The following is a 904,553-nucleotide window of genomic DNA, read 5'->3' on the forward strand; positions in this document are numbered from 1 at the left end:
CGTCACGATCTCGACCTTCAGGCGCACCACGGGTTTGCTGACGCTCTCGTCTCCGGCGTGCGGGCCCGCGCCGGTCACCAGCGTGCCGGCGATCAGGGTCGCGGTCAGGGCCAGCGCGCTGAGCGCGGTCAGCCAGCGCAGCGGTGCGGGCGCCCGCGGCGCGGGCACCGCGTCGTCCGGTTCGCCGACCTTCGCGAACAACAGCACCGCCAGCCACACCATCAGCATCGAGACCAGCAGATGGATCGCGACGGTCCACCACAGCAGTCCGGTCCGCACCGTGATGCCGCCGATGACCGCCTGCAGCACCGTGCCGCCGGGCATCAGCCAGGCGTAACCGACGACCTCGCGCCGCCGGCGGGCGCGCAGCACCGCCAGCACCACCAGCGCCGCGAACAGCGTCACCCCGAAGGTGAACATGCGATTGGTGAATTCGACCGTCTGATGCCATACCGGCACCGCGGCGTGCGGCAGCGGGGTGAAACTCCCCGGGAAGCACTGCGGCCAGGTCGGGCAGCCCAGCCCGGAGGAGGTGACGCGCACGACCGCGCCGGTCACCGAGATTCCGGCCTGGGACAGGATCACCAGGAACGCGATGATCCGTTGCACGCGCAGTGAGGGCAACGGCAGCAGGTCGACGAGTCGCATGAAGGCGCGTGACAGCACGCTCCGATGGTATCCCCGGCCCGGTCCCGCGACGCAGCCGGGCTACTACGGTCCGTCGTTTTGAATCGCCGCGAGCGGTTCGGCCGAACCGGGGTGCCGGTCGAACAGCGGCTAATCGAAACGGAAGTAGCGAGTGGCGAGCCAGCCGGTCACCACGCCCCACACGATCAGCACGACGAGCCCGTACCAGTCCACGCCGGTGCGCAACGCCTGGTCGAGCGCCTGTGCGAGGGCTCCGGACGGGAGCAGTCGCGCGACGATGCTCAGCGGCCGCGGGATGTCGCCGGCGGCGAAGACGACGCTGGCCACCGCGAGCATCACGAACCACAGGATATTGGCCAGGGCCAGCACGATTTCCGCCTTCAGGGTGCCGCCCAGCAGCAGGCCCATCGCGGCGAAGGTCGCCGTGCCCAGCGCGATCACCACCGCACCGAAGGCCAGCCCGCCCGCGCCCGGCCGCCAGCCCAGCGCGACGCCGATCAGGCCCAGCAGAATCGATTGCAGCACAACGACTATCAGCACCGCCGCGGATTTGCCGCCGACGATGCCCCAGCGCGGCAGCGCGGTGGCGCCGAGGCGTTTGAGCGCGCCGTAGCGGCGGTCGAAGCCGACCGCGATGGCCTGTCCGGTGAACGCGGTGGACATGATCGCCACCATCATCACCGCGGGCACGATCCGGTCCACCCGATGCTCGCCGAGACTGCTCAGCGGCAGCAGGGTCAGCCCGATGAGCATGGCGATCGGGATGAACATGGTCAGCAGGAGCTGTTCTCCGTTGCGCAGCAACAGGATCAGCTCCATCCGGGTCTGTGCCAGGAGCATCGGCGCGCGAGCGGCCGGGCGCGGGGCCGGGGTGAAGGTGCCGGGCGCGAATCGGGCGGAGGTTTCGGTCATCGCGAGTGCCTTCCGCTCGGAAACCGGGCTGGTGCGGACGAGAGGGCGGACCGGTCGCGACCGGGGTGCGGACAGGTGCTCAATTGCGCAGCTCCCTGCCGGTCAGCTCGAGGAAGACGTCCTCGAGGCGGCGCTGGTCGATCCGAATGTCGGTGGGCAGCACGTCGATTCGCGCACACCAGGCGGTGAGGGTGGCCAGCACCTGCGGGGTGATGTCGCCGCGCAGCAGATAGGAGCCGGGCGAGGTCTCCTGCGGTGCGAATCCCTCCGGCAGTGCCGTGGTCAGCAGCCGCAGGTCGAGTTTGGGCGGTGCGTTGAAATGCAGTTGCCCTTCGGCTCCGGCGGAGGTGACCTCGGTGGGCGTGCCCTGGGCGACGATGCTGCCGTGATCGATGATGACCAGGCGGTCCGCGAGCTGTTCGGCCTCGTCCATCATATGGGTGGTCAGCAGGACCCCGACCCCGTCGCGGCGCAGCGCGTCGATCAGTTCCCAGACCAGATGCCTTGCCTGCGCGTCCATTCCGGCCGTGGGCTCGTCCAGGAACACCATCTCCGGCCGGCCGACGAGCGCGCACGCCAGCGCGAGCCGCTGCTGCTGACCGCCGGACAGCCGCCGGTACGGCGTGCGCCGCGCCTCGCGCAGTCCGAGCGTGTCCAGCAGCCACTGCGGATCGAGCGGATCGGCCGAATAGGCGGCGACCAGATCGAGCATCTCCCCGGCCTTCGAACCGGGGTAGGCGCCCCCGCCCTGCAGCATCACGCCGATCCGGGGACGCAGGGCGTCGGTGTCGGCGATCGGGTCCAGGCCCAGCACGCGCACCGATCCGGCGTCGGGTGCGGAGAAGCCCTCGCACATCTCCACGGTCGTCGTCTTGCCCGCACCGTTGGGACCCAGCAGCGCGACGACCTCCGCGCGGGCCACCTCGAAACTCAGGCCGTCCACGGCAACGGTGTCGCCGAAGCGTTTGCGGACACCGTCGACGCTGACAGCGGTTTCCGATGCGTTCACGAGGTCACACCGTATGCCGCGGGCGGTTGTGACGAGGCAGACACCCCCGTGCGGTCGCGCCACGGCAGGCGGTTGCGGGTGAGCAGGATGAATCCGACGCCGACCACGACGGTGGCGCCGGCGGCCTCGATGATCTGGAACACGCCGAAATCCGCGCCGCGCGGCATCAGGATCAGGCCGACCACGGCGGACAGCACGATCGCGGGTGCGCGGAACGCCCGCGTCGTGGCCCAGGCGGCCAGCGGCACGATTGCCCACAGCAGGTACCACGGCTGCACCACCGGGAACAGCAGCACGATCGCCGCGAGTGAAACACCCAGGGCCCCAACGGGATGCAACCGACCGGTCCAGGTCGCCACGAGCATGCGCAGGCTCAGGAACGCGGCCACGGCACCGGCGATCGGGCGCGTGATGCTCAACACCGCGGTGGTGTGGTCGCCCAGGCCCAGCAGGACGCCGCCGAATCCGGTGATGACGCCGACCGCGGTCGGCAGCGACATCCAGCTGCGCACCGCCCCGGCGGTATTGAGCGTGTAGATCCAGCCGAAGCCCAGACCGCTGACATAGCTGACGAACAGCGTGGTGGCTACCGCGATGACGCCCAGCACGGCAGCGGCCTGCAACAGCGGGCGCAGCCCGCGGCCCCAGCGCCGGGCCAGGGCCATGCCGACGAAGCCGAGCACCAGGATCGAGGTGAATTTGATCGACGACGACAGGGTGATGACCACCGCGCCGAAGGTCAGCAGCGCCCATTCCCGTCGCCCGAACGGATGCGTCGGCTCGGTGGCGGGGGTGTCGAGTCCGTGGATGGCGCGCAGGCAGAACTCCAGGCCCGCCAGCATCAGCCCGAGCATCAGCGCGTCGTTGTGCACGCCGCCGACCAGGTGGAACAGCACCAGCGGATTGGCCGCGCCGAGCCACAGCGCGCTCACCGGCGCGACCCCGCAGCGCCGCGACAGCCGCGGCAGCGCCCAGACGATCAGCGCGACGCCGCCGAGTTCGAGCAGCCGGTGCACCCAGACGCCCGCGATGATGTTGTCGCCGGTCAGCTGGGCGATGCCGCGGCCCATCCACAGGAACAGCGGCCCGTACGGCGCGGGGGTGTCGCGCCAGATGTTGGGCACGTTGTTGGTCAGCACATTGGCCAGGCCCAGCCCCTCGGCCGGGCCGACCACGTACGGATCCATGCCGCGCTCGGCGATCTGGCTCTGCGCGAGATAGGAGTACACGTCGTTGGAGAACATCGGCGGCGCGATGGACAGCGGGACGATCCACAGCAGCAGCGTGCGGTCCAGCTGGGACCGGCTCAGGCGATGCCGCACCGTACCGCCGAACCCGCCGACCGCGTAGCGGCCCAGCAGCAGCCAGGCCAGCACGACCGCGACCGTGCCGATCATGCACATCGCCAGGGTCGGGGTGGCGGCGCGGGCGAACAGCCCCACCACCCGCATGCCCGAAACCGGATTCTGATGGACCGGTTGCGCGCCCACGCCCAGGGCGCTGATCGCCATCAGTACCGCGCCGGTGGCGCCGAGTAGCCGAATCCGCTTGAACTGCAACGTTTCCCGGGCATCGAGGCCGGGCGCATCGGCCTCGTTGGTGTGCAGGACGGCGATGGTGTGATCGGCGGGCGGCACATCCAGGCCCAACGCCCGGCGACTCAACTCGATGGACCTGCGCCGCATGTCTTCCACTACCGCCACGCTCACAGAGCTTAATTGCGTCATCAACCGGTGGCGGAGGGGGTGAGGTTTCGAAGTGGGGAGCGAGTTCCGGACCGGTGTGAGGAAGGCTGCAGCGCGCCATTCGGGTGGTTGACCAGGTGGTTTGCCTTGGCGCGAGGGTGAGGAAGGTGAACCTTACTAGAATGCGGGATGGAATTCCGTCACACTGATGTTGTGAAAACCGTGGGTTTGCGGAATGCGGAAACTGCCGCCGGGCGCCGGGAGGGCGCTCGGCGTGTTGTCGCGCCCGCTGCGCCGGCGGGCGAGGGTCACACCCGCGAAGCGGTCGTTCAGCTGCTGCTCGAGCAGGGGCCGGTGACCGCCACGGCCATCGGTGAACGGCTGGGGTTGAGCCCGGCGGGGGTGCGGCGGCATCTGGACGCGCTGATCGAATCCGGTGAGGCGCGGGCGACCCGGTCCGCGCCCTGGCAGCAGAAGGGACGCGGGCGGCCCGCCAAGCAGTATCAGCTGACCGCGGCCGGCCGCGGGCGGCTCGGGCACGCGTACGACGACCTGGCCGGCGCGGCCATGCGTCAGCTGCGCGAGATCGGCGGGCAGGCCGCGATCACCGAATTCGCGCGCAAGCGGGTGTCGACGATCGTGGCCGGTATCGATCGCCTCGCTCAGCACACCCCCGAGACGACCTCGGCCAAGGCGCGCGAGATCGCCGAGGCGTTCACCGATGCCGGCTTCGCCGCCTCGACGCGCAAAGTCGGTGCGGGAGTTCAGATCTGCCAGCATCACTGCCCGGTGTCGCATGTGGCCGAGGAATTCCCGGAACTGTGCGCGGCCGAGTTGGAAGCCTTCCGCGAACTGCTCGGCACCCATGTGCAGCGGCTGGCGACCATCGCCAACGGCGACTGTGCCTGCACCACCCACGTGCCACTGGTCGTTCCGGCGGCCGCCGAAACCACTACCCCCGATGAGAACGAATCCGACGCCGCCGCGCAGCCCGCGACGGCATCTCGCAACAACTCCGGAAGGAGTGCCGAATGACGACGACGACCGATCAGTCGCAGCCGCTGACCCAGGAGGAGGCCATTGCCTCTCTGGGCACCTACGGTTACGGCTGGGCAGACAAGGACGTCGCAGGTGCCAGCGCCCGGCGAGGCCTGTCCGAGGAGGTCGTGCGCGACATCTCGGCCAAGAAGGACGAGCCGGACTGGATGCTCGAGGCGCGCCTGAAGGCACTGCGCATCTTCGACCGCAAGCCGATGCCGGGCTGGGGTTCGAACCTCGAGGGCATCGACTTCGACAACATCAAGTACTTCGTGCGCTCGACCGAGAAGCAGGCTGAGAGCTGGGAAGATCTGCCCGAGGACATCAAGAACACCTACGACAAGCTGGGCATCCCGGAGGCGGAGAAGCAGCGCCTGGTCGCCGGTGTCGCCGCGCAGTACGAGTCCGAGGTCGTCTACCACCAGATCCGCGAGGACCTGGAAGCGCAGGGCGTCATCTTCCTGGACACCGACACCGGCCTGCGCGAGCACCCGGAGATCTTCCAGCAGTACTTCGGCTCGGTCATCCCGGCGGGCGACAACAAGTTCTCCGCGCTGAACACCGCCGTGTGGTCGGGCGGGTCGTTCATCTACGTGCCGCCGGGCGTGCACGTCGATATCCCGCTGCAGGCCTACTTCCGGATCAACACCGAGAACATGGGCCAGTTCGAGCGCACCCTGATCATCGTCGACGAGGACGCCTACGTGCACTACGTCGAGGGCTGCACCGCGCCGATCTACAAGTCCGACTCGCTGCATTCGGCGGTCGTGGAGATCATCGTGAAGAAGGGTGGCCGCTGCCGCTACACCACGATCCAGAACTGGTCGAACAACGTCTACAACCTGGTCACCAAGCGGGCCAAGGCCGAGGCGGGCGCGACCATGGAGTGGATCGACGGCAATATCGGCTCCAAGGTCACCATGAAGTACCCGGCGGTCTGGATGACCGGCGAGTACGCCCGCGGCGAGGTGCTCTCGGTGGCGTTCGCCGGTGAGGGCCAGCACCAGGACACCGGCGCGAAGATGCTGCACCTGGCGCCGCACACCTCCTCGAACATCGTGTCCAAGTCGGTGGCGCGCGGCGGCGGCCGCTCCTCCTACCGCGGCCTGGTCCAGGTCAACAAGGGCGCGCACGGTTCGCACTCCTCGGTGAAATGCGATGCGCTGCTGGTGGATACGGTCAGCCGTTCGGACACCTACCCGTACGTCGACATCCGCGAGGACGACGTCACGATGGGTCACGAGGCCACCGTCTCGAAGGTGTCCGACGATCAGCTGTTCTACCTGATGAGCCGCGGTATGACCGAGGACGAGGCGATGGCGATGGTGGTGCGCGGCTTCGTCGAGCCCATCGCCAAGGAACTGCCCATGGAATACGCGCTCGAGCTCAATCGGCTGATCGAGCTGCAGATGGAAGGAGCCGTCGGCTGATGCCGGTCGAGAACGTTGCTGTCGCCGGTGAGGGCCGGGTTCCGGCGGTGAACAAGGGCGAGGTCTTCACCTCGTTCGACGTCGAGGCCTTCGAGGTGCCCACCGCCCACGACGAGGCGTGGCGCTTCACTCCGATGCGCCGGTTGCGCGGCCTGCACGACGGCAGCGCGGTGCGCGACGGCGCGACCATCGTGGAGATCGAGCCGGTCGACGGCGTGCGCGTCGAGACCGTCGATCGGTCCGACGCCCGTCTCGGCGAGGCCGGTGTGCCGTCGGACCGCGTTGCTGCCCAAGCCTATTCGGGGTTCGAGCAGGCCACCATCCTCTCGGTGGGCGCCGAGGCCGAGATCGACGATCCGGTCCTGGTGACGATCACCGGCCCCGGGCTGGAGAAGACCGCCTACGGGCACGTGCAGATTCGTCTGGGCGCGTTCGCCAAGGTCACGCTCGTCATCGACTACCGCGGCAGCGGAACCTACGCGGAGAACGTGGAATTCGTCCTCGGCGACAGCGCCAAGCTCAGCGTCGTCGCGGTCCAGGACTGGGCCGATGACGCCGTGCACGCCACCGCGCAGCACGCGAAACTGGGCCGTGACGCGGTGCTGCGGCACGCGAACGTCACCCTGGGCGGCGATCTGGTGCGCCTGACCGAAACCGTCCGCTTCGACGGCCCCGGCGGCGACGCGGAACTGCTCGGGCTGTACTTCGCCGACGACGGACAGCACTTCGAACAGCGCCTGCTGGTGGATCACGCTGTGCCGCACTGCAAGTCGAACGTGCTGTACAAGGGCGCGCTGCAGGGCGACCCGGCCTCGCACAAGCCCGACGCGCACACCGTCTGGGTGGGCGACGTGCTGATCCGCGCCGCGGCAGAGGGCACCGACACCTACGAGGCCAACCGCAACCTGGTCCTGACCGACGGCGCGCGCGCCGATTCGGTGCCGAACCTGGAGATCGAGACCGGCGAGATCATCGGCGCCGGACACGCCTCGGCCACCGGGCGTTTCGATGACGAGCAGCTGTTCTACCTGCGTGCTCGGGGTATTCCGGAGGAGGCCGCCCGCCGTCTGGTGGTGCGCGGATTCTTCCACGAGATCATCCAGAAGATCACCGTCCCGCAGGTCCGGGAGCGGCTCGAGGCGGCCGTCGAGGCCGAACTCGCCGCTGTCGGGGTTTGAACACTGCCGGCTGATCCCATTTCTTCCACCCCCGCAAAGGAATTCGATTCGATGACCATCCTGGAAATCAAGGACCTGCACGTCGAGGTCGCCAATCCGGACGAGTCCGGCGACCCGATCCGGATCCTCAAAGGCGTGAACCTCACCATCAAATCCGGTGAGACGCACGCGATCATGGGTCCGAACGGCTCGGGCAAGTCGACGCTGTCGTACGCGATCGCCGGGCACCCCAAGTACACCGTCACTCAGGGCTCGATCACCCTGGACGGCGAGGACGTACTGGCGATGTCGGTGGACGAGCGCGCCCGCGCGGGCCTGTTCCTGGCCATGCAGTACCCGGTCGAGGTGCCGGGCGTCTCGATGTCGAACTTCCTGCGCACCGCCGCCACCGCGGTCCGCGGCGAGGCTCCCAAGCTGCGCACCTGGGTCAAGGAGGTGAAGGAGTCGATGAACGAACTCGAGATCGACGCCGCCTTCGCCGACCGCAGCGTCAACGAGGGCTTCTCCGGCGGTGAGAAGAAGCGGCACGAGATCCTGCAGCTGGGCCTGCTGAAGCCGAAGATCGCCATTCTGGACGAGACCGACTCGGGCCTGGACGTGGACGCGCTGCGGATCGTGTCCGAGGGCGTGAACCGCTACGCCGAGCGCGAGAACGGCGGGATCCTGCTGATCACCCACTACACCCGGATCCTGCGGTACATCCAGCCGCAGTTCGTGCACGTGTTCGTCGGCGGCCGCATCGTGGCCGAGGGTGGGCCCGAGCTGGCCGAGGAGCTGGACGCCAACGGATACGTGCGATTCACCTCCGCCGCCGTAGGAGCATGAGATGACAGTTGTCTCCGACGTGACCGTTCCGGCCCTGGACGTCGCCCGCATCCGGGCCGACTTCCCGATTCTGAGCCGCACGGTACGCGACGGGAAACCGTTGGTGTACCTGGATTCGGGCGCGACCGCGCAGCGGCCGCTGCAGGTGCTCGACGCCGAGCGCAAGTTCCTGCTCGAGCACAACGCGGCCGTGCACCGCAGCGCGCACGCCCTGGCCGAGGAGGCCAATGACGCCTACGAGGCCGCGCGCGCGGCCATCGCGGCGTTCGTGGGCGTCGGCGCGGACGAGATCGTCTACACCAAGAACGCCACCGAATCGCTGAATCTGGTGGCCTACGCGTTCTCCGACGATCGCTTCCGGTACCGCCTCGGCGCCGGCGACGAGATCGTGATCACCGAGGTGGAGCATCACGCGAACCTCGTCCCGTGGCAGGAATTGGCGCGCCGCACCGGGGCCACGCTGCGCTGGTACGACGCCACCGACGACGGCCGGATCGATCTGGACTCGCTGGATCTGTCACCGCGGACCAAGGTGCTGGCCTTCACGCACCAGTCCAATGTCACCGGCGCGGTCGCGCCGGTGGCCGAATTGGTCCGGCGCGCAAAGGAAGTCGGCGCGATCGTGGTGCTCGACGCCTGCCAGTCGGTGCCGCACATGCCGGTGGACCTCCGCGAGCTGGGTGTCGATTTCGCCGCCTTCTCCGGGCACAAGATGCTCGGCCCGTCCGGTATCGGCATCCTGTACGGGCGCCGCGCGCTGCTCGAGGACACCCCGCCGTTCATCACCGGCGGCTCGATGATCGAGACCGTCTACATGGACCACAGCACGTTCGCGCCGCCGCCGCAGCGGTTCGAGGCCGGATCCCAGATGATCTCGCAGGTCGTGGGATTGGGTGCGGCCATCGACTATCTGAGCGGCGTCGGCATGGCATCGGTTGCGGCGCACGAGCATTCGCTCGTCACCGCCGCGCTGGCGGGTCTGGGCGAACTGGACGGGGTACGGATCATCGGCCCGACCGAGAACGTGGATCGTGGCGGTGCGGTGTCCTTCGTCGTGGACGGCGTGCACGCGCACGACGTCGGCCAGATCCTGGACGACGAGGGTGTGGCGATCCGTGTCGGGCACCACTGCGCCTGGCCGCTGCACCGCCGGTTCGGCATCGCCGCGACCGCCCGCGCGTCGTTCGCGCTGTACAACACCCTCGACGAGGTGGACGCCCTGGTCGCCGCCGTGCGCAAGGCGCAGAGCTTCTTCGGCGTGCGCGCGGTCGACTAGACAGGAGGGGAATACCCCATGCGTATGGAGCAGATGTACCAGGAAGTGATCCTCGATCACTACAAGCATCCGCATCACCGCGGACTGCGCGAGCCTTTCGGGGCCGAGGTACACCACGTCAACCCGACCTGCGGGGACGAGGTCACCCTGCGGGTGCACATCGATGACAACGGTGACGTCGCGGACATCTCCTACGACGGCCAGGGCTGCTCGATCAGTCAGGCGGCCACCTCGGTGCTCACCGATCAGGTGATCGGCATGCCGGTGCAGCAGGCGATGAAGGTCGTGGACGCGTTCAGCGAGATGATCTCCAGCCGCGGCACCGTGGAGGGCGACGAGGATGTGCTCGGCGACGGCATCGCGTTCGCGGGCGTGGCGAAATATCCGGCCCGGGTGAAGTGCGCGCTGCTGGGCTGGATGGCGTTCAAGGACGCGGTTGTGCGGATAACCTCCGCGCAGGAGGCGAAGAATGTGATGGGAAACGGCATCTCCACGAAGGGGGAGCACGATGAGTGATACGTCGGCGAGCGAATCCGCGGCGGTCGCGCCCGAGCGCGAACTCTCGGCCGAGGAGATCGGCCGGCTGGAGGACCTCGAGGAGGCCATGCGCGACGTCGTCGACCCCGAACTCGGGATCAACGTGGTCGATCTGGGCCTGGTCTACGACATGCGCGTCGAGGGCGAGGTCGCGGTTCTGGACATGACGCTGACCTCGGCGGCCTGCCCGCTGACCGATGTCATCGAGGATCAGTCGCGCAATGCCCTGGTGCGCAGCGGCCTGGTCGAGGACCTGAAGATCAACTGGGTCTGGATGCCGCCGTGGGGCCCGGACAAGATCACCGAGGACGGACGCGAACAGTTGCGCGCCCTCGGTTTCACCGTCTGATCGAGCGTTCGCCGAGCCCGTCGCGGCAGTGCCGACGGGCGGGCGCGATCAGCCCGAAACGGTTGCGCCTACCCGGTTTTGGGGCGCTGTACCCGTCCCGATAACGCGCTGGACAAAACCTGGCAACTCGGCAATGATCCTCCCCGACATATTTCTCGAACGGGGAGGATTCATCGATGTCATTGCTGCGCAAGGCCGTTTTGGGCCTGGCAGTCGTCTCGACCACGGGCCTGAGCGTCCTGGGTACGGGTACCGCCAACGCCGATCCCAATGCGTACGGGGCTTTCTCGCTATCGGAGAGCACCGGCACGGTGGCCTACGCGCTGAACTACGCCAACTATCCCGATGCCATCCACGCCGCGGACCGCAAGTGCGGACATGCGGACTGCCACAACATCATTCAGATCGTGAACGCCTGCGGCGCGGTCGCCCAGGGCGCGGACGGGCGGTTCGCCTGGAACTGGGCGAAGTCCAAGACCGAGGCCGAGCAGTCCGCGGTGAAGGCGCTGGGCTTGAGCGCTCCGCCGTTCCCGGACCTGGGCAGTGCGATGCCGCGGGCGGCGCATGTGGTGCTGTCGGCGTGCACGGCCAACGTGTAGCTGAGCACACGAGGGCGGAGTCCGGCCGACCCGGGGTACGAGACGGCCGGACGTCATCACACATGGCGGCATTTCACGGCCGCGGGACGGCTGATCGGAACCGGACGGCGTCAGAGGTCCCGCTTCGCTCGCGGGGATCGCCTCGATCGGTCGGCTTCTCCCGTCGGCCGCGGCCGACGGGAGCGGGGCCGATGGTGTGTTCATGGCAGCATGACCTGGCCCAGCGCGGTGGTCAGTGCTCCCAGGTCGTCCGACCGCAGGGCGATATGTCCGTCGGGCCGGATCAGACATAGTGTGTCGTTGGCGATTTGGCCGTAGTCCTCGAAGATCCGGGTGTCCTGGGCGATGAGTGCGCCGACTGGCGCGTCGGCGCCGAGGTCGGGGGCTGCGATCACGGTGGTGCGCAGCAGGTCCCGGTAGGGTGCGGTGGCTCGGGCGGCCGCGGCGGCGACGGTGGAGCGTGGTCGTCGTTGGAGCACCAGCAGGGTGTGGTCGGGATGGGCCAGCAGGCCGTGCACATCGGTGGTCGCGGTGATGGGCGTATTGCGGGCACGATCCCCCGCGGCAAGACCGTGCCGCACCGCGGGACCGGGGGCATCGATGACGTCGCGGTAGTGGTAGGTGAGCGCGCCGATGCGTGCGGCGGCGTCGCGGTGGAATTCGGGCTGCGCGATGAGTTCGCGCCGCTCGCCGGGACGCACACCGTGGTTCATCATGATCCCGTGCAGCTCGTGGCTGGTCTGCATGACCTGTGTGGCGATCGGGCGCCGCTCGGTTTCGTAGGTGTCCAGCAGGGATTCGGGGGCACTGCCGGTGGCCACGGCGGCGAGTTTCCAGCCGAGGTTGAACGCGTCTTGAATACAGGTGTTCATGTTCATTCCCGCTGCGGGACTGTGGATATGCGCCGCATCGCCGGCGACCAGGAGGCGTCCACGCCGGTAGCCCGAGGCGAGCCTGCGCCAGATATCGAATTCGGTGGTCCATCTCGGTAGCCCCAGGCGCATGCCGGACAGCTCGGGCCAGGAATCCACGACGTGCTGGAAGGCGGTCCGCGCGGTGCGGGGGTCGGGCTGGGTCCGGGCTCGCGGGGCATCGCGCATGTCGCTGATCAGCACCCGGTGCCCGCGCCGCAACGCGGTGGTGAGCAGCATGCGGTCGGTGTCGACCCAGTAGTCGATCCAGGTGTCGCTGCCCGGGTACGGGTTTTCCATCTCGACGTCCATCATGCGGAATCGCATGCCGGTGTAGTCGTCGCCGGTGTAGTCGAGCCCGAGCTGGGTGCGCACGATGCTGCCCAGGCCGTCGCAGCCGATCAGCCAGTCGGGGTGGATCGTTTCGCGGCCGGTCCCGGCGCTGTCGGGGTGCTGCAGGTGCGCGGTGATCCGGCCGTCGGGATCGGTGGTGATCGAGGTCAGCTCGGTATTCCACTCGATGGTGCCGCCCAGTGCCCGGAAACGCTCGCGCAGCACCGCTTCGGTGTCGTCTGTTCGACGATCAGAATGTTCGGGTACGGGGTGTCCAACATGCTGAAGTCGATGTATTCGGTGTTCTCGACTCCCCGCAGGTGGATCGCCATCCCCTGATGGAATCGAGCCACGTCCAGGAAAGGATCCACGTATCCACCGCGGGCGAACCCTTCGGCGGTTCGGGGCTGAACAGTGAACGACCGCGACGTTTCCAACGGGTGCTGCCTTTTATCGAAAAGACGACACGGCACTCCGCGGATCGCCAATTCGATGCCGAGCGTCAGCCCGGTGGGGCCCGCACCGACAATGGCGATACGGTCACACGAAACGATGGAGCGAGGCATGGGAAACCCTCCTTCATGCGATGCCGGTCCCCGAGGCATGACAGACGATTCGAGGTGCTCGGTCCCGTACGCACAACAGTGCCTACCCGAGCACATATCCAGGCTCTGTGAATCTCACCAGCTGTGAGGGGTTCCGCAGCGTCCCTGATGGTGATGTCGCGAAGAAAACAAGTCGGTCCGGCGTCAGCTCGCGTTTGCCGAGGCATCGCCACGGTGTGCGCAATCGGAACGGGTACGTGTGTCGAGCCCGCGGGCGCCGCCCGGGCTACCGCGCGGGCGGATCGGGTTCGCGGAGCCGGGGCCGGGCGGGCCGGTAGGCGGTGTTCCGGTGACATTGTGCTCTTGCGGTGGGGGCCCAGGCGTGGGCGGATAGGTACTTTTATAGGTATTTCCGCCGCTGTGCGCATGTCCCTGCTCGGTCAGGATTGGCCATCGCCATAGGTCGTACTGACGAAGGATCGATGTTGCGCCGTGTCGAAGATAGTGGTCGTGCGCCCGGCCAAGGCTGTTCGGGGTGTTCACAGGGTTCGGGCGGTGTCGATGTCCGGGCTGCGGGCGAGTCGCCCGCGGCTGAGCCGGGCCCGCGGTCCACGCTGAGTGTGCAGTGGCCGAACCGGGCCGGTATCGGCACCAGAATCGCGGATCCGCTGCTGCGTGGCACGGTCGGGCTCGGATTGGAGACGTTGACGCGGGTCGCCGACCACAGCCGGTTCCGGCAACTGGTGCGTCTGGGCTGTCTGCTCGATCTTCCGGCCGCGGCTCTGGCCGCGCCGAGGGGCACCGGGCGCCGGATGGTGCGATTCGAGAAGTTCCGGGCCGAATGGTTGTGGCAGGGCAATCGCGATCCGCGGCAGCGGCAGGACGCGGTGTTGCTGTATTTCCACGGCGGCGGGTTCATCTGCGGCGGGTTGAACACTCACCGGCGCATGGTGGCCAAGATCGCCCACGCCAGCGCGATGCCCGCGCTGAGCGTCGATTACCGGCAGTTGCCGCAGGCGGATCCGGCCGAGACGCTCGACGACGCGGTCGAGTCCTATCGATATCTGCTGGAGCAGGGTTTCCCGCCCGAGCGGATTCTCGTGTCCGGTGACTCCGCCGGTGGCGGGCTCGCCTTCCGGCTCGCGCTGGCCACTCGTGCGCTGGGGTTGCCGATGCCCGGCGGTATTTCCGCGATCGCACCGTGGGCCGATCTGGACTCGACCATGCGCGACGCCCACCCGAACCGGCGACGCGACGCGTACATTCCGGCTCGGGCTCTGGAGCTGATCGCCCGCCGGGGGTTCGCCGAGGATGGGGCGCTCGATCCGGCGTGGTCGGCGGTCAACGGCGATTTCACCGGCCTGCCGCCGGTCCTGATCCAGGTCGGCTCCACCGAATGCCTGCTACCGGACTCGCAGATCCTGGCCCGGCGTTGCGCCGAAGCGCGGGTGCCGACGCTGCTGCAGATCTGGGACCGTGCGCCGCACGTCCACCACGCCGGTGCGGATCTGCTGGCCGACGCGCGCGCCGCGATCGATGCGCTCGGTCAGTTCCACCAGCGGGTGCTCACCGGCGAGCTTTCCGCGACCGACCTTCCCGACGCAAGTTGAACCCGGCGGATGACATGCTGCGATCCCCCTCGACCGAGCGAGCGACCGCGGTTGCGGGCCACGGTTGCGGGCCGACCTCGACGGCCGGACCCGACCGGGCGGCTTCGACATCGCGATGGCGGCACATATTCGGTCCTGTGGACCGGTTGTCCCGACGTGTAGCAGCGTTGCTCGCCGCTGAGATCCGGGACTACCGGGCGCAACGCCACTCGCCGCGCAATCCGTGGCCGCACGCGGGCCGTGCCACGCGGCAGCAGGCGTCGCGCGCAGGTGAGGAACGGTTCCGGATCGTGTTCGACAACGCCGCGATCGCGATCGCCATCGCGGACACCACGGGCACTCTGCTGGACGTCAACCCCGGCCTGGCCGCCATGATCGGGGTTCGGGCCGAGGAATTGCGCGGTACCTCGGTCTACCGGTTCGCTCACCCCGATGCCTACGGCGAGATCTGCGCACTGGTCTTCGACACGTTGGTTCCGGCGCGCGAGGGCACCGTGAAATTCGAGCAGCGATTCCACCGCACCGACGGCAGCACCGGGTGGGCCTCGTTCGCGGTCACCTATGTGCGAGGTTCGGCCGGTCGAGCCGACTATCTCCTGGCCGTCGGAGAGGATGTGACCGAGCGGCATCAGCTACACGCAGAACTGCACCGGCAGGTGCGACACGACGTGCTCACCGGTCTGCCCAACCGCCGCCACTTCCTCGAACGGCTCGAAACCATCGCCGCCTCGGTCACCGATCATGACCGGATCGGACTGTGTTTCGTCGACCTGGACGGATTCAAACAGATCAACGACCGGTACGGTCACGGCATCGGCGACCGAGTCCTCGCCGTTGCCGCTGCCCGCCTGCGCGACAGCCTGCCGGCCGGCCAGGACATGATCGCGCGCATCGGCGGCGACGAGTTCGTCGTCCTGCTCGCACCACCGGCCCAGGATTTCCGCATCACCGCGGTCGCCGACCGGTTGTTGGCCGCGCTGTCGGCCCCGATCGTCATCGGTGAATACGAACTCCAGGTGTCGGCCAGCATCGGGGCCGTGACAACTCCGGCCGACACCCCCGCCGCGGCCCTGCTGGACGCGGCCGACCGCGCGCTCTACCGCGCCAAGTCCAGAGGCAAAGACCAATGGGTACTGCGCGCACTGGACACCGCGGCCGGGGAGTGAGTACGGCCTATTCGCAATAATGAAGTGCCACAATCTCTTCGGGATCGGGGCCGCGATCAGGCCGGGGCAGGCGGGGACGAGGAGCGCGGCGAATGTCGCGTTGACGGCTGGAGAAGCCCTGAGCGAGAACGCTTCTCGACTCGGCTACGCCTGGATTCGGCCTCTCGCACCGGATCTTCCGGGCGGCACGTGGTGTTTCGTTGCCACCCGGTGAAATTCAGAGGAAGGTGGTGCCGAGCAGCGCGACGACGATCGTGGCCGCGTTGTCGACGAGATCTTCGCGTGCGATCGTCAGTCGGCCATCGGTCCAATCGAGGTATACGGCCGTCAGTGCGCCCGCCAGGGCGGTGCCGATGGTGGCGAGTGTGGTGTCGTTGGTGGTGAACAAGGACTCCGCGCCGGGGCCGAGTAACGGGGCGAGCGCCCGGATCACCGCGGGAGTGCGGCGGGTGATGTGACCGCGCAGGTGATCGTCGGCCGCGGGCTCGCGCAGCAGGACACGCGCGCGGCGGGGGTCCTCTTCGAAGAAGTCGGCGCATATCTCCAGGGCCGCCCGGATCGCCGGGTGCGGGTCCGTGCCCGGGGTGATGCTCGAAAGACGTTCGCGCAGAGCGGCTTCGGTGCGGTCGTAGACCGCGGCAATGAGCGTTTCGCGACTGTCGAAGCTTTCGTAGAAGTACCGGGGGCTCAGATTCGCCTGCCGGATGACCGCCCGCATGCCGACCGCGCCGGCGCCGCCCGTGCCGAGCAGGTCGAACGCGCAGTCCAGGAGTTGTTCGCGGCGCTCGCCGGATCGGTCCTCGAGGGTCTGGCCTCGCCAGAGTTTGGGAGTGGCGGTCACGGTCTCATTCTCGCATCCGGTGCCGTCGCCACATTGACATCACTTGATTCTACATGAATCATATGATTCATCTTAACGCGCGGGACAATCACATCGCCGGTGGCCGCGTTGGTCGTGGGAAAGGTGCGTCATGTTCGACGAGGAACAGTTCCAGCAGGCACTGCGGCAGCCGCGATTGTCCGGACCGGTGCCGGAGTTCCTGAATTCCAATCGCGCGGTGCCGATCCGGGTGATTCCGGAGGAGGAACTGCAGGCCGGCACGCTGGCCTGGTTCGACGATTTCGACCGCAAACTGGCGTTCTACGGCAAGCTCGGGGTGGACCTGAGCTGGGTGATGGAGTGGGCCAAGAAGTACTGGTGGAGCTTCCTGGTCCGCGATATGAGCCTCAGCGAGGAGCTGTATGCCGCGGATGTGCGGTACACCGATGTGACCACGTTCGGCCGCACGATCGTGGGGATCGACGAGTTCGTGAAGTACAACTTCGCGTTCTTCGACGCGATCCCGGACTGGCGCTACGACCCGCTGCCCGGCCAGGCATATCTGGATGTGACTCCGGATGGGTTGGTGCGCACCGTTATTCGCTATATCGGCAGTGGTCATTGGACCGGTCCGCTGCGGTTGTACCCGTATGACGAGTCCGCGCCGGTGATCTACGGCAACGGGCGTTTCATCCAGTGCCCGGCGGTTGATCGCTACCATTTCAACGCCGCCGGGCTGATGGAGGAGGGGGAGACCCTCTATGACTTCCTGGACGCGACTCAGCGCGGCGGCGTTCTGCCGCGTGATGACAGCTGGCAGTTCCGTGCGTTGATGGCCGCGTCGAAGCTGCCCGCCCTGTTGTCCCGGTTCGGGACAAAGCTGTAGTGGGCGGCGAAATCGCGACGTTGCACTCGGTGACCAGCGCCCAATCCTGAAACTGATCTGACAGGCTGTGAAATAGAAAACTTTGATACCGCCCGAGGGCGGGTGGTCACGCAGCCGAGGAGCACGGATGGATTTCAAGCAACTCACCGCCCTGGTGACGGTCGCGGAGGCGGGCAGCGTGACCCGGGCGGCGCAGCTGCTGCATCTGGTGCAGCCGGCGGTGACCCGTCAGATCAAGACGCTGGAGGACGAACTCGGGGTGCCGCTGTTCGAGCGGACGCGGCAGGGGATGCGACCGACCGACGCCGGCGCGGTGCTGGTCGACCGCGCCCGCCGCGCCCTTGCCGAGCTGGAACGGGCTCGCGCCGAGATCCGGCCGCACGGCGCGTCGGTGTCGGGAATCGCCACCGTCGGCCTGCTGGAGAGTTCGGTCGACATCGTCGCCGCGCCGCTCGTAGAGCGACTGCGGGAACACCATCCGGGCATCCGCCTCCGGTTGCTCAGCGCCTATTCCGGCGACCTCCAGCGATGGCTCGACGGAGGCGACGTCGAGGTGTCCCTGCTGTACAACCTCCGGAGCACACCGTCACTGCAGGTCCGGCCGCTGCTGCGGGAGCGGCTGCAAGCGATCGCGGCGCCGGGCTCCGGCCTGGAGGCCGGACGGCCGGTCGGGCTCACGCAGCTCGCCCGGCATCCGCTCGTGATGCCTGCCAGTGGACACGGCCTGCGGGTTCTGGTGGACCAGGCGTTCGAGCGCGCCGATACGGTCCCCGAGGTCGCCCTGGAAACGAATTCGATGGCGGTGCAGAAGGAGTCGGCTCGGGCGGGGATCGGGTGGACCATCCTTCCCGCCGCGGCGGTGGTGCAGGACGTCGCGGCGGGCGACCTCGTCGCCGCGCCTCTCGACGATCCCGCGGCCGTGCGCGACGTCGTGCTGGGGCTCGCGCGTACCCGCCGTATCGCCCCCGCCGTATCGGTCGTGGCGGACGAGTTGGCCGCCCTCATCGAGGAGCTGGTGGAAACGAATGTGTGGCCCGCGGTCTCGATGCGGGACGAGGACGGATGATCGGACGAGACCGATGTCGTCCGGCGAGTCGATCTCCGCGTCGCCCAGTCCCAGCCCGGATCCGGGGCCGCGCGGCCGAGGTACCGGACGCCCCGGACAGCCGCGCCGCCCTGGTGCCGCGCGTTCGAGGGGCAGTTCGGTTCTCCGGCCCGACCTCGCTGTTATCGCACCGCCGCATGTCGACATCACAAAATTCTATTTCAGATTGATTCATATCATCAGTCACGATGTCCGGTGAGAACTGAAGCGCGGCGGACCGGACGACTGGAGCGAAGAATGTACGAACTCGACGAGAACGAGCGCGAAATCGTGGCTCTGGTCGCGGATTTCGTGGACCGCGAGGTGCGCCCGGTGGCCCGGGAACTCGACCACACGAATACCTACCCCGAGAAGCTCATCGAGCAGATGAAGCGGATCGGGATCTTCGGCCTGGCGATCCCGGAGCCGTGGGGCGAGGCCGCGGTGTCGACCCCGTGCTACGCGGCGGTGACCGAGGAGCTGGCGCGCGGGTGGATGAGCCTGGCCGGTGCGATGGGCGGGCACACCGTCGTCTCCAAGCTGTTGCTCACCTTCGGCACACAGGAGCAGAAGGACCGTTACCTGCCGCGAATGGCGACCGGCGAGATCCGCGCGACGATGGCGCTGACCGAGCCGGGCGGCGGCTCGGATCTGCAGGCGATGCGCACGTGGGCGCGCCGGGACGGCGACGAGTACGTGGTGAACGGCGCGAAGACGTGGATCACCAACGCTCGCCGCTCGGACCTGATCGCGCTGCTGTGCAAGACGGACCGGGAGGCGGTGCCGGCGCACCGGGGCGTGAGCATTCTGCTGGTGGAGAAGGGGCCCGGGTTCGAGGTGTCCCGCGATCTGCCGAAGTTGGGTTACAAGGGCGTGGAGAGTTGCGAGTTGTCGTTCACCGATTTGCGGGTCCCGGCGACGGCGCTGCTCGGCACGCAGGAGGGGCGGGGCTTCGCGCAGATGATGCGCGGGCTGGAGATCGGGCGCATCCAAGTCGCGAGCCGGGCGTTGGGGGTCGGGCGAGCGGCGCTCGACGACGCGCTGCGGTACGCGCAGGAGCGGGAGAGTTTCGGCAAGCCGATCTGGCAGCACCAGGCGGTGGGCAACTACCTGGCGGACATGGCGACGTCGCTGACCGCGGCCCGGCAGCTGGTGCAGTTCGCCGCGCGGCGGTACGAGTCCGGCGAGCGCGCGGATATGGAGGCCGGGATGGCGAAGCTGTTCGCCTCGGAGACCGCGATGAAGATCGCGCTGGACGCGGTGCGGATCCACGGCGGGTACGGCTACTCCACGGAGTTCGACGTGGAGCGCTACTTCCGCGACGCCCCGCTGATGATCGTCGGTGAGGGCACCAACGAGATCCAGAAGGACGTCATCACCAAGCAGCTGATCAAGCGGAATCCGGTGCGCTGATGAGTGTTTCGACTGCCCTCACGTGGTTGTTCGTACCCGGCGACCGGCCCGAACGGTTCGGCAAGGCCGCCGCGGCAGGCGCCGACGAGGTCGTGCTCGACCTGGAGGACGCCGTCGCCGCTCCGGACAAGGACGCCGCCCGCTCGCACGTCGCGCGCTGGTTGCGCACCGGCGGCTGCGGATGGGTGCGCATCGACTCGGACGCGGACCTCGCGGCGATCGCCGACGCACCCGGGCTCGCGGGGGTGATGGTGCCCAAGGCCGAGGACCCCGCCCGGCTGGGCGCGATCGCGGCGCGACTGCCCGCCGACGCCGGTCTGGTGGCGCTGGTGGAGACCGCGCTGGGGCTGCATCGCGTGGACGAGCTGGTCCGGGTGGCGGATCGAATCGCGTTCGGCGCCATCGACTTCGCGCTCGACATCGATGCGCACGAGGCCGACGAGACGCTGCTGTACGCTCGCAGCCGTCTGGTGTTGGCGTCGCGAGTGGCGGGGTTGCCGGCGCCCGTGGACGGTGTGTCGGCCGAGACGCGCGACCCGGCAGCGGTTCTCGCGGCGGCGCGGCGGTCACGCGGGCTGGGGTTCGGCGGCAAGTTGTGCATCCACCCGTCCCAGCTCGCCCCGGTCGCCGAGGCGTTCGCCCCGACCGCCGAGGAGATCGACTGGGCCCGGCGGGTGTTGGCCGCCGCCGCGGGGGCGGGTGCGGTGTCGGTGGACGGGATGATGATCGACCGTCCGGTGCTCGCGCGCGCCGGGCGGATCGCCGCGACAGCGAGGAGCTGACCGATGAACAGCCTTCCACTGCAAGGGATTACCGTCGTCTCACTGGAGCAGGCGGTAGCCGCGCCGTTCGCCAGCCGACAGCTCGCGGACCTCGGGGCCCGGGTGATCAAGGTGGAGCGTCCCGGCGCGGGCGATTTCGCTCGCGGGTACGACCGCACGGTGCACGGCGAATCGAGCTACTTCGTGTGGCTGAACCGGGGCAAGGAGAGCGTGGAACTCGACATCAAGGCGCCGGCCGACCGGGCGGTGCTCGACGCGATGATCGCCGGCGCGGATGTGCTGGTGCAGAACCTGGTCCCGGGTTCGGTGGACCGTCTCGGCCTCGGCCCGGACGCGGTCCGGGAACGTCACCCCGGGCTGATCTACTGCTCGATCTCCGGCTACGGTCCGGACGGCCCCTACCGCGACAAGAAGGCCTACGACCTGCTGGTGCAGTGTGAGACCGGCGTCGTCGCCGCGACCGGCACCGCGGACGAGCCGGCGAAGGCGGGAATCTCGATCGCGGACATCGCGACCGGCATGTACGCGTACTCCGGGATCCTCACCGCGCTGTACGAGCGCGAGCGCACCGGCATCGGCGCCACCCTCGACGTCGCCATGCTGGACGCGCTGGGCGAATGGGCGATGCAGCCCGCGTACTACGGCATGTACGGCCCGCAGAAGCCGCGCCGCACCGGTGCGCGGCACGCGTCCATCGCACCGTACGGGCCGTACCGCACGGGCGAGGGCGTGGTGTTCCTCGGCATCCAGAACGACCGCGAGTGGAAGACCTTGTGCACCACCGTGATCGGACGCCCCGAACTGGCCGGCGATCCTCGGTTCGCGCACAACCCCGAACGGTTCGCCAACGACTCGCAGCTCACCGAGATGCTCGAGCAGGCATTCGCCGCCCACACCGCGGACGCGCTCGTCGAAACCCTCGACGCCGCGGGCATCGCGTGCGCCCGGATGCGCACCCCCGACGAATTCGTCGCCCACCCACAGCTCGCCGCCCGGGACCGCTGGCGCACCGTCGGCACCCCCGGCGGGCCCGTGCGCGCCCTGCTCCCGCCCGTCACCGTTCGCGGCCGCGAGGCGGCCATGCGGGACGTGCCCCGCCTCGGCGAGCACAACGAATCGATCCGCGCCGAATTCGGCGCCGCACGAGAGGCTTCGCGATGACGACCGTCGAACGCACCGAAACCCTCACCGCCGGCCCCGCCGAGGGCCTCGCCGGGCTGCTCGGCGTCACCGCACCGGATCTGGAGGCCGAGGGGCTGCCGCTGACCTGGCACTGGGTGTACCTGCTCGACCGGCCGGCGCAGGCCGACCTCGGTCGCGACGGCCACCCGATCCGCAATACCGTGCCGACTCCGCCGGAACCGGGTCGCCGGCGCATGTGGGCCGGTGGCCAGGTCCGCTCCCTCGCGCCGCTGCGGATCGGCGAGTCCGCTACCCGGCGCACCACCGTCGAGGCCATCACCGAAAAGCAGGGCAGGACAGGACGGTTGACGTTCGTCACGGTCCGCCACCACATCCTCCAACGCGGCGACCTCGTCGTCGACGAACGCCAGGACATCGTCTACCGCGACGCGCCCGCGATCACCCGGCCCCCGGCGGCCGAGGCAGGACCCGAGGTTCCCGCCGCGGACGGCGAGTGGCAGATCCCGGTCGGCCCCACCCTGCTGTTCCGGTACTCGGCGCTGACCTACAACGGGCACCGCATCCACTACGACCGCGAATACGCCCGCGAGACCGAAGGCTATCCGGGCCTGCTCACGCACGGTCCGCTGCAAGCCACCGCCATGGCCGAGGCGGCCCGTGCCCGCGGCGCCGCGGGCGCCGTGTTCGACTACCGTTTGCGCTCACCGCTTTTCGACTTCCAAGGCTTGGTCGTCGCCGCGCGCGCGGGCGACGATGACACCTGGCAGGTCGCCGCCCGCGACCTGGCCGGGCGGCAGACCGCGACCGGCACCGTTGGCTGAGATCGAGTGGCCCGGTCGCGAGGATGCCGACCTTCGGTGCGCGAACCGGCGGAGCCGGATCGTCGTGTCACCGCGCGACGACCTGTACGCGGGGGACCGGCTGCACCCGGCCGGTGCATCCGTTGCCGAATTGATGAGCGGGCAGCGTCTCGCGATCGATGCCCTCGGGCGAAGCCGGCATACAGGTATGCCGAATTTGTCGGCGCCGGTGGTAGTCGGTTCGAAATGACTGTCGCCCAGTGGATTTCATTCGAGTGTCAACGGAATCGCGGGGCATCGGGCCCTCAGCGGCCCGGCGTACACGGCCAGTGTGTGATATGGCCGCATCCACGGCGGCGGCTCCACAGCAACGGAACACCCAGTGGATGACCGCAGGCGGCGGGATTCTGCACATCGAGAAGCCGCCGATGATCTCCGGCGGCACGTCTTACGGCTGCCGGGGCGCGTTGAACCTGTTCGCCCGCGGCGGGTTCACCCACAGCTGGATGTACCGGAGGCGAGGTGGTAGTCCCTCGGCCCGGAAGGCGATCGGTCCAGCCACCGGATTTCCGATCGGTTGGCGATCTGGCGCGTTGCGCGACCACCCTTGCGCCCGTGGCGATTTGCCGTGGGCGCAAGGCTGCGGTGGGTCCGGTTCAGGTGTTGCCGGACGCGGCGCTGATATCGGCGAGCGCCGAGCCGGAGTCGCGCTCGATGGCAGCGTCGCCGAGGGAGAGCACTCCGACCGCGTGGTCGCCTTCCACGACGGGAATGCGGCGCACGGAGTTCTCCCGCATACGCCGCACGGCGGACTCGACCTGTTCGTCGGGGGTCGCGGTGATCAGCTGTGCGCTGCTGCAGACGTCGTCGAGGTGGCAGTCGGCGAGGTCGGTGCGATCGGCGAGCGCGCGCACGACCAGGTCGCGATCGGTGACGATGCCCTGCACGTGCTCACCGTCGGCAACGATCACGGTGCCGATGTCGTTGTCGCGCATGGCTTGTGCTGCTTGGCGCACGGTTGCGGTCGGGGCCAGTGTGATGGGGTTGCTGGTCATGAGGTCGCGGACGTACTGGACCATCGGTTCCTCCTGGGCTTGTGGGTGGGCTGCGTACGGCGGGCGGCTACCCGCCTCGCGTCCGGCTACTCCGGAAAGCCGGCACTGCCCCGGCGCGGGCGTACGTCGCCGGGGCGGGCCGATTCGCGGGGCGGAAGCTGTGGGATCAGGGTTTGCCGCGGGCCGGCGTCTGCTCGGCGACGCCGTGCCGCAGCGGTGTGTTGTCCATGGGTGAATGCGTTATCCGAGCGTCGCCGGGGCGGTTCGGCCCGGTCGCGATCCGGGCCGGACGAACGGTCATCTCCGTTCGAACATGTTGCGCGTGGAACGATTACGCGCGGAGGGTGACCTTGGCGTCAGGTGAATTCTTTCAGGAGCCGCTCGGCCAGGGACTCGGCCGACTGGGGGTTCTGCCCGGTGAACAGATTTCTGTCCTCGACGAGGTACGGCTTCCAGATTTCACCGCGGCTGAACTGGATGCCGACCTTTTCCTTCAGTTCGTCCTCCAGTAGCCACTGCGCTTTGTCGGCGAGTCCGACGGCCTGCTCCTCTTCGTTGGTGAAACACGTCGCGCGGTAGCCCTCGAAGGGCGATTTGCCGTGAATTCTGGTGGCGAGCATCGCCGCCGGGGCGTGGCAGACGATCGCGAGTGGTCGGCCCGAGGCGAGTTGTGCGCTCAGTATCCGGCCGGCGTCGGCGTCCACGCACAGATCCTGCATCGGGCCGTGGCCGCCGGGCAGGTACACCGCGTCGTAGTCCTCGACGCGGACATCGGAGAGCTGCAGTGGCCGGCGCATCGTCTCAGCGGATCGGATGATGGTCTCCAATTCGAGTGCGCCCTGCTCACCGCCCGCCATGGCCGGCCGCAGGCTCATCATGTCGACGTTCGGCGTGACCCCGTGCGGTGTCGCGACCACGACCTCGTGGCCCGCGTCGGTGAGCGTCCGGTACGGACGAGCGAACTCCTCGGCCCAGTAGCCGGTGGCATATCTGGTGCCATCTTCAATACGAGATATGTGGCGCCCGAGACCACGAAAAGTATTTTCGCCATCACAAATCGCCTCCTCGTCCTCGCGGGAACAGTATGGGAGGGTCGGCCCGGGTCTATTGTAGGCGCACGTCGGTATCGCGTCGGAATTCTGCGCCGCACATCTGGAACGGGCCGATCAGCTTCATGCTGGCGCCGAAATGACCAGATGCTCGCACAGCGATCGCGGCACCCGGAAGCCGCCGATCGGCGCGGGAAAAGGTTGCGATTCGCGACGGATGGCGGCCGATCCGCGGCGCGGCGATCGGGACGATGTTCGATATGAATCCCGAACTGCAAGCGCTCGTTCCGTTGTTTCCCGAGCTCGATCTGACCGACGTTCCCGCCACGCGCTCGAACCGCGCCGCGGTGGCTGCCGCCAAGCCGGTACCCGATACCTCGGGCATGGCGATCGATGATCACAGCGTGCCCGCCAATCCCGTTGTGCCGGTTCGGGTTTACCGGCCTCGGCAGTCCAGTGGCGGCATCGTCTGGATACACGGCGGCGGGTTCGTCCTGGGCGACCTGGACACCGAGCACGCGGCGGCAATCCGGCTGGCCGAAGGCTCGGGTGCGGTGGTGATCTCGGTGGGCCATCGGTTGGCTACCGAGCACCGGTTCCCGGCCGCTCTCGACGATGCCTACGCCGCCATGACCTGGGCCGCCGCGCACGCGGCCGAGCCGGGCATCGACTCCGATCGCATCGCCGTGGGAGGGCGCGGGGCTGGCGGCTGCGGTGGCGCTGCGGGCCCGCGACCAGCGGGCCCTTCGATCCGCTTCCAACTGCTCGTCGAACCCAAGTTGGACGACAGGCTGGACACCTGGTCGGCGCGGAATTTCACCCGGACGCCGGGGATGAACCGTGAAAATGCCATCGCGACGTGGCGGTATTACCTGGGTTCGATGCCCGCGACGCAGTACGCGGCGCCCGCGCGTGCGGTCGATCTGTCCGCCTTGCCACCGGCCTATATCGCCACCGCGGAATTCGACACTGCTCGCGACGAAGGCATCGTATGTGGACTGCGCCTGTCGCAGGCGGGAGTGTCGGTCGAACTGCACCAGTGGCCGGGCACATTTCACGGGTCGCAGCTGATCACGTCGGCGGAGGTGTCGCGGCGACAGCTCGCCGAACTGTACGCCGCCTTGCGCCGCGGCCTCGCCCGTTGAGGGGGCTCGAGCGTATTCGCCTGCGGGGGGCGCTTTTTGCGGTCGTTCGGCTCGGGAATCCGCATCGGTTCCGAATACGACAGTTCCGCGGAGATGTCCATTATCTGCGAAATCGAACGCACCGCTCTTCTCCGGCGGCGTCGAAAAATCCAACGTCGAATGAGCAGATGTGTATTGGCGTATTCGTTTCGCCGACGCTGGTATCACACGCGATTCACGTTATACGCAGAAGCTGATGCTCACGGACCCCAGCGGAACGTTGAGGCACACCCAGAACCACTGAATCCGCGTCGCTTGGGCGGCGGTGGCGCTGGTGACCGGCGGATAGCTGTCGCCGGCGCGGCCGACGCGATCGCGGGAGCGGCGGCCTCCAGAGTCGCTGTAGTGACAACCGTGGCGATGGCAACGGCGATTGTTCGGGCATTGCAGGACCTACGGCATCAGGGCTGGTTCTCGAGCGTAATCGCCAGCGGGGTCACAGCGTGTTCTCAGTTACCTCGGGGACACTCGATCCGATTCTCATTCGTCTCTCAGGAGTGACCTCGCAATGTCGACCATCAACGGTCTGCCGGCACATGTGCTGCTCGTCCATATAATCGTCGTACTCGTGCCGCTGACCTCGCTGCTGGCCATATTGTGCGCGGTGTGGCGCCCGGCGCGGCAGCGGCTGGTGTGGCTGGTGGCGGTGCTGGCGGCATTCGACGTCGTGATGACGCCGATCACGACCGACGCGGGGGAGTGGCTCGAACACAAGATCGGCCGTTCGCCGGCCATCCACACGCACGCGCATCTCGGCGACACCATGATCTATTTCGCGATCGGCCTGCTGGTGGCGGCACTGTTGCTGCTGTTCGTGCATCTGCGTGAGCGGGGCGAGCGGCGGGTCGGTCTCGTCCTCGTCGCGGCGGTCGCGGTGCTGACCATCGCCGCGGGCGCCGCGGCGACCGTGCAGGTCTATCGAATCGGCGAATCGGGCGCGCGGGCCAGCTGGGGCGATCAGGCCGCCGGTTAGACCTGCACGACGACTCGTGCGGGGAATGCGCTGATGATCCCGCTGGAACGACGAAGACCTCCGAGTGATCGCGCAATCCGCTCGGAGGTCTTCGTCGGGCCGGCTCGGCGAGCCGAGACTATCCGGCGCTACCGGTCGGCAGCCGGAACAGATCGAACTGCTGCTGGGGTGCGGGCTGCTGCCGGTTCTGATCCTGCCGGTTCTGGTCCTGGTTGTTGTTCTGGTTCTGATAGTCCTGCTGATGCGCGGACTGGTTGTTGCCCTGAGGCTGCTGGGGAGTATCGGCGAATGCCGGGGCCGAGGCCGTCACGATCGGGGCGGCGACGAGCGCGCCCATCATGGCGAACTTCGCGATGCGGTGTGCCATCGGGCAAACCTTTCTCTGCTGTGACTATGACAGCTTCGATCACACCGTGGCAGCCTAGCTACCGGATAGGTTGTCGCTGTGGGTGTGCTGTGTTCCCTCACGCGCCCTTGCGGGTCGTTTTCGCGGTGCTTTTCGCCGGACTCTTGCGAGTGGTTTTGCGCGCGGCTTTCTCGGCGGGCTTCTTCGTTGCTTTCTTCGCGGCAGGTGCGGGAGCGCGCCGCCCGGATGCCTCGAGGCTGCGTTGCAGGGCCGCGACCAGGTCGACGACCTCGGCGTCCGTCTCGGCCGGAGCGGCTTCCTCGCGCTTGACCACCGTGCCCTCCCCGGAGGCGATGGCCTCGTCGAGCACCTTCTGCAACTCGATCTGGTACTCGTCGGTGTACTGCGAAGGATCGAAGTCGTCGGACATGCTCTCGACCAGAGTCCGGGCCATCTTGATCTCCTGCGCCCGCGGTTCGGCCACACCGTCGAGGGCGGGAAAATTCACCGTGCGCACCTCGTCGGGCCACAGCAGCGTCTGCAGCATCAACACGTCGTCGTGCACCCGCAACGCCGCCAGGCGGGTCTTCTGCCGCAGCGTGAAGTGCACCACCGCGATCTGATCCACCTGTTCGAGCGTCTTCGCCAGCAGCACATAGGCTTTCGGCGTCGTGGAATCGGGTTCGAGGTAGTAGCTCCGGTCGAACAGGATCGGATCGATCTGCTCCGCCGGCACGAACTGCAACACCGGAATCTCGTGCTTCTCCGCCACCGGAAGCTTCGCGAAATCCTCGTCGGTGAGCACCACCCGTTCACCCTCGGGCGATTCGTAGGCCTTATCGATATCGGCGAACTGCACCGACTGCCCGCACACGGTGCACACCCGGTCGTATCTGATCCGTCCGCCGTCCTTGGCATGCACCTGGTGAAACCTGATGTCATGGTCCTCGGTGGCCGTATAGACCTTCACCGGGACATTCACCAAGCCGAACGCGATGGAACCCTTCCAGATCGATCGCATCCTTGGATGCTACTTGTGACCTGCCCGGTCTGTCCGGCGAACTGGCGTGACCTGCGGCTTCGTCGTTGTTGGTGGGGGTTGCCGGGTTGTTGATTGTTGCTGTTCGTGGACCTGTGACGTCCTGTGGACGTCCTGATACGGACCCGATTTGCCCACGTCCCGTGCTGTTCGGGGCGTGCTGGTGGCGCTGGAACTGCGCTGGACGCGCGGATCCGGCGACCGGATCGTCTGGTTTGTGTCAGAAAATCCGTGACGGGAGTTCGGCCAGGCTGTCGATGTCTGGGGAGCCGCTACGTCGCTCTGAGTAGGCCGACAGCGTGCGCCCGAGCGACAATACTCTGGTATCTAAATATTCGCATTTGATTATCTGGTCCGAGACGTCTGACCGGCATTGGGAACGTTGCAGGGAGGGGCACCCACGGCCGCAGGCAAGGCTGCACCCCACGCGACGGGTCCCGATGTCCCGCAACCCTTTCCCGCGCCCGCGCCGGGCGTCCCGATCACCGCGGCCTGCAACACCATCCACGTCGACATCTGCGTGCCCGCCGAGACCAAAGACCGCACTCCCCGCTCGGCGAGGCCGACTACGGCGGCTTCCACGACGTTACGAACCCGCAGGGTGCCCTTGTAATCATCGCCGGCCGGAAGGCCGGGTCTTCCTCGGTGGCAGGCCGGCCTAGGTGCTGCCCGGGTGAGCCAATGCTCCCCGCTGCAACCAGCGGCTTTCCGGATCCCGCGAGCGCCTCGCCGTACGCGAGCATGATCGGGAGCTCTGCGCGGCCACGGCATCGATTCCGCCGGTCGGAAGGAGGTCCTGCCGGTGTGCGACGTGGATGACGCCCGCCGCTGCCTCCGCGAGCCCGTCGAGATCCTGGAGGTCGCCGCGACGCGCCTTCGCGCCGAGCGCGGCCAGCGCCGCCGCGGCCGTGTCCGAGCGGGCCAGGCCGGTGACCTCGTGCCCGGCGGCGATGAGCTCGGGGATGATGTGCGAACCGGAATGGCCGGTCCCGTCAGTGACGAAAACGCACATGCTGCTGCGCTCCTTGTGAGTAATGTGGCGCGAGAAGTGGTGGTGCAGGTGCGCTCAGCTGAGAAGATCGACGTCGAGGGAGAAGTTGAAGTTGCCCACGCCGTGGCGGGCCAGGCTGATCATCAGGATTCGACAGCGAACGGCTCCAGACCCGATTCCGTTGTATCGCTTTATATCCGGCGTGCAGCGCCCTGCTGAAGGAGTGGGTTTCGTTTGTCCGATCGGGCAGCCGATTCTAGTACAGTTACCTATGAGTTGACCTGGGAAAACACCTGATCGTCTGGGGGAACGATTCTCGAAGTCTTCGAGCAGTTGCGTCGGACAGCGGAGGCACATCCCGGGCATCGCTGTGACGCAAACGGCTGCCTGGAGGGACTCACCCATGTACGTGGTGGACCATCCATCAGCGCAACGCCCGCCAGCATCATTCAGTCGATGACTCCACATCACCTAAATGTTGTTGGTTTTCCTGATTCGCCCATGGAAACGCTGCGAACCCCTGTTCGAGCACGGGGTGGCGAAGGTTCGGAGTCAACTCATTCAGCACGGCGTTAAGGTCATCTGGAACGTTTCCGCTGCTATGGGTGAGCAGGTCTGTGAGCAGCATTCCGTGGTCGGTGGCGGAGGTGAGCCGCTCCAGGTTCGAGACGTCGGCAACGACGGTCGGAGTGGACGACCCGGCCGTGTATGCGGCGCGCAACAGTGGCAGGTGGATCACGTCGAACGCTTCCATGGTTGCCACGATGCCGCAGATTGGACGGTCGGTCGGGATATGCGCGAAAGTCGGGTGCCCGCCAGTGATCAGTGCTGCAGTGGTATCTATCTGCTTGTGGGCCTTGCGCAGCAGGCGGACGAGGTCGTCGGCTGCCTCGGGGGTAGCCATTCTTATCGTCTCGGTTGGCCGGGCGGACTTTGCTTCGATGAGCACGACCGCGCGCTCCTCGACCACGATCCAGTCAACTGAGCGCTTCTTGTCTCGACCGTAGGTGATTTCCGGATAGACGGTACTCGAATCGCTCGCGGCGAGAAGCCGACCGACGTATTGCTCGAACAAGTCACCGAGATCTTGGGCGAACTTGTTGCCCCACATGGCGACTCCGTCGTACCACGTCAGTCGTGATCGCGCGTATTGCACTGTCCCCGTGGCCGTGCTCCTACGAGTTCTGGACGGTCTGTCGGACAGAGGCGATCAGGGGTGCGAACAACTGGCCTCGTGCCGAATATCCGGACCGGACAGAGGAAAACGTGGTCCTATCATGACATTCGTATCCGATCGCGAAAAATTGCTTTTGATGGCAGAGTTGGACTGTGTAGGCTCAGAACGTCTCTCGGGGGCATCCCCGGAGCAGCCGGGGTGGCGTTCACAGTAAAGGGAGGTACTGATATGTACAAAGAAAACGACGACCTGATTCTGGAAGTTATCGAGGGATCCAACGGATCCAACACTCAGCGGGGCCCCGGCCCGATCATCATCGGTTCGCCCCGCCAGGATACCGGTCACTGATAACCGAGTTCTGAAATTGTCGGTTGTCTGCTCGGCTCGGCAGCGGGCAACCAGTAGATCTCCGTTCAATCCTGTAATCAACTAGATCGCCACGTACCCCGAGGGACACCTGAAACGTGAACGAGAAATTTGAAACAAACTGGCGCGCTTTCGCTGATAACGCGCCGCGATTCAACAAGCTTATATATGAGCCTTCACTTCTTCCGAACGAAGAGGTTGCGAGGCTGACGGCTGTGCTCCGGACTGCGGTCGAGAACATCATCCGGAGCGGGGACCGGGCCCCTCGGGTGCGCGCGTTCCGCAGAGACGCGCTCGACTATCGATTGGTCAACGAGCTTGTTGACACGCCACTCCGTGACGAGGAATCGCCGACGGAATGGCTTGCCAGAGTCTCGGAAACGACGTCGTCCTGCCTCGCGATCAACGGATTCTCGGCGTGGTCGCTGGAGCTGTCCGAATTCTTCGCAAAGGTCATCCAGCGGATAACCACTGATGTCGGACATCCGCCCATTTGTGGCGCGGACGTATACACGTTCATAGCGAACTGTGAGTGGACTCCTTTCGGCATTCATTGCGACGCCGAACCGTCGATGGTCTTCCATCTCGGGCCCTCTGACAAGACCCTCTGGGTCTGGCCGGATGGAGCTCTTCCCGATAGTCTGTTCCTTCGAAGCCCTTCTTTCAACGGGATCTCATTCGATTTCTCGGACAACCTGGGCAGCGCTGAGATGATCACCCTGCGCCCGGGAGATTTCGTGTCGATTCCCCGTGGCCGATATCACCTGTTCAGGAATGATGGCCCCTCGGCCTTCGTCGGCCTGACGATATATCCGATCGACTCGCACAGGACATTGCGCTCCGCGATCACGAAGGTCGCGGAAGAATCCCTGCTGCCTCTGGTGAGCGCAGCCAGTGAGATGTCAGAAGTCGCAAGCATTCTTGGAAACGCCGACTCGAGGTTGATCGATCGCATCATCGCGGTAGCAAAGGACGAGTTCGCCATCGAGGCCACGTGCGGATTCACCGGTATTCCCAAGAAAGTGGCGATCGAAAGCCACGGCCAGATACCCGACAAGGTCAGGGGAGCATTCCGCGGAGTGGTCGCGGCACGGGAACCAGGCATCCTGCTTGCTCGCGGTCGTACGATAAAGACCGACCCCAGCATCGATTTCGGGGCGATTTCGGAAATCGTCAACAGCCTCGAGGCAGTTGATGTCCTGTCGCTGCCGAAAGCGATAGAGGGCACCGGACATACCGGCGGCATGAAGGTTGTCGAACTTCTCTACCGGATAGGTGGGGTAGTGGCCGCATGACTTCCTCCACCGCGCCTTCAGGCGCCCTGCGAAACATCTTCCAAAACCGTGTATTCCGGAGCGTGTATCTCGGTGCCGTCTGCTCAGCACTCACCGATGGCCTGATCCCCGTGGCTTTTTCTCTGGAGGTCGTGCGCGCCCTCAATTCTCCAGGTGCGCTGACCGCGGTACTCCTGTCATTGTGGGTCGCGCGATTCACGGCCGTCCCGATCGCCGGCAGAGTCGCGGCTCGCCGCGACAAATTCCTCGTGATGATCGGTTCCGATATCGCACGATTGGCCGCACAGTTCGGGCTTGCGATCGCCATGATGGTCACAAGTCACCATTGGCTGCTGTTCATGTGCGTATCGGCGGCCGTATACGGCGCCGGATCGGCCTTCTACGGTCCTGCGATGTGGTCGATCATTCCTCGAATAGTGGACGATACCGGGCTAGAAAAGGCCAACGCTGTCCTGGCTCTTAACCTGGACGTCAGTGTCCTCGTCGGACCGACACTCGCGGCCATCGCGATGGAGACTATCGGATTCGAGCCGATCCTGATTCTGGACGGACTCACCTTCATCGCGAACGTCGTGGCGTTGGCCTACGCCCGGAGAGTGGCCCACTCGCCGCGGTGCGATAGTCGAGAATCGGTCGAGCAGGACGATAGCGGGGACATCCGTGCAGAGTACTCCGCCTGGTCATCGATCCGGTGTCAGCCATGGTTGGGATGGTCGACCGCACTGTGGTTCCTCGTGTCGTTCACCATCGGCATGGTCTCGGTGGCGGGGCCCGTGCTCACCATCAAACATTCAGGTAGCGGATCATGGGCGATATTGGCCACGGCGATGGCCGCAGCAAGCCTGATCGGATCGGTGTCGATTCTCGCAGGACTTCGCCAGCTCTCATGGTCAATGGTTTCACTCCTGCTCGGCGCCGCCTTTTCGTGCGAGGCCGCCGGCCTCGCCGCCTATGCGGTCCTGCCTAATGCTGTGGGAATTTGGGTACTCTGCGCCGCATGCATCGTGGCCGGAGTAGCGAACTCGGTGTGCGCCATAGTCTGGCAAACCTCGCTTCAGCGGTCACTGGAATCCGCCAGCCTCGCTCGATTCGTCTCGGTCGAGGGGTTCATCAACTCGGTTGGCATCCCTGTCGGGATGGCGGTCGGCGGGCTCGCGCTTTCGACCTCCTCGCTCTGGATGTTCGTCGCGGCCGCGTGCGGACTTCTCATCGGTATCGCCGCTATCGCTGCTGCGTCGACGACACGCTCCGAGGATGCTGTACAGCCGGCTGCGGTAAGCATGGATTAAGGTTTGGGCAAAATGCATATACATTCTATTGGCAATCGGTACGCAGTGCTCGACGATGTGCTTGCCGATAATTCTCTGCGTGAGTCGGCGGTCGACTGCTATGAGGCTGGATTGCGGCCTGTGCTCAGCACAGTAAACCCCTATCACGACGGATTCGCGTTCCGCGCGCAAGGTCCCGCTATCAAACTTGCGAATCCAGAGTCGAATCGGTGGCAAGACGCACTCGGTCAAGCGGTCCTCGACGGGTTATCTCAACTGGATATTCAGCCAACCGGAGTCATCGAGATCGATAGTCTCTACTGGTCCTACCCCGCAGGTGTGAAGCTTTCTTGGCATGATGACGGCCATGATCGCGTAGCCGCGTTCATTTTTTATCTCTCGCCGAGATGGCGGGCATCATGGGGCGGTGAGCTGGATATCATCGATGCGGATGTCGACATGTTCGGAAGCCCGGTTCCGGGGCGTGGGGTCGACGATATCATCATTGATTCGAAGTTGAATGCCACCGCGGTTTTCCCTCGACCCAACCGGTTGGTAGTGGTAAAGGCACGCACATTCCACCGAATTCGTAGGGTAGATCAGCTTGCTGGCGACGCTTCGCGAATGTCGTTGTCAGGATTCTTGCCTGCCTGAGTGACATACAATTGCATGGATTGTGCCTATACGGGGAGTTCGGATAGTGAAAGATCTCGGATACATCATTGCATCGGAACTGGCAGGCGCCATTGAAAACGATGCGAAAGTGGTACGCGGACGGCTCCATCGACTGGTTTCTTTGGCGGAACTCGAGCGTGCTCTGTGGCGCGATGTCGTCTATGCCGGTTCGCTGTGGTCGAATATAAGGCTTGTTCACCAAGGGAAGGATCTGCACCCCAGCAAGTTCATGTCGGCGCGGATTGGTGACGGCCTGGTTGTGCACTCATACCTCGACATGGATCGAACTCAGCGATATCTGTCGGACGGCGCGACCTTGATCTACAACCACCTCCACGAGACGTCCAGGATTGTGCAGCGAATACAGGAGTCGCTCGAATACCTAATTGACGCGCGCGTCTGGATCCAGGCCTATCTGACCAGTACCAGCGAGTCCGCCTTCGGCACCCACGTCGATGATCACAACTTCTTCGTCATTCAAGTGAGCGGCAGCAAGGCTTGGACAGTGCAACACCCGGACACGGGAACACCAGCAGTCGGCGACGAGATTTCCGCCGGAGAATTCGTATACGTCGCATCCAACACTCCGCACAAGGTCGCCGGCCTCGGATGCTTGTCCCTCCACCTGACGATAGCCTTCGACTGGCTGGAAAGCGGTAGTCGCGTTGGCTCGCACCTCACAGATGGCGATCGAGATGCGCACAGATCCGCAAAGAGAACCGGCAGTCAGTTTCCGATTTCGCTCGACCCGACTGCCGACTGCAGATACCTGTCATTCAAGTTTTCCGGTCGCGAAAGGCCGGTAATTCAAGAATCCGGAGACCAGGTCACGCTCGCCAGCGGCGGCACTCGTGTGCGCCTGGACTATCGGCTCGCTCCCGCGCTCCACGCTCTGGCCTCCGGTAAGGAATGTGACTTCGAAGAATTGTGTCTGCTGTCAGACAGATTGCAATCCGACGATCTCCGAAAGTTTCTCGTGTTCGGAGTGAATCAAGGCCTTCTGTACTGCTGAGGATGCAAATACCAATTAGCGGTTGATCACGAAATCTCACATCTCGCCGCTGATCCGATTCTGGCTACAGCACTCGCACTTGCCGAGACTCGGCACTTGAGGCTCACGACGGTGATTTGCGCGATTCACTTGTCGGTTCGGGTCGTCAGCGCGCACGCATTTTGGGTACGAGATGTAGACCTCGACCAGTCGATAGTTTTACAGTGACCTATGGTTGACTGCGCTCACCGAATCTCCCCAACCGGGCTCGCCGAGATGCCCCACCCGTGAGCGGTGTCGATTATAGGGGTTCGCGGTTTCCGGTTGTGGCTCGGCGGAGGTTGTCGGCGGTGGCTTGGTGGTCGCGGAGCCGGTAGGAGTCGCCGTCGAGGTTGATGACCATCGACCGGTGCAGCAGGCGGTCCAGGAGGGCGGCGGCGACCGTGTTGTCGCCCCTCGCCGACCGAGCTCGAACACGATCCGGCGGGCGCCCCAGCGGCGGTGCGCACGCCGCATCTCGCAGATCTCGGCCTCCACCTCGGCGGCGATCCGCGACGGACTGTGGTGTGGCCGCCGGGACACCTCTCGCAGCCCGTCGAGTCCTTCGAGGTCGTACCGCTTGCGCCAGGCGGTGACCGTCTGGCGTGAGACCCCGTGACGAGCGGCGACCTCGCCGACCGGCTGCCCGTCGCGGACTTCCATCACCGCGCGATACCGCTGCTCCCACAACATCTTCGCGCGTTCGGCGCGCTCATCGGGAACCTCACCATGATCCACCGCTCATGCGTACCAACAGGTTGATGGGGAATCTCAGTAATGACCAAGATGTCCTGAGTGCGCCAGGGTGAGTATGTCCTGATGCCCCACAGGTCAAGGTCGATGTGCGAGAAGCCGCTACGTCGGTCTGGGTAGGCAATGCGCGCAGAGAATCACAATGGTACCTAAATATGCGCATCACATGTCCGGACTCGTCGCTCTTGGTGCTGGCCTGCTGAATCCTTGCGGCACGATCTGCGACGGTGTCGGCGTCGGGGTAGGGGTGTCCGAAATGGGTATCCGCGGGGGGTGCGTGTACGCGTGCTCACGCTGGTGTGGATCGCTTCGCTCTGGATTGCTGGCATGCGGAAAGGGATGCGGCGGGATGGGGAATCTGCGGCGGCTGCGGCTGCACGGAGCGCACGAGGAACTTCTGGCCAGCGGCCCCGAGAACGCCACGGTCACCTCGATCGCCGCGGGCTGGGGATTCGGTCATCCGGGCCGTTTCGCGGCACGCTACCGCCGCGAGTACGGCAAGCCCCCGGGCGACACCCTCGGTATGTGAGCAGATCCCGCATGCTGATGGCCGGTATCTCACCGCAAAGCGGCAGTCACGCAGCGGCCTGCAACTGGTCGGCTCAGACAGCATTTCGTGGAAATGGCGAGACCCTGGCGATGTGGCTGACACCGAAGTGGCTGGTAGGGATCGTTCCGGGGTTCTGGCGGCCAGCATACGCGACGTCGCAAGGTGTGCAGACGGGGGCGGATCGGGTCTCGCCGACAGGTCCCTGGTGACCGGTCGGCGGCGATCTGACGTGCGCCAATCCGTGGCGTTCGGCCCGGTCATCGGGAACCGGAGTCGGCCGGGCAGACGGGTGATCTACACCGCGATTTCGTGGACCGCGGCACCGGCTCGTACGTCCAGGACCGCCACCAGCACCATCCGGCACACGGCCATGTCCGACATGTGTCCACGCAGGGTGATCACCGTGTCCGCGGCAGCGCGCCGGCATTCTTGGACCAGATCGGCGAACGCGGGCGGCAACGTCGCGCTCTGCGGTGTGGGCTCGTGGAATACCGTTCCCAGTTCGTACCCGAGCGAGCGGGCGGTCTGGCGCAGCTTGTCTTCACTCGCGCCGCCGTCGCGGTCATCGAGGAGATCGTCGCGCACGTAGCCGTAGGCCAGAGGTAATAGAGCAGTTGTCATGGTGAATCGGTTCTTGATCGGTGTGCTTTTCCTGTACGACGATCACCCTGCCCCGGAGACAACATCCCCACATCGGTGGGACTACCTACACCGCTACCTGAAAGCGTTTCTCTGCACGCCACGGGATCCCGCGGACCGACTCCAAGAGGGTCGGCGAGATCGCACCATGCGCACAGATTCCGAGACCGAGCGGGCCTGCAGGACGTCGCTCGGGATAACCCCAGCCGCAGCTGTCTCGAATACAAGGTTTCAAGACAGAGCGACTCCGAAAGAACTACCCGCGTCTGGGCTTCTCGGGTGATTCTGGGGACTACTCGGTGGGTTCGGGTTGCGGGTGTGGTGCGGTGGGGGTGACGAGGTAGTGGCGGGCGGGGATCGGGTCGGGCCGGTACCGGACGGTCGGATCGGAGATGACGAGGCGGTCGCGGGGGCAGGCGACGAGGGTGATCGGGGTCGATGTGGGGGTTTGCATGTTCGGTCTCCGGGCGGGGTTATTCACCGAGGTGGGTGATGGGGCCGAATTGTCGTTCGTAGTTGTTCATGCTGTCGTTGAGGGTCTGCATGAGGCGGAAGATCAGTGCGGGTGGGAACTTCACTCGGGAGGTGACTTGCACCGGTTGTCGCATCGCCGCGTGTCCGGTCTCGTTCACGCCGCCGGGTTCGCTGGGGAGATAGACCAGGAAATCGAGGGTGAAGTCCGTGCGGTTGTACCAGCAGGTGAACCCGTTGGCGTACACTCCGGCGCCGAGGATCTCCGGCACGATGACCTCGACGTCGACATCGGGTTCGTCGGCGGGAGGTGGAACCGGGCCGTTCACCACGGATCTCCCGTGCGGCAGGCCCGGCGAACCGGCCATCCCAGCTCTCGGGTACGGCCGGTCGCCAACACTGCGATCACTGTGTGATCCTTGCTGGGGTCAGCGGCCCTGTTGGAGCCGGGCTTGCTGGCGGATCTGGTGAAGTTGCATCTCCCACTGACCGGCCCGGTCTTGGGCCCGGCTGGCCTGGTCCTCGGCTTGCTGCGCCAGTTGGGTGGCCTGGTCGGCTTGTTCCTGGGCGCTGCTGGCCCGCTGCTGGGATTGGTTGGCTTCGCCTTGGGCCTGCTGGGCCTGGCTTTGGGCCCGGTCGGCTTCGCTCTGGGCTTGCTGGGCCTGGTTGGTGGCCAGGATCGCCTGCTGGCGGGCCTGCTGGGCCTGCTGGTTGGCCTGGTTCGCGTCCTGCTGCGCATGCTGGGCCTGATGCTGCACCTGCCGTGCCTGCGCTTGGGCCTGGCGTGCGAGCCCCGATGCCTGCATCGCGTACTGGCGGGCGTTCTGCGACTCTTGCCGGGCCTCGTCCAGCCGCATTCGAAGCATCTCCACCTCCGCCTGCACATCGATCTCCCGGCTCTGGGTCGCGCTGCTGCTCTCCTGTACCGCCATGGTCGAACCCCTTCCATTGATGGATGTGTGGATCGAGACTGAAGGTTGTTCCTGGAAGAACTCGCGTGCCGAAGCAATTCTCACCGAACCTCAGCGACCCACGGCAACTGTGTCGCAACCATTGGGAAACATTGATGTAACAGGGGGACCCGGTCTCGGACAGGCGCTTCGCAGAGAGGAACATGTTCTCCAGTTACCTGCCGAAGCTCGCTTGGCTTGGTGTCCTTCGACGGGCCCCGCCTCCTGGCTGCGAGTGCGTCATCGAGACGCTGCAACTTCGCGATGGCATCACCGAAATGTGCACGCCGCGCGATGCCCACTCTCTACCGCTCATCCGCCGCTCGCCCAGGCCGGATCTCATCTCATCTGCGTGAACTACGCCCTGGTACCCCCAGCAACCCCTGCGGCAGCCCGCGGAAATCGGGCGGATGTGCAGTAACCGGTTGGCGGAGAGCAGGTTTAGCTCCGCGACGGTTGGTTGAGACTTAAAGTTGGGATGGTTCGTGATCGACCGTTTTCTTCGAGCGAGTGGAGAACAGCGTGTTGGACACCGTGGAAACCGCGACTGCGTACGTGATCGCCGAACTGGAGGCCAAAGGTACGGCCACCCGCGAGGATTTCGACGTCGCCGCGATCGTTGCCGCCTCACATGCCTTCAGTGAGGGCTGGGACTTCCGATCGATCGACCGGACCGTGTTCTGGCGCCTGGTCGCCGGCAACCTCAAGCTCTAGGTATACGGCCCCGGGGGTTGTTGATGCGGGTTACCGGATCAGCGTGATTGTTCGGGCCGTCGGATGTCTGATGGCTGGTCGGGGCCGGTGTCCAGGACGCGCAGACCCATCGGTCCTTGCTGCGGTTCTTGGCCTGGTACAGCTCGCGGTCCGCGGCCTCGAGCAGGGTCGTGGCGTCGGTGTTCGACGCGGTCGCCACGATCGTCCCGATACTGGCCGAGAGCCAGGTGTGTGTTCCGGTGTTCATGCGTGAACCGCCACGCCCGTGCGGTTGGGCGAAGTCCCAGCAGCCGACCCAGGTGCCCGCGAGGCCGACGGTGACCAGCGCCGTTACTTCCGGCCAGTGCGCCATTGTCAGGCCGCCGACGTCCGGTGGGCGCAGCCCGAGGCTCTCGACGAATGCCGCGACACCCACTTTGGCCTGCGCGTTGTGGCCTGTTGTGCCACACAATCCGAACGCGACGCGGGTTGAGTTGGACTGTCGGCCCTGTTGAGAGCTTGGGCGAACGAACTGTTTCGTTAGCATGGACGGATGGCATATGACTCGGCGGCGACGAAGAAGCGAATTCTGGCTTCCGCGACGATCGAATTCGCCGAGTACGGTATCGCCGGTGCGCGGGTGGATCGTATCGTTGCGGCGGCCAGGGTCAACAAGCGGGCGATCTACGACTACTTCGGCGACAAGAAGGCACTGTTCGCGGTCGTGCTGGAACAATCACTGACCGAACTGGCGCGTGCCGTTCCGCTGGACGAGTCCGACCTGGGCAACTACGCGGCCCGGTTGTTCGACTACCACGAGGCGCATCCGCAAGCGTTGCGGCTCGTGATGTGGGAAGCGCTGGAGATGGGCGATGATCTGGTTCCCGACGAGCCCGCACGCACCGAACACTACGCGGATAAGGTCCGGGCGGCCCGGAGCGCGATGGGGCACGGGGATGGGGATCCTCGTGCCCTGGTATTCCTGATCCTGGCGATGGTCGATTGGGGTCTGGCCCTGCCCCAATTGCGGCGCATGCTGTTCGGATCGGATCACTCCACCGGAGATCTGCGTCAAGTGATCGTGGAGGCCGCCCGTGTGCTCACGGCGCATTTCGGCCGCGGCGACGATCGAATCGAGTCCGAGGCCGACTCCGGTCGCGGATGATCCCGCCGATGCTGCGCAACTGCGCAGCGATAGCTTCGGACCATGTCCACTCGCAGGCGGGGAACCAAGGATTCGGCAACGCGGCGTGTGCTGCTTCCGAATCGGCCGGCGGCCCCAGCTGACCAGGACGATTACGCCGGTGCCGGTCAGGCGGCCAAATCCCCCTCGGTGAGACCCGCTGCGGCCAAACGTGATCGGCGTTCGCTGTCGGCGCGCGGCGGGAGCCCATGGCGCCGACGTATTCGATCGGCAGGCGCAGGGCCAGCTTCAGAGCGGGTATATCGACCTTCGGACCGTGCGTCAGGATGCACACTGGAGTGCGGGTGTCGGTCTCGGTTCGGCCGAGAAATCGATGCGGCCAGTCCACGACCACCTCGCCGGCGTCGTGGAACCTGGAGTGGTAGCGAATACCGATCGCGCATCGGTGCGCTGTTCACATCTACCTCCGCCGACGAGGTGGTCGTGTGGGGGTCATCAAATTCCACTCAACCGACGAGGTGGCCGGGATCGCAGTACTGGAAGGTGGCGGACGGGAAGCTCGCGGCAACGGCACGGCGCAGGCGATCATCACCTGCAGATTGGTGGAATCCGCCAGCGGTACAGACGTTCTCGTGGAGACCGATCTCGCTACCACCGGCAAACCCGCGCAGTTCGCCCGCAGTGCACTCGCCGATGTGGCGGGTACGCCCATCGGGCAGTTCGCCGTGAATCTTGCCGAGGAGATCGCCTCCGGCAGCACCTCTCCCGAGTTGGAAAGCATTGCACTGGAGGAAGTTTCGCAGATCGCCTCCGGTCCCGCGAAGGCCGCGGCGGTCGCACCGTCGCGGGTGGCCGCCGGGCCGATCGATCTGCTGGCGGCGGTGGGGGTGAGCCGCGTGACACGCCTCGGCCCACGTGCCGCCGTTACCTTGTCGATGCTGGTCGATCTCCTCCGGCGGCGACGGTTATCCCGCCGCCGGAACGAGATCGTCGAAACCGTCTCGTGCGGGCCGCAGCCTGCAACTGCGAAACAGTTCGGTGGGCCCGGCACGGCCGGCCGATGACGGGATCGCCGACAGCGCCTGCGTTTTGAATGCTTGTGCGGCCCCGCTGAGTTGGTGCTGGACCGAGGTGACACGTTCGCCGATTTCGTTCGGGTACTGCTCGCCCCACAGTGTCACATGGTCGATGAGTGCATATTCGAAGATATCGAGTATGCCCTGTCGCACGCGGTTGTCGGTGGCGTAGAGGTGGGTGTCGATGGCGATCGCCTGCGGTAGCGGGGTCCGTACGCGCGATGCCAGCGCTTCGTGGAGATCGACGACGTGGACACCGAGAATATCGAGCGGGCGGGAATTCTCGTGGTCGGCGACCATGGCTATGACGTTCCATCCGCCGAGGACGCGATCGAACAGCCAGCCACCGGCGTTCCGGACGATATCGTCGACCGCGGGGGCCACCACAATGAGTTGATAGCGTCGGCGATGTTTGCGTGCCATGGCCGCCGCGTGAGTGAGCGGATGCGGCCAGGTGGCCATGCGCGCGGTGATATCGGTGATTCGAGCGTCCATCGGTTCCATCCCGTCGAGCAGACGATGATCGTCACAGCCGGTGTACTGTGCCGATTCGGGTGTGGCGTCGCTTCTGACACCGTTTTTCCTCGACGGTCTTCACAAGCGGCAGCGCTGTGTAGCCGATCCAGCGAGGGGTGTCCGAATCATTTATGTCGTGCCGGTACTCGGGACGACGAATTCGCTGAATACCGGATTCGTTGTCGACCGCTCGTCTCACTGGTCACGGGGTGTTGATGAACCTGCGCCCTATATTCGATAGCTACGTAGGCCACATTAGAGATACCGGTCGAATGTGACAAGGGTCGCTAGAGATTTTTTGTCACCGCTGTTCGGCAGCGAGCACGACTGTATTTTCGGTGCATTCCACAACTGATCGCCGATTGCGGTTGGCAACCGGCGCATAGGTTTTCGGGTCCGGCGACGGATGACCGCGAGCCATCGGTCGCCGGACCGACCTTTTGTTGCGGCTATGTACCGTTGGCCGGCTGCGTATACGTGCGGCCGTCGATGGTGGTGGTCAATGTGCCGGTCACCTGAAAGTTGCTCTGCAGCAGCGCGGGGGACATGGTGAATCCATTGGGTTCACTGGTCTTCTTCGTTCCGTGGTGCCGGCCGGTCATCTGCAGATCCTCGTGCAAGGTCATTGCCGAGATCGCGGAATCAGAATTTCGTACCGCGCTCTCAGTGCCCTTCAGCACGACCCCCGGAGTGTCACTGAAGTCGGTGTAGGTGACCGCCAAGTTCATCACGAGAGCTTTGGACGAGTCTTCGGTGACAACGACCTTGGCCGTTCCCTGTATCGAGCCTTGTACCGTGTAGGTTCCGGCCGCCAAGTGCGGGCGGGCCGGGATTGCCTGACCGGGCTGATAGGGCAGCCCCCATGTCGCATCAGGTGCGGTTGGTACGGCCGGCGCCGGGGTCGGTTGGAATCCCGGGAAGCGCGCGATCATGACACGACTGTTTCGACCGCCCGGTTCTGGAGCCCCGGGGCAGGTGTGCGGGGACGGGTTGGCCCCGCAGGCGAGGTTTTCCGCCCATACCGCCGCGCTGCTGTCCGCGAGCCAGGCCGGATCCGCCGCTGTGTTCCAGTTGCCGTTGGGTTCGAGTTGTTCGCTGCGGCCGGTGTTCGGGTCCACCAGGTGAGGCAGGAAGAATCGTCGGTTCACGTTGTCGTGCAGGCCCGAGACGAGTCCGGTGGTACCCGCCTGATCAGTGAGGGGCGGGATGCCTTGCATGCCGCCGAGGAAGTCCATCCGGCCCGAGCCGAGCAGTTGTTCGGAGATCAGGTGCTTACCGTCCGGTGATTCGGCATTCGGGTCGGTGTACAGCGCGTGCCGGGTGAGCAGGCGCGACCGGCCGGTTGTGTTGTCGGTGGCCCATGCGTCGACGTTGTCCGATTCGTAGCTCTGGATACCGATCGCGGACCGGCCGTCGGCGGTCCAGCCGCGGAATTCGCCGATCATCCCCGCCGGATTGAATTGCAGACGGTTGCCGGAGTCGACCGCGTAGGGCAGGTACGCCGACGCGGGGCTGTACAGCATTCGCACGTTACCGATGTCGTAGCGGCTGTTCGACTGATCGAAGGTGAGCTTGCCCATGAATGCGAACTCGTCGTACTGCGTCGCGGAGGTGATGATGTAGTTGAAGCCGATGTGCTCATCGTCCGGATTCAAACGAGCCTCCCGGAGTTGCCCGGGTTTCCCGGAGCCGTCGTCCCAGTACAGCGGGTAGGCATGCATCTGCGCCGGAGTGCATTGCGGATCAGTGAACTGGTAGTTGCCGCAATCGATGATGGCGGACCCGGCGAGAGCGCGTTTTCCGTCCCGCCGAAATTCGCCGGGTAGGCCAGCCCGCAGGTCAGGCACTTCCATGGGTCGCCGTTGGGGAAGGCCTTGCCGTCGGTGTGTACCAGCAGCACCTGTGGGCCGGTGTAAGTGCTGGCCGCTCCGGACGAGGGTGCGCCCGCAAGTTGTGCTCCCACCAGAACGTAGTTACTCGATGGGTAGTAGGTGCCCACCGCGCCCAGCGCGCCCCAGGCGGGGCTGAGACAACCGGTGCCGTGCGGGTTGATCGTCGATGTGCACGACCCCGCGTCGGTGGACGGTGCCGTCGGCGGCGCGGGTAGCTCGCTGATGGTGAATCTCTCGTGCAATTCCTCGGACGGATCGGCTGTGATGGGTCCGGCGGATACCTGTTGGGTTGTCGTCGACGTCGTGGTCGCGGGGGCCGCGGTCTGTGCCGCCGATGTGCTGGTGGGAGTGGCCGGTGCGGTGGTTGCTGACGACGGACTTGTGGACGGTGGTGATGCAGATGCCGATTGCGGGGACAAGCCGGTCATCGCGAATGCGATCAGGGCGACGGCGATACGCGTCCGATGTCGGATCGATCGGGAGTGATGGATTTGGGCAGCATCGCCCATGGAACACCTACCTCTGACAATGCTTGTTACCAGTCCGGTAACGACGTTCTCGGGAGAGGATAGCTGTCCCCCTGATGCGCGTGAGCGCTTTTCCAAAATTCCATTGGTGCCAATGTATCTTCAAGATTCAAATTCCAGCGATGGGATCTTCGGAGCTATCCTTGCGGCATGGACGGCAGGCGACTCCACCGACTGGGCAGACATCTGATCGAGCTGGCACGCCAGGTCGGCATCGAGTCCAGCGACGAGCCGATCCCGGAAGGTGAGATCGCTGTACTGGCAGATGTCATCGACAGTCCGGGCAGCTCGGTGCGTGAGATCACCGAAAGGACCGGATTCTCACAGGGGCACATCTCCGAATGCGTGGCTCGGCTGACCGATCGTGCCCTGTTGGCAACCGAGGTCGATGCCGCCGATCGGCGGCGTACCCTCGTCTATCCGACAGATGTCCTGTTCAAGGCGATTGCCCGGCGTACCGCGCCGATGCTTGACGAGGCGTTGGTCGCCGCGCTCGGCAGTTCGGCCGATGCTCGGCGCGTCAAGGTGCTCCTGGAGGAACTCGCCGACCTCTTGCTTCCGGGCCATTGAGGGCGCTAGCATCATCGGTCACCGCTGCATCGAAAGTGGTTGTGGCACTGTGTGATCGGATGTAGCGAGGCTACCCGACGGCCGACGCGATCAACTCGTCGGTGCGTTGCCGCAATGCTGCCCGGACGGCCGGGTCGTAAGCCTGCTCGTCGGCGCGGGATTCGTTCGTGCCGTTGAAGTATGTGCCGGTGGGAACGTCATCCTCGATCAGGTGGAGTACGGCCTCGCCACCGTCAGCGACAGTGCTCAGCGGTGATCCGCCGAATTCCGCGACCATTGTCGTGTCCATGTACGTGGCTGGGTGAAGTGCTGTGACGTGCACCCCGGTCGTGCGCAGTTCCTCGGCGAGATCGAAGGTGAACATGATCTCGGCGAGCTTGGCTCGTCGATACGCCGCCATGCCGGAGTAGTCACGTTCGAAGTTCAGGTCGTCGAGGTGGATCGGTTCCTGTCCGATCGAGGCGACGTTGATCACCCGTGATGGCGCCGACTCGACGAGCAGGGGTAGCAGCTGCCGGGTGAGCCGATACACGGCCAGATAGTTGACTGCCAAGCGCATTTCGATGCCATCAACGCTGACCTGCCGCGCCGCGCCCGGTGCGCCGAAGCCCGACACCCGCGTTGTTGATCAGCACGTCCAGTCGGTCGGTGTGCTGCCGGACCTGCCCGGCGAGCTCATCTACTTCTCGCAGCGAGGACAGGTCGGCGAGCAGGATCTCCGGCTCGCGACCGCCGGAGGCAAGGATCTTCTCGCGTATCTGTTCAGCGCGCGGCTTGTCACGTCCGTGCACCAGCACGCGCGCGCCGGACTGTGCCGATCGGACAGCCAGGTATCGGCCCAGACCATCGGTGGAACCGGTGATCAGGACGGTCTTTTCGGTCATAACGACTCCTTGCTGCGTGCGGTCCGCAGATCTCGAACGCTTCCGGATGTGTGGCGAGGGCGAAAGGCACTCGGTTGTCCGCTAGGGGCCTCACACGGATAGAACGAACTAGATGGTTCGAACGGGAGTATACGCATAGATGCCCGGGAGGCAAACGCCCGTCAGTGACGGAATGAGCATCCCGACCCAGGGGACAGACAGGCCTGCCGGTTGTTGGCTCGACAGGCCCGCCTCGATGTCGGGTCGATGTCTCAGCTCATCGCGATACGGATGCTTTTGACCTGCAGGAATTCGTACAGTCCGTCCACGCCGCCGGTGCGGCCATACCCGCTGTGCTTGTAGCCCCCGTAGGGGCCCTGGGGTGACATGTCGCTGATCTGGTTGATCCAGACGGCTCCGGCCTCCATTCGCCGCGCGACCCGATGCGCACGTGTGAGGTCGTTGGTCTGGATGAATGCGTTCAATCCGTAGGGGGAATCATTGGCGATCCGAATCGCCTCGGACTCGTCCCTGAATTTGATCACCGATACGACGGGGCCGAACGTCTCGATCTGCGCCAAATCCGATGAGTTGTCGACGTTGCCGAAGACCGTGGGTTGGATGTAATACCCCTCGCTGAGGTCGCCACCGAGTCGCTTGCCTCCGGTGAGCAGCTCGCCGGACTGCTCCGCGGCTGCTTGATCTATCACGCCGATAATGCGATCGGCATCCCTCGCGCTGACCACCGGCCCGAAAACTACGGTCGGATCGAGCGGATCACCGATCTTGGCAGCCTCGACCACGGGGATGAACTTCTCTACGAACGCGTCGTAGATCGATTCGTGCACGAGTATCCGGCTCGCGCAGGCACAGCTCTGCCCCGATTGCACGATCGGCCCTTGGTAGGCGGCGATCTGGGCCGCCGCGTCGAGGTCGGCATCCTCGAAAACGAGGTTGGCGGACTTTCCACCCAGTTCGGCCACCACCGGCGTGAGATTCACCGTGGCACTGGTCAATATCTTGCGTGCGGTCTCTCCGCCGCCAGTGAAGTGGATCTTACGAATCCCGGGATGCCGAACCAGTGCGTCACCGCCCTCGGCATGTGCGGGAACGACATTGACCAGCCCGGCCGGCAAGCCTGCGGCCGTGCACAGTTCGCCGAAACGCAACGCCGCCATCGGTGCGAGTACCGACGGTTTGAACACGACGGCATTACCCGCGGCCAGGGCTGGGGCGACACACGACGCGGCCACAACCATCGCACCGTTCCACGGGGCGATCACGCCGACGACGCCATACGGCTCGCGTTCGATGAGATTGAGATCGGAGGACTCGGCGACCGGTGTGATCTGACCGTGCGGTTTGTCGACGTAACCAGCGAAGTGACGCAGGAATCGTTCGAGCAGGATCGTATTGATGGACAGCGACGTCGGCACCGCGTAGTCGTGCACGTTCAGCCCGGACAGGGCCGCCATGTTCTCATGCACCGCATCCGCGAGATCGATCAGCAGATCGCGGCGGCGATCGACGGTGAACGACATCCACTCCCGCTGTGCTTCCCGACCGGACTCCACCGCCAGGTCCATCTCGGCCGGGCCGGCCAGGTTGATCGTTGCGTTCGGCCGTCCGTTGGCGGGATAGATGTGCTCGTGAGTGCCTCCGGAGGTCCAGGTGAGCTTGTCGCCGCCGATGAGCAATCCGCTCGGCAACGGGGTTTCAGGTTGCGGTGTGGGTTCGATTGTCGTCGACATCGGTACTCCTACGAGGTCTTTGCATCCTCTGCGCGCCATTCCTCCTGCACGCGTGGTTTCTGTTCGGCGATCACCTGATTGAGGTGGGAGGCTTTGGGCCAGCCGGCGTACGCGGCGAAATGTAGTGCGAATTCATCCATTTCGGTGAAGGACAGATCGCGGCTCTTCAGCGCCGCGTAGACGTGCGACACGATCGGATAGGGCGCGTCCTGGAATGCCACGCACGCCACCGTGATCAACCGCCGCTCCTTCATTCCCAGACCAGGGCGCTGCCACATCTCGCCGAAGACGAAGTTGAGAATGCCGGCGCCCTGGTACGGGTTGTTGCGATCGGGGTAGTAAGGCAGGCAGTTCACATCCATGAAGCACTGTTCGCCGCTTGTCAGCCGGGCTTCCGGATCGCTCGGAGTGACCATCGGAAGCAGCGGTTCAGGTGGTGGGATCTCCTGTCCGCGTTCACGATTGATGCGTTCCCACTGCTGGTCGACGACCATGTTGAATCGCGATGCCTTCGGCCAGCCTGCGTATACCGCGAAATGCAGGACGGCTTCGCGCATTTCGGTGATGGAGATGTCGCCGCTGTTCAGTGCCGCGTACACATTGTCGATGATCGGCTGCTCGGCGTCGGCGTCCGCGACGCAGGACAGGGTGATGAAGCGTCGCTCCCGTCGGGTCAGGCCGGGGCGTGTCCATATCTCCGCGAAGACGAAGTCCACCAGGCCGTTGGCTATGGTCGGGCTGGAGTCCACGGGTGCCGGAAACGTCATCACATCGGTGAATTCACGTTTGCCGCGTTCGGACCGGGCCGTGCTCACCGTATCTGTTGTCATGGGTTGTGCCTTCTGTGTCGGTGTTCGGATCTGTGCGCGAAAGTCACAGGGACCGAAGCGAAGTGCTACTTGAGGGTGACGCCCGCGTCGACCTTGAACTCCAGGCCGGTCACGTAGCGGGATTCGTCGGAGACCAGGTAGAGCACCGCATTGCTGATATCGATTGTCTCGACCATCGGGACTGGCATGGCGTTGCCGAACAGTGGTGCCAGATCGGGGCGCTTCTCGCCGAGGAGTGCGAACAGCGACTCCGGTGCCATTCCGGTCGCCACCCCGGTCGGGTGCACGGTGTTGACTCGAACATTCTGTGCCGCAAGCTCATTGGCCAATGCCTTGCTCATACCCACTACGCCGAGTTTCGAGGCGGTGTAGGGGATGTGCAGTGGTGTGCCCTTGATGGCGGCCGCGGAACTGATGGTGACCAGACTGCCCCCGTGTTCGACGAGGTGGGGGAGCGCGGCCGCGCAGGTGTTCCATGTGCCGATGAGGTTGACGTCGACCACGATTCGCCAGTCGCCGGGCGTTGTGGTGTCCCAGGTACCCGCGGTCAGCACCCCGGCATTGGCCACCGCGGCATCGAGCCCGCCCAACTGCTGCACACCGTCGGCGACGGCCTCGGTCATGGCGGCGGAATCCCGGATGTCGACGATCTTGGTGATGGCACGACGGTTGTGCTTCTGCACCAGACGCGCCGTCTCGGCCAGGTCGTCGGGCGACGACAACTGGTATTCGATGCCGGGCAGTGATTCGCAGATGTCGATCAGGATCAGATCGGCGCCTTCCTCGGCCAGCCGGACCGCGTGACTGCGCCCCATGCCACGTGCCGCGCCCGTGATCAGGACTCGTTTGCCCGCCGCACGCCCGCAGGGGTGTGTGCCCTCGGTCATTTCCGCCTCGCTCACAGTTTGTTGCAGAAGCCGGCGTCGACCGGAAGTGCCACGCCGGTGATGTATTTGGCCTCGTCGGAGGCCAGGAAAGCGACCGCCCCGCTGATGTCCTCGGGCTCGAGCAGCGCCACCGGCATCGGGTTCATCAGATGCGGTCCACCGGATTCGGGGTGATTCTGGACCCACTCCATCATCGACGGGTTGACGGCCATCATGGTGTTCACCGCGGTCGGATGTACGGTATTAACCCGAATGCTTTGGGGTGCAAGAACATTCGCCAATACGCGCATCATTCCGACCAAGCCCGATTTCGCGGACGCGTAACCGAGCCCGCCGCCTTCCAGGCCGCCGAGCCCGACCAACCCGGCGGTGGAACTGGTCAGGATGATCGCACCGCCCCGTCCGCCGGCGATCAAGTGCGGGATGGCAGCTCGGGTGACGTGAAAGGTGCCACTGAGATTCACGTCGATGACGGCGTTCCACTGCTCGAGTTCGGTCTCGAGGGTGACCTCGTCGAACGACGTCGGCGCGATGCCCGCGTTGGCGCAGACGACGTCGAGGCGGCCGAATTCCTCGACTCCCGCATCGAGTGCGGTCTTGACCTGGTTGAAATCGCGCACGTCTGCGACCGAGCCGAGTATCCGGCGGCCCGTTGCCTCGACGAGCGCGATGGTCTCGTCGAGCTCCTCGCGGGATGCGAGAGGGTAAGGGTTGGCGGGGATATCGGCACAGATGTCTATGCCGATGATGTCGGCGCCCTCGTTCGCCAGACGTACGGCGTGACTGCGGCCCTGCCCCCGCGCTACGCCGGTGATGAAGGCGACTTTGCCATCCAACGAACCCATCGATCCTCGCTCCAATGCCGAGTGGATCCGTGTCGCCGGCCGATGCCGGACGAGAACACGGTTTTCATTCTTCGTAACATACTGCGCTGACATGTGGTAATCCAATTACCAATATCGGAGAATAGCACTCAGGTTGCGGTTCGGGAAGGAGTTGGAAGTGGGTTCTGGTGACGATGTGGCAGCCGGGTGGGGGACGGCTCCGGCGCGAGATCGAATCCGCCTGGCCGTGCTGGAGTCGATCGAGGCCGAGGGATACGACGCACTGCTGTTGCGTGAGGTCGCACGTCGCGCCCGGGTGTCATTGGCCAAGATCTACCGGCTCTACGGCACTCGTGAAGAATTGATTCTGGCGGCGCTGGACTGGTGGCTGGAGGAGAACCGATACGCGGGGCTCGAGGTGCAGATGCCCGAGTCGTCCGGCACTCCCTATACCGGTTTGATGCGGGTGCTGCGTCCGATCTTCGAACTGTGGGAAGGGCATCCGGCTCTGCTCGTTGCGTACTTCCGGGCGCGCTCGTCTCCGAGTGGTGAGGGGCTGGTGCGGCGTGGATTCGATGCCGTGGTGCCTGCTGCTATGGCGGTGCTGGGGGAGGCGGACGCAGAGTTCGTCCACGATCTCGAGGCTGTTCTGTCCAGCCTGGTGTATGGGTTGCTGGGTCGGTGCGCGGCTGGTGAGATCGAGATCTCGGCGCTCGTGCCGGTCATTGACCGTGCGGTGTACTGGATGACCGCGGGCTATGAGGCCGTGGAGGATCGGTAGGGCGCGGCGTCGGCGGCGCCGGAGCGTCATCCGCACAGGCGGCTGTCGTCTCCGCGGTACCCGATCGCTTTGGCCGTGGGCCATCGTCCGTCTCGAATCTCGGTCCGTACCAGGTGCGCGATGAGCCGGGCGACGTTCTCGATCGCGCGGGTCGAATGTTCCCGAGCGCTTCTGGTCAGTACGATGCGTCGCTGTAGATGTGGACTGTGTAGTGGTGCGGCGCTGATCGTCTGTGCCGCAAGGTCTTCGGTGAACGCGATCGGTGGCAGAATCGCCCAGCAGCGTTCGGTGGCGACGAGCCGCTTCTGCATGTGCACCGCGGCGGTGGTTGCTGCGACCCGGAAGTCTGCGCCGATGCTCCCGGCCACGTTGTCGAGCAAGTCGCGAAGGGCGCTTCCGGCGGGCGGTAGCACCATCGGGTTGTTCAGGACATCGCGCAGTGCAACCGGAACTCCGGGCCGGAGTCGGGCAGTCGCCGGGGCGATCGTCCACAGTTGCTCCGTCGCCAGCGGTGTCGTGTACGCCGCCGGGCCGCCGGGGGTCTCCGCAGTGAGGGACAGGTCCAGCTCGGCGGCGCCCATGCGGTCTCGCAAGTTTCCGGAATCGCTGATCAGCAGGCGCAGACCGAGTTCGGGAAACTCTCGATGCAACGCTGCGGTCAGAGGTACTCCGATCGCATCGGCGATGCTTTCCAGCAACCCCACCGTGACGATCTCGCCGCTGATGCTCGGAGTGGGCGCTATTTCGGCACGCGCTCGGCTGAGCTCGACCAGGGCGGATCGGCTGTGGTCGGCCATGATTCGTCCCTCGGCGGTCAATGTCATTCCGGCGCGGGTTCGTTCGAACAAGATGACACCGAGTTCGTGCTCCAGTCCTTGGATCTGGCGCGTGACCGCGGACTGGGTGAGGTGCAGGGAGGTGGCCGCTCTTGTCACACTGCCCAACTCGGCCACGGTCACGAAGGCCGTCAACTGCTTGATGTCCATGGCGGTGGGCGAGCCTCGCCTTCGATCCGAAGGATGCGGGCGTAGCCGAGCAATGTTGTGCGACTGCCCAAATATTGGTGTGGCTATGCGTAGCATAGCGAGCTTTATTCGTCAAGTGTGCATGTTACGAGGGTGCGAGTGCTACGTGTTGTATCTGCGGCGAATTCGTCGCATGTTGTTCGATCGATCAAATTATGCCGAACTGCCGGTGCTGCGAGATGTCGCCGCCGCATGGAGATATGTGATGCGCACATACGGTGGAAATGTGATTCTCCGATTCGGATAATGATGATCCGTAGCACTTGGCGGGGGAGAACAGAAGTCCGCGCTCGGTGCGGGCGAAGGGAGAAAGCAAGCCCATGGCAACACCTTCCGTCGATGTCTCTCCTCCGGACGAGGCCGACACCGGACGACTCGAGAGCGCCTCGCGGCTGCGGGTGGTCCTTATCATTCTGGCGATCGTCGCCGCTACCGAGGTGGGCACGTTCTACTTCACGTTCGTGTCGATGGCCACGCGTTACATCGGGGCGGATTTCCCGGGTGAGAGTGCTGGGCAGTTGACGTGGATGTCCACGCTCTACGCGATCGTCGGTGGCGTGGCGGTTCCGGTCGTTGGCAAACTGTCCGACCGCATCGGTAAGAAGAAGATCGTCTTGGCGTGCCTGGCCGTTTCGCTGATCGGAAGCCTGGTGGTCGCCCTCACCTCGACCTGGCCGTTGATGTTGCTCGGCCGCGGTCTCCAGGCGATTGCCTTTCCTGCGCTGTTCGTCTCCTACGGTTTGATTCGGGATCTGGTGCCGCGCCGGAACATCAGCATGGCGATTGCCCTGGCTGGAGGCGGCACGGGTGTGGGCGCAGTTCTGGGGCCGGTGGCTGGTGGTGTGCTGACCGACCACTACACCTGGCGGTCACTGTTCTGGTTCTGTGTGGTGTGGACGGTCGTGACGATCATTCCGCTCGCGATTATCGTGCCGGAGACCAAACTGCGGGTGAAGAGCCGTATCGATTGGGCGGGCGCGGTCCTGCTCGGCGCGGGAATCGGTGGTGTGCTCATCTACCTCAGCGAAGGAGGGGTCTGGGGATGGAGCCGTCTGTCCGCACTCTCGTGGTTGATCGGAGGCATCGTTCTACTGGTCGTCTTCTATTGCTGGGAACTGGTTTCTCGTGAACCGATCATGGATCCGAAGCTGCTGCGGACACCACGCTTCGTCAGCGTCATGGCGGCGGCATTCCTCTCGGTGGGAATCATGCAGGGCGTCGGCTACCTGATGAGCTATCTGGCCGAGACGCCAGGTGGTGCCGCCGGCGAGGCAATCAAGCAGCAAGTTGTTGCGGGGGCCGCTCAGCAGGCCGCCACGCAGGCTTCGCAGCAGACCCATATGAACATTCCGCCGTCGATGGTGGCGCACTACTTCTCGGTGGAGGGAACGCTGCCGGGGCTCAATCTGACACTGCTGCAGTTCACGCTGCGAGCCTTGCTGGCGATGACGATCGTGTATGTGATCGTATCGCCGTTGTGTGGCTGGTTGTCCACCCGCTACGGACTGCGGCGGCCCTACCTCATCTCACCAGCCATGTTCATCCTGTCATCGGTGCTGTTCGCGTTCTTCCACGAAAAGCCCTGGCAGTTGGCCTTGGTCGCAATGATCGCGGGTGTCGGCGCGGGAGCGTTCCTGGGCACATTGCCGAACATGGTGGTGGAGTCGGTACCACAGGAACAGCAGGGCATCAGCGCGGGAATGTACGGGGCATTCAACAGCTTCGGCACCGCTGCCGCGGCCGCGGCGACCGCGGCGCTCTTCTCGGCGCACCCGTTGATCCTGCACATCAACGCCCCGGGGCATGTCGAAGCTCGTAAGCTCGACACCGGCCCGTTGGCGCAGCTGCCGAGTGAAGCGGCGTACGTCGACAGCTTCTACATGTTCGCGATCGCGGGCGCTGTAGCGCTGATACTCGCCCTCGTGACCATGCGCCATTTCGACAAACCAACCACCGGTGGATTCGAAGCTCGACTGTAGGAACTGCGGCGTCCGGCCGGACGCCGCACCCACCCGTGCGCTCGCCCGATGCTGCTGTGTACGAGCTGCTTTCGTGTCTATGAAGCTATCGAATGCGAGGTCGACCATGAGCGGAACCTTCGCCCACGAACCAGTCGAACCGGTTGTGCACACGGCTGCGGGCCGGGTGCGGGGTCGAATCGAAAACGGCGTCACCGTGTTCCGCGGAATTCCGTTCGCACAACCTCCGATCGGAGAAGCACGGTTTGCGCGGCCACTTCCAGTGGCCCCGTGGTCGGGTGTCCGCGATGCGTTCGACTTCGGTCCACCGCCGCCCCAGGAGGCGGGGATCGCTGGGCTCACGGGTTTGTCCGAGATCCCCGACGGCGACGATTGGCTCACTGTGAATGTGTGGACGTCTCGGCCGGATTCGACTGCGCGGCGCCCGGTGATTTTCTGGATCTACGGTGGCGCGTACAAACTTGGTTTCTCTGGCAGCCCTGGTTACGACGCATATCGAATCGCGCGTGATGGCGATATCGTCGTCATCACTTTCAATTACCGAGTCGGTGTTGAGGGGTTCGCGCGGATTTCCGGCGCTCCGGCGAACCGGGGCCTGCTGGATCAGGTCGCGGCGCTGAGGTGGGTACGAGCAAATATCTCGGCCTTCGGCGGCGACCCCGATCGAGTAACCGTGTGCGGCGAGTCCGCAGGGGCGGGATCGGTGGCCGCGCTCCTGGCAATGCCGAGTGCCGCAGGGCTTTTCCGGCGAGCCATCATGCAGAGTCTGCCCGGTAGGTACTTCTCGGACGCATTGGCGACCGACGTCGCCGAGGTCATCGCGCAGGCTGCGGGGTGCAGACCTACGGTGGCGGATCTGTCGGAGGTCGACCCGCGGAGTCTGCCGGAAGTGGGCATGGCGGTGGGTGCCGAAATGCGTAGGTACGCCGAATTCTGGGGCGCAGCTGCGTATACGTTGGCGCCGTTTGCTCCTGTGGTCGATGGTGATGTGCTGCCGACAACGCCGTGGCAGGCGTTGGCAAATGGTGCTGCGCGAGATGTCGACCTCATCGTCGGGCATAATCAGGACGAGTGTCGGCTTTTCTTCGTGCTCGGTGGGCAAATGGATGCGATAGATGACACGCGCGCGGAATTCGATCTGCGGCTCTACGGGCCCGGACCGGGCAGTGAAGCAACTTACCGCGCGGCATTTCCGAATGCCACGCCTGCGCGACTGTGTGAACTGGTGCAGTCCGATAGCCAATATCGTATGCCCGCAGTGCATCTGGCGGATGCACAGGCGGCTGCGGGAGGCCGGGTGCATATGTATGAACTGACGTGGCCGGCGCCGAACAACAAGGGGGTTTTCGGTGCCTGCCACGGACTGGACGAGACATTGTTGTTCGGCACGTACGGGACACATCTGGGGCCGCTACTACTCGGATCGACCCCACCGGACGAGGCCGAGCAGTTGTCGGCGATGATTCGGCTCGCTTGGGCCCGCTTCGCTGCGACGGGCGAACCTGGTTGGCCCGCATACGATCCGAATCGTAGGCTGATTCAGATCTTCGATGTCGAGCCGAGCATCGCGCGGTACCCGGAGGAAGCTTCCCGGCGGATTTGGGAGGATCATGTTTTCGATGCCATGCCACTGCTCCGGCCGTCGCAGTAACCAGTTCACGAGCCAGTCCCCACGTGTTGGCCCGTGAAGCCGGGCGTGGCGAACCACAATTCGAGAGGTGTCGCCCATGGCTGTGCGGCGGGCGTCGAAAGGGATGAATAGCGGTTCGCGTAAGCGAATCGTGGCGGCTACCGCCAAGATCATGCGTGAGCATGGGTATGCTGCGGCGACGTCGCGCCGAGTCGCGGCCGAGGCTGGAGTCCGGCCTGCTCTGCTGTACTACTACTTCCCGACGATGGAGGATCTGTTCCTCGCGGTTCTTCGCTCTCTGGCAGATCAGGAGCTGGCCCGTCGGCGCAACGTGCTTGTCGCTGAGGATCCGCTTCGAGCGCTGTGGTCGATCAGCACCGACTCTCGGTCAGCCAGGCTGAATACGGAATTCATGGCATTGGCCAGGCACCGAAAGGCGATCGGTACCGAATTCGAGACGTATATCGGGCGGACGCGAGATATCGAGACCGCTGCGGTCACCCTTGTCCTGCGGACCTGCGGCGCCGATCCCGCCGAGTTTTCGCCGGGGGAACTGACAATGCTGATCTCCGCTGCCGCGCGCATGGTGTCAGACGAGAGCGCAGTCGGCGTCGAGAGGGGCCACGCGGAGTTGCGCGGATTCCTGCGTCGGCAACTGGAACGGTTTGCCGGACCGGCTTCGGCCGGGTCTGCTGGCGTCATCTGATTTCGAATCGACGCCGGGCGATGAACCGGACCGCAAGGGGGGAATCTCGCATCACCCGCAGCGGCCTGGTCGAGCCGTTCCGCATCGACCAGGGGAGCTCGAGTGCCGCCCGGGTTCCCCGGGCGGCCGCACCCTACTTCATGCGGAGAATGCCGCGCGGAAGGGTAAGCGCCAAGTCGTTGTAGGTGACAATGCCCGGCGGTGCGCTGATGACTGCCGGGATGGCATGAATGGGCGGCATCGCGGTCATGATGTGTCCGAGGACCATGTAGTCGGCGATGGTCGTGGTCTGGAAGTCCGGTGGCGGAGCGAACCCGACGGTCATATCGACCGTCGGGCGACCATCGATGGTGATCCTCCAGCCCTCGCGGTCGAGTTTCCAGTCTGGTTGCAGGGTCTGGCCCTTGCGCCACCGGAAGGTCAGCTCGACGACGGTCTCACCGCCCACGCGTCCCTGCCATCTGATGAATACACCGGCAACGCAACCCTTTTCGATGATCCAGGAGCCGAGGTCGAGATCCTCGGTGGTTTGCGCGTACTCGGAGACGCAGGTGATCTCGTCGAGTTCGGTGCCGAGTGCGTCGGCCACCAGTCGCACGGCCTCGGCGAAGACCGCAGTACCTCGCGCCCCGGCCTCGGGAAGGTCGGGGTCGTCCATCCGCATCCCGAAACCCACCGGCTTCTCGGTCTCCGGCGAATCGTAGAAGGTGGTGTCGGAGGATTCGGCGATGGTGATCCGATCCACCCGGTCGCAGGCGTTGGCCGCGACGATCGCGAGCAGTTCGGCGAAACCGGGGCTCACTCCCGAGCCGAACATCGTCGATCTGCCCTGCTCGCAAGCTTGCTGGATACGTTCGCGATCAGCTTCGGGCAGGTTGTGGCCGGTGATGAACGAAGCTGAGGCAACGACATTCGTGCCCGAGGAGAGGATTCGTACGAGTTCGTCGGCATCGGGCCACATCGGGTTGTAGACCACGCAGTCGGGCTTCAAAGACAAGAGAGCATCGACGTCGTCGGTTGCCGCGACGCCGATCGGGTCGATTCCGCACAGCTCGCCGATATCCTTGCCGACCTTGTCCGGCGACCAGGCGAAACAGCCGACGATGTCGAAAAGTGGGTTCGCGGCAAGGGCTTGCACAGAGCTCTTGCCGACATTACCCGTGGTCCATTGGACGACACGGTAGTTGGTGGATGTCATTGGAACCTCACTCGCAGAACATCTGGATCCAGCTTCAGATCGCACTGTATACCAGAAAAGAGTATGTAACTCTCGAAATTGAGAATTGTGTTCTCGCCTGGAGGGGTAGTAGCTGTTCGATCAGGTTTCGGTGGGTGTGCGTGTCGGCTCTCGAGAATCACATTACCGAAAAATAATAATAGACACCCCCGTGTGTCATTATCATCGGATTTGCCCGGTATGCAAGGGGTTTCGGATGCTACTCGTTGTGATCGCCGTGGTCGATACGAAGTCGGAGCGTCCGCGGTCGGATCCGGACCGGGTCTAGGGTGTCGACGAGGTGGTTGGCTCTGCTGTCGCTCCGCCAGGGGCGTGTCCGGCCCGGTCTGCGTGCGGGGCGGCGGGTGCCGATTCGCTGTCGCCGGGCACGATGACCGATCTCATGAAAACCTCCAGGAGTCTGAGGACTTCGCGAGAGGGGTCGAGCAGCGACTGGATGCGCAGGCCGTCGATCATCGCGAGTACGAGGGTGACCTTCTCCTCTGCAGACAGGTAGGCGCTGTCCTGCGCGGTGGGCAGTGAGTCGCTGGCCAGGTGTGCGCGCAGGCGTTCGCGGCGCTCGATGAAGAAATCGTGTGCGGGATGGGCCGAGTTGGTGGCGGCAATGGCGAGCGCCATCCAATTGCGCTGGTAATCGGGGTTGTCGAATTCGCCACGCAGTACCTCGCTCAGTACACTCGCCCCCGCCGTCCCGGAGGCGCGGATCTGTGTTGCGAGCTTCTCCTCGTCCTCGTCTCGTTGCGACAAGGCGGCAACGAGCAACTCGTCCTTCCCGGAGAAGTGTCGCAGTAGCGCTGCGTGGGTTATCTGTGCCCGGGATGCGATGTCCCGCAACGACGCACGCTCATAACCGTGCTGGGCGAAGCTCTCCAGCGCGGCGCGCACGATCTGCGCGCGCCGCGCTGGTGTGGAGGCGTTCGGTCCGCGCCGACGTTTTCCTGTGGCCCCGCGCTCACCAGGAGAGTCGGTCCGGCGGGGTGCGGTCATGGACGTCCTTCGGTCGGGAATGGGGCAAGCGGGCAGGTTTCGCGGTCGTCCCATCCTAGTATTGCCAAGAGTAACCATGGTGGTTACTTTTAAGTTGAGAGGCCGATTCTGGCGAGCAAGAGGAGATCGCGTGTCCATCCCTGATGTATCGAATAAACCCCTGGCAGAGCTGATTTCGCTCCGAGGCCGGCGGGCGGTTGTGACCGGGGCCGGTCGAGGGCTGGGCAAGGCGATCGCGATCCGGCTGGCCGAGGCCGGGGCCGACGTGCTCATCGCCGACATCGAAGCCGACCTGGCGAGCGCTGCCGCTGAACAGGTGGCCGAAGCGCACGGCGTGCGGGCGATCGGAATGGCCATGGATGTCACCGACGGGAAGCTCGTGGCGGCAGCGGCCGATCGTGCGGTCGCGGAGCTCGGCGGTCTCGATATCTGGGTCAACAACGCCGGTGTGTTCCCCAGCATCCCGCTACTGGAGATGAGCGATGCGGATTGGGAGAAGGTATTCGCGGTGAATGCCCGCGGTGTATTCCTCGGTGCGCGCGAGGCGGCGCGGCGCATGTCCGCTGCCGGGCGCGGTGGCGCCATTGTGAACATCGTCTCCACCGCTGGATTCCGTGCCAGCGCACCGGGTTTGGCTGCCTACGTGGGGTCGAAGCATGCGGTGCGCGGTCTCACCCGCGAGTTGGCGCTCGAACTCGCGCCGATGGGCATCCGAGTGCTCGGAGTCGCGCCGAGCTTCGTGCCCACCGAAGGCAACATGATGGCGCAGGCCGCGGCGGACATGCCCGCCGGAGGTGACGACAACCCGCCGACACCGTTGATGCTCAGCGGGCCGATCGGCCGAGTCGGTGTACCGGACGACATCGCCCGTGTCGCCTTGTTCTGCGCGTCCGATCTGTCGGCCTTCATGACCGGCAGCACGTTGCTCGCCGACGGCGGCAGCACCGTCTGACCGGGTCGGCGGCCATGACCGAATTCGGCCCCGAGACATCGGCTTGCTCGGGACGGGCGATTGTCACGGATGTCTGGGAGGTGATGTCCAGCGCCAGGACGATCCGCCGATTCACCGACGAACCGGTCGATGACACGACTCTGGCCCGCTGCCTGGAAGCTGCGACGTGGGCGCCTTCGGGTGCCAACGCGCAGGCTCGGCGGTTCGTCGTGCTGCGCTCGCCAGAGGTGCGTGCGGTGGTCGCTCGTGCTGCCGCCGAGGCATTGCGGGTGATCGAGCCGGTCTACGGGATGACCCGTCCGGCCGATGACGACCACAGCCGCCGAGCCCGTGCCGATCGTGCTGTCTACGAACTCCATGACCGTGCAGCTGAATTCACCACGGTACTGTTCGCTCAGCAGCACTTCGATACGGCATCCGAGCTGCTCCTGGGCGGCTCGATCTTTCCGGCGGTGCAGAACTTTCTGCTCGCCGCTCGAGCGTCGGGGCTGGGGGCTTGTCTGACGAGTTGGGCATCCTATGGCGGCGAAGCATTACTGCGCGCCGCGGTCGAAGTACCCGAGGATTGGATCCTCGCCGGACATGTGGTCGTTGGCTGGCCACGTGGCGCCTACGGCCCGGTTCGTCGTCGCCCACTGTCCGAAGTCGTATTCCACGACCAGTGGGAGCGGTGACCTGTCGCCATAACTCCCGATCACATCCGGAGCAGCGCTGCCCGGATCCTCGATGACGTCACCGGCCTTCCTCCTTGCTCACGCGGCGGCCGGATCGCGTGCTTGCCATTCAAAGCTGCTCTGAGCTGGGCGCTCATCGGTCGGTGAACCTGAGCGAGAGCTTTCCACGGAGCCGCGGAAGTGATATTCTCATGTTCCGGTAACGAGATTACCGCTGATCAGAAACGTGAAACAGTAAGCATGAGACTCATGAGCCCCCAAGGCCGTCATGGATGGCGAGGGCTTGTCTCACTCTGCCGTGAAAGGCTGGCGCACGAATGACCGATCTGGCATCAGTCGACTACTTCTCCGATGCGGACGTCGCTCAGAACCCGTACGAGTACCTCGATTACCTGCGTAACCAGAACCCCGTGTTCCGGGAGCCGCACTACGGTGTCGTGGCCGTGACCGGCTATCAGGAGGCGATCGAGGTATTTCGCGACGCCGGCACGTTCTCCGCGGCCATATCGATCGGCGGTCCGTTCCCGCCGTTGCCATTTCAGCCCGAGGGCGACGACATCACCGCGCAGATCGAAGCGAATCGCCACCACTTCCCGATCAACGAGCACATGGTGACGATGGATCCGCCCGATCACACGCGTACCCGGGCGCTGCTCGCCAAACTCTTGACGCCGAAGCGGTTGAAGGAGAACGAGGAGTACATGTGGCGCCAGGCGGATCGCCAGCTGGACGAGTTCATCGCCAACGGGAAGTGCGAATTTCTCGGTGAGTACGCGAAACCCTATGCCACGCTTGTGATTGCGGATCTGCTCGGCGTGCCCGATGCGGACCGTGACGAGTTCCGGGCCACTCTGGCCGGGCACGAGCGGCCCGGTAGCCGTGTCGGCGCGCTCGATCACGAGCCGGTCGGCCTCAATCCGCTGGAGTGGCTGGACAATACGTTCAGCGCCTACATCGCCGATCGGCAGCGCATACCACGTGAGGACATCCTGAGCGTCCTGGCCTCGACAACCTATCCCGACGGTTCGGAGCCCTCGATCATCGAACTCGTCCGGCCTGCCACCTTCTTGTTCGCCGCAGGCCAGGAAACGGTGACCAAACTCCTCAGTGTGGCTGTCAAGGTTCTTGCCGAGCGGCCGGAATATCAGCAGCTGCTGCGGGAAGACCGCAGTCTCGTCGGACAATTCATCGAGGAGTCGCTGCGGATCGAAAGCCCGACCAAGGTCGACTTCCGCTTGGCGAAGAAGAGCACGCAGGTGGGTGGGGTGGATATTCCCGCCGGAACTGTGCTCATGCTGTGTATCGGTGCCGCGAACCGCGACCCGCGTAAGTTCGAGAGCCCCGACGAATTCCGGCTCGACCGCCGAAACTCCCGGGAACACATCGCGTTCGGCCGCGGGATCCACACCTGCGCCGGTGCACCGCTGGCACGGGCGGAGGGACAGGTCACGCTCAATCGGCTGCTCGACCGAATCAGCGACCTCGCTATCGATGACAGCGTTCACGGCCCGTCGGATCAGCGCAGCTACCAATACGAGCCGACGTTCCTGTTGCGCGGATTGCGAGACCTGCACATCACTTTCGATTCCAAGGTGCGGGCTGCCTGAACGAAACCCGGTGGTCCTCGGACCGTGATCGCCATCTTGCAGTCTCGCGGCACTCTCGGGAAATATGCCCTGTAGTGGCTCACTCGTCGAGCGGGCCACTACAGGGATGTGCCGGAAGGAAGTTCGACTCGATGGCAAGCGAGCACGACGCGGGGCAGGAGATACCGGGCGAGGCGAGTGATCGGATCTGTCGAGCCGTGATCGAACTGCTCGAGGCCGAGGGCTACGAGACGATGTTGCTGCGCGATGTCGCACGACATGCGCGAGTGTCGTTGACCAAGATCTACAAGCTGTACGGCTCTCGTGAAGAGTTGATCCTGGCGGCGTTGGACTGGTGGCTCGAGGAGAACCGGTATTCCGGTCTGGAAGTGCGTGACCCCGAGCCGGGCGAAACCCACTACGTCGGGCTGATGCGGGTGCTGCGCTCCATCTTCGAGCCATGGGAACAACATCCCGCCCTGCTCACGGCCTATTTCCGAGCCCGCTCGGCACCTGGTGGCGAGCTGTTGTTGCGTCACGGGCTCGATGCTGTCGTCCCTGCGGCGATGGCGGCGCTCGATGGCGTCGACGCGGAATTCGTCCGAGATCTCGACACCATCCTGTCGAGCCTGGTCTACGGATTGCTCGGACGCTTCGCGTGCGGCGAGATCGAAGTGTCCGCGATCGTGCCCGCTGTCGACCGCACGGTGTACTGGTTGACCATGGGTTACCAGGCGGCATGCGACCGACGCGTCGTGTGAGGCGTGTCAACGCGGGTGCACTTCGGTGCTGCCCGGATCCTTGTGGAACACACCATCTTTCATGATCCCGACGATCCGGTCACTGTCCTGCAGGACGGTGACGTCGGTGAGTGGGTCGCCGTCGACGAGGATCATGTCGGCGAGGAATCCGGGTTTGATCTGGCCGAGTTCGTCGGGCCGACGCATGATCTGGCCGCCGAGCGCGGTCGCCGACAGTAGGGCTTCCTTCGGCGTGAAATCGAGCAGCTCCACGAAATGCTGCAAGTCGCGCGCGTAGGTGCCGTGCGGAGTCCAGGCGAAACCGTAGTCACCGCCGGGAAGGACGCGGATCCCGCGCGCCTTCATCTTCTTCAATCCGTCGATAGCGCATTCGAGCTCGTATTTGTATCCGGCGGCCTCGGCGGCTTCGGGCGGGTAGCCGAAATCGGCGGCGTCGTGCAGGGTCGCAACCAGCCAGTTGATTCCCGGTGCCACGAAGACCTCATCCTTCTTCGCTTCGAGCATGTCCAAGCCTTCCTCGTCGACGAAGGAGGCGTGATAGATGATGTCGACACCGTTGCGCAGCGACATCTTCACCGATTCGCCGGATCGGGCGTGTGAGCACACCCGCAATCCGCGGCGGTGCGCCTCGGTGGTTGCGGCGAGGGTCTCCTCGTCGGAGAAGTAGTTGTCCTCGGCGTGCTGATTGCCGGTGATCTCTTCTCCGGACATGCTGAGTTTGACCAGGTCCGCGCCGAGTTCGACGTTGCGGCGCACCGCCTTGCGCATCTCCTCGGGACCGTCGGCGAAGGCGGTGATGCCCTCGACGAGCGCGCCGCCGGTCACGGCGATTTCCTGGCAGTTGGCCAGGTAACGCGGGCCGGGGATCTGGCCGTCGTTGATGGCGTTGCGAATGACCACGTCGAGCCGGGGTTTGGCGGCGGCGGCGCCGACGCACATGGTGTAGCCGAAGTCGAGGTACGTCCGCGCCGAGCGGGCGCACAACAGTGTGTGTTCCTCGACTCCCATGGAACCCAGGCCGGGCAGATCGGCGGAGTTGACCCACGAGAAGTGCGTGTGCGCGTCGCACAGGCCACTCATCAGGAACTTTCCGCCGCCGTCGATGACGCGAACTCCTTCGCGGGCAAGCTCATCGGCACCGGGACGCACCGCGATGATGTAGTTGCCGCGAACGAGGACCTCACCGTCGAAAGGGTCGGAGCCGGTCGAGTCGAAGATCCGGACATTGGTGAACAGCGTGTCGGTGTCGTGGGTGCGGGCGGACGTCATTGTCGCCCTCCTTTCGAGCGAATGATCAAGGCTTGGTGAGGAATTCGACGAGCTGGGTGGTGACCGCGTCCGGGGCTTCGATGGGATGCCAGTGGCCGACACCGTCCAGGACGTGCAGCCGGGCGTTCGGGTAGATCGAGAGCAGGTCTTCATTGACCGAGACCGGGCTGACCGGGTCGGCGTCGCCGGTGACCAGGAGGACCGGAACGTCGATCGAAGCGATGTCGGGCTCGATGGCCGCGGCGAGGGCTTCGCAGGCCGCGGCATAGCCCTCGGGGTTCTGGCCGAGTAGGAGCTCACGGACCAGTGTCGAGGCCAGCGGCTGGGTCTCCAATGTCTTGCGAGACAAGGCGTTTGCGACGATCGTGTCCGCCACCGCGGACATGCCGCCCTCGCGCACGGCGCGGGCACGGGCATAAGTGCCCTTGCGGGCCTGATCGTTCTGAGTTCTGACAGGCCCCAGCAGAGCGATGCTGCTGACGCGATCCGGGTAGCGAGTCGCGAATGTCGTGGCGATCACAGTGCCCATCGAATGCGCGACCAGCGCCGTGGTGGTCATCCCCTCCGCATCCAGCAGCGCATGCAGTTCCTCTACCCACGCATCGATACCGGCTGCGCCGGCTGACGGTGATCGGCCGTGTCCGGACAAGTCGTATCGCAGTACGGTATGGGTCTCGGCGAGCGCGGCGACCTGCGTTTCGAAGACCGTCGTGGCACCACCCAAGCCGTGAATGAGGACCACCGCCGGGCCGGTTCCCGTTTTCTCGCGGAACAGTCGCCGTCCGGCTGCGGGCACCAGGTGATCGCGATCGACGACGGCTCCGACGGCATTGCGAAGCTCGCCGAGCCCGGTGGCCGACACGATCACCTCGTCCCCGGTCTGCAGGAATTTCGGTGGGTCGAACCCGATGCCGACGCCGACCGGTGTGCCGGTGGCGATGACATCGCCCGGTTCGAGAGTGATTCCGGCGGAGAGGGTTTCGATGATGGTCGGCACGTCGAAGATCAGTTGTGCGGTGTTGGCGTCCTGACGGAGCTCGCCGTTGACGCGTGTCTGGAGCTGTACGTTCGTGATGTCGACTTCGTCGGCGGACACTGCCCACGGGCCCAGCGGGCAGAACGTGTCGAGCGATTTGCCGATGAACCACTGCTTGTGGTCGCGCTGAAGGTCACGTGCGGTGACATCGTTGATCAGCGTGTAGCCCCACACATACTCGAGAGCATCGGCCTTCGCGACCTTGGAGGCACGCTTGCCGATAATGATCCCGATCTCGCCCTCGTAGTCCAGCGCCGAAGTCAGATCGGTGTGCGGGTCGATCATGTCATCGGAGGCGATCACCGTCGCGGCAGGCTTGGTGAATACCACCGGATAGTGCGGAACGTGCTGACCGTCGGCGGAATCGGTCGCGTCGAATCCGCTGCGGGCGAACTCCGCGGCATGCTCGGAGTAGTTGCGGCCCACACAGAAGATGTTGCGGTGCGGCACGATCGGCGCGAGCACCTTGCCGCCTTCGACGGTGTCCGCGATCGCCAGCCGTGCCGAGGCATCGGCGCCCGCCTCGATCAGTTGCTGCAGTGAACGGACCGATTCGCCGGTGTCGCTGAACCGAGCGGCTCGCGCTGCTCCGTTGCCGTCCACCACACAGATCCGTGCACCATCCGTACCTTGTACCCGCGCAAAGCGCACCAGCAGCCTCCTTATACCAATGTGAACCAATACGTTTGATAGGTCTGTATTGGTCACAGTAGGTTGGGGGCTGAGTGGAGTCAATAGGCTCTTGGAGACGCGAGGTCAGGGCTCATTGGCGCGCGTGGCGAACCAATGTCTATCATTGGTCCACTCGGAGGAGAGGAGCTGTGATGGCTGAGCCGGTCGGCCTGGGGGCGTCGGTGCTGCAGCATGTCGATGCGCTGATCGCCCAAGAAGGGCTTGGTCCGGGTGACAAGCTGCCGACCGAACGTGAGCTGGCCGCCGCGATCGGAGTCAGTCGCGCAGTGGTGCGCTCAGCGCTGAACGGCCTCGAGAGCAGAGGGGCAGTGATCAGGCATGTCGGCCGGGGCACCTTTCTGGCACCGAGCGCGTCTGTGGGAGTGCACACGGAATCGGAGAATCAACCGAGTCCCGCCGAGATCATGAGCTCGCGGCTCACCCTCGAACCCGAGCTCCTACCTCTTGCCGTGGCGGCCGCAACCCAGGGGGATATCGCCGAAATGCGTCGCTGCCTACGAGGCGGGGGAAAGGCCAACTCCTCTGAGGAATTCGAGCACTGGGACACCGCACTGCATCACAGCTTCGCTCTGGCCACCCACAACATGGTGCTGATCCGTGTCAGCGAACTCCTCATCGACAGCCGTCGGCAACCTGTCTGGGGAGGATTGAAGAAGCGCACGTTCCGCCCTGAGCTGCAACATGAGTACTGCACCGAGCACAGCGAGATCGTCGAAGCAATCGCCGACCGTGACCCGGACGCGGCACGAGCCGCGATGCGGGCCCATCTACGTCATGTCCGCAACACACTTCTCGGCGATCAAACCTGATTCGCTTCGAGCTGTAGTCAGCGCATGAGGTGATGCCCGGTGTTTCCGATATCTGTTCCGGCAGAGGGTTACCCGAGTTCGAGCGCTACCTTGATCGCGCCCGACTTGCGATCGGCGGCCACGCGGAACGCTTCGGCGGCATCGGCCAGTGGGAAGCGGTGTGTCACGAGTACATCCGCGATCTCTGGTCGGGCAGCCAGCATTTCGGCCGCTTGACGCATATCGCGGCCGTCCGGATGGGTGCAGTAGCCCATGGAAGCGACCAGTCGGGCTTCCTTGATCATGAGCACCGTCGAAGGGACCTCGAGGTGGTCGTAGAGGACCCCGAGCACGGATATGATGCCGCCAGGTGCCAGCCATTGTGCGGCATCGAGCAGGGCACTGCTGGAACCGGCGGCATCGATTACGATCTCGTAGCGGCCTTTCGGCGCAGTGGCGCCGAGACGTTCGCCTATCTCAATTTGGTGGGGGTAACGCGCTTGGAGACCTATCTCGGCAGCTCCCTGCGCCTGTGCGGCGACGACGGCAAGTAGTCCGACGGAACCGCCGCCGATCACGAGCACGCGCGTGTTCGGACCTGCGCTGGCGATCCTCACCCCGTGCCAGGAAACCGCGGCGGGTTCGGCGAGGAATCCGTTGCGAACGTCGAGATTCTCAGGCAGCTCGACCAGATGACGACTCGGCGCTCGGAATCGCTCGGTCATCCCGCCGTCCGCGCCGAAGCCGAGGCCGCGGCCGAGGGCGGTGTGGCACAGGTTGTACTGCCCGGTTCGGCAGGACTCGCACGTGCCGCAGCCGTACAGCGCTTCGATGACGACCGGTGTCCCGTCTGCACGGGCACCCGAAAGTTCGTGTCCGATGATCCAGGGCGTGCCGTTCGCGACAGCGATGAGGTCCGACGCGCAGATTCCGGCAGCACGCATCGAAATGACTTCGCCCGAGCCCGGCGGCTCGTCGACGGCGGCCAGGACTGCCGCGCCATCGACAGCCCGGACCACCTTGATGGAATTGGGGCCCACGGTGTTCACCGCTTGTTGAGCATGCCCGCGTCCACCGGTACGACGGTTCCGGTCACATAGCGCGACTCGTCCGAGGCCAGCCACAGAACTGCATTGGACACATCGAGCGGTTCGACGAGGTCGACCGGCATGGCGTTGGTCAGCGAGTTGGCCAATGCCGGGTTGCGCTCCATGATCGCGGCGAGATCGCCATCGGCGGCCATCGGGGTCCGCACAGCTGTGGGCGCGACACTGTTCACCCGGATCATGTGCGGGGCAAGGTAATTGGCCCAGGACCGCATCAGTCCGATGACGCCGTGCTTGGCCGCGGTGTAGCCGAGGAAACCGGCCGTCGGAATGCCGACGCCGATGAGTCCGCCGGTGGAGCTGGTGAGGATGATCGAACCGCCGTTGTCGTGCTTCAGCAGCGACGGAATCGCGACGCGACCGGTGTTCCATACACCGCTCATGTTGACCGCGACGACATCCTCCCATTCATGGTCGGGGTCCATGCCCTTGCCTCCGGCGCCGATGCCTGCGTTCGCGACGACGATGGCGGCCGGGCCCAGCGCGGAAGTGCCTTCGTCGAAGGCCTTCTGGAGCGCGGGGTAGTCACGGACATCTGTTTGGAACGCGACGATGCGCCGGCCGAGTTTCTCGACCTCGGAAACCGTATGGTCGAGGTCGGCCGGGGTGGACATCGGGTACTGCACGGATTCGATCTGGGCGCAGATATCCACCGCGATGATGTCGGCCCCCTCCTCGGCGAGGCGCAAGGCGTGGCTGCGTCCCTGTCCGCGTGCCGCGCCGGTGATGAACGCTACTTTGCCGTCGAGCTTGCCCATGGTGTTTTCTCCATTCGTGGTCGGCCGGCCGTCGAAATGTGGCGGGCTCGATATTTCTGGTCGGTGATTTCAGCCGATGCAGAGGGGAAGGGTTTCCCACCCGCGCATCGTCGAAGTGGAGGACAGTCGCGCGTGGTCCCAGTCGACGTCCCACGCCTGGAACCTGTTGAGAAATTCGTCGAGGGCGATCCGGCCCTCGAGTCTGGCGAGAGCCGCGCCGAGGCAGTAGTGGGTACCGATTCCGAAGGTGAGATGTTGGTTGATCTCGCGACGGATGTCGTAGCGCTCACCGTCGTCCCAGTGCCGCTCATCGCGATTGGCCGAAGCCTCGAGCAGCAGCATCGCGCTGCCTTCCGGGATTGTCTTGCCGTACAGTCGGACATCGCGCGCTACGTAGCGCGCGATGGCGTGTCCGGTGGGTTCGAAGCGCAGCGTTTCCTCGACGGTGTTCGGGATCAGCTCCCGGTGGGCCAGGAGATCGGTGCGCTGGTCCGGGTAGCGGGCGAGCACCGCGACGAGCCAGCCGATCAGGCGTGCGGTGGTCTCGTTGCCGGCCCCGGCAAGGACCGTGACGTAGGTCAGAATCTCCTCGCTGGTGAGCGTGCGTCTGGTCCCTGTCTCGTCCACGAATTCGGCGTTCAGGAGCTCGGTCATCAGATCGTCGGAGGGGTGTTCGGCGCGCCAGTCGATGTAGTTCGCGAACAGGTCCATATCCATGAGTGCGCGTGCGGACACCCGCATCTGTTCACCGGGCACGGTGCGCAATTTGGCGTCGGCGCGTTCCCGTATCGTGAGCTGGTCTTCTTCGGGGATGCCCAGCAGCATGCCGATGACGCGCATCGGGACCTCGTTGGCGAACTCGGTCATGAGGTCGAAGCGGTCGAGCCCGTCGAGCCGGTCGAGGCAGCGGACGCAGTACTCGCGAATCGCCGGTTCGAGCGCCAGCACCCGCCGCGGTGTGAACACCCGGGCGAGCAAGCGTCGGTGGAGGTCGTGGATAGGTGGATCCTCCATGAGCAGCGTGCCCGGCGGGATCTCGATGTTCGCCTTGATGACCTCTAGGATCGGGCCTCTGGAGGAGGAATAGGTTTTCCAGTCCAGCAGGGCGTTGTTGATGTCCTCCCAGCGGCTCAGGACCCAGAAGTCGTGGCGGTCGTTGTACCAGAGCGGCGCCTCCGCACGCATCCGCCGGTAGATCGGGTAGGGATCACGCGCGATCTCGCGGTCGAAAGGATCCCAGTACACCGGGCTCGTATTGCTCACTCCGACACCTCGTGGTGTGTGACTACGTCGCGCTTGCAACTTTGAACACTTATTCAAACTTTGGTGGTGGGAGTTGTCAATATGTTCCGCGGGTCGGGCAAGATGGAACGACGGAAAGGAGACGAAGGCGGATGGCCGAACCCCGTCGTCGACGCGCGGCGACCGAAGAGAAGGTGGGTCGCGCTCTGGACGCAGCGGAGGAGATCATGCTGCTCGAGGGCTACGCGGCGATAACCTCGCGCAACGTGGCTGAGCGGATCGGTATGCAGCCTTCGCTCCTGCACTACTACTTTCCGACCATCGACGATCTTTTCCTCGCCCTGCTGCGACGACGATCCGAGCAGAACGTGGAACGGATGAAGGCGGCGCTGGCGTCACCGCGTCCGCTACAGGCGTGGTGGGACTTGGCATCCGATCCCCGCGGAACGGCGCTGTTCATCGAATTCCTCGCCGCGGCCAACCACAGACCGATGCTGAAAGCTGCGATGGGCGAGGTCGCGCGAGAGGTCAGGCGCACCCAGATGGCGGTTCTGGATGAAATCCTTCCCGAGTACGGCCTCGACCCGGACGAACTGCCACCGGCGCTCATCGCCGCTGCGATGCAAGGCCTGGCTCTCAGCGTTGTCGCGGACGAGGTCGCAGGCTACGAGACCGAGCACAAGCAGGCACGCGCGGCTATGAGTCGCTTGGTCGCCCGTCTCGAGCGACAGCGGGCCCGCCGGACCCCGCCGGGCGCCGGAAATTAGAACCCTTGTTCAAAATTTGCGAGACAGAGTTGTTGCTGATGTGGTTCGAATTCACGCCATCACCGTCGCCTGGCCCGACGGCCACCCACCCACCCTCGACGAACTCGCCGCCAACACCCACACCATGTTCGACAACGCCGCCGACGTCCCACACGACTCCGGCCACGCCGACCCGCACCACCAATTCGACGACACCCATCACTCCGACACGCACTGGGACGACGACGCCGACCCGCACCACCTCACCGGCGACCAGCACCACACCGGTGACGTCCACCCCAGCGACGACAGCTCCTGGTGACTGCCGCAACTCGCAAGGCGCCGATCACACTGTGCAGCCACTTCGCTTTGCTTCAACCTGCCGATCGAAATCAGTTGGCGCGCTGGGTATCTCGGTCGGCACTCGTCGCCGCGAACGACTTGAGGCCACTGGGGCGTGTCTGGGTCGGGCAGGGACGCCATGATCACACACGGCCCTCGCCGAGGGTCGTCACACGCGGGGGCCGTCCAACGAACGCGCGCCAAGGCGGGCGCCAATAGTTCGCGCCTTGTCCGAGCGCGAAGTCGTCGACACTGGACTGTTCCCGGTTCGGTGGACACGGGGTTGAAAGTCGCTTGGTAGCACGGGAGTTCGCAGGTGGGTTCGGCGCGGCGTAGTTTCACCGAGGAGTACAAGGCGCAGGCGGTAGCATTCGTTCTGGACGAGGGTCGGCCGGTGGCCGAGGTGGCACGCAATATCGGTGTGCATGAGATGACGTTGAGGAAATGGGTGAAGAAGGCGAAGGAGTCCGGGTCTGGGGATGATTCTCCGGATCGGGGGTTGTCCGACTCGGAGCGGGCCGAGTTGGAGCGTTTGCGTGCGGAGAACGCGGAGTTGAAGATGCAGGTCGCGTTCGCAAAAAAAGTTGCGCCTGGTTCGCGAAAGACCAGCGGTGAAATTCGCCGCGATCGCGGACTGGGCGGAATCCGGGGAATTCGACATCGAGTTCATGTGCTGCGAGCTCGGTGTGTCGCGGTCGGGATACTATGCCTGGCGCGGACGCGAGGTGTCGGGCCGGGACCGCGAGGATGCGGCGCTGACGAGGTTGATCCGCGCCATCCACGACAAGCTGCGGGGCAACCCTGGCGTGCGGCGGGTGCATGCCGCGCTGGTCGTGGCCGGGCATCGGGTGGCGCGTAAGCGGGTGTGGCGGTTGATGCGGGCCGCCGGCCTGCGCGGGAGGCATCCGAAGGCGTTCCGGCGTACCATGATCCACGGCAGCAGCCCGGTCGGGGCGCCGGACCTGATCGGCCGCGACTTCACAGTCGGCGGCGGTGCCGGGCGCCGCTGGTGCGGCGACATCACCTACGTGAAAACGTGGGCCAGCTGGGCTTATCTGGCGACGGTGATCGATCTGCACGACCGTTCGGTAGTGGGCTGGGCGATCGCCGATCATATGCGGGCTGGCCTGGTCACCGACGCGCTCGATATGGCTCTGGCCCGCCGGAAACCGGAGCCGGGAGTGATTTTCCACAGCGACCGCGGAACGCAATACACGTCAAAGGAATTCGACGCTTACTGCCGTCGGATCGGTATCCGGCGGTCGCTTGGCCGCACCGGCTCGTGCTTCGATAATGCCGTCTCGGAATCGCTGTTCGCGACCTATGAGAAGGAACTGATCCATACCCGCCCGTGGCCGACGTTGGAGTCGGTGCGGCGGGTGACGTTCGACTGGATCGAGAACTACTACAACACTCATCGAAGGCATTCGACGCTCAATTATTTGACACCGCAAGAATTTTCGTCAGGTACAGGGAAATCAGTCAGATCGCGGCTTGATCCCGTGTCCACTCAAACGGGGACACTCCAGCCCGCCGAGGGCGCGGACGAGCAATGGCACCAGCGGATGAACATCTTGCATGCCCTCCAACGGGCGGACGCCCGCAATCTCCTGCGACAGCGCACTAACCAGGTGGCCGAGCAAGCCGAGGGCCTATCCTGCCGACTCGCGGCGATAGCCATCACCTTGCGCCAGCAACAACTCCCGGCCCCCGACCACGAGGCCACCACCGAATTCGCCGCCCGCGATCTCGACGAAGAACTCGCCGAACTGCGGGACCTGCGCGCTGACCTGACGTGCAGCGATTTGATACACGCCGACTAACCCTGGGCTAGTGGAGGCTAGTGGCTTCGGCGGACGATGAGGCCACCCGGACACGCTCAAAAAACAAGCTTAGATACCGGCTACAGCCGACAGCCGCCATTACGCTGATTGCCACTGGCTTATCTGCAGTGACGCAATCCAGTTGGAACGCATTCGCGACAAGGACCTCTCCATATGAAGGGATCAATCACTGCGGTGATCTGCCTAATGGCAGCCGCAACGCTGAGTATCAGTACCGACAGGACGGCGTCGGCCGACACGACGGCGGACAAGTCGCGGACCGTGACGACCGACGATGGTTGGCAGGTGCGGATCACCAAAACAAATGAAACTCTGGACCGGGTATCGAACCTCGCTGCGAGCCCGTTCACGCGGGAGGGATTCGTCAGTCTCAAGGCCATCTCGGACATCTCAGGGCACGGGCGTGTGCCGGTGAACTCGGGGAGCCTGACGGTGGGCTACCAGGTCGGCTGTCAGATCGACGTCTCGAACGGTCTCACCGCTGGACTGTCCGGGGTGTTCGGCCCGAACTTCAGCATCCTGGCGGCGCCGAACCGAGGGAACACCACCGGCGCGAACACACCGAGCGCCTCCAATCCCTCGGCCTCACCGAACGCAGGTGACAGCATCAGCCCGACAACGCCGAGCATGTCCAGTCCGCCGAACGTAGCGATCACTGTCGGTGGGAGCGCACTGGCAATCCCCGGCGTCTCGGTCTCGCCCAAACCGGGCACGATCACCACCATTCCGTTCATGACGAAGGCGTTGGCCGGCGGGCACGCCACGATCACCACCGAACAGGTACAGATCAAGGTCGATTCGTGCGCGGGCCCGGTCAGCCTGCGCTCGTATGCCATTGTCTCGACGTCCACGGCCACTGCCGACAACTCGGTCGCCGTCTACGGCGACCCGATCTCGCTGTGATCGCGATGTCAGGCGTGTGCGGGACCACCGGCGTGCTCGCCATCGCGATAGCGTCGGCGTTCAGCGTCACTCAAGTCGCACACGCCGACACCTCGGTCCGCACTACCGCCGTCACAGTGGTCAAAACCGCTCGAGGCGGCGGAGCAGAGGTCTTGCCCGGCGGCATAGGCCCCTTGGTCGGCGGCGTTGCGGTCCTGCCGCGCACGTTCCTCGGGGCCCCCAAGGCCGGCGAGGCACCCGGATCAGGCAACCCGGCCGCCTCGGCATTGACTCCACCACCTCCAGGCCCCGCCACCGGCACCCCCATCGTTCCGGTCGGATAGCGGGGACGGCGGGACCGAGACCAGGGCACAAGGTTGGTGTTCTCGGACGACACACTAGCTGTTCCATCTCATGAGGTTGGTTCCGCCGGACGTGTTGTCCGCACGGGGCACGACGCCTTCGAGCAACACATCGAGAAACTGATTGGCCTGGGCAGGACTGCCCGCGCGGGCGACGGCGGTCGTGAGGACTAGCAGGTCGTTCTCGCTGAGGTCGCCGCGGATCGCGCCGGCGGCCCGCGCCTCTGCTGCCAACGGCCCTGCGGCCGCGCGGATCTCGCGGTGCCAGGCGGCGACCTGCGGCGGCTCGACGTCGCCTGGGCCCGCGTAGCCGGCCATGACCGCCTCCCCCAGCACCCGGCTCTCGGTGATGTGCGCGACCAGTTCCCGCAACCACGCAACCAGCGCCGTGCCTGGCGGCCACGTGGCCGCCAACGCGCCCGCGGTCTCGCACAGCGTCCGGATCCGCTGGTCGTAGACGGCCTCGAGCAACTTCTCCCGCGACGAGAAGTGTCGATACAGCGTGGCGTTGCCGACTCCTGCCGCCTTGGCGATGTCGTCCAGCGAAGCATTCACGCCGCGTTCGTTGAGGGCGGCCTCGGCCGCGGCCAGCAGGCGTTCGCGGTTGCGCTGCGCATCAGCCCGACGCGGCTGCGGTTGAGTCATGCGGGCCATCGTACTTGCCAACCGGGGAACACTCCCCGTATCTTCGGCGGAAGTAGGCGGGGATAAGTCCCCGTTTCCGTGAGAGGAGCCATCATGACCGAGAACAAGTCCCCGGCCGCCGTGGTCGACGCCATCGTCAACGGCAAGGGTGACATCGACGCGCGCCTGCGGTTCATCGCGCCGGAATCACTGGACCAGGGCGTGCGGGTCACCCGCGACGACTGGCGACGCAAGTGGGAGCTGATGCGAGCGGGCTGCCCCGACATGCAGATAACCATCGAGCACCGCGTCGAGAACGGCGAGTGGGTGGCCAACCGCTACACCATCCGCGGCACCCACACCGGCGAGTTCTTCGGCACCGCGCCGACCGGCAAGCCGTTCGAGATCGGCGGCATCGACATGATTCGCGTCGTCGACGGGCTGCTGGTCGAGCATTGGGCCTACGCCGGGCACCTTCCCAGCGGCGGCTAGTCGGCTGGCTTTTTCTCTGTCGGGATCTTCTTGGCCCCAGTCTTCTTCGTCGCTGCGCGTTTCGCCACCGACTTCGTCTGTGCGGCCTTGGGTGGTGAGGATGGTTGCTCGGCTAGCGGCGTTGACGCTGTCCACTTTAGGCACCCGTGAGTCGTGTGACGATCGAGGCGAGGGCTTTCATGCTGGCCGCGTGGGGCGTGACGAAGTAGTTGAAGCCCAGTGTGTTTCGCACGCGAACGAGCTTTTCGCAGACTCCGAGAGCGTGCCGATGGCGACGACTGGTGAATCGAACAAGGTCTGCAGATTCAAGTCCAGGTGGCGATTCACCTTCCCGCCGTAGCGCGCGACGGCTCCGGTGAGCGTCTCCAGAAACCCTGTGGCAGTTGTCTCAAAATTGTCGGTGATAGCGACGAAGACGAGCATCAACGACAGTTCGAGCGCATCGAACCGAGTGCCCGCCGCCGACCTCATCCAGTCCAGCCTTTCCTCGAAGGCTCTGGTCCGGAAGCTGGTTAAGTCGTCGACCACAGCACCCTGAGTGCCGAAGGCGGCACCCAGCACCTGAACGATGTCAGCCCGTTCAGCCGCCATCGAGAGGAGACGGCGTCCCCCACCGCCGACCATGATCGGCGGGCCGCCGGGTTGCGCTGGCTTCGGGATGCCGCTGAGATCAGCCACCGCGTAATGATCGCCGCGAAAAGTGAGCGAATCGGGCCCGAACAATCCGCGGATGATGGTGATGTTCTCCTCGAGACGGCCAATACGAGTTCGCGCAGTATGGAAACCAATCCCGGACTCGTCGTAATCTGCTCGGACCCAGCCCGCACCGAGTCCCAGTTCGAGACGGCCGCCGGATAACACGTCCAACGTCATAGCCTCCTTGGCGAGAACGGCGGGGTGGCGCAGATCCTGATTCAGCACCGATGTCGCGATTCGAATCTGCGAGGTGGCGGCTGCCATTGCCTGCAGACCCAGCATCGGTGCCGCGGCCGAGTTGAAGTGATCGTTGAGCGCAATGCTCGAAAACCCCATGCCTTCCGCCTGCTTGGCGGTCGCGGCGAGGTCGTGCACCTCAACACCCGAGGCGACCACTCCGAATCGGATGGGTTTGATCACTGCGACGCCTACGGTTCTTGACTGACCAGCGCCGACGTCCGCTCCCATAACTCACGCGAGCGTTGCAAGTCATAAGTGATCCGGTGCGCGCGACCGACGCGGCGTTTCACGAAGTACTCGCCGGCGGGCCCGAAGTGTCGACTGTCGTCCGAGGCCAGCCACACCAGTTGATCACAGGCTGCCTCCGGGGTGATGCCGACGAGCCGTTCGGTGTGCGCTCGCTCCATGACCTTCAGAACGCGCGAACCCGACGCCGGGCCGAAGTTGCTGTTGACAAAACCGGGGTGAAACGACGCGGCGGATACACCGAGTCCGCCGTAGCGACGGTGCAATTCGCGGGCGAACATGACGAGCGCGATCTTGGAGCGCCCGTAGGCAACCGTCGGGCGCACCGGCTTCACGCAGAGTAGGTCGTCCACCGATACACCTGGACGCATCAACCGTTGCGACGAGCTCGACGTGCAGATGATCCGCGCCTTGGAGGCGACCAACACGTCCATCAGCAAGGTGGTGAGTAGGAACGCCGCAAGGTAGTTCACCTGAAGCACGCTGTCGAACCCGTCAACGGTGAGGCCATCCGACGCAAAGACACTTCCGGCATTGTTGGCCAGCACGTCGATTCGCCGATAACGCTGCCGCAGGATCCCGGCCAAGGCACGCACCTGGGCGAGGTCGGAGAAATCCGCACAGAGATAGTCGGTACCGAGTTCGTCGGCAATCGCCTTCGTCTTCGACACGGAGCGACCGATGACGACGACGTTGTCGCCAGCGGCTGCCAACCGCCGGGCCGCTGCTGCACCGACACCGTCGCTGGACCCGGTGATGACGATGGTCCGCTCCGACACGTGCGCCATACCCTTCGTCCGCACCGTTACTGCAACGGCGACTGGTAAGCCATACTGGTGTCACCTATAGTAAGTTGTGAGCAGTCGAATTGGCAACCGCTCTTAACGCCCTGAGAGGCAAGACCTGTGACTTCATCCCCTGATACCGCGAAGCGTCGCGTCGTTCACGTCGGCACCGGCATGACGGGCAGCGTTGCGTTGCGCGCAATCATCGATGACCCCGCACTCGAGCTGACCGGGCTCAAGGTCTCCTCGCCGGCGAAGGTAGGCACGGATGCCGGCGCGTTGTGCGGTCGTCCCGATATCGGCGTCGCAGCCACCGACGATCTGGGGGTAGTCCTCGACGCCAAGCCCGATTGCATCGCCTACTGCGCGACCGCCGTCCGACGTGAGGACGAGGTGATCGCCGACATCGTCGGCTACCTGGAAGCCGGCATCAACGTCGTCACCATCTCCGCCATCCCCATGGTGTATCCGAAGGCGGCACCGGCCAACTGGCGCGAACCGATCGAAAACGCCGCGCGTCAAGGTAGCTCAACGTTCTACGCCACCGGGTGTGAACCCGGCTTCGTCAGCCTCAATCTGCCCACCGCCCTGCTGGCCGGTGCCGGGGTGATCGACACCTACCGCATGGACGAGTACGCCCTCGACCTCGACTTGTCCTACCCGATCTGGGAGGTGCTGCATGAGTCGATGGGCTTCGGAAAGCCTGACGGCCACGTCCCGATTCGCATCGCTGTCGGCAAGGTGAACAACGACTGGGAACCCGTCGTGCGCTACATCGCCGACACACTCGGCGTGGACGTCCAACGAGTGGCACTGGACTGGGAGACGATCCTGGCCCCGCACGATCTGGACACCGCACTTGGGGTGGTCCCGAAGGACACCATCTGCGGCCACCGCTGGCAACTCGCCGCGATGCACGACGAGCGTCCCGTCGTCTCGGTTCAGTACTTCGCCGCGGTGACCTCGACGCCGTGGCCCGACTCTTGGCCGCGCCCAGCACAACCCGGCAAGGGAGGCATGGTGTTTCGCATCGAAGGAAACCCGAACATGACCCTCGACCTACATCTGGACCCCGCACCAGGCGACTCCACCAACCCCGGCGTCGCCGCGACGGCGATGGCGGCGATCAACGCCATCCCCGCGGTCATCGACGCCGCGCCCGGACTGCTGGGCGAGCCACTGGCCGGCCCGTCGATCGTGACCCGTCAGATCCGGGGCTGACACGATGAACCAGGAAATCGTTGACCTGTATTACGACCCGTTCGACTTCGACATCGACGACGATCCATATCCGGTGTGGCGGCGGATGCGCGAGGAAGCGCCGCTGTACTACAACGAGCGCCACGACTTCTACGCGCTGAGCCGATGGGATGACGTCGCTCGTGAGCTGCCGAACTGGCAGACCTACCGGTCGGGGCGCGGCACCATCATGGATGTCATCAAAAGTGGCATCGAGGTGCCTCCGGGGGTGATCCTGTTCGAGGACCCACCCCAACACGATCTGCATCGGCGATTGCTGTCGAAGGTGTTCACCCCGCGCCGGATGGCTGCCATCGAACCGTTGACGCGCGACTTCTGTGTGCGGGCTCTCGATTCGTTGATGGGGCGGAACGAATTCGACGTCATCGCCGACCTCGGTGCCCTGATCCCGATGCGCACCATCGGTTATCTGCTCGGCATCCCCGAACACGGCCAGCAGCTGATCCGCGATACCACGAACAATGCTATCGACCTGAAGGAGGGTCAGTTCGCGGTCGCCGACAACGCGTTCGAGGAGTCGTACCTGTTGTTCTCCGAATACATCGATTGGCGGGCGGACCATCCATCCGACGACCTGATGACACAACTGCTCAACGCTGAAGTGGAAGACGATGGTGAAGTACGCAAGCTGACGCGCACCGAGGTACTCACCTACACGAGCATGATCGCCGGTGCCGGCAACGAAACCACCACCCGGCTCATCGGATTCGCGTGCCAGCTACTGGCCGACTACCCGGATCAGCGCCGCGAGCTCGTGGCCGACCCCGCACTGATCCCGGGTGCCATCGAGGAGGTGCTGCGCTACGAAGCGCCCTCACCGGTGCAGGCGCGATACGTCGCCCACGATACGGAATGCCTCGGCCAGCTGATCGCGGAGGGGTCAATCATGTTGCTGATCAACGGATCCGCCAACCGCGACGAAGCGCACTTTCCGAACGGCGAACAGTTCGACATTCACCGCAGAGGCGGTCACCTCAGCTTCGGGCAAGGTCTGCACTTCTGCCTCGGTTCCTCGCTGGCACGCATGGAGGCCAGGGTCGTGCTGGAAGAGCTTCTCGAGCGGTGGCCGCAGTGGGACGTCGACTACGCGCGCGCGGCCAAGGCCCATACCGCCAGCGTGCGGGGGTGGTCGAAGCTGCCGATCATGACACGATGAATGTCAACGCCGGGTGAGGGGTGAGGGTGCAGGCTTCGAAGTCGCAGCGACAATCAGTCCGACGAGCGCGAGGCTCGCTCACTGAAGATGCCATCGTGGAGACGGCCTTCGCGATAGCAACGGAGTCCTCAATCGAGGAGCTCAGCATTCCGCTGGTCGCCAAATCGCTCGGCGTCGGCGTAACCAGCATCTACTGGCACGTACGCAACAAATCAGAGCTTCTCGACGCAATGACCGACCGCGCGTTGCGCCGCAGCGGATTACCGGCGTTCACCGAGTCGGACGATTGGCGCGAGTCGTTGAAGGCGCACGCACGCGGCGTGCGCCGGACCTTCCTCAGCGATCCGGTGTTGACGGACCTGGTTCTCATTCGAGGCGCACTGAGCCCGCTGGCACGACGGCTCGGCGAACAGGAGACGCAGAAAGCGATCGCCAACATGATCGATTCCGGTCTCGACGAGCAGACAGCCCACGACACGTACTCCGCGGTGTCGGAACTCGTTCGAGGGTCAATACTTCTCGCGAGATTGGCACAAAAGCACAACGCAGTACAGCAGACGGAGTCCGCCGGCGAGGGCGGATTCACCAGCGCCCCAGTATCGCCCGACGATCGAGCATTCGAACTTCTTCTGACGTCCGTGCTCGCCAGCGTTGCGCCCTAACTTCGGAGATTCAGTCACTACGTTCTGCTCAACAGCAACGTTGCTTTCTTTGGTCGCCGTGGTCGTGGCGTCTCCCAGCAGGAGCACAACCAGCGGCATGCACTCCCGGCTGGACTGTGTGGGTGAGGAGAAGCTGGCGAATTTCGCTGCCTCTGTGCCTTTCCCGAAGCGTCTCGGCGCGCCCGACGAGTATGCCTCGCTGGCTCAGCACCTGCTGGAGAACCAGTACATCAACGGTGGGGTGGTTCGTATCGACGGTGCGCAGCTTCCAGCCCAAGTAGACAGCGCGCGGCTACGACGGACAGCGCCCCGGGCAATCTGTGTCCGGGGCGCCGTCAGTCGATGATGCCGTAGACCACACGGAGCCAGATCGACACCAGCGTCTGGATTCGCTGCTCGTCGGCGAGCGGCTCATCGTCGCCGCAGTGCTCCAGCGAGCGTTCGTTGAGTTCGAGCAGCGCGATGGCCAGTGCGCTGTCCGGGCCCGCCGGGGCGAGTCCCGCGGTGCGTTCGTTGTCGATCATCGTCGCCAGCGGGGTGACGAACGACAGGCGAATCCCGTCCCACAGGTCGCGCACGGCCTGGCTGCGCTGCCGGGCGGCCAGCATCGTCCGGAACAGGTGGCGGTGCTGGTCGCGGGCGGTGAAGACGCTCACGATCGTGTCTGCCAGCCGCTTCTCGGTGTTCCGCGTCCGTCCACGAGAATGCTTGTGGCAGTGAGTATTTCCTGATACATCTCGATGCGATATCGCCGCGACGCAGGCCGCCATGTCCTCGAAATAGAAGTAGAACGCCGAGCGGCTGACCCCGGCCGCCGCGGCGATATCGACCTTTCGCCCGAGGTGCTCGACAACTACCTCTATGCCAACGCCCGGGAGTTCTTTTTCGGTGACCGGAATACGAACGACTGAATATGCTCAGGGCCGGCCGAGACCGCGGTGGAGGAGGTTGCCACTGTCGCGGACCGGAGCGGCTACTTGGATCCGGCCTTCGACGAACGCCGTGTCGCGGTGGTTTTGGCCGCGGAGGTCTTCTTGGTGGGAGACTTCGCCGCAGCGGCCTTCTTCGCCTGCGGTTTCGGTGCCGTCTTGGCCGCGCCGGTCTTCCGGGTCGACGTGCTCGACCGGTTCCCCGATTTCGACGCGATCATCCGGTCGGCGTGCTCGAGAATCAGCTCGAGGCCGTACTCGAAATTGTGGTCGTCGGGCGCCCCGCTGCGCAGCCCCTTGGCACTCGCTTCGGCCAGCAGCGGTGTGGTCTCGGGCGAGATGGTGAGGTTCTCGTAGTAGGCCGTCGAGCCGGAGTCGGATTCCTTGTTCTTGTCGTAGAGCCGTTGCAGCACGACGGTTCCATGGATGTGCAACTCGACCGCCGAATAGGTGTCGACGGCGTCCTCGGGGGACAGTCCCGCCTCGACCAGATTGGCGATCACCTGCTCGGTGTGCTGCGCGCCGAGTTGCGCTGCCTCCGGGCTCAACGCCGAGCGGATCAGGATCAGATCGCACAGAATAGGGTTGCCCAGGAAGGTCTTCCGCATATCGCGCGCGTAACGTCGCAGCGAATCGCGCCAGTTGTCGGCCTCGACGAACGGGGTGACGAACTCGGCGTACTGGGTCAACGCGCGGTCGGTCATCGCGTTGAGCAGATCGTCCTTCTTGCGGAAGTACCAGTAGATACTGGTCACGCCGACATCGAGGTGCTTACCGAGCATCGGCATGCTCAAGTTGTCGAGGGTGACCTGCTCAGCCAGTTCGAAGGCACCGTTGATGATGTCTTCGGGATTGAGGGAACCGCGCTCACGCCGTGGTCGCTTCTCCGCGGTTACTCGCTTCGCCATCGCCGTAGCCACCTCCTCGAAATATGTTGCATCGTCCGTCGATCGCCCCGCACCACGCGGCGTCGTGGAAACGATCGTACTTGTCACGGTAAACGCAACCGCAGTGCATTCGTACCGTGGGGCGCCGTGTCTGCGGCACCAGTTCCGCCGCCGTTTTCTTGCGAAAGTGACTGTCTACTTTACAGTAGGCGAATCGGTAGTTCTCGAAAAACTTGACGATGTCAGAGGTGACATGTGTCCCGAGGCCAGTTCCACAGCCTGCACGCCGTCGAGTAGGCCCGACAGCGCTGCTCCTTCCAGTGTCCGGTCACGATGTTCGCGAAGAACTATACGGTAATAGTTACAGTTTCATTGTCGACCTTTGGTTCGGCTACCTGCTCGCCATCTTTCGGAAGGCGGGCACGCCGACATGTTTGAGGTCACATACTGTAACACAGACTGTAAATCCGCCAGTGGGTCTCGCGAGTTTCCTGAACTGGGCGAAGCCGGGCCGTTACCGCAACTCTTGTCGCCCTCTTACTGTATGGGATATGCGCATTTAAATATCTATTCCGAAACCTTGATGGTCGGCGATGTCGGGACTCGAGAATGGGGCGGGGGAGTCGGCTGCAAGTCGGTGACGTGTTTGCCGCCGGGCTGGCTGGTTTTGTCAACGGCGCGCCGGGATCGGACAGCGCTCAGCAGCGGGGTTGTTCCCAGCGCGGCGTGGTGGTGGAACTGTTGCTGTCCGATCGTTCTAGCTGGCCTTGTTGTAGGCCTCGACGATGTCTTTGTGGATCCGGCCCCGGCTCGAGACCTGATAGCCGTTTGCCCGGGCCCAGTTGCGGATCGCGGCCGTCGGTTCGCGGTTCGCAGTCGCGCGGCTTGCGTGGGACTCGGTGATGCTCTTACGGTTTCGGCCGACCTTCCGTGCCGACCAGGGCCACCGCTGGAAAACCTCGCGGAGCTTGCCGGCGTGCTTCGCCGACAGGTCGATCTCGTACATCACAGCATCGATACCGAAATGCACTGTCTCACCGGTCGGGGACTTCCGTACAGCTGGCGGCAGGCTCGGCGGCGCCTGTGACAAGGATGATTTCGGAGGGCGTCACCATGCGCTCGGACTTATCGTCGACCATGGTTGCTGGCCTTTCGTCTGCCGATCCGCGAACGGCCTGTCGAGGTCGAGGCCGGGGCAGTGCTGGGACACTGGGAAGGTGACCTCATCACCGGAACAGCGAACGTTCGGCCATCGGCACGCTGGTCGAGCGCGTAACAGGGTTCGTCATACTGCTGCATTTGCCGCACACCCACAAGCGGAATCCGAGGTGAGTCTCCAGCCGGAAGCGACAACGCTGGATCATCCGATGGAAAGCGGCGCTGAACGCCTTCGACATCACCTTCGAAGGCCGCCTCACCGCCGGACGAAAATAACCGAATCAAACCGAGTTACACCGTCTAGCCAATGTGTCCTGGTAGGACGTCCCGTTCCGGGGTGAAAATGGTGGGGTGGTCGCCTTGCCGACGCCGTTGTTTCTATGGTTCGTTGAGGCCGTCGTCTAGCCGGGCGTTGGGGTCGCGTGTGGGCCCTTCATTGTTGCCGAATGTTGTTGTCGAGCACGAGGATTAGATTCGCGTTTCCCTTGTGGTCCCACGGGGCGGCCACCCGAGATCGGTTCGAGTGATGAGGACAGGACGGACAACACGATGCTGGCTGAATCCCATGATGAGGAACAGATCATCGCCCGGGTCGCTGCTCTGGATGTCGGCAAGGCCGAGGTGGTGTGCTGTGTCCGGGTGCCCGCCGAGAGCGGCTCGGGCAAGCGGTTGCAGGAGGTCTCGACGCATTCGACGATGACCCGATCGCTGACCGAATTGGCCAATCATCTGGTCGATTTGGGGATCGAGCGGGTGGTGATGGAGGCGACATCGGACTATTGGAAGCCGGTGTTCTACTTGCTCGAAGCGCATGGGCTCGACCCATGGCTGGTCAACGCCCGCGATGTCAAGCATCCCCCGGGGCCGCCCCAAAACCGATGTGCTGGACGCGATCTGGTTGTGCAAGGTCGCCGAGCGTCAGATGCTTCGCCCGAGTTTCGTTCCATCGGTCCCGATCCGGCGGCTGCGGGACCTGACCCGTTATCGAATCGATCTGATCGGGGGCCGCACGGCGGAGAAGAACCGGGTCGAAAAGCTGCTCGAGGCCGCCTGCATCAAACTCTCCGTCGTGGCCTGGAGACATTTTCGGGGTGTCCGGGCGAGCGATGATGGCCGCCCTGATCGCTGGTGAACGCGACCCGAAAGTGCTGGCGCAGATGGCGCGATCACGGATGCGCACCAAGCTCGGCCAGCTCGAGGAAGCGTTCAACGGGCACTTCGGCAACCATCATCGGTTCCTGCTGGCTCGGATGCTGGCCCGGATCGACGGTATCGACGCCGACATCGCTGCGGTCGACGAGCAGATCGAGGCGCAGCTGGCCCCTTTCGCCACGGCGGCGGCACGCCTGGATGAGATCCCCGGTATCGGCCCGGTCGCCGCCGCAATCATCATCGCCGAGGTCGGCACCGACATGTCCCGGTTCCCGACCGCCGCGCACCTGTGTTCCTGGGCGAAGTTCTCACCCGGTATCAAGTCCTCGGCCGGCAAGACCAAGGGCAACCGATCCACCGGGCACGGCAACCGCTACCTCGCACGAGTCCTGGGCGAGGCAGTGGTCGCTACAGGCCGAACCCGCACTTTCCTCGGTGAACGCTACCGCCGCCTGGCCAAACGGCGCGGCAAGAAGCGCGCCATCGTCGCGGTCGGCCGCTCCATCCTCGTCATCGTCTGGCACCTCCTGCACGACGACAACACAGTCTTCACCGACCTCGGTGGCGACCACTTCACCCGCCGCACCAATCCGGACACCACCAGACGCCGCCACATCCGGGAACTCGAAGCCCTCGGCTACACCGTCACCCTCACTCCAGCCGCCTAACCCACACACCCGCAACAACCGTGTCGGCTCCGCCGACAGCTGTCGCCTGCCCGGTCACTGTCATTTTCGGATTAGTGTCTACTGGACAGCCCCTGAACCGGCGCTCCGCCTTCGGCGGGAACCGCAGGGTGTTCAAGGGATTTGGGGCGAGTCTGCCCTTGCGTTCGTGCTCAACTCGGCGGCTCGTGCTCCTCGGCGGGGGTTTGGAGGAGTTGCCGCGCGGCTGCGCAGTATCGGATCGCTGTGCTCTCGTCGAGTCCGAATACGACGGCAAGGTGGAGCGGGTCGGGGCCGTGGGTGAGCGCTTCGTCGACTTGACGGTCGACGCGCAGGGCTTCCAGGGTGGCGGATTGTCGGCCGAACGGCGCGGTCAGCGTGTCGACGCTGATGGCTCGGATATTCGAAGCGGGCTATTGGTTGATGATCAGGTGCGGGTTGGCGGTGTTCGGCCAGCGTTTCCGCCGGTATTCGAGCCAGTCGAGCAGGAGCCGGTGAGTGAGTTCGTCGAGCGGGGGTCACCGAGTTGATGGTCAGCCGCCGGTTGCCGAGGTCGATATCGTCCAGGCGTAGGGTGCGGATGGCTTCGGGGGGCGCGGCGCGGACTGCGGCCAGGGCGAGCGCGATCCGGGCCGCGCGGTGGTGATCGCAGCCTTGGTCGCGTCGTCGATTTGCTTGCCGCGCAAGGGAATAATGATCGGGTCGCCACGGCTTTCGAGGCGGACTCGTGCTGCCGGGTCGGCGAAGATGGTGCCGTTTTCCTGCAGTGCCGCGTCAGCGAGCGCAGCACGCCGAGGGTTTGGCGGCGCCGGCAGCCCCGCAAGGCGCCGACGACCGCCCTGACGTAGCCGTGATGGTGCCGGGCCGAACCGGTCACCGCCAGCGCGGTCGCTGTGGTGAATCAGTCACGGGAGACATGAATGCCACTGACGGCTCCGATCATGGGGCACCGAATACCGGACGAGCGCGCCTGTGCGTTACACGTTCAACGTTGCGGATTCGGGGAAGACAACCGGCAAGGCTTCCAAGGCGCGGTGGAATGGTCCCGGCCGCCAGGAAAGATCTTCTCGTGATGTCGCCAGTCGCAGCTCGGGTAGCGCATCGAGAAGCTGGTCGATGGCATCCTGGGCAATCAGGAATGCCACAGATTTGGCCGGGCAGGAATGGGGGCCGGCACCCCAGGCCAGGTGCGAACGATTACCGGTGTGGTCGCCCTGGCGGATCGTCGGATCGTTGTTGCAACCGCTCAAGCTGATTAGGACCAGCTGATGCGCGGGCAACCAGGTGTCATCGACGAGGACCGGTTGCAGTGGATAGGTTGCGCACACGTTGGCCAACGGCGGATCGTTGAACAACACCTCGTCGAGTGCGTCGCGAGTCGACAGGCTGCCACCGAGCACACTGCCCCCGAACCGGTCGTCGGTCAGGATCAGCAGAAGGGTGTTGGCGATCAGGTTCTGCTGCGGTTCGATCCCCGCGCCGTAGAACCCGAACAATTGGGACAGCAACTCTGCGTCGTCGAGGCTGGCCGGGTGATGCGCGAGCCGCGAGGTGATGTCGTCGGCCGGGTGCGCACGTCGCAACTGAATCAGCTCCATCAGCGCTTCGTGGACCATCTGTGCGCCCAGGTCGGCATCGATGGTGTCATAGATCGCGGCCATACCGGTCGCGACCCGCGCGCCCAGCTCCGACGGGCAACCGACCATCTGATTGAGCACTTCGAAGACGAGTGGAAATATGTACTGGGACAACAGGTCTGCCGAACCATCCATGCAGAAGCTGTTGATCAGTGGAATCGCGATTTGCTCGACTGTCGCATGAAGAGAATGCAGATCGATCCCTTCGATACTGGTGGCGTACGCCTGCCGGTAGCGAGCATGCGCCGCACCGGAGTTCCGCTGCGCATTCGGATGCCACTCCAGCATCGGACGAATCGGAGAATTCTCGGGGATGCGTTGCTGCCAAGTCCGCGGATCGGCCGAAAAATGGGCAGGATCATGGAGGATACGCAACGCGATGCGATACCCGAGCACCAGCGTCGCGGGCACATTCGGAGCCAATTCCAACGGAACCATCGACCCGTATCGGCTGCGCAGCATGCGATACCCGCTGTGCGGATCAGCGTTGAACTTGTAGCTGCGTAGACAGATGTCCGCCACTTCGGGACGGATCGGTGATCCGTACTGGACCGGGCAGGCTCCCGACTCGGGAGTATCGACAGCGGTCATGTTCGCTCCATACATCGGTGAAGCAGCGCTGAAAAACCAACACCGCCAAAGATTCCTTGTCGCTCGATCGCAAGAGGCCCAATGACCGGCCAACAGCTTCAACAGTCACGATCGGCGGCAGGGTGGGCCGGCAAACAGTTGCCGCTGCGACCTTCGACGGCTCGGTGCGCTGTCAGGAAGACAGCCTATAGATGTTTTCGAGGGGTTCAGTAGGGTCGCAGCCGACAGGTTTCGCACTCCTTGCGACATAGGGACCTCATCGTGCAGCCGTCGGGCTCTCGGCGCGGGATGGGTTTCCGACTGGCGTATTCGACTCGAACCGATGCCCCATCCAGATACTTGGTACGGGCGGTCACGAAGGAGTACAGGCCCGGCATACGCCGCTCGGTGGCCCGCAGGCCCGCCCTGCGCAGCGGCGGAACCGAACGACAAGGCGATACCGCCACCCGATCAGCCGCTCGGCCAGCCGGTCCGGATTGCGCGCGTCAGGATCGGACTCCCGCGCGCCCGCGGCACGCAATGCGGTCGCTCCCTCCGCCGTCCGACTACGTCCCGAATCCGATTGCACGCGGCCATTATCGCGTCCCGGCGAGCAAGGCGCACAGGCCCCGGCGCCCTCACCATGCCGAGCAGAGAACCGCTCGCCATGCGGCAGATGCGGAGGTTCCACGGGTCGCGCCGCCCCCGACGATGCCCTGATCAGTTACTTGTCAATCACTCTGGGTCCGCAAGGAGTCCCCGAACGTGGTCACTGCCCGGATGAACTCCCATTCAGCAGGTAGCTCAACTTGTCTGAGCTGGGAACGATCGGAACTCGACAGGAAGTTGCTTGTCCCTGTTGCCTATTGCGCCGGATGGGGTTTGCTGCTGTTGCGTATCGTTGGCAATGCGCGCAGATGCGCTGCCGATCCCTGGTGCCGTTGCAGGCTGAGGGTGAGGAAGCGATGGATTGCCGCCAGTTCGGTGTCGCCGAATTGGGACAACTCCGTGTGCGCGTTGGTAATTCGCTCGGTGAACAGTTCGGTCACGATCGCGACACTGCGTTCGGTCGGTGTGACCAGCACCCGGCGTTTGTGGGTGGGGTCGGGGACTCGGCGGGCATAACCGGCGGAGACGAGCCGGTCGGTCAGGGTGGTTACCGAACCAGGAGTCAGCCCGAGCATGCGGGCCAGCTGTCGCACTGGTTGCGGGCCGTGCCGGAACACCAGGTCCAGGCAGCGCAGATCGGTTCGCCCGATGCCCAGATGATCGGCCAGGGCCTGATCGTCGGCGTCGATGGCCGCTTGCAGTTCGGCCATGGTGTTACCGATCGCGACGCGCAACTCGGCACTGTTGTCCTCGACAGGTAGCATCTGTTCACTGTAGTGTTTGACAATCAAACACTTTCTCGGAGCCATAACGAAGGAAGAAGTATGACCGCACGAGATGAACGCCCTTCCGCAGTCAACAGCGCTCTCGGTGGCCTGGTCTCGTGGGTGACCGGCAAGAAGTCACTCGAACAAGGCCGTTCCCCGCTCGACGGAACGATCGGTGAACTGCTGTCCTGGGTCACCGGCCGGGGCGGCCGCAAAGACAATGGCATCCGGTAACAGCGACCGCAGCCACCCGGCTACGCGACACAGCCGGCCCCGCCGCCACCGTCGCGCGCAGGCTCGCGACCCTTGCTCGAGCCGTTCCGGCCAAGGGTGGATTCGTTACAACCCGAAGCTGCCGAAACGGCAACCCCGCGAGATCCCCCATCAGCAGTGACCAGTGTTCGCGGTGTCGTTGTTGTTGCGGTTCAGCCGAATTGGAGGAGTGGGTTTCGTTTGTCCGAATGAGGCACTCCGGGTTCTGTGTGTGGAGGAAAATCCCGGCTTCGATCGGTTTGCCGTCATCGTCCAGATAGAGGGTGTTTGCGGACCCTTCGTCCTCGTCGTACCGCAGTGGTCGGAGTCCGAAGGCCCAGGCCGCTCTTGGGAGTGGGCCGAAGTCTGCTGGCGGATCGTAGTTCTCGATGCTTTCCAGGTGCACCGTCGTCTCCGGGATGGCGATGAGGCAGAGATCTCCAGATCACCAGCGGATGACTCAGCACTGCATAGGCGGTGTCGTGCGTGCCGCCCTCGCGCTGGTCATGGCTGTCAGCGTTCCGGTTGTGTAGCCGCTCACGGCGAGCCTCGCTGTGAGCGGCTATCGCCGTATGTACGCCTCGGTGCCGTCGAGGATCCTGGCGAGGCCGAATTCGAAGCCGTCGAGCGGTGGCTCGTCGGTGAGGTATGCCGGGTCTTCGAGCACCTCTGCAACCGCGTTCAGGTTGCGGGCGCGGAGCTGCTCGTTCAAGAACAGACGGATCGCGTGGATCGCCCGCCGTTGATCGGGATTCGCACGCCGCAGCGCTGCCGGGGCTGGAGTGTTGCGCTGCAGGTTGGCGCCGTACCGTGCGTGGCTGTCGAGGAGGTATGCACAGTTCAGCATCTGCTGTGCGTCCATGCCGGTCGGCTCGAGGACGGTGATGAGAGCATCCAGCCAGGCTGCGGTGTGCGGTGTCAGCGGGATGGTCGTCGGTGCGTCCAACAGCCATGGACGCGACAAGAAACGTCGAAAGAGTTGACGCGACCATAGCGCGGCCCCGTCTCGCCAGTCACCATCCTGCAGCGCCGGCGGGTCGCCCCAGGCGCGGTCGGCCACGAGCGTGATCAGCTCATCTCTCGAGTCGACATAGCGGTACAACGCGTTGGTGGTCACGCCGATACCCTTGGCCACCTTCGGAAGCGAAGCTGCGGCAAGGCCCTCCTCGTCGGCCAGTTGCATCGCGACCGTCACGATCTCCTCGACCGTGTGCGCCGGCTTGGGACCGCGCCGCCCTCTGGCGCCGAGGACACCCCAGGCCGCTGGCATGCCGTGGCCGAGGAGTACGGGGGAGTGCACCTCACCGTCGCCGGCTATCTGGCGGCTGCGGGCATCGCTATCGATGTCGACGGCGACACGGCGTCGGTGATCGCGGGATGGGCACCCGACGAAATGTTCTGGCTCACCGGTGACGTCCGCGCCGACGGTGACATCGTCGAATGGGTGCGCGACGACATCAACGAGACGTGGTCCGGCATCCGGAGCGGGGAGGGTGGCAGGGGTGTGAATTCCGGCCGCGGCTGATGTGCTGCAAGGTATTCGGTGATGGCAAGGCGCCTGTTCGATAGCCTCGTCGTGGCCGGGGCGCCGGTAGACCGATGCTGCCGAGTGCCCGGGGGAGCCTGGCAGAATTACCACAAGGCCGAACGGCGCCCGACCACACCGACACAGTTGCGGCGCCACGGGTCCCGCAGCGGTCCGCACGATGGCGAACAGGTGCGGCCGATCGCGGGATATCGCCGACCAGTGGCGAGTCCTCCAACTCCTGGAGGGCTTCCTCGGCGGCGGCCTCGGTTGGGGCGGTGTAGATGGCTTTCAGCAGCGGAATCATTGCGGGTAGTCCGTTTTCGACGCGAACCGCAGGCTGGCCCGCATGAGGTGCGCACAACAGGTTTGGACCGTGGTCTGCGGCCATGTCGCAGTGATCGCATCCGGCAACCCGGTCAGCCCATCGCGGCAGATCAGTACATCGGTGATACCGCGGTTGCGCAGCTCAGCCAGAACACTGGCCCAGAATCGTGCTCCCTCACCGGAATCGACGGGCCCGATCCACAACCCCAGCACATGCTTGCGACCGTCCAGATCGACTCCGACGGCCAGGTAGACAGGCCGGTTCGAGACGGCACCGTCACGGATCTTGGCTCTGTCGCACTCTTCGTGATGGTCAGTTCCCTTGTAGCAGTGTGCGTTTGCGGAGCAGGTCGAGGTTGGCTCGGCCGAACATCTGTCGTTTCAGCATCTTTATGCGGTTGACGTGGCCTTCGACGGGCCCGGAGCTGTATGACAGAGTCAGGCCGTTGCGGACGGCGTCGATGTCGCGGCGCAGGTTGCGGGCGAACGAGGCGATGGCCGTGAGCGAGTCCTTTTCGACGGTGCTGATCCAGGCGTCGAGGTGGTCGCCTTCGAGCCGGGTCATCATGACCGCGAACTCTTTGACGTGGCCGGTGAGCCGGTTCAGATCCTTGCTGATCTTTCGGATCTTCGCCAGAGCGGCGGCGTCCTTCTGTTCGAGGTTGTCGGGATCGGACATTATCCAGCGAGTGAGCTCGCGGACCGAGGGCGGTCGCGGTGGCGGCACGGCGATTTGGCTTGTGCCAGTGCGGTATCGGCGCAGGTAGCGTTGAACCTGCTGTTCGGTGCCGGTGTATCCCATCGGGGTGATCTCCCGAGTGAGCTCGGCGGCGTTGCGGATCCCGTCGTTCCAGCGCCGATGCAGGTGTTCGTAGTAGTTGTCCAGGATGCTCGAGCGCTGCTGGTTCTTTGCGATCACCGGATCCGCGGTTGGGGCGTTGGCGAACTTCCGCACCGTCGCTGGATGCAAACCCAACTCACGACCTATCGCAGATTTGCTGAGACCCTGCCGCAGCAGCCGGTGAACAGCGGCGTGATGCTGCCGTATGCGGGTGACGACTTTCAACTCGCGGTGGTGGACGGTCGGGGGCTTTCGGTCGGAATGTTGCGAGTCTGCCTGTGCTGCCAGGGCAGCGGCAAGGTCGCGGCGGGCCGCGGACACGTCCTTCTCGACGGCTTGGCCGAGGTTCTGCCAGAGATGGAACCTGTCGGCGACCTGCAGTGCATCCGGGGCTCCCTGCCGGATTCCCTCGGCATAACCCCCAGCTCGGTCTCGACAGACGATCTGCGGCCGTGGTCGCTGCCTGAGCCAAGCGGCCAGGGCATCACCGTCGCGGCCCGCGATCAGATCGACCGGGCGTCGTGTCTCGAGATCGATCATGACGGTGCCGTAGCGGTGTCCACGACGGGTGGCGAAGTCGTCGACGCCGAGCACCGTGATCGTGCCGATCGGCGGGTCCGGTAGTCGGCGGACCAACCGCAGCAATGTGTCGCGACCGGCAGATAACCCCAGACAAGCTGCCAGTCGCGCACCGGCGCGACCGGCCAGCGCCAACCCGATCGCGATCAGCATCGACCTGGACTGATCAGTTCGCCGCGACCACTTCCCGGTAAGTCCATCGACCTGCTCAGCGAAAGTCCTTGCCGTGCAATCGCTGTTCGGACAGAAGAACCGTCGCACGACCAAGTGCAGGATCACCACCCGCCCGGCGACTGCCGCATCAACCAGCCGACGTTGATAGCGGGAATGCACACGCGCAGAAACGGTTCCGCATCCAGGACACCGACCAGCGGCAGCGGCCACCACGGCCTCGACAACTACCCTCTCACCGTCACTGCGAACATCACCAATCACCAGATCACCCAAGTGTGGCAACAACTTCCGAACAAGATCACCCGAACACGCCCGCCAGGATTACCAGCCGCGGCCAGGATCCCACACCAACACGCCGAACCCGACCATCACGAAGAGTGCGACAGAGCCCGGATCTTCACCCACAGCGCATCGATATAGACGATCGGCCGTAGCGCCTTCCGCCTGATCCAGGCAAGCATCCCGGCTCTGGAGCGCGCGGGCGCCGAGCGCGGCAAAGCGCTCATAGTGAACGTCAGCTCTATCAACGCGCTCGAGAACCCCCCAACGTGGATGGGCACAACGAACCCATACCATCGTCGCCGCCGACGCGGTCGGCCGAGAGACGGGGCGTCGAACAGTCGCGGCAACCGATGTCGGGCACGATGAGGTGATCTGCATGGGCGCGCGAACGATGGCCGGGACCAGCCTCGCCTGCAACGCCAGTCAAGCGCGATAGGCATGAGCGGCGCCGCGGGCGGTCACGCCGCCGGCGCCGTCGAGGCACACGCGGCGATATACCGCGCGATCCCCGAGGGCGACGGCGCCGCCTGGATGGGACCGTCGAGGACGCCGGTGCCGGAGCGGCCACCGGGCCTAGAGTCTGACGAGTCCCCGGGTACGAAGATCCTCCCAGAGGCCGTCGGGGATCGGCTGGCGATAGAGTTCGACATTGCGCACGACCTGTTCTCTATGGCGCATGCCCAGCGTGACGTTGACGGTGTTCGGATGGGTATACGGGAAGGCGATCGCGGCGGCTGGCAGCGTTGTGCCATGTCGTTCGCAGATCTCGGCGATCGCCTGGGCGCGAACGACCAGATTTGGCGGCGCGGCCCGATAGTCGTACTTCAGCCCCTCGGTGGGGCGATCGCGCGAGAGCAGGCCCGAGTTGAACACGCCGACCGCGACCACGCTCTTGCCGAGTTCGCGCGCGACCGGCAGGACGTCGTCGAGTGCCGACTGGTCGAGCAGTGTGTAGCGCCCGGCCAGCATCACCACATCCGCCGTGGTCTCCCGCAGGAAGCGGGCCAGCATCGCCGACTGGTTCATTCCGGCGCCGATCGCGCCGACCACACCCTGGGCGCGCAGTTCCGCCAGTGCGGGCATCGCCTCGTCGGCGGCCTGCCGCCAGAACTCGTCAGGGTCGTGCAGGTAGACGATGTCCAGGCGGTCCAGGCCCGTGCGCGCCAGGGTGGCATCGATCGAGCGGAGCACCCCGTCCCGGCTGAAGTCCCACTGTCTGCGCAGGTCATCCGGCACGGCGAAGCCCTCGCCGTCGGTCCCACGCGGTCGCTCATTGGGTACCAGCAGCCGGCCGACCTTCGACGACACGACGAATTCGTCGCGCGGGCGGTCCCGCAGGGCCGCGCCCAGGCGGCGCTCCGAAAGGCCCAGACCGTAATGCGGTGCGGTGTCGAAGTATCGGATACCCGATTCCCAGGCCGCGTCGACCGCGCCCTCCGCGTCGCGGTCGGGGGTGGCCGTATACAGATTGCCGATGCCGGACGCCCCGAAGCCGAGCCCGGTGAGTTCGACCTGTGTGCCCGTGACCCGCCGGCGTCCGATGGTCGGATGAATCAACGTACGACTCCTCGATTATGTTGTCGATCACCGGCTTACGGTCGCGGAGCCGCCCGCCATGAGCGCCTCGACCTCGGCCTGTGAGGCCATCGCGGTGTCGCCGGGCGTGGTCATGGCGAGCGCTCCGTATGCCGTGCCGTACGCGAGGGCGCGCTCCAGTCGCGGCCGGTCGACCGAATCCGGATCCGCGCCGTCACCGGTCATCAGGCCGTAGATCAGGCCGGCCGCGAAGGCATCGCCCGAACCGATGCGGTCCAGGACGTGCAGCCCGGCCATCTCGGGACCGCGGAGGAACCCCGCCCCTGCGGACCACGCGGCGGACGACCAGTCGTTCACCCCGGCCGACGGCACCGCTCGCACGGTCGTCGCGAGCACGCGCGCCCGCGGCACCCGCTGGGCAACCTCGGCGAGCGCGTCCCGCACCCCGGCGGCGTCGACGGCCTCCGCGCCGGGATACGGTCCGGCCAGCCCCAGCGCACCGACGACCACATCGGCGTGCGGAGCCAAACGCAGGTCCACCTCGCGGGCCCGCTGGGGTCCGCCCCGACCGACCCACAGACTGGCTCGATAGTTCGGGTCGTACGACACCGTGACGCCCCGGCGCCGGGCGGCCGTCATCGCCTCCAGCGCGACCTCCGCCGTCGTATCCGAGAGGCCGGCGAAGATCCCGCCCGTGTGAAACCAGCGTAGGCCGGGGGAAACACCTTCTCCCAGTTGATATCTCCCGGGCGTAATTGCGAGACCGCCGTGTGGGATCGGTCGCTGACACCCAGCGCGCCGCGAATGCCGAAGCCGCGTTCGACGAAATTGAGGCCGTTGCGCACCCCGTGGCTGGGCACGTCGGGTACCCACCGGATCGCGGACGTGTCGACACCGCCCTGCAGGATCAGGTCCTCGACGAGCCGGCCCACGGCGTTGTCGGCGAGGGCGGTCACGACGGCTGCGCGCAGGCCGAAACAGCGGCGCAGACCGCGTACGACGTTGTATTCGCCGCCGCCCTCCCAGATCTGGAAGTGCCGGGCGGTGCGGATCCGCCCCTCGCCCGGATCGAAGCGGAGCATCACCTCGCCGAGGGCTAAGACCTCGGTCGTCATCTGCCCAGCCACCCGCCGTCCACGGGCAGCACGGCGCCGTGGATGTACGCGGCCGCGTCCGAGGCCAGGAAGACCGCGGCGCCGGCCATATCGTCGGCGCTGCCCCAGCGCCCGGCCGGGATACGGTCCAAGATCGCCCGGCTGCGCGGCGGATCGTCCCGCAGGGCCTGCGTGTTGTCGGTCGCGATGTAGCCCGGGGCGATCGCGTTGACATTGACTCCGTGCGGGGCCCACTCGTTGGCCAGGGCCTTGGTCAGGCCCGCGATACCGTGTTTGGCGGCGGTGTACCCGGGAACGGCGATACCGCCCTGGAAGCTGAGCAGCGATGCGGTGAAGATGATCTTCCCCCGGCCGCGCGCGATCATGGCGGCGCCGACGGCGCGTGACAGGGCGAACTGGGCGGTGAGATCGACCTGCAGGACCAGGTCCCAGTCCGCGTCCGAGTGCTCGGCCGCCGCGGCGCGGCGAATCGTGCCCGCGTTGTTGACCAGGATGTCCACTGGCCGTTCACGTCCGGCGAGATCGGCGGCCAGCGCCCGGACCGCGGCGGGGTCGGCGAAATCGGTCCGTATCGCCTCGAAGGAACGGCCCGTGCCGCGGACATCGGCCTCCACCTCGCTGCCCGACGTCTCCAGGTTCGCGCTGACGCCGATGACGTCCGCGCCCGCCTCTGCGAGCCCGCGGGCCACCGCCCGCCCGATGCCGCGGCGGGCACCGGTGACGACGGCCAGCCGGCCGGTTAGATCGAAGATGGTCATGCGGTGCCCTTCTGCGCATGCCCGCGGGGCCCGACGTGGTTACGCAGGCTGCCTCCTCCGGGCCCTGACTCGGTCATGCGGACGTCTCCTGCCCGCCGGCGCCGCAGTCCACGAGAATTTTCATCACGTCCCCGCCGGCCTCCAGCGCCGCGAAGGCCGCGGGCACCTCGCCGAGCGGCACCACCCGGCTGATCAGCAGCTCCGCGGGAATGGTCCCGTCCGTCAACAGCTCAACCGCGCGCTCGAAGTCGGAACGCTCGTACAACCGGGCGCCGACGAGGGTGAGCTCGCGCCAGAAGAACCGGTGCAGGTCGACCTCACGGCGCGCGGAATGGATCGCCACCAGGCACAGCCGGCCGCGCACCCCCAGTACCGCCACGGCGGTGTCGACGCCGGCCGCCGCACCGGACACCTCGAACGCGACCTCCGCGCCCGCCTCGCCGGTCCACTGCCGCACCAGGTCGGGCACATCAACGGCGGCGGGATCCCAAGCGGTCAGGCCCATTTTTTCGGCCAGCGCCCGCCGGTGCCCGGACAGCTCCACCACCCGGACCTCGGCACCTGCCGCCCGGGTGACCAGGGCGATCAGTATGCCGACCGGTCCGCCGCCGACCACGACCACCCGGTCGCCTCGCCGCACCCCGGCGCGTCCCACATCGTGCACCGCGACGGCGGTGGGCTCGACGAGCGCCGCCCGATCCAGGGCCAGGGAGCCGGGCAACCGGATCAGGGTCGCGGCCGGCACGATCCACCGCTGCTGCATCGCGCCCGGTGAGTCGATGCCGATGAAGTCGAGATGCTGGCAGATGTGCCGCTGCCCGGCACGGCAGGCCGGACAGGTATCGTCCCAGCGCAACGGCATGACGGTCACCGCATCGCCCGGTGCCCACTCGGATACGCCCGGCCCGACACGCACGACACGGCCCGACATCTCGTGCCCCAGCACGGCGGGTGCATCGACCCGCGCGTCCATATCGCCGTGGTAGATGTGCAAGTCGGTACCGCAGATGCCGACGTATGCGGGGGCCAACTCGACCTCACCGGGACCGGGTGAGGGCGCGTCGACCGGAACGGTGTCCAGCGTCCGCGCGGCTATGTATCGAACGGCGAGTGTCATCGTCTTCCTGATGTCTTTCAGTGCGAACGCCTATGAGCGGCAACAGATTCGCAAAAATACGGGTGCGGTGGGGCAAGCGTCTCCCCCCGGGGCGTCGTGTCAGGCCCGAGCGGTCCATACGGGTCCGTCCGGGTAGGCGTACTCCTTGAGGGATGCCGGGTGCATCTGCGCGCCGAGCCCGGCCAACAGCGGTGCGCGATAGTGTCCGTCCTCGATGCGCACCGGGTCGACGAAGTGTTCGTGCAGGTGGTCGACGTATTCGAGGACGCGGTCCTCGACCGTGCCCGAGACCGCGACATAGTCGAACATGGACAGGTGCTGCACCATCTCGCACAGCCCGACACCGCCGGCGTGCGGGCAGACCGGCACTCCGAATTTCGCCGCGAGCAGCAGGATGGCGATGTTCTCGTTGACCCCGCCGACCCGTGCCGCGTCGATCTGCACGATATCGACCGCGCCCGCCTCCAGCAGCTGTTTGAACACGACTCGGTTGGCGACGTGCTCACCGGTCGCGACTTTGATCGGACGCAGGGCCGCGCGCACGGCGGCGTGGCCGAGAATGTCGTCGGGCGAGGTGGGCTCCTCGATCCAGTACGGCCGGTAGAGCGCCAACTCGCCCATCCAGTCGATCGCCTCTCGCACCTCCCATCGCTGGTTGGCGTCCACGGCGATCCGGATGTCGTCGCCGACCGCCGCGCGGGCCGTGCGCATCCGCCGGATGTCGTCCTCGAGCGAGGCTCCGACCTTCAGCTTGATCTGGGTGAAGCCGTCGGCGACAGCCTCGCAGGCGAGCCGGGCCAGCTTGTCGTCCGAGTAGCCGAGCCAGCCCGGGGTGGTCGTATAGGCGGGGTATCCGCGCGCCAGCAGGCGGGCGATGCGCTCGTCCCGGCCCTGCCCGCCGCGCCGTAGGATGTCCAGCGCCTCCTCGGGGGTGAGGGCGTCGGAGAGCCAGCGGAAGTCGACCTGAGCGACGAGTTCCTCGGGCGACATCTCGCCGAGCAGCCGCCACACCGGCTTACCGGCGCGCTTGCCGGCCAGGTCCCAGGCGGCGTTGACGACCGCGCCGGTCGCCATGTGGATGACTCCCTTTTCGGGTCCCAGCCAGCGCAGCTGCGGATCGTGGACGAGGCTGCGCGAGAATGCGCCGAGATCCGCGCAGACCTCCGCGACGGACCGCCCCACCACGTGCGGCGCCAGTGCCGCGATGGCGGCAGCCTGCACGTCGTTGCCGCGACCGGTGGTGAAGGCCAGCGCATGGCCCTCCAACCCGTCGGTGGCGTCGGTGCGCAGGATGACGTAGGCGGCCGAGTAGTCCGGTTCGGGATTCATCGCGTCGGAGCCGTCCAGATGTTCGGACGTCGGGAAACGCACATCGAGAACGTCCAGCGCCGTGATTCTGGCGGATTGGGGTGAAACGGGGGACATGGACAACGACTCCTACTGGATCGGGCCGGAAAGCGTTCCGCCCGAAGCGGATACGGACGGGGACACGGGGGGATTCGCCGAACTCACTCCTGGACCTTGCCGCCCGTGATGCGCGAGATGGTGAGCGCGATGAGGATGATGAGTCCGTTCAGGGCGCCGATCCATTGGGCGGGTACACCGCCGAGGGTGAGCACGTTCTGGATCATGAACAGCAGCAGGATGCCGCTGAAGGCTCCGAACATGGTGCCCTTGCCGCCATTGAGGCTGATGCCGCCGATGACCGCGGCGGCGAAGACGGTGAAGATGTAGCCGTTGCCCTGCGCGGAGGCGACCGAGGCGAGACGCCCGGACAGCAGCAGGCCGGCGAGGGCGGCGAGCACGCTGCCGGTGATGATCACGATCCACAGCACCCGATCGGTGCGGATGCCGGCGGCCTTGGCCGCATCGACGCTGCCGCCGATCGCGTACAGCGAGCGCCCGAAGCTGGTCCAGCCGAGCACGACGATGGCAACGGCGAACAGCGCCAGACAGATCCAGATGGAGGCCGGAACCCCGAGCCAGACTGCGGTGCCCGGGTAGAGCATCGACGGCGGCAACTGAAAGAAGGTCTGTCCGCCGGAGATGCCGGTCAGCACGCCACGTAGGACGATCAGCATGCCGAGGGTGACGATGAACCCGTTCAGGCCGAAGCGGACGATCAGCAGGGCGTTGATCACGCCGACGAGCGCGCCCACGGCGAGGGTGACCGGGACGGCCCAGCCTCCGGGGAGCAACCCGAGTCCGTGGCCGGCGCCCGCCGGGACGACCAGCCAGGCCGCGACACCGGGCGCGAGGCCCATGGTCGACTCCATCGACAGGTCCATCTTCTTGACGATCAGGATCATCGTCTGCGCCAGGACCAGCAGTGCCATCTCGGACATGGTCTGCAGCACGTTGATGAGATTGTCCGGCTGCAGGAAGACCGGATTGATGATCTGCCCGACGATCGCAATCGCCACGATGGCGGGGACGAGCGCGAGGTCGCGCAGGCGCGCCACGGGAATCCGGCCGCCGAGCAAACCGGGCGTTTTGACCGCCGGGGGGTTGCTCGCGGGAGCGGGTGCGTTCTCTAAATCGCTGTCAGGCACGGTGCTCGGCATCAAGTGTCACTCCTTCCATCGCGGCGACGAGCTCGTGGTCGTGCCAGCCGCGGGGCATTTCTGTGGTCAAGCGGCCCTGGAACATCACCAGGACGCGGTCGCATATGCGCAGGTCGTCGAGTTCATCCGAGGCGATGAGCACGCCGGTGCCGCTCGTCGCCGTTTCCTCGACCTTGCTGAGAAGAAAATCCTTGGATCGGACGTCCACGCCGGCGGTCGGGTTGATCAGGACCAGCAGCCGGGGATCGTCGGCCAGGGCGCGGGCCATCACGACCTTTTGCTGGTTGCCGCCGGACAGCGCCGAGACGGGCAGCTCGGGGCCCGGCGTCTTGATCTGGAGTCTCCTGATGATGTCGCCGGCCAGCAGGTCCCGGCGTCGGCGGCTGATGAACCCGCCTCTACCGAGCCTGCCGGGCACGGACAGCGTGGCGTTGTCCGCAATCGACATGTCGGGCACGAAACCCTGGTGGTGCCGGTCCTGGGGGACGAAGCCGGCGCCCGCGGCAAGCGCGGTCGGCACGCTGCCCGGCTGTGGCCGCTTCCCCGCGATCTCCACTTCGCCGCCGTCGGCGGCGCGCAGCCCCACCACGGTCTCGGCGACCTCGGTGCGCGCGCTGCCCGCCGCGCCCGCGAGTCCGACGATCTCTCCGGCGCCCACCTCGAAGGAGATGTCGGCGTACGAACCGCCGTGCAGGTCCCTGACCCGCAGGGCAGCGGGCGCCCGGGCATCCAGGGTGCTCGTCCGCTCACTCGCCCGGTTCGCCGCCGCCTCCCCGGTCATGGCGGCGACGAGTTCGGTGCGGGACAGCTCCGCGACCGGGGCGGTCACGATGTGCCGGGCATCGCGGAACACCGTGACCATGTCGCAGATCTCGTAGATCTCCTCCAGGTGGTGGCTGATGAACAGGAAGGTCACGCCCTGGGACTGCAGATCGCGGATCCGTCCGAAGAGCCGGTTGATCGCGGCCGCGTCGAGCTGAGCCGTCGGTTCGTCGAGGATGATGAAGCGGGCGCCGAAGGACAGCGCGCGGGCGATCTCGACGAACTGGCGCTGTTCGACGCTCAGGTCGACCGACAGGGTCTGCGGATCGACGTCCACCGACCAGGCCGACAGCAGGTCCCGGGCGCGGCGGCGGGTGCCCCGCCAGTCGATCAGGCGGGCGCCGTTGTGGTCGTACCGGTTCAGGAAGAGGTTTTCGGCGACGGTCAGCGTGGGAATGATCGTCGACTTCTGGTAGACGCACGCGACGCGCCGCCGCCAGCCGTCACGGTCCGCCAATCGCGGCGCCGGGGCGCCGGCGAAGGTCACCGCACCCTCGTCCGGGGCCTGTAGTCCGGTGAGCACGCTCACCAGGGTCGATTTACCGGCCCCGTTGCGGCCCACGAGTGCGTGGGTCTCCCCGGGCCGGATGGTGATCCGGGCGCCGTCCAGGGCCACCGTCGGGCCGAATCGCTTGACGATGCCCGTCGCCTCGACGACGGGCGGGGCCGGTGGAATCTGCCCGTCGTCCATCGACGCGGGCACGGGGCGGTTCGGTTGTTCCCCGTCGCTCATCTCTCTCGCCTTGCTGTTGATCGATTGTCGCCGGTTACGGCCGGGCCGGACGGTCCCTATCCGGCGTTGCCCCACAGAGAGGTGTCGGTGCTCTTCACGCTCGGAACCCCGTCGTAGGCGCCGCCATCAGCGGTGACCAGCGGCGCGGCCAACTGGTCCTCCAGCAGGCCGGCCCGGACCTGGACGATCGTGCTGTCGTGGTCCGTTTTGCCGGGCTGGAAGGTCTTTCCGTCGATCGCGGCCTTCAGGTAGAACAGGGCATACTTGGCGAACAGGTCGGCGGGCTGGGAGACGGTCGCGTCGATGCTGCCGCCGGCGATGTCGTGGAGTTCCTCGGGAATGCCGTCGTTGGAGACCACGAACACGTGCTTGGGGTCGGTCGGCGGGACGGCCAGACCGCGTTGTTTCAACAGCTGCAGCGTGCCGGCGAGGGCGAAGCTGGACTGCATGTAGACGCCCTTGACGTCGGGATCGGCTGTCAGATCCGTCTGCAGCTTCTGCGCGGCGACGGCGCCGTCCCAGTTGGTGGCCTCGCCGATCACCTTGATGCCGGGGTAGTTCGCGCTCATGCACTGGTTGAACGCCTCGGTGCGGTCGCGGCCGTTGATCGAGTCGAGGCCGCCCTCGAGCATCACGACCTTGCCCTTACCGCCGAGTTTGGCGCCGAGGAACTTGCAAGCCTTCTCGCCGTAGGCGCGGTTGTCGGCCCGGACGACCATGAAGACGTTGCCGTTGTCGGGGCGGGTATCGACGGTGACGACCGGGATCTTCTTGGCCGACAGCTGCGTGAGGGTCGGCGCGATGGCGGCGGTGTCCTGTGGGGCCATCACGACGCCCTTGACGCCCTGGCTGATGAAGGTCTGCACGTTCGCGGTCAGCTTGGCGACGTCGTTCTGCGAATTGGTCGTCTTCAACGAGAGCCCGAGCTGCTTGGCGAACTGTGGCGTGTACTTGATGTAGGAGTTCCAGAAGTCGGTGTCCGAACGCGGGTAGTCGACCCCTGCCACCGGTTCGCCGTTCGAGGACGTTCCGGAGCTGCCGCATGCGCTGAGCAGTCCCACCACCGAGAGGACGGCGGCGGTGACGCAGAGAGCGGTTCTGAATCTCATGGGTATTTCTTCCTCGCACTGGTCTGGGAGCAGGAGATGTTCCGCCTCGGAAGACATCCGCTCCCCTCATCGTTGAGATGGGATGTATGTATACGCCATCCGCGGACCACGCGGCCGCACTTTGAGAGAAGAGATTGCAAATTGCCAGCTCCGACGAGTTAGGTTGGCTCGCATCGAACGCTATAGAGTTGACAACATCCCATCAATTTATAGAGATCCATCCTTCAACATGGGATGTCCTGCTAGGCTCCGGCCGTATGGAGGACCGATGTCACTGACCGACCAGGCCATCGCGCGTATCCGCGAGCTGATACTCACCGGCGAGCTCACACCCGGCGCGAAGCTGCCGCCCGAGCCGCAGTTGGCCGCCGATCTGGGCCTGTCCAGGAATCTGATGCGGGAGGCCGTCAGGGCATTGGTCGTCGCGAACGTACTCGAGATCCGGCGCGGCGACGGCACCTATGTGACGAGCCTCGATCCCGAGGTCCTGTTCGAAGGGCTGGGCGCGGCGGTCGAACTGCTGCACGGCGATACACTCCTGGAGTTGACCGAGGTCCGCAGGCTGTTCGAGCCGGTGGCCACTGGCCTGGCCGCCGCCCACATCACCGCCCGGGAGCTGGCGGTCGTGGAAGGTCATCTGATCGCCATGCGCGACGCCAGCGACGACGTCGAGCTCCTGAACCATCACGACGCGGCGTTTCACCGGGCGGTCGTCGCGGCGACCCACAACGCGACCCTGGCCACCTTGCTGGACGGCATCTCGGGACGCACGCTCCGCGCGAGGATCTGGCGGGGGTTGGTCGACGACGACGCTGCCGGGCGCACGCTGCACGAACACGAGGCCATCTACGCCGCGCTCGCCGCCGGTAACCCGGCACTTGCCCAGGCCGCGGCTCTCATCCATGTCAGTACCACCGAGCAGTGGCTCATCGAGCACCTGCGCGAGACGTCGGACAGTGAGGCGCCGAAATCGTGAGAATCGATGCCCACCAACACTTCTGGGACCTGTCCCGGCGGCCGCAGCAGTGGCTCGACGGACCGGAGGCGACCCCTATCCGGCGCAATTTCGCCCCCGCCGATCTCGCCCCCGAGGCGCTGCGCGCCCACGTCGATGCGACGATCCTGGTCCAGGTCCTGCCAGACGTCACCGAAACGCGGGAGTTCCTGGCCACGGCCGCGGCGACCGAGCTCGTCGCGGGCGTGGTCGGCTGGGCGGACCTGACCGACCCGGAATTGCCCGCGACGCTCGCCGATCTGCGCGGCGGGCGAGGCGGCGAGCTGCTGGTAGGAATCCGACACCTGGTTCAGGCCGAACCCGATAAGAACTGGCTGAATCGGCCGGATGTGCGGCGCGGGTTGAGCGCGGTGGCCGCGGCCGGTCTCGCATACGACCTGCTGACGCTGCCTCATCAGCTGCCCGCGGCGATAGCAACCGTGCGGGCACTGCCCGAGCTGACCTTCGTGCTGAATCATCTATCCAAGCCCCCGATCGCAACCGGCGAATCGGAACCCTGGGCTACCCTCGTCACCGAACTCGCCGCGGAGCCGAACGTCCATTGCAAGCTGTCCGGCATGGTAACGGAGGCGAAAAGGCCTTGGCGTCCGGAAGATCTACGTCCATACGCGGACAAGGCAATCGATGCGTTCGGACCGAGCCGTATCATGTTCGGCTCCGACTGGCCCGTCTGCCTCCTGGCCGCGTCCTACGCACAGATCGCCGCCACCGCACGGGAGCTGACCCGGCACCTCGCCCCTGCCGAACAAGCCGACATTTTCGGCGGAACCGCGTGCCGCGTCTACCGCCTCGACGCCGACGGTCCGATAACGGGCCGAGCGAGACCGAGCGGACCGGCTCGGCCCAACTGTTCACCACCATCCCCGTCGACGCCGGCCACCCATTCGGGTTCCGGATAATCGTGATGCCACGATGATCGGCCGGGCGAGGAAGGGCTGATGGCCAGTCCGGCTTGCCCGCGGCGGCCTGGCCGGATTTCGACGCCGCGTCGACCGTCTCGAGGGAAGCGTGAGCGACTCGGGTTGCAGGGCCAGCGAAGGTATCGACGACACGGTCGGGCTCGGCGCCCATCCCGGGCGGATCATTGCCGCGCCGAGGATTCGAATCCGTGGGCAGCAAGGGCGGACATCAGGGTGGCCCGATCGGCGAAGTGATGGTGGGGCACCGGGACTGAGGCCGGCCTCGCGGGCAACCTTACACAAGCTCACCGCGCCCAGACCCTCGGACTCGATCAACTCCAGGGAAGCGCTCGGGATCGGTCACAAAGGCAGCGCTGGCGGCTCCCCGATCGTGGGGCGGCCAGGTCGCGGACAGCGGCGAAGTTGTCCAGGTTTGCGCCCGGTCAGGTGGAGGCACGGACGGTGAGCGACACCGGCAGCACCATCCGCTCGCCCGGGACCTGCTGGCCGGTGGTCAGCCGCAGCAGGATCGCCACCATCGCGCGGATCTGTTCCCGGGGATCCTGATGCACCGACGTCAGCGGCGGTGTCGTTGCCGGGGCGAGGGTCGGGTGATCGTCGAAACCGATCACGGCCACGTCGGCGGGGACCCGACGGCCGGCCGCGGCCAGCGCCCGCAGCGCACCGGCGGCCATGGGGTCGCTGGCGGCGAACACCGCGTCGAGTTCGGGGGCGCGGTCGAGCAGCCGGCGCATCGCCTCCTCGCCCCCGGCGATCGTGAAGTCCCCGGACTCGACCAGATTCCGCCCCCGCACCCCGCGATCGCGCATTGCGGCGCGCCAGCCGGCCAGTCGGTCGGCGGCGGCGGGATGCTCGGCCGGGCCGGACACCGTCGCGATCCGGTGGCGACCCTGGTCGACGAGGTGATCGACCGCGAGCCGGGCGCCGGCAGCGTTGTCGAAGTCGACCACGTGCTGGGCCCGCCGGCCGCTGTGCGTGCGGCCACCGAACACCACCGGGATCCGCAGCGTGCCCAGCGCGCCGGGCAGGAGGTCACCGCGGTGCGGGGCGAACACCAATGCGCCGTCGACGTGGCCACCGTCGAGGAAGCTGACCACGCGCGGCACATCGGCGTGGTTGTCGACGAACATCACCAGCAATTGCCCACCGTGCGCGGACAATTCGGCGTAGGCGGCGCGGATCACCGCACCGAAGTACGGGTCGTCGAGCACCTTCGCCTCCGGCTCCGACAACACCAGCGCGATTGCCCCGGTGCGGCGAGTGACCAGCGACCGGGCCGCCAGATTGGTGGTGTAGCCCAGCCGGGCGGCCGCGGCGAGCACCGCGTCGCGCGCCGGGGCGCTGACGTAGGCGTCGTTGTTGAGGGCCCGCGATGCCGTGGACCGCGAGACCCCGGCGTAGGCGGCAACGTCCTCGAGCGTGGGCCGGTTGGGCCCAGGCCGAGCAGGCACTCGTTTCACCTCCCGCCGATCGGACCGTCAACGCTCTCGAGGTTACACATCTCTGAGAGCGCTTCCATAGCTAATTCTTCGCCACTTCGACCCGATTAATAGGCCCTTGACAGGGATTTGAGAGCAGAGTCACACTCTCATCCATCTCTGAGAGCGCTCCCAGCGCGGTCCCCAGCTTGATCAACGAGGAGTTCGAACGTGCGACACATACTCCGCAAAGTGCTCATCACATGCGCCGTGCTCGCAGTCGGGACCGGCGGTATCAGCGGCTGCGCCGGCGGTGCCGGCGGCATCACTCTGACCGTCGCCACGTTCGGCGAATTCGGTTACGAGAACCTGGTGAAGGAGTACCAGCAAGCCCATCCCGGCATCACCGTCACGCTGCGCAAGACCGGCCAGGGCGGCCCATACCACCAGGACCTGCTCACCAAACTCGCTGCCGGATCCGGACTTTCGGACGTGGTCGCGATCGAGGAGGGGCACCTTTCCGACATCGCCGATAAATCCGGCAAGTTCAACGACCTCACCGCGATCGGCCCGAAGGACGTCACCCCCGCCCGCTGGCTGCCGTGGAAGTACCAGGAAGGAAAGTCCAAGGACGGCAAATGGATCGGCTACGGCACCGACATCGGACCACTGGCCATGTGCTACCGCAAGGACATGTTCGCCGCGGCCGGACTGCCGACCGACCCCGACGCGGTGAAACCGCTGTTCGCGACCTGGGACAGCTACTTCGCGGCCGGGCGGCAGTACGTCGCCGCCACCCACAAACCCTGGTTCGACTCCGGCTCACAGGTTTTCAACTCCATGGTGAACCAGCTCGACACCGGCTACTTCACCACCGACGACACCCTCACCATCAACAGCAACCCGCCGCTGAAAGCGGCCTGGGACAAGGTGACCGCCGCCATCGCCGACGGTGAGTCCGCCAAGCTCACCTCGTTCAGCCCCGAGTGGCAAACCGGATTCAAGCAGAGCGCCTTCGCCACCACGGTCTGCCCGGGCTGGATGCTCGGCGTCATCAAGGAGAACGCGGGACCCGGCAACGCCGGGAAATGGGCTGTCACCGAAGCCTTCCCGGGCGGCGGCGGCAACTGGGGCGGCTCGTTTCTGACCGTGCCCACGCAGAGCAAGCACCCCAAGGAGGCCGCGGAACTCGCGGCATGGCTGACCGCGCCCGAGCAACAGACCAAGGCGTTCCAGGCCAAGGGCCCCTTCCCGAGCCAGGTACAGGCACTGCAGGATCCGGCGCTGTTGTCGGCCACCGACGACTACTTCGGCGGCGTGCACTCCGGCGCGCTGTTCGCCGCGCAGGCCATGAAGGTCGGACACGCGCAGTACAAGGGACCCAAGGACGGCCAGATCCAGGAAAGCGTCGTCAAACCCGCGCTCACGGCAGTCGAACAGGGCACCTCGCCGGCCGACGGCTGGAAGCAGGTCGTCGACGGCGCCGAGAAGCTCGTCGGCAAGTAGCGGCCCGGCATGTTCTTCGCACAACGGTCCGGCACCGCCCGATTCGCGAAGCTGGATCGCAAGCTGTCGCCCTACCTCTACATCGCGCCATTTTTTGTGATCTTCGGGGTAGTGGGTGTGTTCCCGCTGCTCTACACCGTCTACGTGTCGCTGTTCCACTGGGAACTGGGCACCGACCACCCCCGGTGCGCAGGCCTGGGCAACTATGGCACGCTGCTCGGCGACGACGAGTTCTGGACAGCGCTGCTCAACACCGTGAGCATCTTCCTGCTATCGAGCGGGCCGCAGATCGTGATCGCGGTACTGCTGGGTGCGCTGCTGGACCGAGTCACCCGCCTCCCTACGGTCTGGCGGACGGCCGTGCTGCTCCCGTACGCGGCCAGCCTGGTCGCTGTCGGCGTCATCTTCGCCAACCTGTTCGGGCCAACCTACGGCCTGATCAACGCCCTGCTGGAGGTCGTCGGTGTGCACCGAATCGATTGGCAGGCAAGTAGATTCGCCAGCCACATCGCCATCGCGACGATGGTGAACTGGCGCTGGACCGGGTACAACGCGCTGATCGTGCTGGCGGCGATGAAGGCGATTCCCCGGGAGCTGTACGAAGCGGCCACAGTGGACGGCGCCGGCGCGGTGCGGCGGTTCGTCAGCATTACGCTGCCGCTGCTGCGGCCGACGCTGATCTTCGTCATCGTCACCTCGACCATCGGGGGCCTGCAGATCTTCACCGAACCGAAACTGTTCGACGCCCAGCCAGGGTCCAACAACGGTGGCTCGAAACACCAGTTCCAGACCATTTCCCTGTACCTGTACCAGTCGGCGTTCGAGACCCAGCAGCTCGGCTACGCCGCCGCCATCGGCTGCGCACTGATGATCGTGATCATGCTGTTCGCGCTGTTCAATTTCCTGCTGACCAGGCGGCTGGCCGCGGGCGGTGAGAAATGAGGCGATCGGGATGGACCCGGCTGCGCGGCCTCTGGATCTACGGGCTACTGCTGGCGTTCGTACTCGGTTCGGCGTTCCCGTTCTACTGGTCGTTCCTTGTCGCCAGCCGGGACAACGGGATGCTGGGCGACAAGATCCCGCCGCTGCTGCCCGGTGGCAACTTTATCGCCAACGCGAGCCGGGCCGTGCACGCGGTGGCGTTCTGGAAGTCGTTGAGCAACAGCATGATCGTGTCCGGCACGGTGGCGGCGTCCACGGTGCTGTTCGCAACCCTGGCCGGATTCGCGTTCGCGAAACTTCGGTTCCGGGGGCGGCAGCCGCTGTTCCTGTTCGTCGTCGCGACCCCGGCGCTGCCCACTCAGCTGGGTGTCATCCCGCTGTACATCGCGATGTCGAAGCTGGGCTGGACCGGGCACCTGACGGCGGTGATCGTGCCCAGCCTGGTGTCTGCGCTGGGCGTGTTCTGGATGCGCCAGTACATCGTCGACGCAATCCCCGACGAGCTGGTTGAGGCCGCGCGTATGGACGGCTGCTCGACGATCCGTATCTACTGGCACGTCTGCCTGCCCGGGGTCCGCCCGGCGGCGGCGTTCCTGGCCATGTTCACGTTCATGACGGCCTGGAACGATTTCTTCTGGCCGCTGGTCGTGCTCGATGCCGACAACCCGACCGTGCAGGTCGCCATCGAGGAATTGCAGAGCGGCTACTACGTGGACTACTCGCTGGTCCTGGCCGGGACCACCCTGGCCACCATTCCGATTGTGATCGTCCTCGTCGCGCTCGGCCGCCAGATCGTGGCCGGCGTCATGCAGGGCGCCGTCAAGGGCTGATGCGAAAGGACGACCGTGACCCAGCTCCATTTCCCTCCCGGTTTCGTGTGGGGGGCGGCGACCGCCGCCTTTCAGATCGAGGGGTCGACGACGGCCGTCGGGCGGACCGACTCGATCTGGGATGCGTTCTGCCGCAAGCCCGGTGCCATCGCGGGGGGCGACACCGGTGAGCCCGGAGCCGACCACTTCCGGCGGATGCAGGACGATGTCGGGCTCATGGCCGAACTGGGCTTGAACGCCTACCGCTTCTCGGTCGCATGGCCGCGGGTGCGGCCCGACGGCGGGGAGGTGAACCCGGCCGGGCTGGCTTTCTACGACCGGCTCGTCGACGCGCTGCTGGCAGCCGGAATCGATCCGTGGATCACCCTGTATCACTGGGATCTGCCCCAGGCACTGGAGGATCGCGGGGGCTGGGCGAATCGAGACACCGCGCAGCGCTTCGCCGACTACACCGAGGCGGTTATCGGCGCGCTCGGCGACCGGGTGCGGCACTGGGGCACCCTCAACGAACCGTGGTGCTCGGCATTCATGGGCTACGCCCAGGGCACGCACGCCCCCGGGCGCACCGAACCGGCGGCTGCGGTGGCGGCCACCCATCATCTGTTACTGGCACATGGTTTGGGGCTGCGGGTGATTCGTGAGTTGGCGCCGGACGCGCAGGCCGGGTTGGCGCTGAACCTGTATCCGGTGCGAGTGGCCGATCCCGCCGATCCGGCGGACCTGGACGCGGCGCGCCGCATCGACGGGCTGCAGAACCGGATCTTCCTCGATCCGCTGCTGCGCGGGGCGTATCCGGAGGACATGCTGGCCGACCTGGCGCCGTTCGGCATGCCCGAGCTGATCGGCGCCGACGACGCGAAACTCATCGGCGCCCCGGTCGACTACCTGGGATTCAATTACTACCGTGACTATTTCGTCACCGCGAGACCCGACGGGACGAAGCCGGTACATACGCCGTGGGTGAGCGCCGAGCACGTCCGGTTCCCCGACCGCGGCCTGCCACGCACCGCATGCGGCTGGGACGTGGTGCCCGACGGGCTGAGCGAGCTGCTGTTGCGGCTGCATCGCGAGTATCCCGGGGTGCCGCTCTACATCACCGAATGCGGTGCGGCCTACGACGATCGGATCACCGCCGACGGCTCGATCGCCGACGATGCCCGGATTACCTTCCTGAACAGCCATCTTCGTGCCGCGCACACGGCGCTGGCGGCGGGAGTGGATTTGCGCGGGTTCTTCTACTGGTCACTGCTGGACAACTTCGAATGGGCCGAGGGGTACGCCAAGCGGTTCGGCATTGTTCACGTCGACTACGAAACCCAGGTTCGCACCCCGAAAGCCAGCGCCCACTGGTATTCGCGGGTGATCGCCGAGCACGCCGTGCCGTGAACGGTCCGCGCGGGCGGTGCCGGGGCGTGAGGGGCCCCGGCACTCCGGGCGTCCGGTCTCGGAGCAGAGACCGGTTCCGCCACGAGGATTCGGATGACCGCTGTCGTCCGACGGCGCGGCGTAATCACCTCCGGTCTACCGAGATTCGATGCGCGATGTCGCCCCTACCGTCGTCGTTCCGGCATGCTTGTGGCCGCAGCGACGACATTCGCTGGACCGCAACGGGTATGGATACCGACCGAGACCGTGCCGGGCCGACATCGCTCCGACGATTTCGGTAACCGGTGCGTCCCGGGCGTATCCACGGAGCACAGTCAGTCGATCCGGACCGGTGTGACCAGGATCCGGTCGTGGCCGATAATCCGCCGCGGGCCGGTGAGCTCGACGGATAGGGTGCAGGGCAGGTCGGTGGCCGAGCGACCGACAAAGATCTCGATGGTGCCCGGCTCGACGATGCGGTGCATATCTATACCGGTGAATCCGGTGCGGTCCGCGTGCAGGGTGAAGCTCACCCGCGCACTGTCCCCGGGCGCGAGCGCCACCCGGGTGAATCCGGCGAGCTCCCGTACGGGCCTGGTGACCTGAGCTCGGGTGTGGTGCAGGTAGAGTTGCACCGTCTCCGCTCCGGCGCGGTCACCCGTGTTGCGCACTGTTACCGAGACCTCGACCGTGCCGTCCGTCGGGATCGCGGAGTCGCTCAGCGCCGCCTCCGAATAGGCGAATGCCGTATAAGAGATGCCGTGGCCGAACGGGAACAGCGGGGCCGGATCGAGATTGCTGATGCCCGCGCTGTTCCCGCCGAGCGGCGGCTGCAGATAGGTGGTCACCGATCCGGGCGATCGCGGAATCTGCACCGGCAGACGTCCGGACGGGGTGATCCGCCCCGACACGACCCCGGCGATCGCGCCGCCGCCCTCCTCGCCGGGCATGAACGCCTGGATCATCGCGGCCGATCCGGTGTACCGGCCCAGTGCATACGGGCGACCCGAGATCACCACGAGCACAACGGGTGTGCCGGTGGCGAGCAGCGCCTGCACGAGTTCCCCCTGCGCGCCGGGCAGATTCAGGTCCTCGGCGTCACATCCCTCCCCGGAGGTGCCGTGGCCGAACATTCCGGCCCGGTCGCCGACGACCGCGATGCACACATCGGATTCCAGCGCGGCGGCGACAGCCGCGCCGAAATCGGAGCGGTCGACGTCGCTGATCGGGCAACCGGGGTGAACCGCGATCGTCGCGCCCGGCAGCTCGTTTCGCAGCGCCTCGCCGAAAGATGCTGCGGCGACACCGATTCCCAGGCCGGGATAGCGCGGCAGCACATGATTCGGAAAGGAATAGCAACCCATGAGCGCGAGCGGATCGTCCGCGCACGGTCCCACCACCGCTATGGTCGACGCCGATGCGGCCAACGGTAGCGCGCCATCGTTGGCCAGCAGCACCACCGACCGCTCGGCGATATCCCGGGCGATCGCCCGGTTGCCCGGCGAATCGAGATCGACCGGCTCGGCGCGCGGCGTCCACCCCGCATCCAGCAGACCCTGTTCGGCCTTCTGCCGCAGCAGCCGCAGCACCGAGCGATCCACCAGTTCTTCGGATACCTCCCCCTCCTGAACCATTGTCAGTAATTCCTTGCCGTAGCACAGGGTCTGCGGCAACTCGACATCGATACCCGCGCGCAGCGCGAGCGCGCCTGCCGCGCCGGTGCCGTCGGCCACCCGGTGCATCGTGTCGAGGAAGGCGATGGCCCAGTAGTCCGACACCACCACACCCTCGAAACCCCATTCCTGCCGCAAGATTCCGGTGAGCAGCGCCGTATTCGCCGCCGCCGGAACGCCATCCAGGTCGACGTAGGCGTTCATCACCGAACCCGCCCCGCCCTCACGGACCGCCATCTCGAAGGGCGGAAGGATGACATCGCGCAGCTCGCGCGGGCCGATCGATACGGGCGCATGGTTACGCGCGGCCCGGGACGCGGAGTATCCGGCGAAATGCTTCAGTGTCGCCACGACTCCCGAGTCCTGCAGCCCCCGCACATAGGCAGCGCCGAGAATGCCTGCCAGATAGGGATCTTCACCGAGGGTCTCTTCGACGCGCCCCCACCGGTAGTCCCGCACGACGTCCAGAACCGGCGCCAGTCCCTGATGTACGCCCGCCGCATGCATATCCGCCCCGATCGCCCGCGACATCCGCTCCACCAGCGCGGGATCGAAGGTGGCGGCCCAGGCCAGCGCGGTCGGATATACGGTGGCGCCGAGGGTGGTGAACCCGGTCAGGCACTCCTCGTGCACCAACGCCGGGATACCCAGCCGGGTCCGCTCGACGATCTCGCGTTGCAGCGCGATCAGGCGGTCCACCCCTTCGACGGCGCTGACCGGGCCGGTGCCGAAAACTCTTGTCAGATGGCCTATTCCGTGTTCGTAGGCGCCATCGGACCGAGACGATCCATCGGCGAAGACGTCCTGCATCGGCGCGACGTCGCCGCTGATCTCAGCGCTGCCCGGCCAGGAGCTGCCCAGCTGGGCCAGCTTCTCCGGCAGCGTCATCTCCGCAAGCAGCGCCCGCGCGCGCTCTCCGGGCGGCAGGGAGCTGTCGTGCCAGCGCCGTACCCGTTGTTCATTCGCAGGCTCATTCATCGGCGTCCTTGTACAGCCGCGGTCGAGTCGCGCACGACCAGCTGCGTCGCGAGTTCGACATGATGGGAATCCAGTGGTTCACGATCGATCAGCTTGAGCAGCGTGCGCACGGCGACCCGGCCCATATCCCGCAGTGGCTGGCGGATCGCGGTCAGTGCGGGGGTTGCCAGGCGCGCGAGCACCGTGTCGTCGAACCCGATGACACTCAGGTCGTCGGGCACTCGCAGCCCGCGGCGGCGAGCGGCTTCGATGACACCCAACGCGGTCTTGTCGCTGGCGCCGAAAACGGCCGTCGGCGGATCGGCCAGACCCAGCAGCCGCCCGCCCATCTCGACGCCCGCGGGATAGTCGAATGCGCCGCCGTGCAGCACGAGCGCCGGATCGTAGGCGACGCCGGCGCCCTCCAGCGCGGCGCGATAACCGTGCAGGCGCGCCTGCCCCGGCACGGATTGCGTTGGCCCGCCGACGAATCCGATCCGGCGGTGCCCCAGGCCCAGCAGATGCTCGGCCGCGGCGACCCCGCCGGTCCAGTTGGTCGCGCCCACGCTGGTGACCTCGGTGCGCGGGGAGTTCAGCGGGTCGATGACGACCAGCGACAACCCTGCCCGAGCGAAGGCCTCGACCTGCGCCGGCGTCAGCTCGGAGGTGACCACGATCAACCCGGCGCGACCGTTGCTCTTGAGCCGCTGGGCCCACTGGTCCTGGGGCGTCAAGGGGCCGCCCCGGTCCGCGTCGCGCGCCCGGCCCACGACGACATCCACCGCCATCTCGGCCGCGGCCTCGGTGACGCCGCGAATGACCTCGAGCTCGTACGGGCTGTCCAGACAGTCGAATACGGCGTCGATGGTGCGGGCGGGCACGGCCACGCGCCGCCCGCGCTGCGGTACATAGCCGGACTCCTGCAGCACCCCCTCGACCCGGGCCCGGGTGGTATTCGCGACGTCCGCGCGACCGTTGACGACCTTCGACACCGTCGCAAGCGATACCCCGGCGAGGTCGGCCACCGTCGCCAATGTCACCTGCCTGCTCGGCACGTCGCCCATCAAGTACCTCCAAATCGCAAATTTTCGACACACTTTACGCCGAGGTTTCTCGAATAAACAGCCCTTGACCGGTCCCAGCGCACGGCCTATCTTCCGTCCATCGAGCTATTTACTTTCGAAAGTTTTCGAATCTTCAATGGGGAAGTGACATCATGGCGCTGCTCACTCGACGCACCGTCTTGCGCGCGACTGCCGCGACCGCTCTGCTCACCCTCGTCGCGGCCTGCGGCACCGCGGGCCCATCCTCCGGACGACCCAGCGCCTGGGCCCTCACCGGCGGCGACGAGCAGGTGTTCCGCAGTTCGTTCAACAGCCAGGGAATCAACGGCCAGTTCTTCGGCAACGACGCATACAAACAGAAGATCCGCTCCGCTGTCGGGTCCGGTCAGGCGCCGACACTCATCTTCAGCTGGGGCGCGGCCGGAACGCTGAAATCCTGGGTGAATGCGGGCAAGATCATGGACCTCACCCCGCTGGTACAGCAGGATCCGGCCCTGACCGGCCGGTTCCTGCCCTCGGTAGCCAAGACCGGCACCATCGACGGCAAGACCTATGCCGTACCGAACAACAGCATGCAGCCGGTCATGCTGTTCTACGACAAGGAGCTGTTCGACCGGATCGGCGCACAACCGCCCACAACCTGGGACGAATTGATGGCCCTGGTGCCGCGGTTCAACCAGGCCGGGATCGCCCCGCTGTCACTGGGCGGGCAGAGCAAGTGGCCGCAGCTGATGTGGGAGGAGTACCTCGTCGACCGCATCGGCGGGCCCGGGGTGTTCGACGCGATCGCCGCGCAGAAGCCCGGCGCCTGGTCCGATCCGGCTGTGCTGCAGGCGAACCGGATGATCCAGCAACTCGTGAACGCGGGCGGATTCGTCAAGGGCTTCGATTCCATCGCCACCGACTCCAATGCCGACACCGCGCTGCTCTACACCGGCAAGGCCGCGATGTATCTGATGGGCTCCTGGGCCTTCCCGACGATCAAACAGGCCGATCCGGATTTCGCCGCGACCAAGCTGGGGTATACGACATTTCCGGCGGTTCCCGGTGGCAAGGGCGACCCCGCCGACGTGGTCGGCAACCCGGCGAACTTCTGGTCGGTGTCCGCCGCGGCGAGCAAGGCCCAGCAACAGGCGGCGGTCAAGTATCTGCGCGATGGTGACATGAACGAGGCGTACGTCGAGAACCTGCTCGCCGGCGGCTCGGTGCCCCCGGTCACGGGCATCGAGGCACAGGTGGCCAAAGCTAAGGACCCGCAGTATCTCTCGTTCGTGTACGGCCTGGCGCGCCATGCACCCAGCTTCCAATTGTCCTGGGACCAGGCGATTTCGCCGGGACAGGCAGATGCGCTGCTCACCGCGCTGGATCAGCTGTTCGGTCGGCAGATTACGCCGGAACAGTTCTCCACAACCATGAATGCCGCGATCGGCAAGTGACGGAGACGCTCATGGTCACCCCGCTTACTCGGGTACGCGGCCGGGGACCGGCACGGACCGGCCCCCACCCGCTCATGGCCGTGCCCGCGCTGGCGTTCTTCACCGTGTTCGCTCTGCTGCCGATGGCGGGCGTGGTCGCGCTGAGCCTGCTGCGATGGGACGGCGTCGCCGCACCCGGCTGGACAGGGCTGACGAATTGGACTACCGCACTGCATGATCCGGTCACCTACCACGCGATCTGGTTGTCGATGCAGGTGATGGCGCTCAGCTGGCTGTTCCAGACGCCGATCTCGCTGCTGCTCGGTGTGTTGATTGCGGGCCGCGGCAGGTACCGGTCGATGCTCGGTGTGATGTATTTCGTTCCACTGCTGCTGTCCTCGGCGGCGATCGCGATCGCCTTCAAGGCGCTGCTCGATCCGAATTTCGGCATGAGCCGCGCGTTCGGTCTGGGCATGCTGGCCCAGGACTGGCTCGGCGATCCGCATCTGGCGCTCTATGTGGTGATCTTCGTGATCGGCTGGCAGTTCGTACCGTTCCACACGCTGCTGTATCAGGCGGGCGTGCGGCAGATCCCGGCTCAGCTGTATGAAGCCGCGCGGCTCGACGGCGCCGGGCGGGTGCGGCAGTTCGCCCACATCACGCTGCCGCAGCTGCGCTATACGATCCTGACCTCGTCCACGCTGATGCTGGTGGGTTCGCTGACCTACTTCGACCTGGTGTTCGTGCTCACCGGCGGCGGACCGGGCAACGGGACCCGGATCCTGGCGCTGGATATGTACCTGCAGGGCTTCTCCAACAACGATATGGGACGCGCGAGCACCGTGGCGGTGCTGCTCGTGGTCGCGGGCCTGGCCCTGTCGCTGGGCCTGGCCCGGCTGGCCCGGTTCTCGCGCGGCAGCCAGCTGGACGGTGCGTGACATGGCTTCGAAGACACTGCGGGACAGCAACATTCCCGGCGGCCTGGCCGGCCTCGCCTGGCTGGTGATCGTGCTGGTTCCGGTGTATTACATCGTCGTGACCAGCCTGCGCGAGCAGCGCGGATTCTATGACGCCAATCCCCTGTCCGTACCCACCCATCCGACCCTGAACAACTATATGCTGGTGCTGCGCAACGACTTTCCGCGCTACCTCGGCAACAGCGCGCTGGTCACGATCGGCACGGTGGTCATCACAGTCGCGGTATCGCTGATGGCGGCGTATTTCGTGGTGCGCGGCCGGACCCGGTTCGCCGCGCTCACCTATCGGGCGTTCCTGCTGGGGCTGGCAATACCGTTGCAGGCCACGATCATTCCGGTCTATTACCTGATCACCCGGATTCACCTGTATGACACGCTACTCGCGGTGATCCTGCCGTCGGTGGCGTTCGCGATCCCGCTGACGGTGGTGATCCTGGCCAACTTCCTGCGCGACGTGCCGAACGAGTTGTTCGAATCGATGCGCGTCGACGGCGCCGGACACTGGCGAATCCTGTGGAGCCTGGTCCTGCCGCTGGTCCGCCCGGCCGTCCTGACCGTGGCGGTGTACGACGGGCTGACCGTCTGGAACGGCTTCCTGTTCCCGCTGATCCTCACGCAGAGCTCGAATCAACGGGTCCTGCCCATGGCGCTGTGGGCATTCCAGGGACAGTTCCGGGTGAACATCCCCGCGGTACTGGCCGCCGTCGTACTGTCCACGCTGCCCGTCCTGGCCCTGTACGTCCTCGGGCGCCGCTATCTGGTCGCCGGGCTCACCGCCGGATTCGGCAGGTGAGCGGACCCGGACCTACCCGCGGGTGCGCGGGTGGCGGCTCGAGCCGGGGGTGCGCGCCGTTGCTGACCAGCCGCAGCAGGCGCGTGGTCAACTCCGGGGGCCGCGGCTGGATGGCGATACCGTTGCCAAGGCGAGCAGGTCATCGACCGCGACTTCGAGCGGCGGTGGCCTGCTGGGCCGGCGTCGGCGCGCTGCCCTCGGCGCGCGTCCCGGCTCGCGCCACCGGGCAAGGCCCCGACCCGAGCGCCGGTGATCCGCTGGTCCGGTTGCGGGCCCGGCCCGCGCCGCCGGACACCCAGCCGGGCGCTGCCCAGGGACCGGGTCACCGAGATCCTGGGCTCGGATACGCCGCTGCGGGAACGGGTGTTGTGGCACATGCTCTACGAATCCTCGGCACGCGCTGAGGAGGTGCTGATGCTCGATGTCCCTGATCTCGATACGGCGAATCGGTGTGCGGTGGTGACCCGCAAGGGTGGTGTGCGGGAGGTGATCGCGTGTACCGCGCGGTTGCTGCCGCGGATGCTGGTCGGCCGCAAGTCCGGGCCGCTGTTTCTGACCGACCGAAAGGCCCGCCCGTCGGTGTCCACCACCGATATCGACCCGGTGACGGTGCCGGCGCGGTTGTCGTACCGGCGTGCGGCCGAGCTGTTCGAGGCCCACACCGCCTCCTACACAGGCGGCCCCTACGCGTTGCATCAACTGCGTCACTCCCGGCTGACACATGCTGCGGAAGAAGGCGCGTCGACACCGGTATCGACGAAACTGTCGGGCAGTACATCGGTGCGCAGCCTCGATGAGGGACTGCGACGTTTCCAAGCCGACAGTGACGCGGTGGCGCGACGGCGATCGAGTCGCTGATCGGACGAGGGCGGTGCAATGCCCCCGACGCCCTCATCTACGCCCGCGCCCAGCAACACTCCCATTTTCGAATTAATTCTTGCGGGTCAGGACGTTGTTGACGCCACGGTCTGCGGGGTGTCGATATCCGGTCCGGGGCCCACACCGCAGTAGGTGTCGAGCCTGGACGAGGCCACCCAGGCGGTGACCCGGTCCGCGTGGAGGTTGTACGCGCCGTCGAGACACTGACAGGGCGCACGATCCAAATCCCGGCATCTCATCGGGCCACACTGCGAAACTAGATCGTCTCGCAGTGGTTACTGCACGACAAATCGGCGAAACCCGCTGGTAACGGACTCGCGAGAAGCTTGGGATCCCAAATCGTTCGGCAGAACCAGGTAAGCCCATGCTCAATCTCAGACGTTCGCTGCGCATCCGGCCGACCGGCGGCGAGCACCCAGTCGACGAACTGCTCCCCGTCGGCAAGTTGCTGGCCCTGGGCGCCCAGCACATGCTCGCCGCCTACGCTGGGATCATCGCGCCGCCGTTCATCATCGGCACGGCCCTGCACCTGCCGACCGCGGACCTGATCTTCCTCATCAGCGCGAGCCTGCTGGCGTCGGGGGTGACGACCCTGCTGCAGACCGTCGGCATATGGAAGATCGGCGTCAAACTTCCCCTGGTGCAGGGTGTTTCGTTCTCCGGTATCGCTTCGATGATCGCGATCGGCAAGGGGCAGGCCACCGGCGCGGACGCGATGCGTGTCATTGTCGGCGCGGTTATTGTGGCGGCGGCACTGATGTTCTGCGCGGCGCCGCTCTACAGCAAGCTGCTGCGGTTCTTCCCGCCGCTGGTAATGGGCGCGGTGGTTACGGTGATCGGGATCAGCCTGATCCCCATCTCGATCGGCTGGCTGCAGGGAAGCCAGGGCAGCCCGCAATTCGGCTCCGCCACAAACGTATTCATCGGGCTCATCACGCTGTTCCTGACGTTGTTCATCACCAAATACGTCCCGGGCTTCACCAGGCGGGTCGGCATGCTGGTGGCAATGATCCTGGGGACCCTGATATCGCTTCCGTTCGGCATGGTCGATTTCGGGAAGCTCGACGCGGCCCGGATATTCGCCGTGCCGGGACTGTTCCACTTCGGCGCGCCGCGCTTCGATCTCGCCGCCATCATCTCCATGACCATCGTCATGCTGGTGATCATGACCGAGACGACCGCCGACATGCTCGCGATCGGGCAGATCGTCGAGCGTCCGCTTACCTCTGCCGACATCGCCAACGGCCTGCGCGCCGACTGCCTGGGATCCGTACTCAGCGGCGGGCTCAACGGATTCCAGGCCAGCGCCTACGGTCAGAACATCGGCCTGCTGGTCATGAGCCGGGTCAAGAGCCGCTTCGCGGTCGCCGCGTGCGGGCTGATCCTGATCGCCCTCGCGCTGTTCCCGATCGTCGCTGCCCTGGTGGCCGTGGTGCCGCTGCCGGTCCTGGGCGGTGCGGGCGTGGCGATCTTCGGCTTGGTCGCGGTCAATGGCCTGCAGACGCTGAGCCGGGTGGACTTCCACGACGAGGAGCGGGGCGCGGTGAACGCGCTGATCGTCGCCGCAACGCTGACGATGGGGATCCTGCCGATCGCGGCTCCGAACTTCTACGCGCACTTCCCGTCCTGGATCCAGACCGTCTTCGGTTCGGGCATCGCCTCGGGCGCGATCACGGCCATCGTCCTCAATCTCCTGCTCAACGAACTCCGACTCGGGCGACGGCGTGACGCGCGCAATCCGGACGAAGACTCCGCGTTGCCCGCCTGATCCCATATCCGAACCACCCCAACGCACTTCGACGAAATGGAGCCGAGCCGATGAGGTTCGTGACATTCACCCACGGCGGAATCGCGCACCTCGGCGCGCACCTCACCGAGCATGAGATCCTGGATCTGTCCGGGGTGAGCGGCGGAAATCCCACGTTCGAATCGATGCTCGCGTTCATCGACGGCGGGCCCACGGCGATGAAGCAGGCACGGGAATGGACCGACCCGGCCACTCGCGGGGATGTGGCCGTGGCTGCGAACATTCACCGGCTAGGCGACCTCGCCCTGCTGTCTCCGATACCGCGTCCGCGAAAGAACGTGTTCTGTGTGGGCCTGAACTACGTCTCTCACGTCGAAATGAACGCACACGCACTGGGGTTGACGATCGAGATACCCGAGGTCCCGCTGTTCTTCTCCAAGCCGGTCACGGCGGTCACCGGCCCGGGCGCCCCGATAATCCTCGATCGGCGACTCACCGCGAAACTCGACTACGAGGTCGAGCTGACGATCGTCATCGGCCGCGGCGGCAACTGGATCAGCGAAACCGACGCCCCCGACCACATTTTCGGCTACACACTCGCCAACGATGTGTCCGCCCGCGACCTGCAGTTCCGGACGAGCCAGTTCCTCTACGGCAAGGGCCAGGACTCCTACTGCCCGATCGGACCGGCGATCGTGACACCCGACGAGCTCGGCGAGCTCACGGGCGTGACTGTGGAGCTGCTGGTCAACGGCGAAGTGCGGCAACAGGAATCGGCGGGCAACATGTTGTTTTCCCCCGCCTCGGTGATCAGCTGGCTGTCCCAGGGGATCACTCTCGAGCCCGGCGACATCATCACACTCGGCACGCCCGGCGGATGCGGCTACCAGCTCACGCCGCCGGAGTTCCTGCAGGACGGCGACATCGTCGAATGCCGCGCCACCGGCATCGGCGGCCTCGTCAACCCCGTCCGGGCGATCTGATCACACAAGGGAGACAACATCATGCATGTCGGTGTGCACAGGCTGTCGATGGCCCATCCCGGGGACGTCACCGAGCTACGCGCGCTGGTCGAATCCGGTGCGATCGATCCGGCCGCGATCGTCGCGACGATCGGCAAGACCGAGGGCAACGGCGGCGCCAACGATTTCACCCGTGCGTTCGCCACGAGCAGCTTCGCGCAGTACCTGGCAACCGTGCGGGGCCAGACCCCGCAGGAGGTCGAGGCGCAGGTCGCGTTCGTCTGGTCCGGCGGCTGCGAGGGCGTGCTGTCACCGCACGTCACGGTGTTCACCCGAAAGGAATCCCCACAGGGGTCCCCGGACGGCAGCAAGCGCCTCGCCATCTCGGTGCAGCGGACCCGCGATCTGCTGCCCGAGGAGATCGGCCGGATGGCCACGGTGCACGAGGTCGCCGCTGCTGTCCGCCGGGCCCTGGACGACCTCTGTTGCGACGTCGCGGACGTGCACTACGTGCAGGTGAAGGGGCCGCTGCTGACCCCGTCGGGCATCGCCGATGCGCACGGGCGGGGTGCGGCGGTGGTCACCACCGATCCGAACCGGTCCAAGGCCTACGCGCGGGGCGCCACCGCGCTCGGGGTCGCCCTGGCGCTGGGTGAGGTCCCGGTGAGCGCGATCACCGACGAGGTGATCGCCAACGACATGACGCTGTTCTCGACGGTGGCCTCGACCTCCGCGGGCGGGGAACTGGTCGCCGCTGAGGTGATCGTCCTGGCCAACTCGAGCAGCGCCTCGAGCGGATTCCGGATCGGGCACGCCGCCCTCGCCGATGCGATCGACATCGACGGCGTCCGCTCGGCCCTGCGCCACGCCGGACTCGAATTCGACTGTGAACCCGATGATTCCGCTCGCGACCGAGTAGCGGCGGTATTCGCCAAGGCGGAGGCGCCCGTGGGCGGGACACTGCGCGGGCATCGGACCACAATGCTGTCGGACGCGGATATCAACTACGAGCGCCACTCCCGCGCCGCAGTCGGCGCGATCATCGCCAGCCAGACCGGCGACGCACGCATCTTCGTCTCGGGTGGCACAGAACATCAGACCCCACCGGGGCATGCCCCGATCGCGGCCATCGTCAGTTTCCGGTCTGGTAGGGGGAATCCGTGACAGAGTCGCCCGAGGGGGCGCGGCGGGCCGCGCCGCTGCGCGTGCGAATCCGGGATACGTTGCGCGCGCGGATCTTCGAGGGGTATTATCCGGTCGGCACGCGCCTGATCGAACGTGATCTCGCCGCCGAGTTCGGCGTCTCGCGGCTGCCGGTCCGCGAGGCCGTGCGCATGCTCGTTCAGGAGGGTCTGCTCGCCGAACGTTCGACACGGGGCGCGGTTGTCGCCGATCTGACCGAGGAACAGGCGCGGGAGCTCTTCGACGTGCGGTCCGCGCTCGAGGTGCTCGCCTGCCGCCTCGCCGCGCAACGGGCCACGCCCGCGGACATCGCCACGCTGCGCGGCCTGGTCGACACCGCGGCGCGGGCGGTGGCCGACGGCGATCTCGCCGCGGCGCATCGGGCGAACAGCGAACTGCACGACCAGGTCACCGCGGTCGCCGGGAATCAATTCCTGCGTGCCGCGCTCGAACCGCTGCAGGGACGCATGCACTGGCTGTTTCGACACGTGACCGACATGACGGAGCTCGTGCAGGAACACCGCGATCTCGTCGAGGCGATAGCCAGCGGCGATCCCGACCGCGCGGTCGCCCAGTCGGCCCATCACGTCGGCAAGTACCGCGCCCAGTATCCCGGCGTCAACGAGGCCAGCTGATGCCCGATCTCGTCATCTCCCATGGGCTCGTGGTCAATTCGACCGGCTCCGCCCTCGCGCACGTCGTCGTCGACGGCGGGCGGGTGAGCGCCCTGGTCGATGCCCGCGAGCCCGTTCCCGCGGCCACCCGGACGATCGACGCGGCGGGCCTGGTGGTCGTCCCGGGCGGCGTCGACGGTCACTGCCACATCGCCCAGATCACCGGCCCGTACCGCACACTCGACGACTACGCGGTCACCTCGACCGCAGCGCTGTGGGGCGGTACGACCACGATCCTGGACTTCGGCATACCGCGCGACGCGACGGAGACGCCGCTGGCCGCGGCCCGGAACAAGATCGCCCTCGCCGCCGCGTCGCGCTGCGATGTAGCCCTGCACGGCTCGGTGATCGCCTGGGATCCAACGGTTCCCGCTCAGCTGACCGAGCTGGCGGCGCTCGGGGTCCGCTCGGTGAAGCTGTACATGACCAATCGCGGCACCACGATGGCCGACGAGGACACCGTGCTGCGGGTGATGCGGGAAATGGTCCGGCTCGACGGCCTCACCTATGTACACGCCGAACACGACGCGATAATCGCCGACTGCACCGAGATGCACGCGGCCGCAGGCGAAATCGGCGTCAAGCACCTGCACCGGACCCGCCCCGGACCGGCCGAGGAGGCATCGGTGTGCGAGGTACTGGCCATGGCCGAATACGTCGGTGCGCCGGTGTATTTCGTGCATCAGTCCACGCCGGGCGCCGTCGATCTCGTCGAGGCGGCCCGCGCGCGGGGGCAGGCCGTACACTCCGAGACCTGCCCGCACTATCTGGTTCTCGACGACAGCGTATACGCCTCGGCATTCCCCGAATGGTTCGCCTGCTGCCCGCCGATGCGATCCGCGGCGGATGTCGCCGCGCTGAGCGCACGCTTCGCGCGCGGCACGATCGACACCGTCGCCAGCGATCACTCCTGCTACGACTTGACCCAGAAACGGGCCTTTAGCAATGACATTCGGAACATGCCGCACGGGCTGCCCGGCGTCGAGACCCGGATGCCGGTGGCGTTCACCGCCCTGGCCGACGCACTCGGCGATCCATCCGATCCCGCTGTCCTGCAACGATTCGCCGAGGTCTTCGCGGCGGCGCCGGCTCGCATCAACGCGATTCCCCGCAAGGGCGTCCTCGCCCCCGGATACGACGCGGACCTCGTCGTGTTCGATCCGCAGCAGACGCGCCGGGTCGCGGCGGCGGGGTTGCACATGGGCACGGACTTCTCACCGTTCGACGGACGCCTCCTGCGCGGCTGGCCGCGGGTCGTCGTGTCGGGTGGCCGAATCGTCGTGCAGGACGGCATATTCCACGATCCGGGACCGACTGGGCGATTCCTGCGACGGGGCGGCTACCGCGAGGTGAACGGCGCGATCATGACGAACAGGGAACAGCGATGACGCCGCGGGACCGTCCGGGCCGGATCGGAATGATCGTGCCGTCATCGAATACCTGTCTGGAACCGATGACCCATCGAATGCTCGCGGACCGCGAGGACGTCACCATCCACGCCACCCGCGTACCCGTCACCCGGATCGCCCTGGACACCCGCTCGGACCGGCAGTTCGACACCGACGCCATGTGCCGCGCCGCCGAACTGCTGGCAACGGCCGACGTGGACGTCATCGCCTGGAACGGCACCTCGGGATCCTGGCTCGGCCCCGACCACGACCGCGCTCTCGTCGCAAACATCACCGCCGCAACCGGAATCCCCTCGACGACAACCACATTGGCTTATCTGGATCTCGCGCACACCTCCGGCCTGAGCACCCTCGCCCTGCTCACCCCGTACACCGACGACGTCAACGCGCGGATCGCCGCCCGCTACTCCGACGAGGGCATAGCGATCACCAACCACCGCGGCCTGGGCCTGAGCGACAACGAATCCTTCGCACGCATCCCACCCGCGGACCTGCTGCCACATTCCATCGAACTGGCGGCGGCCGATCCCGATGCCCTCGCCTACCTCTGCACGAACATGTACGGCGCACCGATAGCCGCCGAGGTCGAGTCGAGAACCGGAGTGCCCGTGCTGGACTCGGTCGCCGTCACGCTGTGGCAGTGCCTGCGAGCCCTCAGTGCACAGGCACTTCCGCCGCGATGGGGCCGACTGCTCGCCGCCGCGGCCCCTGGTCTTGCCTGAGAGAGGGGCAGTGCGACCCGGCGCTGACGCACTCCAACGCCCGGTGTAACGCATCACCGGCGACACTGCCTCGAGCACATCGAACACACGCACCCAGGAATGTATGAGGTGCGCTGACGCGGCCTACCGTATTTGCAGTCAACACCAGCGAGTCCGCGACGTCCTGCTGACGTTGTGTAGATCCAAACGGATCGCAGACCAGGAAAGTTGGAAGCGGGATTTCATTGGTGCCGTCGTATCGAAACGCCGTCCAACTGCGGGATTTCCGTTTGTCGCAATGCAGAGGAACGGGCCGGAAGAGGAAGTGCGGCAGTCTATTTGCGGATCGATCGCATCCGGGGCTGGAGGCGGACGGGTAGCCGTGTCACGCCGTGGATGAGTGTGCTCTGGCGCCGGGCGAGGTGCTGGGGGTTTTCGGCGAGGGCCAGGTCCGGGAAGCGTTCGATGAGCGTGCGTAAGGCGATCTGGCCTTCCAGCCTGGCGAGGGGGGCGCCGAGACAGTGGTGTATCCCGTAGCCGAACGCGACGTGTCCGGAGGCGTCGCGGGTGATGTCCAGTTCGGTGGGCTCGTGGTAGCGGTCGGGGTCGCGGTTGGCCGACACTAGTGACACGAGCACGATCTCGCCGGCCGGGATCGTGGTCCCGGCCAGCTCGACCGGCTCGGTGGTGTGGCGCAGGGTTGCGAGGTTGACCGGGCCGTCGAAGCGCAGGATCTCCTCGACGGCGTTGGGGATCAGGGACGGGTCGTTGCGCAGCGCGGCGAGTTGGTCGGGGTGGCCGAGCAGGGCCAGCACACCGTTGCCGATGAGGTTGACTGTTGTCTCGTGCCCGGCCACGAGCAGCAGGGTCGCCATCGACAGAACCTCGCCGGGCGAGAGTGAGTCACCATCCTCGCAGGCTTGCACGATCGCCGAGAGCATGTCGTCGCCCGGGTTCGTGGCCTTGTCGCGGACGAGCTGGGCCAGGAACTTATGCATCGCGGCCGCGGCGGCGAGGCGTTCGTGCGAGGGAGAGAAGGAGAGCACGGTATTGGACCAGGTGCGAAAGTCGTCTCGCTCACCGTCGGGGATACCGAGGAGCTCGCAGATCACGGTCATGGGGAGCGGGAAGGCGAACTCATCGATCAGATCAATGGTTTCCCCCAGGGCACTCTTGGTCGCCATCGCATCGGCGAGCTGGTCGGCGATGTCCTCGATCCGGGCTCGCATCCGGGCGACCGCTCGGCCGGTGAATGCCCGGGTGACCAGCTTGCGGAGCCGAGTGTGGTCCGGCGGGTCAGTGTTGAGCATGCTCGGCGCCGTGGCGTCGCCGAGTCGTTGCTGTCCGTGTGGGATCGATTGCCCGTCGAGGATTCCGGTGAGCCTGGTGGCGTTCTTGGACAGCCGCGGATCGTTCAGCGCGAGCCGGGCGTCCTCGTAACGGGTGACCACCCACGCGGTCATCCCCGCCGGCGTTGTGACACGCGCGACCGGGGACTCCCGCCGTAGGCGTCGGTACAGCTCGTCGGGGTCGGCGAAGAAGTGATCGTCCAGATGGGTGGTCGTCGGCTGCGTCATTTTCTACCTCTCGATGTGCGGTGCGAAGCTCGCGGTGAGCTGTGCGGTCGCGAGGGTGTGGGCGGAGATGGCGGCGCGGGCGGTGGCGTTGTCGACGCCGTCGGGCAGCCGCAGGGACGCGACGTCGAGGGCGTATGCGGTGACGATGTAGCGGTGTGGCGGCCCAGGGGGCGCGCACGGGCCGTCGTAGTGCGGCTGGTTACCTGTGTTGTCGGCCTGTCGTGCCAACGGGCTGCCGGCCGGTAGGCCCTCGGGCAGGCTGCTGAGGGTCGGCGCGATGTCGAATGCCACCCAATGCCACGCGCCGCCGAACGGCGCATCGGGGTCGAACATCGTCACGGCGTAGCTTTCGACGGATCGGGACGCCCCGGACCAGTGCAGGTCCGGCGAGCGGTCCTGGCCGCCGCACAGCGACCAGAGTTGAGCAGCGGCGACGGTCGATCCGTTCGGCATGCTGGTGCTGGTCACGGTCATCGGTGGGGCCGCTGCCGCTGGTATCGCCGGGACGGTGAACGCAGCGAAGACGAGTGCGCACGGTAGTAGTCGCCAGGGCTTCATGGAATCGACTCCTTGGGTCGAAGGGGGTTGCCGCGCGGTGGTGACGGTGTGCCACATGGGGCCGGGGGTGATCACGGCGATGGACGGGACGATCGGCACATCTGCGCGGTCGCGGGTCGGTTAGCGAATCTCGTATGTCCCGTCCAGCCGGGCGCGGCCGATGACATGGCCTGCGGCGGCGGCGGTGACTTGATCGAGGGTGCAGCCCGCCGACAGCCCGCAGGCCTGGTCGAGGGCCAAGAGCTGGAAGACATAGGAGTGGGGTCCGTGTGACCGGATCGGCATGGGCCCCGCCCAACCGCGGCGGCCAAGCGGACCTTTGCCGTGCCGGATGCCCGGCACGGGGCTCGGGTGGGTGAGGGCGTTTTCCGGAATGCCGCCGAGTGCGGGGTCGATACCGACTGTGAGGGCGTGCGTGGCGGGCTTACCGATGGGAACGTCGGGGTCCTGCACGATGAGCACCAGTTCGACGCTGTCGGCGGGCGGTGGCGTCCAGTCGAGGGCGGGTGAGAGGTTCGCGCCGAAGAGTCTGCCGCGGTGTTTTTCCGGTATGGGGGCCTTGTGATCGAAGGCGGGGCTGGTCAGGGTGAAGTTTTGCGGTGCCTGCAGGTCGGGGTGGGCCCAGAGGAGGGTGTGGTGTCCGGCGCGCCGGTTGCGCAGTGCGACACCAAGGGGATTAGCGGGCATGACTGCTCCTATCAGTTCAATGGGTGGTGCGGCCGCCTGGTCGGCGGCTGAAGAAGTCGATGATTTCGGCGCTGGTGGTGGTCTGGCCGAGTTTGGGGAAGACGCGTTCGATGCTGTGCCGGTGGGAGTCGGGGTCCCGGTCGGCCATGGCGTCGGTGGCGAGCACGACGTGGTAGCCGCGGTCGTGGGCCGAGCGGGCGGTCGATTCGACACCGCTGCTGGTGGCGACGCCGGCGAGCACGGTCTGGGTGACGCCGAGGTCGCGCAGCAGGGTGTCCAGGCCGGTGTCGTGGAAGGCGCTGCGGCGCCGCTTGGTGATCAGGTGGTCGCTGGGCCGTGGTTCGAGTTCGTCGATGATGTCGGCCCAGCCCGGCGGCAGCGTGCCGGCCCCGCCGGTGCTGCGGTCATGGCGGTCGGCGTCGGTGCGCCCGGGAGCGCGGCCGGTGACGTTGACCAGCACGACCGGCATGTCGTGGGCGCGGAAGGTCTTCGCCAGGGCCGCGGAGTTCGCCACGACCCGCGCGAACGCGTCGGTGACGATCCCTTTCTGCAGATCGACCACGACGAGGGCAACTGTGGGGTCCAGGGTGGTCAGCGGCATGGTGTGCACTCCTTGGGATATCGGGGACTCAGGATCGCCAGGCGGGCGAGCCGGCCGAACGCGGGCGGTTTTTGCGCCGATGGCCTGCTGTGGTCGCGTAGGAGAGAGACGATCGCGGCGATAACGCCCAGGGCTGCGGAGACGGCGAATACGACGACCAATCCATTGTGGAACGGACCGGAGATGAGGTCCGGGAAGAACTCTCGCCGGTCAGCAGGTCCCGGTTTGCCGACGTCAGCGACGCGAGCGCCCCGTGCTGCGCCAGCAGATAGTGGATGGGGTTCGTACCGAGCATGGCCGCGAACAGCGACGAGACCGGCGGGCGACCGCCGATCTGCGAGGCGACCTGAGGCGAAACGCCATGCTGCGCAAGGCCACTGGTGAGAGTGTGTGGTAGGGCGCCGGCCAGGCCACCGATCATCAGGGAGAAGAACACCCCGATCGACACCGAAGTGCCGGTGTTCTGAAAGGTGGACCGCATCCCGGAAGCGGCGCCGCGATACTGCGCTGGGACGCTGGACATGATCGAGGAGGAGTTCGGCGAGCTGTACATCCCGATACCCACCCCGTTCAGGGCGATCAGCAGCGCGAACGCCCAGTACGGGAAATTGACCGGCAGCACCATCAGTCCGAGGAAGCTCGACGCGAACAGGAGCATGCCACCGGACGCGAACCAGCGCGCCCCGAATCGGTCGGACAGGGTGCCCGACAGTGGGCCTGCGACAAAGAACCCGGCCGTCAGCGGCAGCAGGCAGATGCCCGCCCAGAACGGCGTCTGGCTGTAGTCGTACCCGTGCAACGGCAGCCAGATGCCCTGCAACCAGATGACCAACACGAACTGCAAGCCGCCCTGCGCGAGCCGGGCGATGAATCCGGTGAAGATACCGGCCGTGAACACCCTGATCGTGAACAGGCGCAGCTGGAACAGCGGCTGCTCGGCTCGGTGCTCGATCGCCACGAACACGGCCAGCAGCGCCGCGCCGCCGGCGAGCCCCGCGACGACCGCAGGGTTCGACCAGCCCATCGTGTGACCGCCATAGGACTGGATCCCGTAGGTGACAGCGACCAGAATCGCACTCAGGCCGATCGCGAAAAGTAGCGTTGCCCCACCAGTCGACCCGCGCCGGACTCCGTATCCCGTTGTCCCGCAACCGGAAGTACGCCCACAACGTCCCAGCGATGCCGACCGGCACGTTCACCCAGAACACCGCCCGCCAGTCCCACACCGCCAGCAGCCCACCAGCGGCCAGCCCGAGGAACTGCCCGGCGATCGCCGCGCCCTGGTTCACCCCCAGCGCCAGACCACGCCGCTGCGGCGGGAACGCATCGGTCAGGATCGCAGCCGAATTCGCCGTCAGCATCGAGCCGCCGAACGCCTGCAGGAAACGCCAGCCGATCAGCCACAACGCCGCGTGCACGCCGGTGAACGGATCCACCGACAGCAGGATCGAGGCCGCGGTGAAAACCACGAAACCCAGGTTGTAGATCCGCACCCGCCCCAGAATGTCGCCCAGCCGGCCCAGGTTCACCACGAACACCGCCTGCACCAGCCGGTACCCCATGATCATCCACAACAGGTAGGCGATGTTCGACGGAGCGAGCGGGTCCAAACCGATGCCCTTGAAGATCGCCGGCAGCGCGATGATCACGATCGACCCGTCCAGCGCCGACATGAACACGGCCATCGTCGTATTCGTCAGCGCCACCCACCGGTAGCGATCGGTCTCCGCCGAACGCCAATTATTTAGGTATAAGAAAGACATCATTAGGTATATTAATAACCTGTGGAGGAGTGGTCAACCAGCAGACAGCCGAGCGAAGGTGAGGAGACCGACCTCGGCGGGCGCGTGCGACTGGCCGTGGGGCGCCTCTACCGCCGCTTTCGCAGCGAGCGCCCCGAAGGCGGCCTCGGAGACTCGGCACTGGCCGTGCTCACCCGCCTGCACAAGCACGGGCCGCAGACCCTGACAGAACTCAGCGAACACGACCGGGTGTCGCCTGCCTCGATGAGTCAGACCGTAAACCGCCTCGCCTCGGTCGGGTACGTCGTACGCACCCGCGACCCGAACGATGGCCGCAAGGTGCTCTTCACTGTCACACCGGAAGGCGATGAACTCGCTCGCGCCGCCCGCACGCAGCGCAATGCCTGGCTCGACGAACAGCTGGACACCCTCAGCGCAGAAGACCGCGAGATAATCGCCCGCGCCGCAGCGCTGTTCACGCATATAGCCGATTCCTGACCGCCGTGCTGCCGCCCGTCCGGCTTGCTGCCGTCATGCGTGCGGAATACATCGAGGTCGCATTTTTCTCGGCGAAGCATGTCACCGGTGCCGGTGAGGCCCGCAACCGCACCCGCCTGGCGGTGGAGCGCACTGTCCCGTTCGGGATGCTCACCCAAACCCTGGTCGTGCTCTGGTACCACCTCGCCGGGCACTCACCCGCCGTCGTAACCGAACACCGTCACCCGGGCGCGCTGGTACACCAGGAAAACCCATCCGAGCTATCCCGACATGCTCGCCAAGCTGCGGCGCACGCTGATCGCCGCCCAATATTGTGCCGACCTACCCGGCGACCCCACCCCCGAACAAATCCACACCATCCGCTGGCCTGGGCAAACACTGCAGGCTGACCGCGAAACACGAGCTGCTCAGGGAACTTCGCGTTTGCCGAACAGGTGGCCCATTCGGTGCTCTTTGGTGGTCAGGTACCGGAGGTTCGCAGGCATGGCGCCGACCGTGAGCGGAAGGCGACGCGCGACGGAGACTCCGCCGGTTTCGAGATCCCGGATCTTGTCGGGATTGTTGGTCAGCAGCCCGACGCGGGTGATATCCAGGTGAAGCAGTATGGCTGCGGCGGCGCCGTATTCGCGCGCGTCGGCCGGTGCGCCGAGTTGGAGGTTGGCGTCCACCGTGTCGAGTCCGCCGTCCTGAATTTTGTATGCGGCCAGTTTCTTTCGCAGGCCGATGGCCCTTCCCTCGTGCCCGCGCAGGTACACCAGCACGCCGCCGTCGCGCCCGATCTGTGCTAGTGCGGCGTCGAGTTGCGGGCCGCAGTCGCAACGCTCAGAGCCGAGCGATTCGCCTGTGAGGCATTCGGAGTGCACGCGCACGGTCACCTCGCCGCGCGGCTCGCCGTGCACGAGGACGAGGTGGTCGGCGCCGGTGCGCAGGTCGAGATAGCCCAGCGCGCGGAAGCGACCGTACCGGGTCGGCAGCTCGGTTTCGGCGGTCCGCACGACGCGTGGCTGTTCCGTGACCGACGAGGGATTCCGGCGGCGATAGCCGATCAGCTCCGCAATGGTCAGAGTTGGCAGGTCGAAGCGATGAGCAAGCGCATCGACGGCGGGGCCGCGAAGCATCGAGCCGTCGGCGTCCACCAGTTCCGCGATGGCCGCGACGGGAGGCAAACCCGCCAACCGGCAGAGGTCGACCGACGCCTCGGTGTGCCCCGGTCGCTCGAGCACGCCGTCGGCTCGTGCGCGCAGCGGCAGAATGTGCCCCGGGCGCACAAAATCCGCGGACGTGGCCGCCGGATCGGCGAGCAGCCGTAGGGTGCGGGCCCGGTCCGCGGCACTGATCCCCGTGGTCACCCCGATTTTCGCGTCCACGCTCACGGTGTAGGCCGTGCCGCGCGGATCCTCGTTGTATTCCACCATCGGCGGCAGACACAGGTCGGCCGCGCGGCGCGGGGTCAGCGGCGCGCACAACAGACCGGAAGTGTGCCGGACGGTCCACCCGACCCAGTGTGCTGAGGCGGCATGCGCGGCGAGCACCACGTCACCCTCGTTTTCCCGGTCAGCCGCGTCGGTCACGAGCACCGGCCGACCCTCTCGCAGCGCCTCCAGCGCCATCGTCAAGCGATCCACCCGGCCAGTATAAGCATGCTTACATTGAATCCGCATGCTTAGCTATCTGAGCGTCCCATTTCTCGAAGCTCGCTCTCGACGACGAGCGCGGCCTGCCGCAACTGGCGGTCGGTGGCGACGATCTCTTCTCGGCCGACGACTTCGTTGAGCGTGTCGCTGATCTTGAGCACAACGGCGCCCATCTCATTGAGCGCGGCACGACCGGCCTTGGTGACTTCGAGCGACAGCGCTCGCTCGCTCTCCGGGTGCGCGCTGCGTGCGACGAAACCTCGCTTCTCCAGTTGGGTCACGATGCGCGTCATCGTCTGTGGCCGGGCGTAGCAACGCCGGGACAGCTGAGCCAGCGTCAGGTGCGGTTGGTTGGCCAGTATCCGCAACGCCGTGTAGCTGGACAGGGTCATGTTCCACGGCCGTAGGCGCGCGTTCCCGATCCTCGAGACAGCACGTTCGAACCGGAACGCGGCGTCGATCAGGGACGACGCCTCATCCATGCCAGTGGTCGCTCGTGCGGGCGAGCGACCGTCGTCGAACGGATCGATATAGGGCAATGGGTCGGTCATCCCTGCAGCGTAGAGGCACTCGCCGAAGTGGATGAATCAGCATGCTTGCATCTACATAAGAATGCTTATACCGTGTTAGCATGCTTACATCGGAAGTCTTTCGGTCGGTCTTGGGACATTTCCCCAGCGGCGTCGTGGCGATCACCGGGCGTGACGTGAACGGCGAGCCAGCAGGCATGGCCGTCTCGTCGTTCACCTCGGTCTCGCTCGATCCGCCGCTGGTGGCGTTCCTGCCCGACAAGACGTCCTCGACATTCCCCGCTATCGCCCGGCGTGGCACGTTTTGCGTCAACGTGCTCGCCGCCGGACAGGAAGACATCTGCCGAGTGCTGGCGGTTTCCGGTGGGGACAAGTTCGCCGACTTGAGCTGGCATCCCGGGCCGCATGGCGATCCCGTGCTCGACGGTGCCGTTGCCTGGATCGGCTGCGCGATCGAGGCTGTGCACGACGCCGGCGACCATCGCATCGTCGTCGGCCGCGTCAGCGATCTGGCCGCCGACCCGGCGGCCGGGCCGCTGCTGTTCTTCCGCAGCCGGTACCACCGCCTCGCGGCCGCCTGAACCCCACACAGACCTCTGCGTGCGATCCGATCCTCTTTCGGAGCTCATCCCCACCTCGATGGAGAGGCATGTCATGACCACTCTGACCCTGTCCGACGCCCACGCTCTCGCCGTGGCCGCGATGACCGCCGCCGGCCATACCCCGGACGGCGCCGTCGTCATTGCGGATCACCTGCTCGACTGTGAACTGCGCGGACTGTCGTTCGGCGGGCTCGCGCGGGCGGTGTCGATCACGGAGCGGATCCGCGCCGCCACCCAAGCGCCGCGCCCGATCGAAGTCGTCGGCGAGACGCCCGTGTCGGCGACCCTCGACGGTGGCGATCAGGTGGGTTATCTCGTCGGCATGCGAGCGCTCGAGCTGGCGATGGAAAAAGCTCGCGCGCAAGGCATCTCGGTCGTCGGCGCACGCAACACCTGGTACACCGGCATGTTCTCCTACTACCTCGAGAAGGCTGCGGCGGCCGGGCTCGCCGGGGTGATCGCGGGCAGCGGGCCCGCAGTCGTGGCTCCACAGGGTGGTACCGAAGGACGGTTCGGCACCAACCCGATCGCGTTCGGTTTTCCCGCCGACCCGGCGCCGGTCATCTGGGATATCGGTACCTCCGCCGTCATGTACGGAGAAGTGGTGCTGAAGGCCCGGCTCGGCGAGAAACTGGAGCCGGGCCAAGCCTACGACGCCACCGGGTCCCCGACACTCGACCCAGGCGCTGCACTGGCGGGGGCATTCGGGGTATGGGGTGGGCACAAGGGTTCTGGACTGGCCGTGGTGGTGCAGTTGCTCGGGATGATGAGCGGAGCGGCGGCCGATCCGCCGGGTATCTCCGACTGCGGGTTCTTCGTACTGTTGGTCGATCCGGCCGCCCTCACCGACCCGGACGACTACCGCCGCCGCGTCACCGAGTTCGCCGCGTCGATCCGCGCGACCAGACCCGTAGAAGGCGGCCGGGCCGTTCGGGTGCCGTTCGACCGGTCCGCGGCGTGCCGGGCGGAGACGTTGCGGCGCGGCGCGATCGACGTGCCCGAGACGGTGGTCGCCGCGCTGCGGGAAGCCGCCCATGAGTGAACACCCGGACGAATTCACGATCGAACCGTCCGCGTCGGGTCGCCTGCTCTGCGGCGGCTGTTCCGGAGACGACCGCTGCCGGCTCGGCGTCCAGGCACACGATGACCCGCTGCGGTTCGACGTCATCTGCCCACGTCACTGGCAGGGCGGGCCCGAGGTGGCGCACGGCGGCTGGATCGCGGCCGTCTTCGATGACGTGCTCACCATGGCCGTGCTGCGCACCGAACCGCGGCTGGTCACGAAGTCGCTGGCGATCTCCTATCACCGCCCGGTTCCAGTAGAGCAGTGCCTCACGGCCACGGCATCGGTCGATGCCCACAGCGGTAGGGATTGGACGGTCTCGGCGACGCTGGCACTCGGCGATAACGGACCGACCCTGGCCACCGCGCACGCCGAGCTGCGCACCCGCCGCACCGACCACTACGCCAGGCACCAAGCCTGGCTGACAAGCAACTGAGGAGAACAATGGTCGAGTTTTTCACCGGGGCACAGCCCCTCGCAGCGGACGAGACCGATCCAGACCGGATGATCGAGCGAATCCACCAGCTGGACCGCTCGGAGGTGATCGACCGGGTCCTGCTCGGGTACTCCTCGACGTGGCCGCACAATCACGCGACCGCCCCCTTCGCCCTCGCCGCATCGGAGAAGTTCTCACCGATCGTCGCGCACCGGCCCGGTGTCATGCCGCCGGTGGCCGCCGCGCGCTACTTCGCCACACTCGATGTCCTCGCCCGTGGCAGGCTCGCGATCAATGTGGTCGTCGGCGGGTCGGACAAGGATCTGCGCCGCGAATCCGACGACCTGCCCAAAGCCGAACGCTATCGGCGCGCGGTCGAGTACCTCGACGTCGTCCGACGCACCTGGACCTCGACCGAGCCCTTCGACCACCACGGTGAGTACTACACCGCCGAGGCGGTGAAGATCATGACCAGGCCGGTGCAGGGGCAAGTGCCTATCTTCATGGGCGGCGAGAGCGACGATGCCGTCGACTTCGGCGCGCGCCACGCGGACCTGTACATGCTGTGGGGTGAGCCGTTCGCGGGTACGAGGGAACGCATCGAGCGAGTCAGCGCGGCCGCCGAGGCCTATCACCGGAAGATGCCCTTCTCGCTGAGCCTGCGACTGTTCCTCGGCGACACCGACGACGACGCCTGGGCACGGGCGCGTGCGGTAGAGCGGCAGATCGCAGAGAACAGCGGCCGGTTCCTACGCTCGTCGTCGAGTGACACCTCCGTCGGACGGCAGCGGGCGCTCGCGCTGACCGACGAGGAACTCCACGATGACTGCTTCTGGACCGGCCTGACGAAGCTGCTGGGTGGTTTCGCCAACTCGCAGGCGCTCGTCGGCACCGAGGAGCGCATCCTGAACACGCTGGGTACTTACCGCGACCTCGGCATCGACGCGTTCCTGGTGACCACCGGCGCCGAGGCGTCCTGGGACCCGGCCCTGGAGAGCTTTCTGGCGAGGGCGAAGAAGGAGCTGGCATGACCGAAACCCCTAGGCGGTCCGAGGATCTCGCGCAAGACACCGTCGGCGGGCTGCTCGCCGCCCGGGCTTGCGCGCATCCGGACAAGCCCGCGCTGGTGGTCGACGGTACCGAGCTGACCTACGGCGGGCTGGACCGTGCTGTCTCCGGGGTGGCCCGTGGCCTGCTCGCACTCGGCGCCACGCGCGGCGATGCGGTCGGCATCCTCCTGCCCAATCGCATCGAGTATCTGCTCACCTGGTTCGGCGCCGCGCGCGCCGGGCTCGTCGAAGTCCCGGTCAACACCGCATATAAGGGGCAGTTCCTCGACCACGCGCTGCGCAGCACCGATGTGCGGATCCTCGTCACCGAGGCCGCCCTGCTCGACCTCGTCGCCGACCTGCCCGAAGTGCCGGGAACACTGACCGCGGTGGTCCTGCTCGACGACGACGCACCCGGCCGCACCCCGCCCGGCGTGCGCGTGCTGACCTGGCGCGCGCTGATCGCGGGAGGCGACCCGGGACGCGAACTCCCCGAAGTCGGCGCGTCCGATCCGGTGGCCATCATGCTCACCTCCGGCACCACCGGGCGCAGCAAGGGAGCGGTGTACCCGAACCGTATGCAGGTCACCGCCGCACGGGAGTGCGCTGCCCAGATGGGCACCACGTCCGACGACCGGCTCTACACGTGCCTGCCGCTGTTCCACGGTGCGGCCCAGATCAACATCACCCTGCACGGCCTGTACGCCGGCGCCACCGTCGTACTGGGCCGCCGATTCTCCGCCAGCCGGTTCTGGAACGAACTGCGCGCACACCGTGTCACCGAGTTCAACGCGCTGGGGTCGATCCTGCCCGCGCTGCTCGCGCAGCCACCGTCGGAAAAAGACCGCGACCACCAGGTGCGACGTGTCTTCGCGGCGCCCGCACCCCCGCAGGTACTGCATCCATTCGAAGAACGCTTCGGAGTCCACATCGTCGAAGGCTATGGACTCACCGAGATCAAGAACGTGCTCTACAACCCGCTGGACTCGCGCAAGGTCGGCTCGATCGGGCTGCCCACGGAGTCCTCGATCGTGGAGGTGCACGACGAGTCCGGCCGACGCGCCGCACCCGGGCAGGCCGGTGAGATCGTGTACCGGCCACGCGAACCCCACGTCATGTTCGCCGGCTACCACCGCGATCCCGAGGCGACTCTCGCGACGATGCGCGATCTGTGGTGGCACACCGGCGATCTCGGCTACACCGATGAGGACGGGTACTTCTACTTCGTCGACCGCAAGAAGGACGCGCTGCGCCGTCGCGGGGAGAACATCTCCTCCCACGAGGTCGAGTCGCTGCTGCTGGCCTATCCCGGTGTGGTCGCAGCGGCCGCCGTCGCCACCCCATCGGAGCTGGGTGAAGACGAGGTGCTCGCCGTACTGGAGATGGACTCCGGGCGGCAGGTGGATTTCGCTGATCTGTTCGCGCACTGTGACCGCGGCATGCCGCATTTCATGGTGCCGCGCTACTACCGCGTGGTCGATCGGCTACCCGTCACACCGACCGGCAAGGTCCGCAAAACCGAGCTGCGCGGCCATGGACACCTGGACGCATGGGACGCGCACGCCGCCGGCTTCACACCGACCCGCCATGTCTGAGGCCAGCACGATGCCCACCGATGTGCGCATCCGCGAGATCGCGCCACGCCTGACGTTTCAGAGCCATCGCGTCCCGACCGAGGTCAAGGTCGAGCTGGTACGACGGCTCGTCGACGCGGGGCTGCGCACGTTCGAGCTGTCCTCGTTCGTCCGCCCCGACCTGATCCCCGGCCTGGCCGACGCCGAGGAGGTGTTCGCGCTGGTTCCGCGCGTGCCGGGCCTCGGTCTCGGCTGCTGCGTCGGCAACACGCGCGGCCTCGGGCGCGCCGTCGACGCGGGCGCGGATACGGCGTCCTTCCTGCTGTCGGCCGATGAGGACTTCGCCCGCGCCAACATCGGGCTCTCCACTCCGGACTCGCTAGCGGAACTCGAGCGCATGGCCGCCTACGCCTCGAACCACGACATCGTGCTCGGCACATATGTGATCTTCGCCTGGGGCGGGCCCACCGGACCCGCCCGCGGCGGGGTGGACCTCGAACCGCTGGCCGGCCGGCTTCTCGACATAGGCGTGGATCATTGGATTCTCGCCGACTCGTCCGGCTATGCGGCACCAGCGCAGATCCGCGAAGTGGTCACCGCCGCACTGAACCACATACCCGCCGAGAACCTCACCGTGCAGATCCACGACGCCCGCGGCATGGGCCTGGCCGCCCTGCTTCCGGTCTTGGATCTCGGCGTGCGAAATATCGACACTGCGCTCGCGGGCAGTGGCGGCCACCCGGCCATGCCGGGTTCCCAGGGCGGCGGAGTATGCACCGAGGACGCCGTGCAGCTGCTCGAATTGTCCGGCGTCCGCACCGGAATCGACCTGCCGCGCCTGATCGACACCGCGAACTGGCTGGCCACCGAAGCTGGCACCCCATGCAAGGGGTTCGTCCGACACACCGGCCCTGTACCCCGGCACGAAACCGCCGAACCACTCGCCTTCAGCTGGTAACAGGCCCGACGGCGGTCGCCGCCCGGTCGGGAGAGGCGACGACCCCACCTCGGGTTTTCAGCGGTTTCGACCAGAACTGATTCGACAGCGTTATTACACACACCAAGGTCACGGAGAACCAGTGCCGAAAGTTATCGTCGCCGGAGCGGGCCTGACCGGGCTCTCCGCCGCGATCTCCGCCCGCGAAGCCGGAGCGAACGTCGTCCTGCTGGAGAAGGGCAGCCGCGCGGACGTCGGCGGGAATGCCGCCTTCTCGGGCGGGCTGTTCCTGTTCCACTACCGCGGACCCGACGACCTGACGTCGATCACCCAGGACTTCGAGCCCGGGATGCGCGCCGACCGGATCGAGGCTCCGCCCTACACGAGCGAGGCCTACGCCGCCGAATTGATGGCGATGAGCGACGGCCGGGCCGACCCGCGCCTGGTGGAAACGCTCGCCGAAAGGTCGCTGGACACTGTGCGGTGGCTCGCTTCGAAGGGTGTCCGCTTCACCTTCAACCGCACCGTCGGCGCGCACGTGCGCAACGGTGTGCTGCACATCCCGGCCGGGCAGATCCTGACCAGCACCGGTGAGGGCATGTCGCGCGGTTTCGAAGTGATCGAGCCGCTGCTGGAGTACGCCGAACGCATCGGCGTCGAGATCCGCTGGTCCACCCCGCTCATCGACCTCGTGCGCGAGAACGGGCGCGTTACCGGCGCGGCAGTAGGCGACGGCGTGGTGCCCGGCGACGCGGTGGTAATCGCCAGCGGCGGATTCCAGGCCGACCGCGAGCTACGGCGCCGACACCTCGGACCCGAATGGGAGAACGTCACACTGCGCGGCACCCGGCTCGCCACAGGCGACGGAATCATCGCGGGGCTGCGGGCCGGGGCGGACGTGGCCGGAACCTGGTCGAGCTGCCATTCGGCGGCCGTGGACCCGAGCATGCCCTCGCCGCAGCGCAGCGCGGCGTCACCGCCGTTCCCGTTGCACGGGTTCTGGCTCGGAGTGCTCGTCAACTGCGAGGGCGAGCGGTTCGTCGACGAGGGGCCCGGCCCGTGGGTGAAGAACTACTCCAAGATGGGCAAAGCGATCATGGGCCAGCCCGGCCACGAGGCATTCGAAATCTTCGACCAGCGCACCGCGGAACGTGTGGCCGACCAGTTCGCCGGGGCCGCAGTCCCGGTCACCGCGCCGACCGTTGCCGAACTCGCCGCGCGTATCGGAGTTCCTCCCGGCAAGCTCGTGCGCACGATCGAGGAGTTCAATCGGGCCTGTGGGGACGACGGGAGCACAACAGGCTGCACGCCGGCCAAATCGCGGTGGGCCACAGCGCTGGATCGTCCACCGTTCGTGGCCTACCACGCGGTCGCCGGACTGACGTTCACGTTCGGCGGTGTGCGGATCGACCCGGACGGACGAGCACTCGGCGGCGACGGCGTGCCTGTGCCCGGCCTATACGCGGCGGGTGAAGCGACCGGTGGCCTGTTCTACGGCGACTACCCCGGCGGTGCGGCGCTCATGCGCGCCGCGGTATTCGGTCGCGCCGCGGGGTACACCGCCGCGACCGAAGCCGAGCATCACCACGGCTGAACAGCCCCGCAGCAAATCGGCCGGGGCGGTGCCCGATCGCGACCGTCGATGCGCCGACAGCGCGGGAGAAACACATACCTACACGGAGGCGTGGCAATGCTCTATGAACTTACCCATCTGGCAATGAAGCTCTACACGGTGCCGAGAGCGCTTTCCGCCCTGCGGGACTACACCACGGGCGCACCAGCGCGCGGCAGACTGCTCGGCTGCTGGGAAACCGAGCATGGTGTCATCGTCGGCCGGGTACTTCTACTCCGCGAGTTCACGGATGCCGAAGCGCTCGCCGAGGAACGACAGCGGATCCTCACCAGCTCCGACCCTTTCGGGGTCGGCGAGTACCTGGATTCATTCACGGTCGAGACCTACGCGCCGTTCCCATTCGTCCCTCCCGTCCAAACCGGACGCTACGGCGACGTCTACGAATTCCGCACCTACGAGTTGAAGGTCGGTGGACTCACACCCACCATGGCCGGCTGGGCCGCCGCACTGCCCGAACGTACCGCGCTTTTCCCGCTCACCACCGCGATGTACGGACTGGACGGCATCCCGCGCATCACGCACATCTGGCCATTTCCCAGTCTCGATCAACGACTGGCCATCCGCCGCGAGTCCTACGAACGCGGAATCTGGCCACCCGAGAACGGCCCCGAGAACATCGCCCACGCGACCTCCACCATCGCCATTCCCGCCGGATTCTCCCCGTTGCACTGAGCGAAGCAGCCGGCCAGGTCAGCGGCCTCGCGCTCAATGACCTTGCCGGGCGTACGGACGGCTTCATCCGAGAACTCACGTGCGTGACCGAGGGGGCAGGCTGCGATGTGTCGGCTCGCCGGTAGGTCGCTGTGTCGCAACGTTTTCAGCGCACCGGCCCATCCGGTCACCGGGCGCGGTGGCCGCCCGGCCCCGATAACCGACAACCCGCACGGCCCCGGCAGCGGTACCCCTGGGGCAGGTTCGGCGGGTGCGCACCCCCGATTGAACATGCGCCCGCGGTGGTGTTCTGTGGTCTGCTCACTCAAAGGTGAGTAGGTGCCGTTCGAGCGGTGTGACGACGGCGTCACCGCGGCCTTGGGCGAGCCTGTGACGTGCAGCGGTGCGCGGTCACCTTCCTCTGCGTCCGCTTTCGTGGCTGCATAGTCGAATTAGTCCAGGGCGAGTGCGATCATCTCGTCGGGTTCGGCAGACAGGCGGCGTTCCCGCAGTACAACGCCGACAGCGAATTGCCTGAAGCAATATCCGATCTTACGAAGAACATTACCGTCCACGAGGGTGTCGCCGGAGGCAGCCGCATGCGCGATGCACAGGGCGGCCAGGCTATACAGCATCGCATGCTTGCGGGTGAGTAGGCGATGATGGCCGGTGACCAACGGCGCGGCGTCCGCCCTCAGATCCTCGGCGAGACGCTGTACACCGTCGGGGATGGACTCCGTTGTCAGCGTCATTTCTATTCCGACAGAGAGCCATTCGGACAAATACTCCGATCCTGCGTACAGCATCGATGTCTCGATGTCGGCCAACCGTGCAATCTCCAGTATGAACGCCTTGCGGAAAGGTGCCGTGCTTGCGCCTCTCCTCCGTCTCGCCAAGGTCTCCAGCGCATTCGCTGCGGCGGTTATCAGAAGGTCTGCCACGCTCGGTATAGCCACCGAATTCGGGCCCGACGGCTCGATGGACAGGCCGCCAGTTCCGGTGCGGGCGTCTGTGATCAGTGTCGGTAGATCAGCGACGGCCTGGGTGATGAACCGATCCCGGTGCTCCCGAAGTCTATGTCCTGCAATGGAGTTCGAGTATCGATTGAGGTGCGGTTGGTTGAGTGGTTCGGAAACCCCGTACTTACAAAGGACATTCGCAAGAGCCAATGGAAACGCCAATCGGGCGAAATTGAGCGGGTTATGAGGGCCTTGGATGTCGAGGCATTCGTCCAGGTAGGCAGCGAAATCGGCTGTGGTGATGGCATCGACGTCTTCCGGACCTGTCTGTTCGGCCCAGCGCAGTGGCCTGTGGCTGGGCGACGGCTCGGTCCACAGGGATCTCTGGTGCTCTTCGAAGATGTCAGGGGACAGAGATTCGACGACTGGTGCATTCGTCGCCGCTCGGTTCGTGTCACCCCGCCACTGCTCATGAGCACACCACATGGTGGCCGGCGGGTCGCCTAAAATCCCTCGTGCCGCGAGGTTTTCGACCTCCACTGGCTTGGGCAATCGGAGTGGGGGATCTGGTATGCGGGCCTGTATCCAATTCACGAAGTCGACGACGTCGCGTCCACGCACCCCGCGAACAGGCGCGCTGTCCTGCTCGGGCCACGGGATGTCCGGGCGGCGATCGCGCCCGATGCGGGATTCGTCCTCGACGAACAGGCGATACAGCGACGCGGGAACCGGTTTGGTACACCTCTGGCCGCTCACCGTTTCCGTCGTCTGCTGCCGCACGAACCTGGTGAACAGGACGCGCATGAGCAGCTCCCGCCGTTCCGGTGCGGTACGGGAATCGGCTACCTCGGTCAGTAGATCGTTCATTCGTTGCCGAATTTCCACCGACATGCCCGACTTCTGTTCCGTGCAGTCGAATGCCAGTGTCAGTGCTGTCACCGTCTGCGAGCGTAGGCACGCCTCGACGATCGGGTCCGCGTCGTACTGTGCGGTATAGAGAATGGTTGTCTCTCGCCACCAGTCGTCGTCGACGCTGCTCATCAGCAGACGCACCTGGTCGCGATGGTAGATCTGCTGCGAGGCCAGATATTCCTGAAACGTCTGATGAAAGAACGACACGACACCGGTCTCCGGGCTGATGAGCAAACCGTCGTTGATCGACTCGGTCAGGAATTCCCTTGCGTTCATATCGGTATCCAGGCGGTTCAGGAGAGGTTTGATCAATTCCTCTGCGTCGCCGACGGATAGATCGCGAACGCGCTGCTCCATCATCGCCAGCGCCAGCACCTGCAGCATCCCGCGGCTGTGCGTGTTGTTGATCGGCGAAGACAGCCCTTTGGCGGTCCGTCGTCGCCACAGCAGCACGTCACAGATCTCGCTGTAGAGCTGAATTCGATTGTCCGGCAGAACGCCTCGCCGTTCCCGATGCACGTTGACGATCATCGTCAGCAGTAGCGGGTTGACGGCCAGCTCGTGGAGCGAGGGTTGACTGCGGACGTGCTCGTACAGTGCGCGGGCTTGGGTCTGAGCCCGGGCCGGCTCCTTCTCGACCGCGCCGTACCAGTTGCGCACGAAGGTTTCCATCTGGTTTTCGGTGAGCTGACGAACCTGCAGGACCGTCGCCCGATTGATCGCTGCCACCGAGTACCCATGTGGACGGGAGGTGATAACAAAGTGATTCTCTGGATACATATGAATTTGGTGCTCAACCCATTTCAGCACCGCGTGGCGGTGTTTCTGGTTTGCGACCTCGTCGAGTCCGTCCAGCAGTACGACGCATTCGCCGCGGCGTAGCCGCCATGTGAACCACCCCTCCGGTTTGCGTAACCCGCAGTCACTGGGCATCGCGTAATCGGGCAGCCCCAGCGCAGGGTCGGCCGCGATCGCCGCCGCGTGTTCGCGCAGGTACAGCAGAATCGGAACCCGGCGGGTAGCTCCGAGGCGTCCACTGCACGTCTGGCGCGCCGCATGTCGTAGCAGCGTCGTCTTGCCGCTGCCCGGCGCACCGAGCACGGCCAGGACCACCGGCGTCTTCGTCCGCAGCAGCGACGTGATCGACAAGCGTTCGGAGATACTCGACGGCACCTTGTCCCGCAGCGGATCCGCACTCACCAGATGGTGTGGCCGTTCCACCAGACTTACGTCGACATACACGGTGTCCAGCAGCGGTGCGGAGTGCGGTGCTGTGCCCAGTCCCTGGAGGTCAATCTCTTTGAGCCGGTTCAACATCCAGTGCGGGTATTCGTGCCGGAACGGTGTGAGCCGGAACCCCAGGAAGCGATCGATCCCCGCTACCGCGTCCGGGCGCCATTTCTCGGCCAACTCCTTGACGATCGAGCTCACTACCCGAAAGACCGACAGGAGGCCCCAATACCCCAGGAGCAGCAGTACCGCCAGCATCGGATTGCGCAACGCCAGATCGTGCAGCATCGCACCCAGTGCGACAGGCAACCCGATCGTGACGGCAACCCAGGACACGCTCGGCGGCCAGTTCGGGGTCTGTTTGCCGTCACCGTCCGCCATCGCCGGTCCCCCTCGCGACTCGATTCCCGGGAACACCGAATGTAATCCATTGCGGCACTGGAAGGTGCCATCAAAAGTGAGAATCTCTACAACAGAGGCGATTTCGCCTATCTGGGGGCGTCGATTCGGTTGGCGAGCCAGCTCGAGACCTGCCTGGTGACGGTGCTGTATCCGCCGTGGTGGTGCACTCCCGGGGGAGCGAATTGGGCCGCGTCGCTGCTCTGGCGGGCTAGATCCCCTAGCGCGGTGCTGGTGCCGGGAGTAGCGGCGGCGGTGAAGGTGTGGGCGAGCCCGGCCAGGTGAGCACCGGCATCTCCGGTCAGGGCCGAGGCCGCGGTGGTGGCGAAGTCGGCGGCCACGGCGGTGGAAGAGCAAACGTTCGTTTTCCGAACGCAGGTAAACCCGTTGTCGGTGTTCGATGTAGGTGCACTGATGCCCGAACTCGTATGCGGTGTCCGTCGTCAGCGGTGTGATCGCCGGGTGGCCTAGCGAGCAGTGCAGTACCCGATCCGGCACGACTACCGTTGCGGGTTGTGTCTGTTTCCGAAGCGCGGCAACCGTTTCCGGGATCGCGCCCTACGAGTCCGGGCTAGTGGATGTCGGTGACCACAACCGGATCTACTGGGAAACCAGCGGGAGCCCGCACGGCCAGCCCGTTCTGGTGGTGCACGGCGGACCCGGCAGCGGCGGGCGACGCGGAGCGCGCAGACTGTTCGATCCGGCCGCGTTCCGGATTGTGCCGTGTCACCGGGATCGTGCTGGTCGGGTGACCATGACTCGACCACCGGAGATCGACTGGCTCTACCACGGCCTGCGGTTGCTGCTACCGGTCGAATGGGAGCGGTTCCACCACGGGGCGCCCGCCGCGGACCGGGAAGGGAATCTGGTCGAGGCGTACCGGCGACTGATGGAACACCAGGATCCGGCAGTGTGCGAGAGCGCCGCGCGGGAATGGTGCGCCTGGGAGGACGCGGTGATCGCGCACGAAACCCTCGGCACACCAGGCCAATACAGCGCCAAACCGGATGCGGCACGGTTGCCGTTCGTGCGGATCTGCACCCACTACTTCGCCCACGCCGCCTGGCTCGACGACGGCCAGTTGCTCCGTGACGCCCACCGCCTCGCCGGGATCCCCGGCATTCTCATCCACGGTCGTCTCGACCTGTCCGGACCCCTGCTCACCGCATGGGAACTCGCCCAAGCCTGGCCCGACGCAGAACTGCGGATCATCGACGACTCCGGGCACACCGGCAGCCCCACCATGCAAACTGCCATCCTCGATGCTGTCGCCCGATTCGCCAGCTGAGCGTTTCCATCAATGTCTAACGGGGGCAGGGGCCGGCCGGATACTGATTGCGCGGGTGCGTCGGTCAGTTGCAGTGCGTACAACAGATCGCAGTTCGGCCGGGGTTGGTCGGCCGCGGCTTTGATGTCGGCGATCCAGGTGTTGGCGAAGCGGTGGCAGGCGGCCGACCGGATCCCACAGACGTCGGTGGAGATGCGCAAGGTGCGGCCCTTGGGGCCGGTGCCTCGGACTTGCTCGGAGCTGGTGGTTCACCGGCAGTTGCGGCAGCGGCTGGTCATCCGGCGGGCTTGTCCCGCGGCACCGCGGGAGTCCGGCGGGCTTCGGCGATGAGCCGGTGCATCTGGTCGGCCAGCTGTTCGGCTTCGTCGAGGCTGAGAAACAGGACCGTCTGCTTGCCCTCGCGCAGCTCGACGTTGTACCCCACGGGCTCGCCGGCGAGATTGTCGTTTCGGTGCAGCGACGATGTCAGCTGCTTGAGACCCAGCGAACTCAGCTCCTGGGTCAACTCCAGCCCCTCGTGTGCATGGCCGGCGTCGAGATCATCGCCCTCGTCTGGGGTGTAATGGTCGGAACACCATGCTGGACAACGCCGAATAGCCTCTGGCCGAGCATTGTTCATACCGCCGAGCATATGCGCGCCGCGGGCCCGGCGGCCGGGCTTGCTCTGGCGATGTGTCCGCCCCGGACGACCGGCGCCCGACCACTGCCGCCGACGGCCAGCGCGTGGTCGGGCGGCGTGGCACCGCGCTGTCGTGTGGACGGGCGAGGAGGATCATGCAGCATGGACCAAAGCTGAGAGCGAGATCCGGTCGCGGCGTCACGATCCGCACACCTTCGAGGTGCTCGGCGGGTCATGACGATGTTGTCCGATGTTCCAGGTCCGCTGAGCGATTGCCTCGCATTTCGCCTGTGGCCCATGCTGGCCGGCGGCGGGTACGTGCTGTCCTGGCACGGCGTCGTCCCCGCGGAGGACGAGGTCGCCGAGTACCTGGCCGGCGCGGCGGCCGACGACGAGATGACCACTGTCCTGCGGCCCGGCGACGGTGCGGATCCGACATGGCCACCACGGCACGATCGTCGAGGTTCGCGGTGTGCAGTTCGAGCTGCGCCCCGAACCCATGCTTCGGCCCGAGATGTACGCCGCCATGGGTGAGTACTGGCGTACCGGAGAGTGGAAACGTTGAGCCGCAGGTGAATTCAGCCGCGAACGACCGTCAGGCTGTTGGCATTACGGGCTTTACCCGAGCTCCTGCGGGCACGTCTGGCACGGGACGTCGTCGATGAACTCGTCCACCTACGCGTTTGCCGCAGTCCACAACGGATTTCGTCCAGTATCGAGGTGATCGGCCGGACTGCTCATGATTCGCGTGCTCGGGTCGATACCGTCACGTGTATGGGGCATAAGAGTTTTGACGATCTTGAGTTCGCGCCGCCGGCTGCACACCGCGGTCGACGAGATCGCAGGCGAGGCGGTGACCCCGGCGCACGCACCTGGGGCCAGCGTTGATGCGTACTGACCGCCGGCGGTTACGCCGAATCCTGAAGACCTTGCTCGTCCTGGCGATCGTGCTGGTCGTGACGTTCGGTGGCTACCTCGGTTATGTGGCGGCCCGGAGTGGCCGGCAGGTCATCCTGCCCGCCCCGACCGGCCGTTATCCAGTCGGCCGGACCACGGTCGACTTGACCGACCACACTCGTACCGATCCGCTCGCTCCTGGGCCGGGCATGCCGCGGGAGCTGTCCGTGTGGCTGTGGTACCCGGCGTCACCCGTCCCGGGCGCGTCACCCGCGCCCTACGCCCCGGGCGCCTGGTCGAAACTGCACATGGGCGGCCTGCCCGGGCTGGGCGAGACCAGTTTCGGCGACATCCGGGTGCACGCCGTCGCCGACGCCCCGGTCGCCGCCGTCAGGTTCCCCGTGGTTGTGCTCGAACCCGGGTTGGGGCTGGCCGCGCCGCAGTACACCACGCTTGCGGAGAATCTGGCCAGTCACGGATACCTGGTTGCCGGGATCACCCCCACCTACAGCGCGAAGCTGACGGTGCTGAACGGACGGCCGGTGAGCGCGACTCCCGCGGGCAATCCGCAGGACTCCGACGCGGCCGCCGTGCGCCCGGTCGACGACCGGCTGGTCGGTGTATGGGCGGCCGACGACCGCTTCGCCGCCACCGAGGTCGCCGCACTGGACAGCACGGGGCGGTTCGCCGGGCACATCGACGCGGCTACCACCATGTACTTGGGCCATTCCTTCGGCGGAGCCGCCGCATTGCAAGCCTGCCACGATGACCCGCACTGTGCCGGAGCAGCCGATCTGGACGGAACCCAGTTCGGGTCGGTCGTCCACTCCGGACTTGGCAAACCAATGATGTTGCTGGCCAGCCAGAGTTCCTGCATCACCGGAACGTGCCGGCCGAGCAATGCCGACGAACAGTCCGAACGCGACGCCGCTCACGCCTTGCTGACCGCCAGCACCGGGCCCGTCTGGAGTTACCGGCTCAACGGGGCCGGGCACTTCAACTTCAGCGACTACGGCGCGTACTACCTGGCCGCGCCGATCCGGCCTGTGGTCGGGCTCGGGTCGATCGACGGCGACGACGCGCTGGACATCACCGACGCTTACCTGGTCGCGTTCGTCGACCATGTGGCCCGCGGCCTACCGGAACCGCTGCTGGTCGGCCGGTCCTCGCCGTACCCCCGGGTCGAGGTACAGCGCACCGCGTCGTGAGCATGTGCACAGAAGTTCGGACATCCGTGCAGCCGACTCCGAACATCGACATGGGGAATCCCTGGTCGGCCCTCTCCGGAATGTTGGAAAAACGTGTCGAAAAGCCCAGACCTTGCCTACTAGGGGCCGAGGATGGCGCGGATCTGGTCGGCGGCTCGGCTCGCGATGTGTTCCTCGAGGATGACGATCGGTTCCTCGGCTTCGGCGAACCATCCCGGCCCGACCGTGAACGGGGCGCCGGTGAGCGCGACACCGACCGGCCCGAGGTCGCAGATGATCGCGTTGCCGGAGAGTGGTTCGGCGATGACCTCGACGATGATGTACTGCCGCCGGATCCGGTTGTAGTCGTCGGAACTGACTATGAGACAGAGCATTCCGCCGGGCAGCACCGATCCCGACGGGGCGTTCCAGACCTCGCCGAATCGCGGTTGGGTCATCAGCCGACGGCTCGGCGCTGCGTGATCAGGGCGGCGGTGAGTGTGGTCGCCCGGTCCGGGGTGTGGCCGGCCGCGTCGAGAGTGGCGCTGTCCGCGGCGATGCGACGGCGCAGATCATCGCGGCGCACGAGGTCCGAGAGGTACGCCGACCGGTCCACGCCGTCTTCCGCGGCTCGGCGCGCGAGGATTTCCAGGGTTTCGTCGTCGAACGACACCGACGTCTTCCGTCCTGCCATACCGCCGAGCATACCGCCATGGGCGGTAAGCCGATGCAAGCCCCTGACGACATTGCTCGCCCGCGCCCTATCTGCGCGACCTCTTAAGACCGTTTCATGTCTCATGTCGTTTGCGACGCGCTCGGTGACCGCCCCGCGCGGAAATGGGTGCCTATTCGTTCGGTGTGCCCGGTGCAGCATCCTCGCGCGCGGATTCCGGTGTGCCGTGGGCGATGTCGTGGAAGGCGTGTCGGAGCATGGCCGTGATCCGTTCTGGTTCGGCGTCGCGTAGTCCGTCGAGTTGGAGCAGGTGGCGTCCGATGACGGCGCCGATGGTGATTGCGCCGATGAGTCCGGCGCGCAGATCGGCGTCGGTGGCGGCCATGTGGTCTGCGGCCTGTCGCTGCCGAGCGGTCATAGCCGAACGGATGTCGTCGGCGGCTTGGGGGTGGGTGAACATGGATCGGATCGCTGCCAGCGCGTCTATCGGCTGCTCGGCGAGCTTGTGTTCCAAAGCGGCCAGTAATTGTTCAGCTGCCTGCTCGGGAGTACCCGTCACCTCGTCGTCCGGTTCGATCCCCGCGACCCGCGCGAACAGGTTTGCCTTCGAACCGAAGTAGCGCATGACCAGTCCGGGATCGGTGGCCGCTTCGGCCGCGATCGCCCGGATGGTGGTCGATTCGTATCCGCCCTCGGCGAACAGGCTGCGTGCCGCCTGCAGGATGCGCGCTTGGGTATTGCGGCGCTGTTCGGCGCGAGTAGCTGGTCGGGGACTCACCTGCTCAGTCTATGGCGTTGACCGAACGGGCCCTGCCCTGTAGATTTCAGTCAACGTTGTTGACTGAACAGGGGTGATTCCTGGTGTGGCTCACAGTTCTTCTCGCGATGATGGCCGGCCTGATGGGCGCGAACGCTGTCCCGCATTTCGTCAAAGGCATGGTCGGTGAACAATTCCCGAACGTGTGGGGCAACTCCGCGTTGCGCAACGCGGTGGCCGGAACCCTCGGTCTCGTGTTGGCGGTCATGATCGGCTACTGGGCCGATTTCGGTGCACACACTGTTGCGGGCATCGGCAGTGCATCGGTCGGTGCGCTGGTTATGGCGGTGTTCCACGGACTCCGCGGGGCCTATCGCCTGAACACCGCTCTTGGTCTCCCCAATCCCGTGTAGGGTGGGAATGTCGTTGCAGTACATCGGCTTTCGATGCCGCGATTGCCAGGCCAGTTGAGGTGAGCGACTGGGGATATGCCGACGAAATAGCTTGTTTCTCGGGGGACGGATTCTGGCGGCTTTCATGATTGGTTGCGCCGCGCGGGAGCTCCGAATCGCACAGTGCGCCATGCCGGGCCGAACCGACGCCGCGGGCATTGACGCCGCCCAGCGGATCTGCACCACCTACCCGTGCACTACCCGTGCTGCTGCTGTCCGGATACATCTACACCGACCAGCTGATGGACCTGACCACAGGCCCAGGCGGCACCGACGGCCTGGGCTACCTCCTCAAAGAGCGCGTCCACGACCACGGCCTCGACACATTCATCTACGACATCCACCGCGTCGCCCGCGGAGGCACCGCGACGAACGCGCTGTTCGACGTCGGCAACATGCCTCTGCTGCCCAGGAGTTTGAAGATCACCACCGACGGCGTCCCTGATGCGGAAGGACTGACCGCGAGCGACGATCGGAGCCTGTCGATGTTCGATGACGCGCTGCACGCCTCCGCATCTCCCGCGGATTCCTCGTGGATGACCGAGGAACAGGGATGGTGGCTGCTGGACCGGCTCGCCTGAGAAGTAAGCGGCCGAGGCGCGGACACTTCACCTGGCCGGGCTTCCGGTAGCTGCTGCCCCTGCAAAGGCGTGGCACACGCATCGACTCGGCCATTCGCAGCCCTCTGATTCAGCTCCCGCGATTCCAGACCCCGAACGCCAGCCGCCGGCCGGCATCAGCGAAAGGTGTGTCTGGTTGTCATCAGACAGTCCGCGGCACTGCGGCACCGGCGACGAAGGGGTGGCAGCCGCCGCGTCGCAGGTTTGTCGAAACGACCACGGTCATTTCCCGCAGTTCCGCCTCAGCGAGCACGACGCAGCCGCCTGCAGTGGTGTTTCGAGGGCGTTGGTCCCTATCAGGCGACCCGGGACAACGACAGCATGGGAATCACCACAGCTGTCGGAAGGAGTTGTCATGAAGACAGACGAAACACCGGGTTTCCTGCGTCATCTCTGGGAAGTCAAGCTCGTCTCCGGCCTCGCGGCTCTGGTTTTGGGAGTCCTGGTACTGGCTTGGCCCGGCATTTCGATCCTCGTCGCGGCCGTGTTGTTCGGGGTGTACCTGGTGGTGTCGGGCCTGGCCGAGATCGCATTCGCGTTCATCCTGCACGTATCGGTCTCGTCCCGGGTGCTGTTGTTCCTTGCCGGTGTCCTGTCGATCGGGTTGGGAGTGTTGGCTTTCCGTCATTTCGGTGCGGGATACGCGGTATTGCTGCTGGCCATCTGGATCGGGATCGGATTCCTGTTCCAGGGCGTCGCGGAAACCGCGACAGCGATCAGCTTTCCCGAGCTGCCCGGCCGTGGCTGGCACCTGTTCTTCGGCGTCATCAGCATGCTCGCCGGGCTGGTGGTGCTGGCGTGGCCGTTCCATTCGATCGTCGTGCTCGCCATCGTCACCGGGGTGTGGCTGGTGGTGCTGGGCGGCTTCCAGATCGTCTCCGCGTTCACGACCCGCAGGGCGGTGACAACGACGCAGAAGACCTCGGGACGACTCTTCGGGGCCCAACGAACCCCCGGCGGCGCGATCCCATCCCACGGCTGAGCACAACCGGCCGGTGCCCCGGCGACAGGTCTGCCGGCTTGCGGGCGACACCCATCCACCAGCGGACAGCACCGGGACCTTCGGCCCTTGGCTGTGTGTGTTCACCCGGCGCAGGCTTTTCCCGTACAGCGCACGCGTCCATTCAGGAGAAAGGAACCGGAGATGAAACCGTTGTCGGACTCGCTGATGGATCTCGCCACCCGCATGAAGCGAGTGGAGGACTCGGCCGCCACCACACGGGAGAAGAACCGTACCGCACTACAAGAACGCCGCCAGAAACTCGAAAACGACTTCGACCGCTCGGGAAAGGAACTGGACGCGGCAATCGGGAGGGCGCGCGGTCAGATGCGCGAACGGTGGTCACAGACGAGAAGTTCGATCGACGAGCAGATGACGGCGATGCGGACCGACTTCCAAAAGCGTAAGCAGGAACTGGACACCAAGCACGCACAGCAGGCAGCCCAGGACGCCGAACAAGACGCCGCGGCAGCCATCGTCCTGGCCGAATACTGCCTCGACGCCGCGGAATGGGCCACGATCGAGGCAGGGCTCACCCGCGCCGAGGCCGACGCGCTGACCAACAAGGGTTAAAGGCACACACCGGCCGGTGATCCCGGTCGGCGGCAATCCGGGACCACTCGAAGGCCGCTACCGACGGCCGGTTCAAGCTGGTCGATACCGCCGTCGCGCGCTCAGGCGCCGCGCCTGTTGTAGCGCGCGGCGGTATCGACGGGAAGTGGCACCAGTGAACTGGCGATGATGCGTGGGTAAGCGCGAACAGGGTCGCAGCATTGGACGCAGACGAGCACAGTCGGGCCGACGGCCACCCCCTTGCCGAACAAGGACACCATCGCCGTGTGGGCCGCCCGCACAGTGATGACGAAGGCGCGATCGTGTCCGCGGAACATGTTGCGGCACAATTACGATCGGACAGTCCGCCACTCGGTGCACGCGGTCGGCGATTCGATCGGCGCTCACCGTTTCATATCGGATTGATGGCATCGGCAGGGGTCGCGGTGACCTACGGCGCGGTGCGCCTCCTCGGCACCGCATCCTCGGTGCTGGTGTTGGTCGCCGCGGCTATGTTTTTCGCGTTGGGAGTGGAGCCCGCGGTGTCTGGGCTGGTGAACCGCAAGGTCCCCCGATGGGCGGCGGTGAGCCTGGTGATCGTGGTGGTCTTCGGTATCCTCGCCGCAGTCCTCGCCACGGCCATAACGCCGCTGATACGAGAAACGCACCAATTTTACGAACAGGCCCCGCACCTGCTCCAACAGGCCCAGAACCACTCGAGCGTGATCGGCAGACTCGACGAGCGCTTTCATGTCCAACAACGAATCACGGGCACTATCAACAGCCTGGGCGCTTCCGCGGTCGGAACCGTTTTGCGGGCCGGACGGACGATGTTCGGGGCGGTTTCGGACGGTGCTGGTGAGTAGCTGGTGACGGTCGCGATTGCGTTGTCCCGACCAGGCAGCCGTGGATGCCCGGGACTCGGCAGTTGTGCCAGATCGCCAGGTGCAGGTAGGTGATGTCGCTGAATCCGATCAACGGTTTGGGGTCTGCGCGGATAGCGCCGAAGTCGAGGCCCTCGAGAATGCGGTAGGTGTCGGCACCACCACGTGTGGTGATCACCGCTCTGACCGTGGGATCGGCATAGGCGGCGTTGAGGTCGGCGAGCCGGTCTTCGGCGGCACCGGCCAGGTAACCGTGCCGCTCCAGGGCGTGGTCACCGATCTCGACTCAAAGCCCCAGTCCCGCAGGACCTTTGCGTAGTCATCGATCGCCGCAGGTTCGGGGTAGCCGCCCGCGGCGAGGAATCCACCGGCCGCCTCGAACTCGTGCTCGCCATGCCCCGCTCACGCACCGGCTGGCTCGGCGGGCCGCATCCTGCTGTCGGCGACGGCCGCACTGGCGGCGACGACACTCGCGACCGGGTCGATCTGGATCGGCGCGTCGATAACCGGTGAGCACGTCCGCGTGAACGGCCTCGCCGCAGCCGTCGGCAATACGATTCCCCTGATCGTGATCGCCACCGGCTTCACCGCCACCATCCTCGCAATCTGGCCCCGCGCCGTCTCCTTTACCGACGGCGTGGTCGCCGCCACTTATCTCTGGGACGCACTCGGCACCGCCCTGAAAGCCCCCGAATGGTCCTTGAAAATAAGCCCTTTTCACGCCTTGTCCCGAGTCCCCTTGCAACAGTTCGCCATTACCCCCGCCGCAGTCCTGACTGTCACGGGCCTCGCCCTGATCGCCCTGTCGCTCTTGGCATTCCGCCGCCGCGACCTGGGCACGGGATGACTCACATGGATACCCCTCGCTGCTGGCCACCCGTTCTGGGTGTGCCGATCGATCAGTTCATGACGCTCGATGCCCGCACAACGATGCGCGATAAGGATTTCTCAGCCGCGTGCAAGGGACGAACACGCTTACCGAGTTCATCGAACTCGACGAGGATGCCGCTTTCATCGACCGGGCCAAGGCCCGGGCCCGCCACGTCGAACGAACAAGGTGTGCGAGTCGTGCAGTTCGGCTACGACCTGGGCAACACCACTGCCATCGTCAATCGGATCGGCCGGTCGCGGCACAACACCTGGCTGGGTCGACGACCCCGGACATCAGCGCACCACCCTACGCGCCGCGCTGACGTGCCCGTTGGACACACCACACCCCCAGCTGTACCTCGTCGACCTGCCCTATCAGGTTCGTGCGGCCGCTGCTCACGCTCGTGCGACGGGATGGGTCGGTGTCGACAGGGGCTGCGGGAGCCGCAGGGTCCGGGCGATGGACGTGGCCCAGCCGATAATGGCGTTCCAGTCACGCAGATCGCCGTAGCGACCGCCACCCATCAGCCGGTACAGGGTGCGGGCAGCGAGCGAGACCCCGACTCGTTCGTAGTGCCCGCGAATGCCGCATACCCGACCGGCTGAATCGTATCGCGCACTGCGGCAATCTTTTTCGGCACGTATGCAGCGATTCTGCGGCCGATCGGCCCGCGCAATGCCGGTCCCGCGCCGACGCTGAAGAGCCACACCGGTATGGCGTTCAGTTCCTCGATGTGGTGATGTACGTATCATCGACGTTCGGCAGCAGGGCCATGTCGTGTACGGCGCTGCCGAGCACTACGGCATCGAAACGCGTCAAGTCGGGGGCATGCTCGACATCGGCCAATTCGACGGTGGCGCCGCGTGCCCTCAGGCTCTCGGCGATGAATTCGGCGATCTCGCAGGTCGAACCCTGGGCGGTCGCGTATATCACGGCGATGCGGGGTAGCTGCGGTTCCATACCAAGCAGCCTGCGCCCTGCGTCGAAGCGCAAGTGAGAGGACTCGTGCCCGGCCGGGCGGGACCAATGTCTCGGCCGGCCTGCGGAATGAGTTCTGCACCGTGTATGCGGGCCACGACTCGCCGGCTGACAGCCCGCACGACCGAGGTCACCATTTCCCGGTGCCTTTACGCTCTTCCACCCGCGAGCCGCGCGTCGTTGACTCGAGTTGCGGGGAGAAGGAAACCATGGCGGGAGCGTGGACGTGACGGGCACGGCGAGGCATGACGTGGGCACCGCGCGGTACGCGCCGATCGAGAAGTCGGCTGCCGACGTCGGCTCCGCCAATATCGGCGATTACGCGCGAGCGCGACGTGAATTCTGCTGGGACACCGCCCGAGCCGAGCTGTCCGGTCTTACCGGGGGTGGGGTCAACATCGCTGTGGAGGCGGTCGACAGGCATCTGGATTCGCCGGTGGGGTACGCGCCGTCGCTTCGATGGTTGTCGGCAACCGGCGGTGGTACCACCCTGGATTGTGCGGACCTGGTCGCGCTGAGCAACAGGTTCGCCAACGTCCTGCACGCACTCGGGATCTATCGTGGGGAGCGGGTGTGTACTCTGCTGGGCCGTACGCCTGAGCTGTACATCGCATCTCTCGGCGCCTGGAAAGCCGGTTGCGTCGTATCGCCGCTGTTCTCGGCATTCGGACCGGAGCCGGTACGCCAGCGCCTGGCCCTGTCGGAGGCGAGCGCACTGGTCACCACTTCTGCCTTCTATCGCCGCAAGGTCGCGCCGGTGCGGGACGCACTTCCCGCGTTACGGCACGTCATCGTCATCGACGCCGACAGTGACCTGCCCGGAGTTGTCTCGTTACCCACGGCGATGGCTGCGGCCGAGGCCGAATTCAACGTTGTGCGAACGGATTTCGAGGATCCGGCATTACTTCATTTCACCAGCGGTACCACGGGCATGCCCAAGGGGGCAGTGCACGTGCACGGTGCGATCGTGGCGCACCGGGCGACCGCGCGAGCCGCGCTGGATCTGCGCGGCGGCGATGTGTTCTGGTGCACAGCCGACCCGGGCTGGGTCACCGGCATGTCCTACGGGGTGATCGCACCGCTGAGCCTCGGGGCGACCGTGATCAGCGACGAGGCCGAGTTCGATCCGCAACGCTGGTACGACGTGCTGACCGCTGAACGCGTCTCGGTCTGGTACACCGCGCCGACGGCGTTGCGGATGTTGATGCGCCACGGCAACGAGTTGCCGCCCGGAACGGACCTGTCGGGCCTGCGGTTCGTGGCCAGCGTCGGCGAGCCGCTGAACCCGGAGGTCGTGGTGTGGAGCGAGCGGGTACTGGGGCATCCCGTGCACGACAACTGGTGGCAGACCGAGACAGGCGCCATCATGATCGCCAATATCGCTGCGGCACAGATACGCCCCGGTTCGATGGGACGTCCACTGCCCGGCGTGGAGTCGACGATACTGCGACTCGGCACCGGCGGGCGGGCCGCGGTAGTGGGCGGTGCGGTGATCGCGGCCGATACCGGTGAAGTCGGTGAGTTGGTGTTGCGAGCGGGCTGGCCGTCGATGTTCCGCGGCTATCTGAACGACCCGGTCAGGTATGCGGACGCGTTCGCCGACGGCTGGTATCTGACCGGCGACCTGGCCCGCTGCGACGAGGACGGTTATTACTGGTTCGTCGGTCGTGCGGACGACGTCATCGAATCCGCCGGGCATCTGGTGGGGCCGTTCGAGGTGGAGAGCGTGTTGATGTCCCACCCGGCAGTCGCCGAGGCCGGCGTGATCGGCACCCCGGATCCGGTCGCCGGGGAGTTGGTCAAGGCGTTCGTACTGTTGCGCCCCGGGGTCGCGCCCAGCGAGACCCTGCGCGCCGAGCTGACCGCGTTCGGCCGCCGCGCGCTGGGCGCGGTGGCGCCCAAACAAGTCGAGTTCGTCGACAGCCTGCCGCATACGCGCTCCGGAAAGGTGATGCGCCGGTTGCTCAAAGCCCGCGAATTGGGCCTGCCCGAAGGGGATCTGTCCACTCTGGAGACGGCACGATGAGCACCACCGACATGCAGCCCGCAGTTGTGGAGCCGGAAATCGGGGCAGAGCCCGAGCCCGATCCGATGCGACTGCTGCACGAGATGATCCGGATCCGTCGATTCGAGGAACGCTGTGTGCAGCTCTACAGCGCCGAGAAGATCCGCGGTTTCCTGCACCTGTACATCGGAGAGGAAGCGGTGGCTGCCGGGCTGCTGAGCCAGATGGAACCGGACGATGCGGTCGTGTCGACCTACCGCGAGCACGGCCACGCCCTGGTGCGCGGGATTCCCATGTCCGCGCTCATGGCCGAGATGTTCGGCCGAACCACCGGATGCAGCCACGGGCGCGGCGGATCGATGCACCTGTTCGATGCGAGTCGCCGGTTCTACGGCGGAAATGCGATAGTCGCCGGAGGACTGCCGGTCGCTACCGGCCTGGCGCTGGCCGACAGCCTGACTGGACGGAATCGAGTCACGGTGTGCCTGTTCGGCGACGGCGCCGTCGCCGAAGGGGAATTCCACGAGTGCATGAATCTGGCCGCGCTGTGGCGGCTTCCGGTGCTGTTCGCGTGTGAGAACAACCAGTACGCCATGGGCACCGCGCTGGCCCGTGAGCATGCGATGACCGATTTGGCGTTGCGGGCGGCCGGATACGGTATGACGGCGTGGCCGGTCGACGGCATGGACGCGATGGCCGTTGCCGCGGCGGCGCGTCGCGCGCTGACTTCCATTCGCGGCGGCGGCGGCCCGTGCTTCCTGGAAGTGAGGACCTACCGGTTCCGGGCGCATTCGCTCTACGACGCCGACCGGTACCGTGACAAGGCCGAGATCGCGCGGTGGCGCGAGCGCGATCCGATCCGGCTGCTGACCGAACAATTGCGCGACACCGGCGAATTCAACGACGGGACGCCGGCGGCGTTGGAAGCGGACGCCGATGCGGAACTGGACGCCGCCATCGCCGCGGCCGAAGCGGCGCCGGTCGAGCCCATTACCGAACTGACCCGCCACGTCTACGCGGAGCGGCCATGACCACCTACCGGGATGCGGTGCGGGCAGCCCTGCGAGATGCCCTGCTCGCAGACGAGCGGGTGTTTCTGATGGGTGAGGACGTCGGAGCCTACGGCGGCTGCTACGGCGTCACCCGAGGCCTGCTGGAGGAATTCGGGCCGGGACGCATTCGCGACACACCACTGAGCGAATCGGCGTTCGTCGGAGCCGGGATCGGCGCCGCGCTCGGCGGTCTGCGGCCGATCGTCGAGGTCATGACCGTCAATTTCAGCCTCCTCGCGCTCGATCAAATACTCAACAACGCGGCCACCATCCGGCATATGTCCGGCGGGCAGCTGGGCGTGCCTCTGGTCATCCGGATGGCCACCGGGCCGGGACGTCAACTCGCAGCGCAACATTCGCACAGCCTGGAAGCCTTCTACGCACACATCCCGGGCCTGCGCGTGGTGTGTCCGGCGACCGTCGCCGACGCGCGCGGAATGCTCGGATCCGCTCTGCTGGACCCGGACCCGGTTCTCGTCTTCGAACCGATCGCGTTGTACAACAGCCGGTCCGAACTCGCCGAGGATGCGGGTGTGGTCGACCTGGACAATGCCGCGGTCCGGCGCTGCGGCACCGATGTCACGGTCGTCGCCTATGGCGCGACCGTGCCGGTCGCGCTCGCCGCCGCGGAAGAGGCGGCCACGCACGGAATTTCGGTCGAGGTGGTGGATCTGCGTTCCTTGCGCCCGCTCGATGAGAAAACGCTGCTGGAATCGGTGTGCCGGACGCATCGGCTGGTCGTCGTCGACGAGGGCTGGCGCAGCGTGGGCATCGCCGCGGAAGTCGCGGCTCGCGCCTGCGAACACGCCTATTACGACCTGGACGCACCGATCCGCCGCGTCTGCAGCGCCGAGGTGCCGATCCCGTACGCCCGTCAGCTCGAGGAGGCCGCGCTGCCGCAGACGGCCACGGTCATGGCCGCGATCCGGGAGGCGGTGGGCTGAGGTGATCGAATTCCGGATGCCCTCGCTGGGCGCGGACATGACCGAGGGCACCGTGCTGCACTGGTTCGTTCACCCCGGTGACCCGGTGAAACGTGGTGACATCGTCGCAGAGGTCGACACCACCAAAGCCGCGATCGAGATCGAATGCTTCGACGACGGCGTCGTCGAGCAGATCCGTGTCCCCGAAGGCCGGACCGTGCCGGTGGGGGAGGTGCTCGCCACGATCGGCGACGGAGTGTCGAGGGCACCGGACCGAACACAGCGGGCCCCCACGCAGACCACCGCCGAGCCCGCGTCACAGGAATCCCCCCGGATCGCCGCCGAAACCGGGTCGCAGGCCCCTGCCGCTTCGTCAGCGGAACTCGAACACACTCATCCGCCACAACGAATGACACCGCTGATCCGACGCCTGGCCGAGCAGGCCGGTCTCGATGCAGACGCGCTATACGGGACCGGGCCCGCGGGGCGAGTGTTGCGCTCGGACATCGACTCGGCTATCCGGCGGCACGACGCCGTGCAACCGGAAGACGGGAAAGTTCGGAACGGTCCGAGTCCGGCCGCATCGACGGGCCCGGGTTCCGCGCAGCACACCCGTGCGTCGGGGCTGGCCCGGCGGCTCGCCGATACCAGCGGCGTGGATCTGTCCGCGGCGGTCGGGAGTGGTCCGGGCGGTGCGGTGCGAGCCGGTGACCTACCGTCGGCACCACCCAAGGGCGAAGTCGAGACGTCTGCGGAGACGACGTCGGCCGACACCGCGACCAAAACACCCGAATCCGTCGGTCCCGGCCGCGATATCGCGGCCATGCGGTCGATGATCGCAGCCGCGATGGTGCGCTCCAAACAAACCGTCCCGCACTACTATTTGTCCGACACCATCGACGTGTCCGCCGCTACGGACTGGCTGCTGCGCAGGAACGCGACGGCATCCGTGGAAAACCGAATCCTGTTGCCCGCAGTACTTTTCCGCGCGATCGCGAGTGCTGCCCGGCAGGTGCCGCAGCTGAACGGTTACTGGTTGCACGACGGTTTCCAGCCCGCGTCGGCGGTGCACCTGGGCGTTGTGGTATCCCTGCGCGGTGGTGGCATCATCGTGCCGACGATCCCCGATGCGGACGGTCTGGACCTCCCGGGGATGATGTCGGCGCTGCGCTCGGTCGTGGCGCGTGCCCGCGCCGGGCGCCTGCGATCCTCGGACACCACCGCGGCCACCATCACCGTGACCAATCTCGGTGATATGGGCGTGGATTCGGTCTACGGAGTGATCGCCGTCCCTCAGGTGGCCATCGTCGGTGTGGGAGCTGTGCGCGAACGCCCCTGCGCCGTGGACGGATTGTTCGGTGTGCGACCACAACTGACCGCCACACTGTCCGCCGACCACCGCGCCAGCGACGGTGCGACCGGCGCTCGTTTCCTGCATGCCATCGCCGATCTCGTACAACATCCCCAGGAGCTGTGAAGCCATGGCCACCACCGATGCCCGCGAATCCGCCGGCGCAGCCGTTCGGGACGCGCTGCGCGGATTCGCCACCGAATCCGAACTCGCGACCTTGGACCAGGACGTACCTCTGCGCACCGCACTGGAACTGGACTCCCTGGACTTCCTGACCTTCGTCGAAAGACTCTCCGCCCTCCGCGGCGAGGCGATCGCCGAAAGCGACTATCCACGTTTGACCACGATTCGCTCCTGTGTCGATTTCCTCGGGAGCAGCGGGTGAGCGAGGGGACACCGGAATCGGAGTTCGTGTCGCCGATCGTGGTGAGCACCGACGGTTCGGCGATATCGTGCCAGGCGGTGGCCTTGGCCGCGACCGGCGCGGCACTGCACGGGAGGGCAGTACGAACAACGCGCCCGCGGTGGCGCTGGCCTTCGAGGAAGCGGCACTGCGCGGCGTGGACCTGGTCGCGCTGCGATGCTGGAACGATGCGAGTGGCAGAATATCTCCCGCAGTCAGCTGGAATCAGGTGCAGGACAAGGAATTCGCTGCGCTGGCGGAGAATCTGGCCGGGCACCGCGATCGCTATCCGGAGGTCGTGGTGCGCAGCGTCGTAGCCCACGAGCAGTCTGCCCGCGCCTTGCTGGCCTCGATTCACCGAGGAAGTCGTCGTCGGCGTCACCGGGGACGGGAAAGTGACGCCGACCGAGAAGAGTGTGCCGTGTGAGCAGACACGGATGCGAGGGACGAAAGTCACCGCTTGCGGGGTAGTTCGTGACGTGTCCGGCGGAATTGTGTTCGAGCCGGTGGCATCATCGCTGGGTCTCGAGACGGCTCTTATCTATGGGGCGTCTGTTCCGTGAATCGGTGCGATAGCGGGTGCGCGTAGGAGGTCCTGATCGTGCCTGCGAAACCGGGAGTTTCCTTCATGCTCCGATGGCTCGGGCCAGATAGGGCCAGGAATCACGCAGATCGGTCTCGAACTGCCCCATGTATGGGATCCCTGCGGACGATCGATGTATACCGCCGGGATCTTCAGATCGATGGGCCGGGGCCGCGAATGCCGAGGTGCATTGCTGCGCGCTTGCCTCGATCGGCGGCGCGGGCGGACCGCCCGGTCGGTGGGGCCGGGAGTGCCGGATGCGGCCGAGAGGTGGAGGGTCTTCCCCGTCAGCGCGGTCGTGTGGGCGAATGCGTCGTGGGGCCTGCCGGTGGTAGGAACTGACTTTGCCGGATCGTGGTGTCCGCGGCACCTCTGTGGGCTGCGGACATTCTCGAGCCGCGGTTTTCGCCGCCAGCGGCGGTCGTCTGTCCGGTGTCCATTGGTCCTGCAGCGTCGGGATGTTGGCCTCCTGATCGTGATCACATCGGCGGGCAGACTGGGTGAACGTCGGCGTGAAAGGGGAAAACGTGAAGCACAAAATAGTTGCTGATGTCATGACTCGCGATGTCGTCTCCGTGCGTCTGGACACACCGATGCGAGATGTGGTGAACGCTCTGGTCGATCATGGCGTCAGTGGCGTGCCGGTGCTCGACACGCGGGGGCACGTGGTCGGCGTGGTCACCGAAGCCGACCTGATCGTCAAGCAGGCCGCTGTCGGGGGAGTGGTCGGTCCGGCGATGCGGCATAGACTGCAGCGTCAGGCTGTCACCGGAACGATGGCTCGGACCGCGGCCGAGTTGATGAGTTCACCGGCGGTGACGGTCGAGCCGGGGGTGCGGCTCACCGCGGCCGCGGCGACGATGGCTCGCCGTGGTGTGAAGTGCCTTGCGGTTGTCGATGCCGACCAGCAGTTGGTCGGCGTCATCAGCCGAAGAGATGTGCTGTCGGTGTATCGGCGTTCCGATGCGGAACTGGCCGATGACATTCGCAGTGAGGTCCTGCGCATGATGATTCGTACGACCTCCGAACAGGTGCAGGTCGAGGTGGTGGATGGTGTCGTCACCCTGCGAGGTACCGTGCCGCATCCGATGCTGATCGCCATCGTCATCGCATTGACCGAGGCCATCGAGGGCGTCGTCGACGTGCGTAACGAACTCGTCGCGGCCGACACTGTCGCAAGTTCACAGACCGCGAGTTGACGGCACAACGAACTGGCCGCAGGGGACCGCACAGACGGGAATCGCGGTGCGGCGGTCGTCGGCTCGGTGAAGTCCGGCCGGCGCGGAGGTGGGTGATGTGACCGACACGGAGGCAGCGGTAGTCGACGAGATAGGGCTGTCTCCGGCTGCGCTCGAGCTTGTCACGGCGCGGTATCTGCGTCGCGATGCGACTGGGCGGGTGTGTGAGTCGACGGGGCGGATGAGGGACCGGGTAGCGGAATTCGTCGCGCGGTCGGAGGATTCCTATCGTCGCGGTAACGCCGCCCGATGGGCCGCGCGATTCTCGGCAATGCTTCGTGGGCTCGAATTCTTGCCCAACTCGCCCACATTGATGAATGCCGGCACCGCTTCGAGGGTCTTGTCCGGGTGTTTCGTGCTGCCGATCGAGGATTCGCTGGCATCGATCTTCGATACCTTGGGTACGACCGCCGTGCTGCACAAATTCGGTGCCAGCACAGGATTTTCCTTCTCGCGGTTGCGTCCTCGTGGGGATGTGGTGTCGTCGACAGGTGGCCGGGCGAGCGGACCGGTATCGTTTATCCGCCTCTACGACACCGCGGCACAGGTGGTTCGGCTGGGCGGGCGGCGGCGCGGGGCGAATATGGCCGTTGTTCTCGATGTCCATCATCCCGATATCGCGGCGTTCGTGCATGCCAAGACCGACGTTGCCGTTCTGCCCACGTTCAACCTGTCGGGCGGTGTCACCGACGATTTCATCGCGTCAGCCGCGTCGGATCGGCCGGTTCCGCTGATCAACCCGCGAACCGGAGCCATCGTACGGGAGATCCCGGCCCAGGGTCCGCTGAAAGATATTGCGGTACAGGCATGGCAGACCGGCGAACCTGGAATCCTTTTCCTGGACACCATCAACCGGGCCAATCCGCTGCCTTGTGCGGGGCGGATCGAGGCGACCAACCCGTGTGGTGAGGTGCCGCTGGCCGCCTACGAATCGTGCAACCTCGGCTCGATCGCTCTGCCCCGCTTCGTTTCCGAGGGCCGGCTCGATACGGACGGACTGGCCGATACGGTAGACGCGGCCGTGCGGTTTCTGGACGACGTGATCGACATGGCGAACTATCCCGCGCCCGAACTCGCCGCCGCCGCACATGCAACCCGCAAGATCGGTTTGGGTGTCGTGGGATTCGCCGAAACGCTTGCGGTCCTTGGAATCCCGTATGCGCGGCGTCTGGACGCCGCAGGTGGCTGCCGAGGTCGTCGCCACTGGTACCGCGGCATGCCCCGGGCTGCCCGATGACCTGCGAAGATGTTTCGTCACCGCGCGCGAGATCGACCCGATCTGGCATATTCGGGTGAAGGCCGCCGTTCAGCGACACACCGATACCGCCGTCGCCAAGACGGTGAACCTTCCCGAAGACACCGGGATCGATGGCGTCCTGCGCATATTCGGCGAAGCTTGGCGCCAGGGTTGTAAGGGAATCACCGTGTACCGCAGCGGCAGTCGCCCCGACGAGGTATTGCGGGCCCCACAGGCCGAGACCCGACAGGTCGATGTCCACGGCCACTACACCGGCGGCTCACCGATCCCCGGCCGAGCCGACTGAATGCCAAACCCTGGTCAGCAGGTGAGGTCGGTGCGGCATCCGCCGGACCTGCTGGGGGGTGGTCTCAGCGCCCATCACTTTCCGCGTGTGAGGAGACCTGCATCGTGCTCGCGCACGACGATGATCGGGCAGTCGGCCGACTGCACCACGGCGTGGCTGGTGGAACCGAGCAGCATGCCGGTGAATCCGCCGCGGCCGTGGCTCCCGACGACGACGAGTTGAGCCTTCTCCGATTCCTCCAGTAGTGCGCGAGCGGGCCTGTCCCGCGTCAGGATTCGCCGGACCGGCACGTCCGGGTAGCGTTCGCTGAAGCCCGCCAGGTTTTCCGCCAGTAGCGCGCCTTCCGATTCGTGCACGGTCTCATCCCAGCCCAACAGCGGAACCTCGCTCCCGGTGATGTCACTCCAGGCGTGCAGGGCTACGAGTGCGACCCTGCGCAGCGATGCCTCCTCGAACGCGATCTCGATCGCGGGCACGCTGTTCGGACTTCCGTCCACACCGACAAGTACCGGCCGGTGCGCCGAGACAGCGTCCGTGGCGGGCGAATGCACGACCGCGACCGGGCAATGTGCGTGCCGCGTCAGCGCCGTGCCGACCGAGCCGAGAATCCCGCGCCTGAGCATTCCGAGCCCGCGGCTGCCGACAACCAGCAAACGAACCTTGCGCGACCGGAGGAGCAGGTGCGCGATGATCGGGTCGTGGATCACTTCGGTGTCGATCTCGAGCGTCTCGGCCGGCGCGGCGGCCCGTGTGACGCGACACGCTTCGGCCATGACCCGTTCCCCCTCGGCCTCGAGCCAGCTCAGGTCGTCATCGGTCAGCACCGGAGTCGGACCGAAACCGGTCGATACTGCGGTCGAGGTGATCAGATGCAGGGCGCAGCCGTGCAACGCCGCGGTGACCGCGGCCCACGCCGCACCGTGATATGCCACCGCTGAACCGTCGACAGCGGCGACGATCGGTGGATTCGACTTCTCTGGTCGGGATTCGGTTCGGTCGGTCATTGTGCACTCCCGGGATTCGATGGCTGGATGTCGGCGGCTTTACTTGTCCTGTCCGATCGAACGGCCGACCAATTGCCACTCCTGTGCCCACGCGGCGCTGCGACATGCCTCGAGAATCCGAACCGTCAACACCACCGCAACGGCAGCACCACACCAGATTCCGAGTAATGAGCCGATGCCGGTTGCGATGGCCTGGATCGCCGCGTAATCCGATGGAATCGGAGGCCTGGTCGGGCGACCATGCGCGTCCAGCCACAACGGAATCCGATCCCCGGGCTTCGCATCACCGCCGACCGCAGTGGTCGACTGCCCTGAGCGTCCGTTCTCGTTCCACGACACCATCGCATCGAACCGGTCATCGGCCACCGTGTACGCCGCGACTCCCGTAGACAAGCGGGGAACAAAGACCGGAGCTGTGGTGATCGTCGCGGTGACTTCGACTTCCGTCGCATTCTCCATGCGAAGATGCACCGCGGCAGGAGAATACGTGGCGGTGCCCAGAGCTCCCGCCACCGGAATCGCCGCCAGTACCGCAATGACCGCCACGATACGAACGACCCCCTCGAACCGGTCCGACAATCGCATCAGCGGGTTCGTGCTCCACGGCAATGCCCGCCAAATTCGCAGCGTTGCCGTCGAGGACCTCATCACCTCGATCACCCGCTTCTCGTTCCTGGCCTCGCGCCACACAGCGCGTATACGACACAGGTCCAGCGGGCGCCACCAACAGCGTATCCTCTTCTGCCAGGCCTCATCCCCGCTGGGCTCAACGATCCGTATTCAGCATCGCGCGGCAGCGAACCGCGCCGAGACTGCCGAAAGTCACCGTGCGGCGGGCCGTCCGGCATCGATGAGCGCATGGGGTGATGTATCTGTTGCTGTCGACGCCCGCACGACCGCTGCAGGCGAACACGGCCTGCGGCGACCTGTGCGAGGCCACCCGGCGGTGGGTTAGCGCCGATACCGAAGTCAACGATGTTCTCCGCGACTTCTGTCAGAACCGTACACTCCGCGAAACCAACCAGTGAAACCGAACTCGCCGATGTGTGCATCCGCTGTAGCGACAGCGGCCAGTAAGGAGTTGTCGCTGGGCGTGTTCGCGTGCAGCGCGATCACTGGCGGTGCGATCGGAGCGCAGCTGCGGATCGGGATGCCGGAGACGAAAGTCCTGGACTGTGCGAGTCGTGCTGCTCTGTCCGACGAGCCGCGCTGCGGCGAGACTGGCAGCTAGATGTCCGGGTCGTGATCGGCGCGGGGCGGTCGATTCATGACAGGAGTACGCCATGGTCCAGAACATGCCCAAGTACCAGGACGTCGATGATTCACGGAATTCGGCCGTATGGCCCGACCCCAGTCCGTTGAGTTCCTGGTGGGAAGCCGTGATGCACGGTGACGTTCGCCCGCATCCGGTTTCGGACAGTCCGCTGGGGCGAAGTGATCGCATAGGTCTGCGGCGCTAGGTCTGTCCTCTACCACCGCTACGACGGTCACTACGGGCTAATCACCGCAGCCGAATGAGCACAGCTGTGCGGCCGGCAAGCATTCACACAGTCGTGTGATATGTGAGAACCGGAACCGGAACCGGAGCCGTGTCACCGGTTTGCGAACAGTGGCGAGTGGGTCGGCTCGGGTGATGGGATTTCGGCTGGGACGTTCGCCCGGCGATAAGGAACCGGAAGGCCCTGGGCGGCGGCCCGTACCACGCGCATCGTCGAGGACGACACCCCGCACCCGGCGGGAAGCTGAACCCCGATGCGGCAGCAGGCGGCCGGCCATGAGAAGGGAAGGCCATCAGCATGATTACCGGAATCGTCATCGCCGTCCTGGTGGTGCTGCTCATCCTGGCGGCACTCTCGATCCGGGTGGTGTTTCAGTATCAACGTGGTGTGTTGTTCCGGCTCGGGCGCGTGATCGGGGTCCGGCAACCGGGGCTGAGGTTCATCATCCCGGTCGTCGATCAGTTGAGGCGGGTGTCGATGCGGATCGTCACCATGCCGATCCAGTCCCAGGGCATCATCACCCGTGACAATGTCAGCGTCGACATCTCCGCGGTCGCCTATTTCCGCGTCGTCGACGCCGAGAAGTCGGTCGTCGCCATCGAGAACGTGTACGCGGCGATCGATCAGATCGCTCAAACCACATTGCGCAAGGTCGTCGGGCAGCACAGCCTCGACCAAACTCTCGCGCAGACCGACGCCATCAACGCCGACATCCGCAAAATTCTCGATACCACCACCCTGGAATGGGGTGTCGAGGTCACCCTGGTCGAGCTCAAGGACATCCAACTCCCCGACGCCATGCAGCGCGCGATGGCCCGGCAAGCCGAAGCCGAACGGGAAAAGCGCGCGAAAATCATTGCCGCCGAAGGCGAATCCCTGGCCGCCGCGGCGTTGGGCGACGCCTCGGACACCATGATGGCCCACCCGCTGGCACTGCAGCTGCGCAATCTGCAGACGCTGCTGGAACTGGGCGTGGACAAGAACACCACAGTGGTGTTCCCGGCGCCGGTGATGAGCGCGATCAGCGACATCTCCGCGTTCATCACCCGCGAAATCGCAGCCACCACAGTCCCACGGCCGCAGAACGAACGACGGGCCGATGTCCCCGACGCTGTGCTGAAGATGCCGACCTGATCTTGCCGCAATGCCTCTCAGAACGTGTTTGTGAACGGTGGAGTCATGACCCGCCGCCTCTGGCGAGGCAGCGGGTCATGGTGAAGATCATGGCGATATAGACGATGGCTTCGTAGTGGTCGGGTCTGGTCTCGTAGTCGCGGACACAGCGGCGATGTTTGGTGATCCAGGCTAGGTGCGCTCGACGACCCAGCGGCGGGGAAGTACCTGGAATCCTTTGAGGTCATCGGTGCGCTTGATGATCCGAATAGTCAGTGCCAGAACGTGTTTCGCCCATTCGACCAGCCTTCCGGCGTATCCACCGTCGGCCCACACCAGGGTCACGGTGGCGAACCTCGCGCGCATCGCCGCCAGCAGCCGGATCGCGCCGTCGCGGTCCTGGATCGAGGCGACGGTCACCACCACTGCCAGTAGCAGTCCGAGACTGTCCACAGCGATGTGGCGTTTACGGCCGTTGGTCTTCTTCCCGGCGTCGTAACCGCGGCTGGCCGCGGGCACGGTGTCACTGCCCTGCACCGATTGCGAATCGATGATCGCCGCCGTTGGCTGCGGTGCCCGTCCGGCGTGGACCCGGACCCGGTCGCGCAGCGCGTCGTGGACCTGCCGCCAGGTCCCTGCGGCGGCCCAGCGGCGGAAGATCGCGTAGACCGTCATCGTGGGCGGGAACTCGCGTGGCAGCTGACGCCAGGCGATTCCACCACGAACCACGTAGGAGATCGCATCGAGAATCACACGCCTGCAGTATTTTTCATGCCTGCCGCCTTTGCCTCCCTGATTGCCCGGCGCCGGCAGCACCGCTTCCAGAACGGCCCATTGCGCGTCGGTGAGCGACGAGGACGGATACACCGCGCATCGATGCCCCGCACTGAGCCGCGGGCCGGGCACGACGAACACACGGCGATAGACGACGATGATGACAAGCGAACTCCTGGTGGCGTGCAGTAGATCTCAGCAATCACTGCTCTACCAGGAGTTCACCCATACCTCACGCGCCACGAACGAGCCGCCACCAAGATCACAAACACGTTCTAAGTCCTCGGTGGTGACCACCGCCGGGATTCAGGTGGGTCTGCGGGTCGTTCCCGCCGCCACGTGGGGCGCCGCGCTGCTGTACTTCATTGGGTCCAAGGCACGCTGCACGTCGCCCGCTCCGACACGCGGTTCGCGAGCATTGCCGCAGGGAAATCCTTGGCGCCGTTGATATCCGGCGTGTTCGACAGGGGGTCGACGGCTTGGTTTCCGATGTCACACACCGTGTCCCTACGATGCCAGGCGCTTCGGAGGACGCCCGGATGCTGCCGGGGGTATGGGATGCGCTCGCGGATGCGATCCAACGGTGCGAGCTCGGCGGCGATGATGATCGTGACCAGCGGCCTTTCGACCTCAGGCCGCGGGACCTTCGGCAGCGTTGTCGCTCGTGCCGCGCTTTTTACTGTTGGAGTATCCATCTCCAGTTCCGGGTTGGGGAAGGGGGTTCGGTGACGGTGCAGCGGAACGATGTACATCATGTGGCGTCGGCGGCTGTTGTGGTGGGTGCGGACGGATCGGTGGCCGCTGATCGGGCAGTGGTGTGGGCTTCGGATGTCGCGGTGCGGCGTCGCCGTACGCTGCGGATCGTGCACGGGCTGGACTTGCAGGCCGTGCGGCGGATGTACGGCGGGTACGCCGGGCGAGTGCCGCAGATGATCGAAGGGGCTCGCGACCACGGTGCGGCGGTTGCCGAACGGGCCGCGCAGCGGGCGCGGGCGGCGGCGCCAGGTGTTCAGGTGTCGACCCAGGTGTCCGACGCAGGCCCGGCCGCGGCGCTCATCGAGGCGAGCGCCACGGCCTATCTGGTAGCCCTGGGATCTGCTGGAGCCAGCGGGCTGGCCGCGCATGTGGGTTCGATCCTGTTGTCGGTATCGGGCCACGGCGAAGGAGCCGTGGTGGTGGTCAGAACCGGCGTCGACTGCGAGACGGTGCCCCAGCTCGGCCCGGTGGTCGTGGGTGTCGACGGCAGTTCGGTGAGCGAGTCCGCGATCGGCGCGGGGTTCGAGGAAGCGTCCGAGCGGGGCGCTGATCTGCTCGCGGTGCATGTATGGAGTGATCTGGGCCCTGGGCGGTTCGCCGGTGAATCCTCGATAGCCCGACCGGCCACCGACGTGCGGGAGGTGGAGCGTGCGATGCTGGCCGAGCGGTTGGCGGGCTGGCAGGAGAAGTACCCGGATGTGGCGGTGACCCGTAAGGTGTACTGGTCCGATCCTGTGGCGGTGCTGCAGCGTTTTTCCGAATCGGCGCAACTACTCGTGGTCGGCAGCCGCGGGCGCGGCAGTTTCCTGGGAATGCTCCTGGGTTCGGTGTCCAATGCGCTGGTACAGCACGCGTTCTGCCCGGTGATGGTAGTCCATCCTGCACAGCAGGACACCTAACGCCGGCCCGTGGATATTGTGGCGCGGCCCTGCGATCAACTCGACCCGTGCGCATGAGCGTGTGGTGCGGGCTGGTGCTGCATCGAGGAAAACCGTGCCTGCGCCACCGTCTCCCGGGCACGTAGTTCGTCGGTGGTCAAGATATAGGAATCGGAGCTGGGAAACACCAGGGCTCGGTGTCCCGTGTCGGACCAGTGCACCAGGAACGGCGGCTCACCGTCAGCCCGCGTGCACAGCAGGCTGCTCACCATCACGGCCGAACGCAGCGAGAGCCATGAGGAAGGCGGGCATTCGGTGTTCGGCAACACGGTTTTTGCCGGCGCACTGTCTCACTGTCGGAGGGCGCACAGAACAAGGGCATCGACGCGACATACGCCAAGGGGATCCTGACTGTCAGCGTTCCCGTGGGCGAGCCCGCATACGAGGTCACCGAGGTCGAGGTCAAGTCGGGTGAACAGCGGATATTCTCAACGCTGATGTGAGTCGGACGAAGCGGGCCCGCGGTGTAGCAGCGTGTAGAGGATTCCTGTGTTCTCCGGTTCTGGCCGGGCGATATGGGTGTCGTTATCGCGGGCGGTGAGTTCGTTGTGCACGTCGACCACTCCGTCGACGGCGCCTGTGAGCGCCGAGATGATCTCGATCATGCTCTGCCGCTCCACCTGCCCGGTGAGCGTGACGACGCCGTCGGTGACTGCCACATTCACATCGGCGGGTGGCACGCACATCGATCGAATCAAAACATCATCCCGGACGTCGGCCGCGATTTCCTCGGGCGGCCGTAGATAGATCGACAACAGGTCCCTGCGGTCGAGTATTCCGGCCAGCTCGCCGGTCCGGTCCAGGACCGGCGCCCGCTTGATGTCGTGGCGGGCCAAGACCGCGGCAGCGGTGGTCAACCGGTCGTCGAGTGTCAACGTCACCACCGGACTCGTCATGAGATCTGCCGCAATCGGCGGGACACCTTGGGACGCAACGTGTTTGTGTCGTAACATGCGGCGTACGCTGCTGGACTCGGCGGATTGGGCTTGTCTGTCCAGCAGGTCCGCCTCGGTGATCATGCCGGCCAGGTGGCCGTCGTCGTCGAGGACTGGTGCACCACTGATCTCATGGGCAGCCAGCGTTCGCGCCACCTCCTCGAACGGAGTTCGGGTCTGCACCGTGACCACGTCACGAGTCATGACATCGGCTATTCTCGTGTGCCCCATGGTGTCTCCCTTTCGTGAGACAAGGAACCAATTCACTGATGTGATGTGGGTGGAAGGTCGTGCGTGGCGCGAGGGGGACGCGCCGAAAGGCCCAGAGCTGACCTGTGGCAGGCGGTGGCGAGGTCGGTTGAGGTGACGATGCCGATCATGCGATGGTGCGCGTCCACCACGGCGATGGCATCGAGTTCGGGACGCAACACCACGCGAGTGGCCGCATTACTCAGAAGTTCGTCCGCATCGACGATCGCAGCCGGTGGGAGCGGGCGGGCCAGGGTCGCCAGCCGGGTTGCAGCCCGAACGGATGCCCGAACCCGCACCAAATCGGACCATGCCAGGACACCGACCGGACTGCGGTCCGCGTCGACCACGGGAAAGACCCGGTGCCCGCTGTCCGGAGCGTCCGACGCGAGCAGTTGTCCGATCGTCCATGTGCGCGGCACGACAATCGCGGGAGCCGACATGACATCCCGGATCCTGATCTCGCCCAGCCGATGTCGCAGGCCGGCGGTGGCGAGCTCGCTGTTGGCCGCGCTGCGCAGGAACCAGCCCAGCAGCATCAGCCACAATCCTCCCAGCTGGCGGGAGACGATTACGTCCAGGATGCCGAGAACGATGAGCGCAGTGCCCATGAAGTACCCGCTGCGTGCCGCGGAAGTCTCCGCGCGCAGCCGGTCACCGCTGCGCCGCCACAAGACTGCCCGTAACACCCGGCCGCCGTCGAGGGGTGCGCCGGGCAGCAGATTGAACACCGCCACGATCGTATTCATCAGCGCTAGCCACACCAGTGCGGCGGTGACTGCGCCGCCGGGCCGGACGGTGGCGGTCAGCGCCGCCGCGGCGAACGCCGCGATCCCGATCCCAAGGCTGGTCAGCGGCCCCGCGAGGGCGATACGCAGATCTGCCCGGGCGTCGCGTGGTTCCTCGGTCAGTTCGGACATTCCGCCGAGCAGCCACAGTACGATGCGGTGCACGCCGACGCCGTTGCGGCGGGCGACGATCGAATGCGCGAGTTCGTGTGCGATGAGTGAGGCGAACAGTGCCACCGCGCCAGCCGTCGCCACGGCCCACAGGAAGCCCGAGGCGCCGCGCCCGGCCAGCTCGATGCGCAGGATCCAGGCGAACGCCGCGATGGTGACTACGATCGACCAGTGTGCGCCGATCCGGATTCCTGCGATCGTCCCCAACGGGAAGGTTTGCGGCAACATCGAGCTACTCTTCGGTCGTAGTGGACAATTAGACGGCCGTCACGTCCGGACGGTCATCGGCGAGCCAGTGGTCCGGCTGCATAGGTCAGCCTGTTCGCTCGGCTTGCCGGGCGGACAGGGGAGTCGTACCCGTGCGGTTGGGACCATCGTCACCGGGCATGCGCCGACTCATCCTGCATGCCCGCGATACATTCGGTCGTCCGGTGATGACACAGTCCGGCCGCAGAGGCTGTCGCCAGTCAGCGCAGATCGCGACGGCGGAAACCGATTACCCCGGCCGTGAGCAGTGCCGTCGCGACCAGCAGCATGATCATCACTGGCATTGCGCGGAACGAATCGGCCGGCAGCTTGGGGACGTGACCCTGCGGGGAGATATCCAGACCCATTGCGGCACACCAGAAATCGATCTGAGCAAGTATAGTGCGATGCCCGCGGTGAATATTCCCCATGCGACGGGCGTCCAGCGCGGCAGCAGCCCGAACAGCAGGACGGTGACACCGGTGAACACCCACACCGCTGGTAGCTGGATCAAAGCCGCGCCCAGCACCCGCGGCAGCTTCCCGCGAATGTCCTGCGCGGAGGCACCGTAGACCAGTCCAGCGCAAAGGCCCGGAACCGCGAGTGCCACAGCCGGTCCAGCGATCGCGTAGACCAGATGTGATGCCGCCCAGCGCATTCTGCCGACAGCGCCGGTCAGCACGGTTTCGGCATGGTCCGCGTTCTCCTCCGAATGCAGCCGTAGCGCAGCCGAAATCGAATATGCGGTCGCCATCAATGCCGACCATCACAAAGGCAATCGAGACGAATGCGTCCTCGAGTGCCTGGGTGCCGCCGAGCCTGGCGATGATGTCGTGCAGGGCCGGGTTGGAGCCGAGTTCGGTGCCGACGTCGTGCACGAGGCTGCCGAAGACCAGGCCGATCAAGCTGGTTCCGAGGGTCCACATCAGCAGGGTGTCGCGCTGGAGGCGCCAGGCCAGTCCGAACGGCCCGGTCAGCGTGGACCCGCCGGTGGGTGGGCCGGGCCGGTCGGCGATCAGTCCGGCCCCCAGGTCGCGGTGGCGCAGCAGGGTGTAGGCGGCCCCTATGAGAACAGCGGCCGTCGCGATGTGCAGCAGCAGAACCGTCCAGTGGTCGCCGGCGTAGGGCCGCACCTGCAACGACCAGCCCTGCGGCGAGAGCCAGGTGAGCGGATCGGCCGGTCCGTCGGTGGCGTGGACGTCGCCGAAGGCACGCAGGAAGTAGGTCGTCACCAGTACCGCGAACGCGATGCCGCGTGCGGTGCGGGCGCTGGCGCTCAGCTGTGCGGCGACCGCGGCGACACCGGCGAACGCGATGCCCGAGCCGGCCTCGGCGAGCCCGAATGCCAGGCCGCCGTTACTCGGCACACCGGCGACGGTGATGCTCGCGGCGCCGATCAGACCGGTGAGTAGCGCGGCGCCGCAGGCTACCAGCAGCGCCGCGGTGAGGTTGGCCAGACGTCCGACCTGTGTCGAGGCCATCAGCTCCTGGCGTCCGGTTTCCTCCTCGGCGCGGGTGTGCCGGATGACGACCAGGATGGTGGCGATCGCGATGAGGGTGTGGAACACGCCTGCTTTCCACACTCCGACCATGCCGAGGGTGGTGTTGTAGACCGGCCCGTACATCGCCAGCTGCGCCGGACTGGTGTTGATCGCATGGGCGAACGCTGCTCGGTCGGCGACCGTTCTGTAGACCTTCTCGATACTCTTCACATAGACGCTGCCCAGCGGAATCGACAGCAGAAGCACCCACAGCGGCAACACGACCCGGTCGCGCCTCAGATACAGCCGCAACAACCGCCGAGTGCCAGCGAAATCCGATGGCCCGCGGCTGGGTGCGGTTGCGGGCGGGCGGTGCGGGGTTGCGGTGTCCGCGGTCATTTCGACGCCTTCGCGGCCGTGTGGTTCGCTGCGGCCGTGTCGGCGGCGCCCGGTGAATGGGCGAGCGAATAGTGGCGCAGGAAAAGCTCTTCCAGCGTCGGCGGCCGGCTGACCAGGCTTCGGACTCGGGTGTCGCCGAGTACGCGGATCAGCTCGCCGAGGTGTTCGCCCTCGACCTGGCAGCGCAGGGTGTGATCTTCGATGCCGAGGTCGAAGACGCCGAGGATCCGGCTGAGATCGCCTGGGTCACAGGTCAATTCGGCCTCGATCGAGGTTCGGCTGAGGTGGCGCATCTCGGCCAGCGTGCCGCTTTCCACCGTTCGGCCAGCGCGGATGATGGTGACTTGGTCGCACAGTGCTTCCACCTCGGACAGGATGTGGCTGGACAGCAGCACGGTCACCCCGCGATCGGCGGCCTCTCGGGCGCATTGCCGAAATACCTTCTCCATCAGCGGGTCCAGGCAAGAGATCGGCTCGTCGAATAGCATCAGCCGGGCCTTGGAGGAGAATGCCGAGATCAGCACGACCTTCTGCCGGTTGCCTTTGGAATAGGCCCGGGCGCGCGTACTCGGGTCGAGTTCGAAACGCTCGGTCAGACTCCGCCGCCGTTGCGGGTCGAGGCCACCACGCATGCGCGCCAGCAGATCGATGGTTTCGCCGCTGGACAGCGACGGCCACAAAGCCACATCGCCGGGAACGTACGCGATCCGGGCATGCAGGGCGACCGCATCGGACCACGGATCGCGACCGAGTACGCGAACCTCACCCGAACTGCGAGTCAGGATCCCCAGCAGAACCCGAAGCGTTGTGGTCTTGCCCGCCCCGTTGGGGCCGAGGAAGCCGTGGATCTGCCCCACACCGACGTCGAGGTCGAGACCGTCGAGAGCTCGTACCTGCCCGAACGTCTTGCACAGATCTCGGAGAACGACCACCGGCGACATCGGAACTCCTCACTAGTCTGCGCCTTCTCCTCGAGGCTGCCGGAACATGCGGCGCGGCGAAGGGGCGGAGCGCCTGGGTCACCAGCTCACACCGAACAGCCGGGACCACACCAGAGAAGTAAGGTCATCGATGCCGCGGCCGCGGCCTCGAACCGGCCGCCGCGACGATGGATCGATCCGCCCAGCCGCAAACCCGCGATCAAGTCGCGCATCGCCCAACAGTGCATCCAGAGACCGATGAAACGTGAACGTCCCACGCCCATCGGGGCACCGCGGCGCACTAACCTGTCCCGCCACCGGTCCCATACCGTGCCGCGGTGAGCAACTCGTTCAGAGACCACGGCTCCAGCAAGCTGTCAATTCAGTTCGAAGGGTCATCGCAGCAAGGACTAGTGGATGATCGGGGCGGGCATCTTCACCGCGCTCGCCCCCGCAGCCGAGGCGGCGGGGTCCGGGCTGCTGATCGCGCTCGCGGGCGCGGCGGTGTCCTGCGCAGAGCGCGTCGCGGGTTCGAGCCCCCAGCAGGGAACGCAAAACATGGGCAACCCGAAAACGGATGGTCATCGTGGGTGTGTATCCGATTTGACGCTTCGGTGAACGTGCCATGTCGAGACTGGTGGGCGCTGCCCGGAGTTACTGAATCTGCCGCATCCGCCAGCAGCCGCTTCAACCGAGCGTTCTGCTCGCGAGTTCTTCGAGCTCCTTGGCCGCCTCGGGTCCACGCCACCGTACTGGTGGCGCCAGTTGTACAACGTCGCCGTCGACACCTCGATCTGGGCGGCTACCTCTTCGCCGGTCTTGCCGGGCCCTCACCAGGCCAAACAAGGACTCTGATACCGATCGGTCTCATCTATGGGGGTTGCCCGCCACCAATCTATGTTGACATCGGTCACTTTCGGGAGGCACACTCAACCCGAATGTTTCCGCCGGTCACACTGGCTGGGGATGAGAACGGACGAAAGGTGAATCTGATGGCAGGCACGAAGGTCCTGGTCACCGGAGCTACGGGCCGGATCGGTACCGCGGTGACCACGCAACTCCTGGAGAAGGGTGTAGCGACCAGAGCGATGGTGCATCGTGAGGATGCGCGCAGCGCGCGGCTAGGTGCTCTTGGTGCCGAGGTTGTCGTTGGCGACATGCTCGATATCGTTCAGGTGGGGGCCGCTGTGGAGGGCGTTGATCGGGTGTATTTCAATCCTCCGTACCACTCGCACATGCTTGACGGTGCCGTGGCGTTCGCTGTGGCCGCGCGGCAGTCGAGAGTGGAGACGGTGGTGGCACTGGGGCAGTGGCTGTCCAGTCCGGAGCATCCGTCGTTGCTGACACGGCAGATCTGGTTGACACATCGTTTGTTCGAGTTATTGCCGGACGCTGCCCATATCGCTGTTGATCCGGGGTTCTTCGCCGACAATTACCTGAACGTCATGCCGGTCGCCGCACAGACCGGGGTGCTGCCGTTTCCGACGGGCGGGGGTCTCAACGCGCCGCCGTCCAATGAAGATATCGCTCGGGTTGTCGTCGGCTCGCTGCTTGACCCGCGTCGTCACAATGGCAAGCGGTACCGGCCGACCGGACCCAAGCTGCTATCCGGTGCGGAGATCGCTGCGGCGATGGGGGAAGCGTTGGGGCGCCGCGTTCGTCACGTGGATATTCCGCCGAAGATGTTCCTGAAGGCGGTACGTGCCGGGTCGAAACGGATGGGCTTCGATCCGTTCGTCGAATCGTGCTTGAGCCATTATGTTGCCGAAACCGGATTGGGGACCTTTGGGTTTGGCGGGCCGACGACGCATGTCCGGGACGTGGCAGGGGTCGAACCGGAGGACTTGGTCACGATTTTCCGCCGCCACGCTGGTCGGCCGGAGTGTCAGCGATCGATCGGGAATTTCCTGCGCGGGGGCTGGGATTCGTTGGTCATGATGGCCACCCCGGCGCGCAACATCACGCGCTTCGAGCGTGTCCAGCAACATCCGCATCCCGCGGTCCCGCGTCTGTCCGGTGACTCGGAGATCTGGCGCAGCGAGCACGACGTCAAAACTGACACCGTTGCGGCTTGACGTCGGTGTGGACCGGTAGGTGATCTAGCGGGATGACGTGCTGGTGCGGGAAACCTCGGAATGTCAGATTCCGGGGAGGCGCGGAGAAGGTATGTAACCGGCATGTGACCATGTCAACCTGCTCATTTTCTGCGATCCTTGCGGTATGAGTGCCGCCAGCGCTGACGCGCGACGCCGAAAGTCGTATCATCACGGTTCCTTGTATGCGGCCTTGGTCGAGGCAAGCGTCTCGCTCGCGCGCGAAGGCGGTCCGGACCGGGTGATCCTGCGGGAGGCCGCTAGGGTTGCCGGTGTCTCGCATTCGGCGGCGTACCGGCACTTCGCTGATCGCGACGCACTGATGGCGGCCGTGTCGCGTCGGGCGCGCAGCGAACTCGCCGCCGAGATGCGCAGGCGGGTCGATATGGCCGCAACTCCGGGTGAGGCTTTGGGAGCGGTCGGCGCGGCCTACATCGACTTCGCGCTGACCGAATCCGGATTATTTCGCGCGGCTTTCACGTCCCATCCGACGACATCGGGCACAGGAAACGGATCGTCCGACACGTCGAGTGACATATCGGACGGTGGTGAAGAGCCGTTCGATATCCTCGCCGAAGTTTTGGACTCCGCGATGGCGGCCGGGCAATTGGCGCCCGAGCGCAGGCCGGGTGCCGAGATCGCCGCATGGTCGGCTGTCCACGGTCTGGCAAGTCTTCTGCTCAACGGTTCATTTTCCGTTACACCGGCCGACATCGAGTTCTATTCCGCTCGGGTATTTGAGCTGATCGGTCGCGGTCTGCTGCAGCTGCCGGAGTCCACGGAGTAGATCCTGTGTCGCGGACAACTCGACGCGCCGCTCACCAGCTGACCGCGCCCCAGAGTAATTCCGGCTGCAGCTGCTCCATCGAGTGGCGGATATTCGTGGTCGTATCGAGGCTATTGACTCTGTCGGTGATCTTGGATTCGGTGTGTCGTGGCTGACAGCTGTCGTTCCGCGGGCGCGAATACTGCTGCATCCCTTGGAGGAACAGGTGAACGTCACTCGGACCCGGACCGGCCAAGACGGTCCCGCCGCTGACGGCGCGGATGGCCCGCGTCAGCAATCCTCGCGGTACCACGGCCCCAGCGCACCGACTCCACCCATCTGTCGGCCGCGGTGCGATGTGACCCGGCTCGAGCTGGTCACCGAGGCCGTCCGCGCCGCGCTTGTATTCAGGCGAGTACTTTCTCCTCTGATGGCCCACGAACTATTTCCCTCTCACTTCCAGTAACCACCCTATGTGGCATCACTTTCCGGAGAGAACCGGACACCTCGAGGAACCCGATCGCCGGTGGCGGCCTTCTCGTCTGAGAGTAGTTCGGACAGCGGTCGTCGAGACGGCGGCGCCCCTCGACGAAGGGGAGCATTGTGGTGACTCGTGAGTGGCCTTGTGGCATCGACTATCCTGCGGGAACGCGAATGTGGACTGGAAGTGCCGTCGCGGGTCACCATGTGAGGGGCAGTTCGTCTAGAGAGATGGTGAGTCGGTCTGTATTCAGATGTAGCGCTGAGGATGGCGCGGCGAGTCGGAGTTCGGGCAGGCGTCGCGGGACCCGGCCGAAGGTCTCGTGGAGTTCAAGCCTGGCGAGGCTGGCACCGATGCAGTAGTGGACGCCGTGCCCGAATGTCAGATGGGGATTTGGGGTGCGCGTGATGTCGAAGGCGTTGTGGGCTTCGAAGGTGTGAGGGTCGCGGTTGGCGGCCTGGGCGGCGAGGATGATCGCGTCACCGGCGGGAATGACAGTGTCGCCGATGGCGATATCTGTGCGGGCGTAGCGCAGGAGTCCTCCCAACTCGCTGAGGGTGGACAGACGGAGGATCTCCTCGATGGCACTGCGTGTGAGTGCGGGGTCGCTGTGTAGCGCGGCGAGCTGCTGGGGGTGGGTCAGCAGGAGCAGGAGTCCGAGGTCGATACGAATGACCGTGGTTTCGTGACCGGCGAACAGCAGCATGGCTGCGATCTGCGCGACCTCGCCGTCGGTGAGGCCATGATCGTGCTGGGCTGCTAGTAGATCGCAGATCACATCGTCGCGAGGGTGATTCCGCTTGTGTGGCAGCAAGTCGTGAATGTAGGTGGTGAGGTCACGTTGGGCAGTCTTGACACGGGTCGGGTCTGTGAGCGAGGTCAGGTCGGTCGCCCATCGCCGGAACTGTATGTGGTCCTCACAGGGCACGCCGAGCAGTTCGCAGATCACCAACACCGGTAGAGGCACGGAGAACGCGTGATGCCAGTCCGCCGGTGGGCTGGGCAGTTCGTCGAGTAGGTGCTCGACGAGGTCCCCGATCCTGGTTCGTAATGTGTCCATACGTCGGGGTGAGAAGGCGGGGCCGAGTAGACGACGCATTCGACGGTGCTGATCTTGTTCGGTGTCATAGTCGCCGATCGGCCCGCCGAGCAGCGGCGAGTCCGACAGTCGCGCCGCTCGTTCGGGCCTCGGGTGCGAACGCCCAAGGCGTTCGTCTCCGAACAGCGCCGCTACATCATCATGGCGGGTGACGAGCCATGCCGTGTCGCCAGTGACTGTCCGGACGCGGGTGGCCGGTGCAGCGTGCTGCAGTTCGAAGTAGCGCTGAGCGATCTCGAAAAGCCCTCCGGTACGGGTGAACGGGAGTTGGTCCACGGGTTCAGTCATGCGGAGGCCTCCAGGTCAGTTGTCCGTTGTGGGGACGGCCCCCGGTCCTCGCTGCGATCGCGCGGTCGCAGGGTCCAGACGGCCAGGGGCGCGAGGGTGACGATCGGAATGAGGGCGGAGACGGTGACCATCGTCCCTACCGGAAGCAGGTACGACAGGCCGATCCGGGCGGCGGACTCGGCCAGTAGAACGAGGCCCCACAGCGCTGTGGTGCGACGGCATTCCGCTCTGACCGCGGCGCAATCCCAGAGGTTCTCGTAGTCGGTGCGGTCTCGCTCGTCGCCTGACACGTAAAGACGGCGCCTGAGCGTGAAGATCAATGGTCGTCGCCACAACAATGACCCCAGGAACACGACGCCCAGGACGCAGGTGGTTACAGATTCTTTGACCAGCAGCACCCTCCCATCATGGAATGCGACTGCTGCGACGAGACCGATGGCGATTGTCATCAGCGAGAGCAGGGCGAGCGGATCGGCCTCGCGGCGCCGCAGCAGCACCAGCGCACCGCCGGTCGCAGGGAAGGCAGCCGAGATGGCAAGGGCGCCTGCCGACGACATCCCGTGCCTCGTCAGCGCCTGGTAGGCGACCACTGGCGCCATCAAGTTGAGCAGTACGGCGGGGCTCCGCAGGAGTCCGGTGAAGCTGCCTCTTTGCTTGGGATCCATGGGGTGCCCTTCTGTATACGCGCTGGTGTATACAGCGGAGTGTACACTTGGAGTCGATGGGATGTGAAGATGGTGAGCATGAGCACCACGGAAGGCGGGCGGCGGCGACTACTATCTCGCGGCGAGAGGCGTGATCAGCTGGTACGAGCAGCCGCCTCAGCGTTTGCTCACAACGGCTTCGCAGCGACAGGCTTGGATGACGTGGCCCGACATGCCGGAGTCACGCGTGCGATCATCTACCGACACTTCGCGTCGAAGACTGAGCTGTACCAGGCGGTACTCGAGGACACACAGAACCGGCTGCGTGAGCGCGTCGGTGCACCCAACCAGTACACCGGGAACACTGTTCGCGAGCTGGTATCTGCCGCATGTGACGACCCGGACGGCTTCCGCTTGCTTTTCCGGCATGCGCCGAACGAGCCGGAGTTCGCCGGCTATACCTGGCAACGTGATGCCGTCGCTGCTCAGATCGCCGATCACTACCTACATGACACTCTGACCGAGCCCGCGCACCGCAGGTGGGTCGCCACCCTGCTGCCGAAGCTGACGATCGAGCTCATCCTCAGCTGGCTCGACGCCGGCCGCCCGACCAATCAAGACGACCTCGTCCACGCGATCCGCGCCACCTCACGTGCGCTGACCAATCGTCCGTGATCCGCTGCTCACCACAACCACTCGACACCTGGCAACGCCGCGCGTCATGCGCGATCGGTGTCAACAACGCCATGACCCACAACAACTAGACGACGCAGGCTGATAGGGTGCCGTAAAGGTGGAGGATTAACCGGCTACTCGTGGGTATAAGGCGCAGGAATCACGGAATCGGCTTTCGGTTATCGCGGTGTGAAAGGTGCGAACCATGAAGCTTGTAGTCATCGGCGGTACCGGACGGATCGGCTCGCAGGTGGTCCAGAAACTGATCGCGGCCGGGCATGAGGCCGTGCCTGCGGCACCGTCCACCGGTGTCGACGTGATCACTGGGAAGGGTCTGGATCAGGCGCTGGAGGGCGCCGATGTCGTGGTCAACGTGGCGAATTCGCCGACCTTCGACGAGGCGTCGGTGGACTTCTTCCGCACGTCCATGAGCAATCTGCTTGCCGCGGGCAGCAAGGCCGGCGTCGGGCACCTGGTGGTCTTGTCGATCGTCGGTGTGGACCAGGCACAGGACTTGGTTTATTACCGGGCCAAGACCTTGCAGGAGGATCTGCTCCGGCAGGGCCCGATGCCGTATTCCATCGTGCGCGCCACCCAGTTCTTCGAGTTCATGGACGCGCTGTTGTTCGAGACCTCCGACGGTGATGCTGTTCGCCTGCCCGCCACTCGTGTGCAGCCGATCGCCGCCGCGGATGTCGTCGACGCGGTTGTCGAGGTTTCCACTGGCGCCCCGTTGCAAGGAATACGCAATATCGCGGGCCCGGACGTCTTCCAGCTCGACGAACTCGGCAGGATCACTCTCGCGGCGCGGAACGACAAACACACGGTGATCACCGACGATGAGGCGGGCATGTTCGCGGCCGTCAACGATGATGTGCTGATCGCGGGGCCGGATGCCCGTTTGGCGCCCACGCACTACCGGGACTGGATCCGACTGCCCCACTGATCGGTCAGGGCAGCGACCAGACGATTACGAGCATCGCCCGAGGCCAGCACCAAATGCCATGGTTGCACGTTGGAGTTCGATGGAGCGCACATCGCCAGCGCTACGGCATCTTCCACGAGGTGGCGGGGTGCCGGCGCTGGGAGAAACATTCGCGTAGAGCGACGCAGTCTGATCGTTTCATCGAGATCGAACATCGGACCCCCTTCGGCCGGAATGCTATCGGCAGCGAGCAGCTTGCTGTCCCGTAATGGTTGCAATAGATACCGTATCGAATGAAGTAGTCTGGCGGCATGGCCGCCGATGTTCCTCGCCATACCGCCGCCTCGCGTGCGACGGACCGTCCCGGGGATCCTTCGCCTTTCGCTCTCGGCCTGCTGCTGCGCCGGGCGCATTGGCGGGCGGCGTCGGTGATGGAGGAGGCGCTGCGGCCCCTGGGCATCGAGTTGCGGCATTTCGCGGTGTTGATCGAGCTGGTCAATCAGGGGCCCACGGTCCAGCGGGATCTGGTGGCGGCCACGGGGTCGGACAAAGCTGGGATCATGCGCATCGTGGACGACCTGGAGCGCAAGGGTCTTGCGGTGCGCAGGGCGGTTCCGGGCGACCGCCGAGTCCGGGCAGTGGAGCTCACAGCCCGGGGGCTGGAGCTCTTCGATGCTGCCCATGTGGCGGCGAAGCCGCTGGCTGAACGTCTTGTTGCCGAACTGGGTCACGGCGAGTCCGAGCAGCTGGCCGATCTGTTGACCCGACTTGCCCATCCCGCAGATGCCGAGGCGTAGGCGTGTCCCCGCGCTCCCGTTGTCGGCCGCGTCGGCGCTTCGATGCGGTTGCGCGGCGAACCCGGCTTCGAGAGGTGCTGGTTATCAGGATGTCTCCGTCGGGTAGTGACCGTCGGCGCGGCGTTGTCGCGGAGGGGCGCGGTCGGCGCGGCTGGCCGCATACCTGGACGGTACACATTTCACGGTTACCCGACATCACGGTCATTTCGATGCGAGCCGCGCCCACGCCCGAACCGGCGGTTATCGACATTCTCGGCTGCACGTGCCCATTTCCAGGGTGCCGCTGGCACCGTTGGGGAGGGCGTGGTCGCTGGGTATATACCTTGCGATGCCCTCGGGCGAGGAGCAGACAGCGTTTTCGGGTTCGGGACGGTCAGGCGGCGAGACGCTCTGCGAGTTCTTTGGCTTTGGTGGTCGCCTCCTCGAGCGCGCGCTGCCGGGATGCCTCGTAGAGAGGGATCAGTTCGGACATGGCCGGGTTTCTGGGGGCATGGGTGAGTTCCGGGACGATGAAGTCGAGGTCGAGGCCGAGGGTGTCGGCGAGGACGGCCTCGAGGTAGTTCTGTACGAACTCGAAGCCTTCGCGTGGGGTGCCCGGCGCGTAGGAGCCGCCGCGGCTGGCGACGACGACTACCGGGGTGCCTTGGGCCGACGGGATTTCGCCGGCGGTTCGGCCGAGCAGCAGCACGTTGTCCAGCCATGCCTTGAGGGTTGAGGGGATCGAGAAGTTGTACATGGGCGCGCCGATCAGCACGGTGTCCGCGCGCTCCAGTTCCTCGATGAGCTGCGCGCGTGCGGCGAACGCGGCGGATTGCGCCGGGGTGCGTTGGGTGGGGGTGGCGTATCCGGCGGACCAGGCGTCGGCGGTGATGTGCGGGACGGGGTCGGTGGCGAGGTCGCGGGAGATCACCGTGCCATGCGGGTGTTGTTCCTGCCATGTCTTGCGGAAGGCGGCGGTGACCGTCCGGGACGAGGACGCTTCGCCGGGGAATACGGATGAGTCGATGTGCAGCAGTGTGGCCATGAGCTTTCTCCAAGGTGTAAGTGCCCGCGACGGCAGAGCCGGGGGCCGGCGATTCGATATCTCCATGATGGTATCGAACGATATGATATTGAATGATACTATATTGTGTGTAACGAAGATGGCGACCGAGTGGATGGAGCCGGGCAGTCATGGAGATCTATGAAGCGGTGACGAGCCGGCGAGCGGTGCGTGGGTTCACCGACCACCCTGTCCCGAGGGACGCGCTGGAGCGGGTTCTGTCCGCCGCGGCCTGGGCGCCGTCCGGATCGAACATTCAGCCGTGGCACACATACGTGGTGACCGGCACGCCGCTGGCTGAGATCAAGAAGCGTGCGGGCGATCGTCTGGCCTCGGGCGAGCCGTGGGACGAGCCGGAGTACGAGATGTATCCGCCCGCACTGAATTCCCCCTACTGCGAGCGCCGGGCCGCTTTCGGGGAGCAGCGATACGGCGCGCTCGGCATTGCGCGAGAGGACCTGGAGGCGCGTCACAGGGCGGCTGCGGCGAACTGGGATTGCTTCGGTGCCCCCGCTGCCTTGTTCTGCTATGTCGACCGTGACATGGGTCGGCCGCAATGGTCCGACGTCGGCATGTATCTGCAGACCGTCATGCTGCTGCTGCGCGCCGAGGGGCTGCACAGTTGCCCGCAGATGGCGTGGGCGAAGTTCCACAGGACCGTCGCGCAGGTCCTCTCGCCACCGGCCGAGTTGGTCCTGTTCTGCGGCATGTCGATCGGGTTCGAGGACCTCACCGCAGGTGAGCCTCGTACAGGCCGAGCTCCGCTCGATGAGACGGTCACGTTCGTCGACGGCCTGCGGCGCGGCTCCTTATCGGCTGATCAACGCACTATTCCTTGCGCTACCCGGGTAACCACTCATATGCCTGTTCCGCATATGACCTCTCTGAAAGGCATGGCATGAAGATCGCAGTCATCGGCGGCACCGGGCTGATCGGATCGCAGGTCGTGGAGAACCTGACCGCCGCTGGACATGAGGCGATTCCGCACTCGAAGTCCACTGGCGTCGATGTCATCAGCGGCCAAGGGGTGGCCGAGGCGGTGGCGGGAGCCGATGTCGTGGTCAACCTGACGAACTCCCCGACCTTCGACGACGCTTCCCTGGCCTTCTTCCAGACCTCGATGGACCACCTCGTGGCCGCGGCCCGCAAGGCCGGTGTCGGTCACATCGTCATCCTGTCGATCGTCGGCACGGACCTGGTACCGGAGCTGGACTACTACCGCGCCAAAGCGCTCCAGGAGAACCTCCTCGCGGCCGGAGCTGTCCCCTACTCGATCGTCCGGGCAACGCAGTTCATGGAGTTCATGGACGCGGTCCTGTCCTGGACCGCTGAGGGCGACATCGTCCGGCTGCCCGCCACACCGATCCAGCCGATCGCATCCAAGGACGTGGCGGTCGCGGTGGCCCAGGTCGCCGTCGGTGCCCCGTTGAACGGCATTCGCAACATCGCCGGGCCCGAGATCTTCACCCTGGACGAGCTGGGCCGGATCACCCTGTCCCGCAAGGGCGACAACCGCACCGTGGTCACCGACCCCACCGCTGGCATGTTTGCCATCGTCAAGGGGGAGATCCTCACCGACAAGGACGCCCACCTCGCCACCACCAGCTACACCGACTGGCTCTCCTGACAGCAGCACCTCCCGGCTTGCCTGTTTCGTTGCGCCAGCCGGGTGTGGTGGCTCGACCGGGCGGCGGAAACCGGCCGCGGTAACCCGAGCCACGATCAGGTGAAGGCAAGTCGCACGCATCCGGTTGGTTTGGTGGTAGGGGGTTCCGGAAATAATCGTCGAAATCCAAGGAAGTTCAGGTAGTCGTTGGTCGGCGCCCCTCGAACCGCAGTGCGTCGGCCCCAGTGATGTGTGCGAGCTTCGAACTCAACGTAATCGGTTGGCTGACAGTGACTTCGGGTGTGGTTGGAATGTCCGTAGGATGTGGCCAACTTATGGTGCGGTGAATGGTGGAGCGGCTGACACTGTGTTCCTCGGCGAGGTCGGCCGGGCTCGCGGTGTCGGCGGAGCCGCGGTTGGTTGGCCTGTTTTGCGCGCCGTGAGAGGCAGTTTCCGTTTGCCGGACCCGGATATGCCCTCGTGGGCGTAGAACATGTCGCGTTTGAGAGCGCGCACCGATTCGCCCTTATGGGACGGACGATCCAGCACCGACAGTCTGTATTAGACAAAACATTGTGGCGTAGACGGCCCCGAGCTCCCGAAGCCGCCACACGGTGCAAGGTGGTGGGCGTATCGTCCAGAGACTCGTCGAGCAGGATCCGACGCGATACTCCTGCGCACGGCATTTCGCCCCCGCGTATCCGAGTTAGGGTCCGCCCATGCCTCGGTCGGCCGCTCGACGCGGCTCGGGGGCAGGGGGGAGGAATCAGCACAATGGTTTAGGTCTGGTCGTCGGTCCTGGCAACTGGCGCGTTCTTCATGACCGACTCGATGCCGTCGAGGGCGGCGGTCCTGCTCTCGTAGGCATCCCCCTGCGCGATTACCTCGCCATTGCCTGCCTTGAGCCTGAACCGGAATTTGCCGGCGCTGTCCTTGTACAGCTCGAACTTGGCAGCCATGCGCTCACCTCGTCTCCACGTCGAACACGGATAATTCTTCGGTCCGAAATCGACTGTAGATCTCGGCACTGCGGCCGCAGCCAGGACACACGCTGACTCGCGAACACCTACCCCGACCAGGCCTTACGAGAGTTTCGTTGTTTTCTGCGCCAGTCGCAAGGTTCGGTGGCGCGGGCGTGCGCGAGTCGGTAGGAGTCGGTGTCGGTTTCAATGATGTGGCCGCCGAAGGTGAGCCTGTCGACGATCGCAGCGCAGAGCCGCGGGTCTCACCGCGCTCCCCAAATTCACGACCACGAACATCTCCCACCCAAGCGCTCTCGAGATTCACGACCAAAAGCTACCCACGTTCGCGATCAGAACCAAGGCTGATGCACCGAAAGTATTATGGGCGTTGGACTTCCAGTTCGACTCCACGGTCGACGGCCGGACGGTGAAGATCGCATCGATGATCGACGAACACATCCGCGAGCCTCTGCTACACATGGTGGAACCGTCGATCACCGCCGACGTCCTGCTCGGAGCGAATCGGGGATTCGAACCGAGCGCGAGTGGTGCCCTGGGAGGGCCCGAACCTGCGAAGTGCGAGCTGGGGATTCGTCGAAGATATTTGGACCTGCGACATGGCCAATCGCGTTTACCTGCGCAAATGCTGTCGCAGGTTCGTGCCCCCGGCAGGACATGCAAAACATGGGCAACCGGAAAACGCCTGGTCATCGTGGGTGCGTACCCGATCTAGGTATCGGGATGCCCTGTGCCGATTATGCAGCCGGTCCCGTCCGTTTACACCCTTTACAGCTGCGGGTGGGGGCTGTGTGCAGGTGGTACCGATGGTGATCTGCCGGTTCCGGTGGACAGCTGGTGGTCGAGGCTGACTTCTCGTTGTCCGACTGACGTCTCACTTTTGCCCGGGAGTAAGGTCGTCCCGTCTCGTCGCGTGTCGAGTTGGGAAGAAGAGAATCGCATGTTGGCGGTCCATGCCTTCTGGTCTGTGGGATCGGGTTTGTGTCTGTGGGCGGAGGACTCCGACCGGGCGGTGAAAAGCCCAAGTCAGGCGCTGCGGTCTGCCCGGCCGCATCCTTTTGCCGCACCCGCCGAAGTGCTCGGGGGACTGCACCCGGGGAAGTTCGATACGGCGGTGCTGCGGCTGCCGTCGCTGCGTTCGGCGCCGTTGGATTCCCCGGAGCTGGTGCGGGTGACACCCCGTCCGGCGCCGTCGTCGGAGGCGGCACTGCTGGCGTGGACGGTGCCAACCGTGCGGCTTGGTGTGTCCTCGGAGGTGTCGCTGTCGGACGAGCGATTGCCCGGCTTTCGTTATGGTGCGTCGGTCGATTTCCTGGGCGAGCTTGCCGGGTATGCGCGAGACTGGTCGAACGGGGTCGGGTGCTGCCCGCGCTGGCCGATGCCGAGGACGGTCCGCGCGCCTACTGGCGGCCGGTGTTGCGTGGCCTGGATATCACAGCATTGAATTCGTTGATTGTCTCGATGCCGCCGGTGTGCCGGGCGGCGTTCGCCGAGACTCTGGATGAGCCGGACCCGCATGAGCTGGTGTTGTCGGAACTGCTGGTGATGGTGGACGCGCTGGCTAGGAGGCAACTGCCGGCCGATCTCGATCTGCTGCCGGCGCGTCGTGGTCGTGCGCCGAAACGTCTGCCGGCGGTGGAGGCTTGGGTGGCTGCGTTGACCGGGCTCGATGGGCGGTTCGACGCGGATCCGGCGCAGGTGCGGGTGTTGGCTGCGGGACTGGCGGAGTGGGACGAGGTGGGGACGGGTGTCGTCGGTCCCGCGCATGCGACCTTTCGTTTGTCGGATGCGCAGGGTTCGCCGGATGCCGGGGACGGCGAGCAACCCGACCCGGTCCCGGCCCCGAGCTGGCGGCTGGAGTTTCTGTTGCAGTCCAGTGCGGACCCGAGTCTGCTGGTGCCCGCCGCGCGGGCGTGGGACGACGACGGCAGTCTGAGCCGCTGGATCGCCCGCCCACAGGAGGTATTGCTCGGCGAACTGGGCCGGGCCACTCGGGTGTATCCCGACCTGGCGCAAGGGTTGCGGGTGGCGCGACCGTCGGGTCTGGAGTTGGATGCGGAGGGCGCGTATCGGTTCCTCTCGACGGCAGCGCCGATGCTGGACGAGGCCGGATTCGGGGTGCTGTTGCCCGCGTGGTGGAACGGGCGTCGCAAGCTCGGGCTCGCGTTGTCGGCGTCCGCGCCGGTCGACGGGGTGGTGTCGAAGAAGGGGGCGTTCGGGCGTGAGCAGCTGGCCGATTTCTCCTGGCAGCTGGCAGTGGGCGGGGACGTGCTCACCGAGGAGGAGATCGCGGCGCTGGTCGCGGCCAAGGCTCCACTGGTCCGGCTGCGCGGGGAGTGGGTCGCGGTGGATCCCGAACAGTTGCGTCGCGGGCTGGAGTTCCTGCAGCGCGCGCCGTCCGGCCGCAAGAGCGTCGGCGAGATCCTCGCGTTGGCGGCGGCCCACCCCGATGATCTCGACCTGCCGCTGCAGGTGATCGAGGTTCGTGCCGACGGCTGGTTGGGAGACCTGCTGGCCGGTACCGCCGCGCAATCCTTGCGTCCGGTTGATCCGCCGACAGGTTTCTCGGCTACGTTGCGTCCGTATCAGCGGCGCGGATTGTCGTGGCTGGCGTTTCTGTCCTCGCTTGGATTGGGCAGCTGTCTGGCTGATGACATGGGCCTGGGCAAGACCGTGCAACTACTGGCGCTGGAAGCGGTCGAGCGCGGGATCCGAAAGCGCGGGCGCCGCAAGGATGCTCAGTCCTACCCGACCCTGCTGATCTGCCCGATGTCGCTGGTCGGCAACTGGCAGCGAGAGGCTGCGAAATTTGTTCCAGGACTGCGGGTTTACGCCCACCACGGCCGGGAACGTCTGGCGGGTGAAAAGTTGGCGGAGCACCTCGCCGACATCGATGTGGTTGTTACCACGTACGCCACCGCGACCCGCGACCTGGATGAACTCGCTGAATATCATTGGCGCCGCGTGGTTCTGGATGAGGCTCAGGCCGTGAAGAACAGCCTCTCCCGTGCCGCGAAAGCGGTGCGGGAGTTCGAAGCCGAGCACCGGGTGGCATTGACGGGTACGCCGGTGGAGAATCGGCTGGCCGAAATGTGGTCGATCATGGACTTTCTCAATCCGGGTGTGCTCGGTTCGCCGGAGAAGTTCCGGACGCGGTTCGCGATCCCGGTGGAGCGGCACGGGCAGGCCGAGCCTGCCGAGCGGCTGCGTGCCATTACCCGTCCCTATATCCTGCGGCGGGTGAAGACGGACCCGGCGATCATCGACGATCTGCCGGAGAAGATCGAGATCAAGCAGTACTGCAAGCTGACCGCCGAGCAGGCGTCGTTGTATCGGACGGTCGTCGACGACATGATGGAGCGGATCGAGGGCAGCGATGGAATCGCCCGCCGCGGTAATGTTCTCGCGGCCATGGCCAAGCTCAAGCAGGTCTGCAATCATCCCGCGCACTTGCTGCACGACCGGACGGTGATCGGGCAGCGTTCGGGCAAGCTGATCCGGCTCGAGGAGATCCTGGAGGAGATTCTGGCCGAGGGCGATCGGGTGTTGTGTTTCACCCAGTTCACCGAGTTCGCGGAGATGCTGGTGCCGCATGTGGCGTCCAGGTTCGGCGTCGATGTGGCCTATCTGCACGGTGGCACGCCGAAGAAGCGGCGTGATGAGATGGTGGCGCGTTTCCAGTCCGGCGACGGTCCGCCGATCTTCGTGCTGTCGTTGAAGGCCGGCGGCACCGGGCTCACCTTGACCGCTGCCAATCATGTGATCCACCTGGATCGGTGGTGGAACCCCGCAGTGGAGAACCAGGCCACCGACCGCGCGTTCCGCATCGGACAGCAGCGAAATGTGGCGGTGCACAAGTTCATCTGCACCGGCACGCTGGAGGAGAAGATCGACACCATGATCGAGGAGAAACAGGCCTTGGCCGATCTGGTGGTCGGCGATGGTGAGGGCTGGCTCACCGAGTTGTCCACCGACGACCTGCGGTCCGTGTTCGCGCTGTCCGGGGACGCCACCGATGACTAGGTTCGGCTGGTATCCGCCGTCGCGGCCGCGGCCGGTGGCCGACGGCATCAAGGCGCGCAGCACCCGCGGCGCTATCGCGCAGACCTGGTGGTCGGACCGGTTCATCGCGGTGCTCGAGGGTATGGGCATGGGCAGCCGGTTGCAGCGTGGCCGCACCTATGCTCGCAAGGGCCAGGTGATGTCGCTGGAGGTGGCCGCAGGATCGGTCACCGCCCTGGTGCAGGGCTCGCGCCCGCGGCCGTATCGGGTGCGCATCGGTATCACGGCCTACGGTAAGGCCGAGTGGGCGAGCATCGAACGAGGTCTGGCCGACAATGCCTGGTACGCGGCGAAACTGCTGGCAGGGGAGATGCCCGAGGACATCGAGGCTGTCTTCATCGACACCGGGCTGTCGCTGTTCCCGGCCACGGCGGCGGAGCTGTCGCTGGACTGTTCATGCCCGGACTTCGTGGTGCCGTGCAAGCATGTGGCCGCGGCGTTCTACCTGCTCGCCGAATCCTTCGACGACGACCCTTTTGCCATCCTGGCCTGGCGCGGACGTGCCCGCGACGACCTGATGACCAATCTGGCGGCTGCACGGTCCGACGGGCCGGCAACCGCCGATAGCGAGTACCGTGCACGCCCCCTGACGGACTGTATGGATGTCTTCTTCACACGCCTCGAACGCGGCATTCCTCCCCGGCCATCGATTGCGTCGCCGCTGCTCGACCAACTTCCCGAGACACCGATTACCGTGCGCGGCAAGCCCCTGACCGACCTGCTCCGCCCGGCATACCGCGCGTTCGAGAACCTCGAAGGCGAGTGCGAATCATGAGATGTGCGTTCGATTTTCGAGTGTGGTGAGCTTTTCCTGTGCCGAAGAGTCGTGGTCGACGTAAGCAAGGCAAGCCGGTCCGGGCTCGTGCGCGTGTTCCCCGTGCACCGCACCGTGCCGACATGCTATCGCGCAGGGCCCGCGCCGATCTGCTCGACTGTGACGATGCGCTCGCAGCCGAGGCGTGGGCCAGCGGGCGGTTCGGTGAGGGGTGGGGTGCCGCAGCGGTGACCGACCGCGACGTCGAGCACGAATTGTGCATGGAGGTGGTCGGCCGGGCATGCACCACGCCCAACCGGCATGGGTTGGCGGCGGTCGCCGCACTGGCTCGAGTGGCTCCACCGTCAGAGACGACCCTGCTGGCCGAAACGATCGATCTGCTGGCCGAACAGCAAGCGTTGCCGCTCTGGTATGCCCAGCCGGGGTGGTCTCCGGCTGCGGCGTGGCGGGCGGTGGATGTGTGGGACAGCGAGCGGGTGCTGTTCATCGAGTTCGCCCGCACACCGTGCTCGCGCAGCTCACCCAGGCCGGCGGACTCGTGGTCGGCAAGCTCGGCATCCTGGCACCCGACGGCGCTCAGGAGTGGGACGCGTTTCAGGTCGACCAGGAAATCCCGATGCCGCTGCGGCAAGCGCCGGTAGGCGATGTGCTGGCCGGGTTGGCGCATGCTCTCCGTATCACCGACATGACCTTTCCCCGCACCGAGGACGAGGATTTCCTGGGGCTGCGGGCGCTGGCGTGGAGCTGCAGCCGCGACCACCTGCCGCACTGGCCCGAGCACCCCGATATGCCAGACGCCCAGCGGCAGCAGTTGATCGACGACTTCGGTTGATCGATTTCGACCGGGTCATGGTCGACGGTTGTTCAGGTGAGCGTCGTGGTTTCCCAGGCCGCCTCGATCATCCGGAAGATCTCGTCCACCGCGGCCTGTGGATCGGCCGACTCGCGGGCCAGTGCGTAGGCGTCGATCACGAACCGCGCGATCGCCCGGCATGCCGTGTCGGTCGGCGGCTGGTCGAGATCCGCGGCGATGGCCGCCGCCAGTGACTCGGCGTGGCGCAGCCGCATCGACTCCTCGTACTCCCGCAGGGCGGGTGTTCGGTCGATCAGATGCCAGACCGGGGTGGCGCCCTCGTCCGCGCAATGTCGCACCATGGCATGGATCTGATGTCGCAGCGCGGGGATCAGTGGCTCGTCCGCCGGCCTGTCGGTGACCGCCTGGGTGAGGCGCTGCTCGAAGTTCTCATCCTGCTCGAAGACCAGGGCCTCTTTCGAGGCGAAGTGGGAGAAGACGGTGGTCACGGCCACGTCGGCCTCGGCGGCCACGTCGCGGATGCCCACCGCGTCGTATCCGCGATCCAGAAATAGTGCCAGCGCGATGTCGGCGATCTTCTGGCGGGTCGCGGCCTTCTTGCGCTCACGACGTCCGGTCGGCACGGTCATCGCTCAATGCTATCAACTGTGCAAATGCATCGGTTTCGAACTCCTAACGGTTAGGTGTTCGACTGCGGCGCCAGCCGAGACAAAACAATAACGGTTGCGAAAGACTAACAGTTAGTCTTAACGTGTGGGCATGAAAGCATGCGCTTCGCCGAGTACGGCGGCCCGGAAGTCCTGAAACCCGTAGAGGTGGCCGAGCCGCATGCCGGCCCCGGCCGGATACGCATCGCCGTGCGGGCGGCGGGCGTGAATCCGCATGATTGGCGGGTCCGCGAAGGGCAGTTCCGGCGAATCCGCCCGATGCGGCTGCCAGCCGGTGTCGGACAGGACGCGTCGGGTGTGGTGGACGAGGTCGGCAAAGGTGTGGTCGGCATCGAGGTCGGCGAGCCCGTATTCGGGCGGGGCTCGAACACCTACGCCGAGTTCGCCGTCCTCTCCTCATGGGCACGCATACCCGAGGGATTGAGCTTCGCCGAAGCGGCGGGTTACCCGTCGGTGGTCGAGACCGCGATTCGGATCATCCGCCTGGTCGGCGTTCAGTCGGGACAGACGCTGCTGGTCAGCGGTGCGGCCGGCGGAGTCGGATCGGCGGTGTTGCAGATCGCCCGCGAGCGGGGGATCACGGTGATCGGCACCGCCGGGGCCGCGAACCAGGACTACGTGCGAAGCCTCGGCGCCGTCGCCATCACCTACGACGCGGGCTGGGAGGAGCGAGCACGCCGGCTGGGCCCCGTCGACGCCGCCCTCGACCTCAACGGTGCGGGCGTCATCCGCGGACTCCTCGACCTCACCGGAGATCCGGACAAAGTGGTCACCATCGCCGACCTCGAGGCGCCGATGCTCGGTATCCGATTCGCCGGTGTCGGCGGCAACATGCCCGAAGCGCTCGCCGCAGCCGTCGACCTCATCGCGCGTGGGAAGCTCCACATCCCGGTCGAGCAGTCGTATCCCCTCGCCAAGGCCGCGTCGGCGCACGCCGACAGTCAGACCGGACACTCCCGCGGCCGGCGGGTCCTGCTCGTCTGAACCGATTATCCGAACCAGTCGCCGAGCCCTTCACCACCGGACGGGTCGCAGCGCCCCGCTCGGCCCCCCTCTCACACCCCCCAGGAGTAACACTTGTACCGCCCGCACATCGACGCCGGTGTCGAGATGACGACCCGAGACGGCGTTACCATCACCGCCGATCTCTACCTCGGCAGCCCGCTCCAGGCGACCGAGCCTGTGCACGAGTACAGGGTCATGACGCACGAACATGTTCCGGGGTTCCGCAAAATTCGCGGGCAATAGAGGGCCGAAATGCTGGCTGATCTGCCGATACTCTCCAGTGGAGAGCTGGAGTTGTGTCTCTAGGGATGCCCATCTCTGCAGGTCAGGGGCTCCACGTCGAGCCGCTCAGCTGAATCGGCGTGATGACTGCTTACGGGCTTGCCTGGGAGGGGCGGTACAGGTTTGGCCGCTGTGGCACAATCGATCTCGGTTCATCCAGGTTCACTCCGATGGCTGCGGTTTGGCTTTCGTGTCGTACTGGGTGACGCCGGCGAGTGGCGACCAACGTCGTGACCTGCGAAAAGGCTCGGCCCCTAGAGACACGGGCGAATTGGCCGCATATCTGAAAACGAGCTGGTGAGCGCCTATTTCGATGCTCTATGCGCTCTGAATTCTGCGGAACGCCGGATGTTGTAGTAGCCCAGGATCACCAGCCCCAGCAACGCCACAAGGGCATTTCCCAGACCGGGATGAACGATCGCGAACCCGAGGAAAACCATTGCCACGAGAGCGATCAGAATGAAATCGAGAATCTTGCCATTCACCGCGAACTCCTACCGGCAAACCTGTACTCGCCGACAAGACTTCCCGGCACGCCCACGCTCGACGATAGACCCCAGTGCCGCGGGGTGAGCCGATTCGCTTGTGAGCAGAGCGGGGTGGCATGCGCTCGATCCAGCTACCACTCGGCGACTTCAGTCGTGCGTGGGATGCCGACGGTGTCTTTAGTGCCTACATGCCGAAGCGGGCATGCCGGACAGCTTCGACCGCTTCGGAGGGGCCGCTGATTTCTACTTGCGCAGCGCTTCGACGGCCGAACAGATACAGCAGTAGCTCGCCGGGCAGTCCGGTGATGTGCGCTGTGGGTTCCCTCGTCGGGCTCTGATGGTCTGGGGTGTGCTTGCCCAGTCGAGTTCGAGTCCTACGCCGTGTAGATGGCGGGCGAGTAACCATGGTGCGCGGCCGAGGTTGTGCCAGAGTGCGGCATCCAGGGCGGGCGAGTTCGTGCGGGGGCCGTGGTTGTTGGCTCGGCGCACGTCCTCGTGGTGAACGAAGAACTCGTTGAGGTTGGGGACGCGCCGCACCCATCCGATGCGGAAGAAGCCTGGTGGCGGTCCGGACCGGATGGTGGCCACCAGCGAGCGAAAGTCCTTGTGCGCGAGGGTCGTTCGTCGCCGTTCCGCGAAGCGACCCCATGCGCCCGGGACGACGAGTCCAGGTCCGGCGAGAGGTTCGTGCTCGCGGAGCACGAGGTGAGCGGCGAGGTCACGCGTCGTCCACGGCTCGAGCAGTGTCGGTGCGTCGGGGCCGAGTTCCTCGAGCAGGTCGGCAAGGTGTTCTCGCTCAACGGCGTCGAAGAGCGGCTCTGCCATGCGCGGGAGTGTAGCCAACGTCGAGCCGATCGGCTTCGTTATCCGATACGAGCAGTCGGGCATGGCGGCATTGCGGGTATTGTGACTCTCGGCGTCCGAGAGATCGAATCCGAGATCCGCCAGTGCTTTTCGCACCGCTGCCGATAGCGCGCGCGGTCGGGTACGGCGGTGCGCACCACATCCGGTTTCGCGCCCGCTCCGGCGATGTCGGGAAACCGGTGGGGGCGGGCGTCCCAGCACATTTTCGAGCCGGATGTTTCGTTCGTGCTACTCGGTGCGCACCGAGCTGTTGAGGGCTCGGTGCGAATGTTGTATCGGGAATGTTCCGATAGCCCAGTCGTCAGCGCGGTCGGTCGAAACATTCCCCTGTCATTCTCGAGGCGCTTCTCGATCGGTCGATATCCGTGGCCGATACCGCTACAGCGCATGCCCAGGAGGCCCGGGATGACTGCCGCAAACTCGACAACCGCAACAACCTCAACGACTTCGATGCCTTCCGCGACTGCCGAGCCGCCGTCGCTGGCGCGGCGACAGGGCCGGTGGATCGACCACTGGGATCCCGAGAACGACCGGTTCTGGGAAGCCGTCGGCAAATCCACAGCGCGGCGGAACCTGGTCTTCTCGATCCTGTCCGAACATGTCGGGTTCTCCGTGTGGGTCGCCTGGTCGGTGATGGTGCTGTTCATGCCCAAGCACACGTGGGGTTTCTCGGTGGCCGACAAGTTCCTCATCACCACCGTGCCCGCGGCTCTCGGCTCTTTCGTCCGGCTCCCCTACACGTTCGCGATCGCCAAATTCGGCGGCCGGAACTGGACCGTCATTTCGGCGCTTCTGTTGATGGTCCCGGCTCTGATCGCCATCGTGGTTGTCGAACCGGGCGTCTCGCTGGGCGAAATCCTCGTCGTTGCCGCGTTGTTCGGCGTAGGCGGCGGGAACTTCGCGTCCTCGATGGCCAATATCAACAACTACTATCCGCAACGTCTCAAGGGCTGGGCGTTGGGCCTCAACGCCGGCGGCGGCAATATCGGAGTCGCTACGGTGCAGATCGTGGGCGCACTGATCATCGCGTCTCACGCGAAGAACATCGACCCGCGGGTCATCCTGTACATCTACGTGCCGCTGATCGCCGTGGTCGCCGCGCTGGCGTGGTTCAACATGGACAACCTCGCCGAGGCCACCAACGACAAAGGCGCGATGCGCGAAGTCGCGAAGCGGTCGCACACGTGGATCATCTCGTTTCTGTACATCGGCACATTCGGGTCGTTCATCGGTTTCGGCTTCGCGTTCGGCCAAGTGCTGGCGGCGGGCGGAGTGAAGGCGCCCGCCTACTACGTATGGATCGGCGCTTTCGTCGGCTCGCTCATCCGCCCGATCGGCGGAAAGCTCGCCGACCGATTCAAAGGTTCGACAGTGACGTTCTGGAACTTCGTCGCTATGGTCGCCGCGACCGCCGCGGTGCTCCTCGCCGCGAAATCGGATTCGCTGCCGCTGTTCATCGCCGCGTTCACCGTGTTGTTCGCCTTGACCGGTATCGGGAACGGTTCGGTGTACAAGATGATCCCGGCGATCTTCCACGGCGAGGCCGCCGGTACCGGATCCGGCAGTTTCCAGGCCCGCCGGTTGGCCAGCGCGCTCGTCGGTGTCGCGGGGGCGATCGGCGCTTTCGGCGGTGTGCTGGTGCAGATCGTGTTCCGGCAGTCGTTTCTCAGCTTCGGCAACGGGGATGCCGCCTATCTCGCGTTCATCGCGTTCTACGTGTTGTGCGCCGTGGTCACGTGGGCCTGCTACATCCGCACCACACGCGACACCCTGATCGCTGTCTAGCCGGTCGGGTCACGAAGCACGCCGATCGCCCGCATCGAACCGAAGGAGGGCGATCGTCTTCTCGTACGTCGGTGCCGAGGAGTCGTCACGATGTCGCCGAGAGGTTCTCGGTGGGTGTGGTCTTGTCGATGTGTACGCGGATCATGGGCAGCGTGTCGACCGGGGCTCCGGTGGCGTGTTCGATGGTGGCGCGCAGGTTCTTCCAGGCTCGTGGATGCAGTTCGGCGTAGCGATTCAGGGTGGTCGCTGCGTGCTGGACGGTCATCGGGGTCGCGGTGGCGGGTTGTGCGCGGCGCAGCCCGCTCCATATCCGGACTTCGGGGTGGGCTTGAATGTTGCGGTACCACTGGGATTTTTCGCCGAAGCCGGACACGATGACGTATTCGTCGGGTGCGGGGTGGTCGACGACTTCGAGGACGACGTATCGGCGGGTGCCGCTGCGGCGGCCGATGTGTTCGATCATGAGCATGCGGGTACCGAGCAGGAATCCGAGCCCGGCCCGGTAGAGGCCGATGGGTGCGCGCACCAGCCATCGGGTGTGCAGGGCTCGGGAGCCGAGTCCGGCGGCGATCTGAGTCAGGGGCATGGGATTGTCCTTTTCTGCAACAGTTTTCGTAATGATCAAAGAGCGCGTTCGCGCACGACGCGGGCGATGTCCATCCGGTCCAGGAATCGCAGGGCTGGTAGCTGTGACAGTGCCGCGGCAACGATGACCGCGGCCACGACGAGTGTCGGCGTCAGCACGCCGACGGACAGGTGCAGGGTGAACATGTCGCTGTTGAACGACCGCAGGAACGTCGCCGAGATCGCGGTCCCAGCGGCGAGGCCGACGGGTATGGCCAGGATTGTGGCGGTGAGGTTTTCCAACGCCAGTGCGGCGGTCAGGCGGCGGATGGGAATTCCGGCGGCGCGCAGGGTGGCCAGTTCGGTAATGCGTTCGGCGAGGTTCACGGTCATGGTCACGTAGATGACGGTGAACGACAGCACTGTGCCGAGGACGAGCATGATGGCGATGAATACCCGGAACAGGCCCAGGAAGCTGTCGAATTCGGTTTGCAGCGAACGGGTGTCGGTGTAGGCCAGGACGCCGGGAGTGGTGGTGACCGCGGACCGCACCGCTGCCCGGTCCGCGCCAGGAGTGAACCGCAGCAGGTAGCCGGGCGACGCTGTGGGAGCGAGCCGGTTCACGACGGGCTCGCGGGCGTAGAGCACGGTGCCCATCGGCTCATCGACGAGTCCGGCCAGCCGCACCCGATATGGCGTGCCGAATGCCGTTGTGACGGTGAGCATGTCACCGACCTGCACGTGGAGGCGGTCGGCGAGCGCAGAACCGGCGATCACGCCCGCAGCGGGCAGGGCCGGGGCGCCGGCGACGGTGCGGAATCCGTGCATGGTGGTGTCGGGCTGGAGGCCGTGCAGCACGGTCGAGTACGTATCCCGGCCGAACCGCACGATGATCGGGGCCGTCGAGCTCGGCTCGACCGCTGCGATGCCGGGCATCTGTTGTAGCGGGGCGGTGAGATCAGCCGTGCCAGGTGCGGTGAGCACGGTGGCGTCCTGCCGATCGACCTGGCCGAACTGTTCGTGGACGGCGCTGGTCATGCTGGTGACCATGCCGGACGAGGCCAGGACGAGCACCATCGCCAGCACGGTCCCGATCATGGTCGCCGCGGTGCGGCGGCGATCGCGGACGAGCGAGCGCAATGCCATGCGCACGACGACCGGCAAGGTGGTCCATCGGGCGGACAGCCGCGTCAGCGGGCCCGGTCGTCGCGGCCGGGCACTGGCGCCGCGCATCGCCTGGGCGGGGGCGGTGCGCGCGGCCGTGAGCGCCGGGACCAGGCCCGCCAGCACGCCCGTGGCCAGTCCGAGAGCGAAACCTATTGCGGCGGTGGTGATCCGGTGTTCGACGATGGTGTCGGGGATGCCGATCGCGTGGGTGTAGGCGGCGGTGATCGCCGAGGTGGCCAGGGCACCGAGCAGCACACCAGCGAGGGCGCCCAACACGGTCGCCGGCACGCCGTAGGCGGTGTAGTGACGTACCAGCGCGCGGCGTCGTGCACCCATCGCCAGCAAGGTTCCGATCACCGGGCGCTGGCTGCGCACCAGCCGGGTGATGATGACGTACTCGGCGATCCCCGCCGCGATCAGGAACAGCAGCGGGAAGCCGATCGCGATCTCGGAGAAGCCGTCGAGGTCTTCGTGTAACGCGGCGTCGGAGGGCTGGTCCACGCGGGTGGTGACGTCGACCGCGCCGGCCTCGCGCATCCGGGCGGCCACCCGGTCGTAGTCGGTTCTGCTCGCGGCAGAGGACATTCGGGTCAGCACCTGGTTCGGGCCGGGTTGCCCGGCCAGCGGCGCTGCGTGGGCGTCGAGGGCGAACACGATCGCGAACGAGTGCGGGTCGTCCAGCACGTCCTGCCTGCTGCGTGCCGGCCACAGATATTCCGGTGAGCGCGCGATTCCGGCGACGGTCACCGAGTTCCACGCACTTCCGTCGAACATCGTCAGCGTGTCACCGATGTGGAGGCCGAAGGTGGCGGCGGTGTGGTGCTCCACGACGACCTGATCGGGATGGTCCGGATCGGGGAGGTGCCCGGCGGTCAGCGCGATGGCATCCACGCCCGAACCGGGATTTGCGGGCAGCCCTGTGATCCGGCCCAGCAGCTTCGTCCCGTGGATGCTCATCGGCACCTCGGCCTGAACCCGGACGCTCACGCGCGCGACGCCGGGTACCTCACGCACGGCAGCGGCCACGGCGGCAGGATCGGCTGTGGTGGCGGTGAGGTCGGCGAAATGTAGTCGCGCATAGGTGTGCTCGTAGGAGGCGGACAGGTTACGGAACGAGTCGTAACTGGCGACGAACAACAGCACGCCGAGCATGACCGTCATCGCGACCGCGATCGATTGGGCCGGTCGCCGGCGCAGGTCACGACCGATCGCGCGGGCCAGCACCGGATACGCGATCGGCATCGAGCTCACCACCGAACCACTGCGGCGTCGGTCGTGGCGGGGTTGCTGTCATCGGCCACGATCACCCCGTCACGCATGCGGATGACCCGGTCGGCGATCTGCGCGGCCGCCTCGTTGTGAGTCACCATCACCACCCCGCGCCCGGCGCGGGCGGTTTGCTGCAGCAGTGTCAGCACCCCGCGCCCGGTCGCCACATCCAATGCGCCGGTGGGTTCGTCGGCCAGTAGCAGATCCGGGTCGGTGGCCAACGCTCGCGCGATCGAGACCCGCTGTTGCTGCCCACCCGACAGTTGCGCCGGGAAATGCCCGGCACGATCGGACAATCCGACCGCCGCCAGCAGTCGCGGCACCTGGCGGCGGTCGCCGCGGCCGGTCAGTTCGATGATCACCTCGACGTTCTCACGCGCGGTCAGGTTGGGAATCAGGTTGAAGAACTGGAATACGAAACCGATGTGAGTGTGCCGGAATTCACCCAGCTCCCGCGGAGCGCGGCCGGAGATCTCCTGTCCGGCAACGACAATCGAGCCGCTGTCGGGCGACTCGATGCCGCCGATGACGTTCAGCAGCGTCGTCTTGCCCGAACCACTGGCACCCAGCACCGCCACCAAATGCCCTGGGGCGACGTCGATATCGACACCACGTAAGGCATGCACGGCCGCCTCGCCGGTGCCGTAGGTCTTGTGCACCGCACGTAATCGGATGCCGCCGCGCTGACCCGCGGCCCGCTCACGGTCGATCTCCGGATCGCGCTCGATCATCGCTGCGTACCTGCGCTTGCGCTGTCGTCGCCCATACCGGTCAGTCGGCGCAGTGGTCCCTCGAGGCCGATTTCGCCGAGCCGGGGATCGATGAGCCGATGCAGTATCAGCCCGTCCAACATCGCCACCAGCACCATGGCCGTCGCCTCCGGATCAGCCACCGTCCTCCCGGCCCGCAGCCACGCCGACACCGCCTGCCGGAATTCCCCCAGCACCTCCCGCAGACCGCGCTGCAACCGCTCGTACCGCGTTGCCGCCAAAAGCATTTCGCTGAACACACGAGTGTCGGCATCCGCGGTGCTGTAGGCGCCCGCAGCGGCCAGCAGGGAGTCCAATCCTGCCGGACCGGCCGAGCTCAGCGCGTCGCCGAGCACGCCTTCGCCCAGTTGCCGGGCAAGGCGCAGCGAGGCATCGATGAGCAGGTCGTTCACCGAGCTGAAGTGATAATGCACCAGGCCAGGCCGTAGCTCCGCGCGTTCGGCCACCAGACGGGTGGTCACCGCACCCCAGCCTCGCTCGGCGATCAACTCCAGCGCCGCGTCCATCAGCCGAGCACGCGTGTCACGACCCTGCTCCGCAGAGGTCACCATGCCGTCACTCCTCGAAACCCATCGCCTTGGTCAATCACCTTGGGCGTATGACCAACGATACTCGGAAAAGTGCTCTATGCAATAGTTGTCATCACCATCAATTTCAGGCTGGATGTCAGTAGCAGTCCTCACCTTGCCCGGGACCAGTAGCCCCGGTAACTCGCTGCAGCGGTAACCCCGAGCCGATGGCCGGGGCCACCCACCGGACATCGGTAACTATCAGTCCGATCGGTTCGGCTGTGGCCTGGCTGCGCGAGATAGTTGTGGGCGCCTTGACCGGTCATGGCGACCGAACTCAGCCGCACGGCGAGTCCGTGCTCGGCCCTGTCCCAGCAGCGGCTCTGCGGCAGCGCGGGCCGGTGTCGTACCGGCGACATCGAGCCGATTCGTCGTCGCGCCGGATCTCCACGGCGGCACTCCGACAGAAGATCGGATCGGCCGACTCGGTGCCGCTCATCAGATGGATCCGGGCGATCTGGCGAGGGTGAACACCGCGCTCCGGCGGGACCGAGATTCTGGCAGAGTACGCCGCCGACGCCGATTCAGACGCTCGACGCAACTGGTGATACTCCCAATCAATGCGGTATCTGCGCAGGTAGACGGCTTCTCGCAGTGATGCAGGGCGAACACCGCCACTCGGCCCTCGCGCAGCCCGTACAGGCCGAGCTGGCGGTTCGCGGTGTCGGTGAGGCAATACCGGCCCGCTGTTCGCTTCGCACACCCGACCCGGCGACGCCGGAGAATGCTTGCGTCGCAGGCTCTTTCGCGCTGCCCGTCGGCTCAGGAGGCTATTACGACCAGGTGGCGCAGGTGGTGATGCCGCACGGCAATAGCGGTCATTCGGTGCCGGCGCGGGCGCGAGTAGCTGCCTCTTCGGCCCTGGATTCCTGGGGTGCGTAATCGGTTCGGACCTGGTGATCACCTACGCCCGGATGCCGAACGCCAGTCGGGCTCCGACGGTCACTCACAACGGGGTGGCCCCGAAATGTCTCAGAGCTGGTACCCGTCGATATCGGAGACGGGGTGCGTTTCGCCCCCGGCGGCGCTGAACGCGGTCAGCGCACGCACCATGCCCGAGCGGTCCTGGTCTGGCATGCGGGCTACCAGCGCGGCGATCTCTTCGCGGCGGCGAGTAGTCACCGCGGCCACGATCTCATGTCCGCGCGGGGTCAGCTCGATGATCAGCTCGCGGCGCGATTCCGGATTGTGTCTGCGGTCGATCAGAGCGGCGGCTACCAGACGATCGACCATGCGGGTGGCCGTCGACGGCTGCACGTTGAGTGCCTCGGCCAGCGCGGCGATCTTGGACGGGCCATGGGTGGACAGAATCACCAGCGTGCGGAACTGCGCGATGGTGAGCGTTTCATCGACATGGGCGATGGACCGCGCCGAGAGCGCCACCAGCAATCGCGAGGCCGTGAGCAGGGCATCGGTGAGCTCATCCACCGACTCCTGCGCCACCTGCTGACGACCCCGTCCCGCCACGAGTACCTCCATCACCGAAACCCGCCGTTCCCTCATCCTGCCGCTTGTACCCATCGACGTGAAGTCGCATCGCCGAGCCCATGCGACACAGGGCGATTCACCGCACGCTACTGGGCCGGCCGAGAACCGGCGCAATCGGCTGATCGGGATGGGCGTCGCCGTCACCGGCGCGACCGCGCGCTGCTGGATGACAGCTTCTGCTGCGTGAGCCCGCGCGGGTGACTGCGTCCATCGTCATATCGCCCGCGCGGGCGCGGTTCGCCTGATGCTCTGGTCCGTCCGAATACTGGCCCCAGCCGTGATCCGGTGCCTCCTCACCGTGGGTTCTCGACTTGTTCCCGGGCAGAGCTGGGATTTCACCACGAAGCCCGGCGTTAGTCGCATACCTCGCCACCACCGCGAATCACGCACCCACTACAATTGTTGCGTACTGCATGTTTTAGGTGGTGAGGGTTCCCGTATGACAGCGACACAGGCCGGAACGGCGAAAACCGGGGAGGCCGTGTCCGGTAGGCGGTGGTCGTTGCCGGTTCCGGCGCGGGCTTCGCTGGGGGAGTGGGTTCGGGCCAGCCGCGGCGGGATCGTGTTGCTGGCGGTGATCATCGGTGCCGGGTCCGGTCTCGGGGCGATCGTGTTCCGTTGGCTGATTACGACTTTCACCCAGATCCTGTCCGGGCATGCGGACTACTCGGCGGCGGGCCGGGTCGCCAACCCGCATCTGCCCGCGCTGGGGATCTGGTTCGTGATCCTGGCTCCGGTGGTGGCCGGGGCGATCTACGGGCCGCTGGTCACCAAGTTCGCGCCCGAGGCGCGCGGACACGGCGTACCGGAGGTGATGTACGCGGTCGCCGCGCGAGGCGGCCGCATTCCGCCGCAGGTGACGGTGGTCAAGGCGCTGGCTTCGGCGCTGTGCATTGGCGGGGGCGGTTCGGTGGGCCGGGAGGGACCGATCGTGCAGATCGGGTCGGCGTGGGGTTCGAGTCTGGGCCGGATCGCCCGGGTGCCGGAGAACCGGCTGCGCATCCTGGTCGCGTGTGGTGCGGCCGGTGGTATCGCGGCGACGTTCAACGCACCGATCGCGGGACCGTTCTTCGCGATGGAGCTGATCCTGCGGGACTTCGCGGCCGAATCGTTCGGCGCGGTGGTGCTCTCGTCGGTGACCGCCAGCGTGATCGGCCGAGCCGCGTTCGGGGACAACCCTTTTCTGGATCTGCCCGCCTTCGGTCTGAAGTCGGGGTGGGAGTATCTGATCTTCGCGGTGCTGGGCATCGCGGTCGGCGCGGTGGGGGTCGCGTTCACGCACATCCTGTACTGGATCGAGGACGCGTGCGACTGGGCGTGGCGCGGACCGGAATGGCTGCGCCCCGCCGTGGGTGGGGTGCTGCTGGGTGGGCTGCTGCTGGTCCTGCCGCAGATGTACGGGGTCGGATATCCGGTGCTGGCGCACGCGATCGACGGCAAATACGTCGTGTGGATGCTGCTGATCCTGATGGCGGGGAAGATCGTCGCGACCAGCCTGACCATCGGGATCGGCGGCTCGGGCGGAGTGTTCGCGCCCTCGCTGTTCATCGGCGCGATGGCCGGTACCGCGTTCGGAGTTGTTGTGCACCAGCTGTTCCCGGCCGCGACTGCCGCTCCTGGCATGTACGGGCTGATCGGTATGGGTGCCGCGTTCGCGGGCGCGACCCGCGCGGCGATCACCGCGGTGGTCATCTTGTTCGAGCTCACCGGTGAGTACAGCATCATCCTGCCGCTGATGCTGGCCATCGTCGCGGCGGCACTCACCTCACGGGTGCTGTCGAAGGAGACGATCTACACGTTGAAACTGACGCGTCGGGGAGTGGATCTCGATGCGGCGCATCATGGTTCGTCTTCTCGTCTCGAGAAATCCACCGTCGCGTCGGTGATGGAGCTGATGCCCGAGCCGATCACGGCGGACACGCCGATCGAGCAGGCCGGGCGGGCGGTGTGGTTGTCGGCCAACGGGGTTCTGCCGGTGATCGGCGCCGACGAGCACTACCACGGCTGTATCACTGCGCAATCGGTCGCCGAGGCCCTGTCGGACCCCGCCTCCGACCGTGCCGCTGTCGGCGACCTCGCGGTCATCCCGCCGAAGATCACCGAAACCGCTTCTCTCGCAGACGCGCTCGATGCCCTCGGTACCGCGACGACCACCGGCATCCCCGTCCTGGACACCACCGGCCACACCGTCGTCGGCTGGCTGACCCACCGCGCCGTCCTCACAGCTATCGCCAACCCCGGCCCCGACGTGACCGCGGCCAGCACCTATGCGATCAACGCGAGCGCGCTCGCCGGAATGGCCACGACTTCCACTGGACGTGGATAACCCCGCAGCTGCTTGTCACACTGATCATTGACGACGATCTCGGCGTATCGCCGGTACATCGCAGCCGGAAGGGAGAGCATGGACCAGTCGGAACTCGCGGACTTCATCCGGAGCCGTCGCGAGGCCCTCCAGTCCGAGGACGTCGGCTTGCAGCCGAGGCCCAAATCTCTGGCGGGGGAGTCGATCTCGAAGACCCGTCGGCAACGACGCCGAGGATCCAGCGCAGGGGAACGCGACCGGTGGAATAGCTCGTCCGGCCTTCTAGTTGTAGGGGCTATCGGCGTCCGGAGAGCCCGGGTCGCACCCCATTCGTCGCTTCGAGTGACCACTCGCCGCGAGGGGCGGGGCAGTTCACCTGCGCGACCGTGGTTGGTGCCATGTCCCGGGGATGGCCCGCGGTGAACCGGCCGAGCCTTGCCTTGCTGGGAATTTTCTGCCACGCGCTCTGATCCCGCCATTGGCCCTTTCTGGCGTTTTCGGTTCGCACCTCAGCTCAGGCACGGAGGATCCGCGACCAGCTGGCCGGCCCGCAGCCGTGGGGGAGCCGCCGAACGCGCGCGAGCCGCGCCGCCGCCGACCGCCAGTTGGCGACAATCCAGCCCAGCGGCCTCGACTCCGTAGGACGGAGTACAGGCGGGACCCCTTGCATGTTCTCACTACTGGAGAGCATGGCCGCCTCGTCGAGCGGTAGGCATAGCGGATGAACGTTCGGCACTGCGAGGGGTAGGCGTGCCTCCCAGATGGCGATGGGAGCGTTGTCGACGCGATGGTGGCGCAACAAATGCGGAAGGAACTCGAGGATGCACGGATCGGTTGCCCGGCTGAAGGCGATCATGGCGCCGTCACCGCTGCCTGCAGCGGTGCCGCCGCCGTGGGACGACATCGAATCGGCCTGTGGACTCCGGCTGCCGTCGGACTATCGGGATTTCATCGATAACTACGGCAATGGCAGGATCGGCGATCTGTATGTGCTGTATCCGGTGTCGCGCCGGACCAATGGTCAGGTTCGTCTCACGTCGCTGATCGATAATGCGCAGGACCTGATCGCTAACGACGCGTTCTACGAGGACGACGAGGACGGCAATCCGCTGTTCGGCTATCCGGAGCCGGGAGGTCTGCTCCAGTGGGGCGGTAGTACCAACGGCGACATGTTCTTCTGGGTCACCGAGGGTGCGGATCCCGATGGTTGGACGGTGCTCGCGCATCTGCACGGCCCCGCGATTTGGACCAGGTACGACGGCACCATGGCCGACTTCCTGACCGGATTCGTGACCGGTGAATACCGTTATGCCCGTTCGGTACTGGACCCACTCGGCGTGCGGTGGACGATGATCGGTGATTGGACGCATCGCTACGGCGGGCCGCCGCGCGCGTCCCTCCATGGTGGCGACGGTCGGGCCGGTGTGCAGCTGAGCGCGGGTTCACCGCTGCCGTGGGACCGTGTCAGCATCTCGGGTGGTGACCAGGACGTCTTCGGGCGGACCGGCGACGTTGTTCCGCTGATCGCCGTTGACGGTGTGACGGTCCGGCTCGGCGGCGGCGGTCTCGCGCCCGGCATCGCCTATCGGCTGTTCGCGTGGGCACGGACGGACGAGGACGCCGAGGCCGATCTGCTCGAAATAGAGTGTGACGGAGCGGTTGTGGCACGCGGAGAACTGTCGGACTCACCAGGGTCGCGCATGGTGGAGACCCAGATTCTCGTCGCCGCGAATGCGCCGGATGCGGTGGTTCGGATCCGGGTTCGCAGCGGGAAGCCTGCGGTGACGTTACCGAGCTTCTACCTGAACATCAATGGGACACTGGGGAATTGACCGGCATCAGGCGTCCGCAGGGCCGGCATGTGGGTCCAGTGGGATGGGGCTTTCCTCGTCTGGATCGGCCATACCACAGCGAACCGCTCCCGGAGCGGGTTTGCCTGCAGCTGCGCGCCGGGCGCGGGCAGTATGACGTGATCGTCGGCTTCTGCCCGACTGCCGGTCGCTGGATCGAGGATTCGGCACGTGGCGCGCCCGCCTCACGCAGGCGGGCGGGCTTTGGGCCGCCTGGCCGAAGAAGTCCAGCGGGTTACCGATCTCAGCGATACCGTCGTGCGCGAATTCGGCTTGGCCGCAGGGCTCGTCGACAACAAGACGTGCGCCATCGATGAGACGTGGTCGGGTCTGCGCTTCGTGGTCCGTCTGGCGGATCGGCACTGAATCACTGGGACTCTCGAACAGCGTCCCGGCAGGCCGGGGCAGGCGCAGACCGAGGTTCGGATGGTCGGGTTTTATTGCGGCAATGTGTGGGGCGGATCTCCCGAGCGCACAATGGTTGATATGTCAGTGGGTGGCGGGGACACCACCCCAGCAGCGGCGTTGCCTTGTCACCACGGCGTGCGGTGGCGATCATTGCCCAGGTGGCTGGTGCGCTGCAGGCGGCTCACGATGCCGGGTTGGCGCACCGTGATGTCAAGCCTTCCAACACACCTGCCGCGCACCACTCCGGCAGCTGTGCGGACTCGAGGTCCGGTGTCCGGTGAATACTCTGTCCTCCAAGCACTCGACATCGATCGGCCTTCGCCTGATGTCGCAGGACCCGCCACCGGATTGTCCGGTTGCCCGCCTCGGGGTGACAGCTGGCTTTCACAGTTGGCACCCGGTTGACCTCGGCGGCGCCCCGGGAATCCGCTTACCGTTCTGCGCCCCCGAATACGCGGACATGATCCCCGGCAGCCTGAAGAGCCTGCTCGAATGGACGATCGATCGTGCCGATCTCAGCGACAAGCCGGTCGCCTACGAGGGCTGCGGAGAGTCCTGCTGATCGAGGCGGTGACACGTCGGCGTGTGGTCGGTGGCGTCGTAGGCAGAACGTCATGGGGACTGTACCGAGGACGACCGAGGCTTTGCACCGGCAGCTCGCCGAGGTCGACGCAGTAAGTAGCGCCAGAGGAGCAAGCGACACTCCTCTCGGCCGAAGCTCCCCAGTTGGAGCAGGATGCTGCGGGGGTACACGCCACAACCTCCGCAGTCGGGCCCATGTTCATGGCATTGCCCGTCACAGGTGTCGAGTATCGACGACACCAGCCCGGGTCAGCTCGCCGTCAGGTGCGGCTGGTTCTGCTCAATTCGCCGAGTAATGCCCAGGTTCGCTCCTCGTCGCGTGGCGACCCTATCGCGGTCAGCGCGAAGATCAGCTCGTCGGCGCCGGCCCGCGTGTAGCGGGCTACCGCGTCGGCCAGGGTCTGTTCGTCGCCGATGACGGCCAATTCCACTGGATCGGATACCTTCTCACGGCCCAGCAACGCACGGTAGGTCGGCATCCGGCCGTATCTGTCCATCTGCTGCGCAGCGCGATCGCGTGCGCCGGCGACGTCAGCGGTGACCACGCCGCCCACCATGCCGATCACACGGGGCATCGGCCGACCGGCTGCCGCGGCGTGTCGGGCAAGTGTGGGGATCGTGAAGTCGGCCAGGGTGTTGGGACCGGTGAGTAGCGGGAGGGCACCGTCGGCGAGTTCGGCTGCGACCTGCAGGGTCAGCGGGCCAGAAGTGGCCAGCAGCACGGGCACCGGTGAGTGGAGCGTCGGCATCATGCTGCGTGTCGGCGATTTGGCCACCAGTGTCTCGCCGGTGTGGTCGACTGCGCCTGTGTGGAGCAGATCGTGTAGGGCGGCGAGGTATTCGCGGAGGTAGCGGATGCGTGGGTGGGTGTTGCCGTAGCCGGCGGCGATCTCCGGCAGCGACAAGCCGAGGCCGAGTTCGAAGCGACCGTTGCTGGCCGCCTGCGTTGTTTGCGCTTGTATGGCCAGTGCGTTGGGGTGGCGTGGGTGGATCGGGACGACCGCCGTCCCGATCGTGATGTCCGGTAGCTCGCGCCCGATCAGCGCCGCAACCGCGAGTGCGTCGTAGTCGAACCGCTGGGTCAGCCAGATCGCGGGCACGCCGAGCCCGGCCAGTTTGCGGGCCTGGTCGAGCAGGTAATCAACGGGATTCACACCCGGGGTGAGCTGGCTGTAGTAGTCGGTTGGCAGGGCAACGCCGATTCGCATACCACCAAAGTACACCAAGTTTACATATATACTCGGTTTATATTTCGGTTAGACTACCTGACATGACCCCTGAACCGGGCCTGCGTGAGCGCAAGAGGCAGCACACTCACGCAGCTATCTCCGACGCCGCTCTCCGGCTGTTTCTCGCTGACGGGTTCGACGCGGTGTCGGTTGTGGACATCGCAGCCGCCGCGGAGGTGTCAAAGCGCACGCTGTTCAAATACTTTCCCTCGAAGGAGGACCTCGTCGTACACCGGTTCGCCGACCATGTCGATGAGGCTGCCCGCGTGGTACGAAATCGGGCACACGGGCAGACGCCCCTGGCTGCCCTGCGAGCCGCCTTCCGCGCCGGCCTGGACAATCATGAACCCAGCACCGGCCTGTGCGACGCCCCCGAGGTGCTGGCCTGCTATCGACTGGTGCTGAGTACCCCAGCGCTGACCGCTCGCCTCGCCCATTTCCTCACCAGCGGAGAGGTTGCACTCGCCCAGACACTCGGGCCATCAAAGGAGTTGGACCCGCGGCTGGCGGCCAGCGCGATCATCGCGGTGCAACGCAACCTCAGCGAGGCCAACTGGCACGCACTGGTCAACGGCCAGAGCGCATCCCAGCGGCATCCGGTAGCAGTCGCCGAGGCAGAACGCGCCTTCGACCTGCTTGCCAGGGGCATCGGAGATTGGTTCCCAGTTGCTTGACGCAGCCCTGCCTACGCCGCAACCGTCCGACTGACCAGCAAATTGCGATCCCCCTCTTGTCGTGGAGGCCGGATCATAGAGGAAAGGCTTGATGGCCCGTGACCGGCGAGCCCGCGATGAGGGCGCTGGTGTTTGGTTGAGTGAGTCCGAGTGTCAGGAGTTGCTGTGGCTGCGCGGTGAGAATGCCGAGCCGGCTCCAGAGCGCGATGTTTTGGGGCGATCGGTAGTTCTGTGGGTGAAGGAGGCGACCCGGTTAGCGTGGCCGTGCCCATCGCCCCCACAGGACCGATCACGGTGTGCCGCGCTGTTTCCTGCTGGGCCGCTGAACGTGTCGGAGTCCTGTTCTGCAAGTGGAACGACCGGCCCGTGACACCGCGCCAGCAGCGCTGTAACCGGGTGGCCGGGGAGATCGAGCGGATCTTCGTGGATTCGGGTCGCACCTTTGGCAGCCCGCGGATCGGCTATGAGTTGCGCGGCCGGCTGGCGCGTGTCGGACGACACTATCGCGAGGTTCATGGCCGGAAACGGTTGGATGGCAAGGGAGCCACCGAGGCGCAGGAGCCTGCCCCGGCAAGGGAAACGGCCCGGGGCACGCGATCTGGTGCGGCGGCCAGTTGACCTCGGTCGCCCCGGACGTGTTGTGGTCGGCGACGTCACCGGAATTTCCACGATCGAGGGGAAACTGTATTCGGCAACGGTGGAGGACCGGTTCTCCGGCCGGCTGCTCGGCTACGCCACCAGCTCCCACGATGATGCCGAATTGTCTTGCGCGGCACCGCGAATGGCCGCTGTCACGCGCGGCGGGGTCGACGCCGTGGATGGGGTGAAATTCCATTCCGATCGCGGCAGCAGCAATACACCGCTGCCGCCCTCGGCGCGGTATGCCGGGCGTTCGGGGTGGTGCAGTCCATGGGCTGGGTCGGTGAGGTTCTCCCCGCTGAGCCGGAGAGTGGATTATCTGGTTCCGGCTGGAACTCTTTGATGGTAGCTGGCCTCGTACTCGTCCGGTGATCGCCAATCCAGTTTCTTCTGGATGCGTTGGGTGTTGTACCAGCCATCAATGTAGAGAACAGGGCGTTCTCCGCGTCTTCCCTTGTGCGCCAAGAGTTTCGATAGACCAGCTCGGTCTTCAGCATGGAGAAGAAATTCTCCATGAGCGCATTGTCGTAGCTGTCGCCAACCGACCCCATCGATTGGGCAATTCCGTTGTCGGCCAATCGGTTCGCGAAGCGTATCGCCGTGTAGGTCGAGCCGCGGTCGGAATGATGCACCAGCTGCCCGTCGCGCACCCACACCGCGTACTCGAGCGCGCCGAGCACCAGCTCGGTGTCGCAGCGGTCCGAGCATTTACAGCCCACGATCGGAGTTGGAAAACGCATCGCGGACCGCCGCCAGCCAGAACACGCCCTCACCGGTCTGGATCCGCGTCGCATCCGCCACCCACAACCGGTCCGGAATGTCGGCGGTGAAGTCGCGGTGGACCAGATCCGGTGCCGGCGTAGCGCGGCGATCCTGCCGTGTCGAGGGGATGCGCCATTTCTTGCGCAGGAACGCGCCCTGCAGTCCCGCCTGCCGCATCGCCGCTCGACTCGCTTGCGGCCGACAGCGATACCGCGGCGGCGCAGCATCGCATGCACTCGCGGGGATCGGTAAGTGCCACCGGAACTGGTGTGGATGTCGACGATCTCGGCCAGCAAGTGTTCATCGGCCGGTCGCCGCTGCGACGGGCTCTTCGCTTGGGCCAGCCAGCCATAGAATGTCGACGACGCGATGCCCAGCACCCGCAACGAGCTCGACCGAGTGCTGCGGGTGATCTTTCACGAACCGCACAAGCACCTCCGGGTCTGGCCGAGCTCGGACGCGAAATACGCACTCGCATCACGTAATACGGCATTCACGCGCAGTGGGGTTGGGTGCGTGGCACGACCGTGAGCTGAGATTGAGGCAGATGTGGGCGGGGCAGGTGACGGCGCAGCTGATGGTGTCGGCGACGGCGTCGGCGGTGAGCAGGGTCCCGCTATCTGCTGCGCTGATCGTGCGCTGGCGGAGTTTGGGGTGGGTGGCGTGGTCGAACAGTTCGGTAGCGACGCCGCCGGGCGCTCGACGTCGGTGACGCGCACGCCGGTCGGTGCGAGTTCGCTGCAGAGCGCGCGGAAGAGGTAGCTGACCGTGGCTTTCGTGGCGCTGTAGACGGCGAATGCAGGACATCTCGGTATGCACCCGCTGCTGGAGGCTGGACTTGTCGCGACGGTGAACTCGGACGACCCGGCCTATTTCGGCAGCTACGTGCAGGAGAATCTGGAAGTAGCCGCGGCAGCGCTGGAGCCGACCGATGATCAGATCTTCACGCTCGCCCGCAGCTTTTTCGAGGCGGCTTTCCCGGACGAGGCGACCACACCGGCCTACCTCGCCGAACTCGCCGCCTACCGCGCCGTTGCGTAGGTCGTCGGTCGAGACGAGACCACATCAGCGCCGCACTCTCCACCGCGTCGAACGCCGCCATCGGGGCGGCGCGACCTGGTCGCCTGCACCGACGCTACCCGGCGACGTCGCCCTACCAGACACGGATTTCGCGCTGGCATCAGACTTGGTCGGGCTTCGGTCGTGCGGCGAGCGAAGTTGCCAGGCGAGGACGAGTGTGAACACGATTCCCGCCGCGATGAGAAAAACGGCCATTCCGATACCCGCGGCCTGCGCAGCTCGAAGGTCCTCGCCGGAGGTTTGGCGGACTCCGATGTTCGCGACCAGAACCAGCACCGCGAGCCCAGTGGCGGCCCCGATGCCGGAGCCGGTTGATGCGATTGCGGACGCGACGCCCTGCTCGTCGCTGGATACCCCGGTCGCGGCGGCAATGAAGACCCCCGTGAACACCACGCCATCACCGATGCTGACCGCTATCAGGCCGGGTACGAGCGTGGCGTAGGAGCTTTCACGTGTCAGTGCCAGAGCCAGACCGATCGCGCCGATAGCCCCGATTGCCAGGGCGGCAAGCAATGTGCGGCTGAGCCCGAACCTGGTTATTACCCTGCCTGCCAATGAGGACCCCACGACGACCACTGTGGTAGGAAGCAGAAAACCGACACCGGTTTCGAGGGCGTTGTAGCCGCGAACATCCTGAAAGTAGAGGGATAGAAAGTACAGCAACGAGCCGAATGTAGCCATGAACATGAAGGCGATCGCAGTGGCGACAAGCAGGGGTCGATTGCGCACCAGCCGGTAAGGCACCAGAGGATCGCTGCTCCACTTTTCGATGATCGCGAATGCAACGAAAAGCAGGAAACCAGCCGCGAAAGCGCCGATGATCCATGGTGACGTCCACCTTGGGCCAGGAGCGGGTCGGCCATCATGGTCAGGATCTCGGGAGGTTCGCGGTTGCTGGTGATCACGGTGGAGGCTTTGCGGTGGCGTTCGACGATCAACTCGTAGAAATCGTTGGTCTCGACCGCTTCGAGCCGGTGCAAGGCCAGGTCGTCGAGGATCAGCAGGTCGACGCGGTGCAGTTTGCGCATCTCGTCTTCGTAGCTGCCGTCCAGACGCGCGCCGCGCAGCCGTTTGAACAGTTTGTCGACACGTTCGGTGTGAACGGTATGGTGGCGGCGGACCGCGATGTGTCCTAATGCGTTGGCCAGGAACGTCTTTCCGACCCCGACCGGACCCATAATCAATACGTTGTAGGCGTCGGCGAGGAACCGCAGCGAACACAGCTCAGCCCAGAGTTCGCGGTCGAAGGTCACCGCAGTCGAATCGTCCCATGCGGCCAGGTGCATCTGCGGGTCCAGGTGGGCGGTCGTGGCGCGGCGTTGCTCGGATTGCCGGTCGCGGCGGGTGACCTCGTCGGCGAACAGCATTTCCAGGAAGTCGTGGTGCGGCAACCGATTCGACCGCGCGAGGGCCAGGCGTTCGGGCAGGGTGTCCAGGAGCTGGCCGAGCTTGAGCCTGCGCATCAGCGATTTCAGCTCCGGGGTGACCTCGATCGGTTTGACCGCCGGGGCCGCTGCGGGACGGCGGGTGGTGCTCATGAGGGCCTCCTGACAGAGAAGTCGGTGGTGGAACGGACGAACCGGGACGGTGCCGGTGGCGGCAGCAGGGTCAGTTGCTGGCCGGTGGTGCCGCGGGTGAGCATGCGGTCGATGACCCCGACATCGATGACCTCCGCGTCCAGGGCGCGGCGGCAGGCGTCATCGAGGGCGTCGGCGCCGTGGCGGCGCACCAGCCCGAGCAGCCGATAGACCTGCCGCATCTTGGTCCAGGGCAGCGGATGCTCGAGCACCGCCGCCGCGTAGGCGCCGACATGAGCGCCGTGGTCTAATGCTTTGCGTTGCAACGTATTCAAATCCCGCATCGCATAGGCGGTGAGCTCGCTGGGCAGGTCCGCCGGATCGGTCTGCCGACGACCGGGCCCAACCTTGGGGTGGACTTTGATCAGCTCACCACGGAAGTAGAGCTTGACGGTCTGCGAATCGACGCGGGCGCTGAGCCGCTGCCCGACCAGATCACCGGGGATACTGTAGAGAGCCCGGGAGATCTGAACATGCCGGTCCGGCGCAACTTTCGGATTCACCCAGGTCGGGACGTCGAATACGGTGTCGGACAACGGTGTGAGCTTCGGATGCTCGTCGGTGGCGAACACTTCGGCCGGGCGTAGCCGCGTGGTGCCGTGGATGCGCATTCCCGCGGTCTCACGGCACCACCGCTGCGCGCGTTTCCGGCAGTCCTGAAGGTCCCGGAATTGTTCTCCGGCAAAGAAATTCGACCGTGCATAAGGAACGCAGCGTTCGACGCGCGGCTTGTCCTGCGGGCTGCGGACCCTGGCCGGATCCACCACGAACCCACGAAACTCGGCATATTCGCGAAACGAATCGTTCAACCTCGGATCGGTCGCGTTCGCGCGATCCACGATCGCCTTCATATTGTCCGGAATCGCGACAGCGAACACGCCGTCGAAGAACACCCAGGCGGCTTCGAACCCGGCGATGACGTCGTTGAGCGTTTCCCGGTAGGTCGGGAACACGAACATGTGCCGCGAATACACCGCGGTGAAGATCAGCCCCTTCACCACCCGCCGACGGCCCTCGACATCGGTCAGCAGCCCGAGCCGGCCGAAGTCGACCTGCACTTCCGCGCCGGGTTCGCAGTCGGCCACCCGCACGGTCGTGCGCCGCTTGCCGAACCCCAATTCGGTTGTGGCGTAACGGTTCAACGTCCGATACGACACTGTCACGCCACGGCGGGCGAGCAGAATGTGGATCTTGGTCAGGGTCAGGCCCTGATCCAGCCACTCCTTGATCTGCTCGGACTGACCCGCGAGTGTCTCCCATACATCGCTCTTGCCGTTCGGCCGCGACCGGCGAACCCCGGCGATCACCGCCGCCAGCAACTCGTCGGTCAACTGCTCCACGCCCTCGTCGCGGTCCACGCCACACGACTGGGCTCGCTCGACATACCGGCGCACGGTCTTGCGGTCGGTGCCCGACAGGCGGGCCACCTCCCGCAACCCGCGACCCTGCAGCCACAGCCGCAGCATCTCCCTGATCTCGATCACCGAAACCTCCCGGTAGCTCATCTGGCCAATACAGCGGCCGAGCGACCGGAAACCCCCGTGCCACGCCGGATGGTCCCATAACTGGCAAAACCGCTAGTCAGGTGGTCCCATCAGTGGCAAACAGGGTGGTCCCATACTCGGGTTCTGGCGCGGGAAGCGTGATCATTTCACCGGGAGGTCCTGGCCGACGGTGGCGTGGCTGAGAAGTAGGCGCTTGCGCAGCAGATCCAGTTTGGCCCGGCCGAAGCACTGGCGCTTTTGGTGCTTGAGTTTATTAACTGTGCCTTCAACAGGACCATTGCTCCACGGGAGAGTGAGTCCGGCGGTGACTGCGGCGAAGTCGTGTTGAAGCCCGGTGACGAACGAGTGCAGCGCGGGCAGGTTGTCGGCGCGAACCTGTGCCATCCATTCGGGAAGACGGTCACCGCGTAGGTCGCGCATCATGACGGCGAACGCGCCGACGTGGCGGCGGGTGGCCCCGAGTTCCGGGCAGCTGGCCAGAATTCCCGTGAGCTGCTGTGCGTCTTCGCTGGCCAGCGTGTCCGGGTCCCGCATGATCCACGCGGTCACAGCCCGGATCTTCGGCGCGGCGGAGGGGACCGCGGCTGCCCGTGTTCTCCTCCGGCCGGCGCGGTAGGGCTGTAGGTAGCGGTAGACGGTGCGCTGGCTGCCCCGATAACCGAGCCCACGAAGCTCCTGGGTGAGGACCGCGACGTCGGTGCATCCCGCGTTCCAGCTCGTGAGCAGGTGGGGAACGAAATCGTCCAGCAACGCAGCCCGGGAGGTGGCAGCGGCGATCACGTCTTCCGCGTCGGCCGCGGTGGCGAATCGCCGGGCCGTTTTCCGGTCAATTCCGAGCTCTTTCGCGATCGTGCGCAGGCCCATGCCCTGGCTGCGCAACTCCTGCACCGCCTGGTAACGCTCGACGGTGCGGGCCCGCAACTGCCCGAACCGATCGCCGGTCTCGGATGCTTGTACCTGCGGAACCGAATCGGCGTCGAGGCAGGCTGATCGGGTTGGTCGAAGCTGGGTTCGGGAAACTATTGTTGCAGTGCATGCTTCGCGCACGCACTCACGGTGTGCGATGACGGTTTTCTCCACCGCTTGGCCCAGGTTGTGCCACAGATGCCAGCGATCGGCACATTGAATGGCCTGCGGCGCACCGCGTCTGGCTCCCTGGGCATAGGCGCCGGCGCGGTCCCGGGTGATAACTTCGATTCCTGGGTGCGCCGACAGCCACGCTGCCAAGGTGTCGGCCTCCCGATCGTCGAGGATGTCGATCGGGCGGTGCGTGGCCATGTCCAGCAACACGGTTCCGTACCTGCGGCCGCGTCTGATGGCGAAATCGTCAACACCCAGGACTTTTACAGCGCCGACTGGCGGATCGGGTACTCCACGGACCAGTCGCAGCAGGGTGTCGCGGCTGGCAGACAATCCGAGCCGCCGCGCCAAGCGTGCACCAGCGCGTCCGGCCAGGGCCAGCCCGATCGTGGTCAGCATCGAGGTCAGCTGAGTGGTCCGGCGTGACCGTTTGGTGGTGAGACCATCCACTTGTTCGGCGAAAGTCTTTGCTGCACAATCGGTATTCCCGCAGAAGAAACGCCGCACGACCAGCGACAGCACCATCGTCCGCCCGGCAACCGCAGCATCGGCCAACCGACGCCGGTAACGGGAATGCACACGCCCGGATACCGTTCCACATCCAGGGCACCGGGCCATCGACGTGGCAACCACAGCCTCCACTACCACCCCGTCGGCGTCACTCCGGACATCGCCGATCGCCACAGAGTCCAAGTGTGGCAACAACTTTCGCACAAGATCACCAGCGCACGCGTGCCACTATTACCACCGGCGGCGGTCGGACAGCAACACGCCGACCGGCGCCGTCACGCTTCGTGCGCCAGAACCCATACTCGATGGCAAAACGGCTCCGAAGTGGTCCCTTGCCCCTGGCAGCCGACAGCGGCGAGGTCATTTGCTCACGAAGCAGTTCTCGGTAACTAGGTCGTGTCTCCGACAGGGTGCTGGTTCGTTTGTCTGGATTCCAGGTCGGTGATGTTGCGCGCGATCATGTTTCGTGTCGCGCGTACTCCGGCCGCCCGCGGGCCATCTCGTCCCGGTTCGGGTGCGCACGTACCGGCGGATCCGGATTGCCCTACGCCAGCGGCCCGACCAGCGGTGCGTGCGCTCGAGACCTGCGGCACACGCTCATCGGCTACTCAGGACTGGCGGTGGGGCTTGATCCCGGCCAGAATCAGTCAATTATCGGATGGTACGAAATGTGATACACAGCCGGGGGTCGGAGGGGTGGCGTGGCGTGCAATGCTCACATCGAACAGGCCTTGTGCCTGCCGAAGTGGCGACGGTGGGCGCTATGCGGTATCCGGTCGCGGTGGGTGGTTTGCTCGTCGAGGCGACCGATCCCATGCGCCGACACCGTTTTCCAGCAGTCGGGCGGCGCGGTGAAGGTCTGCGATGACCGCCTCGCAGATGAGTTCGGGCGGGTGGTCCTGAGCGAGGTGTCGGTGCAGGCTGTCGGCTTGCACCCGCCACAGACCCAGTAGCGCATGCGCGGCGATCTGTGGTTCTGGATCGCCGGAGGACAAGCCGGCCCGAGCAGCGAGCGTGGCCGCGGCGGCCTCGGCGAAGCGGCCCATCATGTCGCTCTGGTAGGCGCGCAGCGCAGGGGTGCTGTGTAACAGGTCGCTGAATCGTCGGACCCGGACGGCATCTTCGGGCCGACCGGACATCAGAGTGGCCGTGATGGCGCGTGTTTGGCGCTCGAGGATCCGCACAAGTGTTGCGACCGGGGGGGTTGCGGAGTTGGCCAGTCCGTCGCGGATCGAATCGACCGCGGACTCGAGCCGGTCCAGGATCAAAGCTTCCTTGCTCGGGAAGTAGTTGAACACCGTCTTCTCCGACACCCCGCACGCGGCGGCCACCTCGGACACTGTGACGGCATCGAATCCCCGCGTCAGGAACATCCGGGTGGCGGTATCCGACAGTCGCTCGCGCATCAACCGTTTCTTGCGCTGCCGCACACCCTCCATCGGGACCGCCTCAGCGGCATTCCGCCCAGCCATGAGCCCACATTAGTTCAGTCACTGAAAGTTCCTGTTACTATTTTACAGTCACAGAAAAAATTTGATCATTTCTGCTGTTCAGGAGCATCTGATGAGCGACATCCGCATCGTTCGCGACTACCCCTACACGCCGATTCAGGTCTGGCGGGCGGTCACCGACCCGGACCTGGTCCCGCTGTGGACCGCGACGGGCCGGGGCGGTCGTCCCGTGGGCTTTCGGCCCGAACCGGGCGCCCGGTTCCAGTTCATTGGTAAGCCGACCCCGGGCTGGAACGGCGTCGTCGATTGCGAGGTTCTCGACATCGACCCACCGCATTTGTTCCGCTACACCTGGACCAGCGGCGAGGACGGCCGGCTCACCACGGTGACCTACCGCCTGCAGCCCACGGCCGACGGCACCCGTTTCACCTACGACCACACCGGATACACCGGTGTCGGTGGCTTCCTGTTGTCCACACTGCTGGGGAGGGTCCGCCGCACGATGCTTGCCACCGGCCTGCCCGCCGTGCTCGCCGACCTCGACCCTGACGGACACCTGAAACCCGACAGCACACTGCGGCCGACAGCGCTGTCCTGACCCGGATCTCAACCGGCCTGCACCCTGGTGTGGAGCTGTTCGAGATGGCGATAGCAACCGTTATTCATCGCGGGTTCGCATCCGGTCTCAGATCGCGATCTAACGTTGGTATGCCGACCGCTGTGACGGCGACCGGGTGTCCGTCGAGCGTGGTGCAGGCCACCGCCCAACCGAGCCGGTGTGCCCGGTGAGGACGGCGTGTTCGGCGCCATGAGCCCGGCTTTGCGGAGCTGGCTCGAGGTGGTGGCTGACCGTCGGTTCGGACAGCACGACCACGGCAGGCCGGGTCGCCGCCGTTCTCCTCGTCTCAGGGGCTGGCCAGCAGCAGGGACCACTACGCGGAAAGCGTCTTGAATTGCCGCCCTGGCCGTCGACGTCAACTCGTGCTGTTATCGAATCTGGGGCCCGCACAAGGCAACCGATGAAGGACGCGATGTCGAGCACCGCCATTTCGACCTGGACACTTGTTGCCATGCTGGGTGTGGTGACCCCGGGAATCGACACCATGTTGTGCTGCGGCACACGTTGCTCGCCGACCGTCGGGCTGGAGCGTTCACCGTCGTTGGTATCACCCTCGGATACCTGGTCTGGGCCACCGCTGGCCTTGCCGGGCTCGCCGCGCTGCTCGCGGCTTCGAATACCGCCTACAACACGGTCCGCATCGCGGGAGCGATCTACTTGATCTGGCTGGGAAGCGTCGCTGTCTGGAAATCGTTGCCCCGGTATCGATCTCATACTTCGACTCTTGACCATAAGGTTAACCGCTGCTCCCATCCGGAGCATCAGCGCTCTCCTTAGCAGGCTGATGACCAACCTGCTCAACCCGAAGGTCGGGTTGTTCTACATCAGCATCTTGCCCCAGTTCCTGCCCAGGGGCACAGCGACAATAGGGACAATAGGGACAATAGGATCTGGTTCTCTGTACTGATCTCGGTGGCCACCAAAGCCCGCGGCATCTTGCTCCGCGATCGCATCCGTGCTTGGCTCGACCGGGTCACGGCCGGTGTGCTCATCGGTGCCGGGCTGAAGCTGGCCTCCGAAGTCCGCTGATCAAGCCCTTCTCGAAGTTGATCGTCGCGGCTTGGTTCACCGAGTCGAACTTCGTGCTGGCCTCACTGTCGGATGACATCGTGGTTCCTTGCGGTGTTGATGATTTCGGCCAGGTCGCGCCAGGCCCGGTTCGGGGTCGGGGTCTGCTGTGGATCGTCGTCATCGTAGGTATCCAGGATGACGGCTTCCGCGCCCAAATCCTTCAGTGCCCGCAGGGTTTCCAGCGTGTGCGGCACATTGCCGCGGACCTTGATCCGGGGCGCGAGGCCAGGGGTCGGCCGCCCCTTGTCGGCGGCCAGCCTGGCCAGTTGCGGCAGGGTTTCGCGCAGCCAGTCGACCGACCGGTCCAGCGGGTGCCAGGCGTCGCCGAAATCGATGGTCCGGCTCAGCGCGGCCGGACTGTTGCCACCCACCCAGATCGGCGGCGTCGACCGCGGCGCTGTATGCACGCCGGAGAAACTCGCGAACTTACCGTCATGCGCGGCGATGTCATTGGCCAGATGGGTGCGGATGGCAGCGAGATAGTCGTCGGTGATCGCTCCCCGCTGGGCGTGCGAGATGCCCAGCGCCTCGAACTCCTGCTCGGCCCAGCCGGAACCGACCCCGAACACGAACCGCCCGCCGGAGAGCTGGTCGAGGTTGCCGACCATCCGTGCGGTCACCAGCGGATGCCGGTACGGGATGATCAGCACGGTTGTGCCCAACGTGATCCGGGTGGTCGCCGCGGCGAGCCAGGAGAGCAAGGTGAACGGCTCGTAGAACGGGGCCGGATACTGCGCGGCCACGTCGTCGGTGACCGCGACATGGTCGGAGGTCAGTAAGAGGTCATAGCCGAGGCCCTCCACGGTCCGCGCCCAGCGCAGGAGCAGATCGGGGTCGGTGCCGGGACCGTTGTTGGGCAGGTAGACACCTAACTTCATCGCATTCTCCCTGGTCAGTGCCGGTGCAGATCCAGGAGGAAGCGTATTTCGGAATGCGGCGGAGCAGAAGAGAGATTGACCGGAGTTGAGCCGGTTCCGCCGGGAAAACCCGGGTATATTCGCCCGATGACCGAGAAAATCCCGGTGGATGAGATTGACCTGGCGATTCTCGCCGAGTTGCAGCGGGATGCCCGAATATCGTTCACCGAGCTGGGCAAGCGGGTCAACCTGAGCGCCTCGGCCGTGACCGAGCGGGTGCGCAGGCTGTCCGAGTCCGGCGTGATAACCGGCTACCGGGCCAGCATTGATCTCGGCAAACTCGGCTACCCGATCCTGGCCGACCTCAGGTTGAAGTACCCGGGCAGCCACCACGATCCACTGCGCAAGCTATTGGCCGGGCGCACCGAGATCCTGGAATGCATGCGCGTCACGGGTGATGTCTGCTATGTCCTGAAGGTGGCGGCCCGCTCGATGCAGCACCTGGAGGAAGTGGTCGACCAGCTGGCCGACTTCGGGAGCGTGACGACGAGCCTGGTCTACTCGGTCACCCAGCCCTACCGCGATCCGGTGTGAAGAACACCCGCCAGGCGATGACCGAGAAGCTCAGCACCGGCGCCTCCGGATTCTTGGAAGCTCGTACAACCGCGCCTACCTCGGGCCGCCTGATCTCGACGCAGTGACCGTTCGCGCTGTAGCTGCTCTTCCGCCACTCACCCTGCGGTCATGATCACCCCTTCGGCCGACCAACTTGGATTACGAGTGCTGGGTGTCGCCTGCCAGGGTGGCCTCCTGGCAGCCTGCTTCCGCTGATTCTCGCGGAGTTCGAACGAAGGGTTCGCCTTGGCGACAGCGAACCTTCCCGCGCCGCAGCAAGGACGCCCGTTCGGCCGTTCTCGGATCGGGTTGCGCGGTAAGGGCCTCACTCGGCCTGCCGTTTCGCCGGCACCCGGTGGGCGGCGATCGGCCGGAGGTGTTCGCGCAGCAGTTCAGCATCGGCGCCGAAGATCTGCTCGTCGGTGTCTACCGCGACCCGGATCGCCACGGCCGCCAATTCCCTTCCCGCGGATGTGAGTTCGAGCCGGAAGGCGCGGGCGTCGGCGGGGTCGGGGTGGCGCCGCAGCATGCCGCGCTCCTCCAGGACGCGGATCACTCGGGACGCCATCATCCGGTCGATACCCGCCATATCCGCCGACTGCTGCTGAGTGGGGAGCGCGCCGCGGCGGGCCAGCCATCCGGTGGAGGCCAGCAGATTGAATTGAGTCGGCGTGAGCCCGAGCGGGCGCAGATTCCGTTCCAGCGTTGCTCGCCATTCCAGGGCAGCGTGATGCAACCAGAACCCCGGAGACATCAGCGGTCCCTGGGGTACGGACCGCGCCGGTCGCTCAGCCACGCTGTGCCGCTTCCGCCGCGAGGGCCGCAAAGGTGCGTGGCATATCCGCGCGCATTCCTTTTTCCCAGATGAGTTTGAATAACGGTCCCATCGGACCGTGGACCTCCACGGTTTCCGTTACCCGCACGGTGCCGTCGCCGAGCGACTCGTAGGTGCGCCGGCCCCGCAACTTACCGAACGGGATGCCCGCCTCGCTGGTCCACGACCGTCCGGGCTCGACCGCGACGATCGTGAAAGGACCCGCAGGTGCTCCCTTGGGCTTCACCCACCCCTTGGTTCCCGCGGCAAACGGCCCGTCCATGCGTGCCTTCTCCTCGTGTGGATCCCATTCGGCCCAACGTGCGACGTCCGTGGCCACCGCCCAGATCCGGTGGATATCGCCTGCTATCACGGCTTCTACGGTGAACGAGTACATCACGGTCCTCCTATATGTTGCTGCGACAACCATAACTGTTGTTGCGGCAACATTCCTAGCGTGTGGCTGATAGCCGCTAGTGGGTGACTGGTGTAGAACCGGTGTGTCTGCGCCTGATGAGGTCGCTGCGTTTACGCGCAGCCGTCGGCCGCTGGTGGTTGGATCGGTGGTATTGACGGCTGTTTCTGGTTGTGCTGGTGATGATTTGGTCCTGGCGGGGCCGGTCCGGGTGCCGGAGATTTTGCGTCGTCAGGGAGTCTCGATGCGTCGGCGTGGCCTGTCTGGGGACAGGGTCGATGAGGCGGGGCATCTGTTGGTCGCCGGCCCGGGTCGGGACGAGTCTGGGGTGTCATCCGTCCGGCTCGAGCCGTTGACAAACTTTGATGTATATACAACACTTATTGGCATGAGTAGTTCCTCGATCGAGGAGATCGTGACCGACTGCCTGGCGGTGCGAGTCCGGCTGATCGGCCGGGCTCTCACGAGCCTCTATGACGGCGCCCTCGGTGGTCACGATGTGACGATCGCCCAGGTCAACCTGTTGGCCGCGCTGGGTAAGGTTGGTCCGTGCCCACCTTCGAAGCTGGGCGAGGTGCTGCAGTTGGAGAGGTCCACGGTCAGCCGGAATGTGAATTTGCTGCTGAACCACGGCTGGATCGAGGCCGTGTCGTCGGACGCAAAAGGGGTACGGGAGGTGGTACTCACCCGTGCCGGCCGAGACAAGATCGAGTCCGTGATGCCTCAGTGGCGGCAGGCTCAGCAGCAGGCCATACAGCTTCTCGGGGCGACCGGCGCGAGTGCGATCCAGACGATCGCGACCAACATTGGATATCCGCCCGGTCGCTAGGCATAAACAGGGGCGGCCACCACTTCTGCTCATCAATTGTTGTATATACATCACAGGGAGGCGAGTATGGAGACTTACTTCGCAGACAAGGTGGTTCTGGTGACGGGTGCGTCGCGAGGAATCGGCAGGGCAGTCGCGCTGGCGTTCGCCCGGCAAGGGGCGCGGCTGGTGCTTGCGGCCCGCTCGGCCGAACACCTCGCTCAGGTGGAGAACGAAGTGCGCGAACTCGGTTCCGTGGCGGTGTCGATACCGACCGACGTGACCGATCACGACGCCGTGGAGGCCCTGGTCGATGCCGCGATCACGCGATTCGGACGAATCGACGTGCTGGTGAACAACGCGGGAATCGGCAAGGTCGGCACGGTCGACTCGACGGCATTTGCCGACGACGTCCAGCAAACGCTGAGAGCGAGCCTTTTCGGAATGATCGACGTGACGCAACGCGTACTACCGATATTTCGGCAACAAAGGTCGGGCGCGATCGTCAACATGTCGTCGGTGATGGGACGCAAAGCATTCGCCCGATTCGGCTCGTACGCGATCGTCATGCACGCGGTCTCCGCGTTCTCGGACAGCCTTCGCCAAGAGGTGGCCGACGGCGGTATCCGTGTCTCGGTGATCTATCCCGCCCTCACAGCCACCGACCTGCTGCGCGAGGCCACGGAAACCGAGATGCCTCCCCCGTTCCGGCACATGACTCCATTGCCGGCCGAGGATGTCGCGCGAGCTGTGGTGACCGCGGTCCGACGCGGGAAACAGCGGGTCGTGTTGCCACGAACGGCTAATATGCTGCTGCTCGGGGAGGCCGTGTCACCGCGCATCGGCGACCTGATCGCCACCGCGCTGACCCGGCGGCCTATCGCCAAGGCCTTGGGTTTGAGCCGCGGCAAGACTTACCACGAAACGATCTCGAGCCAATGAGGACCTGATGATCGTCAGCGGGTTCGTGGGGCGGACGCCTCGTTTCGGGCCGGACGTGAGGCCGATTTCCCGGTCCGGCCCGCCCGATGCCGACTCATATCGAACAGTCGGAATCGGCCAGCATAGGATGTTTCGTTGGGTCTTGTTGTGCCGGATCCCATTGAGGCGGCGAGGAAGTAGTCGGGTGGTGGTCGAGGTTCTGCGCGGCCTGTGTCCGATCTGGAAAGATTCGGTGCATGAGTGCTGCTGGGGACGATGTCCGCGCTTTTGCTTTGTCGTTGTCCGAGACCTCTGAGCAGTTCGCGTGGGGTATGCCGACTTTCCGGGTGGCCGGTAAACTATTTCTCACTCTCCCGGAGGCCGAAACGTCGGCGGCGGTCCGCTGCCCGATCATCGACCGTGACGAACTGGTGGCCGCCGAGCCGGATAAATTCTGGATCGCCGCGCACGAGGCGAGCAATGCGTGGGTTCGAGTGCGCCTGGCGGCCATCGACGACCAAGACGAGCTGGAAGTCATCGTTCTCGACTCGTGGCGGCAGGCCGCACCTCGGCATCTACTCGATGGTGTCGAATGACATCGCGGGCGTGCCGAGCACTCGGTCTACGTCCCCGCAGGACCTGCAAACGGGGTGTCGGCTTGGCTCGTCGCCCTGTCGGACGAGTGGGTTCCGTTTGTACGGATCAGGCAGCCGATAGTTGCACAGTGACCTACGGTGTGACGAGGCGCATTCGTTCTCATATGGTTCTGCCGGTGGTCACCGAGCTTGCCGACGGTTCGTATCTGCAGTCGGAGGCCCGCTGTACGCAGGATCGCCGCAATCACCGTACCGGCCGGCGCGGCTCTGGGATGTATCGCCCTCACGGATTCCGTTGCGGCACAAGCGTCACCGATCGGGTCGGTCGACTGTGGCTCGGTGCCGGTCGGCAGCCAGCTCCGAGTGACCTGTACCAACCCGACCTGGGTGCCGGCACGATGAACTACTCGGTGCTGTGCACCAATCTGCAAGTCGAGTGGTACCACACCGAACGAATCGGCCCGAATTCCACCGAAATCATGGTCTGTGACTGCGGGCCCGGTGCTCACCCCATTCTCCGGGGCGCCTCCGGAATCACCGACTACCAGCAGATGCTCGACAACGACAACACCAACAACTGAGGTGGTCAGGGTTCCGCAGGTTCCCCGAGTGAATGCCGACCGCACGGCTGAGCACCTCTCGGCCCCGCTTGCCGCCGGCTCGAGGCCCGCCCAGCAGTGACGAACCGGTGGCGGCCTCCTTTTCGGGGTCACCAGACTATATTCGCGCCGTGGATCCCGACCATCTCGCACGCCTTCCTGTTGAACTTCCAGCTGGTCGCCTCATCGCTGCGGAGGAGGGTGCGGCTGAGAACCATCCGTTGTGGATGAGCAGCGTGCCGCCGCTTGCCGGGGTCTGGGCCGGCTTGCGCGCTGCACACGCGACAACGGGGGTGTGGCCGCTGTTGCTCGACTCGGATGACCGTATCTCGGCGTCTGACGAGTTCCGTCCCTGGGGGAGCGGCGAACTCTATCCGCACGGTGTGACCTCGCCGGACATCCACGCTGCGGCCGATCTACTTGTGGGTTGGTGGGAGCGGTATGCGGGAAAGTCTGCGGCCGCTGGCATCACGCGGGCGCCGGTGCGAGACCCCGATGCCTTTCCGCCCGTTGAGATCAGGCCGACGGCTGTCCTGTCGGCGGTGGTCGCAGACAGGATTGCCGACAGCTTTCTCCAGCATCATCCGCATGCGCGGCTGGGCTTGGTAGCCGCAGACAGCGGTGCTCATGCCCTGTCGGCCGTGGGCTGGCAGGGACCGGTCAACTACGACAACGACACCGGTAAGTTCGCGGCCGTTGTGGCGAACTGGCAGCAGCGCTTCGGTGCTCGCGTGGTCGGTGTCGGGGGCAGCGAGCTGCATCTGAGTGTGGCTGCGCCGCCCGACAACGAAGTGGATGCGCTCGCGGTGGCGTGTGAGCATTTTGCCTTCTGCCCGGACAATGTCTGGCAAGGCGCACCACCGTATACGGTGACGGCATACGCGAAGGGCCTCATCGGTGCCGACGCGTGGACATTCTGGTGGGACTGAGCCGGACGGTCCCACCCACGACTCTTCGGTGCTGGCAGGTTGGCGCGCTTGGACGGATACCGCGACCGCGAGGACGGCTCCGCATCGGGCAAGGCCACCGGAAGGATTTGATCTTTCGATCGGGGTGGAGGCTGGGTCTGTGTCATCGGATATGTGCGGTGTAGCACAGGCAGGTGGCGGGCAGGATCACCCCGTCGGAGCGTTCCAATGGCCGCAGGGTCGCGGCGATTGCGTTGTGTGCATGGGCTCGTGTGTCGGCTCGGTGTGAGTTCGGTTGCGGAGCTGGCGGATCCAGGAGGCAGGACAGCGTGCGTGCGGCGAGTTCCTTGGGGGTTTGTTCGAGGCGATAGGCGGCGAAGATCGGATTGAAGACACCGCAGCTGGTGACAAGTCCGAACTGCACGGCGATGACGAGTGCGAGGCCGGGGACGCCGTGAGGGACGAAGGCCAGGCCGATTATCCAGAACGCGCGCAGCATGCCGGAGGCGATCATGACCCTGTGCTGCCCGAACCGCTGCGTGAGCGGGGCCGCGCTGCGGGCGCCGATCAGTCCGCCGACGCACGGTGCGGCGAAGGCCAGGCTGTACTGCCATGGCGCGAAGCCGAGTTGGCGGAGCATGAGCACGGCTATCAGCGGCTCGCCGGCCATGATGAGTCCGTTGCACAGATTCGTGTTGAACAGCAGCGGTCGCAGCGACGGATGAGACAGGATGTGCCGCCAGCCGTCGAGCAGATCAGCGACGCGCATGCCCGGCGTGGCCGGATTGCCGGGGTATGCTTCACCTCTGCCGATCGCGGAGATGCCCAGCGCGGAGAGCAGATAGCTGATCGCGTCGACCGCCATGGTGACGACCGGGCCGAAGATCCCGATCGCCGCGCCGCCGAGCGGCGGACCGATGATCACCGAGGTCCAGGTGGTTGCCTCGAACCGCCCGGTGGCGACGATCAGATTCTGCGCGAGCACAAGCGTTTTCAGGTAGGCGCCGCTGGCCGCGTTGAAGGCGATCTTGGCGGTGGCCACCAGCACCACCACGAGCAGCACCTGGGTATAGGTCAGGATTCCCAGGAGGTAGGCGGCCGGGATGCTCAGCATCGCGGCGAAGCGGCCCACGTCCATCGCGATCATCACCGGCCGCTTGCGACGCGCCTCCACCCAGGGGCCCAGCGGCACCGCCAGCACCACACCCACGGCCAGCCCGGCCGCCGACAGGGCCGACACCGCCGCCGGTCCCGCGTGCATCGCGAGTACGGCGACGATCGAAAATGCCCCGAGCCCGAACCCGGATCCGTAAGCGCTGGCCGCATACGCGGCCCACAGATACCGGAATTCCCGGCCCAGCGCCGGCCCCGCACAACCGCCCGCAGCAAGCTCGTTCCCCATGCCATGGGAGGTGATCAAAGCCGATGCCGGTCCCGTCGGGCAAACAACCGGCCGTCTCAGCTCCACAATCAATGGTTGTCCATCAAGGCCGCACCGCGGGACGGTGCGACGGGGGCGAGCGCAACATCCAGGCGCGTCGCGGCCTCGTCCGAATACCCTGAACGCTAAAGGTTTCGGTGGAACATCCGGCCCGCGACCTTTCGATCCGGATGTGCTTCCGATCCCGTGCCACAGCCCTGGGTGCGATACCTTCCACAACCAACGAATGTTCACCGCTATGGTGCTCGAGTTACGACCCCACCGCCTACCGAGTGAGTAGCTAAATCATTCCAGCAGTGACAATCTGCCGTACATAGTGCACGAGCTGTTGCTGGGCAGCGTGTTCGCCAGCGCGGTGGCGCCGCTGCTGGCTCGCGCGTGCACCGACACAGCCGTCGACGCTCTCGCGAATTCACTCAGCGCTTACTGCTGAGCGCATTGATTGTGCTGGGGGTCCGCATAATCAGCGGAGCGCACAGCACAGTAATCACAGCGGTCCAGGTAGCGCTGCAGTGCGTCGAGTGCCTGCGCGGCGGCCGCGGTGATGTCGTCGGCCGATCCAACGGAGTGTGGACGCGTTCGAGCAGCCGCCAACCGAGCAACAACTGCAGGCGATGGCGGCCCGGGTCTTCGGGGCTGGCACCCGCATCGTTTCCGCGGTCGAACTCTCGGACGGCATGTATAACAACACTTTCCGCGTCGACCTGCCGCCGATCACGGCATCGAGGGCATTGTGCGATCTATGAAGTGGCTCGGCTTTTGGACAAGGTCTGGGCCGAGTCGCTTCGCTCGTCGAGTCTTGCCGGGTATGGCGAGCTTCACGAGAATGCCTACCGCCCCGTGAGCCTGGGCACGACTACGGGCGTCGAGGTCGAGCACCAGGTTCTCCCGTTGCTGAGCCGGTAGACGGGCACCCAACTCACTCGGTCGCACCGACCACACCCAGCGGCGCTTCTGTTCCGACCGCCCCCCGGTGCGCCCCATACTGAAATGCCGTGTGGGTGTTTACTGGGGGAAGCGGTTCGGTGCGATTACTCTTCGATGGCCGTTCGAGGTTTGTATGCCGGTATGGCGACTGCGCGAATTTCGTGACGCTGATCTGGATCAGGCGATTCAGATCTGGGAGCAGAGCCGTGCGGCCGGTGGGGATGAGCCGGTATTCGCGTTGGCGGAGGTGCTCGCGTCCGCGCGGGCGGGGCAGCCGGCGGTGGTGGCCGAGGTCGGCGAGGAGATCGTTGGTATGGCGGTCGCGCAGATTCAGGGTGAGCGTGCGTGGGTGCTGTTGGTGGCGTTGGGCGCGCAGTGGCGGCGTCGCGGTATCGGCAGTGCGTTGCTGACCGAACTTGAGCGGCGGCTGCGCGCGGGTGGCGTGCGGCGGATCTGCACGCTGGTTCCCGAGGGAGCCACCGGATCGGTCGCGTTCGAGAATTCCGGATACCAGCGCAGAGCCGGTTTGGTCTATTACGAACTGGTCGAGCCGTTGGCGCCGGCGCAGGCCGGTTTGCTGACCGAATTGGGTGGGCGTCTGTTGCCGCCTGGGCTGTGGCAGTCGATGGGGGGAATGGACCGGGAAAAGGAGATCATCGAGCGACGGATCGTGCTGCCGTTGGCGAATCCCGATGTCGCTGAGCGTTATCGGGTTCGGCCACCCAAGAGCGTCGTCCTGTTCGGGCCGCCCGGCACCGGTAAGACCAGCTTCGCGAAAGCCGTCGCTTCACGGCTCGGGTGGCCGTTCGTGGAGTTGTTTCCCGCTCGACTGGCCACGACGGCGGGTGGCGGCCTCGCGGCAGCGCTGCGTGAGGTGTTCGCGGAGCTGGCCGAACTCGACGAGGTGCTGTTGTTCATCGATGAGGTGGAGGAGATTGCCGGTGCCCGCGACGGCAAGGCGACCAGTCCGGCCCATGGTGTGACGAACGAGCTGCTCAAGCTGATACCGGTCTTCCGTGAGGACTACAGCCGCCTGCTGATCTGCGCCACCAACTCGGTTCGCTCGCTGGATACGGCGTTCCTGCGGCCGGGCCGCTTCGACTACGTGATACCGATCGGCCCGCCCGACGAGCCCGCGCGCAAAGCGATCTGGCAGCGGTACCTGGGCCCGGCTGCCGACACTCTCGACCTGGACCAGTTGGTGCGGGCTACCGATCACTTCACGCCCGCGGACATCGAGTACGCCGCCCGCTCAGGGGCGCAGTCGGCGTTCGAACGCGCGATACGCGAGAAAACGAATGAAGCCGCCCGCCTCGCGGACTATCTGACGGCCGTGGCCAATACTCGCCTGACCCTGACGCCGCAGATCCTGACCGCGTTCGACGATGACCAAGCGAACTACACCCGGCTCTGAAACCCAGGAGTCCTGGTGCCGTGTCCGAGAAGGTGATGCTGTAACCGGTTGACCGGGGTGTCGGGTTGATCATTTGCCGGTGACGGGTGGTGCTGCCAGTGGAGGTGGTGCTGGAGGCTCGCAAGCCGGATGTGTTCGTGGTTCGTCAGGGCCCTGAGGCCGGAGGCGGGCTCGCTCCGTAGGATGGGACCGATGCTGAACAACGGTTTTCGTGGGGACATTGACGCTCGAAGCGAGATTCGGCTATCCGAAGTCGCATTAGGCGCAGGTCAGGACTTCGAAACCCGTACCCGCTCTCTTGTGGTTCGGGGACCCACCGTGCTTACAGGCAACCATGCGGAAGCCCGCCCAACCTACGACATGCGGTTTGCCGTAATGGGCTGGGCTACATAATCCAGGGCGGCTGGGGTGCGGGTCGGCCACAGCCAGATGTAATTCTCGCGCCGTCGGCGCAGCACCCCGTGCCCGGCGAAAAAGATCAGCATCGGATCGTGCGCCTGGTCGGCTGCTGCTGCGGCGGCCGCGCCTATCGCTGTCGGTGAGGCTGTACCGGCAACACTGTGTGGTGTTCGAGATCGAGGGAACCATGGACCGGGTCGGTGCGGACATCACGTAGTTCGACCGCGCCGGCATGGACTTCCGGAAGGTCTGCCAAATACTTATAGTGGTCGATCCGATGAGGATCGCTCGTGAGGTCTCCCGATCCGGTAGACGCCTCCGTGCCCTTTCGGATTACACGTGAGGTCGATCGCGGATTGCAGCACCGAGCGGTAGACCACATGCGTGGCCATGACTCCCACTACCGCATCTTTTGTGCCAGGCTGTCGGAATGCTGCAGGCCGGAGAACACTGTGGCGATCAGGCGCCGTCCCTGCGCTACGCCGTCCTCGTTGTTCGCCACGCGCCACAGGAAGCTCATCAGCATGATGATGTCCGCGGGGTCGTGCCGGCGGCGATGGTGCCTTTGGCTACGCAGGCGTCGACCAGCTTCGCGACTGCGGCGCTGGTCGGCGTTGATCATGTCCTGGGCCGCTGTGGTTCCGTTCCGCGGACTCGTCGTCAGCCGTCCTTCTCAGCACCGTCGTCCCGCATCAGCTCGAAAGCGCTGCGGATGATGTCCTGGCCGGCTCAGCATCGATGCCGTGGTTCGGGCCCGCCGATAAACGACCTGCACTCTATCCCAGACGACAGTCCGGCAAATGCTGCTGGCCGCCGCGCGTCAGTCCTGTCGGGATGCCGCCGCAGGTCTTGTGCGTGTGCTGCGGTGTGCGGATCAAACGCGTGGCGTTCCCGTGGCCGGTCGAACACCGTGCCAGGCATCGGTGAGCACGGCCAGAATCCCGTCTCGGGTCAGCGGCTCGGGGTTGGGATACGGCGATGCTGTCGCCAGGTCCGCCGCTTCGCCGAGGTCATCGGCGTCGATGCCGAGTTCGCGCAGGCTCGTCGGCCCGTCCGCTTGTTCGATGAGGTCGAACACCCCGGTCGGCGCGTCGGGGACGCCCAGCGCTTCGGCGGTCCGCCGCATCGCGTCCGGCGTGGCCGGAGCGTTGTAGGCCAGCACGTGGGGGAGCATGACGGTGTGCGTCGCGGCATGCGGCAGGCCGAAACTCCCGCCCAGCACGTGGCAGAGCTTGTGGTGCAGCGCCATGCCCACCGAAGCCAGGCAGCTGCCGGCCAGCCAGGCGCCGCGGAGCAGGGCTGAACGCACCTCGAGGTCGGCGGGCTCGCCGGTGAGCCGGCGAAGGCCCTTGCCGATGTCCGAGATCGCGCCGAGTGCCCAGCCATCGACGATCGGGTTGGCCTGCGTCGAATACAACGCCTCCACCGCGTGTGCGAGCGCGTTGACGGCGCTTGTGACGGCCATCGGCACGGGCAGCCCGCTGGAGAGCTCCACATCGTAAATCACAGTTTCGGGCAGGATCGACGGCGACGAGCGAGTGGTCTTCTTCCCGTCGGCGGTCTCGCCGAGCACCGGGGTCACCTCGGAGCCGGCGTAGGTGGTCGGGAGGATGATCTGGTCGACGCCGGTCCGCGCGGCGAGTGCCTTCGAGAGTCCGGTCGTCGAGCCGCCGCCGATCGCAACGACGCAGTCCGCGTTGTGCGTGCGCAGCCGTTCCAGCGCCTCTTCGGTCACGGCGACCGGGGTATGCATGGCGGCACCACCGTAGCGGGCGACGCACAGCGGGCCGAGCAGTTTCTCGACCCGGTCGCCCGGCTCGGCGATGTCCGGACTGGCCAGCAGAAGCACTCGGGCGCGCCCGAGCCTTGCCACCTCGGCGGCGACCTCACCCAGCCGTCCTCGGCCGAAGAGGATCCGGTACGGCAAGCCCACATACTCGAACGCTGTGGTGGCTGTCGTGTCGCTTCCCACGGCGGCGTGCCCGATTTCTCGATCGGCTCGGGACGACGACGCCGTGTGCTCAGTCGGTTCGGTGCCCGACACCATTCGTGTCTCCTTCGGCTGGTTCCTGGCGGTCGCGCCGGAACGGTGCTTCCACTCCAACCAACTCAGGCGGTGGTCAGCAAGTCGGCTTAACGGGGCCGTTCACATTTCGCGCGCCGAACCTGAGGCCCGACTTCGGCGCGCGTGGTCTCGGCCAGACACGGACCTTGCGGGACGATCCGCGGTCCGTCACGACTGTGGCGCCACCGATGACGATCGAAGGCGGCGTGGTGTCTCCCTCACAAGTCAGGCAACTCGTCGCCGGGGATGACGTCGAACAGGCTGCTCGGCTGTCCGCGAACGCTGCCCGCCCGCGTTGTGGGCGGCTATCTGGTGATCGGGTGCGGGTTCGCGGTCCCCGTGCCCGAGCCGATATGGCGGGACCGTCGGCAGCGAAACGACGCAGCTGACCGTGTGCGACGATGGTTACATCGAGCCTGGGTGATGGTCGACCACGCGATCGGCCGAATTGTCTTTCGTGCGCTCCATCTGACGATTTCGGGCTGTTAATTCAGGCGAAATCGCAGGTTGCATCCGGGCGGCGCGAGGGCATGGTTGCAGTGCAGGCAGCCGCAAGGCTGGGCACGAGCAGGATGGGAGGTGCGTTCCATGGCACCCTCAGATGCCGGCGCATCCCCGGCACCGGCTTCGCGCGCCATCATCCGCAGGAAGCTCGCGCCGCCCCTGCTCGGGGACCGCCTGGTCCAGCGGGATCGGGTGACCGACCGGATCCACGCGCTGTTCCGGCAGGCGAATGTGCTCACCGTCTACGCCGCCGCGGGATCGGGCAAGACCACCGCCGTCGCGATGGCGCTGGGGGACCTCGACCGGCCGGTGGCATGGCTGTCGCTGGACGGCACCGAATCGGCGGCCGGGCGGCTGCTGCTCTATGTCGAGGCGGCGGTCGCGCCGCACGCGCCCGAGGCGAGCGGCGCGGCGACCGACGCGCTGGCCGCCGGCATCCTGATCGGGGAGGCGGCGGGCCTGCTCGCGGAAAGCCTGCACGGTACCGGGCTGGTCCTCGTCTGCGACAACGCCGAGCGGGTCGCCGGCAGCGAGCAGGCCATGACCGCTCTGTCCGCCCTGGCCCGCTACGCGCCCGCGGACGTCAGGATCATCCTCATCTCCCGGACCGCGTTGCCGCTGGACACCGGATCGACCGGAGAACTGGACCGCGTCGCCGAACTCACCGGGCCGGACCTGGACTTCGACCTGAACGAGGCCGCGGAGGCCATGCGTCAATCCGGGCGGCCGACCTCTGATGCGGCAGACGCGATCCGCGTCACGGGGGGCTGGGTTGCGGGAGTGCTGTTCGCCGACGGCGCGGCCACCGACGCGCCCCACCGGCTCCGCGACTATCTCACCATGCATGTTTTATCCGGGCTGTCCGAACAGGAGCGGCGGTTCCTGGTGTGCACCAGCATGTTGGATGAGGTGACGATCGACGGCGCTGCCGCGCTCGAGCTCGAGGACGCGCCCCGGATCATGGCATCGTTGCGGCGCCGGTACCTGCCCGTCGCGTGGCCCGACGGCAGGACTCTGATCGTCAGCCCCCAACTGCGCGATCATCTTCAGGAACTGCTGACCCAGCAGGATCCCGATGAGCTGAGGCAGCTACGGCTGCGGCACGCCCGGCTGCTGGTGCGCCGCGGCGAACGGGAAGAGGCGGTGCACGCCCTCCTCGGCATCGGCGCGGTGGACGAGGCATGGGCGCTCGCGGCCGAGCTGCTTCCGCACCTGATCGAGCGGATGGACTTCGGGCCTGCCGCGCGATGGCTCGACGACCTGCAGGCGTCGGAACGCTCCCTCAGCCCGCGCATCGGCGGAATTGTCCTGCGGGTCGCCTTCGCCCTGGAACACACCACACGCGGCGTGGAGCTGTTCACGCGGTACGGCCGCGACTGGATCGCCGAACTGGCGGGCGGCGATCAGGAGGATGATTCGGGCGAGGCTTTGGTGCTGCTGACGTGGTGCCTGTGGCACGCCGGCCGCACGGCGGATGCCGAGCAGGTTGCCGACCTGCTGCCGGCGGGCCGGACCCGCGACATCGCGTTCACCATGATCGCCCTCAGCCGGGACGAGCCGCCGCCCGCGTTCCCGGCGTTCGCGACGACCCCATCGGGACCGTTGGATGGGCTGCTCATGCGGCTGGCCTTCACTCGCGGGAGGCTGGCCGGTCTGGAAGCCCCGGGCAGTGACGATCCGTGGCGCGGTGTTCTCGGTGCCCCGTGGGTCATCGCCGGGCTGCGCGCGACCGGGCGGATCGAAGAGGCGATGGCCCGCTACGAGGCGCACCGCGATGAACCGCAGCAACTGTGGCTGCACTCGCTCGATGCCGCAGAGCTCATGATCGATCTTGGCCGCGCGGAGGACGCGTGGCAGGCGTTGCAGCGCGGCCGTGAGCTCGTGGTGACGACCGGGTCCGAGATATATCGGGTTCTGCTGCAGTTGATGGAGGCGAAGATATGCCTGCGCCTGCACCACGATCCGGAAGCGGCGCATCGCATGCTGGACGAAGCAGAAGCCAGTGGAGCCACCAGGCACGCCTTCACCCGCGAACTGGCCTGGCTGTGGCGGGGACTCGCCTTTCTATTCCACCACCGCGACGCCGAAGCGCGTGACGTGCTTCAACAGAGCGTGCAGAGCATGCGTCGTGCCGACCGGTTGCTCGAGTTCCCTACGGCCGCCTGCTACCTGGCCGAAGCCCTCTGGCGGCTCGGCGACGAAGACGGCTCCGACGAGTCCGCGGCACTGGCGGTCACCGTGGCCGAGGAGCGGAATTCGGTCCATCTGCTGCTCAGCGCGCTCTCGGACGTGCCGGCGGTGGCGGTGCGCGGCGCGGACACCGAATCGAACCGGCTCTCCCGCTGGCATGAGCTGACCGCGTCACTCGCGGATGGCCGCCGGATCACGGCCGCGGGCCGGACCCGGCGGTTGATACTCGAGGATTTCGGTGAGCCCGAGCTGTATGTGGACGGCGACATCGTGACGCCGCGGCTGCGCAAGAGCGTCGAACTGCTCGCATATCTGCTGGCCACTCCCGAACACGAGGCGCGTCGACAGGAGTTGCTCGACGCGTTGTTCGACTCGAGTAGCGAAGCGGCTGCGCGTAGCTACCTGCGGCAGGCGCTGTACCGCCTGCGTGAGGTATTGCCGGAGGACCTCTCACCCGTGCTGCGAGGCGACCGGATCTGCCTGCCGGAGCCCGCGCTCGCGGGCAGTACCGCGGCCGAGGTCTTGGCGGCATTTGCGCAGGCCGACCATCAAGACGGTGAGGTCAGGATGGACACCCTGACCTCGGCGCTGCTGCGGGCCGAGCGGGGCAGCTACCTGCGTGGCCTGTGCGGTGAATGGGTGCTGGCCCGGCGTGCCGAAGTCGACGAGCGGATCCTGCGGGCGCGGTTGGACCTGGCCAGGGTCGCGTTCCGGCTCGGCCGGTACCGGGAGGCGGTGGCCCACGTCGACACGGTGCTGCGCCTGGATCCCTACCGGGAGCAGGCCTGGCTGCTACGGCTGACCCTCGCCCAGGCCAGCGGCAACGACGACCACGTGCTGGCGCTGTACCAGCGTTACGTGGCGACCATGCGCGAGCTGGCTGTTCCGCCGTCGGCGGAAGTGCATCGGCTGGTGACCCGGCTGCGGGCGTGAGGCGCTGATTTCCCGGGGTATAACGGCCACGATGGCACGGTGGGTGCAGATCCGACAACATCGGCGCGCTCCACTTGGAGGTAACAATGGACAGCCCGAAACCCGTTCCCGTGCCGGCCGATCCCGCGGCCCTGGGCCCTAGCTTCCGTCAGGCCATCTCCCGGTTCAGCACGGGCGTCGCCGTGATCACCACCCGCGGGGCGGACGGGCCGGTCGGCATGACCGCGAGCGCAGTGGCATCGCTGTCGATGGATCCGCTGCAGTTGCTCGTGTGCATCGGCTCGCACCTCCCGACCTGCAAGGCGATCGTCGAGTCCGGATATTTCGCCGTCAACGTCCTCGGCGAGGGCCACGAGCACCTCGCGAAGCACTTCGCCACCCGCCGGATGGACAAGTTCGCGGGCGTCACGCTGCGCGGCGACAGCGAGATCCCCGTGCTCACCGACGCGATCGCGCACTTCATCTGCTCGGTCGGGGACGCGTTGCCGGGTGGCGACCACACGATCGTCATCGGTGACGTGCTCGTGTGCGACCACATCCCGGGGGCGAACCCGCTGGTGTATTTCGCGCGCACGTTCGGCAAACTGCACGACCCGGTCACCCACACCCACGCCAGTCGAGCAGGGGACTGGCACTTCGCGTCGGCGATGTGACCGTGCCCGGAACGAACTCGGCCATCGTCGTCCGCACTCGGCTGCGCCCACCCGCACCGCATCCGGACGACGTGCGCCGCGTGCGGTTGCTGGCCCGGCTGGACGCGGCCCGCGAACCAGTGATTCTGGTGGCCGCGCCCCGCGGCGCCGGGAAAACCGTGCTGCTGGCGCAATGGGTCGACCCCGACCGGTGCGCCTGGGTGAGCCTGAGCAGCCATGACGACTCCCCGGCGGGTGTGTGGTCCGCGGTACTGGAATCGGTGCGGCCCTACTGCGCCGATGTGCCGGCGCCTCCGGCGGTACTGCTCGACGACGAAACGACCCTGTACGGCGAGATCGTCCCCGAACTGCTCAATGCGCTGAGTTCGGCCCGTCCGGTCGTACTCGTGCTCGACGGGTTGGACGTCGTCGACCATCCGGTGACCAGAGCCTCATTGGACGAGTTCGTGCGCCGGGCCCCGGACACCATTCGGGTCGTGCTGGCGACGGCTCGCCCGGCCAGCGGTCCCGTCGCCGCTCTGCGTGCTGCCGGGCGCCTGGCCGAGTTCGACGAAGACGACCTCCGGCTGGACGAGGCGGAGACGCGGCAACTGCTCGCCAGCACGGTCGGCAGGCCGATCGATCCCGCTGTGGCGGCAGCTCTGCGGCGCGACTACGACGGCTGGGCGACAGGTATACGGCTGGCCGGCATCGCGCTGCGGAATCAGCCGACCGCCGGCCCCCTGCGATATCCCCTTCCATCGGTCGAGGACTACTTCCGCGCGGAAGTGCTCGAACGCGTCACCTCACGCGAACGCCGACTGCTCCTTTACAGCAGTGTGCTGACGGACCTGGCAACCGACTGTTGCGTGGAGGTGACGGGTGTGTCCGCTGCCGGCGAGACGCTGGCTGCGCTGGCTGCCTCGTCGCTGCTGCTGCGGCGGACAGGTTCCGGCATGCGCCCTCATCCAGTGCTACGGCTCGTGCTGCAGTCGGTGCTGTCGGTGGAGGCGCCGGGCACCATGGCGCTTCTGCACGCGCGCGCAGCGGAACGGCGGCGGCGGGAAGGCGATATGGACGCAGTGTACGAGCATGCCCGCGCGGCCGGGCTGTACGACGTTGCGATGCGGGCGGTACTGGACTCGTGGCCCGCGGCGCATCCTCGGACCCTGCTTGCACGACTCGACGAGTCGCACGGCGCCGCCGACGCCGCGGACGCTGACGCGATCGCCGCAGCCGCCGAACTGGCCTGCGGGACTGCAGCCCGTGGGGCGGCCCGGCTGGCCGGAGCGGCCGACCGCCCGGCGCTGGCGGTCCGGGCATGGCTGGCTCTGCAGAGCGGCGACCTCGCCACAGCGCGGCACGACGCCACGCGAGCGGCTGGAACACGAGAGCCGCGGGCAATTCGGCACTGGTGGCTGGTCATGGCCGACGCCGCGCTCGGCACGGTCGGAGTATGGCAGGACCAGGCAGCCGACGCGGTCGAGCAACTCGCCGCGACAGCTCGGGAAGCGGATGAGATCGGCTACCGGGACGTCGCGGTGCGGGCACTGGACGCACGCACCGCGGGCCTGCTCCTGACGGGCGAACCCACAGCGGCGCTCGCGTCGGCGAGGGAGGTTGTGGCCATGCGTGAGCTCGACCCGACGCGGTGCGTGGCCCCTGTCGTCGCCTACGCATACCTGGCCGCCGCGTCGGGCGCGGGCCCCGGGATGGTTCCGTACAACGGAGGAGCCTTGGAACCGCTGGAACCGCCCACTCCGCATGCGGAGGCGTTCGCCTCGCTCCTGCTCGCTCGGGCCGCTCAGGCCCATGGGGACGCTCGACGGGTACGGCAGGCCCGCGCGCAGGCCCGCGCCGCCCTCGCCGGCGTGCCGTGCGGTCCGGTGCTCGCCGCATTGTTCGAGGAGCGACGGGCGGATGCGATTCCGGATTTGCGTCCGACCGCACTGTCCGACCGTGAACGCACAGTGCTGCGTGCCCTGTCAGGGCCGCTGACCCTGCGCGAGATCGCCGCCGAGCTGAACGTTTCGCACAACACCGTGAGAACTCACGTGCGGTCGGTGTTCCGCAAATTGGGCGCCCACGATCGCGCCGGCGCCGTTACCCGCGCGGCCGCGGTCGGTCTGGTCGCCGCCCGGCGGCCCGGGCCCGTGGGTGAGGCCACGCCCGTGGTGGGGTCGTCGGCGACCGCGTTGCGTTGGTGACATCGCCGAGCGAATGCGGGGCGTATTCGCTCGGCCCGGTGGTGCTTGTTTCCGGCTCAGCGATGTGCCAGGGGCCTGTCCGGTGGTAGACCACCGGACAGGGCCCTGACCCCTCGAGTCAGTTGTTACGTGCGTCCTGTCGGCGTGCATAGCCGGCCTGCTCGGTGTACTCCGTTTTCGTCTCCGCGTCATCGCCGGGCCGGCCGATGCCGGTGATCTTCCGGGCGAGGTCGGTCATCGGCCCCTCGGGGGCCATCTCGGCCCGCTGCATCGTCAGCATCTGGACCGCCAGCAGCGGGGTTCCGTTGAAGTTCTCGAACACGGTGATCCGGTCGCCCCAGTCGGAGAGATACAGGTCCCTGATGACGCGGCTGATCTTGAGCCGGTCGTGCGGCCGCCCGACCGGACCCGTCTGCAACGGCTCGAGCCACCTGCGCAACTGCGGCTGGTTCCACTGGACCTCGGTCGGGAAGATCAGCGAAGAGCGCCCGGCCAGATCGACGAGCTCGTTGACCATCCGCGGCACGTTTTCCAGATAGAACGCGCGGCCGAAGTCGAACAGCAGCACGCTCGGCTTGTACAGGCCGCCCGGTGTGTGGAACCCGTCGTCTTCGGCGGCGAGCATGTGGGCGCGCAGCGTCTGGTGGAAGCCCACGAGCCGGGCCAGCCGGGCTTTCACCGGCGGCAGTTGATAGGTGCCGATGTGCTCGGTGATCAGCAGGGACAGGCCGACCATCACCTCGGCGCGCACCGTCTGGCGCACGAGCGCCTGGTAGTGCAGCCAGTCGAAGACGCGTTGGGGGTAGAGCGAGGCGTGCCTCGGGTTGCCGATGTGGAAGACCCGGTTCCAGGGGATGAACACGTCGTCGAACAGGATCACGGTGTCCAGTTCATCGCCTCTGGCGGCCAGCGGATGTTCCTCGTACTCTCCGTCCTTCACGGTGCTCTCCCGGCAGACCAGGGTGACACCGGGGGTGTTCGTGCGGACAGCGCCGAAGATGATCTGCTCGCTGGGGATGCCCGGCCGGAAGAACACCCCGATGTGGATGTAGTCGGCGAATGCCGCGCCCGTCGCGATGGCTTTCACGCCGCGCACCACGATGCCGTCCTCGCGGGTCTCGACGACCCGCAGCGCGGGGGATTCCGCCTGTGCCGACTCGCGGGACCGGTCCGCCTGCGGGTCGACGAACGCCGGTGCGGCGTTCAGGTCACCGGCGACCATCTCGTCCCAGAAATCCAGGATCCCGGGGGTCAGGTCACGCCCGCCTGTGCCCTGCGACTGCTCGCTCCACGGCACCGGATCGTCCTTGTAGGTGAGCAACACGTAGTTGTTCACGTCCGGCGTCCGGGGCACCGCCCCGCCGTCGAGTTCGCGGATCACCGTCTCCAGATAACCGCGCTTGCGTCGCAGCTGATCCTTGTCGGTGTGACGGAACCACATCATCGAACGGCGCTCGCCGTCGTCGTCGACGAAGGTCACGGCGTCCTGCAGGTCGGGGCGGTGGTGCAGGTCGTAGAAGTCCGCGATGCGCTGGGCGTAGTCACGCGTCTTCGTGTGGGTGGCGACGTTCTCGACCAGCTCGTCCCCGACCCACACGACGCGGCCGTCGTCGAGCGCCTCCAAATATTGCTTACCCGTTCGCAGCACAGGTCATTTCCTCTCCGATCAGCGGCGCCTCCATGCGCCGGTGGCGACGATTCCCGGCAACGGGGTGAGACGAGCCCGAGTCCCTCGGGTGAATCCGCGTTCACAGCCGATTTCGCCGGGGTTCACGCCCGTCCGGCTAACTTCCGGGCTTGAATGCGAGGAGGCGACGATGCTGGACCTGGACGAGAAGACCATCACCGAGGCAGTGCTGCGGACGATCGCGGACACGCCCGACCAGCGAATCAAGACCGTGCTCAGCAGTATGGTGCGGCATCTGCACGACTTCATCCGCGAGGTGGAGCCCACAGAGGCCGAATGGGCCTCTGCGATCGACTTCCTGACTCGGACCGGACAGAAGTGTGACGAGCAGCGACAGGAATTCATCCTGCTCTCCGATGTGCTCGGAGTGACGATGCTCGTCGACGCGGTCAACCACCGGCGCGACTCGAGCGCGACCGAGAACAGCGTCCAGGGCCCGTTCTTCCGGGAGGACCGGTCCGAGTTCGGCGACGGGGACGACATCTCCAACGGGCTGCCCGGCACGCCGTTGCTGTTACACGCGGCTGTGGTCGACGTAGCAGGGGCGCCGGTGGCCGGGGCCGAATTCGATGTCTGGCACGCCGACGGCGAGGGCCACTACGACTCCGAAATATCCGGGCTGGACGCCCCGGCGATGCGCGGGCTGTTCCGTACCGGCGAGGACGGGACCGTCACGGTCCGAAGCATTACGCCCGCCCCCTACCCGATTCCCGACGACGGGCCCGTCGGCGAGCTGATGCGGGCCACCCGACGGCCGGTGATGCGCCCTGGTCATATTCACATCCGGATCGCCGCACCTGGATTCTCGACCGTCACCACGATGCTGTTCCGTGATGACGACCCCTATCTCGACAACGACCCGGTGTTCGGCTCCAGGCGGTCGCTGCTGTACCAGCGCGACTCGCGGGACGATGAGGAAGGTTCGTTCGATCTTGTCGTGCGCACCTTCGTGCTCGACCGCGCGCGCTGATCCCGCCGCGGCGCATTCCTCGATGAGTCCTGCCGGTCGGGTTATACCCCGGCCGGGTGTTTCGGAAATCATCGGGCGATTCGGCTGTCGGCCGAACCTTTCGCGGAGATCGCTCGCCGCTATAGAGCAGAAACATTCTCATCACTGGAAAGGGACACCATGGACATCGGTTTGCTTCTAATTCGCTTGCTGTTGGGTGCCGTATTGTTCACCCACGGCACGCAGAAAGCGCTGGGCTGGTTCAGTGGGTCAGGTCCGGAAGGCGCGACGGCGCTGTTCGACAAACTCGGGCAACGGCCGGCCAAGACCAAGGTCTGGCTGGCGGTGTGGTGCGAGATCGCAGCCGCGGTATCGCTGACACTCGGCGTCATCACGCCCCTCGGTGCTGCGATCGCGGCAGGGACAATGCTGGCCGCGGGGTTCTCGCTGAGCCACCTTTCGGGCAGTTTCTGGAATGCCGCCGGGGGCGGCGAATTTCCGATTGTTCTCGCGGTTCTGGCGGCAGCCACGGGCTTCACCGGGCCTGGTCGGTACAGCATCGACGCGCTGCTGCCGACCGTGCCGTGGGTCGGCGGCGGTACGGCCTCTGCAATCACCGGCGTCGTGGTCGTCGCTGTCGCGCTTGTCGCCGCGGCGGCTCCGATTGTCTCCACGCGACGTGGACGAACGAACACGATCGCGGCACCGTAGACCGGGTGATCGACCGCCGCGGGCACCGGCTTCGCGGCCAGGCTGGCGATAGCTCGCGAACTGCTGCGCGAGACAAGCAATCGGCTCGTCGTCGCGACGCGGCAGATCGCGAAATCGGATGCAGTGGGCGGGTTCTGCCGAAGGTGCTTGCCGCAAGGCTCCACGGGATACGTTGGAGGAGCGGAAGATTCGCAAGCCCGCTGCGGCGAGTCATGCTTCAGGGGATTGGATTCGCCGGGCGCGGATGTGGGAGGGCACGTCCACCGCCTGGGTCGCGTAGAGGTGGGTTGTCATCCGCGCAGGGTGCGTGAATGCTTGCGCCGGTTCAACATTCAGAGCCTAAGGGGGCAGGCGATCAGCTGGGATTGCGCCGCGAACCTCGCCTGACCGAGACAGAACACGGTCGTGTCGTGGCCTTGGTCGTGACCACGGCACCGGGGCGGTTGCCACGGCGATCCGATGACATGCTGACTCGACCTCCGAGAACCGTTGTGGCGGATCTTCCGGCGAGAAGCTCTCGCAGGCAGGGCCCGTGCCGACCACGCCGAGATCGACCAGGCCACCCGCCAAACCATCGCAGTCCTCAACACCCGTGCGCGCCTAAGGGTCTGGGGCCACACCGCCCCGAAAACCGCTGAGCTATCGCCGGTTTCCACTTCGGTGAATCGACATCGTCGGTCCGCCGATGGGCCGGTTCCCAGCGGATGACCGGTGTCGTCCGGTCGGACGGGTCTTCGCGAACAGTAAGGCGATCGACTTCGCCGCGACCACCACGACCAGCAGCGTCACAGCGACGAGTAATCCGACCGTGATGGCCTGCCAGGCAAACGGGTGGAACAGCCGCAGCCACGTGATGGCGAGCCCAGCGACGGTCGCGGTGGGAAAGATGAACGACCAGAAGCCGAGCGAGAACGGAAGAGCGCGGTAGCGCGGCAACAACGCCACTTGGAACAGCACCATGAACGCCGTCAGTGCTGTCAGTGCCCCGAACACGTGATCGGGTCGATCGCCACAGATCGTCAGCCATGCTGCCGCCGCGACGGCAGGCGGAGCAATCATGATCGCGAGTGTCGGAACGAGCGGTGCGGGCATGGTTGGCCGGAGCGCGAGCCGGAGGAAGAACAGCATCGAGATCACCAGCCAGAAGAAGATGCCGACGGCGAAGCTGCCGACCGCAAGCCAGTCGAGCCCGGTCTGGGCGGCGGTGAGTGCGCCGACCAGACCGGCTGCACTGATGGGCAGGTAGTAGCCGCCGTGCACGGATTCGAGGGGCAGTTCGCCGCGCATCCAAAAGCTCAGGATCCATACGCCGAACCCGGCAGCGGCGGTGATGGAGATCAAGGTCAGCACTGTTCCGGCAACCGGAATCGCGCGGTGAAGGCCCGCTCCGACCAGCATTCCGCCGATGGGAACCAGTGCCGCGAGTGGACCATGGGCGAAGTGCGTGAGCTGATGTGAGAGCGGTTGATCGGTGAGCGTGCCGCGATACAAATGCACCAGGATGGTCCAGCTCCAGGCGATCCCGGCGATCATCCAGAACACCTGCCCCAGTTGGAACGGCGCGCCGAGCGTGCTGGTCGCCGTGGACCAAACCTGGGCCAGGCCGGCCAAGCTCAGGGGGATGGCGAGCGTGTTCAACGGGACACGAGGGCGCACGTATGTGGTAGTGGCGAGGGCAAAGGGTGGTTGACCGGACAAGGGAATGTCTTCCTGATCGGGGGTTGATGGGCCCGAGCGCGGGACGGATATGCGGTTGTTGCCCCCCACCGAATCTGCACCAGAGCTGTCAGACAGATGGTCCCGCGGCTGCGGCATCGTCGGATCTCGAGCGGATTCCGTCGAGTACGGTGTCGATGGCCTGGTCGATGAAGGTGCTGTCGAGGGGGGCGTGTCCGTGGAACATACGGTGATAGATGGAGCCGTACAGCAGGTCCAGGACGACTTCGGTGTGCGTGTGTGGGGAGATCTCGCGGCGGCCGATGGCGCGTTGCAGGATCAGTCGTCCCTGGTCGCGGAGGTGCTCGACGAATCGGGCGCGGTACTCGAGGGCGAATTCGGGTGTGGTGAGCACCTCGACGAGCAGGCCTGCGATGATTCGGGCGTAAGGTCGGCGGGTTATCTGTCGAGTCCACGGCCAGAACAGGTTTCGCAGGTCTTCGCGGAGCGTTTCGGTGTCGGGCGCTGGTGGCGTGCTGGCCCATTGCCGGTAGAGGGCGTCCATGGCGAGGTTCTCCTTGCGGGGCCACCAGCGGTAGATGGTGGCCTTGCTGACCCCGGCGGTGGTCGCGACCGCGTCCATGCTCATGGCCGCCAGCCCGCGGTCGAGTAACAGTTCCATGGCGCTGTCCAGGATGGCGTCGTGTGTTCTTTCGCTGCGGGGGCGACCGCTGCGGCGGACCTTCGTGGATTCATCGGCCACGATCAGCTCGCTATCTGGTCGATGTGGTTGTTCGGTTGCTGCTGTTCTGTGCGCAGGGATGCGTACAGGCCGGAGAGGTCGCGGTGGCCGAAGCCGCGCTGTACGGCGTGTTCGATTGCGTCGGAGGCGATTGCCGCCGTCGTCATCCGTGTGCCGAGGTTGTCGGCAGCGGCGCAGGCCAGGCGGAGGTCTTTGCTCATCGCATCGATATCGAACCAGGCGTGTTCGGGCAGATAGAACGCGAGCGGGGCGCGGGTGGCCATGGCAGGAGATCCGATGACACTGTCGGTCATGACATGCGCAGCCTGGACCGGGTCGATACCGGCGCGTTCGGCCAGTAGCAGCGCTTCGCTGAAGGCGAGGATCTGGGTTGTGAGGTTGATATTGATCGCTAGTTTGAGCACCAAAGCCTGGAACTGGGTGCTGACGTAGGTGACCTGCCGGCCGAGCCGGTAGAGCAGCGGTTCGATCGCGGTGACCGCGTCGGATGGGCCGCCGGCCATGATGAGCATGCTGCCGTCGGCTGCAGCCGGCACCGGGCCCGTGACCGGAGCACTGACCATCTGAGCGCCTCGGGCCTCGACCTGCTGGGTGAGTTCGTCGGCCGTGTCGGGTCCGACAGTGCTCATGTCGACGAAGATCTTGCCGGGGCCGAGAGCGGCCAGGACGCCATCCGGGCCTGCGGTGATCGCGTGCAGGGCGGCATCGTCGGTCACCATGCTGAACACGATGTCTGCGGCCTCGGTGACCTGGCGGGGGGTATCGCGCCAGACCATGCCATGCGCGATGAGGTCGGCAGCCTTGGCGGGGGTGCGGTTCGTGCCGTAGAGGGTGTTGCCATCGAGCAGTCGGCGGGCGAGGCGGCTGCCCATCGTGCCGAGACCGACGAAACCGATTGTAGCCATGTGGTTTTCCTTTCCGGATCTGATTTCTATGCCTGGATCCGGTCGAGGTCTTCGGTCGCGATCGATTCCGCGTCCTACTACGGTCCCACCCGAATTCCCATTCGCTCGCGCTGATCGGCTGTATACCGAACCCGACGCGGGTGATCTGCTTGCCGGTGGATCCCAGCTGTTGTGATAACCGAGCGCCTCGGTGGTCGTGACACCTTCGAAACACTGCATCTTCGGATAGCCACAGAAACTATACGACTAGTTTCGTAATTTGCCCAGAGATTGCAGACGGCCATGCATTTGAATGGACAACGAGGTGGCGGTTGTCGTGCCATATACAAGTCTGCCTGTCTCTGAATGGCGATGCCGACCGTGCTTGATCGTGCGGGCGACCCGCCTCGGCTATTCGGCGCACAGATTGTGGGTCAACTCACACACCGCATCTCCAAAGGTTGTGCCTTGACAGTGCAGCGCCGGCGGGCCACCATAGGAAACTATGGAGACGCAATTAGTTTCTTCAGTTTCCGTCGTGCAGCGTGCCGAGGTGATCGTCGACGCGGCCAGCCGGTTGTTCCTCGCGCCGGGGCTCGGGCGGGTCAGCATGGACGATCTCGCCCGTGAGCTCGGGATGAGTAAGAAGACGATCTACCGGCACTTCCCGGACAAGCACAGCCTGATGACCGCAGTGCTGGACCGGTTGTTCGGGGCGGTCGAGCACACGCTGCTCGCCGCGAGCGAAGAGGCCGCAGGCCGGCCGTTCGGTGAGCAGGTGCAGCGGTTCCTGCACGCGACGTGCGGCGAACTCGGGCGCATCGGTGCGGCTCAGCGGGTCACCGGGCGGGGCGATGCGGTGCTGCGCAAGCACGTGGAACAGCAGATGGACGCGGTGATCTACCGACGGCTCGACGAGCTGTTCCAGCACGGGCACCGGCTCGGGTTGCTGTCGGCGCCGCCCGAGCTGCTCAGCGAGATCATCCGCGGTGCGGCGGAGCGGCTGCTGAACTCGCCGTTACCAGGCAGGCTCGACCGCAGCGCGGCCGATCTACTGCGAATCACCGTCGACACGGTTCTGTACGGGGCAGTTCATCAACAGGAGGCTGAATCATGACCAGGGTGGCGTTGGTGACCGGGGCCAGCAGCGGAATCGGCGCGGCGACCGCGCGACTGCTGGCCGACCGCGGAATGCGCGTTGTGGTCAACTACCTGCACAGCGAGCACGCGGCCAAGGATGTCGTGGCCGGGATCGAGGCCGCCGGCGGCGAGGCCATGGCCGTGCAGGCCGACGTACGCGAGGTGGACGCAGTCGACGGCGTGATCGAGCAGATCCGGGCGACCTGGGGCGGCGGCGTCGATGTGCTCGTGCACAACGCGCTCACCCCGTACGTGATCAAGCGGTTCCGCGATATGACGTGGGAGGAGTTGGGCGGCAAGCTCGACGACGAGATGCGGGCGGCGTATGTGGTCACCAAGGCCGTGCTACCCGCTATGACCGACCAGGGCTGGGGGCGCCTCATCTATCTCAGTGCGGGTCCGGGCCGCCGGCCGCGAGAAGGGATGATCGCGTTGGGTACGGCCAAGGCGGCGCTGGCGCAGTTCGCCCGGTTTCTCGCGCAGGAATTGGGTCCCGCGGGTATCACGGTCAACCTCGTCGAGCCGGGCCCGGTGGCCGAGACCAGGATGTCGCACGTCCTTGACGATGAGGTGAAACAGCGGCAGGTGGCCGCCACCCCACTGGGCCGCCTGGCGGTGCCGGCCGATGTCGCCCAGGCGGTGGCGTTCTACGCCGGCGAAGACAACACATTCATGACCGGCACCACCGCCGCTGTCAACGGTGGCATGGCGATGTACTGAAGGAAGGCACGATTATGCACACCATTGATCTGGCTTATGTCGGTCGGGGCCTGCATGAGGAGCTGGTCGCCTTTATCGCGGACCAGGAGGGCTACTACACGGACGAGGGGGTGCACGTCGCGCTGCACGACGGCATCGCCTGGGACGAGGAACGCTTGCGTCGGGGCGCAACCATCGGGCTCGGCCGGGGGCTGCTGTCGCGGCTGACCGGCGGCATCCCGTGGGTCACGCTCAGCGTCAACACGCACCGTCCGCTGTTCTGGTTCCTCGCCCGCCCCGGCCCGACCTCGCTATCGGACTTGGCCGGCCAACGGCTCGCGGTCCACGCGCCTCATACCCCGCCCGGGTGCTTCGCCCGGATCGTGTTGCGCCGGGCGGGCCTGGACCCGGACCGCGACGTGGACTGCATCGTGCGGTCGCCCGGCGACTACGCCATGGACCTGCGCCGGCTGCGCGAGGGCAGCATCGACGCCGCTTACGTCGGCAGCACCATGGCGCCGGAGGCGGTTGCGGCGGAGTACGGGTGGCAGGTACTGGGCTGGGTCGGCGACCACTTCCAGATCCCCACCGTGGGTGTGGCCGTCGACCCCACCTACACCGACCCGGACGACCCCGCGGTACAGGCACTCGTCCGCGCCCACCGGCGCGCCCTGCGGGTGATCCACGAGGATCCCGACACTACGGTTCGGTATATGGGGACGTTCCTCGGCGGCCAGACCGCCGAGGAGGTCCGAGCCCACTACGAGAAGTTCATCGCGCCGTATTACACCACCGACGGCACGGTCGATCCGGTTATCGCCGACAGCGCGATCCCCGCGGTCGCCGCCGAGCTCGGTGTGCCCGCCCGTTTCGATGCGGCCGACTTCTACCGCTGAGCACTCCGTAGCGATCACCATGCGGTGGCCGTGCACCGCGGCGGGGTCACGACGGGGATGAGCATCTCCTGGACCCTTTCCTGACACGCGGAGCCATACTTCCCGGTCCTCCCGGGTACCGGATCGTATCCAGCGCACCGTCTCAGCAACCCGTCACATCACAGGATACGTTCGTGCACACGATCGATCTCGCGTACGTCGGGCGAGGTCCACATGAGGAGTTCGTCACCTACATCGCCGACCAGGAGGAGTAACTACGCCGAGGAAGGCGTCCACGTCGCACTGCGTGACGGCAGCTTCAGATCGACGCTTGTTCGGTCATCCACCACGACGTGTCGAGGTCCGGCATTTGTGATCTCGGCGAGGTCGGATGGTGTGGGACTCGCCGGATAGCGGCTCCGGTCGAGATCGAGCCCGGTGCCCTATCTTTGCGGGGTTCAGATGAATTGCCCGCGCACCCTGATGCGAGCCTGACCAGTGGAGGTGCCAGTTGACCGACGTGTCACAGCCCGGAACCGGAATGGTGTTGGCCCACTTCATCGTGACCGACAATGTGGATCGCTCGCGGCGCTTCTACACCGAAGTCCTCGGCGGCCGGGAGGTGTTCTCCGCAGGCCCTGTCTACGTGGCACTGGCCAACAGTTTCATCATCATCAACACCGGTGGAGGCCCGACCGACGACAAGCCCACGGTCACCCTGGAAACGCCACGCGACCCGGACCGGGTCAGCAGCTTCCTCAATATCCGGGTCGAAGACATCCACGCGGTGTACACCGAATGGAAGGCCCGTGGTGCCCGCTTCCTGACACCGCCCAAGCAGCACCAGTACGAGATCCGTTGCTATCTGCGCGATCCCGACGGTCACATCATCGAGGTCGGGCAAACGACGGACGCGAGCGGGGACTGGACGCCATGGTTGCCGTCGTCCCCGCAGTCATGACGAGCCGGTGTACATCGACGCAGCCCGCGTCGGTGGGGACTACGCCTCAGTGGCGATAGACAGTCAGGTCGTGAGCGGTGACGTCACCGAGCCGGATCCTGAGCATCGCGGCCCCTGCCGGGCATTGCGAGGCGCTCCCCGCCCCGGCGCCGGAACTGCTGGCCTCATCGCCGATATGGCGGCAGCGCCGGTGTGGCTGGACATGGACGCATCCCATCAGTCCATTGCATGGGTAGTGGACATCGACCTGCTCCGAGGTGACGGTCGGCTCCTGTGTCTGCTGCGGTCTGTCGGGTGGCGTCTGTGCGTCGTAGGCTCCAATTGTGCGCCGGCGCCCGCCGCCGGTCGCACTCGTAGAGGCCGGAGGTCCCGATGCCGGATCGGATTTCGTTGCCCTCGACGATTACCGCGTGCCTGTTCGATCTCGATGGGGTGCTGACCCGTACCGCGACCGTGCATGCCGCCGCGTGGAAGCAAGCCTTCGATCCACTGCTCGCGCAGGCGAACGAACCGCAGCGCCCCTTCGATGCGGTCGCCGATTACGACGCTTACGTCGACGGCCGTCCCCGTGAGGACGGTGTGCGCACTTTCCTGGCTTCTCGCGGGATCACCCTGGCCGACGGTGGGCCCGGCGATCCATCGGACGCGCGAACCGTGCATGCGCTGGCCGCGCGCAAGGATGCGTTTTTCCTGCGCTTACTGGCCGAGGATGGTGTGCACGCCTATCCGGAGTCGGTGCGGTTCGTCCGGGCGGTCCGCGCGGCGGGTATGCATCGCGCGGTGGTCTCCTCGAGTGTGCATTGCGCGCAGATATTGTCGGCGGCCGGGATAGCCGATCTGTTCGAGGTGCGCATCGACGGAATCGTCGCTGCCCGGGATCATCTGGTCGGTAAACCGCACCCCGGCACCTACCTGGCCGCCGCGCGGGCGCTTGGCGTGCAGGCGGCCGCCGCGGCCGTGTTCGAAGACGCGTTGGCCGGCATGGATGCCGGGCGCTCGGGCGGGTTCGGCTTCGTCGTCGGCGTCGACCGGGCGGACCAGGCCGAGGCGTTGCGTGCTCATGGCGCTGATGTCGTGGTGACCGAGCTGAGCCAGCTGCTGGAGGTCGTGCCGTGATCACGGATCCGGCGTATGCGTGCGAACCGTGGCGAGTACGGGAGACTCGGCTGCGGCTGGATGTGCTGACGCAGAGTGAATCGGTGTTCGCTTTGTCCAACGGACACCTCGGCTGGCGCGGAAATCTCGACGAAGGCGAACCGCACGGTGTGCCCGGCAGCTACCTCAACGGCTACTACGAGGTGCGTCCGCTGCCGTATGCCGAAAGCGGGTACGGCTATCCGGAATCGGATCAGTCGATCGTGAACGTCACCAACGGCAAGATCATCCGGCTGCTGGTCGACGACGAACCGTTCGACCTGCGTTATGGGCGTCTGCACGCACACCAGCGAATCCTGGATCTGCGCACCGGGCTGTTGTCGCGCGAGGCGGATTGGACCTCGCCGGCAGGGAGGCGGGTTCGTATCCGCACCACCCGGCTCGTCTCGCTGACCCAGCGAGCGGTGGGCGCCATCCGTTACGAGGTCGAACCCGTCGACGGGCCGGCGCGGGTGGTGGTCCAGTCCGAACTGGTCGCCAATGAACCAGTGCCCGCGACCAGTGGCGATCCTCGTGTGGCCGCAGCGCTGGAGGCACCGTTGGTGGCCGAGGAGGACCACGCGCACGGTAACCGCCTGCGGCTGATCCACCGCACCCGCGTCAGTGGACTGCGTGTCGGGGTGGCCGCCCATCACCACGTCCACGCTCCCGTGCATACCGCCACGTCTGTCGAATCGGATCCGGACTTGGCGCGCCTCACCCTGACCTGCGTGCTGGCTGCCGGGCAAGGATTGCGCGTGGACAAGACAGTGGCCTACGGCTGGTCGGGACACCGCTCACTGCCGGCTGTCCGCGATCAGGTCGATGCGGCGTTGGCGGCTGCCGAGGACAGTGGATGGTCCGGACTGGTCGAGGATCAGCGCGGCTTCCTGGACGAGTTCTGGTCGCGGTCCGATGTCGAGGTCGATGGTGATCCACAGTTGCAGCAGGCGGTGCGGTTCGGGCTGTTCCAGGTGCTGCAGGCCGGTGCCCGCGCCGAGGAACGCGGCGTGCCCGCCAAGGGGCTCACCGGCCCCGGATACGACGGCCACAGCTTCTGGGACACCGAGACTTTCGTGCTGCCGCTGATCACCCACACCACACCGCGCGCCGCGCAAGATGTGCTGCGCTGGCGGCATCGCACGCTCCCCGAGGCCCGCGCCCGTGCCGCCCAACTCGGTCTGCGTGGTGCCGCGTTCGCGTGGCGCACGATCGCCGGTGCGGAGTGCTCCGGGTACTGGCCCGCAGGTCTCGCGGCTTTCCATCTCAATGCCGCCATCGCCGATGCGGTCGTCCGCTACGTCCGCGTCGCGGCCGACTCGGACTTCGAATGCGGCGTCGGCGCCGAACTTCTGGTCGAGACGGCCCGACTGTGGGAGTCGCTGGGTTGCCACGGGGTCGACGGTTGTTTCCACATCGATGGGGTCACCGGGCCGGACGAATACAGCGCCATCGCCGACGACAACGTCTACACCAACCTCATGGCTCGGGCGAACCTTCGCGCTGCCGCCGATGTCGCCGAACGTCACCGCCAGGTCGCCGAGCGCCTCGGCGTGGACGACGGCGAACGCGCGCGGTGGCGGGCCGCCGCCGAGGCCATGGCCGTGCCCTATGACGACGATCTGAGGGTCCACCAGCAGGCCGCCGGTTTCACCCGCCAGGCCGTGTGGCCGTTCGACACCACCGGCCCGGACCGATATCCGCTGATGCTGCACTTCCCGTATTTCGACCTCTACCGCAAACAGGTCGTCAAACAAGCCGATCTCGTCCTCGCGATGTATCTGTGCGGTGCGGCGTTCAGCGATGAGGACAAGGCGCGCAATTTCGCCTACTACGAAGCGATCACCGTCCGCGACTCCTCGCTGTCCGCGCCCTGCCAGGCGGTCATCGCCGCCGAAACCGGGCACACCGATCTGGCCTACGACTATCTGCGCGAGACCGCGCTGTTGGATCTGGCGGATCTACAGCACAACACCCGCGATGGTTTGCACATCGCCGCGCTGGCCGGTTCCTGGACCGCGTTGATCGCCGGATTCGGCGGACTGCGTCACGACACCGGCACACTCTGCTTCGCACCGCGCCTGCCCACTCAACTGTCCCGGCTCGCTTTCCGGCTGCACTACCGTCATCGCGCGCTCCACATCGAGATCACCCCGGACAAAGCTCGATATGAGCTCCGGGACGGCCAGCCGCTCACACTCGAACACCACCGCACGCCCTTCACCCTCGCCCTCGGGGACACCGTCACCCACCCCATCCCGCCACCGATCCCCGCACCCCGCCCGCACCAGCCCTCCGGCCGGGAACCCAACCCGCGCAACGACATTGCCTGATCGGGCTGACTCCGCTGGAATTACGTGAAAAGAGCGCGGTTTCGGGCGACGTATTGTTCGATGGTTCGCGGGCTGTGGCCGGTGATGTCCTCGACGGTGTGGGTCATGTGGTGGTAGCGGCCGTCGCGGTGCAGGCGGGCCATCGTGGAAATGTGGTCCTGCGCATGCGCGTCCAGTCCAGCTCTGCTCAGATCGTCCAACCACTGATCGTTGGGCAGCCGCACTCCCGTGACGGGCCGGTACAGGGTGGAGGCGTACTGCTCGGCGAGCCCGTCGATATCCAGCGCTGCCGGGTCCAGTCGTGGTCATCGGCACTCCTTGTCTCCGGATGGGGCAGGTGCATCACGACCGGCCGAGTCGACCGGGAGGATCAGGGACGTCGATCGGCTTCCCTGGAGCAGGAAGTGTTCGGCGTTGAGCGGGCCGTCCAGTTGCATCAGCTGTCCGCTCTCGCAGACCACCGAGATCCAGTGCGGCGAATCCGGATTCGCCCAGGAGGGCGGCCAGGTGGGGTTTCGCCTCGGCATCGTCGCCCGTGTAGAAGTTCGCCTGCCGCCCCTCGGTGTGCCGGCGGTTCGCGGCGATGAACCCGGCGAACATCGTGTTGAGCGCCTTCACGATCCGTGCGCCGGCCAGTTGCTCGGCGACCCGCTCGCTGCGGGTGAGGTCATCGACGTGGTAGCGGCCCTGCCAGGGGTTCGCGGTGGCGAACTGATTCGTCATGTCGACGACGATCGTCCCGGACCAATCGGTCGGGCCGGTCAGATCCGGCAAGACGAAGAACGGCACCGCGAGGAATATCAGATCCGGATGCGTCGCCTCCCGGGCGGTCCCCGTGCGGGACTTGGGCCCAACCGCTCCACTACGGCTCGGAGCGTCTGCGGGCCCTGGCTGTTGCCGATGAGTACCTCATGGCCATGACGGACTGCTTTGTCCGCGACCGCGTGGCCGATATTTCCCGCCCGAGAATGCCGTTCGTGGTATCGAGCATGGAAGCCGACTCCTCCGTCGCATTCGTTCACGTCTCGAGCCGAGGCCGTCGCCCATGCGGCCGCGCAGCGCGTAAGCACCGGTGGTAGTCGTTGCGCCGCAAGGCATGTGGCATTGTCGCTGAATAGTTGCCAATAGCGGCTGATGCTGTTCGGAATTGCGCTTCGAGTGGGTACTATCGATCTTCGTCGCAGCGCTACCCCCGCGGTCGGCAGCCTGGAGTGGATTGTGTGGCATTCCTGGCCGAGAAGGTCGTTGGCATCATTTCCGTGCGGACACGGATATTCCTGGTTCGATTGCCGACGCCCATTTGCGAAGGGAGTTGACCGATCATCACGACCGCGAAATCGTCCGTGCAGAGCGTCACATACGATTTGCTGAGATCGTTTCGCCTGACCACGATCTTCGGTGATCCAGGGTCGACGAGGAGACGTTTCTCGAGAACTTCCGGACGATTTCACGTATGTCCTGGGGCTGCAGGAAGCGTCCATCATCGCCATTCGTGGCGTCGCCGCAATTATCACCGCACGAGCCGCGGAATTCGGCGTCGTCGGCACTACCTGTGAGAACGGGAGAATTCGGTGGCTGACCGATGGATGGTTCGCGGTAAGGAGTTCGCGAATTGCCTCTGCGACTGGGGGTGTCCGTGTCGGTTCGGTGCAAACCTACAGGCGCTGCGCGGAGTTGATGTGCGGCCACATCGAGGAGGTAAACTTCAACGACACGAATCTCGGCGGTCTGGATTGGGCGGTGCTCATGCCCTGGCCGGGTGAGGTTAGCCGAGGGCAACGGCACGCAGCAGTTGTCATCGGCTAACGGGCGGATCCGGCTCAGCGAGAAGGACTGCGGAAAATCCTTATCGGTGAGTCGAGTCCACCGCCCCTTTCGGCGATATCGGCGGAGAGTTCGCGGGCGCCGCGATGATCCCGGTCGGCGCGTCGAGTCTTGCCCTGTGAGCCGCGTGCCTGCCCTCGTCGCACAGGTCGGTAAGGAGCGCAATCATGAATGTAGTGGTACTCATCGGACGGATCCTGTTCGCCCTGCTGTTCCTCGGCTCCGCGTTCGGGCACTTCGCCCAGCGCGGGCAGATGGCGGAATACGCCCGGGACAAGGGAATCCCTGCTCCCGGCTTGTCGGTACTCGCCTCAGGCTTGCTGCTGCTCGTGGGCGCGCTGAGTGTGCTGTTGGGTGTGTGGGCCGATCTGGGCTCGCTGTTGCTGACCGTTTTCCTCGTGCCGACCGCGGTGCTCATGCACGCCTTCTGGAAGGAAACCGATCCAGGGGTCAAGCAGCAGGAGATGATCCACTTCAACAAGGACATCGGGCTGGCGGGAGCTGCCCTGATGCTGTTCGCGTTCTTCTCTCACGTCGGCGGCGACCTCGGACTGACCCTCACCGGACCGCTGTTCCACATCTGAGCCGCTGGAACAGATCCACGCCCAGCGCATCGCGATGCTCACCGGCACCGATATCGCGGCGGCCGGAGATGGCCGGTGATCTGTCCACGCTGAAATCCGCTGCTGTTCAAGATGATCGGTGAGCATCGCCGTTGATCGGTCATCACTTCGACACCTCGGTCGAGGTCCGGCCGCAGGAGGCACGAGCGGTCGCCGCCCAGGACCGCGACGGTGCGGTCCCGCTGCTGGCAAGGCTGCGCGAGCGGTTCTCCGGCATCGCACTGACCTGAGCCCATCGCCACCATCATGACCATGACGCAGCCTCACTCGAGCATGACCGGGTTCCCGGACGCTAGCTCTGATTCCCTCTGAGTGGCGGTCTCGACAGTAAGAGGGCAGGTCAACAGGCCTTTCCTAGTTAGTGAGTGTACTCACTTGACAGGGCGAGAGGCGCTGACAAGACTGAGTGAGTAAACTCACTCAGCAGGAGAGGACGCGGGTATGCGTGCGGCTTTGGGACAAGAGTCCGGGCGGCGGTTGGTGCTGCGGTCCAGGCTGGGGGTTGCGATTTTGGTGCTCTTGTGTACTGTTCAGTTTCTGGACATTGTGGACTCGGCGATCGTGAACGTCGCGCTGCCGTCCATCCAGCACAGTTTGCATTTCACACAGCAGAATCTGCAATGGGTGGCCAGTGGCTACATCTTGACTTATGGCGGCTTTCTGCTGCTCGGTGGCCGTCTGGGCGATCTACTCGGCCGACGGCGCATGCTGTTCGCGGGTCTGGTGGTATTCGCTTCAGCGTCATTGACGGCTGGACTGACCGACAGTGCCGGGCTGTTGATCGCGGCGCGGCTTGTGCAGGGACTCGGGGCGGCTTTCATGGCTCCCGCGGCGCTGTCCGAACTCACGACGAGTTTCCGCGAGGGCAAGGATCGGGACACGGCGCTCGGGGTGTGGGGCGGCATCAGCGGCGTGGCCGCGGCGGCGGGTGTGTTCCTCGGGGGAGTCATCTCCCAAGGGCCGGGCTGGCGGTGGGTGTTCTTCGTGAACCCGCCAATCTGCGTCGCGGTAATCGCTTGTGCCGTGATGCTTCTGGCAGACGGCCGGCCCAGCCGGGCCGGGCGGGCGGCATTCGATGCGCAGGGTGCGGTGCTGGTGACCGGCGGCATGCTGCTGTTGGTGTACGGACTGGTGCGTGCGCCGGTCGTGGGCTGGGGATCGCTTTCCACCGTCCTGTGCTTGGGCGGATCGGCCGCTGTGCTCGTCGCGTTCGCGCTCAACGAGGTGCGCACCCGCGATCCGCTGGTGCCCGCGGCCGTTCTCCGGGTGAAAGGGCTGGTCGCAGCGGATCTGACGCAGCTGATCGCGTTCGCCGGGTTCTTCTCGCTGCTTTTCTACGCCACCCTCTACATGCAGGAGATCCTGCACTACTCGCCGATCCGGGCCGGAGCCGCCTACCTTCCGATCACCGCAGGGTTCGCCATCGCCGGAGGCGTTGCGTCGCAACTGATCACGCGCGTGGGCACCCGCTGGGTGATGATCGTGGGCTGCCTGCTCGCCGGGGCAGGCATCTACTACGTGTCCAGGGTGCCGATGCACGGTTCGTATATCGGAGATCTGCTGCCGGGATTTCTCGTGATGTCGTTGGGGGCGGGGCCGGTGTTCGTCGCTGTCACTGCTGCGGCCAACGCGGGCGTGCCGCCGGACAAGGCCGGGCTGGCGGCGGCATTGCTGAACTCGTTCCAGCAGGTCGGCAGCGCGTTCGGCCTCGCAGTCCTGTCCGCTGTCGCCATCACCCGCACCAACGACCTGATCGCCGCCGGCGCGTCCACCGCCGTGGCCGCCGATTCCGGCTACCATCGGGCGCTGTTCGTCGGGGCTATCCTGATGGCGGTCGCGGCCCTGATCGCCCTGCGCTCCGGCAATACGCGTATGCGGGCCCCGCTGGTAATGGTCGACGCCGGAGCGTCGTATCCTGTTGAGTGAGATGGCTGACTCAACCCAGACTGCGGCCGTCGCACCGCGGCCAGGCAAACGGCAGCGGCTCGTGGCCGCTGCCGTTCAACTCCTGCACCAGCAGGGAGTGCAGCGGACCACGCTCGCCGACATCGCGCAGGCGGCCGAGGTGCCGCCCGGAAACGTCTACTACTACTTCAAAACCAAGGACGAGGTGGTCACCGCCGCCATCGACGCCCACCTCCAGCAGATCAGAGGAGCCCTCGCCGATATCGACGCTCGCTTCGATTCGCCGAGAAGCCGCCTGAAAGCCCTCGTGGATCTGTTCACCGCCGATAGCGAGACCGTCACCCAATACGGTTGCCCTATCGGCACTCTCTGCTCGGAACTCGACAAACGCCCCGCGCACGAGGCGTTCCCCGTCGCCGACCTGATACACCTCCCCATCGCCTGGGCCGAAACCCAGTTCCGCGCCCTCGGCCGTGCCGACGCCCACGACCTAGCCCTCCAGCTCATGGCCGCTTACGAAGGCAGCGCCCTGCTGTCCAATACTCTCCGCGACCCCACCATCCTCACAACCGCGGCCCGCCGCCTAACCCACTGGCTGACCACGCTTTGAAAAGTGTGTTCAGGAACTCGGACGAATGCCCGTTCAGAGTTTGCGGGCACGCTCTCAACTCAGCGGGCCTGCGGATAGCCGATTTCGGAGATGTCTTGGGCCAGCGAGCAGACTCGTCGATTCAGAGTGGGCGGCTGATCAGGCGGCGGCCCTCGTCCAGGAAACCGTGTGCGCGGTAGTAGTCCAGGAGGCGGCCGACGTCTCGGCTGCTCGGCGCGACGATCAGCTCCAGGGACCGGCAACCGTGCTCGCGCGCCCAGACGACGCTGTCGGCGATCAGCCGGCCGGCCAGCCCTTGCCGTCGTGCTATCGGCACTACGAAAAGATCCTCCAGTTCGGCGATCAGCCCATTCTCCAGACCGAAACTGGTTGTGGTGACAGCAAAACCGAGTAGTTGGTCCGCTAGCTGCACCACGGCGACCCGTGCCATGGGCGAAGCCAGCAACACCGAGAGGTTGCGGCGCAGCGCACGCTCGTCGGCGCTGAAGCCGTCCTCCGCATAAAACGCCATGGCCAGCGGTAACACTGCGGCCAGATCGGCAGGACCAGCAGTATTCAGATCTACCGGTGCGATCGTCATGCTGCCAGTACACCCGAGCTGGCCACAATCGTGCACAGCCTCTCTCGCAGTACGCGAGATCGCCGACACGCCATGTGCTGTGGCCCGCGGTTCGGCATACGCAATCGGCAATACCGCGCATCGTCGGCGTCGAGCACTCCGTCTACGTCCACCCACAGGACTTGCAGCCGGGTGTCGTCCCGGCTCGGCTCATTGCCCTGCTGGAGGCGTGGGTTTCGTTCGCCCGAATCAGGCAGTCGATAGTTTCACAGTGACCTATGGTGGGGTCACAGTGAACTGATCCTGGTCGGGCCCGATGGCCCCGCTGTAGGGTCAGACCTTCTCGACACAGGTGGATTATCTTGTCCCGGATGCTGTTGGGGTTGCCGCACGTCGCCAGTGAGCGCAGTCGTTGACACCACCTATATCCTACTGTGGAATATAGTGGACGCCGCTCGGCGATCCGCCGTCGCTCTACCGTTCGAAAAGAGGGTTCCATGCCCACGCTCCCATGGATGACAATAGGCGCGTCCACCACATCTGAAGCTCAATGCATGGCCTCACGTCTCGAAGTCAAATCGCTGCTCAGCACACCAGGTTTCCTGATCTCTTCGCTGGCGTTGTGGCGGCAGGCCCGCCGCTCCCCGGGAGTGCTGGGCGTGACTCTGAAGGCCGAGATGCTGAAGCGCACATTCTGGACCTACTCGGCTTGGGACGACAAGGACGCCATCTCCGCTTACGCAGGCTCGGAGCCGCACAAGTCGACTGTCGAGCGCAAGCGAAAGGTCATGCGGGAAAGCACCTTCGTGTTCTTCAGCGCACCGGTTCACGAGCTGCCGCTGTCGTGGGACGAGATCCGTCGGCGGATCGCCGACCAACGGGAATCGGCGCAATCAGGCGGCAAGCCTGCCGTGACCGATTGTTCGGAGTGAATCAAGGGCTTCTGTACTGCTGAGGATGCAAATACCAATTAGCGGTTGATCACGAAATCGCGCATCTCGCCGCTGATCCGATTCTGGCTTCCAGCAACCGATTGACCTCTCGGCAGCCAAGCCAAGTATCAACCGAGCACGTCCGCAGCCCGAGCCGCTACGGCACATCGTTGGTTGTCAAGCCGTTGTCGTTGTCTTTCGCGCGATTACTACCTGAACCCCTGTGGAGACGGTATCGTCCCGGCTCGCAGAACCGATGGCGCGCATGCCATTTCATCTCCACGGCCCACGCGGCAGAGTCCGGTGGCCGCCCGGGACGGCCGGCGTCGGCGCCTGTGCTGCCACCACAACAGCAGCAGCATATCGACCTACTCACCATGCGCGGTGTGTCAGCAATCATTCAGCGTTCACGGGCTGGATAATCCGCATATGACGTCGATCGGGCTGTCCCGCAGAGCGATGCTCGCCCTGGCGGCGAGCGTACCGTTGAGCGTTGTGGCATCCCGACGCGCAATGGCCGCCGCCCCGCCGATCCGATACACGATGACGGCGTTCACCAACGCCAGCCAGACCGATATGTGGGTCTACGAATCCACCGACGCAACGAATTTCCGGCTCGTCCAGGCCGCCGCCTACCGTCCACCGGACGCCGACCCCGCCGGCACCCCGGCAGCGGCGGCCACGACCAAGAAGGGCTTGTGCCGCGACCCCAGCGTCTTTCGGCACATCGACGGCGAGTACTACGTGACGTACACGACCGCATGGGGCGGCAACACCATCGGGTTCGCTCGCAGCCGCGACCGGATCCACTGGGAGTTCCTGTACGAGTACACGATTCCGTTCGGCGGTGTCACCCATACCTGGGCGCCGGAATGGTTCGTCGACGGTGACGGCACGGTCAGCGTCCTGGTGAACATCAACGACGGCACGGTCTTCCGGCCCTGCGTCATGACCGCGACCACCTCATCGCTGAGCCGGCTGCATTGGACCACGCCCATACCGCTGGCAGGCGTCATTCCCGCACCGGGCGGCCTCGGCTACATCGACACCACGGTCAAGTTGTCGCAGGGACGCTACTACGCGTTCGTCAAGAACGAATCGACCAAGAACGTCGAGGTCGCGGTGGCCGACCGCCTGGTCGGCCCGTACACGTTCGCGCGAACCGGGAACTGGGCGCGCTGGGGCGGACCGGGCCCGGGACAACCGCGCGAGGGACAGTGCGTGATCCCGCTCCCCGACGGCCGATGGCGGATCTACCTGGATGCCTACGACCTCGACGAACCCACGCACGGTCACTATCTCTACAGCGACACCGTCACCGGCGACCTGCTCGGCGAGTGGACCACACCGAAGGACCTGCCCGTCCTGTCCGGTTTCGTCCGCCACTTCACGGTGTTACCCGAACAGTTGAACACCGGCCCGCAACCGGGCCCGAAGCCCGTCACGCGGTGAGGACGATCGGGCCGCGGCCTGCCCGCACCGACCAGGCACCCAGGGCCCCGCTCTCGACATAGTCGCCGAACGCGCGGACGGCCGGCACCGGCGGGCCGGTCCGGCGGACCAGACCAGGCCAATCTCGTGAAAAGCGCGCGGGTGCAACGAAATTTGGGGTTCCGGTAGTACGACCCGATTCGGGCAGCCGGGAATCTCCTGCACGCCATCGGAACTCGCCGATTCGGGCGTAGCCGGGTGATTCAATGACCTGATGGAGCAACAGGAGCAGCACGCGCGGGTGCCGCACTACCGGTTCGTCGCGATGATCCCCGGCAGTGCCGACTACGCCGGATTCGAGCAGCGCGTCAACGCGCTGCTCGCCGAGGGCTACGAGTTGTACGGGTCGCCGTGTATGACGTTCAACGGTATGGAGCACATCGCCGGACAGGCTCTGGTGCGGTTCACCGCCCCGCCCTCCGGTACCAACTCGTAGAGCCGATCGACCGGAGGCAGAACCCGAAGCGGCCCTTTTCAGTTCGTCGGTTCCGGATCAGTGCCATGGTGCCGGGCCGGTCTGTGACTCCCACGCGGCGAGCTGCTTGGCGGCTACGAGCAGGATTCCGGCGCGGGCCGCGTACGCGTGGGGCTGTGGGGTGAAGGCGTGGGCGGTGGTCACCACCGCGGCGATGTCGGCGCCGTGGATGGTGCGCGCGGTCCCGCCGAACCGCTGGACGTCTTGGCTGCCGACGCTGCGCGGCTGTTGCGGTATCGCTTGGCCTGCAGCACGTTCCGCCGTCAGTCGGGTGCGGTTGCGAGCACGTCGGCGCCGAGGTCGGCCGCGCCGCCGACGACCTGCACGCTGGTGCAGCCGTCGCGGCCGCCCAGCGCCGCGAGAGCGTGCTCGAATTCCGCAGGGCTCGAGGCGTTCTGGCGTAGTGCCTGGGGTGATCGCCCTGCGGCACAACACGAACCGGCCCCACGACACATTGCGTCGTCGACGGGTCGGTCGCCGTTTACCGGCAGATAATGGCTCGGGAGCCGCTAGGCTGTGTGCCTGCGGATCTTTCTCGTGACTGTGGGCAAGGACGTCTATGTCGCCGAAACCGTCGGGTCAGCGCCGACCGACGCAGGAGCGTGCGAAGGTGACACGCGACCGCGTCCTGGATGCCGCGGCGCGGCTGTTCGGGCAACGCGGGATCACCGATACCTCGATGAACCGGATCGCGGCCGAGGCCGGCGTCAGCATCGGCACCGTGTACCGGTATTTCGCCGACCGCGCCGCCGTGGTCGAGGAACTGCTGCGGCGGATGCAGGACAACATCGAGCGGTGCTTCACCGAGCGGTTGTTCGGGATCGCCGATGAATCCGTGTTCGAGCTGATCGTGGCCGTTCTGCAGGCGATCGCTGGTGAACTGGTGGCCGAGGCCGGGCTGGTCCGGGCACTGGCAGCGGGGCTCCACCTGCCCGACAGCGGTCTTCCCGAACTCGAACGGCGCCTGCGGCTGCTGGTCAAGGTACTCCTCATCCAGATCCTCGGCCCCGGCGACGACCACACCTACGACATCATGACCATCGTGCTGGTCAACACCGGATTCGCGGCTGTCATGCGGGCCGCGATCGACGACCGTAAACGCGAGGAACTGTTCACCGTCACCGCACGCGGGATCGCGGCGTGGATCGACACCGAACGTGAGACCCCGGCATCACTGCAGGCTCTGTCGCGCACCGACGCACGCACCCTGACCAGGCGGGCGGAGTTCACACCGGCACGACCGCTCGGCCGGCGCGAGGGGCCCCGCCAGGCGCGGGCCAAGGCGACCAGGGATCACATCTTGCACACCGCCGCAACGCTTTTCGCCGCACGCGGGGTCGCGGGTACCTCGACGAACCGGATCGCCGCCGAAGCGGGCGTCAGCATCGGTACCGTGTACCGGTACTTCACCGACCGCGCGGTCATCGTCGAAGAGCTGATCGAGCGGCTGCTGGAACACGCCGAACAACGGCTGCGGCAAAGCTGGCACGACCGGGAGGGCGCAACCGTCCTGGCACTGACCCATCGGACGCTGGAGATCATCGTCAACGAGGTGACACCCAACGCCGACCTGGTCCGCGCGCTGATGGCCGGAGTGCTGTACTACCGCAGCGGCATCCCCGACTTCGAATCCCGCCTGCGCGATCTGTCCATGGAGCTGATCGTGCAAACCCTCGGCCCCGGCGACGAACGCCGCTACGACGCCATGAGCTTCGCCATGATCAACACCGGCTTCGCGGCCGTGCTGCGCGCCGCGACACTCGAGCTCGGCACCGACGAACGCAGTCGGGTACTGGAAATGACCGCACGACTGATAACGGCAGCCTGCGAAGCGGAGATCACGGCGTCGGCGACCGCCGGGACGGGCTGACGCCAGGGATGAGGCCGCAGCGGCGGTCCTACGCCTCGGCGCTGCTCGCCGGCCGCATGTACCCTGGGCGGCAGGCCACAGTCCTCGTATTGGTATCGCACAGTGAACAGCCTGCCGCGGCGAGAAGTGTAGCGCACGCTGACATCCCACGAGGTTGTCGAGATCGGTGTGGATCTCGACGTCCTGCTTCCATGTCCTCGGTTTGTCTTGCAACTCACGTATGGTGCGGGGATTTTCCTTCGCTGACCGGTTGAACCTGGCAACAGCGCGCGGAACGCGCATCGTAGCGACCTCCTCGAGGCGTGGATCGGTAGGCCTGTGTCACGTGGCAGCAGGACTTTCGACGTCATGATCCGGCACGCGCTCCTGCTCGCCGAAGCTCTCGAGCCCGATGACGACTACGACAACGCCGTTACGGTACGAACGACCATTGGCAGGAATCGTCGACGCGGCCAGGCTGCTGGGGCGGCAGCTCGCCGGGCACGACGACGACTGGGACTGATCGGCATCGCAACTACCGTGATCAGCCTCCAGCAGCAGGTCATGCCCCTTCTGGATCGGGCTCAGCCGAGCGACGCACGCCATGGTCGGCACCGCCGAGTCCGGCCATGCGACCGGCCTGGTGAGGTCGCGCCTGATCGGGCTCGGGATCACCACGCCGTGGTCGATCCTGGTCGCGAGTATGCGCTGTAGCGTCTTCAGGCTCCGGTGAGCGAGGAAAACCAGTGCTCCGAGACGTCCGATCACCCGGCGCGTGCGCTCGCGTAGCGCATCCGGCAACACGGTACATCGTCGACGCTGAACACCGGTAGGTGCCCTGGTCGAGAAGCGTGGCCGATGCGCAGCGTGCATCCGCACCGCTTCGAACCCCAGGCGGGCCAGTATGGCGCGAAGGTCCGACACGCGAGGGGGCTCGAAGAATCCCTGCACTCCAGGCGTAGGACACCGTCTCACCGCATGAGGTCATCGAGTTCGAAGGTCATGCTACGGACATCGGCAAAGCGAGTCAGATGTGAAACGTCGGCCGCGACCGCCCGACCGATTTCGGATTCGAACGCGGCATGCAAAGCCGCCAGATCGTCCCACTCCAGGGTCGCTATCAGGTAGTACTGCTCGCCACGAACACCGCGCATGGCACGGCTCAATGAGTACCGGCGCAGTCCCGGGAGCTGCCGGCCCAGTGGGATGTGCACTTCACGATAATGATGTTCGAAAGCTTCGGGATCGGACGGATCACCCCACAGCACAACCAACCTGGCGTTCGGCGCGGTCCGGGTGGCCTCGACTGACATGACTGTTATACCTCCTGCTGATCGACGACAAACGGCGGCCTGGCGTGCAGCCGTCAATCCTCCCGACGTTCGAAACACGTAGAGATCGACACTGCTCGCCTGTCGGGGTTTTCGGATCGCGCGGAAACCAATGACAATGGCCTGACCGCCACCGATATCCGCTAACTTCCGGAACTTTCGGGCGACATGCAGACCGGCGAGCGGGCGAACCCGACGATCCGAGATGCTGTTCGTCGGCCGCAAAAACTCTGGTGGACAAGGTGTTTCACTCGTAGGTTCGGCCGTCGCCAACCGGGATCGCGGCATCGGAATCGTGGGGAGGGCAGCATGTTGCGTGCAGAAGCAGGTGCGGCGCGTCGGGATGCGCTGGAGAGGTCCCGGCGGCGCGAGTGTCGGTCGCGGACCTTCCCAGTTGGGAAATGCCGCGCGGGAGTGTCACACTTTGTGCGACAAGCGCTCGGCGGATGTATTGCGGGACAAGGGAGTACCTATGAAAATTCCGAAGCTGCGGGTCCGGCTGGCCATGGGGTTCGCGGCGGCTGTCTTCTTTGTTGCGTCGGTAGTGGCGGCCGGGCCCGCGGCGGCAGCCTCTTCGCCTGAAGCAGCTTGCGGCGCAGGGTATTACGCGATCGACCACGGGAACATAGAAGCGAATGCGACCGTCTGGTTGATGTACAACGGTTCCACCGATTGCGTTGTCACATGGAAGACGGCACAGATCGGGACGCCGACAGCGCTGGTGGCAGCGGTGGGTACCGGGGGTAACGGTCTCGGCCTCCCTGCATTTCCGTTCCACGGTGTGAGCAACAATATGGACATCGACGCGGGCTCGTACTCGTACTATGCAGGCCCTGTCTACTGGTACGCCCCGCACACTTGCATCTATTGGTACGGCTCATTCGGAGGCGCCAATAACGGCGGCTCCGCTGGTGGTGGCCCGTCGCACTGCGGCTGACCGGTTCGGAAGGTCACGGCCGATCAGCAGCTGCCGGTCCGGAGAGAGCCAGGGTGAGTCCGGGACCGGACGGGGACAGCGAGAGTGCCCCTGAACGTGTGGTGGAAGCCGCAATGGTCGGGGCGCTTCGGACAAGCCGCAACCCGGACCTACCACCCCGCAGCCTGACGCCGAACTACCAACCGCCTCTTGACATGAAGAGGAGCCAATACCGGATGTTTCGTTGGGTCTTGTTGTGCCGGATCCCATTGAGGCGGCGAGGAAGTAGTCGGGTGGTGGTCGAGGTTCTGCGCGGCCTGTGTCCGATCTGGAAAGATTCGGTGCATGAGTGCTGCTGGGGACGATGTCCGCGCTTTTGCTTTGTCGTTGTCCGAGACCTCTGAGCAGTTCGCGTGGGGTATGCCGACTTTCCGGGTGGCCGGTAAACTATTTCTCACTCTCCCGGAGGCCGAAACGTCGGCGGCGGTCCGCTGCCCGATCATCGACCGTGACGAACTGGTGGCCGCCGAGCCGGATAAATTCTGGATCGCCGCGCACGAGGCGAGCAATGCGTGGGTTCGAGTGCGCCTGGCGGCCATCGACGACCAAGACGAGCTGGAAGTCATCGTTCTCGACTCGTGGCGGCAGGCCGCACCTCGGCATCTACTCGATGGTGTCGAATGACATCGCGGGCGTGCCGAGCACTCGGTCGACTCCGCCCGCAGAAGGTGGGAGCTTCGGATTAGTCGAGGGTGCGCAGGAAGGTCAGCAGGGCGTGGTTCACCTCGTCCGGTCGTTCCTGCTGAATCCAGTGGCCGGCACCGGGAAGCACGATCGGGCCGGTCAGGTTGGGAACGTGGTTCCGCATCCGGTTCGGGTCGGCGAAACGGACAGCGGTGTCGAGTTCGCCGCCGACGAACAGGGCGGGCTGGGTGATGACGCCGGTGCCGAGCTCGGGCAGCAGCTCCCAGTCCAGGTCGGCGTTGCGGTACCGGTTGAGCCCGCCGGTGAATCCGGTGCGCTCGTACTCGGCGACGTAGTAGGCCAGGTCGGTCTCGGTGAGCCAGGCCGTAGGTGCTTGCGGTTCGGGCATCTGGTCCAGCAGCACCACGTCCCGAGGCAGCCCGGTCACCAACCGCACGCCCGTGTCACCCGCGTCGCCGGACAAGCCGTACATCATCAGCCGCATCGTGCGTGCGACGTCGGCGGACAGGTCGGCCTCGGCCACACCCGGTTCCTGGAAGTACAGCATCCAGTTGAACCGGTCACCGGCGAAGGAGCGGAGTTCGGTCAGTGGCGGGCGCGGCGACCGCGGCCGGTACGGCACGCTCAGGGCCGCGACCGCCGTGAAACGCTCGGGATGCAGTTCAGCGGCGGCCCACGCCGTGTTCGCGCCCCAGTCATGGCCCACCAGCACGGCCGTCGACTCGCCGAGAGCGTCGAGCACACCGACCGCGTCGGCGACGTGCGCGGCCATGCCGTAGTCCTCGACATCGACCGGGGCCTGAGTCCGACCGTGTCCACGCAAATCCGGTGCGACGGCGTGGTACCCGGCTTCAGCCAGGACCGGCAGTTGATGCCGCCACGAATACCAGAGTTCGGGAAAGCCGTGCAGCAACAACACCAGCGGGCCGGTTCCCGCTTCGGCCACGTGCATCGACAGACCATTGACAGTGATTGTGCGGTGCTGGATGACATCCATGCTGCAACTCCACCGTACGAGGCTGCCTGCGCACATCCGCACATGATCGGCCTCCCTCCTACGTACCGCGACGTAGTCCAGTGGCCGGTCGATCGATCGCGCGGCGACCAGGCGCTGGCCGCGTCGGATTCACCGGTGTACTGCTCGGCTCCGCCGGCCACGCAGTGGTGCAGTCGGCCGGATGCCCGATCATCGTCGTGTGCGAGCACGATCCAGGTCCGGTGGTAGGCGGGAGGTGATGCCGCTGGGCCGGGCGGTCCGAGTTCACGAATATTTGCAGGGCTGCTTTCGAAGGCGAGGTTCGTTACGGCGTCGGCGGCTCGCAGCGTTGCGAGCCGGTCTCACCGTCGGTGGTGCGGGCGGCGAGATGAGTCTTCGCGATATCGAGCACGGTGCGGAATCCCCGTGCCAGACAATCCTTCAGGACTTCCGGATCCGGTACCGCGGCCGTGTCGGCGTTGATTCCGACGCAGCAATTTCCGGCGTGCGAGATCAGGGTTACGTTGAACGCCGTGCCGATGGTGGGGCCGAAGGCGTACATGCGCTCTATTTTCGCGCCGGCGACGTACATGGGCACCGGTGAACCCGGGACGTTCGACGCGACGAAGTCCACATGCTTCAACATGGTGGTGACCAGGCCGACGGGCAACCGATTCAGCACGGCCGCCGCCGCGGCCGAATACGGCATGGCAGGTTCGCGTCGGCACCCGACCACCGCTGCGTGCAGCGCGTGCATCAGGTTCACCGGGTCGGCGCTGTCGGCTGGGAGTGCGAACCGCGCCAGCGTGAGTCGATTGCCACCGATCGGGTCGCCGGCCTTGCGCAGGCTGATCGGCATCGTCACCCGAAGCCGCTCGATGACCGAGCCGTGGCGGGCGTGGTACGTGCGCAAGCCCAGCACGACCGCCGCCAGAAAGGCGTCGTTGAGCGTGGAGCCGCTGACGTGCGCCGCCTCGCGCAATTCCGCGACCGGCACGTCGACCGTCGCCAAGCGCCGTCCAAGCCCACGACCCGTCATGACCGGGGACCAGGTATCGGTCACCGGGCGTACGAGATGTCCGAACGAAACGGCCATCGCGACACTGTCGCGGATGGTGCGAATCGGGTCTGTCACAGCCCGCAGGGCCAGCCGCGGCACGTGCGATATACCGCTGCGCGCCAACGCCGAACCGACGGTCCAGTTCCAGGCCAGGACATCGGCCAGTTTTCCGCGCTTTTCGGTCGGCTGCTCGGGAACCGGACCACGGTCGCCGCCGGATCGGGAGAAATCGACGATCTCGTTCGCCAGCTGGATGCCGCCCAGGCCGTCGCTCAGCGAATGATGAAACTTGAGCACCAGCGCGGCCTTGCCGCCGGCCAGGCCGCTCAGCAGCGTCAACTTCCACAATGGCCGCACCGGGTCGAAGGCGGTCATTGCTTCGTGGCGCGCGAACTCGAGCACCGATGAGATATCCGCCGACGCGGGCAGCGCGATGTGGCGCACGTGCCATGAGAGATCGAAATCGGTGTCCGGTATCCACCGGGGCGGGGCCAAGCCGATCGGCAACGCGTCCAGTGTGTCCCGGAACCTCGGTGCCATTCGCGCTCCGCGATCGACCATCCGCACGAACCGGTCCACCTCCGGTAGCGCGTCCAGGATCAGGATCGACACGACCGTGGAGCGCAGAATCGCATCGCGCTCCATGCACCAGGAGAACAAATCCGACTGGGTCAAATGAGATTCGCGTGGATCGGTCATCATTTCGCCTGCGAAATCTCCGGTCGCGGCAACGCCCATCGAAGCCGATCATCGCGTGGCCGATACGCGGGATCCGAACCGTCGACCACGACCACGATCCGGGCCCCGGACCTCTTCTCGGCCACTGCTCACCTCGAGAACTCCGCGGACGCCAATATCGGCAGGGCACTGGTCGGACGTGCGGCGCAGGCCATCGCCCGATGGTCGCCGGGGGTGATGTGTAGATCATTTGCCGGGTTTCCCGGCACTGAAAGCATGCGCCGGCTCGGCACGTGCGCGCGCGTGCCGAAGGTCACCGGCGATCCCGAAAAACGTCACGCCCGAACCAGTACGTGTACGCCGCGATCGATCGGACCGCTCGTGCTGCGTTGCGCAAGACCGTGGGCCGGCACAGTTCCGACGAGACGCAGGATTCTCGATGCCACGCGAAAATTGTTGCTGCCGAAAGGGAATCATGTAAATCGTGGCGTTTGGCGGGGTATCGGACATCATGATGGCTCACCCGTCGGCACGGCCGTGGAACGAAGTGTGGGAGACCAAAGTCCTGGGCCGTGCGAGTCGTGCTGCTCTGTCCGGTGCAGGGCGCTGCGGCGAGACTGGGGGCTGGACCTTCGGGTCGAGATCGGCGACGTTATTCGAGGAACGGCCATGCAGGAATTCGGCGTACCAGCTCTGTATCGCGTCCCGCCCGACGGGAATCTCACGGATCTGATCGAACATGACGTCGAGAGATTTCCGGATCTCGCGGTGATCAGCCGCAAGGTGGACGGCCGGTGGCAGGACGTGACCGCCGCGGAGTTCTTCGCCGAGGTCTCGGCGGTGGCGAAGGGGCTGATCGCCAATGGCATTCAGCTGGGTGATCGGGTGGCCCTGGTATCCCGCACCCGCTACGAGTGGACGCTGCTGGACTTCGCGATCTGGTGTGCGGGGGCGGTCACGGTGCCGGTATACGAGACTTCCTCGCCCGAACAGGTGCGGTGGATCGTCTCGGATTCCGGGGCGGTCGCGATGTTCACCGAGACCGATCGCCACACCGCGGTGGTCGACGGTCTGCGCGATCAACTGCCCAAGCTGATGCATATCTGGCAGATCGACGCGGGCGCCATTGCCGCCCTGGTGCGGGACGGTGCCGATGTCGCCGACACGGCCGTGCTCGAACGCCGGAAAGCCGTGACGGCCGATGCGTTGGCGACGATCGTGTACACCTCGGGGACCACCGGTCGTCCCAAAGGGTGTCAGTTGACCCACGGCAACTTCCTGGCCGAACTGGGCAACATCACGGCTCGGATGCCGGCCCTGTTCCGCACCGGCGAATCCTCGGTGCTGCTGTTCCTGCCACTGGCACATGTGCTCGGCCGGATCGTCGAGGTAGCGGCGGCGTTCGCCCCGGTCCGCATCGCGCACGTCGGTGATGTCGCGAACGTCACGGCCGAACTCGGGGCCTTTCGGCCGACGCTGATCCTGGGTGTTCCACGCGTGTTCGAGAAGGTGTACAACACCGCTCGAACCCGCGCGCAACTAGCTGGTCGTGCCCGGATTTTCGACGCGGCGGCCACCGCTGCCATCGCGCACAGCCGAGCTCGGGACAGTGGCCGGGTCCCCGTGTCGCTGCGCCTGCGGCATGCGTTGTTCGGCCTTCTGGTCTACCGCCGTCTGCGTGCCGCGCTCGGCGGCCGCGCCACGCACGCCCTGTCCGGTGGCGCCCCGCTGGGTGAACGGCTCGGCCACTTCTACCGCGGGATCGGGTTCACCGTGCTCGAGGGCTACGGCCTGACCGAGACCTGCGGGGCCGCCACGTTCAATCCGGACGACCACCCGAAGATAGGGTCGGTCGGCCAACCGCTGCCGGGGTCCTCGGTCCGCATCGACGACGACGGCGAGATCCTGTTGCGGGGACCGAACGTGTTCACCGGATACTGGAACAATCCCGGCGCCACCGCCGACGCATTCCGGGACGACTGGTTCGCCACCGGTGACCTCGGTGCTCTCGACGACGACGGATACCTCACCATCATCGGACGCAAGAAGGAGATCATCGTCACCGCCGCCGGTAAGAACGTCGCTCCCGCGGTGATCGAGGACCGCATCCGCGCCCACGGCATCGTCGGTGAGGTGATCGTCGTCGGTGACGGGAAACCGTTCGTCGGCTGTCTGGTGACCGTCGACCTGGAGAACTTTCCCACCTGGAAGCATCTCCACGGCAAACCCGCCGACGCCACGATCGACGACCTGGCCGCGGACGTGGATCTGCTCGCCGCGATCCAGGCCGCGATCGATGACGGCAACCAGGCGGTGTCCCGGGCCGAGGCCGTCCGCAAATTCCGCATACTGCACGCCGATCTCACCGAAGCCAACGGATATCTCACGCCGTCGCTGAAACTCAAGCGCAATATCGTGCTTCGCGATTTCGCCGCGGAGGTCGCCGCGCTGTACAGCGTGTGAGCGCGATCGGACGGCGCCGGGCACTGCTCGGCGGTCGGGTCCGGGCAGGCGACGAACTGCCCTGGGAGATAACCGAATGTCCGCGTGGTGCGGGACGTTCGCCCCTGCCGTGGCAGGCGCGGAGCTGGTCGACTGGAAATGCTCGTGGAAAGCAGATGGTCGACGACGATGCAGTACCCGGCTGACGATAGGTGTGAGCGAGACGATGGCGGAATTGGGGCCCTTGGATGCGGGGTTTCTGGCGATGGAGGACAGCGACCCGCACGTCAGCATGGGAATCGGGACGGTATCGATTCTGCACGATCCACCACCGACCCGTGCGGAACTGCGTACCTGGATCGATCGGGGTCTGGAGAGACACGGCCGGTTGCGTCAGCGGGTGCGGCGTACTCCGCTGGATCTGACAGCGCCCGTGTGGGAGGACGACCCGAATTTCGATCCCGGGCACCACATCCGGTGGACCGCGCTGCCGGATCCGGGCGGCGAGGAAGAGTTGCGGGAACTGGTCGCCACCGAACTCACCGAACGGCTGGACCGCGATCACCCGATGTGGGAGGTGGTCGTCGTCGAGCACCTCGCCGGTCAGCGCTGGGCACTGATCACGAAGGCTCACCACACCGTGATCGACGGGATCGCGGGGGTCACCCTGTTCGAAAGCTTCTGCGATCCGACACCGGATGGCCCGGCCGCGGTACCGGCGAAGCCTCCGCGTCCGCGTCCCCTGCGGCTGCTGTCCGATGCGCTCCGATTGCCCTACACCCTGCCTCGTGCCGTGGTCGGCACCGCGCGCACGTTGGCGCCCGTGCTGCTGGCCGCGGTGACACCGGTGGCCGATACCTCACTCAACGGGCCCATCGGCCGACAACGTCGCTATGCGGTGGCGCGGACCGAAATGCACCGAGTGCGCGAGATCGGCGCGGCGTACGGCGTGACGGTCAACGATGTGGCGGTGGCCGCGATCGCGGCGGCATACCGGTCGCTGCTACTGCGCCGCGGTGAGCATCCGGCGCCGGGCAGCCTGCGGATCGTGGTGCCGGTGTCGATGCGTAAGCCGGACGCGAAATATGTTCTGGACAACCGGGTTTCGGCAATGGTCCCGTATCTTCCGATCGAGATCGTCGATCCGGTCGAACGGCTGCTGGCCGCGCACCGGCGGATCGCACGACATCGGAAGCGAGGCGAGCCCGAGGCCGAGCAGTCGTTGCTGCGGCTGGCGCGATGGCTGCCGTCCGGAATGGTCGGAATGGTTTTCCGGCTGGCGTCGTGGTATCCGCAGCGCGGAATCTCCGCGCTGGCGACCAACATTCCCGGACCGCGACATCGGCTCAGGTTGGGCGGCCGCGATGTGCTGGAGATGTGGCCGTGCATCCCGATCGCGATGCGAGTGCGTACGACGATCGCGATTCTCAGCTACGGTGACGCCCTGACCTTCGGGATCACCGGCGACCGCGACACCGCTCTGGACGTCGACGCGATCGCCTCCGGCATCGCCACCGAGGTCGCCGTGCTGCTGGCGCACGCCCGGGGGGAGCCACGTCGACGTCACCTGGAGCTGGTTCGCAACCACACCGACCGGAGTTCGCGCGGGATACCCGCCGACCGGTCGCCGACTCGCAACGCCGGTTCACCGTACTGACGACGGCACGCAGCGCGTACGACTACCGGATCCGCCTATGTCGCGGGTTCCCCGACGGCTCGGAAACAGCCGGGGTTCAGGAGGTTTCGATGTATTTCGAGAATCGGATGGAAGCGGGCCGCCGCCTCGCGGAACGCCTCGAACCCTTGCGTGGACACGATGTCGTCGTGCTGGGGCTGCCGCGCGGCGGAGTCCCGGCCGCATTCGAGGTGGCTCGGCGGCTGGGCGCGCCGCTGGATGTCATCGTGGTCCGCAAACTCGGTGTCCCGCATCAGCCCGAACTCGCCTTCGGTGCCATCGGTGAGGACGGCGTCCGGGTGATGAACACCGGTGTCGTGGCGCAGTCGGGGCTCACCGGTGACCAGATGGCGCGTGTGGAGCGCAGCGAGCGTTCGGAGTTGGAACGCCGCGCCGCCGGATTCCGCGCCGACCGTTCGCGCATCGAGTTGACGGGCCGGACCGCGGTGATCGTCGATGACGGTGTCGCGACCGGCGCGACCGCTCGCGCCGCATGTCAGGTCGCCCGCGCACAGGGGGCCGCCCGGGTCGTGCTGGCGGTGCCCGTCGCGTCCCGGGCCGCGCTGCATGTGCTGCGTCGCGAGGCCGACGAGGTGGTCTGTTTGGCACAACCGATGTTCTTCTACGCGGTCGGCGAGTGGTACCGGCACTTCGGCCAGACCAGCGACAGCGAGGTCGTCGAGCTGCTGCGCCGCGCCGACGCGAACGAACCACACTCGCGACCGGTGCCCGCCGACAACCCGCCGTCGTGCGATGCGGACGTGCGGGTGAACGCCGGGACGATCGAGCTGGCAGGGCATCTCACCATCCCGGAGCATCCGGTCGGGTTGGTCGTATTCGCACACGGCAGCGGCAGCAGCCGGCACAGCCCCCGGAACCGTTTCGTCGCCGAGGTGCTGCAGCGAGCCGGACTGGGCACGCTGTTGTTCGACCTGCTGACACCAGCCGAGGAGATCAACCGGGCCAACGTATTCGATATCGAGCTGCTCACCCGGCGACTGGTGCAGGTGACCGAGTGGCTCGATGGGCAGGAGCACGCGGCGGGGCTGCCGATCGGGTACTTCGGGGCCAGTACCGGTGCCGCTGCGGCCCTGTGCGCGGCTGCCGACCCGAGCGTGCACATCCGGGCCGTGGTATCCCGTAGCGGACGCCCCGACCTTGCCGGGCGCGTCCTGGCCGCGGTGAGGGCTCCGACCCTGCTGATCGTCGGAGGATGCGACTTTGCCGTGCTGGATCTGAACAACCGTGCAGCCCAAGCGATGCCGTGCGAAACCGTGGTGACCGTGGTGCCCGGCGCGACTCATCTGTTCGAGGAGCCGGGCACGTTGAGCCGAGCCGCCGAACTGGCCCGGGACTGGTTCACCACCCGCCTGCCCGCCGCGGTCCCGGCCAGTCGGCACATGATCGGCTGACTTCGTCCGGACCGTCCTCTGACGGCCGGATTCTGCACGCGGGCGGCCAGCGCAACGGGCATCGTCGCGACTGTGACGAACGGCTCTGTCGCTCGTCGTTCGGCAGGCCGAATATGGGGCTCGGGGGCCGTGAACACAACGAGCGAGAGGTCGGGTCATGCATGCGGACGTCGGAGACTGGCTGGTTGCGGAAGGACGCGCGGTAGGCGGGACGGTACGGCGCGGGTTGATCGAGGAGGTCCACGGCGCTGATGGTGAGCCACCGTTCCTTGTGCACTGGGCCGACACCGGACATCGGGCCCTCGTATTTCCCGGCCCCGATTCCCATGTCCTGAGCGCCGATGAAGTGCGTGCCCGGGAGATGGTGACGCAGGGCCGGCTCTCCCCGGTACAGCACGAACCCATACCGGACGCGCATGCGTCGGGGACGAACTGATCATCGTGCGTCGAGGTGCCAGGTTGCTGCCCCGTCGCGTCAGGGCCATCGCCTCTGGGGACGAAAACCCTTCCCGCGTAGGCTGATTCCTTCGCCACCTCGGTCGCGTCGGCATCGGGAACTCTGTCCGCGCGGCTCATCGGGCTGACATGCCGCCGCCGACGGTCGATGCTGTGAGCGGCGCGGGCGGTACCTATGCCGGGGGCGTGTACGAGCTGTCGTCTCGAGGAGCCCGTGGTCCCGCCGGGCGGCAGGCCGAGAAGTCTTGCCGCCGAGAGACTTCCAGGAGGCGGTCCGCGGCGTTCTCGACGGTGGGCATTGCGGCGATCTCGGCGGCTACCGCCCGGGCCGAGTGGGTCAGCCTCGCCTCCGTGATCAGTTTATCGAGGTGTGCCGCAGTGATTTTGGATGCCGGGACGGACAGACCCGCACCGCGGCGCTCGACCGATTCGGAGTTCCAGCGGCGGTCTCCGGGGGCGGGGGTGGCCAGTTGCGGGATTCCCGCGTGCAGGGCGGCGAGCACCGAACCGGCGCCACCGTGGTTGACCATCGCGGTGCAGGTGGGCAGAACACGGTGCAGCGCAATCCATCCGACGGTGTGTACGTTGCGTGGCAGGTGCGACGAGCGCGCGATCGCGCGATTCGGGCGGACGATGACGATGTCCGCGTCCACCTGCGGGGCGGCGCGAAGGATGCTGCGCAACATGGCGTCCGGTCCGTCGCCGAGCATGGTGCTGCGAGTCACGATGATGCGCGGACGCACCGGTGGATCGAGGAAGAGCGGCGGGACCGGCGCGCCCGATGGCGCATAGGGGGTGTACCGCACAGGCCGACCCGGCACGGACGCGATACTGGGCGGGGCGACCGACAACGTCTCCGCGGCACCGGACTCTTCCCGGCCGCACAGCAGTCGTAGCAGCTCCCGGCGGATCAGGGTGCCGTTGTCGAGGGCGATGTTGTGCAAGGCGGCCGGGACGCCGAGCCGGGCCGCCACGATCGCCGCCGCCGCGGCGAACGGCTCGTGGACGACCAGATCGGGTTGGAATCGTTCGGCGGCCCTGGTGAGTGGGGCGATCATCGGTCTGTTCATCACCGCGAAGACGTGGGCGCCGCCGCGCGGATCGGCCCTGCCGCTCGCCGATCGGGCCGCCAGCACAGGATGCAGGCCGAGTCCCCGCACCACGGCCCGCACATTCCCGATACCGGGCGCGACATCGACGGCATCGATGTCGCCGTCGACTGCGGCGACCGCTGCGCCGCCGCTGGCCACCAGCACGACGTGGCCGCGATCGCGAAGGCGTTGTGCCAGTGGAATCATCGGGAACAGATGCCCGATCAACGGTGTCGCGGCGAACAAGATCCTCATGATGCTCCGTCCCGGTCGGGGCAGCCTATCGCCGGAACCGGCACGGCAAATCCGCTGTTCGATCCATTACACCGGCCATCATGCGTCACAACACCCACTGTTCGTCCGACTGGTCCGGCAGCGGCATACCCTGGTTCGGCACGATGACGCGGCGGGTCTGCCGCCACACGCGGTCCCGCGGCTGCTGTTCGTCCGGGGAGCGTGGCGCGGATGGCGCTGTCGAGCGATGCGAACGAACGTGCTGCGGGGCTCGGAACTCACCGCAGCGGGGCGATCCAGGACCCAGTTCGTGTCGCTGCCGCGGACGCCGATCGCGCCGTAGCGGGCATCGACGAGCGCTGTCGCGGGTACGCAATCAGTCCATCCGGCCTGACCGAGTACGCGAGCCCTGGTGTCGGAGGTTCGAGCGGGGTCTATCCGGCCCGATCCCGCGGATGGCGGCCGGGCCGGGAGATCAGGTTGTTTTCGGTCGGTTCATCGGGCCTTTCGGCCCTGGAGCGAGCGGCGGCCGGGGGAGAGGCTGAGGGTGGCACACGGTGAACAGGAGTCTGCGATGAGTACCGGCTTCAGCGACGAGGTGCGCCACCTGGCTTCCGCGCCCGTCGTGGTGGGGGTGGACGGCTCCGAGGCCGCGGATGCGGCGGTGGTATGGGCGGCTGTGACAGCGGCGGATCGCGGCCGTGACCTGCGCATCGTGCACGGGATCGATCTGAAGGCACTCCGCCGGATCTTCGAACCCTACGATGCGCTGGAACCACCCGTACTCGATGCGTTGCGGGTGCGCGGCCACGAACTGGTGAATCGATGCGCGCAAAGGGCGCGAGACGCCGCGCCGGGGCTTCGGGTCGACACCGAAGTATCCGAATCGGATGCGATCGGGCTGTTGCTGCGGTACGCCCCGACAGCGCATTTGACCGCGCTGGGTGCGTCGGGAGCCAGCGGCTTGGCCGCGCACGTGGGCTCGACGATGCTGACGGTGAGTTCACATGCGCGAGGCGTGGTCGTCGTGGTGCGGACCGATCCCGACTCGGGTGGGCGGGTGCGTTCGCAGGGACCGGTCGTGGTCGGTGTGGACTGCGCGGCGGCGGGCGAAGCGGCGCTGGGGGCGGCCTTCGAGGAAGCGGCCGAGCGGGACGCCGAACTGGTGGCGGTACACGTCTGGAACGATATGAATCTGGGGCAGTACGCCGGCGAGCCCCACATGCTGTTCCCGGTCCCGGAGGTGGAGGTGACCGAGCGGGCCCTCGTCGCCGAGAGACTGGCCGGATGGCAGGAGAAATATCCCGAGGTTCTGGTCGATCGCCGGGTGTACCCGACGGGTCCGGCGGAAACGTTGCTGGCGTGGTCCCGGTCGGCGCAGCTGCTGGTCGTCGGGAGCCGGGGCCGGGGTGCTTTGCGCAGTCTGCTGCTGGGCTCGACATCGAACGCGCTGGTGCAGCATGCGCAGTGCCCGGTGATGGTGGTGCACTCGAGTACCTCGCCCCAGCAGCGGTCCGCGGTGCGGAATTCCCCATGAGCAGAAGGCGACCCGGTAGTTCTTTTCCGAGCTTTCCGTCGGCGCCGCTGCGGTGGTGGCGGCGCGGACCGGTGAACCGCAACCCGCTCATGCGGTGTTCCGACAGGATCGAAGGGCTCCTGCGGATAGCCGCCTTGATCGTGGCTGTCGCGATGATCCCGTTCGCCGCTGCCGTGGGCACCATCGAGTACACCGCGGCGGCACACCGCATTCGGGCCGAGAATTCGACGAAGGTGGCCGTCCAGGCCACCGTACTGGCGGATCCGGTGACGGTGCCCGGATTCGGCGGGACCACTGACATCCGGCGCGCTCCGGTGCGCTGGATCCGGGACGGAAGCAGCGGCCAGGCAAGCGTGGACGTCCCCCGGAACACAGTGCGCGGCAACGTGATCGAAGTATGGATCGGGCCGAGCGGCGTTCCCGTTCCGCCCCCGACGCCCTCCGATACGGCGGCATTCGCCGGAATCGGTTCCGCTGTCGTGGTTCTGATGGTCGTCTGGGCCGGCGTCGCGGGGGTGCTCGGCGCCGCGCAGTGGGCACTGAATCGCCGACGAAGCGCCGCCTGGGCACACGAGTGGCGTCTGATGGCGCTGTCGCCGGGCAAGGACAACCGGTGAGGCAACCGAGGAGAACGCCATGACCACACCTGCCACCTCGTCGCAGACGTCCTCGAACCGGCCGATACTCGCGGCGGTCGACGGATCGGCCGTCTCGTATCAGGCCGCGGAGTGGGCCGCGGCCACCGCGGCGCTGCACGGATGCGAGCTGCACCTGGTGACCTCGGTGGCGCTGCCGGCGGGATACGGGCCCGGCGCGATTCTGACCGGGACCGACACCGACTGGCTGCGGATCGAGGGCGAGCGGGTGCTGGCCGAGGCGGCACGGGTCGCACGAGACGGCTCGCCGGGAGCGGTGCCGCCGATCAGCACCGAGGTGAGCTGGTCGCCGGTCATTCCGGATCTGATCGAGCGGTCGCGGGGTGTGCGGATGCTGGTGCTGGGGAATCACGGCGCGAACGCTCTGCAGCGGGGGCTCCTGGGATCGGTCACCACCGCGATGCTGCAGCACGCCCGGTGCCCGGTGGCGGTGCTGCACTATCGGCAGGCGGGTGATCCGCTCGGTGCGGGAAAGCCGGTGGTGGTCGGTGTCGACGGAAGCGCCGAGAGTATGCCGGCGGTGGCGGTGGCGTTCGAGGAGGCGTCGTTGCGCAAGGTCGGTCTTATCGCTGTGCACGCGTGGAGTGATGTCTCGCTGGCACATCCGCTGTCGGTGGATGTGGCGGAGGCGATGCACGAGACGGAGAACTCGGTGCTGGCCGAGAGTACGGCAGGGTGGTCGGAGCGGTATCCGGATGTTTCGGTACAGCGAATCCTGGTGCGGGACCGGCCTGTTCGCGCGCTGTTGGAGCGGTCCGAATCGGCACAGCTGGTGGTCGTGGGCAGTCACGGCCGGGGCGGGTTCGCCGGAATGTTGTTGGGCGCGACCAGCAATGCGCTGGTGCACTCTGTGCAATGCCCGATCGTCGTCGCCCGCAAGCGCGACTGAATCACGCCGGAACGGTCCGTCCCTGTGCGGGCCCGTATCGGACTTCGAAGGTCTCCGACAGCGGCCTGCGGGGTGGCATGCGAGTGCTCATCGCTCGCGCCTACGGATGGACGACCATGACCGGACTTCGTGCATGTTGCACGAGCGAGTTGACCGTCGAACCCACCAGCATTCCGGTGAATCCGCCGCGGCCGACGCTTCCAACGACTACCAGTTGCGCTGATTCCGACCACTGCAGCAGATGCTCGGCGGGGTCGAAGGCGTACGAGATTCCGCGGACGCGGACCTCGGGGAATTTCTCGCGCCACCCGGCGATCCGCTCGGCCAGGATGGCGCTCTCGGCCTCGCCCGGATCGCCGTCCAACCGCACGGTGTCGTATCCGGCGTAGCGACCGAAGTTGTGGTCGTTCCACACGTGCACCGCGACCAGTTCGGCATCGCGCAGAGCCGCTTCGGCGAAGGCGGCCTCGATCGCCGGGTCGCAGCTCGGGCCGCCATCGACGCCGACCACGACCGGTCCGGACATGTGGACGGTCTCCTCGCCCCCCGGATCGGTCCGGACCACGACGACCGTCCCGTGGGCGTGTGCGACGACCGAGAGCAGCGTCGAGCCCAGATGGGCGAGGGTTCCCGCCGATCCGGTCGCGCCGACCACGACGGTGAACGCGTCGGTGCTGTGGTCGACGAGCAGGGCGGCCGCGTTGTCGGTGACGATTTCGGTGCTCACCGATACCGCGGGCGTCACGGCCTGAACCACCTGTTCGGCGTGGGCCATGAGCTGTTCGCCGCGGGTACGGGCGGCGTCGACCACCGACATGCTTCCCACCGAATAGGCGCCGCCCGGCCAGGTGGTGCCGGTGAGATTCATTCCGTGCAGGATGTGCAACTCGCGCCGATGAGCATCGGCGTACTGCGCGGCCCACCGCAGTGCGGCATCGGAACCGGGCGACCCGTCGACGCCGACGACCACCTTCGCCGACACCAGCCGGTGGTGGCCCTGCTCACCCGGTTCTCCTCTGGTGCGCCTTGTGAACAAGCCCGTCATCGCGCTCTCCCGAATTCTCCGGCGAAACGTCTCGGTCCTCATCGTGCGAGCTGCGAACCGGTCTCGGCACTGCCGAAGGTCACCGGATCGACGGGCCGTCGGGCCTCGTCGTCGGCACGGGAAGGAGCCGGTCGACAAGTACCCTCCGATGGCCTCGCGTGCGGTGACCTTCGGCAGTCTCTACGGCGCCGCCGAAGCGGAAAGCTGATGCTGGGTGGACACAGTTCGGGCTGCGCGGACGGACCCTTCCGGAAGGACTCGGATCATGACCGAATTCAGTGGTCGAAGCGCGATCGTCACCGGCGGCGCCCGTGGGATCGGCGCAGCCGTGGCCACGGCACTGGCGAAGGAACAATTCGGGGTGGTGGTCGCGGACCTGCTCGAGCGCGACGGCAGCGCGACGGCACGATCACTCGGCGGGAACGCGGCTTTCCGGCGTCTGGATGTCATCGAGGAAGCCGACTGGCGATCGGTACTCGATGACGCCGAAGAGCTCTTCGGTCCGGTCGCGGTGCTGGTGAACAACGCGGGAATCATCGACTTCGGCGGCGTCGACACCGAGACCCCGGTGGCCTTCCGCCATGTCGTGGGCGTCAATCTGTACGGCCCCTGGCTGGGCATGCACCTTGCCGCGCCTCGCATGCGCGAGAACGGGGGCGGGGTGATCGTGAACATCTCCTCCACCGCGGGGCTGGTCGGTTACGCCGGGCTGGGTGCGTACGTGGCCAGCAAATGGGGGCTGCGCGGGCTGACCAAGACCGCCGCGCTCGAGTTCGGGGCGGCGGGGATCCGGGTGTGCTCGGTCCATCCCGGCCCGATCCACACGCCGATGACGGCGCCGTTCGCCGACGACGAGGTCGCCACCGCGCCGTTGCCGCGCTTCGGCGAGCCGGAGGAAGTCGCGGCCATGGTCCGGTTCATCGTCACCGAGGCCACCTTCTCCACCGGTTCGGAGTTCGTGCTGGACGGCGGAGCCACAGCGGGACAGTCCCTCGCCATGTCCGGCGAGTCCTGATCGGAGACAACAACTATGACGCACCAGCATCCCGACCCGGAGACGCTGCGGTCCATTCTGCGGCTGGCCGTACGCGCGCCCTCGGTGCACAATTCCCAGCCCTGGCTGTGGCGCGTCGGCGAGCAGACCGTGCAGCTGTACGCCGACCCCACCCGGCGCCTGCCGCGCACCGATCCCGATGGGCGCGATCTGCTGATCAGCTGTGGCGCCGCACTGCATCATCTGCGCGTCGGCGCACTGGCATCCGGTTGGCAGACGCGCGTGCATCGCCTGCCCAACCCCGCCGAACCCGATCACCTGGCCGCGGTGGAGTTCGAGCGGGAATCCGTGACGCCCGAAGCGATACGCATGTCCGCTGCCATCGGCCGCCGCCGCAGCGACCGCCGCCGGTACACCTCGTGGGAGGTGCCCGCCGGCCGGATCGACGCGCTCGCGGAGGCGGGCCGGGCAAACGGCGTGCTGGTGCACAGAGTGGAGGACGGATACGAACGGGCGCGGCTGCACCGAGCCTTCGAGCACGCGGCCCGCGAGCACGCCCAGGATTTCGAATACGGTGCGGAACTGCATCAATGGAGTGGTGTTCACGCCACTACGCAGGGGGTGCCGGCGCACAGTGCGGTCGTGTCCACCGATCCGATCGTGCGCCCGTTCGCCGGACCGGATCTGCCGCAGGCGGTGATCGAGGACATCCACGGCGACGAGCCGATCCTGGTTCTGGCAACACCCGGGGATGAACGAATATCGCGGCTTCGCGCCGGGGAGGCCGCCAGCGCGGTGATGCTCACCGCGACCGCCGCGGGTCTGGCATCGTGCCCGCTGACCGAACCGCTCGAACTTGCCGGGACGCGGGCCGAGATTCGATCGGATGTATTGCACGACAGCGGATTTCCGCAAATCATCATCCGAATCGGCTGGGCCGGCCAAAGTGCGGAGCCGATTCCGGTCACCCCGCGGCGTCCCCTGGAAGAGGTCGTGCGGCCGCTGTGACGCGCCGCCGGTTCAGATAGCGGCGCAATTCGTCGGCGCCCCAGACGATGACCGGATAGGGAAGTAGCAAGGCGAGGTAGCGGACGGGCAGTGCGCTGGTGCCCAGCAGTTCCTGCAGCGGTGGGGTGTAGACGAACAGCGCGGCGAGCGCGATCTCCGCCACGATGGCGACCAGCAGGTAGCGATTGCTGAACACACCGACCGAACGCAGCGAGGCATATTGCGTGCGCACCGCGAAGACGGTGCCGATCTGCCCGGCGATCATGCCGAGAAACGCCATGGTGGTGGCCTGCGCATAGGCGTGGTGCAGCGGTGTACCGGGCCCGGTCGGCACTCCCGGTCGCCACCCCGCGGTGTGCAGGACGTAGAAGAATCCCGCCAGCTGCAGGGTCGTGACGATCAGGCCGAGGAACAGCCACGCGCGGATCAGCATGGGCCCGCGGATGACGCCCTCGCTGCGCGGGCGTGGCGGACGGGCCATGATCCCGGGTTCGGCAGGCTCCCGGCTCAGCGCGAGCGCGGGCAGGGTCTCGCTGCCCACGTCGAAGGCCAGCAGTTGCAGGATGGTCAGCGGTAGCGGGATCGCGCCGCCGCTCAGCGCGAAGACGAGGAAGGGCACGGTTTCCGGGGTGGCGTGGGCGAAGATGTAGATGATGAATTTGCGGACGTTGTCGTAGATTCGGCGACCGGCCCGGACCGCGGCGACGATGGAGCTGAAGTCGTCGTCGGTGAGCACCATGGTGGCGGCTTCCCGCGCGACGTCGGTTCCCGAACGTCCCATGGCCACGCCGATGTCGGCGCGATGGAGTGCGGGCGCGTCGTTGACGCCGTCGCCGGTCATGGCGACGACGTGCCCGTCGGCACGCAACGCCTCGGCGATGTGGAGTTTGGCCTCGGGTGTCGCGCGGGCGAAGATGATCTCCGGCCGGTCCCGCATCAGTGCGGCCAGTTCCTTCTCGCCGAGCCGGTCGAAGTGCTCACCGGTCACGACCGTCGGATCCGGCCCGGTGATACCGACGCGCTCGGCGATGGCAGCCGCGGTGAGCGGGTGATCACCGGTGATCACGATGATGCGGATGCCCGCGGTCCGGCAGCTCGCCACCGCATCCGCGACACCCGGGCGCGGTGGGTCGAGCATCGCGATCAGACCGGTCAGGCACAGGTCGTGTTCGGCATCTGCGCGGCGGTGTGGCGGGCGCCGCTGTGCGGACAGTTCGCGCTGGGCGAGGGCGAGTACGCGGAGCCCTTCGGCGGCGAAGGCGTTGACGGCGTGCGCGACGTGATCGCGGCGGTCGGCGTCGAGCGGGAGCAGGCGTGCATCGGTGTCGAGAACGCCTGTGCAACGTGGCAGCAGCGCTTCGGGCGCCCCCTTCGCATGGACCAGCAGAGTGCCGTCCTCGCGTTCGTCGATGGTCGACATCATTTTCAGTTCCGGATCGAAATGGAACTGCCAGCGGCGGTGTGCCTCCCGGTGGGCGGGATCGATGTCGGCGCCGAACCTCCGTGCCGTCGTCAGCACGGCGATCTCGGTCGGATCGCCGGTCTGGCCGGACTCGTCGAGACGAGCGTTGTTGCACCGGGCGGCAATTCGGCCCAGCGACCGATACAGCGGCGAGAATCTCGACATCCGGTCCGGCGCCTCCGCGGCCGTGCCGGTATCCAGATCGAGCCGCCCGGCGAGGGTCCAGACCGCGACCGGGGTCATGCGATTCTGGGTGAGGGTGCCGGTCTTGTCGGTGCACACCACGTCGGTCGACCCCAGTGTTTCGACTGCCGACAGGCGTTTGACCAGTGCGCCGCGCCGTGCGAGGCCGCGTACCGCGACTGCCAGTGCCAGCGTGATGACCGGTAGCAGCCCCTCGGGAACCATGCCGGCCAGCAAACCGGCGGCGAACACGAGAGAGTTGATCAGCGTGAGATGAGCCGCGAGCGTCGCCAGCGGGATGAACGCCAGCGCCAGCAGCACCGACGCCGTCGCGATCAGCCACGCGACCCTGCGAACCTGACGTTCGAGCGGACTCGGTTCGGGGGCCACGCGTTCGGACAAGGCCGCGATCCGGCCGATCTCGGTGGTCATACCGGTGGCGAACACGATGCCGCGGGCCTGCCCGCCGGTGCAGTGGGTGCCGCTGAACACCAGATCGTGGGCGCTCAGCAGCGGCACGTCCACCTCGACCATCGCCGCCGATCGCAGCGTAGGGACGGATTCGCCGGTCAGCGCCGACATGTCGACTTCGACAGCGCCCGCGAGCAAGCGAATGTCGGCCGCGATGCGATCGCCCTCCTCGAGAACGACGATATCGCCGGGTACGAGTCGCGTCGCGTCGACCGCACGCACCTCCCCGTCGCGGTCGACCTTGGCGCGCTGCGGCAGATATTTGGCCAGCGCCTGGACCGCGCGCCCCGCCTGCACCTCCTGGACGAAGGACAGTGCCGCGTTGAGCACGATGATCAGCAGGACGGCCCCGGCAACCACATACGAACCCACCAGCAGCAACAAGCCCGCGGCGAGCCACAGCAGCAATGCCAGCGGATGAGTGAGCTGGCGCGTCAGCTGCCCGGGCCACTGCCGACCGCCTCGCTCGTGCAGCACGTTCGGCCCGTACTGGAGCAGCCGCCGCTCGGCTTCGGTGCTCGTCAAACCGGACCGGTTGCTGCGCAGGTCCCGCAGCAACCGGTCGGCGGCTTCCTCCGGATTCAGTCCGGCCGGCCGCACCCACAGCTCGTGTTGACTGCGCACGTCTCACATGCTGGGCCGGTCCACACCGAGACGACAGAGACCAATCGGACCCGTCTTCGTGGACCAAGGACCCGCCGGGGCATCCGGTCACGACCGCGGACTCCGGGCACGGCCGAGCAGCACCGAGATCTCGGTTTCGATGGCCGAGGGGATCGTCTCGATGTCGGGTGTGCTGTCGTAATCGGCGGTGATGCCGAAAGTCAGCCGGTCACGGTGATCGTCGCCGAAAGCCGGTTGTCGAGAACCTGTTTCGCGCTCGCTGCTCTCGTGGACACGGGTATCACGACTCGTCCACCTGAGACAATTCGGCGCGCGCCACGGCGTATCGGCGTTGCTGCCCCAGGACGCCGTTCAACGAGGGTTCGGCCGAGGGAACGATCGTCGAATACAGCACGGGCGCCAGTGCGCGGATGGCCCCGACGGTACTCAGCGGCACAGTCACGGGCAGCCGGAGTACCTCCTTCCGCCAACCGAAATAACCTTTGTCCGAACGGCTTTCGCCTCTCGTGCCGCGCCGGGCCGGCTCTGCCGGACTGTCACAGAAACTTTATGATCATCGCCCACCGGTTTTCGGCGAGATGTTCCACGAGCGTGATCCGCCACAGCGGATGGTCGCGATCCAGTCGTTCGGTGAGTTCGGTGGCGATCGGCTCGCGCAGTTGCGGCTCACCGCCCGGCTCCGGCAGAGCGACCCGGCGAACATGGTGCGCCAGCGCGAAATCGGGATCCTCCTCCCATACCGGTCCGCTCACGTCCAGGGAGTGCGGCGGATCCGTTGCCGTAGCCTGCCATGGGACTCCAGGCCTCGGTCGAGCCATATCCGCGCCTCGTCCTGGCTCGGTGCCGGACCGGCGATGATCGCCGCCACACCGATGGCGAGACCGATGTGCGGGTCGGAGTCCTCGAGTTCCAGGAATCCGACGCCCAGCGGGCTCGAATGCGTCATGGTGAGCACCTGCTTCCGAGATACGAGGGTCGTCGGTTCCGCAGGGTTCTCACGGTTGCGCGGCCGGACCCGATACGAGATCCCCACGCAGGCGGATGCCTGTGATGATGGACGGCTCGATCTCCACCACGACGTCCATGTCGCCGTCGGTCCATGGTTCGAGCATCGTCTCGTACCGGGCGATGCGGTCGGGATTCGTGACGGCATGCGCGAGACCGGTGACCACGACCGACCATCCGACGCGGCGGACCGGATCGATGTCGTCGGCTTGATAGGCGACGACGATGTGCGACCTTTCGTGCACCGTCGAGGTGAACCGGACGGTGAGCTGTGCGCGGATGATGATCATGCCCGCCTCGACCAGGTGGTTGACCGGCCGGACCGAGGGCATCGCGTCCCTGGTCGACACGACGCGTCCGTACGCGGCGCCGGCGAGCAGGTGCATCGCCTCGGCACTGCTGATCGGCGTCGCCCTGCTCGGGCGATGACCGTTGTCGACCTCGGAGGTGATCACCGCGCAGCTTCCCTTCCTCGCGCCTCGCGCTCCCCGTTCGCCCGCAGCGCCTGCCCTGGCGCTGAAGGGACATACGAACAACTTTGTGCCACAGAGTGATTCGGTGCCGAAGTGGACATTTCCGAACCAGTGATCGGTGAACCTCCCGCCTCGCGACCGAATCGGTAGTTCGCGCCCGGTCGTCGCACGGATCTTCCGCGCTGCGAACGACCGCGCCGGGCTTGCCGCCTGTGCCCCAGGATGCGATTCCGATTCGATGCGCGTCAGATTCGGTGGTCGTCAACCGGGAGGTCGTAGGTCACCGGTCGGTCGCTGGAACCGGATTCGGAGCCCGCGTGCACAACGCCCGGACCGCAGCGGGCTGCCGCGACCCTGATTCGGGTGGAAATGGTTGCTGCACAGATCGATTCACGCGCATGTGAGCACGCGCCCGGAGCCCGGCCCGGCTGCGGCGCTACGTGGCTCGGTGGTTATCCCGGTTATGTGAGCTGCGCCGAGCGATGCCCGAGGGGTCCAAGGTCCTGCGACCCAGCCGACTCGCGGCTCTACTGAGCGGGGGCGGCGGCGACCGAGAATCGGTCCAGGTAGAGGGGACCCTGATTCGGAGGATCGAATGCCCGGATGGCGTGATTTCCTCGATCGGTTCAGGCCTGCGGGAGCGCCCGGAGCCCCTTCGCCGGGCAGCATACCGGTCGACAGGTCAGCGGCAGCGGCCGCGGAGTTGATGCCGCTGCTGGAGCGGCTGGACAGTGTTCAGGACGAGGCGGGCCGGCTGGAGGCGGCGGCGCGGGAGCAGGCCGCACAGGTTCGTCGCGCCGGGAGCGAGGAGGCGGCGGCCCTGGTGCAGTGCGCTCGGGATGCCGCGGAAACCACTGCCGCGCAGGCGGCCTGGTCCGAGTCGGCGGATGACGCTGCGACGGGCCGGGACGACGACCTGGCCGATGACAGCGATGTCGCGGCGGAAGTGACCCGCCGGGCCCGGGAACGTCTGCCCGAATATGTCGCTCAGGTCGTGGCGGGAATGCGTGAGCTCATTGCCGATTTGTGCGCGCCGGCGTCCGGGACGGCACGGCGATGAGCGTGGGTTGGGTCGCGGGTAGCGTGCGTGCGACCGGGCTGAGTCGGCGGCGCTTGGGGGAGAACGGTGCGCGCAGCCTCGCCGCGAGCGGTTCGCTGGCCGGCGCGCAGCGAATGCTGGCCCATGGCCCTTATCAGCACGACATCCGGCTCGGCGCCTCGTTGCCGGACACCGAATTCGCCGTCTCGGCGACGCTGGCGTGGCAGTTGCGGGTGCTCGCGGGGTGGCAGCCTCGTGCGGGTGCGGGGCTCGTGCGCACCCTGGCCGGTGGCTTCGAGGTGGCCAATATCGCCGCGCTCGCCACAGCATTGGCCGGCGGTCCCGCGCGAAGCAGTTACGAACTGGGCGCACTGGACTGGGCCTGGCGTGGGCTGCGCGGTGCTCGGACTTCTGCCGAACTGCGTGCGGCGCTGGGCAATTCGGTCTGGGGCGATCCCGGAGACGAGTCGTGCGGTGACATCGCCGATGCCCTCGCGCTGGTGTGGGCGGCCCGGGTCGCCGACTCGATCTCCGCCGCCCGTGCCTGGGCGCACGGTGCGGCCGCGTTGCTGGTGGCGCGCCGCCGGTTCGCGGAGCACCGTCCGCTGTCCGCGCCGATCGCCCGCCGAACCGCGCACATGCTCGGTGAACGGGCCGTGTCGGCGAGCGAGCTGGATTCGTACCGGGCGGCGCTGCCGTCCACGGCGCGCTGGGCCCTTCGCGATGCGGATACCGCCGCCGACCTGTGGCGCGCGGAATTCTCCTGGTGGCGGCGACTCGCGGCGGACGGGGCGAAGCTGCTCGCGGACGGAGGTTTCGGTCCGGCGGTTCCGATCGGGACGACCGCGGTGCTCGCCGCCGACGCCTGGCGGGTGCGTGCGGCACTTCAGGTCGCGGCGGGAGTGGCGGATACGGGGGTGCTCGATGAACTGGTCTGAGTCGATGACTCCGGTGCGCATGCGGCGGATCGCTATCGTGACACCGGTCGCGTTGCTGCGCGACACCCTGGTGCGGGTGGCCGCGGCCGGAGTGGTCGATCTGGACTACGGCGAGCCCGCCCCGGTGCCGGAGCCGGGGACGTCGGTGGCGTTGTCGGCGCGCGAACCCGATCCGGACCTGCTCGGCCGGGCGAGTCGCCCCGACCTGGTGGCGGGCGAGGCGCAATTGCGAACCCGCCGCGATGCGGCGGTTCGCCGTCGCGAGGTCGCCGCGCTCGCGGGGTGGTGCCCGCAGGACGAAGTGCCCGGCCTGCGCGAGCGATTGGCGCCCTCGGCGGTTGTCGTGCCGCTGACCGCCCCGGCCGGAATCGACCCGCCGACACTGCTGAGTGGTTCGCCGTCGGCGCGCCGCGCGTTCGCGCCGCTGGTCGGTCTGTACGGCGTCGTGCCCTACCGGGACATCGATCCCTCCGTCGCGGCGGGCCTGGCGTACGTGACGATGTTCGGGATGATGTTCGGCGACGCCGGGCACGGGCTGCTGCTGATCGTGGCCGCGCTGATGCTGCGAAGCGGGGTCGTCGAGCGGCTGGCACGCGTTCGCCGGCTATGGGTTTTCGTCGCGGGGGCGGGGCTGGCGGCGACGGTGTTCGGACTACTGTACGGCGAGTTCTTCGGACCGACCGGGGTGCTTCCGGTGTTGTGGACGAGCCCGCTCGATCAGCCGGTGCGGTTGATGGGCGCGGCACTTGCCATCGGAGCCGTGATGCTCGCTGTGGCGTATGGATTCGGGGTGGTCAATCGCTGGCGGGAAGGCGGCCTGCGGGTGGCGCTGTATTCGTCGTCCGGAATTGCCGGAGCCGCAACATTTCTGGGCCTCGGAGCCGGGGCCGCGGGAGTGTGGACGCACCGGTTGCCGATCCTGTTGGCCGGCACGGCGGTTGCCGGGACCGGGCTGGCGTTGTCGACGGTCGGCATGTTCACCGAATCCGGCGGGGGAGCCACCGGGGTCGCCAGTTCCGGAGTGGGATTGATGGACCTGGTGGTTCACGTCGGAGCCAACCTGATCTCGTTCGCCCGCCTCGCGGCATTCGGCATGACTCACGCCGCCCTGGGCTGGGTGGTGTGGCGTGCGACCACGGCGGCCGCCGGATGGGGTGCGGGCGGGATCGTGGCCGCGGTGGCCGTGTTCGCGGTCGGCAACGCGCTGGCTTTCGCGCTCGAAGCGCTGGTCGCTGGTGTGCAGGCGCTGCGGCTGGAATTCTACGAACTGTTCTCCCGCATCTTCGTGGACACCGGACGGTCGTTCACGCCCTGGCACATCCCTGTGATCGAAGCGGAGGGAGTCTCGTGATGACGTGGATAGTCGTCCTTCCCGTTCTGGTGGTCGTGTCGGTGGCGGGCATCCTGCTGGTGCGCCGGCCCAGCCGGACCGCGCTGCGATGGTTCGCCGGGACCAGCGCGATCGTGCTGATCGCTGGTGTCGTGCTGCTCACCGTCGCCGTGCGCGCCGGGCCCGCCACGGCTGCGACCACGGCTGCCGGGTCCAGCGGCTCGAACGGCGCGGCTCTCATCGGCGCCGCGGTCGCCGTGGCGGGGTCCTCGATCGCCGCGGGTTTGGGCGTGGCCTATACGGGCGCGGCGGCCTTGGCGGCGATGAGTGAGCGCCCGGAGATGTTCGGGCGTGCGATGGTGATCGTGGGCCTGGCCGAAGGCATCGCCATCTACGGGCTGATCGTGGCCATCATGCTCATCGGGAGGGCGTGAGATGGGCACGGTCGCAGTGCTCGGGGAGCCCGAACGAGTTCACGGCTACGCACTCGCCGGCGCGATCGTGGTTCCGGCGGTGGGACCCGACGCGGTGCGCCGGGCGTGGGGTCGGCTGGACGAGCGAACCACAGTGGTGGTGCTGACCCGCGCTGCGTCCGAATCCTTGACCGCGGAAATACGGGGTAGCGCTCTCTTGACGGTGGTGATGCCCGAATGAACTCGGCCCGCACGGTCGTCGCCACCGGCCCTGATGCTGAAATACGAGAAGCCGCAACGGATTCCAGCGTCATGCCGATCGGGCAGCAGTCCGTCGACGCCGCGCTGCAACCGATCCGCGCGCTGATCATCGGGCGGGCTCGGGAGGCGGCCGCGAACATCCTGGCCGACGCACACGCGGCCGCGGCCACCGAACGAGCACATGCCGAAGCCGACGCGGCGACGATCACCGAACGCGCCGTTGCGGCGGGACGTGCGCGTGCCGCGGCGTCGCGTGCCGCCCGGCTGCATGCCGTGGCACGGCAACGCCGGGCGGACGTACTGCGCGCTCAGCGCGCAGCGTACGACCGGTGGCGGATGGCGGCGACCAACGCCGCCGCGCGCATCGCCGACGAGCCCGGATACGCCGAGATCCGCACCGGCCTGCGCGATTTCGCGCGCCGGGCACTCGGCCCGGAGGCAGTGATCGCCGAGGATCCCGCCGGCGGTCTGACCGCCCACGGCGACGGCCGGTCACTGGACCTTCGGTTCGGCACGATCGCGGCCCGAGCGATGGAACAGGTCGTGCCGCGGATCGGGGGACTGTGGATATGACCGCGAGGCCGCCGCTCGGCCGCTCCGGCTCGTGTCCGGCGCCCGCCCGCGACGGTGCCGCGCCCGTGGCGGAGTCGGCAAGCGCCGATATCACCGATTCGGCACGGGCGGCGTCCCGCATCCGTCGCGTCGCGGGCCCGCTGGTCGAGGTGAACCGCTTCGCGGGCGTCGCGATGAACGATCTGGTTTCGTTGGGGGACAACGCCTCCGAGGCGGAGGTGGTCGCGATCGGCAGCGATCGGGTGACCGTGCAGGCGTACGAATACACCGGCGGACTCGGCCCCGGAGCCGCGGTCCGGTCCGTCCGGCGACGACTGTCGGCACGGCTGGCCCCGGATCTGCTCGGCGGCGTGTTCGACGGGCTGTTGCGCCCGTTGGACCGGGCTCCGACCTGGCTGGTCCCGGGCCCGGTCGAACCGGATACGCAGCGGCGCTGGCGATTTCGCCCCAGCGCGGTGGTCGGTGATCGGCTCGGCCCCGGCGAGGTCGTCGGCGCGATCGATGACGCGGGGCCACTGGAGTACCGCGTACTCGTCCCGGTGGACGGCGGCGGGACCGTGACGTGGATCGCGGGCGAATGTTTCTGCGGCGCAGCGGATCCTGTCGCGACGATCGGGGGCGAAAACGTCACTGTGGGCAGGCGCTGGCCGGTGCGGGTGGCGCGACCCCATCGTGGGCGTTTCGAGTCGGGCGAGCCGCTGCGGACGGGGCAGCGCGCGGTGGATCTGCTGTACCCGGTCGCGAAGGGCGGCACCGTGGGCGTGCCGGGCGGATTCGGCACCGGCAAGACGATGTTGCTGCAGCAGATCGCCAAGTGGTGCGATGCGGATGTCATCGTCTATGTGGGGTGCGGGGAGCGCGGTAACGAGATGGCCGAGATCGTGGCCGAACTGTTCGCGTTGACCGACCCGCGCACCGGCGGGCGGTTGATGGACCGAACCTGCGTCATCGCCAACACCTCGAACATGCCGATGATGGCCCGCGAGGCGAGCGTCTACACCGGGGTCACGGTCGCCGAACACTTCCGGGACATGGGCTATCACGCCGTGGTGATCGCGGATTCCACCTCGCGATGGGCAGAAGCGTTGCGCGAGTTCGCCTCCCGGCTCGGGGCGATGCCGGCGGAGGAGGGGTATCCCGCGGACCTGGCCTCGGACCTGGCCGCGTTCTACGAGCGGGCCGGCGCGGTGACCACCTTGGGCGGCGCGCGGGGATCGGTGACCATCATCGGTGCCGTGTCGCCGCCGGGCGGGGACCTGTCCGAACCGGTGACCGCCCAGACCGAGCGCTTCGTCCGCTGTCGCTGGACGCTGGACCGCGACCTCGCCTACGCCCGGCACTATCCGGCGGTGTCGTGGTCGGCGTCGTTCTCCCACGACGTCGACGTGGTCGCCGCCGACCGCGCAGCCGGCGGCGATCCGCTGTGGGCGGCTCGGCGCGGGCGGGTCGTCGAACTGCTCGCCGAGGCCGACCGGCTCGCCGCGCTCATCGAACTGGTCGGCCTGGACACGTTGCCGCCCGATCAGCGCATGGTCGTGCTGGGTGGACGGCTGCTGCGCGAGGCGGTACTCCAGCAGAACGGGTTGTCGGCCAACGATGCGCACTGTTCCATGGCCAAGTCCGCCGCTCTCACCGACACTGTCCTGGCGGTGATCGACCGGTGCCGCGACCTCGCCGCGTCCGGTGTCCCCGCCGGGCAGCTCGAGGCGGTGGACTTCGGACCGCTGATCCGGATGCGTGAGGCGGCTGGCCCCGAGGACACCACCGCGGCCGGCTCCGTGCGGACCGTGATGCTCGCACGACTCGGGACAGCGCCGTGAGGCCGCGATCCGCGCGGGCCGGGCGATTGCTCACCCGGCGGGAGAGACGCTGATGTCCCGGCAGTGGGTGGGCTATACCGATATCCGCGAATTGCGCGGCCCGCTGCTCGTGGTCGGCGGCGCCGACGGTGTGGGATGGGACGAGTTCGCCCGGATCGATCTGGGTGACGGGGTCGTCCGGCACGGCACGGTGCTGGACGTTTCCGACGACCTCGTCGTCCTGGAAGTGTTGGAGGGTACGGCGGGAATCGACCCGTCCGCGGCGATCGTCGAATTCTCCGGCGCGCCTTTCGATATCCCCGTCGGCGACGACTGGCTGGGCCGCATCTGCAACGGGCGTGGCGAGCCGCTGGACGGCGGGCCGCCGGTGCCGGGCCGTCGAACGCCGGTCGCCGGCGCGCCGTTGAACCCGACCCGGCGCGATCCTCCGGCCGATCCCGTGCTGACGGGGGTGTCGGTCATCGACGCGCTCACGACCTTGGTGCGCGGGCAGAAGCTGCCGATCTTCTCCGCGCCCGGCCTGCCGCATCTGCGCCTGGCCTGCCAGATCGCCGCGCAGGCCAGTGCGGGCTCGGAGCCGTTCTCCGTCGTGGTGGCCACCATGGGGGTGCCGCACGCCGACGCCGACTTCGTCCGCAGTGCTCTCGAAGAACGCAGTGCCGCGGGAGAATTGACGCTTCTGATCAATCTCGCGGACGACCCTGTGATCGAGCGGCTGCTCACGCCACGGGTGGCGCTGAGCATCGCCGAGCATCTGGCGTTCGGCGAGCCGGGCGGACGGCACGTCCTGGTGGTCCTTGCCGATATGACCAACTATGCCGAAGCGTTACGCGAAGTGTCGGCCGCGCGCGGTGAGATACCAAGCCGCAGAGCATATCCCGGCTATCTCTACAGCGATCTGGCCGCACTCTACGAGCGGTGCGGGCGCGTGCGAAAGCAGGCGGGATCGGTGACGATCCTGCCGGTTCTGACCATGCCCGGCGGTGATATCACCCACCCGGTACCCGATCTCACCGGTTACATCACCGAGGGGCAACTGGTGCTCTCGCCCGACCTGCACGCCGCCGGGATCTATCCGCCGGTGGACGCGCTGTCCTCGCTGTCGCGGCTCATGCGCTCCGGCGCCGGGCCCGGGCGGACCCGGGCCGACCATCTGCCGCTGGCCGCCCAGCTCCTGGCGGCACTGGCGCGCGCACGGCAGGTTCGCGAACTGACCGAGCTGATCGGCGTCGGCGCGCTCACCGCGGTCGACCGGGCACATCTGGAACTCGCCGACGCCTTCGCCGTCGAACTGGTCGACCAGGGGGCGGACGAATGCCGTTCGCTGGACACCACCCTGGATCGCGCCTGGGGTGTGCTGAGGCGGCTGCCCCGCAGTGCGCTGACGATGCTTCCCGACGACCTGCTCGACGCTCACGAGGTGAGATGACATGGCGCCCTTACGTTTTCCTCCCGGCCGCGCCGGGCGCGCGTGGCTGTCGGAGCGGTCCGCGGTGGCCGGTTCGGCGCTGTCGCTGCTGGACAGCAAGCGGGTCCTGCTCGAGGCCGAACTGCGCCGATTGCGCGCTGACCATGACCGGACCGCGCGGGACTGGGCGGCCGCATGCGCCGCGGCGCGCGAATGGCAGGCGCGCGCCGCCCTGTTCGGCGGCACCGGAGCGCTGATCGCTGCTGCGTCGCCGAGCTGCGCCGACGTCACGGTGCATACCGAGACGCTGGCGGGTGTGAGCTATCCGGGACGGGTCGAATATGCTCTGCCGCAGCAGGATCGGAGCCCGGTCGCCTACAGTGCGAGTCTGGTGGCCGCCCGTGCGGCACACCGTCGCGCACTCGCCGCGGCGGCCGAGCACGCCGCCGCCACCGCGGCCGTGCGCGCGGTCGAAGGAGAGTTGGCGGCCACCCGGATCCGGGCGCGGGCACTACGCCGCCGCCGCATTCCCGCGCTCCGCGCTGCGCTGGCCCGGCTCGACCTGGAACTGGAAGAACGCGAACGCGACGAGCGCACCACCGCCCGCCGCGCCCGCCGCTGAACCATCGCCCGGGGCAGCGGGTCGTTTGTCGACCTGTGGCCCTGGCCCGCGCGTACGAGGCGGAGGAGGCTGTGGTCATGGACGACGAGCAGCGGGGGCCGGTGATCGATTCCCGCGCGTTCGACGCGGTCGTCTTCGATATGGACGGTGTCGTGACCGACAGCGCCTCGATCCACGAGGCAGCGTGGAAGGAGCTGTTCGACGCCTTCCTCCGGGACCGCACGGCAAGGCCGGGGCAGGACCTCTCGCCGTTCACCCGGGACGATTACGAGCGTTTCGTCGACGGTAAGCCGCGGTCCGACGGTGTCACCGATTTCCTTGCGGCCCGGGGTATTTCGCTTCCGCGCGGAGAGCGATCGGATCCGCCCGGCGCGGCGACGGTCCGCGGTCTCGGCAACCGCAAGGACGCGCTGTTCCTGGACCGGGTCGGCCGCACCGGCGTACCCGCGTTCGAATCGACCGTGGCGTTGGTGCGGGCTCTGCGTGCCGCGGGCATCGGCACCGCGGTGTTCTCCGCGAGCCGCCATTGCGCCGAAGTGCTGGACGCGGCCGGTCTGGCGAACCTGTTCGCCGTCCGGGTCGACGGACTGGTGGCGGAGGAACTCGGACTGCGGGGCAAGCCGGATCCCGCGATGCTGGTCGAGGCCGCCCGGCGACTGCGAGCGCAGCCCGAGCGGACCGTGGTCGTCGAGGATGCCGAAGCGGGCGTGGCGGCCGGCCGTCGCGGCGGCTTCGGCCTGGTGATCGGGGTGGACCGGGTCGGACATGGCGAGCGGTTGCGTTCGGGTGGTGCGGACGCGATCGTCACCGATCTGGCCGAGGTGCGGCTGCACAGCGGATATCCCCGGATGTCCGAGACCCCCGACGCCCTGGAATATTGGCCGCGGATCGCCGACCGGCTGCAGACCGGCAAACCGGCTGTCCTCCTGGATTTCGACGGCACGCTGTCCGACATCGTCGCGGATCCCGGGACCGCGACACCGCACGCGGGAACCGTACGGGCCCTGGAGAAGCTGGCGCGGCAGTGCCCGGTGGCCGTCGTGAGCGGCCGCGAGCTCGAGGATCTGCGCGCCCGTGTCGCGGTGCCCGGCATCTGGTACGCGGGGTCTCACGGCTTCGAACTGATGGGGCCGGACGGCCGCAGGCACGTGTACTCGGCGGGGTCGTCGGCGCAGGGTGCCGTCGCCCGCGCGGCCGCCGCGCTCGACCACGACCTGCGCGAGATTCCCGGGGCCCTTGTCGAGAACAAGCGCTTCGCCGTGGCCGTGCATCATCGCGGTGTTCCCGAGGACCAGGTCGCTCGGGTGGTCTCCGCCGTGCATCGCATCGGTCACGCCACCGGTCTGCGGGTCACGGCCGGACGCAAGGTCACCGAGTTGCGTCCGCCGGTGAGCTGGGACAAGGGCCGTGCGGTCGACTGGATTCTGGAACATCTGGCGACCCCGGCCGTACCCGTCTATGTCGGTGACGATCTCACCGACGAGGACGCGTTCGACGCGGTGGGTGCGGGCGGCATCACCGTGTGCGTGCGCAACCCCGAGGCCGGTGACCGCAGGACCGCCGCCGAATTCGGCCTGGACGGTCCCGGCCGGGTCCGTGATCTGCTCGTCCGGCTCGCGGTTCTGCTCACCGAGGCGCACACGTCGGCCGCCCCGGAATCGTGGGTCCTGGCCTTCGATGGCTACGACCCTGCCGCCGAGAGATTGCGAGAGGCACTGTGCAGCATCGGCAACGGATACCTCGGCGTCCGGGCCGCCGCTCCCGAATGCGGGCCCGGCCGGCATCACTATCCCGGCACCTACGTCGCCGGAATCTACAACCGGGTGCACGACGAGGTCGACGGACACGAGGTGGACAACGAGAGCCTGGTGAATCTGCCGAACTGGCTTCCGCTGACCTGGCGCATCGACGGCGGTGCCTGGTTCGACCTCGACTCCGTCGAAATACTTTCCTACCGAACGGAATTCGACCTGCGCAGCGCCCTGCTGAGCCGGACCTTCCGCGTTCGCGACAGCGCGGGGCGGATCACAGCGGTGCACGAACGCCGGTTCGCCGCTGTGCATGCGCCCCATGTGTGCGCGCTGCGGACCGCGATCACCGCCGAGAACTGGGACGGTGTGCTGACCGTGCGCTCCGGTATCGATACGGCGGTACGGAACGATCTGGTGGATCGCTATCGCGATCTGTCCGGACACCACATCGGCCCGCCGGACGTGCGCAGGCCCGTCGAGGATACGGTCGTCACCCTCGTCCGCACGCGCGGTTCGCAGATTCCGATCGCCACCGCGATCCGCACCCGAGTGCACGAGAACGAGACCGGTCCGTCCGCGTCTTGGCAGCCGGTCGCGGATCGTGGGATTTTCGGTATCGAGACCGATCTCGCGATGAGCGCGGGGCGGTGTGTGTCGGTGGACAAGATCGCGACTCTGTTCACCGGTCGCGACCGTGCGATCTGTTCCCCGGAGGATCAGGCGCGCCGGGAGCTCGACGGCGCCGCAGACTTCGGCGCGTTGTTCGATCGTCACGCTCTCGCATGGGAGCATCTGTGGGCGCGGTTGCGCATCGATCTGGACAGCAACGCGACCGCCGCTCGCACCGTGCGGCTGCATCTGCTGCACCTGATCCAGACAGTGTCGCCGAATACCGCGGATCTCGACGTCGGCGTCCCGGCACGCGGCCTCAACGGCGAGGCGTACCGCGGCCATGTGTTCTGGGACGAGCTGTTCGTTCTGCCTGTTCTGAACCTGCGATTCCCCTCGGTGACTCGATCCTTGCTCGAGTACCGTCGGCGCCGGCTGCCCGAGGCGCGCCGGCTGGCCGCGCAAAACGGTTGCCCCGGAGCGCTTTTCCCCTGGCAGTCCGGCAGCGACGGCCGGGAGGAGAGCCAGCGTCTGCATCTCAACCCGCGGTCGGGGCGGTGGATCCCCGATCCCAGTCGGCGCGCGCACCATGCCGGAATCGCGGTGGCGTACAACGTGTGGCAGTACTACGAGCTCACCCGCGACCGCGAGTTCCTCACCCGGACGGGGGCCGAGCTGCTGGTGGAGATCGCGCGATTCTGGGCCGCCGCGGCGATCTACGACCCCCGCGACGACCGGTTCCACCTCCGTGGCGTGATCGGCCCCGACGAATTCCATTCGGGTTACCCGGACGCGCCGGGGGAGGGCATCGACGACAACGCCTACACCAACGTCATGGCCACCTGGGTCATCCGGCGCGCACACGACGCGCTGCGGCGGATTCCACCGCGGGCTCGAGCCGAACTGATGGAGTCCCTGGGGATCTCGTCCGAGGAACCCGAACGGTGGACCGCGGTCGCCGACCGGATGTACCTCGCGTTCCACGACGGGGTGATCAGCCAGTTCGCCGGCTACGAGCAGCTCGCCGAACTCGATTGGCCCGCCTATCGGCACAAGTACGGTGCCATCGGCCGGCTGGACCGGATCCTGGAGGCCGAGGGCGACGACGTGAACCGGTACCGCGCGGCCAAACAAGCCGACGTACTGATGCTGTTCTATCTGCTCTCGGCCGATGAGCTGCGAGAACTGCTGGGGCACATGGGATATCGGCTCGCGCCCGAGATGATTCCGCGAACCGTCGAGTACTATCTGTCCCGCACCTCGCACGGCTCGACACTGAGCGCGGTCGTGCACTCGTGGGTGCTGGCACGTGCCAATCGCGATCGGGCCCTGCGGTTCTTCGACACGGTGCTGGATTCGGACGTGCACGATATCCAGGGCGGAACCACCGGGGAGGGAATCCATCTCGCCGCCATGGCCGGCAGTGTCGACCTGCTGCAACGGTGTTTCACCGGACTGGAGATCCGCTCCGGGCGGCTGATCTTCAACCCCCGCTGGCCCGGATCCCTCGGGCAACTGAGCTTTCCGATGGTCTACCGTGGCCACCGGCTGTCGGTGCGGATCGACAGCGAGATCCTGGAGCTCGCCTCCGATCCCGGCGTGGCTCCCGCCCTGACCATAGAATTCGACGACCGCAGTCATCGACTCGCGGCCGGCGGCACGATCCGGTTGCCGCTCAGGGACCGTCGCGGGTGATCATCGTTCGCTCGGGGGCGTCGGTGCGAGTTCGAAGAGTACCTGAACGACATTGTCCTGCCGTCGCACGCGAATCGGGATATCGATATCCATCAGCAACTCCATCATCTTCGAATTGGTGGACATGATCTCGGCGACGAACTCTTCGATGCCGTTCCCGCGGGCCTCGTCGGCCAGGCGGCCGAGAAGTGCGGTCCCCACCCCCGAGTGCTGATCGTCGTGAGCGACGACCATGGCCACCTCCGCACGCCGGAAATCTTGGAGTGCAACGTAGTTCGCCACGCCGATCAGCCGGTCTCCGCGGAACGCGCCCACGGCACAGTGTGCGGTGTCCTGTATTGCGATCTCAGCGGCGACCGGGGTCAAATCCGCCGGGAGCGGCCCGAAGAACCGGCGGTAGCCGTCGCGTTCGTCCAGCGACGCGTACAGGTCGCGGATGGCGGAGGTATCTCGTGGAGTGAGCTTGCGATAGGTGACGCCGGGCAGCGACGTGGTTCGCTCGGTCATGAGGATCGGTGCTCCTTGACATCGCGATGGGTCCGTGCGCTTCGTGGTGTGGAAATGCGAAACGTCAAGTGGTCTCCATCGACTACAGCCTTCCCGATGAGCGTCGATTTCGTGATGGGCGAAAGTCACCGGACCGCTGTGAGAGATCGCCGTGTGCGGCGCAGGCTCCGTGGCACTGGTCGGTGACTTGTGTCATCGCGGCGAGAAGACACGGTGCCCTATGAGCCCGGAGGCGGGAGCGGTGAGATCGAAGTATGGCCACTATGTGGTCCGGGCCGAGATCCCGGTATCGACCCGGTCGGCGTGCCCATCAGCGAGCCGAAGCAGAAGGTCACCAAGGTCGACGTGAGATCGGCCGACTGACCGCAGGAGGCGATTGACGATGTATGCCCGCGATATCCTCAGCCGCCCGGTGGTGACGGTCCAACCCGGAACACCGCTGCGCGCTGCGGTGGCACTGCTGACCGATCACGGTTTCGCGGCGCTCCCGGTGGTGGACGACGAGGACCACGTCATCGGCATGCTGTCGGAGTCCGATGCCCTCGCCGTCGACGATGACGCCGGGTCCACCGTCACTGCCGGTGCGGTGATGACCACACCGGCGGAGGTCGTCGGCCCGAGCACCGACACCGCGACCATCGCCGCCCGGATGCTGGCGTTGCGTTTGCGATCCATGCCCGTCGTCGAGGCCGGTGTGCTGGTGGGCATCGTCGCCCGGCGTGACCTGTTGCACGCGCTGATCCGTGACGACGCCGCGACCGAGGCGAAAGTGCGTGCCCGGCTCGACAATTACGCGGGCAGCCGCCGCCAGTGGTCGGTCACCGTCACCGATGGCCGGGCGAGTATCCGGGGATGGTTCGCCGACGCGGTCGAACAGCGCACGGTCTCGGCATTGGCCTTGACCGTCGACGGAGTCGAGGACGCGGAGACCGTCGCCGAGGCATCCGCTCCCGCGACGGGCGCGGCGATGCCGCTGTCGGAGTGGCTGCACCGCAAGGCCGACGAAACCATCGGATAGGCACCTCACGTAGCGCCCGCGCAACCCACCGCACCCCGCGTCCCGGGCGCGGCATCGGCCGCCACACCCGGGGCCTGGTGACGACAATCCGAGAGGTCGTCTCGCGGTGCGCGGTCAGGGCGTCCGCGGTACCCGGTCCTGCGAAGCGCCGATGTGCGAAACGGACGCTGCCGTGGTTCGGTCGGCGTTGACCCCGACGTGCGCCAATTCCGCCCGCACCGTGTCGACCACCAGTGGGAGTGCCGCGGCGACGGGCTCGGACAGGCCTGCGCCGAGGTCGAGGCGGGCTGCTTCCACCGCGATGACGACCAGTTCGCGCGGGAGGCGGCCTAGTACTCGGCCGAGGCGGAATGCGTCGGGGACGCCGAGTGCGTGGGAGCTGGTGGCGGTGCTGGTCGCGGACAGCGCGTCGACGGTGGTGCGCCGGATGCGGCCCGGTGTGCCCGGCTCGCACCGGACCGCATCGATGACGACGGCGAGGTCGGCCCCGTCCCACGCCTGCAGCAGCTCGGTGGGGTCGCCGTCGCATACGGCGATGAGAACCCCGGGGAGAGCGTATGTTTCGAGTTCGCGCGCGGCCGCCGGGCCGATGCCGTCGTCACGCCGGTAGTCGTTGCCGACGCCGATCACCACCGCGTGCGGGTTCGTCATCGGCGTACCAGGTCGAGCCGCAGGAAGTGCGCCGAGCACGAGATGCACGGGTCGTAGTTGCGTATCGTGCGTTCGCACAGGCGGGTGAGGGCGGCGTCGTCCAGGTCGAGATGCTTCTCGACGACGCGGCGCAGGTCGTTTTCGATGGCGGCCTGGTTCTGCGAGGTCGGTGGGATGATGGTGGCCGCCCGGATCAGTCCGTCGTCGTCCAGCTCGTAGCGGTGGTACAGCAGTCCGCGGGGCGCCTCGCTGACCCCGTAGCCGACACCGGCTCGTGGGGTGACCGGAACCGCCGCGCGCGTGGGTGTTTCGTATTCGTCGAGCAGCCGCAGTGCTTCCTCGACCGCGTAGGCGACTTCGACGGCGCGAACCAGAATGCTGCGGAACGGGTTTCGGCATACGACGCCGAGTCCGATCTCGGCGGCGAGTTGCCGTGTCAGCGGGGTGAGGCGAGCGGAGTTCAGGCTGTAGCGAGCCAGCGGACCGGTCAGGTAGCAGTGCCCGTCGAGGGTCGCGTGCAGTGCGTTGGAATACGAAACCTGTTGCTCGACAACATGTTCGCTGAATTCTGCGGCGGGGAAGGTGTGGCCGGCGCTGGTGTGCACGGCGCCGGATTCGATGGCATAGCGCTGCGAATCGGTCAGTGCCACGAGCTGGTGATCGAGTTCCAGGTCGGGGAATTCGAGATCGGCGGCCCAGCGCGCGGTGTGCACGGCGAGATCGAGTGCGTGGCGCAGCTGTTCGCCCAGGCGCGCCAGTTCCGTGGCGGAAGGCAGCGAATAGAAACCGCCGACCCGGACGTTGATCGGGTGGATGGAGCGGCCGCCGAGCAGCTCGAGCAGCGCGTTCCCGGCCTTCTTCAACGCCAGACCCCGCTCGACCACGGGGCGATGGTCCGCGGCGAGGGTGAGGGCGTCCGGGTAGCCGAGGAAGTCCGGGAGGTGCAACAGATGAATGTGCAGGCTGTGGCTGGAAATCCATTCGCCGCAATACAGCAACCGGCGCAGTTGTGCCAGCGGCGGGTCCAGCTCGACCCCGCACAACTGCTCGACGGCATTGCAGGCGCTGGTCTGGTAGGCGACCGGGCAGATGCCGCAGACGCGGGCGGTGATGTCGGGCGGTTCGGTGTAGGCCCGCCCGCGCAGGAACGCCTCGAAGAAGCGGGGTGGTTCGTAGATGCGCAGTTCCGCGCGTTCGACCGCACCGTCGCGGACGCTGATGCGCAGGGCGCCTTCGCCTTCCACCCGGGCCAGTGAGCTGATGCGCAATTGTCTACCGCGGCTGCTCATCTCGGCTCCTGCCGGTGAACTCCGGCGCCGCGGCGGCGACGGTGGCGAAGACCCGGTCGATATCGCCGGTGGACATGCCGTTGACCCGCAGAATGGGAAGTAGCGCACCGACATTCGGTTTCGTCATCGGTCCGAAGCAGCCGAAGCAGCCGCGCCGGTAAGCCGGGCACAGAGCACCGCACCCGGCGTGGGTGACCGGTCCGAGGCAGGGAATGCCGTGTGCGACGGTCACGCACGTGGTGCCGCGGCGTTTGCATTCGGTGCAGACGCTGGAATCGGGAAGGTCGGGGGTCCGGCCGGCCAGGAAGGCGTCGAGGATCTCCAGCAGCTGACGGCGGTCGATCGGGCAGCCGCGCAGCTCGAAATCGACCCGCACATGGTCCGATATCGCCGTGGAGGTCGCGAGGGTATCGATGTACTCCGGGCTCGCGTAGACCACGGAGGTGAATTCGGCGACGTCGGCGAAATTGCGCAGCGCCTGAATCCCGCCGTGGGTGGCGCAGGCCCCGATCGCCACCAGAATGCGCGACTGCTCCCGGATTTCGATGATGCGCTGCAGGTCCTGCGGTGTGGTGATCGAACCTTCTACCAGTGACACATCGTAGGGGCCGGGCTGCACGGCGCTGGATGCTTCCAGGAAGTGGGTGATTCGTACCCGCGCGGCCAGGGCCAGCAGCTCGTCCTCGCAGTCGAGCAGAGTGAGCTGGCAGCCGTCGCAGGAGGTGAACTTCCAGACCGCGAGCGTGGGCCCGTTCTCCGTGTCGGCGGCCGTCGATTCAGCGGTGTGTGTGGTGGCGTCCATCAGAGCTCCTTCACCGCGAGCAGCGGTGCGGCGGTGGCGTAGTCGACGATCGGCCCGTCTCGGCACAGCAGCAGGGGGCCGAGTTGGCAGTGCCCGCACCGGCCCACGCCGCACTGCATATTGCGCTCGAGCGAGACGCGGATATCGGTGGCGGCAACTCCCTTGCGCTGCAAGGTCTGCGCGCAGAATCGCATCATCGGCTCCGGTCCGCACAGGAACGCCGTGGTGTGCGCGGGGTCGAGCCGTAGCCGGGCGAGGGGTTCGGTGACGAATCCCACCGGACCTGTCCAGTCCGCGGCCGGGCGATCGACGGTCTGATGCACGTCGATGGAACCGGTTGCGGCCCAACACTGTTGGTCGTGGCGGAACAGGATGTCCGCCGGTGTGCGGGCGCCGGTGATCAGCGTGACCCGGCGGTAGTCGGCGCGGGTGCTCAACACCGCGAGCACCAGCGCCCGCAGCGGTGCCATTCCGACGCCGCCGCCCACGATCACCAGATCGCGGCCTGTCGCCGAGCGCGGATCCCAGCCGGTACCGAACGGTCCGCGCACCCCGACGCGGCCGTCCACCGAGGTGTCGTGCAGCGCCGCGCTCACCGCGCCGACCGATCTGATGGTGTGCTCGAGCCGAACCTCCTCGGCGGGGTCGCCGCTGATCGAAATCGCGATCTCGCCGACGCCGAAACTGTAGAGCATCATGAACTGTCCAGGCCGAAAGCGCTGTGCCGCAAGATCGGTCGGCTCGAGGACGAGAGTGGTGGTGTCCCGAGTCAGGGGCCTGCGGGCGGTCACGCGATAGGACAGCATGACGTCGCCGACCGGTGGTGCGGAGGCAGGGAGGCCGACGGTCATCGGCCACCTCGCGGGGCGACGGGGCTGCGATTGTCGGCCGGGTTGCGATAGAGGTCCAACAGCCGGGCGCGGGTGGCTTGCAACCGGTGCAGCAGTGCTTCGAACAGCATCAATGTCAGCGCCCGCCCGAATACCGGATCAGCCTCGGCCAGTTCGATCAGTGTCGCGGCATCGAACTCGATCGCGGAAACCGGCGTGGCCGTGCGGGCGCCGAATTGCCACCGGTACGGCGGCGTCAGCCACGACCAGCCCAGCAGATCGCCGCCGCCGAGGCTCTCCACGATGACCTCGCCTTGCCCTGGAACGTGCGCGTCGAGCAGGATCCGGCCGTGGCGGATCAGCCAACACCGGTCCGCCACATCGCCTTCGGTGAGCAAACGGAGTCCCACCGGATACGACATGTCGCGTCCGGCGCCGGCGAGGGTGCGTAGTTCGGTGTCGCCGAGCGTGGACAGGTGGGCGAACTCCGACAGTTCGTCAACGCTGATCACGATCGGCTCCCTCGGCCAGTTCGGCCAGCCGGGCCACCTCGGCGGTCAGGTCGATGCCGGCCGGGCACCACGCGATGCAGCGGCCGCAGCCCACACATCCGGACGTATCGAACTGGTCGTACCAGGTGCTGAGTTTATGGGTGAGCCACTGCCGGTAGCGGCTCGCACCGGACTGCCGGACACTGCCGCCGTGGAGGTAGGAGAAGTCCGGCTCGAAGCACGACGCCCAGCGTTGCCAGCGTTCGGCGTGGTCGCCGGTGAGATCGGTGACGTCCTCGGTGCTGGTGCAGAAGCAGGTGGGGCACACCATGGTGCAGTTGCCGCAGGTCAGACAGCGGCTCGCGACATCTTCCCAGTGTGGCGATTCCCGCGAGTCACGAAGCAGGTCGCGCAGATCCGTCTCCGGCATGGTGCGCCCCATCCGGTTCGCGGCGGCCGACACCTCCGCCCGGGCCTCGTGCACCTCGTCGGTGGTCGCCGCCCGGTTCGCCACCTCGGCAAGGATCTCCGCCCCGGCCTCGGTGCCCACATCGATGAGGAACCGGTGTCCGGACTCATCGATGCGTTCGGTGAGAGCGAGGTCGTATCCCGGGGAGACCTCGGGGCCGGTGCCCATGGATGCGCAGAAGCACACGCCGCCCGGCTCGGTGCAGTTCACGGCGACGACGAACAGGTCGCGGCGCCGCGGGAACGACGGGTCGGGGTGCGCCGGCTCACCGAGCACCCGTCCGAGGATGGCGATCGAGGCCAGGTCGCAGCCGCGCACCCCGAGAAATGCCGACCGCACCGGCTGCTGCGGCTCGGTCACGCTGACTGCCAGGTCCGGGCCGATCGTGGCCAGCTGCCGATGTGGGGGATGCAGGAACTGTTTCCAGGAACCAGGCCCTGCCGAATGGGCGAACACCGCGTTGTCGGTGCGCCGATGCACCCGGTACCGGCCCGGCGCGACGTCGACCCCCCAACCATCGGGAAGCCCCGCGCCGGAGGTCAATTCATCGAGCACGATGGCGCCGTCCCGCAGCGTCGGCCCGATCACTCGGTACCCACGGTGACGCAAGACGTCGATCAGCCGGTCCAGCCCGGCTCGATCGATCACTGCGGTATCCCCGGCAACCATGGCAGGCTCGATTCGCATTCCATTCGCGGACTGCCCTAGAGTCTGGTCACCGCCCACGACCCGGCCCAGGGGCGAAGGTCCCACCGGCCCCTTACCGACGGCCTCTACCGCGTTCGGCCCGGGCCTTCGGGGTTCGGTGTGTGATCGTGGACGCGGCGGACCCAGGCATCTCCGGTCACCCTGACAGCGCCTCTTGCCAGGGGGGAGTCGCGGGGCACCGAAGATCCCGGTGTGTTGCGGACCTTCGACCCTGCGTGGGACGACTCGGTGCGGAGCACGATATGACCATGGAACTGGTGTCGGTGCGGATCGACAAGCCGGAGGACCTGAACGTGATCCTCGGGCAGGCGCACTTCATCAAGACCGTCGAGGACGTGCACGAGGCGCTGGCCGGAACCGGGCCGCACCTGCGATTCGGCCTGGCGTTCTGTGAGGCGTCCGGGCCGCGGTTGGTGCGCCGCTCCGGCAACGACGACGCACTTGTCGAACTCGCGACGACGAACGCGTCGTCGATCGCCGCGGGCCACTCGTTCGTGATATTCCTGCGCGAGGGCTATCCGGTGAACGTGCTGAACGCGATACGCCACGTTCCGGAGGTCTGCGGAATATATTGCGCCACAGCGAATCCGGTCGATGTGCTCATCGCCGAAACCGACTTGGGCCGTGCAATCGTGGGAGTCGTCGACGGTCCGGCGCCGGTGGGGGTGGAAACCGCCGCCGATCAGGACGACCGCAAACAGCTGCTCCGCAGCATCGGCTACAAGCTGTAACGCCGACCTTCCGCCGTTCCGCTTCCGTGCCCTTCTCCCGCACGTGGGCCGGTGTGCCGTAGCGGTGATGACTTCGGCCCCTGGGCTGTGGCGGTCCCGAGCGGTTGAGTTGTATGTGCGTCGCGGTGATGCGGGGCGCGACGCCCTGGACACGGCAGCGCAGCTGCCATACGCGGACGACGACGGTGGGAGGTGCGCGGCGATGACCAGGGCCGCTTACGTTCGATTTTTCGACGAGTTCGGCATAGCGGACGTAGCGTCGGTGGGCGGGAAGAACGCCTCACTGGGGGAAATGTACCGCTCGCTGTCGCGGGCGGGGGTGCGCGTGCCGAACGGCTTCGCGATCACCGCGGACGCCTATCGTGACATGCTCACCGAAGCCGATGCCTGGGATCCGCTGACCGAAGCGTTGGCGGGCCTGGACCCCGACGATCTGTCCGAACTTTCGCAGTGCGGCCGTCGTGCGCGCGAGATCATCTATGGCGCAGGGCTTTCCGACCCGCTCGTGCACGAGATCCTGGACGCCTACCGACAGCTGCGGGACGAATACGGCCCGGACATCAGCCTGGCGGTGCGCAGCTCCGCGACCGCGGAGGATTTGCCGACGGCCAGTTTCGCGGGCCAGCAGGAGACCTTTCTCAATGTGCGCGGCGAGCAACAGCTGCTCGAGGCGGTCCGCCGCTGTTTCGCCAGCCTGTTCACCGACCGGTCGATTCACTATCGCGTCGATCAGGGCTTCGACCATCTGAAGGTCGGGCTGTCGGTCGGGGTGATGAAAATGGTCCGGTCGGACCTGGCGTGTTCGGGGGTGATGTTCACCCTGGACACCGAGACCGGCTTCCGGGACGTCGTATTCGTCACCGGCGCTTACGGTTTGGGCGAGAACGTGGTGCAGGGGTCAGTCGATCCGGACGAGTTCTACGTGCACAAGCCGACTTTCGAGGCCGGACACCGGGCGGTGCTGCGACGCGAACTCGGCGACAAAGCGGTGAAAATGGTCTACGCCGAAGGCGGGACCGGCAACACGACCCGCAATGTGCCCACGCCTCGTGCCGACCGCGACCGATTCTGCCTGTCCGACGACGAGGTGCTCACCTTGACGGCCGCCGCGTGTGCGATCGAACGCCACTACGGACGTCCGATGGATATCGAATGGGCCAAGGACGGCGTCGACGGGACGCTGTACATCGTGCAATCCCGTCCCGAGACCGTCGGGTCACAGCGGGCGGCGCACACGCTGGAGACCTACACACTGGATGCTCGCGCTCCGGCGTTGACGACGGGGCGGGCCGTGGGGGAGAGGATCGCGACCGGCCGGGCGCATCGCATCGACACCGTGGCCCAGCTGAGCGAATTCCGGCCGGGCGAGGTACTGCTCGCCGATACCACCACGCCGGACTGGGAACCGGTGATGAAGACCGCCGCCGCGATAGTCACCAACCGGGGCGGGCGCACCTGCCACGCCGCTATTCTCGCCCGGGAGCTGGGAATTCCGGCGGTCGTCGGTACTGGGGACGCCACCACCGCGATACCGGCGGGCCAGGTGATCACCGTGTCGTGCGCCGAGGGCGATGTCGGGCGGATCTACGGCGGCGCACTCGATTTCCATGTCGAGCATCTGACGATCGCTGAACTCCCTCGCCCCCGCGTGCGGGTCATGGTGAATCTGGCCGATCCCGATCGGGCGTTCGCGACAGCGATGCTGCCCAATGACGGTGTGGGACTTGCCCGGATGGAGTTCGTGGTGACGAACTCGATCAAGGCTCATCCGCTGGCTCTGATGTATCCGGAGAAGGTCGGTGATCCGGAGGTGCGGGCGGAGCTGGCGCGGCTGACCCACGGGTACGCCGACGGTGCGGATTTCTTCGTCCGCCGGCTGTCGGAAGGAATCGGGACGATCGCCGCGGCCTTCTGGCCCAAACCGGTGGTCGTGCGAATGTCGGACTTCAAAACCAACGAGTACGCGAACCTGCTGGGCGGCAAGGACTTCGAACCGGTCGAAGCCAATCCCATGATCGGCTTCCGCGGTGCGTCCCGCTACACGCACCCCGCCTACGCCGAAGGTTTCGCGCTGGAGTGCGCGGCGATGCGGCGAGTGCGCGAGGAGTTCGGCCTGACCAACGTGATTCTCATGCTGCCGTTCGTTCGCAGGATCGCCGAGGCCGAGCAGGTGCTGGCGCGCATGGCCGAACTCGGGCTCGCCCGCGGCGAGAACGACCTGGAAATCTATGCCATGTGCGAAATTCCGAACAATGTTGTGCTGATCGACCGGTTCGCCGAGCTGTTCGACGGATTCTCCATCGGTTCCAATGATCTGACCCAGCTCACGCTGGGGGTCGACCGCGATAGTGAGATCGTCGCGTTCGACTACGACGAACGCGATCCCGGGGTGAAGGAGATGATCCGGCTCGCCGTGGAAGGCTGTCGGCGCAACGGAATTCACTCCGGGCTGTGCGGACAGGCACCCTCGGATTATCCGGATATGGCCGAACTTCTCGTAGAACTCGGCATCGACTCCATCAGTCTCGACCCGGACACGCTGATCGCCACCACGCGCACCATCCTCGACGTCGAACGGCGCCACGACCCGGTTCCGGCGCGGGCGGCGACGACCGTTCCCGGGCAATCGGCATCGGTCGGGTGACGAGGACCGCATGTCGATCATCACTCTGACGATGAACCCCGCCATCGACATCTGCACCAGCGTCGGGCACGTGGCACCGGTGGAGAAGATGCGTTGTGAGACACCGCGTTTCGATCCGGGCGGCGGCGGAATCAACGTCTCGCGAACGATCCTGGCGCTGGGCGGGACCACGACCGCCGTATTCCCGGCGGGCGGGTATCCGGGCAGGCGGCTCGAACAGCTGGTACGGGCGGCCGGGGTGCCGATGCGCCCGGTTCCGGTTGCCGGTCCGACTCGGGAAAGTGTGGCCGTCACCGACCGGACCTCGGGTGAGCAATTCCGATTCGTACTGCCCGGGCCGGAACTCAGCGGTGCCGAACAACGAGAACTGCTCGCCGCGGCCGAACAGGCTGCCGCGTCCGCGCAGGTGCTGGTGGCCAGCGGCAGCCTGCCGCCGGGTGTGCCGGTCGATTTCTATCAGACGCTCGCCGACAGCTCGGCGGTCGAAGGCGTGCCACTGGTGTTGGACACCTGCGGCGACGCGTTGCGGCATGTGCGCAGCGGCGTATTCCTGTTGAAAGCGAGTGTGCGGGAGATCGGTGAACTCGTCGGACATCGGCTGAGCGACCGGACCGAGCAGGTGGCCGCGGCACGAGAACTGATCTCCGATCACGTCGCCCGGATCGTCGTGGTATCGCTCGGCGCGGACGGTGCGCTCTCGGTGACGTCCGATTCACAGGAGTTCTTCCCCTCGATCGAAGTGCCCGTACGCAGCGGAATCGGCGCCGGTGACGCGCTGGTCGGCGGAATGACGGTCGGCATGGTCCGTGGCATGTCACTCGGCGATTCGGTACGCCTGGGCGTAGCCGCCGCGACTGCCGCGCTGGACGCACCAGGGAGCAGCCCTGGTACGCCGGAGCGAATAGCCGAATTGTTCGGACGGCTCGAGAGCGATCACCTCGCCGACACCTCGAATATCCCGGACCGGACATCTTCGGCGTTCCCGGCTCTGGCCGGCGACCTCTGATCGGCGCCGAGCGATGTCGACTCACCTGTATCGCCGTACGATCCGACAGCAGCGGTTGCGAATTCGACTGGCTGCCAAGGGCTTTCGGATTCGCCTCGGATGAGCGCTCCGATGTCCGCCCAGGCGGGAACCACTCGGTGGCGGCCCTGGTCGTCGACGCGATCCGGTGCGCGGTCGTGGGCCGATCGGCTGAGTGCGTGGCTGGGACCGGCACTGGTGGTGGTGACGGTGGCGCCGCTGGTGATCGGGGCGTTGTTGTGGCTGCTGGGATTGCGCGATGTGGCGGACGGGTTCTGGATCGCGGCGACCGTGGCGGCTTTCGTCCCGGCGCTCTACTGGATGATCGCGACGCTGGTGAAGGGCCGAGCAGGTGTCGACCTGATCGCGGTGTTGTCCTTGGCGGGAACGCTTCTGGTCGGTGAGTACCTGGCCGGCGCGTTGATCGCGGTGATGCTGGCCGGCGGTCGTGCGCTCGACGCCGCGGCCGAGCGGCGGGCGTCGCGAGATCTGCGGGCGTTGCTCGAGCATGCGCCGCGTTCCGCGCGCCGCCGCGTCGGTGACGAGGTGGCGGTGATTCCGCTGGACGAGGTCGCGGTCGGTGACGTGCTCGTGGTCGCGGTGGGGGAGGTGGTGCCCGTGGACGGCCGTATTCTGAATACCGTTGCGGTGCTGGACGAATCGGTGTTGACCGGGGAGCCGCTGCAGGTGGAGCGGGCAGCCGGTGAGCCGGTGCGCAGTGGTGTGGTGAACGCGGGCGATGTATTCGAGGTGCGGGCGAGTGCGACCGCGGCCGACAGCACGTATGCGGGAATCGTGCGGCTGGCCGAGCAGGCCGGGGCCGAGAACGCGCCGGTGGTGCGGCTGGCTGATCGGTATGCCGCATGGTTCCTGCCGCTGGCGTTGCTCGTCGCGGGCGTGGCCTATGCGGGGAGCGGTTCGGCGGTGCGCGCGGTCGCGGTGCTGGTGGTGGCGACGCCGTGTCCGCTGCTGCTGGCCGCGCCGGTGGCGATCGTTTCGGGATTGTCGCGGGCCTCGCGTTCGGGTGTCGTCGTGCGCGGTGGCGGCGCGCTGGAAAACCTCGGCCACGCAACGACATTGGTGATGGACAAGACGGGCACGCTCACCGAAGGCCGCCCACGGGTCGTGGATGTGGTTGCCGCGCCGGGCGGCGACGCTGCGGAGATGTTGCGGCTGGGCGCCTCGGTCGACCAGGTGTCACCGCATGTGCTGGCCGAAGCGATCGTCACCGAGGCGCTGGCTCGCGGCCTCGAGCTGTCGGCCCCGGCCGATGTGGCCGAGCAGGCCGGGCGCGGCGTATCCGGGACCGTCGCGGGCCACCGCGTAGATGTCGGCAAACTGCCGGAGACCCTGACCGGGACGGAGTGGGCTCGTAAGGTGATCAATCGTGCGAGTTTGGACTCGGCTGCGGTCGCGTGGATCGTCGCGGACGGTGAGCTGTGCGCCGCGATCCTGTTGCGAGACCCGTTGCGGCGTCAAGCGCCTCGCACGATCCGCCGCCTGCGGCAGGCGGGCCTGAACCGCCTGGTCATGCTCACCGGAGATCGGCCCGAGCCCGCACACGAGGTGGCCACCGTCCTGGGCCTCGATGAGGTGTATGCGGGTCAGAGCCCGTCGGACAAGGTGGAGGCGGTCCACCGTGAACGCGAGCGGGCGGTCACCGTGATGGTCGGCGACGGCGTCAACGATGCCCCCGCGCTGGCGGCGGCCACCGTCGGCGTCGCGATGGGTGCCCGCGGATCCACCGCCTCCTCGGAGGCGGCCGACATCGTGCTCACCGGCGACCGGCTGGATCGCCTCGCCGATGCCATGGACACCGCCCGATGGTCGCGTCGGATCGCCGTGCAGAGCGCGGTCGCCGGTATGGGCCTGTCGCTGCTGGCCATGATCGTCGCCGCGCTGGGCTGGTTACCCCCTGCCGCCGGCGCGCTGTTGCAGGAGGGTATCGACGTGGCGGTGATTGCGAACGCCTTGCGCGCCCTGCGCGGCGATCCGGCGCTGCACACCGAATTGGGTTCGGACACAGCAGCATTGCTGCACCGCTTCGCGGGCGAGCACGACACGTTGCGCGACACGCTGGCCTTGCTGCGCACCGCGGCCGACGATCTCGCCGCGCGTGGCGGCGGTCGGACGACGCTCCGCGCCGTCGAGGACGCGCACAGGTTCCTGGTCGATGAACTACTGCCGCACGAACAGGCCGAGGAGACCGAGTTGTATCCCGCGCTGGCCGCACCGCTCGGTAGCCGCGAGGCGACTGCCACCATGAGCCGCACGCACGCGGAGATCCAGCGCCTGAGCATGCGGATCGGCAATCATCTGCGCGTGGCCCGCGGCGCCGGCCGCATCGGCGCGGATCAGACCGAGGATCTGCTGGCATGCCTGTACGGTCTGTATACGTTGCTGCAGTTGCACTTCCGGCAGGAAGAGGAGAACTATTTCACGCTCGGCGACGACCTCGAATATGACACGGCGCCAGGCAAATCCGATTCCGGGCCACCCCTGCCCCGATGACGCGGCCGCGCCCGTTCGCTCGCATTGCTGGAGGCCGACCTCGCCGAACATGCCGAGGCAGTGGTCCGCGAAGCGGTCAGCAACGCTGTGCGGCATTGGGGCGCACGGGATCTCAGTGCCGAGTTCCACGTCACCCGCGAGGTCGTCGGCCAATCTCGCCGCCGGTGGCGCCGAATGCGGCGGACGTTTCGAGATCACCCCGGCCACCAAGCCGGGCAGTGCGGGCCCGGGCACCCGGCTACGATGGACTGCACCGCCGCGCTGAACTTGCGGCCCCAGCTCGGCTGTGATTCGGACCGCACCACCTCTGCCGAGGCAACCGCTGTCACTGTGGCCGCTTGCGCCCATCGCGGATAAGACTTTTCGGCCTGTCCGGGCGCTCGGGCCGAATCAGCGTGAGGTCACCGAGTGGATCACGCATGATGATCACGGCATTCCCGAGGTGAAGGTGTAGTTCATCAGCGGCATATCGGCCGCGCTCTCGGCAGTGGTGCGGGCACCTGCGAGACCACGGCCGGGCCGAACGTTCGGATGAGGTGGCCCGCTCGGACTGGTGTCATCGCACGCGGCTATCCTGCGTTCCGCAGCACTCGAGAACGGTCCCGTGCTGCCGCGCTGGACGACACGGCGGAGGGGGAACGCAGCGTTTGAGCCGAAGCCGTTGCTGGGCAGTAGGATTCGAATCCACCGCTTCGAAGATTGCCGCGCAGTTCCACGGTGCCGAGGCGATTCGCGGTTGGCCTGGACCAGGCCACCGCCATCATGAGCGATCTCATCGGCAGCGAGCGGGTTTCGGTGGATCAGGGTGATCGCCGTGCCGCGGGGGGCGGTCTCGGGTAGGTGGGCCGTCCCGGTCCGCGGAGAATAGGCCGACGGCTTGCCCGTTGGCGATTCCTGTCGCTGCCGTTCCGGTCGTGACGATCAGTGTGCGGTCGAATGTACGACCATCACCGGGCAATCCGAATGCTGGACCAGGAAGTTGGAGGTCGATCCGAGCAGTAACCCGGTGAGTGCGCCGCGGCCGCGGCTACCGACCACCATGAGCTGTGCCGAACTCGACAACTCCGCGAGGCGTCTGCCGGGTGCGGACATGTAGGTCTTCCGCACGACGAGGACGTCCGGATACTTTTCCTGCCAGTCGGTGAGACGTTCGGCCAGGGCCGCCTGTTCGGCCTGCTCCGCCCCGGTGTCGACGGGTAGCCCGCCGATGCCGCTGAGGCGGCCGAGGTCCAGGTCCGCCCATACGTGTACGGCCACGAGGCCGGTGTGGCGGTCGGCGGCTTCGGTGAACGCCGCTGCGATGGCTCGTTCGCTCACCGGACCGCCGTCGACACCGACCACCACCGGCCCCGCCGCGCGGTGGGCGTAACCGGTGGGGACGACGACGACCGTGCTGTGCGCGTGCGCGGTCACGGCCAGCAGGGTGGAGCCCAGGTGGGCGAGGGTGCCGGCCGAACCGGTCGAACCGATGACGAGAGCGAACGCCCCGGCGCTGCGTTCGACGAGGAGACCGGCCGGGCTGTCGGAGGCCAGGGACGAGGACAGCCGTACCTCGGGTGCGGCAGACCGCGCCGCGCGTTCGGCGTCCGCGATCACGGTTTCGCCCTGGGTGCGAGCCGCGTCGACGACGGCCTCCACGGTGACCGCGTAGGCGCCCGCGACGGTGTTGAGTCCGACCAGGCCGAGCCCGTGCACGATCTGCAGTTCCCGGCCGTGCCCGGCAGCGTAGGCGGCGGCCCAGCGGACGGCCGCGTCCGAGCCGTCCGATCCGTCGACGCCGACGACGATCGGCGCGGCGCCTGTCGCCTGTGGGTCGTCGTGGTTCTGTTGCGTGGTGTCCCGTGCTGACATTGCGGCCTCCCGAAGTGCGAACCGGCCGTGGGTGATCGGTCCGGTACAGCACACGGTAGGCAGGCCCGCGGCGGTCCCGATGCTGCCGATTGTCACCGGCAGCAGGCCATTGGACCACTCACGGATCAGGGGTACGGGTACTATTCTGCGCGGGGGGATTTCGGTAAGATCCGCGGCCGTTGGTAACGAACTGCCTTATGCGCGTGCGACTTTGCCGAGCCATCATCGGATCGCGCGACGAAAAAGCCTGCGCGGAATTTACGTTCACGGTGGGCGAGTGCGCAATCCGGCCCCCAGCCCCTGGCGCAGTGTCGCGAGTATCGCGTTTCCCGTGTTGGTCCGATCCGCGAAGCCACCTCGGTCGTTCGAAAGTTCGAAGGGGCTCTGCGGCAGGGACTTTCGGTACTACGGCCCGTCGCCGGTCTGCCGATGATCGAGTCATGGCACCGAATCCCGCACTGTGGTCCATCCGTTCACCGGCAACCGGCCCGCGCCGCTCGACAATGGCGGCGACCGAGCAGCCCGCCGAGGTAACGGACAACCACGTCGTGGCAGGTCGAAGCCAGCGCCGTTCGAGCCGGGTCGCCCCTGGCCACGATGCGACGGCGACATTGCGGCGCCGGTAGTCCATCGCTGTGACTCTTGCGTAGTTCGCAGGTCTGGCGGGGCCGACCATCGTGGACGGGTGGGCCACACACGCGAGCGTTATGGTGGCGGACGTCCGGGTGACATTCGCGGGAGCGGCAGGAGGCGTCGTACTCGGTGCCGTGCACGTGGTGGCGGGGTGTCCGTCGGCGGCGGGTCGCGCGACGGTAACGATCGCCGGCGGACAGGTGGGCGACTGTTAGATTGTGGACCAGGAGATCGACTATCTCGTGAAGGTGCTGACCCGCTTCGGTTGATCCGCCGCCGCTTCGCCGCGTGTGCCGTGGAGTAGGTGTGATGCACGATCCCGATCCACCGTTTCGCCCGATACACCGGGCCGATGGCTACCTGTCTCTGGAGGATTACGGCCTTATCGGAGACGGCGCGACAGCCGCCCTGGTCGGCGTCGACGGCTCGATTCCCTGGTTGTGCATTCCACGGTTCGACGCCGAACCTCTGTTCTGCGGGCTTCTCGATCACGCTCGGGGCGGGTCGTTCACCATCGCACCGGCGAATCTGCGTGAGGGTCGCCAACGCTATCGGCCGGACACCGGGGTGCTGGAAACCGAGCTGCGGTGCGCCACCGGAGTCGTGCGGATAACCGATGCGATGGTCCTGCGTTCGGGTGCCGACCTCGGCGAAGACGCCGCAGCCGACAGAGCGGAACTCGTTCGCAGCGCCCTCGTCATCGAAGGCCGAGTCCGGTTGGCCGTCGATGTGTCGCCGAGAGGCGGGGCCGAGCTGCGGCCGCTGCTGAGCGGAATCGAGATCCGCTCGATGGCGCAGCCGCGGTTACGGGTGCATCTGCGCAGCACCCGGCCGATCTCGAAGTTGCACACCGTGTTCGACTTGGCGCAGGGGGAGAACGTGGACCTGGCGTTGTCGTGGGGGCGATTTCACCGGCATCATCGGTTCGATGCCGGGGCGATGCTGCGTGACACGGCGAATGCCTGGCGGTCGTGGCTGGATGGCTGTGACTACGCGGGCCCGCAGCAGACCCTCGTCCGGCGCGCGGCGATCGCGCTCAAGATGTGCGATCACTGGGCGAGCGGGTCGGTGATCGCCGCGCCGACCTCCTCGCTGCCGGCGCCGATCGGCGGTGTTCGCAACTGGGACTACCGGTATGTCTGGATCCGCGACGCCGCCTACGCTGTCTTCGCGTTGCGCCGCATCGGTTTTCGCGGCGAGGCGGATGCGTTCCTCGGCTGGGTCCTCGACGCCGTCGAACGTGGCGACCGGCCGCGGATCATGTACGACCTGGACGGGGATCCGGTACCCGATGAGATAGTGGACGCCGGACTCGAGGGCTACCGGCGTTCGGCGCCGGTCCGGTGGGGCAACGGGGCCGCCGACCAGCGTCAGCACGACCTCTATGGCGAGATTCTCGATTGCGCCGACCAATGGCTGCGGGCCGGCGGTGAGCTGCAGCCTGTCCTGTGGGCCGGCCTGGCCGGTTTGGCGGATATGGCCGGCCGCGCGTGGGCGCAACCCGATCAAGGGATCTGGGAGGTCCGCAGCGAGGGGCGGGCGTTCACCTACAGCGCGGGACTGTGCCAGGTCGCACTCGACCGGGCCGCGTCGATCGGCGAGCGTTTCCGGCTACCCGGTCCCGTCGGGACCTGGCGCTCCACAGCTGCGCACATCCGCGAGTCCATCCTGGAACGCGCCTGGAACGAACGGGCCCAGACGTTGAGTGCCCATCTCGACGGAGGTGCCGCACTCGATGCCAGTCTGCTGGCGCTGCCGCTGCGACATGTCGTTCCAGCCGATCATCCGCGCATGGCGGCGACGACCGCGGCGATCGCTGCCCGCCTGGACGCCGGAGGCGGGCTGCTCTACCGGTATCTGCATGACGAATCGCCCGACGGCCTGCCCGGTGACGAAGGCGCGTTCGTCCTGTGCAGCTTCTGGCTGATCGACAACCTGACCATGCAGGGCCGTATCGAGGAGGCCGAGCAGCGCTACGACTCCCTATGTGCCCGTTCCAGCGCCCTGGGCCTGTTCTCCGAACAGATCGACCCGTCCACCGGGGCGTTCGTGGGCAACTTCCCGCAGGCGTTCAGCCACATCGGCGTCATCGCCAGTGGCGTGAACCTCGCACGCGCAAAGGCGGCCACACGATGATCCGACGACTCGTCATTTTCGGCGGCGCAGGTGATCTGGCCGGACCCCGCACCGGAAAGACCGCCGGCAATGAACCAGCCGAACTCGCCGTCGCCCATGGGTGCACGACATACGCCATCGGCCGAGCACGCCCCGGGGGAGCTGCGCAGCCAGGCGTGGTGGGACAACGCGGGAAACCGCGAGATGACCGCTCTGTATCTCGAGCGGTTCCTGAACTACGGGCTCACCCGGGCCGAACTTCAGTCGGGACGGCCGATCATCGGGATCGCTCAGACCGGTAATGATCTGGTGCCCTGTAATCGGCACCATCTCGCCCTCGCCGACCGGATCAAGGATGGGGTCCGCGACGGCGGCGGTATTCCCCTCGAGTTCCCGGTCCATCCGTTGCAGGAGACCGGAAAGCGTCCGACCGCGGCGCTGGACCGCAATCTCGCCTACCTCGGGCTGGTCGAGGTGCTCTACGGATATCCACTCGACGGGGTGGTGTTGACGACGGGCTGTGACAAGACCACACCCGCCTGCCTGACTGCGGCGGCGACAGTGAATATGCCGGCCATCGTCCTGTCCGGCGGGCCCATGCTCAACGGCTATCACAAGGGTATGCGGACGGGATCGGGGTTGGTGATCTGGCAGTCCAAGCGGCTTCTGGCCAGCGGGGAGATCGACTACGACGAATACATGGCGCGGGTGACCGCCTCCGCGCCGAGCATCGGGCATTGCAACACCATGGGCACGGCCCTGTCGATGAACAGCCTGGCCGAGGCCCTGGGCATGTCCTTACCCGGTTGCGCGGCGATTCCGGCCCCCTACAACGAGCGTGCGCAAATGGCCTACGCCACCGGCGTCCGGGCGGTGTCCATGGTCCGCGAGGACCTGACTCCCCGCAAGATCATGACCGAGCGGGCTTTCGAGAACTCGATCGTGGTCGCATCGGCCATCGCGGCGTCGACCAACGTGCCCATCCACATCAACGCCATCGCACGCCATGTCGGAGTGGAGCTGTCCAACCAGGACTGGCAGCGCGTCGGACACGGCATCCCGGTGCTGGTGAACCTCGCGCCGGCGGGTGAGTTCCTCGGCGAGGACTTCCACCGCGCCGGTGGGGTCCCCGCGGTCATGCGGTCGCTGCTGGAAGCGGGATACCTGCACGGCGATGCCGTCACCGTCTCGGGCCGAACCGTGGCGGAGAACCTCGAGGATGTCCCGCCCGCCGACCCGGCGGTCATCCGACCCGTGCACGACCCCGTCACCGCAAACGGCGGACTGCTGGTCATGACCGGAAACCTGTTCGACTCCGCGATCATGAAGACATCGGTCATCACCGGCAAGCCACCCGCGTTCGACTACCGTGCCATCGTCTTCGACGGCCCCGAGGACTACCACGCCCGCATCGAAGATCCTGAGCTGGGCATCGACCAGGACTGCATTCTGGTCATCCGCTACACCGGGCCCATCGGATATCCGGGCTCGGCTGAGGTGGTGAACATGGAGCTTCCCGCCGCGCTGATCCAGCAAGGCATCATGGCCCTGCCCACACTGGGAGACGGTCGGCAGAGCGGCACATCCGACGCACCGTCCGTCCTCAATGCCAGTCCCGAGGCCGCGGCCGGCGGAAATCTCGCCATCCTGCGCACCGGTGACCGGATCCGCGTCGACATCGACAACGCGCGCGTCGATGTCCTGCTGACTGCCGAGGAGATCGCGGCGCGGTGGGCCGACTACACACCACCGGCGCTCGAACATCAGACACCATGGCAGGAGATCTACCGTTCCACGGTCGGTCAACTGGACAGCGGGGGTTGCCTGGAACTCGCCGTGTCATACCAGGATCTCGTCCATACCAAGGGGATTCCCCGTGACTCACACTGACACTCGCGCCACGATCCTGATCGCCGACTACGACTTCGGCGATGTCGACATCGAACGCGCGATCGTCGAGGCCGCCGGGTTGCGGCTCCTCGCCGCGCAGTGCAAGAGCGAGGACGAGGTGATCGAGGCGGGACGCGAGGCCGCCGGCATCCTGACCCAGTACGCGCAGGTGGGGTCGCGTGCCATCGGCGCGTTGCCCCGCTGCCGGGTGATCGCACGCTATGGCACCGGTGTGGACATCGTCGACGTCGAGGCCGCGACCAGGCACGGAATTCAGGTCACCAACGCACCGAACGATTGGTGCGCCGACGAGGTCGCCGACCATGCGATCGCGCTCTGGCTCGCGGCCGCGCGCAAGATCTGCCAGTACGACCGGGCGACCCGGCGGGGCGAATGGCACTGGAAGACGGGGGAGCCCATCCACAGATTGCGCGGTCAGGTGCTGGGCCTGCTGTCTTTCGGCGCGATCGCCAAGCTCATCGCCGAACGGGCGAAAGGATTCGGCGTCGAGGTCTGGGCGCACGACCCGTTCATCGACCAGTCCGAGATCCGAGCGGCCCAGGTCCGGCCGACGTCTTTCGACGACCTCGTGGAAGGTGCCGACTGCGTGGTGATCCAAATGCCACTCACCCCGCAGACACACCATGCCTTCGACCGCGCGACGCTGCGCCGGATGAAGCCGACCGCCATCCTGGTCAACACCGCACGCGGACCCATCGTCGAGGACGCGGCGATCCAGCAGGCGCTCACCGAAGGCTGGATCGCCGCCGCGGCACTGGACGATCTCGAGGAGGAACCCGCGAAACAGCGCATGTGGCGCCCGACCAACCCCCTCCTCGAGCTGCCCAACGTCATCGTCACACCGCACTCCGCCTACTACTCCGTGGAGTCCATCGCAACAGTGCGGACCATCGCTGCTGAAGAGGCCGTACGGGTTCTGACCGGCCAACCGGCACGATTCCCGGTCAACGAGCCCGGCGCCGGGCCTGGTCGCAGCGAAGCCCGGGGTTGACGCTGTGCACGGCGGACGGTTCGGCCGATGACGAGTCCCATGGACTCCGTGTTGCAGGGTTCTCGGATCCTGCCGGTGCTGACCGTGCCCGACCCGGCCACGGCCGACCGCTTGGCCGAGGCCCTCGTGGCGGGCGGTGCCCGCTGCGCGGAAGTCACCTTCCGCACCCTGGGCGCGGAGCAGGTACTCGAGACGATGGCGGCGCATGGCTCGCTGACGGTCGGCGCGGGCACCGTGCTCACCCGGGAGCAGGTGGACCGCGCTGTGGCCGCCGGTGCCCGCTTCGTCGTCTCACCCGGCTACGCCGAGGAGGTCGTGGCCAGGTGCCGGGAGCTCGAGGTGCCTGTGGTGCCGGGCATAGCCACCGCCACCGAGCTGATGCGTGCCTTGCGTGCCGGCTGCCACACAGTCAAGCTCTTTCCGGCCGAACCACTCGGCGGATTGCGCACGCTCAGGGCGCTCGCGGCGCCGTTCCCGCAGGCCGGTTTCATTCCGACCGGCGGGATTCAGGACTCCCACCTGGCGTCGTATCTCGCCGATCCGGCGGTCGTTGCCGTCGGCGGCAGCTGGATGGCGACCGCAACGCTTCTGGAGCGGGGCGACTACGCGGAAATCCGCAGGCTGACGGCCGAGGCCGTCGATCGGAGCGCGCCGTGACCGACGTGGTGGCCCTGGGCGAGGTGATGTTGCGCTTCGACCCGGGCGAGGGCCGCATCCGGACCGCCCGCACCTTCCAGGTCTGGGAGGGCGGCGGTGAGTACAACGTGGTGCGAGGCCTGCGCCGCTGCTTCGGATTGCGAACCGCCGTCGCCACCGCCTTGGCCGACAACCCCGTCGGCAGACTGGTCGAGGATCTGATACTTCAAGGAGGAGTCGACACCTCTCTGATCCGCTGGGTCCCGGGCGATGGCATCGGCCGCACCGCTCGCAACGGGCTGAACTTCGTCGAGCGCGGCTACGGCATCCGTGGTGCGCTCGGTGTCAGCGATCGCGCGCACACCGCGGTCTGTCGGCTGCGCCCGGGTGATTTCGACTGGGACGCGGTCTTAAGCGCCGGCCCGCGGTGGTTCCACACCGGTGGTATCTTCGCAGGCCTGTCGGAAACCACTGTCGACGTGGCCGAGGAGGCCATGGTGGCCGCCCGCCGCCTTGGCCTCACCGTCTCCTACGACCCCAACTACCGCCCCAGCATCTGGGCGGACAGGGGTGGCCCGGGCCGGGCCCGCGAGGTCGATCTGCGTCTGGCCCGGCATGCCGACGTCGTCGTGGGTGCCCTCGCATTGGCCGGTGCGCACCCGGGTGATGTGCGTGTCGGTGCCGATGAGGTTGGCGGACGCACTGATGGAGGCGGCCTCCCGGATCCCCCATGCATCGGTCGTGGCAACCACATTGCGCGAGGTCTCCTCCGCCGATGTCAACGACTGGTCCTCGGCTGCCTGGTCCGCCGACACCGGTTTGGTGACCGGCCCCCGGATGTATGGACTGCATGTCCTGGACCGAGTCGGCTCCGGCGATGCCTTCGCCGCCGGCCTGATCTACGGTCTGCTCGCCGGAGTCTCGGTCGAGCGCGCTCTTGCCTACGGCACGGCTCACGGAGCCCTCGTCATGACGACACCGGGGGATGCATCGATGGCCTCGCTCGCCGAGGTCGAGGCCCTCATCGCGGACGGATCAGCCCACGTCAGACGCTGACCGGGCCGCAGTGGCACGACCCCCATGCTCTCGCTACAGCGGCAACCCCTGCTCGAGCAGATCGACGGCCTCGAGCATGGGTAGTGAGCATCCCCCTCGTCCCGAGTTCGGCGCCGTCGGTGGCGATATGCAGTGAGCACTCCCCGAGCGGCGGGCGACGAAGACGCGCAGGGGTTGATCGTCCAGGGCGAGACGGAGGTAGTCGGCGAAGAAGGCGACGCCACCGAAGAGGGCGCGGTCGGATTCGATCCGAAAGGCAGTCTGCAGCGCGGCGGCCGGTTGGATAGCCGCATCGGCTGCGAGCTCGAGCCCACGGACCCGCCATGCTGTTTCGGTAGATTTCGCGCAGCGCAGCGTTACGTGGCCGGGCCTGTGCTGTCGTCGTGCGGCTGGCCGCTCGATTGCCTCGGCTCGTCGCCTGCCGCACGGATATTCGATACCGGGTCGCTGGTCGTCGACCTGTGCCCGGACAGAACCATGCGGGAGACTGGCCACGTGCGGTGGACGGAAGCGGAACAGATCGGCGACCTGCTCGGGGAGCAGGTGGTTGCGATTCGAACCTTGACCGGCGGATATTCCCACCAAACCTCGCTACTCGCGCTCTCGCAACGTTCGGTGACGGTCCGTACCGGCACCGCCGACCACGCGATCGAGGCCGCCGTCATGGCCGCCGTCCGAGGACACGTCCCGGTCCCCGCGGTCATCGCGGTCCTGCCGCCGACCCGCGAGCAACCGTGCTCGTCGATGGTGCTCGACTATGTCGCGGGCACTCCGCTCGACCAGATCCTCTCGGACATGTCGCTGGACCGCAAAGACTTTCACCTGATAGGTAGCGAAGTCGGCCGGGTGGCGGCCGGCATCGGTGCGGTGCGGTTCGAGCGTCCGGGCTTCTTCGCTGATTCCCAGCTTGCGGTACCGCCGATGCCGCCGTGGTCGCAGCAGCTGCCGTCGTTCGCCGACAGGTGTGTGTCGAAAATCCCGGAGGGCCGTCTGGACCTCTCGGAGCGCAACGACTGGGCCGAGCTGTGCGCTACCCATGCTCCAGCCCTGAGCGCGGTGGACCATCATGCCCGCCTGGTGCACTCGGACATGAACCCGAAAAATCTCCTGATCACCCGAACTCCGACCGGTTGGCAAGTCGCCGCAGTGCTCGACTGGGAGTTCAGCTACTCCGGATGCCCCTTCGCCGACGCCGCCAACATGATGCGCTTCGACCGTGACTACCCACCGTCCTTCGTGCATGCCTTCGCCGACGCATTCAGCGACCACCTCCCCGAAGACCTCGACACTCCAGATTTCGGCTACCTCGGCCGCGTGCTGGACATGTTTGCCCTCAGCGACCTGCTCACCCGCCCGCCCGGTCACCCCATCGCGGACCAAGCCGCCGAGCAGGTCCGGCAGTGGCTCGCCCAAGGCGTGCCCACCACACTGTGACCCGGCCGCGACAACACTGGCGTTGTCTCTGGTCTGCAGGCGCGATACCTGACAGCTCGAGTACATCCTGCAACGCTGAGTTGGGCGCGTAGTCGGAGGAGTTCTTCTCTGGTGTGTCGTTCGGATCGAGCGAGGTTTCACCGGCCTTCGCAGGTGGGTTTCGATGCGGCCGGACGATCGTGCGTGACGGGTTGCGCTGTTTCCCTCCACTCCCCGGCATCCCACGCCGACCAGTGACCCGGTGCCGATCTGGATGCGTTCACGGACGATGCCGAACGCCACCTACACTGCGGTGGTGGGCGGCGAGGCGAATTTCGATGTGACACCCGCTCCGAGCCAGTGGGCACGCTCTGCGCTGGCGGTCTTGTCCGGCACTCGGTCGGCCGACAAACCCACACCTGTCTACCGGTATCCGCTTCCGGGCGACTCGACGATAACGCTGTTGGTCAAGGACGAGTCGCAGCGGCCGACGGGCAGCCTGAAATATGGCCTCGCGCGCAGTCTGCTCACCGACGCGCTGCGGCGCGGGCGGATCGGTGAAGGCATGATGCTGGTCGATGCGACCAGCGGGAATCTGGCTGTGGCCGAAGCGTACTTCGCGCGGCTGCTCGGACTACCGTTCACCGCGGTCGTGCCGCACCGCACCGCAGCGGCGAAGCTGGACCGGATCCGGGACCAGGGCGGGCGCTGGCACCTGATCGAACCCCCGCTTGCTGTCTACGACAAGGCCGCCGGGCTGGCGAACGAGACCGGCGGATACTACGTCGACCATTTGAATACCCTCGGCGACGCGGTAGACCACGACGAGCCGGACCTCACTGCGGAAATCCTGAACGACTGCCGCCGGATCGGGCACCCCGCCCCCGCGTGGATCGTGACCGGTGTCGGTACCGGAGCAACTTCCCGCGCCATCGGCCGCTACCTGCGCGCACACGGACATGCCACACAGCTGGCGGTCGTGGACCCAGAGAACTCGGCGTATTTCCCCGGCTGGGCCAGCGACTGTCCCGACTATGCCACCGGAATGCCCTCGATGATCGAGGGCATCGGACGCCCCCGCATCGAACCCGCCTTCGACTCCGATGTGATCGATGCGGTCATTCCCGTCGCCGACGCGGCCAGCATCACGGCCATGCGCCACCTACACGCAATCACCGGCCGCGCCGCCGGACCGTCCACCGGTGCATGTCTCTTCGGGGCGCTGCAGCTGATCGCCCGCATGCGCGAGCAGGAACGAACCGGGACGGTCGTTATCGTGCAGGGTGATTCGGGCCAGCCCTACACCGACACCTACTACAACGATGATTGGATCACCGCCAAAGGCTGGGACCTGACCAAACCAGCCGCAGCACTGGCACGCTTCACCACCACCGGCTCATGGGACCTCCCACCTTCGACCTGAGTTCTCGGATGCCCTCTGAGATGACAGTGTCCGCTAGCGGGATAGACCCGGTGCGTACATCCGGGGCGGTCATGGTTGTCGTTGTCGGAGAAGGAAGTCGATGGTGGTGCGGGCTACTCCATCGAGGTCTCCGGACAGGTTGTGCCCTCCTGCGTCGAGGGTGATCAGTTCTATCCTGGTGTGCCCGACCAGATAAATTTCCGATGTCGCGCTATCACGGAATCCGCTGGCGGGATTGGGGTTTCGGTGTTCGGTGGCTACTGGTGCGGGTAAGGGGAGCTGCGGGTGGCCTGCGGCGAGTTCGTCGGTGCCGATCCATTGGGTAGTGGCGGCTCTGCCGATGGGCAGGCTGCTGAAGGGATCCGTGCGGGTTTCGATCAGCAGGACCGGAAGGGGGCGTGCGCGGGGGCCCATTTCGTGGAAGGCGGCGGTTCCGGTGATGTCGGAGCCGGCGGCGTACGCGCCGCTGCACCAGGTGCCCAGGGCGGCGTAGCGGTCGGGGTAAGCCGCGCCCATGATGGTGGCCATCATCCCCCCGGCGGAATGTCCGGTGATATAGGTGCGGGTGGGGTCGAGGTGGAATCGTGTTCGGACGGCATCGGTGATACCTGCGATGAGGGCGGGCTCGCCGGTGTCGCGGTGCTGGTTGCGGCCATCGATGACGTTCCAGCAGCCGAATGGGTTCATGGCGGGTGACTGGATGGGGTAGACCACGACGAATCCGCGGTCACGGGCGAGCCGGGCCAGGATGTCGTTGCGCACGAGGTCGGCGGGTGGGGGAGAGTCGGTGCTGAGCATGTCGTTGCAGCCGTGCAGCCATACCAGCAGCGGGCGTCCGCGGTTGTCTCCCGGCGGTGCGTACGCGATGTAGTGCAGGGTTCCCGCGCCGCTGGTGTAGTCCGCGTCCGGGCCGCGGCCGGGCCGGGGAGAAGTGCTCCGAGGCACAGCGCGGCTGCGGCCAGCGTTACGATGCGCTTGGAAGTGGTTGTGAGGCAACGCTTTCGGTTCATGTGGCATGGTCTTTCGGGTACCTGTCACGGGCACAGTGGCGGGAGCCGGTGTCCGGGCCGGTAGCTGGTGAGGTCGTCGGTGATGGTCGGTCTGGTGAGGGCGCACGTGCGGGCGGTGGCGTGGTCCGGATCCAGGTCCCAGATGCGCAGGGTGCCTTGGTCGGCGGTGCCGATGAGGTAGCCGGGGCGGGGATGGAAGGCCAGTTGCCAGCGGGTCGGGCCGGGTGGGGCGAGCGATTGCCCGTAGGGGGTGGGGTGGCGGGGATCGGTGAAGTCGAACAGGCGCACAGTGGAGTCGGTGCCGCCGGTGGCCAGGAAGCGACCGTCGGGGGCGAGAGCGACACCGGCGATGAGTGTGCTGCTCGCTTGTATGGGGTTTCCCACGGCGACAACGTGTTTCGGGTCGGCCATGTCGAACACCTGGATCGTCCCGTTATCCCAGCCCGCGACGACGGTGCGGTTGTCGCGGCTGATGACGAGGCCGGTGCCGTTGCCGTTCCAATCCACGGCGATATCGCCGATGGGGCCGGCATGGTCACGCAAGGTGCGTTGGACGTCCCAGATCTGCAGCCGATCCGTGAGTGCGGCGGCGAGTTCGTCGTCCGGGCTGGCGGCGGCTTGCAGGCCGGCGCCCTGCCTGAGCGATATGTGCGGCAGGACCTGGGGTGCGGTTCGCTGGAGAGGATGTGCGGGATCGGTGTAGTCCCAGAAGATGATTTCCGGGACCGGTACCGCCTCCACGAGCACCAGCAGGGGCTCGTTGGGCATGAAGGTCGCACCCAATGCGTTGGGGAACCGGGATACTTCGCTGACGGCCGTGGGATCGGAGATGTCGTAAATGGTGACGATTCCATCGGTGGGGTCCATGGCAAGGCGTCCGTCGCGGCTGAGCGAGGGGAAGCTGGTGCCGGAGATGTTGTGCACCGGGGTCGTTGGTGCGCCGATGGTGCCGAGCAGGTGGGGGTGGGCGGGGTCGGCGATATCCCAGAAGTGCGCGGGAGCGCCGGTGGCGACGGTGAGCATCCGAGTGCCGTCGGTGCTGACGGCGGGGCGCTGGATATCACCGGCTTGTCCGGCCAGCGCGGCGGCCGGGACCGACCATCGCTGAACGACGCCGCCGGACAACCCGATCGCTACCTGGGTGGCGTCCGCGGTCATGGTGAGAGATTGGGGTGTGGTGGTGCACCGGCCTGGGTTGGACCGGCAGGGCGAGGCTCCCGTGAGCGGCGGGCCGAGGGTGGTCGGATGGGCCGGGTCGGCCAGATTCCACAGCCTGGTCGACGCGCTGGTGACGGTGGCGAGTACTCGGGCGTTGCGGCTCAGCGCGATGCCCTCGAGGTCGTAGTCGGAGGGCAGGGAAATCGTGGTGGGGATGGGGTCGGGATGGGAAGGGTCGTGCAGATCGAACAGGCGCAGCCGGGCGTCTCCGGAGGAGGGCTGGTCCGACAGCCGTCCCGCCACCGCGATCGTGGGGTTGTCCGGGTTGGTGGCCAGGGCGAGCGGTCCGTCGGTGACGTGCGCGAGTTCTTTCGGGCTGGTGGTAGCGGAGTCGGTGGGCACCGGCCAGACCCAGGCGGTGCTGGTCTGGACGAGGGGGCCGGTGACCACTGTGGTACCGGCCACGATCGCGGCGGAGCCGGCGAAACCCACGGTCTCGATTTGGCCTGCGGGAGATGGGATTACGGTGCTGCGAGCGGGTCGGGTGGGATCGGTGATGTCCCATACCTCGATGGCGTTCGTGGTCGCGATCGCGAGGATCCGGCCGTCGGCCGACACGGCCGCCACGCTGACGGCTGTGTCGGTATGGAGGCTGGACAGCAGGCGCGGGTGGGTGGGATCGGAGATGTCGCGGATGTGCAGGGGTCCGTTGGAACCGCCGGAGATCAGCGTGTGGGCGTGCGCGGTGAGGGCGACGATCCGGTCGCCGTCTTCGGGGATGGGCGGGGCGGCGAGCGTCGGGGGCGTGCCCGGGTCGCTGTTCCAGATCCGCAGGGCGTGGTCGTCGCCGGCGGTGACCAGACGGCCGTCGTCGAGGTAGCGCATTCGCGACACCGCGCCGGTGTGGTCGGTGAACGAACTGGCCACCGGGAGGTTGGTGCTGGCCAGCAGGCGGGTCACGACCTGCGGGTCGCCGGGCCGCAGTCGCTGCGCCAGCACATCCAGTTCCGCCGCCAGCGTGGGATCGCTGTTCTGCACGCGATCCGCCTCGGCCAGCACACTCGCGAAAAACAATGCGTCGCGCTCTTTTTCGGCGCTCACCGCCCGCGTTACCGCTGCACCCGCGGCGATCAGCAACACGACCACCATGGCCAATACCGCGGTTCTGCGGTTGCGCCGCCGGCGCTGCGCCCGGACCGAGGCGGCCAGGAAGTCCGCGGCGATCGGATCGGCGCGGACCAACTCCGGGCCGGCGGTGATGTCGAGATCGTCCAGGGAGGCCAGACGGGTGCCGCGGTACAGCAGGTCGCGGTCGTATCCGGACCGCTGCCACTCCCGGCTGTCGGCGAGGAAACGCTGGGTCCGGCCGAGTCGGTCGCGGTCGGCATCGATCCATTCGCGCAGCCGCGGCCATTCCCGCACCAGCGCCTCGTGGCTCAACCGGACGGTGTCCCGCTCCGAGGTGATCAGACGTTCGGCGATCATCTCGTCCAGAACACGCTGGGCCGCAACAGGGTCCGTCGTAGCGCGGGTGAGGGCCTCGCGGTCGGCGGGTTGAGCGGTGTCGGCGTCACCGTCCGCGCCGACGCGCACCAACCGCAGCAGCACCGCGCGCAACGCGTCTCGGCCGGCTCGGTCGGTGCGGGTGTAGATCGCTTCGGCGGAGCGCTTGATCGCATGCGCGATACCGCCGGTGGCGTGATAACCGGCCGCTGTCAACGATTTTCCGGAGCGATTGCGCCACGTGGAGGACAGCACGTGCGACAGCAACGGCAGCGCGCTCGCCGCGGCGGGGGTGTCGGGACCCAGATCGTTCAGGATCAACTCGGCCAAGCCGTCGGCGATCGACCAGCCGCCGGCTGCCGCGGGCTTCTCGATCACCTCCCGCAACTCTCGTCGCGTCATGGGTTCGATCAATATCTGCCGATTCGACAGCGCGGCAGCCACTTCCGGCAAAGCGGCGGCGTGGCCGTAGAAATCGGCACGCAACGCCAGCAACACCACCGCCCGCGGTTGGTCTTCGGGTCCCGCCGCCGCGAGCGCGGCAAGCATCGCCACGAATGCGGACGGTGCGGCGGAATCGGTGCCGAGCGTGAACAACTCCTCGAGCTGATCGACAACGAGTACGGGCAGCTCACCGGACCATCGCTCTACCGCGGCGTCGACGAGTGCGCTGATCCGGTCCGGCTCGGCCGCGCTCGCGGCGCCTATGCCGGGCACCTCCAACGCGGCCGCGAGCCGCTGCAGCGGGTCGGTACCCGGCGTCAGACGCCGCACCCGCCGTCCTGCCGACTCCGAGATGCCGGGCAGCCCCGTAGCCCGAAGCGCCGCAATGATTCCCGCGTTCAGCAATGACGTCTTGCCCGCTCCCGAGGCCCCGACCAGGACCCGCATGCCGCCCTCTCGCGCCGCGACCGACAGCTCCGCGCACACGCGCTCGACCATCGCCTCGCGGCCGAAGAACGTGCCGGCGTCCTCGGGCCCGTACGGCGCCAGACCCGGATAAGGACACCGGCCCGGTGTCTGTTCCGGCATGCCGACCTCGTCGGAGGCGGTAGCGGCGGGATTGGCGGCGATGATCAGATCGCCCGCGCGGTCGCCGGCTTGTCGGCGCGGCAGCGGCCCTTCGTCGCTGTCGCGCAGCAGCCGATACACTCCGTCGAACACCGCGTCCACACTGAGCTGGGCCGGGCCGCGCGGATCACCCTCGGTCAGCAACCTCAACAGCGCCCCGGTGAAGGCGGTGTGAACATGTCCCGCCGGAGCCGAGGCGATGTGCTCGGCCGAACCGATCAGATAACGGCCGTACGCACCGGAAGCGAACTCCCGGATCGAGGACGTATCGGCCGCCAGACCAGCGGTACCGGAAAAGCAACAGTCGAGGATCACCACCACCGCCGGAGCCCGGCAGTCCTGGACCGCCTGCGCCAACGCCGCGAACGACAACGCCTGATGCGCCGCCAGTCCCGGGACCAACTCGTCGGTGTCGACCGCGGCCAGGAACAACTCCCCACCCGGCCCCCGCAACCCGTGCCCGATGAAATACACCACCAGAACCGAGCGCGCCCGTGCCGCCTCCTCGGCCAGCACGGTCGCCATCGCACGTGCATCCGGCGGATCCAGCAGCCCCACAACGTTTTCCGCGCTCGCACCGCACTTCTCCACGAACGCCTTCGTCAAGTCCTCGAACGACCGACGGACCGTCGCCAGCGACGGCAGTGTAGAGCCGGAGTGCGTAGCCGTGGCGAGGACGAGGATGCGCACCCCGTCCCCGGACAGATCCGCCATGCGCTCGGCGGTGGCGAGTTCCGATCCGTGGAATTCACTGCCTGTAGCAGCGTTTCGGTCAACTGCTGCACCCCCGCGGCGTCCAGTCCACGGACCCCGGTCGCGTCCAACTTCAGCTTCCGCTCGTCGTGGCCGTGCACCGTCACCCGCACCGATCCGCGACGGCTGCGCAGCCACGCGATCACCGCGCTCGCCGTCGCCGCGGTCACCCCGGTCGGCCCAACCACGATCTCCAACGCCTCGAGCGCCGGCCCCATATCCTGCGGCCCCGGCGGCCGCGAACGCTCACGCACGCAACCGCGCAACTCCTGCGTCCCGGACAAGAACGCACCCAGATCACGCAGCTCCTCGGAACTGTCCGCAGTGACGATCATCCGCCCCCCTCGCACTCCGTATCCCAAGCCCGTTGCAGCGCAGCGGCTTCCGCGCAACTGTACCGCCGCAGCTCTCCCGCCGACAATCACATGTTCAGTGCGGCGAACATCCGGGGCGCCCTGGTAACCGATCTCCCCGATCGCTTACAGTGCGCGCGTCCAGCCGAGTCGCGGGAGTGTCGGCTCGAGTTTGCCGATCGCTCTGCTGGAGAGCGGGTTTCGTTTGTCCGGATCAGGCAGTCGATAGTTTCACAGTGACCTGCGGCGTGGGCACAACTGCCCTGCAGTGGTGGCCGCCGCAACACCTGCTCGACACCCTCGCCGGCATGAGGGTGGACGTCGCGGCCGAGCGGGCGGCGATGTGGAATCTGCTTGGCTGTGTTTTCCCGCTGTCAGGTGGTGCCGATGACGAGCATGCCAGGTTCCGCGACGATCTGTTCTGTCGCTTGCTGTTGCGGGTGCCGGGCCGGTGGACCGTGCGCGGTGCGGTGCCCGGGTCAGCGGCCGGCGGGGAAGTGCTGGCTCAGGGGGACCGCCAGGCGGGTGAGTTCGGCGCACAGGGCGTCTCGGTTGCCCGGCGTGTCGGTCGATGCCTCTACCTGGACGACGCCGGTCTTGATGCCGTCCTGCGTGGTGCTCTGTGGGATGTCGAACAGCAGGGTGCACCGCGGGTCATCGGGCAGGTCGCTGTTCACGGCGAGGGCACGCCGATTGCCCACCATGACCGGGCGGGGTTGGGTGAACACCTCGTAGGCCCAGTCCGTGAACCGGCTGTCCCAGGTGAACACGGCCACTTCGTACGACGAGTTGGTCCACCGGCACTGTTTCTCCTGCAGGCTCGGTGTGTTCGTTTTTCTGGATTGTGGATTCAGGCCCGCCGCCGTGACGTCGGCGTCGGGGATCGTGCATGGATCCCAAACTGATTGGGGCGCAGGGGTTGTCGTGGTGGCCGGGGCTGTGGTCGCGGCGGGAGCGGAGGTGGTTGCGGACTCGGGCCGCAGCGTCTTGCGCGGCAGGCTCGCCGAAAGATTGTGGCTGAGTGCTTTTGGTCGCCGATACCGCGTACGGGTGCGGGGGCTCCACTTGTCGGGGTGGATTCGGTCGTGGTTGATGTCGCGGTCTGCGCGAGCATGGTCGGGGTTGTGAACAGCCAGAGTTGGATCCTCGCCGTGCGCCGCCACACGAGCAACACCCGGCGACCACGGCCCCGATGACCGCGATGCCTCGCCACGATCCGGCCCCGACCAGTTTCCCGAACATGTTGCGCCCCAATCGATATCGACCGTCACCGTAGGCGTGTCACCCCGGCACCGGCGCACCGTACCAAGCCCTGTCCGGCAACCGAAAGTCGATTTGAGGCGACATGTCGTGGAGGCGAGTTCGACTCTCGCACTCGTCGCCGGTTCGTTGTCGCTCGTGGTGTTGGCCGGGAGCGGTTCGCGAGCGTCGTTGCTCGATCTCGGCCACACCGCGAACGACGTTCATGTGACCGTCCCGATCCGGATGACCGCGGTGCGGTCGACGATGGCGAGGACCGTGAAAGACATTCCGTCGACGGTCGTTCTCGCGCCCGCTGGGCAGGTGAGGTGCATGTAGTCCTGCGGATCGGTGGCCGAGGCGGTCACGAGGCCGATCGTGCAGCCGCCTCCACCGCCGGAGACCCGGCCCGAGAACAACGGTCCGGTCACCCGGATCTGCCCGTCCGCAATCGAGGCCACGGTGAGCGGACCGAACCCGAAGGTTGTTGCCGGGACGGGGATCGACACCGCCTCGGTCACCCGTATCTCGCACCGGCCCGTCGCGCATGCCTGTGTGTCGTCGCCATCGGCTGCCCCCGGCAGCACGGCGGAGGAGGTTGCGGTCGGCGTGGGGGTGGGGGTGGAGCTGGGGGACGGAGTCGTGGGCGTTCGGGCGCGATCGGTCGCCGAGCAGGACGGGGCGACGGCAATTGCCATGGCGGACAGCAGGATTCGGGCACCGGATCCGAAGCGGCGGGTCGGTGGTGAGTCGGTCATGGTGTGTATTCGACAACTTGCTGGTCGGGACCGGTCCCGCCGCAGGCGTCTCACACTGGGCCTGCTTGTTCGGCCACTTCCCAGGAGGGTCCACTGTGCAGCACTTTTCCCTGTCGGCGACGCCGCCGCGCGCCCATGACCCGTGGGCGGTCGCGGTCGCGAACGCCTCCCTGCTCGGCATCGGCTATCTGATGATCGGCCGCCGTCGCCTGGCCGCCGCAAACGTGCTGATCACTCTGGTGTTGATCACGGTGCTGGCTGTTCTCGCCCGGTCGGTATGGATGGAAATCGTTGTGGCGCTGTGGTGGACAACGGTCATCGGACACGGCTTCGCAGTCGCGGCGCGAGCACCGCGTTCGCGAATATGGCGGCACCGGGCCATAGCCTTCGCGGTCACTCTTGCGGTACTGGCCTCGGTCGCACTGCTGCGGGACGACGCCGATGCGATCGGGCATCGAGTCGACCTCGCCCGTGACGCGGGCGACTGCGCGCGAGCTGCCGCCGACGCGAGGCGCGTGTGGTTCGGCGATCGGGTGGCCGACGCCCCACGCACGGCCGGTATCGATCGTACCGTCCACGCCTGCGAGTTGACCCGATCGGCCGGGATCCAGCTCGATACCGCGTTGGGCGGCGATATCGCCTCGCTCGCAGCGGCTTTCACCACGCTTCACACCGTCCTGACCAGATTCCCGGGCCACGAGGTGATAGTGCGCAAAACGCTCGACCGGTTCCTGGCGAAACTGCTCGCCAACGACGCTTGTCACACCGTTACCGTCACCGACTGGCTCACCCGCCGGCCGGCCGATGGCACCTTGCTCGATCGCGCGAGCACTGTCGCTGCCCGCTCGGCGCTCACCGCCTTCCACGGCTGCCAGCTCGCCACCCTGCGTAAACTGCTGCAGGCCCCCTACCCCGGTGGGCAACCCGACTACTGCTCACATCCCCAACCGTACGGCGGCGCCAAGGCATATGGACGACCTGGCCCAGATGCCGCGCTGGTATTCGGAAACGACAGCGACACAAGCCAATTCCCTGCTGAATGGCGCGCACACGATGCCGCCGACGCGGTCCTGATCCTCTGCGCCGGGCCCACCCGGTTCGGTGACGCCGTCCAAACCTGTCCCTACCACTCGGAAACGACCCGATGGGCCGGTGACATCACCTTCCAAAAACACGCAATCCCGTTGCGCGCCTACGAAGTTCGCACCGCTCATATTGTCTTCGACGGCCAGATTCAGATCGATGGAGCCAGTTGCCCGCAACACCTGTCGTATACCTTCCACGGCATCGACGTACCGCCCTCGCACGTGTACGTCAGTTCCGCCGACTCCGACGTGCGTGCGGCATTCAACTCACTGATCAACCCGTGAAACGACCATCGTACGCGGGATCCCGGTATTGATCACCGACCACGTCCGCTGGTCGTTCGGATGCTGTTTCTTGATGATCGGAGGTGCCGATCGCCAGTGGCCCGGCTGCGGAACAGGTTTCGGGGGGATGGGCGACACAGTGCGCGCTGAGTTTTCGGGCTGTTCACCGTGCTGATCGGGTGATGCGCGTCTACTCTTCTTATCCCGTGTGGTGTCACACGGTGATCGGAGGGGCGTGCGAGCGGGGCAGGTGATCAACGGCCGGTATCGCCTGTTGGGACAGGCCGGTTCGGGCGGGCACGCGGTGGTGTGGCACGCGAAGGACGAGATGCTCAAGCGTGCGGTCGCACTCAAGCACGCGCGCTCGCCGGAAGCAGAATTGTCCGTGCACGAAGCGGAATTGCTGGCGCGAGTGCGGCATCCGAATGTGGTGGAGGTCTTCGACATCATCCGCGTCGAAGACCGGTGGTGGCTGGTGATGGAGTACGTGTCCGGCCGCAGCCTTGCCGAGATCGGCGTGATGCCCCCGGAGCGGGCCGCCCGGCTGGGTGCGCAGGTGGCGGCGGGACTGGTGGCGGTACACGCGGCCGGAATCGTGCATCGGGACATCACGGCCGCCAATGTGCTGGTGTCCCAGGATGGTACGGCCAAGTTGAGTGACTTCGGGATCTCCCGCGATATCCATCGCGCGGTGACGTTGACCGGGGGCGCGGTGCTGCCGGGCACGCCCGGATACCTCGCGCCGGAGGTCGCCAACGGCGCCCGGCCGGATCGGGCATCGGATGTTTTCGCTTTGGGGGCAACACTTTTCCTGGCCGTAGAGGGCAGTACGCCTTACGGCCCCGCGAACGACCACCCGATGGTCCTGTTGCGACGCGCGATGAACCGTCAGATCGCCTCGTCCCGCACCGCGGGAGGATTGAGCGCGGTGCTGCGGGCGATGCTGCGAGTGGAGCCGCAACGGCGACCCACGGCCGTGCAAGCGCAGCAGATGCTGTGCGGGGTCGCTGGCCGGACTTCCGATGGCACGCCACGCTGGGCCGGGGTGCGCCGGGCGGTGGCAGCACTGCTGGGCGTGCTACTGGTGGCCGCGACCGTGGTCTCGGACAGTGCACCGCGCACCCCTACCAGGCCGCCGGCGGGCCCGGACCTGGCAGTCGGCGATCCGCACACCGCCGATCCGTGCGGGCTGGCCGACGCGAGCGTTCTGGGCGGATTCGGCGCCACCCAATACGATGCCGACCGAGGCAATTTCAACCGCTGTGACGTGCTGATCCACACCGCTGACGAGCAGCAGATCGACGTCAAACTAGAGTTCGACAATCCGACCCCGCAGGATCCGCGCGGCCGATGGGAGACCCGTCACGGGCTGCGGGTGCTGCGAGTACCGGGCGCCAGCGACGAATGCGACCGCACCATTATCTTGCCGGATCATTACCAGATCGACGTCGACACGGTCGCCCAGCAGGGCGGTGCCCGGTTGTGCACGGTAGGTGATGCGGCCACGAACAACGTGATGGATCGGCTGTCGCACAAGGGAATTCCGCGACGCCCGGACCAGGCGCCGGCGAATTCGCTGCTCTGGTCCAATGCGTGCGATCTGCCCAGGGACGGGCTGGGGTTCCTTCCGGGTGTCGCGGCCCTGAACCCGGACCCGGATTTCGGGTACTGGGCGTGCCGGTACCGCAGCACCCTCAGTACTGCGTCATTGCGGGTGATTTTCGACCGTAACGAACCCCTCACCGCCGACGACGGCACCCCCGAAACACTGTCCGGGCATACGGTGTTCGTCCAGTCCGACGGCGGCTACGGAGCCAAGGCTTGTCTGGCCCGCATCGTGCATCGCGCCTATACGACCGCGCTGTCCACCCCGGCAGTGGAATTGGCGCTGGTGGTGATCGATGGCACCGAACCGGCCGAGCGGCGCTGCGCGCTGGTCACCGATGTCGCGGCCGTGGTGGCCGCACACCTGCCTCCCGCCTGATAGGCGATCGCCCCGGGAGGGGTCCCGGCGACGGGCGGCATGCTGGAGCCGTAATCGAGGAGGTGGGTATGAGCATCGATCGCGCCAGCCTGGCGTTCGGCGTTCCCGACGACGTAACACCGGGCACCTTGTTCATGCTGTCGATCAGCAGCTCGCTCACGGCCGAGCCGACCGAAGGCCGCCGAGTGGTGTTCGGCCGCAACTGGGACGAGGCGGATGTCTGCATCGGCGGACACGATCAGGGCGTCAGCCGAACACAAGGTGCCGTGACGTGCCGGGGCGGCCGCTGGTGGCTCACCAACACCGGGCGCCGGGCGTTGCGGCTGCCGGGATCGCAAATGCTGTTCACCGGCGAAGAACCGATCCCACTGGCTGTGGGGTACCTCCCGCTGTTCGTCCGCGGCTCGGCCACACACGAGCACCTGCTCGAACTGTTCGTCTCGGGCGCGGACGCGGCGCAGCCGGCGAGGGGTCCGGCTGCGCCGACCCAACCACCACGCACCTGGCAGCTATCGGGCACCGAGCGGCTCGTGCTGGTCGTACTGGCCCAACGATATCTACTGCAAGAGCCGTATCCACAGCCGATGGGCTGGCAGCAGGCAGCCGACCACCTCAACGATCTCGAACACGGCGGCCTCGAACCAAGCGATCCGGTATCCGGCGCCGACTGGAACCACAGGAAGGTCGAACGAGTCGTCGGGCGGGTACGGGCCCGGCTGTCGAAAGCCGGAGTCCCCGGACTGACCCGCGAAGAGGTCGGCGAACCGATCGGAAACATGCTCAACCACAACCTGATCCGCGAACTCATCGACAGCACCACCCTGATCCCCCCGGACCTGCGCCTGCTCGACCCACCGGAATTCCGCTGAATGATGGAGTCTCGCGCCTTTCCTCATCGACGAGATGCCGTTCACATCTCGCACACCACCGCGGCAACCCTCGCGAAGTTCGCCACCGTGGTAGTGCCGTCCGCACCACCCTGCTGATCGCAAACAGCGCCGCGGACCGCCCGAACTGTTCCCGGCACCGGGTCCGTGTGGGCGCGCCCGGCTTTCACCGCGGAAATGCGGATCTCTACGGGCCCAACCCGGTCGGCGGCCGCGGCGACGGCTCTCTCGACGATCGGATCACAATCGGTTGCCGGCGAAGCCGATTTCGCGCTCGCCTCGCCGAGCAGTGTTGTTGCGTGCTCTACGCCGACGCGCTGTTGCGCTCCGCCAATCCCGCCATCGGGTATGTCCTGTTCGTCAGCCGCGAATGCTCAACCCGCACACGGTGTCCCGCGATGCACGTGGCCGCGACGAGAAGGCTCGTTGCCCGGACGCGCTCGGCTTCGGCGTGTTCGCTCGAGCCGCCGCGAGGCGGCATCGATGCCACCGGTGTGCCGCACCGATGCTGTCGACGGTGCCGACGGGCAGTATGCGGATGCGGGACCGGTCCCGCGGCCGGTGGCGCAGCCGATCGACACCGGCGATCGGCGAGCAGTTGACCGCCGGTGCTGCGGAAAGGAGCCAAGGTAGCTGGTGACACGGCGATTCTCGCGTGGCCGAGAATGATCCGACCGATCACGATGTGGGAGAGACATACGGGGGGTCTTCTCCCGATATCGTGCCGTGGCTGGGAAGGCGAATCGATTCGAGCGTTGTGAGATAGGTTGCGGCCGTGTTGGTCTCGAGCGCACCGAGCCGCCGGTAGAGGTCGATGGCTTCGTGAAGATGGATGAGGGCTGTGGCTGTTTCGCCGAGGCTCACATAGCAGCGGGCGAGGCCATCCAAGGCGCGGGCCTGTTCGCGGCGGCTGCCGATTTCGCGCGCCACTTCAAGTGCGGCAGTAAAGGTTTCCACCCCATCGCTCGGCGCGCCGGTCTCGAGGAACAACGTCCCGGTTTCGGTGAGTGTGTCGGCTTCGCCCAGGCGATTGCCCATTTTGCGATGCATTGCCAATGCCTTCTGGTAGAGATCGGTGGCCGCACTGTATTCGCCCGTTCGCGTCCGCAGGACGCCGAGGCCGGTGAGGGCGTTGGCTTCGCCGCGCGGGTAGCCGATTTCGCGGGAGATTGCCAATGCCGATTGATGTGAATCGGTGGCCGCACCGTAATCACCGGTTCGCGTCCGCAGGACGCCGAGATCGGTGAGGGCGTTGGCTTCGCCGCGCCGGTTGCCGATTAGCCGGGAGATCGCCAGCGCCTGCTCGAATTGGCCGGCGGCCTGGTCGTACCTGCCGGTCCATGTCTGCACTACGCCGATGCTGGTGAGGGTGATGACTTCGCCGACGCGATACCCAATTTCCCGGTGCATCGCGAGTGCCCGTTGATAGAGATCGGTGGCCTTGTGGTATTCCCCGCGAAGCATCCACGTGTGGCCGAGGCCGGTGACGGACAGGGATTCACCGACCCGGTAGCCGATTTCCTGAGAAGTCGCTAGTGCCTGCTGGAAGTGGTCGGCGGCGTGGTCGTAGTTTCCGGTCCATGTGCGCACGAACCCGAGGCCGGTGAGGGCGATGGCTTCGCCGAGGCGGTGACCGATCTTTCGAGAAGTCGCTAGTGCCTGCTGGAAGTGGTCGGCGGCGTGGTCGTAGTTTCCGGTCCATGTGCGCACGAAGCCGAGGCTGATGAGGGTGTTGGCTTTGCCGAGGCGATCGCCGATCTTGTGGTAGATCGCCAATGCTTGTTGCTGGAGCTCGGCGGCCTGACCGTACAGCCCGGAGTATTCACGCACGACGCCCAGGTTGGTGAGGGCGGTGGCGTGGCTGAGGTCGTCGCCGAGTTGCTCGGCGACCAGGCTCGCGCGCTGATGCAGGCTTGCGGCTTGGGGCCATGGCCCGTCACGTTCGAGTAGTCCTGCCAGCAGGCCGGTCAGCTCCACCGTCCGCGTCGGCCGGTCCGCGGTGGTGTATTCGAGGCAGGCCAGCAGGTTGCTTCGCTCCGCGCGCATCCACGTCAACGCGGTCATCTCGTCATCGAAACTGCGCACCGCGACCGGTGGTGGCGGGCTGGGTGTGGCCGGGGTAGGGCGTTTGCGGGGCGCCACATACTGGTCCGCGGATGCGGCAGTGTGCTGGTAGTAGTCCAATAGCCGGTCGATGGCACGGTCGTTGTCGGTGGCCGGGTCGGCGGCAGTGAGGTCGCGGGCGCAATCGCGGAGCAGGTCATGGAGCCGATAGCGGCCCGGGGTGGTCTCCTCGAGGAGATGATCGGTGTAGAGCGCCTCCAACTCCGCACGAGCCACCGAGATCGGGACATCGGCCAGCGCGGCCGCCGCGTAAATATCGAGATCCAGTCCTGGATGCAAACCCGTTCTGCGGAACAACAACCGCTGCTGAGGAGTCAGGTCCTGATACGACAGGTGGAACGCCGCACGTACCGCACGATCACCGCCGGTGAGTTCGGCGAGTCGGTTGGTCGCGGTCGCGAAGTTGGCGGCCACATGGGTGATACTCCATGCAGGATGGTGAGCGAGTCGCCCCGCGAGCAGCACAATTGCCAACGGCAGGTACCCGCACAGTCGCACGATCTCGGCAACGGCCGCACGGTCGGTGTCATCTTCGGCTTCGCGGCCGGACAGGGTGGTGAACAATCGGATGGCAGGTTCGGGATCGAGGACCCCCAACGTCAAAGGCAGCGCACCATCCAACGCGATCAGCCGACGACGGCTGGTCACCAGGGTCACACAACCTCGACCAGCGGGCAGGAGCGGTTCTATCTGAGCATGGTCGCTGGCGTCGTCGAGTATCAGTAATACCCGTTGCCCCGCAAGCCGATCCCGCCACAGATCACTGCGCGCGGCAAGGGTGTCAGGCAAACTCCGCGGGTCTATGCCGAGGTCGCTGAGCAAGCCGGCCAACACCTGCGCGGGGTCGGCCGGGACTTGCCCGGGGGTGTGGGCATGCAACTCGACGAAGTACTGGCCATCGGGAAACGCTTCCTTCAACTCGTATGCGGCTCGAACCGCTAGTGCCGTCTTCCCGACGCCGGCCATTCCGTCGATGGTGTGAATCGACAGAACCCGGCCGGGCCCCGCCGCTGTCACGATCCGGCGAAGCTCGAGGTCGCGACCGACGAATACGCTCACGTCGCGGCGCAGTACGTTGGTCACGACCGGCCGCGGCGGCCTGCTCTCACGGGAGGTGGCCACATTGATAGTGCCGGAGTTGTTTCCGGCGACGTTCACCTGTTGAGTTTGGTCGTGTGCGCGGTATTCGGGCACGGAATCCCCGGTCAAGTCACGTTGATGGTTCCGGCGTTGTCGCCACGAATATTGATCTGCCGCGCCTGATCAAACGCCTGGGCCACGAAAAGACCTGTGGCGCGGTCCCTTTGCGCCGCATCGATCAACTGTCCAACCTGGGCGGCGAACAGCGGGTCGACTCGGAAGGCCGCGGTGAGCCGAGCTGCGGTGTCCTCCAGCGGCGTTTCCAACATGTTTGCGGCGGTGTCGGTTTCGGGATGTTTGCGTAGCCTTGCCTCGACCACTTCTTGTAGTCGTTTCACCACGTTCCAGGTGCTCTCGCCAGCGTCTTTGGCGAAGCCCTCACCGAATTTCGCTGCCAGCAAGCTGGCGGCGGCAATACCCAAGGACGCCGGATCCATATCCCCCACCTCAACGGCTCGGTCACTCGACTGCTCCATCATATGAGCTCCGTTGCTTGTGTGGTGCTCGAACTGCGGATTGAAACACGTTCACGCCGTGTCGCGGCCGCGGCCGTGAGGGTTGTGCCATGGTGTGCATGAGACCCTCGATGTTGGGAAGTTTGTTGCGGGAGTTCACTTTCTGTAATGTCAAGTTGACCGCACCGGTTTCGACCCGATGCGGTGCAGGTGTTTTCGGTTGTGCGTGCAGCTGAACGCGGTCCGGTGGCAGGATCGGTGAGGTAGTCGACATGTCGTCTGGCGAGTGCGGTCGCCGAGCTGCAACCTCAACTGCGACAGTCGTATTGGCGTAGCCCGAGCTTCTGCGTCTTGGATTCTGCATTCAGCGTCAACGCCCATCGCAGCACTGTTGTCGCCGTCGTCTGTCGTGGTGCGACCGACTGCGGGATCACCTCCGCAACTGCCCCGGACATCGCCGGGACCGATCCCGATCTCTTGTCGTTACCGGAGTTCCTCGGTCGGTTTTCCCACGGTCGCCGCGCCGAGTACGGTCGCGGGTAATCGCCAGTGCACTTGCCACATGCAACGGGATCCTCGAGGCCGATGCCAGCTTGCGGTACGCGATATTCCTTGTAGGTCATGGCATTACTACCCTGCCCAAGCTCGGGACCTGCTTGTCGATGCCGAGCGACTCCGAGCCGTCGAGGATGACCTCGCAACGGTGCCAGGCGAGGGAAGCGCAGGCATACGCCGCGGTTACCTGTGGATGCTGGTCGTTGACGAGCTGATCAAACCTGACCCGCATGGTGCGGCGCCGACTATCCCGCCACGGCGCAGACGTGAGCTGAATCGCGTTCGGTAGCAATGTGATCGGCCTCGGAGCTGACGCCGCTCAGCGAGGTTGCGTCCGGCTGCGGCCAAGCAGGAGCTGTGGCCGCCGCCGCTTTCTGTGCCGCTTCGATCAGGCTGGGCCGCAGGTGCCACGGAGATCCGAGGGCTGCCTACCGCGCGGCTGCTGCACCAGAAGCAGATCCCGGTCATGAACGACACGTTTCTGGCAGAATCCCGGCGGGAGGCTGCCCGCGGTGACGGCGGAATGGTCCCTCGCGTGCTGCAAGCCATCCAGGTCATTCGGGACTGTGTTATCCCGTAGCTGTTTTGATGTCGGTCCGGCGTCGGTCGGGTTTGAACGGGAGTTTCTTGATCTTTGCACGCACCACCATCTGCCGGGTGCCGGGCCTGCCCCACAGCACCTCTACCGCAGTGTCCGTGTTTGCGTGCGCGCGGTCGATAACTGCCAGCGACAGTGTGGTGCGCAGGTTCGCGCTGTATTCCCGTCCGCTGGACACGCCGATGTCCGTGCCATCGATCAGCACACGATCGAAACAGGGCAGGGCCGACTTGGGCAACTCCATCGGATCGACCCGGTCTCCTGGCTCGAAGAGCATGCGGTAGATCGCGACGACATCGTCGGTATTCCATTCGAGGCCGACGAGCGTGCGCACGGGGCCGCCTGTTCGCGCTATCGAAGTGAGTGCATCGCGCCCGATGAACTCATGGCCCAGGTGTACTCGTCCACCCCACCCGAGTTCACTCGGTCGACGGAAGTAGTCCGTGAGGCCCGTGGGAACGAAACTTCCTCCGGGCAGCCCACGCTTGAACTCCCACGGGGCTCCGGGACTGAGGATGGCGGCGGGCAGGTAATCGAGCCCGCTGGTGGCGATGCCTGCTTCGACATGCTGTACGGGCTGGGACCTGAACCCGAGCTGGCGAAGGCCGTGATCCGCGCCCGCGGTGCGTATGGATCGCCAAATCGTGTTGCCCGCCTCGGACGGGCCGTGCAACTCGTAGCCGAGTTCGCCGGAGATACCGGTGCGCAGCACGTCCACGGCTGTGTCGGCGATGTCGATGCGCGTGCTGCCGTTGAACGGCAGTGAGCTGAGATCCTCCCGGGTGAGTTGCTGGAGCACCGCGAGCGAGCGAGGGCCCTGGACGCCGAAGATGAAACTGTCCGCGGACACGTCCGTCACGTCGACGTCGCCGCCGATCTGCCCCGCTTGCCAGGTCAGCCAGGTCGTGCTGCCGGCGGTGTAGATGTATTCCTGTTCGCCGGTGCGGCGAAGGATTCCTTCGGACGCGATCCAGCCGTGTTCATCGAGTTGCAGGTGATGTTTGCCGGCCCCGACCTGGAATGTGCTGAGATCATTGGTACCCAGTCGGCTGAGGAACTCGCCCGCTCCGGGGCCCCGAATCTGTGCCTTGCTCAGTGGTGACCAATCTCCGAGGTAGCACGTGTCGACATGGGATGTCGATTCCTCGACCCAGGTGGTGTATTCGAGTGGCAGGAGCATCGCCCCGAATCTGCCGACCGCCGATGTCGGGTTTGTTTCGTCCTGCGCTGCGGCAGCGGGGCTGAACAGCGGTGATCGCTCGGTGATCAACGGCCCGTTCGGGTCTCGTTTCATCGCGTCGTAGATGTTCTGATGGGAGTTGTTGGCGTTGAACAATGTTCCATTTCTTTCTCGGCATTCCGGTATTCGTCAGAGTGTGAAGCGGTGTCACTTTTCGGCCTCGTCCGCCGGTTTCAATGCCTCACGTCCGTCGAGGGGACAGCAGCCCCTTCGCGTGCCAACGCGCGAGCGCAAGCGAAGCCGAGTCCCTGAGACGATGCCGCGATGGGCGCGGCGCGCCCCGCTGGTCCCAGATCCATTGGGTGTCAGATCCTTTCGGGCACGGTACGTGGCAGCACGTGGTGGTGTCGGAATTCTGCCGCGGCAGCGGCCGCGTGCGGCGCGGCCGACCCGTCAGCGCGTGCTGTGCGCATCGTGTCCTCATTCTGGTGAGCGGCGTGGTGTACGTCACGAAGTGTGTATGATTTCGAAAACAGTATCTTTACGCGGTTGCGTATCGCAAGCCCCCTGAGCGGGCCGGCTGCTTACGCGACCAGCAAGCAAAGAAGGCGAAAAAGTCTATGACCGTCCTCGACATGAACATCCAGCACCTGTGCGAGGCCCGATTCGGCGATGCCGCCGACGGTCGGCCTACCGGCGTAGTGAGCCTCGGGGGTTCGGTCCCGGTTTCCACGGTGGACAAGGCCGGCCGGCGCGCTGCGGTTGCCTCCGCGTGCGGCTGACCTCTCGCACGGTGTTCGCTGCCGCGGCCCGGAACCACCGGGCAAACGATTCATCGTTGGACGTACTGGTCATCGACCATCACGACTCCTACACCTGGAATCTCGTCCATCTCATCGCCGAGGTGACCGGTCGGCTGCCGGAGGTGGCGCAGCACGACGAGGTGAGCAGCTCATCCGCGCGAGCCCACTCGCATATCGTGCTCTCGCCCGGTCCCGGACGCCCCGACGACCCTCGGAGTTTCGGATTGGGCCGGGAGATCCTTCGCTGGGGCCGTGTGCCGGTACTCGGTGTGTGCCTCGGCCTTCAGGGGCTTGTGACCGTGTGTGGGGGACGCGTGGCTCGGGTCAGGCCGACGCACGGTGAGGTCGCGACCATCCACCATGACGGGTTGGGCGTGTTTGCGGGCCTGCCCACCGGATTCCGGGCGGTGCGGTACCACTCCCTTGCGGCGGTGGTGGTCCCGCCCGCCCTCACCGTGAGTGCGCGGAGCCAGGACGGAACCGTGATGGGAGTCCGGCATCGGACCTTGCCGCTCGAAGGCGTGCAATTCCATCCCGAGTCGGTGTTGTCCGAACACGGCACCCGGCTGATAGCGAACTTTCTGCGATCGGGGCGAAGGTGAGCGAGCAGGATCCTGTGGCCGAGCAGTTCCGCGAGATCGCTGGGTCGAGTCCCCGGTGCTTCTGGCTCGACGGGGCGGGCGGGCGTGATTGGTCGGGCCGCCGTTCGTACTTCGGCTGGCTGGACCCCGACGACGTGTCGCTGAGCTACAGCGCACGCACCGGCGTCGTCCGCCGCCATCAGGCAGGCCGCAGTGAGGACGTCGGCACGGATATCTTCGACGTGTTGAACCAGGAGATGGCCGCGGGTTCTTCGGCAGCGCAATGGTTCGGGTATCTGGGCTATGCGGCAAGACCGGATCTGACCGCACGCCCGAGCGCGGACCTTCCCGACGCGGTGTGGATGCGCCCATCGCACGTCCACGTTGTCACCCACCCGTCCGGCGATGTGACACCGGGCCCGGCTGTCGTCTCGTCTCATCGGCTCGACCCAGACCGTGCACGGATGTACCGGGAGGCCTTCGCGCGCGTACAGGACGAACTACATTCCGGTAACAGCTACGAAGTCAACCTCACCTATCGAATCCGGGTGCCGCAGAACAGCACTCAGTTGTCCACCTATCTGGCGCTGCGCCGCCGCAATCCCGCGCCCTGTGCCGGCTTCCTCCAGCACGATGTGGCACAGGCCCGAGCCTGGTTGCTCAGTTCGAGCCCGGAGCGGTTCTTGGCCGTCGACGCCGAGCGTTGGGCCGAGGCGCGCCCGATCAAAGGTACGACACCCCGGGGCGCGACCGAGGAGCAAGACGGCCTGCTGCGGTCGCGTCTCGCGCAGGACCCTCGTTTCCGGGCCGAGAACCTGATGATCGTCGACCTGCTCCGCAACGATCTGGGTATGGTCAGCGAACCTGGTACCGTTTCGGTGCCGAGCCTGATGGATGTGGAGAGTTATGCCTCTGTGCACCAACTGGTTTCGACTGTTCGAGGCAAGCTGCGCGCGGATGTTTCGACGGTCGGCGCGATCCGCGCGGTATTCCCACCCGGGTCCATGACCGGTGCACCGAAACGGCGGACGATGCAGATCATCGATGCTGTCGAGGACAGCCCGCGTGGTGCCTATGCCGGTGCGTTCGGTCGGATCTGCGCATCCGGTGAGGCGGACCTCGCAGTGGTGATCCGTTCTCTCACAACCGATGGGTCCGGGCATTGGGCGCTGGGCACCGGCGGGGGGATCACCGTGCACTCCCGGGCCGATTCCGAACTCTACGAGACGCAGGTGAAAACGGCTCGGCTACTGGACGTCCTTCAGCTCTCGACGTCGAGTCCGGACGAACCGAGCGGGGTGACGCCGCTGTAGCGGCGCCACCCCGCTCTGGTCGTGGGCGAGTGGTTCGCGGTCAGTTCCGCCGGTAGCCGGCGCGGGCGAATTCGTTGTAGGGGCAGGGCTGCACGGTTGCGCGGATGGACGGGAGGCCGAGGTCTGCGTCGGGCGCGACGTCGCCGCCGGGGTGATCGCCCCACACGACGCTCACCTCGGTGCCGGGCACGGCTGCCTGCTCGGACACCAGGGCCAGGCTCAGCATCGTTCCGTAGGGGTCGCTGAAGGCCGTGTATTCGGTGTTGCCGACCATTGCGCCGTTGTGTTCGACGCGTTGTTTGGCCAGCGTGTTGACGATCCCGTGGTCCGCGCCCAGGGTCCGCCGGACGTCGTCGGCGTGCAGCACCAGGGTCACCTTGTGGCGTCGATCGGCGTCGCGCAGCGCCCGCAGTGCGTCGCGGCCGAGGAAGTCGTGGTCGAAGGAGATCGATCGTCCGTAGTCGAGTTCGTATGGGGTGCAGTAGTAGTCGGCGATGTCCGGTGAGTAGAAGCTGCCGTGCAAGGGCTGCATGCCGTCCGGTGTGTGTAGCGGCAGCCACGAACGGTAGGCGGTCTGCTCCGCGGTCGCGTCGTATATCGCCGGGACCGGGGCGGGGATCCAGCCGCCCTCGGCCTGGGCCGTCGGATAAGCCTGCGAACCGACGAGTTCGAGCCCGAACTGCTTCCCGGCCGCGATGAGCGCGTCCTTGACCGGAACATGGTCCGCATAGTCGCCGATGAACTCGTATCCGGGCTGGCCCGCCATTCCGTGCCGGAGTGCGCGAAAGGTCTTCCCGGCCAACGTGACATACGTGGTGTGGAAGAATTTCGTCACCGGCAGCGGACCGTCGAAAGCCGCCTCGATCAAGCGCTGCGCCGAGGGGCCTTGGATCTGATACCGGAAGAATGGTGGGATGTGCTCGGGGTCGCGCGAGCAATCGGGATCGCTGCTCAGCTCGACGTCGTAACCGCCTTGCTGCGCATGGTATTTGATCCAATTCTGCGCGGTCGGCCGACCGGTGATCACATAGTCCTGTTCGCCTCGTCGCAGCAGGATTCCGTCGCCGACCAGAAAACCGTTCTCGTTCACCGTGACGAGCTGTTTGGCCTGGTCGACGGCGAATTTCCGATAGTTGTTGGCGGTCAGCTCGCTGAGCATCCGGGTGGCGTCCGGGCCCGAGACGAAGGTGTCCCACATGTGGTACGACAGGTCCAGCAGGGCGACCGTGTCCTTCCAGGCGGCCTGTTCCACGCGCCAGCCCGAGTACTCCGGCGCGACAACGGGCGGAGTCCAGATCCGGGGTTTGTCCGTCCAGCGGAGCCGGACCGCGGAACCGGCCTGTTCGATGCCTTGCTGGAGGCTGGGTGATGCCATGTGGGTTCCTCTCATCGAAACTCGCGTCATCCAAGGCTGAATGACAGACGTATGTCATCATAACAGGCATCTGATAACAAGTAGGGTGTCGAAGGAGGTCTTCGTAGATGAATGACGACGTGACGGCGTGGGACGACCAGCTCACGCATGTTCTGTGGCGCGCACAGAATGCCGCGCATCGCCGGGTCCAGGATGCGTTGGATGAGCTGCAGGTGACCACGACTCAGCTCGGTCTGGCGGTTCACTTGGGCCAGCTGGGTCCTTTGTCCGCGGCCGATTTGTCGAGAATGTTCCATATAGCCCCGCAGAGTGTGGGTACCGCGCTCAACCGACTGGAGAAGCTCGGGTGGGTGCGTAGGCGTACGCACCCGATCCATGGGCGGATCGTGCTCTACGAGCTCACCGATACCGGTCGGGCCGCTGTCGCCCGGGGCAGGGAGCTGATGGCGGCAGCCAACGCCGACGTGACGCGCGGCTTGTCGGACACCGAGGTCGTGGTGCTGACCGAACTGCTGCGCAGAGTCACGATCGTTGTCGACGGACCGGACCTGTCGGCGGCGGCGGCTTCGGCGTGGCCGGTCAAGGAGTAGCGGCGTCGGCTCGACGACGGTCGAATTGTCCGCCGATGCCGCATGCGATCGCGGTCGCCGCAACATTGTGGACGCGGACCGCCCATGTCATACCTTGTGTGGCGAGATGGCAGGACAGCGCCGCGGTGGCGACATCGAGATCGTCGGTATCCGGCGAGTCCATGAGCGCGGCGAGGAATCGCTTTCGCGACGCTCCGATGAGTACGGGCAGGCCGATACTGGCAAGGCTTTCCAGATGAGTGAGAATCGCCCAGTTCTCGGCCGCGGATTTCGAGAACCCGAGACCGGGATCGATGACGATCTGCTCCGGTTGCACCCCGGCGGCGCGTGCGCGGGCGATGCGCTGGAGAAGTTCCTCGCGCACGTCGGCGACGACGTCGCCGTAGTGGATCAGCGTGCCACTGGGCCCGTGCGAATGCGTGATGACGTAGTGGCATCCGGACCGGCGCACCACCTGGTGTATGCCGGGATCCTGCCCGCCGGACACGTCGTTGATCATGGTTGCACCGGCGCGCACGCCCGCCTCCGCGACCTCGGCGAGCGTCGTGTCCACACTGACCGCGATGCCGTGCGCTGCGAGTTCCCGGACCACCGGGGTCACGCGGCGCCGCTGCGTTCGCGAGTCCACCCGGTCCGCGCCCGGACGGGTCGACTCGCCACCGACATCGACGATCTCGGCACCCTGCGCGGCGAGTTCGAGCCCACGGGTTATCGCCGCGTCGTGTGCCAGATATAGTCCGCCGTCGCTGAACGAATCCGGGGTGACGTTGACAATGCCGACGATCTTCATGGGAGGTCTTCGTTTCCGTATCAGGTGGAGTGCGCGGCAGTCCGAGGTCGGGGCGCTACCGCGAGTTGAGCGGACCATTCGGCGGCGGTGATGGTGTTCTCCAGGAGCACGGCGACGGTCATGGGTCCCACACCGCCTGGCACCGGGGTGATGGCGCCGGCGACCCGACGGACACGCTCGAAGTCGACGTCGCCCACCAGCCCGCTCGCCGTGCGGGTGATGCCGACATCGATGACGGTCGCCCCGCTCGTGATGTGCTCGGCGGTGATCAGTCCCGGTACGCCGGTAGCGGTGATGACGACGTCGGCTGAACGGGTGAGCGCCGAGAGGTCCGGGGTGTACCGGTGTGCCATGAGCACGGTCGCGTCGCGCTCGAGAAGCATCTGCGCCATCGGGCGTCCCACGAGTGCTGAGGTTCCGACGACGGCGGCGACCTTGCCGCGCAAGGTGATTCGGGTCGTGTCGAGCAGGCGCATGACTCCGGTCGGCGTGCATGGGCGTAGCCCGGCGACGTGCCGGGCCAGCCGCCCGGCGTTCATCGAGCCGAGACCGTCGACATCCTTTTCGGCAGGGATGCGATCGATGAGTGTGGCAGCATCGAGTCCGGGCGGTAGCGGCAGTTGTAGCAGAATGCCGTGCACGTCAGGGTTTTCGGCGAGTTCGTCGATCACGCGCTCGACATCTTGTCGGGTGGAGGTGTCCGGCAGCCACCGGTGATGGTCGATGAAACCGCAGCCGGCGGCGAGGCGCCGCTTCGTATCCACGTAGACCCGGCTCGCGGGATCGGCGCCGACGAGAATCGTTGCCAGGCCCGGGGCGTGAGCCGCGGTCAGGCGAAATCTGTGCACACGGTCCGCGACATGCTCCCTGACGTTCCGGGCGATGGCCGAGCCATCGATGATGTTCGCAGCCACACTGGACCTCTCTTTCGGTGTGCCGAGTGCCGCCGTGGCGCGTGCTTTGCGGCGGCACTCGGCTGAATATGCGGTGCGTCGAGAGTCACGCTCTCGAATAACGTTGTGTCCCTGCGACGGTCAGCAGAAGACCACGGTGTGGTTGCCGGTTCGGATGATCCGGTCCTGGCTGTGCCATTGCACGGCGCGGGCAAGGACCGAGCGTTCGACGTCCGCACCGCGGCGTTGCAGATCGGCGGTGGTGTCGGCGTGGGTGACGCGCACCACGTCCTGCTCGATGATCGGTCCCTGATCGAGTTCCTCGGTGACGTAATGCGCCGTGGCGCCGATGAGTTTCACACCGCGGTCCTTGGCCTTGGCGTAGGGCCCGGCACCGACGAACGCGGGCAGGAACGAGTGGTGGATGTTGATGATCGGAACACCGACCTCTTCGATGAAACCGGCCGAGATGATCTGCATATAGCGGGCCAGCACGATGAAATCGACGTTGCCCTTCAGCAGTCGCAGGTGTTCTTTCTCGGCGGCTGACTTGTCCCGCCCTTGCGAGGGGACGTGGAAGAACGGAATACCGAAACTCCGGACCTCCTCCGCCGTGTCGGGATGGTTGGAGACGACCATCGCAATCCTCACCGGCAATTCCCCGCGGCGTTGACGCCACAGCAGCTCGACCAGGCAGTGGTCGGATTTCGAGGCGAAGATGGCGACGCGTTTGGGGACGCTCATATCCCGGAGGGTGAACTCCAGATCGAAGCCGCCCTCGGCGAGGCGGACGGTCAGTGCGTCGTCGATGTCCGGCAGTACGGCCGGGAGATTGTCGACGCGAAACTCCGTGCGCTGGAAGAACTTCCCGCCCTGGGGGTCATCGGAGTACTGGTCCAGCGAGATGATGTTCGTACCGAACTCCTGCAGAACCGATCCCACCGTTGCGACGATCCCCGGTTGGTCCTTCCCGTGCACGATGAGCGCGGCGATGTCGTCGACCCGCTCGGCGGCCGTATGCGGGATGGTGATCGTGGGCTGTGTGATCGTCACGCCCGGATGTCCTTTCTGAATGCATCGATCCACTCCGCCGTCGTCCGTAGTCCGCCGAAGGTGTAGAAGTGCACCCCGATACTCCCGTGCTGGGCGAAGTCGGTCTTGGCGATGAGTTCGGTGATGAAGCGATCCGGCCCCGCGGTGCCGAGCAGATTGGTGATGGAGAATCCGTATTTCTTGGCGATGCCCGCGCTCGTCCCGACACCGAAACGTCTGCTGTATGCGATCAGCCGCTTGATGCCCGCGGGCCCGGGCACGCCCACACGGATCGGCAGGTCGATACCGCGTTGCCGGACCTGTGCGCACCAGTCGAGGGCAGAGTCGACGTCGAATCCGAACTGGGTGATGATCTCGCCCCGAACACCGAGCTCCGTGATGGCGGCGGCTTTCTGTTCCAGAGCAGACCACAACGTAGCGTCATCGATGTGCGGATGCCCCTCGGGATAACCGCCGATGCCGATTCGCTGGACTCCGTAGCGCTCGACCAGACCCGACCTGATCAGATCGATCGCATTGTCGTACGGTCCTTGCGCCTGTGCGGGGTCACCGGCGATGAGGAATATCGCCGCGTTGGTGTCGTCCTCGCGAAGCGCACCCATGAACGTGTCGAGCTCGAGCTCCGATGTGATGCGGCGGGCGGAGATATGGGCGACGGGCGCGAAACCCGCGGCCTTCACCGCCGACGCGGCAGCGCGCCGCATCGTGAAATCCTCGTTGCCCAGGAATGTCACGTTGATGCGCGTGCCTTGCGGGATCACCGGTGCGGCATGGTGCAGCGCGTCGATGTCCTTGGCCGTCATCTCCAGGGAGAAGTCGGCCAGGATTTCGTCGTCGCGCATCGTGTCGAGGGAGGAAATGGTCATGACCGGGTGTCCTCACGACTCGGCCGTGCGTTGGAGCGGTACCGAGTGCGCGCGAACTCATCGAACGGCGACGGCTGGACGGTGGCGCGAATGCGCTGGAAATCCAGATCTGCATCGGACGCGGCGCCGGCGCCGGGATGGTCGCCCCACACGACTTCGACCGTTGTGCCGGGTGCGGCGTACTCGTTGTCCACGAGAGCCAGCGACAAGATCGTGCCCACCGGAGCGATCGCAGCGGTCCAGAAGGTGAGACCAGCCAGGCTGCCGGCGGTCTCGATGCGGTAGCGACCGTAACTGAGCTTGAATCCGAGATCCGCGCCGAACACCCGGTCGACGTCATCGCGATCGAATACGAGGGTCACCCTGGAGCGGTGCACTTCGTCCTTGGCCTTACGCAGCGCATCGCGGCCGATGAAGTCGTGGTTGAACGAGATCGATCGCCCGTAGCCCAGCTCCCAGGGGGAGCAGTAGTAATCGTCGATGCGCTCGGAGAAATAGCTGCCGTGCAGCGGCTTCTGGCCCTCGTAGGAGAAAAGGCTCAAGCTTCGGCGGTAGTCCTCGAGCGACGGCGCGGTGTAGATCGCCGGCGTAGGCGTCGGGATCCATCCGCTCTCGATGCCGTTGGTGAAATAGGCCAGACCGCCCACTCGGACCATGTCCGAATCGGTTCCGGCCGCCAGCAGTGCGTCGCGGACCGCCTCATGGTCTTCGTATCGACCGATGAACTCGTATCCGGCTTGGCCCGCCATGCCGTGTCGTAGTGCGCGGACGGGCCGGCCTGCCAGGGTTGCGTGCTGCGAATGGAAGAACTTGGTGTCCGGCAGCGGCCCGCCGAATGCCCGGTCGATGACCTCCATCGCTCGCGGCCCCTGGACCTGGTAGCGGAACAACCGCGGATCACGGTCGGTGCGGACCGAGGAATCCGGATCGGTATCGAATTCGACGTCGTAGCCGCCTTTTTCGCCGTGGTACCGCACCCAGCTCTGCGCGGCGGGGACCCCGCTGAGCGTGTAGGTGTTCTCCTCCTCCCGCAGCAGGATCCCATCGACGATGATGTTGCCGTCCTCGGCGACCGGAATGAACTGCTTGGCCTGGTCGATCGCGAACTTCTCGTAGTCGTTCGCGCTGATCTCGCGCAGCAGACGAGTCGCGTCCGGACCGGTGATACGTGTGTCGAACATGTGATGCGAGAGGTCGAACAGGGCCACCCCGGAGCGCCACGCCTCCTGTTCGGCGGCCCAGCCGGCGTATTCGGGTGCCACCACCGGCACCGCCCACGGCTCGACACCTGGTTTCCAGAGCAGATTGACCGCCGATCCGGCCTGTTCGATTCCGTCCTGAACGCTTGGGTTGCCCACAGTGTGCTCCCTGCCACTCCCATAGTGTGTATGTGTACGAAATCATAAACATTATGGTGGATAGCATGTCAAGCGTGAGTGGAGAAGCGAAAGAGGTTCTGGCGCAGCTTGCCCTGGACGAGCAGTTGGCCGACGTGGCCGATGCGATCCACAATGTCGCGCGCAAACTGGCGTTGCGTGCTCGCGATGTCCGTGAGATCGTCCCGCTGACAGGCACCGAGGTCGAGGTCATCCGCGAGATCATCCGGAGCTCGGCGGGCACCACTCTCACCGAGATCGCCGCGGCGACGGGACTCAAGCGCAGTAATGTCAGTGCCGCGCTTCGGGTCCTGGAATCTCGCGGCCTCCTCACCAAGGAACAAAGCCTCCAGGACGCCCGCTACGTTCGAGTGCTGGCCACGGACTTCGCCCTGGAAAACGTGCAGAAGATCCGGTCCCTGTGGGTGCGTCGTTTGCGCACGGTGCCGAAAGACGTTCTCGAACAGACCGCGGCGCTTCGTGAGGCTTTGATGGCCTTGGATCGATCCCTCGACCACTGAGTCGGGCGACTTATCCGTTTGTAGCGGTTTCGTGGCCGGGGCAGCTGGTCCGTAGCTCTTGCGGGAGGCCGGGCGCGCCGGCTTGTGAACCGTCGGCAGGCCATGCTGGTCGGCTTGCGCGAGATTCGCATGCGCGGCAGCACCGGACGCACCTACCACGACAAGAAGGCCGAGGTCAGGTTGGGCGCCGGGCAGGTGTCACTGTGAGTTGACGACTGGTTGGGGGAGCAGGTTTTTGACGCGTGATACCAGCTCGGGCTGGTCGGGCCGGGACAGCAGGAGCCCCTGGGTTGCGGTGGCGATTTCGGCGGCCATTTCGACGGCGATGTTGCCGCCCTCCTGGGCCGCGCCGTCGGCCGCGCGGTCCAGGCGGCGGACGAGTTCCTCCGGGATGCAGCCCGGCGCGAGTTCGTGCCGCAGCAGATTCGCCTCGGCGGCCGAGCCCAGCGCGTGCAGGGTCGCGACGACCGGGACGTCGCCGTCGATCACGTCGAGCAGCGGTTCGAGAGCTTCGGGACGGTAGACCGGGCTCGTCACGATGAAGTGCGCGCCGGCATCGATCTTGCGGCGGATGCGGGTCCGGTCGGCGGCAGTGAGCCGGGGAACCGCGCGGATGCGGACGCCGATATCGAAATGCGTCGGGGTTTCCAGGCGCAGGCCGTGCCGGTCGATGCCCTCGTTGAGGTTGCCGAGCAGTTCGATCAGCTCGACCACGTCGACGGCCCACCGGCCCTCGCCCCAGGACGCCTCGTCGCTGGGCGCGCTGCCGTTGCCGCACACGAGCCGGGTGACACCCCGCGCGTGGCCGCCCAGCAGGTGCGCCTGCAACGCCATGACCGTGCGGCTCCAAGTGGTGACCGTGGCGACGGTGGCGACGCCGGTGCGGCCGTGGCAGGTGGCGGCCAGGTCGATCGCCTGGTTGGTGCTGGTGTAGCGCGACCGTTCGGGTCCGGAGGTGGCCGTGACGACCAGATCGGCCCCGGCGTCACGGACCGCGGCCGCGGCACGCGCCGCTTGCTCCCGGTCGGCCTCGCGCGGCACCACGTAGGCTCCCAGTATCGGCGCCCCCCGGGCGTTCAGGATGAGGTCGCGCACAGGTCACCGCCTAGGCCGTTCAGGATCTCGAGCGCCAGCTGCACCGCCAGGCGATCAGTATACGAACCCAGATCCACCCCGGCGATCTCCGCTGCCCGCCGGAGCCGGTACGCGACGGTGTTCGGGTGGGTGTGCAGCAGGGCCGCCGCCCGTTGCGGGCTCCCGTTCTCCCGGAAGTACACGGCGAGCGTCGCACCGAAATCGGTGCCGTTGGCCCGGTCGTAGTCGAGCAGGTCACCCAGCACGTGCCGGGTGAATCGGCCCAGTTCCGCGACGTCACGCACCTGGGCGAGCAAGCGGTGCACGCCCAGGTCGGCGAAGACGACGACCTCGGACAGTCCCGGGAAGGTTCGCCCGATGTCCACCGCGCGCCGGGCCTGCTCGTAGGAGGTGCTGATCCGGGCCGCGCCGGTGTGCGGATCGCTCAGGCCCGCGACGATCCGGATCCCGGGGAAGCGCGCGGTGACCGTTTCCCGGCACAACCTCGCCAGGCCGCCGAGTCTGCGTGCGAGGCCCGCGTCGTCGTCACCCGGCACCAGGGTGACGACCTCGGTGCCGCGGTTGACGACCGTCGCGGTCGGCCAGCGCGCGGTGATCAGGTGCTCGACGAGATCGGTGACGGCCGGCGCCGGCGCCCCCTCGGGCGAGTCCACCGCGATGAGCAGCACCCGCTGGCGGTGACCCGGTTCGATGCCCAGATGTCTTGCCCAGCCGTCGATGTCGGCCGCGGTGCGATCGCCGACCAGGACCAGTCCGTCGAACAGCTCGCGGCGTGCGCGCCCCGCCGCGATCGCGACGACCCGGCGGCGACCCAGGATCACGGCGCTGACCATGGCGGCGTGCTCGGTCACCATGATGCGGGTGTCCTCACCGGTCTCGTCCGCGTCGTGTCCCGCGGTCAGGAGATAGGCCACCGCGTCGTCGCCCACCAGGATCGGCGCGACGACGAGTGACACGGCCCAGGCCCCGAACGCCGGGAGGGACAGTGCGCGGCGCATCTGCGCGGCGGCGGAGATCAACTGCGACACCGTCTCCCGGTCCTCGTCCAGCGCCGTGGTCAGCAGATCGGCTTCGTCGGGTTCGGGGCCGCCGCTGAGTTCCAGCACCGAGAGCGAATCGTCCACCACCGCGGCCCACACCCCGGCACGGGCGGCGACCAGCGCGACGATCTGGCCGAGATCGCCATCGGCTGTCGCCACACTGGACAGCTCGCTGCACAACGCCACGATCTGATGCAGGTCCATCACCGTGCTGTCCGGAACACTCATCGGCACTTCTCTCCCCGGTGGACAGCACCCGGGCTGATCGCATGGCGCTCCCGGACGTGGGTTGGTCCTGACTTTGATACCACCGAACGAAGCCACAGGCCACTGTGCAGGGCATTTGTGCCTGAACACAATTCGCCGGGCGCTGGTCTTGGCGTCGAGGACCGTGTGCCGGGGGTGTTCGCCTTGCGATCCTGAGCCGGGCGCCGGAGATATCGCCCGGCGCATCCCGTCGAAGGAAGGAACAACGTGGGTGAGGCAGTGCAGGAAAGCCTTCAGGCGGCGATCGAACGGGTGGGCAATCCGGTCGAACTCATGCGCAACCAGGCGCGCCGTGCCTTCTCGCACGGATTCGGTTTCGTTCCGGCCGAATTCACCAACTGGCGGGAGGAAGCGCTGGCGTGGCACACCTCGTGTGTGCTGATGGATCAGTCGCACCACATGGTCGACCTGTTCGTCGACGGCCCGGATACCGTGCGGCTGCTGGAGCACCTGGGCGTGAACAGCTTCGCCACGTTCGGCGACAACAAGGCCAAGCAGTTCGTGGCGGTGAACAACGAGGGGCACTACATCGGCGACTGTGTCCTGGTGGGGTTGAGCGACCGATCGGCCGATCTCGTGGGGCGCCGCACGGCGCTGGACTGGGTCGAGTACAACGCGCTGACCGGTGACTGGGACGTGACGGTCGAGCGTGACCCGCAGTCCGTCGAGCGCGGTGGTCTGCCGCCCAAGCTCTATCGCTACGAGATCCAAGGACCCGCGACCGCGTCCCTGGTGGAGAAACTCACCGGGGCGCCGATGCCCGAGGTGCGGTTCTTCGGTATGACCGCCTTCACCATCGCAGGCAAGCAGGTGCGGGCCATCCGCCACGGCATGGCCGGACAGGTCGGATTCGAACTGTTCGGCCCCTGGGCGGACGGTCCCGCGGTGCGTGCGGCGATCCTGGACGTGGGCGAGGAATTCGGGATGAAGCAGGTCGGGTCGGTGGCCTACTCGACGGCGAATCTGGAATCGGGATGGATCCCGGGCCCCATGCCGGCCATCTACACCGACCCGAGCCTGACCGGCTATCGCGAGTGGCTCCCCGCGAACAGCGCGGGTTCGCTTGCGGGCAGCCTCTTTTCGCAGAGCGTGGCCGATTACTACGTCACGCCCTACGACCTGGGCTACGGACGACACGTCAAGTTCGACCACGAGTTCGTGGGGATGGACGCTCTGCGTGCGCGGGCCGAGGGACCGCAGCGGCACAAGGTGACTCTGGTGTGGCACCCCGAGGACGCCGCGCGCATCTTCTGCTCGCTGTGGACTCCGGGGCCCACCTACAAGTACTTCTCCTTGCCGAAGGCACGGTACGGCCAGTTCCAGATGGACGAGGTGCTGGTCGGCGGGCGGCGGGCGGGCATCTCGATGGACTGTGGGTACGTCGTGCGTGATCAGGCAGTCGTATCGCTCGCGGTCGTCGACGAGGAGTTCGCGCGTCCGGGTACCGAAGTGCGCGTGGTGTGGGGTGAGGATCCGGTGTCGGACAAGCCTTCCGTGGAGCCGCACGACCAGGTCGAGGTGCGCGCCACCGTCGAGGCAGCCCCGCTGGACAGCTTCGCCCGCACCCGTTACCGCGGCGCGAAGTCATGAGCGGGCGGGCGATCTCGTTGCTGACGGATTTCTCACTGGAGATCACCGGAAAGGACATCGACCGGCTGACCGCGGCTGCGCCGCACATCCCCCGGGGAACGCGGGTGCACCTGACCTACCTGGCCGGCGAGGATCTGGAGACGCGGGTCAAGGCGGCCGGTGTGTGCCGGGCCCTGGAACTGATCCCGGTGCCGCACGTCGCGGCCCGGCGGTTGCGCTCACCCGCCGAACTCGAGGAGTTCCTGGCCGGTCTTGCCGATGTGTCCGCCGCCGACCGGCTGTTCGTGGTCGGCGGTGACCCGGCTGTTCCGCTCGGGCCGTACCCGGACGCGTTGTCGGTGCTGAAAAGCGCTGTGCCGCAACGATTCGGGATGGCCGAGGCGGGCATCGCCGGATATCCGGAAGGTCACCCCGACATCCCGGCCGACGTGCTGTGGCGGGCGCTGGAGGACAAGGCGGCACTGCTGGCGGAGACGGAGTCGGCGGGCTCGGTGGTCACCCAGTTCGGCTTCGACTCGGACGCGGTCCTGGACTGGGTCGAACAGGTCCGGTCGCGGGGGATCACGCTGCCGATCCGGGTGGGTGTGCCGGGCCCGGCGGGCATCCGCCGCCTGGTGCGGTACGCGACCCGGTTCGGGGTGGGCACGAGTGCCGGGATCGTGCGCAAGTACGGGTTCTCGCTCACCAATCTCATGGGTACCGCCGGGCCGGACCGGTTCCTGCGGGATCTGGCTCGGCGGTGGGAACCGCAACGGCACGGCGACGTGCGGATCCATTTCTACAGTTTCGGCGGAGTGGAAGCCACGGTGGAGTGGATCGCGGACTTCACCGCACGCCCCGGCGAGGAGGCGGTGTCGTGACGGCGGCGCAGGATATCCGGCCCGCGACTGCGACGACCGGCAGCCGGGAACCCTTGGCATCGCTCACGGTGCAGGGGCTCGATCGGCCGGGCATCGTCGCTGCGGTGACCGATGTGCTGAGCAGGCACGGCGCGAACATCGTGTCGCTGGACCAGTATTCCGACGATCCCAGCGGCGGCGCGTTCTTCCAGCGGACGGTGTTCTCCGCGCGGGATCTGCCCGAGGTGCTGCCCGCGGTCCGGCAGGATCTGGACACGGTGCTGCGCGAGGGATTCGACCTCGAGTTCACCCTGCGCGATCTGGCGGTTCGCAAGCGGGTGGCGATCTTCGCGTCGAAGTCGGAGCACTGTCTGCTGGATCTGCTCTGGCGGCACCGGCGTGGTGAGCTGCCCGTATCGGTGGCGATGGTCGTGTCGAACCACGCCGATACCGCGGCCGAGGTGCGTGCCTTCGGGATCCCGTTCTTCCATGTGCCCTCCGCCGGGCCGGACAAGTCCGCCGCGGAAGCCGAGCACCTGCGCCTGCTGCGCGGAAACGTCGATTTCGTCGTTCTGGCCAGGTATATGCAGATCCTGTCGGGAGATTTCATCGACCGCGTCGGCGTGCCGATCATCAACATCCACCACTCGTTCCTGCCCGCCTTCGTCGGCGCCGGGCCCTACCTGAAGGCCAAGGAGCGCGGGGTGAAGCTGGTCGGCGCGACGGCACATTACGTGACCGAGGATCTGGACGAGGGTCCGATCATCGAGCAGGACGTGGTGCGGGTATCGCATGCGGACAGTGCCGCGGAGCTGCGGCGTCGCGGGGCGGACGTGGAGCGCGCGGTGCTGTCGCGGGCGGTGGCCTGGCATGCGCAGGACCGGGTTTTCCGGCAGGGCAACCACACGATCGTCTTCGCGTGAAGGGGGTTCGGGTGACGCGATGGATCGATGGCGCGGGCGTGGCGCGACGGATCCGGGAGCGGGTCGCGCGGGAGATCACGATGTCGTTCACGCCGGATACTGCGCCGGGGCTGGCCACGGTTCTGGTGGGGCAGGACCCGGCGAGTGCGGTGTACGTGGCGAGCAAACGACGGACGGTGCGCACGCTGGGCATGCGTGATCTGCACCGGGCGGTTCCGTCGGATGCCTCGCAGCAGCAGGTCGCATCGGTCATCGACGCGCTGGCCGAGGATCCGGCGGTGTCCGGGATCCTGCTGCAACTGCCGCTGCCCGCGGGGCTGGACGCGGCCGCGTTGATCGATCGGATTCCGGTGGTCAAGGACGTCGACGGGCTGACGACGCTCAGTGCCGGACTGCTGGCTCGCGACCAGTTCGGGCTGCGGCCGTGCACACCGGCCGGTGTCATCGAGTTGCTGGATTCCGAGAAGGTCACTCTCGTCGGCGCGAATGCAGTCGTGGTCGGCCGATCGGATCTGGTGGGCAGGCCGATGGGGCAGATGCTGATGAACCGGGACGCCACGGTCACGGTGGCGCACAAGGGAACCGCGGACCTGGCCGCGGTGACTCGCGCTGCCGACGTGCTGGTGGTCGCCACCGGGGTGCGCGGACTGATCGGGCCGGAGCACGTCAAACCCGGCGCCACGGTGGTGGACGTCGGAATCCACCGCACACCCGAGGGATTGGCCGGTGACGTGCGCGCCGAGGAACTCGTGGGCCACGCCGCCCGGCTCACTCCGGTGCCGGGCGGAGTCGGCCCGATGACGATCGCGATGCTCATGGCCAATACGGTCCGGGCCGCCGAGTGGGCGCGCGAGTTCAGCTGATGATTTGGTGCGACAACGGAAAGGCCGGCCCATGGGCATTATCGACACGAACAGGCAACGACGCCTCGGCGGCGGGGGCGTCCGGCTTGGCATCGTGATTCCGGCGGTACTCGCACTGTGCTCGAGCCTGCTCGCGGCCTGCGGTTCCGGCGAGGCCGACGGCGCCACGAAGGTGACCGTCGGCGTCGCCGACACGATCTTCGACGCGCCGTTGCGGGTGGCCGACGCGAAGGGGTACTTTCGCGCCGCAGGGCTGAAGGTCGAGTTCGTCGACCTGCCCTCGTCGCTGGATGCCGCTGCGCTGGAATCGAACTCCGTGCAATTCCTCAACTCCAGCCCGACGACCTTCATCAACGCGGTCAACCGGAGGATCCCGCAGCTCGCGGTGTCCATGGACGGTGCGGGTGCCCCGCTCGGTCTGATCGTCAGCACGAAATTCGCGCGGGCGCACCATATCACCGGCAGCACACCACCCGCCCAGGTGGCCGAGGCGCTGCGGGGATCCACCGGCGGCGCGAGTTCGACCACCACGCAGGGACAGGCGGGCATTTTACTGCGGGAGTACGGGGTGTCCCCGGGCACCGTTCGCTACGTGTCCCTGCCGAGCCCGGCGGCCGACAAAGCAGCACTGACCAGAAATCAGATCGACTGGTTCGTCACCTCCGAACCCACTCCGCTGGCGGTGCAGGCAGACGGTGACGGGGTCGTGGTGGCCGGTCCGGACACCGTGCCCGCGTGGTCGGCGCCCCGGACCGGGTACGGCCAGATCGTCGTGGTGCGGAAGGACTATGCCACCGAGAACGCCGCGCTGGTGCGTCGTTTCGTGCGGGCGGTCCAGCAGGGCAGCGCGTACATCCGCGGGCACGAGTCCGACGTGGTGAACGTCGTGAAGCCGACGTTCTCCAGCATGGCCGATCCGATCCTACTGGCGAGCCTGCGGCAGGTGAACTGGCCGGCGACCGGCGCGATGAGCGTCGACGGATGGAACACCAGCATGGACTTCATCAAGAAGACGAACGCGGTCCCCCGGGACGCGAAGCTATCGCCGGCCAACTGGACCGACGAGTACCTGCCGCGGTAGCACCGCCATGGACCACGAGAGACGCGATCAGTCTCGCCCGGTAAGCGCGTCCGGAGTGGTGCGTGGTGCCGCACCTGAAGCGGTGAGGCACCCGGACGCCGTCGAGCATCCTCAGCAGCATCGGGCTGTCACCGGCCCGGCCGTCGCCGGTTCGCCTTCCGCGTACTTGCGTACTCGGTCCGAGTGGGCAGTGCTCCGAAGGGATCGGGAGTCAGGGTGTATTTGGTCTGGAGGTACTCCTCGATGCCCTCGATACCGCCTTCGCGGCCCAGGCCGGACTGCTTCCAGCCGCCGAAGGGCGCTGCCGCGTTGGACACGACCCCGACATTGAGGCCGGTCATGCCGGTTTCGAGGCGTTCGATCAGGCGTTGGGCGCGGGCCAGATTCTGGGTGTGGACGTAGGACGCCAGTCCGTATTCGGTGGCGTTGGCGATTTGTACGGCCTCGTCCTCGTCCTCGAACGGTACGATCGCCAGGACCGGGCCGAAGATCTCCTCGTGCAGGATCCTGCTCGCCGCGGGAACATCGCCGAGAACCGTTGCGGGATAGAACGATCCGGGCCCCGCCACGGCCGTCCCGCCGATGAGCAGCCTGGCTCCCCGCTGCACCGCGTCACCGACCAGATCGTCCGCCTTGCGTACCGCCCGGTCGTCGATCAGGGGGCCGATGGTGACGCCCTCCTCGGTGCCCCGGCCCATGGTGAACGTGCGTACTCGTTCGGTGACTCGCCGGGTGAATTCGTCGACGACATCGCGGTGGACGATGAATCTGTTTGCCGCGGTGCAGGCTTGGCCGACATTGCGGAATTTCGCGGCGATCGCGCCGTCGATCGCGCGGTCCAGGTCGGCGTCGCCGAAGACGAGGAACGGGGCATTGCCGCCGAGTTCCATCGAAGTGCGCAGGACGTTGTCGGCCGCCTGTGCCAGCAGCAGCTTGCCGACCGGCGTGGAGCCGGTGAAGGAGAGTTTGCGCAGCCGCGGATCGGTGATGATCGCCGCCGAAACCGGTCCGGCGGATGTGGTCGTGACCACGTTGACGACTCCGGCGGGAAGTCCGGCCTTCCTGAGGATTTCGGCCAGGAACAGTGTGGTGAGGGGAGTGAGTTCGGAGGGTTTGATCACCACGGTGCACCCGGCTGCCAAGGCGGGCGCGATCTTCCGCGTTGCCATGGCGAGCGGGAAATTCCACGGGGTGATGAGATAGCACGGCCCGACCGGGTGTTTCGTGATGATCATCCGCCCGGCGTTCTCGGGTGTGTTCCCGTAGCGGCCGGTGACCCGGGATGCCTCCTCGCTGAACCAGCGCAGGAATTCGCTGCCGTAGGCCACTTCGCCCCGGGCCTCGGCGAGCGGCTTACCCATCTCGATCGTCATCAGCAGTGCGAGGTCTTCGGCATGCTCACGAACGAGTTCGAATGTCCGGCGCAGGATTTCCGCACGGGCACGCGGCGGGGTGGCCGCCCACGCGGGGAACGCGTCACATGCGGCGTCGAGCGCGGCACGCCCGTCCTCGACGTCCGCGTCCGCGATCTGTTTGACCGCCGCCCCGGTCGCGGGATCGTGGACCGCGAACCCAGCGCCGGGGCTTGCCGGACGCCAGCTTCCCGCGATCAACAACCCGTCGGGAACCTCCGCAAGCAGTTCGGCTTCGCTCGCGCTCATGGGTACTCCTCGAATTCTCTTGGCGGCGTGAAGAATAGATCGGCCGCCTCCGGTGGAGATGTGCTCACCGCGCAGCGGAACCGTCCAGGACCGCCAGCAGATCACAGTGGATCCGGCTGCCGCCGTCGAGCTGGGCGGCGACGGCTTGACGGGCCGGACGGTTCGCGGGGTCGGGGAACATCGTCAGCCATTCCCGGTTGAGTGCGTCGCGGTCGCGGTAGTCCGCGAGCCAGAACGTCATCTTCAGGATGTCGTCCGTGGTGCCTCCGGCCGCGCTCAGCAGTGCGCGCACGTGCTCGAATACATTGGCGCACTGCTGATCCAGACTGTCCGGCAGCTCGCGGGTGACCGGGTCGCGTCCGGTGAGCACACCCGAGGCGAGAAAAGGGCTGATGCGGCTGCCGACCGGGATGGGGTTGGCGTGCGTGAATCCGGGCGGGTTGATGCTGACGCGACGAGTCATGCCAGCGCCTCCGCGATCACCCGGTTCTCGATGACGCCCAGTCCGGCGATCTCGGCCCGCACCGTATCGCCGGGAACCAGGAAATCTCCTGTGGGAGCGCCGATTCCGGACGGTGTGCCGGTGGCGAGGATATCGCCGGGCATGAGTGTCATGACCTGGGTGAGGTAGGCGATCTGCTCGTAGATGTCGTAGATCATGTCGTCGGTGGACCAGTCCTGGCGGATCCGGCCGTTGACGGTCAGGGTCATGTGCAGGTCGAGCGGATCGGGGATCTCGTCATCGGTGGTCAGCCACGGCCCGATCGGGCCGTGCGTATCGAAGGATTTGCCGAGAGTGAAGGTGGGGGAGCGCTTGTGCAGCCAGTCGCGCACCGAGACGTCGTTCGCGACGAGATATCCCGCGATGACCGATCGGGCGTCCTCGACCGGCACATGCCTGCACTGTCGTCCGATCACCACGCCGAGTTCGATCTCGTAGTCGAGTTCCTCGGAGATATCGGGTTTCACGATGGCGTCGTAGGGCCCGGCGATGCAGGATGTCTGCTTGTTGAACCACATCTGGCTGGTCGGAATCGGAATACCGGCCTGCCGGGCCTCCTCGGCGTGTGCCCGGTAGTTCATACCGATGCCGAGATACTTCTGCGGGTTGTCGATCGGTGCCTCGAGCACCACATCGGACAACGCGTGGCTCGGACCCTGGGCCGCGATGATCGAGTCCGTCAGCTCGTCGAGCCGGGGCAGGATCGCGCGCAGCGAGGTTCCGACACCGGGGGCCTCCGAGATGTCGGTGAGGTGATCACCGTCGACGCGGCCGAGCCGGGATGGGTTGTCGCCGAGGTGAAATCGGGCGATTCTCATGATTGTCCGGCTCCGTTCTCCGCGCGGGTGTCGATGACGTCGCCGGTGTCGGCGGCCACGAGTTCCGAGTCCAGGGCGGGCCAGAGGTGTTCACCGTCGGGGGTCAGCTGGAAGTTCAGGAACACCCACGCGCCGTCCGCGCGACGCCGCAGCACCTGCGTGGCCATCCCGGCGACGACGCGCTCACCGCCCTCGGGCGTGCGCAGCCGGTTGATCAGCCGCCCGGTCATGATCGCGACGTCCGCGCCGACCATCCGGATCCGCAACTGCTCGCGTCGCAGCTCGATATATGCCTGGCGTTTCTCGACGTGCTCGAGCAGTTGGGCCTTGCTGTGCGTGAGCCCGGGAGCGTGGATGTGCACCAGCGATTCGTCCATCAGCTCGCTCAAACCGGCGGCGTCGGCGGCCATCAACGTCTCGTGTCGGCGCTTCTCGACCGCGAAGATCTCCTGCCGGGTCCGCTCGTTCGCGTCGGTCACCGACGCGGGTTCCAATTCGGTCATATCAGTCCTTCGGAAGATGTGGCTCAGTGCGCGCTCTGCGCGTACCCGGTACGGAAACCCGTTGCGGCCCCGGCCTCGTGGCCGGGGCGCGGCTGGCCCACCAAGGCGTGGTACTTGCTGAAGATTTCGTCGGCCTCGGCCAGCGGCAGAACGTCCTCGATGTCCTTGAACGGCTCTCCGTTCGTGCGTTCCTCGACCATGCGCCGGATGACTTCGTAACCCTCGCCGCGATGCGACAGGACGATGCCGTTGACCATGGCCAGGCGCTGGGCCTCGAACGCCAGCAGCGCCTCGTGTGGGTCCTCGATCGCGGCGAGCTTGTCGGCCAGGGCGGCGCCGTCGACGATCGACTGGCACGCGCCGTTGCCACCGCGCGGGTACATCGCGTGCGCGGCGTCGCCGATCAGCACAACCCGGCCGTCGACCCAGGTGTCGAGCGGTTCGTGGCGGATCAGCGGGAACAGGTAGACCTCGCCCGCGTCGCGCAGCATCTGCTGCACGTCCAGGATCGGGATCCGGGTCCGGTCGTAGTAGGGCAGGATCTCCTCGACCGAGCCGAGTTGGTTCCAGTCCTCGACCGATTCGTCGCGGGTGGCCTCGACGACCCAGTTCACCAGGGTCTTCCCGCTGCCCTGCCAGTTGTCGGCGATCGGGTAGACGATCATGCTGGAGATCTGCGGAGCGCCGATGTGCAGGATCGTGCCGCCGGTGCCGAACGGTTCCATCAGCGTGGTGCCGCGCCACATGGTGATGCCGGAATACACCGGATCCGCGCTCTCGGGATGCATCTGGCGGCGAACCACGGATTTGATGCCGTCCGCCGCGATGACCACGTCGGCGATGACCTGCCCGGTGGAGCCGCCGACGTGCTCGATATCGAGGGTGACCTTGTCGCCGTCCTGGTGGTACCCGAGCGTTCGGGCGCCCAGGACCACCGAATCCTCGCCGAGGCGTTCCAGCACGGTCCGGTACATCAGCATCTGCAACACGCCGCGATGTACGAACCGCTGTTCGTGCAGGTAGCCCATGTGCGTACCGCACAGCTCGGCGTAGATCTCCTGGCCGTACTTGTTGTAGAAGACCGACTCCTTGGCGTCGACCGAAATGGCGCGGAACTCCTCGAGCAGCCCCAGCTCCTCGAACTCCTTCGTGCCGTAAACCTTCACATCGATGCCGACGCCCAGGGGCTTCAGCTCGGCCACCGTCTCGTAGATCCGCGGGCGAAAGCCCTTCTGGTGCAAGCGGAGTGCTGCGGCCAAGCCGGCCGGGCCCGCGCCGATGATGGCGATGTCGGTCATCGTTTCCTCGTTCTGCTGTGCGTTGTTCCGGTGTGCGTTGTCACGCTTCGAAAAATGTGTATGATTTCGAAAACAGTATCTTTATAGCAGAAGTCAGGAGAGGCCTGCATGACCGTCGTCGACATCAACATCCACCACCTGCCCGAGGACCTGTTCACCAACGAGGCGATGCTCAACGGATTCCTCAACAGCGTTCCGCGCGGGTTCGGCGAGATCGCGCGCGTGGAGACCATGGACACCGGCAAGAAGCACATGATTCTGGAGAAGCCCGCCGGCCATCAGAACCTCAACTACGTCGAGGGTGACTACTCGGCCGAGGCGAAACTGGCCGTGATGAACGACGCCGGTGTCGACTACGGCATCATGCGTGTTCCGGTATGGCAGGAGTGGCTGGGGCTCGAGACGTGTAAAGCCGTGAACGACAACGCTTTCGAGATCACCAAGCGCTCGGAGGGGCGGTTGTTCATGACCGCGTGCGTCCCGCCGTGGGGTGGTAAGGAGAACATCTACGAGCTCGAGCGCTGCATCGGCGACCTGGGCGCGGTCGGTGTGCAGCTGGCCTGCCACTACGGCCAGCTCTACCTCGACGACCCGGTATTCGAGCCCTATCTGAAGATCATCGAGAAGCTCGACATCCCGGTGATCGTGCATCACACGCCGCTACCGGTCGAATGGCGCACGGTCGTCGACTACACGAATCTGCGTCGCGAGTTCGGCCGCATCGTCGACCAGGCCACAGCGGTGGGCCGCGAGTTGTTCAGCGGGATGTTCGACCGGATGCCCGGCCTGCGGTTCGTGCACACCATGCTCGGCGGCAACTGGTTCGCCAACCAGGCACTGCTGACCCCGCACGTGTCGAACAAGAAGGAGTCGCTGGTCCGCCTCGATTCGACCGGCGGCAAGGAGATCCAGAATTTCATGGAGCGCAACATCTTCTTCGACCTGACCCACCCGCACTCCTGGGGTAAGGATCAGATCGAGTGCGCGATCAAGGTCAACGGCGCGGACCACTACATGTTCGGCTCCTCGTTCCCGGTCTTCTACGGCTGGATGAGCCAGGGGGTCAACTTCATGCAGAACGAGGTCGAGATCACCGCCGAGCAGCGCGATCTGATCATGTACGGCAACGCCAAGCAGATGTTCAAACTGCCGATCTGAGGCCCATCCGCAGGACCACCGCAGACCGATCACGACCGAGGCTAGAAGGCGATGAGCAAGGACATACCGCAGGACGGCGAGGACATCGATGGTTTCTTCTCGACCGCGCGGACGGCGGGACGCGAAGCGGCCGTGGAACTCCCGGCCGAGGGATATACGGCATATCTGTTCGACCACGGCGACCCGCGGATCGCCCGGTTCCGCGGGATGACCTACGAGGAGTTCGCGACCGACCGATATCTGTCCGCCGATTTCCTGCGGGATCTGCTCAGCGGCTGGGACGAACTGCTGGGCGAGCCGTTCGTCGGCGTCACCTCCGACGGCGTCGTCCGGGAGGGGCTGTACTCCCTCCCGGACACGCCCGTCACCGACGACGGTGCCGCGGTCGCCGCCGCGGAGCGGATGCTCGCGCTGCTCACCCCGCAGGAGCGCGAGAAGTTCACACATGCGTTGGACGACAACGATTTCCGGGCATGGAGCAATCCGGAGTTCGTCTTCCATCGGGTCGGTCTGCGGCTGGAAGATCTGGACGAGGAGTGCTCGGACGCCTTCCTGGCGTTGGTGCGGGCGTCGCTGAGCGCCGAAGGATATGAACGCGTCCGGGAAGCCATGGCGCTCAACGGATTTCTCGGAGAACTCGTGGACCTGCCCAGGATCATGAACGACCGCAGCTACTGGGCGTCGCTGTACGGCACACCTGCCGTCGGCGGCGCGTGGGGCTGGCAATTGTTCGGACATCACGTCGCCGTCAACTTCGTCTCGGTGGCCGGACGGCACGTCGCCGCACCGGTGTTCCTCGGGGCCGAGCCGGCGATTTCGGACGGCACGCGGCCGCCGATCTTCGAGGAGCGAGAGCGACTGGCCGTCCGGCTGGCCTCGTCGCTGAGCTCCGAGCAGCGGGCGAAGGCCGTCGTCTACGAATCGGTGCTCGATCCGGCGATGCCCGACGGGCGACTGCACCCGGCCGACGAACGGCACGTCGCGGGTGCGTTCCGGGACAATCGCGTAATTCCGTACGAGGGCATCCCGGCCGGTGAACTCGACGCGCGGCAGCGAAAGTTGTTGCGCGACATCGCCGAGAGCTTCCTGCTGATCCAGGACGCTCAGCGCGAGTCGACGATGGCCGAGTTCGACGCCCATCTCGACCAGACGTGGTTCAGCTGGTACGGCGCGACCGACGGCACCCAGCCGACCTATCTGCGGATCCAGAGTCCGGTGTTCCTGGCCGAACTGGATCACCATGCGGGCGTGTGGCTGACCAATCGGCTACCGGCCCGATTCCACGTGCACAGCACGTTCCGGCTGCCCAACGGCAACGACTACGGGCGAAGCTATATCGCCCAGTGGGCGTCGCGCTCCGGCTGAGGAGCGTTCATCGGCTGTCCCGCAATCGTTTTGGAGTCATCATGCTACCTGTCACCAACCCCGATCCGGCCTTCCGGATCACCCGCGCGAGCCATGTCACCATGGCCGTCACCGATCTGGCGAGGAGTCGCGACTTCTATCGCGACGCCGTCGGCCTGGTCGTCACCGAGGAAACCAGCGACACCGTGTACCTGCGCGGTCTGGAGGAGGCCGCGCACCACAGCCTGATCCTGGAGCAGTCCGGCACCGCCCACGCGCGTCGGGTCGGCCTGCGGGTGCGCACCGATGCGGACATCCTGCTCGCGGAAAAGTTCTTCGCGGACAACAACATCGAACATCAGCGGGTCGAGCGCGCGCATCAGGGGGCCACCCTGCAATTCCGCGACCCGGTCGGCACGCTCATCGAACTCACCTCCGAGATGGACGTGGTGCCGCGCCGGATGCAGCACTACGACGAGTTCAGATCCGGTGCGCCGCAACGTATCGACCATTTCCAGGTGGTCACCTACGACGTGCGGAAGGCCACGGATTTCTGGACCGGGTTGGGCATGCGGATGTCCGAGTACACCGCGAAGGACGGCACCGACGAGTTGTGGGGCTCCTGGATGGAGGTCAAGGGCAACACCCACGATCTGGTGTTCACCAACGGCCGCGGGCCCCGACTGCACCACTTCGCCTTCGCCGTGCCCGATGCCACCGCGCTGATCCACGCCGCCGACGTCGTCGGCGCACTCGGATTCGGCAACGAGATCGACCGCGGCCCAGGTCGTCACGGCATCAGCAATGCGCTGTTCCTGTATCTGCGCGATCCGGACCAGCACCGGGTCGAGCTGTTCAATACGCACTACCAGTTCATCGACCTCGAGACCCCGCCCATCCGCTGGGACGTCACCGATCCCCGGCGTGCGCAGTTGTGGGGGATGCCCGCCTCGCGCCGCTGGTTCTTCGAGGCCAGCGAATTTCCCGGCGAGGTGTTGCACGAGCCGCTGTTGCAGGCCACGCCGGAAACCCTCGAAGGCTATCTCGGCATCCATTGACCGGTGCCGCACCATCCGATCAATTCGAACTATCGAAAGAAGTTGTCATGTGCCACCGGCAACACTCCAGGTCCCCTCTGCTCGCCGTGAACGACGGTGTGTTCCGGGCGAAAATCCGATGACGACCGGAACGACGGATGGCCCGAATGCCGCGAAATTGCCGAACTCGTTGCGGGACAAGCTGTTGCGCGCACCCGTCGCCGGTTTGTCGGCGCAGTTGCGCAAGCGCGGGCTGAACAACGTGACGATCGAGGGCGTGCGTTCGTTGACGCCGGGCGTGAAGATGGTCGGCACGGCCAGGACGTTGCGGTTCGTGCCCAATCGGGAGGATCTGTTCGCCGCGCACGGTGGCGGATACAACGCGCAGAAGCGGCTTTTCGACGCGGTCGGCCCGGGGGAGATCATCGTCGTCGAGGCGCGCGGGGACACCGGTGCGGGCACGCTGGGAGATGTGCTCGCCTTGCGCGCACACGTCGCGGGTGCGGCCGGCATCGTCACCGATGGCGGCGTACGCGACGTCGAAGCCGTTGCCGCGGTGGGGATTCCGGTTTACACCGTCGGCGCCCATCCTGCCGTGCTCGGACGCGTGCACGTGCCGTGGGACACCGACCTCACGATCGCCTGCGGCCGCACGACGGTCCAGCCCGGTGACATCGTCGTGGGCGATGACGACGGTGTGATCGTGCTGCCTGCGGCCATCGCCGAGGACGTCGTGGACGACACGTTGCGCCAGGAGGCCGAGGACGCGTGGATCGCCACGCAGGTCGCCGCCGGTCATCGGGTCGAGGGGCTGTTCCCGATGAATGCGCGGTGGCGGGCGAAGTACGAGCAGTCGCTCGCCGAGCAGAAGGAGCGCTGATGCTGCCCGCCGAAACGATCACCGCCCTCGCCGGCGAACTGGCCGGGGCCGGGCGCGACCGCCGCATGATCCCGCGCATCACCGCCCGCTACCCGGATGCCACGATCGAGGACTCCTATGCGATCCAGGGCGTGTGGCGCGACCGTAACATCGCCGACGGCCGCAGGCCGGTCGGTCGCAAGATCGGCCTGACCTCGCGCGCGATGCAGGCTGCCACCGGAATCACCGAGCCCGATTACGGCGTGATCTTCGAGGACACGGTGCGGGAGAACGGCTCTGTCATCACGTTCGACGGCTTCTGCAACGTTCGCATCGAGGTCGAGCTGGCCTTCGTACTCGCCCGGCCGTTGCACGGACCGCACTGCACGGTGTTCGACGTGCTGCGCGCCACCGAATTCGTCACTCCCGCACTGGAAATTCTCGACTCGCACATCGAGATGGAGGGCCGCACGATCGTCGACACCATCGCCGACAACGCCGCCTACGGCGGTCTGGTGCTGGGTGGCAACCCGACCGCTCCGGGCGCTGTCGACCTGCGGTGGGTGTCCGCGCTGCTCTACCGCAACGAGGCGATCGAGGAGACCGGCGTGGCGGCCGGGGTGCTGAACCATCCGGCGACCGGAGTCGCGTGGCTGGCGAACAAACTTCATCGGCACGACGCCCATATCGGCGCGGGTGAGATCGTGCTGGCCGGATCGTTCACCCGGCCGGTGTGGATTCAGCGCGGCGACAGCGTGTTGTGCGACTACGGACCGATGGGAACCGTCTCGTGCCGATTCCACTGACCCCCACCTTCCGAGATGCGCTGGCCTCGCGCACGCGTCCCCTGGCCGGGATGTGGGTGTGCTCGGGCAGCCCGCTGATCGCCGAGATCTGCGCGGGCAGCGGTCTGGACTGGCTGCTGATCGATATGGAACACGGCCCCAATGGACTGGAATCCGTTCTCGCGCAACTGCAGTCGATCGCCGCGTACCCGATCTCGCCGGTGGTCCGGGTGGCCTCGGACGATCCCGTGCTCATCAAACAGGTTCTCGACCTCGGCGCGCGGAACCTGTTGGTGCCCATGGTCTCCTCCGCCGAACAGGCCCGCCGCGTGGTCGAGGCGACGCGGTACCCACCGCGCGGCCGGCGCGGAGTCGGCTCGGCGCTCGCGCGGTCGGCGCGCTGGAATCGGGTCGAGGGGTATCTGACCCACGCGGATTCCCATGTGTCGCTGTTCGTTCAGGTCGAGACGATCGACGCGGTCGGGGCCGCCGGACAGATCGCCGCGGTCGACGGTATCGACGGTGTATTCGTCGGACCCTCGGATCTGGCCGCGTCGATGGGCCTGCTCGGACAGCAAACGCATCCGGATGTCGTCGCTGCCGTGTGTCGTGCGTTCGCCGCGGTTCGGAAGGCGGGAATTCCGGTGGGGGTCAACGCGTTCGACACCGCCGTCGCCGACGGGTACCTGACCGCGGGTGCGGCCTTCGTCCTCGTCGGGGCCGATGTGGCACTGCTGGCGCGTGGTTCGGAGGCTTTGGCCTCCCGATTCATCACTGAGACAGGGGCATCGGGCTCAGTGTGACACCGCCTCCACGCATCGGGGCGGGATGGACATCCAGGAGTTCGCCGAAAACCGGTACGGCAGCGGCATATTCGGCAGCGCCCGATCGGGCGGGCCGCGACCGGGCCGCGCAGATTTCCCGGCCGGATCGGGCCGGGAAGAACAGGAACACTCGAGATGAGGAAGTCATGAACACTATCTCCCGAGCCGGGACGTTGGCCGTCCTCGCGGTGGCCGCGGCGGCGGCCGCCGGTGGCGTCGCGGCCGCCGCACCCGCGCCGGCCGCTCCGTCGGCTGTGGTCGACGTCGCCGATTCCCCCTCCACCCCAAGCGATCTCGAACGCAGCGCGGCGATCGACAACGCGGTCGGCGCGGTGAGCAACGCGTTCAACAACGGCGCCAACGACGGCAAGCTGTTCGGTGGCGCGCTCGGCGCGGCGGTGGGCTGCCCCGTCGGCGCGATCACCGGCGGCACGCTGACCGTCCTGACGACCGCCGGGACGCTGACGCCGATCGGCATCGTCGGCGGCTGCCTGCTCGGTGGCGTCACCGGTGGCGGTCTGGGCACCCTCGTCGGCGGCGCGATCACCGGCATTCCGCCACTGGTCGGCACCGCCACCGAACAGTACAACCAGTTGCACGCCAAGGGATTCGTCTCCGCCCCGCTGCCTGCCGCGCAGTAACTCCCGGCCGATCGCCGGACTCCATCACGATGAAGTGAGAACACCATGAAATACACCACCGCGGGAACCACGGTCACCGCTCTGACTGCCGTCGCCGTCGCGTTCGGCGCTGGCTCGGCACATGCCGACGCACCCGCCGCCGAGCCGGGCAAAGTGGGCGTCCAGGTCGCGCCGGGTATTCAGTTCACCGGTTCGACCACCGACAATTCGTCGATGCTGACCACCCCGGTCGGGGCAGTGACGATGCACGACGGGCAGCTCTCGGTCCAGAATGCCACGCAGCAACAGCTTTTCGGCACACCCCAGAAGACGGTGGCGAGCGATCCGGCCGCGCCCGCCTCGACACCGGTAGCCGCGCCCGCACCGCCCGCCGCGAGCGGCGACGTTCTCGGTGATGTGCACACCGCCTGGCAGCAGGCCGGTGCGTACACCGGCCTCGCGGCCGGAATCGGCGGTATGGCAGGCGGATTCGCCGGTGCGGCCGTCGGCTGCCCGGTCGGCGCGGTCACCCTGGGCAGTATGGTCACCGTCATGTCGGCCGCCGCTCTGACCGTGCCCGGCATGATCGGCGGCTGTATGGCCGGTGCGGCGATGGGCGCGGCGGTCGGCGGCATGTTGGGCGCCGGAGCCGTCGGCATCCCGGTCGGTGTGGCCGTCACCGTGGACAAGTACAACCGGATGCAGGCCCAGCGCGCCGCGAGCCCGCGCGGCTGACCTCGGGCGCGCGGCCCGAAGCGCCGAACCATCCGGCGATCCGAGCCGGACGGTCGAACCGGAAACGGAAACGATGAGGTGGCACCGTAGTCGCGGTGCCGCCTCTTTTCACTGTTATCCGGTTTCCGTGCGGGCGGATCGCACGACCCCGGAATTGGCCGGGGCTCGTCTACACCGGCCGGGTTCATCGACACCGGCCGGGCACGCAAAGACATCGGTTCGAGCGCAACGGAAGCAACCGCGCGCGCCGACACCGGTCCGGCCTGCAACGGCGCTGATTGACGCGCATCGACTCCCGTTGGGGTGTATGACGTTGGGCCGCGGTCGACAATCGACCAGGCTTGTCGACACCGGTTGGCCGACGTGTGACCTTTTGTCGCTGCCGATTCGCCATCGGCTCGCCCAACTGGACCGCGAAATTGGGGCGCCGGTCGAATGGGTGTGGGGCTCGTCGATATCGAAAGAGCCGGCCGGGCCGATGTTTTCGGGCCCGGCCGACTCTCGGGGGGTAGTGAACGTTTCGGCCCGTACCTCCGACGCGTTACATGCGCGTGCGGCGCACGCCGATCAGTATCAGGGCGATGCACCCGGCCAGCAGCATGCCGATTCCGGCAATGAGTGCGCACGCGTGCAGGGCGTCGCCGAAGCTCAGAGCGTATGCGGCGTGTGCGAGTGCGGTGCTGTGGCCGCTGTGCAGGTGCAGGAACGCTCCGGCCTGGATACCCGCCTTCGATACGACGCCGGTGACCGTGCCCCGCTCGCCGATTCCGAGACCGGATGCGGCAAGGTGGCCGGGCAGTGTGCCCAGTAGCCGGTTGGTCAGCACGACACCGAAGACCGCGGGACCCAGTGCGCTGCCGATCTGGCGCAATGCGCTGTTCGCCGAACCCGCCGTACCGGCGAGCCGCGACGGCACGCTGTTGACGGCGATCGTGGTGATCGGCGCCAGCGCCAGCGCGATGCCCAAGCCGAACAGCGCGATCACGAGTACCACGACGGCAGTGCGGGTGTCGGCGCGAAAGATTCCCATGCCCAGCGCTGCCACACCGCCGATTCCGAGACCGGCGACCAGGACCAGGCCGGGTGTCAGCCGGTTCATCATCCGGCCCAGGGCCGGTCCGAGCACGACCGCGAAGCCGTTGAGCGCGATGAGCAGCAGGCCGATCTCGAGCGTCGAGGCGTGGCGCACCAAACCGAAGTATTCACTCAGCGTGAATACGAGCCCGACCTGGGCGAACAGCGTGATCGTCATGACCAGCGCAGCACCGGTGAACGCGAGCGAACCGAACAGGCGGACCTCGAACATCGGTTCGGGCGAACGCAATTCGACCATCACGAAGGCTGGCAGCGCCAGCGCGGCGGCCACGATGGCGATGACGGCGCCGGGGGAACTCCACCCGGCCGCGCCGCCCTGGATGACGCCGAAGACCACCCCGGTGAGCGCGACGATGGCCAGCACCTGACCGGGCACATCGAGGTGTCGCGTTCGCTCGATGTGGGACTCCGGCAGTGCGACGGTAGCGGCGACCAGGGTTGCCGCGCTGAGCACGAGTTCGGGTAGGAAGATCCAGCGCCAGCCGGCATGTTCGGCGATGAGTCCGCTGAATACCGGCCCGAGGGTCAGGCCGAGCCCGAGCGAGCCGGTCCACACCGCGATCGCCGCCGCGCGCCCGCAATGATCCTCCCGCGCCCGGCCGACCAGCGCCAGGGTTGTCGGCATCATTGCGGCGGTGCCCATTCCGGCGAGTGCGAGTCCGACGTAGATCTCGGCCACGTTGCCGGCCGCGAGGCAGATTATCCAGCCGACGCCGGAGAACGTCATCCCCGCCAGGTAGATCCGCTTCCTGCCGTATCGCTCACCGAGTGTCCCGAAGGTCAATATCAGGACTGCGGTCGGCAGGATGAATGCGTCGGTGATCCATTGAAGCTGGCTGGTGGAGGCGTGCAGTCCGGCTCCCAGGATCGGCAGCGCCGCCGACACGCCGACGAGCGGCAGGTAGGAGACGAGGGCGCCGAGGCATGCCAGAGCGATGGTCACCCTGCTCCGGCCCGGCGTTCCAGGGCTGACGGGGGATGGACGGCCGGAGGGTTCGACGGTCATTGCATGTGCTCCCTGCCACTTCGCAGTAGATATGTGTACGAAAGCATACGCACTATGCTGGATAACATGTCAAGCGTGAGTGAAGATGTAGAGGCGGCCCAGAGGCGTCTGGTCATGGATGAACAGTTGGCTGACGTCATCGACGCGATGAACAACGTCGCGCGCAAAATGGCCCTGCGCCGTGAAGACATCCGCCGCGAGATCATCCCGCTCACGGGCACCGAGGTGGAAGTGCTCCGGGAGATCCTCCGGAGTCCGGGCACCAACCCGACCCGGATCGCGACGGCCACGGGCCTACGGCGCAGCAATGTCAGTGCCGCGGTGCGGGTTCTCGAATCCCGCGACTTCATCACCAAGGAGCAGAGCGCCGACGACGCGCGCTATGTGCAACTGACCGCGACCGAGCTGGCGGTCGAAAGTACCGAGAGCGTCCGGGCGCTCTGGGTGCGGCGGCTGCGCGCGGCCGCGCCCGAGGAACTTCTCGAGCAGGCCGTGACGTTTCGTGAGGCCCTGATGGCTCTGGATCAGGCCCTCAGACACTGAAATCGTGCCGGAACGACCGCGATCCGGCACGAAGACGATCGGGACGTGGTTCTGTGGCCGGTTGGGTTCGATGGCGTGGAAGCTGTGGCGGGTCCGACGAACGGTGTCGCGGCTCGGCCCCGATACAGCGTTACGAAACAGTGCACGATTGATACGGCGATGCGACTGTTCGCCGGTGCCCGCGGCACTTCGTTGCAGATGATCGCCGATGCGGTGCGATCACGAAAGCAGCAGTCCAGCACCAGTTTTCGGACCAAGGATGAGAGCGGGGTGGTGGTCATCCACGCGAAACACCACTCCGGCGACCGCGTAGCGCTGGGACTCGCCGAGAATGTGAGCAACCGTCGTGAGCTGGAATTCGAACAGGGACTCGATACACCCTGATTCGGGATGTTCGCGCAGTTCGAAGGATCGAAACGGGTGCGGCACGCCCCTTGTCGAGATGGCCGCGAAAGCGAGTTTCGGCGGTACCCGGATTTGCCCACAATTGGGGCATGACCAAGCGCGATCCCTTTGTACTTCTGGATGCCCGGGCCGCTGGGGTGCTGCGGCGCCTGCACTCGGCGAACGATCGGCAGCTGCCGCGGATACTGGCGCGGCTCGCCGGCGACCTGCCGGCGCTCGCGCTCGGGCGGCGTCGCTCGTCGGCGGGGGAGTCCGACCGTTTCGACGACGCCTTCCTCGCGCTCGGGCGGGAGCAGGCCGCCTACTGCTATGCCCAGGCGCGCGCCGTGCGGGCCCGCCGCGTGGTCGAGTTCGGGACGTCGTTCGGCGTGTCGACGATCTGGTTGGCCGCGGCCGTCCGCGACAACGGGGGCGGCACGGTGATCGGCACCGAGATGGTGCCGTCGAAAGCCGAACGTGCCCGTGCCAATCTGCGCGAGGCAGGTGTGCAGGACTACGTCGACATCCGCGTCGGCGACGCCCTGGACACGTTGCGCGACCTGGACGAGCCCGTCGATCTCATGCTCAACGACGGTTTCCCGGACGCGGCCCTGGATGTGTTGCGCCTCGTCGCTCCGCACCTGCGCCCGGGTGCGGTGGTGATCACCGACAACGTCGGGGTGATGCGCGGTGACTACGCCGACTACGTGTCGTGGGTGCGCGACCCGGAGAACGGATTCGCCTCGGTCCGAGTGCCTTACAAGGGCGGCACCGAGGTCTCGGTTCGCGTCCGATGACAGTGTGCCGCTACCGATCTCCGCGCAGGTAGCGGATCACCATGTCCACCAACTCGTTCTCCACCGACTCGATCGCGGTGGTCCGCGGATCGGCCATGAGCTTGTGCGTATTGGTCTCCACCGTGAACACGATCAGCTCCGCGGCGGTATCGAGGTCGCGCACGCGAACATCCGGGTGCCGGGCGAGGAATTCGCGCACCTGGCCGACGCGAAGTTTCCCGTGCCGGTCGAGGGCCTCGAGCAGTTCCCGCGACATCGGCGCTTGCTCGAACATGATTCGCAGCAGTTGCGGGTCGTCGCTGTGGTTGTCGATGGCGTCGCGGACCAGCGCCCGTACCGCCGCCGGGAGGCTCCCGGCCGACAGATCCAGTTGGTCGGCCGGGGGCCAGTTTCCACGGTCGATGTGCCGGACCAGCAATTCGGCGAGGATCGCGTCCTTGCTCGGAAAGTATTGGTAGAGAGAGCCGATGGAGATGCGGGCGCGTTCGGCGATGCGATTGGTGGTCCCGGCGGCATAGCCGTGCTCGACGAAAACCTCGGCCGCGGCGGTGAGAATCCGTTCCCGGGTGAGTTCCGCGCGCACCTGGCGAGGCTTACGACGCGGGTCGAGGCGGCGATCGTTGGACGGCATTCGAATCCTCTCGGACGATGCGAAGGGTGCTGCCCAAAAGCCGAGCGAATACTCACAATAGCCGCTACCACCTCCGCTCACCCCACATCCCGACCCTCGGTCGATTGTCCGAACCGGTTGGCCGACAGCGCTTGCCGGGTGCCCGCGGACCGGGCCGCCCGAGCGATGGACGCGGCCCTCGAAGCAACCGGCACGGCCACCGGGCACTCAGCGTGCCGTTCTACATGGATAACCTGGTTCGCCATCTCGACCCGATCCGCGAGCAGGGCGGACAGGAGAACGTTCCCGTCTTCGGACCGACCGGCCTGTCGCCGCAGCAGATGGCCGATCATGTCCGACGTGCTGGACCGGCCCGGCACCGTTGCGGTCCGGGTGTGCACCCCTCGGGCGAGCGCCGTCGGTGTGTATCCGTTGGTTCGACGATGAATATCGGTCCGGAAGTCCCGCTCATTCTGGGAATTCATCGGGATCCGAATGGTGTGCCTTCCGGCGCCGAAGATTTTGTCCGGGAGTGTCGAAACTATTTCCGGCTGCGTTCCCGGGATTCTGGTGCGCATGCGTAATCGGCGTTCGTGGTTTCACCAGACGCCGATTACGCGCGCGGAATTTTTACGTTCCGTTGGCGGGCTGTGTGTAGGTCTTGCCGTCGATAGTGGTGGTCAGCGTGCCTTTCGATTGGAAGTTGCTTTGCAGCATCTGGGGCAGCATGGTGAACCCGTCGGGTTCACTGGTCTTCTTCGTGCCCTGCTGGCGGCCGGTCATCGTCAGATTCTCGTGCAATGTCATCGCCGCGATATCCGCGTCCGAACCTCGCACCACGGTCTCGGTGCCGTTGAGCACGATGCCCGGGATGTCGCTGAAATCGGTATAGGTGACCGATAGATTCATGATCCGCGTCTTCGCGGAATTCTCGGCGATGACGACCTTGGCCTCGCCCTGTTTGGCGCCCTTCAGTGTGTAGGTGCCGGCGGGCAGATGCGGGCGCACCGGCAGGGTTTGCCCCGGTTTATACGGCACGCCCCACGCCACATCGGGTGCCGGCGGCACCTGCGGCGGTGGCGTCGAGCCCAGGCCGGGGAAACGCGCGATCATCACGCGGCTGTTGCGGCCACCCGGTTCCGGCGACCCGGCGCACTTGTGCGGGCTGGGGTTGGCTCCGCAGGCGAAATTCTCCGCCCAGACCGCGGCGCTGCTGTCGGCGAGCCAGGCGGGGTCGGCAGCGGTATTCCAGTCGCCGTTGGGCTGAAGTTGCTGACTGCGGCCGGAATTCGGGTCGACCAGGTGTGGCAGGAAGAACCGCCGCATTCCGTTGTCGTGCAGGCCGGAGACGTGACCGGTGGTGCCCGCCTGATCCGTGATCGGCGGGATGCCCTGCATACCGCCGATGAAATCCATCCGGCCCGAGCCGAGTAGCTGTTCCGACAGCAGATACTTGCCGTTCGGGGATTCGAAGTCGGGATCGGTGTACATCGCGCGGCGGGTGAGCGGGCGCGACTGCCCGGTGACGTTGTCGGTGGCCCATTCGTCGATGTTGTCGGATTGGTAGCTCTGGACGCCCATGGCGGATCGTCCGTCGGCGGTCCAGCCACGGAATTCGCCGATCATTCCGGCCGGATTGAACTGCAGGTCGGTGCCCGAGACTCGGTAGGGCTGGAACTGGGGCGACGGATTGAACATCATCCGGACGTCATCGATGGCATAGCGGCTGTTCGCCTGATCGAACCGGAGTTTGCCGGCGAACCCGAACTCGTCGTACTGCTCCTGCGACGTGATTATGTAACTGAAGCCGATGTGCTGATCGTCCGGATTCAGACGCGCTTCGCGTAGCTGCCCGGGTTTTCCGGTGCCGTTGTCCCAGTACAGCGGATAGGCATGAACCTGTGCGGAGGTGCATTTGTCGTCGGAGAACTCGTACTGGCCGCAGTCGATGATGGCCGAGCCCGCCAAGGCTCGCTTTCCGTCGTGGAAGCCGTTGATCGGGTAGGTGAAGTCGTTGTTGCCGCTGACGCCACCGAAGTTCGCCGGATAGGCGACACCGCAGGTCAGGCACTTCCACGGATCTCCGTTGGGGAAGGTCTTTCCGTCGGTGTGCACCAGCAGAACCTGCGGACCATTGTAGGCGGCCGCCGGGCCGGACGACGGTGCGCCGGCGAACACCGCGCCCACCAGGGTGTAATCACTCGACGGGTAGTAGGTGCCGACCGCACCCAGGGCGCCCCAGGCCGGGCTGAGGCACCCGGTGCCGTGCGGGTTGATCGCCTGTGTGCACGATCCTGCATCGGTGGACGGGGCCGTGGGTGGGGCCGGCAGCTCGCTGAGCTTGACCTGCTTGTGCAGCTGTTCGGACGGGTCCGCGGTAATCGGGCCACCAGGCGTCGGCGGCTTCGTCGTGGGTGCAGCCTGCGTTGCGCTCGGTGCGGAGGATGTGGTGCCTGGTGTGGTGGATGTGGTGCTCGCTGTGGACGAGGAGGTGCCGGGCGAAGTTGTGTCCGCTGTGGAGGACGGGGTGCCCGGTGCGGGCGAGGTAGTGGTCGGCGGGCTGGTGGTCGGTGGCGCCGCCGTCACCGTCTGCCAGGACAAACATGTCGTCACGATCGCCAAGGTGACGATGGCGAAGCGCCACCGCCGCCGGTGCGAGTGAGGGGGTCGAGACTGGGCCGGATAGCCCATTGGAAACTCCTACGTGGTGATAGATTCCGTTACCAATTTCGGAAACGGCATTCTCGCGATAGAGTAGGGGCAATTTACATCGCTGTCATGGTTTCCGGAAAATTGCATCGGCACCGATGTAACCACAAGAGTGCATCGCTACCAATGGGTTGATCGCTGGCTATCCTGGATTGATGGACGGCAGACGGCTCCACCGGCTGGGCAGGCATCTGATCGAGATCGCGCGCCAGGTCGGCCTCGAATCGAGCGACGAACACCTTCCGGAGGGGGAGGTTGCCGTGCTGACCGATGTCATCGACAACCCGGGCAGTGCGGTGCGGGAGATCACCAGGCGCACAGGATTTTCGCAGGGCCACATCTCGGAATGCGTCGCCCGGCTGACCGACTCCGCCTTGCTCGCGACCGAGATCGACCCGGCCGACCGGCGGCGCACGCTGGTCTACCCGACCGATGTGTTGTTCAAGGCGATCGCACGCCGCACCGCGCCGCTACTGGACGAGACCTTGACTATGACGCTCGGTGACCAGGCCAGGGCAGCCCGCGCGAAGGCCTTGCTCACCGAGCTTGCCGATCTGCTGATACCGGAGGGTTGACCCCGGCGCCGCGCGATCAGCGGCCGGTGACGCTATTTCCGGTAGCTACGGCGATCAGCTCGTCGGCGCGCCGGCACAATGCGGCGCGGACGGCTGGATCGTAGGCTTGCTGGCCCGGTATTCGGCGGCTCGCCGCTGAGCACTGTCGCCGACAGCGGCGCCGCCGCGCCGGCGGCCGGCCCGAGCCGCACAACCCACTGATCGGCGCTCGCCGACGGCTGGTTGCCGGCCTTTACCCGCGTTGGTTCGGAAAAGTCACGCCCTGGCGATGCGGGCCGGCTCGGTGGCTACGCGAATTCATCACCGGCACAGCGTAATTGGTCGACGTCGGTGGCGCGCTGTGAACTGTGCGGGTCACGCCCGGCGTCCTCGGCCGCGCTGTTGAGGAAGCTGCGGGGCGCTGTGCCGTTGACGGTGTGGTCGCCGATCAGCGCGGCCTTGTAGACGGCCGGATTGTGTGAGGACACCGTGCGGGCGTTGCGCCAGTGCCGGTCCAGGCCGAGACCGGATTTCACGGCGCTGGCGCTGCCCGCGTCGAACAGCTGCCAGGTCGCCGCGCCCGCGAGTTCGGTATTGACCACCTGGGTCGCGGCCGAGTCCAGCAGGAGGCGCTGTGCCCGCTGTGCCGAAGGGGCGGACTGGAATTCGTCGAGTGCGTCGGCCAGGAGCAGCACATTGGCACGGGCGGTGTACGCCTTGCTCCACACCTCGCCGACGATCTGCAGCACCTGCGGATCACCGGCCGGGTCGGGGGTGGAGGCCAAGGGGTAGGAGCGGGTGCGTCCGCGCACCAGCACGGCCAGATCGTCGGCGGCCGCCCGGGTGATACCCGCCTGGGTGGCGGAGTGCACGAACTGGTAGAACGCCTCCATATAGTCATTGGTCAGCGGATTACGGTGGCGCAGAACGAATTCCGGTTCGACTCGCACGTCCTCGAATACCGCGGTACCGCTGGCGGTCAGGCGTTGCCCGAAGCCGTCCCAGTCGTCGGCGATCGTGATCCCGGGGGCCTCGCGCGGCACGATCGCGGAGCGGAATTCGCCGTTCTCGCGCACCAGGACGTTGAGCCAGTGCGCGTACAGGCTGCCGGTGGTGTAGTACTTTCGGCCCGAGAGCAGGTAGTGATCGCCGGATCGGCGCAGTTCGGTACTCAGTGCCGACAGATTCGTGCTGTTCAGTTCGGCCCCGGCCGGTCCGAAGAATCGGCCCGCCGCCGCATCGCGCAGCAGCGTCGCACGTGCCGGACCCGGTGGCGCCGAACGCAGGATCTCGGTCAGCCCGAGGTGGCCGCGGAAGATCTGGGCCAGATTGGAATCACCGGCGGCGATATCGATCAGCACGTCGGCGAGTACCCGCACCGACGCGCCGGAGCCGCCGAATTCCACGGGGACGCGCAGGGCGCCGACCCCGGCATCGAGCAGCCGGTGCAGTTCCTCGGTCGGCAGGATGTGTTCGGCATCGCGAATCGCCGCCTCCGCGCGGAACTCTCGGGTCGCGTCGGCGATCGCGGTCAACCGGGCGGGTAATTCGTCGACGGCGGTCATCGGCTCTCCGATCGTTGTGTTTCGCGCAGCGGGCGAGAATCGGCGCACCGGCCCATTGCCCCCACGAAAGATCTACTGGGCCAGACGTTTTGCGACAAGAAATATGTTCACGGTGGTCGCAAAGGTGGGACCGGGCAGCCGAGCGGCACACCATGAGAGGCGCACAGGGGGTCGAAGAACCCCGCTCACCGCTGCGAAGGACGTCATCCACGTGCCGGATATCGCTGCCGCCGAATCACCGTTGTTCCGCTTCGCCGACGAGGTCCGCGACGCGCTGGCCCGGGGTCTGCCCGTGGTGGCCCTGGAATCGAATGTGGTCGCGCACGGCTTTCGTGCGCCGGACAACCTCGCCGTGGCACGCGAGGTGGAACAGGCCGTGCGCGCCGGTGGCGCGGTGCCGGCCACCATCGCCATCGCCGATGGGCGTTTCGTGATCGGTTGCGGCCCAGGCGAACTCGAGGAGCTGGCCGCCGCGGGCCGGTCCGCGAGCAAGGTGACCAGCCGTGATATCGCGGTGGCGCTGGCCGGTGGATCGCTCGGCGCGACATCGATCTCGGCGACCATGGCGATCGCCGATCGCGCCGGAATCGCCACGGTCGCCTCCGCGGGACTCGGCGGTGTGCACCGCGGCGCGCAGACCACCTTCGACATCTCCGCGGATCTGACCGAGCTGGCGCGCACCCGGCTGATCGTGGTGTGTGCCGGCGTCAAGAAGATCCTGGACGCGGGCCTGACCCTGGAATTCCTGGAGACCCAGGGCACCCCGGTGATCGGTTATCGATCCGGTGAGTTCCCGGCGTTCTACTGTCGGGACAGCGGTTTGCGCACCCCGGTGCGGCTGGACTCGGCGAAGGAGATCGCCGAGGTGGCCGCGCTGCACCTGGAGTTCGGCGGGTCCGGATCGGTGCTGGTCACTCATCCGATTCCGGAGGCCGACGCACTCGACGGCGACCGGATCGAGGCCGCGATCGGGCAGGCTCTGGCCCGAGCCGAGCGTGAGCGGGTCACCGGCCCGGCGGTGACCACGTTCGTGCTGCGCGCGGTCGACGAGGCCACGGGCGGCGCCGCCGCCGCGGCGAACCGTGCGGTGCTGATCAGCACCGCCGCGGCCGCCGCCGAGATCGAGTCCGCCCGTGCGGCTCTGACCAGAGGAGTCAGCGATGTCAGCTGAAAAACCTTCTTCCGCGGTGCTGTTCGACCTGGACGGCACCCTGCTGGACACGCCCGGCGCGATCGCCGAGCAGTTCGTACTGGCGGTCAAGGCCGTGACCGGCGCCGATCCGGGCGTGGGCGCGGCGCGGCGGCTGGTCGGGCGCCCGTTGCTAGAGATGTCCGCCGAGCTGTCCGGGTCGTCGGTGGATTCGGTTACCGCGCAATCGGTTTCGGAGGAATACCTGATCCGGTACCGCGAGGTGATCGTGCCCAAGGCGGCCGATCTGCTGTTTCAGGGAGTCCTGGGCGGGCTGGGCCGGCTCACGGACGCCGGGCTGGCGCTGGCGGTGGTGACCAGCAAACGACATGCCAGTGCGGAATTGATCCTGGAATCCGCGGGCATCCGCGACGCCTTCGCCGCCGTGGTCGGCGCCGACGACGTGGAATATCCCAAACCCCATCGCGCCAGCGGAGATCTGGCGCTGAGCGCACTCGGGCTGACCGGGGCCGGGCCCGCGGGCGCGGTGGTCGGCGACACCGCGGCCGATATCGCATTGGGCGACGCGCTGGGGACATTCACCGTCGGGGTGACCTACGGGGTCGGCTCGACCAGCCAGATAGCCTCCGCCACACCGGATTACGTGGCTCACACCTTCTTCGACGTAGTCGACACCCTGCTCATCCGACATCGAAAGCGAGCCAGGCCATGACCACCTGGACCCGTCCGGACATCGGACCCGTCGATCTCGACCGGTATCTCGGCACCACCGTATTCGTCCTGCCCGCCACACCCGGCCTGATCGCGCTGCACACGCAGGCACGTGACGCCGCCGCCGGTCAGGAACAGTTCGTCCGCGCCACCGGGCGCATCATCCGCCTGCTGCTGGAAACCGCGCTGTCGCATCTGGATCATCAACCGCACGCGGTGCCGACGCCCACCGGATTCGTCTACGAAGGGGTGCGAGCGGTACGGCCGGAGCTCTACGCGGTGACGATTCCGCGGGCCGGGGACGCGCTGGAGGCCGGGTTGCGCGAGATCCGGCCCGATACCCGATTCGGCAAGATCCTGATCCAGCGCGACCCGGTCACCAAGAAGCCGACGCTGCTGTATCGCAAGCTGCCCCCGGATATCGCGGGCCGTCAGGTGCTGCTGCTCGACCCGACCATCGCCACCGGCGGCACGCTGCTGACCGCCATCAACGAACTCGTCGCCGCCGGGGTGGAGGAGTCGGACATCCTCGTGGTCAATGTGCTGACCTGCCCGGAAGCGCTGGCCACGGTGTTGTCGCGACGGCCGGACATCCGGATCGTCACCTCGCACATCGATCGGACCCTGACCGATCAGGCGTTCATGCAGCCGGGTATCGGCGATTTCGGTGACCGGTACCACGGCACCGTCGCCGGCGCCTGATTCCGGGCCCGGTAGGGCGCACCCAACACCGCGCGTGAGGAGAACCGTGCATACCGCGGACAATCTCGTCGATCTCTTCGCCGAACGCCTCGCCGCGACACCGGAAGCTGTTGCGTGCCTGGATGATCGGGACACTCTGGACTATCGCGAGCTGGCCGCGCACTCGGCCGCCGTCGCCGCGTCGCTGCGCGCGGCCGGGGTGCGGCCGGGTGACACGGTCGGCGTGCTGCTGCATCCGTCGGTGCGGCTGGTCGTCGCGGTCTGGGCGATTCTGCGGGCCGGGGCCGCGTATCTGCCGCTGGCGGTGGACTATCCGGCCGAGCGGCTGACATATATGGCGAACGATGCCGAGCTGGCGCTGGTGCTCACCGACGCCGGGACCGACGAACAGGCGAGGCGGATCCTGCCGCCGCGCGCACACACCTTGCGGGTGGACGCCGCGCACGTGGAACCGCGCTCGGCACAGCTGGATTCGGCCGATTCGGCCGGTCCGGCCTACTCGATCTACACCTCCGGGACGACCGGCACACCCAAGGGCGTTGTCATACCGCATCGGGCCATCGCGCATCAACTCGATTGGCTGCGCACCGAACTCGGGCTCGGCTCCGGTGCGCGAATCCTGCTCAAGACGCCGGTGAGTTTCGATGCCGCGCAATGGGAACTGCTCGCCAACGCCGTCGGCGCGACCGTGGTGATCGCGCCCGCGGGCACCCATGCCCGTCCGGAGGTGATACTGGAACATGTTGCGCGACAGCGGATAACGATTCTGCAGTGCGTTCCGACCGTGTGGTCCGAGCTGGCCGGGCTGCCCGCCGGCGACCGGTGCGACTCGCTGCGCACGATCGTCAGCGGTGGCGAGGCGCTGCCGGGCGCGGTGGCCCGCCGGATGCGGGCGGCGTTCCCGCACGCGCGTGCGGTGAACCTGTACGGCCCCACCGAAACCACCATCAACGCGACGTGGTTCGACTTCACCGACACCGATCCGGCGCGGACCGCGGTGGTTCCGATCGGCCGGCCCGTGGCCGGGTGCCGCCTGCTGATACTGGACGAGGCGGGTGCGCCGGCGGCCGAGGGCGAGCTGCTGATCGGCGGGGTGCAGCTGGCCGACGGATATCGCGATCGTCCCGAGGCGACCGCCGAGCGATTCGTGCACCGTGGAACCGAACGATGGTATCGCACCGGGGATCTGGTGCGCGCCGACGCCGACGGTGCGCTCGAGTTCCTTGGCCGCACGGACGATCAGGTGAAGGTCAACGGCCACCGCGTCGAGACGAACGAGGTCCGGTTCTGGATCGAATCGCATCATTGGGTCCGCACCGCGGCGGTGGTGCCCTGGCAGACCGCCCGCGGCGCCACCCAGCTGGCCGCGTTCGTCGAACTCGATCCCGGCCAGGCGCCGCTGATGGATCAGGGGGCCGCCGGTCGCCACCACCGGTCCAAATCGACGCGCACCCAGGTGACGGCGCAATTGGCGAATCTGGGCATCCGTCCGGTCGGTGCGGAACCTGCGCTCGCGCTGCCGGGCGCCGAACCGACCGCCGAACAGCGGCGACGGGTGTTCGCGCGCAAGACCTATCGCACTTTCGACACCACGCCGATCTCGCTCGAGCACATCGAGGCGGTGCTGTACCAGTGGCGCGCATTTCGTCCCGCGCGCGGTGCGGGGACGCCGGACCTCGACGGGCTGGGGCGGTTGTTGCGCTGGTTCGGCCCGTTCCACAGTCCGGATCGATTGCTGCCCAAATACTCCTACGCCTCCCCGGGGGCCCTGAACGCGACCCGGATCTACCTCGAGACCGGCGGGCTGACCGGTCTCGCGGCCGGCATCTACTACTTTCATCCACTGCGGCACGCGCTGTACCGGGTGGCGGATACCGCCCGGTCCGGCATGCGGCTGCATCTGGTCGGCCTGCCGCGGGTGATCGAATCGGTCTACACCACCAACATCCGGGAGGTGTTGCAGTTCGAGGCCGGACATCTGCTCGGCATGCTGGACGAGGTCGCGGCCGAATCGGGCTGGCAGGTGAGTTCGGTTGCCGTGGAACCGGTTTCCGGCGTCACCGAGGGAGTGGTGACCGCGTCGGTGCAGTTCGGCGACGTGGCCGAACCACAGCCCGCCCCACCCGTCACCGCATGGGTGCAGGTGCACGGCCGGCGCAGTGCGGATCGGCACGGAATCTACCGATTCACCGGTGCGGGAGCGAGTTTCGTCACCGAGCAGAAGATCGAGCGCCGGCACGTCGTGGCGATCAATCAGCGCAGTTACGACGATTCCGGATTCGCGGTCGTGCTCACCGCCACCCCGCAGGCCGGATGGGCCGGATTCACCGCGCTCGGCCGCGCGCTGGCGCATCTGCAGCAGTCGGGCAGCCGCACCGGCCTGGGCTTGATGTCGGCCGGCTATGCCTCGCTGACCGGGCGGGACCTGCCGTCCGCGCGGCGGCTGGACGACATCCTGGGTCTGCGCTCGCTGAGTTATCTCGCGCTGGCCGGGCCGGTGTCCGCCGAACAGCTCGCCGCGACCGGTATGACCGAGGACACCGTGCACATGCGCGGGCCCGAGGAACTGCTCGCCGACGATCTGCGGGTGGTACTGCCGACGGCCATGGTGCCGTCGACGATCCATCTTCTGGACCGTATTCCGCTGTCGCGGAACGGGAAACAGGACCGCGCGGCCCTGTCGCGGCTGGCCGCCGAACTCGTCGTCGCCGATCGTCCGGTCGATCCGCCCGTCTCCGCGCGGGAGCGTGCCGTGGCTCGGGTGTGGTCGGAGGTGCTCGGCTACGACCCGGTCTACCGTGGTGACGACTTCTTCGCCCAGGGCGGCAATTCGATGTCGGCGCTGTGCCTGATCCGGCTGCTCGCCGAACGGCTCGGGATCACCCTTCCGGTGCAGGCACTGTTCCGGCATCCGACCATCGCCGAATTGGCCGCCGCCACGGCAGAATCCGGTCCTTCGCGGGCGGATCGGCTGCTGCCGCTGGCCGGTACCGGCTCCGCGGCCGCGACCGTTCTGTGGCCGGGGTTGGGCGGCTACCCGATGAGCCTGCGCGCCCTGGCCGGAGAGCTGGCCCAGGACGGCCACACCGTGTACGGGATGCAGGCCCGCGGCCTGAACGCCGGTGAGGTCCCGCACCGGAACCTGGCCGCCCTGATCGCCGACGATCTGGACGAGGTGCGCCGGATCCGGCCGAGCGGCCCGCTGCGGCTGGTCGGATATTCCTTCGGGGCCCGGATCGCCGCCGAGGTGGCCCAGCGCCTGCGCGCGGCCGGACGCACGGTCGAGGCGCTGGTGCTGATCGCCCCCGGCTCGCCGGTGTTGCCCGGACTGCCCGATTCCGGCGAGATCGATTACACCGCAGGGTATTTCAAGCGGGTGCTGGCCTCGGTGTTCACCGGCCGCATCGATCCGCCGTTCGGGGCCGACTTGGACGCCGTCGCTACCCGCGAGCAGTTCCTCGAGCTGATCACCGAGCGGGTGCCCGGATTCGGGCGTGAGATGGCCGAGCGGATCGTCGCGGTGGTCGAGCACACCTACCGATTCCGGTCCGAACCCAGCGGCATCGAGCCGGATCTGCTCGACCACAGCGTCTTTCTGCGGGCTCGCGGAGACGGCCCGAGTTTCGCCGACATCCCGGTCGTCCCGCTGCGTGAGCGGGCCCGGCCGGTCGGCAACCTGCCCTATCGCCACTACGAGATCGTGACCGCCGGTGCGCTCGACATCGCCGCCGCGGTTCTGGAACACCGGATGAGCCAGGAGTTGATGCCCGATGCCGCACGTTGAGATCTCGCATTTCCCAGCCGAATTGGACGAGCCCGCCAGACGCCGGCTCGAGCAGGACCTGGTCGCCGCAGTGACCCGGGCATTCGAAGTCCGCGAAGGCGCGGTGTCGATCGGACTGGCGCCCGTCGGCCCCGACGACTGGCCCGAACGCGTGTACCGGCCGCTGATCACGGACCGGCCGGACGACACCGCGCTGCTGCGGTCGCCGGACTACTGATGGCGCCCGGAGACTCCACCGCCGCACGACCGGTGACATTCGCGGCGCTGGCCGCGGTCGTCGGCGTGACCGCGCTGAACCTGCGACCGGGCATCACCGCCGTCGGCCCGGTACTCGATGCTGTGACCGGCCACTACGGCGCTGGTCCGCGGGCGGCGGGAATCATCACCGCCGCACCGGTTTTCGCCTTCGCCATCACGAGCCTGCTCGCGCCGCTGCTCCTGTCCCGGATCTCGGTGCGCAACGGGCTGCTGGCCTCGCTCGCGCTGATCGGGACCGGGCTGGCGGCACGGCCGTGGGGGGATCTGGCGGTGTTCGTGGCGGGCACCTTCCTCGCGGCGATCGGGGTCGGGCTGCTGGCGGTGCTGTTGCCGGTGGTGGTGCGCGGCAGTGGGCGGACCGGGATTCTGGTGACCACGTTCACCACGGGGCTGCAGGCGGGCGCGGCGATCGGATTCGCCGCCGTGGCGCCGCTGACCCGTGCGATGGGCGGCTGGCGTCCGGCGCTGACGCTGTGGGCTCTGCTCGCGGTGGCGGCAGGCGCGGTGGTGTGGCGTTCGGGTTCGGTTCGCGGGCACACCCGCTCCGAAGATGTTCGGCGAGAGCGCAATCCGCTCACACTCCTGCGCCGGACCCGCAGTGCTGGGCTGGCGCTGTTCTTCGGTCTGCAGGCGATGGTGGCCTTCGTCGTGATCGGCTGGCTGCCCTCGGTGCTCGAGGACGCCGGAGTGAGCGCGAGCGCGGCGGGCGGCTATCTCGGCCTGCTCACCTGTCTGGGGGTGCCGATCAGCCTGCTGGTACCGCCGCTGGTGACCGCCTCCGCGCGTCCAGCGCGCTGGCTGGCCGGATTCAGCGTATGCACCGTGGCCGGAGTGCTCGGATTCCTGATCGCGCCCGGCGCGGCCCCGCTGCTGTGGTCGCTGGTGCTCGGCGTGGGACTGTCGGTGTTCTCGCTGGCGCTGGCGGTGGTGACGGTGCGCGCGGGCAGCACGCCCGCGCCGATCGAATTCTCCAGTGCGGTACAGGGTGTCGGATATCTGATCGCCGCGCTCGGCCCGTACGCGGTCGGCGTGATCCGGCGGTTCGCCGACGGCTGGACGGTACCGCTGGGTGTGCTGCTGGCGATCGCGCTACTGCAGACGATCGCCGCCACCGCTTCCGGGGGCACAGCGAAAGATGCTGCGCCGGAGCATATTTCGAACAAGGTGGCGCAGACCGCCCCCGACGACCGGACAGAGAGGCGGTGACCCGTGCCTGCCGACAGCGTGGCGAGCGTTGCGGATCTGCTCGACGACCGCAGCCATCACATCGAATTCAACGGACACCTCACCAATCACGTCAAACACGCGGTGGTCGCCCTGGCCGGACTCGGCGCGCCCGAGGCCCTGATCCGCGATTACTACAAGACTTACGCGCAACTGACCGCGTACGGATTCCCGCTCGAACCCGCCCGTTCCTCGCCCGGGGTGATCTACTCGGGCAATTGGCGCGAGTTCCTCGGGCAGCGCGCGCATTTCGCCGCCTACTGCGGATTCTTCGATGCGGAGATCGCGCGGCTCGGCACCACCGCGACGGTGGCTCACTACGCGCCGGAACTGCTGCGCGGCTGGATCGGCGCGTTCACCCATGCCGCGATCCACCTCGGCTGGGCGGTGTGGGCCGAACATCCGGGCATGATCGCGGAAGCACTCGCCTACCTGGCCTTCTCGTTCGTCCCGGTGGTCGACGAGGCCCGGCGTCCGGCGGGCTCGGCCGAGCCGGGGCCGTGGGATTCGCTGCTGGCGCTGAGCCGGAGCTGGGCGCACGACGATGCCTTCGGCGCCACCGTGCGAAGCGTCATCTCGGACACCGACGCGGTGACCCAACTGCATCCCGAACTCAACCGCTCCGGACTACAGGCCCGGGTGGCCGCCGTCGCGCACAGTGGCATCGGGGAGCTGGCGTCGCGATCGCGATGGGCGGCAACGTTCTCCGCCGATGCGCGGCAGGCCGGCGTTCGTCGCGCGATCACCCTGCTGTATCTGGCCCAGCCCGGAGATTTCGTGGTGCTGCACCTGATCACCTCGCTGTTCGCCGTCGAGGTCGTGGCCCGGACGCTGGATTCCGAACAGGCCACCGCGCGGCTCTACGACCTGTACTGGGCCGGTGCGCGGATCATCCTCGCGGCCGAGCGGAAAATCCCACGGCCGGACAAGCTGCGCGAGCTCGCCGAGCTGTTCCCGGCGAACGACCGGGACCATTCCGATTCCGCCGCGGCGGAATTCGGCGTCATTGCGCGGCGGTCCTGGCTCGAGGAAGAGGAACACAATCCCAAGCTGGTCTTCGTACTGCGGCAGTGGTGGAACGAGCGGGGCTGGAACGGCTACCGGCATGCCGCCGGGCAGTTCACCCGAACCCCCGAGCTGCCACCGAGTTTCGCCGAACCGCCCACCGAATGACCATGCCCGCATCGCAATCCGACCGAACGAACAGGACAATGCTCGTGACCGAGGTGATCTCGACCGACCTGCAACGCCAGCTGGACAAACGATACGGCCCCGGCGCACCGCGCGCCGGTACGGTGGGCAACGCCACGCTGGAGGTGCTGCTGCGGCACCGCACGGTGCGGCGCTTTCTGCCGGGCGCGATCGGCGAGGACGAACTGGGGGTCATCCTCGCGGCCGCGCAATCGGCCTCCACCTCGGCGAATTTCCAGTTCACCAGTGTGGTGGTGATCGACGATCCGGCGGTGCGGGCCCGACTGGCCGAACTGGCCGGCAATCAGCAATTGATCCTCGACGCGGCGGTATTCGTGGTGTGGGTGGCGGACTGGTCGCGCAATATCGCGCTCGCCCGCGAACACGGGCACAGCATCGAGGCGACCAGCTATCTGGACAGCGCGATATCCAGCATCGTCGATGTCACCCTGTCGGCGCAGAACGCCGCCGTGGCGGCCGAATCACTCGGCTACGGAATCACTTTCGTGGGCGCGCTGCGCAACAACATCGACGAGGTGATCGAGCTGCTGCGCCTGCCGGAGTGGACCTTCCCGGTGTACGGGCTGGCGATCGGCATCCCCGATCCGGCCGACCCGGCCGATGTCAAACCGCGGTACGGACAGAGCGTCGTGGTGCACCGCAACGCCTACACCCCGCCCGCCGAGGCCGACGTCGCCGACTATCTCGAGCGCATCAACGGCTACTACCGCGACCAGGAACTGCCCGAGGACTGGGTGAAGAACCGGCTGGCGGGCCGGATCTCGACCAAGGAGAGCCTGCACGGCCGTCAGGGGATCCGAAATACCTTCCACGGCCAGGGTTTCGAACTGAGATAAGGCCACAGGAGCGCAACGATGCACAGAATCAGCCCCATCGCCCGGACCGTCGTGGTCGCCGTGGCCGCGCTGCTACTGGCCGGGATCGCGGGCTGCGGCGCCCAGGCCGGCAGCTCGGGCGAGGAGATCATCTACATCACCGACGCCCCCATCGGGCAGAACGAATTCCTGCGGCTCGGCAAGACCGGCACCGAACAGGCCGCCAAGGCGTTGGGCGCGACCGCGCGGACCTACGAGAGCACCGACGAACAGTCTCGCCGCTCGAATCTGGAGGCCGCGGTCCAACGACATCCGGCCGCCATCGTGCTGATCACCTACGAATTCAACGATCTGGCCGGTGAATTCGCCGAGAAGTATCCGGATCAGCAGTTCGTCCTGGTGGACGCGTGCCCGGCCGAAATACCGGCCAATCTGCGGTGTGGCACGTTCAAGGCGTACGAGCCGTCCTACCTGCTGGGGGTGGAGGCCGGTCTGCTCGACCGCAGCGGGCACGTCGGCACGGTGGCCGCACGCGATTCGGCCTTCTTCCACCAGTGGTCCGATGCCTTCGCATCCGGGGCGCGGAGTGTGAACCCGCACGTGACCGATACCCAGCTGTTCGTCGGCGGCGACAACGCGGTCGGCGACCCGGCCCGCTCGAAAGAGTTGGCGCTCACCGCGGTTCAGTCCGGAGTCGATCAGGTCTACGGGGTGACCGGCGGCGGCAACGGAGGCGTCTTCGAGGCGGCCGCGCAGAGCCGGGTGCTGGCCTACGGCGTCGATGTGAACCAGTGCCCGCAGCAGCCGGGCGTTGTGGTGGACAACGCGATCAAGCGGGTCGACAAGGTCGTACTGGATCTGCTGACCCGGATTCACCAAGGCAAACCCGGCGGCACCTCGACCGCGTTCGGGCTGGCCGAGGACGGATCCACCGTCACCAGCCTGACCGCGGAGGCGGCCGCGAGCGGTTGCGCGATTCTGCAACATCCGGACGTGCTCGCGCGGGTGCGCAAGGCGCGCGACGACATCGTCGCGGGCCGGATCGCGATCCCGCACGCGGACAAGTGAATTCGCGATGCACACACTGACCCTGGACGCGATCACCAAACGATTCGGTCCGGTACTCGCCGACGACGCGATTTCGCTGACCGTGCGCGCGGGCCGGATACTCGGGCTGATCGGTGAGAACGGCGCGGGCAAGTCGACGCTGGTCTCGATCCTGTACGGGCTGCACCGGCCGGATTCCGGACGCATCCTGATCGACGGACTCGAGGTGCGGTTCCGTTCCCCGGGTGATGCCATCGCGCACGGACTGGGCATGGTGTTCCAGCATTTTCAGCTGTTCGCCGACATGTCGGTGCTGGAGAACGTCGTGTACGGCGCGGAGCCGGGGCGCTGGGGACTGCTGGACCGCAAGGGCGCCGCCCGTCGGGTCGCGGCCTTGGCCGCGGAGTACGGCCTGGACGTACCGCTCGGCGAGCCGGTCGGCACACTGCCGGTCGGGGTGCTGCAACGAGTGGAGATCCTCAAAGCGCTCTACCGCCGAGCCGAAGTGCTGATCCTGGACGAGCCCACCGGCGTGCTGACGCCCCCGGAGACTCGCGCACTGTTCCGGGTGCTGCGCACGCTGGCCGACCAGGGACACGCGGTTCTGCTGATCACTCACAAGCTGGACGAAATCGCCGCTGTGGCAGACGAAGTCGTCGTCCTGCGGGACGGGCGGCGGGTGTTCCACGCCGACGTCGCCGCGACCACCCCGGCGGACCTGGCCCGGCATCTGACCGGGCGCGAGATCGATCTGCGACCACGCCGTGCGGTGCGCCCGCCGGGCGATCCGGTGCTGATCGTCGAGCGCGTGGTCACCGCGGGGGCCGGACGGGCCGCGCTGGACGGGGTGTCGTTGACCGTGCGCGCGGGGGAGATCGTCGGGGTCGCGGGCGTGGCGGGCAACGGTCAGGAAATTCTCGCCGCGATCGTCGCCGGAACGCGCGTCCCGGACTCCGGCGCGGTCACCCTCGGCGGACACGATGTGACCACCTGGGACAACGCCCGTCGCCGGGAGGCCGGACTGACCCACATCCCCGAGGACCGCAACAGTACGGGCGTCGCGCTGGACGCGAGCGCGACCACGAATCTGGCCGCCGGATTCCATCGCCGCGCACCGCTCGGCGACCGCGGACTGATCAGCCCGCGGGCCATGCGTGCGCATGCGCGAGAACTGATCGCGCGCTTCGGTATCCGGGTCGCCGATCCGGACGCGGCGGTGCGTGGCCTGTCCGGAGGCAATGTGCAGAAACTCGTGGTGGCGCGCGAGCTGGCGCATCGCTCGCCCTTCCTGCTGGCCGAACAGCCCACGCGCGGAATAGATCTGGGCGCTGTCGAATTCGTGTACCGGCAGCTGGACGAGTATCGGTCCGAGGGCGGTGCGGTGCTGCTGATCTCGAGCGAGCTGAGTGAACTGCTCGCCCTGGCCGATCGGATCGTCGTGCTGGCCGACGGCGGCGTCGTCGGTGATTTCGCCGCTGCCGAAGCCGATTCCGAGCGGATCGGCGCGCTGATGGCAGGCCCGGCGATCGCGGCGGAGCGGATATGACCGCAGCGATGGGCGTACTGCGCCGGCTCAGGGATTCGGGGGCCGCCGTCGCGGACCGCGCGACCGCGATCGCGGTGACCCTGGGAGCGACCGCCGCGCTGTTCGCGGGTACCGGTCACGACCCGATTGCGGTGTATCGCAGCATGTTTCAGGGCTCGCTACTGGGGCCGGGACTCGTGACAACGGTGCAGCAGACCGTCGTGGTGGTCGGACTGAGCCTGGGGTTGTCGTTCGCGTTCCGGGCGGGCCAGTTCAATCTCGGTGCGAGCGGGCAATTCGTGCTCGGTGGTGCGGTGGGCGCGGTGGTGGCGTTGTACTGTCCCGGCCCCGGCTGGTCTGTCGTGCCGGCGGCGCTGGCCGCGGCGACGGTGGCGGGCGCATTGCTGGCGACGGTGCCCGCGGTGTTGTTCACCGGCTTGTCCGCGCCGGTGTTCGCGACCTCGCTGCTGCTGAACTATCCGGTGCTCTCGCTCACCTCCTATCTGATCACCACCCGGCTGAAGGATCCGTCCTCGGACCTGGAGGCATCCCGGCCCGTCGCCGTCGATCGGCGGATTCCCGCGCTCGCCCCGCCGCACTCGGGTCGCGGACATTTCCTGGAATCGGTTTTCGGACAACGAAATCCGATCACGCTGCTGGGTTCGGAGCTGAATTGGTCACTGCTCGTGGTGGTGCTGATCCTGGCCGCGGTCCTGCTCATCGAGCGACGCTCGGCACTCGGCTTCGAGACCGGGCTGATCGGGCTCAATCCCCGCATGGCCGCCGCGGTCGGCATCCGCACCGATCGCGCGATCGTGCTGGCGCTGGCGATCGGTGGCGCGATCGCCGGGGTGATGGGTGCGCTGGTTGTACTCGGCGCACACTACCGGCTGATCGACGGCGCGCTGGACGGCACCGGATATCCGATCACGGCCCTGCTGGTGGTGATGCTGGCGCGCAACAGTTCGGTCGCGGTCGTGGTGGTCGGGTTCCTGTTCACGGCCATCGGCGTGGGCGGACAGGAGGTGGAACGTGATTACGGCCTGTCGTCGTACGTGTCGACGGTGATCCAGGCGCTGGTGGTGTTCCTGGTGTCGATGCGGATCACGAGGTGGCGGCCGCGGCCGGGCCTGGTACGGACACCGGTCGAAGAGGTCCGCTCGTGAACCTGCCGGGATTGCTGGTGTCCTCCCCGGTACTGGCCGCCGTGGTGCGCGGGCTGGCGCCGCTGGTGCTGCTCGGGCTCGGCGGGCTGATCTGTCAGCGGGCCGGGGTGTTCAATGTCGCGCTGGAAGGTGTGCTGCTCACCGGCTGTTTCGCCGCGGTCGCGGGCAGCGCGTGGTCCGGCAGCGCACTGATCGGGGTGCTCGCCGCAGCGGCGGCGGGTGTGCTGGTCACCTTCGCGCTCGCGCTGGGCACGATCGGGCGGCGCGGCGACCCGCTGGTACTGGGCACCGCACTGAATATCGTCGTGTCCGGGCTGACCACATTCCTGCTGCAGGCGATATTCCACGTGCGCGGCACCTACCAGCGTCCGGATCTGGCACGGCTGCCGCACTGGTTCGCCGGGGTGTCGGTGCCCTGGATCGGTCCCGCCATCGCGGCGCTGAGTCCACTGGGATGCCTTGCGATTCTTGCGATTCCGGCGGTCCACGCATTCCTGCGGCACACCGTGCCCGGTATGCGATTGCGCGGTGTGGGCACCGATGCGGCCGCCGCGGAATCGCTCGGCATCCGCCCGGACCGGTACCGGTTCGCCGCCCTGCTCGCCGCGGGCCTCTTCGGAGGCCTGGCCGGAGCCGAATTGTCGCTCGGTGCGGTGGCGCTGTTCACCGAGAACATGTCGGCCGGTCGCGGCTGGGTGGTCGTGCTGGTCCTGCTGATCGCCAACGGACGCCTGCGCGCGCTGCTACTGACCCTCGTCGTCTACGCCTACGCCCAGGCCGTCGGATTCCGCCTGCAAACCGTCGGCCTGCCGATGCAATTGTCCGACGCCGCACCGTATCTGGCGATAATCGTGGTACTTGTCCGCGCCGGTGCGCGCACCCGGCGCAGGAGATCCACACCGGCAGTATCCGATCGAGCGTGAGCGCGAATCATCGTTCGGGGACGGCCTTCAGGAGGTGGCGAAGCGGGTCGCGATGTCGGCGGCTGTCACGGTGGCGAGCTCGACGAGGAACGGGACTCGTTCGGGGATCATGAGGGTGGTGGGGCCGCGGAGGCCGAGAGCGAAGCGGCAGTCTCCCGCTGGGGTGAGGATGGGTAGGCCGATGGTGCGGAAGCCGGGGTCGAGTTCTTCGTCGTTGTAGGCGTAGCCGCGGGCGCGGGTGTTGTCCAGTTCGGTGCGGAGTTCGGTTGGGGTGGAGACGGATCGGCTGGTGCCCTCGTCGTAGGGGAGTGTGTCGAGGAAGTCGTCGGGAGTGTCGGACCAGGCGAGCAGGGCCTTGCCGAGGGCGCTCGCGTGCAGGGGCAGGCGCACGCCCATCAGGCGGTGTCCGTCGGTTTCGCGCCAGCGACTGGTGCCGAGCAGCACGGCGTGAATGCTGTGGCGGATGGCGACCGAGGCATTCGCGCCTGTGGTGGCCGCGAGCTGCTCGAGGCTGGGCTCGGCGAGATAGATCCGATGCTGGCGGTACGCGATCTGGCCGTATTCGGCCAGCGCTCCGCCCATGCGGTACCGGCTCGAGGCTTCGTCCTTGTCCAGGAACCCGGCCTGGACGAGGGCGGTGAGCAGCCGGTGGGTGGTGCTGATCGCCAGCCCTTGCTGACGGGCGACTTCCGATACGCCGCGGTCCTCACCGTCGCGGAAACAGTCGAGGACCGACAGGGCGCGGGTGACGGTCTGCACACCGGAGGATTCCACGATGCCGACCGTAACACGATCGGGTAGCGCGGGCGGCGCGACCTTTCCAATATTCGGAAGACGGCCCGAGGCTGACTTTGGTTCAGTGTGCGCGAAAACCTGTTCTGCTGAATGGGAGTACCCAGTGAACTGGGTGCCGGCACCCTCGCATCTGAACGGCTGATCTGTCAAGCTTTCCGATCTACGGAAAGCATTACCTCGTATCGAATCCCGCCCGGACCTACTGTCGCCGAGTAGTCGCTCGACTTCGGTCGATGAATTCGGAAGAGGTGCTCCACAATGTTCCGCACGCGCAGGCCACACGGCTGGCATCTGGCGCTCGCGCTCGCTCCCGTCGTCGCTCTGGCCGCGGCGTGTGGCTCCGGGGCCGCTACCGACGCGGGCCCGGGCAAGGAGTTGGTCTTGAAGGTCGCCGATCCGGGTAATTCGGGTCCGCTGGCGGTTGCCAAGCGGGACGGGACCTTCGACAAGGCGCTGGCCCCACTCGGCGCGAAGGTCGAATGGGTCACCACCACACCGGGTTTCAGCTCCATGCTGAAGCTGTTCAACACCCGGCAACTCGACGTGTCCGGGGCCGCGTTCAGTCCCGTCGTTGGCGCACTGTCCAAGGACGTGGCCGTGCGGATCGCGGCGGTGCAGGATCCGGCGGGCAAGGACCAGAGCGGCATCATCGCCACCAAGGCCTCCGGTATCCACTCGGTGACCGATCTGGTCGGCAAGCGGGTCGCGGTGAATCCGGCGGGCAAGGGTGAATATATCCTGCTCAAAGCTCTGGCCCAGGCCGGGGTCCCGGCCGGCAAGGTGACGCGTGTTCCGTTGCAGCAGAAGGACGCCGCCTCGGCCTTCGCCACCGGCAAGGTCGACGCGTGGGCCTCGTTCCTGGTGCCGTATCAGGAGGCCAAGGCGAACGGCGGCGTCGAGATCGCCACCGAAAAGAGTATCGGTTCCAAGGACAACACGGTGGTGGTGTTCCGCACCGAAATCCTCGACAAACGACCGGAAGTCGCCGCCAAATATCTCGAAGTGCTGCAAGGCCTGACCGTCCAGCAGCACGACAACCCGACCGCGTTCGAGAACGTCTTCGATCGCAGCGGGCCTACGGCGCTGAGCGGCGCGCGGCTGGCGGACGCGCTGCGGGTCGACGCCGAGGCGACCGTTCCGCGGCTGCCGCGGGACTCCGATGCCGCCGACCTCGCCGATGTGGTGAACCTGTTCGCGGACAACGGCGTCATCAGCCGCAAGATCACCGCCGCCGACATCTTCTACGACCTGAAGGCCAAACTGAGCCCCGATCAGCTGGCCGCGGTGCAGAAGGGGCGCTGAGATGACCGTCGTCGCCGCTCCCGCCGAATCGGCGGGCCCGCTCGCACCACCGCGCAGCAGAGTCGAGAAGCGCAGGCCCGCATGGCTTTCGGTGCCGCTGCGCATCCTGCTGCCGGCGCTGGTCGTGGCCGGCTGGTGGATCGGTTCGGCGAGCGGCGCACTGTCGCCGCAGGTGCTGGCCGGGCCGCCGAAGGTCTGGTCGGCGTTCACCGAACTGGCGCGCAGTGGCCAGCTCGCGGACTTCGCGCTCGCCTCGTTCACCCGCGCGGCCTTCGGCGTCCTGCTGGGAGTGACCGCGGGTCTGCTACTCGGGCTTGCGGCCGGATTGTCCAGTCTCGGTGAGGAATTGGTCGACTCCACGATGCAGATCGTGCGCGCGGTCCCGTTCCTGGCGCTGGTGCCGCTGTTCATCGCGTGGTTCGGTATCGACGAGCTGTACAAGGTGCTGCTCATCGCGGTCGCCACCATCGCGCCGATGTACGCCTACACCTACCTCGGGGTGCGCAATGTGGACCGCAAGGTGGTGGAGGCGGCACGCGGATTCGGCCTGACCGGTCCGCGGCTCGTACTCGAGGTGATCCTGCCCGCGGCGCTGCCGGGCGTGCTGATGGCGCTGCGAGTGTGCCTGTCCATCAGCATCACCGGTCTGATCGCCGCCGAACAGGTCGGTACCAGCAAGGGCGTCGGATACCTGGTCACCCTCGCCCAGGAATACAACCGGACCGACTACATGGTCCTGTGTGTCGTGCTCTACGCGCTGCTGGGCCTGATCTTCGACGGCGTGGTCCGGCTGATCGAACGTTTCGCGATGCCGTGGCAGCGACAGGTGGCGATCCGATGACCGTCGTGGACGAATCGCGCACGGCCGCACCGGCGGCAGTGCGCATCGAGGGGTTGCGAAAAGCATTCGGCGACAAGGTTGTTCTGGACGGTGTGGATCTGACCATCCGCCGCGGCGAATTCGTGGTGCTGCTCGGTCCCAGCGGCACCGGCAAGACGACCCTGCTGCGTCTGCTCACCGGACTGGAGGTACCGGACGCGGGACAGGTGCTGGTGCCCGCGGTCCGCACCACCGTCTACCAGGAGCCCCGGCTCATCCCGTCCAAGCGGGTACTGGCCAATGTGGTTGTCGGGCAGCGCCGCGCGAAGTCGACGCGCGATGCGGGCCTGCGCGCCCTGGCCGAGGTGGGGCTCGACGGGAAGGCGCGGCAGTGGCCGGCCACCCTGTCCGGCGGTGAGGCCCAGCGCGCGGCGCTGGCCCGCGCCCTGGTCCGGGAACCCGAACTGCTGTTGCTGGACGAGCCGTTCGCCGCCCTGGACGCGCTGACCCGGTTGCAGATGCAGGATCTGGTCGGCGACCTCGTGGCCCGGCATCGCCCCGCCGTGCTCATGGTCACGCACGACGTGGACGAGGCGGTACGGCTCGCCGACCGCGTCCTGGTCCTGGACCGCGGCCACTTCGCCGTCGACATCGACATCGATCTCACCCACCCCCGGGACCGCACGGATCCCGCCGCGCTGCGCTATCGGGCCGCGCTGCTCACCGAACTCGGCGTCGGACACGTCGCCGACAACCACTGGACCCCTTGAGCTTCAGGAGTATTCGATGACCGACACACTCTGGTACACGCGCTGCCCGGTCCCCACCGCCAGCGGTCTGGCGCACAGCCTCGGCTGGCTGGGGGATACCGCCCAGCGCAATGGCCTGCGGTTCGCCGTCCTGCAGGATGCCGGGCCGGAACTGGCCGGATCGCACTTCGATCACGGGCTGTCCGGACTGATCCGCGAGGGCGGCAATGTGCCCGCCATCGCCGCCAGGGCGCAGGGTTCGCCGACCCGGCTGATCGGTCTGACCTGGATCGACGAGGCCCAGGCAATTCTGGTGGGCCCGGATTCCTCGGTGCGCACACCCGCCGAGCTGGCCGGGCTGCGGATCGGTATTCCGGCCTGGGCGCAGGACCAGGCGCGCAGCTTCCCGCGAGCGATGGCGTTGCACGGCTTCACCAGCGCCCTGCGCCTGGCTGGGCTCGGCCTCGCCGATGTCACCGTCGTCGAGTTGGGTGTCGAACGAGATCCGCAGGTGCGCACCGAGATTCAACAGCGTGATCGTCGAGTGACCTGGGGAGCGGAGGAACTCGTTCGCGGTGAGGTGGACGCCATCTACGTCAAGGGCGCACGCGCCCAGGAAGTCGCCGCACAGCACGGCTTGCGGGTGGCCGTGGACCTCGATGCCACCGAGACGAGACGGCTGCGCGTGAACAACGGCACCCCGCGCCCGATCACGGTCCACCAGCATCTGCTCGATACCGCTCCGGAAGTGGTGATCGGATTCCTCGCCCAGAGTTTGCGCGCCGCGGACTGGGCCGCCGACAACCTCGACGGTGTGCGCAGCGTGCTGCAACGCGAAACCCTTTCCGGCCCCGAAGGTGTCGAGGCGGCCTACGGAACGGACTTCCACCGCGGCCTGCATCCGACACTGGACGAGGATCGGGTGGAACTCCTGGGCGTGCAGAAGCAGTTCCTGTACACACACGGGTTCCTGACCGCCGACTTCGATCTCGAATCCTGGGTTGCCTCCGAGCCACTGGCGCGGGCCCGCGAGCTCGTCGCCGCCGGGAAGGTAGCGGCATGACCGAATTCCTGTGGCGGCTGCCCACTCGCGGCGACGGTCGGCGCGCCCGCCCCGAACTGCGCCACCGGGGCGGCTTCTCCGATCCGGCACCCACCCCTTCGACGGGCATCAGCGCTCCGCGACCGGCCGATCGCGAGCCCACCGACGTGCGGTCCGGGCGCTTCGGGCCCTTCGACGACCTGCATCAAGTGATCGACGCCGCCGAACTGGCCGGACTCGACGGCGTTCTCGCCCCCTACGATCCGCTCGGTGAGGAATCCTGGATCGTGGCGGGGGGAGCGTTGCGCGCGACCCGCCACAGCCGGGTCGTCGTCGAATTCCAGCCCGCCTTCGGCACTCCCGTGTACGCGGCCAAGATGTCGGCGACCCTGCAGCGATTGTCGGGCGGGCGGCTGGGATGGCGGCTGGCAGTGGATACCGGCACCGAGGACGGGCGCAGCCGTGGCGACCACGTGAGTGGAGACGATCGCTACACCCGCGCCGCCGAATTCCTCACCGTCGCACGTGGGGTCTGGAATTCCGAACCCGTGCCGGGCGCCGGATTTCGCGGCACCGGAGTCGAATTCGCGGGGGAGTACTTCGACGTGATCGACGGTGGTTTCCGTGGCGTACTGTCCGGCCTGCCGTTCCCCGAAGTCCAGCTGTCCGGCACTTCGGCTGCCGCACTGGATCTTTCGGCCCGGCACGCCGATGTTCACCTGTTCACCGAAACGCCGGACGGTCCGGCCGAAGGACTGGCGGCGCTGCGAGCCCGCACCACCGAGACCGGCCGCACCGTGCGCGCCGGGCTCGAACTGCCGATCATTGCCCGCGAAACCGAGGGCGAGGCCTGGGCGCGCGCGGAAAGGCAATGGCGGGAGGTGCGTCCGGAAGGTCCCGGTGCGCGCTCGCTGGACTCGGGGGACGGGCGCTGGGCCGGCTTCGACGCGCTCGGCCATCCGCAGACCATCGGCCTGGTCGGTAGCTACGAGCAGGTGGCCCGGCAGCTTCGGGCATACGCCGCAACCGGTTTCGACACCGTCGTACTCACCGGCCACCCGCACATCGAAGAAGTGCACCGCGCCGGCGAGCACCTGCTGTTCCTCGCCGATCCGGCCACACGAACGCTGAAGGAGGCCGCGGTATGACCATCGATATCTACTGGCGCATCGGCATGGAAGGCGACCACGCCTCGCTGCGCACCCCGCGCCGCTACAACCGCGGCAACGCCGCCGGGTACGGGCCGGGTAATATCGCTCCCGCCATCCGTGGCGGAGAGCTGGACGGCTACAGCTACATCGACCATGTCGCCGCCGTCGCCAGAGCGAGCGAGTCCGCCGGATTCCTGGGCGGGTTGCTGCCCTCGTTCCCGGTCACCGAGGATCCCTGGGCCTTCGCCGCCGCACTGGCCCGCGAGACCACCACCTACCGGTTCATGGTCGCCTTCCAGCCGGGCTTCCTGCACCCGGTCCAGGCCGCGCGCATGTCGGCGAGCTTGCAGCGTGCCACCGGCGGCCGGCTCGTCTACAACATCATCAGCGGTGGTGGCGGGCCTGCCCAATTATGGTGGGGCGACAAGGTTTCCCACGATGACCGCTATGCCCGCACCACTGAATTCCTCGACGTGCTGCGCGGAGTCTGGGATGGCGCCCCCTACTCGCACGACGGCCGCTTCTTCCGCACCGAGGGCGCCGCGCTGCCGCCGGGCCTGGCCGGTCAGCCCTTCCCGGAGGTGTACTTCTCCGGATCCTCGGGCGCGGCGGTCCAGGCCGCGGGCCGGCATGCGGACTACTACCTGTCCTGGCTCGAGCCGTTCGGCGACCTACGCGCCAAATTCGACGGCGTCCGCGCCCACGCCCAGAAGATCGGTCGCACACCGAAATTCGCGGTCCGCATCGACATCCTGGCCCGGCACACCGAGGAGGCGGCCTGGGACGAGATCCGCAAGGGCTGGGCCTTCGTCGACCGGGAGGCGGCCAACCGTGCCGCGCAAGGCGATTCGGTGGGCGCGGGTCGCATCAAGGGCTGGGTGCCCGAAACCATCACCGGCTACCGGGATCTGGAGGTACAGCCCAACGTGTGGTGCGGGTTCAGCCTGATTCGCGGCGGCCCCGCCTTCGGCCTGGTCGGCAGTTACGAACAGGTCGCGCACCGCCTGGACGAGCTGATCGACCTCGGCGTCGACGCGTTCATCCTCGCCGGTAACCCACACCTGGAAGAGGCCTACCGCGTGGGGGAGGAAGTGCTGCCACTGCTCGGCCGCTCCCGCCTGACCACCACTTCCGGTGCGCCCGCGCTCACCCACGCCCACTAGGAGAAATCATGACCAGCACCGAGATTCGGCTCAGTGACACCGTGGCCGACTTCGTCGCCGCCGCGACCCGCGACGCCGAGAAGGCGTTCCGGGTGTTCCGCGACACCGGCACCGTGACCGGCAACGGAACCGTCAACTTCGTCGAGCGCGTGCCCGGGGCGGAGATCGCCGTCGCACTGAACGAACCCGGGCCCTGGGCCGAGGACCGCGGCGTGCGGCCCGTAGTGGCGACGTTCGACGGAGAAGTGCTGTCCGGCAACGGCTCCGCCGGTTTCGTCACCGGCTACGCCCCGGTGTTCCGTGCCCATCCCGAGATCACCTCCGTGGTGCACGTGCACAGTCCCTGGCTGGGCGGCTGGGCCCAGACCCACCGCACCTTCCCCATCCGCTACGCGGCGGTGCAGCGCCTGACCCTCTCACGGGAGATCCCGCCGCACATCGATCGCAGCATCGGCGCGGGTGCGTTCGTCCTGGACCGGCTCACCAAGGATCCCGACCTGATCGCCATCTTCGAGGCCAACGGCGGCGCGAACGTCATCGGCCGCGCCGGACTCCTGGATCTGGCGAAACTGGTGGTGCTGCTGGAGGAGGGCGCGCAGTACCAGGCGATCGCCGAAACCCTCGGCGGCTCGGTCGAATTCGACAAATCCAATCTGGCCGTGCAGTGGGGCCGGACCGGCCTGGCCGACGAGGCCCGCCGCCGCGGTCTGATCTGACCTTCCCGCAACAACTTTCGAGGAGCACCCGTGACCGTTCGTGTCGGCTACTTCCCGCACAACAACTCCCTGTTCGTCCTGCGCCACCGCGGCATCCTGGAACGCGCACTACCCGATGTGGAATGGGTGGATCTGCGCGCCCTGCCCCAGCCCGGCCGCGCCGACGTGAAATCCGCGCTGCCGTCGGTGCATTCGGACTACCTGTTCACCGAAGGCGGCTACGACTTCATCGGCACCGGCTTCACCCCGCCGATCACCGCACTCGGCAACGACCGCGACATCGTGTACGTCGGCATCTCCGGACCTCGCATCGAGAACGGGCGCCTGGTCACCGAAGCGGGCAACGGAATCGAGTCGGTGGCCGACCTGAAGGGCAAGCGGGTCGGGATCGCGCACGGATCCTGGCAGACCACCCTGCTGCTGTTCGCGCTGGAGAAGGCAGGACTGGGCTGGGCCGATATCGAACCGGTCGACACCGACGTCCACGACGGCGGCGCGCTGCTGCTCGACGGCTCCCTCGATGCCTGGGTCGGCGCCTACCCGGGCCTGACCGCGGTCGAATCCGCCGCGACATTGCACACCCTCATCGACACCGAGTCCGTGTTCAGCCACCCCTCCCTGTGGTTCACCCGGCGCGAGTTCGCCGAGAACAACCGACCCGCGCTGGAAGCCATCATCACCGCGCTGCACGAATCCGACGCCTGGATCGTGGAGAATCCGCGCGCCGCGGCCCAGTACTTCGTCGACGATGTAGTCGCCCGGGGCGGCACCGCCGACCTCGACGCCTGGGAGGCCGCACTGCGCGGCCGCCCATTCGGGATCGGCCCGGTGACCGAGGAATTCCTCGACGAACAGCAGCACGCCGCCGACCTCCTCGCGGCGAACAGCCTGCTACCCAGAACGATTCGAGTCCGCGACGCGGTGGAACCCTCGATCGGAGATTTCGTCGTCAAGACGGCTACCGCGAACTGATCCCGTCATTTCGGCGTCGCAGAGCCGCGACGCACACAGGTCCCGCGGCGTCGACCGTTGACGTCCCCCACCGATTGGGTTCCAACTCGGGTTGCCGACTGACAGCCTTACCGAAAGATGGTCACTGCTGGAGAAGATCTCGTTCGCGGGCAAGGAATTCGGCGAAGGTTGTGGCCCGCTGTCCAGTGAGGTCCTCGACCGCGGAGGTGACCTCGGCGAGCGAGCCGGCTGCGACGTCGGCGTAGAGGGCGGCCACATCGGTGGCGAACGTGGCGGGCCGGCCCTGCGCGATGAGCTTGTCGGCGAAATCGGCTGGCGGCAAGTCGATGTAGGACACGGTCCGTCCGAGAACGCACGAACGCCCAGCAGTGCGGCCAGGAAGGCGTGCCTGCGGGTCTGCTCGACCTGCCCGGCGCCGGCCGCGTGCGGACGCGCGCCGCAATCGGGAACTGCTGCTGACCGCGGCCGACGCCGTGTTCGCCGCGAACGGTTCCGACGCGCCGCTGGAATACGTGGCGCGGCGTGCCGGTGTGGGTGTCGGTACTTTGTACGGGCATTTTCCGACTCGCCGAGCACTGATCGCGGCGCTGCTGGCCGATCGCAACGAGACGTTGTTCGCACATGGCGACCGACTGCTGGACGAGACGGTCACGGCCGTCACCGTGGATATGTGGGTCCGCGCGGTGGTCGAGCATGCCGCCACATATCGTGGTCTTGCCGCAGCCTTGACCGAGAGCCTCGACGACGACGGCAGCGAGTTGCACGAGTCGTGTGTGCGCATGAACCGGATCGGTGAGCAACTGGTCGACCGAGCAGCGCGGTCGGCGGCAATCGACGCCGACGTCACTGCCGCCGACGTCTTCACGCTCATCAGCGCAGCGGCATGGATTCGTGAGCAGACCAGCCCCGATCAAGCAAACCGTCTGATCAGCATATGCCTCGGCGGTATGCGTTCACAGCTCGATTCGACGATCGCGAATCGGGATGACGGCTGACCTCGCAGACATGCGAGCATGTATGGCCCGCGCCTGGAGACAACCAAAACGTGGCTGTTCAGTGGGGGCACACAGCGGTGCGGCACAGACTCGCGCCCGACGCGGGAAGATCGTCCGAGACTGCTCGGGAATGCCGATTGCGCGACGGTGGATTCTGTCAGTCCGCTACGCCATGCCGGCCGAAGGCTCGGCCGAAGGTTGCGACCGCGTTCTGGACGACTTCGCGCAACTCGGATTCGGGTATTCGTCGGGTGCCCATGCGGGTGCGGGCTTCCAGCGGCGCGGTGAGCAGGGCTCCGAAGTGCTCGGCGGCGGTGGCGGGGGCGCTGACGAGATTCAACTCGCCGTCCAGCGCGAGTTTGGCCAGTCGCGCGGCCAGTGCGTCGTTGACCCGGTCGGTGGCCTTGTCGTTGACGATGTCGAGTAGGTCCGGCATGGTCGGCATCTGCGCGTACAGCAGTCGCCGCAGAGCCTGGGAACCCTCGTCGCAGTAGCACTCGGCGCATGGTCGAGATGTACCCGGATTGGGGCAGCGAAGTGGAGGCCTTGTTCGCTGCTGCTGGGGCCGCACCAGCTCCGTCGAAAACGGCTTCCGGCGAGCCCGACTGACAGGCGCTCCACGGGTGTTGTCGAATGTCATTGACGGCGGCTGGAGTGGTTCGAGCCCCGTATGCTGCAGCGAGGGCGATAGGCCCGCTGGTGGACGTGCATTGAGACGCTGCGGGTGTGGGTGAAGAAGGCGCTCGCGCAGGGTGCCCCGGTTACGAGCGATGCGGTGTCAGGGAGGAAATGTGGATATCACCCAGTTGATCCTCGATGACCATCACGAGCAGCGGCGGCTGTTCGCGATTGTGGAGCAGATCGATCGGGGGGACACCGGTGCGTTGGGGGCGGTCTGGGACAGGTTGGCGGCGTTTCTCGAGTTGCATGCGCAGGCCGAGGAGGAGATTTTCTATCCCGCGCTGCTGCAGGTGGGGATCGCGGCTCGGCGGGCGGGCGGGGCGCAGGACGAGACGCTCGACGCGATCCACGACCACAACGAGATCAGGGACGCGGTCGCCGAGGTCGGTCGGCACCGGGTCGGCAGCGACGAGTGGTTTGCGGCCGTCGCGGCGGCGAATCTGGCCAACAGTGATCACATGGCCGAGGAGGAACGGGAGGGGCTCACCGACTTCCGTCGCCTGGCCGGGCTGCAGTGCCGCCATCGGCTTGCCGTGGCCTTCGCCGCTTACGAGGCGCGCAACTACGCGGGGGTCGTGCCCGTCGACAAGGACCCGGCCGGCTACGTGCGCGCGGCGGTGGCGGCGCCTGGTACCGGGGCGAACGGATCGCTCAGTGTGGGCAGCTTGAAGTGAATTCCGCCCGGCTGAGCGCCGTTCAGGGTTGGGGTAGCCCCTCGAGGGCCGCCTTCGCGGGGGCGTAGCCGGCTTGGGCGGATTTGCGGTAGACGCGTCTGGCGGCGTCCGGGCGGCCTGCAGATTTCCATTGGTCGCCCAGGGCTTTCAGAGCGACCACGTCGCCGCCTTGTTCCACCTCACGGTAGAGGATCCTGGCTTGGTCCTTCTCGCCTCGGGCCTCGTGAACCGTTGCCAGGTGGACCTTTCCGAGGGTGTGACCGTGATCGATATAGCGGCGATACCAGTACGCGGCCTGAGCGAGGTCGCCCGCGTTCATGCACATATGGCCCAGGGTGAGCATCGAGAGTGTCTCGCCGCTCTCGGCGGCTTGCCGGTACCAGCGTTCGGCTTCAGCTCGGGCGCCACGCTTTTCGAGGAGTCGCGCCAGGAACGACATGGCGAGCGTGTCCTTCATCTCTGCGGCCTGGCGGAGTAGCCGTTCGGCTTCGCGTATTTCGCCGCGCTTGTGATGATCACGGGCACGGGCCAGTACCCGGCCAGTCTCCCCGCGCCCACGGCGGGCTCCCTGTGATTGTGAATGCCTTTGGGAGGCTTCCGGTTTCGGCTCTAGGTCCTGACGTGTCCGGCGTGCGAGCAGTGTCAGCGCGTGCGGGATGGATGGGCGTCGCTCCGGCTGTTTGTCCATCAGCCCGGTGATGAGCCGGCGGAGTTGTCCGGCGCGCGCAGGCGGCGGAACCGCACCGAACATCACCGCCTGCATCGTTCCGTGAATGGTGTCGCGGCGGAACGGCGAGACTCCTTCCACCGCGTGGTAGAGCGTGACGCCGAGGGAGTACAGGTCACCCGCCGGTGTGCCGTCACCGTCGATGCGTTCGGGTGCCATGTACTCGAACGAACCGACAATCGTCTCCTTGGCGGTCAGCGTGTGATCGGAATGGTGGCGGGCGGTGCCGAAATCCGTGAGCAGAACCTGACCATCGGTGGCGAGCAGGATATTGCCCGGTTTGACATCGCGGTGGACCACACCCGCACTGTGGGCGGCACGCAGGGCCTGCAGCAACGCTGCGGCCATGGTGGTGGCTTCCGCGACGGTCACCGGACCGTCGCTGTCGAGTCGCTGTTTCAGGGAGCGGCCGGACACCAGGCGCATCACGATCCATGGCGTCGCGCCATCGGTAACGACATCCAGGGCACCGACGATATTCGGATGGTCGCTCAGCCGTGCGGCATTGCGAGCCTCACGTTCGGCGCGCGCGACTCGCTCGGCGTGCTCCGTGCTCGATTCGGCCTGCGGGAGCAGTACTTCCTTCACTGCGACATCGACTTGCAACCGCTCGTCGCGCGCTTTCCAGACGGTCCCGAATCCTCCACTGCCGAGCTTCTCGATCAACCGGTAGCGGCCGCCGAGTACCCAGCCCGGTCGTTTCAGCGCCGACATGAAGGCCCCCAGCAATTCTGTGCCCCAGTAACATTCGGGACCGCTCCACCTTACTCGATAGCGGACATCGCCGCGTCGGCGCTGGCACAGCCGAATTCGCTCGCATGTGTCTTCGCAGTGCGTTGTCCGGCGGCGAGCAGTGCGATCGCGGAAGTAATCGGATGCCGTCCATCCCGCTCGCGACTACCGTGGGCCTACGTGGAAGACAATCGAAACGACTTGACCGCGCGGCCTTTTCGGTTCGCGGTGGGAATAACGGCGACCAGCACGCGCCGGGAGTGGCAGGACCGGGCGCGTCAGGCCGAGGATCTGGGGTTCGACGTGGTCCAGGTGGCCGACCATCTGGGCATGGTGTCCCCGTTCCCGGCGCTGATCACCATGGCCGAGGCGACCGACCGGGTGCGGGTCGGCACGATGGTGCTCAACGCCGGCTTCTATCGTCCCGCGCTGCTGGCCCGCGACGTGGCGAGTATGGGCCTGCTCACCGAGGGGCGATTCGATTTCGGCATCGGCGCGGGACCCGATTTCGCCAAGCCGGAATTCGAGGTCGCCGGACTGCCCTTCCCGGGCGGTCGGCAGCGGATCGAGAATCTGGCCGGCACCCTGACCGAGATCCGCAAGCTGTTCGCGAACGATCATCAGCCGCCGCTGCCGTACCCGATTCCCGTGCTGGTGGCCGGCGCCGGTGATCGGTTGATCCGGGTCGCCGCCGAGTACGCCGATACGGTCGCGATGGCCGGAGTGCGCGTCGAGCCGGATATCGCCTCCGACGCCGCCGGAGTCGCCGCACTCGCCCGGCGCGTGGAGTTCGTTCGCGAGGCCGCCGGAGACCGTTTCGCCGATCTCGAACTGGGCCTGACCGTGCAGGGGGTCGAGGTGGACGGGCACGATTCCGATCTGACGATGGTGCGCATGTTCAATCCGGCCCTGACCGAGGAGCAGTATCGCTATCTGCCCGGCGTCCTGCACGGCACGGCCCGCGACATCGCCGACACCTTGCGGCGGTATCGGGACGAGTTCGGCATCACGCACTATTCGGTTGCCGAGTCCCGCATGCCCGCCCTGGGTGCGGTGATCGCCGAATTGCGCTGAGTCGCATCGGAATTGGCTGGGGAGCGGTCAGACGAGTTCGACTTCGTCGAATTCGGCGGTCATTCGGTGCCGCCGCTCCCGCAGCACCCCACCCTCTCGGTGCGCGAGACCCTCGCCGAATTCGAGCCGGAGTGTCGCGCTGTGGGTGTCCACTTCGTGTACGACTCCGCAGATGCCGATGAACGGCCCTCTGGAGAAGTAGACGACATCACCCGGTCCGTAATCGTTGATCCGCACGGGGCCACGGTAATACGCGTCGCTGTGGGACGGGTCGCCGCGTGATCAGCTCTGTCGCAGTGTCGCGGTGGCGATGTCGAGGAATTCGCGGACCGGTTTCTCGCGGCGGTCCGCAGGTGCCGCCAGACAGGTCTCGATGGCCGGGACATCGGTGAGTGGCAGGCTCACCAGATCGGCGCGCGAGTAGGCCCGCGCGACGCTCGCCGGGACGATGGCGATGCCGTGTCCGGCGGCGATGAGTTCGAACTTCTCCTCGAGTGAGGCGGTGCGCCGCGTCGTGGCGTCGAGCAGGCGCTCGCCGTCGAGTTCCGCGCGAGTGAGTTCGCCGCGGGAGGCCAGCGGATGCGTCGCGGGCATACAGGCGACGCGGGATTCGTGGCCGATGGATATGGTGCGCATGCCCGAATCGTCGAACGGGCGGCGCAGATATCCGACCTGCGCGCGGCCGTCCCGCAGCGGAGTGTCCGGCTCCCACCAGCGCACCGGGATGAGATCCGTCTCGACATCCGGATGACACGCGGTGAAAGCCCGAATCGCCTCGGACACATGGAGTCCGGGGGAGAAGGCCACCACGAGCCGCTGCACGCCGTGGTCGACGTCGTGCACCCGGCGCACCGCGGCATCGACCGCCGCGAGCAGTCCCGGCGCCTCGCGGTAGAGCTGCTCGCCGGCCGGGGTCAGTGCCACGCTGCGAGTGGTCCGCTCGAGCAGGGTGCAGGAGAGTTCCTCCTCGAAGGCCCTGATCTGGCGGCTGAGCACCGGTTGCGCGATGTACAACCGCTCGGCCGCCCGGCCGAAGTGCCGCTGCTCGGCCACCGCGACGAAGTAGCGGAGCTTGCGCAGGTCGAAATCCATGCCTTCAGGGTATCAATTTTCGGCAAGGGTATTGGACCGTTCGCGCGCGGATACCGAGACTCGAAGCATGATCGTCATCACCACTCCCACCGGCAAGATCGGCAGCCGGGTACTGGAAATCGTTGTCGCCCAGCAGGATACGAGCGGAGAGAAAGTGCGCGTGATAGTGCGCGACCCGGGCCGGCTGCCCGCTGCGGTCCGCGAGCGGGTCGAGGTCGTCGCCGGTTCGCACGGTGACCGCGAGGTGCTGGACCGCGCGTTCGCGGGTGCGGACGCGGTCTTCTGGTTGGTGCCGTCGGACCCGCGCGCGCCGAGCCTGGAGGCCATGTACTCCGGGTTCACCCGGCCCGCGGCCGAGGCGTTCGCGGCGCACGGTGTCGGACACGTCGTCAGCGTCTCGGCGCTCGGGCGCGGCACCGCCGCCGCGGGCCGCGCCGGTCACGTGACCGCCTCGCTGGCGATGGACGACCTGATCGCGAGCACCGGCGTCGCCCATCGCGCGCTGGCGAACCCGGCCTTCATGGACAACCTGCTGCGGCAAGTGAATTCGATCCGGGATCAGGGACTGTTCACCGACACCATCGCTCCGGACCACCGGCTGCCCCTGGCCGCCACCCGCGATATCGGCGCGGTCGGCGCGCGGCTGTTGCTCGACCGGTCCTGGACCGGAACCGGTGAAGTCCCGGTGCTCGGCCCGGCGGACCTGTCGCCGAATGACATGGCGCACACCATGTCCGAGGTACTGGGCCGCCCGATCCGCTACGAGCGGCAGACCTTCGAGCAGCTGCGGGACTCGCTGACCGGATACGGGCTCCCGGAGCCGATCGTGCAGGGCTACCTGGACATGATGCGCGCGGTGGACGACGGCCTCAACGAGGGCGTGCCCCGAACTCCGCGGAATTCGACCCCGACCAGCTTCCGGGAATGGTGCGATCGGGTGCTGGCGCCGGCGGTGCGGGCATGAGCGAGGACCGCACGGCGCTGATCGTCGGCGCGTCACGCGGTCTGGGCCTGGCGCTGGCCGCGGAGTACGCGCGGCGAGGCTGGAACGTCATCGGTACGGTGCGTGCCGAGCAGCGCACCGGATTACCCGAACTGGCCGAGGGATCCGCTGGCCGGGTCACCGTGGAGACATTGGATATCACCGAGCCGCAACAGGTTTCGGCGCTCCGTGAACGACTCTGCGGTCGCACTCTCGATCTGCTGTTCGTCAATGCCGCGATAGCGCGGGGCGACATCCCGATCGGCGAGGTGCCCGAGGAGATGTTCGCCGAGGTGATGCTCACCAACGCGCTGAGCCCGATGCGCGTGCTCGAAGCGCTGCGCTCGCTGGTCGCGCCGACCGGCACCATCGGCGTGATGTCCTCGCGTCAGGGCAGTATCGCCCTGAACACCACGGGCGGCCAGGATCTCTACCGGGCCAGTAAATCCGCTCTGAACCAGCTGATGCGCGGCTATGCCGCCCGGTACCGCGACGCCGCGCACACCGTGGTGGCGATGTGCCCGGGGCACGTGCGCACCGGGCTCGGCGGCCCGCACGCCCCGCTGCGCATCGATGAGTCCATCCCCGGCGTCGTCGACACCCTCGAACGCCATCGCGGCGAGGGCGGCCTGCGTTTCGTGAACTACCGGGACGAAGTCGTTCCCTGGTAGGAGCGGTCAGTCGCGCGAGCCGCTGAGCACCCGGCGTGTCGCAGCACTGCCGTCCAGCCGGCGGCTGAGCCGGTGCACTATGCGCCAGCCGTCGCGGGTGCGGCGCAACCGGATGCGGTGTGCACCGGCGCGCCAGATGTAGGGCCCGTTGTCGTTGTGGCGCACCAGAATCGATTCGCAGACCGCGACGGCCTCGTCACCGTCGACGCTGATACTGGGCGGGCCGAAGAAGTGTGCGCTGCCGGTGCCGATGATCTTCTGGTGCGCATCGGATCGGAGCATCGCGCGTACTTCGTCGCGGCCGCGCATGCGCCGGCCGTCGACGTCGTATTCGCCGTCCTCGGTCCAGAGGTCCGCGGCCTCGGCGCTGCCCGCGTCGGTGAGCGGTCCGTACGAGGTGAGCAGGCGCAGCACGGCGAGTTCGTCCTCGACGCGCTGGAGGCGCTGTTCCAGGCGGCGCAACGCGTCATCCACGGCGGGCCCCGTCACCGGACGGTTCGGGGTTCATCAGCCGGGTCATGGCTTGGTGTGTGGTCGACACGATCCTCGCCCGGTCCGGTCCGGTGCGCCATGCGACGGACTTCTCGTTACCGGTGACCACGCGCACCGGGCCGTGCGCCAGATGCGCCAACCCTTCTCGCGCCACGTCCGCGGGCTCGGACACGACCATGCCCGGGGCGTCGAAGTTCAGTCCGACGCGTTCCATGGCCGGAGTGCGGGTGAGGCCGAGAACCAGCGTCAGCACGTCGACGCCGTGCTCGCGCAGTTCGAGCCACAGTCCCTCGCCGAAGATCCGCAGGAATGCCTTGGCCCCGCCGTAAACGGTGTGCCGCACCGAACCCGCGTATTCGGACAGCGATCCGACCAGCAGAATTCCGCCGCGCTGCCGGTCCCGCATGCGGCGGCCGTAATGCTGGACGAGCGCGAGCGTCGCGGTGAGATTCAGCTCGATCACGCGCCCGAACTCGCGCAGGTCGCCGTCCAGGAATTCGGTGCTGTGCGTATTGGCCCCGGCATTGCAGATCAGCAGACCGACCTCGAGATCGGCTGTCGCGGCGATCACGGACTCGACCCCGCCCTCGGTGAGATCGACCGCGAGCGTGCGCGCTTCGACCCCGAGGGCACGACAGGACTCGGCGACCCGCGCCAGCGGCCCCGGCTTGCGCGCAACCAGCAGCACATTCACTCCGCCGGCCGCGAGCCGCTGCGCGAATTCCGCCCCGACCCCCTCGGACCCGCCCGCGATCACCGCCCACGGACCGTATCTCGACAGATCCGGTTCGGGCGGGGCAGTCGCGTCAACACTCATGAGCGCCAGTGTCGCGCGACGAACCGTCCGAGACACCTTGCGTTCCGGTGACCGAGATTTCGGTGCACTCGGGCGCCTGCCGCGCGCAGTGGCGCGATCGGACCGGTTCGGAGACGGCACACCGGGCGAATGCGGTGGGGCGGCAGCCGAAAACGGTTGTGCCCCCTGTTCGATGGCGCCATGGGCGGATTCGGCGAGGCATACCCGTGGATGTATGGCAGCACACGGGGAGCCCTCCGGAACGCCCGATCGCGATGGTTCCCGGCGAGGTCGCGGAGATGGGGGGCGACGCCGACGATCAGGCGGTAACCCTGCGCCACGCACCGGATTCGATGGAGCGGGAACTCGCCGACCTGACGGCGGCCGCCTGGAGCGGTCCGGCCGCCGCCGGACTCGCCCACGGCTGCGCGGAATGCCGCGACGGCGGCAGCCAGATCTTCGACACCCGACCGAGCCGGCAGGAAAGCTCGGCGGTAGGCGCCGCGAGCACCGCCAACGCCTTGCGGCACCTGCCGCTACGGCGGCCAGGTACGACAGCTGAACCTGTCTGCCGGACAAGGTATTCGAGCTGAACCCGAGCGGGGCCGGGCAGTCACTTCGCGCCGCGGGCGGCGGCTCGTTCGATGGCGTCCATGCACTGTCCCAGGGCGAACGCCGGGTTGATCTCGAGTGCCTCGGTGGCCTCCTCGTAGATCAGGACATGGCCTGCGGGAAAGAAGTACGCTTCGCCCGCGGTGGCGGTCTCGTCGGGGAGGTCGGTGCCGGGGTAGGTGGCCCGGATGGTTCCGGAGAAGATGTAACCGTAATGCGGACAAGGACATACGCCGCCGGGCATGCCACCGGCGCGGTACAGCTCGGTGCAGTCGCGCGCGCCGGCCGCGCGGGTGAAGCCGACCTCCATATCGCCCCAGCGTTCCGAGCTGAACCCCTGGCCGCTGCGCGGCCAGCGGCCGCCTCCGCCGGGTGGCAGATCCTGGGGGCGTGCGTGCGGCATGGTCGGCTCCCTTCCGTCGACGCGGTCCCTCCCGACTGTGGGTAGATCGCGACTCTCACTGAAGGTAGAACATGGTTTCTGTTCCTGGGAGCCAAATTCTCGAATCGTCGAAGCTCATGGTGAGGATCGGATGGACCGCGGCGACGGGCTGGACCGGGTGAAATCGCCACGAGATCCTATGCGGCCAGGGCGGGCTCGGTGTGGATCTTCGGAGGCAGTGTGCTGGCCGCCGAACCCGCCGCGAGCCGTACGCGTTCCACGGGGCGGGAGATTTTCGCACACCTGCCGGGCTGCGGGGCGTTGGCCCAAAGTGCTTGTTCATTCAATTCAGCTGTGCGGCAGTTGAATTCGTAGTCGGTGGCGCTGCGCATTTCGTATGTACGCGATTGCCGGCGGTGGGAAGCCGTACCGCGAAGGCGGTAATTGCCGCGCAAGAGCATTGTCGGGCAACGTATTCCGGACTCATGGGGTACTGTCTGCGAGCGCCGACCGGCGGGGGTCGGCGGGGCGCGTCAGTGTTGTCGTAGTTCGGAATCGAGGCAAGCGCATGAACCACAAGCTCTGGTTGCTCGGGCGATCGGTCACCGTCGGTGCCCATATGGCCGGCGAGGCCGTCACGCGGCCGAAAGCTCGTTCGCTCCAGGATGTTCCGGTCTCCGGCGAGTCCGTCGCGCCCGAATGGCTGACCGCCGTGCTGTGCCGCGAGGTCCCGGACGCGAAAGTGCTGTCCTTCGACACCTCGAACGGCAGCCGGGGCACCTCCACGCGCGTGGCGATCCGGGTGGAGTACAACGATGCCGGGAACGAGGCGGGCTTGCCGCGCGAGCTGTTCGCGAAGACGACGACAGCGTTCAGTCAGCGCATTCTGCTGGGCGGCGGCAAGATGATCGACGGCGAGACCCGGTTCTTCAAGGATTTCCGGCCGCGCGTGGATATGGAGGCGCCGATCGGCTACTGGGGTGCCTCGGACCCGGCGTCCTGGCGGTCGATCGCGCTGATGGAGGATATCGCCGCCACCCGGGGCGCGGTGTTCAGCGAGCCGACCGCACCGATCGCGCGCGCGCAGATCGAGGATCTGGTGCGCAATCTCGCCCGGCTGCACGGGACGTTCTGGGAGAATCCGGCGATCGAGGTGCTCAACACCCCGGCCTACATGCTCGATGCCTACCTCGCCGCGATCGATATGCGCAAACGCTGCGAGGTCGGCCTGGGCCGGGCGCAGGAGGTCGTCCCCGAGACGCTGCACGGACAGGCGGACCGGCTGTGGGCCGGTGTCGAGCGGGCCATCGCGATCGCGACCGAGGACATGCCCGCGACGCTGCTGCACGGCGATCCGCACATCGGGCAGACGTACCGGACCGGCGAGGGCCGGATGGGTTACGTCGACTGGCAGGTGGTGATGCGCGGCGGCTGGGCGCACGACTTCGCCTACACGGTCAACTCCGGCTGTGAGCCCGAGGATCGGCGTGCCTGGGACCGGGAACTGCTGCAGGTGTATCTGGAGGAGCTGGCGCGGGCCGGAGGCGCGGCTCCCGCGTTCGACGACGCTTGGCTGCTGTATCGGCAGCAGTCGATGTTCGCTTATGCCGCTTGGGCTTTCACGATCGGGCGGGCCGCGTATCAGCCGCGGATGCAGTCGAACGAGACCTGCCTGACGTTGCTGAAACGCATCACCACCGCGATCGACGATCACGATTCACTGGGTGCGCTGGGCGTCTGAATTTTCTTGCGCGACGGTATCGGCGCATCCGCGACATGCGGATGCGCCGATGCCGTTCGATGTAAAGATCTTGCGCCCCTGCGCATATCGGCCATCGGTCGCAATGGAGACAGTGCGGGTGGTGCGGTGAGCGCCCCGCGCGGCACCGGTACCTGCACATTTGCTGATATGACGCGACAAGACGGAAAAAGATTCCGGCAGGCCGGTTTTCATGCCTTTGCGCATAGTTGCGGACCGGGCTGTACCATCGATCGGTCGTTGCCGGGAGCGTTCGATGATGAACGCCGCAGCCATGATTCGACCCGGTGCAGTACTGCAGCAGATGTGAAATCCGAAAAGTCTGGAGTTGTCGTTGAGTACGCCGCAGTCCCAGGAGCACGCCAGATCGTGCCCCGTCGCCCACGATTCACGCGCCCATGGTTCACCGACCGATAACAACGGTCCCCGAGTTCCGCTGCACACCCCCGAATTCGCCGACGACCCGCACCGGTTCTACGCCGAGATGCGGCAGCGGTACGGCTCGCTGGCTCCGGTCGAACTGGCTCCCGGTGTTCCGGCGACGCTGGTCGTCGGATATCGCGCGGCGGTGCGCATCCTGAACGATCCCGAACACTTTCCCGCCGATCCGCGAACGTGGCAGCGCACGGTGCCGCAGGACTGCCCGATCCTGCCGCTGCTGGAATGGCGTCCGATGGCGAGTCGTTGCGCCGGAGCCGAATTCGTCCGGTACCGGCGCGCCATCACCGCCAGCGTGCAGGCGGTGGATCTGTACGCCATGCACGATATCGTCGAGGAGATCGCGATCCCGCTGATCAACGGCTTCTGCCAGGAGGGCCGCGCGGAGTTGATCAGCCAGTACGTGTACCCCCTGGTATTCGAGGTGGTCAACGCGATGCTCGGCTGCCCGCCGGAGATCGGCCGGCAGGTCGCCGCCGGGACCGCGGCCATGCTCGAGGGGGTGGACGCGGAGAAGGGCAGTCAGATGCTCGGCCAGGCGTTGATGGATCTGGTGACCCTCAAGCGGAACACGCCGGGCAACGACATCACCTCGACACTGCAGCAGCACCCGTCGGGGCTGGACGATGTGGAGGTCTCGCACCACGTCTCGCAGGTGTACGGAACCGGGATCGAGTTCGAGCTGAACTTCATCGTCAACACCCTGCTGCTGGTGCTGGCCGACGACCGCTTCGGCGGCAGTGTGCTGGGCGGCAATCTGTCCTCGCGCGACGCGCTGGACGAGGTGCTGTTCAACGACCCGCCGCTGGCGAACTTCCTGGTCAGCTACCCACGGCAGCCGATCCTGATCGAGGACGTCTGGCTGCCCGCGCATCAGCCGGTGGTGATCAGCATGGCCGCCTGCAACAACGATCCGGCGATCCGCTCGGCCGATCTGACCGGAAACCGCGCTCACCTGGCGTGGGGTATCGGCCCGCATGCCTGCCCGGCCCAGTCGCTGGCCTACCTGATCGCCCAGGACGCCATCGATCAACTCCTTGACGCTCTTCCCGAAATCCGCCTCGACACCTCCGAGGGCGAACCCTCCTGGCGCCCCGGCCCGTTCCACCGCGCCCTGACCGCACTGCCGGTCACCTTCCCGGCCACCGCACCGCTGAACGTGCGGAACGAGCACATTCTGCTGCCCTGAGCCGCTCGCTCATCCTGCCGCCCGGACGGCGGCTGTTGTCAGCAACGGTAAGCGGGCCCGGACGTGGCTACGATGCTGCGTCCGCAAGTTCTCCTCAGCAATCGGAAGGTTGAACGAATGAGCCTGCCCAGCAAGCGATTTCTCGACGTGGTGAGTAGTCGTGAGATGGCGGTGCTGGTGCTCGCGACGATTACCGGGATCTACTATCTCATCGTCGCGGTGACCAACTGCACCGACACCGATACCAACCGGCACGCGGTGGCCGAGGTGTTCTCCATGCGCCGCACCATTCACAATCCGGCAACCGACTGGCGGTCGGTGACCAACGGCAGCGTCGCGTTGATCGCTTACATCCTGATCGTGATCTGGGAGTACCTGATCGCCATCGTGCTGCTGGCCGCGGCGGCGAACGGCTGGTGGGGTCTGGCCCGCGGCCGGCGAGCCGGCCTGGTGACCTCGGCGAAGCTGGCGAGCCTGGGCTGGACCATGGTGACGCTGCTGTTCGTCGGCGGATTCCTGACCGTGGCGGGGGAGTGGTTCCGGATGTGGGCGAACAAGCAGGTCGACGCGTCCTCGGCCGCACTGCAGAACTTCCTGATCGCCGCCGTCGGCCTGATCCTGGTACATCTGCCCGATCGACGCGAAACACTCTCCAGCTCAACGAATTCCGGCGAGTAGACGGGCCGGTCGAAGGTTGCCATCACCGGGCGGCCGCGTGTTCCCCGCCGCCGCACGGTGACCGGCCCGCTCATCGGGCGGTGCGGCTACTTCGCAAGGGCGGCAAGGGCTTTGTCGGCGTGCACGTTCATGTTGACCTCGCTGTGCACCGCGGCCAGGATCTTCTTGCCGGGCCCGATGACGAAGGTGGCGCGCTTGGCGGGCAGGCCGGGAATCAGCCGCTTGATCCCGAACTCCCGCGCGACCGCACCGCCGACATCGGCCAGCAGCGGATAGCCCAGCTTGTGCGCGTCGTCGAAGCGCTTCTGCTTGGCCACATCGTCGGCGCTGATACCCAGGACCGTCGCGCCGCGGTCGGCGAACTCGCTGACGATATCGCGGAAATGGCATGCCTCCCGGGTGCATCCCGGGCTGAGCGCGGCCGGATAGAAGAACAACACCACGGCTCCCTTCTCCAGAACTGTGTCCAGTCGTACGGACTCGCCGTGCTGATCGGACAGTTCGAAATCGGGCGCGGTGTCGCCTACTTGCAGCATCGGTTCTCCTGGGCTCCGGTTGTCGGTCCGGGGTGCGGCCGGCGCCGCCCGGCCGGGTGGATCGTGCACTTGAATGATGCACCACGGCCGCGTAAGCGGCTCCTCGGCGACCCGCTCAGCCGGCTGTTTCGGGCCGGTCGCTGAGCCCGAGGCGGAGGTGTTCGCTGTGGTAGACGGCCTCGTCGAGAAGCTGGGCGACGTGGTTGTCGTAGAGGCTGTAGATGATGCTGCGTCCGGTGCGGGCGCCCACGACCAGGCCGAGATTGCGCAGCAGGCGGAGCTGGTGGGAGACCGCGGACTGTTCCATGCCGACCGCGTCGGCGAGTTCGGTCACCGGCAGGGGGCCCTGGCGCAACTGGGTGAGGATCAGCAGCCTGCTCGGCGTGGCGAGGGCCTGCAGGGTATTGGCCACGTGGGCGGCGGCATCGGCGTCCAGGCGCGTCACGGGGCGGTCGCGTCCTTCGACTCCGTGTCCCATGCCGAGGCAGTTTACTCCCGCGATAACACATGAAGACGTCTTCATATTTTCTGTTATGGTGGGCCCGGTTGGCAGTACCCGTTCCTGGAGGTGATTCGTGGCCACACCGATGCTTACCGCGGCCCGCCCGGCCCCGGCCGCCGGCCGGATGCCGGTGCGGCGCACGAAACTGTTCGCTTTGCCGGAGATGCGTTGGGCCGCAGCGGCTACGGTGCTGTTCCTGCTGGGGTTGACGGCGCAGCTGGCCGGTGCGCCGGCCTGGTCGTGGTGGGCGCTCTACCTGGCCTGCTACGTCGCGGGCGGGTGGGAGCCGGGCCTGGCCGGACTGCGAGCCCTGCGGGACAGGACCCTGGATGTGGATCTGCTGATGGTGGTCGCCGCGATCGGCGCGGCGGCGATCGGCCAGATCACCGACGGCGCGCTGCTGATCGTCATCTTCGCCACCTCGGGCGCCCTGGAAGCCCTGGCGACCGCGCGCACCGAGGACTCGGTGCGCGGACTGCTGGATCTGGCGCCCGAGACCGCGACCCGCGTCGGCGCCGGCGGTGCGGACGAGACGGTCGCGGTGGCCGACCTCGAGGTGGGCGATGTCGTACTGGTGCGTCCGGGCGAGCGGGTCGCCGCCGACGCCACCGTGATCGGCGGCGGCAGCGAGGTCGATCAGGCCACCATTACCGGCGAACCGCTGCCGGTGGACAAGACCACCGGTGACGAGGTCTTCGCCGGAACCCTCAACGGCACGGGCACATTGCGCATCCGCGTGGACCGGCGCGCACAGGATTCGGTGGTCGCGAGGATCGCCGCCCTGGTCGATCGGGCCGCCGGGACCAAGGCCCGCACCCAGCTGTTCATCGAGAAGGTCGAGCAACGGTATTCGCTCGGCATGGTGGCGGTGACGATCGCGGTATTCGTGATCCCGCTGCTGGCGGGCGATTCCGTGCAACGGGCGTTGTTGCGCGCGATGACATTCATGATCGTGGCCTCGCCGTGTGCGGTGGTGCTGGCGACCATGCCGCCGTTGCTGGCGGCGATCGCCAACGCCGGCCGGCACGGCGTGCTGGCCAAATCCGCGGTGGTGATGGAACAGCTCGGCAGTGTCGACCGGGTGGTGTTCGACAAGACCGGCACGCTCACCTACGGCACCCCGGAATTGGTCGAAATCCATGGCGTGGGAACATCTTTCAGCGAAGATGAGATCCTGCGGCCGGCCGCCGCGGTAGAGCATCCGAGCGAACATCCGCTCGCCGCGGCGGTCGTGCGCGCCGCCCGCGCGCGCGGGCTCGACCTGCCCGCGGTCGACGAATTCACCGCCCACCCCGGTAGCGGTGTTTCGGCGCTGGTCGCCGGGCGACGCGTCGGTGTCGGATCGATGACCGCGCCGCCCGCCGGGCTCGCCGGGTTCGATGCCGCCGCCGCGACGGTGACCGACGCCCAGGCCCGCGGCTTCACGGCCGTGGTGGTGACCTGTGAGAACCGGCCGATCGGCGTGCTGGTTCTCAGCGACCGGCTGCGTCCTGAGGCCGAGGCCGCCGTCGCCGCCGCCGCGCGCGTGACCGGTGGCTCCCCGGTACTGCTGACCGGGGACAACGCGGTCACCGCCGCCCGCCTGGCCGAACAGGTCGGCATCGGCGACGTTCGGGCCGATCTGCTACCCGAGGACAAGGTGGAGGCGGTGCGCGCCCTGCAGGCCGACGGGACGCGGATCGCGATGATCGGTGACGGGATCAACGACGCCCCTGCGCTGGCCACGGCGCACTCCGGCATCGCCATGGGCGGCGCAGGCTCGGATCTCACCCTGCAGACCGCGGACGCCGTCGTGGTCCGGGACGATCTCACCACCGTCCCCGCCGTGATCGCGCTGTCCCGGCGAGCCCGTCGCGTCGTGGTCGCCAATCTGATCATCGCGGCCACCTTCATCGGGATCCTGGTGCTGTGGGATCTGTTCGGCACACTGCCGCTGCCGCTCGGCGTGGCCGGCCACGAAGGCTCCACCGTCATCGTCGGCCTGAACGGTCTGCGGCTGCTGCGGGGCGCGGCGTGGGCGCGGGCGGTCCGAACCACCCGCTGACCACGAGCATCCCGGCCGCCTCGACGATCGAGGGCGGCGAATCAGGCCCATCCGTCGAGTGCGGTCAGGAACCCCTCGAAGTCGTCGGAGTGGACGCTGTGGCCGGTGCCGGGGACGGTGCGGGTCTCGAAGCCGGCCGCCCGATACTCCCGTACCAGCGGCGGCGGAAGCAACGCGCTCGGGCCGGCCGGCACGATGAGCGAAGGCACCACGGGAGATGTTGGCGCGTAAGCGGTTTCGAGGTAGCGCATGCGTGTGGTCTCGGGGTCCCAGGCGGCGAGGGCGTCGAGTTTGGCCCGTATGCTCGCCTCGCTCCACCGTGGGGACAGTGAACGCAGGTACGCGGCGTCCCGGTGCTTCATCGCCCGGATCGCCGGCTGAGCGGCGCTGAACGAGGTATCGCCCGGGTACCAGGCCGGGTCCTCGTAGACCGCGCGCCGGGGCCGCAGATGTTCGACGATCATGGCCAGCAGGACGCCGCCCAGTGAGTGTCCGATCGCCAGTTCGACGTTGTCCGGTGCGGCCTCGAGCAGGTCGTCGGCCCACCGCTCGCGGCTGTACGTACCCCGCGGGCTGAGTCCGTGCCCGGCGAGATCAGGTGCGAGGACGCGGTATCCGCGCTCGGCCAGCGCGGGGCCGACCTGCCACCACGACCGGGAACTTCCCGACAGGCCGTGGATCAGCAGCGCGACCCGATCTCCGTTGCCCCACTCCTGTACGTGCAACCGTGCCATCTTCGAACTCCAGTCGGGTCATTCATTTCGATGTGTATCGAAATCATGGGCCAGATTTCGATGAGTGTCAAAAGATCGAAATATCGCTAGGCTGGCCGGGTGCGTGCTCTGAACCATCCGACGATCGAGTCGACCGATCTGCCGACCGTGCTCGACGCGCTGGCCGATCCGATCCGGCTGCGGGTGGTGCGCCAGCTCGCCGAGGCGGGCGGGGTGATCTGCGGCGGATTCGACGTGCCGGTGAGCATGTCCACGCTGTCGCACCATCTGAAGGTGCTGCGCGAGGCGGGGGTCGTGCGGGTCAGTCCGGAGGGCAGTCGCCGCCGCCACGAACTGCGCGGTGCGGAGCTGGAGAGCCGGTACCCGGGGGTGCTCAGCAGCATCATCGCCGCGAGCCGCGGTGAGTCGTGGGGCGAAGGATGAATCGGAGTCGGGCGCGGCCGCGGAGGTCCGGGTAGGCCGGCACGCGACGAAGAATCGTCGTGATCGTAAGGATTTCCCGCGGCCCTCTCGCCGCCGAAGATGGACACCGGTTGTCCCGCAACCGAACTGAGAGCCGAGTGGCACACCACGGGGTGACCCGTGGTGTGCCGTGGCCGACCATGCGGCGGCGCGCCGAGGTGGCCGACCGTGCGGTCCTGCCCGGCGCCGGACATTTCTGAAGCGCGGCGATCCGATTCGCATCGAAGGAGTGAGTGAGATGAGCGATCCGGAACAGATCCGCACCGATGTCCTGGTGATCGGCGGCGGGCCGGCCGCGTGCTGGGCCGCGCTGTCGGCGCGGGAGACCGGCGCGGAGGTCGTGCTGGTGGACAAGGGCTACTGCGGCACCAGCGGCGCGACCGCGCCGGCGGGGACCGGGGTGTGGTACGTGGCACCCGATCCGGCCGCTCGCGCGGCGGCGAAGGCGAGCCGGGAGGAACTGGGCGGATATCTGGCCGAGCAGCACTGGATGGACCGGGTGCTCGACCAGACCTACGGAAACATGGAGCGGCTGGCGCGTGAGGGGCGCTATCCGTTTCCGGTGGACCCGGACAGCGGACACCAGATCCGCACCGGACTGCAAGGCCCGGAATATATGCGGCGCATGCGTATTTGGGTGCGGCGGAAGGGAATCCGCATCATCGATCACGCACCCGCACTGGAGTTGCTGGTCGACGAGGCCGGCACGGTGCGCGGCGCCGCCGGACATCTGCTGCGGGCGGACCGGGACTACCGGATCCACGCCGGCGCGGTCGTCCTCGCGACCGGCGGATGCGCCTTCCTGTCCCGCGCGCTGGGCACCAACGTCGACACCGGTGACGGTGCGCTGATGGCGGCCGAGGCCGGGGCGCGCTTCTCGGGGATGGAGTTCTCGAACGCGTACGGCATCGCGGCGAAGGGGTCCACGATCACCAAGACCGCGTACTACGGATATGCCACGTTCTTCCACGAGGACGGGCGGGTGCTCGAGGGTGCGGGATCGGCGCGCGGGCGTTCGGTGATCGCGCGAACCCTGTTGCGCGAACGGGTTTTCGCGACCATCGATCGTGCCGACGAGGCCGTGCGGGCCCGGATGCGCCTGGGACAGCCCAACTTCTTCCTGCAGTTCGATCGCCGCGGTATCGACCCGTTCACCGATCGGTTCGAGGTGGACCTGCTCGCGGAGGGAACCGTGCGCGGCACCGGAGGTATCGACATCGTCGACGATGACTGCGCGACAACGGTTCCCGGTCTGTATGCCGCCGGTGACGCGGCGACCCGGGAACGAATCTGCGGTGGTTTCACCGGCGGCGGCAGCCACAATGCCGCCTGGGCGATGTCCTCGGGCACCTGGGCGGGCCGGGGCGCGGCCGGACATGCGCTGCGCAGCCGCTCGCTCGCGGTGGGGAAGCTGCGTGGTGCGGGACGAGCGGGATTGCGGCCCAGCGGATCTCATCCCGTGGATGCCGCGGACATCCTCGCCGCGGCCCGAGCGGAGCTGCTGCCCTTGGAGAAGAACTATCTGCGCACGGGCGCACGGATCGAGCGTGCGGCGGATGCTTTGGACGAGGTGTGGCGCAGTGCCGCCGACGGGCTGGGAGGCGCCGCCGGGCCCGAACGGGTTCGCGCCCGGCGTGCGGCGGCGATCACCGCGGTGGGGCGGCTGATGTACCGGTCCGCATTGGCGCGCACCGAATCTCGCGGTATGAGTAAACGCGCCGACTTTCCCGATCAGGACCCGGCGCAGCACCACCACATCGTCAGCGGCGGACTCGACACGGTGTGGACCGGGATAGACCGGCCGCACCGGGCCGTCGCGGCGGTGGCGTGATGATCGAACTCGTCCGAGCGGACAGCTGCGTCTCCTGCGACGTCTGCATCCAGGTCTGCCCGACCGATGTATTCGATCCGGGGCCCGGCGGAATACCGGTCATCGCACGGCAATCCGACTGCCAGACCTGTTTCATGTGCGAGGCGTACTGCCCGGCCGACGCGTTGTACGTGGACCCGGAATCGACTCCGCTGCCGTCCGGTCGAGCGGTCCCGGTCGAGCATGTCGGACGGTATCGGCGCGAGATCGGCTGGGGCCGCGGCCGTCGGCCCGGCAGCCTGTCCGCGGTCGGCCCGGTGCTGCCCGCGAGTCCACCGCCGCGGCTGAGCAGATGACGGCCGAATGGCCGGACCCCGACGCACGAGGATCGCCAGGAGGCTGAAATGACTTACCGGGCAGATATTTTCCGATCGGACACCGTGATCTCGGCCGAGGAACTCCGCAACCGGATGGATCTCGGCCAGCCGTTGACGATCCTGGACGTTCGCTGGCGGCCGGATCGGCCACGCGGTCGCGCGGAGTACGAACTCGGTCACATCGAGGGCGCGGTATACGTCGATCTGGAAACCGAACTGGCAGTTGATTCGCCGCGCGGGCGGGGCCGGTATCCGCTTCCGCCCGGGAGTATCGTGCAATCGGGCGCGCGCCGGTGGGGCGCGCGCAACGGTGTGCCGATCGTCGTGTACGACAACTGGAATCGTGCCGGATCGGCACGGGCATGGTGGCTGCTGCGCGCGGCCGGTGCGTCCGAGGTGCGCATCCTGGACGGCGGCCTGACGGCCTGGGCCTCCGCGGGAAACCGGATCGTCACAGGTGCCGCACACCCGGACCCGGGTGATATCGACCTGACCCACGACGAGCTTCGCCACGGTGAACTACCCACCCGCACCGACCTTTACGACCATCCCGACGCCGGTGTCGTGATCGACGTCCGAGGCGGATACGGCCGGCGCACCGAACGGATCGACCACCCGGTCCCGGGGGCGCGGCACATCCCGGCCCGGGCACTGCTGGACGCGCACGGATTCCTGCGTCCCGTCACCGAACTCGAAGAATTGTTCGCCGAAGCCGGTGTCTACCAAGCGCGCGCCGTGGCAGTCTGCTGCGGCTCGGGCGTGCTGGCCGCCCTCGGCGTCGCCGCACTGACCGTCCTCGGCATCAACGCGGCCCTGATTCCCGGCGCCTGGCCGCGGTCGGCCGCGACGAGCACCGACGCGGAGCCGAACGCTCGAATCGCCGCGCCCACAGCGTGATTCACCGGCGCAACGCGATCGCCCCGGAGGTCGGCGCGGCCCAGTCCAGGGCGTCCGATTGGGCGATGTGCTTGTCCAGCCCGGCTGCGATGTCGTCCGGGATGGTGACCGCGCGGCGCGTGGTCAGGTCGACGTGCACCAGCATGATCTCGAGGGTGTTCGACAGCCGCTGGCGGCTGCGATCGAGCAGGAACGTCATCAGATGCACCGCCTTGTCCGTGCGTCCGAGGATGCGGGCGTGCACCGAGAACTTGTCACCCTCGCGCAATTCGCTGAGGTAGGCCAGGTGGTGTTCGGCGGTGAACAGGGCCATGCCCCGCTCGGAGCGATAGGACTGGTCGAGTCCGGAGCGCTGCATGATCGCGTCCGCGCCGACCGACCCCTGGTACAGGTAGTGCACGATATTCATGTGGCCGTTCAGATCGATGAGATCCGCGGTGACGGTCGCCTCGGTCGGATCGGGTATCGCGAGGACCTGTTCGAAGGTCGGTAACACAGTTGCCATGACTCCATGTTCGCCGAGCCGCACCGACCCGGCCCACACCGGGGCGGCCGTGCGCTGTCGCCGGCTCACCGCGCCGAGCGATGCCGGTCAGCCGAGGACCTTGTCCACCAACAAGAACAGCGCGAACACCCCGCCCACGATCACCAGGCCGTAATGCCCGACGCTTCTGCTGTAGTCGTAGGTCGACGCGGCGACGATGATCGCTATCACGAGAAAAAGAAACCGCTGCCGCACCGCCGACTCCCTCGAACTCTTCCCCAAGCCTAGGAAGCCCGGCTTCGATTGTGCCACAGCGCAATAAGCCACTGGCGGTGCAGTGGCGACAACAGGACAGCGGCAGGCCGGTCGCGGATCGCCTGCCGTGCAGCCGATTACACCCCGTCCGGCGCGGTCGAGCCCGCGCGCACCTTCCGAACCCGGCTGGTCGCGACGGAAACGGGCCTGCCCGAACGGGCTGGTGTGGCGCAGGCTGTTCCGTATCGGCGGTGGTTGTGCGGGGGCTGGTTCACGCGGGTTTCGGCAGGCCCATCGGGTTGTCTTCGGTGAAGGCGTCGCTGGCGGCGATGGTGCGGGCGATCGGCCGGGCCAATTCCGCCAGACGTTCGGTCCCCTTGTGGCCCAGACTCTTCCAGGGCTGCTGGGAGGCTTCGTCGGTGCGCTTCTCGACCCAGGCGCGCAGCGCGTGGCCGTCCGGGGTCAGGGCGCCGGAGTCGTCGAGGAGGCCGCGTTCGCGGAGACGGTCCGTCGCCGAATTCCATTCCGGTTCGGTCCAGCTGCGTGAGCTGCGGACGCGTTCGGCGGTGACCTTGCCGTCGGCCGCGAAGGCGACCAGGGCCTCGCACGGATCCAGGCCGCCCGCCAGGAGTGCGGCGACGTGGGCGTCGCCGCGCGATTCGCGCAGGATCGTCTGGGCGTGCCACAGGACCAGATGGGGTTCGCCCGGCCAATCCAGGGCGGCGTTCGCGGCGCCGAGTGCCCGGCCCGCGATCGGGGCCGCGAGTGCGGCCGTGCGAGCCAACTGGGCGGCCTCGGCCAGGTGATCCGAGCGCACCTCGTCGCCGAGTACGCGGTGCAGGATGCGTGAGACGCTCTCCTGGCGTGCGCGCAGATAGTCCGCGGGGGAGGCGGCCTCCCAGGCGGCTGGGATGGCGTGCCCGACCTTGCGCGGATGGAAGTTGTAGAACGTCGCGACGACCACCTCGGCGGGCACCGGCCCCAGTGGCGCGGCGCGCAGCGCGAAGTAGCTCATCCAGAAGCCTTCGGCCCCGAGCGCTCGGCATGCCTGCTGCGATTCCGGCCCGAAGTACGTGACCGCGTGGTACGGCTCCAGCAATTCCCACATGCGCCGCGAGGTTTCGCTCATCGATCCACCATAAACGGCCGTTGGCGCGGACCAGCCCGGCCGGTCGATCGGTCTCCGGCGTGCCGGGCCGAGCGCCCGGCGCGGGCCATGCCTTCCACGTAGTGGGACGGCGGGGTCGCAATCCGGGACGAATCGAGTATTCTGGCGACGGTCCGAAAACCAACCGGTACGCCAGTCGACCGAATAGTGCGATGGACTCCTGTCTGGACAGTCCTACGGGCCAGGTGTAGCGTCCATCGCAAAACCTGCCGGAAGCGCACTTCGTAGAGCGCGCGAAGCCGGTCACCCTGCCAGAGAACGATATGTGTTACCAGAGTTCCGGGAGCCCGGCCGTACCGCGGGCGACTACTGCGACGATCGATCCCGCAGACGTCGCCACTACACCGGTACCCATCCGCGTGCAGGACGAATCGGACCTCGACCCGCTCGAATCCCTGCCCGGTCGGAATGTGGCGTGCGGGACCGGGCCGGATGATCTGACCGTCGCCGAGGCCCACGTAATCATGCAGCGCCACCGGGCCTGCGCGGGCACCGAGTGCCGAGCGCGACGCGCGGCCCTGCAGGTGCTCGTCGACGCGGGCCGCTATGTGTTGAGTACCTCGCGTCGGCATGTGCACATCGTCTTCGGTTCGGTGGGAATTCAGTTGGACTACCAGTGTCCGCACGCGGTCGCCGAGGAATTCGCCGAGCGCATGCGCGCACACCCGGACGCCTCGGTCACCATCGACCACGATTTGAATCCCGACCTGCCGCCACTCCCGTGCGCCGGGCTGTGGCCGGGGACCGGCGTAGACGGCGAACGCACCCGGACCGATATCCCGGTATCCCCGTCGGCGGATCCGCTCTGAGCGAGCCCGTCGTCGGCCGGGCGGAACGTAATCGTGTGCTCGGCGTACATACTTCGAGCGACCGCGGAAGTTGTGCGGCGATCGCGTCGAGCAGGGATCGCAGGGCTGCCCGCTCCGTGTGGTCGAGGGGCGCGAAGATCGACTCGTCCACCGCGGCCATCGCGGCTCACTTGCTGCGCTCATCGCCGCTCTCGGTGCGGCGCGCGCTGATGCGTGCCGACCGCTGTATCGGGCTGACCTACGATGCCGATGACCTCTCGGCGGTCTCCGGCTATCTCGCCGCGATCGGTGGACCGCTCACCGGTTGTCTCGTCGCCGGCTCGGCGGGGCGTGCAACGAGCGCAGCCGGACGTGCTACGACGGATATGTGACGTTGCCGGAAATGCGGTGCTCGGGTGCCCGGCCGAACGTCGGCGGGTGTGCGCCGCGATCATGGATTCCGGTGACGTGGAATGCGGAGGTCGGACGATGACATCGACACGACGGATCGGTTCGCCCGATGCGAAGAACCGGACGGTGCTGCTGGATGCGGCGGAACAGCTCATGCTCGAGGAGGGCTACGCCGCGGTCAGCTCGCGCAATGTCGCGCGTAGAGCCGGGTTGAAGTATCAGCTGGTCTACTACTACTTCCGGACCATGGACGAGCTGTTCCTCGCGGTCTTCCAGCGGCGCGCCGAGGAGGGACTCGAGCGGCAGGCGACCATTCTCGCCGCGAAGGATCCGCTGCGCGCACTGTGGAAGTTCGATCTCGACGCGGCCTCGCGCGGGGCGCTCACCATGGAGTTCGTCGCTTTGGCCAACCATCGCAAGGTGATTCGCGAAGCGTTGGTCGACTACTCGCGCCGCTTTCGTGAGACCGAGATCGAGATCGTGCGAACCGTGCTGCGGCGACACCGCATCGATCCGGATGTCTGGCCCCCCGAGGTGGTCGCCTTCGTGATGGCCGGAGTGTCCCGGACCATGGCGCTGGAAGGCGCCATCGGAATGACGACCGCGCACGCGGAAACCCTCGCCTTCGTGCGTGACCACCTGTCCCGCCTGGGCGAACCGCCGGCGGAAACGGTTGGGGACGAGTAACTTTCGGACTTCGCTCATCGACCCTGGTCAGGGCCGCGAACCTTGACCGCGCTCATCGCGGTGTGCTAAGCATGTGCTCAGCATTGCTGAGCAGTTGGTGAGCATTCGGCCGCGGAGAGCGTGCCGGGACGAAGGCGACTGCGAGGTCAGGCGACCGTGCCGATGCTGCCTCTTCACCAGGAGTCCGTCGTGAGCATGTTCGATGAGATCGACTTCTTCACCGACAAATCGATTGTCGAGAACCCCTACCCCTACTTCGAATCGCTGCGGTCCCGGTGCCCGGTGGCGCGCGAGCCGCACCACGGCGTGCTGGCGGTGACCGGGTACGACGCGGCCGTGGAGGTCTACCGCGATCACCGGACCTTCTCGAGCTGCATCGCCCCGACCGGGCCCTTCCCGGGCCTGCCGTTCGATCCCGCCGAGGGCGATATCGGGGCGCTGATCGAGAAACACCGCGAGGCGTTCCCGCTGCACGAGCACATGGTCACCTTCGATCAGCCGAAGCACACCATGCATCGCGACCTGCTCAAAGCCTTGTTCACGCCGCGACGGTTGCGGGAGAACGAGGAGTTCATGTGGGTACAGGCCGATCGCATGCTCGACGAATTCGTCGAGGATGGCCGGATCGAATTCCTGCGCCACTACGCGCAGCCGTTCGCCATGCTGGTGATCGCCAATCTGCTGGGCGTGCCGGAGGAGGACTACACCGATTTCCGGCGCGTGCTGTCCAGCACCACGCCGCCGGGCGCGATCGACGACGAGGTGATGGTCGGCAATCCGCTGGAATTCCTGGCCGACCGTTTCACCGGCTACCTGGAACAACGCCGGCGCGAGCCACGCGCGGATGTGTTGTCCGCGTTGGCTTCCGCGCGGTTTCCGGACGGTTCGCTGCCGGAGATCTCCGATCTGGTCCACCTGGCGTCGTTCCTGTTCGCCGCCGGGCAGGAGACCACCGCCAAGTTGCTGACCGCCGGTCTGCGAGTGCTCGCGGAGAATCCGGACATTCAGCAGGCGCTGCGCGAGGACCCCGACGGCATCGGCAGTTTCGTGGAGGAATGTCTGCGCCTGGAAGCGCCGGTCAAGACCGACTTCCGGCTCGCCTGCCAGGCGACCACGCTGGGCGGCGTGGAGGTTCCGGCGGGCAGCACGGTGATGGTGCTGCCCGGGGCCGCCAATCGTGATCCGTCGCGATTCGAGGATCCGGGTGATTTCGTCCTGGATCGCCCGAATGCCCGGGAACACATCTCGTTCGCCCGCGGAATCCACACGTGTCCCGGAGGACCGTTGGCGCGCTTGGAATCTCGGGTCAGCTTCGAACGGATCCTGCACCGGATGCGGGACATCCGGATCTCGGAAACCGAGCACGGCCCGGCGGGCGCGCGCAATTTCGAATACGAGCCGACCTATGTGCTGCGCGGGCTCAGCTCGTTGCACATCGAATTCACACCGGTCGCCACGGGCGAGAGATGACGAGCGAGGAATACCGATGGTCGAGACGAGTGACAGCGGGAATCCGTCGCGCGTGGCAATTGTCACCGGTGCTGCTTCGGGCATCGGCCTGGCGATCGCGCGAAGGCTGGCGCGCGAATCGCACCGGGTAGCGCTGTTCGATTCGAGCGCAGAGGCCGCGCGGAAGGCGGCGGCCGAACTGGTCGCGGATGGTCTGCACGCGGTCGCGTACCAGGTGGACGTCGCGGACGCCGACGCGGTCGAAGCGGCGGTTCGGCTGGTGCGCAAGGATTTCGGGCCGGTGCAGATCGTGGTGACCAGTGCCGGGGTCGAGGAGTACACGGCGTTCGAGGAGATCACCCGGGAACAGTGGGACCGCATCCTGGCGGTGAATCTGAACGGGACTTTCTCCTGTATTCAGGCCGCGGTTCCGGACATGGTCTCGGCAGGCTGGGGTCGCATCGTGACGATCTCCTCGTCCAGCGCGCAATCCGGGGCGAAGAATATGGCGCACTACGTCGCGTCCAAGGGTGGCGTGATCGGTTTGACCAAGGCGCTGGCCGCGGAATTGTCGCCGAAAGGCATCACCGTCAACAGCATTCCGCCCTCGATCATCGATACGCCGATGGCGCGGCAGGCGACCGAAGCGGGATTCTTCCCCGGCGTGGAGGTCATCGCGCCGATGACGCCGGTGCGCCGGGTGGGCACACCCGAGGACGTCGCGGCCGCATGCGCGTACTTGTGTTCGGAGAGTGCGGGTTTCGTGACCGGGCAGCTCATCGGCGTCAACGGCGGCCTGTACATCTGAACGGCCGGCGCATCGGCCGGATCGGTCTTCGGAGGAGTCATGGAAATACATATCGATCGGCGCAGGTGCGAAGGTCACGCACTGTGCGCGAGTATCGCGCCGAGCGTATTCGAGGTCGGTGCGGACGATCTGGCCACGGTCGTGGACGCGAATCCATCCGGGGACCTCGCGCGGCAGGTGCGCCTGGCCGTGGATGCCTGCCCGACACTGGCGATTTCGCTCGGCGGGTCGCCGTCATGAGAGCGCGTCGCGGGCACGGGAGCGAGTGAGCCGTGTCGATTCTGTTCGAGCCCGACGGGCGGGGGCCTTCGGCCTTGCGGCTGTTGCTCAGCGGCGTCTGCTTTCTGGTCGTCGTCGCCGGTGTCGCCACGGCGATGGTCGCGGTCTCGCGCGGCGCGTTCCGCCGGACCGTGCCGATCACCGCCGTACTCGCCGACGCCGGCGACGGGCTGCCGGTGAAATCCGACGTGAAGTACCTGGGCGTTCGAGTCGGTGCGGTGACCGCGGTCGCGCCGTCGCCCGAACCGGGCATGAATGATGTTCATATCCAACTCGATCCGCGATACGCCGGACAGATTCCGCGTTCGGTGACCGCTCGCGTGGTGCCCAGCAATGTGTTCGCCGTGCCGTCGATCCAATTGCTCTATCAAGGAGCCGCGCCTGCGGTGACCGGCAACGCGCGGATCCGCCAGGATCGCAGTGCGGCCACGGTGCGTCTGCAGACCTCGCTGGACCAGCTGCGCCGGATCCTGGCCGCGGTCGGCCGGGATCGCGCCGATACCGCCGTCGGCATGCTGGAGACCCTGGCCGAGGCCACCTCCGGGCGAGGGGAGTCGCTCGAAGCGGCGGGGGCGCAGTTGCGCCGGATCGTCGTCGAGCTGAACCGGGTGATATCGGTGCAGGCCGTACCGTCGACACTCGGCTCCCTGTCGGCGTCATTGCGTGAGTTGCGTTCGGCCGCACCGGAACTGCTCGATACGGTGCACCACAGCATCGAGCCGATGCTGACCGTCGCGCGGGAGCGGCGGCAGCTGACCGATCTGCTCACCGGGGGCGTGCACACCTTCGACACGGTCGGAAACGCCTTGGGCCACAACACCGATCGACTGATCTCCAGCACCACCCAGCTGTCGCCCGCCCTGGATGTGCTGGGCGACGGGGCGAGTCATTTCCCGCAGATCAGCAGTTCGGTCATCCGGATGAGCGGGAAATTCAACCAGACCTTCGATCCGCGCGCCCAACGGGTGACCGCGAAGGTGATCGTGCAGCTGACCCCGAACCGGCAGTACACCCGAGCCGACTGCCCGCGCTACGGCATGCTCGCGGGGACCAGCTGCTCGACCGCCCCGCAGGCTGCCGCGGCGCGCAACCGGCCACCGGACAGCGTGCAGCCCAACGGAGTTCATCCCGCCGAATGGCCGGTGACCGATATCGGACCGGTCGGTAGCGCGGCGGAACAGCAGCAGATCGCCGACATCCTGGGCGGAACGCCCAATGCCGCCGCCGACATTCTGTTCGGGCCCCTGGCGCGCGGGGCGACCGTCGCGGTGGCCGCCGAGCCGGATGGAGCGGGACGATGAGTTACCGACGGTCGCTGCTGGTGCTTATCGTGTTCGTCGCCGTGTCCGTGCTGCTGTCCTGGACGGTGATCGTCACCCTCGAACGCGGTGTGAGCGGCGCCACGTCCAAGTATTCGGCCATGTTCACCGATGTCTCGGGGCTGAGCGCCGGAGACGACGTCCGGGTGGCCGGGGTGCGGGTGGGCCGGGTCGATTCGATCGAGCTCGACGGCGCGATGGCCCGCGTCGGTTTCGAAATCCAGCGGGAGCAAACTCTTTTCGGTACCACTGTAGTTTCGGTGACATATCAGAACCTGATCGGTCAGCGCTATCTGGGGCTGTCGCAGGGGACGCGCGGCGCGCCGGAGGCGCTGCGTCCGGGAGCGGTCATCCCGCTGTCGAACACCGAACCGTCCTTCGACATCTCCAAGCTGCTGAAGGGTTTCGAGCCGTTGTTCGGCACGCTGGACCGCGGCGCGGTCGACCACATCACCGAGGCCCTGATCAAGGCACTGCAGGGCGACAACGGATCACTCACCGCCCTGATCGCCGAAACCACCGAACTCGCACAGTCCTTCGCGGGCCCCGACCAAGTGCTGGGGCAAGTGATCACGAACCTCACCACGATCGTCAAGGGCCTGGCCGCGCAGAGCGGCAACCTCACCACCGTCATCGATCAGACCCGCGCGATATTCGAAGGGCTGCAACGGAACAGGGATTCGCTGCTCGGGTCGGTGGATAGGCTATCGCGAGTGGTCGATCGGGTATCGCGGATCGCGACTGCCGACCAGCCCGCGCTGGATGCCTTCCTGAACCGGAATCCCGGCTTCGCGCAACATCTTCTGGACAACAAATACAAGTTCGGCGTGATGGGTTTCAACCTCCCGTTCATTCTGAAGGGGCTGGCGCGCATCACCCAGGAAGGCGGCTACGCGGACGCGGATATCTGTGACGTCACCTTCTCCCTGGCTCCGGGCATGTCGCCACTGGTGCCCGGAATTCTCGCCGCGCTGACTCCGGGCGGAGTCGTCCAGCATACGGCCAAGTGCAGGTGATCCGGATGTGCCGACAGACCGAGTTCTTGCGCAAGAGATTGCCGCACAGGCTGATTCGCTGGCGAGCGAAGCCGCTCGAAGAGTACCGCCGAGCATCGCTCGGACTGCTCGCGATCGGTGGTCTGACGCTCGCGATCGTGATCGCCCTGACGGTCGATTCGATGGACGTCGGGGACAGGGACGTGCGAGTCGATTTCGCGCAGGCGGCCCAGCTCGGCGCGGGGGATCGGGTGACCGTGGCCGGGGTGCCGGTCGGGAATGTCAGGACCATCCGACTGACCGAGGGGCATGTGGCGGTGACGTTGAGTGTGCATCACTCGGTGCGCCTCGGTGCGGACACCACCGCCGCGATCAAGCTCACGACTCTGCTGGGCAACCGATATGTCGAACTCGACCCGGCAGGCGTCGGTGACTCGAATCGAATCCCGTTGCAGCGCAGCAGTGTTCCTTACGATCTGGAGTCGGCGCTGGCCGACGCCACGACGACCTTCGGTCAGGTGGACGCCGACCAGGTCGCCAGGGCGCTGACGGATCTGTCCGGCCGGCTGGACGGTCTGCCCGAACTGATTCCATCGGTTGTGCAGAACGTCCGAACGCTGTCGGCGGTGATCGCCGAACGCCGCGGGCAGATCGGTGCGCTGCTGGCCTCCACGAGCAAGTTGACCGCCGTGATCACCAGCCAGCAGTCCGATCTGGGCGCCCTGTTCGATCAGGGCGGTGATCTGCTGCGCGAACTGCTGAGCCGCAAACAGGCGATCGAATCCATGGTCGCCGCCACGACGACGCTCGCGGACCGGCTCACCCCGCTGGCAGTGCGGGATCAGCCCGAAATCCGTTCGCTGCTGGCGAATCTGCGGGAGATCACCGCGATGCTGAGCCGCCACGACGATCTGCTGCGCAACATCCTCCAGGTCCTGCCGGTCCCCTGGCAGTCCTGGGCGAACCTGACCGGCACCGGACCGGAACTGGACACGACCGCCTCCTCCGGAGCCTTCGTCGACTCGTTCATGTGCGCGCTGGTGGGCCGCGCGCCGCAGGCACACATCTCACCGTATTCGGAGGAATGCCGATGAGCGCGGTGCGGGTCGCGGGCATGCCGCGCTGGGTGAAGATCGCCGCCGTTCTCGCGATCGCCGCGATCGTCGGTGTGGCGAGCGTCCCGCTGAGCCAGCTGGGCAGCGGAACGATCACGGTGACTGCGCAATTCGCCGACGCGGCGGGGCTGTACACCGGAAATCCGGTGGAGGTGCTGGGCATCCGGATCGGCAAGATCGACAGCATCACGCAGCGAGGCGATTTCGTCGAGGTGCGCATGAGCGTGGACCGGGCGATCTGGATCCCGGCGGATGCGAAAGCGGTGACGGTGTCGGATTCGGTGCTGACCGATCGGCATATCGAATTCACCCCCGCCTATCGCTCGGGTCCGGTGCTGGGTGACCGAACCGTGCTGTCCCCCGACCGGACTCGCACACCGGTCGAATTCGACAGCCTGTTGTCGACCGCGGACAGGTTGTCCCGCTCGCTCGGGGGCGACGGCAAAGGCAATGGCCCCCTGGCGAATATGGTCGATCTCGGCGCGTCGGTGACCACACGCAACGGCGGGGACATCAAGGCCGCCCTGGCGGAGTTGTCCCGTGCGCTGCGCATGGGAGACGACGGCGGCGCGGCGACGAAGAACGCCATCTCCGAGATCGTCGACGATCTGGACGCACTCACCACCACCGCCGCCGACAACGATCAGAAGGTGCGCGCGTTCGCCGCGGCCGTGCGTGGGATGAGCGATATGCTCGCCGATCTCGACCTCGGGTCCGGGGACACCGGCGCGAAGCTCGACCGGATCCTCACGCAGACAGCGGATCTCATGCAGTCCGAGCGCGGCACGGTGTCCGGGACCACTTCCGGCGCGAACGTGTTGCTGCGGAGTCTGGCGGAATATCAGCGCAGCATCGGGCAATTTCTGGACCTGTTCCCGCTCGTCACCGACAACGCGTACAACGCGATCGATCAGCAGGCCGGCGCCGGACGAGTGCACGTGAACGTCGACAAGATCGCCCTCGACGGCCAGATGGTCAAACAGGTGTGCAATGTGCTGCGGCTGAAGCAGTTGGGCTGTGCCACCGGGAAGGCATCGGATATGGGACCGGATTTCGGGGTGACGGCGATGTTGGCCGCGATCGCGGGTGTCCGGTGATGGCGGCGAAGGACACCGGGAAACTGCGCGGCGCTCTGGGCGCGGCCGCCACGGTCGGCGTGCTCACGACGGCAGCCTGCTCGGCCGGACTGGATTCGCTGCCGCTACCCGCACCGTCGGTCGGCGCACACACATACCTGATCACCGCCGAATTCGCCAATGCGCTGAATCTGCCGACCAAGGCGAAAGTGAAGCTGCAGGGAGCCGATATCGGTGAGGTCGAGGGTATGCGCGCACGCGACTTCACCGCCGTGGTGTCCCTGCGCATCCGGTCCGGGGTACAGCTTCCCGTCGGCACCACGGCCGAATTGCGTTCGGCCACACCGATGGGCGATGTGTTCGTGGCATTGACCCCGCCCGCAGCCGCGGGATCGGCACTGCTGCACGATGGTTCGGTCATCCCGAAGTCCACGACCTCGGACGCGGCGACCATCGAGGCCGTGCTGAGCCGGGCAGCCCTGCTGGTGAACGGCGGTGCGGTGCGCGATCTGGCCGAGGTCGTCAACGGACTCGGGGCGGACCTGGACGGTCGCGGAAACCGCTTGGCGGACTTGATCGCCCAGACCACGACACTGGTGCGGACGTTGTCACAGCGATCCGGCCAGATCCGCGAGGCGATCCGGGACACCGGCATACTCACCGATACGATCGCCGCGCAGCAGTCGACGGTGGACGCGGCGGTGGCCGCGGCGGGTCCCGCGGTGCAAGCCGTCGGCGGAAATACCCGCAACATCGTCGACCTGGCGGTCCGATTGAGCCGTATCGCCGGGGAACTCGAGAGATTCCCCTCGGTGAACGGGACCGGCAAGCGCAGCCTCATCACCGATCTGAACAACCTGTCGGCCGGATTGAACGCCGCGGCCGACCAGCCGGGCATCGATCTGAACGTGCTGAACGCGGCGATCGGCATCGTCGGAGGTAAGGTCGCCTCGTCCACCGGTGCGGGCGCCGATGCGGACATCACCCAGGTCGCGATCGGCGTGGTGCCCGATCCGAACTTCCCCGGCAATACCGATGCCCGGATCCCGGAGCGTACCGACTGGGCGAACTTCGTCGGATCGTTGGCATATACCTTGCGGCGCTTGCACGACCGGGTGATCGGACCCGGACGATGAACGCGGGGGAGCGGTCGATGGCCGCGCTCGGTGCGGTGGTGACATACCTTTTCCGCCACCGCCTGACCGTGTCGTGGATCGCACTGGTGCTGACGACGGTGCTGGGTGCGGCGTACCTCGTTTTCGGCCCGCTGCAGGCAGATCCGTTCCGCTCGACGTACGCGGTCCGCGTGCGGTTCGCGGAATCGGGTGGGTTGCAACCGAATCGAGATGTCACGGTGCGCGGGGTGCGGGTCGGGGAGGTGAAGTCGGTGCAGCTCGCCGATGGCGTCGTGGTGGCCGTGGCGGCGATCGACAATTCGGTGCGGATACCCGCCGACAGCACGGTCCGGGTGGCAGCGCTCTCGCCCGCGGGTGAGCAGTACCTGGACTTCGTGCCCCGGACCTCGGTGGGACCGTTCCTGGCCGACGGCGCGACAATCGGCGTGGACCGAACCTCGGCGCCGGTGACGCTGGCGCAGCTGCTCGGTGATATGAACGGCGCTGTTGTACAACTGGATCCGGCGAAACTCGCCTCGATCGTGCACGAACTGGGCGGGAGTCCGCAGGCCCCGCAGAAGCTGGCCGCGATCATCCAGGGCGGCACCTTCATGATCACGACGCTGGGTTCGGTGCTGCCGCAGACGGTCGGCCTGCTGCGCAACAGCGAGATCGTGCTGTCGACGGTCCGTGATCTGTCCCCGGGCCTGGCCGCCACGGCCGCGGAGCTGGACCGGACCGCCGCGGGAATGGAGCGCATGACCGGCGGTTACCGGACTCTCCTGGCCCAGAGCCCGCGAGCCCTGCACGCCATGGACGACATCATCGCGGACAACTCACCCACGATGGTGCAACTGCTCGGCAACCTGGCCACCGTCGCGCAGATGTCGTATCTGCACGTACCGGCGTTGCGGGAGTTCTTCTTCCCGGAGCAGCGCCCCGGCTCGGCGGTGGACGCGCTGGCCGGCGCCTTTCACGACAACGCGGTCTGGGCGCTGGTGAATCTCTACCCGCGCAAACAATGCGACTACGACCTGCCCCGAAAACCCATCACCGCACCGGATTACCCCGAGCCGTATCTGTACACCTACTGCACGGATCCGGACCCGAGTCTGGTGGTGCGCGGCGCGCGCAATGCCCCACAGCCTCCCGGCGACGATACGGCTCACCCACCGCCAGGGGCGAATCCGCTCGCGACCACCGACCCGACACCGCAGGGGCGATGGTCCATTCCCACACCGTACGGCGGCGTGCCCGAGCCCTACGTGCCGCCGAAATGATCTGCTCGACAATATATTTCAGGAGTGGCTGATGTCGACATCGCAGCTGGAGTCGGGCGCGGAGGTCGCGGGGACCGAACCGGACGAGACCGCCGGTGAGAACAACGGCAGCGACCTCCCCTCGGATGTGGACCACGACAGCGCGGAAACCGAAGCGCGGGCAGAGCAATCCGGCGAGATCGGTGGACACGGCGTCGCGAGGCGATGGCTTCTGCGTGCGGGCGCGGTGCTGATCGTGGTCATCGCGATCGTATCCTCGGTGTTCGCCGGATTCCTCGGCTGGAAACAACACCGCCGCGACGAGGTCGACACGGCCGCCCGGCAGGCGCTGTCCACCGCGCGGACCTACGCCGTCACGCTCACGAGCATCGATTCCCAGCACATCGACCAGGATTACGACCACGTATTGGCCGGGGCGACGGGCGATTTCAAGGATATGTACTCGCAGTCGAGCAGCCAGTTGAAGAAGATGCTGATCGAGAACAAAGCGCGCAGCGTGGGCAAGGTCGTGGACGCGAGCGTGCAGAGCGCGTCCCGGGATCAGGTCGTGGTCATGTTGTTCGTCGATCAGGAGATCACCAATGCGGTGAGCCCCGATCCGCGGCTGGACCGGAGCCGGATCCTCATCACGATGCGGTCGGTCGGCGGCGGGTGGATGGCCGCGAGGGTGGAGATGGCCTGATGACGATCACGGCAACCGATATCAGCGGCTGGGGGCGCGGTTACCTGCGGCGCCATCCCATCGCATCGCTCGACACCGTGGGGTCCCAGTTCGTCCTGGGAGTTCGTGCGGTGCAGTACCTGATCTCGGATATCGCGACGGGCCGGTTCGCGTTCCGGGAATTCGTACAGCAGGCCGCGTTCATGGTGAAGACCTCGTATGTGCCGACCATCGCGGTCGCCCTGCCGATCAGCGCGACGCTGTCCATCCAGTTCGGGCTGATCGCCGGACAGGTCGGTGCGAACTCGCTGGCGGGTGCGGCCAGCGGCCTGGCGGTCATCCGCCAGGCCGCGCCGGTGGTCACGGCGATGCTGCTGGCCGCGGCGGTGGGCTCGGCCATCTGCGCGGACCTCGGTTCGCGCACGATCCGCGAGGAGATCGACGCCATGACCGTGATGGGAGTGCAGGTGATCCATCGGCTCGTGGTGCCGCGGGTGGCGGCCGGTGTGGTGGTGGCGGTCGGGCTGACCGGATTGAGCGCCTTCGTCGGATTCATCGCCGGATACCTGTTCGACGTCTACGTGCAGGGCGGGACACCGGGCAGTTTCGTGGCCACCTTCTCCTCCTTCGCGACGATCGGGGACATGTATCTGGCGGTGGTGAAGGCCGTCGTGTTCGGGCTCATCGTGACGGTGGTCGCGTGCCAGAAGGGCCTGAGCACCAGAGGTGGCCCGAGCGGCGTGGCGGATTCGGTCAATGCCGCGGTCGTCGCGTCGATCGTGCTGCTCATGGTGGTGAACGTGGGATTCACCGAGATCTACACCCTGCTGTTCCCGCGAGAGGCGTTGTAGCGATGGCGGCACCCTACTATCCGCTCGGGCTCGGCGCCCTGATGCGGGCGAGCGCCGCACCGCTGCGGCTGGTCATGCGCTTCGGGCATATGGGGCGGTTCTTCGTCCGGGCGGTGATCTCGATTCCCGTTGTGCTGCGGCACTATCGCAACGAGTTCCTGCGTCTGGTGTCGGTGGTGTCCTGGGGTAACGGCTCGCTCATCGTGGGCGGGGGAACCGCCGGAATCATCATCGTGCTCGGCGCCAGCGCGGGGGCGCTGGTCGGCATCGAGGGATACAGTGCGCTGAAACTGCTGGGCCTCGGCCCGGCGACCGGGCTGATCTCCGCCACGGCCTCCACCCGCGAGCTGGCTCCGATCATGGCTTCCATCGCCTTCGCCGCGCAGGCCGGATGCCGCTTCACCGCGCAACTGGGCGCGATGCGGATCTCCGAGGAGATCGACGCGATGGAGACGCTGGCGATCCGATCGATTCCGTACCTGGTCACCACCCGGCTCATGGCCGCGGTGGCGGCGATCGTCCCGCTGTACCTGGTGTGCCTGGCGATGAATTTCATCGCCGTCCGGATCGCCATCGGTGTCGCGGGCAACCAGACGCCCGGCACCTACCAGCACTACTTCCGGATGGTGCTCAGCGGGACCGACATCGTGTACTCGTTGTCGAAAGCCGTTGTGTTCGTGGTGATCACGACGACGATCCAGTGCTATTACGGCTACTACTCCACCGGGGGCCCGGAGGGAGTCGGCGTGGCGGCGGGGCGCGCGATGCGTGCCTGCATCACGGTGATGATATGCGTGAATCTACTTCTCACGCTTGCGCTGTGGGGATTCGACTCCGGGGCGAGGCTGAGCGGTTAGGCGGGGGTGCGAAGCGGCTCGCGACCATCGCGCACAATCGTGGGTACCCGCACGATTCGCCGACGGGTCGATGGTGGAAGGAGCAGGCGATGGGTTCGCGCGTATTGAGTCAGTGGGAGGAGATCACCGCCGCCGATCCGACGCATTCGGTGCGGTACGCCGAGCGGTTCCGCACTCTGGCGGCCGAGGGCAAGGACATCTTCGGCGAGGCACGCCTGATCGATGCGATGGTCGGCCGGGGTTCGCGGGTGCTCGACGCCGGATGCGGCGCCGGACGACTGGGCGGATATCTGCATCGGGCCGGACACGAGGTGGTGGGCGTCGACGTCGACCCGGTGCTGATCGAGGCGGCCGAACTGGATTTCCCGGGCCCGCGCTGGCTGGTCGGCGACCTGGCCGAACTGGACCTGCCCGGCCGGGGCATCGCCGAGCAGTTCGACGCGGTGCTGTGCGCGGGCAATGTGATGGGCTTCGTGGCCGTCTCCACCCGCCGCGACGTCCTGGCCGGATTCGCCCGCCACACCGCCCCGGACGGACGCGTGGTCGTCGGATTCGGCAGCGGCCGCGGCTACGACTTCGACGATTTCCTCGCCGACGCGCGATCCGTCGGCCTGCGGCCCGATGTGCTCCTGTCGACCTGGGACCTGCGCCCGTTCACCCCGGAATCCGACTTCCTCGTGGCGGTGTTCTCCAGTACGGCCGGGTGAGCACCGCGGCTGTGGCCGCGACCGGTCGGGCCGGCGGATTCGGGTAGGCGTCGGGCTGTTCGCCGCCGCGGTGAGGGCGATTCGTCCTTCCCGGATCGCCGTGCCGAGCTGGATACTTCGTCTCTCGCGCGAGGTGTGCGCATGAGACTCCTGGTGATCACGGCAGGGTCCGGCGGCTATATGGTCGGTGGAGTAGGTGTGCGATGGAGGAGACGATGGCGGTGGCGGCGGAGTCGGTCGGCACGGTTCCGGAATGGTTCACCAGGGCTGTCGCGGAGTTGCCGGAACATCGCGAGGCCGAGGTCGCCGGGGCTGCGATTCATCTGCGCTGCTGGGGACGGACTGGAACGGCCGGTGTGGTCCTGGTGCATGGCGGGTCGGCGCATTCGGGCTGGTGGGACCACATCGGTCCGCTGCTCGGGACGACCCATCGTGTGGTGGCCGTCGATCTGTCCGGCCACGGTGACAGTGCCAGAAGATCCCGGTATCCGATCGGGGGCTGGGCCGACGAGGTGATGGCGGCGGCCGAGGCCGGGGGGATCGTCGGGCAGCCGTACATCGTCGGTCACAGCATGGGCGGGAGGATCGCCGGTGCGGTCGGCGCCCGGCATCGCGAATCGGTCGCGGGCCTGATCATCATCGATTCGCCGTTTCAGGAGCCGTCCGCGGAGTCCATCGCCGGGCAGCTGCGCCGGGCGCCGAAGACGTACCCGAGCGAGGAGGAGATCTGCGGCCGGTTCCGTACCGTGCCGGAACAGGACACGCTGCTTCCCTATGTGGCGCGGCACGTCGCCGCGGAATCGGTGCGGAAAACCGATGAGGGATGGGTGTGGAAATTCGATCCCGACATGTTGCGCAAGCGACTCGACCACGGGCGTATTCCACCTCTGGAACCACTCCGGACCGGGGAGACGCCGGTGGTGTACATCCGTTGCGAGCGCGGGTTGGTGAGCCGGGAACGGGCATCGGAGATAGCCGGGCTGTTCGATCGCCCCGCGACGGTCGTCGAACTGGCCGAGGCGGGCCACCACCCGATGATGGACCAGCCCCTTCCGCTCGTCGCGACTCTACGCACCGTCCTGGCGCAGTGGGATTCCATGCGGACGATCGCCCTCGCACACCACCAGCAGTAGCGTGACAGTGCACACGGATACGCCCGCCGATGCCGCTGCGCGTCTACCGATGGCCACGGCCACCGCCGTGGTGAACGTGATCGCTGTTCTGGGCCTCGCCACCGTGGTGTGAGCAGGTACCCGGGCCGGTGCTCGGGCTGGAAGTGCCGTCATTGCACAGTGTGCCTCCGCTCGAACCGTCGGCGGACCCGCTGGACCCGCTACCGGCGGAGCCGGTGTCGATCCTCGAGGCGGCGGTCGCGGTCCCGTGCAGCACACCGGTGGCGGCCACGGCCAGCAGGACGGTGCCGATCAAAGTACGAAGTTCCATGGATGAGTCCTTTCGGGCGGAATCGACGGAGAGCACTTCGCCAGGTGCGCACCCGCCGTTACAGCGACTCGGACGTGTTGGCAGAGGCTCGCGAGCCGACCGTCCCGACCGGTTTTCCCGATCGCGTGATTCCGATGTAGTCGCGAAGTCGCGCCGGTCGCGGAAACGGAGTCGTTGGTGGATGAACCGGACCGGTCGCGCGTTCCCACCCCCAATCTCTCCGCAACATCTGGTCTGAAGTCTCAGGGGGCATCAAAACCCTGGTGTCACATCAGGTTTGGCCATCACACTTGCCGAGTGAAACTTGGTATCGGGAGTGGCGCTCTCGGGCTACGCGCGGGTGTGTCGACTCGTGGAGTCGGGTTCGGCGCGGGTCCGTTGTCCGCGGGGCACCCATGGCATTCGAGACGCCATTTCTCCGGCGGTGGCGGAACTGGATGTGCGACGGTCGTGGCGGTACTGATCGTCCTCGCGGTGATCTCGGCATTCCTGCTGTGGCCTTACAGGCTCGGCGCCGCTGTCGCAGTCGGACTCGGCGCTGGGAACCCCTCTGGAGTAAGGACTTTCGTTGGCTGCCTGTTCGAATGGCCCTGGTTGACACTACTTACTTTTCTCGTGATCCACCGATTGCGGGGTAAGCGGCGGGTGGCGATGATGCCGGCATTGCTGATCGCGACTGCCGTCTCGGCGGTGTTGGTCTTATTCGGCGGGGTCGTGGCGCTGCGGCCGAATCATCACGCCGTAGCGGATGTTGCCGCTGTTCCGACGTCGACCATGAGCGGAGACGTTCCGCCGACGGTGACGCCGCCCCCCGATGTGGGGTTGGAATCGGCTTCCGCCGCTCCAGGTCCGGCTTCTGCGGATAACGGCGACGGTTCGGGTATGGACATCGATCGGCAAGGATTCGTTGCCTATCCAGGAGCCCGTTGCGATTTCACGAACCCGGCGGTGGCGATCGGTCGTACTGCTCAGTTGCTCGTGGTGATTTGTGAAACCGGGGTGGGCCGTCTGTACTACAAGGGGATGCGGCCAGAGGCCGGGACCTCGGTCGAGATCGATGACCCGGTGCGCACGGCTACCGGATTTCGCGCGTCCAATGCAGGAGTGCAATACATACTCGGCCCCGGTGCGCTCGTGATCACCTCGGGTGGGACGCAACTGGCCGACGAGGCGATGCTGAGCTACTGGTCGGGCTAGAGATTTCGGGCCGCTGGTCGGCGCGAGTGTTCGAAGCTGCCTGCGGCGCTTCCCGCTGGGTGTCTCGCGGAGCGGGAGGGGTCTCGCCAAAGTAGAACGTGTTCCTATAACGTCGGGGTGTGCAGAAAGAACAACGCCCTGCGGTGGCAGATTGGTTCACTGCGGACGACGGTGTGGTGCGTCTCGTGGGAAGTCGGTGCGGGGTGTGTGGCACGCCGTACTTCCCGCGGAACACGCTGGCTTGCCGCAATCCGCAGTGTGCAAGTCCGAAGGACGGCTCCGAACTGGCCGAATACCTGTTTTCCACGCGCGGCCGGATCTGGTCGTACGCCGACGCGCGGTACAAGCCGCCCGCGCCGTACGTCTCGCCCGACCCGTTCGAGCCCTACGTCGTCGCGGCGGTGGAACTCGAGGTCGAGCAGATGGTGATTCTCGGGCAGGTGGTGCGCGGACTGACCGTGGACGATCTGGCCGTCGGCATGCCGGTCGAGCTGACCCTCGGCGTGCTGTACGAGGACGAGGAAGCCGAGCACACGGTGTGGATGTGGAGGCCCGTCGATGCCTGATACGAATGATCGCGATATCGCCGTTCTCGGTGCGGGTATGCACCAGTGGGGCAAATGGGGTCGCAATTTCGTCGAGTACGGGCTGGTCGCGGCGCGTGCGGCGCTGGCGGACGCCGGGGTCGACCACCGCGACGTCGGCTATATCGCGGGCGCGGACACCATCCGCAACGGATATCCGGGGTTCGTCTCCGGCGCGACCTTCGCCCAGGCGCTGGGCTGGTCGGGCGCGCGGATCTCGAGCAGCTACGCCGCCTGCGCGTCGGGTGCGCAGGCCATCGCCAACGCGCGCGCCCAGATCCTGGCCGGACTGACCGATGTGGCCCTGGTCGTCGGCGCGGACGCCGCGCCGAAGGGATTCTTCCAGCCGGTCGGCGGGGAACGCCGCGACGATCCGGACTGGTTGCGCTTCCACCTGCTCGGGGCCACCAACCCGATCTATTTCGCGCTGTATGCCCGTCGCCGGATGGCGTTGCACGGCGCCACGCTGGACGATTTCGCCGCGGTCAAGGTGAAGAACGCCCGCCACGGCCTGAACAACCCGTACGCCCGCTACCGCAAGGAGGTCTCGGCCGAGGACGTCGCCGCCTCGGCGGTCGTCTCGGATCCGCTGCGGTTGCTGGACATCTGCGCGACCAGTGACGGCGGTGCGGCGCTGGTGCTGACATCGATGGAATACGCGCGCCGGCATGGCATCAGCGATCCGGTCCGCATCCGCGGCCTGTCCACGGTGACGCCGACGTTCCCGAAAACCGTTCTCGACCTTCCGGATTTCGCGACCGATTCGGCCGTGGCGTTCGCCGCGCCGCCGCGCCCGTTCCGCTCGACGCTCGCGGACGCCGCGTACGAGGAGGCCGGTCTCGGGCCCGCGGATCTGTCCTTCGCGGAGGTCTACGACCTGTCCACGGCCCTGGAACTCGATTGGTACGAGGATATCGGGCTGTGCGAGGTGGGCGGCGCCGAGGAGTTGTTGCGCAGTGGCGCAACAACTCTGGGTGGCCGGGTGCCGGTGAACCCCAGTGGCGGGCTGGCCAGCTTCGGTGAGGCGATTCCCGCGCAGGCGATCGCGCAGATCTGCGAGCTGACCTGGCAGTTGCGCGGTCAGGCCGATGGGCGTCAGGTGGAGAACGCCCGGGCGGGTATCGCGGTGAACCAGGGCCTGTTCGGCCACGGTTCGGCGATCATCGCCACGCGCTGAGCTGCTTCGACCCGAAAACCCGGGCACTGCCGGGGTTTTCGGGCATCTGCGCCCGGAACGGCGGCACGATCGCCCCAGTCTGCCGTCCGTCACCCGGCCGGACTGTCCGGCGGACAGCTGCAACGCGCCGCCCTGGCGCGAGCGCTCCTGGCCCGCCCGCGCGTACTGATCTGTGACGAGATCGCCACGGCCTTGGATTACGCTCTGGCACAACGTCTTCTGGATCAGCTCGAGCGCTATCGCCGCGACACCGACGCCGTCGTTCTGCTCGTCGGCCACGACCTGGCCGGACTGCTGAACCGCTCGGATCGCTCGGCGGTGGTCGACGACGGCCGGATCGCCGCGATCGGGACCCCACAGGAAGTGCCGGCCGGTCCGCAAATCACCGTCCTGGGCCGCCTTCTCGCCGCGGACGGTCTTTCCCGCCGGGTCGTCCCAGCCGATCCGGCGGGCAGCGAGACCGGTGCACGATCGCGTGCGTCGTCCGGGACGGCCCGGTTCCGCACTGGGCTCCGCGGCCACTCCGGCGATCCATTCGGGTAGTCTCTGAGGTAGTCTGGACGTGTGGCGATCGAGTGGTATTGGGCGCTTGCGCAGGTGCTCATGCACACGGGAGTCGATCCGGATGATGTATTCGACCTGGTGGATGCCTGGATGAAGGGTGATCGGCAGGTCCGGCTGCGGACCGCGGTCGATCCGGCTACCGGCCTCACGTCCCTGGTGATCTGGGGCCGTACCGACGACGGCACACCGCTGTCGGTCTTCGCTCGCCGGCTCGGGCGCGACATCGAGGTGTACAGTGCCGCGTACCTCACCGCCGACCAGGCCGCGGACTTCGAGAAGTGGGAGGCGACCCGCAATGACTGATCCGTTGTCGAATATGAGCCCCGCCGAGGTGGCGGCGATGGCCGAGCGCCTCGAGTTCACCGACGAGCCGATCACCCCGCCGATCGAAACCGGCCCGGCCGCCGAACCGGTGCTGATTCCCAGATCGGTGAAGCTCACCCGCGATCTGGACAAGGCGTGCAAGCGGCGCGCGGGCAATCTCGGTCTGTCGCAATCGGCCTATATCCGTTCGCTGATCGAACGTGACGTCGCCGAGTCCGGGACCGGCGAACAACGTCCGGCGTGGGTGCGCGAGCTGCTGGCCGTGATCGCCCAGCACGAGAACGACGAGCAACGCCAGGCATCCTGAAAGCCCGGCGCCGAGTGCGCCGGTATGCCATCGGCGCGGCACGCGCGCGACCGGCACCGCCACCAGCGACTCCGGGTGCGTACCGCGCGGGCATGCGTGCCCAGGACGACTGAACACTCCCGGAGTCGGCCACGTTCACGAGGCCGTGGTGGCCCGCACCTCGGTCGTCTCGGGCTCACGCACCGGTTCCCGGGTGCCGAACAGCATCAGCCCCGCGCCGAGTAGCGCCAGCACCACCATGACCACGAATCCGCTGGCGAACGTTCCGGTGCTCTGCACGATGAACCCCATCACCAACGGGGCGACCACACCGGACAGGGCGAAGCAGGCGTCGGCGAAGCCCGCGGCGCTGCCGGGCTGACCGGGTTCGGCGTCGATCGCGGCGACCCACCAGATGCCGCCGGTGACGAAGCCGCAGCCGACACCGATCGAGATGAACACCACCGCCGTCACCAGCGAGGGCGCGGTCACGATCGGAATCAGCGCGGCGCCGGCCAGCAGCAGCGCGATACCCATGATGGTGAACCGGCTGCGAATTCGCCCGGTGCGGGCGTATACCTTGTCGACCAGTACGCCGCCGATGAGCGCGCCGACCACACCCGCGGCCCAGGGCGCGACGGTGAACGCGCCGACCTGCTTGACGCTCAGATGGTACGAGGTGGACAGGTATTCCGGCAGCCAGTACATGAACGCCCAGAAGATGTAACCCCAGGCGAAGTAGCCGATCCCGACGATCCACAGATTGCGATTGGCGAAGATTCGCCGCCAGTTCACCTTCTGCTGATGTTCGGAGGTCTCCTCGGCCAGCTGCCCGGACTCGATGTACGAGCGTTCGGCCGCGGAGACGCGCGGGGAGGCGGCCGGGGTGTTGTACAGCAGGCCGACCGCGACCAGAGCCCACAGCACGCCGAGTACGGCCAGCACCCAGAACATCCCGCGCCACCCCAGGCTCGCGATGAGCTGGGTGACGATAGGCCCGCCGATCAGCAGGCTCCCCGACACCGCGACGCCGCCGATCAGTGCCAGGGCGAAACCGCGCTCCACACTCGGCAGCCAGCGGCTGATCACCCGGGTGGCGGCCGGGAATCCGGGCGCCTCGCCCGCACCGAGCACGATGCGGATCAGCAGCAGACCGGTGAAACCGCCGGAGATCGGCGTGATCGCGGTGGCGACCGACCAGAAGACCATGCCCACCAACAGAATTCGGCGTGGGCCGAATCTGTCGACCAGTGGACCGGCGAGGAATGCGAACACCATGTACCCGATGGAGAACGCGGAACTGATGACGCCGTAATCGGCGGAGTCGATGCCGAATTCGGCCTCGAGCGGTTTCACCGCATATGAAACCGCACTGCGGTCGATGTAATTGATGATGACCAGGACGACGATCATCGCGACCGTGGCCCAGCGGAAATGTTGGCGCATGGTGGTTACCTCATTGTCCACCGTTCCGCTTGGCGGAACATATTGAATAAAAGGTGCTGAAACTATGCGTCACGAATTGTTTCGGCACAGCGTTTTCGCGTAACTAACCGATGAATTCGGGAAATTGCGCGGGTTATGTTCCGCTGATAGGAACGTTCTGGAAAATATTGCCCACCGCGCCGCCCGCGGGCAGCCGCCAGACCGCCTCGGCGAGCCGCCCGGCCGCCTCCGCCGCAAGCGCGCGCGTCGCGTTCGAGGTGAATTTGAGCGTGAGTTCCTCGGCCGACAACGGATTCGCCGGGCCACCCCGATTCTGCGAAATCCGTTCGGTGCGAGTGGTTCCGTCGTCCAAGCGGACGGTGAGCACGGCCGGGAACTGGCGCGGGAAGATCCGCGTGCATTCCGCGTCGGCGACGACGTTCACCTTGTCCGCGAGCGCCGAACGCGCCGGGTCCCGCACGGCGCTGTCGGTGAAATCCTCGTGGAATACCCCGAGTCCGCCGCCGCCGAGCAGAGCCGCCGCGACGGTGTACGGACCGCTGAACGCGCCGTGGTACCCCGAACGCGGACGGCGCTTCTCCTCGATCGGCTCGCCGATCGTGCGCAGAACCGGTTCGGGCACACCGAGAGTCAGCTCGGTGATCCGCGCCGGATCGATGCCCGCGCGGCGCAGCCGCAGCGCGGCGTCCACGCCCGCATGGGTGAAGTGGTTGCAGGGGTAGGGCTTGAAGAAGATTCCGGGAGTTTCCCAGTGCTCGCCGAGACCGCGGGTGACCTGGTCGATGTCGAACCGGTCGCCGCAGAACGCGCGCAGGAATCCGAATCGTCCCTCCAGCACCGTGGGTGGCCCGGTGAGCCCGTGCTGGGCCATCTGAGCCGCGACCACGCCGGCGTGCGCGGCCCATCCGCAGTGCACGCGTTTGACGGTGCCGCCGGTGCGATTCGCCTCGATCACGCCCGAACCCATACTGCAGGCGATCCCGATGGCCGAGGTCAGCTCCTCCGCGTTCAGGCCCAGCAGCATGCCCGCGGCGACCGCGGCCCCGACCGCCCCGCAGATCGCGGTGGCGTGCTGGCCGCGGTCGAAGAACACCGAATTGGCGTTCTCCTCGTCGTATCCGGCCATGCCGAGCCGGCAGGTGACCTCGATGCCGACGGTCGCGGCATCGAGGAACGCCGGTCCGCTCGCGCCGGTGCGCTCGGCCACGGCGAGCGCGGCCGGAATCACCGCCGAGGAGGGGTGCAGCACCGACGGTAGGTGGGTGTCATCGAAATCCAGGCTGTGCGCGAGGGTTCCGTTCACCAGCGCGGCCGACGGGGCGGGCAGCGTGCCCTCGATGCCGAGCGCGGTCGCCGCCGGACGCCCACCCCAGTCGGCGACCACCGCGCGGATGACCTCGGCCGGTTTCTCGCCGAGTGCGGCCAGACAGTTTCCGAGCAGATCCAGGACGCGTCCGGCCAGGTCGGTCCGCAGGTCCTCGGCCAGACCGTCGGTGTGCACCCGGGCGGCGAGCGCGCCGAGTTGCTGTGCGGGAGTCGGGGTCACGCGCCCACCACCGCGACCGGCCGGATCGGCGAACCGGTGCCGCCGACGATCCGCAGCGGGGCCACCACGAACAGGAATTCGGCCCGCCCCTCGGCGGCGACCTGCTCCAGATTCAGATGTTCCATGATGTAGATTCCGTTCTCCACCAACAGAACTCGATGCACGGGCAGTTCCCGGTGCCCGGCTCCGGCGGGGATCTGTTCGTAGGCGGTGGTGTCCGCGCCGGTGGCGACGACGCCGCGGGCGGCCAGCCACGACGCGGCATCCACGGTGAGCCCCGGAACGCCGGTGTCGTGGCCCAGATACGTTGTGGCGTCGTCGAAGTTGCGTGCCCAGCCGGTTCGCACCAGGGCGACGTCACCGGCCTCGGGCCGCACTCCGGAACGTTCGGCGGCGGCGAGCAGATCGGCCTCGGTTACCCCGTAACCGGGTTCGAGGGTGTCCACGCCCTTGACCGCGGCGACGTCCAGCAGGACGCCGCGGGTGATCATCGGCGGGATCTTCTCGGTGCCGTGCTCGCTGAACTTGCCGCCGCGCTGGGCGGTTTCGGCGTCGATGCCGCCGTGCAGCTTCCCGTTGTGGCTCACGTGCGAGAGCGAGTCGATGTGGGTGCCGACGTGCCCGCCGGTGATGATCACCTCGTTGCTCGCCGAGCCGCCGTCGGGGCGCATCATGTCGCCGTGTCGGCGGGCCAGCGTCATCCGGAAACCGGGGTGATTGGGCGAGCACGGCATTCCGGTGAACAGCGGCTGGCCCAGCTCGATCGTGCGCAGGCCCTTCGCGACGGCCTCGAGCAGGGCGCCGGTTACGGCGTCGGTCATGGTGTGGTCCCTTCTGTTTCGAATTGCTCGGCGAGGTCGAGCACCCAGCGGCTGCGGGCGACGACGGCCGGGTCGACGAACCGGCCCTGCTCGTCCAGCCAGGCGGCGGAATCCTTGCCGTGCAAGGAGTTCAGGAGTTGCCGAGCGTCGTCGACCTCGGTGTGGCTCGGGGTGAACGCGGCGTTGACCGGTTCGATCTGCGTGGGGTGCACCACCGAGCGGCCGAAGAAGCCGCGGTCGCGGGCGGCCGCGCTGTCGGCGGTCAGGCCGCGCAGGTCGGCGACGTCCGTCCAGACCGCGTGCGGCGGGCTCGGCAGTCCGGCCGCGCGGTTCGCCGTGACGACCCGTTGGCGCGCCCATTCGAGTGCTGTGTTGTCGCGCACTCGCAGGTCGGCGAGCAGATCGGCCTCACCGAGGGAGACCGAGGCGATCAGCGGATGGCAGGCGGCGAGCCCGAACGCGTTCTCCACGCCCAGTGCGGATTCCACCAGCAGGTGCAGGGGAGTGGCGAGCCGGTCGGCGAGGCGTGCCACGGCATCGGGGTCGTCGCATTTGGGCACCCGGATTCCGGCAGCGCCGCGCCCGGCAAGTTCGTCGACATCGATTTCACCCCAAGGGGTTTGCGGGGAATTGATCCGAATCCACAGTGGTTTGGGCCAGGCCTGTGACGTGGCGGTGACGGCGTTCGCGCGGGCGGCGGCCTTGTCCGGTGCGGCGACCGCGTCCTCGAGGTCGTACACCACCGCGTCGGCCGGACCGGCCATCGCCTTGGCGAGCAGTTCGGGGCGGTGCGCCGGGACGTACAGCCAGCTGCGTGCCTTGCCGATCACGCCACGCCCTGCTCACGCAGTTCGGTCAGGTGGTGCTCGTCGACGCCGAAGCAAGCCAGGATCTCGGCGGTATGTTCGCCGAGTTTCGGTCCGGTGGTACGGATTTCGCCGGGTGTGTCGCTGAGCCGGAACGGAATGTTGGGCATCTTCAGCGGGCCCAGTTCCGGATCCTCGATCCGCAGCACACTGCCGAGTGCGGCGTACTGCGGATCGGCCATGATGTCCGCCGCGGTGTAGATCGGGGCGACCGCGGCCTGGGCCTCCTCGAAGGCGGCGACCACCTCGTCCCGCCCGCGCGCGGCGATCCACGAACCGACGGCCTCGTCCAGTTCGTCGGCGTGTTCGGCGCGGGTGCGACCGGCGGCGAACCAGGGCTCATCGATCAGTTCCGGGCGGCCGACCAGGCGCATCACGCGTTCGGCGATCGACTGCGCGCTGGTGGAGACCGCGACCCAGCTGCCGTCCTTGCACTGGTAGGTGTTGCGGGGCGCGTTGTTGGTGGACCGGTTGCCGGTGCGCGGTTGCAGCACGCCGAGCTGGTCGTATGCGGTGATCTGCGGGCCGAGCACGGTCAGCAGCGGCTCGATGATCGCCATGTCCAGGACTTGGCCGCGGCCGGTGACCCGGCGGGCATGCAGGGCGGTCATGATGCCGAACGCGGTGGTCAGCGCCGCGACGCCGTCGGCGAGGCCGAAGGGAGGCAGGGTGGGTGGACCATCGGGTTCACCGGTGAGCGCGGCGAATCCGCTCATCGCCTCGGCGAGCGTGCCGAATCCGGGACGCGCGGAATACGGCCCGAACTGGCCGAATCCGGTGACCCTGGCCAGTACCAGCCCCGGATTGTCCTGTGCGAGCACGTCATAGCCGAGGCCCCAGCGCTCGAGCGTGCCGGGCCGGAAGTTCTCGATGATGACGTCCGCGTCGGCGGCCAGCTCCCGGAACAGCCGTTGCCCCTCCGGTGAGCCCAGATAGAGTGTGAGCGATTTCTTGTTGCGCCCCAACATCTTCCACCACAGACCGATACCGTCCTTACTGGCACCGTGGGTGCGGGACGGATCGCCGCGCGGATGTTCGACCTTGATCACCTCCGCACCGTGGTCGCCCAGCAGAGTGGCGGCCATCGGCCCGGCGAACAGGGTGGCCACATCGAGCACCTTGATCCCGGCCAGCGCTTGCACAGTCATCTGTTTCCCTTCGTACAGAGGCACTTTCAGCCGCGATGGCCCATTCGGCGGGAGATGCGCGCGGCGGTGTCCAGCACGCGCGGCGCGATCTTCTCCACGAATTCCTCGGTGACCCGGTAGCGCGGACCGCACACCGAGATCGAACCGATCACCTCGCCGGTGATGCCGAAAACCGGTGCGGCCACCGAACCCGCGTCGGGCTGGCGCTCGCCGCCGGACTGCGCGAAACCGCGTTCGCGCACCTCGTCGAGTTCGGCGGCGAGCGATTGCGGATCGGTCACGGTGCTGGGCGTCAGCGCGGCGAGCGGCCCGGCCAGGGCCCGTCGCCGGGTGTCCTCGGGCAGGAACGCGAGCATGCACTTGCCGGAACTGCCCGCGTGCAGCGGGAAACGACGGCCCAGCTCGACGGTCATCTTGATCTCGTGGGTGCCCTCGACCTGATCGAGGTAGATCCGGCCGTCGGGAACCAGCGCGGTCAGGGTCGCGGTCTCGCCGGTTTCGTCGCGCAGCGCACGCAGCAGATCCAGGGCGCTCGCGCGCAGATCCGAATCGCGGAACGCGCGGGCGCCCAGGGCGGTGGCCGCCGGGCCGAGCCGGTACTGCCTGCTGTCGGGATCCAGCGCGACCATGCCGCGAGTGGCCAGCGACTGCAGGATGCGGTGAACGACCGCCTTGCTCAGACCCAGCTCGCGGGCGATCGCGCTGACCCCGAGCCGGGACGGCCCGTCGGTGAACAGCAGCAGCACATCGGCGACGCGTGCGGCGGCCTCGGTGCCCGGCGTGGGCTCGGTCATGACTCTCCCGGAAGTCGTACCGTTCAGCGGAACGGGTTGAACGTTGTCGCTTACCAGCAAAGCATCAGGTGGGCCACTGCTGTCAAGTGTGGATATTTACGTTTGCTGCTGATGGTTGACGTTTAGTCACGCTAAGTGTCAGGATCGAAGGCATATGCGGCGGTCCGCTGAGCGGTACGGCCGAAATTCTGGAAGGCGGTGAAGGTCGCGGATGACCTGTTCGGTTACCGAATCCGTTACGGCACTGGGAAGCTGGGTGTCCGGGCTGCGCTGGAGCGATGTGCCCGAACCTGTGGCCGAGCGATTGGGCACGGTGCTGTTCGACGTGCTGGCCGCGAACGCGGTGGGCGCGCGAACCGAAGGTCAGCGCGCGCTGCGGGCGGCCTGGCCCGCGCCGCCCGGACACAGCCCGGTCGTCGGGGGCGCCGTGCTGGCCGACCCGGTCACCGCGGCCTGGCTCAACGGTCCCGCGACGGTCTGCCTGGAGCTGGACGAGGGCAACAAGTACGCCAAGGGGCATCCGGCGGCGCACGTGTTCCCGGCCGTTGTCGCACTGGCCGCCCAACTCGATGTGCCCGGCCCGGACCTGGCCGCCTCGCTGCTGGCCGGCTACGAGGTGGCCGCGCGATTCGGTCGCGCGACGTCGCTGCGTCGCGGTGCGCACCCGCACGGCAACTGGGGTGTAGCCGGTGCCGCGGCGGGGTGCGCCCGACTGCTGGGCCTGGACGCCGAACGCACCGCCGCGGCCATCGACGCCGGTTCAGGGTTGCCGGTGGCCGGGCATTTCGATTCGGCGCTGGACGGCAATCCGGTGCGCGATGCCTGGCTGGGTGCGGCCAACGCGTCCGGGATCGCCGCGGCCCGCCTCGCCCTGGCCGGTTCGGCACGCAACACCGGAACCGCGGCCCGCTCACTGGGTGAGCTGCTCGGCAGTTTCGCGCCCGAGGAACTGAGCTGGGAGCTGGGCACCCGCTTCGACATCACCGGCAACTACTTCAAGCAGCATTCGTCGTGCTCGTACACCCATCCCGTGGCGGACCTGCTGATCGACGCCCGTGCCGCGCTGTTCGGCACGCAGCCCGAGGCCGCCGAAATAGCCACCGCGACAGTCGGAATCGACGTGCAGACCCACGCACTCGCCGCCGGACTCGATCGGACGACCTGGCACAACCAGTTGTCCGCGATGTTCTCGGTGCCGTTCGTCGCGGCCACCGCGCTGTTGTACGGCGAAGTCACGCCCCGCTATACCGCACTGCTCCCGGACGACGCCCCCGAGATCGCGAAAGTCGCTGCCGGAGTACGGATCAGCGAGATCCCCGAGCTCACCGCGAAACTCCCCGACAACCGCGCCGCCCGGATCTCGGTGCGCCTCGCCGACGGGCGCACACATACCGCCGAGGTCGCAAATCCGATCGGCGACACCGACTTCCAGCCCTTCGACCGCGACCGCCTGGCCGCGCTGTTCACCGGGCTGCTCGACCAGACCGCGGTGCGCACGATCGGCGCGGTGGTGGACGGGATGACCGCCGCCCCCGGCGCCCGCGCACTGCTCGCCCCGCTCGCCGCATGACCGTTCCATCGCACGAAGGAGTCCTGATGCGCCGCATCTTCTCGGTGACGCCGATCCACGTCGACCCGGAGGAACTGGACCGCCGACGCCGCCGCTACAACGAGCTGGCGCCGAACGGAATCACCGTGGAACTCGTGGACGCCGGACCGGCGGCGCCCGCCCAACTGGCCAGCACCGCCGACCTGCACGCCTCGGAACAAGCCGTCGCGGCCGCATTCGCCACCGCCGAGGGCTACGACTTCCGGATGCCGGACTGCGTGCTGGATCCGGGCGTGCCCGCGGGGGAGCGGGGCATGTTGCAGGTGGTCGTGGAGCGGCTCGTCGCCGACGGGCACCGGGTCGGCGCGGTCACCCGCAATCAGGTGATCGCCGACGAGTTGACCCGCAAGGTACGCGAATATGGTTGCGAGGAAGCATTCCTCGGCGTCGCGGTGCTGGATCTGGATCTGAGCGCGGTCGCCGACGGCGCACGCTGGAACGCCGCGATGCGCTCCGCGCTGGACGATCTGTCGGCCCAGGGTGCGACAGCCGTGATCAACGGCTGCTCCGCGGTCGAGGTCGAGCACACCGCGGGCGGCCCGCTCGTCGTCGACCCGGTCGCCGATGCCCTGCGCCTCCTGGCGGAAACCGCATGAGCGGTCAGGGCTGGAAGCGGCAGGGGAGTGCTGTTACAGACGCTCCGTCGCATGCGGGGACGGGTTACCGCACGAGTGGTGAGGACTGGAAGCGGCGGGTGAGTGTTCCCTCGCATGCTGGGTCAGGCTGCGCCATGAGTGGTCGGGGTCGGCAGTGGAGTGTTGCCTCGCATGCTGGATCGGGCCGCACCATAAGTGGTCGGGGCCGGATAACTAGAACTGAGCCGATGGGACCCCCACCTGCTCGGTACATCGTGAGCAGGCGGTGGGGCGTGTCCGTGCGCGCCGGCATTCAGGCAGCGGCGGGGGCGGTATGAGCGACGTCGATCTGGTCGTGGCCGGGGCGGGCGGTGGGCTCGCCGGGGCATTGCGGGCGGCGCAGTTGGGTGCGCGGGTGCTCGTCGTGGAGGCCAACGAGCATTACCTGCGCGGCAACAACACCTCGATGTCCACCGCGATGATTCCGGGTGCGGGCTCGCACTGGCAGCGTGCCGCCGGAATCGAGGACTCGCCGGACAAGTTCCTCGGCGACATCGCGGCGAAGACGCACGGCGACTTCGCGAAACCGGTCGCCGAAGCGCTGACCGGTGTGAGTGCCGAACTGGTCGAATGGCTGGGCGACCACGTCGGGCTGCCGATCGAACTGCCGACGGACTTCGACTATCCGGGCCATAGCGCGCAGCGGGTGCACTCCATTCCCGGACGGCACGGTTCGCGAATGCTGCGCCACCTCGCCGACGCGGTGGCCCAGGAGTCGCTGATCGACACGCTGATTCCCGGCCGGGTCACCGCAGCACGACGCACCGAGGAAGGTCTACGCGTCACGGTGACCTATCCGGACGGCCGCGAGGAGGAGATCTCCACCTGCGCACTTCTGTTGGCCACCAACGGTTATGGCGCGAACCGGCAGCTGGTCGCCGAACATCTGCCCGAGATCGCCGAGGCCGAATACCACGGCAGCGAGTACTCCACCGGAGACGCGCTGCGCATCGGCGCGGATTTCGGCGCTGCTGTCTCGTATCTGGACGCCTACCAGGGCCACGCCGGACTCTCGGCCGAGGCGCGCACACTGGTCACCTGGACCGTGGTGATGCACGGCGGTTTCGTCGTCACGGCCGAGGGCCGCCGATTCGGTGACGAATCGGCCGGCTACTCCGAGTACGCCGCGGTGCTCGCCGGACAGCCGGGCGCATCCGGCTGGCTGATCTACGACGAGCGAATCAACAGTGCCACAATGGCTTTCGGCGGCTACGTCGATGTCGTGAACAGTGGCGCCGTGCGGCACGGTGAGTCGGTCGCCCAGCTCGCGAGCAGTATCGGCGTTCCCGCGGAAGCCCTCGCCGCCGAACTCGTCGAGGCGTCCGCGGTCGCCCGCGGTGACTCACCGCGAGACCGGTTCGGCCGCACCAGATTCGAACAGCCGCTGAGTGGCCCGCTGTACGCGGTGCGAATCCTGCCCGCGCTGTTCCACACTCAGGGTGGACTCGTGGTCGACCGGCACGCTCGCGTGCTCGATACGAATTCTGATCCGATTCCAGGCCTGTACGCCTCCGGTGGCGCGGCCGTCGGCATCTCCGGCCACGGCGCGGCCGGATATCTGGCCGGTAACGGGCTGCTGCCCGCGCTGGGCCTCGCCTACCTCGCGGCCACGCACTCGGTGGCCGAATTCCCTAGTGAAAGGTAACCCCATGACCAACCACGACCTGATCATCCGCAATGTGCGCGTGGTCCGCCCCGGGGTAGACGAGACCCCGCTCGCGGATATCGCGGTGAGCGACGGAAAGGTCACCGAAGTCGGGCCGGACCTCGATACCTCCTCGGCCCGCGAGGTCGTGGACGGCGGCGGCAAGCTGGCCTTTCCCGGCGTGGTCGACGCCCACCAGCACTGGGGCATCTACAACCCGCTCGACGAGGACACCCGGACCGAGAGCCGTGCGTGTGCGCAGGGCGGTGTCACCACCTCGCTGATCTACATGCGGACCGGGCAGTACTACCTCAATCGCGGTGGGAACTATTCGGAGGTGTTCCCCGAGGTGCTGGCCGCATCCGAGGGAAAGTCCTTCGTGGACTACGCCTTTCACCTCGCGCCCATGCAGTCCTCGCATATCGCGGAGATCCCGGAGCTGATCACCGAGCACGGCGTGAGCTCGTTCAAGATCTTCATGTTCTACGGCAGCCACGGCCTGCACGGCGCGTCCAACGACCAGAACTCGTTCCTGATGATTCCCGAGGGCGAACGCTACGACATCGCGCACTTCGAATTCGTCATGCGCGGGGTACAGGCCGCGCGCGAGCGTTTCCCGGAGATCGCGGATTCGATCTCGTTGTCGCTGCACTGCGAGACGGCCGAGATCATGACCGCGTACACGAAGATCGTGCAGGGGGAGGGCAAGCTGTCCGGGCTCGAGGCGTACAGCGCGTCGCGGCCGCCGCATTCGGAGGGGCTCGCGGTCACCATCGCCTCCTATCTGGCGCATGAGACGCGGCTGCCGAATATCAACCTGCTGCACCTGTCCTCGGCCAAGGCGCTCGAGGCGGCCATGCTGATGGCGAAAACCTTTCCGCACGTGGACTTCCGGCGCGAGGTCACAATCGGGCACCTGCTCACCGACATCACCACCGCGGACGGTATCGGCGGCAAGGTCAACCCGCCGCTGCGGCCGCGCGATGACGTCGAGGCGCTGTGGGAGCATCTGCTCGCCGGTGACATCAGCTGGGTGGTCTCCGACCACGCATGCTGCAAGGAGGCCACCAAGTTCGGCGACGACCCGGCCGACATCTTCGAGGCCAAGTCCGGATTCGGCGGTGCGGAATACCTGCTGGCCGGTCTCGTCGGCGAGGGCAGCAAGCGCGGTCTGTCGATGCGACAGGTAGCCGAACTGACCGCGTGGAATCCGGCGCAGCGCTACGGCCTGCACACCAAGGGCGATATCGCGCCCGGCTTCGACGCGGACATCGCCCTGGTCGACCCGGCCCGCTCCTGGACCGTACGGCCCGAAGATTCCGAATCCACCCAGGAATACAGCCCGTTCCGCGGCCTCGAGGTCGGCTCCACGGTCACCGACACCTTCCTGCGCGGCGCGCGAATCTTCGCCGACGGCAAGGTGATCGGCCTGCCTACCGGGCGTTACGTGCGCCGTCCGGCTTCTCGGTGATGTGGTGCCCCGGGTCCGGACGTTCGTGAGGGGACGTCCGGGCCGGGGCGGCGGATTCGCCGGCGTCTCGTGTGCGACGACGGATTGCTGCTGACGTCGTGCCGCGGCACCGACGAGTCCGCGCGAAGGTAGGCCCTCGCGTCGGCGAACTCGACGCGCCGCGACGCTGTGGCAGCGCCTGCTGAGGCTTCCTTTCCGAGAGGTGGATCGGCTATTGGGCACGAGTTGCTGCCGTTCGCGCGATCCCGGGTGTGGACGGAATTCGGGGCTCGGAATGTTCTCGGGTGTCGGTCGGATACGTCCCGAAGGTTCGTGGATGTCGAGCCATATTGTTCGATACGTTTCGTGGTGCGGGCGGGAATCCGATGTGCTGGGCGCGCGGACAGTGATTGCGCACTCGTCCCTCGGCAACAAACGCCGATAGCGATTGAACCGAGGCGGTCGGTGTCGCTGTGTCTTCGGATGCCGAAGCGCCGCTGCGGAATTCGCGTATCGCACGGGAGCCTGCGCGCGTGCGGGATGGATAGGTCGCGCGAGTGCCATCGGCCGACCGTTCGGGCCGCGCCTACGCTCGAAGTACTTGCGGGCGTGTGGTTTCGGGGTCGATGCTCGTTCGCGACGCAGACCGCTCCCATGACTGGTTGCGGTGGGTGAGGATGACGCGGGCCGGCGTTCCCGGGCAGCGGTATTGCGACGCCAACCGATATCTGAGAGTGTGCCTTGTGTCACAGCGACTGTAGTTCTCGGCGTCGGTGTTCGCGTCGGCGTGCTCGATCCGCAGAGGAGTTCGTGTGAGTAGTTCGTACACTTTCCCGGTCGCCGAGGCTCTCGAGTCGGCTCCGGCTGGAACGGCGTATCTGATCGCGAGTGGAGATCTGCGGCCGGCGGCGAACGAGATGGGGTGGCCCACGCAGGTCGAGCTGGAGCGGATCGTGCGCGACGCGTTCGCGGAGTTCGGCTGGAATGTGGTGCGCGGCAACGATATCGATCCGGACACCGGTCATGGGTTCATCAGCAGTCAGCGGATGGGGCTGGACGTGTTCGCCACGATTCCGGCCGATGCGCCGCTGGTCGTGGCCGAGGCGGTGTGGCAGTACAGCCACCATGTGCTGGCGGGGTTGCGCACGCACGAGGGGCCGATCCTGACGGTGGCCAATTTCGCGGGTAAGTGGCCGGGGCTGGTCGGATTGCTGAATCTGAATGCGGGGCTGACCAAGATGGGCAAACCGTATTCGACCATCTGGACGGTGGACGGGACCGACGAGTGGTTCCGCGACGGCATCCGCAGTTGGCTCGAGACCGGGAAGATCGTGCACGACGCGTCGCACGTGCACCCGCTGCCGGAACTACCGGACAGCCCCGAACGCGATCTCGGCGTCGCGCTGGCCCGGCAACTGTTGCGGGACAAGGCCATCATCGGCATTTTCGACGAGGGTTGTATGGGTATGTACAACGCCATCTTCGACGACGAGGTGCTCAACCGGATCGGCATCTACAAGGAGCGGCTGTCGCAGAGCGCGCTGTGGGCGGAGATGCTCACCGTGAGCGACGAGGAGGCCGCCGAGATCGGCCGCTGGCTGCTCGACGCCGGGATGACCTTCAAGCTCGGCACGGACCCGCGAACCGAACTCACACAGGATCAACTGGACCTGCAGTACAAGATGTACATCGCGGCACTGCGGATCGCCGACGACTTCGGCCTCGACGCCGTCGGAATCCAATATCAGCAGGGCCTGAAGGATCTCGCCCCGGCCTCGGACCTGGTCGAAGGGCTGATGAACAATGTCCAGCGTCCGCCGGTGCGCAGTCGCGACGGGAAGCGAGTGTTGTGGCAGGGCCGGGCGGTGCCGAATTTCAACGAGGTGGACGAGGGGGTCGCGGTCGACTCGCTGGTGACCAACCGGATCTGGACGGCCATGGGCCTGGACCCGGCCACCACCCTGCACGACATCCGATGGGGCGAGGAATACGACGGGCAGTTCGTCTGGGTGCTCGAGATCTCCGGCTCGGTGCCGCCGTCGCACTTCGCGAACGGTTACGCGGACGCCGAGGGCTGGCGGCAGGGACCCATGTTCTTCCCCGCGGGCGGCGCCACGATCAACGGCATCTCCAAACCGGGTGAAATCGTCTGGTCCCGTGTGTATCTCGCCGAAGGCCGGCTCAATGTGGACATCGGACGCGGAACCGTCGTCGATCTTCCGACGCACGAGAGCCTGCGGCGCAAGAACGCGACCAACCCCGAGTGGCCGATCATGAACGCGGTGCTGCACGGCATCACCCGGGACCAGTTCATGGCCCGGCACAAGGCGAATCACGCGAACGTGGTCTACGCACCCGACGCCGAAACCGCCGACAAGGCCCTGCTGGCCAAGGCGGCGTGCTTCGACGCGCTGGGAATCGCCGTACACCTCTGCGGCACAACGGCTTTGACTGCGCCCTGACCCGACTCGACGGGTCCCGAGGCGGAGTGCGTCTCGTCGGGTCCGCGTTCAGGTCTGCGGCCGCACGGCTCGCCCGGATCGCCGTAACGGGAGTTCGGTGTTCGAGGTCATTGGGGCGCATCGCATTCGGGTGGCCGTGGATCGGAGCGTCCGAGCGTCGATCGAGGGCGGTAATATGCGGGCCGCTGTCCGCATGCGACGATCATCGGCTGGGCCGGGCAGCCCGAGTGCATCGATGCGAGGCTTGTGGTGTTGAGTTTGACCGGTGACGCGCTGTTCTGCACAGCCGTCGTCACGGCGGCGGTGGCGGTCGGGGGAACCCTGGCAGGATGGAACCGGCTGCGCGGCCCCCGCGCGGTGCGGTGGCTGACTCGGCTGTCGATGATCGTGTGTTGTCAGGCCGCCGCGGTGATTTCGGTCGCGGTCTGGGTGAACGACGCCAACGGCCTGTACACCTCGTGGAACGACCTGCTGGGCCGGACCGAGATGCCGACGGTGACCGCCGCCGAGACCACCGAGGACGCGCCGGTGGTATTCAAGAATCTCGACGACCGGGTTGTCGAAACCGACTACGAGGGCCCCGAATCCGGGCTCACCGGTGAGGTATTGGTCTGGACGCCACCGCAATACGACCAGACCGCCTACCGCGACCGCCGCTTTCCGGTGATCATGCTGTTGCACGGTGTGCCGGGCAGCCCGCAGGCCTGGGTCCGTGGCGGGCGCGCTCCCGAACTGCTCGGCGCGCTGATGCGCGACGGGACGCTGCCGCCCTCGATATTGGTCATGCCGCGCATCAATCCGGGCAGCAACACCGACTGCATCAACGTGCCCGGCGGCGCCCAGACCGCGACCTGGCTCGCGCACGACGTCCCGCGAATGATGCACCGCCACTTCCGGGTTCGCGCCGACGCGAGAGGGTGGGCCCTGGCCGGCGACTCCACGGGTGGTTACTGCGCGGCCAAGCTGCCGTTGCAGTATCCGAAGGTGTTCGCGACCGGGCTCGCACTGAGCCCCGACGACTTCCACGGTGATCCCGCCGTCATCGACGACCCGGCGCTGCGTGCCGCCAACGATCCGACGCAGCTGGCCGCCCGCGGCGCACCCGTCTCCCTGATGGTGGCCACCAGCACGAACGACCCGTCCAGCAGTCCGGCCAACGCTCGGGATCTGTTCCAGGCGGCTCGGACGCCAACCCGCGTCGCCGCCCCGCTGATCCTTCGGGACGGCGGCCACAACTGGGGAACGTGGCAGGCCATGTACCCCACGGTCTTCGGCTGGCTCGGCACCCATCTGCGGCCGGCTACCGACGAGCCGCTGATGAAACAGGCCACGACCGTCGCCCACGAGAACGCGACCTATCTGTGTCCGCAGGCCCTGCGATGCCCGGGCACCAGATGACCGGATGTCCGGGCATCGGTGCCGGTTCGCCGCGTTCGGTCGTCGCGCACAGGTGGTCGGCGCGCGGCTACCGCCCGGAGGTTCGCGCTCACCGCTACCGTTGCCCCGCATCGGGATTCGCGAACTTCCCAGGCCGAGCCGGGGCAAGTTCGCGGAGCGTGCAGGCCAGGATCAGTACGCCGAGCACCAGCGCGCCGACATAGGCGGTCACGCCCGGCCAGCCGAAGGAGCCGTACGCGAGGCCGCCCAGCGACCCGCCGACACTCGAGCCGAGGTAGTAGCAGAACAGGTACACCGCCGGGCCCTGAACGTTGAGGGTCGCGGCGCGCGGGCCGACCCAGCCGCTGGCCACCGAGTGGGCGGCGAAGAAACCGGCCGTGGTGACGACCAGTCCGACCACGACGAACACGATGTTCGAGGGCAGCATCAGTGCGATACCGGCGAGGGTGAGCAACGCGGTGACCGGCAGCATGCGCGGTCTGCCCAGGACGTCTACCAGGCGGCCGGCGACGGTGGAGGACACCGAACCGGCCAGATACACCACGAAGATCAGTCCGACGATGACCGGGGCCAGCGCGAACGGCGGGCGCAGCAACCGGAATCCGAGGTAGTTGTACACCGTCACGAAGCAACCCATCAGCAGGAAGCCGCACGCGAACAGGCGGACCAGACCGGAGTCGGTGAAGGAGCGGCCCACCGCACCGGCCAGATGCCGCACGCGCGGCGGACTCGGGACGAAATTCGCCGAGGGCACGATATTGATCCGGAACACCACCGCGCACAGCAGCGCCAGAACGCCGACCACCGCCAGTGCCCAGCGCCAATTCGACACGTCCAGAACGAAACTCGCGATCAGCCGGCCCGCCATCCCGCCGATGCCGTTGCCCGCGATGTACAGACCCATCGCGAAACCCAGTGAGCGACGGTCGATCTCCTCGGCCAGGTAGGACATCGCGGTGGCCTGTAGCCCGGCCAGGGCCAGGCCCTGCAACGCGCGCAGGATCAGCAGCACCGCGAACGTCGGGCTGAACGCCTGGGCGATCCCCAGCACCGCGGCGGCGAACAGGGAGGCGGTCATCATCGAGGTGCGCCCGACCACTCCGGACAGCGCCGTCAGCGGGATCACGCCGACCGCGAGCCCGGCGGTCCCCAACGAGACGGCCAGGCTCGACTCGGCCGGCGTCAGCCCGAAGCGGGCACTGAGCGCGGGCAGCAGCGCCTGCACGCAGTAGAGCGTGGTGAAAGTCGCCAGCCCGGACGCGAACAGCGCGAGGGTGATGCGGCGGAAGCCGGGGGTGCCGTGCGGGTGGCGAAGAACAGTCGGCTGGGTAGGCGTACTTGTCACGTGTACTGACCGTAAGCAGTGACATATTATTCGTCCAATACGCAGAAATCCCCCCAACCATCCACTGGTGGATCATTTCTATGGACGACGCACTGACCACGAACCTGATAACCCTGGCGCCGCGCCTGGCGCTGCTCGAGGCCCTGGTCGATGAGAGCAACCTCACTCGCGCGGCCGCGCTCATCGGCGTCCCGCAACCGACCGCGAGCCGCTGGCTCACCGAACTGGCCGACAATCTGGGGACTCCGGTGGTCAGCCGCATCGGCCGGGGCGTCCGGCTGACCCACGCGGGCCGGCAACTGGCCGAATCCGCCCGCCGGGCGGCGGGTGAGCTGCGCCTGGGCCTGCGGGCGGCGCTCGCGGAGGCCGATCCCGAGCGAGGCCACGTCTCGCTGGCCTTCCTGCACACCATGGGCGGTGTGCGCGTCCCGGAACTGCTGGCCGGCTTCCGCGCCGCCCATCCCGGCGTCCGGTTCACCCTCGTCCAGGGCGCGAGCGAGGATCTGTTGCAGCGGTTGAGCATGGGCGAGGCGGATCTGGTCCTCACCGCGCCGCTGCCGGTCGACGATCCCGGCTTCGAGACCTCGGCGATCGCGAAACAGCCACTGGTGGCCGTGGTTCCGGCCGGACACGCACTGGCCGCGCGCGGCCGGGTCGGGCTCACCGAACTCGCCGAATCGGAATTCGTCTCGCTCAAGCCGGGTTTCGGCCTGCGCCGGATCATCGACGATCTGTTCGCGCAGGCGAACTGTACGCCTCGGGTCTCGTTCGAGGGCGAGGAGGCCGATACGTTGCGCGGTATGGTGGCCGCCCATCTCGGCGTCGCGATCCTGCCGGAGTCCGAACCGCTGCCCAATCCGGGCACGGTCGAGATCCCTTTGCGGCCACCGGCTTTCCGGGAGATCGGTCTGGTCTGGTCCGCGGATCGTCCGCTGTCACCGGCGGTGCGGATGTTCCGCGACTACGCCGAGGGCTCGGCCGACCGTGGCTGAGGGACGGGCGGGGCATTTTACGGAACCGCGGGACCGTGGCCGTTGTGAGTGACACCAAAATTGCCGACGCACGGCAGGGAATGGACTCGATTGTCGCGCGGTGGGTATGGGGATCGGGGACCTGAGGTTAGGTTCGAGCAAATCTCAGGTTGATCGCTCCCCGCTGCCTGGACAGCGCGCCGGGGAGGGAACGAGGAGACAATGGTGTCGCGGTGGGCAATTCGCTCGACCTCCGGTCGCGGGGTGGCAGGTCGGGCCGGTGTGCTGGCCTGTGTGATGCTACTGGTCGCGGGCGGGGCCTGGGGTTTGCGGGCCGCATCCGCGTCGCCGGTTTCCACGGGACCGGCCGCGTGGACGGCCACGGCAAGCGGGCCGCAGCGCTACGCCGACGTGCACATCGACTGGGATGTGCCGATCCGGATGAGCGACGGAGTGGTGTTGAAGGCCAATATCTATCGCCCCATGGACGCGGCGGGCCGTATCGTGTCCGATCCGTTGCCGACCGTGGTCAATATGACGCCGTACACGAAACTCGTGACCAATCTGGTCGATTCGGCGATGGCGGTGCCCAAGTTGCAGCCGCTGGCGGTCGAACTGGCCCGATCGATCGATCTGACCGGCACGCCGATCAGCGGCTTCGGCGATCTTGTGCACGCCGTCAACGGCGGCGCGATCACGGTGTTCGGCGTCGACCGCAACCTGATCCGCAGCGGTTACACGGTGGTGGTGGCCGATGTGCGCGGAACCGGCTTCTCCCAAGGAGACTGGAACACCCTGTGCGCGCGTGAGCAATCGGACACCCGCGAGGTGATCGACTGGGCGGCCCGTCAGCCGTGGTCGACCGGCAAGATCGGCATGAGTGGCATGTCGTATTCGGGCATCAACCAGTTGCAGGCGGCCGAGAACGCGCCCGCGCCGCTGCGGGCGATCTTCCCGGTCGAGCCGGGCAGCGATCTGGTGCGCGACGTGGTCGCCCCGGGCGGCGGCTTGGGCACCACGTTCATGCCGTTGTGGCTGTCGCTGGTGGACGTGGTCAAACTCGTGCCGGACCTGCGGTCCATGGTGACCGGAACCTTCGACTGGAAGTGGCTGGCCGACCGGACGGCCGATCCGCTGACCATGTTCGACGCCCTGCTCGCCGCCCTGACCGTGCCGTCGATCGATGCCGTCCCGCCGACGCTGGGGACCCTGCTGCGCTCCGATTCGCCGTTCCGCCAAGGGGTTCTGGGGCATCCGGACCGAATCACCGTGCCGACGTTCGTCTACGACGGATGGCACGACATCTTCGCCAGCAGCGCCGCGAACATCTACAACTCCATCCCGCTGGCCGCGGGCGACAAGCAGTTCCTGATGGGCGACACCTACCACATGAATCCCGGCTCGGGCACCGGAATGCCCGGCGGCCCACCGTCATTGGACGTCCTGCAGCGCGCGTGGTTCGATCACTGGCTCAAAGGCGTCGACAACGGCATCACCTCGTTCGGTCCGGTCACGATGCGACGGCAGGGCGGTGGCTGGGTGAGCAGCCCGCAGTTCCCGGAACCGGGTATGGCGTACCGGCGGGTCTACCTGTCGGCGGCGGGCAGCGGCACCGCTCCGCGCAGCGTGCACGACGGCTCGCTGGTTCCGGCCGCACCGGGCTCCGCCCGCCTGACCGTGGCGCCCGGCATGACCAACGTGTGCTCGCGTGATGCCGCGCAGGGCTCGATGGGCATCAGCGCCGTACTCGACCTGTGCGCCAAGGACAATCGCGTCGCGGAGACGAACGGCCTGACCTTCACCAGCCCACCGGTAACCTCGGAGACGGTGATCTCCGGACCGATCAATATCCATCTGAACACCGTGCAGGACACCACCGACGGCTACTGGGACGTCACCGTCGACGACGTCGCCCCGGACGGCACCTCCACGGTGCTGACCACCGGCCAGCTCACCGCGTCCCTGCGCGCGACCGACGAGGCCAAGAGCCTGCGCTCGCCCGACGGCGACTACACCCAGCCGTACAACCTGCTCACCCTCGACAGCCTGCGCCCCACCGTGCCCGGACAGCCCACCCCGCTGGACATCGCGGTCATCCCCACCGACGCGGTGCTGCAGCCGGGCCATCGCCTCCGCATCGATGTCTTCGCCGGCAACTTCCCCAAATCCCTCGCCCTGCGTCCCCTGTTGAACGCCACCCAACTCGCCCCCCAACACCTCGACCTGGACCCCGCCACCCCCAGCTTCGTCAACCTCCCCACGAACACGCCGATCCCGTGACCACGGTCCCAAGTCGAGGCCGGGCCGCCCCCGGTGCCGCAGCCCGCGCCGTGACCGCGCCGGCGCTGAATGGCGTTGGCATACTGGCGATATGCCGGACTACGACGAATTCGGGATGTTCCAGGAGAACGCGGCCGAGGCGGGCCTGCCGTGGCCGGGGCCGCCCGTGGTGCGCCGCCGGACCACGCGGCTCGCGTCGGGGCGGCAGTTGAGCGCTCTGCAGTGGGGACAGGGTGAGCCCGGACTGGTGCTGCTGCACGGCGGTGCGCAGAACGCGCACACCTGGGACACCGTGGCGCTGGCCCTGAACCGTCCGCTGCTGGCGGTGGATCTGCCCGGGCACGGACATTCGGATTGGTGGCCCGACCACGATTACACCCCGGAGCGGCTGGCCGACGCGGTCGCCGAGGCTCGTGCGGCACTGGCTCCGGCGGCGACGAGCGTCGTCGGCATGTCACTCGGCGGCCTCGCGGCGCTGCGCCTCACCGCCCGCCATCCGGAGACGGTGTCCCGGCTGATGCTCGTGGACGTCACTCCCGGTGCCGGGAACGCACCGGGCAAGACCGCTGCGATCACCGCTTTCGTCAACGGCCCCAAGGATTTCGAGAGTTTCGAGGAGATCCTGGAGCGGACCGTCGCGCACAATCCGTGCCGCTCGGCGGCATCGCTGCGACGCGGTGTGCTGCACAACGCGCGGCCGCGTCCGGACGGCCGCTGGGAGTGGCGTTACGACCGGCTGCGCCCGACCGCCGGCGCCCGGTTCGACTTCAGCGGTCTGTGGGACGACGTGTCCGCGCTGCGGGTGCCGTTACTGCTGGTCCGAGGTTCGCGCTCACCGGTTGTCGACGCCGCCGACGTCGCGGAGCTGCGTCGCCGCAGACCCGACGCGCAGGTGGTCACCGTCGAGGGCGCGGGCCATTCGGTACAGGGGGACCGTCCGGTCGAACTGGCCGGAATCATCGGTGAATTCGCCTGAGCCGCAACGGCTGTCCTGCGCCGCGCGGCTGATCGCCCCGTACGGCTCGGCCCGGGCGAAACGCGCGACTGCGAGCACAGCCGACTCACCACAACCGTCGGCGGGTCGTCCTTGTTCGTCGGCAGCGTTTAGACCGAGCGGGTGGAGAGTTCAGTGCGTGAGGATCTTGGAGAGGAAGTCGCGGGCGCGCTCGGTGCGCGGCCCGGCGAAGAAGTCCTGCGGCGCAGCCGATTCCACGATCCGCCCGGCGTCGAGGAAGACCACCCGGTCCGCGACCCGGCTGGCGAAGCCCATCTCGTGGGTGACCACGAGCATCGTCATACCCTCCGCGGCCAGTTCGCTCATCACGTCCAGGACTTCGTTGGTCATCTCGGGGTCCAGCGCCGATGTCGGCTCGTCGAACAGCAGTACTCGCGGTTCCATGGCCAGTGCGCGGGCAATGGCGACACGCTGCTGCTGACCTCCCGACAGTTGTGCGGGATAGGACTGCGCCTTGTCGGCCAGTCCGACCCGGGCGAGCAACTCGTGCGCACGTTCCTGAGCCCGGCGAACCGGTACGCCCCTCACACGCACCGGGGCCAGGGTGATGTTGTCCAGCACCGTCTTGTGCCCGAAGAGGTTGAAGGACTGGAACACCATGCCCACCTGCGCCCGCATCCGCGCCAGCTCGCGTCCCTCCAGGGGCATCGGGACGCCGTCCAGGAGTATCTCGCCGGAGTCGATCGTCTCCAGCCGGTTGACGCAGCGGATCAGCGTCGATTTGCCGGAGCCGGAAGCGCCGAGCAGCACGACCACTTCACCGGCGCGCACCTCGAGATCGATGTCGTGGAGCACCTGGTGCATTCCGAACGATTTGTCGACTCCGGCGAGGCGGAGCAGTGGCTGTGATGCGGAATCGGCAGGCATGGGAAAAGCATGCCGACCGGGGAACCATAGGTCCAATGAAGGTTTCGTCGCCTTTGTGTGGAAATTGTTTATCGGTGCGCTTAGCCTTCACCGGCGCGGCGGATGCGCTCGGCTACACCCAGCCCGCGGTCAGCTACCAGATGCGCACCCTGGAACGTGCTGTGGGAGCGCCGCTTACGAGTCGATACGGGCGTCGGGTGCGGCTCACGCCCGTGGGCGCGGCGCTGGCCCGCCACGCCGAGACGGTGCTCGCCACCCTGCGCACCGCACAGAACGAGCTGGCCTCGCTGGTGTCGGCGGGCGGGGGACAGGTGCGCATGTCCGCCTTCCAAAGCGGTTGTGTCGGACTGGTTCCCGCTGCGCTGGGCAGGTTGCGTCGTACTCATCCCGAACTCGAGGTCGTGCTCACCCAGACCGAGTGCGCGATCTCGCATCGGCTGGTGCTCAGCGGTGAGGTCGATCTGGCCGCGGTCTGTGATCTGGACGATGCGCAGAACCCGCCCGACCCACGGCTGCAACGCATTCCGCTGTTGAGAGTTCGACATACCGTTCCGGATGGGGTTCGGGGCCCCAATCACCCCGGAGGCGAATCGAAGCCATGACGAGGAGGATTCCGTCGCGAAGGGAGACCGGTTCACGGCATCGGAGCGGCCGGTCATCGGCCAACCACCGGTACAGCGGCGAAATGACGACGAAAACCCAAGCGGCATCGGTCCTTTGAGCGTGGAGCGGGAACCATCCGAGTCGGTGCGGCGGCCCACGCGAGGGCGCTCGTTCCCGCTCCTGCGCGATGAACCATCCGCGAACCCGGACCCACGCTTGTTCACCGCCGTCGGCAAGCTGACCGACATGACAAAGGCGCCCGCCGGGCCGGAAGGTCACGAAACCCCGGCGCCGGCGCCGCCCGCCCCCGAGCCGAGGCTCCTACGGAACGAACGTTTCGGAGTCCGCGCCGGTGAAACATCAACTCTCCGTGACACATCCGCACGCACCGGCAGCAGAACGCCGGGTAGCGAGGGTGGAGCGCAGGGTACTGACAACACTCGGCTGGGAGCCGAGGGGAGGCGATTGCGTAGCGACGGCAGGGCACCGGCTACCGACGGCAGGCCGCTGGTCACGCACCGGACGTTGCGTGCCGGCGGAGGGTCGTCGATGGCCGGCCGCCGACCGCGCACCGACGGCACCCTGCGCACCGACGGCTCGCCCGAACCCACCGCGCGTTCGCGCACACCCTTGCAGCGGCTGCGGCGACTGGTTTCCCGGCTGGACCGCCGCGCCGCTTCCGGCGCACACGCCTACCGCATGTTCGATCACAACGGCACCATCTTCGTCCACGACCCCACCGACCACACCCATACGCTCCCCGGCCGGCGCACCGCCGCCAGCGTCCACGCCATCCTGTACACCTCCGACGGCACGATCAGCCGGCCCCTGCGCCTGCGCGACGAAGCCGTTCCGGAATTCCCGCGTGACACTCGCATCGGCGCGCGATCCAATCCACGCACGGTGATCTGAACAATGGCAACGCCGCCTGCGTCCACGCCACACTGTGCGGGTGACCGCCACGACCCCGCACCCCGTCAGCAGCCGTTATCGCGATCCCGAATTCACGGCCCTGTCCAGGACCAACGCGACCATCGAGCTGCAACTGGCCCACCGTTCGGTGCGCGCCTTCCTGGACGCGCCCGTGGGCGAGGAGGAGTTGACGGCGATCGTGGCCGCGGCTCAGTCCGCGTCGACATCGTCGAATCTGCAGGCGTGGAGCGTGATCGCGGTGCGCGACCCGGCACGGCGGGACCGGCTCGCGACGCTGGCGGGTGATCAGGACTTCATCCGTCGTGCCCCGCTGTTCCTGGTGTGGCTGGCCGATCTGGGCCGCGCCGCGCGGCTCGCGGCGGCCCGGCAGGCTGCACTTGATGCGACGCATTACCTCGAATCGACCATCCTCGGTTTCGTCGACGCCTCGCTCGCCGCGCAGAACGCGGTGCTCGCCGCCGAATCCCTCGGCCTGGGAACGGTATTCGTGGGCGCCATCCGCAACTCGCCGGATGCGGTGGCCGCCGAGCTGCATCTGCCCGATCGGGTGTTCGCCACTTTCGGCCTGGCGGTGGGCGTTCCCGATCCGGCCGAATCCGCCGGTGTCAAACCCCGTCTGCCACAACGGGTCGTGCTGCATCGTGAGATCTACGACGACGGTGGCGACAGCCTGATCGGCGACTACGACGCGCGTCTCGCGCAGTACAACGCCGAACACTCCCGTTCCGCCGGATGGATCACGCCGGTGCTGAGACGGCTCGCCGATCGCGACAGCCTGAAAGGCCGCGACCGGCTGCGCGAGCATCTGCGCCGACAGGGGCTGCCGTCGCAGTAGCGGGCCGCTTGCCCGTGTCGTACCGCGGTACCACTGCTCGCGGAGAATTCCTGCCGCGGTACCACCGATCGCCGCCCCCGCGCTCCTAGCTTGGGATACGGAGGCGAGCCGGATCGGCCGGACCGCGCGGACACAGGGGCGAGTGATGATCGAGGCACATCGGCTCACGAAGAGATACGGCGAGAAAACGGCGGTGGACGGGCTGGACTTCACCGTCCGCCCCGGGGTGGTGACCGGATTCCTCGGGCCGAACGGCGCGGGCAAATCCACCACGATGCGGATGATCGTCGGACTCGACGCGCCGAGCACGGGAACGGTCACGGTGAACGGACGCCGCTACGCGGAACATCCGGCGCCGCTGCAGGAGGTCGGCGCTCTGCTGGAGGCTCGGTCGATCCATCCGGGCCGGTCGGCGTTCAATCATCTACTGGCACAAGCGCAGACGCACGGAATACCGCGTCGGCGCGTAACCGAGGTGATCGAGCTGACCGGCCTGGAGGCGGTGGCCGGAAAACGCGCCGGTGGTTTCTCGCTCGGGATGGGGCAGCGGCTGGGCATCGCCGCGGCGCTGCTGGGCGATCCGGAGACCATCATGCTCGACGAGCCGGTCAACGGACTGGATCCCGAAGGCGTGCTGTGGATCCGCAACCTGCTCACCGCACTCGCCGCCGAGGGGCGCACGGTCTTCGTCTCCTCCCATCTGATGAGCGAAATGGCCTTGGTCGCGGAACATCTCATCATCGTCGGGCGCGGCAGACTGCTCGCCGACACCACCGTGGCCGATCTGGTCCGCCAGGCCGGCGGCGATACCGTCACCGTCGCGAGCGCTGATCCGGTGCGGTTGCGGGAGGTGCTGGCCGCACCGGGTGTGCGCATCACCGGACGATCCGGCTCGGAAACCCTGCAGGTGAGCGGATTGTCCACGCGCGCAATCGGATCCACGGCCGCCGAACACGGTATCGCACTGTACGAGCTGACCGCGCGGACTGTCTCGCTGGAACAGGCGTTCATGGACCTGACCCGGGATTCGGTCGAATACCACGGCAACACCGCTATCGAGACCCTCCGGAGGGCAGCATGACCACGACCATCACCCGGGCCCCCGCACGCTCCACTCGCCCCGCCTATCGGGTGACCGCGGCGCGGGTCCTGCGTTCGGAGTGGACGAAACTCTGGTCGCTGCGCTCCACCTGGATCACTCTCGCGCTCGGCCTGTTGTTCCTGGTGGGCTTCGGTGTCATCGCCGCGGTCCAGTACAACTCCAAGGTGCACTCCGGGCAGACCCTCGACACCCAGTGGGCCGGCTCGACCGCGCTGAGCCTGTCCCTGTTCGGGATCAATTTCGCGGAACTGGCGCTGGGAGTGCTGGGTGTGCTGATCGTGGCGGGTGAGTACTCGACCGGAATGATCCGCTCCACGCTCGCCGCGGTGCCGCGCCGGCTGCCCGTGCTCTGGTCGAAGGCCGCCGTTTTCGGGGCCGTGGCACTGGTCGCCGGGACGGCCGGCGCATTCGCCACCTATCTGATCGACCACGCCATCGTCTCCGGAACCCCTGCGGCGCAATCGATCACGGAGGCGGGCGTGCTGCGTAGCCTCTTCGGCGCCGGGCTGTATCTCGCACTCGTCGGTGTCGTCGGCGCGGCCCTCGGCGTGCTGATGCGGTCGGTGGCCGGAAGCGTCGCGGTGCTGATCGGCGTGCTGCTGCTGATCCCGAGCCTGGTCTCGCTGCTGCCGCACAGCTGGCAGAACGACGTCGGCCCATATCTGCCCAGCAACGCCGGGCAGGCGATGTTCGCGCTGCATCACGACGCGAGTTCGTTGTCGCCGACGGCCGGGCTGCTGGTCTTCCTCGGCTGGACGGTGCTCGCGCTGGCCGGGGCGGCGTACCGCCTGGCGCGCACCGACGCGTGAGAGCGGACCGCGGCCTCGGGTGTGGTCCCGGTGCCGCGATCCGGTCGGTCGTCGGACACGATGGGCTGGTGACACCGATGGGCACCGACGCCATAACAGGGATCGCGATCCGGTCGTTGCCGGGCTTCGCCGCACCGGTGATCGAGCGTTTCGCCCGGCTCCGGCAGCGGCTGCTGCGGCTGGACCGGGCGCGTCCGTGGATTCTCGACGCCGCCGTGACCGCGGTGGTCTTCCTGGTCTTCGGCGGGCCGGACCTGTGGCGGCCCGCGCATTCCGGCGGCCCGCACGACCCGCAGGTCGTACTCACCCCGCTGTCCGCGCCGATCGGTCTGCTACTTCAGGCCGGATTGCTGCTGCCACTGCTGTGGCGAAGGCGCGCGCCCACGGTCGCGTTCGGGGTGATCGCGGCGGTATTCCTCGTGCAGTGGTTACTGGGCGCGGGTCTGCGCGCCGATGCCGCCCTGCTGATCGCGCTGTACAGCGTGGCGTTGCGCGCCCGGCCGGACCGGCTGCTGTGGTCGTGCGTCGCGGCCGCAGCGGTCATGGTGCCGGTCGCATTCCGGGTCGCGGGTGGTGCGCTGCGCTGGGAGGTGCTGTTCTTTCTGCTGTGTGCCGTGACCGCCGCCGTCGCACTGGGATTGGTGGTGCGCTCGCGCCGGGCGCAACTGGTCGCGCTGCGCGAGCGCGCCGCCCAGCTGGAAATCGAGCGCGACCAGCGCAGCCGGCTGGCCGCCGCGACCGAACGCACCCGGGTGGCGCGGGAGATGCACGACATCATCGGGCACAATCTGTCGGTCATCATCACCGTAGCCGACGGTGGCGCCTACGCCGCCGAGACCGATCCCGAGCGCGGCAGGGAAGCGCTGCTGCTCATCGGTGACGCCGGGCGGCAGGCGCTGGGCGAGTTGCGGCGCATGCTCGGCGTGCTGCGTGAGCGAAGCACCGAACCCGCCGAGACTCCCGAACTTGAACCGCAACCCGGGATCACCGAACTCGAGACGTTGTTCGCCCGGGTGCGGGCGGCCGGAACCGAGGTCGTCTATCACAGCGGCGGCGTACTGGACGGCCTCGATCGCGGCGTGCAGCTGATGGCGTACCGCATCGTGCAGGAGGCGCTGACCAATACGCTCAAACATGTCGGTCCGGGCAGCCGGGCCGATGTCACGATCAGCGCGGACGACGCGCACCTGCGGATCAGCGTGCGCGACACCGGACGCCGCGACGCCGCCGCCGGACCGGCAGTGCCCGGCGAGGGACACGGCCTGGCCGGAATGCGCGAGCGCGCCGCCCTGTACGGCGGCACCGTAACAGCGGGCCCCACCTCCGGCGGCGGGTGGAAGGTGGAAGCTATTCTCGACCTCACCGATAACGCCCCGATCCCGAAATCCGCAGGCGGACAACCGTGACCACCGTCCTGATCGTCGACGACCAGCCGTTGCAGCGCTACGGACTGCGCATGCTGCTGGACGCCGCGCCCGAGACCGAGGTGGTCGGCGAGGCCGCGCACGGAGCCGAGGCCGTGCGCGCCGCGGCCGAACTGCGGCCCGATGTCGTGCTGATGGACATCCGGATGCCCGGTATGGACGGCATCGAGGCCACCCGCCGTATCGTGGCCGCCGGAGGACGTTCGCGCATCCTCGTGATGACCACCTTCGACCTCGACGAATACGCCTATGCCGCACTGCGTGCCGGGGCCAGCGGATTCCTGCTGAAGGACGCGCATCCCGAGGAGCTCCTGGCCGGGATCCGCGCGGTCGCCGGAGGGGACGCGGTGATCGCCCCGACCCTCACCCGCCGCCTGCTGGACACCTACGCGCAGCATCTGCCCACGGGCCCGTCCGGACCGCCGGGCGGAAACGACCCGCGCTGGCTGTCCCTCACCGACCGCGAGCGCGAGATTCTGGTCGCCATCGGCCACGGCTGGACCAACGGCGAGATCGCCGAACGCTTCGTACTCTCCGAATCGACCGTCAAGACCCACGTCGGCCGAGTCCTGTCCAAACTCGGCGCCCGCGACCGCATCCAAGCGGTGATCATCGCCTACGACCTCGGCCTGACCCAACCCAATTCGCCGAACTGACCCGTCGCGGCGGCAACGCGGTCCGCGAGCTGCCGGCGCTGAACCGGGCGTCCGCGGGCGGGCGAGTACCGGTCGCGATCCTTTCGACGGCGGTGCGTCCGAGAGATGAAACCGACTGCGACACACCATGTGCCGACGCGAATTCCACGCTCGCATCCACTCGAGCCTGCCACCGGGTGCTCGGCTGGTCGCGGTGCTCCGGCGGTCACGGGTAGCCGGGCGGTGGGAGTTCTCGTGCGGCGCAACGAGTTTGTCGGCGGCGCCCGATCGTCGCGTGGGTTCGTGGCGGATCACTGTGGCGGGGAGTCTCGTCCGGGGATCCGACAGGAGCGCGAGTCCGGTCCGCCACCGGGCCACCGACCGTACGTGGGCGGCGGCAGGCGCGACTCGCCGATCGCGATGAGGAGAGAGTGGCGCGATGCGACGAAGCATCACCGGGCCGGTGTCCAGGCATCTGATCGTTGCGGCGAGTGTAGTCCCAGCCCGGAATCCTGGTCCGGGAGTTCCGGCTCACCAACGCCGCGGTACTGGGCGCACTGCTGGGCAACGCCTCCCAGCCGCTGGCCTTCCTGCAGACCAGTCCCGGCTTCTTCGACGGGGGCCCCGGTGCGCGGCAAGGACTTTCCGGTGCCCCAGGACATCGCGCACAACCCGGCACTGACACCGCTGACCGGCGCGGCACTCGGCCCGGACTCCCTGGGCATCCCGGATCGGCCGTACCTCCCGCTGTGCACCTGGCGCAACTACGACCGCATCGGTGCGCCCGGCGCGCCGGTCTACCGCGACCACGCCGGAAAGCCCTACGCCACACCGGAAACCGAGGTGACCGATATCGGCGAGCTGGCACGGAGCCTGGCCGAGCGGCCGTTGCCGTTCACCGAGGACTACTTCCCGACCGAATTGGCGACCGATATCTTCCAGGTCGAGGACCCGCAGATATCTCGGCTCCTGGTGCACCCGGAGGGCACAGCGGCCAACCCGGCGATCGATCTGCTCGGTGGTTCAGGGCTGGTGATCTCCAACGGCACACCACATTCAGGTCATCTGGTCGTCGCGCCACGCTATCACCACCTGGATGTCCTCACCGCCTCCGCCGCGCAGAACAACCATCGCCCCGAGCCGATCTCCACCGCCCTGGCCGACTTCGCCGTCGCGCCGAAGTAACTCCGGCGCTCCCGATTTGTCTACCAGAAGGGTTGCGGGACAGGGCTGTTCAAACATCAACCGGAGCTTGCCGCGCGCGGAGCCGAGCGCTGACCAGCGATGTGCCGACTGCGCCGCACGCTCTCCGGCGAGCAAGCGCCGGGACGTGTGACAGATCGCCCGCAACCCGACGGCTCGGCCACAGGTAACGCCCGGGGATCGCCGGCCAGCGGCGGTCCCCGAGCACCCGATCAGTGTCCGATGTAGACCGACTTGAGGTTGAAGTACGCCTCGATGCCCTTGCGGCCCCGCTCGCCGCCCCAGCCGGACTGCTTGTGCCCGGAGATCGGCATCGAGGGATCCGAGGCGAGGGCGGAATTCACCCAGACCTGGCCCGCGTGAAGCGCGTTGACGACGCGGTGGGCGCGGCCGAGGTTCTCGGTCCAGATCGAGCCCGCGAGCCCGTAGTGGGTATCGTTCGCCGCGGCGATCACCTCGTCCTCGTCGTCGAACGGGATCACCGAACCGACCGGCCCGAAGATCTCCTCGCGAATCAGGCGCATATCGGGCGTGGTGCCGGTGATGATGGTCGCCTGGTAGAAGTAGCCGCGGCGATCGAGCGGCTGCCCGCCGGTCACCACCTGCGCGCCCGCGGCGACGCCGTCGTCCACGATGCCCTTCACGCGCCGGCGCTGCTTCTCGCTGATCAGCGGTCCCAGAACGGAATTGGGGTCGTCGCTGCCGCCCATCGGCAGCATCTGCGCGAAGGCGGCCAGGCCCTCGACCACCCGGTCGTAGATGCCGCGTTGCACGTAGATGCGCGAGGTGCACGAGCAGTTCTGCCCGGAACCGGCGAGCAGGCCCATACCGGCGCCCATGATCGCCTTGTCCAGATTGGCGTCGTCGAACATGATCAGCGGTGACTTGCCGCCGAGTTCGAGCGTGAGGCGCTTGAGGTTACCGGCGGCCGCGTGCACGATCAGCCGCCCGACCTCGGTCGAACCGGTGAACGAGATCTTGTCGACGTCCGGATGCGCGGTGAGCGCGGCGCCCGTGGTCTCGCCGTATCCGGTGATGACGTTCAGCACCCCGTCCGGCAGCCCGGCCTCGCGGAAGATCTCCTCCAGCTTCAGCGCGGTCAGCGGCGTCTCCTCGGCGGGTTTGAGCACGGCGCTGCATCCGGCCGCGAGGGCCGGGGCGACCTTGAGCATCGCGACGAAGAACGGCCCGTTCCAGGGAATGATCAGGCCGACGACGCCGACCGGCTCGTACTGCGTGAACGTGTGGTAGGTCTCGAACTCGCCCAGCAGACCGTCGGATACGAGATTCGCCGACTCGCCGTGGATCTTGCCGACCCATCCGGCGTAGTACACCAGCATCTCGAGTGAGACCTTGATGATGTGGCTCGCGGCCGTGGCGTTCATGCCGTTGTCCCGGGCCTCGAGTTCGGCGAGTTCGTCGATGCGGTCGCGGATGATGTTCGCGGCCCGGAAAAGCACGTCGGCGCGGTGCGCGGCGGGCAGCTTGCGCCACACGCCCGAGTCGAACGTCTCGCGGGCCCGGGCCACCGCCTCGTCGACGGCCTTCTGATCGGAATCGGGAACTTCCGCGATCAACTCCTCGGTGGAGGGGTCGTAGACCGGGATGATCCCGGAACTCGGGCTTTCGACCGCAGGATCGACCTCGATGGCGTTACTCACTGTCCCTTGTCCTTTCGCCGAGCCGCTTCGACACGTGCGAGCGCCTCTCCGTGGATGCGAATGCGACGAGAATATCACTCTCGTCATTGGATAATCCAAATTGCGTCAGACGAGAGTATTAATCTACCGTGGCTCCGAGCGATGAGTTTCCGCCCGCCGGGGCGTCTATCTCGTTGAGGCCGTGCCGGTCTCGGAGATCAGTCGAGGAGGGCCCGATGGTGATGGATTCCGAACCCACGAAACCGCGGCGGTTGGCGGAGCATCCGACCGTCAAGCGGATGGCCGAACAGGAGCGGGTGCGACCCGCTGCGGTGCTGAGTGCCGAACGGCTGCGTGAGATCTGCCGGGAGGCCGGCGCGGACGATGCCGGATTCGTCGCCGTGGACGATCCGCGCGTGGCCCCGGAACTGGAGCATGCGCGCGGAATTCTGCCCGCCGCAAGGACTTTCGTGTCCTTCTGCGTGCGGATGAACCGCGACAACCTGCGCGCCCCGATGCGCAGCCTGGCCAACGCCGAGTTCAATCACGCCGACGACGAGACCAACGAGGTGTCCCGCCGGATCACCCGGGCGCTACAGGATGCCGGATACCGCGCGGTGTATCCCGCGCCGGGGTATCCGATGGAGGTCGACCAGTTCCCGGGGCGGATCTGGGTCATCGCGCACAAGGTGGTGGCCGAGGCCGCCGGATTGGGCGTCATGGGCATCCACCGCAACGTGATTCACCCGAAGTTCGGCAACTTCATCCTGCTCGGCACCGTGGTCACCGATGCGGAGGTGGACGAGCCGAGCGCGGCGCTCGAGTTCAATCCGTGTCTCGAGTGCAAGCTGTGCGTATCGGCCTGTCCGGTCGGCGCGATCGCCGAGGAGGGCGGCTTCGACTTCCAGGCCTGCTATACCCACAACTACCGCGAATTCATGGGCGGCTTCACCGACTGGGCCGAGACCATCGCCGACAGCGCGGACCGCGACGAGTATCGCGAGCGGGTGACCACGGGCGAATCGTTCTCGATGTGGCAGAGCCTGTCGTTCAAACCCAACTACAAGGCCGGGTACTGCATGGCGGTGTGCCCGGCGGGGGAGGACGTCATCGGGGCCTTCCTGGACAATCGCCGGGAACATCTGGACGAGGTCGTGCGCCCCCTGCAGAACAAGGCCGAACCGGTCTACGTACTGTCCGGATCGGCGGCCGAAGAGCATGTCACGCGGCGGTTTCCGCACAAGACCGCGAAGCCGGTCACCAATGGCTTCCCGGACGAGGTCAACGACCTGCTCGACCAGATCGGCCCCCGCCCGCGCCCGCGCGATCCGTCGGCGTGAGCGGTGCTCCGGGGCGGCTGCGCGCTGAACCGTTGCGTCGTGGTCGATCCGGCGTCCGGCGCAGTCGTCGAGGTGGGTCGCTGCCGGGTGTACGGCAGCGGCGAATCGGGAGCGCAACGGCGGGAGACGAATCCGCTTGCCGCCGTTCCGCACCAGCGTCGAGTCGCTGCCGAGCCCCGGGCGCATCGATACCGTCAGCAGAAGGCGAATCTTCCGAACGGCAGAAGGCTTCGATCGACGCGGCACATCGGCGCATCGAATTCGCTCGCCCGCAGTCGAACCGGTTCGAACGACGGATCGGCGGCGAGCTCAGCCGACCTCCGATGCGCCGAAGAGCAGGCCGATGGTGACCGCACCCGGGTCGGGGACGCCGACGGCGTGGTCGCCGACGTAGCTCGCCCTGCCGCGGCGGGCCCGGATATCCCTGGTGCCGCGCGCGCCATCGACGGCCGCCGTCGCCGCGGCCTCGAGTGCCTTGTCCAGTCCGGTATCCGGTGCCAGGCACCGCAGCGCGTCGACAGCGGGGGACAGGGCGTCGACCAGGGTTTTGTCCCCGACCCGTGCCTCGCCGACGCGCTGGATGGCGGCCAGCCCCTCGGTCGCGCCCTCGGCCAGGGCCGCCGGGGTCAGGGTGTCGCCGACGGCAGCGCTGAGGGCCTGGAACAGCAGACCGAACAGCGGGCCGCTGGTGCCGCCGACCCGGTCCAGGAAAACGGTCGCGGTCGTGCTCAAAACCGCTCTGGCCGCGGCGCTTTCGGGCAGACCGGCGAGTTCGGAGCGGACCAGTTCGACCGCGCCGGAGATATTGTTGCCGAAGTCCCCGTCGCCTGCGGCCTGGTCGTAGGCGGTCAGCTGCGGTTCGGCGGCGGTGACCCGGTCGGCGAAGCCGAGGATCCAGTCGCGGGCGGTGATTTCGGTCATCGGACGTCCTTGCCGGGTCGCGGATTCGTGGTCCAGGCGGCGGTGTGGGCCGGTGCGTCCCACAGCCGGGTCAGCTCGTCGTCGGCGCGGGTCAACGACAACGAGAAGCCTCGCATATCCAGTGCGGTCACCAGGGAGCCGACCAGCCGACGTTCCAGTACGACACCGTCTCGAGCGAGAAGCGTTGCGAGACGGTCGAATACGCCGTACAGCTCCAGCGGGGTGGTCGCACCCAGACCGTTCACCAGGGCGATCACGCGGGAACCCGAGCGCAGGTCCAGCGCGGAGGTCAGGGTGCGGGTCATCTCGGTGACCAGCGTGTCGATCCCGGCGTCCGGGCGCACCCGCCCCGAGCGCTCGCCGTGAATGCCGACGCCGTATTCGACCGCGCCACTGGGTAGTTCGAATGCCGGTCGGCCGGTGCCGGGCGCGGTCTGCGCGGCCGAGGCGATCGCGATGCTGCGGCTGGCATCGACGATCCGCTTGCCGAGGCCGGCCAGTTCGCCGAGCGAGCGTCCCTCGTCGGCGGCGGCGCCGAGCAGCTTCTCCACGACCACCGTGGCGCCGGTGCCGCGGCGGCCCACCGCGATGTCCTCGGAGTCGGTGGCCACGTCGTCGTCGACCAGCACGCGTTCACACGCAATACCGTCGTGCTGCAGGCGTTCGGCGGCGATGCCGAAGTTGATCCGGTCCCCGGTGTAGTTCTTCACGATGTGCAGCACCCCGTCGGATTTCGCGACCGCGCGCGATGCCTCGTAGATCTGCCGATTGTGCGGGGAGGCGAAAATCCTTCCGGGACAAGCGGCATCGAGCATGCCGCGGCCGACGAATCCGGTGTGCATCGGCTCGTGCCCCGATCCGCCTCCGGAGACCAGTCCGACCACCCTGCCCGGCGCGGGGTCGACGGCGCTCAGATAGCCCGGATCCGCGGTGTGCGAGACCAGTCCGGCGTGCGCGCGGGCGAAACCGGCCAGCGCACGGTCGACCAGATCATCGGGGGAATGGGCGAAAAAGCTCATGGTTCCCAGGCTACGGCGCGACCGCGTCCGGCTCCTGGGAACGCTCGGCCGCGGCGGCGAGTCGTTGCTCGAGGCGCTCGCCCTCGATGTCCGGATCCGGAACGTACTTCGCGAACCACTGTGGGTGATACCAGAATTGGCGGTGTGCGATCGCCATCACGGCGGGGACGAGGGTCAGGCGGACGACGAAGGCGTCCAGCAGCACACCCACCGCGAAACCGAAACCGATCGCCTTGATCGTCGGATCCTTGTTGATCATGAACGCGACGAAGATCGAGAACATGATCAGCGCCGCGGCGGTGACCACGCGCGCGGAGTAGCCGGTGCCGCGCTCGACGGCCAGGCGCGCGTCGCCGTTCTTGGTGAAGTCCTCCTTGATCCGGGAGACCACGAAAACCTCGTAGTCGCTGGACAATCCGAAGATGATGCCGAGCATCACGATCGGCAGGAAGCTGACGATCTCGCTGGGGGCGATACCGAAAATCCGCTGGCCCCAACCCCATTGGAACAGCGCCACCTCGGCCCCGAACGCCGCGCCCACCGAGAGCAGGAACCCGACGATCGATTTGATCGGCACCCAGATCGTGCGGAAGGCGAAGGTCAGCAGGATGAACGCCAGCCCGACCACCACGGCCAGGAACAGCGGCAGCGCCCCGGACAACTTGGCCGAGACGTCGATATTGGACGCGGTCGTGCCGCCGACCAGGATCCTGGCGCCGGTGGACCCCTCGATCGTGGTGCGCTGGTCGCGAATCGAGTGCACCAGATCGGCGGTCCTCGGATCGTTCGGGCCCGACGTCGGAATGACCTGGATGATGTGCAGGGCGCCGGTGGCCGCTCCGGGGACGACGGCCGCGACATCGGGCAGTTTGCCCAGCGCCTGCGTGACCGGGGTGAGCTCGGCCGGATCGGTGAGGTTGTCCACGACGACCAGTAGCGGGCCGTTGTATCCCGGTCCGAAATTCTCCGCGACGATGTCGTAGGCCCGGCGCTGGGTATCCGAGGTCGGTTTGGACGAGCCGCTGGGCAGGCCGAGATTCATCTGCGTCGCCGGGGCCGCGATCACCGCGAGCAGCGCGATACCCAGTACGAGGACCGGAAACCGCCAACGCACAACGAATCTCGCCCAGATCGCGCCGGCGGTGCGCTCGGGCCGTTCGACGGCCTGGCGGGCGATCGCCTCGGGGCGTCCGGGACGCAGCGGGGACTGCAGGAATTTCGCCACCGTCCACCCCGCGAAGCCCAGCAGGGCGGGCAGCAGGGTGAGCGAGACCAGCAGGGCGACCAGAACCGCGGCCGCGGCCGCCAGACCCATCACCGTGAGGAACGGAATGCCCGCCACCGCGAGACCGCACAGCGCGACGATGACCGTGATCCCGGCGAACACCACCGAACTGCCCGCGGTGCCCACCGCCAGCGGAACCGAATCCGCGACGCTCATATCCGTCATCAGGTTGTTGCGGTGCCGGGAGAGGATGAACAGCGCGTAGTCGATGCCGCACGAGAGCCCCAGCATGATCGCCACGGTGGTCGATGCCGAGGCGATGGTGATGACCGATGCCAGCGCGGTGACACCCATCAGCGTGACCACGATCCCGACGATCGCGTTGAGGATCGGCAGGCCCGCGGCTACGAATGCGCCGAAGGTCACCAGGAGGATCACGAACGCGATGATCATGCCGACGATCTCGGGCACCTCCGACACGGAGATGAGCCATCCGGGGTAGGCGCTGCCCGAATACTCCACCTGCACACCGGAGTTCCGCGCGGGTTCGACCGCGGTGCGCACGGCGTCGAAGGTGGCGTCCGGCACGTCGGCGGGGGCCTGCGCGTACTGCACCGTCGCGACGGCCGCCTGCCCGCTCGGTGCGATCATCTTGGTCTGGAAAGGGTCGCCGACCGCGACGACGCCCGGAATCGCCTTCAATTTCGTGACCATCGCGCCGATCGAGTTCACGTTCCCGGCGTCGGTGATCTTCGCGTCGCCGTGTGTGGCCAGTACCAGTTGGGTCTGCCCACCGGCCGCCGCGGGCATTTCCCGGGCCAGAAGTGTTGCCACGTCCTCGGATTCGGTGCCCGGGATGGTGAAGTTGTCGTTGGTCTTCCCGCCGCTCACCGTGCCGAGCACGATCATGGCCACCGCGAGCAGCAACCACGTGGCAAGCATCAGTCTGCGGTGCTCGAAGGACCATTTCGCCAGGCGATACAAGTACGTGGACATCCGGCGGCCTTTCCCGTGACATCGAGCTGTCGAAACCAGTGGCCTGTGCACTCCGGCGCGGCTGCGCGCACCGAGACCGCCCGCCGCGCCACCCTATCCGCAAACTCGGAGCATACCGAGTGATCGTGGCGGTTCGGCGGATGTGCGCAGGGAGTGATGCGGTGCGGTTGCTACCGGGCGGTCCGCAGCACGATCTTGCCGCGCGTGTGGCCGCCGGCGACCCGGGTGAGCGCCTCGCGGGCCTGATCCAGCGGCAGCACGGCCTCGATCGTGGGCCGCAGGGCACCGGCGTCGACCAGCCGGCTCAGCGCGTCCAGGCGCGCCCGGTCGACGTGTGCGGCGAACGTGTCGCCGGTGATACCGCGTTCCAGGCCGGACAACGGGTCCTGCATGATGATGGAGATCGCCCGGCCGCCGTCCCGGACCGCGGTGAGGGCCTGGTCCCGGGTCGGTCTGCCCGAGGCGTCGAACAGCAGGTCCACACCGCCGCCCACCGCGGTGCGCACCTGATCGGCCCACCCGGGATCGTGATAGTCGAAGACATCGGCGGCACCGAGACCGCGCAGGTAGTCGTGATTGCGCGCACTGGCCACGCCCAGCACGCGGGCTCCCGCCGCGGCCGCGATCTGCACCGCGGTACTTCCGACGCCGCCCGCGGCCGCCGTGATCAGTACGGTTTCACCGGCCCGCAACCGGCCGCGGTCGAGGAGTCCCTCGTGAGCGGTTCCGGCGCCGATCACCAGCGCCGCGGCTTCGGGGAAGTCCGCCGCGGCGGGCATCGGAGCGACCCGATCCGAATCCACCAGTGCCAGTTCGGCGAAGCCGCCACCGGCCGGGAATGTCGTCGCGTACACCCGCCGGCCCGCCCGGACCTCGGACCCGTCGCCGACCGCCTCGACGACTCCGGCGATCTCCTGCCCAGGCACGAACGGCGTGCTCATCCCGGGAAAACCACTACTGAGCATCCCGACATCCCACGGCCCGACACCCGCGCAGTGCACCCGCACCAGCACCTGTCCCGGCCCGGGCGCCGGGATCGGCCGATCGGCCAGTTGCACGCTGTCGATCCCGCCCAGCTCCCGCGCTATCGCCACTTGCACAATTCCTCCTCCGCCTCGCGTTCGGTGGATGCGATGGCCGACCGATCTCCGCCAACTCGCAGCACATCGGCCGTCCGACGCTGATGCGCTCGGTGAACCGCCAGCCTGGCACGACTGAACCGAAGCCCGACCACACGTCCGGAGTCCGGGCGTGTCGGTACGCCCGGCTACGGGAGGGACCGCCACGGCGTTCGTTCGCGACCGGCGGCGGGCGATGCGGTTACCGGGCCGCAATGCCCCGCGGCGGGTACCGTGCGTGCTCCGGCCGGTACCTCGATCAGGTGAGCGCCGAACCGGTCGACCGCCGCATCGAGCGCCTCGTCGACGTCGGTTTCTGCCGTCGCCAGTGCGGGCATCACGGTTTGCGGTGGCCGCCCGATCTGGGCAGGGTGGTGGACGAGCAACTCGGCCGGGCTGGTCGATGGCCTGACCGAATCCCCGACCTTCGTCGCCCCGTGCTCGGGTGTCCCGCGCCGGGCACGGCGACATCGGCCGCACATACCATGTATGAGCCCGCTGCGAGCATGTTCGCGGCAACCCATCACGTCGTTCAGGAGAACTCGTGCCGAACCCGCTGACCTCGGTGAACACCTTCTCGCGCAAGCGGTTTCGGCAGCGCGTACTCGCCTCGTTCTGCGTGGTGCCGGCAATGGCCGCCGTCGTCGGCGCCGCCGTTCCCGCGACCGCGTACGCCGCACCCGCATCCTGCGCACCCGCCACCGCGGCCACCGTCACCAGGGCAACCGTCCCGTATCTGGACTGGGCCGAGAATCTCGGGTTCGACGCCCGGGGCGACCTGTGGGTGTCGCGGCTCTACCGCAACGAGGTGCAGCGCTACGACAAGGCGGGCCGGGTCACAGCAACCGTGGCGATCGCTTCGCCGGGGGCGATCCGGCTCGGACCCGACCACAAGCTCTACGTCGTCTACGGCGACAATTCGGTCAACCTGCTTACCGGCACCCACCGCAGCGGTGTCGTCCGCTTCGATCCCGCTGCCGCCGCACCCGTTCCCGAGGTGTTCGTGAGTGGCCTCGCCATGGCCAACGGCGCCGCCTTCGACGAAGTGGGGAACCTCTACGTCGCCGATACCGGGGCGGGCGTGGTCCGCATCCGCCCCGACGCCGCCATCGACACCGACTGGACCCGGCAGGCCAGCAGGTTCGGACTCAACGGCCTTGTCGTTCAAGGTGATTCGGTCTACGCCACCGTCTACCTGGGCGCCCGCGAGCAGGTCCTGCGCATCCCGATCGGCGCACCCGCCCGGCCGGCCGCGGTCGCGGACCTGAGCCTGCCCGACGATCTGGCCCTCGGCCCCGGCGGATACCTGTACGTCGCCACCACCGCGGGCACGCTCGTTCGCGTGGATCCCGGCACCCACGGCGCCTGCACCGTGCTGACCGCCGGCCCCCTCACGGCGGTGGCGGTGTCTCCGGATGGAGATCGCGACCTCATGGTCGCCACCGGCAGCGGCGAGGTACTGCGCGTACACCTCGCCGGCTGACATCGGGGTCCCGTTCGGCCACCCCGGTGGTCGAACGCGGATCAATGCCTTCGATACCCGCGCGGCATACTGGACAGATAGCGCCGAACTCGTCTTCGGGAGTATCGAGATGGCAACCAACGGGCCTTTCGGGATCGATCCGGAAGAATTCGAACGCGCTCTGCGCGAGGCCGAGATCGAGCTTCGCGACCTGCTCGGAAAGGCCGGCGGATACCTCGACCGCAACGCCGTGAACGGGCTGGCGTCGCTGCTCGGCCGGTTCGTTCAGCCGGAGCGAACGCGTCCGCCGGAAGCGGCGGACGCGACCACCGGCGAGACCGGTAGCGGGGTGTGGGCCGTGTACAGCGTCGACGACGCCGGTGAGGCCCGGGTCGAACAGGTCTTCCCGACCGAGCTCGAGGCCTTGCGAGCGCATCGCGACAACACCGACGGGCGTCGCCGGGTGCGGTTCCTGCCCTACGGCGTCCCTGTCGGCGTGCTCGACCAGGCCTGAGGGGTCCTGCCCCGAGAAAGCCCGAGCCTTGCCGTCCGGATCGTGCGGAGGCCGCACGCGACGGGCCGCGGTAATCGATCGTGTGAGAGCGGCACGGGCGGGCATAACTCCGGTATGACGGAGAACACATCGGCCGCGTCGGATTCCACCGCGAAGCCCGTCGGGGCGGCCCCACCCGAACTGGACCAGGACACCCTCGAACGCGCCCGGGAGAAAGTCGACGAACTGGAGGAGATGTACCGGCCCGGCGCACGGTCGTCGGTCGTCGTGCCCGGCACCGACGGCACCATCGCCGGTACCGCCTTCTCCGACACGGTCGGCGAGCAGATCACCGAGAACAAGCCGCCGGAGGATCTCCGTAAGGGCCGCGACTCCTGAGCAAGGATTCCTCCGCCGAGATGAGGCGGCCCCGAGCACGCGCCTTCGATCGTCGCTGCGGGCACTCCCAGGTCCGGCCGCGCCCAGCTGTTGACGCCGAGAGCGGCGTCATGCCGAAGCGAGCTTTTCATGACCGACCGCGGAGAAACTCGGCAGTATCTGAGGGGGCGCTCGGCTCCTGAGATTCATGGCATAATCGCCGACATGGTGGAGCGCTGGACGAAGGAGCGACGGCTCGAACGTACTCGCGCACTGCTGCTCGACGCCGCGCAGGAGGTGTTCGCGGAGAAGGGTTTCGCGGCCGCGACCATCGATGACATCGCGTCCGCGGCCGGTTACACCAAAGGGGCGGTCTACAAGCACTTCGCGGCGAAGGAAGAACTCTTCCTGGCGTTGAGCGACCGGTACTGGCGCCGCTACTTCGACACCTTCACCGAGGTGCTGTCCGGGGCGAGCGAGGTGGGGCCCCGCGAACTCGACGAAATCGCACACCGGTGGCGTCGGCTCGGTCGGGATCGGGGCGCCGAGCACGCCGCGCTCGGACACGAGTTCACGCTGTACCTGATCCGCAATCCCAAGGCGCGCGCACGAGTCGAGGCCAAACGCACGGAGGTCGCCGAGGAATTGGGCGCCTTCGTCACCGAGGGACTCGAACGAATCGGCGGCACTCTGCTGATTCCGCCGCTGACCTTCGCGCACGCGCTCATCGCCACCAGCGATTCGGTCGTGCTGGGCAGCGAGCTGGTCGATATCGATCTCTACCGGCCCGTCCTGGAGATGTACCTGTCGGCGATCAAACTGCCGACCGCGCGGACGGCCTCCACGCCCGGCCCGAGCGCCTGAAGACGCGTGCCGCCGCGTCGGTGCGTGCCGCCCCCGAGGGGCTCGACCGTCGCTATCCTCGCGCTGAAGCCATTGTACGGCAGTGGTTTTCGGTCGTATTCCTCCGGCGGTCGACCGCGCGAGCGGTCATCGGGTCCGTCGGGTAGCGCCGCCGCCTGTTCCGTAATCGCTTATACGTCAACATGTTATGTCGGTGCCTCTGGAGATCGCGTGTCCCACAGTATGGTTGGATGACCTCGGCGCCGGCTCGAGTCCCGCTGCACCCCGGGCGGCCGTCGCCGATCGAAACCGGCCCGTGTGCCGTGTCGCTCGTGTGCCCTCGGCTGCGCCGATGGCGGAAAGTTGGGGACAATGCTCGGAAACACCTTGTGTGCGGCACGCCGCGCTGCGGCGGTCGCAGCGCTGCCCTTGGCCGCCTCGGCCGTATTCGCCGGGTCCGCGTGCGCGGACACCGGCCGGACCGCCGCGCCCGTCGCGGGTATCCCGCTGACTCGGGACACCGCGACGAATCCCGGTGCGCTGGTTCCCGATCCGGTGCTGAACGGCGCGTCGCTGGGCGGTTCGGTCGGCTCCGCGATCGGTTCGGCCGTCGGTTTGGCGACCGGTTCGGTGACCGGTTCCGCTGGTTCGGCCATCGGGAGCGTCATCGGGGCCATCGTCGGGGCGACGAATCCGGGCGTGGTGCCGCAGGTCCTGCCCTGACATCGTCGCCGCTGGCGAAAACCCTTGGTCAACTTAGGTTTTCGCCGGCGCGCCCGGGCCGGGCGACGATACCGCGGGCACCAGTCGAGGTGCCGGTGGCAGCGGTGCGGACGCCGGGTCGGCACGGAACGCCCGAAGCATGTGGGCGGCGAAGCGACGCGACGCCGCCAGCCGCGCGGCGGGCGTATCCGCGTGAATCCCGTTGTTGGCCATGATCGTCAGGATCAGGTCGTCCAGGACGACATCGGCCCGCAGGGAGCCGCTGTCCTTGGCGCGGCGGATCAGCTGGGCCGCCCCGGCCAATGATGCCGTGCGGATCGCGGCGAAGTCCATCGCATGCGGAAATGTGGACATGAAGGCCGCGGTGAAGCCGTGGTCACGGGCCTGCAACTCGCACAGCCGCTCGACCGCGGCGCAGAAGCCGCGCCACGGGTCCGGGTCGGCCAGCCCGTCGTCCACGATGGATCGGCAGGCGAGCATCTGGTCGGTGAACGCCTCGGCGATCAGCAACTCCTTGGTCGGGAAATGGCGGTAGACGGTGGCCGGGCCGACCTCGGCGCGGCGGGCGATCTCCCGGATCGGCACCTCCAGGCCCTCGGCCACGAACACCGAGCGAGCCGCGTCGAGGATGCGTTCGCGGTTGTCCCGGGCGTCGGAGCGCAGGTTGTGAGGCAAATGAGCGGTCACCGCTCTCACTTTAGCTAAACGGACGGGGGCGTCCGTTACGGTCCGCTGGTCGATTCCGATCGAGGAGAACACGGAGATACCAGTGCGGGCAGTGATGGTCGAAAAGTTCGGAAGTCCCGAGGGTCTGGCGGTGGTCGAGCTCCCGGATCCCGGTCCGCGGGGCGGGCAGGCAGCGATCGCGACCGAGGCGATCGGCGTGGGCGGCGTCGACGCGCTGATTCGCAGCGGCGTCCTGGGCGATTACGGTTTCAGGCCGGGGCACATCCTGGGCAGCGAGGTCGCGGGCACCGTGACCGCCGTCGGCGAGGGTGTCGACACCGCCTGGGTCGGGCGACGGGTATGGGCGTTCACCGGCGAGGGCGGCGGCTACGCCGAACAGGTCGTCACCGCCGCCGACAGTCTCATCCCGCTACCCGAAGCCGTGTCGGCGGCAGCCGCGGTGACACTCGGCAGTTCGGGCACAGTGGCCCATTTCGCTTTGCGCCATGCGCATTTCACGCCCGGTGAGTCGGTGCTGATCCGCGGCGCGGCCGGGGGCATCGGCGTGATGGCGGTCCAGCTCGCGGCACGATCCGGTGCGAGCGCGGTCGCGGTGACGACGTCCTCGGCCGAGCGTGGTGAGCGCCTCCGCGAACTCGGCGCGACGCACGTGCTGGACCGTGCCGGCCGGTCCCGCACCGGTGCGGCTCCCGCCGGATACGACGTCATCATCGACATCATCGCCGGGGCGGATCTGCCCGCCTTCTTCGACAAGCTCGAACCGAACGGCCGGATGGTCGCCGTCGGCGCCATGGGCGGCTGGCCGCCGGCGGACTTCGGCGGGGAGATGGTGGCGAACTTCAAGAAGTCGATGTCGTTCGCCACCTTCAGCGCCGACACCATCCCCATGTCCGACCGGCAGACCGCCACCGCGGAGTTGTTCGCCGCCGCGGCTCGGGGTGAGCTGAAACCGGTTGTGCACGAGACGTTTCCGTTGCACGAGGCGGTCGTGGCACATCGCCGGATGGCGGCCGGAGAGGTTTTCGGCAGGATCGTGCTCACCCCATCGCGGAATGCGGCGATCGGCGCGCCGGCCGGATCGTGAGGCCGCGGTTCTGTTCTCAGCGTCCGCGCGGAACCTGATTGAAGGGCACGTCCCGGTCGGCGGCGTACTCGCGGGGCATGCCCAGCACGCGTTCGCTGATCAGGTTGCGTGCCATCTCGGTGCTGCCGCCGCCGAGGCTCCCCGCGTTGCGGAACAGATAGTCGATGCCGACCTGTCCGTTGCCGGGGCCCTCGGGGGCGCCGGTCGCTGCCGCCGCGCCCGCGATGCGCAGTGCGGAATCGGTTTGCAGCCAAGTGGTTTCGGCGCCGAAGAGCCGGACCAGCGATCCGGCCGCCGGGGGCATCTGCCCGGCGGCGATCGCGCCGGAGACGTGCGCGATCAACTGATCGCGCACGATGCGCGTCGTTCGTGCCGCGCCGATGTCCTCCCGCACGCGGGGATCGTGGAGGCGTCCGGTGGTGCGGGCCAGTGCGATGAGGGTGTCCGCCTCGCCGCCGAGATGCGGCTGATCACCGCTGATGTAGGGGGAACTGCCGCCCACCGCCGCGCGCTCGTGGTGCAGCAGCGTCGTCGCGGCCGCCCAGCCGCCGCCGACCTCGCCGATCACCGAATCCGCGGGGAGCCGGACGTCGTCGAAGAATTCCTCGCAGAATTCGACCGACCCGGTGACCTGCCTGATCCGGCGGATGGTCAGCCCCGGTGCGGCCGTGGGGACCAGGAAAAGGGTGAGCCCCTGATGTTTGGGCACATCCCAGTCCGTGCGGGCCAGGCAGAGCCCGTAGTCGGCGGCGTACGCGCCCGAACTCCAGATCTTGGTGCCGTTGAGAATCCACTCGTCGCCGTCGCGTTCCGCGCGGGTGATCAGCCCGGCCAGATCGGACCCGCCGCGCGGCTCGGACAGGAATTGCACCATGACCTCCTCGCCGCGCAGCACCGCGGGCAGCCGGGTCCGCTTCTGCTGCTCGGTGCCCAGGTCCAGCAGCGTCGCCGCGCAGATGGCCAAGGTCGGCACGTTGAGTGCCAGCGGCATCTCGTAACCGAGCGACTCCTGGCTGAACGCTCGCTGGTGCGCCGGGGTGAGCCCTTGTCCGCCATACTCTTTCGGAAAACAGATCCCGGCGAACCCGCCGTCGAACAGGGTCCGCTGCAACTTCCGGTGGCGGGCCCAGATGGCCTCGTCGAAGGCGCCGACGTAGTACTCGGTCGCGGGCGGCAGGTTCTGCCCGAGCCAGCGGCGGGCGCGGTCGCGGAAACTGTCGACGGGTTCGATGGTCGTGTGGCGCTCGGTCATGGCAGATCTTTCCGGAACAGCGGGCCGGGGACGGTCGTCCCGTTACCCCTCGTCTTTGAGAATATTGTTTGTCGATATAGAGAGTAATGTTCTCACAGTTTCTGTTGAGTGCCGGGTTGAGTTCGGCCCGCGCATGATTCATCTCGGCGCGCGGAGTTCGTCGTCTCGCTACTGTGTGACCCAGGGCACATAGTCCGCAGCAGCTCAGGTCCATCGGGCCGCGGCGACAGGAGTGAGCATGACCGCCACCACGCAGTCGACGAACGAATCCATCACCGAACCCTTGCGCTCGCGACGTAACCACTGGAACAACCAGATACATCGCCATGCCTCGATGACGCCGGACCGCACCGCCATCACGTACCTCGGCAAGTCGACCACCTGGCGCGAGCTGGACGAACGTTCGCGCGCCTTCGCCGCGGCCCTGCATCGCCGGGGTGTGGAGTTCGGCGACCGCGTGCTGATGGCGCTGCTCAATCGCACCGAGTACATCGAGGCGGTGCTGGGCGCCAACCTGATCGGCGCGATCCCGGTGCCGGTGAACATCCGGATGAGCCCGGCCGAGGTCTCCTATCTCGTCGGCGACAGCGGCGCGAAGGTCATCGTGACCGAGAAACTGCTCGCACCGCTGATGGCTGCGGTGCGGGCGTCCACCGGCGCGATCGACACCATGGTGGTGGTCGACGCCGGTGTGGATTGCGAACATGAGGACTACGAGACGATGCTGGCCGAGGGCCCGGCCGATCCGCCCGGGATCGATGTTCCCGAGGACACCGTCGCGCTCATCATGTACACCTCGGGCACGACCGGAAAACCCAAGGGCGCCATGCTCACACACACCAACCTGCACGCGCAGGCGGTGACCACGATCAACGCGGCGCAGGGCGGTTCGGACGACGACGTCGCCTCGGTCGTGCCGCCCATCTTCCACATCGCCGGGCTCGCGGCGTTCGCGCCGGTGTTCTACCGGGGCGTGCGTTCGGTGATTCACCCGCTGGGGTCGTTCGACGCCGACGACATGCTCGACACGATGGAGCGCGAGGGTACGACCTCGGTGTTCATGGTCCCGGCCCAATGGCAGGCGGTATGCGCGGCACAGCGGGCCAGGCCGCGCCGGCTGGCGCTGCGGACGATCAGCTGGGGAGCCGCACCGGCCTCGGACACCGTGCTCACGGCGATGAACGAGACCTTCCCCGAAGCGCTCAACATGACCGCGTTCGGGCAGACCGAGATGTCTCCCGTGACCTGCGTGCTCGAAGGGAAGGACGCGCTGCGCAAGATCGGTTCCATCGGCAAGGTGGTGCCCGCGGTGACCGCCCGCATTGTCGACCCCATGATGAACGACGTGAAGCCCGGCGAGGTCGGCGAAATCGTCTATCGCGGACCGAATCTGATGAAGGGCTACTGGCAGAACCCGCAGGGCACCGCGGAGGCGTTCCGCGGCGGCTGGTTCCATTCCGGAGATCTGGTCCGGCAGGACGAGGACGGCTTCCTCTACGTCGTCGACCGGGCCAAGGACATGATCATCTCCGGCGGCGAGAACATCTACTGCGCCGAGGTGGAGAACGTGCTGTACGGACATCCGAAGATCACCGAGGCCGCGGTGATCGGTCGCGCCCACGAGAAGTGGGGTGAGGTGCCGGTGGCCGTGGTCGTACTCGCCGAAGGCGTCGCGGAGCTGACCCTCGCCGAACTCGAGCCGCACCTGAACGAGAATCTCGCGCGGTTCAAACATCCGAAGGACCTGGTGATCGTCGGCGAACTGCCGCGCAATGCCAGCGGCAAGGTCGTCAAGCCCGAACTGCGCAAGGCGTACGGGAGCAAGGACGCCGGTCTGGCCGACTGACCCGGCTCGAACCGCGTTCGCGGGAGGAACTTTCCCTCAGCGCGAGTCCAATACTTCCGGCGGGACCACCGGCTTCGCAGAATGGCTGCCATGGTCCGCACTCGTGGGGGCCTGTGTGTGGTGCCTTGCGAACGGTGCGCGCACCGGCGTCGATACCTTCGTGAGACGAGGAAGTGTTCATGACCGCGACGATCAGCGGGGCAGAACTGCGCGCACTACTGGACGAGCAGGGACGCGAGCTGGCGCTGCTCGACGTCCGCGCACCCGCTGTTCGCGCCGCCGGGCATATCGCCGTGAGCAGTGGATTACCCCTGCACGATCTGGAACACCGCATCCGGCAGGCGATTCCGCGGACCGACACGATGGTCGTACTCGCCTCCGACCCCGAACTCGACGAGCGCGCGGCGGCACTGCTGGCTCGGCTCGGGTACACCGATGTGGTCATCGTGCGGGACGGCCTCGCGGGCTGGACCTCGGCCGGGGGTCGCCTGTACACCGGCACGAACGTGCGGAGCAAAGCTCTCGGCGAATGGATCGAAAAGCGTTTCGGCACCGCGACGGTCGAGGCGGAAACGGTTGCGCTGTGGCGTGCCGAGGGGGCGGACGTCGTCGTTCTGGACAGCCGCCCGCACGCCGAATATCTGCACCACCACATCCCCGGCGGAGTGGACACCGGGGGCGGTCCGGAACTGGCCTACCGTGGGCTGCAACGGATCACCGGTCCGGAGACAACGATCGTGGTCAACTGCGCCGGCCGTACCCGCGGCATCGTCGGGGCGCAGTCGCTGATCAACACCGGCATCTCCAATCGCGTGTATTCGCTGCGCAACGGCACACCCGCGTGGGGCTGGGCCGGTGAGCGGTTCGAGTCCGGCCCGGGCACCGCACCGGAGGCGCCGGCGCGGGTCCCGGCGAACCTGATCGATTGGGCGGCAACGACTTTGGAGCGGATCGGCGCGCGGATCGTCGACCCGCCGCCGGCATCGCCGAGCGGCGACGCGCACACCACCTACCTGATCGACGTCCGCACGCCCGGGGAATTCGCCGCCGGAACGGTCGCGGGCGCACGGCACGTCCAGGGCGGTCAGCTGGTGCAGGCCACCGACGAACACATTCCCGTGATCGGCGCACGCGTCGTACTGGTCGACACCCCCGACCTGGTTCGTGCCGCCGGCACCGTGCAGTGGTTGCGTTATCTGCACCGCGGGCCGATCGAGGTGACGGTGGTGCGCCCGGAGATCGCGACACCGCCGCGGCCGGAATCGCCCACGCTGCCCGAGGTACCGGAGATCTGCGGCGCGGACCTGGCGCGCGAACTCGGATCCGGCTCTCCGCCAACCGTATTCGATTTGCGTTCCTCCCGCGAGTACGAGCTCGGGCATCTGCCCGGTTCGATCCACGCCCGCCGCGAACATCTGCGGTCCGCGGCGCGGGGGCTGGGCCGGATCGTCCTGGTCGGCGGCGATCTCCAGGACAGCACCGCCGAGGTCGGCACCGATCTCCAGTCCGGCGGCACGGCGGGGTACCGGCCCCATTTCGCCGCCCTCGACCTGCTGGACGCGGGATTCGACGTGCGCGTCGTCGCCGAGGGGCCCAGCAGTGTGCCGGTGCGGCCGACCACTGCCGAGCCGCGGTATGCCGGAGAGGTCGCCGACCGCGTCGGCCCGCCGCCGTTCGGCCCCGAACGTGACGCCTGGTACCGCGACTACTTCGAATGGGAGTACTCGTTGTTGCGCGATTCGGAGGGCGATCGGGACTTCGACTTCGAGGGCGGGAACTAGGCGGGTGCGGGCGCTGCGGGTCGGGTGATGATCCGTAGCAGGGTGTTGTAGGCGGGGCGTTCGACCCAGGCGGTCAGACCCCAGCCGAACAGGACGGCGGCCAGTACGGCGCCGGTGAGCCATATCCACGGTGGGCAGCCGAGCCGGGCGAGGCGGTCCTCGAGGAGGTAGCCGAGGCTCTGATGCATCAGGTAGATGCCGTAGGAGCGGGCGGCGATCCAGCGCACGGGGGCCACGAGCACGGCCGGGAGCGGCCAGTCGGGCCCGCGTGCGGCCAGGCACATGAGCGCAAGACCGACCCCGACGAGTACCACCGAGGTCACCGGCGGATGCACCTTTTCGGCAAGCAGCACCGCGGCCAGCAGCAGCGCCAGATGCGCGATGCCGAGCCGCCCGCTCGCCCAGCGCCGGATGGCGACGCCCGCCACCAGCAGGTGTGCCAGGCACAGGCCGCTGCCCTCGAGCACGACCACCAGCCACGCGGAAGGATGATCGCTCATCCAGATCTCGCGGACCAGTACCGGGACCGCCACCACCGCCCACAGGATCGGCATCACCGCGCGGCCGCGCACCCGCAGGCACACCAGCAGCGCCATCGCCGTGAACCCGGCGACCTGCACCGGCAACGTCCACCAGGACAGGTCGACGTACGCCACGTTCGGCAACAACTGTTGCAGCAGAAGCAGATTGCCGACCAGATCGGTCCAGCGCAGCTGGTGCAGGCTGAATTCGGCTGGGCTGAACAGCTTCACGACCGTGAACACCACCACGACAGCGACCAGATAGGCGGGCAACAGCCGCGCGAGCCGCCGGATCAGCCAGCGCCCCGGCGGGTGGCGGCCGAGTGTCACTGTGGCGAAATATCCGGACACCATGATGAGGATCGACGCGCCGCAGGTATGCGTCCACGCGTGCGGCAGTTCCGGAATTCCGGGTTCGGTGGTCGGCCCCAGATAGGTGTCGTGGAAGAGCACGATCTCGAGCAGCGCCAGTACGCGAATCACGTCCCAGCTGATCCGCCGCCCGGAGCAGGCGAGCACGGGCGAGGTGCCGGCCGGGGCCGAGGCCGTGTCGGTCACCGGCCGCCTTCGCATCCGCGCTCACCTCATCGAGTCATCGTCGACGGCCGTACCGGCCGTGGTGTCGATGTGACACGATGCCCGATCCGATACCGATTCGGCAACATCGCGTTCGATGGGCCCTACTGGCACCTATGCCGATCGCCGCGATGTCCGGCAACAACTCCGGGGACGAGATCAGCGCACCGGAGTGGCCCCCGCGCCGCCCGGGCGTCGTCCGGATTCGGTCTGGCGAACATCGCCCAGGCGTGGGATCCGGCGCGGGGATCGGCGCTCGAACTTCAGGTACAGCCGAGGATTTCGCCATGGTGGCGATGCCGATATCGGACTTCCTCACGCCGACAGCGGTTTCGGCGCGAGGCGGCCTCAGCCCCGCGCCGCGTCGATCAAGCGCTGATGCAGCCAGGTCAGGGCGGTGGCGCCGGTGGCGTCGACCCCGTATCGCGGGTAGCTCTGATGGATCCCGGACTTCAGGAAGTCGTCGATCTGCTTCTTGCGCTGGTTGTACTCGGTGTTGGTGATCTGATTGTCCAGCAGGCTGAGGCCGCCTGCGGCGAGCGCGTCGTTGACCAGCGTGGACACCTGCTGCTGGTAGTTCCCGAACTGGGCCGGATCCGGATTCGACAGCTGCACGAGCAAGCCGCCGATCCGGCCGGCGAAGTCGCCGTTGGGCATCGAGCAGTACAGATCGCCTGCCGCGCAGAAGGTGTAGGTCCGGGGGCCGACCCAGCCGAAGCCGCCGACCCGCGGGCCGCTGGCGCCCGCACCCGGGACGGGCGGGCCGATCAGCTGGTCGGTCGGGGAGCGGCGGGGATCGGCGATGAGCCCGACCAGGGCGACGCGATTCGCCGCCACGACGCCGAGGCCGGTGCCGATCGACGCGGCCACGTCACCGGCGGCGTCCGCGCCCTGGCTGTACCCGAGCAGCGCGAATCGTGTTGCCGCACAATGCTGCGCCATCGCGCCGATCATGCCGCGGGCGCGGTTGACCGCTTCCTGCTTGGAGCGGCCGTAGACATCGCCCTCCCAGGGGAACGCGGTGGCCGCGTAGACGACATAGTCGGTGCGGACATTGCTCGGCAGATTCCTGGTGACCGCGGCGAGCATCCCCTTGCCCGGATCGCTGTCCGAGGTTTCCCAGGTGCCCGGGATCGCGACGACGTACAGACCGGGGCAGTCCGGCGGGGCCGCCTGCGCGGTTGTCTTGACGCCGAAGGGAAGAGCGGCGGCGACCACGGCCGCAGCGCTCGCGACGGTTGCCTTCCAACGAGAATGCATCGGTACTCCGGATGATCACGGCCGACTGCCGTCGGACCGGTGTGCAGCTACTGTGCGAGTGTAAGAGCCGCTTCGCGATAGCGCATGATTAGCCGAATTGCTGATCGTGTGCGGCGGTGATCATCGGCCGGCTCGCAGCCGCGGCACAGCCGCGACACAGGGTCCGGCGGCACCATCGGGATCGTGCTGATTTCGGTATGGATGCTCTTGGTCGTGGTGGCGGTCGCCGGGCTCCTCGCGCGGTCGGTGAATTCCCGGCGGCAGTGCGTGATCGTCGCCGCCGCCCTCGCACCGTGGCTGATGGCCGTGGCGGTGCCCGCCGTGGTTCTCGCGGTCGTCGTGCGGTCCTGGGCCGCGTGCGGCGCGAGCCTGGTCGTGCTCGGCGCCGCCGTGTGCACGCAGTGGCCGCTGTACCGGGCGCGATGGCGGCGGCGTCCGCCCGCGACGGGGCCGGGGGTGCGGGTGATGCAGGCCAATATCCTTGTCGGCGGGGCGGATCCGGAGGCGATCGCGTCGACCGTCGATCGGCTGGGGATCGAGATTCTCACCATCTGTGAGGTGACGCCGCAGGGTCTGGACCGGATCATGGCCTCGCGCCTGCCGACGCTGCTGCCGTATCACTACTGCAGCACCGGTGAGGCCGGTGACGGCACCGGGATCTGGAGCCGCTACCCGTTGTCGGACACTCGCCGGCACGACGGTTTCGTCACCGAACTGCTCTCCGCCACAGTCGATCTGCCCGAGGGCGGGTCCGTGCTGGTGTTCGCGGTGCATCCCGTTCCGCCCTGGCCGCGCGACCCCGCGGACTGGCTGCGGGAGCTGGAACTGTTGCGCCAGCTGCTGGCCAAGGTCCCCGCCGACGCCGGACCGGTGGTGGTCGCCGGAGATTTCAACGCCACCGCCGATCACCCGCCCTACCGCGCCCTGCTCGGCGCGGGCTATCGCGATGTCGCGATGTCGACCGGTGCGGGCATCCTGCCCACCTATGCCGCCGATCGCTGGTATCCACCGGTCATCGCGATCGATCACATCCTGCTGCGCGATGCCGACCCGGGCGAGGTGCACACCGTACCCCTGCCCGGCTCCGACCACCGCGGCATCTGGGCGGCGATCACCCCGCGCCGGAATCGCTGAGCGGTTGGAGCTTTCTGCTCCCCGTGCGGTGTGGCATTCGGATCGGCCGGGATCCGGACACCACACTGGGTCGGACAAGCCTGGACATCAGCCGATCGGTGAAAAGGGGAGCAGCTCATGACGCAGGACGTTCGCGAAGCGCAAACTCGTACCCCGATCGTCACCGCGACGGACGGTTCGGCGATCTCCTATCAGGCGGTCTCCTGGGCCGCGGCCGCGGCGGCGCTGCACGGTTGCCCGCTGGATGTGGTGGCGTCGGTGGGCTTTCAGGGGGCTTACGGTCCGGTGCCGTATCCGACCGCGGAGGCGATCGACCAGATGCGGGACAGCGGTGAGCAGATCGTGGCCGAGGCGCGGCGGATCGCATCGGTGCTCATACCCGCGGACTCCGTCGAGATCCGCTCGGAGGTGACCTTCGATCCGATCATCGCCACGCTGATAACGCGTTCGCGCACCGCGCGAGCCCTCGTGGTCGGCAGCCGAGGCAGGGGTACGGTCCAGCGCGCGCTGCTGGGTTCGGTCAGCTGGGCGATGATCCATCACGCGCACTGTCCGGTCGTGGTCGTGAGTGCCAGCGCGGGCACCGACCCGGTCTCCGCCCGCAAACCGGTTCTGGTCGGCGTCGACGGGAGCGTGAACAACGTGCCGGCCGTCGCCCTGGCTTTCCAGGAGGCGGCGCGGCGGGACGTGGGGCTGACCGCATTGCGGTGCTGGAGCGACTCGACCGATCTCGAACCTCCCCTCGCCGCGTGGGAAGCCGTGCGGGACAAGGAATTCGAGCTGCTCGTCGAGGATCTCGCGGTGCACCGCGAACATCATCCCGAGGTCGAGGTGCACGGTGTGGTCGTCCGCGACCAGCCTGCGCGCGCCCTGCTGGCCGAATCCGACAACGCGCAGCTGGTGATCGTCGGCAGCCGCGGTCGCGGCGGATTCGCCGGAATGCTGCTGGGATCGACCAGCCGGGCGCTGGTGCAGTCGGTCGAATGCCCGATCATGGTTGTGCGCGAGCCGGGTCCGGCGGTCGCGACCGAGTAGGTCCGCCGACCGGGTGACCGCGCGGCTCCGCCGGCCGGGCCGGGCTCGGTCGTCTCGGACCGCGAGTCCGTGCTCGCGAATCCAGGCGAGGACGGTGTCGGCCACGAACGCGACCTTCTCGGGCTGTCCGGACTTCCCCGCGGGCCCGCTCGTCGGTCGGTGATCCGGCCAGCGGGACCGATCCGGCGGAACGACGGGGCCGATCGCCGTGGGCGGGCATGATGGTCCGTGGGGCCGACGGGTGTGTCGCCGCCTCGGAAGGGAGCAGTTCGATGTCGATCGCCATCACCGAAGACCATGTCGCACTTGCCGATACGGCCGCGAAATTCCTGCGCAGGCGGGAAGCGCGCGGTGCCGGGCGGGCGTTGCTGGAGGCCGAGGACGAGACGCTGCCTCGCTTCTGGGACGAGGTGCCCGGTCTGGGCTGGCTGGGTTTGCACCTGCCGGAGGAGTACGGCGGGTCCGGCTACACGCTCGAGGAGTTGGTGCTCGTCGTGGCGGAGCTGGGTGTGGCGATCGCGCCGGGGCCGTTCGTGCCGACGGTCATCGCGAGCGCCTTCATCGCCGCTGCCGCCGAACAGGATATCCGTAAGAAGCTGCTGCCCGGCCTGGCCGACGGTTCGACGACGGCGGCAGTGGCCACGACCGAGGGGCTGACCCTCGAGGGCGGCACCGCCACCGGTTCGGTGGTGGTGCTCGGCGGCGGGCTGGCCCGGCTGCTGGTTTTGGCGGCCGGGGACGATGTCGCGATCGTCGAGGCCGGCGACGGCGTGCGGGTCACCACGCCGGGCAATCTCGACCCGACCCGTCGGGCGGCGCGCGTCACGCTCGACCGGGCGCCCGCGACCGTGGTGCCGGGCGCGGCGCGGACGTTGCTGGACCTGCAGCGGGTGATCCTGTCGGCCGAGGCGGCGGGCGTTGCCGCCGAGGCGACCCGCCTGGCCGCCGAATACGCCCGGAGCCGTATTCAATTCGGTCGGCCGATCGCCATGTACCAGGCGGTGAAACACCATTGCGCGAATATGGCCGTGGTCAGCGAGATGACGGCCTCGGCGGTCTGGGACGCCGCGCGGGCGGCCCGCACCGGGGGCGATCAACTGTCTTACGCCGCGGCGGTCGCCGCCGCGATCGCCGCTCCCGCGGCGGATTTCTGCGCCAACCACATGACCCAGGTGCACGGTGGCATCGCGATCACCTGGGAGCACGACGCGCACCTGTTCATGCGTCGCGCCTCGGCGCTGAATCATGTGCTGGCGCCGGCCCGCGCGGCCACCGATCTGGTCGACCTGACGCGCCGGAAGATCTCGCGCGCCAAGGCGTTCGAACTGCCGCCCGAGGCGGAGGCCGTGCGCGAGCGGGTGCGGGAATTCGCCCGTGGGATCGCCGATCTCCCCGCGGCCGAGCAGCGCGCGCGGCTGATCGAGTCCGGATATGTGATGCCGCACTGGCCGGAGCCTTTCGGCCGCGGCGCGGGCGCGGTCGAACAGTTGGTGATCGAGCAGGAGTTCGCGGCGGCCGGGGTGACCCGGCCGTCCTACGGCATCACCGCGTGGAATGTGCTCACCATCATCCAGCACGGCAACCCGGATCAGCTCGAGCGGTGGGTGCGGCCCGCACTGGACCAGCGGGTCGTCTGGTGTCAGCTCTTCAGTGAACCCGAGGCCGGGTCGGACGCGGCGGGCGTCAAGACCCGGGGCACCCGCGTCGAGGGCGGCTGGCTGGTCAACGGCCAGAAGGTGTGGACCTCCGGTGCGCACGTCGCGGGAATGGGGTTCGCCACCGTGCGCACCGACCCCGATGTGCCCAAACACCAGGGCATCACGATGATGGCGATCGATATGCACGCGCCGGGCGTGCAGGTGCGTCCGCTGAAGATGACCACGGGCAATTCGGAGTTCAACGAGGTGTTCCTCACCGACGTCTTCGTGCCCGACGAGGATGTCGTCGGCCCGGTTGGCGGCGGCTGGACGGTCGCTCGGGCCACGCTCGGCAACGAGAGTGTGAGCATCGGCAGCGGAGGGTCGGGGGTGCTGAGCTTCCCGGGCACCGCACTGGTTCCGCTGTTCGACGCCGCCCCCGATCGCCTGACCGGCGGCGCCGCGCGCGTCGGCCGCTACATCGCCGAACAGCAGGCGGTCGACCTGCTCAATCTGCGCGCGGCCGAGCGTGCGGTCACCGGCGCCGGTCCGGGGCCGGAGGGTGCGATGGCCAAGCTCATCGTGTCCGAACTGGGCCACGAGGCGGCGGCCGTGGTGAGCGAACTGCTCGGTGAGGACGCGTTGTTCATGGACGGATTCGCCGCGACCGCGAACACCCTGGTGCTGATGCATCGCGGGATGTCGATCGCGGGCGGCACGTCGGAGATCAAGCGGAATCAGATCGGCGAGCGCATCCTCGGCCTGCCCCGCGACCCGCTGCTGCGCTAGCCGGCGGCCGGGGTATCGCCGATGCCTGGTGTCGGCCGGCATCGGGTGTCTTCCCGCATCGAGTGCCCTCGTGCAGTGCGTGCATACTCCGCGCCTGAACTTTCCAATCCGGAAAAATTGCGAGATTGGAAAGTTTGGCCGATCATGGAGACGTGACGCCGCAGGGACCACCGGGATTGCGCGAGCGCAAGAAGCAGGCGACTCGGGCAGCGCTGAGCCAGGCCGCGTGGACGCTGATGCTGGAGCAGGGCCTGACGGCGGTGAGCCCGGAGAGCGTCGCGGAGATCGCCGGCGTGTCCGGGCGCACCTTCCGGAACTACTTCTTCTCGGTGGAGGAGGCCATCGTCGAGGCCACGATCCGGCACGTGGAGTCGACGGCCGAGGCGGTGCGCGGCCGACCGGCGGACGAGCCGGTGTGGGACGCGCTGGCCGCGGTGCTGCCCGAGATGGTCGCGACCATGGTGAGCAGCCGCGAGGACGTGGCGGTGCTGTTGCGGGCCGGGCGGGAGAATCCATCGATCCTGGCCGCGCAACTGACCTCGATCGACCGCATCGCGCGGCAGCTGACCGAGGCGGTCGCCGAGCGTATGGGCACCGATCCCGAACGGGACCTGCCCACTCGGTTGCTGGCCGCCGCGGCCGGGGTGACGGTGCGGACGTCGCTGGAGGTGTGGTCCGCGGGCGATGGCTCGACGCGTCTGGCCGACGTGGTCCGGGCCGGTCTCGCGCAGTTGCGCGCCGGCATTCCGGCGGGCGGCCTCACCATGACCGGCTGACCCCGTTCCCGCCTGGGGCGAGCCGGGTCTGCGGCCGCGCGGGGCGGTGTGCGCGCACTGATCGGATACGAGTATCGCTGATAGTGAGGAAGATTCATGACCAGTACCGTCCACTCCGCGCCACGGTTGCCCTTCGACCGCCCCAACGCATTGGAGGTCGCGCCGCGGTATGCGCAGTTGCGCCAGCAGGCGCCGGTGACCCGGGTGTTGAGCCCGGCGGGCGATCCGGCCTGGCTGGCGATGGGATACGCGGAGGTCCGGCAGATCCTGGGCGACGCCCGGTTCGGCCGCCGGCACCCCACGCCGGAAACGGCGGCCAAGGTGTCGCAGGCCGCCGTCGCCGGCGGCCCCCGCGGCGACTACAACACCGAAACCCGTGACCACCAACGGCTGCGCAAGATGTTGGTGCCCGCGTTCTCCGCGCGGCGGATGATGCTGCTCACCGCGCGGATCCAGGAGCTGACCGCGCAATGCCTGGACGATATGCAGGCATTGCGCGACGCGCACCCGGACGAACCCGTGGACCTGGACAAGGTGCTGGCATTTCCGTTGCCCGCCTTGGTGATCAGCGAACTGCTCGGGGTGCCCCCGCAGGACCGGACGAAATTCGGTGAGCTGTCCAAACGCATGACCGCGATGTACGACGGCCAGGACGCGTGGGCGGCGCGCGCGGAACTCGAGGAGTACACCGCGGGTCTGGCCGCGGCCAAACGCGCGAACCCGGGCCAGGACGTGATCTCCGACGTGGTCGCGATGCAGCGGGAGGATCCCACGTTCACCGACACCGATGTGGCCGAGCTGGCCGCGGGCCTGCTGTTCGCCGGACACGAAACAACTTCCGGCCGAATCAGTTTCGGCACGCTGTGGCTGCTGTCCGACGAGGGCCGGCGGGCGGCGTTCGCGGCCGACCCCGAGGGCCGGGTGCAGCCCACCGTGGAGGAGATCCTGCGCCTGGCCGCGCCGTCGGCCGGTCCGGGCCTGTTGCGATACGCGCGCGAGGACGTCGAGATCGGCGGGGTCACCATCGCCGCGGGTGATCTGGTCCTGCTCAACACCGACGCCGCCAATCGCGACGAATCGGTGTACCCCGATCCGGAGGAATTCCGGACCGACCGAAAGCCCAACGCACACTTGACCTTCGGCCACGGAATGCATGTGTGCATCGGCGCCGGTCTGGCGCGGACCGAGCTGCGGGCCGTATTCCCGGCGCTGTTCCGCCGGTTCCCGGATCTGCGCCTGGCCGTCGGGCTGGACGAACTCGAGCTCCAGTCGCATCGTGTCACCGGGGGAGTGGACCGGGTACCCGTCCTCTGGTGAGCGCCCGCGTCCGCCCTCGCGTCCGGACCCGAGCACGGACGCGGATCACCGCACGACCTCATAGGTCAGCTCGACGATCTTCGAGAAGGCCGTCACGGCGGTGAGCCGCAGTTCGGCGTGCTGCCCCTCGCGGAAGAATTGTCTGTCGCGGCGGTTCGGATCAGTCCCGCAGCGCCTCGATATCGGACTTGAACCGGGCGATCGCCGCGCGATAGAAGCGGGGGCCGTAGGACACTCGGGCGACGCCCAATTCCCGCAGCCTCGCCAGGTCGATTTCGGCGCCGGTGTTGCCGTTGATCGGTCCCGGCAGGGCGGCGACGAGGGCCGCGAGGTCATTCCGGCCGGCCACGCCGATGGGATAGATGCAGTCCGCGCCGGCATCCCGGTAGAGCCGGCCGCGCCGGATCGTTTCGGCGATCCGGTCCGCTTCGGGCACCCGGTTGGGCGGCAGGAACGTGTCGACCCGGGCGTTGATGACGATCGGGACACCGGCATCGTCGGCTGCGGCACGGACCTCGCCGAGCCACCCGGCGTGCTGGTCGGCATCGGCCAGGGCGCCCGCGCGGTGGTCGGTGTCCTCCAGGTTGCAGCCGACCGCGCCGATGTCGAGCAATCGATCGACCAGTTCGCGCGGTCGCATCCCGTAGCCCGCCTCGGCGTCCACGGTCACGGGCACCGATACCGCACCGGCGATGCGTCCGGCGGCGGCCAACATCTCCCGCCACGGCGCGCGTTCCCCGTCGGGGTGACCGAGCACCGCCGAGATGGCGGCGCTGGCCGTCGCGACCGCGGGAAATCCCGCTTCGGCGACGGTCGTCGCGCTCGCCACGTCCCAGGCGTTGGGCAGCACGAGCAGCTCACCGCTGTGCAACTCGCGCAGCCTGTCGGCGCGCGCTTTCAATTCCGCAAGATCAACGGTCATCTCTGTTCTCCGTCTCGAATGGCGCTGGGACACCGGAGGATTCCGGGACCTCCGCGGGCGGCGTATATGTCATGCGGGGAAGGATCGGGGTAGTCCGAACTGCGGCAGCACACTGTTCTCGAAGCGGGTGAGGGCCGAGATCCGGTCGCCGCGGGCGGTCAGCACGATCAGCCCGCTCGCATGCCGGATACCGTCGCCGCCGGTGCTGAGGTACGTCCCGAAGGCGAGTTGTCCGTTGGCTCGGGTCGGCACGAAGTCGTATCCGCGGCCCTGGCCGATGATGCTCGTGTAGAAGCGGTACGCCGCGTCGCGACCGTGGTACTCGAGCGGGATCGGCGGCATCGAGATACGAACGTCCTCGGTGAGCAGTGCGACCAGCGCATCGATATCGCTGGACTGGTAGGCGCGCACGAACTTCGCCGCCAGCTCCCGCTCGGCAGGGGAGTCGGGCGCGGGCGGTGGTTCGCGCTCGCTGTCGGACGGCCACCGACGGCGCAGCGCCGTGCGGGCCCGCTTGAGAGCGCTGTTGACCGATTCGACTGTCGCATCGAGCATTTCGGCGACTTCATCGGCGCGGTACCCGAGGACCTCACGCAGGATGAGCACGGCCCGCTGACGGGCGGGCAGGAGTTGCAGGGCGGTGACGAAGGCCAGGGAGATGGATTCCTGCTGTTCGTACCGCGCCTCCGGCCCGAGAGGAGTGTCGAGGGCGCCGTCGAGGAGCGCGTCCGGATACGGCTCCAGCCACGGAACCTCGCCCAGCCGATTCGGCGCCGGTGGCTCGATGCCCGGCACGTTCCAGGCCGTGGCCGGACGGCGGCCGGCCGAGCGCAGTGCGTTGAGGCACCGCGTGGTCGCGATCCGGTAGAGCCACACCCGGATCGAGGCCCGGCCCTGGAAGCCGGCGAGGCCCTGCCACGCGGCCAGTAGTGTGTCCTGCAAGGCGTCCTCGGCGTCCTGCGTGGAGCCGAGCATCCGGTAGCAGTGCACGTGAAGTTCTCGGCGGTACGGCTCGGTCAACTCGCGAAACGCCGCGCCGTCCCCAGCCCGTGCCCGGGCGATCACGTCGGTTACTGCCACTGATCATCACTCCCACCCTCGTATCGGGTCCGTCTCGCATATATGGACACCGGCCGCGCCGCGAAATGGTCGGTCCGCGCGGGTCCGATTTCGGTCGGGGTCTGCGCGGCCACCGCCGCCCGGTGGGCGCGCCCAGATCGGCGTCGCCGCGGTGTCTACATCTCCGGAACACGTTGGCCCCTTACGACAGGAGAAGTGATGACGATCGCGGGAAGAACCGTGCTGGTGACCGGAGCCAATCGAGGCATCGGGCAGGCGCTGGTCGCGGAGGCGCTGCGCAGAGATGCGAGCCGGGTGTACGCCAGTGCTCGCAAACCGTTCGAACACCGGGACGAGCGTGTCACGCCGCTGCTGATGGATGTCACCGACGAGCAGCTCGTCCGGGCCGCTGCCGAACGGGTCGAGTCTCTCGACGTCCTCGTCAACAACGCGGGTGTCGCCGTGTACGACGATCTCACCGATCGCGCCGCGATCGAACAGTCACTCGCGGTGAATCTCTATGGCACACATGCTGTTACGCTGGCATTTCTGCCCTTGCTGACGAGGTCGCGCGGAGCGATCGTCAATATCGCGTCGGTCTCGGCATTCGCTCCGATTCCGGTGATCCCGGCCTACTCGATCTCCAAGGCGGCGGTGTTCTCGCTGTCCCAGTCGCTGCGCGCGCTGCTGGCCGAACGAGGCGTCGGCGTGCACGCGGTCATGGCCGGCCCGGTCGACACGGATATGTCCCGCGACCTGGATATCCCCAAGTCCGCACCGGAATCGGTCGCACGCGGCATTTTCGCCGGTGTCGAGGCGGGCCAGGAGGAGATCTTCCCGGATCCGGTGTCGGCTTCATTGTCGGAGAGCTGGAACGGCGGTGCCGCAAAAGCCATGGAACGCCGGAACGCGACTCTGGTCGCAGGGCCGGGCCCGGCCCGTGGGCATGTGGTACCGGCTGCCGATCAGCGGTAGCGGTCCCGCAGCTTGCCCTTGACCAGTTTGCCGGTCGGGGTGCGGGGGAGTTCGTCGACGAAGTCGACACCGCGAGGGACCTTGTAGTGCGCGATTCTGTCCCGCAGGAAGGTGCGCAGTTCGTCGGCGAGTTCGGGGGAGCCGGTGACGCCGGGGGCCGGCTGGATCACCGCCTGCACCGATTCGCCCATCTCGGCATCCGGGATCCCGATCACCGCGGAGTCGAATACCTTGGGGTGCAACGCGAGTGCGTCCTCGACCTCCTGGGGGTAGATGTTCACCCCGCCGGAGATGATCATGAACGCCTTGCGGTCGGTGAGGAACAGGAATCCCTCGTCGTCGACGTAGCCGATATCGCCGGTGGTCGACCAGGTCGGGTGCTGGGGGTGGATCGCCTCGGTGGTCTTGTCCGGATCATTGTGATAGGCGAACGGCATCTCCTCGCGTTCGAAGTAGATGGTGCCGATCTCGCCGGGGGCCAGCTCACCGCCGTCCGCACCGCAGATGTGGATCAGGCCCAGGGCCGCCTTGCCGACCGAACCCGGTCGGCGCAGCCACTGTTCGCTGTCGATCAGGGTGACGCCGATACTCTCGGTCGCCGCGTAGTACTCGTACAGGACCGGGCCCCACCAGTCGATCATGGCCTGTTTCACCTGGACCGGGCAGGGCGCGGCGGCGTGGATGGCCACTCGCAGACTGGACACGTCGTACCGGGAGCGCACCGCGTCGTCGAGTTTGAGCATTCGCACGAACATCGTGGGCACCCACTGACTATGGGTGACGCGGTGGCGTTCGATCGCGGCGAGCGCCTGCTCGGCGTCGAACTTCTCCATCATCACCACGGTGCCGCCGAGCGCTTGGATGGTGGCGCAGAACCGCAGCGGTGCGGCGTGGTAGATGGGCGCGGGGGACAGGTAGACGGTCTCGGTGTCGAAGCCGTAGATCGGCGCGAAGACCGAGGTGACATTGGTCGGCTCCGCCACGGTGGTGTCCGGCAGCGGCGGCTTGATGCCCTTGGGCCGGCCCGTGGTGCCCGAGGAGTACAGCATGTCCATGCCCGCGGGCTGGGACGGCAGCGGTTCGGGCGAACTGCCCGCGAGCGCTGCCTCGTACGAATCGTGTCCCTCGACGTCGCCTCGGTAGGACAGCCGGATGCTCACCCCCGGGGTGTCGGGCACGATCTTCGCGGCGGACTCGGCCAGATGTGCCGAGACGACGAGTGCCTTCGCGCCGCAGTCGTTCACGATGTACGCGATCTCGGCCGGGGACAGGTGATTGTTGACGGCGGTGAAGTAGAGCCCGCTTCGCATTGCCGCCCAGTAGACTTCGAACGTCCTGGGATCGTTGTCGGTCAGCAGGGCGATGTGGTCGCCGCGGCGCAGGCCGGTGGCATGCAGATATCGCGCCAGGCGCGCGGATCGCTCCTCCAGTTCGCGGTAGGTCGTCACCTCCGTGCCGCCCGCGACGATGACGGCGGGTTTGTCCGGAAAAAGCGCGGCATGGGTACCTGGATACATGCGACCTCCTGAACTCACCGGCGGCGACCGATGGACCGGGTCGCGCCGATCGCGAGGTTACCCGGTCGCGCGGTCCGATCGGGTGACATGCGGGTTTGTGCCGGCCGGCGGCTGCCGGCGTTGTGCGTACAGGAAGACGCCGATGCCAACGGCCGACCAGGCGGCCAGCACCAGCCAGGGCCACGGATGCTGATGGTGGCGGAAGTAGACCGCGGTGTGCTGGGCGTTGGTCGAGGCACCCGGCGGGAGCCATCCGCCGATAGTGGCCAGAACCCGGGGCAGCAGCGGCCAGGACACCGATCCGCCGGAGGAGGGATTGCCGAGCAGGATCATGATGCCCCAGGTGGGGAGCATGGCCCAGCGACCGAACAGGGTGTTGAACATGGTGAAGACCATCCCGCTGGTGAACAGCGTCAGGGACAGGACCGGCCACGATTCGACGGGCAGGGTGAGCGCGCCGAGGATCCAGTCGATGGTGGCGTAGATGGCGAGGCCGCCGAGCAGGGCGTAGAGGGCGATAGAGGCGATGCGTTCGCCGGGGCGCAGGTCGCGGGCGTGCACGTTGAGCTGCACGGCGCCGATGAAGCCGATGACGACCGAGGCGATCGTCATGTAGAAGATGGTGAGTCCGTGGGGGTCGCCGCTCTGCAATGGGTTGAGGTCGCGGATGGCGACGGTGTACCCGGCCTTCCCGGAGACCGCCGGCACCGCCTGTTCCAGCACCGTGGCGACGGTCTGCCCCGAGGCGCTGGACACATCGAGCGTCAATTCTGTTCCGCTGCTGGGGATTTCGATGACGCCGAAGATATCCTGATTCTGGACCGCCGCGACGGCCGCCGCACGGTCGCTGAAGCGGCGAATCTGCAGTGAGCTTCCCAGAGCGGTTTCCAGGGCGGTTTCCAGTTGCCGGGATTGCTTGGCGGGCAGCGACCCGACGGTGGCGATCGGGATGCTCCGGGGCTTCGGGTTGGCGGTCGCATAGGTGTAGGACCCGGCGAACAGCCCCGCCGCGCAGGCCAGGATGGCGATGATGACCGCGGCGGGCGCGAACCGTGATCGGCGGAACCGCTGCCAGCGACGTCCGAGTGCGGATCTCACGACGACCTGCCTAGTCGCCGGTCCGGTCCGGGAGGAATTTGCGCACGTCGACATCCTGGAAAGGGGCGCGGAGGAAGCGGTCGCGCATGTCCCAGGGGACGGTGATCGTCTCGGTGGAGATGCCGTGATCGACGCTGCTCCACAGGAACTCCGGATCGGCGGGCGGTTCGAAGGAGATCGCCATGTACTCCACGGGGGAGATGCCCATCGACACGGTGACCGGCATGGGCTTGTTCATCGCGTCGTACTTCTCGTACATGAAGCCGATGTGGCGGCCGGTCTGCATGAACACCGAGATCTCGTCGCGATCCTGCACGACAGTGGTCATGTTGCGCCGATGGATCAGGTTCAGTGGCGCCCCCACATCGGACATCGCCCATACGTGATCGGCCCGGTCGGCCAGATCCTTGCGGCTCAGACCGGTTTCGTACTCGCGGGTCAGCTCGGCGGCCTTGGAGACGATCAGATGCGTCTGAAACCCCAGCTCGCGCAGGACATCCAGCGCGCGCACGGCATAGACGACGCCGGTCGCCCCCGTCACGCCGACGATCATTCGTTCCGGACTCGTGCTGGTCAATGGGAACTCCCTGACGGGTCGAGTGCTGGCGAGACTGTGATTGCTATGTGTCCACCGAATTCCGCGCTGCATCGAATGCGGTCGTGGAACCGACGAGCTTTCCGCATCCGTCCATCGACTCGATGGTGTCACACGTACCGTGAGTGACCTCGTGGCACGCCGCCGAAGCGGCAATATGTGCTCGGTCGCTGGGGTGCGATGCTGCCGACAACGGCGGGGGCCGAGCCGAGGCGCGGCGCAGCTGAATGTTTGCCTGAAAATTGCGAATTTGAGGACGGTGCTCGACGCCGACGGTTCGGCCGCCCGTGCCGACGGCATCCGGGAGGCCCTGCGGCGATCAGGTACAGACCCTTTCGGTGCCGGGTATCGGTACGGAGATGCGTTGTGCGGCAGTCGCATTCACTCAGCGCAGCAACGGCAGCAGCTGCTCGCCCTGACGGTGGATCTCGCGCAGGTACGGGGTGTCGGACAGCACGAAATGGGTGATGCCCAGATCCTGGTATCTGCGCAGGGATTTGGCGACGTCGTCGGCCGAGCCGACCAGCCAGGTGCTGCCCGCACCGCCGCCGCCGACCGTGCCCGGTGCGGTGTAGAGATTGTCGTCGAGCACGTCGCCGCGGGCCGCCAGATCGTGGAGCCGTCGCTGCCCGACCGCCCCGTGATGCGGTTCCGGGCCTGCCGCATGGTTTTTCGCCATCTCCGCGACCCGCGCCCGGGCGTCGGCCCAGGCCTGTTCGGTGGTGTCGCGCACGACGGTGGTGACCCGGAGACCGAATTGCAGCGGGGGCAGTTCGCGCCCGTGCCGCTGGCTCAGTTCCCGAAGCCGCTCGATCCGCTCGCGGACGTCGGCGAGCGGTTCACCCCAGAACAGTTGCACGTCGGCCACGGTCGCCGCGACCCGTTCGGCCGCGGCCGACGCCCCGCCGAAATACAGGGTGGGGTGCGGACGGTGCGGGCGGGCCGAGATCCGGGGCAGCACCGTGGAATCGCTCACGTGGTAGTGCGTTCCCTGGTGGGTGACGTGCTGCTCGGTCCAGAGCCTGCGCACCAGTCGGATGAACTCCTCGGTGCGTCCGTAGCGGGTGGCCTGGTCCTCTTCGGATTCGCCGTAGGCCGCCAGATCGTCCTTGCCCGAGACGATGTTGATCCGGACCCGGCCGTCGGACAGATGATCGAGTGTCGCGATCGCCGAGGCGAACTGCGCGGGCTGCCAGTATCCGGGCCGGGCGGCGATGAGCGGTTCGAAGGATTCGGTGCGTGCGGCCAGCGCTGTCGCGATGGTGAGTGTGTCCGGTCGTCCCCATCCGGTGCCGAGCAGTGCGCCTTTCCAGCCGTGCTCCTCGAGCGCGCGGGCCTGGGCGGTGAGGGTGCCGAGGCTGTTGTGATCGGCGGTGACGGTATCGCCCCGGTGGCCCGGCGTCACTTGATTGGGGATGTACCAGAGGAATTCGGCGCTCATCGGGGTCGTCCTGTTCGGTGGTCGCGATCCGCGGCGGAGGACGCTGGCTCCCGCCGGAGGAAGAGCGTTCGGCGAGGCGAACACCGAGAGTATGACCCCGTGCCGGTGGCCGATCGTGTGGCCGGCCACCGGGCGCGGCGGGTGAAAAACGCTGCGGCCTGCGGAGATTCGGTCTCAGCGGAAATAAATTCCGGTGGATTCGAGCGTGGCGCGCAGCGGGCCGTGGCGCTTCGCGAGGGGGTGCGCGTCACCAGCCGTCGATGTGCAGCACCGAGTCGAGATCCACGCGCGGCCCCGGCCGGAAGTCGGTGCCCTCGGTGTACGCGACCGGCAGCAGCACCCCCTGCCGCACGTTGTCGGGGATGCCGAGGATGCCGGCGACCTCACGCTCGTACCGCAGATGCAATGTGGTCCACGTGGTCCCCAGACCGCGTGCGCGCAACGCCAGCGCCAGACTCCACGCTGCCGGGAGCAGCGAACCCCACAGCCCGGCCTGATTGCCGCCGAGGTCGGCGGTGCTTCCGGTATCGATCGCGCCGATCACCAGCACCGGGACCTCGGCCATCACTTCGCGCAGGTAGTCCGAGCTGGTGGCGATCCGCGCCGCGGTCGCGTCGGCCGGTTCGCCACCGGCCTCGCGGTAGGCCAGATGGGAGCGCCGATAATGCTCCGCCACCTTCGCCTTGATCGCCGGATCGGTCACTACGATCCAGTGCCAGCGCTGCTGGTTGCCTCCCGACGGAGCCTGCAACGCCACCTGAAGCGCCTCCCGGATCACCTCCAGCGGCACCGGCCGGGTCAGATCGAGCCTGCGGCGCACGGCGCGCGTGGTGGTCAGCAGCTCGTCCGGGGTGAGCGGAAGCAGGTCGGTCACAACTGAACTCCTTCGGTCGACGTATCCGGTGCAAGGCGGCCGTACCGCCGTTTTGTTCCGCACCGGCCGTCGCGGCGGCCGGTCATCGGTCCGCGAGTGCCTGGGAGATCAGCGTGCGGCCGAAGTCCCACATCAGCCCGCTGCCGCGGTGCGCGTCGTCGAGCACATCGGTGAACGCCTCGACGAAGCGATCGACCTCGCGCTCCTCGATGATCAGCGGCGGGATCAGTTTGATCACTTCCAGATTGTCGCCGGAGACCTGGGTCAGGATGCGATGGCGGTGCATGAGTGCCACGACGACCATCTGGGCGAACAGGCCCTTGCGCGCTGCCTGCAACGCGGCCCAGCCGGGGCGCAACCGCAGTGAACTCGGGCGGCCGAACTCGAGGCCGATCATCAGGCCGCGGCCGCGCACATCGGCCAGCATCTCGTAACGGCCGGCCAGCGCGGTCAGCCGCTCCCGGAGCAGGTCACCGATCCGGCGGGCGTGGGCCACCACGCTCCGGTCCTCGAACACGTGCAGGGTCGCCAGGCCCGCGGCCATGGCCTGGGCGTTGGCGCCGAAACTCGCGGAGTGCACCATGACCCGGTCCATCGAGGAATAGACCTTGCCGAAGATCCGATCCGGGCCGAGGGTCGCGCCGACCGGAATGTAGCCGCCCGACAACGCTTTCGCCACGCAGACCAGGTCCGGCTCGACCCCGGCTTCGTGCTGGTATGCGAAGAAGTCGCCGGTGCGGCCGATGCCGGTCTGCACCTCGTCGACGATCAGCAGCGCACCGTGCCGATGCAGTAGTCGCTGTGCGGCGCGCAGATATCCGGGCGGGGCGGCGTGCACGTTCTTGCCCTGGATGGGTTCGACGATCAGAGCCGCCACATCCCCCTGCCGCAGTTCGCGTTCCAGCGCGTCGAGGTCGCCCAGCGGTACCGCGGTGTCGGGGAGCAGGGGACCGAACCCGCGACGGAAGCCCTCCTCGCCGTTGACCGAGAGCGACCCGGTGGTCAGCCCGTGAAAGGCATGCTCGCAGTATAGGATTCGACCTTTTCCGGTGGCGTGTCGGGCGAATTTGAGTGCGGTCTCCACGGCCTCGGTGCCGCTGTTTCCGAAGAAGACCCGGTCCAGATGCGGCGCGTAGGACAGCAGCTGTTCGCCGAGCAGGCCGGGCAGCGGCTGGCAGTCGAAGCGGGTGAGATCGGCCAGGCCCAGGTCCAGGACGTCGTGCAGCGCGCGGCGCACCACCGGGTGGTTCCGGCCGAGGGCGAAGATGCCGAATCCGGCCAGCATGTCCAGATAGTCGTTGCCGTCGGAGTCGTAGAAATGGGACCCGGACGCCCGCTCGTAGACCCGGTCGAAGCCGATGGTGTGCAGCATCCGGTGCAACTGCGGGTTGAGGTACCGGTCGTGCAGCGTATAGCGTTCTGCCCCACGCTGTTTCAGCAACGCCCCGAGATCGAAGCCGGGTGCGGCGGGTGTGTTGTCGAATGCCATCGCTGTCTCTCAGTTCGCAGGCCGTGCCGCCTCCGGGGCAGCGCGGAGCCACTCCAGGCAGGCGGTGCCGATCCCCTCGCCGGTCAATCCGCATTCGGCGAGGATCCGCTCGCGGGAGGCGTGCGGGATGAAGGCGGTGGGCAACCCGAGCGTGCGCACCCGAGCAGGTGCTCGCGTGTCCGCGGCGGTTCGCACCAGGTGCGCGCCGATCCCGTTGGCGGCGATGCCGTCCTCGACACAGACGGTCAGCCGGTGCCGCGCCGCCAGCGCCGGCAGTGCCGCGTTGATCGGCCACACCCAGCGCGGATCGATCACGGTGACCCCGGCGCCCCGCGCGGTCAGCAGTTCGGCCGCCCGCAGGCACTCCCCGGCCATCGGGCCGACCGATACCAGCAGCACGTCCCGGGCGCGATGACCGCCGCGATACAGCACATCCATCCCGTCCATCCGGGCCAGTACGGAAATGTTCGGCCCCGCGGTGGCTTTCGGATAGCGCACCGCGGTCGGCCCGTGCACCGAGACCGCTTCGCGAAGCAGTTCGCCCAGTCGCGCCGGGTCGCGCGGACAGGCGACGCGCATGTGCGGCGCGCAGGTCAGCAGGGCCAGATCCCAGATGCCGTGGTGACTGGGCCCGTCCGGGCCGGTGATCCCGGCGCGATCCAGCGCCAGCGTCACCGGCAGTTCGTGCAGGGCGATATCGAGCAGGACCTGGTCCACTGCGCGGTGCAGGAACGTCGAGTACAGCGTCACCACCGGATGCATGCCGCCCGTGGCCAGGCCCGCCGCCGAGGCGAGCAGATGTTGTTCGGCTATCCCGGAATCGAACACCCGCTCCGGGCTTGTCCGGGACATCTCACCGAGCCCGGTCGGCAGCCGCATGGCCGCGGTGAGCGCGACCAGGTCCGCGCGCTCGCGGGCCAGGCCGGCCAGCTCGTGTTCGAAAACGTCTGTCCAGGTGCGTTTTCCGGGGCGCGCGGAAGTGCCGGTCACCGGGTCGATGACGCCGCAGGCGTGCATTCGATCGGCCTCGTCGGCCTCGGCGGGCGGGTAACCGCGGCCCTTGACGGTGATCGCGTGGACCAGCACCGGCGCGCGAAGCTCGACCGCGCGGCGCAGGGCGGTACACATCGCGCCGATATCGTGCCCGTCGACCGGCCCGATGTACTCCAGCCCGAGCGCCTCGAACAGATTCGGCTGCCCGAACTCGTTGCGGCACAACCTGTCCAGATGCGCGGGCAGCGCTCCGGCGGTCGGATCATAGGATCGGCCGTTGTCGTTGAGCACGATGACGACAGGCCGCCGCGCGGCTGCGATATTGTTCAGGCCCTCCCAGGCGACGCCGCCGGTCAGCGCGCCGTCGCCGATGACGGCCACGACCGCGCGATCGAGTTCGCCGCGCAGCTCGAATGCCTTGATCAGTCCGTCGGCCCAGGCCAGACTGACCGAGGCATGCGAATTCTCCACCCAGTCGTGGCACGACTCGGCGCGGTTCGGGTAACCCGAGACGCCGCCCGCTTGGCGCAGCGTGTCGAATCTGTCGTCGCGGCCGGTGATCAGCTTGTGCGGATAGGTCTGATGGCCGGTGTCGAACACCAGAACGTCGGTGGGCGAACGGAATACCCGGTGCAGGGCGATGGTCAACTCCACCGCGCCCAGCCCCGCGCCGAGGTGCCCGCCCGTCGCGCTGACGGTATCGATCAACCGCGCGCGCAACCGTGCGGCCAGGGCGGGCAGCTCGTCGGCGGGCATGGCGGCGATATCGGCCGGCCCGGGCATCGGGCCGGATTCGTCCGGCGGGCTCGCGGTCACCGGCGCGGTGCTGATCGTCATCGGGTTCCCACTTCCTCGGTGGAGGTGAACGAAGTCGCTAGCTGATCGCCGCGCGGATCGTCTGCCGCAGCGATCCCATCGTGGCGATGACGGCGGTCGGCTCATAGCCGCAGTGCGCCATGCAGTTCGCGCAGCGCGGATCGTTCCCGCGTCCGAAGGCATCCCAGTCGGTGTCCTCGATCAACTCCCGGTAGGTGGCCGCGTAGCCGTCGTCGAGCAGATAACAGGGCCGCTGCCAGCCCTTCAGCGAGTAGGACGGGATCGCCCACGCGGTACAGCGGAAGTCCACCTTGCCCTCGAGGAAATCGAGGTACAGCGGAGAGTGGTTCAGCCGCCACTTCTTTCGCCGTCCGTCGGCGAACGCCTTGCCGAACAGCTCGTGGGTCTGCTGTACGCCGAGCCAGTGTTCCTGGTCCGGCGCCTTCTCGTAGGCGTAGCCCGGGGCGATCTGCATGTGGTCGACCTCGAGTTCGTCGTTGAGGTAGTCGAGCACATCGATGACGTCCTGCGGCGAATCCACGTCGAAGAAGGTGGTGTTGGTCATGACCCGGAACCCGGCCGCGCGGGCCTGCCGGACGGCGGCCACGGCGGCGTCGAAGACGCCCTCCTTGCACACCGCGGCGTCGTGGCGTTCGCGCAGGCCGTCCAGGTGCACCATCCACGCGAAGTTCCGGTGCGGGGTGAACTTGTGCAGGTGCCTGGGCAGCAGGACCGCATTGGTGCACAGGAACACGATCTTGCCGCGGTGCAGCAATTCGCCCACGATCGTGTCGATCTGCGGATGCATCAGCGGCTCGCCCCCGGCGATGGAGACCATCGGCGCGCCGCATTCCTCGATCGCGCCGACGGCCTGCTCCACCGGCATGCGTTGTTTGAGCAGGGTGTGCGGATGCTGGATCTTGCCGCATCCGGCGCACGCCAGGTTGCACGCGAACAGCGGCTCGAGCTCGACCAGGATCGGGAACTTCTCCCGGCGCATGAGCTTCTGCCGCGCGAGATAGGCTCCCAGGCGCAGGGATTGACGCAGTGGCATGGGCATTCAGCTCACCTCTCGGGGCAGGTTGAAGCGGACGTTCTCCTCGATCTCGGTGGCGGGGCGAAGCCGGATCGGTCCCAGTCCCGACAATGCCGTGACCAGGTCATGCACCAGTGCCGGCGGGGCCGAGGCGCCCGCACTCACCCCGATCCGGCGGGCGCCGCGCAGCCAGCTCAGCTCCACTGCGCCGGCGTCCTCCACCAGATGCGCGGGAACGCCCTCGGCGGCAGCGACTTCCGCCAGTCGCGCCGAATTCGAGGAGTTCTCGGAGCCCAGCACCAGCACCAGATCCGACTCGCGTGCCACCTGCTGTATCGCCCGCTGACGGTTGGTGGTGGCGTAGCAGATGTCGCCCGTGCGCGGGCCGACCAGCGCCGGGAACCGTTGTCGCAGAACGGCCTCCGTCTGCTCGGCCTCCGAGGCGGCCAGCGTGGTCTGCATGACGTAGCCGACCCGGTCCGGATCGGGTGGTGAAGTTCGTTCGGCGTCACTGGGTTTCGAGACCACGACGACACTGCCGGGTGCTTCGCCGCGCGTGCCGGCGACCTCCTCGTGCTCGGCGTGACCGATCAGGAAGACGGTGCGGCCCTCGGCGGCGAACTTGCGCACCTCGGCGTGCACCTTCGCCACCAGCGGACAGGTGCCGTCGATGACCCGCAACGACCGGTGCTCGGCTTGTTCGCGCACCTGCGGCGCGACGCCGTGTGCGGCGAGCACCACCACGCTGCCGGGCGGGACGTCGTCGAGCTCCTCGACGAAAACCGCGCCGCGCCCGGCCAATTCGCGCACCACATGCTCGTTGTGCACGATCTGGCGGCGCACGTAGACCGGTGCGCCGAAGCGATGCAGCGCCCGCTCCACGATCGCGATGGCGCGTTCGACGCCCGCGCAGAACGAGCGGGGGCCGGCCAGCAGCACTTCCCGTTCTCCGGCCGCGGCGGACCACTGGTCCAGGACCGGTGCGGCGGCGCGCAGTGCGTGCAGTGCGCGCAAACCGCGCCATATGGTGCCGGGCCGCAGCAGCGGCGCGCTCGGTGTGTCGACGATCGCCCGGATCGCGGCCGACTGCCCGTCGACGGCGGTCGCGGCCAGGAAACCCGATTCGGTGTCGACCGCGACCGCACCGGTGCGCGCGAGACGGTGCCGGTCCGCGCCGCTGACGATGCGCTCGCTGGAGAAGACCGGGCCGACGCGGGCCGGCAGGCCCAGCCGCCGCAACGCGCCGTAGAGCAATGGAGCGGCACGGCTGGGCAGGCTCACGCCGTCGCGGCGGATCTCGGAGGCGACGACCAGGTCGCCCGGGCGCAGGGCCGCGTCGAGGCCGCCCGCGACTCCGGCCACCATGATCGGGCCGGAGGCCGCGTCGTCGAGGCGGCCGTCCGGGCCGCGCCCGGTGCGCACGAGCGGCGCCGAGGTGACTCCCCGCAGCACCGACCACTCCGAATGCAAAGGGGCGCAGATGATTCCGGGACGCGTCATGACGTCGGCCCTCGTTCGTGCCGGTCCGTCCCAGCCCCTGCTCTGGTCGCGTGGGCGGACTCGCGCCGCAGGTAGCGGCCCAGTGCCCAGATCGGGAAGACGAGACGGTAGAGGTGGTAGTTGATGTAGAAGTCGCCGGGGAATCCGGTGCCGGTGAAGAATTCCTCATCCCAGCCCCCGTCGTCGCGCTGGGTCTGCGTGAGCCATCGGATACCCCGGTCCACGGCGGTGGAGTCCTCCTCGGCGGCCAGCAGGGCGAGCAGGGCCCAGGCGGTCTGCGACGCGGTGGACTCGCCCTGTCCGATCCAACTCGGGTCGCGATACGAGCGCAGATCCTCACCCCACCCGCCGTCGGGGTTCTGATGGGCCTCGAGCCAGCGGACGGCGGCCCGGATCTCCGGCGACCGCGGATCCACTCCCGCGGCGACCAGCGCGGGGACCACCGCACCGGTGCCGTAGACATGGTTGGCGCCCCAGCGGCCGAACCACGAACCGCCGCGTTCCTGGTGCTCGAGCAGCCAGCGCACACCACGGCGACATGCCGGTTCGGAGCGGCGGCCCAGTGCCGCCAGCATCTCCACCACGTGCGCGGTCACATCGGCCGACGGCGGGTCGGTGACCGCGCCGAAATCACAGAACGGCAGTTTCGTCGGCATGACCGAGGTGTTGTCCGCGTCGAAGGCGCCCCAGCCGCCGTCGGCGGACTGCATGCCGGTCGTCCAGGCCGCCGCCCGGTCGATCGCCGTCTTCAACCGGACGTCCGCGGGCTCGTCATCGGGACCGGCCGGCGCGTCCGGAGGGTAGCAAACCTGCCGCAGCGCAAGGACTATCTCGGCGGTGTCGTCGGCGTCGGGGTAGCGGTCGTTGGCGAATTCGAAGGCCCAGCCCCCCGGTTCGAGCCCGGGGCGGCGCATCTGCCAGTCGCCGCCGACACCGATCTGCTCGCCCAGCAGCCAATCGGCGGCCCGCAGGACGGCCGGATCGTCGCCGGGCACACCGGCATCCAGCAGCGCGGCCACCGCCAGCGCGGTGTCCCACACGGGTGACTGGCACGCTTCCAGGCGGCGCAGTTCGCCATCCGGCGTGTGCTCACGGACCTCGAAACCTGTCAGCCCGGCGAGCCCCGCACGCATTGCCGGGTGGTCCAGGGAGTAGCCCAGAAGGTGCAGTGCGAGTAGCGAATACACCCACGGGGGCTGAATGCCGCCCCACCCGCCGTCGGCCTCCTGACGGGCCAGAATCCACTCCGCCGCGCGCCGCATGGCCAGATCGCGCAACCAGCGCACCGGGAAGCGGGCGTAGCCGTGCAGTGCGGTGTCCAGCCGCTGGAACACACCGGCCAGGGTGGTGATGGGCCGGTGCGGTGCGGGCCGCGCGCCGACCCGCAGTTCATCGATCCCGAACGGTAACGGACGCACCGGCCGGAGGGTCGCGACCACGGTCAGCGGCACCACCGTCTGGCGAGCCCAGCATCCCCAGTCGTAGACGTTCAGAGGGAACCAGGAGGGCAGAAGGATCAGCTCCGGGGGCAGGTTCGGCAGATCGTCCCAGGACCACAAGCCGAACAGCGCCAACCAGATCCGGGTGAACACCCGGCTCGACTCGACGCCGCCGCACTCGCGCACGAACTCGGCCGCCGCCCGCATATGCGCCGCATCGGGGGAGTCACCGGCCAGCCGCAACGCCACCCACGCCTCCACGGTGGTGGACAGATCGCCGGGACCGCCGTAGAAGGTCGCCCAGGTGCCGTCGGCGCGCTGCTGCGACCGGATCCACCGGGCGGCGGGTTCGGTGATCTCCGGGGTGGAGATCCCCAGGAATTCCCGCAGTAGCAGATCTTCCGCGTCCATGGTGACGTTGGTCGCCAATTCGCCCTTCCACCAGCCCTTTTCGTGCTGCGCCGAGCGCAGCAGCGTCACCGCCGAGCGCAAGGCGTCGGGAGCGGAACGGTGGCCGTCCGGGACCGTGATGTGCGATTGTGTCGAGGTCATCGTCACGCGCTCCGTTCCACGATGTAGTTCGCCAGGCAGATCAGTTCCCGGCGCTGGTCGGTACCGATGTCTGCGGTCTCCAATGCGGCTGTGGCCGAGGTGATCCGCCGCCGCGCCTCGGCCCGCGCCCATCGGCGGGCGCCGCTGGCCTCGACGAGTCCGGCCGCCGCGGCCCCCTCGTCCTGCCCGGGTTCCCCAGGGCGCGCGAGCCATTCGGCCAGCGCGCGCCCCTCCGCCCGCCCGGATTCGACGGCCCAGGTGACCAGCAGTGTCTTCTTGCGGGCGCGCAGATCGGAGAACACCGGTTTGCCGGTCACCTCCGGATCGCCCCAGATGCCCAGCAGATCGTCCACCAACTGGAAGGCGATGCCGATATCGCGGCCGAAGCGCTCGAGCGCGGCCGTCGTGTCCGGGTCGGCGCCTGCCAGCACCCCGCCGATCGCCGCCGCGGCCGCCAGCAGTGCGGCGGTCTTCCCCATCGCCATCTCGGTGCACTCGGCCAGGCTCACGTCGTCGCGACGTTCGAAATCGATGTCGGCGGCTTGGCCGCGGATCAGCTCCTGCGTGGCGGTACCGATGATCCGGGTCGCCGTGATGCTGCGCGGCGTACCGGTGTCCAGCAGCACCGCGTGCGCCAGCGTCAGCATCGCGTCACCGACCAGCAGCGCCATCGCATCGCCCCAGACCGCCCACACCGTCGGGCGGTGCCGCCGGGTGGCATCGCGGTCCATCAGGTCGTCGTGCACGAGCGAGAAGTTGTGCACCAGTTCCACCGCGACCGCGCCGGGTATCGCGCAGCGTTCGTCGCCTCCGGCCGCGCGGGCGGCCAGCAGGGTGAGCCGGGACCGAATCGACTTGCCGCCGTCGGCCGCGCTGGGCCTGCCGTGCTCGTCGCACCAGCCCAGGTGATACGCGGCCATGGGCCGGATGGTGTCGTCGAGCCGGGAGACGGCCTCGTGCAGCGCCGAGCGCACCGCGGCACTGCCGGAATCGGCCGCCGGCACGATCGTGGCCGTCATCGGACCGTCTCCCGAACGCCGGTGCGGCCGTCGGGCGCGCTCGCCGGACGTCCCGCCCCGGTCGCGGCGAAATCGGAAACCAATTGCGCCACAGCCGCTTCCCCGCTTCGGACCGCCCCTTCCATGGTGGCCGGCCAGCCGGTGTCGGTCCAGGCGCCGGCGAGGTACAGCCCGGGGTACGCGGTGGCCGCCGCTGGACGCAGCCGGGCCGTTCCGGGGGCGGGCCGGAAAGTCGCATGCGGTTCGCGGGTGACGAAGAAGTCCCGCACGTGCGCGGTCCGCGTGTCGGGTATCAGCCGGTGCAGGGCGGGCAGGAACGTCTCCCGCAGCTCGGCGGTCGGCCGGTCGACGAATTGGTCGGCGGCCGACACCGAGACCGCGAGATACTGCCCGTCCCGCAGCCCGGCCGCGGCGGTGCGATCGAAGACCCATTGGGCCACGGTGCCGACACCGGCACGGAAGGGCTCCGGCAGCACTGTCCGGTCGTAGACCACGTGGACATTGATGATCGGTGAACTCCCCAGCGCCGCAGCCCAATTCGGCGGTGCGGTCAGGGCGTGCGGCGGTAGCAGAGCAGCCGCGCCGCGGTGCGGTACGGCGAGCACCACCGCGTCGGCGTGACATTCGGCGCCATCGACCGAGACGGTCCAGCGGCCCGTGGCCGGGCGTATCGCGGAAACCTTCGCCCGGAGCCGTACCGGCACACCGGCATTCGACAATGCCGCGTGGGCAGGATCCGCGTGCAGTCGTCGCAGCGGCACCCGCGACCAGCCGATATCGGCGGCATCGGCCTTGGTCAGCAGGCCGATCTGAAATACCGTGGCGGCCAACGCCAGCGAGACATCGTCGGCGCGGGCGTTGAGGGTGGCGATGCCCACCAGATCCCACAGGGTCTCGATGGCGTCGCGGTTCTGCCCGTGTGCGCGCAGCCAATCGCCGAAGCTGGCCGCATCGGTTCGCGGATCGGTGACATCGACCGCCCGCAGCGCCAGCGCGGCCCGCACGAACCGGGCCCGGGCCGCGGTCGACATCCACGGGTATCGCAGCAGCGTCCAGCTCAGATGCAGCGGCGCGGGCAACGGCTGCCGGCGCAGCCGGGCCGTGGCTCCGGGGCCGTGCACGGGAATGTCCAGCCGCGGCTGCAATCGCACCGATTCCTCGACGCCCAACCGGTGCAACAACATCCGGTAGCGCTCGCAGCAGCGCAGAAACACGTGCTGGCCGTTGTCGACGCACAAGCCGCCGCGGTCGAACGAGTAGGTCAGCCCACCGAGCCAGGGGCGGGACTCGAACAGTTGCACGCGATACCCGGCATCCGCGCATCCCAGCGCTGTGGTGATGCCCGCCAGGCCACCTCCGACGACCACCACGCTCGCGGTCATCGGGCGGTCCTCGATGCTCGCGCGCCGGTGGCGGCGGACCCGCCGGGTATGCCCGGTGTCACCGTATCTGGCTGCGGCGCAATCACTTCCGCTCCGCTCGGCGGCTCGACCGCGCTGTTTCCGGGTTCTTCTGTGCCGGCGTGCCGAGCATCCCCGTTGCGGTGCGGCGCAGGGACGTCGGCCGCGTCGGGCGAGCCGGCGCGGGTCTGTTGTGGCGGCGGGACGACCTTCGGCGCCGGCGTACCGATCCGGGGTGGAACGTCGCTCACCCTCGTCACGGTCGCACCGGATTCGGCGGCCGCGAATGATTGCCGGGATGCGTACCTTCCCGGTCGGATGTGGCCCGCCAGCGCCGCGGCCGAGGTGCGCAGCAGCGTGCCCGACGCGACGCGGGATTTCTCCAGCCCGGTCAGCGACAGCCGCCGATCGTAGACCGCGACCGGATTCTCCCTGATCCGGGCGTTGAGGCGCCGGTAGATGCCGGCCATCGCCGTGCAACATGCCGCACTGCGGCTGTCCAACCGCGGTACCAGGCGCCACCCGAGGCAGTACCAGTTCTCCGCACGATCCGCCGCATGGCGGATCAGCGCGGCCAGTCCGCCATCGGGATCGGCCAGGACGCCCGAGGGACAGAGTTCGAGGCGCACACCGAACCGTTCCAGCTCGTCATCGGGGAGGTAGACGCGGCCGTTGAGCAGATCCTCGCGGATGTCGCGCAGAATATTGGTCTGCTGCAGGGCGATTCCCAGCTGGTCGGCATACCGCGCCAGATCCGGATCGTCGCCGGCGCCGAAGATCGACAGGCACAGCCGGCCCACCGTTCCGGCCACGCGGCGGCAGTACTCGGTGAGTTCGGCGAAATCGGCATAGCGGACGCCGTCCACGTCCTGCTGCACGCCGTCGATCATCTCGCCGAAGGCCTCGAGCGGCACCGGGTAACGGCGCGCGGCGTCGGCCACGGCGAGCAGCACCGGATCCGTGCTCGCGGCCGGATCGGCGAGGCCCGCACGCAAGGTCGACAGCGCCTCGCTCTTGTCGCCCGGCGCCAGCTCGCCGTCGCCGATATCGTCGATTCGGCGGGCCAGCGCGTAGAGCGCGCACAATGCCGAGCGCTTGTCCGGCCGCAGCAGCCGGATGCCGTAGTAGAAGTTCTTCGCCTCCGTCCGCGTGATCTGCTCGCACGCGGTGTAGGCGCCGTCGACGGTGAACGCGGCGTCCCGGGGCCACGCAGCCGGCGCGTTCATCGCGACACCGCCTTGGTCCGGCCGAGCTGGCGGGCCATCGATCGCAGAATGTCGGCGCGACGCGGGGTCACCGGTGTGCTCCAGACATCGCAGCCGGCCGCGCGCAGCGCGCGGACCGTCGCATGCCCGCCGGCCACATATCCCGCCACGGCGATCCGGGCCCATCCGGTGAGCTCGCCGACCAGTGTTGCCCCCTCGTCGAGCAGCAGGGCCGACCGATCGACCTGCCGCGCAACCACGGCGCGCCGGCTCAGTCCGGCACGCCCGTCAGCGGCCAGGTCTCGCGGCGGGACGCCCAGATCGGCCAGATCGTCGCGCGGAAGGTAGACCCGCCCGGCCGCATGATCCTCGGCGACGTCCTGGCAGTGCTCGAGCACCTGCAACGCCGAGCACACCCGATCGGACAACGCCTCGGTCAGCGGTGTGGCCTGACCGAATACCCGCAGCACTATCCGGCCGACCGGATCGGCCGACAAGCGGCAATAGTCGAGCAGGTCCTCGAACGTCGCGTACGCGGTGACCCGCTGGTCGATCAGATTCGCCTCGACGAGGTCCTGGAACGGCTCCTGCGACAACCCGCACGCGGTGACGGTGGGTGCGAGCGCGCGCAGCACCGGGTTGTCCGGCTCGGCGCCGGCCCACACCTTGGCCAGGTCGGCCCGCAGGGCGCGCAATTGCGCGAAGCGGTCGCCCGGCACCCGATCGCCGGTATCGTCGATTAGCCTGACAGTTGCGTACACGGCGTGCAGATGTCGCCGCGGCTGGGAGGGCAGCCACCGGAGCACGACCGGGAAGTTCTCACCCGCTTCCCGGGCACGAAACCTGGCGGTCTCGGTTGTCGCTGAGTCCATTCTTCGATGGTGAACTCACATCGGATTCTAATCTTGAACGAATCGAGTGATTTCCAGAAGCCTTTTTTATCATCGGCGGAGCAATCGATCGGGAAGGATGCGAATGAGCAACATTTCCGACGAACTTCCGGTAACACCGGAAGTACTCGAGCAACTCGCGGAGGAACTCGACACTAGGATGCCCGAACTGCTCGGGGAGGTCCGAGATCTACTGGCCGCGGAATGGCCGGAATACGCGGAGTTTCTCGACGAGCACAACCCCGAGATCGCGGACGTCGGTGTCTTGTTCGTGCATCGCCTGCTCGACCTGGCCGAATGGGGGCCGGCCGGGCAGAGTCGCGATGCGGGTGCGGGAAATTCCCGCACCGAAATGGTTTTCGAACAGATCGGTCGGCAGCAGTTCCGGGACGGCGCGGAGTTGTCGGAACTGCTCGGCGCCTATCAGGTGGGCGCCCGCGCCGCCTGGCACAAGGTCTCGGAAACCGTGTTGAAGCTCGATCTGGGACCACAGGCGATCGCCGCGCTCGCCGAGGCCGTTTTCGCGTTCGTGGACGAGTTCTCCAATGCTTCCGCCCGCGGATATGTGCTCGAACAGTCCGCCTCCAGCGCCGCCCGGGAACGCCGTCGCGAGGAATTGGCGCACATGTTGCTGTCGGGCCGGGCGAACGCCGTCGCGATCCGGGCGGCGGCCCAGCAGGCCGGGTGGCGCCTTCCCGCCGAAGTCAGTGTCGTCGTCGCCGATATCGACGATGCGGACGCGTGCGATGTGATCGATCATCTCGGCATCAATTCGCTGCCGATCCGGCGGCCCGAATTCGTCGGGGCGATCGTGCCGGACCCCACCGCGGACGCCCAGGCGAGCCGGCTCGCGGCGGCCTTCGGCGGGCGCGGTGTGGTCATCGGTCATCCGATGTCGCCCGATCTGCTGCCCGCGAGCCTGCGCATCGCCCGAACCGCGCTGCGGCTGCAGCGAGCCGGACTGCTCGCCGGCCGCCCCATTCTGATCAGTGAGCAGTTCGACACCCTCATCGCCAATGGTGACGAGTGGCTGCTTTCGCTGCTTCGCGACCAGGTTCTGCAACCGCTGCGGGACGTGCCCGATCGAAAGCGCGAGCGCCTCAACGAAACCCTGCGCAGCTGGATCTGGAATATGGGCAACCGGCAGGCGATGGCACAGGAGCTGAATATTCATCCGCAGACCGTGCGCTACCGCCTGGACCGGCTGCGCGAATTGTTCGGCGACCGCCTCGATTCGCCCCGGGAACGCGCGCGCCTGTTTCTCGCGCTGGCCTGGGACAAATAGTCTCGGGGCCGGGACGACGCCGCGTCAGCCCATCGTCTTGGAACCGTCGATTGCCTCGCGGATGATGTCGGCGTGGCCGGAGTGCTGGGCGGTCTCGGCGATGATGTGCAGCAGCACCTGCCGGACGGACCAGTGGGTGTCCTGGAACCACGGCGCTGTGGGCAGTTCGATGGAAAGGTCGAGATCCGTTGCGCTGGTGACGATTTCGTCGGTACGCGCGGCAACCTCGGCGTAGTCGGCGAGAATTCCGGCCAGGGTGTCACCGGGCAGCATGCGGAATTCGTCGGCGCGGCGGGCGAAATCCTCCTCGGTCATATCGTCGAAGTCCTTCATCGCCGGGCTGTCCTCCAGGATGAAATTCGCCCAGCCCCGTTCCACCGAGGTGACGTGCTTGATCAAGCCGCCCAGGCACAGCTCGCTCGGGGTCGGGCGCAGCGCGAGCTGCTGGTCCGACAGGTCGCGAACAGTGAAACGCAGGAAGTGCCGGACCTTGGCGAGCTGGGCGAGCAGGGCGGCGCGTTCGCCGGTGCGGACGCTGCCGGTCTTCGCGGTGTCGAGGGTGGAGATGTCGGCCATGGTGTTCGCCTTTCGTGAGTGTTCCTTCGGTTCGTGGACCACGCTATGGCCCATAGCGGTCACTTTCTGTCCTGAATGAAACCCATAATCGAGATATGGCGAATACGAGCACGCGGACGCTCCGCCTGCTGTCCCTGTTGCAGACGCACAAGTACTGGCCCGGCCTCGAGCTGGCCGAACGGCTGGGGGTGTCGGCGCGAACCCTGCGCCGTGACGTGGATCGGCTGCGGGCGCTGGGATATCCGGTGCAGGCGCGCCGTGGCGTCGAGGGCGGCTACCAGCTGGCCGCGGGCGCCGCGCTGCCGCCGTTGATGGTCGACGACGAGGAGGCGGTCGCGCTGGTGGTCGGCCTGCAGGCCGCCACCGGGACGACCGCGCCCGGCGTCGCGGAGGCGTCGGTGCGTGCGCTGGCCAAGCTGGTGCAGGTGATGCCGCCGCGGCTGCGCCGCCGGGTGGACGCCATCCGGGCGATGACGATCGCGGGCGGCTGGAACGGTGAGCCCGGCCCCGCCGTCGATACCGGTGTGCTCACCACGATCGCCCTGGCCTGTCGTGACAGCGAGCGGCTGCGTTTCGCCTATACCGCCGCCGACGCTCGCCGCACCGAGCGATACGTCGAACCGCATCGGCTGGTCTCGCTGGGCCGGCGCTGGTACTTCGTGGCCTACGATCTGACCCGGCACGACTGGCGCAGTTTCCGGGTGGACCGGGTCACCGACCCGGTCGGCGACCGTTCCCGTTTCCTTCCCCGCGACCTTCCGGCCGCCGATGCCGCGGAGTTCGTCCGGTCCGGGATGGACAACCTGCCCAACCTGTACCGGGTCGAGGTGCTCGTCGATGCCTCCGCCGACACGATTCGCGAGCGGATCGGCCGCTGGTGCACCGTCGAGGAACTCGACTCCGGGCGCTGCCGGGTACGGATCACCGCGGATTCACTGGACTGGCCCACCATGGCCCTGGGTGTGGTGGACGCCGACTTCCGAATCCTGCACCCGCCGGAACTGGTTGCGCGGGTGCGGAATTGGACCGCCAGGTTCACGGCCGCGATCGAGGATGGCGGCCCGGAGTACCCGGATCGCGCCGGCCCGGCCGGACCATGAACGCGACGTGCGGGGACCGCTTCAGAACGGATACCGCGCGATTTCGGATTGCATTGTCACCCATTGGGTTTCGGTGAAGGTATCGAGGTTCGCGGTCGGTCCGCCGAAACGTCCGCCGACCCCGGAGGCCTTGATTCCGCCGAACGGGATGACCGCCTCGTCGTCGACGGTCTGATCGTTGATGTGCACCGCGCCGCAGTGGATGCGGTCGGCGAGTTCGTAGGCCTTGAACGCGTCGCCGGTGAGGATGCCGACCGACAGACCGTATTCGGAGGCGTTGACGATATCGATGGCCTCCTCGATCGTGTCGTAGACGAGCACGGGTGCGACCGGGCCGAAAATCTCCTGCGACCAGGCCGGATTGTCGGCGCCGAGGTCGGTCAGCACGGTCGGCCGGTAGTACAGATCGGTGTATTCGCCGCCGGCGGCTAGCGTCGCGCCCGCCTCGATGGCCGCGGTGACCAGGCCGTGCACGCGGTCGCGCTGATTCGTGTCGATGATCGGCCCCAGCGCGTTGCCCCGGTCGGCCGGATCGCCGACCGGAATGGTGCGGGCCTTCTCGGCGAGGGCGGCGATATAGTGCCCGGCGATCGAACGGTGCACCAGGTGGCGGCCGGTGGTCATGCAGATCTGGCCCTGATGCAGGAACGATCCCCACGCGCCGGCCGCCGCGGCGGCATCGATGTCGGCGTCCGGAAGCACCAGCAGCGCGTTGTTCCCGCCGAGTTCCAGGTGCACCTTCTTCAACAGCGGGCCCGCCGCGGCGGCGATCTTGCGCCCGGCCGCGGTCGAACCCGTGAAGGACAGGCACGGAATATCGGGATGGGACACCATCGCCGCGCCCAGGTCGCCGCCGCCGGGCAGGACGTGCAGCAGACCCGCGGGCAGACCGGCCTCGCTCAGCAATTCGGCCAGTGCGAGACCGCCGGAAACGCAGGTGCGCGGATCGGGTTTGAGGATCACCGCGTTGCCGAGCGCGAGCGCGGGCGCCACCGAGCGCATGGACAGAATGCTCGGGAAGTTGAACGGCGAGATCACCCCCACCACACCGACCGGCACCCGGCGAGCCACCGACAAGCGCGGTCTGCTCGACCGCAGCATCTCGCCGTACGGGTGCGAGGCCAGCGCGGCGCACTCGCGGAACTCGCCGACCACCAGGCCAACCTCGAACGCGGCCTTGCCCCGGCCGGATCCGGCCTCGGCGACCAGCCAGGAGGTCAGGCGCTCCGGATTCTCGCTCAGCAACTGCGCGGCGCGCAGCAGCACGGTCTGCCGTTCGTCGTAAGGTCTTGCGGCCCAGTCGCTTTGCGCCTCGAGTGCACCTCGGACGGCGCGGTCGAGGTCTTCGGGTCCGGCCGCGCCGACGGTGTCGAGGATCGCACCCGTCGCGGGCGAGGTCACCGGCAGCGTGTCGGACACCGTGCGGAAGGAGCCGTCGAACAGTGCGCCGTGCCAGGCGGTGCCGGCCGGTTCGGTGGTGGTCATGCAGAACTCCTGATGTAGCGGGTGACGCTCGGGAATGCTAGGCAGCCGACTGCCAGCCCGTGTACGCCTCGGCCAAATACGCTGCGCCGTGGCGGGATCCGGTCAGCATCGCCAATTCGCCGCGCTGGCGCTCGGTGTCGAACGAGGATGCGCCCTGGACCGAATGCAGCATCGTGGTCATCCAGTAGGAGAAATGCTGGGCCTTCCAGATTCGGTCGAGGGCCCGCTCGGTGTAGCGGTCGAGCGCTCGCTCGTCGGCGGTGGTCAGGAAATCGGTGATGGCCTCGTGCAGCACGCGCACATCGGCCACGGCGAGATTGAGTCCCTTGGCGCCGGTGGGTGGGACGGTGTGCGCGGCGTCGCCGGCGAGCAGCAACCGGCCGTGCCGCATCGGCGCGGTGACGTAGGACCGGAACGGCAGCACCATCTTCGTGGTGATCGGCCCCTCGACGATTTCGAAGCCGTTGCCGTTGACTCGGCGGCGCATCTCGGCCCAGATTCGCATCTCGTCCCAGTCGTCGGGACGTTCGTCGGGCGAGCACTGGAAGTACATCCGCTGCATGGTCGTGGTGCGCTGGCTGACCAGGGCGAAACCGTGTTCGGAGTGGGTGTAGATCAGTTCCGGATGCGAGGGCGGCGCGGCGGCGAGGAAACCGAACCAGGCGAAGGGATATTCGCGGAACCATTCGGTCCGGGTACCCGCGGGGAAGGCCTTGCGGCAGATCGACCGGGAACCGTCGGCGCCGATCAGCAGATCCGCCTCGATCCGGGCCGGGCGGCCGTCGGCGCCGGTGAACGTGACGATCGGGCGTTCGGCCGAGATGTCGACGGCGGTGTCGCCGACGCCGTAGCGGACGTCGCCTCCGTCGGCTTCGCGGCGGGCGGCCAGGTCGGCGAAGACATCGTTCTGCGGGTACAGCCAGACCGATTCACCGACCAGTTCCTTGAAGTCGATGCGGTGATTGTCGCCGTCGAATCGGAGTACCACACCGTCGTGGCGGTCGCCGTCGGTGATCACCCGGTCGGACACGCCGCTGTCCACCAGGGTGCGTACCGATCCGGCTTCGAGGATGCCCGCGCGGATCGTGGCGGCGATCTCGTGCCTGCTGCGGAGATCAACCACCACCGAGTCGATCCCCGATCGGAAAAGCAAGTGGGACAGGAGAAGTCCGGCCGGGCCGGCGCCGACGACGGCGACCTGGGTGCGGGTGATCGACATGTGCGTGTACTCCTCGAAAGTCGGGACCGCCTGGCTCTTCGCACCGGATCCGGTGCGGCGCGGCATGACCGGCCGGCGATCCGATCGCGGCCATCGCCGCGAAAGTAGAAGTCCGCGAATACTTCTCGGCGGAACTTCAGTTGTGTCTCCGGGGTCACAATCGCCCCGCGGAGGTGCTGGTACTCACACTAAAGTCGGGTACGTCAGAAATCCAATAGATGTTTTTCCGAAGTGATATAGAGGAGATCTATGGCGGCCGACTTCGACCTCAACCTGGTGCGCACCTTCGTCCTGCTCTACGAGACGCGCAGCGTGACGGCCGCGGCCGACCTCCTCGGCGTCACACAGCCGACCGTCAGTTACGGTCTCGGCAAATTGCGCCGGCGCCTCGGCGACGAACTCTTCGTCCGCGGGTCCGGCGGGCTGATCGCCACATCGGAGGCCGAGCGCCTGTATCCACCGCTGCGCGCGGCGTTGGCGGAACTCACCGAAACACTCGGCGCCACAGCCGAATTCGACCAGACCCGGCCGACCCGGTTCACTCTCGGGCTTTCGGATCTCGGCGAGGTCACGGTACTTCCGCTGGTGCTGGCCGAGCTCGCGACCCGGGCGCCATCGGCGGGGTTGCGCGTGCGCGCGTTCGATCTCGAGACCGCGACCGACCAGCTGACCCGCGGCGAGCTGGACGCCGTGGTGGCCAGTCCCGTGCTCGATTCGCCGCGCCTGCGGCGCACGCCACTGTTCACCGAGGGGTACGTCGGAATGATCGCGGCCGGCCATCCCCGGCTGCGCGCTGCCGCTCCGACCTCGGCGGACCTCGAGCGGGAGCGGCACGTGGTGGTGGACGGCAGCGCCGGGCATCCCGGCCCGCGCAAAGCCCTGGTCGAGCAGCGGCTGGAGGACCGCATCGCGGTCCGGGTGACCCGGTTCGCGACCCTGCCGTACGTGGTGCGGGACAGTGACCTGGTCGCGATCGTGCCCGAGCGGGTCGCGCGGGCACTGGCCCCGACCCATGTCGTGCGGATCTTCCCGTTGCCCTGGCCGATCGAGCCGGTGGAAGTCGCCGCCTATACGCGCCACGCGCCCGAGGGCGGCGCCGCGCAGCGCTGGTTCCTCGACGTGATCCGGCGAGCGACGGCGAAAATGCCGGTCATCCAGCGGGACCGGTAACCTCGGCCACCGCGCCCGGCATTCAGCTCGCCGACTCCACCAACTCGGCCGCCGGCTCGAGCGGGGCGCCGGTGGCCGCGCGGACGTCGGCCACGGTCACCCCGGGCGCGGTCTCAACGAGCACCAGTCCGCTCTCGGTGACGTCCAGGACCGCCATATCGGTGATGATCCGGTCCACGCAGCCGGTTCCGGTCAGTGGCAGGGTGCACTGCTCGACGATCTTCGGCTCCCCGGCACGGGAACGGTGCTCCATCATGACGATCACCCGGCGCGCGCCGTGCACCAGGTCCATGGCTCCGCCCATTCCCTTGACCATCTTGCCGGGAATCATCCAGTTGGCCAGGTCGCCGTGGGCGCTGACCTGCATCGCGCCCAGAACGGCCACGTCGACCTGACCGCCGCGGATCATGCCGAACGACTGGGCGGAGTCGAAGTAGCAGGCGCCGGGCAATACGGTGATGGTTTCCTTGCCGGCATTGATCAGTTCGGGGTCGAGTTCCGCCTCGGTGGGATACGGGCCCACGCCCAGGACCCCGTTCTCCGAGTGCAGGACGACGGTGATGTCGTCGGGCAGGTAGTTCGGGACCAGCGTCGGCATGCCGATGCCCAGATTGACGTACTGGCCGTCCTGGAGTTCTGCCGCGACCCGGGCCGCCATCTGTTCGCGGGTCAACATCACGCGCGTACCGTCCTGTTCTCGATTCCCACCTGCACCTTGCCCACGTGCACCACCCGCTGAACCTGGATGCCGGGGGTGTGCACCTGGTCGGGGTCGAGTTCGCCGGGCTCCACCAGATGCTCGACCTGAGCGATGGTGATGCGGCCGGCCGCGGCCGCGGGCGGGTTGAAGTTGCGGGCGCTGGCCCGATAGACGAGATTGCCGTGCCGGTCGCCCTTCCAGGCGTGGACCAGCGCGTAGTCGGTGACGATGCCGCGCTCGAGCACATAGGTCACGCCGTCGAATTCCCGGGTCTCCTTCGGCGGGCTCGCCACCGCGACGCCCCCGGCGCCGTCGTAACGCAGCGGCAGGCCGCCCTCGGCCACCTGTGTTCCGACCCCGGCCGGCGTGAAGAACGCGGGAATGCCGGCCCCTCCGGCGCGCATCCGTTCGGCGAGCGTGCCCTGCGGGGTCAGCTCCACCTCGAGTTCGCCGGACAGGTACTGGCGGGCGAACTCCTCGTTGGCGCCGACATAGGAGCTGATGGTCCGGCGGATCCGGTGCGCCGCGAGCAGGACACCGAGGCCGAAACCGGCGGTGCCGCAGTTGTTGCTCACCACTTCCAGCTCGCGGGCGCCCTGCGCGAGCAGCGCGTTGATCAGCGCTTCGGGGACGCCGACCAAACCGAATCCACCGACGGCCAGTGACGCGCCGTCCGGGATATCGGCGACCGCTTCGGCGATTGTGCCAATGACTTTATCCATCACGCCGTCCACTGTAGCGTGTTGCGTGCGTAATATGAACCAACGTTCGTATGGCGAACATCTCTGGATCGCGTGGTTGTCTCGAGATGCTGCTCGTCCTATGCTGTTCGCATTCCGCATCGTTGTCCACATACCGAACATGAGGTCGTGCGCATGCTTCACCTGCCTCCCCGCTATCGCGGTACCGAGAAGAGCGAGGATGTTCCGCTCGATTTCGCCGACTACCGCACCTCCACGCTGCGTCACCCGAAACAGCCGCTGGTCTTCCTGCCGCAGCGACTCGGTGAACTCACCGGCCCGGTCCTCGGCGAGGGCCGGGTCAGCGCGGCGGACGCGGACCTGACCATGGCCCGGGGCGGCGAGGCGATCGGGCAGCGGATAGTGGTGCACGGCCGGGTCCTGGACAGCGACGGCAAACCCGTGCCGAACACCCTGGTGGAGGTCTGGCAGGCCAACGCGGGCGGTCGCTACCGGCACGAGGCCGATCAGTGGCCGGCGCCGCTGGATCCGCACTTCGACGGGGTCGGTCGCGTGCTCACCGACAACGACGGGCGCTACAAGTTCACCACGATCAAGCCGGGCGCCTACCCGTGGCGCAACCACCACAACGCCTGGCGTCCGGCGCATATCCATTTCTCGCTGTTCGGGCGCGCCTTCACCCAGCGTCTGGTGACACAGATGTACTTTCCGGGCGATCCGATGTTCTTCCAGGACCCGATCTACAACTCCGTTCCCGAGGCCGCCCGCCACCGCATGGTCAGCGTGTTCGACTACGAAGCGACCACCGACAACTGGGCGCTCGGCTTCCGTTTCGACATTGTGCTGCGGGGTCGCGAGGCGACGCCGTTCGAGGAGGACGACCACGATGAGTGACACCGAGTTCGCTCCCCGCTATCCGGTGCGATCGGGCGACTTCACCACGGTCGACTTCGGTCCGACCCCGTCGCAGACCGTCGGGCCGTTCCTGCACATCGGACTGCCGTGGCCCGATGGGCCCGATGTCGTTCCGCCCGGCACCGCCGGGGCGATCACCGTCACTGTGACGGTTACCGATGGCGCCCGCGTCCCGGTCGCCGACGCACTGGTGGAGGTCTGGCAGGCCAACCGCGACGGCGTGTTCGAGCATCCCGACGACCCGCGGCCGCAGACCGACCCCACCTTCCGCGGCTTCGGGCGTTGCGACGCCGATGCCACCGGCACAGCGTCGTTCACCACCGTCAAACCCGGTGCGAACCCCTGCGATGACGGCCCGGACGAGGCGCCGCACCTGAATCTGTCGATCTTCGCGCGCGGCCTGCTCGACCGGCTCGTCACCCGGCTCTATTTCCCGGACGAGCCCGCCGCCAACGCCGTGGATCCGGTGCTGTCCGCACTGCCGCAAGCCCGGCGGAATCGGCTGATCGCCACCGCCACCGACGCCGGCTATCACCTCGACATCGTGATCCAGGATGCCGATCCCGAGGGTGCGGAAACCCCGTTCTTCTACTTCTAGGAGAGTTCGACATGCCGCGTGGCGAGCTGTTCGACCCGCTGTTCGGTGCGGCCGAACTCGGTGCCGTGTTGTCCGACCGGGCCTGGATCACCGCACTGGTGGAGGTGGAATGCGCGCTGGCACGTGCCCAGGTGCGGGTCGGGGTGCTGGAACGGGAACACGCCGACGCGATCGGCGCGGCCGGGGAGGTGGTGGCCGCGATGCTCGATCCGGCCCGGCTGGGTGCGGCGGCCATCGCGGGCGGCAACCCGGTGATCCCGCTCGTGACCGAACTGCGTCGCGCCGCGTCGAGCCACGGAGTACCGGCCGCCGCGGTCCACAAGGGCGCCACGAGTCAGGACATCGTCGATAACGCCCTGCTACTGCTCGCCCAGCGCGCGGGACAACTGGTGATCGCCGATCTGCGCACCGCCGCCGACGCCGCGGCGGGCCTGGCCCGCAGCCATCGCGGCACTCCGATGGCCGCCCGCACACTGGGCCAGCAGGCGCTGCCCACCACCTTCGGGGCCCTTGCCGCGGGCTGGTGCGCGGCCCTGGACCGGGCCACCCTCGCGCTCACCGCGGTACTCGCCGACCTTCCGGTCCAATTCGGCGGCGCCGCAGGCACTCTCGCCGCACTGTATCCCTGCGGGCTGGATATCGCCGACGCGCTGGCGGCCGAACTCGGATTGGCCGCACAGCGCGTGCCCTGGCACACCGACCGCACCCCGGTCGCCGAACTTGCCGCCACCCTCGGCATAGCCGCCGGAGCGATCGGAAAGATCGCGACCGATATCGTCGCACTGTCCGCGACCGAGGTCGGGGAGGTCGGCGAGAACGCTCCCGGCGGCTCCTCGGCCATGCCGCACAAGCGCAATCCGATCGCGGCGATCACCGCGCGCGCGGCCGCGCGCCGGGTTCCGGGGCTGGTGGCGGACGCGCTCGCCGCGATGGACCATGAATTCCAGCGGGCGGCCGGGGCCTGGCATGCCGAATGGGAAACCGTCACCGAACTGCTGCGACTGACCGGCGGCGCGGCGCACCGGCTGGCAGAGAGTCTCAGCGGACTGCACGTGCACCCCGGCGCGATGGCGCGCAACCTGCGGATCACGCACGGACTTCTCCTGGCCGAGCGGGTGACCGCGGCGCTGTCGGAGCACACCGATTGCGCCCGCGAGATCGTCACCGCCGCGGCCACCGCCGAGCCGCCCGCCCTCGACACCGACCCAGCTGTCACCGCACATCTGGCGCCCGAGCGGATACGCGAACTCCTCGATCCCGCAACCTATCTGGGCCACGCGGAGGATATCGTCGACCGAGTCCTGGCCGGCCGCGGCGAAACATCACCGGCCGAAGCCACCGGTGCGCGGAGTCCTCGAAACCCGAACGGAGCCAACTGATATGGGCGAGGACGCACTCGATCCCACTCGGTCGACCGTCGAATTGGCCTATCGGGCAACCGGTTCGGCCACCGCGCCCGCCGTCGTCCTGCTCGGATCGCTCGGTTCCGACCGGTCGATGTGGGACCCGCAGGTGGCGGCGCTGGCCGGCGATCACCACGTGGTGACCGTCGACCTGCGCGGCCACGGCGACTCGCCCGTCGTCGCCGGCGACTGCACCGTCGCCGACCTCGCCGCGGATGTGCTGGCCCTGCTGGACCGGCTCGACCTCGCGAGCGTCCACCTGATCGGCCTGTCACTGGGCGGCGCGGTGGCGCAGTGGATCGCCGCGCACGCGCCGCTGCGGGTCCGGACATTGACCCTGCTGTGCACCGCCGCGAAATTCGGAACCACAAGCAGCTGGCTCGACCGCGCCGCGACCGCCCGGTCCGCCGGCACCGCATCCCTGGCCGAAGCCGTGGTCGACCGCTGGTTCACCAGCGCACTCGCCGATCGCGACCAGGCTCTGGTGGCGCGCGGCCGCGCCATGGTGACGGCGACCTCGGGCGAGGGGTACGCGGCCTGCTGCGGCGCTCTCGCACAGTTCGACGGCCGCGCCGACCTGGCCCGGATCACCGCACCCACCCTGGTGATCGCCGGTGCCCAGGACCCGGCCACCACCCCCGCCGATATGCGTCTGCTCGCCGAGGGCATCGCGAATTCGGAAATGCACATCCTGGACCCCGCCGCACATCTGGCCAATCTCGAACAGGCCGGTCGGGTCAGCGCACTGATCGCCGCACACCTGGCCGGGCGCGCTGAACGGGCCGAGGCGTTCGCCCGCGGCATGCGGGTGCGGCGCGCGGTGCTCGGCGACGCGCACGTGGACCGCACCGTCGCCGCCACGACCGCCTTCACCGCCCCCTTCCAGGACTTCATCACCCGCACCGCCTGGGGAGACGTCTGGGACCGGGCCGGCCTGGACCACCACACCCGCCGCCTGCTGACGCTGGCGATTCTCACCGCCGTCGGCAACACCCACGAACTCGACATGCACATCCGCGCGGCCCTGCGCGCCGGGATCGCGCCGGACGAACTGGCCGAGGTTTTCCTGCACACGGCGATCTACGCGGGGGTGCCGAACAGTAACCTCGCCTTCGGACTCGGCCGGGACGCGCTCGCCGAAGGCATCGGGTCCGGACCGTCCGACCGAACCGCCTCCGGCCCAACGGATACAGAGGAACCGCAGCGACCATGACCGAAGCCTCACCGGAGTACGTGCAATCACTCGGCCGCGGTTTGGCCGTCATCCGCGCCTTCGACGCCGAACATCCGCGCCGCACGCTCAGTGACGTCGCCAAGACGACCGACCTGACCCGCGCCACCGCCCGCCGATTCCTGCTGACCCTGGTCGAACTCGGCTACGTCCGGACCGACGGCTCGCTGTTCTGGCTCACCCCGAGGGTGCTCGAACTCGGCTACAGCTACCTGTCCGGCCTCGGCCTGCCCGAGGTCGCGGGACCGCATCTGGAGGCGCTGGCCAACCGGGTGCACGAGTCCACCTCGGTGTCGATCCTGGACGGCGAGGACATCGTCTACGTCGCACGTGTGCCCGTCAGCCGAATCATGACCGTCTCGATCACCATCGGCACTCGTTTCCCGGCCTTCGGCACCTCGATGGGCCGAGTCCTGCTGGCGGGCCTGCCCGAGCACGCCTTCGAGGATTACCTGGCGAAAGTCACCCTCACGCCGCTGACCGATCGCACCGTCCTGACCACCGACCGGCTCCGCGAGGAGGTCGACCGGACTCGCACCGCCGGATTCTGCCTGGTCGATCAGGAACTCGAGGAAGGCCTGCGATCCCTGGCCGCCCCGATCCGCGACCACACCGGGCAGGTCTGCGCGGCGGTCAACATCTCCACGCACGCCGCCCGCTACACGGCCGAGGCCGTGCGCACCGATCTGCTGCCTCCGCTGCTCGAGACGGCCGCCGCCGTCAGCAACGACCTCACGCGGGTGCAGACCCGTTCCTGAATGCCGGACACCCGAGGAGTCCCATGTACGACGCCGTCATCTGCGAACCGCTCCGCACTCCGGTCGGCCGGTTCGGGGGAGTGTTCAAAAACATCGCGCCTGAAACCCTGGCCGCGACCCTGATCACCGAACTGCTCGCCCGCACCGGCCTGCCCGCCGATCGGATCGATGACGTGATCCTCGGCCAAGCCTCGCCCAACGGTGAAGCGCCGGCCATCGGCCGTGTCGCCGCCCTGGACGCGGGTCTTGGGGTCGGCATACCCGGTATGCAGGTGGACCGGCGCTGCGGGTCCGGTCTACAGGCGGTGCTGCAGGCCTGTATGCAGGTCGCCACCGGCGGTAGCGAATTGGTCCTGGCGGGCGGGGCGGAATCCATGAGCCGCGCGGAGTTCTACGCCACCGACATGCGCTGGGGCGTGCGCGGTGACGGCGTCCGGCTCGACGACCGGCTGGCCCGAGCCCGAATTACGGCCGGCGGCAAGGACTTTCCCGTCCCCGGCGGCATGATCGAAACCGCGGAGAACCTGCGCGCCGAATACTCCATCAGCCGATCCGACCAGGACGCCCTCGCCGTCCAGTCGCATCGGCGAGCGGTCGCCGCCCAGCGGTCCGGCCGATTCGCCGCAGAGATCGTCGCAATGCCGGTGCCGCAACGGAAATCGGAGCCGATCCTCGTCGACACCGACGAGCATCCCCGCGCCGACACCACCGTCGAGGCCCTCGCGAAACTTCGCCCCATCCGCTCGGCGATCGATCCGGACGCGACCGTGACCGCGGGAAACGCCAGTGGCCAGAACGACGGCGCCGCCCTCTGCATCGTCACCACCCCGGACACGGCCCGGGCCTTGGGACTGCGGCCGCTCGCTCGCCTCGCCTCCTGGGCGGTGGCCGGAGTGCCTCCGCGCACCATGGGCATCGGACCCGTGCCGGCCGCCGCGAAGGCGCTGGCGCGGTTGGACCTCTCACTCGACGATATGTCGGTCATCGAACTCAACGAAGCCTTCGCCGCGCAGACCCTGGCGGTATTGCGCGAGTGGAAGCTCGAGCCCGATGACGAGCGGCTCAACCCCAACGGCTCGGGCATCTCGCTGGGCCATCCGGTCGGCGCCACCGGCGCCCGCATCCTGGCGACGCTGCTGCGCGAACTGGACCGCCGCGAAGGCCGCTACGGGCTGGAAACCATGTGCATCGGCGGGGGACAGGGGTTGGCCGCGGTATTCGAGCGCGTGGCCGGCTGAGCAGGGGCACGTCGTCCGCCGGGGGCATCGCCTGATGGGCGGCTTGGAGGTGAAGCCCGATCGGGATCGCCGCGGCCCCGGCGACCGTCGTTGTCCGGTGGGGGAGTTCGGTTGAGATTAAAAACATCGTTATCGACATATGCGCATTTATACATTGATAATCTACCAGTCGAACCAACCGCAAAAAGCAAAGACAAGCAGGGGAGGGCTACAAAGCCGCGCACTCCAGGTGCCACGATCGCGCTCAGGGCGGCTCGGGTGTGCGTCCGGACGACCCTGGCGGTATTCCGGAGCGCGGTGGATCAGTGGGTGCGTGCGGCCGCCGCGGCATCGGCAACGATAGGTACGGGCATCGTCTTCGACAGTGGCGGACTGGACACGGCCACCCCGCAGCCGCTCGGAGTCTCGCCTTGACGAGGTACACGCCCCGGGGAGGCCACCACGTCTCATTCGTGCGGCGGCCTCCCCGGGGCACCCGGACCGGGTCGTCGAAGTCGTATGCAGGCTTGCCGGTACGGACCGGGTGACCGGTCCCGGTCACCTTCGCCGGCGGCTGTCGGAGTCGATGCCGCTCGCGGACCCGCATCGACTCCGACAGCCGCCGAGCAGTTGTGTCCCGCTATTCGGAGCGGACGGCAGGCACGCCGAGTTCGGTGACCGGGGTTCGGTAGGTTTCGCGCGCGGTGAATGCCGCGGTGGCGGACAGGGCGCAGGTGATCGCGACGAGTATCGCCACCGGGAGCCAGTCGGTGCGGCTGTCGCCGACCAGTGTCCAGGCGATCGTCGGGGCGAATCCTGCCAGGGCGAAACCGATCTGGGTGCCGATCGCCATCCCGGAGAAGCGGACCCGGGTGGCGAACATCTCGGCGTAGAACGTCGGCCACACGGCGTTGGGCGCGCTGTAGCACACCCCGATCAGAACCAGCGCCGCCAGGTAGATCAGCGGCGTGTTACCGGACATGATCGCGGTGAAGTAGACGAAAACCATTATGCCGCAACCGATCACACCGCCGATGAAGACCGGGCGCCGTCCGATCCGATCGGCCAGTATCGCCAGCAGCGGCTGCAGGATCAGCGCGAGCACATTGGCCGCGACCGCGACCAGCAGCATCGTCGTCTTGGACACCCCGACCGCGTGACCGGTGGCGAAGGCCAGGCCGAACACCGCGAACACCGTGCTGACCACCGCGATGAACGAACACAGCACCACCCGCAGCAGATCCACCGGCTGGGTCCGGAGTAGCTGTGCGACAGGGAATTCGGCGATCGCGTCGTTGCGCTGCTCGGTCCGGAACACCTCGGGCTCCTCGAGTCGCCGTCGCACGACGTAGGCGAGGACCACCACGACGAGACTGCACCAGAACGGAATTCGCCAGCCCCAGCTGACCAGCTGCCGGTCGGGCAGATCCGCCACCACGAGGAAAACCACTGTGGCGAGAATGAATCCGGCCTGCGTCCCGGTCAGGGTCCAGCTGGTGAAGAAGGCCCGTCGGCCCGCCGGTGCGTGTTCCATGGTGAGCGATCCGGCGCCGCTCTGCTCACCGGCCGCGGAAATGCCTTGCAGTACACGCAATATCACCAGCAGGATCGGCGCGAGCACACCGGCGGCGCGATAGGACGGCAGGCAGCCGATCAGGAAGGTCGCGGATCCCATCGCGGTGACGGTCAGCAGCATGATCCGCTTGCGTCCGACGCGGTCGCCGAAATGTCCGAGGATCACCGCGCCGACCGGTCGGGCGATGTAGGCGACACCGAAGGTCGCCAGGGACAGCAACGTGCCGGTGGCCGGGTTCGAGGCCGGGAAGAACACCTTGCCGAACACGAGCGCCGCCGCCGAGGCGTAGATGTAGAAGTCGTAGTACTCGAGGGTGCTGCCCAGGAAGCTGGCGATCGCGGCACGGGTGACGCGTGCGGTGTCGGGCGGGGTGGGTGCGGTGCGGTGCGCGTCGACACTGGCGGGCATATTGACTCCTGATCCATCTGTACTTCGTTGCCTAGTGCCGTTGCGCTTGCACGGTGCACTGCGCCGCGGAACTCGACGCCGTGCGGCGTCGGCCGTGTGGAGCCCGGCATATCTCGCCGGAGCTGCCGCTGCCGGGGCGTGATTGTCGCGTCTGCGCCCTGCGGGTGACGCCTTGCTGGGCGTTCGCAATACAAACACATGTTCGTCATGCGACCGAATGCACTGTAACCTCCATCACTCGTGTATGGCAATAGTATTAACTAGATAGTTCATAACGGCTATAGGGGTGGCCGCCGATGCGATTCGGCCCCGGAATCCTGAAGCTGTCAAGAAGTGCAAAGTAGCCTCGGTGGCAGCGGGTTTGGTCTAGCGTGACCGGGCGTGCGTCAGGAGTGGTCGCCCGAGGATCTGGTGGGGTCGTGGACGCTGGTCGGCAGCGACTGGCAGTTGGTGGGGAACAAGTCTGGGGCTACACGTCTGGGCTTTGGGCTATTCCTGAAATTCTTCGAGCTGGAAGCTCGGTTTCCCCGGGGTGCGGAGGAATTCCCGGCCGTGGCGGTCGCCTACATGGCCGACCAGTTGAAGGTCGACCCTGTCGAGATCGACGACTATCCGTGGTCGGGCCGGTCGGCCAAATACCACCGCGAGCAGATCCGGGAAGCGTTCGGCTTCCGTGAGTTCAGTGTCGGTGATGAGGACAAGCTCACCGGTTGGCTGGCTGCGGAGGTGTGTCCGGTGGAGTTGCGTGAGGAGCAACTGCGTGAGGCTGTATTGGTGCGCTGTCGTAGCGAGCGGATCGAGCCGACGGCGCCTGGGCGGATCGACCGGCTGATCGGGTCGGCGCGGGCGACGTTCGAGAACGGTTTTGTGAACGAACCGTCTCGCGGCTGAGCGAGAGGTCGATTGCGCAGTTGCTGACCTTGTTGGCGGCGTTGTGCTGGGTGCGGTCGGCGGAGATCACCGATGCGCTGGTGGATCTGCTGATCGAGTTGGTGCACAGGATCGGCGCGCGAGCGGATCGGCGGGTGGAGAAGGGCCCGACGACATTGTGCGTGAAGCCCTGTATCCGGTGGTGGGTGAGAAGACGCTGCGGGAGCTGGTGAAAGAGGCGAAAGCCAACGACCAGGTGTTCGCGGCGCGAGTACGGACAGTGTTGCGCAGTTCGTACTCGAATCACTATCGGCGCATGCTTCCGGCGTTGTTGGCGGCGTTGGATTTTCGCAGCAACAACAGCGCCTACCGGCCGGTCATGGTGGCGACGGAACTGCTGGCCCGGTATGCGAGTATCGACGGCAACCGCTGGCGCAACCCCGAAGACGACCTGCCCGGAGACTTCGACACCGCCCGCGAGGTGCACTACGCCGCGATCCGCCAGCCACTCGACCCGACCGAGTTCATCGCGGGGTTGAAACAGCGGATGAGCCAGGCCCTGAATCGTCTGGACACCGGCCTGGCCCAGAACACCACGGGCGGAGTGCGATTGACGCGGCGGCGTGGCGAGCAGTGGATCAGCGTGCCGAAGCTCGAGAAACAACCCGAGCCGGAGAACCTGGAGAAGATCAAAAGCTGAGGTCGCAAGCCGTTGGGGCACTCTCGATCTCCTCGATGTCCTCGAGGACGCAGACTTTCTCACCGACTTCACCGCCGAGTTCACCTCGGTCGCCTCCCGTGAGGTGATCGACCGTGACACGCTGCGAAGACGACTCCTTGTGGACCTGTTCGCGCTGGGGACGAACATGGGGATCCGGGCGATCGTGAACACCGGTGAGCATTCCGAGTCCGAGGCGGCGTTGCGGCATGTGCGCCGACACTTCATCACTCGCGACAACCTGCGCCGTGCGACCACGAAGCTGGCCAACGCGACCTTCGCCGCCCGAGACCCGAACTGGTGGGGTGCGGGCACCGCGTGTGCGAGCGACTCGAAGAAGTTCGGGTCGTGGGAGTCGAACCTGATGACCCAATATCACCAGCGCTACGGCGGGCCCGGGGTGATGATCTACTGGCATGTGGAGCGCAACCGCGTCTGCATCTACTCCCAGCTGAAGTCGTGTTCGTCGTCGGAGGTGGCGGCGATGATCAAGGGCTTGCTGCGGCACTGCACCGACGCGGAGATCGAGTCGAATTACGTTGACACCCATGGCGCTTCGGTGGTTAGGGTCGCCTTCACCGAACTGCTGGGGTTCAACTGCTGCCCCGGTTGAAGAACATCGGCAGTATCCGCCTGTATCGGCCCGACGACACCAGTGTCTACGGGGCGCTGGGGCCGGTGCTGACCCGCCCGATCCGCTGGGAGCTGATCGCGCAGCAGTACGACCAGATGGTCAAGTACGCGACCGCGTTGCGGCTGGGCACTGCCGAGTCGGAGTCGATCCTGCGCCGGTTCACCCGCGGTGGCCCGAAACACCCCACCTATCAGGCCCTCGAAGAGTTGGGGCGGGCGGTCCGCACGATCTTCGCCTGTGACTATCCGGCGTCCGAGGAACTGCGGCGGGAGATCAACAGCGGGTTGCAATACCCTTCTGCTACAAGCCGTTCTAGCGGATCCGCAGTTCCACGACCTGGTCGGCGAGCACGAACGCCGCGCCCTGAGTCCGCTGTTCTGGTCCAACATCAATCCTTACGGACGATTCCGCCTCGACATGAACACCCGCCTGGACTTGGACCGATCACCTGCGGCGTGACGTCGACCAGGACCTTGCCGACCGCGCCGCCTTCGACTGCCCGGTGGGCGTCCGCGGTGCGGTGGAGGGGAAAGCGGACCAGGGGCAGGCCGTGTTCCTCGCCGACCGGCAGGGCGCCGTCGTGGACGGCGGCGGCGACGTCCGCGATGGCCGCGGCGCGGGCGTCGGGACCGGCGGTGTAGAGCACTATGAACTGCATGCGGGTGTTGCGCACCATGTTCTGCGGCACGTTCAGTTCGACCGGATGACCACCGTCGTTGGCGTAGGTCGAGATGGTGCCGCGTGGCCGCAGCACGGCCAGGTCCAGGGCGAGGTTCGTGCCGAGTGCCACCTCGGCGACGATGTCCACGCCGTCAGCGGCGATCGCGCGGATCTCGGCGGCGGGGTCGCCCTCGCGGTAGTTGACCACGTGGTGGGCGCCGGCGGCGGTGGCCAGGCGTGCCTTCTCGGGGTTGCTGACCGTGCTGATCACGGTGGCACCGGCCCAGCGAGCGAGCTGGATCACCGCGTGCCCGACCGCGCCGGCCCCGCCCGCGGCGAGCACCACTTTGTCCGCCAGCGCGCCGGGCCGCAGTCGGCGCGGTCCGTCTTCGGCGACGGTGAGTGCGCGGTGCGCGGTCAGTGCGGGAACACCGAGGGCGGCGCCGACATCGAAACCGGCCTCGTCCGGTAGTGGCACGGCCTGCCCGGCCGGTACGACGGTGACTTCCGCGGCGGTGCCGGTCGGTCGGCCCGCTGCGGCCATGAACAGCCACACCCGCTGTCCGACCCGGCTCCGATCGACCCCCGCACCGACAGCGTCGATCACACCGGCACCGTCCAGGTGCGGGGTGATCTCCGGGAACGCCATGGCCTGGCCGGCGCGGGCCTGCCAGTCGGCAGGGTTGACCGCGGACACGGCCACTCGGACGCGGACCTCGCCGGGACCGGGCACGGGCGGTTCACGATCGACGAGTTGGAGAACGTCGGGACCGCCGTTGTCGCGGTAAACGACGGCCTTCACGACGCCACGCCGATCGCGATGTTGCTGGAGCGGGACTCGACGGCGTCGAGGGTGGCCAGTGTGTGCGCGTCGAAAGTGATCTCGCCGGCCGCCATATTGACCTCGAGGTGGGCGGGGTCGCCGGTGCCGGGGATGAGCAGGATATCCGGCGCATGGTGCAGCAGCCAAGCGAGACCGACCTGGGCCGGGGTCACCTCCAGGGACTCGGCGACGGCCTGCACGGCCGGCTCATCGACGACCTTGGGCAGGCTCGGGAATCCTCCGCCGAGTGGGAAGAACGGCACCCACGCGATGCCCTCGGCTGTGCACAGCCGCAGTGTGTCCTCGTCGTCACGGGAGACGAGGCTGTAGGTGTTCTGCACGCAGGCGATGCCGGCCGGCAGGGCGCGGCGCAGGCCGTCGAGGGTGACGCTGCTCAGTCCGATCGTGCCGATCTTGCCCTCGTCACGCAGGGCGGTCATGGTCGCCAGCTGGTCGTCGAGGTCGACCACCTGGTCGCCTTCGGGACGCAGTCCGGGGCCGGTATCCAGGCGTCGCAGGTTGACCACCGGGAGTTGGTCGACCCCGAGGCTGCGCAGGTTGTCCTCGACGCTGGCCCGCAACTGTGCGGGCCGCTGGGCGATCCGCAGCGGCACAGGCCCGGCCGGGTTGGGGTCGGCGCCGATTTTGGTCACGACCAGCACGTCGTCCTCGGGGCGCAGGGCCTGGCGGATCACGGCGTTGGCGAAGCCGAAGCCATAGAACTCGGCGGTGTCGACATGGTTGACACCCAGCTCGACGGCCCGTCGGAGCAAGGCGACGGCCTCGTCGTGGCGGTCGTGCAGCCGCGGGAGCTGGGCCGCGCCGTAGCCGATCCGGGATATGGAGCGGCCGGCAAGGGAAGCGGTGGTGTTGATGACGAGTCTCCTTGGTCGGTGGCGGTGTGATGCCCCACCTTATAGACTTGTAATGACAGATTTCAATAGTTGTCAGCCGGGCGACAGTATTTGACAGCCGACTCGGTGGCGACATAGGTTCGCGAGGCTGATGACGTGACCAGCGGAGAAGGAGGCCCGGATGCGCGGGGAGCCGCTCGACGCGGAGACGATCGTGTCGGCGACTGAGGAGCTGCTGCGCCGACACGGTCCGGACAAGACGACTGTGCTCGACGTCGCACGGCAGCTGGGCGTGAGCCACGGCAGCGTGTATCGGCACTTCGCATCCAAGTCCGCGCTGCGCGAGGCCGTGATCCGGCGCTGGCTCGACCAGGTGCGAAACGAACTTGCCATCGTGGCGCAGAACTCCGAACTTCCTCCGGCCGAGCGGTTGCGCGCACTGCTCACCACTATGTTCGCCATGAAATGGGCGAAAGCCGGGGCGGACCCGGAGCTGTTCGCCACCTTCGGAGTGCTTGCAGCCGAACACAGCGTCGTGTCCAGCGACCATGTCGGCTTCCTGCTCGCCCAATTGCGGGACATCATCATCGACGGTGTCGTCGCCGGCGACTTCGTTGCGGGCGAGCCGGAAATAATCGCACGGGCCGTCCTGAACGCGACGAGCCGCTTCCACGATCCGACACACGCCGCGGAATGGGACTCCCCCGAGACCGAAGCGGAATCCACAGCGGTCGTCTCACTCATCCTCGACGGCCTCCGGGCCCGGTGACGTCGGATAACTGGCATCAGCGTCCGGATACGAACGTTCACGAGACACTTTGGGGTGCTGAAGATTCCCGCAGGTCGGATCCCGCCAAATCGGTAAAGGTTGCCGTGTCCGCGCCAACGTCAACCTGTCGGGGGTTCGCAATGCACTCCGCGCCATGCGAATCGGCTACGGGCGGGTCTCCACCCGCGACCAACACCCCGAAGCTCAACACGACGCGCTCATCGCCGCCGGATGCAAGCAGATCTTCATCGACAATGCCTCCGGCAAACTCGCCTCCCGCCCCGAACTGAGCAAGGCGCTGCTGGTGGCCAACCGGCCCGAAGACCAACTCGTGGTCACCAAACTCGACCGGCTCGGCCGCTCCCTCGAGCACCTGATCGAGCCGTCCAAGACGCTGCCGGAGCGGGGTGTGGATCTGGTGGTGCTCGATCAGGGCATCGACACCTCCACCGCCGTCCGCCGCATGTTCTTCCAAATCCTCGGCGCGATAGCCGAATTCGAGCACGCGTTGATGTCCGAGCGCACCCGTGACGGGCTGGCCGCAGCCCGCGGCCGCGGCCGCAGCGGCGGGCAGAAACTCAAACTCGGCCCTCGGCAGGTGGCGCTGGCCCGGCAGATGTACAACGAACTCGACGAACGCGGCAAGCGCCGCTACACCGTCGACCAGATCGCCGCCGAATTCGGCGTCACCCGCCCCACTATCTACCGGCACCTGGGAAAATCACGCCAGTAGTCCTACTTTGCACTTCCTGACAGCTCCAGGATTCCTGGGCCGATTCGAGCGTGGAAACGCTGGGGTGCGGGGATGAGTTCGGCGACCGATTCGGGTGACCGCGCGGGCGTCGAACTCGCCACGGCCACAGGCGCTTCCACCGTCACCGCCCGCCGGATAGCGGGCGGTGACGGTGGGCGGAATGCGGGGTGCGGCCGCGGCGCGGTGTCGGCTCAGTCCCGGGCGAGCAGGAAGCTCACCACGACGTCGCCCAGCATGGTGCGCAGGTGTTCGCGCAGGTCGGGCGCGGTCAGATCGCGGTCGAACAAGGCCTGGAAGGTGTATCGGTTGGCCACCCGGAACACGCAGTAACTGCTGATCAGCATGTGCACGTCGAGGGCGTCGACGTCGGTGCGGAACAGGCCCTCGTCCTGGCCCTGGTGCAGGATGTGGGTGAGCAGATCCACGGCCGGTGCGCCGAGTCCGGCCAGCATCGGCGAGCGCCGGATGTGCTCGCCGCGCAGCATGTTCTCGTTCGCCACCATCCGGATGAACTCCGGATGTCGCTCGTGGTGATCGAAGGTGAGCTCGGCCAGTGCGCGGATCGCGGCGATCGGCTCGAGCCCGGAGATGTCCAGGGTCTGCTCCAGCTCCCGGATCGAGCGGTACGAGCGCTCGAGGACGGCCCGGTAGAGCCCTTCCTTGTCGGTGAAGTAGTAGTAGATCATCCGCTTGGTGGCGTGTGTGCGCTGCGCGATATCGTCCACGCGCGCACCGGAATAGCCCTTGTCGGCGAATTCCGCGGTGGCGATGTCGAGAATGTCCTCGCGGGTGAGGTCCTTGTTGCGCCGCCGCTTCGGCGCGGGCGCGGTATCCGTCCGGTTCGGCGACATTCGGTTACTGTATCCGCTGTCGGTGCGACATCGCCGCGGCGCTGTCGCAGTCCCGAGTGACGTAGTATGCTGCAATTAACTAACCGTTCCGTACATAAGGAGGCGCCCGGATGTCTTCGCTGCTCTGTGGGCTGATCGGAACCGGAATCGGCGCCTCGCTGACGCCGTCGCTGCATATGGCCGAGGGCGGCCACCACGGACTGGACTACGAGTACCGGGTCCTGGACCTGGCCGAACTCGAGCTGACCGTCGATGATCTGCCCGCGTTGTTCGAGCGCGTGCGCGGGGAGGGGTACCGGGGCCTGAACGTCACGCATCCGTGTAAGCAGCGGGTCGTCGAACTGCTCGACGAGCTGTCACCCCAGGCCGTGCGGCTCGGCGCGGTCAATACCGTGCTGTTCGAACAAGATCGGGCGATCGGACACAACACCGACTGGTCCGGATTCCGCCGCTCGCTCGACCGGGGCCTGCCCGGCGTGCGGTTCGACCGGGTGGTGCAACTCGGGGCCGGCGGTGCGGGCGCAGCTGTCGGGTACGCCGCACTGGACCGGGGCGCGCGGGAACTCACTCTCGTGGACGCGGATCCCGGCCGGGCCGGCGAACTGGCCGCGACGCTCGGCGGCCACTTCCCGGACCGTCGAGTGCGGGCTGCCGCGCCGGACCGGCTCGCGAAGGTACTCGAGCACGCGGATGGGCTCGTGCACGCGACGCCGATGGGGATGGCCGAACATCCCGGAATGGCATTGCCCGTCGAGCTGCTGCGCCCGGACCTGTGGGTGGCCGAGGTGGTGTACCGCCCGGTGGAAACCGAACTGGTCCGAGCGGCGCGCGCGGCCGGGGCGCGTGCGCTGACCGGCGCGGGAATGGCCGTGTATCAGGCGGCCGACGCGTTCGAGATATTCACCGGCATCGTGCCGGACACCGAGCGAATGGCCGCGCACATGGATGCGCTGCTGTCGCGGGAAGCGTTGGCGGCCAAATGATTCGCACGAGCATCGCCACGGTGTCGCTGAGCGGCACGCTGGAGGAGAAGCTGACCGCGATCGCGGCGGCCGGATTCGACGGGCTCGAGATCTTCGAGCCCGATTTCGTCGGCTCGGCGCTCAGCCCGGCCGCGCTGGCGGCACGCGCCGCGGACCTCGGGCTGAGTATCGATCTGTACCAACCCTTCCGGGACCTGGATTCGACGGACGAGGCGCAGTACGCGCGCAACCTCGTTCGCGCGGAACGCAAGTTCGACCTCATGGAACGGCTGGGCTGCGACACGATCCTGGTGTGCTCGTCTCCGTCGCCGGGCGCGGTGCGCGACGACGACCATCTCGCGGCGCAACTGCACGGGCTCGCCGAACGTGCGCACCGCCGTGGCCTGCGCATCGCCTACGAGGCGCTGGCCTGGGGCGCACACGTCAACACCTACCGGCATGCCTGGAATATCGTTGCGGCGGTGGATCATCCGGCGCTGGGCACCTGCCTGGACAGCTTCCACATCCTCTCGCGGGGCGATGATCCCTCGGGAATTCGCGACATCCCGGGGGAGAAGATCTTCTTCCTGCAACTGGCCGACGCCCCTGTCATGGCGATGGACGTGCTGCAGTGGAGCAGGCACTACCGGAAATTCCCCGGGCAGGGCACCTTCGACCTGGCCGCGTTCGGCGCGCACGTGTATGCCGCCGGTTATGCCGGGCCCTGGTCGCTGGAGATCTTCAACGACGTGTTCCGCCAGACCTCGACCGCGCGCATCGCCGCCGACGCGCACCGCTCGCTGCGGTACCTGCAGGAACAGGTCGCGGCCCGGATGCCGGACAGCGCAGGGCTTTTCGTGCCTCCGGCTCGCCCAGGTATCGATGGCGTGGTGTCGCTGCGCCTCGCCGCCGGACCCGATCGCGCCGGCGAACTGCGCACGATGTTGGGCAGCCTCGGCTTCGGGTACGCCGGGCGGCACCGCGACCACGAGCTCGAGCTGTGGCGGCACGGGGAGCTGACCGTGGCCGTGGACGCGACCCCGGACACCGCGTGGACCGCGCCTGCTCCGGGGACGCCGTTGCCGGTGCTGTCCCAGATCGGGATCCGCTCCGCGGATCCGGACGCCTGGGAAGCGCGGGCGCTGGCCCTGGAAGTGCCCGCACACGAGGTCGAATTACCGGGTGCGGCAAGCGAATTCGAGGACCATACCGCCGACGTGGTCCGGCTGCGGGTGACCGGGACCACCTCGATCGATCTGCGTGGACCGGCGAGCCGGGCAGCCTGGCGCACAGCCTTCGAACCCGAGCCGCAGCCGCTCGCGCTACCGTCCCTGCTGACCGGCGTCGACCATGTGGCCCTGGCGGTGCGGCCGGACGACTGGGACGGCATCATGCTGCGGTTGCGGTCGGTGTTCGGTATGCAGCCGAGCGAGGGCGTGGACATTCCCGATTCGGTCGGGCAGTTGCGCAGCCAATCGCTCACCATGGCCGGAACCGGATCCGCTTCGCCGGTGCGCATCTCGTTGAACATGGCGCCCGGCTGCCCGGCCGGCCTCGAGCATCCCCCCGCGATCCGGCGCGGGGGCGTCAGCCATGTGGCGTTCAGTTGCGCCGACATCTTCGCCACCGCCGCCGGACTCGTCTCGCTCGGCCATCGCCGCCCGGCGATCTCGGCGAACTACTACGACGATCTGGCCGCCCGTTTCGATCTGGACACCGAAATCCTCGGGCGGATGCGCGAATTCGGCATTCTCTACGACGCCGACAGTGGCGGTGAGTACTTCCAGCTGTTCACCGAGACCGTCGGGGCGGACCTGTTCTTCGAGATCGTCCAGCGCGTCGGCGATTACCGCGGCCAAGGCGAGGTGAATTCCGCGGTGCGGGTCGCGGCGCACCTGCGTGCGAGCGCCTGAATCATTCGGGCGAGGTCCGCACGGCCTTCGCCATGGCCGTGAGTGCCTGGTCGCGTGGCATGGCCAGGAGTTGTTCGAACTGTCCTCGGTAGTGTTCGCTCGGCACGTGGATGGGTCCGCTGCGCAGGTGTTCCAGGGCGGAGGCGGCGACATCGTCGGGGGCCATCAGGTCGTGCAGCGCCGCTGGGTCGATGCCTTGCAGCCGCGGAGCCTCGGTGTCGGTCGCGCCGGGGCACAGGGTCAGCACGTCCACGCCCGCCGGTGTCAGTTCGCCCCAGAGGGCTTCGCCGAGTGCGTTCACATAAGCCTTCGTCGCGGAATAGACCGCGGAGAAGGGGCAGCCGAGGAAGCCCTCGACCGAACTGGTGAAGACGATTCCGCCATGGCCGCGTTGCTTCAATCGCGGGGCGAGGCCGTGCGCCAATTGTGTCGGGGTATGGCAGTTCACCGTCATCATGTCCGCGAGCGTCCCGGCGTCGCCGAGTTCGAACGGTCCCTTCGCCCCGAAACCCGCGTTACTGATCAGCAGTCCCACATCCAGGTCCGAGATCGCCGCCACGATCCGGGACGCGGCCGTGGGATCGGCCAGGTCGGCCTGCTGGACCGTGACCCGGATGCCGTGTTCGGTGCTCAGTTGCTCGGCGAGTTCACGCAATCTGTCCAGTCGGCGAGCGACGAGCACGAGATCGAGCTTGTGCGCTGCCAATCGGGTCGCGAACGAGCGGCCGATGCCGGAGGAGGCGCCGGTGACCACTGCGACCGGGCCATAGCGCCGGCTGAAGTCATCCATATCGGTTCTCATCTGTTCGGTCGTTCGATCGATGTGCGGTCGCGTCTCGTCGAACTCAGCTGCCAAGGGGCGCAGTCCAATCGGCGTGCCTAATGCACACTACATGCAGCATGCACAGGTGTAGTCGGAAAGGTAGCGGTCACACCTCGGGCACTGACCGGGGGAGGGGCGCTCAGACCGTTGCGCATTTGGTCGGTCGGGGGCCAACTCATCATCTTGGTGGCCGGGGCTTCGGAGAGCAGTGGGGGATCCCTGGTGTGGAAAGTCGTGATCCGCGAGAGCGGGATCGGTAGATCGTGCCCATTGTCATCCGGAACAGTATGCACGTTAGTACCGACATATGCGCATCTATATATTTATAGTCAACCAAACCAAAACAACCAAAACCCCGCAAAGACAAGGACGCTCGTGACCAGCGGTCGCCCGCCGATCGAGTCCCTGCGCGACGCGCCGATCACGGCCTGGACTGCATATTTTGGAGCGTTATCGGCGGAAAGTATGCGTCCACGAGTGTGCGGTGCCACCACGATCGCTCGTGCAGCAACTCGCGGGGGGTGGTGTAGCGGTAGCGGTAGAGCTGTGCGCGCAGGAAGCGCGGCGGGGATTCGGGGAACGGGTTGTGCCGGAGCAATCGCACGGTCGCCCGATCATTCCGCAACAGCCGGACCACGAGCGGCACCAGCCACGGCGGGCGCGAGTGGGGTGCGAGCGCGGCGAACCACATGAGCCAATCCAGGCGGAGGTGATAGGGCGCCCACTGTCTGGGCAGCCGATGCGGGTCGCCGGGCTTGCCCTTGAATTCATATTCCTGCCACACCGTCCGGTCCGTGATGTGCGGTTCGTCGGTGCCCTCGAGGACGATCTCGAAGCGCATTCGCTGGATACTGCCGAAGGCTCCGTACGTGTTGACCAGGCGGTACGGGTCGAAGGACACGTTCATGCGCTGGTCTCGGGAGAGCAGGTTGCGCGCCGGACGATAACTCAGCACCGCCACCAGCACGGTGAACGCGATGACCAGGGCGGTGAACCAGGGCGCGGCTGCCGGGAGCGCCGGAGCGTGCGGCAGCGGCAGCACCGCGGCCGCGACCGAATCGGGGATCGCGGCGGCGGCGAGCAGGATGGTCAGCCAGTTCAGCCAGGCGAAATTGCCCGACAGCACCAGCCAGAGCTGGGTCGCGAGGATGATCGCGCCGGCGATGCCGGCTACCGGCTGCGGAGCGAACAACCCCAGGGGGACGACGAGTTGGGCGAAGTGATTGGCCGCCACCTCGATCCGGTGCAACGGTTTGGGCAAGTGATGGAACAACCAGCTCAACGGCCCGGGCATCGGCTGGGTCTCGTGATGGTAGTAGAGGCAGGTCAGGTCGCGCCAGCACGGGTCACCGCGCAGCTTGATCAGCCCGGCGCCGAATTCGACCCGGAACAGCAGCCACCGCGCGAGCCACAGCACCAGCACCGGCGGCGCCACCCGGTCGTTACCCAGGAAGATCGTCAGAAAGCCGGTTTCCAATAGCAGGGACTCCCAGCCGAACGCGTACCACACCTGGCCGACGTTGACGATCGATAGATACAGCGCCCACAGGATCAACCAGATCGCCATCGCCACTGCCAACGGCACCAGATCGGCGAGGCCGGCGCAGACCGCCGCCGCCAGGGCCGCCCCGGACCACGCCACCGCGGCGAAGAACCGGTCCGAGTAGCGCAGTTGAAAAATGCTCGGCGCCCGCGCGAACGATCGCAGGGTGAGGAACCGTGGCACCGGAAGCATCCCGTGGGTGCCGATCAGTGCCCGGAATTGCCGGGCTGCCGCCACGAAGGCCAGCACGTAGACCGCCGCTGTGCCTCGTTCGAGAACCTCCCGGCCGAACCAGTACTCGGGTGCGTCGAACCATCCCATGCCCGTAGCTCCTCGGACGGTGGAGTCGATCTCCCTGGTGATACCCCGCCCCTGGTCCGGAAATCCGCGACGGAACGGCTGATCGTCACGTGCGGATTCGCCGGGTGCTTCGCGCGGCGCTTGTTCGGCGCGCCGACTCGGTGAGATCGGTACCGTTTGTGATGTGGGTCTATCGCTGAGCCCTGCTCGGGGTAAACTTCGATTGACTCGTAGGTGTCCTGTTGGTGAACGCGACGGAGTGGCTGTGAACATTTCCGAAGGCGTGGTGGACATGATCGCCCGGACGGCCGATGCAACCGTGGCCGCGTCGGGGGCCGTAGGCGGTGCCGCTGTCAACGGCGTGATCGGCGGCGTGCGGGGAGCCGCGGTCGGCGTGAAGAACGGGATGAGCAGTGGCAGTCACTCGGCGCCGGCGGCCGCGCTGGCGCTGGGGGCGGTCGGAGTCACGGGTTTGGTGGACTGGCCCGTTCTGGTGGGTGTCGGCGGCGCTGTTCTGCTGGTCCAGCGGCTCGGACAGCGATCGGGCAGGCTGCCGCCGCCTACTGCGGGCAGTCGCGACCAGAACGCCGATTCGCGCTCGGACGGTGCTCGCGCGGCAGAGCCCGGTGGCGGCGCCCGGAAACCTGTGTCCAAGAACGCGAGCCGTAAACGCTCGCCGAGCAGAAGTTGACGCTCACGCGGGCGAGGTGCCGACGCAAACCGGCGGTGGACGTGTCGGCGAACTGCTGCCGGGACGCCGTCGACGGTCACCGGCCGGGTGGGCTCAGTCGACGACCTCGATGAAGCCGGCGCGCAACAACACCGCGTACAACTGCCGGATCGGCACGGTGAGCACCTGTGTCAGGGCCCCGGCCAACTGATCCGACCCTACGCTCGCGTTGGTATGCATCACCCTCGATACCCTGCTGAAACTCGGCGTCGACGAATCGAACAGACAATGACCTGGAGGCAACAAATGGCCGAAAAGTCATCCGACGGCCACCGGAACGCCGTCGATCGTGTGCTCGCTGCGCAGGGTTTCGCGGTCGAATTGCCGGTGATCGGCCGGGTTCGGATCCCGCGGCCCGAGCAGTTGGCGTATTACGGCGCGCTGAGCGCTCTGGCCGCTGCGGAGATCATCGAATGGCCTGTCGCGGTGGTCCTCGCGGCGGGGCATTGGCTGATACAGGATCAGCACAATCGCGTCGCCCACGAGATCGGTGAGGCCCTCGAAGAGGCTTAGCTCGCGTTCGGCACGGTCGTTCGATCGCGGCGGGTTCGGCGCCGGTGGTCCGCGGTCCGTTCCTGTGGCTGCGGAAACGGTCGATCCGCGTCCTGATGTATGCCGTTGGGCGGCAAGAGATTTCGGTATGCGAGGTGAGAGGGTGCCGGTGGCGGCCGGGTGAACGACCGGCCGGGGACGAGCGAGGCGCCGGCACGCTCATCGCGCATTTGCCGCACGGGCGCGGGCGGTGCGGGCGGTCTCGCGGAGCCGGACCATTCGGAACCTGCGGAATATGCGATAGCAATCCATTGGCAATCAAAATTTCGCCGATGGTAGATATTTCGTCGCCGAGCTGAGGGCATCGGCGTCTATGCCAGTGCACCAGGGTTTTTCGCATCTCTGGCGGGTAGTGGGCGATTGGATGATTCCGCTTTCGGTTTCGGCGAAGGTAGGCTCAGGTGAACATTGAGGGGTATTCTGGCAACGCACTGGTTTCCGCGGGAAGTTTCAAGCTACCTACGACGACTGGGGTGTGAATGAGATGAGTGTTGCATCCGAGACTGTCCGGACGCTCGGCGCTACGGCATCGGCGACTGTCCACGCGGCCGAGGCGGCCGGGGGAGCTGTCGTCGGGGCGGTGACCGGCGCCGCGCGCGGCACGGTCGAGGGCGCGGTATCCGGGGCGCAGAGCGGGATCGATATGCCGACGGCCACCGTGCTCGGCGTCCTCGCAGTGGGTGTGGCGGGACTGGTCGATTGGCCGATAGCCGTGGCCGCGGGCGGACTCGCGGGCGCGGGGTACCTGTTGCGGCGCGCGAGAACCGAATCCGGCCAGCACGACACGGCCGAAGCGCCGAGGCCGCGCAAGACCGCTCGGCCGAAGCAGTCCACCGCCGGCCGGAAGAAGACCACCACCGGCCCGAAGAAGACGACGGCCGCTCAGAAGAAGACCACGACCGCTCAGAAGTCCACGACCAGGCAGAAGCAGTCCACGGCAGGTTCTCGGCGGTCACGGCCCGCCGCACGGTGATGGTGTCGCTGCCCGGTGTGGTCACCGCGCCGATCCGATTGCCCCTGGCTGCCGCCGGAGCGACGCTGGGTTTGCTGCGGTGGCCGGTGTCGATGGCGTCGCGGCTGGCGGACCCGGAAGTCACCGACACGGCCGCAGAACTCATCGAGGGAATGGGCCGGGAACTCGGTGCGTTGGTTGATCCGCGGCGGATGCGAATGCAGCGGCGGATCACGGTGCACGACAGTCGTATTCACGCCGAAGTGCGCGGCCTGCGGTCGGCGGGGAGTGCTCGGGTGGCCGAGCTGGTGTACAAGCACCTCGAGCAGGAACCGGATGTGGACTGGTTCCAGATCAACGCGGCCACCGGGCGGGTCGTGGTGGCTCCGGGGTCGCACGGGATGTCCGCGGAACAGCTGGAAGTGATCCTGGAACGCGTCGAAGATCTCGCCGGGACCAGTGAGTTGGGGTGGAACCGCCGGTTCGAGCACCCGTCGGATCGCGAGCCGGTGTGGACCTCGGCGCTGCAGTTGGCCGGTGACGTCATCGGTATCGGGGCGGGCTTGGCCCCTCGGATGCTCCCGGCGCCGCCGTTGGCGCACGTGGTGCGCGGTGCGGTGGCGCTGGTGGACGGCCAGCCCAGATTGCGTGGCGCGCTCGAAGCTCAGCTCGGCCGCCATCGCACCGATACCGTGATCACGATCGGAAACGCTGTCGGCCGTGCGTTGGACGCGGAAGTGCCCGGTCTGTGCGCCGACGCGGCGCAGCGGGCCGTGCGGCTGGTCGAGGCGACCGCTCGCTTCGCCCAGTGGCGGCGCTGGGAGGAGATGATCGCGGAAGCCGACGCGCCGGGCGTTTACGAGTACGACCCGCCGCTGCCGCGACCGGTGCCGCTGCCGCACGGACCGATCGAGCGCTGCACCGAACAGGTCAGCGCCGCGGCGGCGGTCGGCTCGGCGGCGACGCTGGCCGGTGGTCGTGCGGTCGCCGATGCCGCCGACGCCGTGGCCGCCGGCGTGCCCCGGGCGGCGCGGGCCGGGCGCGAGAGTTTCGCCGGTGCGTTGTCGACGTTGATGGCCGCGCGGGGTGTGCTGACTCTGGACCCGCTCATGTGGCGTCGCCTGGACCGGATCTCGGCGGTGGTCGTCGATCGGGACGCGGTGCGCGGTGAGCGGGCGGTGGTTCTGGACGCGGACTCACTCGACGAGGGCTGGCCGGTGGAGCACGTGTGGAGCGCCGCGCAGCGGCTGCTGTGGCGCGATGACGAGGAACTGCCGATTCCGCCGCCACCGGAACATCAGCGCGACGATCTGCGCCTGGACCTCGCTACCGACCCGCCATCACGTGCCGGCGGCACCGGCGACGATTACGAGGGCCCGCGCTGGCATGTGCTGCGTGAGCGCGAACGTGTGGTCGGGCGGGTGCTGATCGGGGACGAGCCGCATCCGGGCGCTGCCGGATTCCTGGCCACCGCCCGGCGGGCGGGCCTGCGGGTGGTGCTGATCGGCGACGAGGGCACCGGCGAATTACGGCGCAGCGCTGATGAATTCGTTCTCGCCGGCGGCTCGGTGTCCGAGCTGGTGCGGCGACTGCAGCGGCAGGGACATGTGGTGGCGGTGGTCGGTGGCGAGGCACATCGCGCCCTGGCCGCGGCCGACTCGGGCATCGGGATCGCCACTCGGCGTCCCGGCGCGCCGCCGCGGATTCCGTGGCAGGCGGATGTGTTGTGCCCGGATCTGAGTTCGGCACGGCAGATCATCGCCGCGACCGCACTGGCGCGCGAGGTCAGTGAGCGCGGGCGGGTCCTGACTCTGTCGGCCGCGACGCTCAGCGGTCTGCTGCTCGCTTCGGGTCCGGCCGCGGCGCGGGCGGCGCGGGCGTCCACCCCGGTCACCGCGGCCACCCTGATGGGATTGGTCACGGGCTTGAACTCGGTGCGCCGGGCCGCGCGCGCGAGCGAGCCGGCCGATGTGCGGCTGGTGCCGTGGCATGCGCTGGAACCGGACGAGGTGCTGGCCCGGCTCCCCGCTCCGCACCGGCCGCCGCTGGAGCTTCGGTCATCCGGCGCCCCAACCGTCGGCCGTCTGTCGCGGCGGTTGGCCGCGCCGGTGGCGAGTCTCGCCGATCTGGTCGCGGATGTGCGCCGCGAGCTGGCCGATCCGATGACCCCGATCCTGGGTGTGGGCGCGGTTGCCTCGGCGCTGCTGGGCTCGCCCACCGACGCGGTGCTCGTGGGCACGGTGCTGGGCTTGAACGCCACGGTGTCGGCGCTGCAGCGCCGTCGCGCGCGACTGTCGCTGGACGAGCTGTTGCTCGGCGAGCGATTGACTGCTCGGCGGCTCACCGATGACGGCGAAACCCTTACTCCCGCAGATGATCTGCTGCCCGGTGATGTGATCGCGCTGGCCACCGGCGAGGTGGTTCCGGCCGATGCGCGGCTGCTGGACACCGACGGGCTGGAGGTGGACGAGTCCGGGCTCACCGGGGAATCGGTGACGGTGGAGAAGCAGACGCCCGCCACACCCGGTGCTGTGCTGGCCGAGCGCACCAGCATGGTGTTCGAGGGCAGTGTCGTGGTCAGCGGCGAGGCGACCGCGGTGGTGGTCGGGGTCGGCGCCGCGACCGAGGCCGGTCGCGCGCTGGCCGCCGCGGGTCGTCCGCCGCTCGGGGGTGTGCAGGAGCATCTGCACAGCCTCACCGAGCGGGTGCTGCCGTTCACCCTGGGTGGTGGGACCGCGGTGACCGTCACCAGTTTCCTGCGTGGTCTGCCGTTGCGCCCGGCGCTGGCCGGCGGGCTGGCCGTGGCTGTGGCCGCTGTCCCGGAGGGGCTGCCGCTGGTGGCGACGGTGGCGCAATTGGCCGCTACCCGGCGGCTGTCCCGGCGTGGTGTGCTGGTGCGTTCCAGTCGCACGATCGAGGCGCTGGGCCGGATCGACACCATGTGCTTCGACAAGACCGGCACTTTAACCGAGGGGCAGTTGCGGCTGGTCGCGGTCGCCGATCTCGATCGTCAGTGGGACAGTGAGTGTTTCGCGAGCACGCCGCAGTCGCGGGAGTTGTTGCGCGCGGCCGCGCACGCCTGCCCCGATCCCGGGCAGGCCCCGCTGGTGCATGCCACCGACCGGGCGGTGGTGGAAGCGGCGCACACGCATCTGGGGCACCGGCCGCCTCATCCGTGGGATCCCATCGAGGAGGTGCCGTTCGAGAGCTTTCGCGGCTACTCCGCGGCGGTGGGCAACACCGGGCGGCACATCCGGCTGGCGGTCAAGGGCGCCCCGGAAGTTCTTCTGCCGCACTGTGATCAGGTTCTGCGCACCGATGATGAAGGCCGCCATCGGGTTTCGCGGTTCACGCCCGAGCGCCGCGCCGAGGCCGAAGCCGCGGTGCGGCGGCTGGCCGCACGGGGGCTGCGGGTGCTGGTGGTGGCGCGCCGTGATTTCGTGACTGCTCCGGACGATCTCACCGAGGAGATCGAGCAGCTGATCCTGCTGGGCTTTCTCGGTATCGCGGACAGCCCGCGCCCGCAGGCGCTGGAACTGCTCGCCGACTTGGCTCGCAACGACATCAGCGTGCGGATGATCACCGGGGATCATCCGATCACCGCGCGCGCGGTCGCCGATCAGCTCGACATTCCCGCGGACACGGTGGCCACCGGCGCGGACCTGGATATGCTGGACGAGGACGGCCAAGCCGAATTGATCGAGCGCGCAACGGTTTTCGCGCGGGTCTCGCCCGAGCACAAGGTGCGCATCGTCTCGGCGCTGCAACGGCGCGGGCACACGGTGGCGATGGCCGGTGACGGCAGCAACGATGCGGCCGCGATCCGCACCGCCGACGTCGGTATCGGGCTGGCCGCCCGAGGGTCGGTCGCCGCACGCGAGGCCGCGGACCTGATCCTCACCGATACCGGCTCGGTGCTGGACCTCACCGTGCTGCGAGAAGCGCTGGCCGAGGGGCGCGGTATGTGGCAGCGGGTGCGTGATGCGATCGGCGTGCTGGTCGGGGGCAATGCCGGTGAGGTGGCGTTCACCGTTCTGGGCACGCTGCTGTCCGGGCGCGCCCCGATCGGCACCCGGCAATTCCTGGTGGTGAATTTGCTGACCGATCTGGGCCCGGCGATGGCGATCACGCTGGCGGACAGCCGGCCCGTCGACGACGCCGAGATATCGGGCACGACGCTCGGGCCATCGCCGGGCATCGGCGCCGATTTCCTGCAGGCGGTCGCCGTGCGCGGCGCGTGCACCACCTTCGGCGCCAGTGCGGCATGGCTGCTGGGCCGCGCGACCGGCCGACGTCGCCGCGCCGACACCATGGCCCTGGCCGCCCTGATCGGCACGCAGCTGGGGCAGACCTTGGTGATCGGGCGGCACAGCCGCTTGGTCTGGACCACTGTGGCAGGCAGTTCGGTCCTGCTTGCCACGGTCATCATGACTCCTGGAGTGAACCGGTTCTTCGGTTGTGTCGCACTGGGGCCTGTGGCGTGGTCGATCGTGCTGGGCTGCGCGGCGACCGGCACCGGGGCGGCGTTGCTGGCCGGTCGCGCCCTGTCCGGATCGGACGCGCTCGAATCAGCGCCCTCGGCCGGTCCGTGATCCGCGCTGGCACCACCGGCGCATGCGCGTGGTTCAGCAGGTGCGGCGCAGCAGGCGGATCACCGCGCGGTCGATGATCGCCCGGCGTTCGTCGTCGGTGGTGCCGGTGTGCGGAATCGCCAGTGCGCGAATGCGTTTCATCGTTCGGTCGCAGAGCGATCGGTCCTCGGCACCGGCGTAGCCGAATCCGCGGCGCGTGCGCTGGGTTCCCGGGCCGTAGGGGTCGCTGCGCCGCAGCCGCATGGTCGCCCTCTGTCCGCACTGCCCGCAGCGGGTTTCGGCTGCGGCGACTCGGAATACCCCGAGGTGCAGGTCTATTCGTGTGCGGGCGGCGCGGGGGCGCGATCGCTCACCGGGCGCGAGCCACCGCTGGTTGCAGGTGCACGGCTTTGGTGGTGGTCATCTCGTCGAGCAGTTCGGGGCCGTAGCCGTATCCGGTGCCGGAGTTGCGGCGAGGCTGCGCCGCGCCGCCGGGTGCACCGCCGAAGACGGCGTTGACCTTCACCGTGCCCACCGGCAGATCCCGCCACGCCTGTTGCGCGTGTGCCATCGAGTCGGTGAGAAGCGTTGCCGCCAAACCGTATTCGCCCGCGCAGGACTCGCGCAGGCCGGCCTCGAAGTCCGGCACCACCCGCACGGGAGCCACGGGGCCGAACGTCTCCTCGTTGAGGATGCGCATATCCGGTGTGCACTCGGTGAGTACCGTCGCCGGGTAGACCGTACCCGGCTCCTGCGGGATCGTCCCGCCCACAAGGGCTTTCGCGCCGGTGGATACGGCCTCGCGCACTTGGGCGTGCACCTGGGCGCGCAGGCGCGCATCGACCAGCGGCTGAGGATCCAGATTCCAGCGCTCGGCCTCGTCGCACAGCGCGGTGAGGAATTGCTGCGCCACCGCGCGATGGACGTAGATGCGTTCGACCGACACGCAGATCTGCCCGGCGTTGGCGAAGGCGCCGATCGCGGCCTGTTCGGCGGCCCACACCGGATCGACGTCCGCGTCGACCAGCAGGGGATCGTTGCCGCCGTTCTCCAGCAGCAGCTTGGCCCCGGTGCGGGCGGCGGCCGCGGCGATGCTGCGCCCGGTCGCTGTGCTGCCGACGTGCGCTATCACGTCCACCCCCGGTGAGCGGGCCAGTGCGGCGCCGATCCGGCCGTCGCCGGAGACGGTCTGCAGCACCCCGCTGGGGCACTGTTCGGCGAGCAGACGACTGAACAGGGCGCCGGTGCGCGGGCATCGCTCACTGGGTTTGTGCACCGCGGTGTTCCCGGTCACCAGCGCGGCGCCGAGCAATCCGCACGCGATGGCCACCGGATCGTTCCACGGGGTCAGCGCCAGCACGACGCCGCGCGGTTGCGGGATCATGAAATCGGTTGCGTCCCAACCACCTTGCAGTGTCCGACCGCGGTGCACCGGGCCCAGTTCGGCATATTGGGCCAGGGTGCCGGCCCCGGCCAGCACGCCCTCGCGTCCAGATCGAGGCGGTCGGCCGGTCTCCTGCTCGAGCGTGGCGGCCAACTCGTCCGCGTGCTCGCGCACCGCCGCCGCGGCGGCGTGCAACGCCTGCGCTCGTTCGGTCGCCGGCGTCCTGGCCCACTCCGGTTGCGCGGCGCGAGCGGTGTCCAGAATCGTCACCAGCGCCGCCTCGCTGGTTCCGGAATCCGGTGTGCTGGGAGCCGGGTAGTCGATGTCGGTCATGGGCGCGAGATACCCGGGCATTGCCGGGTAAACATCGCCCCAGGGTTCACTCGTCCATACCGCTCGTGCCGTGCGGGGTCGCTTCGTCGGTTTCGAGTTCCTTTCCGGCCGGGTGCTCATCGGCGTGGGTCGCCTTGGTGTGCTCCTCGGCGAAATCCGCGTCCTGCTGCATCGATTCCGCGGTCACCGGGTCTATGTCGGGATCGCTCACCGTTCCGGCCCCTTCTTGCGGCTTGCGGCGCTTTCCCGGCGATTGGCCTTCTCGATCGCGGACACCAGTTCGGCCTTGGTCATCTTCGATCGGCCGGTGATCTCCAGCCGTTTCGCCACCGAACGCAGGTGGTCCTTGGAGGCGTTGGCATCCACACCCTCGGCGCTGCGGCCCTGCGCGTTCGGTCCGCCGCTTTCGGCGCGCTCGTCGGACGGGCCGCGTCGTTCCTTGGGCTCCCAGTGGTCGCCGACCTTCTCGTAGCTGTGTTTGAGCGCGCTGTAGGCCACCCGGTGCGCCCGCTGCTCGCTGCCGTATTCGTTCAACGCGGAATCGTGCGCCTCGGCGAAGGTGCGCTGGGCTTTGTCGTCCGAGCGTGCGATGGTGCCGGGCAGTTCGGACTTCTTCGGTTTTCCGGTCGTGGTCGTCTTCGGCAAGGTTCCGCCCTCCTGATCGTGATGTACTGGTCCGCGCCCGCGAGCGGACCCGGACCGATCGGTGGTCGTCCGGTAGGCGCATACCCGCGGATTCGGCATCGACACCGGATTCACCCCTGTGATCGTCACCATCGGTCACCGTGCGGGCAGGGCACAGTTCGCGGGCCGCGCCCGCAACGAATCCGAGCCCTGCGGGGCCGGGCGCACCGGGCAGGGCGGGACGCTGCGACGAGATGCCCGAGCCGGCCGCGACGAAGGCTGCGATCCGCGCGACGTGTGCGTTCCGGGCGTGCTCGCGCCGCTGCCTTTCCGGTCGCCGACCTGCCGGTTGGCGGTGGGCGCGCCGAGGGCGGACGATGGGCGAGCCGGTGGTAGGTTTCGTCTACATTGTGATGAATTATCGACAGATCATCGGGACGGCGGTCGATGCCGCTGGACGGCGGTATCGACGGATCCGGCGCCGGGGCACCGTTTTCGCCTCGCAACGACTCTGGCTGCTTCGTGACACGAATCCGGCTGCGCCGGTGCGTTTTCCGAAACTGCGACTGCACCAGATCTGGCCGGGTCGCCGTCCGGCGTTCGTGGTCGTCCCCGCGGCCGGTCTGGTCGCCGGGAGCGCGGCGACGGTCCTGGTGTGGGCGATTGTCATGATATGGCGGTGGGGCACGGGCCCGTTCGTGGTGACCGTGGGCGCTGCAGGACTGGCGGTGGCGGCCCTGGGATTCGTGGCCGTCGCGCTGGGCATGCTGCGCGAGCTGCTGCCACCTTCGGCGAGGGTGGCCGGATTCGCCGTTCGCCGGTGTTGCGATATCGAACGGGGTGTGGGGGTGCGGGTGAGCCATCCCACCCGGATCGTTCCGCTGGTCTCGATTCTGTCGGGACTCATCGCTTTCGGCCAAGCGTGCTGGTGGGCGCGACGGGACGGGATCAGCGGGCCGTTCCCGTTCTCCGCGCTCGACCACGACCGGGCGCCCGCCGCCCTGGCCGGGTCGGGGGCGCTGGCCGCCGCACTGGTGCTGGTGCTGTTCGCCGCGCGCTGGCGCATCCACATCGAGCTGTACCCGTCGGGGATCCTGCGCCGCAATCCGCTGCTGGACGTGCGCGAGCGGGACCATTTCCTGGCCTGGGACGACATCGCGGGACTGCACACCAGAACGCAGCACGTCGCGTTCTACCTGCGCAAGGGCCCCACCATCGTGCTGCGCCTGACCGACCCGGCGACACCGCCGAACAACCGATTGTTCGACCGCACAGGCGAATTCGGTGTCCCGGCCTACCTGGCACGCTGCGATGCGAACCTTCTGCTGACCCTCATCGAGCACCTCGTCCACGAGCCCGCCGCCCGCCGCCTGCTGGCCGCCCGGGGAGTGCCGAAGTGGTTCAGTACCCACCACCACAATTGCCCGGCACCGCCGGTACCGGTCGACCGCGAACCCGCCGCTCTGGCGGGTTAGGGCGCGGGCCGGGAGCTTCGGTCAGTGCCCGCGGGCGCTCACACTCGCCTGCGGATCGCGTCGAAGATGAGCAGCACGATCACCGCGCCCACGATCGAGCCCAGGAACATGTGGTGGACGGGCGGGTGGATGCTGAACACGTGCGGCTCGAACACCAGGCTGCCCAGGGTGCCACCCACGTAGCTGCCCACGATGCCCACGACGATGGTGGCCAGCCAGCCGATGCGCTGGCGCCCCGGAACCAGCAGACGCGCGATGGCTCCGACGATCAAACCGATGACGATCATGGCGATGATGCCCATGGCATGCTCCCTCGTGTAGGGCGGGTGACAACCCCGTCTCGACGGTAGCAGCCCCACGCGACGGGGTGGTGGCGTCGGCCGGTGCAGCGGACACCGGATCGGTCTGCGCGCGAACGGAATCGATGCGGCGCCTCGGTGGTGCGCGACCGACCACCAGCGGGACGCCCCGGGGACAGTGCCCGGCGGCTACGGTGAGGGCAGGCAACTGATGTTTCAGGGAGCGGAACTGCTGATGGACACCTTCGAGCTGCGCCCGATCGGGCGGGTCGAATCCGGCCTGACCGATCCACGGACCGCACCCCGGCAAGGTTTCGAAGGTGCGCCGCCGAGCAGGCTGGTGCTCGAGCCCGGACTCGGCCCCGCCATGCGGGAGCTGCGGGCGGGAGACCAGGTGGTCGTGCTCACCTGGCTCGACCGCGCGGACCGCGACACCCTCACCGTGCGCCCCCGGCGCGATCCGTCAGCGCCCCTCACCGGCGTGTTCAGCACCCGCTCTCCGCACCGGCCCAACCCGATCGGCCTGCACACCGTGCGGATCCTCGCGGTGGACCACGACACCGCACGCATCGATGTCGCGGACCTGGAAGCGATCGACGGCACACCGATCCTGGACATCAAACCCGTACTGCCGCAGCAGAAATCGCACGATCGCTGACCCGCCCCCGGACGAGCGAGATCATTGTGCCAACCTTTGCCCGCTGTCGGCTCATCACTGCGTGTCACGGCCACCGGCCGTGACCGTGCCGATCGCCCGGCCGCGGTGTCGCGGGGCGGGACCGTCCGCACCGTCGCTGCCGCGGGTATCGCCGCGCCGGGCCGGCGACGACCGATCCAGGCGGCCTGCCCAGCGGCGCCGCAACCGTCGCGGTCTCGGATATTCGGTCGTCGAGATGAGGTGTGTTCGCGCGCAGAATGTTTCGCCGGTGCCGCGGTGAGCGGGCCGCGCGCGCGAGCGCTGGCCGGTGTCGTGGCGGCCGCGGTCGCCGGGTGCATCGCGTGTTCCCCGTCCGGCTCGCCGGGAGCCGGGGACACCCCGGCAGCCGGTGTCACTGTGCCGGCGCCGGGTGCGGACTTCGACTATCAGATCGGCGGGGCCTACCCGCCGCCGCCCGGAGTGCGGGTCGTCGGCCGCGACCACACCGCGCGACCCGCGGCCGGGATCTACAACATCTGCTACCTCAACGCTTTCCAAGCCCAACCGGACAGCGAAGCCGAGTGGGGCGAGCTGGTGCTGCGCGCCCCGGACGGAGCGGTCGTCATGGACCAGGACTGGAACGAGGCGCTGCTCGACCTGCGAACCGCGGCAACGCGTGAGCGCATCGCGGCGAAGGTGAACGCCTGGGTCGACGACTGCGCGGCCAAGGGATATCAGGCCATCGAGCCGGACAACTACGACAGCTTCACACGCTCGCACGGTCTGCTGTCCGACCGCGACGCCCAAGCCTACGTGCGCCTGCTGTCCGCCCACGCGCACGCCCGAGGCCTGGCCGTCGCGCAGAAGAACACCGCCGAACTCGCCGCCCGGCACCGGCAGAACGGCCTGGATTTCGCCATCGCCGAAGAATGCGGCGAGCAGGGCGACTGCGAGGAATACACCGCCGCGTTCGGTGACCACGTCATCGTCATCGAATACACCGCCGCGGGTTCGCGCAATGCGTGCACCCGCTGGGGCCGATCGCTGAGCATCGTCCGGCGCGACCGCGGGGTCACCCCGGCGGGTGCGCCCGGCTACCTGCGCACCGTCTGCTGACCGCGGCGACGCACCCGCGTCGCTGTCCCCGATCCCCTCGGATGCTGGAGTCGGCCTGGCTGGTGATACCCCGGCCCGGGGCCGGAATCCGCGACGGAATGGCTGATCGTCATATCGCTTGCGGGCCTTGTCGGGTCCCGGTAGTAACGGCGCGGAAACCAACGACAATTGCTTGACCAGCAGCGATGGCGGGCTTGCTGGTTCCGAGTTGATGGGTGCTACACGCGCGAGGCGGGGTTTGCAGGAACCGGCCTCAGCCATGTTGGGTTGGTTTCCGCCGGCCACGCCGGAGCGTGTCAGCCGTATGCGCGGATGACTCGGCCGGTGTTGTCGCCTTCGATGCAGTGCAGGTAGTGGTCGACGAGTTCGTCCATCGGCACCGGACGCATGCCAGGGAAGTCCGCGGCAAAGGCGTCGACGGAATCACCGATCATGGTAGGGCTGACCACGTTGATCCGCATACGCCGCGGTAGCTCGATCGCAGCCGAGAGGACGAAGCTGTGCAGCGCACCGCTGATGACGCCGCCGCCGGTGACATGCGGCCACGGCTGGTCGGCGAAGATACCGGATGTCAGGGTGAAGGACGCGCCGTCGGCACAATGATGCTGCCCGGTCAGGACCAGGTCGACTTGCCCGAAGAACTTGGCTCGCATGTTGTCATATAGCGCGGCCGATGTCAGCGCGCTGAACTCGTCGAGCGCACCGTGCGCTGCGATGCTCACGACTCCGTCGATCTGCCCGACCTCGCGGTAGAGGGACTCGATGGTTTCGTGTGAGGTCAGATCGACTCGGACGTCACCCGAGGTGCGTCCGGCCACGACAACGTCATGGCCGTGTGAGTGCAGGGCGGGCACCAACCGTCGTCCGATCGTGCCCGCACCGCCGACAACGATGATTCTCACCGCAGATTCTCCTTCCGAGACCGGGTTGTTGCTGGTTCGAGGCTCCGTGTCAGCAGGGTGAGCGCGTCGGCGTCGGATGTGCCGGGACGCGCGTAGAACAGCCCGATCTGCTGGTCATCGTCGGTCAAAGTGACCGTCTCGTTCGCCAGGTTCACTCGACCGATGATGGGATGGTCCAGCTCGCGCACGTGGTACGAGCAGGTTTGGACGGGTCGCCGCGCCCACATTTTCGCGAACTCCGGGCTGTCGACGGCGAGTTGGCCGACGATCTGTTCGAGCATGTGGTCGGCGGGATGCCGCGCCACCGCCTGATGCAGAGCCGCGACCGTGACCTGCGCTTTGGCGTGCCAGTCGCAATACAACGCGCGGTGATGGGGATCGAGGAACAGCATACGAGCGATGTTCGGCCGGACCTTCGTGTCCGGGGCGTCGAAGTCGACATGGCCGGCCAGCAGAGCGTGACCGAGACGATTCCACGCGAGGACCTCGGCACGGTGGTCGATCACGATCGCCGGTATTCCAGAGATGACCTCGAGCAATTCCCGTATCGAGGGCCGCACCCTGCTTCTGCGGGAACGAGAGCGAGCCGGCCGTCTCGGCGCGGCGAGAGTCCGCAGATGCTCGTGCTCGGCGGAATCGAGCCGCAATGCCGCGGCCAGCGCGTCGATGACCGCAGCGGACGCGCTGTCGCTGACCCCTTGTTCGAGTCGCGTGTAGTAGCCGACACTGACACCGGCCAGCTCAGCCAGCTCTTCTCTGCGCAGCCCCCGGACTCGCCGATGAGTGAAGCCAGGTTCGATACCGGCCTCTTGTGGAGTCATCCGTTCGCGGCGGCTGCGCAGAAACCCGCCGAGATCGTTCGCTCGTGTGTTGGCCACCAAACCATCATCGTGTCGGTCACCAGCGTCTGCCTGCCCCAAACATGGGTACCCTCGCCGGCCTTCCGCGCGGTATGTGCGCATCCTGCCGGGCCTGCCAACCTCAGATTCCATGTAGCCGAGCACACCCGCAGCCCGAACCGACAACACGGCACAAGTGCTGGTCAAGCCCCATTGTCGTTGTTTTCGCGCGGTTGCCCCTTGTCGGTGCCTGCCGATCATCAGAGGGGCGAAGCCCGTCTCGTCCGTGCCGTCACGCAGGTCGGTGGACGGTTCTGTATGCGGGCTTGCCCCACAGCCGGATCGGACTTCGGCGGGGAAGGTGCTGCGCGAGCGCACCTCGGTCCCGCACTCGGCCGGGACAACCGGTGGGGACGGACTCGGTGACGCTCTCGCCGTCCGGCTGCCTGCGCCCGGACGGGCGCACAGGCGCACCCCGCGGCCGCACGGTGGCGCGCTGGCCTGCCGGTGCGGGTGCGCAGGTGGCGACACTGCCGATGCCGGTTGCGGTGGCCGCTGGTGACAGGTGTCGAGAGGCTGTCCGGCAGGCGGCTTGCCGCAACGGGCGCATGGTGCCGCACGACCGGGGTAGTACCCCGGCGCGGGCACCGCACCTCCCGAACAGAGCCCGGCAGCGACTGTGCGGCGCAATCCCCGGGCGGTGTGCTGCCCGCGAGCAAGCTGCATCGGCCGCTGACAGGTAGGAGCGCGTTGTGAGTACTTATGTGACCACGAACCCGTCCACCGGCATCACCGAGCGTGAATTCCCGGGATTGCCCGATGACCGGATTTCCGATATCGCCGACCGTGCCGCCGAGGGATTCCGGTCCTGGCGGCGCACACCCGTGGCCGAACGCGCCGCTGCCCTGGCCCGGACCGCCGAGCTGTACGAGAAGCGGTCCGCCGAGCTGGCCGCGGCCGTCACCCGGGAGATGGGCAAGCCGATCACGCAGGCGGCCGAGGAGGTGCAACTGGCCGCGGACATCTATCGCTGGTACGCCGAGCACGGCCCCAAACTCATGAGCACCGAGCAGCTCGACCCGCAGGGCGCGCAGGAATCGGTGGTGCAGACGCTGCCGATCGGCCCGCTCGTGGGAGTGATGCCGTGGAACTACCCGTACTATCAGGTCGCGCGTTTCGCGGCGCCGAACCTGTTGCTGGGCAACACGATCGTGCTCAAGCACGCGTCGATCTGCGCCGCCTCCTCCGAACTCATCGCCGACATACTGCACACGGCGGGAATTCCCGACGACGTATACATCAACGTGTACGCGAGCGCGCAGCAGATCGCGGAGCTCCTGGCGCATCCGGCGATCCGCGGAGTGTCGCTGACCGGGAGCGAGAAAGCCGGGGCCTCGGTCGCCGCGGAGGCGTCGAAGAATCTGAAGAAGTCGGTGCTCGAACTCGGCGGTTCGGACCCGTTCATCCTGCTGGACACCGACGATATGGCCGAAACCGCCAAGATCGCGGCGCGGGCGCGACTGGCCAACGCGGGCCAGGCCTGCAATTCGCCCAAACGCTTCATCGTCCTGGACGAACTCTACGACGACTTCGTGCGCAGCCTGGTCGGCGAATTCGATCGCGCGGTCGTCGGGGACCCGGCCGACCGCGACACCGAAGTCGGCCCGCTGTCCTCGGTGTCCGCACGGGACACCGTCGCCGACCAGATCAGCACCGCCGTGCGGCAGGGCGCGACCCTGCACACGGGCGGCTCACCGGGCGGCGGCGACGGCGCGTTCCTCGACCCGGCGGTCCTGACCGGCATCACCCCGGGAATGGACGCCTACTCCGAGGAGATCTTCGGCCCGGTGGCCATGGTGTACCGGGCCTGCTCGGTCGATGACGCGGTCCAGCTCGCCAACGATGTCGGCTTCGGGCTGAGCGGGTCGGTGTGGAGCGGCGACCTCGAACGAGCCGAGCAGGTCGCCGACCGCCTCGACGTCGGCATGGCGTACGTCAACGAGCACGGAACGACGTTGCCCGGCCTGCCCTTCGGCGGGGTCAAGCGTTCGGGCTACGGACGCGAGCTGGCGCGCTGGGGCATGGGCGAGTTCGTCAACGTCAAACTCCGGCGCACCTCGGTGCGCTAGCCGCATCGCCCGCGCAGGTGCGCGGCGCATCGCGGATACCGCCCACCGCAGCACCCTCCGGTCCGGCCGGGCGCTGGCGATTGGTTGTGAAAGCGTTGCGGCCCAAGGGTTTTCACGGTGGCACATGGTCCGCGCGGGCGGCTGGTGCCGAAACGGTTCGGCGGCGACCGGAGCACGGCGGGCGGTCGAGTCGAGTCGCACGGCGTCGTATCCGAGGGGCGGCATACCCGCGACGACGAGCAGGCCCGGGCCGGTCAACGGTGCGGCGCCGAGCAGGTCCCGCAGCAGCGGCAGATGGCAGATACAGCGCGGCCGGTCGCAGCACCAGCGCGGCGGCGACCGCCACCCGCAGCATCGGGTTCGCCAGTGAGCGTTACTCGCGATGTCCCCGCCGCGGCGGAAGGTATCGACGATTTCGAGCTTCTGGGCCGAAGTGGGCATACACCCGCGCCCGGCAGAGCCCGCCCGGCTCCAGCACGGCAGTCCACTGCGGCGTCCGCGGCACCGATGCTGCCGACCTCGGTGGTGATCGCGTGGACGGTGCAGCAGACCGGGAACGGGTCGGGGACTTTGTCCTCTTTGTGCGGGTGGCGGGGTGGAGTGATGGTGAGGGAGTCATGTCGGTCGAGCAGGAGGCACACCATGACCACAGCCAAGGACATCATGCACCCGGGCGCCCAGTGGATCTCTCGTGCGGACACACTCGCGCGCGCGGCCCGGTTGATGCGTGAACTCGATATCGGCGCACTACCGATCAGCGATGAGAACGATCGGTTGTGCGGGATCATCACAGATCGCGACATCGTCGTCAAAGGTATTGCCGCCGGGCGTGATCCGGCGCGCACGACCTGCGCGGAGCTGTGCGAGGGCACGCCGCGCTGGGTCGATGCCGATACCGGCGTCCAGGACGTTCTGCGCGAACTCGAGGCCCGCCAGATCAAGCGGCTGCCGGTCATCGAGAACAAGAAACTGGTGGGCATGATCAGCGAGGCCGATATCGGCCGGCACCTGAGCGAGCAGGAGATCGCCGAGTTCGTGGAGAGCGTGTACGCGGGGCAGTAGCCCTGATGCGGTGCGCGATCGCGCGCTGCGCGGCGCGGGAGGGCTCGGATGGATGTGCATCGCCTGGCATCGGCATCGGTGGTGGTGGGTGTCGATGGATCGGCCGGCGCCGATCTGGCCCTGGACTGGGCGGCCGGGGTGGCCGCACAGCGCGGGCGCTCGCTGCATATCGTCTGCGGGCTCGGGTTGGCGCGGGCGCGTCGCGAATCGACCCACTACGCCGCCTGGCTCGGCTCGGTCCAGCACGGGTTGCGCGCGAAAGCGGCGGCGATCGTCGAGCATTCGCGGTGCGGCGCCCTGGCCGCCCAGCCGGATTTGCGGGTGTCGACCGAGGTTTCCGAGGCCACCCCGGCCGAGGTGCTGGTGCGGCTCAGCGCCGCGGCGTACCTGGTGGTTCTGGGCGCCGCCGGGGCGAGTGGGTTCGCCGGGCACGTGGGGTCGGTCGTGCTGCGGGTGCTCGCTCACGGGCAGGGCACGATCGTGGTGGTCCGCGCCGATCCGGGCGCGAGCGACCGGCTGCCCGGCGCGGGACCGGTGGTCGTCGGCGTGGACGGCAGCCGCGCCGGCGACGCGGCGGTCGGCGTGGCCTTCGGCGAGGCCGCCGAACGCGATACCGGCCTGCTGGCGGTGTACGCGTGCCACGACCTCAACTCGGGGTTGTACGCGGCGGACCCGTACGTGCTGTACTCGGTGCCCGAAATCGAGGTCAGCGGGCAGGCGGTACTGGCCGAACGACTGGCCGGCCGGCACGGGGAATATCCGGACGTGCCGGTCACCCGCCAGGTGCAGATGTCCGATCCTGTTACCGCCCTGCTGGATTCGGCGAAATCAGCGCAACTGCTGGTGGTCGGAAGTCGCGGCCGCAACGGATTGCTCGGCGCGCTGCTGGGCTCGACATCGCATTCCCTGGTGCAGCACGCGCAGTGCCCCGTCATGGTCGTGCACCCGCCGGAACTGTGACTCGCACGGCCCCGGGACCTACGTCACCCCGGGGTGAAGACTCGGTGCCCTAGGGGCGCCGATGGCGCAGCGGTGAGATCGGAGTGAGCGTTTCCCACCACATAGTCGAGGAGTGATCATGAACGTACTTCCTGTCCATCGCCCTGGTTCGCTCTTCCCTGACCTCAGCGACTGGTGGGGCGGGCTGGCGCCGATGCTGGGCGGGCATGTCATGCGGGTGGAGGAGTCACTCGACGAGCGGCATTACGTGGTTCGCGCCGAGATCCCCGGCATCGACCCGGCCAAGGATGTGGAGGTGTCCGTGCACGGCGGGTTGCTGACCATCAAGGCCGAGCGCAGCGAAAGCCATGAGCACGACGGGCGTTCGGAGTTCAGCTACGGCACGTTCGAGCGCACCGTCTCCCTGCCCGAAGGCGCGCAGGAAGATGCTATCGACGCCAGCTACGCCAAGGGAATCCTGTCGGTGACCGTTCCGCTGAGCGAGCCGAAGCAGAAGACCACCAAGATCGAGGTCAAGTCGGCCGAGTAGCCGCGGCGCGCGGCGGTAGCAGACCTTCGATCACCCGGCGCAGCGTGTCGACGCTGCCGTATTCGCCGAGCCGCAATGCGGTGTTGGTGGCGTTGAGGGCGGCCTCGAGCTGGAAGACGGTCAGTTCGATATCGGTCGGCGCAAGCTGGTGACCGGTCGCGGCGTGTTCGAGTTGCCCGGCCAGGGTGTCGAGCCAGTCGCGGCGCTGTCGCACCAGCGCGTCCCGGACCGGTCCGGGGTGGCTGTCGAACTCCGGCAGATTGGCGTTCCAGAAGCAGCCGCCGGGAAACAGCGGCTGCTCGACGTAGCCGATCCAGTGTTCGAGCAGGGCTCGCAACCGCGGCATGCCGGGCGGCGTTTGCTGTGCTGGGCGGATGACCGCATCGATGAACACCGTGCGTGCGGTTTCCACCGTACTCAGCTGCAGGCTCTGCTTGGTGCCGAACAGTGTCTGGATTCCCGCCTTGCTGAAGTCGAGGTCCTCGGCGAGGCGCCCGAAGCTGAGCGAGCCGAGACCGTCCAGCGATGCGACGTCGACCGCATGGCGGGTGATGAGTCGGCGCGAGCGCGCCCCGCGCTGCCGCCGCCGATCGGTGTCCGGGTCACGGGGGGAGGGGTCGTGCTCGGACATCGGCGGGTGGCCTCTCGGTACTCGGGAACCGGCGCGCAACTCTGCTCACAGCACCTGCTCGACACGGTAGGCCACACCACCGTCGACCAGGTATCCCGTTCCGACCGCGACGACGTCGTTGAGCCAGGCATAGCGGGTGGATCCGGTTTCGAACAGCGGGTTCGTGCGGAAGTAGTACCGCGCGGGGTCCACCCCGTGCCGGGTGGCCGGATCTGCCATCTCGGCGCGCACGTCCGCCGGGGTCACCCAGCGGCCCTGATAGGTCATGTACAGCAGCTCGCCATCGTCGGTGCGCAGCGTCAGGCGCACATCGAGCAGCATCGTGCCATCGGGCCGGAACAGTGCCCAGTCACCGCCGCCCGCGAGCACCTCGCCGCGCAATCGCGGGCCGGTGAATGATCCGCCCGCAGCGCCGTAGAGCACACGTCGGCCCACCGGGCCTCGGCCGCCGAATCCCAATGGGACATCCAAATCCACTACGATGTCGAAAAGCTTTGCGGTCCTGACTGTTTCGACAGGCTTGACGCGGGTTTGGGCGGTCATCCCCGGGCTCCTTCCAGATCGGCGGTGCCGAACAGGGTGCGGCGCACCGCGTCGGTGGACACCCCTGACTGGGCGCACAGGACGGACAGGTCGAAGAAGAACCGTTCACCGGCGATCAGGTCGTCGGCGAAGGTGAATGCGATGAATACCGGCAGCTCGGCCCGCACGCCATTCGGGGTGACCCCGAACCTGTTGCCCGTCATGGTCATTCGTGCGGTACCCCAGCAAACGAGCGTCTCCCCGTCGTCGGCGTGACCCGCCGGCTCGACCTGGTAGTCCGGAAAGGACGCGAAGAACCGCGCAAGAGCCCGCTCGTTCTCCGCCCAGCCGTGAGCCGTGGTGCCGAACGCCGGGCTTTCCAACACCATGTCGGGATGCAGCAGGCGCATCGCGGCTGGCAGATCCTGCCTGCTTTTCGCCACAGCCAAAGCCTGTGCCAGTTCGAACATACGGTGGCTGTCCATGCTTGTCGTCCTCTGCCGGCTCGTCCGTCTGGGTGCGGGGACGTCCCGCGAAACAAAGCATACATACGACCGTATGTTTTTTCCAGGGCGTGATCGCCGCGACCGGATTCCCGCCATGGCCACGTCGTCCGGCATCACCCCTCGCCGGGGCCCTGACCGGTGCGGAACGCGTCGATATTGCGGGTGCACCACTCGGTGAAGGATCGGGGTCGGCGACCGAGAAGACGTTCGATGGTGTCGGTGCGGAATCCGGTGGTGTTCCGGCGCATGAGGGTGAAGCCCTCCAGGATGGCCGCGGCCAGCGCCGGGGGTGCGCCGTTCGGGTATCGGGACGCGACGGCCTGCTCGGGAGTGGCGGCCTCGCGTACCGCGATCTCGTGGCCGATCGCCGCCGCGATGACCGCGATCTGTTCGGCGATGGTGAAGGTCTCCTCGCCGGTGAGGTAGTACTCCTGGCCCTCATGGGTGTTCTCGACCAGAGCCTTGGCCGCGACCGCGGCGATATCGTACGGATCGACCGGCGCGTAGCGGCCGGGCCCTGTCGGGTCGTCCACGACGCCTCCGGCGCGGATCGCGGGCGCCCATTGCAGCGCGTTGGTCATCAAGCCGCCCGGCCGCAGGATCGTGTACGGGATGCCGGAGGCTTTCACGATGGTCTCGCGTTCGTGATGCCAGCGCCCCATTGCCGGGATCGGGTCACCCATCACGTTGTAGGACGACAGCAGTACGATCCGGCCGACCCGGGCCGCCCGCGCCGCGGCGACCATGTCGCGAGTGTGTTCGAGCCCGGTCCCGGGCACGAGCAGAAACAGGCGATCGACACCGTCGAGTGCGGGTGCGTATGTGCTCGGGTCATCCAGGTCGCCGACCGCGCGGTGCGCGCGCCCGGGAACGCGCTCCGCGCGTCCCGGATCGCGGACGAACACGCGGAACTCGACGTCCTCGGCGGCAAGGGCCTGCACGAGTTCGCTACCGATGTTCCCGGTCGCTCCGGTGAGCAGTATCATCACAACTCCATTCGTTAGCCGTCTATCGAAAAACGATAGACGGCTAACGATCTGATGGCAACCGCGCTGCCCATCGCAGTGTCGTCCCGGCCCAGGAGGCTCGATGCCCACATTTCTCGACATCCACAGCCGGACCTCGAAGCTGTTGCGGTCACTGGTGGAACGCAGCGTTCGCCCGTACGGGCTGTATCCGGGCCAAGATCTGGTCCTCGGCGTGCTCTGGGAACGCGACGGTCGCACCCCCGGCGAGGTCGCCGCCGCGCTGAACGTCACCACGCCCACGATCGTGAAAATGGCCAACCGCATGACCGAGGCCGGGTTGTTGACCCGGCGCGGCGACCCCGCGGACAACCGGCTCGTCCGGCTGTGGCTCACCGGCAAAGGCCACGACCTTCGAGAGCGCGTCGAATCGAGCCGCACCTCGCTGGAGAATCTGATCACCGCCGATCTCACCGACACCGAACGCCGATACCTGCTCGCCGCGCTCGGGAAGATCCATCACTCCGCGACCCGCCTGCTGGAACAGCCGCACATCTGACAGCGGCGCAGGCCCGGTCCGGCCACCGCTGCGGGCGATCCTGTCGGGTCCTCGGCAGCCGGGCGTGCGGCGACCTCCATACCGAAATCGGTGATCAATCGGCGCAACTCGTCGCCGGCCCGCTGCGCCGAATCGCGCCGAAGACATCCGCCGGATCGTCTGCGGAGCTGAAATCCCTTGCGCGCCTGGCGATGTGGACGAGGCCTGCTCGCACCGCGGCGGAGCCGCGCCGAGCCGCGGCCAATGCCTGCGCGACGGCGCGGCCGGGTGCATGCTGTCACCGGAGGCGGCAGGCGATCCGGGGCAGGAGGAGCAGCAATGCGGAGCCGATTTTTCGCGGTGTGGTACAGCCTCCTCATGAGCGGCGCCGAACCGGTCCTGGTCCGGCCGGTGCGTGCCGGGCTGCTGACCTGCGCGCGCGGGAACTTGCTGATCGTCGGGCTTGGGCCCGGTCATGACCTGTGCTACCTGCCGACCGCGGTCACCGCGGTGACCGCGGTCGAGCCGAACCCGGTGATGCGGCGCGTGGCCGCACGCCGCGCGCGCAAGCTCGGCGTCGAACTGCACCTGATCGACGGCGTCGCCGAAGCGCTGCCGTTCGCCGACGACGCGTTCGACACGGTGCTCTCACCGTTCCTGTTGTGCAGCGTCCGCGACGTCGCGGCCGCCCTCGCCGAGTTCCGCAGGGTGCTGCGGCCGGACGGTGAGCTGCTCGTGCTCGAACACATCCGCGCCGCCGACGGCACCCTGCTCGGCCGTCTGCAGGACCTGACCGAATCGCCGTGGCACGCACTCGCCGACGGCTGCCGTCCGAACCGGCGAACGAACAACGACTTGGCCGCTGCCGGATTCGACGTCTCGGCTCTGGCCACCGGAACCTTTCCGCTGCCCACCCACATCTCGCGCTATCTGGTCGGTCGAGCACCCATCGCGCCACAGCCCGCCCGCACCGCCGACACGGGCCATTCGATCCGCTGATCGTCGCGGCGCGCACGATGATCGGGCGAAGGTCCAGCCGGTGCTCTACCGCGCCGGCGCGGGCCCGGCACCCCGCCGGGCCCACCCGGTCACGAGTCGACAGCGCCGGCCATCGACTTTCCCGGCAGGTCGATCTTCTCGAGCCGGGCCACCGCGTTGTCGGTGAGCCACCGCGCCTGCTCGTCGCTCATCGCGATGGCCGCGTATCCGACGCTGAGCTCGAGGCCGCCGAGCCGCTCGTCGGCGATCACGAACAGCGATGGGCCGAACATCTCGAGCGACACCGCCCTGGTGATGTCCTCGAGCGTGTAGGCGCCGTACTCGGCCCGGAGGCCGGACTCGCCCGCTGTGGTGACCGCGAGCCCGTCGACGCGCCGGTGGTTGCGCAGTGTCGGGACGATTTCGTGCCGGTACACCTCCCGATCGGGAAATTTCATGATCGAAGCGGACTCGGGGTCCTTGGCCAGCGTGGCGATCAGCTTGAACGAGACGTCGCGGGCGGTCGCCCAGAAGTCGCCGGTGATCGGATGCTCGGTACGCAGGATGTCGACATAGCAGCCGCAGGTCTCGGGCGGGAGCGTGAGCGTGCTGAGGCGGCGGAGGTCGACCGTGCTCAATACGGTCATGACCTCGAGCCGGTACCGCTGGGCGATGGCGTGCAGGAACGCGGCGGTCACCGCGCCGTGCAGCGTTGTGCGGTTGGCTTTGATCGCATTCGCGAGCGTGGCGGTCGTGGTGGGCCCGAGGTGACGGGTCAGCACTCGCGTTTGTTTCTTCGCACCGCGCACCCTCTGCTTGGGTAGCCGGATTGCCGGGATATAGGGCGGCCTTTCGCTGCCCGAGTTCTTGCCCCGCCCGGATTTGCTGGGCACACCGGCCTCGATCGGCGGCGGCAAGCCGGCGTGGCGCGGCGGTCTGCGTTGCGCCACGGCCGGATCGGCGAGGAATTCCAGCAGCCGGCCAGCGAGCATATCGGCGGACTGCGCATCGAGCGTCGCGTGATCGGCGCAGATCAGCAGGTGGTTGAACTCGGCGTCGGGCGATTGCCGCACCAGCGTTATCCGCAGGCGCGGATGGTTGCCCTTCCGAATCGGTGTGCGGATCTCGGCCGCGAAAACCTTGCGCCAAGCATCCGGGTCGGTGTCATCGAGCACCCGCAACGGGATCTGCGGTGTGCCCTCGGTGTCGAACCAGCCTTGCCGGTAGGCGAAGGGCGGCAGCGGGCGCCAGACGATCGTGCCGTAGCGGATATGCGAGCGAAGGATCGGGTGCTGGGCCTGCAGCCAGGCCAGCGCGCGCCGCACCAGCGCCGGATCGAGACGGCCGCGCAGGTGCAGCACCTGCAGGGTGATCAGCCCGCGATGGGCATGCAAATGGTTGAGCAGTTGTTCCCGTTCGCCCAGCGGGCGCGTTTCACCCACGCTGTCCTCCCATGTTCGAACACCATTTCGGGAAGCGATGAAATTGGCTATTATGCTGACGACATAAAGGACTCGGGTGATGAGCGATATCGAACAACCGATTATCGATTATATCTCCGCGATGACGGCCGAGGCCGGCGCAGGACCGGTTGATCGCGAGACCCCATTGCTGGAGCTGGGCCTGCTGGATTCGATCAGTCTGGTAAAGCTGGTGCATTTTCTCGAGGAGCGATTCGAGATCAGCATCCCGGACACCGAGATACGGGCGGAGCTGTTCGAATCGCCCGCGAAACTGGCGGCGTATGTTTCGCAGCGAGCGGCTCAGCCCGCATGAAGCTCGCGCAGCCGTGCCCGCAGCACCTTGCCGGCCGCGCTGCGCGGTAACGCGTCGACGAACACGATCTCGGCCGGGACCTTCTGCGCCGACAGCCTCGCGCGCACATGGCGAATCAACTCCCCGGCCGACACATCCGCCGCCTCGACGACGAACGCGACCAGGCGATTGCCGGTGCGCGGGTCCGGCAGGCCCGCCACCGCGGCCTCGGCGACAGCGGGCGAGGACATGAGCGTTTCCTCCACCTCGAGCGGGTCGACCTTGTAGCCGGATACCTCGATCAGCAGCTTGCTGCGGCCACGGATGAAGATACGACCTTCCTCATCGAGACAGGCCAGATCGCCGGTCCTGAACCAGCCCTCGTCGAACGCCTCGGCATCGGCCGCGGGATCGTCGAGGTAGCCCCGCATGAGCGAGGACGATCGCAATTCCAATTCGCCGACGGATGCGCCGAATTCGCTGTCGAACGGAACGATGCGGACCTCGCCGTCGCCCGCCGGCCTGCCCACCGACGCCCAGGTCGCATCGGGATCCGCGGAGTTGTTGTGCGAGAACATACTGGCCTCGGTCGAGCCGTAATCCTGACGGAGTGTGACACCGAAACGCTCGCGCCACACCTCGAACACGGACCGCTTCATCGCCGCGCCGCCGGAAAAGGCCAGGCGCAGTGCGAGATCGAAACTTCCGGGCCGGCCGGCGATGATGTCGTACATCGCCGGAACGGCGCCCATGACGGTGACGCGCTCGCGGACCATGGTGTCGAGCAGCTTCCCGCGCGAAAGCGCCAGCGGCAGGCGATCGCTCCAATAAAGCGTCGTCCCGCCGCCGGCCACGGTTTGGGTAGCGCCCAGCAGGAAGCCCATCGAGAAGTTGCCCGGCAGTATGTCCAGCACGATATCGCCGGGCTGAATCTCCCACGCTCTGCTGGCTCGTTCGGCATCCGCGATGAGCTCGGCATGGGTGTGCGGCACCACCTTGGGCAACCCGGTCGAGCCGGACGAGAAGAGATAGAGCGCGGTCGTATCGTCCGGCACCCTCGGCAGCTGGACGGATGCACCCGCTTCGGGCAGGGCAGCGGTCGAGAACAAGGGAATGCCGGGCGCGGCATCGGCGATCAGCGTCTCGGCGGCGGCAACCAGGCCCGGAACCGCGATGACGGCCTCGGGGCCGGCCTTTCGCGCGAGCGTGGCAAGTTCGGATCGCGTGGCCGCCTCGCCCAGCGGCACCGCGACGGCGCCGATGGCGAAAAGCGCGTGGGCGGTGAGGAAAAGATCGGGTGAGTTCGGGATCAGCAAGACCACCGGATCGCCGCGTGCGATGCCGCGGTCCACCAGACCGCGGGCGAGTCGGGCGATCCGCTCGACCAGAGCGGCGTAGGGGGTGAATACCTCACCCTGCCGCAATCCGCTGGTTATCGGTGCTCGCGCTGTCGACGTGAGCAGATTGTCGTAGATCATCTCTACTCCGCGAGAGCATTTCTATCAGAGAGGATAGGAGCGGGATAACGCATCGACAAGGCACCGGCGAGGACGCCGGGGGGCCGGGAATCTCCGTCCGTTGGCTCGGCCTCATGACGGCCATCGAAATTCGTTCTCGCCGAAAGAATTCGATGTGCGCGGAAATGCGTATCTAGTCCGGAGCGCGGCCGAATCGGAACCGGCGGCGGCCGAAGTTTACCTGTCAACCATCCAGGTATGGTGCACGAGCGCGGGTATCCGAACCGCGGCCGGGGCCGGCGCAGACGTTGGCGGGCGTATATCGATGCGGCGCGCCTGCTGCACGAAGCGATGCAGCGGCAGTTGGCCCGCGACAGCGGGATCGGATTCGCGGACTTCGAAATTGTGGTGGCGTCGTCCGAGGCTTCCGATCGGCGATTGCGGATGGCCGATGTCGCCGAACGGATCATGACGGTCCGCGGTGAGGTCAGCCGCGCGCCGGCCCGGCTGGTATGCCGGATGGGCCGAGAAGGTCACCTGTGCGGACGACGGTCGTGGCGTGTGGGGCGGTGCCGACCCGGGTGGCCAGCACCTGGACCCGGCTGTGGCGCAGCGGGCCGCCGACCGATAATGATCGACCGGGAAACTACCCGGGGTACGGTCGGGAGTCGCCGCGAGATCCGGCGAGAGGAGTGGGGTCGATGAACGAGAGCGAGCAGCGGCGTTCCGCGGAGGGAGAAACCATGCGCGGGCTCCTGCGGGAGAAGTACATGTCACCGCGCGGCGCCGCGTGCGCATCCACCGCGCGCGGGCTGCACCACACGGCGCTGGTGTCCTCGGACGTCGAACGGACGGTCCAGTTCTATCAGGATCTGCTCGGCTTCCCGCTGGTCGAGCTGATCGAAAACCGCGACTACCCGGGCTCGTCACACTTCTTCTTCGATATCGGCAACGGAAACCTGCTGGCGTTCTTCGACTTTCCGGGTCTGGACCTCGGCCCGTACCAGGAGGTCCTCGGCGGCCTGCACCACGTGGCGATCAGCCTCGAACTGTCGCAGTGGGAGAGGCTGCGGGACAAGCTGACCGAAGCCGGGATCGAATTCGTCGAGCACAGCCGGGTTTCGATGTACTTCCGCGATCCCGACGGCGCGCGGATCGAGCTGATCGCCGACCCGCTGGGGCAGATGTACGGAAGCCGGATTCTGTAAGTGCGCTCGGACGCCCGCACGCCTGGTGGCCCGTTGCGGCACATGGACGGTGAGCAGTTGCACGCCCTCGTCGCCGCGGCGGTGAAGCACTGGCATCCGCGGGTTCGGATACAACGCGCGTCACCCTGCTCGGGGACGCGGTTCACGCCATGAGCCCCGCCTCGGATCCGGAGCGTGCACCGCACTGCGCGATGCCGCCGGTCCGGGCGAGGCACTGACCACCGCGGCCGGCGGCGATCCGGACGCTGCCCTGCGTGACTACGAACAACACATGTTCGACTACGGATTCGCCGCGGTGCGGGAAGGCGCGGCGAACGATTGCTGGGCCAGAAGCCTCTGCCGGTGCGGTAATTTCTCCGTTCGCCGAGACCGGTGATCATTCGCGCGGGAAGAAGATTCAGTCGGCGATCCGGCGCGCCGCGCGATCGGGCAGGACCCCGGCCGCGACGAGTTCGTCGTAGATCCGCTGCTGCTGACCGTCCAGGTTCGAGTACAGCATGTCGTAGGCGCGCTCCTGCTCGGCGAGCACCGCGACGGGGTCCCAGTCGTCGCCGAGCGCCTCGAGGACAGCGCTGCGACGTCGCGCCTCGTCCATCGTGAGGTCGTAGGCGAAATTATGGTCGGCCATCCGGCATCTCCAACCGAGTGTTATCCGAGTGAATGGTCTTCGGAGACCGGCAAATTGACCGCAATGGCCCGCATCCGTTCTGCAAAGCTCACCGGCGCAAAGAATCCAGCGCCGGGCGAACCGCGATCTGCCGAATCTCGATCACTTCGGGTGGGCCAGGTTCTGGACGCCGGTGATCGAATCGATGATGTTCTTGATGGTGGAGGTTCCCTCATCGAGGGCCGAACTGCCCGAGTCGAGCGTGGCGGAGCCGGTGGACGAGCCTGCCGAACCCGAGGACGAGCCGCTATCGGACGAGCCCGAGGCCAGGCCGGCGGAACCGGTGGCGGCGGAAGGAGCGGAGGGAGCGGCGGAGGCCATGGCGACCGGGCCGAAGAACAGCGCGGCGGCGGACAGGGTGGTGGCGGTAGCGGCGAGGGCCTTGCGACGGTTCATGTATGGAGCTTCCTTTCACAGTGGGGTAACGACACCATCACGGCATCTGCCAGACAGGTTATGAAACTGAAATCTATATAGCCACTGATTGTTATGTGGCGATAATCACCGTTAATATTTGGCTAACGGTTTTTTGTGTGCAGATTTCATTAGTTGATCTTCGTTTTCCGGTGTGTATTTCATGATCGAATTCCGCCGGTATTCCGCCGTCGCCGCGTATCGGCATGCGGCCGATACGATTTCGCCGGCGCGGCGCTCGATCACGGCGTGACCGCGGTCGGCGCGGCCCGCTCGCCGAGGGCGCCATGGCCGGGGGATACCCGAACCCGCTCGACCCCGGCGGCGTCTTCACCGCCACCCCGCTCCCCGCACCCGGCCGGTGAGCGCCCGATCCTCGCCGTGACTGTCCGGACGTGGGGAAAGCGAAGCGTGCGGGCCATGTGCGACACCGAGGCGAGCGTCGCCGCGAATACAAGCACATCCCCTGCTGACCACCGGCAAGGACTTCACAGGCCGCGAGTGCGAGGCATGCTGGGCGAGCGTCGGGATCGGCCGGCTCGAAGGACTCTGCGCATGCCTCCACCCGCCCCGCACGCGACTCCGGGCCGCCGGTTGGTGCGCCGGCGCGATCCGAGTGTCGGCGAACGCGGTCGGTGGCCGGAACCCTCGCCAACTCATGAATGAACGTGGTTCAGCTCGGGCCTTCTGGTCGGGGCGTGTTCTCGTTACCATCGGTAATTGAACTGAACTCAACTCAACTGGAGGGTCATGTCCACGCCATTGGTCGCCGCGGGGGAAATCCGCTGGCCCCGGTCCGAACCGGCCGGGTTCATACCCGGTCCGGAGCAGTCCGCCCTGCGTGAGTCCCTGCGCGCGCTGCTGAGCAAACACGGCGGTATCACCCGGGTTCGCGAAGCCTCGTCCACGGAACGCGGGTTCTCGGCATCGCTGTGGCGGGCGCTCGTCGACGACATGTCGGTCACCGCGCTCGCCGCACCCGAGGATCGGGGCGGGCTGGGATACGGGGTGGCCGAACTGGCGACGATTCTCGAGGAGTGCGGGCGCGCATTGGTTTGCGAGCCGGTGTACAGCTCCGCCGTGCTGGGCGTACAGGCTCTGCTGCTGACCCGCCCCGGCGACGACGACCTCCTGGCGGGCGTACTGGCCGGTGATCTGCTGGCCACCGTCAGCGATCTCGATGCCGCCACGGACGATCTGCGCGCTGCCCGGACGTCGGCCGGATGGATCCTGGACGGTACCGTCACCCACCTCACCTGCGGCGGGACCGCCGATGTGATCGTCGCGTCCGCGGACTGCCCGGACGGCCCCCGCCTGGTCGCCCTGCGTCCGGGCCCAGACTGCGTGAGAATCGAGCGTACGGTCCTGGATCCCACCCGCCGGCAGGCGGACGTGACGCTGCGGGGTTGCGCTGCCGTCGCGCTCACCGAACCGGAGCAGACCGCCGCGGCGGCCACACGCTTGCGCGACCTCGCCACGCTCGCCCTCGCCAGCGAGAACACCGGCATCGTCGACATGCTGCTCGAAATGACCGTGGCTCATACCTCGACGCGCCGCCAGTTCGGCCGGGCGATCGGCTCCTTCCAGGCGGTCAAGCATCGGCTCGCCGATCTGCTGGTGCTGCTCGAGCGTGCGCGATCGGCCTCCCGATATGCGGCTGCGGCCTTCGCCGAGGATCCGGATGCGGCGAGGCTGGCGGTTGCGGTGGCCGGTGCGGTGTGCACCGACGCGGCGGTCCAGGCGGCGGCCGAGGCCGTGCAGTTGCACGGCGGAATTGGCTTCACCTGGGAGCATCCCGCCCATTCCTATTTCCGCCGGGCCATGGGAAACGAAGCGGCACAAGGGGGTTCCCGTGCGCACCGCAGCACGATAGCCGCCCTCGCCGGGTTGTGAGCGGTGGCGCCGCCCCACCGGAACCCGGCGGTGACGCGTATTGACGCCGGTGATTCCAGCCGGTAAAACTGAAGTGAATCCAGTTCAGGAAACTCTCCCCGATCGAAAGAGGCCACATGATCGACACCGACCACATCGTGCTCGAGAAGGACGGCGACATCGCCCGGGTCTGGCTCAACCGCCCGCACAAGAAGAACGCCGTCACCACCGAACTGCTGCACCGGCTCGACGAGATCATCGTGGAGGTCGACAACGACCCCGAGCTGAAGCTGCTCGTGCTGCGCGGACGCGGTAATACCTTCTGCTCGGGCTTCGACCTCGACGAACTGCGCGCGAACTACGTCGGCAAGACCACCTCCATGGACGTGGCAGTGCTCTCGGCGAAGGTCTGCGACCGCCTGTACTCGATGAACACCCCATCGCTCGCGGTGCTGGAGGGCTATGTCACCGCGGGTGGTTTCGAGCTGATGATCTCCTGCGACTTCGCCGTCGCGGCCGACGATGCCAAGATCGGCGACTTCCACATTCGCCGGGCGCTGTTCGGTGGCGCGGGTCCGATCTACCGGCTGCCGCGCATGATCGGCATCCGCAAGACCAAGGAGCTGATGCTGACCGGGAAGCTGTTGAGCGGTCAGCAGGCCGCCGCGTTCGACCTCATCAACGCGTCGGCGCCGGCCGCCGAACTCGACCAGCTGGTCGCCGATTTCGCCGCGCCCATCGTCGACAAGAGCCCGTTCACGATGAAGCTCACCAAGATGACCATCGACCGCGGCCTGGATGCGGACATCCAGTCGCTGATGGTCATGGAGCACCTGGCCGTCGGCAACGCGCTGCAGTCCGAGGACGCCGCCGAGGGGGTGAACGCCTTCCTGGAGAAGCGCGAGCCGAAGTGGGTCGGTCGCTGAATCGCGAACCGGTTCAACACTTTCCGCCGAGGTAAGAAGGAAAAGACATGGGCGTTCCGGAGGTCCTCGCACTCGAGGGCAGCAGGTGCACGACGTGCGGCACCGTCGCGTTCCCGGCCGGCGCGATGTGCGGGCGGTGCGCCACCGCTACCGCGACCGCGATTCCCCTGAGCGACCACGGTGTGGTCTGGGCGTACACCGTGCAACGGTTCGCGCCCAAATCACCGCCCTATGTCGTTCCGGGCGAAGGATTTTCGCCGTTCGCGGTCGGATATGTCGAACTTCCCGAAGGCATCAAGGTCGAGGCGGTCCTGGACTGCACCGACTTCGCCGAACTCGACGGGGCACAGGTGCGACTGGTCGCCGTCGCGCCGGTGCCCCGGTTCGCCACTCGCACGTTCATTCAGGAAGGTAAGGCGCAGTGACACAGTCGGTCTCGATCATCGGCACCGGACTGTCGAGGTTCGGCAGACAGCCGGGGGTCACCGGCCGCCAGCTCGCGGTCGCGGCGATCAACGCCGCGCTCCACGACGCCGGATTGAGGTGGCCGGACATCCAGCTGGCCTGCGGCGGCAGCGACAGTTCCGGTCTGGCCGATACTCTCGTCGCCGAATTGGGCTGCACCGGAATACCTTTCATCAACGTCAAGAACGGCTGCGCGACCGGCGGCAGCGCACTGCTGGGTGCGGTCAATGCCGTGCGCTCCGGTACCGCGGAGATCGCGCTCGCGGTCGGTTTCGACAAGCATCCGCGCGGTGCGTTCGATCCGATGCCGCAGGATTGGGGTCTGCCGCAGGGCTACGGGGAGGCCGGGCTGATGGTCACCACGCAGTTCTTCGGCGCGAAGATCAACCGGTACATGCGACTGCACGGCATCTCCGCCACGACGCTGGCAAGGGTCGCGGAAAAGGCTTACCGCAACGGCAGTCTCAACCCCAATGCCTGGCGCACAGAACCGATGTCCGCGGCGCAGATCGCCGCGGCCCCCATGGTGAACGACCCGCTGACCAGGTTCATGTTCTGCTCACCCGGTTCCGGTGGCGCCGCGGTGATCGTAGCGAGCGAGTCCGCGACCCGGCGCCTGGGCGCGCGTGGCATCCGCCTGCGCGCGATCAGTCACCGCACCCGCCGCTTCGGCTCCTTCGAAGTGTTCAGCCCGGCGATCCAGGGCAGCGGCGAGCCGACCAGCGTGAGCTCCGACGCGGCGGCCGCGGCATTCGAGCAGGCCGGTATCGGTCCCGCCGACGTCGACGTGGCACAACTGCAGGACACCGAGAGCGGTGCGGAGATCATGCACATGGCCGAATGCGGCTTCTGCGAACACGGCGAGCAGGAGGCGATGCTCGCCGCGGGCGACACCGGAATCGGCGGGCGCCTGCCGGTCAACACCGATGGCGGCTGCATCGCCAACGGTGAGCCGATCGGCGCGTCGGGGCTGCGTCAGGTCCACGAGATCGTCACCCAGCTGCGCGGCGCGGCGGGGGCCCGGCAGGTTCCCGGGACGCCGCGGGTGGGGTTCACCCACGTCTACGGCGCGCCGGGGATCAGCGCCTGCACCGTGCTGTCGGTGTGAGCCGAGCACATCGATCGAGAGAAGAGCAGTGAGCGAACCTACGATTCCCGATTTGGACCGGTTCATCGAACAAGCCACGTCCTGGCTCGCCGGTGTTGCCGCACCCCGCACCGAAAATCCCTGGGGGAGCGGGTCCGATTCGGTCGCGGTCTTCGAAAACTGGACCGAAACCCAGGAGCGTGCCGAGACCGAGCGCGTGCGCGCCTACGAGCGCGCCAAGTTCGATGCGGGCTGGGGTGCGCTGAACTGGCCGCGCGGCTACGGCGGTCGCGAGCTGCCGCTGTCGTATGTCCTTGCGTTCCGGCGCGCCGAGGAAGCCTTCGACGTGCCCAAGCGCACCGAAATGTTCTCGGTGACACAGCAATTGGTGGCACCGACGATCGACCAGTGGGGCACTCGGGAGCAGCGGGAGCGGTATGTGCGCGCCATGCTGCGCACCGATGTCATCGCTTGCCAGCTCTTCTCGGAGACCGAGGCGGGGTCGGATCTGGCCGCGGTGCGGACCAGGGCGGTCCGGACGGACGGCGACGCGTGGATTCTCAACGGGCACAAGGTGTGGACCTCCGGCGCGCGGATCGCGGACGTCGGCGTCGCGGTGTGCCGGACCGATCCGGCCGTCGCCAAACACGCGGGCCTGACCGTGTTCCTGGTTCCGATGGACGCACCCGGGGTCACCGTGCGCCCGATCCGGCAGATGACCGGGGGGAGTTCCTTCAACGAGGTCTATCTCGACGACGTTCGCCTCGACGACGGTTATCGCCTCGGCCCGGTCGGCAAGGGCTGGCAGGTCGCGCTGACCGTACTGGCGGCCGAGCGCCTGGACGGGGCCAACCTGGGCCTGGCCAATGCCGATCGCGCGATCGCGCTGGCCGGGAATCTGGATCGTGCCCTCACCGAGCTGGAACGGGACCGAGTGGCCGATCTGGTGACTCGCGGCTATGTGCAGCGCGTCGCCGCGATGCGGGTGGCCGCGGCCGTGGTGGCCGGGCGCGATCCGGGACCCGAGGCATCGATCGGGAAGCTGCTGGCCACCGACACGATGGCGCGGACCTCGGAGGTCGTGCGGCTGCTGCTGGGCCGCGACCTGGCCGCGGATTCCGGCGCGTGGGGCACCTTCGCGTGGACCGAACATGTGCTCGGCGCGCCCGGATACCGGATCGCGGGCGGCACCGATGAGATCCAGCGCAACATCATCGCCGAGCGCGTGCTCGGCCTGCCCAAGGAGCCGCGCCCATGAGCCCGACACTGGAACAGCGAGTCGCGGCGCGACTGCGCGCCGATCTCGGCGTGCGCCTGACCTCGTTCGAACGGCTGCCCGGTGGGCATTCCGGTCTGACTTTCCGGGCGGAGACCAGCGGCGAATCGTATGTGGTCAAGGCGGTGCCGGAGGGCAGTACACCGATCGGGCGCCACGACATGTTGCGGCAGGCGCGCATCATGCAGGTGCTGGCGCGCACGCCTGTGCCGGTGCCGCGCATCGCGGTGGTGGACAGCGACGAACCCGCTTGGTTCGCCATGGAACTCGTCGCCGGCGAGTCGCTCGAGCCGGTACTCGACGATCCCGCGGTCGCCGCGGACCTGGCCGCGGCCCGGATGCGCCGCGCCGCGCAGCTGCTGCCCGCCCTGCACGCGGTGGATCCGGCCGATATTTCCGTGCCCGCGCTGACGCCCGCCGAGGAACTCGCCCGCTGGGCGCGTACCCTCGGCGCCGTGCCGCCCGAACTGGTTTCCGGCGGTGATCGGCTGCTCGCGCTGCTCGAACGCCGGATCCCCGAGCCGATCGCGCCGGTGCTGGTGCACGGCGACTATCGCCTGGGCAACATCATCTCCGCGGGCCCGGAACCGAAAGCCCTGATCGACTGGGAGATCTGGAGCATGGGCGATCCGCGGGTGGAACTCGGCTGGTTCCACGTCTTCGCGGACGGCGGCAATTTCCCCGGTGTCGGCCGGGAGGTGCCCGGTCTGCCCAGTGCGGCGGAACTGCTGGACATCTACTGCGCCGGCGGGCCCGCGCTCGCCGAGCAAACCTGGTTCGACGCGCTCGGGCGGCTCAAGATGGCCGCGATCATGGGCCACAACCTGCGCAGGCATCGCGAAGGCCGGCACCACGATCCGGACCAGGAAAAACTGCCCGCGACCATCACTCGCCTCATCGAGACCGGAACCGCACTACTCGCCGGTTGACCCTCGCCCGCCGCTCAGGAGCCGCACTGTGGACTTTTCCTATTCCGCCCGCACCCGGGATCTGCTCGTCGAACTCGAAGACTTCATGAACGGCCACGTATATCCGGCCGAGCCGGTGTACGAGGCGCAGATCGCCGCCGGTGCGAACCCGCACGAACAGCCGCAGATCATGCGCGATCTGCAGGCCGAGGCCAGGCGGCGGGGCCTGTGGAACCTGTTCATGACCCACGACGGGCTGGGCGCGGGCCTCACCAACCTCGAATACGCGCCGCTGGCCGAGGTGGCCGGCCGTTCGGTGATCGGCAACGAAGCGATCAACTGTTCGGCGCCGGACACCGGCAACATGGAAATCCTGGCCATGTACGGCACCGAGCAGCAACAACAGCAATGGCTGAAACCGTTGCTGGACTGCGAGATTCGCTCCGCCTTCGCGATGACCGAGCCCGCGGTGGCCAGCTCGGACGCCACCAACATCACCTCGACGATTCGCCGCGACGGTGACCAGTACGTCCTGAACGGGCGCAAGTGGTACACCTCCGGAGTTCTCGACCCGGACTGCAAGCTGATCATCTTCATGGGCAAGTCCGATCCGGCGGCCAAGACCTACCGCCAGCAGAGCATGATCCTGGTGCCCGCCGACGCTCCCGGTATCGAGGTGCTGCGCGATCTGCCGATGTTCGGCTTCCACGATCGTCTCGGTCACGGCGAGGTCCAATTCACCGACGTCCGGGTGCCCGCGGCGAACATGCTGGGCGCCGAGGGCGACGGTTTCGCCATCGCCCAGGGGCGGCTCGGTCCCGGCCGCATGCACTATGCGATGCGCGCGATCGGCATGGCCGAACGAGCCATGGAGCTGATGTGCCGCCGGGCGCTCGAGCGCACCGCGTTCGGTGGCCCGCTCGCCGATCGCGGCGTGGTCCGCGAGTGGATCGCGCGCAGCCGCATCGAGATCGATCAGATCCGGTTGCTGGTGCTGGAGTCGTCCTGGCTGATGGACACCCAGGGCAATGCCGCGGTGCGCTCGCAGGTCGCGGCGATCAAGGTCGCGGCGATGGAGGTGGCGCACACCGTCGTCGATCGCGCCGTGCAGACCTTCGGCGCCGCCGGGGTGAGCAACGACACCGTCCTGGCCCGGATGCACGCCATCACCCGGGCACTGCAGATCGCCGACGGCCCCAACGAGGTGCATCTGCGCACGATCGCTCGTCTCGAAGTGGAGAAATACCGATGAACACCTCCGATCTGACCGGCAAGGTCGCCCTGGTCACCGGTGCCAGCCGGGGCCTGGGACTGGCCATTGCCCGGGGTCTGCGCGACGCTGGCGCCACGGTGATCGTGTCGAGCCGGAAACTGGCGGCCTGCCAGGAGGCGGTGGCTCGGCTGGGCGATTCCCCGGTCGGCAGCGCCCATCCGCTGGAACTGCACGTCGGCAAGTGGGATGCCATCGAGCCGGCCCTCGACCGGATCATCGCGGAGTTCGGGCGGCTGGACATCGTCGTCAACAACGCGGGCATCGCACCGGTGGCCGAGGATCTGGCGTCGGTGACCGAATCGTTGTGGGACAAGACCATCGAGGTCAACCTGAAGGGGCCGTTCCGGCTGATGGCCGCGGCCGGCGCCCGGATGGCCGCAGCCGACGGCGGATCGATCATCAACATCTCCAGCATCGGCGCCCTGCGGCCGAGCCCGCCGGAAACGATGTACGCCGCCGCCAAGAGCGGGCTCAACGCCTTGACCCTGGCCTTCGCGCAGGCGTACGCGCCGACGGTCCGGGTGAACTGCGTCCTGCCGGGCGGGTTCGCGACGGATATGGCCGAGCACTGGGACGACGAGTTCATCGCGAAGATCGTCGATCGGCTCCCGGCGGGTCGGCTGGGCAGGCCGGAGGAAATCGCCGGGCTCGTCACCCATCTCGCCGGTGATGCGGCCAGCTTCACCACCGGTGCGATCATTCCGGTCGACGGTGGCCGGACCGCGGTGTACTGAGATGGATACCGCAATGCCCGACACCCGGACCACCGCCGACATCGATACCCTCACCCGCCTGTTCGGCCTGCCCGGCCGCACCGCCGTGGTCACCGGCGCCTCCTCGGGCCTCGGGCTCGGCTTCGCCGAGACGCTCGCCGATGCCGGGGCCACGGTGTTCGCCGCGGCCCGGCGCACGGACCGCCTGGCCGCCCTGGCCGACAGCGATCCGCGCATCGTGCCGGTCCGGTGCGATGTGACCCGCGACGAGGACCGCCGGGCGCTGGTCGATCGCTGCTACGAACAAACCGGCCGCCTGGACGTGCTGGTCAACAACGCGGGCATGCCCGGACCCCCGCAGGCGGAGCAGGAATCGGCCGAGGGTTTCGCGGCCCTGCTCGAGGTGAATCTGCTCGCCGGATTCCATCTCGCCCTCGCCGCCGCCACCGCACTGCCGGAGGGACGAGGTGCCTCGATCGTCAACATCTCATCGATCATCGGACTGGCCTCGACCGCGCCGATCGGCGGGGCGAGCTACGCCGCGTCCAAGGCCGGAGTTCTGGGACTGACCCGCGAACTCGCCGGTCAATGGGGTCATCGCGGGATCCGTGTCAACGCCGTCGTGCCCGGATGGTTCGATACCGAGATGACCGACGGACTGTTCAGCAACGACAAATCCGCCGGTTGGGTGCGACGCAACACCATGCTCGGCCGCGGCGGTGCGGCCGGGGAGGTCGACGGGGCGGTGCTGTTCCTCGCCTCGGACGCGTCCTCGTACATGACCGGCCAGACCGTGGTGGTCGACGGCGGATGGACGGCACGCTGATGTTGGCGATACAGCTGACCGAATGGGGGCGGCCACCGGAACTGCGGGATGTGCCGGCGCCCGAGCCCGTCGGCGAGGAACTTCTGCTCCAGGTCACCGCGGCCGGACTGTGCCGATCGGATCTGCACGTCATGGACGCGGCGGCGGCGAGTTTCGACTGCCCGCTGCCGCTCACGCTCGGCCACGAGGTCGCCGGAACCGTTCTCGCTGCCGGACCGGACGCCGATCCGACATGGCTCGGCGAAACCGTTGTGGTGCACGGGATCTGGAGTTGTGGACACTGCCGCAACTGCGCGCGGGGCCGGGAGAACTACTGCCTGCGGCTGCGGCCGCGCACCACCGGCGCCCCGGCGCCGATCGGCAACGGCCTCGGACATCACGGCGGGCTGGCCCAGGCGATGCTGGTCCCGTCGGCCCGGCATCTGGTCCGCACCGACGGTCTGGACCCGGCCGTGGCCGCGCCGCTGACCGACGCGGGGCTGACCGCCTATCACGCGGTGCGCGAACACGCCGATCTGATCGATGCGCACGCGACCTGCGTGGTCATAGGTATCGGCGGCCTCGGCCACCTCGGCGTGCAGATCCTGCGCGATATGGGCGCTGGTCGAATACTCGCTGTCGACAACCGCGCGGACGCGCGCGAGATGGCCCTGCGGCTGGGTGCCGAGGCGGCGTTCCCCGACGTGGACTCGCTGCGAACGGCCCTGACCGACGACGCCGATGTGATCATCGACTTCGCCGGCGCACCGGATACCGCGCAGCCTGCGATCCGCCTGCTCGCACCGGGCGGGCGGCTGACGGTGGTGGGCAGCGCCGGTGCCCGGATGGAGGTCGGCAAACACCTCGGCCTGGCCGCGGGCTGGCGAGTCACGGCGCCGTTCTGGGGTCCGCACGCGGATCTGGTCGCGGTGATCGATATGGCGCGGCGCGGGGCCCTGCACGTGGAAGCCACTGCGTACCCACTGGCTGACGGCGTGGAGATCTACCGGCATCTGCGCGCCGGTGACATCACCGGACGTGCGGTGCTGATTCCGCCGCCATTGGCCCGCTGAACGGCAAGCACGCAGCGAAGAACTGACAGTCCACACGAGGAAACAGACGATGAAGATACTCGCGGAAGAACTGCTCGAGCGGGCACAGCACAGCCCGGATCGGATCGCGGTCGTCGACGAGCTCGGCGACCATACCCTCGGTGAGATCGTCGCGGCGGCAACAACTCTGGCCGCGCGCATCGAGGCGATGGATCCGGGCGCCCCGACGGTACTGGTGCAGGCGGACAACACCTGGCACACCGTGGCCGCCGCGCTCGCGGTCGGAATGCGGGGCGGGGTCGTGGCGGTGCTGAGCCCGCACGCGGCCGAGTCCGAGTTCCGGCTCGCCGTGGCCGATATCGCGCCCGATCTGATCTTCGCCGAGCCCGAGCCGCTGGACCGGTGGGATGTGCCGGCCGGCTTCTCCCACCGGGAGACCGCCTTCGCCGGTCGCGTGCTGTGCGCCCGGCCGGGACCGTTCGGACCGGTGGAACGCTGGCGCGGCGGGACGGCCATCGCGATGACCTCCGGATCCACCGGCCGCCCCAAATGCGTCGTGCAGTCCGAGGAGGCCATCCGCTACGCCTGCGCACGCACGATCGAGGTCGTGGGCATGCGGCCCGGTGACGCCGTCGGAGCGTTCGTTCCGCTGTCGTCGGTGGCCGCGTTCTGCTTCGGCATGTATCTGCCCGCGTACCTGGGCGGGAGCATGGTGACGATCGAGAAGTGGTCCCCGGCCGCCGCGTTGCGCGCGATGGCGGCCCATCATGTCGCCTGGACGATGCTGGTCCCGACCATGGCCCTGCAGCTGTCGCTGGTCGACAACTCCCCGGGCACGCTGGCGCTGCGAGCGATGACCGTGGGCGGCGGCCCGATGAACGAGAGCGCCATGGCCGCGGCGGAGAACCGCCTGGGCACCACCTTCCTGCGGGTGTTCGGCATGTCCGAATGCCTCGGCCACACCACGCCGCGGCTCGACGACCCGCCCGCGATCCGTCTCGGCCGCGACGGACGTCCGTTCGAGGGCACCGTGGTCCGGGCCGTCGACGGCGCGGGCAACATCCTGGGACCGGGCGAGGTCGGCGATGCCCAGGTGAAGGGACCGTCGTTGTTCGTGGGCTACGCCAGGGAGGGTGTTCCGGTGCCGCCGGACCTGACCCCCGACGGATTTCTGCCCACCGGCGATCTGGTCGAGGTCGCCGTGGACGGCTCGATTCGCGTGCTCGGCCGCCAGAAGCAGATCATCATCCGCGGTGGCCGCAACATCGACATCAACGAGATGGAGGCGGCGATCGCGGGCCTGCCCGCGATCGTCCAGGTCTGCGTCGTCGCGGTGCCCGACGATCTGCTCGGTGAGCGGGCGGCCGCGCTGGTCGTCACCGATGGTCCCGCCCTGACGCTGGACAGCGTCACCACGCAGCTCGCGGCCGCGGATGTGCCCAAATTCAAGTGGCCGGAATATCTGTTCACCGTGCCGGATCTGCCGCAGAACCGGGTCGGCAAACTGGATCGGCCCGAGGCGGTTCGCCTGGCGACCCGCTTGACCACCGCGACCGACTCGAGTTCAGCTCAGGTGAGGTAAAGTCGATCAAGCCATATATACAGGACGCGTGGGGACATTTCACTGATGGTCGCTGATACCGAAGCTCGCCGCGAGAGCGCTCGTTCGAAGCGCAGCCATATCCTCAGCACGGCCATCGAGAAATTCGGCCGGGTCGGGTACGAGCAGACGAAATGGGCATCGGTCGCCGGTGAGGTCGGCATCGGCCAGACCGCGCTGTATCACTACTTCGAGTCCAAGGCGCATTGCCTGCTGACGATCATGCGCCTCGAACTGGCCGATTCCGTCGACCGCTTCGTCGCCGCCACCGAGAATCAGGACGACCCCGAACAGGCGCTGCGCGCAGCGGTCGCCGCGGCTCTGGCCGGGACACCGACCGACGCCCTGCAACGGCGGATCCTGCAGAGCCACATGGATCTGCTCACCGCGCCGCGCCAGTCCGAGAAGGAGGAGGCCGAGCGGCTGCGCTCCCGGGAGCTGGTGCAGGAGATCGAACAGAACTGGGCCGGGCTGGTGTCGCGCGGCATGGACGCCGGTGTCTTCGTCGACGGCGACCCGCGTCTGCTCGGGCAGTTGCTCCTCGGCATGATCGTGAGCATCTGGCGCTGGTATCGGCCCCAAGGCGACCTCAGCCTGGCCGAGATCACCGAGACGATCAGCACCTCGGCCGTGCGGATGCTGGTCAAGTAGCTCTGCGGCACATCCGGGCGGGGTCCGCCATGCCCACAGAAACTAAACAGAATTCAATTAGGAGAATTGTGTACAACCTCATCGTTCTGGCATCCCGCCCCAGTGATTGGTCGCACGAGCGGTTCATCGAGTGGTGGCGCGGCGAACACGCCGAGGTCACCTATCCCATTCCCGGACTGCTGCGCTGGCAGCACACCGAACTGCTCGACTCGATGGACGAGAAGTCGGCGGGCTGGGATGGCCTGTCGATCCTGAGCTTCGAATCCCGCGAGGCGCTCGACGCCGCGCTGGCGAGTCCGCAATGGCAGGCCGCGGTGCGGCACGTCGGCGCCATGCGAGGGCGGCGCATGATCTGGTTCGGCGACGAGCGCACGATGGTGCCGCTCACCGAAACCGCCGCGTGAGCACGCACTGGGCCGAACCCGGGTGTTACCCGATAACCGAAGGCATCCATCGCATTCCGCTGCAGATGCCACAGGACGGACTGCGCGCGATCAACGTGTACGCGCTGGAAACCGATACCGGCCTCGCATTGATCGACGGGGGCTGGCACCGGCCGGGCACCTACCGTGAACTCGCCGCCGGACTCGCTCGAATCGGCCGTTCCCCCAACGAAATCCACGATGTGTTCGTCACGCACGTGCATCGCGATCACTACACCTTCGCCGTCGAGCTGCGTCGCAGGCACGGGTGCCGAGTCCATCTGGGCGCAGCGGAATCCCCGGGCCTCGAGGCCATCCACCGGCTCGGCACCAACGAGCCCGACAACGCCCTGCACCAGTTGCGCCGCGCGGGCGCAACCGATCTCGCCATCCGGGCCCGGGCCGACAGCCTTGCCGAGCCCTTCGATCCACAGGACTGGGAGTCACCCGACCACTGGTTGCGCCCGGGCACCGTCGAGCTGCCCGGATACCGTCTGCACGCCCAGGCAACCCCCGGTCATACCAAGGGCCACATGGTCTTTCGTGATCTCGATCGGGGGCTGATGTTCACCGGCGACCACGTGCTGCCGACGATCACCCCGTCGATCGGGTTCGAACTCGGCCCGTGGGAACTGCCGTTGGAGAACTTCCTGCGCTCGCTGAGGCTGCTGAGCGGCGACGACGCACCGGTGATGCTGCCCGCCCACGGCCTGCCGGGCGGGAGCGTCGGCCGGCGAGCGCGCGCGCTGCTGGCTCACCACGAACTTCGGTTCACCCAGATCCTCGCCGTCGTCGGCGAATTGGCGCCGTGCACGGGCGCGGCCGTGGCCCGGGCACTGACCTGGACGCGGCACGACCGCCCGTTCGATACCCTGGGCACCTTCGACCGGATGTTCGCCACCTGCGAGACGCTCGCGCATCTCGATGTGCTTGTCGCTCGAAATGTGTTGACCGCGAAGGACAACGACGGTGTGGACGTCTTCGGCATCGCTCGCTGAAGACGTCCACACCGTCGTTGTCCCGGCCTGCGCTACACGCAGGTCCACCCACCGTCGACGTAGAGTTCGGTGCCGGTGATGAAGCTCGAATCGTCGCCGGCCAGGAATGCGACCGCCGCGGCGACCTCCTCGGCGCGGCCGAGCCGGCCCATCGGGGTGTGCTCGAGCATCGCGCGGTGCCGGTCACTGCCCTCGTACCGGTCGAGCAGCTGGCGCGTCTGGATGAATGCCGGGTGGATCGAATTGACCCGCACCCCCTTGGTCGCCCAGTGCAGGGCCGCATTCTTGGTCATCGTCCGGACCGCGCCCTTGGCCGCCGCATACGCCAGGCTGTTGCCCAGTCCGCCCACGGTGCCCAGGATCGAGCAGAGGTTGACGATCGACCCCCCGCCGGTGCGCTCGATGAGCGCACCGGCGTGCTTCATACCCAGCCAGGTACCGGTCTGGCTGACCGCGATCACCTTGTTGTACCGCTCGAGGTCTTCGTCCACCACCGTGGCCAGGCTGCCGATCGCGCCGTTGGCGACCAGCGCGTCCAGGCCCGAGAAGCGCTCGGCGATGACCTCGACCGCGTCGCGCCACTGCTGCTCGTCGCTGATATCCAGCTCGAGCACATGATGCAGTTCGGGATTCGGAATCTGCGCCGCCACCCGCGCACACGCCTGGGCATCCAGATCCGTCAGCACGAGCACGGCGCCCTCACCGGCCAGCCGCCGGGCGATCTCCACGCCGATGCCACCGGAGGATCCCGTCAGCAGGACCACCTTGCCGCGCAATCTCGCACTACCGGCCGTCATATCCATCTCTCCACTTCCGGCTGTCGCCGCCCGGTTCCGAATCACAGATTGCTCAACACGTTCCGGCCGCCCACGAGCATCGCCGCGGCCACGCCCACGGTCGTGACCGCGGTCATCAGCAGCGCCATCGCGGCCACGAGTGGATAGGAGCCGTTCTCCCACAGATCGAACAGCAGGGTGCCCATCACCTGGGTGGTCGATGCGCGCACCAGCAGTGAGGCGGCGAACTCGTGCGTGAGCAGGATGAACATCAGCGCGACGGCACTCAGGATGGTCGGGCGCATCAGCGGCAGCATCACCCGGACGTTCGTGACCATCGGTGAGGCTCCGCTGGTCGCCGACGCCTCACTGTAGGTGGTGCCCAGCGCGAGCAGCGCGGTCATCTGCATCCGGATCGCGTAGGGCAGCATCAGGACGATGTAGACCAGGATGATGACCGCGCGGGTCCCGTACAGGATCAGCGGCGGCTCGGTGTAGGTCAGCAGGAAGCCCACACCGAAGATGACCGCCGGAATACCCATCGGCAGTACGGCGATGAGGTCGGCGATCAGTGCCAGGATCCGGAATCGCTTGCCGCGCACCAGCAATGTGGCCACCGCGTAGCCGATGGGAATGCATATCGCCACGGCGACCAGCGAGGTGACGACGCTGGTGACCACCGAGTCCACGATCGCCTGGTTCGAGGCGAGACTGCGGAAGTTCGCGAGGGTCAGGATGTGCGGGGACAGCGAGCCCGACCAGTACGGCGTCAACGAGACGAGGATCAGACCGAGCAGGGGGATGACCAAGGCCAGCAAGGCGTAGATCACCATGGTGACCGAGGCCCACACCGAGCGTCCCGGCGGCGCCGAGAATGCCTTGCCGCCGTGGGTGACGAACCGAGTCTGGTTGCCCAGCAACCCTTTCTGGATCAGTACCACCGCGAGCCCGAACAGCACCAGGGGCGAACCCGCGGCCGCGGCCGCGGCGAAATCCGACGGCGACTCCGATACCCGGCTGTACATTTCGGTGGTCAGCACCTTCACACCCTTGTTCTGCCCGAGCAGCAGCGGCCCGGTGAACTGGCCCAGGCCCAGCAGCAGGGCGATGCCGCCGCCGTAGACCAGCGACGGGCGCAGCAGCGGAAGCACGACCCGGAAGAACACGCCGACGGTCGAGGACCCGCTGATCTGCGCCGCCTCGAGATGTTCGGCATTGATGCTCTGCATGCCGGCACTGACGAACAGGTAGACGAACGAGGTCAGACCGAAACCGGTGAGGATGACGATCCAGGGCACCGTGTACACGTCGACCGGCCCGGTGTCCGAGTGACTCCACCAGGGCAGGTGGCGCAGTAGCACATTGAGATACCCCGGCCCGGGGGACAGCAGGAACGTCCAGCCGACGATATTGGCGACCGCGGGCATCACGATCGGCAGGATCGGGACGATGCGCAGGAACGACAGGCGCGCGGGCAGCCGGCTCGCGGCGAAGGCGAGCAGGGTCCCGAGGACCATCGCGATCACCAGCGATCCGAGGGCCAGCACGATCGTGGTCCGGATCGTGCCGCCGATGTCGTACCGGCCGTACTGACTCCGGTAGCCGTGCGCTCCGTCCTGGAATGCCAACGCCTGCAACCGGATCATCGGCACGACGACCAGATAGGCGAGAACCGCGAGCAGGGCCAGGTATCCGATCCGCGACCGCCACTGCGCCGGAATCGCGAAAGGTCTTGCGGCGGTGATGCTCAGCGAGGTCATCAGGGGTGTCCTTGCGCGCTCACGGGCACCGCCACGGGTACCGCTGGGTCGAGATCGCCTGCCGGAGGGAAGATCCGGAGGCTCGCGGGGGAGAAACTGACCACCACCGGAGCGCCGGGGCGGCTGTTGCGCAGCGCCGGACCGTGGGTCGCGGCATCGGCCCGCAGCAGGAGTTGCTCGCTGCCGGTCGCCACCGTCACGTCGAAATAGCGGCCGCCGTATTCGTAGGTGACCAGTTCCGCGCTCAGCACGACGTTGCCCAGCGGCACGTCCTGGACCGAGGTATGCAGCAGCACGTCGTCGGGACGCAGTCGCGCGACCGCGGCCGAGCCCCGATCGGCCGAGTCCCGGACCAGCGCATGGGTGAGATCGACGGCATCTCCCGCCGAGGTGCGCCAGCCGTCGTGGTCACGGTGCAGTTCGAGACGGTTGGCCATGCCGATGAAGGCCGCGACGTACTCCGACACCGGATTCTCGAAGACCCGCTCGGGTGCGTCGTATTGTTCGATCCTGCCGGACTTCATGATCGCGAGCCGATCGCCGAGCGCGAACGCCTCGGCCTGGTCGTGGGTCACGAAAACCGCGGTGAAGCCCAATTTCTGGTGCAGCTGATGGATCTGGGTGCGCACCTGGTCACGCAGCCTGGCGTCGAGATTGCTCAACGGTTCGTCGAACAGCACCAGATCCGGTTGCGCGACCAGACCGCGCGCGACGGCCACCCGCTGCTGCTGCCCGCCACTGAGCTGGGAGGGATAGCGATCGAGCAGGGCGCCGCAGTCCACCATCTGCGCGGCGGCCTCGACCGCGCCCTCGGCGACCGCCTGTTTGCGCCCCCGCACCTTCAGCGGATAGCGGATGTTGTTGCGGACCGTCATGTGCGGCCACAGCGCGTACGACTGGAACACCATCCCGATATTGCGTTTGTGCGGGGGCACATTCGTGCGGGCCCGGCCGTCGAAGACGACATGGTCCTTGAACGTGATCGATCCGCCCTGCGGGGTTTCCAATCCCGCCAGGCAGCGCAGCGTCGTCGTCTTTCCGCATCCGCTGGGACCGAGCAGGACCAGGAATTCTCCCTCCTGGATCTCGAGGTCGAGTTGATCGACCACGACGTTGGATCCGTAGGTCTTGGTGAGCCCGGCGACGGTGAATTGCGACATCGGCTCAAACCTCCTGCGGCTGTCGCTTGGGGGTGTAGAGGCCCGCGGCGGTGCCACCGTCGACGAGCAGGTCCACGCCGGTGATGTAGGCGCTGTCGACGCCGGTCAGGAACGCGATCACCTTGGCCACCTCCTCGGCCGAACCCCGGCGCTGCATCGGGATGCTGCGCACATAGGCCTGCACGTCGTCGGATTCGAAGCCCGGACCCGCGGTGATCTCGGTGTCGATGCTGCCCGGACACACCGAGTTCACGCGGATACCGCGGCCCGCCAGCTCGAGGGCCGCGACCTTCGTCAGCGCACGGACGCCGAACTTGGCCGCGCCGTAGGCGCCCAGTTCGGCGGTGGCCAGCACGCCGCGCAGCGACGAGATGGTGACCACCGCGCCGCCGTCGCGCATGGCCGACGCGGCGGTCCGTAGGGCCAGGAAGGTGCCGACCAGATGCTGATCGAGGATCGTGCGGAACTGCTGCAGTGTGGTGTGCTCGAGCGGGGCCTTCAGCGCCGAACCGGCGCAGTTGACCAGCACCTGGAGCGGGTGCTCGGCCCATTGCATCTCGGAAACGACTGCCTGCCAATCGGATTCGTCGGTGACATCGAGTCTGCGGTAGTGCGCGCCGGGACCGAGGCGGCGGGCTCGCTCGCGCCCTGCGGCATCGTCGACGTCGGTGAGGTATACCGTCGCGCCACGCCCGGCGAACAGTTCCGCCGTCGCACCGCCGATCCCGCCGGATGCCCCGGTCACCAGCACATTGACGCCGCGTAGCGGCTCGGCTGTCTCGTCCATCTGCTGTCCTTCGTCAAGGGGGAGTGGTTGGGGTCGCGCCGGCGATCAGCCCTGGAAGCGCTTCGACCAAGCCTGGGAATACTGCGAAACTTTGTCCGCGGTCAGGTTCGCCGTATTCGGCGCGGGCAGGTCCTGGGCCCGGGCGACCGCACCGGGAATGTCCGGCAGGACCGCGGCGTAGCCGGAATTGAGCGCGACCTGTCCGTCACGGGTGACCATGAAATCGGCCAGTACCTGCGCGGCGTTCGGATGCGGCGCCACCTTGGTGACGTGGCTGTACCAGGGGGTCCCGAACGGCGCTTGCGGCAGAACCCAATTCACCGGCGCGCCCGCGGCCACCTCGGTGGTCAGCGGTTGCACCGAAGGGGTGACGGAGATTTCACCGGACGTGAGCGCCTGCGCGATGCCCAGGGCGCTCGGATACACCCGCGGCGCGAGCTCGGCGAGCCGCTTCCAGTAGTCCGCACCGTAGGTCTTCTCGTAGTACTGGTACATGTCGACGTACGCGGCGATACCGGTGGGGTTGGTGATGCCGATCTTGCCCCGGTACTTCGGATCGAGAATGTCGCGCGGATCCTTCAGCCCGCCCGGGACGGCCGCGGTGTTCCAGCCGAGTGAGAAGACCGCGGCGCTGGTGAGCGCGAAGCGGTTGTGCAACACGCTGGTCTGCGGCCGGTACTCGGCGGCGTGCAGGTCGGGACCGACGAGATCGGACGAATAGGTGCCGGACTGCGCGGCGGTCTGCACCCAGGCCGCGTCGGTCAGCATATGCACATCTGCTATGCCTTTGCCGGTCTTGTTCTCGGTCTCCACCCGCGGATTGATATCGGCATCGGTCCCGCGCACGTACTCCATGTGGATCTGCGGATACTTCGCCTCGAATGCCCGTTTCAGAGCGTCCAGATTGGCCGGCTTCTGGCTGGAATAGAGCACCACCTTGCCCTCGTGTTCCGCGGCTGTGACCACGTCGGACCAGCTGCCCGATACCGGTTTCGTCGTCCCGGAAGCGCCACCGCAGGCGCTCAGGCCCGCGACGGCGGCGAAGACCGCGCCGATGGCGACGGCCTTCGACAGGGTCTTCATGATGCGATGCGTTTGCTGAAAGGTCACCGGATCCACCTAACTGAACTGATGTCAGTTTGAGAAACTAAGCCAGAGGGCCTTGTGGTGTCAATCACTCTGTGTCAATAATGTGAATTGAATCCAGTTCAAGGAGGATCGCATGGCCACACTGTCGGCTCCGCTACGGATCGGCGCATTGCGCCTGGCCAACCGCCTGGTAGCCACCGCGCACGGGTCCGGCGCCGTCGCAGGTGGTCTGGCGCAGCCGGGAGACGACGAGTACTGGCGCCGCTGCGCGGCCGGCGGCGCGGCGATGGTGATCGCGGGCGGAACGGTGGTGAGCCCGGAATCGACCAACCGGATCGGCAACACCACCGAGGCGTGGCGGCCCGAAGCCCTCCCCGGACTGCGCAGGCGCGCCGCGGCGATCGCCCAGGAGGGGGCGATACCGGTGTGTCAGCTGGTGCATCTCGGGCGCGAGACGCTGGGCGCGGAGATCTGGGGGCATCCGATCGGCCCGTCGGCCATCCGGTCACCACGCGAACCGGTGCGGGCTCGCACGATGACCGAGGCCGATATCGACCGGGTCGTCGACGATTTCGTGGTGAGCGCGCGGCACGCCGCCGAGGCGGGCTTCGCCGCGGTGGAACTGCATGCCGCGCACGGCTATCTGCTCGCACAGTTCCTGTCCGCTGCGTCCAACCACCGCGCCGACGCCGACACGGTCGCCGGCCGGGTCCGCATACTGCACCGGCTGCACGCGGCGATCACCGAGGCCTGCGCGGAACTCGTTCTCGGCGTCCGGGTTTCGATCGACGGCGCCGAAGAGGCCGGGCTGGATATCGATGGGGTGTGCGAACTGCTGCCGCTGCTGGAGATGTTCGACTACATCAATGTGACGGCGGGGGTTCGCACCACCTACGTGCGGGATATGGCCACCGACGTCCCGCCCTTGCTGACCCACGGAGCCCGCCTGCGGGCCGCGACGACGCGACCGCTGCTGGTCTCGCAGGCGTTCCGGTCCCGCCGCGACATCGAATCGGCATTGGACGCCGGCGCTGATCTGGTAGGGATGGCGCGTCCGTTCATCGCCGATCCGCGGATCGCCGAGAAACTGCTCCGCGGAGACGATGCCGCGATCCGCCCGTGCGTCTCCTGCAACGAGGACTGCCGCACGTTCACACCGGCGCTGCTCTGCTCGGTCAATCCCGAGCTGGGGCCCGGCGGCTCGGGCGAGCGTCCGGCGACGCCGCTGCGGCTCGGCCGGCGACGCGGCAGCGGTGATCGCGTGGCGATCATCGGTGCCGGACCCGCCGGGCTCGAGGCAACCGTGCGACTGGCAGCCACGCACGATGTCACGTTGTTCGAGGCAGGCGCTCGGATCGGCGGGCAGCTACACACGGCCGCGCAAGCGCCCCATCGCGACGGGTGGTCCAAATTGCTCCGGTTCTATCAGGACAACATCGGCGCTGCGACGCTGAAGCTCGAGCACTCCGCGCGCCCGGCGGACCTGGACGGCTTCGGCGAGATCATCATCGCCACCGGTGCGACGGAGATGTCGACGGCGGGTGCGTTCCGCGCCACCGAGGTCATCCTGGACCCGAACGACAAGATCGAGCCGGGAAACCGGGTGGTCGTCGCGGACGACGGTTTCGGGTACTGGTCGACAGTCGGAGCGATCGAGTCGGCACTGGCGGCCGGTGCTGCCGAGGTCACGGTGCTCGTTCCCGGACCCGCATTCGCGTCGTCGATTCCCGCGGAGGGCCGGGTCCAGTTGCGCAAGCGGCTGGCGGGCCATCCGGTGAGCTTCGTTGTCGAAGCTGCGCCTGTCGCGGCGAACCCCGCGCGGGATGCCCCCGCACAGACGCTGGTGACCTATCGAAACATTCTGTCCGGCAGCACTTCTCAGCTGAGCTGCGACCGATTCGTGACGGTCGGAGAGCGGATCGCCCGTGACTGGCAGCCGTTCGCGCAGGCCCTGCCGCAGGCCAGGATTCAAGTGGTCGGCGATGCGGCCGTGCCGCGTCGCGTCGCGCACGCCGTCGCCGAGGGATACGCCGCCGCCGAAACGATCGTATCGAGCCCGCACACGATCAGCGCGGCATGAGCTGAAAACACCGGGGCGCGAACAGATTCCGAAGGCTCGACGCCTGCCGCGCCATCTTCCGGTTCGCGCCCGCGCAGTGCGGGCGTCCGGCGGCAGCAGTCCTGCCGGAACTCCCGAACTCGGCCTGCTCGATTCGAAGTCCGCGCCGCCGGGCCCGGCGAGCCGACCGCTATCTCCCCGTGACCAGGTCCGGCCGGTCCGCCGACCTTCCCGGCGTCCCACGCCGGACCACACCTCCCCGGCAGCGAAGCCGAGGAGCCCGATGAGAGGAAACACCGATGAGGAAAATCGCCGCCACGTGCGCTCTGGTCGCCGGAGCCGTCAGCATCGCGGGAACCGCCCAGGCCGCCCCGGCGCCCGGGGCGATCCACTACAAGACGACCACCACACCGACGGGCACCGTCATCACCACCGACGCGGGAACCCTGAACGCCGACAACGGCGTCTTCACGATCAAAAGTCCCAACGGAACCGTGCTCGCCGGATCCCACCTGTCGTTCCGGGTGGACGATTTCATCTTCCCGATCGCAGCGAAGATCAGCGGCCACACCGCCACGCTCACACCCCAGTTCGACCTCGCGCACGCCAGCTACCGCCCCGTCGCCCTGCCGTATGAGGACTCCGCGCCCTGGAAGACCCCGTACGACCGCGAACAGGCCGCGTGGAACCGGATGGCCAGCACCATCACCACCGGCGCGACCGTCGGAACCATGGTCGGCGGTCTGTCCGGCGCGGCCGTCGGCTGCGTGCTCGGCGGCATCGCCGGCGCGACGGTCGCCGCTGCGACCATCATCGGCATGTTCGGCCCGTTCATCCCCGCCGCCGCGGTCGGCTGCCTCGGTGGCATCGTGGCCGTCGGCGCGCTGGGCACCGCCGTCGGCCAGCTTCTGGTGACCGCACCGCTCACGATCATGGCCGTGGCGCAGTACTTCACCACCATCAACGAACCCGCCCCGGCCCCGGCCAAGTAACCGCGTAAACGGCCCGGAGCGTTCGGGTTTCGAGGGTCTTCAACTCCGGATACCCGGCGCTCCGCGGTCGGGCCGCGGCGATGCCACGCCGCGTCGCGCCCGCCGTGACCCGGGTTGTCCCGCCGCTCGATCGCCGCAGCATGAAGCGAAAGAACAAGATGCACAAGTTATTCCGAACCGCCGTCGTAGTGGTGGCAGCCGCGCTCGCCCTGGCAGGCTGCAGAAGTTCCGCCAAGGTCTCCCAGCCGGTCGCGGGCTCCTGGGCCGATATCGTGGCAGCGGCGAACAAAGAGGGCTCGGTGACGCTGTACTCCACCCAGGCCCAGGCGGTTCTCGACAACCTGAAGAAGGCGTTCGAATCCGCCTACCCCGGCATCAAGATGACGGTGGTGCGCGGCATCGACTCCGAACTGCTGCCCCGGATCGGTGCGGAGCAGAAGACCCACCGCGGCATCGGAGACGTCGCGGTGACCACGGACGAGGCCTGGATCCACGCGAACGAGAACTCCGACACCGCGGTCGCGGTGCACGGCCCGAGCTTCGACGATCCGGCATATCGGCGGCGGGAGGCCATCATCGGCGGCGAGTTCTTCACCGAGAGCGCCATCCTGTTCGGTTTCGGCTGGAACACCAACCTGTATCCCAGGGGCATCGACTCGGCGCAGGATCTGCTGGATCCAGCGCTGCGCGGCAAGGTCGGCATCGTCACCCCGGCGACTTCCCCGACCTACATCGACTACTACGACTTCATCGAAAAGCATTACGGCGGACGCGATTTCCTGCAGAAACTGGCCGCGAACAAGCCGCGCATCTACCCGAGCACCCAGCCGCTGAGCCAGGCCATGGCCTCGGGTGAGATCACCGCGGCGCTGATGTGCAACCCGATGCTGCCCGAGCGCGCGGCCGGCGCCCCGGTCGGTTGGAACGCGGGCAAGTACGCCTGGGGCGCGAAGTGGTACGGACTCGCCCTGGGTACCGCGCCGCACCCGAACGCGGCCCAGGTGCTGGCCGACTTCATGGTCACCAAGCCCGGGCAACAGGCGACCTCGCAAGGTTACGGGGCCGCGCTGCCCGGTATCGACGGCGCACTGGCCGTCGCCCAGGATGTGCCCGCACAGAATCTCCAGGTCACCGTCGGCGCCGGCGCCGAGAAGTTCCGCAACGACTGGGAGTCCATCTTCCACTGAACGCGCCACGCGACAGCACGAATGACGAAGGAGGAACGATGACCGCAGATCAGTTCGAGGCAAGAGTCGCCGTGGTGACCGGCGCGGGTTCGGGGATCGGCGCGGCGACCGCGCATCTGCTCGCCCAGCGTGGCGCCGCGGCGGTGTACCTGTGCGATATCGATGCCGATGCCGCGGCACGGAATTCGGCCGCGATCAGCGTCGGTCACCCCGTCGCGCTCGACGTCTCGGACTCGGCCCGGGTGCGGGAAATGTTCGATGCGGTGGTGGCCGAGCACGGCCGGGTGGATGTGGTGGTGCATGCGGCCGGGGTCGATGATCCGAAGAGCAAGCAGTGGATATACGAGGCGGCCGAGCGCGACGAGCCCGTGGATGTGCTGACCCGGTTGGACGATGCGGACTGGCGCCGGGTCCTGGCGATCAACCTCGACGGCACCTTCTTCATGCTCCGGGAGGCGGTCCGGGTTATGCGGGGAACCGGTGGCGGGGCGATCGTCACCGTGGGTTCCTCCTCGGCATTCGACACCCTCACCGGATATCCGCACTATTCCGCGTCCAAGGCCGGGGTCCACGCACTGAGTCAGGCCGTCGCGAAAGAGGTTGCGCCCCTGGGAATTCGGGTCAACACCGTAGCACCCGGCCCGGTCGACACCGGGATGGCCGCACGCACACCGGCGCATCTGCGGGCAGCGATGAACGACGGTCCCACCCGCGGCTACGCGACTGCCGAGGAACTGGCCGACAACATCGCGTACCTCGCCTCCGCGGGTGCGGCGAACGTCGTCGGCGCGGTGCTGCTGAGCAATGGCGGCCGGTTCACCGTCTGAGGCCCGGCTCCGGGCCAGGGCCCACGTCAGATTTGTCATACCGCGAGCTGCGTTGCGCGGCAGCGGTTTCGAGCAGGGAGCAACAATGCGGGTAATTCGGACCGACGTACTGGTCATCGGCGCCGGCATGGCCGGGCTCACGGCAGCGGCGCGGTCACTGGACCGGGGCAGCTCGGTCGTGGTGGTCGAGAAGGCAGCGGCCGTCGGCGGGTCGGCGCGGTACGCCGGATACGCGTGGACGGCGCCGACGCACGAGGTGATGGACGAGGTCAATCCCAACGGCGATCCAGCCCTGCGCCGGGCGCTCGTGGACGGGTTCGCAGACGCGATCGCCTGGATTCGCTCGCTTGGCGTCCACTGCGCCGACGCCGTGCCGATCCTGCGCTACGGCACCGGTCACCAGTTCGACACGAACCAGTACCTCGACGAATGCCGACGGCGGGTCAGCGCGGACGGCGAACTTTTCACCGAGACCGAAACCCTGGCGCTGCTCGCCGACGACGGAGTCGTCACCGGTGCGCACCTGCGCCTGGCGGACGGAATCGAGATCCGGATCGACTCCACCACAACGATTCTCGCAACCGGCGGCTTCCAGGCAGATCCCCGGCTGGCTTGCGAGCACATCCATCCGAACGCGGGCGTGATGCAGTTGCGTTCGAACCCGGCCAGTTCCGGGGACGGCTTGCGGCTGGCCGAAGCAGTCGGCGCCGCGACCGGCCAACCCCGGTCCGGGTTCTACGGGCACCTCGTTCCCGCCGACGTGCCGTTCCGCGACTCCGGTGATTTCGTGGCACTGTCGCTGTATTACAGCGAGCACGCGCTGCTGTTCAACCTCCACAATCGGCGGTTTACCGATGAGACGATGGGCGATCACCTCACCGCGATGCGTCTGCTCGATCAGCCGCAGGCACGCGGACTGCTCGTCGCCGACGAACGCGTGTATCGCGACTGGGTTCTGGGCAGCTATGTCGAGGGCGCCATCGCGGTCGACAAGTTCGACCTCGCTCAGCGCCGCGGCGGCCGGTGCGGAGTGGCCGAGAGCCTGGAGGAGTTGGCCTACCTGCCGCCGGAGTGGGGCTACGACGGTGCGGCGATCGCGGACCGGATCCGTGCCGTCAACGCGGCCGGCGCGGCGGTGCAACCCGCACGCGTGCACGACTCGGCACCGCTGGACCGGGGACCTTATTACGTGATCGAAACCCGTCCGGCGCTGACCTTTCCGTTCCACGGAATCCGCATCGACGAGCACGGCCGGGTGCTCGCCGCAGCCGGTGGCATCGTGGCCGGACTGTATGCGGCGGGATCGGATATCGGTGGTCTCTACGACCATGCCTACACCGGCGGAATCGCACCCGCCCTGGTCTTCGGCCTGGCCGCCGCCGATACCGCGGCCACGCACCGGCGCCCGGCGCCGACTTCGCAACCTGCGTAGCGCTCCTGCCCGGTCCCCCGGAGATCGGAGCCGGAACGCCTCTCGACAAGAGCAGATTCTTTGAACTAAATTCACTTCATGACTTATGTGATCGAGAAATACTACGCCACGGTCGACAGTGGCAAGTTGCGAGAAGCAACTGCGCTGCTGGCCGAGGACGTCGAGTTCGCGATGGTCCTTCCCGCCGGCGTGAACCGCGACCGCGGCCGGGCGGCGATGTTCGCCTATCTGAGCGGCAGGCCGGCAGTGGATCGCAAGCACGTGCTGCTGCGCGTCGCCGCCGAGGGCGACACGCAATTCGCGTACGGTGCGGTTACCGAGAACGGGTCCGTGACCACCGGCTGGTTCGTCGCCGCGATGCATGTCGGCGCCGAGGGCACGATCGACCGCTACCAGGTCTCGTTCAGCGCGGATTTCGCCCTGTTACCCGTGCAATCCCCGCGTGTGGAGGTGCGCAGATGACAGCGACGGTTCCGGTTCTGACGCGCTGGTTCACCTACATGGATTCCGACGACCCGGATCGCGTGCTCGGCATGATCGCCGAAGATTTCGCGATGTCCGTACAGTTCTCCAAGGGGGCCGGGCAGAGCGCCGAATTCGTGGGCGATCGCGACGGCTTGGTCGCCTACCTGGCGCAGCGCGAGAAGAGCACGCTGACCCACCACATCGACGTCGGCACGGTGGTCGGCGAATACGAGCTGGTTGTCGGCCGTACCACCCGAGCCGGTGCGTTCGAAGCATCCTTCAATGCGACCGCACAGCTGAACTCCGCGGGCGCTGTCCGCCGCTTGCTCATCGCGCGGACCCCCGAGGTCGCTTTCACACAGTGATTCGCACGCTGTCGTGTGGAACAGAAGGAACCTGTCGATGAATCGTCACCTGCGCCTTGCCCGGCGCCCGATCGGGAAGTTGTGTGCAGCGGATCTGGAACTGGCCGAGTGCCCGATCCCGGATCCCGGGCCCGGCGAGGTCTTGATCCGCAACACCTGGTTGTCGATCGATCCGTCCATCAGGATTCGGCTGGCCGACACCACACCGAACGGCTACCTGCCGCCGTTACAGCCCGGCGACGAACTCTCCGGACTCGCCCTCGGCACGGTCGTCGCGTCCCGGTCACCGGAATTCGCCATCGGCGATCTGGTCTCCCATACCCTCGGTTACCGGGAATACGCGATCGTCGGAACCCAGGCACAGACCATCGGCGGCTACGGGGCCCCAGCCCGGATCGATGCCGGTCAGGTGCCGATCCAGTGGTTTCTCGGCCCGCTGGGCAGCGCCGGTCTCACCGCGTACGTGGGACTGTTCGAGATCCTCGAGTTGACCACGACGGACGTTCTGTGGGTGTCATCGGCCGCAGGGGCGGTGGGTGCGCTGGCCGCGCAGCTGGCGAAGTTGCGGGGGGCGACCGTGCTGGGCTCGGCCGGAAGCCCGGAGAAGGTCGCGTACCTGCGCGACGAACTCGGGATTCCGGCATTCGACTATCACGACGGACCGCTGCCGCAGTCCCTGGCAGCCCTTGCCCCCCGCGGCATCGACGCCTATTTCGACAATGTCGGAGGCGACCACCTCACCGCCGCCCTGGATGCCCTGCGCCCGTCCGGGAGGATCGCTCTGTGCGGAGCGATCGCGGGCTACGACGACAGTGCGGTGCCCGGCCCGCCGAATCTGTTCACCATGGTGTCGAAAGGACTGCGTATGCGGGGCTTTCGGGCCGGCTCGTTCACCCATCTCGAAGATTCGATGCGTCGAGAGGTGTCCGGTTACCTTGCCGACGGCAGGTTGATCCACCGCGAATCCGTCTTCGACGGCATCGAATCCGCGATCACCGCGCTGCTGGCGATGTTGTCCGGGGCCACTGTCGGAAAAACCCTCTGCCGGCTCGATCGGTGAGATGAGCACGCGACTGCCCGAGCACGAGGCGAAAGTCGTGGTCCGGGCAGGACCGCGGGGATATTCTGGGTGGCGCCCCGCCAGGTGGGGCCCGAGCAGCAGATGGTTGAGAGCGATCCGTTCCAGACACAGCGTGATGTCGGCATCGATGTCATCACGGAGTTGTATGCCGCGGGTTTCGAGGATCCGGACGAGATCGGCAGCGGCGGGTTCGGCAAGGTGTACCGCTGTACCCAGCTCGGCGTGGATCGCAAAGTCGCGGTGAAGGTCCTCACCTGCGAGCTCGAGGAGAATCGGGAGCGTTTCCTGCGCGAGCAACGCGCGATGGGCCGGCTGACCGGGCACCCCAACATCGTCGACGTGCTCGAGGTCGGCGAGACCGCGCGCGGCCTGCCTTACCTGGTGATGCCGTACTACGCTCGCGGCTCCCTCGACGCGCGGATCCGCCGCGAGGGCCCGTTGCCGCTGCCCGAAGTGCTGCACTTGGGGGTGAAGATCGCCGGCGCGCTGGAAACAGCGCATCGGGCCGGGGTGCTGCACCGCGATATCAAGCCGGGAAATATCCTGCTCACCGACTACGGCGAACCCGCGCTGACCGACTTCGGGATCGCTCGCATCGACGGCGGATTCCGGACCGAGACCGGCGCGGTGACCGGGTCGCCCGCGTTCACCGCGCCGGAGGTACTGGCCGGCGACGCCCCGAGCCGGGCCTCTGATGTGTACGGGCTCGGAGCTACCCTGTTCTGCGCCTCGACCGGCCATGCCCCGTTCGAGCGCCGCAGCGGTGAGCAAGTGCTGGCGCAATTTCTGCGCATCATCGAGCAACCGGTGCCCGACCTGCGTGATCGGGGCATGCCCGAGGACGTGTGCGCGGTGATCGAGGCGGCCATGTCGCGTGATCCGCACGACCGCCCCACCGCCGCGGAACTGGGCGAACAACTGCGGCAGGTAGAGCGCGATCACGGTCTCGCCGTCGACGAGATGGCCCTGAGCGGCGAACCGCGGGCAGACCGTGCACCGATCCACGTGTCGCCGGCTTCGGTGGGTACCGGGATCGGGGAAAGCAACATCGGGAATCTGCCGCTCGAGCTGACCAGCTTCGTCGATCGGCGGATCCAGGTAGCCGAGGTCAAGAGCCTGCTGGCGGGATCGCGCCTGGTGACCTTGACCGGGATCGGCGGAGTCGGCAAGACCCGGCTCGCACTGCGCGTCGCGCACAAGGTGAAGGACGATTTCGCCGACGGCGCGTGGTTGGTCGAGCTGGGTGACCTACGGGATGCGACGTTGCTGGCCGACGTCGTGGCCGCGGCCCTCGGGCTGCGCAACCAGAGTCCGAGGCCCATGCTCGAGGTGCTGGCGCAGCGGTTGGCCTCGCGTGCCGCGCTGGTGGTGCTGGACAACTGCGAGCATCTGATCGATGCGGTCACGCGGCTGGCCGGTTCGTTGCTGCGCTCCTGCCCGCAGCTGCGGATTCTGGCGACCAGTCGCGAGGCCCTGAGCCTGGGCGGGGAAGCGGTCTACGCGGTGCCGCCCTTGGCGACTTCCGAGCCGAGGGACAGATCGACGCCGCGGGCGGCGCCACGCTACGACGCGGTGGCCCTGTTCGCCGAACGCGCTGCCGCGGCCGTGCCGGGCTTCGAGGTCACCGATGGCAATCGGCGCACCGTGGCCCGGATCTGCGCTCGTCTCGACGGCTTGCCGCTGGCGATCGAGCTGGCCGCGGCCCGATTGCGGACGATGTCACCAGAGCAGATCCTGGCCCGGCTCGACGACCGGTACGCCCTGCTGACCCGCGGCAGTCGTGGGGCCCCGAAACGGCAGCAGACCCTGGGGTGGTCCATCGGCTGGAGCTATGACCTGTGCACGCCGGTGGAGCAGCGGCTGTGGAACCAACTGTCGGTGTTCACCGGCGGTTTCGAACTCGACGCCGCCGAACAGCTGTGCGACCCCGACCTGACCGAGCCGCAACTGCTCGATGCGCTGTCCGCGCTGGTGGACAAGTCGATCCTGATTCGCGGCGAATCCGACGGCACGATCCGCTTCCGGATGTACGAGACCGTCCAGGAATACGGCAGGAGCAAAGCCACCGAAGCCGGCGAATACCTGGAATATGTTCGGCGGCACCGAGATTGGGCTGCTGAGCTGGCAGCCGCCGCACACGCGCAATGGGTCGGTCCGCACCAGTTGCAGTGGGTCGCCCGCTTGGAGCGAGAGCTGCCGAATCTTCGGGACGCGTTGGAGTTCAGCCTGTCCGAACCGGACGGGAGCGCGTTGCGGATCGCCACCGACCTGTACATGTTCTGGACATTGCGCGGGCGGTTGAGCGAGGGCCGCCGCTGGTGCGAACGCGCGCTGGACCGATCGACCGGTGCGCCGGCCGCGGATCGGGCCAAGGCCCGTCTCGCGGCCTGCACGTTGGCCGCCATGCAGGGGGATATTCCGGGCGCGGCCGGCAATGTGGCACAGTTCCGGACCATGGCCGGGCAGACGGCCGACCCGCTGGTCGGGGCCCTGCTCGCCCACGCCGAGGCGAACTGCATTCTCGGCGGCGGCGATGGCGACCTGGCTCGCGCGGGTAGCCGCCTGGCCGCGGCCCTCGATGTCTACGAGCTGACCAGCGACCTCAGATTGCAGGTGGACGCCCGGATTTCGCTCGGCTGGGCGTACGCGCTACAGGGAGATCTGCCGCGCGCCCTCGCCTGTCACGAGAAAAATGTGGCGATCACCGAATCCGCGGGTGAGACGATGCTTCGGGCGTGGGGGTTGTGGGGGATGGGATTCGCCGTGTGGCGCGGCGGCGCGCCCGAGCGCGCCGCGCGGCTGTTGCAGGACGGCATTCGAGCGGCCCAGCTCGTGGCCGATCCGCTCGTCCCCACTGCCTGTGTGGAGGCACTGGCGTGGATCGCGATCGAGCAGCACCAGGCGCCACGCGCTGCTGTCCTGCTGGGCGCCGCCGATATGCTGAGCCGCGTCGTCGGCGGCGTCAGCTTCCTGTTCGCGAGTCTGGTTGTGTACCACGACAAATCAATCCGTGACAGTCGTGAGATCCTCGGCGACAGCGCATTCCGGGCGGCCCACCGGCAAGGCGCCGCGATGAGTGTCGATGCCGCGGTGAGCTTCGCGCTGGGCGAGCGATCCGAAGACGCGCCGGCTCCGGCCGAGGCAGGAAAGCTGACCAAGCGTGAGCGTCAGGTCGCGGATCTGGTCGCGCGCGGCTTGACCAACAAGGCGATCGCCGCCCGATTGGTGATTTCCCAGCGCACCGCCGAGGGACATGTGGAACACATCCTGACCAAACTCGGATTCACCTCGCGCGCGCAGATCGCCGGCTGGGTCGCCGCCCGGTCCGAATCCTGAACCCGCGGCGCCGCCGGGCGCGCACGTCACCGGCGCACGCCCGGCGGCGACGGCCCTGGGAATGACGAAAGCCGTTGCAATGCAACGGCTTTCGATTCACTCTGTGTCCGGAGGGGGACTTGAACCCCCACGTCCATTAATAGGACACTAGCACCTCAAGCTAGCGCGTCTGCCATTCCGCCACCCGGACCGGTGGTGCTCAGCAAGGTTATCGGATCAGTCCGCGTGGACCAAATCACAGGTGTTTGTCCAGGTCGCGGGGCTGGTCTGGTGCTGAGCGCCGCCGGATCAGTTCTTGATCGCCTCGAGCAAGGCGGCGCGCTGGCGCGAGCCGAGGCCGCCGATGCGACGGTCGGCGGGAATCTCCGCCTCGTCCATCAGCTTGGCGGCCTTGACCGGTCCGATGCCCGGCAGCGCCTTGATGACCGCGGCGACCTTCGTCTTCTTCACGAGATCTTCCTTGTCGGCCCGTTCGAGCACCTGGGACAGCGACACCGACCCCTTGCGGATCTGCTCGATCAGCTCCGACCGGGCCTTGCGGACGGCCGCAGCCTTCGCCAGCGCCTCGGAGCGTTGCTCGGCCGTCATGGTGGGAAGTGCCATGTCTACTACCTTTCACTCGTTCGCTGGAACTGCAACGGCACCGATTGAACATCACCGAGTGCCGGGCTGTGTAACGACACACCGCGAGGATAGACGGGGTAACGAGCCGACGTCACCTGCTCGTGAGCATCGGATGCGGGCAATTTGCCCGAGTGGTGGCCGGCGGGTGGACCGGTCAGCTGCCCAGTCCGGATGCCAGCACCGGCCAGGACTTCTCGAACGCGTCCTGCCAGTAGCCCCAGGAGTGGGTTCCGGTCGGGGTGTAGTCGTAGGTGGCGGGGATCGCCAGCTGGTCCAGGCGCTGCTGCAGGTGGTGGGTGCAGGCGTTGACCCCGGCCTCGATCAGGCCGCCGAGCAGGATCTGGTTGGCCAGCGTGTCGGGACTACGGCTGAAACCGTAGGTCAGGAAGGGGCTGTCGAGGGTGTCGTGCGGGCCGGGAAGTCCGCTTCCGGCGGAGATGAAGATTTTCACCCCGCGTAGCTGGTCGGCGTGTACGTACGGGTCGTTGGCCGCCCACAGCGGGCTGTCGTCCGGGCCCCACATGTTGGCCGGATTGCCGTGGCCCCAGACTTCGACCATCGTCTTGATCTCGCGCTGGCCGAGCGGATCGCTGGTCTGCGCGCAGCCGCTGTAGGAGGCGACGCTGCGATACAGGCCCGGTTTCGCGATGGACAGCGCGAACACCGATTCACCGGCCATGGACAGGCCCGCGATGGCGTTGCGGCCGTCCGCGTCCAGGGCGGCGTCGATCACCGGCGGCAGCTCCCGGGTGAAGAAGGTGGTCCACTTGTTGCGGCCCAGCGTCGGGTCGTCCTTGATCCAGTCGGTGTACACGCTCCACGCGCCGCCGAGCGGCTGGACGACGTTGACGTTCTTGTCCCCGAGGAACTGCAGCACATGGGTCGTGGTGGCCCAGCTGTCACCGTCGGTGCCGCCGCCCGACCCGTTGAGCAGGTACAGCACGGGCCGCCGCGCGGAACTGTCGGCGGGGCGTTGCACGTCCACGGCGATGTCGCGGCGCATCGCGGCGGAATGGACCTGCAAGGTCAGATGCCGCGCGTCGCGCACCGTCAGCTTCGTGACGGTCGAGCCGTCGGGGGCGCTCACGGTGGCCGCGGGCCGCCCGGAGGAGGTGATCGGGTCGATCGGCGCGGCAGCCGATCCGGTCGCCGTGGTCACGACGGCGGTGAGGGTGGCGACAACTGCGAGTGCGGCCACCCGCATCGCGTCTCCGGGTGTCAATTCGAGATCTCCGTTTCCGGCCGAGCGGTTCGTTCGCCGCGCGCACGGCGGCGCGTCCACTCTCGCATACGGTCAGCGATGGAAAATCTGGATTCGCCCCGGGCGATATCGGCTGCGACATTCCGAATGCGGCTGTGGCGGAACGGCTGTCCGAACGCGGTGGGACACCGGACGAAACCTCTCCATCCGGGCGGGCGCCGATATTCGTGTCATGCCGGGAAGTGGCGTCCGGGAGGGCATAGGGTTGGGCCGGGCGGCCGATTCGCCCCCGATCGACCGGAAGGAGTCCAGGTGCGCCGCATGTTGCTCGCGTTGTCCACACTGGCCGCGATCCTGCTCACGCTGCCCGCCGCGGGGTGTTCCGCGTCGTCCGGCGGTTCGGCCGCACCGTCCGCCCCGGCCGCGCCGTCGGGGACGGTCCAGGTGCAGGCCGGAACCGGCACCGAACGGTTCCCGGTCCCCTCGGTCGCGGTGCGGGTCACCAGCTGTACGAGCGATGCGGCCCTGGCGACGCTGACCACCGGCAAGGACGGCGCGGCGAGCCGCAGCTTCCCGCCCGGGTGCTATCGCGCCACGGTGACCTCGGTGCCGTCGGGATGCTCCCCCGACGCCGTGGCGAACGCTCAGGTCGATGTCAAGGCCGCCGACACCGCCGTGGCGAAATTCCTGATCCACTGCGCGTGAGCCGGCCGCGCTGCCGGCGCTACCGGCCGGATTCGTCCACGAGGGCGTAGATGGTCGCCGGTGAGCCCGACCCGCCCACGCTGACGAATCCGCCGACCACGACGGTGAAACCCCGCGCCGGCAGCTCGCGCAGCCCGGTGAGGATCTCGAGGCTGAGCCGATGCTCGCGATACAGGAGTCTGGACACCTCGAAGGTGTCGTCCACGCCGAGGTCCGGGCTGAACGCGTCGGTGCCCAGCGCGCCGCGGTGACCCAGGACGCCGTGGTCGAGCAGCCAGCGTACCGCCGCGACCGAGAATCCCGGATGGTGCATCCGCCCGTCCGGGCCGCGGCCGGCGAAATCGTCGGTGCCCCAGCGCATGTCCCAGCCGGTGTGCAGCAGCACCGCGGCCTCGGCGGGCAGCGGGCCGTGCCGGTCCTGCCAGTGGAGCAGATCGGCGACGGTGAGCGCGTAGTCGGGATCGGCGCCGGCCCGGTCGGCGATATCGATGACGACTCCGGGCAGGACGAAATCCTGCGCGCGCAGTTCGTGCGCGGCCGCGGCGCCGGCGGTGAAGTGAGCGGGGGCTCCCCAGTGCGTGCCGGTGTGTTCCCCGACGGTGACCGTTCGCAGGTAGTAGCCGTCGTCGGCGAGGGTGCACACGGTGTCCAGACGCGGCGGCGGATCGCCGGGAAACACCGACACCTCGGTGGTGGACAACGGGTGCGACAGGATGTGCACCGGACCCATGACGCCCGCCTTTCCGGTGCGGGCACGGTGCTCGCACACTGCGTCGGGGCACATCATCGCGCATTCGCGCAGCGGGTGCGTCGCGGCAGGACGTGCACGAAGGTACGAGATCGCCTGCCCGAGGCGGCGTTTCCCGGTCGACTCACCGATTCGCGGCACGCTCGCCGGGCGTGGGCGGAAAATCGTACCGCGACGCGGCCGGTGACGCGACGGCGAAAGTTGTCCTCGCACGGTGGAACTCACCGCCTGCGACCGTGCGCCGTGATCGCACACCCTCTGCGCGGACGCACCCGCTGCAAAGGTGCTGACGAGGCATTTGTCCTGAAATCGGGTGCGTGAGCCGCCCTCGACTACACTTCCGCGGCCCTATCGCATACCTTCGGACACCGTGAGTGATGTAACACCGGCCCGACCGGGCGTCCCGCCGGACCCGTCTCCCGCCGCCCCGCACAGCCCGCGAGGCGCACACGATGTGCGCCGATACGTCTCGTTACGCAGAGTGCGTTCGCGCGATGTGCGCCGCCTGCTGGGCTCGATGATGATGGCGTTGCTCACCGCCACGGTCACCCTGGCCTTCGCACCGGCCATGCACGCTTCGGCGTCGGTGAACAATGCCGGCTCGGAGAACCGGGCAGCGCGTGCGGCGGTGACCGATCTGATCGGTGCGCATCCGTGGCAGGTGCGGCTTCCGGCCGATTTCGCCGCGGGGGCGGGCTACCGGCCGGTGGTGGAGAACCATCTGCTGGTCGACCCGAGCGGGGCGTGCTCGTCCCCGATCCAGCTGCCGGCCGAGTTCACCTCCGCCTGCCGTGCCCACGATCTGGGGTACGACGTGCTGCGTTATGCCGAGCGCCGGCATCAGCCGCTGGGCGCGTGGGGCCGCCAGGCCATCGACGCGGTGTTCCAGCAGCGCATCCACAGCGCGTGCGAATCGCGGGCGGACAGTGTTTCGGAGACCGGTTGCGAGCTGATGGCGACCGTGGCCACCACCGGGGTGGACCTGAACTCGCGCCGGCAGAACTATGCAACGCCCGAACCGGAATACCTGTTCGGTACGCAGTTGTCCGGCAAGAGCTTCGATCATCAGCTCTGGCATATGGGCGGCCCGGCCGCGGTGGCGGTGTTCGGCGCGCTGATATTGCTGGTGGTCGCCGCGATCGGATATCGCCGCTGGACCCGCAGGGTGGTGGCGGGATGAAACGCATACGTCCCCGGGTGGGCAGCCTCGTGGCGGTGACGATCGCCACGGTCGTGTCGTTGCTGCCCGCGGTCCTGCCACGGACCTCGCCCACCCAGGCGCTGCTCACCGGCGTGCTGGCCGCGGTCGCGATCGGGATCGCCGGGCTGGGGCGAATCGTGTTGCGCCGCCGCGATATCGATGTCGAGGCGCGGTGGGGGCACCATCGGGTGCCGGTGCTGCTGTTGTGCGGGTTCGCGGTGATCGCCGCGACGGTGAACGCCTCGCACTGGCAGAGCGGGCTGCGCGCGGACATGGGAATGGCGCCGATCGGCCCGGTGTACTGGCTGCGGGCCGCAGTGGGCGCCGCCGTGCTCGCGGCGATTCTGGTGGGTGTGTCCCGGGGGCTGCGCTGGGTGGTGCGCAAGATGAGCGGGGCCGGTCGGCCGCTGCCGGCCGAGCTGCCCGCGCCCGCGCTGCCGGAGGTTCCCGCCTCCGGGGACGAGGGGATCCACACCGCGCCGGCCGAGCCGCAGCCCGCGGTCTCCGGGCAGGTGTCGGGTTAGTCTCGTGGCCGTGTCCGACCGCAAGATCGTTCTCGTCACCGGTGCGGGGTCCGGCCTGGGCCGCGCGATCACCGTCGCGTCGAGTGCGGCGGGACATCACGTCGTGGCGGCCGGCCGCACGGCCGCCACGCTCGCCGAGACCGTCGCGGCCGCCCCGGGGCCGGGGTCGGCCGAGGCCGTGACCGCCGATGTCACCGACGCCGATTCGGTGCGGGCGCTGTTCGAGCACATCGAGCGCCGCTGGTCCCGGCTGGACGCGCTGATCAACAACGCCGGACTGTTCGGCCCGTCGCAGCCGATCGAGCAGGTCGAACCCGCGCAGTGGCGCCGGGTGATCGATACGAATCTGACCGGCTCATTCCTGTGCGCGCAGGCAGCGTTCGCTCTGATGCGCCGGCAGGATCCGGCCGGCGGGCGGATCATCAACAACGGCTCGATCTCCGCACACGTGCCGCGGCCCTACGCGGTGGCCTATACCGCCAGCAAGCACGCGGTGACGGGGCTGACCAAGGCGCTGGCCCTCGAGGGACGCGCCCACCGCATCGCGGTCGGTCAGATCGATATCGGCAATGCGGCGACGGATCTGACCGCGGGCATCGCCGCGGGAGCGTTGCAGGCCGACGGCACGGTGCGACCCGAGCCCACCATCGATGCGGCCGATGTGGCCCGGCTCGTCGTCCAGACGATCGCCCTTCCGCTGGACACCGCGGTGCCGTTCCTGACGGTGATGGCGACCGGGATGCCCTATATCGGGCGCGGCTGAGCGACCGCCGGTCAGAGCAGTTCGGCCAGGCCGGACAGCGGTCCGGGCAGCCCGGCGAGGTGGGTGCGGATACCGCTGGTGACCGGATTGGGTGTCTCGGCGCGCAGCCGGTCGAGTTCGGCCTGCATGGTCGAGAGGGTCTGCTCGTAGCAGCGGTCGACCGTGGCCTCGTCGCAGTGGTCGCCGGGCTCGGTGGACCATCGCATCGGTGGTAGGAAGCTCACCTGCACCGACGCGGGCAGCGGCACCTGCGGCAGCACCGGCGCGACGCCGAAGGGCACGCCCAGGGTGAACGGGAAGACCTTGGTGCGGAACAGCTTGTCCAGTCCCATCAGTTTTGCGGCGCGCGCACCGCGGCTCAGCACGAAGATCGCGTCGTGGCCGCCGTTGGCGACCGCGGGGATCACCGGGACGCCCAGTTCCAGAGCCAGGCGCACGAATCCGCGGCGCCCGGCGAAATCGACCTTGCCGCGTTCGGTCCACGGGCGGCATGCTTCCCAGTCGCCGCCGGGATACACCAGGACCGCTCCGCCGTTCTTGACCGCGTTGGTGGCTGCCTCCCGGCATGCGGGCAGCACGCCGATGCTCTGCAAATTCTCCCCGAGAACCGGTGTGCGCAGGAGGATGTCGTGCGCGACGCCGAAACTGGGCTCGTTCTCGCGGTGGTCGAGCATGGCCATGAAGGTGATCCACACTTCCGGCGCCCAGTAGATCGAGGAGTGGTTGCCGATGATCAGGGCCGGGCCCGAGGCGGGGAGGTTCTCCAGTCCGGTGACGCGGGGAGTGAAATATTTGGTGTACGCCCGCCCGACGAGGATCAGCGGGTGGTTGGGGTCGGGGCGCGATGTGGGGGTGTTCATATGCCTTCCTGTCTTGTCGTGTCGCCAGGAGTAACGGCAGCATGGCGAGCGCGCCGACGTGATGTCCGTGGTGTGTGCGGCACCACGGCGCATCGTCGAGCGGCAGTGACTCTGCCCTCGGACTCATCCCCGTTGATATTCCCCGAATGGGCCGCGTATCACGCGGTCCGATACGGCGCGCGCTGCGCGATCCCCGTCGATCGCCGCGGCCGTCCTCCTGCAATCCCGACGGTAGCAAGACAAGCATTTGCTTGGTAGCGAATGACAGCGCACTGTGGGCTATCCCACTGCTGCGGCTGTCCTCGGGTCAGGGGGAGGGGCGCACCAATCCGTGCTGGTGGGCGTACACCACCGCGTGGATGCGGTCGCGCACGCCGAGTTTGGCCAGAACCCGGGAGACGTGCGTTTTCACCGTCTCCTCGCCGACGTGCAGCGCCGCGGCGATCTCGCTGTTGCTGCGGGCATCGGCGAGCAGCAGGAGCACCTCGTTCTCCCGGGCGGTGAGCGTGGCGACCTCGGGCGGTGCGGCCGGGTCGGTGAGCGTTCCGGCGAATCGCCCGGCCAGACGCCGGGTCATCGACGGATCGATCACCGCGTCACCGCGTGCGGCGATGCGCACCGCGGCGATCAACTCCTCCGGCGGCAGCGTCTTGAGCAGGAATCCGCTGGCCCCGGCCCGCAATGCGCGCGCCAGACTCTCCTCGCTGTCGTAGGTGGTCAGCACCAGTACGCGGGTGCCCCCGGCCGCGACGATCGCCTCGGTGGCGGCGAGCCCGTCGAGTTTGGGCATGCGCACGTCCAGGATCGCCACATCGGGACGCAGCCGCGACACCTCGGCCACGGCCGAGCGACCGTCGCCGACATCGGCCACGCATTCGGTGTCCGGATGGGCCTGCACCACCGCGCGCAGCCCGGACCGGAACATGGCGTGGTCATCGGCGATCAGGACCCGGATCGGGGTGTTCATGCGCCCCCCAGGGGTAGCGATACCGTGATGCGCCAACGGTTTTCGTCCTCGATCCGGTAATCGACCGTGCCGCCGAACAATTCGGCGCGGCGCCGGATCCCGTCCAGGCCGCGATGTAGTGAGTGTGTCGTATCCGGTTGCGCGGCAACCGGGTTGGTTTCGGTGATCAGTACCCGGTCGCGGTGCTCGTGCACGGTCAGGTCGGCGCGCCCGTCGCCGTGACGCAGCGCGTTGGTGAGCATCTCCTGCACGATCCGGTACACGGTCACATCCAGCGATTCGGGCAGCGGTGTGCCCGGGCCGCGGGTGTGGACCTCGAGGTTCAGTCCCGCCTCGCGCACGTGCGCGGCCAACTCCTCGATATCGGCGAGTCCGGGTTGGCGGCGTCCGGCCTCGTCGCGGCCGTGCAGCAGATCGAGCTGGCGGCGCAGATCCACCATCGCCGCGCGGCTGCCGGCCTCCACCGCGGCCAGGGATCTGGTGGCCGCGTCGTCCGCGCCCGCACCGGCGGTGAGCGCCAGACGCGCCGCGCCGGCGTGGATGCCGATGGCGCTGACGTGGTGGGAGATCACATCGTGCAGGTCGCGGGCGATCGCCTCGCGTTCGTCGGCCAGGGCGCGGTCCAGGGCGGCGCGTTGTTCTTGGCGCCGAAGCCGTTCGCGCTGTTCGAGTTCGGCGATATAGGCGCCGCGGGCGGTGGTGTACCTGCCGACCAGCCACGGCAGCACGCCGGTGGAGACCGCGGTGATGGCCAGCAGACGCCAGTCGTGCGCGGCGGGACCGTCGGCGATAAGTGCGCAGACCGACGCGCCCGCGCCCAGCAGCGGCACGATGAGCAGGGAGGCGCGCCCGGACAGCCACGCGCCGGCCCGGTACCCGGCGATGAGGAAACCGACGTCTCCGATGCGCACCGGCAGTCCGTGCCCGTGCAACAGCGCCGCACCGGCCAGCCGCAGCACCACCTGCGCCACGGCCACCACCGCCGCGGTGCGCGGCGCGGCGGCGAAGGCCAGGTCCGCGGCGACGATCAGGACCGTCACCGCGATCGCGGGAACCGGTGCGGCGGTGAGGATTCCGGACATCGCGATGATGACGGTGTCCAGGATCGCGGTGGCGACGGCCACCAGTATGGACTGCCGGGACAGCGATCGCAGGATCGCGGCCAGGTCACCGCTCTCGGCGGTATTGACATCGCGCGCCGAGGCGAACAGGCGCGGCAGCCGCGCATCGGGTGGATACGCCGGTCCGGTGAACAACATCTCACGGACAATACCCGCAGGCCACGGCCCGATCCTCCCGCGCGCGAGGGATACCGGGTCCCCCGGCGGGGCGAGCGTCCCGTGACCGCCACACACCGTGTGCGCGAGCGCCGCCACCGGAATCGGCGACCTTTCCGAAATCCGCATGCGGCACTGAAACCATTGCGCCGCAAGGCAATACGAAGGCCAACCGGATTCGGGCGGTTCAGGTTCCACTACCTGTGCGTGACCGGTGTCGGTCCCGGCCCGGTGCTCGTGACCACGCGGAACGGCCGTGCCGCGATGCGGCATCCGGGGCGTGGGGATTACGCGCGGGCTGCGGGCAAAGCGTGGCCGGGGTCTGCGGCAATGGTAGGAAGGGGACGTGTCCGCAACTGGTGAAGATATGCGATCGGAATCGGCGTCCCGCGCGGTATCGGAGGTGGTGGATCTGGTCAGTACGCTGATCCGGTTCGACACCTCCAATACCGGGGATCTGGCCACCACCAAGGGGGAGCGCGAGTGCGCGGAATGGGTGGCGGAGCAGTTGCAGCAGGCCGGTTACACCACCGAATACGTGGAATCGGGTGCGCCGGGCCGGGGCAACGTCTTCGCCCGGCTGCGCGGCGCGGACCCGGGCCGGGGTGCGCTGATGATCCACGGGCACCTGGACGTGGTGCCCGCGCAGGCCTCGGACTGGAGTGTGCACCCGTTCTCCGGTGCGGTGCGCGACGGCTACGTGTGGGGCCGCGGCGCGATCGATATGAAGGATATGGTCGGCATGACGCTGGCCGTGGCGCGGCAGTTCAAGATCGAGGGCACGGTCCCGCCGCGGGATCTGGTGTTCGCGTTCCTGGCCGATGAGGAGAACGGCGGGCGCTGGGGTTCGCAGTGGCTCGCGGACAATCGTCCCGATCTGTTCGCCGGCGTCACCGAGGCCGTCGGTGAGGTGGGCGGTTTCTCGCTGACCGTGCCGCGCCCGGACGGTACCGAGCGGCGGCTGTATCTGGTGGAGACCGCGGAGAAGGGGCTGGGCTGGATGCGCTTGCGCGCCAAGGCGCGTGCCGGGCACGGGTCGTTCCTGCACGAGGACAACGCGGTAACGATCCTGGCCGATGCGGTCGCGCGCCTCGGTAAGCACACCTTCCCGCTGGTGCTGTCGGATTCGGTCGCGGAGTTCCTGGCCGCTGTGTCGCAGGAGTCGGGTCTGCGGTTCGATCCCGACAGCCCCGATATCGAGGGGCAGCTGGCCAAATTGGGCACGATTTCGCGGATCATCGGCGCGACCCTGCGCGACACCGCCAATCCGACGATGCTGCAGGCCGGATACAAGGCCAACGTCATCCCGCAGACCGCGGAGGCGGTGGTGGACTGCCGGGTGGTGCCGGGCCGCCAGGCCGCGTTCGAACGCGAGGTCGACGAGCTGATCGGCCCGGACGTCGAGCGCGAGTGGATCACCAAACTCGATTCCTACGAAACGACGTTCGACGGGCATCTGGTCGACGCGATGAACGACGCGGTGCTCGCGCACGACCCGAACGGGCGCACGGTGCCCTATATGCTCTCCGGCGGCACCGACGCTAAAGCGTTCGCGCGCTTGGGGATTCGCTGCTTCGGTTTCGCGCCGCTGCAATTGCCGCCCGAACTGGACTTCTCGGCGCTGTTCCACGGCGTCGACGAGCGGGTGCCGGTGCCCGCACTGGAGTTCGGCACCAAGGTTTTGGAACACTTCCTGCTGAACAGCTGACGATTCGAGGAGCGCCGGGCCGACGCGCCCGGCGCGGATCTCGACGACGAAAGGACAGCCACGTGCCCGACTATTCCTACAACCCGTACGCCTCGCTGCCGCAACTGCCGACGTTCGAGCTGACCTCGGGCGATGTGACCGACGGCAGCGCGTTCGCGATCGAGCAGGCCAGTGGCGCGTTCGGCGTGCCCGGCGGCAAGGATGTGTCCCCGCAGCTGTCGTGGTCGGGTTTCCCGGCCGAGACCAAGAGCTTCGCGGTGACGGTCTTCGATCCGGACGCCCCGACCGCCTCGGGTTTCTGGCACTGGGCCGTGGCCGACATCCCGGCCGCGGTCACCTCGCTGGACAGCGGCGCGGGCAGCTCGGGCGGCACGCTGCCGGCCGGGGCGGTGCAGTTGCGCAACGACGGCGGTTTCGCCGGTTTCGTGGGCGCCGCGCCGCCGGCCGGGCACGGCTACCACCGGTATTTCATCACCGTGCACGCGGTGGACGTGGACAGCCTCGGCGTGGGCGCGGACGCGACACCGGCTTTCCTGGGCTTCAACCTGTTCTCGCACGCGATAGCGCGCGCGCAGATCGTCGGGACGTTCGAGATCAAGGGCTGATCCGGTCCCGAACCTGTGGCCCCGCACGTATTGTGCGGGGCCACAGCGCATTCGGGCGGTGTTACCGCCGTGCCCGATGCCACCCGTTGGTGATGGACAGGACGAATCACCCCGCGGCGGCGATAACCGCGGCGGTCGAATGTCCGACGACCACGAGCACAACCACGGCGGCAAGCGCTGCCACGACCACGAGCATGTCGATGATCGCGCCTCGCGTCGACGCCGCCGGCGCCTCCGAATCCCCGGTGTTGTTCGTGTCTTCGACGCTCATCACGGTGCCCGCGATGGTCACGATGGGTCCGGCGCCCAGGGGGCGTCGTCGGTGGGGATCCAGTGGTGGCGGTGGCGGCGTTTGGCCTCGAGGTAGTTGCCGGCGCGTTCGCTCAGGACGGTGGTGCGCAGCGGCAGGACGGTCACCGCGAGGCCGGTACCGGTGACCGCGGCGGCTTTGACCGGGTTGTTGGTGAGCAGTTGGATTCTGCCGATTCCGAGGTTCACCAGGAGTTTGTAGAGGCTTTCGGCCGCGGCGGTGTACGTGCGTGCGTCCGCGGGGTAGCCCAGGGCCTCGTAGCTGGTGAAGGTGTCCGCGCCGGATTGCTCGCTGTGCCGGTAGCCGCGCGCCTTGGCCAGCAGGCCCAGGCCGCGTCCTTCCTGCTCGAGGTAGACCAGCACTCCGGCGCCGGCGTCCTGGATCAGGTCCAGGGTTTTGTCCAGTTCGGGGCCGCAGTCGCAGTCGTCCGAGCCCAGCGACTCCCCGTACAGGCAGCGTGAATGAATGCGGACCAGGCAGTTCTCGGTCGGTCGTCCGAAGACGAGGATGTGGCCGTGGTCGGTGACGCCGCCGATCTCGTGCACCTGTAACAGCATGTCACGGCCCCCGCGGCTGAAGGTGTGCTCGGTGTCCCCGGCCGGGCCGAGGGACGGGGGCAGGGCAGTGGTCAATGTTCCTCCGAAGCGAGTTTCACGATGTGGTCGATCCGGTCGGCCGGCGGCATGGCGCTGGGAACATCATCGAGCGACTGTGTGGCTACCATCGCGGCTGTCGCCCATCTGAAGTCGCCTGTATCGGCGGGCTGCCGCGACCGCAGCAGACGATACGCCAGCGCCGCGGAGAACGCCGCATGAGCACCGGGCGAGCCGGTGAGCAATGTGGGGAACGGCGAGATGTCCACGGTCAACCGGTCCGACCGGACCGAACAGCCGAAATCGTCGATCGTGCAGACGGTTTGCACCCCGTGCATGCGTAATTGCCAGGCGGCCTCGGCGGTGCCGGTCAGCCTGCTCAGCTCGTCGCTGGTGCCGATCAGGTAGTCCACCACGCGCAGGTGCGGGTACAGCCGTTCGGGGCGGGTCACCGGCGGTGCGGCGTGCACGATCAGGGTAGGGCGTGATTCGAGTGCGCCGAGCGTGGCCAGGACCTGCTCGAGGATCGGCACGGGCTGTTCGAAACTCATCAGCACCGCGTCCGCGCTGGTCAGGGCCCGGTGTGTGGTCGTGGTGGTGAGGTCGTCGGCGCCCAGGGCGGCGGGGTCGGCCCTGCAGGCGATGGTGGCCTGTTCCCCCGAAGGTGCCACGATCACGGCGGTGACCGGGGTCGGGGTGTTCGGGACGATCTTGATCAGATCGGTGCGGACCTGCTGTTCGTGCAGGAAGTCCAGGATCCGGTGGCCCGCCTCGTCCTCGCCGATGGCGGCCATCAGGTGCACCTCGATGCCCAGGCGGGCCAGCGCCACCGCCCGCGCCAGGCCCTTCCCGCCGGGGTGGGCGATGAAACTGCCGGTCACGGTGCCGTGGGCCGGGGGGATGCGCTCGACCCGGTAGAGGTGGTCGATGACCGCGTCGCCCACGACGGTCACCCGGCCGCGCACCCCGGTATCGGCCGCGCCCGCGGCGGTGTCGAGCGGATGTGATCCGTAGCTGGTGCCCTCGACCAGCAGGCGGGCGAGTTCGGCGAACGCACGGTGTTCGGGGTTCCGGCGCAACTGGCTGACCGTCGGCGCGGGCGGGATCGTCTCGGCGTGCACGGCCTCGTGCAGTGGCCGCCAGTGCGCGCACAGGTAGTCCCGGCGCGCGCCGAGGTCCTCGGCGTACAGGCCGGCCGGGTCGATCGGGGCGGCGGCGTCATCGAGCAGGCCCAGAGCCAGTTCGGCATCGGCGATGAGGCGATCGGTCGGGGGCATGCGCCGGACCATTTCGCGGATGACCGGGACGACCGCGTCCTGGCGCCGCAGCCCGAGGCGGTCCGCGTGCAGGCCGATGACGCGCAGTCCGAGCAGGGCCGCGGCGTCGATCTCGGTGCGCTCCAAGCGATTCGAGCGCAGGCCGCGGCGTTTGCGCAGCCGGGACAGCACATTGCGCACGGCCTCGATCGCCGCGTCGTTTCCGGCCATGGGGCCGACCACCTCCGTTCCGATGCGCTGCCGCCGCCGATCGCGAAACCGACCGACGAACCGGCGATTGCCGGTTTATCGGCGGTCGATTCCGGCAATTCCCAACTTATCGCGACATTTGCCGCTGTGGAACGGCAAGTGCCATAATGCAATCGGCGATCTCGAGCGCCCTTGCTCCGGGGAGGTCATCATGCTGGGAGCTATTCGGCCCAGGCGGTGTATCCGTCATCGGTGGTCGATTCGGGTCGACGGCGAGTCCGACGCGGTCACGATCAGTGCCCACCTCTAGGCCGTTTCGGTGCCGGTATTCCGGTATCCGTTCCCGCACAAGCCGTTTCGATTCGGCCCGTACGGCGGGAACCGGCACGATCCTCGGTTCCGGCGATCGATCGTTGGTCGGTGGTCCCCCCGGTGCGCAGGTTCGCCGGGGAGCCGGAACCGGATTGCCGCCCACGGGGGCGGTTCGTCATCCGAATCCGATCACCGGTCCTCGGCGCGGCGGCCCACACCGCCGAGAGGACGCGCACCCTCGCGGCGATGGTGCGCCCCGGGCGCTGATCAGCGTCGCGGCCCACCGACACAAGCACATCCCCGGCCTCCCGGGCCGGCGGTGTGGCCCCAGCCTTTCCCGGTGCAGCATCCGCTCTGCCCGGCGGCACACGAGAGGAGAACCTCGTGACCATCGAGACGACCCCCTGGACGATCACCAGTGACCGCACCCCCGAGCACGCGTGGCGGGTGGCCGCAGCGGGCACGGCGGTGTGGCGGCTGAGCTGGCTGCCCGATCACCGGCTCAGTTTCGAGCAGGCCTATGCGGGCATGGAGTTGGACGAGCTGCTCAGCGATCCGGCCGTGGTGCACGATATGGAGGCGCATCGCCAGGTCTCGGTGCATTCGGCCGTCCTCGGGGTGCGCTACGAGCACGCGGTGCTGCTGCTGGCGCGCCGGATGTTCGAGCGGTTGCGGCGGCATGCGGGCACCCGCACCCCGCGTGAGGCCGAGCCGGTGCTGTCGGGATGGATGACCCCGAGCCGGTGAGAGGTTCTGCCGGGGCGCGAACCCGCGCGGCCCGCCGGGCTCAGGTGTGCGCGGAGTGCCCGGCGCCGACCGCCTCGGCGATGGCGCTGTAGCCGTCCGCGCGCAGCCGCGCGGCCAGGCCCCGGTGCAGATGCCGGGTCCACAGCGGTCCGCCGTAGATGAATCCGGTGTAGCCCTGCAACAGGGTCGCACCGGCCAGGATGCGCTCGTACGCCTGGTCGGCGGTCTCGATGCCGCCGACCGAGATCAGCACCAGCCGGTCACCGACCCGCGCGTAGAGGCGGCGCAGCACCTCGAGGGCGCGCTCGGCGACCGGCGGGCCGGACAGCCCGCCCGCGCCCATCGCGGCGACCTGTTCGGCGGGGGTGCGCAGCCCGTCGCGCCCGACGGTGGTGTTGGTGGCCACGATCCCGGCCAGACCCAGTTCCACGGCCAGATCGGCGACCGCGTCGATGTCCTCATCGGACAGGTCGGGGGCGATCTTCACCAGCACCGGCACGCGGGATTCGCCACCGGTCTCGGCCAGGCAGTCCAGGACCGCGGCCAGCAGCGGGCGCAGCGATTCGACCGCCTGCAGATCACGCAGGCCCGGGGTGTTGGGGGAGCTGACGTTGACCACGACGAAATCCGCGAGCGGGCCCAGCAGCCGGGCGCTGGTGACGTAGTCCTGCGCGGCGTGTTCGGCGGGCACGAGCTTGGTCTTGCCGATGTTGGCGCCGATCGGCACGCCGCCGGGGCGCCGGTCGCGCAGTCGCTGTGCCGCCGCGGCCGCACCCTGGTTGTTGAACCCCATCCGGTTGATCAGCGCGTGGTCCGCGGGCAGCCGGAACAGCCGCGGGGCGGGATTGCCCGGCTGCGCCTGCCCGGTCACGGTGCCGACCTCCGCGAAGCCGAAACCCAGTGGGCCCCAAGCGTTCACACCTTCGGCGTTCTTGTCGAACCCGGCGGCCAGGCCCACCGGCGCGGGGAACCGCACCCCGAACGCGGTGGTGCTCAGGATCGGATCGCCGGTGACCGTCAGGCGCGCGAGCAGCGCGCGGGTGGGTGCGAACCGGGTCGCCAGGCACATCGCGGCGAACGCCCAGTGGTGGATCGTTTCGGGGGGCAGCAGGAACATCAGGCGCCGCAGCAGCGAATACATTCCGCTCACATCCCCGGTTCCGGCACCGGGAGGGAGGTCTTGCGCCGGCGCAGCAGCACGCGGCGGCTGCCGTCGGTGTACGCGCGGACCCGGGAGAGTTCCCAGCCACCGAATTCGGCCTGGATGGACAGCCGGATCGAGGCGGTCACCCGAGTGACCTCGGGGGGTAATCGAAGCGGCACATATTCCCATTCCCCGTCGTCGCTGATCTCCTCCCAGCTCGCCGGGATCGACCGCCTGCCGGGTGAACGGTGCGCAGAGGCCCGAGCCATCACTGCCCTCTCTTCCTCTCGTCCGCGCCGATCCGCTGCAGACCGTCGCCGGTCGCGGACCCCACGAACAGCTCGCCGGTACGGGAGTCGACCGTCACCGCATTGGGCTGTCGCACTGTCGGGTAGCGACCCACCTCCACCGGTATACCCGTCGACAGGTCGAACCCGGCGATCTGATTGCTGCCGGTGAGGGTGACCCACACCGTCTCGGACCGCTGATCATAGGCCAGCGCGTAGGGCGCGGAGCCCAGCGGGAACATCTGATGCATCGCCAGCGGATCGGCGGTGTACACCAGCAGCGCCCCGCCCGTCGTGTCGGTGACCAGGATCCGCCCGAAGTGGTCGGTGACCAGGTTGGTCGCGCCCTGCCCGGTGCGCAGGGCCAGACCCGCGCGCGCGTGGGCGATATCGGCCTGAGTCAAGGTGGTGCGGGCGCGGTCGAGCACCGCGACCGCCGTGCCGGGGGCGGCGATCTCGTCGCCGCTCATCCCCTCGACCGTGTGCAGCACGCGACCGTCGGCGGCCAGGATGAGCAACCGCCCGTCGGCCAGGACCGCGGCCTCGGTGCCGTCGGGGCGCTGCGCGACCGCGCGGACCTGCCCGTCCACCGCGGTGGCGTGCACGGTGGCCGCGGCCACGTCGATGTGCAGCACCGTGTGTCCGGCGGCGGCGAGCACCTGCCCGGCCGGTCCGGCCACCAGGGCGCTCGTGCGAGCGGGCAGGGTGAGGCTGCGCTCGGCGGCGCCGCCGGCGGGGTCCTGGATGCGCACGGTGACACCGTCGCCGTCCAGCAGCACGAGACGGCCGGTGGCCGGTTCGGCCAGCAGTGCGGCGATCGGCCCGGACGGGCTGACCACGCCCGCGGGGGCGGTGTGCTGGACCGGTGCGGCCGCGGCGCTGGCGGGCGTGCCCTCGGACGCGGTGCCGCCGCTGCCGGAATGCTGGGCGCAGCCGCTCGCCAGTGCCGCCGCCGCGACCGCGGCCAGCGCGGCCGCGCACACCGATCGGCTCACACCGCGAGCACGCATACTCCGAACTCCTTCTCACCTGCCACCGGGGCGATCCGCGGCACCGTTCACCGGCACGCGCGGCGCCCGCCGATTGCCCCGTCCCGCTCATGCGGGCTTTCTTATCTGACCATGATCGCGGACCGGACCGGCTCGCCGGGGTGGTTCCGCGCGAGTGGGCGCGTCGCGGGCACGCCGGGAAACACGCGGGGCGTGGGTTCGCCGGTGTGCGGCGTTACGGTGGACGGGCGCATACGGCCCGATCAGGAGACTCGGTTGAGCACAAACCCAGCGTGCGGTTTTTCCGTGGAGGACATCACTGTGGGCGCGTTCGCGCACGGGTTCGGCACCACCGAGGACGGCCGCTCGTTCGCGTTCCGCACGGTGCGCGCCACGCTGCGCCTCGAGATCTACCGCACCGACACCGGCGCGCAGGTCCCGGGCCCGGAGGATGTGATCGCCGTCGCGCGAGCCCGGGTCACCGATATCGACCTGGACGACGAGCGCAGCGTGATCGCCCTGGTGCACGATCTGATTCCGACCGCGGTGCCGGTGATCCCCGACGCCCCGCGCGAACCCACCACGGTGCGCGCACTGCTGCTGCGGCTCAGCGCGGTCATCGACAACATGTGATCGCCTGGGCCGCAACGCATCCCGCTCGCCCACGGGTGGCGGCCCGGCCCGCCGCCGGACGCGCCGGCGGCCCGGCGGCCCGCGAACACGCCGCCCCGCCCGCGCGCCGGCCGCCGGCTCGGTTCACCTACCTTGGTGTGGTGAACGCTCGCCCCGCGCCGAGCCGCAGCCGATGGCGTATCCGCATGACGGACTGGTGGGACAGTGAGAAGTACGGTTAACTTCGAGGCCGTGAGGATGGCGATGGCAGTGCGAGGTAAGACCCGGGGCGCGGCGATCGGCGGTGCGCTGATCGCGCTGGCCGTGCTGAGCGCCGCGTGCAGCAGCGACCCGGACGAGGCATCGGTGGCCGCGGCCCGCTCCTCGGCGTACGCCGCGCTGACCTCCTCCTCGCAGGCCGCGGCCGCCAGTTCGGCGAACCGGCCCCCGATCCCGACCGCCGCGCAGCTGGACGCCCAGCTCAAACGCGCCCTGGACCCCAAGCTGCCGGACAGCGATCGCACCAACCTGATCCAGGACGGCGCGGCGTTCCGGTCGGCGATCCCCGATATGTACAAGGCGCTGCACGAACACCCGAACGCGGTGTACGGGGTGGTGGACCCGGTGTTCGACAATCACGACGGCACCCTGACCGCGACCCTGCGCCTGGACAAGGACGGCACCGGGGAGAACGTGCGCACCACCGTCATGCACTTCATCGATCTGGACGGTACGTGGAAGATCTCGCGCACCGACCTGTGCGGCATCCTGCGCTCGGCGGACTACCAGACCGCGGCCTGCGGCTGAACCGGGCCAGGGCGGAACGGGAAAACGATTGAGCCGCACGGTGACCGAGCATCAGGCGAGTATCGAGCCCGCGCGCGGCGAGCAGGGCCGGTTCCGGGAGCTGTCGCTGTGGTGGGGCCGGTTCGTGTACCGCCACCGCTATCCGGTGCTGGCGGTGTTCATCGCACTGGTCGCGGTCTCCGGGTTCTGCGGCCGCGATCTGGGACCGCGCCTGACCCAGGGCGGCTGGTTCGACGACCACAGCGAATCGGTCGTGGCCTCCCAGCTGGCCGACCAGACGTTCGGGCGCGACACCGACGCCGATGTGATCGTCCTGTACACCGCCCCGCCCGGACGCACCGTGGACGATCCTGCCGTGCACAGCGCGATCAGCACCGCCCTGGCGAACCTGCACGCCCGGTACCCGGACCGGATCAAGAAGATCGACAGCTATTTCGACGGCCCGATGATGGGCACATTCGCCGACGCCACCCGCACGCACGCCTTCGCCAGCATCGGGTTGCGCGGGCAGGACACCCAGACGGTGAACAACTACCTGGCCATCGAGGATCAGCTCGGCGCGGGTGCGGCCAGCGCCGGGCCCGGCGGCGCCACCGTGCAACTGGCCGGGCTGCAACCGGTGGTCGAGGGTATCAATCTGGGGATGCAGCACGATATCCGGCGCGCGGAGCTGATCGCGCTGCCGCTGGTGGCGATCCTGCTGTTCTTCGTGTTCGGCGGCGTGGTGGGTGCGTTGCTGCCGGTGCTGATCGGCGCGATGACCGTGCTGGGCACCCAGGGCATCATCCGTGCCCTGACCGGCGTGATCGATGTGAACGTGTTCGCCAGCGCCGTGGTGACGCTGGTGAGTCTGGGATTGGCGATCGACTACGGGCTGTTCGCGGTGACCCGCTTCCGCGAGGAACTCGCCGCCGGGCAGAGCGTGCAGGAGGCCACCGCCCGCACCGTGGCGACCGCCGGGCGCACGGTGCTGTTCTCCGCGGCGATCATCGCGGTGAGCCTGGGCGCGTTGTTCATCTATCCGCATCAGGTGCTGCGGTCGGTGCCCTACGGCGGGATCAGCGCGGTGCTGCTGGCGGCGGTGCTGTCGGTGACCGCGCTTCCGGCGCTGCTGGGCATCGTCGGGACCAGGATCGACCTGTGGGGCTGGCATCGGCTGGCCAGTGTGCGCACCGCGGAGCCGGTGCAGATCTCCGCGACGTTGCGCGACCGGCGCGGGCAGGGCTTCTTCTCGGATCTGGCGTTGTTCGCGATGCGCCGCCCGGTGCGGGTGATCGTGCCGGTGGTGCTGGGGCTGCTGGTGCTGCTGATCCCGTTCCGGCACATCGAATTCGGCGGATTGAGCGAACGGTATCTGGCCTCGGACAATCCGGCGCGGGTGGCGCAGGAGGATTTCGACCGGCTCTTCCCGGACTTCCGCACCCAGCCGCTCAAACTCGTGGTGGTGGGCGCGAATCCGCAGCAGCTCTCCGACATCCGGTTCCAGGCCAATTTCGCGCCGGGGCTGACCGGGCCGTTCGAACCGTCCGCGCCGACCACCCACGGCATCAACGTGCTCTCGGCCGGGCTGGTCGATCAGCAGCATCCCGACGCCGCGATCGACACCCTGCGCGCGATCGCGCATCCGCCCGGTGTGCGGGTGATGGTCGCGGGGGTTCCGGCGTTGGAACGCGACAGTATCCGCGGGCTCATCGACGGGCTGCCGCTACTGGCGGCGATTCTGATCTGCGCGGCGCTGGCGCTGATGTACGCGGCGTTCCGGTCGCTGGTGCTGGCGGTGAAAGCCGTCGCGATGAGCGCGTTGAGCCTGGGCGCGACGCTGGGCGTGCTGACCTGGATCTTCGTCGAGGGTCATGGGGCACGGCTGTTCCATTTCACCCCGGGGCCGCTGATGTTCGCGGTGCTGGTGCTGATCGTGACGGTGCTGTTCGGGCTGTCCACCGATTACGAGGTGTTCCTGCAGTCGAGGATGACCGAGGCCCGCGCGGGCGGCGCGCCGCCGCGTGAGGCGATCCGCTACGGCATCGCCCACACCGGCGGGGTGATCACCTCGGCGGCGGCGATCCTGATCGTGGTCACCGGCGCGTTCGGTTTCTCGGATCTGGTGCTGATGAAGTACATCGCGTACGGGATGATCGCCGCGCTGATCCTGGATGCCACGGTGATCCGGCTGCTGCTGACCCCGGCGGTGCTGAAACTGGTGTGGCGGTGAGCTTTTCGGGCGCACCGGGTCAGCGGCGCAGCGGCAGCACCAGTTGCGCGCCGGTGACCGGATGGTCGATGACCTCCACCGGATGCTGGTAGACGCGGGTCAGCAGGGCGGTGGTCAGCACCTCGCGCGGCGAGCCGGACGCGGCCAGGCGCCCGTCGCGCAGTACCGCGACGCTGTCGGCGTAGGCCGCGGCGATACCGAGATCGTGCAGGACCACCACGACCGCGGCTCCCGCGGCGGCGCGCTCGCGGGCCAGGTGCAGCACCGCTTCCTGATGTCCCAGATCCAGCGCGGCGGTGGGTTCGTCCAGCAGCAGGGTGGTGGTGCGCTGAGCCAGCACGCGCGCCAGGGCCACGCGGGCGCGTTCACCGCCGGACAGCGCCGGGAACGCGCGCTCGGCCAGGTGGGTGACGTCGGTGGCGGCCATGGCCGCCTCGACCGCCGCGAGGTCCTCGCTCCGGCGCGGGGTGCGCGCCCACGGCGCACGGCCCATGGTGACGACCTCGCGGGCGGTGAACGGAAATCCGACATTGTGTGTCTGCGGCAGCACCGCGCGGCGGCGCGCCATATCGGCCACCGCCCAGTGCGACAGCTCGCGCCCGTCGAGTTCGACTGTGCCGGCAGCGAGTTCGAGTTCGCCGGCCAGGGCCGCGAGCAGGGTGGACTTGCCCGCGCCGTTCGGCCCGACCAGGGCCAGGATCCGCCCGGCGACCACGTCCAGGCTCACCCGGTCCAGCACCCTTCGGGCACTGCCGCGGTCCACGCTCACGTGCGTGGCGCGCAGGGTGACCGTGCCCGGTGGCGGATCGTCGGGAAGTCCGTGGGTGCGCGTGAGTATCCGGGTCAGCGCCCGGGACATCCCGCTCATCGGTACTCCTTCCGCGCACTCCCACCGCGGCCCGGCCGCAGCGGCGCGGGTTCGGCGTACTCGTGTGTCCTCGGGGTGCGTCGCACGGCGCGGCTCATGCCCATCCTCCCGACCGGGCGCGGGTGCGGCGCAGCAGCCAGAAGAAGAACGGGCCGCCGACCAGGGAGGTGAGCATGCCCAGCGGCAGGTCCGCGTTGCTGACCAGATCGCGGGCGCCGATATCGGCGGCCAGCAGCACCACCGCGCCCAGGATCGCCGAGAGCGGGATCAGCACCCGGTGCGCCGGACCCACCAGCATGCGCACCACGTGCGGCACGATCAGCCCCACGAACAGGATGATCCCGGTGAACGCCACGCCCGCGGTCGCCAGCACGGCCACGACCAGAATCACGTTGCGCCGCAACCGTTCCACATCCACACCCAGATGCCGCGCGGCGGCCTCACCGAGCGCGAGCAGATCCAGTCGCGGCGCCATCAGCATCGCGGCCGGCACGCCCGCGGCGGTCAGCGGGGCGACCACCGCCACCGACTGCCAGGTCGCGCCGTTGAGGCTGCCCAACTGCCAGAACACGATCTGATCGCGCGCCGCGTTCGAGGCGGTGAACAGCAGGAACGACATCAGCCCACCGGCGAACGCGTTGACCGCCACACCGGTGAGCACCAACGTCACGGTCTCGGTGCGCCCTCCCGAACGGGACAGCAGATACACCAGCAGCGTCGTGCCCAGCCCGGCCACGAACGCTCCCGCGGCCACCGACCACGCCGCGGCGAACGCACCCCCGACCACGATCACCACACCCGCACCGACCGCCGCCCCCGCCGACACCCCGATCACGCCCGGTTCGGCCAGCGGGTTGGCGAACACGCCCTGCAGCAACGCACCCGCGGTCGCCAGCGCCGCCCCCACCAGCAACGCCAGCACCACCCGCGGGAAACGCACCTGCAGCAACGTCACCTGCCCGGCGGGATGATGCGGCAACGGACCCCACTCCAGCCCGACCTGATGCAGCACCGTCCCGGCGACCTCCCACGGCGTGGTGGGCACCTGCCCGATCGCCGCGGACACCAGCGCCAGCCCCACCAGTAGCGCGATCGACACCACGAACGCGATCGTCACCCGCGAGCGCCGAGACCGCCGCGTCCGGGGACCCGAACCAGCCTTGCCGGCAGGCGCTGCACCTTCCCTGCCGGCCTCTTGCGGTGGCCGCGCCGCCGTCTCGGTCGAGCCGAGCGCTCCCGATTCGGTTGCAGCAGTGCCGGATTGCTCCGCAGTCTGCCGCTGCTCACCTGCCGTGGCGGGCTCGCTCGAGCCCGACGCCGCGTCGGCTTGGTCCGCTTGCGCCGCGACCGCCCCCGATGTCACCGCATCGATCGACTCGAGCCCGGCCGATTGCGTTGCGGCCGTATCGATTTCCTCGACGATCGGGCCGGGGTCGCTGCGGGATCGGGCGGCGCGCACAGGACCGGGCGTGGTGTTCGGTCCTCCGGTTGCCCGCGCCGCGGCTCCCGATGCCGCGGTGTCGATCGGCTCGGGCGCTGTCGCGTGCTGTGCGGCTGTACCGATTTCGTCGGTGGTCTGCCGGGGCGCTCGACAGGCGGGGTGCGGTGCGCTCGGACCGGAGTCGGCCGGTGCCGGATGCGCGGCGGCAGCACTGTCGCCGGGCGTGCGCCCGGATGGGAGGCAACCCGCTGCGGCCGGACCGGATTCGTCGACGTTCGAGTCCTGCTGCGCGTGAGCGTCATTGGATGACGTCCCCGCCGGGACGGATGGCCGCCGTTCCGGGGTGCCGGCAGTGGGTGCCGGCTCGTGCGGAACCGAGACGGCGGCGCTGCCGGGCGGGGTCGGCGGTACGTGTGACCGGTCGGGGACCGGAGCCGGGGTGGGATCGGGTGTACCGGTGGAAGGTCCGGCGCTGCCCGGGACTCGATGCGGTGGTTGCGTGTCCGCATCGACTGCCGGTGCGGGGGCGCCGGTGGGCCGAGACCGCGGAATGTCTTGCGGGGTGGGCTCGCTCATGCGGGGCGGGTGCCGTAGAGGGCCTGGGACAGGGCAGCGAGGATGCGCCCGGTGTTGGGGCCGAAGCTCAGCAACACCGAGTCGGCCATATCGATGACGCGTTTGTTCCTACCGGCGTTGGTCTGGGCCACGCCGGGAATCCTGGTCAGCCCGTCCGCGCCGCCGATCGACTGCAGGCCGTCGGTCATGACCAGGAACACATCGGGATTCGCGCTGATCATCGACTCGCTGGTGATCGGCGCGAACGGTTCGGTGATCCCGGCGCCTTGCCCGGCGTCGGCGGCGCGCAGGGCGGTGATCAGCGCGTGCGAGCCGAACGACGGTCCGGCCATCATGGTGATGGCGGTGCTGCGCAGATACAGGAACGCGATCTTGGGCGCCGGATTCTGTTTCGGCACAGCGGCTGTGGCGGCGTCGATCTCGCGCTGGGTGCGCTGGGCCAGGGCGGTACCGGCCTGCGGCACGCCCAGGGCCGCGGCCACGGCCTGGATCTGCGGGCCGACTCCGGCCAGGGTGCGGGCCGGATCGAAGTAGACCACGGTGATGCCCAACGCTTTGAGCTGGTCGCGCATGGTCGGGGTGGCGCTGACGGTATCGGTGAGGAACACCGTGGGCCGTTGCGCGGCAACGGCTTCGATGTTGATGCTGCCGCTGCCGCCGGCCACGCTGGGCACGTCCTTGGCCGCGGGGAACGCCGCGGCGGTGGAGCGGCCGACCAGATTCGCGCCCAGGCCCAGCGCCCACACGGTCTGGGCGAGGGTGCCGTACTGGTCGACCGCGACGATGCGGCCGGCGTCGGTGACGGTCACCGAGGATCCGTCGAACGAGTGCACGGTCGCCGGCAGCACCGGATGCGGTGCGGGCCCGATCGGCACCGGGTTGGTGTCGGCGAGCGTCGCGGTGACCGGGCCGTGCTGCGCGGCGTTACCGGTCCCGCCGGAGGACCCGCACGCGCCGGCCGCCACGACCGTCGCGATGGTGACCACGGCCAGTGCGATGCGGCGCACCGGCCGCGCGGAGGCGATGCGGGACGATCGGACCCGGGCGAGACAGCTCATGTAGGCAAGCCTAAGTGGTGCCCGCGCGCACCGGACATCGGCCCGCCCGCCGCGGCCTGGAACACCTCGTGTGCGAATCGGCTTGCGGTGGACCAGGGCTTGGGGTGCGGATCACGGGCTCGCGGAGCCAAGGGCGTTGCGAACATCGCGAGCCGGAACGGCGCGGCAAGACCTGCACCGGCGGCTCGAATGTCCCGGGCGTCCAGGAGGTGGTCGTCGGGTAGGTGACGCCCGGGGTCCGGTTTCCCGGCCGGGAACTCCTGGCCACCTCACCCTGGAGGTCTTCGGCAATGATCCGATGGCCGTGCGGGATCGGGACATCCTGTTCGACGCGCCGGTCGCGGAGCTGGAAGGTTCGCCCGGCCACGGACACGGGGGCGGGCGAACCCGCGTCGTGTCCTGGTCAGATACTGCTGACGTCGTCCAGGGCCGAGGCGATCGCGCGCGGCAGTTCCAGTGTCTCGGCGGCCAGCACGCCGGTGAGCTGGCCCATATCGCGGGCGCCCACGATCAGCGAGGCCACCGCGGGCCGGTCGCGCACCCAGGCCAGCGCCACCGCCAGCGGGGAGGTGCCCATGCCGTCGGCGGCGGTGACCAGCGCGTCCACCACCCGGTCGGCATGCTCGTCGAGGCGGTCGCGGATCTGCGCGCCGCTGGTCTCGTCCGCACCGCGCGAATCGGCGGGCACCCCGTCCCGGTATTTGCCGGTCAGGATGCCCCAGGCCAGAGGTGTGGTGGCGATGAGCCCGACGCCGTGATGCTGGGCCGCGGGCACGATGTCGTGTTCGACCCCGCGCGCGAGCAGCGAGTACGGTGTCTGCGCGACGGTGATCGGCGCGGCGCACGCCATCGTGGCCAGCTGCCAGGCGTCCAGGCCACGCACTCCGCCGTAGCGGACCTTGCCCGATTGCACCGCGTCCTGCACGGTCGCGGTGATCTCGTCCAGCGGGGTGTGCGGGTCCCACGCGGCCACACTCCAGATGTCCAGATGGTCGGTGCCCAGTTCGGTGAGGGTCTGGTCGAGCTGGCGCAGCAGGGTGCGCCGCGAGGCGTCCACCCGCCAGCGCGGCTCCGCGGCCGGGGCGCCGTCCGGATCGGTGACCGGCACCGGGGTGATCCCGGCGCACCCGCTGATCACCAGGTCGTGCCGGGGCACCAGTTCCCCGATCAGCTCGCCCAGGATGCGTTGCGCCGTGCCGCTGCCGTAGGCGGGGGAGGTGTCCAGCAGCGTGCCCCCGGCCTCGACGAACGCCACCAACTGCACTGCCGCGTCGTCGGGATCGGTCTCCCTGCCCCAGGTGTGGGTGGCCAGGCCGATCCGGGAGACCCGCAGGCCGCTGCGCCCGACCGCCCGCTGTTCCATCACCGTGCGCATACTTCCGTCACACCCAAGAGCCTAGGGCCACAACCCGTTCGGATACGGCTAAGGCACGGCGAACCGCCGGAGTGATCGATGCGACGCTGCCACCGGCGCGCATACGCACCCCGATTCCGGTCCCGGCGCGCGCCACGCATCGCGGGCGCATCCCGGGAGCGGCGAAAACACCGTAACCGGAAGCGGATTCGCGCTGAGCGTAATCAAGATCGGGTGCGTGTGCCGCTCGTCGCGTGGCCGGAGCGCCGCGATCGCCTAGGCTGGGGGCATGACGGTGATCCTGCTCCGGCACGGGGTGTCGACCTCGAATACGGCTCACACCCTGTCCGGGCGCACTCCCGGAGTGGAGCTCACCGAACGCGGCCGCGAACAGGCCCGCGCACTCGCGGAACGCTTGGCCCCCTTGCCGATCGAGCACATCGTGGTCTCCCCGCTGCTGCGCTGCGCTCGCACCGTGGCCCCGCTGGCGGAGAAGCTGGCCCTGGAACCGGTGTCCGAGGACCGGCTCGTGGAGGTCGATTACGGCGACTGGACCGGCCGCAAGCTGGCCGATCTGGTGAAGGAGCCGCTGTGGGCGGTGGTGCAGCGCAACGCCTCGGGCGCGGTGTTCCCCGGCGGTGAGGGCCTGGCCGATGTGCAGTACCGGGCCGTGGCCGCGGTCCGTGAGCATGATCGCCGGTTCGCCGAACTGCACGGCCGCGACGCGCTGTGGGTGGCGTGCACCCACGGCGACGTGATCAAATCGGTGCTCGCCGATGCCTTCGGCATCCACCTGGACGGATTCCAGCGCCTGGTGGTGGAACCGGCCTCGCTCAGCGTGGTCCGGTACACCTCCGCCGGTCCGTCGGTGTGGCGCAGCAACGACACCGGTGCCGACCTGTCGGCGCTGGCGACACCTCCGGAACAGCGCTCGCGCGAACCGGCGGGCCCGGTCCCCGGCGGCGAGGTCGGCCCCGGCACGGCCGGGAGCGGCGGTGCTGCGGCGGGCGAGCGCATGACCGACGCGGATAATGGGAATGCGCAACGCGCCGACTCTTTGGAGTAAGTAGTGCAGTGTGGTTTCAGGAGGTGCAGATGAGCCGAGCAATCCACGTGTTTCGCACCCCCGATCGTTTCGTTGCCGGGACCGTCGGTGAACCGGGCGATCGCTCTTTCTATCTGCAGGCCGTCGAGGAACCGCGGGTGGTCAGCGTGTTGCTGGAGAAGCAGCAGGTCAAGGTGCTAGCCGATCGAATGGGTCTGCTACTGGACGAGGTGGCGCGCCGGTTCGGCGCGAGTGTGCCGCCCCAGGCGGACGATGTGAACGACACCGGCCCCTTGCAGACCCCGATCGACGCCGAGTTCCGGGTCGGCACGATGGGCTTGGGCTGGGACGCGGACGCCAACGCGGTGGTGGTGGAGTTGCTCGCGATCACCGAGACCGAGGTCGACGAGTCGGTGGTGCTGGACGACACCGAGGAGGGCCCCGACGCGGTGCGGGTGTTCCTGACACCCACGCAGGCACGGGAGTTCGCGCTGCGCTCGGCGCGGGTGATCGCGGCCGGGCGGCCGCCGTGCCCGCTGTGCGGGGAGCCGCTGTCCACGAAGGGACACATGTGTGTGCGCACCAACGGCTACAAGCGCGGCGGGATCTTCGGCGCGGCAGATCTCGAGGACTGAGCGGTGAGCACCGGGACCGGCGAGCGCGCCTGCGACCCGTTCTACGCCGGTGACCTGGCGGTGATCGGCCGGGTCAGCACGGCCAGCAATCTGACCCTGGTGTGCGAGATCGGCCCCGACGGCACCGTGCGCGAACCGGCATCGGATGCGGGTGTGCGCGTGGTGTACAAACCGGTGCGCGGGGAGCGCCCGCTGTGGGATTTCCCGGACGGCACCCTCGCCGGGCGCGAGGTCGCCTCCTACCTGGTGTCCCGGGCGCTGGGCTGGACGGTGATCCCGGAGACGATTCTGCGGGAGGGCCCGCTGGGTCCGGGCATGGTGCAGCGCTGGGTGGAGTCGGTGGACAACCACACCGAACGCGGTGACCGGCTGGATCTGGTGGATCTGGTGCCCGCCGGTGCGGTGCCCGAGGGTTTCCGGGAGGTTCTGCGCGCGGTCGACGGCGCGGGCGCGGAGGTGTCGCTGGTGCACGCGGACGATCCGCGACTGCAGCGCATGGCGGTGCTGGACGTGCTGTTGAACAACGCCGACCGCAAGGGCGGGCACGCCCTCGAGGGCCTGGACGGCGCGGTCTACGGCGTCGATCACGGTATCTGCCTGCATACCGAGCCCAAATTGCGCACGGTGCTGTGGGGGTGGGCCGGTGAACCGGTGGACCAGGAGCTGATCGCCGATATCGCCGCCTTCGTCGAGGCGGCGCCGGGCGCGCTGGCTGATGCGCTGGCCGAACACATCACCGACGAGGAGATCGACGCACTGCTCGCGCGCGGTCGGCGGCTGCGCGATGATCCGGTGATGCCGCTGCCGCGCACCTCACGCCCGATTCCCTGGCCGGCGTTCTGAACGCGGCCGGGCCGGTTTGGCTCCTGCGAGATTGCAACGGTTGCGGATCGGCACCGGCGGCCCCGGCGCAGGTGAGCGGCGGTGCCCGCGAGGCCCGCGGGGTGCGGGTGCGTGGGGGCGGCGGGCACCCGGGCCGCTGAAACCTTTACTCTCGAATCATGCAGTCCTGGTCCGATATCGCCGTCCCGACCGTCCCCGGATCCGGACCGCCGTTGCGGTTGTTCGACACCGCCGACGCGCAGGTGCGCCCGGTCACCCCCGGCCCCACCGCCACGATGTACGTGTGCGGCATCACCCCCTACGATGCGACGCATCTGGGTCACGCGGCCACCTACCTGACCTTCGATCTGGTCAACCGGGTGCTGCGCGATAACGGGCACGAGGTGCACTACGTGCAGAACGTGACCGATGTGGACGATCCGCTGTTCGAACGCGCCGACCGCGACGGAGTGGACTGGCGTGAGCTGGGCAGCCGCGAGATCGACCTGTTCCGTGAGGATATGACCGAACTGCGGGTGCTGCCGCCGCGCGAGTACATCGGCGCGATCGAATCGGTCGGCGAGGTCGTGGAACTGGTGGACAAACTGCTGGCGTCGGGCGCGGCCTACGTCGTGCCCGACGCGCAGTACCCGGACGTGTACTTCCGCCACGACGCCACCGAACAGTTCGGATACGAGTCCGGCTACGACCGGGCCACGATGGACCGGCTGTTCGCCGAGCGCGGCGGCGACCCCACCCGGCCCGGTAAGCACGATCCGATCGATGCGCTGCTGTGGCGTGCGGCGCGGCCGGGTGAGCCGTCGTGGCCCTCGCCGTTCGGTGAGGGCCGTCCGGGCTGGCATATCGAATGCGCGGCAATCGCTTTGAACCGCATCGGTCCCGAGTTCGACATCCAGGGCGGGGGCAGCGACCTGATCTACCCGCATCACGAATACTCCGCCGCGCACGCCGAGGCGCTGGTGGCCGGCCGGCGCTTCGCCCGGCACTACGTGCACGCGGGCCTGATCGCCCTGGACGGGGAGAAGATGTCCAAATCGCGCGGCAATCTGGTGTTGGTCTCCCGGTTGCGCCGCACCGGTGTGGATCCCGCGGCGATCCGGCTGGGCCTGTTCGCCGGACACTACCGCCAGGACCGCGAATGGTCCGACCCGGTTCTGGCGCAGGCACTCTCGCGGCTGGACACCTGGAAGCGCGCGGTGGCGCTGAATTCGGGCCCGGGCGCCACCGACACCCTCGCCCGGCTGCGCCAGCACCTGGCCGATGACCTGGACACCCCCAAAGCCCTTGCCGCGGTGGACAACTGGGCCCGCGAAGCACTCGAATACGGCGGCCCGGACGCCGCCGCGCCCGCCGCGATGGCCGTCGCGGTGGACGCGCTGCTGGGCATCACGCTCTGAGCCGCTTGCCGCTCGGCCGGCCTCGCGGCCCCGCCGGCGGCGAGTTCACAGGTCGAGCCGGTCGGCGGAGATGCCGAACATCTCATGGGCCACACCGAATCCCAGGTCGTGCACCAGGCGGCGCTTCCAGGGGCGCTGGGCGATGGCGTGGGTCAGCCGCCGGGCGGTGCGTGGCGCACGGGTGATCGCGGCGGCGATCTCCCACGCGCGGGGCACCAGCCGTTCCCTGGGCAGCACCTCGTTGACCAGACCGAGTTCCAGCGCCCGGCGCGCGTCCACGGGCAGTCCCGTATACATGTGGTAGGCGGCCCTTTTGGTGCCGATGAGCTCCTGCAGGGTGAGTTGCTGGCCGTCGCCGGGCGCGGTCCCCGCCGACAGGTGCGGGTCGATGATGATCGCGGTGTCCGCGGCCAGGGTGATATCGCACAGCAGCGCGAATTCGGTGTGCGCGGGACTGGGGCCGTTGATCGCGGCGATGGTGGGGATGTCGATGCCGAAGACGAAGTTCTCCAGCAGTTTCGTCGCGTCGTAGTAGGCATGTTCGTAGGTGAAATCGGGTGGCCGCTCGCCGTGGATCAGATCCCGGGCCGCGCGGTCCGGGGCGGACGGCTGGGCTTCGGGCAGTGCGAGCCACTGATCGCCGGTGCCGGTCAGGATGAGCACTTCGTTGTCGGGATCGTTGCCGATCTCCTGCCAGGCCTGCGCCCATGCGTTGTGGGTGGCCCAGCCGAACCGGGCCGGCCCGCCATCGGTGTGCATGCGCAGTTCCAGGATTCCGTCCTGGCGCCGCATGACGAAGTAGTCGCGGTACTTCTCGGCGTAGGTGTCGAAATCCGGGCGGGCGACGAATCCGCCGACGCGCGCATGCCAGGTGTCGAGTTCTTCGGGCATGGAAGGCCTTTCGAGGGAGCTGGGGAGGACATCCGGAGCTAAACGAAGCAGTGCTTCGAATATATGAAGCGGTGCTTCGTTTAGCAAGTGGGCGGTGATCCGAGGAGAGTGGGTGCCATGGTCGGCCGAGACGAACACGGTGGTGCGGTGCTGCGCGCGGACGGGCGCCGCAACCGCGACCAACTGCTGCGCGCGGCCGAGGAGGTGTTCACCACCCAGGGCGCCGGTGCCTCACTGCGGGAGGTGGCGCGCACGGCCGGGGTGAATGTCGCGACCCTCTACCGGCACTTCCCGACCCGGGACGCACTGCTGAGCACGCTGCTGGCCGACGGATTCGATCAGCTGGCCGCCCGGGCGCGCGAGCTGGCCGCCGAACCCGATGCCGCGCAAGGACTCCGGAGCTGGACCCGCGCCCTGGTCGAGGCACTGAGCTGGTACGACGGACTACCCGATTCGGTCGCCCTCGCACTCACCGATCCGGATTCGCCGTTGCACGAGGGATGTGAGCGCTTCCGGGTGGCCGCGGCCGGGCTGCTCGACCGCGCGCAGCGAGCCGGGCAGGTGCGCCCGGACCTGCGGATCGACGAGCTGCTGGCCATCGGCGCCGCGGTGGCCCGCCTGGCCCGGAACGCCGCGGATCCAGCGGCCGCGGCCGAGCGATTCCTGACCCTGGCCGTCGAGGGACTCACCGCCCCGTAGAACCGTACGACGCCACCGATGAACGCGCGCCTGCGCCCGCGCGGCGTGGTCATCGGATCCGGGCCTGCAACGGCCGCGATGCCAGGCGGTAGCCGGGGCGCGCGGGCGGGGACACGGTCGCATAGTCTCGTACCGGATTGAGGAGATAGGACGGTGTGAGCTGTGTCCGGTGTCGATCGAATCCGTTCGGTGCGTAAACAACTGCGCGCGGGCGGGGAATTGGCCGCGATGGTCCGCAAGAATCCGCGGATCGCCCGTGAACTGGTCGCGGGAGTGGTGGCGAGCAGGAAGACACCGGTTCCCGAACCGCCCGCTCCGACCCCGCCGCCCGGTGCGCCCTCGGCCGAAGAGCGGCGCGAACGGCTGGCTCCGGCCGGATTGAGCGAGTTCGCCAAGACCGCCCACGCCGACCAGCTCCTGGACGTTCCCGTCGACACCGTCGCGGCGTATCTGCGCGATCTGAACCGGCTCGGGGACTGGTTCGTCCTGCACGGCGGCTGGCGCGGCGACCCGCCCGGCACCGTCCGCGAGGGCGCGCAGTTCACCCAGCAGGCCCAGGTCATGGGGTTGCCGGTGGATATCGCCTGGACCGTCACCGCGGCCGGGGACCGCGGCTTCGAACTGCGCGGCCAGGCCCCGCAGCAGGTGCGGCTGGGCTATTGGATCACCGTCTCCGGCAGCGGCGAGCAGACCGTGGTCGATTTCGACGCCGGCGCCGCCGGGCCACCCGTGGAGGGCCCGCTCGGCGGTTCGGTGGTCCGCAGCCTGGGCGAGGCGATGCGCGAATCGCTGGACCGGCTGCCCGCCGCGATCGCCGCGGCCGGACCGCTGGTCCGCAAGCCCGCGCGAGAACCCGTGCTGCACACCGCATCCGGTATCGAACTGGATCCCTCGACACCGGTGCTGGTGGGCGTGGGCCAATTCGTGCAGCGCACCCCCGACCCGCGGTACGGCGACCCGGCCCAGCTCGCGGTGCAGGCGCTGCGCCGCGCCGCGGCGGACACCGGTGCGGGCGAGTCGGTGCTGCGGGCCGCCGACGCGGTGTACGCGGTGGCCTGCGCCTCGTGGCAGTACCGCGATCTGGGCGCGGTGGTCGCCGAACGTCTCGGCGCCGGCGCGGTGGACACCGTGCAGTCCAGCACCTTCGGCGGCGATGGCGGGCAGCTGGTGATCAACGAGGCCGCCGCGGCGATCGCGGCGGGCGAATACGACATCGTGCTGGTCACCGGCACCGAAGCCGGCGCCACCCAGGCCGCGGCCCAGCGCGCCGGCATCGACCCCGGCTGGCCGGCCCAGGACATCGCGACCACCCCCACCCGAACCGTAGGCATCGACAAGCCCGCCAACAACGCCGCGGAAACCGAGGCCGGGCTCATCGCCCCGATCAACATGTACGCCCTGCTCGAATCGGCCAACCGGCATCGCCTCGGCCGCACCCCCACCGAACACGCCGACGCGGTCGCGCGCCTGTGGTCCGGCTTCTCCACCATCGGCGCGGCCAACGAATTCGCCTGGCAGCGCACCGAATTCACCGCCGAGCAGATCGCCACACCCACCGCGGACAACCGCATCATCTCCACCCCCTACACCAAACTCGAATGCGCCAACCTGCAGGTCGACATGGCCAGCGGCATCATCCTCACCAGCGCCGCGGCCGCACAGCAAGCCGGAATCGCGCAGGACAAATGGGTGTTCCTGCACGCGGGCGCCTCCGGCCACGACGAATGGTTCACCAGTGAACGCGCCGAACTGGCCGCCTCCCCGGCGATTCGGACCCTCGGCGCGGCCGCGCTCGCGCACGCGGGCATCGGCGTGGACGATCTTGCCCACATCGACCTGTACGCGTGCTTCCCGGTGGCGGTGCAGATCGCCGCACGAGAACTGGGCCTGCCGCTGGAGGACCCCGCACGCCCGCTGTCGGTAACCGGCGGGCTCACCTTCGGCGGCGGACCCGGCAACAACTACGGCGGCCACGCCGTGGCGTCCCTGGTCACCGCCCTGCGCGCGGACCCGCAATCCTATGGGCTGTCCACGTCGCTGGGCTGGTACGTCACCAAACACGCCCTGGGCATCTACTCCGCGACCCCACCGCGCACCCCCTATCGGCATCTGACCCCGGTCATCGACAACCCGCCCGCGCGCCCGGCCCGCAGCCGGCATCAGGGCCCGGCGGTGATCGAGGCGTACACCGTGCCCTTCGGCCGCGACGGCGAACCCGAGGCCGCGGTCGTGAGCCTCATCGCACCCGACGGCGCGCGAATCCTGCTGCGCAGCACCCAATCCGAGCTGATCGACGAGTTGCTCGACGGTGATCTGCTCGGCCTGCCGGTGACCGTCACCGACGCGAAGATCACCGTGCGGGCCCGCGAACGCACCGAACTGCCGCCGCCACCTCCGGCCCCGGTGCTGGTCGAACGCAGCGGGCCGGTCACCATCATCACCCTCAACCGCCCGCAGGTGCGCAACGCGGTGAACCTGGCCACCGCGCTGGGGATCGAACGCGCCCTGGACGCCTTCGAAGCCGACCCCACCGCACAGGTCGCGATCATCACCGGCGCGGGCGGATACTTCAGCGCCGGAATGGATCTCAAGGCCGCCGCCTCGGGCGAGGTGCCGATGACCGAGAACCGCGGCCCGCTGGGAATCACCGCGAAACCACCCACCAAACCGCTCATCGCCGCCGTGGAAGGCCCCGCCCTGGCCGGTGGCTGCGAGCTGGCATTGGCCGCGGATCTGGTTGTCGCCGCGCAGGATTCGACCTTCGGCATCCCGGAGGTCAAACGTGGCCTGGTCGCCGTCGGCGGCGGCGTGCTGCGCCTGGCCCGGCGCATCCCGCGCGCGATCGCGATGGAACTGGCGTTGACCGGCGACCCGATCAGCGCCGCCCGCGCCGCGGAACTGGGCCTGGTCAACGAACTCACCGAACCCGGCCACGCGCTGGATGCCGCCCTGGCGCTGGCCGAACGGATCGCGGTGAACGCCCCGCTGAGCATCCAGGCCAGCAAACGCATCATCGACGAGTCCGCCGACTGGTCGGTCCAGGAGGCGTTCACCCGTCAGGGCGAACTCGCCGCGCCCGCCCTGTCCTCCCACGACGCGGGCGAGGGCGTACTGGCCTTCGCGCAGAAACGGCCCCCCGTCTGGCAGGGCCGGTGAAACACGAACGCCGCGTGCGGGAATCACGCAGCCACGCGCACTAGCGTGAGGTCCATGACCGCGCAACGCGAACGAGCGACCTCCTTCGGTGCGATCGCCCAGGACTACGACCGGATGCGCCCCGGGCCGCCGGACAAGGCCCTGGACTGGCTGATCCCGCCCGGCTGCACCACCGCACTGGATCTGGCCGCCGGGACGGGCCTGTTCACCCGGGCACTGGCCGCGCGCGTGCCCGAGGTCGTCGCGGTCGAGCCCGACGAGCGCATGCGCGCGGTCCTTGCACGCCGCTCACCGCAGGTACGGGTGCTCGACGGGCGCGCGGAGGCCATCCCGCTGCCGGACGCGAGCGTGGATGCGGTATTCGTCTCCGCGGCCTGGCACTGGTTCGACCATCAGGTCGCGGTCCCGGAGATTGCCCGGGTGTTGCGCGCGGGCGGGCGCCTGGGCGTACTGTGGACCAGCCGCGACCGCACCGTGGACTGGATCTTCGAACTCGACCGCGGCCGCGCGGAACAACCCGAACCCACCCGGGAACACCTGGCCAGCCGATTCCGGTTCGCGCTGCCCGAACACAGCCCCTTCGGACGGGTGGACACCGCCTCGTTCACCTTCACCCGCACCATGACCCCGGACGAGATCGTCGCCTGGCTCAGCACCTACAGCCAGTTCATCGTCGCGGACCCCGAACACAAGCGCGCCCGCCTGACCAGGGTGCGCGAGCTGCTCGACAGCCAGGCCGCGGGCGCACCCACCTTGGATATTCCGCTGACCTCGCAATGCTGGCGCACCGACCGCCTGCCCCGCTGAACATCGGCTCCCGATGATCCGCCCCGGCGCGTCCGATTCCGGGCCGGACCGGAAGCAATCGCCCTCACACCGAGGCGTGTTGTGCCGATCCTCGACCTGTGCGCAACCCCCAGTGGCGCACAGGAATCGTGGGGGAGCGGGGTCAGCTGTCCACGTGCACGTGCGGGCGCTGATGCGGATCGGGCACCGCGCGACGCAGGATCTCCCGGGTGACCGGCGCGACCTCACCCTCGCCGACGAACAGGAACTTGAGCAGATTCGTGATCGGATTGCCCTCGGTCCATTCGAAATACACGTGCGGGTTCAGTCCGGTCCGGTCGCGGATGGCCAGCAGAATCGCCGCGATCGAGTTCGGGATCGCCGCCGCCTCCACCGACAGGATCTTGTAGCAGTCCAGTTCCACCGCCCGCACATGCAGATCGGTGGAGAATTCCGAGGCATCGCGCACGATCACCTCGAGGAACAGGATCGGCGCCTGGGCGGGAATGTGACTCTCGAGCCGCTGCTCGGCCTCCTTCTGCCGATACTCGCCCGGCTCGCGATCCTCCACCCCCTCGAGGTCGTGGGTGACGATGCGGATCGTGCCGCTCGAGGCGATCTTGTCGATCAACCACGCGGCCTTGTCGTCGAAATCGACCTCGATCGCCCGCAATTCGAACGCGCGCCGGGCCCGGGACACGAACGACACCACGATGATCGCCACGATGAACAGCGAGGCCAGCTGCACACCCTCGGGCTTTTCGAAAATGTTCAGGATCGTGGTGTACACGAACACCGCCGAGACGATCCCGAACCCGAATCCCTTGGCGACCTCGCGTTTGCGCGCGGCCGACAACGTCACCGCCACCGCCGCGGAGGTGATCAGCACCAGCACACCGGTCGCGTAGGCGCCGCCCTGGGCGTCCACGTCGGCGTCGAAGTACCAGGTGATGCCGAACGCGATCACCGCGAACACCAGCACCAGCGGCCGCGTCGTGCGCGCCCACTCCGGCGCCATGCCGTACCGGGGCAGATAGCGCGGCACGAGGTTCAGCAGACCCGCCATCGCCGAGGCGCCCGCGAACCACAGGATCGCGATCGTGGAGATGTCGTAGATGGTGCCGAACCCGTCACCCAGATAGTGATGCGCCAGATACGCCAGCGCGCGCCCGTTGGCCGACCCGCCGCTGCGGAACTCCTTCTCCGGGATCAGCACCACGGTGATGAAACTGGTGACGATCAGGAACCCGCTCATGATCAACGCGGCGGTGGTGAGCAGTTTGCGCGCGCCGGCGATCCGGGTCTGCGGGTCGTCCTCCGATTCGCCGGGAGCCGCCTGGATCTGCGGCATGACCGCCACCCCGGTCTCGAAACCCGACAGTCCCAGCGCCAGCTTCGGGAACACCAGCAGCGAGACGCCCACCATCGCGAAGACGCTGCCGTGCTGGGCGGTCAGCGCGTGCGTCCAGTCCACCACCAGGCCCGAGGCGGTGAACACATGCCACAGCCCGACCACCGCCACCACGACGTTCAGCGCCAGATACACCCCGACCAGCACGACCGCGGTGCTGATCGCCTCGGCGAACCCCTTGAGGAAGATCGCGGCCAGCAACGCCAGCAGCACCAGCGTGATCAGCATCGCATGGCCGGTGAGCCAATGCGGGACCAGCGGATTCTCCACGATGTGCGCGGCGCCGTCGGCCGCGGACAGCGTCATGGTGATCACGAAGTCGGTCGCCGCGAAGCCCAGCAGCACCAGAATGAACAACTTGCCGGTCCAGCGCGGCAGCACATCGGTGAACATCGCCAGCGATCCGCCGCCGTGCGGGCTCTCCCGCGCCACCCGCCGGTACACCGGCAGCGCGCCCAGCAACGTCAACCCCACCAGCACCAGCGTGGCCATCGGGGACAGCACACCCGCGGCGACCGCGGCGATACCCGGCTGATAGCCCAGGGTGGAGAAGTAGTCGACACCGGTCAGGCACATCACCTTCCACCAGGACCGCTGATGCGCCTCCTCGGCCTGCTTGACCATCGGGCCGGGGTGCCGGGAGTACCGGTCTTCGTCCGCCCCCTCCAGCAACCAGGTTCGGAATCCGGATCGCGGCCGTTGGTCGGTCGTGGTCACGTCGTGGTCCCCCTAGGGAGCGTCCATCCGGGAAACCCGGTAACTCGGCATCGTCGGGCGTCAATCTACGCGGCGGCGCGCGGCGTGTCGTTCCCGCCTGTCGCCGTGCCCGCGCTGAATCACGCCGCGAATCGGCGGAGCAGGGCACGTTGTCCGTCAGCGACCGTTCCTAGCCAATCGTGCCAAAACCAGCAAGTGTGACGACAATCACAAAATTGGATATAGTCACTGGTCGTCCCGTGTGCATGGCCATGTTCTCGGAGTGTCTCTCCGTTTGCCGCCATGCCGAACCGGGTAAACGTGGCATTCGTTGCCATTCCGTAACCCGCATGGCGACATCAGTTTTCCGCACTGCGACAGCGCGGTGCTTCACCACCACGGGGAGAGGAGTTCGCGCGTGACGAACGGCGACTCACAACCGCAACAACGACGTTCCGTGGCCGCAGCGGCAATGGGCAACGCCACCGAGTGGTACGACTACGGCGTCTACGCCGCCACCGCCACCTACCTCACCCACGCCTTCTTCCCCGGAGCCCTCGGCACCATCGGCACCCTGCTGGGCTTCGCCATCTCCTTCGTGCTACGACCCATCGGCGGCATGTGGTGGGGCCCCCTCGGCGACCGCATCGGACGCAAAGCCGTCCTGGCCGTCACCATCCTGCTCATGGCCACCGTCACCGGCCTCATCGGCGTGATCCCCAGCCACGACACCATCGGCATCGCCGCACCCATCCTGCTGATCGTCCTGCGCGTCATCCAAGGCTTCTCCACCGGCGGCGAATACGGCGGCGCGGCGACCTACCTCGCCGAATCCGTCGACGACAAACGCCGCGGATTCCTCGGCAGCTTCCTGGAATTCGGCACCCTCAGCGGCTTCATCGGCGGCTCGGCCATCGTGCTGCTCATGCAGGTACTGCTCACCGACGACCAAATGCAACAGTGGGGCTGGCGCATCCCGTTCCTGGTCGCCATCCCGCTCGGCCTCGTCGGCTGGTACCTGCGCAGCAGACTCGACGAATCCCCGGTCTTCACCGAAGTCGCCGAACACGAACACCCCAAAGGCGGCCTGATCAAACTGATCACCGACTACCGCCGCGAACTGCTCACCCTCGGCGGCCTGGTCATCGCGCTCAACGTCGTCAACTACACCCTGCTCGCCTACATGCCCACCTACCTGCACGGCACCATCGGCGTCAGCGACACCCAAACCACCGCCATGGTCCTGATCGGACAGCTCGTCATGGCACTGGTGCTCCCACTCTCGGGCGGACTGTCCGATCGCATCGGCCGCCGGCCCATGTGGCTGATCTCCCTGGTCGGACTCGGCGTGCTGTCCATCCCCATGTACTGGCTCATGGGCAAGGGAATCGGCTGGGCCATCACCGGATTCATCGTGCTGGGCCTGCTGTACGTCCCACAGCTGTCCACGATCTCCGCGACCTTCCCCGCGATCTTCCCCACCCACGTGCGCTACGCCGGATTCGCCCTGTCCTACAATCTGTCCACCGCCCTGTTCGGCGGCACCGCCCCGCTGATCAGCCAATGGGTCATCGACCTCACCCACTGGGACCTGTTCCCGGCCTACTTCATGGTCGGCTCCTGCGTCCTGGGCCTGATCGCCTGGCTGTTCCTGCGCGAAACCGTCGGCGCCTCCCTGCGCGGCACCGACGTCCCGATCAGCGGCGAAATCCCCGTCGTCCCGACCCAAGAACAACAGAAAACCGCCTGACCCTCACCCGGCCGTGTTCCGCAGCCCCGCGCGGAACACGGCCGAACCAGGGGAGTGGGCAACCCGTCCGCTCACCCGCGTGAGCACCCCCCGAAAACCCGCTACTCGCGCACCACCTTCCACCACCAACCGCGCAACGTCCCGTCGCCGGAAGCGCCACCGAAACGTCCGCCGCCATCTGCGCACCGACCGTGCGATAACGACCACGCCGAGCCGCGAACGCCGTATTCGACACCGGTCGCCATCGCGCCCCTCTCCGATGTGCGGCGCCGAACCACCTGCACTCCAACGCCTTTCGCGCACCCGCGCCGCACCACCGATACCCCTCGCGAACGGCCCCGAACACTCCGGTCTCCACACCGACGTGCTCCCGCATCGCCTCGACGCCGAACGACAGTCGCACGAGATGCACCGCACGGTCCCCACCCGGTCGCAGCCCACCAGCACAAGCGCCGCCGTCCACAACGGCTGATGTCGCAGCACACCCTCGGCCCACCGGGACAGTCAGCGCACAGATCCAGCAGGCCCCGCGCGCGCCGCCATCACCCAGGTCATCGCCGACGGAAACACCCCGCCACCGCGACCCGTACCCCCGCGAACGCCCCCGTCAACCGGGGATGCGCGAAAACCGCACGCGTCACCTCGGCTCGCACCGCGCAACCAGCCCCTACCTACGTAACCCCACCGCACTTACCGATGACGCCCGCCACCCACAGTGCCAACCTCGACCACACGCCCCACCCGGCGACCACAACACCCGAGCCGAACAGCGAGACCTATGCAGTGAAAGCCGCAACGCCACAACCGCGCGGCACGACAACCCCGGACACCTGCCACATCCGGGTGCACTTCGACAGACCGCCCCTCGAATTCGACTACCAGGACGACCGCACCGTCGCACTCCGATTCGCACACGCCCTCACCGGACTCGGCGCGAGCGTCACGATCGACATCGACCTACGCGAAAACCTGCCACCCCTGCCGTGCCGCCAACTCTGGACATGAGCACACCCCACCCCGCGCGCACACCCACACACAGGCAGGAGGAAACACATGAGCCGGATCCGGATACTGGGCGCCGGAGCATGCGGCCTTCCCCTGGCCCACCGGCTACTGCACGGCGGCGCCGAGGTCACCCTCGTGACCGACCACCGCGTCGAAACCGTCCTGTCCGGCCACCCGACCAGCACACAAGTCGGATTCCCGCCCACCATCGACCTGGAAAACACCGCGGGACAAGACTTCTGGCGAACCACCGCACCGCAGATCACCGGCATCCGCTTCAGCGTGGTCACCGCCCGCACCCCAGCCATCCACTGGGCCGGACGCTTCACCCGACCCACCCGCAGCGTCGACCAGCGCACCATCCTCACCCGATGGCTGCACACCTACCTCGCCGCGGGCGGCACACTCGACATCGCCGACCCCGACCTCGCCGATATCGACCACAACGCACCCGACTACGACCTCACCATCGCCACCCGGGCCCGCGCCGACCTCGCCGCCTGCTTCGCACCCGACCCCACCCGGCCGCCCACCGGACCGATCCGCCACCTGTCGGTGCTCTACCTCGACGGCGTCACCCCCGACCCCGAGGACATGGGCAGCTACATCGCGCTCCCCGGAATCGGCGAAATCATCTCCCACCCAGGACTCACCGGCCACCCCGGCGACGAACGCCGCTGCGAAATGCTCCTGTTCGAAGCCCGACCCCACAGCCCACTGGACGTCTTCCCGCACTACAGCAGCAGCGTCCAACGACTCGACCTGGCCCGGGAACTCCTGCGCGAACACCTGCCCGCCCACCTCGCCGACCGCTACCACACCGCGGAACTCACCGACGCCGGAGCAACCCTCGTCAGCGCGATCACACCCACCGCCCGCCGACCCATCGGCACCCTGCCATCGGGCATCCCCGTCCTCGGCGCCGGCGAGGCCATCGGCCGCACCGAACCCGCCGGCGCACCAGGACCCGACAGCGCCGCACACTACGCCCGCGCCATCCTGCGCCACACCCGCGGCCCCCTCGACCGCGAATGGATGACCGCCACCGCCGCGCCCTGGCTCACCGAGACCGCCCACCCCGCCACACGATGGACCGCCAACGTCACCGAACCACCCGCACCCGTCCGGCAGCTGATGCTCGCCGCAGCCCACGACCCCGCCGTGGCCACCGCCTTCGCCGACACCTTCGCCCAACCGATCGGCCTGGCCGCCCTCCCCGCCGGGGCCTGATCACCACTCGTCCCGAACCGGCACGAACACCACCGGCAGCGCGACCGGCGCACGAGGAAAGATCCGGCCGACAGGCCAACTCGACCGCGACCAGAACCCACTCCGGCATCGACCGGTGCGCCGCATACGGACCGCCGGCGAACCGGGGGAGTGCAACCGCATCCGCTCCCGCCGCACATCCACTGGTGGTACCCGCTCCGCAGCGGAACTCCTGCCACAGAAATCCAGCACGGTAGGCGTCACCGGCAACGTGTCCGAGCGATTCAGTTCACCGCGGTCTCCTCCGCGCCCGGCGCCGTCAGCGCCGCCTGGAAAACCGGCCAGGAGCGGTGCAGATCCTCCTGCCAATAGGTCCACGAATGAGTGCCCGTCGGGCGGAAATCGAACGTCGCGGGAACCTTCAACTGCCGCAGGCGATCCTGCAACTGGTGCGTGCACATATTGGTCACCGACTCCAGAGGCGCACCGAAAAGCACCTGATACAACAACTGAACCGCATCACCGTGAGCGCCGTCGAGAGTATCGTGCGGACCCAGCACACCGCTGCCGGTCGAGACGTAGATCGCCGTGCCGCGCAACCTGTTCGCGTGCAGATACGGATCGTTCGCCGCCCACGCCGGATCGCTGGGCGGACCCCACATGTTCACCGCGTTACCGTGCTCCTGGGCCACGACCGCCTGCACCATGGCCTGCCCCATCGGATTACTGGTCCGCACACAACCGCTGTAGGAACCGATCGCCCGATACAGTCCCGGAGTATCCATCGCCAACTGAAATACCGACGTGCCCGCCATCGACACACCCGCGATGGCATTCGCACCACTGCCACGAAATGCCGAGTCGATGATCGGCGGCAACTCCCGGGTCAACAGAGTCGCCCACCGCTGACGCCCCAGAATCGGATCGTCCGCACGCCAATCGGTGAAGTAACTACCCGCGCCGCCGAACGGAATCACCACGTTGACCTGCTTGTCACGGAAGAACTTCAGCAGATCCGGGCCCTGGATCCAGCTGCCGTCCGAACCGCCGTTCGCGCCGTTGAGCAGATACAGCGTCGGCGCCGGACGATCGGGGTCCACCGCTCGCAACACCCGCACCCGAGTCCCGGCGGCCATCGCGGCCGAATACACACCCACGTCCAGAACCCGATCGGAAATCTGCCGGATGCCGCTGATATGCGAACCATCCTGGGCACTCGGTGATTTCGGCGGCCCGGGATCAGCCGCGGCCGGTGTGGGCAGCGCAACGTCGTTACCCACCAACGCCACGGCCACCGCGGCGGTGACCGCCAACACGCCCCGGGACATCCGCGCGAACATCATCGCACTCCGATCCGAACACAATGAGCCGCGCATCCTGCCGCCCTGCAGCTCGCCCACCTGAATACGAATCCGATTCAACAACAGCGCGATTCCACCGGTCCACAACTCGCACCGACGTTGTGCTCGTTCCCAGAACACACCTCCCGTGGTTGGCAATGCTCCTCGAGGCGAGCGACACTAACGCGAGTTGTGCAGGGCGAGTCTTGATTCCACAACCTCAGCAGCCGGAACCACTGGATTGCCGAGCGATTGCTGGGGTACTCTACCGCCGGAATACATCGGTTCGGATATCGGGAGTGTGGCGTGAGTCGTTTGATGCGAATAGTGGTTCTCTTACTGATCCCGGTGGTGGTCCTGGTCGGTGGCTGCAAGAGCTCGTCGTCGAGTGCGCCGAGCAGTGGTACCGACCAGTCGATCCCGGCGGATCCCACCGGCACCGCCGCCGACGCGCAGGCGGAGGACACCACCTGCCCGACCTCGAACACCACGGCCTTCGCCAAGACCAAATTCGTCGCACACACCGGCCTGGCCTTCGGCGCGTTCCATCGGTGGCTGTACAAGCCGATGAAGGCGGGCACCTTCAAGAAGGGCGCCAAGGGCCGGGTCACCGCATTCGTCAAGGGCGGTCTTGCGGCGTTGTTCATCAAAAGGGAGGTCCGCCTGGCACTGGCCGACGCGAAGGCCAATCCCACACTGTGCAAGACGATCTCGGCGCCGCTGGGCAAACTCGGCGACACCGTGCAATCGGCCTTCGACAAACTCAAGAGCGGTGACAGCTCCGGCGTGGACGGGCTCAACAGCCTGATCAGCCAGACCGAGAGCAGCTCCAAGGGTCAAGGCGTGGAGATCACCGAAAACGAGAACGGCGATCTGACCAAGTCGCCGAGCTGATCCACGTCCGGAAAGCGCACTGAGGGCGGGCCCGCGGGCCCGCCCTCAGTGCGCTTTCCGGTTGGCGACGGTTATTCGGGTGCAGCTGCGAGGGGAGCACGCCCGCCAATTCGTCACTGTGACGTATCAATGAAGGGATGGGGAGCGAGGGCGGGAGAGTTGCGAATGAACTCGTCAAGGCCCGATCGTAAAAATTCCGATTCAAGATCAACTCAACGAAAAATCCTGCTGCTGAGGATGTTCGACGTTCTACAGCCATAACAACGAACCCACGGCAAGCCGCGACCGGACGAGTGACTCAGATGGATTACCGCGCCGGGTGCGCCAGATGCGTTGCGCAACAACGCCACTGACTGCTCCGACCGCCCGCGTTATCGCGCCGATAATCTACATTATGTCAAGTAATGGTGCTCGGCTCACTCACGAGCACTCCTCCACGACTCCTGGGGCGACCTGTCCGGTCGCACTGTACGGAAATATTTGATATCCAAATGCGCGGCAATGACAATTTAAGCCAGAAGAAATGCTTTCCACATCTACGCGGGTACGGATCCCGACTGGCCGTGCGACTGCACACCAGCTGACTCCCGGCCAATCTTTACCGACTACGCAGGAAGCGCCACCTCAGCAACTAATACGTCACAGTGACGTCTACCGCTTGGGTTCATACAAACCGCCGTTCGGTCGTCGGGGCGAGAGCCCCTCCGGAACTGACAAGTAGACTGCGAATCTCTCCGGAAATGACAACAAAAATGCGAAAGATTCTCCCCACCTTGTCGCACCCAACCTGTCAATCTGCAGGTCGCGACTGACAACTTCACTGCGATTGGACCGAGCCGTACGCTCCAGCGGGCAGAAGTGACCGCCGGCCGGATCGGTGACCACGGCCGACAAGCCGACGCGCTCAACCATTCTCGGCGCGCTACCCCTTGCAACACTGCAGTGTCGGGCAAGCCGATCGTCGAACCGGCCTGGGTGCAGCGCCGGCCCAGCCCGGCCGCGAGACACAGCATCTGTACCTCGTTATCGAAAAGCGGCACCCACCGACGACAGCGGGACTATGTGCTGGCGAGTCGACGGCAACGCGACCATGTTCGAACGACGACTCCCCCCGCGCCTGCCAGTTGAAACGTCACTGTGATGTTTCAGTCGGCGTTCCGCCCCTCTTGGGGGCGCCTGTAATAGGTTGTGACAGAACCATTTTCGCGGCCAACTAGCGATCGTTGGCAGACACACGATCCGGTGCGTATATCTTGCTGGTCTGCCGACCACGCTGCTCACCTCAAGCCTGTCTCCTGCTGCCACCGGAACGTGTTGTTTCTCGAGGTGTCCCGGCGACCATGCCAATGCGCTGGCCGACTTTCCGGGGCACGAAAACGACTGTTCCGACGGCGGTCATAACCAGAATCGCGCCGGAGATGATCAGGCTCGAGACAGCGCCCGCGCCCAGACGGTGTGCGATCAAGACGCCGAAGACCGCGACCCCGAGGACTGTGCCGATCTGACGTAGGCAGTTGAGGGCACCTGCGGCCAAACCGGAGTCCGATGGTGGCATCGAGTTCATCAGGGTTGTCATCATCGGCGGCGAGGCTGTGCCGGCACCGATTCCGATCGGGAACATACCGATCAGGATGACCGCCATGGAGTGTAGGTGGATGCCGTAGCCCACGACGAAGAATCCTGCCGCCTCGAGCAACTGGCCGGCCAGCAGCGGTACGAACGCTCCGAATCGGGCTGTGAGTCGTCCTGCCATGAGGTTCGAGACCGTGATGAACATCGTGAGCGGGATGAACACCGCGCCGGTCAGCGCCGGAGAGTATCTGAACATCTCTTGGACCAGAAGCCCGATGACGAAGACCGAGCCGAAGTATGCGAAGTTCAGTGCGAATCCTGTGGCGGCACACGAATCGAAAACTTTGTTGCGCCACAGCGAGGTCGGGACTGCGGCGTCCGGGATCCGGCTTTCGACGAAAAGGAACGCGATCAGGACCACAAGCCCCACGGCGAGAAGCGCGATCCCGAGCAGCGGCATGCGATGTAACTCGATGACGCCACCGGTGAGGGCGACCAATGCGGTCGTCGCCAAAATCTGGCCATAGGGGTCGAATCGGCGCGCGGTACGGGGCCGGTCGAATGCCGCCGTGCGGAATGCGAGCAAGCACACTGCGCAGACCGGGATGTTGATCAAGAAGATCGTGCGCCAGCTGATCCAGCTGGTGAGTGCGCCTCCGAGGACCGGGCCTGCGGCCACAGCTACGCCACCGGCGGCCGCCCAGAGCGAGGGTCGCTTTCACGTGTGCCTCGCGATCGGGCACAACGAGGTTCAGCAGTGCCAGCGACGCGGGCAGCATGATCGCCGCACCGATGCCCTGCAACACGCGGAACGCGATCAGCAACCCGAGGGACGGCGCCAGGCCGCACACCGTGGAGGTGATCATGAACAGCCAGAGTCCTGCCACGAGCAGGCGGTGGGCGCCGAGCCGGTCGGCCAGCACGCCGGTGGAGAGCATCAGCGCGGCCAGCACGACCGTGTAGGCGTCGACGATCCACTGGATGGACGCGACCGACGAATGCCAGTGCGTCTGAATCGTATAGAGCGCCGAGTTGACGATCGTTGCATCGAGGGTGATCAGGAAGAAGGCAGAGCAACACACCAGCACGGCGGGGGTCAGAATCGAGGTGTTGTGCACACCGGTCCGGGCCGAATCGTTGTGAGCGTCATGCATGGGCAGGTGGCCTGACGTAGAAGGTCGATCCCGACATTGTGGCGGAGGACTTGTCGCAGAAGAAGGCGATATAGGGGACGATATCGGACGGTTGGCCGAGGTTGGCCCCTGCGTACCCGACGACAATTTTTTCGATATAGTCCGGGCCGACGCTTTCACGCATACCGGGAGTGTCTGTGAGTCCGGGTGCTATCGCGACTGTCCGTATTCCCTGTTCGTGGTATTCCTTGTGAATCACTTCGTTCAGGATGTTGACACCGGCTTTGCTGGCGGCATACGGGAACAGGCCAGGGTTCGGCGTGCTGCCCAGCGCGCTGGAGAGGAAGATGATGCGGCCGCCGCCGCCCTCGATCATCGGGGGGAGCGCGTGTTTGGCGGCGAAAAAGCTTCCGTAAAGGTTGGTCTCGGTGACGGTTCTGAGCATGCGGGTCTCGACCTCGGCGGTCGGTGTGCGCGGCGGCATCCAGGCCGCGTTGCTGATCAAGGCGTCGATACCCCCTGCGTAGTCGGTGAACGCCGTGATGGCGGTCCGCACTTCGGATTCCACCCGTACGTCGGCGGTCAAGCCGAGGGCGCCATCCGGTGTGCCCGATATCTGGATGAGCTTCTTCTCGAGCTCGGTCGCTGCGTCGGGTCGACGGCAGAGCCCTCCTCCGATCGCGCCAGCCCGGGCCAGTCCTTCGGCAATCGCCTCGCCGATTCCGCGATTGGCGCCGGTGATAAGAATCCGGAGTCCCGACAGGTCGAAATTCGTCGTCATTTCCACTTTCCTCCCGCCGCGAGACCCAGTAGTAGATCTCCGCCGACCCGGTAGTAGTTCTGTTGATAGACCAGATGGCGCCGGATGGTGCTGATATCGCGGAACAATCGTTCGAATATGTAGTGGTGTAGGACCGAGCGGGCTCCGACCGCGTCCATGATGATGTCGACAGCTTGGTAGCACAGGTCGCCGATGATCGGCATGGACGAATTGAGTCGCCCCTCGTCGGCAGCCGACAATCGTTCGTCGGACCACACCCGGTCTGATATCTCGGAGTACAGATTCGTCACGATCGATTCCGCGGCGGTGATCAACGCCTCGCTACGGGACACGGCCACCGACTCCCGCGCGCCGATGCGGGTGCTGCCGGTGATCTGTGCTCGGTATTCGTCGTAGGCGCGGCGTGCGATGCCCAAGGGCACCCCTACTCCTTTGGCCGCCAGGAACGCCCGGTACCGGGAGCCCGGGGGCAGCGCGAGGTCGCCCTGGGGCACGCGGGTGTAGTCGATCACGTGCCGTTCGTCGATGTCCTGATTTTCGACGCTGATCTCGACGCTGCCGGTGCCACTCAACCCCAGTGCATCCCACTGACTCTCCACCACAACGGATTTCGTCGGCATCCACGCCCAGCGGATCAGCGGCTCGTCGTCCGTGTCCAGAAGTGCCTCGCCGCTGGGTGTTTCGGTTTTGAAGCCCAGCACGACGTAGTCGCTGTTCTGCACTCCGCTCGCGAACATCCATCGACCGTTCATACGCAAGCGTCCCCCGGGCTGCGAGACGGCGGTCCCGAGGGGAAATGTGGTGGTCGCGGTCGGAAGTCCGACCGACGGATAAATCTCACGGGCGACAGCCTGATCGACTGTTCCGGCGAAGAATCCGCCATCGATGAGGATGGATACGCACCAGCCGATGGAGGCGTCTCGATAGGCCACTTCGCGGATCAGGTCCGTCTGATGGTCCAGACGCAGAGCCGCCCCGCCCAGCCCGGCGGGGAACAGGCAGTCGAAAGTATTGGTGTCGGCCAGGATACGCATGACTGGTTCGGTGAGCCTGCCTGCTCGATTGACCGATTCGGCCGCGTCGGTCAGCGCATCGGCATGGGTACGCAGCGCGGTGAGAAGTGGCTGGTCATCGAGTGAGAGAAGTGGTTCCACTACAGGGCCCTTCGTGTGCTGGGGGCGGCAGTCGCGTAGGTGCGATTGTGGTAGAGCAGCGGTCGCCACTGGTCGGCAGTGCGCGTCCAGCGTGCGTCGATGATTTCGGTGATGACGAGCAGGTGATCGCCGTATTCCACGCGGTCGACGATGCGGGCGATCGCGTGTACGGGACTGTTACGCAGATAGGGAACGCCGAAAGGGGCGGCGTGTCCGATGGGTTCGGTTCCGGCGAAGCGCCGTGCACGAGCGCCGGCGTAGGTGCGGGCAATCGCTTCCTGCTGGTCCGAGAGCGCATTGATCACCACGACCTCGCATACGCGCAGGTTGTCCAACTGCGACGAGGAGAGTCCGATATTGAAGGCTGCCAATGGCGGGATGGCGGACAGCGAGGTCACCGACGACACCGTGAGACCACAGGGCTGCTCGCTGGTGCCGAAAGTGACGACGTGCACCGTATTCATGGTCGCGGCAAAGAAGTTCTTGAATTCGTCTGTGCTGAGCGGTTGCACCGCGGCCTCCGAGGCGCCGGCAACCGGTCCATCGAGCTCGCGCATCGACTCCCCCTAATGTGGGCACATGGCCTGGGCGTAGTATTGTTCACGAGCGTGAGTGGCAGCACCGCCTAGTTCACGACCGTGAACGTTCACTATCGTGGACGAGGTGGCCTTCGAACGCCAGCTATGGCAGGCAGGTCTGCGCGAGCGCTGCTCGGTGTTGTCGCTGGTCCTGGAGGATTCCACACGCGAGCGAATCGACCGACGTCCGGCTGCTGACCTTGCTCTTGGTTTCGGAAAACCCGGCCGACCTTGCAGGCAGGCTCAGCCCACTGCTCGAACACCTCGCGCAGGCCCTCGGCGGTGCTGGTCGTCAATGCCCTGGGGCGAGCACGATCGGGCCGTTCTCAACATAGACAATGCGTGCATCGGGCGTGACCGCTTGCACCACTTCATGCAGATTGGGCTGGGTGGGGATGCCGGTGCCGATGCCCAGGAACTGGCGAATGCCACGTTCGGTGACCAGGTACCTGTCTGTGCAATCGATTGGGGCAATCGATTGGGCCACAACGTCATTGCTACCCCGCAGGGTCACCTGCTACCGCAGGTCCAGGCTCGTGAAGCTGTTCGCCGTCGACAGGAGGTGGTCGGTCAATACGAGGGGGTCGGGCTTCTCCTCGGGCGCGGTGAGCAACCAGTCATCGATGACGGCCATCACCCCGCCGACGAGAAAGGTGCCCGCGACAGCCAAGTGCTGCGCGGGTATGTCGTCGAAGACCGGGATAGCGGCCTTGCTGTGCAGTGACCTGAAGGACTGCGTGGCCGCCGCCCGCAGCGCGAACGCGCAGGATCCGGTGATCAGTGCGCGATAGAAGCGGTGGTATTCGGCCAGGTGGTCGGCAGCCGAGAGCATCCGCGTGCGCATCGTGTCCTGCCGCAGATCGGGGAACAGCGGATACAACTCGCGTTCCCACAGATCCATCGCGGCCGCCACCAGCAGTGATTCGCGGTCGCCGAACTGTAGATACACCACCTGACGACTCACTCCCGCTGCGTCGGCCAGCTCGGTAACCGGAATGGAGGTGCTGCCGCGCGCCGAGACCAACCGCACTGCGGCCGCGAACAATGCTGTGCGAGTGCGCAGGACGCGGCGGTCACCGACGAGTGTGGCCTGAGACGAAGCTGACGGCATGAATCCAAAATAGACACTTGTATGAGAATTGACAAGTGTCAAACAGAGTATTACATTCTCGTTACCGCCAAATCACGTACTCGAAAGGGGTTGTTGTCGGCTCGGGTCTCCGAGATGCCAACCATGGGCACTCGAGCCGGGAGGTAACGTCCGCATCGTGGCCGACGACCGACCACATCGACCTCAGGTGCTTGCTGCCCATGACTGCGTCAACGTCGCTATCCACCGTCGGATCCGATCAGGTAGTCGCCTACACATGCCGAGACCTCGCGAACGCGATACTCGACGGCGGCTTCCCGCACGCCAGAACTCACCGCCTCGAGACGATCGCGACAGGCTGGGCGCAAGCCGGAATCCCCCTCGAGCGGATCCACACGCAGGTGTGGGAGCACATCAAGCACGCGATGCAGGCCGATGTCACGGGAGCTGCGACAGGTGCCGGTCTCGCCGCGCTGATGGATACGGTGACCACCGTCCTGGCCGCGGTGTCGGCGGCCTATCTGGGCGAGTTGCGCGGGCGACTGTCGGCGCGGCAACGACTGATGTCCGCGCTGCTGAACGGTGAGGACACCACGGCCCTGGCCCGTGAATGCGGTCTGCGGATCGGCGACACGTACTCCGTGATCGCCGTGGCCTTTCCCCTCACCGGTGGTTACCCCGCTTCGCTGGCGTACACCGCAGAGGAGATCGATGCCGAACTGGCACACCGCTTCGGCCCTGGCGTTCTGACAAGACTGTCCGATGAGGGCGGTACCGTGCTGGCCCCGGTGTCCGACCAGGACGCCACGTTGGAGCACCTGTTGGACGCTCTGGCCAGAACAGTTCGAGCCCGCCTTAGCGCGGCGACTGCCTCCGCATCTCCGCCCGGCTTGCCCGCCGCGGCACGCTGCGCACACGAACTCCTGGACCTCGCACTGCTTTTCGGCCGATACGGCACCTTGTGCCGGTTCAGCGATCTCGCCGCCGAGTATCAGCTGACCCGTCCAGGGCCTGCCCGTGACCAGCTCGCCGCATTGCTCGATCCGCTCGACCAGTCCCCCCATCTGACCGCCACACTTCAGTTGCACTTGCGGGGCACCTCAAGCCGGCGCGCGGTGGCCCGCCGTCTGCACATCCACACCAACACCGTCGAGTACCGCCTCAAACGAGTCGCCGTCCTGACCGGCCTGGATCCTCTGACGCCGGAGGGCCAATGGCAGCTACGGTGCGCGATGGTCGCCCGCAGCGCTGCGAGAGGCACCATCGCCCTCTGAACGCTCGGCCCTATCGAATTCGCAAGACGCGAGTGAGCACGCTGCCCGCTCGATCACCACGCTCGGGGCGTGCCAGGGTGGGTGAAGCTGCATGCGGAGATCTCCCACGGCCGTCGTTGTTGCGCCCATGTCTAGCGGGGCAGCGGGTGTGCGCGAAAAAAGTCCCACATGATCTGATTGGCGCTGATCGATCTGGTAGTCGCTCCGACGAACGCGGATGGGAACAACGTCGCCGTACTGCCGGGCCATGTATGCCCGCCGCCCCTGATCGAGTACAACTCGACCTCCGCGCCTGCCGGGCACCGATAGCCCACCAGTGTGACGTCGTTCCCGATCGGCCGGTCGACGCGGTCGGTCCCGCAGCCGTTGTGTCTGGCCCACGCATCGGTTTGCACTGGCACACTGCGGGTTTCGACTCCGAGTATGCCGCCGGGCGCCGGCAACAGACGCCCCATCGAGCCCAGCCCGCCGGTGTAGGCGAGAACGGGATCAGCAGTGCCGTGAAACGCCACCACTGGCACCGGCCGAGACGGATGGCACCACGAGTAGTCCTGGAGTCCGGCTACCGGAGCCACCGCCGCGACGCGGTCGGCCAGTCGGCACGCCGCTGCCGATGTGGTGAACGCACCCATCGACAGCCCAGTGACGTAGACGCGGCGCTCATCCACGCACAGATTCGACTCCACGTGTGACAGCAGATCGGAGAGGTAGGAAATATCCGCGCTGTTGGCGCTGTAGTCCCACCGAGGCACACCGGGCTGATCCAGCTCCGGGGTGATCGTGACAAATCCATGGTCGGCACCGAATCGGCCCAGCTGGCTTTCGATGTGTTCAATGATCGCCGGCTCCAGATATCCGTGCAGATCCAGCACCACCGGCATCGGCTGTCCGCCCTCACGTGCCGGGAGATCACGGATGTAACTGCCCGACTTGCCATCTGCTGCGAACTGCTCGATCGCTACCCCCGGTGGGGCGGCTGATCGACCGCATCCCTTCGAGGCCACCGCGGCGTCATCGGCCGGATGGGCCGATGCGGCCACGCTATTCGCCGAGGCCAGCATCAACGCCGCCGTGATCCCGAGTAGCACCCGTCTGGTTCGCATGTGTGATTTCCCATTTCAAGAATGTCATTACCCAGCCCTGCGAAACGCTAGAACAGCACAGATTCAGTTGTAAGGGCCAGGAAGAAATCTCGGGCCAATACCCAATCCGGGCGCGGACACTCGGATCGGATTCTGGGTGTATCCACAACGCGCGGTCGGCGCATCCGGGCCCAGCGGCGAGTGTTTGCGGATTGCGCACATCCGGTCAGGAACTGCGGCGACGGATCAGGGCAGCGTGCAGGGCGCAGGCCTGACCGTCCGAGCGAGCTGGCAGTGAGTGCCGGTCGCCGAAATCGGGCTCTGTCCCCGGCCCCGGGGCCGGCCGACACGATTTGGCGTGCGAAGGCCGACTGAACGCGGTGGTCAAAGACCAGCGTTCGACAGACCGTTCGCCGCGGCAGCACTGCGTTCGCGATCACCAAAGACGCGGGCACTGGATTCAACACGAGTGCCACAACGCGGTCGATGCCGTACTACTCGACCTGCTTGCGCAGGCACGCAGGGCTTGACCCGAATGCCTCATCGACAACCGTCTACCCGGTCTGCGCGTACAGGCCTGCTTGGATGCGGTACATCTGTGCGTACCGGCCGCCGGTGGATACGAGTTCGTCGTGGGTTCCGGTTTCGATCAGTTCTCCCTGGTGCATGACCAGGATTGTGTCGGCCATGCGGACGGTGGTGAGGCGGTGGGTGATCAGGATGACGGTGCGGCCGTGGGCGAGTCGGTGCAGGGTGTGGTGCAGTTGGGCTTCGGCTCGGGCGTCCAGGCTGGCGGTCGGTTCGTCCGCGATCAGGATCGCCGCGTCACGGTACAGGGCGCGGGCGGCGGCGAGGCGTTGCCACTGGCCGCCCGATAGGTCGCGGCCGGTGGTGAACTGGTTGCTCAGCAACGTGTCCCAACCGTCCGGTAGACGATCGATGACCTGGTCCGCACCGGTGGCGCGGGCGGCGTGGGCGAGTAGTTGCTCGTCCACGGCTGCGGGATCGGTCCCCAGGGTGGCGGCGGCTCGGGCGGTGAGGGGCCATCGGGTGGGAGTTTGCATGATCACTGCGGTGCGCGCGGCTACCGATGCGGGAGTGAAATCGGTGAGAGTTGTTCCATCCCAGCGGATCTCACCATCATCGGGTAGGTAGAGGCCAGCCAGGAGTTTGGCCAGTGTGGTTTTGCCCGACCCGTTTTCCCCCACCAGCGCGATCACCTGGCCCGTGCTGATGCTCGCAGTCACCTCGTGTACGGCGGGCAGGGGTGAGCCCGGGTAGCGGAAGCTGACCCGGTCGAGTTCGATGACTCGCGGTGCCGGCGGCGCTTGCGTACCTGTTTGGGGTCGGGTGCGGTCGTTGCAGGTGGCCAGCACACGGTGGTAGTCCAAGACGAACAGGCCCTGTTCGTGGAGCCGGGTGGTGCTCTGCGCCAGCTGGGTCACCGCGGTGTGCGCGGACTGCAGCGCTACCAGTGCGGTCGCCGCGACGGCCAAAGGTATTGCGCCGGTGTACAACAAGGCCCCCAGCACGGCGTAGACGCCCACCGTAGTGAGACCGGTCGCGGTGCGGCCGACCGCGGCGTGGTACTCCTGCGCGAGGCCGACATAGCTGTCGACCGATTCGCGGATTCCGCAGATGCTGTCGTGCTCGGTGATCAGATCGGGCTGAGCGCCGAAGGCTCGTAGTTCCGCGGCGGCATCGCGGTCGGTCAGCAGGTCGGTGAGGATCCGCACCCGCCGGTCGTAGGAGACGATCTCGTGCAGACTGCGGTGACGCAGTTGCGAGGACCGCACCGCGCACCATGCCGCGGGAAAGGCCGATAACAGCACCGCGACGGGAAGCACCGGATGCAGCAGTCCGACTGTCACGGTGGCAGCGCCCAGAGTGATGACCGCAGTCAGCATCGAAACACACTGTGTCACAGCCTGTTCCAGCATCGGCAGGCTACGGTCGAAGGCGCGGCGCAGCTCATCGTGGTAGTCCGGGTCGTCCAGCGCGCTGAGATCGACATATGCTGCGGCCGCGATCAGCCGGGACTCGGCGATGCGGCGCACCCCGGGCCCCAACCGTGCCCCACCTGCGGTGACCACCGATACCAGCCCTGCCCGCGCGGCGACGACGAGTGCCAGCACGGCGATCTGTCCCAGTGCGCCGAGCACTCGATGCGGTGTGGGGCCCGCGGCGAATAACGCGGTCAGTACGTGGTTGGCGGCCAACAGGCCGGTCGCGGAGGCAACACCGGACAGCAGCGCCGACACCAGCACCCCGACCGCGACCACTGGCGAAATCTGCCAGCTCAACCGTGTCACCGTTCGCACGATGGCCGGCAGCGCGCGGAGTATCTGTCGCAGGGACGCGGTATCGGTGTGCTGGTCGTGATGTTCGAATTCCTGTGCCCGCAAACGTGTTCCGGGTGGTATCCGAGGCCGCTGGGGGCCGTGGAGCAGCAGCCGCAGCGGCCCGATCGCGGCCCGCTTGGCGTGTTGACCGCTCACCGCGGGTCGCCTGCCAGCGCGCCCGGCTCGGCGGCAGCCGAGCCCGATGCCGGGTCGGGCGGGCAGATTCCCAGGATGGTGCGCGCTCGGGTGAGCCAGGTATCGATCTGCTGATCGCTCACCACTCCGGCCCCGATGATCAGCTCGGCGGACGTTCCGGCGGTGCGGAGGCCGAGGAGATGTCCGTGCCCGGCGGCCGAATCGTCCGGAGTCGCAGTCGCCTGAGCGGGGTCGAAGCCCAGCCAGCTCCACCGCTGGCCGTGCCGCCGGCCGGCGAGCTGTCGTCCGGTCAGCGGCTGGCCGCGGTCGCCGTGAGTGAGCGCGTGCAGATAGTCGGGGGTGAGGAAATTGTCCAGGACGCTGCCGGGTTCGACATCCCGCAGGCACACGACCAATCCTGGGATCCCGTCCACTAGGGCGTAGCGGCGGCCCCATGCGGTGTCCCCCTTGCGGTACAGGTCTACCGCGACGCCGTGGCGGGTGTGCGTCCGCAGCACCGACCATTGCTCGTGCGGGTCGTCCCGGTGGGAGAGTGCGCCGGGGTGCGCCGCGGGCTGGTCCATGAATCGGTGCAGTTCCTCCTGGTAGTTCCAATCGTCAGCGGGGTTGCCCACGATCACTGCGCACCCGGTGTTGTCTCGATGGCACATGAGAGTGAGCCGGGCCCCCCGCTGTGGGGAGATCACACACCACATCCGGCGGTCGGCCAGGATGAGTTCGGTCTCTCCGTCTTCATCGATGTCGGTCTGTTCGGCACGAGCGGTGCAGCCACCATCGGCCGCCCAGTACGCCGCCTTCACCAACGGGCGTGCCAGTGCGGCGTGCGCGGCGGTGGCACGCACCCACGGCGCCAGGTGCCGCTGCGACCCGTCCAGGCATCCGAATACCGGGTCGCGCCACGCGGTTTCGTGCTGGCCGATCATCAGCACACGCCAGGCCAGGGTGAGCAACTCGCCCGCGCCGCGATGCCACGACAGCTGGTCTTCGGCCGTGGCGATCATCGTCTGCACCGACCCCAGCAGTTCGGCATAGGGCCTCCATTGCGGGTCCTGCGACCAGCCGGTGAAGTCGGCGCTCGCGCCCCACTCGAGTTCCAGTTCGTAGTAGGACCCGGCGGGAACCGCGCCGCGTTCGGGGAAACGGTGCCGGTCCAGCCAGCTGTCCAACTCGACCACCTCCACGGATTCGCTGGTTGCCAGCCACTGCAGCAGATGTTCGTATTCTTTGATCGCCGGTTCCCAACCTCCCACTCCCGCTGAGCGTTCCATGTCGTCGGCGTAGACGAGCAGAATCTGCTCTCCGGCCTCGGCGCGCGCGGACAGGTCGGCCAGCATCCGCTCCAGGAAGTTCCATTGCGGAGCGGTCCTGGGCGGGAACAGGTACCGCAGATAGGAGCAGATCGGCACCATCGTCAGCCGCTGCCCGCCGACGATCGAGACGCGCGGCCGCAGCGAATCCGTATCCACCAGGCCCGGGTGGTACGAGGGCGGCCGACGACGATCGGCCCACTGGAACGGCCCGTGCGGGCGAGACGGCCGACCGGCCGCCAGGAGACGATCATCCACCAGCACCCGCCGGTAGGGGCCACCGGGCAAGCTCGGGTCGGTGAACACACCGTGCAGTTGCGGGTCCCACACCCGTTCGGGCAGCCAGGCGGTTTCAACTCGCTCCGCATCCTGTGGGAAGTGCTCGGCCAGCAGATCGCGCATGGTGGCCAGTTGCAGGCGGTTCATCGGCGGGGTGAGCGTCGGCATGATCGGCTCGGAGTAGGTGCCGCCCAGCAGCCCCATGCCCGCCCCGCCCACCAGCTCCCGCATTTCGTCGACGTGTCCGGGCCGATGCCACAACATCGCCTCGAGCAGAGTCCCCGATAGATGCAACGACATCGGGATCCCGTACGCGCGATGCATTTCCAGCACCTCGAGGTAGCCCTGAACGCATCGGGAGATGCCATCCCGATGCGTGTAGCCGTCGGTAATCACCAGCTGATTCGCATGCTGCACAATACTCAGCGCGACCTTGGTCATCGCGGTACTCCTGTCGATGTCCCCGGTCCGCGACCCGGCCGGGCAAAGGTTGTCTGCGCCCGCGAGATGCTCTGCCGCCTAGGAGGATTCGAGCCAGGTTTCGGCCAGCGCTGCGGGCGCAATGGCTTCGGACCGCCGGCACGGCTCACATGATCGAGCCCGCGGCGTGAGGGACGAGGCTCGGCAAAGGCCTTCGGGCAACCATCGCCATCACCCGGGAAAGCGAACGACCGTTGCGGGCAGACATCGACCAACCTCCAGGAAAAAGAAAACGAGAAATGGCGGTCGCGCCGATCACCTCGTATCGCAGCGACCCGCGTTATTCCACAAAGCCGGGCATCAGGGCTCGAGCGCAAACCAACTGTGCCGCCGTGGATTGCCGGAAGAATCGAATCCCCATTGGACAGCAGGAACGACGCTAACCTCCTGGTGGGGAAGGCTCAATCCATGGAACGAATATCCGGGAAACCAACAGGGGCGGGCGCGGAAAACCTCATTCCGGCCACAGCTGCGTCGTCGCCACGACTCGGCTACCGGCTCGATGAAACATCACCTATTCTCATCGTGTGAGTTCCGTCGACACCACGCTGACCAATCCGGCCGGTCCCGGTCCGTATAGTCCGGCGCAGACCCGTACCATCGCCGCCGCGGTGGAGTTGTTCGGTCAGCACGGCGTGAGCGGAACGTCACTGCAGATGATTGCGGACGCGGTCGGGGTGACCAAGGCGGCGATCTATTTCCAGTTCCGCACGAAGTTCGAGATCGTGCTCGGTGTGGCCAGCACCGAACTGGCCTGGCTCGAGGCCGCGGTCGACGCGGCGGAGGCCGAGCAGTGCGATGTGACCGCACGTGAGCTGCTGCTGAGCCGGATGATCGATCTGACCATCGAACGGCGTGGCCTGGTCGGGATGTTGCAGACCGATCCGGTCATCGTGGAGTTCCTGGCCGACTACGAGCCGTTCCACCGGGTCATGGATCGGTTGTTCGCGGTCCTGGAAACGGGCGATGCGGCCGGAAGTACGCAGGTCCCGGCCTCGATGCTGATGGCGGCGATCGGCGGTGCGGCCTCGCATCCGCTGGTCGCGAGTTTCGACGACGCCACTCTGCGATCGCATTTGATGCACTTGACGCAACGGCTCTTCCGACTGCCCAGCTGACCTCGTCGCCAGCAGATTTCGGCTCGTCGCGCGAGGCGATCGACCTCGCCAGGCCTGTCTGCGCCGCCGGCGCAGAAATACTGCCGGAGTAAGCCTTGCCGCAGGCTTGCCGTTCGGCTAGCCTCTTCCTAGCTGATCGGCTAGCTGGTGGTTGTATTTCACAGTTCGCGATATTCTCCCCCGCTCACCGTTCACGACTCGACGACGAGCGACGGAGGCTACGGTGAGTAGACGCAGCATATCGACCGAAAAGGCCGTCGCGTTCGTTCATGGACCTTTGCCTACGCATTGTTCGAAGCGTGCGGACAGGTCTCGCGCCTCGCCACTGATCTCCCACAGGCGAACCGCACCGAAATATTATGTGTCATTTCTCGGAAACGGGCAGCCCATGGTTTCCCTGGACGCGCGACGAGCCCTCACCGATTCGCGGATGATATTTATGCCTACGACTCTGCCCACGGCCGCGCCCGGCAAGACTCATCCCCGCCCGGAACGTCCCGTTCATCATCGGCGCCGCCCACGCCCGCCTCGTCGATTGTCTCGAAGACCAGGTGATTCGATGTCTCTCACCCTCGCACCACTGTCCATCGATTCCGACCCGATGCAGACCCGAACCTCCCGTGCCCTGGTCAACTCGATCATCGAGTGCGCCGCCACCGCCCGGATCACCCATGACGCCGAAACCGCCGCGGTGGAATGGGCGCAAGCGGGGATACCGCTGGAAACGGTGCACAAATACCTCACCGACCGTGTCGTGCACACCTACCGCCCGAACCCGTACACCGCCACCGACTCCGGCCTGCCCGAGCAGATCGTGGCAACCCTCACCTCGGCGCTGGCCACGATATCCACCGCGTACCTGACCGAACTCGGCGACCGGCAATCCCCCCGGCAGCGCCTGATATCAGCACTGCTCGACGGGCAGGACCCCACCGCGCTGTCCCGCGAATGCGGCATCGCCCTCGCCCGTTCCTACGCGGTGGTCGCGGTAGCGTTTCCCCTGCGCGGCCGCAACGGTCCGCTGCGTCCGGACGCGCGAACCAGGGTGACCCTCGAACTCGAACGCCGCACCGGCCGAACAGCTTTGGCGCGATTGTCCGATCAGGGCGGCACCCTGCTGATCCCCTCCCCCCTCGACGACAGCGTCCTGGACCGCATCCTCACCCGGCTCTCCACGGCGGCCGGGGTCGGCCTCACCGCGGCCACCACCTCCGCGGCGCCGGGCGCGATCGCCGGCGCGGTGCGCCACGCACACGAAATCCTCGACCTGGCACTGGTATTCGGCCGCATCGGCAAAATGTACCGGCTCACGGACCTGGCAGTGGAATACCAGCTCACCCGCCCCGGCCCGGCCCGCGACCAACTCGCCGCGGTACTGGCCCCCATCGAACACGCCCCGCACCTCATGCAGACCCTGCGCCTGCACCTGCCCGGCATCCTGAGCCGCCAAGCCATCGCCCACCGGCTCAACATCCACGTCAACACCGTCGACTACCGGCTCAAACGAGTCGCCACACTCACCGGTTTCGACCCGCTGATCCCGTCGGGACAATGGACGCTGTGGTCCGCGATGATCGCCCGCACGCAGGCCGGACTGCTCACCGCCGCCAAGTAACCGACCCGGGCGACGGCGCGCTCACACGACGCAAGTAGGAAAGCTTGCTCCCTGTACGCCTGGGCCGGCCGATACGACGACACGAAGCCCTTCGGTCGTTGTGACGGCGGGCCCTCATCTGGACGTCTCGTTTCTCGAAACCTGTTGCGGTGCACGTGCTTCGGAATGTGCGGGCGAGGTTGTCCTTTCACGAAGTGGTAACAGATCATGGCAGTGCTGCCTTGGTTCTCCGGGATTCGCGGGCGGATCCTGACGATAGTGCTCATTCCCAATATCCTGCTGCTCGGGTTCACCGTCCTGGGTGTCGGTCATCTCCTGCTCCAAGCGCGACACACCTCGAACTACGCCAGGGTGCAGGAATCCACGGTGGCACCGGTGCGGGACCTGGTGCTGGCGGTCGATCAGGAACGGTTGCTGTCGATTCAGCAGTTGACCGGTGGCACGCTGGTGCCCGGAGCCCTCGCCTACGCGCGGGGGAGATTCGACACCGCCTTGGCCGGGATGGCCGCTGTGGAGGCCGCGTACCGGCGAACCAGCCGGCACCTCGATGACGCGGCCCGCACGTTCGACACTCTCCGAGCCGGATTATCGTTGCTGCGCAACAAGGTCGACACCGATCAGGCGACCGTGTCCGAGACCTATGCGTTCTACAGCCGTCTGCTCGACGGGATGGACCAGGGCTCTCAGATGGTGCGGGAATACTCTCCGGACCCTGCTTCGACGCTGTCGCTGACCCACACCCTGAGCCTGCTGCGCATGGTGGAGTCGATGTCACGGGCCCGGGCGCTGACCATCGCCGCGACGTCGGTGACCGGGCTGGCCCCGGCGCTGGCGCCGACCTACCGTGACCTGGTCGGCTACTACCACCTGCAGGCCGCCGAACTGGCCAAGGAACTGGATCAGCCCTATGCCCAGCGGCTCGCGGCGATCATCGGCTCACCGCAGTGGCAGCAGACCACCGCCGCCGAATACGCTGTGCTGTCGTGGCCGTCGACAACCGCCGCGTCCGCTGATACCACCGCGTTACCTCTGCCTGCTATACCGATCGACTCCTATCAGGACGCCACCGGGCAGGTCGAGGACGAACTCGTCGCGCTGTGGGGCGCGCAGGACCAGCAGGCGCAGCAGCACACCGCCGCCACCAGCGCCCGCAGCGAACGTACCGCACTGACAGAAGGGGCCGTCGGGACGATGGCCGCCGCCCTGGCGTTGGTGCTGTCGATGCTGCTGGCGAACCGGGTGATCGGCAGACTCGAGCGGTTACGGGCCGCGACCGCCGCTCTGACCGGACAGCAGCTGCCCGCGATCATGGCCGCACTCGCCTCCGGTACACGAACCGAACCCGAGATCGCCACCGCAACACTGCGTTTCGGTCACGACGAGATCGGGTCGGTGGCCGATGCGTTCAACCGCGCCTACACCGCCGCGGTGACCGCGGCCATCACCGAAGCCCGCACCCGTCAAGGGGTGCGCGCGGTGTTCGCGAACATCGCGCACCGCAGCCAGGTCCTGGCCCATCAGCAACTGGAGATTTTAGACGAGGCCGAACGAGGACAACTCGATCCAGCAGTCATCGACGTGTTGTTGCGGCTCGATCACCTCGCCACCCGCGAACGCCGCAACGCCGAGAACCTCGCCATCCTGTCCGGCACCGGTACCGGCCGCCAATGGCGCCACCCCGTACCACTGATCGAACTGGTCCGCAGTGCGATCAGCGAAACCCTCGACTACCCCCGAGTGCACACCGGACGGCTCCCCCATGTGCTCATGGACGGCGCCGTGGTGGCCGATCTGGTCCACCTGCTGGCCGAACTGATGGACAACGCCACCGCGTTCTCACCGCCGCACACCCCGGTGCGAGTCGAAGCCAACCTCAACACGGCAGGCATCCTGGTTCACGTGAGCGACCAGGGCATGAGCATGAACGCTCACGAACTCGACCGAGCCAACGCCCTCCTGGCCGAGCAACCCGATTTCGCGGTGGCCGCACTGTCCCGCGACTCACGCCTCGGTCTGTTCGTGATCGCGCAACTGTGCGCGCGACACGGAATGTCGGTGCGGCTCACCGAATCCGAATACGGTGGCCTGCGCGCCTCGGTCCTGGTACCGAGCAGATTCATCGCCCACGACTACCCCCATACCGGCGAACCACCACCACACCCGGGCCCATCGCAGCCACGACCAACCCGCGAGCACAGATAAACAGCACTTCATCCAGCGCCCCCGGGACCCGTCGAATACTCCCCGGTAACAGCCGCCAGCGCCGGGCTCGCCTCCGGGAGCAGTCGAGGCCGGCCCGAACAACCGGCGCCCACGAGCGCCGAGCTTCACCCTTGGGAACGGTGTTGCATGTAGACGTCCAGACGACAGATCTTGCCATCAGGGGTGAATCGGAAGACGTTCAACGAGTTCGCCGCTGCGCAATACCCGCCACGAATATGACGTTCCTCGATCTCGAAATAAACCACTCCCGGAAGCTCGGCGATGTGGCGCATATCAGTTTCGAAGACCGTCATCCACGCCCATTTGGTCAAGAACTCGGTGTACTGATGCCAGTTCATCACATCCAGCCGATGACCGACGCGTTCGAACTCGTCTACCGCAACGAATTCACGTAACGGGCCCCAATCCGCCGCAGTGAATCGTGAATTCTTCGCAGCCTTGACCAGACTCTCGAGTGTTGCTTCGTAAGCCAGGACGCGGGCCGACAAACTACCGCCGGAACCGACTACTACGTCGGCCATGGTACGTCTCCATTCCTTGGTTCACCGCCCCCGCGAAGGCGGTGAGTCCGGCCTCCGGAAGGAGCTGGACTCGCACCAGCAGCGGTCACCACCCAGCTCATGGATGCTAGCCGAATGGCTAGCTGTTCGTCCAGGGGTGCTGTGCGCCTCCGCTTCGGCACACGCTGAAGAGGCAAAGCTTTTCGTCGGCGGCCCTGCGGTATTCCGCGTGCGCCACTACGGACCGGTCTGCCACAGGATCGGCATCCATAATTGCACGCCAGGAAGAACTCGGACGATGCCGACCGCTTTTCCAGCATGTTCCAATTGCACCCGATCGCCTTCGGCGGCGGACGGGACATCGACCCCTTGCTTGTCGCCGGACGATGAACTAATTTATCGACTAGCCGGTTGGCTAGTCGCATTCCCGGGGCAGGATCGACATAACTATGTGCTCTTTCCATGTCCTGGGAATCGGCGCGCCCTACCGGATTGCGTCAACAACGATCACGAGCGGAGACACCATGCGCACACCAGGCCCGGAGTACAGGAATCTCGCGTCCCTGGTACCCATCTGTCACGACCTCGGCCCGGCCGGCTACTCGCCCCTGCCGGCGCGGCCGAGCGTCCAGAGCAACCGATGAATCGGAGCAAAGCGGGAGCGGTGACCAGTGCACTGGCGGACCGTTCCAGCCATCTGGCATCACAGGCCGCGTCGGACCGGGGTGAGACCGGCACACGTGATCGGGAGTGCGCCACGTACCGGCTCCACATCGTGGCCCTCGATGTGGCCGACGCCGTCACACACGCTGGCGGGTGACTGTTCGACCGCTCACTCGGCGGGTGGGATACCACTGTCGTCGTGGCCGCATGCGGCGATGACAGGCCGCTACGAATCCTCGGGGCCGACATGAATCGCAATCAGGCACGGCCCACCGGGTTGTGTTTCGTCGACCACGCACTGCTGTATCCGGTGACCACCGCGACCTTGCTGTACGTCGATACCGTCGCATTCGGTGACCGCGTGTCGAACACCCACCGCCATCGGCAGTTTCGGCGCAAAGGCTTGTACTCGGGTATCAAATCGATCACTGTAGGCCCGGGTCCGGATCAAGCACTACGGGTCGAAGCTGTTCGGCAGTTGCTGGTGCGGAGAACTTTTCATGATGTCGAGGTGCGGCAATCGGCCATGACCTATCGACCGGCCAGGCATACGGCACAGCAGCACCCGACGAGAGGGCTACTTTCGTTTGTGGCACGCCGTCCGCGCCGTCCGGCGGTCACGGTTCCCCAACCGTGCCCAGGCCATCGCAGCGCCATCGCGGCCGTGATCGTCGCGCGGGCCGCGGGCATCGGCTCGTCTACGGCCTGGTCCCCGACCATCTGAAAAGCGGAGTTGCTGGTCAACAACGGCACCGGACAGCGTCCGAGCCTGCTGGAGGAGTTCAAACCCTACCTGCATCAGCGATGGAACCAGGGCTGCACCAACGCCACCGAGCTCTTCCACGAGATCAAAGCCCGCGGCTACCAAGGCGGAGCCAAGACCGTCATGAACTACCTGCACCCATTCCGCACGACCGGCCGTGTTCCGCGCCTGGTCCGCAAACCACCCTCGGTTCGCTGCGTCGTCACCTGGATCATGACCGACCCCGCCAACCTCGCACCCGAGGATCGTCAACAGCTCGAGACGATCATGGCCGCGAGCCCCGAACTCACCGGCTTGGCCGGTCACGTCCGTGCTTTCGCTACGCTCATGCGCCAGCTCCGCGGCCGCGAACTCGAGCAGTGGATGAAAGCCGTCGACACCGACGACTTCCCGGCCATGCACTCGTTCGTCCGCGGCCTGCGCCGCGACCTCGATGCGGTCACCGCCGGGCTGACACTGCCCTGGAGCAGCGGCCCGGTCGAAGGCCACGTCAACCGAATCAAGACGGTCAAACGCCAGATGTTCGGGCGCGCGAAACGGGGCCTTCTCCGGAAGCGAATCCTGTTGAGCGACTAGCTAATCCAGCTGGCCAAGTCACGAAATTTGTGCCTGATCCCCAATCCGGACCATCTGACGGAACCTCAATGTTGACCATCTGGCCGGTGGGTTGATGGTGTCATTCTTCTGTTGTGCCGGCGGCGGGGACGCGGCCGAGGTCGCGGTTCTTGAGCCGGTAGCTGTCGCCTTTGAGGGCGATGACCTCGGCGTGGTGGACGAGGCGGTCGATCATCGCGGCGACGACGACGTCGTCGCCGAAGACCTCGCCCCAGCGGCCGAAGACTTTGTTGCTGGTCACGATCAGGCTGGCGCGTTCGTAGCGGGCCGAGACGAGCTGGAAGAACAGGTTCGCGGCCTCGTTCTCGAACGGGATGTAGCCGACCTCGTCGATCTATGCCGACGTCGGCATAGATCGACCTATGCCAAGGCCGGGACTATGCGGAGCCGACCGCCGCGTGATCTGGGATGGTAAGTGGCGCAGCGTGTTCGGTCTGTGGTGCGGAGCTGGTGATCGGCCTGATCACAGGCTTTCGAGGAAGGCCAGGAGGCTGTCGGTCGGGCGATAGATGCCCGGTGGTGTCGTGGTTGGGGTGGTTTGGTCGAGAGCGCGTTGTTTGATGGTCATGTCGGCGTGGAGATAGATCCCGGTGGATCGAATGTCGGCGTGACCGAGCCAGAGCGCGATGACCGCGGTGTCGACGCCTGCGTGCAGCAGCGCCATCGCGCAGCTGTGCCGCAGGACGTGGGGGTGCAGGTCGGCGGGCCGGATGCTGGGGCAGAAGGTGCCGGCCAGGCTGCCGCGCTCGATGCGCACGTAATACTCGACCGAGACCCCGGCGAGTAGTGCCACCTCTTCTCGACGTAGGCCCTTGACCCGACGTTTACCACCGTAGGTGGGCAGTCCGGCCATCTCGGGCGCGATGCGGGCGCGACGCGACCTCAGAAACTCTCGGATCTCGGTGCGCAGATCAAGCGTGGCGACCATCCACTCACCGTAGGCCCGCACCCGCAGGCGTAGGGAGGTACCGCCAGTACCTTGCGGCCTCGGCGTCCGGCAGACCGGGGCACCGACACGTCGAGCCGGGGCGGGGATGAGTGTGAGGTCGGTGAAGTTGCTCGGTTCGGGCCGCGTCCGTGAAGTTGTCGCCGAAGGCTCACGCGGTTGTAGCGATCCCTCCGTCGACGGGGACGACGGTGCCCGTCAGGTATGCGCCTGCCCGGCTGGCGAGGAATACGGCGACACCCGCCATGTCGTCGTCGCGGCCGATCCGGCGCAGCGGGGCCGACGCCGCGATGGCTTCGCCGAACTCGTCGAGGGTTGCGGCCATCATCTTCGACGGGAACGGTCCCGGCGCCACCGCGTTCACCGTGATATGTTGCGGGCCAAGCTCTTTGGCGAGCACTCTGGTGAGTTGATGTAGTGCGGCCTTGCTGCTGGAGTACGAGTAGTTGGGCCGCTGGGGAATGTGTATGGCGGCGATGCTGCCGATGTTGATGATCCGCGCGGGATCGTCGGCGGTGCCAGCGCTGCGGAGTGCGGGCAGCAGCGCCTGCACCAGCCAGAACGGCGACTTCAGGTTGAGGTCGACGACCGTGTCCCAGGCAGCGTCCGGGAACGTCGCCAACGGCTCGTCCCACATTGCACCCGCGTTGTTGACCAGGATGTCGAGACTTCCGGAGTCGGCGGTGACGAGGTGAGCGAGGCGCTCGCACTCCTCGTGCCGGGACAGATCAGCGGGGACCGCCCAGACGTCGCCGAATTCGGACAGCTGTTCCTGCGCTCGAGCGCACGCTTCAGCGTTGCGTGAGCTGATCACCACGCGGACGCCCGCCTGGAGAAGCCCGCGCGCGATCATCATCCCGATGCCCCTGGTGCCACCGGTGACGAGGGCGCGTTTACCGCTCAGATCGAAAAGCTCTGTATGCGTTGCGAATTGGCTGTTCACCCGTGTCGACTTTCTCGTTGGTGCCCGAACATTTCTCATAGCAAGCTAGGCGGCGATCCAGACGCCGAGAAGGTCCCCGCGGTACGGGTACTGTCAGAGTCCCCCTTGTCCGGTAGCCACTCGACGACGGCGGCGAGCGCGCTGACGAATCAACCGTCAGGTGTGGACTCTCGCGCGGCGCTGCGGATCGACTGGGCCGTCTACATGGGCGATCAATGCCGGTGGCGTCGACACGATCTTGGCTGGGCGGCCTGGTTCCTGGGAGGCCTTCGTGATGGGCGATGCTCCGCGTGCTGCGGCCGGACACGATGGGCGGGATCTGTGGCGGCGTCGCACCGGACTGGGCGGCTGCCGGCCGATCCGCATGAACCAGAACTTTCCCTGGTCGAATGCCGCGGCATCGCGACCGCGGGCGCCCGGACCGGTCCGCGGTGGCGTTCTCCTGTTCCGGTAATCGCATCGACAGTGCGGCCGTCTCCCCCGGTGACGGCGGCGCGCGCGGGAGACCTGCCGGGGCAGCGGTCGCGCTGACCGTTCCGGGCCGTTTCGACCGGGTGTGCGGGCAGTGTGTTGGTGTGCAGCCGATTGTTCATCTTCGTGCCGCCGATAATCCGGACGTGAGCGAACAAGATCGGTATTCTCTGCCGCATTGATCATGATTCGGAGACGGGCGTCACAGTCCGGGGTGGGATGTTCGGGCGGAACCTGAGAATTTTCGCGAACCCCTCCCCCTTAAGACTTGAATGAGTCATAATCTTGAGTGTGTCCACTACAGCAGAGTTCGAGCGCATGTTGCGCGGTGCCGCTCTGCGGGTGACCGCCCCGCGGATCGCGGTTCTGGCCGCGGTGCACGAGCGTCCCCATTCCGATACCGACTCGATCCTGAACCGGGTGCGCGAAACCCTCGGAACGGTCTCCCATCAGGCCGTCTACGACGTCTTGCGCGCGCTCACGACAGCGGGCCTGCTTCGACGCATCCAGCCGATGGGGTCGGTGGCCCGCTACGAGACCCGGGTCGGCGACAACCATCACCACGTCGTGTGCCGATCCTGCGGGGTCATCGCCGATGTCGACTGCGCCGTCGGTGAGGCGCCCTGCCTGACCGCATCGGACACCAACGGTTTCGTCCTGGACGAGGCCGAGGTCGTGTATTGGGGTCTGTGCCCCGATTGCTTTGCAGCCCAGCACAGTTCGCAATCTCGAATCTGAAAACAGCCCGAATTATCCCCACTCTCGAAAGGAACACCGTGGCTGAGGAACACCCGCCTATTGCAGAGGCGAACACCGAACCCGCTGCGGGCGGTTGCCCCGTGGCGCACGGCCGGCTGAAGTACCCGTCGGAAGGCGGCAGCAACCGGGACTGGTGGCCCGAGCAGCTCAATCTGAAGATCCTGCAGAAGAACCCGGCCGTGGCCAACCCCATGGACGAGGGCTTCGACTACGCCGCGGCGTTCAAGACCCTGGATCTGGCGGCGGTCAAGCAGGACATCGTCGAGGTCATGCACACCTCGCAGGACTGGTGGCCGGCCGACTTCGGCCACTACGGTCCGCTGTTCATCCGGATGGCATGGCATGCCGCGGGCACCTACCGCGTCAACGACGGCCGTGGTGGAGCCGGTGCGGGTATGCAGCGGTTCGCGCCGCTGAACAGCTGGCCGGACAACGCGAGCCTGGACAAGGCGCGCCGGTTGTTGTGGCCGGTGAAGAAGAAGTACGGCAAGAATCTGTCGTGGGCGGATCTGATCGTGTACGCGGGCAATGTCGCGCTGGAGGACATGGGTTTCCAGACCTTCGGATTCGGTGGCGGCCGCGAGGATCAGTGGGAGCCCGAGGAGGACGTGTACTGGGGCCCGGAGCGCATCTGGCTCGGCGACGAGCGGTACACCGGTGAGCGGGATCTGGAGAATCCGCTGGCCGCGGTGCAGATGGGCCTGATCTATGTGAATCCGGAAGGCCCGAACGGCAATCCGGATCCGCAGCGGGCCGCGGTGGATATCCGTGAGACGTTCGCGCGGATGGCGATGAACGATGTGGAGACCGCGGCGCTGATCGTGGGTGGTCACACGTTCGGCAAGACGCACGGTAACGGCAATGCGGATCTGGTCGGTCCGGAGCCGGAGGCCGCTCCGCTGGAGCAGATGGGTCTGGGCTGGAAGAACGGCAACGGCACCGGTGTGGGCAAGGATGCGGTGACCTCCGGCCTGGAGGGCATCTGGACCACGACGCCGACGAAGTGGGACAACACGTTCCTCGAGATCCTGTACGGGTACGAGTGGGAGTTGCAGAAGTCTCCCGCCGGTGCGTGGCAGTGGATTCCGGTGAACGGCGGCGGTGCGGGCACCGTGCCGGACGCGCATGTGGCGGGCAAGACGCATACGCCGACGATGTTGACCACGGATCTGGCGTTGCGGTTCGACCCGATCTACGAGCAGATCACCCGGCGGTGGTTGGAGAATCCGCAGGAGCTGGCGGATGAGTTCGCCAAGGCCTGGTACAAGTTGACGCACCGCGATATGGGTCCGGTGGCGCGGTATCTGGGTCCGCTGGTGCCTTCGGAGGTGCTGCTGTGGCAGGACCCGATTCCGGCGGTGGATCACGAGCTGGTGGACGCGGCCGATGTGGCGGCGCTGAAGGCCAAGGTGCTGGAGTCGGGTTTGACTGTGGCGCAGCTGGTTTCGACCGCGTGGGCGGCGGCGTCGTCGTTCCGTGGCAGTGACAAGCGTGGTGGCGCCAACGGCGGGCGGATTCGTCTGCAGCCGCAAGCGGGCTGGGAGGTCAACGAGCCCGACGAGTTGGCTCAGGTGGTTCGGGTGCTGGAGGGTATCCAGGACTCGTTCAACGCCGCGCAGTCGGGCGGGAAGAAGATCTCGTTCGCGGATCTGGTGGTGCTGGCGGGTTCGGCCGCGGTGGAGAAGGCCGCCAAGGACGGCGGTTTCGAGGTCGAGGTGCCGTTCACCGCGGGGCGTACCGATGCCACGCAGGAGCAGACCGATGTGGAGTCCTTCTCGGCGCTGGAGTATCCCGCGGATGGTTTCCGGAACTACCTGGGCAAGGGGAACCGGTCCTCGGCGGAGTACATGCTGATCGACAAGGCGAATCTGCTGACGTTGAGTGCGCCGGAGATGACGGTGCTGCTCGGTGGCCTGCGGGTGTTGGGCGCGAATTACCAGAAGTCCTCGCTCGGTGTGCTCACCGATCGTCCGGGTGTGCTGTCCACGGATTTCTTCGTGAATCTGACCGATATGGGCACCGCGTGGGAGCCGTCGCCGGCTGATGACGGCACCTATCTGGGTAAGGATCGCGCCAGTGGCGAGCTGAAGTGGACCGGTACCCGGGTGGATCTGGTGTTCGGTTCGAATTCGCAGTTGCGGGCGTTGACCGAGCTGTACGCGGAGGATGATTCCAAGCGTAAGTTCGTCGACGATTTCGTCGCGGCGTGGGTGAAGGTGATGAACCTGGATCGGTTCGATCTGGCCTGATCCGCTGTGGTGGTGCCCCCGGGCCGTTGCGGTCCGGGGGCACCGCTGTGTGTGCGTGTCGTGCTCAGGTGGGGCTGGCTGCCCGGCGCGCGCGCAGTGCCCGGACTCGTCCGCGGCTGGCGCATGCCGGGGAGGGGCACGCCGCCGCTTTCGTTTCCAACCCCGCCCGCGCCTTCAGCACGCACTGGGGCAGCTGACGACCACGTCGGGCACCAGCTCGACGGCGAGAGCGTGCACCGACCGCCCCGGTTGCCCCGAACCCCGGTGCTCACCCCGTCCGATGGCGGCCGTCCGCCCCGCCGAACCGGTGCCTGGTCGGTGCGGTGGCTGCCGGCGTGGCACGTCGGGAATCATTGCGGCAGTAGAGGTTGAGGATCCTGATCGGCCCGCAGACTCGCGGGCCGCGTGCGGCCCGAATGCCGACTGCCGGGCCGGTCATCCCGGCCGTATGGTCCGGGTCGAATTCGTCGACCCGGCACAGCACTTCGCGATCCACCTCCCGCCGGGTCGAAACCGGCCCGCAACACCGGGCCGGAGATATTGTGCCGGTGCGGGTTTCGGATCAGTTCTCGGGGCGTTGCGGCAGGGCGCAGGTCTTGCCGTCGGACATGCCGGTGGGTCGTACGCCGAGGGCCTGGTTCAGGCGGGCGCGTTGGTTTTCCCAGGAGATGGTGGCGGCGAGTTCGGCGTATTGGGTTTTGGTGAGGGTGGTCAGCAGCTGGGTGCGCAGGTCCTCCAGGTCGAGTGTGGCCGGGGTGCGGGTCATCGCCTCGGCCAGGGCGAGGACGAGTTTTTCCACCTCGGTGTAGGCGTCGCTGGTCGTGTAGGCGGGCAGGTCGGTGATTTGTCGTTCGCTCAGGCCGCTCGAGTGTGCGAGCGCGGAGCCGATATCGAGGCAGAACTCGCAGCCGATGAGGCCGGCGGTTTTGAGTTCGGCGAGTTCTTTGAGGCGGGGATCGAGTCGGTTGCTCAGCAGCAGGGCGGTTTCGTAGGTGCCGGTGCCGACCAGGAGCCACGGTCTGCGCACGAGCCAGCCGAGCAGGTCGGTGCGGTGGCGGCGGGCGGCGGAGAGGGCTCGGAGGTAGTGCAGGGTGCGGGTGAGGGCTCGCATGTGGCTGTATCTCCCCTGTGTGTGCGTGTGGTGAGGTCACCGTAGCGCGATTCCACTACATTATGTAGTAGTTCATGCCGCTGCTGCCGGAACGCGCCGGAGTCGGTACGGGCAATCCGGTGGGCCACCGCGAATATGCGCGGCCCGGTCGCGCCGATCGCCGCATCGGCCCGACCTGATCGAACCGATCCAGCGGCCGCACCCGCCGTCGGCGGACAGGATGACCGGCAGGCCCCGCGCCCCCGCGCCGACGGCCACGGTGAATACGATGATCGCGGCGTGTTCGGACCGGACATCATGCGAGTGCGCCGAACCAGCGGGTCAGGGCCTCGCGCAGGCCGGTGACGCCCTCGGGCGCGGCCCAGGCGACGATTCCGTCGGGTCGGACCAAGATACCCGAAAGATCATGCGGCTCAATGGGTTTGGCGGTGACCACGCGGACGATGCGTTGCCAGGGTGCGGCGATGTCGCGTAGTTCGGGTGTGTCCGCGAAATCGAGAAGCAGGGCCTTTCCGTCGACGCAGTGTTCGGCCGGACGGGTGCCGTCGGCCAGGGCGATATCGCGGATGACGGTGCCGAGCAGGGGGTGCGCGTCACCGAGGTCGTAGCGGTGGGTGATGCCGGAGATCTTCTTCAACATGCTGGTCGCGCCGTCGCGGGTGGCCAGGAGTTCGGCGGTGACCGCGCGCATGGCGCGGCTGTGCGGGTCGGTGCGCATGATGGCGACCTGGGCGCGGGACCAGTGCAGCACCCACTCCCCGATCGGATGACGTTCGCTGGTGTAGGTGTCCAGCAGATCCGCGCGAGCGTGCCCGGCGACGACAGCGGCGAGTTTCCAGCCGAGGTTCACCGCGTCGCCGATGCCCAGGTTCAGGCCCTGCCCGCCGAACGGGGAATGCACGTGCGCGGCGTCCCCGGCCAGCAGAACGCGGCCTTTGCGGTAGTCGGTGGCCTGGCGGGTGTTGTCGGTGAAACGGGTGGCCGAGTGCACGGCGGTGATCTCGACCCCGATTCCCGACACCGCGCGCAGGACGTGCCGGAGTTCGGCGGCGGTGACCGGGGCGGTGCGGTCGGCGGGCGGTCCGTCCAGTTGCACGGTCAGAATGCGTCCGGGCGTGGGCCCGTGGACATAGATGCCGGTGTCGGTGCAGTTCCAACCGGGACGCAGGGCTTCGGCACCGCGCATCTCGACGATGGCCTGATGGCCGGTGATCAGCGGATCGACGCCGGGAAAATCGAATCCGGCGAGTTTGCGTACAGTGCTGCGGCCGCCGTCGCAGCCCACGAGCCAGCTCGCGCGCACGACGGTGTCGCCGAGCCAGACGGTGACGCTGTCGCTGTCGTCGGTGAAACCGGTGACCTCGGCGCCCCGGCGGATCGGGACGCCGAGTGCGCTCGCGTGGGCGGTGAGGATTTCCTCGATGCCCTGCTGTGGGACGATGCAGGCTTGCCGCACCGGGCCGAGTTCGGCGAAGGCAGGGTCGGTGTCGTCGATGTCGTTGTGGCCGAGCCAGATTCCGGCGAAGTGGCCCACGGGCCCGCGCGCCGCCGGCCCGGTCGCGGCCAGGGCGGGTGCGAGGCGGGCGATCATCGCGCGGTGGCGTTCGGTCAGTTGCGGCAGCAGGCCGCGGCGGTCGAAGGCTTGCGCGGTGGGGATGTTGATCGAGCCCGCTTTGACGGTGACGTCGGGGGCGGGCAGGCGGTCCACCACCAGGACGTGCGCGCCGGCGAGGCGCAATTCGCAGGCCAGCATGAGCCCGACGGGTCCGGCTCCGGCGACCACGACATCGAATGATTCGCTCATGGGTCTCACGGTGCCGGTGAGCGATTGCGCCGGGCTTGCGCGCGCCTTGCGTGTGCCCCGGGCTTTGTGCCGGGCGCGCCGGGGGCCGAGCGCAGCGCCGGGGCGGTCGCGCAGAGGGTTGCTGCCGGGCAAGGCGTGTCCTCGATCCCCGGGCACGCTAGGTCGCGGCACTCGTCGGTGGTGCGGCCGGATGGTTCGCGCGGCGCGGCGCGCGGAGTGTGAATAGTATTGCGGGCGAATGCAATGAGGCATGTCGCGCATACCGTTCGGCTGGTTCGGGGCGGTGCGTGTGCTGGAAGACGTTCGGGGGCAGGGTGTTTGTCGTTCCGGTACGGGTATCGCGGTATGGCGCGAGTTTTCCCGGGACACCTTCGGCGAAAGGCGGCGGGCACGATGACCGGGCCGGATCGGCATGACGAGCAAGACGTTTCGGTTGGGCCGCTGGCCGCGAGGTACGGCGGGACCGAGCCGGTGCGGTGGCAGGGGCAGGTGGTGCAGCCGATGTTCTGCGAGGCGCTGGGCGCGGATCCGACGGTGCTGAGTTTGACGTTGCGGCGGGCGGCTCCCCCGGCGGGCGTGTTCGGGGTGGGTATCGCGGTGTCGGTGTTGAGCGGGTATGTGGCGCTGGCGGATCGGCGTCTGCGTGGGGTGGATGTGTGGACCGAGGCGATGAGCGGGGGTGTGGAGATCGAACTGTGCGGCGCGGGCCCGGATGCGCGGTTCGCGCTGACACCGGTGTGGCTGTGCGGCGATGGTGAGACGGTGTCGTGGGCGGGCAATTACGGAGTGCTGGTGGATCGGTCGCCCGACGGTGAGCCGGTGTTGCGGTGCAGTACCGGTGTGGGTGCGCCGGATTTCGCGGAATTGGTGGTGGAGGTGGGGATTCGGGCCGCGCCGACCCACGAGTCGCGGTACAGCGGGGCGCTGTACGAGCTGGGAGTGGCGATGCACGGACGCGGTGAGACCGATCAGGCGTGCGAGTTGTGGCGGCAGGCAGCGGATCTGGGACATGTGGGCGCGGCGTACGACCTGGGGGCGGTGCGGTTCCAGGGCGGTGCGTTCGACGAGGCCGAGCGGTGGTGGCGCGCGGCGGCCGAACACGGGGACGTGCGGGCGATGACGGGTTTGGCCGAACTGCTGGATCGAAGTGGAAGCGCGGGTGAGGCGCGGCGGTGGCGCGAATACGCCGGGCAGGGTTCGCGGCCCTGAGACGAGGGTAGAGCCAGGTCAGTGGAACGGCCAGGGCGTCAGCAGCAGGCGGGCGCCGCCCACGAGGCAGGCCAGTGTTATCGCGGCGAACACCAGCACCCACAGGAATGCGGGCAGGCGGGTGAGGTGGGCGAGCTGGTCCGCGTCCGAGCCGTCGCCGCGCACGTGCACGCGTTGCAGTTCCGCGACCGCGCGCAGGCCCCCGAACAGCAGGAACCAGGCCACCGCGTAACCGAAGACGCCCTGCACGACGACGTCGCCGTACCAGGACACGGCGAACACGGCCGCTCCGGCGACGATCACCGCGAGCAGGCCGAACAAGTTGCGGATCAACAGCAGCAGGATTGCCAGCGCGGCCACGACCAGCCACAGCATCAGGGTCAGCCGTCCGATGCCCAGCAGTGCCGCGCATCCCAGGCCCAGCAGCGAGGGGGCGGGGTAGCCGGCCATCGTGGTCAGGATCATGCCGGGGCCGTACGGCTTTCCGCGCGAGACGGTGACCCCGGAGGTGTCCGAGTGCAGGCGCACCCCGCGCAGGGTGCGTCCGGTCAGCACCGCGACCAGGGCGTGCCCGCCTTCGTGGGCGATGGTGACCGCGGTGCGCAGGATCCGCCACACCGGCGTGTACAGCACCAGCAGCAATGCCGCGGCCGCGGTGGCGGCGATGACCCACAGCGGTGGGTGCGCGGAAACCAATCCCAGCTGATCCGATACCGAGGACACCGACAGTGGTGCGGCGATGCGCGACGAACTCACCGCCGTAGGGTAGCGGTACGTTCCGCGACGTGCACTGTGTGCAGCCTCTAAGCTGGCGGGCGGGATCGCCGGGGTCGGCTCGGCGTGCGGCAGAGGAGATCGTGATGCAGTCCCTGCGATGGATGGCCGCCGGTGTGGGTGTGATGGGCGTTGCCGCAACGCTTCTGAGCGGGTGCAGCGATGTGCAGAAGGCGTTGAACAAGGGTGGGGACACCCCGTGCAGCGATTACGTGAAGCAGGATCAGGACACGCAGCGGATGACGATCACCAAGTTCATCAAGCAGCAGACCAACAATGATCACGAACCGGCGGGCACGACGGTGGATGCGACGATGGTGTCGGTGAATTTCCTGTGCAGCAATCAGCGCAACGCCGCCACGCCGATCAAGAACGCCGACGTGGCGGGCATCTTCCTGAACAAATAGGGCTCAGCGCAACAGTTCGATGACGCGGGCCATCTTGTCCATCATCGGTTCCAGGACGGTGAAATAGCTGATCCCGTACCGCTTGTGGCGTTCGCGGAGCTGATCGGCCATCTGCTCGGGGGTGCCCAGCAACAGCATCGGCAGCTCCTCGGCGCGTTCGGCCGCACCCGCGGGCAGGTTGGGGACCAGGCGTTCGAGCAGGGCGGCGCGTTCGTCCGGGGCGGCCAGCTGCTGGATCAGGATGTTGAATTCGGTGCTGTCGCGGCGCTCGCCCAGCAGCTCGCGCACGGCCGCGACGCGCTGGTCCAGATCCTCGGGGGTACCGGCGGTGATCAGGCCGCTGTCGCTGGTGCCGCCGCCGGTGAAGGCCACCACGTCGGCGTGTTCGGCGGCCACGCGCAGCATCCGCTCGCCCCATCCGGCGATCAGCAGCGGCGGGCCGCCCGCGCGGGCCGGACGGGGTCGCCAGGCCGGGTCGGCGAAGGTGGCGCGCAGGGTGCGAGCGGTGTGCGCCACCTGCGCGACGCGGCGGCCCGCGCTGGGGAATTCGATTGCGGCGGCGTCGAATTCGGATTTCACGTAGCCTGCGCCCAGGCCGAGTTCCACGCGGCCGTCGGTGAGCAGATCGAGGGTGGCGACCTCGCGGGCGAGCAGCGTCGGGTTGTAGAACGGGACGTTGAGCACGAAGGAGTTGACCTGCGCCCGCTCGGTGACCTCGGCGGCCAGCAGCATCGCCGGCAGCGGGGCCAGAAATCCCAGATGATCGGCCACGCCCAGGACATCGAAGCCCGAACCCTCTGCCCTGCGGCACTTTTCGATCCAGGACTTCTTGGAATCGGTGAGGAACATGTTGACGCCGAACCGGAACGATGGGCTCATGGTCTCCTGTCTACCAGCCCGGTCCGACAATTTCCCCGCGACCGGGTCCGGTATGCGCAATCATGGGTGCAGCGCCCGGACTTCGCCCGACGACGAGGTTGGTGACCATGCCGCAGTCGCGCACGCTCACCCAGCAGCGCGCCGCCCTGGAACAGGAGTGGGCCCGCTGGGCGATCCCGCACGCCCTGGCCCCGGAACCGCTGCCGCGCAACAGTTCCGGGCACACCATGTTGCGCAGCGAGGTCGCCCAGTCCTGGCGGCGTTCGCTGAGCACCGTGGATCCCGACCGTCGCGCCGCGCCCGCCGACGACGACGAGATCGCCACCCGCTGGGCGCATTCGCCGCTGCGCGCGCCGGTGACCGCGCTGGCCGACGAATTGCACAGCATCACCGACGGCTCCGGATTCACCGCGTGCGTCACCGACGAGCGCGGCACCATCTTGTGGGTGTCCGGCGGGCGGGTGCTGCGTAAACGGGCCGAACAGCTCAACTTCGCTCCCGGCGGCCGGTGGGACGAGCCGCACATGGGCACCAACGCGATGTCGCTGGCGTTGTGCACCGGGCAGCCGGCCACGGTGTTCTCCGCCGAGCATCTGCTCGCGGCCCTGCACAGCTGGGTGTGTTACAGCGCGCCGATCAACGCCCCCGACGGGCGCCGGCTCGGGGTGATCGACCTGTCCACCAGCTGGGAACGCTCGCACCCGCTGGCGCTGTCGACCGTGCGCGCGCTGGCGACCGCGATCCGTTCGCAGCTGCCCGCGGATCTGCCCGCCGGACAACAGCCCGATCTGCGCTTGCAGGTCCTGGGCGGGGCGAGTTTGTCGCGGGCGGGATGCGCGGTGCGGCTGCGGCCCCGCCGGCTCGAGATCCTCACGCTGCTGGCGCTCGAACCGGAGGGGTTCACCCCGCAGCGACTGCAGACCGCGATCTACGGGGACCGGGCGGTCGGGGCGGGCACCCTCAAAGCCGATGTGTCACATCTGCGCCACGCCACCGGCGGACAGATCGCCAGCCGCCGCTACCTGCTGACCCGGCCGATCTCGTGCGACGCGGTGGACCTGCGCGACGCGCTGGCCGCCGGGGATCTGACCGCGGCGCTGCGGCTGTATCGCGGGCCGCTGCTGCCCGGATCGGACACCCCCGCCATCGTGCGGTGGCGCGATGCCCTGGCGGTGAGTGTGCGCACCGCGGTGCTGGAGAGCCCGTGCGCGACGCACGCGGTGCAATTCGGCCTCCGCTGCCCCGAGGACGTGCAGGTGCACGAGCACGCGCTGGCGTTGCTGCGGCCCGGGGATCCGCGCCGCGCCGCGGTGACCGCGCGCCTGCACGCCGCGCTCGCGGACTGAACACTTTCGCCGCCGCAGGGCTCCGGCGGCGCCAACCTGTTGCCAACCCTGGTGCTCCACACTGACGCGGTCCCGGATCACTCCCGTGGTACGCGCGCCGGCTCGCGCGGGTATCGGCCCCGCGTGAGCGTTCGAGGGGCGCGCGCGTGCGACGGACGACCACGAAGCGAGCATCATGATCTACGCCAAGCCCGGAACCGAGGGCAGCATCGTCGAATTCGCCCGCCGCTACGACAATTTCATCGGCGGGCAGTGGAAGGCGCCGGCCGAGGGACGATATTTCGACAATCCCTCCCCCATCGACGGCGAAACCTTCTGCGCCGTCGCCAGATCCACCCCCGCGGACATCGACGCGGCGCTGGATGCCGCGCACGCCGCCGCGCCGGGCTGGGCGGGAACCTCGGCCGGGGAGCGCGCCAACGTGCTGAACCGGATCGCCGACCGCATCGAAGCCAACCTCGAACCCCTCGCGGTCGCCGAGTCCTGGGAGAACGGCAAATCGGTGCGCGAGACCCTCGCCGCGGACCTGCCGCTGACGGTGGATCACTTCCGGTATTTCGCCGGGGCGGTGCGCGCCCAGGAGGGCGGGATCTCCGAGATCGACGGGGACACCATCGCGTACCACTTCCACGAGCCGCTCGGTGTGGTCGGGCAGATCATCCCGTGGAACTTCCCCATCCTCATGGCCGCCTGGAAGCTGGCTCCCGCGCTGGCCGCGGGCAACTGCGTGGTGATCAAACCGGCCGAGCAGACCCCCGCCTCGCTGCTGCTGGTGATCGAGCTGATCGCCGATCTGCTGCCGCCGGGAGTGGTCAACGTGGTCAACGGTTTCGGTGTCGAGGCCGGCAAACCGCTGGCCTCGAGCCCGAAGGTGGCCAAGGTCGCGTTCACCGGTGAGACCACCACCGGGCGGCTGATCATGCAGTACGCCAGTGAGAACATCATCCCGGTCACCCTGGAGCTGGGCGGCAAGAGCCCGAACATCTTCCTGCCCGACGTCGCCGCGCACGACGACGCGTTCCTGGACAAGGCCGTCGAGGGCTTCGTGATGTTCGCGCTGAACCAGGGCGAGGTGTGCACGTGCCCGTCGCGTGCGCTGATCCACTCCTCGATCTACGACGAGTTCATCGCCCGCTGCATCGAGCGCACCCGCGCGATCACCGGCGGCAATCCGCTGGACACCGAGACGATGATCGGCGCGCAGGCCAGTAACGACCAGTACGAGAAGATCCTGTCCTACCTGGACATCGGCCGTCAGGAGGGGGCGAAGGTGCTCACCGGCGGCCAGGCCCGCAAGGTGGAGGGGTATCCGAACGGGTACTACATCGAGCCGACCATCTTCGAGGGCCGCAACGATATGCGGATCTTCCAGGAGGAGATCTTCGGCCCGGTGGTGTCGGTGGCACGCTACGACAGCGTCGAGGAGGCGATCGGCATCGCCAACGACACCCTGTACGGGCTGGGCGCCGGCGTGTGGACTCGCGATATGAACACCGCCTACCGGGTGGGCCGGGCATTGCAGGCCGGGCGGGTGTGGACCAACTGCTATCACGCCTATCCCGCGCACGCGGCGTTCGGCGGATACAAGAAGTCCGGCATCGGCCGGGAGAACCACAAGATGATGCTGGACCACTACCAGCAGACCAAGAATCTGCTGGTCAGCTATTCGCCGGACAAGCAGGGATTCTTCTGATGCCCGATCCGGGCGATGCGGGCGCGGCGCGGCGGATCGCGATCACCGACGCCGCGGCCGCGCTGCTGGACGAACTGGTCGCCCGGCACGGTCCAGTGATGTTCCATCAGTCCGGCGGCTGCTGCGACGGCAGCTCCCCGATGTGCTATCCGCGCGGGGAGTTCCGGGTGGGTGCGGCCGATGTGCTGCTGGGCGAGTTGCCCGGGGACACGCCGTTCTGGATGAGCGCGGACCAGTTCGACTACTGGCGGCACACCCACCTGACCGTGGACGTCGTACCGGGCCGGGGCAGCGGGTTCTCCCTGGAAGCGCCCGAGGGCGTGCGGTTCCTGATCCGCTCGCGGCTGCTCACCGACGCCGAGGTCGAACAGCTCGACGCCGATCCGCCGCGCACGGGTGCGCAACTGTCCGGCGATATCCAGTCCTGATTCCAGTGGTTCCGGGCCGGGCGTCCACTCCGGCCCGGAATCCGCCGTGGCCGTCGCGCGCGCACCTGTGGTGCGGGTGCGACGGCCACCCCTGCCCCGTCCGGTCCGGGGATGTTCCCCCTCCCGGGCCGGACGGGCGCGCGGGCAGCAGCCATCGAAAGCCGTTGCCCGCCAGAGTATTTCAGCGTCCGGGCAGGAACCGGATGCTGCGCGCCAGCGACATCAGCGCGGGCTGCCAGCGGCTCTGCGGCAGCCCGAACGGCGGATCCAGATTCATCCAGCGGGTGGCGACCACGCTCTGCGGTTCGGTGAACTTGAGCAGCCCGTCGGGGCCGTGGCGGCGGCCCACCCCGGAGATGCCCATCCCGCCCATCGGCGCGGCGGTGGTGCCCCACGCCGGGGCGTACCCCTCATCGATGCACACCGTGCCCGCGCGCAGGCGTTCGGCGATACGCTGCCCGTCCGCGGTGCTCGCGGCCCACACGCTGGCGTTGAGGCCGTACTCGGTGTCGTTGGCGCGGGCGATGGCCTCCTCCACGCCCGAGACCGGGTAGATCGACACCAGCGGCCCGAAGGTCTCGTTGCGGGCGCATTCCATCTCCTCGCTCACCCCGGACAGCACCGTCGGTTCGAAGAACAGCGGGCCCAGGTCCGGGCGGGGATTGCCGCCTGCCAGCACCGTCGCGCCCTTGGACACCGCGTCGGCGACGTGCTTGGTGACCGTCTCGAGCTGCGCGGCGGAGATGAGACTGCCGATATCGGTCGAGAAGTCGTATGCCGCACCGAGATTCGCCGCGCGCACCGCGGCGGTGAACAGGTCGGTGAACTCCGCGGCCACGGTGGTGTCCACGTAGAGACGTTCGATCGAGATGCACAGCTGCCCGGCGTTGGAGAAGCACGCGCGCACCGCCGCGCGGGCGGCCTTGGCCAGATTCGCCCCGCGCGCGACGATCATCGGATTCTTCCCGCCCAGTTCGGCGGAGAACCCGATCAGCCGCTCCCCGCACTGGCGCGCCAGGGCGCGTCCGGTCTCGGAGGATCCGGTGAACATCAGGTAGTCGCACGACTGCACGATCTGGGTGCCCACCACCGCGCCCGGTCCCGGGATCACCTGCAGCACCTCGCGCGGCACCCCCGCGCGCCACAGCAGCTCCGCACTGGCCAGCGCCGAGTACGGGGTCTGGCTGTCGGGTTTGACGATCACCGCGTTGCCGGCGGCGAGCGCGGGCAGCGCGTCGCCGATCGACAGCAGCATCGGATAGTTCCACGGCGCGATCACCCCGACCACGCCCTTGGGCCCGGCGTGCACCGAAGCCCGATTCAGCAGCGGGAACGCGCCCGGGACTCGTTGCGGGGCAAGGAGTTTGGGGGCGACGCGGGAAAAGTAGCGGGCGGCGAACATCAGGCCCAGGATCTCCTCCTGGGCGGCCCAGCGAGCCTTGCCGGTCTCGGCCTGGATCACATCCATCAGGTGTTCGCGCTGCTGCACCACCAGCGCGCGGTACTTGTCCAGCACCCCCGCGCGCTCGGCGGCCGGGCGCGCGGCCCACTGGGCTTGCGCGGTGCGGGCGCGCTCGGCCGCGGCGATCACGTCGTCGGCGGCGCCGACCGGCACCTCACCCAGGGGCGCCCCGGTGAACACCTCGGTGATCGTGCGCGTCGCGTGGACCCCGGCGGAGTCGACCGCGGCGAATCCGGACAAGCGGGCGAATTCGGCGGGTTCCGGTACGGGCATGAAAGGCCTCCTACTTGTGAGTAACCGCGCGGTACACACAATCTACCGCGCGACGTGCCCGGCGCAGACGCCCGTTAGGCCCCGATCGCCGCGAGGTCGGCGCCGGATGCGCCGCGCGCGTGCGTTTTCAGTTGCTCTGCAACGCTATTCGCACCCCGAGACCGACCAGCAGCGTGCCGGTGGCCGCATCGATCAGCTGCCGGACCCGGCGGCGGGTGAACACACGCCGCAACGTCGCGATACCCACCGCGAGCACCACGAACCACCCCAGGGTCACCACCGTGGCCGCCGCGGCGACCTCCCCGGTGTCCGCGAGCGCCGGGGACGCGGGCAGGAACTGCGGCAGCAGCGCGACGAAGAACACCGCGGCCTTCGGATTGAGCAGATTGTTCAACAGGCCCTGCCGGAAACCCGCGCGCACCCCCACCGGATCCGCCGAAACCTGTTGCGCGGCAGCCTCGTACGCTCCGCGCCGCGCGGCGAGCAGCGCCCGCGCCCCCAGATAGCACAGGTACACCGCGCCGGCGAGCTTGACCACGGTGAACGCCGCGGCCGAGGCCGCCAGCAACCCCGCCACCCCCAGCCCGCTCAGCATCGCCCACACGAACACCCCGAGCGCGACCCCGGCCGCCGAGGCCACCCCCGCGCGGCGGCCCGAGAGCATCGCGTTGCGGGTCACGATCAGGAAATCCGGGCCCGGGGACATCGCCCCCAACAGCATCGCCACACCCACACCCGAGACCTGCGCGATCGACATCACCGCCCGAGTATACGAATCGCGGTAACATCGCAGTGCCCCAGGCATATTCGATAAACGCTGTCAAGAGCGCGACCCTTGTCGGCCATTGTCTCCGCAGCGGTCGCGAGCTCGCCACGGAACGGTAATGTTGTGCCGAATGCAAGAATCAGGAAGGCCGAGGGTGACCATATCCAACCCGGGCGATCTCAACTGGCTACTGGATGATCTCGTGGACCGCCTCGCCGGTGTGCGATACGCGGTGGTGCACTCCACCGACGGGCTCGCACTGGGCCGGTCCACCACGATGAGCCGTGCGGACGCCGAACACTTCGCCGCCATGTCCGCCACCCTCTACGGCCTCGCCCGCAGCGCCGGGAGCCGTTTCGACGGCGGCGGGGTGCGCCAGGCGGTCCTGGAACTCGATCGCGCGGTCCTGTTCGTCACCGCGGCCGGGGACAACGCGTGTATCGCCCTGCAGGCCACCGAGGACGCCAATCTCGGCATGGTCGCCTACGAGATGAACCTGACCGTGCAACGCCTCGGCCGCTACCTGTCCACCGGAGCCCGCGGCTCGATGCACGCCCAGCAGCGGTCCTCATGACCGCGCACGCCCCCGCGCCCGATGCCCCCGCCCTGGCCGCGTCGGTGAAAATCCTCATCGCCGGCGGTTTCGGCGTCGGCAAGACCACCATGGTCGGCGCCCTGAGCGAGGTCGCCCCGCTGCGCACCGAGGAACTGCTGACCGAGATGTCCACCGGCGTGGACGATCTGTCGGGCGTGGAAGCCAAGGACACCACCACCGTGGCCCTGGACTTCGGCCGCATCACCATCGACCGCAACCTGGTGCTGTACCTGTTCGGCACGCCCGGACAGGACCGATTCTGGTTCCTGTGGGACGAGCTGGCGCGCGGCGCCCTGGGCGCCATCGTCATCGCCGACACCCGCAGGCTGGAGAACTCCTTCGCCGCGATCGACTACTTCGAACGCCGCGGCCTGGTGTTCACCGTCGCGGTCAACTGTTTCGACCGCGCCCCGGTCTACACCACCGACGAGGTTCGCGACGCCCTGGACCTGGACCCGCGAGTCCAGGTCGTGCTGTGCGACGCCCGCGACCGCGGCTCGAGCAAAACGGTGCTGATGACCCTCGTGCAGGATCTCATCGCCCGCGCCACCGCCGCGGGCGTGCGCTGAGCGGCCCGCGCGGCTACGGCTCGATGTCGATCTCGGCGAACGAGCCGACCCAATGATGCGGCGGGCGAGGGGAATTGGGCTCCCCTGCCCGCGTCACCCCCACCGCGCGCCAGCCCGCGGCCACAGCCGCGTCCAACTCATCGGGATGATCGGACACGAACAGGATCTCCGCCGCGCGAACCCCGATCGCGGTCGCGATCCCCGCATACGACCCCGGCTCGCGTTTGGGGCCCGCGTTCGCCAGATCGAACCAGCCGCTGATCAGCCCGGACAGATCCCCGCCGCGGGCGAAGGTGAACCAATCACGTTGATTGCGAACCGAACCCGAGGAATACACGTACAGCCGCGCGCCGCGGTCGTGCCAGGCCCGCATGGCCACCGGCGCGTCGGGGAAGAACTCCCCGTGCAACGCGCCGGTGCGGAATCCCTCCCCGCAGATCAGCCCCTGCGCGGTCTTGAGCGGCGCGGCCTTGACATCCGAATCGAGCCAGCCACACAGAATCTCGGCGACCTCATCGGTGCCCGCGTCCGCGCGCCCGGACAGCTCCCGCGCCCCGGCCAGCACCGGTGCGGCCGCATCGTCGCGATGCTCGGCCAGCCACCGCGGCAGCCGATCGCGGGTGTAGCCGTACAGGTCCTGCCGCACCGCGCGGGTCGGACTCGTGGTCCCCTCGATATCCAGGACGATCGCGATGCTCACGCGGCCAGCAGCTCATCCAGCGTCGGGAAACTCTCCCCGATCCGGTCACCGGTGAAATCCCCGACCCAGCCGTCCTTCTCCTCGAAGAACCGGATAGCCAGGAAGTCCGGGCGCACACCCATATCGAACCAGTGCCGCGTGCCCGCCGGCACCGACACCAGATCCCCCGCAGCACACACCAGCGCCACCACTTCGCCGTCCAGATGCAGGTAGAAGCAGCCGCGTCCGGCGGCGAAGAAACGCACCTCGTCCTCGGCGTGGCGATGTTCGGCCAGGAACTTTCCGCGCGCGGCCGCGGCGGTCTCGGGCCAGGCCGGATCGCTCTCATCGGGGGCGATGCGCGCCACATCGATGTGCCGGTAGCGGCCCTGGGCGTTGAGATCGTCGATGCGAGAAGCGTATTCGGCCAGAATGTCCGCCGTGGACGCGCGCTGGTCGGCCGGCAGCGGCCACCGGTCGAACACGATGCCCCGGCGTGCGAGTTCCGCGCCGATCACCTCCGGATCGTCGGTGCGCAACACGACCTGCTCGGCGTCGGCATCGGACATCACCTGCAGCACAGTCATCTCGGGTTCTCCTCGCTACCGGACGGCACGCCGATCTCCCGGCGGCCGGTCAACGTCACCAGCTCACACATCGCCTCGAGGCATTCGGCCCGATCGCGGGCCTGGGCCAGGCTCGCACCCCAGGCGGTGATGCCGTGCCCGGCGATGAACAACACCGGCGGGCTGTGCGGATCATCGCGCAGGCGACGTTCGACCTGCGCGCCGATCCGCGCGACGTCGGCATGGTTGAACAATACCGGCACCTCGATCGAATCGGTCGCGCCCAGGCCCTTGATCAGCTCATAGCCACTGAACCGCAACACATCCCGCTCCTGGCCCGCACCGATCGACACCGCGGTCGCATGCGGGGGATGCACGTGCACCACCGCGCTCGCGCCGGTGGCGCGGTAGATCGCGGTGTGGATGGCGGTCTCGGCCGACGCGCGCCGCTGCCCGGCCGACGCGGTCGAATCGGCGATCCGCACCCGCACCATATCGGCCACGCCCAACTCCCCCTTGGACAGACCGCTGCCGGTGATCAGCGCGCACTCGCCGAGGCGCACCGAGATGTTGCCCGCGGTGCCCGGCATCCAGCCCCGCGCGTACAACCCGCGCGCGATCGCCGCGATCTGTTCTCCCGCAACGATTTGCGCATCCGGCCCGTCGATACGCGCCGAGACCTCACCCGCTGTCGCAGTGGCCGTGGGCAATTCGCGCTCTACTCGTTGTCCCGCAACGGTTTCCACGGCATCCTGCGCGCCGGACGCCCCGTCGCCGAGCGCATCGATCCGGCTCGCCCCAAAGGCCGTCGCAGATGAGGACGCGGTTCTCGACGATGGGGAGAGGTCCGCCGGGCAATCTGCGCGCATTCGCGTGATGTCCGCCTCGCCGGTGCGGGCCACCTGGCGCCTGGCGTCCATGGCAGCCGGGACAGCGTCAGCGGCCGGACGCACACCGTGGGCCGGGGCGCAGGCCGGTCCGCCGCTGTCCCGGCCGGGCACGCGGGCGACCGTGACATCGGCGTGCACCACGCCGTTCTCGGTGACCACCGCGGTGACCAGGTCCGGCGGGGTCACATCGAACGCCGGGTTGAACACCGCGGTACCCGCCGGAGCCGTCGGCACACCGGCGATCTCGGTGATCTCCGCCGCCGCGCGTTGCTCCACCACGATCTGCGCGCCGGTCGCGGTCGCCGGATCACGCGTGGATTCCGGCGCGACCACCACGAACGGGATCCGATGCCGCCGCGCCGCCAGCGCCAGAGCGTAGGTGCCGATCTTGTTGGCCACCGAACCATCGGCGGTGATGCGGTCCGCGCCCACCAGCACGCAATCCACCTGCCCGGTCGCCATCGCCCACGCCGCCGCGGAATCGATCGTGAGCCGGTGCGGGATCCCGGCCTCGGCCAGCTCCCACGCGGTCAGCCGCGCGCCCTGCAACAGCGGGCGCGTCTCGTCGACCAGCACCGACTCGATCGCCTCGCGTGCGGCCAGCACCCGGATCGCGCCCAGCGCGGTACCGAACGCGGTCGTGGCCAGCCGGCCGGTGTTGCAGTGCGTCAGCACCCGCAGCAGCCGATCCGGGCACAACCGCTGCACCAGATCCGCGGCATGCTCGGCCGCGGCCCGATTGACCCGCCCGTCCTGCTCGAGCAGCGCCTGCGCCTCGGCCAGCACCGCGCGCGGGCCGTGCGGCAGCTGCTCCAACGCACGCCGCACACCCCAGGCCAGATTCACCGCGGTCGGGCGGGCCGCGGCGATCCGCGCCGCCTCGGCGCGCACCCTCGCCTCGTCGCCGCGATGCGCGAAGGCCGCGATCGCCACCCCGAACGCGCCCGTCACCCCGATCGCCGGAGCCCCCCGCACCGCCAGCGTGGCGATAGCGTCGATGACCTGATCGACCGTGGTGATCCGCAACAGCTCGAGCTGCCCGGGCAACGCGCGCTGATCGACGACGACCAACGCGTCCCCGTCCCACGAGATCGAACTCTCACCCATCCGCGCAAAACACCTTCACACCTCTGTACCCGACAACCTCGACCTCACCGTATCGAACCCGCCCCCGCCCTCCCGCCGCCAGGTTTGCGCTCGCCCCGATCGCTATCACCGCCCGGGGCGAACTCCGGCTCCCGGGCGACGAGCCACGCCGTAACTCGATATCTCCCGGTTCGTTCGATGCTCCGCACGGCACATGTTCACGTGCCTTCCCGGCCCGGTGCCCCAGCGATTCGGGGGTAGCGTTCGGCCGATGACATCCGGGCACCTGCTCGGGACGCGAGGGGCGATGGTCGGCGGGTATCAGGAACTCGTTCTTCGTGATCGAACCGCACGAGGAGTCGCTGGACTGGTTCGCGTCGGTGTCACTACTGCAGGACGGCACGTACGAGATGGGGTGGCGCGATATGTCCCGTCGCGATCACGAGCTGACCGTGGAGCGCGACCGCGGTCATATCGCCAAGGACCTCACCATCTGGCTGAGCGCACGTCATCGTCCGGGCGAGACCGGAGCCCGCTGAGCACACCGACTCGAATTCCGAAGATACGTCCGTGGTCGGCAATCTGATCGAGTTCGCTCGCGCGGCAGGATTTTCGGTGTGGTCGACGGGATCGTTATCGGGCCAGTGCGGCGATGTCGAAATCGTGCGCTTCGGGATACTGAAGGCGAAATACCTTGCGATACAATAGGTTACGAGACTTCGCGAGCTGGTTGGTGTGCGCCGGTCACTGCGCGCGCTTCGACGTGGGGCACCGCGGCGCGTGGGTCGAACCCCTGGAAAGCCAGGCCGATGACAAAGCCCGCTGCTTCTTCCAGTTGCCGAGCCCGGTCGAGCGGGCCCAGCACCGCGGCTTCGGCACCGGCGTCGCGCACCAGGGTTTCGGTGATTTGCAGCGCGTGCGGGTCATCTCCGCAGATCGCCACTGTGGCGGCGGGATTCGCCGTAGCGCTCCACTGCGTCGCGGGAAACAAGTGAAACGCCTTCACCACGTGCGCGCCGGGTGCGCGGTCGGCAATATACTGCGCGCCCGAGCTGCCGGGTGGGGTGCGCAGGACACCGACACCGTGTTCCACGGCGTTGGTCGGGTCGATCAGCGTGGTGCCCGCCAACGTCCCCGAGGAGGCATCGGCGCTGCGCAGCATGTCGTCGACTCCGGTCCATGTCACTGCCAGCAGCACCGCTTGCACGCCGGTGACCGCCTCCCGCACCGTGACCGCTCGTGCGTTGCCGCCGAGACGCGCGGCCAGCTCTCGTGCTTTGACCGGCGATCGCCCGGCCACCACGATCTCGTGTCCAGCGTGGGTCCAGCGACTGCTCAACGCGGCGGCAAGCATGCCCGTTCCCAGTATCCCGATTCGCATCCGTGGCTCCTTCGTGCCGTGTCCGCCGACCGAGGCCTACGGTAGGCAGACCGATACGCACCGATCGGTGCGCGACAGACCGGGCATCATGACGAGGTGAACGGATACGACGACCGCCGAGGATGGGTCGCGGACTGCCGGCTGCGCGCAGCGACCGACCTGTTCACCCACACGTGGGATCCAGTCGTCCTGGCCGCTCTACGCGACGGACCGCGCCGCCGCCACGAACTACGCGACCGCATCGGCGCGATCAGCGACAAAGCACTCACCGACGCACTACGACGCCTGCTCGAGCGCGGCCTGATCGAGCGCCGCAGATACGCCCAGGCACCCCCGCGCGTGGAATACGGCGTCACCGGTCTGGGCTCGAGTCTGATCGACGGGCCGATGAAAGCGCTCGGCCAATGGGCGCTCGAACACAGCGACGACCTTCTCACCGCCGCAGACGCCGCGACAGGAGACTTCGCCGCCACCGAGAACGAACGATAATCACGGAAGACCCGGTCCGAAGGCGCTGCCATCGGGCTGGCGTGGCTGCTCATGACACGCCCGGCTATGCGCGTTCTCTGGCCCCGGCATCGTGGCGGTCCCGGCGCAGAACCAGCTCATGGCGCGCCGGCCGGTACTGTGCTCGGCATGCGCACCGAGCCGACCCAGCTGCTCATCGACACCGTCGCCTGGGTGCTGATCCGGGACGGGCGGATTCTGTGTGCGCGTCCGCGCGGCAAGGACGTGTTCTACATTCCGGGTGGGAAACGCGAAGGCGCGGAGACGGATTCGCAGACTCTGCTGCGGGAGATCGACGAGGAGCTCACCGTCGCGCTGGCCGTGCACAGCCTCGTCCACGTCGGCACGTACGAGGCCGAATTGCACGGGGCCGCAGCCGGTTCGGTGCGGATGGCCTGCTACACCGCCGATTACACCGGCACCCTCGCGCCTTCCAGTGAGATCGACGAGATCGCGTGGTTCAGCTACCGGGACCGCGACCGGGTCCCGCCGGTCGATCAGCTGCTGTTCGACGACCTGCTCGCCCGGGGACTGCTGCCCGCGCACCCGCCCCGCGCACACTGACCACTATCGGGCGCACTCCGCGGCACCACGACCAAACTAGAACAAGTTGTGGACATATTTCAGTGCACGATTGTTTCCTGAAATCCGCGGATTACTAGTCTATAGAGGCGTTTGACCGCGCTGGATCCGATCCCCCTCTCGATTTGTGTACTCCGAGTCGCTAGCCTGAATATGAAACGTGTTCTAGTGTTATGCGGCGAGACTTTCCAGCGCCGGAAAACCAGAGGAGTACTTGACGCCATGCGTACCGAGATCTGCGAACGACTGGGCATCGACGTCCCCATCTTCGCCTTCACCCATTGCCGTGACGTCGCCGCCGCGGTGAGCAACGCCGGCGGGATCGGCGTGCTGGGCGCGGTCGGATTCACCGCCGAGGAACTCGAGGTCGAACTGGCCTGGCTCGATGAGCACGTACAGGGCGTCTACGGCGTGGACCTGGTCATCCCCTCCAAGTACGAGGGCAAGGGCGCGGACGGCCTCTCGCCCGACGAGCTGGAAGCCAAACTCGCCGAGATGGTTCCCCAGGGGCACCGCGACTTCGCCGAGAAACTCCTCAACGACCACAACGTCCCGCACCTGCCCGAGGGCGAGCACCACCACCAGCTGCTGGGCTGGACCGCCACCACCGCCGCGCCGCAGGTCGAGGTCATCCTGCGTCACCCCAAGGCCAAGCTCGTGGCCAACGCCCTGGGCACCCCGCCCGAGGACATCGTCAAGCAGGTCCAGGACTCGGGCCGGCTCATCGGCGCGCTGTGCGGTTCGGTCAAGCACGCGCTCAACCACAAGCGCGCGGGCCTGGACTTCGTCGTCGTGCAGGGCACCGAGGGCGGCGGGCACTGCGGTGAGATCTCCTCGCTGGTGCTGTGGCCGCAGGTCATCGACGCGATCGGCGATCTGCCCGCGCTCGCGGCCGGCGGTATCGGCAACGGCCGCCAGGTCGCGGCCGCGATGGCGATGGGCGCGGCCGGGGCCTGGACCGGCTCGCTGTGGCTCACCGTCGAAGAGGCCAACGTGCCGCCCGCGCAGATGCAGTCCTACATCGAGGCCACCAGCCACGACACCGTGCGCTCGCGCTCGTGGACCGGCAAGCCCGCGCGCATGCTGCGCAACGACTGGACCGAGGCGTGGGAGAAGCCGGAGAACCCCGACCCGCTGCCCATGCCGCTGCAGATGATGGTCGCCCTGGACGGGGTCAAGCGCGGGCACCGCTACCCCGAGGCCGCCAAGGACGTCAACTTCAACCCCGTCGGCCAGGTCGTGGGCCTGATGAACAAGGTCGAGCGCACCGCGGATGTCATGCAGCGACTCATCGAGGAGTACCTCGAGGCCTGTGAGCGGCTCAACAAGCTCAACAACGGCTGAATTCACCACCCGCACAACACGATTGCGCCGCCCCTGGCCTTCCGGGGACGGCGCAATCGGCGGCCCGGGTCGCACCGGAAAGCCATGAAGGTCCGGCGCCGCGACACCTCCCGCCGAGCCGGCCTGCGCGGAGCGCGGTGACCGATTCCGGATCATCGCGGCGTCCTACCACAATGCGGCCATGCCGACCTGGCTGTCCGAAACGCGCTCAACGCTCGAGGTATTGCGCACGGTGGCGCGGATGCGAGCGCCCGGCGATGCCGAGTGTTGTTGCGGCGCAGATGGTTTCACGAGCAGCCGTACGGATGACGTTGTGGCGGCCGGGCATCGCCGGTGCGCAGTTCGGCGCTGGCATCGATCCTGTCCGGTGAGCTAAGGTGAGGCGATGACTACCGGGACGGCGTTGCGCCACACACGGATGGGCTACCCGGTGCCGTTCTGAGCGCCGCGCGGGCCGGAGCCGGCCCGCTTGCCGATCCAAGCTCCCGCGGTGTCGCACGGGCTCCGCCTTCGTCGTGTTGATCACGGAACATCAACCACGACAGAAGGATTCGATGATGACTACAACGCACGGCATGTCGGTCGACGTGCGCACACCCGACGGTGTCGCCGACGCGTACCTCGGCTGCCCCGATGACGGCGCCGCCCATCCGGGAGTGCTGGTGATCCAGGACGGTTTCGGGCTGCGGCCGAGCCTGCGGTCGCTGGCCGATCGCATCGCCACCCACGGCTACACCGTCCTGGTTCCGAACGCCTACTACCGGCACGGTCGGGCCCCGGTGATCGAACTTCCGGATTCGATCGACACCACCGAGCGGCCGGAGATCTTCCATCAGGTGTTCCCGATGATCCGCGAACTGACATCGGCGGCGCTGCGGTCCGATATCGGCGCCTACCTGGAGTGGCTGGCCACCGCGCCGCAGGTCACCCCAGGGAAGGTCGGCCTGACCGGGTACTGCATGGGCGCGCGGCTGGCGGTCATGGCCGCGGCCATGTTTCCCGGCCGAGTCGCGGCGGTGGCCGGATTCCATGGCGGACCGCTCGTCACCGACACACCTGACAGTCCGCACCTGAGCGTCGCGAACATCACCGCGGAGCTGTATTTCGCCCACGCCGGCGACGACGATCACATGACACCGGAACACATCGCCCGGTTCGACGAGGCGCTCAGCGCCGGCGGCGTCCGCTACCGGACCGAGGTCTACGAGGGAGCGCGACACGGTTTCACCCAGGCCGACACATCCGCCTACGACCCCGCCGCCGCCGCACGGCACCATCGTGAAGTGCTGGCCCTGTTCGACCGCAATCTGCGCCGGTAGGTGCGCGAATACTAGCGCGGCGGAGTGCCGATCATCACCACACGCGTTCCGTCCCAATGGAATTTCACCTGTGTGGTGGTGCCGTCGGCGCAGGCGTTGCAGCTGCCCGGGGTCTTGTAGCTCAACGCGACGGTGTCATCGGTGGTCGCGGCCGGGGCCAGGGAGGTGAACCCGTAGGCCTTGGACGTCGCGGTGCCCAGATAACGCCCCGAGTGGAACATCAGCGCCTGATTCGGTGAGCTGCCCGTCGCGCCCTGGATCGAGATGATCGCGGTCGACAACGTCGCGCACGGATCGAAATTGCCCTGGATCGAGGCCGGATTCGTATCCCATCGCGCATGGGTGACCGGTTCGGCGGGTTGTTCGGTGATGGCGGCGCGAACGGTCGGCGAGGACAGATCGACTCCGCACCTGATCAGCGGGGCACCCGCGGCCGAGACATGCGGATCCAGCGAACTCGCCTGTGCCGCAGCGGACGGCGTGGCCGCGTGATCGGCCCGGGTGTCGCCGCCGCTGCCGCACCCGGCCAGCAGGCCCGCGGAGGCGATGCAGACCACAACGGTGACGCCGATGGATCGGAACACTACTGACGACCTTCCCTCGGTTCTACGTGCAGACCTCGCAACCCCGTCGGGCGCAGAGCATTCCGCACCTCATCCACACGGTACAGACTCGATGTCGTCGCGGCGCGTCAGCGCCACGCCGCCTGGGGCGTCGCGGTGGTCTGCGCAATCCGCTGCGCGCCAGCGGCTTCGACCGCGCGCATATGCACCTGAGCGTGAGATCGCCTGCACCGCAGAGGCTTCGGTGCGCTCGGTGACCCGAGCGCGCCGAGCGTGCGGCCACGCGCTCAGGCCTGCGCGGCCGCGCGCTCGGCGACCGCGGCGGTCATCGCGCCGAACCCGCGCCGCAGCGCCCCGCCCAGCAGGCCGCGCACCACGGGCGCCAGCCAGCCGCCGAGTTCGAAATGCGAGTCGTACCGGCACCGCCCGTCGGCCAGCGGGGTCAGCGTGTGCGAGCGCAGGCTGTGCAGCGCGCCCCCGGGGACCGGGATCATCGAGTAGGAGAATCCGGTACCCGGGGTGACCGAGCGGATCCGTTCGCGCTGGGTCATCGCCCGCGGGCCCACCAGGCGCACCCCCATGACGATCGGCGCGCCCGGCTCGAGCGTCGATTCGGCCGTGCGGCAGAACGGATTCCACTCCGGATAACGCGGGAAGTCGGTGAGCACCCGCCACACCACCTCGGCGGGGGCGTCGATCTGCACGGTGTCGTCGATCACGAAGGCCATGCCGGAACAATACTGAAACAGGTTCTAGGCGTGCCGCGCCGGGGTGCGCGGCCCGGCACGCGAGGTGATCAGGCCCGCCCGACCGTCAACGACACGTTGTGCCCGCCGAAGCCGAAGGAGTTGCTCAGCGCGTAGGAGATGCTCTGCTCGCGAGCCTTTCCGTGCACGACGTCCAGCTCCACACCCTCGTCCGGATTCTCGAAATTCAATGTGGGCGGGACGATTCCGTCGCGCACACTGCACACGGTCAGGATCGCCTCGAGCGCGCCGACCGCGCCGATCGAATGTCCCAGCGCACCCTTGGGCGCGTACACGCTCGCCTCGGGCGAGACCGCGGTGATCGCGTTGGCCTCCGAGGCGTCCCCGACCGGGGTGGCGGTCGCGTGCGCGTTGACGTGCTCGATATCGGCCGGGGTCAGGCCGGCGAATTCGATCGCCTTGCGCATCGCGCGGGCCGAACCCTCGCCCTCGGGCTGGGTGCCGGTGATGTGGTAGCCGTCGGAGGTGATTCCCGCGCCCATCACCCGTCCGTGGATCCGCGCGCCGCGCGCACGGGCGAACTCCTCCGATTCCAAGACCACCAGCGCGCCGGCCTCACCGAAGACGAATCCGTCGCGGTCGCGGTCGAACGGGCGCGAGGCGCGGGCGGGTTCGTCGTTGCGGGTGCTCATCGCCCGCATCATCGCGAAGCTGGCTATCGGGATGGCCTCGATATAGCCCTCCACGCCGCCGGCGATCGCGACATCGGCCTCGCCGGTGGCGATCAGCCGCCACGCGTGCGCGATCGCCTCCGCACCCGAGGAGCAGGCCGAGGTCGGCGCGTAGACGCCCGCCTTGGCCCCGAATTCGAGTCCCACGCGCGCCGCGGAACCGTTGGGCATCACCATCGGCACGGTCAACGGGTGGATCTTGCGGTAACCGCCGTCCTGCATCTGATGGATGGCGGTGTTGATGGCATCGCCGCCGCCCAGGCCCGTGCCGATCGCGACCGCGAGCCGCTCACCGTCCACGCCGGGTTGACCGGCCTCTTCCCACACCTGGCGGCCCAGCACCAGCGCCAGCTGCTGCACGTAGGAGTGCCGGCGCAGTTCGATCCGGGTCAGATGCGCCTCGGGTCCCTGCTTCAGCTTGCCGCCGATGCGGACCGGTAGGTCGTATTTGGTGACGAAATCGTCTGTGAGCGGGCCGATTCCGCTCTCGCCGGCCAGCAGGCCCGACCAGGTGCCCGCCAGATCGGGGGCCAGGCTGGTCGTGGTGGCCATGCCGGTGACGACCACATCGCGCCGCGAAAGTGAAGCAGTTGTTACACCCATGGTGTCATGAATACCTGTACCAAGCGCTACAGTCAACCGGTGCCACGCCCTTTGGATCAGGCCCGCCGGGCCGCTCTACTCGCCGGAATCATCGACTACATCGGCGACCACGGACTCATCGAACTGTCCCTGCGCCCCTTGGCGGACTACCTGGGCACCAGCTCACGCATGTTGATCCATTACTTCGGCACCAAAGAACAAATGCTCATCGCCGCCCTGGAAACCCAGCGGCCCGACATCGCCGGGCTTTTCGCCGATGTCACCGACATCGATATGCTCCGCCGCCGCATGATCGAATCGTTCTGCGTCAACACCACCAGCGAGTGGTTCACCAGCACCGGCGTGCTGATGCAGGTGCTGGGCGTGTCCACCGTCCCGGGCAGCCCTTTCAGCGACTACGCCAACGACGCGGTCCACGTCCTGGTCGACGCCCTCACCGGAGTCCTGCGCGACCTGGACCCGCGACTACCGGACCCTGAATCCACTGCCACCGTCCTGATCTCGGGCATCCGCGGCCTGCTGCAGGACCGCCTGGTCACCGGCGACACCACCCGCGTCTCCAAAGCCGCCCGCCTCCTGATCAACCAGTGCCTGCCACCGGCCGGCGCCCGCACCCCCGAACCCTGACCCGCCCCGGTGTCCCGGGCGCCGGCGCTCGGCAGCGCGGTCGCGATGTCGAGATCGCTGCCGAAATCGGCAGTTGCACAGTGGTTCCCGTGCTGCACGAGGGCGCTTTCGCGGACGCGGCGGATACTCGCTGACCATGTTGGGCGGCGCATGGATGCGCCTATCGCACATGTCCTGGACACTCACCGCTGAGGCTTCGGCCTCATCGCTGCCGGCTGTCGTGGCGATGCTGGGCCGCCACGACTTCGACCGTGTGCTCCCGGATCCAGCCCAGGAACTGCTCCAGCGACTCGGTGAGTCCCTGGCCCAGTGCGGTCAGTTCGTAACTGACCCGCGGTGGAGTGGCGGGCTCGACCGTCCGTTCGACGAGTCCATCACGCACGAAGGTGCGCAGTGTTTGCGACAGCATCTTCTCGCTGATCCCGCCGATCATCGCGTGCAGTTCGGAGAAACGCCGTGGCCCGTCTCCCAACGCGGCCAGGATCAACGTGCCCCACCGGCTGGTGATGTGCTCGAGCACCTGGCGCGCGGGACACTCGCTGTTGAATGCATCACTCATGCCCTGCCAGTCGGCGCTTCCGGCCTGCAAACCTACCCGCACGCTCGGAGCTTACCTGAAGGTAGGTACTTACCTCAGGTAAGTAACGGGCTTAGGTTTGCGTCATGGTCACAGTCGTTTTCGGAGCCAGAGGCAATGTCGGTCGCCACGTCGCGGCGGGCCTGAGGTCGATCGGCGAGCAGCTACGCCTGACGAGCAGAACACCCGAGGCCGCGGATCTGCCGCCGGGATCGGATGTCGTCGCGGCCGATCTGGACAACCCCGACACTCTGCCCGCCGCGCTCGACGGAGCGCAGCGAGTGTTCCTCTACGCCAAGCCCGAAGGGATCGACGGGTTCGTGGCGGCGGCCGAATCCGCCGGTGTCCAGCACGTGGTACTGCTGTCGTCCGGGTCCGTGGTGCACCCGAACGCCGCCCGCAACCCGATCGCCCAGGCACACCGCGCCGTCGAGTCCGCCATCGAAAAGTCCCGTCTGGCATGGACATTCATCCGCCCGGGGATGTTCGCCACCAACACGCTGTGGTGGTGGCGGGATTCGATCCGTGCGCAGGGTCTCGTCCGCGTCCCGTATCCGGACGCGCAGACCGCGCCCATTCACGAGAAGGACATGGCGGCGCTCGCGGTGACCGCGTTGACCCAACCGGGTCACCAGCGCCGCGCCTACACCCTGTGGGGGCCCGAGGCGCTGTCCATTCGACAACTGCTGCACCACATCGGCGCGGCCATCGGCCGCCAGATCACCCTCGAGGTGATCTCGCACGAGCAGGCCCGCGCCGAACTCGCCGCCACGATGCCGCCCATCGGCGTCGAGGCGGTCCTGTCCGCATGGAAGGCCGGCGACACCACGCCCCCGCAGGTGTCGACGATCGTGGCGGATATCACCGGCCGCCCGGCGCACACCTTCGCGCAGTGGGCGAAAGATCACGCGAACGATTTCCGCTGAGCGTGTCGCGATACGCGCAGGTCCGAATCGACTGCCTGGGAAGATCACTGGCGCGAGGAAACCTCGAAACGGGAACCGAGTGCGGCGCAGGGTGTAGCCCGAGGCGGGGTGCGTAAGGCGGCAACACCGGAGCGGCAACCTCGGCCGATATCTGCGGGCCGGCGAACTCGCTTGTGCCGCAGCCGAAGCGGGCGGGCGGGGCCGGATCGATGGACACATCACATCCGGCCCGATCCGACGGTCCGGTATGCGACGGCGAGGGCCCAACCGCTCGCCGGATTTCGACGGGAATTCTCATCGCGCGGGCACGGGCCCTGCTCGCTGGGCAATGGCACCGACCGCAGTCGCACCCAGCCGCGAAGATTGGACCGACCCGGCAGCATCGCTGAACGTGTCCACCGAGGCAACGCGGGGGCCGTAGTTGCCGGGTCAGGGCCCGAGCACGTCGGCGAAACCGAAGCTCGCGACCAGCGCGGGATCGTGGAACTTGACCACGCGGCTGATGCCGGCGCGGGTCGGTGCCAGCACCACGGCGCCGGCGGCTCGGAGCGTGCCGTGCGCGTCGCGGTGATAGACGACCGCGGCGGGCTGGCCGTTCGCGGTGGTGGCGAGCATCCGCCAATCGCCCGGCACGCCCAGCACATACGCGTCGAGCATGCGCACGCAGTTCGCCCGGCCCGCCTGCCAGTCGCGGAACGGCGTCGCCTCGAGCGTGGCGTCCACGCGCAGCACCTGTTCCAGCAGGTTCGCATCGGAGCGTTCGAAGGCCGCGATGTAGCCGTCCAGCAGTGCGCGCGCCCGCGGGTCGGTCGGTTCGAGCAGTTCCTCCGGGCGCGGTTCGAGTTCGTCGAGCCGGGCGCGGGCGCGTTGCAGCCCGCTCTTGACCGCCGCGACGGTGGTATCGAGGATCTCCGCGGTCTCGGCCGCCGAGAACGCCAGCACCTCGCGCAGGATGAGGATCGCGCGCTGGCGGGCGGGCAGGTGCTGCAGCCCGGCGATCAGCGCCAGTCGCAGCGACTCGCGCACGACCACGATCGCGGCCGGGTCCTCGGGCGGGGCGATCCATGCGTCCGGCAGCGGTTCCAGCCACGAAACACCTTCCAGTGCAACAGGACCCGAAGGAGAGTCGGGATCTTCCTGCGGACCGGCCAGACCCGAGGGCAGCACCCGGATCGGTCGCGGCCGCACGGCCGTCAGGCACACGTTGGTGGCGATCGTGTACAGCCAGGACCGGATCGAGGACCGGCCCTGGAATCCGGCGTAGGAACGCCACGCCCGCAGATACGTCTCCTGCACCAGATCCTCGGCGTCGTGCGCCGAGCCGACCATGCGGTAACAGTGCGCCAGCAGCTCCCGGCGGAATCGGTCGGTCTCGGCGGTGAACCGGTCTCGATCCGGTACCTCCCGCGGCCGCGATGTCACCTCGCGAGCCCAAGGCGCCGGTACGCGGCCCACGCCTCGACGACGCGGCGCCGGACCACCGCAGTCGAGGACGCCGATGCCGGTTCGGTGGCGACGGTGGTCGTGATCAAACCTCCTCGATCCGCAGGATCATGCCGCGAAAGCTCGCGTAACGAGCCAGATTCGCCATGGCGTCCTCGGCGGTGCGCCGGCCGATCTCCGATCCGAGCGCGGCTTCCAGCGCGGCCATGTCGTCCCAGTCCAGCATCACCACCAGGTAGCACGGCTCGCCGATCACCGCCTTCGGCGCATCGCCGCGCGTGTAGCGACGCAAGCCAGGATACTGTTTCGCCAACGGGATGTGGACATCGTTGTAGTGACGTTCGAACGCGTCGACATCCGAAGGGGTGTCGTACATTACGACGAATCGCGCTGTCGGGCCCGCGGTCGGGGCGGGGGGTGCGGTCATCTGTTCCAACTCCTGTCAGAGAAGGCCGTCGCGCGATGTCACCGCGTCGGCGCCGGGGCGTTACTCAGGGCAGCAGGGCCAGTTTGCCGATGGTGGCCCTGGCCTCCAGCTCGGTCAGCGCTTTGCGGCCGTCGGCCAGGGCGTACTCGGCCGGTGTGCTCGGCGCGAGCACACCGGCCGCGATCAGCGCGGACAACTCACCCATCAGCTCGCCGAAGATCTGCGGTGCGGCCTGGATCAGCACGCCGATATTCAGGCCGATGAGGTGGACCTGGTGCTTGTACACCAGATCCCGGTTGGTGATCGCGGCGTCGCCGCCCGCCGCACCGAATACGACCACCCGGCCGGTGACCGGTCTCGCCGCGGCCAGGCTCGCGGCGAAGGTGGCGCCACCGGCCGACTCGAGCACCACCTCGGCGCCGCTGCCGCCGGTCAGCTCTCGCACCCGCGCGGCCAGGTCGCCGTCGAGCGAGTCCAGGACGTGATCGGCTCCCAGCGCTCGTACCGTCTCGTGTTTGCCCGGTGAGGCGGCCGCGATGACTGTCGCACCGTAGTGCTTGGCCAGGGTGACCGCGGCCTGCCCGGTCCCACCCGCCGCGGCGTGGATCAGCACGGTCTGCCCCGCGGCGATGCCACCCAGGGGCCGAAGGGCAGCCAACGCGGTGGGCCAGTTCACGGCCAGGCCCAGCGCCTGCTGATCGGTCCATCCGGGCGGAACGGGTATCGCCGCATGCGCGGACACGACCATGTACTCGGCGAAAGCGCCGTCACCGATGCCGACGATGTGGACGCCGGGTCGTGGGCCGGTCACCTTCTCACCCACCGCGACCACCTCACCGGCGGCCTCGAATCCCGCCACATACGGCGGCCGCGGCCCACCCGGCGAGGTGCCGTGCGCCTGCATGACATCACGGAAATTCACGCCCGCGGCGGTGACCCGGATCAGAACTTCGCCCCGCCCCGGCTTCGGCACCGGCGCATCGGTGACCAGCCGCATATCCTGCGGCCCGTCCAGGGAAAACTGTCGCAGCGCGCGCATGGTCGCGGGAATGCTCATCGGCGATCGGCCCTTCGTTGTTGTTCACCACACATGAGTGAGCGGACCGTGCTCGCAGCGCAGACGGTTCCGCTCACCATGTAGACCTCGGCCACCACGAAAAGGAATCGGCCCAGTCCCGCGTTGCCCGAAATCCGGGCGCGGACGTCTCGGCCGGATCGCACCCCCGTCGCGCCGATCGCCCGAATTCGGTTGCACCGCAACAAGTTGCGCAACGAGCGGGCCGAATACCCGCGCTCAGCTGCCGGGCACGCCGGCCCGGCGGCGCTCGGCGCGGCGCGTGAGCGTGTCAAGGATTCGATGCCAAGCCGGTGACTCCCGCAGGACCAGGGAAAACAGCGGCGTCGGGCGCTCGGGCCGGCTGCTGCGGCCGTCGTGTTCGATCTCCCACGCTTCCAGGTCATCGATCAGCCGATCCACGCGCGGATCGTGCGGATCCCAACCCACGCACTGATCACACGCCAGATACAGGCGCATCTTCTCCGGATCCTCGAAACCGGCGATCTTGTCCCGAATCCACTGCGGCATCACGTTCGGGTCCGAGGCCCGCAACAGGATCGACCAGTCGCGCTCGAGCCGCACCGTGCGCTCGCTGACTCCGAGACCGCGCAGCCGGTTCAAGATGTCGACCATCTCCGGAGGCAGGACGAGCTCCTCGCCGCTTGCCAATTCGGCGATGCGGCGGCGATGGTCGGTGAGCTGATCGATCTTGTCCCGCAGCCCGGCGTCGATATCGGCGATGGCGGACGCGAATTCGGCAGGCTGGGCGTGCAGCAGCGCCTCGATCCTCGCCAGGGGCACTCCGGCATCGGCCAGAGTTCTGATCCGCACCAGATCCACCGCTGCCTGCGCGCTGTAACGACGGTAGCCGGAGGCATCGCGCTCGGGCTCGGGCAGCAGGCCGATCTGGTGGTAATGGCGCACAGTGCGCACGCTCACCCCGGCGGTCGCCGCGAGCTGGCCGATCGTGAGCACCGTGCGCCTCCGCTCCTCGGGAAACATAGCCACTCGAGTCTAGGCGCGAACCACCTGGTCCAGGACGTCACGGATCGCCTGGACCACGGCGTCGGGGCGAGTGAAGCACAGCTGGTTGTGTCCCACGTCGGACACGACGCGATGCTCCCCGGACGACACCTTGCTCACCATCGCCGCGGCCATCCGGCTCATCCCCTCGTGTATCGCACGGACCGTGCGCTGCGGCATCGGCACCTGCGGTCCGGGGTCGATGCTCTGCGCGGTGAGCGCGACCACCGGGACGTCGGGAATGTCCGGCCCCGAACGCAATTCGCCGGCGAGCGCACGCAGACTGCCGCGCTCCGCGACGCCGAACCGCAGCCAATCCTCGCTGACATGGGCGTCGATCAACGGCTGCCGCAGGTGCTGCGGATAGTCCGCGACCAGTTCGGCGTACATCTCCCGCAGCGCCGAACCCATCTGCCGCATCTGTTCGCGAGTGGGCGCTGTCTGCTGCACCGCGGCCGGGTTCGCCGCAGCGGGCATGAACTCCTCCCAGTCACGGTGAAAGCCATCCACCCAGACCAGCCCGGCCACCTCATCCGGATACAACTGCGTGAACCGGTGCGCGTAGCCGCCGCCGAGGGAATGCGCGACCAGAACATACGGTGCGGGCAGATGCAAGGCCTGCAACAACTCGTGCAGTTCGGTCGCGACCGCCGCCGCAGTGCGCGGCAGCGGGACCCGATCGCTGTACCCGGTGCCGCCACGGTCGTACACCACAGCGGTACAGAACTGCGAAATCCCTTGCTGGACAGCGAAATAATCCAGTCCGACCGCGCCCGAACCCGGCACGAACACCACGGCCGGCCCGCCACTGCCCAGCCGATGCGCAAAAATCCGGCGGCCGTCGACCTGTTGGAACTCTCCGATCGGCGGAGCGAGCCGAGTTGCGGAATCGATATCGTTCGTCATGACCCAAGGGTGCAACCCCGACGCAGCGTCAGGGTCAAGCCCAGCCACCCAACCGGATTCCGGCGGGCGGCTCAGCGCCGCATTCTCGCGGGGGCTCCCCGGCCGCATACCGCGTCCATAAAGGCTGACCACTCATCACAGCTTCTCGAGCCCGCGTTACGGATGCTCTTGAACCACTTCACGCCGGTCATGTCATCCATCGAATCTGCCATGAGAGGCCGCCGCCTCAACGAACGCGGACCACTCCTCGGAAGTGAACACCAGCGCGGGACCGCCGTACTCGTACCACCAACTCTGCTCATTACCTTGCGCGGCAAGCCCTTTCATTGCCGTTGTGTGATCGGGGCCGAATTCGTAGATCCGGCACAGCGCGTCGAGATCCACCTCTCGCAGCTTGGCTACCGTCCCCTTCTCGATCGGCTGCAACGTGCTCGCGCTGCGCTGAATCAGATCCGCCGCCTGGTGCAGGGTCAGGCCGCGCTCCTGGCGGCCCTCCCTCAGATACTTCCCCAGCTGACGTCGCGCCAGCGTCGATCCGTCCTCCGACATACCCGCCTCCCATACGGTTCGTTGATGACGCCGGCCCACCATGGCGCAATCCCCTGATGCCCCAGCCAGGGCAGATATTCATTCGATCCGCGCATCATCCCAGCAAAGATCTCACTCGGCGGTTCGTGGCATTGCATCGTGCATGGGCGTGAATCCGTTGTCGCAGCTCGGCATTCCGCCCGCATCGGTCACCGTGGGTATCGCCGAGGACGTCGAGTCGCCCTCGAAATCGGTAGCAGCACAGCCGTTCCCATCAGTCGCATGGGCACTTTCGAGTAGCCGTGAAGTCGGGCCGATGACGCGCAGCGCAGTTCGGCGGCCACAACAGATTTGGCAGGGAGCGGGTGGCCGGGATCAGTGGCTGCCCTACGCTTCTGGCGTGATCGAGATCGGTTCGCGGGCGCGCAAGCTTCCAGCACCGCCGTTGGTCGTCTGGCGATCGCTCACCGAGCCTCGTCGGCCACAAGCCCGGCCCTGGCTCAACCTGCTTCCCGATGAGGTCGAGCCCAGGATCCTGGAGGCAGCGGAACCGACCAGAGTCGTGTGGTCGTCACTGTGGCCCAGCAGGCCCGATGACCAGGTGCATTTCGAACTCACGACCGTCCAGGGCGCGGAGACCTTGCTGCGGTTCACCTTGCTGACTCACGGCGGAGCCCCGGACCAGAGCAAGACCGGACACCTTCGGCGCCGACTCAACCAACTGCTCTTCGCCGACCTTCGGCTCTCTTACGGCCAATAACCATGATCACCGAATAGCCAGCTGGGACAACACTTCCCATCCATCAACAAAGTTCGGCAACGATGCCACGCCCATGGTTCGGCACCGGCCGAACCTTCCCGCGGCAACTGCGAATCCTCCGGCCGGGGGGCGACCATATCGACACCACCGCCTGGGAACCGCTGCTGTACGTGTTCCGCGACTACTTCGGCGCCGGCCGGCTGCTCGGATCGACCCACCGCCGCTGACCTGCCGACGCACTGTGATAAACCGGATCCGGTTTGTCGCATTACCGGAAGGGTCAGCTCGTGTCGCTCGATGAATCCGGATCCCCGGTCGCCGATCTGATCGCCGCACGCAAGGCCGGCGGGAGTGTCCCCGGGCATCGGACCGACGGGGCGCGGCTGGCGCTGGTGATCGAGGGCGGTTCGGCGCGCGGGGCGTATTCGCACGGCATGGCGATGGGACTCGAGGATCTGGGAGTGCTGAGCTGCTTCGACGCGGTGTACGGGTCATCGGCCGGTGCGTTGAACGGGGCCTGGCTGTTGTGCGGGCGGGCGAATCGGTCACGCCGAGCGTGGCATGCGGATGTGGTGCGGCGGGTGATCGATCCGGTGCGTGCGTTGCGCGGCGGGCGCGTGGTCGACACCCGATATCTGGTGCACACGGTGTACGAGCGGATCGTGCCGATGGATTTCGCGGCAATCCTGAACTGCCCGGTGACCTTCCACCCGATCGGCACCGACACCGCCGATGGCGCGGCGGTGGACCTGCACCCGCACCTCACCGGTCCGGCCGCACTACAGCGCGCGCTGCTGGCCACCACCTGTCTGCCCATCCTGTCCGGGCAGCCGGTGGAACTGGCCGGACGCCGCTACATCGATGCGGGCCTGTCCGAATCGGTCCCCATCCACACCGCACTGGCCCAGGGCGCGACCCACGCACTCGTGCTGCGCACTCGCCGCATCGACGAAACCCCCGGTGTCCCTTCGAGTATCGAGACCCGCGTGGTCGCCCGCTACCTGGCCCGGCACGCCCCCGGCGTGGTCACCAACTGGCTCGCCCGCGCCGAGCAGCACGCCCGCGACGAACGCGCGCTCACCGCTGATCCCACGATCCTGCAGATCCGCCCGCCCCGGCACGCCCCGGCGATCGGCCGGATCGGCCGCGATTCGACGATCCTGCTGCAAGCCCTGGATCTGGGCCGGGAGGCAACCCTCGCGGCGCTGCCGGGCGTGGCACGCATCGCCCGATGAAGCCGGAAAGCTCACTGCCACTGGGAAGTCGCGGAGGCGAGAGCACCGACGGGTGAACTATCGTGGGGGGCCGCTCGAACCAGGCGCCCGGATCCGGGCGCGACGCGTATCCCGAACAGGTTTCGACCGATCGAATGGGGGCAGATGATCACGGACCGACCGGGTCGTCGAGCGCGTTGGCTGGCCTTGACCGCGCCGGGCTGGGAACCCGCCGAGGCGGCGCAGCAGCCGCCACCGGAGATGATCATCGGCGGCTGGCAGATCGACGACGAAGGCCGTTCGGGACCATTCGAACCGAATCTCGCCTACCGGCCGGCCGACGAGTCGATGCCCTCCGATCCGCTCGACGCGATCCTGCGCCACGCAGTCGCCGACACGTCGGAGCCCGTGCGCCGCGAAGATGCGATCCGCGATGTCCTCGCCACCGTGCGGCGCTCGGTCGTCGATATCGGGTGCGACGCCGACGGCCGTCCCGTGATCGGCGCCGCGGAGGATGTGCCGTGCGTGCTGGTCGTCACGGCCGCGGTGCATCGACGAGGCATCGAGGTCGACATGTGGCGACCGCTGACGGGCGAGCAGCTCGCCGATGTCGTTCCCGCCGGCGTGGATATCCTGCTCAACCCCCGCAGTGACGCGTCGTGCCGACTGACGGTCGCCGCGCTGCGCCCGACCACCCCCCGCGAGCGGAGATGATGCCGTGTTTGCCGAAAGATTGAAATCGGCGCTCGTCGATCCGCTGATCCACTTGTTCGGCAAGGAATCTCGCGGCCTGGCCGAGAGATATGTCGGGACCGCGGGCAGGCTCGGCGAGAACGGCAGAGCGGTGACCGGCGCAGACGAATTCAGCGCCAACGGTTTTCAGCGCCTCGAGGCCATTCCGGCCGAGCACTTCACACCCGAGCGTGAGGTGACGTTCCGTCCGGACCAGGTGGTTACTCGAACACTGCGGGCCGAGCGCAAATTCAAGAAACCGCCACTGGTCATCGATTACCCGGTCGAGGACGCCACCCACATGCGGCACTGGGCCGATGGAAAGTACGTATACGACGGAGAAGATCACGGATACAACGTCATCAGGCCCGATGATGTGGTCTTCGGGGAACCCACTCGCGACGGCCTGGAGTTGGATACCGCACCGTGGGTTCGGCGATGGCCGCCGGAGAACAACACCTTCGTGCGCAGCCGGTCGTTGACCGAACCCGTGAGCGCCGAGGACGGCGCCCAGTCTCCGTTTCCCGGGCGGCGGCGGCTGTTGCAGGTCAAGACCGGGCGGGGCAAGGTCGAAACGGTCGCCGTCGACGACGAGACGCTGCTGAAGGTACAGGCGGCGAACAAGCAGCTGGCGCGAGCGGTCCGCAAGAACGTCGGTCCGGTAGTGCTGTTGCCCGACAAGAGTTTTCCGACCTCGGCCGCCGAGCACATCGAGAATCTGCGAACCAGTATCGGCAGTCCCGAGGTGTACGCGCCCACGGGCGATGTGTCCACCACGATCGGCGCCCCGAGAAGCATCATGACCGGGTCCAAGGACGAGGTCGTGCCGTGGGACACCGGGATAGAAGTGCACAAGACCGATGACACTCCCGCGTGGCAACGCCTGGGAGCGATACCGGGAACCCGGGAATGGTGGGCAGAGCCCTGAGCGGGCTCTCCGGCCCCCCTCACGCCGATGCGCCGAGGGGTGCGCTGGCGTCCCACCGCACGATCCATGCACAGTGCCGCATAGATTGCTAGCCTGTCGCTGTGACCGCGAACTCGAACGACTCACGTGCCCGGTTCTGGGATCTGGAGGCCCGGCTAGCCACGGCGCTGCTGATTCTCGCCGGATTCGTCGGCGCCGCCGCCTACACCCATTCGCAGGGTTATTTCGTCACCTTCATGACCGGTAACACCGAGCGCGCGGTCATCGGCGGATTCCTGGGCGACTTCTGGCTCGCGTGGGGCGCGTTCCTGCTGATCGTCTGCTTCCTGACCGGTGTGTTCTGCGCCTCGGTCTGCCGCCGGCACTGGTGGCGCAACCATCCACACGGCGCGACGATGCTGGCCACCTTCGCGCTCGTGATCGCCGCGACCGTGGACGGATTCGGCCGGGAGACCGACGTCGGGCTGGTCCCGATCCTGTTCGTCGCGTTCGCCATGGGTTCGCTCAATACCTCGTTCGTGCGCAAGGGTGAGGTCTCGATCCCGGTCACCTACGTCACCGGGACGCTGGTCAAATTCGCTCAGGGCGTCGAACGCCACCTCGCCGGGGGCACCCACCGCGAATGGCTCAACTACGCGGTGCAGTGGCTGTCCTTCGTCGTCGGCGCCGCGATCGGCGGCCTGGTGAGCCTGGTGGTGAACGGCGACGAGATGCTGATCGCCGCGGCCGTCGGCTCGGCGCTCGTCGCGGCCTACACCTGGCGCGCGGATATCCGCTGGGTGCGCCGCGGCGCACAGTCGCCCTCCGGAAGCTGACCGGCGCAACGGAATTCACCCCCGCATTCGGGGCTTGACACGAGCTCGCATCGGGCGAAGCCTGTCTTCACAACACACGCGATCGTTTCCGGCGGAGGGGGAGTCGATGGCCGACGAGATCAGTATGCGCGAAATCCTGCCCGTACTCGTCGAACGGCTCACCACGCCGCCGCACGACCACGCTCAACCCCGGCCCCGGCCGGTGCTGGTCCTGGAGGGATGCGGCGGATCCGGCCGAACCGGCCTGCTACTGGACATTCTCGATGAGTGGAAGGATAGGACATACGCCGAACGCCTCACTTCCCGCGAGTGGGAAATTATCGGCCGCACAGCGGATTCCGACTCCGGTGAGCGAGATCCGCTGCGCCCGGTCATGGTTGCGATCATGGTGTGGCTGGGCAGGAGGCTTCCGGGATTCCGCCTGACCCGGATGCGAATGCTGGTGGCGCACATCGCGCTCAGCACCGACTTTCGCGGCCTGGCGCTGGACGAGCAGTTGCGGCTGCTCGACGCCGAACTCGACAGATATTGCGACCCACAGCAATTGCGCGGCCTGCTCGAGGGGCTGGCCCGGTTCGTCACGGCCGCCATCCCCAATCCGCCACCGCCGCTGAACATCCTGACCGATATCGCCAAGGCCGATTGGCTCAGCGACGCGGTTCCCGCGCTGGTGCGCCGGGGGATGCGCCGCAGGCTCGAACACGCCGTGCACTGGTTCGCGCACCGCGACCTGGGCATGCGCAGCAAACCCGAACAGGTGCTGATCGACCTGGCCAACCATGCGCGACTGCGTGATCCGGTCGTGCAGGCCAGCGTCGATGACGTACTGACCGGCGCGCTGCTTGCGGATCTGCGCGAGAGCGTGCACCGGCTCGGTGCGCGCACACCCAACATCGTGCTGTTGCTCGACGACGGCGACCTGCCGATGGCAACGGCGTTCATCCTGTCGTTGCTGCGGGTGCGCGGGCTGGTCGCGTCCGCCGGCACCCCCACCGCCGAATCCGGCACCGATCCACTCACCGTGATCACCGCCAGCTCCGGTGCGCTCACCGCGGCATTGCACGAGCACTCCGGCCGCCGGCCGGAATGGCCGGACACCGAGGTGCGCACGATCCTGGCCCCGCACGCCGGCTCCGGCCACGGCACCCGCTCGATCACCGACCTCGTGGCCCGCGCCGGACCCGACCTGGCGAGCCGCTCGTGGCTGCGCGCCGAACTCACCAGCTTCACCAGGCACGAGATCCTCCTGCGCGCCGACCCGATCGCCCTGTTCCGCGCACCGGCCATCGCCGTGAACCTCGAACGGCTGACCCACCGGCACCACGAAGCCACCGAACTGTCGCTGCGCAAGATCAGCGCGAATCCTCTTCTGTGGCAGGACATCGAGGGATTGCTGACCAGCCGGGTCACCCTGGACGGACGTGCTCCCGCGGACCTGGGCGCCGCCGCGCGGGAGCAGACCGACGCCTCGCTCGAGGAACACCTGCTGTACGTGTTCGCCTCCGGCCTGGATCCCGCGACCCAACCGACCACCGCACTCATCGACGCCATGATCACCGTCTCCGCGGCCCGGAATCTGCGCGAGGCGCAGAGTCTGCTCGTGCTGCACGACCGCGATACCGTCGGCACCACCGCGCACCCGCTCTACACCTCACGCACGCTGTGGACCGCCGGACCATCGGGCAACGCACCCGTACGCCGGATGCATCCCCTCGCCCGCTATCTCGCACTGCGGGCGCTTGCCCGGCGGCGCGACCCCGCACGCGGCTGGAACGCGGTATTCGAGCTGCTGCGCGAGCAATGCGAGGACGACGACATCGCCGCCCGGCTGTGCTGTGATCGCATGCTGCGCAGGCACGAACAGGTCGTCGGAGAACTTTCCGGCCTGCACGCGCGAGTGCCGTGGCAGGACTGGCGGGCGCTGTTCGGCGAAATCGTCGCCACGCCCGACCCGCATCCCCGTGCGCCCGAGGTCACCACGCTGCGCGAGCTGTTCGTACCGGACACCCGCCCATGGCATATCGCGACCCTGCTGGCCGCGGTACCCGCCTACCGCGATCCCTGTGTGACCGACTCCGCGACCCGTGCGCACCTGGACCGCCAGATCGGGCGCGCCGAGGCGTTCCTGGCCGACCCCGATATCGGCCCGTCCCCGGGACATATCTGGCGCTGAGACGAAAGCCCCTGCGGGAGTGGCCGATACGCACTCCGGCGAACGAAAGGACCGTGATGAACCGACGGCTGCGACGGCTGGCGGAGACGTTCTGGCCGCCGATCACGCCACCGCCGCGCCCGCCGCGCAAGTGGGTGCCGCTCGGCGTGACGGCCGTGATCATCGCCCTGGTGGCGCCCACCGTGGTCTACGCGCCACAGATCGAGCAGGTGTTCACCTGCGGGCGCGGCTGGGAGACCAGCACCCCGACCTGGCACGCCGAGAACCAGTGCGTCGGGCTGAGTGCGGGCCCCTACGACTTCGGCGTGCCCGGGTTCGCCCCGGTCATGCGGTTGATCCGGCAGCAGAACGACAACGCCGCGGCGAACTGCCCCGCCGGCACCCCGGTCACCATCGGCGTGCTGCTGAGCCTGACCGACACCTCGGTGGGCGGGCGCGCGCTCGACGAACTCGAGGGGATGGCCGCGGCCCAGCAGCACGCGGACGACTCGGGCTGCGTGCACCCGGTGAAGCTGCTGATCGGCCAACTCGGCGACGATCAGCACGGCCCCGGACCCCGCGACGTCGCACAGGCCATGGCCGCGCGCGATGACGTGGTCGCAGTCGCCGGCGTCGGACTCAGCTACGAGAGCACCACCGAGGTTGTGAAAACCCTTGCCGCGGCGAAGATTCCGATGATCGGCGATGTGGTCACCGCCGAGGGCTTCGATCAGGACGGCTCCCGCGCCGATCAGCCGATCTACGACAGCTGCGACCAGGCGCGGCAGAACTACCGCGACGGCCTGGGCCGCGACTACTTCTACCGGGTCGCGTTCCGGGTGGCGGTCCAGGTCGATGCGCTGACGAAAATCGCCGCGAGCCCACCGGATTTCGTGATGGTGCCCACCGGCACCACCGATCCCTACACCTGCACCGCGCTGCCGCTGCTGCACCGCGACTTCCACACCGACGCCCCGGATGTGAAGTTCGACGCCGACGAACCGACCACCGTGGTGCAGACCGCCGAACGAGTCTGCGCCGCAACCTCGGACGTGACCGTCGCCTATCTGGCCCGCGGCCGCGACCTGAGCCGGTTCCTGTTCAGTGTCGATCAGCGGTACGGCAACGGCCTGTGCCCGGCCCCGTCGATCACGGTGATCGCGACCTCCGACGCGCTGCGCCTGTCCACCCCCGAACCCGATCCGGTGCTCGAGGATCTGCGCGGCAAGGCGCTGAGTTCGGCCGGCTTCACCAGCGGCCGCATCCGGCTGCTGTCGAGCATGATCGCCGACACCCACCGCCCGGCCGACGACACCGCGTTCCTGGATTATCAGAACGCGTTCACCGCGGCCCGGCTCGATCGCTCCCACCTCGACCAGGGCTGGGCGGTCAACGGCTACGACGCGGTCACCACGGCCACCGCCGCGGTGCACAGCCTGCCGCAGCACGAGCCGGTCACCCGCGGCCAAGTGAACGCGGTGATCAGCGGCTACAACGCGCCCGCGCAGGCCGTCCCCGGCGCCGGCGGGCCGATCTACTTCGACAACGCGGGCAACCGGAGCGGACCGGCCCCTGCGGTGGTCCGGGTCTGCCCGATCGGGCACGGCCCCGACCGCGCGGCACATGGCGTGCAGACCAGACCCGTATCGCCGGGCCAGCCGATTCCGGCGTGCTGATCAGCGTTCACACCCGGCTGTTCGGGCGTTTGTCCATCAACCGCAGGATCAGCGGGGTGAAGATCAACTGCATCGCCAGATCCATCTTCCCGCCCGGCACCACGATGCAATTGGGCCGCGACATGAACGAATCGTGCAGCATCGACAGCAGATACGGGAAGTCGATCACCTTCGGGTCGGCGAACCGGATCACCACGAAGCTCTCGTCCGCGGTCGGAATCGTGCGCGCGGTGAACGGATTGGAGGTGTCCACCGTGGGCACCCGCTGAAAATTCACGTAGGTGCGGGAGAACTGCGGGCAGATGTAGTTCACGTAGTCCGGCATGCGCCGCAGGATCGTATCCAGCACGGCCTCACCGGAATACCCGCGTTCGGTCTTGTCCCGGATCACCTTCTGAATCCACTCCAGATTGATGATCGGCACCACACCCACCAGCAGATCGGTATGGCGGGCCACATCCACCGAGTCGGTCACCGCCGCGCCGTGCAAGCCCTCGTAGAACAGCAGATCACTGCCCGGGGCCAGCTCCTGCCACGGAGTGAACGTGCCCGGCGGCTGCCCGTACGGTTTGGCCTCGGCCTCGTCGTGCAGATACCGGCGCACCAGACCCACGCCGGTCTCCCCGTAATCGCGGAACAGCGCCTCGAGTTCGGCCAGCAGATTCGCCTCCGGGCCGAAATGCGAGAAGTGCCGGTTCGCGTTCTGCTCCGCCTCGGCCATCGCCATCGCCATCTCCCCGCGATCGAACCGGTGGAACGAATCCCCTTCCACCACAGCGGCTTCGATCCCCTCGCGGCGGAAGATCTCCTGAAATGTCCGGGTGACACTGGTCGTGCCCGCACCGGAGGAGCCGGTGATCGCGACCACGGGATGTTTGAACGACATCGCACCTCGTTTCAATGGCCTTTTTCGATGCCCACAGGCCGGAACAGCGATCGCGTGCCGAACAGCGACGCGTCGAACCGCGGCCCCTCCTCGGGCTCGCGGTGATAGCGCTCGATGCGCTCGACCTCCCGGCGCGAGCCGAAAATCAACGGCACCCGCTGATGCAGATCATCCGGGGTCACCTCCAGCACCCGCGCATACCCCGTCGTCGCCGCGCCACCGGCCTGTTCGACCACGAACGCGATCGGATTGGCGCCGTAGAGCAGCGAGACCCGGCCCGCGCAGCGCGTGTCGTACGGATACAGGTAGACCCCGCCGCGGGTGAGGATGTGGAAAGTGTCCGCGACCAGGGAGGCGACCCAGCGCATATTGAAATCCCGCCCGCGCGGACCGTCCACCCCGGCCAGGCATTCGTGCACGTAACGCCGCACCGGGCGCGCCCAGAACCGCTCGTTCGCGGCGTTGATCGCGAATCCCGAAGTGCGCTCGGGGATTCGCATGCGCGGATGGGTGAGCACGAACGCGCCGATCTCCCGATCCAGGGTGAACCCGTCCACCCCGTCCCCGGTGGTCAGCACCAGCATCGTCGCCGGACCGTACAGGGTGAAACCCGCGCACACCTGCCGCACGCCCGGCTGCAGGAAATCGCCCGCGTCCGGCGCGCGGGTGTCGTCCGGGCAGCGCAGCACGCTGAAAATCGTTCCCACGGGCAGGTTCACATCGATATTGGACGAGCCGTCCAGCGGATCGAACGCCAGCAGATATTTCCCGCGCCGGAATTCGGTGGGCACCGGATGAAATCCGGCCATCTGCTCGGACAACAGCGCGGCGAGCGGGCCGGTCCACTCCGATTCGGCCACCATGATGTCGTTGGCGATCGCATCGATGCGGCGATGCCGCGCCGGGCCGGGGTCGCCCGCCGCTGACGCCTGCCTCTCCCCGGGCCGTGGAACGAGCGATTCCGGTTGCGCCCGTTGGGTTTGCGGTGCCGGTTCGGTCTCGCCGCGATCCGGTTCCGCGATCCGCTCGTCACCGGGCGCGGCGCCGGCGCGGGCGCTGTGTCCGTCGTGCGGCGCCGGCGCGCGAACCGGGGTGGGCCGCCGGGCGGTGGCATCGTATGCGGCGGTGTCCACGATGCGGCCCCGGGTGACCTGGTTGGCGATGATCTTCGTCGCGGTGGCCACCACGTTCAGCAGGGCGGAGAACTCCCCCGAGGAGCCGGGATGACGGTGCTCCTGCGCGATCGTGTACCGGGTCAGTGTCTCGAGTTTCTCGGGCATCGCGTCTTGTCAACTCCTCACGGATCGGCCCCGTCGCCGGCGACCGGCACCGGATCGGCGTCGCCGAATACGCTGCTGCCGTACACATCCGCGGCGGTCAGCGTGATCAGCTCGGTGCGGCGCAGCGGCCGGCGCAGGTCCACCAAACGGCGTGCCTGACGTAACCGGCACCGCTCGAGCGCGTTGCGCACACTGCGCGCATTGGCGAATCGCGGTCGCGCCATGCGCAATTCGAGATATTCGCCCAGCGCCGTCACCGCCGCCGAATCCAGGCGGAACTGCTCCCCCTCGGCCATCAGACCCGCGATGGCCATCAACTCGCCGTGACTGTAGTCCGGGAAATCGATGTGATGCGCCACCCGCGAGGACAAGCCCGGATTGGCGGAGAAGAACGTCTCCATCCGGTCCGGATACCCGGCGAAGATCACCACCAGGCTGGTGCGCTCGGTCTCCATCTCCTGCAACAGGATCTCGATGACCTCCTGCCCGTAATCGCGTTCGTTCTCCGGGCGGAACAGGTAGTACGCCTCGTCGATGAACAGCACCCCGCCCGCCGCCCGCGCCAGGGCCTCCTTCGTGCGCGGCGCGGTGTGACCGATGAACTGCCCCACCAGATCGTCGCGAGTCACACTGTGCACCAAGGGTTTGCGAATATATCCCAGCGCATGCAGCAGATCGGCCATGCGCAGCGCCACGGTGGTCTTGCCGGTGCCGGGCCCGCCGGTGAAACTCATGTGCATCGTCGGGCGCGCGGCCGCGAGCCCGAACCGGGCGCGGGCCCGGTCGATCAGCAGCAGCGCCGCGATCTCCCGCACCCGCGCCTTGACCGCCGACAGGCCCACCAGCTCCGCGTCCAGCCGCGCAAGAGTGCGTTCGACCTCCCGGGTCGCTGGATCGCAGGACAGATCCAGCTCCGCGTCCGGGTCGAGCAGCTCGGGCGCGTCCGGGCAGTGGGGTTCGTGCTCCTCCCGCACCGCCGCCACGCCCGGCCCTGCCCCGGGGCGATGCATCCGAAAACCGTTGCCCGCCTCGGCCATCAGGCCCGGCCTCGGTCGCCGTACCGGGCGCCCGGCGGCAGATCGGTGGCATAGGCCGCCCACCCGTACTGCTGCCGGCGATCGTCGGATTCGCTGCGCGCCAACCGGAATCCGGGCTCGTCGGGCGGGCGCTGCACCAGGAAACTCAGCGCGGTGGTCTGCCGACCGTACCGCGCGTCGTAGGCCGTCACCCGGATGTAGTACCGCGGCAACGCGTCCCGGCAAGCGGCGAGCTCCGTGAGCACCCCGTCCGGTTCGTGCAGGTCGAACATCGGCAGCCCCCACATCTCCCAGTACACGTTGCGCGGATGCGGATCGTCGGTGTATTCGATCGACACCGGCCAGTTGTTCAGCAGTGCGTAGCGCACCTGTGCGCCGATCTCGGCGTCGGACAACTCCGGCAGATGCGAGAAGGTTCCTTGACGCAGATACATGGCGGCCCTTCCTTTCTCACCGCGTCGCGGTGGGTACGGCGTCGGGAGCGTCGGTGGAGGTGTACTCGAAGGTGACCTCGCCCCACACCGCCAGCGCGGCCTCGAGCGACCGGCAGCCGCGCGCGGCCTCGCGCAGTACCGCCGGGCCTTCGGCGAGCAGGTCGCGGCCCGCGTTGCGGGCCTTGACCACCGCCTCGAGCGCCACCCGGTTGGCCTCCGCGCCCGCCGCGATACCCATCGGGTGTCCGATAGTGCCGCCGCCGAACTGCAGAATCACATCGTCGCCGAAAAGGTCCAGCAGCTGATGCATCTGCCCGGCGTGAATACCGCCCGAAGCCACCGGCAGCACACCCGGCAGGCTGGCCCAATCCTGGTCGAAGAAGATCCCGGTACCCGCGTCGGCGGGAATGTGGTTCTCCCGCAACGTGTCGTAGAACCCGCGCACGGTATTCGGATCGCCCTCGAGTTTGCCGATGACGGTACCCGCGTGCAGATGATCCACCCCGATCAGCCGGCACCACTTGGCCAGCACCCGGAAACTGACCCCGTGCGTCTTCTGCCGGGTGAAGGTGGAATGCCCCGCGCGATGCAGATGCAACAGCATGCCGTTGCGCCGCGCCCACTTCGACATCGATTGCATCGCGGTGTAACCGACGGTCAGATCCATCATGATGATGACGCTGCCGAGCGATCTGGCGAATTCCGCGCGTTCGTACATGTCCTCCATGGTGGCGGCGGTGACGTTGAGGTAATGGCCTTTCAGCTCACCGGTTTCCGCGATCGCGCGATTCACGCCCTCCATGGCGAACAGATAGCGATCGCGCCAGCGCATGAACGGCTGGGAGTTGATGTTCTCGTCGTCCTTGGTGAAATCCAGTCCGCCCCGGCACGCCTCGTACACCACGCGCCCGTAATTGCGTGCGGACAATCCGAGTTTGGGCTTGACCGTGGCACCCAGCAACGGGCGGCCGTACTTGTTCAGATATTCCCGCTCGGTGACGATTCCGTGCGGCGGGCCGGGGAAGGTCTTGACATAGGCGACCGGAATGCGCATGTCCTCGAGCCGCAGTGCGGCAAGGGGTTTGAATCCGAACACGTTGCCGATCACCGAGGAGGTCAGATTGGTGATCGAGCCTTCCTCGAACAGATCCAGATCGTAGGCGACATAGGCGAAATACTCGCCCGGACGTCCCGGCACCGCATCGAGCCGATAACATTTCCCGCGATAACGGTCGTGCGCGGTGAGCCGGTCGGTCCACACCACCGTCCATGTGGCCGTGGACGATTCGCCCGCCACCGCCGCGGCGGCCTCGATCGGATCCACCCCCGCCTGCGGGGTGACCCGGAACACCGCGAGCACGTCGGTGTCCTTGGGTTCGTAGTGCGGGTCGTAATACCCCATCGAGGCGTAGGACTGCACGCCCGGATCCCAGCGGTCCCGAGTGGATTCCTCGGCCATATCTCCTCCTGTGCGAGCGAGCCTGTGCGCCTTGCAGATTCAGGATGCGGGCGGCGACGTCGACGGACAATTCGATAGTTTCTCGTCTCGCTCAACCGAAAAGTTGAGTTTGCTACCGTCTGACGATGGGAATGGTGAGTGCGGTCCGGATGGAGACGTTCCTGGCCGTGGCCCGCCACGGCAGCATTCGCCGCGCCGCCGCGCAACTGCACATCACCGAGGCCGCCGCATCGGCCGCGGTCGCGCATATCGAGAAACAACTCGGCGCGAAACTGATCGCCAAATCCGGGCGCGGAATCGTGCTGACCGACGCCGGGCGGGTCTACGCCGAATACTGCCGCAGCATTCTGGGATTGATGCGCGAGGCCCAAGCCGCGGTGCGGCGCGCGGATACCGGACGATTGCGGATCGGGGTGGTCGCCACCGCCGGGGAATATGTGCTGCTGCGCCCGCTGGCCGCGTTCCGGGATCGTTATCCCGATATCGAGGTGGGGTTGTCGATCCACCCGCGCGATGTGCTGTTCCTCGAATTACAGCACCACGAAAGCGATCTCGTGATAGCCGGCCGCCCACCGCAGGAGGCCGGACTGGTGGTGCGCGCGCGCCGATCGAGCCGGCTGGTGGTCGTCGGATCCCCCGGCCGCTGCCCGGATCCGCTGCGCGCCACCTGGTTGCTGCGCGGGCACGGCTCGGGCACCCGCGCGACCACCCTGGCCCTGCTGGACCGTTTGCAGATCCGCCCGCCCACGCTCACCCTCGGCACGCACGGCGCGGTGCTGGCCGCCGCGCGAGAAGGCCTCGGCGTCACCCTGATCCACGGCGACGCCGTCGAATCACACGTGGCCGCAGGACATCTGGAGATCCTGGCGGTGGAGGGCACCCCGCTGGACCGCCCCTGGCACGCGGTCACCACCCGTACCCCGACCCCGCCCGCACGGCTGTTCATCGACCATCTGCTGCACCACGCCGCCCCGGGCGACCGAGCATTCGAAGCGGTGCCCACGCCGTCGCACGGCGCTGCCACGACAGGCGTATTCCCACCGCAAGTGTGATCAATTCCCTACGCTCTCCATTTAGTTAGTTAGCATATTGCAACTATATTGATCGAGTCACTGTTCACGGCAATCCTCGGGGAGAGGGACTCTTGGCTTCCGCACAAACTTCCGCCGACCTGGACGTCGGCGACGTCCAGACCGTTCGTCGGCGCCTGCGCGTCGACCACGACCACCCGCACTACAAGTGGGTGGCGTTGTCGAACACCACGCTGGGGATGCTGATGGTCACCATCAACTCCTCGATCGTGCTCATCTCGCTGCCCGCGATCTTCCGCGGCGTGCACCTCAACCCGCTCGAGTCCAGCAACGTCAGCTATCTGCTGTGGCTGATGATGGGCTTCCTGCTCACCTCCGCGGTCCTGGTGGTGATGTTCGGCCGTCTGGGCGACATGTTCGGCCGGGTCAAGATCTACAACGCCGGGTTCATCGTCTTCACCGTCTCGGCGATCCTGCTCTCGTTCGACCCGTTCGACCACGGCGGCGGCGCGATCTGGCTGATCGCCTGGCGCGTGGTGCAGGGTGTCGGCGGCGCGATGCTGATGGCCAACTCCTCGGCCATCCTCACCGACGCCTTCCCGGCCAGACAGCGTGGCTTCGCCCTGGGCATCAACCAGGTCGCGGCCGTTGCCGGTTCGTTCCTGGGCCTGCTGCTGGGCGGCCTGCTCGCCGAATGGGACTGGAAGGCCGTGTTCTGGATCAGCGTGCCCTTCGGCCTGCTGGGCACCGTCTGGTCCTACCGGTCGCTGCACGACAACGGCCAGCGCACCCCCGGCTCGCTGGACATCCCCGGCACCATCACCTTCGCGGTCGGCCTGACCGCACTGCTGGCCGGAATCACCTACGGCATCCAGCCCTACGGCGGCTCCAACACCGGCTGGACCAACCCGTGGGTGCTGACCGGAGTCATCGGCGGCCTGGCGATGCTGGTGATCTTCTGCGTCATCGAGGCCAAATCGCGCCAGCCGATGTTCCAGATGTCGCTGTTCCGCAACAAGACCTTCGCCCTGGGCAACTTCGCCAGCCTGATGACCTCGGTCAGCCGCGGTGGCATGCAGTTCATGCTGATCATCTGGCTGCAGGGCATCTGGCTGCCCCAGCACGGCTACAGCTTCGAGGACACCCCGCTGTGGGCGGGTATCTACATGCTGCCGCTGACCATCGGCTTCCTGGTCGCGGGCCCGGCCTCGGGCTGGCTCAGCGACCGCTTCGGCGGGCGGATCTTCGCCGCGGGCGGCCTGCTGCTGGCCGCGATCACCTTCGTGCTGCTCATCGTCATCCCGGTCAACTTCAACTACTGGCTGTTCGCGCTGATCATCCTGCTCAACGGCCTGGGGATGGGCATCTTCACCTCGCCCAACACCGCCGAGGTGATGTCCTCGGTGCCGGCCAACCAGCGCGGTGTGGCCTCGGGCATGCGCGCCACCATCATGAACGGCGGTATGGCGCTGTCGATCGGCATCTTCTTCTCGCTGATGATCGCCGGACTGTCCGGAACCCTGCCGGGCGCGATGAACTCCGGACTGCGTGCGCAGGGCGTTCCGGCGAACTTCGCCGAACAGCTCGCCAGCACCCCGCCGGTGGGCAGCCTGTTCGCCACCTTCCTGGGATACAACCCCTTCAAGGAGATGATCCCGGCCGACGTGCTGAACCAGCCGGGCGTCAACGGCAGCACGATCACCGGGCAGGAGTTCTTCCCGCACCTGATCTCCGGACCGTTCCACTCCGGTCTGATCGCGGTGTTCATCGCCGCCGCGGTGATGCTGCTGCTCGGCTCGATCGCGTCCTGGTTCGCCAAGGGCGACTACGTCGTCGACGAGGCCGCCGAACTGGCCGAGGCCGCCCGCGAGGGCATCCCCGAGGACACCGAGCAGCTGCCGGTCCACACCAACGGGCGTGCCGCGGCAAGCCCGTTCACCGCGGCCGCACCCGCGACGTTCCGCGCTCCCGCCGCACCGGCCCGCCCGCTGGTCGCGGACGGGCGGTCCATCAGCGGCCGGGTGGTGCGCACCGACGGGTACGCGGTCGCCGGGGTCGCGCTGACCCTGATCGACCAACGCGGACACCAGGTTTCCCGCGCGACAGGCAATCAGCAGGGCGAGTACGTCATCGAGCCGCCCGCGCCGGGCAGCTACGTGCTGATCGTCTCCGCGAGCGGACACCAGCCCGCCGCGGTGAACGTCAGCGTGGACGGTCGCCCGCAGCGTCTGGACGTGCCGCTACAGGGCTCGGGCGAGGTGTCCGGCGTCGTGCGCTCGGCCGTTGACCTGCGCCCGCTGGCCGGGGCCACGATAACCCTGACCGATATGCGCGGTGAGGTCGTCGGGGCCGCGGTCTCCGACGCCCGCGGCGACTATGCCTGCCAGGGCGTGGTGTCCGGGGTCTACACGCTGGTCGCGGTCGCCGAGCACATGCGGCCCACCGCGATCACGCTGACCGTCCCCGACAGCGGTGTGCTGGCGCAGGACATCGAGCTGAACACGATGTCGGTGCTCAGCGGTGCGGTGTGGGCCGACGGGCGCGCGGTGCCCGACGCCCAGGTCATCGTGCAGGACTCGGCCGGAGGCATCCTCGGCTCGGCTCGCACCGACGACGAGGGCCGCTACACCGTCACCGACCTGGCCGAAGGCCGCTACACCGTCGTCACCCGCGGTTATCCGCCGGTGTCGAGCCGAGTGGTCGTCAGCGGCTCGCAGGTCTCCCACGACCTGCAACTCGGCTACGACGATCCCGCCGAAACCGCGAACGGCAACGGCTCCAGCAGCGGCCGCCACGCAGCGAGCGTGCGCGCCGACTCCGAATAGTGATCCGCGTGTGGTGCGCGACGGGATCGACCCGTCGCGCACCACACGTCCCGGTATTCCCCGCAACGGGCATACTTGCTGACACAGCCATGCACCGCGGTTATCGAGCCGGGTAGGAGCGAGGACCGGATGATCAAGCAGCACAACGCCGAACGTCTCGCCGAGGCGGCCGATGCGTATCTGGCCGTCGGCCGGATCACGCGCCTGCTGCGCCGCGCCGGGGACACCGGCGCGCTGAGCCCGGGCTCGGCCGCGGCGCTGGGCACCCTCGTGCGGTGCGGACCGATGCGCCTGGGCGACCTGGCCGCCGCCGAACGCGTCACCGCGCCCACCATGTCCCGCATCGTCACCCAGCTCGAGAAGGGCGGATACATCCAGCGCGCCCCGGACCCGATCGACGGACGCGCCCACGTCCTGTCGGCCACCGCCCCGGCCCAGGACATGGTCAACGGCCTGACCTCCGCGCGCATCCAGCGTTTCGCCGACGCCCTGGACCACCTTCCCGACGACGAACGCCGCATCCTGGCGACCACCCTGACCAAGATCGTGGACCTGCTCGACGATTGACCGGCCGCCGCCCGGCACACCGATTTGACCTGGAGTGTGCTCCAGCATCTAGCGTCGTCGGTGGTGAGCGCGTCTCACCTCACCATCACCGGTGTTCCCCAGGAGGAGCCATGATCGCGACCCGCACACTCGGAGATCTCACCGTCGGCGCCCAGGGCCTGGGCTGCATGGGTATGAGCCAGGCCTACGGCGTACGCGACGACGACGCCGAATCCATCGCCACCATCCACCGGGCACTCGAGCTCGGTGTCACGCTGCTGGACACCGCGAACGTCTACGGCGCGGGAACCAACGAGGAACTCGTCGGCCGCGCCATCGCCGACCGGCGCGACCAGGTGGTGCTGGCCACCAAATTCGGCATCGTCTGGGGAGCGGACGGCACGATGAGCGCACGGGGCGACGCCGCCTATGTCAAGCAGTGCTGCGAGCAGTCGCTGACCCGTCTCGGGGTCGACCACATCGACCTGTACTACCAGCACCGCGTCGATCCGAACGTGCCGATCGAGGAGACCTGGGGCGCGCTTGCCGAGCTGGCCGCCGAGGGCAAGATCCGGTACGCCGGGATCTCCGAGGCCGCCCCGGACACCATCCGCCGCGCCCATGCGGTGCATCCGGTGACCGCGCTGCAGAGCGAATGGTCGCTGTGGACCCGCGAGATCGAGGATGCGGTGGTGCCGGTGTGCCGCGAACTGGGCATCGGCATCGTGCCGTTCTCCCCGCTGGGCCGTGGTCTGCTCACCGGCGCCATCACCTCGACGCGGGAACTGCCCGCGGACGACATGCGCCGCGCTCTGCCGCGTTTCGCCGAGGGCAACCTGGACCGCAACGTGGCGATCGTCGCCGCGCTGCGCGCCCTGGCCGAGAAAAAGGGCTGCACCGCAGGGCAATTGGCGCTGGCGTGGGTGCACAGCCGCGGCGCGGACGTGGTCCCGATTCCCGGCACCAAGCGCCGCACCTACCTCGAGCAGAACCTCGCCGCGACCGAGATCGCCCTCACCCCGGAGGAACTGGCCCGCATCGAGGACGTCACCGCGGACGTCGCCGGGGCCCGCTACCCCGAACACCTGTCCCGCGCCGCGGGCAGGTAGTACCGCACGGAGTCGCCGCGGCAGGTCAGTTGCGCTGTGCCGCGGTGACTTTCAGGGTGATCGGGGTCTGCGCGGTGACCGGGGTGCCCGCCGCCGGGGACTGCGAACTCACCGTCCACGGTTTGGTCATCCCGGCCGCGTCGTGCATGACGTCGGTGCCGTCCGGGGCGGTGATCGCGGTGATGTTGTAGCACAGGGCCGCGCCGACCACCATGTCCCCGAGCGGCTTTCCGTGGAAATCGGGCAGCGGCTGCGGCCATTTCTCGCTCGCGCACTGCTGCGCCGCGGTCTGCGCGGAACTCGGCGCGGCCGCCGGCGAGCTGACCGCCGAGGACGCCGAGGCCGCACTCGAGCCGCCGGCTCCTCCCGAGGAACCGCATGCGCCGCACGCGAGGGCGGCGGCCAGGGTCGACACGGTGATCGCGATGCGGCGCATAGAGTTTCCTTCATGACAAGGGCCGGGTGCACCGGCCGTCGTAGCGTGCGCCACAGACCCTAATACGCGCCGCGTCGGCGGTATCGATCGGTCCGGGCCCGCGCGCGAGCGGCGAACATCCCGGCCGCAATCTCATTCGCGTGCGGGAACCGGAAATTCGATCGCGGAATCGCATGCAAACCGGTCGGATTGCGTCGAATTGCCTTTTCCGATCAGAAAATTCCGGATGTGCCGCGGGTGTGCCCAGTATGGGTGGCATTCGCGCCGCGACCGGCGTTTCGGGTGGTGAGGTCCGAGGGTTTCGGCGCATCCCGGACCCCACCCGATCAGCGGTGCATCGACCGCGAGCATGGTAATGGCGAATCGCCCACCGGCATTCTGCCTCGAATTGCGCGGCCGCGCAGCGATTTCGCGATTACGAACCGATGAAATTCCGTGCGGCCGTATTCGGCGGCGGTCCGGACCGCTGATTCGGCACGCGGTGTCGAATTGCATTCGCCGACTTCGGCGCACCGCTGCCGCGAATTCGGCGGTTGCTCCGAGCGTCTGCCGGACGCGGCGAGCCGGTTGCGAGTCGCCCGCCATCGGCCGCGCAAGCGCACCCACCGTCGAGTCCACACGACGCACTCGGCGAACGGAAACAACGTGTCCGTGCTCGATTTCGGCTCCGGCGCGCTCGACCCGCTACGGTCGCCTCGATCCTGTCCGAGGCGACCTGTCTGCCGCGCGCCCGGGGGCTGTGACATCCGGAACCCACTGCCGCGCAACACTTCCGGCGCGACTCACCCCTGCAGATACTGTTCCAGATGTTCGCGCTCGGACTGCAGTTCGGAGATCGCGTTCTTGACCACGTCGCCGATGCTCACGATCCCGACCATCCGCCCGTGCTCCAGTACCGGCAGATGGCGGATGCGATGTTCGGTCATCGTCGGGCGCAGGCTCTCGACCCGATCCTCCGGCGAGCAGGTGTGCACCACCATGGTCATGATGTCCTCGACCGGCCGTTCGAGCAGCTGTGCGCCCATCAGGTGCAGGCGACGCACGACATCGCGCTCGGAGACGATGCCGTCCAGCGCGACCCCGTCGCGCGAGACCACCACCGCCCCGACGTTGTGTTCGGCCAGCACCCCCAGCAGCTCGCGGACCGTCGCCCGCGGCCCGATCGTGACCACCTCGGCGCCCTTCTTGCGCAGAACCTCGGAAATTCGCATCGCATTCACCGCCTCATCGACCGTCCCCGACTCCTAGGATCTCGCGTTCGGCCGCCGATGACCAGCACGGATTCATACCGTGACCCACCGAGTGCGACGAACCTGCCACGGCCGGGCGCTCACCGGACGTACCATGCCGAACGTGGCCGATGCGAACCGTCCCGCGGTGCTGCGGGTTCTCGTGTACAGCAGCGATTCCGACACTCGCAGCCAGGTGATGCTGGCCTTGGGGCGGCATCCGCACCCGGATCTGCCACCGCTCGAGTACCTCGAGGTGGCCACCGCGCCGGTGGTCATCGGCCGGCTCGACGCCGGTGGTATCGATCTGGCGATCCTGGACGGCGAGGCGGCCCCCACCGGTGGGCTGGGACTGGCCAAACAACTCAAGGACGAGGTCGAGCACTGCCCGCCGATCCTCGTGCTCACCGGCCGCCCCGATGACGCCTGGCTGGCGAGCTGGTCCCGCGCGGAGGCCGCGGTGCCACATCCGATCGACCCGTTCCGGCTCACCGAGGCCGCGGTCGGTCTACTGCGCGACTCCGAAGCCGCCTGAGGCCACACCCCACAGAATCCGGTTCTCACCCGACGCCCGCGCTCCCGCAGGAGCCGGGCGTCGCGGCGTGCCCGCCGCAGGCGGCACCGCGTGGGACGAAGCCGGTCATTACGCCGTTTCGGTCATAAGTGACAGTTCTGAATTCGATCAAACACGGCTGCGAATCCGCAGGCATTGAGAAGGAACGGTTGTAGGCTGTGCCGTAGCTCACACGAGTGCGGGCGTTGGTATGACTACCTTCCCCTGTCAGGTCTCTGCACATGTCCGCGCTCTTGGCCGAGCGCGCCCCGGGGGCGAGACTGGCCCGGCAGACGACGATGTCAGCCCCGCCTCGGCGCTGTTGTCCGAGGACATGGAGAAGGGGTTGTGCAGTTGTGAATAACGAAATTCCCACGCTCGTTCTCGGCGCGATCGCCGCGGCGTTCGCGGTGGGGTCGATCCTGCTGGCCGCCCTCATCGGGCCCAAACGTCGCAACCGCGCCAAGCTCGAACCCTACGAGTGCGGTATCGAACCGACTCCCCACGCCGTGGCAGGAGGCCCCGGAAACGCTGCCGGACAACGCTTCCCGGTCAAGTACTACCTGACCGCGATGTTGTTCATCATCTTCGACATCGAGATCGTGTTCCTGTATCCGTGGGCGGTGCACTTCGACGCGCTGGGCCTGTTCGGCCTGGCCGCGATGGCGCTGTTCATCCTCAACGTCTCCATCGCCTACGCCTACGAATGGCGGCGCGGGGGCCTGAGCTGGGACTGATCCAGCGCCGCACCCCAAGTAGCACAACCACCGAGGCACACCACCAAGCACACGGAACGGCAAACCAGCCTCCGGCCCGCACCGGAGCGAGGGTTTCGAGGACGGAAGCGAGTCGGTCCGAGATGGGTCTGGAAGAGAAACTGCCCAGCGGATTCCTGCTGAGCACGGTCGAACAGTTCGCCGGCTATCTGCGCAAGGGCTCACTGTGGCCCGCGACGTTCGGGCTGGCCTGCTGCGCGATCGAGATGATGGCCACCGGCGCGGGCCGGTTCGACAGCGCCCGATTCGGCATGGAGGTCTTCCGCGCCTCTCCCCGCCAGGCCGATCTGATGATCGTCGCCGGCCGGGTCAGCCAGAAGATGGCGCCGGTCCTGCGGCAGGTCTACGACCAGATGACCGAACCCAAATGGGTTCTGGCCATGGGCGTGTGCGCCTCCTCCGGCGGGATGTTCAACAACTACGCCGTCGTGCAGGGCGTGGATCACGTTGTGCCCGTGGACATCTACCTGCCCGGCTGCCCGCCGCGCCCGGAGATGCTGCTGCACGCGATCCTGACCCTGCACGAGAAGATCCAGCACATGCCCCTCGGGGTCAACCGCGAGGAGGCCGTGCGGGCCGCCGAGGCCGCGGCCCTGGCGGTCACCCCGACCATCCAATTGAAGGGGCTGCTCCGATGACTTTCGACTCTCCCGGCGCCGGCGAGAGCCCGCCGCAGGCCGCGATGAACGAAAACCGTTCCGGCGCAGAACGACCCGATGCCGGTCCGGCCGTCCCGGAGCAAACCGGGCCGGCCGGCGAGGAAGTGATCGGCGTGCGCCGCGGCATGTTCGGTGTCACCGGCAGCGGCGACACCTCCGGCTACGGCCGTCTCATCCGCACCCTGAGCCTGCCCGGCAGCACGCCCCCGCCCTACGGCGGCTACTTCGACGATCTGGTCGACCAGCTGCGAAAGACGTTGTCCGACGAAGGGTTCAGCGCCACGATCGAGAAGGTCGTGGTGTTCCGCGACGAGCTGACCCTGCACGTGCGCCGCGAACATCTGCCCGCCCTCGCCCGTACCCTGCGCGACGCGCAGCCGCTGCGGTTCGAGCTGTGCCTGGGGGTGAGCGGGGCCCACTATCCCGACGACGCCGGGCGCGAGTTGCACGCGGTCTACCACCTGATGTCGATCACCCACAACCGGCGGCTGCGCGTCGAGGTGGCCGCGCCCGACGCCGACCCGCACATCCCCTCGCTGTATGCGGTGTATCCCACCACCGACTGGCACGAGCGGGAGACCTACGACTTCTTCGGCATCCTGTTCGACGGCCACCCCTCGCTGACCCGCATCGAGATGCCCGACGACTGGCACGGACACCCCCAGCGCAAGGATTACCCGCTCGGCGGGATCCCGGTCGAATACAAGGGCGCGCGCATTCCGCCACCCGACGAACGCAGGACGTACAGCTGATGAACGCGACAGACACCGGGCGCGCGGCTGCATCGTCGAAGCCCGACGAGCGGAGGACGCAAAGCTGATGAGCGAGATCGATACCCGGCGCGAACAGCAGCCGGGCGAAACCACCGTCACCGTCGTCGGCCAGGATTGGGACGACGTGCGTGAGGCGCTCGACGGCGCGGCCGAGGAACGCATCGTGGTCAACATGGGTCCGCAGCATCCCTCCACGCACGGCGTACTGCGGCTGATCCTCGAGATCGAGGGCGAGACCGTCACCGAGGCCCGCTGCGGTATCGGCTACCTGCACACCGGCATCGAGAAGAATCTCGAATTCCGCAGCTGGGTGCAGGGAGTCACCTTCGTCACCCGCATGGACTACCTGTCCCCGTTCTTCAACGAAACCGCCTACTGCCTGGCGGTGGAGAAGCTGCTGGGCATCACCGAGGCGATTCCCGAACGCGTCAACGTGATTCGGGTGATGCTCATGGAGCTCAACCGGATCTCCTCGCACCTGGTGGCATTGGCCACCGGCGGGATGGAGCTGGGCGCGCTGACCCCGATGCTGTTCGGATTCCGTGAGCGCGAACTGATCCTGGACATCTTCGAGACCATCACCGGCCTGCGCATGAACCACGCCTACATCCGTCCCGGCGGCCTGGCCCAGGATCTGCCCGAGGACGGGGTGCAAAAGATCCGAGACCTGTTGTCTCTCATGCCGACCCGGCTGCGCGATATGGAGCTGCTGCTCAACCAGAACCCCATCTGGAAGGCCCGCACCCGCGACGTCGGCTATCTCGACCTGGCCGGGTGCATGGCCCTGGGTATCACCGGGCCGATCCTGCGCGCCACCGGCCTGCCGCACGATCTGCGCAAATCCCAGCCGTACTGCGGATACGAGAACTACGAGTTCGACGTCATGACCGACACCGGCAGCGACTGCTACGGCCGCTACCTCATCCGCGTCAACGAGATGCGCGAATCGCTCAAGATCGTCGAACAGTGCCTCGGCAAACTCCGGCCCGGCCCGATCATGGTGGAGGACAAGAAGATCGCTTGGCCCGCGGACCTGGCGCTGGGCCCGGACGGCCTGGGCAATTCCCCGGAGCACATCGGCACCATCATGGGCACCTCGATGGAGGCGCTGATCCACCACTTCAAACTCGTCACCGAGGGGATGCGGGTGCCGCCCGGGCAGGTGTACTGCGCGGTCGAATCCCCGCGCGGCGAACTCGGCGTGCACATGGTCAGCGACGGCGGCACCCGCCCCTACCGGGTGCACTTCCGCGACCCCTCGTTCACGAATCTGCAGGCTGTGGCCGCGATGTGCGAGGGCGGCATGGTCGCCGACGTCATCGCGTCGGTGGCGAGTATCGACCCGGTGATGGGCGGTGTGGACCGATGACCGAGATCATGTTGAAGCTGACCACCCGCCCGATCCCGTATCCGGCCGAGGTGCACGACCGCCTCGCCGCGGACGCCCGCAAGATCCTGGACTGCTATCCGCAGCCGCGCTCGGCGCTGCTGCCGCTGCTGCATCTGGTGCAGAGCGTGGAGGGATATGTCTCGGGCACCGGAATCGGTTTCTGCGCAGAGCAATTGGGCCTGACCGACGCCGAGGTGACCGCGGTGGCCACCTTCTACTCGATGTACCGCAGCACCCCGACCGGGGACTATCACGTCGGGGTGTGCACCAACACGCTGTGCGCGGTGCTCGGCGGCGACGAAATCCTCGCCGCGTTGAAAGACCACCTGGGCATCGGGCACGGCGAGACCACCCCCGACGGCAGCATCACGCTCGAACACATCGAATGCAACGCCGCCTGCGACTACGCGCCGGTGCTGATGGTCAACTGGGAGTTCTTCGACAACCAGACCCCCGAATCCGCCCGCGCCCTTGCCGATTCGCTACGCCGTGGCGAACCGGTGACCGGCACCCGCAGCGGTCTGCCGGTGTGCACGTTCCGTGAGACCGCCCGGGTGCTGGCCGGATTCCCGGACGAACGTCCCGGAGCCACCGACGGCGAACCCGGCGCGCCCACCCTCGCGGGACTGCGCGTCCCACGCGACGCCGATTACACCGAACCGCCTGCGCCCCACCATGAATCGGGCACATCCGAGGGGAGCGACCGGTGAGCCTGACCCCCGTTCTCACCCGCTACTGGGACCAACCGCGCTCCTGGACGATGGACAGCTATCGTCGTCACGACGGCTACCGCGCACTGTCCAAGGCGTTGCGCATGGAACCGGACGAGGTCATCTCCACGGTCAAGGACTCCGGGCTGCGCGGACGCGGCGGCGCCGGATTTCCCACCGGTATGAAATGGGGTTTCATTCCCCAGGAGCGCGGCGACTCCGCACCACAGGGATCGGGTCCGCGGAGTCCCGCCGCCAAACCGCACTACCTGGTGGTCAACGCCGACGAGTCCGAACCCGGCACCTGCAAGGACATCCCGCTGCTGTTGGCCACCCCGCACGCCCTGATCGAAGGGGTGATCATCGCCTCGTACGCGATCCGCGCGGCCCAGGCGTTCATCTACGTGCGTGGCGAGGTCGTGCCGGTGCTGCGCCGGCTACAGGTCGCGGTCGCCGAAGCCTATGCCGCGGACTACCTCGGACACGACATCCTCGGCTCGGGATACGACCTGGACGTGATCGTGCACGCCGGCGCCGGCGCGTACATCTGCGGTGAGGAGACCGCGCTGCTGGATTCGCTCGAGGGCCGGCGCGGCCAGCCCCGGCTGCGCCCGCCGTTCCCGGCCGTCGCGGGCCTGTATGCCTGCCCGACCGTGGTCAACAACGTCGAATCCATCGCCAGCGTGCCCTCGATCATCCACCGCGGCGTCGACTGGTTCCGCGCGATGGGCTCCGAACGCTCCCCCGGATTCACCCTGTACTCGCTGTCCGGGCACGTCACCCGGCCGGGCCAGTACGAGGCGCCCCTGGGAGTAACACTGCGCGAGTTGCTCGGCCACGCCGGGGGCGTGCGCACCGGGCACACCCTGAAATTCTGGACCCCCGGCGGATCGTCCACCCCGCTGTTCACCGCCGAACACCTCGATGTGCCGCTGGACTACGAGAACGTCACCGCGGCCGGATCCATGCTGGGCACCAAGGCATTACAGATCTTCGACGACACCACCTGCGTGGTGCGGGCGGTGCTGCGCTGGACCGAGTTCTACGCGCACGAGTCCTGCGGCAAATGCACACCCTGCCGCGAAGGCACCTACTGGCTGGTGCAACTGCTCGAACGCATCGAAACCGGCCAGGGGAGCGGCGCGGATCTGGACAAGCTGCTCGACATCGCCGACAACATCAACGGCAAGTCGTTCTGCGCGCTCGGTGACGGCGCGGCCAGCCCGATCTTCTCCTCGCTGAAGTACTTCCGTGAGGAATACGAGGAGCACCTGCGCGGCGGCTGCCCGTTCGACCCGGCCCGCAGCACCGCGTGGGCCTCCGCCGACACCGCCATCGCTGAACGAGGAGGCGCGCGATGACCGCCACGGTCCCCACCGACACCAGCGGCGTCACGCCCGCGGACATGGTGAGTCTGACCATCGACGACACCACCGTCAGCGTGCCCGCCGGGACGCTGCTGATCCGCGCCGCCGAACTGATCGGCATCCAGATCCCCCGATTCTGCGATCACCCGCTGCTGGATCCGGTCGGCGCGTGCCGGCAATGCCTCGTGGAGGTCGAAGGACAGCGAAAACCGGTGGCCTCCTGCACGATTCCGGTGACCGAAGGCATGGTCGTGCGCACCCAGCTCAGCTCCCCCGTCGCGCGTAAGTCGCAGGAGGGGGTGATGGAACTGCTGCTGATCAACCATCCGCTGGACTGCCCGGTGTGCGACAAGGGCGGGGAATGCCCGCTGCAGAACCAGGCGATGTCCAGCGGGCGCGCCGAATCGCGCTTCGAAGGCGTCAAACGCACGTATCCCAAACCCATTCCGCTGTCGAGCGCGGTGCTGCTGGATCGCGAGCGGTGTGTGCTGTGCGCGCGCTGCACCCGCTTCTCCCAGCAGGTCGCCGGTGATCCGTTCATCGAGCTGATGGATCGCGGTGCGCTGCAACAGGTCGGCATCGCCGACGGCGAACCGCTGGACTCCTACTTCTCGGGCAACACCGTGCAGATCTGCCCGGTCGGCGCGCTCACCGGAACCACCTACCGGTTCCGGGCCCGGCCCTTCGACCTGGTGTCCAGTCCGGCGGTGTGCGAGCACTGCGCCTCGGGTTGCGCGCAACGCACCGACCATCGCCGCGGCACCGTGCTGCGCCGCCTCGCCGGTGACGATCCGCAGGTGAACGAGGAGTGGAACTGCGACAAGGGCCGTTGGGCGTTCAGCTACGCCACCCAACCCGACCGGCTCACCACACCGCTGGTGCGCGGCTGGGACGGCACCCTCGCACCCGCGTCCTGGTCCGAGGCCCTGGCCCGCGCCGCGGAGGGTTTGGCCTCCGCGCACGGTAACGCCGGTGTGCTGGTCGGCGGCCGCAGCACCCTCGAGGATGCCTACGCGTACGCGAAATTCGCGCGAATCGCGTTGGGCACCAATGACATCGACTTCCGGGCCCGAGCACATTCGGCCGAGGAGGCGCAATTCCTGGCCGCCCGCGTCGCCGGGCAGGGCATGCGCGTGAGCTACGCCGCCCTCGAGGCCGCGCCGATGGTGCTGCTGGCCGGATTCGAACCCGAGGAGGAATCCCCGATGGTGTACGTGCGGCTGCGCAAGGCCGCACGCAAACGCGGCCTGCGCGTCTATTCGCTGGCCGCGTACGCCTCACGCGGGCTCGGGCGCATGGCCGGAACGCTGATCCGCACCGTTCCCGGCGAGGAACCGCATCTGCTCGAGGCGCTGCGCACCGGCGGCGGACCGGCCGGCCTCGACGCCCCACGGGAATTGCTGCGCGCGCCCGGCGCGGTGATCCTGGCCGGGGAACGCCTGGCCACCGTGCCCGGCGCGCTCACCGCCGTCGCGCGGCTGGCCGACGACACCGGCGCGGAACTGGCGTGGGTGCCCCGGCGCGCGGGCGAGCGCGGCGCACTCGAAGCCGGAGCGCTGCCCGATCTACTGCCGGGCGGACGCCCGGTCACCGATTCGCGTGCCCGCCAACAGATCAAGACCGGATGGGACGTCGACGAACTGCCCGTGGCTCCCGGGCGCGACACCGCGGCCATCCTCGCCGACGCCGCCGCACTCGGCGCGCTGGTCGTGGGCGGAGTGGAGGTCGCCGACCTGCCCGACTCCCGCGCGGCGCTCGCGGCCATCGACGCCGCCCGCTTCGTGGTGGCCCTGGAACTGCGCACCAGCGCGATCACCGACCGGGCCGATGTCGTGTTCCCGGTCGCCACCGCCATGGAGAAGGCGGGCACGTTCCTGACCTGGGAGGGCCGCAGCCGCGAATTCGACGCCGCCCTCGCCGATCCCACCGTGCGCCGCCAGGCCGCCCAGCTGGCCGACCACCGCGTGCTGCACGCCCTCGCCGAGGAGATGGGCGTCCGGCTCGGCCTGCCCGATATCGCCTCGGCCCGTGCGGAATTGGCGAATCTCGGCACCTGGGACGGACCGCCGGCCGCGGGACCGGACACGTTGCCCGAACCGGTCCCCGCCCCCAAACCCGGGAGCGCGGTGCTGGCCGGCTGGCGCATGCTGCTGGACGAGGGCCGCATGCAGGACGGTGAGGCGAACCTGGCCGGAACCGCACGGCCACCGGTGCTGCGCCTGTCGCACGACAGCGCGGCCGCGATCGGCGCCAGCACAGGGGATCCGGTACGCGTCAGCACCGATCACGGCCACCTCACCCTGCCCCTGGCAGTCACCGATATGCCCGACCGGGTGGTGTGGCTGCCGCTGAATTCGCCCGGTTCGGCGGTGTACGAACACCTCGCCGTCACCCCGGGGCACCTGGTGCGGATCCGACGGGAGGACCACCGTGAATGACATCGTGAGACCCATACGCGCGCAACGCCTCCCGTCCGCGGCGGCGGATCCGTCCCCGTCGAGCCCGATGCGACCGCGTCCCGGATTCACCGAAACCGGCTCGTCCGCCGAATATTTCGGACCTGCCCCCTACGCGGACGGTGCGATTGCCGAAATATTCAGCCCGACCGTCGAGGAGGTCCGGTCGTGACCGATCTGAATGCCTTCGGGCACGACCCGTGGTGGCTGGTGATCGTGAAATGCCTCGCGATCTTCGTCTTCCTGCTGCTCATCCCGATGCTGGGCGTCTACGTCGAACGCAAGATCGTCGCGTTCATGCAGATGCGCGTCGGGCCGGACCGGGTCGGCCCGCACGGGACCCTGCAATCCATCGCCGACGGGGTCAAGATGCTCCTCAAGGAGGACATCGTCCCGGCGATCGTGGACAAACCGATATTCATTCTGGCGCCGGTTATTTCGCTGATTCCGGCGGTGATGGCGTTCGCGGTGATGCCGTTCGGGCCGCAGGTCTCGATCTTCGGCACCAGCACACCGCTGCAACTGACCGATATGCCCGTCGGGGTGCTGTACATCCTGGCCATGGCCTCCATCGGGGTCTACGGCATCGTGCTGGCCGGATGGGCCTCGGGCTCGACCTATCCGCTGCTGGGCGGGCTGCGCTCGACCGCGCAGGTGATCTCCTACGAGATCGCCATGTCCGCGTGCTTCGCCGCGGTATTCCTGCTGACCGGCACCATGTCGACCTCCGGCATAGTCGCGCACCAGTTCGGCACCTGGAATGTGTTCCTGCTGCTGCCCTCGTTCGTGATCTACGCGGTCTCGATGGTCGGCGAGACCAACCGCGCACCGTTCGACCTGCCCGAGGCCGAGGGCGAGCTGGTCGGCGGCTTCCACACCGAATACTCCTCGCTGAAGTTCGCGATGTTCATGATGGCCGAGTACATCAACATGGGCACCGTCTCGGCGCTGGCCACCACGCTGTTCTTCGGCGGCTGGCACGCGCCGTTCCCGCTGAATCTGTGGGCGGGCGCGAATTCGGGCTGGTGGCCGCTGCTGTGGTTCACCGCGAAGGTGTGGGTGTTCCTGTTCGTGTTCATCTGGCTGCGCGGCACGCTGCCGCGGCTGCGCTACGACCAGTTCATGAATCTGGGCTGGAAGCTGCTGATCCCGGCCTCGCTGCTGTGGGTGATGTGCGTGGCCGTGCTGAAAGTGTTGCAGGACAACGGCTATCACGTGCAAACCGCCGGACTGGTGATCGGCGGCATCGTGCTGACGCTGTTACTGCTCGCGGCGGTGGTGCGCGCCGGGCTGCGCGGCAACGACCGGTCCGCACGCACCGAAACCTCGCCCCCCGCAGGCGAATACGCCGGGTTCCCGGTTCCGCCGATGCCCACGACGCCGCCCCCGCGCGGTCCCAAACCCGGTCTGCTCGAACCGTTCGGCGGATTCGCGGTCACCTTCCTGACCATGTTCAAAAAGCCCAACACCGAGTTCTATCCCGAGGTCAAGGAACCCACCGCACCCCGCTATCACGGCCGGCACCAGCTCAACCGGCACCCCGACGGGCTGGAGAAATGCATCGGCTGCGAACTGTGCGCCTGGGCGTGCCCCGCGGACGCGATCTACGTCGAGGGCGCGGACAACACCGAGACCGAACGCTTCTCCCCCGGCGAACGATACGGCCGTGTCTATCAGATCAACTATTTGCGCTGCATCGGCTGCGGACTGTGCATCGAGGCGTGCCCCACTCGCGCGCTGACCATGACCAACGAATACGAACTCGCCGACGACAACCGCGCCGATCTGATCTACGAGAAGGATCGGCTGCTGGCCCCGCTCGAGCCCGGTATGACCCTCCCGCCGCACGCGATGGTGCCCGGCACCACCGAACAGGACTACTACCTCGGCACCATCGATGTGCTGGGAACCCTTGCCGCGGGCCAGGATCCGAACCAGCCGCCCGAACGCCGCACGGAAGGAGCGTTGCGATGAACCCGGCATCGTGCCCGGATCGGCCCGGCGCACCCTGCACCCGGATCGGGTCGGCCTACCGTGTCCTCGAACCGGTGAGACTTCGCTTCGATCAGCACACCGGTCGTGATTCGATCCCGTCGAGCTTCGGAACCGGTTGCGGCGCTGAGCTTCCCGCAATCGCCCGATGCCCCGGGGACCGCCGCATCCGCACCGCGGCGCACGAGGTCATCGGCATCGAAGGAGGCGTGCGATGACAACCGCTGCGACACACCTGGTTTCGGCCACCCAGCAGATGCCGCTGGCCGCGCACGCGGTGCGCGCCTCCACCGGGGAGGCGGTGCTGTTCTGGGTGCTGGCCGTGGTCGCGGTCGTCGGCGCGGTCGGCATGGTGACCGCACGCAAGGCGGTCCACGCCGCGATGTGCCTGGCCGGCACCATGATCACCCTGTCGGTGTTCTACATCGCCGAGAACGCGCTGTTCCTGGGTGTGGTGCAGATCGTGGTCTACACCGGCGCGGTGATGATGCTGTTCCTGTTCGTGCTGATGCTCGTCGGCGTCGACTCCTCGGAATCGCTGCGCGAGACCCTGCGCGGGCATCGCGTCGCGGTCCTGGTGGTCGGGATCGGCTTCGGGCTGATCCTCATCGCCGCCATCGACCGTGGCGTACGCGATCATTCGGTCGCGCGCCCCGGGCCGGGCTTCGGCCAGGACACCATCGCCGCACTGGCCGAACTGATCTTCGTGCGGTACGTGTGGGCGTTCGAACTCACCGGTGCGCTGCTGATCACCGCCACCATCGGCGCGATGGTGCTCGCGCACCGTGAACGGTTCGGGCCGCGCACCGACCAGCGCGAGATGTCCGAACGCCGTGTGCGCCAAGGGGATCGGGTCACCCCGCTGCCCACCCCGGGCGTCTACGCCAGGCACAACGCGGTCGATGTCCCCGCCCGCCTGCCCGATGGCTCGTTCGCCGAACTGTCGGTCAGCACGATCCTGCGCCACCGCCGCAACCGCGCGAATACCGAAGCCGCGGCCATCGGCGTCGGTCGCGGCGATCCCGACGACAACGTCCACTCCGGAAACGGCGACGGTTCCGGCAACGACGAGCCCACGCACGGCTGAGAAAGAAAGGCTCTGCGGTGAATCCCGACAACTACCTGTATCTCTCGGCACTGCTGTTCACCATCGGCGCTGCCGGAGTCCTGGTGCGGCGCAACGCGATCGTCGTGTTCATGTGCATCGAGCTGATGCTCAACGCGGTGAACCTGGCCTTCGTCACCTTCGCCCGCGAACGCGGCAATGTCGACGGACACGTCTTCGCGTTCTTCACGATGGTCGTGGCCGCGGCCGAGGTCGTCATCGGCCTGGCGATCATCATGACCATCTTCCGCGCCCGCCGCTCGACCTCGGTCGACGACGCCAACCTGCTGAAGTACTGATATGGATACCGCGCAGATGTTGTGGCTGCTGCCGGCGATCCCGCTGGCCGGCGCGGTGATCCTGCTGCTGGCCGGTCGCGTGTGCAACGCGTGGGGGCATTGGCTGGGTGTGCTGGCCGCGCTCGGGTCGTTCGCGATCGCGGTGTGGGCCTTCGTCGATATGCTCGACCGTCCCGAGGCCACCCGAGCGATCGGGCACGACTTGTTCACCTGGGTGCCCGCGGCCGGATTGCAGGTGCACTTCACGCTGCAGCTGGATCAACTCTCGATGTGTTTCGCGTTGTTGATCACCGGCGTCGGATCGCTGATCCACCTGTACTCGGTCGGGTATATGGCGCACGATCCGGGACGTCGGCGATTCTTCGCCTATCTGAATCTGTTCCTGGCCGCGATGCTGGTGCTGGTCATGGCGGGCAATTACCTGGTGCTGTATCTGGGGTGGGAGGGCGTCGGCCTGGCCTCGTACCTGCTGATCGGATTCTGGTACCACAAGCCCAGCGCGGCGACGGCGGCGAAGAAGGCGTTCGTGGTCAACCGGGTCGGCGATATGGGATTGGCGATCGCGCTGTTCGTCATGTTCGCCACCTTCGGCTCGCTGGATTTCGGGCACGTGTTCGCCGGCGCCTCGCACGCGGGCCAGGGCACGCTGACCGCTATCGGGTTGTTGCTGCTGCTGGGTGCGTGCGGTAAGTCCGCGCAGGTGCCGTTGCAGTCCTGGCTCGGGGACGCGATGGAGGGCCCGACCCCGGTCTCGGCGCTGATCCACGCGGCGACCATGGTCACCGCCGGGGTGTACCTGATCGCCCGCTCGCACGCGATCTTCGACCTGGCCCCCGGCGCCCGCGCGGGCGTGCTGATCGTCGGCGCGGTGACGTTGCTGTTCGGCGCGATCATCGGCTGCGCGAAAGACGACATCAAGAAGGCGCTGGCCGCCTCGACCATGAGCCAGATCGGTTACATGGTGCTGGCCGCGGGCCTGGGACCGGCCGGATACGCGGTGGCGATCATGCACCTGCTCACTCACGGGTTCTTCAAGGCCGGATTGTTCCTCGGCGCGGGATCGGTCATGCACGCGATGAACGACGAAACCGATATGCGCCGCTACGGCGGCCTGCGCGCGCTCATGCCGATCACGTTCGTCACCTTCGGCCTGGGCTATCTGGCGATCATCGGGGTGCCGCCGTTTGCCGGATTCTTCTCCAAGGACCGCATCATCGAGGCCGCGTTCGGGTACGGCGGCGCGAGCGGAGTCACCCTCGGCGCCGCGGCGCTGCTGGGTGCGGGGATCACCGCGTTCTACATGACCCGGGTGATGCTGCTGACCTTCTTCGGCACACGCCGCTGGCATCCGGACACCCATCCGCACGAATCCCCCGTTTCGATGACCGGCCCGATGATCGTGCTCGCGCTGGGCTCGGTGTTCTCCGGCTGGATCTTCTGCTACGGGTCCTCGCTGCAGAACTGGCTCGAACCCGTTGTCGGACAGAAACATTCCGAGGGCGGCATGCCCGCCTGGGTGATCACGGTGCTCGCACTGCTGGTCGTTGCGGCCGGTGTGGTGCTCGCCTACCGCCAATACGGACAACGCCCCGTGCCCGAAACCGCACCGGCGCAGGTCACCGCGCTGACCGTGGCCGCGCGCCGCGACCTGTACGGCGACGCGGTCAACGAGGCCGCCTTCATGCGTCCCGGCGCACGGCTGACCCGTTCGCTGGTCTTCCTCGACACCCGCGGCATCGACGGCCTGGTCAACTCCACGGCCACGGTCATCGGCGCCGTCTCCACCCGAATCCGGCGCGTACAAACCGGATTCGTGCGCTCGTACGCGCTGTCCATGTTCACCGGCGCGGCCCTGGTGGTCGCGGCGCTGCTGGTGGTGAGTTTCCTATGAGCGCCCCATCCATGTTCACCGGTGCGGCGTCGGTCGCCGCCGCCCTGCTCACGGTGAGGTCGATGTGAACTATCCCTGGCTGACAACTCTGTGGGTGCTGCCGCTGGCCGGCGCGGTCGTCGTGGTGGCGGTGCCGCGCGCCTGGCGGACCGCGGCGCGGGCGACCGGGCTGGTGGTGGCGGTGGCCACCCTGGCGATCGCGATCGTGATCGCGGCGCGGTTCACCCCCGGCGGGCCGCAGTACCAGATGGTCGAATCACACCGGTGGATACCGGCTTTCGGAGCGGGATACACCCTGGGCATCGACGGGATCGCGCTGGCGCTGATGCTGCTGACCGCGGCGCTGGTGCCGCTGCTGATCCTGGCCGGGTGGCGCGATGAGGACGAGGTCGGCGGCGGCAGGCGCGTCGCGCACATCTATGTGGCGCTGACGCTGGTGGTCGAATCGATGGTGCTGGTGTCCTTCGTCTCGCTGGACATCCTGCTGTTCTACGTCTTCTTCGAGGTCATGCTGATCCCGATGTACTTCCTCATCGGCGGATTCGGCCCGCACGGCGCGGACGCCCAACTGCGCCGGGCCCGCTCGCGCGCGGCGGTGAAATTCCTGCTGTACAACCTGTTCGGCGGATTGATCATGCTCGCCGCGGTGATCGGGCTGTACGTGCTCACCGCGCGGCAGCACCTGGGCGGGAGCAGCGGCACCTTCGACCTGCGGGCCGTGGTGCAGGCCGCGGCGACCGGACACCTGGGCGCCGGGCCTGCGGTGCTCAACGCGCTGTTCCTCGGATTCATGTTCGCCTTCGCGGTCAAGGCCCCGCTGTGGCCGCTGCACACCTGGCTGCCCGGTGCGGCGGTCTCGGCCACCCCCTCCAGCTCGGTACTGATGATGGCGGTGGTGGACAAGGTCGGCACCTTCGGCATGCTGCGGTACTGCCTGCTGCTGTTCCCGCATGCCTCGAAAACCTATGCGCCGCTGATCAGCGTGCTGGCCGTGGTCGGGATCGTGTACGGCGCGATCGTGGCGATCGGGCAACGCGATGTGATGCGCCTGATCGCCTACACCTCCATCTCGCACTTCGGCTTCATCATCCTGGGCATCTTCGCCATGACCAACCAGAGCGGTTCGGGCGCAACCCTTTACATGGTCAATCACGGCATCTCCACCGCGGCGCTGTTCCTGATCGCCGGATTCCTGGTCTCGCGCCGGGGAACTCGCCTCATCGCCGAATTCGGCGGGGTGCAGAAGGTCGCGCCGGTACTGGCCGGGACCTTCCTGATCGCGGGCCTGGCCACGCTGTCGCTGCCGGGCCTGGCGCCGTTCGTCAGCGAATTCCTGGTCCTGGTGGGCACATTCACCCGATACCCGGTCGCGGCGGTCTTCGCGACCAGCGCGCTGGTCCTGGCCGCGCTGTACGTGCTGTGGATGTACCAGCGGATGATGACCGGTCCGGTGAAGGCGGGCAACGAGCGGCTGCGCGATCTGCTGCCGCGCGAACTCGTGGTGGTGGTGCCGCTCATCGCCGCGCTGCTGTTCCTGGGCGCGTATCCGAAACCGCTGCTGGACCGGATCGATCCGGCCGTCGCGGGAACGCTCAGCACGATCGGAGCCCACGATCCCGCACCGGCGGTACCGCAGGCCACCTCCGAGCGCAACGGCTCAGGCGCAACCGCCCGACCGCCCGGGGGCGCGCACGCCGCCACCGCTCCGGCTCCCGCGAACGGAGGTACTCGCCCGTGAATTCCCTTCTCGCCGCATCGGTTCCGGCACCCTCGATCGAATACCGCGACCTGTCACCGATGCTCGTCGTATTCGGCGTCGCCGTCGTGGCGGTACTGGTGGAGGCATTCGCGCCGCGCGCGTGGCGCTACGCGTTGCAACTGCTGCTGGGCGCGGCCGGGCTCGTGGTCGCCCTGGTCCTGGTGATCGGGCTCGCGGGCACGCACAGCACCGCGATGATCGGCGCGGTCGCGATCGACAACGTGACCCTCGTGCTGCAGGGCACCATCCTGGTGACCGCCCTGTTCGGCATGGCGCTGATGGCCGAACGCGGTATCGAACCCCGCCTGGGTCGCGCTACCCGCGAAGGTCCGGGCACCTGGAGCCGCAGCGCCGCCCTGGCCGCCGGGGCCCGCGTGCCGGTCGACGCGTTCACTCCGCAGGCGTCCGCGACGCCGGGCAGTTCGGACGAGATCGCCGCCGCGCGTGCGGGAATCACCACCACCGAGGTGTTCCCGCTCGCCCTGTTCGCCGTCGGCGGGCTCATGTTGTTCCCGGCGTCCAACGATCTGCTGACCGCGTTCGTGGCGCTCGAGGTGCTCTCGCTGCCGCTGTATCTGCTGTGCGGGCTCGCCCGCCGCCGCAGGCTGCTCTCGCAGGAAGCGGCGCTGAAATACTTCCTGCTGGGCGCGTTCTCCTCCGCGTTCTTCCTGTACGGGATGGCGCTGCTGTACGGCTACGCCGGAACCGTCCGGTTCTCCGGCATCGCCGACGCGCTGGGCCGCGACACCGGCTCGAAAACCCTTGCGGTGCTGGGCCTTGCGATGCTCGCGGTCGGACTGCTGTTCAAGATCGGCGCGGTGCCGTTCCAGTCCTGGGTGCCCGATGTGTATCAGGGCGCGCCGACCTCGGTCACCGCGTTCATGGCCGCGGGCACCAAGATCGCGGCCGTCGGTGCGCTGCTGCGCGTGCTGATGGTCGCGGTGCCCGCACTGGGCCAGACGTGGCGGCCGATCCTGGCCGCGGTCGCGGTGGCGACCATGGCGGTCGGCGCGGTCATGGCGATCACCCAGGCCGACGTCAAACGCATGCTCGCCTACTCCTCGGTCGCGCATGCCGGATTCATTCTGGTCGCGCTCGTGGCGGCGAACAGCGAGGGCGTCTCCTCGGTGCTGTTCTATCTGATCGCTTACGGGCTCAGCACAACCGGCGCGTTCGCCGTGGTGACCCTCGTGCGTGATCAGGTCGGCGACGAGGCCACCGCCATGTCGGCGTGGGCCGGACTGGGCCGCCGATCCCCCTGGCTCGCATCGATTTTCGCGTTGTTCCTGCTCTCGTTCGCGGGGATCCCGCTGACCAGCGGATTCGTCAGCAAGTTCGCGGTGTTCCAGGCCGCGGCGACCGGCGGCTACGCGTGGCTGGTCATCGTGGGCGTGGTGTGCAGCGCGATCGCCGCCTACTTCTACATCCGCGTGATCGTGCTGATGTTCTTCACCGACCCGCCCGAGGACGCCCCGCAGATCGTTGGGCCGCCGATCACCAGCACGGTGGTCGCGCTCACCGCCGCGGCGACCCTGGTGCTGGGCATCCTGCCGCAATCCGTTCTCGATATCGCCAATCGCGCAACGGAATTCGTTCGGTGAGCCGCTGGGGTTCGCGCGGTCTCGGCCCACCTCGGGGCCGTGTGAAGGCTGACCAGCCATGCGGTCGGCCTCGCCGGTCGGCGAGATGGTCGTCCGGCAACTCGGACCGACGTGTAGCCCGATGATTCCCGGATTCGGCGATAGCCTTCATGAATGATCAACGGTGCGCACACCATCGTCTACGCGGCCGATCCCGAGGCCGCGCGCGAGTTCTTCCGCGACGTTCTCGGCCTGGCACACGTGGACGCCGGACACGGCTGGCTGATCTTCCGCTCACCTCCGGCCGAGCTGGCGATCCATCCGGCCGAGGCCCCCGACAGCGGACGTTGCGAGCTGTACCTGATGTGCGACGACCTCACGGCGACCGTCGAGGAACTTCGGGCCAAGGGCGTCGAATTCACCGACGGCATCACTCGCGAGCGCTGGGGCCTGCGCACCACGCTCACCGTCCCGGGAGCCGGACCGCTCGGGCTCTATCAGCCGACTCACGAAATCGCCCACAGCATCGAATGATTCGCATCGGACACGTCGGCGGCCGTCCGTCCGGGTCGTCGCCCACCGCCGCCGACCCGCCAGTTTCGACCGGCCATCGCCACTTCGTCCCCTCCCCGGCCGGGCACTACGCTACGGCTGTACGCGGTCTCGGAAGTCGTCGCCGAGGCGCTGCGCGAGACAGCGGGAGTGTCGGTCCCGGTCGAGCTGCGAATCGGGTACTCCGACCGCGCGAGCGTAAGCGATACACCGATCACGACCATCCGGGTCGCTGCGCGGATAGCTGAATATCCGTCCCGAGAAGACAACGTATGTCGTGGTCGCGGTATGGAAGTCGACGTACCACGGCCCCGATTCCAGCGTTTCGGCGAAGGCGGCTGCGAGCCGGTCCGCGGCCGATTCGTCCGCCTCGAAGTCGATCAGCGACCAAGTGACGGGCTGCCCTGGGTTACGGGCAGCCGACTGGATCCGGGAAAGAGCGCTTACCGTGAGGTCGAGGTCTGTCAACGTCACGAGCGGGCGGAAACTTTCGACGACGAGCACGCCGCGCAGACGCCCCGAAACGACTTCGGCCATACCGCCGAGCATGCCGGAACATTCGAGGTCTCGCTGACCGTCGACCAGCCACACCGGCCGTTGGATTTCGGCGATCACTACCGGAACCCCTGGAGGGCAGATCCTCTTGCGCTATTCCTAATTATATTAGGTAGTATCCTACTGTGTGCAGGTTTCGTGATGCGGTGCGCTCGATCCCGCTGCACACGCCCAGCCTCATCGGCTTCCGATCCGAACGAAAGACGCACAGCTGCAATGAGATCCGATACCTTCCACGTGCCCGGTGCGAGCATCTACCACGAGATTCGCGGTGCGGGGCCGCTGCTGCTGGTGTTGCCCGGGGGCGGGGGCGATGCCAATGGAGCCGACGAGATGGCCGACCTGCTCGCACCGCACGTCACCGTCGTCACGATGGATGCGCGTGGGTATTCGCGCAGCACGCTCGACAGCGGGCGGGCAGAACAGCAGTACGTGCGGGTGCAGAGCCAGGATGCGTATCTGCTGTTGCGGCACCTCACCGACGAACCGGCCTATGTCCTCGGCGGCAGCGCCGGCGCCATCGTCGGGCTGGATCTGCTGAGCCGCCATCCCGAGGTGGTTCGCGGCCTGCTCGCCCACGACCCGCCCTGTTTCGCGGTGTTGCCCGACGCCGCCGAACACCGCGCCTTCGTGACCGAAGTCGCGCATCTGGCGCGCACGGCCGGCCTGGCCGCCGCGTCACAGCGATTCCTCGACGGCATCGGCGGCGCGATGGCCCCCTCGCCCGGCCTGGGCGAGCTCACGCCCGCCCAGGCCGCGATGTGGGAGCGGCTGGCCGCCAACGCCGCCGTCATGATGCAGTACGAGTTGTGCGAATTCACCTCGTACATCCCCGATTTCGCGACGCTGGCCACCGTCGCCGACCGGCTCGTCCTCGGCGTGGGCGCGCAGTCGCGCCACCTGCTGCCCTCACGACCGGCCGCGCTCATCGCCGAGCGGCTCGGCATCGAGGTCGCCGAATTTCCGGGCATGCACAACGGCGCACGCACCCACACGCCCGAATTCGCCGCACGGGTGATCGAGGTTCTGGGGATACAGCGATATGCCAGGGGCGGCAGCATCCAATAGGCTACCGGGTGTTCGCGTAGCTACGAGGGAGTTTCACCGATGGACAACCCGCACCCGCCCGGAAACCGGCCCATGTCGGTGGCGCCGGACCCCGGCCGGGGCCGGACGCCGGAACCGGATACACCCCGGGGACGCCGACATTCGCTCGCGGATGTGCTGGCGGCGGTCATGTTGTTGCTCGCGACGCTGACCTATCTGGGCAGGTTGGTGTGGGGACTCTCGCAGCCCGGCTACGAGATTCAGGCCCGCGATTTCGGTTCACTGCTGGCCGCGATCATCGCGATCCCGGCCGGCGTGCTGCTGGTGACCGGGATGAAACCTGCCGTGGGCCGGCTCACCGGCGCACTGGGCGCCGGTGCGATGCTGCTGTTCAACGTGGTGAACCTGGCCGGCGGTTCGGTCGATGACGTGATCGGCAAATACGGCACGTGGGCAGCGATTCCGATCGTGGTGACCACCGCGATCGCGATCGTCGCACTGTATCGGGCCTCGTGGTCGCCCGAGGTGCGGATAGTCGCGGCCGACGCACCGCCGGGTCGCGACGAGGAATTCGCCGCGCGCCGGCGCGAGGACGAGTTCGACGCGCCGCGCTATCCGGACGAGTACCCGGCACGACCTCGTCCCGAGGATCGGCCGCTGCCGTCTCGATCCGCCCCCGCTGCCGAGCAGACCGGCGATGTGATCGGCGCGCCTGCGCCTGCGCTCGAGCCGGCCTTCGCCGAGGTGTCGCCGCCCGAACCGTCCGAGCAGGCCGGTCCCGAGCCCGCGATATCCGGACGCCCGGCCCCCGAGCGTCCGAGAGCCGAAGCGGCGCAGAACTTTTCGACTTCCGATGGTCGTGCGACAACCGAGGGTTCGTCGTTGAAACTGCCGGAGATGTCGCTGCCCGAGCCGGGACCGGCCGAGGCGTTCGCGCCCGAATCACCGCTGCCACCGCAGGATCGCGAATCCGGGTTCGCCGCGTCCGGACCGGCCGGATCCGCACCGCATCCGCAGCAGTCCGCACCGGCCGGTGCGCCACGTCCGGCAGCGCCGGAATCCTATGTGCCCGAACGGCTCGCATCACAACCCGCCGCATCCGACTCCGCCGCGAGCGGTCCGGTGCCTCCGCAGCAGGGCCGGAGCGTCGCGCAGACTCCGGCCACCGAGCCGTTCGCACAACCGGATCCGGCGTTGTTGCACGCGGCGACCGACGGCATTCCCGCTGTGCCGCCGGTTGATCCGCCGACAGCGGTGCTGCCGCGCCCGGACTTCACAGCGAATCCACAGCAAGCCCGACCGCCGGTGATCGAACCACCGCGGCCCGGACCGGTCACCGGCGCGCCGCCCGCCGGGCCCGGGACCGCCGAACCGGATCGGCAGGACGGGTTCCGCACGCCGCCACCGTTCCCCCCTCCGGGCGGCGAGCCGCCGCAGCCCGGCCACGTCATCGCGCCGAACGGTCCGTCGCCCGAGACCGCCCCGCTGAACATGGGGCGTCCGGGCACACCGCAACCGCCTCGTTCGGAAGTCCCATCCGGCCGGCCCCGCAACGGTTTCGCGGACACCCCCGCCCCGTATCAGGGAAACCCGCAGCCGGGCAATCCGCCGCAGGGCAACGGTCCGGTCCATCAACCGTTCGGGCCGCCGCAGAACACGCCGTACCCGCCCGGCGACGCGCCGCAGAACTCACTTCGGCTGCCGGGCATCGAGCCCGGACCGGACCGGACCGCGCCGCCTCAGCCGGTGCTGCGGCGGCCCGGGGGGTTTCTGGCCCCGCCGCCGGTCGAGCCGGAGCCGGCCCCCGGGTGGTCGCCGCCGAACCCTGTGCAGCCGCACCCGGACGGCGGACGTCCGCAACTGCACGACGTCTCGGCCTCGGAACGTCCCGGCCCGCACGATCCACAGCCGGCGCACGCCGAGGAGGAAGCGCAACCGCCGGTGTATCTCGATCATCGGCAGTCGCCGCCCAAACGCCTCGCGCCCCCGCCGTGGGCGCAGGAACAGTAATCCGGCGTTCCCCCTCCGAACTCCGCTCTGCCCCGTGGTAGTGCTGCCGGACGTGCCCGAAACCTCTAGGCTGATCGTCATCTGATTCGGCATTTGTGCACGACAGCAAGGAGTTTCAGCGATGGCCAACCCGTATCAACCCGGCCCGGCGCCGATGCCGTCGCCACCGTCCCAGGGTTACGGGTGGCCCGCTCAGCCGGGTATGCCTGTGGGACAGCCGAATTCACCATATCCGGTGCAGCGTCCGGCGGGCTCGGGCTCGCGCAATGTGCTGACTCTGGTGGCCGCTGGGCTGGTGATGCTGGCTCTGGTCATCGGAATCGTTCGTCTGTCCATCGCCGAGGGCGGCGACTGGGTGACCGACTGGTATGTACTGACCTGGGTTGTCCTCGTCGCAACGGCGGTAACCGGCGCGGTCCTGGCGGCTGTCAACCGCAATCCGGCGGCGGCGCAACTCACCGTCGCAATCTCGGCCGGTATGGCGTTCATCGGTCCGTTCAGCACGGTCGTCCTCGGCCCGTCCCAATACGAGGGCGTATCGCGTTTCTGGCTGGCAGTCCCCGCCGCACTGTTGTCTCTGGCCGCGATGGTTCTGCTGTACTTGGCTTCTCGCTCGAAGGCTGCGCAGTCGCCGTCCCGGCCTGCCGCTCCCGCACAACCGGGATGGCCACAGCAGCAACCCGCTCTCGGACAGGCACCGCAGTGGCCGCAGGCTGCGGTGCAGAACCCGCAGCCTCCCATCGGATTTCCCGCACCGCAGCATCCGGCCGGATACGCCCCACCGCCCGTGTACCAGCCCGCCGGTTACCCTCAGCCCGGGTTCGCGCCGCAGCCGCAACAATCGGTTCCCCAGCAGCCGCTGTACTCCTCGCCGCCCCCGCAACAGCCCACGTTCGGAGCGCCGGTGCCGAGTGCGGACCCGACCGTCCTGCGGCAGCCTTCCGGCCCGGCCGAGCCCCAGAGCCCGAATCCCCAGCCGCCCAACCCGTTCGGACAGGGCCAGGATTCCGGCGGTCAGGCCACGGTCCTGCAGCGCCCCGGTGGATTCGGCGCTCCCCCGACCTCCGAGACGCCATCGGCCGCCGCGCAGCAGCCGGACTCGGCGGGCAGGCCTGCCGGCGCACCACAGCCGAGCAGCGCGCCGGACGCATCCTCGGCGAACCAGAACCCGTTCCAGGCAGGGCCGGGGCAACCCGGGATTCCCACGCCCACACCGCAGCCCGCGTCCGAACTTCAGCAGCAACCGCCCGCACAGTGATGTTCCTCCGGCAGGCTGCCGAACATGCTGGAACACAGAAGGTTCGGCAGCCGGTTCGGGTGCGGCGCGCGTCCTGTGTGCGCTGATCCCCCGACGTACCTGCCCGCGCCTCCCCGGATCGGCTATGGTCGGTTCGACCACACACAGGGCGAGTTCGAGGTGCGGATATGTCTCTGTCCGAAGCGTTTACCGCACTGGGTGCCGCAGCGCTTCGCACCCGGTGGGTGGTGCGCGCCCCGATCCGGCTCTACCGCGCCGGATTCGGATTCCTGTTCGGTTCGCGCATGCTCATGATCGAGCACATCGGCCGCCGCAGCGGGCGGCGGCGGTACGTGGTGCTCGAGGTCGTCGACCACCCGACGCCGGATCAGTACGTCATCGTGTCGGGCTTCGGGCGAAACGCGCAGTGGTACCGCAATATCCAGGCGCACCCGGGTGTGCGCGTCTGGGTCGGCGGCCGCCGCGCGATTCCCGGCACCGCGACCGCGATGACGGATCAGGAGTCGGCCACTGCCCTCGACCACTACATCGAGGAACATCCCCGCGCCTGGAAGAATCTGCGCGCCACCATCGAACGCGCGACCGCCGCGCCGGTCGACACCCTCCCGATGGTCCGCGTGCACGTGCCCGCGCACTGACCGAACATGCCGGTCGGACGTCCTGCCGGGCGAACATGGCTCGGGCTCAGTCCACCGCCACCTTCATCTGGGGCATCGTCTGCGACGAACCTGCGGCACAAGGCGGATGACGAGATCGGTGCTTCTCGGCCAGGCCTCCGCACCGGCGCCGCCCGCACCTGTCCCAAGACCGGTCCCGTCGCGTTCAGCGGAGTCCGCTCAGCGCTGTCGCAGATAATTCGTGGAGTCGCCGCACTCGGAAAAGCCGCCTGTCCGGAGTAACTCCACAGCACGAGCCCCCGGTTCCGGCGACGGCTCGGTGCCGAATGTTCTCGGCTATGTTGCTGCGCAGCATATTTCGTGTCACCGGGAGATGCGGCCACGGGTCAATGGCACGAACAACGCCAGCGCGATCACCTGGGTGGCGATCGTGAACACGACGACCCCGGTGACCGAGTGGGCGTAGAGCACGCCGATCAGGGTGGACCCGGCCAGCCACGCGAGCCCGTAGACAGCGGTGAAGACCCCGTACCCGGTGCCCCGCCGGTGCACGGGCACCAGGTCGGCGACCGCGGCGCGCAGGGTCGATTCGTGGATGCCCATCGCCACACCCCACACGACCGCGCCTGCCCATACCGAAGCCGGTGCCGTGGAGAACGACAGCAGCGGCACCACCGCTGACAGCGGCAGTGCGATCACCAGGCCCCGCAATCCGATCCGGTCGTAGAGCCAACCCGACCCGAGGGCGGCCAGCGCGGCGGCGCCCATGGCCGCGGCGTAGGTGACCGGGATCAGCCCGTCGGGCAGCACGTGGCGGGACTGCATGTGGAAGGAGAGCACCCCGAACGTGGCGAACCCCGCCATCGAGACCGCGGTGAACGCCGCGTACAACCAGAACCGTCCCGGCAGCCGGGCATCGATGCCCGGCACGGCGCCGCCGCTGCGGTGGGACGATTTTTCGTAGCCGGCCGGCCGGGGAACGGCACGGCGTAACCAAGCCAGGGTGAGCATGGCCAGCGCGCCGGGAATGGCCAGAACCGCGAATCCGGCCCGATATCCGGAGATCGCGATCATGGCCGCGACCAGCAGTGGCCCCAGCAGGGCGCCGGACTGGTCCAGGGCCTCGTGCACCGCGAACGCCTGTCCGCGGCCGAGTCCGGCGCTGCTGGCCTGGGCCAGCATGGTGTCCCGGGCCGGGGTGCGTATCGCCTTGCCGAACCGCTCGGTGATCACCAATCCCGCAGCGGGCCACAGCCATGTGGTCAATCCCATCAACGGCACCGACACCACCGTCAGCGCGTACCCGGTGATCGACAGCGCCCACCGCCGGCCGGTGCGGTCCGACAACGGCCCGGTGAACAGCCGGAATACCAGCGCGACGGCTTCACCCGCACCGGTGACGAACCCGACCAGCGCCGCCGACGCCCCCAGTGTCGCCAGATAGGGGCCGGTGATCGCGCGTGCGCCCTCGTAGACGAAGTCGGCGAACATGCTCACCACGCCGAAGGCCATCACGAACCGCAACGGCGACAACCGATTCGGGCCCGACCCTTCGCCTACCTGCCGCTCGGTTGGATTATCGGTCGTCATCATCTGAGCATAACGATCGTTATAAATATAGGATCAAGGCTGATCCGGCTCGGCCGCACATACCCGTTCGGGGAACCTTTCCAGTGCCGCGACGCACTCAGCGAGCGCCTCCTCCGCCGCGGACCCTCCGGCCGCAGCGAGCCGGTCGCGGGCGCGGATCTTGCCGAACCAGGCCCGCAGCATGGTCAGCTCCTCGTCGTTTTCCACCAACTCGGCATAGGTGAACTTCTCCGCCGCGGTCTCCCTCCCGATCTCGGCCGGGAAGTCCCGGCATCGAGAGACGACGACTTCCGTATATTCCTCATCGCGGGCCGCGTTCACCGCCGCGACGATCTCCTCCTGTCCCGCCGGCGCGTCCGCGCGCAAGAGTTGCCCGCTGCCGCCTATCTCGCGAATATCGTTGCGCAGCAACCGCAATGCCCGCATACGCGCTCAGCGCCGCCGCGGGCAGCACCGCCACCGAGTTCTGCAGTTACACCGCGCCCAGCCCTGTCAGCCGCTGCCACACCGCCGCCCGCAGTCCCGTCGGCTCCCGATACACCAGCAGCAACCACTCGATCTCATCCGCCATCACCGACAGTCTGTCCACCCGCCGCCGGCAAACCCCGGCCAGTGGAACATCGCTGAACGCGGCTTCGTCGTCACCGGACTCCGCGGCCGGGTCCGAAGTACCGCACTTCGCGGGCGGTCTGCGTCGTGCGCGGCCATCCTGCGGCTCGGGTGGTCGTAGTCGCTCTCATCCGCGAGGATGAGCCGCCTCCCCCGGCATGGTCCTGCGGTCGCATCACGGATGTGTGTGCCGGGTGATGTGCCCGGCTGCCCGAGCCGGGCAGGATCGGGCAGGAGGAGTTCGCGCGAGGGAGGTTCGGCGGTGCAGCTCACAGTGCGGTCCGAGACCCGTGCCCCGGCGGTGCCCGCGTTCGCCGGATGGGCGGTCGGCGCGGTCGCGGGGGTTGTTGGTGTGGTTCATCTGGTGTGCAGTGTGCGCGGCGGTTACTGGTTCGACGAGGCGTACATGGTGGCGATCGGCCGGTCCCACCTGGCGTGGGGGTCGGCCGACCAGCCGCCGCTGGTTCCGGCGCTGGCGGGTGCGCTGGATCGGCTGACACCGGGTTCGCTTGTGCTGCTGCGGATTCCGGCTGTGCTGGCCACCACGGCGGCGGTGCTTCTCGCGGCGCTGATCGCGCGGGAATTCGGCGGCGACCGGCGCGCGCAACTGCTCACCGCCGGGGCGCAGGCGACCGCGCTGTGGGCGAATCTGGTCGGGCATTGGCTCACCCCGTACACACTCGAACCGGTCCAGTGGCTGACGCTGACCTGGCTGCTGGTGCGGTGGGTGCGGGTTCGCCGGGATCGGTTGCTGCTGCTGGTCGGCGTGGTCGCCGGTGTGGCCGCGGAGACGAAGTTCCAGGTGCTGCTGCTGTGCGCGGTACTGCTGGCCGCAGCGGCGATATTCGGGCCACGTGAGCTGCTGCGCCGCCCCCTGCTGTGGGCCGGGGCGGGAATCGCGGTGCTGCTCGCCGCGCCGACGCTGCTGTGGCAGGCGCACAACGGCTGGCCGCAGTTGCGGATGGGTTCGGTGGTGGCCTCGGAGGCCGAGGCGCTGTACGGGGGACGTCCGGGCGTGACGTTGTCGCTGATCGCGGTGGGCGGTGTGGCCGGAACGGCGTTGTCGCTGTACGGATTGTGGCGGCTGTTGCGGGCTCCGGAACAGCGTCCGTATCGTTTCCTGGGAGTCGCGGCGATCGTGCTGTTCGTTTTCTTCGTCGTCACGGTCGGGCGCCCGTACTACCTCGACGGCATCTACGCGCCGCTGTGCGCGGCGGGCGCGCTCGGATTCCAGCGGCGCCGACTGGCCGGCGGCCGCTGGGGATGGGTAGCGTGGCCCACGTACGCGCTCAGCGCCGCCGCGGCCGCGGGTATCGTGGCGATCTCCGGTTCGGCCGCCGAACCTGGTGCGGCACAGACGATTGCGCAGCGAGCCGCGAAGTCCTATCACGATCTGCCCGAGCAGGATCGCCGGGACACGATCATCATGGGGCAGTCGTACATCGTCGCCGCCTATATCGATGTGTACGCCCGCGCCGGGCTGCCTCCCGCGTACAGCAGCAACCGCGCGTACGGATACTTCCCCGCCCCACCGGATTCCGTGCGCAGCGTGCTGTACGTCGGGTCGGACATCGACGAGTTGCGGGGCCGCTTCGACCAGTGCCGCACCATGATCGGCGATGATTCGAGTCAGAAGGTGTGGTGGTGCACGGGGCCGCACGAGTCGTGGTCCGAGATGTGGCCGCGGCTACGGCATTTGAGCATGACCTGATCCCGCTGTGCTACCAGTACCGATATTGCTCTCCGTCGACGGCGGTGAGCAACAGTGCGTCGGCGGAGTCGATGTCGTCCTGCCGCAGCGGAATGTGGCCGGGCACAAGGGGTTCGGTGGCCGCGAGCGGACCGGTGAGCGCGGCTCGCAGGGCCGCTGCCGGGAACAGGACGCGCCGGGTGGTGTCCGTCGCGGGTACGCCCTGCAGCGTGTCCGGTTCGCCGGGACGGGCGGCATCGGTGGTCACGACCAGATAGCGGTCACCGAGCACCGACCCGACCAGGGCGCCCGCGCTGCCCCAGCTCACCCCGTCCCCCTCCGTGGACATCAGGGACCGCGCCCGCTGCAGATGCGCGTTGTGCGCGAAGACCAGGCTCGGGCCGCGACGGTGTTCCGCGGCCAGGATCGCGAACAGGTTCTCCGCCATCATCTCCGCGCGCACGCTGCCCAGGTTCGCGATGCGATCGGCTGCGGGAGTGGCCATCACCGCGTGATAGCGCAGCAGCCCCAGCGCGGCGCGGGCGTGCGCCGCGGCCCGCTCGTGTTCTCGCGGATCGGCGGCACGCAGGCTCGGCGCTGCCCTGCGCAGTGCGCTGAGAAGGTCGTCCGCGACGACGCGCAGGGCGCGGGCCCGCGCGCAATCGCCGATCGATGCGGCCGGATCGAACATGGCCGCTTCGGCGGACCAGTCGGCGTCCGGGCCGGCCAGTTCGTCGAGCCGCCGCGCCGAGGCGGGTCGCAGCGCCTCGGGCAGATGGTCGCGGACCACGCACAGCGCGCGGCGCGGGCTCGGGGCGGCGGAGAATTCCACCGGCGCGTCGAAGCCGTGGAACCGCACCCGGTCGCGCGGCGCACGAGTGACATTGTGCGTTCGAAGCCACCGCAGCAGTTCACGATTGCCCGGAATGCCGCCGAATCCGTGGCTGAACCCGGTGGCCAGGACGGTATCGATATCGACGTCCGCGCCGTCGACGTAATCCTGGACCATCGAGGCGGCCAGCACGTCGGTCTCGAGTGCGATCGAGCGATATCCCCGTTCGACCAGATGCGCCAGGACCTCGTTGCGCAGCAACGGGAATGCCGCTACGCCGTGCACCGGCTCGCCCAGGGCGAACAGCGCGGGCGGTTCGGCTCTTGTGCCGAGCAGCTCGTCCAGGGCGCGGCCCAGACTCGCCGAATCGTCCAGTGGGCGGCCGATCGTGCGAAGTGCGGCGGCTGTGGACATGACAATCCCCTTTCCGGAAGCCTTCCCCTGTGACGATATCGTTGAAGAATCGGGTGAGATTTCGATGAACTCCACCTGGTTATTTCGAGGAAAAACTTCAATCGGAGGTGCATGCTGCGACCCGTCGACCTGGCCCGCGAACACGGATTGTCCGCACAGGCGATCCGCAATTACGACGAGGCGGGAATCCTGCCGGTGGCCGGACGCAGCCCGTCGGGCCATCGCCGCTACACCCCGATACACGCGCAGGCGCTGCGCGCATTTCTGGCCCTGCGCCGCGGTCACGGACATCAACAGGCGGCGGAGATCATGTGCGCGGTCAACGAGGGTCGCCTCGAATCCGCTTACCGGCTCATCGATTCCGCGCATGCGGCGCTGATCGCCGAACGCGAGACCCGCACCGAGGTCGCTTCGGCTCTGACCGCACTGTCCGGCACGGCACCGGTTCCGCTGCGGGGACAGCCGCTGACCGTCGGCGAACTCGCTCGCCGGCTGGGCCTGCACCCGGCCACGCTGCGCACCTGGGAATCGCACGGCATCGTTCGCCCGGACCGCGATCCGGCGACGGGGTATCGGCGGTACGGTTCGGACTGTGTGCGCGATGCGCAGATCGCACGGGAATTGCGTCGCGGCGGATATCCGCTGCCCCAGGTCGCGCGGTTCCTGGACTCGCTGCGCGACGCCGGTGGCGCCGCGCCGCTGAGCGCATTCCTCGACTCCTGGCAGGAGCGGCTGACCGCCCGCGCCCGCGCGTTGCTGGCCGGTGCGGCCCAGCTCGATGCCTACCTCGCACACGACGGCTTGACCTTCACACTGTGACAAGGACTCCAATGGTCGGCGAAGGAGGTGGTTGTCGTGACTACGACCATCCACGGCGAGCCGGACGCTCGCCTCATCGCTGCCCTCTCCCACGCCGAGTCCTCGGTGCGGCTGCGCGCGGCGCTGGCCGCGGGGACGCCGGGTGATCCGCGCCTGGTGCGAATCCTCATCGCGCGGTGCGCGATCGAACCTGATTTCTTCGTCCGGGACATGCTGACCTGGGCGTTGTGCCGGTTGCCTGCGGAGGTCGCGCTGCCGGGACTGATCGCCGAACTCGGGTCCGCCACGGCTCAGGCGCGCAGTCAGGCGCTGCACACCCTGTCCAAGATCGGGGACCGCGGCGCCTGGACCGCGGTGTCGGGCCTGCTGCACGACGCGGACGACGAGGTCGCTCTGAGCGCGTGGCGCGCGGCGGTGGTTCTCGTTCCGCCAGGGTCGGAGGGTGCGCTCGCCGCGGATCTGGCCACGGCGCTGGGACGGGGTGAGCCGCCGGTGCAATTGGGGCTGAGCCGTGCGCTCGCCGCACTCGGGGAGCACGCGACGGCGGTTCTGGCCGCCGCCGCACGACATGCCGACCCCAGGGTTCGCGCGCACGCGCAGGCCACCGACCGGTTGCGCCGCGATCCCGACAGCGGGTTCGCGCCCGCGCTGGAGCTGGCCAGACGGGTGTCCGTAACCGGTTCGGGCGCATAGGCTTTCGATGTTCGGGAGAGGCGATGGGATGTTGATCGGTGAGGTGTCGCGGCAATCGGGTATCAGCACGCGCATGCTGCGTCATTACGACGCAGTGGGTCTGGTGAGCCCGACCGGCCGTACCGTCGGCGGTTACCGCGAATACTCCGCCGATGATCTGCGTCGCCTCTTCCACGTCGAATGTCTACGCACGCTTGGGCTTTCGCTGCACGAGGCCAAACGCGCGCTGGACGAGCCCGATTTCGCGCCGGCCGCGCTGGTCGGCGAGCTGATCGAGCACACCCGGGCCCGGATCGCCACCGAGCAGGAGCTGCTGCGCAACCTCGAGCGCGTCGATGCCGCGGCCCCGACGCAGTGGGACCAGGTCACGACCATCGTCGCGCTGCTGCGCGGGCTGGAATCGGAATCCGGCAACCACCGCCAGCAGGCCGTGCTGTCCCAGTACGAGGACGCGGCGCTGCCGATGGCCGCGGTGGCGCAGGCGGCGTTGTCGGAGGAGGACCCGAATGTGGCCGGGGCGCTGCGCTGGTCGCTGGCCCGGGCCGCCGGCGCCGGATTGCGCGAGCTGTCCGCGGGTTTGGATGCGCGGCAGATCGAGACCCGCCGCCGCGCGGTCCTGGCGATCGCGGCGGTGCCCACCGCAGAGGCGACCACGTTGCTGCGGCGAGCTCTGCACGACGCCGATGCGGCGGTCCGCGAACGCGCCGCGCTGGCGTTGGGTTCGAGGCAGGTCAGCGAGGCGATTCCGGTACTGCTCGCGATGGTCGTCGCGGGTCGTTCCGATGTCGAGGCGGCCGAGGTGCTGGGGTCGCTCGCCCGTGCCACGTCTCGCGTGGAGGATCTCGTGCGGGATATGCGGGCCGAACTCGACCGCACCGCGGACCCCGCGGCGCGTCTGCGAATCACGCAGGCGCTGGCCGAGATTCCGGGCGACGCGGCCCGGGCGGCACTGACCGGCCTCGCCACCGACAGCGATCGCACGGTCGCGGCGACCGCTGTGGCAATCACTCGTGCCCGCGCCCGCCGCCGCGGCAAGGGCTGACGCACACAGCGCCGGCACCGGTTCGGATCAGGACCGGGCCGGCGGGGCGGACGCGACGAGCGCGGCGGTCAGCCACGGGCGCAGCACCGTATCGATCTGTTCCTCGGAAATGTCCTCCAGCGCATCGAGTTCCAGGAAGTGCCGGGCGATGGTCAGGCCCAGGATGCTGCTCACGGTCAGGGCCGCGCGCAGTTCGGCGTCGGGGCGGTCGTCGGCGCGGGCGAGGTTCTGCACGCGCTCGTCGAGGAAATTGCGCATCGCGGCCGTCGCCTCGGGTGCGGTCAGCATCGAACGCACCAGCGCACGCGCCTCGGGCGGCGGGGTGTTCAGCCGGACGCCGAGGATGTCGAACAGATGCTCGGCCACGTCCTGAGCGGTGCTGGCGGCATCCAGGTCGTCGGTGTCGCCGCGGTGCAGTTGGGTGGCGACCGCGAACAGGCCCATCTTCGAGCCGTAGTGCTGCAGAACCAGGGACGGGTCGACCCCAGCGCGCTGGGCCACACCGCGCACGGTGGCACGCTCGAGTCCGTATTCGCCGAATTCGGCCTGTGCGGCGCTGAGAATGCGCTGCGCGGTGGCCGCACGCCGGGCCGCGCGTGTCGTCGGTTCGTCCACCTCGTCACTCTACATGCGTTGAGCGAATCTGTTAGGCTCGCTCAACAAGCGATGAGTGAAGGAGTGCGATGAGAGTCGTCACCATCGAGGAGCACTGGACCACGGAGAGTATCGATCGGGCCGTACGAGCCCGCGGACTCGATCCGAGCGTGGTTCTCAACGACCGGGGCGATATTCCCGAGCGACTGTTCGACCTGGGCCCGGACCGGATCGCGGCGATGGACGCCGCGGGAGTGGATCTGCAGATCATCTCCCTGGCCCCGCCTGGAACCTATGGCCTGCCGCCGAACGAGGCCGTGGCGCTGTGCCGCGAGGCCAACGACCGTGCCGCCGACGCGGTCGGCCGTCATCCGGACCGATTCCGCGCGATGACGACGTTGCCGATGTCCGATCCGGCCGCCGCGGCCGCGGAACTCGAACGCACCGCGACCTCGGCCGCGCACGTGGGAATCATGGCCTACGGCCGCTGCGGCGACCGTCCGCTGGACGATCCCGCCTACGACGAGGTGCTCGCCGCCGCGGCCGCCCGCGCGCGCCCGCTGTTCATCCATCCGCAGATCCCGCCCGATGCGGTGCGCGAGGCGTCCTATCGCGGCCTGGGCGAGACGCTCGATCTGGCGCTGGCGACCTTCGGCTGGGGCTGGCATGCCGAGGCCGGGCTCGCGGCATTGCGACTGATCCTCAGCGGCGCGTTCGACCGCCACCCGGATCTGCGAATCGTGTTGGGGCACTGGGGTGAGATGCTGCTGTTCTGGCTCGACCGGGTGGACAGCCTCTCGAATGTCGCCACCCATCTGGATCGCCGGGTCGCGGACTACGTCCGCACGAACGTGCATATCGCGACCAGCGGCATGCTGACCCCGCACCTGCTGCGCCACGCCCTGGACTTCACCACCGCCGACCGCATCCTGCTGTCCGGCGACTATCCCTTCCACCGCCTCGGGCCCACGGCTGTCCGGCAGTTCCTGGACACCGTCCCCGATACCGAGGATCGCCGAAAGATCGCCCACGCCAACGCCGATGCGCTCTACGGCCTCGCCACCGTATCCAACCGGCCCGGTGACGCAGAGGAGCGACGTTGACCGAGACCTCGCCGCATACGACCGTTCTGCTCATCGGAGCCTCCCGCGGTCTGGGCCATGCGATCGCCGCGCACTACCTGGACCGGGGCTCGCGCGTGGTGGCGACCGTGCGCGGCACCGGCCGTACCGCGCTGCACGAGCTGCGCGATGCCGCCGGCGGGCGGCTCGAGATCGAACACCTCGACATCACGGTTCCCGAACAGATCCATGCCCTGCGAAATCGCTTGGGGCAACGCCGTTTCGATCTGCTGTTCGTCAACGCGGGCGTCACCAACGCCCCCGAGGAGACCACTGCGGATGTCACGACCGAGGAGTTCACCCGCCTGATGCTCACCAACGCGCTGAGCCCGATGCGCGTGCTGGAGATTCTCGGTGACCTGGTCCCGCCGCAGGGCACTCTCGCGGTCATGTCCTCGGGCCAGGGCAGTATCGCGAACAACGAACGCGGCGGTTTCGAGATCTACCGCGCCAGCAAATCCGCACTGAACCAGCTGATGCGCAGTTACGCCGCCCGCCACGGCGACGACCCGCGCACCCTGCTGCTGATGGCGCCGGGCTGGGTGCGGACCGAACTCGGCGGCCCCGGCGCACGCCTGACCATCGGGGAAAGTATCCCGAACCTGGTCAGCACCATCGACGCGCAATACGGCAACGGCGGGCTCCAGTTCCTGGACTACCTCGGGCGCACCGTCGCCTGGTGAGCGCGCGACGCGGGAAACCGGTCCGCTTTGCCGACATGCCGAGCGCCGATGCGCGCACGGGATCCGGCCGGACGGCTGCCCGCGTCGCCTCGCTCGACCACCGGTGGCAGTGGAAGCCGCGAACCCACCCCACCGGAGCCCGATAGCGCAGCCAGGCCGGGGCCACACCGCAATAGCTAAGGCACCCAGCCTGTTTCAGCGGGCGAGGATCCGGGTCAGCATCCGGGAGAGCTGGTGCGCGGGTGCGGGTGGGGTGGTGGGGATGCGGGCCGCGATGATCTGGTCGGGGCGGACCAGCAGTGCCCCGTCCGGTTGAATCCCCACTGCTTCGGACCAGGTGCGGACCTCGTTGTGCGGCAAGGGAATCACATGGGCGTCGAGTCGGAGGCCCAAGCGGTCCGCGGCGTCGGAGGCCGCGGCGATCCAGCGGTGGGTGGTGGCCAGAATGGTGCAGTGTGCGCCGATCAGGTCCAGGGTGGAGGCGCCACCGGGCAGGCGATGATGCGGCAGGCGCGAGCCGGGCGTGCCGTCCAGATCGGCGAATACATCCTCGGTGGAAGGCAATTCGGGCTGCGGATCGATCACCGCGGCCGAGTCGTAGCGGTAGCCCAGGTGCACCACGGGTGCGTGCAGCGCCCCGGCCGCCGCACGGCGTTCGGCGGCGGCGGGGTCCCAGTGCAACGCCGGGTCGGCGAGCCGGATCATGGCTTGGGCCAGAGTCATCGCCGCGACGGGCCGGCGTTCGGCCTCGTAGGTGTCCAGGAGGGCGGGCCCGGCGTCCCCGCGCAGCACCGCGGCCAGTTTCCAGGCCAGATTGTGCGCATCGGCCATGCCGGTGTTCAGGCCGAACGCACCGATCGGCGGGACGGTGTGCGCGGCATCGCCGACGAGAAACACCCGGTCGAGCCCGAACCGGTCGGCGAGACAGGCGCGCGGCCGCCACGGCAGCACGCTGACGATCTCCATCCGCAGCGTCGCGTCACCCACCGCCGCGCGAATCAGCTCACCACACCGCTCGGCGGTGAAATGCGTTGCCACATCGGATATTCCGTCGGCGCTGGCATGGAATATCCATTCCTTCTCCCCATCGACGGTCACCAGCAATCCGGGTGCGTCGGGGTTGGTGATGGTGCAGTTCACGAAATGACGGTCGCCGGTGTACGGGGTCAGATCGGCGCGGAACAGGATGCTCACGGTCGGCTCACCCAGCGCCCCGGGTCCGCCGACGCCGATGCCCAGGCCCTCGCGCACGGTACTGCGTACCCCGTCGGCGGCGATCAGGTAGTCCGCGGTAATGCTCTCGCCGGTGTCGAGAGTGACCGCCACTCCCCCGGATTCGATCGCGCATTCGCGCACCCGCGCCGAGAACCGCACGCGCGCACCGCCTTCGCGGGCCGCGGGAAGCAGGACCGAGTCCAGGCGATGCTGCGGGCATACCCCGCGCACCCGCGCCGGACCGTAATCATCCAGGCGCCCAGCGGTTCCCACGATCATTCCGGGCGTATGACCGGACAGATCCGCCGAGGCGAGTGTGTGCATCGACATCTTGACCGCCCCGCCCGCGGACATGTCGACCGCCACGTCGTCCACCGCGCGCTCGAGTCCGGCCTGCCGGAGAAATTCCAGTGTGCGCGGCCCGAGGCCGGTCGCCCGCGGATGTACCGAGATCCCGGGCTGCTGTTCGAGCACCAGCGGCGTGACGCCGTGCCGGGTCAGGAATACCGCGGCGGCCAGCCCGACGCTGCCGCCGCCCACGATGAGAACGCGCTGATCGGTCACGGCCACCCCTTACGGATACACTGTTCGCTCTTGGATACACTGTAGCCATAACGGCGGCGGCAGTGCCACCCATCGGTGGTGAGGAGGAGTTCCGATGCCCGAGGGCGACCCGACACTGGTGTGGATGCGCGAATCCCGCGCGCCCCGGCGGCAGGGCCCGGATATCGGCGGGATCGTCACCGCGGCCGTCGCGATCGCCGACGCCGACGGACTCGAGGCGGTGTCGATGCGGCGCGTGGCCGCGGCGCTGGGTTCGGGTACCGCCTCGCTGTATCGCGCACTGACCAGTCGCGACGACCTGATCGACCTGATGATCGACCGGGTGCGCGGCGAACGCGCCCTACCCGAGCGAACCGGGGACTGGCGCGCGGATCTGACCGCACTGGCACATCATCTGCGCGCGACCCTGCTGCGGCATCCGTGGCTGGGCCCGCAGATCGCCGGGCGTCCGGCCCTGGGCCCGAATTCGCTGCGGGAACAAGAGTTCGCGCTCGCCGCGGCCGCCGAACTCACCCCCGACATCGCGCGCGCCACCAGAATCGTCGACGCCGTGGGCGCGTACATCTTCGGCGCGACCACCCGCCAGCTCGCCGAGCAGCGCGCGCACCGGCACACCGGCCTGACCGAGGATCAGTGGCGCCGGGTCGTGGCCCCATACATTCGTTCCGTCCTGGCCGCGGGCGAGCATCCGAACCTGTCCCGCCGCATCCACCAGGACACCGACGCCACTCCCGAGGACAGCTTCGCCTTCGGACTGGCCGCCCTGCTGGACGGCATCGCCCACGCCGACCGGGCCCCGTAGATCGTCTGTGCCCCATGGCCGATCACCAGACCGAATGCCGCGTGCGAGCGGCGAGTCACCGTGCGCCGAGGGCATTGCCGCAGACGCTGCCGGGGTGCGTCGCGCGCATTCGCGACCGGCGCCGCCGGGTTCCCGGCCCGGTGCGTCACCGCGGTGCGCCTCAGCCTGTGATCGGATGCACCTGCAACTCGCAGCCGTTGATGCCGACCGCGACGGTCTGGGTGTCGGTGGTGTTCGGCGGGGTGACCAGCAGTGTCGAGTACATGGTGCATTCGCCGCCGCCGGCCCCCATCGCGGTGGCCTCCACGATGGCATGCGCCGGGCTGTCGGAGCGCACGGTCACCAGCGCGCTCGCACCGGACCCGCCCATATATCCGGTGGGCGTGCGCGCGGCGTGCACGACCGGTCCGCCCGCGCCGGTGTCCACGCCGGGATAGCCCTGCAGCGTGCACGGCGCGGCGCCCGGCGCCAGGGCGAAGGCCAGTTGTACGCCGCGATGCATCATGGCCGCGCCCAGCGCCTTGCCGCTGACCACCACCTGACCGCCCGCGCACGGCGAGATCGCCGCCGGATGTACCGAATTCCCCACTGCCCCACCAGGTTCGGACGTTGCGGACGGATTCCCCGTCGCGACCGACGGGTCGGCCACGCTCGTCACTGCGCCGGACGCTCCCGTACTCGTGCCGGTCGCCGCGGTCCCGGTCGAGGCGGACGAACATCCCGCCGCCGCACCCACCGCACCGCAGACCAGCGCCACCGTGAGAATCGTCGTTCTACCCACCATCGGTTACTTCCTCCCGTCAACGGTGATCGCCTCGGCCAGCAGCCGGCTCGCCCGAGGCCTTCAGGTGTTCGCCACGGGCCGCTGACCCGCCGCCCGGATTCCCGGAGCGGTGGTCCGGGCGGGCGGTGCGGCGGGTCGACAGCGACACGGGGATATCGATACCGAAGTTCGAGGTGTTATCCCGCTTCCGATTCTGCGCCCGGCCCCGCCGGTCGGCAATGTCGACGACGTGGCGATGAACACCGCATACCGGGCCCGTTGCACACCCCCGCCAGGGCCCTGCAGCAGCTTGTTCGACAAGGTTTGCCGATCGCCCTTGCCGCCGGTCATCGACGACGCATTTGCTGGCAGTGCCAGCAAATGCCATCGCGGGTGTGTCGATGGCGGGCACGTCGGCATTTCATCGGACAGCGGCGCGGCGCAGCGGGCCACGGGGCACGCGGCAGGTGGATGCGGGACTGTATCCGTCACCGGATTCCACTCGCCGCCCGCTTCGCCGACGGCAGCGTCGAGGCGGATTCCGTCGGCTGCGAAGGGTTCGGGTATTCTTCTGCCGCGCAACCGGTCCCGCGCATCACGGTTCGGCCGGCCTCCGTACAGCGCGCCGTACGACGGCCCTGCCACATGATTCAGACCTATCGAATTCGCCTGCGCGGCAGGGGTATCGGCTGCACTCAGGACTGTGAGCGCAACAACCCCTGGACACCGACCTGCTCGGGGGTGGCTTCGGGCCGGGCGATGCGAGTGGCGATGCGAATCTCACTGATTCCCAGCAGGATCAGGCACACTCCGGCCAGGACCGCCAGCGCGTCGAGGGTGTCGATCGGCCAGATCATCACCGCGAGACCGGCCAGCAGCGTCAGCAGCCCGGCGATTTCCTGACGGCCGGCGCCGGGCAACTGGTCCGACCACACCGCGACCGTCGCCTGGACGATGCCGCGGATCACCCAGCCGAGCCCGACCCACAGCGCGACCAGCGACACCCAGTCGCCGCTGCGCATGCACCACATCGCCAACAGCACCGCCACCAGCGCGGTTCCGAACTCCACGACCTTGAGCCCGGTATGGATACGCCCGCGGAACGCCAACACCATCTGCCAGGCCGCGGTCAGCAGAATCAGCACGCCGAACAGCAGTTCCGACAACGGACCGGATTTGTTGGGCCACACCATCATCACCACCCCCAACGCCACCGAAGTACAGCCGATCGCCATTGCAGCCTGCCAGGCTTCACCGAGGAACACATCGGTGCGCCCGGCCACTCGGAAGGTGGGCATAGCGACAGGATATGAGCACAAGGGCTGTGTTGCCTAATATTTGCGATGTGTTCGTCCGAGATGTCGGGATTCGCAGTGATATCAGGCAAATCGCGATGAAATACCAGTCGCCACACGGTTGCTCATCGAGTCCGCAAAGCGTCGCGGAGCGCCAGGCCCGGTCCGCGGCGACGCGCTGGGCACTCGGGACGTACCGTGGTAGTCGACCCGCGCCGGTCGTCGTCCCGGAGGAAGGCATGAGCTGGTGACCACCACATATCCCTCCGGCCCGCGGCTGCCGCGGCTGCTGCAGACCTTGATGTACGCCACGGCGCGCCCGCGGCTGCTCACCGCGATGTCGGCCCGCTACGGCGAGGTGTTCACCCTGCGCCTGCTGCCGCCGTACGCGGAGCATCTGGTGGTGTTCTCCCGGCCCGAGCACATCCGGGAGGTGTTCGCCGGCGATCCGGCCGATATGCATGCCGGAGAAGGCAATCGGGTTCTGGGCGCGGTCATGGGCGAGCACTCGGTGCTGCTGACCGACGAAGCCGAGCACGCCCGGGCGCGCCGGTTGCTGATGCCCGCCTTCGCCGCGTCGGCCCTGCGCGGCTATCGCGGCCTGGTCGAGCAGATCGCCGTCGAACACGTGGACTCCTGGACGCCGGGCACCGCCCTGCACACGCTGGACCGGATGAACGAGCTCACCCTCGAGGTGATCATGCGGGTGGTGTTCGGCGTGAGTGATCCGCGCCGGCGCGAGCTGCTCGCACCGCGGTTGCGCCGCATCGTGAACATCAGCCCGATCATGCTGTTCGGCGGGATCTGGCCGCGACTGCAGAGCCTGGGGCCGTGGCGGCGGATGCAGGAGAACCAGGATGCGTTGAGCGAGTTGCTCTACGGCGAGATCACGCGCCGGCGCGACGATCCGGAAACCGGCGGCGCGGATGTGCTTTCGCGCCTGCTGGCCGTGGGGTCCGGCGAGGACGCGGCCGACGCTCCGCTCTCGGACGCGGAGTTGCGCGATCAGCTCGTGACGTTGCTGCTGGCCGGGCACGAGACCACCGCCTCGGCGCTGTCGTGGGCGTTCCACGAGCTGGCCGCGGACCCGCTCGTGCAGAACCGAGCACACCGGGCCGCGCTCGACGGCGACGACAAATACCTCGAGGCGGTCCTGAAGGAGGCGATGCGCCGCCGCACGGTGATCGGCGGCGCGGGCCGGAAGTTGACCCGCGAGATGACGATCGGCGGCTGGCGGCTGCCCGGCGGGACGGTGGTGTCCACCTCGATCCTGCTGGCCCACCGCAATCCGGAGCGCCATCCGGATCCCGAACGCTTCTGCCCGGAGCGGTTTCTGGACGGCAGCGTGGCCCCGAATACGTGGCTGCCCTTCGGCGGTGGCGTGCGCCGCTGCATCGGAGCGGGTTTCTCGCTGATGGAGGGAACGGTCGTACTGCGCGAGGCACTTTCGCGCTACATCCTGTCCCTGCCGCCGGGCGTGCACAGCGAGAAGGTCCGCATCCGCAACATCACCCACGTCCCCGCGGGCGGCGCGCAGGTGGTGCTGACCGCCCGCCCTCGTGACGACGCCCCGGCGGATTCGGTACGCGAGGACTCCCGACCCACATCTAGCCCTGCGGTTGCACATCGCGCATGATCGCATCGAGTGCGCTCCCGCGTCGAATGCGTTCCGGAACCGACTGCGAGGCAGCAGATCTCGCGGTCACTTTCGATGCCCTGTGGTGCGGTCACGAAGCCGGATTGCGCCCGTGGCGTAGGACAACACCGCTCGGCTCCCGGGTGCGCCGTATTCGCTTGCCGACACCATCCGCGTCGCCGGTCCACTCTTGTCGCGAGAAGTATTGGCCGACAAAAGATCTCGGTTGTTCTATGGCCAGCGGTCGGTTCAGGCCCGCTCGGCTCCGGTCAGTAGGTCGAGGAGGCTGTGCGGTGTGTCGTCGCCGAAGCAGCGCCGGAAGTCTCGCGCGGCCTCGCGCGCTTCGTCGGCGCTGCGGGCGAACAGTGCGTGCTCGTATGTCGTGAGCGCGGTTTCGGGGTCGTCGGGGTGTTCGGCAAGTGCGCGGGCGAGTTCGGCGGCGTCGTACAGGGCGAGGTTGGCGCCCTCGCCGTTGGGTGGGGACAGATGCGCCGCGTCACCGAGCAGCGTGACGCCCGGCACTCGTCTCCAGCGGTGGTCGACCGGCAGCGCGAACAGCGGTCGCAGCACCGGCGCGGTGTCGCTGTCGGTGATCAGGGCGGTGAGTTCGGGTGCCCAGCCGTCGAATTCGCGCGCGATCCGCTCGATCGCGGTGGCGGGATCGGTGAGATCGATCGCGGCGAACCATTCCTGTGACACCGAGAGCGCCACGTACGTGTGCAGCGTCCCGCCGCTCTCGCGGTGCGCTTGGATGCCTTTTCCGGGAACGGGGGCCAGCAGCGCTCCGTCGCCGACCGCCTTCGCCGCGGCCGGATGCCGGGTATCGGCGTCGAAGAGGTAGGTCTCGACGAAGGTGGTGCCGACGTATTCGGGCGTGGCCTCGGACAGCAGCGGGCGCACCCGCGACCAGGCTCCGTCCGCGCCGACCAGCAATTCGGTCCGGATGCCCGAGCCGTCGGCGAACATCACCTCGTGGCGGCCGCGCCCCACCGCGCGCACGCCGGTGACCTTGCGGCCCCACCGCACGGTGCCCTCGGGCAGCGAGTCCAGCAGCAGTCGGCGCAAGTCGCCGCGCTGAACTTCGGGCCGGGTTCCGGTGCCGTCGTCGGGTTCGTCGAGCAGGACGGCGCCGTCGGGGGCAAGTACCCGCGTCGCCTCGCGCCCCTCGAGTACGAGATCGCGGAACTGTTCCGTCAGTCCGGCCGCAGCGAGCGCGAACTGGCCGTTGTGTTCGTGGATGTCCAGCATCCCGCCCTGGGTGCGCGCTGCGGGTGAGGGGTCGGCCTCGTAGACCGTGGCCGAGATGCCGTGGACGTGCAGCACGCGCGCGAGGGTCAGACCGCCGAGTCCGGCGCCGATGATCGTGATCGGTGGGTTCATCGCTGGCTCCTTCCGGGTGTGGCCGCTCGGATGGTGGTCCGTCGACCTTCCTGGTACGCCGTTCCATCAATGGAACGCCATTCCATGTTGGAACAACGCTCCAGACATGTCAAGATGGCGGTATGGCCACGCGCACTCCCCGATCACCGCGGCGCACCGAGGCACTGTCCCGGGAGCGCACCGTCGCGACCGCGATCGAGCTGCTGGACACCTCCGGTGAAACCGGACTGACGTTCCGCGCCCTGACCGAACGCCTCGCCACCGGCCCCGGCGCGATCTACTGGCATGTGGCGAACAAGGGTGAACTCCTGGCCGCGGCCACCGAAGCGGTCGTGACCGACGCACTGTCTTTCGGATCCGATGAATCGGCGTGCGCCCCGCGCGATCGAATCCGCGCGGTGGCGCTGGGCCTGTTCGACGCGATCGATGAACATGCCTGGCTAGCAACGCAATTGGCCGCGCATTTGGCGAACGATCCCGCGGGGACACTGGCGCCGCGCCTGTTCGAAGGCCTGGGTCGCCAGATCAGCGCCCTCGGCGTCCCCGAGGCGGCCTGGTTCACCGCGACATCGGCGTTGATGCACTACATCCTGGGCGCGGCGGGCCAGAACGCCACCAATGGCCGCAACGCCGGCAACCCGGACCGCCCGGATTTTCTGGACACCATCGCGACCGCTTGGGAGAACCTCGATCCCGAGGACTATCCGTTCACCCGCGCGGTCGCCCGTCAGCTACGCGGGCACGACGACCGCGTGCAGTTTCTCGACGGCCTCGATCTGGTCCTGTCCGGGATCACCACCGTGCACCCCGTACAGCGCTGACGCCGCCCCCGCCGATGCTTCCGCGTCGGCAGCCACAGGACGATTCGCCTGGGCAGGGTGTCGGGCCGACCGTGTTGCCCATGTTGACTCCGAGCAATCCCTCTGTGCGAGAAGAGCTTCCATACAACATTCGCCACGGCGTCTTCGTCCCCGGTCGAGGATCGCGTCCGGGCGCGGCACACGGACGCGCGCCTCAGCATAAACGGATCGCGCTCCGGTTATGTTATCGTGGCCGATGTAAACGGAGCGCAGTCCGTTTCGATGCCATCTCGGAGTCGAGGAGTTGAGCAACATGCAGGAAAACAACGCTCACGCACCGGTGAGCACGAGCAGGGCAGTTCGGCTCGAGTCGTTCGGCGGCCCCGAAGTCCTGGACCTCCAGGAGATACCCGCGCCTCGGGCCGGTGCGGGGCAGATCCGCGTGCGAGTCACCGCCGCCGGCCTGAACCCGATGGACTGGTTCATGACCTCCGACGCGGAAACCGCCGCCCGGTTCGGGTTGAGCCTGCCCGCCGGGTTCGGAACCGACTATGCGGGGGTGGTCGACCAGGTCGGTCAGGGCGTCACCGGATTCGCGATCGGCGACAGAGTGTTCGGCGGCGCGCTGTCGCGCACGGTCGCCGACTTCGTGATCGTGGAAGCGGCAGGGACCATCGCGGTGGGAGGCGAAGCCCACCACACCCCGGACGGCGTCGACGACCGCACCGCCGCCGTCCTCACGATCGCGGGCTGCACCGCCGCCGCCGCTCTCGCCGTCGTCGATCCCGGACCGGGCGACACGGTACTCATCGGTGGCGCGGCGGGTGGGGTCGGCGTGTTCGCCGTGCAGCTGGCGCGCCTGGCGGGGGCGCGGGTGATCGGAACGGGATCGGGGACATCGGCGGACTTCCTGCGCAGTCTCGGAGCCGAGCCGGTCGCCTACGGCGACGGACTGGCCGACCGTGTCCGTGGCCTCGCTCCCGACGGTGTCACCGCGGCGATCGATCTGCACGGGACGGAGACCGCGCAGGTCGCACGAGAACTCGGCGTCGCGGACGCGCGTATCACCACCATTGCCGCCCAGATCGACGGAATCACTCCGGCAAACGGGGCCAACGCCGCTCCCGGAACCCTGGAAGAGATCGCTGGCCTGGTCGCGAAAAATGAACTCCGAGTACCGATTGCCGCACGCTTTCCGGTCGAGCGGATCCGCGCCGCCGTCGAGCTCCAAGCTGGTCGCCATGTGCAGGGCAAGGTCGTCGTCGAACTCTAGGCAATATCGGGAGAGCGGCACTTCCGATCGACGCTTTGCCACATCGCGGCGGATCGAGGCGATCTCGGAGTTCTTGCCGTAGAAGGGGATCGAGTTCGGGAGTATCGCGCCGAGTCGGCAAGGCTTCCCGGCGACGGGGACCGCGGCCGGTACTCGCATCGGCTGAAGGCGAGGGCCACAGGCGGATTCGGCCGGTGCTCACGATCGACTGCCATTGCGCGCAAGCTCAGCGCGACGTCTTGCGTCCGACCAGGTGGAATACCCGGCTCATCGCGCGGTACGGATCCCGCAGGCTCGCTTCGTATTCGACCGCGATCGTGGCGGCGACCTGTTCGGTGTCGTTCGGGTCCAGTTCGACTCCGCTGAATTCGAGCCAGTCCACGAACAGCCACACCCCGTACCAGCACACCGGTTCCACGCCGTGGCCACGCAGCAGGTCGCCGAGTTCCTCGGGAGTGTCCGCGCGGCCGGGCAATCCGAGCACGCCGATCCCGCGCCGGGTGTCGAAGGCCGCGAGGGCATCGTGCCAGCGCCGCTCGAGTGCCGGTTGCACCGCGGTGGTGTGCGCGTTGGCGGTCATGATCGAGACGATTCCGCCTTCGGCCGCGCACCGGCACAGTTGTTCGACGAACGGCTCGGGTTCGTCGAGGTAGCCCAGCACGCCGTGGCACAGCACCGCCGCGAAACGTTCCCCGCGCACCGCATCCTCGGCGTGTTCGCCCTCGGCCTGGACGAAGGCGACTCGTGCGCGCACCCGCTCGGGCAACGCCGCGAGACGTGCGCGTGCTTTGTCGAGCATCGCCGGTGAGGAATCCAGCACCGTCACCTCGTATCCGGCTTCGGCCAGCGGGAACGACTGATGTCCCGCACCACCCCCGACGTCCAGGATCCGGGCCGGAGCCGGCGGTAGGTGGCCGAGCAACTGCCGATGCATCACCGAGGTGCGCACCCGTCCCTTGACGGTGGCGTAGGCCCCCTCGGCGAAACGATCGGCCAAGCCGGCCCAGACGTCGTTCTGCATGGCCACCATCCTATAAGTAAGTGATTAGTAACCAGTAACATATCCGGTGTGAGACAGCGCATGAGCGGATCGCAGCGGCGAGCACAGGTTCTGGGGATCGCCGCGGTCGAATTCGCCGATCACGGATTGCACGGCGCCTCGATCGAGGCGATCGCGCACGAGGCCGGCATCACCCAGGCGTACGTGTTCCGGATGTTCGGCACGAAGAAGGCGCTGTTCCTCGAGCTGGTCGGCGACGCGTTCGACAGGTTCACCGACGCGATGGCCGAGGCCGCCGCCGACGCGCAGGGGCTGGATGCGCTGACGCTGATGGGCGCGCAGTATTACGAACTGCTGGATCGGCGCACCACTTTGCTGCTGCAATTGCAGGGTTTCGCCGCGTGCGGGGATCGCGAGGTGCGCGAGGTGGTGCGGACGCGGATGGCCCGCATGTGGGACACGGTCGCCGAGACCACGGGCCTGGATCCGGTGACGGTGAAGTCGTTCCTGGCGTTCGGGATGCTGCTGAACAACGCCGCGGCCCTGGACGTCGGCGAGGTGGACGAACCGTGGGCGGCCGGGGTGCGCACCCGCATCCTGCCCGGCTTGTTCGAACACATCACTACCGAAACCAACCGGTGAGGTTCAGCCGGCCGTCCAGGACCGCAATTTCTCCGGATTGCGGATCGCCCAGATGCGGGTGATCCGGCCGTCGGCGATGTCGAAGGCGTAGACCGAGACGATGGCGCCGTCGAGCTGCGCCACCAGGCCGGGCTGACCGTTGACGGTGCGTTCGAGCAGAGTCACCGCGGAGTTGCGCGCGGCGATCCGCACCCAGGCGTGGGCGATCCGCTCGCCGCCGATGATCGGGTCCAGGAACGCCGGTGCCAGGCCGCCGCTGTCGGCCGTCGCCGTCGCCTGCGGATCGAGCAGCCCGATCAGCGCCTCGATATCCGTTGTCTCCCAAGCGTGTTTGAAGTTCCTGACCACCTCGGCGCGCTGGGCTGCGGATACGTCCCGCGCGGTGCGCAGGCGGCGGCGGGCCGACGAGGCGAGCTGGCGGCAGGCCGCGGGAGTGCGCCCGACGACCTCGGCGACCTCGGCGAAGGAGTAGCGGAACACATCGTGCAGGACGAAGGCCACGCGCTCGGCCGGGGTCATGGAATCCAGTACGACCAGAAAGGCCATGCTGATCGACTCGTCGAGGGTGACCCGGTCGGCAGGATCGACCGGGGTGGGCCCGCCGAACCAGTCCGCATGGCCAGGAACCGGCTCCGGGATCCATTCGCCCACATAGCGTTCCCGCCGCGCACGCGCCGAGCCGAGCAGATCGAGGCAGATCCGGCTGGCGACCGTGGTCAGCCACGCGCCGGGCGATGCCACCTCCTGCCGCTGCGGCTCGGACAGCGCGTACCAGCGCGCGTAGGTCTCCTGCACCACGTCCTCGGCCTCGGCGAGCGAACCCAGCAGCCGGTAGGCGAGGTTGAGCAGCTGACGGCGTTCACTGATGACCACCGGCAGGTGTGGATCGGTCATGGTCGGCTCCTTCGGTCCTCGTGTCCTCACCGAATCGACGAATCAGCGGCCCGATTCGTGAGGCGGCCTGACATTCCCGGCGCCTGCGTCGTCGGAAGGTCGTGATGTTCTCAGCAGAGCAGGAGTTCGGACAATGATCAGAATTGGAATCATCCTCGGCAGTACCCGGCCCAACCGCAGAGGCCCGCAGATCGCGCAATGGGTGCGGGACAGGGCATCGCTGCGCGCGGACGCCGAGTTCGAGCTGATCGACCTGCGCGATCACCCGCTACCCCATCTGGACGAACCCGCGCCGCCGATGTTCGGCCCATCGACCCACGAACACACCCGCGCCTGGGCCGCGCGGATCGCCCCGTTCGACGGCTTCGTGCTGGTGACCCCCGAATACAACGGCGGCGTTCCCGGAGTGCTCAAGAACGCCATCGATCACCTTTTCACCGAGTGGACGAACAAGGCCGTCGCCTTCGTCTCGTACGGCGCGGGCGGCGGCGCCCGCGCCGTCGTGCAGTTGCGGACGGTGTGCAGCACGCTGGGCATGGCCGATGTGGGACATCAGGTCGCGATCTCGCTGCTCACCGATTTCGAGAACCACACCACCTTCACACCGGGTGAGCATCATGCCGCCGCGCTGAACAACACGCTCGACCAGCTCATCGCCTGGAGTGCGGCCCTGGCTCCGCTGCGCCGTCCCCTCCCCGATACCCCGCCCATCGACGCCGAAGGAACCGATCACGATGACGCCGAACGACTTTCGATCACGCACTGACCGCACCGAGACCGACGAAGTCCAGCTTCGCCGACACGTCGACAAAGTCGTGGAGGCACTGCGCGCCAAGGACCTCGAGGCCCTGAAGCGGCTCTATGCCCCCGACGTGGTGTCCTTCGATGTCGAGCCGCCGCTGCAACATGTCGGGCTCGCGGCCAAACTCGAGAACTGGGCGAAGGTGTTCCTGTTCTTCGAGACCGTGGCCTACGAGATCCGGGATCTGGAATTCACCGTGGGTGCTGACGTCGCGTTCGGGCACGGGTTCGCCCGCCTGCACGGCACGCTGAAACAGGGGACGCCGGCAACCGGGATGTGGGTCCGGGTCACCTACGGTATGCGCAGGATCGATGGCGACTGGCTGATCGCCCACGATCAGGTCTCGGTGCCGTTCGATGTGCAGACCGGCAGAGGTGTCGTCGATCTCGAGCCCTGACCGGTCTGCGGGGTATGGGCACAGTGGTTCAGCCGGAGTTTCCGGCTCGCGTGCCGCACTCGTCGGCGACCGAATCGTTCAGTGCGCACATATCCGCCGAGCGCCGCGCGTGTTCCCGGCCGTGGTGAGTGTGCGGACAGTGGACGGGCATAAGTCCAATCGACGTGTCGCACACAGGCTCTCACGGCCCATCTGTCTCGTGTCGATATGCGTCGAGCGGAAATCAGTGTTCGGTGGCGGCGGTTTCGGGTCGTGGTGCGGGGCCGCGTGAGCGGTCCAGGAGGTCGTCGGCGAGGCGTTCGGCGCGTTCGGCGCGGGCGAGGGTTTGCGCCCGCGCGTCCTCGACGGCGGCGAGGCGTTCGGCGGCGTCACGATGCGCGGCGGCCAGTGCGGCGGTGTGAGCGGTGCGCAGGGCGGCCGCCTCCTCGGCCGCCGCGCGCCGGGCGGCGGTGAGTTCGGCTCGGGCATCGGCGATCTCGGCGCGCGCGGAGGTGAGCTCGCTCCGGCTTCTGGCGAGTTCGGCGCGGGCTTCCGCGAGTGCCTCGGCGCGTTCGGCGGCCGCGGTTTCGGCGCGTTCGATTGCTCGTTCGGCGTCGGCAACGCGCTGCACGGCCAGGTCACGCTCGGCCGCCGCGGCGGTGATCTGCTGCGCTGCTTCACGTTTCGCGCGCTCGATATCCGCCGCGCACGCCGCTCGAACCCGCGCGATCTGCTCATCGGCCTGTTCTCTGACCCGTTCGAGATCCTCGCTGGTCTCGCGGCGGATGGCGCGCACCTGGGTCTCGGCCTCGGTGCGTGCGGCGAACACGTCCTCGGCGGCCTGGGTGGTGATGGTCTGTACCTCGGTGAGCGCGTCGTCGCGGGCGGCGAGCGCTTCGGCGATGCGGGCCTCGGCGGCTTCGGCCGCCGCGGCGGCGTCCTCGGCCGCGGATTCTGCTGCGGCTCTGGCCTGTTCGGCCTCGCGGCGGGCCTGTTCGGCGGCGACCGCGGACATCTCGGCCTCGGCGATTCGCTGCGCGGCCTCGGCCTGCACCGCCTGGACCTGCGTCTCGGCGATCGACGGATCGGCCAGGGTGGACAGTTCGGCGACCGCCGAGTTCAGCGTGCCGCCGAGTTGTTCGGCCAGCGTGCGGAACTGATTGAGCAGTTCATCGGCCCGTATCCGCGCCGCTGTCACCGGACCAGGTTGCGTCACAGTGACATTCGCGGGCGATGATTCGTCCTGCTCCTGCTGCAGCCGTTGACGTTCTCGCCAGGCTCGCCACCGGGTGTGTTCGGGGTGATCGCAGTATTCGGAGGGACGCCCCGGTCCGCCGCTCTTGGTGATGGTTCGCGAACAGCCCGGGTAGTTGCACATCGTTGCCACCGAGGAATCGTAGCGTTTGTTTCGTCAATAACAACGCAATGACACGAAACGAAACCCAGTGCGCCGCAGAACGATCGGAAACGATCTGACCGCCGATAAGTGAACGTTATCGGCGGTCAGACTCTTCAGCGGCAACTGATACACCCGAGAATCGTCAAGGGTTTTTCGTTTGCGTTTGCGTTGATCAAACACAACGAAACCACTACGTAATTGCTCGAAAACTGTGCTCGCTGGTGCATCCGTACCAAATGTGGCGCGCGGCCCGCAGATCAGCGGAGAATGATCGCGCCCAGCGTCCGCTGCACCACTGCCTCGAACCGCGCCGCGATCACGGAGGGCCGCGCGCAACGAATCGTCGTCCTGGGACGTGGCGGCGCGGGCAAGTCCACGCTCGCCCGCCGATTGGCCGCCGCGACCGCACTGCCACTCACCGAACTAGGCGATCTTTTCCGGTCACCGGATGCCGTCTCGCTCCCCCGCGAACGCTGGGCGGGGACCCAGCGAGAACTCATCGCGCAGCCGGCGTGGATCCTCGACGGCGATCTGGTGCGAGGCCGCACGAGAATGTCAGTGTGGATGCCCGCATGGTTGGTGTCGGGTTCACTCGTCGATGACTTCGATCCGGTGGTCTTGGACGATGTGTCCGTTTTCGTCTTCGATGCGGAGGGCTTCGATCCTGGATCTGACGGTGGGATGCACGCCGTTCATGAAGTGCATTTTCAGTTCGGGTGGTTTGCCGTCGACCCAGTACTCGCGGTTCATGTAGGAGATGGCCAGTTGCCTGCGGGCTTGTGCTTCGAGGTCTTTTTGCCCGGAACGTTGCGCGGCGGGGTCGTTGGTTTTGACTTCGTGCCAGACGCGGCCCTGGTCGGTGACGATGTCGACCTCGCTGGCCATCCGGGCCCCGGTCGGTGTACTGACGTCGACGAGCGGGCCGAGGTCGTGGACGTTATCGAGTTTCTGCGCCATTCGGATCTCACCCTCGTATCCGCGAATGTTCGCTTCAGGCCCTTCCAGGACCGCGTCGTTGATCATGCGCCGGGTGACCGCCTCGCCCGCCGCGGTCCGGGTCTGCACTATGTCCGAGAATCGCGTGACGATGTCGCGGTGCGCATCGATCCCTGCCTGCCAGCGATCAGCTCCTTTCTCGGCCAGGTCCGGCGACCTGTCCAACAGCGTGTTCAGGCGTTGCTGAGTCGCGTCCAGGCGCTGGTGCATGGCGGTGATCCGTTCGCCGGCCGCGCGGAGTTCGGGTTCGGACAGCGGCTGTTGCTCGTACCGGTGGATTTCGGCGAGCCGGTCAGCGATGGTGACACCATCGCGGTCAGCTCCTGCCTGCATCTTGGTGAACCACTGACTGGTGTTGTTCGCCGCGACGCTGTCGATCATCCGCTGGGCTTTCGCGGTCTGGGTGAACGCCTCGGTTTGCCGCTGAGCAAGCCGGTCGGCGACGTGTGGCGGGAATCCGTGCCGGGCGAATTCGGCTCGTTGTTCCAGCAGCGTCTCGCGGTAGGTGTTGGCCATCGGCGGCTGGCGGTAGTCGTGGTACCGGTCGTGCAGCAGGCTCTTGGCATCGGCGATCGCGCGCTCGTCGGCGCCGCTGTTCTCGATCCGGGCCACGGCTTGCTTCAACCCCTTGGGCAGCTGCTCGGCCTGCTCGCCGCGGGTTGCCAGGCGTTGCAGCATGTCATCGACATGCAGTGGCCCGAGCGCACGTGGCGATGCGGCGACCTCGTCCAGCACCTGGGGCAGCTCGATCTTGTCCGCCCATTCGGTGGTGCGGGCTGCCGCGTCACGCCGGATCAGCTGCTGAGCTCGTTCCCCGCGCAGATATTCGTCCACCTGGCCCCGGGCCGCGGCGTCCGCCGCGTCCGCGGTCTCGCCGCGTTCGCGCAACTCGCGGGATTTGTTGTTGAGGAATTCCTGACGCAGAGTGCGCTCACGCACTCGGTACTGCTCCTGGTACCGGTCCAGCACCGCCTGCTCGGTCCGTGCGGTGGTGTCGGCATCCGCGCCCGAGGCCCGCACACGGTCGAGCAGACCGGTCACACCTTCGGGAGGACCACCCGGGCCACCACTTCCGCGATGGCCGTGAGTGGTGGTCGTCGGCCGATCCGTCTCATGCCCGCGGCTTTCGAGGAGTTGACGGTCACGCTCGTCGGCGTTGCCGAATCTCTGCCTTCTCACGCGAACTTCCTCGGCCAGGTCACCCAAGGTGTCGTGCAGGTGGGGACCTGTCCGGCGGCTGAGCAGTTCGACCATGTCGTCCGCCATCCGCTTCAACTGCTGTAGTAGTTCCTCCCCGGGCACACCCGTCATCGCCGGCCGCTCTCACCGTGCACGTCGGGCCTGGACGCGGATCTCATCTGCCGGTCACCGGCCCGCTCGCCGACGAGCGGGCCGGGTCGCTGTCGGCCTGATACCGTCGCAGCCCGGCGTCGGAGACTCGCGCGTATTTGGCGAGGCTGCGCACCGAGGTATGACCCGACAGTTTCATCAGCACCGGTGTCGACGCGCCCTGTTCGGCGGCGTGGGTCAGCCGGGAGTGTCGCAACTGGTGCAGCGTGTACGGGCCGTCGTCGAAACGTTCGGTGTGGGTCTCGAACAACTCCGCTGCACGCCGATACGACAAGCGGCCCTGCCCGGTCGAGGGATCGATATCGTTGCGGGCCACCGAGGATCGCGCTCTGCGGTCGGTGAGAAACACCGGACCGGACTCGCGCCCGGCGAGCATCGGCGGCAGCAACCGCGCAGTGCCGATCTGCCAGGCGATGACCTCCCGTGCCCCGCCCTTGCGGATCACCACCGCGCACCGGTTCGCCGTATCGAGATCGGGCACATCCAGCATCAGTACCTCCTCGGCGCGCGCGCAGGATTCGTAGAGCAGGTGCCACAGCACCCGTTCCCGCAGCGGCGCATCCGATCCCGGGATCTCGGTGACCCGCTCCCGGCTCAACGCCTTACCGGTGTCCGGAGGCGCGGGCCGCGCCCGCAACCGCACCAGCGGATCACCGACCAGCCACTACTGCTCCCCCCGTGCACGCACGCCGCGGCAAGCGTGGTCAACCGGGTGTGGAAATGTCTTGGCGGCCTTGCCGTCCCGTAGGAACGTGTACCAGCCGATCCAGCGCTGCCGCGTAGGTCGCGCGGGTGTTGGGCGCGGTGATCGTGGCCAGGTAGATCCACACCGCGGCCGACAACCGCACACTGCTCGTCGACGTCGGTAGCATCCGGACCCGCCCGCCCCACTCGACCAACCTCCCACCAGTACCGCAGATAGTTTCCCGAGTTGCCCCTGCTCGAACGGTACATCGTGGCAGGACGACTCCGGCATCGCCGCATATAGTATGCGACCATATGCGGCAAATTCTCAGCGCAGATTCCCGCCGCCGACGCGTCGACTATCCGCGCGACAACCGTTGCGCCTCATCACATCAGCACCCGGAACCGCTCGGACAACACGTCTTCGAGCAGCAGGTCGAACTCGATCGGTCTGCGCGGCGGCGTCCCGCCGATCCCGAGCGCATCGGACAGTGTGTAGCGAATATCGCGCGGTGTGGGCCTGCGCGATCCGGCCGAGGTCATCGCGCTCACCGAGGATGTCGCCGCACAGGGCCCACTGGACATCCTGATCAACAACGCCGCGCAGACCGTTCACCGCTCGGCCGGTGCTCCCGGGCCCGGAACCGCACCCGGCATGTCATCGCCGTCGTGAGCAACTCCCGCAGAGAAGCGTTGACCGACAAGGTCTTTCCCGACCCGGCGTCACCATGCACGAACATCATGGCCTCCGCATCGATCACGCGGGTGAGGTTGTCGCGGGTCAGCAGCAGCGCCTCGGTAGCCACCGTGTGCGCCCGTCGAAAGTCCGAGGAAATGATCGGCCAGGGCGTCATCGACATCCACGCCGGGGTTGCGGGGCGTTCGGCTCACTGGGGTCCTCGGTCTGGGCCCAGCGTGCCATGTGGCAGCCTGCTCCTCGGACAGCTCCCGGCGGGCCGCGGCGTTCGTGAGCGAGTCCAGCCGCTTCACCGGCTCGGGCACCATCGAACCTGCCCCGGATCGCTTGTGCCGCAACGACTCACCTTTCTGTCGCCGCAGTAGTACCTCGGCGGCGGTGGACGCGGTCGGGTTTCTCTACGGCATGTCCGGATCGGCCCGGCCGTGGCGGTCCGCGAAAACTCGGACCTCTGAAGGCCGACTTACCCCGCTAGGGCCACGCGGAGGAACTCGAGTATCTCTGCTTGGGCGACTTCGGCCTGCGGTTCCATACCCGGCAGGGTGAGGAAGGCGTGCCGGGCTCCCGGGTATTCAGTGAGCCGCACGGACGTTCCGGCCGCTCGAAGCCGTTCGGCGTAGCGGCGGCCGTGGTCGGCGAGGGCGTCCCGAGTCGGCACCACCAGCAGTGCGGGCGCCAGCCCGCTCAGGTCGTCGGCGTGCAGCGGGGAGAATGCGCGGGCGTCGGATCCCGGCGGGACGGCGAGCCGCTGCAAGAACCGCAGCACCGGCAGGGCGGGAGTCGGGCTGTACGCGTATTCGGCGATGGAGGGGTGATCGTACATCGTCTCGGTCACCTCGACCGCGGGATTCACCAGTACCTGGGCAGCGAGCCGCAGACCGGCGTCGCGGGCGCGGATCGCGGTCAGGGCGGTGATCAGTGCGCCGAAGCTCTCACCGAAGACGGCCGTGCGCGCCGGGTCGACACCCCACCGCGTGGCGTGCCGCACCACATGTCCGAGCACGTCCCAGCCGTCGTCGGCGGCGTGTGCGAGCGTGCTGTCCGGGGCGACGAGGCGGTGCTCGACCGAGACGACGAGCGCGGGCAGGCGGGCGGCGAGGTGGCTGTTGGTCCAATCACATTGCGCCGCGGTGCCCACGAAACCGCCTCCGTGCACGTGGATCACGAGGGGCAGGTCGGTCGGTGTGCCGACCGCGCCGTCGCTCGCCGGCACCGGCCGGTAGACCCGGACCGGAACGTCACGGCCCGGCAGCGCCAGCACCTGCCACTCGATCGCGGCCCCGGGGTCCGGCTTTCCGATGATCGGCCACGCCGCGCTGGAGGCCCGCCAGCGATTCTCCGCCTCACGGTAGGCGATCAGTTCCCCGGCTGTCATCGCCGAGAACTCCGGCTCGGGCGGCCGCGGCACGACGGTGGTCTCGCTCATATCTGTCTTCCTCCTCGATCCGGCAACGCTTCCCGGCCGGATGTCAACAGTGTTGCACGCACCGCGTGCAACGGCAAGTGCATAGGTTATGCTGGGCCTGGACGAGAGAGGTGAGATGGCAGGCCGAAGGCGTTGGTCGACCGAGGAAATAGTGGACACGGCGGCGGAACTGTTGCGCACGAGCGACACCGAGTCGTTCAGCGTGCGCAAACTCGCCGCAGCGCTGGGTACCGACTCCTCCAGCCTTTACCGGCATTTCCGGAACAAGACCGAGTTACTGCGCGAGGTCGCCGACCGGATCCTGGTGGCCGCGATGGACGGCTACCGCCCGGAGGGTGACTGGAAAAAGCGCATCACCGCAACCGCCATGCGCCTGCGGGCGGCTTTCGGCGAGCACCCCCAACTCGCCGCGATCTGGGGCCGCTACGGCTCCGGGGGCACCGGTTCCCGGCTGGTCATGGAGGAGGTGCTGCAGGCGTTGCGGTCCTCGGGCCTGCCCGATGAGGAAATTCCGCTGCGGTATCACCGGCTGGTGATCCTGCTCGCCGCGTTGATCGCCGCCGAGGCCGGTATCGGCACCCTGGCGCCGGACGAGTACGAACAGGGCATGGAGCAGTTCCGGGTGGCGGTCCTGGGCGCCGACCCCGACCGCTTCCCTGCCCTGGCTCACTTCGCCCGCGAGATCCGGCCCCTCGGGGCCGACCGCCGCGCCGCGTTCGAGGAGATCCTCGCCGCCCACCTCGCCCGGATCGAGGTCGCACTTGCCTGATCGGGAACGGCGCCGGAGTCCTCGTTTTCGGATCCCACGGGCAGGGCGGTCGCGCCGAACGCCGACGCGGTCACACAACGGCTGAAGGGTGCGGTTCTCTGCCCGTCCCCGGCCCTGGAACGCTTGCGAGCGAACAGGTTTCACTCCTTGCCGCGGTAGTGCTCGGCCACGGCGGCGAACGCGGCCTTGGGTTCCCACGGCATGTCCGGGTAGGTCCTTCCGTGGCGGTCCTCGAGGACTTTGACGATGCCGAGGCTGGCCAGGTCCAGGTCGTCGCGCGGGTCGCCGTCGGGACGGTGCGGGTGGCTGTACAGGGCGAACAGGAACACGAAGGCGCTGTCGACTCCGGCGCTGTCGAAGATCTCCAGCAGTTCGGTGAGGTAGGCGGCCTGCCCGGCCTCGTCTCGGAGGTAGTCACCGTTCAGGCGCACGGGATCGCCTGTGCGCGGATCGGTTTCGACGATTTCGTTACTGCGTGCGGCGACCTCGCCCGCCCCGCGCCACGTCGCGGTGCCGAAACCGGTGATCGCCACCGGTTTCTCCCGCGCGACCAGGGCGCGCACGCCCTCGGCGAACGTGTCGGCGACCTCGGCGGTGCGGATGAGTTCGACCGATACGAAATCGAAAGGCGTCCAATCGATCTGCTCGTACGGTATGGCGCAGTAGGTGAGCTTGCCGCCGAAATGCTTGCGGACCACGGCGACCGCCTCGGCGAGGAAGCGGTCGAGGCGAGCGGTGGCCTCACCGAGTGCGCGCAGGCGGCCAGGACTTTCCAGGAGTCGTTCGAGCCGCGGCCCGATGTCCTCGCCCGGTAGGAAGCCGCGGTTCATCAGGGTCAGTTCGACGCCGGTGACGAAGACGACCTCGGCTCCGGCGCGACGCAGACTTTCCGCCCGCCGGGCGCACTCGGCGAACAGGGACAACGTGTCCTCGGCGTTCAGTTCCAGCGGGTACGGACAGAACCAGATCTCGAGTCCCAGGTCCGCGGCGTGCCGGGCGGCGAGCTCGAGCCGATCGGGGTCGCCACCGGTGATCTGGACCGCGGTGCAGTGCAGATCGTCCCGGATGATGGCCAGCTCCCGCGCGACCACGGCGGAGTCGAACTCCAGCCGCGAGTAGGCGCCGTTGCGGACGAATCCGGTGTCGTAGGTCATTCCCTTGCCGCGCATATGTCTATCCCGTCTGTGGATCGGCGATGTGGCACGAGACTAAGCGCAAAACATGCGTGCACGCAATATTTCGCATACGCATGTTTTGTGTCATGATGAGGTCGTGACGAGGACATCGCCGGGATTGCGTGAGCGCAAGAAACAAGCCACCCGCGTGGCGCTGCGGGAGGCGGCGCTGCGGCTGGCCCTGGTCCACGGGCCGGACAATGTGCGCGTCGAGGACATCGCCGAGGCGGCCGGCGTCTCGCCACGCACCTACAACAACTATTTCTCCAGCCGCGAGCAGGCGATCGTCGACGCCGTCACCGCCGATCGGGAGGCGCGGGTTGCCGACGCGGTCGCCGCACGCTCGCCCGGGGTGCGGCTCGCCGACGCGGTCGCCGACGCGGTCGTGGCGCAGTACACCGACCCGCGCGAGCACCACCGGGAGGCGCTGGCGATGATCATCGCCCGGCCGGCGCTGCGCGCGGCGTTCCTCGGCGCGACCGGGGCGATCACCCCGCCGCTGGCCGAGGCGATCGCCGCCCGCCTGCCTGCCGGGCAGGACCTCACCGGCGAGGTGCTGGCCGCGTCGGTATGCGCCGCGGTACGGATCGCGCTGGACCGCTGGCTGCAAGCCGCGCCCGGCCTGGAATCCGCGGGGTTCGTCGTCACCTCCGGTTCGCTGCCCGAACTGCTGCGTCGAGCCTTGGCCCCGCTCGGACCGGCTTTCGACGCGGCCGAGAACAGCTGACCGCACCTGCCACCGGGCCGATCCCGTGCCCGGAACGACGATCGAAACCCTTTGCGGGAGCCGCACTTCCGCTGACTCGCCCGCACCCGCCGGGGCTGGATCCGGGCTTCCGGCCACAGTGCTGACGGGCGGGTCCGCCCGGTCGTCCCGCGCGTTTGCCGCACATCGGTGAGTGCGCGACTTCAGCTGTCGCGCAGACGGTTCGCACCGACATCCGGGCGAACCTACGCGGATGTCGATGTGGCGGGCCGAGATTCGTTGCCTATCTGACGTTCCTGTGATGCTGTGGCCGAAATCGCGCGATCAACGGTCGAGGACGGTTTCGGTGTGCAGGCGGGAAAGCTTGTGCGGATTGCGCACGTAGTAGAGCCCGGTGACCAGGGCGTTGTCGATCCGCACCGCCACGACGCCGTCGATCCGGCCATCGAGCCGGATGATCAGCGCGGGCCAGCCGTTGACGTGTGCGGATTCGGCCGATGCCCGCCCGCCCATCCAGCCCGTGCCGCCGCTCAGCACGCGCACCACCCGGTCGGCGCCGATGATGGGTCGCAGCGTCGCCTGCTTGACTCCGCCGCCGTCGCCCAGGAAGACGACATCGGGTGCCAGAACATCGAGCAGTCCCTGTAGATCACCGGTTTCGACCGCCCGCTGGAAAGCTCCGAGCGCTTGCCGGGCCTTGACCGCGCTCACGGCACCGCGCGGCCGGCGCGCGGCGACGTGGGCACGGGCGCGGTGGGCGATCTGGCGGACCGCGGCGGGGCTTTTGTCCACCGCGTGCGCGATCTCGTCGTAGGCCATGTCGAACACTTCGCGCAGCACGAACACCGCCCGCTCGGTCGGGGCCAGCGTTTCGAGCACCAGCAGCATCGCCATCGACACGTTGTCGGCCAGTTCGATGTCCTCGGCGACGTCGGGCACGGTGAGCAGCGGCTCGGGCAGCCACGGACCGATATACGACTCGCGTCGGCGCCCGAGAGTACGCAACCGCCGGATGGCCTGGCGGGTGGTGATCCGGACCAGGAACGCGCGGTGGTCGCGCACCGCGCCGAGATCGGCGCCGGCCCACTGCAACCAGGTCTCCTGCAGGACGTCCTCGGCGTCGGCGGCCGAGCCGAGCATTTCGTAGGCAACGGTGAACAGCAGGTTGCGGTGCGCGACGAAGGCTTCGGTGGCGGGGTCGGCGGGCTCGTCGTCGCGCATGGTGGGTCCTGTCTGCCGGTCGACGCTGTCCTGCATCAGTGGCGCGCCACGACCGATTTGTGACACCCGCACCGTGGTGGCGCTCGTCACAGGCTCGGGTTGTCACAGCCGGGCGGGCGCCGGGCACTCGTGTTCGCCCCGTTACCCGAACGAATGGAAGGACATCCCGTCATGCGTATCACCGTCTTCGGCGCCAATGGTCCCACCGGCCGCCTGCTCACCGGTCGGGCACTGGCCGCCGGACATCACCTCACCGCTGTCACCCGCCGGCCGGAATCGTTTCCGCTGCAGCATGATCGGCTCGAGGTGATCGGTGCCGACGTGCTCGATCCGATGGCCATCGATGCCGCGACAGCGCAGTGTGACGCGGTGCTGTCCACGCTCGGGGTGCCGCCCGGGAAGGAACCGATCGAGACCTATTCCCGTGGCGTGGCCAATATCGTCGCCGCGATGGAACGGCACGGGGTGCGCCGGCTCGTCGTGGTCAGCTCCAGCGGAGTGAATCCGCACCGGTATTCCGACGGCGGGATCCTGTTCAACCGGGTGCTGCTGCCGTATGTGACGCGTGTGCTGGGCAAGACGCTCTACGACGACATGCGCCGGATGGAGGAGTTGATCCGCGGCACCCGGCTGGACTGGACGATCGTGCGCCCGAACGGCCTGTATCACCTGCCGTCGGTCACCGACTACACCGTCGTGCAGGGCCACGCCGACGGCCGGTTCACCGCCCGCGTGGACCTGGCGGCCTGCCTGCTGGCCGCACTGGACGACGACCGCTACGTGCACACGACGATCAGCGTCATCACCACCGCCGACAACCCCAGCCTGTGGCAGTGGATTCGGCGCGAAGCGCTGGCCGGACGCTGACGGACGAGCCCGTCCGCCACTCGGGCCGGTCAGGCCTTGGTGGCCACGACCATGACGTTCTTGCCGAACAATTTGCCGGTCAGCGGCTGCAGCGCTCGGCTCAGCGGGAACAGAACACGGTCGTAGAACTCGAGCGAGCGGGGGTTGATGGTGCCATCGCCGGATCCGATCACCTTGTAGGCGAGGGTGGCGAAGAACCCCAGGGGGTCGCAGTAGCGCGATTCGACGATCTCGAGGCCCGCGTTGCGCAGGATCCGGTTCAGCTGCGTGCGGCGGTAGCGGCGGTAGTGCCCGACCTTGGCGTCCATCGCGGTGAACAGGATCTCCATGGCGGGCACGTACACGACCAGGGTGCCGCCGGGACGCAGCAGCGCGGCCAGGTGTTCGGCGGCGGCCTGGTCGTTCTTGATGTGCTCGAGCACGTTGAAGGTGTAGACGAGGCCGTACCGCTCGCTGTCGCAGGTGGGCGGCAGATCGTGGTCGACGACCTGAAAACCCTTGCCGCGCAGGATATGTCGTAGGCCCTCGTCCGGCTCGAGACACACCGGGGCGATCCGGCGCGCGGCGAGCATATCGGCGTAGGTGCCCGCACCCGCACCGAAGTCCAGCACACGCGAGTCGGTATCGCCGGCGCTCAGGTGGCGGTCGACAGTGTCGACCAGGAAGGTGTTGTAGTTGACCGCTCGGGCCATCGCTTCGAGATTGTCACACCCGGTGTAAGCGAAATCGCTGGTGGTCAAGGGGGTCCCATTCGTCGGTCGCCGCAGTGGTGCCGTGCCCGTATCGGGTGCCGAGGCTAGGGATTGTCACCAGAGCGTGTCAACGATGTCGGCCGGCGTGTCCGGTGATGGGTCCGGCCGCGGCGGGTGCGGTTCCGGATCGCGCGGGCCAGGGGTGGCGCGCCCGCGCGATCGGGGGTTCGGCCTCATGCCCGCGTGCCGGGCTCCGGGGCCGGGTCGCCGTCGGTGTGCGGCAGCTTCTCCGCGGGGATGACCCCGAACTTGCCCGCCTGGTAGTCCTCGAACGCCTGCATCAGCTCGGCACGGGTGTTCATCACGAACGGACCGTAGTGCGCGACCGGCTCCCGGATCGGGGCGCCGCCCAGCAGCAGAACTTCCAGATTCGGTTCGGCGGCCGGGGTGGCGGTGCCGGCGGCCAGGGTCAGCGCCTCACCCGGTCCGAAGACGACCAGCTGTCCCTTGCGGATCGGCCGCTGCTCCTGCCCGGCGGTGCCGACACCGGCCAGCACGTAGGCCAGCGCGTTGAATTCGCGGTTCCACGGCAGGTTCAGCTGCGCGCCGGGGCTGATCGTGGTGTGCACGAGACTGATCGGGGTGAAAGTGCTGCCCGGGCCGGTATGCCCGTCCAGTTCACCGGCGATCACCCGCAGCAGCGCGCCGCCGTCCTCGGAGGACAGCAGGGTGGCCTGCCCGCCGCGGATGTCCTGGTACCGGGGCGCGTTGAATTTGTTCGCCCGCGGCAGGTTCACCCACAGCTGGACACCGTGGAACATGCCGCCGGAGACCACCAGCGACTCCGGTGGCTTCTCGATGTGCAGGATGCCGCTGCCCGCGGTCATCCACTGGGTGTCCCCGTTGCTGATGGTGCCTCCGCCGCCGTGGGAGTCCTGGTGTTCGAAGGTGCCGTCGATCATGTAGGTGACGGTCTCGAATCCGCGGTGCGGATGCCACGGGGTGCCCTTGGGCTCGCCCGGTGCGTACTCCACCTCGCCCATCTGGTCCATGTGAATGAACGGATCCAGATCCGCGAGCGAGACCCCGGCGAACGCGCGGCGCACCGGGAATCCCTCGCCCTCGTAACCGGTCGGCGCCGTCGTCACCGATCGGACGCGACGCTGCGACGTCACCGCCGGGTCAGGGGTGTGCACCCGGGTGAGCGTCAGGGTGTCCGCTGTCACCGCTGGCATGGCGACCTCCAATGTAGTTGAAATTTTGTCTACCCCGACAACCATAGGTCGCTGCCGAACATTCCCGGTAGTGCGATGCGTGTTTTCCCGGCCGCTGCGGCGGCGTCGTCGACCGGCTCGTCTCGTATGATCAAGATTTGTAGCAGTGAGGAGTGATATGCCCGAGCCGAGCGAACTGCGTGCGGATCAAGTCCAGGCCTGGCGCGCCTATCTGGAGGGCAGCGTGCGACTGGAGACCTGCGTGGATGCCGCGCTGCGGGCCTCGAGCGGGCTGAGCCTGATCGACTACCACCTGCTGCTGTTGCTCCGCGAAGCTCCGCAGCATCGGCTGCGGATGAGTGAGCTGGCCGATCGTATGGTGTTCTCCCGCAGCCGCATCACCTATCAGGTCAATTCGATGATCAAACGCGGCCTGCTCACCCGCGAACCGGCCCCCGGCGACGGTCGCGGCTATCGCGCGGTACTCACCGCCACCGGGCTAGAGGCATTCCTGGCCGCGGCCCCCGATCATGCCCGCACCGTGCGCGAGTTGTTCCTGGATGAGCTCACCGAGGACGAACTGGCTTGTCTGGGAAGGATTTTCACCCGCATGCGGGCCCGGCTCGAACGCGCGGAGAACGACGCCGCGGCCACCGGCGGATAAGCGGTGGTATACAGTGACCGCTGCTCGACACCTCGGTGAGGAGACCAGATATGGCGGGTGAACTCGACATCTCCGGATAGACCCCGGAGTCCGGCCACCAGCGCACGCGGTGCGGCTGTCGTGGCCATGTCGTCGTTCCACCGATACGCCATCCGCGGCGCGGCCGGTCCGCGCCCGTCTCACTGCGGGAGCCTCCCCCATGTCCGATGCTCGCATCGTTTGTTCGAACCTGTCGTTCACCTGGCCCGATGACACGCCCGTATTCCGGGATCTGTCGTTCACCGTGCCCGGCGGGCGCACGGGACTGGTCGCGCCCAACGGCACGGGCAAGAGCACGCTGCTGCGGTTGATCGCCGGCGACCTGCGTCCCGGCGGCGGCAGCGTCACCGTCGCGGGCCTCCTGGGGTATCTGCCCCAGACCCTGCCGCTGACCGCGGAATCGACCGTCGCGCAGATACTGGGCATCGCTCCGGTCCTGGCTGCACTCGCCGCGGTGGAATCCGGTGATGTGCGTGAGGAACATTTCGCGCTCATCGGCTCGGACTGGGATATCGAGGAGCGCACCCGGGCCCAGCTCGAACGGCTCGGACTGGCCGATATCGCGCTGACCCGCGGCCTGGATACCCTCAGCGGCGGGCAGATCATCACCCTCGGGCTGGCCGCGCAACTGCTGCGCCGCCCGGACGTGCTGCTGCTGGACGAGCCCACCAACAACCTCGACATCGATATGCGCCACCGCCTGTACGGGGTGCTCGAGGACTGGAACGGATGTCTGCTCGTGGTCGCGCACGACCGTCCGCTCCTGGACCGGATGGACCGCATCGCCGAACTCGATCGCGGCGAAATCCGTTTCCACGGCGGCAATTTCACCGCCTACGAACACGGCGTGCAGGCCGCGCGCGAAGCGGCCGAGAAGAATGTGCGCACCGCGGAGCAGGAGGTCAAGCGGGAGAAGCGCGAAATGCAGCAGGCCCGCGAACGCGCCGCGCGCCGAGCGGGCAACGCCGCGCGCACCCTGGGCGATGCCGGATTGCCCAAGATCTTCGCCGGCACCATGAAGCGCAACGCCCAGGAGTCCGCGGCCCGCGCGAACCAGACTCATACCGCGCGCGTGGACGCGGCGCGCGACCGGCTCGACCGAGCCCAGCGCGCGGTGCGCGAGGATCAGCGCATCGTGCTGGACCTGCCCGGAACCGAGGTGCCCGCCGGGCGCACGGTGTTCGAGGGCGAGGGTATCGGCGTGCGGCTCGGTGAGCGGGAGATGTTCACCGGCAGCGGGGTTGATCTGATCATTCGCGGACCCGAGCGGATCGCGCTGACCGGCCCGAACGGCGCGGGCAAATCCACCCTGCTGCGTGTTCTGGCCGGTGCGCTGACCCCGGACCGCGGCCGGATCCGGCATGCGCAGGGCCGGGTGGCGTATCTGTCCCAGCGGCTGGATCTGCTCGATCCGGCATCGAGCGTGGCGGAGAATCTGGCCGTGAGCGCACCGCAACTGTCCGCCGCCGAGCGGATGAACGCGTTGGCGCGCTTGCTGTTTCGTGGCCCGGCCGCGCATCGCCCGGTGCGCGCGCTCTCCGGCGGGGAACGGTTGCGCGCGAGTCTGGCGTGCGCGCTGTTCGCCGAACCCGCACCGCATCTGCTGTTGCTGGACGAGCCGACCAACAATCTGGATCTGGTCGGCATCGGGCAGCTCGAGAGTGCGCTCGAGGCCTACCGGGGTGCGTTCATCGTGGTCAGCCACGACGAACACTTCCTGACCGAGGTGCGCGTGCAGCGGTGGCTGTGCTTGGCCGAGGGCCGGTTGAGCCAGGTCACCGCGCCCGATCCGGCTTAGGCGCGGGCGGCGGCCGCGACGGGTTCGGCGACGACCGCGACCCCGGTGCGGCCGCCGTCGACGTCCAGTACGGTGCCGTGCACGAATTCCGCGTTGTCGGAGGCCAGGTACACCGCCGCCGCGGCGATCGCCTCGGGTGTGCCGGGTCGCCCGGCCGGGGTGCCGTACATCATCGCCCCGCTCGGGCTCGGCACGTCCGGGGCCTGGTCACCGGAGCGGATCACGCCGGGGGAGATCGCGTTGACGCGCACTCCCCGCGGGCCGAACTCCGCGGACCAGGCACGGGTGAGGGTTTCCATCGCGCCCTTGGTCGAGGCGTAGAGCGCGCCGACCGGCACCGACAGACGCGCGACCCACGAGCCCAAATTGATGATCACTCCGCCACCGGCGTCGATCATCGCGGGCGCGACGGTCTGGGTCAGGAAGAACGGCGCCTTGACGTTCACCGCGTACACCCGATCGAACATGGCCTCGTCGGTGGTGAAAGTCGTTGCGGGAGGATAGATTCCGGCGTTGTTGAGCAGGATGTCGATCCGCCCGCCGAGGACGGCGGTGGCCGCTCGGGCCAGGGCGCGGCTCGCGGCCGGCGTGCCGTCGAGGTCCGCGTGCAGGTAGTCCGCGCGGCCGCCCGCCGCGCGAATGCCTTCGACCACGGTGTTCCCGCGGACGTCCTCGCGGCCGCAGACCACGACGTGCGCGCCCCGGGCGGCATACGCCTCGGCGATGGCGCGTCCGATATTGCCGGTGGAACCGGTGATGAGGGCTGTCTTTCCGGAAAGGCTTGGCATACCGACGACGCTACGAGTCAATTTTTGGACCAGCAAGTCCAAACTGGGAGGTGTTGCGTCACCCGTTCCGCAGATGTGCGACCAGGGTGTTCATCGAGGTTTCCAGATACTCCACGCTGCCGGTCGTGCGCAGCACCTGCACACCGCCCTGGATCGCCGCGACGAACGTCATCGCGACCGCGTCCGGGTCGACCCGGTCACGCACCAACCCCGCGTCCTGCATCGCCGCGATGCCCCGGCGGATGTGCTCGCGCCACTGCGACAGCAGGGTCCCGACCACCTCGGCGGTTCCGGCGGTGGCCCCGACCTGCGCCATCAACGACCCCAGCGGACAGTGCCGCCCCTGAGCGCGGTACCTGGCCAGCACCGCCTCGCGCCAGCGGTCCCAGGCCGCCCACGAGGTGAGCGCGCCCAGGTGCGGCTGTTGATCCTCGAGCACCCGGCCGGCCTCGTACCGGGCGACCGAGACCAGCAACTCCTCCTTGCCGCCGGGGAAATAGTGGAAGATCTGCCCCTTGCTGGTGCCGGTGATGGCGCGGATGTCGTCCAGGGTCACCGTGCCGGGCTCCTCGCTGCGCAGATGCAGCGCCGCGCCCTCGATGATCCGTTGCCGGGTGGCGCGGCCCTTCGCGGTGATCGTCATGTCGCGAGGATACCGCTTTGGACCGAAGGGTCCATTGATGTGAGTGGCTCAGATGCTCGCGCAGTGCCTTGCCGATGAACGCGGCCGCGTCGGGATCCGCGCCGCCGCCGGCGAGATGTCCCATTGACTCCTAGCTTGCTAGCAAGCTAGCTTCATGGGGTGGGTGACGAGGTCAAGCAGTTCAACGTGTATCTGCCGGTGGAATTGATCAAGCAGGTCAAGTTCCGTGCCATCGAGACCGGGCAGTCGTTGTCGGCACTGGTCGCCGAGGCGCTGCGCGCACACCTCGAGAACTCCCCCACCGAGCAACCACCCGAGTGATAGGAGCGCCGATCGTGACCACCACCGGTATCGTGGCCGTATATCTCACGACCCGCAACTGGGGTCGAGCCGCCCGGTTCATGCAATCCCTGGGCTACGAAACCGATTTCACCACCGACCACAACTCCGGCCTGTTCCGCAACGAACAGGGGCCGTCGGTATTCATCGCCGAGGTTCCGCACGAGGAACCCGACACCCGCCTGGTCCTGTCGGTGCCCGACGCCGAGTCGCTGCGCCTGGACCCGGATACCGAGGTCGTCACCGAATTCGAGGACACCCATTTCGGCACCCGGGAAATGGTCGTGCGCGATCCGGACGGACGGCTGTGGACGCTGCAGGCCGCCCCGGCGAACACGCCGGCGGACCCGGCATGAGCGGGGAGCAGGTCGTCGCGCCCGAGCACACCGCGGCGCGGGTGGCGTTGTGGCGCGCGCTGCACCTCCAGGTCGACCCACCGCCGCACGTGCTGCGCGACGAGATCGGCCTGCGCCTGGTCGACCCGCCCGACGGCTGGCGCGAACGCCCGGATATGGATCCCGATTCGACCCGCCCGATGCGCGCGGGGGTGGTGGCACGGGCGCGTTTCATCGAGGATCTGATCGCCGAGCGGGCGGCGGCGGGCATCGGACAGTACGTGCTGCTGGGCGCCGGTCTGGACACCTTGGCTCAGCGTCGTCCCGAGATCGCCTCGGCCGTTACCATTTTCGAGGTCGACCAGCCCGGCCCGCAGGAGTGGAAGCGTCGTCGGCTCGACGAACTCGTCCTGCCCACGCCACCGGGATTGCGGCTGGTGCCGGTCGATTTCGAAACCGAGTCCTGGTGGGACCGGCTGATCGCGGCCGGTTTCGATCCGCGGCGCCCGGCGGTGGTGGCCTCCACCGGGGTGTCGATGTATCTGACGCACGCGGCCAATACCGCCACACTGCAACGCATTTCCGCGCTCGCGCCGGGTTCGTCGCTGGTGATGACCTATATGCTCCCGATCGATCGGGTCGACGCGCAGGAGCGGACGCTGCGCGAGTTCGCCGAGCGTGGCGCGCGTTCCTCGGGCACGCCGTTCATCAGCTTCTACGATCCCGAACAGATGCGCGCGCTGGCGCTCGAGGCGGGTTTCGCTGCGGCCCGCACGGTCTCGGCGGGCGATCTGACCGAGCGCTATTTCCGCGACCGGTCCGACGGGCTGCGTCCAGCGGCGTCGGAGCAGTTGCTCGTGGCGAGTACGTAGAGGTCGCCCGCGCGTTTCACGGCCGGCGCCGGAATCGGCGACGGTGGCGCCGCCCGCCGCGAAACACCCGCCGACGATATCGGATGTCTACCGGTTCGACTGCGGCGCAACGAACGTCGTCCGACTCTCGAGGCGGCTCGGGTCGTTCCGGGTCCCGGACCGCGCCGAGGTCACCGTCGCCGACCGCGTGAGGGTCCGACGGACTCGCGGGGTTCCGGTGAGGCAGTGGCGCTGTACCTCGGGGGGACCGCCACGCTAGTGGCACATGCCCGCCGAGGATAGCGGGAACGTATCCGCCGGGCGCAGCATCGCAGCCACGCTAGCGTGTGTGGACCAGGCATATGCGGGAGAGGACCGATCGTGGTGTGGACGAATTGGGCGGGCAATATCACCTTCGGGGCTCGTGGCGTGCACCGTCCCGCCGACGTGAGCCAGGTGCGCGCTCTGGTCGCGCGGTCCGAGCGGGTGCGGGCGCTGGGCAGCGGGCATTCGTTCAATCGGATCGCCGACACCACCGGGGAGTTGATCTCCCTGGCGGGGCTGCCGCCTCGGGTCGAGATCGATGCCGCGGCATCGTGTGTCACGGTCGCGGGCGGTTTGCGGTACGGGGATTTCGCCGATCGCCTGCACGCGGCGGGGTTCGCGTTGCGGGCACTCGGTTCGCTGCCCCATATTTCGGTCGCCGGGGCGGTGGCCACCGCGACGCACGGCTCGGGAGTCGACAACGCCGGTCTGGCCGCGTCGGTGTCCGGCATGCAGGTGGTCACCGCGGGCGGCGATCTGCTCGAGATCCGGCGCGGGCACCCGGATTTCGCGGGAATGGTGGTCGGTCTGGGCGGATTCGGGCCGGTCACGGCGCTGACCCTGGACCTGGTGCCCACCTTCGAGTTGGCGCAGTACGTCTACGACCGGCTGCCCGCGGACGCGTTCGCCGAGCACGCGCAGGATATCCTCGCCGCGGGGTACAGCGTGAGCGTGTTCACCACCTGGCGTGCGGATCATCTGGATCAGGTGTGGGTGAAAGGCCCACGCGCACCGCAGCTTCCGGACCCGAGCTGGTTCGGCGCCACCCGAGCGGATACCCAACGTCATCCCGTCCCGGGGATGGACGCCCGGCACTGCACCACCCAGCTCGGCGAACCAGGTCCCTGGCACCATCGGCTGCCGCATTTCCGGATGGATTTCACCCCGAGCACCGGTCGTGAACTGCAGTCGGAGTATTTCGTGCCCCGCGAGCACGTCGTGGCGGCCTACCGCGCCCTCGATACGATCCGCGACCGGATGGCCCCGATCGTGCAGACCTGCGAGATCCGCACGATCGCCGCGGAGCCCCTGTGGCTGTCCCCTGCGGCCGGACGCGCCTCGGCCGCATTCCATTTCACCTGGATCGACGACACGCCCGCGGTACTGGCCGTGCTGCCCGCGATCGAGGAACTGCTGAGCCCGTTCGCGGTGCGCCCGCACTGGGGCAAGCTGTTCACCTGCGACGCGGCGACCCTGCGCGAACGGTACGACCACTACGCCGATTTCGAACGCCTGCTCGGAAAGTACGATCCGGCAGGCAAATTCAGCAACGAGTTCCTCGACACCTTCTTCACCCGCGACTGAACCCGCTCCCGCACGAGCGAACTCGCGGCCGCGCACCGCGACCGGGCGCTCGATCGCCCGCTCGGATCGAATTCACAACGCCACCGATGGCGGCTCTGCGGTGAATCGCACGCCGCAGCTGTCACCGCTCTCGAGTTTGTCGAAGGCCGATTGCACGGTGTCGCCGAGTTTGCCCAGCGGCGCCGAGATCGTCTTGCACAGCGTGGGATTGGCCTTCGCGTGGCGCACGCGGGCGCACGTCACCGGTCCCGCTCAGCCCTCACCGGCCGGAACGGCCAAGGGCCGGTTGCCCAATGCCACCTCGACCGCCTCGTCCAGGTCCAGGCGGAATTCGAGGTCCGGGTCCGTGGCGGGACCGTCGTGGTGGGTGATGATGCCGTGGTCGATGACGTAGTGCAGAACCGACTCACCGATGTGCACCGTCGCCCGGCCCTCGGCCAGTTGCCCGGCGATCACGCGGCCCAGCGGCAGCGCGAACCAGTGCGCACGCACCGCGTCGGTACTGCGGCGCGTGCCCAAACGCGGTGTGCCCCAAGCCGACAGCGCCTCGAGCACCGGCCGTAGCGCCACGCCGGAGTCGGTGAGTTCGTAGACCGCGGTCGCCGCGCGAGGCCCGACGCGGCGGCGGGTCAGGATGCCGTCCTGTTCGAGTTCGCGCAGCCTGGTGGCCAGCATATCGGTGCTGATGCCGGGCAGATCGGCGAACAGGTCGCTGTATCGCCTTGGGCCCGAGGTCAATTCGCGCACCACCAGCAGGCTCCAGCGATCACCGACGGCGTCCAGGGCGCGGCTCACCGAGCAGAAGTGGTCGTAGTTTCGGCGGGACACGCCTCACACTGTAGCCGAGCGGTTGGAAATACCAAGTGCAAACTTGGAATTTCCAAGTACAGTGTCCAAAGGTCATCTCGAGAAGGGACATCCATGCAGCTCACCCAGTCCAGCAAACTCGCTGGAGTGTCGTACGAGATCCGCGGACCGGTCGCCGAACATGCCGCGCGGCTGGAGGCCGAGGGGCATCACGTCATCAAGCTCAACACCGGCAATCCGCTGCTGTTCGGCTTCGAGGCGCCCGCGGAAATCCTGCAGGACATGGTGCGCGGCCTGCCCGCCTCGAGCGGCTACAGCTCGGCCAAGGGCCTGCTGCCGGCGCGGCGCGCGGTGGTGCAGTACTACCAGACCCTCGGCGTGCACGGGGTCGACGTGGAGGAGGTATTCCTGGGCAACGGGGTCTCCGAGTTGATCATGATGGCGTTGACGGCCCTGCTCGAAACCGGTGACGAAGTCCTGGTTCCCGCACCGGATTTCCCACTGTGGACCGCCGCGACCACACTCAACGGCGGACGCGCGGTGCACTACGTGTGCGACGAGGGCGCGGACTGGTGTCCCGACCCGGCCGATATCGAGGCCAAGATCACCGACCGCACCCGCGCGATCGTGCTGATCAACCCGAACAACCCCACCGGCGCGGTGTACCCGCCCGAGGTGCTGCGCCCGATCCTGGACATCGCCCGCCGCCACAACCTGGTGGTGTTCTCCGACGAGATCTACGACAAGATCCTCTACGACGGCCTCACCCACACCGCCACCGCGTCACTGGCCCCGGATCTGCTGTGCCTGACCTTCTCCGGCCTGTCCAAGGGATACCGGTGCGCCGGATTCCGCTCCGGCTGGCTGGTGGTCTCGGGCCCCACTCAGCATGCGGCCAGCTATCTCGAGGGCCTGACGATGCTCGCGGGCCTGCGTCTGTGCGCGAATGTGCCTGCGCAGCAGGCGATTCAGGCCGCGCTGGGCGGATACCAGAGCATCTACGACCTGACTCTGCCCGGTGGGCGGCTGCGAGAACAACGCGATCGCGCGGTGGAGGCGCTGACCGCGATCCCGGGTGTGTCGTGCGTGAAGCCCAGGGGCGCGCTGTACGCGTTCCCGCGCATCGATCCAGCGGTCTACCCGATCCACGACGACGAGCGGTTCGTGCTGGATCTGCTGCTGCAGGAGAAGGTGCACATCGTGCAGGGCACCGGATTCAATTGGCCGCGCCCGGACCATTTCCGCATCCTGACCCTGCCGCACGCGGACGACCTCGAGGCCGTCATCGAACGCATCGGCCGATTCCTGGCCACCTACCGCCAGTGACGCCCCGATTCCGCCGAGACGCCGGCCCTGTTCACTGCCTGAATGCCATAGCATCCCAGCCACATTCGCGTCGCGACCGCGCGACCGGAACCGGTTCGGCACGACCGCGGGGTACGGTGGCCAGCGATGAGCGCAGCAGCCGAATACTCCGACACCGGCTCGCCGGGACAGGTCGCGGTGCCCGAGCAGGTCCGGGCACAGATGCGGCGCGGGGTGCGCAACGTACTGGTCGACGCCGCCGCACTGCGCCAGGTGCGCGAACGGTTCGACGACGAGCAGGCCGCCGCGCTGGGCCGGTATCTCGAGGCCTCCCAGTCCCCGAATACGGTGCGCGCGTACCGATCCGACTGGATCGCCTGGTCCGCCTGGTGCGCCGCGGAGGGGCGTCGCGCACTTCCGGCCGACCCGCTGGACGTGGCGGTCTATCTGGCCGCCGCCGCCGATGCCCGCCGGCCCGATGGCGCGTGGGCATTCAGCGCGGCCACGCTCGAACGCAAGAGCGCCGCGATCGCCGCGCTGCACGCCGCCAACGGCCTGGTCTCCCCCACCCGCACCGATGTGGTGCGCCTGACCCTGCGCGGTATCCGCCGCACCCGCCGCACCCGGCCGCAGCGCAAACGCCCGGTCCTGCTGCACACCCTCGAACAACTGCTGCGAGGTCTGCCCGATCCGGGCTGGCCCGCCGAACCCGCCCGCCGCCGCGACGCGCTGGTGCTGCTGGTCGGATTCGCCGGGGCGTTGCGGCGCAGCGAGATCGCGGGCCTGCGCATCGGCGATGTGCGGGTGGACACCGACCACGCCACCGGTGAGCCGATCCTGCTGATCGCGCTGCCCGCCACCAAGACCGACCCGACCGGCGTTGCCGCCCAGCGCGTGGTCCTGCCCCGCGGCCGGCACCCGCACACCTGCCCGGTGTGCGCGTACGCGGACTGGATTCGCCTGCGCGAGAACCACTTCCGGTACGGCCCGGACGCGCTGCCCGCACGGCTCGAATCCGAACCCGCGCCTGATCCGGCGATCCACCGCTGCCACGGATTCACCGGTACCACCCTCCCCGATCCGGAGCTGCCGCTGTTCCCGGCGGTATCCCGGCACGGCGCAATCGGCGCGACGGCCATGTCCGGTCGCGCGGTCGCCGAACTGGTCAAACGCTACGCCGCCCGCGCCGGACTGGATCCGTCGCTGTTCTCCGGCCATTCGCTGCGCGCCGGATTCGCCACCCAGGCCGCCCTCGGCGGCGCCAGCGACCGCGAGATCATGCGCCAGGGCCGCTGGTCCAATCCGCGCACCGTACACGGCTACATCCGCACCGCCAATCCGCTCGAGGACAACGCCGTCACCCGTTTGGGACTGTGAACACGACGTTCGAAAAGAACCACGATCGGGCCGCCGCTCGGACGCTGCCGCAGTTTCGGCAGTATCACGAAGCCCCTTCCGCAGCAATGGAAGTCGTCAGCGTGGCGACTTCACCGCCCGGCCTACCCGTCCGGGCCTGCAGCGTCACCTCCTGCTCGATGACACCGCCGACCGGATCGGCCCGCACCTGAGCGAAACCGTCGTCTCTGTCCGGCCGAAGGCCTCGACGAGCGCTCGGAAAAGACGCCCACGCGACTCCCTCGGCGGTGCGGATGACGCGGCGGTCAGTCGGTGTAGTACCCCGCCTCGAGGTCCTCGAGCAAGGTGGGGCCGGTCGGTTCCCAGTCCACGAGCGCCCGGGTCGCCTCGGCGGAGGCGGGCTGGTCGGTGATGTGTACCGCGGGCCAGCGGTGGCTCCCGTCACCGACGTAGGCGGCCGTGCCGAGCGTGCGGTCCAATCCCACGAGCACCGCGATCAGGCCGTTGCGGTCCCCCGCACCGTGCACCGAGCGCGGCATCCGCACCAGCCCCGCGCGGATTCCCCGATCCGCCAGCGCCAGAACGGCATTCGCCGTCCGTGCCCGCGCGCCCGCGGGCCCTGCCGCCTCGATCCGGTCGCTTTCGGTAGCGAGCCGGTGCGCCAGGATCGGGGTTCCCGAGGCCGCGATGAACGCTGTGCGGCTGTTGGCGAGGGCGTCGCCGATTTCGGCCAGAAGTGCGACCTCGTTGTTCACGGTCGCCTCGAATTCGGCGAAGTCGAGTGTGAAGGCCAGGTGCGCGACCGCATCCGCCTTGGCCGCCTCGGTCACGATCAGGTCGTGGTCGGACATATCGCCCAGCACCGCGGTTCCGCCGAACCCCGCTATCCGGTCCGCCGCGGCGCGGGAGCGGGCCAGGCCGATGACCTCGTGCCCCGCGGCGATGAGTTCCCTGCTCAGGGCAGTGCCGATCCAGCCGGATGCACCGGTGATGAATACGCGCATGGCGCTCTCCATTCGTAGCTGACGCGGCGATGTCGGCCGCCGCAATGATGTGACTCGGTCACATCACTCTAGCAGTGATGTGACCGAGTCACATCATCTAAGATGGCCGCATGGGCCGCTGGGAACCGGATGCGCGGGGCAGATTGCTGCGCGCGGCAATCGAACTGTTCGCCGAACACGGCTACGACGCGACCACGACCGCCCAGATCGCCGAACGCGCCGGGCTGACGAAAACCACGCTGTTCCGGCTGTTTCCGGACAAACGCGAGATCGTGTTCCAAGGGCAGGCCACACTCGTCGAACTCGTCACCGCCGCCGTGCGGGACGCGCCGACCGCCGCCGCACCCACCGAACTGGTCGTAGCGGGCGTGCGGGCGCTCTCGGGTGCACACATCCAGGACCATCGCCACATCGGGCGCACCCTCGACCCGATCGTTGCCTCGAGCGAGGAGTTGCGTGAGCGCGCCGCGTTCAAACGCGCGGCCGTCACCGGCGCCCTCGAACAGGCGCTGAATGACCGACTCGGTGATCCTCGTCCGGCCGCGGTGCTCGCGGACCTGGGCGTGCGCGCCTATTACGACGGGTACCGGCGCTGGGTCACCGCCGACGACGACCGCACACTCGCCGATTACGTGTCCGATGAGCTGAGCGCCTACGCAGACACCGTCTCGGACCTCGGGCGGGCGCTGTCCCGCGCGGCCGCCGGCTCCTGACCGGCACGCCGACCGCCGCACTATATTCGATTAACACCATTGCGCGGCAAGACTTTTCAAATTCGCAGCACTCAGGACTGCAAGCGATCCTCGTACACCGTCGCGAGATCGTTCAGCGCCGTCGCGCAGTCCCCGCTGAAGCTCGAACCGTGCATGATCGCCAACGTCGCCGGCCGCAGCCCGGCCAACCTGCGCAGCGCGGCCGGTACCGCGGGGCCCAGTGAAGTCTGATGGAACACGTCCTCGGCGACCACCGCCGATTCCACCAGATCGGCCTCGGTCAACGCGGGACCGTCACCCAGTTGCGTCATCAGGTCACCGCAGAACAACACGCCCGTGGTCTGCTCGTACAGCACCCGCGACTCCCAATTGTGCGGCGCGTGCGGGGTGTCCAGATGCTGCACCCGCCGGCCGCCCAGGTCGATCACCTCACCGTCGGCCAACCGCCGCGGCGGCCGATCGGCCATATCGTCCAGCGATACCACGCAGCCGAGCACCCCGTGCGCCACCTGCGATCGCGGTGCCGCGGCGAGAAAGGAATTCATCGCCCCGAGCTCGTCGGCCTCCACATGCCCGAAGGTGATCCACCGCATCTCCTGCACCGGGCGGATCCGCGCGATCGCCGCGGACACCTGCGGGAACAGCGCCCGCATACCCGTGTGGAACAGCAGCGGTTCCGCGGCGTCGACGAAGAACTGGTTGAACGTGAACCCGCTCGGCCCGACCTCGGGCACGAAAGTGGACAAGCGGTAGATACCGTCAGCGATCTCATCGGTCCTGGTCTGCACGACTCAACACCCTCCTGATGCCGCCCCGACAACCGTCCGGAACTCGCAGCCTACTCGTCGCACCACAGCACCGGAACTGCTCGGCCGCCTCCCCAACCCGGACATCCCAGCGCGTCCCGGCATACGATGCGCCGGATACCAGCCCGTCGTGTCGCAAGCCCCGAGGCCGGTCGCGGTCGCAGCACACGCCGATACCGCCGCCGCGGGCCGACACACCGCCGACCAGTGCAGGAGCGCCATGCGAACCACCGTCCGCCTCGGCTACGACGATATCGAGGCCGCCGCCCGGCGCATCCACGGGCAGATCCGACCGATCGCACTCGCTCCGGCCGGATCGGATGCCCACGAGCAATCACCGTGGCTGGCATTGGAATTCCTGCAGCACACCGGCACCTTCAAGGCCCGCGGAGCCGCGAACTTCCTGACCGCCCACCTCGAGGACCGCACCCTGCCCGACGCGGGTGTCACCATCGCCTCCGGCGGCAACGCCGGACTCGCGTGCGCCTGGGCCGCGCGCCGACACGACATCACCGCAACGGTATTCGTCCCCGCCAACGCGCCCGCGGTCAAGGTCGCCCGGCTCCTGGCCTACGGGGCACGAGTCGAGCAGGTCGGCGACAGCTACGCCGACGCAGCCGAAGCCTGTGCGCGATTCGCCGCCGACACCGGCGCACTGCGATCACACGCCTACGACAATCCACTCATCGCGGCCGGAGCCGGAACACTGATGCGGGAGATCCACGCCCGGCTGCCCACCGTCGACACCGTGCTGGTCGCCGTCGGCGGCGGCGGACTGTATGCCGGAATAGCCACCGCCGCAGCACATTACGGAGTACGCGTGGTCGCGGTCGAACCGGAGAACTGCCGTACCCTGCACGCCGCCCTCGCGGCCGGACAGCGCGTCCCGGTCCCGGTGAACTCGATCGCCGCCGACTCGCTCGGCGCGCGCACCGTCACCCCGCTGGCCCTCACCGCCGCCGCGGCGTGTGACACCCGCGCACTGCTGGTCACCGACGAGGCCATCGTCGCCGCCCGCGCCCACCTGTGGGACCACCACCGCATCGCCGTCGAACACGGCGGTGCCACCGCCTTTGCCGCCCTCACCACCGGCACCTACGTCCCCGATTCCGGCGAAACCGTCTGCGTCATCCTCTGCGGCGCGAACACCACCCTCGCGGACCTGGATTCGCCTTCCCGCTGATCATTTCGCCGGAGCGGCCACCCCGGACGCTGCGCCGAAACTGCCCTGCTCGCCGAGCCGAATTCGATGCTCATCGCCAAGACCGACATGACCCGCAACAGAAAGATGTGTGAACCTGACACGCCAGAAAGGGGCAATGGCGTGATCTGGCGGCCGGGCCGGTGTCAGCCCTCTTCGGGCCGTCGGCCAGGTGAATGCCGGAGCTGGAGCCCCGATGCTTGTTCGGGATGGGGTATTCGTCGTCGGCCGACTGACTCATGGAACCTGTTGCGGCACAAGCGGTCTTCCTCATTCACCAACCCCGGCGGCATCACTCGGGTTGGCGCTGCGCCGCTGTCCGGCGCCTCAGCGTTCATCGGTCGCAGCGGTGAGGCCTGGTTGAGCAGCGGAGTGACGAGGAGCGCAGACCGATCAGCTCGGTGGGCGCGAGGTGGACAAAGCGGGTGAAACGCTGACAGTGCCTGAACACAGGCAGGCGGCGACGACTGCCGATCCGCACACAGTCGACTGCGGTGGGAGACCGGACGATACCGCCGACAAACGCCCCCGGGAAACTGAGCGTCTTTCTACCGAACTACTGGAGCGCGGTGAACGTGATCAGGAAGTCCGCCGGAATACAAGTCATCCGCCGAGTAAAACGGGAGTTGAATCCGTGCGGCCTGGCTGCTGCTGCAACACGCTCCGCTGGATCTGCAGCGGCAATGCTTACCACTGTTGCGGCAAGCGGTAATCGAGGGTAAATCCCAGAGCGGGTAAATGACCGCAGAGCCGAACTGGGGCTGCCGCCACTCGGGGAAGAAGACGTCGTCAACGCGTTTCACAACGTTCCCGAGCGAGCGTCACGCCACAGGTCGACCGCACCGTCCTGGTCCAGCAGCTCGTCGATCTCGACGAGTTCCTGCGCGCTCAGCTCCCGGTTGCCCAATGCCGCCACGTTCTGCTCGAGCTGCTCGACCGAGGACGCTCCGATCACCAGCGAGGTCACCCGCGGATCGCGCAACGCCCATACCAGCGCCAGCTGCGCCAGGTCCTGACCGCGCCGGGCCGCGATCTGCGCCAGCGCGCGCAGCCGGGCGATCATCGGCTCGGTCAGCAACTCGTTCTGGAACGACTTGCCTTGCGTCGCACGCGATCCCACCGGAACGCCATTCAGATACCGGGAGGTCAGCAGCCCCTGCGCCAACGCGGTGAATCCGATGATCCCGAATCCCTCCGCCGCGGCGGTGTCCAGCAACCCCTCGGTCTCGATCCAGCGATTGAGCATCGAATAGGACGGCTGGTGAATCAGCAGCGGAGTGCCCAGCTCACGCAGGATGCCCGCCATCCGCTCCGAATGCTGGGCATCGTAGGAGGAGATCCCGACGTACAGGGCTTTGCCCTGCCGCACCGCGGTATCCAACGCCGCGGCGGTCTCCTCCAGCGGCGTACTCGGATCGAACCGGTGCGAATAGAAGATGTCGACATAGTCCAGCCCCAGCCGGGACAACGACTGATCCAACGAAGCCAGCACATATTTGCGCGAACCGCCGCCCTGCCCGTACGGTCCGGGCCACATATCCCACCCGGCCTTGGTGGACACGATCAGCTCATCGCGATACGCCGCCAGGTCCTCCCGCAGCAGCCGCCCGGCATTGACCTCCGCCGAACCGTACGGCGGGCCGTAGTTGTTCGCCAGGTCGAAATGCGTGATCCCCAGATCGAAAGCGCGCAAAGCGATCTCACGTTGCGTCGCGAACGGCCGATCATCACCGAAGTTGTGCCAGAAGCCCAGCGAGAGCACCGGCAGATCCAGACCCGAGCGGCCCGTCCGCCGGTACAGCATTCCCCCGTCGTAGCGGGTGGGATCGGCACGGTAGGTCATCGAACTCCTCTCACGGTCGGTTCAGTGATTGAAACACGAGATCATCAGCGTGGCAGCGCGGGCCGCACCCGCCGGGCAACTCACACCGTGGGAGGCGGACCACTCACCGACAACTCCGGCGGCACCGCCCGATACGCCTCGATCTGCACCAGACTCAACTGGCCCGTACAACCCTGGCTCAGCAGCGAAGACGGCCGATCGGCGGTGAGCACATTCGGATTGCCGTGCCGGCAGAAACTCGGATCCGCCGGATCCGGGTCGTACCAGGCGCCCGTGGACAGCTGCGCGATCCCCGGCCCCACCGCATCGGAGACGACCAGTCCGGCCAGGCAACTACCGCGATCGTTGAAGACGCGCACCACATCACCCGCACTCAGACCCCGCGCGGCGGCCTCGTCCGGATGCAACCGCACCGGTTCGCGCCCCGCCACCTTCGCCGACTGACTGTGCGCGCCGACATCGAGCTGGCTGTGCAACTTGGTATGCGGCTGATTCGCGATCAGCTGCAACGGAAACCGCTGTGCCGCAGCACTTCCCAACCATTCCACCGGCTCCATCCAGACCGGATGCCCCGGACAGTCCGGATATCCGAAACCATCGATCGTCTCGGAGAAGATCTCGATCCGGCCGCTGGGCGTGGACAACGGATGCGCGTCGGGATCGGCCCGGAAATCGGCGAAGACCACCTGATCCCCCTCGGCGACCTCCAACTCGATGCCCTGCCCGTCCCAGAACTCCTCGAAGCCCGGCAGGCCGGCCGCGCCCGACCCGGCCCGCCACTGCTCGTACAGGTGGCGCAACCACTCCACGGCCGTGCGCCCCTCGGTGAATTGCTCACCGACACCGAGCTTTTCGGCCAGATCGGCCAGAATCGAATAGTCGTCGCGCGCCTGTGCGTGCGGACGGGTCAGCGCGGGCATCGGGAAGAACATCCGATCGTTGTCGCCCGCTCCGTAATCGTCCCGCTCGACCGACATCGTCGAGGGCAGCACGATATCGGCGTGACGCGCGGTACTCGTCCAGAACGGATCGTGCACCACGATGGTCTCCGGGCGGGTGAATGCCTCCCGCAACCGCGCCAGATCCTGATGGTGATGGAACGGGTTGCCGCCGCACCAGTACACGAGCCGGATATCCGGATACACCAGCCGCCGGCCGTCGTAGTCGTACTCCGCGCCCGGATCGAGCAGCATATCGGCAACCCGAGCCACCGGGATGAAGGTTTGTATCGGATTGCGCCCCTGCTCCAGCCTGGGGACCGACAAACGCCGGGCAGGCTCGCCGACACTGCTCGTGGAACCGTAGCCGTGCCCGAAACCGCCACCCGGAGTACCGATCTGGCCCAGCATCGCCGCGAGCACCACTCCCAGCCACACCGGCTGTTCACCGTGCTCGGCCCGCTGCAACGACCAGCTCACCGTGACGAACGTGCGCGCGGCCGCCATCTCCCGGGCGAGTGCACGAATTCGGCCCGCCGGCACGCCGGTGATCGCCGACGCCCAATCCGGATCCTTCACCACACCGTCGTCGGCGCCACGCAGATACCGGGCGAACCGGTCGAATCCGACCGTGTATCGATCCAGGAAATCGGTATCGGCCGAACCTTCGGCATCCAGCACCTGCGCCAGCGCGAGCATCAGCGCCGCATCGGTGCCCGGCCGCGGCGCGATCCACTCAGCCCGCGCCTCGGCCGGAATATCATCGCGCAGCGGGCTTATCGAGACGAACCGGCATCCCCGAGCCCGCGCCGCCGCGATCCAGCCGCGACCGGAGTGCCGCGACACACCCCCGGGCGTCACCGCGAAATTCTTCGCCGACAACCCGCCGAACGCGACGACCAGCTCCGTGTGCTCGACCAGCACCGACTTCGAAGTACCGTGCTGCAGAAGCCAATACAGGTTGCTCAGCACATGCGGCAACAGCACCGTCGCGGTGCCCATGCTGTAGCTGTTCACGTGCCGCACGAAGCCGCCGAGACAGTTCAGGAACCGGTGCACCTGGCTCTGCGCGTGATGGAACCGCCCGGCACTGGCCCACCCGTACGACCCGCCGTAGACCGCCTCGGCCCCGAATTCGTCGTAAACCCTACGCAATTCGCCCGCCAGCAGTTCCGTCGCCCGCTCCCACGACACCGGCACATACGGATCCGCCCCGCGCCCCGGCGCTCCCGGACCCCGCTCGAGCCAGCCGCGGCGCACATGCGGTTGCGAGATCCGCGTCGGATGATGCTGTGCCGAAGCGACATTCTCGATCAGCGGCATCGGCTCGGGATCGCCGCGCCACGGCCGCACCCCCGTGAGCCGCTCACCATCACTGACCGCCTCGAAGGCTCCCCAGTGGGTCAGATGTGTGGTCATGGATTCACGGTAGCGCGCACCACCGACAGCTTGCCGTAACTGGACATGCGCCCATGTTCGGCGAACAATGACCACCGCTCCGGAGCGTCCGACCAGTACCCGCGAACACCCCGGATAGCGTTCGACTCGACCATCCGCACCACTCGACGCCGAGGAGTCCGATGCGCCCGCTCACCCGACGACACGCTCTGGCCGCCCTCGCGGCGGGCACCGCCGCCGCACTGGCCGGACCGACGGCCACCGCGGCCGCACGCCCCGCACCTCCGGCGAAGATTCCGCCACTGGGCAGCGATTTCCTCTGGGGAGTCGCCAGCGCCGGATTCCAGTGCGAAGGCCATGCCGCGGACAGCAACTGGACCCGCTACGTCGCGAAGAACGCCGACTACGACCGCTACCACAATGCCGTCGACTTCTACACCCGCTACCCCGACGACATCGCCTCGGCCGCAGCACTCGGCGTCAACGTGTACCGGGTCAGCATCGAATGGTCCCGCATCCAGCCTCGGCCCGGCGGCTGGGACGAAGCGGGATTCGCCTTCTACGACCGCGTCCTGGACACCATCGCCGCCCACGGCATGCGCACCATGCTCACCCTCGATCACTGGGTGTACCCGGGCTGGGTCGCCGACCGAGGCGGCTGGGCCGACCCGGAGATGACCGCCCTGTGGCTGACCAATGCCCGAAAAGTGGTGGACCGCTACGCATCCCGCGATCCGCTCTGGATCACCTTCAACGAGCCCGCCTTCTACATCGTCAACGAGGTCAGCAACGGCGGACTGTCCGCGGACCACGTGCCGCTGATGCAGCAGCAGCTCGCCCGGGCGCACAACGGCATCTACGACTACATCCACCAGCGCCGGCCCGCCGCACGGGTCACCAGCAACATCGCCTACATCCTGGGCACCGCCGAACCCGTCGTCAACGGCCCCATGCTCGACGCGATCGCCGCGAAACTCGACTTCGTCGGCATCGACTACTACTACGGCTACAGCCCACAATCGGCCCTCACCACATCCCCCGCCGACTTCAAGAAACTCTGGAACCAGCCGCTACAACCCGAGGGCATCTACTATGCGCTGGAATACTATTCGCGCCGATTCCCCGGCAAGCCCCTCTACATCGTCGAGAACGGCATGCCAACCTTCAACGGACAACCCCGTGCCGACCACTACACCCGCGCGGACAATCTGCGCGACACCGTCTACTGGCTGCAACGCGCCAAGGCCGACGGCATGCCGCTGATCGGCTACAACTACTGGAGCATCACCGACAACTACGAATGGGGCAGCTACGCACCGCGTTTCGGCCTCTACACCGTCGACGTACTCACCGACCCGGCGCTGACCCGCCGCCCCACCGACGCCGTGCCCGCCTACGCGGCGATCACCCGCGCCGGCGGCGTTCCGGCCGGATACCGGCCCACCCGGGCCCCGGCCGGATGCGCCCTCGGCGACGTACCCACCAGCTGCCTCGACCCGGTCACCCTGCCGCACTGAGGCATTCGCCGGTTCCGCTCCGAGGGGCGGAACCGGCAGGCCGGATCGCACGATGCCGGTCAGGCCGACCGCGACTGCGCGGCCGCACGCGGCACGGCCGGACGGCGACCGAACTCCAGCACACCGTCCTCGATCGCGCCCTTGCGCAGCAGCTTGCGATCCCGGAAATAGTTGTTGATCACCTGCCACGGGCCGTTGGTCCCCTGCCGCGGCATCACCGCGTCGCCGCGCTGGATATAACCGGAAGTCAGCGCGCCGCCCATCATCGAATCGTCGGAGCGATCGCCCTCGCGCGGCACCGCCACGACCGTCGAATAACCATGGGACCGCATATGATTCAGCAAGCGGCAGAAGTATTCGGCGGCCAGATCCGCCTTCAACGTCCACGACGCGTTGGTATAGCCCAGCACGATCATCGCATTGGGCACCCCGCCCAGCAGAGCGCCCTTGTACGCCACCAGATCCCGCGTCCGCGCCGGCTCGCCGTCGATCACCAGCCGTGCACCGCCGAGCATCTGCACCGTCAACCCGGTCGCGCTGATGACGATATCCGCCTCGAGTTCCCGTCCCGACTCCAGCCGGATCCCGGTCTCGGTGAAGGTCTCGATCCGATCGGTGGCGATCGAGGCGCGGCCCTCGCGCAGCACCTTGAACAGATCACCGTTGGGCACCACGCACAGCCGCTGATCCCACGGGTTGTACTCCGGACTGAAATGCCGCATGTCGATCCCGGAGCCGACCTGCAGCCGCACCGCGCTCAGCAGCAGTTTGCGCGACAACGCGGGGTTGGTGCGAGAGAGCTTGAAACTCGCGCGCTGCAATCCGATATTGCGGGCCCGGCCGATCCGATAGGCGATCGCCTCGGGCACCTTCGCCGCTTTGAACCCCACCGCCACCGGGTCCTCCGTGGGAAGGGCGGTGATATACGTCGGTGAACGTTGCAGCATCGTCACATGTGCCGCGTCCCGGCTCATCGCGGGAACCAGGGTGATCGCCGTCGCGCCGCTACCGATCACCACGACCCGCTTGCCTCGGTAGTCCAGATCCTCCGGCCAGTGCTGCGGATGCACGATCGGCCCGCGAAACTTCTCCTCGCCCGGAAAGTGCGGCCGGTAGCCCTGGTCGTAGTCGTAATATCCCGTGCAGCCGACCAGGAAGTCGCTGGTATAGATCTCGGTCTCACCGGACTGCTCGTCCACTGCGGTGACGGTCCAGATCCCCGCCTCGCTCGACCAGCTCGCCTCGGTCATCCGGCGCCCGAACCGAATGTGCTCGGTCACCCCGTACTCCGCGGCGGTATCGACGACGTACTGCCGGATGTGCGGCCCATCGGCCAGCACCTTCGTCCCGTTCCACGGCCGGAAGCCGTAACCGAACGTGTACATGTCCGAATCCGACCGGATGCCCGGATACCGGAAAAGGTCCCACGTACCGCCGATCGCCGTCCGCCGCTCCAGGATGGCGTAGCTGCGCCCGGTCCCCTCCCGGGTGAGATGGCAGGCCATCCCGATTCCCGAAAGACCCGCGCCGATGATCAGTACGTTGACATGCCGCGTCATTGAGGTATCCGTTCCGTGTGATCCCGCCCGGACGACCGTGACCGGGGCTTCTCCGCAGGTTACCTGTTATCGACAGTTACGTCTAGATGAGCGTCCTCCGCTCTCCCTTCCCGCGCCCCGGGTAGACGCCGCTTCCCGACCAGTCGCACCTCCCGCCGCCTCCACGCCGCGCTGGCCCGGAGCTGCGGCGCTTCTTCCTTCGATGCGTTTTTTGAAGTCGTGCGGTTTGAGGTGTGCGTGAGTACGGTTGAGTGGATTTACATGTTTAGATGCGCATATTCCAATATCCAATTGGTATGTGTCCAAACAGTAACCGCACCTTGCGCAGCGGATGTGTCTGGGATTCACACAGAGTGGCCGAGATGCTCCACGCGGCCGACCCGCTGTCCAGCCGCTCTCCCTGCTCGGCATTAACGTCGAAACCGCTTGTCGTCCAAGGGCTTATGGCAATGCGACACACTCCCCCACAACGACAAGCCTGGACCAGTGCCGTGGATCGCCGCATGCGCATATTCACGTATGAGCGCCTGCAGATCGTCCGGCCGGACGTGTCGAGAGACCGATGCGCTCCCGAGCGAGCGGACACCTCTAGCTTCTCGGACCGCCGCGCACGATGTCCCCTGGGCAACAGGTTGGCCGCTGTTCCCGATCACCCGTCGGAAACCGTTCGCGGGCACGTCTTTTCGCAGTAACCTTGAGGGACGAGGTGATGAGGGTGGACATCGTTATCTTCGCCGGGTGTGCGATGGCCGTGCTGGTCGCCTGGTGTGTCGTCGCGTTACGCATCACCGGGCGCATACATGGTGTGCGTCTACGCCGACGACCCAAGCGACCGGCCCGGCCCACTCCCCCGGCCCCGCAGGAGCAGCCGGCTGCGGTGGTCGATTTGCGGCTGAGTATCGAATGGGCATCGCCCAGGCAGGTCTGGCCCGCACTGACGGCCGAGAACATGCTGCTCGCCGCGCGCCTCGCCGGGCGTATGACGCCGAACGAATACCGGACTCGCATGCTCGAACTGGCCCGCCGGTGCGAACCACGTCCGACCGCCGGGAGTGAATGAGCCGGTCATCGGCTTTCCGGGCGGGTACGCCGGGGACCTTCGTCACACTGCCGGGAGCCGCCCGGCCCTGCCCGAACACGGTGGAACGCACGAGGCTTGTGCAAGCGACCTGCCTTTTCACCCATCGACGACATTCAGGACCCCGGTTGAACAGCATCCCTCTCGCCCACCCACATACCGAAACACCCGATATCACCGAGGACCATCCACCGGCCTGGCTCGCGCTCGCCACCGCGACCGTCATGTTCGCGCTGGCGGCCGCCTGCGTGCCATGGCTGACAGGTTGGGCGACGGACTACGGAGCCATCCTGGTTTACTGGGCGTTGGCTTTGCACCTGGTCATCGCGATCGGCTTGGTCAGATGGGCTGTGCGGGCCTGGCTAACGGATTATCGTAGCCACACGGGCAGCGCACAGAGAACGGATATCGCCGATGATCAAGGTGTTCCTCGTCGATGACCACGAGATCGTGCGTCGCGGCCTGGTCGACCTGCTCGGGGAGGACCCTGAGCTGACCGTCGTCGGCGAGGCGGGTGACGTCGCACAGGCGATGGCCCGCATCCCCTCGCTACGTCCCGACGTGGCAGTCCTGGATGTTCGCCTGCCCGACGGCAACGGCATCGAACTGTGCCGCGAACTGCTCTCCCGCATCGACGGCCTGCGCTGCCTCATCCTCACCTCCTACACCGACGAACAGGCCATGATGGATGCGATCCTGGCCGGGGCCAGCGGTTATGTCGTCAAGGACATCCGCGGGATGGAATTGGCCCACGCGATCAAGGAGGTCGGTTCGGGCAGGTCGCTGCTGGACAATCGGGCCGCCGCGGCGTTGATGACGCGCCTGCGCGAGGGCAGCGACGGCCCTCTCACCGCGCTGACCGATCAGGAGCGCGTACTGCTGAGTCTGCTCGGTGAGGGGCTGACCAACCGGCAGATCGCCGAGCGCATGTTCCTCGCGGAGAAGACCATCAAGAACTACGTTTCACGGCTGCTGGCCAAGCTGGGGTTCGAACGGCGCACGCAGGCCGCGGTCTACGCGTCCAAACTCCGCACCGAGCAGCACAACCCGTTCTGACCGTCACCGGTTCGCTCACTGCGGGGCCCGCAGCGCGATGCCGCTGACGATCGTCGGCTCGATCGCGACGATGCCGTCCCCGTCGCGATCCAGCCACGACCGCAACATCGGCACATAGCGCGCGATCGCTTCCGGATCGGTGATCCGCTGCGCCGGGCCGGTCACGACCACCGCCCACCCCGTCTGGGTGCTCGGGTCGAGCACGTCCGCCTCGTAGGCGACCACGACCCGGTCCCGGGTGCCGTTCTTTCCGGGGGACCGGCAGTTCAGCCCGGCGAGCACGATGATCCGATCGTCGCGCACGATATGCCGCACCGGCCGGATCGCGGGAAGCGCGTCCCGGGTGAAGACCACACGCCCGCACGCCGTCTGCGCCAGCAAGCGCATCGCCTCGGCGCGATCGAGATCTACCACGGCGCCCGGGCCCGAGGAGGTGCCGCTCATAGGCTCCGGATCGGAACTGGCCGGATTCGGCTCGATCCACACTTCGCGACAGTCTCCTTCCGTGCCACACCTGCCGCCCCCGCTACGGTGTCGCTCCATCCGATCATTCGAACCGGGGTGTGCGACAGAGAACAAGGTCCCAAGCAGTCCTTCACCTCCACCTGGGCGACCGGAGGTGCGGGGCCCGGCGTATGATTTTCGGGCCCGAGCGTGATCCCGCCGACTATCAGGATTGCCGATATGGCCGATCTGCCGGACAGGGCAGCGCGATCCTCGACGCCGCCCTTCCCCGAGGCGCCGGCGCGACCCGAGCGCCGGTCCGGAACCGAGCCGTATTCGGTGCGGGATGCACTGTCCCAGTTGCGGTCCCGAGAGCTGCTCGCCGAGGTCCGGGACCGGATGGACGAGGTCATCGATGTCCGGGACCGGATGAACGAGCTGATCGAGGCGATTCTCGCGATCACCTCCGGACTCGACCTGGACGACACTCTGCACACCATCGTGCGCACCGCCGTCAGCCTGGTGGAGGCCGGTTACGGCGCGCTCGGCGTGTACGGGCCGAAGAGGCAGCTGGACAACTTCGTTCAGCAGGGGATCGACACCGCCGACGGCGACCCGGTCGGCGTCCTGACCCAGGGGCGCGGGGTCCTCGGCCTGATGTGCGATCCCCCGCGCACGGTGCGGCAGACCGATGTCGCCGCGGCCGGATTCCCACCCGATCATCCGGCGACGCGCTCCTTTCTCGGTGTGCCGGTTCGTATTCGGGACGATGTGCTGGGCGGTCTGTACCTGAGCGAGAAGTCCGACGACCAGCAGTTCACCGAGGACGACGAGGTGATCGTCGAGGCCCTGGCCGCCGCGGCGGGGATCGCGATCGATAACGCCCGCCTCTACGAATCGGTTCGCACCCGCGAGGATTGGACCGCGGCCACGCGCGATATCGTCACCGAATTCCTGGCGGGTGCGCCGACGGCTGAGGTTCTGGCGCATCTCACCGACCGGGCCCGGCGCCTGACCCGATCGGAATGGGCATGTCTGGCGCTGGCGCCGGATCCGGACGACCCGGATACCACATCCGAAGCGCTGGAGATCACCGAATGGTCCGGTCCCGCAGCGAAATTCGGGCCCGCACCCGCGCTGCGCACCGACGGCACCGCGGTCGGCGCGGTTCTGCGCGAACGCCGGACCGCGACGTTCGACGACGCCGCATCCTGCGGCCTGGCCGACCTCGTTCCCGGCACCGGACCGGTCCTCATCGCCCCCCTGCACACACCCGATACCCTCATCGGGCCCCTGGTATTGGTGCGTCCCGCCGGATCCACGGCGTATTCGACCGAAATCGCCGATCTGGTCACCGGATTCACCGATCAGACGGTGCTGGCGATGCAGCTGGCCCGGGCGCAGCGGCGCATGCAGGTGATCGACATTCTCACCGACCGCGATCGCATCGCGCAGGATCTGCACGATCATGTCATCCAGCAGTTGTTCGCCATCGGCCTGACCCTGCAGGGCACCATTCCGCACACGAAATCGACGCGGGTGCGCGACCGGCTCACCGGAGTGGTCAACGATCTGCAGGACGTGGTCCAGGATATCCGCACTTCCATCTTCGAACTGCACGGCGGTGACCGTCGCGCGGTACAGCTGCGCGAACGCCTCGAGTGGGCGATCCGGCAGGAGTGCGCACACCGTGAGGTGCGGGCCGCGCTGCGCGTGGACGGGCCGCTGTCGGTGGTCGAACCAGAACTCGCCGAACATGCCGAAACCGTTGTGCGCGAGGCGGTGGCCGAGGCGCTGCGGCATTCGGGAACCACGACCGTGGAAATCGCGATCGGCGTCGCGGACGATCTCACCGTGCTGGTCACCGACGACGGTCTGCCGGATCCGAGGGACGCGCCATCCGGCGGTCTGACGGATCTGCGCCGCCGGGCCGAGCGCGCGGGCGGCCGGTTCACCGTGGGCCCGGGCGCCGCGGGAGGCACCGGCTCCCGGCTGTCCTGGTCGGCTCCTCTGCACTGACGGACGCCTCGTCGTTCCGGCTGGAATTTTCGTCCGAAATAAACATAGGTAGCCTATATAGGTGTGTGATACACACAACATATGGGCACATCACACCCCGATGCGGACCTCACCGAAATGGCCTCGACCCTGATCGAGGTGTCCGCGATGCTGGTGCGGCAGTTGCCGAACCGGCAGCAGGTGAGCCTGACGACGGTCTCCACCCTCGGCCGGTTGGATCGGGAGGGTCCGCAGCGGCTCACCGCGCTGGCCGCCGCGGAAGGCGTCGCCCAGCCGTCGATGACCCAGCTGGTGCACAAGCTCGAGGCGGGCGGACTCGTCGAGCGCCGGCCCGATCCGCGGGACAAACGCGGATGCCTCATCGAGGTCACCGAGGCCGGTCGCCGAATACTCGCCGAACGCCGGCGCGAACGCCGGGACTGGCTCGCCGAACGCCTGACCGCGCTCTCGGAGCGCGAGCGCGGCGAACTGGACGCGGCGATGCGGACCGCCCTGCCCATCGTGCGCCGCGCGGTGCGGCCCACGGACATGTTCGACAAGTAAGTGCGGCAGGGGTTTTCGGGAGAGAACCTGCCGGAGTTCGACGGACGGAACAGATCGATGGCTATCGAAGAACTGACCCGACCCGCGGGCGAGGGGCCCGCGGGCCACGGCACCTGGATCGGTGTCGACCATCCCCGCTACAAGTGGGTTGCCCTGACCAATACGACCCTCGGCATGCTGATCGCGACCGTCAACGCCTCGATCGTGCTGATCTCGCTACCGGGCATCTTCAACGGCATCCGCCTCGATCCGCTGCAACCCGGCAACGTCAGCTATCTGCTGTGGGTGCTGATGGGGTACATGCTCGTCACCGCCGTACTGGTGGTCGCGCTGGGCCGGCTCGGCGACATGTGGGGGCGGGTGCGGATCTACAACGCCGGATTCGGCATCTTCACACTCACCTCTGTCCTGTTGTCGCTGGACCCGCTGCACGGTGCGGGCGGCGCGCTGTGGCTGATCGGCTGGCGGCTGGTGCAGGCCATCGGCGGCGCGATGCTGATGGCCAATTCCGCGGCCATCCTCACCGACGCGTTTCCGGCGCGTCAACGCGGAATGGCATTGGGCGTCAACATGGTCGCCGGTATCGCCGGATCGTTCGTCGGGCTGATCCTGGGCGGTGCGCTGGTGGCGTGGGATTGGCGCTCGGTGTTCTGGGTGAACGTGCCGATCGGCCTGGTCGGCACGGTGTGGGCGTATCGCTCGCTGCACGAGACCGGCGTGCGCACGCCGGGCCGGATGGACTGGTGGGGCAATCTGACCTTCGCGATCGGGCTCACCGCGCTGCTGGCCGGCATCACCTACGGCATTCAGCCCTACGGCGGCCACACCATGGGCTGGACGAATCCGTGGGTGCTGGCCGGACTCATCGGCGGCGCGGTGATGCTGGTGGTGTTCTGCGTCGTCGAGGTCACCGTCGCCGAGCCGATGTTCCCGTTGCGGCTGTTCCGCAATGCCGAATTCGCGGGCGGGAATGCGGCCACCCTGCTGGGCGCGATCGCCCGCGGCGGACTGCAGTTCATGTTGATCATCTGGCTGCAGGGCATCTGGCTGCCGCTGCACGGCTACGACTACGCGGACACGCCGTTGTGGGCCGGAATCTATCTGCTGCCGCTGACCTGCGGATTCCTGGTCGCCGGACCGATCGCCGGACATCTGTCGGACCGGTTCGGCGCGCGGCAGTTCGCAGCCGCGGGGTTCGTGGTGATGGCCGTGTCCTTCGGCGGAATGCTCGCGCTGCCAACCGATTTCGCGTACTGGGTATTCGCGCTGCTGGTATTCGTCAACGGGCTGGGCAGCGGACTGTTCGCCGCGCCGAACACCGCGATCATCATGTCCAGTGTTCCGGCCGCAGCACGGGGCGCGGCCTCGGGTATGCGGGCGACATTCCAGAACGCGGGCATGGTGCTGTCGATGGGCGTGTTCTTCTCGCTGATGATCGCCGGACTGGCCGGATCCATGCCGCACACGTTGTTCACCGGACTCACCGACCAGGGCGTGCCCGCCGGAGCGGCCCGCTCGATCGCCACTCTGCCGCCGGTGGGGGTGCTGTTCGCGGCGTTCCTGGGCTACAACCCGATCGAGCATCTGCTCGGTCCGGACATTCTCGACCATCTGCCCGCGGCCAACGCCGCCACGTTGACCGGACGCCAGTTCTTCCCGCACCTGGTCTCGCAGCCGTTCCACGACGGACTGGTCGTGGTGTTCTCCATGGCGATCGCGATGTCGGTGGTGGCCGCGGGCGCCTCGCTCGTGCGCAGCCGCAGGCCGGCCGGAGCCGAGGAATACCTGGAATCTCGTGAAAACCTCACGGGCGCAATGGATGACCGAGCGGTGCCGGGCGATCATGCCGACACTGCCGGGTACGGCGGCGGCACCGAGCACGCCGGCGGGATCGCCGGACGGGTCACCGACGCGGGTGGCCGCGCGGTGGCCGCCGCGGCGCTGACGCTGATCGATCATCGCGGTCGCCAGCACGGGCGTGGCCGTTCGCGCTCCGACGGCGGTTACGAATTGCCGCTGCCGCCGCCCGGACGGTACGTGCTGATCACCGCGGCGGATACCCGCAGGCCACATGCCACGTCGCTGTCCGTGGGCACGCGACCGATCGTGCACCACATCGTGCTGTCCGGCGGGGCGAATCTGTCCGGTCGAGTACTCGCGGCAGGTGGATCCGCGGTGCCGGGGGCCACCATCGTGGTCGTCGATGTGCGCGGGGAGGTCGTCGGTACGGCCACGACCGATGCGGGCGGCGACTACGTTGTCACCGGGCTGCCGCCCGGGACGTTCACGCTCACCGCACACGCTCGCGGCCATCGGCCCACGGCCGCATCGGTCGCGCTCGGCGCCGAGGACGCGGCGCACTGTGACCTGAGCCTGGCCCGCGCGGCCGCGATCTCCGGCACGGTGCGACGCGACCACGGCGACACGCCCGTTCCGGACGCCCGCATCACGCTGCTCGCGGCCGACGGAACCGTGGTGGCCACGGCCGTCTCGGACGAATCGGGTGGCTACACGCTCGCGGATCTCGTCCCGGGCGACTACACGCTGTGCGCCAGCGGGCATCCGCCGGTGTCGGCCGTGGTCACGCTGAACGGCGCGGGCGACCCGAAGCTCGACCTGCATTTCGACGCTCCCGTCCGGTGACGACGGCCGTTGCCCGCCATCCTTGACATCTATAGTTCACCTACGAGACTATGCAGCTCAGCCACTAGACGGAGGTGTTCGTATGGAGTGGACGGGCGCGAAATACGCCGACGGCCCGACCGCCGAGGTCGAGACCTGGATCGATGCGACGCCGCGGCGGGTCTGGGAGATCGTCTCGGATATCACGCTCATGCCGCAGTTCAGCGACGAACTCCAGGCCGCGAGCTGGCTGGGCGAGGCGAGCGGCCCCGCGGTCGGCAACACCTTCCTCGGCAGTAACAGCCATCCGGCGCTCGGAGAGTGGCAGACCACCTCGCACGTCGTGGAATGCGAGCCGCCGAACACCTTCGCCTGGGCCGTGAACGATCCGGAGAATCCCACCGCCACATGGCGTTTCACGCTCGAGCCGCGCGACGGCGGCACCGCGTTGCGGGAGTGGATGCGGTTGGGCCCGGCCCGTTCGGGGCTGTCCCTGGCCATCGATCGGATGCCGGACAAGGAGGAGAAGATCGTCTTCGTCCGGATGCGCGAATTCGAATCGGCGATGACCGCCACGGTCGCGGCGATCAAGTCTCGCGCGGAAACCTCGTGATGAGAACCGCGACGACGGTCGAGGTCTCCGACAATGCCCGCGAAACAATGGATTTCGTCCTCGAGGCGGAGAAACTCGGCCTGGACGTGTGCTGGGTTGCCGAGGCGTGGGGGTCGGACGCGCCGTCCGTACTGGGTTATCTGGCGGCGCGGACCGATCGGATTCTGCTGGGCTCGGGCATCATTCAGCTGGGCACCCGCACCCCGGTGGCCATCGGGCAGACCGCGCTGACCCTGGCCGACCTGTCCGGCGGCCGATTCCTGCTCGGACTGGGCGCATCGGGCCCGCAGGTGATCGAGGGGCTGCACGGAGTGCGGTTCGATCATCCGCTGACCCGGATGCGCGAGACCGTGCAGATCCTGCGGCAGGTGTTGGCGGGTGAGAAGCTCTCCTTCTCCGGCAAGCATTTCCGGATTCCGCTGTCCGGTGAAACCCGCCCGATGCGGCTGTCCAAAGCCGCGAATCCGGACATCCCGATCCACCTGGCCACTCTCTCCCCCAGAATGCTCGAGCTGACCGGCGAGATCGCCGACGGCTGGCTCGGCACCAGCTTCGTCCCCGAGGGCGCGCACGCGTATTTCGATCCGCTCGACGCCGGGCTCGCCGCGGCCGGGCGCACCCGCGACGATCTGGACATCTGCCAGGGCGCGGAGGTCGCACTGTTCGACGACGCCGATCGGCTGCACGCCCATATCGACAGCCGCAAGCTCGAACTCGCCTTCAGCATCGGCGGGATGGGCAGTGCGCGCACCAATTTCTACAACGCCGCCTACGCGCGACAGGGTTGGTCACAGATCACCGGGCAGATCCGGGAACGCTGGCAGGCCGGTGACCGCGAGGGGGCGGCCGCACTGGTCACCGACGAGATGGTCCTGGCCACAACACTCATCGGCACCGAGGACACGGTGCGCGAACGACTCCGCGTCTGGCGCGACGCGGGCGTGGACACCGTGCGGCTCTACCCGGCCGGAGATACCTTGCGAGACAAGCTCACCACGCTGGGCCGCGCGCTCGAGTTGGTCGCCGAGGTCGGCTGAGCCGCCGCACGCTGCTCACGACCGCACCGACCGGCCCTCGTCGCCCGCGGCACGGGGACGGGCGCACTGGATGACCGCGTAGTCGCCGCTGGTGCGCCAGGACGGGTCGGCGGCGTCGAGTTCGGCGGCTCGGCCCTCGGGCAGGCCGGTGACGACATCGCATTTGAGGGTGCGCAGTGCGGTCACCGGCGACGGGAAATAGTCCGCCAGATCGGCGAAGGGGGTGGTCGGTGCCCAATAGCGATCGCCGACCAGACGTCGGTAGTTCAGATCGCCCTTGAGAATCGTGATCCTCGCCTCGGACAGCTCGGCGGTGAGTTCCTCCGGTAGTTCGTGGTAAGTCAATGGGGCGCAGAAGAATTCGTGCGTTCGCGGGATGAGCCGGTCCGTGCTGAGCGCCTGCCACAGGCGCTGCCCGATGCGCTGCGCCTGCGATTCGGTGGCCGAGCGCAGCAACCGCAGCACGGCCAGCAGATCGTGCGGGGTGGCGTCGGAGACGTAGTAGGGCTGCGGTTTGAGGTACAACACGATCCGCGCTGCCCGGCCGGTGGCGAGCAGGTGGTCGGCCAGGACCAGATCGGGCAGCAGTTCGCGACCGGCGTTGTCCGCGATCACGCAGACCGTCGCCGCGTCCGAACCATCCAGCGCCGACCACAGCTGTGCGCTCTCATCGACCAGCAGGCCGGTGCGGGCGCCCGGGCCCGCGGTGAGCCGGAATCCGAGATCGGCCTGATTGCCCCACAGCGCCGAGCGCAGCAACGCATCGCGCGCGGTGTCATCGGATGCGGCCGAAATGTCCGCCAGGGCCGCGAGTTCGGCGACGACCTCAGGGGTGTCCAGTTCGGCGTACTTCTTCGGCGCGAACGGATCCACCCCTGCCCAGGCTCCGGGACCGAAATAGCCGACCGCCTCGAGCAGGCGGCGGTAGAAATAGCTCTCCGCCCACAGGAACGACGCGTCACGCCACGGCCGCCCCCACTGCTCCCGGCCCCAGGCCAGCCAGCGCGGCAGATCGGGCGCGGTGGTGCCGAGCTCTTCGATCACCCCGTCGCGGCTCTCGTCCAGCAGGCGATGCAGCGCCGCACGCTGGGCCGGATCGTACGGGTGACCCGCGATGACCTGATCGATGAGGACGGGGTGCCGGTCGTGGAACACGCTGTGCGCGAACGTGCCCGGAACTCCGGCGAGGATCGGTGGCGCGGCGGTCATCCCTCGATCCTGTCGTATCGGCGCAGCCGGTCCGGAGGCGGCCCCGCTTCGAGGGAAGTCTCCGGCTACTACTCAGCACACTCGGTCTCCGGATGCATTTCCCTTACTCTTGCCGGGCCGGGATGCCCGCCTCGATTCCCGCGAGGAAGCCGCCGGACAGCGATTCGGCGGCACGATAGGCTGCGATCATTTCGAAAGTTACAGGGAACAGCCGGGATTTGGATCGCGGTCAACCCCTGCGTCGCACCGCAACCTCGTGGCCGGCGCAAAAGCGGGCCGCGGGGGCAATCGCGGCCCGCCCTCTCGAGCCGTCTCGTCCAGCGAGACATCCGCGAGCTTAACGAGCAGTCAGCTATTTCGTGGCGTTTCGCCGGATCCCGCCTTGCCGACCCGGGCGATCGACCGGTCCAGCACCGTGACCGCGAGCAGCGCACCCGAGATGACCAGGATGAACACGGCCAGATCGTGCAGTCCGGCGGTATCGGCGGTCGCGGGGAAGAACGCACCGTTGGCACTGGAGGCGATCAGCGCGCCGAGATACATGAACGTGCGCAGCAAACCGGCCGAAGAACCCATCCGGGTCGGATCGGCCTGGTGGTACACCGCGTTCTGGTTGGCCAGGTTGAGCAGCCCCTGCGGCACACCGAACAGCAGCGCCAGGCCCAGCAGCAGCCAGATCGCGGTGGAGGCGTGCATCAGCAGCAGCAACGCACCACTCAGCAGTTGCACGAACGCCCCGGCGACGAGGTTGCCGCGAATTCCCGGGCGGCGACCGGTGGTGGTGGAGACCAGGATCGCGAACACGAAGGTGGGCAGCAGCACCAGACCCGCCGCCGAGGCGCTCAGGCCCCGGCCCTCTTCCAGCCACTGCGTGAATCCGTAGAGGTAGCAGTAGCTGACCGTGGCCGCGAGCACGGTTCGCGCATAGGTGGCGACCAGGGGTATGTTGCCAGCGAGCACCCGCAGATCGATGAACGGCTCGGCGGCCCGCAATTCCCGCACCACCAGCGCGAGGGCGCAGACGGCACTGATCGCGAGCAGATACAGGTTCGGCAGGCGCGGGGTCATCACGAACAACAGCAGCGAGACCAGCATTCCGGCGAAGGCCACGATCCCGGCGAAGTCGATCCGGGACACGGATCGCGAATCACTCTGCCGCACCGCGGTATTCGGGAACCGCAGCCACCCGAGCACGAAGCCCGCGACGGCCAGCGGGATGTTCACCGCGAGGGTGGCGCGCCAGCCGCCCAGGCCGATCAGGAGTCCGCCCAGCGACGGGCCGATCACCGAGATCGTCTGATTCGCCACCGCAAGCAGCGTCAGGATGCCGCCGGGACTGTCCTTACCGCTGCGCTCGGACTCGCTGCGCAACAGGAACATGGCCGACGGATAGCCCGCGCAGGTGCCGAAACCCAGGATCACCCGGGCCAGGATCAGCACGCCCAGATTCGGTGCGAACGCGCCGAGCACGCCGGCGAAGCCGGTCAACGCGGTACCGGCCAGGAACAGCCGGCGCGGACCGTAGAGGTCGACCAGGCGTCCCACGACCGGCTGCCCGACGGCCGTGGCCAGATACAGCGCGGAGATCAGCCAGGCCGTCTGCGCCGGGGCCGCACCGAAGGCGTGCCCGATCGGCACCAGCGACACCGCGATGATCGAGGAGTTGATCGGATTCAGGATCGACCCGAGAACCATCGGGGCGATCAGCTTGCGGTCGAACCCGTCGTCCTCGCGGCGGATGCGGCGCAATGGCGCCGCCACACGTTCCATTACTGCGGTCAAAGGCCCCACCTCGTCACGGATCGAGCTGGGTCAGCCGTTCCAGCAGGGCCAGCGCCTCGAGGACGGTCATCCGCTCGGATTCGGTGAAGTGGTCCTCCAGCTGTCTGGCCAGCCACTCCTGCCCGCTGCGGGATCGGTCGTCGAAGATCGCGCGGCCGGCGGCACTCAGCGACACCAGCTGTTTGCGGCCGTCCCGCGGATCGGGCCGGCGTTCGATCAGGCCCCGCTCATCGAGTACGGCCAGGGTGGCGGCCATCGACTGCGGGCGCACCCGCTCGGCCGTGGCCAGCTCACTGGCCGACGCGTCACCCTGTTTGCCCAACCGGCTCAGCACCGCGGTCTGCGTCGGGGTGAGTTCACGGTTGTCCGCGAGCTCGTGCAAGCGGCGGCGGAGGCGGCCGACCACGGTCCGCAGTTCGCGCGAGGCGCGCGCGGAGGATTCGGAGACGTCCCCGGGGGTCTGATCCATACTTCTACGTTAAGCTAATCAGTTCAGGCTGTCCAGCTTGAGCTGTGTAGTTTACGACACTCAGACATTGCCCGGAACTCGAAGAATATTCCGTCATACAGCCGTGAGCCGAATGATCTTCTATAGAGTCGACGATATGCGCACGCCCGATCAGACGCCCACGCCGCGCCGCCCTCCCACTCCCGCCGTACTCGACGATATCGACCACATCCTGCTCGACGAACTATCCCGCGACGGCCGGATCACCAATCACGCGCTGGCGGCCGCGGCCGGCATCGCCCCCTCGACCTGCCTGGGGCGCGTGCGCTCCCTGGTCGAACGCGGTGTCATCCGCGGCTTCCACGCCGACATCGATCCGGCGGCACTGGGCCGCAGCCTGCAGGCCATGATCGCGGTGCGGGTGCAGGCCGGGGCGCGACCGCACCTGGCCGAATTCGGTGAGCAGCTCGCCGCGCTGGACGAGGTGATCAACGTGTATTTCATCGCCGGAGCCGACGACTATCTCGTACACGTCGCCACCGCCGACACCGAGGGGCTGCGCCGGTTCGTCCTGGATCATCTCAGTGCCCGCCCGGCGGTGGCGAGCACCGAGACGATCCTGATCTTCGAGCACGTCCGTCCACGGGCCCGCGCTCCCCGCAGCTGACGGCCCGCCGCTATGCCATACCGGAGAGCCAGCTGTGCAGCCAGCCGGTCGCGGTGGCACCCGAGTTGTCCACCACGTAGGACGAATAACGCTGGTGCACCGAGGAACTCAGGAAATGCTGCAACTCCTGCACGCGTTCGTCGTTGGCCGTCGCAGTGAACTGGCTCTGCAGCCTCGGGAAGCCGCCCGCGGCCATCACATCGCCGAGGATCGACTGCGCGTCCTGCTGATAATTGCCGATCCGCGCCGGATCGGGCGCGGAGATGTGCGCGAAGAAGCCCGCGATGCGGGTGGCGAAATCGTCCGTCGGGGTGGAGCAGTACAGATCCCCCACCGCGCAGAATGTCCGCACCTTCGGTGTGAGCAGGCCGAAGCCGCCGATTCGCGGTCCCTCCGCCCCCGCACCCGGCACCGGCGGGCCGATCAGGATATCGGTCGGCGAACGACGCGGGTCCGCGACCAGTCCCACCGCATCCACCCGGCTCGGCGGCACCACACCCACTGCGGTGCCGATCTCGGCCGCCAGGTCACCCGCCGCGTCGGCGCCCTGACTGTACCCGAGCAACGCGAGTCTCGTTGCGGCACAACGCGTTGCCATCGCCCCGATCATGCCGCGCGCGGTATCGACCGCCTGTTGTTTGGACCGCCCGTAGACCTCGCCCTCCCAGGGCAGCGCGGTTGCCGGATAGTCGACGTAGTCGGTGCTCACCCCACCGGGCAGGCCGTTGGTGACCCGCGCGAGCATGCCCTTGCGCGGATCTTCCCGGGAGGTCTCCCAGGTGCCGGGAATCGCCACGACGTACAGACCCGGACATCGGGACGGGACGGCGTGCGCCGCGGGCGCGACGGCCACCGACAGCGCGGCCGCGGCGATGGCGGCGGCCAGCAGGCCACAGCCGCGCCGGATCGACGGTGCGGACGAACGCCGGGAAATGGTGGACGAGAACACGATGGTGCGAATGGACACAGCCGGCACTCCTGTAGTCGTCAAACTCGGATGTGGGGGCAGCTCATCGCGCCAGAGCGGGACCGCCGAGACCGATCCGGCGAACTCGCCCGGGCCATTCCAGGCGAATCGTAGCCGAGGCCGCGAGGGGCTCCGGGACGGGCCTGCCGAATTGTCGAGCCAACCCGAATTCCGGTTCGGAGCGCCCCGACCAGCGAACTCGCGGCGGCAGCCGAATCCGGTCGCCGGGCCGGCCGACCCCGGAAGTTCCGTCCGGCGGCGCGAGCCCGGACGACTTAAACTGTCCCTGGCACAGGACGGATGGTCGTGCGGGGAATGTCGCGGAAGGGCTGAGGCGCCGATGGGAGCGCGGACGGTAGTCGCCGATGTCGCCGACGAATTGGCGCGCCGGGTGGCCTCCGGCCGGTACGTCCCCGGTGATCTGATGCCGTCGGTGCGCGGGGTCGCCGCGGAGTTCGGCATGAATCGTGCTACCGCACAACTGATTCTGGGCCGGCTCGAATCGTACGGATTCCTGCACGCGCGGCGCGGCAAGGGCTTCACCATCCGCGATGTGCGCGAGGAGGGCGGAGTCGAGGTGTACCGCAGGCTGTTCCGGCTTTCCATGCCGACCGCCGACCGGCACGACCCCGACCTGGTCATCGCGATGTTCGGCGACATCGTGGCAATGGAACGGCAGATCCTGGCCGAGGCCCTGCTGTCCTGCACCGCGACCCGGCAGCGGATCGATCGCAGGGCGCTGGAGCAGAGCACGATATCGATGCCTTGGAAACGCTTGCGCGCGAACCGGTTCCGAATCCCGCACTGATGCTCGCCGCCGAGGTCGCGCTGGTGCGCCGCCTGCTCGGCGCGCTGGGCCACACGATGCAGCGGGCGGTGTTCAACAGCATCGGCGAGATGATCGCCGAGGTGCCCGAGGCGGTCGCGGCGTACTACGCGACCGGGCCGGAATTGCACGTCATGGTCTGGCGGGCGTTGGCGTCGGTATGGGACGAGGGGTCGTCGCCCTCCCCCGCGCAGATCGAGCGGTTCGAGAACCTGTTCCACACCTTCCACGAGCGGGTGGTCGACCGATTCGCCGAACTGGTCACCGGTCCGCACGAAACCGTCAGCGGCGCAGCCTGATTCGGACGTGCGTCACGGGTGGTGCGCGACGTCCGCCGCCCGGATCGTAGGTTGGGAGGGGTGAGCGAGACGACCGGACCCCAGAACAGCTATTTCGTGCGCGTCGGCGAGCACCGCTTCGTCCCCACCCCGCACGCCGGTGGGGCCTGGGCCGACGACGAGCAGCACTTCAGCCCGCTGGGCGGGCTCATCGTGCACGAGATCGAGCGCTACCGGGCAGATGGGCACTGTCCGCCACTGGCGATGAGCCGCATCGGCTTCGACATTCTGGGCCGCATCGCGGTCGAGGAGTTCGAGATCGCCGTGCGGACCGCCCGGCCCGGCCGCACCATCGAACTGGTCGAGGCGACGGTCACGATCGGCGGCCGCGCAACCGTGACCGCACGCGCCTGGTACATGCAGTCCCAGGACACCGCGGCGGTCGCGGGCGGCGAACCCGATCGGCTACCGCCGCCCGAGTCGCTGTCCTCGTGGCCGCTCACCTCGGTGTGGCCGGGCGGCTACATCACCTCACTGGACACCCGGCCCGTTGCGCCGCCGCGACCGGGCCGCACCACCGCGTGGGTCGGCACTTCCCTTCCGCTGGTGGCGGGTGAATCGGCCGGACCGCTCGCCGCTTTCGTCGCGCTCGTGGACACCGCCAACGGCATCGCCGTGCGGCAGGAGCCGACGAAGTGGATGTTCCCGAACCTCGATCTCACCATCCACTTCCACCGGCAGCCCGAAGGTTCGTGGACCGGCCTGGACACCACGGTCGTGTTCGGCGCGACCGGGCAGGGGCTGACGAGTACGGTTCTGCACGATGTCCGCGGCCCGGTCGGACAGGCGCAGCAGATCCTGACCGTTCGCCCGCAGCCACCCGGCGGCGCGTAACACCCTGTCCCACAACCAGGTTCGCCATTCGCGCGGACCCCGGGAACAGACCTCGCCGCCCGGGGCGACAATCGAGTCATGCTGCTCGGTCCGCACGAGGTCGACCTGTTCGAGGAATCCCGCGCCCGCCTGGAGGCCATCGCCTACCGGCTGCTGGGCTCGGCGAGCGATGCCGAGGACGCGGTGCAGGACACCTTCCTGCGCTGGCAGGCCGCGGACCGCGACCAGGTCCGCGCACCCGAGGCCTGGCTGACCAGGGTGCTGACCAATCTGTGCCTGAACCACCTGACCTCCGCGCGAGCCCGGCGCGAGACCTACGTGGGACAGTGGCTGCCCGAGCCGGTTCTCACCGGTGACCGGATGCTCGGCCCGGCCGATACCGCCGAACAGCGCGAGTCGGTATCCATGGCCGTGCTCATGCTCATGGAACGCCTCTCACCGCACGAGCGCGCGGTGTACGTGCTGCGCGAGGCGTTCGGCTACCCGCACGCGGAGATCGCGGAGATCGTGAATCTCACCGAGCCGAACTGCCAGCAGATCTACCGGCGCGCGAAACAGCGTCTCAGCGCGGGGCATTCGCGCACCGAGGTGGATCGGGCAGCGGCCCGCCGGATCGCCGCGCAATTCCTCGCCGCCACCGCGGGCGGTGAGATCGAACCGCTGATCGGCATGCTCACCGCCGACGTGACCGGTATCGCGGACGCCGGCGGAACCCTCCCGGCTCGTCGCACGCCCGTCGGCGGCGCGCTCGCGGTGGCCCGATACCTGCGCGGGCTGTTCCGGCCCAGCGAGCACAAGCGCGGTTGGGTGGGCGGGGCCGCGACCCTGTACGCCGGGGTCGTCAACGGAGATCCGGCGATTCTGGCGCAGGTCGGCGACCGGCTCGTGGGAGTCATCGTGCTGGAATCGACATCCGAGGGCATCGCGGCCGTGTGCATTCACGCCAACCCGGACAAGCTCGATCGCATCGCCCGAGCCTGGGCCGCAGCGGACCGCGGTGAGCCGCTGCTGGACGCATGGTGACCGTCATCACAGCCGATATCTGTCAGCAAAGGACGCGCTGTCCGGTTCAAGAGGCGAACCCCGAGACAGGAGTCAGAGATGAAACATCGCATCGTCGTCCTCGGAGCCGGATACGCCGGAGCCAATGCGGCCGGCCGCCTTGCCCGCCGCCTGCATCCCGCCGACGTGGAGATCACCGTCGTCAACGCCGATCCCGATTTCGTCGAACGGGTCCGCATGCATCAACTCGCCGCCGGCCGGCAACTCGTCCGCCGCCCGCTGGCCGAGATCTTCGCGGACACCGGCGTCGTCCTGCGCATCGCCCGGGTGCATGCGGTGGATGCGGACCGCAAGCTGGTGCGAGCCCGCGACGGGGCGGGCGTGGACCTCGAAATCGGTTACGACACATTGGTTTACGCGCTCGGCAGCACGGTGACCGGGGATGCCGTCCCGGGAGTCGCCGAGTACGCGCACACCGTCACCGACCCGGCTACCGCCCTGCGCTTGCGTGATCGTCTGGCCGAACTGGACGCCGGCGCGGCGGTGCTGGTCGCGGGCGGCGGGCTCACCGGCATCGAGGCGGCCACCGAGATCGCCGAGGCGCGGCCGGATCTCGCGGTGACCATCGCCGCGCGCACCGGCGTCGGCGATCGGCTCAGCGACAAGGCCCGCAGGCATCTGAGCGCCGCCTTCGATCGGCTCGGCATCACCGTGCGGACGCACACCCAGATCGCCCGGGTCGATGCGTCCAGCGCCGCCACCAGCGACGACCGGGTCCTTCCGGCCGCGGTGACCGTGTGGACGGCCGGATTCGCGGTCCATCCACTCGCCGCCGCGACGACGATGACCGTCGATCCGTCCGGACGGATCATGGTCGACCGGACGATGCGCTCGCTCTCGCACCCCGACGTGTACGCCGTCGGCGACGCCGCCCTCGCCGACGGGCCCGGCGAGGACCCGTTGCGGATGTCCTGTGCCTCGGGCATCCCGATGGCCTGGCAGGCCGCGGACTCGATCGCCGCGCGGCTGACCGATCGACGGGTCCCGCGCGTGCCGATCTTCTATGCCGCCCAATGCATCAGCCTCGGCCGCAACGACGCCCTGCTGCAGTTCGTCACCCCCGACGACCGCGCCACCAGGTTCGTGCTCACCGGTCGCCGCGCGGCCCGCTACAAGGAGCTGATCTGCAAGGGCGCGGCCTCGATCACCGCCCATCCAGCGGCGGCGGCACCGATCGGACGGCATCGTCACCTCCGCGCGACCGCACCCGAAATCCTCACGGCCACTCCATAATACGAGTCCCGGTGGACCGGACCCCCGGGTCCACCGGGCCGGCCGCGGGCCCCGAGAACCTCGGGCCGGAGCCCACCGACGCGTCCCCGGGGACAACGGCCGATGGGTTCTGCGGCAACAATTGCCGTCCAATCGAATACACCTGGAAACTCGGTCCCCATGCGTTGGCCCGGACCGTTAGCCTGTGCCGGTGGAGCGCATCGACAATGCCCCGGGTACTGCCAAGCGGCCGGGGATTGCACTGGCAGCGGTGACTGCCGTCCTGTTCGTCACCTTTCTCGACACCACCGTCGTGAGCGTCGCCCTGGGCGATATCCGGCACGAACTCAGCACCGACGTGATGCTGCTGCAGTGGGTGGTCAACGCCTACACGCTCGTGTTCGCCGGGCTGATGCTGGCCGGTGGCTCACTCGGCGACCGGTGGGGCCGCAAGCGGGTCATGATCGCCGGACTGGTGATCTTCTGCGCCGGATCGGTCGTGGCCGCCCTGGCCGCGAGCGTGCCGGTGCTGATCGCCGGACGCGCGATCATGGGCCTGGGGGCCGCGGCCTCGGAACCGGGGACCTTGTCGGTGCTGCGGCACATCTATCCGGACGAGCGCAAGCGTGCCCGCGCGGTCGGCGTGTGGGCGGCGGTATCCGGGCTGGCGCTGGCGGCCGGACCGGTGCTGGGCGGTGTGCTGGTGCACGCGTACGGGTGGCGCTCGATCTTCTGGTTCAACCTGATCATCGGCGCGGCGGCGCTGCTGGCGGCGCTGTGGTCGGTTCCCGAGAGCGCCGATCCGCATCCGGGTCCGATCGACTGGGCCGGAATCGTGCTCGGCGCGCTGTTCCTCGGTTCGGTGATCTACGCCGCGACCTCCGGAGAGGACCGGGGCTACGACGCGCCCTCGGTGATCGCGCTGTTCGTGCTGGGCGCGGTCGCCTTCGCCGGATTCGTCGTCGTGGAGACGCGAGCGCGCGCACCGATGCTCGACTTCCGCTACCTGCGCCTGCCCGCGGTGCGCGGCGCGCTCGTGGTCGCCTTCGCGGTCTACTTCGGCGTGTTCTCGATCTTCTTCTTCACCGCGCTGTATCTGCAAGTGATGCAATCGTATTCGGGTTCGCGCACGGCCACGGTGTTCGCGCCGATGGCGATCGCGATCATCGTCGGATCGCTCGCCACGGGCGTGTGGGTGGCGCGGTACGGCTCGCGGGTGCCGATGATCGTCGGCTGCGTGGTCGGCGCGGGCGGGATCCTGTTGACGCGGCAGGTCCTGGAGACCGCGCCGCCGCACGATGTGCCGCTGGCCTCGGCGATGGCGGTGGCCGGGCTCGGATTCGGCATCGCGGTGGTGCCGCTGACCTCGGCCGTGCTGTCCGGCGTCCCGGCGGAACATTCGGGCATGGCCGCCGCGGTGACCAACACGATGCGTCAGGTCGGTTCGGCGGTCGGCGTCGCGGTCCTGGGATCCCTGGTGAACGCCTACCTCACCGGCGATCTGCGGGACCGGATGAATGCCGAGGGGCTGCCCGCGGAACTGCAACCCAACGCCATCGATGCCGTCGAACGCGGCCGCATCCCGCACGGTGTCGACATCACCCCGTACCTGAAATATCTGTCGAAGGTCTCCGAGGCGATCAACACCGGTAAGACGGCCTTTCACCACGGCCTCGACATCGCCCTGCTCGTTTCGGCGATCCTGATCCTGGTCGCGGCCGCGTACACCGCCGTCGACGGAGCCCTGAGCCGCCGGCGCGGCGCCTGACCGGCGCGCCGCACCGCGACGCTCCACCACCCCGGCCAATCACCGAATATGCTTCGACGAACAGGCCATACCAGCCCTACTTCCCGACGGTTCAGATAATTTACTCAGTAAATACAGAATTAACTTCGGTGATCTAGCCGGTATCACGCAGAATCTTCATACTCACTATCGACAGGACGACGCGGCTGCGCGTCCAACCAGCCGAGAACGAGGAGCGCAGATGAAGATCGGAATCCCCCGTGAGGTGAAGAACCACGAGTACCGGGTCGCGTGCACTCCGGCGGGGGTCCGCGAACTGGTCGGCCATGGGCACGAGGTGTACGTGGAGACCGGCGCCGGGATCGGATCGGCGTTCGAGGACGACGCCTACAAGCTCGCCGGCGCGCACATGCTGGCATCCGCCGACGCGGTCTGGGCCACCGGCGAGCTGATCCTGAAGGTGAAAGAACCAGTGGCGCAAGAATATTCGCGCCTGCGCGCGAATCAGGTGCTGTTCACCTATCTGCATCTGGCCGCGTCGGCGGAATGCACCGACGCGCTGCTGGCCGCCGGAACCACCGCCATCGCCTACGAAACCGTCACCGGCCGGGGCGGTTCGCTGCCGCTGCTGGCGCCGATGAGCGAGGTAGCCGGCCGGCTCGCGCCTCAGGCCGGCGCCTACCACCTGATGCGCAGCGGCGGCGGACGCGGCGTGCTGATGGGCGGCGTCCCGGGAACTCCGCCCGCGAAGGTCACCGTGATCGGCGCGGGTGTCGCCGGACGCAACGCCACCGAGATCGCCGTCGGGATGCGGGCCGAGGTCACCGTACTGGACGTGAACATCGGCCCGCTGCGCGAACTCGACGCGCGCTACCGCGGCCGGGTGCGCACCATCGTCTCCAACGCCCACGAGGTCGAGCAGACGGTGCGTGAAGCCGATCTGGTCATCGGCGCGGTACTCGTCCCCGGCGCGAAGGCGCCGACCCTGGTCTCCACCGAACTCGTCGCGCAGATGAAGCCCGGCGCGGTTCTGGTCGACATCGCCATCGATCAGGGCGGCTGCTTCGCCGACTCACGACCCACCACACACGACGACCCGACCTATCGCGTCCACGACGCGGTGTTCTACTGCGTGGCGAATATGCCCGGCGCGGTGCCGTACACCTCGACCGTCGCACTCACCAACGCCACATTGCCGTATGCGCTCGCACTCGCCGATCGCGGCTGGCGCGAGGCCGTCGCCGCCGACCCGGGCCTGGCCGCCGGCCTGAGCACCCACGGCGGGGAGCTGCTGTCCGAGTCGGTGGCGGCCGCGCACGGCTACACCGCACACACCAGGGCCCTCACCTAGCTCAACGGCGCGCGGCCACGGCGGTCAGGCGCAGCGGACGCGGAAGGCCGCCTGCGGGGACATCCCCGGCAGGGCGACCACCTGGACGGCCGGATTGCCATCGAGGGAACAGCCGGACGGGACCGCGGTGACCTTGACGCGGTAGCACCCCAGCGGGACCGACGCCGTGCCGGTTCCGTTCGCGCCGGTCGTCGCGGTCGCCACCGCCGGACCGCCCGAACACGGCGTGAGCGAGGCCGACAGTCCTGTCACCGGAAAGTTCGTGCCCAGGGTCGAGGCCTGCAGGCGGACCGCCACCTGCCCCGGCCCTTGCGCGGCGGCCAGGGCCGGGGTCAGTGCCAGTACGGCCAGCGCGGACGCGGTGAACAGGATGCGGCGCAACGGATCTCCTCCGACGATCGATCGAACGGGTTGTCTTCGGGGGCCAATATAGGCCGAAACCGGCCCGGTTCCCTCGAATTTCACAGACTCCTCACAGCTACACGCCAGACTTCTCACCGGTCCTCGGGACAGACTTGCGCGGTGACAGCGACCACTGCCGATACCGCCATGTCCGAATCGACCCCTCCGCCGCTCGCCGAGCGGAATCCGGCCCTCGGGCCGGCCCGGCGCTGGGAGCGGATCGGGCTCGCGGTGTTGTTGTCGGGCACCGCCGCGGCCTATCTGTGGAACATCACCGTCAACGGCATGGGCAACAACTTCTATGCCGCCTCGGCCTGGGCCGGTTCGCGCAGCTGGAAGGCGCTGTTGTTCGGCTCCCTGGATCCGGGCAACTTCATCACCGTCGACAAACCGCCCGTCTCACAGTGGGTGATGGGCCTGTCCGGGCAGCTGTTCGGTTTCAGCAGTGCGAGCATGCTGATCCCCGAGGCGCTGATGGCCATCGCGGCGGTCGCACTGATGTACGGCGCGATCACGCGCGCCACCGACAGTCGCGGCGCGGGACTGCTCGCCGGGACGATGCTCGCGGTGACGCCCGTGGTCGCGATGATGTTCCGGTTCAACAATCCCGATGCGGTGATGGTGCTGCTGATGACAGCAGCGGCGTACTGCACGATCCGGTCACTGCGCTGGGCGAGCGTGCGCTGGCTGATGCTTGCCGGGGTCGCGCTCGGGTTCGCGTTCCTGGCCAAGATGCTCGAAGGCCTGATGGTGCTGCCCGCCCTCGGGCTGGCCTACCTGGTGGTCGCGCCGACCGGGTTCGGCCGGCGGATCGGGCATCTGCTCGCCGCCGCGGTCGCGCTGATCGTCTCCTCGGGCTGGTATGTGCTGCTGACGATCCTGTGGCCGGCCGGCTCGCGCCCGTATCTGGCCGGCTCCACGAACAACACCTTCATGGATCTGGTGTTGGGCTACAACGGTTTCGCGCGGTATCTGGGGCACAACCACATGGGCCGCAAGATGATGCAGATGCCCGCCGGCTACCAGTTCCCGCACATGCACGGCGGCGGGCCGTTCGGCGGCGGCAACGGCGCCGAACGGCTGTTCACCGGCGAGATCGGCTTCGAGATCTCCTGGCTGCTGCCCGCCGCGATCGTGGCCTTCGTGCTGGTGCTCATCTCCCGCGGCCGGGCCCCGCGCACCGATCTGGTGCGCGGGGCGACGCTGACCTTCGGACTGTGGCTGCTCATCGATGGCGCGGCGTTCGCGGGGATGCAGGGCGGTATGCACGCGTACTACACCCTGGCCATCGCACCGGCCATCGCGGGGACCGTCGCGCTCGGTGTGCTGGAAATGTGGCGGCGGCGCGGGACCACGCTGGGCCGACTCGGCTCGGCCGCACTGATTCTCGCCGGCGGCGTGTGGGGATTCGTCCTGCTGCAACGCAATTCGGATTGGCAGCCGTGGCTGCGCTGGACCGTCCTGGTGGTGACGGTCCTCGCGGCCGCCGGACTGGCGCTGACCGCGGTTCCCGCGCTGTCCCGCCGAATCCACCGGCGCACCACGGCCGTTCTGGTCGCCGCCGGAATGATTGCCGCACTGGGCGGTTCGACCGCCTACGCCGCGGCCACTCTGCCGCAGGCGCATACCGGCGGCGGTCCGTCGGTCGGTCCGGCGCACCGGGACGAGCTGCCCCCGGCCTTCGCCCGGATGCGGCACGCGTTCGGCATGTTCATGGGCGGGGACGGATACCCACCGCAGCTGGTCGATATGTTGCGGCACACCACCACCACCTGGTCGGCCGCCACCGAACGCTCCGGCCCGGCCGCCGGTCTGGAGCTGGCCAGCCACACCTCGGTCATCGCGATCGGCGGATTCACCTCCGAGGATCCGGTGCCGACCCTCGCGCGGTTCCAGGACATGGTCCGCACCCACCAGGTCACCTACTACATCGCGCCCGAGGTGAAACTCCCGGATTCGTGGCGCAACGAGCCCGCTCGCCCGCCGGCCACACACCAGCCGAAACAGCCTGCCGGGCAGCAGGATTCGGACGGCGCACTGTGGCATCCGGTGGGCAATACCGACATCTTCAACTGGGTGTCGGCGCATTACACGCCGCAGCGGATGGACGGGCTGGTCCTGTTCGACCTGTCCGCCGCCCCGCACTGAGTGCACCGGCGCCGCCCGAGTCCGGGCGGCGCCGGTAGGTCAGAACTCGCGCACGTCGGGCTCCGGGCCCGGCAACCACGGTTTCCACGGCTCGAGGCCCCGCCCGTTGGGTGACCCGGTCGCCACGAATGCGGCCAGCGCGCCGCCGAACTGCACGGACAGGGCCCGGTCCCGCGCGCCGACCGTGCCGAGCATCGGCGCGTTAGGATAGCTGTCGAATGTGCCGAACAGATACGGCAGATCCGCGCAGTGCGCCGCGCCGAGGCCGAACGGGTCCGGCGACGGCTCGCGCAGGAAACGGTAGATATGGGCCGGATTGCCCTGCGCGGCAAGGGCTTCGCCGAAAACGCTCAGATCGTCGCCGAACATCGCCTCGCTCGCGACGAACGTCAGGGCGCGGGCGGGCCCGGCATCGGGATGTTCGGCCAGGTATGCCCGGTAGCGAGCCTGGCCCGACTCCCCCGCGACATCGCCGAGCAGCCGCACCGCCGCATCGTCGGAGATCATCCGGATCACCGGGTTCAGCGCGAAGAACGCACCGAGTTCGTTGCCGGTCGCGCCGAGCAGCACATCCTTGCCGCGCAGCGCGCCCGCCGGGACCAGATCGCGCCAGCCCGCGGAGTGGATCGCACCGCCCAGCACCGGATACAACGGCGGTGCGATCCGGCCCGGCACCGCGGTTTCCAGCATCAGCCGGGCGTAGGCCTGCACGAGGTCGAGCACCGGCAGGGACCGCAGCCGGGGCAGCGGATCGGCGCCGTCGTCCGTAATACCCAGCAGCGCAAGATATTTCCCGCTGATGGCAGTGGCCTCGTCCGGATCCTGGGGGCTCATTCCCCACGGCCCGGACTGGCCGATCACCCGGCGCACCGAGGGACCGGTGTCCGGATCTGTCGCCAGCGCCATCGCCGAGAACGCGCCGGCGGACTGGCCGCCGACCGTGATCAGTTCCGGATCACCGCCGAATGCCGCGATGTTCGCAACCACCCAGCGCAGGGCCGCGGCCTGGTCCTGGGAGCCGAGATTGTCCACACCGGGCAGCCGCAGATATCCCAGCGGGCCGAGGCGGTAGTTCGCGGTGACCACGACGATATCGCCGAGAGCGGCCAGGCGGCCGCCGTCGTACCAGTCCCAGCCGCCGCTGCCGCTGGTGAATCCGCCGCCGTGGAACCACAGCAGCACCGCGCGCGGCGTCGGCGACTCGCCCTGCGGCACCCACACGTCGACCGTCAGGCAGCCGTCCTCGTCCCAGCGCGGAATTCGCGCGCCCATGATGGCTTCCAGCCGCGAGGGCCACTGCGGCACCGCCGGACCCGACCCGGCCGCGTCCCGGACACCCGCCCACCCCGGATGCGGTCGCGGCGGCGCGAACCGCAGCTCCCCGACCGGTGAGTCGGCGTAGGGGATTCCGCGAAAAGCGTACGCCCCCACCGATTCCGCGACGCCGTACACCCGCCCGGCGCCGGTCTCGACGACGGTGCTCACCCCGGGTGCGCCACGGGTCGCCGCCCCCGCGGCCCCGCCGCGCTCCCCCACCCAATCGTGCCCACTCATATCCATCGATCCTGCCAGAGCCCACCGCCCCCGGGGAACGGGAGGCCGACCGCGAACGGCATCCCGGGCCCGACCCCGCAGTCACACACCGCGTTTCGGCTCGGCGCCATCGATGCCCCACCGATCCGCACCGTCACCGGCGTGGCCGAGGCGCACCGGGCGATCGCCCGCGCCGGTGGGCTACGGAAAACGCCCCGCCGCGGCCGGCGACGGGGCGTTCGGGAAGTGCGCTCAGGCGGGCAGGCCCAGGCCCTTGGCCAGCACCGGCCAGGACTGGAGCAGATCGTCGTGCCAGTAACCCCACGAGTGGGTGCCGGTCGGCGTGAAGTCGTAGGTCGCCGGAATGCCGAGCTTGTTCAGCTTGGCCTGCAGGTTGTGGCTGCACCCGTTGACCGCGGCCTCGATGACGCCGCCGATGATCAGCTGGTCGCCCAGGCCGTACGAGCCGGGCAGCGCGTACTGGCCGTTGAGCGTGTCGTACTTACCCGGCAGGCCGGAACCACTGGAGATGAACAGGTTCAGCCCGCGCAGCTGGTCGGCGTGCACGTACGGATCGTTCGCCGCCCACATCGGATCGTTCTCCGGGCCGTACATGTTCATGGTATTGCCGCCGCCCCACACCCCGGTGGCCAGATTCACGAACCGATATCCGATGGGGTCACTGATCTGCGCACAACCGCTGTACGCGGCCACCGACTTGTACAGCCCGGGCTTGGCGATCGCCAGCGCCAGCACCGATGTGCCCGAGGTGGACAGGCCGGCGATCGCGTTCACACCGGTGGTGCCGAGCGCGCCGTCGATGATCGGCGGCAGTTCCTGGGTCAGGAAGGTCTTCCATTTGTTGACCCCCAGCTTCGGGTCCGACGCCCGCCAGTCCGCGTAGTAACTCCAGGCACCGCCGACCGGCTGCACCACGTTCAGGTTCTTGGCGGCCAGGAACTTCAGCGCGTCGGGAGCCTGCGCGTCCCAGCTGGCACCGTCCTCGCCGCCGCCCGCGCCGTTGAGCAGGTACAGCGTCGGTCGCGCCACGGACGCGTCGGCGGGGCGCTGCACCTCCACGGTGATGGGCTTGTTCATCGCCGCGGAGAACACGCTCAGCTTCAGGTGGGTGGGATCGACGACACTGAATCCGGCGAGCTTGGAACCGTCCTGGGAAACCCGCTCTGCCAGTGGATTCTTCGACGCGATCACCGGATCGCTCGACGCGGCGGCGGGGCCTGCCGCGACCACGGTAGACAACCCCGCGAAAAGGGCCGCCGCGGCAGCCGTTGCGATCCGAATTCCGCGCCTCATGCGCACCTCCGTTACAAAACTCATAGCGATGCCCCGGACGATATGGCGCCCGGAACTGTAGTTGACCGGCTATCGTTTGGCGAACTGGACTTGTTTCAGATTGTGTGCCACTACATACGCCGCATCACCGAGACCACCTTGCCCAGCACCACCGCTGTATCGCCGTCGATGACCGAATAGGCCGGATTGCGCGGTTCGAGGTAGACGTGCCCGTCGCGCCGCCGGAACACCTTCACCGTCGCCTCGCCGTCGATCATCGCGGCGACGATCTCCCCCGTCTGAGCCTCGGGCTGACGGCGCACGACGACGATATCGCCGTCGCAGATCGCGGCATCGATCATCGAATCGCCCCGCACCCGCAGGCCGAACACCGTGCCACGGCCCACCAGCTGCCGGGACAGGGTGAGGGTGTCCTCGGTGTGTTCCTGCGCCAGAATCGGCGTACCGGCCGCGATATCGCCAACCACGGGCACCTCGACGGCCTGCTCGTCGCGCTCGGGAGCCGCGGCGGACCGCAGGAACAGCCGCACGTCGATCGGCCGGGACACCGACTCACCGCGTCGCAGGAAACCTTTGTCCTCCAACGCTTTCAGATGCCGCGACACCGTCGAGGCGGAACGCAGTCCCACCGCCTGACCGATCTCGCGGGTACTGGGCGGATATCCGTGCCGCTGCACCGAATCCCGGATCGTGGCCAGAATCCGCTGCTGGCGGGGCGGCAGGATCGAGGTGTCGAGGTGCTCGAAGGCGTCGTCGTATCCGGTCACCCGGGAATCCTAAGCGGCACCGGGTGACGGACTCTCGCGCCGACCTAACCTACCGAGTAGTAACGTAGCCTCGGTCACCGGCGACAGCACGCGAGGAGCAAGACCATGACCCAGCGGGACACCGATTTCGACGTACTGATCGTCGGCTCCGGATTCGGCGGGAGTGTCACGGCGTTACGGCTGGTCGAGAAGGGTTACCGGGTCGGGGTCCTGGAGGCCGGACGGCGTTTCACCGACGAGGAGCTGCCCGAGACCAGCTGGGATCTGCGCAAGTTCATCTGGGCGCCCAAATTCGGCTGCCTGGGCATTCAGCGCATCCACCTGCTGCGCGATGTGCTGATCCTCGGGGGCGCGGGGGTGGGCGGCGGCTCGCTCAACTACGCCAACACCCTGTACGTGCCACCGACCCCGTTCTTCACCGATCCGCAGTGGCGCGACATCACCGACTGGCAGGCCGAGCTGACCCCCTATTACGAGCAGGCCCGCAAGATGCTCGGGGTGGTGCAGAACCCGCACATGACCCCCGCGGACGAGGTGTTCAAACAGGTCGCCGACGAGATGGGCTTCGGTGACACCTTCGTGCAGACACCGGTGGGCGTCTTCTTCGGCGAGGCCGGAAAGACCGTGCCGGACCCGTACTTCGGCGGCGCGGGCCCCGAGCGCACCGGCTGCCTCGAATGCGGCGAGTGTATGACCGGCTGCCGCCACGGCGCGAAGAACACCCTGGTCAAGAACTACCTGTATCTCGCCGAACAGGCTGGGGCCCAAGTATTTCCGTTGACCACGGTGACCGCCGTGCGGCCACTGCCGGACGGCTCCTGGGAAGTCGGCACCGAACGGACCGGGTCCTGGTTCCGCAAATCGCCGGCCACGCTGACCGCCTCGAACGTGGTGCTCGCCGCCGGTACCCGCGGCACCCAGCAGCTGCTGTTCGCCATGCGGGACAAGGGAATTCTGCCCGCGCTCTCACCCCGGCTCGGCCAGCTGACCCGGACCAATTCCGAATCGATCGTCGGCGCGGCCACCCGGACGGTGGATCCGGATCGCGATTTCACCCGGGGCGTGGCCATCACGTCCTCGATCCACCCGACCGCCGACACGCACGTCGAGCCGGTCCGCTACGGCAAGGGGTCCAATGCGATGGGCCTGCTGCAGACTCTCATGGTCGACGGCGGCGGCCGCATCCCGCGCTGGTTGCGCTTCGTGCTCGAGGTGCTGAAGCACCCGGTGCGGCTGATCTCGATGCTCACCGTCCGGAACTGGAGCGAGCGCACCATCATCTCGCTGGTCATGCAGAACCTGGACAACTCGATCACCACCTACACCAAACGCGGGCTTTTCGGCCGCCGCACGATGACCTCCAAACAGGGCCACGGACAACCGAATCCGACCTGGATCCCGGTCGGCAACGAGGTGACCCGCAAGGTCGCCGACACCATCGGCGGCATCGCCGGCGGCAGCTGGGGCGAGGTGTTCAACATCCCGCTCACCGCGCACTTCCTGGGTGGCGCGCCGATCGGGTCGGACGCCGAGCACGGCGTGATCGACCCGTATCACCGGGTCTACGGATATCCCACGCTGAGCGTGGTCGACGGCGCCGCGGTCTCGGCGAACCTCGGGGTGAATCCGTCGCTGACGATCACCGCCCAGGCCGAGCGGGCCGCGGCCCTGTGGCCGAACAAGGGAGAACAGGACACCCGCCCCGAGCAGAGCGCGGGGTACCGGCGCATTTCCCCTGTCGCACCGCACAATCCGGTGGTACCCGCTTCTGCCCCTGCGGCGCTGGTCCTGCCGATCGTCGAGATCACCGGACGCGACAGCGCCTGATCCCGGGGGGCGGCCTAGAGATATCGGAGGACGTGCTCGACCGTGTCGAGCGGGTGGGTCGCATCGATCGGAGCGCCGATCGAAGCGACCCGCCAGGGCCCGCCGTCGCGGTAGACCTTCGCGACGATCATCGCGGTGTGCGAACCGCCCGCGTTCAGATCGCCGCGCGCCAGTTGCATCCCGACGATTCCGTCGTCCAGTCGCCAGAACGCGTGGCGGACCCGTTCGAAGGTGTGGCCCTTGTAGGAGGTCACCACGAACACCACCGCGGTCACCTGCGAGGGCAACCGTGCCAGATCCACGGTGATGGTCTCGTCGTCCCCGGCACCACTGCCGTCGACGTTGTCTCCCGAGTGCCGGACCGCACCGTTGCGGGAGGTCAACTGGCTGAACAGCGCGGCGTCGACCACCTTGTGACCGGCGAACACCAGCGCCGAGGCATCCAGATCGACCTCGACCTTGCGCAGGCGGGGCCCGCGCACCGGGTCCCAGCCCAGCGCCATCTTCACCATGCTGAGCTCGCCGTTGCGCACATGGTTCAGGGGGATCTCCTGCCCCGGATTCAGTTCCGCGGGACCGCGATAGCTCGTTTCGGCTTCCTCCGGCCCGCCCACACGGATACCGTGCTGAGTCACCAACGCCTCGAACCCGGCGTCGTAACCGTATCCGAGCACGTTCACCTGCCAGCCCCGGCCGACCCGGTCCAGATCCAGGGCGATGACCACGCCCTCGCGGCCCAGATCGTCGATGACGTACTCGTACAACGGATTTCCGTTCGCGCCCTCGATCCGCACCACCGGCGGCGCGAAATCGCCGAAGTGGGCCTGCTGATCGGTCAGATTCAGGATCACCCGGACGTGATCGACATCCCTTGGCAGCGAGCCCAATTCGATCGACAAGCCCGGCGCCTGCCCGGCCAGCAGCCGCACGCCCGGGCCCGTGGTCTGGTTGTAGAAGATCAGATCGCGCTGATTGCGCACCTGCCCGGCCGAATTCAACAGCAGCGCCGACACATCGATCGACGCCTCGTGTTGCACGGACACGGTGAGATCCTCGACGGTCAGACGATCGATCTGTCCCTTGGTCAGCTGTGCGGCCACCGGTCCATGGTACGTCGAGGGCGTCGCGATGTCGGGCAGGACGGACATGCCGGGTCGGCCGCGGCCGGAGTGCCGGATTGCCCGCGCGAGCCGGGCGGTACCGTGTCAGGCGCCACAGCGAACCAGCCAAGGGGGCCACCGGATGAAGTACGGCATCGCACCACCGCTGGCAGCGTTGCTGCTGGCGGCGTTGCTGACCGGCGCGTGCGGCGCTGCCGACGAATCCGCTCCGGTGGCGGTGGGCACCGTCTCGTCCGCCACGCCGCGCGCCCCCGCACCGGCTCACATCACGACGCCTGCGGTGCCCGCCACTTCGAGCCCCACCACGCCGGGAGGGGCTCCGGCCACCGACCCGTATCCGAACGCTCCGCTCATCGACCACACCCAGTGGACCGACGACCCCGACGGCCGCCGCCTGCACGTCTACCCGACCGCGGCGGGCCGGGCCGACTGGTTCCCGGCCGCGCTGGGGCGCGCCTGGGCCGAAGTGCGCCAGGACGCACCCGACGCCGACACTCCGGGCATGTACGACCAGTTCGAATGCCATTGGCAGTGGGCAAGACTGGTCTCACCGGACAAGCCGAGCTGGAATCTCGAGCCCTGGCGGCCGGCGGTCGGCTACGACGCCACCGTGCAGGCGCTGTGCAATCCCGGCGGGCCGGACCCCGCGGGCAAGTGACCCGATGACCGCGGTCCGAAGCCGGTGACTTCCGGGATTTTCGCCGCGTCCGGCGCCCCGCGAAAGTCGTTGTCGGCGACACGCTTCGAACAACTCGCCGAATATGCGTATCGTTGGATGAGTCGGAGCGTACGAGCCGAAGGGAGCGTCGCGTTTGCGGTCAGCTGTATCCGGGTCTGTTCCCGCTCCTCACCCGGCCGTCCGGGCTCCCGCACCGAGCCCTTCCCCGCCCGGGCCGACACCCCCACCGCCCGAACCGATCTCGCCCGAGACGGTGCGCCGGCTGTTCCCGGCGATCGGCGCGGCGCCGGAGGTGTACCTGGACAGCGCCTCGACCACGCAGAAGCCCGCACCGGTCATCGCGGCGGTCGAGGGGTACCTGCGCGAGCGCACCGCCAACACCGGCCGCGGCACCTACCCGTGGGCCACGACGCTCACCCGCGCCATCGAGCACGTCCGGGACCGGACCGCGGCCCGGCTCGGCGCTTGCGCCGAGGAGATCGTCTTCACCCCCGGCGCGACCGCGGGCCTCAACGCCGTGGCGTTGAGCTGGGGTCTGGCGAATCTCGACGACGGCGACGAAATCCTCTACAGCCCACGCGATCACGCCTCGAACGTGTACCCGTGGCTGCACCTGCGCGACACCCTGGCCCGATTCGGCCGCCGGATACGGCTGGTTCCCTACCGGGTCACCGAACTCGGTGAGGCCGACACCGCGGACATCGCCGCCAAGCTCTCCCCGCGCACCAGGCTGATCACCGTCAGCCATCTGCATCATGTGTTCGGTGCGGTGAGCACCCTCGAGGAGTTGCGGGATCGGCTCGATCCGCACATTCTGCTGTGTTTCGATTGCAGCCAGAGCGGCGGGCATCTGCCATTCGAGGTCACCGAACTGCGCGCGGATTTCGCGATCCTGTCCGCGCACAAGATGTTCGGCGCGCCCGGCACCGGCGTGCTCTACTGTGCCCGGCGCGTGCACGAGCAACTCACGCCTTTCCTGCCGGGCGGGAATTCCGGTGTGGCGCAGGCGGAATCGAACCTGACCTATGCCGCGATGCCCGAACGGCTCGAGGGCGGCACCCACAACATCCCCGGCATCCTGGCCCTCGGCGCGGCGCTGGACGTACTCGACGAGATCGGCCTGGACGTCATCGCCGAGCACAACCGGGTGCTGACCCGGCGGCTCATCGACGGCCTGCGCCCGCTGCCCGGACTCGGGTTCAGCCCCGGCCCGGCGTACGCTCCATGCGAAATCGGTTACGGCACAGCATCTTTCACCATCACCGGAATCGGTTCGGCCGATCTGGGTTTCGTCCTGGCCGAGGCCGGATTCCTGGTTCGCACCGGCGCGCACTGCGTACCGCCCGCGCACGGGCACTCGGATGCGGATTCGGTCCGGGTCAGCACGCACATCTACACCAGCGCCGACGATATCGATCGATTCGTCGGGTGTGTCGCCGCGATCGCCAGGGAGGTCGAACCATGACAGTCAGCCCGCCACACCCCCGTTACGATCGGCGTGCGGCCGCGAGCGTCCTGGCCGCACTGGCACGTCCGGGCCTGTTCGACCGGCTCACGCCCACCGACGCGACGCACATCGACTACACCCTGGCGGTCATGCGCCCCGAGTCCGGCAGCCATCTGACGCTGTCCCAGCGGATGTATCTGGAAAGCTTCATGCGACCGTGCCGCCCCGACCAGGTCACCAGCGCGACCCATCGGATCGCGTGGACCGACAGCGACGGCATCCCGAACACCGGCCATATCCGCGCCGATGGTCTCGGTCCGATCGTCCCGATCGCCACCCGCGAGGCGGTGCTCGCGCTGTGGCACGCCCTGGCAGCCGATTCCGCACTCGCCGAACGCGTCTCGGCGCTGACTCGAGCCGATCGGGACGTGCTCGAGGGCACCACCACCGATCACGATCCGATCGACGTGTTCCGGGTGGGCATCGAGGCGACCGGCCGGGCCCTGGCCCAGCACGCCCTGCTCGCACACACCACGCCCTATCGCACGGCGGTCGAATTCGCCTGCGGCATGCGCGATTCGGGCATCTTCGGCGCTGTCGCCACCCGCTGGTACTGGGAATTGCAGGCCTCCAGCTATCGGCGCGGGATGATTCCGGTGAGTTTCGCGACCCAGCCCGACGGCACCGTCCGCTACACCGCCGGCACCGTGGCCACCCTGCGCGCGATGAAGGAGACCACCATCGCCGACGCGCACGCGGTCATGCGCCGCGCCACCGGCATCGAGGGAATGTCGGTGCCCGCGGCGATCGAGAAGTACCATGACGAGCTGGATCTCATCTCCCGCCAATACGCGCTGCTGCCGCCCGGCACCCGCCCCGCGTGTCTGGCCGCCGCGCCGCATCGGCTCGACGGCGAGCACTACAGCGTCCTGCCGATGGTGGTGGACCGTTTCGTGGAGCTGTTCATCGCGATCGCGCCGCGCCTGACCGTCATCGAGATCGCGGACGACACCGAATTCGGCGACGGCGAACTCGACACGGAGAACCAGGTTTTCCACGTCCCGGACATGAACTGCAAACATTGCGTGCGCACCATCACCGGCGTGCTGGAGTCCATGCAGATCCGGGTGCACGACATCGATCTGATCAGCAAACGGGTGGTCGCGGAGTTCCGCAGTCCGCGCAATCGCCACCGCGCCTTCGAGGCACTGCGCGACAGCGGGTACAACCCGACCCAGGCCCCGCCCGCACACGCCACCGCATTGCCGCGGGAGGTCCCGCTTTCCGAGACGGCGCGATGAGCGCACCGGTCCCGGAGCTTCCGGCCAAGATCCATCCGCTGGTGCGCGCGTTCCTGAATACCCCAGGCGCGGTGCGGGATGCGCTGACCCGTTTCGACTCGCCCGTCCATCTGCTGTTCCCGCAGGTGTACGCGGAGAATCTGGGCCGGTTGCGATCGGTACTGGACGCCCATCGCTCCCGTTACCGAATATGCTACGCGCACAAGGTGAATCGCTCGCGTGCCCTGCTGCGCACCGCCGAGCGCGCGGGTATAGCGGTCGATGTGGCTTCCGCCCGGGAACTGTCCGCCGCGATCGGCGCCGGATTCTCCGCGGATCGGATCGAGGCGACCGGCCCCAAGGGTGAGCGGTTCCTGCGCGAACTCGTCGATGCCGGGGTGAGTGTCAATGTGGACAACCTGTGGGAGTTGCGGCGGCTCGCCGAACTCGCCGCAGATCGTTCGAGAGTTCCTGTGCTGCTGCGCGTCTCGGGTTTCCGCAACAGTGCGGTGAGCCGATTCGGCATCGCGCTGGACGAGGCCGAGGATGCTCTGCGAACACTGTCGGCCCATCGCAGCCGGATCGACTTCCGGGGCTTGGCGTTCCACATCGACTCCGGGGAGCCCACCGAACGCCTGCGGGCGATCGAAGCCTGTCTGGAGCTGATCGAACTGGCGTGTTCCTACGACCTGGCTCCGTCCGTGCTGGATATCGGCGGCGGATTCCGGCAGGTGTTCACCGCGGACGCGAACCGGTTCGACGCCTACGTCCTGGCGTTACGCGAGGCGCTGCTGGGTCGCGGCGAGCCGATGGCCTGGGGCGGCAACACCTTCGGCTATCAGATCGACGGCGCCCGCGTACACGGCACGCCGGTGTTCCACAAATACGCCAACACCGTGCCCGCCGCCCGCATGCTCGACGACCTGCTCGCCGCGCCGCTGGAGGGACACGGCGGCCGCACCTTCGCGCAGATCGCCACCGAGAACATGCTCGAGATCTGGCTCGAACCGGGCAAGGCGCTGGTCGATCACGCCGGAATCACGCTTGCCCGAGTCGAATTCGTCAAACGGGCCGCCGACGGCAGCGTGCTGGTCGATCTCGACCTCTCGCGCGACGCGGTCACTCCGGCCGATCAGGAGGTCATGGTGGATCCGCTGGTGCTGCCGCGCGAGGCTCGTCGCGCGCCCGAATCCGGCCGGGCCGGAGTCTATTTCGCCGGGAGGCTGTGTCTCGAGCGCGATCTCATCACCAATCACAAGGTCTGGCCCGCGGTGCAGCCGCAGCCGGGGGATCTGGTCGTCTTCCCGAATACCGCCGCGTACCACATGGATCTGTCGGCGTCCTCGGCATCGATGCACGAGCCGCCGCCCAAACTCGCCGTCACTCATGACGGGCACGGGTTCCGGATCTGCCCCGACGCCGAATACGAACCCGCACCGGTGGGTGACGGACCCGAGTACTCGGTGTTCGATGCTCTGAACGCCGCCGCCGACGGGGTCGCCTGATGCGTTACGACCACATCACCGAACTCATCGGCAACACCCCGCTGCTGCGGCTGGATCCCGCCGTGCACGGGCTGGAGAACGTGGACCTCTACGCGAAACTGGAGTCCTGCAACCCGTTCGGCTCGGTCAAGGACCGGGTGGCCTGGGGCATGATCCGCGACGATCTCGACGAGATCGCCGCCCGCGGCCGGACTCTGATCGAGGCGTCCAGCGGCAATACCGCCAAGGCCCTGCGCATTCTGGGCGCGATGCGCGGGGTGGACCTGCACGCGATCACCAACCGCATCAAGGTCGGCGAGGTGCGCGACCTGCTGCAGTTGTTCGGCACCCGGATCGAGGAACTGCCCGGCCTGTCCGAATGCCCGGACCCGACCACACCCAACGACGTCTACTCGGTCATCGAGGCGACGATGGCCAGAAATCCCGGCGCGTACCATCATCCGTCGCAGTACACCAACGAGAAGAACATCGAGGCGCACTATCACGGCACCGGCCAGGAGATCCACGAGGACCTCGGCGGCGCGGGGGTCGACTATCTGATCGGCGGACTCGGCACCACCGGCTCCACCCGGGGCACGGCGACCTTCCTGCGCAAACACAATCCCGACCTGCGCACGGTCGCCGTCGTTTCCGAACGCACGGATTTCATCCCAGGCATCCGTTCGGAGACCGAGATGTGGGATGTGGGGCTGTTCCAGCCCGATTTCTACGACCGCATCATGACCGTGACCGCGGCGACCGCGATCGAGGGCACCCTGGAACTGGCCACCGGATACGGCATCCTCGCCGGCCCCACCAGCGGTGCGAGTTACGCCGCCGCGCTGGAACACTTACGCGCAGTGGATCATTCGGCCGCTGCCGCGACCGCACCGGTGGTCGCGGTCGTGATCGTCTGCGACCGGATCGAACCGTACCTGTCGTACATCAAGAAGCGCCGCCCGGACCTGTTCGGCCGCAATGATTCCCGGGCCGCGGCGCCCGACGCGGCCGAACTCGCGGCGGTGCCCGCGTTGAGCCCGGAGCAGCTCGAACGCCTCGACGCCCGCGCGGATGGCACGCCCGCGCCGGTCGTCGTCGACACCCGGGGCGCGATGGCCTACCGGATCGGGCACGTCCCGGGCTCGCTCAATATCCGCGACGATCAGCTGGAGGACATGTTCGCCCAGGGGATCCCGTTCTCCCGCACCCGCCCGCTGGTGTTCGTCTGCCCGGTGGGGGAGGTGTCCCGGCGCTTCGCCGCGCGCGCCCGGCGCGCCGGCTACGACGCGAGCAGCCTGGACGGCGGCATCGTCGCCTGGCGCGATGCCGGCAAACCGCTCGAGGGGTCGCCGCGCGGCTGATCCGGCGTGGGTCAGTTCTGCGGCCGGGCGATGTGTTCGGTCATCGCGTCCGCGATCGGCGCGGCCGGCGGAGGCGCGGGCGCGGGAACGCTGCGCGCATCGTGCGAGATGCGGATCAGCAGCGCGATGATGATGTAGTTGGCCAGCAGCGAGGATCCGCCGTAGGACATGAACGGCGTGGTCAGACCGGTCAGCGGGATCAGTTTCGTGACACCGCCGACCACCACGAACAGCTGCCAGCCCAGTGAGAACGCCAGCCCGCCGCCGAGCAGTTTGCCGAACGAGTCGCGGGTGGTCAGCGCCGCGCTGAAACCGCGCAACGTGATGATCATGAACAGGATGATCACCGCGGTCAGCCCGAACAACCCCAGTTCCTCGCCGATGGTGGCGATGATGAAGTCGGTCTTGGCGAACGGCACCTCCTGCGGCCGCCCCGCTCCCAGTCCGGCCCCCCACAGACCGCCGGTGCCCAGTCCGAACAGGCCCTGCGCGATCTGGAATCCGTTGGTGTAGTACGTCGCGAACGGGTCCTCCCACACCTGCACTCGAACTCGCACGTGCGCGAACAGGTTGTAGGCGATGACCGCGCCGACCGCGAACATCGCGATTCCGATCAGCAGCCAGGACGCGCGCCGCGTCGCGATGTACACCATCGCCAGCACGGTCCCGAACACCAGCAGCGAGAATCCCAGGTTCTTCTCGTAGACCAGCACGAGCACGGCCAACAGCGTCACCAGCAGCAGCGGACCCAGATCGCGCAGCCGCGGCACGGTGAACCACAGCACCTTCTTGCCCGCGGTACTGAACAGATCGCGGTTGGCCACCAGGAAACCGGCCACGAAGATCAGCAGCAGCACCTTGGCGAACTCACCGGGCTGAATCGAGAAGCCGTGGAACATGATCCAGCTCTTACCGCCGTTGACCTCACTGAATTTCGACGGCAACACCGCGGGCACCAGCAACGCCACCACACCGGCCAGGCCGCAGGTGTACGCATACCGCGCGGGCTGACTGTGATTGCGCACGATCGCGAGCACCGCCGCGAACAGCGCGATGCCCACGGCGGTCCAGATCAGCTGATGCGCGGCGTCGGACGAGGGCGCGGGCTCGCCCTGCGACGCCGCGGTCGTCGCCTCGGCGCGGTCCAGCCGATCGATCAGGACCAGTCCCAGCCCGTTGAGCAGCACCACGCACGGCAGGATCACCGGATCGGCCTTGGCGGCCAGGATCCGCACGGCCACATGCGCCAGCAGGGTCAGCACCACGAACACCGTCAGCGCCCAGCGCAGCGAATCCGTGCCGCCGGTGGCCTCGGACATCGCCAGTGCCGCCACCGCCACGATCACCACCGCCGCGATGCACAGCACCAGTTCCGTGCGGCGCGGATTGCGCCGGCTGATCGGCCCGGACACCGTGACGATCGGCCCCGAACCCGTGTTCTCCCGCGACGCACTCACAACTCCACCTCGCTACCACTCACATCCGACGTGCGCCCAGCGCACCGTACCCATCGCGCGTCCACGAATCCACCGGCATCCTTCCTCCGCGCACACCGGAAGCGCCGACGCCACATCGCACCGACGAAACCCCTCACGACACGACCTCACCGGCGCCGGGCGTCGCCGCACGCGATGAACTCCGCGTCCACGGTTCCCGCGCGAACCCTCTCACGACCGCGTCCCGGTGCTCTCGGCCGCCGGACGCACCACTGCCGCGGATCGGTCGCGCACGCACCGCGCCCCGCCCGCCCCGGCGGCGGCGGTATGCCGGAAGTGCTGTCTGTTCGGTTCGCTCGCAACCTCGCTCACGCCAACCAGTATGCGGGTGTGGTCGGACAGCTCGTACAGGCGACCACGGCCGCACACACCCGCCACCGAGCGGATTGCCCAGGTACGCCATCGGCACACCTGCGGCACCGGGCCCGGCCGGGGCTCGCCGCGAACACCGCGCATGTGCCACGTCGGGTCGCGCCGAACCCCGCCGAGACGCGATCCGGGCCCACCCGAGCCGATCGTGCTGGTCGGATGCCCGACTGGCAGGATATGAATGTGCATATCGCATTCGGACTGGTGGCGTTGGTCGCGGTCACCGTGGGCCTGGCCGCACTCGCCCGCCGAGTCGGCATGGCCGAACCGCTGATCCTCACGGTCGCCGGTATCGGCGCGTCCTATCTGCCCTTCGTGCCCGAGATCGACATCAATCCCGAAATGGTGCTGCTCGGACTGCTTCCGCCGCTGGTGTACACCGCGGCGATCAGCACCTCCCTGGTCGAGTTCAAACCCAAGAAGCTGTCCATCGGGCTGCTCTCGGTGGGTCTGGTGCTGTTCACCACCTTCGCCGTCGCGGGCGTGGTGCACGCCATGCTGCACATCCCGTTCGCGGCCGCGGTGGCGATCGGGGCGATCGTGTCCCCGCCGGATTCGGTGGCGGCCACGGCCATCGCGCGGCGGGTCGGCATGCCGCGGCGCATCGTGACCCTGCTCGAGGGCGAGGCACTGTTCAACGACGCCACCGCACTGGTGGCGCTGCGGACCGCGGTCGCCGCGATGGCCGGTGCGTTCAGCGTGTGGCAGGCCGGCGGCGATTTCCTGTGGTCGGCCGTCGGCGGCGCGGCGATCGGCATCGTCGCGGCCGGGGTGCTCGCGCTGTTGCGCCGCCGCATCATCGATCCGGTCCTGGACACCAGTCTGTCGCTGATCGCCCCGTTCGCCGCCTATCTGCCCGCCGAGGCGGCGCACGCGTCCGGGGTGATCGCGGTCGTGGTGTGCGGGCTGGTCCTCGGACAGGGCGCGCCGGTGTGGCAGACCGCGGCCTCGCGCATCGCCGAGCGCACCAATTGGCGCACCATCCAGTTCATCCTGGAGAACGCGGTCTTCCTGCTGATGGGCCTGCAGGTCCGGCACATCCTCGAGGACGCCTGGTCCAGCGGCCTGGACCACACCACGCTGCTGCTCACCTGCGCCGCGGTACTGCTCACCGTGGTGCTGGCCCGGCCGATCTGGGTGTATCCGGCCACCTATTTCGCCTGGTGGGTCGAATCCCGCCCGCGCGGTAAGCCCGCACCGCCGTGGACCAGCCCGACCGTGGTGTCCTGGGCCGGGATGCGCGGCGTGGTGACGCTCGCCGGCGCGTTGCTGTTGCCTTCCAGCACACCGGAATTGGCCACCCTCAAACTGCTCGCACTGGTGGTCGTGGGTGGCACCCTGCTGCTGCAGGGTGTCTCGCTGCCCCTGCTGGTGCGACTGCTGCGGCTGCGCGGGCCCAGTCGCGCCGAGGACGCTCTGCAGGAGGCGAACCTGCTGCAACAGGCCACCACCGCGGGACTGGCCGCGCTGGAGCAGCACATCGTCCCCGAGACGCCCCCGGAAGTCGTTGCCGCACTGCGGGATCGGGTCGAGCGCCGGGCGTACGCGGCGTGGGAACAGCTGGGTCGCGCGGAATCGGTGCGGATCACCCCCAGCGGGGAGTACCGACGGCTGCGGCTGGCGATGCTGGCCGCCGAACGCGAAGCGGTACTGCGCGTACGTGATTCGGGCACCCTCGAACACGAGATCCTGGACCGTGTGATGGGCGTGCTCGATATCGAGGAGTCCACCATCGACCGGGTCGCCGAGGCCGACGATCTGCCGTCCGATCCGCTGCGCGGCCCGGCCACCGGTGCGTGCGAACATCTTCGCGAGGCGCCGCACCTCGCGGTGCCGGACCTGCCCGAGGTCTGCGCCGAATGTATCGCCGAGGGGCTGACCTGGGTGCATCTGCGAATGTGCCTGTCCTGCGGGAACGTCGGATGCTGCGACTCCTCGGTGGGCAATCACGCCAGCCGCCATTTCGCCGACACCGGGCATCCGGTCATGCGCAGCGTGGAACCCGGCGAGAAGTGGCGCTGGTGCTATATCGACGAGCTGCTCGGTTGAGCCTTCCCGTTAGGGTTGTTCTCGTGCAATCAGGTCAGGACTCCCCCGGTCCCGAACCCCGCATCTGGGGCGGGACCACCCTCACCGAACGTCGCGAGGCCCGCCGCACGGCGTTGTTCGAGGCCGCGCTGGATCTGATCGGAGAAGCCGGCGCGGCCGGGGTCACCATGCGCGCGGTGTGCCGCCGCGCGGGCCTGACCGACCGCTACTTCTACGAGAGCTTCGCCGACCGCGACGAGCTGCTCGACGTGCTGTACCGGCAGGTGGCCACCGAATTCCTGGAACCGATGACCGCTTTCGCCGTCGCCGACGATCCCGAGCGGATCCGCGCACTCGCCGAGACGCTCATCGACACCGTCCTGAAGGACCCACGCAAATCGCGGCTGTTCCTGGTGGAGCCGTACTCCTCGACCGGTCTCGGGCAGACCACCATCGCGGTGATGCCCGCCTTCACCCGGCTGATCCAGGATCATCTGTTCACCCACATCGCCGACCCCGCGCGGCGGCGCCTGGCCGCGGTCACGATGGCCGCGGGCAATGCCGGGATGTTCTCGGCCTGGTTGAACGGCAGATTGCGCGCGACCCGGGAACAACTGGTCGACCACATCGTCGAGACGATCTCCGCCTACCGGACGATGTACCGCGAGTGAGCCGAGCGTGCGGCCGTGGCCTTTGCCGACTGTTCACCACGCCACCGTCTCCAATCCTCCTTCCCCGGCCGCCGTACCGGTAACCTCCGGCGCGGACCAGCGTGTTCGCCAGATCAGGAGTACGTGATGACGACCGTGGAGATGTTGTTGCGCCTCGGGGCCGGAGTCGGCCTCGGCGCGGTGATCGGCGTGGAACGCCAGTACCGTGCCCGGATGGCAGGCCTGCGTACCAACGCCTTGGTCGCGGCGGGTGCGACGCTGTTCGTCCTGTTGTCCGCGCACGGCTTCCACGGCACCTCGGCGGACCCGACCCGCGTTGCCGCGCAGATCGTTTCGGGAATCGGCTTCCTGGGCGCGGGCGTGATCATGCGCGAGGGTCTGAGCGTGCGTGGGCTCAATACCGCTGCCACGCTGTGGTGTTCGGCCGCGGTCGGGGCGCTGGCGGGTTCGGGAATGTACTCGACCGCGGCCGCCGGGACGGTGGTCGTCGTCGTGGTGAACACGGTATTGCGCTATGCCGGGCGCGCGGTCGACCGGCATCCCGAGGCGGGTAGCGAACAGATCGCACACTATTCCTTCGCTGCGGTCACCGATGACGCCAACGAGGCGCACGTGCGCGCCCTGCTGGTCCAGGCCTTGACCCGCACCGGTTTCCGGCTCGTGTCGGTCTCCAGCCGCAACGCCGGCACGGCGGGCCTGGTGGAGGTGAGCGCGGAGCTGATCGGCGATGAGCGCGACGACCGCCAGATGGAGTCGGCGGTGAGCCGGTTGAGTTTGGAGCCTTCGGTTACCAGCGTCGGCTGGAGCATCCCCGATTCGGCCGAGCCCGGCGACGGCTGAACCCCCTGTGACGCAGCATCATTCGCGCTCGCGGGCGGCGGGCTCCGACATCCGTTCGGGCTGCCCCGGAGTGCGGGCGGCGGCGAGCCGGGCCTCGAGGCCGTCCAGCACGCACAGCAGGGCGAAGTCGAAGGCCATGGCGCGCGCGGCCTCGGGATCGAGCTCGACCGTCTCCCGGAAATCCGCGCGCATCTGCGGGTAGTCCGCGGCCGTGCGCTCCAGCACCGCCACCATGCTGTCGGTGTCGTACGTTCCGCCCGCGGTCGCCTGACGCACCCCGATCTCCGGAATGACCTGTCCCAGAACGAATCCCATCAGCGTGCCGTTGGCCAGGTACACGTCGATCCCGGTGAATCCGGCGCGCACGAACGCACGACGCAACCGATCACTCAGCGCGAACGCGTGCGGCCCGACGCTCGGCATCCGGCCGAACAGGTTCGCCATCCACGGGTGGGCCAGCAGGGTGACGCGCAGCCCGTACGCGGTGGTGGTAGCGACCTCGCGCCACGGCGTCCGGTCCGGATCGGGAACCTCGACCAGTCCCCACACCTCGTCCATGGCCAGTTCCAGCAGTTCGTCCTTGTTGGCGACGTACCAGTACAGACTGGTCGCGCCCGCACCCAGCCGCGCCCCGAGCTTGCGCATGCTCAGCGCTTCGAGCCCTTCGGTATCGAGCATGTCCACCGCCGCCGCGACGATCTGCTCCCGACCGAGCCCGGAGCTTTTGGGGCGGCGCGGCTCCCGCGCCCATACCGAGGTGAATGGCTTGGACACGGCATCCACCTTAATTCACTCGCACACTGTTCGAGTTCATCGTACGCTGTTCGAGTGAAATCGAACACTGTACCAGAGCCGGCGGAGGCAGAAGACGCCGTCCGCGATCCGCGCCGCTGGTGGATTCTGGTGGTGCTGTGTCTGTCCCTGCTGGTGCTGATGATCGACGGCACCGTACTCAATATCGCCATCCCGTCGCTGATCCGAGACCTGAACGCATCACCCGCGGACGTCCAGTGGATCCTCGACGCCTACATCCTGGTCTTCGCCGGACTGCTGCTGACCGCGGGCAGCCTGTCCGACCGCTTCGGCCGCCGCCGCATGCTCATCACCGGTCTGGCCGTCTTCGGCGCGGCCTCGCTGCTGGCGGTGCTCGCCGACGCGCCGTGGCAGGTCATCGCGGCGCGTGCGGCGATGGGCGTCGGCGGATCACTACTGATGCCCTCGACCCTGTCCATCCTGATGACCACCTTCGCCGAGGACGAGCGGCGCAAAGCCATGGCGGCCTGGTCGACGGTGTCGATGGTCGGCATCGTGCTCGGGCCGACGCTGGGAGGTGTACTGCTGCAACACTTCTGGTGGGGTTCGGTGTTCCTGCTGAACATCCCGGTGGCGGCGATCGCGATCGCGGCCGCGGTGGTCCTGATGCCCGAGACCCGCGGTGAGCAGCGGCCGGTCGACCCGGTCGGGGTCGCACTCTCGATCGTGGCGCTGACCTCGACGGTGTACGTGATCATCCAGCGGGAGTGGAACATTCCGGTGATCGTGCTCGCCGTGCTGGCCGCCGCCGGATTCGGGCTGTGGGAGCACCGCTCGGAACATCCCATGTTGCCGCTCGGCGTGTTCCGGAACCGGGATTTCACCGGCACCTGCCTGACCCTGCTGCTGATGGTCTTCGGCATGGGCGCGGTCCTGCTGATCCTGACCCAGTACCTGCAGTTCGTGCTCGGTTACGGACCGATGCGGGCGGGCTGGGCGCTGCTGCCGTACGCCCTGGCCGCGGCCGTGTTCAACGGTCTGGGCGCGACCCTGGGCAAAACGCTGAGCAACAAGACGCTCATCGTCGCCGGACTGGTGGTGATGGCCGGGGCGTTCGCGGTGCTGGCCAACGCGGACAGCTACCTGTGGGTGCTGGCCAGCATGATGATCATGGGAATCGGCGGCGGGCTGGCCGGTCCCGCCGCCTACTCCTCGATCCTGGGCGCGATACCCGTCGAGCACGCCGGGGTCGGCTCGGCCATGAACGACACGCTCCAGCAGGTCGGACAAGCCATCAGCGTCGCGGTGATCGGCAGCGTCCTGGCCGGGGTCTACACCGCGCACATGCCCGCGGACGCTCCGGCCGCCGCACGCGAATCCATCGGTGCGGCATTCCGATCGGGGCTGGACGGTCCGGCGAAATCCGCCTTCACCGCGGCCATGTCCACCGGATCGTGGATCAGCGTCGGATTCTCCCTCGCCGCCGCGGCCCTGGGCCTGATCTTGTTGCGCGGCCGGCGGCCCACACCGGCCGAGGAACCCGAGACCACCCCGGTCGCCTGACCTCGACAGATCCGGAACCGCACGGGCACAGGGATTTCGATTCCGTGCTCGTGCGGCGCGGTGTCACGGGATCAAGACCGTGCGAACTCCCCGCCCCTCGGCATTCCACACCGATTCGACCTCGGCCAGCGGCACCGCGCGCGCGTCGACGGCCAGGTCACCCTCGACCACACCCCGCATGACGCGCTCGATCCCCTCTCCCAGCCGGACCGGATCCATCGAGCCCGTCCCGGTGCCCATGATCACCAGATCGCTGGAGCGCAAGGCGTTTCCGGGCAAGGTGATCGACGGGCCGGCCATCGAGCCGACATGTACCAAACGAGTCCGCCGGGCCGCGGCACGCAGGTCCGTCCGGCTCAGCACACCGAGCAACGCCTCGGTCGGCGGACCCCACAGATAGTCGATGACGACGTCGAATCCCTTGTTGCCGAACGCTTCCGCGAACACCGCACCCGGATCGTCATCCAGTGCGAGCGTGACGTGCGCACCGAGTTCCGCGACGCGCCGCAGCGATTCGCGATTGCGGCCCACCGCGACGATCTCACCCGCGCCGAGCAACCGCGCCGCCTGCACGGCCAGCTTGCCGGTCACACCGGTGGCGCCGACGATCAGCACACGCTCCCCCGGCCGCAGTTCTGCGCGGTGCGCCAGGGAAAGCCATGCCGACACACCGGGATTCAGCACCGCGGCGGCGGTGAGGTCGTCCAGCCCGTCGGGTACCGCGAAGATGCGCCGAGACGCCAGTGAGCGCTCGGCCATCGAGCCGAAGGGTTCGCGCGGGCCGGTGAAGAACACTCGCCGCCCGTCGGCCAGCACCCCCACACCGTCCACCCCCACGACCGCAGGCAGTTCGCCGTGACTGCTGTAGTGGACGCCCGCGGCCCGCCCGCGGGCCAGATTCGTCAGCGCCGCCGCGGTGACCTCGACGACCTGCTCGTCCTCGCGCGCCCGCGGATCGGGGAAATCCTCGTATCGCGGAGCCTCGCCGTACGTGTGCAGGACCGCTGCCTTCATGACCATTCTCCTTAACAACGTTAAATTCCGTTGCGGCAATCATGCCTTAACATCGTTAAGGAGACAAGAGGAGGTTCTGCGATGCCGATCGACCGCACCGCACCGATCGACCGCGAACGCGTGGTGCGCACGGCTCTGACGCTGCTGGACGAGGTCGGCCTGGACAAGCTCACCCTGCGCGCGATCGCATCCCGTCTGGACGTCAAGGCACCCGCGCTGTACTGGCATTTCGAGAACAAGCGAGCGCTGCTGGACGATATGGCCACCACCGTCCTGCGTGAGTCGGTCCCCGCGGATCGCGAAAACTGGGGTACGCGGGGCTGGCAGGCGTTCCTCCGGGAATCGGCGTCCACATTGCGCGCGGCACTGCTGAAATATCGCGACGGCGCGAAGATGGTGCCCGGCACCCGCCTGACCGACAAGACCATGTACGAGGTGCAGGAGGCCCGGTTACGGGTGCTGGTCGATGCCGGTTTCTCCGCCGACGACGCCGCCATCGCCTTCAGCACCGTGTACGACTTCACGGTCGGCGCGGCCATCGAGGAGCAGGAGATGTATCCGCGCGGCGTCCCCGATCAGGTCTACACCCCGCAGGCGCGGCTGAGCCGCATCGACGCCGAACGCACCCCCCTGGTCGCCGAACTCGCGGCCACGGACCGCATACGCGCCACCGACGACTATTTCGAGCGCGGTTTGGATCTCATCGTCGCCGGATTGGAAAACCTTCTGGCACAATCGGTTCGGAACCGGCAACCGTGACCGGCCCGGCGTCCGATCGACTGCCTTCCCCATGTCACCTCGACGCGGGAGCCCGAAAAGCGCTGCGCCGCAACAGCGCCCGCGCCCCGGTAGTCCGGGACGCGGGCGCGGATCCGAATACTCAGTGCCCCATCATCATCGGGGCATCGGCCGCATCCTGCGGTACGGGGGGTTTGGTCTTGGGCAGGAAGAACGCCGGAATCAGGGTGATCACGGTCAACACCACGGCCACCACGAAGGTGTGCGAGAACGCCGCGGCGGCCTGATCGAATCCGGTGCCCAGCGCCCCCGGCGGCAGCTGCTTGGCCACAGCCGGGTTGAAGTGCGAGGCGATCGCCGCCTGTGCCAGCGGTTTGCTGTTGAGCAGATTCGTCAGCACCACCGACATCACCGCGGTGCCGATCGAACCGGCCGTCTGGTTCACGATGTTCATCAGCGTCGTCCCCCGGGCCACCTGCGCGTGGGTCAAGGTCTGGATGGCTGCGGTCATCACCGGCATCATCGTGCAGCCCATTCCCAGGCCCATCACGAACAGCGCCCCCATCAGCAGCGGATAGGGCGTATCGGCGTGCAGCTGAGTGAGGAACAGGGTGCCGACGGCGATCACGACCAGGCCCGTCATCACGATGCGCCCGGGGCCGATCTTGTCCACCAGCCGTCCGGCGATCGGCATCGTCAGCATCGCGCCCAAGCCCTGCGGCGCGATCAGCAGTCCGGCGTGCAGCGGCGTCAGGCCGCGCACCTGCTGCAGATAACTGGGCAGCAACAGGCCCGCCCCGAAGAACGCGACCGCGAAGAACACCATGGTCAGCACGGCGAAGGTCAACGACCGGTTCCGGAACAGGTGCACATCGATCAGCGGATGGTCGGTGCGCAATGCGTGCAGCACGAACCCCACCATCAGCACCAGCCCGATCACCGCGGGAATCAGCACCCGCGCCGCCAGCACGGTGTGCTTCTCCGGGATCGAGGACACCCCGAACAGGAACAACGCCAGCCCCGGCGAGGCCAGCAACATGCCCACGAAATCGAAGGTCTCGGACGGTTCGGGGCGGTCGGGCGCGAACACCACGAAGGACAGGACCAGCGCCAGCGCGCCGATCGGAACGTTGATCAGGAAGATCCAGTGCCACCCTGGCATACCGAACCAGTGCACATCGATCAGCCAGCCCCCCAGGATCGGCCCGAGGATCGGGCCCAGCAGCATCGGCACGCCGAGTACCGCCATCACCCGGCCGATCCGCTGCGGACCGGCGGCGTGCGTCATGATCGTCATGCCCAGCGGCATCAGCATGCCGCCGCCGAGCCCCTGGATCACGCGAAAGGTTATGAGCGACTCGATGTTCCACGCCGTGGAACACAGCAGCGAGCCGAGGACGAAGAAGGTCAGCGCCATCATGTACAGGCGCTTGGTGCCGAATCGGTCCGCCGCCCAGCCGGTCAGCGGAATGACGGTGGCCAGGGCGAGCGTGTAGCCGGTCATCGACCAGGCGGCGATCGCGTAGCTGGCGTGGAAGGTGTTCTGGAATGTGGGCAGAGCGATGGTGACGACGGTGATGTCGAGGATCGACATGATCGCGCCGAGCACCACGACGCCGGCCACCTTCAACACGCTCGCGTCGAGCTTGTCGGAGGTCGGATCCGGCTGCGCGGCCTGACTATCCGGAGGAGTGGTCACCGTTTCAGCCTTGCACGGACACGCCCGGATGACCAGCGCCAATTTTCCGCGAGTGGGACGCCCTGAGCAGCGGGGGAAAATTCGGTTCTGATCCGCCATACTCGGGCGGTACGCTGGGAAATCACCCGGTTCACCGTTGTCCGGCAAGGAGTTCGATGCGATGACCGACCCGGTGCGGGGTTTGACCGGTACGCTCACATCGCCGATCCGCGGCGAAGGCATGCTCGGGGAGGTCCTGGTAGCGATCCGAGGGGGGACAGAGAGTTACATCGCACGATCCACCGAACCCATCGATCAGTTCGCGACCGTCCTGATCGTCGAGGTGCACCCGGGCCGGATCGTCGATGTCGTTCCCTGGTTCCCGCTCGACGTCGGGCCGGGCGGGGATTTATCGAGATAACAAGGGAGACAACAGTGCTGGGCTACCACGTGCCCGATCCGGACGAAGCCATGCTGGTCAGCGGCGGCAAGGCCAGAGACAACGCGCCGTTCCGGGTGATCACCGGGCACGGCGCCTGGGTGATGCCCTTCTTCCGCAAGGTCAGATACCTGTCGCTGGCCATGTACGAGGCCGAAATCCAGGAACGCTGCGTCACCAAACAGGCCATTCAGCTCGATGTGCGGGCCGTGATCGCGTTCAAGGTCGCCAACGACACCCAGTCGGTCGTCAATGCCGCGCAGCGTTTCCTGTCCGAGCAGGAGCGGGAGATGTCCGTCCTGACCGGCCGCATCTTCTCCGGACATCTGCGCTCGATCGTCGGATCGATGACCGTCGAGGAGATCATCCGCGAACGCCAGAAGCTCGCCGACGAGGTGCTGGTGGCCTCGAAGGTGGAGATGAGCAATATCGGCCTGTGGGTCGACTCGTTCCAGATTCAGTCCATCGACGACGGCAACCTCGGCTACATCGGCGCCCTCGCCGCCCCGCACAACGCCGCGGTTCAGCGCGACGCGCAGATCGCCCAGGCCGCCGCGTCCCAGGCCGCCGCCGAGGCCGAACAGGCCTCGCGCCGCAAGCAGGCCGAGTACCAGCGGCAGACCGCGATTCTGCAGGCCGAATACCAGCGCGATATCGACAAGGCCAAGGCAGAGGCGTCCCAGGCCGGTCCGCTGGCCGAGGCCATCGCCCTGCAGGAGGTGCTCACCGCGCAGGCCGAACGCGCCCGCAAGGAAGCCCAGCTGCGCGAACAGCAGTTGCAGACCGAGGTGGTCAAACCCGCCGAGGCCGAGGCCGAACGAGTGCGCGTCCTCGCGCAGGCCGAGGCCGACCGCACCCGTATCCAGGCCGAGGCCGCGGCCTCGAACAACCGGATCGCCCTGGACCAGCTGCTCATCGAACAGCTGCCCGAGATCGTGAAGCAGGCCGCTCTCGGCCTGTCCAACGCCAACCTGACCGTGCTGAACGGTCCGGACGGCGTCGGCGAGCTGGTCAACGGCATGGTCGGGCAGGGTCTGACGGTGTTCAATTCGCTGCAGAAAGCCCTCTCCTCCACCGGTGAATCCACCGACAACGAACACCGGGACGGTTAGAGTGACGGCACAGTGACGGCAATGAGGAGCGGGTGCAGGTGTCGATCGGGAAATTGGTGTCCTTCGACAGTTCGCGGGGGTTCGGGTTCATTCGGCCGGAAGACGGTGGCCCCGATGTGTTCGTCCACGTGAACGACATCGGACTCGACGAAGACGAACTGCGCCAGGGCCGAGTGTTCGAATTCGAGGTGACCGAGGGTGACCGGGGGCCGAAGGCGGTCAACTTGACCCTGGTCGCCGGGCAGCCGCCCGTGCCACGCCATCGCAACCGCGAACGCGGCGCCGGCGTGCTCACCGCCGCCGAACACAAACGACTGATCACCGAACTGCTGCTGGATTCGAGCCCGGCGCTGACCGCGGGTGAGATCGTCACCATCCGTGAACGACTGGCGGCATTCGCCGAACAGCACGGGTGGCTCGAAGGCTGACGGCCGCTACCGAAATCTGTCGGTACCACGGCATACGATCTTCACGACGATGCGGGCGATGATTTTTCCCCGCCCGCATCGTCTACCAGGTTGAGACACCGGTTCGCGAAACTGGCAAGGCGCCCACGCCGACACAGCCGCAGCGAAGCGAAGGCCATAAACCCAGGAGGATCGTGTGGATCTGCCTCTCATGCCGCCGGTCAAACCGATGCTGGCCAAATCCGCGTCCGCGTTGCCGGACGATCCGGAGCTGTTCTACGAACCCAAATGGGATGGCTTCCGCTGCATCGTATTTCGCGACGGGGATGAGATCGAACTCGGATCCCGCAACGACCGCCCGCTCACCCGGTATTTCCCCGAACTGGTGACGCTGCTCGCGCAGGCGCTGCCGCAGCGCTGTGTGGTGGACGGCGAGATCGTCATGGTCACCGAACACGGCCTGGATTTCGACACCTTGCAGAATCGCCTGCACCCGGCCACCTCCCGGGTGAACAAACTCGCCGCCGAGACCCCGGCCAGTTTCGTCGCGTTCGATCTGCTCGCCCTCGGCGATCGGGATCTGACCGGCGAGCCGTTCGCCGAACGTCGCAAGATCCTCGAAACGATCGTGGACCATTCGCTCGACCGCGTACACCTGACCCCGGTCACCACCGATCCGGTGCTGGCCCGGGACTGGTTCACCCGCTTCGAGGGCGCGGGGTTCGACGGCGTCGTGGTCAAGGCCGGTGACCTGGCATATCTGCAGGACAAGCGGGTGATGGTCAAGGTCAAACACGAGCGCACCGCCGACTGCGTGGTCGCCGGATTCCGCTGGCACAAGGACGGTCAGGGCGTCGGCTCCCTTTTGCTGGGCCTGTACGACGAGCAGGGCAATCTGCATCACGTCGGCGTGGCCAGCAGCTTCACCGCCGCCCGCCGAGCCTCCCTGGTCGAGGAACTCCAGCCGCTCCGGGAGAACGCGCTGGAAAACCACCCGTGGCGACAGTGGGCCGATGCCGCCGCCCAGGCCAAGGCCGAGGGCAAGATGCCCGGCGGCGTGAGCCGCTGGACCGGGACCAAGGATTTGTCCTGGGAGGCGCTGCGCCCCGAACTGGTCGCCGAAGTCCGCTACGAACACGTCATGGCAGGCCGATTACGACACGGCGGACGCCTGGTCCGGTTCCGCGACGACCGCACCCCGGAGTCGTGCACATATGCCCAGCTCGAGCAGGTCGCGCCCGCCGAACTCGCCGATATCTTCGCCGAGGCACGCCGATGAGCGCGTCCATCGATGTCGAGGCCGCCGGGCGCACCGTGCGGATCAGCAATCCCGACAAGGTCTACTTCACCAAGCGCGGCGAGACGAAACTCGATCTGGTGCGGTACTACCAGGCCGTCGAGGAACCGATCATGCGCACCATCGGCGACCGGCCGGTGCTGCTGGAACGCTATCCCGACGGTGCGAGCGGCAAATCCTGGTTCCAGAAGCGGGTGCCCGCCTCGGTCCCGGACTGGTTGCAGACCACCAAGGTCGCCACCCCCAACGGCACCACCAGCGACGCCCTCGTCGCGGCCGATCTGGCGCACATCCTGTGGGCGGTCAACCTGGGCTGCTTGGGTTTTCACGTCTGGGCCAACCGCGTCTCGGCCGGCCCGCCCGACACCGCCGCCGGCCACACCCCCACGCCTCGGGCCGTCACCGAGGTTCTCGGCGACCTCGCCATCGCCGACGAACTGCGGATCGATCTGGACCCCTCACCCGGCATCGGATTCGCCGACCTGCGCTCCGCGGCGATCAGCACCCGCGAACTGTTCACCGAGCTGGGCATCGATTCGCGAGTGAAGACCTCCGGCTCGCGCGGCCTGCACATCTATGTCGCACTGGAACCCCGCTGGGACGGCTATCAGGTCCGCGCCGCCTCGGTGGCCCTGGCCCGCGAACTCGAACGCCGCCACCCGGACCGGATCACCGCACAGTGGTGGAAGGAGCTGCGCGGCAGCCGCGTATTCATCGACTACAACCAGAATGCGCCGCACCGAACGGTTTTCGGGGCCTGGTGCGTACGTCCCAAGGTCGGCGCGCAGGTATCCACGCCGATCTCCTGGGACGCCCTGGACACCATCGCGCCCGATGAACTCACCATCGCGACGGTACCGGCCCGGGTCGCCGAATTCGGCGACCCGTGGGCCGACCGTACTCCCCAGTCCATCGAACCACTCTTGAAAATGGCTGCCCGAGACCAGGATTCGGGCCTGCTGGACGCACCGTGGCCGCCGCAGTACCCGAAGATGCCGAACGAGCCGCCTCGCGTGCAACCCAGCCGGGCCCGCACCCAGGAGTGAGCACCGGCGCGACCAACGATCAGCGGTCGATCTTCGGGAACGACGTGGTAATCAACGCGAACAGCATGTCCGCCAACAGGATGTGCACCTGTTCGCGGGTCAGGGTGCCGCGGATGATCCATTCGCGCCCAGCGGTTTTCACCATGCCGCCGTAGGCGCGCACCAGCGCCCGCAGCTCGGCCGTGTGCCGGGATTCGCTCAGCCCCACCATGTCCAGCAACCGGGCCGCGGCCGCGTCGTCGGCGTCGTCCAGGATGCGCTGCACCTCCGGATCGTCGCCGATCCCCTCGTGCCCGGTCACCTTCACCCAGGTACTGCCGTGCTCACCGATGGTGTCCAGCAACCACGCCACACTCGCATCGACCCGCTCCCGGGCCGTGCCGTTCGGCAGCACCATGTCGTCCGGTTTGGGCAAGGTCACCATCCGGCGCACGACCGCGAGATACAGGTCGCGCTTATTACCGAAATAGTGGTTGATCAGGCCGCGAGCCACCCCGGCACGCTGCGCGAGTTCCGCGGTGGACACCGCGGCGTAGGGACGTTCGCCGAACATCTCGATCGCGCGAGCCAGAATCTGGGCGCGACGTTCGTCGGGATCGAGCCGGCGCCGCGCCGGGGCCTCGGCCCCGGCGGACGCCGCGGGGCGGGTTTCAGAGTGAGCGGGCAATGAGATCCTTCATCACCTCGTTCGAACCGGCCAGGATACGCAGGATCCGGGCGCCCGTGTAGAGCTGGGAGATCGGGTATTCCGTCATGTATCCATAGCCACCGAAGAGTTGCAGACAACGGTCCACCACAATACCCAACTGGTCGGTCAGCCAATATTTCGCCATCGCAGCGGTGGGAATGTCCAGTTCGCCACGAAGATGCTTGCTGATGGCGTCGTCGAGGAAGGTGCGGCTCACCCGCGCGATGGTCGTGCACTCGGCGAGTTCGAACTTGGTGTTCTGCATCGCGAACAACGGCTTGCCGAACGCCTCGCGCCCCTTGGTGTACTCCACGGTCAGCTCGACGGCCTTCTCCATCATCGCCACCGCCATGATCGCGGTGACCAGCCGCTCCTGCGCGAGCAGCTGCATCATCTGATAGAAGCCCTGCCCCTCGGCCTCACCGAGCAGGTTCGAGGCGGGCACGCGCAGCCCGTCGAAGAACAGTTCCGCGGTGTCCTGGCCCTTACCGCCGATCTTGGACAGGATCCGGCCGCGCTTGAAACCGGGCGTATCGTCGCTCACCTCGGCGAAGATCAGCGATACGCCCGCGGCGCCCTTGGTCGGATCGGTCTTGACCGCGAGGATGATGCCGTCGCACAGCCAGCCATTGGAAATGAAGATCTTCGACCCGGTGATGACGTACTCGTCACCCTCGCGCACCGCGCGGGTCTTGATCGCCTGCAGGTCCGATCCGGTGCCCGGCTCGGTCATGCCGATCGAGAGCACCATCTCGCCGCTGGCCGCCTTCGGCAGCACTCGCCGCTTGAGTTCCTCACTGCCGAAATGCGCCAGGTAGGGCGCGATGATCGAGGAGTGCACCGGCATGCCCAGCGCACCCTCGCCGCCGAAGGACTGCTCCTCGATGATGGCCGCCTCGTGCGCGAAAGTGCCTCCGCCGCCGCCGTATTCGGTCGGAATGGCCGCGCACAGCAGCCCCAGCTCGCCCGCGCGGTTGTACAGCTCACGGTCGGGATGGCCCTGCTCGACGAACTTCTCCTCGTGCGGGACGACCTCCTTGGCGAAGAAATCCCTCGCCAGCTCCCGGACCGCCTCGACCTCGTCGTCGCTCCATGCCGCGCGTGCCATCTGCGTCTCACCTCTCGTGCCGAGCCGATTCACCGTGCGCATCCGGCCCTCTCACCTGCCGGACGCACGTTCGGGCCGGCATCCCGCCGACCTCGGGCACCAGCGTGAACCACTGTTGGCGTTATGTCAACAAACCGGCGCCCATCCGGTACGGCGGCCGTGTGCGGGTGCACACCTGCGCTGATGCGACAATGATCCGGCCCGAGACCGAACGCACGAAGGAACCACCCGCACCGCGATGGCCGATCACGACCCGACGACCGATACCGCCGCGCCGCAGGCCGCCATCGATCCCGAGGAACTCGCCATCTGCCTGCGAGTTCTCGACCAGGTGGGCGATCTGGACAAGGAACACCCCGATTCGCTGCGCGTGCAACGCGCGGTCGGGCACATGTTCAAGATGCTCAAGCGCCGCCGCCGCATCGCCGCCAGGAACGCCGTCGCGGCGAACGACCGCGCCATCGTGCACGCCACCGCCACCGGCTCGCTCCACCGGATCGACGACGAGACCGCCGGAATCCCGTTGACCTCCACCGCTTCCGGGGCCTCGGCCGGAACGCTGCTCAAACCGCGCCCCTGCTACATCTGCAAACAGCGCTACACCCGGGTGGACGCCTTCTACCACCAGCTGTGCCCGGACTGCGCCGCCCGGAGCCACGCCAAACGCGATGCGCGCACCGATCTGCGCGGCCGTCGCGCTCTGCTCACCGGCGGGCGCGCCAAGATCGGCATGTACATCGCGCTGCGCCTGCTGCGCGACGGCGCGCACACCACCATCACCACCCGCTTCCCCAACGACGCCATCCGCAGGTTCAAGGCCCAGCCCGACAGCGCCGACTGGATTCACCGGCTGCGGGTGATCGGCATCGACCTGCGCGATCCGGCCCAGGTCGTCGCGCTCACCGAGGATGTCGCCGCGCAGGGTCCACTGGACATCCTGATCAACAACGCCGCGCAGACCGTCCGCCGCTCGGCCGGCGCGTACGGCGCCCTGGTCGAGGCCGAGAGCGATCCGCTGCCCGCCGGCGCGCTCCCCGACACCGTCACCTTCGGCAAGACCATGCAGGCGCATCCCAACGCGCTGACCGCCGCACTGGCCCCCGCGCTCACCGCCACCGAGGTGACCGAGTTGGCGCTCGTCGCGGGATCGGCGACACCCGAACGGATTTCGCGCGGTCTGGCCATCGACGCCGGGGGCCTGGTGCCCGATCTCGCGCACACCAACAGCTGGGTGCAGACCGTGGCGGAGGTCGATGCCACCGAATTGCTCGAGGTGCAGCTCTGCAATTCCGTCGCGCCGTTCATCCTGATCTCCCGGCTGCGTCCGGCGATGGCCGCCGCCGCGGCGCGACGCAAATACGTCGTGAACGTCTCCGCGATGGAGGGCGTCTTCGGCCGTGGCTACAAGGGCCCCGGCCATCCGCACACCAATATGGCCAAGGCCGCGCTGAATATGCTCACCCGCACCAGCGCCGCGGAGATGCTCGAGGCCGACGGCATCCTGATGACCGCCGTCGACACCGGCTGGATCACCGACGAACGCCCGCACTACACCAAGATTCGCTTGGCCGAGGAGGGCTTCCACGCCCCGCTGGACCTGGTCGACGGCGCCGCGCGGGTCTACGACCCGATCGTGCGCGGCGAGAACGGCGAAGATCTGCACGGCTGCTTCCTCAAGGACTTCGAACCGTTCAACTGGTGACCGCTTCGCTTTGTTGCGGAGCGTCCCGGGTTGGTTCTGTTCGATACATCGAACAGACATGTATAGATGCGCATATTCCAGTATGGATATTCCAGAAAACTGGAATCCGTACCGTCATGCACCAGAAATTCAGCGGAAGCCGGACTGCCGCACGGTGATTCACCGCACTGGCGAGATCCGGACGCAAACCGAGCACCTCGTTTTACGAACGGCTGCACCGGGCAGTACGACCGCGGAAGCGAACGCATCAATACGATCACACGCAGCGGGAGGGACCGTGACCCACGCCTACTCTGGATACATGATGTACCGTCTGCTGGCCGACGCCACCGCGGTGGTGCACTTCCTGTTCGTCGCCTATGTCGTGGTCGGCGGCTACCTCGCCTGGCAGTGGCGGTGGACGATCTGGACCCATCTGGCCGCGTTCGGGTGGGGGTTCAGCACGGTGTTGTTCCATTTGTCCTGCCCGCTGACTCATTTGGAGAACTGGGCGCGCGCACACATCGGCGAGGGTTCGCTACCGCCGAGCGGATTCATCGATCACTACATCACCGGCGTGTTGTATCCGCGGGGCGCACTGGATCTCGTGCGCGTGCTGGTCGTGATCGCCGTCACGATCTCCTGGGCGGGATATGTCTGGCTACCCCGCCACCACCGCGCGCTCAAGCCGAGCGTTCGTTGACGAATTCCGCTACGGCGGAGACCTTTTCGTCGAGATAGAAATGCCGGCCCGGAAAGGTGGCCAGCTCGAATCCGCCGGTGGTGTGCCGCTTCCACTCCCCTGCCTGTTCGGCTGTCACCGTCGGGTCCGCATCGCCGAGCAGCGCCGAGATATCGCACCGCAGTGCCGGCCCCGGCTCGTACCGATACGTTTCGACAGCCTGGTAATCGGCACGGACCGCGGGCAACACCAACTCGGCCAGGCTCGGCTCCGAACGCAGCATCGCCACGGAGGCAGGATCATTGGCCAGCCGTTCCAGCTCCGCGATCACCTCGTCGTCCGAGGCCCGGTGTATCGCACCGGCATAGGGCGCGTCCGGTGCGATCCGGCCCGAGACGAACAGCCGGAGCACCTGCTGCCCAGCGCTTTCCAGTCGGCGCGCGGTTTCGAAGGCCACCGTCGCGCCCATACTGTGCCCGAACAGCGCCAGCCGCGGCGCGCCGACGGCCAGTTCCGGAAGGATCCGGTCCGCGAGCACCCGCAGATCGGTGATCAGCGGTTCGCCGAGACGATCCTGACGGCCGGGATACTGCACCGCGAAAACCGCTGTGTCGGGGCGTAATTGCTGCGCCAAGGCGCGATAGGCGCCGGCCGAGCCGCCGCCGGGCGGGAAGCACACCAGCACCGTGCGCGCCTGGGGCGCCGCCCGCAATTCACGTAACCAGTCACCCGCGACAATCCGTCCCGCCACGAACCCGCCTCTCCGCTCGACTCGGCCATCCGTCCGGCAGAGACTACTCGGCGGCTCGTCCCCGCAGTGCCGACAGTGCCACCTCGAGGTCGGCACCGAGCAGCATCTCCCCCTCCGGCCCGAGCAGCGTCAGCATCGCGATGCCCTGGAACAGCACGAAATACAGCTTCGCGACCGCTCGCGCCTGCTTGCCGGACAGATCCGGATAGACCTCGCGCAGCAGTGTCGCGAGTTCGGTGTACGCCTCGGCCGTCGCCTCGGCGAGAAACGTCTGGGAGTCGGCCGAGCGGGCGATCCGCATACCGTTCTCCAGGCTCAGCAGCAACTGCTCGCGGTGCCGGAATGCCACGTCGACCAGGCCGTCCACGGTGGCCGCGAACGATTCGGGCAGCGAGCGCCCCTGTCCCGCATCGCGAATCGCCGCATCCATGCCGTCGCCGATCTCGCTGCCGACGGAGATGGTGATGGCCTCGGAGATCAACCGATCCTTCGAGCCGAAGTGATAGCCGATCGCCGCCAGGCTGACCCCGGCGGCTCCGGCGATGTCCCGCGCGGTGACCTTGGCGAGCCCGCGTTCCAGGATCACCTTCTTCGCCGCTGCCAGCAGATCCTCTCGATTACCCATATCCCCAGGTTACAACGTCTCAGACATTTGTACTAGACAGATGTGCCAATCGTGTGGCACATTTGTCTCAGACGTTCGATCTACACGACAGGAATGAACATCATGGGCACCACCCACACCCCGCGCATCCTCGTCTCCGGCGGCGGCATCGCCGGCAATGCCGTTGCGCTGCAACTGCTTCGAGCCGGAATCGGCGTCACCATCGTCGAGCGGGCCGCTTCTCCCCGGCCCGGCGGGCAGGCCGTCGACCTGCGCGGCCCCAGTCGAGCGGCCGCCGAGCGGATGGGCCTCATGCCCGGCATCGGCAAGTATCAGCTCCGAGAACTCGGCATGTCCTACGTCGACCCGCAGGGACGCACCTACGCGAACATGTCGATGGAGTTCTTCGACGGCAAGGGCCCGGTGGCCGAGATCGAGATCACCCGCGGCGACCTCAATCAGGTACTGCTGGACGAGCTCGCCGGAGCCGGCGGGGATCTGGACTACCGGTACGGCGACTGGATCACCGCGCTGGACCAGGACGGTTCCGGCGCCGAGGTGACCTTCGCCTCCGGCCGCAGCGAACGCTTCGACCTCGTCATCGGCGCGGACGGCGTGCACTCGGCCACCCGCCGGCTCGCCTTCGGGCCCGAGGAGCGGTTCAGCACCTATCTGGGCGGCTACATGTCCTTCTTCACGATCCCGACACCGCCGGACGTGCGGCCCGGCTGGTTCACCATGCAGCTGATTCCGGGCGCCGCGGTGGGCCTGCGGCCCGATGGCGATCCCGACACCGCCAAGGCCATCCTCACCCTGCTCACCGATCGCGATCCCGCCCTGCGCGGCGACCTCGATGCCCAACATCGGCTCATTCATCGGCATCTGGCCGGTGACGGCTGGCACGCGCCCGCCATTCTGGCCGGCATGGCCACCGCCGAGGACTTCTACTTCGACGAGCTGGCCCGCATCGATATGCCCACGCTCAACGCCGGACGCGTCACCCTGCTCGGCGACGCCGGATACTGCGGCTCCCCGATGACGGGCATGGGCACCGCCATGGCGATCGTGGGCGCGTACGTGCTCGCGGGCGAGATCGCCGCCACGCCCGACGATCTGCCCGGCGCGCTGGGCCGATACGAGCGGACGGTGACCCCGTTCCTGGACGAGGCAAAGCAGCTGCCGGGCGGCGGCATCGATATGATGTTGTCGCACAGCCGATTCGGCACCGCCATGCGGCGGACCGCGAATCGGGTGATGATGTCGCGGATGATGCGGCCGGTGATGATGAAGATGTTCTTCGGCAAGACCGAGGACTACGAATTGCCGATGTACTGACCGATTGCCGCGAGCAGGCGGATCCCGGACCGGGGTCCGCCCGATGCGGCGGAAGCTCACCCCTGGCAACCACGCCGTGCCGCACCGATAGGATTGCCCCGGTGCGGCAGAAGATCATCATGGACGTCGACACCGGCATCGACGATTCCCTCGGACTGCTCTATGTGCTCGCCAGCCCGGAGGCCGAACTCCTGGGCATCGCCTCGACGGCCGGCAACGTTCCCGCCCCGCAGGTGGCCACGAACAATCTGGCATTGCTGGAACTGTGCCGGGCGCCCGATATCGAGGTGACACTCGGTGCCGACACCCCCCTGACGATCCCGCTGCGCACCACCGAGGACACGCACGGCCCGCAGGGCGTCGGCTATGTCGAATTCCCGCTTCCGCCGCGACGGCTCTCGACCCGGTCCGCCACGCAGATGTGGGTGGACCTGGTGCGCGAGCATCCCGGGGAGATCATCGGGCTGTGCACCGGACCGCTGACCAATCTCGCGCTCGCGTTGCGGATCGAGCCGCGATTGCCGCGACTGCTCGGCCGGCTGGTGGTGATGGGCGGCGCGTTCAACCATCCGGGCAACACCACACCCACCAACGAGTGGAATGTGCACGTGGACCCGGAGGCGTGGCAGGAGGTCTTCGCCGCCTTCTCCGCCGCGCCGCCCGACCGGCGGCCGCTGGTCTGCGGCCTGGACATCACCGAAACCATCGAAATGTTCCCGGAACATCTCAACCGGCTGGCCGATCGCGCGGAAAGCATTCCAGCGCAAGAGATCTCCGAAACCGATACGCCGGGAACGCGATCGAAGGCGAGTAACCCCATCGTCCGGTTCCTGACCGACGCGGTGCGGTTCTATTTCGAATTCCACCGCCACTGCGGCCAGGGCTATCTCGCGCATATGCACGATCCGTTCGCCGCGGCGGTGGCACTGGACCCCGGCCTGGCCCGCACCCGCGCGGCCACGGTCGACGTCGAACTGAGTGGCACGATCACCCGGGGATCCACCGTGGCCGACTGGGCCGGGATATGGGGGCGAAAACCCAATGCGGACATCGTCGTCGGCACCGATCCCGCGGTCTTCTTCGACCGTTTGATCGAACGGGTCGGAGATTTCGCCCGCACGGTGTATCCGGCCCGCTGATCGAGAAGTTGTGGAGTTCCGAGCATGACCACCGACGAGGACCTGAACTACATCCACGACTTCCGGCATCGGCTCGGCCTGCCCGGAATCATCGATGTGCATACGCATTTCATGCCCGAGCCGGTGCTGCGCAAGGTGTGGGCGTACTTCGATTCGGCCGGCCCGCTCACCGGGCGGCCGTGGCCGATCGCCTACCGCGACGAGGAACAGGTCCGGTTGAAGACGTTGCGGGAGTTCGGTGTTCGCGCGTTCACCGCGCTGGTCTATCCGCACAAGCCGCAGATGGCGGCATGGCTCAACGGCTGGTCCGCCGATTTCGCCGCTCGCACCCCGGACTGTCTGCACACCGCGACGTTCTTCCCCGAACCGGCTGCGGGCCGGTATGTCACCGAGGCAGTCGAATCCGGGGCGCGAATCTTCAAGGTGCACATCCAGGTCGGTGATTTCTCCCCCGTCGATCCGCTGCTCACGCCGGTGTGGGAGGTACTGTCCGCGGCCCGGATTCCGGTCCTCATCCACTGCGGGTCCGGGCCCGCGCCGGGCAGGTTCACCGGTCCGGGGCCGATCGCCGAGCTGCTGCGGCGTTTCCCGGATTTGCGGCTGATCATCGCGCACATGGGCGCGCCCGACTACACCGATTTCCTCGATATCGCCGAGCGGTATCCGCGGATTCATCTGGACACCACGATGAACTTCACCGACTTCTTCGACTCGCAGGACCCCTTCCCCGAGCACGAACGCACCCGCTTGCTCGCGCTGGGTGACCGCATCCTGTTCGGCAGCGATTTCCCGAACATCCCGTACCCCTACGCACACGCGCTCTACGCGTTGGACCGCCTCGACCTCGGCGACGCCTGGCTGCGCGGCGCGTGCTACGAAAATGCCGCCGAGCTTTTCGGGCTGAAGCCACCGGAGCCGAGCTAGTTCATCCTGCTCTCCCCGGCTCGACTGTCGGCACCGCGGCAGCGGCGTTCGACGATGCCCGGCATTGCCACAGCCGCCCTCGCGGCCCCGCTCGAGCTCCAACGCTCTTCGGGCTGAACGGATTTCAGCCGTCGAAAGCGCGCAGGATCTGCTCGGCGGCCAGTGCCGGGGTGAGCGAGCCGTCGCGGACGCGATCCTCGACGTCGGCGCGGATGGCCTTCACCTCCGGGCTGTCGGCGAGGCGGCGCATGAGCTGGTCGCGGACCATGGTCCAAGTCCAATCGACCTGCTGGCGGCGGCGTTTCTCGGCGAACTCGCCTGCCTCGGTGAGGGTCTGCCGATGTTTCAGGACCGTATCCCAGAACGTGTCCAGGCCGGTGCCGTTGAGTCCGCTCATGGTGAGAACGGGTGGGCGCCAAAGGGATTCGCGCGGATGGATGAGGCGCATCGCGCCCTGCAGCTCGCGGGCGGCGGATTTCGCCTCGACCTCGTGCTTGCCGTCGGCCTTGTTGACCGCGACCAGATCGGCCAGTTCCAGGACGCCTTTCTTGATGCCCTGCAACTGATCTCCGGTGCGAGCCAGGGTCAGGAAGCAGAACACGTCGACCATGTTCGCGACGGTCACCTCCGACTGTCCCACCCCGACGGTCTCCACCAGCACCACATCGTATCCGGCGGCCTCGAGCAGCACGATCGTCTCCCGGGTGGCCTTGGCCACGCCGCCGAGAGTGCCCGCGGTGGGCGAGGGCCGGATGAACGCGTCCCGCTGTGTCGACAGCCGCGCCATGCGGGTCTTGTCGCCGAGGATCGACCCGCCCGTGCGAGTCGAGGAAGGATCGACCGCCAGCACCGCCACCCGATGGCCCTGCCCGATCAGGTACATGCCCAGCGCGTCGATGAACGTCGACTTGCCCACGCCCGGTACGCCCGTGATGCCGACGCGATTCGATCCGACCGCCCCCTCGGAGCCCACCTGCAGCAGCAGTTGCTGCGCCAGCTCGCGGTGGTCGGTGCGGGTCGACTCGACGAGCGTGATCGACCGGGCCAGAGCACTGCGTTCCCCGCGCCGGAGCCCCTCGGCCAGTTGATCGACATCGATCGCGCGACGTCGCGTGCCGCCCGATCCCGCGCCCGCTCGGCCTCCGGCGCTGACCACACCCGAGGTCGAGGTCAGCCGCGGGTGCCCGGCGGGAACCCAGTCCTGACGCGGACATTGTTCGGCGGCAAGCGATTCGGCGCTGCCGGAAGCGGCCTGCTCGCCCGGCGAGCCCGGCGGCTCGCCGTTCGACGGCGCGGCTGCGGATGCGGCCGAACGACGGTGGTCCGTGGTCGATGCGACGGACTCGGGACCACCGTCGCTCCCGGCGGGCTCGTTCATTCGCCCGCGCCGGTGCCGATCTCGTGGCCGAGTCCGGCGGCCAGCTTGCGGAGCAGATCGACCGCGGCGTCGGCGATGACGGTGCCGGGCGCGAAGATCGCGGCCGCGCCCGCGGCGTACAGCTCGTCGAAATCACCCGGCGGGATGACTCCGCCGACCACCACCATGATGTCGGGACGACCGACATCGGCCAGCGCCTGCCGCAGGGCCGGCACCAGCGTGAGGTGACCGGCGGCGAGCGAGGACACCCCGACGACGTGCACATCGTTGTCCGCGGCCTGCTGCGCCACCTCCTCGGGGGTCTGGAACAGCGGGCCCACATCGACGTCCATGCCCAGATCGGCGAAGGCCGTGGCGATCACCTTCTGACCGCGGTCGTGCCCGTCCTGTCCCATCTTGCAGACCAGGATGCGGGGGCGGCGGCCCTCGGCGGCGGCGAATTCCTCCACCAGCGCCATGGCCCGGCTGATATTGGTCACCTTCCCGGCCTCCTCGCGATAAACGCCCGAGAGCGTGCGGATCTCGGCCTGATGGCGTCCGTACACCTTCTCCAGCGCATCGGAGATCTCCCCTACGGTCGCCTTCGCGCGCGCCGCGTCGATCGCCAACGCCAGCAGGTTGTTGTCCATACCGCCCTCGGAAGAGGCGGCGGCCCTGGTCAATTCGGCCAGCGCACGTTCCACCTCGGCCGGATCGCGTTCGGCGCGCAGGCGGCGCAGCTTCTCGTTCTGCTCGGCGCGCACGCGGGAGTTCTCGACCTTGAGCACCTCGATCGGGGTGTCCTCGTCGACCTGGTACTTGTTCACCCCGATCACCGGCTGCTGGCCGGTGTCGATGCGCGCCTGCGTGCGCGCGGCGGCCTCCTCGATGCGCAGCTTCGGGATGCCCTCCGAAATCGCCTGTGCCATACCGCCGTGCGCCTGCACCTCGGCGATATGGGCGCGGGCCCGCTCGGCGAGCTGATGGGTCAGCCACTCCACGTAGTAGGACCCGCCCCACGGATCGATCGGGCGCGTGGTGCCCGACTCCTGCTGGATCAGCAGCTGGGTGTTGCGGGCGATCCGGGCGGAGAAGTCGGTCGGCAGCGCCAGCGCCTCGTCCAGGGCGTTGGTGTGCAGCGACTGGGTGTGCCCCTGGGTCGCGGCCATCGCCTCCACACAGGTGCGCGCGACGTTGTTGAACACGTCCTGCGCGGTCAGCGACCACCCCGATGTCTGCGAATGTGTGCGCAGCGAAAGGGATTTCGCGTTCTTCGGTTCGAACTGCGCGACCAGTTCGCTCCACAGCAGCCGGCCCGCACGCAGCTTGGCGACCTCCATGAAGAAGTTCATCCCGATGGCCCAGAAGAACGACAGCCGGGGCGCGAACTGGTCGATCTCCATCCCGGCCGCGATGCCGGCCTCGAGGTACTCCACGCCGTCGGCGAGGGTGTACGCCAATTCCAGATCGGCGGTCGCCCCGGCCTCCTGGATGTGGTACCCGGAGATCGAGATGGAGTTGAACTTCGGCATCTTCGCGCTGGTGTAGGCGAAGATGTCGGAGATGATCCGCATCGAGGGCTTGGGCGGATAGATGTAGGTGTTGCGGACCATGAACTCCTTCAGAATGTCGTTCTGAATGGTTCCGGCCAGTTGTTCGGGCTTGACGCCCTGCTCCTCGGCGGCCACGACGTACAACGCCAGAATCGGCAGTACCGCGCCGTTCATCGTCATCGACACCGAGACCTGATCCAGCGGGATGTGGTCGAACAGCTCGCGCATGTCCAGGATCGAGTCGATCGCGACACCGGCCATGCCGACGTCACCGGTGACGCGCGGGTGGTCCGAGTCGTAGCCGCGGTGCGTGGCCAGGTCGAAGGCGACCGACAGCCCCTTCTGACCGGCGGCCAGGTTGCGGCGGTAGAACGCATTGGAGTCCGCCGCGGTGGAGAAGCCCGCGTACTGGCGGATGGTCCACGGCTGATTCACGTACATCGTCGGGTACGGGCCGCGCACGAACGGCGCGACACCGGGCACGCTGTCCAGCGGATACCCTTGCGCCACAATGCTGTCGCGGTCCGCGCGGGTGAAAACCGGCGGCACGTCGATACCCTCGGGCGTGGACCACACCAGCTCCTCGGGGGTGTGCCGATTGGCTTCGGCCGACGCGCGCACGAATTCGCGCACCCGCTCCTGGTCGACCTGCGCCGAGCCCGGCTCGCCGCCGGTCAGCGGCACCTCGGCGAAACTGCCGATCACGTTGTTCTCACTCATCTTTCAGGCTCCCAGCTTCTCCAGCAGGCCGGACAGCGCCTCGACCGCATCCATCCGGGCGGTGAGGAATCCGTCCGGGCGCTGCGCCTGCGGCAGTTCGGCCACGGCCTTCTCCGGTCCCGCCAGCAGCACCGTGGCCACCCCGGCCTCACGCAACTGCCGCACGGCGGTTTCCGCCTCGCTGCCGTAGCGCGCGTCGGTACCGCACAGGACAGCGATCTTCGCGCCCGATTCGGTTGCGGCGGCACCGATTCCGGACAATTCCAGGGCGCCCGGATTACTCGTCTCGATACCGCCGGAGGCGAGCACGTTGGCGGTGAAGCTGACCCGGACGTTGTGTTCGGCCACCGGCCCCAGCGGGATCAGCACCGCCCTGGGGCGCTCGCCGTGCGCGGCGAGATACGCGTCCGAACGGTTGCGCAGCGCCTCGAACGCCGCGCCGTAGCGCGCCACCGACGCGGGCTCCCGCGCGGCCTCGGACAGCGGCGTCTCGGCCAGATTCGGGAATTCGTTGACGCCGGTGACCGACGTCTCGCGATGTGCCACATCGCGATCGCGCTGTGCGCGGGTCGCCGCGACGCGCTCGGCCAACAGGCCCGAGTCCAGTGCGGCCAGGTATCCGCCCGCGGCCTCGAGTTCCTGCATGAACTCCCACGCCTTGGCGGCCAGCGCATCGGTGAGGCTCTCCACGTACCACGATCCCGCGCCGGGGTCCTGGACGTGGCCCAGATGCGATTCCTCCAGCAGCAACAGCTGGGTGTTGCGAGCCATGCGCCGCGAGAAGGCCTGGGACACTTCGAGTTCCCCGGCCGGAAGCGCCGAGTCGAAGGGCAGCACCGTCACCTGATCGGCCCCGCCGACACCCGCGCCGAACGCGGCCAGGGTGGTGCGCAGCATGTTCACCCACGGATCACGCTGGGTCATCATCGGGGCCGAGGTCACCGCCCACTGCGGGGCGTTACCGGCTTCGGGCGCGCCGAGCTGCTCGGCGACCCGGGCCCACAGCCGGCGCGCCGCGCGGAACTTGGCGATCGTGCCGAACTGGTCGTCGGTGGCGGCGAACCGGAACACCAGCTGTCCGAGCGCGTCGGCGACCGCGACGCCCGCACCGGTCAGTGCCCGCAGGTACTCGAGACCCGCGGCGACGGCCGCACCGAGCTCCTGCGCGTCCGACGCTCCCTCGTTGTGCACGGCCACACCGCACACGGTCAGCGCGCGGATCGTCTCGGGCCGTGCGACGGCCTGCTGGGCCAGCGTCACCGCCGTCTCCAGATCGGTGTGCGCGGTGCCGTTGAACAGGCTGGTCAGCGGGCTCGCACCCAGCGAAACCCGGATATCGGCGCGCTCAGCGGCCTCGTAGCCGTCGAGGACCGCGAACAACTGCTCGGCCGCGGCACTCGCCTCCGCGCCCGCGTCCAGTGTCAGCGGAGCGAGTTCGAACAGCAACCCGCGCACGGCGCGCGGCAGATCGGCGACCGGAACGCCACGTTCCCCGACGCCCAGCCACACCGCGCCGACGCCGTTCTCCAGCGCACCCAGGATCTCCTCGTTGACCGCGGCGGCGTCCGAACCGTCGAAACGGGCGGTCACATACCAGCCGCGCTGAACGTCGCGGGTCGCGTCGTTCCCGCGCACGAACGGGAATTCACCGGGCAGCGGCGACTCGGGCAGCTCGTCGCGCCTGGTGTAGAGCGGGGCGATGGTCAGGCCGTCGTAGGTGGTCACGTCCAGCAGGTGCTCCGGCTCGTCGCCGAGTTCGGCGGCCTCCACCTTGCGCGCCTTGGCCAGCACCCCGGCCACACCCTTGCGCCACGCGGCGTAACCGGGAACCGGTTCCGCGCCGGGATCCGAACCAATCGGCATCGCTGCTGTACCTCTTCCACTCGAGTCCGATACTTCTACCTGTACCGGACAGCGGGATGGGCAACCAACTCTTCGCATCACCTTCGCACACCCCTGTGTGCCTCGTTCGCAGCAGTACACCCGGGTCTTCGCCGCATCCGGACGCGCCCGACCGGAGACGTTCGCCCGCCGTTCAACCGGCCGTCCGGAGCGCTCGGCGGCCCTGCCGGTACTCTGGCTCGGTGCTGAGCAGACTCCGCAATCCGCGCGTCATCGCGCTGTTGGTGCTCTGCGGCGCGCTGGTCGCGGTGGCCCTGCTGGCGCCGCATCCCGCACCGCAGCAGATCCGGGACTGGGCGCGTTCGGTCGGGCCGCTGTTCCCGATCGTGTTCTTCCTCGTGCACTCGATCGTGACGGTCGCGCCGTTTCCGCGCACGGTGTTCACGCTCAGCGCGGGGCTGTTGTTCGGGCCGGTGCTGGGTGTGGGCATCGCGGCCGGGGCGACGACCATCAGCGCCGTGCTCGCTCTGCTGCTGGTCCGTGCACTGGACCGCGAGCAGGTCGCCACGCGACTCGACCATCCGGCCGTGCGCGCGGTCGATCGCCGGTTGGCCCGGCGCGGCTGGCTGGCCGTCGGATCGCTGCGGTTGATCGCACCGGTGCCGTTCTCGGTGATCAACTACTGCGCCGGACTGTCCTCGGTGCGCATGCCGCCGTACCTGCTTGCCACGGTGGTCGGCATCCTGCCCGGCACGGTCGGCGTGGTGGTGCTGGGTGATGCGCTGACCGGCCGCACGGATCCGGCGCTGCTGGTGCTGTCCGGGGTCTGCGTCACCATCGGCGTCATCGGGCTTCTCGTCGACGCCCGCTGGGGCGCAAGCCAATTCGCCGATCCGGTCGAGCCTGCCGAGCTCGGCGAGACCTCGGTCGCACAACCCGCCGAGGCCTGACTCCGCCGTACCGGCCGAGCCTCGAACCGGAGCCCGCATTTCACCGAACCCCGCCCGTGCGGCCGCCGACCGGGCATACTCTTGCGTCGCGAACACGAGACCGAGAGGGACAGCATGCCCGACGGCGACACCGATGGCCGCCTACCGACCACGATCGACACCACCGTCGCGCACGAGGCGCGCGTCTACGATTACTGGCTCGGCGGCGTGGACAACTACCCCGCCGACCGCGAACTCGGTAACGCGATCGCCGCGCACATCCCCGGCGTCCGCAGTATGGCGCGGGCCAACCGGGTGTTCCTGGGCCGCAGCGTTCGCTATGCGATCACCGAACTGGGCATCACCCAATTCCTCGACATCGGCACCGGCCTGCCCACCGCACGCAACACCCATCAGGTGGCGCAGGAGGTGGATCCGGCCGCGCGAATCGTCTACGTGGACAAGGATCCGCTCGTTCTGGCACACGGCCGCGCGCTGATGAAGGGCTCGCCCGAGGGCCGGACCGCGTTCATCCACGCCGATCTGCGTGATCCGGAATCGATTCTGCGCGATCCGAGATCGACCGGCACACTCGATCCGGAACGCCCGGTCGCGATCATGTTGATCTCGGTGCTGATGTACTTCCGCGACTCGGACGGTCCGCACGATATCGTCGCCCGCCTGCTCGACAGTGTCCCGCCGGGCAGTTCCCTGGCCATCAGTCATTTCACCGGCGATTTCAACTTCGCCGGCGCCGGCCAGGCCGCGCGGGCCGGTGAACGCGGCGGACTCACGCTCGTGACGCGAAACCGTACCGAGGTCGAAAGACTCTTCGCCGGAACGGATCTCGTGCCGCCGGGGGTCACCACGCTGGAGGACTGGCATCCCGAACTCGGCGAGGACCTGCCGCACGACACCGAACCGCACGTGGGTCCCGCCTGGGCCTGGGCCGGCATGGGGCGCAAACCCTGAGCGATCGTCACCGAGAAATCGGACACCGGCGGTTCTAGGCTGTGTCCGTGTTGTTCAGCGCAGGAGACCGGTTCGCGGGGTTCGTCATTCGGATGCCGCTGGGCCTCGGCGGCAGCAGTGAGGTGTATCTGGCCGACGACGGGCAGGGGCCGGTCGCGCTGAAGATCATGAATACCGCCGCGAGCCGTTCGAGTGCCGCCCGAGCGCGATTCGTGCACGAATTCGAGATCGCGGTGAAACTGCACCATCCGAATATCGTGCAGATGTTCGCGCACGGTGAATTCGACGGGCGCCTGTGGTCCTCACACGAATACATCGACGGCACCGCTGCCCGCGGGCCCGCGCCGCGCACTGATCCGGACCCGGCGCTGGCGGTAGCGATCCTCACCGCCATCGCCCACGCGCTGGACTACTCGCACGTCCAGGGGGTGCTGCATCTGGACGTCAAACCGGCGAACATGCTACTGAGCCGAATCGAGCCGGAGACCGCGGCCGAGGCCAGGGCATTGGCCGAGAGCGGTGCGTTCGCACCGGATCCGGACACGGTCGCGCGGGTGAAATTATCCGATTTCGGCACCGCCCGCCGGATCGATGGTTCCGGTCCGCGACTGACGCCGGAGGGCTACGTGGTCGGCTCACTCCCCTATGCCGCACCGGAATTGCTGTGCGGCGGAACCCTGCTACCCGCGACCGATCAGTACGCACTGGCCTGTTCGGCCGCCGAATTGCTCACCGGGCAGCCGCCATTCCCGCTGACGAACCCTTTCCGGCTGGCGGATGCGCACATGCATGCCGCGCCGCCGGATATCTCCCGCCGCCGCCGATGGATTCCCACGGCAGTCGGATCGATTCTGCGCAAATGTCTGGCGAAGGACCCCGCCCGGCGGTACGGGAACTGCGCCGAGCCGATTCGCATGATCGCGCGCGCCTTACGCGATATCGATCCGACCGACTACTGAACGACCGGCGTCGCGCGAGGCGAGACCGCCTCGCGCCGATGCCGCGCCGATCCGACCGCGAGACGATAAGAGAGCGTAGTTCTATGCCGACGCGAGTCCGCAGGCCCGGTCGTCCACGCCGAGGATTTCGGCGCCGTACACATCCTCGGCGAGCGGGCCGGCTTCCGCTCGATCCGCACCCACGGCGTCGGCGGCGTCCCGCTGCGCTACCGTCTCGCCACCACCACACCGGCCGGAACCGCAACGGCCACAATAGAATTCCATCCCACCGGCCGAATCCATCCGGCAGATCACCTGACCTCGGTGGAGTTGCCGAGGGCGATACATCCGATCCATGCGAGCGAGCCCGGCATCGTGCACCGCGACCTCGCCATCAGCCATCTGGCATCGGATGAGCGGCTGCCCCGATGAGAGGCCGGCGCGACCGGGGAAACCGGCTGCCCTCCCCTGCCGGTTCACGCAGCCGCACAGCGAACATCCGATAACGAGTAGAAGGGCCGGGCATCACCACAATGCCGAAAATCGTGTTGTTCGGAGCCACCGGGTACACCGGGCGCCTGACCGCCGAAGTCCTGACCGCACGCGACGCTTCGCCACGGCCGTCCCGCATTGGACGCGGCGATCTCCGCCGGAGCCCACTACATCGACTCCACCGGCGAGGGGCCATTCATCCGCAGCGTGTTCGAGCGCCACCCAGGCCCGCGCGGCCGGGTCCGCGCTGCTGACCGCGTTCGGGTTCGACTACGTGCCGGGCAACCTGGCCGCCGCGCTGGCCTTGCGTGCCGCACCCACCGCCACTCGCGCCGATATCGGTTATTTCATGGACCACCCCGGCACCAGCGGAGGCACCCGCGCCTCCATGGCCGGGATGCTGTTCGAACCCGGTTTCGCGTTACGTGACGGCCGCATCGTCACCGAGGTGTCCGGTGCGCATCTGCGGTCCTTCGACGTCGCCGGATCCGAACGCACGGGTGTGTCGATCCCCGGTTCGGAACATTTCGCACTGACTCGTTCGCACCCGCACCTGCGCCGGGTCGATGTCTTCCTGGGTCTGCCGCTGCTCGCTGCTCACGGGCTGCGGGCCGGATCACAGCTCGCCGCGGTCGCGGCGAAGTCGGCTGCGTTGAAACAAGTGCTCGACGGCGTGCTGGCCCGGCTCGTCGAAGGCTCCACCGGTGGGCCCGGGGCCGGTTCTCGTGGCCGCACCCGGGGCTGGGCAGTCGCCGAGGCTCGCGACGACGCCGGGAAAACCCTGGCGAGCGTCATTCTGGAGGGCGGCGATCCCTACGATTTCACCGCGGCGATGCTGGCCTGGGCAGCCGATACGGCGCTGAGCGGCGGCTTGCTCGGCACCGGCGCCTTGGGCCCGGTCGACGCCTTCGGTCTCGACGCGTTGCGGGCTGCCGCCCTCGATGCCGCCTGGACGCGCCGCACAACTGCCCCCGCGACCGATTCGTAGCGCGCGAGCACCTCGGCGAGCCACCGCGCTACCCCCGGAAACGACCACGGCCCCGCTCTCCGGAGCTACCGGACGGCGGGGCCGTGGTGAAACGATCGAGCCCGAGCGCGCGACTTACAGGTTGGCGCCGCACACCGGCCAGGCGCCGGGGCCCTGGCTGGCGAGCACGTTCTCCGCGACGCGGATCTGCTCGGCGCGGCTGGCGTTGGCCGGGTTGCCACTGCCGCCGTTGGCGTTCCAGGTGCTCTGGGTGAACTGCAGGCCGCCGTAGAATCCGTTACCGGTGTTGGCACTCCAGTTACCGCTGGCCTCGCACTGCGCGACGGCGTCCCAGTTGTGGCCGCCCTGTGCGGAAGCGGTCGCGGTCAGGCCGAACGGGACGGCGATGAGGGCGCCGGCAACGGCGGTGATTCCGAGAGTGCTGATCTTGCGGTTGCGAAGCATATGGTTTTTCCCAGCCCGCGCCCAACCGCCACGACGCTCCTACCGCGTCAGGCCTCGTCCCCGGAGATGTCGGGTACGAACTCGAATCACGGGACGAGGTTTCCGGTGTTCGGCGATTCGAGTCCCAGCTCGTTTTCCGAGCCGCCAGCGACGGTAACGAAGAATTCGCGGCAGATCACGTACAGATAACGAGTTGGTACCGTCAACATAAACATGAGATTCGAACCGATTTCCGCGGGCTGACATCGGAAAGGTAACGAATTACGCAAATGTCGTTCATGAATCGTTACGTGTTCGAGATCACAACAAAAATGTGATCCAGATCTCAGAAATTTCTTGCGATCAGGGCTCGCGCAAGGGCGGTCCGGCGTCCTCGGGTGCCGGCAGCGGCCAGCACTCGACGGCGTCGAGCAGCAGGTCATCGCGCGACCCCAGCTCCGGATCCCGGCTCGATGCGTCCATTAACCGGGCATGCACCTTCTCCAGCGCCGGTTCGGCGGGCAATTGCGCAGTTCCGGGGCCGATATCGGGGTCGGCGGCGATGGCCGCGCGCATACGCACGGCCTCGGCCAGCCAGCCACCGGCCTGCCGCAGCACCTTGTGCCGACTCGGGTCCCCGGCTACCAGCAGCCCGCCGTATTCGGGGAACTCCACCATCGCCGTGCCCAGGTGCTGCAGGCAGCGCGCGGTTCCGAGGTCGTGATTCAGCTCCCGGAAACGGCTCAACGCTCGCTGCCAGTCGTGCAGGGCGCGCCGGGGTTCGCCGCGAATCCAGCGCAGCACGCCCAGGGTTTCGTAGACGTGCGCCAACCCGGCCGGATCGCGATCGCCGCCGGCCAGCGTCTGCGCGACCGCCAGGCAGTTGCGCGCGGCCTCGAGCCTGCCCTCGTGCAAACGGATGATGGCCAGGTCGACCAGCAGGCACACCGAACCGGCCGCGTCGCGGGCGGGCAGTCGCCGCCAAGCCCGCTCGAGCCGTTCCCCCGCCCGTTTCCGGGTCTCGGGGTTCCAGCGCCGGGCCAGGAACATCCACGCCTCGCGCTCGTCCCGGCGCGCCATCAGCGGAGCCTTGTAGCGATGCAGCCACGTCACCGACGAATCGATCCGCAGCTTCGGTTCGCCGGCCGCATCGGGCTTCCGATCGGCACCGGGTGCCCCGCCGGTGTCGGTGGCACTGTCCGGTCCGGCCAGCCGGATCTGCGTCAACTCGTATTCCACCGGCTGCTCGTCGCCGTTGATCAGATTCGAGATACTTTGCGCCACACCGTCTTTGGCCGCGCTCCAGCCGTTGCGCGCATACCAGTGGTCCAGGGCGTCGGCGATCCGGAGCAGTTCCGGAACGGCCGCGTCGACCGCGGCGCGCTTGTGCGGATCCGTCTTCATCCGCGCACAGCGGACGATCAGATCGACGAGCTGATCGGACTCCTGCGCGAACCACCGCTGGGCTCCCGCACCCAGCCTGCGCGTGTCCAGTGCCGCCGACCACCGCGTCGCCCGGTCCGCGTGGTGATGGATCAGTGCCGGTAGCGCGGCATCCCATTCGGGCCGTTCCTCGATCCGGGCGCCGTCGTCGCGCCCTCGTCCGAGCCATGCGCCGGCCCGCGTCCACCGCACCAGCGTTCGCCGCACCGCGACCCGGTCGTGCGCGATCCGCACCAGTACTCCGGCCTCGCTCAACCGGTCGATCTCCACCGTCGCCGAGGCGGGATGCGGTTCCTCGTCGACCGGCAGGCGGCGATCGGCGGTCAGGATCGCCGAAACCATGTCGTACAGCGCGACGGCCTCGTACCGCTCGAACGGCAGCGCGTCCAGCACCTGCAGCACCGCCGATTGCCGCCACAGCGCCCGGCTTGCGATCTGACTCGGAAACCGCTCAAGGACAGTGCTTTTCGCCGCGCCATCCGAGGCGGACGGCCACGGTGGCACGTGCGGACCGGGCGCGATCAGATCGGCGGTGAGCCGCATTTCCCTTCGTACGCGGAGCCGCTCCCGCATCGTGGCCAGTCGCCGCAGGATCAGGTACGCCGCCGCGACCAGCACCACGAGAATGGCGATCCGGCTGAGCCACGACGACGCCGACGCCAGCGTCGGACTTTGCCCGACTCGATTCTCCAAGAGTTTGCTGATCAACTCCAGGAGTAACGATGTACTCAGTACCGACGCGGTGCGCAGAAATCCTTGCCACAGCGAGGATTTCTCGACGATCTGTACCGGAGATTCGACCGCGAATTCGTCCGGGCCGAGGTCGGCGGCGTCGGTTGCCGAGGTCATCGCAACGCTCCTCCGGTCAGTCCCGGCACCAGGAATCGCCGCCAGGTCGCCAGGAGCAGTACGACCGGCGGCACCGCGGACAGCAGTGCTCCGGCCGCCAGATGTGCTGTGCTCTCGTGGAATTGGCGAGCGTCACTCCACAACAGCAACGACCAAGGGCTCGCGTCCGCGCCGCGCACCTGCAATCCGATGAAGAAATCGTTCCACACCTGCACCAGTTGCAGAACCGCCACCGCGACGAGAGCCGGTCCGGCACTGTGCAATACGCTGCGCACCATGATCGATGTGCTCGCCGGTTCCCGGCGGGTGTCCGACAGCGGGCCGTCCGCCGGAGCCAGGAGCGCGCCGCGCAGGATCATGATCGCGATCGGCAACCCGATCGCCGCATGCATCAGGATCAGCGGAATCGAGGTCCCGGCCAGGTCGAACCGGTTGATGATCGCCCGGATGGGCCCGAGATAGATCTGCGCGGGCAGGACCGCGAAGACCACCAGGACAGTCATCAGCACCCGGGAGGGCACCTTGTCCGGGGGCAATGTCGCCGCGTAGTAGGCCGGCGGCAGGGCCGCGCTCACGGTCAGGAAGGTGGCCACCACCGCGACCACTCCGGTATCCATCAGGCCGCGCCAGAGTTCGGCGTCGCTCCAGATCGACTTCGGCCCGATCAACGCGGGCCCGTCGAATCCCGCCCAGGTCATCACGAACAACACCGCCAACGGACCCAGTGCCGCCAACAGCGCCACCCCGATTCGCACACACAGACGGCCGGCTCGCACCAGTGCCACCAGTAGCCGTTCGGCCGAGCCCGCGCCGAGTGGCGGAACTGCCCGCGCCGCAGGCTGTTTCACAGTACTCGAACGACGCTGCCCGGGCGCGGCCGAAACCCTTTGAGCGGCAGTGTCTTCCACCCCGGATGAGCGGTCGTCAGGCGGCTGCCGGACGAGGAGTTGCCGAGCACCCCCGCCGATCGCGCCCCGCAGCGCGGTACAGCCGGCCTCGATCGGGCCCGCCACGGCCCGGGCGCGGCGCAGTAGCCACGCCTCGTGCGCGGCCAATCGCGGTGCGGCCCCGGTGTGATCGGGGACGGGAACGCGCAGCCGAACCGGCACCGCGACCACCCCGGGTCCGGGCCACCGCGCGTGATGCCGCCGGATGCCGACCTGCAGAAACCATGCGACCACCCCGACCACGAGCGCGAGCGGCAGCGAGAATGCCGCCGCGGCAACATGATCGGCCGCCGTGTCGGAGGGCAGATGCCACCAGTGCACGGTCACGCTGTCCAGCGTGTACTGCTGCGGTCCGGGCACGCCCACCAGAATGATGTCGAAGACACGCGCCGCGGCCACGGTGACGACCAGCCCGACGATCATGATGACCGGGTTCAACATCACCACGAGCCGCCAGTACCGTCGCACCCCGGTCCTGCGCTCCAGATACGCGCGGCGAACCGGATCGGCTTCGATGCTCGCGGCCGCGGCCCGCAACAGCACGAACAGCGCGCCGAACCAGATCCACGCGAAGGCCGCGCCCAGCATCAACGCGTACAGGAACGCCTGGAAGCCCACGTTCGTCACCGGATCGACGATCGGCTCGAAGATCAACCGCCAGGCCAGACCCGCGACGAACGCCGACACCCCGAACGGCACGATCAGCGGCCACCACGGCCACCAGGTGCGGCGCAGCAACCACGCCATCCACACCGTGAGCACCAGCAGTCCGAAGGTGGCCACCACCCACAGCAGCGTCATCCAGTACGCCGCACTCCCCTCGGTGGCCACGATCGCCGCGATCACGCCCGCCCCGGCCACCGCGACCGGCACTAACGCGGCCCAGTACCAACGGCCCGGCCACCGTCGCCCGCCCCACCACCAGACCGCGATCAGCACCGCGCCCGCCCCGGCGACCTCGGACCAACCCCAGAACCCCTTCGACCCGAAATGGATACCCGCCCACCCGGCAGCGACCAGCCAAACCAGCCACACGCACAGCTCCGGCCACCGCGGAGCCCATCTCCGCGTGGACGGACTCGCCGACCTCCGCCAGGTCCACACCGCGCAGACCACCGCGGCGCAGCACACCGCGACGAAGCGGTATCGAGGCGAGAACACCACCACCGCCACCGACCACGCCGTGGGCAACAGCACGAGCATCCCGAGCGCCAGAGCCGGCACCTGCACCACGACAGCGACGATGCCGCGCAGATACCACCCGCCGATCAGCCGCCCCGACAGGCGGCGGGGCGCGAGCTCCATCGTCAGGCCATTGGCCTTGATCCGGTCGACGGTCATTCCCACGTCCGTTCGAGATCTCCGATGGCGCGATCGGTCGCCGGAGCGACGGCCTGTTCGCCCCGATCGCCGACGTCGATCAGAAAACGGGTCAATATGCGCCACAACCCGTCTCGACGTCCGCGCGGCCCGACCAGATCCGCGAAGTCGAACACGTCCCACCCGCCCATCCGATCCGCGACACCGTTGAACAGTCCGGTGTACGAGGCGGGTTTCGCGGCATTCACATTCGGCGGCACGAAACCGCCGTACTTCGTGATCCACGGCTGGGAAGCGGCCGCCCCCGCGAGCGCCACGACCAATCTGTCGGCCAGGGGGGAGGCGGCCGCGGTGATGACCATGACATCGCCGCCGCCGATGTTCGGCGGGTGGTCGCCCCACGCCTGATACCCCGGGAACCCGATGACTCCCACGCTGCACTCGCGACGGCCCGTGCGCCGCAGACAGTCCCGCACGATCGGTTCGGCGTAATCGGGTGCCACCACCATGGCCGCGCGCCGATGCTGGAAAACGTCACGGACCGCGTCGGGAAACTGCCGCCGCAGCGGCTCGGCCACACCGCCCGCGAATGCCCCTGGCACACACCAGATCTTGCCGAGCATCGTGAGCGCGGCCCGCACGTGGTGATGGTTCCAGCTCGGCGACGGCAACCCGGATTTTCGTGGCGGCCAACAGTTTCCCGCGCCCTCGTCCGGTGCGGACAACGCCTCGTATGCGCGCGGCGCGACCGCGCGCAGCACATTCGCGAAATGGTAGGCCAGCACCCAGCCGTCCGCCGCGCCGAGCGCGAACAGGTGCCGGCCACTGTGCGCCCACTGTTCGATATACGCGGTCCAGTCGGTCAGCGACCAGCGCTCGGGCCCGTCGGTGTCGGTGGCGGAACAGGCCCGCGGGTCATATCCCGGAAAGGCCGAGCGGTCGAACCACACCAGCGACATGTTCGCCGCCTTGAACGGGACGCCGTAGAGCCGGGGCTGGTGACCGCAATCGGCGTGCCACAACAGGTTGTACCAGGACTCGGAATAGGCCGTATGCCCGTCCGGCTTCCAGACCGCCGCCGCGTCGAGGTCGGACAGCGGCCGCAATCCGGTGCGGGACGCGCTCTGAATCGCGCCCGGATCCGGCAGCATGACGATATCCGGCGCATCGCGCCCGGTCGCACTCAATGCGGTATTGATGTCATCACCGAGCGGTACCAGGTCCACCCGCCCGGTGAACTTGCCCGCCGCGGCCAGCCCGTTCAGTACGGCCCGAAAGGCCGTGAGTTCATTTCCGCTCCAGGACACCGCGATTCGCACCGAACCGGAGTCGCCACCCAGGACCTCCGGCGCGCACGCCGCCGCCAGCGGCAGGACGAGTCCGCCCCGCAGAATCGCTCGTCGTGCGATCATCCCCCGGATACCGCTTTCCTCGCAGTACGCGAACCGCCTTGTCCCGGTCCGTCATTCGGATATCGACGGACCGGGACGATGCGTTACCGCGCGGGCGGTTCCGGCGGGCGCCACCCCTGCGGATCGCCCTGGCCCGGCCGCTGGGGCTGCTGATACTGGGCCGGCGGCCGCGACTGGTACTGCGACGGCGGCTGGAACTGCGCCGGATGCGGCTGTTCGCCGATCGCGCCCGGCGCGGGCGCACTGCGCTGGCCGATCGTCGGCGCCTCCACCGGCGCGGCCGCGGCCGCCTCGGCCGCTCGCACCGCGCGCTCGGCGGCAGGATCGGTCTTGACGTCGAACCATTCGGCGACCTCGTCCGAATCGTCCTCGCTCCCAGCGGATTCCGCACCGTCGGTACTCGGCTCGTAACGGAATACGCCGTCCTCGCCCTGGGTGCCGAAGTTGCGGGCGAAACCCTCCAGCGCCTTGCCGAAGTCGCTGGGCACCATCCACACCTTGTTGGCGTCGCCCTTGGCCACCTCGGGCAGCGTCTGCATGTACTGGTAGGCAAGCAGTTCCGGTGTCGGCTTACCGGATTTGATTGCGGCGAAGACCTTTTCGATGGCCTTGGCCTGACCTTGGGCCTGCAGGTAGGCCGCGGCGCGTTCACCCTGCGCGCGCAGGATCCGGCTCTGGCGTTCACCTTCCGCAGACAGGATCGCCGACTGCTTGGAACCCTCGGCCGAGAGGATCTGCGCCTGCTTGGCGCCCTCGGCCGTGCGGATCTGCGCCTCCCGGTTACCCTCCGCGGTGAGGATCATCGCGCGCTTCTCGCGGTCGGCCTTCATCTGCTTCTCCATCGACTCCTGAATCGACGGCGGCGGATCGATGGCCTTGAGCTCGACGCGCGATACCCGCAGTCCCCAACGTCCGGTGGCCTCGTCCAGGACCCCACGCAGCTGGGAGTTGATCTGGTCGCGGGAGGTCAGCGTCTCCTCCAGGGTCATGCCGCCGACCACGTTGCGCAGGGTGGTGATGGTCAACTGCTCGACCGCGGCGATGTAGTTGCTGATCTCGTACACCGCGGCCTGCGGGCTGGTGACCTGGAAGTACACCACCGAGTCGATCTGCACGGTCAGGTTGTCCTGGGTGATCACCGGCTGCGGCGGGAAGGACACCACGCGCTCGCGCAGATCCACCTTGGCGCGGACCCGGTCGGCGAACGGGACCAGGAAGGTCAGCTGCCCCGACACCGTGCGCGAATACCGGCCCAACCGCTCGATCACCGCGGCCTCGGCCTGTGGCACCAGCGCGATCGATTTGAACACGACCACCGCGACCAGCAGGACCAGGACTACGGCGACGATCAGTGCAACCATTTACGGCCCCTTCCACACGACGGCGTGCGCACCGTCGATCTTCATCACGTACACGGTTTCCCCTTCGGCGTATTCTTCGGACGGATCCAGGGGCCGGGCGCTCCACACCTCACCCTCGATCTTGACCCGGCCCGTCTCGTCGTTGACGGTCTCGAGCACCTTGGCCGTCTTGCCCGGCAAGGCGTGCACATTCGTCGGCGTCGGCGGCGGAACGGAGAAGCGCCGCAACATGATCGGGCGCACCAGGAACAGCAGCGCCAGCGCGCTGACCCCGAAGACGATGGCGTCGGTGACCACCGAGGTATCCGCGATTCCGGCCACACCGGCGGTCACCAGTGCGGCGCCGCCCAACATGAGCAGCGTGAAGTCACCGGTGAGCATTTCGGCGGCGGCGAGCGCGATGCCCGCGACCAGCCACACGATAGCGGCCACGCCCTCAACAGTAACCGTCCGGAACGCCCGTAACCGGGCAAGGACGCGCAAAACGTTGCCGAGACTGTATTTTCGAGCGGGTGAACGAGTACGGCGACATCTACTCCGGCCACGCCCGCACCCGCAAGCGCGCGGTGCCCGAGGTCAGCGCCGAACGCGATCTGGTCGCCGAGGACGCCGCCACCGGATTCTGCGGCGCTGTCGTGGGTTTCGAGCGCACCTACGACGGCGAGTTCGTCAAACTCGAGGACCGGCACGGGCTGGTGCGCCTGTTCGCGTTGCGCGAGGCGGCGTTCCTCATCGATGGGCAGCCGGTCACCCTGGTGCGTCCCAGGGCCGCCGCACCGACGCGGCCCACTCGCTCGGCATCCGGATCCACCCGGGTGGAGGGATTGCGCGCCCGCGTCGCGCGCGGCAGCCGCATCTGGGTCGAAGGTGTGCACGACGCGGCGCTGGTGGAACGTGTCTGGGGCCACGACCTGCGGGTGGAGGGCGTGGTGGTGGAACATCTCGAGGGCCTGGACAATCTGGCCGCGCGCCTGACCGAGTTCGAACCCGGGCCGCGGCACCGGGTCGGCGTGCTGGTGGATCACCTGGTGACCGGGTCCAAGGAGACCACGCTCACCACGGGCCTCGGCCCGCACGTACTGGTCACCGGACATCCGTACATCGACATCTGGCAGGCGGTGCGACCACAGGCGGTGGGCATCGCCCAGTGGCCGCGGGTGCCGCGCGGGGAGGACTGGAAGACCGGCGTATGCCGCCGACTGGGCTGGGGCACGCCGCAGGAGGGCTGGCGGCGGGTCTACGACGCGGTGGACTCCTTCCGCGACCTCGAGGCGCCGCTACTGGGCGCGGTGGAACGGCTCATCGACTTCGTGACCGAAATCGACTGAGCCACAACGTCACTCATCGGCAGGCACATTCAACCAGCGGCCGATGCAGGCCAGCAGATCCTGCGCGTGCACCGGTTTGGTGATGTAGTCGCTCGCGCCGGAGGCCAGGCTCTTGTCGCGGTCGCCGGGCATGGCCTTGGCGGTGACCATGATGATCGGCAGCCGGTCGAAGCGCGGCATCCCGCGAATCGCGGCGGTGGTGGCGTAGCCGTCCATCTCCGGCATCATCACATCCATCAGGATCACATCGACGTCCGGATTCGCCTGTAACGCCTCGATTCCCTTGCGGCCGTTGGGCGCCTGGTCCACGCGCATACCGCTCAACTCGAGCATCCCGGTGATGGCGAGGACATTGCGGGCGTCGTCGTCCACGAGCAGCACCTTGCGACCGCGTAACCCCGAATACCGGCCAGGACTGCCGGGCTGTTCGAGTTCGCTCGAATGCGGGTGGGTGAGCAGCAAGATGAACCGCTCCCGGAATTCGTCGGCCGTGCCGACCAGCTCCACCTGGTGCGCCCGCGCGTTCGCCTCCACCTCCCGGTAACGCTCCGGGTTCGGTTCACCGGCCGGATAAGCAAGTACCGCTGCGCCTTTCGCCGTCATCTCCGAACCCAGCGCACCCAGGAAATCCGCGGTGGCGGCGCCGAACAGGTTCAGATCCACCACGACGCACTGGCAGCTCGCGGCCGCGGCGAGCGCCTGCTCACTGGTGCCGACCGATTCCAGGCGCACCGGCCCGTCGCTGTCGGCGAGTTCGGCGACGACGCCGGACACCAGGCGGGTCAGCGGCCGCTCGGCCGGATCTTCCACGACGAGCACTGTGCGAGTAGACGATTCGGCCCTGGACCTGGACTCGGAGACGATCTCCGGCTGCGGGGTCAACGGCAACGTCAGCGTGAACGTACTGCCGACGCCGATCCGGCTCTCCGCGCTGAGCTGCCCGCCCAGGAGGTTCGCCACCTGCCTGCTGATCGACAGGCCGAGCCCGGTGCCGCCGTAGCGGCGGCTGGTGGTTCCGTCGGCCTGCTGGAACGCCGCGAAGATCGACTCCAGATTCTGCTCGGCGATGCCGATCCCGGTGTCGGCCACCGAGAATGCGATCTGCTCGCCGCTGCGGCACACCCGGAGCCGGACCGTGCCCGTCTCGGTGAATTTGACCGCGTTGGACAGCAGATTGCGCAGCACCTGCCGCAGGCGCTGCTCATCTGTTTCCAGCTGCGGCGGAACGTCGGGCGCGACCTCGACCTCGAACCGCAGGCCCTTCTGGGTCGTGAGCGGCCGGAACGTGGTCTGCACATAATCCAGCAGCTGCGGGAGCGCGACCGGTTCGGTGCGGATGTCCATCTTCCCGGCCTCGACCTTCGACAGGTCCAGGATGTCGTCGATCAGCTGTTGCAGATCCTTGCCCGCAGACTGGATCACCTTGGCGAATTCGACCTGCTTGTCGGTCAGGTTCCGCGAAGCGTTCTGCGCGAGCACACCGGCCAGGATCAACAGGCTGGTCAAGGGGGTGCGCAGCTCGTGCGACATATTCGCCAGGAATTCGGACTTGTATTTCGACGCCAGGGCGATCTGCTGGGCGCGTTCCTCGATCTCCTGCCGCGCCTGCTCGATCTGGAAGTTCTTCATCTCGATATCGCGGTTCTGCCGGACCAGCAGCTCGGCCTTCTCCTCGAGATCGGCGTTGGACTGCTGCAACTGCCCGGCCAGCCGCTGGGATTCCCCGAGCAGGGCATCGGTGCGGGCGTTGGCCATGATCGTATTCAGGTTGACCCCGATGCTCTCCATGAGCTGTTCCAGGAAGTCACGCTGCACCGCGGTGAACCGGGCGAACGAGGCCAGCTCGATGACTCCCAGCACCTGATCCTCGAACACGATCGGCAGCACGATCAGGCTGGCCGGGCGCCCCGCGCCCAAGCCGGACGATATCCGCAGATAGTCCGGTGGCGTCCGATCGATCAGGATCGTCTGTTTGGACAGGGCCACCTGACCGACCAGCGACTGCCCGAGGTCGAAGACCGTGCCGTCCTCGATGCGCCCGTATCCAGCGACCAGGCGCAGAATCGAGCGGTCGGGTTGGGACTCCATCGAGAAGAAGGTGCCGTACTGGGCGCCGACCAGCGGAGTCACCTGGTTCATGATCAGCTGCGCGACCGCCGACAGGTCGCGATGGCCTTGCAGCCGACCGGAGATCCGGGCCAGATTGGTGTTCAGCCAGGCCTGCTCCTCGTTGGCGCGGGTGGTCTCGCGCAGGGACTGCACCATCGCGTTGATGTTGTTCTTGAGCTCGGCGACCTCCCCCATCGCCTCGACCGAGATCGACCGGGTCAGGTCACCGGTGGCCACCGCACCGGTCACCTCGGCGATCGCACGCACCTGGCGGGTCAGATTCCCGGCGAGCTCGTTCACGTTCTCGGTCAGCCGTTTCCAGGTTCCGGATACGCCCTCGACCTCGGCCTGACCACCCAGCTGCCCCTCCTTGCCCACTTCGCGCGCCACACGCGTGACCTCGGCGGCGAAGGCGGAGAGAGTGTCGACCATGGTGTTGATCGTCGTCTTGAGTTCGAGGATCTCCCCGCGCGCATCCACGTCGATCTTCTGCGAGAGTTCACCGCGGGCCACCGCCGTGGTGACCTGGGCGATCGAACGGACCTGGCTGGTCAGATTGCCCGCCATCGAATTGACGTTGTCGGTCAGGCTCTTCCAGGTGCCCGCCACGTTCGGCACCCGTGCCTGCCCGCCGAGGATGCCCTCGGTGCCGACCTCGCGGGCAACACGGGTGACCTCATCGGCGAAGGCGGACAACGTGTCGACCATGGTGTTGATGGTCTGTGCCAGGGCGGCGACCTCGCCCTTCGCCTCGACGGTGATCTTCTGCGACAGATCGCCCTTGGCGACCGCGGTGGCGACCTGGGCGATGGACCGCACCTGGTCGGTGAGGTTGTCGGCCATGACGTTCACCGACTCGGTCAGGCCCTTCCAGGTCCCCGACACACCCTTCACATCCGCCTGACCGCCCAGACGGCCCTGGGTGCCGACCTCGCGGGCGACTCGGGTGACCTCGTCGGCGAACGAGGACAACGTATCGACCATCGTATTGATGGTGTCCTTCAATTCCAGGATCTCACCGCGCGCATCCACCCGGATCTTCTGCGACAGGTCACCGCGGGCGACCGCGGTGGTCACCTGGGCGATCGAGCGCACCTGCGCGGTGAGGTTGTCCGCCATGACGTTCACCGACTCGGTCAGGCCCTTCCAGGTCCCCGACACACCCTTCACATCCGCCTGACCGCCCAGACGGCCCTCGGTGCCGACCTCGCGCGCCACGCGGGTGACCTCGTCGGCGAACGAGGACAACGTATCGACCATCGTATTGATGGTGTCCTTCAACTCCAGGATCTCACCGCGCGCATCCACCCGGATCTTCTGCGACAGATCACCTTTCGCGACCGCGGTGGCGACCTCCGCGATCGAGCGCACCTGCGCGGTGAGGTTCCCCGCCATGAAATTCACCGACTCGGTCAGGCCCTTCCAGGTCCCCGACACGCCCAGGACCTGAGCCTGCCCGCCGAGACGGCCCTCGGTGCCGACCTCGCGCGCCACGCGCGTCACCTCGTCGGCGAACGAGGACAACGTATCGACCATCGTATTGATGGTGTTCTTCAGCTCCAGGATCTCACCGCGTGCGTCGACCGTGATCTTCTGGGACAGATCGCCTTTCGCGACGGCGGTGGTGACCTCGGCGATCGAGCGCACCTGCGCGGTGAGGTTTCCGGCCATGATGTTCACCGATTCGGTCAGATCACGCCAGGTGCCGGAGACCTCGGGCACCTTCGCCTGCCCGCCGAGGCGGCCCTCGCTGCCGACCTCGCGCGCCATGCGCGTCACCTCGTCGGCGAACGAGGAGAGCTGATCGACCATCGTGTTGATGGTGTTCTTCAACTCCAGCAGCTCGCCCTTGACGTCCACGGTGATCTTCTGGGACAGGTCGCCCTTGGCCACGGCGGTGGCAACACCCGCGATATCGCGCACCTGGGAGGTGAGGTTGTCGGCCATGGCGTTGACCGAATCGGTCAGATCCTTCCAGCTGCCCGACACGC

Annotated in this window: 838 protein-coding genes, 1 tRNA gene and 35 pseudogenes (2 of these 874 running past the window's edge); 498 read left to right on the forward strand and 376 right to left on the reverse strand. The window is 67.6% G+C overall.

Annotated features, from left to right (window positions below; all coding sequences use genetic code 11):
- The 4 genes from AC5WS7_RS03225 to mptB form a co-directional block, all read right to left on the reverse strand.
- A protein-coding gene (locus AC5WS7_RS03225; RefSeq protein WP_495952809.1) for a COX15/CtaA family protein crosses the window boundary here: on the reverse strand, nucleotides 1-666 show its 5' portion. 309 nt of this gene lie to the left of the window's left edge; the window shows 666 of its 975 coding nt (coding positions 1-666); its start codon is at nucleotides 664-666; its stop codon lies off the left edge, out of view.
- Between the two features lie 111 nt (nucleotides 667-777).
- The gene (locus AC5WS7_RS03230; protein WP_495952810.1) at nucleotides 778-1,560 is read right to left on the reverse strand and encodes an ABC transporter permease; all 783 of its coding nucleotides are present in this window, start codon (nucleotides 1,558-1,560) and stop codon (nucleotides 778-780) included.
- 79 nt (nucleotides 1,561-1,639) lie between these two features.
- On the reverse strand, nucleotides 1,640-2,569 hold the full coding sequence (locus AC5WS7_RS03235; RefSeq protein ID WP_495952811.1) for an ABC transporter ATP-binding protein: 930 nt from the start codon (nucleotides 2,567-2,569) through the stop codon (nucleotides 1,640-1,642).
- Nucleotides 2,566-4,296 (reverse strand): polyprenol phosphomannose-dependent alpha 1,6 mannosyltransferase MptB, encoded by a 1,731-nt coding sequence (gene mptB / locus AC5WS7_RS03240; RefSeq protein WP_495952812.1) that lies wholly within the window; start codon nucleotides 4,294-4,296, stop codon nucleotides 2,566-2,568. The genes AC5WS7_RS03235 and mptB overlap by 4 nt, the downstream gene beginning before the upstream one ends.
- Before the next feature lie 147 nt (nucleotides 4,297-4,443).
- On the opposite strand from mptB, the gene AC5WS7_RS03245 reads away from it, so the two are divergent.
- From AC5WS7_RS03245 to AC5WS7_RS03280, 8 genes are all read left to right on the forward strand, one after another.
- Nucleotides 4,444-5,289, forward strand: a complete 846-nt coding sequence (locus tag AC5WS7_RS03245) for a helix-turn-helix transcriptional regulator (RefSeq protein ID WP_495952813.1) — start codon at nucleotides 4,444-4,446, stop codon at nucleotides 5,287-5,289.
- Nucleotides 5,286-6,722, forward strand: coding sequence for a Fe-S cluster assembly protein SufB (sufB, locus tag AC5WS7_RS03250; RefSeq protein WP_495952814.1), 1,437 nt, complete (start codon nucleotides 5,286-5,288; stop codon nucleotides 6,720-6,722). The genes AC5WS7_RS03245 and sufB overlap by 4 nt, the downstream gene beginning before the upstream one ends.
- Entirely contained in the window at nucleotides 6,722-7,900 is a 1,179-nt protein-coding gene (gene sufD / locus AC5WS7_RS03255; RefSeq protein WP_495952815.1) for a Fe-S cluster assembly protein SufD, read from the forward strand. Before sufB ends, sufD begins: the two co-directional genes overlap by 1 nt.
- A gap of 51 nt (nucleotides 7,901-7,951) precedes the next feature.
- Nucleotides 7,952-8,725, forward strand: coding sequence for a Fe-S cluster assembly ATPase SufC (gene sufC, locus AC5WS7_RS03260; protein ID WP_495952816.1), 774 nt, complete (start codon nucleotides 7,952-7,954; stop codon nucleotides 8,723-8,725).
- 1 nt (nucleotide 8,726) lies between these two features.
- Nucleotides 8,727-10,001, forward strand: coding sequence for a cysteine desulfurase (locus AC5WS7_RS03265; protein WP_495952817.1), 1,275 nt, complete (start codon nucleotides 8,727-8,729; stop codon nucleotides 9,999-10,001).
- An 18-nt stretch (nucleotides 10,002-10,019) separates the two neighbouring features.
- On the forward strand, nucleotides 10,020-10,517 hold the full coding sequence (sufU, locus tag AC5WS7_RS03270) for a Fe-S cluster assembly sulfur transfer protein SufU (protein WP_495952818.1): 498 nt from the start codon (nucleotides 10,020-10,022) through the stop codon (nucleotides 10,515-10,517).
- Nucleotides 10,510-10,887: a metal-sulfur cluster assembly factor gene (locus AC5WS7_RS03275; RefSeq protein ID WP_495952819.1), complete on the forward strand. Its 378-nt coding sequence runs from the start codon at nucleotides 10,510-10,512 to the stop codon at nucleotides 10,885-10,887. Before sufU ends, AC5WS7_RS03275 begins: the two co-directional genes overlap by 8 nt.
- A gap of 176 nt (nucleotides 10,888-11,063) precedes the next feature.
- Nucleotides 11,064-11,486 (forward strand): DUF4189 domain-containing protein, encoded by a 423-nt coding sequence (locus AC5WS7_RS03280; protein ID WP_495952820.1) that lies wholly within the window; start codon nucleotides 11,064-11,066, stop codon nucleotides 11,484-11,486.
- 200 nt (nucleotides 11,487-11,686) lie between these two features.
- Here the strand turns inward: AC5WS7_RS03280 and AC5WS7_RS03285 are convergent.
- A pseudogene (locus AC5WS7_RS03285) lies at nucleotides 11,687-13,392 on the reverse strand (FAD-dependent monooxygenase).
- 503 nt (nucleotides 13,393-13,895) lie between these two features.
- Here AC5WS7_RS03285 and AC5WS7_RS03290 point away from each other — a divergent pair.
- Together AC5WS7_RS03290 and AC5WS7_RS03295 are read left to right on the forward strand one after the other, a co-directional pair.
- Nucleotides 13,896-14,885: an alpha/beta hydrolase fold domain-containing protein gene (locus AC5WS7_RS03290; protein WP_495952821.1), complete on the forward strand. Its 990-nt coding sequence runs from the start codon at nucleotides 13,896-13,898 to the stop codon at nucleotides 14,883-14,885.
- Between the two features lie 146 nt (nucleotides 14,886-15,031).
- The gene (locus AC5WS7_RS03295; protein WP_495952822.1) at nucleotides 15,032-16,051 is read left to right on the forward strand and encodes a diguanylate cyclase domain-containing protein; all 1,020 of its coding nucleotides are present in this window, start codon (nucleotides 15,032-15,034) and stop codon (nucleotides 16,049-16,051) included.
- A gap of 217 nt (nucleotides 16,052-16,268) precedes the next feature.
- Here the strand turns inward: AC5WS7_RS03295 and AC5WS7_RS03300 are convergent, their stop codons facing one another.
- Complete coding sequence (locus tag AC5WS7_RS03300) at nucleotides 16,269-16,892, reverse strand: TetR/AcrR family transcriptional regulator (RefSeq protein WP_495952823.1); 624 nt, start codon at nucleotides 16,890-16,892, stop codon at nucleotides 16,269-16,271.
- A 130-nt stretch (nucleotides 16,893-17,022) separates the two neighbouring features.
- Here AC5WS7_RS03300 and AC5WS7_RS03305 point away from each other — a divergent pair, with 130 nt between their 5' ends.
- The 6 genes from AC5WS7_RS03305 to AC5WS7_RS03330 all read left to right on the forward strand — a co-directional run bounded on the left by AC5WS7_RS03305 (nucleotide 17,023) and on the right by AC5WS7_RS03330 (nucleotide 23,000).
- On the forward strand, nucleotides 17,023-17,757 hold the full coding sequence (locus AC5WS7_RS03305) for a nuclear transport factor 2 family protein (protein ID WP_495952824.1): 735 nt from the start codon (nucleotides 17,023-17,025) through the stop codon (nucleotides 17,755-17,757).
- Nucleotides 17,758-17,884: 127 nt separating this feature from the next.
- Nucleotides 17,885-18,823 carry a LysR family transcriptional regulator gene (locus AC5WS7_RS03310; protein WP_495952825.1) on the forward strand — a complete coding sequence of 313 codons (939 nt, stop codon included), beginning with the start codon at nucleotides 17,885-17,887 and terminating at the stop codon, nucleotides 18,821-18,823.
- A gap of 276 nt (nucleotides 18,824-19,099) precedes the next feature.
- Nucleotides 19,100-20,254, forward strand: a complete 1,155-nt coding sequence (locus tag AC5WS7_RS03315; RefSeq protein WP_495952826.1) for an acyl-CoA dehydrogenase family protein — start codon at nucleotides 19,100-19,102, stop codon at nucleotides 20,252-20,254.
- The gene (locus AC5WS7_RS03320; RefSeq protein WP_495952827.1) at nucleotides 20,254-21,036 is read left to right on the forward strand and encodes an HpcH/HpaI aldolase/citrate lyase family protein; all 783 of its coding nucleotides are present in this window, start codon (nucleotides 20,254-20,256) and stop codon (nucleotides 21,034-21,036) included. Before AC5WS7_RS03315 ends, AC5WS7_RS03320 begins: the two co-directional genes overlap by 1 nt.
- A gap of 3 nt (nucleotides 21,037-21,039) precedes the next feature.
- On the forward strand, nucleotides 21,040-22,197 hold the full coding sequence (locus tag AC5WS7_RS03325; RefSeq protein WP_495952828.1) for a CaiB/BaiF CoA transferase family protein: 1,158 nt from the start codon (nucleotides 21,040-21,042) through the stop codon (nucleotides 22,195-22,197).
- Nucleotides 22,194-23,000, forward strand: a complete 807-nt coding sequence (locus tag AC5WS7_RS03330) for an HTD2 family dehydratase (protein WP_495952829.1) — start codon at nucleotides 22,194-22,196, stop codon at nucleotides 22,998-23,000. The genes AC5WS7_RS03325 and AC5WS7_RS03330 overlap by 4 nt, the downstream gene beginning before the upstream one ends.
- Nucleotides 23,001-23,635: 635 nt before the next feature.
- On the opposite strand, the gene AC5WS7_RS03335 is transcribed toward AC5WS7_RS03330, so the two are convergent.
- From AC5WS7_RS03335 to AC5WS7_RS03345, 3 genes are all read right to left on the reverse strand, one after another.
- Nucleotides 23,636-24,058 (reverse strand): CBS domain-containing protein, encoded by a 423-nt coding sequence (locus tag AC5WS7_RS03335; RefSeq protein WP_495952830.1) that lies wholly within the window; start codon nucleotides 24,056-24,058, stop codon nucleotides 23,636-23,638.
- Nucleotides 24,059-24,200: 142 nt separating this feature from the next.
- Nucleotides 24,201-24,335, reverse strand: a complete 135-nt coding sequence (locus AC5WS7_RS03340; protein WP_495952831.1) for a hypothetical protein — start codon at nucleotides 24,333-24,335, stop codon at nucleotides 24,201-24,203.
- 55 nt (nucleotides 24,336-24,390) lie between these two features.
- A complete protein-coding gene (locus AC5WS7_RS03345; protein WP_495953729.1) occupies nucleotides 24,391-25,161 on the reverse strand; it encodes a type 1 glutamine amidotransferase domain-containing protein in 771 nt (256 codons plus the stop codon).
- Between the two features lie 182 nt (nucleotides 25,162-25,343).
- On the opposite strand from AC5WS7_RS03345, the gene AC5WS7_RS03350 reads away from it, so the two are divergent.
- Both AC5WS7_RS03350 and AC5WS7_RS03355 read left to right on the forward strand, forming a co-directional pair.
- Nucleotides 25,344-26,228 (forward strand): alpha/beta hydrolase fold domain-containing protein, encoded by an 885-nt coding sequence (locus AC5WS7_RS03350; protein ID WP_495952832.1) that lies wholly within the window; start codon nucleotides 25,344-25,346, stop codon nucleotides 26,226-26,228.
- Between the two features lie 547 nt (nucleotides 26,229-26,775).
- Nucleotides 26,776-27,240, forward strand: coding sequence for a DUF2231 domain-containing protein (locus AC5WS7_RS03355; RefSeq protein WP_495952833.1), 465 nt, complete (start codon nucleotides 26,776-26,778; stop codon nucleotides 27,238-27,240).
- 118 nt (nucleotides 27,241-27,358) lie between these two features.
- On the opposite strand, the gene AC5WS7_RS03360 is transcribed toward AC5WS7_RS03355, so the two are convergent.
- The 4 genes from AC5WS7_RS03360 to AC5WS7_RS03375 all read right to left on the reverse strand — a co-directional run bounded on the left by AC5WS7_RS03360 (nucleotide 27,359) and on the right by AC5WS7_RS03375 (nucleotide 30,727).
- Entirely contained in the window at nucleotides 27,359-27,607 is a 249-nt protein-coding gene (locus tag AC5WS7_RS03360) for a hypothetical protein (protein ID WP_495952834.1), read from the reverse strand.
- 97 nt (nucleotides 27,608-27,704) lie between these two features.
- Entirely contained in the window at nucleotides 27,705-28,607 is a 903-nt protein-coding gene (gene ku / locus AC5WS7_RS03365; RefSeq protein WP_495952835.1) for a non-homologous end joining protein Ku, read from the reverse strand.
- 676 nt (nucleotides 28,608-29,283) lie between these two features.
- Nucleotides 29,284-29,637, reverse strand: a complete 354-nt coding sequence (locus AC5WS7_RS03370) for an NAD(P)H-binding protein (RefSeq protein ID WP_495952836.1) — start codon at nucleotides 29,635-29,637, stop codon at nucleotides 29,284-29,286.
- Nucleotides 29,638-30,061: 424 nt separating this feature from the next.
- Nucleotides 30,062-30,727, reverse strand: a complete 666-nt coding sequence (locus AC5WS7_RS03375; RefSeq protein ID WP_495952837.1) for a hypothetical protein — start codon at nucleotides 30,725-30,727, stop codon at nucleotides 30,062-30,064.
- A 530-nt stretch (nucleotides 30,728-31,257) separates the two neighbouring features.
- Between AC5WS7_RS03375 and AC5WS7_RS03380 the strand changes: the two genes are divergently transcribed.
- The 4 genes from AC5WS7_RS03380 to AC5WS7_RS03395 are packed head-to-tail and all read left to right on the forward strand — an operon-like array spanning nucleotide 31,258 to nucleotide 35,409.
- Nucleotides 31,258-32,454 (forward strand): cupin domain-containing protein, encoded by a 1,197-nt coding sequence (locus AC5WS7_RS03380; protein WP_495952838.1) that lies wholly within the window; start codon nucleotides 31,258-31,260, stop codon nucleotides 32,452-32,454.
- Nucleotides 32,451-33,743: an MFS transporter gene (locus AC5WS7_RS03385; RefSeq protein ID WP_495952839.1), complete on the forward strand. Its 1,293-nt coding sequence runs from the start codon at nucleotides 32,451-32,453 to the stop codon at nucleotides 33,741-33,743. The genes AC5WS7_RS03380 and AC5WS7_RS03385 overlap by 4 nt, the downstream gene beginning before the upstream one ends.
- Before the next feature lie 45 nt (nucleotides 33,744-33,788).
- Nucleotides 33,789-34,376, forward strand: coding sequence for a 2OG-Fe(II) oxygenase family protein (locus AC5WS7_RS03390; protein WP_495952840.1), 588 nt, complete (start codon nucleotides 33,789-33,791; stop codon nucleotides 34,374-34,376).
- Between the two features lie 46 nt (nucleotides 34,377-34,422).
- Entirely contained in the window at nucleotides 34,423-35,409 is a 987-nt protein-coding gene (locus AC5WS7_RS03395) for a JmjC domain-containing protein (RefSeq protein WP_495952841.1), read from the forward strand.
- 280 nt (nucleotides 35,410-35,689) lie between these two features.
- Here the strand turns inward: AC5WS7_RS03395 and AC5WS7_RS03400 are convergent.
- Nucleotides 35,690-35,842, reverse strand: a pseudogene (locus tag AC5WS7_RS03400) (ATP-binding protein); the annotation flags it as partial.
- A gap of 59 nt (nucleotides 35,843-35,901) precedes the next feature.
- Nucleotides 35,902-36,120 (reverse strand): annotated as a pseudogene (locus AC5WS7_RS03405) (helix-turn-helix domain-containing protein); the annotation flags it as partial.
- Nucleotides 36,121-36,529: 409 nt separating this feature from the next.
- On the opposite strand from AC5WS7_RS03405, the gene AC5WS7_RS03410 reads away from it, so the two are divergent.
- The gene (locus tag AC5WS7_RS03410; RefSeq protein WP_495952842.1) at nucleotides 36,530-36,709 is read left to right on the forward strand and encodes a helix-turn-helix domain-containing protein; all 180 of its coding nucleotides are present in this window, start codon (nucleotides 36,530-36,532) and stop codon (nucleotides 36,707-36,709) included.
- 315 nt (nucleotides 36,710-37,024) lie between these two features.
- On the opposite strand, the gene AC5WS7_RS03415 is transcribed toward AC5WS7_RS03410, so the two are convergent.
- From AC5WS7_RS03415 to AC5WS7_RS03430, 4 genes are all read right to left on the reverse strand, one after another.
- On the reverse strand, nucleotides 37,025-37,351 hold the full coding sequence (locus AC5WS7_RS03415; RefSeq protein WP_495952843.1) for a hypothetical protein: 327 nt from the start codon (nucleotides 37,349-37,351) through the stop codon (nucleotides 37,025-37,027).
- A gap of 310 nt (nucleotides 37,352-37,661) precedes the next feature.
- Entirely contained in the window at nucleotides 37,662-37,823 is a 162-nt protein-coding gene (locus tag AC5WS7_RS03420; RefSeq protein WP_495952844.1) for a hypothetical protein, read from the reverse strand.
- A gap of 19 nt (nucleotides 37,824-37,842) precedes the next feature.
- Entirely contained in the window at nucleotides 37,843-38,169 is a 327-nt protein-coding gene (locus AC5WS7_RS03425; RefSeq protein WP_495952845.1) for a DUF3467 domain-containing protein, read from the reverse strand.
- A 99-nt stretch (nucleotides 38,170-38,268) separates the two neighbouring features.
- The gene (locus AC5WS7_RS03430) at nucleotides 38,269-38,772 is read right to left on the reverse strand and encodes a hypothetical protein (RefSeq protein ID WP_495952846.1); all 504 of its coding nucleotides are present in this window, start codon (nucleotides 38,770-38,772) and stop codon (nucleotides 38,269-38,271) included.
- A 540-nt stretch (nucleotides 38,773-39,312) separates the two neighbouring features.
- Between AC5WS7_RS03430 and AC5WS7_RS03435 the strand changes: the two genes are divergently transcribed.
- On the forward strand, nucleotides 39,313-39,504 hold the full coding sequence (locus AC5WS7_RS03435) for a hypothetical protein (RefSeq protein ID WP_495952847.1): 192 nt from the start codon (nucleotides 39,313-39,315) through the stop codon (nucleotides 39,502-39,504).
- On the opposite strand, the gene AC5WS7_RS03440 is transcribed toward AC5WS7_RS03435, so the two are convergent.
- Complete coding sequence (locus tag AC5WS7_RS03440; protein WP_495952848.1) at nucleotides 39,494-39,919, reverse strand: hypothetical protein; 426 nt, start codon at nucleotides 39,917-39,919, stop codon at nucleotides 39,494-39,496. The two genes, AC5WS7_RS03435 and AC5WS7_RS03440, sit on opposite strands and share 11 nt — an antisense overlap.
- A gap of 117 nt (nucleotides 39,920-40,036) precedes the next feature.
- Between AC5WS7_RS03440 and AC5WS7_RS03445 the strand changes: the two genes are divergently transcribed.
- On the forward strand, nucleotides 40,037-40,648 hold the full coding sequence (locus AC5WS7_RS03445; RefSeq protein ID WP_495952849.1) for a TetR/AcrR family transcriptional regulator: 612 nt from the start codon (nucleotides 40,037-40,039) through the stop codon (nucleotides 40,646-40,648).
- On the opposite strand, the gene AC5WS7_RS03450 is transcribed toward AC5WS7_RS03445, so the two are convergent.
- Complete coding sequence (locus tag AC5WS7_RS03450) at nucleotides 40,584-41,021, reverse strand: XdhC family protein (RefSeq protein ID WP_495952850.1); 438 nt, start codon at nucleotides 41,019-41,021, stop codon at nucleotides 40,584-40,586. The two genes, AC5WS7_RS03445 and AC5WS7_RS03450, sit on opposite strands and share 65 nt — an antisense overlap.
- Nucleotides 41,022-41,112: 91 nt before the next feature.
- On the opposite strand from AC5WS7_RS03450, the gene AC5WS7_RS03455 reads away from it, so the two are divergent.
- On the forward strand, nucleotides 41,113-41,691 hold the full coding sequence (locus AC5WS7_RS03455; RefSeq protein WP_495952851.1) for an SRPBCC family protein: 579 nt from the start codon (nucleotides 41,113-41,115) through the stop codon (nucleotides 41,689-41,691).
- On the opposite strand, the gene AC5WS7_RS03460 is transcribed toward AC5WS7_RS03455, so the two are convergent.
- Nucleotides 41,593-42,198, reverse strand: a complete 606-nt coding sequence (locus tag AC5WS7_RS03460; protein ID WP_495952852.1) for a hypothetical protein — start codon at nucleotides 42,196-42,198, stop codon at nucleotides 41,593-41,595. The genes AC5WS7_RS03455 and AC5WS7_RS03460 overlap by 99 nt on opposite strands.
- A 470-nt stretch (nucleotides 42,199-42,668) precedes the next feature.
- Nucleotides 42,669-44,072, reverse strand: coding sequence for a hypothetical protein (locus tag AC5WS7_RS03465; protein ID WP_495952853.1), 1,404 nt, complete (start codon nucleotides 44,070-44,072; stop codon nucleotides 42,669-42,671).
- Between the two features lie 716 nt (nucleotides 44,073-44,788).
- Between AC5WS7_RS03465 and AC5WS7_RS03470 the strand changes: the two genes are divergently transcribed.
- Nucleotides 44,789-45,208 (forward strand): winged helix DNA-binding protein, encoded by a 420-nt coding sequence (locus AC5WS7_RS03470; RefSeq protein ID WP_495952854.1) that lies wholly within the window; start codon nucleotides 44,789-44,791, stop codon nucleotides 45,206-45,208.
- Nucleotides 45,209-45,278: 70 nt separating this feature from the next.
- On the opposite strand, the gene AC5WS7_RS03475 is transcribed toward AC5WS7_RS03470, so the two are convergent.
- The 6 genes from AC5WS7_RS03475 to AC5WS7_RS03500 all read right to left on the reverse strand — a co-directional run bounded on the left by AC5WS7_RS03475 (nucleotide 45,279) and on the right by AC5WS7_RS03500 (nucleotide 50,384).
- A complete protein-coding gene (locus AC5WS7_RS03475) occupies nucleotides 45,279-45,767 on the reverse strand; it encodes an SDR family NAD(P)-dependent oxidoreductase (protein WP_495952855.1) in 489 nt (162 codons plus the stop codon).
- Nucleotides 45,768-45,777: 10 nt separating this feature from the next.
- Nucleotides 45,778-46,092, reverse strand: coding sequence for an SDR family NAD(P)-dependent oxidoreductase (locus AC5WS7_RS03480; RefSeq protein WP_495952856.1), 315 nt, complete (start codon nucleotides 46,090-46,092; stop codon nucleotides 45,778-45,780).
- A gap of 251 nt (nucleotides 46,093-46,343) precedes the next feature.
- Complete coding sequence (locus AC5WS7_RS03485) at nucleotides 46,344-47,822, reverse strand: aldehyde dehydrogenase family protein (RefSeq protein ID WP_495952857.1); 1,479 nt, start codon at nucleotides 47,820-47,822, stop codon at nucleotides 46,344-46,346.
- A gap of 8 nt (nucleotides 47,823-47,830) precedes the next feature.
- A complete protein-coding gene (locus tag AC5WS7_RS03490; protein ID WP_495952858.1) occupies nucleotides 47,831-48,652 on the reverse strand; it encodes a carboxymuconolactone decarboxylase family protein in 822 nt (273 codons plus the stop codon).
- Between the two features lie 65 nt (nucleotides 48,653-48,717).
- Entirely contained in the window at nucleotides 48,718-49,539 is an 822-nt protein-coding gene (locus AC5WS7_RS03495) for a mycofactocin-coupled SDR family oxidoreductase (protein WP_495952859.1), read from the reverse strand.
- A gap of 11 nt (nucleotides 49,540-49,550) precedes the next feature.
- Nucleotides 49,551-50,384 (reverse strand): mycofactocin-coupled SDR family oxidoreductase, encoded by an 834-nt coding sequence (locus AC5WS7_RS03500; RefSeq protein ID WP_495952860.1) that lies wholly within the window; start codon nucleotides 50,382-50,384, stop codon nucleotides 49,551-49,553.
- Nucleotides 50,385-50,541: 157 nt separating this feature from the next.
- Between AC5WS7_RS03500 and AC5WS7_RS03505 the strand changes: the two genes are divergently transcribed.
- Nucleotides 50,542-51,144 carry a TetR/AcrR family transcriptional regulator gene (locus AC5WS7_RS03505; protein ID WP_495952861.1) on the forward strand — a complete coding sequence of 201 codons (603 nt, stop codon included), beginning with the start codon at nucleotides 50,542-50,544 and terminating at the stop codon, nucleotides 51,142-51,144.
- Nucleotides 51,145-51,170: 26 nt separating this feature from the next.
- Here AC5WS7_RS03505 and AC5WS7_RS03510 read toward each other — a convergent pair whose 3' ends face one another.
- Nucleotides 51,171-52,130 (reverse strand): LysR family transcriptional regulator, encoded by a 960-nt coding sequence (locus AC5WS7_RS03510; protein ID WP_495952862.1) that lies wholly within the window; start codon nucleotides 52,128-52,130, stop codon nucleotides 51,171-51,173.
- A gap of 359 nt (nucleotides 52,131-52,489) precedes the next feature.
- On the opposite strand from AC5WS7_RS03510, the gene AC5WS7_RS03515 reads away from it, so the two are divergent.
- The 3 genes from AC5WS7_RS03515 (at nucleotide 52,490) to AC5WS7_RS03525 (ending at nucleotide 56,484) form a co-directional block, all read left to right on the forward strand.
- A complete protein-coding gene (locus AC5WS7_RS03515) occupies nucleotides 52,490-54,148 on the forward strand; it encodes an MFS transporter (RefSeq protein ID WP_495952863.1) in 1,659 nt (552 codons plus the stop codon).
- Between the two features lie 106 nt (nucleotides 54,149-54,254).
- Nucleotides 54,255-55,799, forward strand: a complete 1,545-nt coding sequence (locus AC5WS7_RS03520; protein WP_495952864.1) for a carboxylesterase/lipase family protein — start codon at nucleotides 54,255-54,257, stop codon at nucleotides 55,797-55,799.
- A 76-nt stretch (nucleotides 55,800-55,875) separates the two neighbouring features.
- The gene (locus tag AC5WS7_RS03525) at nucleotides 55,876-56,484 is read left to right on the forward strand and encodes a TetR/AcrR family transcriptional regulator (protein WP_495952865.1); all 609 of its coding nucleotides are present in this window, start codon (nucleotides 55,876-55,878) and stop codon (nucleotides 56,482-56,484) included.
- Between the two features lie 133 nt (nucleotides 56,485-56,617).
- On the opposite strand, the gene AC5WS7_RS03530 is transcribed toward AC5WS7_RS03525, so the two are convergent.
- Together AC5WS7_RS03530 and AC5WS7_RS03535 are read right to left on the reverse strand one after the other, a co-directional pair.
- Nucleotides 56,618-57,682 carry an NAD(P)H-dependent amine dehydrogenase family protein gene (locus AC5WS7_RS03530; RefSeq protein WP_495952866.1) on the reverse strand — a complete coding sequence of 355 codons (1,065 nt, stop codon included), beginning with the start codon at nucleotides 57,680-57,682 and terminating at the stop codon, nucleotides 56,618-56,620.
- A gap of 303 nt (nucleotides 57,683-57,985) precedes the next feature.
- Nucleotides 57,986-58,708: a TetR/AcrR family transcriptional regulator gene (locus tag AC5WS7_RS03535; protein WP_495952867.1), complete on the reverse strand. Its 723-nt coding sequence runs from the start codon at nucleotides 58,706-58,708 to the stop codon at nucleotides 57,986-57,988.
- Between the two features lie 130 nt (nucleotides 58,709-58,838).
- On the opposite strand from AC5WS7_RS03535, the gene AC5WS7_RS03540 reads away from it, so the two are divergent.
- The 4 genes from AC5WS7_RS03540 to AC5WS7_RS03555 all read left to right on the forward strand — a co-directional run bounded on the left by AC5WS7_RS03540 (nucleotide 58,839) and on the right by AC5WS7_RS03555 (nucleotide 62,681).
- On the forward strand, nucleotides 58,839-59,660 hold the full coding sequence (locus tag AC5WS7_RS03540) for an SDR family NAD(P)-dependent oxidoreductase (RefSeq protein WP_495952868.1): 822 nt from the start codon (nucleotides 58,839-58,841) through the stop codon (nucleotides 59,658-59,660).
- 83 nt (nucleotides 59,661-59,743) lie between these two features.
- Nucleotides 59,744-60,334 (forward strand): nitroreductase family protein, encoded by a 591-nt coding sequence (locus tag AC5WS7_RS03545; protein WP_495953730.1) that lies wholly within the window; start codon nucleotides 59,744-59,746, stop codon nucleotides 60,332-60,334.
- Nucleotides 60,335-60,651: 317 nt separating this feature from the next.
- A complete protein-coding gene (locus AC5WS7_RS03550) occupies nucleotides 60,652-61,941 on the forward strand; it encodes a cytochrome P450 (protein ID WP_495952869.1) in 1,290 nt (429 codons plus the stop codon).
- A 131-nt stretch (nucleotides 61,942-62,072) separates the two neighbouring features.
- Nucleotides 62,073-62,681: a TetR family transcriptional regulator gene (locus AC5WS7_RS03555; RefSeq protein ID WP_495952870.1), complete on the forward strand. Its 609-nt coding sequence runs from the start codon at nucleotides 62,073-62,075 to the stop codon at nucleotides 62,679-62,681.
- A 6-nt stretch (nucleotides 62,682-62,687) separates the two neighbouring features.
- Here AC5WS7_RS03555 and AC5WS7_RS03560 read toward each other — a convergent pair whose 3' ends face one another.
- Nucleotides 62,688-63,950, reverse strand: a complete 1,263-nt coding sequence (locus tag AC5WS7_RS03560; protein ID WP_495952871.1) for a metal-dependent hydrolase family protein — start codon at nucleotides 63,948-63,950, stop codon at nucleotides 62,688-62,690.
- A 25-nt stretch (nucleotides 63,951-63,975) separates the two neighbouring features.
- Nucleotides 63,976-65,694 carry a bifunctional fumarylacetoacetate hydrolase/alpha/beta hydrolase family protein gene (locus AC5WS7_RS03565; protein WP_495952872.1) on the reverse strand — a complete coding sequence of 573 codons (1,719 nt, stop codon included), beginning with the start codon at nucleotides 65,692-65,694 and terminating at the stop codon, nucleotides 63,976-63,978.
- Between the two features lie 116 nt (nucleotides 65,695-65,810).
- On the opposite strand from AC5WS7_RS03565, the gene AC5WS7_RS03570 reads away from it, so the two are divergent.
- Nucleotides 65,811-66,488 carry a FadR/GntR family transcriptional regulator gene (locus tag AC5WS7_RS03570; protein ID WP_495952873.1) on the forward strand — a complete coding sequence of 226 codons (678 nt, stop codon included), beginning with the start codon at nucleotides 65,811-65,813 and terminating at the stop codon, nucleotides 66,486-66,488.
- A 68-nt stretch (nucleotides 66,489-66,556) separates the two neighbouring features.
- Here AC5WS7_RS03570 and AC5WS7_RS03575 read toward each other — a convergent pair whose 3' ends face one another.
- The 3 genes from AC5WS7_RS03575 to AC5WS7_RS03585 form a co-directional block, all read right to left on the reverse strand.
- Nucleotides 66,557-67,507: a zinc-dependent alcohol dehydrogenase gene (locus AC5WS7_RS03575; RefSeq protein WP_495952874.1), complete on the reverse strand. Its 951-nt coding sequence runs from the start codon at nucleotides 67,505-67,507 to the stop codon at nucleotides 66,557-66,559.
- Between the two features lie 5 nt (nucleotides 67,508-67,512).
- Nucleotides 67,513-68,331 carry a mycofactocin-coupled SDR family oxidoreductase gene (locus AC5WS7_RS03580; protein WP_495952875.1) on the reverse strand — a complete coding sequence of 273 codons (819 nt, stop codon included), beginning with the start codon at nucleotides 68,329-68,331 and terminating at the stop codon, nucleotides 67,513-67,515.
- Nucleotides 68,332-68,400: 69 nt separating this feature from the next.
- Complete coding sequence (locus AC5WS7_RS03585; RefSeq protein WP_495952876.1) at nucleotides 68,401-69,594, reverse strand: cytochrome P450; 1,194 nt, start codon at nucleotides 69,592-69,594, stop codon at nucleotides 68,401-68,403.
- Nucleotides 69,595-69,725: 131 nt separating this feature from the next.
- Between AC5WS7_RS03585 and AC5WS7_RS03590 the strand changes: the two genes are divergently transcribed.
- The 5 genes and pseudogenes from AC5WS7_RS03590 to AC5WS7_RS03610 all read left to right on the forward strand — a co-directional run bounded on the left by AC5WS7_RS03590 (nucleotide 69,726) and on the right by AC5WS7_RS03610 (nucleotide 73,408).
- Entirely contained in the window at nucleotides 69,726-70,340 is a 615-nt protein-coding gene (locus AC5WS7_RS03590) for a TetR/AcrR family transcriptional regulator (RefSeq protein WP_495952877.1), read from the forward strand.
- A 40-nt stretch (nucleotides 70,341-70,380) separates the two neighbouring features.
- Nucleotides 70,381-70,641 carry a hypothetical protein gene (locus tag AC5WS7_RS03595; RefSeq protein ID WP_495952878.1) on the forward strand — a complete coding sequence of 87 codons (261 nt, stop codon included), beginning with the start codon at nucleotides 70,381-70,383 and terminating at the stop codon, nucleotides 70,639-70,641.
- A 336-nt stretch (nucleotides 70,642-70,977) separates the two neighbouring features.
- Nucleotides 70,978-71,217, forward strand: a pseudogene (locus AC5WS7_RS03600) (transposase); the annotation flags it as partial.
- A gap of 28 nt (nucleotides 71,218-71,245) precedes the next feature.
- Nucleotides 71,246-72,484 (forward strand): IS3 family transposase, encoded by a 1,239-nt coding sequence (locus AC5WS7_RS03605; protein WP_495952879.1) that lies wholly within the window; start codon nucleotides 71,246-71,248, stop codon nucleotides 72,482-72,484.
- Nucleotides 72,485-72,691: 207 nt separating this feature from the next.
- Nucleotides 72,692-73,408, forward strand: coding sequence for an MspA family porin (locus AC5WS7_RS03610; protein WP_495953731.1), 717 nt, complete (start codon nucleotides 72,692-72,694; stop codon nucleotides 73,406-73,408).
- Nucleotides 73,409-73,785: 377 nt separating this feature from the next.
- Here AC5WS7_RS03610 and AC5WS7_RS03615 read toward each other — a convergent pair whose 3' ends face one another.
- A complete protein-coding gene (locus AC5WS7_RS03615) occupies nucleotides 73,786-74,394 on the reverse strand; it encodes a TetR/AcrR family transcriptional regulator (RefSeq protein WP_495952880.1) in 609 nt (202 codons plus the stop codon).
- Nucleotides 74,395-74,487: 93 nt separating this feature from the next.
- On the opposite strand from AC5WS7_RS03615, the gene AC5WS7_RS03620 reads away from it, so the two are divergent.
- On the forward strand, nucleotides 74,488-74,865 hold the full coding sequence (locus AC5WS7_RS03620; protein WP_495952881.1) for an ester cyclase: 378 nt from the start codon (nucleotides 74,488-74,490) through the stop codon (nucleotides 74,863-74,865).
- Between the two features lie 177 nt (nucleotides 74,866-75,042).
- On the opposite strand, the gene AC5WS7_RS03625 is transcribed toward AC5WS7_RS03620, so the two are convergent.
- Nucleotides 75,043-75,981: a TIGR03621 family F420-dependent LLM class oxidoreductase gene (locus tag AC5WS7_RS03625; RefSeq protein ID WP_495952882.1), complete on the reverse strand. Its 939-nt coding sequence runs from the start codon at nucleotides 75,979-75,981 to the stop codon at nucleotides 75,043-75,045.
- Nucleotides 75,982-75,989: 8 nt separating this feature from the next.
- Nucleotides 75,990-76,826, reverse strand: a complete 837-nt coding sequence (locus AC5WS7_RS03630; protein ID WP_495953732.1) for an SDR family NAD(P)-dependent oxidoreductase — start codon at nucleotides 76,824-76,826, stop codon at nucleotides 75,990-75,992.
- Nucleotides 76,827-77,006: 180 nt separating this feature from the next.
- Here AC5WS7_RS03630 and AC5WS7_RS03635 point away from each other — a divergent pair, with 180 nt between their 5' ends.
- The 4 genes and pseudogenes from AC5WS7_RS03635 to AC5WS7_RS03650 form a co-directional block, all read left to right on the forward strand.
- Nucleotides 77,007-78,053 (forward strand): dihydrodipicolinate reductase, encoded by a 1,047-nt coding sequence (locus AC5WS7_RS03635; protein WP_495953733.1) that lies wholly within the window; start codon nucleotides 77,007-77,009, stop codon nucleotides 78,051-78,053.
- 4 nt (nucleotides 78,054-78,057) lie between these two features.
- Nucleotides 78,058-79,248: a cytochrome P450 gene (locus tag AC5WS7_RS03640; RefSeq protein ID WP_495952883.1), complete on the forward strand. Its 1,191-nt coding sequence runs from the start codon at nucleotides 78,058-78,060 to the stop codon at nucleotides 79,246-79,248.
- Between the two features lie 95 nt (nucleotides 79,249-79,343).
- Nucleotides 79,344-79,910, forward strand: a complete 567-nt coding sequence (locus tag AC5WS7_RS03645; RefSeq protein ID WP_495952884.1) for a TetR family transcriptional regulator — start codon at nucleotides 79,344-79,346, stop codon at nucleotides 79,908-79,910.
- Nucleotides 79,911-80,019: 109 nt separating this feature from the next.
- Nucleotides 80,020-80,191: pseudogene (locus AC5WS7_RS03650) on the forward strand (3-hydroxyacyl-CoA dehydrogenase); the annotation flags it as partial.
- Between the two features lie 54 nt (nucleotides 80,192-80,245).
- On the opposite strand, the gene AC5WS7_RS03655 reads toward AC5WS7_RS03650, so the two are convergent.
- From AC5WS7_RS03655 to AC5WS7_RS03670, 4 genes and pseudogenes are all read right to left on the reverse strand, one after another.
- A complete protein-coding gene (locus tag AC5WS7_RS03655; RefSeq protein WP_495952885.1) occupies nucleotides 80,246-80,566 on the reverse strand; it encodes a hypothetical protein in 321 nt (106 codons plus the stop codon).
- Nucleotides 80,567-80,692: 126 nt separating this feature from the next.
- A pseudogene (locus tag AC5WS7_RS03660) lies at nucleotides 80,693-80,809 on the reverse strand (hypothetical protein); the annotation flags it as partial.
- 74 nt (nucleotides 80,810-80,883) lie between these two features.
- Nucleotides 80,884-81,747, reverse strand: a complete 864-nt coding sequence (locus AC5WS7_RS03665) for a TetR/AcrR family transcriptional regulator (RefSeq protein ID WP_495952886.1) — start codon at nucleotides 81,745-81,747, stop codon at nucleotides 80,884-80,886.
- A gap of 736 nt (nucleotides 81,748-82,483) precedes the next feature.
- A complete protein-coding gene (locus AC5WS7_RS03670; RefSeq protein WP_495952887.1) occupies nucleotides 82,484-82,816 on the reverse strand; it encodes a histone-like nucleoid-structuring protein Lsr2 in 333 nt (110 codons plus the stop codon).
- A 72-nt stretch (nucleotides 82,817-82,888) separates the two neighbouring features.
- Here AC5WS7_RS03670 and AC5WS7_RS03675 point away from each other — a divergent pair.
- The 4 genes and pseudogenes from AC5WS7_RS03675 to AC5WS7_RS03690 form a co-directional block, all read left to right on the forward strand.
- A pseudogene (locus AC5WS7_RS03675) lies at nucleotides 82,889-83,031 on the forward strand (IS30 family transposase); the annotation flags it as partial.
- A gap of 402 nt (nucleotides 83,032-83,433) precedes the next feature.
- Nucleotides 83,434-84,016 (forward strand): annotated as a pseudogene (locus tag AC5WS7_RS03680) (IS110 family transposase).
- Nucleotides 83,976-84,704, forward strand: a complete 729-nt coding sequence (locus tag AC5WS7_RS03685; protein WP_495952888.1) for an IS110 family RNA-guided transposase — start codon at nucleotides 83,976-83,978, stop codon at nucleotides 84,702-84,704. Before AC5WS7_RS03680 ends, AC5WS7_RS03685 begins: the two are co-directional and overlap by 41 nt.
- 203 nt (nucleotides 84,705-84,907) lie before the next feature.
- Entirely contained in the window at nucleotides 84,908-85,231 is a 324-nt protein-coding gene (locus AC5WS7_RS03690) for a hypothetical protein (protein ID WP_495952889.1), read from the forward strand.
- Between the two features lie 447 nt (nucleotides 85,232-85,678).
- On the opposite strand, the gene AC5WS7_RS03695 is transcribed toward AC5WS7_RS03690, so the two are convergent.
- Both AC5WS7_RS03695 and AC5WS7_RS03700 read right to left on the reverse strand, forming a co-directional pair.
- Nucleotides 85,679-86,929, reverse strand: coding sequence for a cytochrome P450 family protein (locus AC5WS7_RS03695; RefSeq protein WP_495952890.1), 1,251 nt, complete (start codon nucleotides 86,927-86,929; stop codon nucleotides 85,679-85,681).
- 842 nt (nucleotides 86,930-87,771) lie between these two features.
- Nucleotides 87,772-88,281, reverse strand: a complete 510-nt coding sequence (locus tag AC5WS7_RS03700) for a MarR family winged helix-turn-helix transcriptional regulator (protein WP_495952891.1) — start codon at nucleotides 88,279-88,281, stop codon at nucleotides 87,772-87,774.
- A gap of 60 nt (nucleotides 88,282-88,341) precedes the next feature.
- Between AC5WS7_RS03700 and AC5WS7_RS03705 the strand changes: the two genes are divergently transcribed.
- Nucleotides 88,342-88,518: a hypothetical protein gene (locus AC5WS7_RS03705; RefSeq protein ID WP_495952892.1), complete on the forward strand. Its 177-nt coding sequence runs from the start codon at nucleotides 88,342-88,344 to the stop codon at nucleotides 88,516-88,518.
- Nucleotides 88,519-89,098: 580 nt separating this feature from the next.
- Here AC5WS7_RS03705 and AC5WS7_RS03710 read toward each other — a convergent pair.
- Nucleotides 89,099-89,731, reverse strand: a complete 633-nt coding sequence (locus AC5WS7_RS03710) for a TetR/AcrR family transcriptional regulator (RefSeq protein ID WP_495952893.1) — start codon at nucleotides 89,729-89,731, stop codon at nucleotides 89,099-89,101.
- A 69-nt stretch (nucleotides 89,732-89,800) separates the two neighbouring features.
- Between AC5WS7_RS03710 and AC5WS7_RS03715 the strand changes: the two are divergent.
- Nucleotides 89,801-90,061: pseudogene (locus AC5WS7_RS03715) on the forward strand (hypothetical protein); the annotation flags it as partial.
- 191 nt (nucleotides 90,062-90,252) lie between these two features.
- Here the strand turns inward: AC5WS7_RS03715 and AC5WS7_RS03720 are convergent.
- From AC5WS7_RS03720 to AC5WS7_RS03770, 11 genes and pseudogenes are all read right to left on the reverse strand, one after another.
- Nucleotides 90,253-90,676, reverse strand: a pseudogene (locus AC5WS7_RS03720) (transposase); the annotation flags it as partial.
- A gap of 25 nt (nucleotides 90,677-90,701) precedes the next feature.
- Nucleotides 90,702-92,243, reverse strand: a complete 1,542-nt coding sequence (locus AC5WS7_RS03725; protein ID WP_495952894.1) for an ISL3 family transposase — start codon at nucleotides 92,241-92,243, stop codon at nucleotides 90,702-90,704.
- Nucleotides 92,244-92,837: 594 nt separating this feature from the next.
- Nucleotides 92,838-93,821, reverse strand: a complete 984-nt coding sequence (locus AC5WS7_RS03730) for an aldo/keto reductase (RefSeq protein ID WP_495952895.1) — start codon at nucleotides 93,819-93,821, stop codon at nucleotides 92,838-92,840.
- A gap of 27 nt (nucleotides 93,822-93,848) precedes the next feature.
- Nucleotides 93,849-94,439 (reverse strand): PfkB family carbohydrate kinase, encoded by a 591-nt coding sequence (locus AC5WS7_RS03735; protein WP_495952896.1) that lies wholly within the window; start codon nucleotides 94,437-94,439, stop codon nucleotides 93,849-93,851.
- Nucleotides 94,436-94,915 carry a carbohydrate kinase family protein gene (locus tag AC5WS7_RS03740; protein ID WP_495952897.1) on the reverse strand — a complete coding sequence of 160 codons (480 nt, stop codon included), beginning with the start codon at nucleotides 94,913-94,915 and terminating at the stop codon, nucleotides 94,436-94,438. Before AC5WS7_RS03740 ends, AC5WS7_RS03735 begins: the two co-directional genes overlap by 4 nt.
- Nucleotides 94,912-95,673 (reverse strand): SDR family oxidoreductase, encoded by a 762-nt coding sequence (locus tag AC5WS7_RS03745; protein WP_495952898.1) that lies wholly within the window; start codon nucleotides 95,671-95,673, stop codon nucleotides 94,912-94,914. Before AC5WS7_RS03745 ends, AC5WS7_RS03740 begins: the two co-directional genes overlap by 4 nt.
- A 73-nt stretch (nucleotides 95,674-95,746) precedes the next feature.
- Complete coding sequence (locus AC5WS7_RS03750) at nucleotides 95,747-96,790, reverse strand: zinc-dependent alcohol dehydrogenase (RefSeq protein WP_495952899.1); 1,044 nt, start codon at nucleotides 96,788-96,790, stop codon at nucleotides 95,747-95,749.
- A 99-nt stretch (nucleotides 96,791-96,889) separates the two neighbouring features.
- Entirely contained in the window at nucleotides 96,890-98,215 is a 1,326-nt protein-coding gene (locus AC5WS7_RS03755) for an enolase C-terminal domain-like protein (RefSeq protein ID WP_495952900.1), read from the reverse strand.
- A gap of 83 nt (nucleotides 98,216-98,298) precedes the next feature.
- Entirely contained in the window at nucleotides 98,299-99,354 is a 1,056-nt protein-coding gene (locus tag AC5WS7_RS03760) for an ABC transporter permease (protein ID WP_495952901.1), read from the reverse strand.
- Entirely contained in the window at nucleotides 99,335-100,909 is a 1,575-nt protein-coding gene (locus AC5WS7_RS03765; protein WP_495952902.1) for a sugar ABC transporter ATP-binding protein, read from the reverse strand. Before AC5WS7_RS03765 ends, AC5WS7_RS03760 begins: the two co-directional genes overlap by 20 nt.
- A 56-nt stretch (nucleotides 100,910-100,965) precedes the next feature.
- Nucleotides 100,966-102,018 carry a sugar ABC transporter substrate-binding protein gene (locus AC5WS7_RS03770; RefSeq protein WP_495952903.1) on the reverse strand — a complete coding sequence of 351 codons (1,053 nt, stop codon included), beginning with the start codon at nucleotides 102,016-102,018 and terminating at the stop codon, nucleotides 100,966-100,968.
- 268 nt (nucleotides 102,019-102,286) lie between these two features.
- On the opposite strand from AC5WS7_RS03770, the gene AC5WS7_RS03775 reads away from it, so the two are divergent.
- The gene (locus AC5WS7_RS03775; protein ID WP_495952904.1) at nucleotides 102,287-102,994 is read left to right on the forward strand and encodes a FadR/GntR family transcriptional regulator; all 708 of its coding nucleotides are present in this window, start codon (nucleotides 102,287-102,289) and stop codon (nucleotides 102,992-102,994) included.
- Nucleotides 102,991-103,932 (forward strand): amidohydrolase family protein, encoded by a 942-nt coding sequence (locus AC5WS7_RS03780; RefSeq protein WP_495952905.1) that lies wholly within the window; start codon nucleotides 102,991-102,993, stop codon nucleotides 103,930-103,932. The genes AC5WS7_RS03775 and AC5WS7_RS03780 overlap by 4 nt, the downstream gene beginning before the upstream one ends.
- A 443-nt stretch (nucleotides 103,933-104,375) precedes the next feature.
- Here AC5WS7_RS03780 and AC5WS7_RS03785 read toward each other — a convergent pair whose 3' ends face one another.
- Complete coding sequence (locus tag AC5WS7_RS03785) at nucleotides 104,376-105,404, reverse strand: LacI family DNA-binding transcriptional regulator (protein WP_495952906.1); 1,029 nt, start codon at nucleotides 105,402-105,404, stop codon at nucleotides 104,376-104,378.
- 219 nt (nucleotides 105,405-105,623) lie between these two features.
- On the opposite strand from AC5WS7_RS03785, the gene AC5WS7_RS03790 reads away from it, so the two are divergent.
- From AC5WS7_RS03790 to AC5WS7_RS03805, 4 genes are read left to right on the forward strand one after another with little or no spacing between them, the layout of a single operon-like run.
- Nucleotides 105,624-106,877 carry an ABC transporter substrate-binding protein gene (locus AC5WS7_RS03790; RefSeq protein WP_495952907.1) on the forward strand — a complete coding sequence of 418 codons (1,254 nt, stop codon included), beginning with the start codon at nucleotides 105,624-105,626 and terminating at the stop codon, nucleotides 106,875-106,877.
- Between the two features lie 9 nt (nucleotides 106,878-106,886).
- Nucleotides 106,887-107,819 carry a carbohydrate ABC transporter permease gene (locus tag AC5WS7_RS03795; RefSeq protein WP_495952908.1) on the forward strand — a complete coding sequence of 311 codons (933 nt, stop codon included), beginning with the start codon at nucleotides 106,887-106,889 and terminating at the stop codon, nucleotides 107,817-107,819.
- On the forward strand, nucleotides 107,816-108,649 hold the full coding sequence (locus AC5WS7_RS03800) for a carbohydrate ABC transporter permease (protein ID WP_495952909.1): 834 nt from the start codon (nucleotides 107,816-107,818) through the stop codon (nucleotides 108,647-108,649). The genes AC5WS7_RS03795 and AC5WS7_RS03800 overlap by 4 nt, the downstream gene beginning before the upstream one ends.
- Before the next feature lie 15 nt (nucleotides 108,650-108,664).
- Nucleotides 108,665-110,035, forward strand: a complete 1,371-nt coding sequence (locus AC5WS7_RS03805; RefSeq protein WP_495952910.1) for a GH1 family beta-glucosidase — start codon at nucleotides 108,665-108,667, stop codon at nucleotides 110,033-110,035.
- A 314-nt stretch (nucleotides 110,036-110,349) separates the two neighbouring features.
- Here the strand turns inward: AC5WS7_RS03805 and AC5WS7_RS03810 are convergent, their stop codons facing one another.
- Together AC5WS7_RS03810 and AC5WS7_RS03815 are read right to left on the reverse strand one after the other, a co-directional pair.
- Complete coding sequence (locus tag AC5WS7_RS03810; protein ID WP_495952911.1) at nucleotides 110,350-112,665, reverse strand: glycoside hydrolase family 3 N-terminal domain-containing protein; 2,316 nt, start codon at nucleotides 112,663-112,665, stop codon at nucleotides 110,350-110,352.
- Nucleotides 112,662-113,708 carry a LacI family DNA-binding transcriptional regulator gene (locus AC5WS7_RS03815; RefSeq protein WP_495952912.1) on the reverse strand — a complete coding sequence of 349 codons (1,047 nt, stop codon included), beginning with the start codon at nucleotides 113,706-113,708 and terminating at the stop codon, nucleotides 112,662-112,664. The genes AC5WS7_RS03810 and AC5WS7_RS03815 overlap by 4 nt, the downstream gene beginning before the upstream one ends.
- 152 nt (nucleotides 113,709-113,860) lie before the next feature.
- On the opposite strand from AC5WS7_RS03815, the gene AC5WS7_RS03820 reads away from it, so the two are divergent.
- The 4 genes from AC5WS7_RS03820 (at nucleotide 113,861) to AC5WS7_RS03835 (ending at nucleotide 117,751) form a co-directional block, all read left to right on the forward strand.
- Complete coding sequence (locus AC5WS7_RS03820; protein ID WP_495952913.1) at nucleotides 113,861-115,144, forward strand: extracellular solute-binding protein; 1,284 nt, start codon at nucleotides 113,861-113,863, stop codon at nucleotides 115,142-115,144.
- 11 nt (nucleotides 115,145-115,155) lie between these two features.
- Nucleotides 115,156-116,061, forward strand: coding sequence for a carbohydrate ABC transporter permease (locus tag AC5WS7_RS03825; RefSeq protein WP_495952914.1), 906 nt, complete (start codon nucleotides 115,156-115,158; stop codon nucleotides 116,059-116,061).
- A gap of 1 nt (nucleotide 116,062) precedes the next feature.
- On the forward strand, nucleotides 116,063-116,893 hold the full coding sequence (locus tag AC5WS7_RS03830; RefSeq protein ID WP_495952915.1) for a carbohydrate ABC transporter permease: 831 nt from the start codon (nucleotides 116,063-116,065) through the stop codon (nucleotides 116,891-116,893).
- Nucleotides 116,894-117,142: 249 nt separating this feature from the next.
- A complete protein-coding gene (locus AC5WS7_RS03835; protein WP_495952916.1) occupies nucleotides 117,143-117,751 on the forward strand; it encodes a site-specific integrase in 609 nt (202 codons plus the stop codon).
- 86 nt (nucleotides 117,752-117,837) lie between these two features.
- Here the strand turns inward: AC5WS7_RS03835 and AC5WS7_RS03840 are convergent, their stop codons facing one another.
- Entirely contained in the window at nucleotides 117,838-118,011 is a 174-nt protein-coding gene (locus AC5WS7_RS03840) for a hypothetical protein (RefSeq protein WP_495952917.1), read from the reverse strand.
- Between the two features lie 125 nt (nucleotides 118,012-118,136).
- On the opposite strand from AC5WS7_RS03840, the gene AC5WS7_RS03845 reads away from it, so the two are divergent.
- From AC5WS7_RS03845 to AC5WS7_RS03870, 6 genes are read left to right on the forward strand one after another with little or no spacing between them, the layout of a single operon-like run.
- Complete coding sequence (locus AC5WS7_RS03845; protein ID WP_495952918.1) at nucleotides 118,137-119,540, forward strand: nucleobase:cation symporter-2 family protein; 1,404 nt, start codon at nucleotides 118,137-118,139, stop codon at nucleotides 119,538-119,540.
- Between the two features lie 50 nt (nucleotides 119,541-119,590).
- Nucleotides 119,591-120,502 (forward strand): fumarylacetoacetate hydrolase family protein, encoded by a 912-nt coding sequence (locus tag AC5WS7_RS03850; RefSeq protein WP_495952919.1) that lies wholly within the window; start codon nucleotides 119,591-119,593, stop codon nucleotides 120,500-120,502.
- Between the two features lie 21 nt (nucleotides 120,503-120,523).
- Entirely contained in the window at nucleotides 120,524-121,645 is a 1,122-nt protein-coding gene (gene atzD / locus AC5WS7_RS03855; protein WP_495952920.1) for a cyanuric acid amidohydrolase, read from the forward strand.
- On the forward strand, nucleotides 121,642-122,298 hold the full coding sequence (locus tag AC5WS7_RS03860; protein WP_495952921.1) for a GntR family transcriptional regulator: 657 nt from the start codon (nucleotides 121,642-121,644) through the stop codon (nucleotides 122,296-122,298). Before atzD ends, AC5WS7_RS03860 begins: the two co-directional genes overlap by 4 nt.
- Complete coding sequence (locus tag AC5WS7_RS03865) at nucleotides 122,298-123,725, forward strand: dihydroorotase (RefSeq protein WP_495952922.1); 1,428 nt, start codon at nucleotides 122,298-122,300, stop codon at nucleotides 123,723-123,725. The genes AC5WS7_RS03860 and AC5WS7_RS03865 overlap by 1 nt, the downstream gene beginning before the upstream one ends.
- Nucleotides 123,722-124,468 (forward strand): maleate cis-trans isomerase family protein, encoded by a 747-nt coding sequence (locus AC5WS7_RS03870; RefSeq protein WP_495952923.1) that lies wholly within the window; start codon nucleotides 123,722-123,724, stop codon nucleotides 124,466-124,468. The genes AC5WS7_RS03865 and AC5WS7_RS03870 overlap by 4 nt, the downstream gene beginning before the upstream one ends.
- Nucleotides 124,469-124,782: 314 nt before the next feature.
- Here the strand turns inward: AC5WS7_RS03870 and AC5WS7_RS03875 are convergent, their stop codons facing one another.
- The 5 genes and pseudogenes from AC5WS7_RS03875 to AC5WS7_RS03895 all read right to left on the reverse strand — a co-directional run bounded on the left by AC5WS7_RS03875 (nucleotide 124,783) and on the right by AC5WS7_RS03895 (nucleotide 129,633).
- On the reverse strand, nucleotides 124,783-126,024 hold the full coding sequence (locus tag AC5WS7_RS03875) for a cytochrome P450 family protein (protein WP_495952924.1): 1,242 nt from the start codon (nucleotides 126,022-126,024) through the stop codon (nucleotides 124,783-124,785).
- A 3-nt stretch (nucleotides 126,025-126,027) separates the two neighbouring features.
- A complete protein-coding gene (locus AC5WS7_RS03880) occupies nucleotides 126,028-126,582 on the reverse strand; it encodes a YbhB/YbcL family Raf kinase inhibitor-like protein (protein ID WP_495952925.1) in 555 nt (184 codons plus the stop codon).
- Nucleotides 126,583-126,702: 120 nt separating this feature from the next.
- The gene (locus AC5WS7_RS03885; RefSeq protein ID WP_495952926.1) at nucleotides 126,703-127,269 is read right to left on the reverse strand and encodes a YbhB/YbcL family Raf kinase inhibitor-like protein; all 567 of its coding nucleotides are present in this window, start codon (nucleotides 127,267-127,269) and stop codon (nucleotides 126,703-126,705) included.
- A gap of 16 nt (nucleotides 127,270-127,285) precedes the next feature.
- Nucleotides 127,286-127,870, reverse strand: coding sequence for a cysteine hydrolase family protein (locus AC5WS7_RS03890; protein WP_495952927.1), 585 nt, complete (start codon nucleotides 127,868-127,870; stop codon nucleotides 127,286-127,288).
- A pseudogene (locus tag AC5WS7_RS03895) lies at nucleotides 127,861-129,633 on the reverse strand (MFS transporter). The gene AC5WS7_RS03890 and the pseudogene AC5WS7_RS03895 overlap by 10 nt, the downstream one beginning before the upstream one ends.
- 84 nt (nucleotides 129,634-129,717) lie before the next feature.
- Here AC5WS7_RS03895 and AC5WS7_RS03900 point away from each other — a divergent pair.
- Nucleotides 129,718-130,110, forward strand: coding sequence for a MarR family winged helix-turn-helix transcriptional regulator (locus AC5WS7_RS03900; protein WP_495952928.1), 393 nt, complete (start codon nucleotides 129,718-129,720; stop codon nucleotides 130,108-130,110).
- A gap of 407 nt (nucleotides 130,111-130,517) precedes the next feature.
- On the opposite strand, the gene ribA is transcribed toward AC5WS7_RS03900, so the two are convergent.
- Nucleotides 130,518-131,735 (reverse strand): GTP cyclohydrolase II, encoded by a 1,218-nt coding sequence (gene ribA, locus AC5WS7_RS03905; protein ID WP_495952929.1) that lies wholly within the window; start codon nucleotides 131,733-131,735, stop codon nucleotides 130,518-130,520.
- 38 nt (nucleotides 131,736-131,773) lie between these two features.
- Nucleotides 131,774-132,295 carry a MarR family winged helix-turn-helix transcriptional regulator gene (locus AC5WS7_RS03910; protein WP_495952930.1) on the reverse strand — a complete coding sequence of 174 codons (522 nt, stop codon included), beginning with the start codon at nucleotides 132,293-132,295 and terminating at the stop codon, nucleotides 131,774-131,776.
- A gap of 80 nt (nucleotides 132,296-132,375) precedes the next feature.
- Between AC5WS7_RS03910 and AC5WS7_RS03915 the strand changes: the two genes are divergently transcribed.
- From AC5WS7_RS03915 to AC5WS7_RS03950, 8 genes are all read left to right on the forward strand, one after another.
- The gene (locus AC5WS7_RS03915) at nucleotides 132,376-132,855 is read left to right on the forward strand and encodes a flavin reductase family protein (RefSeq protein ID WP_495952931.1); all 480 of its coding nucleotides are present in this window, start codon (nucleotides 132,376-132,378) and stop codon (nucleotides 132,853-132,855) included.
- A gap of 73 nt (nucleotides 132,856-132,928) precedes the next feature.
- Nucleotides 132,929-133,918 (forward strand): Ldh family oxidoreductase, encoded by a 990-nt coding sequence (locus AC5WS7_RS03920; RefSeq protein ID WP_495952932.1) that lies wholly within the window; start codon nucleotides 132,929-132,931, stop codon nucleotides 133,916-133,918.
- Complete coding sequence (locus AC5WS7_RS03925) at nucleotides 133,911-134,375, forward strand: PaaI family thioesterase (RefSeq protein WP_495952933.1); 465 nt, start codon at nucleotides 133,911-133,913, stop codon at nucleotides 134,373-134,375. Before AC5WS7_RS03920 ends, AC5WS7_RS03925 begins: the two co-directional genes overlap by 8 nt.
- Before the next feature lie 8 nt (nucleotides 134,376-134,383).
- Nucleotides 134,384-135,406: an LLM class flavin-dependent oxidoreductase gene (locus tag AC5WS7_RS03930; RefSeq protein WP_495952934.1), complete on the forward strand. Its 1,023-nt coding sequence runs from the start codon at nucleotides 134,384-134,386 to the stop codon at nucleotides 135,404-135,406.
- Complete coding sequence (locus AC5WS7_RS03935) at nucleotides 135,403-137,019, forward strand: AMP-binding protein (RefSeq protein WP_495952935.1); 1,617 nt, start codon at nucleotides 135,403-135,405, stop codon at nucleotides 137,017-137,019. The genes AC5WS7_RS03930 and AC5WS7_RS03935 overlap by 4 nt, the downstream gene beginning before the upstream one ends.
- On the forward strand, nucleotides 137,012-137,956 hold the full coding sequence (locus AC5WS7_RS03940) for a hydroxymethylglutaryl-CoA lyase-like TIM-barrel protein (RefSeq protein ID WP_495952936.1): 945 nt from the start codon (nucleotides 137,012-137,014) through the stop codon (nucleotides 137,954-137,956). The genes AC5WS7_RS03935 and AC5WS7_RS03940 overlap by 8 nt, the downstream gene beginning before the upstream one ends.
- 121 nt (nucleotides 137,957-138,077) lie before the next feature.
- Complete coding sequence (tcuA, locus tag AC5WS7_RS03945; protein ID WP_495952937.1) at nucleotides 138,078-139,529, forward strand: FAD-dependent tricarballylate dehydrogenase TcuA; 1,452 nt, start codon at nucleotides 138,078-138,080, stop codon at nucleotides 139,527-139,529.
- Nucleotides 139,530-139,625: 96 nt separating this feature from the next.
- A complete protein-coding gene (locus AC5WS7_RS03950) occupies nucleotides 139,626-140,240 on the forward strand; it encodes an NIPSNAP family protein (RefSeq protein ID WP_495952938.1) in 615 nt (204 codons plus the stop codon).
- A gap of 431 nt (nucleotides 140,241-140,671) precedes the next feature.
- Here the strand turns inward: AC5WS7_RS03950 and AC5WS7_RS03955 are convergent, their stop codons facing one another.
- Nucleotides 140,672-143,701, reverse strand: a complete 3,030-nt coding sequence (locus tag AC5WS7_RS03955) for an NACHT domain-containing protein (protein ID WP_495952939.1) — start codon at nucleotides 143,699-143,701, stop codon at nucleotides 140,672-140,674.
- Between the two features lie 107 nt (nucleotides 143,702-143,808).
- A complete protein-coding gene (locus AC5WS7_RS03960) occupies nucleotides 143,809-144,060 on the reverse strand; it encodes a hypothetical protein (RefSeq protein ID WP_495952940.1) in 252 nt (83 codons plus the stop codon).
- Between the two features lie 413 nt (nucleotides 144,061-144,473).
- Between AC5WS7_RS03960 and AC5WS7_RS03965 the strand changes: the two genes are divergently transcribed.
- Nucleotides 144,474-145,007 carry an alpha/beta hydrolase family protein gene (locus AC5WS7_RS03965; protein ID WP_495952941.1) on the forward strand — a complete coding sequence of 178 codons (534 nt, stop codon included), beginning with the start codon at nucleotides 144,474-144,476 and terminating at the stop codon, nucleotides 145,005-145,007.
- Between the two features lie 274 nt (nucleotides 145,008-145,281).
- Here the strand turns inward: AC5WS7_RS03965 and AC5WS7_RS03970 are convergent, their stop codons facing one another.
- Nucleotides 145,282-145,512, reverse strand: a complete 231-nt coding sequence (locus tag AC5WS7_RS03970; RefSeq protein WP_495952942.1) for a hypothetical protein — start codon at nucleotides 145,510-145,512, stop codon at nucleotides 145,282-145,284.
- 1,001 nt (nucleotides 145,513-146,513) lie between these two features.
- Here AC5WS7_RS03970 and AC5WS7_RS03975 point away from each other — a divergent pair.
- Nucleotides 146,514-147,731 (forward strand): alpha/beta hydrolase family protein, encoded by a 1,218-nt coding sequence (locus AC5WS7_RS03975; protein ID WP_495952943.1) that lies wholly within the window; start codon nucleotides 146,514-146,516, stop codon nucleotides 147,729-147,731.
- A gap of 119 nt (nucleotides 147,732-147,850) precedes the next feature.
- Here AC5WS7_RS03975 and AC5WS7_RS03980 read toward each other — a convergent pair whose 3' ends face one another.
- The 3 genes from AC5WS7_RS03980 to AC5WS7_RS03990 form a co-directional block, all read right to left on the reverse strand.
- Entirely contained in the window at nucleotides 147,851-148,168 is a 318-nt protein-coding gene (locus tag AC5WS7_RS03980) for a hypothetical protein (protein ID WP_495952944.1), read from the reverse strand.
- Complete coding sequence (locus tag AC5WS7_RS03985; protein ID WP_495952945.1) at nucleotides 148,168-148,404, reverse strand: hypothetical protein; 237 nt, start codon at nucleotides 148,402-148,404, stop codon at nucleotides 148,168-148,170. Before AC5WS7_RS03985 ends, AC5WS7_RS03980 begins: the two co-directional genes overlap by 1 nt.
- A 151-nt stretch (nucleotides 148,405-148,555) precedes the next feature.
- A complete protein-coding gene (locus AC5WS7_RS03990; RefSeq protein WP_495952946.1) occupies nucleotides 148,556-149,161 on the reverse strand; it encodes a TetR/AcrR family transcriptional regulator in 606 nt (201 codons plus the stop codon).
- 83 nt (nucleotides 149,162-149,244) lie between these two features.
- On the opposite strand from AC5WS7_RS03990, the gene AC5WS7_RS03995 reads away from it, so the two are divergent.
- From AC5WS7_RS03995 to AC5WS7_RS04015, 5 genes are all read left to right on the forward strand, one after another.
- Entirely contained in the window at nucleotides 149,245-149,553 is a 309-nt protein-coding gene (locus AC5WS7_RS03995; protein ID WP_495952947.1) for a hypothetical protein, read from the forward strand.
- A 242-nt stretch (nucleotides 149,554-149,795) separates the two neighbouring features.
- Nucleotides 149,796-150,173 carry a hypothetical protein gene (locus AC5WS7_RS04000; protein WP_495952948.1) on the forward strand — a complete coding sequence of 126 codons (378 nt, stop codon included), beginning with the start codon at nucleotides 149,796-149,798 and terminating at the stop codon, nucleotides 150,171-150,173.
- Nucleotides 150,174-150,567: 394 nt separating this feature from the next.
- Complete coding sequence (locus tag AC5WS7_RS04005) at nucleotides 150,568-151,194, forward strand: HdeD family acid-resistance protein (protein WP_495952949.1); 627 nt, start codon at nucleotides 150,568-150,570, stop codon at nucleotides 151,192-151,194.
- A 162-nt stretch (nucleotides 151,195-151,356) separates the two neighbouring features.
- On the forward strand, nucleotides 151,357-151,785 hold the full coding sequence (locus tag AC5WS7_RS04010) for a hypothetical protein (protein WP_495952950.1): 429 nt from the start codon (nucleotides 151,357-151,359) through the stop codon (nucleotides 151,783-151,785).
- Nucleotides 151,786-151,985: 200 nt separating this feature from the next.
- Nucleotides 151,986-152,630, forward strand: a complete 645-nt coding sequence (locus tag AC5WS7_RS04015; RefSeq protein ID WP_495952951.1) for an AI-2E family transporter — start codon at nucleotides 151,986-151,988, stop codon at nucleotides 152,628-152,630.
- On the opposite strand, the gene AC5WS7_RS04020 is transcribed toward AC5WS7_RS04015, so the two are convergent.
- The gene (locus tag AC5WS7_RS04020; protein ID WP_495953734.1) at nucleotides 152,542-152,928 is read right to left on the reverse strand and encodes an LD-carboxypeptidase; all 387 of its coding nucleotides are present in this window, start codon (nucleotides 152,926-152,928) and stop codon (nucleotides 152,542-152,544) included. The two genes, AC5WS7_RS04015 and AC5WS7_RS04020, sit on opposite strands and share 89 nt — an antisense overlap.
- Before the next feature lie 156 nt (nucleotides 152,929-153,084).
- Between AC5WS7_RS04020 and AC5WS7_RS04025 the strand changes: the two genes are divergently transcribed.
- Nucleotides 153,085-153,495, forward strand: coding sequence for an efflux permease Rv1217c-related protein (locus AC5WS7_RS04025; RefSeq protein WP_495953735.1), 411 nt, complete (start codon nucleotides 153,085-153,087; stop codon nucleotides 153,493-153,495).
- Between the two features lie 744 nt (nucleotides 153,496-154,239).
- On the opposite strand, the gene AC5WS7_RS04030 is transcribed toward AC5WS7_RS04025, so the two are convergent.
- Nucleotides 154,240-154,479 carry a flavodoxin domain-containing protein gene (locus AC5WS7_RS04030; RefSeq protein WP_495952952.1) on the reverse strand — a complete coding sequence of 80 codons (240 nt, stop codon included), beginning with the start codon at nucleotides 154,477-154,479 and terminating at the stop codon, nucleotides 154,240-154,242.
- A 244-nt stretch (nucleotides 154,480-154,723) separates the two neighbouring features.
- On the opposite strand from AC5WS7_RS04030, the gene acsA reads away from it, so the two are divergent.
- From acsA to AC5WS7_RS04075, 9 genes and pseudogenes are all read left to right on the forward strand, one after another.
- Nucleotides 154,724-156,523 carry an acetate--CoA ligase gene (gene acsA, locus AC5WS7_RS04035; RefSeq protein ID WP_495952953.1) on the forward strand — a complete coding sequence of 600 codons (1,800 nt, stop codon included), beginning with the start codon at nucleotides 154,724-154,726 and terminating at the stop codon, nucleotides 156,521-156,523.
- 65 nt (nucleotides 156,524-156,588) lie between these two features.
- The gene (gene pdhA / locus AC5WS7_RS04040; RefSeq protein WP_495953736.1) at nucleotides 156,589-157,533 is read left to right on the forward strand and encodes a pyruvate dehydrogenase (acetyl-transferring) E1 component subunit alpha; all 945 of its coding nucleotides are present in this window, start codon (nucleotides 156,589-156,591) and stop codon (nucleotides 157,531-157,533) included.
- The gene (locus tag AC5WS7_RS04045) at nucleotides 157,530-158,498 is read left to right on the forward strand and encodes an alpha-ketoacid dehydrogenase subunit beta (RefSeq protein WP_495952954.1); all 969 of its coding nucleotides are present in this window, start codon (nucleotides 157,530-157,532) and stop codon (nucleotides 158,496-158,498) included. Before pdhA ends, AC5WS7_RS04045 begins: the two co-directional genes overlap by 4 nt.
- A 1-nt stretch (nucleotide 158,499) precedes the next feature.
- A complete protein-coding gene (locus AC5WS7_RS04050; RefSeq protein WP_495952955.1) occupies nucleotides 158,500-159,954 on the forward strand; it encodes a dihydrolipoamide acetyltransferase family protein in 1,455 nt (484 codons plus the stop codon).
- A 4-nt stretch (nucleotides 159,955-159,958) separates the two neighbouring features.
- Nucleotides 159,959-160,213 (forward strand): phosphopantetheine-binding protein, encoded by a 255-nt coding sequence (locus AC5WS7_RS04055; RefSeq protein WP_495952956.1) that lies wholly within the window; start codon nucleotides 159,959-159,961, stop codon nucleotides 160,211-160,213.
- 67 nt (nucleotides 160,214-160,280) lie between these two features.
- Complete coding sequence (locus tag AC5WS7_RS04060; protein WP_495952957.1) at nucleotides 160,281-160,658, forward strand: adenine nucleotide alpha hydrolase family protein; 378 nt, start codon at nucleotides 160,281-160,283, stop codon at nucleotides 160,656-160,658.
- Between the two features lie 683 nt (nucleotides 160,659-161,341).
- Entirely contained in the window at nucleotides 161,342-162,013 is a 672-nt protein-coding gene (locus AC5WS7_RS04065) for a CBS domain-containing protein (protein WP_495952958.1), read from the forward strand.
- A gap of 88 nt (nucleotides 162,014-162,101) precedes the next feature.
- A pseudogene (locus AC5WS7_RS04070) lies at nucleotides 162,102-163,211 on the forward strand (ribonucleotide reductase barrel domain-containing protein); the annotation flags it as partial.
- A gap of 22 nt (nucleotides 163,212-163,233) precedes the next feature.
- On the forward strand, nucleotides 163,234-163,596 hold the full coding sequence (locus tag AC5WS7_RS04075; protein WP_495952959.1) for a ribonucleotide reductase barrel domain-containing protein: 363 nt from the start codon (nucleotides 163,234-163,236) through the stop codon (nucleotides 163,594-163,596).
- Nucleotides 163,597-163,670: 74 nt separating this feature from the next.
- Here the strand turns inward: AC5WS7_RS04075 and AC5WS7_RS04080 are convergent, their stop codons facing one another.
- Both AC5WS7_RS04080 and AC5WS7_RS04085 read right to left on the reverse strand, forming a co-directional pair.
- The gene (locus AC5WS7_RS04080) at nucleotides 163,671-164,600 is read right to left on the reverse strand and encodes a universal stress protein (RefSeq protein WP_495952960.1); all 930 of its coding nucleotides are present in this window, start codon (nucleotides 164,598-164,600) and stop codon (nucleotides 163,671-163,673) included.
- A gap of 39 nt (nucleotides 164,601-164,639) precedes the next feature.
- Complete coding sequence (locus tag AC5WS7_RS04085) at nucleotides 164,640-165,260, reverse strand: Rv1733c family protein (protein WP_495952961.1); 621 nt, start codon at nucleotides 165,258-165,260, stop codon at nucleotides 164,640-164,642.
- A 206-nt stretch (nucleotides 165,261-165,466) separates the two neighbouring features.
- On the opposite strand from AC5WS7_RS04085, the gene AC5WS7_RS04090 reads away from it, so the two are divergent.
- The gene (locus AC5WS7_RS04090; RefSeq protein WP_495952962.1) at nucleotides 165,467-165,628 is read left to right on the forward strand and encodes a hypothetical protein; all 162 of its coding nucleotides are present in this window, start codon (nucleotides 165,467-165,469) and stop codon (nucleotides 165,626-165,628) included.
- A 768-nt stretch (nucleotides 165,629-166,396) separates the two neighbouring features.
- Nucleotides 166,397-167,233 (forward strand): slipin family protein, encoded by an 837-nt coding sequence (locus tag AC5WS7_RS04095; RefSeq protein WP_495952963.1) that lies wholly within the window; start codon nucleotides 166,397-166,399, stop codon nucleotides 167,231-167,233.
- A gap of 43 nt (nucleotides 167,234-167,276) precedes the next feature.
- On the opposite strand, the gene AC5WS7_RS04100 is transcribed toward AC5WS7_RS04095, so the two are convergent.
- Nucleotides 167,277-168,079, reverse strand: a protein-coding gene (locus tag AC5WS7_RS04100) for an IS5 family transposase (protein WP_495952964.1) whose coding sequence is annotated in 2 segments (ribosomal slippage) — nucleotides 167,277-167,407 and nucleotides 167,407-168,079 — 804 coding nt in all. Because the reading frame shifts where the segments join, the coding sequence is not laid out codon by codon here.
- 269 nt (nucleotides 168,080-168,348) lie between these two features.
- Nucleotides 168,349-168,681 (reverse strand): hypothetical protein, encoded by a 333-nt coding sequence (locus AC5WS7_RS04105; protein WP_495952965.1) that lies wholly within the window; start codon nucleotides 168,679-168,681, stop codon nucleotides 168,349-168,351.
- A gap of 30 nt (nucleotides 168,682-168,711) precedes the next feature.
- Between AC5WS7_RS04105 and AC5WS7_RS04110 the strand changes: the two genes are divergently transcribed.
- On the forward strand, nucleotides 168,712-169,641 hold the full coding sequence (locus AC5WS7_RS04110) for a universal stress protein (RefSeq protein ID WP_495952966.1): 930 nt from the start codon (nucleotides 168,712-168,714) through the stop codon (nucleotides 169,639-169,641).
- Between the two features lie 35 nt (nucleotides 169,642-169,676).
- On the opposite strand, the gene AC5WS7_RS04115 is transcribed toward AC5WS7_RS04110, so the two are convergent.
- Entirely contained in the window at nucleotides 169,677-169,892 is a 216-nt protein-coding gene (locus AC5WS7_RS04115) for a DUF1918 domain-containing protein (protein ID WP_495953737.1), read from the reverse strand.
- Between the two features lie 75 nt (nucleotides 169,893-169,967).
- Between AC5WS7_RS04115 and AC5WS7_RS04120 the strand changes: the two are divergent.
- Nucleotides 169,968-170,123, forward strand: a pseudogene (locus tag AC5WS7_RS04120) (Hsp20 family protein); the annotation flags it as partial.
- On the opposite strand, the gene AC5WS7_RS04125 reads toward AC5WS7_RS04120, so the two are convergent.
- The 4 genes and pseudogenes from AC5WS7_RS04125 to AC5WS7_RS04140 all read right to left on the reverse strand — a co-directional run bounded on the left by AC5WS7_RS04125 (nucleotide 170,109) and on the right by AC5WS7_RS04140 (nucleotide 174,890).
- Complete coding sequence (locus tag AC5WS7_RS04125; protein WP_495952967.1) at nucleotides 170,109-170,846, reverse strand: CBS domain-containing protein; 738 nt, start codon at nucleotides 170,844-170,846, stop codon at nucleotides 170,109-170,111. The pseudogene AC5WS7_RS04120 and the gene AC5WS7_RS04125 sit on opposite strands and share 15 nt — an antisense overlap.
- A 32-nt stretch (nucleotides 170,847-170,878) precedes the next feature.
- On the reverse strand, nucleotides 170,879-172,051 hold the full coding sequence (locus tag AC5WS7_RS04130) for a site-2 protease family protein (protein ID WP_495952968.1): 1,173 nt from the start codon (nucleotides 172,049-172,051) through the stop codon (nucleotides 170,879-170,881).
- A 239-nt stretch (nucleotides 172,052-172,290) separates the two neighbouring features.
- A pseudogene (locus AC5WS7_RS04135) lies at nucleotides 172,291-173,949 on the reverse strand (ABC transporter permease).
- Nucleotides 173,946-174,890: an ABC transporter ATP-binding protein gene (locus tag AC5WS7_RS04140; RefSeq protein ID WP_495952969.1), complete on the reverse strand. Its 945-nt coding sequence runs from the start codon at nucleotides 174,888-174,890 to the stop codon at nucleotides 173,946-173,948. The pseudogene AC5WS7_RS04135 and the gene AC5WS7_RS04140 overlap by 4 nt, the downstream one beginning before the upstream one ends.
- A gap of 396 nt (nucleotides 174,891-175,286) precedes the next feature.
- Between AC5WS7_RS04140 and AC5WS7_RS04145 the strand changes: the two genes are divergently transcribed.
- A complete protein-coding gene (locus AC5WS7_RS04145) occupies nucleotides 175,287-175,487 on the forward strand; it encodes a hypothetical protein (RefSeq protein ID WP_495952970.1) in 201 nt (66 codons plus the stop codon).
- On the opposite strand, the pseudogene AC5WS7_RS04150 reads toward AC5WS7_RS04145, so the two are convergent.
- Nucleotides 175,451-175,684: pseudogene (locus AC5WS7_RS04150) on the reverse strand (hypothetical protein); the annotation flags it as partial. The gene AC5WS7_RS04145 and the pseudogene AC5WS7_RS04150 overlap by 37 nt on opposite strands.
- 177 nt (nucleotides 175,685-175,861) lie before the next feature.
- On the opposite strand from AC5WS7_RS04150, the gene AC5WS7_RS04155 reads away from it, so the two are divergent.
- Complete coding sequence (locus AC5WS7_RS04155; RefSeq protein WP_495952971.1) at nucleotides 175,862-176,944, forward strand: NmrA family NAD(P)-binding protein; 1,083 nt, start codon at nucleotides 175,862-175,864, stop codon at nucleotides 176,942-176,944.
- Nucleotides 176,945-177,089: 145 nt separating this feature from the next.
- Nucleotides 177,090-177,749: a TetR/AcrR family transcriptional regulator gene (locus AC5WS7_RS04160; protein ID WP_495952972.1), complete on the forward strand. Its 660-nt coding sequence runs from the start codon at nucleotides 177,090-177,092 to the stop codon at nucleotides 177,747-177,749.
- 659 nt (nucleotides 177,750-178,408) lie between these two features.
- Here AC5WS7_RS04160 and AC5WS7_RS04165 read toward each other — a convergent pair.
- Together AC5WS7_RS04165 and AC5WS7_RS04170 are read right to left on the reverse strand one after the other, a co-directional pair.
- Nucleotides 178,409-179,596: a cytochrome P450 gene (locus AC5WS7_RS04165; RefSeq protein WP_495952973.1), complete on the reverse strand. Its 1,188-nt coding sequence runs from the start codon at nucleotides 179,594-179,596 to the stop codon at nucleotides 178,409-178,411.
- The gene (locus AC5WS7_RS04170) at nucleotides 179,593-180,261 is read right to left on the reverse strand and encodes a VC0807 family protein (protein ID WP_495952974.1); all 669 of its coding nucleotides are present in this window, start codon (nucleotides 180,259-180,261) and stop codon (nucleotides 179,593-179,595) included. The genes AC5WS7_RS04165 and AC5WS7_RS04170 overlap by 4 nt, the downstream gene beginning before the upstream one ends.
- A 78-nt stretch (nucleotides 180,262-180,339) precedes the next feature.
- On the opposite strand from AC5WS7_RS04170, the gene AC5WS7_RS04175 reads away from it, so the two are divergent.
- Nucleotides 180,340-180,915 carry a TetR/AcrR family transcriptional regulator gene (locus tag AC5WS7_RS04175; protein WP_495952975.1) on the forward strand — a complete coding sequence of 192 codons (576 nt, stop codon included), beginning with the start codon at nucleotides 180,340-180,342 and terminating at the stop codon, nucleotides 180,913-180,915.
- A 205-nt stretch (nucleotides 180,916-181,120) separates the two neighbouring features.
- Nucleotides 181,121-181,861, forward strand: coding sequence for an SDR family oxidoreductase (locus AC5WS7_RS04180; protein WP_495952976.1), 741 nt, complete (start codon nucleotides 181,121-181,123; stop codon nucleotides 181,859-181,861).
- Here the strand turns inward: AC5WS7_RS04180 and AC5WS7_RS04185 are convergent.
- Nucleotides 181,858-182,055, reverse strand: a pseudogene (locus AC5WS7_RS04185) (nitroreductase family protein); the annotation flags it as partial. The gene AC5WS7_RS04180 and the pseudogene AC5WS7_RS04185 overlap by 4 nt on opposite strands.
- Before the next feature lie 96 nt (nucleotides 182,056-182,151).
- Between AC5WS7_RS04185 and AC5WS7_RS04190 the strand changes: the two are divergent.
- Nucleotides 182,152-182,637 carry a MarR family winged helix-turn-helix transcriptional regulator gene (locus AC5WS7_RS04190; protein WP_495952977.1) on the forward strand — a complete coding sequence of 162 codons (486 nt, stop codon included), beginning with the start codon at nucleotides 182,152-182,154 and terminating at the stop codon, nucleotides 182,635-182,637.
- Nucleotides 182,638-183,010: 373 nt separating this feature from the next.
- Here AC5WS7_RS04190 and AC5WS7_RS04195 read toward each other — a convergent pair whose 3' ends face one another.
- Nucleotides 183,011-183,661 (reverse strand): FMN-dependent NADH-azoreductase, encoded by a 651-nt coding sequence (locus AC5WS7_RS04195; RefSeq protein ID WP_495952978.1) that lies wholly within the window; start codon nucleotides 183,659-183,661, stop codon nucleotides 183,011-183,013.
- Between the two features lie 149 nt (nucleotides 183,662-183,810).
- Between AC5WS7_RS04195 and AC5WS7_RS04200 the strand changes: the two are divergent.
- Together AC5WS7_RS04200 and AC5WS7_RS04205 are read left to right on the forward strand one after the other, a co-directional pair.
- A pseudogene (locus tag AC5WS7_RS04200) lies at nucleotides 183,811-184,467 on the forward strand (nitroreductase); the annotation flags it as partial.
- A 110-nt stretch (nucleotides 184,468-184,577) separates the two neighbouring features.
- Nucleotides 184,578-185,306: an SDR family oxidoreductase gene (locus tag AC5WS7_RS04205; protein ID WP_495952979.1), complete on the forward strand. Its 729-nt coding sequence runs from the start codon at nucleotides 184,578-184,580 to the stop codon at nucleotides 185,304-185,306.
- A gap of 758 nt (nucleotides 185,307-186,064) precedes the next feature.
- Here AC5WS7_RS04205 and AC5WS7_RS04210 read toward each other — a convergent pair.
- The gene (locus AC5WS7_RS04210) at nucleotides 186,065-186,244 is read right to left on the reverse strand and encodes a YegP family protein (RefSeq protein ID WP_495952980.1); all 180 of its coding nucleotides are present in this window, start codon (nucleotides 186,242-186,244) and stop codon (nucleotides 186,065-186,067) included.
- A 961-nt stretch (nucleotides 186,245-187,205) separates the two neighbouring features.
- Here AC5WS7_RS04210 and AC5WS7_RS04215 point away from each other — a divergent pair.
- The 3 genes and pseudogenes from AC5WS7_RS04215 (at nucleotide 187,206) to AC5WS7_RS04225 (ending at nucleotide 191,934) form a co-directional block, all read left to right on the forward strand.
- Nucleotides 187,206-190,288, forward strand: a pseudogene (locus tag AC5WS7_RS04215) (DEAD/DEAH box helicase).
- Nucleotides 190,281-191,102 (forward strand): SWIM zinc finger family protein, encoded by an 822-nt coding sequence (locus tag AC5WS7_RS04220; protein ID WP_495952981.1) that lies wholly within the window; start codon nucleotides 190,281-190,283, stop codon nucleotides 191,100-191,102. The pseudogene AC5WS7_RS04215 and the gene AC5WS7_RS04220 overlap by 8 nt, the downstream one beginning before the upstream one ends.
- A gap of 460 nt (nucleotides 191,103-191,562) precedes the next feature.
- Entirely contained in the window at nucleotides 191,563-191,934 is a 372-nt protein-coding gene (locus AC5WS7_RS04225; RefSeq protein ID WP_495952982.1) for a hypothetical protein, read from the forward strand.
- Between the two features lie 32 nt (nucleotides 191,935-191,966).
- Here the strand turns inward: AC5WS7_RS04225 and AC5WS7_RS04230 are convergent, their stop codons facing one another.
- Complete coding sequence (locus AC5WS7_RS04230; protein ID WP_495952983.1) at nucleotides 191,967-192,545, reverse strand: TetR/AcrR family transcriptional regulator; 579 nt, start codon at nucleotides 192,543-192,545, stop codon at nucleotides 191,967-191,969.
- A 138-nt stretch (nucleotides 192,546-192,683) separates the two neighbouring features.
- Here AC5WS7_RS04230 and AC5WS7_RS04235 point away from each other — a divergent pair, with 138 nt between their 5' ends.
- Nucleotides 192,684-193,568 carry an NADP-dependent oxidoreductase gene (locus tag AC5WS7_RS04235; RefSeq protein WP_495952984.1) on the forward strand — a complete coding sequence of 295 codons (885 nt, stop codon included), beginning with the start codon at nucleotides 192,684-192,686 and terminating at the stop codon, nucleotides 193,566-193,568.
- A gap of 608 nt (nucleotides 193,569-194,176) precedes the next feature.
- Here AC5WS7_RS04235 and AC5WS7_RS04240 read toward each other — a convergent pair.
- Both AC5WS7_RS04240 and AC5WS7_RS04245 read right to left on the reverse strand, forming a co-directional pair.
- Complete coding sequence (locus AC5WS7_RS04240) at nucleotides 194,177-194,356, reverse strand: hypothetical protein (protein WP_495952985.1); 180 nt, start codon at nucleotides 194,354-194,356, stop codon at nucleotides 194,177-194,179.
- Nucleotides 194,357-194,543: 187 nt separating this feature from the next.
- Nucleotides 194,544-195,184: pseudogene (locus tag AC5WS7_RS04245) on the reverse strand (TIGR03085 family metal-binding protein).
- Between the two features lie 489 nt (nucleotides 195,185-195,673).
- Between AC5WS7_RS04245 and AC5WS7_RS04250 the strand changes: the two are divergent.
- Nucleotides 195,674-197,008: a nitrate/nitrite transporter gene (locus AC5WS7_RS04250; RefSeq protein ID WP_495952986.1), complete on the forward strand. Its 1,335-nt coding sequence runs from the start codon at nucleotides 195,674-195,676 to the stop codon at nucleotides 197,006-197,008.
- A gap of 85 nt (nucleotides 197,009-197,093) precedes the next feature.
- On the opposite strand, the gene AC5WS7_RS04255 is transcribed toward AC5WS7_RS04250, so the two are convergent.
- The 5 genes from AC5WS7_RS04255 to AC5WS7_RS04275 all read right to left on the reverse strand — a co-directional run bounded on the left by AC5WS7_RS04255 (nucleotide 197,094) and on the right by AC5WS7_RS04275 (nucleotide 202,826).
- Nucleotides 197,094-197,594 carry a nitroreductase family deazaflavin-dependent oxidoreductase gene (locus tag AC5WS7_RS04255; RefSeq protein WP_495952987.1) on the reverse strand — a complete coding sequence of 167 codons (501 nt, stop codon included), beginning with the start codon at nucleotides 197,592-197,594 and terminating at the stop codon, nucleotides 197,094-197,096.
- A 35-nt stretch (nucleotides 197,595-197,629) separates the two neighbouring features.
- Entirely contained in the window at nucleotides 197,630-199,981 is a 2,352-nt protein-coding gene (locus tag AC5WS7_RS04260; RefSeq protein ID WP_495952988.1) for an ABC transporter permease, read from the reverse strand.
- A 5-nt stretch (nucleotides 199,982-199,986) separates the two neighbouring features.
- Nucleotides 199,987-200,718 carry an ABC transporter ATP-binding protein gene (locus AC5WS7_RS04265; RefSeq protein WP_495953738.1) on the reverse strand — a complete coding sequence of 244 codons (732 nt, stop codon included), beginning with the start codon at nucleotides 200,716-200,718 and terminating at the stop codon, nucleotides 199,987-199,989.
- Nucleotides 200,719-200,735: 17 nt separating this feature from the next.
- Nucleotides 200,736-201,329 (reverse strand): TetR/AcrR family transcriptional regulator, encoded by a 594-nt coding sequence (locus AC5WS7_RS04270; protein ID WP_495952989.1) that lies wholly within the window; start codon nucleotides 201,327-201,329, stop codon nucleotides 200,736-200,738.
- 990 nt (nucleotides 201,330-202,319) lie between these two features.
- Nucleotides 202,320-202,826, reverse strand: coding sequence for a MarR family transcriptional regulator (locus AC5WS7_RS04275; RefSeq protein ID WP_495953739.1), 507 nt, complete (start codon nucleotides 202,824-202,826; stop codon nucleotides 202,320-202,322).
- 448 nt (nucleotides 202,827-203,274) lie between these two features.
- On the opposite strand from AC5WS7_RS04275, the gene AC5WS7_RS04280 reads away from it, so the two are divergent.
- From AC5WS7_RS04280 to AC5WS7_RS04295, 4 genes are all read left to right on the forward strand, one after another.
- Nucleotides 203,275-205,161, forward strand: coding sequence for a chloride channel protein (locus AC5WS7_RS04280; protein WP_495952990.1), 1,887 nt, complete (start codon nucleotides 203,275-203,277; stop codon nucleotides 205,159-205,161).
- Between the two features lie 800 nt (nucleotides 205,162-205,961).
- The gene (locus AC5WS7_RS04285; RefSeq protein ID WP_495952991.1) at nucleotides 205,962-206,972 is read left to right on the forward strand and encodes an SMI1/KNR4 family protein; all 1,011 of its coding nucleotides are present in this window, start codon (nucleotides 205,962-205,964) and stop codon (nucleotides 206,970-206,972) included.
- A gap of 189 nt (nucleotides 206,973-207,161) precedes the next feature.
- Entirely contained in the window at nucleotides 207,162-207,356 is a 195-nt protein-coding gene (locus AC5WS7_RS04290) for a hypothetical protein (protein ID WP_495952992.1), read from the forward strand.
- Nucleotides 207,357-207,675: 319 nt separating this feature from the next.
- Nucleotides 207,676-207,960, forward strand: a complete 285-nt coding sequence (locus AC5WS7_RS04295; RefSeq protein WP_495952993.1) for an NAD(P)H-dependent oxidoreductase — start codon at nucleotides 207,676-207,678, stop codon at nucleotides 207,958-207,960.
- 280 nt (nucleotides 207,961-208,240) lie between these two features.
- Here the strand turns inward: AC5WS7_RS04295 and AC5WS7_RS04300 are convergent, their stop codons facing one another.
- Nucleotides 208,241-209,188, reverse strand: coding sequence for a TIGR03564 family F420-dependent LLM class oxidoreductase (locus AC5WS7_RS04300; RefSeq protein WP_495952994.1), 948 nt, complete (start codon nucleotides 209,186-209,188; stop codon nucleotides 208,241-208,243).
- Between the two features lie 62 nt (nucleotides 209,189-209,250).
- Between AC5WS7_RS04300 and AC5WS7_RS04305 the strand changes: the two genes are divergently transcribed.
- The 3 genes from AC5WS7_RS04305 (at nucleotide 209,251) to AC5WS7_RS04315 (ending at nucleotide 210,865) form a co-directional block, all read left to right on the forward strand.
- On the forward strand, nucleotides 209,251-209,883 hold the full coding sequence (locus AC5WS7_RS04305; protein WP_495952995.1) for a TetR/AcrR family transcriptional regulator: 633 nt from the start codon (nucleotides 209,251-209,253) through the stop codon (nucleotides 209,881-209,883).
- Nucleotides 209,884-210,141: 258 nt separating this feature from the next.
- Nucleotides 210,142-210,501 (forward strand): hypothetical protein, encoded by a 360-nt coding sequence (locus AC5WS7_RS04310; RefSeq protein WP_495953790.1) that lies wholly within the window; start codon nucleotides 210,142-210,144, stop codon nucleotides 210,499-210,501.
- The gene (locus AC5WS7_RS04315) at nucleotides 210,416-210,865 is read left to right on the forward strand and encodes a DDE-type integrase/transposase/recombinase (RefSeq protein WP_495953740.1); all 450 of its coding nucleotides are present in this window, start codon (nucleotides 210,416-210,418) and stop codon (nucleotides 210,863-210,865) included. The genes AC5WS7_RS04310 and AC5WS7_RS04315 overlap by 86 nt, the downstream gene beginning before the upstream one ends.
- Nucleotides 210,866-211,115: 250 nt before the next feature.
- On the opposite strand, the pseudogene AC5WS7_RS04320 reads toward AC5WS7_RS04315, so the two are convergent.
- The 4 genes and pseudogenes from AC5WS7_RS04320 to AC5WS7_RS04335 all read right to left on the reverse strand — a co-directional run.
- Nucleotides 211,116-211,316 (reverse strand): annotated as a pseudogene (locus AC5WS7_RS04320) (hypothetical protein); the annotation flags it as partial.
- Complete coding sequence (locus AC5WS7_RS04325; protein ID WP_495953791.1) at nucleotides 211,231-211,461, reverse strand: hypothetical protein; 231 nt, start codon at nucleotides 211,459-211,461, stop codon at nucleotides 211,231-211,233. The pseudogene AC5WS7_RS04320 and the gene AC5WS7_RS04325, both read right to left, overlap by 86 nt.
- 32 nt (nucleotides 211,462-211,493) lie before the next feature.
- Nucleotides 211,494-211,664, reverse strand: a pseudogene (locus AC5WS7_RS04330) (IS3 family transposase); the annotation flags it as partial.
- A 36-nt stretch (nucleotides 211,665-211,700) separates the two neighbouring features.
- Nucleotides 211,701-212,099: a hypothetical protein gene (locus AC5WS7_RS04335; protein ID WP_495953741.1), complete on the reverse strand. Its 399-nt coding sequence runs from the start codon at nucleotides 212,097-212,099 to the stop codon at nucleotides 211,701-211,703.
- Here AC5WS7_RS04335 and AC5WS7_RS04340 point away from each other — a divergent pair.
- Complete coding sequence (locus tag AC5WS7_RS04340; RefSeq protein ID WP_495952996.1) at nucleotides 212,098-212,325, forward strand: hypothetical protein; 228 nt, start codon at nucleotides 212,098-212,100, stop codon at nucleotides 212,323-212,325. The genes AC5WS7_RS04335 and AC5WS7_RS04340 overlap by 2 nt on opposite strands.
- Nucleotides 212,326-212,349: 24 nt before the next feature.
- Here the strand turns inward: AC5WS7_RS04340 and AC5WS7_RS04345 are convergent, their stop codons facing one another.
- From AC5WS7_RS04345 to AC5WS7_RS04365, 5 genes and pseudogenes are all read right to left on the reverse strand, one after another.
- Nucleotides 212,350-213,186, reverse strand: coding sequence for an MFS transporter (locus AC5WS7_RS04345; protein WP_495953742.1), 837 nt, complete (start codon nucleotides 213,184-213,186; stop codon nucleotides 212,350-212,352).
- A pseudogene (locus AC5WS7_RS04350) lies at nucleotides 213,162-213,902 on the reverse strand (ATP-binding protein); the annotation flags it as partial. The gene AC5WS7_RS04345 and the pseudogene AC5WS7_RS04350, both read right to left, overlap by 25 nt.
- On the reverse strand, nucleotides 213,899-215,446 hold the full coding sequence (istA, locus tag AC5WS7_RS04355; RefSeq protein WP_495952997.1) for an IS21 family transposase: 1,548 nt from the start codon (nucleotides 215,444-215,446) through the stop codon (nucleotides 213,899-213,901). The pseudogene AC5WS7_RS04350 and the gene istA, both read right to left, overlap by 4 nt.
- A 141-nt stretch (nucleotides 215,447-215,587) precedes the next feature.
- Nucleotides 215,588-217,240: an ISL3 family transposase gene (locus AC5WS7_RS04360; RefSeq protein WP_495952998.1), complete on the reverse strand. Its 1,653-nt coding sequence runs from the start codon at nucleotides 217,238-217,240 to the stop codon at nucleotides 215,588-215,590.
- Nucleotides 217,241-217,797: 557 nt separating this feature from the next.
- Nucleotides 217,798-218,508, reverse strand: a complete 711-nt coding sequence (locus tag AC5WS7_RS04365; RefSeq protein ID WP_495952999.1) for a TetR family transcriptional regulator — start codon at nucleotides 218,506-218,508, stop codon at nucleotides 217,798-217,800.
- Nucleotides 218,509-218,599: 91 nt separating this feature from the next.
- On the opposite strand from AC5WS7_RS04365, the gene AC5WS7_RS04370 reads away from it, so the two are divergent.
- Nucleotides 218,600-219,085, forward strand: coding sequence for an SRPBCC family protein (locus tag AC5WS7_RS04370; protein ID WP_495953000.1), 486 nt, complete (start codon nucleotides 218,600-218,602; stop codon nucleotides 219,083-219,085).
- A gap of 456 nt (nucleotides 219,086-219,541) precedes the next feature.
- Nucleotides 219,542-219,883 carry a LysE family translocator gene (locus AC5WS7_RS04375; protein ID WP_495953743.1) on the forward strand — a complete coding sequence of 114 codons (342 nt, stop codon included), beginning with the start codon at nucleotides 219,542-219,544 and terminating at the stop codon, nucleotides 219,881-219,883.
- Nucleotides 219,884-220,197: 314 nt separating this feature from the next.
- Here the strand turns inward: AC5WS7_RS04375 and AC5WS7_RS04380 are convergent, their stop codons facing one another.
- The gene (locus AC5WS7_RS04380) at nucleotides 220,198-221,055 is read right to left on the reverse strand and encodes a TIGR03619 family F420-dependent LLM class oxidoreductase (protein ID WP_495953001.1); all 858 of its coding nucleotides are present in this window, start codon (nucleotides 221,053-221,055) and stop codon (nucleotides 220,198-220,200) included.
- 126 nt (nucleotides 221,056-221,181) lie between these two features.
- Here AC5WS7_RS04380 and AC5WS7_RS04385 point away from each other — a divergent pair, with 126 nt between their 5' ends.
- A complete protein-coding gene (locus AC5WS7_RS04385; protein WP_495953002.1) occupies nucleotides 221,182-221,628 on the forward strand; it encodes an Lrp/AsnC family transcriptional regulator in 447 nt (148 codons plus the stop codon).
- On the opposite strand, the pseudogene AC5WS7_RS04390 reads toward AC5WS7_RS04385, so the two are convergent.
- The 3 genes and pseudogenes from AC5WS7_RS04390 to AC5WS7_RS04400 form a co-directional block, all read right to left on the reverse strand.
- Nucleotides 221,600-221,755 (reverse strand): annotated as a pseudogene (locus tag AC5WS7_RS04390) (DUF397 domain-containing protein); the annotation flags it as partial. The gene AC5WS7_RS04385 and the pseudogene AC5WS7_RS04390 overlap by 29 nt on opposite strands.
- Before the next feature lie 219 nt (nucleotides 221,756-221,974).
- Nucleotides 221,975-222,403: a MarR family winged helix-turn-helix transcriptional regulator gene (locus AC5WS7_RS04395; RefSeq protein WP_495953003.1), complete on the reverse strand. Its 429-nt coding sequence runs from the start codon at nucleotides 222,401-222,403 to the stop codon at nucleotides 221,975-221,977.
- Nucleotides 222,404-222,437: 34 nt separating this feature from the next.
- Nucleotides 222,438-222,860: an SRPBCC family protein gene (locus AC5WS7_RS04400; RefSeq protein WP_495953004.1), complete on the reverse strand. Its 423-nt coding sequence runs from the start codon at nucleotides 222,858-222,860 to the stop codon at nucleotides 222,438-222,440.
- Between the two features lie 103 nt (nucleotides 222,861-222,963).
- Here AC5WS7_RS04400 and AC5WS7_RS04405 point away from each other — a divergent pair, with 103 nt between their 5' ends.
- The 5 genes from AC5WS7_RS04405 to AC5WS7_RS04425 all read left to right on the forward strand — a co-directional run bounded on the left by AC5WS7_RS04405 (nucleotide 222,964) and on the right by AC5WS7_RS04425 (nucleotide 226,731).
- A complete protein-coding gene (locus AC5WS7_RS04405; RefSeq protein WP_495953005.1) occupies nucleotides 222,964-223,707 on the forward strand; it encodes a MarR family winged helix-turn-helix transcriptional regulator in 744 nt (247 codons plus the stop codon).
- Between the two features lie 66 nt (nucleotides 223,708-223,773).
- Nucleotides 223,774-224,628, forward strand: a complete 855-nt coding sequence (locus AC5WS7_RS04410; protein ID WP_495953006.1) for an SDR family NAD(P)-dependent oxidoreductase — start codon at nucleotides 223,774-223,776, stop codon at nucleotides 224,626-224,628.
- A 278-nt stretch (nucleotides 224,629-224,906) separates the two neighbouring features.
- On the forward strand, nucleotides 224,907-225,203 hold the full coding sequence (locus tag AC5WS7_RS04415) for an MmcQ/YjbR family DNA-binding protein (RefSeq protein WP_495953007.1): 297 nt from the start codon (nucleotides 224,907-224,909) through the stop codon (nucleotides 225,201-225,203).
- Nucleotides 225,204-225,601: 398 nt separating this feature from the next.
- The gene (locus AC5WS7_RS04420; RefSeq protein WP_495953008.1) at nucleotides 225,602-225,784 is read left to right on the forward strand and encodes a hypothetical protein; all 183 of its coding nucleotides are present in this window, start codon (nucleotides 225,602-225,604) and stop codon (nucleotides 225,782-225,784) included.
- A gap of 149 nt (nucleotides 225,785-225,933) precedes the next feature.
- On the forward strand, nucleotides 225,934-226,731 hold the full coding sequence (locus tag AC5WS7_RS04425; RefSeq protein WP_495953009.1) for a DUF4253 domain-containing protein: 798 nt from the start codon (nucleotides 225,934-225,936) through the stop codon (nucleotides 226,729-226,731).
- 142 nt (nucleotides 226,732-226,873) lie between these two features.
- On the opposite strand, the gene AC5WS7_RS04430 is transcribed toward AC5WS7_RS04425, so the two are convergent.
- The gene (locus AC5WS7_RS04430; RefSeq protein WP_495953010.1) at nucleotides 226,874-228,112 is read right to left on the reverse strand and encodes an MFS transporter; all 1,239 of its coding nucleotides are present in this window, start codon (nucleotides 228,110-228,112) and stop codon (nucleotides 226,874-226,876) included.
- A 608-nt stretch (nucleotides 228,113-228,720) separates the two neighbouring features.
- Here AC5WS7_RS04430 and AC5WS7_RS04435 point away from each other — a divergent pair.
- On the forward strand, nucleotides 228,721-228,897 hold the full coding sequence (locus tag AC5WS7_RS04435) for a hypothetical protein (protein ID WP_495953011.1): 177 nt from the start codon (nucleotides 228,721-228,723) through the stop codon (nucleotides 228,895-228,897).
- 314 nt (nucleotides 228,898-229,211) lie between these two features.
- Nucleotides 229,212-230,492: an ATP-binding protein gene (locus AC5WS7_RS04440; RefSeq protein ID WP_495953012.1), complete on the forward strand. Its 1,281-nt coding sequence runs from the start codon at nucleotides 229,212-229,214 to the stop codon at nucleotides 230,490-230,492.
- Nucleotides 230,493-231,291: 799 nt separating this feature from the next.
- Here the strand turns inward: AC5WS7_RS04440 and AC5WS7_RS04445 are convergent.
- Together AC5WS7_RS04445 and AC5WS7_RS04450 are read right to left on the reverse strand one after the other, a co-directional pair.
- On the reverse strand, nucleotides 231,292-231,513 hold the full coding sequence (locus AC5WS7_RS04445; protein ID WP_495953013.1) for a hypothetical protein: 222 nt from the start codon (nucleotides 231,511-231,513) through the stop codon (nucleotides 231,292-231,294).
- Between the two features lie 252 nt (nucleotides 231,514-231,765).
- Nucleotides 231,766-232,818, reverse strand: coding sequence for a maleylacetate reductase (locus tag AC5WS7_RS04450; RefSeq protein ID WP_495953014.1), 1,053 nt, complete (start codon nucleotides 232,816-232,818; stop codon nucleotides 231,766-231,768).
- A gap of 726 nt (nucleotides 232,819-233,544) precedes the next feature.
- Between AC5WS7_RS04450 and AC5WS7_RS04455 the strand changes: the two genes are divergently transcribed.
- The 3 genes from AC5WS7_RS04455 to AC5WS7_RS04465 all read left to right on the forward strand — a co-directional run bounded on the left by AC5WS7_RS04455 (nucleotide 233,545) and on the right by AC5WS7_RS04465 (nucleotide 239,422).
- Nucleotides 233,545-236,583 carry an ATP-binding protein gene (locus AC5WS7_RS04455; RefSeq protein WP_495953015.1) on the forward strand — a complete coding sequence of 1,013 codons (3,039 nt, stop codon included), beginning with the start codon at nucleotides 233,545-233,547 and terminating at the stop codon, nucleotides 236,581-236,583.
- A gap of 86 nt (nucleotides 236,584-236,669) precedes the next feature.
- Nucleotides 236,670-237,236, forward strand: coding sequence for a flavin reductase family protein (locus AC5WS7_RS04460; RefSeq protein ID WP_495953016.1), 567 nt, complete (start codon nucleotides 236,670-236,672; stop codon nucleotides 237,234-237,236).
- Nucleotides 237,233-239,422 (forward strand): helix-turn-helix transcriptional regulator, encoded by a 2,190-nt coding sequence (locus tag AC5WS7_RS04465; protein WP_495953017.1) that lies wholly within the window; start codon nucleotides 237,233-237,235, stop codon nucleotides 239,420-239,422. The genes AC5WS7_RS04460 and AC5WS7_RS04465 overlap by 4 nt, the downstream gene beginning before the upstream one ends.
- A gap of 118 nt (nucleotides 239,423-239,540) precedes the next feature.
- Here AC5WS7_RS04465 and AC5WS7_RS04470 read toward each other — a convergent pair whose 3' ends face one another.
- A complete protein-coding gene (locus AC5WS7_RS04470; protein ID WP_495953018.1) occupies nucleotides 239,541-241,070 on the reverse strand; it encodes a 4-hydroxyphenylacetate 3-hydroxylase family protein in 1,530 nt (509 codons plus the stop codon).
- Nucleotides 241,071-241,239: 169 nt separating this feature from the next.
- Here AC5WS7_RS04470 and AC5WS7_RS04475 point away from each other — a divergent pair, with 169 nt between their 5' ends.
- The gene (locus AC5WS7_RS04475; protein ID WP_495953019.1) at nucleotides 241,240-242,079 is read left to right on the forward strand and encodes a dioxygenase; all 840 of its coding nucleotides are present in this window, start codon (nucleotides 241,240-241,242) and stop codon (nucleotides 242,077-242,079) included.
- 159 nt (nucleotides 242,080-242,238) lie between these two features.
- Nucleotides 242,239-242,769 carry a DoxX family protein gene (locus AC5WS7_RS04480; protein ID WP_495953020.1) on the forward strand — a complete coding sequence of 177 codons (531 nt, stop codon included), beginning with the start codon at nucleotides 242,239-242,241 and terminating at the stop codon, nucleotides 242,767-242,769.
- Between the two features lie 639 nt (nucleotides 242,770-243,408).
- Here AC5WS7_RS04480 and AC5WS7_RS04485 read toward each other — a convergent pair.
- The 3 genes from AC5WS7_RS04485 to AC5WS7_RS04495 form a co-directional block, all read right to left on the reverse strand.
- Nucleotides 243,409-244,407 (reverse strand): SLAC1 family transporter, encoded by a 999-nt coding sequence (locus AC5WS7_RS04485; RefSeq protein WP_495953021.1) that lies wholly within the window; start codon nucleotides 244,405-244,407, stop codon nucleotides 243,409-243,411.
- 148 nt (nucleotides 244,408-244,555) lie between these two features.
- Nucleotides 244,556-245,188 carry a TetR/AcrR family transcriptional regulator gene (locus tag AC5WS7_RS04490; RefSeq protein WP_495953022.1) on the reverse strand — a complete coding sequence of 211 codons (633 nt, stop codon included), beginning with the start codon at nucleotides 245,186-245,188 and terminating at the stop codon, nucleotides 244,556-244,558.
- 2 nt (nucleotides 245,189-245,190) lie between these two features.
- On the reverse strand, nucleotides 245,191-246,312 hold the full coding sequence (locus AC5WS7_RS04495) for an NAD(P)-dependent oxidoreductase (RefSeq protein WP_495953023.1): 1,122 nt from the start codon (nucleotides 246,310-246,312) through the stop codon (nucleotides 245,191-245,193).
- Nucleotides 246,313-246,610: 298 nt separating this feature from the next.
- Between AC5WS7_RS04495 and AC5WS7_RS04500 the strand changes: the two genes are divergently transcribed.
- The 6 genes from AC5WS7_RS04500 (at nucleotide 246,611) to AC5WS7_RS04525 (ending at nucleotide 253,214) form a co-directional block, all read left to right on the forward strand.
- Nucleotides 246,611-247,189: a TetR/AcrR family transcriptional regulator gene (locus AC5WS7_RS04500; RefSeq protein WP_495953024.1), complete on the forward strand. Its 579-nt coding sequence runs from the start codon at nucleotides 246,611-246,613 to the stop codon at nucleotides 247,187-247,189.
- Nucleotides 247,186-247,932 (forward strand): SDR family NAD(P)-dependent oxidoreductase, encoded by a 747-nt coding sequence (locus tag AC5WS7_RS04505; protein ID WP_495953025.1) that lies wholly within the window; start codon nucleotides 247,186-247,188, stop codon nucleotides 247,930-247,932. Before AC5WS7_RS04500 ends, AC5WS7_RS04505 begins: the two co-directional genes overlap by 4 nt.
- 14 nt (nucleotides 247,933-247,946) lie before the next feature.
- Complete coding sequence (locus AC5WS7_RS04510) at nucleotides 247,947-248,807, forward strand: ABC transporter substrate-binding protein (RefSeq protein WP_495953026.1); 861 nt, start codon at nucleotides 247,947-247,949, stop codon at nucleotides 248,805-248,807.
- Between the two features lie 499 nt (nucleotides 248,808-249,306).
- Nucleotides 249,307-249,747 (forward strand): VOC family protein, encoded by a 441-nt coding sequence (locus tag AC5WS7_RS04515; RefSeq protein ID WP_495953744.1) that lies wholly within the window; start codon nucleotides 249,307-249,309, stop codon nucleotides 249,745-249,747.
- Nucleotides 249,748-250,119: 372 nt separating this feature from the next.
- The gene (locus tag AC5WS7_RS04520; RefSeq protein WP_495953027.1) at nucleotides 250,120-250,863 is read left to right on the forward strand and encodes an HAD family hydrolase; all 744 of its coding nucleotides are present in this window, start codon (nucleotides 250,120-250,122) and stop codon (nucleotides 250,861-250,863) included.
- Nucleotides 250,860-253,214: a glycoside hydrolase family 65 protein gene (locus tag AC5WS7_RS04525; protein ID WP_495953028.1), complete on the forward strand. Its 2,355-nt coding sequence runs from the start codon at nucleotides 250,860-250,862 to the stop codon at nucleotides 253,212-253,214. The genes AC5WS7_RS04520 and AC5WS7_RS04525 overlap by 4 nt, the downstream gene beginning before the upstream one ends.
- Nucleotides 253,215-253,234: 20 nt before the next feature.
- On the opposite strand, the gene AC5WS7_RS04530 is transcribed toward AC5WS7_RS04525, so the two are convergent.
- Nucleotides 253,235-253,438 (reverse strand): hypothetical protein, encoded by a 204-nt coding sequence (locus AC5WS7_RS04530; RefSeq protein ID WP_495953029.1) that lies wholly within the window; start codon nucleotides 253,436-253,438, stop codon nucleotides 253,235-253,237.
- Between the two features lie 118 nt (nucleotides 253,439-253,556).
- Nucleotides 253,557-254,704 (reverse strand): annotated as a pseudogene (locus AC5WS7_RS04535) (NADPH-dependent F420 reductase).
- Between the two features lie 157 nt (nucleotides 254,705-254,861).
- Between AC5WS7_RS04535 and AC5WS7_RS04540 the strand changes: the two are divergent.
- The 5 genes from AC5WS7_RS04540 to AC5WS7_RS04560 all read left to right on the forward strand — a co-directional run bounded on the left by AC5WS7_RS04540 (nucleotide 254,862) and on the right by AC5WS7_RS04560 (nucleotide 258,176).
- Nucleotides 254,862-255,020: a DUF1326 domain-containing protein gene (locus AC5WS7_RS04540; protein WP_495953030.1), complete on the forward strand. Its 159-nt coding sequence runs from the start codon at nucleotides 254,862-254,864 to the stop codon at nucleotides 255,018-255,020.
- Nucleotides 255,021-255,205: 185 nt separating this feature from the next.
- Nucleotides 255,206-255,622, forward strand: coding sequence for a DoxX family protein (locus AC5WS7_RS04545; protein ID WP_495953031.1), 417 nt, complete (start codon nucleotides 255,206-255,208; stop codon nucleotides 255,620-255,622).
- Between the two features lie 131 nt (nucleotides 255,623-255,753).
- Nucleotides 255,754-255,891, forward strand: coding sequence for a hypothetical protein (locus tag AC5WS7_RS04550; protein ID WP_495953032.1), 138 nt, complete (start codon nucleotides 255,754-255,756; stop codon nucleotides 255,889-255,891).
- Nucleotides 255,892-256,141: 250 nt separating this feature from the next.
- Entirely contained in the window at nucleotides 256,142-257,587 is a 1,446-nt protein-coding gene (locus AC5WS7_RS04555) for an MFS transporter (protein WP_495953745.1), read from the forward strand.
- Nucleotide 257,588: 1 nt separating this feature from the next.
- A complete protein-coding gene (locus AC5WS7_RS04560; protein ID WP_495953033.1) occupies nucleotides 257,589-258,176 on the forward strand; it encodes a TetR/AcrR family transcriptional regulator in 588 nt (195 codons plus the stop codon).
- 121 nt (nucleotides 258,177-258,297) lie between these two features.
- Here the strand turns inward: AC5WS7_RS04560 and AC5WS7_RS04565 are convergent, their stop codons facing one another.
- Nucleotides 258,298-258,756: a GNAT family N-acetyltransferase gene (locus tag AC5WS7_RS04565; RefSeq protein WP_495953034.1), complete on the reverse strand. Its 459-nt coding sequence runs from the start codon at nucleotides 258,754-258,756 to the stop codon at nucleotides 258,298-258,300.
- A 533-nt stretch (nucleotides 258,757-259,289) separates the two neighbouring features.
- On the opposite strand from AC5WS7_RS04565, the gene AC5WS7_RS04570 reads away from it, so the two are divergent.
- The 3 genes from AC5WS7_RS04570 (at nucleotide 259,290) to AC5WS7_RS04580 (ending at nucleotide 261,594) form a co-directional block, all read left to right on the forward strand.
- Nucleotides 259,290-259,667, forward strand: a complete 378-nt coding sequence (locus AC5WS7_RS04570) for a hypothetical protein (protein WP_495953035.1) — start codon at nucleotides 259,290-259,292, stop codon at nucleotides 259,665-259,667.
- Between the two features lie 429 nt (nucleotides 259,668-260,096).
- Nucleotides 260,097-261,119 carry a glycoside hydrolase family protein gene (locus AC5WS7_RS04575; protein ID WP_495953036.1) on the forward strand — a complete coding sequence of 341 codons (1,023 nt, stop codon included), beginning with the start codon at nucleotides 260,097-260,099 and terminating at the stop codon, nucleotides 261,117-261,119.
- A 253-nt stretch (nucleotides 261,120-261,372) separates the two neighbouring features.
- Nucleotides 261,373-261,594: a DUF1737 domain-containing protein gene (locus AC5WS7_RS04580; protein ID WP_495953037.1), complete on the forward strand. Its 222-nt coding sequence runs from the start codon at nucleotides 261,373-261,375 to the stop codon at nucleotides 261,592-261,594.
- 57 nt (nucleotides 261,595-261,651) lie between these two features.
- On the opposite strand, the gene AC5WS7_RS04585 is transcribed toward AC5WS7_RS04580, so the two are convergent.
- Together AC5WS7_RS04585 and AC5WS7_RS04590 are read right to left on the reverse strand one after the other, a co-directional pair.
- Nucleotides 261,652-261,969, reverse strand: a complete 318-nt coding sequence (locus AC5WS7_RS04585) for a restriction endonuclease (RefSeq protein WP_495953746.1) — start codon at nucleotides 261,967-261,969, stop codon at nucleotides 261,652-261,654.
- A complete protein-coding gene (locus AC5WS7_RS04590; RefSeq protein WP_495953038.1) occupies nucleotides 261,897-262,088 on the reverse strand; it encodes a restriction endonuclease in 192 nt (63 codons plus the stop codon). Before AC5WS7_RS04590 ends, AC5WS7_RS04585 begins: the two co-directional genes overlap by 73 nt.
- 155 nt (nucleotides 262,089-262,243) lie before the next feature.
- Here AC5WS7_RS04590 and AC5WS7_RS04595 point away from each other — a divergent pair, with 155 nt between their 5' ends.
- On the forward strand, nucleotides 262,244-263,503 hold the full coding sequence (locus AC5WS7_RS04595) for a TetR/AcrR family transcriptional regulator (protein WP_495953039.1): 1,260 nt from the start codon (nucleotides 262,244-262,246) through the stop codon (nucleotides 263,501-263,503).
- Nucleotides 263,504-263,824: 321 nt separating this feature from the next.
- Here AC5WS7_RS04595 and AC5WS7_RS04600 read toward each other — a convergent pair whose 3' ends face one another.
- On the reverse strand, nucleotides 263,825-264,286 hold the full coding sequence (locus tag AC5WS7_RS04600; protein WP_495953040.1) for a hypothetical protein: 462 nt from the start codon (nucleotides 264,284-264,286) through the stop codon (nucleotides 263,825-263,827).
- Between the two features lie 167 nt (nucleotides 264,287-264,453).
- Nucleotides 264,454-265,086, reverse strand: coding sequence for an EthD family reductase (locus tag AC5WS7_RS04605; protein ID WP_495953041.1), 633 nt, complete (start codon nucleotides 265,084-265,086; stop codon nucleotides 264,454-264,456).
- Nucleotides 265,087-265,285: 199 nt separating this feature from the next.
- Here AC5WS7_RS04605 and AC5WS7_RS04610 point away from each other — a divergent pair, with 199 nt between their 5' ends.
- Together AC5WS7_RS04610 and AC5WS7_RS04615 are read left to right on the forward strand one after the other, a co-directional pair.
- Entirely contained in the window at nucleotides 265,286-265,750 is a 465-nt protein-coding gene (locus AC5WS7_RS04610) for a hypothetical protein (protein WP_495953042.1), read from the forward strand.
- A gap of 366 nt (nucleotides 265,751-266,116) precedes the next feature.
- Nucleotides 266,117-266,413, forward strand: a complete 297-nt coding sequence (locus AC5WS7_RS04615) for an MmcQ/YjbR family DNA-binding protein (RefSeq protein WP_495953007.1) — start codon at nucleotides 266,117-266,119, stop codon at nucleotides 266,411-266,413.
- Nucleotides 266,414-266,471: 58 nt separating this feature from the next.
- Here AC5WS7_RS04615 and AC5WS7_RS04620 read toward each other — a convergent pair whose 3' ends face one another.
- Both AC5WS7_RS04620 and AC5WS7_RS04625 read right to left on the reverse strand, forming a co-directional pair.
- On the reverse strand, nucleotides 266,472-267,431 hold the full coding sequence (locus AC5WS7_RS04620; protein WP_495953043.1) for an alpha/beta fold hydrolase: 960 nt from the start codon (nucleotides 267,429-267,431) through the stop codon (nucleotides 266,472-266,474).
- 304 nt (nucleotides 267,432-267,735) lie between these two features.
- On the reverse strand, nucleotides 267,736-269,169 hold the full coding sequence (locus tag AC5WS7_RS04625; RefSeq protein ID WP_495953044.1) for a wax ester/triacylglycerol synthase domain-containing protein: 1,434 nt from the start codon (nucleotides 269,167-269,169) through the stop codon (nucleotides 267,736-267,738).
- Between the two features lie 648 nt (nucleotides 269,170-269,817).
- On the opposite strand from AC5WS7_RS04625, the gene AC5WS7_RS04630 reads away from it, so the two are divergent.
- From AC5WS7_RS04630 to AC5WS7_RS04645, 4 genes are all read left to right on the forward strand, one after another.
- Complete coding sequence (locus tag AC5WS7_RS04630; RefSeq protein WP_495953045.1) at nucleotides 269,818-271,611, forward strand: AMP-dependent synthetase/ligase; 1,794 nt, start codon at nucleotides 269,818-269,820, stop codon at nucleotides 271,609-271,611.
- A gap of 193 nt (nucleotides 271,612-271,804) precedes the next feature.
- Nucleotides 271,805-273,247, forward strand: coding sequence for a wax ester/triacylglycerol synthase family O-acyltransferase (locus tag AC5WS7_RS04635; protein ID WP_495953046.1), 1,443 nt, complete (start codon nucleotides 271,805-271,807; stop codon nucleotides 273,245-273,247).
- Nucleotides 273,248-273,336: 89 nt separating this feature from the next.
- Complete coding sequence (locus AC5WS7_RS04640; RefSeq protein WP_495953047.1) at nucleotides 273,337-274,677, forward strand: phosphoribosyltransferase family protein; 1,341 nt, start codon at nucleotides 273,337-273,339, stop codon at nucleotides 274,675-274,677.
- 157 nt (nucleotides 274,678-274,834) lie between these two features.
- Nucleotides 274,835-275,113: a DUF1918 domain-containing protein gene (locus tag AC5WS7_RS04645; RefSeq protein ID WP_495953048.1), complete on the forward strand. Its 279-nt coding sequence runs from the start codon at nucleotides 274,835-274,837 to the stop codon at nucleotides 275,111-275,113.
- 193 nt (nucleotides 275,114-275,306) lie between these two features.
- On the opposite strand, the gene AC5WS7_RS04650 is transcribed toward AC5WS7_RS04645, so the two are convergent.
- Complete coding sequence (locus tag AC5WS7_RS04650) at nucleotides 275,307-276,479, reverse strand: glycosyltransferase (protein WP_495953049.1); 1,173 nt, start codon at nucleotides 276,477-276,479, stop codon at nucleotides 275,307-275,309.
- 553 nt (nucleotides 276,480-277,032) lie between these two features.
- On the opposite strand from AC5WS7_RS04650, the gene AC5WS7_RS04655 reads away from it, so the two are divergent.
- Genes AC5WS7_RS04655 through AC5WS7_RS04665 form a run of 3 tightly spaced genes read left to right on the forward strand, consistent with a single transcriptional unit; the run spans nucleotide 277,033 to nucleotide 279,540 of the window.
- The gene (locus tag AC5WS7_RS04655; protein ID WP_495953050.1) at nucleotides 277,033-277,995 is read left to right on the forward strand and encodes a universal stress protein; all 963 of its coding nucleotides are present in this window, start codon (nucleotides 277,033-277,035) and stop codon (nucleotides 277,993-277,995) included.
- Nucleotides 277,992-278,612 carry an Rv1733c family protein gene (locus AC5WS7_RS04660; RefSeq protein ID WP_495953051.1) on the forward strand — a complete coding sequence of 207 codons (621 nt, stop codon included), beginning with the start codon at nucleotides 277,992-277,994 and terminating at the stop codon, nucleotides 278,610-278,612. The genes AC5WS7_RS04655 and AC5WS7_RS04660 overlap by 4 nt, the downstream gene beginning before the upstream one ends.
- A gap of 19 nt (nucleotides 278,613-278,631) precedes the next feature.
- Complete coding sequence (locus AC5WS7_RS04665) at nucleotides 278,632-279,540, forward strand: universal stress protein (protein WP_495953052.1); 909 nt, start codon at nucleotides 278,632-278,634, stop codon at nucleotides 279,538-279,540.
- Nucleotides 279,541-279,640: 100 nt separating this feature from the next.
- Here the strand turns inward: AC5WS7_RS04665 and AC5WS7_RS04670 are convergent, their stop codons facing one another.
- Entirely contained in the window at nucleotides 279,641-280,585 is a 945-nt protein-coding gene (locus tag AC5WS7_RS04670; protein ID WP_495953053.1) for a universal stress protein, read from the reverse strand.
- Between the two features lie 265 nt (nucleotides 280,586-280,850).
- On the opposite strand from AC5WS7_RS04670, the gene AC5WS7_RS04675 reads away from it, so the two are divergent.
- Nucleotides 280,851-281,600 carry an SDR family NAD(P)-dependent oxidoreductase gene (locus AC5WS7_RS04675; RefSeq protein WP_495953054.1) on the forward strand — a complete coding sequence of 250 codons (750 nt, stop codon included), beginning with the start codon at nucleotides 280,851-280,853 and terminating at the stop codon, nucleotides 281,598-281,600.
- Between the two features lie 15 nt (nucleotides 281,601-281,615).
- Nucleotides 281,616-282,587, forward strand: coding sequence for an Acg family FMN-binding oxidoreductase (locus tag AC5WS7_RS04680; protein ID WP_495953055.1), 972 nt, complete (start codon nucleotides 281,616-281,618; stop codon nucleotides 282,585-282,587).
- On the opposite strand, the gene AC5WS7_RS04685 is transcribed toward AC5WS7_RS04680, so the two are convergent.
- The 5 genes from AC5WS7_RS04685 to AC5WS7_RS04705 form a co-directional block, all read right to left on the reverse strand.
- Entirely contained in the window at nucleotides 282,544-285,327 is a 2,784-nt protein-coding gene (locus AC5WS7_RS04685; RefSeq protein ID WP_495953056.1) for a cation-translocating P-type ATPase, read from the reverse strand. The two genes, AC5WS7_RS04680 and AC5WS7_RS04685, sit on opposite strands and share 44 nt — an antisense overlap.
- 280 nt (nucleotides 285,328-285,607) lie before the next feature.
- Nucleotides 285,608-285,769, reverse strand: coding sequence for a hypothetical protein (locus AC5WS7_RS04690; RefSeq protein ID WP_495953057.1), 162 nt, complete (start codon nucleotides 285,767-285,769; stop codon nucleotides 285,608-285,610).
- 94 nt (nucleotides 285,770-285,863) lie between these two features.
- The gene (locus AC5WS7_RS04695) at nucleotides 285,864-286,079 is read right to left on the reverse strand and encodes a wax ester/triacylglycerol synthase domain-containing protein (RefSeq protein WP_495953058.1); all 216 of its coding nucleotides are present in this window, start codon (nucleotides 286,077-286,079) and stop codon (nucleotides 285,864-285,866) included.
- A complete protein-coding gene (locus tag AC5WS7_RS04700; protein ID WP_495953059.1) occupies nucleotides 286,076-286,273 on the reverse strand; it encodes a hypothetical protein in 198 nt (65 codons plus the stop codon). The genes AC5WS7_RS04695 and AC5WS7_RS04700 overlap by 4 nt, the downstream gene beginning before the upstream one ends.
- A gap of 49 nt (nucleotides 286,274-286,322) precedes the next feature.
- A complete protein-coding gene (locus AC5WS7_RS04705) occupies nucleotides 286,323-286,787 on the reverse strand; it encodes a pyridoxamine 5'-phosphate oxidase family protein (protein WP_495953060.1) in 465 nt (154 codons plus the stop codon).
- A gap of 724 nt (nucleotides 286,788-287,511) precedes the next feature.
- Between AC5WS7_RS04705 and AC5WS7_RS04710 the strand changes: the two genes are divergently transcribed.
- From AC5WS7_RS04710 to otsB, 10 genes are all read left to right on the forward strand, one after another.
- On the forward strand, nucleotides 287,512-287,865 hold the full coding sequence (locus AC5WS7_RS04710) for a hypothetical protein (RefSeq protein WP_495953061.1): 354 nt from the start codon (nucleotides 287,512-287,514) through the stop codon (nucleotides 287,863-287,865).
- Entirely contained in the window at nucleotides 287,862-288,782 is a 921-nt protein-coding gene (locus tag AC5WS7_RS04715; RefSeq protein ID WP_495953062.1) for a hypothetical protein, read from the forward strand. Before AC5WS7_RS04710 ends, AC5WS7_RS04715 begins: the two co-directional genes overlap by 4 nt.
- Nucleotides 288,769-290,133, forward strand: coding sequence for a V-type ATPase 116kDa subunit family protein (locus tag AC5WS7_RS04720; protein ID WP_495953063.1), 1,365 nt, complete (start codon nucleotides 288,769-288,771; stop codon nucleotides 290,131-290,133). The genes AC5WS7_RS04715 and AC5WS7_RS04720 overlap by 14 nt, the downstream gene beginning before the upstream one ends.
- Nucleotides 290,133-290,546, forward strand: a complete 414-nt coding sequence (locus tag AC5WS7_RS04725) for an ATP synthase subunit C (protein WP_495953064.1) — start codon at nucleotides 290,133-290,135, stop codon at nucleotides 290,544-290,546. The genes AC5WS7_RS04720 and AC5WS7_RS04725 overlap by 1 nt, the downstream gene beginning before the upstream one ends.
- Before the next feature lies 1 nt (nucleotide 290,547).
- Nucleotides 290,548-290,766 carry a hypothetical protein gene (locus AC5WS7_RS04730; protein WP_495953065.1) on the forward strand — a complete coding sequence of 73 codons (219 nt, stop codon included), beginning with the start codon at nucleotides 290,548-290,550 and terminating at the stop codon, nucleotides 290,764-290,766.
- A complete protein-coding gene (locus AC5WS7_RS04735; protein ID WP_495953066.1) occupies nucleotides 290,763-291,359 on the forward strand; it encodes a hypothetical protein in 597 nt (198 codons plus the stop codon). Before AC5WS7_RS04730 ends, AC5WS7_RS04735 begins: the two co-directional genes overlap by 4 nt.
- Before the next feature lie 65 nt (nucleotides 291,360-291,424).
- Complete coding sequence (locus tag AC5WS7_RS04740; RefSeq protein WP_495953067.1) at nucleotides 291,425-293,179, forward strand: V-type ATP synthase subunit A; 1,755 nt, start codon at nucleotides 291,425-291,427, stop codon at nucleotides 293,177-293,179.
- A gap of 52 nt (nucleotides 293,180-293,231) precedes the next feature.
- Nucleotides 293,232-294,608 carry a V-type ATP synthase subunit B gene (locus AC5WS7_RS04745; protein WP_495953068.1) on the forward strand — a complete coding sequence of 459 codons (1,377 nt, stop codon included), beginning with the start codon at nucleotides 293,232-293,234 and terminating at the stop codon, nucleotides 294,606-294,608.
- Nucleotide 294,609: 1 nt separating this feature from the next.
- Nucleotides 294,610-295,209, forward strand: a complete 600-nt coding sequence (locus tag AC5WS7_RS04750; RefSeq protein WP_495953069.1) for a V-type ATP synthase subunit D — start codon at nucleotides 294,610-294,612, stop codon at nucleotides 295,207-295,209.
- Nucleotides 295,210-295,286: 77 nt separating this feature from the next.
- Complete coding sequence (otsB, locus tag AC5WS7_RS04755; protein WP_495953070.1) at nucleotides 295,287-299,264, forward strand: trehalose-phosphatase; 3,978 nt, start codon at nucleotides 295,287-295,289, stop codon at nucleotides 299,262-299,264.
- Here otsB and AC5WS7_RS04760 read toward each other — a convergent pair whose 3' ends face one another.
- A complete protein-coding gene (locus AC5WS7_RS04760; protein ID WP_495953071.1) occupies nucleotides 299,265-299,771 on the reverse strand; it encodes a GNAT family N-acetyltransferase in 507 nt (168 codons plus the stop codon). It lies immediately after the preceding gene.
- Between the two features lie 382 nt (nucleotides 299,772-300,153).
- Here AC5WS7_RS04760 and AC5WS7_RS04765 point away from each other — a divergent pair, with 382 nt between their 5' ends.
- Nucleotides 300,154-300,789 carry a CBS domain-containing protein gene (locus AC5WS7_RS04765; protein WP_495953072.1) on the forward strand — a complete coding sequence of 212 codons (636 nt, stop codon included), beginning with the start codon at nucleotides 300,154-300,156 and terminating at the stop codon, nucleotides 300,787-300,789.
- A gap of 114 nt (nucleotides 300,790-300,903) precedes the next feature.
- Here AC5WS7_RS04765 and AC5WS7_RS04770 read toward each other — a convergent pair whose 3' ends face one another.
- Genes AC5WS7_RS04770 through AC5WS7_RS04795 form a run of 6 tightly spaced genes read right to left on the reverse strand, consistent with a single transcriptional unit; the run spans nucleotide 300,904 to nucleotide 305,990 of the window.
- Entirely contained in the window at nucleotides 300,904-301,440 is a 537-nt protein-coding gene (locus AC5WS7_RS04770; RefSeq protein ID WP_495953073.1) for a hydrogenase maturation protease, read from the reverse strand.
- Nucleotides 301,437-302,729, reverse strand: coding sequence for a Ni/Fe hydrogenase subunit alpha (locus tag AC5WS7_RS04775; RefSeq protein ID WP_495953074.1), 1,293 nt, complete (start codon nucleotides 302,727-302,729; stop codon nucleotides 301,437-301,439). Before AC5WS7_RS04775 ends, AC5WS7_RS04770 begins: the two co-directional genes overlap by 4 nt.
- Complete coding sequence (locus AC5WS7_RS04780; RefSeq protein ID WP_495953075.1) at nucleotides 302,713-303,531, reverse strand: NADH-quinone oxidoreductase subunit B family protein; 819 nt, start codon at nucleotides 303,529-303,531, stop codon at nucleotides 302,713-302,715. The genes AC5WS7_RS04775 and AC5WS7_RS04780 overlap by 17 nt, the downstream gene beginning before the upstream one ends.
- Nucleotides 303,531-304,382 carry an FAD/NAD(P)-binding protein gene (locus AC5WS7_RS04785; protein ID WP_495953076.1) on the reverse strand — a complete coding sequence of 284 codons (852 nt, stop codon included), beginning with the start codon at nucleotides 304,380-304,382 and terminating at the stop codon, nucleotides 303,531-303,533. The genes AC5WS7_RS04780 and AC5WS7_RS04785 overlap by 1 nt, the downstream gene beginning before the upstream one ends.
- Entirely contained in the window at nucleotides 304,379-304,873 is a 495-nt protein-coding gene (locus AC5WS7_RS04790) for a Crp/Fnr family transcriptional regulator (RefSeq protein WP_495953077.1), read from the reverse strand. The genes AC5WS7_RS04785 and AC5WS7_RS04790 overlap by 4 nt, the downstream gene beginning before the upstream one ends.
- Complete coding sequence (locus AC5WS7_RS04795) at nucleotides 304,860-305,990, reverse strand: 4Fe-4S dicluster domain-containing protein (RefSeq protein ID WP_495953078.1); 1,131 nt, start codon at nucleotides 305,988-305,990, stop codon at nucleotides 304,860-304,862. The genes AC5WS7_RS04790 and AC5WS7_RS04795 overlap by 14 nt, the downstream gene beginning before the upstream one ends.
- 287 nt (nucleotides 305,991-306,277) lie before the next feature.
- Between AC5WS7_RS04795 and AC5WS7_RS04800 the strand changes: the two genes are divergently transcribed.
- The 4 genes from AC5WS7_RS04800 (at nucleotide 306,278) to AC5WS7_RS04815 (ending at nucleotide 312,939) form a co-directional block, all read left to right on the forward strand.
- The gene (locus tag AC5WS7_RS04800; protein ID WP_495953747.1) at nucleotides 306,278-306,760 is read left to right on the forward strand and encodes an adenosine-specific kinase; all 483 of its coding nucleotides are present in this window, start codon (nucleotides 306,278-306,280) and stop codon (nucleotides 306,758-306,760) included.
- 202 nt (nucleotides 306,761-306,962) lie between these two features.
- A complete protein-coding gene (gene ppsA, locus AC5WS7_RS04805; RefSeq protein ID WP_495953079.1) occupies nucleotides 306,963-309,404 on the forward strand; it encodes a phosphoenolpyruvate synthase in 2,442 nt (813 codons plus the stop codon).
- A gap of 10 nt (nucleotides 309,405-309,414) precedes the next feature.
- Nucleotides 309,415-310,410: a 1-phosphofructokinase family hexose kinase gene (locus AC5WS7_RS04810; protein WP_495953080.1), complete on the forward strand. Its 996-nt coding sequence runs from the start codon at nucleotides 309,415-309,417 to the stop codon at nucleotides 310,408-310,410.
- Nucleotides 310,411-310,509: 99 nt separating this feature from the next.
- Nucleotides 310,510-312,939 carry a heavy metal translocating P-type ATPase gene (locus AC5WS7_RS04815; protein WP_495953081.1) on the forward strand — a complete coding sequence of 810 codons (2,430 nt, stop codon included), beginning with the start codon at nucleotides 310,510-310,512 and terminating at the stop codon, nucleotides 312,937-312,939.
- Between the two features lie 921 nt (nucleotides 312,940-313,860).
- Here the strand turns inward: AC5WS7_RS04815 and AC5WS7_RS04820 are convergent.
- Nucleotides 313,861-314,790, reverse strand: coding sequence for a universal stress protein (locus AC5WS7_RS04820; protein ID WP_495953082.1), 930 nt, complete (start codon nucleotides 314,788-314,790; stop codon nucleotides 313,861-313,863).
- A 942-nt stretch (nucleotides 314,791-315,732) separates the two neighbouring features.
- On the opposite strand from AC5WS7_RS04820, the gene AC5WS7_RS04825 reads away from it, so the two are divergent.
- From AC5WS7_RS04825 to AC5WS7_RS04840, 4 genes are all read left to right on the forward strand, one after another.
- A complete protein-coding gene (locus AC5WS7_RS04825) occupies nucleotides 315,733-317,559 on the forward strand; it encodes a glycoside hydrolase family 15 protein (protein ID WP_495953083.1) in 1,827 nt (608 codons plus the stop codon).
- 96 nt (nucleotides 317,560-317,655) lie between these two features.
- Nucleotides 317,656-319,428, forward strand: a complete 1,773-nt coding sequence (locus AC5WS7_RS04830; RefSeq protein ID WP_495953084.1) for an IlvD/Edd family dehydratase — start codon at nucleotides 317,656-317,658, stop codon at nucleotides 319,426-319,428.
- Nucleotides 319,415-320,440, forward strand: coding sequence for a C-terminal binding protein (locus tag AC5WS7_RS04835; RefSeq protein WP_495953085.1), 1,026 nt, complete (start codon nucleotides 319,415-319,417; stop codon nucleotides 320,438-320,440). Before AC5WS7_RS04830 ends, AC5WS7_RS04835 begins: the two co-directional genes overlap by 14 nt.
- A gap of 27 nt (nucleotides 320,441-320,467) precedes the next feature.
- Nucleotides 320,468-321,097 carry a bifunctional 4-hydroxy-2-oxoglutarate aldolase/2-dehydro-3-deoxy-phosphogluconate aldolase gene (locus AC5WS7_RS04840; RefSeq protein WP_495953086.1) on the forward strand — a complete coding sequence of 210 codons (630 nt, stop codon included), beginning with the start codon at nucleotides 320,468-320,470 and terminating at the stop codon, nucleotides 321,095-321,097.
- On the opposite strand, the gene AC5WS7_RS04845 is transcribed toward AC5WS7_RS04840, so the two are convergent.
- The gene (locus AC5WS7_RS04845; RefSeq protein ID WP_495953087.1) at nucleotides 321,043-321,438 is read right to left on the reverse strand and encodes a hypothetical protein; all 396 of its coding nucleotides are present in this window, start codon (nucleotides 321,436-321,438) and stop codon (nucleotides 321,043-321,045) included. The two genes, AC5WS7_RS04840 and AC5WS7_RS04845, sit on opposite strands and share 55 nt — an antisense overlap.
- A 379-nt stretch (nucleotides 321,439-321,817) precedes the next feature.
- Between AC5WS7_RS04845 and AC5WS7_RS04850 the strand changes: the two genes are divergently transcribed.
- From AC5WS7_RS04850 to AC5WS7_RS04860, 3 genes are all read left to right on the forward strand, one after another.
- Nucleotides 321,818-322,132: a PfkB family carbohydrate kinase gene (locus tag AC5WS7_RS04850; protein WP_495953088.1), complete on the forward strand. Its 315-nt coding sequence runs from the start codon at nucleotides 321,818-321,820 to the stop codon at nucleotides 322,130-322,132.
- Between the two features lie 174 nt (nucleotides 322,133-322,306).
- On the forward strand, nucleotides 322,307-323,566 hold the full coding sequence (locus tag AC5WS7_RS04855; RefSeq protein ID WP_495953089.1) for a phosphotransferase family protein: 1,260 nt from the start codon (nucleotides 322,307-322,309) through the stop codon (nucleotides 323,564-323,566).
- 253 nt (nucleotides 323,567-323,819) lie between these two features.
- Complete coding sequence (locus AC5WS7_RS04860; RefSeq protein ID WP_495953090.1) at nucleotides 323,820-324,968, forward strand: PLP-dependent cysteine synthase family protein; 1,149 nt, start codon at nucleotides 323,820-323,822, stop codon at nucleotides 324,966-324,968.
- A 69-nt stretch (nucleotides 324,969-325,037) separates the two neighbouring features.
- On the opposite strand, the gene AC5WS7_RS04865 is transcribed toward AC5WS7_RS04860, so the two are convergent.
- The 5 genes from AC5WS7_RS04865 to AC5WS7_RS04885 form a co-directional block, all read right to left on the reverse strand.
- Complete coding sequence (locus tag AC5WS7_RS04865; protein ID WP_495953091.1) at nucleotides 325,038-325,913, reverse strand: extracellular catalytic domain type 1 short-chain-length polyhydroxyalkanoate depolymerase; 876 nt, start codon at nucleotides 325,911-325,913, stop codon at nucleotides 325,038-325,040.
- An 89-nt stretch (nucleotides 325,914-326,002) separates the two neighbouring features.
- Nucleotides 326,003-330,424: a caspase, EACC1-associated type gene (locus AC5WS7_RS04870; RefSeq protein ID WP_495953092.1), complete on the reverse strand. Its 4,422-nt coding sequence runs from the start codon at nucleotides 330,422-330,424 to the stop codon at nucleotides 326,003-326,005.
- Nucleotides 330,313-330,798: an effector-associated constant component EACC1 gene (locus AC5WS7_RS04875; RefSeq protein ID WP_495953093.1), complete on the reverse strand. Its 486-nt coding sequence runs from the start codon at nucleotides 330,796-330,798 to the stop codon at nucleotides 330,313-330,315. The genes AC5WS7_RS04870 and AC5WS7_RS04875 overlap by 112 nt, the downstream gene beginning before the upstream one ends.
- 497 nt (nucleotides 330,799-331,295) lie before the next feature.
- Entirely contained in the window at nucleotides 331,296-331,979 is a 684-nt protein-coding gene (locus tag AC5WS7_RS04880; protein WP_495953094.1) for a DUF3558 family protein, read from the reverse strand.
- A gap of 300 nt (nucleotides 331,980-332,279) precedes the next feature.
- Complete coding sequence (locus AC5WS7_RS04885) at nucleotides 332,280-332,813, reverse strand: hypothetical protein (protein ID WP_495953095.1); 534 nt, start codon at nucleotides 332,811-332,813, stop codon at nucleotides 332,280-332,282.
- Nucleotides 332,814-332,908: 95 nt separating this feature from the next.
- Between AC5WS7_RS04885 and AC5WS7_RS04890 the strand changes: the two genes are divergently transcribed.
- The 3 genes from AC5WS7_RS04890 (at nucleotide 332,909) to AC5WS7_RS04900 (ending at nucleotide 337,036) form a co-directional block, all read left to right on the forward strand.
- Complete coding sequence (locus AC5WS7_RS04890; RefSeq protein ID WP_495953096.1) at nucleotides 332,909-334,183, forward strand: hypothetical protein; 1,275 nt, start codon at nucleotides 332,909-332,911, stop codon at nucleotides 334,181-334,183.
- Nucleotides 334,184-334,418: 235 nt separating this feature from the next.
- The gene (locus AC5WS7_RS04895; RefSeq protein ID WP_495953097.1) at nucleotides 334,419-336,167 is read left to right on the forward strand and encodes a serine/threonine-protein kinase; all 1,749 of its coding nucleotides are present in this window, start codon (nucleotides 334,419-334,421) and stop codon (nucleotides 336,165-336,167) included.
- A gap of 68 nt (nucleotides 336,168-336,235) precedes the next feature.
- The gene (locus tag AC5WS7_RS04900; protein WP_495953098.1) at nucleotides 336,236-337,036 is read left to right on the forward strand and encodes a hypothetical protein; all 801 of its coding nucleotides are present in this window, start codon (nucleotides 336,236-336,238) and stop codon (nucleotides 337,034-337,036) included.
- Between the two features lie 696 nt (nucleotides 337,037-337,732).
- Here the strand turns inward: AC5WS7_RS04900 and AC5WS7_RS04905 are convergent.
- Entirely contained in the window at nucleotides 337,733-340,336 is a 2,604-nt protein-coding gene (locus AC5WS7_RS04905; RefSeq protein WP_495953099.1) for an ATP-binding protein, read from the reverse strand.
- Nucleotides 340,337-340,383: 47 nt separating this feature from the next.
- Nucleotides 340,384-340,797 carry a hypothetical protein gene (locus tag AC5WS7_RS04910; RefSeq protein ID WP_495953100.1) on the reverse strand — a complete coding sequence of 138 codons (414 nt, stop codon included), beginning with the start codon at nucleotides 340,795-340,797 and terminating at the stop codon, nucleotides 340,384-340,386.
- Nucleotides 340,798-341,335: 538 nt separating this feature from the next.
- On the opposite strand from AC5WS7_RS04910, the gene AC5WS7_RS04915 reads away from it, so the two are divergent.
- A complete protein-coding gene (locus tag AC5WS7_RS04915) occupies nucleotides 341,336-341,617 on the forward strand; it encodes a DUF8548 family protein (RefSeq protein ID WP_495953101.1) in 282 nt (93 codons plus the stop codon).
- A gap of 280 nt (nucleotides 341,618-341,897) precedes the next feature.
- Here AC5WS7_RS04915 and AC5WS7_RS04920 read toward each other — a convergent pair whose 3' ends face one another.
- Nucleotides 341,898-343,262: a hypothetical protein gene (locus AC5WS7_RS04920; protein WP_495953102.1), complete on the reverse strand. Its 1,365-nt coding sequence runs from the start codon at nucleotides 343,260-343,262 to the stop codon at nucleotides 341,898-341,900.
- Nucleotides 343,263-343,944: 682 nt separating this feature from the next.
- Between AC5WS7_RS04920 and AC5WS7_RS04925 the strand changes: the two genes are divergently transcribed.
- Both AC5WS7_RS04925 and AC5WS7_RS04930 read left to right on the forward strand, forming a co-directional pair.
- The gene (locus tag AC5WS7_RS04925) at nucleotides 343,945-344,511 is read left to right on the forward strand and encodes an anthranilate synthase component II (RefSeq protein WP_495953103.1); all 567 of its coding nucleotides are present in this window, start codon (nucleotides 343,945-343,947) and stop codon (nucleotides 344,509-344,511) included.
- A complete protein-coding gene (locus AC5WS7_RS04930) occupies nucleotides 344,508-345,803 on the forward strand; it encodes an anthranilate synthase component I family protein (RefSeq protein ID WP_495953104.1) in 1,296 nt (431 codons plus the stop codon). The genes AC5WS7_RS04925 and AC5WS7_RS04930 overlap by 4 nt, the downstream gene beginning before the upstream one ends.
- A gap of 40 nt (nucleotides 345,804-345,843) precedes the next feature.
- Here AC5WS7_RS04930 and AC5WS7_RS04935 read toward each other — a convergent pair whose 3' ends face one another.
- The gene (locus AC5WS7_RS04935) at nucleotides 345,844-347,178 is read right to left on the reverse strand and encodes a hypothetical protein (protein WP_495953105.1); all 1,335 of its coding nucleotides are present in this window, start codon (nucleotides 347,176-347,178) and stop codon (nucleotides 345,844-345,846) included.
- A 107-nt stretch (nucleotides 347,179-347,285) separates the two neighbouring features.
- Between AC5WS7_RS04935 and AC5WS7_RS04940 the strand changes: the two genes are divergently transcribed.
- Nucleotides 347,286-347,768: a MarR family winged helix-turn-helix transcriptional regulator gene (locus AC5WS7_RS04940; RefSeq protein WP_495953106.1), complete on the forward strand. Its 483-nt coding sequence runs from the start codon at nucleotides 347,286-347,288 to the stop codon at nucleotides 347,766-347,768.
- Here the strand turns inward: AC5WS7_RS04940 and folP are convergent.
- From folP to AC5WS7_RS04965, 5 genes are all read right to left on the reverse strand, one after another.
- On the reverse strand, nucleotides 347,758-348,558 hold the full coding sequence (gene folP, locus AC5WS7_RS04945) for a dihydropteroate synthase (RefSeq protein ID WP_495953107.1): 801 nt from the start codon (nucleotides 348,556-348,558) through the stop codon (nucleotides 347,758-347,760). The genes AC5WS7_RS04940 and folP overlap by 11 nt on opposite strands.
- A gap of 20 nt (nucleotides 348,559-348,578) precedes the next feature.
- On the reverse strand, nucleotides 348,579-349,472 hold the full coding sequence (locus tag AC5WS7_RS04950; protein ID WP_495953108.1) for a bifunctional 5,10-methylenetetrahydrofolate dehydrogenase/5,10-methenyltetrahydrofolate cyclohydrolase: 894 nt from the start codon (nucleotides 349,470-349,472) through the stop codon (nucleotides 348,579-348,581).
- A 120-nt stretch (nucleotides 349,473-349,592) separates the two neighbouring features.
- Complete coding sequence (gene purU / locus AC5WS7_RS04955) at nucleotides 349,593-350,504, reverse strand: formyltetrahydrofolate deformylase (protein WP_495953109.1); 912 nt, start codon at nucleotides 350,502-350,504, stop codon at nucleotides 349,593-349,595.
- Nucleotides 350,501-351,370, reverse strand: coding sequence for a methylenetetrahydrofolate reductase (locus tag AC5WS7_RS04960; protein WP_495953110.1), 870 nt, complete (start codon nucleotides 351,368-351,370; stop codon nucleotides 350,501-350,503). Before AC5WS7_RS04960 ends, purU (AC5WS7_RS04955) begins: the two co-directional genes overlap by 4 nt.
- Nucleotides 351,367-352,728 carry a hypothetical protein gene (locus AC5WS7_RS04965; RefSeq protein WP_495953111.1) on the reverse strand — a complete coding sequence of 454 codons (1,362 nt, stop codon included), beginning with the start codon at nucleotides 352,726-352,728 and terminating at the stop codon, nucleotides 351,367-351,369. Before AC5WS7_RS04965 ends, AC5WS7_RS04960 begins: the two co-directional genes overlap by 4 nt.
- 32 nt (nucleotides 352,729-352,760) lie before the next feature.
- Here AC5WS7_RS04965 and AC5WS7_RS04970 point away from each other — a divergent pair, with 32 nt between their 5' ends.
- Together AC5WS7_RS04970 and AC5WS7_RS04975 are read left to right on the forward strand one after the other, a co-directional pair.
- A complete protein-coding gene (locus AC5WS7_RS04970; RefSeq protein WP_495953112.1) occupies nucleotides 352,761-353,267 on the forward strand; it encodes a MarR family winged helix-turn-helix transcriptional regulator in 507 nt (168 codons plus the stop codon).
- Nucleotides 353,268-353,351: 84 nt separating this feature from the next.
- Nucleotides 353,352-353,474, forward strand: coding sequence for a hypothetical protein (locus AC5WS7_RS04975; RefSeq protein ID WP_495953113.1), 123 nt, complete (start codon nucleotides 353,352-353,354; stop codon nucleotides 353,472-353,474).
- On the opposite strand, the gene AC5WS7_RS04980 is transcribed toward AC5WS7_RS04975, so the two are convergent.
- Together AC5WS7_RS04980 and AC5WS7_RS04985 are read right to left on the reverse strand one after the other, a co-directional pair.
- Nucleotides 353,466-354,362 (reverse strand): methylenetetrahydrofolate reductase, encoded by an 897-nt coding sequence (locus tag AC5WS7_RS04980; protein WP_495953114.1) that lies wholly within the window; start codon nucleotides 354,360-354,362, stop codon nucleotides 353,466-353,468. The genes AC5WS7_RS04975 and AC5WS7_RS04980 overlap by 9 nt on opposite strands.
- Nucleotides 354,344-355,630 carry a PucR family transcriptional regulator gene (locus AC5WS7_RS04985; RefSeq protein ID WP_495953115.1) on the reverse strand — a complete coding sequence of 429 codons (1,287 nt, stop codon included), beginning with the start codon at nucleotides 355,628-355,630 and terminating at the stop codon, nucleotides 354,344-354,346. Before AC5WS7_RS04985 ends, AC5WS7_RS04980 begins: the two co-directional genes overlap by 19 nt.
- 246 nt (nucleotides 355,631-355,876) lie before the next feature.
- Between AC5WS7_RS04985 and AC5WS7_RS04990 the strand changes: the two genes are divergently transcribed.
- Genes AC5WS7_RS04990 through AC5WS7_RS05010 form a run of 5 tightly spaced genes read left to right on the forward strand, consistent with a single transcriptional unit; the run spans nucleotide 355,877 to nucleotide 360,965 of the window.
- The gene (locus AC5WS7_RS04990) at nucleotides 355,877-357,259 is read left to right on the forward strand and encodes a hypothetical protein (protein WP_495953116.1); all 1,383 of its coding nucleotides are present in this window, start codon (nucleotides 355,877-355,879) and stop codon (nucleotides 357,257-357,259) included.
- Nucleotides 357,256-358,119: a methylenetetrahydrofolate reductase gene (locus tag AC5WS7_RS04995; RefSeq protein WP_495953117.1), complete on the forward strand. Its 864-nt coding sequence runs from the start codon at nucleotides 357,256-357,258 to the stop codon at nucleotides 358,117-358,119. Before AC5WS7_RS04990 ends, AC5WS7_RS04995 begins: the two co-directional genes overlap by 4 nt.
- Complete coding sequence (gene purU, locus AC5WS7_RS05000; protein ID WP_495953118.1) at nucleotides 358,116-359,021, forward strand: formyltetrahydrofolate deformylase; 906 nt, start codon at nucleotides 358,116-358,118, stop codon at nucleotides 359,019-359,021. The genes AC5WS7_RS04995 and purU (AC5WS7_RS05000) overlap by 4 nt, the downstream gene beginning before the upstream one ends.
- Before the next feature lie 11 nt (nucleotides 359,022-359,032).
- The gene (locus tag AC5WS7_RS05005) at nucleotides 359,033-359,884 is read left to right on the forward strand and encodes a bifunctional 5,10-methylenetetrahydrofolate dehydrogenase/5,10-methenyltetrahydrofolate cyclohydrolase (RefSeq protein ID WP_495953119.1); all 852 of its coding nucleotides are present in this window, start codon (nucleotides 359,033-359,035) and stop codon (nucleotides 359,882-359,884) included.
- Nucleotides 359,885-359,915: 31 nt separating this feature from the next.
- On the forward strand, nucleotides 359,916-360,965 hold the full coding sequence (locus AC5WS7_RS05010) for an ABC transporter substrate-binding protein (protein WP_495953120.1): 1,050 nt from the start codon (nucleotides 359,916-359,918) through the stop codon (nucleotides 360,963-360,965).
- Nucleotides 360,966-361,093: 128 nt separating this feature from the next.
- Here AC5WS7_RS05010 and AC5WS7_RS05015 read toward each other — a convergent pair whose 3' ends face one another.
- The 5 genes from AC5WS7_RS05015 to AC5WS7_RS05035 all read right to left on the reverse strand — a co-directional run bounded on the left by AC5WS7_RS05015 (nucleotide 361,094) and on the right by AC5WS7_RS05035 (nucleotide 365,747).
- On the reverse strand, nucleotides 361,094-362,626 hold the full coding sequence (locus AC5WS7_RS05015) for an NAD-dependent succinate-semialdehyde dehydrogenase (protein WP_495953121.1): 1,533 nt from the start codon (nucleotides 362,624-362,626) through the stop codon (nucleotides 361,094-361,096).
- A 64-nt stretch (nucleotides 362,627-362,690) separates the two neighbouring features.
- The gene (locus AC5WS7_RS05020; RefSeq protein ID WP_495953122.1) at nucleotides 362,691-363,089 is read right to left on the reverse strand and encodes a RidA family protein; all 399 of its coding nucleotides are present in this window, start codon (nucleotides 363,087-363,089) and stop codon (nucleotides 362,691-362,693) included.
- On the reverse strand, nucleotides 363,086-363,946 hold the full coding sequence (locus AC5WS7_RS05025; RefSeq protein ID WP_495953123.1) for a fumarylacetoacetate hydrolase family protein: 861 nt from the start codon (nucleotides 363,944-363,946) through the stop codon (nucleotides 363,086-363,088). Before AC5WS7_RS05025 ends, AC5WS7_RS05020 begins: the two co-directional genes overlap by 4 nt.
- A complete protein-coding gene (locus tag AC5WS7_RS05030; protein ID WP_495953124.1) occupies nucleotides 363,943-364,449 on the reverse strand; it encodes a YybH family protein in 507 nt (168 codons plus the stop codon). The genes AC5WS7_RS05025 and AC5WS7_RS05030 overlap by 4 nt, the downstream gene beginning before the upstream one ends.
- Nucleotides 364,450-364,472: 23 nt before the next feature.
- The gene (locus AC5WS7_RS05035) at nucleotides 364,473-365,747 is read right to left on the reverse strand and encodes an FAD-dependent monooxygenase (protein ID WP_495953125.1); all 1,275 of its coding nucleotides are present in this window, start codon (nucleotides 365,745-365,747) and stop codon (nucleotides 364,473-364,475) included.
- A gap of 108 nt (nucleotides 365,748-365,855) precedes the next feature.
- Between AC5WS7_RS05035 and AC5WS7_RS05040 the strand changes: the two genes are divergently transcribed.
- The 8 genes and pseudogenes from AC5WS7_RS05040 (at nucleotide 365,856) to AC5WS7_RS05075 (ending at nucleotide 373,109) form a co-directional block, all read left to right on the forward strand.
- On the forward strand, nucleotides 365,856-366,905 hold the full coding sequence (locus tag AC5WS7_RS05040) for an amidohydrolase family protein (RefSeq protein ID WP_495953126.1): 1,050 nt from the start codon (nucleotides 365,856-365,858) through the stop codon (nucleotides 366,903-366,905).
- A gap of 51 nt (nucleotides 366,906-366,956) precedes the next feature.
- Entirely contained in the window at nucleotides 366,957-368,270 is a 1,314-nt protein-coding gene (locus AC5WS7_RS05045; protein WP_495953127.1) for a DUF3500 domain-containing protein, read from the forward strand.
- Nucleotides 368,271-368,311: 41 nt separating this feature from the next.
- On the forward strand, nucleotides 368,312-369,307 hold the full coding sequence (hpaD, locus tag AC5WS7_RS05050; protein WP_495953128.1) for a 3,4-dihydroxyphenylacetate 2,3-dioxygenase: 996 nt from the start codon (nucleotides 368,312-368,314) through the stop codon (nucleotides 369,305-369,307).
- Nucleotides 369,308-369,464: 157 nt separating this feature from the next.
- A pseudogene (locus tag AC5WS7_RS05055) lies at nucleotides 369,465-370,166 on the forward strand (RraA family protein); the annotation flags it as partial.
- Nucleotides 370,166-370,951 (forward strand): fumarylacetoacetate hydrolase family protein, encoded by a 786-nt coding sequence (locus tag AC5WS7_RS05060; protein WP_495953129.1) that lies wholly within the window; start codon nucleotides 370,166-370,168, stop codon nucleotides 370,949-370,951. The pseudogene AC5WS7_RS05055 and the gene AC5WS7_RS05060, both read left to right, overlap by 1 nt.
- Nucleotides 370,936-371,733, forward strand: a complete 798-nt coding sequence (locus AC5WS7_RS05065) for an HpcH/HpaI aldolase family protein (RefSeq protein ID WP_495953130.1) — start codon at nucleotides 370,936-370,938, stop codon at nucleotides 371,731-371,733. The genes AC5WS7_RS05060 and AC5WS7_RS05065 overlap by 16 nt, the downstream gene beginning before the upstream one ends.
- Before the next feature lie 167 nt (nucleotides 371,734-371,900).
- The gene (locus AC5WS7_RS05070) at nucleotides 371,901-372,395 is read left to right on the forward strand and encodes a hypothetical protein (RefSeq protein WP_495953131.1); all 495 of its coding nucleotides are present in this window, start codon (nucleotides 371,901-371,903) and stop codon (nucleotides 372,393-372,395) included.
- A 45-nt stretch (nucleotides 372,396-372,440) separates the two neighbouring features.
- A complete protein-coding gene (locus AC5WS7_RS05075) occupies nucleotides 372,441-373,109 on the forward strand; it encodes a hypothetical protein (RefSeq protein WP_495953132.1) in 669 nt (222 codons plus the stop codon).
- A gap of 541 nt (nucleotides 373,110-373,650) precedes the next feature.
- On the opposite strand, the gene AC5WS7_RS05080 is transcribed toward AC5WS7_RS05075, so the two are convergent.
- Nucleotides 373,651-375,147, reverse strand: coding sequence for an MFS transporter (locus AC5WS7_RS05080; protein ID WP_495953133.1), 1,497 nt, complete (start codon nucleotides 375,145-375,147; stop codon nucleotides 373,651-373,653).
- A gap of 117 nt (nucleotides 375,148-375,264) precedes the next feature.
- Between AC5WS7_RS05080 and AC5WS7_RS05085 the strand changes: the two genes are divergently transcribed.
- From AC5WS7_RS05085 to AC5WS7_RS05095, 3 genes are all read left to right on the forward strand, one after another.
- Nucleotides 375,265-375,753 (forward strand): MarR family winged helix-turn-helix transcriptional regulator, encoded by a 489-nt coding sequence (locus AC5WS7_RS05085; protein WP_495953134.1) that lies wholly within the window; start codon nucleotides 375,265-375,267, stop codon nucleotides 375,751-375,753.
- A 159-nt stretch (nucleotides 375,754-375,912) separates the two neighbouring features.
- On the forward strand, nucleotides 375,913-376,137 hold the full coding sequence (locus AC5WS7_RS05090; RefSeq protein WP_495953135.1) for a hypothetical protein: 225 nt from the start codon (nucleotides 375,913-375,915) through the stop codon (nucleotides 376,135-376,137).
- Nucleotides 376,138-376,247: 110 nt separating this feature from the next.
- Entirely contained in the window at nucleotides 376,248-376,934 is a 687-nt protein-coding gene (locus AC5WS7_RS05095) for an O-methyltransferase (RefSeq protein ID WP_495953136.1), read from the forward strand.
- Between the two features lie 10 nt (nucleotides 376,935-376,944).
- Here the strand turns inward: AC5WS7_RS05095 and AC5WS7_RS05100 are convergent, their stop codons facing one another.
- A complete protein-coding gene (locus AC5WS7_RS05100) occupies nucleotides 376,945-377,565 on the reverse strand; it encodes a TetR/AcrR family transcriptional regulator (protein WP_495953137.1) in 621 nt (206 codons plus the stop codon).
- Between the two features lie 212 nt (nucleotides 377,566-377,777).
- Here AC5WS7_RS05100 and AC5WS7_RS05105 point away from each other — a divergent pair, with 212 nt between their 5' ends.
- A complete protein-coding gene (locus AC5WS7_RS05105) occupies nucleotides 377,778-378,128 on the forward strand; it encodes a hypothetical protein (RefSeq protein WP_495953138.1) in 351 nt (116 codons plus the stop codon).
- Between the two features lie 46 nt (nucleotides 378,129-378,174).
- Here the strand turns inward: AC5WS7_RS05105 and AC5WS7_RS05110 are convergent, their stop codons facing one another.
- The gene (locus AC5WS7_RS05110) at nucleotides 378,175-379,731 is read right to left on the reverse strand and encodes a hypothetical protein (RefSeq protein WP_495953139.1); all 1,557 of its coding nucleotides are present in this window, start codon (nucleotides 379,729-379,731) and stop codon (nucleotides 378,175-378,177) included.
- A 262-nt stretch (nucleotides 379,732-379,993) separates the two neighbouring features.
- On the opposite strand from AC5WS7_RS05110, the gene AC5WS7_RS05115 reads away from it, so the two are divergent.
- Both AC5WS7_RS05115 and AC5WS7_RS05120 read left to right on the forward strand, forming a co-directional pair.
- Complete coding sequence (locus tag AC5WS7_RS05115) at nucleotides 379,994-380,206, forward strand: hypothetical protein (RefSeq protein ID WP_495953140.1); 213 nt, start codon at nucleotides 379,994-379,996, stop codon at nucleotides 380,204-380,206.
- Nucleotides 380,207-380,408: 202 nt separating this feature from the next.
- Nucleotides 380,409-380,828 (forward strand): helix-turn-helix domain-containing protein, encoded by a 420-nt coding sequence (locus tag AC5WS7_RS05120; protein WP_495953141.1) that lies wholly within the window; start codon nucleotides 380,409-380,411, stop codon nucleotides 380,826-380,828.
- Nucleotides 380,829-381,115: 287 nt separating this feature from the next.
- On the opposite strand, the gene AC5WS7_RS05125 is transcribed toward AC5WS7_RS05120, so the two are convergent.
- A complete protein-coding gene (locus AC5WS7_RS05125; protein ID WP_495953142.1) occupies nucleotides 381,116-382,372 on the reverse strand; it encodes an acyl-CoA dehydrogenase family protein in 1,257 nt (418 codons plus the stop codon).
- Nucleotides 382,373-382,583: 211 nt separating this feature from the next.
- Between AC5WS7_RS05125 and AC5WS7_RS05130 the strand changes: the two genes are divergently transcribed.
- From AC5WS7_RS05130 to AC5WS7_RS05185, 12 genes are read left to right on the forward strand one after another with little or no spacing between them, the layout of a single operon-like run.
- Nucleotides 382,584-383,543 carry a pseudouridine-5'-phosphate glycosidase gene (locus AC5WS7_RS05130; protein ID WP_495953143.1) on the forward strand — a complete coding sequence of 320 codons (960 nt, stop codon included), beginning with the start codon at nucleotides 382,584-382,586 and terminating at the stop codon, nucleotides 383,541-383,543.
- Complete coding sequence (locus tag AC5WS7_RS05135) at nucleotides 383,533-384,234, forward strand: HAD family hydrolase (RefSeq protein ID WP_495953144.1); 702 nt, start codon at nucleotides 383,533-383,535, stop codon at nucleotides 384,232-384,234. The genes AC5WS7_RS05130 and AC5WS7_RS05135 overlap by 11 nt, the downstream gene beginning before the upstream one ends.
- Nucleotides 384,231-384,935: a uracil phosphoribosyltransferase gene (gene upp, locus AC5WS7_RS05140; RefSeq protein WP_495953145.1), complete on the forward strand. Its 705-nt coding sequence runs from the start codon at nucleotides 384,231-384,233 to the stop codon at nucleotides 384,933-384,935. The genes AC5WS7_RS05135 and upp overlap by 4 nt, the downstream gene beginning before the upstream one ends.
- A gap of 46 nt (nucleotides 384,936-384,981) precedes the next feature.
- On the forward strand, nucleotides 384,982-388,719 hold the full coding sequence (locus AC5WS7_RS05145) for an amino acid adenylation domain-containing protein (protein ID WP_495953146.1): 3,738 nt from the start codon (nucleotides 384,982-384,984) through the stop codon (nucleotides 388,717-388,719).
- Entirely contained in the window at nucleotides 388,706-388,936 is a 231-nt protein-coding gene (locus AC5WS7_RS05150) for a tautomerase family protein (protein ID WP_495953147.1), read from the forward strand. Before AC5WS7_RS05145 ends, AC5WS7_RS05150 begins: the two co-directional genes overlap by 14 nt.
- Complete coding sequence (locus tag AC5WS7_RS05155; RefSeq protein WP_495953148.1) at nucleotides 388,936-390,183, forward strand: MFS transporter; 1,248 nt, start codon at nucleotides 388,936-388,938, stop codon at nucleotides 390,181-390,183. The genes AC5WS7_RS05150 and AC5WS7_RS05155 overlap by 1 nt, the downstream gene beginning before the upstream one ends.
- Nucleotides 390,184-390,186: 3 nt before the next feature.
- A complete protein-coding gene (locus AC5WS7_RS05160) occupies nucleotides 390,187-391,374 on the forward strand; it encodes a questin oxidase family protein (RefSeq protein ID WP_495953149.1) in 1,188 nt (395 codons plus the stop codon).
- A 44-nt stretch (nucleotides 391,375-391,418) separates the two neighbouring features.
- Nucleotides 391,419-392,249: a nitroreductase family protein gene (locus AC5WS7_RS05165; RefSeq protein ID WP_495953150.1), complete on the forward strand. Its 831-nt coding sequence runs from the start codon at nucleotides 391,419-391,421 to the stop codon at nucleotides 392,247-392,249.
- An 18-nt stretch (nucleotides 392,250-392,267) separates the two neighbouring features.
- Nucleotides 392,268-393,296, forward strand: a complete 1,029-nt coding sequence (locus AC5WS7_RS05170) for a BMP family ABC transporter substrate-binding protein (protein WP_495953151.1) — start codon at nucleotides 392,268-392,270, stop codon at nucleotides 393,294-393,296.
- A 7-nt stretch (nucleotides 393,297-393,303) separates the two neighbouring features.
- Nucleotides 393,304-394,821 carry an ABC transporter ATP-binding protein gene (locus AC5WS7_RS05175; protein WP_495953152.1) on the forward strand — a complete coding sequence of 506 codons (1,518 nt, stop codon included), beginning with the start codon at nucleotides 393,304-393,306 and terminating at the stop codon, nucleotides 394,819-394,821.
- The gene (locus tag AC5WS7_RS05180) at nucleotides 394,818-395,966 is read left to right on the forward strand and encodes an ABC transporter permease (protein ID WP_495953153.1); all 1,149 of its coding nucleotides are present in this window, start codon (nucleotides 394,818-394,820) and stop codon (nucleotides 395,964-395,966) included. The genes AC5WS7_RS05175 and AC5WS7_RS05180 overlap by 4 nt, the downstream gene beginning before the upstream one ends.
- Nucleotides 395,963-396,889, forward strand: a complete 927-nt coding sequence (locus AC5WS7_RS05185) for an ABC transporter permease (protein ID WP_495953154.1) — start codon at nucleotides 395,963-395,965, stop codon at nucleotides 396,887-396,889. The genes AC5WS7_RS05180 and AC5WS7_RS05185 overlap by 4 nt, the downstream gene beginning before the upstream one ends.
- A gap of 27 nt (nucleotides 396,890-396,916) precedes the next feature.
- Here the strand turns inward: AC5WS7_RS05185 and AC5WS7_RS05190 are convergent, their stop codons facing one another.
- Entirely contained in the window at nucleotides 396,917-397,663 is a 747-nt protein-coding gene (locus AC5WS7_RS05190) for an IclR family transcriptional regulator (RefSeq protein WP_495953155.1), read from the reverse strand.
- 279 nt (nucleotides 397,664-397,942) lie between these two features.
- Here AC5WS7_RS05190 and AC5WS7_RS05195 point away from each other — a divergent pair, with 279 nt between their 5' ends.
- From AC5WS7_RS05195 to AC5WS7_RS05230, 8 genes are read left to right on the forward strand one after another with little or no spacing between them, the layout of a single operon-like run.
- On the forward strand, nucleotides 397,943-398,986 hold the full coding sequence (locus tag AC5WS7_RS05195) for an NrtA/SsuA/CpmA family ABC transporter substrate-binding protein (protein ID WP_495953156.1): 1,044 nt from the start codon (nucleotides 397,943-397,945) through the stop codon (nucleotides 398,984-398,986).
- A gap of 1 nt (nucleotide 398,987) precedes the next feature.
- Nucleotides 398,988-399,827 carry an ABC transporter permease gene (locus AC5WS7_RS05200; RefSeq protein WP_495953157.1) on the forward strand — a complete coding sequence of 280 codons (840 nt, stop codon included), beginning with the start codon at nucleotides 398,988-398,990 and terminating at the stop codon, nucleotides 399,825-399,827.
- Nucleotides 399,824-400,576 carry an ABC transporter ATP-binding protein gene (locus AC5WS7_RS05205; protein ID WP_495953158.1) on the forward strand — a complete coding sequence of 251 codons (753 nt, stop codon included), beginning with the start codon at nucleotides 399,824-399,826 and terminating at the stop codon, nucleotides 400,574-400,576. The genes AC5WS7_RS05200 and AC5WS7_RS05205 overlap by 4 nt, the downstream gene beginning before the upstream one ends.
- A 16-nt stretch (nucleotides 400,577-400,592) precedes the next feature.
- Nucleotides 400,593-401,618, forward strand: coding sequence for an ABC transporter substrate-binding protein (locus tag AC5WS7_RS05210; protein WP_495953159.1), 1,026 nt, complete (start codon nucleotides 400,593-400,595; stop codon nucleotides 401,616-401,618).
- Complete coding sequence (locus AC5WS7_RS05215) at nucleotides 401,615-402,745, forward strand: LLM class flavin-dependent oxidoreductase (protein WP_495953160.1); 1,131 nt, start codon at nucleotides 401,615-401,617, stop codon at nucleotides 402,743-402,745. The genes AC5WS7_RS05210 and AC5WS7_RS05215 overlap by 4 nt, the downstream gene beginning before the upstream one ends.
- The gene (locus tag AC5WS7_RS05220; protein WP_495953161.1) at nucleotides 402,742-403,911 is read left to right on the forward strand and encodes an LLM class flavin-dependent oxidoreductase; all 1,170 of its coding nucleotides are present in this window, start codon (nucleotides 402,742-402,744) and stop codon (nucleotides 403,909-403,911) included. The genes AC5WS7_RS05215 and AC5WS7_RS05220 overlap by 4 nt, the downstream gene beginning before the upstream one ends.
- Nucleotides 403,912-403,919: 8 nt before the next feature.
- Complete coding sequence (locus tag AC5WS7_RS05225) at nucleotides 403,920-404,627, forward strand: class II aldolase/adducin family protein (RefSeq protein ID WP_495953162.1); 708 nt, start codon at nucleotides 403,920-403,922, stop codon at nucleotides 404,625-404,627.
- A 30-nt stretch (nucleotides 404,628-404,657) separates the two neighbouring features.
- Nucleotides 404,658-405,599: an ABC transporter substrate-binding protein gene (locus AC5WS7_RS05230; protein ID WP_495953163.1), complete on the forward strand. Its 942-nt coding sequence runs from the start codon at nucleotides 404,658-404,660 to the stop codon at nucleotides 405,597-405,599.
- Between the two features lie 121 nt (nucleotides 405,600-405,720).
- On the opposite strand, the gene AC5WS7_RS05235 is transcribed toward AC5WS7_RS05230, so the two are convergent.
- On the reverse strand, nucleotides 405,721-405,936 hold the full coding sequence (locus AC5WS7_RS05235; RefSeq protein ID WP_495953164.1) for a hypothetical protein: 216 nt from the start codon (nucleotides 405,934-405,936) through the stop codon (nucleotides 405,721-405,723).
- Nucleotides 405,937-405,967: 31 nt separating this feature from the next.
- Between AC5WS7_RS05235 and AC5WS7_RS05240 the strand changes: the two genes are divergently transcribed.
- Entirely contained in the window at nucleotides 405,968-406,594 is a 627-nt protein-coding gene (locus tag AC5WS7_RS05240; RefSeq protein WP_495953165.1) for a TetR/AcrR family transcriptional regulator, read from the forward strand.
- A gap of 157 nt (nucleotides 406,595-406,751) precedes the next feature.
- On the opposite strand, the gene AC5WS7_RS05245 is transcribed toward AC5WS7_RS05240, so the two are convergent.
- Nucleotides 406,752-407,234 (reverse strand): TetR/AcrR family transcriptional regulator C-terminal domain-containing protein, encoded by a 483-nt coding sequence (locus AC5WS7_RS05245; RefSeq protein ID WP_495953166.1) that lies wholly within the window; start codon nucleotides 407,232-407,234, stop codon nucleotides 406,752-406,754.
- 151 nt (nucleotides 407,235-407,385) lie between these two features.
- Between AC5WS7_RS05245 and AC5WS7_RS05250 the strand changes: the two genes are divergently transcribed.
- Nucleotides 407,386-407,949, forward strand: a complete 564-nt coding sequence (locus AC5WS7_RS05250; RefSeq protein ID WP_495953167.1) for a hemerythrin domain-containing protein — start codon at nucleotides 407,386-407,388, stop codon at nucleotides 407,947-407,949.
- Nucleotides 407,950-407,971: 22 nt separating this feature from the next.
- Here AC5WS7_RS05250 and AC5WS7_RS05255 read toward each other — a convergent pair whose 3' ends face one another.
- Nucleotides 407,972-409,390 carry a serine/threonine-protein kinase gene (locus tag AC5WS7_RS05255; protein WP_495953168.1) on the reverse strand — a complete coding sequence of 473 codons (1,419 nt, stop codon included), beginning with the start codon at nucleotides 409,388-409,390 and terminating at the stop codon, nucleotides 407,972-407,974.
- A gap of 198 nt (nucleotides 409,391-409,588) precedes the next feature.
- On the opposite strand from AC5WS7_RS05255, the gene AC5WS7_RS05260 reads away from it, so the two are divergent.
- Entirely contained in the window at nucleotides 409,589-410,482 is an 894-nt protein-coding gene (locus AC5WS7_RS05260; protein WP_495953169.1) for a TIGR03621 family F420-dependent LLM class oxidoreductase, read from the forward strand.
- Between the two features lie 27 nt (nucleotides 410,483-410,509).
- Here AC5WS7_RS05260 and AC5WS7_RS05265 read toward each other — a convergent pair whose 3' ends face one another.
- Entirely contained in the window at nucleotides 410,510-410,719 is a 210-nt protein-coding gene (locus AC5WS7_RS05265; RefSeq protein ID WP_495953170.1) for a hypothetical protein, read from the reverse strand.
- A gap of 45 nt (nucleotides 410,720-410,764) precedes the next feature.
- Nucleotides 410,765-411,574: a LysR family transcriptional regulator gene (locus tag AC5WS7_RS05270; protein WP_495953171.1), complete on the reverse strand. Its 810-nt coding sequence runs from the start codon at nucleotides 411,572-411,574 to the stop codon at nucleotides 410,765-410,767.
- Nucleotides 411,575-411,641: 67 nt separating this feature from the next.
- On the opposite strand from AC5WS7_RS05270, the gene AC5WS7_RS05275 reads away from it, so the two are divergent.
- Nucleotides 411,642-412,538: an NmrA family NAD(P)-binding protein gene (locus tag AC5WS7_RS05275; RefSeq protein ID WP_495953172.1), complete on the forward strand. Its 897-nt coding sequence runs from the start codon at nucleotides 411,642-411,644 to the stop codon at nucleotides 412,536-412,538.
- The gene (locus AC5WS7_RS05280; RefSeq protein ID WP_495953173.1) at nucleotides 412,535-413,227 is read left to right on the forward strand and encodes an SDR family NAD(P)-dependent oxidoreductase; all 693 of its coding nucleotides are present in this window, start codon (nucleotides 412,535-412,537) and stop codon (nucleotides 413,225-413,227) included. Before AC5WS7_RS05275 ends, AC5WS7_RS05280 begins: the two co-directional genes overlap by 4 nt.
- A gap of 6 nt (nucleotides 413,228-413,233) precedes the next feature.
- On the opposite strand, the gene AC5WS7_RS05285 is transcribed toward AC5WS7_RS05280, so the two are convergent.
- Together AC5WS7_RS05285 and AC5WS7_RS05290 are read right to left on the reverse strand one after the other, a co-directional pair.
- On the reverse strand, nucleotides 413,234-413,701 hold the full coding sequence (locus AC5WS7_RS05285) for a nuclear transport factor 2 family protein (protein WP_495953174.1): 468 nt from the start codon (nucleotides 413,699-413,701) through the stop codon (nucleotides 413,234-413,236).
- Nucleotides 413,694-414,536, reverse strand: coding sequence for an SDR family NAD(P)-dependent oxidoreductase (locus AC5WS7_RS05290; protein WP_495953175.1), 843 nt, complete (start codon nucleotides 414,534-414,536; stop codon nucleotides 413,694-413,696). The genes AC5WS7_RS05285 and AC5WS7_RS05290 overlap by 8 nt, the downstream gene beginning before the upstream one ends.
- A 206-nt stretch (nucleotides 414,537-414,742) precedes the next feature.
- Here AC5WS7_RS05290 and AC5WS7_RS05295 point away from each other — a divergent pair, with 206 nt between their 5' ends.
- On the forward strand, nucleotides 414,743-415,108 hold the full coding sequence (locus AC5WS7_RS05295) for a hypothetical protein (protein WP_495953176.1): 366 nt from the start codon (nucleotides 414,743-414,745) through the stop codon (nucleotides 415,106-415,108).
- Between the two features lie 20 nt (nucleotides 415,109-415,128).
- Here AC5WS7_RS05295 and AC5WS7_RS05300 read toward each other — a convergent pair whose 3' ends face one another.
- The gene (locus tag AC5WS7_RS05300; RefSeq protein ID WP_495953177.1) at nucleotides 415,129-415,530 is read right to left on the reverse strand and encodes a cupin domain-containing protein; all 402 of its coding nucleotides are present in this window, start codon (nucleotides 415,528-415,530) and stop codon (nucleotides 415,129-415,131) included.
- Between the two features lie 547 nt (nucleotides 415,531-416,077).
- On the opposite strand from AC5WS7_RS05300, the gene AC5WS7_RS05305 reads away from it, so the two are divergent.
- The gene (locus AC5WS7_RS05305; RefSeq protein ID WP_495953178.1) at nucleotides 416,078-417,250 is read left to right on the forward strand and encodes an aminoglycoside phosphotransferase family protein; all 1,173 of its coding nucleotides are present in this window, start codon (nucleotides 416,078-416,080) and stop codon (nucleotides 417,248-417,250) included.
- Here AC5WS7_RS05305 and AC5WS7_RS05310 read toward each other — a convergent pair.
- Complete coding sequence (locus AC5WS7_RS05310) at nucleotides 417,227-417,544, reverse strand: hypothetical protein (protein ID WP_495953179.1); 318 nt, start codon at nucleotides 417,542-417,544, stop codon at nucleotides 417,227-417,229. The two genes, AC5WS7_RS05305 and AC5WS7_RS05310, sit on opposite strands and share 24 nt — an antisense overlap.
- A 58-nt stretch (nucleotides 417,545-417,602) precedes the next feature.
- On the opposite strand from AC5WS7_RS05310, the gene AC5WS7_RS05315 reads away from it, so the two are divergent.
- Together AC5WS7_RS05315 and AC5WS7_RS05320 are read left to right on the forward strand one after the other, a co-directional pair.
- Nucleotides 417,603-418,895, forward strand: a complete 1,293-nt coding sequence (locus AC5WS7_RS05315; protein WP_495953180.1) for a cytochrome P450 family protein — start codon at nucleotides 417,603-417,605, stop codon at nucleotides 418,893-418,895.
- A 117-nt stretch (nucleotides 418,896-419,012) separates the two neighbouring features.
- A complete protein-coding gene (locus tag AC5WS7_RS05320) occupies nucleotides 419,013-419,573 on the forward strand; it encodes a DUF2165 domain-containing protein (RefSeq protein WP_495953181.1) in 561 nt (186 codons plus the stop codon).
- Between the two features lie 86 nt (nucleotides 419,574-419,659).
- Here the strand turns inward: AC5WS7_RS05320 and AC5WS7_RS05325 are convergent, their stop codons facing one another.
- On the reverse strand, nucleotides 419,660-420,106 hold the full coding sequence (locus AC5WS7_RS05325; RefSeq protein WP_495953748.1) for a peroxiredoxin: 447 nt from the start codon (nucleotides 420,104-420,106) through the stop codon (nucleotides 419,660-419,662).
- Nucleotides 420,107-420,224: 118 nt separating this feature from the next.
- Nucleotides 420,225-420,587: an ArsR/SmtB family transcription factor gene (locus tag AC5WS7_RS05330; RefSeq protein WP_495953182.1), complete on the reverse strand. Its 363-nt coding sequence runs from the start codon at nucleotides 420,585-420,587 to the stop codon at nucleotides 420,225-420,227.
- A 97-nt stretch (nucleotides 420,588-420,684) separates the two neighbouring features.
- Here AC5WS7_RS05330 and AC5WS7_RS05335 point away from each other — a divergent pair, with 97 nt between their 5' ends.
- Nucleotides 420,685-422,655, forward strand: coding sequence for a heavy metal translocating P-type ATPase (locus AC5WS7_RS05335; protein WP_495953183.1), 1,971 nt, complete (start codon nucleotides 420,685-420,687; stop codon nucleotides 422,653-422,655).
- A gap of 41 nt (nucleotides 422,656-422,696) precedes the next feature.
- Here the strand turns inward: AC5WS7_RS05335 and AC5WS7_RS05340 are convergent, their stop codons facing one another.
- Nucleotides 422,697-423,389, reverse strand: a complete 693-nt coding sequence (locus AC5WS7_RS05340) for an alpha/beta fold hydrolase (RefSeq protein ID WP_495953184.1) — start codon at nucleotides 423,387-423,389, stop codon at nucleotides 422,697-422,699.
- A gap of 99 nt (nucleotides 423,390-423,488) precedes the next feature.
- Between AC5WS7_RS05340 and AC5WS7_RS05345 the strand changes: the two genes are divergently transcribed.
- From AC5WS7_RS05345 to AC5WS7_RS05360, 4 genes are all read left to right on the forward strand, one after another.
- Complete coding sequence (locus AC5WS7_RS05345) at nucleotides 423,489-423,812, forward strand: ArsR/SmtB family transcription factor (protein ID WP_495953185.1); 324 nt, start codon at nucleotides 423,489-423,491, stop codon at nucleotides 423,810-423,812.
- Nucleotides 423,813-424,089: 277 nt separating this feature from the next.
- Nucleotides 424,090-425,682, forward strand: coding sequence for an FAD-dependent oxidoreductase (locus tag AC5WS7_RS05350; RefSeq protein ID WP_495953186.1), 1,593 nt, complete (start codon nucleotides 424,090-424,092; stop codon nucleotides 425,680-425,682).
- Nucleotides 425,682-426,017, forward strand: coding sequence for a 4Fe-4S binding protein (locus AC5WS7_RS05355; RefSeq protein WP_495953187.1), 336 nt, complete (start codon nucleotides 425,682-425,684; stop codon nucleotides 426,015-426,017). Before AC5WS7_RS05350 ends, AC5WS7_RS05355 begins: the two co-directional genes overlap by 1 nt.
- A gap of 48 nt (nucleotides 426,018-426,065) precedes the next feature.
- The gene (locus AC5WS7_RS05360) at nucleotides 426,066-426,935 is read left to right on the forward strand and encodes a sulfurtransferase (RefSeq protein ID WP_495953188.1); all 870 of its coding nucleotides are present in this window, start codon (nucleotides 426,066-426,068) and stop codon (nucleotides 426,933-426,935) included.
- A gap of 1 nt (nucleotide 426,936) precedes the next feature.
- On the opposite strand, the gene AC5WS7_RS05365 is transcribed toward AC5WS7_RS05360, so the two are convergent.
- The 3 genes from AC5WS7_RS05365 to AC5WS7_RS05375 form a co-directional block, all read right to left on the reverse strand.
- Nucleotides 426,937-427,440 (reverse strand): thioesterase family protein, encoded by a 504-nt coding sequence (locus AC5WS7_RS05365; protein ID WP_495953189.1) that lies wholly within the window; start codon nucleotides 427,438-427,440, stop codon nucleotides 426,937-426,939.
- A gap of 87 nt (nucleotides 427,441-427,527) precedes the next feature.
- Complete coding sequence (locus AC5WS7_RS05370; RefSeq protein ID WP_495953190.1) at nucleotides 427,528-427,650, reverse strand: hypothetical protein; 123 nt, start codon at nucleotides 427,648-427,650, stop codon at nucleotides 427,528-427,530.
- A 295-nt stretch (nucleotides 427,651-427,945) separates the two neighbouring features.
- Nucleotides 427,946-428,803, reverse strand: a complete 858-nt coding sequence (locus AC5WS7_RS05375; protein WP_495953191.1) for an SCO6745 family protein — start codon at nucleotides 428,801-428,803, stop codon at nucleotides 427,946-427,948.
- 398 nt (nucleotides 428,804-429,201) lie between these two features.
- Here AC5WS7_RS05375 and AC5WS7_RS05380 point away from each other — a divergent pair, with 398 nt between their 5' ends.
- The 16 genes from AC5WS7_RS05380 to AC5WS7_RS05455 all read left to right on the forward strand — a co-directional run bounded on the left by AC5WS7_RS05380 (nucleotide 429,202) and on the right by AC5WS7_RS05455 (nucleotide 444,373).
- Nucleotides 429,202-429,651, forward strand: coding sequence for a hypothetical protein (locus AC5WS7_RS05380; RefSeq protein WP_495953192.1), 450 nt, complete (start codon nucleotides 429,202-429,204; stop codon nucleotides 429,649-429,651).
- A gap of 468 nt (nucleotides 429,652-430,119) precedes the next feature.
- On the forward strand, nucleotides 430,120-430,728 hold the full coding sequence (locus AC5WS7_RS05385; protein WP_495953193.1) for a TetR/AcrR family transcriptional regulator: 609 nt from the start codon (nucleotides 430,120-430,122) through the stop codon (nucleotides 430,726-430,728).
- Nucleotides 430,729-430,917: 189 nt separating this feature from the next.
- A complete protein-coding gene (locus AC5WS7_RS05390; RefSeq protein WP_495953194.1) occupies nucleotides 430,918-432,198 on the forward strand; it encodes a cytochrome P450 in 1,281 nt (426 codons plus the stop codon).
- 16 nt (nucleotides 432,199-432,214) lie between these two features.
- Entirely contained in the window at nucleotides 432,215-432,985 is a 771-nt protein-coding gene (locus tag AC5WS7_RS05395) for an SDR family NAD(P)-dependent oxidoreductase (protein ID WP_495953195.1), read from the forward strand.
- 39 nt (nucleotides 432,986-433,024) lie between these two features.
- The gene (locus AC5WS7_RS05400; protein WP_495953196.1) at nucleotides 433,025-433,225 is read left to right on the forward strand and encodes a ferredoxin; all 201 of its coding nucleotides are present in this window, start codon (nucleotides 433,025-433,027) and stop codon (nucleotides 433,223-433,225) included.
- A 32-nt stretch (nucleotides 433,226-433,257) separates the two neighbouring features.
- Nucleotides 433,258-434,565: an MlaD family protein gene (locus AC5WS7_RS05405; protein ID WP_495953197.1), complete on the forward strand. Its 1,308-nt coding sequence runs from the start codon at nucleotides 433,258-433,260 to the stop codon at nucleotides 434,563-434,565.
- Nucleotides 434,562-435,599 (forward strand): MlaD family protein, encoded by a 1,038-nt coding sequence (locus tag AC5WS7_RS05410; protein WP_495953198.1) that lies wholly within the window; start codon nucleotides 434,562-434,564, stop codon nucleotides 435,597-435,599. The genes AC5WS7_RS05405 and AC5WS7_RS05410 overlap by 4 nt, the downstream gene beginning before the upstream one ends.
- Nucleotides 435,600-435,604: 5 nt before the next feature.
- The gene (locus tag AC5WS7_RS05415; RefSeq protein WP_495953199.1) at nucleotides 435,605-436,672 is read left to right on the forward strand and encodes an MCE family protein; all 1,068 of its coding nucleotides are present in this window, start codon (nucleotides 435,605-435,607) and stop codon (nucleotides 436,670-436,672) included.
- Nucleotides 436,669-437,790 (forward strand): MlaD family protein, encoded by a 1,122-nt coding sequence (locus tag AC5WS7_RS05420; protein WP_495953200.1) that lies wholly within the window; start codon nucleotides 436,669-436,671, stop codon nucleotides 437,788-437,790. The genes AC5WS7_RS05415 and AC5WS7_RS05420 overlap by 4 nt, the downstream gene beginning before the upstream one ends.
- Entirely contained in the window at nucleotides 437,790-438,905 is a 1,116-nt protein-coding gene (locus tag AC5WS7_RS05425) for an MCE family protein (protein ID WP_495953201.1), read from the forward strand. The genes AC5WS7_RS05420 and AC5WS7_RS05425 overlap by 1 nt, the downstream gene beginning before the upstream one ends.
- A 17-nt stretch (nucleotides 438,906-438,922) precedes the next feature.
- Entirely contained in the window at nucleotides 438,923-440,164 is a 1,242-nt protein-coding gene (locus AC5WS7_RS05430; RefSeq protein ID WP_495953202.1) for an MlaD family protein, read from the forward strand.
- Between the two features lie 31 nt (nucleotides 440,165-440,195).
- Nucleotides 440,196-440,846: an Rv1363c family protein gene (locus AC5WS7_RS05435; RefSeq protein WP_495953203.1), complete on the forward strand. Its 651-nt coding sequence runs from the start codon at nucleotides 440,196-440,198 to the stop codon at nucleotides 440,844-440,846.
- Entirely contained in the window at nucleotides 440,846-441,676 is an 831-nt protein-coding gene (locus AC5WS7_RS05440; RefSeq protein ID WP_495953204.1) for an MlaE family ABC transporter permease, read from the forward strand. Before AC5WS7_RS05435 ends, AC5WS7_RS05440 begins: the two co-directional genes overlap by 1 nt.
- Nucleotides 441,677-441,678: 2 nt before the next feature.
- Complete coding sequence (locus AC5WS7_RS05445) at nucleotides 441,679-442,533, forward strand: ABC transporter permease (protein ID WP_495953205.1); 855 nt, start codon at nucleotides 441,679-441,681, stop codon at nucleotides 442,531-442,533.
- Nucleotides 442,534-442,622: 89 nt separating this feature from the next.
- A complete protein-coding gene (locus tag AC5WS7_RS05450; RefSeq protein WP_495953206.1) occupies nucleotides 442,623-443,240 on the forward strand; it encodes a class I SAM-dependent methyltransferase in 618 nt (205 codons plus the stop codon).
- A 203-nt stretch (nucleotides 443,241-443,443) separates the two neighbouring features.
- Entirely contained in the window at nucleotides 443,444-444,373 is a 930-nt protein-coding gene (locus tag AC5WS7_RS05455; protein WP_495953207.1) for an alpha/beta fold hydrolase, read from the forward strand.
- Between the two features lie 121 nt (nucleotides 444,374-444,494).
- On the opposite strand, the pseudogene AC5WS7_RS05460 reads toward AC5WS7_RS05455, so the two are convergent.
- Nucleotides 444,495-444,683, reverse strand: a pseudogene (locus tag AC5WS7_RS05460) (hypothetical protein); the annotation flags it as partial.
- A 450-nt stretch (nucleotides 444,684-445,133) separates the two neighbouring features.
- Here AC5WS7_RS05460 and AC5WS7_RS05465 point away from each other — a divergent pair.
- From AC5WS7_RS05465 to AC5WS7_RS05495, 7 genes and pseudogenes are all read left to right on the forward strand, one after another.
- On the forward strand, nucleotides 445,134-445,880 hold the full coding sequence (locus AC5WS7_RS05465; protein ID WP_495953208.1) for a hypothetical protein: 747 nt from the start codon (nucleotides 445,134-445,136) through the stop codon (nucleotides 445,878-445,880).
- 119 nt (nucleotides 445,881-445,999) lie between these two features.
- A complete protein-coding gene (locus tag AC5WS7_RS05470) occupies nucleotides 446,000-446,446 on the forward strand; it encodes a Zn-ribbon domain-containing OB-fold protein (protein WP_444543732.1) in 447 nt (148 codons plus the stop codon).
- Nucleotides 446,439-447,641 carry a lipid-transfer protein gene (locus AC5WS7_RS05475; RefSeq protein ID WP_495953209.1) on the forward strand — a complete coding sequence of 401 codons (1,203 nt, stop codon included), beginning with the start codon at nucleotides 446,439-446,441 and terminating at the stop codon, nucleotides 447,639-447,641. The genes AC5WS7_RS05470 and AC5WS7_RS05475 overlap by 8 nt, the downstream gene beginning before the upstream one ends.
- Before the next feature lie 93 nt (nucleotides 447,642-447,734).
- A pseudogene (locus tag AC5WS7_RS05480) lies at nucleotides 447,735-447,812 on the forward strand (ATP-binding cassette domain-containing protein); the annotation flags it as partial.
- Between the two features lie 21 nt (nucleotides 447,813-447,833).
- A complete protein-coding gene (locus AC5WS7_RS05485) occupies nucleotides 447,834-448,184 on the forward strand; it encodes a hypothetical protein (protein WP_495953210.1) in 351 nt (116 codons plus the stop codon).
- A gap of 21 nt (nucleotides 448,185-448,205) precedes the next feature.
- Nucleotides 448,206-448,508 (forward strand): hypothetical protein, encoded by a 303-nt coding sequence (locus AC5WS7_RS05490; RefSeq protein WP_495953211.1) that lies wholly within the window; start codon nucleotides 448,206-448,208, stop codon nucleotides 448,506-448,508.
- A complete protein-coding gene (locus tag AC5WS7_RS05495) occupies nucleotides 448,501-448,836 on the forward strand; it encodes a hypothetical protein (protein WP_495953212.1) in 336 nt (111 codons plus the stop codon). The genes AC5WS7_RS05490 and AC5WS7_RS05495 overlap by 8 nt, the downstream gene beginning before the upstream one ends.
- Before the next feature lie 135 nt (nucleotides 448,837-448,971).
- Here AC5WS7_RS05495 and AC5WS7_RS05500 read toward each other — a convergent pair whose 3' ends face one another.
- The 6 genes from AC5WS7_RS05500 to AC5WS7_RS05525 all read right to left on the reverse strand — a co-directional run bounded on the left by AC5WS7_RS05500 (nucleotide 448,972) and on the right by AC5WS7_RS05525 (nucleotide 455,436).
- Entirely contained in the window at nucleotides 448,972-450,261 is a 1,290-nt protein-coding gene (locus tag AC5WS7_RS05500) for an MFS transporter (RefSeq protein ID WP_495953213.1), read from the reverse strand.
- A 133-nt stretch (nucleotides 450,262-450,394) separates the two neighbouring features.
- Entirely contained in the window at nucleotides 450,395-451,807 is a 1,413-nt protein-coding gene (locus AC5WS7_RS05505) for an MmgE/PrpD family protein (RefSeq protein WP_495953214.1), read from the reverse strand.
- A complete protein-coding gene (locus AC5WS7_RS05510; RefSeq protein ID WP_495953215.1) occupies nucleotides 451,804-452,628 on the reverse strand; it encodes a cyclase family protein in 825 nt (274 codons plus the stop codon). Before AC5WS7_RS05510 ends, AC5WS7_RS05505 begins: the two co-directional genes overlap by 4 nt.
- Nucleotides 452,625-453,458, reverse strand: coding sequence for an HpcH/HpaI aldolase/citrate lyase family protein (locus tag AC5WS7_RS05515; protein ID WP_495953216.1), 834 nt, complete (start codon nucleotides 453,456-453,458; stop codon nucleotides 452,625-452,627). The genes AC5WS7_RS05510 and AC5WS7_RS05515 overlap by 4 nt, the downstream gene beginning before the upstream one ends.
- On the reverse strand, nucleotides 453,455-454,642 hold the full coding sequence (locus AC5WS7_RS05520) for a CaiB/BaiF CoA transferase family protein (protein ID WP_495953217.1): 1,188 nt from the start codon (nucleotides 454,640-454,642) through the stop codon (nucleotides 453,455-453,457). Before AC5WS7_RS05520 ends, AC5WS7_RS05515 begins: the two co-directional genes overlap by 4 nt.
- 26 nt (nucleotides 454,643-454,668) lie before the next feature.
- The gene (locus AC5WS7_RS05525; RefSeq protein WP_495953218.1) at nucleotides 454,669-455,436 is read right to left on the reverse strand and encodes an IclR family transcriptional regulator; all 768 of its coding nucleotides are present in this window, start codon (nucleotides 455,434-455,436) and stop codon (nucleotides 454,669-454,671) included.
- A 211-nt stretch (nucleotides 455,437-455,647) separates the two neighbouring features.
- Between AC5WS7_RS05525 and AC5WS7_RS05530 the strand changes: the two genes are divergently transcribed.
- The 6 genes from AC5WS7_RS05530 (at nucleotide 455,648) to AC5WS7_RS05555 (ending at nucleotide 464,635) form a co-directional block, all read left to right on the forward strand.
- Nucleotides 455,648-457,006, forward strand: coding sequence for an MmgE/PrpD family protein (locus AC5WS7_RS05530; protein WP_495953219.1), 1,359 nt, complete (start codon nucleotides 455,648-455,650; stop codon nucleotides 457,004-457,006).
- A gap of 26 nt (nucleotides 457,007-457,032) precedes the next feature.
- Nucleotides 457,033-457,641 (forward strand): aspartate/glutamate racemase family protein, encoded by a 609-nt coding sequence (locus AC5WS7_RS05535; RefSeq protein ID WP_495953220.1) that lies wholly within the window; start codon nucleotides 457,033-457,035, stop codon nucleotides 457,639-457,641.
- A gap of 313 nt (nucleotides 457,642-457,954) precedes the next feature.
- On the forward strand, nucleotides 457,955-459,325 hold the full coding sequence (locus tag AC5WS7_RS05540) for an FAD-dependent oxidoreductase (protein WP_495953221.1): 1,371 nt from the start codon (nucleotides 457,955-457,957) through the stop codon (nucleotides 459,323-459,325).
- 4 nt (nucleotides 459,326-459,329) lie between these two features.
- Nucleotides 459,330-460,796, forward strand: a complete 1,467-nt coding sequence (locus AC5WS7_RS05545; RefSeq protein WP_495953222.1) for a dihydroorotase — start codon at nucleotides 459,330-459,332, stop codon at nucleotides 460,794-460,796.
- A gap of 791 nt (nucleotides 460,797-461,587) precedes the next feature.
- Nucleotides 461,588-463,237 carry a hypothetical protein gene (locus tag AC5WS7_RS05550; protein WP_495953223.1) on the forward strand — a complete coding sequence of 550 codons (1,650 nt, stop codon included), beginning with the start codon at nucleotides 461,588-461,590 and terminating at the stop codon, nucleotides 463,235-463,237.
- A 252-nt stretch (nucleotides 463,238-463,489) separates the two neighbouring features.
- Nucleotides 463,490-464,635 carry an alpha/beta hydrolase gene (locus AC5WS7_RS05555; protein WP_495953224.1) on the forward strand — a complete coding sequence of 382 codons (1,146 nt, stop codon included), beginning with the start codon at nucleotides 463,490-463,492 and terminating at the stop codon, nucleotides 464,633-464,635.
- Nucleotides 464,636-464,729: 94 nt separating this feature from the next.
- Here AC5WS7_RS05555 and AC5WS7_RS05560 read toward each other — a convergent pair whose 3' ends face one another.
- Entirely contained in the window at nucleotides 464,730-465,980 is a 1,251-nt protein-coding gene (locus AC5WS7_RS05560; protein ID WP_495953225.1) for an MFS transporter, read from the reverse strand.
- Nucleotides 465,981-466,060: 80 nt separating this feature from the next.
- On the opposite strand from AC5WS7_RS05560, the gene AC5WS7_RS05565 reads away from it, so the two are divergent.
- The 3 genes from AC5WS7_RS05565 (at nucleotide 466,061) to AC5WS7_RS05575 (ending at nucleotide 470,207) form a co-directional block, all read left to right on the forward strand.
- Nucleotides 466,061-466,972: a LysR family transcriptional regulator gene (locus tag AC5WS7_RS05565; RefSeq protein ID WP_495953226.1), complete on the forward strand. Its 912-nt coding sequence runs from the start codon at nucleotides 466,061-466,063 to the stop codon at nucleotides 466,970-466,972.
- A 276-nt stretch (nucleotides 466,973-467,248) separates the two neighbouring features.
- On the forward strand, nucleotides 467,249-469,231 hold the full coding sequence (locus tag AC5WS7_RS05570) for a CocE/NonD family hydrolase (RefSeq protein WP_495953749.1): 1,983 nt from the start codon (nucleotides 467,249-467,251) through the stop codon (nucleotides 469,229-469,231).
- 91 nt (nucleotides 469,232-469,322) lie between these two features.
- A complete protein-coding gene (locus AC5WS7_RS05575; protein ID WP_495953227.1) occupies nucleotides 469,323-470,207 on the forward strand; it encodes an alpha/beta fold hydrolase in 885 nt (294 codons plus the stop codon).
- Between the two features lie 150 nt (nucleotides 470,208-470,357).
- On the opposite strand, the gene AC5WS7_RS05580 is transcribed toward AC5WS7_RS05575, so the two are convergent.
- Nucleotides 470,358-471,113 (reverse strand): amino acid ABC transporter ATP-binding protein, encoded by a 756-nt coding sequence (locus AC5WS7_RS05580; RefSeq protein ID WP_495953228.1) that lies wholly within the window; start codon nucleotides 471,111-471,113, stop codon nucleotides 470,358-470,360.
- Between the two features lie 74 nt (nucleotides 471,114-471,187).
- Between AC5WS7_RS05580 and AC5WS7_RS05585 the strand changes: the two genes are divergently transcribed.
- The 8 genes from AC5WS7_RS05585 (at nucleotide 471,188) to AC5WS7_RS05620 (ending at nucleotide 478,639) form a co-directional block, all read left to right on the forward strand.
- Nucleotides 471,188-471,715 (forward strand): LysR family transcriptional regulator, encoded by a 528-nt coding sequence (locus AC5WS7_RS05585; protein WP_495953229.1) that lies wholly within the window; start codon nucleotides 471,188-471,190, stop codon nucleotides 471,713-471,715.
- Between the two features lie 550 nt (nucleotides 471,716-472,265).
- Nucleotides 472,266-472,628, forward strand: a complete 363-nt coding sequence (locus tag AC5WS7_RS05590) for a hypothetical protein (RefSeq protein WP_495953230.1) — start codon at nucleotides 472,266-472,268, stop codon at nucleotides 472,626-472,628.
- 40 nt (nucleotides 472,629-472,668) lie between these two features.
- A complete protein-coding gene (locus tag AC5WS7_RS05595) occupies nucleotides 472,669-473,484 on the forward strand; it encodes an NADPH-dependent oxidoreductase (protein ID WP_495953231.1) in 816 nt (271 codons plus the stop codon).
- A gap of 145 nt (nucleotides 473,485-473,629) precedes the next feature.
- A complete protein-coding gene (locus AC5WS7_RS05600) occupies nucleotides 473,630-474,565 on the forward strand; it encodes an ABC transporter ATP-binding protein (protein ID WP_495953232.1) in 936 nt (311 codons plus the stop codon).
- Nucleotides 474,562-475,395, forward strand: a complete 834-nt coding sequence (locus tag AC5WS7_RS05605; protein WP_495953233.1) for an ABC-2 transporter permease family protein — start codon at nucleotides 474,562-474,564, stop codon at nucleotides 475,393-475,395. The genes AC5WS7_RS05600 and AC5WS7_RS05605 overlap by 4 nt, the downstream gene beginning before the upstream one ends.
- Nucleotides 475,396-475,472: 77 nt before the next feature.
- Complete coding sequence (locus AC5WS7_RS05610; protein WP_495953750.1) at nucleotides 475,473-476,801, forward strand: sensor histidine kinase; 1,329 nt, start codon at nucleotides 475,473-475,475, stop codon at nucleotides 476,799-476,801.
- Nucleotides 476,798-477,475, forward strand: a complete 678-nt coding sequence (locus AC5WS7_RS05615; RefSeq protein WP_495953234.1) for a response regulator — start codon at nucleotides 476,798-476,800, stop codon at nucleotides 477,473-477,475. Before AC5WS7_RS05610 ends, AC5WS7_RS05615 begins: the two co-directional genes overlap by 4 nt.
- 627 nt (nucleotides 477,476-478,102) lie before the next feature.
- A complete protein-coding gene (locus tag AC5WS7_RS05620; RefSeq protein WP_495953235.1) occupies nucleotides 478,103-478,639 on the forward strand; it encodes a hypothetical protein in 537 nt (178 codons plus the stop codon).
- Between the two features lie 230 nt (nucleotides 478,640-478,869).
- Here the strand turns inward: AC5WS7_RS05620 and AC5WS7_RS05625 are convergent, their stop codons facing one another.
- Nucleotides 478,870-480,318, reverse strand: coding sequence for an aldehyde dehydrogenase family protein (locus tag AC5WS7_RS05625; RefSeq protein WP_495953236.1), 1,449 nt, complete (start codon nucleotides 480,316-480,318; stop codon nucleotides 478,870-478,872).
- Nucleotides 480,319-480,533: 215 nt separating this feature from the next.
- Between AC5WS7_RS05625 and AC5WS7_RS05630 the strand changes: the two genes are divergently transcribed.
- Nucleotides 480,534-481,637, forward strand: coding sequence for an epoxyqueuosine reductase (locus AC5WS7_RS05630; RefSeq protein ID WP_495953237.1), 1,104 nt, complete (start codon nucleotides 480,534-480,536; stop codon nucleotides 481,635-481,637).
- A gap of 309 nt (nucleotides 481,638-481,946) precedes the next feature.
- Here the strand turns inward: AC5WS7_RS05630 and dhaL are convergent, their stop codons facing one another.
- From dhaL to AC5WS7_RS05650, 4 genes are all read right to left on the reverse strand, one after another.
- Entirely contained in the window at nucleotides 481,947-482,558 is a 612-nt protein-coding gene (gene dhaL / locus AC5WS7_RS05635) for a dihydroxyacetone kinase subunit DhaL (RefSeq protein WP_495953238.1), read from the reverse strand.
- Nucleotides 482,555-483,577 carry a dihydroxyacetone kinase subunit DhaK gene (locus AC5WS7_RS05640; protein WP_495953239.1) on the reverse strand — a complete coding sequence of 341 codons (1,023 nt, stop codon included), beginning with the start codon at nucleotides 483,575-483,577 and terminating at the stop codon, nucleotides 482,555-482,557. The genes dhaL and AC5WS7_RS05640 overlap by 4 nt, the downstream gene beginning before the upstream one ends.
- 10 nt (nucleotides 483,578-483,587) lie before the next feature.
- Entirely contained in the window at nucleotides 483,588-485,798 is a 2,211-nt protein-coding gene (locus tag AC5WS7_RS05645) for an MMPL family transporter (RefSeq protein WP_495953240.1), read from the reverse strand.
- Nucleotides 485,799-485,968: 170 nt separating this feature from the next.
- Nucleotides 485,969-486,898, reverse strand: coding sequence for an NADP-dependent oxidoreductase (locus tag AC5WS7_RS05650; protein ID WP_495953241.1), 930 nt, complete (start codon nucleotides 486,896-486,898; stop codon nucleotides 485,969-485,971).
- Nucleotides 486,899-487,460: 562 nt separating this feature from the next.
- Here AC5WS7_RS05650 and AC5WS7_RS05655 point away from each other — a divergent pair.
- From AC5WS7_RS05655 to AC5WS7_RS05675, 5 genes are all read left to right on the forward strand, one after another.
- Nucleotides 487,461-488,399 carry an SMP-30/gluconolactonase/LRE family protein gene (locus tag AC5WS7_RS05655; RefSeq protein WP_495953242.1) on the forward strand — a complete coding sequence of 313 codons (939 nt, stop codon included), beginning with the start codon at nucleotides 487,461-487,463 and terminating at the stop codon, nucleotides 488,397-488,399.
- A gap of 109 nt (nucleotides 488,400-488,508) precedes the next feature.
- A complete protein-coding gene (locus tag AC5WS7_RS05660) occupies nucleotides 488,509-488,892 on the forward strand; it encodes an Rv0313 family protein (RefSeq protein ID WP_495953243.1) in 384 nt (127 codons plus the stop codon).
- A gap of 114 nt (nucleotides 488,893-489,006) precedes the next feature.
- Nucleotides 489,007-489,270, forward strand: coding sequence for a hypothetical protein (locus AC5WS7_RS05665; protein ID WP_495953244.1), 264 nt, complete (start codon nucleotides 489,007-489,009; stop codon nucleotides 489,268-489,270).
- 204 nt (nucleotides 489,271-489,474) lie between these two features.
- On the forward strand, nucleotides 489,475-490,113 hold the full coding sequence (locus AC5WS7_RS05670; RefSeq protein WP_495953245.1) for a TetR/AcrR family transcriptional regulator: 639 nt from the start codon (nucleotides 489,475-489,477) through the stop codon (nucleotides 490,111-490,113).
- Between the two features lie 351 nt (nucleotides 490,114-490,464).
- On the forward strand, nucleotides 490,465-490,815 hold the full coding sequence (locus AC5WS7_RS05675) for a hypothetical protein (protein ID WP_495953246.1): 351 nt from the start codon (nucleotides 490,465-490,467) through the stop codon (nucleotides 490,813-490,815).
- A gap of 33 nt (nucleotides 490,816-490,848) precedes the next feature.
- On the opposite strand, the gene AC5WS7_RS05680 is transcribed toward AC5WS7_RS05675, so the two are convergent.
- Entirely contained in the window at nucleotides 490,849-491,502 is a 654-nt protein-coding gene (locus AC5WS7_RS05680) for a TetR/AcrR family transcriptional regulator (RefSeq protein ID WP_495953247.1), read from the reverse strand.
- Nucleotides 491,503-491,584: 82 nt separating this feature from the next.
- On the opposite strand from AC5WS7_RS05680, the gene AC5WS7_RS05685 reads away from it, so the two are divergent.
- On the forward strand, nucleotides 491,585-492,586 hold the full coding sequence (locus AC5WS7_RS05685) for a zinc-dependent alcohol dehydrogenase family protein (RefSeq protein WP_495953248.1): 1,002 nt from the start codon (nucleotides 491,585-491,587) through the stop codon (nucleotides 492,584-492,586).
- 16 nt (nucleotides 492,587-492,602) lie between these two features.
- On the opposite strand, the gene AC5WS7_RS05690 is transcribed toward AC5WS7_RS05685, so the two are convergent.
- Nucleotides 492,603-493,838, reverse strand: coding sequence for an acyl-CoA dehydrogenase family protein (locus AC5WS7_RS05690; RefSeq protein WP_495953249.1), 1,236 nt, complete (start codon nucleotides 493,836-493,838; stop codon nucleotides 492,603-492,605).
- A 238-nt stretch (nucleotides 493,839-494,076) separates the two neighbouring features.
- On the opposite strand from AC5WS7_RS05690, the gene fadD5 reads away from it, so the two are divergent.
- Together fadD5 and AC5WS7_RS05700 are read left to right on the forward strand one after the other, a co-directional pair.
- Nucleotides 494,077-495,684: a fatty-acid--CoA ligase FadD5 gene (fadD5, locus tag AC5WS7_RS05695; protein WP_495953250.1), complete on the forward strand. Its 1,608-nt coding sequence runs from the start codon at nucleotides 494,077-494,079 to the stop codon at nucleotides 495,682-495,684.
- A 179-nt stretch (nucleotides 495,685-495,863) separates the two neighbouring features.
- On the forward strand, nucleotides 495,864-497,465 hold the full coding sequence (locus tag AC5WS7_RS05700) for a rhodanese-like domain-containing protein (RefSeq protein WP_495953251.1): 1,602 nt from the start codon (nucleotides 495,864-495,866) through the stop codon (nucleotides 497,463-497,465).
- Here AC5WS7_RS05700 and AC5WS7_RS05705 read toward each other — a convergent pair.
- Nucleotides 497,462-498,544: an acyltransferase family protein gene (locus AC5WS7_RS05705; RefSeq protein WP_495953252.1), complete on the reverse strand. Its 1,083-nt coding sequence runs from the start codon at nucleotides 498,542-498,544 to the stop codon at nucleotides 497,462-497,464. The two genes, AC5WS7_RS05700 and AC5WS7_RS05705, sit on opposite strands and share 4 nt — an antisense overlap.
- A gap of 366 nt (nucleotides 498,545-498,910) precedes the next feature.
- Nucleotides 498,911-499,822, reverse strand: a complete 912-nt coding sequence (locus AC5WS7_RS05710) for a cutinase family protein (protein WP_495953253.1) — start codon at nucleotides 499,820-499,822, stop codon at nucleotides 498,911-498,913.
- A 183-nt stretch (nucleotides 499,823-500,005) separates the two neighbouring features.
- Between AC5WS7_RS05710 and AC5WS7_RS05715 the strand changes: the two genes are divergently transcribed.
- From AC5WS7_RS05715 to AC5WS7_RS05735, 5 genes are all read left to right on the forward strand, one after another.
- Nucleotides 500,006-500,956 (forward strand): endonuclease/exonuclease/phosphatase family protein, encoded by a 951-nt coding sequence (locus tag AC5WS7_RS05715; RefSeq protein WP_495953254.1) that lies wholly within the window; start codon nucleotides 500,006-500,008, stop codon nucleotides 500,954-500,956.
- Nucleotides 500,957-501,073: 117 nt separating this feature from the next.
- Nucleotides 501,074-501,991 carry a universal stress protein gene (locus AC5WS7_RS05720; RefSeq protein WP_495953255.1) on the forward strand — a complete coding sequence of 306 codons (918 nt, stop codon included), beginning with the start codon at nucleotides 501,074-501,076 and terminating at the stop codon, nucleotides 501,989-501,991.
- 272 nt (nucleotides 501,992-502,263) lie between these two features.
- Complete coding sequence (locus tag AC5WS7_RS05725; RefSeq protein ID WP_495953256.1) at nucleotides 502,264-504,417, forward strand: acyl-CoA dehydrogenase family protein; 2,154 nt, start codon at nucleotides 502,264-502,266, stop codon at nucleotides 504,415-504,417.
- 134 nt (nucleotides 504,418-504,551) lie between these two features.
- Nucleotides 504,552-505,193 (forward strand): TetR/AcrR family transcriptional regulator, encoded by a 642-nt coding sequence (locus AC5WS7_RS05730; RefSeq protein ID WP_495953257.1) that lies wholly within the window; start codon nucleotides 504,552-504,554, stop codon nucleotides 505,191-505,193.
- Nucleotides 505,194-505,289: 96 nt separating this feature from the next.
- Nucleotides 505,290-506,510 (forward strand): cytochrome P450, encoded by a 1,221-nt coding sequence (locus AC5WS7_RS05735; RefSeq protein WP_495953258.1) that lies wholly within the window; start codon nucleotides 505,290-505,292, stop codon nucleotides 506,508-506,510.
- A 160-nt stretch (nucleotides 506,511-506,670) separates the two neighbouring features.
- Here the strand turns inward: AC5WS7_RS05735 and AC5WS7_RS05740 are convergent, their stop codons facing one another.
- Both AC5WS7_RS05740 and AC5WS7_RS05745 read right to left on the reverse strand, forming a co-directional pair.
- Entirely contained in the window at nucleotides 506,671-507,432 is a 762-nt protein-coding gene (locus AC5WS7_RS05740; RefSeq protein WP_495953259.1) for an isocitrate lyase/PEP mutase family protein, read from the reverse strand.
- Nucleotides 507,433-507,501: 69 nt separating this feature from the next.
- Nucleotides 507,502-508,512: a sigma-70 family RNA polymerase sigma factor gene (locus tag AC5WS7_RS05745; RefSeq protein ID WP_495953260.1), complete on the reverse strand. Its 1,011-nt coding sequence runs from the start codon at nucleotides 508,510-508,512 to the stop codon at nucleotides 507,502-507,504.
- Between the two features lie 198 nt (nucleotides 508,513-508,710).
- Between AC5WS7_RS05745 and AC5WS7_RS05750 the strand changes: the two genes are divergently transcribed.
- A complete protein-coding gene (locus AC5WS7_RS05750; protein ID WP_495953261.1) occupies nucleotides 508,711-509,466 on the forward strand; it encodes an SDR family NAD(P)-dependent oxidoreductase in 756 nt (251 codons plus the stop codon).
- On the opposite strand, the gene AC5WS7_RS05755 is transcribed toward AC5WS7_RS05750, so the two are convergent.
- The 15 genes and pseudogenes from AC5WS7_RS05755 to hpnC all read right to left on the reverse strand — a co-directional run bounded on the left by AC5WS7_RS05755 (nucleotide 509,457) and on the right by hpnC (nucleotide 527,312).
- Nucleotides 509,457-510,983 carry an acyl-CoA synthetase gene (locus AC5WS7_RS05755; RefSeq protein WP_495953262.1) on the reverse strand — a complete coding sequence of 509 codons (1,527 nt, stop codon included), beginning with the start codon at nucleotides 510,981-510,983 and terminating at the stop codon, nucleotides 509,457-509,459. The two genes, AC5WS7_RS05750 and AC5WS7_RS05755, sit on opposite strands and share 10 nt — an antisense overlap.
- 57 nt (nucleotides 510,984-511,040) lie before the next feature.
- Nucleotides 511,041-512,081 carry an ABC-2 transporter permease gene (locus tag AC5WS7_RS05760; RefSeq protein WP_495953263.1) on the reverse strand — a complete coding sequence of 347 codons (1,041 nt, stop codon included), beginning with the start codon at nucleotides 512,079-512,081 and terminating at the stop codon, nucleotides 511,041-511,043.
- A gap of 10 nt (nucleotides 512,082-512,091) precedes the next feature.
- Nucleotides 512,092-512,658 (reverse strand): UbiD family decarboxylase domain-containing protein, encoded by a 567-nt coding sequence (locus tag AC5WS7_RS05765; protein ID WP_495953264.1) that lies wholly within the window; start codon nucleotides 512,656-512,658, stop codon nucleotides 512,092-512,094.
- A gap of 403 nt (nucleotides 512,659-513,061) precedes the next feature.
- A complete protein-coding gene (locus AC5WS7_RS05770) occupies nucleotides 513,062-514,117 on the reverse strand; it encodes an LLM class flavin-dependent oxidoreductase (protein ID WP_495953265.1) in 1,056 nt (351 codons plus the stop codon).
- A 247-nt stretch (nucleotides 514,118-514,364) separates the two neighbouring features.
- Nucleotides 514,365-514,991 carry a nitroreductase family protein gene (locus AC5WS7_RS05775; protein ID WP_495953266.1) on the reverse strand — a complete coding sequence of 209 codons (627 nt, stop codon included), beginning with the start codon at nucleotides 514,989-514,991 and terminating at the stop codon, nucleotides 514,365-514,367.
- Between the two features lie 82 nt (nucleotides 514,992-515,073).
- Nucleotides 515,074-516,480 carry an aspartate aminotransferase family protein gene (locus AC5WS7_RS05780; RefSeq protein ID WP_495953267.1) on the reverse strand — a complete coding sequence of 469 codons (1,407 nt, stop codon included), beginning with the start codon at nucleotides 516,478-516,480 and terminating at the stop codon, nucleotides 515,074-515,076.
- A gap of 9 nt (nucleotides 516,481-516,489) precedes the next feature.
- On the reverse strand, nucleotides 516,490-518,310 hold the full coding sequence (locus AC5WS7_RS05785) for a 1-deoxy-D-xylulose-5-phosphate synthase (protein WP_495953268.1): 1,821 nt from the start codon (nucleotides 518,308-518,310) through the stop codon (nucleotides 516,490-516,492).
- Nucleotides 518,311-518,347: 37 nt separating this feature from the next.
- Nucleotides 518,348-519,349: an adenosyl-hopene transferase HpnH gene (gene hpnH / locus AC5WS7_RS05790; RefSeq protein ID WP_495953269.1), complete on the reverse strand. Its 1,002-nt coding sequence runs from the start codon at nucleotides 519,347-519,349 to the stop codon at nucleotides 518,348-518,350.
- Nucleotides 519,350-520,321, reverse strand: a complete 972-nt coding sequence (ispH, locus tag AC5WS7_RS05795) for a 4-hydroxy-3-methylbut-2-enyl diphosphate reductase (RefSeq protein WP_495953751.1) — start codon at nucleotides 520,319-520,321, stop codon at nucleotides 519,350-519,352. It abuts the gene before it with no gap.
- Nucleotides 520,322-520,396: 75 nt separating this feature from the next.
- Nucleotides 520,397-520,825: pseudogene (locus tag AC5WS7_RS05800) on the reverse strand (phosphorylase family protein); the annotation flags it as partial.
- Complete coding sequence (shc, locus tag AC5WS7_RS05805) at nucleotides 520,822-522,816, reverse strand: squalene--hopene cyclase (protein WP_495953270.1); 1,995 nt, start codon at nucleotides 522,814-522,816, stop codon at nucleotides 520,822-520,824. The pseudogene AC5WS7_RS05800 and the gene shc, both read right to left, overlap by 4 nt.
- A 2-nt stretch (nucleotides 522,817-522,818) precedes the next feature.
- The gene (locus AC5WS7_RS05810; RefSeq protein WP_495953271.1) at nucleotides 522,819-523,835 is read right to left on the reverse strand and encodes a polyprenyl synthetase family protein; all 1,017 of its coding nucleotides are present in this window, start codon (nucleotides 523,833-523,835) and stop codon (nucleotides 522,819-522,821) included.
- Nucleotides 523,832-525,217: a hydroxysqualene dehydroxylase HpnE gene (hpnE, locus tag AC5WS7_RS05815; RefSeq protein WP_495953272.1), complete on the reverse strand. Its 1,386-nt coding sequence runs from the start codon at nucleotides 525,215-525,217 to the stop codon at nucleotides 523,832-523,834. Before hpnE ends, AC5WS7_RS05810 begins: the two co-directional genes overlap by 4 nt.
- Nucleotides 525,214-526,461, reverse strand: coding sequence for a presqualene diphosphate synthase HpnD (gene hpnD, locus AC5WS7_RS05820; protein ID WP_495953273.1), 1,248 nt, complete (start codon nucleotides 526,459-526,461; stop codon nucleotides 525,214-525,216). Before hpnD ends, hpnE begins: the two co-directional genes overlap by 4 nt.
- A complete protein-coding gene (gene hpnC / locus AC5WS7_RS05825; protein ID WP_495953274.1) occupies nucleotides 526,458-527,312 on the reverse strand; it encodes a squalene synthase HpnC in 855 nt (284 codons plus the stop codon). The genes hpnD and hpnC overlap by 4 nt, the downstream gene beginning before the upstream one ends.
- Before the next feature lie 103 nt (nucleotides 527,313-527,415).
- Here hpnC and AC5WS7_RS05830 point away from each other — a divergent pair, with 103 nt between their 5' ends.
- Nucleotides 527,416-528,615 (forward strand): PucR family transcriptional regulator, encoded by a 1,200-nt coding sequence (locus AC5WS7_RS05830; RefSeq protein WP_495953275.1) that lies wholly within the window; start codon nucleotides 527,416-527,418, stop codon nucleotides 528,613-528,615.
- Nucleotides 528,616-528,639: 24 nt separating this feature from the next.
- Here the strand turns inward: AC5WS7_RS05830 and AC5WS7_RS05835 are convergent, their stop codons facing one another.
- Nucleotides 528,640-529,191, reverse strand: a complete 552-nt coding sequence (locus AC5WS7_RS05835; protein WP_495953276.1) for a DinB family protein — start codon at nucleotides 529,189-529,191, stop codon at nucleotides 528,640-528,642.
- A 95-nt stretch (nucleotides 529,192-529,286) separates the two neighbouring features.
- Between AC5WS7_RS05835 and AC5WS7_RS05840 the strand changes: the two genes are divergently transcribed.
- Entirely contained in the window at nucleotides 529,287-530,291 is a 1,005-nt protein-coding gene (locus tag AC5WS7_RS05840; RefSeq protein WP_495953277.1) for a helix-turn-helix transcriptional regulator, read from the forward strand.
- A gap of 21 nt (nucleotides 530,292-530,312) precedes the next feature.
- Here AC5WS7_RS05840 and AC5WS7_RS05845 read toward each other — a convergent pair whose 3' ends face one another.
- Both AC5WS7_RS05845 and AC5WS7_RS05850 read right to left on the reverse strand, forming a co-directional pair.
- Nucleotides 530,313-531,776 carry an aldehyde dehydrogenase family protein gene (locus AC5WS7_RS05845; protein WP_495953278.1) on the reverse strand — a complete coding sequence of 488 codons (1,464 nt, stop codon included), beginning with the start codon at nucleotides 531,774-531,776 and terminating at the stop codon, nucleotides 530,313-530,315.
- A 37-nt stretch (nucleotides 531,777-531,813) separates the two neighbouring features.
- Nucleotides 531,814-532,995: a 4-hydroxybenzoate 3-monooxygenase gene (locus AC5WS7_RS05850; RefSeq protein WP_495953279.1), complete on the reverse strand. Its 1,182-nt coding sequence runs from the start codon at nucleotides 532,993-532,995 to the stop codon at nucleotides 531,814-531,816.
- A 249-nt stretch (nucleotides 532,996-533,244) separates the two neighbouring features.
- Between AC5WS7_RS05850 and AC5WS7_RS05855 the strand changes: the two genes are divergently transcribed.
- Entirely contained in the window at nucleotides 533,245-534,165 is a 921-nt protein-coding gene (locus AC5WS7_RS05855) for a LysR family transcriptional regulator (protein WP_495953280.1), read from the forward strand.
- Between the two features lie 22 nt (nucleotides 534,166-534,187).
- On the opposite strand, the gene AC5WS7_RS05860 is transcribed toward AC5WS7_RS05855, so the two are convergent.
- Nucleotides 534,188-534,841 carry a CoA transferase subunit B gene (locus AC5WS7_RS05860; RefSeq protein ID WP_495953752.1) on the reverse strand — a complete coding sequence of 218 codons (654 nt, stop codon included), beginning with the start codon at nucleotides 534,839-534,841 and terminating at the stop codon, nucleotides 534,188-534,190.
- Nucleotides 534,841-535,587: a CoA transferase subunit A gene (locus AC5WS7_RS05865; protein ID WP_495953281.1), complete on the reverse strand. Its 747-nt coding sequence runs from the start codon at nucleotides 535,585-535,587 to the stop codon at nucleotides 534,841-534,843. Before AC5WS7_RS05865 ends, AC5WS7_RS05860 begins: the two co-directional genes overlap by 1 nt.
- A 153-nt stretch (nucleotides 535,588-535,740) precedes the next feature.
- Between AC5WS7_RS05865 and pcaH the strand changes: the two genes are divergently transcribed.
- The 6 genes from pcaH to AC5WS7_RS05895 are packed head-to-tail and all read left to right on the forward strand — an operon-like array spanning nucleotide 535,741 to nucleotide 541,709.
- Nucleotides 535,741-536,460 (forward strand): protocatechuate 3,4-dioxygenase subunit beta, encoded by a 720-nt coding sequence (gene pcaH / locus AC5WS7_RS05870; protein WP_495953753.1) that lies wholly within the window; start codon nucleotides 535,741-535,743, stop codon nucleotides 536,458-536,460.
- Nucleotides 536,453-537,079, forward strand: a complete 627-nt coding sequence (pcaG, locus tag AC5WS7_RS05875; protein ID WP_495953282.1) for a protocatechuate 3,4-dioxygenase subunit alpha — start codon at nucleotides 536,453-536,455, stop codon at nucleotides 537,077-537,079. The genes pcaH and pcaG overlap by 8 nt, the downstream gene beginning before the upstream one ends.
- A gap of 11 nt (nucleotides 537,080-537,090) precedes the next feature.
- Nucleotides 537,091-538,458 carry a 3-carboxy-cis,cis-muconate cycloisomerase gene (gene pcaB, locus AC5WS7_RS05880; RefSeq protein WP_495953283.1) on the forward strand — a complete coding sequence of 456 codons (1,368 nt, stop codon included), beginning with the start codon at nucleotides 537,091-537,093 and terminating at the stop codon, nucleotides 538,456-538,458.
- Nucleotide 538,459: 1 nt separating this feature from the next.
- A complete protein-coding gene (gene pcaDC / locus AC5WS7_RS05885; protein ID WP_495953284.1) occupies nucleotides 538,460-539,695 on the forward strand; it encodes a bifunctional 3-oxoadipate enol-lactonase/4-carboxymuconolactone decarboxylase PcaDC in 1,236 nt (411 codons plus the stop codon).
- Complete coding sequence (locus AC5WS7_RS05890) at nucleotides 539,692-540,471, forward strand: IclR family transcriptional regulator (RefSeq protein WP_495953285.1); 780 nt, start codon at nucleotides 539,692-539,694, stop codon at nucleotides 540,469-540,471. Before pcaDC ends, AC5WS7_RS05890 begins: the two co-directional genes overlap by 4 nt.
- A gap of 23 nt (nucleotides 540,472-540,494) precedes the next feature.
- On the forward strand, nucleotides 540,495-541,709 hold the full coding sequence (locus AC5WS7_RS05895; RefSeq protein ID WP_495953286.1) for an acetyl-CoA C-acetyltransferase: 1,215 nt from the start codon (nucleotides 540,495-540,497) through the stop codon (nucleotides 541,707-541,709).
- A gap of 619 nt (nucleotides 541,710-542,328) precedes the next feature.
- Here the strand turns inward: AC5WS7_RS05895 and AC5WS7_RS05900 are convergent.
- Nucleotides 542,329-543,672 (reverse strand): MFS transporter, encoded by a 1,344-nt coding sequence (locus AC5WS7_RS05900; protein WP_495953287.1) that lies wholly within the window; start codon nucleotides 543,670-543,672, stop codon nucleotides 542,329-542,331.
- Nucleotides 543,673-544,053: 381 nt separating this feature from the next.
- Here AC5WS7_RS05900 and AC5WS7_RS05905 point away from each other — a divergent pair, with 381 nt between their 5' ends.
- From AC5WS7_RS05905 to AC5WS7_RS05915, 3 genes and pseudogenes are all read left to right on the forward strand, one after another.
- Nucleotides 544,054-544,563 carry a DUF4158 domain-containing protein gene (locus AC5WS7_RS05905; protein WP_495953288.1) on the forward strand — a complete coding sequence of 170 codons (510 nt, stop codon included), beginning with the start codon at nucleotides 544,054-544,056 and terminating at the stop codon, nucleotides 544,561-544,563.
- A 157-nt stretch (nucleotides 544,564-544,720) separates the two neighbouring features.
- The gene (locus AC5WS7_RS05910) at nucleotides 544,721-545,242 is read left to right on the forward strand and encodes a hypothetical protein (protein ID WP_495953289.1); all 522 of its coding nucleotides are present in this window, start codon (nucleotides 544,721-544,723) and stop codon (nucleotides 545,240-545,242) included.
- Nucleotides 545,166-546,121, forward strand: a pseudogene (locus tag AC5WS7_RS05915) (Tn3 family transposase); the annotation flags it as partial. The gene AC5WS7_RS05910 and the pseudogene AC5WS7_RS05915, both read left to right, overlap by 77 nt.
- 161 nt (nucleotides 546,122-546,282) lie before the next feature.
- Here the strand turns inward: AC5WS7_RS05915 and AC5WS7_RS05920 are convergent.
- Together AC5WS7_RS05920 and AC5WS7_RS05925 are read right to left on the reverse strand one after the other, a co-directional pair.
- Nucleotides 546,283-547,356: an NADPH:quinone reductase gene (locus AC5WS7_RS05920; protein ID WP_495953290.1), complete on the reverse strand. Its 1,074-nt coding sequence runs from the start codon at nucleotides 547,354-547,356 to the stop codon at nucleotides 546,283-546,285.
- A complete protein-coding gene (locus AC5WS7_RS05925) occupies nucleotides 547,353-548,252 on the reverse strand; it encodes an aldo/keto reductase (protein WP_495953754.1) in 900 nt (299 codons plus the stop codon). Before AC5WS7_RS05925 ends, AC5WS7_RS05920 begins: the two co-directional genes overlap by 4 nt.
- 160 nt (nucleotides 548,253-548,412) lie before the next feature.
- Between AC5WS7_RS05925 and AC5WS7_RS05930 the strand changes: the two genes are divergently transcribed.
- Together AC5WS7_RS05930 and AC5WS7_RS05935 are read left to right on the forward strand one after the other, a co-directional pair.
- A complete protein-coding gene (locus AC5WS7_RS05930; protein ID WP_495953291.1) occupies nucleotides 548,413-549,000 on the forward strand; it encodes a TetR/AcrR family transcriptional regulator in 588 nt (195 codons plus the stop codon).
- A 154-nt stretch (nucleotides 549,001-549,154) separates the two neighbouring features.
- The gene (locus AC5WS7_RS05935) at nucleotides 549,155-549,733 is read left to right on the forward strand and encodes a recombinase family protein (protein WP_495953292.1); all 579 of its coding nucleotides are present in this window, start codon (nucleotides 549,155-549,157) and stop codon (nucleotides 549,731-549,733) included.
- A gap of 212 nt (nucleotides 549,734-549,945) precedes the next feature.
- On the opposite strand, the gene AC5WS7_RS05940 is transcribed toward AC5WS7_RS05935, so the two are convergent.
- Nucleotides 549,946-550,605: a TetR/AcrR family transcriptional regulator gene (locus AC5WS7_RS05940; RefSeq protein WP_495953293.1), complete on the reverse strand. Its 660-nt coding sequence runs from the start codon at nucleotides 550,603-550,605 to the stop codon at nucleotides 549,946-549,948.
- Nucleotides 550,606-550,715: 110 nt separating this feature from the next.
- Between AC5WS7_RS05940 and AC5WS7_RS05945 the strand changes: the two genes are divergently transcribed.
- On the forward strand, nucleotides 550,716-551,588 hold the full coding sequence (locus AC5WS7_RS05945; protein ID WP_495953294.1) for a shikimate dehydrogenase: 873 nt from the start codon (nucleotides 550,716-550,718) through the stop codon (nucleotides 551,586-551,588).
- Nucleotides 551,585-553,480, forward strand: a complete 1,896-nt coding sequence (locus AC5WS7_RS05950; protein WP_495953295.1) for a sugar phosphate isomerase/epimerase and 4-hydroxyphenylpyruvate domain-containing protein — start codon at nucleotides 551,585-551,587, stop codon at nucleotides 553,478-553,480. The genes AC5WS7_RS05945 and AC5WS7_RS05950 overlap by 4 nt, the downstream gene beginning before the upstream one ends.
- Nucleotide 553,481: 1 nt before the next feature.
- On the opposite strand, the gene AC5WS7_RS05955 is transcribed toward AC5WS7_RS05950, so the two are convergent.
- Both AC5WS7_RS05955 and AC5WS7_RS05960 read right to left on the reverse strand, forming a co-directional pair.
- Nucleotides 553,482-554,270, reverse strand: a complete 789-nt coding sequence (locus tag AC5WS7_RS05955) for an SDR family NAD(P)-dependent oxidoreductase (RefSeq protein ID WP_495953296.1) — start codon at nucleotides 554,268-554,270, stop codon at nucleotides 553,482-553,484.
- Between the two features lie 454 nt (nucleotides 554,271-554,724).
- A complete protein-coding gene (locus AC5WS7_RS05960; RefSeq protein WP_495953297.1) occupies nucleotides 554,725-556,167 on the reverse strand; it encodes a lipase maturation factor family protein in 1,443 nt (480 codons plus the stop codon).
- A 271-nt stretch (nucleotides 556,168-556,438) separates the two neighbouring features.
- Between AC5WS7_RS05960 and AC5WS7_RS05965 the strand changes: the two genes are divergently transcribed.
- The gene (locus AC5WS7_RS05965) at nucleotides 556,439-556,837 is read left to right on the forward strand and encodes a hypothetical protein (protein ID WP_495953755.1); all 399 of its coding nucleotides are present in this window, start codon (nucleotides 556,439-556,441) and stop codon (nucleotides 556,835-556,837) included.
- 93 nt (nucleotides 556,838-556,930) lie between these two features.
- Here the strand turns inward: AC5WS7_RS05965 and AC5WS7_RS05970 are convergent, their stop codons facing one another.
- Nucleotides 556,931-557,056, reverse strand: coding sequence for an Rv1535 domain-containing protein (locus AC5WS7_RS05970; RefSeq protein WP_495953756.1), 126 nt, complete (start codon nucleotides 557,054-557,056; stop codon nucleotides 556,931-556,933).
- Between the two features lie 66 nt (nucleotides 557,057-557,122).
- Here AC5WS7_RS05970 and AC5WS7_RS05975 point away from each other — a divergent pair, with 66 nt between their 5' ends.
- From AC5WS7_RS05975 to AC5WS7_RS05985, 3 genes are all read left to right on the forward strand, one after another.
- Entirely contained in the window at nucleotides 557,123-557,389 is a 267-nt protein-coding gene (locus AC5WS7_RS05975) for a hypothetical protein (RefSeq protein ID WP_495953298.1), read from the forward strand.
- A gap of 523 nt (nucleotides 557,390-557,912) precedes the next feature.
- Nucleotides 557,913-558,401 (forward strand): hypothetical protein, encoded by a 489-nt coding sequence (locus AC5WS7_RS05980; RefSeq protein WP_495953299.1) that lies wholly within the window; start codon nucleotides 557,913-557,915, stop codon nucleotides 558,399-558,401.
- On the forward strand, nucleotides 558,401-562,972 hold the full coding sequence (locus tag AC5WS7_RS05985; protein WP_495953300.1) for a cation-translocating P-type ATPase: 4,572 nt from the start codon (nucleotides 558,401-558,403) through the stop codon (nucleotides 562,970-562,972). The genes AC5WS7_RS05980 and AC5WS7_RS05985 overlap by 1 nt, the downstream gene beginning before the upstream one ends.
- Nucleotides 562,973-563,005: 33 nt before the next feature.
- On the opposite strand, the gene AC5WS7_RS05990 is transcribed toward AC5WS7_RS05985, so the two are convergent.
- The 4 genes from AC5WS7_RS05990 to AC5WS7_RS06005 all read right to left on the reverse strand — a co-directional run bounded on the left by AC5WS7_RS05990 (nucleotide 563,006) and on the right by AC5WS7_RS06005 (nucleotide 565,313).
- Nucleotides 563,006-563,215, reverse strand: a complete 210-nt coding sequence (locus AC5WS7_RS05990) for a hypothetical protein (protein ID WP_495953301.1) — start codon at nucleotides 563,213-563,215, stop codon at nucleotides 563,006-563,008.
- Nucleotides 563,216-563,321: 106 nt separating this feature from the next.
- Nucleotides 563,322-564,668, reverse strand: a complete 1,347-nt coding sequence (locus tag AC5WS7_RS05995; protein WP_495953302.1) for an aldehyde dehydrogenase family protein — start codon at nucleotides 564,666-564,668, stop codon at nucleotides 563,322-563,324.
- 46 nt (nucleotides 564,669-564,714) lie between these two features.
- Nucleotides 564,715-564,879, reverse strand: a complete 165-nt coding sequence (locus AC5WS7_RS06000; RefSeq protein ID WP_495953303.1) for a hypothetical protein — start codon at nucleotides 564,877-564,879, stop codon at nucleotides 564,715-564,717.
- A complete protein-coding gene (locus tag AC5WS7_RS06005; RefSeq protein ID WP_495953757.1) occupies nucleotides 564,876-565,313 on the reverse strand; it encodes a ChaB family protein in 438 nt (145 codons plus the stop codon). Before AC5WS7_RS06005 ends, AC5WS7_RS06000 begins: the two co-directional genes overlap by 4 nt.
- A gap of 392 nt (nucleotides 565,314-565,705) precedes the next feature.
- Here AC5WS7_RS06005 and AC5WS7_RS06010 point away from each other — a divergent pair, with 392 nt between their 5' ends.
- A complete protein-coding gene (locus AC5WS7_RS06010; protein WP_495953304.1) occupies nucleotides 565,706-566,767 on the forward strand; it encodes a hypothetical protein in 1,062 nt (353 codons plus the stop codon).
- A gap of 38 nt (nucleotides 566,768-566,805) precedes the next feature.
- Here AC5WS7_RS06010 and AC5WS7_RS06015 read toward each other — a convergent pair whose 3' ends face one another.
- Nucleotides 566,806-567,069: a GlsB/YeaQ/YmgE family stress response membrane protein gene (locus tag AC5WS7_RS06015; protein WP_495953305.1), complete on the reverse strand. Its 264-nt coding sequence runs from the start codon at nucleotides 567,067-567,069 to the stop codon at nucleotides 566,806-566,808.
- A gap of 208 nt (nucleotides 567,070-567,277) precedes the next feature.
- Here AC5WS7_RS06015 and tsaA point away from each other — a divergent pair, with 208 nt between their 5' ends.
- The gene (tsaA, locus tag AC5WS7_RS06020) at nucleotides 567,278-567,724 is read left to right on the forward strand and encodes a tRNA (N6-threonylcarbamoyladenosine(37)-N6)-methyltransferase TrmO (RefSeq protein WP_495953306.1); all 447 of its coding nucleotides are present in this window, start codon (nucleotides 567,278-567,280) and stop codon (nucleotides 567,722-567,724) included.
- A 276-nt stretch (nucleotides 567,725-568,000) separates the two neighbouring features.
- Nucleotides 568,001-568,819 (forward strand): endo alpha-1,4 polygalactosaminidase, encoded by an 819-nt coding sequence (locus AC5WS7_RS06025; RefSeq protein ID WP_495953307.1) that lies wholly within the window; start codon nucleotides 568,001-568,003, stop codon nucleotides 568,817-568,819.
- A gap of 296 nt (nucleotides 568,820-569,115) precedes the next feature.
- Here the strand turns inward: AC5WS7_RS06025 and AC5WS7_RS06030 are convergent, their stop codons facing one another.
- The gene (locus tag AC5WS7_RS06030) at nucleotides 569,116-569,721 is read right to left on the reverse strand and encodes a short chain dehydrogenase (protein ID WP_495953308.1); all 606 of its coding nucleotides are present in this window, start codon (nucleotides 569,719-569,721) and stop codon (nucleotides 569,116-569,118) included.
- Entirely contained in the window at nucleotides 569,718-570,599 is an 882-nt protein-coding gene (locus AC5WS7_RS06035) for an MmyB family transcriptional regulator (RefSeq protein WP_495953309.1), read from the reverse strand. Before AC5WS7_RS06035 ends, AC5WS7_RS06030 begins: the two co-directional genes overlap by 4 nt.
- Before the next feature lie 713 nt (nucleotides 570,600-571,312).
- Between AC5WS7_RS06035 and AC5WS7_RS06040 the strand changes: the two genes are divergently transcribed.
- The 4 genes from AC5WS7_RS06040 to AC5WS7_RS06055 all read left to right on the forward strand — a co-directional run bounded on the left by AC5WS7_RS06040 (nucleotide 571,313) and on the right by AC5WS7_RS06055 (nucleotide 575,240).
- On the forward strand, nucleotides 571,313-572,689 hold the full coding sequence (locus tag AC5WS7_RS06040) for an NAD-dependent succinate-semialdehyde dehydrogenase (protein ID WP_495953310.1): 1,377 nt from the start codon (nucleotides 571,313-571,315) through the stop codon (nucleotides 572,687-572,689).
- A gap of 642 nt (nucleotides 572,690-573,331) precedes the next feature.
- The gene (locus AC5WS7_RS06045; RefSeq protein ID WP_495953311.1) at nucleotides 573,332-573,751 is read left to right on the forward strand and encodes a CBS domain-containing protein; all 420 of its coding nucleotides are present in this window, start codon (nucleotides 573,332-573,334) and stop codon (nucleotides 573,749-573,751) included.
- 48 nt (nucleotides 573,752-573,799) lie between these two features.
- Nucleotides 573,800-574,711, forward strand: a complete 912-nt coding sequence (locus AC5WS7_RS06050) for a universal stress protein (RefSeq protein WP_495953312.1) — start codon at nucleotides 573,800-573,802, stop codon at nucleotides 574,709-574,711.
- 118 nt (nucleotides 574,712-574,829) lie between these two features.
- Complete coding sequence (locus tag AC5WS7_RS06055; protein ID WP_495953313.1) at nucleotides 574,830-575,240, forward strand: Hsp20/alpha crystallin family protein; 411 nt, start codon at nucleotides 574,830-574,832, stop codon at nucleotides 575,238-575,240.
- On the opposite strand, the gene AC5WS7_RS06060 is transcribed toward AC5WS7_RS06055, so the two are convergent.
- The 4 genes from AC5WS7_RS06060 to AC5WS7_RS06075 form a co-directional block, all read right to left on the reverse strand.
- On the reverse strand, nucleotides 575,224-575,871 hold the full coding sequence (locus AC5WS7_RS06060; RefSeq protein WP_495953314.1) for a TetR/AcrR family transcriptional regulator: 648 nt from the start codon (nucleotides 575,869-575,871) through the stop codon (nucleotides 575,224-575,226). The two genes, AC5WS7_RS06055 and AC5WS7_RS06060, sit on opposite strands and share 17 nt — an antisense overlap.
- Before the next feature lie 45 nt (nucleotides 575,872-575,916).
- Nucleotides 575,917-576,414, reverse strand: a complete 498-nt coding sequence (locus AC5WS7_RS06065) for a DUF3237 domain-containing protein (RefSeq protein ID WP_495953315.1) — start codon at nucleotides 576,412-576,414, stop codon at nucleotides 575,917-575,919.
- The gene (locus AC5WS7_RS06070; RefSeq protein ID WP_495953316.1) at nucleotides 576,411-576,878 is read right to left on the reverse strand and encodes a nuclear transport factor 2 family protein; all 468 of its coding nucleotides are present in this window, start codon (nucleotides 576,876-576,878) and stop codon (nucleotides 576,411-576,413) included. The genes AC5WS7_RS06065 and AC5WS7_RS06070 overlap by 4 nt, the downstream gene beginning before the upstream one ends.
- Nucleotides 576,879-577,012: 134 nt before the next feature.
- Complete coding sequence (locus tag AC5WS7_RS06075) at nucleotides 577,013-577,885, reverse strand: SDR family oxidoreductase (RefSeq protein ID WP_495953317.1); 873 nt, start codon at nucleotides 577,883-577,885, stop codon at nucleotides 577,013-577,015.
- A 103-nt stretch (nucleotides 577,886-577,988) separates the two neighbouring features.
- Here AC5WS7_RS06075 and AC5WS7_RS06080 point away from each other — a divergent pair, with 103 nt between their 5' ends.
- Entirely contained in the window at nucleotides 577,989-578,423 is a 435-nt protein-coding gene (locus tag AC5WS7_RS06080; protein WP_495953318.1) for a MarR family winged helix-turn-helix transcriptional regulator, read from the forward strand.
- A 357-nt stretch (nucleotides 578,424-578,780) separates the two neighbouring features.
- Nucleotides 578,781-579,401, forward strand: coding sequence for a class I SAM-dependent methyltransferase (locus AC5WS7_RS06085; RefSeq protein WP_495953319.1), 621 nt, complete (start codon nucleotides 578,781-578,783; stop codon nucleotides 579,399-579,401).
- An 89-nt stretch (nucleotides 579,402-579,490) separates the two neighbouring features.
- Here the strand turns inward: AC5WS7_RS06085 and AC5WS7_RS06090 are convergent, their stop codons facing one another.
- Nucleotides 579,491-580,822, reverse strand: coding sequence for a hypothetical protein (locus AC5WS7_RS06090; protein WP_495953320.1), 1,332 nt, complete (start codon nucleotides 580,820-580,822; stop codon nucleotides 579,491-579,493).
- A 79-nt stretch (nucleotides 580,823-580,901) separates the two neighbouring features.
- On the opposite strand from AC5WS7_RS06090, the gene AC5WS7_RS06095 reads away from it, so the two are divergent.
- Entirely contained in the window at nucleotides 580,902-581,156 is a 255-nt protein-coding gene (locus AC5WS7_RS06095) for an acyl carrier protein (RefSeq protein WP_495953321.1), read from the forward strand.
- Here AC5WS7_RS06095 and AC5WS7_RS06100 read toward each other — a convergent pair.
- Together AC5WS7_RS06100 and AC5WS7_RS06105 are read right to left on the reverse strand one after the other, a co-directional pair.
- Complete coding sequence (locus AC5WS7_RS06100; protein WP_495953322.1) at nucleotides 581,144-582,613, reverse strand: class I adenylate-forming enzyme family protein; 1,470 nt, start codon at nucleotides 582,611-582,613, stop codon at nucleotides 581,144-581,146. The two genes, AC5WS7_RS06095 and AC5WS7_RS06100, sit on opposite strands and share 13 nt — an antisense overlap.
- Nucleotides 582,614-582,829: 216 nt before the next feature.
- A complete protein-coding gene (locus tag AC5WS7_RS06105; protein ID WP_495953323.1) occupies nucleotides 582,830-583,129 on the reverse strand; it encodes a hypothetical protein in 300 nt (99 codons plus the stop codon).
- 206 nt (nucleotides 583,130-583,335) lie between these two features.
- Between AC5WS7_RS06105 and AC5WS7_RS06110 the strand changes: the two genes are divergently transcribed.
- Nucleotides 583,336-583,800, forward strand: a complete 465-nt coding sequence (locus tag AC5WS7_RS06110; RefSeq protein WP_495953758.1) for a VOC family protein — start codon at nucleotides 583,336-583,338, stop codon at nucleotides 583,798-583,800.
- Between the two features lie 397 nt (nucleotides 583,801-584,197).
- On the opposite strand, the gene AC5WS7_RS06115 is transcribed toward AC5WS7_RS06110, so the two are convergent.
- Both AC5WS7_RS06115 and AC5WS7_RS06120 read right to left on the reverse strand, forming a co-directional pair.
- Complete coding sequence (locus AC5WS7_RS06115) at nucleotides 584,198-584,428, reverse strand: DUF6400 family protein (protein ID WP_495953324.1); 231 nt, start codon at nucleotides 584,426-584,428, stop codon at nucleotides 584,198-584,200.
- Nucleotides 584,429-584,569: 141 nt separating this feature from the next.
- A complete protein-coding gene (locus AC5WS7_RS06120) occupies nucleotides 584,570-584,863 on the reverse strand; it encodes a hypothetical protein (RefSeq protein WP_495953325.1) in 294 nt (97 codons plus the stop codon).
- 768 nt (nucleotides 584,864-585,631) lie between these two features.
- Between AC5WS7_RS06120 and AC5WS7_RS06125 the strand changes: the two genes are divergently transcribed.
- From AC5WS7_RS06125 to AC5WS7_RS06190, 14 genes are all read left to right on the forward strand, one after another.
- Entirely contained in the window at nucleotides 585,632-586,774 is a 1,143-nt protein-coding gene (locus tag AC5WS7_RS06125) for an acyl-CoA dehydrogenase family protein (protein ID WP_495953326.1), read from the forward strand.
- 116 nt (nucleotides 586,775-586,890) lie between these two features.
- The gene (locus tag AC5WS7_RS06130) at nucleotides 586,891-587,679 is read left to right on the forward strand and encodes an enoyl-CoA hydratase/isomerase family protein (protein ID WP_495953327.1); all 789 of its coding nucleotides are present in this window, start codon (nucleotides 586,891-586,893) and stop codon (nucleotides 587,677-587,679) included.
- A gap of 47 nt (nucleotides 587,680-587,726) precedes the next feature.
- Entirely contained in the window at nucleotides 587,727-588,104 is a 378-nt protein-coding gene (locus AC5WS7_RS06135; protein WP_495953328.1) for a Zn-ribbon domain-containing OB-fold protein, read from the forward strand.
- Nucleotides 588,101-589,252 (forward strand): thiolase family protein, encoded by a 1,152-nt coding sequence (locus AC5WS7_RS06140; protein WP_495953329.1) that lies wholly within the window; start codon nucleotides 588,101-588,103, stop codon nucleotides 589,250-589,252. Before AC5WS7_RS06135 ends, AC5WS7_RS06140 begins: the two co-directional genes overlap by 4 nt.
- Nucleotides 589,253-589,295: 43 nt before the next feature.
- A complete protein-coding gene (locus tag AC5WS7_RS06145; protein WP_495953759.1) occupies nucleotides 589,296-590,489 on the forward strand; it encodes an acyl-CoA dehydrogenase family protein in 1,194 nt (397 codons plus the stop codon).
- Nucleotides 590,486-591,436: a phosphotransferase family protein gene (locus AC5WS7_RS06150; RefSeq protein WP_495953330.1), complete on the forward strand. Its 951-nt coding sequence runs from the start codon at nucleotides 590,486-590,488 to the stop codon at nucleotides 591,434-591,436. The genes AC5WS7_RS06145 and AC5WS7_RS06150 overlap by 4 nt, the downstream gene beginning before the upstream one ends.
- A gap of 28 nt (nucleotides 591,437-591,464) precedes the next feature.
- Complete coding sequence (locus AC5WS7_RS06155) at nucleotides 591,465-592,667, forward strand: acyl-CoA dehydrogenase family protein (protein ID WP_495953331.1); 1,203 nt, start codon at nucleotides 591,465-591,467, stop codon at nucleotides 592,665-592,667.
- On the forward strand, nucleotides 592,664-593,422 hold the full coding sequence (locus AC5WS7_RS06160) for an SDR family NAD(P)-dependent oxidoreductase (protein WP_495953332.1): 759 nt from the start codon (nucleotides 592,664-592,666) through the stop codon (nucleotides 593,420-593,422). The genes AC5WS7_RS06155 and AC5WS7_RS06160 overlap by 4 nt, the downstream gene beginning before the upstream one ends.
- Before the next feature lie 13 nt (nucleotides 593,423-593,435).
- Nucleotides 593,436-594,227 (forward strand): SDR family NAD(P)-dependent oxidoreductase, encoded by a 792-nt coding sequence (locus tag AC5WS7_RS06165; RefSeq protein ID WP_495953333.1) that lies wholly within the window; start codon nucleotides 593,436-593,438, stop codon nucleotides 594,225-594,227.
- A complete protein-coding gene (locus AC5WS7_RS06170; protein WP_495953334.1) occupies nucleotides 594,212-595,279 on the forward strand; it encodes an alcohol dehydrogenase catalytic domain-containing protein in 1,068 nt (355 codons plus the stop codon). Before AC5WS7_RS06165 ends, AC5WS7_RS06170 begins: the two co-directional genes overlap by 16 nt.
- A gap of 49 nt (nucleotides 595,280-595,328) precedes the next feature.
- Nucleotides 595,329-596,840: a class I adenylate-forming enzyme family protein gene (locus AC5WS7_RS06175; protein WP_495953335.1), complete on the forward strand. Its 1,512-nt coding sequence runs from the start codon at nucleotides 595,329-595,331 to the stop codon at nucleotides 596,838-596,840.
- 45 nt (nucleotides 596,841-596,885) lie between these two features.
- Nucleotides 596,886-597,509 (forward strand): TetR/AcrR family transcriptional regulator, encoded by a 624-nt coding sequence (locus AC5WS7_RS06180; RefSeq protein WP_495953336.1) that lies wholly within the window; start codon nucleotides 596,886-596,888, stop codon nucleotides 597,507-597,509.
- Nucleotides 597,510-597,577: 68 nt separating this feature from the next.
- On the forward strand, nucleotides 597,578-597,913 hold the full coding sequence (locus AC5WS7_RS06185) for an EthD family reductase (protein WP_495953337.1): 336 nt from the start codon (nucleotides 597,578-597,580) through the stop codon (nucleotides 597,911-597,913).
- 65 nt (nucleotides 597,914-597,978) lie between these two features.
- Nucleotides 597,979-598,929 carry an MBL fold metallo-hydrolase gene (locus AC5WS7_RS06190; RefSeq protein WP_495953338.1) on the forward strand — a complete coding sequence of 317 codons (951 nt, stop codon included), beginning with the start codon at nucleotides 597,979-597,981 and terminating at the stop codon, nucleotides 598,927-598,929.
- 32 nt (nucleotides 598,930-598,961) lie between these two features.
- Here the strand turns inward: AC5WS7_RS06190 and AC5WS7_RS06195 are convergent, their stop codons facing one another.
- From AC5WS7_RS06195 to AC5WS7_RS06215, 5 genes are read right to left on the reverse strand one after another with little or no spacing between them, the layout of a single operon-like run.
- The gene (locus AC5WS7_RS06195; protein WP_495953339.1) at nucleotides 598,962-599,726 is read right to left on the reverse strand and encodes an SDR family NAD(P)-dependent oxidoreductase; all 765 of its coding nucleotides are present in this window, start codon (nucleotides 599,724-599,726) and stop codon (nucleotides 598,962-598,964) included.
- Nucleotides 599,727-599,767: 41 nt separating this feature from the next.
- Nucleotides 599,768-601,465, reverse strand: a complete 1,698-nt coding sequence (locus AC5WS7_RS06200) for an ABC transporter permease (RefSeq protein WP_495953340.1) — start codon at nucleotides 601,463-601,465, stop codon at nucleotides 599,768-599,770.
- A complete protein-coding gene (locus AC5WS7_RS06205) occupies nucleotides 601,465-602,625 on the reverse strand; it encodes an ABC transporter ATP-binding protein (RefSeq protein WP_495953341.1) in 1,161 nt (386 codons plus the stop codon). The genes AC5WS7_RS06200 and AC5WS7_RS06205 overlap by 1 nt, the downstream gene beginning before the upstream one ends.
- Before the next feature lie 4 nt (nucleotides 602,626-602,629).
- Nucleotides 602,630-603,412 carry an SDR family NAD(P)-dependent oxidoreductase gene (locus AC5WS7_RS06210; protein ID WP_495953342.1) on the reverse strand — a complete coding sequence of 261 codons (783 nt, stop codon included), beginning with the start codon at nucleotides 603,410-603,412 and terminating at the stop codon, nucleotides 602,630-602,632.
- A gap of 45 nt (nucleotides 603,413-603,457) precedes the next feature.
- A complete protein-coding gene (locus tag AC5WS7_RS06215) occupies nucleotides 603,458-604,495 on the reverse strand; it encodes an ABC transporter substrate-binding protein (protein ID WP_495953760.1) in 1,038 nt (345 codons plus the stop codon).
- A 139-nt stretch (nucleotides 604,496-604,634) separates the two neighbouring features.
- Here AC5WS7_RS06215 and AC5WS7_RS06220 point away from each other — a divergent pair, with 139 nt between their 5' ends.
- From AC5WS7_RS06220 to AC5WS7_RS06260, 9 genes are all read left to right on the forward strand, one after another.
- Nucleotides 604,635-606,581, forward strand: a complete 1,947-nt coding sequence (locus AC5WS7_RS06220; RefSeq protein WP_495953343.1) for an oxidoreductase — start codon at nucleotides 604,635-604,637, stop codon at nucleotides 606,579-606,581.
- Nucleotides 606,582-606,859: 278 nt separating this feature from the next.
- Nucleotides 606,860-607,552, forward strand: coding sequence for a DUF8020 domain-containing protein (locus AC5WS7_RS06225; protein WP_495953344.1), 693 nt, complete (start codon nucleotides 606,860-606,862; stop codon nucleotides 607,550-607,552).
- Nucleotides 607,553-607,710: 158 nt separating this feature from the next.
- Nucleotides 607,711-608,739, forward strand: a complete 1,029-nt coding sequence (locus AC5WS7_RS06230; protein WP_495953345.1) for an ABC transporter substrate-binding protein — start codon at nucleotides 607,711-607,713, stop codon at nucleotides 608,737-608,739.
- Nucleotides 608,740-608,777: 38 nt separating this feature from the next.
- Nucleotides 608,778-609,566 carry an SDR family NAD(P)-dependent oxidoreductase gene (locus tag AC5WS7_RS06235; protein WP_495953346.1) on the forward strand — a complete coding sequence of 263 codons (789 nt, stop codon included), beginning with the start codon at nucleotides 608,778-608,780 and terminating at the stop codon, nucleotides 609,564-609,566.
- An 85-nt stretch (nucleotides 609,567-609,651) separates the two neighbouring features.
- Complete coding sequence (locus AC5WS7_RS06240; RefSeq protein WP_495953347.1) at nucleotides 609,652-610,998, forward strand: FAD-dependent oxidoreductase; 1,347 nt, start codon at nucleotides 609,652-609,654, stop codon at nucleotides 610,996-610,998.
- A gap of 78 nt (nucleotides 610,999-611,076) precedes the next feature.
- Nucleotides 611,077-611,460 (forward strand): nuclear transport factor 2 family protein, encoded by a 384-nt coding sequence (locus AC5WS7_RS06245; RefSeq protein ID WP_495953348.1) that lies wholly within the window; start codon nucleotides 611,077-611,079, stop codon nucleotides 611,458-611,460.
- A complete protein-coding gene (locus tag AC5WS7_RS06250; RefSeq protein ID WP_495953349.1) occupies nucleotides 611,457-611,828 on the forward strand; it encodes a hypothetical protein in 372 nt (123 codons plus the stop codon). The genes AC5WS7_RS06245 and AC5WS7_RS06250 overlap by 4 nt, the downstream gene beginning before the upstream one ends.
- 37 nt (nucleotides 611,829-611,865) lie before the next feature.
- Nucleotides 611,866-612,888, forward strand: a complete 1,023-nt coding sequence (locus AC5WS7_RS06255) for an NADP-dependent oxidoreductase (protein WP_495953350.1) — start codon at nucleotides 611,866-611,868, stop codon at nucleotides 612,886-612,888.
- A gap of 102 nt (nucleotides 612,889-612,990) precedes the next feature.
- A complete protein-coding gene (locus tag AC5WS7_RS06260; protein WP_495953351.1) occupies nucleotides 612,991-616,245 on the forward strand; it encodes a protein kinase domain-containing protein in 3,255 nt (1,084 codons plus the stop codon).
- A 104-nt stretch (nucleotides 616,246-616,349) separates the two neighbouring features.
- Here AC5WS7_RS06260 and AC5WS7_RS06265 read toward each other — a convergent pair.
- The 3 genes from AC5WS7_RS06265 to AC5WS7_RS06275 form a co-directional block, all read right to left on the reverse strand.
- A tRNA-Leu gene (locus AC5WS7_RS06265) sits at nucleotides 616,350-616,435 on the reverse strand.
- 98 nt (nucleotides 616,436-616,533) lie between these two features.
- On the reverse strand, nucleotides 616,534-616,848 hold the full coding sequence (mihF, locus tag AC5WS7_RS06270; RefSeq protein WP_040822033.1) for an integration host factor, actinobacterial type: 315 nt from the start codon (nucleotides 616,846-616,848) through the stop codon (nucleotides 616,534-616,536).
- 175 nt (nucleotides 616,849-617,023) lie between these two features.
- Nucleotides 617,024-618,073 carry an alpha/beta hydrolase gene (locus tag AC5WS7_RS06275; protein WP_495953761.1) on the reverse strand — a complete coding sequence of 350 codons (1,050 nt, stop codon included), beginning with the start codon at nucleotides 618,071-618,073 and terminating at the stop codon, nucleotides 617,024-617,026.
- A gap of 309 nt (nucleotides 618,074-618,382) precedes the next feature.
- Between AC5WS7_RS06275 and AC5WS7_RS06280 the strand changes: the two genes are divergently transcribed.
- Complete coding sequence (locus tag AC5WS7_RS06280) at nucleotides 618,383-618,775, forward strand: hypothetical protein (RefSeq protein ID WP_495953352.1); 393 nt, start codon at nucleotides 618,383-618,385, stop codon at nucleotides 618,773-618,775.
- Between the two features lie 19 nt (nucleotides 618,776-618,794).
- On the opposite strand, the gene AC5WS7_RS06285 is transcribed toward AC5WS7_RS06280, so the two are convergent.
- On the reverse strand, nucleotides 618,795-619,505 hold the full coding sequence (locus AC5WS7_RS06285; protein WP_495953353.1) for a cyclase family protein: 711 nt from the start codon (nucleotides 619,503-619,505) through the stop codon (nucleotides 618,795-618,797).
- A gap of 388 nt (nucleotides 619,506-619,893) precedes the next feature.
- On the opposite strand from AC5WS7_RS06285, the gene AC5WS7_RS06290 reads away from it, so the two are divergent.
- Genes AC5WS7_RS06290 through AC5WS7_RS06300 form a run of 3 tightly spaced genes read left to right on the forward strand, consistent with a single transcriptional unit; the run spans nucleotide 619,894 to nucleotide 622,011 of the window.
- Nucleotides 619,894-620,703: a hypothetical protein gene (locus AC5WS7_RS06290; protein WP_495953354.1), complete on the forward strand. Its 810-nt coding sequence runs from the start codon at nucleotides 619,894-619,896 to the stop codon at nucleotides 620,701-620,703.
- Complete coding sequence (locus tag AC5WS7_RS06295; protein WP_495953355.1) at nucleotides 620,700-621,248, forward strand: alpha/beta-hydrolase N-terminal domain-containing protein; 549 nt, start codon at nucleotides 620,700-620,702, stop codon at nucleotides 621,246-621,248. The genes AC5WS7_RS06290 and AC5WS7_RS06295 overlap by 4 nt, the downstream gene beginning before the upstream one ends.
- Nucleotides 621,249-621,252: 4 nt before the next feature.
- Complete coding sequence (locus AC5WS7_RS06300) at nucleotides 621,253-622,011, forward strand: SDR family oxidoreductase (protein WP_495953356.1); 759 nt, start codon at nucleotides 621,253-621,255, stop codon at nucleotides 622,009-622,011.
- Between the two features lie 11 nt (nucleotides 622,012-622,022).
- Here AC5WS7_RS06300 and AC5WS7_RS06305 read toward each other — a convergent pair whose 3' ends face one another.
- From AC5WS7_RS06305 to AC5WS7_RS06315, 3 genes are all read right to left on the reverse strand, one after another.
- A complete protein-coding gene (locus tag AC5WS7_RS06305) occupies nucleotides 622,023-622,871 on the reverse strand; it encodes a lysophospholipid acyltransferase family protein (RefSeq protein ID WP_495953357.1) in 849 nt (282 codons plus the stop codon).
- Nucleotides 622,872-623,178: 307 nt separating this feature from the next.
- Nucleotides 623,179-623,838 carry a response regulator gene (locus tag AC5WS7_RS06310; protein WP_495953358.1) on the reverse strand — a complete coding sequence of 220 codons (660 nt, stop codon included), beginning with the start codon at nucleotides 623,836-623,838 and terminating at the stop codon, nucleotides 623,179-623,181.
- Nucleotides 623,835-625,097 carry a sensor histidine kinase gene (locus AC5WS7_RS06315; RefSeq protein WP_495953359.1) on the reverse strand — a complete coding sequence of 421 codons (1,263 nt, stop codon included), beginning with the start codon at nucleotides 625,095-625,097 and terminating at the stop codon, nucleotides 623,835-623,837. Before AC5WS7_RS06315 ends, AC5WS7_RS06310 begins: the two co-directional genes overlap by 4 nt.
- Nucleotides 625,098-625,482: 385 nt before the next feature.
- Between AC5WS7_RS06315 and AC5WS7_RS06320 the strand changes: the two genes are divergently transcribed.
- Together AC5WS7_RS06320 and AC5WS7_RS06325 are read left to right on the forward strand one after the other, a co-directional pair.
- The gene (locus AC5WS7_RS06320; protein ID WP_495953360.1) at nucleotides 625,483-626,823 is read left to right on the forward strand and encodes a M20/M25/M40 family metallo-hydrolase; all 1,341 of its coding nucleotides are present in this window, start codon (nucleotides 625,483-625,485) and stop codon (nucleotides 626,821-626,823) included.
- A gap of 62 nt (nucleotides 626,824-626,885) precedes the next feature.
- Entirely contained in the window at nucleotides 626,886-627,428 is a 543-nt protein-coding gene (locus tag AC5WS7_RS06325; protein WP_495953361.1) for a YbhB/YbcL family Raf kinase inhibitor-like protein, read from the forward strand.
- A gap of 106 nt (nucleotides 627,429-627,534) precedes the next feature.
- Here AC5WS7_RS06325 and AC5WS7_RS06330 read toward each other — a convergent pair whose 3' ends face one another.
- The 3 genes from AC5WS7_RS06330 to AC5WS7_RS06340 are packed head-to-tail and all read right to left on the reverse strand — an operon-like array spanning nucleotide 627,535 to nucleotide 629,818.
- Nucleotides 627,535-627,720 carry a hypothetical protein gene (locus AC5WS7_RS06330; protein WP_495953362.1) on the reverse strand — a complete coding sequence of 62 codons (186 nt, stop codon included), beginning with the start codon at nucleotides 627,718-627,720 and terminating at the stop codon, nucleotides 627,535-627,537.
- Nucleotides 627,717-628,370, reverse strand: coding sequence for a GTP cyclohydrolase II (locus tag AC5WS7_RS06335; protein ID WP_495953363.1), 654 nt, complete (start codon nucleotides 628,368-628,370; stop codon nucleotides 627,717-627,719). Before AC5WS7_RS06335 ends, AC5WS7_RS06330 begins: the two co-directional genes overlap by 4 nt.
- A complete protein-coding gene (locus AC5WS7_RS06340) occupies nucleotides 628,367-629,818 on the reverse strand; it encodes a PfkB family carbohydrate kinase (RefSeq protein ID WP_495953364.1) in 1,452 nt (483 codons plus the stop codon). Before AC5WS7_RS06340 ends, AC5WS7_RS06335 begins: the two co-directional genes overlap by 4 nt.
- 675 nt (nucleotides 629,819-630,493) lie before the next feature.
- On the opposite strand from AC5WS7_RS06340, the gene AC5WS7_RS06345 reads away from it, so the two are divergent.
- Nucleotides 630,494-630,856, forward strand: coding sequence for a hypothetical protein (locus AC5WS7_RS06345; RefSeq protein ID WP_495953365.1), 363 nt, complete (start codon nucleotides 630,494-630,496; stop codon nucleotides 630,854-630,856).
- A 40-nt stretch (nucleotides 630,857-630,896) separates the two neighbouring features.
- On the opposite strand, the gene AC5WS7_RS06350 is transcribed toward AC5WS7_RS06345, so the two are convergent.
- The 3 genes from AC5WS7_RS06350 to AC5WS7_RS06360 are packed head-to-tail and all read right to left on the reverse strand — an operon-like array spanning nucleotide 630,897 to nucleotide 633,297.
- Nucleotides 630,897-631,997: a quinone-dependent dihydroorotate dehydrogenase gene (locus AC5WS7_RS06350; protein ID WP_495953762.1), complete on the reverse strand. Its 1,101-nt coding sequence runs from the start codon at nucleotides 631,995-631,997 to the stop codon at nucleotides 630,897-630,899.
- A gap of 5 nt (nucleotides 631,998-632,002) precedes the next feature.
- The gene (locus tag AC5WS7_RS06355; protein WP_495953366.1) at nucleotides 632,003-632,269 is read right to left on the reverse strand and encodes a DUF5703 family protein; all 267 of its coding nucleotides are present in this window, start codon (nucleotides 632,267-632,269) and stop codon (nucleotides 632,003-632,005) included.
- Complete coding sequence (locus AC5WS7_RS06360) at nucleotides 632,269-633,297, reverse strand: YncE family protein (RefSeq protein ID WP_495953367.1); 1,029 nt, start codon at nucleotides 633,295-633,297, stop codon at nucleotides 632,269-632,271. The genes AC5WS7_RS06355 and AC5WS7_RS06360 overlap by 1 nt, the downstream gene beginning before the upstream one ends.
- A 285-nt stretch (nucleotides 633,298-633,582) precedes the next feature.
- Between AC5WS7_RS06360 and AC5WS7_RS06365 the strand changes: the two genes are divergently transcribed.
- From AC5WS7_RS06365 to AC5WS7_RS06375, 3 genes are all read left to right on the forward strand, one after another.
- Nucleotides 633,583-633,909 (forward strand): hypothetical protein, encoded by a 327-nt coding sequence (locus tag AC5WS7_RS06365; RefSeq protein ID WP_495953368.1) that lies wholly within the window; start codon nucleotides 633,583-633,585, stop codon nucleotides 633,907-633,909.
- A 243-nt stretch (nucleotides 633,910-634,152) separates the two neighbouring features.
- Nucleotides 634,153-634,695, forward strand: a complete 543-nt coding sequence (locus AC5WS7_RS06370) for a WKL family lipoprotein (RefSeq protein WP_495953369.1) — start codon at nucleotides 634,153-634,155, stop codon at nucleotides 634,693-634,695.
- A gap of 40 nt (nucleotides 634,696-634,735) precedes the next feature.
- Nucleotides 634,736-636,907 carry an MMPL family transporter gene (locus AC5WS7_RS06375; RefSeq protein ID WP_495953370.1) on the forward strand — a complete coding sequence of 724 codons (2,172 nt, stop codon included), beginning with the start codon at nucleotides 634,736-634,738 and terminating at the stop codon, nucleotides 636,905-636,907.
- A 19-nt stretch (nucleotides 636,908-636,926) separates the two neighbouring features.
- On the opposite strand, the gene AC5WS7_RS06380 is transcribed toward AC5WS7_RS06375, so the two are convergent.
- From AC5WS7_RS06380 to AC5WS7_RS06395, 4 genes are all read right to left on the reverse strand, one after another.
- The gene (locus AC5WS7_RS06380; protein ID WP_495953371.1) at nucleotides 636,927-637,775 is read right to left on the reverse strand and encodes a heme ABC transporter ATP-binding protein; all 849 of its coding nucleotides are present in this window, start codon (nucleotides 637,773-637,775) and stop codon (nucleotides 636,927-636,929) included.
- A 94-nt stretch (nucleotides 637,776-637,869) separates the two neighbouring features.
- Complete coding sequence (locus AC5WS7_RS06385) at nucleotides 637,870-638,886, reverse strand: FecCD family ABC transporter permease (protein WP_495953763.1); 1,017 nt, start codon at nucleotides 638,884-638,886, stop codon at nucleotides 637,870-637,872.
- A gap of 902 nt (nucleotides 638,887-639,788) precedes the next feature.
- Nucleotides 639,789-640,850 (reverse strand): heme/hemin ABC transporter substrate-binding protein, encoded by a 1,062-nt coding sequence (locus AC5WS7_RS06390; protein WP_495953372.1) that lies wholly within the window; start codon nucleotides 640,848-640,850, stop codon nucleotides 639,789-639,791.
- A 403-nt stretch (nucleotides 640,851-641,253) separates the two neighbouring features.
- Nucleotides 641,254-642,213 carry an aldo/keto reductase gene (locus tag AC5WS7_RS06395; protein ID WP_495953764.1) on the reverse strand — a complete coding sequence of 320 codons (960 nt, stop codon included), beginning with the start codon at nucleotides 642,211-642,213 and terminating at the stop codon, nucleotides 641,254-641,256.
- Between the two features lie 280 nt (nucleotides 642,214-642,493).
- Between AC5WS7_RS06395 and AC5WS7_RS06400 the strand changes: the two genes are divergently transcribed.
- From AC5WS7_RS06400 to mshC, 4 genes are all read left to right on the forward strand, one after another.
- Nucleotides 642,494-643,270 carry a histidine phosphatase family protein gene (locus AC5WS7_RS06400; RefSeq protein WP_495953373.1) on the forward strand — a complete coding sequence of 259 codons (777 nt, stop codon included), beginning with the start codon at nucleotides 642,494-642,496 and terminating at the stop codon, nucleotides 643,268-643,270.
- Nucleotides 643,271-643,299: 29 nt separating this feature from the next.
- The gene (locus AC5WS7_RS06405) at nucleotides 643,300-643,884 is read left to right on the forward strand and encodes a DUF3090 domain-containing protein (RefSeq protein ID WP_495953374.1); all 585 of its coding nucleotides are present in this window, start codon (nucleotides 643,300-643,302) and stop codon (nucleotides 643,882-643,884) included.
- 3 nt (nucleotides 643,885-643,887) lie between these two features.
- On the forward strand, nucleotides 643,888-644,727 hold the full coding sequence (locus AC5WS7_RS06410; protein WP_495953375.1) for an SCO1664 family protein: 840 nt from the start codon (nucleotides 643,888-643,890) through the stop codon (nucleotides 644,725-644,727).
- Nucleotides 644,728-644,885: 158 nt separating this feature from the next.
- The gene (gene mshC, locus AC5WS7_RS06415) at nucleotides 644,886-646,124 is read left to right on the forward strand and encodes a cysteine--1-D-myo-inosityl 2-amino-2-deoxy-alpha-D-glucopyranoside ligase (RefSeq protein WP_495953376.1); all 1,239 of its coding nucleotides are present in this window, start codon (nucleotides 644,886-644,888) and stop codon (nucleotides 646,122-646,124) included.
- A 45-nt stretch (nucleotides 646,125-646,169) separates the two neighbouring features.
- Here mshC and AC5WS7_RS06420 read toward each other — a convergent pair whose 3' ends face one another.
- Entirely contained in the window at nucleotides 646,170-647,015 is an 846-nt protein-coding gene (locus AC5WS7_RS06420) for an enoyl-CoA hydratase/isomerase family protein (RefSeq protein ID WP_495953377.1), read from the reverse strand.
- Between the two features lie 117 nt (nucleotides 647,016-647,132).
- Between AC5WS7_RS06420 and AC5WS7_RS06425 the strand changes: the two genes are divergently transcribed.
- The 3 genes from AC5WS7_RS06425 to AC5WS7_RS06435 all read left to right on the forward strand — a co-directional run bounded on the left by AC5WS7_RS06425 (nucleotide 647,133) and on the right by AC5WS7_RS06435 (nucleotide 651,677).
- Nucleotides 647,133-647,714, forward strand: coding sequence for a TetR/AcrR family transcriptional regulator (locus tag AC5WS7_RS06425; RefSeq protein WP_495953378.1), 582 nt, complete (start codon nucleotides 647,133-647,135; stop codon nucleotides 647,712-647,714).
- A 162-nt stretch (nucleotides 647,715-647,876) separates the two neighbouring features.
- Entirely contained in the window at nucleotides 647,877-650,870 is a 2,994-nt protein-coding gene (locus AC5WS7_RS06430; RefSeq protein ID WP_495953379.1) for a crotonase/enoyl-CoA hydratase family protein, read from the forward strand.
- A 54-nt stretch (nucleotides 650,871-650,924) separates the two neighbouring features.
- Nucleotides 650,925-651,677, forward strand: a complete 753-nt coding sequence (locus AC5WS7_RS06435; RefSeq protein WP_495953380.1) for a class I SAM-dependent methyltransferase — start codon at nucleotides 650,925-650,927, stop codon at nucleotides 651,675-651,677.
- A 142-nt stretch (nucleotides 651,678-651,819) separates the two neighbouring features.
- Here AC5WS7_RS06435 and AC5WS7_RS06440 read toward each other — a convergent pair whose 3' ends face one another.
- Nucleotides 651,820-653,691 (reverse strand): APC family permease, encoded by a 1,872-nt coding sequence (locus AC5WS7_RS06440; RefSeq protein WP_495953765.1) that lies wholly within the window; start codon nucleotides 653,689-653,691, stop codon nucleotides 651,820-651,822.
- A 544-nt stretch (nucleotides 653,692-654,235) separates the two neighbouring features.
- Here AC5WS7_RS06440 and AC5WS7_RS06445 point away from each other — a divergent pair.
- From AC5WS7_RS06445 to AC5WS7_RS06455, 3 genes are all read left to right on the forward strand, one after another.
- Entirely contained in the window at nucleotides 654,236-655,513 is a 1,278-nt protein-coding gene (locus AC5WS7_RS06445) for an MFS transporter (protein ID WP_495953766.1), read from the forward strand.
- Between the two features lie 696 nt (nucleotides 655,514-656,209).
- Nucleotides 656,210-656,518, forward strand: coding sequence for a hypothetical protein (locus tag AC5WS7_RS06450; RefSeq protein ID WP_495953381.1), 309 nt, complete (start codon nucleotides 656,210-656,212; stop codon nucleotides 656,516-656,518).
- 48 nt (nucleotides 656,519-656,566) lie between these two features.
- On the forward strand, nucleotides 656,567-657,748 hold the full coding sequence (locus AC5WS7_RS06455; RefSeq protein WP_495953382.1) for a styrene monooxygenase/indole monooxygenase family protein: 1,182 nt from the start codon (nucleotides 656,567-656,569) through the stop codon (nucleotides 657,746-657,748).
- 263 nt (nucleotides 657,749-658,011) lie between these two features.
- Here AC5WS7_RS06455 and AC5WS7_RS06460 read toward each other — a convergent pair whose 3' ends face one another.
- A complete protein-coding gene (locus tag AC5WS7_RS06460; protein WP_495953383.1) occupies nucleotides 658,012-659,055 on the reverse strand; it encodes an alpha/beta hydrolase in 1,044 nt (347 codons plus the stop codon).
- A gap of 339 nt (nucleotides 659,056-659,394) precedes the next feature.
- Between AC5WS7_RS06460 and AC5WS7_RS06465 the strand changes: the two genes are divergently transcribed.
- Nucleotides 659,395-659,961, forward strand: a complete 567-nt coding sequence (locus AC5WS7_RS06465) for a hypothetical protein (RefSeq protein WP_495953384.1) — start codon at nucleotides 659,395-659,397, stop codon at nucleotides 659,959-659,961.
- Between the two features lie 1,282 nt (nucleotides 659,962-661,243).
- Here AC5WS7_RS06465 and AC5WS7_RS06470 read toward each other — a convergent pair.
- The 7 genes and pseudogenes from AC5WS7_RS06470 to AC5WS7_RS06500 all read right to left on the reverse strand — a co-directional run.
- Nucleotides 661,244-662,230 (reverse strand): annotated as a pseudogene (locus AC5WS7_RS06470) (MFS transporter); the annotation flags it as partial.
- A 43-nt stretch (nucleotides 662,231-662,273) separates the two neighbouring features.
- Nucleotides 662,274-662,687, reverse strand: a pseudogene (locus AC5WS7_RS06475) (MFS transporter); the annotation flags it as partial.
- On the reverse strand, nucleotides 662,680-663,447 hold the full coding sequence (locus tag AC5WS7_RS06480) for an SDR family NAD(P)-dependent oxidoreductase (RefSeq protein ID WP_495953385.1): 768 nt from the start codon (nucleotides 663,445-663,447) through the stop codon (nucleotides 662,680-662,682). The gene AC5WS7_RS06480 and the pseudogene AC5WS7_RS06475, both read right to left, overlap by 8 nt.
- Nucleotides 663,444-664,601: an acyl-CoA dehydrogenase family protein gene (locus AC5WS7_RS06485; RefSeq protein WP_495953386.1), complete on the reverse strand. Its 1,158-nt coding sequence runs from the start codon at nucleotides 664,599-664,601 to the stop codon at nucleotides 663,444-663,446. Before AC5WS7_RS06485 ends, AC5WS7_RS06480 begins: the two co-directional genes overlap by 4 nt.
- Complete coding sequence (locus AC5WS7_RS06490; RefSeq protein ID WP_495953387.1) at nucleotides 664,601-665,158, reverse strand: flavin reductase family protein; 558 nt, start codon at nucleotides 665,156-665,158, stop codon at nucleotides 664,601-664,603. The genes AC5WS7_RS06485 and AC5WS7_RS06490 overlap by 1 nt, the downstream gene beginning before the upstream one ends.
- A 313-nt stretch (nucleotides 665,159-665,471) precedes the next feature.
- Entirely contained in the window at nucleotides 665,472-665,666 is a 195-nt protein-coding gene (locus AC5WS7_RS06495; RefSeq protein WP_495953388.1) for an SAM-dependent methyltransferase, read from the reverse strand.
- 30 nt (nucleotides 665,667-665,696) lie between these two features.
- Entirely contained in the window at nucleotides 665,697-666,290 is a 594-nt protein-coding gene (locus tag AC5WS7_RS06500) for a TetR/AcrR family transcriptional regulator (RefSeq protein WP_495953389.1), read from the reverse strand.
- Between the two features lie 200 nt (nucleotides 666,291-666,490).
- Between AC5WS7_RS06500 and AC5WS7_RS06505 the strand changes: the two genes are divergently transcribed.
- A complete protein-coding gene (locus AC5WS7_RS06505; protein WP_495953390.1) occupies nucleotides 666,491-667,543 on the forward strand; it encodes a PucR family transcriptional regulator in 1,053 nt (350 codons plus the stop codon).
- A gap of 131 nt (nucleotides 667,544-667,674) precedes the next feature.
- On the opposite strand, the gene AC5WS7_RS06510 is transcribed toward AC5WS7_RS06505, so the two are convergent.
- From AC5WS7_RS06510 to AC5WS7_RS06520, 3 genes are all read right to left on the reverse strand, one after another.
- Nucleotides 667,675-668,646, reverse strand: coding sequence for a CE1 family esterase (locus AC5WS7_RS06510; protein WP_495953391.1), 972 nt, complete (start codon nucleotides 668,644-668,646; stop codon nucleotides 667,675-667,677).
- A gap of 533 nt (nucleotides 668,647-669,179) precedes the next feature.
- Nucleotides 669,180-671,123 (reverse strand): ABC transporter ATP-binding protein, encoded by a 1,944-nt coding sequence (locus AC5WS7_RS06515; RefSeq protein ID WP_495953392.1) that lies wholly within the window; start codon nucleotides 671,121-671,123, stop codon nucleotides 669,180-669,182.
- A complete protein-coding gene (locus AC5WS7_RS06520; protein ID WP_495953393.1) occupies nucleotides 671,120-673,150 on the reverse strand; it encodes a hypothetical protein in 2,031 nt (676 codons plus the stop codon). Before AC5WS7_RS06520 ends, AC5WS7_RS06515 begins: the two co-directional genes overlap by 4 nt.
- Nucleotides 673,151-673,716: 566 nt before the next feature.
- Here AC5WS7_RS06520 and AC5WS7_RS06525 point away from each other — a divergent pair.
- The 3 genes from AC5WS7_RS06525 (at nucleotide 673,717) to AC5WS7_RS06535 (ending at nucleotide 678,124) form a co-directional block, all read left to right on the forward strand.
- Nucleotides 673,717-674,307, forward strand: coding sequence for a TetR/AcrR family transcriptional regulator (locus tag AC5WS7_RS06525; RefSeq protein WP_495953394.1), 591 nt, complete (start codon nucleotides 673,717-673,719; stop codon nucleotides 674,305-674,307).
- Nucleotides 674,308-674,866: 559 nt separating this feature from the next.
- Entirely contained in the window at nucleotides 674,867-675,922 is a 1,056-nt protein-coding gene (locus AC5WS7_RS06530; protein WP_495953395.1) for a PucR family transcriptional regulator, read from the forward strand.
- A gap of 207 nt (nucleotides 675,923-676,129) precedes the next feature.
- The gene (locus AC5WS7_RS06535; protein ID WP_495953396.1) at nucleotides 676,130-678,124 is read left to right on the forward strand and encodes a sensor histidine kinase; all 1,995 of its coding nucleotides are present in this window, start codon (nucleotides 676,130-676,132) and stop codon (nucleotides 678,122-678,124) included.
- Between the two features lie 125 nt (nucleotides 678,125-678,249).
- Here the strand turns inward: AC5WS7_RS06535 and AC5WS7_RS06540 are convergent, their stop codons facing one another.
- A complete protein-coding gene (locus AC5WS7_RS06540) occupies nucleotides 678,250-678,666 on the reverse strand; it encodes a hypothetical protein (RefSeq protein ID WP_495953397.1) in 417 nt (138 codons plus the stop codon).
- A 952-nt stretch (nucleotides 678,667-679,618) separates the two neighbouring features.
- On the opposite strand from AC5WS7_RS06540, the gene AC5WS7_RS06545 reads away from it, so the two are divergent.
- Nucleotides 679,619-680,032, forward strand: coding sequence for a hypothetical protein (locus AC5WS7_RS06545; protein ID WP_495953398.1), 414 nt, complete (start codon nucleotides 679,619-679,621; stop codon nucleotides 680,030-680,032).
- A 9-nt stretch (nucleotides 680,033-680,041) separates the two neighbouring features.
- Complete coding sequence (locus tag AC5WS7_RS06550) at nucleotides 680,042-680,647, forward strand: ISL3 family transposase (RefSeq protein ID WP_495953399.1); 606 nt, start codon at nucleotides 680,042-680,044, stop codon at nucleotides 680,645-680,647.
- A gap of 100 nt (nucleotides 680,648-680,747) precedes the next feature.
- Here AC5WS7_RS06550 and AC5WS7_RS06555 read toward each other — a convergent pair.
- From AC5WS7_RS06555 to AC5WS7_RS06570, 4 genes and pseudogenes are all read right to left on the reverse strand, one after another.
- Nucleotides 680,748-681,020, reverse strand: a pseudogene (locus AC5WS7_RS06555) (ATP-binding protein); the annotation flags it as partial.
- Nucleotides 681,021-681,149: 129 nt separating this feature from the next.
- Nucleotides 681,150-681,437, reverse strand: coding sequence for a tyrosine-type recombinase/integrase (locus AC5WS7_RS06560; RefSeq protein ID WP_495953767.1), 288 nt, complete (start codon nucleotides 681,435-681,437; stop codon nucleotides 681,150-681,152).
- A pseudogene (locus AC5WS7_RS06565) lies at nucleotides 681,414-681,614 on the reverse strand (transcriptional regulator); the annotation flags it as partial. The pseudogene AC5WS7_RS06565 and the gene AC5WS7_RS06560, both read right to left, overlap by 24 nt.
- Before the next feature lie 169 nt (nucleotides 681,615-681,783).
- Nucleotides 681,784-682,614: an SDR family oxidoreductase gene (locus tag AC5WS7_RS06570; protein ID WP_495953400.1), complete on the reverse strand. Its 831-nt coding sequence runs from the start codon at nucleotides 682,612-682,614 to the stop codon at nucleotides 681,784-681,786.
- Between the two features lie 723 nt (nucleotides 682,615-683,337).
- On the opposite strand from AC5WS7_RS06570, the gene AC5WS7_RS06575 reads away from it, so the two are divergent.
- On the forward strand, nucleotides 683,338-683,784 hold the full coding sequence (locus AC5WS7_RS06575) for a Fur family transcriptional regulator (RefSeq protein ID WP_495953401.1): 447 nt from the start codon (nucleotides 683,338-683,340) through the stop codon (nucleotides 683,782-683,784).
- Between the two features lie 38 nt (nucleotides 683,785-683,822).
- Entirely contained in the window at nucleotides 683,823-686,054 is a 2,232-nt protein-coding gene (gene katG, locus AC5WS7_RS06580) for a catalase/peroxidase HPI (protein WP_495953402.1), read from the forward strand.
- Between the two features lie 562 nt (nucleotides 686,055-686,616).
- Here the strand turns inward: katG and AC5WS7_RS06585 are convergent.
- Together AC5WS7_RS06585 and AC5WS7_RS06590 are read right to left on the reverse strand one after the other, a co-directional pair.
- Nucleotides 686,617-687,165: a carboxymuconolactone decarboxylase family protein gene (locus AC5WS7_RS06585; RefSeq protein WP_495953403.1), complete on the reverse strand. Its 549-nt coding sequence runs from the start codon at nucleotides 687,163-687,165 to the stop codon at nucleotides 686,617-686,619.
- A gap of 295 nt (nucleotides 687,166-687,460) precedes the next feature.
- The gene (locus tag AC5WS7_RS06590) at nucleotides 687,461-688,969 is read right to left on the reverse strand and encodes an FAD-dependent monooxygenase (protein WP_495953404.1); all 1,509 of its coding nucleotides are present in this window, start codon (nucleotides 688,967-688,969) and stop codon (nucleotides 687,461-687,463) included.
- 393 nt (nucleotides 688,970-689,362) lie between these two features.
- On the opposite strand from AC5WS7_RS06590, the gene AC5WS7_RS06595 reads away from it, so the two are divergent.
- Nucleotides 689,363-690,178 (forward strand): tetratricopeptide repeat protein, encoded by an 816-nt coding sequence (locus tag AC5WS7_RS06595; RefSeq protein WP_495953405.1) that lies wholly within the window; start codon nucleotides 689,363-689,365, stop codon nucleotides 690,176-690,178.
- Nucleotides 690,179-690,196: 18 nt separating this feature from the next.
- Here AC5WS7_RS06595 and AC5WS7_RS06600 read toward each other — a convergent pair whose 3' ends face one another.
- A complete protein-coding gene (locus tag AC5WS7_RS06600) occupies nucleotides 690,197-690,934 on the reverse strand; it encodes a M50 family metallopeptidase (protein WP_495953406.1) in 738 nt (245 codons plus the stop codon).
- A 104-nt stretch (nucleotides 690,935-691,038) separates the two neighbouring features.
- Here AC5WS7_RS06600 and AC5WS7_RS06605 point away from each other — a divergent pair, with 104 nt between their 5' ends.
- Entirely contained in the window at nucleotides 691,039-691,359 is a 321-nt protein-coding gene (locus tag AC5WS7_RS06605) for a hypothetical protein (protein ID WP_495953407.1), read from the forward strand.
- Nucleotides 691,360-691,362: 3 nt separating this feature from the next.
- On the opposite strand, the gene AC5WS7_RS06610 is transcribed toward AC5WS7_RS06605, so the two are convergent.
- Entirely contained in the window at nucleotides 691,363-692,238 is an 876-nt protein-coding gene (locus tag AC5WS7_RS06610; RefSeq protein WP_495953408.1) for a TIGR03621 family F420-dependent LLM class oxidoreductase, read from the reverse strand.
- A 107-nt stretch (nucleotides 692,239-692,345) separates the two neighbouring features.
- Between AC5WS7_RS06610 and AC5WS7_RS06615 the strand changes: the two genes are divergently transcribed.
- The 3 genes from AC5WS7_RS06615 (at nucleotide 692,346) to AC5WS7_RS06625 (ending at nucleotide 695,705) form a co-directional block, all read left to right on the forward strand.
- The gene (locus AC5WS7_RS06615) at nucleotides 692,346-693,584 is read left to right on the forward strand and encodes an AfsR/SARP family transcriptional regulator (RefSeq protein WP_495953409.1); all 1,239 of its coding nucleotides are present in this window, start codon (nucleotides 692,346-692,348) and stop codon (nucleotides 693,582-693,584) included.
- Nucleotides 693,585-693,756: 172 nt separating this feature from the next.
- Nucleotides 693,757-695,277 (forward strand): acetaldehyde dehydrogenase ExaC, encoded by a 1,521-nt coding sequence (gene exaC, locus AC5WS7_RS06620; RefSeq protein ID WP_495953768.1) that lies wholly within the window; start codon nucleotides 693,757-693,759, stop codon nucleotides 695,275-695,277.
- Nucleotides 695,277-695,705, forward strand: coding sequence for a DUF779 domain-containing protein (locus AC5WS7_RS06625; RefSeq protein ID WP_495953410.1), 429 nt, complete (start codon nucleotides 695,277-695,279; stop codon nucleotides 695,703-695,705). Before exaC ends, AC5WS7_RS06625 begins: the two co-directional genes overlap by 1 nt.
- Before the next feature lie 181 nt (nucleotides 695,706-695,886).
- Here the strand turns inward: AC5WS7_RS06625 and AC5WS7_RS06630 are convergent, their stop codons facing one another.
- Together AC5WS7_RS06630 and AC5WS7_RS06635 are read right to left on the reverse strand one after the other, a co-directional pair.
- Nucleotides 695,887-697,440, reverse strand: coding sequence for a succinic semialdehyde dehydrogenase (locus AC5WS7_RS06630; protein WP_495953411.1), 1,554 nt, complete (start codon nucleotides 697,438-697,440; stop codon nucleotides 695,887-695,889).
- Nucleotides 697,441-697,567: 127 nt separating this feature from the next.
- The gene (locus AC5WS7_RS06635; protein WP_495953769.1) at nucleotides 697,568-698,197 is read right to left on the reverse strand and encodes a LysE family translocator; all 630 of its coding nucleotides are present in this window, start codon (nucleotides 698,195-698,197) and stop codon (nucleotides 697,568-697,570) included.
- Nucleotides 698,198-698,360: 163 nt separating this feature from the next.
- Between AC5WS7_RS06635 and AC5WS7_RS06640 the strand changes: the two genes are divergently transcribed.
- Together AC5WS7_RS06640 and AC5WS7_RS06645 are read left to right on the forward strand one after the other, a co-directional pair.
- On the forward strand, nucleotides 698,361-698,780 hold the full coding sequence (locus AC5WS7_RS06640) for a roadblock/LC7 domain-containing protein (RefSeq protein ID WP_495953412.1): 420 nt from the start codon (nucleotides 698,361-698,363) through the stop codon (nucleotides 698,778-698,780).
- Nucleotides 698,777-699,370: a GTP-binding protein gene (locus tag AC5WS7_RS06645; RefSeq protein WP_495953413.1), complete on the forward strand. Its 594-nt coding sequence runs from the start codon at nucleotides 698,777-698,779 to the stop codon at nucleotides 699,368-699,370. The genes AC5WS7_RS06640 and AC5WS7_RS06645 overlap by 4 nt, the downstream gene beginning before the upstream one ends.
- 13 nt (nucleotides 699,371-699,383) lie before the next feature.
- Here AC5WS7_RS06645 and mtnC read toward each other — a convergent pair whose 3' ends face one another.
- The 3 genes from mtnC to mtnA are packed head-to-tail and all read right to left on the reverse strand — an operon-like array spanning nucleotide 699,384 to nucleotide 702,612.
- Nucleotides 699,384-700,070: an acireductone synthase gene (mtnC, locus tag AC5WS7_RS06650; RefSeq protein WP_495953414.1), complete on the reverse strand. Its 687-nt coding sequence runs from the start codon at nucleotides 700,068-700,070 to the stop codon at nucleotides 699,384-699,386.
- Entirely contained in the window at nucleotides 700,067-700,636 is a 570-nt protein-coding gene (locus AC5WS7_RS06655) for a 1,2-dihydroxy-3-keto-5-methylthiopentene dioxygenase (protein ID WP_495953415.1), read from the reverse strand. Before AC5WS7_RS06655 ends, mtnC begins: the two co-directional genes overlap by 4 nt.
- A complete protein-coding gene (gene mtnA, locus AC5WS7_RS06660) occupies nucleotides 700,633-702,612 on the reverse strand; it encodes an S-methyl-5-thioribose-1-phosphate isomerase (RefSeq protein WP_495953416.1) in 1,980 nt (659 codons plus the stop codon). Before mtnA ends, AC5WS7_RS06655 begins: the two co-directional genes overlap by 4 nt.
- A 317-nt stretch (nucleotides 702,613-702,929) precedes the next feature.
- Between mtnA and AC5WS7_RS06665 the strand changes: the two genes are divergently transcribed.
- Complete coding sequence (locus AC5WS7_RS06665; RefSeq protein ID WP_495953417.1) at nucleotides 702,930-703,130, forward strand: hypothetical protein; 201 nt, start codon at nucleotides 702,930-702,932, stop codon at nucleotides 703,128-703,130.
- Nucleotides 703,131-703,300: 170 nt separating this feature from the next.
- Here AC5WS7_RS06665 and AC5WS7_RS06670 read toward each other — a convergent pair.
- A pseudogene (locus AC5WS7_RS06670) lies at nucleotides 703,301-703,978 on the reverse strand (NADPH-dependent F420 reductase); the annotation flags it as partial.
- 90 nt (nucleotides 703,979-704,068) lie between these two features.
- Here AC5WS7_RS06670 and AC5WS7_RS06675 point away from each other — a divergent pair.
- From AC5WS7_RS06675 to AC5WS7_RS06690, 4 genes are all read left to right on the forward strand, one after another.
- The gene (locus AC5WS7_RS06675; protein ID WP_495953418.1) at nucleotides 704,069-704,461 is read left to right on the forward strand and encodes a winged helix-turn-helix transcriptional regulator; all 393 of its coding nucleotides are present in this window, start codon (nucleotides 704,069-704,071) and stop codon (nucleotides 704,459-704,461) included.
- A gap of 147 nt (nucleotides 704,462-704,608) precedes the next feature.
- The gene (locus AC5WS7_RS06680) at nucleotides 704,609-705,043 is read left to right on the forward strand and encodes an NUDIX hydrolase (RefSeq protein WP_495953419.1); all 435 of its coding nucleotides are present in this window, start codon (nucleotides 704,609-704,611) and stop codon (nucleotides 705,041-705,043) included.
- A gap of 240 nt (nucleotides 705,044-705,283) precedes the next feature.
- Nucleotides 705,284-706,405: an NAD(P)H-dependent flavin oxidoreductase gene (locus AC5WS7_RS06685; protein WP_495953420.1), complete on the forward strand. Its 1,122-nt coding sequence runs from the start codon at nucleotides 705,284-705,286 to the stop codon at nucleotides 706,403-706,405.
- 557 nt (nucleotides 706,406-706,962) lie between these two features.
- Entirely contained in the window at nucleotides 706,963-707,724 is a 762-nt protein-coding gene (locus tag AC5WS7_RS06690) for a dienelactone hydrolase family protein (RefSeq protein WP_495953421.1), read from the forward strand.
- 11 nt (nucleotides 707,725-707,735) lie between these two features.
- On the opposite strand, the gene AC5WS7_RS06695 is transcribed toward AC5WS7_RS06690, so the two are convergent.
- The 3 genes from AC5WS7_RS06695 to AC5WS7_RS06705 all read right to left on the reverse strand — a co-directional run bounded on the left by AC5WS7_RS06695 (nucleotide 707,736) and on the right by AC5WS7_RS06705 (nucleotide 710,328).
- The gene (locus AC5WS7_RS06695; RefSeq protein ID WP_495953422.1) at nucleotides 707,736-708,308 is read right to left on the reverse strand and encodes an LppP/LprE family lipoprotein; all 573 of its coding nucleotides are present in this window, start codon (nucleotides 708,306-708,308) and stop codon (nucleotides 707,736-707,738) included.
- 266 nt (nucleotides 708,309-708,574) lie between these two features.
- Nucleotides 708,575-709,015: an SRPBCC family protein gene (locus tag AC5WS7_RS06700; RefSeq protein WP_495953423.1), complete on the reverse strand. Its 441-nt coding sequence runs from the start codon at nucleotides 709,013-709,015 to the stop codon at nucleotides 708,575-708,577.
- 68 nt (nucleotides 709,016-709,083) lie between these two features.
- Entirely contained in the window at nucleotides 709,084-710,328 is a 1,245-nt protein-coding gene (locus tag AC5WS7_RS06705) for a KasA/KasB family beta-ketoacyl-ACP synthase (RefSeq protein ID WP_495953424.1), read from the reverse strand.
- Nucleotides 710,329-710,367: 39 nt separating this feature from the next.
- Here AC5WS7_RS06705 and AC5WS7_RS06710 point away from each other — a divergent pair, with 39 nt between their 5' ends.
- Nucleotides 710,368-710,955, forward strand: a complete 588-nt coding sequence (locus AC5WS7_RS06710; protein ID WP_495953425.1) for a TetR family transcriptional regulator — start codon at nucleotides 710,368-710,370, stop codon at nucleotides 710,953-710,955.
- A 202-nt stretch (nucleotides 710,956-711,157) separates the two neighbouring features.
- On the opposite strand, the gene AC5WS7_RS06715 is transcribed toward AC5WS7_RS06710, so the two are convergent.
- Nucleotides 711,158-711,514: a winged helix-turn-helix transcriptional regulator gene (locus AC5WS7_RS06715; protein ID WP_495953426.1), complete on the reverse strand. Its 357-nt coding sequence runs from the start codon at nucleotides 711,512-711,514 to the stop codon at nucleotides 711,158-711,160.
- 104 nt (nucleotides 711,515-711,618) lie between these two features.
- Here AC5WS7_RS06715 and AC5WS7_RS06720 point away from each other — a divergent pair, with 104 nt between their 5' ends.
- A complete protein-coding gene (locus AC5WS7_RS06720; protein ID WP_495953427.1) occupies nucleotides 711,619-712,458 on the forward strand; it encodes an NAD(P)H-binding protein in 840 nt (279 codons plus the stop codon).
- A gap of 429 nt (nucleotides 712,459-712,887) precedes the next feature.
- Here the strand turns inward: AC5WS7_RS06720 and AC5WS7_RS06725 are convergent, their stop codons facing one another.
- From AC5WS7_RS06725 to AC5WS7_RS06750, 6 genes are all read right to left on the reverse strand, one after another.
- On the reverse strand, nucleotides 712,888-713,880 hold the full coding sequence (locus AC5WS7_RS06725) for an RNA polymerase subunit sigma-70 (RefSeq protein ID WP_495953428.1): 993 nt from the start codon (nucleotides 713,878-713,880) through the stop codon (nucleotides 712,888-712,890).
- A 106-nt stretch (nucleotides 713,881-713,986) separates the two neighbouring features.
- Nucleotides 713,987-714,328 (reverse strand): EthD family reductase, encoded by a 342-nt coding sequence (locus AC5WS7_RS06730; RefSeq protein WP_495953429.1) that lies wholly within the window; start codon nucleotides 714,326-714,328, stop codon nucleotides 713,987-713,989.
- Nucleotides 714,329-714,392: 64 nt separating this feature from the next.
- A complete protein-coding gene (locus AC5WS7_RS06735; protein WP_495953430.1) occupies nucleotides 714,393-715,385 on the reverse strand; it encodes a zinc-binding dehydrogenase in 993 nt (330 codons plus the stop codon).
- A gap of 237 nt (nucleotides 715,386-715,622) precedes the next feature.
- Nucleotides 715,623-716,387, reverse strand: coding sequence for a MerR family transcriptional regulator (locus AC5WS7_RS06740; RefSeq protein WP_495953770.1), 765 nt, complete (start codon nucleotides 716,385-716,387; stop codon nucleotides 715,623-715,625).
- Nucleotides 716,388-716,399: 12 nt separating this feature from the next.
- Nucleotides 716,400-717,314: an alpha/beta fold hydrolase gene (locus AC5WS7_RS06745; protein ID WP_495953431.1), complete on the reverse strand. Its 915-nt coding sequence runs from the start codon at nucleotides 717,312-717,314 to the stop codon at nucleotides 716,400-716,402.
- A 192-nt stretch (nucleotides 717,315-717,506) separates the two neighbouring features.
- Nucleotides 717,507-717,863 (reverse strand): helix-turn-helix domain-containing protein, encoded by a 357-nt coding sequence (locus AC5WS7_RS06750; RefSeq protein WP_495953432.1) that lies wholly within the window; start codon nucleotides 717,861-717,863, stop codon nucleotides 717,507-717,509.
- Between the two features lie 379 nt (nucleotides 717,864-718,242).
- On the opposite strand from AC5WS7_RS06750, the gene AC5WS7_RS06755 reads away from it, so the two are divergent.
- The 8 genes from AC5WS7_RS06755 to AC5WS7_RS06790 all read left to right on the forward strand — a co-directional run bounded on the left by AC5WS7_RS06755 (nucleotide 718,243) and on the right by AC5WS7_RS06790 (nucleotide 726,119).
- Nucleotides 718,243-718,602, forward strand: a complete 360-nt coding sequence (locus AC5WS7_RS06755) for an SRPBCC family protein (RefSeq protein ID WP_495953433.1) — start codon at nucleotides 718,243-718,245, stop codon at nucleotides 718,600-718,602.
- A gap of 62 nt (nucleotides 718,603-718,664) precedes the next feature.
- Nucleotides 718,665-718,829 carry a hypothetical protein gene (locus AC5WS7_RS06760; RefSeq protein WP_495953434.1) on the forward strand — a complete coding sequence of 55 codons (165 nt, stop codon included), beginning with the start codon at nucleotides 718,665-718,667 and terminating at the stop codon, nucleotides 718,827-718,829.
- A gap of 60 nt (nucleotides 718,830-718,889) precedes the next feature.
- On the forward strand, nucleotides 718,890-719,837 hold the full coding sequence (locus tag AC5WS7_RS06765; RefSeq protein ID WP_495953435.1) for a patatin-like phospholipase family protein: 948 nt from the start codon (nucleotides 718,890-718,892) through the stop codon (nucleotides 719,835-719,837).
- A 144-nt stretch (nucleotides 719,838-719,981) separates the two neighbouring features.
- Nucleotides 719,982-720,530: a type VII secretion system-associated protein gene (locus AC5WS7_RS06770; protein WP_495953436.1), complete on the forward strand. Its 549-nt coding sequence runs from the start codon at nucleotides 719,982-719,984 to the stop codon at nucleotides 720,528-720,530.
- 4 nt (nucleotides 720,531-720,534) lie between these two features.
- Nucleotides 720,535-721,476: a hypothetical protein gene (locus AC5WS7_RS06775; RefSeq protein WP_495953437.1), complete on the forward strand. Its 942-nt coding sequence runs from the start codon at nucleotides 720,535-720,537 to the stop codon at nucleotides 721,474-721,476.
- 101 nt (nucleotides 721,477-721,577) lie between these two features.
- Complete coding sequence (locus AC5WS7_RS06780) at nucleotides 721,578-722,291, forward strand: YoaK family protein (RefSeq protein ID WP_495953438.1); 714 nt, start codon at nucleotides 721,578-721,580, stop codon at nucleotides 722,289-722,291.
- A 106-nt stretch (nucleotides 722,292-722,397) separates the two neighbouring features.
- Nucleotides 722,398-724,464 carry a hypothetical protein gene (locus tag AC5WS7_RS06785; RefSeq protein ID WP_495953439.1) on the forward strand — a complete coding sequence of 689 codons (2,067 nt, stop codon included), beginning with the start codon at nucleotides 722,398-722,400 and terminating at the stop codon, nucleotides 724,462-724,464.
- A 56-nt stretch (nucleotides 724,465-724,520) separates the two neighbouring features.
- Nucleotides 724,521-726,119: an ABC transporter substrate-binding protein gene (locus AC5WS7_RS06790; protein WP_495953440.1), complete on the forward strand. Its 1,599-nt coding sequence runs from the start codon at nucleotides 724,521-724,523 to the stop codon at nucleotides 726,117-726,119.
- Nucleotides 726,120-726,126: 7 nt separating this feature from the next.
- Here the strand turns inward: AC5WS7_RS06790 and AC5WS7_RS06795 are convergent, their stop codons facing one another.
- From AC5WS7_RS06795 to AC5WS7_RS06815, 5 genes are read right to left on the reverse strand one after another with little or no spacing between them, the layout of a single operon-like run.
- A complete protein-coding gene (locus tag AC5WS7_RS06795; RefSeq protein ID WP_495953441.1) occupies nucleotides 726,127-727,005 on the reverse strand; it encodes a phosphoribulokinase in 879 nt (292 codons plus the stop codon).
- An 11-nt stretch (nucleotides 727,006-727,016) separates the two neighbouring features.
- Complete coding sequence (locus AC5WS7_RS06800; RefSeq protein ID WP_495953442.1) at nucleotides 727,017-728,285, reverse strand: class 1 fructose-bisphosphatase; 1,269 nt, start codon at nucleotides 728,283-728,285, stop codon at nucleotides 727,017-727,019.
- Nucleotides 728,286-728,302: 17 nt separating this feature from the next.
- Nucleotides 728,303-729,295 (reverse strand): AAA family ATPase, encoded by a 993-nt coding sequence (locus tag AC5WS7_RS06805; RefSeq protein WP_495953443.1) that lies wholly within the window; start codon nucleotides 729,293-729,295, stop codon nucleotides 728,303-728,305.
- A gap of 26 nt (nucleotides 729,296-729,321) precedes the next feature.
- Nucleotides 729,322-729,756, reverse strand: a complete 435-nt coding sequence (locus AC5WS7_RS06810) for a ribulose bisphosphate carboxylase small subunit (RefSeq protein WP_495953444.1) — start codon at nucleotides 729,754-729,756, stop codon at nucleotides 729,322-729,324.
- 16 nt (nucleotides 729,757-729,772) lie between these two features.
- On the reverse strand, nucleotides 729,773-731,215 hold the full coding sequence (locus AC5WS7_RS06815; RefSeq protein ID WP_495953445.1) for a form I ribulose bisphosphate carboxylase large subunit: 1,443 nt from the start codon (nucleotides 731,213-731,215) through the stop codon (nucleotides 729,773-729,775).
- A 125-nt stretch (nucleotides 731,216-731,340) separates the two neighbouring features.
- On the opposite strand from AC5WS7_RS06815, the gene AC5WS7_RS06820 reads away from it, so the two are divergent.
- From AC5WS7_RS06820 to AC5WS7_RS06840, 5 genes and pseudogenes are all read left to right on the forward strand, one after another.
- Nucleotides 731,341-732,267 (forward strand): LysR family transcriptional regulator, encoded by a 927-nt coding sequence (locus AC5WS7_RS06820; RefSeq protein WP_495953446.1) that lies wholly within the window; start codon nucleotides 731,341-731,343, stop codon nucleotides 732,265-732,267.
- Between the two features lie 92 nt (nucleotides 732,268-732,359).
- A pseudogene (locus AC5WS7_RS06825) lies at nucleotides 732,360-734,075 on the forward strand (MFS transporter); the annotation flags it as partial.
- A gap of 180 nt (nucleotides 734,076-734,255) precedes the next feature.
- Nucleotides 734,256-735,071, forward strand: coding sequence for an MSCRAMM family protein (locus AC5WS7_RS06830; RefSeq protein ID WP_495953771.1), 816 nt, complete (start codon nucleotides 734,256-734,258; stop codon nucleotides 735,069-735,071).
- Nucleotides 735,072-735,200: 129 nt separating this feature from the next.
- Nucleotides 735,201-735,638, forward strand: a complete 438-nt coding sequence (locus tag AC5WS7_RS06835) for a MarR family winged helix-turn-helix transcriptional regulator (RefSeq protein WP_495953447.1) — start codon at nucleotides 735,201-735,203, stop codon at nucleotides 735,636-735,638.
- A gap of 110 nt (nucleotides 735,639-735,748) precedes the next feature.
- The gene (locus AC5WS7_RS06840; RefSeq protein ID WP_495953448.1) at nucleotides 735,749-736,726 is read left to right on the forward strand and encodes an aldo/keto reductase; all 978 of its coding nucleotides are present in this window, start codon (nucleotides 735,749-735,751) and stop codon (nucleotides 736,724-736,726) included.
- 25 nt (nucleotides 736,727-736,751) lie between these two features.
- Here the strand turns inward: AC5WS7_RS06840 and AC5WS7_RS06845 are convergent, their stop codons facing one another.
- Nucleotides 736,752-737,162 (reverse strand): PASTA domain-containing protein, encoded by a 411-nt coding sequence (locus AC5WS7_RS06845; RefSeq protein ID WP_495953449.1) that lies wholly within the window; start codon nucleotides 737,160-737,162, stop codon nucleotides 736,752-736,754.
- 782 nt (nucleotides 737,163-737,944) lie between these two features.
- A complete protein-coding gene (locus AC5WS7_RS06850; protein WP_495953450.1) occupies nucleotides 737,945-738,373 on the reverse strand; it encodes a CBS domain-containing protein in 429 nt (142 codons plus the stop codon).
- Nucleotides 738,374-738,506: 133 nt separating this feature from the next.
- Here AC5WS7_RS06850 and AC5WS7_RS06855 point away from each other — a divergent pair, with 133 nt between their 5' ends.
- The 15 genes from AC5WS7_RS06855 (at nucleotide 738,507) to AC5WS7_RS06925 (ending at nucleotide 756,235) form a co-directional block, all read left to right on the forward strand.
- Nucleotides 738,507-738,926 carry an Rv3143 family two-component system response regulator gene (locus tag AC5WS7_RS06855; protein WP_495953772.1) on the forward strand — a complete coding sequence of 140 codons (420 nt, stop codon included), beginning with the start codon at nucleotides 738,507-738,509 and terminating at the stop codon, nucleotides 738,924-738,926.
- A 374-nt stretch (nucleotides 738,927-739,300) separates the two neighbouring features.
- Complete coding sequence (locus AC5WS7_RS06860) at nucleotides 739,301-739,681, forward strand: NADH-quinone oxidoreductase subunit A (RefSeq protein WP_495953451.1); 381 nt, start codon at nucleotides 739,301-739,303, stop codon at nucleotides 739,679-739,681.
- Nucleotides 739,682-739,803: 122 nt separating this feature from the next.
- Nucleotides 739,804-740,358, forward strand: coding sequence for a NuoB/complex I 20 kDa subunit family protein (locus AC5WS7_RS06865; RefSeq protein ID WP_067674818.1), 555 nt, complete (start codon nucleotides 739,804-739,806; stop codon nucleotides 740,356-740,358).
- 146 nt (nucleotides 740,359-740,504) lie between these two features.
- Nucleotides 740,505-741,131: an NADH-quinone oxidoreductase subunit C gene (locus AC5WS7_RS06870; RefSeq protein WP_495953773.1), complete on the forward strand. Its 627-nt coding sequence runs from the start codon at nucleotides 740,505-740,507 to the stop codon at nucleotides 741,129-741,131.
- A gap of 67 nt (nucleotides 741,132-741,198) precedes the next feature.
- On the forward strand, nucleotides 741,199-742,521 hold the full coding sequence (gene nuoD / locus AC5WS7_RS06875; protein WP_495953452.1) for an NADH dehydrogenase (quinone) subunit D: 1,323 nt from the start codon (nucleotides 741,199-741,201) through the stop codon (nucleotides 742,519-742,521).
- The gene (gene nuoE, locus AC5WS7_RS06880) at nucleotides 742,518-743,252 is read left to right on the forward strand and encodes an NADH-quinone oxidoreductase subunit NuoE (RefSeq protein ID WP_495953453.1); all 735 of its coding nucleotides are present in this window, start codon (nucleotides 742,518-742,520) and stop codon (nucleotides 743,250-743,252) included. Before nuoD ends, nuoE begins: the two co-directional genes overlap by 4 nt.
- Complete coding sequence (gene nuoF / locus AC5WS7_RS06885; protein WP_495953454.1) at nucleotides 743,249-744,613, forward strand: NADH-quinone oxidoreductase subunit NuoF; 1,365 nt, start codon at nucleotides 743,249-743,251, stop codon at nucleotides 744,611-744,613. Before nuoE ends, nuoF begins: the two co-directional genes overlap by 4 nt.
- On the forward strand, nucleotides 744,610-747,057 hold the full coding sequence (locus AC5WS7_RS06890; protein WP_495953455.1) for an NADH-quinone oxidoreductase subunit G: 2,448 nt from the start codon (nucleotides 744,610-744,612) through the stop codon (nucleotides 747,055-747,057). The genes nuoF and AC5WS7_RS06890 overlap by 4 nt, the downstream gene beginning before the upstream one ends.
- Before the next feature lie 186 nt (nucleotides 747,058-747,243).
- Nucleotides 747,244-749,049, forward strand: coding sequence for an NADH-quinone oxidoreductase subunit NuoH (gene nuoH / locus AC5WS7_RS06895; RefSeq protein WP_495953456.1), 1,806 nt, complete (start codon nucleotides 747,244-747,246; stop codon nucleotides 749,047-749,049).
- A 232-nt stretch (nucleotides 749,050-749,281) separates the two neighbouring features.
- Nucleotides 749,282-750,154, forward strand: coding sequence for an NADH-quinone oxidoreductase subunit J (locus AC5WS7_RS06900; RefSeq protein WP_495953457.1), 873 nt, complete (start codon nucleotides 749,282-749,284; stop codon nucleotides 750,152-750,154).
- 17 nt (nucleotides 750,155-750,171) lie between these two features.
- On the forward strand, nucleotides 750,172-750,471 hold the full coding sequence (nuoK, locus tag AC5WS7_RS06905) for an NADH-quinone oxidoreductase subunit NuoK (protein WP_495953458.1): 300 nt from the start codon (nucleotides 750,172-750,174) through the stop codon (nucleotides 750,469-750,471).
- A 1-nt stretch (nucleotide 750,472) separates the two neighbouring features.
- Nucleotides 750,473-752,362, forward strand: a complete 1,890-nt coding sequence (gene nuoL / locus AC5WS7_RS06910; protein ID WP_495953459.1) for an NADH-quinone oxidoreductase subunit L — start codon at nucleotides 750,473-750,475, stop codon at nucleotides 752,360-752,362.
- Between the two features lie 64 nt (nucleotides 752,363-752,426).
- On the forward strand, nucleotides 752,427-754,100 hold the full coding sequence (locus AC5WS7_RS06915; protein ID WP_495953460.1) for an NADH-quinone oxidoreductase subunit M: 1,674 nt from the start codon (nucleotides 752,427-752,429) through the stop codon (nucleotides 754,098-754,100).
- Nucleotides 754,097-755,722: an NADH-quinone oxidoreductase subunit NuoN gene (gene nuoN / locus AC5WS7_RS06920; RefSeq protein WP_495953461.1), complete on the forward strand. Its 1,626-nt coding sequence runs from the start codon at nucleotides 754,097-754,099 to the stop codon at nucleotides 755,720-755,722. Before AC5WS7_RS06915 ends, nuoN begins: the two co-directional genes overlap by 4 nt.
- 153 nt (nucleotides 755,723-755,875) lie before the next feature.
- On the forward strand, nucleotides 755,876-756,235 hold the full coding sequence (locus AC5WS7_RS06925; protein ID WP_495953462.1) for a VOC family protein: 360 nt from the start codon (nucleotides 755,876-755,878) through the stop codon (nucleotides 756,233-756,235).
- A gap of 111 nt (nucleotides 756,236-756,346) precedes the next feature.
- Here the strand turns inward: AC5WS7_RS06925 and AC5WS7_RS06930 are convergent, their stop codons facing one another.
- Entirely contained in the window at nucleotides 756,347-756,790 is a 444-nt protein-coding gene (locus AC5WS7_RS06930; protein ID WP_495953463.1) for a hypothetical protein, read from the reverse strand.
- A gap of 234 nt (nucleotides 756,791-757,024) precedes the next feature.
- On the opposite strand from AC5WS7_RS06930, the gene AC5WS7_RS06935 reads away from it, so the two are divergent.
- The 4 genes from AC5WS7_RS06935 to AC5WS7_RS06950 all read left to right on the forward strand — a co-directional run bounded on the left by AC5WS7_RS06935 (nucleotide 757,025) and on the right by AC5WS7_RS06950 (nucleotide 761,761).
- Nucleotides 757,025-757,876, forward strand: a complete 852-nt coding sequence (locus tag AC5WS7_RS06935; RefSeq protein WP_495953464.1) for an alpha/beta fold hydrolase — start codon at nucleotides 757,025-757,027, stop codon at nucleotides 757,874-757,876.
- 39 nt (nucleotides 757,877-757,915) lie between these two features.
- Entirely contained in the window at nucleotides 757,916-759,865 is a 1,950-nt protein-coding gene (locus AC5WS7_RS06940; protein ID WP_495953465.1) for a hypothetical protein, read from the forward strand.
- 121 nt (nucleotides 759,866-759,986) lie between these two features.
- A complete protein-coding gene (locus tag AC5WS7_RS06945; protein ID WP_495953466.1) occupies nucleotides 759,987-761,123 on the forward strand; it encodes an ABC transporter permease in 1,137 nt (378 codons plus the stop codon).
- Nucleotides 761,124-761,290: 167 nt separating this feature from the next.
- Nucleotides 761,291-761,761 (forward strand): nitroreductase family deazaflavin-dependent oxidoreductase, encoded by a 471-nt coding sequence (locus AC5WS7_RS06950; protein ID WP_495953467.1) that lies wholly within the window; start codon nucleotides 761,291-761,293, stop codon nucleotides 761,759-761,761.
- Between the two features lie 342 nt (nucleotides 761,762-762,103).
- Here AC5WS7_RS06950 and AC5WS7_RS06955 read toward each other — a convergent pair whose 3' ends face one another.
- On the reverse strand, nucleotides 762,104-763,330 hold the full coding sequence (locus AC5WS7_RS06955; protein WP_495953468.1) for an MFS transporter: 1,227 nt from the start codon (nucleotides 763,328-763,330) through the stop codon (nucleotides 762,104-762,106).
- A gap of 33 nt (nucleotides 763,331-763,363) precedes the next feature.
- Complete coding sequence (locus AC5WS7_RS06960) at nucleotides 763,364-763,756, reverse strand: Chromate resistance protein ChrB (RefSeq protein WP_495953469.1); 393 nt, start codon at nucleotides 763,754-763,756, stop codon at nucleotides 763,364-763,366.
- A 445-nt stretch (nucleotides 763,757-764,201) separates the two neighbouring features.
- Here AC5WS7_RS06960 and AC5WS7_RS06965 point away from each other — a divergent pair, with 445 nt between their 5' ends.
- Nucleotides 764,202-765,650, forward strand: coding sequence for a glycosyltransferase family 39 protein (locus AC5WS7_RS06965; RefSeq protein WP_495953470.1), 1,449 nt, complete (start codon nucleotides 764,202-764,204; stop codon nucleotides 765,648-765,650).
- 10 nt (nucleotides 765,651-765,660) lie between these two features.
- Here AC5WS7_RS06965 and AC5WS7_RS06970 read toward each other — a convergent pair whose 3' ends face one another.
- Nucleotides 765,661-766,875, reverse strand: coding sequence for an erythromycin esterase family protein (locus tag AC5WS7_RS06970; RefSeq protein WP_495953471.1), 1,215 nt, complete (start codon nucleotides 766,873-766,875; stop codon nucleotides 765,661-765,663).
- 114 nt (nucleotides 766,876-766,989) lie between these two features.
- Here AC5WS7_RS06970 and AC5WS7_RS06975 point away from each other — a divergent pair, with 114 nt between their 5' ends.
- From AC5WS7_RS06975 to AC5WS7_RS06985, 3 genes are read left to right on the forward strand one after another with little or no spacing between them, the layout of a single operon-like run.
- Entirely contained in the window at nucleotides 766,990-767,694 is a 705-nt protein-coding gene (locus AC5WS7_RS06975; RefSeq protein ID WP_495953774.1) for a MerR family DNA-binding transcriptional regulator, read from the forward strand.
- Nucleotides 767,695-767,721: 27 nt separating this feature from the next.
- On the forward strand, nucleotides 767,722-768,387 hold the full coding sequence (locus AC5WS7_RS06980) for a HEAT repeat domain-containing protein (RefSeq protein ID WP_495953472.1): 666 nt from the start codon (nucleotides 767,722-767,724) through the stop codon (nucleotides 768,385-768,387).
- 28 nt (nucleotides 768,388-768,415) lie between these two features.
- The gene (locus tag AC5WS7_RS06985) at nucleotides 768,416-769,429 is read left to right on the forward strand and encodes a MerR family transcriptional regulator (protein WP_495953473.1); all 1,014 of its coding nucleotides are present in this window, start codon (nucleotides 768,416-768,418) and stop codon (nucleotides 769,427-769,429) included.
- Nucleotides 769,430-769,456: 27 nt separating this feature from the next.
- On the opposite strand, the gene AC5WS7_RS06990 is transcribed toward AC5WS7_RS06985, so the two are convergent.
- Entirely contained in the window at nucleotides 769,457-770,044 is a 588-nt protein-coding gene (locus AC5WS7_RS06990; protein WP_495953474.1) for a TetR/AcrR family transcriptional regulator, read from the reverse strand.
- A gap of 68 nt (nucleotides 770,045-770,112) precedes the next feature.
- Between AC5WS7_RS06990 and AC5WS7_RS06995 the strand changes: the two genes are divergently transcribed.
- On the forward strand, nucleotides 770,113-771,126 hold the full coding sequence (locus tag AC5WS7_RS06995) for an amidohydrolase family protein (RefSeq protein ID WP_495953475.1): 1,014 nt from the start codon (nucleotides 770,113-770,115) through the stop codon (nucleotides 771,124-771,126).
- A complete protein-coding gene (locus tag AC5WS7_RS07000; protein WP_495953476.1) occupies nucleotides 771,123-771,827 on the forward strand; it encodes an SDR family oxidoreductase in 705 nt (234 codons plus the stop codon). Before AC5WS7_RS06995 ends, AC5WS7_RS07000 begins: the two co-directional genes overlap by 4 nt.
- Before the next feature lie 195 nt (nucleotides 771,828-772,022).
- Here the strand turns inward: AC5WS7_RS07000 and AC5WS7_RS07005 are convergent, their stop codons facing one another.
- Entirely contained in the window at nucleotides 772,023-773,606 is a 1,584-nt protein-coding gene (locus AC5WS7_RS07005; protein WP_495953477.1) for an FAD-dependent monooxygenase, read from the reverse strand.
- 94 nt (nucleotides 773,607-773,700) lie between these two features.
- On the opposite strand from AC5WS7_RS07005, the gene AC5WS7_RS07010 reads away from it, so the two are divergent.
- The gene (locus AC5WS7_RS07010; protein ID WP_495953478.1) at nucleotides 773,701-774,408 is read left to right on the forward strand and encodes a TetR/AcrR family transcriptional regulator; all 708 of its coding nucleotides are present in this window, start codon (nucleotides 773,701-773,703) and stop codon (nucleotides 774,406-774,408) included.
- A 160-nt stretch (nucleotides 774,409-774,568) separates the two neighbouring features.
- Here AC5WS7_RS07010 and AC5WS7_RS07015 read toward each other — a convergent pair whose 3' ends face one another.
- A complete protein-coding gene (locus tag AC5WS7_RS07015; RefSeq protein WP_495953479.1) occupies nucleotides 774,569-775,192 on the reverse strand; it encodes a DUF4232 domain-containing protein in 624 nt (207 codons plus the stop codon).
- A 674-nt stretch (nucleotides 775,193-775,866) separates the two neighbouring features.
- Complete coding sequence (locus tag AC5WS7_RS07020) at nucleotides 775,867-776,469, reverse strand: DUF308 domain-containing protein (RefSeq protein ID WP_495953480.1); 603 nt, start codon at nucleotides 776,467-776,469, stop codon at nucleotides 775,867-775,869.
- A 244-nt stretch (nucleotides 776,470-776,713) separates the two neighbouring features.
- Here AC5WS7_RS07020 and AC5WS7_RS07025 point away from each other — a divergent pair, with 244 nt between their 5' ends.
- On the forward strand, nucleotides 776,714-778,102 hold the full coding sequence (locus AC5WS7_RS07025; protein WP_495953481.1) for a cytochrome P450: 1,389 nt from the start codon (nucleotides 776,714-776,716) through the stop codon (nucleotides 778,100-778,102).
- 249 nt (nucleotides 778,103-778,351) lie between these two features.
- Here AC5WS7_RS07025 and AC5WS7_RS07030 read toward each other — a convergent pair whose 3' ends face one another.
- Complete coding sequence (locus AC5WS7_RS07030; protein ID WP_495953482.1) at nucleotides 778,352-779,482, reverse strand: FAD-dependent oxidoreductase; 1,131 nt, start codon at nucleotides 779,480-779,482, stop codon at nucleotides 778,352-778,354.
- A gap of 122 nt (nucleotides 779,483-779,604) precedes the next feature.
- On the opposite strand from AC5WS7_RS07030, the gene AC5WS7_RS07035 reads away from it, so the two are divergent.
- Together AC5WS7_RS07035 and AC5WS7_RS07040 are read left to right on the forward strand one after the other, a co-directional pair.
- On the forward strand, nucleotides 779,605-780,303 hold the full coding sequence (locus AC5WS7_RS07035) for a TetR/AcrR family transcriptional regulator (protein ID WP_495953483.1): 699 nt from the start codon (nucleotides 779,605-779,607) through the stop codon (nucleotides 780,301-780,303).
- Between the two features lie 292 nt (nucleotides 780,304-780,595).
- Entirely contained in the window at nucleotides 780,596-781,555 is a 960-nt protein-coding gene (locus AC5WS7_RS07040) for an NADP-dependent oxidoreductase (RefSeq protein WP_495953484.1), read from the forward strand.
- 226 nt (nucleotides 781,556-781,781) lie between these two features.
- On the opposite strand, the gene AC5WS7_RS07045 is transcribed toward AC5WS7_RS07040, so the two are convergent.
- Complete coding sequence (locus AC5WS7_RS07045; RefSeq protein WP_495953485.1) at nucleotides 781,782-782,576, reverse strand: methyltransferase; 795 nt, start codon at nucleotides 782,574-782,576, stop codon at nucleotides 781,782-781,784.
- A 48-nt stretch (nucleotides 782,577-782,624) separates the two neighbouring features.
- On the opposite strand from AC5WS7_RS07045, the gene AC5WS7_RS07050 reads away from it, so the two are divergent.
- Nucleotides 782,625-783,197 (forward strand): TetR/AcrR family transcriptional regulator, encoded by a 573-nt coding sequence (locus AC5WS7_RS07050; RefSeq protein WP_495953486.1) that lies wholly within the window; start codon nucleotides 782,625-782,627, stop codon nucleotides 783,195-783,197.
- A 3-nt stretch (nucleotides 783,198-783,200) separates the two neighbouring features.
- Here the strand turns inward: AC5WS7_RS07050 and sigJ (AC5WS7_RS07055) are convergent, their stop codons facing one another.
- Complete coding sequence (sigJ, locus tag AC5WS7_RS07055) at nucleotides 783,201-784,091, reverse strand: RNA polymerase sigma factor SigJ (protein ID WP_495953487.1); 891 nt, start codon at nucleotides 784,089-784,091, stop codon at nucleotides 783,201-783,203.
- A 133-nt stretch (nucleotides 784,092-784,224) separates the two neighbouring features.
- On the opposite strand from sigJ (AC5WS7_RS07055), the gene AC5WS7_RS07060 reads away from it, so the two are divergent.
- The gene (locus tag AC5WS7_RS07060) at nucleotides 784,225-784,857 is read left to right on the forward strand and encodes an NADPH-dependent FMN reductase (RefSeq protein ID WP_495953488.1); all 633 of its coding nucleotides are present in this window, start codon (nucleotides 784,225-784,227) and stop codon (nucleotides 784,855-784,857) included.
- Entirely contained in the window at nucleotides 784,826-785,290 is a 465-nt protein-coding gene (locus tag AC5WS7_RS07065; protein WP_495953489.1) for a YybH family protein, read from the forward strand. Before AC5WS7_RS07060 ends, AC5WS7_RS07065 begins: the two co-directional genes overlap by 32 nt.
- A 223-nt stretch (nucleotides 785,291-785,513) precedes the next feature.
- Here the strand turns inward: AC5WS7_RS07065 and AC5WS7_RS07070 are convergent, their stop codons facing one another.
- From AC5WS7_RS07070 to AC5WS7_RS07100, 7 genes are all read right to left on the reverse strand, one after another.
- The gene (locus AC5WS7_RS07070; protein ID WP_495953775.1) at nucleotides 785,514-786,647 is read right to left on the reverse strand and encodes a coiled-coil domain-containing protein; all 1,134 of its coding nucleotides are present in this window, start codon (nucleotides 786,645-786,647) and stop codon (nucleotides 785,514-785,516) included.
- A gap of 609 nt (nucleotides 786,648-787,256) precedes the next feature.
- A complete protein-coding gene (locus tag AC5WS7_RS07075) occupies nucleotides 787,257-788,975 on the reverse strand; it encodes a hypothetical protein (protein ID WP_495953490.1) in 1,719 nt (572 codons plus the stop codon).
- A gap of 43 nt (nucleotides 788,976-789,018) precedes the next feature.
- Nucleotides 789,019-789,657: a site-specific integrase gene (locus AC5WS7_RS07080; RefSeq protein WP_495953491.1), complete on the reverse strand. Its 639-nt coding sequence runs from the start codon at nucleotides 789,655-789,657 to the stop codon at nucleotides 789,019-789,021.
- Between the two features lie 61 nt (nucleotides 789,658-789,718).
- Entirely contained in the window at nucleotides 789,719-789,886 is a 168-nt protein-coding gene (locus AC5WS7_RS07085) for a hypothetical protein (RefSeq protein ID WP_495953492.1), read from the reverse strand.
- A 199-nt stretch (nucleotides 789,887-790,085) separates the two neighbouring features.
- Nucleotides 790,086-790,241 carry a hypothetical protein gene (locus tag AC5WS7_RS07090; protein WP_495953493.1) on the reverse strand — a complete coding sequence of 52 codons (156 nt, stop codon included), beginning with the start codon at nucleotides 790,239-790,241 and terminating at the stop codon, nucleotides 790,086-790,088.
- Nucleotides 790,242-790,288: 47 nt separating this feature from the next.
- The gene (locus tag AC5WS7_RS07095) at nucleotides 790,289-790,504 is read right to left on the reverse strand and encodes a hypothetical protein (RefSeq protein WP_495953494.1); all 216 of its coding nucleotides are present in this window, start codon (nucleotides 790,502-790,504) and stop codon (nucleotides 790,289-790,291) included.
- A 354-nt stretch (nucleotides 790,505-790,858) separates the two neighbouring features.
- Entirely contained in the window at nucleotides 790,859-791,821 is a 963-nt protein-coding gene (locus tag AC5WS7_RS07100) for an alpha/beta hydrolase (protein ID WP_495953495.1), read from the reverse strand.
- A 151-nt stretch (nucleotides 791,822-791,972) separates the two neighbouring features.
- Here AC5WS7_RS07100 and AC5WS7_RS07105 point away from each other — a divergent pair, with 151 nt between their 5' ends.
- Nucleotides 791,973-792,590: a TetR/AcrR family transcriptional regulator gene (locus AC5WS7_RS07105; protein WP_495953496.1), complete on the forward strand. Its 618-nt coding sequence runs from the start codon at nucleotides 791,973-791,975 to the stop codon at nucleotides 792,588-792,590.
- A gap of 140 nt (nucleotides 792,591-792,730) precedes the next feature.
- Here AC5WS7_RS07105 and AC5WS7_RS07110 read toward each other — a convergent pair whose 3' ends face one another.
- On the reverse strand, nucleotides 792,731-793,759 hold the full coding sequence (locus AC5WS7_RS07110; RefSeq protein WP_495953497.1) for a glycoside hydrolase family 113 protein: 1,029 nt from the start codon (nucleotides 793,757-793,759) through the stop codon (nucleotides 792,731-792,733).
- Nucleotides 793,760-793,862: 103 nt separating this feature from the next.
- Here AC5WS7_RS07110 and AC5WS7_RS07115 point away from each other — a divergent pair, with 103 nt between their 5' ends.
- Entirely contained in the window at nucleotides 793,863-794,492 is a 630-nt protein-coding gene (locus AC5WS7_RS07115; RefSeq protein ID WP_495953498.1) for a TetR/AcrR family transcriptional regulator, read from the forward strand.
- Nucleotides 794,493-794,795: 303 nt separating this feature from the next.
- Here the strand turns inward: AC5WS7_RS07115 and AC5WS7_RS07120 are convergent, their stop codons facing one another.
- A complete protein-coding gene (locus tag AC5WS7_RS07120) occupies nucleotides 794,796-795,692 on the reverse strand; it encodes an RNA polymerase sigma-70 factor (RefSeq protein WP_495953499.1) in 897 nt (298 codons plus the stop codon).
- A gap of 171 nt (nucleotides 795,693-795,863) precedes the next feature.
- Here AC5WS7_RS07120 and AC5WS7_RS07125 point away from each other — a divergent pair, with 171 nt between their 5' ends.
- The gene (locus AC5WS7_RS07125; protein ID WP_495953500.1) at nucleotides 795,864-796,559 is read left to right on the forward strand and encodes an NAD(P)-dependent oxidoreductase; all 696 of its coding nucleotides are present in this window, start codon (nucleotides 795,864-795,866) and stop codon (nucleotides 796,557-796,559) included.
- A 29-nt stretch (nucleotides 796,560-796,588) separates the two neighbouring features.
- Here the strand turns inward: AC5WS7_RS07125 and AC5WS7_RS07130 are convergent, their stop codons facing one another.
- Together AC5WS7_RS07130 and AC5WS7_RS07135 are read right to left on the reverse strand one after the other, a co-directional pair.
- Nucleotides 796,589-797,299, reverse strand: coding sequence for a class I SAM-dependent methyltransferase (locus AC5WS7_RS07130; RefSeq protein WP_495953501.1), 711 nt, complete (start codon nucleotides 797,297-797,299; stop codon nucleotides 796,589-796,591).
- A gap of 185 nt (nucleotides 797,300-797,484) precedes the next feature.
- Nucleotides 797,485-798,486, reverse strand: coding sequence for a pirin family protein (locus tag AC5WS7_RS07135; RefSeq protein WP_495953502.1), 1,002 nt, complete (start codon nucleotides 798,484-798,486; stop codon nucleotides 797,485-797,487).
- Nucleotides 798,487-798,643: 157 nt separating this feature from the next.
- On the opposite strand from AC5WS7_RS07135, the gene AC5WS7_RS07140 reads away from it, so the two are divergent.
- Nucleotides 798,644-799,129: a MarR family winged helix-turn-helix transcriptional regulator gene (locus tag AC5WS7_RS07140; protein WP_495953503.1), complete on the forward strand. Its 486-nt coding sequence runs from the start codon at nucleotides 798,644-798,646 to the stop codon at nucleotides 799,127-799,129.
- A gap of 199 nt (nucleotides 799,130-799,328) precedes the next feature.
- Nucleotides 799,329-800,966: an ABC-F family ATP-binding cassette domain-containing protein gene (locus tag AC5WS7_RS07145; RefSeq protein WP_495953504.1), complete on the forward strand. Its 1,638-nt coding sequence runs from the start codon at nucleotides 799,329-799,331 to the stop codon at nucleotides 800,964-800,966.
- Here the strand turns inward: AC5WS7_RS07145 and AC5WS7_RS07150 are convergent.
- Nucleotides 800,963-801,754, reverse strand: coding sequence for an SDR family NAD(P)-dependent oxidoreductase (locus AC5WS7_RS07150; RefSeq protein ID WP_495953505.1), 792 nt, complete (start codon nucleotides 801,752-801,754; stop codon nucleotides 800,963-800,965). The two genes, AC5WS7_RS07145 and AC5WS7_RS07150, sit on opposite strands and share 4 nt — an antisense overlap.
- A 58-nt stretch (nucleotides 801,755-801,812) precedes the next feature.
- On the reverse strand, nucleotides 801,813-802,397 hold the full coding sequence (locus AC5WS7_RS07155) for a TetR/AcrR family transcriptional regulator (protein ID WP_495953506.1): 585 nt from the start codon (nucleotides 802,395-802,397) through the stop codon (nucleotides 801,813-801,815).
- A 159-nt stretch (nucleotides 802,398-802,556) separates the two neighbouring features.
- On the opposite strand from AC5WS7_RS07155, the gene AC5WS7_RS07160 reads away from it, so the two are divergent.
- The 4 genes from AC5WS7_RS07160 to AC5WS7_RS07175 all read left to right on the forward strand — a co-directional run bounded on the left by AC5WS7_RS07160 (nucleotide 802,557) and on the right by AC5WS7_RS07175 (nucleotide 805,551).
- Nucleotides 802,557-802,718, forward strand: coding sequence for a ribbon-helix-helix protein, CopG family (locus AC5WS7_RS07160; protein WP_495953507.1), 162 nt, complete (start codon nucleotides 802,557-802,559; stop codon nucleotides 802,716-802,718).
- Between the two features lie 14 nt (nucleotides 802,719-802,732).
- Nucleotides 802,733-803,092, forward strand: a complete 360-nt coding sequence (locus AC5WS7_RS07165; protein ID WP_495953508.1) for a VOC family protein — start codon at nucleotides 802,733-802,735, stop codon at nucleotides 803,090-803,092.
- A complete protein-coding gene (locus AC5WS7_RS07170; RefSeq protein ID WP_495953509.1) occupies nucleotides 803,089-803,943 on the forward strand; it encodes a class I SAM-dependent methyltransferase in 855 nt (284 codons plus the stop codon). Before AC5WS7_RS07165 ends, AC5WS7_RS07170 begins: the two co-directional genes overlap by 4 nt.
- A gap of 360 nt (nucleotides 803,944-804,303) precedes the next feature.
- Nucleotides 804,304-805,551: a D-arabinono-1,4-lactone oxidase gene (locus AC5WS7_RS07175; RefSeq protein ID WP_495953510.1), complete on the forward strand. Its 1,248-nt coding sequence runs from the start codon at nucleotides 804,304-804,306 to the stop codon at nucleotides 805,549-805,551.
- Nucleotides 805,552-805,623: 72 nt separating this feature from the next.
- On the opposite strand, the gene AC5WS7_RS07180 is transcribed toward AC5WS7_RS07175, so the two are convergent.
- Both AC5WS7_RS07180 and AC5WS7_RS07185 read right to left on the reverse strand, forming a co-directional pair.
- The gene (locus tag AC5WS7_RS07180) at nucleotides 805,624-805,779 is read right to left on the reverse strand and encodes a hypothetical protein (protein ID WP_495953511.1); all 156 of its coding nucleotides are present in this window, start codon (nucleotides 805,777-805,779) and stop codon (nucleotides 805,624-805,626) included.
- Between the two features lie 24 nt (nucleotides 805,780-805,803).
- Nucleotides 805,804-806,379: a winged helix-turn-helix transcriptional regulator gene (locus AC5WS7_RS07185; RefSeq protein WP_495953512.1), complete on the reverse strand. Its 576-nt coding sequence runs from the start codon at nucleotides 806,377-806,379 to the stop codon at nucleotides 805,804-805,806.
- Between the two features lie 93 nt (nucleotides 806,380-806,472).
- Between AC5WS7_RS07185 and AC5WS7_RS07190 the strand changes: the two genes are divergently transcribed.
- Nucleotides 806,473-807,684, forward strand: a complete 1,212-nt coding sequence (locus tag AC5WS7_RS07190) for a pyridoxal phosphate-dependent aminotransferase (RefSeq protein WP_495953513.1) — start codon at nucleotides 806,473-806,475, stop codon at nucleotides 807,682-807,684.
- A gap of 126 nt (nucleotides 807,685-807,810) precedes the next feature.
- A complete protein-coding gene (locus tag AC5WS7_RS07195; protein WP_495953514.1) occupies nucleotides 807,811-809,040 on the forward strand; it encodes a site-specific integrase in 1,230 nt (409 codons plus the stop codon).
- A gap of 284 nt (nucleotides 809,041-809,324) precedes the next feature.
- Here AC5WS7_RS07195 and AC5WS7_RS07200 read toward each other — a convergent pair whose 3' ends face one another.
- Nucleotides 809,325-810,023 carry an NAD-dependent epimerase/dehydratase family protein gene (locus tag AC5WS7_RS07200; protein ID WP_495953515.1) on the reverse strand — a complete coding sequence of 233 codons (699 nt, stop codon included), beginning with the start codon at nucleotides 810,021-810,023 and terminating at the stop codon, nucleotides 809,325-809,327.
- A 110-nt stretch (nucleotides 810,024-810,133) separates the two neighbouring features.
- Here AC5WS7_RS07200 and AC5WS7_RS07205 point away from each other — a divergent pair, with 110 nt between their 5' ends.
- Nucleotides 810,134-810,736, forward strand: a complete 603-nt coding sequence (locus tag AC5WS7_RS07205; protein ID WP_495953516.1) for a TetR/AcrR family transcriptional regulator — start codon at nucleotides 810,134-810,136, stop codon at nucleotides 810,734-810,736.
- A gap of 71 nt (nucleotides 810,737-810,807) precedes the next feature.
- On the opposite strand, the gene AC5WS7_RS07210 is transcribed toward AC5WS7_RS07205, so the two are convergent.
- Nucleotides 810,808-811,524 carry an oxygen-binding di-iron domain-containing protein gene (locus tag AC5WS7_RS07210; RefSeq protein ID WP_495953517.1) on the reverse strand — a complete coding sequence of 239 codons (717 nt, stop codon included), beginning with the start codon at nucleotides 811,522-811,524 and terminating at the stop codon, nucleotides 810,808-810,810.
- A 238-nt stretch (nucleotides 811,525-811,762) separates the two neighbouring features.
- Here AC5WS7_RS07210 and AC5WS7_RS07215 point away from each other — a divergent pair, with 238 nt between their 5' ends.
- Nucleotides 811,763-812,725, forward strand: coding sequence for a threonine/serine dehydratase (locus AC5WS7_RS07215; protein WP_495953518.1), 963 nt, complete (start codon nucleotides 811,763-811,765; stop codon nucleotides 812,723-812,725).
- Between the two features lie 817 nt (nucleotides 812,726-813,542).
- Here the strand turns inward: AC5WS7_RS07215 and mgrA are convergent.
- Both mgrA and AC5WS7_RS07225 read right to left on the reverse strand, forming a co-directional pair.
- Complete coding sequence (mgrA, locus tag AC5WS7_RS07220; protein WP_495953519.1) at nucleotides 813,543-814,586, reverse strand: L-glyceraldehyde 3-phosphate reductase; 1,044 nt, start codon at nucleotides 814,584-814,586, stop codon at nucleotides 813,543-813,545.
- Nucleotides 814,587-814,666: 80 nt separating this feature from the next.
- A complete protein-coding gene (locus AC5WS7_RS07225) occupies nucleotides 814,667-816,943 on the reverse strand; it encodes a molybdopterin guanine dinucleotide-containing S/N-oxide reductase (RefSeq protein ID WP_495953520.1) in 2,277 nt (758 codons plus the stop codon).
- Nucleotides 816,944-817,104: 161 nt separating this feature from the next.
- Here AC5WS7_RS07225 and AC5WS7_RS07230 point away from each other — a divergent pair, with 161 nt between their 5' ends.
- Nucleotides 817,105-818,439: a family 1 glycosylhydrolase gene (locus AC5WS7_RS07230; RefSeq protein ID WP_495953521.1), complete on the forward strand. Its 1,335-nt coding sequence runs from the start codon at nucleotides 817,105-817,107 to the stop codon at nucleotides 818,437-818,439.
- Between the two features lie 59 nt (nucleotides 818,440-818,498).
- Here AC5WS7_RS07230 and AC5WS7_RS07235 read toward each other — a convergent pair whose 3' ends face one another.
- Nucleotides 818,499-819,998 carry a flavin-containing monooxygenase gene (locus AC5WS7_RS07235; protein ID WP_495953522.1) on the reverse strand — a complete coding sequence of 500 codons (1,500 nt, stop codon included), beginning with the start codon at nucleotides 819,996-819,998 and terminating at the stop codon, nucleotides 818,499-818,501.
- Nucleotides 819,999-820,713: 715 nt separating this feature from the next.
- On the opposite strand from AC5WS7_RS07235, the gene AC5WS7_RS07240 reads away from it, so the two are divergent.
- From AC5WS7_RS07240 to AC5WS7_RS07250, 3 genes are all read left to right on the forward strand, one after another.
- Nucleotides 820,714-821,058, forward strand: a complete 345-nt coding sequence (locus AC5WS7_RS07240; protein WP_495953523.1) for a hypothetical protein — start codon at nucleotides 820,714-820,716, stop codon at nucleotides 821,056-821,058.
- 146 nt (nucleotides 821,059-821,204) lie between these two features.
- Nucleotides 821,205-821,516, forward strand: coding sequence for a hypothetical protein (locus AC5WS7_RS07245; RefSeq protein WP_495953524.1), 312 nt, complete (start codon nucleotides 821,205-821,207; stop codon nucleotides 821,514-821,516).
- The gene (locus AC5WS7_RS07250) at nucleotides 821,491-822,132 is read left to right on the forward strand and encodes a response regulator (protein WP_495953525.1); all 642 of its coding nucleotides are present in this window, start codon (nucleotides 821,491-821,493) and stop codon (nucleotides 822,130-822,132) included. The genes AC5WS7_RS07245 and AC5WS7_RS07250 overlap by 26 nt, the downstream gene beginning before the upstream one ends.
- Before the next feature lie 15 nt (nucleotides 822,133-822,147).
- Here AC5WS7_RS07250 and AC5WS7_RS07255 read toward each other — a convergent pair whose 3' ends face one another.
- Nucleotides 822,148-822,576: a pyridoxamine 5'-phosphate oxidase family protein gene (locus AC5WS7_RS07255; protein ID WP_495953526.1), complete on the reverse strand. Its 429-nt coding sequence runs from the start codon at nucleotides 822,574-822,576 to the stop codon at nucleotides 822,148-822,150.
- 240 nt (nucleotides 822,577-822,816) lie between these two features.
- On the opposite strand from AC5WS7_RS07255, the gene AC5WS7_RS07260 reads away from it, so the two are divergent.
- The 5 genes from AC5WS7_RS07260 (at nucleotide 822,817) to AC5WS7_RS07280 (ending at nucleotide 829,410) form a co-directional block, all read left to right on the forward strand.
- A complete protein-coding gene (locus AC5WS7_RS07260) occupies nucleotides 822,817-824,595 on the forward strand; it encodes a GAF domain-containing sensor histidine kinase (RefSeq protein WP_495953527.1) in 1,779 nt (592 codons plus the stop codon).
- An 81-nt stretch (nucleotides 824,596-824,676) separates the two neighbouring features.
- Complete coding sequence (locus AC5WS7_RS07265) at nucleotides 824,677-825,138, forward strand: MarR family winged helix-turn-helix transcriptional regulator (RefSeq protein WP_495953528.1); 462 nt, start codon at nucleotides 824,677-824,679, stop codon at nucleotides 825,136-825,138.
- A 57-nt stretch (nucleotides 825,139-825,195) separates the two neighbouring features.
- Nucleotides 825,196-827,781, forward strand: coding sequence for an MFS transporter (locus AC5WS7_RS07270; protein WP_495953529.1), 2,586 nt, complete (start codon nucleotides 825,196-825,198; stop codon nucleotides 827,779-827,781).
- Nucleotides 827,782-827,863: 82 nt separating this feature from the next.
- Entirely contained in the window at nucleotides 827,864-828,373 is a 510-nt protein-coding gene (locus AC5WS7_RS07275; RefSeq protein ID WP_495953530.1) for an SRPBCC family protein, read from the forward strand.
- Nucleotides 828,373-829,410 (forward strand): LLM class flavin-dependent oxidoreductase, encoded by a 1,038-nt coding sequence (locus AC5WS7_RS07280; protein WP_495953531.1) that lies wholly within the window; start codon nucleotides 828,373-828,375, stop codon nucleotides 829,408-829,410. The genes AC5WS7_RS07275 and AC5WS7_RS07280 overlap by 1 nt, the downstream gene beginning before the upstream one ends.
- Before the next feature lie 15 nt (nucleotides 829,411-829,425).
- Here the strand turns inward: AC5WS7_RS07280 and AC5WS7_RS07285 are convergent, their stop codons facing one another.
- The 3 genes from AC5WS7_RS07285 to AC5WS7_RS07295 all read right to left on the reverse strand — a co-directional run bounded on the left by AC5WS7_RS07285 (nucleotide 829,426) and on the right by AC5WS7_RS07295 (nucleotide 832,870).
- The gene (locus AC5WS7_RS07285) at nucleotides 829,426-830,619 is read right to left on the reverse strand and encodes a damage-control phosphatase ARMT1 family protein (RefSeq protein WP_495953532.1); all 1,194 of its coding nucleotides are present in this window, start codon (nucleotides 830,617-830,619) and stop codon (nucleotides 829,426-829,428) included.
- A 348-nt stretch (nucleotides 830,620-830,967) separates the two neighbouring features.
- Complete coding sequence (locus AC5WS7_RS07290) at nucleotides 830,968-832,401, reverse strand: MFS transporter (RefSeq protein WP_495953533.1); 1,434 nt, start codon at nucleotides 832,399-832,401, stop codon at nucleotides 830,968-830,970.
- A 13-nt stretch (nucleotides 832,402-832,414) separates the two neighbouring features.
- Nucleotides 832,415-832,870 (reverse strand): MarR family winged helix-turn-helix transcriptional regulator, encoded by a 456-nt coding sequence (locus AC5WS7_RS07295; protein WP_495953534.1) that lies wholly within the window; start codon nucleotides 832,868-832,870, stop codon nucleotides 832,415-832,417.
- 136 nt (nucleotides 832,871-833,006) lie between these two features.
- Here AC5WS7_RS07295 and AC5WS7_RS07300 point away from each other — a divergent pair, with 136 nt between their 5' ends.
- The gene (locus AC5WS7_RS07300) at nucleotides 833,007-833,516 is read left to right on the forward strand and encodes an Lrp/AsnC family transcriptional regulator (RefSeq protein ID WP_495953535.1); all 510 of its coding nucleotides are present in this window, start codon (nucleotides 833,007-833,009) and stop codon (nucleotides 833,514-833,516) included.
- A gap of 10 nt (nucleotides 833,517-833,526) precedes the next feature.
- Here the strand turns inward: AC5WS7_RS07300 and AC5WS7_RS07305 are convergent, their stop codons facing one another.
- On the reverse strand, nucleotides 833,527-834,423 hold the full coding sequence (locus tag AC5WS7_RS07305; protein ID WP_495953776.1) for a cutinase family protein: 897 nt from the start codon (nucleotides 834,421-834,423) through the stop codon (nucleotides 833,527-833,529).
- 400 nt (nucleotides 834,424-834,823) lie between these two features.
- Here AC5WS7_RS07305 and AC5WS7_RS07310 point away from each other — a divergent pair, with 400 nt between their 5' ends.
- The 7 genes from AC5WS7_RS07310 (at nucleotide 834,824) to ald (ending at nucleotide 841,853) form a co-directional block, all read left to right on the forward strand.
- Nucleotides 834,824-835,291 carry a GntR family transcriptional regulator gene (locus tag AC5WS7_RS07310; protein ID WP_495953536.1) on the forward strand — a complete coding sequence of 156 codons (468 nt, stop codon included), beginning with the start codon at nucleotides 834,824-834,826 and terminating at the stop codon, nucleotides 835,289-835,291.
- Nucleotides 835,291-835,608 (forward strand): hypothetical protein, encoded by a 318-nt coding sequence (locus AC5WS7_RS07315; protein WP_495953537.1) that lies wholly within the window; start codon nucleotides 835,291-835,293, stop codon nucleotides 835,606-835,608. The genes AC5WS7_RS07310 and AC5WS7_RS07315 overlap by 1 nt, the downstream gene beginning before the upstream one ends.
- Before the next feature lie 60 nt (nucleotides 835,609-835,668).
- On the forward strand, nucleotides 835,669-836,481 hold the full coding sequence (locus AC5WS7_RS07320; protein WP_495953538.1) for a thioesterase family protein: 813 nt from the start codon (nucleotides 835,669-835,671) through the stop codon (nucleotides 836,479-836,481).
- Nucleotides 836,482-836,559: 78 nt separating this feature from the next.
- Nucleotides 836,560-837,504, forward strand: a complete 945-nt coding sequence (sigJ, locus tag AC5WS7_RS07325) for an RNA polymerase sigma factor SigJ (RefSeq protein WP_495953539.1) — start codon at nucleotides 836,560-836,562, stop codon at nucleotides 837,502-837,504.
- A 78-nt stretch (nucleotides 837,505-837,582) separates the two neighbouring features.
- Entirely contained in the window at nucleotides 837,583-838,776 is a 1,194-nt protein-coding gene (locus AC5WS7_RS07330) for an NAD(P)/FAD-dependent oxidoreductase (protein ID WP_495953540.1), read from the forward strand.
- A 190-nt stretch (nucleotides 838,777-838,966) separates the two neighbouring features.
- Nucleotides 838,967-840,523 carry an MFS transporter gene (locus AC5WS7_RS07335; protein WP_495953541.1) on the forward strand — a complete coding sequence of 519 codons (1,557 nt, stop codon included), beginning with the start codon at nucleotides 838,967-838,969 and terminating at the stop codon, nucleotides 840,521-840,523.
- 220 nt (nucleotides 840,524-840,743) lie between these two features.
- On the forward strand, nucleotides 840,744-841,853 hold the full coding sequence (gene ald / locus AC5WS7_RS07340; RefSeq protein ID WP_495953542.1) for an alanine dehydrogenase: 1,110 nt from the start codon (nucleotides 840,744-840,746) through the stop codon (nucleotides 841,851-841,853).
- Nucleotides 841,854-841,877: 24 nt separating this feature from the next.
- On the opposite strand, the gene AC5WS7_RS07345 is transcribed toward ald, so the two are convergent.
- Nucleotides 841,878-842,234, reverse strand: coding sequence for a hypothetical protein (locus AC5WS7_RS07345; protein ID WP_495953543.1), 357 nt, complete (start codon nucleotides 842,232-842,234; stop codon nucleotides 841,878-841,880).
- 168 nt (nucleotides 842,235-842,402) lie between these two features.
- Here AC5WS7_RS07345 and AC5WS7_RS07350 point away from each other — a divergent pair, with 168 nt between their 5' ends.
- Entirely contained in the window at nucleotides 842,403-844,403 is a 2,001-nt protein-coding gene (locus tag AC5WS7_RS07350) for a glycosyltransferase family 39 protein (RefSeq protein ID WP_495953777.1), read from the forward strand.
- Between the two features lie 39 nt (nucleotides 844,404-844,442).
- On the opposite strand, the gene AC5WS7_RS07355 is transcribed toward AC5WS7_RS07350, so the two are convergent.
- The 3 genes from AC5WS7_RS07355 to lexA form a co-directional block, all read right to left on the reverse strand.
- Nucleotides 844,443-845,957, reverse strand: a complete 1,515-nt coding sequence (locus tag AC5WS7_RS07355; RefSeq protein ID WP_495953544.1) for a carboxylesterase family protein — start codon at nucleotides 845,955-845,957, stop codon at nucleotides 844,443-844,445.
- A 231-nt stretch (nucleotides 845,958-846,188) separates the two neighbouring features.
- The gene (locus tag AC5WS7_RS07360; RefSeq protein ID WP_495953545.1) at nucleotides 846,189-847,250 is read right to left on the reverse strand and encodes an alpha/beta hydrolase; all 1,062 of its coding nucleotides are present in this window, start codon (nucleotides 847,248-847,250) and stop codon (nucleotides 846,189-846,191) included.
- 110 nt (nucleotides 847,251-847,360) lie between these two features.
- The gene (lexA, locus tag AC5WS7_RS07365; protein WP_495953546.1) at nucleotides 847,361-848,017 is read right to left on the reverse strand and encodes a transcriptional repressor LexA; all 657 of its coding nucleotides are present in this window, start codon (nucleotides 848,015-848,017) and stop codon (nucleotides 847,361-847,363) included.
- A 105-nt stretch (nucleotides 848,018-848,122) separates the two neighbouring features.
- On the opposite strand from lexA, the gene AC5WS7_RS07370 reads away from it, so the two are divergent.
- Entirely contained in the window at nucleotides 848,123-849,844 is a 1,722-nt protein-coding gene (locus AC5WS7_RS07370; RefSeq protein WP_495953547.1) for a GMC oxidoreductase, read from the forward strand.
- Between the two features lie 14 nt (nucleotides 849,845-849,858).
- On the opposite strand, the gene AC5WS7_RS07375 is transcribed toward AC5WS7_RS07370, so the two are convergent.
- Nucleotides 849,859-850,944, reverse strand: coding sequence for a TerD family protein (locus AC5WS7_RS07375; protein ID WP_495953548.1), 1,086 nt, complete (start codon nucleotides 850,942-850,944; stop codon nucleotides 849,859-849,861).
- 142 nt (nucleotides 850,945-851,086) lie between these two features.
- Here AC5WS7_RS07375 and AC5WS7_RS07380 point away from each other — a divergent pair, with 142 nt between their 5' ends.
- The 5 genes from AC5WS7_RS07380 to AC5WS7_RS07400 all read left to right on the forward strand — a co-directional run bounded on the left by AC5WS7_RS07380 (nucleotide 851,087) and on the right by AC5WS7_RS07400 (nucleotide 857,216).
- On the forward strand, nucleotides 851,087-851,623 hold the full coding sequence (locus tag AC5WS7_RS07380) for a DUF2599 domain-containing protein (RefSeq protein ID WP_495953549.1): 537 nt from the start codon (nucleotides 851,087-851,089) through the stop codon (nucleotides 851,621-851,623).
- A gap of 274 nt (nucleotides 851,624-851,897) precedes the next feature.
- Nucleotides 851,898-853,109 (forward strand): aminotransferase class V-fold PLP-dependent enzyme, encoded by a 1,212-nt coding sequence (locus AC5WS7_RS07385; protein ID WP_495953550.1) that lies wholly within the window; start codon nucleotides 851,898-851,900, stop codon nucleotides 853,107-853,109.
- On the forward strand, nucleotides 853,106-854,392 hold the full coding sequence (locus AC5WS7_RS07390; RefSeq protein WP_495953551.1) for a heavy-metal-associated domain-containing protein: 1,287 nt from the start codon (nucleotides 853,106-853,108) through the stop codon (nucleotides 854,390-854,392). Before AC5WS7_RS07385 ends, AC5WS7_RS07390 begins: the two co-directional genes overlap by 4 nt.
- A complete protein-coding gene (locus AC5WS7_RS07395; RefSeq protein ID WP_495953552.1) occupies nucleotides 854,389-855,876 on the forward strand; it encodes an alanine racemase in 1,488 nt (495 codons plus the stop codon). The genes AC5WS7_RS07390 and AC5WS7_RS07395 overlap by 4 nt, the downstream gene beginning before the upstream one ends.
- A complete protein-coding gene (locus AC5WS7_RS07400; RefSeq protein ID WP_495953553.1) occupies nucleotides 855,876-857,216 on the forward strand; it encodes a pyridoxal-phosphate dependent enzyme in 1,341 nt (446 codons plus the stop codon). The genes AC5WS7_RS07395 and AC5WS7_RS07400 overlap by 1 nt, the downstream gene beginning before the upstream one ends.
- A gap of 11 nt (nucleotides 857,217-857,227) precedes the next feature.
- Here the strand turns inward: AC5WS7_RS07400 and AC5WS7_RS07405 are convergent, their stop codons facing one another.
- The gene (locus AC5WS7_RS07405; RefSeq protein ID WP_495953554.1) at nucleotides 857,228-858,673 is read right to left on the reverse strand and encodes an FtsW/RodA/SpoVE family cell cycle protein; all 1,446 of its coding nucleotides are present in this window, start codon (nucleotides 858,671-858,673) and stop codon (nucleotides 857,228-857,230) included.
- Between the two features lie 585 nt (nucleotides 858,674-859,258).
- On the opposite strand from AC5WS7_RS07405, the gene AC5WS7_RS07410 reads away from it, so the two are divergent.
- From AC5WS7_RS07410 to AC5WS7_RS07420, 3 genes are all read left to right on the forward strand, one after another.
- On the forward strand, nucleotides 859,259-861,130 hold the full coding sequence (locus AC5WS7_RS07410; protein ID WP_495953555.1) for a Na+/H+ antiporter: 1,872 nt from the start codon (nucleotides 859,259-859,261) through the stop codon (nucleotides 861,128-861,130).
- 23 nt (nucleotides 861,131-861,153) lie between these two features.
- The gene (locus AC5WS7_RS07415; RefSeq protein WP_495953556.1) at nucleotides 861,154-861,780 is read left to right on the forward strand and encodes a TetR/AcrR family transcriptional regulator; all 627 of its coding nucleotides are present in this window, start codon (nucleotides 861,154-861,156) and stop codon (nucleotides 861,778-861,780) included.
- A 126-nt stretch (nucleotides 861,781-861,906) separates the two neighbouring features.
- Entirely contained in the window at nucleotides 861,907-862,620 is a 714-nt protein-coding gene (locus AC5WS7_RS07420) for an MgtC/SapB family protein (protein ID WP_495953557.1), read from the forward strand.
- A gap of 18 nt (nucleotides 862,621-862,638) precedes the next feature.
- Here AC5WS7_RS07420 and AC5WS7_RS07425 read toward each other — a convergent pair whose 3' ends face one another.
- The gene (locus tag AC5WS7_RS07425; protein ID WP_495953558.1) at nucleotides 862,639-863,394 is read right to left on the reverse strand and encodes a TetR/AcrR family transcriptional regulator C-terminal domain-containing protein; all 756 of its coding nucleotides are present in this window, start codon (nucleotides 863,392-863,394) and stop codon (nucleotides 862,639-862,641) included.
- A 54-nt stretch (nucleotides 863,395-863,448) separates the two neighbouring features.
- Between AC5WS7_RS07425 and AC5WS7_RS07430 the strand changes: the two genes are divergently transcribed.
- Complete coding sequence (locus tag AC5WS7_RS07430) at nucleotides 863,449-864,936, forward strand: MFS transporter (protein WP_495953559.1); 1,488 nt, start codon at nucleotides 863,449-863,451, stop codon at nucleotides 864,934-864,936.
- Nucleotides 864,937-864,999: 63 nt separating this feature from the next.
- Here the strand turns inward: AC5WS7_RS07430 and AC5WS7_RS07435 are convergent, their stop codons facing one another.
- Nucleotides 865,000-865,950 (reverse strand): quinone oxidoreductase family protein, encoded by a 951-nt coding sequence (locus tag AC5WS7_RS07435; RefSeq protein ID WP_495953560.1) that lies wholly within the window; start codon nucleotides 865,948-865,950, stop codon nucleotides 865,000-865,002.
- A gap of 81 nt (nucleotides 865,951-866,031) precedes the next feature.
- On the opposite strand from AC5WS7_RS07435, the gene AC5WS7_RS07440 reads away from it, so the two are divergent.
- Entirely contained in the window at nucleotides 866,032-866,709 is a 678-nt protein-coding gene (locus AC5WS7_RS07440) for a TetR/AcrR family transcriptional regulator C-terminal domain-containing protein (RefSeq protein WP_495953561.1), read from the forward strand.
- 121 nt (nucleotides 866,710-866,830) lie between these two features.
- On the opposite strand, the gene AC5WS7_RS07445 is transcribed toward AC5WS7_RS07440, so the two are convergent.
- The gene (locus AC5WS7_RS07445; protein WP_495953562.1) at nucleotides 866,831-868,387 is read right to left on the reverse strand and encodes a DHA2 family efflux MFS transporter permease subunit; all 1,557 of its coding nucleotides are present in this window, start codon (nucleotides 868,385-868,387) and stop codon (nucleotides 866,831-866,833) included.
- Between the two features lie 160 nt (nucleotides 868,388-868,547).
- Between AC5WS7_RS07445 and AC5WS7_RS07450 the strand changes: the two genes are divergently transcribed.
- The 5 genes from AC5WS7_RS07450 (at nucleotide 868,548) to AC5WS7_RS07470 (ending at nucleotide 872,667) form a co-directional block, all read left to right on the forward strand.
- Nucleotides 868,548-868,787, forward strand: coding sequence for an NfeD C-terminal domain-containing protein (locus AC5WS7_RS07450; protein WP_495953563.1), 240 nt, complete (start codon nucleotides 868,548-868,550; stop codon nucleotides 868,785-868,787).
- Nucleotides 868,788-868,801: 14 nt separating this feature from the next.
- Nucleotides 868,802-869,917: an SPFH domain-containing protein gene (locus tag AC5WS7_RS07455; RefSeq protein ID WP_495953564.1), complete on the forward strand. Its 1,116-nt coding sequence runs from the start codon at nucleotides 868,802-868,804 to the stop codon at nucleotides 869,915-869,917.
- A 32-nt stretch (nucleotides 869,918-869,949) separates the two neighbouring features.
- On the forward strand, nucleotides 869,950-870,345 hold the full coding sequence (locus tag AC5WS7_RS07460) for a cold-shock protein (protein ID WP_495953565.1): 396 nt from the start codon (nucleotides 869,950-869,952) through the stop codon (nucleotides 870,343-870,345).
- A gap of 175 nt (nucleotides 870,346-870,520) precedes the next feature.
- On the forward strand, nucleotides 870,521-871,603 hold the full coding sequence (locus AC5WS7_RS07465) for an ATP-dependent DNA ligase (protein WP_495953566.1): 1,083 nt from the start codon (nucleotides 870,521-870,523) through the stop codon (nucleotides 871,601-871,603).
- Nucleotides 871,600-872,667: a DNA polymerase domain-containing protein gene (locus tag AC5WS7_RS07470; protein WP_495953567.1), complete on the forward strand. Its 1,068-nt coding sequence runs from the start codon at nucleotides 871,600-871,602 to the stop codon at nucleotides 872,665-872,667. Before AC5WS7_RS07465 ends, AC5WS7_RS07470 begins: the two co-directional genes overlap by 4 nt.
- 19 nt (nucleotides 872,668-872,686) lie before the next feature.
- Here the strand turns inward: AC5WS7_RS07470 and AC5WS7_RS07475 are convergent, their stop codons facing one another.
- On the reverse strand, nucleotides 872,687-873,334 hold the full coding sequence (locus AC5WS7_RS07475) for a TetR/AcrR family transcriptional regulator (protein ID WP_495953568.1): 648 nt from the start codon (nucleotides 873,332-873,334) through the stop codon (nucleotides 872,687-872,689).
- A complete protein-coding gene (locus AC5WS7_RS07480; protein WP_495953569.1) occupies nucleotides 873,318-874,463 on the reverse strand; it encodes an acyl-CoA dehydrogenase family protein in 1,146 nt (381 codons plus the stop codon). Before AC5WS7_RS07480 ends, AC5WS7_RS07475 begins: the two co-directional genes overlap by 17 nt.
- Nucleotides 874,464-874,701: 238 nt before the next feature.
- On the opposite strand from AC5WS7_RS07480, the gene AC5WS7_RS07485 reads away from it, so the two are divergent.
- Together AC5WS7_RS07485 and AC5WS7_RS07490 are read left to right on the forward strand one after the other, a co-directional pair.
- Complete coding sequence (locus tag AC5WS7_RS07485) at nucleotides 874,702-876,165, forward strand: SDR family NAD(P)-dependent oxidoreductase (protein ID WP_495953570.1); 1,464 nt, start codon at nucleotides 874,702-874,704, stop codon at nucleotides 876,163-876,165.
- 301 nt (nucleotides 876,166-876,466) lie between these two features.
- Entirely contained in the window at nucleotides 876,467-876,847 is a 381-nt protein-coding gene (locus AC5WS7_RS07490; RefSeq protein WP_495953571.1) for a DUF2784 domain-containing protein, read from the forward strand.
- Here the strand turns inward: AC5WS7_RS07490 and AC5WS7_RS07495 are convergent.
- Both AC5WS7_RS07495 and AC5WS7_RS07500 read right to left on the reverse strand, forming a co-directional pair.
- Nucleotides 876,828-877,577, reverse strand: coding sequence for a thioesterase II family protein (locus AC5WS7_RS07495; protein WP_495953572.1), 750 nt, complete (start codon nucleotides 877,575-877,577; stop codon nucleotides 876,828-876,830). The two genes, AC5WS7_RS07490 and AC5WS7_RS07495, sit on opposite strands and share 20 nt — an antisense overlap.
- Before the next feature lie 43 nt (nucleotides 877,578-877,620).
- Complete coding sequence (locus tag AC5WS7_RS07500) at nucleotides 877,621-878,202, reverse strand: TetR/AcrR family transcriptional regulator (RefSeq protein WP_495953573.1); 582 nt, start codon at nucleotides 878,200-878,202, stop codon at nucleotides 877,621-877,623.
- A 102-nt stretch (nucleotides 878,203-878,304) separates the two neighbouring features.
- Here AC5WS7_RS07500 and AC5WS7_RS07505 point away from each other — a divergent pair, with 102 nt between their 5' ends.
- From AC5WS7_RS07505 to AC5WS7_RS07515, 3 genes are all read left to right on the forward strand, one after another.
- Nucleotides 878,305-879,516 (forward strand): FAD-dependent monooxygenase, encoded by a 1,212-nt coding sequence (locus tag AC5WS7_RS07505; RefSeq protein ID WP_495953574.1) that lies wholly within the window; start codon nucleotides 878,305-878,307, stop codon nucleotides 879,514-879,516.
- 101 nt (nucleotides 879,517-879,617) lie between these two features.
- Complete coding sequence (locus tag AC5WS7_RS07510; RefSeq protein ID WP_495953575.1) at nucleotides 879,618-880,655, forward strand: nucleoside hydrolase; 1,038 nt, start codon at nucleotides 879,618-879,620, stop codon at nucleotides 880,653-880,655.
- A gap of 24 nt (nucleotides 880,656-880,679) precedes the next feature.
- Entirely contained in the window at nucleotides 880,680-881,579 is a 900-nt protein-coding gene (locus tag AC5WS7_RS07515) for an amidohydrolase family protein (protein WP_495953576.1), read from the forward strand.
- 124 nt (nucleotides 881,580-881,703) lie between these two features.
- On the opposite strand, the gene meaB is transcribed toward AC5WS7_RS07515, so the two are convergent.
- The 3 genes from meaB to AC5WS7_RS07530 all read right to left on the reverse strand — a co-directional run bounded on the left by meaB (nucleotide 881,704) and on the right by AC5WS7_RS07530 (nucleotide 887,072).
- Nucleotides 881,704-882,735, reverse strand: a complete 1,032-nt coding sequence (meaB, locus tag AC5WS7_RS07520; RefSeq protein ID WP_495953778.1) for a methylmalonyl Co-A mutase-associated GTPase MeaB — start codon at nucleotides 882,733-882,735, stop codon at nucleotides 881,704-881,706.
- Nucleotides 882,736-882,953: 218 nt separating this feature from the next.
- Nucleotides 882,954-885,209 carry a methylmalonyl-CoA mutase gene (gene scpA / locus AC5WS7_RS07525; protein WP_495953577.1) on the reverse strand — a complete coding sequence of 752 codons (2,256 nt, stop codon included), beginning with the start codon at nucleotides 885,207-885,209 and terminating at the stop codon, nucleotides 882,954-882,956.
- 3 nt (nucleotides 885,210-885,212) lie between these two features.
- Nucleotides 885,213-887,072: a methylmalonyl-CoA mutase family protein gene (locus AC5WS7_RS07530; RefSeq protein WP_495953578.1), complete on the reverse strand. Its 1,860-nt coding sequence runs from the start codon at nucleotides 887,070-887,072 to the stop codon at nucleotides 885,213-885,215.
- 221 nt (nucleotides 887,073-887,293) lie between these two features.
- On the opposite strand from AC5WS7_RS07530, the gene AC5WS7_RS07535 reads away from it, so the two are divergent.
- From AC5WS7_RS07535 to AC5WS7_RS07550, 4 genes are all read left to right on the forward strand, one after another.
- Complete coding sequence (locus AC5WS7_RS07535) at nucleotides 887,294-888,001, forward strand: TVP38/TMEM64 family protein (protein ID WP_495953579.1); 708 nt, start codon at nucleotides 887,294-887,296, stop codon at nucleotides 887,999-888,001.
- A 114-nt stretch (nucleotides 888,002-888,115) separates the two neighbouring features.
- On the forward strand, nucleotides 888,116-888,952 hold the full coding sequence (locus AC5WS7_RS07540; RefSeq protein ID WP_495953580.1) for an SAM-dependent methyltransferase: 837 nt from the start codon (nucleotides 888,116-888,118) through the stop codon (nucleotides 888,950-888,952).
- Nucleotides 888,953-888,999: 47 nt separating this feature from the next.
- Nucleotides 889,000-889,911 carry a serine/threonine-protein kinase gene (locus AC5WS7_RS07545; RefSeq protein WP_495953581.1) on the forward strand — a complete coding sequence of 304 codons (912 nt, stop codon included), beginning with the start codon at nucleotides 889,000-889,002 and terminating at the stop codon, nucleotides 889,909-889,911.
- A 745-nt stretch (nucleotides 889,912-890,656) separates the two neighbouring features.
- Nucleotides 890,657-891,370 carry a saccharopine dehydrogenase family protein gene (locus AC5WS7_RS07550; protein ID WP_495953582.1) on the forward strand — a complete coding sequence of 238 codons (714 nt, stop codon included), beginning with the start codon at nucleotides 890,657-890,659 and terminating at the stop codon, nucleotides 891,368-891,370.
- Nucleotides 891,371-891,484: 114 nt separating this feature from the next.
- Here the strand turns inward: AC5WS7_RS07550 and AC5WS7_RS07555 are convergent, their stop codons facing one another.
- The 6 genes from AC5WS7_RS07555 to AC5WS7_RS07580 all read right to left on the reverse strand — a co-directional run bounded on the left by AC5WS7_RS07555 (nucleotide 891,485) and on the right by AC5WS7_RS07580 (nucleotide 899,557).
- Nucleotides 891,485-891,814, reverse strand: a complete 330-nt coding sequence (locus tag AC5WS7_RS07555) for a transglycosylase family protein (RefSeq protein ID WP_495953583.1) — start codon at nucleotides 891,812-891,814, stop codon at nucleotides 891,485-891,487.
- A 342-nt stretch (nucleotides 891,815-892,156) separates the two neighbouring features.
- A complete protein-coding gene (locus AC5WS7_RS07560) occupies nucleotides 892,157-894,085 on the reverse strand; it encodes a tetratricopeptide repeat protein (RefSeq protein WP_495953584.1) in 1,929 nt (642 codons plus the stop codon).
- Complete coding sequence (locus AC5WS7_RS07565; RefSeq protein ID WP_495953585.1) at nucleotides 894,082-896,373, reverse strand: hypothetical protein; 2,292 nt, start codon at nucleotides 896,371-896,373, stop codon at nucleotides 894,082-894,084. Before AC5WS7_RS07565 ends, AC5WS7_RS07560 begins: the two co-directional genes overlap by 4 nt.
- Complete coding sequence (locus tag AC5WS7_RS07570; RefSeq protein WP_495953586.1) at nucleotides 896,370-897,764, reverse strand: ABC transporter substrate-binding protein; 1,395 nt, start codon at nucleotides 897,762-897,764, stop codon at nucleotides 896,370-896,372. The genes AC5WS7_RS07565 and AC5WS7_RS07570 overlap by 4 nt, the downstream gene beginning before the upstream one ends.
- A gap of 83 nt (nucleotides 897,765-897,847) precedes the next feature.
- The gene (locus tag AC5WS7_RS07575; protein WP_495953587.1) at nucleotides 897,848-899,125 is read right to left on the reverse strand and encodes an SPFH domain-containing protein; all 1,278 of its coding nucleotides are present in this window, start codon (nucleotides 899,123-899,125) and stop codon (nucleotides 897,848-897,850) included.
- Nucleotides 899,126-899,557, reverse strand: coding sequence for an NfeD family protein (locus AC5WS7_RS07580; RefSeq protein ID WP_495953588.1), 432 nt, complete (start codon nucleotides 899,555-899,557; stop codon nucleotides 899,126-899,128).
- A gap of 80 nt (nucleotides 899,558-899,637) precedes the next feature.
- Between AC5WS7_RS07580 and AC5WS7_RS07585 the strand changes: the two genes are divergently transcribed.
- A complete protein-coding gene (locus AC5WS7_RS07585; RefSeq protein ID WP_495953589.1) occupies nucleotides 899,638-900,453 on the forward strand; it encodes a DUF3097 domain-containing protein in 816 nt (271 codons plus the stop codon).
- Nucleotides 900,454-900,462: 9 nt separating this feature from the next.
- Here AC5WS7_RS07585 and AC5WS7_RS07590 read toward each other — a convergent pair whose 3' ends face one another.
- Nucleotides 900,463-904,553, reverse strand: partial view of a HAMP domain-containing protein gene (locus AC5WS7_RS07590; protein WP_495953590.1) — the 3' portion only. 259 nt of this gene lie beyond the right edge of the window; 4,091 of the gene's 4,350 nt are visible here — the last part of the coding sequence; the start codon falls outside the window, past its right edge; the stop codon is at nucleotides 900,463-900,465.

The organism is Nocardia sp. PLKS1-43 (genome assembly GCF_059510335.1).

What these genes read in the sequence shown, in the direction of transcription:
- AC5WS7_RS03230 (WP_495952810.1), bottom strand. Translation starts at nt 1,560, where the DNA reads ATGACCGAAACCTCCGCCCGATTCGCGCCCGGCACCTTCACCCCGGCC.
- mptB (WP_495952812.1), bottom strand. Translation starts at nt 4,296, where the DNA reads ATGACGCAATTAAGCTCTGTGAGCGTGGCGGTAGTGGAAGACATGCGG.
- AC5WS7_RS03245 (WP_495952813.1), top strand. Translation starts at nt 4,444, where the DNA reads ATGGAATTCCGTCACACTGATGTTGTGAAAACCGTGGGTTTGCGGAAT.
- sufB (WP_495952814.1), top strand. Translation starts at nt 5,286, where the DNA reads ATGACGACGACGACCGATCAGTCGCAGCCGCTGACCCAGGAGGAGGCC.
- sufD (WP_495952815.1), top strand. Translation starts at nt 6,722, where the DNA reads ATGCCGGTCGAGAACGTTGCTGTCGCCGGTGAGGGCCGGGTTCCGGCG.
- sufC (WP_495952816.1), top strand. Translation starts at nt 7,952, where the DNA reads ATGACCATCCTGGAAATCAAGGACCTGCACGTCGAGGTCGCCAATCCG.
- AC5WS7_RS03265 (WP_495952817.1), top strand. Translation starts at nt 8,727, where the DNA reads ATGACAGTTGTCTCCGACGTGACCGTTCCGGCCCTGGACGTCGCCCGC.
- sufU (WP_495952818.1), top strand. Translation starts at nt 10,020, where the DNA reads ATGCGTATGGAGCAGATGTACCAGGAAGTGATCCTCGATCACTACAAG.
- AC5WS7_RS03275 (WP_495952819.1), top strand. Translation starts at nt 10,510, where the DNA reads ATGAGTGATACGTCGGCGAGCGAATCCGCGGCGGTCGCGCCCGAGCGC.
- AC5WS7_RS03280 (WP_495952820.1), top strand. Translation starts at nt 11,064, where the DNA reads ATGTCATTGCTGCGCAAGGCCGTTTTGGGCCTGGCAGTCGTCTCGACC.
- AC5WS7_RS03305 (WP_495952824.1), top strand. Translation starts at nt 17,023, where the DNA reads ATGTTCGACGAGGAACAGTTCCAGCAGGCACTGCGGCAGCCGCGATTG.
- AC5WS7_RS03310 (WP_495952825.1), top strand. Translation starts at nt 17,885, where the DNA reads ATGGATTTCAAGCAACTCACCGCCCTGGTGACGGTCGCGGAGGCGGGC.
- AC5WS7_RS03315 (WP_495952826.1), top strand. Translation starts at nt 19,100, where the DNA reads ATGTACGAACTCGACGAGAACGAGCGCGAAATCGTGGCTCTGGTCGCG.
- AC5WS7_RS03320 (WP_495952827.1), top strand. Translation starts at nt 20,254, where the DNA reads ATGAGTGTTTCGACTGCCCTCACGTGGTTGTTCGTACCCGGCGACCGG.
- AC5WS7_RS03325 (WP_495952828.1), top strand. Translation starts at nt 21,040, where the DNA reads ATGAACAGCCTTCCACTGCAAGGGATTACCGTCGTCTCACTGGAGCAG.
- AC5WS7_RS03330 (WP_495952829.1), top strand. Translation starts at nt 22,194, where the DNA reads ATGACGACCGTCGAACGCACCGAAACCCTCACCGCCGGCCCCGCCGAG.
- AC5WS7_RS03335 (WP_495952830.1), bottom strand. Translation starts at nt 24,058, where the DNA reads ATGGTCCAGTACGTCCGCGACCTCATGACCAGCAACCCCATCACACTG.
- AC5WS7_RS03340 (WP_495952831.1), bottom strand. Translation starts at nt 24,335, where the DNA reads ATGACCGTTCGTCCGGCCCGGATCGCGACCGGGCCGAACCGCCCCGGC.
- AC5WS7_RS03350 (WP_495952832.1), top strand. Translation starts at nt 25,344, where the DNA reads ATGAATCCCGAACTGCAAGCGCTCGTTCCGTTGTTTCCCGAGCTCGAT.
- AC5WS7_RS03355 (WP_495952833.1), top strand. Translation starts at nt 26,776, where the DNA reads ATGTCGACCATCAACGGTCTGCCGGCACATGTGCTGCTCGTCCATATA.
- AC5WS7_RS03360 (WP_495952834.1), bottom strand. Translation starts at nt 27,607, where the DNA reads ATGGCACACCGCATCGCGAAGTTCGCCATGATGGGCGCGCTCGTCGCC.
- ku (WP_495952835.1), bottom strand. Translation starts at nt 28,607, where the DNA reads ATGCGATCGATCTGGAAGGGTTCCATCGCGTTCGGCTTGGTGAATGTC.
- AC5WS7_RS03370 (WP_495952836.1), bottom strand. Translation starts at nt 29,637, where the DNA reads ATGTGCGTTTTCGTCACTGACGGGACCGGCCATTCCGGTTCGCACATC.
- AC5WS7_RS03375 (WP_495952837.1), bottom strand. Translation starts at nt 30,727, where the DNA reads ATGTGGGGCAACAAGTTCGCCCAAGATCTCGGTGACTTGTTCGAGCAA.
- AC5WS7_RS03385 (WP_495952839.1), top strand. Translation starts at nt 32,451, where the DNA reads ATGACTTCCTCCACCGCGCCTTCAGGCGCCCTGCGAAACATCTTCCAA.
- AC5WS7_RS03410 (WP_495952842.1), top strand. Translation starts at nt 36,530, where the DNA reads ATGGGGAATCTGCGGCGGCTGCGGCTGCACGGAGCGCACGAGGAACTT.
- AC5WS7_RS03415 (WP_495952843.1), bottom strand. Translation starts at nt 37,351, where the DNA reads ATGACAACTGCTCTATTACCTCTGGCCTACGGCTACGTGCGCGACGAT.
- AC5WS7_RS03420 (WP_495952844.1), bottom strand. Translation starts at nt 37,823, where the DNA reads ATGCAAACCCCCACATCGACCCCGATCACCCTCGTCGCCTGCCCCCGC.
- AC5WS7_RS03430 (WP_495952846.1), bottom strand. Translation starts at nt 38,772, where the DNA reads ATGGCGGTACAGGAGAGCAGCAGCGCGACCCAGAGCCGGGAGATCGAT.
- AC5WS7_RS03445 (WP_495952849.1), top strand. Translation starts at nt 40,037, where the DNA reads ATGGCATATGACTCGGCGGCGACGAAGAAGCGAATTCTGGCTTCCGCG.
- AC5WS7_RS03460 (WP_495952852.1), bottom strand. Translation starts at nt 42,198, where the DNA reads ATGGACGCTCGAATCACCGATATCACCGCGCGCATGGCCACCTGGCCG.
- AC5WS7_RS03465 (WP_495952853.1), bottom strand. Translation starts at nt 44,072, where the DNA reads ATGGAAGTGCCTGACCTGCGGGCTGGCCTACCCGGCGAATTTCGGCGG.
- AC5WS7_RS03470 (WP_495952854.1), top strand. Translation starts at nt 44,789, where the DNA reads ATGGACGGCAGGCGACTCCACCGACTGGGCAGACATCTGATCGAGCTG.
- AC5WS7_RS03475 (WP_495952855.1), bottom strand. Translation starts at nt 45,767, where the DNA reads ATGCGCTTGGCAGTCAACTATCTGGCCGTGTATCGGCTCACCCGGCAG.
- AC5WS7_RS03480 (WP_495952856.1), bottom strand. Translation starts at nt 46,092, where the DNA reads ATGACCGAAAAGACCGTCCTGATCACCGGTTCCACCGATGGTCTGGGC.
- AC5WS7_RS03485 (WP_495952857.1), bottom strand. Translation starts at nt 47,822, where the DNA reads ATGTCGACGACAATCGAACCCACACCGCAACCTGAAACCCCGTTGCCG.
- AC5WS7_RS03490 (WP_495952858.1), bottom strand. Translation starts at nt 48,652, where the DNA reads ATGACAACAGATACGGTGAGCACGGCCCGGTCCGAACGCGGCAAACGT.
- AC5WS7_RS03495 (WP_495952859.1), bottom strand. Translation starts at nt 49,539, where the DNA reads ATGACCGAGGGCACACACCCCTGCGGGCGTGCGGCGGGCAAACGAGTC.
- AC5WS7_RS03500 (WP_495952860.1), bottom strand. Translation starts at nt 50,384, where the DNA reads ATGGGTTCGTTGGATGGCAAAGTCGCCTTCATCACCGGCGTAGCGCGG.
- AC5WS7_RS03510 (WP_495952862.1), bottom strand. Translation starts at nt 52,130, where the DNA reads ATGGACATCAAGCAGTTGACGGCCTTCGTGACCGTGGCCGAGTTGGGC.
- AC5WS7_RS03515 (WP_495952863.1), top strand. Translation starts at nt 52,490, where the DNA reads ATGGCAACACCTTCCGTCGATGTCTCTCCTCCGGACGAGGCCGACACC.
- AC5WS7_RS03520 (WP_495952864.1), top strand. Translation starts at nt 54,255, where the DNA reads ATGAGCGGAACCTTCGCCCACGAACCAGTCGAACCGGTTGTGCACACG.
- AC5WS7_RS03525 (WP_495952865.1), top strand. Translation starts at nt 55,876, where the DNA reads ATGGCTGTGCGGCGGGCGTCGAAAGGGATGAATAGCGGTTCGCGTAAG.
- AC5WS7_RS03530 (WP_495952866.1), bottom strand. Translation starts at nt 57,682, where the DNA reads ATGACATCCACCAACTACCGTGTCGTCCAATGGACCACGGGTAATGTC.
- AC5WS7_RS03535 (WP_495952867.1), bottom strand. Translation starts at nt 58,708, where the DNA reads ATGACCGCACCCCGCCGGACCGACTCTCCTGGTGAGCGCGGGGCCACA.
- AC5WS7_RS03545 (WP_495953730.1), top strand. Translation starts at nt 59,744, where the DNA reads ATGTCCAGCGCCAGGACGATCCGCCGATTCACCGACGAACCGGTCGAT.
- AC5WS7_RS03550 (WP_495952869.1), top strand. Translation starts at nt 60,652, where the DNA reads ATGACCGATCTGGCATCAGTCGACTACTTCTCCGATGCGGACGTCGCT.
- AC5WS7_RS03555 (WP_495952870.1), top strand. Translation starts at nt 62,073, where the DNA reads ATGGCAAGCGAGCACGACGCGGGGCAGGAGATACCGGGCGAGGCGAGT.
- AC5WS7_RS03560 (WP_495952871.1), bottom strand. Translation starts at nt 63,950, where the DNA reads ATGACGTCCGCCCGCACCCACGACACCGACACGCTGTTCACCAATGTC.
- AC5WS7_RS03570 (WP_495952873.1), top strand. Translation starts at nt 65,811, where the DNA reads ATGGCTGAGCCGGTCGGCCTGGGGGCGTCGGTGCTGCAGCATGTCGAT.
- AC5WS7_RS03580 (WP_495952875.1), bottom strand. Translation starts at nt 68,331, where the DNA reads ATGGGCAAGCTCGACGGCAAAGTAGCGTTCATCACCGGCGCGGCACGC.
- AC5WS7_RS03590 (WP_495952877.1), top strand. Translation starts at nt 69,726, where the DNA reads ATGGCCGAACCCCGTCGTCGACGCGCGGCGACCGAAGAGAAGGTGGGT.
- AC5WS7_RS03610 (WP_495953731.1), top strand. Translation starts at nt 72,692, where the DNA reads ATGGCAGCCGCAACGCTGAGTATCAGTACCGACAGGACGGCGTCGGCC.
- AC5WS7_RS03615 (WP_495952880.1), bottom strand. Translation starts at nt 74,394, where the DNA reads ATGACTCAACCGCAGCCGCGTCGGGCTGATGCGCAGCGCAACCGCGAA.
- AC5WS7_RS03620 (WP_495952881.1), top strand. Translation starts at nt 74,488, where the DNA reads ATGACCGAGAACAAGTCCCCGGCCGCCGTGGTCGACGCCATCGTCAAC.
- AC5WS7_RS03635 (WP_495953733.1), top strand. Translation starts at nt 77,007, where the DNA reads ATGACGGGCAGCGTTGCGTTGCGCGCAATCATCGATGACCCCGCACTC.
- AC5WS7_RS03640 (WP_495952883.1), top strand. Translation starts at nt 78,058, where the DNA reads ATGAACCAGGAAATCGTTGACCTGTATTACGACCCGTTCGACTTCGAC.
- AC5WS7_RS03665 (WP_495952886.1), bottom strand. Translation starts at nt 81,747, where the DNA reads ATGGCGAAGCGAGTAACCGCGGAGAAGCGACCACGGCGTGAGCGCGGT.
- AC5WS7_RS03695 (WP_495952890.1), bottom strand. Translation starts at nt 86,929, where the DNA reads ATGACCGCTGTCGATACTCCCGAGTCGGGAGCCTGCCCGGTCCAGTAC.
- AC5WS7_RS03700 (WP_495952891.1), bottom strand. Translation starts at nt 88,281, where the DNA reads ATGCTACCTGTCGAGGACAACAGTGCCGAGTTGCGCGTCGCGATCGGT.
- AC5WS7_RS03705 (WP_495952892.1), top strand. Translation starts at nt 88,342, where the DNA reads ATGACCGCACGAGATGAACGCCCTTCCGCAGTCAACAGCGCTCTCGGT.
- AC5WS7_RS03735 (WP_495952896.1), bottom strand. Translation starts at nt 94,439, where the DNA reads ATGACGGCCGCCCGGCGCCGGGGCGTCACGGTGTCGTACGACCCGAAC.
- AC5WS7_RS03740 (WP_495952897.1), bottom strand. Translation starts at nt 94,915, where the DNA reads ATGACGACCGAGGTCTTAGCCCTCGGCGAGGTGATGCTCCGCTTCGAT.
- AC5WS7_RS03745 (WP_495952898.1), bottom strand. Translation starts at nt 95,673, where the DNA reads ATGACCATCTTCGATCTAACCGGCCGGCTGGCCGTCGTCACCGGTGCC.
- AC5WS7_RS03750 (WP_495952899.1), bottom strand. Translation starts at nt 96,790, where the DNA reads ATGACACTCGCCGTTCGATACATAGCCGCGCGGACGCTGGACACCGTT.
- AC5WS7_RS03755 (WP_495952900.1), bottom strand. Translation starts at nt 98,215, where the DNA reads ATGTCCCCCGTTTCACCCCAATCCGCCAGAATCACGGCGCTGGACGTT.
- AC5WS7_RS03760 (WP_495952901.1), bottom strand. Translation starts at nt 99,354, where the DNA reads ATGCCGAGCACCGTGCCTGACAGCGATTTAGAGAACGCACCCGCTCCC.
- AC5WS7_RS03765 (WP_495952902.1), bottom strand. Translation starts at nt 100,909, where the DNA reads ATGAGCGACGGGGAACAACCGAACCGCCCCGTGCCCGCGTCGATGGAC.
- AC5WS7_RS03770 (WP_495952903.1), bottom strand. Translation starts at nt 102,018, where the DNA reads ATGAGATTCAGAACCGCTCTCTGCGTCACCGCCGCCGTCCTCTCGGTG.
- AC5WS7_RS03775 (WP_495952904.1), top strand. Translation starts at nt 102,287, where the DNA reads ATGTCACTGACCGACCAGGCCATCGCGCGTATCCGCGAGCTGATACTC.
- AC5WS7_RS03795 (WP_495952908.1), top strand. Translation starts at nt 106,887, where the DNA reads ATGTTCTTCGCACAACGGTCCGGCACCGCCCGATTCGCGAAGCTGGAT.
- AC5WS7_RS03800 (WP_495952909.1), top strand. Translation starts at nt 107,816, where the DNA reads ATGAGGCGATCGGGATGGACCCGGCTGCGCGGCCTCTGGATCTACGGG.
- AC5WS7_RS03810 (WP_495952911.1), bottom strand. Translation starts at nt 112,665, where the DNA reads ATGAATGAGCCTGCGAATGAACAACGGGTACGGCGCTGGCACGACAGC.
- AC5WS7_RS03815 (WP_495952912.1), bottom strand. Translation starts at nt 113,708, where the DNA reads ATGGGCGACGTGCCGAGCAGGCAGGTGACATTGGCGACGGTGGCCGAC.
- AC5WS7_RS03820 (WP_495952913.1), top strand. Translation starts at nt 113,861, where the DNA reads ATGGCGCTGCTCACTCGACGCACCGTCTTGCGCGCGACTGCCGCGACC.
- AC5WS7_RS03825 (WP_495952914.1), top strand. Translation starts at nt 115,156, where the DNA reads ATGGTCACCCCGCTTACTCGGGTACGCGGCCGGGGACCGGCACGGACC.
- AC5WS7_RS03830 (WP_495952915.1), top strand. Translation starts at nt 116,063, where the DNA reads ATGGCTTCGAAGACACTGCGGGACAGCAACATTCCCGGCGGCCTGGCC.
- AC5WS7_RS03840 (WP_495952917.1), bottom strand. Translation starts at nt 118,011, where the DNA reads ATGAGATGCCGGGATTTGGATCGTGCGCCCTGTCAGTGTCTCGACGGC.
- AC5WS7_RS03845 (WP_495952918.1), top strand. Translation starts at nt 118,137, where the DNA reads ATGCTCAATCTCAGACGTTCGCTGCGCATCCGGCCGACCGGCGGCGAG.
- AC5WS7_RS03850 (WP_495952919.1), top strand. Translation starts at nt 119,591, where the DNA reads ATGAGGTTCGTGACATTCACCCACGGCGGAATCGCGCACCTCGGCGCG.
- atzD (WP_495952920.1), top strand. Translation starts at nt 120,524, where the DNA reads ATGCATGTCGGTGTGCACAGGCTGTCGATGGCCCATCCCGGGGACGTC.
- AC5WS7_RS03865 (WP_495952922.1), top strand. Translation starts at nt 122,298, where the DNA reads ATGCCCGATCTCGTCATCTCCCATGGGCTCGTGGTCAATTCGACCGGC.
- AC5WS7_RS03870 (WP_495952923.1), top strand. Translation starts at nt 123,722, where the DNA reads ATGACGCCGCGGGACCGTCCGGGCCGGATCGGAATGATCGTGCCGTCA.
- AC5WS7_RS03875 (WP_495952924.1), bottom strand. Translation starts at nt 126,024, where the DNA reads ATGACGCAGCCGACGACCACCCATCTGGACGATCACTTCTTCGCCGAC.
- AC5WS7_RS03880 (WP_495952925.1), bottom strand. Translation starts at nt 126,582, where the DNA reads ATGAAGCCCTGGCGACTACTACCGTGCGCACTCGTCTTCGCTGCGTTC.
- AC5WS7_RS03885 (WP_495952926.1), bottom strand. Translation starts at nt 127,269, where the DNA reads ATGCCCGCTAATCCCCTTGGTGTCGCACTGCGCAACCGGCGCGCCGGA.
- AC5WS7_RS03890 (WP_495952927.1), bottom strand. Translation starts at nt 127,870, where the DNA reads ATGCCGCTGACCACCCTGGACCCCACAGTTGCCCTCGTCGTGGTCGAT.
- AC5WS7_RS03910 (WP_495952930.1), bottom strand. Translation starts at nt 132,295, where the DNA reads ATGACCGACCCATTGCCCTATATCGATCCGTTCGACGACGGTCGCTCG.
- AC5WS7_RS03915 (WP_495952931.1), top strand. Translation starts at nt 132,376, where the DNA reads ATGCTTACATCGGAAGTCTTTCGGTCGGTCTTGGGACATTTCCCCAGC.
- AC5WS7_RS03920 (WP_495952932.1), top strand. Translation starts at nt 132,929, where the DNA reads ATGACCACTCTGACCCTGTCCGACGCCCACGCTCTCGCCGTGGCCGCG.
- AC5WS7_RS03925 (WP_495952933.1), top strand. Translation starts at nt 133,911, where the DNA reads ATGAGTGAACACCCGGACGAATTCACGATCGAACCGTCCGCGTCGGGT.
- AC5WS7_RS03930 (WP_495952934.1), top strand. Translation starts at nt 134,384, where the DNA reads ATGGTCGAGTTTTTCACCGGGGCACAGCCCCTCGCAGCGGACGAGACC.
- AC5WS7_RS03935 (WP_495952935.1), top strand. Translation starts at nt 135,403, where the DNA reads ATGACCGAAACCCCTAGGCGGTCCGAGGATCTCGCGCAAGACACCGTC.
- AC5WS7_RS03940 (WP_495952936.1), top strand. Translation starts at nt 137,012, where the DNA reads ATGTCTGAGGCCAGCACGATGCCCACCGATGTGCGCATCCGCGAGATC.
- AC5WS7_RS03950 (WP_495952938.1), top strand. Translation starts at nt 139,626, where the DNA reads ATGCTCTATGAACTTACCCATCTGGCAATGAAGCTCTACACGGTGCCG.
- AC5WS7_RS03955 (WP_495952939.1), bottom strand. Translation starts at nt 143,701, where the DNA reads ATGGCGGACGGTGACGGCAAACAGACCCCGAACTGGCCGCCGAGCGTG.
- AC5WS7_RS03965 (WP_495952941.1), top strand. Translation starts at nt 144,474, where the DNA reads ATGACTCGACCACCGGAGATCGACTGGCTCTACCACGGCCTGCGGTTG.
- AC5WS7_RS03975 (WP_495952943.1), top strand. Translation starts at nt 146,514, where the DNA reads ATGCGTACTGACCGCCGGCGGTTACGCCGAATCCTGAAGACCTTGCTC.
- AC5WS7_RS03980 (WP_495952944.1), bottom strand. Translation starts at nt 148,168, where the DNA reads ATGACCCAACCGCGATTCGGCGAGGTCTGGAACGCCCCGTCGGGATCG.
- AC5WS7_RS03985 (WP_495952945.1), bottom strand. Translation starts at nt 148,404, where the DNA reads ATGGCAGGACGGAAGACGTCGGTGTCGTTCGACGACGAAACCCTGGAA.
- AC5WS7_RS04005 (WP_495952949.1), top strand. Translation starts at nt 150,568, where the DNA reads ATGAAGACAGACGAAACACCGGGTTTCCTGCGTCATCTCTGGGAAGTC.
- AC5WS7_RS04010 (WP_495952950.1), top strand. Translation starts at nt 151,357, where the DNA reads ATGAAACCGTTGTCGGACTCGCTGATGGATCTCGCCACCCGCATGAAG.
- AC5WS7_RS04030 (WP_495952952.1), bottom strand. Translation starts at nt 154,479, where the DNA reads ATGGAACCGCAGCTACCCCGCATCGCCGTGATATACGCGACCGCCCAG.
- pdhA (WP_495953736.1), top strand. Translation starts at nt 156,589, where the DNA reads ATGCGACTGCTGCACGAGATGATCCGGATCCGTCGATTCGAGGAACGC.
- AC5WS7_RS04045 (WP_495952954.1), top strand. Translation starts at nt 157,530, where the DNA reads ATGACCACCTACCGGGATGCGGTGCGGGCAGCCCTGCGAGATGCCCTG.
- AC5WS7_RS04055 (WP_495952956.1), top strand. Translation starts at nt 159,959, where the DNA reads ATGGCCACCACCGATGCCCGCGAATCCGCCGGCGCAGCCGTTCGGGAC.
- AC5WS7_RS04080 (WP_495952960.1), bottom strand. Translation starts at nt 164,600, where the DNA reads ATGACCGACCGAACCGAATCCCGACCAGAGAAGTCGAATCCACCGATC.
- AC5WS7_RS04090 (WP_495952962.1), top strand. Translation starts at nt 165,467, where the DNA reads ATGTATCTGTTGCTGTCGACGCCCGCACGACCGCTGCAGGCGAACACG.
- AC5WS7_RS04095 (WP_495952963.1), top strand. Translation starts at nt 166,397, where the DNA reads ATGATTACCGGAATCGTCATCGCCGTCCTGGTGGTGCTGCTCATCCTG.
- AC5WS7_RS04105 (WP_495952965.1), bottom strand. Translation starts at nt 168,681, where the DNA reads ATGGATACTCCAACAGTAAAAAGCGCGGCACGAGCGACAACGCTGCCG.
- AC5WS7_RS04115 (WP_495953737.1), bottom strand. Translation starts at nt 169,892, where the DNA reads ATGGTGAGCAGCCTGCTGTGCACGCGGGCTGACGGTGAGCCGCCGTTC.
- AC5WS7_RS04125 (WP_495952967.1), bottom strand. Translation starts at nt 170,846, where the DNA reads ATGGGGCACACGAGAATAGCCGATGTCATGACTCGTGACGTGGTCACG.
- AC5WS7_RS04130 (WP_495952968.1), bottom strand. Translation starts at nt 172,051, where the DNA reads ATGTTGCCGCAAACCTTCCCGTTGGGGACGATCGCAGGAATCCGGATC.
- AC5WS7_RS04140 (WP_495952969.1), bottom strand. Translation starts at nt 174,890, where the DNA reads ATGTCGCCGGTGGTCGTTCTCCGAGATCTGTGCAAGACGTTCGGGCAG.
- AC5WS7_RS04145 (WP_495952970.1), top strand. Translation starts at nt 175,287, where the DNA reads ATGATCGGGGCGGGCATCTTCACCGCGCTCGCCCCCGCAGCCGAGGCG.
- AC5WS7_RS04155 (WP_495952971.1), top strand. Translation starts at nt 175,862, where the DNA reads ATGGCAGGCACGAAGGTCCTGGTCACCGGAGCTACGGGCCGGATCGGT.
- AC5WS7_RS04160 (WP_495952972.1), top strand. Translation starts at nt 177,090, where the DNA reads ATGAGTGCCGCCAGCGCTGACGCGCGACGCCGAAAGTCGTATCATCAC.
- AC5WS7_RS04165 (WP_495952973.1), bottom strand. Translation starts at nt 179,596, where the DNA reads ATGACTGAACCCGTGGACCAACTCCCGTTCACCCGTACCGGAGGGCTT.
- AC5WS7_RS04170 (WP_495952974.1), bottom strand. Translation starts at nt 180,261, where the DNA reads ATGGATCCCAAGCAAAGAGGCAGCTTCACCGGACTCCTGCGGAGCCCC.
- AC5WS7_RS04175 (WP_495952975.1), top strand. Translation starts at nt 180,340, where the DNA reads ATGAGCACCACGGAAGGCGGGCGGCGGCGACTACTATCTCGCGGCGAG.
- AC5WS7_RS04180 (WP_495952976.1), top strand. Translation starts at nt 181,121, where the DNA reads ATGAAGCTTGTAGTCATCGGCGGTACCGGACGGATCGGCTCGCAGGTG.
- AC5WS7_RS04190 (WP_495952977.1), top strand. Translation starts at nt 182,152, where the DNA reads ATGGCCGCCGATGTTCCTCGCCATACCGCCGCCTCGCGTGCGACGGAC.
- AC5WS7_RS04195 (WP_495952978.1), bottom strand. Translation starts at nt 183,661, where the DNA reads ATGGCCACACTGCTGCACATCGACTCATCCGTATTCCCCGGCGAAGCG.
- AC5WS7_RS04205 (WP_495952979.1), top strand. Translation starts at nt 184,578, where the DNA reads ATGAAGATCGCAGTCATCGGCGGCACCGGGCTGATCGGATCGCAGGTC.
- AC5WS7_RS04210 (WP_495952980.1), bottom strand. Translation starts at nt 186,244, where the DNA reads ATGGCTGCCAAGTTCGAGCTGTACAAGGACAGCGCCGGCAAATTCCGG.
- AC5WS7_RS04220 (WP_495952981.1), top strand. Translation starts at nt 190,281, where the DNA reads ATGACTAGGTTCGGCTGGTATCCGCCGTCGCGGCCGCGGCCGGTGGCC.
- AC5WS7_RS04230 (WP_495952983.1), bottom strand. Translation starts at nt 192,545, where the DNA reads ATGACCGTGCCGACCGGACGTCGTGAGCGCAAGAAGGCCGCGACCCGC.
- AC5WS7_RS04235 (WP_495952984.1), top strand. Translation starts at nt 192,684, where the DNA reads ATGCGCTTCGCCGAGTACGGCGGCCCGGAAGTCCTGAAACCCGTAGAG.
- AC5WS7_RS04250 (WP_495952986.1), top strand. Translation starts at nt 195,674, where the DNA reads ATGCCTTCCGCGACTGCCGAGCCGCCGTCGCTGGCGCGGCGACAGGGC.
- AC5WS7_RS04255 (WP_495952987.1), bottom strand. Translation starts at nt 197,594, where the DNA reads ATGCCCCTGACTCAGATCGCCGCCGGACTCGGCTCCCGAGCCCTGCAC.
- AC5WS7_RS04260 (WP_495952988.1), bottom strand. Translation starts at nt 199,981, where the DNA reads ATGCCGATCGCGTATCCGGTGCTGGCCCGCGCGATCGGTCGTGACCTG.
- AC5WS7_RS04270 (WP_495952989.1), bottom strand. Translation starts at nt 201,329, where the DNA reads ATGGTGACCTCTGCGGAGCAGGGTCGTGACACGCGTGCTCGGCTGATG.
- AC5WS7_RS04275 (WP_495953739.1), bottom strand. Translation starts at nt 202,826, where the DNA reads ATGGAGGTACTCGTGGCGGGACGGGGTCGTCAGCAGGTGGCGCAGGAG.
- AC5WS7_RS04280 (WP_495952990.1), top strand. Translation starts at nt 203,275, where the DNA reads ATGACAGCGACACAGGCCGGAACGGCGAAAACCGGGGAGGCCGTGTCC.
- AC5WS7_RS04285 (WP_495952991.1), top strand. Translation starts at nt 205,962, where the DNA reads ATGCACGGATCGGTTGCCCGGCTGAAGGCGATCATGGCGCCGTCACCG.
- AC5WS7_RS04300 (WP_495952994.1), bottom strand. Translation starts at nt 209,188, where the DNA reads ATGCGAATCGGCGTTGCCCTGCCAACCGACTACTACAGCCAGCTCACC.
- AC5WS7_RS04305 (WP_495952995.1), top strand. Translation starts at nt 209,251, where the DNA reads ATGACCCCTGAACCGGGCCTGCGTGAGCGCAAGAGGCAGCACACTCAC.
- AC5WS7_RS04315 (WP_495953740.1), top strand. Translation starts at nt 210,416, where the DNA reads ATGGCAAGGGAGCCACCGAGGCGCAGGAGCCTGCCCCGGCAAGGGAAA.
- AC5WS7_RS04325 (WP_495953791.1), bottom strand. Translation starts at nt 211,461, where the DNA reads ATGCGGCAGGCGGGACTGCAGGGCGCGTTCCTGCGCAAGAAATGGCGC.
- AC5WS7_RS04340 (WP_495952996.1), top strand. Translation starts at nt 212,098, where the DNA reads ATGCACCCGCTGCTGGAGGCTGGACTTGTCGCGACGGTGAACTCGGAC.
- istA (WP_495952997.1), bottom strand. Translation starts at nt 215,446, where the DNA reads ATGAGCTACCGGGAGGTTTCGGTGATCGAGATCAGGGAGATGCTGCGG.
- AC5WS7_RS04365 (WP_495952999.1), bottom strand. Translation starts at nt 218,508, where the DNA reads ATGGCTGGGCGGAATGCCGCTGAGGCGGTCCCGATGGAGGGTGTGCGG.
- AC5WS7_RS04370 (WP_495953000.1), top strand. Translation starts at nt 218,600, where the DNA reads ATGAGCGACATCCGCATCGTTCGCGACTACCCCTACACGCCGATTCAG.
- AC5WS7_RS04380 (WP_495953001.1), bottom strand. Translation starts at nt 221,055, where the DNA reads ATGAAGTTAGGTGTCTACCTGCCCAACAACGGTCCCGGCACCGACCCC.
- AC5WS7_RS04385 (WP_495953002.1), top strand. Translation starts at nt 221,182, where the DNA reads ATGACCGAGAAAATCCCGGTGGATGAGATTGACCTGGCGATTCTCGCC.
- AC5WS7_RS04395 (WP_495953003.1), bottom strand. Translation starts at nt 222,403, where the DNA reads ATGTCTCCGGGGTTCTGGTTGCATCACGCTGCCCTGGAATGGCGAGCA.
- AC5WS7_RS04400 (WP_495953004.1), bottom strand. Translation starts at nt 222,860, where the DNA reads ATGTACTCGTTCACCGTAGAAGCCGTGATAGCAGGCGATATCCACCGG.
- AC5WS7_RS04410 (WP_495953006.1), top strand. Translation starts at nt 223,774, where the DNA reads ATGGAGACTTACTTCGCAGACAAGGTGGTTCTGGTGACGGGTGCGTCG.
- AC5WS7_RS04420 (WP_495953008.1), top strand. Translation starts at nt 225,602, where the DNA reads ATGAACTACTCGGTGCTGTGCACCAATCTGCAAGTCGAGTGGTACCAC.
- AC5WS7_RS04430 (WP_495953010.1), bottom strand. Translation starts at nt 228,112, where the DNA reads ATGGGGAACGAGCTTGCTGCGGGCGGTTGTGCGGGGCCGGCGCTGGGC.
- AC5WS7_RS04440 (WP_495953012.1), top strand. Translation starts at nt 229,212, where the DNA reads ATGCCGGTATGGCGACTGCGCGAATTTCGTGACGCTGATCTGGATCAG.
- AC5WS7_RS04445 (WP_495953013.1), bottom strand. Translation starts at nt 231,513, where the DNA reads ATGATCAACGCCGACCAGCGCCGCAGTCGCGAAGCTGGTCGACGCCTG.
- AC5WS7_RS04455 (WP_495953015.1), top strand. Translation starts at nt 233,545, where the DNA reads ATGGCACCCTCAGATGCCGGCGCATCCCCGGCACCGGCTTCGCGCGCC.
- AC5WS7_RS04460 (WP_495953016.1), top strand. Translation starts at nt 236,670, where the DNA reads ATGGACAGCCCGAAACCCGTTCCCGTGCCGGCCGATCCCGCGGCCCTG.
- AC5WS7_RS04475 (WP_495953019.1), top strand. Translation starts at nt 241,240, where the DNA reads ATGCTGGACCTGGACGAGAAGACCATCACCGAGGCAGTGCTGCGGACG.
- AC5WS7_RS04480 (WP_495953020.1), top strand. Translation starts at nt 242,239, where the DNA reads ATGGACATCGGTTTGCTTCTAATTCGCTTGCTGTTGGGTGCCGTATTG.
- AC5WS7_RS04495 (WP_495953023.1), bottom strand. Translation starts at nt 246,312, where the DNA reads ATGCAGTGTTTCGAAGGTGTCACGACCACCGAGGCGCTCGGTTATCAC.
- AC5WS7_RS04505 (WP_495953025.1), top strand. Translation starts at nt 247,186, where the DNA reads ATGACCAGGGTGGCGTTGGTGACCGGGGCCAGCAGCGGAATCGGCGCG.
- AC5WS7_RS04510 (WP_495953026.1), top strand. Translation starts at nt 247,947, where the DNA reads ATGCACACCATTGATCTGGCTTATGTCGGTCGGGGCCTGCATGAGGAG.
- AC5WS7_RS04520 (WP_495953027.1), top strand. Translation starts at nt 250,120, where the DNA reads ATGCCGGATCGGATTTCGTTGCCCTCGACGATTACCGCGTGCCTGTTC.
- AC5WS7_RS04545 (WP_495953031.1), top strand. Translation starts at nt 255,206, where the DNA reads ATGAATGTAGTGGTACTCATCGGACGGATCCTGTTCGCCCTGCTGTTC.
- AC5WS7_RS04560 (WP_495953033.1), top strand. Translation starts at nt 257,589, where the DNA reads ATGGCTGACTCAACCCAGACTGCGGCCGTCGCACCGCGGCCAGGCAAA.
- AC5WS7_RS04565 (WP_495953034.1), bottom strand. Translation starts at nt 258,756, where the DNA reads ATGACGATCGCACCGGTAGATCTGAATACTGCTGGTCCTGCCGATCTG.
- AC5WS7_RS04570 (WP_495953035.1), top strand. Translation starts at nt 259,290, where the DNA reads ATGGCCTCACGTCTCGAAGTCAAATCGCTGCTCAGCACACCAGGTTTC.
- AC5WS7_RS04575 (WP_495953036.1), top strand. Translation starts at nt 260,097, where the DNA reads ATGACGTCGATCGGGCTGTCCCGCAGAGCGATGCTCGCCCTGGCGGCG.
- AC5WS7_RS04580 (WP_495953037.1), top strand. Translation starts at nt 261,373, where the DNA reads ATGGAGCAACAGGAGCAGCACGCGCGGGTGCCGCACTACCGGTTCGTC.
- AC5WS7_RS04590 (WP_495953038.1), bottom strand. Translation starts at nt 262,088, where the DNA reads ATGTGTCGTGGGGCCGGTTCGTGTTGTGCCGCAGGGCGATCACCCCAG.
- AC5WS7_RS04610 (WP_495953042.1), top strand. Translation starts at nt 265,286, where the DNA reads ATGAAAATTCCGAAGCTGCGGGTCCGGCTGGCCATGGGGTTCGCGGCG.
- AC5WS7_RS04620 (WP_495953043.1), bottom strand. Translation starts at nt 267,431, where the DNA reads ATGGATGTCATCCAGCACCGCACAATCACTGTCAATGGTCTGTCGATG.
- AC5WS7_RS04625 (WP_495953044.1), bottom strand. Translation starts at nt 269,169, where the DNA reads ATGACCGATCCACGCGAATCTCATTTGACCCAGTCGGATTTGTTCTCC.
- AC5WS7_RS04630 (WP_495953045.1), top strand. Translation starts at nt 269,818, where the DNA reads ATGCAGGAATTCGGCGTACCAGCTCTGTATCGCGTCCCGCCCGACGGG.
- AC5WS7_RS04640 (WP_495953047.1), top strand. Translation starts at nt 273,337, where the DNA reads ATGTATTTCGAGAATCGGATGGAAGCGGGCCGCCGCCTCGCGGAACGC.
- AC5WS7_RS04645 (WP_495953048.1), top strand. Translation starts at nt 274,835, where the DNA reads ATGCATGCGGACGTCGGAGACTGGCTGGTTGCGGAAGGACGCGCGGTA.
- AC5WS7_RS04650 (WP_495953049.1), bottom strand. Translation starts at nt 276,479, where the DNA reads ATGAGGATCTTGTTCGCCGCGACACCGTTGATCGGGCATCTGTTCCCG.
- AC5WS7_RS04655 (WP_495953050.1), top strand. Translation starts at nt 277,033, where the DNA reads ATGAGTACCGGCTTCAGCGACGAGGTGCGCCACCTGGCTTCCGCGCCC.
- AC5WS7_RS04660 (WP_495953051.1), top strand. Translation starts at nt 277,992, where the DNA reads ATGAGCAGAAGGCGACCCGGTAGTTCTTTTCCGAGCTTTCCGTCGGCG.
- AC5WS7_RS04665 (WP_495953052.1), top strand. Translation starts at nt 278,632, where the DNA reads ATGACCACACCTGCCACCTCGTCGCAGACGTCCTCGAACCGGCCGATA.
- AC5WS7_RS04670 (WP_495953053.1), bottom strand. Translation starts at nt 280,585, where the DNA reads ATGACGGGCTTGTTCACAAGGCGCACCAGAGGAGAACCGGGTGAGCAG.
- AC5WS7_RS04675 (WP_495953054.1), top strand. Translation starts at nt 280,851, where the DNA reads ATGACCGAATTCAGTGGTCGAAGCGCGATCGTCACCGGCGGCGCCCGT.
- AC5WS7_RS04680 (WP_495953055.1), top strand. Translation starts at nt 281,616, where the DNA reads ATGACGCACCAGCATCCCGACCCGGAGACGCTGCGGTCCATTCTGCGG.
- AC5WS7_RS04700 (WP_495953059.1), bottom strand. Translation starts at nt 286,273, where the DNA reads ATGACGCATTCGAGCCCGCTGGGCGTCGGATTCCTGGAACTCGAGGAC.
- AC5WS7_RS04710 (WP_495953061.1), top strand. Translation starts at nt 287,512, where the DNA reads ATGCCGCTGCTGGAGCGGCTGGACAGTGTTCAGGACGAGGCGGGCCGG.
- AC5WS7_RS04715 (WP_495953062.1), top strand. Translation starts at nt 287,862, where the DNA reads ATGAGCGTGGGTTGGGTCGCGGGTAGCGTGCGTGCGACCGGGCTGAGT.
- AC5WS7_RS04720 (WP_495953063.1), top strand. Translation starts at nt 288,769, where the DNA reads ATGAACTGGTCTGAGTCGATGACTCCGGTGCGCATGCGGCGGATCGCT.
- AC5WS7_RS04725 (WP_495953064.1), top strand. Translation starts at nt 290,133, where the DNA reads ATGACGTGGATAGTCGTCCTTCCCGTTCTGGTGGTCGTGTCGGTGGCG.
- AC5WS7_RS04730 (WP_495953065.1), top strand. Translation starts at nt 290,548, where the DNA reads ATGGGCACGGTCGCAGTGCTCGGGGAGCCCGAACGAGTTCACGGCTAC.
- AC5WS7_RS04735 (WP_495953066.1), top strand. Translation starts at nt 290,763, where the DNA reads ATGAACTCGGCCCGCACGGTCGTCGCCACCGGCCCTGATGCTGAAATA.
- AC5WS7_RS04745 (WP_495953068.1), top strand. Translation starts at nt 293,232, where the DNA reads ATGTCCCGGCAGTGGGTGGGCTATACCGATATCCGCGAATTGCGCGGC.
- AC5WS7_RS04750 (WP_495953069.1), top strand. Translation starts at nt 294,610, where the DNA reads ATGGCGCCCTTACGTTTTCCTCCCGGCCGCGCCGGGCGCGCGTGGCTG.
- otsB (WP_495953070.1), top strand. Translation starts at nt 295,287, where the DNA reads ATGGACGACGAGCAGCGGGGGCCGGTGATCGATTCCCGCGCGTTCGAC.
- AC5WS7_RS04760 (WP_495953071.1), bottom strand. Translation starts at nt 299,771, where the DNA reads ATGACCGAGCGAACCACGTCGCTGCCCGGCGTCACCTATCGCAAGCTC.
- AC5WS7_RS04765 (WP_495953072.1), top strand. Translation starts at nt 300,154, where the DNA reads ATGTATGCCCGCGATATCCTCAGCCGCCCGGTGGTGACGGTCCAACCC.
- AC5WS7_RS04770 (WP_495953073.1), bottom strand. Translation starts at nt 301,440, where the DNA reads ATGACGAACCCGCACGCGGTGGTGATCGGCGTCGGCAACGACTACCGG.
- AC5WS7_RS04775 (WP_495953074.1), bottom strand. Translation starts at nt 302,729, where the DNA reads ATGAGCAGCCGCGGTAGACAATTGCGCATCAGCTCACTGGCCCGGGTG.
- AC5WS7_RS04780 (WP_495953075.1), bottom strand. Translation starts at nt 303,531, where the DNA reads ATGGACGCCACCACACACACCGCTGAATCGACGGCCGCCGACACGGAG.
- AC5WS7_RS04785 (WP_495953076.1), bottom strand. Translation starts at nt 304,382, where the DNA reads ATGACCGTCGGCCTCCCTGCCTCCGCACCACCGGTCGGCGACGTCATG.
- AC5WS7_RS04795 (WP_495953078.1), bottom strand. Translation starts at nt 305,990, where the DNA reads ATGGTTGCCGGGGATACCGCAGTGATCGATCGAGCCGGGCTGGACCGG.
- AC5WS7_RS04800 (WP_495953747.1), top strand. Translation starts at nt 306,278, where the DNA reads ATGGAACTGGTGTCGGTGCGGATCGACAAGCCGGAGGACCTGAACGTG.
- ppsA (WP_495953079.1), top strand. Translation starts at nt 306,963, where the DNA reads ATGACCAGGGCCGCTTACGTTCGATTTTTCGACGAGTTCGGCATAGCG.
- AC5WS7_RS04810 (WP_495953080.1), top strand. Translation starts at nt 309,415, where the DNA reads ATGTCGATCATCACTCTGACGATGAACCCCGCCATCGACATCTGCACC.
- AC5WS7_RS04815 (WP_495953081.1), top strand. Translation starts at nt 310,510, where the DNA reads ATGAGCGCTCCGATGTCCGCCCAGGCGGGAACCACTCGGTGGCGGCCC.
- AC5WS7_RS04820 (WP_495953082.1), bottom strand. Translation starts at nt 314,790, where the DNA reads ATGTCAGCACGGGACACCACGCAACAGAACCACGACGACCCACAGGCG.
- AC5WS7_RS04825 (WP_495953083.1), top strand. Translation starts at nt 315,733, where the DNA reads ATGCACGATCCCGATCCACCGTTTCGCCCGATACACCGGGCCGATGGC.
- AC5WS7_RS04830 (WP_495953084.1), top strand. Translation starts at nt 317,656, where the DNA reads ATGGGTGCACGACATACGCCATCGGCCGAGCACGCCCCGGGGGAGCTG.
- AC5WS7_RS04840 (WP_495953086.1), top strand. Translation starts at nt 320,468, where the DNA reads ATGACGAGTCCCATGGACTCCGTGTTGCAGGGTTCTCGGATCCTGCCG.
- AC5WS7_RS04860 (WP_495953090.1), top strand. Translation starts at nt 323,820, where the DNA reads ATGCGTTCACGGACGATGCCGAACGCCACCTACACTGCGGTGGTGGGC.
- AC5WS7_RS04870 (WP_495953092.1), bottom strand. Translation starts at nt 330,424, where the DNA reads ATGGCGGATCTGTCCGGGGACGGGGTGCGCATCCTCGTCCTCGCCACG.
- AC5WS7_RS04875 (WP_495953093.1), bottom strand. Translation starts at nt 330,798, where the DNA reads ATGATCGTCACTGCGGACAGTTCCGAGGAGCTGCGTGATCTGGGTGCG.
- AC5WS7_RS04885 (WP_495953095.1), bottom strand. Translation starts at nt 332,813, where the DNA reads ATGACCGACTCACCACCGACCCGCCGCTTCGGATCCGGTGCCCGAATC.
- AC5WS7_RS04900 (WP_495953098.1), top strand. Translation starts at nt 336,236, where the DNA reads ATGAGCATCGATCGCGCCAGCCTGGCGTTCGGCGTTCCCGACGACGTA.
- AC5WS7_RS04910 (WP_495953100.1), bottom strand. Translation starts at nt 340,797, where the DNA reads ATGATGGAGCAGTCGAGTGACCGAGCCGTTGAGGTGGGGGATATGGAT.
- AC5WS7_RS04915 (WP_495953101.1), top strand. Translation starts at nt 341,336, where the DNA reads ATGCAACGGGATCCTCGAGGCCGATGCCAGCTTGCGGTACGCGATATT.
- AC5WS7_RS04935 (WP_495953105.1), bottom strand. Translation starts at nt 347,178, where the DNA reads ATGGCATCACCCAGCCTCCAGCAAGGCATCGAACAGGCCGGTTCCGCG.
- AC5WS7_RS04940 (WP_495953106.1), top strand. Translation starts at nt 347,286, where the DNA reads ATGAATGACGACGTGACGGCGTGGGACGACCAGCTCACGCATGTTCTG.
- folP (WP_495953107.1), bottom strand. Translation starts at nt 348,558, where the DNA reads ATGAAGATCGTCGGCATTGTCAACGTCACCCCGGATTCGTTCAGCGAC.
- AC5WS7_RS04960 (WP_495953110.1), bottom strand. Translation starts at nt 351,370, where the DNA reads ATGACCATTTCCTCCCTCGACACGATGCGCGACGACGAAATCCTGGCC.
- AC5WS7_RS04985 (WP_495953115.1), bottom strand. Translation starts at nt 355,630, where the DNA reads ATGAGTGTTCCGGACAGCACGGTGATGGACCTGCATCAGATCGTGGCG.
- AC5WS7_RS04995 (WP_495953117.1), top strand. Translation starts at nt 357,256, where the DNA reads ATGAGCGGGCGGGCGATCTCGTTGCTGACGGATTTCTCACTGGAGATC.
- AC5WS7_RS05010 (WP_495953120.1), top strand. Translation starts at nt 359,916, where the DNA reads ATGGGCATTATCGACACGAACAGGCAACGACGCCTCGGCGGCGGGGGC.
- AC5WS7_RS05015 (WP_495953121.1), bottom strand. Translation starts at nt 362,626, where the DNA reads ATGAGCGCGAGCGAAGCCGAACTGCTTGCGGAGGTTCCCGACGGGTTG.
- AC5WS7_RS05020 (WP_495953122.1), bottom strand. Translation starts at nt 363,089, where the DNA reads ATGACTCGTCGCGTCAGCATCAACCCGCCCGGATTCACGCACGCCAAC.
- AC5WS7_RS05025 (WP_495953123.1), bottom strand. Translation starts at nt 363,946, where the DNA reads ATGAGAATCGCCCGATTTCACCTCGGCGACAACCCATCCCGGCTCGGC.
- AC5WS7_RS05030 (WP_495953124.1), bottom strand. Translation starts at nt 364,449, where the DNA reads ATGACCGAATTGGAACCCGCGTCGGTGACCGACGCGAACGAGCGGACC.
- AC5WS7_RS05035 (WP_495953125.1), bottom strand. Translation starts at nt 365,747, where the DNA reads ATGACCGACATCGCCATCATCGGCGCGGGCCCGGCCGGCTTGGCCGCA.
- AC5WS7_RS05040 (WP_495953126.1), top strand. Translation starts at nt 365,856, where the DNA reads ATGACCGTCGTCGACATCAACATCCACCACCTGCCCGAGGACCTGTTC.
- AC5WS7_RS05045 (WP_495953127.1), top strand. Translation starts at nt 366,957, where the DNA reads ATGAGCAAGGACATACCGCAGGACGGCGAGGACATCGATGGTTTCTTC.
- hpaD (WP_495953128.1), top strand. Translation starts at nt 368,312, where the DNA reads ATGCTACCTGTCACCAACCCCGATCCGGCCTTCCGGATCACCCGCGCG.
- AC5WS7_RS05060 (WP_495953129.1), top strand. Translation starts at nt 370,166, where the DNA reads ATGCTGCCCGCCGAAACGATCACCGCCCTCGCCGGCGAACTGGCCGGG.
- AC5WS7_RS05070 (WP_495953131.1), top strand. Translation starts at nt 371,901, where the DNA reads ATGAACACTATCTCCCGAGCCGGGACGTTGGCCGTCCTCGCGGTGGCC.
- AC5WS7_RS05075 (WP_495953132.1), top strand. Translation starts at nt 372,441, where the DNA reads ATGAAATACACCACCGCGGGAACCACGGTCACCGCTCTGACTGCCGTC.
- AC5WS7_RS05085 (WP_495953134.1), top strand. Translation starts at nt 375,265, where the DNA reads ATGCTGGATAACATGTCAAGCGTGAGTGAAGATGTAGAGGCGGCCCAG.
- AC5WS7_RS05090 (WP_495953135.1), top strand. Translation starts at nt 375,913, where the DNA reads ATGCGACTGTTCGCCGGTGCCCGCGGCACTTCGTTGCAGATGATCGCC.
- AC5WS7_RS05095 (WP_495953136.1), top strand. Translation starts at nt 376,248, where the DNA reads ATGACCAAGCGCGATCCCTTTGTACTTCTGGATGCCCGGGCCGCTGGG.
- AC5WS7_RS05100 (WP_495953137.1), bottom strand. Translation starts at nt 377,565, where the DNA reads ATGCCGTCCAACGATCGCCGCCTCGACCCGCGTCGTAAGCCTCGCCAG.
- AC5WS7_RS05120 (WP_495953141.1), top strand. Translation starts at nt 380,409, where the DNA reads ATGGACGGCAGACGGCTCCACCGGCTGGGCAGGCATCTGATCGAGATC.
- AC5WS7_RS05125 (WP_495953142.1), bottom strand. Translation starts at nt 382,372, where the DNA reads ATGACCGCCGTCGACGAATTACCCGCCCGGTTGACCGCGATCGCCGAC.
- AC5WS7_RS05135 (WP_495953144.1), top strand. Translation starts at nt 383,533, where the DNA reads ATGTCAGCTGAAAAACCTTCTTCCGCGGTGCTGTTCGACCTGGACGGC.
- upp (WP_495953145.1), top strand. Translation starts at nt 384,231, where the DNA reads ATGACCACCTGGACCCGTCCGGACATCGGACCCGTCGATCTCGACCGG.
- AC5WS7_RS05150 (WP_495953147.1), top strand. Translation starts at nt 388,706, where the DNA reads ATGCCGCACGTTGAGATCTCGCATTTCCCAGCCGAATTGGACGAGCCC.
- AC5WS7_RS05155 (WP_495953148.1), top strand. Translation starts at nt 388,936, where the DNA reads ATGGCGCCCGGAGACTCCACCGCCGCACGACCGGTGACATTCGCGGCG.
- AC5WS7_RS05170 (WP_495953151.1), top strand. Translation starts at nt 392,268, where the DNA reads ATGCACAGAATCAGCCCCATCGCCCGGACCGTCGTGGTCGCCGTGGCC.
- AC5WS7_RS05175 (WP_495953152.1), top strand. Translation starts at nt 393,304, where the DNA reads ATGCACACACTGACCCTGGACGCGATCACCAAACGATTCGGTCCGGTA.
- AC5WS7_RS05180 (WP_495953153.1), top strand. Translation starts at nt 394,818, where the DNA reads ATGACCGCAGCGATGGGCGTACTGCGCCGGCTCAGGGATTCGGGGGCC.
- AC5WS7_RS05195 (WP_495953156.1), top strand. Translation starts at nt 397,943, where the DNA reads ATGTTCCGCACGCGCAGGCCACACGGCTGGCATCTGGCGCTCGCGCTC.
- AC5WS7_RS05200 (WP_495953157.1), top strand. Translation starts at nt 398,988, where the DNA reads ATGACCGTCGTCGCCGCTCCCGCCGAATCGGCGGGCCCGCTCGCACCA.
- AC5WS7_RS05205 (WP_495953158.1), top strand. Translation starts at nt 399,824, where the DNA reads ATGACCGTCGTGGACGAATCGCGCACGGCCGCACCGGCGGCAGTGCGC.
- AC5WS7_RS05210 (WP_495953159.1), top strand. Translation starts at nt 400,593, where the DNA reads ATGACCGACACACTCTGGTACACGCGCTGCCCGGTCCCCACCGCCAGC.
- AC5WS7_RS05215 (WP_495953160.1), top strand. Translation starts at nt 401,615, where the DNA reads ATGACCGAATTCCTGTGGCGGCTGCCCACTCGCGGCGACGGTCGGCGC.
- AC5WS7_RS05220 (WP_495953161.1), top strand. Translation starts at nt 402,742, where the DNA reads ATGACCATCGATATCTACTGGCGCATCGGCATGGAAGGCGACCACGCC.
- AC5WS7_RS05225 (WP_495953162.1), top strand. Translation starts at nt 403,920, where the DNA reads ATGACCAGCACCGAGATTCGGCTCAGTGACACCGTGGCCGACTTCGTC.
- AC5WS7_RS05245 (WP_495953166.1), bottom strand. Translation starts at nt 407,234, where the DNA reads ATGACATTCGACAACACCCGTGGAGCGCCTGTCAGTCGGGCTCGCCGG.
- AC5WS7_RS05255 (WP_495953168.1), bottom strand. Translation starts at nt 409,390, where the DNA reads ATGTCGGCGCTGAAACGACCGGGCTGGGTACTCGGCGGCCGCTACCGG.
- AC5WS7_RS05270 (WP_495953171.1), bottom strand. Translation starts at nt 411,574, where the DNA reads ATGGATTTCGACCTGCGCAAGCTCCGCTACTTCGTCGCGGTGGCCGAG.
- AC5WS7_RS05275 (WP_495953172.1), top strand. Translation starts at nt 411,642, where the DNA reads ATGATCGTCATCACCACTCCCACCGGCAAGATCGGCAGCCGGGTACTG.
- AC5WS7_RS05280 (WP_495953173.1), top strand. Translation starts at nt 412,535, where the DNA reads ATGAGCGAGGACCGCACGGCGCTGATCGTCGGCGCGTCACGCGGTCTG.
- AC5WS7_RS05290 (WP_495953175.1), bottom strand. Translation starts at nt 414,536, where the DNA reads ATGAGTGTTGACGCGACTGCCCCGCCCGAACCGGATCTGTCGAGATAC.
- AC5WS7_RS05300 (WP_495953177.1), bottom strand. Translation starts at nt 415,530, where the DNA reads ATGCCGCACGCACGCCCCCAGGATCTGCCACCCGGCGGAGGCGGCCGC.
- AC5WS7_RS05305 (WP_495953178.1), top strand. Translation starts at nt 416,078, where the DNA reads ATGAACCACAAGCTCTGGTTGCTCGGGCGATCGGTCACCGTCGGTGCC.
- AC5WS7_RS05310 (WP_495953179.1), bottom strand. Translation starts at nt 417,544, where the DNA reads ATGGCTGCGGCGTTCATCATCGAACGCTCCCGGCAACGACCGATCGAT.
- AC5WS7_RS05320 (WP_495953181.1), top strand. Translation starts at nt 419,013, where the DNA reads ATGAGCCTGCCCAGCAAGCGATTTCTCGACGTGGTGAGTAGTCGTGAG.
- AC5WS7_RS05330 (WP_495953182.1), bottom strand. Translation starts at nt 420,587, where the DNA reads ATGGGACACGGAGTCGAAGGACGCGACCGCCCCGTGACGCGCCTGGAC.
- AC5WS7_RS05340 (WP_495953184.1), bottom strand. Translation starts at nt 423,389, where the DNA reads ATGGCACGGTTGCACGTACAGGAGTGGGGCAACGGAGATCGGGTCGCG.
- AC5WS7_RS05350 (WP_495953186.1), top strand. Translation starts at nt 424,090, where the DNA reads ATGAGCGATCCGGAACAGATCCGCACCGATGTCCTGGTGATCGGCGGC.
- AC5WS7_RS05355 (WP_495953187.1), top strand. Translation starts at nt 425,682, where the DNA reads ATGATCGAACTCGTCCGAGCGGACAGCTGCGTCTCCTGCGACGTCTGC.
- AC5WS7_RS05360 (WP_495953188.1), top strand. Translation starts at nt 426,066, where the DNA reads ATGACTTACCGGGCAGATATTTTCCGATCGGACACCGTGATCTCGGCC.
- AC5WS7_RS05365 (WP_495953189.1), bottom strand. Translation starts at nt 427,440, where the DNA reads ATGGCAACTGTGTTACCGACCTTCGAACAGGTCCTCGCGATACCCGAT.
- AC5WS7_RS05375 (WP_495953191.1), bottom strand. Translation starts at nt 428,803, where the DNA reads ATGAGCGAAACCTCGCGGCGCATGTGGGAATTGCTGGAGCCGTACCAC.
- AC5WS7_RS05385 (WP_495953193.1), top strand. Translation starts at nt 430,120, where the DNA reads ATGACATCGACACGACGGATCGGTTCGCCCGATGCGAAGAACCGGACG.
- AC5WS7_RS05395 (WP_495953195.1), top strand. Translation starts at nt 432,215, where the DNA reads ATGGTCGAGACGAGTGACAGCGGGAATCCGTCGCGCGTGGCAATTGTC.
- AC5WS7_RS05400 (WP_495953196.1), top strand. Translation starts at nt 433,025, where the DNA reads ATGGAAATACATATCGATCGGCGCAGGTGCGAAGGTCACGCACTGTGC.
- AC5WS7_RS05410 (WP_495953198.1), top strand. Translation starts at nt 434,562, where the DNA reads ATGAGTTACCGACGGTCGCTGCTGGTGCTTATCGTGTTCGTCGCCGTG.
- AC5WS7_RS05415 (WP_495953199.1), top strand. Translation starts at nt 435,605, where the DNA reads ATGTGCCGACAGACCGAGTTCTTGCGCAAGAGATTGCCGCACAGGCTG.
- AC5WS7_RS05420 (WP_495953200.1), top strand. Translation starts at nt 436,669, where the DNA reads ATGAGCGCGGTGCGGGTCGCGGGCATGCCGCGCTGGGTGAAGATCGCC.
- AC5WS7_RS05425 (WP_495953201.1), top strand. Translation starts at nt 437,790, where the DNA reads ATGGCGGCGAAGGACACCGGGAAACTGCGCGGCGCTCTGGGCGCGGCC.
- AC5WS7_RS05430 (WP_495953202.1), top strand. Translation starts at nt 438,923, where the DNA reads ATGGCCGCGCTCGGTGCGGTGGTGACATACCTTTTCCGCCACCGCCTG.
- AC5WS7_RS05435 (WP_495953203.1), top strand. Translation starts at nt 440,196, where the DNA reads ATGTCGACATCGCAGCTGGAGTCGGGCGCGGAGGTCGCGGGGACCGAA.
- AC5WS7_RS05440 (WP_495953204.1), top strand. Translation starts at nt 440,846, where the DNA reads ATGACGATCACGGCAACCGATATCAGCGGCTGGGGGCGCGGTTACCTG.
- AC5WS7_RS05445 (WP_495953205.1), top strand. Translation starts at nt 441,679, where the DNA reads ATGGCGGCACCCTACTATCCGCTCGGGCTCGGCGCCCTGATGCGGGCG.
- AC5WS7_RS05450 (WP_495953206.1), top strand. Translation starts at nt 442,623, where the DNA reads ATGGGTTCGCGCGTATTGAGTCAGTGGGAGGAGATCACCGCCGCCGAT.
- AC5WS7_RS05455 (WP_495953207.1), top strand. Translation starts at nt 443,444, where the DNA reads ATGGAGGAGACGATGGCGGTGGCGGCGGAGTCGGTCGGCACGGTTCCG.
- AC5WS7_RS05475 (WP_495953209.1), top strand. Translation starts at nt 446,439, where the DNA reads ATGCCTGATACGAATGATCGCGATATCGCCGTTCTCGGTGCGGGTATG.
- AC5WS7_RS05495 (WP_495953212.1), top strand. Translation starts at nt 448,501, where the DNA reads ATGACTGATCCGTTGTCGAATATGAGCCCCGCCGAGGTGGCGGCGATG.
- AC5WS7_RS05500 (WP_495953213.1), bottom strand. Translation starts at nt 450,261, where the DNA reads ATGCGCCAACATTTCCGCTGGGCCACGGTCGCGATGATCGTCGTCCTG.
- AC5WS7_RS05510 (WP_495953215.1), bottom strand. Translation starts at nt 452,628, where the DNA reads ATGACCGACGCCGTAACCGGCGCCCTGCTCGAGGCCGTCGCGAAGGGC.
- AC5WS7_RS05520 (WP_495953217.1), bottom strand. Translation starts at nt 454,642, where the DNA reads ATGACTGTGCAAGCGCTGGCCGGGATCAAGGTGCTCGATGTGGCCACC.
- AC5WS7_RS05525 (WP_495953218.1), bottom strand. Translation starts at nt 455,436, where the DNA reads ATGACCGAGCCCACGCCGGGCACCGAGGCCGCCGCACGCGTCGCCGAT.
- AC5WS7_RS05530 (WP_495953219.1), top strand. Translation starts at nt 455,648, where the DNA reads ATGACCTGTTCGGTTACCGAATCCGTTACGGCACTGGGAAGCTGGGTG.
- AC5WS7_RS05535 (WP_495953220.1), top strand. Translation starts at nt 457,033, where the DNA reads ATGCGCCGCATCTTCTCGGTGACGCCGATCCACGTCGACCCGGAGGAA.
- AC5WS7_RS05540 (WP_495953221.1), top strand. Translation starts at nt 457,955, where the DNA reads ATGAGCGACGTCGATCTGGTCGTGGCCGGGGCGGGCGGTGGGCTCGCC.
- AC5WS7_RS05545 (WP_495953222.1), top strand. Translation starts at nt 459,330, where the DNA reads ATGACCAACCACGACCTGATCATCCGCAATGTGCGCGTGGTCCGCCCC.
- AC5WS7_RS05565 (WP_495953226.1), top strand. Translation starts at nt 466,061, where the DNA reads ATGGACGACGCACTGACCACGAACCTGATAACCCTGGCGCCGCGCCTG.
- AC5WS7_RS05570 (WP_495953749.1), top strand. Translation starts at nt 467,249, where the DNA reads ATGCTACTGGTCGCGGGCGGGGCCTGGGGTTTGCGGGCCGCATCCGCG.
- AC5WS7_RS05575 (WP_495953227.1), top strand. Translation starts at nt 469,323, where the DNA reads ATGCCGGACTACGACGAATTCGGGATGTTCCAGGAGAACGCGGCCGAG.
- AC5WS7_RS05580 (WP_495953228.1), bottom strand. Translation starts at nt 471,113, where the DNA reads ATGCCTGCCGATTCCGCATCACAGCCACTGCTCCGCCTCGCCGGAGTC.
- AC5WS7_RS05590 (WP_495953230.1), top strand. Translation starts at nt 472,266, where the DNA reads ATGGCCGGCCGCCGACCGCGCACCGACGGCACCCTGCGCACCGACGGC.
- AC5WS7_RS05600 (WP_495953232.1), top strand. Translation starts at nt 473,630, where the DNA reads ATGATCGAGGCACATCGGCTCACGAAGAGATACGGCGAGAAAACGGCG.
- AC5WS7_RS05605 (WP_495953233.1), top strand. Translation starts at nt 474,562, where the DNA reads ATGACCACGACCATCACCCGGGCCCCCGCACGCTCCACTCGCCCCGCC.
- AC5WS7_RS05610 (WP_495953750.1), top strand. Translation starts at nt 475,473, where the DNA reads ATGGGCACCGACGCCATAACAGGGATCGCGATCCGGTCGTTGCCGGGC.
- AC5WS7_RS05630 (WP_495953237.1), top strand. Translation starts at nt 480,534, where the DNA reads ATGGTGATGGATTCCGAACCCACGAAACCGCGGCGGTTGGCGGAGCAT.
- dhaL (WP_495953238.1), bottom strand. Translation starts at nt 482,558, where the DNA reads ATGACCGAAATCACCGCCCGCGACTGGATCCTCGGCTTCGCCGACCGG.
- AC5WS7_RS05640 (WP_495953239.1), bottom strand. Translation starts at nt 483,577, where the DNA reads ATGAGCTTTTTCGCCCATTCCCCCGATGATCTGGTCGACCGTGCGCTG.
- AC5WS7_RS05645 (WP_495953240.1), bottom strand. Translation starts at nt 485,798, where the DNA reads ATGTCCACGTACTTGTATCGCCTGGCGAAATGGTCCTTCGAGCACCGC.
- AC5WS7_RS05660 (WP_495953243.1), top strand. Translation starts at nt 488,509, where the DNA reads ATGGCAACCAACGGGCCTTTCGGGATCGATCCGGAAGAATTCGAACGC.
- AC5WS7_RS05665 (WP_495953244.1), top strand. Translation starts at nt 489,007, where the DNA reads ATGACGGAGAACACATCGGCCGCGTCGGATTCCACCGCGAAGCCCGTC.
- AC5WS7_RS05670 (WP_495953245.1), top strand. Translation starts at nt 489,475, where the DNA reads ATGGTGGAGCGCTGGACGAAGGAGCGACGGCTCGAACGTACTCGCGCA.
- AC5WS7_RS05675 (WP_495953246.1), top strand. Translation starts at nt 490,465, where the DNA reads ATGCTCGGAAACACCTTGTGTGCGGCACGCCGCGCTGCGGCGGTCGCA.
- AC5WS7_RS05690 (WP_495953249.1), bottom strand. Translation starts at nt 493,838, where the DNA reads ATGACCGAGCGCCACACGACCATCGAACCCGTCGACAGTTTCCGCGAC.
- fadD5 (WP_495953250.1), top strand. Translation starts at nt 494,077, where the DNA reads ATGACCGCCACCACGCAGTCGACGAACGAATCCATCACCGAACCCTTG.
- AC5WS7_RS05700 (WP_495953251.1), top strand. Translation starts at nt 495,864, where the DNA reads ATGACCGCGACGATCAGCGGGGCAGAACTGCGCGCACTACTGGACGAG.
- AC5WS7_RS05710 (WP_495953253.1), bottom strand. Translation starts at nt 499,822, where the DNA reads ATGCATTCTCGTTGGAAGGCAACCGTCGCGAGCGCTGCGGCCGTGGTC.
- AC5WS7_RS05720 (WP_495953255.1), top strand. Translation starts at nt 501,074, where the DNA reads ATGACGCAGGACGTTCGCGAAGCGCAAACTCGTACCCCGATCGTCACC.
- AC5WS7_RS05725 (WP_495953256.1), top strand. Translation starts at nt 502,264, where the DNA reads ATGTCGATCGCCATCACCGAAGACCATGTCGCACTTGCCGATACGGCC.
- AC5WS7_RS05735 (WP_495953258.1), top strand. Translation starts at nt 505,290, where the DNA reads ATGACCAGTACCGTCCACTCCGCGCCACGGTTGCCCTTCGACCGCCCC.
- AC5WS7_RS05740 (WP_495953259.1), bottom strand. Translation starts at nt 507,432, where the DNA reads ATGACCGTTGATCTTGCGGAATTGAAAGCGCGCGCCGACAGGCTGCGC.
- AC5WS7_RS05750 (WP_495953261.1), top strand. Translation starts at nt 508,711, where the DNA reads ATGACGATCGCGGGAAGAACCGTGCTGGTGACCGGAGCCAATCGAGGC.
- AC5WS7_RS05755 (WP_495953262.1), bottom strand. Translation starts at nt 510,983, where the DNA reads ATGTATCCAGGTACCCATGCCGCGCTTTTTCCGGACAAACCCGCCGTC.
- AC5WS7_RS05770 (WP_495953265.1), bottom strand. Translation starts at nt 514,117, where the DNA reads ATGAGCGCCGAATTCCTCTGGTACATCCCCAATCAAGTGACGCCGGGC.
- AC5WS7_RS05780 (WP_495953267.1), bottom strand. Translation starts at nt 516,480, where the DNA reads ATGGCATTCGACAACACACCCGCCGCACCCGGCTTCGATCTCGGGGCG.
- AC5WS7_RS05785 (WP_495953268.1), bottom strand. Translation starts at nt 518,310, where the DNA reads ATGACGATCAGCACCGCGCCGGTGACCGCGAGCCCGCCGGACGAATCC.
- hpnH (WP_495953269.1), bottom strand. Translation starts at nt 519,349, where the DNA reads ATGCCCATGCCACTGCGTCAATCCCTGCGCCTGGGAGCCTATCTCGCG.
- shc (WP_495953270.1), bottom strand. Translation starts at nt 522,816, where the DNA reads ATGACCTCGACACAATCGCACATCACGGTCCCGGACGGCCACCGTTCC.
- AC5WS7_RS05810 (WP_495953271.1), bottom strand. Translation starts at nt 523,835, where the DNA reads ATGACGGCCACGATCGTGCCGGCGGCCGATTCCGGCAGTGCCGCGGTG.
- hpnE (WP_495953272.1), bottom strand. Translation starts at nt 525,217, where the DNA reads ATGACCGCGAGCGTGGTGGTCGTCGGAGGTGGCCTGGCGGGCATCACC.
- hpnD (WP_495953273.1), bottom strand. Translation starts at nt 526,461, where the DNA reads ATGAACGCGCCGGCTGCGTGGCCCCGGGACGCCGCGTTCACCGTCGAC.
- hpnC (WP_495953274.1), bottom strand. Translation starts at nt 527,312, where the DNA reads ATGGACTCAGCGACAACCGAGACCGCCAGGTTTCGTGCCCGGGAAGCG.
- AC5WS7_RS05830 (WP_495953275.1), top strand. Translation starts at nt 527,416, where the DNA reads ATGAGCAACATTTCCGACGAACTTCCGGTAACACCGGAAGTACTCGAG.
- AC5WS7_RS05835 (WP_495953276.1), bottom strand. Translation starts at nt 529,191, where the DNA reads ATGGCCGACATCTCCACCCTCGACACCGCGAAGACCGGCAGCGTCCGC.
- AC5WS7_RS05840 (WP_495953277.1), top strand. Translation starts at nt 529,287, where the DNA reads ATGGCGAATACGAGCACGCGGACGCTCCGCCTGCTGTCCCTGTTGCAG.
- AC5WS7_RS05845 (WP_495953278.1), bottom strand. Translation starts at nt 531,776, where the DNA reads ATGACCACCACCGAACCGGCCGGCACCGCCTGGCACGGCGCACTGTTC.
- AC5WS7_RS05850 (WP_495953279.1), bottom strand. Translation starts at nt 532,995, where the DNA reads ATGTCGATCACCCGCACCCAGGTCGCCGTCGTCGGCGCCGGCCCGGCC.
- AC5WS7_RS05855 (WP_495953280.1), top strand. Translation starts at nt 533,245, where the DNA reads ATGGCGGCCGACTTCGACCTCAACCTGGTGCGCACCTTCGTCCTGCTC.
- AC5WS7_RS05860 (WP_495953752.1), bottom strand. Translation starts at nt 534,841, where the DNA reads ATGTTGACCCGCGAACAGATGGCGGCCCGGGTCGCGGCAGAACTCCAG.
- AC5WS7_RS05865 (WP_495953281.1), bottom strand. Translation starts at nt 535,587, where the DNA reads ATGGATAAAGTCATTGGCACAATCGCCGAAGCGGTCGCCGATATCCCG.
- pcaH (WP_495953753.1), top strand. Translation starts at nt 535,741, where the DNA reads ATGCTTCACCTGCCTCCCCGCTATCGCGGTACCGAGAAGAGCGAGGAT.
- pcaG (WP_495953282.1), top strand. Translation starts at nt 536,453, where the DNA reads ATGAGTGACACCGAGTTCGCTCCCCGCTATCCGGTGCGATCGGGCGAC.
- pcaB (WP_495953283.1), top strand. Translation starts at nt 537,091, where the DNA reads ATGCCGCGTGGCGAGCTGTTCGACCCGCTGTTCGGTGCGGCCGAACTC.
- pcaDC (WP_495953284.1), top strand. Translation starts at nt 538,460, where the DNA reads ATGGGCGAGGACGCACTCGATCCCACTCGGTCGACCGTCGAATTGGCC.
- AC5WS7_RS05890 (WP_495953285.1), top strand. Translation starts at nt 539,692, where the DNA reads ATGACCGAAGCCTCACCGGAGTACGTGCAATCACTCGGCCGCGGTTTG.
- AC5WS7_RS05895 (WP_495953286.1), top strand. Translation starts at nt 540,495, where the DNA reads ATGTACGACGCCGTCATCTGCGAACCGCTCCGCACTCCGGTCGGCCGG.
- AC5WS7_RS05900 (WP_495953287.1), bottom strand. Translation starts at nt 543,672, where the DNA reads ATGCCCGCCAGTGTCGACGCGCACCGCACCGCACCCACCCCGCCCGAC.
- AC5WS7_RS05930 (WP_495953291.1), top strand. Translation starts at nt 548,413, where the DNA reads ATGCGCGGGGAGCCGCTCGACGCGGAGACGATCGTGTCGGCGACTGAG.
- AC5WS7_RS05935 (WP_495953292.1), top strand. Translation starts at nt 549,155, where the DNA reads ATGCGAATCGGCTACGGGCGGGTCTCCACCCGCGACCAACACCCCGAA.
- AC5WS7_RS05940 (WP_495953293.1), bottom strand. Translation starts at nt 550,605, where the DNA reads ATGTCGCCGAACCGGACGGATACCGCGCCCGCGCCGAAGCGGCGGCGC.
- AC5WS7_RS05945 (WP_495953294.1), top strand. Translation starts at nt 550,716, where the DNA reads ATGTCTTCGCTGCTCTGTGGGCTGATCGGAACCGGAATCGGCGCCTCG.
- AC5WS7_RS05950 (WP_495953295.1), top strand. Translation starts at nt 551,585, where the DNA reads ATGATTCGCACGAGCATCGCCACGGTGTCGCTGAGCGGCACGCTGGAG.
- AC5WS7_RS05955 (WP_495953296.1), bottom strand. Translation starts at nt 554,270, where the DNA reads ATGGATGACTTCAGCCGGCGCTATGGCCCGGTCGCAGTGGTCACCGGC.
- AC5WS7_RS05960 (WP_495953297.1), bottom strand. Translation starts at nt 556,167, where the DNA reads ATGGGATGGTTCGACGCACCCGAGTACTGGTTCGGCCGGGAGGTTCTC.
- AC5WS7_RS05965 (WP_495953755.1), top strand. Translation starts at nt 556,439, where the DNA reads ATGATCGCCCGGACGGCCGATGCAACCGTGGCCGCGTCGGGGGCCGTA.
- AC5WS7_RS05970 (WP_495953756.1), bottom strand. Translation starts at nt 557,056, where the DNA reads ATGCATACCAACGCGAGCGTAGGGTCGGATCAGTTGGCCGGGGCCCTG.
- AC5WS7_RS05975 (WP_495953298.1), top strand. Translation starts at nt 557,123, where the DNA reads ATGGCCGAAAAGTCATCCGACGGCCACCGGAACGCCGTCGATCGTGTG.
- AC5WS7_RS05980 (WP_495953299.1), top strand. Translation starts at nt 557,913, where the DNA reads ATGAGTGTTGCATCCGAGACTGTCCGGACGCTCGGCGCTACGGCATCG.
- AC5WS7_RS05985 (WP_495953300.1), top strand. Translation starts at nt 558,401, where the DNA reads ATGGTGTCGCTGCCCGGTGTGGTCACCGCGCCGATCCGATTGCCCCTG.
- AC5WS7_RS05990 (WP_495953301.1), bottom strand. Translation starts at nt 563,215, where the DNA reads ATGCGGCTGCGGCGCAGCGACCCCTACGGCCCGGGAACCCAGCGCACG.
- AC5WS7_RS05995 (WP_495953302.1), bottom strand. Translation starts at nt 564,668, where the DNA reads ATGACCGACATCGACTACCCGGCTCCCAGCACACCGGATTCCGGAACC.
- AC5WS7_RS06010 (WP_495953304.1), top strand. Translation starts at nt 565,706, where the DNA reads ATGAATTATCGACAGATCATCGGGACGGCGGTCGATGCCGCTGGACGG.
- AC5WS7_RS06015 (WP_495953305.1), bottom strand. Translation starts at nt 567,069, where the DNA reads ATGGGCATCATCGCCATGATCGTCATCGGTTTGATCGTCGGAGCCATC.
- tsaA (WP_495953306.1), top strand. Translation starts at nt 567,278, where the DNA reads ATGTTTCAGGGAGCGGAACTGCTGATGGACACCTTCGAGCTGCGCCCG.
- AC5WS7_RS06045 (WP_495953311.1), top strand. Translation starts at nt 573,332, where the DNA reads ATGACCACAGCCAAGGACATCATGCACCCGGGCGCCCAGTGGATCTCT.
- AC5WS7_RS06050 (WP_495953312.1), top strand. Translation starts at nt 573,800, where the DNA reads ATGGATGTGCATCGCCTGGCATCGGCATCGGTGGTGGTGGGTGTCGAT.
- AC5WS7_RS06055 (WP_495953313.1), top strand. Translation starts at nt 574,830, where the DNA reads ATGAACGTACTTCCTGTCCATCGCCCTGGTTCGCTCTTCCCTGACCTC.
- AC5WS7_RS06060 (WP_495953314.1), bottom strand. Translation starts at nt 575,871, where the DNA reads ATGTCCGAGCACGACCCCTCCCCCCGTGACCCGGACACCGATCGGCGG.
- AC5WS7_RS06065 (WP_495953315.1), bottom strand. Translation starts at nt 576,414, where the DNA reads ATGACCGCCCAAACCCGCGTCAAGCCTGTCGAAACAGTCAGGACCGCA.
- AC5WS7_RS06070 (WP_495953316.1), bottom strand. Translation starts at nt 576,878, where the DNA reads ATGGACAGCCACCGTATGTTCGAACTGGCACAGGCTTTGGCTGTGGCG.
- AC5WS7_RS06075 (WP_495953317.1), bottom strand. Translation starts at nt 577,885, where the DNA reads ATGATACTGCTCACCGGAGCGACCGGGAACATCGGTAGCGAACTCGTG.
- AC5WS7_RS06080 (WP_495953318.1), top strand. Translation starts at nt 577,989, where the DNA reads ATGCCCACATTTCTCGACATCCACAGCCGGACCTCGAAGCTGTTGCGG.
- AC5WS7_RS06085 (WP_495953319.1), top strand. Translation starts at nt 578,781, where the DNA reads ATGAGCGGCGCCGAACCGGTCCTGGTCCGGCCGGTGCGTGCCGGGCTG.
- AC5WS7_RS06095 (WP_495953321.1), top strand. Translation starts at nt 580,902, where the DNA reads ATGAGCGATATCGAACAACCGATTATCGATTATATCTCCGCGATGACG.
- AC5WS7_RS06100 (WP_495953322.1), bottom strand. Translation starts at nt 582,613, where the DNA reads ATGATCTACGACAATCTGCTCACGTCGACAGCGCGAGCACCGATAACC.
- AC5WS7_RS06110 (WP_495953758.1), top strand. Translation starts at nt 583,336, where the DNA reads ATGCGCGGGCTCCTGCGGGAGAAGTACATGTCACCGCGCGGCGCCGCG.
- AC5WS7_RS06115 (WP_495953324.1), bottom strand. Translation starts at nt 584,428, where the DNA reads ATGGCCGACCATAATTTCGCCTACGACCTCACGATGGACGAGGCGCGA.
- AC5WS7_RS06120 (WP_495953325.1), bottom strand. Translation starts at nt 584,863, where the DNA reads ATGAACCGTCGCAAGGCCCTCGCCGCTACCGCCACCACCCTGTCCGCC.
- AC5WS7_RS06125 (WP_495953326.1), top strand. Translation starts at nt 585,632, where the DNA reads ATGTCCACGCCATTGGTCGCCGCGGGGGAAATCCGCTGGCCCCGGTCC.
- AC5WS7_RS06130 (WP_495953327.1), top strand. Translation starts at nt 586,891, where the DNA reads ATGATCGACACCGACCACATCGTGCTCGAGAAGGACGGCGACATCGCC.
- AC5WS7_RS06135 (WP_495953328.1), top strand. Translation starts at nt 587,727, where the DNA reads ATGGGCGTTCCGGAGGTCCTCGCACTCGAGGGCAGCAGGTGCACGACG.
- AC5WS7_RS06150 (WP_495953330.1), top strand. Translation starts at nt 590,486, where the DNA reads ATGAGCCCGACACTGGAACAGCGAGTCGCGGCGCGACTGCGCGCCGAT.
- AC5WS7_RS06160 (WP_495953332.1), top strand. Translation starts at nt 592,664, where the DNA reads ATGAACACCTCCGATCTGACCGGCAAGGTCGCCCTGGTCACCGGTGCC.
- AC5WS7_RS06165 (WP_495953333.1), top strand. Translation starts at nt 593,436, where the DNA reads ATGCCCGACACCCGGACCACCGCCGACATCGATACCCTCACCCGCCTG.
- AC5WS7_RS06170 (WP_495953334.1), top strand. Translation starts at nt 594,212, where the DNA reads ATGGACGGCACGCTGATGTTGGCGATACAGCTGACCGAATGGGGGCGG.
- AC5WS7_RS06175 (WP_495953335.1), top strand. Translation starts at nt 595,329, where the DNA reads ATGAAGATACTCGCGGAAGAACTGCTCGAGCGGGCACAGCACAGCCCG.
- AC5WS7_RS06180 (WP_495953336.1), top strand. Translation starts at nt 596,886, where the DNA reads ATGGTCGCTGATACCGAAGCTCGCCGCGAGAGCGCTCGTTCGAAGCGC.
- AC5WS7_RS06190 (WP_495953338.1), top strand. Translation starts at nt 597,979, where the DNA reads ATGCCACAGGACGGACTGCGCGCGATCAACGTGTACGCGCTGGAAACC.
- AC5WS7_RS06195 (WP_495953339.1), bottom strand. Translation starts at nt 599,726, where the DNA reads ATGACGGCCGGTAGTGCGAGATTGCGCGGCAAGGTGGTCCTGCTGACG.
- AC5WS7_RS06200 (WP_495953340.1), bottom strand. Translation starts at nt 601,465, where the DNA reads ATGACCTCGCTGAGCATCACCGCCGCAAGACCTTTCGCGATTCCGGCG.
- AC5WS7_RS06205 (WP_495953341.1), bottom strand. Translation starts at nt 602,625, where the DNA reads ATGTCGCAATTCACCGTCGCCGGGCTCACCAAGACCTACGGATCCAAC.
- AC5WS7_RS06210 (WP_495953342.1), bottom strand. Translation starts at nt 603,412, where the DNA reads ATGGACGAGACAGCCGAGCCGCTACGCGGCGTCAATGTGCTGGTGACC.
- AC5WS7_RS06215 (WP_495953760.1), bottom strand. Translation starts at nt 604,495, where the DNA reads ATGAAGACCCTGTCGAAGGCCGTCGCCATCGGCGCGGTCTTCGCCGCC.
- AC5WS7_RS06220 (WP_495953343.1), top strand. Translation starts at nt 604,635, where the DNA reads ATGGCCACACTGTCGGCTCCGCTACGGATCGGCGCATTGCGCCTGGCC.
- AC5WS7_RS06225 (WP_495953344.1), top strand. Translation starts at nt 606,860, where the DNA reads ATGAGGAAAATCGCCGCCACGTGCGCTCTGGTCGCCGGAGCCGTCAGC.
- AC5WS7_RS06230 (WP_495953345.1), top strand. Translation starts at nt 607,711, where the DNA reads ATGCACAAGTTATTCCGAACCGCCGTCGTAGTGGTGGCAGCCGCGCTC.
- AC5WS7_RS06235 (WP_495953346.1), top strand. Translation starts at nt 608,778, where the DNA reads ATGACCGCAGATCAGTTCGAGGCAAGAGTCGCCGTGGTGACCGGCGCG.
- AC5WS7_RS06240 (WP_495953347.1), top strand. Translation starts at nt 609,652, where the DNA reads ATGCGGGTAATTCGGACCGACGTACTGGTCATCGGCGCCGGCATGGCC.
- AC5WS7_RS06245 (WP_495953348.1), top strand. Translation starts at nt 611,077, where the DNA reads ATGACTTATGTGATCGAGAAATACTACGCCACGGTCGACAGTGGCAAG.
- AC5WS7_RS06250 (WP_495953349.1), top strand. Translation starts at nt 611,457, where the DNA reads ATGACAGCGACGGTTCCGGTTCTGACGCGCTGGTTCACCTACATGGAT.
- AC5WS7_RS06255 (WP_495953350.1), top strand. Translation starts at nt 611,866, where the DNA reads ATGAATCGTCACCTGCGCCTTGCCCGGCGCCCGATCGGGAAGTTGTGT.
- AC5WS7_RS06260 (WP_495953351.1), top strand. Translation starts at nt 612,991, where the DNA reads ATGGTTGAGAGCGATCCGTTCCAGACACAGCGTGATGTCGGCATCGAT.
- mihF (WP_040822033.1), bottom strand. Translation starts at nt 616,848, where the DNA reads ATGGCACTTCCCACCATGACGGCCGAGCAACGCTCCGAGGCGCTGGCG.
- AC5WS7_RS06275 (WP_495953761.1), bottom strand. Translation starts at nt 618,073, where the DNA reads ATGCGGGTGGCCGCACTCGCAGTTGTCGCCACCCTCACCGCCGTCGTG.
- AC5WS7_RS06285 (WP_495953353.1), bottom strand. Translation starts at nt 619,505, where the DNA reads ATGGGTCCGGTGCACATCCTGTCGCACCCGTTGTCCACCACCGAGGTG.
- AC5WS7_RS06295 (WP_495953355.1), top strand. Translation starts at nt 620,700, where the DNA reads ATGAAACGCATACGTCCCCGGGTGGGCAGCCTCGTGGCGGTGACGATC.
- AC5WS7_RS06305 (WP_495953357.1), bottom strand. Translation starts at nt 622,871, where the DNA reads ATGAACACCCCCACATCGCGCCCCGACCCCAACCACCCGCTGATCCTC.
- AC5WS7_RS06310 (WP_495953358.1), bottom strand. Translation starts at nt 623,838, where the DNA reads ATGAACACCCCGATCCGGGTCCTGATCGCCGATGACCACGCCATGTTC.
- AC5WS7_RS06315 (WP_495953359.1), bottom strand. Translation starts at nt 625,097, where the DNA reads ATGTTGTTCACCGGACCGGCGTATCCACCCGATGCGCGGCTGCCGCGC.
- AC5WS7_RS06320 (WP_495953360.1), top strand. Translation starts at nt 625,483, where the DNA reads ATGCGATCGGAATCGGCGTCCCGCGCGGTATCGGAGGTGGTGGATCTG.
- AC5WS7_RS06340 (WP_495953364.1), bottom strand. Translation starts at nt 629,818, where the DNA reads ATGGCCGGAAACGACGCGGCGATCGAGGCCGTGCGCAATGTGCTGTCC.
- AC5WS7_RS06350 (WP_495953762.1), bottom strand. Translation starts at nt 631,997, where the DNA reads ATGTATTCGCTGCTGCGGCGCCTGATGTTCCTGCTGCCCCCCGAAACG.
- AC5WS7_RS06355 (WP_495953366.1), bottom strand. Translation starts at nt 632,269, where the DNA reads ATGGCTCGGGCCTCTGCGCACCGTTCACCCGGCAGGCGGTCGATCCCG.
- AC5WS7_RS06360 (WP_495953367.1), bottom strand. Translation starts at nt 633,297, where the DNA reads ATGCGTGCTCGCGGTGTGAGCCGATCGGTGTGCGCGGCCGCGCTGGCC.
- AC5WS7_RS06370 (WP_495953369.1), top strand. Translation starts at nt 634,153, where the DNA reads ATGGCAGTGCGAGGTAAGACCCGGGGCGCGGCGATCGGCGGTGCGCTG.
- AC5WS7_RS06380 (WP_495953371.1), bottom strand. Translation starts at nt 637,775, where the DNA reads ATGAGCGGGATGTCCCGGGCGCTGACCCGGATACTCACGCGCACCCAC.
- AC5WS7_RS06390 (WP_495953372.1), bottom strand. Translation starts at nt 640,850, where the DNA reads ATGAGCTGTCTCGCCCGGGTCCGATCGTCCCGCATCGCCTCCGCGCGG.
- AC5WS7_RS06395 (WP_495953764.1), bottom strand. Translation starts at nt 642,213, where the DNA reads ATGGAACAGCGGGCGGTCGGGCGCAGCGGCCTGCGGGTCTCCCGGATC.
- AC5WS7_RS06400 (WP_495953373.1), top strand. Translation starts at nt 642,494, where the DNA reads ATGACGGTGATCCTGCTCCGGCACGGGGTGTCGACCTCGAATACGGCT.
- AC5WS7_RS06405 (WP_495953374.1), top strand. Translation starts at nt 643,300, where the DNA reads ATGAGCCGAGCAATCCACGTGTTTCGCACCCCCGATCGTTTCGTTGCC.
- mshC (WP_495953376.1), top strand. Translation starts at nt 644,886, where the DNA reads ATGCAGTCCTGGTCCGATATCGCCGTCCCGACCGTCCCCGGATCCGGA.
- AC5WS7_RS06420 (WP_495953377.1), bottom strand. Translation starts at nt 647,015, where the DNA reads ATGCCCGAAGAACTCGACACCTGGCATGCGCGCGTCGGCGGATTCGTC.
- AC5WS7_RS06425 (WP_495953378.1), top strand. Translation starts at nt 647,133, where the DNA reads ATGGTCGGCCGAGACGAACACGGTGGTGCGGTGCTGCGCGCGGACGGG.
- AC5WS7_RS06435 (WP_495953380.1), top strand. Translation starts at nt 650,925, where the DNA reads ATGACCGCGCAACGCGAACGAGCGACCTCCTTCGGTGCGATCGCCCAG.
- AC5WS7_RS06440 (WP_495953765.1), bottom strand. Translation starts at nt 653,691, where the DNA reads ATGGTCAAGCAGGCCGAGGAGGCGCATCAGCGGTCCTGGTGGAAGGTG.
- AC5WS7_RS06445 (WP_495953766.1), top strand. Translation starts at nt 654,236, where the DNA reads ATGGGCAACGCCACCGAGTGGTACGACTACGGCGTCTACGCCGCCACC.
- AC5WS7_RS06450 (WP_495953381.1), top strand. Translation starts at nt 656,210, where the DNA reads ATGACGCCCGCCACCCACAGTGCCAACCTCGACCACACGCCCCACCCG.
- AC5WS7_RS06455 (WP_495953382.1), top strand. Translation starts at nt 656,567, where the DNA reads ATGAGCCGGATCCGGATACTGGGCGCCGGAGCATGCGGCCTTCCCCTG.
- AC5WS7_RS06460 (WP_495953383.1), bottom strand. Translation starts at nt 659,055, where the DNA reads ATGTCCCGGGGCGTGTTGGCGGTCACCGCCGCGGTGGCCGTGGCGTTG.
- AC5WS7_RS06480 (WP_495953385.1), bottom strand. Translation starts at nt 663,447, where the DNA reads ATGACGACGAATTTCGACCTGTCGGGACTCCGGATTCTTATCACCGGC.
- AC5WS7_RS06490 (WP_495953387.1), bottom strand. Translation starts at nt 665,158, where the DNA reads ATGCGCGAGCTCGATGGACCGGTTGCCGGCGCCTCGGAGGCCGCGGTG.
- AC5WS7_RS06500 (WP_495953389.1), bottom strand. Translation starts at nt 666,290, where the DNA reads ATGCCGTCAGCTTCGTCTCAGGCCACACTCGTCGGTGACCGCCGCGTC.
- AC5WS7_RS06505 (WP_495953390.1), top strand. Translation starts at nt 666,491, where the DNA reads ATGACTGCGTCAACGTCGCTATCCACCGTCGGATCCGATCAGGTAGTC.
- AC5WS7_RS06510 (WP_495953391.1), bottom strand. Translation starts at nt 668,646, where the DNA reads ATGCGAACCAGACGGGTGCTACTCGGGATCACGGCGGCGTTGATGCTG.
- AC5WS7_RS06520 (WP_495953393.1), bottom strand. Translation starts at nt 673,150, where the DNA reads ATGACCAAGGTCGCGCTGAGTATTGTGCAGCATGCGAATCAGCTGGTG.
- AC5WS7_RS06530 (WP_495953395.1), top strand. Translation starts at nt 674,867, where the DNA reads ATGTCTCTCACCCTCGCACCACTGTCCATCGATTCCGACCCGATGCAG.
- AC5WS7_RS06535 (WP_495953396.1), top strand. Translation starts at nt 676,130, where the DNA reads ATGGCAGTGCTGCCTTGGTTCTCCGGGATTCGCGGGCGGATCCTGACG.
- AC5WS7_RS06540 (WP_495953397.1), bottom strand. Translation starts at nt 678,666, where the DNA reads ATGGCCGACGTAGTAGTCGGTTCCGGCGGTAGTTTGTCGGCCCGCGTC.
- AC5WS7_RS06570 (WP_495953400.1), bottom strand. Translation starts at nt 682,614, where the DNA reads ATGAGAAATGTTCGGGCACCAACGAGAAAGTCGACACGGGTGAACAGC.
- AC5WS7_RS06585 (WP_495953403.1), bottom strand. Translation starts at nt 687,165, where the DNA reads ATGCGAGCCCTCACCCGCACCCTGCACTACCTCCGAGCCCTCTCCGCC.
- AC5WS7_RS06590 (WP_495953404.1), bottom strand. Translation starts at nt 688,969, where the DNA reads ATGAGCGAATCATTCGATGTCGTGGTCGCCGGAGCCGGACCCGTCGGG.
- AC5WS7_RS06595 (WP_495953405.1), top strand. Translation starts at nt 689,363, where the DNA reads ATGACCGGGCCGGATCGGCATGACGAGCAAGACGTTTCGGTTGGGCCG.
- AC5WS7_RS06605 (WP_495953407.1), top strand. Translation starts at nt 691,039, where the DNA reads ATGCAGTCCCTGCGATGGATGGCCGCCGGTGTGGGTGTGATGGGCGTT.
- AC5WS7_RS06610 (WP_495953408.1), bottom strand. Translation starts at nt 692,238, where the DNA reads ATGAGCCCATCGTTCCGGTTCGGCGTCAACATGTTCCTCACCGATTCC.
- AC5WS7_RS06615 (WP_495953409.1), top strand. Translation starts at nt 692,346, where the DNA reads ATGCCGCAGTCGCGCACGCTCACCCAGCAGCGCGCCGCCCTGGAACAG.
- AC5WS7_RS06625 (WP_495953410.1), top strand. Translation starts at nt 695,277, where the DNA reads ATGCCCGATCCGGGCGATGCGGGCGCGGCGCGGCGGATCGCGATCACC.
- AC5WS7_RS06630 (WP_495953411.1), bottom strand. Translation starts at nt 697,440, where the DNA reads ATGCCCGTACCGGAACCCGCCGAATTCGCCCGCTTGTCCGGATTCGCC.
- AC5WS7_RS06635 (WP_495953769.1), bottom strand. Translation starts at nt 698,197, where the DNA reads ATGTCGATCGCGCAGGTCTCGGGTGTGGGTGTGGCGATGCTGTTGGGG.
- AC5WS7_RS06645 (WP_495953413.1), top strand. Translation starts at nt 698,777, where the DNA reads ATGACCGCGCACGCCCCCGCGCCCGATGCCCCCGCCCTGGCCGCGTCG.
- AC5WS7_RS06655 (WP_495953415.1), bottom strand. Translation starts at nt 700,636, where the DNA reads ATGACTGTGCTGCAGGTGATGTCCGATGCCGACGCCGAGCAGGTCGTG.
- mtnA (WP_495953416.1), bottom strand. Translation starts at nt 702,612, where the DNA reads ATGGGTGAGAGTTCGATCTCGTGGGACGGGGACGCGTTGGTCGTCGTC.
- AC5WS7_RS06680 (WP_495953419.1), top strand. Translation starts at nt 704,609, where the DNA reads ATGCGCACCGAGCCGACCCAGCTGCTCATCGACACCGTCGCCTGGGTG.
- AC5WS7_RS06685 (WP_495953420.1), top strand. Translation starts at nt 705,284, where the DNA reads ATGCGTACCGAGATCTGCGAACGACTGGGCATCGACGTCCCCATCTTC.
- AC5WS7_RS06690 (WP_495953421.1), top strand. Translation starts at nt 706,963, where the DNA reads ATGACTACAACGCACGGCATGTCGGTCGACGTGCGCACACCCGACGGT.
- AC5WS7_RS06700 (WP_495953423.1), bottom strand. Translation starts at nt 709,015, where the DNA reads ATGGCCTTCGTGATCGACGACACCGTGCAGATCGACGCCCCCGCCGAG.
- AC5WS7_RS06705 (WP_495953424.1), bottom strand. Translation starts at nt 710,328, where the DNA reads ATGGGTGTAACAACTGCTTCACTTTCGCGGCGCGATGTGGTCGTCACC.
- AC5WS7_RS06715 (WP_495953426.1), bottom strand. Translation starts at nt 711,514, where the DNA reads ATGAGTGATGCATTCAACAGCGAGTGTCCCGCGCGCCAGGTGCTCGAG.
- AC5WS7_RS06720 (WP_495953427.1), top strand. Translation starts at nt 711,619, where the DNA reads ATGGTCACAGTCGTTTTCGGAGCCAGAGGCAATGTCGGTCGCCACGTC.
- AC5WS7_RS06730 (WP_495953429.1), bottom strand. Translation starts at nt 714,328, where the DNA reads ATGACCGCACCCCCCGCCCCGACCGCGGGCCCGACAGCGCGATTCGTC.
- AC5WS7_RS06735 (WP_495953430.1), bottom strand. Translation starts at nt 715,385, where the DNA reads ATGAGCATTCCCGCGACCATGCGCGCGCTGCGACAGTTTTCCCTGGAC.
- AC5WS7_RS06740 (WP_495953770.1), bottom strand. Translation starts at nt 716,387, where the DNA reads ATGTTTCCCGAGGAGCGGAGGCGCACGGTGCTCACGATCGGCCAGCTC.
- AC5WS7_RS06745 (WP_495953431.1), bottom strand. Translation starts at nt 717,314, where the DNA reads ATGACGAACGATATCGATTCCGCAACTCGGCTCGCTCCGCCGATCGGA.
- AC5WS7_RS06750 (WP_495953432.1), bottom strand. Translation starts at nt 717,863, where the DNA reads ATGTCGGAGGACGGATCGACGCTGGCGCGACGTCAGCTGGGGAAGTAT.
- AC5WS7_RS06760 (WP_495953434.1), top strand. Translation starts at nt 718,665, where the DNA reads ATGCCACGCCCATGGTTCGGCACCGGCCGAACCTTCCCGCGGCAACTG.
- AC5WS7_RS06770 (WP_495953436.1), top strand. Translation starts at nt 719,982, where the DNA reads ATGATCACGGACCGACCGGGTCGTCGAGCGCGTTGGCTGGCCTTGACC.
- AC5WS7_RS06785 (WP_495953439.1), top strand. Translation starts at nt 722,398, where the DNA reads ATGGCCGACGAGATCAGTATGCGCGAAATCCTGCCCGTACTCGTCGAA.
- AC5WS7_RS06790 (WP_495953440.1), top strand. Translation starts at nt 724,521, where the DNA reads ATGAACCGACGGCTGCGACGGCTGGCGGAGACGTTCTGGCCGCCGATC.
- AC5WS7_RS06795 (WP_495953441.1), bottom strand. Translation starts at nt 727,005, where the DNA reads ATGTCGTTCAAACATCCCGTGGTCGCGATCACCGGCTCCTCCGGTGCG.
- AC5WS7_RS06800 (WP_495953442.1), bottom strand. Translation starts at nt 728,285, where the DNA reads ATGCCCGAGAAACTCGAGACACTGACCCGGTACACGATCGCGCAGGAG.
- AC5WS7_RS06805 (WP_495953443.1), bottom strand. Translation starts at nt 729,295, where the DNA reads ATGCATCGCCCCGGGGCAGGGCCGGGCGTGGCGGCGGTGCGGGAGGAG.
- AC5WS7_RS06810 (WP_495953444.1), bottom strand. Translation starts at nt 729,756, where the DNA reads ATGTATCTGCGTCAAGGAACCTTCTCGCATCTGCCGGAGTTGTCCGAC.
- AC5WS7_RS06815 (WP_495953445.1), bottom strand. Translation starts at nt 731,215, where the DNA reads ATGGCCGAGGAATCCACTCGGGACCGCTGGGATCCGGGCGTGCAGTCC.
- AC5WS7_RS06820 (WP_495953446.1), top strand. Translation starts at nt 731,341, where the DNA reads ATGGGAATGGTGAGTGCGGTCCGGATGGAGACGTTCCTGGCCGTGGCC.
- AC5WS7_RS06835 (WP_495953447.1), top strand. Translation starts at nt 735,201, where the DNA reads ATGATCAAGCAGCACAACGCCGAACGTCTCGCCGAGGCGGCCGATGCG.
- AC5WS7_RS06840 (WP_495953448.1), top strand. Translation starts at nt 735,749, where the DNA reads ATGATCGCGACCCGCACACTCGGAGATCTCACCGTCGGCGCCCAGGGC.
- AC5WS7_RS06845 (WP_495953449.1), bottom strand. Translation starts at nt 737,162, where the DNA reads ATGCGCCGCATCGCGATCACCGTGTCGACCCTGGCCGCCGCCCTCGCG.
- AC5WS7_RS06850 (WP_495953450.1), bottom strand. Translation starts at nt 738,373, where the DNA reads ATGCGAATTTCCGAGGTTCTGCGCAAGAAGGGCGCCGAGGTGGTCACG.
- AC5WS7_RS06855 (WP_495953772.1), top strand. Translation starts at nt 738,507, where the DNA reads ATGCCGAACGTGGCCGATGCGAACCGTCCCGCGGTGCTGCGGGTTCTC.
- AC5WS7_RS06865 (WP_067674818.1), top strand. Translation starts at nt 739,804, where the DNA reads ATGGGTCTGGAAGAGAAACTGCCCAGCGGATTCCTGCTGAGCACGGTC.
- AC5WS7_RS06870 (WP_495953773.1), top strand. Translation starts at nt 740,505, where the DNA reads ATGTTCGGTGTCACCGGCAGCGGCGACACCTCCGGCTACGGCCGTCTC.
- nuoD (WP_495953452.1), top strand. Translation starts at nt 741,199, where the DNA reads ATGAGCGAGATCGATACCCGGCGCGAACAGCAGCCGGGCGAAACCACC.
- nuoE (WP_495953453.1), top strand. Translation starts at nt 742,518, where the DNA reads ATGACCGAGATCATGTTGAAGCTGACCACCCGCCCGATCCCGTATCCG.
- AC5WS7_RS06890 (WP_495953455.1), top strand. Translation starts at nt 744,610, where the DNA reads ATGACCGCCACGGTCCCCACCGACACCAGCGGCGTCACGCCCGCGGAC.
- AC5WS7_RS06900 (WP_495953457.1), top strand. Translation starts at nt 749,282, where the DNA reads ATGACAACCGCTGCGACACACCTGGTTTCGGCCACCCAGCAGATGCCG.
- nuoL (WP_495953459.1), top strand. Translation starts at nt 750,473, where the DNA reads ATGGATACCGCGCAGATGTTGTGGCTGCTGCCGGCGATCCCGCTGGCC.
- AC5WS7_RS06925 (WP_495953462.1), top strand. Translation starts at nt 755,876, where the DNA reads ATGATCAACGGTGCGCACACCATCGTCTACGCGGCCGATCCCGAGGCC.
- AC5WS7_RS06930 (WP_495953463.1), bottom strand. Translation starts at nt 756,790, where the DNA reads ATGGCCGAAGTCGTTTCGGGGCGTCTGCGCGGCGTGCTCGTCGTCGAA.
- AC5WS7_RS06935 (WP_495953464.1), top strand. Translation starts at nt 757,025, where the DNA reads ATGAGATCCGATACCTTCCACGTGCCCGGTGCGAGCATCTACCACGAG.
- AC5WS7_RS06940 (WP_495953465.1), top strand. Translation starts at nt 757,916, where the DNA reads ATGGACAACCCGCACCCGCCCGGAAACCGGCCCATGTCGGTGGCGCCG.
- AC5WS7_RS06945 (WP_495953466.1), top strand. Translation starts at nt 759,987, where the DNA reads ATGGCCAACCCGTATCAACCCGGCCCGGCGCCGATGCCGTCGCCACCG.
- AC5WS7_RS06950 (WP_495953467.1), top strand. Translation starts at nt 761,291, where the DNA reads ATGTCTCTGTCCGAAGCGTTTACCGCACTGGGTGCCGCAGCGCTTCGC.
- AC5WS7_RS06955 (WP_495953468.1), bottom strand. Translation starts at nt 763,330, where the DNA reads ATGACGACCGATAATCCAACCGAGCGGCAGGTAGGCGAAGGGTCGGGC.
- AC5WS7_RS06960 (WP_495953469.1), bottom strand. Translation starts at nt 763,756, where the DNA reads ATGCGGGCATTGCGGTTGCTGCGCAACGATATTCGCGAGATAGGCGGC.
- AC5WS7_RS06970 (WP_495953471.1), bottom strand. Translation starts at nt 766,875, where the DNA reads ATGTCCACAGCCGCCGCACTTCGCACGATCGGCCGCCCACTGGACGAT.
- AC5WS7_RS06985 (WP_495953473.1), top strand. Translation starts at nt 768,416, where the DNA reads ATGTTGATCGGTGAGGTGTCGCGGCAATCGGGTATCAGCACGCGCATG.
- AC5WS7_RS06995 (WP_495953475.1), top strand. Translation starts at nt 770,113, where the DNA reads ATGAGAGTCGTCACCATCGAGGAGCACTGGACCACGGAGAGTATCGAT.
- AC5WS7_RS07010 (WP_495953478.1), top strand. Translation starts at nt 773,701, where the DNA reads ATGCCCGAGGGCGACCCGACACTGGTGTGGATGCGCGAATCCCGCGCG.
- AC5WS7_RS07015 (WP_495953479.1), bottom strand. Translation starts at nt 775,192, where the DNA reads ATGGTGGGTAGAACGACGATTCTCACGGTGGCGCTGGTCTGCGGTGCG.
- AC5WS7_RS07020 (WP_495953480.1), bottom strand. Translation starts at nt 776,469, where the DNA reads ATGCCCACCTTCCGAGTGGCCGGGCGCACCGATGTGTTCCTCGGTGAA.
- AC5WS7_RS07030 (WP_495953482.1), bottom strand. Translation starts at nt 779,482, where the DNA reads ATGAACCCACCGATCACGATCATCGGCGCCGGACTCGGCGGTCTGACC.
- AC5WS7_RS07035 (WP_495953483.1), top strand. Translation starts at nt 779,605, where the DNA reads ATGGCCACGCGCACTCCCCGATCACCGCGGCGCACCGAGGCACTGTCC.
- AC5WS7_RS07040 (WP_495953484.1), top strand. Translation starts at nt 780,596, where the DNA reads ATGCAGGAAAACAACGCTCACGCACCGGTGAGCACGAGCAGGGCAGTT.
- AC5WS7_RS07045 (WP_495953485.1), bottom strand. Translation starts at nt 782,576, where the DNA reads ATGCAGAACGACGTCTGGGCCGGCTTGGCCGATCGTTTCGCCGAGGGG.
- sigJ (WP_495953487.1), bottom strand. Translation starts at nt 784,091, where the DNA reads ATGACCGATCCACACCTGCCGGTGGTCATCAGTGAACGCCGTCAGCTG.
- AC5WS7_RS07060 (WP_495953488.1), top strand. Translation starts at nt 784,225, where the DNA reads ATGATCAGAATTGGAATCATCCTCGGCAGTACCCGGCCCAACCGCAGA.
- AC5WS7_RS07065 (WP_495953489.1), top strand. Translation starts at nt 784,826, where the DNA reads ATGACGCCGAACGACTTTCGATCACGCACTGACCGCACCGAGACCGAC.
- AC5WS7_RS07070 (WP_495953775.1), bottom strand. Translation starts at nt 786,647, where the DNA reads ATGTGCAACTACCCGGGCTGTTCGCGAACCATCACCAAGAGCGGCGGA.
- AC5WS7_RS07075 (WP_495953490.1), bottom strand. Translation starts at nt 788,975, where the DNA reads ATGACGGGTGTGCCCGGGGAGGAACTACTACAGCAGTTGAAGCGGATG.
- AC5WS7_RS07085 (WP_495953492.1), bottom strand. Translation starts at nt 789,886, where the DNA reads ATGCTACCGACGTCGACGAGCAGTGTGCGGTTGTCGGCCGCGGTGTGG.
- AC5WS7_RS07090 (WP_495953493.1), bottom strand. Translation starts at nt 790,241, where the DNA reads ATGACCTCGGCCGGATCGCGCAGGCCCACACCGCGCGATATTCGCTAC.
- AC5WS7_RS07100 (WP_495953495.1), bottom strand. Translation starts at nt 791,821, where the DNA reads ATGAGCGAGACCACCGTCGTGCCGCGGCCGCCCGAGCCGGAGTTCTCG.
- AC5WS7_RS07110 (WP_495953497.1), bottom strand. Translation starts at nt 793,759, where the DNA reads ATGCGCGGCAAGGGAATGACCTACGACACCGGATTCGTCCGCAACGGC.
- AC5WS7_RS07120 (WP_495953499.1), bottom strand. Translation starts at nt 795,692, where the DNA reads ATGCGCGACGACGAGCCCGCCGACCCCGCCACCGAAGCCTTCGTCGCG.
- AC5WS7_RS07125 (WP_495953500.1), top strand. Translation starts at nt 795,864, where the DNA reads ATGCGTATCACCGTCTTCGGCGCCAATGGTCCCACCGGCCGCCTGCTC.
- AC5WS7_RS07135 (WP_495953502.1), bottom strand. Translation starts at nt 798,486, where the DNA reads ATGCCAGCGGTGACAGCGGACACCCTGACGCTCACCCGGGTGCACACC.
- AC5WS7_RS07140 (WP_495953503.1), top strand. Translation starts at nt 798,644, where the DNA reads ATGCCCGAGCCGAGCGAACTGCGTGCGGATCAAGTCCAGGCCTGGCGC.
- AC5WS7_RS07145 (WP_495953504.1), top strand. Translation starts at nt 799,329, where the DNA reads ATGTCCGATGCTCGCATCGTTTGTTCGAACCTGTCGTTCACCTGGCCC.
- AC5WS7_RS07150 (WP_495953505.1), bottom strand. Translation starts at nt 801,754, where the DNA reads ATGCCAAGCCTTTCCGGAAAGACAGCCCTCATCACCGGTTCCACCGGC.
- AC5WS7_RS07155 (WP_495953506.1), bottom strand. Translation starts at nt 802,397, where the DNA reads ATGACGATCACCGCGAAGGGCCGCGCCACCCGGCAACGGATCATCGAG.
- AC5WS7_RS07170 (WP_495953509.1), top strand. Translation starts at nt 803,089, where the DNA reads ATGAGCGGGGAGCAGGTCGTCGCGCCCGAGCACACCGCGGCGCGGGTG.
- AC5WS7_RS07190 (WP_495953513.1), top strand. Translation starts at nt 806,473, where the DNA reads ATGCAGCTCACCCAGTCCAGCAAACTCGCTGGAGTGTCGTACGAGATC.
- AC5WS7_RS07195 (WP_495953514.1), top strand. Translation starts at nt 807,811, where the DNA reads ATGAGCGCAGCAGCCGAATACTCCGACACCGGCTCGCCGGGACAGGTC.
- AC5WS7_RS07200 (WP_495953515.1), bottom strand. Translation starts at nt 810,023, where the DNA reads ATGCGCGTATTCATCACCGGTGCATCCGGCTGGATCGGCACTGCCCTG.
- AC5WS7_RS07205 (WP_495953516.1), top strand. Translation starts at nt 810,134, where the DNA reads ATGGGCCGCTGGGAACCGGATGCGCGGGGCAGATTGCTGCGCGCGGCA.
- AC5WS7_RS07215 (WP_495953518.1), top strand. Translation starts at nt 811,763, where the DNA reads ATGCGAACCACCGTCCGCCTCGGCTACGACGATATCGAGGCCGCCGCC.
- mgrA (WP_495953519.1), bottom strand. Translation starts at nt 814,586, where the DNA reads ATGACCTACCGTGCCGATCCCACCCGCTACGACGGGGGAATGCTGTAC.
- AC5WS7_RS07225 (WP_495953520.1), bottom strand. Translation starts at nt 816,943, where the DNA reads ATGACCACACATCTGACCCACTGGGGAGCCTTCGAGGCGGTCAGTGAT.
- AC5WS7_RS07230 (WP_495953521.1), top strand. Translation starts at nt 817,105, where the DNA reads ATGCGCCCGCTCACCCGACGACACGCTCTGGCCGCCCTCGCGGCGGGC.
- AC5WS7_RS07235 (WP_495953522.1), bottom strand. Translation starts at nt 819,998, where the DNA reads ATGACGCGGCATGTCAACGTACTGATCATCGGCGCGGGTCTTTCGGGA.
- AC5WS7_RS07250 (WP_495953525.1), top strand. Translation starts at nt 821,491, where the DNA reads ATGATCAAGGTGTTCCTCGTCGATGACCACGAGATCGTGCGTCGCGGC.
- AC5WS7_RS07255 (WP_495953526.1), bottom strand. Translation starts at nt 822,576, where the DNA reads ATGAGCGGCACCTCCTCGGGCCCGGGCGCCGTGGTAGATCTCGATCGC.
- AC5WS7_RS07260 (WP_495953527.1), top strand. Translation starts at nt 822,817, where the DNA reads ATGGCCGATCTGCCGGACAGGGCAGCGCGATCCTCGACGCCGCCCTTC.
- AC5WS7_RS07265 (WP_495953528.1), top strand. Translation starts at nt 824,677, where the DNA reads ATGGGCACATCACACCCCGATGCGGACCTCACCGAAATGGCCTCGACC.
- AC5WS7_RS07270 (WP_495953529.1), top strand. Translation starts at nt 825,196, where the DNA reads ATGGCTATCGAAGAACTGACCCGACCCGCGGGCGAGGGGCCCGCGGGC.
- AC5WS7_RS07275 (WP_495953530.1), top strand. Translation starts at nt 827,864, where the DNA reads ATGGAGTGGACGGGCGCGAAATACGCCGACGGCCCGACCGCCGAGGTC.
- AC5WS7_RS07280 (WP_495953531.1), top strand. Translation starts at nt 828,373, where the DNA reads ATGAGAACCGCGACGACGGTCGAGGTCTCCGACAATGCCCGCGAAACA.
- AC5WS7_RS07285 (WP_495953532.1), bottom strand. Translation starts at nt 830,619, where the DNA reads ATGACCGCCGCGCCACCGATCCTCGCCGGAGTTCCGGGCACGTTCGCG.
- AC5WS7_RS07295 (WP_495953534.1), bottom strand. Translation starts at nt 832,870, where the DNA reads ATGGATCAGACCCCCGGGGACGTCTCCGAATCCTCCGCGCGCGCCTCG.
- AC5WS7_RS07300 (WP_495953535.1), top strand. Translation starts at nt 833,007, where the DNA reads ATGCGCACGCCCGATCAGACGCCCACGCCGCGCCGCCCTCCCACTCCC.
- AC5WS7_RS07310 (WP_495953536.1), top strand. Translation starts at nt 834,824, where the DNA reads ATGGGAGCGCGGACGGTAGTCGCCGATGTCGCCGACGAATTGGCGCGC.
- AC5WS7_RS07315 (WP_495953537.1), top strand. Translation starts at nt 835,291, where the DNA reads ATGCTCGCCGCCGAGGTCGCGCTGGTGCGCCGCCTGCTCGGCGCGCTG.
- sigJ (WP_495953539.1), top strand. Translation starts at nt 836,560, where the DNA reads ATGCTGCTCGGTCCGCACGAGGTCGACCTGTTCGAGGAATCCCGCGCC.
- AC5WS7_RS07330 (WP_495953540.1), top strand. Translation starts at nt 837,583, where the DNA reads ATGAAACATCGCATCGTCGTCCTCGGAGCCGGATACGCCGGAGCCAAT.
- ald (WP_495953542.1), top strand. Translation starts at nt 840,744, where the DNA reads ATGAAGATCGGAATCCCCCGTGAGGTGAAGAACCACGAGTACCGGGTC.
- AC5WS7_RS07350 (WP_495953777.1), top strand. Translation starts at nt 842,403, where the DNA reads ATGTCCGAATCGACCCCTCCGCCGCTCGCCGAGCGGAATCCGGCCCTC.
- AC5WS7_RS07355 (WP_495953544.1), bottom strand. Translation starts at nt 845,957, where the DNA reads ATGAGTGGGCACGATTGGGTGGGGGAGCGCGGCGGGGCCGCGGGGGCG.
- AC5WS7_RS07360 (WP_495953545.1), bottom strand. Translation starts at nt 847,250, where the DNA reads ATGAGGCGCGGAATTCGGATCGCAACGGCTGCCGCGGCGGCCCTTTTC.
- AC5WS7_RS07370 (WP_495953547.1), top strand. Translation starts at nt 848,123, where the DNA reads ATGACCCAGCGGGACACCGATTTCGACGTACTGATCGTCGGCTCCGGA.
- AC5WS7_RS07380 (WP_495953549.1), top strand. Translation starts at nt 851,087, where the DNA reads ATGAAGTACGGCATCGCACCACCGCTGGCAGCGTTGCTGCTGGCGGCG.
- AC5WS7_RS07390 (WP_495953551.1), top strand. Translation starts at nt 853,106, where the DNA reads ATGACAGTCAGCCCGCCACACCCCCGTTACGATCGGCGTGCGGCCGCG.
- AC5WS7_RS07395 (WP_495953552.1), top strand. Translation starts at nt 854,389, where the DNA reads ATGAGCGCACCGGTCCCGGAGCTTCCGGCCAAGATCCATCCGCTGGTG.
- AC5WS7_RS07400 (WP_495953553.1), top strand. Translation starts at nt 855,876, where the DNA reads ATGCGTTACGACCACATCACCGAACTCATCGGCAACACCCCGCTGCTG.
- AC5WS7_RS07410 (WP_495953555.1), top strand. Translation starts at nt 859,259, where the DNA reads ATGAATGTGCATATCGCATTCGGACTGGTGGCGTTGGTCGCGGTCACC.
- AC5WS7_RS07420 (WP_495953557.1), top strand. Translation starts at nt 861,907, where the DNA reads ATGACGACCGTGGAGATGTTGTTGCGCCTCGGGGCCGGAGTCGGCCTC.
- AC5WS7_RS07435 (WP_495953560.1), bottom strand. Translation starts at nt 865,950, where the DNA reads ATGAAGGCAGCGGTCCTGCACACGTACGGCGAGGCTCCGCGATACGAG.
- AC5WS7_RS07440 (WP_495953561.1), top strand. Translation starts at nt 866,032, where the DNA reads ATGCCGATCGACCGCACCGCACCGATCGACCGCGAACGCGTGGTGCGC.
- AC5WS7_RS07450 (WP_495953563.1), top strand. Translation starts at nt 868,548, where the DNA reads ATGACCGACCCGGTGCGGGGTTTGACCGGTACGCTCACATCGCCGATC.
- AC5WS7_RS07470 (WP_495953567.1), top strand. Translation starts at nt 871,600, where the DNA reads ATGAGCGCGTCCATCGATGTCGAGGCCGCCGGGCGCACCGTGCGGATC.
- AC5WS7_RS07480 (WP_495953569.1), bottom strand. Translation starts at nt 874,463, where the DNA reads ATGGCACGCGCGGCATGGAGCGACGACGAGGTCGAGGCGGTCCGGGAG.
- AC5WS7_RS07485 (WP_495953570.1), top strand. Translation starts at nt 874,702, where the DNA reads ATGGCCGATCACGACCCGACGACCGATACCGCCGCGCCGCAGGCCGCC.
- AC5WS7_RS07490 (WP_495953571.1), top strand. Translation starts at nt 876,467, where the DNA reads ATGATGTACCGTCTGCTGGCCGACGCCACCGCGGTGGTGCACTTCCTG.
- AC5WS7_RS07500 (WP_495953573.1), bottom strand. Translation starts at nt 878,202, where the DNA reads ATGGGTAATCGAGAGGATCTGCTGGCAGCGGCGAAGAAGGTGATCCTG.
- AC5WS7_RS07505 (WP_495953574.1), top strand. Translation starts at nt 878,305, where the DNA reads ATGGGCACCACCCACACCCCGCGCATCCTCGTCTCCGGCGGCGGCATC.
- AC5WS7_RS07515 (WP_495953576.1), top strand. Translation starts at nt 880,680, where the DNA reads ATGACCACCGACGAGGACCTGAACTACATCCACGACTTCCGGCATCGG.
- scpA (WP_495953577.1), bottom strand. Translation starts at nt 885,209, where the DNA reads ATGAGTGAGAACAACGTGATCGGCAGTTTCGCCGAGGTGCCGCTGACC.
- AC5WS7_RS07530 (WP_495953578.1), bottom strand. Translation starts at nt 887,072, where the DNA reads ATGCCGATTGGTTCGGATCCCGGCGCGGAACCGGTTCCCGGTTACGCC.
- AC5WS7_RS07540 (WP_495953580.1), top strand. Translation starts at nt 888,116, where the DNA reads ATGCCCGACGGCGACACCGATGGCCGCCTACCGACCACGATCGACACC.
- AC5WS7_RS07555 (WP_495953583.1), bottom strand. Translation starts at nt 891,814, where the DNA reads ATGCTTCGCAACCGCAAGATCAGCACTCTCGGAATCACCGCCGTTGCC.
- AC5WS7_RS07560 (WP_495953584.1), bottom strand. Translation starts at nt 894,085, where the DNA reads ATGACCTCGGCAACCGACGCCGCCGACCTCGGCCCGGACGAATTCGCG.
- AC5WS7_RS07565 (WP_495953585.1), bottom strand. Translation starts at nt 896,373, where the DNA reads ATGACCGTCGACCGGATCAAGGCCAATGGCCTGACGATGGAGCTCGCG.
- AC5WS7_RS07570 (WP_495953586.1), bottom strand. Translation starts at nt 897,764, where the DNA reads ATGATCGCACGACGAGCGATTCTGCGGGGCGGACTCGTCCTGCCGCTG.
- AC5WS7_RS07575 (WP_495953587.1), bottom strand. Translation starts at nt 899,125, where the DNA reads ATGGTTGCACTGATCGTCGCCGTAGTCCTGGTCCTGCTGGTCGCGGTG.